Origin of the sequence: Kribbella sp. NPDC049227, assembly GCF_043197265.1 — a bacterium.
GTDB lineage: Bacteria > Actinomycetota > Actinomycetes > Propionibacteriales > Kribbellaceae > Kribbella.
Genome location: NZ_JBICST010000003.1, coordinates 112921 through 1031733, shown reverse-complemented (window position 1 = coordinate 1031733; position 918813 = coordinate 112921). Strand labels below are relative to the sequence as shown.

826 protein-coding genes, 1 tRNA gene, 1 other RNA gene, 3 pseudogenes and 6 riboswitches (2 of these 837 cut by a window edge) are annotated in these 918813 nt (G+C 69.0%); of the genes and pseudogenes, 313 read left to right on the top strand and 518 right to left on the bottom strand.

Annotated features, from left to right (window positions below):
- Positions 1–538 carry the 3' portion of a MerR family transcriptional regulator gene (locus ACGFH6_RS17110; protein WP_393384639.1) on the top strand. Its footprint begins 209 nt before the window's first position, so 538 of the gene's 747 nt are visible here — the last part of the coding sequence; the start codon falls outside the window, past its left edge; it ends in the stop codon at positions 536–538.
- 43 nt (positions 539–581) lie between these two features.
- Here the strand turns inward: ACGFH6_RS17110 and ACGFH6_RS17105 are convergent, their stop codons facing one another.
- The 3 genes from ACGFH6_RS17105 to ACGFH6_RS17095 are packed head-to-tail and all read right to left on the bottom strand — an operon-like array spanning position 582 to position 2355.
- Positions 582–1289 carry a GAF domain-containing protein gene (locus ACGFH6_RS17105; RefSeq protein ID WP_393384637.1) on the bottom strand — a complete coding sequence of 236 codons (708 nt, stop codon included), beginning with the start codon at positions 1287–1289 and terminating at the stop codon, positions 582–584.
- Between the two features lie 26 nt (positions 1290–1315).
- Positions 1316–2170: a GAF and ANTAR domain-containing protein gene (locus ACGFH6_RS17100; RefSeq protein WP_393384635.1), complete on the bottom strand. Its 855-nt coding sequence runs from the start codon at positions 2168–2170 to the stop codon at positions 1316–1318.
- A 44-nt stretch (positions 2171–2214) separates the two neighbouring features.
- Positions 2215–2355: a hypothetical protein gene (locus tag ACGFH6_RS17095; protein WP_393384633.1), complete on the bottom strand. Its 141-nt coding sequence runs from the start codon at positions 2353–2355 to the stop codon at positions 2215–2217.
- Between the two features lie 117 nt (positions 2356–2472).
- On the opposite strand from ACGFH6_RS17095, the gene ACGFH6_RS17090 reads away from it, so the two are divergent.
- From ACGFH6_RS17090 to ACGFH6_RS17075, 4 genes are all read left to right on the top strand, one after another.
- Entirely contained in the window at positions 2473–3069 is a 597-nt protein-coding gene (locus tag ACGFH6_RS17090; RefSeq protein WP_393384631.1) for a sulfite oxidase-like oxidoreductase, read from the top strand.
- Positions 3039–3791, top strand: coding sequence for a ferredoxin reductase (locus tag ACGFH6_RS17085; protein ID WP_393384630.1), 753 nt, complete (start codon positions 3039–3041; stop codon positions 3789–3791). Before ACGFH6_RS17090 ends, ACGFH6_RS17085 begins: the two co-directional genes overlap by 31 nt.
- Positions 3788–4057 (top strand): DUF6510 family protein, encoded by a 270-nt coding sequence (locus ACGFH6_RS17080; RefSeq protein ID WP_393384628.1) that lies wholly within the window; start codon positions 3788–3790, stop codon positions 4055–4057. The genes ACGFH6_RS17085 and ACGFH6_RS17080 overlap by 4 nt, the downstream gene beginning before the upstream one ends.
- Before the next feature lie 76 nt (positions 4058–4133).
- Positions 4134–4370 (top strand): hypothetical protein, encoded by a 237-nt coding sequence (locus ACGFH6_RS17075; protein WP_393384626.1) that lies wholly within the window; start codon positions 4134–4136, stop codon positions 4368–4370.
- Between the two features lie 6 nt (positions 4371–4376).
- On the opposite strand, the gene ACGFH6_RS17070 is transcribed toward ACGFH6_RS17075, so the two are convergent.
- From ACGFH6_RS17070 to ACGFH6_RS17035, 8 genes are read right to left on the bottom strand one after another with little or no spacing between them, the layout of a single operon-like run.
- The gene (locus ACGFH6_RS17070) at positions 4377–5519 is read right to left on the bottom strand and encodes an acyl-CoA dehydrogenase family protein (protein WP_393384624.1); all 1143 of its coding nucleotides are present in this window, start codon (positions 5517–5519) and stop codon (positions 4377–4379) included.
- Positions 5488–6654 (bottom strand): CaiB/BaiF CoA transferase family protein, encoded by a 1167-nt coding sequence (locus tag ACGFH6_RS17065; RefSeq protein WP_393384622.1) that lies wholly within the window; start codon positions 6652–6654, stop codon positions 5488–5490. Before ACGFH6_RS17065 ends, ACGFH6_RS17070 begins: the two co-directional genes overlap by 32 nt.
- Positions 6655–6688: 34 nt before the next feature.
- Entirely contained in the window at positions 6689–7078 is a 390-nt protein-coding gene (locus tag ACGFH6_RS17060; protein ID WP_393384620.1) for a hypothetical protein, read from the bottom strand.
- On the bottom strand, positions 7075–7806 hold the full coding sequence (locus ACGFH6_RS17055) for an SDR family oxidoreductase (protein WP_393384618.1): 732 nt from the start codon (positions 7804–7806) through the stop codon (positions 7075–7077). The genes ACGFH6_RS17060 and ACGFH6_RS17055 overlap by 4 nt, the downstream gene beginning before the upstream one ends.
- Before the next feature lie 15 nt (positions 7807–7821).
- Positions 7822–8730, bottom strand: coding sequence for an RNA polymerase sigma factor SigJ (gene sigJ / locus ACGFH6_RS17050; protein WP_393384616.1), 909 nt, complete (start codon positions 8728–8730; stop codon positions 7822–7824).
- Between the two features lie 4 nt (positions 8731–8734).
- On the bottom strand, positions 8735–9298 hold the full coding sequence (locus tag ACGFH6_RS17045) for a DinB family protein (RefSeq protein WP_393384615.1): 564 nt from the start codon (positions 9296–9298) through the stop codon (positions 8735–8737).
- Positions 9299–9320: 22 nt separating this feature from the next.
- On the bottom strand, positions 9321–10781 hold the full coding sequence (locus ACGFH6_RS17040; protein WP_393384613.1) for a cobyric acid synthase: 1461 nt from the start codon (positions 10779–10781) through the stop codon (positions 9321–9323).
- A 9-nt stretch (positions 10782–10790) separates the two neighbouring features.
- The gene (locus ACGFH6_RS17035; RefSeq protein WP_393384612.1) at positions 10791–12374 is read right to left on the bottom strand and encodes an MFS transporter; all 1584 of its coding nucleotides are present in this window, start codon (positions 12372–12374) and stop codon (positions 10791–10793) included.
- Between the two features lie 143 nt (positions 12375–12517).
- Here ACGFH6_RS17035 and ACGFH6_RS17030 point away from each other — a divergent pair, with 143 nt between their 5' ends.
- From ACGFH6_RS17030 to ACGFH6_RS17010, 5 genes are all read left to right on the top strand, one after another.
- On the top strand, positions 12518–12829 hold the full coding sequence (locus ACGFH6_RS17030) for a GNAT family N-acetyltransferase (RefSeq protein ID WP_393384610.1): 312 nt from the start codon (positions 12518–12520) through the stop codon (positions 12827–12829).
- Entirely contained in the window at positions 12826–13356 is a 531-nt protein-coding gene (locus ACGFH6_RS17025; RefSeq protein WP_393384608.1) for a YbaK/EbsC family protein, read from the top strand. Before ACGFH6_RS17030 ends, ACGFH6_RS17025 begins: the two co-directional genes overlap by 4 nt.
- 21 nt (positions 13357–13377) lie before the next feature.
- A complete protein-coding gene (locus ACGFH6_RS17020; RefSeq protein WP_393384606.1) occupies positions 13378–14928 on the top strand; it encodes a LuxR C-terminal-related transcriptional regulator in 1551 nt (516 codons plus the stop codon).
- 109 nt (positions 14929–15037) lie between these two features.
- Positions 15038–16132, top strand: a complete 1095-nt coding sequence (locus ACGFH6_RS17015) for a flavin-containing monooxygenase (protein WP_393384605.1) — start codon at positions 15038–15040, stop codon at positions 16130–16132.
- Positions 16133–16254: 122 nt separating this feature from the next.
- Positions 16255–17076, top strand: a complete 822-nt coding sequence (locus ACGFH6_RS17010) for a helix-turn-helix domain-containing protein (RefSeq protein WP_393384839.1) — start codon at positions 16255–16257, stop codon at positions 17074–17076.
- Between the two features lie 3 nt (positions 17077–17079).
- On the opposite strand, the gene ACGFH6_RS17005 is transcribed toward ACGFH6_RS17010, so the two are convergent.
- Positions 17080–17511, bottom strand: a complete 432-nt coding sequence (locus ACGFH6_RS17005) for an organic hydroperoxide resistance protein (RefSeq protein ID WP_393384603.1) — start codon at positions 17509–17511, stop codon at positions 17080–17082.
- A gap of 22 nt (positions 17512–17533) precedes the next feature.
- Positions 17534–18487: a zinc-binding alcohol dehydrogenase family protein gene (locus tag ACGFH6_RS17000; protein WP_393384602.1), complete on the bottom strand. Its 954-nt coding sequence runs from the start codon at positions 18485–18487 to the stop codon at positions 17534–17536.
- A 78-nt stretch (positions 18488–18565) separates the two neighbouring features.
- Here ACGFH6_RS17000 and ACGFH6_RS16995 point away from each other — a divergent pair, with 78 nt between their 5' ends.
- Positions 18566–19216 (top strand): TetR/AcrR family transcriptional regulator, encoded by a 651-nt coding sequence (locus tag ACGFH6_RS16995; RefSeq protein WP_393384600.1) that lies wholly within the window; start codon positions 18566–18568, stop codon positions 19214–19216.
- Between the two features lie 241 nt (positions 19217–19457).
- Here ACGFH6_RS16995 and ACGFH6_RS16990 read toward each other — a convergent pair whose 3' ends face one another.
- The 4 genes from ACGFH6_RS16990 to ACGFH6_RS16975 all read right to left on the bottom strand — a co-directional run bounded on the left by ACGFH6_RS16990 (position 19458) and on the right by ACGFH6_RS16975 (position 23101).
- Complete coding sequence (locus tag ACGFH6_RS16990; protein ID WP_393384599.1) at positions 19458–20204, bottom strand: sulfite exporter TauE/SafE family protein; 747 nt, start codon at positions 20202–20204, stop codon at positions 19458–19460.
- Positions 20205–20345: 141 nt separating this feature from the next.
- Positions 20346–21509, bottom strand: coding sequence for an SPFH domain-containing protein (locus ACGFH6_RS16985; RefSeq protein ID WP_393384598.1), 1164 nt, complete (start codon positions 21507–21509; stop codon positions 20346–20348).
- A 178-nt stretch (positions 21510–21687) separates the two neighbouring features.
- Positions 21688–22215, bottom strand: a complete 528-nt coding sequence (locus tag ACGFH6_RS16980) for an NfeD family protein (protein ID WP_393384596.1) — start codon at positions 22213–22215, stop codon at positions 21688–21690.
- A 103-nt stretch (positions 22216–22318) separates the two neighbouring features.
- Positions 22319–23101, bottom strand: coding sequence for an ABC transporter ATP-binding protein (locus tag ACGFH6_RS16975; protein WP_393384594.1), 783 nt, complete (start codon positions 23099–23101; stop codon positions 22319–22321).
- Positions 23102–23200: 99 nt separating this feature from the next.
- On the opposite strand from ACGFH6_RS16975, the gene ACGFH6_RS16970 reads away from it, so the two are divergent.
- From ACGFH6_RS16970 to ACGFH6_RS16925, 10 genes are all read left to right on the top strand, one after another.
- The gene (locus ACGFH6_RS16970; RefSeq protein WP_131352417.1) at positions 23201–23935 is read left to right on the top strand and encodes a hypothetical protein; all 735 of its coding nucleotides are present in this window, start codon (positions 23201–23203) and stop codon (positions 23933–23935) included.
- Between the two features lie 119 nt (positions 23936–24054).
- The gene (serB, locus tag ACGFH6_RS16965) at positions 24055–25272 is read left to right on the top strand and encodes a phosphoserine phosphatase SerB (RefSeq protein WP_393384592.1); all 1218 of its coding nucleotides are present in this window, start codon (positions 24055–24057) and stop codon (positions 25270–25272) included.
- A gap of 56 nt (positions 25273–25328) precedes the next feature.
- Positions 25329–26213, top strand: coding sequence for a GNAT family N-acetyltransferase (locus tag ACGFH6_RS16960; RefSeq protein WP_393384590.1), 885 nt, complete (start codon positions 25329–25331; stop codon positions 26211–26213).
- Between the two features lie 154 nt (positions 26214–26367).
- Complete coding sequence (locus ACGFH6_RS16955) at positions 26368–28014, top strand: P-loop ATPase, Sll1717 family (protein ID WP_393384589.1); 1647 nt, start codon at positions 26368–26370, stop codon at positions 28012–28014.
- A gap of 102 nt (positions 28015–28116) precedes the next feature.
- The gene (locus ACGFH6_RS16950; RefSeq protein ID WP_393384587.1) at positions 28117–29196 is read left to right on the top strand and encodes a cyanophycinase; all 1080 of its coding nucleotides are present in this window, start codon (positions 28117–28119) and stop codon (positions 29194–29196) included.
- Between the two features lie 6 nt (positions 29197–29202).
- Positions 29203–32004, top strand: coding sequence for a cyanophycin synthetase (cphA, locus tag ACGFH6_RS16945; RefSeq protein ID WP_393384586.1), 2802 nt, complete (start codon positions 29203–29205; stop codon positions 32002–32004).
- Between the two features lie 63 nt (positions 32005–32067).
- A complete protein-coding gene (locus tag ACGFH6_RS16940; RefSeq protein ID WP_393384585.1) occupies positions 32068–32583 on the top strand; it encodes a copper chaperone PCu(A)C in 516 nt (171 codons plus the stop codon).
- A 173-nt stretch (positions 32584–32756) separates the two neighbouring features.
- A complete protein-coding gene (locus tag ACGFH6_RS16935) occupies positions 32757–33941 on the top strand; it encodes a Dyp-type peroxidase (RefSeq protein WP_393384583.1) in 1185 nt (394 codons plus the stop codon).
- 56 nt (positions 33942–33997) lie between these two features.
- Entirely contained in the window at positions 33998–34525 is a 528-nt protein-coding gene (locus ACGFH6_RS16930; protein WP_393384582.1) for a SigE family RNA polymerase sigma factor, read from the top strand.
- Positions 34522–35322, top strand: a complete 801-nt coding sequence (locus ACGFH6_RS16925; protein ID WP_393384581.1) for a hypothetical protein — start codon at positions 34522–34524, stop codon at positions 35320–35322. The genes ACGFH6_RS16930 and ACGFH6_RS16925 overlap by 4 nt, the downstream gene beginning before the upstream one ends.
- A 55-nt stretch (positions 35323–35377) precedes the next feature.
- Here ACGFH6_RS16925 and ACGFH6_RS16920 read toward each other — a convergent pair whose 3' ends face one another.
- The 5 genes from ACGFH6_RS16920 to ACGFH6_RS16900 all read right to left on the bottom strand — a co-directional run bounded on the left by ACGFH6_RS16920 (position 35378) and on the right by ACGFH6_RS16900 (position 39768).
- A complete protein-coding gene (locus ACGFH6_RS16920) occupies positions 35378–36235 on the bottom strand; it encodes a hypothetical protein (protein ID WP_393384580.1) in 858 nt (285 codons plus the stop codon).
- A gap of 35 nt (positions 36236–36270) precedes the next feature.
- Positions 36271–37956 (bottom strand): Mur ligase family protein, encoded by a 1686-nt coding sequence (locus ACGFH6_RS16915; RefSeq protein WP_393384578.1) that lies wholly within the window; start codon positions 37954–37956, stop codon positions 36271–36273.
- Entirely contained in the window at positions 37956–38732 is a 777-nt protein-coding gene (gene fabI, locus ACGFH6_RS16910; protein ID WP_393384577.1) for an enoyl-ACP reductase FabI, read from the bottom strand. Before fabI ends, ACGFH6_RS16915 begins: the two co-directional genes overlap by 1 nt.
- A 21-nt stretch (positions 38733–38753) precedes the next feature.
- Positions 38754–39458 carry a 3-oxoacyl-[acyl-carrier-protein] reductase gene (fabG, locus tag ACGFH6_RS16905; protein WP_131352384.1) on the bottom strand — a complete coding sequence of 235 codons (705 nt, stop codon included), beginning with the start codon at positions 39456–39458 and terminating at the stop codon, positions 38754–38756.
- Between the two features lie 97 nt (positions 39459–39555).
- Positions 39556–39768, bottom strand: a complete 213-nt coding sequence (locus tag ACGFH6_RS16900; protein ID WP_131514251.1) for a dodecin — start codon at positions 39766–39768, stop codon at positions 39556–39558.
- 73 nt (positions 39769–39841) lie between these two features.
- On the opposite strand from ACGFH6_RS16900, the gene ACGFH6_RS16895 reads away from it, so the two are divergent.
- The gene (locus tag ACGFH6_RS16895) at positions 39842–40201 is read left to right on the top strand and encodes a DUF3099 domain-containing protein (protein ID WP_393384575.1); all 360 of its coding nucleotides are present in this window, start codon (positions 39842–39844) and stop codon (positions 40199–40201) included.
- A 201-nt stretch (positions 40202–40402) separates the two neighbouring features.
- Entirely contained in the window at positions 40403–40603 is a 201-nt protein-coding gene (locus ACGFH6_RS16890) for a hypothetical protein (RefSeq protein ID WP_393384574.1), read from the top strand.
- 52 nt (positions 40604–40655) lie between these two features.
- Here the strand turns inward: ACGFH6_RS16890 and moaA are convergent, their stop codons facing one another.
- On the bottom strand, positions 40656–41675 hold the full coding sequence (gene moaA, locus ACGFH6_RS16885) for a GTP 3',8-cyclase MoaA (RefSeq protein WP_393384572.1): 1020 nt from the start codon (positions 41673–41675) through the stop codon (positions 40656–40658).
- 69 nt (positions 41676–41744) lie between these two features.
- Between moaA and ACGFH6_RS16880 the strand changes: the two genes are divergently transcribed.
- The 4 genes from ACGFH6_RS16880 to ACGFH6_RS16865 all read left to right on the top strand — a co-directional run bounded on the left by ACGFH6_RS16880 (position 41745) and on the right by ACGFH6_RS16865 (position 45516).
- On the top strand, positions 41745–42539 hold the full coding sequence (locus ACGFH6_RS16880) for an SURF1 family protein (RefSeq protein WP_393384570.1): 795 nt from the start codon (positions 41745–41747) through the stop codon (positions 42537–42539).
- Entirely contained in the window at positions 42451–44310 is a 1860-nt protein-coding gene (locus ACGFH6_RS16875) for a glycoside hydrolase family 15 protein (RefSeq protein ID WP_393384568.1), read from the top strand. Before ACGFH6_RS16880 ends, ACGFH6_RS16875 begins: the two co-directional genes overlap by 89 nt.
- 67 nt (positions 44311–44377) lie before the next feature.
- The gene (locus tag ACGFH6_RS16870; RefSeq protein WP_393384566.1) at positions 44378–45142 is read left to right on the top strand and encodes an SDR family oxidoreductase; all 765 of its coding nucleotides are present in this window, start codon (positions 44378–44380) and stop codon (positions 45140–45142) included.
- A gap of 65 nt (positions 45143–45207) precedes the next feature.
- Positions 45208–45516, top strand: a complete 309-nt coding sequence (locus ACGFH6_RS16865; protein WP_393384565.1) for a hypothetical protein — start codon at positions 45208–45210, stop codon at positions 45514–45516.
- A 13-nt stretch (positions 45517–45529) separates the two neighbouring features.
- On the opposite strand, the gene ACGFH6_RS16860 is transcribed toward ACGFH6_RS16865, so the two are convergent.
- The gene (locus ACGFH6_RS16860; RefSeq protein ID WP_393384563.1) at positions 45530–46624 is read right to left on the bottom strand and encodes a DNA polymerase domain-containing protein; all 1095 of its coding nucleotides are present in this window, start codon (positions 46622–46624) and stop codon (positions 45530–45532) included.
- A 159-nt stretch (positions 46625–46783) separates the two neighbouring features.
- Between ACGFH6_RS16860 and ACGFH6_RS16855 the strand changes: the two genes are divergently transcribed.
- The 6 genes from ACGFH6_RS16855 to msrB all read left to right on the top strand — a co-directional run bounded on the left by ACGFH6_RS16855 (position 46784) and on the right by msrB (position 54556).
- The gene (locus ACGFH6_RS16855) at positions 46784–47116 is read left to right on the top strand and encodes a hypothetical protein (protein WP_393384561.1); all 333 of its coding nucleotides are present in this window, start codon (positions 46784–46786) and stop codon (positions 47114–47116) included.
- A complete protein-coding gene (locus ACGFH6_RS16850) occupies positions 47026–48378 on the top strand; it encodes a M4 family metallopeptidase (protein ID WP_393384559.1) in 1353 nt (450 codons plus the stop codon). Before ACGFH6_RS16855 ends, ACGFH6_RS16850 begins: the two co-directional genes overlap by 91 nt.
- A gap of 102 nt (positions 48379–48480) precedes the next feature.
- Positions 48481–50220: an FAD-dependent oxidoreductase gene (locus ACGFH6_RS16845; RefSeq protein ID WP_393384557.1), complete on the top strand. Its 1740-nt coding sequence runs from the start codon at positions 48481–48483 to the stop codon at positions 50218–50220.
- The gene (locus ACGFH6_RS16840; protein ID WP_393384555.1) at positions 50213–51592 is read left to right on the top strand and encodes an adenylate/guanylate cyclase domain-containing protein; all 1380 of its coding nucleotides are present in this window, start codon (positions 50213–50215) and stop codon (positions 51590–51592) included. Before ACGFH6_RS16845 ends, ACGFH6_RS16840 begins: the two co-directional genes overlap by 8 nt.
- An 82-nt stretch (positions 51593–51674) precedes the next feature.
- Positions 51675–54074 carry a lamin tail domain-containing protein gene (locus tag ACGFH6_RS16835; protein ID WP_393384554.1) on the top strand — a complete coding sequence of 800 codons (2400 nt, stop codon included), beginning with the start codon at positions 51675–51677 and terminating at the stop codon, positions 54072–54074.
- Positions 54075–54139: 65 nt separating this feature from the next.
- Entirely contained in the window at positions 54140–54556 is a 417-nt protein-coding gene (msrB, locus tag ACGFH6_RS16830) for a peptide-methionine (R)-S-oxide reductase MsrB (protein WP_393384552.1), read from the top strand.
- A gap of 22 nt (positions 54557–54578) precedes the next feature.
- Here the strand turns inward: msrB and ACGFH6_RS16825 are convergent, their stop codons facing one another.
- From ACGFH6_RS16825 to hemE, 5 genes are read right to left on the bottom strand one after another with little or no spacing between them, the layout of a single operon-like run.
- Positions 54579–54962, bottom strand: coding sequence for a VOC family protein (locus ACGFH6_RS16825; RefSeq protein ID WP_393384550.1), 384 nt, complete (start codon positions 54960–54962; stop codon positions 54579–54581).
- 5 nt (positions 54963–54967) lie between these two features.
- On the bottom strand, positions 54968–55663 hold the full coding sequence (hemQ, locus tag ACGFH6_RS16820) for a hydrogen peroxide-dependent heme synthase (RefSeq protein ID WP_360439592.1): 696 nt from the start codon (positions 55661–55663) through the stop codon (positions 54968–54970).
- Complete coding sequence (gene hemG / locus ACGFH6_RS16815) at positions 55660–57069, bottom strand: protoporphyrinogen oxidase (protein ID WP_393384548.1); 1410 nt, start codon at positions 57067–57069, stop codon at positions 55660–55662. Before hemG ends, hemQ begins: the two co-directional genes overlap by 4 nt.
- A complete protein-coding gene (locus tag ACGFH6_RS16810; protein WP_393384547.1) occupies positions 57066–57560 on the bottom strand; it encodes a GNAT family N-acetyltransferase in 495 nt (164 codons plus the stop codon). Before ACGFH6_RS16810 ends, hemG begins: the two co-directional genes overlap by 4 nt.
- A complete protein-coding gene (gene hemE / locus ACGFH6_RS16805) occupies positions 57547–58617 on the bottom strand; it encodes a uroporphyrinogen decarboxylase (protein WP_393384545.1) in 1071 nt (356 codons plus the stop codon). Before hemE ends, ACGFH6_RS16810 begins: the two co-directional genes overlap by 14 nt.
- Positions 58618–58724: 107 nt before the next feature.
- On the opposite strand from hemE, the gene ACGFH6_RS16800 reads away from it, so the two are divergent.
- Positions 58725–59327 carry a DUF3000 domain-containing protein gene (locus ACGFH6_RS16800; RefSeq protein WP_328521392.1) on the top strand — a complete coding sequence of 201 codons (603 nt, stop codon included), beginning with the start codon at positions 58725–58727 and terminating at the stop codon, positions 59325–59327.
- On the top strand, positions 59324–60586 hold the full coding sequence (locus ACGFH6_RS16795; protein WP_393384543.1) for a ribonuclease D: 1263 nt from the start codon (positions 59324–59326) through the stop codon (positions 60584–60586). Before ACGFH6_RS16800 ends, ACGFH6_RS16795 begins: the two co-directional genes overlap by 4 nt.
- Here ACGFH6_RS16795 and ACGFH6_RS16790 read toward each other — a convergent pair whose 3' ends face one another.
- The 6 genes from ACGFH6_RS16790 to ACGFH6_RS16765 form a co-directional block, all read right to left on the bottom strand.
- A complete protein-coding gene (locus ACGFH6_RS16790; RefSeq protein ID WP_393384541.1) occupies positions 60587–61072 on the bottom strand; it encodes a VOC family protein in 486 nt (161 codons plus the stop codon).
- Positions 61073–61137: 65 nt separating this feature from the next.
- Positions 61138–62970: a DUF2264 domain-containing protein gene (locus ACGFH6_RS16785; RefSeq protein ID WP_393384539.1), complete on the bottom strand. Its 1833-nt coding sequence runs from the start codon at positions 62968–62970 to the stop codon at positions 61138–61140.
- A complete protein-coding gene (locus ACGFH6_RS16780; protein WP_393384537.1) occupies positions 62940–63968 on the bottom strand; it encodes a family 43 glycosylhydrolase in 1029 nt (342 codons plus the stop codon). The genes ACGFH6_RS16785 and ACGFH6_RS16780 overlap by 31 nt, the downstream gene beginning before the upstream one ends.
- A gap of 22 nt (positions 63969–63990) precedes the next feature.
- Entirely contained in the window at positions 63991–66234 is a 2244-nt protein-coding gene (locus tag ACGFH6_RS16775) for an alkaline phosphatase D family protein (RefSeq protein ID WP_393384536.1), read from the bottom strand.
- Positions 66235–66266: 32 nt separating this feature from the next.
- Entirely contained in the window at positions 66267–67760 is a 1494-nt protein-coding gene (locus ACGFH6_RS16770) for a hypothetical protein (protein WP_393384534.1), read from the bottom strand.
- A 71-nt stretch (positions 67761–67831) separates the two neighbouring features.
- On the bottom strand, positions 67832–69058 hold the full coding sequence (locus tag ACGFH6_RS16765; protein WP_393384532.1) for an ROK family transcriptional regulator: 1227 nt from the start codon (positions 69056–69058) through the stop codon (positions 67832–67834).
- A gap of 43 nt (positions 69059–69101) precedes the next feature.
- Here ACGFH6_RS16765 and ACGFH6_RS16760 point away from each other — a divergent pair, with 43 nt between their 5' ends.
- Genes ACGFH6_RS16760 through ACGFH6_RS16745 form a run of 4 tightly spaced genes read left to right on the top strand, consistent with a single transcriptional unit; the run spans position 69102 to position 74194 of the window.
- On the top strand, positions 69102–70643 hold the full coding sequence (locus ACGFH6_RS16760; protein WP_393384837.1) for a sulfatase-like hydrolase/transferase: 1542 nt from the start codon (positions 69102–69104) through the stop codon (positions 70641–70643).
- 2 nt (positions 70644–70645) lie between these two features.
- Complete coding sequence (locus ACGFH6_RS16755) at positions 70646–71617, top strand: ABC transporter permease (RefSeq protein ID WP_393384530.1); 972 nt, start codon at positions 70646–70648, stop codon at positions 71615–71617.
- A complete protein-coding gene (locus ACGFH6_RS16750; RefSeq protein WP_393384528.1) occupies positions 71614–72528 on the top strand; it encodes a carbohydrate ABC transporter permease in 915 nt (304 codons plus the stop codon). Before ACGFH6_RS16755 ends, ACGFH6_RS16750 begins: the two co-directional genes overlap by 4 nt.
- Positions 72529–72565: 37 nt before the next feature.
- Positions 72566–74194, top strand: a complete 1629-nt coding sequence (locus ACGFH6_RS16745; protein ID WP_393384526.1) for a hypothetical protein — start codon at positions 72566–72568, stop codon at positions 74192–74194.
- Between the two features lies 1 nt (position 74195).
- On the opposite strand, the gene ACGFH6_RS16740 is transcribed toward ACGFH6_RS16745, so the two are convergent.
- From ACGFH6_RS16740 to ACGFH6_RS16725, 4 genes are all read right to left on the bottom strand, one after another.
- On the bottom strand, positions 74196–75455 hold the full coding sequence (locus tag ACGFH6_RS16740; RefSeq protein WP_393384524.1) for an MFS transporter: 1260 nt from the start codon (positions 75453–75455) through the stop codon (positions 74196–74198).
- Positions 75452–76042, bottom strand: a complete 591-nt coding sequence (locus ACGFH6_RS16735) for a helix-turn-helix domain-containing protein (RefSeq protein ID WP_393384523.1) — start codon at positions 76040–76042, stop codon at positions 75452–75454. The genes ACGFH6_RS16740 and ACGFH6_RS16735 overlap by 4 nt, the downstream gene beginning before the upstream one ends.
- Positions 76043–76191: 149 nt before the next feature.
- The gene (locus ACGFH6_RS16730; protein WP_393384521.1) at positions 76192–76680 is read right to left on the bottom strand and encodes a glutathione peroxidase; all 489 of its coding nucleotides are present in this window, start codon (positions 76678–76680) and stop codon (positions 76192–76194) included.
- A 109-nt stretch (positions 76681–76789) separates the two neighbouring features.
- Complete coding sequence (locus tag ACGFH6_RS16725; RefSeq protein ID WP_393384519.1) at positions 76790–77461, bottom strand: hypothetical protein; 672 nt, start codon at positions 77459–77461, stop codon at positions 76790–76792.
- A 187-nt stretch (positions 77462–77648) separates the two neighbouring features.
- On the opposite strand from ACGFH6_RS16725, the gene ACGFH6_RS16720 reads away from it, so the two are divergent.
- Complete coding sequence (locus tag ACGFH6_RS16720; protein ID WP_393384517.1) at positions 77649–78851, top strand: thiolase family protein; 1203 nt, start codon at positions 77649–77651, stop codon at positions 78849–78851.
- Positions 78848–80959, top strand: coding sequence for a 3-hydroxyacyl-CoA dehydrogenase NAD-binding domain-containing protein (locus ACGFH6_RS16715; protein WP_393384515.1), 2112 nt, complete (start codon positions 78848–78850; stop codon positions 80957–80959). The genes ACGFH6_RS16720 and ACGFH6_RS16715 overlap by 4 nt, the downstream gene beginning before the upstream one ends.
- 24 nt (positions 80960–80983) lie before the next feature.
- Here ACGFH6_RS16715 and ACGFH6_RS16710 read toward each other — a convergent pair whose 3' ends face one another.
- The 5 genes from ACGFH6_RS16710 to dxs form a co-directional block, all read right to left on the bottom strand.
- On the bottom strand, positions 80984–82291 hold the full coding sequence (locus tag ACGFH6_RS16710) for a peptidase MA family metallohydrolase (RefSeq protein WP_393384514.1): 1308 nt from the start codon (positions 82289–82291) through the stop codon (positions 80984–80986).
- Between the two features lie 69 nt (positions 82292–82360).
- On the bottom strand, positions 82361–83842 hold the full coding sequence (locus ACGFH6_RS16705) for an amino acid permease (protein WP_393384512.1): 1482 nt from the start codon (positions 83840–83842) through the stop codon (positions 82361–82363).
- Positions 83843–83914: 72 nt separating this feature from the next.
- Positions 83915–85282: a hypothetical protein gene (locus tag ACGFH6_RS16700; RefSeq protein WP_393384510.1), complete on the bottom strand. Its 1368-nt coding sequence runs from the start codon at positions 85280–85282 to the stop codon at positions 83915–83917.
- Positions 85283–85363: 81 nt separating this feature from the next.
- Positions 85364–86710 carry a hypothetical protein gene (locus ACGFH6_RS16695; protein ID WP_393384509.1) on the bottom strand — a complete coding sequence of 449 codons (1347 nt, stop codon included), beginning with the start codon at positions 86708–86710 and terminating at the stop codon, positions 85364–85366.
- Between the two features lie 35 nt (positions 86711–86745).
- A complete protein-coding gene (dxs, locus tag ACGFH6_RS16690; RefSeq protein WP_393384507.1) occupies positions 86746–88638 on the bottom strand; it encodes a 1-deoxy-D-xylulose-5-phosphate synthase in 1893 nt (630 codons plus the stop codon).
- Positions 88639–88783: 145 nt separating this feature from the next.
- Here dxs and ACGFH6_RS16685 point away from each other — a divergent pair, with 145 nt between their 5' ends.
- The 5 genes from ACGFH6_RS16685 to ACGFH6_RS16665 all read left to right on the top strand — a co-directional run bounded on the left by ACGFH6_RS16685 (position 88784) and on the right by ACGFH6_RS16665 (position 93008).
- Positions 88784–89296, top strand: a complete 513-nt coding sequence (locus tag ACGFH6_RS16685; protein ID WP_393384506.1) for a DUF402 domain-containing protein — start codon at positions 88784–88786, stop codon at positions 89294–89296.
- Positions 89297–89500: 204 nt separating this feature from the next.
- On the top strand, positions 89501–89998 hold the full coding sequence (locus ACGFH6_RS16680) for a DUF402 domain-containing protein (protein WP_393384504.1): 498 nt from the start codon (positions 89501–89503) through the stop codon (positions 89996–89998).
- A gap of 4 nt (positions 89999–90002) precedes the next feature.
- Positions 90003–90587, top strand: coding sequence for a dihydrofolate reductase family protein (locus tag ACGFH6_RS16675; RefSeq protein ID WP_393384502.1), 585 nt, complete (start codon positions 90003–90005; stop codon positions 90585–90587).
- Positions 90588–90684: 97 nt separating this feature from the next.
- Complete coding sequence (locus ACGFH6_RS16670) at positions 90685–92592, top strand: Na+/H+ antiporter (protein WP_393384500.1); 1908 nt, start codon at positions 90685–90687, stop codon at positions 92590–92592.
- A complete protein-coding gene (locus ACGFH6_RS16665) occupies positions 92592–93008 on the top strand; it encodes an HIT family protein (protein ID WP_393384499.1) in 417 nt (138 codons plus the stop codon). Before ACGFH6_RS16670 ends, ACGFH6_RS16665 begins: the two co-directional genes overlap by 1 nt.
- On the opposite strand, the gene ACGFH6_RS16660 is transcribed toward ACGFH6_RS16665, so the two are convergent.
- Positions 93005–94648: an alkaline phosphatase D family protein gene (locus ACGFH6_RS16660; RefSeq protein ID WP_393384497.1), complete on the bottom strand. Its 1644-nt coding sequence runs from the start codon at positions 94646–94648 to the stop codon at positions 93005–93007. The two genes, ACGFH6_RS16665 and ACGFH6_RS16660, sit on opposite strands and share 4 nt — an antisense overlap.
- 59 nt (positions 94649–94707) lie before the next feature.
- Positions 94708–95280: a HEAT repeat domain-containing protein gene (locus tag ACGFH6_RS16655; protein WP_393384495.1), complete on the bottom strand. Its 573-nt coding sequence runs from the start codon at positions 95278–95280 to the stop codon at positions 94708–94710.
- Between the two features lie 82 nt (positions 95281–95362).
- Here ACGFH6_RS16655 and ACGFH6_RS16650 point away from each other — a divergent pair, with 82 nt between their 5' ends.
- The gene (locus tag ACGFH6_RS16650; protein ID WP_393384493.1) at positions 95363–95968 is read left to right on the top strand and encodes an RNA polymerase sigma factor; all 606 of its coding nucleotides are present in this window, start codon (positions 95363–95365) and stop codon (positions 95966–95968) included.
- Entirely contained in the window at positions 95965–97017 is a 1053-nt protein-coding gene (locus ACGFH6_RS16645) for a hypothetical protein (protein ID WP_393384491.1), read from the top strand. Before ACGFH6_RS16650 ends, ACGFH6_RS16645 begins: the two co-directional genes overlap by 4 nt.
- 63 nt (positions 97018–97080) lie before the next feature.
- Here the strand turns inward: ACGFH6_RS16645 and acnA are convergent, their stop codons facing one another.
- The 5 genes from acnA to ACGFH6_RS16620 all read right to left on the bottom strand — a co-directional run bounded on the left by acnA (position 97081) and on the right by ACGFH6_RS16620 (position 108827).
- Positions 97081–99855, bottom strand: a complete 2775-nt coding sequence (gene acnA / locus ACGFH6_RS16640; protein WP_393384489.1) for an aconitate hydratase AcnA — start codon at positions 99853–99855, stop codon at positions 97081–97083.
- Between the two features lie 143 nt (positions 99856–99998).
- Complete coding sequence (locus ACGFH6_RS16635; protein ID WP_393384487.1) at positions 99999–100931, bottom strand: LLM class F420-dependent oxidoreductase; 933 nt, start codon at positions 100929–100931, stop codon at positions 99999–100001.
- Between the two features lie 10 nt (positions 100932–100941).
- Positions 100942–105570 carry a hypothetical protein gene (locus ACGFH6_RS16630; RefSeq protein WP_393384485.1) on the bottom strand — a complete coding sequence of 1543 codons (4629 nt, stop codon included), beginning with the start codon at positions 105568–105570 and terminating at the stop codon, positions 100942–100944.
- Positions 105571–105606: 36 nt separating this feature from the next.
- Positions 105607–106803 carry a class I SAM-dependent RNA methyltransferase gene (locus ACGFH6_RS16625; protein WP_393384483.1) on the bottom strand — a complete coding sequence of 399 codons (1197 nt, stop codon included), beginning with the start codon at positions 106801–106803 and terminating at the stop codon, positions 105607–105609.
- Entirely contained in the window at positions 106800–108827 is a 2028-nt protein-coding gene (locus tag ACGFH6_RS16620; RefSeq protein WP_393384481.1) for an APC family permease, read from the bottom strand. Before ACGFH6_RS16620 ends, ACGFH6_RS16625 begins: the two co-directional genes overlap by 4 nt.
- 120 nt (positions 108828–108947) lie before the next feature.
- Between ACGFH6_RS16620 and ACGFH6_RS16615 the strand changes: the two genes are divergently transcribed.
- Together ACGFH6_RS16615 and ACGFH6_RS16610 are read left to right on the top strand one after the other, a co-directional pair.
- Positions 108948–109610, top strand: a complete 663-nt coding sequence (locus tag ACGFH6_RS16615; RefSeq protein ID WP_393384479.1) for a potassium channel family protein — start codon at positions 108948–108950, stop codon at positions 109608–109610.
- Positions 109610–110284 (top strand): TrkA family potassium uptake protein, encoded by a 675-nt coding sequence (locus tag ACGFH6_RS16610; RefSeq protein ID WP_131352281.1) that lies wholly within the window; start codon positions 109610–109612, stop codon positions 110282–110284. Before ACGFH6_RS16615 ends, ACGFH6_RS16610 begins: the two co-directional genes overlap by 1 nt.
- A gap of 6 nt (positions 110285–110290) precedes the next feature.
- Here the strand turns inward: ACGFH6_RS16610 and ACGFH6_RS16605 are convergent, their stop codons facing one another.
- From ACGFH6_RS16605 to dut, 4 genes are all read right to left on the bottom strand, one after another.
- Positions 110291–111121: a DUF3159 domain-containing protein gene (locus ACGFH6_RS16605; protein WP_393384477.1), complete on the bottom strand. Its 831-nt coding sequence runs from the start codon at positions 111119–111121 to the stop codon at positions 110291–110293.
- Entirely contained in the window at positions 111114–111503 is a 390-nt protein-coding gene (locus ACGFH6_RS16600; protein WP_360439694.1) for an OB-fold nucleic acid binding domain-containing protein, read from the bottom strand. The genes ACGFH6_RS16605 and ACGFH6_RS16600 overlap by 8 nt, the downstream gene beginning before the upstream one ends.
- Positions 111504–111521: 18 nt before the next feature.
- A complete protein-coding gene (locus ACGFH6_RS16595; protein WP_393384474.1) occupies positions 111522–112160 on the bottom strand; it encodes a DUF3710 domain-containing protein in 639 nt (212 codons plus the stop codon).
- A 77-nt stretch (positions 112161–112237) separates the two neighbouring features.
- Positions 112238–112690 carry a dUTP diphosphatase gene (dut, locus tag ACGFH6_RS16590; protein ID WP_131352273.1) on the bottom strand — a complete coding sequence of 151 codons (453 nt, stop codon included), beginning with the start codon at positions 112688–112690 and terminating at the stop codon, positions 112238–112240.
- A gap of 52 nt (positions 112691–112742) precedes the next feature.
- Here dut and ACGFH6_RS16585 point away from each other — a divergent pair, with 52 nt between their 5' ends.
- Positions 112743–113198, top strand: a complete 456-nt coding sequence (locus ACGFH6_RS16585) for a DUF3093 domain-containing protein (protein ID WP_393384472.1) — start codon at positions 112743–112745, stop codon at positions 113196–113198.
- 31 nt (positions 113199–113229) lie between these two features.
- The gene (locus ACGFH6_RS16580) at positions 113230–113553 is read left to right on the top strand and encodes a DUF4235 domain-containing protein (RefSeq protein ID WP_393384470.1); all 324 of its coding nucleotides are present in this window, start codon (positions 113230–113232) and stop codon (positions 113551–113553) included.
- A 77-nt stretch (positions 113554–113630) separates the two neighbouring features.
- Here ACGFH6_RS16580 and ACGFH6_RS16575 read toward each other — a convergent pair whose 3' ends face one another.
- From ACGFH6_RS16575 to ACGFH6_RS16565, 3 genes are all read right to left on the bottom strand, one after another.
- Positions 113631–113930 (bottom strand): DUF4193 domain-containing protein, encoded by a 300-nt coding sequence (locus ACGFH6_RS16575; protein ID WP_130379292.1) that lies wholly within the window; start codon positions 113928–113930, stop codon positions 113631–113633.
- Positions 113931–114226: 296 nt separating this feature from the next.
- Entirely contained in the window at positions 114227–115027 is an 801-nt protein-coding gene (locus ACGFH6_RS16570) for an inositol monophosphatase family protein (protein ID WP_393384468.1), read from the bottom strand.
- Complete coding sequence (locus tag ACGFH6_RS16565; protein WP_393384466.1) at positions 115024–116103, bottom strand: ferrochelatase; 1080 nt, start codon at positions 116101–116103, stop codon at positions 115024–115026. Before ACGFH6_RS16565 ends, ACGFH6_RS16570 begins: the two co-directional genes overlap by 4 nt.
- A gap of 48 nt (positions 116104–116151) precedes the next feature.
- Here ACGFH6_RS16565 and ACGFH6_RS16560 point away from each other — a divergent pair, with 48 nt between their 5' ends.
- Both ACGFH6_RS16560 and ACGFH6_RS16555 read left to right on the top strand, forming a co-directional pair.
- A complete protein-coding gene (locus tag ACGFH6_RS16560; RefSeq protein ID WP_393384465.1) occupies positions 116152–117351 on the top strand; it encodes an MFS transporter in 1200 nt (399 codons plus the stop codon).
- Positions 117352–117390: 39 nt separating this feature from the next.
- Positions 117391–118119 (top strand): MerR family transcriptional regulator, encoded by a 729-nt coding sequence (locus ACGFH6_RS16555; RefSeq protein ID WP_393384464.1) that lies wholly within the window; start codon positions 117391–117393, stop codon positions 118117–118119.
- Here ACGFH6_RS16555 and ACGFH6_RS16550 read toward each other — a convergent pair.
- The gene (locus tag ACGFH6_RS16550) at positions 118102–118719 is read right to left on the bottom strand and encodes a trimeric intracellular cation channel family protein (RefSeq protein ID WP_393384463.1); all 618 of its coding nucleotides are present in this window, start codon (positions 118717–118719) and stop codon (positions 118102–118104) included. The two genes, ACGFH6_RS16555 and ACGFH6_RS16550, sit on opposite strands and share 18 nt — an antisense overlap.
- Before the next feature lie 56 nt (positions 118720–118775).
- Here ACGFH6_RS16550 and ACGFH6_RS16545 point away from each other — a divergent pair, with 56 nt between their 5' ends.
- From ACGFH6_RS16545 to ACGFH6_RS16535, 3 genes are all read left to right on the top strand, one after another.
- Entirely contained in the window at positions 118776–119759 is a 984-nt protein-coding gene (locus tag ACGFH6_RS16545; RefSeq protein WP_393384461.1) for a phosphotransferase family protein, read from the top strand.
- Positions 119760–119780: 21 nt separating this feature from the next.
- Positions 119781–120608: a formate dehydrogenase accessory sulfurtransferase FdhD gene (gene fdhD, locus ACGFH6_RS16540; protein WP_393384460.1), complete on the top strand. Its 828-nt coding sequence runs from the start codon at positions 119781–119783 to the stop codon at positions 120606–120608.
- A 111-nt stretch (positions 120609–120719) separates the two neighbouring features.
- A complete protein-coding gene (locus ACGFH6_RS16535) occupies positions 120720–121001 on the top strand; it encodes a hypothetical protein (protein ID WP_393384459.1) in 282 nt (93 codons plus the stop codon).
- A gap of 18 nt (positions 121002–121019) precedes the next feature.
- Here the strand turns inward: ACGFH6_RS16535 and ACGFH6_RS16530 are convergent, their stop codons facing one another.
- Genes ACGFH6_RS16530 through ACGFH6_RS16520 form a run of 3 tightly spaced genes read right to left on the bottom strand, consistent with a single transcriptional unit; the run spans position 121020 to position 127933 of the window.
- Positions 121020–123974 (bottom strand): AAA family ATPase, encoded by a 2955-nt coding sequence (locus ACGFH6_RS16530; protein WP_393384458.1) that lies wholly within the window; start codon positions 123972–123974, stop codon positions 121020–121022.
- Between the two features lie 57 nt (positions 123975–124031).
- Positions 124032–126806, bottom strand: a complete 2775-nt coding sequence (locus ACGFH6_RS16525; protein ID WP_393384456.1) for an AAA family ATPase — start codon at positions 126804–126806, stop codon at positions 124032–124034.
- Positions 126803–127933, bottom strand: coding sequence for an exonuclease SbcCD subunit D (locus tag ACGFH6_RS16520; protein ID WP_393384455.1), 1131 nt, complete (start codon positions 127931–127933; stop codon positions 126803–126805). The genes ACGFH6_RS16525 and ACGFH6_RS16520 overlap by 4 nt, the downstream gene beginning before the upstream one ends.
- A gap of 170 nt (positions 127934–128103) precedes the next feature.
- On the opposite strand from ACGFH6_RS16520, the gene ACGFH6_RS16515 reads away from it, so the two are divergent.
- Positions 128104–128661 (top strand): GNAT family N-acetyltransferase, encoded by a 558-nt coding sequence (locus ACGFH6_RS16515; RefSeq protein WP_393384453.1) that lies wholly within the window; start codon positions 128104–128106, stop codon positions 128659–128661.
- Positions 128654–129151 carry an HAD family acid phosphatase gene (locus ACGFH6_RS16510; RefSeq protein WP_393384451.1) on the top strand — a complete coding sequence of 166 codons (498 nt, stop codon included), beginning with the start codon at positions 128654–128656 and terminating at the stop codon, positions 129149–129151. Before ACGFH6_RS16515 ends, ACGFH6_RS16510 begins: the two co-directional genes overlap by 8 nt.
- Positions 129152–129155: 4 nt before the next feature.
- On the opposite strand, the gene ACGFH6_RS16505 is transcribed toward ACGFH6_RS16510, so the two are convergent.
- The 5 genes from ACGFH6_RS16505 to ACGFH6_RS16485 are packed head-to-tail and all read right to left on the bottom strand — an operon-like array spanning position 129156 to position 134736.
- Entirely contained in the window at positions 129156–130835 is a 1680-nt protein-coding gene (locus ACGFH6_RS16505) for an ABC transporter substrate-binding protein (protein WP_393384449.1), read from the bottom strand.
- A gap of 9 nt (positions 130836–130844) precedes the next feature.
- On the bottom strand, positions 130845–131819 hold the full coding sequence (locus tag ACGFH6_RS16500; RefSeq protein WP_393384447.1) for an ABC transporter ATP-binding protein: 975 nt from the start codon (positions 131817–131819) through the stop codon (positions 130845–130847).
- Positions 131816–132814 (bottom strand): ABC transporter ATP-binding protein, encoded by a 999-nt coding sequence (locus ACGFH6_RS16495; RefSeq protein WP_393384445.1) that lies wholly within the window; start codon positions 132812–132814, stop codon positions 131816–131818. The genes ACGFH6_RS16500 and ACGFH6_RS16495 overlap by 4 nt, the downstream gene beginning before the upstream one ends.
- Positions 132807–133805 carry an ABC transporter permease gene (locus tag ACGFH6_RS16490; protein WP_393384443.1) on the bottom strand — a complete coding sequence of 333 codons (999 nt, stop codon included), beginning with the start codon at positions 133803–133805 and terminating at the stop codon, positions 132807–132809. Before ACGFH6_RS16490 ends, ACGFH6_RS16495 begins: the two co-directional genes overlap by 8 nt.
- Before the next feature lies 1 nt (position 133806).
- A complete protein-coding gene (locus ACGFH6_RS16485; protein WP_393384441.1) occupies positions 133807–134736 on the bottom strand; it encodes an ABC transporter permease in 930 nt (309 codons plus the stop codon).
- A gap of 145 nt (positions 134737–134881) precedes the next feature.
- Between ACGFH6_RS16485 and ACGFH6_RS16480 the strand changes: the two genes are divergently transcribed.
- Both ACGFH6_RS16480 and ACGFH6_RS16475 read left to right on the top strand, forming a co-directional pair.
- The gene (locus tag ACGFH6_RS16480) at positions 134882–135739 is read left to right on the top strand and encodes an alpha/beta fold hydrolase (protein WP_393384440.1); all 858 of its coding nucleotides are present in this window, start codon (positions 134882–134884) and stop codon (positions 135737–135739) included.
- The gene (locus tag ACGFH6_RS16475; protein WP_393384439.1) at positions 135739–136446 is read left to right on the top strand and encodes a nucleotidyltransferase domain-containing protein; all 708 of its coding nucleotides are present in this window, start codon (positions 135739–135741) and stop codon (positions 136444–136446) included. The genes ACGFH6_RS16480 and ACGFH6_RS16475 overlap by 1 nt, the downstream gene beginning before the upstream one ends.
- A 2-nt stretch (positions 136447–136448) precedes the next feature.
- Here ACGFH6_RS16475 and ACGFH6_RS16470 read toward each other — a convergent pair whose 3' ends face one another.
- The 3 genes from ACGFH6_RS16470 to ACGFH6_RS16460 are packed head-to-tail and all read right to left on the bottom strand — an operon-like array spanning position 136449 to position 138397.
- Positions 136449–137126, bottom strand: coding sequence for a hypothetical protein (locus tag ACGFH6_RS16470; RefSeq protein WP_393384438.1), 678 nt, complete (start codon positions 137124–137126; stop codon positions 136449–136451).
- 51 nt (positions 137127–137177) lie between these two features.
- Positions 137178–137852: a hypothetical protein gene (locus tag ACGFH6_RS16465; protein WP_393384437.1), complete on the bottom strand. Its 675-nt coding sequence runs from the start codon at positions 137850–137852 to the stop codon at positions 137178–137180.
- Complete coding sequence (locus ACGFH6_RS16460) at positions 137849–138397, bottom strand: RNA polymerase sigma factor (protein WP_393384435.1); 549 nt, start codon at positions 138395–138397, stop codon at positions 137849–137851. The genes ACGFH6_RS16465 and ACGFH6_RS16460 overlap by 4 nt, the downstream gene beginning before the upstream one ends.
- 251 nt (positions 138398–138648) lie before the next feature.
- Between ACGFH6_RS16460 and ACGFH6_RS16455 the strand changes: the two genes are divergently transcribed.
- Positions 138649–140166, top strand: coding sequence for a TldD/PmbA family protein (locus ACGFH6_RS16455; RefSeq protein WP_393384433.1), 1518 nt, complete (start codon positions 138649–138651; stop codon positions 140164–140166).
- Positions 140163–141572, top strand: coding sequence for a metallopeptidase TldD-related protein (locus ACGFH6_RS16450; protein ID WP_393384431.1), 1410 nt, complete (start codon positions 140163–140165; stop codon positions 141570–141572). Before ACGFH6_RS16455 ends, ACGFH6_RS16450 begins: the two co-directional genes overlap by 4 nt.
- A gap of 62 nt (positions 141573–141634) precedes the next feature.
- On the opposite strand, the gene ACGFH6_RS16445 is transcribed toward ACGFH6_RS16450, so the two are convergent.
- Entirely contained in the window at positions 141635–142057 is a 423-nt protein-coding gene (locus ACGFH6_RS16445; protein ID WP_393384430.1) for a DUF805 domain-containing protein, read from the bottom strand.
- A 162-nt stretch (positions 142058–142219) separates the two neighbouring features.
- The gene (locus ACGFH6_RS16440; protein WP_393384429.1) at positions 142220–142894 is read right to left on the bottom strand and encodes a class I SAM-dependent methyltransferase; all 675 of its coding nucleotides are present in this window, start codon (positions 142892–142894) and stop codon (positions 142220–142222) included.
- Between the two features lie 295 nt (positions 142895–143189).
- Here ACGFH6_RS16440 and ACGFH6_RS16435 point away from each other — a divergent pair, with 295 nt between their 5' ends.
- Entirely contained in the window at positions 143190–144731 is a 1542-nt protein-coding gene (locus ACGFH6_RS16435; RefSeq protein ID WP_393384427.1) for a PfkB family carbohydrate kinase, read from the top strand.
- Between the two features lie 9 nt (positions 144732–144740).
- Here the strand turns inward: ACGFH6_RS16435 and ACGFH6_RS16430 are convergent, their stop codons facing one another.
- Positions 144741–145514 (bottom strand): hypothetical protein, encoded by a 774-nt coding sequence (locus tag ACGFH6_RS16430; protein WP_393384425.1) that lies wholly within the window; start codon positions 145512–145514, stop codon positions 144741–144743.
- A gap of 568 nt (positions 145515–146082) precedes the next feature.
- Here ACGFH6_RS16430 and ACGFH6_RS16425 point away from each other — a divergent pair.
- Both ACGFH6_RS16425 and ACGFH6_RS16420 read left to right on the top strand, forming a co-directional pair.
- A complete protein-coding gene (locus tag ACGFH6_RS16425; protein ID WP_165553780.1) occupies positions 146083–146238 on the top strand; it encodes a hypothetical protein in 156 nt (51 codons plus the stop codon).
- 75 nt (positions 146239–146313) lie between these two features.
- Positions 146314–147708, top strand: a complete 1395-nt coding sequence (locus ACGFH6_RS16420; RefSeq protein ID WP_393384423.1) for an amidase — start codon at positions 146314–146316, stop codon at positions 147706–147708.
- On the opposite strand, the gene ACGFH6_RS16415 is transcribed toward ACGFH6_RS16420, so the two are convergent.
- From ACGFH6_RS16415 to ACGFH6_RS16395, 5 genes are read right to left on the bottom strand one after another with little or no spacing between them, the layout of a single operon-like run.
- Positions 147705–149414 carry an IucA/IucC family protein gene (locus ACGFH6_RS16415; protein WP_393384422.1) on the bottom strand — a complete coding sequence of 570 codons (1710 nt, stop codon included), beginning with the start codon at positions 149412–149414 and terminating at the stop codon, positions 147705–147707. The two genes, ACGFH6_RS16420 and ACGFH6_RS16415, sit on opposite strands and share 4 nt — an antisense overlap.
- Complete coding sequence (locus ACGFH6_RS16410; protein ID WP_393384420.1) at positions 149411–150706, bottom strand: lysine N(6)-hydroxylase/L-ornithine N(5)-oxygenase family protein; 1296 nt, start codon at positions 150704–150706, stop codon at positions 149411–149413. The genes ACGFH6_RS16415 and ACGFH6_RS16410 overlap by 4 nt, the downstream gene beginning before the upstream one ends.
- Entirely contained in the window at positions 150703–151233 is a 531-nt protein-coding gene (locus tag ACGFH6_RS16405; protein WP_393384418.1) for a GNAT family N-acetyltransferase, read from the bottom strand. The genes ACGFH6_RS16410 and ACGFH6_RS16405 overlap by 4 nt, the downstream gene beginning before the upstream one ends.
- Positions 151234–151250: 17 nt before the next feature.
- A complete protein-coding gene (locus tag ACGFH6_RS16400) occupies positions 151251–152915 on the bottom strand; it encodes an IucA/IucC family protein (protein ID WP_393384416.1) in 1665 nt (554 codons plus the stop codon).
- Positions 152912–154405, bottom strand: coding sequence for a pyridoxal phosphate-dependent decarboxylase family protein (locus ACGFH6_RS16395; RefSeq protein WP_393384415.1), 1494 nt, complete (start codon positions 154403–154405; stop codon positions 152912–152914). Before ACGFH6_RS16395 ends, ACGFH6_RS16400 begins: the two co-directional genes overlap by 4 nt.
- A 174-nt stretch (positions 154406–154579) precedes the next feature.
- Here ACGFH6_RS16395 and ACGFH6_RS16390 point away from each other — a divergent pair, with 174 nt between their 5' ends.
- Both ACGFH6_RS16390 and ACGFH6_RS16385 read left to right on the top strand, forming a co-directional pair.
- On the top strand, positions 154580–155347 hold the full coding sequence (locus ACGFH6_RS16390) for a hypothetical protein (RefSeq protein ID WP_393384413.1): 768 nt from the start codon (positions 154580–154582) through the stop codon (positions 155345–155347).
- An 84-nt stretch (positions 155348–155431) separates the two neighbouring features.
- Positions 155432–155767 carry a hypothetical protein gene (locus ACGFH6_RS16385; protein ID WP_393384411.1) on the top strand — a complete coding sequence of 112 codons (336 nt, stop codon included), beginning with the start codon at positions 155432–155434 and terminating at the stop codon, positions 155765–155767.
- On the opposite strand, the gene ACGFH6_RS16380 is transcribed toward ACGFH6_RS16385, so the two are convergent.
- The 12 genes from ACGFH6_RS16380 to ACGFH6_RS16325 form a co-directional block, all read right to left on the bottom strand.
- Complete coding sequence (locus tag ACGFH6_RS16380; RefSeq protein WP_393384410.1) at positions 155755–157056, bottom strand: serine hydrolase domain-containing protein; 1302 nt, start codon at positions 157054–157056, stop codon at positions 155755–155757. The genes ACGFH6_RS16385 and ACGFH6_RS16380 overlap by 13 nt on opposite strands.
- Complete coding sequence (gene gcvP / locus ACGFH6_RS16375; RefSeq protein WP_393384408.1) at positions 157053–159899, bottom strand: aminomethyl-transferring glycine dehydrogenase; 2847 nt, start codon at positions 159897–159899, stop codon at positions 157053–157055. Before gcvP ends, ACGFH6_RS16380 begins: the two co-directional genes overlap by 4 nt.
- 77 nt (positions 159900–159976) lie before the next feature.
- Positions 159977–160066, bottom strand: a riboswitch (glycine riboswitch).
- A 15-nt stretch (positions 160067–160081) separates the two neighbouring features.
- Positions 160082–160942, bottom strand: coding sequence for a dihydrodipicolinate synthase family protein (locus ACGFH6_RS16370; RefSeq protein ID WP_393384406.1), 861 nt, complete (start codon positions 160940–160942; stop codon positions 160082–160084).
- Between the two features lie 50 nt (positions 160943–160992).
- Positions 160993–161607: a MerR family transcriptional regulator gene (locus ACGFH6_RS16365; protein WP_393384404.1), complete on the bottom strand. Its 615-nt coding sequence runs from the start codon at positions 161605–161607 to the stop codon at positions 160993–160995.
- Positions 161608–161800: 193 nt separating this feature from the next.
- Positions 161801–162295 (bottom strand): bifunctional nuclease family protein, encoded by a 495-nt coding sequence (locus ACGFH6_RS16360; RefSeq protein ID WP_131352148.1) that lies wholly within the window; start codon positions 162293–162295, stop codon positions 161801–161803.
- A 63-nt stretch (positions 162296–162358) separates the two neighbouring features.
- Complete coding sequence (locus tag ACGFH6_RS16355) at positions 162359–163042, bottom strand: MerR family transcriptional regulator (protein WP_393384402.1); 684 nt, start codon at positions 163040–163042, stop codon at positions 162359–162361.
- On the bottom strand, positions 163029–163562 hold the full coding sequence (locus ACGFH6_RS16350; protein WP_131352142.1) for an FHA domain-containing protein: 534 nt from the start codon (positions 163560–163562) through the stop codon (positions 163029–163031). The genes ACGFH6_RS16355 and ACGFH6_RS16350 overlap by 14 nt, the downstream gene beginning before the upstream one ends.
- A 145-nt stretch (positions 163563–163707) precedes the next feature.
- Positions 163708–164091, bottom strand: coding sequence for a glycine cleavage system protein GcvH (gene gcvH / locus ACGFH6_RS16345; protein ID WP_131352139.1), 384 nt, complete (start codon positions 164089–164091; stop codon positions 163708–163710).
- A gap of 25 nt (positions 164092–164116) precedes the next feature.
- Entirely contained in the window at positions 164117–164950 is an 834-nt protein-coding gene (locus tag ACGFH6_RS16340) for a DUF881 domain-containing protein (protein WP_393384400.1), read from the bottom strand.
- A 1-nt stretch (position 164951) separates the two neighbouring features.
- A complete protein-coding gene (locus tag ACGFH6_RS16335) occupies positions 164952–165284 on the bottom strand; it encodes a small basic family protein (protein WP_131352136.1) in 333 nt (110 codons plus the stop codon).
- Positions 165281–166117: a DUF881 domain-containing protein gene (locus ACGFH6_RS16330; protein WP_393384398.1), complete on the bottom strand. Its 837-nt coding sequence runs from the start codon at positions 166115–166117 to the stop codon at positions 165281–165283. Before ACGFH6_RS16330 ends, ACGFH6_RS16335 begins: the two co-directional genes overlap by 4 nt.
- A gap of 4 nt (positions 166118–166121) precedes the next feature.
- On the bottom strand, positions 166122–166718 hold the full coding sequence (locus tag ACGFH6_RS16325; RefSeq protein WP_393384396.1) for a CDP-alcohol phosphatidyltransferase family protein: 597 nt from the start codon (positions 166716–166718) through the stop codon (positions 166122–166124).
- 255 nt (positions 166719–166973) lie between these two features.
- On the opposite strand from ACGFH6_RS16325, the gene ACGFH6_RS16320 reads away from it, so the two are divergent.
- Both ACGFH6_RS16320 and ACGFH6_RS16315 read left to right on the top strand, forming a co-directional pair.
- The gene (locus ACGFH6_RS16320; RefSeq protein ID WP_393384394.1) at positions 166974–167342 is read left to right on the top strand and encodes a YciI family protein; all 369 of its coding nucleotides are present in this window, start codon (positions 166974–166976) and stop codon (positions 167340–167342) included.
- On the top strand, positions 167342–168529 hold the full coding sequence (locus ACGFH6_RS16315) for an RNA polymerase sigma factor (RefSeq protein ID WP_393384392.1): 1188 nt from the start codon (positions 167342–167344) through the stop codon (positions 168527–168529). The genes ACGFH6_RS16320 and ACGFH6_RS16315 overlap by 1 nt, the downstream gene beginning before the upstream one ends.
- Here ACGFH6_RS16315 and ACGFH6_RS16310 read toward each other — a convergent pair.
- The 5 genes from ACGFH6_RS16310 to ACGFH6_RS16290 form a co-directional block, all read right to left on the bottom strand.
- Positions 168526–169293: a class I SAM-dependent methyltransferase gene (locus tag ACGFH6_RS16310; RefSeq protein WP_393384391.1), complete on the bottom strand. Its 768-nt coding sequence runs from the start codon at positions 169291–169293 to the stop codon at positions 168526–168528. The two genes, ACGFH6_RS16315 and ACGFH6_RS16310, sit on opposite strands and share 4 nt — an antisense overlap.
- Entirely contained in the window at positions 169290–170102 is an 813-nt protein-coding gene (locus ACGFH6_RS16305) for a hypothetical protein (protein WP_393384389.1), read from the bottom strand. Before ACGFH6_RS16305 ends, ACGFH6_RS16310 begins: the two co-directional genes overlap by 4 nt.
- Complete coding sequence (locus ACGFH6_RS16300) at positions 170099–170485, bottom strand: VOC family protein (RefSeq protein ID WP_393384387.1); 387 nt, start codon at positions 170483–170485, stop codon at positions 170099–170101. Before ACGFH6_RS16300 ends, ACGFH6_RS16305 begins: the two co-directional genes overlap by 4 nt.
- An 85-nt stretch (positions 170486–170570) precedes the next feature.
- Positions 170571–172166: a DNA polymerase Y family protein gene (locus tag ACGFH6_RS16295; protein WP_393384385.1), complete on the bottom strand. Its 1596-nt coding sequence runs from the start codon at positions 172164–172166 to the stop codon at positions 170571–170573.
- 40 nt (positions 172167–172206) lie between these two features.
- Positions 172207–173130, bottom strand: a complete 924-nt coding sequence (locus tag ACGFH6_RS16290) for a hypothetical protein (RefSeq protein WP_393384383.1) — start codon at positions 173128–173130, stop codon at positions 172207–172209.
- Between the two features lie 76 nt (positions 173131–173206).
- Here ACGFH6_RS16290 and ACGFH6_RS16285 point away from each other — a divergent pair, with 76 nt between their 5' ends.
- From ACGFH6_RS16285 to ACGFH6_RS16275, 3 genes are read left to right on the top strand one after another with little or no spacing between them, the layout of a single operon-like run.
- A complete protein-coding gene (locus tag ACGFH6_RS16285; RefSeq protein WP_393384381.1) occupies positions 173207–173740 on the top strand; it encodes a hypothetical protein in 534 nt (177 codons plus the stop codon).
- A 20-nt stretch (positions 173741–173760) separates the two neighbouring features.
- Complete coding sequence (locus tag ACGFH6_RS16280; RefSeq protein ID WP_360439883.1) at positions 173761–174225, top strand: PPOX class F420-dependent oxidoreductase; 465 nt, start codon at positions 173761–173763, stop codon at positions 174223–174225.
- A gap of 7 nt (positions 174226–174232) precedes the next feature.
- Positions 174233–174949: a PIG-L family deacetylase gene (locus ACGFH6_RS16275; RefSeq protein WP_393384379.1), complete on the top strand. Its 717-nt coding sequence runs from the start codon at positions 174233–174235 to the stop codon at positions 174947–174949.
- On the opposite strand, the gene ACGFH6_RS16270 is transcribed toward ACGFH6_RS16275, so the two are convergent.
- The 13 genes from ACGFH6_RS16270 to ACGFH6_RS16210 all read right to left on the bottom strand — a co-directional run bounded on the left by ACGFH6_RS16270 (position 174946) and on the right by ACGFH6_RS16210 (position 186171).
- Positions 174946–175665, bottom strand: a complete 720-nt coding sequence (locus tag ACGFH6_RS16270; RefSeq protein WP_393384377.1) for a GntR family transcriptional regulator — start codon at positions 175663–175665, stop codon at positions 174946–174948. The two genes, ACGFH6_RS16275 and ACGFH6_RS16270, sit on opposite strands and share 4 nt — an antisense overlap.
- Positions 175666–175782: 117 nt before the next feature.
- The gene (locus ACGFH6_RS16265; protein ID WP_393384375.1) at positions 175783–176727 is read right to left on the bottom strand and encodes a zinc-binding alcohol dehydrogenase family protein; all 945 of its coding nucleotides are present in this window, start codon (positions 176725–176727) and stop codon (positions 175783–175785) included.
- Positions 176728–176788: 61 nt separating this feature from the next.
- On the bottom strand, positions 176789–177688 hold the full coding sequence (locus ACGFH6_RS16260) for an amidohydrolase family protein (RefSeq protein ID WP_393384374.1): 900 nt from the start codon (positions 177686–177688) through the stop codon (positions 176789–176791).
- A 1-nt stretch (position 177689) separates the two neighbouring features.
- Positions 177690–178079 (bottom strand): cupin domain-containing protein, encoded by a 390-nt coding sequence (locus ACGFH6_RS16255; protein WP_393384372.1) that lies wholly within the window; start codon positions 178077–178079, stop codon positions 177690–177692.
- On the bottom strand, positions 178076–179635 hold the full coding sequence (locus tag ACGFH6_RS16250; protein ID WP_393384370.1) for an FAD-dependent monooxygenase: 1560 nt from the start codon (positions 179633–179635) through the stop codon (positions 178076–178078). The genes ACGFH6_RS16255 and ACGFH6_RS16250 overlap by 4 nt, the downstream gene beginning before the upstream one ends.
- 3 nt (positions 179636–179638) lie before the next feature.
- Positions 179639–180367 (bottom strand): SDR family NAD(P)-dependent oxidoreductase, encoded by a 729-nt coding sequence (locus tag ACGFH6_RS16245; protein WP_393384368.1) that lies wholly within the window; start codon positions 180365–180367, stop codon positions 179639–179641.
- A complete protein-coding gene (locus tag ACGFH6_RS16240; RefSeq protein WP_393384366.1) occupies positions 180364–181092 on the bottom strand; it encodes a GntR family transcriptional regulator in 729 nt (242 codons plus the stop codon). Before ACGFH6_RS16240 ends, ACGFH6_RS16245 begins: the two co-directional genes overlap by 4 nt.
- Positions 181089–181934: a fumarylacetoacetate hydrolase family protein gene (locus ACGFH6_RS16235; protein ID WP_393384364.1), complete on the bottom strand. Its 846-nt coding sequence runs from the start codon at positions 181932–181934 to the stop codon at positions 181089–181091. The genes ACGFH6_RS16240 and ACGFH6_RS16235 overlap by 4 nt, the downstream gene beginning before the upstream one ends.
- A gap of 119 nt (positions 181935–182053) precedes the next feature.
- A complete protein-coding gene (locus ACGFH6_RS16230; RefSeq protein ID WP_393384362.1) occupies positions 182054–182449 on the bottom strand; it encodes a RidA family protein in 396 nt (131 codons plus the stop codon).
- Positions 182449–183537, bottom strand: coding sequence for an Ldh family oxidoreductase (locus tag ACGFH6_RS16225; protein ID WP_393384360.1), 1089 nt, complete (start codon positions 183535–183537; stop codon positions 182449–182451). The genes ACGFH6_RS16230 and ACGFH6_RS16225 overlap by 1 nt, the downstream gene beginning before the upstream one ends.
- 7 nt (positions 183538–183544) lie before the next feature.
- Entirely contained in the window at positions 183545–184324 is a 780-nt protein-coding gene (locus ACGFH6_RS16220) for an ABC transporter permease (RefSeq protein ID WP_393384359.1), read from the bottom strand.
- On the bottom strand, positions 184321–185139 hold the full coding sequence (locus ACGFH6_RS16215) for an ABC transporter ATP-binding protein (RefSeq protein ID WP_393384357.1): 819 nt from the start codon (positions 185137–185139) through the stop codon (positions 184321–184323). The genes ACGFH6_RS16220 and ACGFH6_RS16215 overlap by 4 nt, the downstream gene beginning before the upstream one ends.
- A 9-nt stretch (positions 185140–185148) precedes the next feature.
- Positions 185149–186171, bottom strand: coding sequence for an ABC transporter substrate-binding protein (locus ACGFH6_RS16210; RefSeq protein WP_393384355.1), 1023 nt, complete (start codon positions 186169–186171; stop codon positions 185149–185151).
- A gap of 393 nt (positions 186172–186564) precedes the next feature.
- On the opposite strand from ACGFH6_RS16210, the gene ACGFH6_RS16205 reads away from it, so the two are divergent.
- Complete coding sequence (locus tag ACGFH6_RS16205; protein ID WP_393384353.1) at positions 186565–187881, top strand: sensor histidine kinase; 1317 nt, start codon at positions 186565–186567, stop codon at positions 187879–187881.
- 1 nt (position 187882) lies between these two features.
- Positions 187883–188539: a response regulator transcription factor gene (locus tag ACGFH6_RS16200; protein WP_360439931.1), complete on the top strand. Its 657-nt coding sequence runs from the start codon at positions 187883–187885 to the stop codon at positions 188537–188539.
- A gap of 9 nt (positions 188540–188548) precedes the next feature.
- Here the strand turns inward: ACGFH6_RS16200 and ACGFH6_RS16195 are convergent, their stop codons facing one another.
- Positions 188549–189100 carry a MarR family winged helix-turn-helix transcriptional regulator gene (locus tag ACGFH6_RS16195; RefSeq protein WP_393384351.1) on the bottom strand — a complete coding sequence of 184 codons (552 nt, stop codon included), beginning with the start codon at positions 189098–189100 and terminating at the stop codon, positions 188549–188551.
- Between the two features lie 120 nt (positions 189101–189220).
- Here ACGFH6_RS16195 and ACGFH6_RS16190 point away from each other — a divergent pair, with 120 nt between their 5' ends.
- Positions 189221–189889: an FMN-dependent NADH-azoreductase gene (locus tag ACGFH6_RS16190; RefSeq protein ID WP_393384349.1), complete on the top strand. Its 669-nt coding sequence runs from the start codon at positions 189221–189223 to the stop codon at positions 189887–189889.
- A gap of 63 nt (positions 189890–189952) precedes the next feature.
- Here ACGFH6_RS16190 and ACGFH6_RS16185 read toward each other — a convergent pair whose 3' ends face one another.
- The 9 genes from ACGFH6_RS16185 to ACGFH6_RS16145 all read right to left on the bottom strand — a co-directional run bounded on the left by ACGFH6_RS16185 (position 189953) and on the right by ACGFH6_RS16145 (position 199949).
- Complete coding sequence (locus ACGFH6_RS16185) at positions 189953–190795, bottom strand: putative RNA methyltransferase (protein WP_393384347.1); 843 nt, start codon at positions 190793–190795, stop codon at positions 189953–189955.
- A 29-nt stretch (positions 190796–190824) separates the two neighbouring features.
- A complete protein-coding gene (locus ACGFH6_RS16180; RefSeq protein ID WP_393384345.1) occupies positions 190825–191679 on the bottom strand; it encodes an ABC transporter permease in 855 nt (284 codons plus the stop codon).
- The gene (locus ACGFH6_RS16175) at positions 191666–192637 is read right to left on the bottom strand and encodes an ABC transporter ATP-binding protein (RefSeq protein WP_393384343.1); all 972 of its coding nucleotides are present in this window, start codon (positions 192635–192637) and stop codon (positions 191666–191668) included. Before ACGFH6_RS16175 ends, ACGFH6_RS16180 begins: the two co-directional genes overlap by 14 nt.
- Position 192638: 1 nt before the next feature.
- A complete protein-coding gene (locus ACGFH6_RS16170; protein WP_393384341.1) occupies positions 192639–193682 on the bottom strand; it encodes an outer membrane lipoprotein carrier protein LolA in 1044 nt (347 codons plus the stop codon).
- Between the two features lie 180 nt (positions 193683–193862).
- Entirely contained in the window at positions 193863–194477 is a 615-nt protein-coding gene (locus ACGFH6_RS16165; protein ID WP_393384339.1) for a hypothetical protein, read from the bottom strand.
- Entirely contained in the window at positions 194461–195882 is a 1422-nt protein-coding gene (gene bluB, locus ACGFH6_RS16160) for a 5,6-dimethylbenzimidazole synthase (protein WP_393384337.1), read from the bottom strand. Before bluB ends, ACGFH6_RS16165 begins: the two co-directional genes overlap by 17 nt.
- Positions 195879–197213 (bottom strand): cobyrinate a,c-diamide synthase, encoded by a 1335-nt coding sequence (locus ACGFH6_RS16155; RefSeq protein WP_393384835.1) that lies wholly within the window; start codon positions 197211–197213, stop codon positions 195879–195881. The genes bluB and ACGFH6_RS16155 overlap by 4 nt, the downstream gene beginning before the upstream one ends.
- Positions 197214–197301: 88 nt before the next feature.
- Positions 197302–197916, bottom strand: coding sequence for a cob(I)yrinic acid a,c-diamide adenosyltransferase (gene cobO, locus ACGFH6_RS16150; RefSeq protein WP_393384335.1), 615 nt, complete (start codon positions 197914–197916; stop codon positions 197302–197304).
- On the bottom strand, positions 197916–199949 hold the full coding sequence (locus ACGFH6_RS16145; RefSeq protein WP_393384333.1) for a putative cobaltochelatase: 2034 nt from the start codon (positions 199947–199949) through the stop codon (positions 197916–197918). The genes cobO and ACGFH6_RS16145 overlap by 1 nt, the downstream gene beginning before the upstream one ends.
- A 67-nt stretch (positions 199950–200016) precedes the next feature.
- Positions 200017–200170, bottom strand: a riboswitch (cobalamin riboswitch).
- A 163-nt stretch (positions 200171–200333) separates the two neighbouring features.
- Between ACGFH6_RS16145 and ACGFH6_RS16140 the strand changes: the two genes are divergently transcribed.
- A complete protein-coding gene (locus tag ACGFH6_RS16140) occupies positions 200334–203279 on the top strand; it encodes an AAA family ATPase (RefSeq protein ID WP_393384332.1) in 2946 nt (981 codons plus the stop codon).
- Here ACGFH6_RS16140 and ACGFH6_RS16135 read toward each other — a convergent pair.
- Positions 203273–203542, bottom strand: a complete 270-nt coding sequence (locus ACGFH6_RS16135) for a hypothetical protein (RefSeq protein WP_393384331.1) — start codon at positions 203540–203542, stop codon at positions 203273–203275. The genes ACGFH6_RS16140 and ACGFH6_RS16135 overlap by 7 nt on opposite strands.
- A gap of 118 nt (positions 203543–203660) precedes the next feature.
- Between ACGFH6_RS16135 and ACGFH6_RS16130 the strand changes: the two genes are divergently transcribed.
- On the top strand, positions 203661–204350 hold the full coding sequence (locus tag ACGFH6_RS16130) for a 3-keto-5-aminohexanoate cleavage protein (RefSeq protein WP_393384329.1): 690 nt from the start codon (positions 203661–203663) through the stop codon (positions 204348–204350).
- On the opposite strand, the gene surE is transcribed toward ACGFH6_RS16130, so the two are convergent.
- The 3 genes from surE to ACGFH6_RS16115 all read right to left on the bottom strand — a co-directional run bounded on the left by surE (position 204347) and on the right by ACGFH6_RS16115 (position 210066).
- Positions 204347–205111, bottom strand: coding sequence for a 5'/3'-nucleotidase SurE (gene surE, locus ACGFH6_RS16125; RefSeq protein ID WP_393384327.1), 765 nt, complete (start codon positions 205109–205111; stop codon positions 204347–204349). The two genes, ACGFH6_RS16130 and surE, sit on opposite strands and share 4 nt — an antisense overlap.
- Before the next feature lie 22 nt (positions 205112–205133).
- Entirely contained in the window at positions 205134–208832 is a 3699-nt protein-coding gene (cobN, locus tag ACGFH6_RS16120; protein WP_393384325.1) for a cobaltochelatase subunit CobN, read from the bottom strand.
- 35 nt (positions 208833–208867) lie between these two features.
- Positions 208868–209031: riboswitch (cobalamin riboswitch) on the bottom strand.
- A gap of 66 nt (positions 209032–209097) precedes the next feature.
- Positions 209098–210066 carry a DUF3500 domain-containing protein gene (locus tag ACGFH6_RS16115; protein WP_393384323.1) on the bottom strand — a complete coding sequence of 323 codons (969 nt, stop codon included), beginning with the start codon at positions 210064–210066 and terminating at the stop codon, positions 209098–209100.
- Between the two features lie 27 nt (positions 210067–210093).
- Here ACGFH6_RS16115 and ACGFH6_RS16110 point away from each other — a divergent pair, with 27 nt between their 5' ends.
- A complete protein-coding gene (locus ACGFH6_RS16110; protein ID WP_393384321.1) occupies positions 210094–210540 on the top strand; it encodes a hypothetical protein in 447 nt (148 codons plus the stop codon).
- A 17-nt stretch (positions 210541–210557) separates the two neighbouring features.
- On the opposite strand, the gene ACGFH6_RS16105 is transcribed toward ACGFH6_RS16110, so the two are convergent.
- Positions 210558–211238: a histidine phosphatase family protein gene (locus ACGFH6_RS16105; RefSeq protein WP_393384320.1), complete on the bottom strand. Its 681-nt coding sequence runs from the start codon at positions 211236–211238 to the stop codon at positions 210558–210560.
- The gene (locus ACGFH6_RS16100; protein ID WP_393384319.1) at positions 211229–212173 is read right to left on the bottom strand and encodes a cobalamin biosynthesis protein; all 945 of its coding nucleotides are present in this window, start codon (positions 212171–212173) and stop codon (positions 211229–211231) included. The genes ACGFH6_RS16105 and ACGFH6_RS16100 overlap by 10 nt, the downstream gene beginning before the upstream one ends.
- Positions 212174–212216: 43 nt before the next feature.
- Here ACGFH6_RS16100 and ACGFH6_RS16095 point away from each other — a divergent pair, with 43 nt between their 5' ends.
- From ACGFH6_RS16095 to ACGFH6_RS16085, 3 genes are read left to right on the top strand one after another with little or no spacing between them, the layout of a single operon-like run.
- Positions 212217–213029 carry a serine hydrolase gene (locus ACGFH6_RS16095; RefSeq protein WP_393384317.1) on the top strand — a complete coding sequence of 271 codons (813 nt, stop codon included), beginning with the start codon at positions 212217–212219 and terminating at the stop codon, positions 213027–213029.
- Positions 213026–214090, top strand: coding sequence for a mandelate racemase/muconate lactonizing enzyme family protein (locus ACGFH6_RS16090; protein ID WP_393384316.1), 1065 nt, complete (start codon positions 213026–213028; stop codon positions 214088–214090). Before ACGFH6_RS16095 ends, ACGFH6_RS16090 begins: the two co-directional genes overlap by 4 nt.
- Positions 214087–214956, top strand: a complete 870-nt coding sequence (locus ACGFH6_RS16085) for an NlpC/P60 family protein (RefSeq protein ID WP_393384314.1) — start codon at positions 214087–214089, stop codon at positions 214954–214956. The genes ACGFH6_RS16090 and ACGFH6_RS16085 overlap by 4 nt, the downstream gene beginning before the upstream one ends.
- An 84-nt stretch (positions 214957–215040) precedes the next feature.
- Here ACGFH6_RS16085 and ACGFH6_RS16080 read toward each other — a convergent pair whose 3' ends face one another.
- The 3 genes from ACGFH6_RS16080 to ACGFH6_RS16070 form a co-directional block, all read right to left on the bottom strand.
- Positions 215041–216174 (bottom strand): TerC family protein, encoded by a 1134-nt coding sequence (locus tag ACGFH6_RS16080; RefSeq protein WP_393384313.1) that lies wholly within the window; start codon positions 216172–216174, stop codon positions 215041–215043.
- A 282-nt stretch (positions 216175–216456) separates the two neighbouring features.
- Positions 216457–216807 carry an MmcQ/YjbR family DNA-binding protein gene (locus ACGFH6_RS16075; protein ID WP_393384311.1) on the bottom strand — a complete coding sequence of 117 codons (351 nt, stop codon included), beginning with the start codon at positions 216805–216807 and terminating at the stop codon, positions 216457–216459.
- A 16-nt stretch (positions 216808–216823) separates the two neighbouring features.
- A complete protein-coding gene (locus tag ACGFH6_RS16070) occupies positions 216824–217192 on the bottom strand; it encodes a VOC family protein (protein WP_393384309.1) in 369 nt (122 codons plus the stop codon).
- 249 nt (positions 217193–217441) lie between these two features.
- Between ACGFH6_RS16070 and ACGFH6_RS16065 the strand changes: the two genes are divergently transcribed.
- Positions 217442–218371: a nitrilase-related carbon-nitrogen hydrolase gene (locus ACGFH6_RS16065; RefSeq protein WP_393384307.1), complete on the top strand. Its 930-nt coding sequence runs from the start codon at positions 217442–217444 to the stop codon at positions 218369–218371.
- A 46-nt stretch (positions 218372–218417) separates the two neighbouring features.
- On the opposite strand, the gene uvrB is transcribed toward ACGFH6_RS16065, so the two are convergent.
- The 8 genes from uvrB to ACGFH6_RS16025 form a co-directional block, all read right to left on the bottom strand.
- Positions 218418–220523, bottom strand: a complete 2106-nt coding sequence (gene uvrB / locus ACGFH6_RS16060) for an excinuclease ABC subunit UvrB (protein ID WP_393384305.1) — start codon at positions 220521–220523, stop codon at positions 218418–218420.
- Between the two features lie 58 nt (positions 220524–220581).
- Complete coding sequence (locus ACGFH6_RS16055; protein WP_393384303.1) at positions 220582–221331, bottom strand: hypothetical protein; 750 nt, start codon at positions 221329–221331, stop codon at positions 220582–220584.
- Positions 221332–221365: 34 nt separating this feature from the next.
- Positions 221366–222103, bottom strand: coding sequence for a hypothetical protein (locus tag ACGFH6_RS16050; protein ID WP_393384302.1), 738 nt, complete (start codon positions 222101–222103; stop codon positions 221366–221368).
- A 44-nt stretch (positions 222104–222147) separates the two neighbouring features.
- Complete coding sequence (locus ACGFH6_RS16045; RefSeq protein WP_393384301.1) at positions 222148–223209, bottom strand: hypothetical protein; 1062 nt, start codon at positions 223207–223209, stop codon at positions 222148–222150.
- Positions 223206–224423, bottom strand: a complete 1218-nt coding sequence (locus tag ACGFH6_RS16040; RefSeq protein ID WP_393384299.1) for a zinc ribbon domain-containing protein — start codon at positions 224421–224423, stop codon at positions 223206–223208. The genes ACGFH6_RS16045 and ACGFH6_RS16040 overlap by 4 nt, the downstream gene beginning before the upstream one ends.
- Before the next feature lie 129 nt (positions 224424–224552).
- Positions 224553–225170 (bottom strand): dephospho-CoA kinase, encoded by a 618-nt coding sequence (coaE, locus tag ACGFH6_RS16035; protein ID WP_393384297.1) that lies wholly within the window; start codon positions 225168–225170, stop codon positions 224553–224555.
- 73 nt (positions 225171–225243) lie between these two features.
- Positions 225244–226722, bottom strand: coding sequence for a 30S ribosomal protein S1 (rpsA, locus tag ACGFH6_RS16030; RefSeq protein WP_393384295.1), 1479 nt, complete (start codon positions 226720–226722; stop codon positions 225244–225246).
- Between the two features lie 250 nt (positions 226723–226972).
- Complete coding sequence (locus ACGFH6_RS16025) at positions 226973–227863, bottom strand: phosphotransferase family protein (RefSeq protein ID WP_393384293.1); 891 nt, start codon at positions 227861–227863, stop codon at positions 226973–226975.
- Between the two features lie 25 nt (positions 227864–227888).
- Here ACGFH6_RS16025 and ACGFH6_RS16020 point away from each other — a divergent pair, with 25 nt between their 5' ends.
- On the top strand, positions 227889–228680 hold the full coding sequence (locus ACGFH6_RS16020) for a class I SAM-dependent methyltransferase (RefSeq protein ID WP_393384291.1): 792 nt from the start codon (positions 227889–227891) through the stop codon (positions 228678–228680).
- Positions 228681–228683: 3 nt separating this feature from the next.
- On the opposite strand, the gene ACGFH6_RS16015 is transcribed toward ACGFH6_RS16020, so the two are convergent.
- The gene (locus ACGFH6_RS16015; protein ID WP_393384290.1) at positions 228684–229757 is read right to left on the bottom strand and encodes a DUF3068 domain-containing protein; all 1074 of its coding nucleotides are present in this window, start codon (positions 229755–229757) and stop codon (positions 228684–228686) included.
- Between the two features lie 111 nt (positions 229758–229868).
- Between ACGFH6_RS16015 and ACGFH6_RS16010 the strand changes: the two genes are divergently transcribed.
- Positions 229869–231626, top strand: coding sequence for a hypothetical protein (locus tag ACGFH6_RS16010; protein ID WP_393384288.1), 1758 nt, complete (start codon positions 229869–229871; stop codon positions 231624–231626).
- Positions 231623–232663 (top strand): annotated as a pseudogene (locus ACGFH6_RS16005) (acyltransferase family protein); the annotation flags it as partial. The gene ACGFH6_RS16010 and the pseudogene ACGFH6_RS16005, both read left to right, overlap by 4 nt.
- A 23-nt stretch (positions 232664–232686) precedes the next feature.
- Here ACGFH6_RS16005 and ACGFH6_RS16000 read toward each other — a convergent pair.
- Together ACGFH6_RS16000 and ACGFH6_RS15995 are read right to left on the bottom strand one after the other, a co-directional pair.
- Positions 232687–236808: an alpha-(1->3)-arabinofuranosyltransferase gene (locus tag ACGFH6_RS16000; protein WP_393384286.1), complete on the bottom strand. Its 4122-nt coding sequence runs from the start codon at positions 236806–236808 to the stop codon at positions 232687–232689.
- Positions 236805–237560 (bottom strand): class I SAM-dependent methyltransferase, encoded by a 756-nt coding sequence (locus ACGFH6_RS15995; RefSeq protein WP_393384284.1) that lies wholly within the window; start codon positions 237558–237560, stop codon positions 236805–236807. Before ACGFH6_RS15995 ends, ACGFH6_RS16000 begins: the two co-directional genes overlap by 4 nt.
- A gap of 108 nt (positions 237561–237668) precedes the next feature.
- Here ACGFH6_RS15995 and ACGFH6_RS15990 point away from each other — a divergent pair, with 108 nt between their 5' ends.
- On the top strand, positions 237669–238850 hold the full coding sequence (locus tag ACGFH6_RS15990; protein WP_393384283.1) for a glycosyltransferase family 4 protein: 1182 nt from the start codon (positions 237669–237671) through the stop codon (positions 238848–238850).
- Here ACGFH6_RS15990 and ACGFH6_RS15985 read toward each other — a convergent pair.
- Positions 238834–238902 (bottom strand): annotated as a pseudogene (locus ACGFH6_RS15985) (DUF2613 domain-containing protein); the annotation flags it as partial. The gene ACGFH6_RS15990 and the pseudogene ACGFH6_RS15985 overlap by 17 nt on opposite strands.
- Positions 238890–240590, bottom strand: a complete 1701-nt coding sequence (locus ACGFH6_RS15980) for a hypothetical protein (protein ID WP_393384281.1) — start codon at positions 240588–240590, stop codon at positions 238890–238892. The pseudogene ACGFH6_RS15985 and the gene ACGFH6_RS15980, both read right to left, overlap by 13 nt.
- A gap of 43 nt (positions 240591–240633) precedes the next feature.
- On the opposite strand from ACGFH6_RS15980, the gene ACGFH6_RS15975 reads away from it, so the two are divergent.
- Positions 240634–241899, top strand: coding sequence for an oligosaccharide flippase family protein (locus tag ACGFH6_RS15975; RefSeq protein ID WP_393384279.1), 1266 nt, complete (start codon positions 240634–240636; stop codon positions 241897–241899).
- 1 nt (position 241900) lies between these two features.
- Here the strand turns inward: ACGFH6_RS15975 and ACGFH6_RS15970 are convergent, their stop codons facing one another.
- The 3 genes from ACGFH6_RS15970 to ACGFH6_RS15960 are packed head-to-tail and all read right to left on the bottom strand — an operon-like array spanning position 241901 to position 245548.
- On the bottom strand, positions 241901–242875 hold the full coding sequence (locus ACGFH6_RS15970; protein ID WP_393384277.1) for an ABC transporter permease: 975 nt from the start codon (positions 242873–242875) through the stop codon (positions 241901–241903).
- 4 nt (positions 242876–242879) lie between these two features.
- Positions 242880–243812: a carbohydrate ABC transporter permease gene (locus ACGFH6_RS15965; protein WP_393384275.1), complete on the bottom strand. Its 933-nt coding sequence runs from the start codon at positions 243810–243812 to the stop codon at positions 242880–242882.
- Positions 243813–243817: 5 nt separating this feature from the next.
- Positions 243818–245548 (bottom strand): extracellular solute-binding protein, encoded by a 1731-nt coding sequence (locus ACGFH6_RS15960; RefSeq protein ID WP_393384273.1) that lies wholly within the window; start codon positions 245546–245548, stop codon positions 243818–243820.
- Between the two features lie 230 nt (positions 245549–245778).
- Here ACGFH6_RS15960 and ACGFH6_RS15955 point away from each other — a divergent pair, with 230 nt between their 5' ends.
- Positions 245779–246276 carry an NUDIX domain-containing protein gene (locus ACGFH6_RS15955; protein ID WP_393384271.1) on the top strand — a complete coding sequence of 166 codons (498 nt, stop codon included), beginning with the start codon at positions 245779–245781 and terminating at the stop codon, positions 246274–246276.
- On the opposite strand, the gene ACGFH6_RS15950 is transcribed toward ACGFH6_RS15955, so the two are convergent.
- On the bottom strand, positions 246255–247103 hold the full coding sequence (locus ACGFH6_RS15950) for a hypothetical protein (protein WP_393384269.1): 849 nt from the start codon (positions 247101–247103) through the stop codon (positions 246255–246257). The two genes, ACGFH6_RS15955 and ACGFH6_RS15950, sit on opposite strands and share 22 nt — an antisense overlap.
- Before the next feature lie 9 nt (positions 247104–247112).
- On the bottom strand, positions 247113–249827 hold the full coding sequence (gene polA / locus ACGFH6_RS15945) for a DNA polymerase I (protein WP_393384833.1): 2715 nt from the start codon (positions 249825–249827) through the stop codon (positions 247113–247115).
- 96 nt (positions 249828–249923) lie between these two features.
- On the opposite strand from polA, the gene ACGFH6_RS15940 reads away from it, so the two are divergent.
- A complete protein-coding gene (locus ACGFH6_RS15940; RefSeq protein WP_131514756.1) occupies positions 249924–250331 on the top strand; it encodes a hotdog fold thioesterase in 408 nt (135 codons plus the stop codon).
- Here the strand turns inward: ACGFH6_RS15940 and ACGFH6_RS15935 are convergent.
- Entirely contained in the window at positions 250294–250941 is a 648-nt protein-coding gene (locus tag ACGFH6_RS15935) for a GNAT family N-acetyltransferase (protein ID WP_393384267.1), read from the bottom strand. The two genes, ACGFH6_RS15940 and ACGFH6_RS15935, sit on opposite strands and share 38 nt — an antisense overlap.
- 124 nt (positions 250942–251065) lie before the next feature.
- Here ACGFH6_RS15935 and ACGFH6_RS15930 point away from each other — a divergent pair, with 124 nt between their 5' ends.
- Positions 251066–251806: a DUF554 domain-containing protein gene (locus ACGFH6_RS15930; protein WP_393384265.1), complete on the top strand. Its 741-nt coding sequence runs from the start codon at positions 251066–251068 to the stop codon at positions 251804–251806.
- Positions 251807–251862: 56 nt separating this feature from the next.
- Here ACGFH6_RS15930 and ACGFH6_RS15925 read toward each other — a convergent pair whose 3' ends face one another.
- The 14 genes and pseudogenes from ACGFH6_RS15925 to ACGFH6_RS15860 all read right to left on the bottom strand — a co-directional run bounded on the left by ACGFH6_RS15925 (position 251863) and on the right by ACGFH6_RS15860 (position 269942).
- Complete coding sequence (locus ACGFH6_RS15925; RefSeq protein ID WP_393384263.1) at positions 251863–252579, bottom strand: ABC transporter ATP-binding protein; 717 nt, start codon at positions 252577–252579, stop codon at positions 251863–251865.
- Positions 252576–253526 (bottom strand): ABC transporter ATP-binding protein, encoded by a 951-nt coding sequence (locus tag ACGFH6_RS15920; protein WP_393384261.1) that lies wholly within the window; start codon positions 253524–253526, stop codon positions 252576–252578. The genes ACGFH6_RS15925 and ACGFH6_RS15920 overlap by 4 nt, the downstream gene beginning before the upstream one ends.
- Positions 253523–255232 carry a branched-chain amino acid ABC transporter permease gene (locus ACGFH6_RS15915; protein ID WP_393384259.1) on the bottom strand — a complete coding sequence of 570 codons (1710 nt, stop codon included), beginning with the start codon at positions 255230–255232 and terminating at the stop codon, positions 253523–253525. Before ACGFH6_RS15915 ends, ACGFH6_RS15920 begins: the two co-directional genes overlap by 4 nt.
- Positions 255229–256149, bottom strand: a complete 921-nt coding sequence (locus ACGFH6_RS15910; RefSeq protein ID WP_393384831.1) for a branched-chain amino acid ABC transporter permease — start codon at positions 256147–256149, stop codon at positions 255229–255231. The genes ACGFH6_RS15915 and ACGFH6_RS15910 overlap by 4 nt, the downstream gene beginning before the upstream one ends.
- A 42-nt stretch (positions 256150–256191) precedes the next feature.
- Positions 256192–256545, bottom strand: a pseudogene (locus tag ACGFH6_RS15905) (branched-chain amino acid ABC transporter permease); the annotation flags it as partial.
- Positions 256546–256631: 86 nt separating this feature from the next.
- Positions 256632–257876, bottom strand: a complete 1245-nt coding sequence (locus tag ACGFH6_RS15900) for a branched-chain amino acid ABC transporter substrate-binding protein (RefSeq protein ID WP_393384257.1) — start codon at positions 257874–257876, stop codon at positions 256632–256634.
- A 179-nt stretch (positions 257877–258055) separates the two neighbouring features.
- Positions 258056–258646, bottom strand: coding sequence for an ANTAR domain-containing response regulator (locus tag ACGFH6_RS15895; RefSeq protein WP_393384255.1), 591 nt, complete (start codon positions 258644–258646; stop codon positions 258056–258058).
- 15 nt (positions 258647–258661) lie between these two features.
- A complete protein-coding gene (locus ACGFH6_RS15890) occupies positions 258662–259438 on the bottom strand; it encodes a transcriptional regulator (protein ID WP_393384253.1) in 777 nt (258 codons plus the stop codon).
- Positions 259439–259470: 32 nt separating this feature from the next.
- Positions 259471–259553, bottom strand: a tRNA-Leu gene (locus ACGFH6_RS15885).
- 189 nt (positions 259554–259742) lie between these two features.
- Positions 259743–261194 (bottom strand): pyruvate kinase, encoded by a 1452-nt coding sequence (gene pyk / locus ACGFH6_RS15880; protein WP_393384251.1) that lies wholly within the window; start codon positions 261192–261194, stop codon positions 259743–259745.
- A 100-nt stretch (positions 261195–261294) separates the two neighbouring features.
- Entirely contained in the window at positions 261295–262845 is a 1551-nt protein-coding gene (locus ACGFH6_RS15875) for a metallophosphoesterase (protein ID WP_393384249.1), read from the bottom strand.
- Positions 262846–262971: 126 nt separating this feature from the next.
- Positions 262972–264438, bottom strand: coding sequence for a glutamate synthase subunit beta (locus ACGFH6_RS15870; RefSeq protein WP_393384247.1), 1467 nt, complete (start codon positions 264436–264438; stop codon positions 262972–262974).
- Positions 264438–268961 (bottom strand): glutamate synthase large subunit, encoded by a 4524-nt coding sequence (gene gltB / locus ACGFH6_RS15865; RefSeq protein ID WP_393384245.1) that lies wholly within the window; start codon positions 268959–268961, stop codon positions 264438–264440. Before gltB ends, ACGFH6_RS15870 begins: the two co-directional genes overlap by 1 nt.
- A gap of 210 nt (positions 268962–269171) precedes the next feature.
- Entirely contained in the window at positions 269172–269942 is a 771-nt protein-coding gene (locus ACGFH6_RS15860) for a hypothetical protein (protein ID WP_393384243.1), read from the bottom strand.
- Between the two features lie 55 nt (positions 269943–269997).
- Here ACGFH6_RS15860 and ACGFH6_RS15855 point away from each other — a divergent pair, with 55 nt between their 5' ends.
- On the top strand, positions 269998–271047 hold the full coding sequence (locus ACGFH6_RS15855; protein ID WP_393384241.1) for a 1-aminocyclopropane-1-carboxylate deaminase: 1050 nt from the start codon (positions 269998–270000) through the stop codon (positions 271045–271047).
- On the opposite strand, the gene ACGFH6_RS15850 is transcribed toward ACGFH6_RS15855, so the two are convergent.
- The 12 genes from ACGFH6_RS15850 to hisI all read right to left on the bottom strand — a co-directional run bounded on the left by ACGFH6_RS15850 (position 271008) and on the right by hisI (position 280276).
- The gene (locus ACGFH6_RS15850; RefSeq protein ID WP_393384239.1) at positions 271008–271676 is read right to left on the bottom strand and encodes a VIT1/CCC1 transporter family protein; all 669 of its coding nucleotides are present in this window, start codon (positions 271674–271676) and stop codon (positions 271008–271010) included. The two genes, ACGFH6_RS15855 and ACGFH6_RS15850, sit on opposite strands and share 40 nt — an antisense overlap.
- A gap of 49 nt (positions 271677–271725) precedes the next feature.
- Entirely contained in the window at positions 271726–272733 is a 1008-nt protein-coding gene (gene lgt / locus ACGFH6_RS15845; RefSeq protein WP_393384237.1) for a prolipoprotein diacylglyceryl transferase, read from the bottom strand.
- A gap of 72 nt (positions 272734–272805) precedes the next feature.
- On the bottom strand, positions 272806–273513 hold the full coding sequence (locus tag ACGFH6_RS15840) for a DsbA family protein (RefSeq protein WP_393384235.1): 708 nt from the start codon (positions 273511–273513) through the stop codon (positions 272806–272808).
- Complete coding sequence (locus tag ACGFH6_RS15835) at positions 273510–274013, bottom strand: MauE/DoxX family redox-associated membrane protein (RefSeq protein ID WP_393384233.1); 504 nt, start codon at positions 274011–274013, stop codon at positions 273510–273512. Before ACGFH6_RS15835 ends, ACGFH6_RS15840 begins: the two co-directional genes overlap by 4 nt.
- Positions 274010–274666 carry an SCO family protein gene (locus ACGFH6_RS15830; RefSeq protein ID WP_393384231.1) on the bottom strand — a complete coding sequence of 219 codons (657 nt, stop codon included), beginning with the start codon at positions 274664–274666 and terminating at the stop codon, positions 274010–274012. Before ACGFH6_RS15830 ends, ACGFH6_RS15835 begins: the two co-directional genes overlap by 4 nt.
- Positions 274667–274673: 7 nt before the next feature.
- Positions 274674–275501: a tryptophan synthase subunit alpha gene (trpA, locus tag ACGFH6_RS15825; RefSeq protein WP_393384229.1), complete on the bottom strand. Its 828-nt coding sequence runs from the start codon at positions 275499–275501 to the stop codon at positions 274674–274676.
- Complete coding sequence (gene trpB, locus ACGFH6_RS15820) at positions 275494–276708, bottom strand: tryptophan synthase subunit beta (RefSeq protein WP_393384227.1); 1215 nt, start codon at positions 276706–276708, stop codon at positions 275494–275496. The genes trpA and trpB overlap by 8 nt, the downstream gene beginning before the upstream one ends.
- 47 nt (positions 276709–276755) lie before the next feature.
- Positions 276756–277565 carry an indole-3-glycerol phosphate synthase TrpC gene (gene trpC / locus ACGFH6_RS15815; RefSeq protein ID WP_393384225.1) on the bottom strand — a complete coding sequence of 270 codons (810 nt, stop codon included), beginning with the start codon at positions 277563–277565 and terminating at the stop codon, positions 276756–276758.
- Positions 277566–277576: 11 nt separating this feature from the next.
- Entirely contained in the window at positions 277577–277831 is a 255-nt protein-coding gene (locus ACGFH6_RS15810) for an HGxxPAAW family protein (RefSeq protein WP_131351915.1), read from the bottom strand.
- Positions 277832–277887: 56 nt separating this feature from the next.
- Positions 277888–278418: a Trp biosynthesis-associated membrane protein gene (locus ACGFH6_RS15805; RefSeq protein ID WP_393384223.1), complete on the bottom strand. Its 531-nt coding sequence runs from the start codon at positions 278416–278418 to the stop codon at positions 277888–277890.
- Positions 278418–279950, bottom strand: coding sequence for an anthranilate synthase component I (locus ACGFH6_RS15800; RefSeq protein WP_393384221.1), 1533 nt, complete (start codon positions 279948–279950; stop codon positions 278418–278420). Before ACGFH6_RS15800 ends, ACGFH6_RS15805 begins: the two co-directional genes overlap by 1 nt.
- The gene (gene hisI, locus ACGFH6_RS15795; protein ID WP_360452871.1) at positions 279947–280276 is read right to left on the bottom strand and encodes a phosphoribosyl-AMP cyclohydrolase; all 330 of its coding nucleotides are present in this window, start codon (positions 280274–280276) and stop codon (positions 279947–279949) included. The genes ACGFH6_RS15800 and hisI overlap by 4 nt, the downstream gene beginning before the upstream one ends.
- Positions 280277–280340: 64 nt before the next feature.
- Here hisI and ACGFH6_RS15790 point away from each other — a divergent pair, with 64 nt between their 5' ends.
- On the top strand, positions 280341–281450 hold the full coding sequence (locus ACGFH6_RS15790) for a dipeptidase (protein ID WP_393384218.1): 1110 nt from the start codon (positions 280341–280343) through the stop codon (positions 281448–281450).
- Here the strand turns inward: ACGFH6_RS15790 and ACGFH6_RS15785 are convergent.
- A complete protein-coding gene (locus tag ACGFH6_RS15785; protein ID WP_393384216.1) occupies positions 281447–282313 on the bottom strand; it encodes a GNAT family N-acetyltransferase in 867 nt (288 codons plus the stop codon). The two genes, ACGFH6_RS15790 and ACGFH6_RS15785, sit on opposite strands and share 4 nt — an antisense overlap.
- Positions 282314–282440: 127 nt before the next feature.
- Here ACGFH6_RS15785 and ACGFH6_RS15780 point away from each other — a divergent pair, with 127 nt between their 5' ends.
- A complete protein-coding gene (locus tag ACGFH6_RS15780; RefSeq protein ID WP_131351896.1) occupies positions 282441–282761 on the top strand; it encodes a Fe-S cluster assembly protein HesB in 321 nt (106 codons plus the stop codon).
- Between the two features lie 79 nt (positions 282762–282840).
- Here the strand turns inward: ACGFH6_RS15780 and ACGFH6_RS15775 are convergent, their stop codons facing one another.
- Both ACGFH6_RS15775 and ACGFH6_RS15770 read right to left on the bottom strand, forming a co-directional pair.
- The gene (locus tag ACGFH6_RS15775) at positions 282841–284637 is read right to left on the bottom strand and encodes an ABC transporter ATP-binding protein (RefSeq protein WP_393384213.1); all 1797 of its coding nucleotides are present in this window, start codon (positions 284635–284637) and stop codon (positions 282841–282843) included.
- The gene (locus tag ACGFH6_RS15770) at positions 284634–286484 is read right to left on the bottom strand and encodes an ABC transporter ATP-binding protein (RefSeq protein ID WP_393384211.1); all 1851 of its coding nucleotides are present in this window, start codon (positions 286482–286484) and stop codon (positions 284634–284636) included. Before ACGFH6_RS15770 ends, ACGFH6_RS15775 begins: the two co-directional genes overlap by 4 nt.
- Before the next feature lie 161 nt (positions 286485–286645).
- Here ACGFH6_RS15770 and ACGFH6_RS15765 point away from each other — a divergent pair, with 161 nt between their 5' ends.
- Entirely contained in the window at positions 286646–287287 is a 642-nt protein-coding gene (locus ACGFH6_RS15765; RefSeq protein ID WP_393384209.1) for a TIGR03085 family metal-binding protein, read from the top strand.
- On the opposite strand, the gene ACGFH6_RS15760 is transcribed toward ACGFH6_RS15765, so the two are convergent.
- From ACGFH6_RS15760 to ACGFH6_RS15745, 4 genes are all read right to left on the bottom strand, one after another.
- Entirely contained in the window at positions 287273–287869 is a 597-nt protein-coding gene (locus ACGFH6_RS15760; RefSeq protein WP_393384207.1) for a DedA family protein, read from the bottom strand. The two genes, ACGFH6_RS15765 and ACGFH6_RS15760, sit on opposite strands and share 15 nt — an antisense overlap.
- Positions 287866–288630: an MBL fold metallo-hydrolase gene (locus tag ACGFH6_RS15755; protein WP_393384205.1), complete on the bottom strand. Its 765-nt coding sequence runs from the start codon at positions 288628–288630 to the stop codon at positions 287866–287868. Before ACGFH6_RS15755 ends, ACGFH6_RS15760 begins: the two co-directional genes overlap by 4 nt.
- 3 nt (positions 288631–288633) lie before the next feature.
- Positions 288634–290742, bottom strand: coding sequence for an alkaline phosphatase family protein (locus ACGFH6_RS15750; protein WP_393384203.1), 2109 nt, complete (start codon positions 290740–290742; stop codon positions 288634–288636).
- Positions 290743–290945: 203 nt separating this feature from the next.
- Positions 290946–292256 carry a family 43 glycosylhydrolase gene (locus ACGFH6_RS15745; protein WP_393384201.1) on the bottom strand — a complete coding sequence of 437 codons (1311 nt, stop codon included), beginning with the start codon at positions 292254–292256 and terminating at the stop codon, positions 290946–290948.
- 153 nt (positions 292257–292409) lie between these two features.
- Between ACGFH6_RS15745 and dacB the strand changes: the two genes are divergently transcribed.
- Genes dacB through ACGFH6_RS15730 form a run of 3 tightly spaced genes read left to right on the top strand, consistent with a single transcriptional unit; the run spans position 292410 to position 295910 of the window.
- On the top strand, positions 292410–293981 hold the full coding sequence (dacB, locus tag ACGFH6_RS15740; protein ID WP_393384199.1) for a D-alanyl-D-alanine carboxypeptidase/D-alanyl-D-alanine-endopeptidase: 1572 nt from the start codon (positions 292410–292412) through the stop codon (positions 293979–293981).
- A 49-nt stretch (positions 293982–294030) separates the two neighbouring features.
- The gene (locus tag ACGFH6_RS15735) at positions 294031–294984 is read left to right on the top strand and encodes a GNAT family N-acetyltransferase (RefSeq protein WP_393384197.1); all 954 of its coding nucleotides are present in this window, start codon (positions 294031–294033) and stop codon (positions 294982–294984) included.
- Positions 294981–295910: a GNAT family N-acetyltransferase gene (locus tag ACGFH6_RS15730; protein ID WP_393384195.1), complete on the top strand. Its 930-nt coding sequence runs from the start codon at positions 294981–294983 to the stop codon at positions 295908–295910. Before ACGFH6_RS15735 ends, ACGFH6_RS15730 begins: the two co-directional genes overlap by 4 nt.
- A 40-nt stretch (positions 295911–295950) precedes the next feature.
- Here the strand turns inward: ACGFH6_RS15730 and ACGFH6_RS15725 are convergent, their stop codons facing one another.
- Positions 295951–296535 (bottom strand): hypothetical protein, encoded by a 585-nt coding sequence (locus ACGFH6_RS15725; RefSeq protein ID WP_393384193.1) that lies wholly within the window; start codon positions 296533–296535, stop codon positions 295951–295953.
- Positions 296528–297040 carry an RNA polymerase sigma factor gene (locus tag ACGFH6_RS15720; protein ID WP_393384191.1) on the bottom strand — a complete coding sequence of 171 codons (513 nt, stop codon included), beginning with the start codon at positions 297038–297040 and terminating at the stop codon, positions 296528–296530. Before ACGFH6_RS15720 ends, ACGFH6_RS15725 begins: the two co-directional genes overlap by 8 nt.
- A gap of 146 nt (positions 297041–297186) precedes the next feature.
- On the opposite strand from ACGFH6_RS15720, the gene ACGFH6_RS15715 reads away from it, so the two are divergent.
- Both ACGFH6_RS15715 and ACGFH6_RS15710 read left to right on the top strand, forming a co-directional pair.
- Positions 297187–297795 carry an ArsR/SmtB family transcription factor gene (locus ACGFH6_RS15715; protein WP_393384189.1) on the top strand — a complete coding sequence of 203 codons (609 nt, stop codon included), beginning with the start codon at positions 297187–297189 and terminating at the stop codon, positions 297793–297795.
- Positions 297792–299048: an MFS transporter gene (locus tag ACGFH6_RS15710; protein WP_393384187.1), complete on the top strand. Its 1257-nt coding sequence runs from the start codon at positions 297792–297794 to the stop codon at positions 299046–299048. Before ACGFH6_RS15715 ends, ACGFH6_RS15710 begins: the two co-directional genes overlap by 4 nt.
- Here the strand turns inward: ACGFH6_RS15710 and ACGFH6_RS15705 are convergent.
- Together ACGFH6_RS15705 and ACGFH6_RS15700 are read right to left on the bottom strand one after the other, a co-directional pair.
- Positions 299045–300652, bottom strand: coding sequence for an MDR family MFS transporter (locus ACGFH6_RS15705; protein ID WP_393384185.1), 1608 nt, complete (start codon positions 300650–300652; stop codon positions 299045–299047). The two genes, ACGFH6_RS15710 and ACGFH6_RS15705, sit on opposite strands and share 4 nt — an antisense overlap.
- On the bottom strand, positions 300652–301158 hold the full coding sequence (locus ACGFH6_RS15700) for a MarR family winged helix-turn-helix transcriptional regulator (RefSeq protein ID WP_393384183.1): 507 nt from the start codon (positions 301156–301158) through the stop codon (positions 300652–300654). The genes ACGFH6_RS15705 and ACGFH6_RS15700 overlap by 1 nt, the downstream gene beginning before the upstream one ends.
- A gap of 187 nt (positions 301159–301345) precedes the next feature.
- Here ACGFH6_RS15700 and ACGFH6_RS15695 point away from each other — a divergent pair, with 187 nt between their 5' ends.
- Genes ACGFH6_RS15695 through ACGFH6_RS15685 form a run of 3 tightly spaced genes read left to right on the top strand, consistent with a single transcriptional unit; the run spans position 301346 to position 305865 of the window.
- Positions 301346–302959 (top strand): Wzz/FepE/Etk N-terminal domain-containing protein, encoded by a 1614-nt coding sequence (locus tag ACGFH6_RS15695; RefSeq protein WP_393384181.1) that lies wholly within the window; start codon positions 301346–301348, stop codon positions 302957–302959.
- Positions 302960–302965: 6 nt separating this feature from the next.
- Positions 302966–304348 carry an O-antigen ligase family protein gene (locus ACGFH6_RS15690; protein ID WP_393384179.1) on the top strand — a complete coding sequence of 461 codons (1383 nt, stop codon included), beginning with the start codon at positions 302966–302968 and terminating at the stop codon, positions 304346–304348.
- A complete protein-coding gene (locus ACGFH6_RS15685; protein WP_393384177.1) occupies positions 304345–305865 on the top strand; it encodes a right-handed parallel beta-helix repeat-containing protein in 1521 nt (506 codons plus the stop codon). Before ACGFH6_RS15690 ends, ACGFH6_RS15685 begins: the two co-directional genes overlap by 4 nt.
- 25 nt (positions 305866–305890) lie before the next feature.
- Here the strand turns inward: ACGFH6_RS15685 and ACGFH6_RS15680 are convergent, their stop codons facing one another.
- Positions 305891–306370: a MarR family winged helix-turn-helix transcriptional regulator gene (locus ACGFH6_RS15680; RefSeq protein WP_393384175.1), complete on the bottom strand. Its 480-nt coding sequence runs from the start codon at positions 306368–306370 to the stop codon at positions 305891–305893.
- Complete coding sequence (gene hisF, locus ACGFH6_RS15675) at positions 306367–307128, bottom strand: imidazole glycerol phosphate synthase subunit HisF (protein ID WP_393384173.1); 762 nt, start codon at positions 307126–307128, stop codon at positions 306367–306369. The genes ACGFH6_RS15680 and hisF overlap by 4 nt, the downstream gene beginning before the upstream one ends.
- Here hisF and ACGFH6_RS15670 point away from each other — a divergent pair.
- A complete protein-coding gene (locus tag ACGFH6_RS15670) occupies positions 307055–308404 on the top strand; it encodes a GDSL-type esterase/lipase family protein (protein WP_393384829.1) in 1350 nt (449 codons plus the stop codon). The genes hisF and ACGFH6_RS15670 overlap by 74 nt on opposite strands.
- Here the strand turns inward: ACGFH6_RS15670 and ACGFH6_RS15665 are convergent, their stop codons facing one another.
- The 5 genes from ACGFH6_RS15665 to priA are packed head-to-tail and all read right to left on the bottom strand — an operon-like array spanning position 308405 to position 315178.
- Complete coding sequence (locus ACGFH6_RS15665; RefSeq protein WP_393384170.1) at positions 308405–309337, bottom strand: lysophospholipid acyltransferase family protein; 933 nt, start codon at positions 309335–309337, stop codon at positions 308405–308407.
- Entirely contained in the window at positions 309337–310917 is a 1581-nt protein-coding gene (locus ACGFH6_RS15660; protein ID WP_393384167.1) for a lactate racemase domain-containing protein, read from the bottom strand. The genes ACGFH6_RS15665 and ACGFH6_RS15660 overlap by 1 nt, the downstream gene beginning before the upstream one ends.
- A gap of 42 nt (positions 310918–310959) precedes the next feature.
- Complete coding sequence (locus ACGFH6_RS15655; protein ID WP_393384165.1) at positions 310960–312156, bottom strand: zinc-binding dehydrogenase; 1197 nt, start codon at positions 312154–312156, stop codon at positions 310960–310962.
- Complete coding sequence (locus ACGFH6_RS15650; protein ID WP_393384163.1) at positions 312156–314444, bottom strand: HAD-IB family hydrolase; 2289 nt, start codon at positions 314442–314444, stop codon at positions 312156–312158. The genes ACGFH6_RS15655 and ACGFH6_RS15650 overlap by 1 nt, the downstream gene beginning before the upstream one ends.
- Positions 314441–315178, bottom strand: a complete 738-nt coding sequence (priA, locus tag ACGFH6_RS15645; RefSeq protein WP_393384161.1) for a bifunctional 1-(5-phosphoribosyl)-5-((5-phosphoribosylamino)methylideneamino)imidazole-4-carboxamide isomerase/phosphoribosylanthranilate isomerase PriA — start codon at positions 315176–315178, stop codon at positions 314441–314443. The genes ACGFH6_RS15650 and priA overlap by 4 nt, the downstream gene beginning before the upstream one ends.
- A 123-nt stretch (positions 315179–315301) precedes the next feature.
- On the opposite strand from priA, the gene ACGFH6_RS15640 reads away from it, so the two are divergent.
- Entirely contained in the window at positions 315302–316417 is a 1116-nt protein-coding gene (locus ACGFH6_RS15640; RefSeq protein WP_393384159.1) for a cytochrome P450, read from the top strand.
- On the opposite strand, the gene ACGFH6_RS15635 is transcribed toward ACGFH6_RS15640, so the two are convergent.
- From ACGFH6_RS15635 to ACGFH6_RS15615, 5 genes are read right to left on the bottom strand one after another with little or no spacing between them, the layout of a single operon-like run.
- Entirely contained in the window at positions 316395–317153 is a 759-nt protein-coding gene (locus tag ACGFH6_RS15635) for an SDR family NAD(P)-dependent oxidoreductase (protein WP_393384157.1), read from the bottom strand. The two genes, ACGFH6_RS15640 and ACGFH6_RS15635, sit on opposite strands and share 23 nt — an antisense overlap.
- On the bottom strand, positions 317150–318385 hold the full coding sequence (locus ACGFH6_RS15630; RefSeq protein ID WP_393384155.1) for a class I SAM-dependent methyltransferase: 1236 nt from the start codon (positions 318383–318385) through the stop codon (positions 317150–317152). Before ACGFH6_RS15630 ends, ACGFH6_RS15635 begins: the two co-directional genes overlap by 4 nt.
- Positions 318382–319134: a DUF1365 domain-containing protein gene (locus tag ACGFH6_RS15625; protein ID WP_393384153.1), complete on the bottom strand. Its 753-nt coding sequence runs from the start codon at positions 319132–319134 to the stop codon at positions 318382–318384. The genes ACGFH6_RS15630 and ACGFH6_RS15625 overlap by 4 nt, the downstream gene beginning before the upstream one ends.
- A complete protein-coding gene (locus ACGFH6_RS15620; protein ID WP_393384151.1) occupies positions 319131–320393 on the bottom strand; it encodes an NAD(P)/FAD-dependent oxidoreductase in 1263 nt (420 codons plus the stop codon). Before ACGFH6_RS15620 ends, ACGFH6_RS15625 begins: the two co-directional genes overlap by 4 nt.
- Positions 320390–320761: a hypothetical protein gene (locus ACGFH6_RS15615; RefSeq protein WP_393384148.1), complete on the bottom strand. Its 372-nt coding sequence runs from the start codon at positions 320759–320761 to the stop codon at positions 320390–320392. The genes ACGFH6_RS15620 and ACGFH6_RS15615 overlap by 4 nt, the downstream gene beginning before the upstream one ends.
- Positions 320762–320862: 101 nt before the next feature.
- Here ACGFH6_RS15615 and ACGFH6_RS15610 point away from each other — a divergent pair, with 101 nt between their 5' ends.
- Complete coding sequence (locus tag ACGFH6_RS15610; protein WP_393384146.1) at positions 320863–321768, top strand: MerR family transcriptional regulator; 906 nt, start codon at positions 320863–320865, stop codon at positions 321766–321768.
- 4 nt (positions 321769–321772) lie between these two features.
- Here ACGFH6_RS15610 and ACGFH6_RS15605 read toward each other — a convergent pair whose 3' ends face one another.
- Positions 321773–322534, bottom strand: coding sequence for a class I SAM-dependent methyltransferase (locus tag ACGFH6_RS15605; protein ID WP_393384144.1), 762 nt, complete (start codon positions 322532–322534; stop codon positions 321773–321775).
- Between the two features lie 65 nt (positions 322535–322599).
- Between ACGFH6_RS15605 and ACGFH6_RS15600 the strand changes: the two genes are divergently transcribed.
- Positions 322600–323088, top strand: coding sequence for a GAF domain-containing protein (locus ACGFH6_RS15600; protein WP_393384142.1), 489 nt, complete (start codon positions 322600–322602; stop codon positions 323086–323088).
- An 8-nt stretch (positions 323089–323096) separates the two neighbouring features.
- Here the strand turns inward: ACGFH6_RS15600 and ACGFH6_RS15595 are convergent, their stop codons facing one another.
- The gene (locus ACGFH6_RS15595; protein ID WP_393384140.1) at positions 323097–323873 is read right to left on the bottom strand and encodes a sulfite exporter TauE/SafE family protein; all 777 of its coding nucleotides are present in this window, start codon (positions 323871–323873) and stop codon (positions 323097–323099) included.
- 118 nt (positions 323874–323991) lie between these two features.
- On the opposite strand from ACGFH6_RS15595, the gene ACGFH6_RS15590 reads away from it, so the two are divergent.
- Genes ACGFH6_RS15590 through ACGFH6_RS15580 form a run of 3 tightly spaced genes read left to right on the top strand, consistent with a single transcriptional unit; the run spans position 323992 to position 326442 of the window.
- Positions 323992–324789 (top strand): GNAT family N-acetyltransferase, encoded by a 798-nt coding sequence (locus tag ACGFH6_RS15590; RefSeq protein ID WP_393384138.1) that lies wholly within the window; start codon positions 323992–323994, stop codon positions 324787–324789.
- Between the two features lie 25 nt (positions 324790–324814).
- The gene (locus ACGFH6_RS15585; RefSeq protein ID WP_393384136.1) at positions 324815–325207 is read left to right on the top strand and encodes a YciI family protein; all 393 of its coding nucleotides are present in this window, start codon (positions 324815–324817) and stop codon (positions 325205–325207) included.
- A complete protein-coding gene (locus ACGFH6_RS15580) occupies positions 325204–326442 on the top strand; it encodes an RNA polymerase sigma factor (protein WP_393384134.1) in 1239 nt (412 codons plus the stop codon). Before ACGFH6_RS15585 ends, ACGFH6_RS15580 begins: the two co-directional genes overlap by 4 nt.
- Here ACGFH6_RS15580 and ACGFH6_RS15575 read toward each other — a convergent pair.
- From ACGFH6_RS15575 to ACGFH6_RS15505, 15 genes are all read right to left on the bottom strand, one after another.
- On the bottom strand, positions 326432–327805 hold the full coding sequence (locus tag ACGFH6_RS15575; RefSeq protein WP_393384132.1) for an FAD-binding oxidoreductase: 1374 nt from the start codon (positions 327803–327805) through the stop codon (positions 326432–326434). The two genes, ACGFH6_RS15580 and ACGFH6_RS15575, sit on opposite strands and share 11 nt — an antisense overlap.
- Positions 327806–327912: 107 nt before the next feature.
- Positions 327913–328332: an HIT family protein gene (locus ACGFH6_RS15570; protein ID WP_393384130.1), complete on the bottom strand. Its 420-nt coding sequence runs from the start codon at positions 328330–328332 to the stop codon at positions 327913–327915.
- A gap of 55 nt (positions 328333–328387) precedes the next feature.
- The gene (locus ACGFH6_RS15565) at positions 328388–330151 is read right to left on the bottom strand and encodes a proline--tRNA ligase (protein WP_393384129.1); all 1764 of its coding nucleotides are present in this window, start codon (positions 330149–330151) and stop codon (positions 328388–328390) included.
- Between the two features lie 165 nt (positions 330152–330316).
- Positions 330317–330670: a YciI family protein gene (locus ACGFH6_RS15560; protein ID WP_393384126.1), complete on the bottom strand. Its 354-nt coding sequence runs from the start codon at positions 330668–330670 to the stop codon at positions 330317–330319.
- A 110-nt stretch (positions 330671–330780) separates the two neighbouring features.
- Entirely contained in the window at positions 330781–331152 is a 372-nt protein-coding gene (locus tag ACGFH6_RS15555; RefSeq protein ID WP_393384124.1) for a DoxX family protein, read from the bottom strand.
- Between the two features lie 10 nt (positions 331153–331162).
- Positions 331163–332473: a M14 family zinc carboxypeptidase gene (locus ACGFH6_RS15550; protein ID WP_393384122.1), complete on the bottom strand. Its 1311-nt coding sequence runs from the start codon at positions 332471–332473 to the stop codon at positions 331163–331165.
- A 90-nt stretch (positions 332474–332563) separates the two neighbouring features.
- Positions 332564–333388, bottom strand: coding sequence for a GNAT family N-acetyltransferase (locus tag ACGFH6_RS15545; RefSeq protein WP_393384120.1), 825 nt, complete (start codon positions 333386–333388; stop codon positions 332564–332566).
- A gap of 70 nt (positions 333389–333458) precedes the next feature.
- Positions 333459–334715 carry an MFS transporter gene (locus ACGFH6_RS15540; RefSeq protein ID WP_393384118.1) on the bottom strand — a complete coding sequence of 419 codons (1257 nt, stop codon included), beginning with the start codon at positions 334713–334715 and terminating at the stop codon, positions 333459–333461.
- 18 nt (positions 334716–334733) lie between these two features.
- Complete coding sequence (locus tag ACGFH6_RS15535) at positions 334734–335216, bottom strand: GNAT family N-acetyltransferase (RefSeq protein ID WP_393384116.1); 483 nt, start codon at positions 335214–335216, stop codon at positions 334734–334736.
- Positions 335213–335860 carry a VOC family protein gene (locus ACGFH6_RS15530; RefSeq protein ID WP_393384114.1) on the bottom strand — a complete coding sequence of 216 codons (648 nt, stop codon included), beginning with the start codon at positions 335858–335860 and terminating at the stop codon, positions 335213–335215. The genes ACGFH6_RS15535 and ACGFH6_RS15530 overlap by 4 nt, the downstream gene beginning before the upstream one ends.
- Positions 335857–336021: a CopG family transcriptional regulator gene (locus ACGFH6_RS15525; RefSeq protein ID WP_393384112.1), complete on the bottom strand. Its 165-nt coding sequence runs from the start codon at positions 336019–336021 to the stop codon at positions 335857–335859. The genes ACGFH6_RS15530 and ACGFH6_RS15525 overlap by 4 nt, the downstream gene beginning before the upstream one ends.
- A 196-nt stretch (positions 336022–336217) precedes the next feature.
- Positions 336218–336553, bottom strand: coding sequence for a thioredoxin (gene trxA, locus ACGFH6_RS15520; RefSeq protein ID WP_393384110.1), 336 nt, complete (start codon positions 336551–336553; stop codon positions 336218–336220).
- A complete protein-coding gene (locus ACGFH6_RS15515) occupies positions 336550–336918 on the bottom strand; it encodes a MerR family transcriptional regulator (RefSeq protein ID WP_393384108.1) in 369 nt (122 codons plus the stop codon). Before ACGFH6_RS15515 ends, trxA begins: the two co-directional genes overlap by 4 nt.
- A gap of 81 nt (positions 336919–336999) precedes the next feature.
- Entirely contained in the window at positions 337000–338619 is a 1620-nt protein-coding gene (locus ACGFH6_RS15510) for a thiamine pyrophosphate-binding protein (RefSeq protein WP_393384106.1), read from the bottom strand.
- Positions 338616–339401 (bottom strand): cyclase family protein, encoded by a 786-nt coding sequence (locus ACGFH6_RS15505; protein ID WP_393384104.1) that lies wholly within the window; start codon positions 339399–339401, stop codon positions 338616–338618. Before ACGFH6_RS15505 ends, ACGFH6_RS15510 begins: the two co-directional genes overlap by 4 nt.
- A 106-nt stretch (positions 339402–339507) precedes the next feature.
- Here ACGFH6_RS15505 and ACGFH6_RS15500 point away from each other — a divergent pair, with 106 nt between their 5' ends.
- On the top strand, positions 339508–340014 hold the full coding sequence (locus ACGFH6_RS15500) for an NUDIX domain-containing protein (protein ID WP_393384102.1): 507 nt from the start codon (positions 339508–339510) through the stop codon (positions 340012–340014).
- Here ACGFH6_RS15500 and ACGFH6_RS15495 read toward each other — a convergent pair.
- From ACGFH6_RS15495 to ACGFH6_RS15475, 5 genes are all read right to left on the bottom strand, one after another.
- Entirely contained in the window at positions 339995–340543 is a 549-nt protein-coding gene (locus tag ACGFH6_RS15495; protein WP_393384101.1) for a nucleosidase, read from the bottom strand. The genes ACGFH6_RS15500 and ACGFH6_RS15495 overlap by 20 nt on opposite strands.
- A gap of 68 nt (positions 340544–340611) precedes the next feature.
- Entirely contained in the window at positions 340612–341763 is a 1152-nt protein-coding gene (gene ispG, locus ACGFH6_RS15490) for a flavodoxin-dependent (E)-4-hydroxy-3-methylbut-2-enyl-diphosphate synthase (protein WP_393384099.1), read from the bottom strand.
- A gap of 24 nt (positions 341764–341787) precedes the next feature.
- A complete protein-coding gene (locus ACGFH6_RS15485; protein WP_393384097.1) occupies positions 341788–343098 on the bottom strand; it encodes a M50 family metallopeptidase in 1311 nt (436 codons plus the stop codon).
- Positions 343095–344306, bottom strand: a complete 1212-nt coding sequence (dxr, locus tag ACGFH6_RS15480; protein ID WP_393384095.1) for a 1-deoxy-D-xylulose-5-phosphate reductoisomerase — start codon at positions 344304–344306, stop codon at positions 343095–343097. Before dxr ends, ACGFH6_RS15485 begins: the two co-directional genes overlap by 4 nt.
- 46 nt (positions 344307–344352) lie before the next feature.
- Positions 344353–345207, bottom strand: coding sequence for an FHA domain-containing protein (locus tag ACGFH6_RS15475; RefSeq protein ID WP_393384093.1), 855 nt, complete (start codon positions 345205–345207; stop codon positions 344353–344355).
- A 122-nt stretch (positions 345208–345329) separates the two neighbouring features.
- On the opposite strand from ACGFH6_RS15475, the gene ACGFH6_RS15470 reads away from it, so the two are divergent.
- From ACGFH6_RS15470 to ACGFH6_RS15450, 5 genes are all read left to right on the top strand, one after another.
- Complete coding sequence (locus tag ACGFH6_RS15470) at positions 345330–346019, top strand: type 1 glutamine amidotransferase (protein WP_393384091.1); 690 nt, start codon at positions 345330–345332, stop codon at positions 346017–346019.
- Between the two features lie 38 nt (positions 346020–346057).
- Positions 346058–346633 carry a DUF1707 domain-containing protein gene (locus ACGFH6_RS15465; protein ID WP_393384089.1) on the top strand — a complete coding sequence of 192 codons (576 nt, stop codon included), beginning with the start codon at positions 346058–346060 and terminating at the stop codon, positions 346631–346633.
- Positions 346634–346679: 46 nt separating this feature from the next.
- Entirely contained in the window at positions 346680–347843 is a 1164-nt protein-coding gene (locus ACGFH6_RS15460; RefSeq protein WP_393384088.1) for an acyl-CoA dehydrogenase family protein, read from the top strand.
- Between the two features lie 84 nt (positions 347844–347927).
- Complete coding sequence (locus tag ACGFH6_RS15455; RefSeq protein ID WP_393384087.1) at positions 347928–348239, top strand: DUF6458 family protein; 312 nt, start codon at positions 347928–347930, stop codon at positions 348237–348239.
- 27 nt (positions 348240–348266) lie between these two features.
- Positions 348267–349205, top strand: coding sequence for a neutral zinc metallopeptidase (locus tag ACGFH6_RS15450; RefSeq protein WP_393384085.1), 939 nt, complete (start codon positions 348267–348269; stop codon positions 349203–349205).
- Between the two features lies 1 nt (position 349206).
- On the opposite strand, the gene ACGFH6_RS15445 is transcribed toward ACGFH6_RS15450, so the two are convergent.
- Positions 349207–349698, bottom strand: coding sequence for a GNAT family N-acetyltransferase (locus tag ACGFH6_RS15445; RefSeq protein ID WP_393384083.1), 492 nt, complete (start codon positions 349696–349698; stop codon positions 349207–349209).
- A 45-nt stretch (positions 349699–349743) separates the two neighbouring features.
- Between ACGFH6_RS15445 and ACGFH6_RS15440 the strand changes: the two genes are divergently transcribed.
- Positions 349744–350115 (top strand): nuclear transport factor 2 family protein, encoded by a 372-nt coding sequence (locus ACGFH6_RS15440; protein WP_393384081.1) that lies wholly within the window; start codon positions 349744–349746, stop codon positions 350113–350115.
- Here the strand turns inward: ACGFH6_RS15440 and rny are convergent, their stop codons facing one another.
- The 7 genes from rny to recA form a co-directional block, all read right to left on the bottom strand.
- Positions 350116–351807 (bottom strand): ribonuclease Y, encoded by a 1692-nt coding sequence (gene rny, locus ACGFH6_RS15435; RefSeq protein ID WP_393384079.1) that lies wholly within the window; start codon positions 351805–351807, stop codon positions 350116–350118. It abuts the gene before it with no gap.
- Between the two features lie 507 nt (positions 351808–352314).
- Positions 352315–352806 carry a hypothetical protein gene (locus ACGFH6_RS15430; RefSeq protein WP_393384077.1) on the bottom strand — a complete coding sequence of 164 codons (492 nt, stop codon included), beginning with the start codon at positions 352804–352806 and terminating at the stop codon, positions 352315–352317.
- Positions 352807–352963: 157 nt separating this feature from the next.
- Positions 352964–353443: an antitoxin gene (locus ACGFH6_RS15425; protein ID WP_393384075.1), complete on the bottom strand. Its 480-nt coding sequence runs from the start codon at positions 353441–353443 to the stop codon at positions 352964–352966.
- Positions 353444–353616: 173 nt separating this feature from the next.
- Complete coding sequence (locus ACGFH6_RS15420) at positions 353617–354015, bottom strand: MmcQ/YjbR family DNA-binding protein (protein ID WP_393384073.1); 399 nt, start codon at positions 354013–354015, stop codon at positions 353617–353619.
- A gap of 86 nt (positions 354016–354101) precedes the next feature.
- Positions 354102–354380 (bottom strand): hypothetical protein, encoded by a 279-nt coding sequence (locus tag ACGFH6_RS15415; protein WP_393384071.1) that lies wholly within the window; start codon positions 354378–354380, stop codon positions 354102–354104.
- A 76-nt stretch (positions 354381–354456) separates the two neighbouring features.
- Positions 354457–354951, bottom strand: a complete 495-nt coding sequence (locus ACGFH6_RS15410; protein ID WP_393384069.1) for a regulatory protein RecX — start codon at positions 354949–354951, stop codon at positions 354457–354459.
- A 1303-nt stretch (positions 354952–356254) separates the two neighbouring features.
- Positions 356255–357331, bottom strand: coding sequence for a recombinase RecA (recA, locus tag ACGFH6_RS15405; protein ID WP_131351723.1), 1077 nt, complete (start codon positions 357329–357331; stop codon positions 356255–356257).
- Between the two features lie 250 nt (positions 357332–357581).
- Here recA and ACGFH6_RS15400 point away from each other — a divergent pair, with 250 nt between their 5' ends.
- The 3 genes from ACGFH6_RS15400 to ACGFH6_RS15390 all read left to right on the top strand — a co-directional run bounded on the left by ACGFH6_RS15400 (position 357582) and on the right by ACGFH6_RS15390 (position 361206).
- On the top strand, positions 357582–358373 hold the full coding sequence (locus ACGFH6_RS15400; RefSeq protein ID WP_393384067.1) for a hypothetical protein: 792 nt from the start codon (positions 357582–357584) through the stop codon (positions 358371–358373).
- A gap of 44 nt (positions 358374–358417) precedes the next feature.
- Positions 358418–358981, top strand: a complete 564-nt coding sequence (locus ACGFH6_RS15395; protein ID WP_393384065.1) for a GrpB family protein — start codon at positions 358418–358420, stop codon at positions 358979–358981.
- Between the two features lie 110 nt (positions 358982–359091).
- On the top strand, positions 359092–361206 hold the full coding sequence (locus ACGFH6_RS15390; RefSeq protein WP_393384063.1) for an MMPL family transporter: 2115 nt from the start codon (positions 359092–359094) through the stop codon (positions 361204–361206).
- A 3-nt stretch (positions 361207–361209) separates the two neighbouring features.
- Here the strand turns inward: ACGFH6_RS15390 and ACGFH6_RS15385 are convergent, their stop codons facing one another.
- On the bottom strand, positions 361210–361404 hold the full coding sequence (locus ACGFH6_RS15385) for a DUF3046 domain-containing protein (protein ID WP_131351713.1): 195 nt from the start codon (positions 361402–361404) through the stop codon (positions 361210–361212).
- The gene (locus ACGFH6_RS15380; RefSeq protein WP_393384061.1) at positions 361401–362573 is read right to left on the bottom strand and encodes an LppM family (lipo)protein; all 1173 of its coding nucleotides are present in this window, start codon (positions 362571–362573) and stop codon (positions 361401–361403) included. Before ACGFH6_RS15380 ends, ACGFH6_RS15385 begins: the two co-directional genes overlap by 4 nt.
- Positions 362574–362661: 88 nt before the next feature.
- On the opposite strand from ACGFH6_RS15380, the gene ACGFH6_RS15375 reads away from it, so the two are divergent.
- The 3 genes from ACGFH6_RS15375 (at position 362662) to ACGFH6_RS15365 (ending at position 368622) form a co-directional block, all read left to right on the top strand.
- Positions 362662–367281, top strand: a complete 4620-nt coding sequence (locus ACGFH6_RS15375; protein WP_393384060.1) for an ATP-dependent helicase — start codon at positions 362662–362664, stop codon at positions 367279–367281.
- 3 nt (positions 367282–367284) lie between these two features.
- Positions 367285–368091 (top strand): Fpg/Nei family DNA glycosylase, encoded by an 807-nt coding sequence (locus ACGFH6_RS15370; RefSeq protein WP_393384058.1) that lies wholly within the window; start codon positions 367285–367287, stop codon positions 368089–368091.
- Between the two features lie 84 nt (positions 368092–368175).
- On the top strand, positions 368176–368622 hold the full coding sequence (locus ACGFH6_RS15365; RefSeq protein WP_393384056.1) for a DUF4262 domain-containing protein: 447 nt from the start codon (positions 368176–368178) through the stop codon (positions 368620–368622).
- Between the two features lie 20 nt (positions 368623–368642).
- Here the strand turns inward: ACGFH6_RS15365 and ACGFH6_RS15360 are convergent, their stop codons facing one another.
- The 11 genes from ACGFH6_RS15360 to ACGFH6_RS15310 form a co-directional block, all read right to left on the bottom strand.
- Positions 368643–368933, bottom strand: coding sequence for a helix-turn-helix domain-containing protein (locus ACGFH6_RS15360; RefSeq protein WP_131351698.1), 291 nt, complete (start codon positions 368931–368933; stop codon positions 368643–368645).
- 163 nt (positions 368934–369096) lie between these two features.
- Positions 369097–369630: a CinA family protein gene (locus tag ACGFH6_RS15355; protein WP_393384054.1), complete on the bottom strand. Its 534-nt coding sequence runs from the start codon at positions 369628–369630 to the stop codon at positions 369097–369099.
- 71 nt (positions 369631–369701) lie between these two features.
- Positions 369702–370319, bottom strand: coding sequence for a CDP-diacylglycerol--glycerol-3-phosphate 3-phosphatidyltransferase (pgsA, locus tag ACGFH6_RS15350; RefSeq protein WP_393384052.1), 618 nt, complete (start codon positions 370317–370319; stop codon positions 369702–369704).
- Entirely contained in the window at positions 370316–371998 is a 1683-nt protein-coding gene (locus tag ACGFH6_RS15345; protein WP_393384050.1) for a MiaB/RimO family radical SAM methylthiotransferase, read from the bottom strand. Before ACGFH6_RS15345 ends, pgsA begins: the two co-directional genes overlap by 4 nt.
- A 378-nt stretch (positions 371999–372376) precedes the next feature.
- Positions 372377–373132, bottom strand: coding sequence for a helix-turn-helix domain-containing protein (locus ACGFH6_RS15340; RefSeq protein WP_393384048.1), 756 nt, complete (start codon positions 373130–373132; stop codon positions 372377–372379).
- A gap of 121 nt (positions 373133–373253) precedes the next feature.
- A complete protein-coding gene (locus ACGFH6_RS15335) occupies positions 373254–373820 on the bottom strand; it encodes a hypothetical protein (protein WP_393384046.1) in 567 nt (188 codons plus the stop codon).
- Position 373821: 1 nt separating this feature from the next.
- Positions 373822–376446, bottom strand: coding sequence for a DNA translocase FtsK 4TM domain-containing protein (locus ACGFH6_RS15330; protein ID WP_393384044.1), 2625 nt, complete (start codon positions 376444–376446; stop codon positions 373822–373824).
- Positions 376447–376519: 73 nt separating this feature from the next.
- Complete coding sequence (locus ACGFH6_RS15325) at positions 376520–377308, bottom strand: DUF4184 family protein (RefSeq protein ID WP_393384042.1); 789 nt, start codon at positions 377306–377308, stop codon at positions 376520–376522.
- Positions 377309–377334: 26 nt separating this feature from the next.
- Positions 377335–379425, bottom strand: a complete 2091-nt coding sequence (locus ACGFH6_RS15320; protein ID WP_393384040.1) for a DUF6351 family protein — start codon at positions 379423–379425, stop codon at positions 377335–377337.
- An 80-nt stretch (positions 379426–379505) separates the two neighbouring features.
- The gene (locus ACGFH6_RS15315; RefSeq protein WP_393384038.1) at positions 379506–380030 is read right to left on the bottom strand and encodes a DinB family protein; all 525 of its coding nucleotides are present in this window, start codon (positions 380028–380030) and stop codon (positions 379506–379508) included.
- 5 nt (positions 380031–380035) lie between these two features.
- On the bottom strand, positions 380036–380752 hold the full coding sequence (locus ACGFH6_RS15310) for a hypothetical protein (protein ID WP_393384036.1): 717 nt from the start codon (positions 380750–380752) through the stop codon (positions 380036–380038).
- Positions 380753–380894: 142 nt separating this feature from the next.
- Positions 380895–381008: riboswitch (SAM riboswitch) on the top strand.
- 16 nt (positions 381009–381024) lie between these two features.
- Here ACGFH6_RS15310 and ACGFH6_RS15305 point away from each other — a divergent pair.
- Positions 381025–382389: an aminotransferase class V-fold PLP-dependent enzyme gene (locus ACGFH6_RS15305; protein WP_393384034.1), complete on the top strand. Its 1365-nt coding sequence runs from the start codon at positions 381025–381027 to the stop codon at positions 382387–382389.
- Positions 382390–382502: 113 nt separating this feature from the next.
- On the opposite strand, the gene ACGFH6_RS15300 is transcribed toward ACGFH6_RS15305, so the two are convergent.
- The 4 genes from ACGFH6_RS15300 to ACGFH6_RS15285 all read right to left on the bottom strand — a co-directional run bounded on the left by ACGFH6_RS15300 (position 382503) and on the right by ACGFH6_RS15285 (position 389647).
- Positions 382503–384725, bottom strand: coding sequence for an ATP-binding protein (locus ACGFH6_RS15300; protein ID WP_393384032.1), 2223 nt, complete (start codon positions 384723–384725; stop codon positions 382503–382505).
- 112 nt (positions 384726–384837) lie between these two features.
- Positions 384838–385818: an alpha/beta hydrolase gene (locus tag ACGFH6_RS15295; RefSeq protein WP_393384030.1), complete on the bottom strand. Its 981-nt coding sequence runs from the start codon at positions 385816–385818 to the stop codon at positions 384838–384840.
- An 87-nt stretch (positions 385819–385905) separates the two neighbouring features.
- The gene (locus tag ACGFH6_RS15290) at positions 385906–387963 is read right to left on the bottom strand and encodes a prolyl oligopeptidase family protein (RefSeq protein WP_393384028.1); all 2058 of its coding nucleotides are present in this window, start codon (positions 387961–387963) and stop codon (positions 385906–385908) included.
- Between the two features lie 145 nt (positions 387964–388108).
- Positions 388109–389647, bottom strand: a complete 1539-nt coding sequence (locus tag ACGFH6_RS15285; RefSeq protein ID WP_393384026.1) for an alkaline phosphatase D family protein — start codon at positions 389645–389647, stop codon at positions 388109–388111.
- Between the two features lie 195 nt (positions 389648–389842).
- Between ACGFH6_RS15285 and ACGFH6_RS15280 the strand changes: the two genes are divergently transcribed.
- Complete coding sequence (locus tag ACGFH6_RS15280) at positions 389843–390910, top strand: fatty acid desaturase family protein (RefSeq protein WP_393384024.1); 1068 nt, start codon at positions 389843–389845, stop codon at positions 390908–390910.
- 78 nt (positions 390911–390988) lie between these two features.
- The gene (locus tag ACGFH6_RS15275) at positions 390989–392056 is read left to right on the top strand and encodes a fatty acid desaturase family protein (RefSeq protein ID WP_393384022.1); all 1068 of its coding nucleotides are present in this window, start codon (positions 390989–390991) and stop codon (positions 392054–392056) included.
- On the opposite strand, the gene ACGFH6_RS15270 is transcribed toward ACGFH6_RS15275, so the two are convergent.
- The 4 genes from ACGFH6_RS15270 to ACGFH6_RS15255 form a co-directional block, all read right to left on the bottom strand.
- Positions 392030–393061, bottom strand: a complete 1032-nt coding sequence (locus ACGFH6_RS15270; RefSeq protein WP_393384020.1) for a LacI family DNA-binding transcriptional regulator — start codon at positions 393059–393061, stop codon at positions 392030–392032. The genes ACGFH6_RS15275 and ACGFH6_RS15270 overlap by 27 nt on opposite strands.
- 26 nt (positions 393062–393087) lie before the next feature.
- Positions 393088–394782, bottom strand: a complete 1695-nt coding sequence (locus ACGFH6_RS15265; protein WP_360455259.1) for a ribonuclease J — start codon at positions 394780–394782, stop codon at positions 393088–393090.
- On the bottom strand, positions 394779–395693 hold the full coding sequence (dapA, locus tag ACGFH6_RS15260) for a 4-hydroxy-tetrahydrodipicolinate synthase (RefSeq protein ID WP_393384019.1): 915 nt from the start codon (positions 395691–395693) through the stop codon (positions 394779–394781). The genes ACGFH6_RS15265 and dapA overlap by 4 nt, the downstream gene beginning before the upstream one ends.
- A 199-nt stretch (positions 395694–395892) precedes the next feature.
- Positions 395893–396684, bottom strand: coding sequence for a metal-dependent hydrolase (locus ACGFH6_RS15255; protein WP_393384017.1), 792 nt, complete (start codon positions 396682–396684; stop codon positions 395893–395895).
- A gap of 126 nt (positions 396685–396810) precedes the next feature.
- On the opposite strand from ACGFH6_RS15255, the gene argG reads away from it, so the two are divergent.
- Positions 396811–398244 (top strand): argininosuccinate synthase, encoded by a 1434-nt coding sequence (gene argG / locus ACGFH6_RS15250; RefSeq protein ID WP_393384015.1) that lies wholly within the window; start codon positions 396811–396813, stop codon positions 398242–398244.
- Positions 398245–398292: 48 nt separating this feature from the next.
- Here the strand turns inward: argG and ACGFH6_RS15245 are convergent, their stop codons facing one another.
- From ACGFH6_RS15245 to paaA, 6 genes are read right to left on the bottom strand one after another with little or no spacing between them, the layout of a single operon-like run.
- Complete coding sequence (locus ACGFH6_RS15245) at positions 398293–398970, bottom strand: alpha/beta fold hydrolase (protein WP_393384013.1); 678 nt, start codon at positions 398968–398970, stop codon at positions 398293–398295.
- Positions 398971–398996: 26 nt separating this feature from the next.
- Entirely contained in the window at positions 398997–400082 is a 1086-nt protein-coding gene (gene paaE / locus ACGFH6_RS15240) for a 1,2-phenylacetyl-CoA epoxidase subunit PaaE (protein ID WP_393384011.1), read from the bottom strand.
- Positions 400082–400561, bottom strand: a complete 480-nt coding sequence (gene paaD, locus ACGFH6_RS15235) for a 1,2-phenylacetyl-CoA epoxidase subunit PaaD (RefSeq protein WP_131514527.1) — start codon at positions 400559–400561, stop codon at positions 400082–400084. Before paaD ends, paaE begins: the two co-directional genes overlap by 1 nt.
- Positions 400555–401295 (bottom strand): 1,2-phenylacetyl-CoA epoxidase subunit PaaC, encoded by a 741-nt coding sequence (gene paaC, locus ACGFH6_RS15230; RefSeq protein WP_393384009.1) that lies wholly within the window; start codon positions 401293–401295, stop codon positions 400555–400557. Before paaC ends, paaD begins: the two co-directional genes overlap by 7 nt.
- The gene (paaB, locus tag ACGFH6_RS15225; protein WP_131351625.1) at positions 401292–401570 is read right to left on the bottom strand and encodes a 1,2-phenylacetyl-CoA epoxidase subunit PaaB; all 279 of its coding nucleotides are present in this window, start codon (positions 401568–401570) and stop codon (positions 401292–401294) included. Before paaB ends, paaC begins: the two co-directional genes overlap by 4 nt.
- The gene (gene paaA / locus ACGFH6_RS15220; RefSeq protein WP_393384007.1) at positions 401567–402493 is read right to left on the bottom strand and encodes a 1,2-phenylacetyl-CoA epoxidase subunit PaaA; all 927 of its coding nucleotides are present in this window, start codon (positions 402491–402493) and stop codon (positions 401567–401569) included. Before paaA ends, paaB begins: the two co-directional genes overlap by 4 nt.
- Positions 402494–402679: 186 nt before the next feature.
- Between paaA and ACGFH6_RS15215 the strand changes: the two genes are divergently transcribed.
- Complete coding sequence (locus ACGFH6_RS15215; protein ID WP_393384006.1) at positions 402680–403870, top strand: DUF418 domain-containing protein; 1191 nt, start codon at positions 402680–402682, stop codon at positions 403868–403870.
- A 66-nt stretch (positions 403871–403936) separates the two neighbouring features.
- Entirely contained in the window at positions 403937–404542 is a 606-nt protein-coding gene (locus ACGFH6_RS15210; RefSeq protein ID WP_393384004.1) for a GNAT family N-acetyltransferase, read from the top strand.
- On the opposite strand, the gene ACGFH6_RS15205 is transcribed toward ACGFH6_RS15210, so the two are convergent.
- Positions 404543–405115: a DinB family protein gene (locus tag ACGFH6_RS15205; protein WP_393384002.1), complete on the bottom strand. Its 573-nt coding sequence runs from the start codon at positions 405113–405115 to the stop codon at positions 404543–404545.
- Between the two features lie 163 nt (positions 405116–405278).
- Between ACGFH6_RS15205 and ACGFH6_RS15200 the strand changes: the two genes are divergently transcribed.
- Entirely contained in the window at positions 405279–407015 is a 1737-nt protein-coding gene (locus tag ACGFH6_RS15200; protein WP_393384000.1) for an alpha/beta hydrolase, read from the top strand.
- A 477-nt stretch (positions 407016–407492) separates the two neighbouring features.
- Here the strand turns inward: ACGFH6_RS15200 and ACGFH6_RS15195 are convergent, their stop codons facing one another.
- The 16 genes from ACGFH6_RS15195 to ACGFH6_RS15120 form a co-directional block, all read right to left on the bottom strand.
- The gene (locus ACGFH6_RS15195) at positions 407493–410006 is read right to left on the bottom strand and encodes an ATP-binding protein (protein WP_393383998.1); all 2514 of its coding nucleotides are present in this window, start codon (positions 410004–410006) and stop codon (positions 407493–407495) included.
- 130 nt (positions 410007–410136) lie between these two features.
- Positions 410137–410592: a hypothetical protein gene (locus tag ACGFH6_RS15190; protein ID WP_393383996.1), complete on the bottom strand. Its 456-nt coding sequence runs from the start codon at positions 410590–410592 to the stop codon at positions 410137–410139.
- Positions 410593–411339, bottom strand: coding sequence for a 4-hydroxy-tetrahydrodipicolinate reductase (gene dapB, locus ACGFH6_RS15185; RefSeq protein ID WP_393383994.1), 747 nt, complete (start codon positions 411337–411339; stop codon positions 410593–410595).
- Positions 411340–411401: 62 nt separating this feature from the next.
- A complete protein-coding gene (locus ACGFH6_RS15180; RefSeq protein ID WP_393383993.1) occupies positions 411402–413243 on the bottom strand; it encodes a hypothetical protein in 1842 nt (613 codons plus the stop codon).
- A 24-nt stretch (positions 413244–413267) separates the two neighbouring features.
- Positions 413268–413705, bottom strand: a complete 438-nt coding sequence (locus ACGFH6_RS15175) for a GNAT family N-acetyltransferase (RefSeq protein WP_393383991.1) — start codon at positions 413703–413705, stop codon at positions 413268–413270.
- Positions 413705–414709, bottom strand: a complete 1005-nt coding sequence (locus ACGFH6_RS15170) for an ABC transporter ATP-binding protein (protein ID WP_393383989.1) — start codon at positions 414707–414709, stop codon at positions 413705–413707. Before ACGFH6_RS15170 ends, ACGFH6_RS15175 begins: the two co-directional genes overlap by 1 nt.
- Positions 414709–415710 carry an ABC transporter ATP-binding protein gene (locus ACGFH6_RS15165; protein ID WP_393383987.1) on the bottom strand — a complete coding sequence of 334 codons (1002 nt, stop codon included), beginning with the start codon at positions 415708–415710 and terminating at the stop codon, positions 414709–414711. The genes ACGFH6_RS15170 and ACGFH6_RS15165 overlap by 1 nt, the downstream gene beginning before the upstream one ends.
- Complete coding sequence (locus tag ACGFH6_RS15160; protein WP_393383985.1) at positions 415707–416600, bottom strand: ABC transporter permease; 894 nt, start codon at positions 416598–416600, stop codon at positions 415707–415709. The genes ACGFH6_RS15165 and ACGFH6_RS15160 overlap by 4 nt, the downstream gene beginning before the upstream one ends.
- Positions 416593–417519, bottom strand: a complete 927-nt coding sequence (locus tag ACGFH6_RS15155; protein WP_131351586.1) for an ABC transporter permease — start codon at positions 417517–417519, stop codon at positions 416593–416595. The genes ACGFH6_RS15160 and ACGFH6_RS15155 overlap by 8 nt, the downstream gene beginning before the upstream one ends.
- The gene (locus ACGFH6_RS15150; RefSeq protein ID WP_393383983.1) at positions 417516–419096 is read right to left on the bottom strand and encodes an ABC transporter substrate-binding protein; all 1581 of its coding nucleotides are present in this window, start codon (positions 419094–419096) and stop codon (positions 417516–417518) included. The genes ACGFH6_RS15155 and ACGFH6_RS15150 overlap by 4 nt, the downstream gene beginning before the upstream one ends.
- Before the next feature lie 380 nt (positions 419097–419476).
- Entirely contained in the window at positions 419477–421186 is a 1710-nt protein-coding gene (locus ACGFH6_RS15145; protein WP_393383981.1) for an ATP-binding cassette domain-containing protein, read from the bottom strand.
- 154 nt (positions 421187–421340) lie between these two features.
- Positions 421341–422726 (bottom strand): FAD-binding oxidoreductase, encoded by a 1386-nt coding sequence (locus tag ACGFH6_RS15140; RefSeq protein WP_393383980.1) that lies wholly within the window; start codon positions 422724–422726, stop codon positions 421341–421343.
- A 63-nt stretch (positions 422727–422789) separates the two neighbouring features.
- Entirely contained in the window at positions 422790–424103 is a 1314-nt protein-coding gene (locus tag ACGFH6_RS15135; protein ID WP_393383978.1) for a M16 family metallopeptidase, read from the bottom strand.
- Entirely contained in the window at positions 424100–426337 is a 2238-nt protein-coding gene (locus ACGFH6_RS15130; RefSeq protein WP_393384827.1) for a polyribonucleotide nucleotidyltransferase, read from the bottom strand. The genes ACGFH6_RS15135 and ACGFH6_RS15130 overlap by 4 nt, the downstream gene beginning before the upstream one ends.
- 272 nt (positions 426338–426609) lie before the next feature.
- Positions 426610–426882, bottom strand: coding sequence for a 30S ribosomal protein S15 (gene rpsO, locus ACGFH6_RS15125; protein WP_131351575.1), 273 nt, complete (start codon positions 426880–426882; stop codon positions 426610–426612).
- Between the two features lie 116 nt (positions 426883–426998).
- Positions 426999–427961: a bifunctional riboflavin kinase/FAD synthetase gene (locus ACGFH6_RS15120; RefSeq protein ID WP_393383976.1), complete on the bottom strand. Its 963-nt coding sequence runs from the start codon at positions 427959–427961 to the stop codon at positions 426999–427001.
- 129 nt (positions 427962–428090) lie between these two features.
- Between ACGFH6_RS15120 and ACGFH6_RS15115 the strand changes: the two genes are divergently transcribed.
- Positions 428091–429095, top strand: a complete 1005-nt coding sequence (locus ACGFH6_RS15115; RefSeq protein WP_393383974.1) for an SGNH/GDSL hydrolase family protein — start codon at positions 428091–428093, stop codon at positions 429093–429095.
- Between the two features lie 68 nt (positions 429096–429163).
- On the opposite strand, the gene ACGFH6_RS15110 is transcribed toward ACGFH6_RS15115, so the two are convergent.
- The 8 genes from ACGFH6_RS15110 to rimP form a co-directional block, all read right to left on the bottom strand.
- Positions 429164–430042 (bottom strand): NAD-dependent protein deacetylase, encoded by an 879-nt coding sequence (locus ACGFH6_RS15110; RefSeq protein ID WP_393383972.1) that lies wholly within the window; start codon positions 430040–430042, stop codon positions 429164–429166.
- Between the two features lie 59 nt (positions 430043–430101).
- Positions 430102–430959, bottom strand: coding sequence for an LLM class flavin-dependent oxidoreductase (locus ACGFH6_RS15105; RefSeq protein WP_393383970.1), 858 nt, complete (start codon positions 430957–430959; stop codon positions 430102–430104).
- A gap of 43 nt (positions 430960–431002) precedes the next feature.
- A complete protein-coding gene (gene truB / locus ACGFH6_RS15100; RefSeq protein ID WP_393383968.1) occupies positions 431003–431896 on the bottom strand; it encodes a tRNA pseudouridine(55) synthase TruB in 894 nt (297 codons plus the stop codon).
- On the bottom strand, positions 431893–432333 hold the full coding sequence (gene rbfA / locus ACGFH6_RS15095) for a 30S ribosome-binding factor RbfA (protein ID WP_360457753.1): 441 nt from the start codon (positions 432331–432333) through the stop codon (positions 431893–431895). The genes truB and rbfA overlap by 4 nt, the downstream gene beginning before the upstream one ends.
- A gap of 100 nt (positions 432334–432433) precedes the next feature.
- A complete protein-coding gene (gene infB, locus ACGFH6_RS15090; protein WP_393383965.1) occupies positions 432434–435574 on the bottom strand; it encodes a translation initiation factor IF-2 in 3141 nt (1046 codons plus the stop codon).
- A gap of 112 nt (positions 435575–435686) precedes the next feature.
- The gene (locus tag ACGFH6_RS15085) at positions 435687–436034 is read right to left on the bottom strand and encodes a YlxR family protein (RefSeq protein ID WP_393383963.1); all 348 of its coding nucleotides are present in this window, start codon (positions 436032–436034) and stop codon (positions 435687–435689) included.
- 111 nt (positions 436035–436145) lie between these two features.
- Complete coding sequence (nusA, locus tag ACGFH6_RS15080) at positions 436146–437123, bottom strand: transcription termination factor NusA (protein WP_393383961.1); 978 nt, start codon at positions 437121–437123, stop codon at positions 436146–436148.
- 1 nt (position 437124) lies between these two features.
- On the bottom strand, positions 437125–437646 hold the full coding sequence (rimP, locus tag ACGFH6_RS15075; RefSeq protein ID WP_393383959.1) for a ribosome maturation factor RimP: 522 nt from the start codon (positions 437644–437646) through the stop codon (positions 437125–437127).
- Between the two features lie 154 nt (positions 437647–437800).
- Here rimP and ACGFH6_RS15070 point away from each other — a divergent pair, with 154 nt between their 5' ends.
- The 9 genes from ACGFH6_RS15070 to ACGFH6_RS15030 all read left to right on the top strand — a co-directional run bounded on the left by ACGFH6_RS15070 (position 437801) and on the right by ACGFH6_RS15030 (position 447174).
- Entirely contained in the window at positions 437801–438349 is a 549-nt protein-coding gene (locus tag ACGFH6_RS15070; RefSeq protein WP_393383958.1) for a cell division protein FtsK, read from the top strand.
- Positions 438346–438756 carry a ferritin-like domain-containing protein gene (locus tag ACGFH6_RS15065; RefSeq protein ID WP_393383956.1) on the top strand — a complete coding sequence of 137 codons (411 nt, stop codon included), beginning with the start codon at positions 438346–438348 and terminating at the stop codon, positions 438754–438756. The genes ACGFH6_RS15070 and ACGFH6_RS15065 overlap by 4 nt, the downstream gene beginning before the upstream one ends.
- 227 nt (positions 438757–438983) lie before the next feature.
- A complete protein-coding gene (locus tag ACGFH6_RS15060; RefSeq protein WP_393383954.1) occupies positions 438984–439337 on the top strand; it encodes a cupin domain-containing protein in 354 nt (117 codons plus the stop codon).
- Positions 439330–440685: a class I tRNA ligase family protein gene (locus tag ACGFH6_RS15055; RefSeq protein WP_393383953.1), complete on the top strand. Its 1356-nt coding sequence runs from the start codon at positions 439330–439332 to the stop codon at positions 440683–440685. The genes ACGFH6_RS15060 and ACGFH6_RS15055 overlap by 8 nt, the downstream gene beginning before the upstream one ends.
- Before the next feature lie 4 nt (positions 440686–440689).
- Positions 440690–443038, top strand: a complete 2349-nt coding sequence (locus ACGFH6_RS15050) for an FAD-dependent oxidoreductase (RefSeq protein WP_393383951.1) — start codon at positions 440690–440692, stop codon at positions 443036–443038.
- Positions 443035–443409, top strand: a complete 375-nt coding sequence (locus ACGFH6_RS15045) for a hypothetical protein (protein ID WP_393383949.1) — start codon at positions 443035–443037, stop codon at positions 443407–443409. The genes ACGFH6_RS15050 and ACGFH6_RS15045 overlap by 4 nt, the downstream gene beginning before the upstream one ends.
- A 1-nt stretch (position 443410) precedes the next feature.
- Complete coding sequence (locus ACGFH6_RS15040) at positions 443411–444658, top strand: acetyl-CoA carboxylase biotin carboxylase subunit family protein (protein ID WP_393383947.1); 1248 nt, start codon at positions 443411–443413, stop codon at positions 444656–444658.
- Positions 444655–445914 carry an MFS transporter gene (locus ACGFH6_RS15035; RefSeq protein ID WP_393383945.1) on the top strand — a complete coding sequence of 420 codons (1260 nt, stop codon included), beginning with the start codon at positions 444655–444657 and terminating at the stop codon, positions 445912–445914. The genes ACGFH6_RS15040 and ACGFH6_RS15035 overlap by 4 nt, the downstream gene beginning before the upstream one ends.
- Positions 445915–445923: 9 nt before the next feature.
- On the top strand, positions 445924–447174 hold the full coding sequence (locus ACGFH6_RS15030; RefSeq protein ID WP_393383943.1) for an ATP-grasp domain-containing protein: 1251 nt from the start codon (positions 445924–445926) through the stop codon (positions 447172–447174).
- A 102-nt stretch (positions 447175–447276) separates the two neighbouring features.
- Here the strand turns inward: ACGFH6_RS15030 and ACGFH6_RS15025 are convergent, their stop codons facing one another.
- The 7 genes from ACGFH6_RS15025 to ACGFH6_RS14995 form a co-directional block, all read right to left on the bottom strand.
- The gene (locus tag ACGFH6_RS15025; protein ID WP_393383941.1) at positions 447277–448677 is read right to left on the bottom strand and encodes an alkaline phosphatase PhoX; all 1401 of its coding nucleotides are present in this window, start codon (positions 448675–448677) and stop codon (positions 447277–447279) included.
- A 137-nt stretch (positions 448678–448814) separates the two neighbouring features.
- The gene (locus tag ACGFH6_RS15020) at positions 448815–450116 is read right to left on the bottom strand and encodes an ABC transporter substrate-binding protein (protein WP_393383939.1); all 1302 of its coding nucleotides are present in this window, start codon (positions 450114–450116) and stop codon (positions 448815–448817) included.
- Between the two features lie 45 nt (positions 450117–450161).
- Positions 450162–451277 carry a branched-chain amino acid ABC transporter permease gene (locus ACGFH6_RS15015; RefSeq protein WP_393383937.1) on the bottom strand — a complete coding sequence of 372 codons (1116 nt, stop codon included), beginning with the start codon at positions 451275–451277 and terminating at the stop codon, positions 450162–450164.
- A complete protein-coding gene (locus ACGFH6_RS15010; protein ID WP_393383935.1) occupies positions 451274–452161 on the bottom strand; it encodes a branched-chain amino acid ABC transporter permease in 888 nt (295 codons plus the stop codon). Before ACGFH6_RS15010 ends, ACGFH6_RS15015 begins: the two co-directional genes overlap by 4 nt.
- Positions 452158–454014: an AMP-dependent synthetase/ligase gene (locus ACGFH6_RS15005; protein ID WP_393383933.1), complete on the bottom strand. Its 1857-nt coding sequence runs from the start codon at positions 454012–454014 to the stop codon at positions 452158–452160. The genes ACGFH6_RS15010 and ACGFH6_RS15005 overlap by 4 nt, the downstream gene beginning before the upstream one ends.
- Complete coding sequence (locus tag ACGFH6_RS15000) at positions 454011–454838, bottom strand: ABC transporter ATP-binding protein (RefSeq protein WP_393383931.1); 828 nt, start codon at positions 454836–454838, stop codon at positions 454011–454013. Before ACGFH6_RS15000 ends, ACGFH6_RS15005 begins: the two co-directional genes overlap by 4 nt.
- Complete coding sequence (locus tag ACGFH6_RS14995; RefSeq protein WP_393384825.1) at positions 454835–455620, bottom strand: ABC transporter ATP-binding protein; 786 nt, start codon at positions 455618–455620, stop codon at positions 454835–454837. The genes ACGFH6_RS15000 and ACGFH6_RS14995 overlap by 4 nt, the downstream gene beginning before the upstream one ends.
- 254 nt (positions 455621–455874) lie before the next feature.
- Here ACGFH6_RS14995 and ACGFH6_RS14990 point away from each other — a divergent pair, with 254 nt between their 5' ends.
- The gene (locus tag ACGFH6_RS14990; protein WP_393383929.1) at positions 455875–457068 is read left to right on the top strand and encodes a cation:proton antiporter; all 1194 of its coding nucleotides are present in this window, start codon (positions 455875–455877) and stop codon (positions 457066–457068) included.
- Between the two features lie 42 nt (positions 457069–457110).
- Here the strand turns inward: ACGFH6_RS14990 and ACGFH6_RS14985 are convergent, their stop codons facing one another.
- The 14 genes from ACGFH6_RS14985 to hisD form a co-directional block, all read right to left on the bottom strand.
- Positions 457111–459006 carry a glycoside hydrolase family 15 protein gene (locus ACGFH6_RS14985; RefSeq protein ID WP_393383927.1) on the bottom strand — a complete coding sequence of 632 codons (1896 nt, stop codon included), beginning with the start codon at positions 459004–459006 and terminating at the stop codon, positions 457111–457113.
- The gene (locus ACGFH6_RS14980) at positions 459006–460361 is read right to left on the bottom strand and encodes an NAD(P)/FAD-dependent oxidoreductase (protein ID WP_393383925.1); all 1356 of its coding nucleotides are present in this window, start codon (positions 460359–460361) and stop codon (positions 459006–459008) included. Before ACGFH6_RS14980 ends, ACGFH6_RS14985 begins: the two co-directional genes overlap by 1 nt.
- Before the next feature lie 16 nt (positions 460362–460377).
- Entirely contained in the window at positions 460378–461754 is a 1377-nt protein-coding gene (locus ACGFH6_RS14975) for a glucose-6-phosphate dehydrogenase (NADP(+)) (protein WP_393383923.1), read from the bottom strand.
- Positions 461755–461783: 29 nt separating this feature from the next.
- Entirely contained in the window at positions 461784–463361 is a 1578-nt protein-coding gene (locus ACGFH6_RS14970; protein ID WP_393383921.1) for a GMC oxidoreductase, read from the bottom strand.
- 58 nt (positions 463362–463419) lie between these two features.
- Positions 463420–464403, bottom strand: coding sequence for a cytochrome d ubiquinol oxidase subunit II (cydB, locus tag ACGFH6_RS14965; RefSeq protein WP_393383919.1), 984 nt, complete (start codon positions 464401–464403; stop codon positions 463420–463422).
- 20 nt (positions 464404–464423) lie between these two features.
- Entirely contained in the window at positions 464424–465821 is a 1398-nt protein-coding gene (locus ACGFH6_RS14960) for a cytochrome ubiquinol oxidase subunit I (protein ID WP_393383917.1), read from the bottom strand.
- 83 nt (positions 465822–465904) lie between these two features.
- A complete protein-coding gene (gene cydC / locus ACGFH6_RS14955) occupies positions 465905–467605 on the bottom strand; it encodes a thiol reductant ABC exporter subunit CydC (protein WP_393383915.1) in 1701 nt (566 codons plus the stop codon).
- An 8-nt stretch (positions 467606–467613) separates the two neighbouring features.
- Positions 467614–469221 (bottom strand): thiol reductant ABC exporter subunit CydD, encoded by a 1608-nt coding sequence (cydD, locus tag ACGFH6_RS14950; protein WP_393383912.1) that lies wholly within the window; start codon positions 469219–469221, stop codon positions 467614–467616.
- 40 nt (positions 469222–469261) lie between these two features.
- Positions 469262–470560, bottom strand: coding sequence for a DUF2254 family protein (locus ACGFH6_RS14945; protein WP_393383910.1), 1299 nt, complete (start codon positions 470558–470560; stop codon positions 469262–469264).
- Positions 470561–470582: 22 nt separating this feature from the next.
- A complete protein-coding gene (locus ACGFH6_RS14940; RefSeq protein ID WP_393383908.1) occupies positions 470583–471974 on the bottom strand; it encodes a glutamate decarboxylase in 1392 nt (463 codons plus the stop codon).
- Between the two features lie 122 nt (positions 471975–472096).
- Complete coding sequence (gene hisH, locus ACGFH6_RS14935) at positions 472097–472738, bottom strand: imidazole glycerol phosphate synthase subunit HisH (protein ID WP_393383906.1); 642 nt, start codon at positions 472736–472738, stop codon at positions 472097–472099.
- Positions 472735–473334, bottom strand: a complete 600-nt coding sequence (hisB, locus tag ACGFH6_RS14930) for an imidazoleglycerol-phosphate dehydratase HisB (RefSeq protein ID WP_393383904.1) — start codon at positions 473332–473334, stop codon at positions 472735–472737. The genes hisH and hisB overlap by 4 nt, the downstream gene beginning before the upstream one ends.
- Positions 473331–474449 carry a histidinol-phosphate transaminase gene (locus ACGFH6_RS14925; RefSeq protein ID WP_393383902.1) on the bottom strand — a complete coding sequence of 373 codons (1119 nt, stop codon included), beginning with the start codon at positions 474447–474449 and terminating at the stop codon, positions 473331–473333. The genes hisB and ACGFH6_RS14925 overlap by 4 nt, the downstream gene beginning before the upstream one ends.
- Positions 474449–475786 (bottom strand): histidinol dehydrogenase, encoded by a 1338-nt coding sequence (gene hisD, locus ACGFH6_RS14920; protein ID WP_393383900.1) that lies wholly within the window; start codon positions 475784–475786, stop codon positions 474449–474451. Before hisD ends, ACGFH6_RS14925 begins: the two co-directional genes overlap by 1 nt.
- A gap of 101 nt (positions 475787–475887) precedes the next feature.
- On the opposite strand from hisD, the gene ACGFH6_RS14915 reads away from it, so the two are divergent.
- Genes ACGFH6_RS14915 through ACGFH6_RS14900 form a run of 4 tightly spaced genes read left to right on the top strand, consistent with a single transcriptional unit; the run spans position 475888 to position 477999 of the window.
- Positions 475888–476556, top strand: a complete 669-nt coding sequence (locus tag ACGFH6_RS14915; RefSeq protein ID WP_360449399.1) for an LON peptidase substrate-binding domain-containing protein — start codon at positions 475888–475890, stop codon at positions 476554–476556.
- Between the two features lie 52 nt (positions 476557–476608).
- Complete coding sequence (locus ACGFH6_RS14910; protein WP_393383897.1) at positions 476609–477436, top strand: SDR family NAD(P)-dependent oxidoreductase; 828 nt, start codon at positions 476609–476611, stop codon at positions 477434–477436.
- A 24-nt stretch (positions 477437–477460) separates the two neighbouring features.
- The gene (locus tag ACGFH6_RS14905) at positions 477461–477697 is read left to right on the top strand and encodes a YlcI/YnfO family protein (protein WP_131351492.1); all 237 of its coding nucleotides are present in this window, start codon (positions 477461–477463) and stop codon (positions 477695–477697) included.
- On the top strand, positions 477697–477999 hold the full coding sequence (locus ACGFH6_RS14900; RefSeq protein ID WP_131514573.1) for a type II toxin-antitoxin system PemK/MazF family toxin: 303 nt from the start codon (positions 477697–477699) through the stop codon (positions 477997–477999). Before ACGFH6_RS14905 ends, ACGFH6_RS14900 begins: the two co-directional genes overlap by 1 nt.
- Before the next feature lie 86 nt (positions 478000–478085).
- Here ACGFH6_RS14900 and ilvD read toward each other — a convergent pair whose 3' ends face one another.
- Positions 478086–479936 (bottom strand): dihydroxy-acid dehydratase, encoded by a 1851-nt coding sequence (gene ilvD, locus ACGFH6_RS14895; protein WP_393383894.1) that lies wholly within the window; start codon positions 479934–479936, stop codon positions 478086–478088.
- 122 nt (positions 479937–480058) lie between these two features.
- Here ilvD and ACGFH6_RS14890 point away from each other — a divergent pair, with 122 nt between their 5' ends.
- The 4 genes from ACGFH6_RS14890 to ACGFH6_RS14875 all read left to right on the top strand — a co-directional run bounded on the left by ACGFH6_RS14890 (position 480059) and on the right by ACGFH6_RS14875 (position 483882).
- Complete coding sequence (locus ACGFH6_RS14890; protein ID WP_393383892.1) at positions 480059–480901, top strand: helix-turn-helix domain-containing protein; 843 nt, start codon at positions 480059–480061, stop codon at positions 480899–480901.
- Positions 480898–481329 carry a VOC family protein gene (locus ACGFH6_RS14885; protein WP_393383890.1) on the top strand — a complete coding sequence of 144 codons (432 nt, stop codon included), beginning with the start codon at positions 480898–480900 and terminating at the stop codon, positions 481327–481329. Before ACGFH6_RS14890 ends, ACGFH6_RS14885 begins: the two co-directional genes overlap by 4 nt.
- Before the next feature lie 58 nt (positions 481330–481387).
- Positions 481388–483223 (top strand): DNA helicase RecQ, encoded by a 1836-nt coding sequence (gene recQ / locus ACGFH6_RS14880; protein WP_393383889.1) that lies wholly within the window; start codon positions 481388–481390, stop codon positions 483221–483223.
- A gap of 80 nt (positions 483224–483303) precedes the next feature.
- Entirely contained in the window at positions 483304–483882 is a 579-nt protein-coding gene (locus tag ACGFH6_RS14875; RefSeq protein ID WP_393383887.1) for a dihydrofolate reductase family protein, read from the top strand.
- A gap of 36 nt (positions 483883–483918) precedes the next feature.
- On the opposite strand, the gene ACGFH6_RS14870 is transcribed toward ACGFH6_RS14875, so the two are convergent.
- The 3 genes from ACGFH6_RS14870 to ACGFH6_RS14860 all read right to left on the bottom strand — a co-directional run bounded on the left by ACGFH6_RS14870 (position 483919) and on the right by ACGFH6_RS14860 (position 487209).
- Positions 483919–485070, bottom strand: coding sequence for a serine hydrolase domain-containing protein (locus ACGFH6_RS14870; RefSeq protein WP_393383885.1), 1152 nt, complete (start codon positions 485068–485070; stop codon positions 483919–483921).
- A gap of 98 nt (positions 485071–485168) precedes the next feature.
- Positions 485169–486308 (bottom strand): serine hydrolase domain-containing protein, encoded by a 1140-nt coding sequence (locus ACGFH6_RS14865; protein ID WP_393383883.1) that lies wholly within the window; start codon positions 486306–486308, stop codon positions 485169–485171.
- A 25-nt stretch (positions 486309–486333) separates the two neighbouring features.
- The gene (locus ACGFH6_RS14860) at positions 486334–487209 is read right to left on the bottom strand and encodes a LysR family transcriptional regulator (protein WP_393383881.1); all 876 of its coding nucleotides are present in this window, start codon (positions 487207–487209) and stop codon (positions 486334–486336) included.
- A gap of 103 nt (positions 487210–487312) precedes the next feature.
- On the opposite strand from ACGFH6_RS14860, the gene ACGFH6_RS14855 reads away from it, so the two are divergent.
- Together ACGFH6_RS14855 and ACGFH6_RS14850 are read left to right on the top strand one after the other, a co-directional pair.
- Positions 487313–488014, top strand: coding sequence for an SDR family oxidoreductase (locus tag ACGFH6_RS14855; protein WP_393383879.1), 702 nt, complete (start codon positions 487313–487315; stop codon positions 488012–488014).
- Positions 488015–488032: 18 nt separating this feature from the next.
- Positions 488033–488800: an SDR family NAD(P)-dependent oxidoreductase gene (locus ACGFH6_RS14850; protein WP_393383877.1), complete on the top strand. Its 768-nt coding sequence runs from the start codon at positions 488033–488035 to the stop codon at positions 488798–488800.
- Here the strand turns inward: ACGFH6_RS14850 and ACGFH6_RS14845 are convergent.
- The 8 genes from ACGFH6_RS14845 to ACGFH6_RS14810 form a co-directional block, all read right to left on the bottom strand.
- Entirely contained in the window at positions 488791–489162 is a 372-nt protein-coding gene (locus ACGFH6_RS14845; protein WP_393383875.1) for a VOC family protein, read from the bottom strand. The genes ACGFH6_RS14850 and ACGFH6_RS14845 overlap by 10 nt on opposite strands.
- Positions 489163–489292: 130 nt before the next feature.
- A complete protein-coding gene (locus tag ACGFH6_RS14840) occupies positions 489293–491107 on the bottom strand; it encodes a DUF3352 domain-containing protein (protein ID WP_393383874.1) in 1815 nt (604 codons plus the stop codon).
- 78 nt (positions 491108–491185) lie between these two features.
- Positions 491186–491806 (bottom strand): hypothetical protein, encoded by a 621-nt coding sequence (locus tag ACGFH6_RS14835; protein ID WP_393383872.1) that lies wholly within the window; start codon positions 491804–491806, stop codon positions 491186–491188.
- An 80-nt stretch (positions 491807–491886) separates the two neighbouring features.
- The gene (dnaE, locus tag ACGFH6_RS14830; protein WP_393383870.1) at positions 491887–495435 is read right to left on the bottom strand and encodes a DNA polymerase III subunit alpha; all 3549 of its coding nucleotides are present in this window, start codon (positions 495433–495435) and stop codon (positions 491887–491889) included.
- Positions 495436–495565: 130 nt separating this feature from the next.
- The gene (locus ACGFH6_RS14825) at positions 495566–496171 is read right to left on the bottom strand and encodes a Type 1 glutamine amidotransferase-like domain-containing protein (RefSeq protein WP_393383868.1); all 606 of its coding nucleotides are present in this window, start codon (positions 496169–496171) and stop codon (positions 495566–495568) included.
- Complete coding sequence (locus ACGFH6_RS14820) at positions 496168–497076, bottom strand: RluA family pseudouridine synthase (RefSeq protein ID WP_393384823.1); 909 nt, start codon at positions 497074–497076, stop codon at positions 496168–496170. The genes ACGFH6_RS14825 and ACGFH6_RS14820 overlap by 4 nt, the downstream gene beginning before the upstream one ends.
- 17 nt (positions 497077–497093) lie before the next feature.
- On the bottom strand, positions 497094–497726 hold the full coding sequence (gene lspA / locus ACGFH6_RS14815; RefSeq protein ID WP_393383866.1) for a signal peptidase II: 633 nt from the start codon (positions 497724–497726) through the stop codon (positions 497094–497096).
- Complete coding sequence (locus ACGFH6_RS14810; protein WP_360449450.1) at positions 497699–498385, bottom strand: TraR/DksA C4-type zinc finger protein; 687 nt, start codon at positions 498383–498385, stop codon at positions 497699–497701. Before ACGFH6_RS14810 ends, lspA begins: the two co-directional genes overlap by 28 nt.
- Before the next feature lie 615 nt (positions 498386–499000).
- Between ACGFH6_RS14810 and ileS the strand changes: the two genes are divergently transcribed.
- A complete protein-coding gene (gene ileS, locus ACGFH6_RS14805; RefSeq protein ID WP_393383864.1) occupies positions 499001–502153 on the top strand; it encodes an isoleucine--tRNA ligase in 3153 nt (1050 codons plus the stop codon).
- A gap of 304 nt (positions 502154–502457) precedes the next feature.
- Here ileS and ACGFH6_RS14800 read toward each other — a convergent pair whose 3' ends face one another.
- Positions 502458–502934, bottom strand: coding sequence for a MarR family winged helix-turn-helix transcriptional regulator (locus ACGFH6_RS14800; RefSeq protein ID WP_393383863.1), 477 nt, complete (start codon positions 502932–502934; stop codon positions 502458–502460).
- 46 nt (positions 502935–502980) lie between these two features.
- On the opposite strand from ACGFH6_RS14800, the gene ACGFH6_RS14795 reads away from it, so the two are divergent.
- Positions 502981–503436, top strand: a complete 456-nt coding sequence (locus ACGFH6_RS14795; protein WP_393383861.1) for a pyridoxamine 5'-phosphate oxidase family protein — start codon at positions 502981–502983, stop codon at positions 503434–503436.
- Positions 503437–503531: 95 nt separating this feature from the next.
- Here ACGFH6_RS14795 and ACGFH6_RS14790 read toward each other — a convergent pair whose 3' ends face one another.
- The 18 genes from ACGFH6_RS14790 to mraZ all read right to left on the bottom strand — a co-directional run bounded on the left by ACGFH6_RS14790 (position 503532) and on the right by mraZ (position 523635).
- Positions 503532–504293, bottom strand: coding sequence for a DivIVA domain-containing protein (locus ACGFH6_RS14790; RefSeq protein ID WP_131351431.1), 762 nt, complete (start codon positions 504291–504293; stop codon positions 503532–503534).
- A 247-nt stretch (positions 504294–504540) separates the two neighbouring features.
- Positions 504541–504846, bottom strand: coding sequence for a YggT family protein (locus tag ACGFH6_RS14785; RefSeq protein ID WP_131351428.1), 306 nt, complete (start codon positions 504844–504846; stop codon positions 504541–504543).
- Between the two features lie 38 nt (positions 504847–504884).
- Positions 504885–505451 carry a cell division protein SepF gene (locus ACGFH6_RS14780; protein ID WP_131351425.1) on the bottom strand — a complete coding sequence of 189 codons (567 nt, stop codon included), beginning with the start codon at positions 505449–505451 and terminating at the stop codon, positions 504885–504887.
- Positions 505452–505522: 71 nt separating this feature from the next.
- A complete protein-coding gene (locus tag ACGFH6_RS14775) occupies positions 505523–506236 on the bottom strand; it encodes a YggS family pyridoxal phosphate-dependent enzyme (protein ID WP_393383857.1) in 714 nt (237 codons plus the stop codon).
- A complete protein-coding gene (gene pgeF / locus ACGFH6_RS14770; protein ID WP_393383855.1) occupies positions 506233–506964 on the bottom strand; it encodes a peptidoglycan editing factor PgeF in 732 nt (243 codons plus the stop codon). Before pgeF ends, ACGFH6_RS14775 begins: the two co-directional genes overlap by 4 nt.
- Before the next feature lie 28 nt (positions 506965–506992).
- Positions 506993–508555: a cell division protein FtsZ gene (gene ftsZ / locus ACGFH6_RS14765; protein ID WP_393383853.1), complete on the bottom strand. Its 1563-nt coding sequence runs from the start codon at positions 508553–508555 to the stop codon at positions 506993–506995.
- A 191-nt stretch (positions 508556–508746) separates the two neighbouring features.
- Positions 508747–509487: a cell division protein FtsQ/DivIB gene (locus tag ACGFH6_RS14760; RefSeq protein WP_393383851.1), complete on the bottom strand. Its 741-nt coding sequence runs from the start codon at positions 509485–509487 to the stop codon at positions 508747–508749.
- Positions 509488–509505: 18 nt separating this feature from the next.
- Positions 509506–510966: a UDP-N-acetylmuramate--L-alanine ligase gene (gene murC, locus ACGFH6_RS14755; protein WP_393383849.1), complete on the bottom strand. Its 1461-nt coding sequence runs from the start codon at positions 510964–510966 to the stop codon at positions 509506–509508.
- Positions 510963–512051 carry an undecaprenyldiphospho-muramoylpentapeptide beta-N-acetylglucosaminyltransferase gene (gene murG, locus ACGFH6_RS14750; RefSeq protein WP_393383847.1) on the bottom strand — a complete coding sequence of 363 codons (1089 nt, stop codon included), beginning with the start codon at positions 512049–512051 and terminating at the stop codon, positions 510963–510965. Before murG ends, murC begins: the two co-directional genes overlap by 4 nt.
- 27 nt (positions 512052–512078) lie before the next feature.
- Positions 512079–513317: a putative lipid II flippase FtsW gene (gene ftsW, locus ACGFH6_RS14745; RefSeq protein WP_393383845.1), complete on the bottom strand. Its 1239-nt coding sequence runs from the start codon at positions 513315–513317 to the stop codon at positions 512079–512081.
- Between the two features lie 15 nt (positions 513318–513332).
- Positions 513333–514772: a UDP-N-acetylmuramoyl-L-alanine--D-glutamate ligase gene (gene murD / locus ACGFH6_RS14740; protein ID WP_393383843.1), complete on the bottom strand. Its 1440-nt coding sequence runs from the start codon at positions 514770–514772 to the stop codon at positions 513333–513335.
- A complete protein-coding gene (mraY, locus tag ACGFH6_RS14735; protein ID WP_393383841.1) occupies positions 514769–515845 on the bottom strand; it encodes a phospho-N-acetylmuramoyl-pentapeptide-transferase in 1077 nt (358 codons plus the stop codon). Before mraY ends, murD begins: the two co-directional genes overlap by 4 nt.
- On the bottom strand, positions 515842–517263 hold the full coding sequence (murF, locus tag ACGFH6_RS14730) for a UDP-N-acetylmuramoyl-tripeptide--D-alanyl-D-alanine ligase (protein ID WP_393383840.1): 1422 nt from the start codon (positions 517261–517263) through the stop codon (positions 515842–515844). Before murF ends, mraY begins: the two co-directional genes overlap by 4 nt.
- Positions 517260–518783, bottom strand: a complete 1524-nt coding sequence (locus ACGFH6_RS14725) for a UDP-N-acetylmuramoyl-L-alanyl-D-glutamate--2,6-diaminopimelate ligase (RefSeq protein WP_393383838.1) — start codon at positions 518781–518783, stop codon at positions 517260–517262. Before ACGFH6_RS14725 ends, murF begins: the two co-directional genes overlap by 4 nt.
- A gap of 50 nt (positions 518784–518833) precedes the next feature.
- Positions 518834–520825: a peptidoglycan D,D-transpeptidase FtsI family protein gene (locus tag ACGFH6_RS14720; protein ID WP_393383836.1), complete on the bottom strand. Its 1992-nt coding sequence runs from the start codon at positions 520823–520825 to the stop codon at positions 518834–518836.
- A gap of 373 nt (positions 520826–521198) precedes the next feature.
- A complete protein-coding gene (locus ACGFH6_RS14715) occupies positions 521199–521873 on the bottom strand; it encodes a hypothetical protein (protein WP_393383834.1) in 675 nt (224 codons plus the stop codon).
- On the bottom strand, positions 521873–522838 hold the full coding sequence (rsmH, locus tag ACGFH6_RS14710) for a 16S rRNA (cytosine(1402)-N(4))-methyltransferase RsmH (protein ID WP_393383832.1): 966 nt from the start codon (positions 522836–522838) through the stop codon (positions 521873–521875). The genes ACGFH6_RS14715 and rsmH overlap by 1 nt, the downstream gene beginning before the upstream one ends.
- A gap of 365 nt (positions 522839–523203) precedes the next feature.
- Positions 523204–523635 carry a division/cell wall cluster transcriptional repressor MraZ gene (mraZ, locus tag ACGFH6_RS14705; protein ID WP_131514606.1) on the bottom strand — a complete coding sequence of 144 codons (432 nt, stop codon included), beginning with the start codon at positions 523633–523635 and terminating at the stop codon, positions 523204–523206.
- 542 nt (positions 523636–524177) lie between these two features.
- Here mraZ and ACGFH6_RS14700 point away from each other — a divergent pair.
- Genes ACGFH6_RS14700 through ACGFH6_RS14690 form a run of 3 tightly spaced genes read left to right on the top strand, consistent with a single transcriptional unit; the run spans position 524178 to position 528760 of the window.
- On the top strand, positions 524178–525116 hold the full coding sequence (locus ACGFH6_RS14700) for an AAA family ATPase (protein ID WP_393384822.1): 939 nt from the start codon (positions 524178–524180) through the stop codon (positions 525114–525116).
- Positions 525117–525119: 3 nt separating this feature from the next.
- Positions 525120–526406: a DUF58 domain-containing protein gene (locus ACGFH6_RS14695; protein WP_131351381.1), complete on the top strand. Its 1287-nt coding sequence runs from the start codon at positions 525120–525122 to the stop codon at positions 526404–526406.
- 41 nt (positions 526407–526447) lie between these two features.
- Positions 526448–528760 (top strand): transglutaminaseTgpA domain-containing protein, encoded by a 2313-nt coding sequence (locus ACGFH6_RS14690; protein WP_393383829.1) that lies wholly within the window; start codon positions 526448–526450, stop codon positions 528758–528760.
- A gap of 259 nt (positions 528761–529019) precedes the next feature.
- Here the strand turns inward: ACGFH6_RS14690 and ACGFH6_RS14685 are convergent, their stop codons facing one another.
- The 5 genes from ACGFH6_RS14685 to ACGFH6_RS14665 form a co-directional block, all read right to left on the bottom strand.
- Positions 529020–529439, bottom strand: coding sequence for a DUF3040 domain-containing protein (locus ACGFH6_RS14685; RefSeq protein WP_238163791.1), 420 nt, complete (start codon positions 529437–529439; stop codon positions 529020–529022).
- A gap of 280 nt (positions 529440–529719) precedes the next feature.
- Complete coding sequence (locus tag ACGFH6_RS14680) at positions 529720–530472, bottom strand: class I SAM-dependent methyltransferase (protein WP_393383826.1); 753 nt, start codon at positions 530470–530472, stop codon at positions 529720–529722.
- A gap of 281 nt (positions 530473–530753) precedes the next feature.
- Complete coding sequence (locus ACGFH6_RS14675; RefSeq protein WP_393383824.1) at positions 530754–530954, bottom strand: hypothetical protein; 201 nt, start codon at positions 530952–530954, stop codon at positions 530754–530756.
- Between the two features lie 93 nt (positions 530955–531047).
- A complete protein-coding gene (locus ACGFH6_RS14670; RefSeq protein WP_131351369.1) occupies positions 531048–531521 on the bottom strand; it encodes an SAV_6107 family HEPN domain-containing protein in 474 nt (157 codons plus the stop codon).
- Positions 531518–531940, bottom strand: coding sequence for a DUF6504 family protein (locus ACGFH6_RS14665; protein ID WP_393383822.1), 423 nt, complete (start codon positions 531938–531940; stop codon positions 531518–531520). The genes ACGFH6_RS14670 and ACGFH6_RS14665 overlap by 4 nt, the downstream gene beginning before the upstream one ends.
- 352 nt (positions 531941–532292) lie before the next feature.
- On the opposite strand from ACGFH6_RS14665, the gene ACGFH6_RS14660 reads away from it, so the two are divergent.
- Together ACGFH6_RS14660 and ACGFH6_RS14655 are read left to right on the top strand one after the other, a co-directional pair.
- Positions 532293–532850, top strand: coding sequence for a DM13 domain-containing protein (locus tag ACGFH6_RS14660; RefSeq protein ID WP_393383820.1), 558 nt, complete (start codon positions 532293–532295; stop codon positions 532848–532850).
- Between the two features lie 33 nt (positions 532851–532883).
- A complete protein-coding gene (locus tag ACGFH6_RS14655; RefSeq protein WP_393383818.1) occupies positions 532884–533354 on the top strand; it encodes a YbaK/EbsC family protein in 471 nt (156 codons plus the stop codon).
- Here the strand turns inward: ACGFH6_RS14655 and ACGFH6_RS14650 are convergent.
- Together ACGFH6_RS14650 and ACGFH6_RS14645 are read right to left on the bottom strand one after the other, a co-directional pair.
- Entirely contained in the window at positions 533347–534078 is a 732-nt protein-coding gene (locus tag ACGFH6_RS14650) for a nucleotidyltransferase domain-containing protein (protein ID WP_393383816.1), read from the bottom strand. The genes ACGFH6_RS14655 and ACGFH6_RS14650 overlap by 8 nt on opposite strands.
- Positions 534079–534088: 10 nt before the next feature.
- Positions 534089–536026 carry an N-acetylmuramoyl-L-alanine amidase gene (locus tag ACGFH6_RS14645; RefSeq protein ID WP_393383814.1) on the bottom strand — a complete coding sequence of 646 codons (1938 nt, stop codon included), beginning with the start codon at positions 536024–536026 and terminating at the stop codon, positions 534089–534091.
- Positions 536027–536201: 175 nt separating this feature from the next.
- Here ACGFH6_RS14645 and ACGFH6_RS14640 point away from each other — a divergent pair, with 175 nt between their 5' ends.
- From ACGFH6_RS14640 to ACGFH6_RS14625, 4 genes are all read left to right on the top strand, one after another.
- Positions 536202–536813 carry a DUF4126 domain-containing protein gene (locus ACGFH6_RS14640; protein ID WP_393383812.1) on the top strand — a complete coding sequence of 204 codons (612 nt, stop codon included), beginning with the start codon at positions 536202–536204 and terminating at the stop codon, positions 536811–536813.
- On the top strand, positions 536813–538120 hold the full coding sequence (locus tag ACGFH6_RS14635) for a phytoene desaturase family protein (RefSeq protein ID WP_393383810.1): 1308 nt from the start codon (positions 536813–536815) through the stop codon (positions 538118–538120). The genes ACGFH6_RS14640 and ACGFH6_RS14635 overlap by 1 nt, the downstream gene beginning before the upstream one ends.
- A gap of 92 nt (positions 538121–538212) precedes the next feature.
- Positions 538213–540429 (top strand): HelD family protein, encoded by a 2217-nt coding sequence (locus tag ACGFH6_RS14630; RefSeq protein ID WP_393383808.1) that lies wholly within the window; start codon positions 538213–538215, stop codon positions 540427–540429.
- Between the two features lie 19 nt (positions 540430–540448).
- Positions 540449–541921: an alpha/beta hydrolase gene (locus tag ACGFH6_RS14625; protein WP_393383806.1), complete on the top strand. Its 1473-nt coding sequence runs from the start codon at positions 540449–540451 to the stop codon at positions 541919–541921.
- Here ACGFH6_RS14625 and ACGFH6_RS14620 read toward each other — a convergent pair.
- Complete coding sequence (locus ACGFH6_RS14620; RefSeq protein ID WP_393383804.1) at positions 541918–542448, bottom strand: SixA phosphatase family protein; 531 nt, start codon at positions 542446–542448, stop codon at positions 541918–541920. The two genes, ACGFH6_RS14625 and ACGFH6_RS14620, sit on opposite strands and share 4 nt — an antisense overlap.
- Before the next feature lie 28 nt (positions 542449–542476).
- The gene (metF, locus tag ACGFH6_RS14615; RefSeq protein ID WP_393383802.1) at positions 542477–543394 is read right to left on the bottom strand and encodes a methylenetetrahydrofolate reductase [NAD(P)H]; all 918 of its coding nucleotides are present in this window, start codon (positions 543392–543394) and stop codon (positions 542477–542479) included.
- Between the two features lie 56 nt (positions 543395–543450).
- Here metF and ACGFH6_RS14610 point away from each other — a divergent pair, with 56 nt between their 5' ends.
- Positions 543451–544521: a polyprenyl synthetase family protein gene (locus tag ACGFH6_RS14610; protein WP_393383800.1), complete on the top strand. Its 1071-nt coding sequence runs from the start codon at positions 543451–543453 to the stop codon at positions 544519–544521.
- A 43-nt stretch (positions 544522–544564) separates the two neighbouring features.
- Here the strand turns inward: ACGFH6_RS14610 and ACGFH6_RS14605 are convergent, their stop codons facing one another.
- A complete protein-coding gene (locus ACGFH6_RS14605) occupies positions 544565–544978 on the bottom strand; it encodes a helix-turn-helix domain-containing protein (RefSeq protein ID WP_393383798.1) in 414 nt (137 codons plus the stop codon).
- 96 nt (positions 544979–545074) lie between these two features.
- Here ACGFH6_RS14605 and ACGFH6_RS14600 point away from each other — a divergent pair, with 96 nt between their 5' ends.
- Complete coding sequence (locus tag ACGFH6_RS14600) at positions 545075–545887, top strand: alpha/beta fold hydrolase (protein ID WP_393383796.1); 813 nt, start codon at positions 545075–545077, stop codon at positions 545885–545887.
- Positions 545872–546225 (top strand): DUF4180 domain-containing protein, encoded by a 354-nt coding sequence (locus ACGFH6_RS14595; protein WP_393383794.1) that lies wholly within the window; start codon positions 545872–545874, stop codon positions 546223–546225. The genes ACGFH6_RS14600 and ACGFH6_RS14595 overlap by 16 nt, the downstream gene beginning before the upstream one ends.
- Here the strand turns inward: ACGFH6_RS14595 and ACGFH6_RS14590 are convergent.
- From ACGFH6_RS14590 to thiE, 3 genes are read right to left on the bottom strand one after another with little or no spacing between them, the layout of a single operon-like run.
- Positions 546211–546645, bottom strand: a complete 435-nt coding sequence (locus ACGFH6_RS14590) for a barstar family protein (protein ID WP_393383792.1) — start codon at positions 546643–546645, stop codon at positions 546211–546213. The genes ACGFH6_RS14595 and ACGFH6_RS14590 overlap by 15 nt on opposite strands.
- On the bottom strand, positions 546642–547079 hold the full coding sequence (locus ACGFH6_RS14585; protein ID WP_393383790.1) for a ribonuclease domain-containing protein: 438 nt from the start codon (positions 547077–547079) through the stop codon (positions 546642–546644). The genes ACGFH6_RS14590 and ACGFH6_RS14585 overlap by 4 nt, the downstream gene beginning before the upstream one ends.
- On the bottom strand, positions 547076–547723 hold the full coding sequence (thiE, locus tag ACGFH6_RS14580) for a thiamine phosphate synthase (RefSeq protein ID WP_393383788.1): 648 nt from the start codon (positions 547721–547723) through the stop codon (positions 547076–547078). The genes ACGFH6_RS14585 and thiE overlap by 4 nt, the downstream gene beginning before the upstream one ends.
- Positions 547724–547766: 43 nt before the next feature.
- Between thiE and thiO the strand changes: the two genes are divergently transcribed.
- The 6 genes from thiO (at position 547767) to ACGFH6_RS14550 (ending at position 555013) form a co-directional block, all read left to right on the top strand.
- Positions 547767–548924: a glycine oxidase ThiO gene (thiO, locus tag ACGFH6_RS14575; RefSeq protein WP_393383786.1), complete on the top strand. Its 1158-nt coding sequence runs from the start codon at positions 547767–547769 to the stop codon at positions 548922–548924.
- A 4-nt stretch (positions 548925–548928) separates the two neighbouring features.
- Positions 548929–549702, top strand: coding sequence for a thiazole synthase (locus tag ACGFH6_RS14570; protein ID WP_393383785.1), 774 nt, complete (start codon positions 548929–548931; stop codon positions 549700–549702).
- A gap of 177 nt (positions 549703–549879) precedes the next feature.
- A complete protein-coding gene (locus ACGFH6_RS14565; protein ID WP_393383783.1) occupies positions 549880–550848 on the top strand; it encodes a LysM peptidoglycan-binding domain-containing protein in 969 nt (322 codons plus the stop codon).
- Between the two features lie 73 nt (positions 550849–550921).
- Positions 550922–552883, top strand: a complete 1962-nt coding sequence (gene pknB, locus ACGFH6_RS14560; protein ID WP_393383781.1) for a Stk1 family PASTA domain-containing Ser/Thr kinase — start codon at positions 550922–550924, stop codon at positions 552881–552883.
- A 43-nt stretch (positions 552884–552926) separates the two neighbouring features.
- The gene (locus ACGFH6_RS14555; protein ID WP_393383779.1) at positions 552927–553808 is read left to right on the top strand and encodes a DMT family transporter; all 882 of its coding nucleotides are present in this window, start codon (positions 552927–552929) and stop codon (positions 553806–553808) included.
- Between the two features lie 8 nt (positions 553809–553816).
- Complete coding sequence (locus ACGFH6_RS14550; protein WP_393383777.1) at positions 553817–555013, top strand: glucoamylase; 1197 nt, start codon at positions 553817–553819, stop codon at positions 555011–555013.
- Here the strand turns inward: ACGFH6_RS14550 and ACGFH6_RS14545 are convergent.
- Positions 555010–556080, bottom strand: a complete 1071-nt coding sequence (locus ACGFH6_RS14545) for a glycoside hydrolase family 172 protein (RefSeq protein ID WP_393383775.1) — start codon at positions 556078–556080, stop codon at positions 555010–555012. The genes ACGFH6_RS14550 and ACGFH6_RS14545 overlap by 4 nt on opposite strands.
- 90 nt (positions 556081–556170) lie before the next feature.
- Between ACGFH6_RS14545 and ACGFH6_RS14540 the strand changes: the two genes are divergently transcribed.
- Positions 556171–556677 (top strand): SRPBCC domain-containing protein, encoded by a 507-nt coding sequence (locus tag ACGFH6_RS14540; protein ID WP_393383773.1) that lies wholly within the window; start codon positions 556171–556173, stop codon positions 556675–556677.
- On the opposite strand, the gene ACGFH6_RS14535 is transcribed toward ACGFH6_RS14540, so the two are convergent.
- Entirely contained in the window at positions 556678–557205 is a 528-nt protein-coding gene (locus tag ACGFH6_RS14535; protein WP_393383771.1) for a hypothetical protein, read from the bottom strand. It abuts the gene before it with no gap.
- A gap of 140 nt (positions 557206–557345) precedes the next feature.
- On the opposite strand from ACGFH6_RS14535, the gene ACGFH6_RS14530 reads away from it, so the two are divergent.
- Together ACGFH6_RS14530 and ACGFH6_RS14525 are read left to right on the top strand one after the other, a co-directional pair.
- Complete coding sequence (locus ACGFH6_RS14530) at positions 557346–560285, top strand: DPP IV N-terminal domain-containing protein (protein WP_393383769.1); 2940 nt, start codon at positions 557346–557348, stop codon at positions 560283–560285.
- Positions 560285–560476: a hypothetical protein gene (locus ACGFH6_RS14525; protein WP_393383767.1), complete on the top strand. Its 192-nt coding sequence runs from the start codon at positions 560285–560287 to the stop codon at positions 560474–560476. Before ACGFH6_RS14530 ends, ACGFH6_RS14525 begins: the two co-directional genes overlap by 1 nt.
- Positions 560477–560500: 24 nt before the next feature.
- Here the strand turns inward: ACGFH6_RS14525 and ACGFH6_RS14520 are convergent, their stop codons facing one another.
- A complete protein-coding gene (locus tag ACGFH6_RS14520; protein WP_393383765.1) occupies positions 560501–561622 on the bottom strand; it encodes a Gfo/Idh/MocA family protein in 1122 nt (373 codons plus the stop codon).
- Between the two features lie 153 nt (positions 561623–561775).
- Between ACGFH6_RS14520 and ACGFH6_RS14515 the strand changes: the two genes are divergently transcribed.
- The gene (locus ACGFH6_RS14515) at positions 561776–562582 is read left to right on the top strand and encodes an alpha/beta hydrolase (RefSeq protein WP_393383763.1); all 807 of its coding nucleotides are present in this window, start codon (positions 561776–561778) and stop codon (positions 562580–562582) included.
- Here ACGFH6_RS14515 and ACGFH6_RS14510 read toward each other — a convergent pair.
- Together ACGFH6_RS14510 and ACGFH6_RS14505 are read right to left on the bottom strand one after the other, a co-directional pair.
- Positions 562567–563073: a rhomboid family intramembrane serine protease gene (locus tag ACGFH6_RS14510; RefSeq protein ID WP_393383761.1), complete on the bottom strand. Its 507-nt coding sequence runs from the start codon at positions 563071–563073 to the stop codon at positions 562567–562569. The genes ACGFH6_RS14515 and ACGFH6_RS14510 overlap by 16 nt on opposite strands.
- A 320-nt stretch (positions 563074–563393) precedes the next feature.
- Positions 563394–564371 (bottom strand): ribose-phosphate diphosphokinase, encoded by a 978-nt coding sequence (locus ACGFH6_RS14505; protein WP_393383759.1) that lies wholly within the window; start codon positions 564369–564371, stop codon positions 563394–563396.
- Positions 564372–564539: 168 nt separating this feature from the next.
- Between ACGFH6_RS14505 and ACGFH6_RS14500 the strand changes: the two genes are divergently transcribed.
- The gene (locus ACGFH6_RS14500) at positions 564540–567794 is read left to right on the top strand and encodes a S8 family serine peptidase (RefSeq protein WP_393383757.1); all 3255 of its coding nucleotides are present in this window, start codon (positions 564540–564542) and stop codon (positions 567792–567794) included.
- 22 nt (positions 567795–567816) lie between these two features.
- Here ACGFH6_RS14500 and ACGFH6_RS14495 read toward each other — a convergent pair whose 3' ends face one another.
- The 4 genes from ACGFH6_RS14495 to ACGFH6_RS14480 are packed head-to-tail and all read right to left on the bottom strand — an operon-like array spanning position 567817 to position 571446.
- Complete coding sequence (locus tag ACGFH6_RS14495; protein ID WP_393383755.1) at positions 567817–568839, bottom strand: threonine aldolase family protein; 1023 nt, start codon at positions 568837–568839, stop codon at positions 567817–567819.
- Positions 568836–570209, bottom strand: a complete 1374-nt coding sequence (locus tag ACGFH6_RS14490; RefSeq protein WP_393383753.1) for a class II 3-deoxy-7-phosphoheptulonate synthase — start codon at positions 570207–570209, stop codon at positions 568836–568838. The genes ACGFH6_RS14495 and ACGFH6_RS14490 overlap by 4 nt, the downstream gene beginning before the upstream one ends.
- A 43-nt stretch (positions 570210–570252) precedes the next feature.
- Positions 570253–570645, bottom strand: a complete 393-nt coding sequence (locus ACGFH6_RS14485; protein WP_393383751.1) for a DUF2237 family protein — start codon at positions 570643–570645, stop codon at positions 570253–570255.
- A gap of 36 nt (positions 570646–570681) precedes the next feature.
- Entirely contained in the window at positions 570682–571446 is a 765-nt protein-coding gene (locus ACGFH6_RS14480) for a lysophospholipid acyltransferase family protein (RefSeq protein ID WP_393383750.1), read from the bottom strand.
- Between the two features lie 296 nt (positions 571447–571742).
- Between ACGFH6_RS14480 and ACGFH6_RS14475 the strand changes: the two genes are divergently transcribed.
- The 5 genes from ACGFH6_RS14475 to ACGFH6_RS14455 all read left to right on the top strand — a co-directional run bounded on the left by ACGFH6_RS14475 (position 571743) and on the right by ACGFH6_RS14455 (position 575744).
- Positions 571743–572507 (top strand): alpha/beta hydrolase, encoded by a 765-nt coding sequence (locus ACGFH6_RS14475; protein WP_393383748.1) that lies wholly within the window; start codon positions 571743–571745, stop codon positions 572505–572507.
- Positions 572500–573204 (top strand): hypothetical protein, encoded by a 705-nt coding sequence (locus ACGFH6_RS14470; RefSeq protein ID WP_393383747.1) that lies wholly within the window; start codon positions 572500–572502, stop codon positions 573202–573204. Before ACGFH6_RS14475 ends, ACGFH6_RS14470 begins: the two co-directional genes overlap by 8 nt.
- Positions 573205–573236: 32 nt before the next feature.
- Entirely contained in the window at positions 573237–574496 is a 1260-nt protein-coding gene (locus ACGFH6_RS14465; protein ID WP_393383745.1) for a TIGR00300 family protein, read from the top strand.
- Between the two features lie 26 nt (positions 574497–574522).
- The gene (locus tag ACGFH6_RS14460; protein ID WP_393383743.1) at positions 574523–574933 is read left to right on the top strand and encodes a YybH family protein; all 411 of its coding nucleotides are present in this window, start codon (positions 574523–574525) and stop codon (positions 574931–574933) included.
- Positions 574934–574994: 61 nt separating this feature from the next.
- On the top strand, positions 574995–575744 hold the full coding sequence (locus ACGFH6_RS14455; RefSeq protein WP_393383741.1) for an enoyl-CoA hydratase-related protein: 750 nt from the start codon (positions 574995–574997) through the stop codon (positions 575742–575744).
- A 6-nt stretch (positions 575745–575750) separates the two neighbouring features.
- Here the strand turns inward: ACGFH6_RS14455 and ACGFH6_RS14450 are convergent, their stop codons facing one another.
- Together ACGFH6_RS14450 and ACGFH6_RS14445 are read right to left on the bottom strand one after the other, a co-directional pair.
- On the bottom strand, positions 575751–578069 hold the full coding sequence (locus ACGFH6_RS14450) for a glycoside hydrolase N-terminal domain-containing protein (protein WP_393383740.1): 2319 nt from the start codon (positions 578067–578069) through the stop codon (positions 575751–575753).
- Between the two features lie 36 nt (positions 578070–578105).
- On the bottom strand, positions 578106–579509 hold the full coding sequence (locus tag ACGFH6_RS14445; protein WP_393383738.1) for an FAD-dependent oxidoreductase: 1404 nt from the start codon (positions 579507–579509) through the stop codon (positions 578106–578108).
- A gap of 174 nt (positions 579510–579683) precedes the next feature.
- Here ACGFH6_RS14445 and ACGFH6_RS14440 point away from each other — a divergent pair, with 174 nt between their 5' ends.
- Complete coding sequence (locus tag ACGFH6_RS14440; RefSeq protein WP_393383736.1) at positions 579684–580865, top strand: alpha/beta fold hydrolase; 1182 nt, start codon at positions 579684–579686, stop codon at positions 580863–580865.
- Here the strand turns inward: ACGFH6_RS14440 and ACGFH6_RS14435 are convergent.
- The 7 genes from ACGFH6_RS14435 to ACGFH6_RS14405 all read right to left on the bottom strand — a co-directional run bounded on the left by ACGFH6_RS14435 (position 580843) and on the right by ACGFH6_RS14405 (position 586368).
- On the bottom strand, positions 580843–581559 hold the full coding sequence (locus ACGFH6_RS14435) for an endonuclease/exonuclease/phosphatase family protein (RefSeq protein WP_393383734.1): 717 nt from the start codon (positions 581557–581559) through the stop codon (positions 580843–580845). The two genes, ACGFH6_RS14440 and ACGFH6_RS14435, sit on opposite strands and share 23 nt — an antisense overlap.
- Positions 581556–582689, bottom strand: a complete 1134-nt coding sequence (locus tag ACGFH6_RS14430; RefSeq protein ID WP_131514650.1) for an ROK family glucokinase — start codon at positions 582687–582689, stop codon at positions 581556–581558. The genes ACGFH6_RS14435 and ACGFH6_RS14430 overlap by 4 nt, the downstream gene beginning before the upstream one ends.
- Positions 582690–582756: 67 nt before the next feature.
- Positions 582757–583728 (bottom strand): ROK family glucokinase, encoded by a 972-nt coding sequence (locus ACGFH6_RS14425; protein ID WP_393383733.1) that lies wholly within the window; start codon positions 583726–583728, stop codon positions 582757–582759.
- Positions 583719–584117 (bottom strand): hypothetical protein, encoded by a 399-nt coding sequence (locus tag ACGFH6_RS14420; RefSeq protein ID WP_393383731.1) that lies wholly within the window; start codon positions 584115–584117, stop codon positions 583719–583721. Before ACGFH6_RS14420 ends, ACGFH6_RS14425 begins: the two co-directional genes overlap by 10 nt.
- Positions 584110–585441, bottom strand: a complete 1332-nt coding sequence (locus ACGFH6_RS14415) for an ArsA family ATPase (RefSeq protein ID WP_393383729.1) — start codon at positions 585439–585441, stop codon at positions 584110–584112. The genes ACGFH6_RS14420 and ACGFH6_RS14415 overlap by 8 nt, the downstream gene beginning before the upstream one ends.
- Positions 585442–585445: 4 nt before the next feature.
- Positions 585446–585886, bottom strand: a complete 441-nt coding sequence (locus ACGFH6_RS14410; protein ID WP_131514654.1) for an SRPBCC family protein — start codon at positions 585884–585886, stop codon at positions 585446–585448.
- A gap of 11 nt (positions 585887–585897) precedes the next feature.
- Complete coding sequence (locus ACGFH6_RS14405; RefSeq protein WP_393383727.1) at positions 585898–586368, bottom strand: hypothetical protein; 471 nt, start codon at positions 586366–586368, stop codon at positions 585898–585900.
- A gap of 107 nt (positions 586369–586475) precedes the next feature.
- Here ACGFH6_RS14405 and ACGFH6_RS14400 point away from each other — a divergent pair, with 107 nt between their 5' ends.
- The 5 genes from ACGFH6_RS14400 to ACGFH6_RS14380 all read left to right on the top strand — a co-directional run bounded on the left by ACGFH6_RS14400 (position 586476) and on the right by ACGFH6_RS14380 (position 591952).
- A complete protein-coding gene (locus ACGFH6_RS14400; protein WP_393383725.1) occupies positions 586476–588275 on the top strand; it encodes an AMP-dependent synthetase/ligase in 1800 nt (599 codons plus the stop codon).
- A gap of 92 nt (positions 588276–588367) precedes the next feature.
- The gene (locus tag ACGFH6_RS14395) at positions 588368–589303 is read left to right on the top strand and encodes an ABC transporter ATP-binding protein (RefSeq protein WP_393383723.1); all 936 of its coding nucleotides are present in this window, start codon (positions 588368–588370) and stop codon (positions 589301–589303) included.
- Positions 589300–590085 carry an ABC transporter permease gene (locus ACGFH6_RS14390; RefSeq protein ID WP_393383722.1) on the top strand — a complete coding sequence of 262 codons (786 nt, stop codon included), beginning with the start codon at positions 589300–589302 and terminating at the stop codon, positions 590083–590085. The genes ACGFH6_RS14395 and ACGFH6_RS14390 overlap by 4 nt, the downstream gene beginning before the upstream one ends.
- A 12-nt stretch (positions 590086–590097) precedes the next feature.
- Entirely contained in the window at positions 590098–591327 is a 1230-nt protein-coding gene (locus ACGFH6_RS14385; RefSeq protein WP_393383720.1) for a histidine kinase, read from the top strand.
- On the top strand, positions 591320–591952 hold the full coding sequence (locus tag ACGFH6_RS14380; protein ID WP_393383718.1) for a response regulator: 633 nt from the start codon (positions 591320–591322) through the stop codon (positions 591950–591952). Before ACGFH6_RS14385 ends, ACGFH6_RS14380 begins: the two co-directional genes overlap by 8 nt.
- A gap of 1 nt (position 591953) precedes the next feature.
- Here ACGFH6_RS14380 and ACGFH6_RS14375 read toward each other — a convergent pair whose 3' ends face one another.
- From ACGFH6_RS14375 to ACGFH6_RS14355, 5 genes are read right to left on the bottom strand one after another with little or no spacing between them, the layout of a single operon-like run.
- Positions 591954–592847 carry a hydroxymethylglutaryl-CoA lyase gene (locus ACGFH6_RS14375; protein ID WP_393383716.1) on the bottom strand — a complete coding sequence of 298 codons (894 nt, stop codon included), beginning with the start codon at positions 592845–592847 and terminating at the stop codon, positions 591954–591956.
- On the bottom strand, positions 592844–593455 hold the full coding sequence (locus ACGFH6_RS14370; RefSeq protein WP_393383714.1) for an isochorismatase family protein: 612 nt from the start codon (positions 593453–593455) through the stop codon (positions 592844–592846). Before ACGFH6_RS14370 ends, ACGFH6_RS14375 begins: the two co-directional genes overlap by 4 nt.
- Entirely contained in the window at positions 593452–595323 is a 1872-nt protein-coding gene (locus ACGFH6_RS14365; RefSeq protein WP_393383712.1) for a hydantoinase B/oxoprolinase family protein, read from the bottom strand. Before ACGFH6_RS14365 ends, ACGFH6_RS14370 begins: the two co-directional genes overlap by 4 nt.
- A gap of 1 nt (position 595324) precedes the next feature.
- Positions 595325–597406, bottom strand: a complete 2082-nt coding sequence (locus ACGFH6_RS14360; RefSeq protein ID WP_393383710.1) for a hydantoinase/oxoprolinase family protein — start codon at positions 597404–597406, stop codon at positions 595325–595327.
- Positions 597407–597416: 10 nt separating this feature from the next.
- On the bottom strand, positions 597417–598616 hold the full coding sequence (locus tag ACGFH6_RS14355) for a CaiB/BaiF CoA transferase family protein (RefSeq protein WP_393383708.1): 1200 nt from the start codon (positions 598614–598616) through the stop codon (positions 597417–597419).
- A 106-nt stretch (positions 598617–598722) separates the two neighbouring features.
- Between ACGFH6_RS14355 and ACGFH6_RS14350 the strand changes: the two genes are divergently transcribed.
- Complete coding sequence (locus ACGFH6_RS14350; RefSeq protein ID WP_393383706.1) at positions 598723–599403, top strand: GntR family transcriptional regulator; 681 nt, start codon at positions 598723–598725, stop codon at positions 599401–599403.
- Positions 599404–599424: 21 nt separating this feature from the next.
- On the opposite strand, the gene ACGFH6_RS14345 is transcribed toward ACGFH6_RS14350, so the two are convergent.
- From ACGFH6_RS14345 to ACGFH6_RS14330, 4 genes are read right to left on the bottom strand one after another with little or no spacing between them, the layout of a single operon-like run.
- Positions 599425–600306 (bottom strand): carbohydrate ABC transporter permease, encoded by an 882-nt coding sequence (locus ACGFH6_RS14345; protein WP_393383704.1) that lies wholly within the window; start codon positions 600304–600306, stop codon positions 599425–599427.
- Positions 600303–601349, bottom strand: coding sequence for a carbohydrate ABC transporter permease (locus ACGFH6_RS14340; protein ID WP_393383702.1), 1047 nt, complete (start codon positions 601347–601349; stop codon positions 600303–600305). The genes ACGFH6_RS14345 and ACGFH6_RS14340 overlap by 4 nt, the downstream gene beginning before the upstream one ends.
- A gap of 8 nt (positions 601350–601357) precedes the next feature.
- On the bottom strand, positions 601358–602617 hold the full coding sequence (locus ACGFH6_RS14335) for a hypothetical protein (protein WP_393383701.1): 1260 nt from the start codon (positions 602615–602617) through the stop codon (positions 601358–601360).
- Complete coding sequence (locus ACGFH6_RS14330) at positions 602614–603852, bottom strand: hypothetical protein (protein ID WP_393383699.1); 1239 nt, start codon at positions 603850–603852, stop codon at positions 602614–602616. Before ACGFH6_RS14330 ends, ACGFH6_RS14335 begins: the two co-directional genes overlap by 4 nt.
- A gap of 102 nt (positions 603853–603954) precedes the next feature.
- On the opposite strand from ACGFH6_RS14330, the gene ACGFH6_RS14325 reads away from it, so the two are divergent.
- Together ACGFH6_RS14325 and ACGFH6_RS14320 are read left to right on the top strand one after the other, a co-directional pair.
- Entirely contained in the window at positions 603955–605673 is a 1719-nt protein-coding gene (locus tag ACGFH6_RS14325; RefSeq protein WP_393383697.1) for a glycoside hydrolase family 36 protein, read from the top strand.
- On the top strand, positions 605622–606692 hold the full coding sequence (locus tag ACGFH6_RS14320) for a LacI family DNA-binding transcriptional regulator (protein WP_393383695.1): 1071 nt from the start codon (positions 605622–605624) through the stop codon (positions 606690–606692). Before ACGFH6_RS14325 ends, ACGFH6_RS14320 begins: the two co-directional genes overlap by 52 nt.
- Here ACGFH6_RS14320 and ACGFH6_RS14315 read toward each other — a convergent pair.
- A complete protein-coding gene (locus ACGFH6_RS14315) occupies positions 606641–607810 on the bottom strand; it encodes an MFS transporter (protein ID WP_393383693.1) in 1170 nt (389 codons plus the stop codon). The genes ACGFH6_RS14320 and ACGFH6_RS14315 overlap by 52 nt on opposite strands.
- A 124-nt stretch (positions 607811–607934) precedes the next feature.
- On the opposite strand from ACGFH6_RS14315, the gene ACGFH6_RS14310 reads away from it, so the two are divergent.
- The 3 genes from ACGFH6_RS14310 (at position 607935) to ACGFH6_RS14300 (ending at position 610656) form a co-directional block, all read left to right on the top strand.
- On the top strand, positions 607935–608912 hold the full coding sequence (locus ACGFH6_RS14310) for a DUF5937 family protein (RefSeq protein ID WP_393383692.1): 978 nt from the start codon (positions 607935–607937) through the stop codon (positions 608910–608912).
- Positions 608913–608938: 26 nt separating this feature from the next.
- Entirely contained in the window at positions 608939–609610 is a 672-nt protein-coding gene (locus ACGFH6_RS14305; protein WP_393383691.1) for a hypothetical protein, read from the top strand.
- 71 nt (positions 609611–609681) lie between these two features.
- A complete protein-coding gene (locus ACGFH6_RS14300; protein WP_393383689.1) occupies positions 609682–610656 on the top strand; it encodes a DMT family transporter in 975 nt (324 codons plus the stop codon).
- Here the strand turns inward: ACGFH6_RS14300 and ACGFH6_RS14295 are convergent, their stop codons facing one another.
- The 7 genes from ACGFH6_RS14295 to ACGFH6_RS14265 form a co-directional block, all read right to left on the bottom strand.
- Positions 610657–611808 (bottom strand): alanine--tRNA ligase-related protein, encoded by a 1152-nt coding sequence (locus ACGFH6_RS14295; protein WP_393383687.1) that lies wholly within the window; start codon positions 611806–611808, stop codon positions 610657–610659.
- A 215-nt stretch (positions 611809–612023) separates the two neighbouring features.
- Positions 612024–613142, bottom strand: coding sequence for a glycosyltransferase family 4 protein (locus ACGFH6_RS14290; RefSeq protein WP_393383685.1), 1119 nt, complete (start codon positions 613140–613142; stop codon positions 612024–612026).
- Positions 613139–614383, bottom strand: coding sequence for a M48 family metallopeptidase (locus ACGFH6_RS14285; RefSeq protein ID WP_393383683.1), 1245 nt, complete (start codon positions 614381–614383; stop codon positions 613139–613141). Before ACGFH6_RS14285 ends, ACGFH6_RS14290 begins: the two co-directional genes overlap by 4 nt.
- Complete coding sequence (locus ACGFH6_RS14280; RefSeq protein ID WP_393383681.1) at positions 614376–615833, bottom strand: hypothetical protein; 1458 nt, start codon at positions 615831–615833, stop codon at positions 614376–614378. Before ACGFH6_RS14280 ends, ACGFH6_RS14285 begins: the two co-directional genes overlap by 8 nt.
- A 98-nt stretch (positions 615834–615931) precedes the next feature.
- Positions 615932–616984, bottom strand: a complete 1053-nt coding sequence (locus ACGFH6_RS14275; RefSeq protein ID WP_393383680.1) for an NlpC/P60 family protein — start codon at positions 616982–616984, stop codon at positions 615932–615934.
- 216 nt (positions 616985–617200) lie between these two features.
- Entirely contained in the window at positions 617201–617431 is a 231-nt protein-coding gene (locus ACGFH6_RS14270) for a hypothetical protein (RefSeq protein WP_393383678.1), read from the bottom strand.
- A 163-nt stretch (positions 617432–617594) separates the two neighbouring features.
- Positions 617595–618902 (bottom strand): NYN domain-containing protein, encoded by a 1308-nt coding sequence (locus ACGFH6_RS14265; RefSeq protein ID WP_393383676.1) that lies wholly within the window; start codon positions 618900–618902, stop codon positions 617595–617597.
- A 186-nt stretch (positions 618903–619088) separates the two neighbouring features.
- On the opposite strand from ACGFH6_RS14265, the gene ACGFH6_RS14260 reads away from it, so the two are divergent.
- Positions 619089–620885, top strand: a complete 1797-nt coding sequence (locus tag ACGFH6_RS14260; protein ID WP_393383674.1) for a DEDD exonuclease domain-containing protein — start codon at positions 619089–619091, stop codon at positions 620883–620885.
- On the opposite strand, the gene ACGFH6_RS14255 is transcribed toward ACGFH6_RS14260, so the two are convergent.
- On the bottom strand, positions 620872–621288 hold the full coding sequence (locus tag ACGFH6_RS14255) for a hypothetical protein (protein WP_393383673.1): 417 nt from the start codon (positions 621286–621288) through the stop codon (positions 620872–620874). The genes ACGFH6_RS14260 and ACGFH6_RS14255 overlap by 14 nt on opposite strands.
- Positions 621289–621415: 127 nt before the next feature.
- On the opposite strand from ACGFH6_RS14255, the gene ACGFH6_RS14250 reads away from it, so the two are divergent.
- Both ACGFH6_RS14250 and ACGFH6_RS14245 read left to right on the top strand, forming a co-directional pair.
- The gene (locus ACGFH6_RS14250; protein WP_393383671.1) at positions 621416–622207 is read left to right on the top strand and encodes a helix-turn-helix domain-containing protein; all 792 of its coding nucleotides are present in this window, start codon (positions 621416–621418) and stop codon (positions 622205–622207) included.
- A gap of 91 nt (positions 622208–622298) precedes the next feature.
- Positions 622299–622586, top strand: coding sequence for an Lrp/AsnC family transcriptional regulator (locus tag ACGFH6_RS14245; protein WP_131351149.1), 288 nt, complete (start codon positions 622299–622301; stop codon positions 622584–622586).
- 1016 nt (positions 622587–623602) lie between these two features.
- On the opposite strand, the gene ACGFH6_RS14240 is transcribed toward ACGFH6_RS14245, so the two are convergent.
- The gene (locus ACGFH6_RS14240) at positions 623603–624022 is read right to left on the bottom strand and encodes a hypothetical protein (RefSeq protein ID WP_393383668.1); all 420 of its coding nucleotides are present in this window, start codon (positions 624020–624022) and stop codon (positions 623603–623605) included.
- A gap of 843 nt (positions 624023–624865) precedes the next feature.
- On the opposite strand from ACGFH6_RS14240, the gene ACGFH6_RS14235 reads away from it, so the two are divergent.
- Positions 624866–625570, top strand: a complete 705-nt coding sequence (locus ACGFH6_RS14235; RefSeq protein WP_393383666.1) for a PT domain-containing protein — start codon at positions 624866–624868, stop codon at positions 625568–625570.
- 631 nt (positions 625571–626201) lie between these two features.
- Here the strand turns inward: ACGFH6_RS14235 and ACGFH6_RS14230 are convergent.
- A complete protein-coding gene (locus ACGFH6_RS14230) occupies positions 626202–626711 on the bottom strand; it encodes a hypothetical protein (protein ID WP_393383664.1) in 510 nt (169 codons plus the stop codon).
- A gap of 24 nt (positions 626712–626735) precedes the next feature.
- Here ACGFH6_RS14230 and ACGFH6_RS14225 point away from each other — a divergent pair, with 24 nt between their 5' ends.
- The gene (locus tag ACGFH6_RS14225; RefSeq protein WP_393383662.1) at positions 626736–627554 is read left to right on the top strand and encodes a hypothetical protein; all 819 of its coding nucleotides are present in this window, start codon (positions 626736–626738) and stop codon (positions 627552–627554) included.
- A 70-nt stretch (positions 627555–627624) separates the two neighbouring features.
- On the opposite strand, the gene trpD is transcribed toward ACGFH6_RS14225, so the two are convergent.
- From trpD to ACGFH6_RS14210, 3 genes are read right to left on the bottom strand one after another with little or no spacing between them, the layout of a single operon-like run.
- Positions 627625–628665, bottom strand: coding sequence for an anthranilate phosphoribosyltransferase (gene trpD / locus ACGFH6_RS14220; protein WP_393383660.1), 1041 nt, complete (start codon positions 628663–628665; stop codon positions 627625–627627).
- Between the two features lie 6 nt (positions 628666–628671).
- Positions 628672–629091 (bottom strand): hypothetical protein, encoded by a 420-nt coding sequence (locus tag ACGFH6_RS14215; RefSeq protein ID WP_393383658.1) that lies wholly within the window; start codon positions 629089–629091, stop codon positions 628672–628674.
- A gap of 46 nt (positions 629092–629137) precedes the next feature.
- The gene (locus tag ACGFH6_RS14210) at positions 629138–630055 is read right to left on the bottom strand and encodes a cytochrome c oxidase assembly protein (RefSeq protein ID WP_393383656.1); all 918 of its coding nucleotides are present in this window, start codon (positions 630053–630055) and stop codon (positions 629138–629140) included.
- An 82-nt stretch (positions 630056–630137) separates the two neighbouring features.
- Between ACGFH6_RS14210 and ACGFH6_RS14205 the strand changes: the two genes are divergently transcribed.
- The 4 genes from ACGFH6_RS14205 to ACGFH6_RS14190 are packed head-to-tail and all read left to right on the top strand — an operon-like array spanning position 630138 to position 634385.
- Positions 630138–630800 carry a heme-copper oxidase subunit III gene (locus ACGFH6_RS14205; RefSeq protein WP_393383654.1) on the top strand — a complete coding sequence of 221 codons (663 nt, stop codon included), beginning with the start codon at positions 630138–630140 and terminating at the stop codon, positions 630798–630800.
- Positions 630797–631663, top strand: coding sequence for a c-type cytochrome (locus ACGFH6_RS14200; protein WP_393383652.1), 867 nt, complete (start codon positions 630797–630799; stop codon positions 631661–631663). The genes ACGFH6_RS14205 and ACGFH6_RS14200 overlap by 4 nt, the downstream gene beginning before the upstream one ends.
- Complete coding sequence (locus ACGFH6_RS14195) at positions 631660–632718, top strand: Rieske 2Fe-2S domain-containing protein (RefSeq protein ID WP_393383650.1); 1059 nt, start codon at positions 631660–631662, stop codon at positions 632716–632718. Before ACGFH6_RS14200 ends, ACGFH6_RS14195 begins: the two co-directional genes overlap by 4 nt.
- Before the next feature lie 5 nt (positions 632719–632723).
- Positions 632724–634385 carry a cytochrome bc complex cytochrome b subunit gene (locus ACGFH6_RS14190; protein ID WP_393383648.1) on the top strand — a complete coding sequence of 554 codons (1662 nt, stop codon included), beginning with the start codon at positions 632724–632726 and terminating at the stop codon, positions 634383–634385.
- A 48-nt stretch (positions 634386–634433) separates the two neighbouring features.
- Here the strand turns inward: ACGFH6_RS14190 and ACGFH6_RS14185 are convergent, their stop codons facing one another.
- Positions 634434–634898, bottom strand: coding sequence for a MarR family winged helix-turn-helix transcriptional regulator (locus ACGFH6_RS14185; protein ID WP_393383646.1), 465 nt, complete (start codon positions 634896–634898; stop codon positions 634434–634436).
- A gap of 40 nt (positions 634899–634938) precedes the next feature.
- Here ACGFH6_RS14185 and ACGFH6_RS14180 point away from each other — a divergent pair, with 40 nt between their 5' ends.
- On the top strand, positions 634939–635745 hold the full coding sequence (locus ACGFH6_RS14180) for an alpha/beta fold hydrolase (protein ID WP_393383644.1): 807 nt from the start codon (positions 634939–634941) through the stop codon (positions 635743–635745).
- Between the two features lie 17 nt (positions 635746–635762).
- Here ACGFH6_RS14180 and ACGFH6_RS14175 read toward each other — a convergent pair whose 3' ends face one another.
- From ACGFH6_RS14175 to coxB, 4 genes are all read right to left on the bottom strand, one after another.
- Positions 635763–636992, bottom strand: a complete 1230-nt coding sequence (locus tag ACGFH6_RS14175; RefSeq protein ID WP_393383642.1) for an Ig-like domain-containing protein — start codon at positions 636990–636992, stop codon at positions 635763–635765.
- Between the two features lie 198 nt (positions 636993–637190).
- Positions 637191–637586 (bottom strand): cytochrome c oxidase subunit 4, encoded by a 396-nt coding sequence (locus ACGFH6_RS14170; RefSeq protein ID WP_393383640.1) that lies wholly within the window; start codon positions 637584–637586, stop codon positions 637191–637193.
- Complete coding sequence (gene ctaD, locus ACGFH6_RS14165; protein WP_393383638.1) at positions 637583–639364, bottom strand: cytochrome c oxidase subunit I; 1782 nt, start codon at positions 639362–639364, stop codon at positions 637583–637585. The genes ACGFH6_RS14170 and ctaD overlap by 4 nt, the downstream gene beginning before the upstream one ends.
- Positions 639361–640254, bottom strand: coding sequence for a cytochrome c oxidase subunit II (gene coxB / locus ACGFH6_RS14160; protein WP_393383636.1), 894 nt, complete (start codon positions 640252–640254; stop codon positions 639361–639363). Before coxB ends, ctaD begins: the two co-directional genes overlap by 4 nt.
- A 164-nt stretch (positions 640255–640418) precedes the next feature.
- On the opposite strand from coxB, the gene ACGFH6_RS14155 reads away from it, so the two are divergent.
- The 7 genes from ACGFH6_RS14155 to ACGFH6_RS14125 all read left to right on the top strand — a co-directional run bounded on the left by ACGFH6_RS14155 (position 640419) and on the right by ACGFH6_RS14125 (position 651570).
- On the top strand, positions 640419–641534 hold the full coding sequence (locus ACGFH6_RS14155; protein ID WP_393383634.1) for a cysteine desulfurase family protein: 1116 nt from the start codon (positions 640419–640421) through the stop codon (positions 641532–641534).
- Positions 641531–641743: a sulfurtransferase TusA family protein gene (locus ACGFH6_RS14150; RefSeq protein WP_393383632.1), complete on the top strand. Its 213-nt coding sequence runs from the start codon at positions 641531–641533 to the stop codon at positions 641741–641743. Before ACGFH6_RS14155 ends, ACGFH6_RS14150 begins: the two co-directional genes overlap by 4 nt.
- A gap of 13 nt (positions 641744–641756) precedes the next feature.
- The gene (locus ACGFH6_RS14145) at positions 641757–642326 is read left to right on the top strand and encodes a GNAT family N-acetyltransferase (RefSeq protein WP_393383630.1); all 570 of its coding nucleotides are present in this window, start codon (positions 641757–641759) and stop codon (positions 642324–642326) included.
- Positions 642323–642883 (top strand): GNAT family N-acetyltransferase, encoded by a 561-nt coding sequence (locus tag ACGFH6_RS14140; protein ID WP_393383627.1) that lies wholly within the window; start codon positions 642323–642325, stop codon positions 642881–642883. Before ACGFH6_RS14145 ends, ACGFH6_RS14140 begins: the two co-directional genes overlap by 4 nt.
- Complete coding sequence (locus tag ACGFH6_RS14135) at positions 642880–643602, top strand: NAD-dependent deacetylase (protein WP_393383625.1); 723 nt, start codon at positions 642880–642882, stop codon at positions 643600–643602. Before ACGFH6_RS14140 ends, ACGFH6_RS14135 begins: the two co-directional genes overlap by 4 nt.
- Before the next feature lie 74 nt (positions 643603–643676).
- The gene (pulA, locus tag ACGFH6_RS14130; RefSeq protein WP_393383623.1) at positions 643677–649367 is read left to right on the top strand and encodes a pullulanase-type alpha-1,6-glucosidase; all 5691 of its coding nucleotides are present in this window, start codon (positions 643677–643679) and stop codon (positions 649365–649367) included.
- 73 nt (positions 649368–649440) lie between these two features.
- Positions 649441–651570, top strand: a complete 2130-nt coding sequence (locus tag ACGFH6_RS14125) for a M1 family aminopeptidase (protein WP_393383621.1) — start codon at positions 649441–649443, stop codon at positions 651568–651570.
- Positions 651571–651610: 40 nt separating this feature from the next.
- Here the strand turns inward: ACGFH6_RS14125 and ACGFH6_RS14120 are convergent, their stop codons facing one another.
- Both ACGFH6_RS14120 and ACGFH6_RS14115 read right to left on the bottom strand, forming a co-directional pair.
- Positions 651611–652588 carry a serine hydrolase domain-containing protein gene (locus tag ACGFH6_RS14120; RefSeq protein WP_393383619.1) on the bottom strand — a complete coding sequence of 326 codons (978 nt, stop codon included), beginning with the start codon at positions 652586–652588 and terminating at the stop codon, positions 651611–651613.
- A gap of 17 nt (positions 652589–652605) precedes the next feature.
- Positions 652606–652977, bottom strand: a complete 372-nt coding sequence (locus tag ACGFH6_RS14115) for a DoxX family protein (protein ID WP_393383617.1) — start codon at positions 652975–652977, stop codon at positions 652606–652608.
- Between the two features lie 78 nt (positions 652978–653055).
- Between ACGFH6_RS14115 and ACGFH6_RS14110 the strand changes: the two genes are divergently transcribed.
- Together ACGFH6_RS14110 and ACGFH6_RS14105 are read left to right on the top strand one after the other, a co-directional pair.
- A complete protein-coding gene (locus tag ACGFH6_RS14110; RefSeq protein ID WP_393383615.1) occupies positions 653056–653910 on the top strand; it encodes an RNA polymerase sigma-70 factor in 855 nt (284 codons plus the stop codon).
- Positions 653911–654037: 127 nt separating this feature from the next.
- On the top strand, positions 654038–655438 hold the full coding sequence (locus tag ACGFH6_RS14105; RefSeq protein WP_393383613.1) for a serine hydrolase domain-containing protein: 1401 nt from the start codon (positions 654038–654040) through the stop codon (positions 655436–655438).
- An 18-nt stretch (positions 655439–655456) separates the two neighbouring features.
- On the opposite strand, the gene ACGFH6_RS14100 is transcribed toward ACGFH6_RS14105, so the two are convergent.
- A complete protein-coding gene (locus ACGFH6_RS14100; RefSeq protein WP_393383611.1) occupies positions 655457–656458 on the bottom strand; it encodes a LacI family DNA-binding transcriptional regulator in 1002 nt (333 codons plus the stop codon).
- A gap of 177 nt (positions 656459–656635) precedes the next feature.
- On the opposite strand from ACGFH6_RS14100, the gene ACGFH6_RS14095 reads away from it, so the two are divergent.
- The 3 genes from ACGFH6_RS14095 (at position 656636) to ACGFH6_RS14085 (ending at position 660836) form a co-directional block, all read left to right on the top strand.
- Positions 656636–658183, top strand: a complete 1548-nt coding sequence (locus tag ACGFH6_RS14095; RefSeq protein WP_393383609.1) for a hypothetical protein — start codon at positions 656636–656638, stop codon at positions 658181–658183.
- Between the two features lie 13 nt (positions 658184–658196).
- On the top strand, positions 658197–659768 hold the full coding sequence (locus tag ACGFH6_RS14090) for a hypothetical protein (RefSeq protein WP_393383607.1): 1572 nt from the start codon (positions 658197–658199) through the stop codon (positions 659766–659768).
- A 129-nt stretch (positions 659769–659897) separates the two neighbouring features.
- Positions 659898–660836 carry an NAD-dependent epimerase/dehydratase family protein gene (locus ACGFH6_RS14085; protein ID WP_393383605.1) on the top strand — a complete coding sequence of 313 codons (939 nt, stop codon included), beginning with the start codon at positions 659898–659900 and terminating at the stop codon, positions 660834–660836.
- 353 nt (positions 660837–661189) lie between these two features.
- On the opposite strand, the gene ACGFH6_RS14080 is transcribed toward ACGFH6_RS14085, so the two are convergent.
- The 3 genes from ACGFH6_RS14080 to ACGFH6_RS14070 form a co-directional block, all read right to left on the bottom strand.
- Positions 661190–661690, bottom strand: coding sequence for a DUF3830 family protein (locus tag ACGFH6_RS14080; protein ID WP_393383603.1), 501 nt, complete (start codon positions 661688–661690; stop codon positions 661190–661192).
- Positions 661687–663069, bottom strand: coding sequence for an amidase (locus ACGFH6_RS14075; protein WP_393383601.1), 1383 nt, complete (start codon positions 663067–663069; stop codon positions 661687–661689). The genes ACGFH6_RS14080 and ACGFH6_RS14075 overlap by 4 nt, the downstream gene beginning before the upstream one ends.
- Before the next feature lie 423 nt (positions 663070–663492).
- Positions 663493–664464, bottom strand: a complete 972-nt coding sequence (locus tag ACGFH6_RS14070) for a D-2-hydroxyacid dehydrogenase (protein WP_393383599.1) — start codon at positions 664462–664464, stop codon at positions 663493–663495.
- A 65-nt stretch (positions 664465–664529) separates the two neighbouring features.
- Between ACGFH6_RS14070 and ACGFH6_RS14065 the strand changes: the two genes are divergently transcribed.
- The 9 genes from ACGFH6_RS14065 to ACGFH6_RS14025 all read left to right on the top strand — a co-directional run bounded on the left by ACGFH6_RS14065 (position 664530) and on the right by ACGFH6_RS14025 (position 676099).
- Positions 664530–665282: an Asp/Glu racemase gene (locus ACGFH6_RS14065; protein ID WP_393383597.1), complete on the top strand. Its 753-nt coding sequence runs from the start codon at positions 664530–664532 to the stop codon at positions 665280–665282.
- Between the two features lie 551 nt (positions 665283–665833).
- Complete coding sequence (locus ACGFH6_RS14060; protein WP_393383595.1) at positions 665834–667024, top strand: M24 family metallopeptidase; 1191 nt, start codon at positions 665834–665836, stop codon at positions 667022–667024.
- A 3-nt stretch (positions 667025–667027) separates the two neighbouring features.
- The gene (locus tag ACGFH6_RS14055) at positions 667028–668251 is read left to right on the top strand and encodes a PLP-dependent aminotransferase family protein (protein ID WP_393383593.1); all 1224 of its coding nucleotides are present in this window, start codon (positions 667028–667030) and stop codon (positions 668249–668251) included.
- Between the two features lie 165 nt (positions 668252–668416).
- Positions 668417–668526, top strand: a riboswitch (guanidine-I (ykkC/yxkD leader).
- Between the two features lie 54 nt (positions 668527–668580).
- Positions 668581–670128 carry an amino acid permease gene (locus ACGFH6_RS14050; protein ID WP_393383591.1) on the top strand — a complete coding sequence of 516 codons (1548 nt, stop codon included), beginning with the start codon at positions 668581–668583 and terminating at the stop codon, positions 670126–670128.
- Complete coding sequence (locus tag ACGFH6_RS14045) at positions 670125–670763, top strand: DUF1989 domain-containing protein (RefSeq protein WP_393383589.1); 639 nt, start codon at positions 670125–670127, stop codon at positions 670761–670763. Before ACGFH6_RS14050 ends, ACGFH6_RS14045 begins: the two co-directional genes overlap by 4 nt.
- Complete coding sequence (locus ACGFH6_RS14040; protein ID WP_393383587.1) at positions 670760–671356, top strand: urea amidolyase associated protein UAAP2; 597 nt, start codon at positions 670760–670762, stop codon at positions 671354–671356. Before ACGFH6_RS14045 ends, ACGFH6_RS14040 begins: the two co-directional genes overlap by 4 nt.
- A gap of 2 nt (positions 671357–671358) precedes the next feature.
- The gene (locus ACGFH6_RS14035; RefSeq protein WP_393383585.1) at positions 671359–673302 is read left to right on the top strand and encodes a 5-oxoprolinase/urea amidolyase family protein; all 1944 of its coding nucleotides are present in this window, start codon (positions 671359–671361) and stop codon (positions 673300–673302) included.
- The gene (gene atzF / locus ACGFH6_RS14030; protein ID WP_393383583.1) at positions 673299–674900 is read left to right on the top strand and encodes an allophanate hydrolase; all 1602 of its coding nucleotides are present in this window, start codon (positions 673299–673301) and stop codon (positions 674898–674900) included. Before ACGFH6_RS14035 ends, atzF begins: the two co-directional genes overlap by 4 nt.
- Positions 674901–674911: 11 nt before the next feature.
- Positions 674912–676099, top strand: coding sequence for a M20 family metallopeptidase (locus tag ACGFH6_RS14025; protein ID WP_393383581.1), 1188 nt, complete (start codon positions 674912–674914; stop codon positions 676097–676099).
- On the opposite strand, the gene ACGFH6_RS14020 is transcribed toward ACGFH6_RS14025, so the two are convergent.
- The gene (locus ACGFH6_RS14020) at positions 676092–677309 is read right to left on the bottom strand and encodes an FAD-dependent monooxygenase (RefSeq protein WP_393383579.1); all 1218 of its coding nucleotides are present in this window, start codon (positions 677307–677309) and stop codon (positions 676092–676094) included. The genes ACGFH6_RS14025 and ACGFH6_RS14020 overlap by 8 nt on opposite strands.
- Positions 677310–677387: 78 nt before the next feature.
- On the opposite strand from ACGFH6_RS14020, the gene ACGFH6_RS14015 reads away from it, so the two are divergent.
- Complete coding sequence (locus tag ACGFH6_RS14015; protein ID WP_393383577.1) at positions 677388–677951, top strand: TetR/AcrR family transcriptional regulator; 564 nt, start codon at positions 677388–677390, stop codon at positions 677949–677951.
- 66 nt (positions 677952–678017) lie between these two features.
- Here the strand turns inward: ACGFH6_RS14015 and ACGFH6_RS14010 are convergent, their stop codons facing one another.
- Positions 678018–678593: a CGNR zinc finger domain-containing protein gene (locus ACGFH6_RS14010; RefSeq protein ID WP_393383575.1), complete on the bottom strand. Its 576-nt coding sequence runs from the start codon at positions 678591–678593 to the stop codon at positions 678018–678020.
- Positions 678594–678696: 103 nt separating this feature from the next.
- Here ACGFH6_RS14010 and ACGFH6_RS14005 point away from each other — a divergent pair, with 103 nt between their 5' ends.
- Positions 678697–679869, top strand: coding sequence for an epoxide hydrolase family protein (locus ACGFH6_RS14005; protein WP_393383573.1), 1173 nt, complete (start codon positions 678697–678699; stop codon positions 679867–679869).
- A gap of 485 nt (positions 679870–680354) precedes the next feature.
- Here ACGFH6_RS14005 and ACGFH6_RS14000 read toward each other — a convergent pair whose 3' ends face one another.
- Positions 680355–683540 (bottom strand): FAD-binding and (Fe-S)-binding domain-containing protein, encoded by a 3186-nt coding sequence (locus ACGFH6_RS14000; protein WP_393383571.1) that lies wholly within the window; start codon positions 683538–683540, stop codon positions 680355–680357.
- A 46-nt stretch (positions 683541–683586) separates the two neighbouring features.
- Here ACGFH6_RS14000 and ACGFH6_RS13995 point away from each other — a divergent pair, with 46 nt between their 5' ends.
- Positions 683587–684315 (top strand): maleate cis-trans isomerase, encoded by a 729-nt coding sequence (locus ACGFH6_RS13995; RefSeq protein ID WP_393383569.1) that lies wholly within the window; start codon positions 683587–683589, stop codon positions 684313–684315.
- Positions 684312–684959, top strand: a complete 648-nt coding sequence (locus ACGFH6_RS13990) for a GntR family transcriptional regulator (RefSeq protein ID WP_393383567.1) — start codon at positions 684312–684314, stop codon at positions 684957–684959. The genes ACGFH6_RS13995 and ACGFH6_RS13990 overlap by 4 nt, the downstream gene beginning before the upstream one ends.
- Positions 684960–685038: 79 nt before the next feature.
- Here the strand turns inward: ACGFH6_RS13990 and ACGFH6_RS13985 are convergent, their stop codons facing one another.
- A complete protein-coding gene (locus tag ACGFH6_RS13985) occupies positions 685039–686520 on the bottom strand; it encodes an NAD-dependent succinate-semialdehyde dehydrogenase (RefSeq protein ID WP_393383566.1) in 1482 nt (493 codons plus the stop codon).
- A complete protein-coding gene (locus tag ACGFH6_RS13980) occupies positions 686520–686885 on the bottom strand; it encodes a hypothetical protein (protein ID WP_393383564.1) in 366 nt (121 codons plus the stop codon). Before ACGFH6_RS13980 ends, ACGFH6_RS13985 begins: the two co-directional genes overlap by 1 nt.
- Positions 686886–686950: 65 nt before the next feature.
- Between ACGFH6_RS13980 and ACGFH6_RS13975 the strand changes: the two genes are divergently transcribed.
- Positions 686951–688219, top strand: a complete 1269-nt coding sequence (locus ACGFH6_RS13975; RefSeq protein ID WP_393383562.1) for an aspartate aminotransferase family protein — start codon at positions 686951–686953, stop codon at positions 688217–688219.
- An 8-nt stretch (positions 688220–688227) separates the two neighbouring features.
- Here ACGFH6_RS13975 and ACGFH6_RS13970 read toward each other — a convergent pair whose 3' ends face one another.
- Positions 688228–689517: an MFS transporter gene (locus ACGFH6_RS13970; protein WP_393383560.1), complete on the bottom strand. Its 1290-nt coding sequence runs from the start codon at positions 689515–689517 to the stop codon at positions 688228–688230.
- 188 nt (positions 689518–689705) lie between these two features.
- Between ACGFH6_RS13970 and ACGFH6_RS13965 the strand changes: the two genes are divergently transcribed.
- From ACGFH6_RS13965 to ACGFH6_RS13955, 3 genes are read left to right on the top strand one after another with little or no spacing between them, the layout of a single operon-like run.
- The gene (locus ACGFH6_RS13965) at positions 689706–690878 is read left to right on the top strand and encodes an amidohydrolase family protein (RefSeq protein WP_393383558.1); all 1173 of its coding nucleotides are present in this window, start codon (positions 689706–689708) and stop codon (positions 690876–690878) included.
- Positions 690879–690911: 33 nt separating this feature from the next.
- Positions 690912–692237, top strand: coding sequence for an amidase family protein (locus tag ACGFH6_RS13960; RefSeq protein ID WP_393383557.1), 1326 nt, complete (start codon positions 690912–690914; stop codon positions 692235–692237).
- Positions 692238–692261: 24 nt separating this feature from the next.
- Positions 692262–693074, top strand: a complete 813-nt coding sequence (locus ACGFH6_RS13955) for a MerR family transcriptional regulator (RefSeq protein WP_393383555.1) — start codon at positions 692262–692264, stop codon at positions 693072–693074.
- Here ACGFH6_RS13955 and ACGFH6_RS13950 read toward each other — a convergent pair whose 3' ends face one another.
- Positions 693075–694871, bottom strand: a complete 1797-nt coding sequence (locus ACGFH6_RS13950) for an MFS transporter (protein ID WP_393383553.1) — start codon at positions 694869–694871, stop codon at positions 693075–693077.
- A 345-nt stretch (positions 694872–695216) separates the two neighbouring features.
- Here ACGFH6_RS13950 and ACGFH6_RS13945 point away from each other — a divergent pair, with 345 nt between their 5' ends.
- From ACGFH6_RS13945 to ACGFH6_RS13910, 8 genes are read left to right on the top strand one after another with little or no spacing between them, the layout of a single operon-like run.
- A complete protein-coding gene (locus ACGFH6_RS13945; protein ID WP_393383552.1) occupies positions 695217–696257 on the top strand; it encodes an ABC transporter substrate-binding protein in 1041 nt (346 codons plus the stop codon).
- A gap of 4 nt (positions 696258–696261) precedes the next feature.
- A complete protein-coding gene (locus ACGFH6_RS13940; RefSeq protein WP_393383550.1) occupies positions 696262–697308 on the top strand; it encodes a FecCD family ABC transporter permease in 1047 nt (348 codons plus the stop codon).
- Positions 697305–698348 (top strand): FecCD family ABC transporter permease, encoded by a 1044-nt coding sequence (locus tag ACGFH6_RS13935; RefSeq protein WP_393383548.1) that lies wholly within the window; start codon positions 697305–697307, stop codon positions 698346–698348. Before ACGFH6_RS13940 ends, ACGFH6_RS13935 begins: the two co-directional genes overlap by 4 nt.
- Positions 698345–699166, top strand: coding sequence for an ABC transporter ATP-binding protein (locus ACGFH6_RS13930; RefSeq protein WP_393383546.1), 822 nt, complete (start codon positions 698345–698347; stop codon positions 699164–699166). The genes ACGFH6_RS13935 and ACGFH6_RS13930 overlap by 4 nt, the downstream gene beginning before the upstream one ends.
- Positions 699163–699996: a carbon-nitrogen hydrolase family protein gene (locus tag ACGFH6_RS13925; protein ID WP_393383545.1), complete on the top strand. Its 834-nt coding sequence runs from the start codon at positions 699163–699165 to the stop codon at positions 699994–699996. The genes ACGFH6_RS13930 and ACGFH6_RS13925 overlap by 4 nt, the downstream gene beginning before the upstream one ends.
- On the top strand, positions 699989–701599 hold the full coding sequence (locus ACGFH6_RS13920; RefSeq protein ID WP_393383544.1) for an amidohydrolase: 1611 nt from the start codon (positions 699989–699991) through the stop codon (positions 701597–701599). Before ACGFH6_RS13925 ends, ACGFH6_RS13920 begins: the two co-directional genes overlap by 8 nt.
- Entirely contained in the window at positions 701599–702561 is a 963-nt protein-coding gene (locus ACGFH6_RS13915) for an acetamidase/formamidase family protein (protein WP_393383543.1), read from the top strand. Before ACGFH6_RS13920 ends, ACGFH6_RS13915 begins: the two co-directional genes overlap by 1 nt.
- Before the next feature lie 48 nt (positions 702562–702609).
- Positions 702610–703305, top strand: coding sequence for a GntR family transcriptional regulator (locus ACGFH6_RS13910; RefSeq protein ID WP_393383541.1), 696 nt, complete (start codon positions 702610–702612; stop codon positions 703303–703305).
- A gap of 107 nt (positions 703306–703412) precedes the next feature.
- On the opposite strand, the gene ACGFH6_RS13905 is transcribed toward ACGFH6_RS13910, so the two are convergent.
- On the bottom strand, positions 703413–704123 hold the full coding sequence (locus ACGFH6_RS13905; RefSeq protein ID WP_393383539.1) for a TetR/AcrR family transcriptional regulator: 711 nt from the start codon (positions 704121–704123) through the stop codon (positions 703413–703415).
- Positions 704124–704226: 103 nt separating this feature from the next.
- Here ACGFH6_RS13905 and ACGFH6_RS13900 point away from each other — a divergent pair, with 103 nt between their 5' ends.
- Entirely contained in the window at positions 704227–705798 is a 1572-nt protein-coding gene (locus tag ACGFH6_RS13900) for a DHA2 family efflux MFS transporter permease subunit (RefSeq protein ID WP_393383537.1), read from the top strand.
- Positions 705799–705897: 99 nt separating this feature from the next.
- On the opposite strand, the gene ACGFH6_RS13895 is transcribed toward ACGFH6_RS13900, so the two are convergent.
- Both ACGFH6_RS13895 and ACGFH6_RS13890 read right to left on the bottom strand, forming a co-directional pair.
- The gene (locus ACGFH6_RS13895; RefSeq protein WP_131514720.1) at positions 705898–706254 is read right to left on the bottom strand and encodes an iron-sulfur cluster assembly accessory protein; all 357 of its coding nucleotides are present in this window, start codon (positions 706252–706254) and stop codon (positions 705898–705900) included.
- Between the two features lie 157 nt (positions 706255–706411).
- Positions 706412–707506: a glycerate kinase gene (locus ACGFH6_RS13890; RefSeq protein ID WP_393383535.1), complete on the bottom strand. Its 1095-nt coding sequence runs from the start codon at positions 707504–707506 to the stop codon at positions 706412–706414.
- Between the two features lie 62 nt (positions 707507–707568).
- Here ACGFH6_RS13890 and ACGFH6_RS13885 point away from each other — a divergent pair, with 62 nt between their 5' ends.
- On the top strand, positions 707569–707970 hold the full coding sequence (locus ACGFH6_RS13885) for a VOC family protein (protein ID WP_393383533.1): 402 nt from the start codon (positions 707569–707571) through the stop codon (positions 707968–707970).
- A gap of 4 nt (positions 707971–707974) precedes the next feature.
- Here ACGFH6_RS13885 and ACGFH6_RS13880 read toward each other — a convergent pair whose 3' ends face one another.
- The 8 genes from ACGFH6_RS13880 to ACGFH6_RS13845 form a co-directional block, all read right to left on the bottom strand.
- Entirely contained in the window at positions 707975–709048 is a 1074-nt protein-coding gene (locus tag ACGFH6_RS13880) for an SRPBCC family protein (protein ID WP_393383531.1), read from the bottom strand.
- Positions 709045–709899, bottom strand: a complete 855-nt coding sequence (locus ACGFH6_RS13875; RefSeq protein ID WP_393383529.1) for an FAD binding domain-containing protein — start codon at positions 709897–709899, stop codon at positions 709045–709047. The genes ACGFH6_RS13880 and ACGFH6_RS13875 overlap by 4 nt, the downstream gene beginning before the upstream one ends.
- Positions 709896–712280, bottom strand: a complete 2385-nt coding sequence (locus tag ACGFH6_RS13870; RefSeq protein WP_393383527.1) for a xanthine dehydrogenase family protein molybdopterin-binding subunit — start codon at positions 712278–712280, stop codon at positions 709896–709898. Before ACGFH6_RS13870 ends, ACGFH6_RS13875 begins: the two co-directional genes overlap by 4 nt.
- Entirely contained in the window at positions 712277–712747 is a 471-nt protein-coding gene (locus tag ACGFH6_RS13865; protein WP_360440022.1) for a (2Fe-2S)-binding protein, read from the bottom strand. The genes ACGFH6_RS13870 and ACGFH6_RS13865 overlap by 4 nt, the downstream gene beginning before the upstream one ends.
- A 73-nt stretch (positions 712748–712820) precedes the next feature.
- The gene (locus ACGFH6_RS13860) at positions 712821–713942 is read right to left on the bottom strand and encodes an XdhC family protein (RefSeq protein ID WP_393383525.1); all 1122 of its coding nucleotides are present in this window, start codon (positions 713940–713942) and stop codon (positions 712821–712823) included.
- The gene (locus ACGFH6_RS13855; protein ID WP_393383524.1) at positions 713935–715029 is read right to left on the bottom strand and encodes a VWA domain-containing protein; all 1095 of its coding nucleotides are present in this window, start codon (positions 715027–715029) and stop codon (positions 713935–713937) included. The genes ACGFH6_RS13860 and ACGFH6_RS13855 overlap by 8 nt, the downstream gene beginning before the upstream one ends.
- A gap of 6 nt (positions 715030–715035) precedes the next feature.
- On the bottom strand, positions 715036–715911 hold the full coding sequence (locus ACGFH6_RS13850; protein ID WP_393383522.1) for an AAA family ATPase: 876 nt from the start codon (positions 715909–715911) through the stop codon (positions 715036–715038).
- Positions 715912–715950: 39 nt separating this feature from the next.
- Positions 715951–716526 (bottom strand): NTP transferase domain-containing protein, encoded by a 576-nt coding sequence (locus ACGFH6_RS13845; RefSeq protein WP_393383520.1) that lies wholly within the window; start codon positions 716524–716526, stop codon positions 715951–715953.
- A gap of 73 nt (positions 716527–716599) precedes the next feature.
- Here ACGFH6_RS13845 and nadA point away from each other — a divergent pair, with 73 nt between their 5' ends.
- On the top strand, positions 716600–717790 hold the full coding sequence (nadA, locus tag ACGFH6_RS13840) for a quinolinate synthase NadA (protein WP_393383518.1): 1191 nt from the start codon (positions 716600–716602) through the stop codon (positions 717788–717790).
- A 161-nt stretch (positions 717791–717951) separates the two neighbouring features.
- Here the strand turns inward: nadA and ACGFH6_RS13835 are convergent, their stop codons facing one another.
- From ACGFH6_RS13835 to ACGFH6_RS13815, 5 genes are all read right to left on the bottom strand, one after another.
- Positions 717952–719139 carry a glycosyltransferase family 4 protein gene (locus tag ACGFH6_RS13835; protein WP_393383516.1) on the bottom strand — a complete coding sequence of 396 codons (1188 nt, stop codon included), beginning with the start codon at positions 719137–719139 and terminating at the stop codon, positions 717952–717954.
- Positions 719139–719555, bottom strand: a complete 417-nt coding sequence (locus ACGFH6_RS13830; protein WP_131350933.1) for an adenylyltransferase/cytidyltransferase family protein — start codon at positions 719553–719555, stop codon at positions 719139–719141. The genes ACGFH6_RS13835 and ACGFH6_RS13830 overlap by 1 nt, the downstream gene beginning before the upstream one ends.
- A complete protein-coding gene (locus ACGFH6_RS13825; protein ID WP_393383514.1) occupies positions 719555–720283 on the bottom strand; it encodes a CDP-alcohol phosphatidyltransferase family protein in 729 nt (242 codons plus the stop codon). The genes ACGFH6_RS13830 and ACGFH6_RS13825 overlap by 1 nt, the downstream gene beginning before the upstream one ends.
- On the bottom strand, positions 720280–720705 hold the full coding sequence (locus ACGFH6_RS13820; protein WP_393383512.1) for an adenylyltransferase/cytidyltransferase family protein: 426 nt from the start codon (positions 720703–720705) through the stop codon (positions 720280–720282). Before ACGFH6_RS13820 ends, ACGFH6_RS13825 begins: the two co-directional genes overlap by 4 nt.
- A 97-nt stretch (positions 720706–720802) precedes the next feature.
- Positions 720803–722005, bottom strand: a complete 1203-nt coding sequence (locus tag ACGFH6_RS13815; protein ID WP_393384820.1) for a glycosyltransferase — start codon at positions 722003–722005, stop codon at positions 720803–720805.
- Between the two features lie 142 nt (positions 722006–722147).
- Here ACGFH6_RS13815 and ACGFH6_RS13810 point away from each other — a divergent pair, with 142 nt between their 5' ends.
- On the top strand, positions 722148–723773 hold the full coding sequence (locus tag ACGFH6_RS13810) for a right-handed parallel beta-helix repeat-containing protein (protein ID WP_393383510.1): 1626 nt from the start codon (positions 722148–722150) through the stop codon (positions 723771–723773).
- A 183-nt stretch (positions 723774–723956) separates the two neighbouring features.
- Positions 723957–725612 carry a right-handed parallel beta-helix repeat-containing protein gene (locus ACGFH6_RS13805; protein ID WP_393383508.1) on the top strand — a complete coding sequence of 552 codons (1656 nt, stop codon included), beginning with the start codon at positions 723957–723959 and terminating at the stop codon, positions 725610–725612.
- A 712-nt stretch (positions 725613–726324) separates the two neighbouring features.
- Here the strand turns inward: ACGFH6_RS13805 and ACGFH6_RS13800 are convergent.
- The 6 genes from ACGFH6_RS13800 to ACGFH6_RS13775 all read right to left on the bottom strand — a co-directional run bounded on the left by ACGFH6_RS13800 (position 726325) and on the right by ACGFH6_RS13775 (position 732806).
- Entirely contained in the window at positions 726325–727701 is a 1377-nt protein-coding gene (locus tag ACGFH6_RS13800; protein ID WP_393383506.1) for a mannitol dehydrogenase family protein, read from the bottom strand.
- A 16-nt stretch (positions 727702–727717) separates the two neighbouring features.
- The gene (locus ACGFH6_RS13795; RefSeq protein ID WP_131350915.1) at positions 727718–728554 is read right to left on the bottom strand and encodes an ABC transporter permease; all 837 of its coding nucleotides are present in this window, start codon (positions 728552–728554) and stop codon (positions 727718–727720) included.
- Positions 728551–729435, bottom strand: a complete 885-nt coding sequence (locus ACGFH6_RS13790) for an ABC transporter permease (RefSeq protein ID WP_393383504.1) — start codon at positions 729433–729435, stop codon at positions 728551–728553. Before ACGFH6_RS13790 ends, ACGFH6_RS13795 begins: the two co-directional genes overlap by 4 nt.
- Positions 729432–730520: an ABC transporter ATP-binding protein gene (locus ACGFH6_RS13785; protein ID WP_393383502.1), complete on the bottom strand. Its 1089-nt coding sequence runs from the start codon at positions 730518–730520 to the stop codon at positions 729432–729434. The genes ACGFH6_RS13790 and ACGFH6_RS13785 overlap by 4 nt, the downstream gene beginning before the upstream one ends.
- Positions 730517–731746 (bottom strand): ABC transporter substrate-binding protein, encoded by a 1230-nt coding sequence (locus tag ACGFH6_RS13780; protein WP_393383500.1) that lies wholly within the window; start codon positions 731744–731746, stop codon positions 730517–730519. The genes ACGFH6_RS13785 and ACGFH6_RS13780 overlap by 4 nt, the downstream gene beginning before the upstream one ends.
- A gap of 70 nt (positions 731747–731816) precedes the next feature.
- Complete coding sequence (locus ACGFH6_RS13775) at positions 731817–732806, bottom strand: LacI family DNA-binding transcriptional regulator (RefSeq protein WP_393383498.1); 990 nt, start codon at positions 732804–732806, stop codon at positions 731817–731819.
- A 182-nt stretch (positions 732807–732988) separates the two neighbouring features.
- Here ACGFH6_RS13775 and uxaC point away from each other — a divergent pair, with 182 nt between their 5' ends.
- Together uxaC and ACGFH6_RS13765 are read left to right on the top strand one after the other, a co-directional pair.
- A complete protein-coding gene (gene uxaC / locus ACGFH6_RS13770) occupies positions 732989–734395 on the top strand; it encodes a glucuronate isomerase (RefSeq protein ID WP_393383496.1) in 1407 nt (468 codons plus the stop codon).
- Positions 734396–734463: 68 nt separating this feature from the next.
- On the top strand, positions 734464–735996 hold the full coding sequence (locus ACGFH6_RS13765; RefSeq protein ID WP_393383495.1) for a right-handed parallel beta-helix repeat-containing protein: 1533 nt from the start codon (positions 734464–734466) through the stop codon (positions 735994–735996).
- A gap of 42 nt (positions 735997–736038) precedes the next feature.
- On the opposite strand, the gene ACGFH6_RS13760 is transcribed toward ACGFH6_RS13765, so the two are convergent.
- Together ACGFH6_RS13760 and ACGFH6_RS13755 are read right to left on the bottom strand one after the other, a co-directional pair.
- Positions 736039–737352, bottom strand: coding sequence for an O-antigen ligase family protein (locus tag ACGFH6_RS13760; protein ID WP_393383494.1), 1314 nt, complete (start codon positions 737350–737352; stop codon positions 736039–736041).
- A gap of 10 nt (positions 737353–737362) precedes the next feature.
- A complete protein-coding gene (locus ACGFH6_RS13755) occupies positions 737363–738982 on the bottom strand; it encodes a Wzz/FepE/Etk N-terminal domain-containing protein (protein WP_393383492.1) in 1620 nt (539 codons plus the stop codon).
- Between the two features lie 184 nt (positions 738983–739166).
- Here ACGFH6_RS13755 and ACGFH6_RS13750 point away from each other — a divergent pair, with 184 nt between their 5' ends.
- The 3 genes from ACGFH6_RS13750 to ACGFH6_RS13740 all read left to right on the top strand — a co-directional run bounded on the left by ACGFH6_RS13750 (position 739167) and on the right by ACGFH6_RS13740 (position 744710).
- Positions 739167–741380 (top strand): LamG-like jellyroll fold domain-containing protein, encoded by a 2214-nt coding sequence (locus tag ACGFH6_RS13750; RefSeq protein WP_393383490.1) that lies wholly within the window; start codon positions 739167–739169, stop codon positions 741378–741380.
- Positions 741381–741552: 172 nt separating this feature from the next.
- Positions 741553–743076, top strand: a complete 1524-nt coding sequence (locus tag ACGFH6_RS13745) for a fibronectin type III domain-containing protein (RefSeq protein WP_393383488.1) — start codon at positions 741553–741555, stop codon at positions 743074–743076.
- A gap of 134 nt (positions 743077–743210) precedes the next feature.
- Complete coding sequence (locus ACGFH6_RS13740) at positions 743211–744710, top strand: fibronectin type III domain-containing protein (protein ID WP_393383486.1); 1500 nt, start codon at positions 743211–743213, stop codon at positions 744708–744710.
- A 217-nt stretch (positions 744711–744927) separates the two neighbouring features.
- Here ACGFH6_RS13740 and ACGFH6_RS13735 read toward each other — a convergent pair whose 3' ends face one another.
- Genes ACGFH6_RS13735 through ACGFH6_RS13715 form a run of 5 tightly spaced genes read right to left on the bottom strand, consistent with a single transcriptional unit; the run spans position 744928 to position 750405 of the window.
- Positions 744928–746202, bottom strand: a complete 1275-nt coding sequence (locus ACGFH6_RS13735; RefSeq protein WP_393383484.1) for a hypothetical protein — start codon at positions 746200–746202, stop codon at positions 744928–744930.
- 11 nt (positions 746203–746213) lie between these two features.
- Entirely contained in the window at positions 746214–747002 is a 789-nt protein-coding gene (locus tag ACGFH6_RS13730; protein WP_393383482.1) for a WecB/TagA/CpsF family glycosyltransferase, read from the bottom strand.
- A gap of 3 nt (positions 747003–747005) precedes the next feature.
- Positions 747006–747989 carry a GDP-mannose 4,6-dehydratase gene (gene gmd, locus ACGFH6_RS13725; protein WP_393383480.1) on the bottom strand — a complete coding sequence of 328 codons (984 nt, stop codon included), beginning with the start codon at positions 747987–747989 and terminating at the stop codon, positions 747006–747008.
- The gene (locus ACGFH6_RS13720) at positions 747986–748915 is read right to left on the bottom strand and encodes a GDP-L-fucose synthase family protein (RefSeq protein WP_393383478.1); all 930 of its coding nucleotides are present in this window, start codon (positions 748913–748915) and stop codon (positions 747986–747988) included. Before ACGFH6_RS13720 ends, gmd begins: the two co-directional genes overlap by 4 nt.
- The gene (locus tag ACGFH6_RS13715) at positions 748915–750405 is read right to left on the bottom strand and encodes a sugar transferase (protein WP_393383476.1); all 1491 of its coding nucleotides are present in this window, start codon (positions 750403–750405) and stop codon (positions 748915–748917) included. The genes ACGFH6_RS13720 and ACGFH6_RS13715 overlap by 1 nt, the downstream gene beginning before the upstream one ends.
- Before the next feature lie 263 nt (positions 750406–750668).
- On the opposite strand from ACGFH6_RS13715, the gene ACGFH6_RS13710 reads away from it, so the two are divergent.
- Positions 750669–751352, top strand: coding sequence for a phosphatase PAP2 family protein (locus ACGFH6_RS13710; RefSeq protein ID WP_393383474.1), 684 nt, complete (start codon positions 750669–750671; stop codon positions 751350–751352).
- Between the two features lie 15 nt (positions 751353–751367).
- Here ACGFH6_RS13710 and ACGFH6_RS13705 read toward each other — a convergent pair whose 3' ends face one another.
- From ACGFH6_RS13705 to ACGFH6_RS13655, 11 genes are read right to left on the bottom strand one after another with little or no spacing between them, the layout of a single operon-like run.
- Complete coding sequence (locus tag ACGFH6_RS13705; RefSeq protein ID WP_393383472.1) at positions 751368–752261, bottom strand: phytanoyl-CoA dioxygenase family protein; 894 nt, start codon at positions 752259–752261, stop codon at positions 751368–751370.
- A 53-nt stretch (positions 752262–752314) separates the two neighbouring features.
- Positions 752315–753640 (bottom strand): glutamate-1-semialdehyde 2,1-aminomutase, encoded by a 1326-nt coding sequence (locus tag ACGFH6_RS13700; protein WP_393383470.1) that lies wholly within the window; start codon positions 753638–753640, stop codon positions 752315–752317.
- On the bottom strand, positions 753637–754185 hold the full coding sequence (locus ACGFH6_RS13695) for a dTDP-4-dehydrorhamnose 3,5-epimerase family protein (RefSeq protein ID WP_393383468.1): 549 nt from the start codon (positions 754183–754185) through the stop codon (positions 753637–753639). Before ACGFH6_RS13695 ends, ACGFH6_RS13700 begins: the two co-directional genes overlap by 4 nt.
- A gap of 8 nt (positions 754186–754193) precedes the next feature.
- On the bottom strand, positions 754194–755447 hold the full coding sequence (locus ACGFH6_RS13690; RefSeq protein ID WP_393383466.1) for a polysaccharide pyruvyl transferase family protein: 1254 nt from the start codon (positions 755445–755447) through the stop codon (positions 754194–754196).
- Positions 755444–756394: a glycosyltransferase family 2 protein gene (locus ACGFH6_RS13685; RefSeq protein WP_393383465.1), complete on the bottom strand. Its 951-nt coding sequence runs from the start codon at positions 756392–756394 to the stop codon at positions 755444–755446. The genes ACGFH6_RS13690 and ACGFH6_RS13685 overlap by 4 nt, the downstream gene beginning before the upstream one ends.
- Positions 756391–757701 carry a hypothetical protein gene (locus ACGFH6_RS13680; RefSeq protein ID WP_393383463.1) on the bottom strand — a complete coding sequence of 437 codons (1311 nt, stop codon included), beginning with the start codon at positions 757699–757701 and terminating at the stop codon, positions 756391–756393. The genes ACGFH6_RS13685 and ACGFH6_RS13680 overlap by 4 nt, the downstream gene beginning before the upstream one ends.
- A gap of 1 nt (position 757702) precedes the next feature.
- The gene (locus ACGFH6_RS13675) at positions 757703–758842 is read right to left on the bottom strand and encodes a class I SAM-dependent methyltransferase (protein WP_393383461.1); all 1140 of its coding nucleotides are present in this window, start codon (positions 758840–758842) and stop codon (positions 757703–757705) included.
- A 14-nt stretch (positions 758843–758856) separates the two neighbouring features.
- Positions 758857–759522 (bottom strand): PIG-L deacetylase family protein, encoded by a 666-nt coding sequence (locus ACGFH6_RS13670; RefSeq protein ID WP_393383459.1) that lies wholly within the window; start codon positions 759520–759522, stop codon positions 758857–758859.
- A complete protein-coding gene (locus ACGFH6_RS13665) occupies positions 759522–760388 on the bottom strand; it encodes a glucose-1-phosphate cytidylyltransferase (RefSeq protein ID WP_393383457.1) in 867 nt (288 codons plus the stop codon). Before ACGFH6_RS13665 ends, ACGFH6_RS13670 begins: the two co-directional genes overlap by 1 nt.
- A 30-nt stretch (positions 760389–760418) precedes the next feature.
- Positions 760419–761651 (bottom strand): class I SAM-dependent methyltransferase, encoded by a 1233-nt coding sequence (locus ACGFH6_RS13660; protein ID WP_393383455.1) that lies wholly within the window; start codon positions 761649–761651, stop codon positions 760419–760421.
- Positions 761651–762727: an NAD-dependent epimerase/dehydratase family protein gene (locus tag ACGFH6_RS13655; protein ID WP_393383453.1), complete on the bottom strand. Its 1077-nt coding sequence runs from the start codon at positions 762725–762727 to the stop codon at positions 761651–761653. Before ACGFH6_RS13655 ends, ACGFH6_RS13660 begins: the two co-directional genes overlap by 1 nt.
- A gap of 173 nt (positions 762728–762900) precedes the next feature.
- Here ACGFH6_RS13655 and ACGFH6_RS13650 point away from each other — a divergent pair, with 173 nt between their 5' ends.
- From ACGFH6_RS13650 to ACGFH6_RS13600, 11 genes are all read left to right on the top strand, one after another.
- A complete protein-coding gene (locus ACGFH6_RS13650; RefSeq protein WP_393383452.1) occupies positions 762901–764223 on the top strand; it encodes a nucleotide sugar dehydrogenase in 1323 nt (440 codons plus the stop codon).
- Complete coding sequence (locus tag ACGFH6_RS13645) at positions 764220–765449, top strand: glycosyltransferase family 4 protein (protein ID WP_393383450.1); 1230 nt, start codon at positions 764220–764222, stop codon at positions 765447–765449. The genes ACGFH6_RS13650 and ACGFH6_RS13645 overlap by 4 nt, the downstream gene beginning before the upstream one ends.
- Before the next feature lies 1 nt (position 765450).
- Positions 765451–767370 carry an asparagine synthase (glutamine-hydrolyzing) gene (gene asnB / locus ACGFH6_RS13640; RefSeq protein WP_393383448.1) on the top strand — a complete coding sequence of 640 codons (1920 nt, stop codon included), beginning with the start codon at positions 765451–765453 and terminating at the stop codon, positions 767368–767370.
- Positions 767371–767397: 27 nt separating this feature from the next.
- Complete coding sequence (locus ACGFH6_RS13635; RefSeq protein ID WP_393383446.1) at positions 767398–769554, top strand: bi-domain-containing oxidoreductase; 2157 nt, start codon at positions 767398–767400, stop codon at positions 769552–769554.
- Positions 769551–771527 carry an alginate lyase family protein gene (locus tag ACGFH6_RS13630; protein WP_393383445.1) on the top strand — a complete coding sequence of 659 codons (1977 nt, stop codon included), beginning with the start codon at positions 769551–769553 and terminating at the stop codon, positions 771525–771527. The genes ACGFH6_RS13635 and ACGFH6_RS13630 overlap by 4 nt, the downstream gene beginning before the upstream one ends.
- 78 nt (positions 771528–771605) lie before the next feature.
- Positions 771606–772820, top strand: coding sequence for a Wzz/FepE/Etk N-terminal domain-containing protein (locus tag ACGFH6_RS13625; RefSeq protein ID WP_393383443.1), 1215 nt, complete (start codon positions 771606–771608; stop codon positions 772818–772820).
- Positions 772817–774451, top strand: coding sequence for a YveK family protein (locus ACGFH6_RS13620; protein WP_393383441.1), 1635 nt, complete (start codon positions 772817–772819; stop codon positions 774449–774451). The genes ACGFH6_RS13625 and ACGFH6_RS13620 overlap by 4 nt, the downstream gene beginning before the upstream one ends.
- On the top strand, positions 774448–775695 hold the full coding sequence (locus ACGFH6_RS13615; RefSeq protein WP_393383439.1) for an O-antigen ligase family protein: 1248 nt from the start codon (positions 774448–774450) through the stop codon (positions 775693–775695). The genes ACGFH6_RS13620 and ACGFH6_RS13615 overlap by 4 nt, the downstream gene beginning before the upstream one ends.
- Positions 775692–776894: a glycosyltransferase gene (locus ACGFH6_RS13610; RefSeq protein ID WP_393383437.1), complete on the top strand. Its 1203-nt coding sequence runs from the start codon at positions 775692–775694 to the stop codon at positions 776892–776894. The genes ACGFH6_RS13615 and ACGFH6_RS13610 overlap by 4 nt, the downstream gene beginning before the upstream one ends.
- 34 nt (positions 776895–776928) lie before the next feature.
- Positions 776929–778566, top strand: coding sequence for a right-handed parallel beta-helix repeat-containing protein (locus tag ACGFH6_RS13605; protein WP_393383435.1), 1638 nt, complete (start codon positions 776929–776931; stop codon positions 778564–778566).
- Between the two features lie 5 nt (positions 778567–778571).
- A complete protein-coding gene (locus tag ACGFH6_RS13600; RefSeq protein WP_393383433.1) occupies positions 778572–778940 on the top strand; it encodes a hypothetical protein in 369 nt (122 codons plus the stop codon).
- Positions 778941–778981: 41 nt separating this feature from the next.
- Here ACGFH6_RS13600 and ACGFH6_RS13595 read toward each other — a convergent pair whose 3' ends face one another.
- From ACGFH6_RS13595 to ACGFH6_RS13580, 4 genes are all read right to left on the bottom strand, one after another.
- Positions 778982–779584 carry an RNA polymerase sigma factor gene (locus tag ACGFH6_RS13595; RefSeq protein ID WP_393383431.1) on the bottom strand — a complete coding sequence of 201 codons (603 nt, stop codon included), beginning with the start codon at positions 779582–779584 and terminating at the stop codon, positions 778982–778984.
- A gap of 91 nt (positions 779585–779675) precedes the next feature.
- Entirely contained in the window at positions 779676–781202 is a 1527-nt protein-coding gene (locus ACGFH6_RS13590; RefSeq protein WP_393383429.1) for a sugar transferase, read from the bottom strand.
- A gap of 273 nt (positions 781203–781475) precedes the next feature.
- On the bottom strand, positions 781476–781751 hold the full coding sequence (locus ACGFH6_RS13585; RefSeq protein ID WP_393383427.1) for a hypothetical protein: 276 nt from the start codon (positions 781749–781751) through the stop codon (positions 781476–781478).
- Positions 781748–782572 (bottom strand): PspA/IM30 family protein, encoded by an 825-nt coding sequence (locus ACGFH6_RS13580; RefSeq protein ID WP_393383425.1) that lies wholly within the window; start codon positions 782570–782572, stop codon positions 781748–781750. Before ACGFH6_RS13580 ends, ACGFH6_RS13585 begins: the two co-directional genes overlap by 4 nt.
- Before the next feature lie 165 nt (positions 782573–782737).
- Here ACGFH6_RS13580 and ACGFH6_RS13575 point away from each other — a divergent pair, with 165 nt between their 5' ends.
- The 14 genes from ACGFH6_RS13575 to ACGFH6_RS13510 all read left to right on the top strand — a co-directional run bounded on the left by ACGFH6_RS13575 (position 782738) and on the right by ACGFH6_RS13510 (position 796801).
- A complete protein-coding gene (locus ACGFH6_RS13575; protein WP_393383424.1) occupies positions 782738–783325 on the top strand; it encodes a DUF3043 domain-containing protein in 588 nt (195 codons plus the stop codon).
- Between the two features lie 24 nt (positions 783326–783349).
- Positions 783350–784363: an aldo/keto reductase family protein gene (locus ACGFH6_RS13570; protein WP_393383421.1), complete on the top strand. Its 1014-nt coding sequence runs from the start codon at positions 783350–783352 to the stop codon at positions 784361–784363.
- A complete protein-coding gene (locus tag ACGFH6_RS13565; protein WP_360456095.1) occupies positions 784360–784569 on the top strand; it encodes a hypothetical protein in 210 nt (69 codons plus the stop codon). The genes ACGFH6_RS13570 and ACGFH6_RS13565 overlap by 4 nt, the downstream gene beginning before the upstream one ends.
- A 32-nt stretch (positions 784570–784601) precedes the next feature.
- Positions 784602–784667, top strand: a riboswitch (cobalamin riboswitch).
- Positions 784668–784782: 115 nt separating this feature from the next.
- Positions 784783–785493: an SCO2322 family protein gene (locus ACGFH6_RS13560; protein WP_393383419.1), complete on the top strand. Its 711-nt coding sequence runs from the start codon at positions 784783–784785 to the stop codon at positions 785491–785493.
- Positions 785493–786581 (top strand): energy-coupling factor transporter transmembrane component T, encoded by a 1089-nt coding sequence (locus tag ACGFH6_RS13555; protein ID WP_393383417.1) that lies wholly within the window; start codon positions 785493–785495, stop codon positions 786579–786581. The genes ACGFH6_RS13560 and ACGFH6_RS13555 overlap by 1 nt, the downstream gene beginning before the upstream one ends.
- Entirely contained in the window at positions 786578–788188 is a 1611-nt protein-coding gene (locus ACGFH6_RS13550; protein WP_393383415.1) for an ABC transporter ATP-binding protein, read from the top strand. Before ACGFH6_RS13555 ends, ACGFH6_RS13550 begins: the two co-directional genes overlap by 4 nt.
- Positions 788189–788226: 38 nt before the next feature.
- Complete coding sequence (locus ACGFH6_RS13545) at positions 788227–788994, top strand: ECF transporter S component (protein WP_393383413.1); 768 nt, start codon at positions 788227–788229, stop codon at positions 788992–788994.
- The gene (locus tag ACGFH6_RS13540) at positions 788987–789517 is read left to right on the top strand and encodes a bifunctional adenosylcobinamide kinase/adenosylcobinamide-phosphate guanylyltransferase (RefSeq protein ID WP_393383411.1); all 531 of its coding nucleotides are present in this window, start codon (positions 788987–788989) and stop codon (positions 789515–789517) included. Before ACGFH6_RS13545 ends, ACGFH6_RS13540 begins: the two co-directional genes overlap by 8 nt.
- Positions 789518–789837: 320 nt before the next feature.
- Positions 789838–790563: an adenosylcobinamide-GDP ribazoletransferase gene (locus tag ACGFH6_RS13535; protein WP_393383409.1), complete on the top strand. Its 726-nt coding sequence runs from the start codon at positions 789838–789840 to the stop codon at positions 790561–790563.
- 285 nt (positions 790564–790848) lie between these two features.
- Entirely contained in the window at positions 790849–792036 is a 1188-nt protein-coding gene (locus ACGFH6_RS13530; protein WP_393383407.1) for an ROK family protein, read from the top strand.
- Between the two features lie 162 nt (positions 792037–792198).
- Positions 792199–793272 (top strand): substrate-binding domain-containing protein, encoded by a 1074-nt coding sequence (locus ACGFH6_RS13525; protein WP_393383405.1) that lies wholly within the window; start codon positions 792199–792201, stop codon positions 793270–793272.
- Positions 793273–793382: 110 nt separating this feature from the next.
- Positions 793383–794198, top strand: coding sequence for an ATP-binding cassette domain-containing protein (locus tag ACGFH6_RS13520; RefSeq protein WP_360447650.1), 816 nt, complete (start codon positions 793383–793385; stop codon positions 794196–794198).
- On the top strand, positions 794195–795496 hold the full coding sequence (locus ACGFH6_RS13515) for a sugar ABC transporter permease (protein ID WP_393383403.1): 1302 nt from the start codon (positions 794195–794197) through the stop codon (positions 795494–795496). The genes ACGFH6_RS13520 and ACGFH6_RS13515 overlap by 4 nt, the downstream gene beginning before the upstream one ends.
- A gap of 99 nt (positions 795497–795595) precedes the next feature.
- On the top strand, positions 795596–796801 hold the full coding sequence (locus ACGFH6_RS13510; protein WP_393383401.1) for a low temperature requirement protein A: 1206 nt from the start codon (positions 795596–795598) through the stop codon (positions 796799–796801).
- Positions 796802–796846: 45 nt separating this feature from the next.
- Here ACGFH6_RS13510 and ACGFH6_RS13505 read toward each other — a convergent pair whose 3' ends face one another.
- The 7 genes from ACGFH6_RS13505 to gcvT all read right to left on the bottom strand — a co-directional run bounded on the left by ACGFH6_RS13505 (position 796847) and on the right by gcvT (position 804807).
- Positions 796847–797929, bottom strand: coding sequence for an ABC transporter ATP-binding protein (locus ACGFH6_RS13505; protein ID WP_393383399.1), 1083 nt, complete (start codon positions 797927–797929; stop codon positions 796847–796849).
- 18 nt (positions 797930–797947) lie between these two features.
- Positions 797948–799111 carry an ABC transporter ATP-binding protein gene (locus ACGFH6_RS13500; protein WP_393383397.1) on the bottom strand — a complete coding sequence of 388 codons (1164 nt, stop codon included), beginning with the start codon at positions 799109–799111 and terminating at the stop codon, positions 797948–797950.
- Positions 799108–800100, bottom strand: coding sequence for an ABC transporter permease (locus ACGFH6_RS13495; protein WP_393383395.1), 993 nt, complete (start codon positions 800098–800100; stop codon positions 799108–799110). Before ACGFH6_RS13495 ends, ACGFH6_RS13500 begins: the two co-directional genes overlap by 4 nt.
- Positions 800101–800197: 97 nt before the next feature.
- On the bottom strand, positions 800198–801958 hold the full coding sequence (locus ACGFH6_RS13490) for an ABC transporter substrate-binding protein (RefSeq protein WP_393383393.1): 1761 nt from the start codon (positions 801956–801958) through the stop codon (positions 800198–800200).
- A gap of 41 nt (positions 801959–801999) precedes the next feature.
- Positions 802000–803007, bottom strand: coding sequence for an ABC transporter permease (locus ACGFH6_RS13485; RefSeq protein WP_393383391.1), 1008 nt, complete (start codon positions 803005–803007; stop codon positions 802000–802002).
- Positions 803008–803478: 471 nt separating this feature from the next.
- Positions 803479–803670: a hypothetical protein gene (locus ACGFH6_RS13480; protein ID WP_393383390.1), complete on the bottom strand. Its 192-nt coding sequence runs from the start codon at positions 803668–803670 to the stop codon at positions 803479–803481.
- A gap of 30 nt (positions 803671–803700) precedes the next feature.
- Positions 803701–804807: a glycine cleavage system aminomethyltransferase GcvT gene (gcvT, locus tag ACGFH6_RS13475; RefSeq protein WP_393383388.1), complete on the bottom strand. Its 1107-nt coding sequence runs from the start codon at positions 804805–804807 to the stop codon at positions 803701–803703.
- A gap of 99 nt (positions 804808–804906) precedes the next feature.
- Between gcvT and ACGFH6_RS13470 the strand changes: the two genes are divergently transcribed.
- On the top strand, positions 804907–806400 hold the full coding sequence (locus tag ACGFH6_RS13470) for a leucyl aminopeptidase (RefSeq protein WP_393383386.1): 1494 nt from the start codon (positions 804907–804909) through the stop codon (positions 806398–806400).
- On the opposite strand, the gene ACGFH6_RS13465 is transcribed toward ACGFH6_RS13470, so the two are convergent.
- The gene (locus ACGFH6_RS13465) at positions 806389–806721 is read right to left on the bottom strand and encodes a cupin domain-containing protein (protein ID WP_393383384.1); all 333 of its coding nucleotides are present in this window, start codon (positions 806719–806721) and stop codon (positions 806389–806391) included. The genes ACGFH6_RS13470 and ACGFH6_RS13465 overlap by 12 nt on opposite strands.
- 134 nt (positions 806722–806855) lie before the next feature.
- Positions 806856–807173 carry a hypothetical protein gene (locus ACGFH6_RS13460; protein ID WP_131350737.1) on the bottom strand — a complete coding sequence of 106 codons (318 nt, stop codon included), beginning with the start codon at positions 807171–807173 and terminating at the stop codon, positions 806856–806858.
- Between the two features lie 155 nt (positions 807174–807328).
- Here ACGFH6_RS13460 and lpdA point away from each other — a divergent pair, with 155 nt between their 5' ends.
- The 3 genes from lpdA to ACGFH6_RS13445 all read left to right on the top strand — a co-directional run bounded on the left by lpdA (position 807329) and on the right by ACGFH6_RS13445 (position 811835).
- Positions 807329–808717, top strand: a complete 1389-nt coding sequence (gene lpdA, locus ACGFH6_RS13455; RefSeq protein WP_393383381.1) for a dihydrolipoyl dehydrogenase — start codon at positions 807329–807331, stop codon at positions 808715–808717.
- A 139-nt stretch (positions 808718–808856) separates the two neighbouring features.
- On the top strand, positions 808857–810812 hold the full coding sequence (sucB, locus tag ACGFH6_RS13450) for a 2-oxoglutarate dehydrogenase, E2 component, dihydrolipoamide succinyltransferase (RefSeq protein WP_393383379.1): 1956 nt from the start codon (positions 808857–808859) through the stop codon (positions 810810–810812).
- A 132-nt stretch (positions 810813–810944) separates the two neighbouring features.
- Positions 810945–811835 carry a TIGR01777 family oxidoreductase gene (locus ACGFH6_RS13445; protein ID WP_393383377.1) on the top strand — a complete coding sequence of 297 codons (891 nt, stop codon included), beginning with the start codon at positions 810945–810947 and terminating at the stop codon, positions 811833–811835.
- Between the two features lie 32 nt (positions 811836–811867).
- Here the strand turns inward: ACGFH6_RS13445 and ACGFH6_RS13440 are convergent, their stop codons facing one another.
- Positions 811868–813529 carry a protein kinase gene (locus ACGFH6_RS13440; protein ID WP_393383375.1) on the bottom strand — a complete coding sequence of 554 codons (1662 nt, stop codon included), beginning with the start codon at positions 813527–813529 and terminating at the stop codon, positions 811868–811870.
- Between the two features lie 143 nt (positions 813530–813672).
- On the opposite strand from ACGFH6_RS13440, the gene lipB reads away from it, so the two are divergent.
- A complete protein-coding gene (lipB, locus tag ACGFH6_RS13435; protein ID WP_393383373.1) occupies positions 813673–814389 on the top strand; it encodes a lipoyl(octanoyl) transferase LipB in 717 nt (238 codons plus the stop codon).
- Between the two features lie 25 nt (positions 814390–814414).
- On the opposite strand, the gene ACGFH6_RS13430 is transcribed toward lipB, so the two are convergent.
- Positions 814415–815716, bottom strand: a complete 1302-nt coding sequence (locus ACGFH6_RS13430) for a sulfatase-like hydrolase/transferase (protein WP_393383371.1) — start codon at positions 815714–815716, stop codon at positions 814415–814417.
- 117 nt (positions 815717–815833) lie between these two features.
- Here ACGFH6_RS13430 and ACGFH6_RS13425 point away from each other — a divergent pair, with 117 nt between their 5' ends.
- Complete coding sequence (locus ACGFH6_RS13425; RefSeq protein ID WP_393383369.1) at positions 815834–817678, top strand: hypothetical protein; 1845 nt, start codon at positions 815834–815836, stop codon at positions 817676–817678.
- A 32-nt stretch (positions 817679–817710) separates the two neighbouring features.
- Here the strand turns inward: ACGFH6_RS13425 and ACGFH6_RS13420 are convergent, their stop codons facing one another.
- The 7 genes from ACGFH6_RS13420 to ACGFH6_RS13390 all read right to left on the bottom strand — a co-directional run bounded on the left by ACGFH6_RS13420 (position 817711) and on the right by ACGFH6_RS13390 (position 823178).
- Positions 817711–818676, bottom strand: a complete 966-nt coding sequence (locus ACGFH6_RS13420; RefSeq protein ID WP_393383367.1) for a LysR family transcriptional regulator — start codon at positions 818674–818676, stop codon at positions 817711–817713.
- A 109-nt stretch (positions 818677–818785) separates the two neighbouring features.
- Positions 818786–819958, bottom strand: a complete 1173-nt coding sequence (locus tag ACGFH6_RS13415; protein WP_393383365.1) for an ABC transporter permease — start codon at positions 819956–819958, stop codon at positions 818786–818788.
- Complete coding sequence (locus tag ACGFH6_RS13410) at positions 819955–820836, bottom strand: ABC transporter ATP-binding protein (protein WP_393383363.1); 882 nt, start codon at positions 820834–820836, stop codon at positions 819955–819957. The genes ACGFH6_RS13415 and ACGFH6_RS13410 overlap by 4 nt, the downstream gene beginning before the upstream one ends.
- Positions 820837–820964: 128 nt before the next feature.
- On the bottom strand, positions 820965–821324 hold the full coding sequence (locus tag ACGFH6_RS13405) for a hypothetical protein (RefSeq protein ID WP_393383361.1): 360 nt from the start codon (positions 821322–821324) through the stop codon (positions 820965–820967).
- On the bottom strand, positions 821324–822190 hold the full coding sequence (locus tag ACGFH6_RS13400) for an RNA polymerase sigma-70 factor (RefSeq protein WP_393383359.1): 867 nt from the start codon (positions 822188–822190) through the stop codon (positions 821324–821326). The genes ACGFH6_RS13405 and ACGFH6_RS13400 overlap by 1 nt, the downstream gene beginning before the upstream one ends.
- 2 nt (positions 822191–822192) lie before the next feature.
- Positions 822193–822444 carry a hypothetical protein gene (locus ACGFH6_RS13395; protein WP_393383357.1) on the bottom strand — a complete coding sequence of 84 codons (252 nt, stop codon included), beginning with the start codon at positions 822442–822444 and terminating at the stop codon, positions 822193–822195.
- The gene (locus ACGFH6_RS13390; protein WP_393383356.1) at positions 822441–823178 is read right to left on the bottom strand and encodes an SDR family oxidoreductase; all 738 of its coding nucleotides are present in this window, start codon (positions 823176–823178) and stop codon (positions 822441–822443) included. The genes ACGFH6_RS13395 and ACGFH6_RS13390 overlap by 4 nt, the downstream gene beginning before the upstream one ends.
- 147 nt (positions 823179–823325) lie before the next feature.
- Here ACGFH6_RS13390 and ACGFH6_RS13385 point away from each other — a divergent pair, with 147 nt between their 5' ends.
- Positions 823326–824522 carry a low temperature requirement protein A gene (locus ACGFH6_RS13385; protein ID WP_393383354.1) on the top strand — a complete coding sequence of 399 codons (1197 nt, stop codon included), beginning with the start codon at positions 823326–823328 and terminating at the stop codon, positions 824520–824522.
- Here the strand turns inward: ACGFH6_RS13385 and ACGFH6_RS13380 are convergent.
- Together ACGFH6_RS13380 and ACGFH6_RS13375 are read right to left on the bottom strand one after the other, a co-directional pair.
- On the bottom strand, positions 824477–825160 hold the full coding sequence (locus ACGFH6_RS13380; protein ID WP_393383352.1) for a response regulator: 684 nt from the start codon (positions 825158–825160) through the stop codon (positions 824477–824479). The two genes, ACGFH6_RS13385 and ACGFH6_RS13380, sit on opposite strands and share 46 nt — an antisense overlap.
- Entirely contained in the window at positions 825157–826524 is a 1368-nt protein-coding gene (locus ACGFH6_RS13375) for a sensor histidine kinase (protein ID WP_393383350.1), read from the bottom strand. Before ACGFH6_RS13375 ends, ACGFH6_RS13380 begins: the two co-directional genes overlap by 4 nt.
- Positions 826525–826580: 56 nt before the next feature.
- Between ACGFH6_RS13375 and lipA the strand changes: the two genes are divergently transcribed.
- The 3 genes from lipA to ACGFH6_RS13360 all read left to right on the top strand — a co-directional run bounded on the left by lipA (position 826581) and on the right by ACGFH6_RS13360 (position 829697).
- Positions 826581–827537 (top strand): lipoyl synthase, encoded by a 957-nt coding sequence (gene lipA / locus ACGFH6_RS13370; RefSeq protein ID WP_393383349.1) that lies wholly within the window; start codon positions 826581–826583, stop codon positions 827535–827537.
- Between the two features lie 18 nt (positions 827538–827555).
- Positions 827556–828254: a DUF4191 domain-containing protein gene (locus tag ACGFH6_RS13365; protein WP_393383348.1), complete on the top strand. Its 699-nt coding sequence runs from the start codon at positions 827556–827558 to the stop codon at positions 828252–828254.
- A 165-nt stretch (positions 828255–828419) separates the two neighbouring features.
- Positions 828420–829697 carry a class I SAM-dependent methyltransferase gene (locus ACGFH6_RS13360; RefSeq protein ID WP_393383346.1) on the top strand — a complete coding sequence of 426 codons (1278 nt, stop codon included), beginning with the start codon at positions 828420–828422 and terminating at the stop codon, positions 829695–829697.
- On the opposite strand, the gene ACGFH6_RS13355 is transcribed toward ACGFH6_RS13360, so the two are convergent.
- A complete protein-coding gene (locus ACGFH6_RS13355) occupies positions 829698–830159 on the bottom strand; it encodes an RDD family protein (protein WP_393383344.1) in 462 nt (153 codons plus the stop codon).
- 190 nt (positions 830160–830349) lie between these two features.
- Between ACGFH6_RS13355 and glnA (ACGFH6_RS13350) the strand changes: the two genes are divergently transcribed.
- Complete coding sequence (gene glnA, locus ACGFH6_RS13350; RefSeq protein WP_393383342.1) at positions 830350–831774, top strand: type I glutamate--ammonia ligase; 1425 nt, start codon at positions 830350–830352, stop codon at positions 831772–831774.
- Between the two features lie 30 nt (positions 831775–831804).
- On the opposite strand, the gene ACGFH6_RS13345 is transcribed toward glnA (ACGFH6_RS13350), so the two are convergent.
- From ACGFH6_RS13345 to ACGFH6_RS13320, 6 genes are all read right to left on the bottom strand, one after another.
- A complete protein-coding gene (locus ACGFH6_RS13345) occupies positions 831805–832146 on the bottom strand; it encodes a tyrosine-type recombinase/integrase (RefSeq protein WP_393383340.1) in 342 nt (113 codons plus the stop codon).
- Positions 832147–832368: 222 nt separating this feature from the next.
- Positions 832369–832992 carry a potassium channel family protein gene (locus ACGFH6_RS13340; protein WP_393383339.1) on the bottom strand — a complete coding sequence of 208 codons (624 nt, stop codon included), beginning with the start codon at positions 832990–832992 and terminating at the stop codon, positions 832369–832371.
- Positions 832993–833818: 826 nt separating this feature from the next.
- Positions 833819–835072: an NAD(P)/FAD-dependent oxidoreductase gene (locus tag ACGFH6_RS13335; protein WP_393383337.1), complete on the bottom strand. Its 1254-nt coding sequence runs from the start codon at positions 835070–835072 to the stop codon at positions 833819–833821.
- A gap of 12 nt (positions 835073–835084) precedes the next feature.
- Entirely contained in the window at positions 835085–836059 is a 975-nt protein-coding gene (locus ACGFH6_RS13330) for an ornithine cyclodeaminase family protein (RefSeq protein WP_393383335.1), read from the bottom strand.
- A 110-nt stretch (positions 836060–836169) separates the two neighbouring features.
- Entirely contained in the window at positions 836170–837396 is a 1227-nt protein-coding gene (locus tag ACGFH6_RS13325) for a PucR family transcriptional regulator (RefSeq protein WP_393383333.1), read from the bottom strand.
- A gap of 29 nt (positions 837397–837425) precedes the next feature.
- Complete coding sequence (locus tag ACGFH6_RS13320; protein WP_393383331.1) at positions 837426–838115, bottom strand: pyridoxamine 5'-phosphate oxidase family protein; 690 nt, start codon at positions 838113–838115, stop codon at positions 837426–837428.
- Between the two features lie 181 nt (positions 838116–838296).
- Here ACGFH6_RS13320 and ACGFH6_RS13315 point away from each other — a divergent pair, with 181 nt between their 5' ends.
- Positions 838297–839061, top strand: coding sequence for a pyrroline-5-carboxylate reductase family protein (locus ACGFH6_RS13315; RefSeq protein WP_393383329.1), 765 nt, complete (start codon positions 838297–838299; stop codon positions 839059–839061).
- Positions 839062–839064: 3 nt separating this feature from the next.
- Here ACGFH6_RS13315 and ACGFH6_RS13310 read toward each other — a convergent pair whose 3' ends face one another.
- Genes ACGFH6_RS13310 through ACGFH6_RS13280 form a run of 7 tightly spaced genes read right to left on the bottom strand, consistent with a single transcriptional unit; the run spans position 839065 to position 848030 of the window.
- Entirely contained in the window at positions 839065–840882 is a 1818-nt protein-coding gene (locus ACGFH6_RS13310; protein WP_393383327.1) for an MOSC domain-containing protein, read from the bottom strand.
- Positions 840879–841667 (bottom strand): enoyl-CoA hydratase-related protein, encoded by a 789-nt coding sequence (locus ACGFH6_RS13305; RefSeq protein WP_393383325.1) that lies wholly within the window; start codon positions 841665–841667, stop codon positions 840879–840881. Before ACGFH6_RS13305 ends, ACGFH6_RS13310 begins: the two co-directional genes overlap by 4 nt.
- Positions 841664–843511, bottom strand: a complete 1848-nt coding sequence (locus tag ACGFH6_RS13300; protein WP_393383323.1) for a CocE/NonD family hydrolase — start codon at positions 843509–843511, stop codon at positions 841664–841666. Before ACGFH6_RS13300 ends, ACGFH6_RS13305 begins: the two co-directional genes overlap by 4 nt.
- Positions 843508–844545 carry a dipeptidase gene (locus tag ACGFH6_RS13295; RefSeq protein ID WP_393383322.1) on the bottom strand — a complete coding sequence of 346 codons (1038 nt, stop codon included), beginning with the start codon at positions 844543–844545 and terminating at the stop codon, positions 843508–843510. Before ACGFH6_RS13295 ends, ACGFH6_RS13300 begins: the two co-directional genes overlap by 4 nt.
- 17 nt (positions 844546–844562) lie before the next feature.
- Positions 844563–845756 carry an acyl-CoA dehydrogenase family protein gene (locus ACGFH6_RS13290; protein ID WP_393383320.1) on the bottom strand — a complete coding sequence of 398 codons (1194 nt, stop codon included), beginning with the start codon at positions 845754–845756 and terminating at the stop codon, positions 844563–844565.
- A gap of 22 nt (positions 845757–845778) precedes the next feature.
- The gene (locus tag ACGFH6_RS13285) at positions 845779–847335 is read right to left on the bottom strand and encodes an AMP-binding protein (RefSeq protein ID WP_393383318.1); all 1557 of its coding nucleotides are present in this window, start codon (positions 847333–847335) and stop codon (positions 845779–845781) included.
- Entirely contained in the window at positions 847332–848030 is a 699-nt protein-coding gene (locus tag ACGFH6_RS13280; RefSeq protein ID WP_393383316.1) for a TetR/AcrR family transcriptional regulator, read from the bottom strand. Before ACGFH6_RS13280 ends, ACGFH6_RS13285 begins: the two co-directional genes overlap by 4 nt.
- Positions 848031–848177: 147 nt before the next feature.
- On the opposite strand from ACGFH6_RS13280, the gene ACGFH6_RS13275 reads away from it, so the two are divergent.
- Positions 848178–849413, top strand: a complete 1236-nt coding sequence (locus ACGFH6_RS13275) for an amidohydrolase family protein (RefSeq protein WP_393383314.1) — start codon at positions 848178–848180, stop codon at positions 849411–849413.
- A 52-nt stretch (positions 849414–849465) separates the two neighbouring features.
- Here the strand turns inward: ACGFH6_RS13275 and ACGFH6_RS13270 are convergent, their stop codons facing one another.
- From ACGFH6_RS13270 to ACGFH6_RS13250, 5 genes are read right to left on the bottom strand one after another with little or no spacing between them, the layout of a single operon-like run.
- Positions 849466–850626 carry a dipeptidase gene (locus ACGFH6_RS13270; RefSeq protein ID WP_393383312.1) on the bottom strand — a complete coding sequence of 387 codons (1161 nt, stop codon included), beginning with the start codon at positions 850624–850626 and terminating at the stop codon, positions 849466–849468.
- The gene (locus ACGFH6_RS13265; protein ID WP_393383310.1) at positions 850626–852005 is read right to left on the bottom strand and encodes a serine hydrolase domain-containing protein; all 1380 of its coding nucleotides are present in this window, start codon (positions 852003–852005) and stop codon (positions 850626–850628) included. Before ACGFH6_RS13265 ends, ACGFH6_RS13270 begins: the two co-directional genes overlap by 1 nt.
- A 13-nt stretch (positions 852006–852018) precedes the next feature.
- Positions 852019–853260: a serine hydrolase domain-containing protein gene (locus tag ACGFH6_RS13260; RefSeq protein ID WP_393383309.1), complete on the bottom strand. Its 1242-nt coding sequence runs from the start codon at positions 853258–853260 to the stop codon at positions 852019–852021.
- Positions 853261–853297: 37 nt separating this feature from the next.
- Entirely contained in the window at positions 853298–854638 is a 1341-nt protein-coding gene (locus ACGFH6_RS13255; RefSeq protein WP_393383307.1) for an ABC transporter substrate-binding protein, read from the bottom strand.
- Positions 854639–854676: 38 nt separating this feature from the next.
- Entirely contained in the window at positions 854677–855210 is a 534-nt protein-coding gene (locus tag ACGFH6_RS13250) for a hypothetical protein (RefSeq protein ID WP_393383305.1), read from the bottom strand.
- Positions 855211–855339: 129 nt separating this feature from the next.
- Here ACGFH6_RS13250 and ACGFH6_RS13245 point away from each other — a divergent pair, with 129 nt between their 5' ends.
- Complete coding sequence (locus ACGFH6_RS13245; protein ID WP_393383303.1) at positions 855340–856188, top strand: SDR family oxidoreductase; 849 nt, start codon at positions 855340–855342, stop codon at positions 856186–856188.
- A 12-nt stretch (positions 856189–856200) separates the two neighbouring features.
- Here ACGFH6_RS13245 and ACGFH6_RS13240 read toward each other — a convergent pair whose 3' ends face one another.
- The 5 genes from ACGFH6_RS13240 to ACGFH6_RS13220 are packed head-to-tail and all read right to left on the bottom strand — an operon-like array spanning position 856201 to position 863767.
- A complete protein-coding gene (locus ACGFH6_RS13240; protein WP_393383301.1) occupies positions 856201–859125 on the bottom strand; it encodes an ATP-binding cassette domain-containing protein in 2925 nt (974 codons plus the stop codon).
- A complete protein-coding gene (locus tag ACGFH6_RS13235; protein WP_393383299.1) occupies positions 859122–861329 on the bottom strand; it encodes an ATP-binding protein in 2208 nt (735 codons plus the stop codon). The genes ACGFH6_RS13240 and ACGFH6_RS13235 overlap by 4 nt, the downstream gene beginning before the upstream one ends.
- Position 861330: 1 nt before the next feature.
- Positions 861331–861855 carry a hypothetical protein gene (locus tag ACGFH6_RS13230; protein ID WP_393383297.1) on the bottom strand — a complete coding sequence of 175 codons (525 nt, stop codon included), beginning with the start codon at positions 861853–861855 and terminating at the stop codon, positions 861331–861333.
- A 36-nt stretch (positions 861856–861891) separates the two neighbouring features.
- Positions 861892–863028, bottom strand: a complete 1137-nt coding sequence (locus ACGFH6_RS13225; protein WP_393383296.1) for a glycine C-acetyltransferase — start codon at positions 863026–863028, stop codon at positions 861892–861894.
- Positions 863029–863035: 7 nt separating this feature from the next.
- A complete protein-coding gene (locus tag ACGFH6_RS13220; protein ID WP_393383294.1) occupies positions 863036–863767 on the bottom strand; it encodes an SDR family NAD(P)-dependent oxidoreductase in 732 nt (243 codons plus the stop codon).
- A gap of 146 nt (positions 863768–863913) precedes the next feature.
- On the opposite strand from ACGFH6_RS13220, the gene ACGFH6_RS13215 reads away from it, so the two are divergent.
- Together ACGFH6_RS13215 and ACGFH6_RS13210 are read left to right on the top strand one after the other, a co-directional pair.
- Complete coding sequence (locus tag ACGFH6_RS13215; RefSeq protein WP_393383292.1) at positions 863914–864768, top strand: proline racemase family protein; 855 nt, start codon at positions 863914–863916, stop codon at positions 864766–864768.
- Positions 864769–864776: 8 nt separating this feature from the next.
- Positions 864777–865973: a lipid-transfer protein gene (locus tag ACGFH6_RS13210; RefSeq protein WP_393383290.1), complete on the top strand. Its 1197-nt coding sequence runs from the start codon at positions 864777–864779 to the stop codon at positions 865971–865973.
- Positions 865974–865979: 6 nt separating this feature from the next.
- Here the strand turns inward: ACGFH6_RS13210 and ACGFH6_RS13205 are convergent, their stop codons facing one another.
- Entirely contained in the window at positions 865980–866945 is a 966-nt protein-coding gene (locus tag ACGFH6_RS13205; protein WP_393383288.1) for an aldo/keto reductase, read from the bottom strand.
- A gap of 103 nt (positions 866946–867048) precedes the next feature.
- Positions 867049–868461: a DUF2252 domain-containing protein gene (locus ACGFH6_RS13200; protein WP_393383286.1), complete on the bottom strand. Its 1413-nt coding sequence runs from the start codon at positions 868459–868461 to the stop codon at positions 867049–867051.
- Positions 868462–868550: 89 nt separating this feature from the next.
- On the opposite strand from ACGFH6_RS13200, the gene ACGFH6_RS13195 reads away from it, so the two are divergent.
- The 3 genes from ACGFH6_RS13195 to ACGFH6_RS13185 all read left to right on the top strand — a co-directional run bounded on the left by ACGFH6_RS13195 (position 868551) and on the right by ACGFH6_RS13185 (position 871349).
- Positions 868551–869612, top strand: a complete 1062-nt coding sequence (locus ACGFH6_RS13195; RefSeq protein ID WP_393383284.1) for an LLM class flavin-dependent oxidoreductase — start codon at positions 868551–868553, stop codon at positions 869610–869612.
- Positions 869613–869691: 79 nt separating this feature from the next.
- Positions 869692–870396 carry a hypothetical protein gene (locus tag ACGFH6_RS13190; protein ID WP_393383282.1) on the top strand — a complete coding sequence of 235 codons (705 nt, stop codon included), beginning with the start codon at positions 869692–869694 and terminating at the stop codon, positions 870394–870396.
- A gap of 134 nt (positions 870397–870530) precedes the next feature.
- Entirely contained in the window at positions 870531–871349 is an 819-nt protein-coding gene (locus tag ACGFH6_RS13185) for a peptidoglycan recognition family protein (protein WP_393383280.1), read from the top strand.
- Positions 871350–871370: 21 nt separating this feature from the next.
- Here the strand turns inward: ACGFH6_RS13185 and ACGFH6_RS13180 are convergent, their stop codons facing one another.
- Entirely contained in the window at positions 871371–872288 is a 918-nt protein-coding gene (locus ACGFH6_RS13180) for a hypothetical protein (RefSeq protein ID WP_393383278.1), read from the bottom strand.
- Between the two features lie 67 nt (positions 872289–872355).
- Between ACGFH6_RS13180 and ACGFH6_RS13175 the strand changes: the two genes are divergently transcribed.
- Positions 872356–872661: a pyrophosphatase gene (locus ACGFH6_RS13175; protein WP_360447771.1), complete on the top strand. Its 306-nt coding sequence runs from the start codon at positions 872356–872358 to the stop codon at positions 872659–872661.
- Positions 872662–872663: 2 nt separating this feature from the next.
- Here the strand turns inward: ACGFH6_RS13175 and ACGFH6_RS13170 are convergent, their stop codons facing one another.
- The 3 genes from ACGFH6_RS13170 to ACGFH6_RS13160 are packed head-to-tail and all read right to left on the bottom strand — an operon-like array spanning position 872664 to position 875507.
- Positions 872664–874220 (bottom strand): DUF6297 family protein, encoded by a 1557-nt coding sequence (locus ACGFH6_RS13170; protein ID WP_393383275.1) that lies wholly within the window; start codon positions 874218–874220, stop codon positions 872664–872666.
- Positions 874217–874858, bottom strand: a complete 642-nt coding sequence (locus tag ACGFH6_RS13165) for an ATP-binding cassette domain-containing protein (protein ID WP_393383273.1) — start codon at positions 874856–874858, stop codon at positions 874217–874219. The genes ACGFH6_RS13170 and ACGFH6_RS13165 overlap by 4 nt, the downstream gene beginning before the upstream one ends.
- Positions 874859–874865: 7 nt before the next feature.
- Positions 874866–875507 carry an O-methyltransferase gene (locus ACGFH6_RS13160; RefSeq protein ID WP_393383271.1) on the bottom strand — a complete coding sequence of 214 codons (642 nt, stop codon included), beginning with the start codon at positions 875505–875507 and terminating at the stop codon, positions 874866–874868.
- 94 nt (positions 875508–875601) lie between these two features.
- Here ACGFH6_RS13160 and ACGFH6_RS13155 point away from each other — a divergent pair, with 94 nt between their 5' ends.
- Positions 875602–876582: a carbohydrate kinase family protein gene (locus ACGFH6_RS13155; RefSeq protein ID WP_393383269.1), complete on the top strand. Its 981-nt coding sequence runs from the start codon at positions 875602–875604 to the stop codon at positions 876580–876582.
- A 93-nt stretch (positions 876583–876675) separates the two neighbouring features.
- Here the strand turns inward: ACGFH6_RS13155 and ACGFH6_RS13150 are convergent, their stop codons facing one another.
- Genes ACGFH6_RS13150 through ACGFH6_RS13140 form a run of 3 tightly spaced genes read right to left on the bottom strand, consistent with a single transcriptional unit; the run spans position 876676 to position 881890 of the window.
- The gene (locus tag ACGFH6_RS13150; RefSeq protein ID WP_393383267.1) at positions 876676–877962 is read right to left on the bottom strand and encodes an alpha/beta fold hydrolase; all 1287 of its coding nucleotides are present in this window, start codon (positions 877960–877962) and stop codon (positions 876676–876678) included.
- Positions 877959–880484 carry a polynucleotide kinase-phosphatase gene (locus tag ACGFH6_RS13145; RefSeq protein ID WP_393383265.1) on the bottom strand — a complete coding sequence of 842 codons (2526 nt, stop codon included), beginning with the start codon at positions 880482–880484 and terminating at the stop codon, positions 877959–877961. Before ACGFH6_RS13145 ends, ACGFH6_RS13150 begins: the two co-directional genes overlap by 4 nt.
- Entirely contained in the window at positions 880484–881890 is a 1407-nt protein-coding gene (locus ACGFH6_RS13140; RefSeq protein ID WP_393383263.1) for a 3' terminal RNA ribose 2'-O-methyltransferase Hen1, read from the bottom strand. Before ACGFH6_RS13140 ends, ACGFH6_RS13145 begins: the two co-directional genes overlap by 1 nt.
- A gap of 289 nt (positions 881891–882179) precedes the next feature.
- Between ACGFH6_RS13140 and ACGFH6_RS13135 the strand changes: the two genes are divergently transcribed.
- The gene (locus ACGFH6_RS13135; RefSeq protein WP_393383261.1) at positions 882180–882503 is read left to right on the top strand and encodes a hypothetical protein; all 324 of its coding nucleotides are present in this window, start codon (positions 882180–882182) and stop codon (positions 882501–882503) included.
- Between the two features lie 7 nt (positions 882504–882510).
- On the opposite strand, the gene folE is transcribed toward ACGFH6_RS13135, so the two are convergent.
- On the bottom strand, positions 882511–883122 hold the full coding sequence (gene folE, locus ACGFH6_RS13130) for a GTP cyclohydrolase I FolE (RefSeq protein WP_393383259.1): 612 nt from the start codon (positions 883120–883122) through the stop codon (positions 882511–882513).
- 83 nt (positions 883123–883205) lie between these two features.
- Between folE and ACGFH6_RS13125 the strand changes: the two genes are divergently transcribed.
- Both ACGFH6_RS13125 and ybaK read left to right on the top strand, forming a co-directional pair.
- Positions 883206–883886: a helix-turn-helix transcriptional regulator gene (locus tag ACGFH6_RS13125; RefSeq protein WP_393384818.1), complete on the top strand. Its 681-nt coding sequence runs from the start codon at positions 883206–883208 to the stop codon at positions 883884–883886.
- Positions 883873–884361 carry a Cys-tRNA(Pro) deacylase gene (ybaK, locus tag ACGFH6_RS13120; protein ID WP_393383257.1) on the top strand — a complete coding sequence of 163 codons (489 nt, stop codon included), beginning with the start codon at positions 883873–883875 and terminating at the stop codon, positions 884359–884361. Before ACGFH6_RS13125 ends, ybaK begins: the two co-directional genes overlap by 14 nt.
- On the opposite strand, the gene ACGFH6_RS13115 is transcribed toward ybaK, so the two are convergent.
- Together ACGFH6_RS13115 and ACGFH6_RS13110 are read right to left on the bottom strand one after the other, a co-directional pair.
- Positions 884362–886437 (bottom strand): phosphocholine-specific phospholipase C, encoded by a 2076-nt coding sequence (locus tag ACGFH6_RS13115; protein WP_393383255.1) that lies wholly within the window; start codon positions 886435–886437, stop codon positions 884362–884364.
- Between the two features lie 53 nt (positions 886438–886490).
- Positions 886491–887570, bottom strand: coding sequence for a 3-deoxy-7-phosphoheptulonate synthase (locus tag ACGFH6_RS13110; RefSeq protein WP_393383253.1), 1080 nt, complete (start codon positions 887568–887570; stop codon positions 886491–886493).
- Positions 887571–887822: 252 nt separating this feature from the next.
- Here ACGFH6_RS13110 and ACGFH6_RS13105 point away from each other — a divergent pair, with 252 nt between their 5' ends.
- From ACGFH6_RS13105 to ACGFH6_RS13090, 4 genes are all read left to right on the top strand, one after another.
- Positions 887823–888338, top strand: coding sequence for a GNAT family N-acetyltransferase (locus tag ACGFH6_RS13105; RefSeq protein ID WP_393383252.1), 516 nt, complete (start codon positions 887823–887825; stop codon positions 888336–888338).
- A 64-nt stretch (positions 888339–888402) separates the two neighbouring features.
- Positions 888403–888762, top strand: coding sequence for a hypothetical protein (locus ACGFH6_RS13100; RefSeq protein WP_393383250.1), 360 nt, complete (start codon positions 888403–888405; stop codon positions 888760–888762).
- Between the two features lie 9 nt (positions 888763–888771).
- On the top strand, positions 888772–889320 hold the full coding sequence (locus ACGFH6_RS13095; RefSeq protein ID WP_393383248.1) for a histidine phosphatase family protein: 549 nt from the start codon (positions 888772–888774) through the stop codon (positions 889318–889320).
- A gap of 211 nt (positions 889321–889531) precedes the next feature.
- Positions 889532–889825, top strand: a complete 294-nt coding sequence (locus tag ACGFH6_RS13090) for a WhiB family transcriptional regulator (protein WP_131350551.1) — start codon at positions 889532–889534, stop codon at positions 889823–889825.
- A 59-nt stretch (positions 889826–889884) separates the two neighbouring features.
- Here the strand turns inward: ACGFH6_RS13090 and ACGFH6_RS13085 are convergent, their stop codons facing one another.
- The 5 genes from ACGFH6_RS13085 to ACGFH6_RS13065 are packed head-to-tail and all read right to left on the bottom strand — an operon-like array spanning position 889885 to position 894099.
- Complete coding sequence (locus tag ACGFH6_RS13085) at positions 889885–890367, bottom strand: PLD nuclease N-terminal domain-containing protein (RefSeq protein WP_393383246.1); 483 nt, start codon at positions 890365–890367, stop codon at positions 889885–889887.
- Between the two features lie 17 nt (positions 890368–890384).
- Positions 890385–891263 carry an ABC transporter permease gene (locus tag ACGFH6_RS13080; protein ID WP_393383244.1) on the bottom strand — a complete coding sequence of 293 codons (879 nt, stop codon included), beginning with the start codon at positions 891261–891263 and terminating at the stop codon, positions 890385–890387.
- On the bottom strand, positions 891250–892044 hold the full coding sequence (locus tag ACGFH6_RS13075; protein WP_393383242.1) for an ABC transporter ATP-binding protein: 795 nt from the start codon (positions 892042–892044) through the stop codon (positions 891250–891252). Before ACGFH6_RS13075 ends, ACGFH6_RS13080 begins: the two co-directional genes overlap by 14 nt.
- A 17-nt stretch (positions 892045–892061) precedes the next feature.
- A complete protein-coding gene (locus ACGFH6_RS13070; protein ID WP_393383240.1) occupies positions 892062–893129 on the bottom strand; it encodes an ABC transporter substrate-binding protein in 1068 nt (355 codons plus the stop codon).
- A 58-nt stretch (positions 893130–893187) separates the two neighbouring features.
- Positions 893188–894099 carry a sulfite exporter TauE/SafE family protein gene (locus tag ACGFH6_RS13065; RefSeq protein WP_393383238.1) on the bottom strand — a complete coding sequence of 304 codons (912 nt, stop codon included), beginning with the start codon at positions 894097–894099 and terminating at the stop codon, positions 893188–893190.
- Positions 894100–894415: 316 nt separating this feature from the next.
- On the opposite strand from ACGFH6_RS13065, the gene ACGFH6_RS13060 reads away from it, so the two are divergent.
- Entirely contained in the window at positions 894416–897049 is a 2634-nt protein-coding gene (locus tag ACGFH6_RS13060) for a family 78 glycoside hydrolase catalytic domain (protein WP_393383236.1), read from the top strand.
- On the opposite strand, the gene trmB is transcribed toward ACGFH6_RS13060, so the two are convergent.
- A complete protein-coding gene (trmB, locus tag ACGFH6_RS13055; protein ID WP_393383234.1) occupies positions 897030–897740 on the bottom strand; it encodes a tRNA (guanosine(46)-N7)-methyltransferase TrmB in 711 nt (236 codons plus the stop codon). The genes ACGFH6_RS13060 and trmB overlap by 20 nt on opposite strands.
- Positions 897741–897807: 67 nt before the next feature.
- On the bottom strand, positions 897808–900714 hold the full coding sequence (locus ACGFH6_RS13050) for a bifunctional [glutamine synthetase] adenylyltransferase/[glutamine synthetase]-adenylyl-L-tyrosine phosphorylase (protein WP_393384816.1): 2907 nt from the start codon (positions 900712–900714) through the stop codon (positions 897808–897810).
- Positions 900715–900916: 202 nt separating this feature from the next.
- On the opposite strand from ACGFH6_RS13050, the gene ACGFH6_RS13045 reads away from it, so the two are divergent.
- On the top strand, positions 900917–901426 hold the full coding sequence (locus ACGFH6_RS13045) for a hypothetical protein (protein ID WP_393383232.1): 510 nt from the start codon (positions 900917–900919) through the stop codon (positions 901424–901426).
- Positions 901427–901471: 45 nt separating this feature from the next.
- Positions 901472–902083, top strand: a complete 612-nt coding sequence (locus ACGFH6_RS13040) for a peptidylprolyl isomerase (RefSeq protein WP_393383230.1) — start codon at positions 901472–901474, stop codon at positions 902081–902083.
- Here the strand turns inward: ACGFH6_RS13040 and ACGFH6_RS13035 are convergent, their stop codons facing one another.
- From ACGFH6_RS13035 to glnA (ACGFH6_RS13025), 3 genes are all read right to left on the bottom strand, one after another.
- Entirely contained in the window at positions 902084–905728 is a 3645-nt protein-coding gene (locus tag ACGFH6_RS13035) for a PQQ-binding-like beta-propeller repeat protein (protein WP_393383228.1), read from the bottom strand.
- Complete coding sequence (locus ACGFH6_RS13030) at positions 905725–906804, bottom strand: HupE/UreJ family protein (protein WP_393383226.1); 1080 nt, start codon at positions 906802–906804, stop codon at positions 905725–905727. Before ACGFH6_RS13030 ends, ACGFH6_RS13035 begins: the two co-directional genes overlap by 4 nt.
- Positions 906805–907053: 249 nt before the next feature.
- The gene (gene glnA, locus ACGFH6_RS13025) at positions 907054–908394 is read right to left on the bottom strand and encodes a type I glutamate--ammonia ligase (RefSeq protein WP_393383224.1); all 1341 of its coding nucleotides are present in this window, start codon (positions 908392–908394) and stop codon (positions 907054–907056) included.
- Positions 908395–908507: 113 nt separating this feature from the next.
- Between glnA (ACGFH6_RS13025) and ACGFH6_RS13020 the strand changes: the two genes are divergently transcribed.
- Positions 908508–908927, top strand: a complete 420-nt coding sequence (locus ACGFH6_RS13020) for a hypothetical protein (protein ID WP_131513898.1) — start codon at positions 908508–908510, stop codon at positions 908925–908927.
- Here the strand turns inward: ACGFH6_RS13020 and ACGFH6_RS13015 are convergent.
- The gene (locus ACGFH6_RS13015; RefSeq protein ID WP_393383222.1) at positions 908853–909785 is read right to left on the bottom strand and encodes a hypothetical protein; all 933 of its coding nucleotides are present in this window, start codon (positions 909783–909785) and stop codon (positions 908853–908855) included. The genes ACGFH6_RS13020 and ACGFH6_RS13015 overlap by 75 nt on opposite strands.
- Entirely contained in the window at positions 909782–910264 is a 483-nt protein-coding gene (locus ACGFH6_RS13010; protein WP_393383220.1) for a hypothetical protein, read from the bottom strand. The genes ACGFH6_RS13015 and ACGFH6_RS13010 overlap by 4 nt, the downstream gene beginning before the upstream one ends.
- Before the next feature lie 81 nt (positions 910265–910345).
- On the opposite strand from ACGFH6_RS13010, the gene ACGFH6_RS13005 reads away from it, so the two are divergent.
- Positions 910346–910984: a peptidoglycan recognition family protein gene (locus ACGFH6_RS13005; RefSeq protein ID WP_393383218.1), complete on the top strand. Its 639-nt coding sequence runs from the start codon at positions 910346–910348 to the stop codon at positions 910982–910984.
- Here the strand turns inward: ACGFH6_RS13005 and ACGFH6_RS13000 are convergent.
- Positions 910930–912117 carry a DUF418 domain-containing protein gene (locus tag ACGFH6_RS13000; RefSeq protein ID WP_393383216.1) on the bottom strand — a complete coding sequence of 396 codons (1188 nt, stop codon included), beginning with the start codon at positions 912115–912117 and terminating at the stop codon, positions 910930–910932. The two genes, ACGFH6_RS13005 and ACGFH6_RS13000, sit on opposite strands and share 55 nt — an antisense overlap.
- A 176-nt stretch (positions 912118–912293) precedes the next feature.
- Here ACGFH6_RS13000 and ACGFH6_RS12995 point away from each other — a divergent pair, with 176 nt between their 5' ends.
- The 3 genes from ACGFH6_RS12995 (at position 912294) to panB (ending at position 916772) form a co-directional block, all read left to right on the top strand.
- On the top strand, positions 912294–912827 hold the full coding sequence (locus ACGFH6_RS12995) for an AAA family ATPase (RefSeq protein ID WP_393383215.1): 534 nt from the start codon (positions 912294–912296) through the stop codon (positions 912825–912827).
- A 16-nt stretch (positions 912828–912843) separates the two neighbouring features.
- Positions 912844–914616 carry an NAD+ synthase gene (locus tag ACGFH6_RS12990; protein WP_393383213.1) on the top strand — a complete coding sequence of 591 codons (1773 nt, stop codon included), beginning with the start codon at positions 912844–912846 and terminating at the stop codon, positions 914614–914616.
- A 152-nt stretch (positions 914617–914768) separates the two neighbouring features.
- The gene (panB, locus tag ACGFH6_RS12985) at positions 914769–916772 is read left to right on the top strand and encodes a 3-methyl-2-oxobutanoate hydroxymethyltransferase (RefSeq protein ID WP_393383211.1); all 2004 of its coding nucleotides are present in this window, start codon (positions 914769–914771) and stop codon (positions 916770–916772) included.
- A gap of 158 nt (positions 916773–916930) precedes the next feature.
- Here panB and rnpB read toward each other — a convergent pair.
- The 4 genes from rnpB to ACGFH6_RS12965 form a co-directional block, all read right to left on the bottom strand.
- Positions 916931–917331, bottom strand: an RNA gene (gene rnpB, locus ACGFH6_RS12980) — RNase P RNA component class A.
- Positions 917332–917340: 9 nt separating this feature from the next.
- Positions 917341–917709 carry a DUF952 domain-containing protein gene (locus ACGFH6_RS12975; RefSeq protein ID WP_393383209.1) on the bottom strand — a complete coding sequence of 123 codons (369 nt, stop codon included), beginning with the start codon at positions 917707–917709 and terminating at the stop codon, positions 917341–917343.
- Between the two features lie 38 nt (positions 917710–917747).
- On the bottom strand, positions 917748–918305 hold the full coding sequence (locus tag ACGFH6_RS12970) for a TetR/AcrR family transcriptional regulator (protein ID WP_393383207.1): 558 nt from the start codon (positions 918303–918305) through the stop codon (positions 917748–917750).
- Positions 918305–918694, bottom strand: coding sequence for an ester cyclase (locus ACGFH6_RS12965; protein ID WP_393383205.1), 390 nt, complete (start codon positions 918692–918694; stop codon positions 918305–918307). Before ACGFH6_RS12965 ends, ACGFH6_RS12970 begins: the two co-directional genes overlap by 1 nt.
- 82 nt (positions 918695–918776) lie before the next feature.
- On the opposite strand from ACGFH6_RS12965, the gene ACGFH6_RS12960 reads away from it, so the two are divergent.
- Positions 918777–918813, top strand: partial view of a S10 family peptidase gene (locus tag ACGFH6_RS12960; protein WP_393383203.1) — the 5' end (the start) only. Its footprint extends 1451 nt past the window's final position; only the first 37 of its 1488 coding nucleotides appear in the window; it begins with the start codon at positions 918777–918779; its stop codon lies beyond the right edge, outside the window.

The window sequence follows — 918813 nt, the reverse complement described above, 5'->3', positions numbered from 1 at the left end:
CTTCACCCTGTCCGCGATCGAGGGCTACCTGGATCGCATCCCGCCCAATGCGACTCCGCAGGACATCGCTCTGCACCGGACGCTGCTGACCCCGTGGATGCGCGACCTCCCCGAGACCCTGGACCGCACCGCGTTGGTACGACGTACCGGTCGCGAGCTCACCGACGACGACATCGAGATGCTGGTGGCGCTCGGGGTGGTCGAGCCGACGCCGGACGAGGACGTGTTCCAGGTCGCCACCGCGCACCTCAGTCTGGGCGTCGAGCTCCTCGATCTGGACCTGCCGGTCGACGCCGTACTCGCCGCGGGACGGATCTTCAGCGAGCACGGCCGCGCGATCGCGGAGGAGCTCACCGAGGTGTTCCGGACCAAGGTGTGGCCGCACTACCGGGATTCGGGCGGCCCGCCGGAGCACATCCAGCAGCTGGTCGAGCGGTTCAAGCCGGTGACCATCCAGGGCCTGGTGCTGGCGTACGAGCGAGCCGTCGGCGAGACCCAGCGCGACACGATCCGCCGGACCCAGAGCAAGCGCCGCTGACGGCCGGCGGAGCTCGTCTCCCCCGGCCGCTGCTGTGAAAGTCCTAGGCAGACGGTGACTCTTGCGCCGGTTCGACGAGGTTCACCCTGCCCTCGACGACGTCTTGGGCGACGTCGGTGAGGCGGCGATTGTGAGTCCGTGCATAGGTCCGCATGACGGCGAACGCCTCGTCGACGCCGACCGAAAGACTGTGCGTGAGGAATCCCTTGGCCTGCTCGATCAGAATGCGGCTGTTGAGCGCCGACTGGAGTTGCTCGGTGACGATCTCCTGGCGAGCCAGCGCGCGCTGGTGGATGATGCCGATGCTCGCGGCATCGGCCATCGCCTGCCCCAGCGCGACCGTGTCGTCGTCGAGCGGTCCGGCGGTAGCGCTGAACAGGTTGACGGCTCCGAGAACGGTACCGCGCAGCCGCATCGGCAACGCGTGCACAGCTACATAGCCACCATCGAGAGCGGCAGCGCTGAAACGCGGCCACCTGTCAGCGGCCTCGCGCATGTCGCCGCACTGCACGGGTCGCCCCGTGGTGAACGCTTCCAAGCACGGCCCCTCGGAGTTCTGCAACTGGGTCAGCTCCACCAACCGCGCCTGCTCGGTGGAGGCCGCCACCAGGTTCAGTGCGCCGTGGTGGTCGACGAGCAGAATGCCGCACGCAGACACCCCCAGCAGCTCGCTGCACCGCGTGGCGAGCCGATCCAGGAAGTCGATGATGTCGAAATCGTCGACGAGGGTGTCGGCCAGCTCGATGAACACTTCTCTCGCCCTGCGGTCAGACACGCTCATCTCTCATCCTCCTCTTCATTCTCGGTTTGCTCCGATTCCTGCTTGTCCGGGCCGTCGGACCACGGCGGGTCCGGATCCCTTCCGGGCGGATCGCCGCGGCCGTCGCTCCCGTTGGCGGTGGCGCCATGATGGTCGCCGTCCAGGTAGAGGTGGCCGGCCATGACGTCGGTGGCGACCCGGTGCAACGGCCTGCCGCTGCTGAACGCGTGGGCACGCAGGAGAGCGAGCGCATCGGTGACACTGACGCGCTGCTGGGCCGCCACGAATCCGGCAGCCTGGTGCACCTCCGCACGGCGCGCGGTGAACGCCGCATCGATCACCTGATCCAAGTCTGCGCTCAGTCCGTGACGATCGTCGAGCGCAAGGACGAAAACCGCGTCGGCGTACACCAAGGCGTCCAGAATCTGATCGCCGCCGAGGGGTCCGGGCTGCCGCCGGTAGACACTCAGGGCTCCGATCCTGGCCGCACCCGCACCGATCGGGAACGCGAAGATGCCACGCACGCCGTGCCGGGCCGCGGCCGGCGCGAACGCAGGCCACCGACTGACCGCATCGAACCCGGACAGATCAGCCGCGAGTACCGGCGCGCCGCTCGCGATCGCGTCAGCACTGGGGCCTTGGCCGAGGGTGAACTGCAACTCCTCCAACGCACCGACGTCGGGCATGGTGGCCAGCAGAGGTTCGTACGGTCCGGCATCGGGCGACATGGACAGCCCGGCCCCGACGGCCGACAAGGCCTCGGCGCAGGCCACCACGGCATAGCGCAAGGAAGGCGATGCGCCGTCGAGTCTGGCGGCGGCGTCGATCGCCCCCCACACTCTGGCACCGCGGTTCTGATCCACCCGCTCCATCCAGACTCGTGCCGCCGCCGGGCGGATGCTTCACCCTAGCGGCCTTACTCGTCGGCCGGCTCGCCGTCCGCCGGCGACACGCTCGGCTCGGACTCCGGAACCCGTTCGGGCTCGGGATCTCTGGTTCGCTTCGGTGCGGCCGTCGTGTCGGCGACAACTGAGCGTAGACCGATCCATTCGCTCATCGAGGCTCCATCCCAGTCAGCCCGCGCACAAGCTGCCGGGGTCCGGGGCAGCACCTTGCCTGACAGTCTAGGCCGCAGCGTGGTTGACTGCCTTCAGGTGAACTAGGGGAGGTCGAGATGGGGATTGTGTCGCCGGGATTCACCGGCCGCCGGCGGAGTGGATCGGAGCTTCCGCCCGGGCAGTACCTGACGCGGGACTTCCCGGTGCTGTCCGCCGGCCCGACCCCGCACATCCGCACGGAGCACTGGGAGTTCACCGTCACCACCGAGACGGGTGAGGCGACCAAGTGGGACTGGGCCGGGTTGCTGGCCCTGCCGGCCGACGAGATCACCAAGGACATCCACTGCGTCACCCGGTGGTCGAAGCTGGAGACGAACTGGAAGGGTGTCTCGCTCGACACACTGCTCGCGGATGTGGAGACCAGCGCCGACTACGCACTCGTGCACAGCTACGGCGGGTACACGACCAACGTGCCGATGGACGACCTGCTCGACGGTCAGGCCTGGATCGCCTACGAGTACGACGGCGAGCCGATCGACCCCGAGCACGGCGGCCCGGCCCGTCTGCTGGTGCCGCACCTGTACTTCTGGAAGAGCGCGAAGTGGGTCCGCGGCCTGGTGCTGTCCGACACCCAGGACCTCGGCTTCTGGGAGACCGCCGGTTACCACGAGTACGGAGACCCATGGAAAGAACAGCGCTACGCCGGCGACTGACCTGGCAGGTCGCCACTGTCACCGACATACGGCGGGAGACGGCTACCGCCCGCACACTGGTGCTCGACGTACCGGACTGGCCGGGGCACCTTCCCGGGCAGCACCTGGACGTCCGGCTGACCGCGCCCGACGGGTACCGCGCCTCCCGGTCGTACTCGGTCGCTTCGGCGTGGACCGGTGACACGATCGAGCTCACCATCGAGCAGGTGCCCGAAGGTGAGGTCTCGCCGTACCTGGTCGAGGTGCTGAAGGTGGGCGATCCGCTGGAGATCCGCGGTCCGGTCGGCGGGTGGTTCGTCTGGAAGCCGGAGCAGGAAGGGCCGGTCCAGCTCATCGGCGGCGGGTCGGGGATCGTTCCGCTGCGCGCGATGCTGCGTGCCCACGCGGCCGCGGCCAGTACGACGCCGGTGCGCCTGCTCTACTCGGTACGAGGGCCGGCCTCGGTGATCTATGTGGAAGACCTGAAGGAACTGGCCGCGTCGGACGACGTCGACGTACGACTCGTCTACACGCGGGAGGCGCCGGCCGGAGAACCGCGGGTGGGGCGTATCGACGCGGACCTGATCGAGCGGCTCGCGTTCACGCCGGCGGACGGACCGACGACGTACGTGTGTGGGCCGACGCCGTTCGTGGAGGCGGTGGCGGATCTGCTGGTCGCCGCCGGACACGACCCGGCCCGCGTCAGAACCGAGCGTTTCGGACCGACTGGAGGCCCGCGATGACCACAGATGCCACCTACCTGGACGGCAACGCCGCCGCCGGAGCGCTGAGCGAAGTCTTCGCGATGGATGTGACCGCCGCGATCACCCAGTGCAACGGATGCGGGCAGACCGGCGTGTTCGCGGAGTCGCACGTCTATGTGAACGCTCCCGGCCTGGTCGCTCGCTGTGCCGGTTGCGACGGCGTGCTACTGCGCGTTGTCACCACCCCGTCCGACGTCTACGTGGATCTGCGCGGCCTGACATACCTCAGGCTGCCCAATCCCTAGCCTCGGGCGTAGTCTCAGGAAGAGATCCGTCACACGCGGCCCCAGACCCCGGCCCTCTACCTGCATGGGAGGACCGGTGGCCACAGCAGATCACGGGACCGACTATCTCGATCGCCTCGCGCGTTCGGAGCCTTTGGATCTATGGCAACAGCAGGAACTGGCGGCTGCGCTGACCGTGGTCGACGAGCTCCATGCCCAGAGGCCGCACACGGCAGGCACAGCCAGAGTCATCGACCTGCGGCTGGCGATCTACCGGAGCAGGTTGCGGTACGAACTGTCCCAGCGGCTCGAGCTGGAGCAGCCCGAGCCGTAGACCCCGCTACACGCCGAGGCTACGGCCCACGATCTCCTTCATGATCTCGGTGGTGCCGCCGTAGATCGTCTGGATCCGCGTGTCCAGGTAGGCCTTGGCGATCGGGTACTCGGTCATGAAGCCGTAGCCGCCGTGCAGTTGCAGACAGCGGTCGACGACCTTCTTCTGCAGCTCGGTGGTCCACCACTTGGCCATCGCGGCCTCGGCCACGGTGAGCGTGCCGGCGTTCAGCTCCTGGACGCAGCGATCCACGAACACACGGGCGATCTGCGTCTCCGTGGCGATCTCGGCGAGCACGAAGCGGCTGTTCTGGAACGAGCCGATCGGCCGGCCGAACGCCTTGCGCTCCTTGACGTAGCGCAGCGTGTCGTCGAGCAGGTTCTCGCAGGCGGCCGCCGCGACGACCGCGATGGTCAGCCGTTCCTGCGGCAGCTTCTCCATCAGGTAGACGAAGCCCTTGCCCTCCTCGCCGAGCAGGTTCTCCGCCGGGACCCGGACCTGGTCGAAGAACAGCTCCGCGGTGTCCTGCGCCTTCAGACCGATCTTGTCCAGATTGCGGCCGCGCTCGAACCCGGGCATGCCGCGCTCGACCACCAGCAGCGAGACACCCTGCGCCCCTGCCGCCGGGTCGGTCTTGGCCACCACGATGACGAGGTCGGCGAGGATGCCGTTCGAGATGAACGTCTTCTGGCCGTTCAGCACGTAGTGATCGCCGTCGCGGCGCGCCGTGGTCTGGATGCCTTGCAGGTCGCTGCCGGCGCCCGGCTCGGTCATCGCGATCGCGGTGATCGTCTCGCCCGAACAGAACTTCGGCAGCCACCGCGCCTTCTGCTCCTCGGTCGCATAGTCCAGCAGGTACGCCGAATTGATGTCGGTGTGAATCGTGAAGCCGACCCCACTGGCACGAGCCCGGGTCAGTTCCTCGATCAGCACGGTGTTGAACCGGTAGTCCCGCACACCGCCACCGCCGTACTCCTCCGGCATCATGAAGCCGAGCAGGCCCGCCTGGCCGGCCGCGGTCCACAGCTCGCGCGAGACGATGCCGGCCTCCTCCCAGCCGTCGTGGTGCGGCACGATCTCCTTGTCGCAGAACGCTCGCACGGTCTCCCGGAAGGCATCATGATCGGCGTCGAAGAGCTGACGTTCCATCGGGCGGTTCCTCTCGGTCCTGGACGGCGGCGCCGGTCTCCAGCAGCTCGTCGATGTCGGTGATACCCCACTCGGCCAGTGCGTCGCGGGTGTGCTGTCCGGGCCGCGCGGGCGGTCGCCCGAGGCTGGTCGGCGTACCGGAGAAGCGTGGTGCCGGGGCGGCCTGGCGGATTCCGTCGTGGTCCATGAAGGTGCCTCGGGCAACAAGGTGCGGGTGCTCGGCGGCGAGCGGCAGCACCGGTGCCACGCAGGCGTCGGAGCCGTCGAAGACCTGCGCCCACTCGTCCTGGGTGCGTCGCAGGAACGTCTCGGTCAGCACCTTGCGCAGCTCGGGCCAGTTCGCCGGGTCGTTGCGATCCGGTGGGCTGATCCCGAGCGTCGCGATCAGTTCGTCGTAGAACTGCGGCTCGATCGCGCCGACGGCGACGTGCTTACCGTCCGCGGTCTCGTACACGTCGTAGAACGGGGCGCCGGTGTCGAGCAGGTTCGTCCCGCGGTCCTGCCGCCAATTCCCGGCGGCCAGGGCACCGAGCAGCATCGTGGTCAGATGCGCGGAGCCGTCTACGATCGCCGCGTCGACCACCTGACCGCGGCCATTGCGCTGAGCTTCGTGCAATGCAGCGAGTACGCCGACCACCAGGTAGAGCGAGCCGCCGGCGAAGTCACCGAGCAGGTTCGCCGGCACCTGCGGCGGTCCACCCGCGCGACCGATGAGATGCAGCGCGCCCGACACCGCGAGGTAGTCGATGTCGTGCCCCGCCGTCTGTGCGAGCGGACCGTCCTGTCCCCAGCCGGTCATCCGCCCGTAGACCAGTCTGGGATTGATCGCGTGACAGTCCTCCGGACCGACGCCGAGGCGCTCGGCGACGCCCGGCCGGAAGCCCTCGACCAGTACGTCGGCCTGCGCGGCCAGGCGTCGTACGACGTCGATCGCGGCCGGGTTCTTCAGGTCCAGGGCCACGCTGCGGCGACCGCGGTTCACCAGCTCGTACTCCGGCGGGCCGAAAGCCAGTCCACCACCGGGCCGGTCGATCCGGAGGACGTCTGCGCCCAGCTCGGCCAGCATCATGCAGGCGAACGGCGCCGGACCGATCCCGGCCAGCTCGACCACCTTGACGCCTTGCAGTGGACCCATGAGCGCTATTGTGACAGTTCTACTGTCACAGTCGTCAAGTCACTTTGCGAACCATCACCAGCGCCACGGCCGGGACCAGCACGCTCAGGGCCAGCACCACGGCGAGCGCGATCGACCACCCTGGCGACTCGCCCTCGAGATGACCGAGGTGGAAGAACAGGTGTGGCACCGCCCCGACGAGGTACGCCAGCAGCGCGACCGTGCTGAGCACTCGGTCGAAGCGCACCGCGGCCGCGATGAAGATCACCGCCAGACCGAGCGTCGCGCCGCCGAAGTCGCGGAACAGGTGCTCGCTGTACGGCGGTGTCCAGTCCACCGTCGGCACGTCGTCGTAGAACGAGAACGGGAAGAACAGCAACCACAGACCAAGGACGAGTTGGTACGCGCCGAACACCACCAGCACCGACCGCACATAGCCCCTCATGCGAGGTACTCCGCGAACGTGATCCGACCGTACGGCGTCCCGTCGACCAGAGGCCCTGTGGTGGCGTAGGCGCGAAAGGTCTTCCCCGGGATCCGCAGTGAAACGGTTGGTCGGCGAGAACTCCTGGCTCGCTTCCACAGCCGGGCCAGGTCTGGGACTGGGCGCCGTTCAGGGCCGCCGATGTCGGCGACGCGCCCGTTGGCGGGCGCTGCCGCGACCAGCTCGACCAGGCGGCCGGCGACATCCTCGACGGCGATGGGCTGGAGGGTGAGGGCGGGCGCGAACAGCACAGGCAGGAACCGCTGCGCCCGGAATATCTGGTCGATCAGGTCGTGGAACTGGGTCGCCCGCAGGATCGTGAACGGTACGCCGGACTCCTCGACGAGTCGCTCGACGGCGAGCTTGGTCCGGTAGTACGGCATCGGGATCCGGTCGACCGCGACGATCGACATCTGTACGACGTGCGGCATACCGGCAGCTCGGGCGGCGTCGAGCAGGTTGCGCGCCTGCCGCTCGTCCCGGCGGCCGAGGCTGGTGGCGAGGTTCACGATCACGTCGATGCCCTCGACCGCGGCGGCCAGCCCCGCACAGGTCGTCAGGTCTCCGACGAAGCGATCAGGCCCGGGCTTCCGGCTGAAGATCCGGACCTGGTGCCCGGCCGCACGAAGCCGCCCGACGGTAGGCCGGCCGAGCGTCCCGGTGCCGCCGGTGACGAGGATGCAACTCATCTGGTGTCCTTTCTGTCACCAGCTCAGATCCGGTAGGCCGTCGGTTCGTGACAGCTGGCGGGCCGCGAAGCTGAGTTTGTCCGGGTTCATCACCAGGCGCAGGTCGGTGATGCCCTCGGCACCGAACTCGACGAAGCACACCGCGTGCACGCCGTCGGGGCCGAAGGCAACCAGTGCGGGACGCCCGTTCGCCTCGGCGAAACCCGCCTCGATGCCGCCGCCGAAGCGCTCGATCACGCCGACCAGGTAGCGCGCGACCCGCTCCCTGCCGACGAGCGCGTTCCGGGCCGCGATCACCTTGCCGCCGCCGTCCGCTCGCGACACGACATCGCCCGCGAGCAGCTTCTCCAGCTTCTCGATCTCACCCAGCCGGGCCGCGGCGATGAATCGCTCCACCAGCTCACGCCAGCCGGCCCGGTCCACAGGCTGGTCCCGCCGTGGCTCGGCGGCGATCCGTTTCGCCGCGCGGGACGTCAGCTGCCGGGCGTTGACCTCGGTCGTGCCGATCAGCTCGGCCACCTCGCGATGGCTGTAACCGAACGCCTCCTTCAGTACGTACGCCGCCCGCTCCGCAGGTGTCAGCCGCTCGAGCACCAGCAGTAGCGCGAACGACACCGACTCCCGCTCGGCCACGACGTCCAGCGGCCCGAGCTCGTCGAACTCCGCCCGCCCACTCAGCACCGGCTCCGGCAGCCACTCCCCCACATACGTCTCCCGGCGCGCTCGGGCGGAGGTGAGCTGTTTGATCGACAGGTTGGTGACCACCCGCGCGAGGTAGGCGTCCGGGTCGCGCACGGAATCCTGATCGGTCGCCTGCCAGCGCAGCCAGGCGTCCTGCAGGATCTCCTCGGCGTCGGTCGCCGTACCCATCATCCGGTAGGCGATCCCGAACATCCGTCCGCGCAGGCGTTCGAAGTCATCCACCCGGTCAGTCTGTCAGGAAGGCCTCCGCCGCTCGCTGGAGCTTCGCGTAGTACTCCGACCAGCCGGCCTCGTCCATGTGGTCCGCGTCGGACCCGCCCTGGCCGTCGATCAGTTCACGCACGATGTCCGCATGACCGGCGTGGTGGGCCGTCTCGTCGACGACCCGGACGAGCAACGCGCCGAACGTCGTACTCCGGCCGCCCTCGGGCCAGTGCGGGACCTCGGCCGGCGTGTCCAGGTCGAGCTCGTCGATGGACCGGTCGCTGTGGGCGCAGGCGTCGCGGTAGAGACCGGTGAGGTACTCCGTGCTCTCGGACGGAAGCGCCCACATGTCGCCACCGTCCCAGACAGTGCCGTCCTCCTCCCACGGCAGCGGCTTCGCCGGTGGTCGCCCGACGCTCGTGCCGAGGTAGACGTACTCGATCCCGACCAGGTGCTTGACCAGTCCGAGCAGGTTCGTCCCGGATGGCACCAGCGGGCGGCGGCGATCGTACTCACTCAGACCGTCGAGCTTGGCCAGCATCACCGCACGGGTGCCTTGGAGGTAGTTCTGCAGTTCGGCCTTCATGGACGGGACGCTAGTGCAGGCGTCAGACAGTTTCCGGCGCACCCGGCGGAATGAACGGCACCGTCCCGGGGCCGTCAGCGATCAGCCTCAGCAGTGCGTCGGTGTCGACGTACTCGTCGATGGCGTCCGCGAGCCGATCCAGCCGCGCCTCACGGAGACCGGCGAACGAGACCGTGCCGTCCGGTGCCGGCTTGCCGGTCAGCTGAGCCACCTCGGTCAGGAACGTGTGCCGGGCGGCGTCGTCGTCGAGCAGCCCGTGCCAGATCGTTCCCCAGGTGTTCCCGACCCGGCAGCCACCCGGGAACGCCGATGCCTCGCCCGTCACGGTCACGACGCCGTGATGGATCTCGTACGCCGTCGGCGCCGGGCGAGCCAGCACCTTCGCCCGGGAGAACTCCGTTGCTATCGGCAACAAGCCCAGTCCGGTGTGCTCACCCCCACCCTCGACGCCGTGCGGATCGGTGATCGCGCCGCCCAAAGCCTGGTAGCCACCACAGATCCCGAGCACAGGCCGTCCGGCCGCAACGCGCGCGCTCACCGCATCCGCCAGACCGAGCGACCGCAGCCACGCCAGGTCCGACACCGTTGCCCGGGACCCCGGCAGCACGACCAGGTCCGCATCCCGTACCTCGGCCGGGCTGGTGGTGAAGAACACGCCGTTCGTCGGCTCGACCGCCAGCGCGTCGAGGTCGGTGAAGTTGCTGATCCGCGGGAAGCGGATCACCGCCACCGTGAGCAGCTCGGCCGAGGAGGTACGACGTACCGGGATGTCCAGCGCGTCCTCGGAGTCCAGCCACAGTTCGGGCAGCCACGGCAGGACGCCGTACGTCGGGCGGCCGGTCACGGACGTGAGCATGTCGATGCCGGGCTGGAGCAGCGTCGCGTCGCCGCGGAACTTGTTCACCAGGAACCCGCTGACCAGCGCCTGGTCGGCCCCGTCCAGCAGCGCCACCGTGCCGAACATCGAGGCGAACACTCCCCCGCGATCGATGTCGCCGACAACGACCACTGGAGCTTTGCTGTGCCGTGCCAGTCCCATGTTCACGTAGTCCGACCGGCGCAGATTGATCTCCGTCGGGCTGCCCGCGCCCTCGCTGATCACCACGTCGTACCGCGAGGCCAGATCGTCGTACGCCGCGAACGCGGCCTTGGCCAGCTCGGCCCGCTCGGTGAGGAAGCCGCGGGACGACAACTCGCCCCACGGCTCCCCCATCAGTACGACGTGACTGCGCTGGTCACTGCCCGGCTTGAGCAGCACCGGGTTCATCGCCGCCTCGGGCTCCGCGCCGGCCGCGACGGCCTGGATCCACTGGGCCCGCCCGATCTCGGTGCCGTCCGCGCAGACCATCGAGTTGTTCGACATGTTCTGCGCCTTGTACGGCGCCACCCGGACACCCTGCCGCGCCAGCCAGCGGCACAACCCGGTCACCACGGTCGTCTTACCCGCGTCCGACGTCGTACCCGCGATCAGGAGTGAGCCCACGCGGGGATCCTAAGCGTCGTCGGACGATCTCCCCTGCTCGGCCTCCGGCTTGACCGGGGTGATCCGGCGGCCCTGGGCGTCGGTGCTGGGCAGCCGCGGCCGCGGACCCTGGAACCGGGTCCCCGCGCCACCCTCGCGGGCAGACAGCGGCTTCGCGATGTTCTCCAGCGACTTGCCTTCCGCGTCGACCCCGAAGAACCAGGCGATCAGACCACCGATCAGCATCACGGCCGCGCCGATGATGTACCCGACAGTCAGCGGACCGCGCGCAGGGTTGTCGCCCTCACCGATCAGTGAGGCGAACAGGAACGGCGCGATCACACCACCGGTCAGCTGCGAGATCGCGAAGAAGAACGAGATCGCCTGACCACGCAGCTCGATCGGGAAGATCTCGCTCACCGTCAGGTACGCCGACGACGCGCCGGCCGAGGCGAAGAAGAACACCACGCACCACAGCAGGGTCAGCGTGACCGCACTCAGCGCGCCGGCGTTGAACAGCAGCGCGGTGACGAACAGCACCACGGCCGACACGGAGTACGTGCCGAGGATCATCTTGCGCCGGCCGATGGTGTCGAAGAAGTGGCCGAGCAGTAGCGGACCGGCCAGATTGCCGATCGCGAACGGGAAGAAGTAGAGCGCGATGCTGGAGTCGTTCAGGCCGAAGTACGCCTTGAGCACCAGTGCGTAGGTGAAGAAGATCGCGTTGTAGAGGAACGCCTGGGTGACCATCATCGAGAAGCCGAGGAAGGATCGGCTGCGGTAGTCGCGCAGCATCACCCGGGCGATCTCGCGGTACGTCACCGGCGGGTAGTCGATCACGTTGATCGCCTCGTCGTCGGTCACCTCGCGCAGCTCGCCGCCCTGCCGCCGGACAGTCTCCTCGATCTCGTCGACGGTCCGCTCGGCCTCCTCGACCCGGCCGTGCGTCATCAGCCAGCGCGGGCTCTCCGGGATGTGCCGGCGCAGGTAGATGATCATCAGACCCATCACCGGACCGATCAGGAAGCACAGCCGCCAGCCCCACTCGATCGGGATGATGTCCTCGTTCAGGAACACCAGACCGACCGCGGATCCGAGCAGCGCGCCGGCCCAGTAGGTGCCGTTGATGCCGATGTCGACGCGGCCGCGGAACTTCGACGGGATCAGCTCGTCGATCGCGGAGTTTATCGCGGCGTACTCACCGCCGATGCCCATACCGGCGATGAACCGGAAGAACAGCAGCGAGTAGATGTCCCACGACAGGCCGGCCAGACCGGAGGCGACCAGGTAGACCATCAGCGTGATGATGAACAGGCTGCGGCGGCCCCACTTGTCGGTGAGCCGGCCGAAGACCAGCGCACCCACCACCTCGCCGGCCAGATAGATCGAGGCCATCAGACCGACCTGGGACGTGGTCAGGTGGAGCGTCTCGGGCTCCTTCAGCACGTTCCCGACCAGCGACACCAGCTGGATCTCGAGGCCGTCCAGGATCCACGAGACGCCGAGTCCGACCACGATCATCCAGTGGAACCTGGTCCACGGCAGCCGGTCCATCCGGGCCGGCACGAGACTGGGTATCGCTCTGCCTTCTTCCAGTGCGTGCTCGCTGCTCATCCCTGCTCCTGCTCCTCCCGAGCCCGTGGTACCACGGTGTGTCCGGCCGGACACATCTCCAGAGCCCGTACCCCAGGAGTCACGAAGTCCAAACCCACGGTCACGCGGCACCACCGCCGGATGCGCTGGTTACAGTGGCGGACATGGAGAACGAGATCAGCGTCGTCGACGCCAAGGAGCGCAGCCGGTACGAGGCACTGGACACCGACGGCAACCTGATGGGATTCGTCGACTACAAGCTGCACCCGGGCGTGATCAGCTTCCTGCACGCCGAGACGCTGCCCGAGTACCGCGGCCGCGGCGTGGCCGGCCGGATCGCGTCGAAGTCCCTCGACGACGCCCGCGCCCTCGGCCTGCGGGTCAAGCCGGCTTGCCCGTTCTACCAGGACTACCTCGAGCAGCACACCGAGTACGCCGACCTGGTCCGCCGGCCCGGTGAGGAGGCAGCGAAGTGACCGCACCTGTACTGGGCAAGGTCGAGTGGCGACCAGCCGCGGAGGTGCCCGAGCTCCTGGCGGCGCCCGTGCGCGATGCGCTCGGCGACCTCGCTGCCTACGCTGCCCCGATCGATCCGGGCCTGGCCGACACCGCCGCCTTCTGCGCGGAGTACGACGTACCGATGGACGCGTCGGCGAACTGCGTGATCGTGCATGGCAAGCGCGCCGGTGAGTCGACGTACGCCGCGGTGATGGTGCTGGCCACCGATCGAGCGGATGTGAACGGCGTGATCCGCAAGCATCTCGGCGTACGGAAGATCTCCTTCGCCGCCCAGGACGACGCGGTCAGCTCGACCGGCATGGAGTACGGCGGGATCACCCCGATCGGACTGCCGGCCGAGTGGCCGGTGCTGGTCGACGAGGCGGTCACCCGGGCCGGGCTGGTGGTGATCGGCAGCGGAATCCGCGGGTCCAAGATCCTGCTGGACGGCGCCGACCTGGCCAAGTTGCCAGCAGCAACAGTGTTGGCGCTGGCACAGAGCTAGCGGCGGGCGGTTGGGGGTGCGATGGAACAGTACGACTGGCCGGCCGAGTACGCCGAGCTGACCGCCGCCGACCAGCGCGGCCCTCTCCCACCGGCCGACCTCGACCGGCTGGCCGTCGCCGCCTTCGTCCTAGGCCACGACGACGAGGTCGCCGGCTACCGGGAACGCGCGTTCGACGAGCATCTGGCCCGCGGTGACGTCGACCGGGCGGTCCGCAGCGCGTTCTGGCTCGGCTTCCACCTGCAGGGCCGCGGCGAGTTCGCCCGGGCCGCCGGTTGGCGTGCCCGGGTCGGGCGGATGATTCCGGCCGAGAACCACGAGCTGACCGGAATGTTCCTGCAGGCGGACGCGGCCACGCGGATGATGACCGGCGACCCCGCCACCGCACTCCCCCGGTTCGAACAGGCCCGCGAGCTCGCGACCGAGCCGTCCGCGATCGCGTTGGCGTCGCTCGGCCGTGGCCGATGTCTGGAGATGCTCGGTCGGCGGACGGAAGCCCTGACGGCACTGGACGAGGCGATGGTGCACGTCACCGCCGGCCGGGTCGGCCCTGAGGTCGCTGGGATCGCCTACTGCGCCGTGATCGACCTGTGCATGCGGTTGTACGACGTACGCCGGGCGCAGGAGTGGACACACGCGCTCACCGGCTGGTGCGACCAGCAGTCCGGCCTGGTGCCGTACCGCGGGGTGTGTCTGGTGCATCGGGCGCAGATCCTGCAACTGCGCGGGGCGTGGTCCGAGGCGGCGGGCGCTGCAGAGGATGCTTGCCGTCGGCTGGCGCCCGGCGCGGTCGGCTCTGCGTGGTACCAGGTGGCTGAGCTCGAACGCCAGCGCGGAAGGTACGCGGAGGCCGAGCAGGCGTATCAGCGCGCCGGCAGCGAGGGCGCAGAGGTACAGCCAGGTCTTGCCAGGCTGCGGGCCGCGCAGGGGAACCACGCGTCGGCGATCGCGGGACTCGAACGAGCACTGGCTGAGGACCCGCTGGCTCCGACCCGTCCGGCGCTCCTTGCCGCCAGGGTGGACCTGGCCGTCGACTGTGGTGATCTCGAGGCGGCGCGGAAGGCCGCCGCCGAGCTGAACGAGTTCTCCCGCGTCGACTCGCCGTACCTGCAGGCGTTGGCGGCGTACTGCGAAGGGGCGGTGCGGGTTGCGAGTGAGGATCCGCGAGGGGCGATGCCGTTGTTGCGGCGGGCATGGATGTTGTGGCAGGAGCTGGAGATGCCGTACGAGGCGGCGCGGACCCGGGTTCTGGTAGGGCGGGCGTGTGGGGCGCTCGGCGATGCTGACGCGGAGCAGATGGAGCTCGCCAGCGCCCGGGCGGCGTTCGAGCAGCTCGGGGCGCTGGCTGACCTGGCGGCACTCGAGGACACCGGTCAGACCGGCGGGCTGAGCCCGCGGGAGCTGGAGGTACTGCGGCTGCTGGCCACGGGCATCACCAACCGGGCGGTGGGTGAGCAGCTGTTCCTCAGCGAGCGGACCGTCGCCCGGCACGTGAGCAACATCTTCGGCAAGCTCGGCGTCTCCAGCCGGGCCGCGGCCACGGCGTACGCGTATGAGAAGGGCCTGGTCTGACTGGGTAGAAATGACCAGTCCGCCGCGCCCTGCTTGGCGTGGTCGGTCGATGTGGCGGCACGGTCCGCAGTCCTACGTTGAGCCGAACGAACGGCACAAGGGGGCTGGGATGAACAGGTTCGGGACTGTGGTGATCGGCGGCGGGCAAGCCGGTCTGGTGATGGGCTACCACCTGCGGCGGCGGGGTGAGGACTTCGTGATCCTCGAAGGGCATCCGCGGATCGGTGACTCGTGGCGACGGCGGTACGACTCGCTGCGGCTGTTCAGTCCGCCGCGGTACGCGAGTCTGCCGGGTCTGCCGATCCCGGTGGACGACTGCCCGACGCGGGACGAGATGGGCGACTACCTGGAGCGGTACGCCGCCCACTTCGAGCTGCCCGTCCGGACTGGCGTACGCGTGACGCGGGTGTCGCGCGACGCGGAGGGCTTCCGGGTGGAGACCGACGAGGGTGACTACCTGGCCGACCGGGTGATCGTGGCCGGCGGATCGCACACGGTGCCGCAGCGGCCGTCGTTCGCGAGTGAACTCGACCCGTCGATCCGGCAGTTGCACTCGCTCGAGTACCGCAACCCGGAACAGTTTGCCGACGGCACCGTTCTGGTGGTCGGCGCCGCGAACTCCGGCACCGACATCGCGCTGGAGGCCGCCAAGACCCACCGCACGCTGCTCGCCGGGCGGCATCCGGGGCAGGTCCCGGTCGACATCGACTCGGGGCGTGGCCGGATGATCCTGCCGATCGTGATGTTCGTGTTCCGGCACGTCCTCACTCGCCGTACGCCGATGGGCCGCAAGGCACTGGCCGAGCAGGAAGGCCACGGGGTCATGCTGGTCCGCAACAAGCTCGCGGATCTCGACGCGGCCGGAGTGGTCGCGACGAGCCGGATCGAGAGCGTCCGCGACGGGCAGCCGGTGACCGCCGAGGGCGACGTACTGTCCGATGTCGGGACGGTGGTGTGGTGCACCGGGTCGGGTCCGGACCACAGCTTCCTCGACCTGCCGGTCTTCGACGGCGGCCGGGTGCGGCACGAGCGCGGCGTCGCGACCGATGAGCCCGGTCTGATGTTCCTCGGGCTCGAGTTCCAGTTCGCTGTCGCGTCAGGGACCATCCAGGGGCTGGACCGGGATGCCCGTTATCTGCTACGGCAGCTGCGTCAAAACACCCTTCGGAGTGCCAGTCGGCCCGTTACCGTGGACAGGCGGTAGCATCGCGGGCTGAAATGGGTGAGTGGACGGGTGCCGGGTTCCCCTCGCAACCCCGGAGCGAGGGCGTGGGTGAGTCAGTGACAGTGGCTGGTGGCGAGGGCGGTCCGACCGCCCTCCGGATCATGCTGGGCGGACAGCTGCGGCGGATGCGGGAGTCGGCCGGGATCAGTCGCGCCGATGCGGGCTGGCAGATCCGTGCCTCGGAATCCAAGGTCAGCCGGATGGAACTCGGGCGCGTCGGGTTCAAGGAGCGCGACGTCAACGACCTGCTCGGGCTCTACGGGATGGACGACGAGGAGGAACGCAACCGGCTGATGGAGCTGGCCCGGGCCGCGAACAACCCCGGCTGGTGGTCCCGGTACGGCGACGTGATGCCGAGCTGGTTCAACAACTACGTGGGGCTCGAGGTCGCGGCGACGCTGATCCGGACCTACGAGGTGATGTTCGTCCCAGGGTTGCTGCAGACCGAGGAGTACGCCCGGGCCGTCGTCCAGCTGGGCAAGTCGTTCCTGCCCGGCGAGGAGGTCGAGCAGCGGGTGTCGCTGCGAGTGACCCGGCAGCAGATCCTGACCCGGATGAATCCGGCCCGGCTGTGGGTGGTCATCGACGAGTCGGTGCTGCACCGGCCGGTCGGCGGAGAGGCGATCCTGCGCGCCCAGATCGAACACCTGATCATGTGGGCGCAGCAGCCCAACATCACCTTGCAGATCATGCCGTTCAGCAGTGTCGGGTATCCCGGCACCGGCGGCGCGTTCAGCCTGCTGCGGTTCCCCGACGGGGACCTGCCGGACATCGTCTACATCGAGCACGCGGCCAGCGCGCTCTACCTGGACAAGCTCGAAGAGGTCGACGAGTACGTCGCGATCATGGAGGCACTCACGATCGCGGCGGCGCCGGTCTCGGCGACCGAGGGCCTCCTGAAGGAAGCCCTCGCCCGCCTCTGATCGTCAGGCGACCGTCAGGTCGACCTTGATGTTGCCGCGGGTGGCGTTGGAGTACGGACACACCTCGTGCGCCTTGGCGACCAGTTCCTCGGCGACGGCACGGTCGACGCCGGGCAGACTCACCTCGAGCTCCACTTCCAGGCCGTAGCCGGCGCCGCCGTTGATCGGGCCGATGCCGACCGCCGCGGTCACGGTCGAGCCGTCGGCGTCCTGGCGAGCCTTGCGCGCGACGAGCTTCAGCGCGCTGTGGAAGCAGGCCGCGTAGCCGGCCGCGAACAGCTGCTCCGGGTTGGTTCCGTTGCCATTGCCACCCATCTCCGCGGGCGGGGCGACGACGACGTCGAGCTTGCCGTCGTTGGTGGCCACCTTGCCGTCCCGGCCGCCCTGGGCGGTCGCGCGCGCGGTGTACAGAACCTTCTCGACTGCGATGGTCATATCTGTCGTTCTCCTGGTTCGTTCAGCGAGTGGGGTCGAGCACGAGCTTGCCGACGGTCCGGCGGGCCCGCAGGTCTTCATGGGCGGTTGCGACGTCGGACAGCGCGTAGTCGCCGCCGACGATCGCAGTGAGCTTGCCGCCGGCGGTCAGGTCGAACAGCTCGGCCAGCGGACCTCCGACAGCTGCGGGATCACGCAGGCAGTCGACCAGCCAGAAACCGGCGATCGTCTTCGACCCCTTCATCAGCCGGCCCGGGTCGATCGCCGCGGCGGCCTGCCGGGACGCGGCACCGAAGGTCACGAGCCGGCCGAACGGCGCCAGCGCCGCGAACGACTCGTCGAACGTCGGCCCGCCGACCATCTCCAGCACGATGTCGACCGGCTTGCCGCCGTTCGCCTCGATGATCCGGTCCTTCAGGCCTTCCGGCGTACCGTCGATGGCGACGTCCGCACCGAGCTCGAGAGTCTGGTTGCGCTTCTCCTCCGAGGACGCGGTCGCGATCACGCGGCCGGCGCCCCACAGCTTCGCGAGCTGCACGGCCAGCGAGCCGACACCACCGGCACCGGCGTGCACCAGCACGGATTCGCCGGGCGCCAGGTGGGTCATGGTCTTCAGCAGATGCCAGGCCGTGGTCCCCTGGACCACGAGTGCGAGCGCCGCTCCGTCACTGACGCCTTCGGGTACGTCGAACGCCACCGCGGCCTGGGCGACCGCCTTCTCGGCGTACCCGCCGGAGCCGACCAGCGCGACCACCCGGCGGCCGTCGGGCGTGTGCCCGACCACCTCACCACCCGGGGTCAGCGGCAGCTTCGCCTTGGACAGGTAGCTGTTCTCGACCTGATGCGTGTCCGCGTAGTTGATCCCCGCACGGTCCACCGTGATCAGGACCTGCCCGTCGCCGGCCACCGGCTCCGCGACGTCGCTGACCTTCAGCACCTCAGGTCCGCCGAACTCGGCGATCTGTACCGCTCGCACGTTCTCCCTGCCTTCCGTCGTCCGCTCGATACGCTGTACTATACACTGTACGTTAACTGCTTCCAAGGAGGGATCGGGATGGGCCGGACACCGCGCAACACCCTCAGCTCCGAGCTGATCGTCCGGACCGCACTCGAGCTGATGGAGTCCAAGGGCACCGACGCGTTCAGCCTGCGCGGCGTGGCCGCCGAGCTCGGGGTCGGCCCGATGGCGCTCTACACCTACTTCCGCAACAAGGACGACCTGTACGACGCTGTCCGCGACCACCTGATGGGCCTGCTGCCCGCCGTACCGCAGGACGTTTCGTGGCCGGATCAGGTCCGGGCGGTGTGCCGCGGGCTGCGGCTGCTGATGCTCCAGCATCCTTGCCTGGCGCAACTACTCGCGAGCCGGCCGTTGGCCGGGCACGAGACGGCTCGGGTGGCCGAGGGTCTGCTCGGAGTACTGCGTGCCGCCGGGTTCGATCCGGAGACGGCCGCGCGGACTCACACCACCCTGTTCACCTATGTGCTCGGGGCAACGTCGTGGGAGATCCAGATGGCCGCCGAGCGCCGCGATCCGGAGGCGTGGCGGCGGCTGCGGACGACGATGGAGTCACTGTCGGCGCAGGACTTCCCGACGGTCGTCGAGCTGGCGCCGGAGCTGGCCCGAACGACGGGCGGCGACGACCAGTTCGACTACGGCCTGGACCTGCTGCTCGAGGGCCTCCAATCCCCCACCCACCCCTAGCTCCCCGCTTTCCCCCATCCCCGTCCGGTGGGCTGACTCACCCGCCCGCGGGTTCGCACACCGCACGAGGCTGGCCAACCCACTGCCTGGTGGGTGAGCCCACCAGCCAGCGCCTCAAGACCCCGCGCTTCCCCTGCACCGACCCCACCTGGTGGGCTGACCCACCCGCCCGCGGGTTCGCACACCGCACGAGGCTGGCCAACCCACTGCCTGGTGGGTGAGCCCATCAAACGGGACCGGATCAGAACACCATCGTGACGATGGCGAGTATGCCGATGCAGACGATCAGGACGCGCAACGCGATCGGCGGGAGTTTGCGGCCGTAGCGGGCACCGAGGAAGCCACCGATCGTCGAGCCGACCGCGATCAGACCGGCGGCCAGCCAGTCGACGTCGGCGACGATGATGAACAGCACCGCGGCGACCGTGTTGACGACGGTGGCGAGGACGTTCTTGAGGCCGTTCATCCGCTGCAGGTTCGAGTCCAGGCCGAGGCCGAGGATCGCCATCAGCAGCACGCCTTGCGCGGCACCGAAGTACCCGCCGTAGATGCCGGTGGCAAAGACCGCGGGGATCACCCACCAGGCACCGCGATGGGCGTGCGACGGCACGCTGATCCACTTCGACAACCAGGGCTGGAAGGCGACCAGCAGACAGCCGAGCAGGATCAGCACCGGGACGACGGCATGGAACGCGGAGTCGGGCAGGGTGAGGAGCAGCACTCCCCCGACGAGGCCGCCGAGCAGCGAGGCCGGGATCAGCCGGATCATCCGGCCGCGCTGGCCTTCCAGCTCACGCCGGTAGCCGATCGCACCGGCCGCCGTACCGGGCGAAAGACCGACGCTGTTGCTGACGTTCGCCAGTACCGGCGGGATCCCCACGGCCAGCAGGGCGGGAAACGTCAGCAGCGTGCCCGACCCCACCACAGCGTTGATCGTGCCCGCGCCCATCCCCGCCACCAAGACGAACAGCGCCTCGAACCATGTCATCGCTGCCAGACTTTACGCACCTGATCGGCGGTCGTGCTCATCGGTCCGTCCGTTGAGCAGTCAGGCTTCGATCGTTCCAGCGCCGAGGTGAGGACAGGGCCTCCCCGGACGTACCGGGAAGGCCCTGTCGACGGTTGCTGCTCAGCGATCCTGCGGCGGCTCGGCAGCCGGCGGAGCCGGGGGCTCCGAGTTCGGCGACACCGGCGGCACCGTCGGCGGGGTCTGCTGACTGCGGGTGCTGACAGCGGCCTTCTGCGCGGCCGCGATCGCTTCCGCAACGGCGTTGTCGGCCTCGACCACCGCGGCGTCCGGGACGTCCGCGGAGACACCCGCGAGCTCCGGAGTGTGGCCGTTGTCGAGCTCCGGCGCCTGCCAGGTCCCCTCGGCCTTCTGAGTGATGCCGGCCACCTGGCCGACCGCACTGCCCAGACCCTTGAGCGCGTCGCCGATCTCGCTCGGCACGATCCACAGCTTGTTCGCGTCGCCCTGGGCGATCGACGGCAGCATCTGCAGGTACTGGTACGCGAGCAGACCCTGGTCCGGCTTGCCGGCGTGGATCGCGTTGAACACCGTGGTGATGGCCTGCGCCTCACCCTGTGCCTTCAGGATCCGGGCCTCCCGCTCGGCCTGCGCGCGCAGGATCCGGGACTCCCGGTCACCCTGGGCGGTGAGGATCGCGGACTGCTTCTGGCCTTCGGCCGACAGAACGGCCGACTGCCGCATACCTTCGGCGGTCAGGATCGCGGCGCGCTTGTCGCGGTCCGCGCGCATCTGCTTCTCCATCGAGTCCTGGATCGACGGCGGCGGGTCGATCGAGCGCAGTTCGACCCGGTTGACCCGGATGCCCCATTTGCCGGTCGCCTCGTCCAGCACGTAGCGGAGCTTCTCGTTGATCTCCTCGCGGCTGGTCAGCGTCTGCTCCAGATCCATGCCACCGATGATGTTTCGCAGCGTCGTCATGGTCAGCTGCTCGATCGCCTGGATGTAGTTCGAGATCTCGTACGTCGCCCGGACCGGGTCGTTCACCTGGAAGTAGATGACGGAGTCGATCGACACCATCAGGTTGTCCTCGGTGATGACCCCCTGGGGCGGGAACGCGACCACCTGTTCGCGCATGTCGATGGTGTAGCGAACCTTGTCGACGAACGGCGTCAACAGGTTCAGGCCCGGCTGCAGACCGGTCTTGAACTTGCCGAATCGCTCGACGATCCCGACGGTCTGCTGCTGCACCACCCGGACGGACTTGACCAATGTGACGATCACCAGCAAGGCGACCACCGCAAGCACTATGAGGAACGCGGTCACTTGACCCTCCACTCGACAGAACCCTCAGGACGGACAGTCTTTCCTATCGACGGGCCACCAGACGTTCCGGTTCCCCGCGAGTCGGCCGCCTGATCCCTCAGGGATCGCTGCCGTCCCTCGATTCCGACAGTACTGCGCGTGGGGGCCGACTCAACCGGCCGACCGCGTCGGTTGTGTGTCAGTTCTGGGGCGGGTCGGTCGGGTTCGGGTTCGGCGTCGACTCCGGGTTGTTCAGCTGGTGGTGCAGCGGGTCGCCGATCGGGTAGACGACGGCCGTCGCACCGTCGATCTCCATCACCTCGACCCGGGTGCCCGGGGGGATCGTCGAGACCTCGTCGTACGGGCGGGCGGTCCAGAGCTCACCGTTCAGCCGGATCGAGCCGCCGCCGTCGGGGTGGATCTCCTTGACCACGGTCCCGGTGCGGCCGATGACATGGGCCGATCCGGTCTTCAGCTCGCCACCGTGGTGCATCTTGCGCACGAGCAGCGGACGGATCGCGGCGAGCATCGCGCCGGCCGTGATGAGTCCGACGACGATCTGCAGCCAGAGCAGTCCTGGGAGGAAGGCCGCCACCCCGGCGGCCGTGAGCGCACCGGCAGCCAGCATGAGCAGGGTGAAGTCGAGCGAAGCGAGCTCGGCCAGACCGAGGACGGCGGCGATCGTCAGCCAAGCCGCCCACACGTTGTCCCGCAGCCAATCCATCATTTCCCAAGCCTATCCACGTTCCGGTCCCCACACAGGCTCTTGGACGTGCCTGGCCCGTCACAGGATCCCCACCGACGAGCTGAGTGGGGTGGTCAGGCAGGGGTCAGAGTGCGCGGGCGGTGTATCTGCCGTCTTCGTGGTTCAGGGACAGGGCGAGGTCGAAGGTGTCGCTCAGGGTCTGGTCGGTGAGGGCCTCGGCGATCGGGCCGGCCGAGACGATCCGGCCCTGCTTGAGCAGGAGCGCGTGGGTGAAGCCGGGCGGGATCTCCTCGACGTGGTGGGTGACGAGGACCATCGCCGGGGCACCGACCGCGGTCGCGATCGAGCTGAGTGAGCGCACCAGCTGCTCACGACCGGTCAGGTCGAGACCGGCAGCCGGCTCGTCCATCAGCATCAGCTCGGGATCGGTCATCAGGGCACGGGCGATCTGCACCCGCTTCCGCTCCCCCTCCGACAGCGTGCCGAACGTCCGCTCACTCAGATGCGCGATACCGAGCTCGCTGAGCAACTCCTTGGCCCGCTGGTGGTCCAGCTCGTCGTACTCCTCCCGCCAACGACCCAGGACCGCGTACGACGCGGAGACGACGACATCCGCGACCCGCTCACCCCTGGGAAGACGGTCGGCCAATGCTGCACTGGTGAGTCCGATCCGCGGCCGCAGTTCGAAGACGTCGACGGCACCGAGCACCTCACCGAGCAGTCCGGCGACACCCGCGGTCGGGTGGATCTGGGCGGCGAGGATCTGCAGCAGGGTCGTCTTGCCGGCACCGTTCGGTCCGATCACCACCCACCGATCGGCCTCGTCCACGGTCCAGTCGATCCCGTCGAGCAGAAGCGCGTCACCCCGGACGATCGACACCCCGGCCAGCTCCACCACTGCAGTCATGCCCCAAAACCTACGGGGTGGCTCCGCGTGCCCGGTACCCACCCTGGACCTGCCTGGCCGGAGTCGTCCGGCCGGTGTGGTGGTGGGACACTGTCGGGCGTGCTGACCACCTCCGCCTCGGTCCGGTTCACCGTCTGGACCAACTCGATGCTGACCGGTGCCTGCGACCCCGACACCGCCGCACAGAAGATCCTCGGCGACGACGTCGGGCACCACGTCGCGGGCCTGGCCGGACATCCGGAGCCGGCCACTCTCCCGGTCGCGCTGAACCTCTTGCGTGCCGCCGGCGCGACCCAGGCCCACCTCGCACTCCCGGTGCCGGGCGACCCGATCGGACTCGCCGGACCGCCGTCGTTCAACGAAGCTGCCTTGGAGACGGGTGAGGCTGTCGTCCTGTCAGGCGCTGAGATCGGACTGGTTCCGGCGTACGTCGGTCCGGCGGTGCAGTGGAGTGTGATGCCGGCGACAAGTCCGCTGCCGGCCGACATCGGCGAGGCGGACCGTGGTCTGCGGCTCGCCCTGATCGAGGCCGCCGACTCACTGGCCGCACTCGACGTCGCGCGCTGGAAGCCCGAGGTCGCGGACGCGCTGATCGACATCCGCAAGATCGGCAGCGGCCGGAACGACGATCTTGCCCCGGGCTACCAACCTCGGGCGGTGAAGGCGGCCGCGACCGCCCGGCGCTGCCTGGCCATCGCGGACGCCGCGCTCGAGGACGACGGCGCGGCGGTCACCGGCGCCGAGGCCGATGCTCGCCGCCGGGCGCTGCTCGACCTCGCCGCCGCGGCCCGGCGCGCGTTGGTCGCAGCCTGCGCGCCTCCTGTCCACGCCTGACGCTCGCCGGCGGGTTGTTTGCCCGCTGACCGGTTGTACTGCGTCAGCGGTCGAACAACCCGCCAGTGGATGGACCGGAGAGCGGGGATTCGGTGGGTTTGGGTAGCGTTCGGAGTGCGATGACTGGACAGGCTGAGCTCGAGACGCATTCGCCCGATCGCCCGACACTGCTGGTCACACTGACCGGCACCGACCGGCCCGGGCTGACGTCGGCCGTGCTGTCGACGCTCGCCTCCCGCGGACTCGAGGTGATCGACGCCGAACAGGTCGTCCTGCGGGGCCGGCTGGTCCTCGGCGTCCTGGTGTCGGCGCCGCGCGATCACAAGGATCTCAAGGATGAACTGAAGGCGCTGGCCGACGTCCTCGACGTCGACATCTCGGTCAAGAAGGGTGTCGGCGACAACGAGCCGCGGCGCAAGGGCCGCAGCCAGGTCACCGTGATCGGGCATCCGCTGTCCGCGGCCGGGCTGGCCGCGATCGCCGGCCGGATCGCCGACACCGGCGCCAACATCGACCGGATCAGCCGGATGGCGCGGTACCCGGTGACCGCGATGGAGATCGCGGTCTCCGGTGCCGGCCCGGACACGCTGCGTACTGTGCTCGCGCTGGAGGGTGTCCGCCAGGGTCTCGATGTCGCGGTGCAGGACGGCGGCCTTTACCGCCGGGCGAAGCGGCTGATCGTGATGGACGTCGACTCGACGCTGATCCAGGGCGAGGTCATCGAGATGCTCGCCGGGCACGCGGGCAGGCTGGAGGAGGTTGCGGCCGTCACCGAGCAGGCGATGCGCGGCGAGCTCGACTTCGCCGAGTCGCTGCGCCACCGGGTCTCCAAGCTGGAGGGCCTGCCCGCGTCAGCGCTCGACGAGGTGTACGACGCGATCCAGCTGGCGCCCGGCGCGCGGACTCTGGTGCGGACGCTCAAGCGGCTGGGGTTCAAGTTCGCCATCGTCAGCGGCGGGTTCAGCCAGATCACCGGCAAGCTGGCCGCGGAGCTCGGCATCGACTACGCGCAGGCGAACGAGCTGGAGATCGTCGACGGCAAGCTCACCGGCCGGCTGATCGGTGAGATCGTCGACCGGGCCGGCAAGGCGACCGCGCTGCGGCGGTTCGCCGCACAGTCCGGTACGCCGCTGTCCCAGACGGTCGCGATCGGTGACGGCGCCAACGACCTCGACATGCTCGCCGCGGCCGGTCTCGGCGTCGCGTTCAACGCCAAGCCGGTCGTCCGCGCGGCCGCGGACACGCACCTGAGCGTGCCGTACCTGGACACGATCCTGTACCTGCTCGGCATCAGCCGCGAGGAAGTGGAAGCCGCGGACGCGGACAGCCCGGCCTGACCGCACCATCCTGCAGGGAGATTCCCGCAGACCCGCGGCTGCGGGAAGATCGCGACATGGAGCTTTCCACCCGGCCCGCGACACCCGACGACGCGGCCGCCATGTACCAGCTGATCGCTGCCAGCGAGCAGGACTGGCACGGTCAGGTCGAGGCGATTCCGGACCAGGTCGCGGCGGACCTGCGCCGCCCCGGGCTGAATCCTGAGCGCGACACCCTCGTCGTGCACGCGGAGAACGGCGATCTGGCCGGCTGGGTCTGGCTCCACCTGGGCAAACGCGCCCAGGTTGCCGTCCACCCGTCGTACCGCGGACGCGGGATCGGGACGATGCTGCTCGACTGGATCGAGGCCCGGTCCCGTGAGGCCGGAAGCGACTGGGTCGCCCAGACCGTGGACGACGCGGACAAGGCCGGCACCGACCTGCTCCGATCCCGCGGGTACGAGGTGCTCGCGACGAACTGGCTGCTCGTGCGCTCGATCGACGTTCCCGCGGCTCGGAAGCTGTCGGCCGGGATCAGGCTGGACAGCTACGACCCGGCGCGGGCGCACGAGGTGCATGAGCTGGTCGAGGACGCGTTCTCCGCCTTCCAGTCACGCAGGAAGTCGTTCGAGGAGTGGGGACAGCTGACCGTCGAGCGACCCAGCTTCCTGCCCGAGGTGTCGACACTGGCCTATGCCGGGGACGAGCTGGTCGGCGCAGTGCTCGCGCTCGACCTCCCGGACAGCAGCGAGGGGTACGTCGAGCAACTCGCGGTCCGGGCCGACCAGCGGAACAAGGGCATCGCCCGCGCGATGCTCGACCAGACCTGCGCCGAGTTCGCCCGGCTCGGGCTCGACAGCTGCGTCCTCTGGACCCACTCCGGAACCGGCGCCCTCGCCATGTACGAACACCTCGGCATGCACGTCCGCCGCAGTACTACGGTCTATCGCGCATCGGTCTGACCAGGAACCAGGTACCGAATTGACCAATTGGAGACCGGACCGTCTTTTAATTGCGAACGATAGGTAGCGGGAACGTTACACGCTGCCCTCTTCCCCCGGTAACTGTCTGTGCCTAACATGCAGCCACTGGCGTGTATCAGACGGTGGGGGAAAAATGACACGCAGTAGGCACGCTCCGCGTCTCAGCTCAGGATTCTCACTCGGCGGACAGCAGGCGGAGGCCGACCCGCTTCTCGAGGAAGCCTTCGACGAAACCAAGCAATACAAGGCTGTCTCGTCCAGAGACGATTATCGGTGCTTCATCATCGGCCGAACGGGTAGTGGCAAGTCGGCGCTGCTGCGGCGATTGGAGTACGAATACCCGGATCACGTCATCCGCATCAGCCCGGAAGACCTGTCCCTGACCTATGTCGCCGATCTCCAGTCGGTCCGCTGGCTGAGCGAGCACGAGGTACACCTGGACCCGTTCTTCGTTGCCCTCTGGAAACATGTTCTGCTGGTCGAGATCATCAAGCATCGCTATCAGGTCGACTCGTCGGCCGGCAAGCAGAACTTCCTCGCCGTACTGGCCGACAAACTCAAGCGCGACAAGAGCCAGACGGAAGCCCTGAAGTATCTCGAGGACTTCCAGGGCAAGTTCTGGTGCGAGGCGGACGAACGCGTCCGGCAGATCGCCGATCGCTTCGAGTCGCAGATCAACGGTGCCGGCTCGTTCGACGCCAAACTCGTGAAGGCGTCGGCAGGCGGCGGGATCACCGCCACCCAGGCGAGCAAGATCGAGATCGTCAACCGCTATCAGCGAATCGTCAACGCGACTCAGCTGCCACGACTCAACCAGATGATCAAGGTACTCGACGAGGACATCCTCGAGTCCCGTCAGAACTTCACCTTCATCATCATTGACGATCCGGACCAGGACTGGGTCGACGACTCGGTCGTCAACGCTCTCATCCGTTGTCTGTTCCGCGCGGTTTCCGACCTGCAGCGCGTGCAGAACCTGAAAGTCCTCGTGGCACTGCGGACGAACATCTTCGAGGCCCTCGACTTCGGTCGGCGGACCGGCGGACAGGAGGAGAAGTTCCGCGCCTTGTCGATGCGATTGCGGTGGTCGTCGGCCGACCTCGAGGCCATGCTCGACGAACGTGTCCGGGCCGCCGCGGCCGTGCGCGACCTGGAGGTGGCGACGGTTCGTCACCTGCTGCCGTCGACGACCAAGACGCGCGGCGACCCACTGACTTTCATCCTCCGCCGCACGCTGATGAGACCTCGGGACGCCATCGCCTATCTCAATGAATGTCTCGAGGGGACGGCCGACAACCCCAGAATCACCTGGGAACGGATCAGAGCGGCCGAATCCCCGTACTCACACGACCGGAGACTCGCGCTCCGCGATGAATGGAAGCCGACCTATCCGGGAATCGACGACATGCTTTCCACTTTCGAAGGAAGGCCGTACAAGTTGTCCCGAGCTCAAATGTCCGCGGCCTTGGACGACATCGCGACGCTGGCCGCGGACCACGCATTCGTAGGGACCAGTTGGCTCTGCCGGCTGACCGCTGAGATCTGGAATCCCGAGCAGAGCGTCTGGACCGAGAAGTACAAGGACGTCATCGGGCTCCTGTTCGACATCGGCTTCCTCGGATGCCTCGGGACAGGTGGTCATCCGGTCTTCAGCTACGACGACCCGGACTATCTCGATCGACCGTCGAAACTCGCTCGCACCACCTACTTCGTCGTCCATCCGGCATTCCGGGACGCGTTGGACATGACGACTCTCGCCGGTCACCGGCGGCGCTTGTAGTACGCCCTGACTCCGGCTCGTCGAGCTGGACGGCCCTGGACCCCGGCCGACGTCGCTGCCCGGATTGCGGTTCCGGAGGGGGCGAGCACCTATCCTTCGGCTATGTCTGATCTCCAGGGTGGACCGGGGGCTCTGTTCGCCATCGGTGGTGCCGAGGACAAGCTGAAGAAACGCACGGTGCTGCAGGAGTTCGTCGAGTCGGCCGGTGGATCCAAGGCGCGGATCGTGGTCGTGCCGACCGCGTCCGCGCTCGGGCCCGACGTCGTCGACGTGTACCACGCCCTGTTCGCCGCCCTCGGCGCCGCGAGCGTCGTCGGAGTCCGCCCGGAGAACCGCGAGGACGCCGACGATCCGGCGTTCCTCGAGCCGCTGGACGACGCGACCGGCATCTTCATGACCGGCGGCAACCAGCTCAAGCTCGCCGGTGTCGTCACCGGTACGGCGTTCGGCCGCGCGGTCACCGCCGCCCACGCCCGTGGCGCGACCGTCGGCGGTACGTCGGCCGGCGCGAGCATCCTGGCCGAGCACATGATCGCGTTCGGCCGCTCGGGCGCCACCCCGCGGCAACGGATGAGTCAGCTGTCCGGCGGCCTCGGCCTGGTCCAGGGTGCGATCGTCGACCAGCACTTCGCCCAGCGGAACCGGTACGGCCGGCTGCTGTCGCTCGTCGCCCAGTCCCCCGGCTTGCTCGGCATCGGCGTCGACGAGGACACGGCCGCAGTTGTCCGCGGCACTCACCTGGAGGTCGTCGGCCGTGGCGCGGTGACGATCTTCGACGGCAGCCGGATCACCTCCAACGCCCACTACGCCAAGCGATCCGAGCCGATGCTCGCGTCGGGCGTCGTACTGCATGTGTTGCCGGCGACCGCGACGTTCGACCTGGAGGCTCGGGCGCTGCTGTCGTACGGCCCGCAGCCGCCGGCCGAGGAGATCGCCGAGCTCGAGGCCGCCGAGGCGGACCTGCAGAAGCTGGCCAGGGAGATCGCGGCCGAGGGGGTGTCACCCAAGTACTACGCGGATCGCAAGCGGCGAGCGGGACGTCGTACCGCGCAGGCTGAATCGTCCAAACAGGCGGCCGGCAGATCATCGGCGGCCGGGGAGTCCAGACCGGAGGCGACCGAGCCGTTCACGGCCGGCGCCCACCTCGACGACTCCTCCCACCGCACGCCGCCATCAGAGTAGGACCGAATGACTGACACTGCCGCAACGCAGGGCGCGCCCAGCCCGGACCTGAAGATCATCGAGACCCGTGTCTACCGCGGGCCGAACGTGTGGAGCTACGACCCGGCCATCCACCTCGTCGTCGACTTGGGCTCGCTGGAGAACTTCCCGTCGAACACCATCCCCGGCTTCACCGAGAAGCTGCTGGAGTACCTGCCCCGGCTCGACCAGCACCACTGCTCGCGCGGCCGCCGAGGCGGCTTCATCGAGCGGCTGCACGAGGGCACCTGGCTCGGCCACATCGCCGAGCACGTGTCGCTGCAACTCCAGCAGGAGGCCGGCCACGACATGCGGCGCGGCAAGACGCGCCAGGTCAAGGGCGTTCCTGGCCGCTACAACATCACCTACGCGTACGCCGACGAGGCGGTCGGACTGGCCGCCGGTGAACTCGCCGTGCGGTTCGTGAACAACCTGGTGCAGCCGGCTCCGGACTTCGACTTCACCACGGAGCTGGAGAAGTTCATCAAGCAGGCCGAGCGGACCGCGTTCGGCCCGTCGACGCAGGCGATCGTGGACGAGGCGGTGTCCCGCGACATCCCGTGGATCCGGCTGAACAAGGCCAGCCTGGTCCAGCTCGGCCAAGGAGTGCACGCCAAGCGGATCCGGGCGACGATGACCTCGGAGACCGGGTCCATCGCGGTCGACATCGCCAGCGACAAGGACCTGACCACTCGGCTGCTCGCCTCGGCCGGCCTGCCGGTGCCGCGCTCGGAGTCGGTACGCACGGTCGACGAGGCGGTCACGGTCGCGCACAAGATCGGGTACCCGGTCGTCTGCAAGCCGCTCGACGGCAACCACGGCCGCGGCGTCTGCCTGAACCTGCAGGACGCGGACGAACTGCGGGAGGCGTTCCCGATCGCCGCCGAACAGTCCCGCCGCGGGTGGGTGATCGTGGAGAACTTCGTCACCGGCAAGGACTACCGCTGCCTGATCATCAACGGCCGGATGGAGGCGATCGCCGAACGCGTGCCCGCGCACGTGGTCGGCGACGGCATCCACACCGTCGCCGAACTGGTCGACATCACCAACGCGGATCCGCGCCGCGGCGTCGGGCACGAGAAGATCCTGACCCGGATCACCGTGAACGCGGCGGCGCGTGAGCTCGTCCGGAACCAGGGGTTCGAGCTGGACGACGTACCGCCGGAAGACGAGATGGTGAAGCTCACGCTCACCGGCAACATGTCCACCGGCGGGATCTCGATCGACCGGACCTTCGAGGCCCACCCGGAGAACGTCGAGATCGCCGAGGAAGCGGCCCGGATGATCGGGCTCGACATCGCCGGCATCGACTTCATCTGCCCCGACATCACCCAGCCGGTGCGCGAGACCGGTGGCGCGATCTGCGAGGTGAACGCGGCGCCCGGGTTCCGGATGCACACGAACCCGACGATCGGCGAACCGCAGTACATCGCGAAGCCGGTCGTCGACATGCTGTTTCCGCCGGGCGCGACCAGCCGGATCCCGATCGTCGCGGTCACCGGGACGAACGGGAAGACCACCACGGCGCGGATGATCAGCCACGTCTTCAAGGGGATGGGCCGCAAGGTCGGGATGACCTCGACCGACGGCATCGTGATCGACGAGCGGCTGGTGATCCGTTCCGACGCGTCCGGGCCGAAGTCCGCCCGGATGGTGCTGCAGAACCCGCGGGTCGACTTCGCCGTGTTCGAGGTGGCGCGCGGCGGGATCCTGCGCGAGGGGCTCGGGTACGAGCGCAACGACGTCGCCGTCGTGCTGAACATCCAGCCCGACCACCTCGGGATGCGTGGTGTCGACACGCTCGAGCAGCTCGCGGACGTGAAGGCGGTTCTGGTCGAGGCCGTGCCGCGGACCGGGTACGCCGTACTGAACGCCGACGACCCGCTGGTGCGGAAGATGCGGCGGAAGTGTTCGGGGCAGGTGGTGTGGTTCAGCATGGCCGAGCCGGGCAGCGAGGTGCGCGACTACATCGAGGGGCATTGCCGCCGCGGTGGCCGGGCGGTCGTGCTGGAGCGGTCCGACCTCGGCGACATGATCGTGGTCAAGCACGGCCGGCGGTCGATGCAGCTGGCCTGGACACATTTGCTCCCGGCAACGTTCGGCGGGCGGGCGATGATGAACGTGCAGAACGCGATGGCCGCGGCGGCCGCCGCGTTCGCCGCCGGGGCGCCGCTGCACGACATCCGGCAGGGCCTGCGGACGTTCAACACGTCGTACTACCTGTCCCCCGGACGGCTGAACGAGATCGACGTCGACGGGCGCACGGTGATCGTCGACTACTGCCACAACGCGCCGGCGATGCGGATGCTCGGCGACTTCGTCGACCGGCTCGGCGAGAGCCTGAGCGCGTCGTCCGAGCTCGGCCGTCCGTCGCGGATCGGTGTGGTCGCGACCGCGGGCGACCGCCGCGACGACGACATCCGCGAGCTCGGTGAGGTCGCGGCGCAACACTTCGACGTGGTGATCGTCCGCGAGGACGCCCGGCTGCGGGGCCGCAAGCGCGGTGAGACCGCCGCGCTGGTCGAGGCCGGGGTACGGCGTGCGATGGAGAACGGAGCGCGCTGCCGCCAGATCGACATCGTGCTCGACGAGTTGGCCGCGATCCGGCACGCGCTGAGCCGATCCAACCCCGGCGATCTCGTCGTCCTGTGCGTCGACCAGCATCAGACCGTGCTGGCCGAACTCGAGTCCGTCTCGCACCTGGCACAGGCCGGTGCGCGGTCGGGCGACGAGGGCGGTGACCCCGACTTCGTCCAGCCCGACGAGGAGGCCGAGCCTGCGCCGGAGTGAGGCCGGCCGTTCGCGACGTACTCGGAACTCACTGACGGTGGCGGTCGTTGGCTGTCCGTGAAGATGAAGTTGCTGGCGGCCACTATGGCTGTCGCCCTCCCGGTGCTGCTGTCCTCCTGCGGATCGTCCGCTGCCACTCAGGAGGCGGCGGTGAGTACGCCGAGTGTGCTGGTCGAGGACGCCTGGGTACGTGCCACCACCGGTGCCAAGGACACCACGATGACGGCCGCCTTCATGTCGCTGACGAACCCGGGCACCACCGACATCAAGTTGACCTCGGCAACTTCCCCGGTGGCCGGCGTGGTTCAGCTGCATGAGATGGCGGCGAAGGACGGCAAGATGGTGATGCAGGAGAAGCCCGGCGGCATCACCGTGCCGGCCACCTCGCACACCCACCTCTCCCCCGGTGGCGACCACATCATGCTGATGGGCCTCAAGCAGCCCCTCGAACCTGGCGACGAACTCCCCCTCACCCTCACGTTCTCCGACCACACGAGCCACGACCTCACCATCCCGGTCAAGTCCTTCACCGAAGAAGAAGACCACTACCACCCCACCGAAACCCCACCCACCAAATGACCACCCCACCCCCACCCACCGACTCCACGTCCCCTACTCCACCAGCCGGCTCGGCATCCCCCACTCCCACACCCACCGGCTCGGCGTCCCCCACTCCACCAGCCGGCTCGGCATCCCCCTCTCCCCCGACGGGCCTGCCTGCATCTGCCATCCCTCCCGCATCCTCGTCGGAGGTGGGGAGGCGGGCGCACGGGCCGTCCAGGCGGCGGATGTTCGGCCTGGCCGGGGCCGCGGTTGCGGGTGCGGCTGTGGGTGGAGGTGTGGTTGCCTCGGGCAAGGACGAGATGGCTGTCGCGACTGGTCGGACGGTGGATCCGTACGGGGTGCATCAGCCGGGGATTGCGGCCGGCTCGCCTCGGCATGGGGAGTTGGTGGCGTTCACCCTGAGACCGGGCGTGGACAAGGCGGCGCTCGGACGGTTGATGCGCTTGTGGACCGACGACATTGTTGCCTTGGCCAACGGTCGGGCGGCACCTGGTGACACCGCGCCGGAGTTGGCGATCGGCAACGTCGCGCTGACGACGACGATTGGATTCGGGCCGCGGGTCTTCGAACTGACAGGCGAGAAACCGCACGGGCTGGACGATCTGCCGGTGATGAAGCACGACCGGCTCGAGCCCGCGTGGTCAGGCGGCGATCTGCTGATCATGGTGGGCGCCGACGATCCGGTCAGCGTCGTGCACGCCGTACGACGCCTGGTCGCGGACGCGAAGCCGTTCGCCACTCCCGCCTGGCGGCAGTCCGGGTTCTGGAACGGCACCGGCTCCGACGGCCGACCCGTCACCGGCCGCAACCTCTTCGGTCAGGTCGACGGCACCGGCAACCCGGCCGCCGGTACGCCGGAGTTCGACTCCACCGTGTGGCCGTCCGACGGTCCCGACTGGTTCCGCGGCGGTACGACGCTCGTCGTACGCCGGATCCGGATGAACCTCGACACGTGGGACGAACTGACCCGCTCGGAGCAAGAACGCGCCGTGGGCCGCAAGCTCTCCACCGGTGCACCGCTGACCGGCACGGCCGAGCACGACGAACTCGATCTGGAAGCCCGGGACGCCGACGGCCGCCTGGTCATCGCGCAGAACGCGCACGCCCGCCTCTCCCACCACTCCGAGAACGACGGCCGCCGGATCTTCCGCAAGGGCCTCAACTACGTCCAGGACACCGGACCGGCCCGCGAATCCGGCCTGATCTTCCTCAGTCACCAGGCCGACATCGCCGCCCAGTTCCTCCCACTCCTCCTCCGCCTGGACGCGGCCGACGCCCTCAACGAGTGGACCACCACCATCGGCTCGGCCGTCTTCGCGCTCCCACCCGGCTTCCAGCCCGGCACCTGGCTCGCCCAGAAACTCCTCGCCTGACCTGTCACCCTGCGACGCTGGCGACGGCGTTGAGAGGGGGTGAGGAGACGATGCCGATGAGAGTTCAACCGAATGACGACTTCGACGCGTTCGTCCGGGCGCGGTGGACGGCCACCGCGCGGCTGGCGTACGCGCTGACCCTGGACCACCAGGCGGCCGAGGACCTTGCGCAGGAGGCGTTCACCAAGCTCTGGTTCCACTGGCGCAAGGTGAGCGGGGGCAACCCGGAGGCGTACCTGCGGAAGATCGTCACCACCACGTTCCTGTCCGGCCGGCGCCGCCGCTGGATCGGCGAGCGGCCGACGGAGACACCGCCCGACACCGCGGTCGGCCCGGCCACAGCTCAGGTCGACGAGCGACTCGCACTCCGCCAGGCGATGGCCCAACTGAGCCCGCGGCAGCGCGCCGCTGTCTACCTGCGGTACGCCGAGGACCTCTCGGAACGCTCCGTCGCCGACCTCCTCGGTTGCTCGGTCGGAGCAGTCAAGCAGCACACCCGGCGCGGTCTCGACGCGCTCCGCACCGACCTTCATTTCGGCACACCTGACCAACTGGCCGACCTGGCCGGGAGGGGGATCGCATGACCGACGACCTGACCACGAAGCTCGCCGTACTGACCGACGACCGCCCTGAGCCGTCGGACCCCGCGGCTCCGATCCGGCTGCGGATCAAGCGCCGGCAACGCCGCCGGCGCGGCGCAGCCGCCGTCCTGACTGTCGCCGGCGTCACCGCCGCCGCCCTGGCGGCCGGCCCGCTGCTCGGCTCGCTGCGGCCGTCCGAGCCTGCCGTGGCCGGCTTCGGTGCGCCGCCGCCTGCCTCGATCCAGCCGACCACACCAGGGCAACCAAGCATGCTGCCCACGCCGGAGCAGCCAAGCACGAACCCGACCTCCACGGCCGGCGACCACACGAAGATCCTGCCGCCACCGTGGTCGGCGGAGCGGTTCACCAAGATGCCGGACGCGAACGCCTACCGGCCGCACGCGTACTACGTCGCCAAGGGCACCATCCCGACCGAGTCCTGGGCGGTCCTGGTCTACTCCCGCGAAGGCTGCCTGGTCACCGACGAGGGGCCGGCGGCCAGCTTCGGCCGGCCGCTCGTCTGCTTCGACCCACCGCTCAACGGCACGCACTGGGTGGTGCAGGGGCACGACAAGGAGAAAGGCAGCACGAAGATCGACGCCACCCTGGTGATGGGCTCGGCCCCGATCGGCGCCCGCAAGGTCCGCATCACCGCCGGCGGCAAGACCTACACCACCAACGCCGTCGCGACCCCGGCCACCGACACCCTCCGCTTCTTCGCCGTCGTCATCCCCCACCGCGACCTCAAGGTCACCAAGGTCAAGCCCGTCGACGCAGCCGGCCACCCGGTCACCCGCTGACCACCGCGGGGAGGAGCCACCGGCTCCTCCCCGTCCCTGGCCGGCGTGCCGTGGTTCAGGAGGCTGGTTCCCGGCGGCGGGCGAGGAGGCGACGGCGGGGTTCGTCGCGGTCGATCCAGTCGAGGTCGTCGGACAGGACGGCGTCGTTGGACCTGTCGGCGTACGGGTCCGGTGGTGGCGGAGGCGGCGGCAGGGCGCGGAGCTTGAGGACCACCATCGGGATCGCCAGGAGTACGGCGAGCACCAGCCAGACGCCGTACTCGCGCAGGACCGGTTCGAAGGACTGGAAGAACGCGTCGGTGGCCGCGTCGGCGGTGTCGTTGGCGGAATGTGCGGCCGGCGCCCGATCGACGACCCGGATCGCGTTCACGATGCCGAAGCAGGCCAGGTAGAAGCCCGCCAGCGGCACCCAGAAGTACGCGGATCGCCAGCCGCGCCGCCAGCAGGCGACGTACAGAACGAGCGCCAGGCCGACCGCCACAAGCAGGCCGTTCAGCTGCCACAGCCACCGCCACTCGTCCAACTGGTTCGCCGGCCGCACGGCGTACCACGCGATCGGCAGGGCGAGAGCGAAGGCGGCGACCACCGAGCTTCTGGCGCCCAGGGCACCGAACAGGCCACCGACAGCGCTTGCCACCAGCAACGTGGTCAACTGCGACCGATCCGACCAGTCGTTGCCCGTCAGCCACCACAGGCCGGCGCCGACAGCCACGACCAGCGGCACGGTGATGCGCACCCGCGTGACCAGCAACCCGGCCACCACGCCACCGGCGAACCCACCCAGCACCAGCAGATCCACCCGCGGCGGCACGAACATCGTCGTACCCTCCGGCAGACCCTTCAGGTACGTCGCGGAGAAGCCGGCCACGAACCAGGCGGCCACGGCGGCCGGGATCGACCACAGGTAGCGCATGACACCCCGTTCCCGCCCCAACCGCGGCGGAGGGGCTAGCGCTGGGCTCTCTCGACCTTGGCTCTCAAGGTCTCCGGTGTGTCGACGGTAGCCCCCTCGGACCGCAACCAGGCGTCAAGACTCGCCCGATCCTGCAGAGACATCACCGCGACCACATCCCCGGCCTCCGCCTCCGCGACCAGCGCCTGCGCCGCCTCCAGCTCGGTCGGGTACGCCGGTACGTCGTCCACACCGACCGACGCGGCGCCCTCGCGGAACACCGCCTCCAGCTCGGACGGCGGCCGGCCGCGCAGGTAGTCGCTCTTGTGCCCGATCATCACCCGGTCGGCCGCCCGGGCCCCGATGGCGCCGAGCGCGGCGACCATGTCGTCGGCCCGGTCCCCCGGCGAACCGAGCGCCAGCAGCAACCGTCCACCGGGCCGCCGGACGCCGTTCATGATCTCGAGCAGCGCCTCCAGGCCGGCCTCGTTGTGGGCGAGGTCGATCACGACGGTGAAGTCGCGCAGCGAGTACATGTTCATCCGGCCGGGGTTGTTCTCGTTCGGCGCGAACGTGCTCAGCCCCTCGATCACGGCCGCCCGCGGCAGCCCGAGGCCGAACGCCGCCGAGGCCGCGGCCAGCGCGTTCTCGACGTTGTAGTGCGACAGGCCCGACAGCGTCATCGGTACGTCGACGACCTTCAGCAGCGGCTCCGGATCCGCCGCCTGGTCGAGCACGGTGATGAACCCGTCCAGCACGGTGGTCGCCCGCCCGCCCTCATCGAGCACGGTCCGGATCGACGGCGAGTCGGGGTCGCGGGAGAACACCCAGCACTTGGCCGGCGAGCCGAGCCGCATCGCGAACGTTCGCGGGTCGTCGCCGTTCACCACGCACCAGCCACGCGGCTTGGTGATCTGGGTGATGACCGCCTTCACCTCGGCCAACTGGTCGACCGTGTCGATCCCGCCCAGGCCGAGGTGGTCCGCGGTCACGTTGGTGACGACCGAGACGTCGTTCGAGGCGACGCCGACCCCCCGACGCAGGATGCCGCCACGGGCCGTCTCGGTGACCGCGAGCTGGATGCTGGGCTGGGAGAGCACCTGACCGGCCCCGCTCGGCCCGGAGAAGTCGCCGTACTTGACCAGCTTGCCGTCGAAGTAGACGCCATCGGTGCTGGACCAACCGACGTGCAGACCGGCCGCACGGCCGATGTGCGCGATCATCCGCGAGGTCGTGGTCTTCCCGTTCGTCCCGGTCACCGCGACCACCGGCACCTTGGGCCGGATCGTCGGCGGCGGGTTGCCGGGCGGCTCGTTGCGGACGCGGTCGCCGACCATCGCGATCAGCTCGGTCAGATCCTCGGCGCCGAACGCGTCCAGCACCTCGACGATCGCGGCCCCGAGCGCCCGCGCCCGCTCCTCGTGCGCCCATGGAAACGCCACCACAAGCCGGCGTACGTCGGACTCCGCGCGGACCCGGACGCCGATCCGGCCGATCCCGGCCTCCCGCGCGATCCGTCGTACGACGTGACCCGCGACCCGGATCGCGAACCGCTGCCGGAACCCGGACCCGATCCGCCCGGGCCGGGTGGTCCCCAGACCAATGGCCTGCCCGTACGCCTTCGCGGCCGGGGCCGGGGCGTCGACGAGTGCGGACACGTCGAGCGTCAGCTTGATGGCGGCACGACTGAAGTAGAGGTTGGCGCCGTCGAGGACCCGGAGCTCAACCAACGATGTGGCCACTACGCTCCCATCGCGTGGTAACCGCCGTCGACGTGGATGATCTCGCCGGTGGTCGAGGGGAAGAAGTCACTCAGCAGGGCGACGATGGTCCGGCCGGTCGGCTCCAGATCGGTCGGGTCCCAGCCCAGCGGCGCACGGTCCAGCCACGGCTCCTCGAACTTCTCGAAGCCCGGGATCGCCTTCGCGGCCAGCGTCTTCAGCGGACCGGCCGAGACCAGGTTGCAGCGGATGCCCTGAGCGCCGAGGTCGCGAGCCAGGTACCGGCTCGTGGACTCGAGGGCCGCCTTGGCGACTCCCATCCAGTCGTACCCGGGCCAGGCGACGGTCGCGTCGAAGGTCATCCCGACCACGCTGCCGCCACGGCTCATCAGCGGCGCACACGTCACCGCGAGCGCCTTCAGCGAGTACGCCGAGACGTGTACCGCCTGGGACACGTCCTCCCACGGGCCGTCCAGGAACTTCCCACCGAGGATGGTCTCCGGGTTGCCGTACGCGATCGAGTGGACCACACCGTCAAGACCGTCGACGTGCTCGCGTACGGCGTCCGGCAGTGCGGCCAGGTGCTCGGCGTTGGTCACGTCGAGCTCGAGGACCGGCGGCTCCTGCGGCAGGCGTTTCGCGATGCGTCTGGTGATGCTGAGCGCCCGGCCGAAGTTGGAGATCAGCACCGTGGCGCCCTGCTCCTGCGCCACCTTGGCGGTCGCGAATCCGATCGACGAGTCGAGCGTGACGCCCGCGACCAGGATGCGTTTGCCGTCGAGGATGCCCACCGGCATGCCCTTTCTCGAAAATGAACGTTAGTTGCCCATGCCGATGCCGCCGTCGACCGGGATCACCGCACCGGTGATGTAGCCGGCCTCGGGCGAGGCGAGCCAGCGGACCGCGTTCGCGATCTCCTCGGTCAGGCCGAAGCGGCCGAGCGGGATCTGGCTCAGGTACTGCTTCTGCGTCTCCTCCGGCAGGACCGCGGTCATGTCGGTCTCGACGAAGCCGGGGGCGACCACGTTCGCGGTGATGCCGCGGCTGCCGAGTTCGCGGGCGATCGAGCGGGACATGCCGATCAGGCCCGACTTGCTGGCGGCGTAGTTCACCTGGCCGGGCGAACCGAGCATGCCGACGACCGAGGAGATGAACACGATCCGGCCCTTGCGCAGCCGCAGCATGCCCTTGGCCGCGCGGCGGGCGACCCGGAACGCGCCGGTGAGGTTGGTCTGGATGACGGTGTCCCAGTCGTCGTCGGACATCCGCAGCAGCAGCGTGTCGCGGGTGACGCCGGCGTTGGCCACCAGCACCTCGACCGGACCGTGGGCCTCCTGGATCGCGTCGAACGCCGCGTCCACCTGCTCCTGGTCGGTGATGTCGCACTTGACCCCGAGGAAGCCCTCCGGTGGCGCGCTGGTGTTGTACGTGACGGCGACCTGGTCGCCGGCCTCCCGGAACGCGGTAGCGATCGCCAGCCCGATCCCCCGGCTGCCGCCGGTCACCAACACAGACCTGCTCACAAGCCCTCCTCACTCGTCACCAGTCGCACGAACGCTATCGCCCGCCGTCCGCCCATCCGGACGGCGGGTACTCACCGGACTGCCGCCGTACTGCGAATCAGGAGTCTTCGAGGCGGAAGCCGACCTTGAGGCCAACCTGGTAGTGGTCGATCTCGTTGTCGATGATGTGGCCGCGGATCTCGGTCACCTCGAACCAGTCCAGGTGCCGCAGGGTGTCGCCGGCCCGGCTGATGGCGTTGGTGATGGCCTGGTTCAGGCCCTCTTTGGACGTGCCCACGATCTCGGTCACGCGGTAGGTGCGATCGGTCATCGAACGTTCCTTCCATCCTGCCTGCGCCCGGGCGGCCGGCGCGGCGTACCGTTGGTGTTGGTGAGGAGGATAGATGTCGAGACGTCGTGAACGGACCGGCGAAACCGTCATCTCGGTGACGAATGCACAGCCGGGCCGATCCGAGGATCTGGACAGCCGGATCGCTCGGTACGCCTGGATGATGTCGATTCGCATCGTCTGCTTCGTGCTCGCCGTGCTCACCCCGTCGCCGTGGCGCTGGATGTTCATCGTGGCGGCGGTGTTCCTGCCGTACATCGCCGTGGTGCTGGCGAACGCGCAGCGCTCCTCCACGGTGTCCGGTGCCGCGCCGTTCATCGCCCCTGAGCGGCCCGCGATCGGTTCGCATCCCGGCGTCGTCACGCAGCCGGATCCGGAGCCGGATCCGGACCGGCCGATCGACACCGAAAAGTGATCTGTGCCGGGACTGGAAACTCGGACAGGATCCGTGTCAGAATCTCCCGCGTGCTCTGAAGTTCATGAGTGGAATTCAGGGACTTGATGCGGCGTCGGACGGCTCCCCCCGTGGCTGTCCGACGTCGCTTCATTTTGCCCACACTTTTGATTATTGAGTGGTCAGGAACAATTGCCCGCGACCACCGGAATGGCTCTGACGATGACCGAAGAAGCACTCCCGTCCGTCTGCTCCGCCAAGGGATGTGGGCGGCCGGCCACGTGGGCGCTGCGGTGGAACAACCCGAAGATCCACACCCCGGAGCGGCGCAAGACCTGGCTCGCGTGCGACGAACACAAGGAGAGCCTGTCGGACTTCCTGGCCCGCAGGTCATTCCTGCGGGAGGTCGAGCCTTTCTCCTAAGTGTTAAGTCCGCACCGAAAAACTGCATTTCCGGATTGGGCCGGTATGACGGTCAGCCGCCGATCGCCGACATCGGGCGGGTGGGCTGCAGGAAGCTCGGGTCGTTGATGCCGTGGCCGGGCAGTTTGTTCCGCATCGCGCGCCGCCAGCGGTCCGCCAGTTCCTCGTCGTCGGCACCGCCGCGCAACGCCGACCGCAGGTCCGACTCGGTTCGGGCGAACAGGCAGTCGCGGACCTGACCGTCGGCCGTCAGCCGGACGCGGTCGCAGTCTCCACAGAACGGCCTGGTGACCGAGGCAATGATCCCGACGGTCTGCGGTCCGCCCCGAACTGTGAACGATTCCGCCGGAGCACTCCCCCGGGCCGCCGCGTCGGTCGGCTCCAGGTCGAACCGGTCCGACAACTGCTCGAGGATCTCGTCCGCGGTGACCATGGTGGCCCGGTTCCAGCCGTGCTGGGCGTCGAGCGGCATCTGCTCGATGAACCGCAGTTCGTAGCCGCGCTCGAGGCAGTACTCCAGCAACTGCGGCGCCTGCCGATCGTTCACGCCGCGCATGAGTACGGCGTTGACCTTGACCGGGGTCAGTCCGGCCGCCTGCGCCGCATCGAGTCCGGCCAGGACGTCCTTGAGCCTGTCCCGCCGGGCCAGCTGGACGAAGGTGCCCTGGTCGATCGTGTCGAGGCTCACATTCACCCGGTCCAGGCCGGCGTCCTTGAGCGCTTGAGCTTGCCGGGCAAGGCCGATCCCGTTGGTGGTCAGCGAGACCTCGGGTCGCGGCGTCAGGTCCGTCGTACGGGCGACGATGCCGACCAGGCCACGCCGCAGCAGTGGCTCGCCGCCGGTGAAGCGAATCTCCTGCACACCAAGGCGTGTCACGGCCACCGACACCAGCCGGACGACCTCGTCGTCGGTGAGCAGCTCGGGCTTGGCCAGCCAGTCCAGGCCTTCCTCGGGCATGCAGTACGAGCAGCGCAGGTTGCAGCGATCCGTGAGTGAGACGCGCAGGTCGGTGGCGACGCGGCCGAACCGGTCCGCCAGACCTAGCTGCATCACTTCCTCCGTTGCCGTCATCCCCCCAGCCTACGTGCCGGGGACAGGCCGTTTCAGGTGATGGCTTAAGTTCGAGATGTGGGTCGTCTCATGAATGTCCGCTGGATCGCCGCCGCGCTGGCGGTCCTGGTGCTCGCCGGCGTGTGCGTCGAGCTCGGTCGCTGGCAGTTGCACCGCCTGGACGACCGGAAGGCCCGCAACGAGGTGACGCGGGCCAATCTGGCCGCTCCGCCGGCGCCGATCGACCAGATCGTCGGCGCGCAGGGCCTGGTCGGCGACCAGCACGCCTGGCGAACGGCGGTCGTCACCGGCCGGTACGACGCCTCCAAGCAGATCGTGATGCGCTACCGCAATGTGGACGACCGTCCAGGCTTCGAGATCGTCACCCCGCTGGTCCTCTCGAACGGCAAGGCGGTGCTGGTCGACCGGGGCTTCCTCGCCCGCCAGGGCGCCGAGCTCGCGCCCAGCCACATCCCCGCCGTACCCACCGGCGAGGTGAGCATCACCGGCCGCCTGCGTCGCAGCGAGCGCGGCGGCAGCACCAACGGCGGCACGCCGGACGACGGTACGGCGCGGCTGATCAACGGACCGGACTTCGCCAAGGTCCTCGGCCTCAACCTGTACGACGGCTACCTCACCGTGGACAAGCAGGATCCGGCCAACGACCCCGACTTCGGCGCGTTCCCGGGTCCGGAGATCGACGACGGGCCACACTTCTTCTACGCGCTGCAGTGGTTCTTCTTCGCCCTGCTCGCGATCGGCGGACTGGTCTACTTCTCCCGACAGGACTCACGCGGTGACACCTCCTCCAGCGACGACGGGCCGGCAGCAGCCACAGCAGAAGAAGACAAGCCCGAAGAAGCTCGCGCCGGAGCGCCGGATTGAGGACTACGCACTGATCGGAGACCTCCAGACCGCCGCACTGGTGTCCCGGGAGGGCTCGATCGACTGGCTGTGCGTTCCGCGGTTCGACTCCCCTGCCTGCTTCGCCGCCCTGGTAGGTACCGACGACAACGGTCACTGGCGGCTCTCCCCGCGGGACGCCGACGCGACCAGCAGCCGCCACTACCGCGGTGACACGCTCGTGCTGGAGACCGAGTGGTCCACCGGCAGCGGTTCGGTCCGGGTGATCGACTTCATGCCGCCGCGGGACGCCGCCCCGGACGTCGTACGGATCGTGCAAGGCATCACCGGACGGGTCGCGATGCGGTCCGAGGCGCGCCTGCGCTTCGACTACGGGCACGTGGTCCCCTGGGTGCGGAGCATCGACGGTCAGGTCGTGGCGATCGCCGGCCCGGACGCGGTGTCGCTGCGGTCCGACGTTCACCAGTACGGCCGCGACTTCGCGACGTACGCCGACTTCGAGGTGTCGGCCGGCGACCAGGCCTGGTTCGTGCTCACCTGGCATCCGTCGCATGACGCCGTACCACATCCGATCGACGCACTCGACGCGCTGGAGCCGACGGAGTCGTTCTGGACCGAGTGGATCGGGCGCAGCACCGACGCCAACGGGACCAGCGAGGAGGTCACCCGGTCGCTGCTCACGCTGAAGGCACTGACCTACGCGCCGTCCGGCGGCATCGTCGCGGCGCCGACGACCTCGCTCCCCGAGGCGCTCGGCGGGTCGCGCAACTGGGACTACCGGTTCTGCTGGTTGCGGGACGCAACGATGACGTTGTCGGCGATGCTGCGGACCGGATACACCGAGGAGGCGCACGCGTGGCGGGACTGGCTGCTGCGCGCCATCGCCGGCGCACCCGCGGACCTGCAGATCATGTACGGCGTGACCGGTGAACGGCGGTTGCCGGAGTTCGAGGCGGAGTGGCTGCCCGGGTTCGCGTCCTCGGCGCCGGTGCGGATCGGGAACGCGGCCGCCGAACAACTGCAGATCGACGTGTTCGGCGAGGTGATGGACGTGCTCGCACTGGCCCGGGAGTCGCACATCGGGCCGAGCGACGACGCCTGGTCGATGCAGCGCGGGCTGATGCGCCACCTGACCGAGGTGTGGACCCAGCCGGACGAAGGGATCTGGGAGGTCCGCGGCGGCCGGCAGCACTTCACCTACTCCAAGGTGATGGCGTGGGTCGCCTTCGACCGCGCGGCGCGGGCGGTCGAGCGGTACGGGATGAGCGGGCCGGCCAGGCAGTGGCGGGCGACCGCGGACGAGATCCACCGGGAGGTGTGCGACAAGGCGTACGACCCCGACCGCAACACCTTCACCCAGGCGTACGGCAGCAAGGCGCTGGATGCCGCCGTACTGCTGATCCCGCAGGTCGGGTTCCTGCCGCCGGAGGATCCGCGGGTGGTGGGCACGGTCGAGACCGTGCGCCGGGAGCTGGCGCCGGACGGGTTCGTCCGCCGGTATCTCACCGAGCACACCGACGACGGGTTGGATGGTGACGAGGGTGCGTTCCTGATCTGCTCGTTCTGGCTGGCCGACTCGCTGGCGATGATCGGCCGGGTCGGCGAGGCGAGGACGCTGTACGAGAAGCTTGTTGCCCTGCGCAACGATGTGGGCCTGCTCGCGGAGGAGTACGACCCGGTCGCCGGGCGGATGCTCGGGAACTTCCCGCAGGCGTTCTCGCATCTCGGTCTGGTCAACACCGCCTGGCACCTGAACACCGCGGAGTCGCCGCTGCGCAGGTCGGCGTACTAGGGCCTGTGCTGGTTCTTGCCATCGGCCACGAACCGTCGAGGTGCGCGAAGGGTTGCGGTGAGGCAGGATGGTGGTCGTGGACCTCGGACTTCGCGACCGCACGTACATCGTCACCGGAGCCAGCGCCGGACTCGGCTTCGCCACCGCCAAAGCCCTCGCGGGTGAAGGTGCCCGGCTGGTGATCTCCAGCCGCAACGAGGAGTCGATCGCGCGGGCCGCGGCCGAACTCGGGGAGAACGTAGTCGGCATCCCGGTCGACAACGCCGACCCGGAGAGTGCCGAGCGGCTGGCCGCGACGGCGATCGCCAAGTGGGGCGAGTTGCACGGCGCCCTGGTCAGCGTCGGTGGCCCGCGGCCGGGGACGGCTCTCGACACCGACGAGGAGGACTGGCGGGCCGCGTTCGACAGCGTCTTCCTGGGTGGACTGCGGATCGCGCGGTCGGTTGCCCGGGCGGGATCCGAGGGTACGTCGATCGCCTTCGTACTGTCGTCGTCGGTGAAGTCACCGATCGCCGGGCTGGCGATCTCCAACGGGCTGCGTCCGGGGCTCGCGATGGTCGCCAAGACGCTCGCCGACGAGCTCGGACCGAACGGGATCCGGGTCAACGGCCTGATGCCGGGCCGGATCGCCACCGACCGGTTGAAGGAACTCGACGCCAAGGGCGGCGACCCCGAGGCCGCCCGCCGCGCCTCCGAGAAGACCATCCCGCTGCGCCGCTACGGCGACCCCGACGAGTTCGGCCGAGCCGCCGCGTTCATCCTCTCGCCCGCCGCCTCCTACATCACCGGCGCCATCATCCCCATCGACGGCGGAGCCCTCCGCACCATCTAGCGGGTGTAACGACCTGTTCCTCACCCCCGATGTCGCAGGCAAGGGCGGCGTGCGAGGGGGACGAGATGGAGAGCGCGGCAGAAGTGACGGTCTGGTTGTGGAGCGACCAGGCCAAGGACAGGTCAATGCTCGACAAGGCGGCGCAGGAGTTCACCTGGGACATTGCGCTCAGGCCGCCGTCCGAGGAAGCCGCGGTCTCGGCCCATGTCAGCTTCCCCCGCAGCTCGCTCGACGACGCCATCGATCAGCTCGTCATGCTGATCGCGGTGGCGAACGACGAGAGCCCCCGGCAGGTCCTCAAGGCCAGCCGTGACCGGATCCGCGGCAACGGCCGACGGCTCGGCAGCAGGCCGCGCCGGAAGCTCAGGAGCTGAGCACCGGCGGCTGTCAGCCCTGGGGCGCGATGCGGTTGCCTTCGTCGTCCCAGTGGTCGGCCACCTTCTTGCTCGGCTGCACCCGCGGCGGCTCCCCCGGCATCTTCGGGTAGTCCGGCGGGAAGTTCAGCTCTCCGCCCGGCAGTTCCTCCCACAGCCGCAGCAGCGGGTCGAGCGAGTACGCCGTGTCGTCCATGTCCGCCCACGGGTCACCATCAGTGAGGTACTCCGGGACCGTGTGCAGGTTGAACGCCCGCGGATCGTCGACCTCGGCCAGCCGCTCCCACGTCATCGGAGTGCTCACCGGCGCACCAGGCCGCGGCCGGAGCGACCACGCACCGGCGACCGTGCGGTCGCGCAGGTTCTGGTTGAAGTCGAGGAAGACCGCCGCGTCGCCGCGCTCCTCCTTCCACCAGGCGGTGGTCACACCGTCGTCGCGGCGCTCCAGCTCCCGCCCGAGGCCGATCGCCGCGTGCCGGACCTCGTCGAACGACCACTCCGGCTGGATCCGCACGTAGATGTGGATCCCGCGGTTGCCGCTGCTCTTCGGATACCCGCGAAGACCCAGCTCCTCGAGCAACTCACGGGCGACGCCGGCTACCCGCCGGGCGTCGGCGAAGGTCGCGCCCGGCTGCGGGTCGAGGTCGATCCGCAATTCGTCCGGATGGTCGAGATCGCCCTTGCGCACCGCCCACGGGTGGAAGGTCAGGGTGCCCATCTGGGCCGCCCAGACCGCGGCCCCGATCTCCGTCAGGCACAGCTCGTCGATCGGGCGGTCGTTCGGCGTCAGCACCCTGCAGGTCTCGAGCCAGTCCGGGGCGCCCTTCGGCAGCCGCTTGGAGTAGAAGCCGTCGCCGGTCTGCCGGCCGGTCGCGTCCACGGACAGCGTCATCCCCTCGCGCCAGCCGCCGGGCCAGCGCTCCAGCGCGACCGGACGGTCGCCCGACGCGTGCATGAACGCGGCACCGACGCCGACGAAGTACTCACAGACCTGGAGCTTGGTGACCTCCGGGGCCCACTCGGTCGCCTCGTAGACGACGCGCTCCGGGCTGGAGACGCGGACTTCCCGGTCCCCCGCGGGGAGCATCACCGCTGTGGTCTTCGCCATGGCGTGACGGTATCGCCCGGAACCGACCAAACCGGCGGCAGAACGGCGGAAAGGCAACTTTTCTCCACCTCTGGCCACGCCAGGTGACCGAGCGGTAACGTTCCAGCACCTCGTTCCCGGGGCGTGAGGCCCCCGGGACGCTGATGAAGGAGCGCGAGGATGAGCAGATCCGCCCTGTTCGCCGCTGCCATCGCAGTGGCGACCACTACCGCCCTCGGTCTGACCAGCGCCACCACCGCCACCGGTGCGCCGACGGCAGACCCAGCCCCCACCCCGGCCGCCGCCGTCGCCCGGGCCAAGGCCGCCATCGGCGACAATCTCGCCGTACTGCGAGCCACCGGTTCGGACGCGTTCGTCGTCCGCACTGTCCTCGTCGACCCGGACGGTCCAGCCACGTCCGGATGGACCGGACCATCGGCGGGCTCAAGGTCCTCGGCGGCGACGTCGTCGTGCACCAGGCCAAGGACGGCAGCTGGAAGGGCGCCAGCCTGAGCCTGACCGGCAGCGCGAACGTCGGCCGCACGCCGAAGCTCAGCCTCGCCGCGGCCACCTCGAAGGCCCTCGCCCGCGGTCAGAAGGCCGAGGGCAAACCCGCGCTGGTGATCGAGGCCCGCAAGGGCGCGCCGCGGCTGGCCTACCTGGTCACCACCGTCGGGACTCAGCCGGACGGTACGCCGAGCCACATCACCACCACCGTGGACGCCCTCACCGGCGCGAAGCTGGTCAGCGAGCAGCACATCGAGACCGCGACCGGCGACGGCCAGAGCCTGTACTCCGGCACCGTGCCGCTGGACACGACCGCGGCCACCGGCGGCTTCACGCTGACCGACCCGGTCCGCGGCAACGGCTTCACCGCCGACGCGAACAACAAGACCGACTCGATCCTGTGCCAGCTGCTCGGCATCGGCTGCCCGACCCCGACCCGGTTCACCGACGCGGACAACCACTGGGGCACCGGCACGAACGCGAACCGCGCCACCGCCGCCGTCGACGCGCACTACGGCGCCGCGACCACGTTCGACTACTACAAGAACGTGCACAGCCGGAACGGCATCTTCAACGACGGCAAGGGCGTCCCGAGCCGGGTGCACTACGGCACCGACTACGTGAACGCCTTCTGGGACGGCAAGCAGATGACGTACGGCGACGGCGACGGTGTGACCGCCGGCCCGCTGGTGTCGATCGACGTGGCCGGCCACGAGATGTCCCACGGCGTCACCTCGGCGACCGCGAACCTGACCTACTCCGGTGAGTCCGGCGGCCTGAACGAGGCGACCAGCGACATCTTCGGCACCATGGTCGAGTTCTACTCGAACAAGGCCTCCGACCCGGGTGACTACTACATCGGCGAGGAGATCATGAAGGACCGGCCGGCGCTGCGGTTCATGGACAAGCCGAGCAAGGACGGCAACTCCCCCGACTGCTACTCCTCCGGCGTGGGCAACCTCGACGTGCACTACTCCTCTGGGATCGCGAACCACTTCGCCTACCTGCTGGCCGAGGGCAGCGGCGCCAAGACGATCGGCGGTCTGCCGCACAACTCGCCGACCTGCAACGGCTCGACGCTGGCCGGCATCGGCCACCAGAAGCTCGAGAAGATCTGGTACCGCGCGCTGACGACGTACATGACCACCGGTACGACCTACGCCCAGGCGCGGACCGCGACGCTGAACGCGGCCACCGATCTGTACGGCGCGAGCAGCCCCGAGCGGGCGGCGGTCGCGGCGACCTGGTCCGCGGTCAGCGTCAACTGACCGTTTGAACTTCACCGGTCCTGTCCCACTGGGGCGGACAGGACCGGTGAACAAACGCTTTGTCCATTGCCCTGCGGGGGCGTCCCACCTACCGTCACAATCATGGGTGGGGAGCCCGGGGGACATTACGGACGGCGTGAGGCCAAGCTGCGTGAAGCCAGGCCACTACTGCTGGTCGTCGACGCTGACCCGGAGCGTCTGGAACGGTGTGAAACGGAGCTGGAGCGGGGTTTCGGCGTCGACTACAGAGTCCGCGGCGAGCTGACCACGGCCGCTGCGCTGAGCTGCCTACAGCTCGCGCACGAGCTGGAGCACCGGGTCGCCGTCGTGATGGTCGACAATGCTCTGCCGGACGACGAGCGCGCCGAGATCCTGGCCGCGTCGAGGACCCTGCATCCGGACGCACGCCGTGCGCTGCTGATCGAGTGGGGCGCTTGGGCCACCCGGAGTACGGCGGCGGCGATCCTGTCCGCGATGTCTGTCGGCGACATCAACTACTACGTGCTCAAGCCGTGGATCGCGCAGGACGAGCTGTTCCACCGGACCGTCGCGGAGTTCGTCCAGGAGTGGTCGCGCTACGAGGTCGCGAACCTGCGCGAGGTCGTCGTGATCGCGTCCGACCATTCGGTCCGCGGTCAGGCGGTGCGCAGTCTGCTGGCGCGCAACGGGATCCCGAGTGCGTTCCGCGTCAGCGGTTCGGTGCCGGCGAACGCCGTACTGGAGTGGATCGGTGAGCCGGATCCCGGGGACAGCGTGCTGGTGTGGATGCCGGCCGTGGGTGGAGCGGTGCTGCGCGATCCGACCGACGTCGAGATCGCCGAGGCGTGGGGCGTGTCGACGACGCTGGCCGACGGCGAGGACTCGTTCGACCTTCTCGTGATCGGGGCCGGTCCGGGTGGATTGGCGGCAGCCGTGTACGCGTCGTCCGAAGGACTGCGCACGCTCGTCGTCGAGCGGGAGGCGATCGGCGGGCAGGCGGGGACGAGTTCGCTGATCCGCAACTACCTGGGTTTCTCGCGCGGGATCCGCGGCTCCGAACTGGCCCAGCGCGGCTATCAGCAGGCATGGGTGTTCGGCGCGCACTTCGTGCTGATGCGGTCGATCGAACGGCTCGAGCGGCGGGACGGTCACTTCGTCGCGGAGATCGGTGACGTGGGCCAGGTGACGGCCCGGGCGGTCATCCTGGCGACCGGGGTGGCGTACCGGCGGCTCGACGTACCGGCACTTGAGCAGTTGATGGGGACGGGCGTGTACTACGGCGCCAGTGTGTCGGAGGCCCATGGTCTGAAGGATCGCGATGCGTGTGTGGTCGGTGGCGGCAACTCGGCAGGGCAGGCGGTGCTGCATCTGGCCCGCTACTGCAAGCTGGTCACCTTGGTGATCCGGGGCAAGGACCTCGTCGCGAGCATGTCGAAGTACCTGATCGACGCGATCGATGCCGCTCCCAACGTGGTCGTGCGGTCCTGGAGCGAGGTCGTCGGCGGTGGCGGCGACGGGCGGCTGCAGTGGGTGACGTTGCGCGACCGTACGTCGGGCGGCGAGGAGCGACTCGACGTCGACGGGTTGTTCGTGATGATCGGCGCCGTACCCGGCACGCAGTGGCTGCCCGACGAAGTCGGCCGGGACGAGCGGGGCTTCGTGCTGACCGGGTCGGACGCCGCGGCGGATCCGGGGTGGACCGAGGACCGGCCGCCACAGCCGTACGAGGCGACGATGCCCGGGGTGTTCGCGATCGGCGACGTACGCAGTGGTTCGGTGAAGCGGGTGGCGTCGGCGGTCGGCGAAGGGTCCGTGGTCGTCTCGCAGGTCCACACCCATCTCAAGGTGTCCGAGGATGCCTGAGCGGCGGTTCGTCTACACCCCGGCGATGGTTGTCCTGACCACGCTGGTGCTGCTGGTGCCGCTGGCCGGGTTGTTCCTCCTGGTCCGGAGCCCGCAGTTGGATGTGCACTGGGAGCACCACCCAGCGCATTTCTGGCTGGTGTTGCTGACCGCGGGACTGAGCGCCGTACTGGCGTACATCACGGGTGCGGCCGCGCTTCGGCGGGGTGATCCCCGGGTTCTGCTGGTGTCATTGGCGTTCCTGTCGGCGGCCGGGTTCCTCGGGTTGCATGCGTTGGCGACGCCGAAGGTCCTGCTGGACACACCGAACGCGGGCTTCACGCTGGCGACGCCCATCGGGGTCGCGGTCGCGTCGATCTTCGCGGTCCTGTCGAGCCTGAACATGTCGGGCGGGCGGGTGGCGACCGCGGTCCGGTGGGGCCGGGTCGGGCGTGCGGCGCTGCTGACCCTGATGGCTCTGTGGGCGGCGGCCTCGATCCTGCGCCTGCCGCCGTTGCACGACACCGCCGTACCAGAGGTTGCCGATGGCATCCTCACCGCGCTCGCCGTACCGGCCGTGCTGTTGTACGCCGTCGCGGCCGCCCGCTACCTGCACATGTGGTGGCGGAAGCCGTCGTTGATGCTGCTCTCGATGATCGCCGCGTTCATCCTGCTCGCCGAGGCGATGATCGCGATGGTGTTCGCGACGAACTGGGCGCTGTCATGGTGGGAGTGGCACGTGCTGATGCTGTCCGCGTTCGTGCTGGTGGTCGTCGGCGTCCGGATCCAGTGGTACGAGGAACGGTTCGCCGATCTGTATCTCGACGACACCGTCTCGGGCCGGCGCGAGTTGAGCGTGCTGTTCGCGGATCTGCAGGGGTTCACCACGTTCTCCGAGAACCACGACCCGGCCGAGGTCACCACGATGCTGAACACCTACTTCCAGGTCGTCGTGCCTCCCGTCGTACGACGTCATGGCGGCGACGTCGACCGGATCATCGGCGACGCGCTGATGGTGACCTTCAACAAGCGCGGCAACCAGCCCGACCACGCGGCCCGCGCGGCCGCGGCGGGGCTCGCGCTGCAGGAGGCCGCGGCCGCCGTGCAGGCGGCGCACCCGAACTGGCCGAGGTTCCGGGTCGGGATCAACAGCGGGATCGCCTCGGTCAGCCTGCTCGGCACCGAGGGCGGCCGGACCCACACCGTCATCGGCGACACCGTGAACGTCGCCTCCCGGATCGAGGGCAAGGCGCCTGGTGGCGGGGTCGCCATCGGGCCCGCGACGAAGGCGCTGCTGCCGGATGCGGTGACGCAGTCCCTGGGCCTGGTCGACCTCAAAGGAAAGGCCGAACCGGTCGAGGTTCACCAGTTGCTGGCGCTGTCCGGCGAATGATCACCCCTGCCTTCAGGGGCCGCACCTGGTGTTCACGTGTTGGACCTTGGCGGCGACTGGTCCGGGTGTGAGAATCCGGCTCATGTCTGCCCCGAACCGATCACGACGCCGCCTGGGCGCCCTCGTGGTCACGTCCAGTCTCATCGTCTCCGGCCTGGCAGTGGCACTCGCCGCCGCGCCGGCGGACGCCGCGTCGACCGATGTGGTCATCACCGAGGTGTACGGCGGCGGCGGTAACACCGGCGCGCCGTACACCAACGACTTCATCGAGCTGACCAACAACGGCACGGCGCCGGTCGACGTGAGTGGCTGGTCGGTCCAGTACGCCTCCGCGGCCGGAAGCACCTGGCAGGTCACCAACCTCACCGGCAGCATCGCTCCGGGCGCCGCCTACCTGGTCCAGGAAGGGGCCGGCGCCGGCAACGGTCAGCCGATGCCCGCACCGGACGCCACCGGCAGCATCCTGATGTCCGCGACGGCCGGGAAGGTTGCCCTCGTCACCACTCAGACGGCGCTGTCATGCGGGACGACGGCCTGTCACAACGCTCCCGAGGTCAAGGACTTCGTCGGCTACGGTTCGACGGCGAGCGACTCCGAGACCAGTCCGGCGCCGGGCCTGTCGAACACGACGTCGGCCACCCGGAAGGTCCCCACCCAGGACGCGGACAACAACGCGGCCGAGTTCGCGGCGGTCAACCCGTCCCCGAAGACACTGACCTCGACGCCGCCGGATCCGGACCCGGTGGACGCGAAGATCCACGACATCCAGGGCGCCGCGCACCTGTCGCCGCTGAACGGCAAGCCGGTCAAGAACGTCACCGGTGTGGTCACCGCGAAGAGCACCAACGGCTTCTGGTTCCAGGACCCGCAGCCCGACAGCGACCCGGCCACCAGCGAAGGCGTCTTCGTCTTCACCAGTTCCGCGCCGACCGTGGCCGTCGGTGACGCACTGAGCGTCCAGGGCACCGTCGCCGAGTTCCGCCCCGGCGGCTCCGGCGGCACCGACAACCTGACCACCACGGAGATCACCAACCCGACGATCACCGTCACCGGCACCGCGGCCGTACCGGCCCCGACGATCGTCGGCCAGGGCGGACGGGTGCCGCCGTCGACCGTGATCGACGACGACTCCAACGGCGACGTCGAGACGACCAGTACGGCGTTCGACCCGGCGAGCGACGGCCTCGACTTCTGGGAGTCGCTGGAGGGCATGTGGCTCGGCATCGACCAGCCTGAGGTCACCGGTCCCACCAGTTCGTTCCGCGAGCTGTCCGTCGTACCGGCGGGATCCTCGGTCCGGACCGTGCGCGGCGGCATCCTGTTGCAGAAGACCGACAGCAACCCCGAGCGGGTCCTGCTCGACGACGTGCTGACGCCGATCCCGGACGCGAAGACCGGCGACAAGCTGGCCGGTGTGGTGTCCGGTGTTCTCGACTACTCGTTCGGCAACTTCAAGTTCCTCCCGACGCAGACGCCGACCGTGATCGACGGTGGAGTGACGCGTGAGACGACCAAGCGCTCGTCTCCGCTGCAGGTGTCGGTGGCGACGTTCAACGTGGAGAACCTCGACCCGTCCGACGGTGACGCGAAGTTCGACGGGCTGGCGCAGGCGGTGGTGAAGAACCTCGCCGCACCGGACATCCTCGGCCTGGAGGAAGTGCAGGACAACGACGGCGCGACGAACTCCGGCACCACCTCGGCCAACCTCACCCTGGACATGCTCGTCGCGGCGATCCAGAAGGCCGGCGGACCGAAGTACGCCTACCGCCAGATCGACCCGGTGAACAACGCCGAGGGTGGCGAGCCGGGCGGCAACATCCGGGTCGCGTTCATGTACCGCACCGACAAGCCGGTGAAGTTCGTCGACCGTGCCGGCGGCGGCTCCACCGTCCCGACCACCATCACCACCGACCGGTTCGGCCGGCCGCACCTGAGCTCGTCGCCTGGTCGCGTCGACCCGGCCAACCCGGCCTGGGCGGCCACCCGGGTCCCGCTCGCGGGCGAGTTCACCTGGCATGGCCAGAGCCTGTTCGTTGTGGTCAACCACTTCAGCTCCAAGGGCGGCGACGACCCGCTCTGGGGCCGGACCCAGCCGCCGGTCCAGGTGACCGCGCCGAAGCGGCACCAGCAGGCGCAGTCGGTGCGCGGCTTCGTCGACCAGATCCTGGCCAAGGACAAGGGCGCCAACGTCATCGTGCTCGGTGACCTGAACGACTTCGACTGGTCGGAGACGGCCGACATCCTGGTCGGGTCCGGCAAGACGTCGCTGATCGACATGCCACGGACACTGCCGGTGAAGGAGCGCTACAGCTACGTGTTCGAGGGCAACAGCCAGATCCTGGACCAGATCCTGATCTCCCGGAACCTGCAGCCCGCCTCGACGTACGACGTGGTGCACATGAACGCCGAGTTCCCGGACCAGATCAGCGACCACGACCCACAGGTGGTGCAGGTGATTCCGCTGCCGTCCTGGGTGCACTGATTGCGGGAGGCTTACGGTGGCCGTCCGGGCGGGGTTCTGCTTGCCCGGGCGGCCACAATGGAGTCGTGACAGACGACACCAAGCAGTACGCCGTGACCAAGTCCGACGCGGAGTGGAAGGCGCAGCTCTCCCCCGCCGAGTTCCACGTGCTGCGCAAGGCCGGTACCGAGCGGCCCTTCGTGGGTGAGTACACCGACACCAAGACGGTCGGCGTCTACAAGTGCCGCGCGTGCGACGCGGAGCTGTTCCGCAGCGAGACCAAGTTCGACTCGCACTGTGGCTGGCCGTCCTTCTTCGCCCCGCTGGCCGAGGAGCGGGTCGAGTACATCGAGGACACCGCCCTCGGCATGAAGCGCGTCGAGGTCCGCTGCGCCAACTGCGGCTCCCACCTCGGCCACGTCTTCGAGGGCGAGGGCTACGACACCCCCACCGACCTCCGCTACTGCATCAACAGCATCAGCCTGACCCTCAGCCCCGCCTGATCGGCAGGGCGCCACCCCGGACTCAGATCGGGGTGGCGAGGGCTATCGGGTTGCCTTCGGGGTCGGCGGTGTAGGCCTGGCGTTCGCCCCAGGGCATGGTGGCGGGTTCCTGGAGGATGGGGTGGCCGGCCTCGCGGAACAGCTCGACGGATGCTTCGACGTTGTCGACGTACACGAAGAGCTCGAAGCGGGGCGCGGTGCCGACCGTGATACCGAGCTGGGCCTCGGGCCAGTTGGCGTCGGCGATGCCCAGCGACGAGTCGCCGCGCTCGAGGCCGACGTAGTGCGGGTCGCCCTCGAGCGGGAACTGGTACGTCGGTTCGTACCCGAGCAGCGCGTAGAAACCGACGGAGCGACGTACGTCGCTCACGTACAGCACCGGGAAGGCCTTGCGGTGCCCAGCCACGGGCGTCAGGCCAGGTTGGCGACCAGCTCGCCGAGCTCGGTCCGCTTGCCCGTGTAGAAGGGCACTTCCTCGCGCACGTGCCGCCGGGCGGTGGACGCGCGCAGGTCGCGCATCAGGTCGACCATCCGGTGCAGTTCGTCGGCCTCGAAGGCCAGGATCCACTCGTAGTCGCCGAGCGCGAACGACGCGACCGTGTTCGCCCGTACGTCGGGGTAGGTCCGCGCCATCTTCCCGTGCTCGGCGAGCATGAACCGCCGCTCCTCGTCCGGCAGCAGGTACCACTCGTACGACCGCACGAACGGGTAGACGCAGATGTACGCCCGCGCCTCCTCGTCGGCCAGGAACGCCGGGATGTGGCTCTTGTTGAACTCGGCCGGCCGGTGCAGCGCGAACTGCGACCAGACCGGCGCCAGGTGCCGCCCGAGACGCGACCGGCGCAGTGCGTGGTACGCCTTCTGCAGCGCGTCCGATGTCGGTGCGTGCCACCAGACCATGAAGTCGGCGTCGGCCCGGAAGCCCTCGACGTCGTAGATCCCGCGGATCACCACGTCGTCCGTGGCCAGCTTGGCGACCAGCTCGGACAGTTCAGCGGTCAGCTCGTCCCGGTCCGCGTCGCCCAGCGGGGTCTCCACCTTGAAGACCGACCACAGGGTGTAGCGGATCACATTGTTCAGCTCACGCGCCTTCGGCTTCTCTGTCACGGAGCCATTGTCTCCAATGTGGCTAAATGAGCCTGCACCCGGGTGGCTGCCTGCCCACCCGATGCCACACACGCAGCGATCCCGACACCTCGGTACGCCGCTCCGCACACAGCCAGACCGGGCTCCGCGGCAACCGCCTCCTCCACCCGGTCAACGCGGTCCAGATGCCCCACGGCGTACTGCGGAAGTCCGCCGCCCCACCGCGTCACCAGTGACCCCACCACAGGTGCCTTTAGCCCGACCGCACGCCCCAGATCGGCGGCGGCCAGCGCCACGAGCTCCTCATCGGACCGTTGCAGGATGTACTCCTCCCCCAGCCGCCCGACCGAACACCGCAGTACTGCGAGCTCTCCACCAGCCGCACCCGACCACTCCCACTTCGCGTGCGAGTACGTCGACGCCTTGATCGTCCGCCCCTCCACCGACGGCACCAGGAACCCGGACCCGGTTGCCGCCTCGGGCCAGTCCTGCTTGCGGACCGCGAGTGTCACGATCGCCATGCTCGCGTACTCGATCGTCGCCAGCTCGGTCGACGCCGCCGGCACCAACTCAGCCAGCATCCGCGCCGCCGGTGTGGCCGGTACAGCGACGATCACCGCGTCGGCCTCCAACAGAGTCGGCGCCGGCACCGGCCCCGCCTCCAGCGCATAGCCGTTGGCGGTCCGCGTGATCCGTCGCACTGCGAGCTTGCGCCGGATGTCGACGCCCCGGGCGGTCAGGTCCTTCTCCAGCGCGCTGATCAGCCGGTTGATCCCGCCGACAACGCCGGCGAACACCGGCGCACCGGCCCGGCGCTGCCCGGCCTCCCGCATCTCCGCGGTCGCCGCGAGCAGGCTCGGCGCCGTCCGCAGCTTGGCGTACAGCTCCGGCACCGCGGCCGCGAGCGAGATCTCCTCCGCCCGCCCCGCGTACACCCCGCCGAGCAGCGGGTCGATCAACTTGTCCGTCACCGCCGGCCCCATCCTGGAGGCGACGAACTGCCCGATCGCGACGTCATCCGTCAGCGCGGGCGCCGGCAGCTCGGCCTCGTGCGCCACCGCTTCGGCTCCATCGGACCCGAGTACGTCGGCTGTCGCGGCGGGGTCCATCGGGACACCCATCACGGTCGGCGGGATGGCCCGGATCCGGTCGCCGATCCACAGTCCGGCCGACGTCGTCGCCGGATGCACCAGGTCGTCACCGAGGCCGACCGCCTTGATCAGGTCGACCGCCTCCGGCCGCCGGGCCAGCACCGACTCGGCCCCGAGGTCGACCGGCACACCCTCGAGCACGTCACCCGCGAGCTTGCCGCCGAGCCGCGGCGACCCCTCCAGCACCGTGATCCGCGGCGGATTCGGCCCGGTCGCCAGCGCGTACGCCGCCGCCAGCCCACTGATCCCGCCACCGACCACGACGACCCGGCTCACACGTCCTCCAGCTTCAGCTCGAACCCAAGACGAGCCTCCGGGTCGGCCACGCGGCGGAACCCGGCTCGCGTCAGCACCGCCTGCGACGCCACGTTCCGGTCCGATGTCCCCGCTCGCAGCATGCTCAGCCCGTACTCCGACGCGGCGAGCCTGGCGACCGCACGGACCGCCGCCGATGCGAGCCCACGGCCCGTGGCTTTCTCGGCGATCCGGTAGCCGAGCTCGGCCGAGCCGTTCTCGAGGTCCATGAGGTTGATCCGTCCGACCACCGCGCCGGAGGCGTCGACCAGGACGTGGAACCGGCACGCCCCGGTCTCCTGCTCGGCCAGGAGCGCCTGATGCCGCTCCGCGAACGAGGTGAAGAAGTCGTCACCGCGATCCTCGATCCAGGCGGCGAAGTACGCCCGGTTCTCCCGCTCGAAGGCGAGCACGGCATCGGCGTGCTCGGCGGCCAGCGGCTCGAGCGTCACGTCGTGGTCAGGCAGGTACACGGGCCGACTTCGCGTGGACGTGCTGGACGATCCGGCGCAGTACCTCGGGGTCGGCATCCGGCGGGACACCGTGCCCGAGGTTGAAGATGTGGCCGGGTGCGGCCTTCCCCTCGGCGAGGATCCGGTCGATCTCCGGCTCCACTGCCTCCCAGGGCGCGAACAGCAGGGCCGGATCCAGATTGCCCTGCACCGGCTTCGGACCGGCTCCGGCCGCGGTGATCCGGCGTACCGCCTCGTCCAGCGGCACCCGCCAGTCGACACCGACGACGTCAGCCCCAGCGCTGCTCATCAGCCCGAGCAACTCACCCGTGTTCACGCCGAAGTGCACCCGGGGTACGCCGTACGACGCCAGCGCCTCGAACACCTTCGCGGAGTGCGGCAGCACGAACCGCTCGTAGTCGCGCGGCGACAGCCCGCCCGCCCACGAGTCGAACAGCTGCATCGCGGACGCGCCCGCCTCGACCTGCACGGACAGATACGCGATCGCCACGTCGGCCAGCCGGTCCGCGAGCGCGTGCCAGAGGCCCGGGTCGCTGTACATCAGCGCCTTGGTCTTCGCGTGGTCCTTGCTCGGCCCACCCTCGACCAGGTACGACGCCACCGTGAACGGGGCGCCGGCGAACCCGATGAGCGGCGTGCCGTCCAGCTCCGAGACCAACTGCTGCACGGAGTCAGTGGTGTACGGCACGTCCGCGGGAGTGACCGGTCGGACCGCGGCGAGGCCGGCGGCGTCGCGGATCGGGTCCGCGAGCACCGGGCCGATCCCCGGCTTGATCTCGATGTCGAAGCCGACCGACTTCAGCGGCAGCACGATGTCGGAGTACAAGACCGCCGCATCGACGCCGTAACGGCGTACCGGCTGCAGCGTTATCTCGACAACGAGGTCGGGACGCATGCAGGCCTCGAGCATCGTGGTCCCGGTGCGGGCCGCATGGTACTCAGGCAACGCCCGCCCGGCCTGCCGCATGAACCACACCGGCGTGTGCGGGCCGGGCTCACCTCGAGCGGCGAGCAGAAAGGCGGAACGGTCGAGGGCGCGGGACTGTGGAGGAGACACACAGCGATAATCCCACGTGCGGAATTTCGCCCGTGAGCGGCCGTCGCACGCGGTTACCGGCGCGTCGCCACAGGCGTCGGTGAGTAATCAGTCGTAGGCTGCCAAGCATGGGTGCCCGCAAGCAGGTCGACGCGCCACCCGCGGAGTTCGCCGAGGCCGTGACGCAGTTACGCGGTGCCCGGTTCCGGCCCGAGGTCTTCGTCGAGGAGATGCCCGCGCCGCAGCGGATCGCTCCGCACGCGGCCGCGGTCAGCGCCGACGTGACGGTCGACGGTGACGATGTCGCCACCGGCCGTCTGGTCATCCTCTACGACCCGGACGGGAACGACGCCTGGCAGTCGACCTTCCGCTGTGTCGCGTACGTGCGCGCCGCCGTCGAACCGGAGATGGTGACCGACGCGCTGCTCGGCGGCGTGGGCTGGACCTGGCTGATGGAGGCGCTGGCGGACCGGGGCGCGGACTTCCTGGCTCCGAGCGGTACCGTCACCAGGGTGGTATCCGAAAGCTTCGGCGGTATGGCCGACGACGACGCGACGGCGGAGATCGAGATCCGTGCGTCCTGGAGCCCCGTGCCGGGGCCTGGTGGTCTGGTGGATGTGACCCGGCACGCGGAGGCGTGGGGCGAAGTTCTCTGCACGGCGGCCGGACTGCCGCCGGTTCCGCCGGGGGTCGTGGCGATGCCGACCCGGCGCGGACAGCGGGGCCGATGAGCCCGGCCGAAACCCAGCAGCCGCCCGTCCCGGACGACCCGACCGCGAACCTGCCCCTGCTAGAACTCCGTGACGGCCTCTCCGAGGTCGTCGACACCGACCCAGCGCTGACCGATGTGGTCGAGGCCTTCCAGTCCGGCACCGGCCCGGTCGCCGTCGACGCCGAGCGCGCGTCCGGCTACCGCTACTCCCACCGGGCGTACCTGGTGCAACTGCGCCGCGAGGGCGCCGGCTCCGCGCTGGTCGACCCGATCCCGTTCGGCGACCTGTCCGCGCTCGGCGACGCGATCGTGGACGCCGAGTGGATCATCCACGCCGCGAACCAGGACCTGGCCTGCCTGGCCGAGGTCGGGATGGTGCCGCGGAAGGTGTTCGACACCGAACTGGCGGGCCGCCTGCTCGGGTACCCGAAGGTCGGCCTCGCCTCGCTGGTCAGCGAAGTCCTCGGCTACCGGATGCGCAAGGAGCACTCCGCCGCCGACTGGTCGACCCGCCCGCTCCCGGCGCCGTGGCTCGTGTACGCCGCTCTCGACGTCGAGATGCTGATCGAGTTGCGCGACGCGATCGAGGCCGAACTGCGCCGCGAGGGCAAGTGGGAGTGGGCCGAGCAGGAGTTCGCCTCGATCCTGTCCGCGCCGCCGCGTGAGCCGAAGCCGGATCCGTGGCGCCGGACGTCGGGGATGCACCGCGTCCGCAACCGCCGCAGTCTGGCCGTCGTACGGGCGTTGTGGGAGGCGCGGGACCAGATCGCCGAGTCCGCGGACATCTCCCCCGGCCGGATCCTGCCGGACGCCGCGATCGTCGAGGCCGCCTCGGCGATGCCGGCCGACCGGGACACACTCCAGCGCCTGACCGCGTTCAAGGGCCGCGGCGCGCACCGGCACATGCGGACCTGGTGGGAGGCGATCGACCACGCGCGCCGCCTTCCCGAGTCCGAACTACCGAAGCAGGGCCCGCGGTACGACGGCCCGCCGCCGGCCCGCGCCTGGGCCGATCGGGACCCGGATGCCGCTGCCCGTCTGTCGGCCGCCCGCTCGTCTGTGGCCGAGATCGCCGAGGCGCACCGGCTTCCGACCGAGAACCTGCTCTCCCCCGACACCATCCGCCGGCTGGCCTGGTCGCCACCACCCGAGCTCAGCCTCGAGGTGGTGACGGCCTTCCTGCGCGAGCACAACGCCCGCGAGTGGCAGATCGGGCTCACCGCCGGCGTGCTGACCGACGCGATGCAGTCCGAGGCCCCGAAGGAACAACTCGACTGATCAGCCGGCCGGGCGGAACAGCGAGCTCTGCACGTACTCCAGTGCCTTGGTGAACTTCTCGTCGCCGAACCGGCGGCCCATCTCGGCCTCGTCGACCTCCTCGATCCGGGTCTGCAGCCAGTAGAGGTTGCCGAACGGGTCGTGCACCCGCGCAACGATGTCGCCCCAGAACAGATGGGTCGGCTCGGTCACGACGGTGCCGCCGGCCGCCACCGCCTGCTTCAGCGCGGTCTCCACGTCCGGGACGTAGAGCCGAAGGAAGGCAGGCGTCGGCGGCCAGTCCGGCTTGTCGAACATCATCACCACCGAGTCGCCGATCCGCATCTCGGCGTGGCCGATGTTCCCGTGCTCGTCGACGACCCGGCCACCGAGGTCCACCGCATCGAACGCGGCCGTGAGGAAGTCCATCAGCCCGGCGGTGTCGGGCCCGATGATCCACGGCGTCACCGAGTGGTAGCCCTCGGGGATCGGGTTCACAGTCGTCATGGTCGCTGCTCCTTCGCGGTTCGGTTACCACCACCGTAGGAGCAGTACCGGCCAGGTTCTGGCCTCTACTTCAGCGCGACCACATCCTGTTGCCGGTCCGGCCAAGTGACGACAACCGTGGCGCCGTCGACCTCCGCGGTGATCCCGTCGGTGCTGCGGTCCTGACCGCTGAGCAGCACTACGGCGGCGTACACGCGTCCGGGTTCGAGCCCGGTCTCGACCCACGGAGTGACAGACACTTCGCCGAAGGCGTTCACGCCCTCCCGGGTCGTGCTGCCCTCTCGCCACTCACCGAGCAGCGGTACGACGGTCGACACCCGCCCGGACCCCGTCAGTGCGTAGCCGGAGATCGTCAGGGTCAACGGTTCACCGTCGTACTCGCCGTCCACGCGGGCGATCCGGACCTCGAAGGGACCACGGAGGACGGACGCGGTGACAACCGACAGGTCGGCTGTCTCCGGGTCCTCCGCCCCGAACTGCACCGGGAACCGGCTGACCGCCGTCCGAGGGCCGAGGCTCAGGAGGGTGATCGGGCGACGCTGCGACCACCGCCCGTCGGACGTTCGCACCGCGACCTGATTGTCCGGAACGTCGTCCGCGTCGACCAGGTCGGGCCCGGTGATCGTCGAGTAGGCGTGCCGGCAGTAGAGCGGATCCTCCGCAGCCAGTTCGGTCCCGGCATGGTCGGTGCCGTGGTTGACGACGCGCACGATGCCGTCGGCCGTCGTACCCGAGATGAGCCAGCCCGGCGGCCGGGCCACGACCGAGACGTCGGACTGCTCGAGTTGCAGCGGCTCCTCGCGGGCGGTCCACACCGGATGCCCGGCCGGCAGCACGAGTCCGGCGAAGCCCAGACTCGCCCAGTACGGCGATCCCGGACCCGAGTACGACTGCCGCATCCGCGGGAACGCCGTACGCCACCCGAGGCCGAGCAGACCACGGTCGTCCCAGGCACCGGCGTCGGCGAACCAACTGAGGATGCCACTGGTCAGACGCCGGGTCGCTCCGGGAGGCAACGGACTCGCGTCGAAGATCGCGCCGGCCCAGTACGGCGACGCGGTCGCGAACCGGTACACGAGCGAACGGCCTTGGTGGAGCGGCGCGCCATCGGCTCCGACGAGATGCTGGACGGTGCCGAGGTACTCCTGCAGCCGATCGCGATACCGGTCGAGCAGTTCCCCGGTCTCGCCCGACATGCGGCAGTACCACAGCGAGAACAGGTGCATGACCCAGCCGTTGTACCAGTCGTAGTGGGTGGTCCTGCCCTCGCGGATCCCGTCGGTGTACCAGCCGTCGCCTTGGTAGAACGTGTCCAGCGTCGCGATGTTCTTCTGGATCACAGCCTCGTCGCACGGTCCGCCCACCGAGCGCAGGAAGGCGAGGGTGACGTTCTGGAACCACAGCCAGTTGCTCGCCGAGTACGTGACCTCGTTGGCCGGCGCCAGCCATTCGACGACCTGCGCACGCGTCCGGTCGTCCAACTTGTCCCAGACCTGTGCACGGGATTCGTGCAGGGCGATTGCCATCGCGGCTGCCTCGACCCGCGGCTGACCGAACTCCGTCAGCCGCGGCCAGGCCTCCGGGGAGGTCGGGTCCGCGCCGGCGGCGAGGCCCTCGGCGTACCAGCCGGCATGATCGTGCGGATCGTCGTCCGATCCGGCGAGCCGGAAGCCCGCGGTCAGGAAGGATCGGGCGAACCCTTCCAAGCCGTCGCTCGCCGGCCCGGACCTGGACGCCGGACCGGGAGGATCGACGTTCGCATGGCGCGGGCTCGCGAAATCCCGCAAGGCGAGCAAGGTCCGATCAGCCGTCTGCTCCCAGTGCTCCCTTGTCCAGCCTGTGTACGGCGACAGCGTTCGATCCGATGTCAGTCGCTCGGCGTGCCGTCGTTCACCCATGGCCATCCCTCCGCATCCCAGTGCAGCTCGTCCATCATCAGCTTGCGGGTCTGCACGGACGGCAGATGGTTGCCGTCGGCGTCATACCACGGATAGCCGTGGTAGAAGATCATCTGCCGCTGCTGCCCGCCGATGCGGACGTCGGTGATGAACTGGTGGCCGGGCGAGGCGACCCGGTCGTCGCCGCGCAGCATCGGCGTCGGGTGCTTGCCGGCGTCGAAGTTCCCCATCGGCGAGGTGGCCCGGGCGACACCGACGGCGTAGTTGCCGTTCCAGGTGTACAGATTCCCGCTGTAGAACAGGTAGTAGCTTCCGTCCCGGTAGAGCATGCTCGGGCCTTCGACCGAGTTGCCTTCCCACGGCAGCGTCACGTGCATGATCTCGGTCGCCGGACCGACCCGGGTCAGTCCGTCCGGGGAGAGCCGGCCGATCGAGATGCGCTTGGTGAGCGTCCCCTGGAGGTCGTCCTTCCAGATCAGGTACCGCGCGCCGTCCACGTCCTGGAACATGGTGGCGTCGATCATCGAGTAGTCGGGCCTGCCCGCCAGCGGCGTGGGATTCAGCTGCCAGCCCTTCTCGAGGTTGTGTGAGGTCGCGACGTAGATCTTGTTGAACTGGCCGGGCGCCGTACGCATGTTGAAGTAGGCGACCCACTGACCACCGATCTGGTACACCTCCGGTGCCCAGAAATCGACGTACCCGGCCGGCGGCTCGACGAAACGACCGAGGTCCTCCCAGGTGTGCCCCGCATCGCGCGAACGGTACTGCTTGAGCCCGGTCGTGAACGCGTACCAAGTGTTGCCCTGGACAACGATCCCGGGATCGGCCGCCGGACACTCGTGCAACGGGTTCGGATACTCACCAGGACCGACGCGCGAGGCGCAAGGCACCGCAGTGGCTGCCAGGGCGGGAACGTCGGCCACTACGCTGCCGGTTCCTGCCAGGACCAGCGCCGCGGCCGTCGCGGCCGCACGTAGGACGAGTCGGGGTAATCGCATAGTTCCTCCGTAGGCGGACGGTTCAGAGTTGCTGGAGTATCAGGGCGGCGACGCGCCAGTAGCCCTCGCGGAGATCGCCGGTGATCTCCAGGTCCAGTTCCCGGCCGCCGGCACCACCGTCGATCTCGAAGTCGATCCACCGGAACTGTCCCTCGGGAACGACGTCGTCACCCGACTCCGCCACCAGGGATCCGTCGATCCGGATCATCGTGTTGCCGGAGGCAAACGACGCGTCGCCGGTCAGCAGGTGAACGGTGTGCCGACCGGGCGGCACCGCGAGTCTCAGGACCGACGGCTCGCCTCGTGACAGCGTGAAGTCCCGGCGGAGGGCGTCGAGCTTGCCCCGATCACGAAAGTCGACCTGGGTCAACCAGCCGTACCCCTTGGCCGGATCCCAGCGGTCGAGCGGGGACAGCCTCTGGTACGTCGCGAGGACCGGGGTGTTCGGTCCACCCGAATCGAGAGCGAGCAGGACATCGTCGCCGGACGGCGCGGAGACCAACTGCAGCCGGGTAGGCGGTCCGAAGATCGGCGTGTTCCCAGCCGTCACCCGCACCTCGACCAGTCCCGTGCCGGGCCGGCCTGCCGGCGGAGTGATGGGCAGCTCCAACGTCGTCGAGCCCGATGGCGCAACGGTGGCTGAGCTGTTGTCGCTGGACCAGCCCGGTGGCGGCGTGATCGCGGCAGTGACTTCGACGGCTGTGCCGGTGGAGTTGGTGATCGCGACCTGCAGCGCGTTCGCCCGGCCGCCGATCATCACGTCGGCAGTGATACCGGTGATCTGCACACCAGGGACTCTGACGGCACCCGGCGTGCCGTCCTCGACGACGAACGAGGCAAGCGTGCTGACCGGCGACTCGGAGTCGGAGGAGCTCGACACCGCCCGGATGTCGGTCGTCCACCGCTCCCGGGAGACCTCGCAGCGTAGGTAGCCGCGCAGGCTGCCGTTGAAGAACTTGACGTGTGGGTTCGCGGGCAGCGCCTTCTCCACGTCGGCACTCCACGGCGCGCCCGAACTGACCGACGTGCCGACGAACTCGGTCGCCAGCGTTTCGGAGTCCGGAGCCGCGAAGTCGGCCTTCAGATCGTTGACCCAGCTCGAGTGCCAGTCCCCACTGAGTACGACGGGGTTCGACGGCCGGATCCGGGCGATCCCGGACAGGAAGCGATCGCGCGCGGCGGGGTAGCCGTCCCACTGGTCGAGGTTGACCACGACACCGGGGCCAGGGTCGTAGTCGAACTCAGCCATCACGATCTGCTGCGCGATGACATTCCACTTCGCGGTCGAGTGCGTGAGGCCGTCCAGCAGCCAGCGTTCCTGGTCCGGACCCATGACGGTGCGGTTCTCGTCGTACATCTCGGGACACGGCTCCTTGCGGCCGTCGCCGCACGCCTGGTCGTCGCGGTACTGACGCGTGTCCAGGAGGCTGAGCTCGGCCAGGTCGCCGTAGGTGAACCTGCGGTACAACAGCATGTCGGCACCGTCCGGTCGCGCTCGGGCCCGCAGCGGCAGGTGCTCGTAGTACGCCTGGAACGCGTTCGCACGACGCGTCAGGAAGTCGGGGTCGGGCGTCTTCGGGATGTCCCCCGCCCAGTTGTCCTCGACGTCGTGATCGTCGAACACGACGACGAACGGGAAGGCCGCGTGCGCTGCCTGCAGATCGGGCGACGTCTTGTACAGGGCGTGCAGGGCCCGATAGTCGGCGAGGCTCCTGGTGGTCGAGTTCTCGTAGGTGTAGTCGCCGAGATGGAGAACCAGATCGAGGTCTTCGTCGACCATGTTGCGGTACGCCGCGTAGCCACCGCCCACCCATTGCTGGCAGGAAGCGACCGCGAACCGCAGGCGGTCAGGCCGGGATCCGGGAGCCGGCGCCGTCCGGGTCCGCCCGACCGGGCTGATCTCGGGCCCAGCCTTGAAGCGGTAGTAGTACTCCCGGGCCGGCGACAATCCCTGCACCTCGACATGGACCGAGTGCGCGAGTTCGGGGACCGCTTTGGCCACACCCCGCTTGACCACCCGCCGCATTCCGGGATCCGCGGCCACCTCCCACTCGACCGCCACCGGGGTCGGCGGCATACCGGCCGCGTCGGGATCGTTCAGCGGATCGGGGGCAAGGCGCGTCCACAACACCACCCCGTCGGGTTCCGGGTCCCCGGAAGCGACGCCGAGGGTGAACGGATAGCTCGGGAACCGCACCGCCGCCGCACTCTCGCCGGACACGCCCTGCGTCGCCAGAGCAACCGCGGTGGCTCCCAGCCCCGACATCCTCACGAACTCCCGCCGGGTCACCCGCCGGATCATCTCTGCCGGCCGTCGAATCGCAGCAGCACCGCGCCAAGCGCCGGAACGTCGACGTCGACATGGCCGTCGACGACGCGGCTGTGGCCGATTCTCCTGTCGTGGTTGGCGTCGCTGAATTCCCACAGGTCGCCCGCTCCCGCGCGGACGAGTTCGCTCAGATCGGCATCCACGCTGTACGCCGTTTCGGTCGCCGAGTTCACGACCAGCAACCAGACGTCACCGTGACTGTCGCGGGTGGTGATGGACAGGATATCCGGAGAGCCGGCGACGCTCTGATGGGTGACACGGCCGCCTTGCAGCGCCCGGATCCCCATGCGGAGTGCGTAGTACGTGACCCGGCGAGTGCCGTCCTTCCCGATCAGGTACGCCCGGTTCGGCGCATCGTAGAGATTCACGATGTGGTGGCCGTAGACATACGAGTCCGGGCTGGACATCCGGATCAGGTTCTGCAGGATCAGGACTCCGGACGAGACCTGCTGATACGAGTCGGCGCCGTGGCCGTAGACCGGGCCCCATTCCGTCACCCACAACGGGCGATCCGGTTGCCCGGCGGCGTTCATGAGTTGGTGCACCTCGCGGAGGTTCCCGGTCGGGTCGTCGGAGAAGTCGTGGTAGTCGACCGCGTCGAAGGAGTCCGGAACCTTCTCGAGCGCGTCCTTGATCCAGCCGAAGCGTTCGCCGGCGTCGTTGACCGACGTACCGGCCGACACCGGTGCGTACGTCTGGTACGCCCGCTGCGGGAGGAACCGCTGATAGGTGTAGTCGATGGCGTCCTTGGTCAGCCTGACGAAGTCCCAGTAGTCGTCCTCGGTGCCGAGCCAGCCCTGCCCGTCGTGATTCGGTTCGTTGCCGAGTTCCCAGTCGTCGACCCGGTAGTCGTTGCGGACGTTCAGCCAGTAGACACAGGCGAAGACATGCTGCCACCACTCGTTGCGGCCCTCGGGCGTGTTCGGTGGGTTGAGCGGCGTGGCCCAGTCCGGGTCCAGGGTCGCGTTCTGGACCCGCAGCGACACCATCGGCTTGACGTGCGCGTCCTTGAGGCTGCCGAAGATCTGGCGCCAGTTGCCCTGCCATCCCTCGCCGGGATTCGTCGCGTACCAGAACGGGCTGCCCTCGGGCGGATGGGTGAAGGCGTTGTCCCACCAGGCCCAGTTGACGACGTTCGGGTCGGACTTGATCTCGTCGATCGTGGGCGAGCCGAAGACGCCGTCGTCGTCATCCCATTCCCACGCGTACATATGACCTTCGTAGAAACGGTAGGTGTTGATGCCGAGATCCTTGAGGTCGCGGATGTCGAAGTTCGTGACGCCGCGATCGGCGCCGATGTAGCGAGTGCTCACTCCCCACGGCGTGCCGGAGACCTTGATCGTCGTCTTCGCGGTGGCCACACCAGGCGCCGCGGCGGCGGCCGGCAGGGTGGGCAGGAGGACCGCTCCCGACGCGATCGCACTCGCCTTCAGTGCGTCTCTTCGCGAGATCTTGCCAGGCATAGCATCTTCTCCTTCGTCAGAGCGCAGCACGGATCAGACCCTTACCGCTCTTCTCCCAGACGTGCCTGCCGCTACCGCGACCCCGCGGCCTCCGGAGCCGGCCAGACCGGGCCACCGGCCATGCCGACCGTGCCGACCGTGCCGACCATGTCGGTGAGCACCAAGGCCGCCGCACCGAGCGCACCGCCTCGCGCGCCGAGGCGACCGAGGCGGATCGTCGGTGGCGCGAACGGCAGCCGGCGGTCGGTGACCTCCTGCAACGGACCGACGATGAAGTCCCCCGCGCGCATGGTCGAGCCGCACAGGACCACCAGCGGTGAGTCCGTCACACACAAGGTCGCCGCGACCACCGCGCCCAGGCCGCGGCCGACCTCGGCCAGCACCTCGGCCATCTGCGGGTCGCCCGACAGCGCCTCGTCGATCACGACGTCGACGTCGACGCGCGACAACGGCACGCCACCGAGGCGCCTGCGCCTGGACTCACGGAGCCGTGCGACCGCGGCGCGGATGACGGCCGAAGAACCGACCACCTCCGACACCTTCACCGGTGTCACGCCGCCCTTGCCGTCGTTCAGGTCCAAGATCATCCGGCCGACCGCTCCGGCAGCACCATCGCCTCCGGTGAACAGCCGGCCGCCGCTGATCACGGCACCGCCGAGACCCTCGTCCACCACCAGACACAGCAGATCAGTGGCTCCCTGACCGGCGCCGAACAGGTGCTCGCCGACGGCCACCGCGTGGGCGCGGTTCTCGGCCACGACAGGGAGCTCGAACCGGTTGGCCAGAAAAGCCTGCAGATCCAGGCCGGTCCAGCCCGGGGCCTGCTGCGGAAGGAACATGCCGGGTCTCGAGCGCTGCATCCGGGTCGGCACGGCAACACCGAGTCCGGTCACCCGGTCCGGCGTCTCCACCGTCGTCAGGAGCCGGCCCACGACACGTTCCAGGGTCCGCTCGAAGCGCCGCTGTCCGTCCTCGAGGTCACAGTCGGTCGACACCTCGCCGTGGATCTGTCCGGACAGGTCCGAGATCACCGCCGAGATGTGATGCCGGTCGACACTGACTCCGGCGGCCAGCAGCCGGTCCATTCGCAGGCCGTACAGGATCGGCCGGCGGCCACCGGACGACTCCCCCTCGCTCACCGGCTGGACAACGCCCTCGGTCTCGAAGTCGGCCAGGATCTCCGAGATCGTCGGCACGCTCAGCCCCAGGTCGCGGGCCAGCATCGCCTTGGACAAGTTGCCGTGAGCACGGAGCCGGCCGAGCACCTGAGCCCGATGCTCGTCCCTGACCCGTCGCACGCCACCCACTTTCGAAACCCTCCTGAAGAAGTGCGTGCCGACCATGATGCGCGTGCGCCGGACCGTGCGTCAACAGGTGCCCAGAGAACGTTTTCTGATTCGGCGGAAAGTTTCCTCCGGTGTTGACGCCTCTTTGGGAGGATGTCACCATGAGGCGATCTTCTTAAGGACGGTTGCAAAAGTGGTCCCGAAGAGTCCCAACATCCTGTTCCTGATGTCCGACGAGCACCGGTACGACGTGGCCGGGTTCGCCGGAGATGCGGTGATCAGGACGCCCACGCTGGACTGGCTGGCCGGAACAGGTGCGGTCTTCGGCAACGCCTACACCCCCTCCCCGGTCTGCATCCCGGCCCGGCAGAGTCTGATGTCCGGGCAGCTGCCACGGACGACCGGATGCCTGCGCTACGGCCAGGATCTGCCCCCGGGGCACGAGACGTTCGCCCGCACGCTGGCCCGGCACGGGTACGCAACGGTTGCCTGCGGCAAGCTTCATCACCGCGGCGTCGACCAGATGCAGGGCTGGACCCGGCGGATCGGATCCGACATCACCATCGGCGCGGACGCCGTCGACAGCCCGGCCGCCGAGTTCGCCGAGCGGGTGCCGTCCCTGGCCGAGGTGAAGTGGAGCGACGCCAAGGAGGTCAAGCGGGCCGGTATCGGCCGCGGACCGCTGGTGGCGCAGGACGAGTACACGCTCACCGGCGCGCTGGACTTCATCGAGGAGTTCTTCACCGATCCGTACTACGACCGGCCCAGCCGCGATCAGCCCGTGCTGCTCAAGGTGAGCCTCAACCAGCCGCACTACCCGTACTTCGCGGGCGAGGAACGCTTCACGCACTACCTCAACCGCGTCACGCCGTACCTGAACCAGGCGGTGTCGGACCATCCGTTCCTCGCCCAGCGCCAGGTGCGCCCGGGGATCGACGCCACCGAGGTCGAGATCCGCCGGGCCACTGCGGCGTACTACGCGATGGTCGAGAACGCGGACGCCATGTTCGGACAGGTGCTCCGGGCGTTGCAGCACCAAGGCCAGGACCTGGACGACTGGGTCATCGTCTACACCGCCGACCACGGCGAGATGCTCGGTCAGCACGGCATCTGGGAGAAGCAGAAGTTCTACGAAGCCAGTGCCCGGGTCCCGCTGATCATCCGTTCGCCGCAGCACTTCAGCGGCGGCCACCTCGACGAGAACGTCAACCTCTGCGACCTGTACGCGACCCTGTGCGAGTTGGCAGGACACCCCGCGCCCGACGGCCTCGACAGTCGCAGCCTGGTCCCGTTGATGCGCCGGGAGCCGACGGACTGGTCCGGCGAATCGGTCTCACACTTCGGCGACACGAACCTGATGATCAAGCAGGACAACCTCAAGTACCAGTACTACGGCGAAGCCATGCCCGAGGTGTTGTTCGACCTCGAGGCAGATCCGTCGGAGCAGCGCGACTTCATCGCCGCACCCGAGTACCGCGAGCTGGTCGAGCGGTTCCGGACCAGACGCGCCGCCCTTGGCTACGGCCCGGACGCAGACCCCGACTACCGCAACGCCGGCTACACGGAAGTCCGACCGATGGTTCGTGGAAGGAGCTGACCGTGGCATTGACCATCGACAAGAGGCCGGCGGTGAAGTCGGCCCCGCCGGGATCACCACACTCACTGGGCCGGCTCGCGCGCCTGAAGCGCGACTGGGGCCTGCTCGTGTTCGCGGTGCCCGGCCTGCTGGTCTTCCTGGTCTTCCACTACGTCCCGTTGCTCGGCAACGTGATCGCCTTCAAGGACTACCAGCCGTACCTCGGCGTCCGGCAGAGCCCGTGGGTCGGCTTCTCGAACTTCGCTCTGATCTTCAGCGGCGATCCCGAAGTACTCAACGCGCTGAAGAACACGCTCGTCCTCACGGTGCTCCAGGTCGCCTTCGTGTTCCCGGCTCCGATCGTGCTCGCGCTGGTGCTCAACAGCCTGATGTACGAGCCGATCAAGCGGTTCGTACAGAGCGTCCTGTACATGCCGCACTTCCTGTCCTGGGTGATCGTCGTCGCGATCTTCCAGCAGATCCTCGGGAACGCCGGTCTGCTCAACACCTACCTGCGGCACAAGGGCATCGAGCCGATCGAGATCATCGGCAACCCCGACGCGTTCCGCGCACTGATCACGTCGCAGGTCATCTGGAAGGACACCGGGTGGGGAACGATCCTGTTCCTGGCCGCGCTGTCACGCGTCGACCAGGAGCAGTACGAGGCCGCCTCCGTCGACGGCGCCGGGCCGGCGCGGCAGATGTGGCACGTCACCCTGCCGGCGCTGCGTCCACTGATCATCCTGCTCGGCATCCTGCGCCTGGGCGATTCACTGAGCGTCGGCTTCGAACAGATCCTGCTGCAGCAGGGGGCGGGCACCGAGGCCACGGAGGTCCTCGACACCTACGTCTACCACCACGCCTTCCAGCAGGGCGAGTGGGGCATCAGCGCCGCGGTCGGCCTGGTCAAGGGCGTCGTCGGCCTGGCGCTGGTCCTCGGCGCGAACAAGGTCGCGCATCTCTTCGGAGAGGACGGAGTGTACCGATCGCGATGAACACCACAGCCCGTACGAGGACCCACGGCCGGTCGCCCGCGACGGCGCCGGCGTCCCTGCCGCTCAGGATTCTCAAGGCGATCGTGCTCCTGGTCGCCTGTGCGCTGGTCGTGATGCCGTTCGTCTCGGTGATCTCGACGAGCCTGGCCGACCAGCAGCAGATCACCGACGCCGGTGGGTACGTGCTGCTGCCGGACCGGCCGTCGTTGTCGGCGTACAGCTCGATCCTGGCCGGCGGCGTGGTCGCCCGGGCGCTGCTCGTCAGCGTGGGGATCGCCGTCGTCGGGACGGTTCTCGGCCTGATCGTCACCTCGGCGATGGCCTACTCGCTGTCGCGGCCGACGTCCTTCGCGCACAAGCCGATCCTCATGGTCGTCCTGCTCACCATGCTGTTCAGTCCCGGGATCATTCCGAACTACCTGCTGATCAAGCAGCTGGGACTGCTGAACAGCTGGTGGTCGCTGATCCTGCCCGTGCTGGTCACCGGCTTCTCGGTCATCGTGCTGCGCTCGTTCATGATGGGACTGCCGCCGGACATCCTGGAGTCGGCCCGCATCGACGGGGCCAACGACCTGCAGATCTTCGTCCGCATCATCCTCCCGCTGTCCAAGGCCGCCCTCGCCGTCATCGGGCTGTTCTTCGCCGTCGGTTTCTGGAACTCGTGGTTCAACGCCCTGCTCTACATCAACGATCCGTCGAAGTTGCCGCTCCCGCTGGTGCTGCGCACGTACGTCGTCGACAACGCGCGGCTCGGTGCGGAACAGCTGTCCGGAGAGGCCGGCGTACTGCCGCCGACCCAGTCGCTCCAGATGGCCATCCTCGTCATCTCGCTGATCCCGATCCTGCTCGTCTACCCCTTCCTGCAGCGCCACTTCACGAAGGGCGTTCTGGTCGGCGCCGTCAAAGGCTGAGCCGCCGTCCGTCGCCGGCTTCGAAAGGAGAAACGCCATGTCCGAGTCAATGAGTCGCCGTACCCTCCTGCGGCTGATGGGAGGCACCGCGGCCGCCGCGGTCGCCGGCCCGACCCTCAGCGCCTGCTCCAGCTCCCCCGCCACGAGCCAGCAACAGCAGAACTCCGGGGTCCAGCTCCCGACGTACATCCCGTATCAGGGGGTCAAGCCGGACCTGGCACCGACGAAGGACGGCGTGATGTCGGGCTTCCTGCGCTACCCCGCGACTCCGACCGTCGGGGTCCCGGACCGGCCGGGCACCGGCTCGGAAGAACTCACCGCCTTCATCCAGCAGTTCCGGCCGATCCCACCGGCGGCGTCGAGGAACGAGTACTGGCGCAACGTCAACGACAAGCTCGGCGTCACCCTGAGCCTGCAGATGGTGCCGAGCGCGAACTACGCCGACAAGCTCCCGACCGTGCTCAGCGGCGAACTGCCGGACTTCACCATGATCGTGAACACGCCCAACCTGCCGCAGTTGCTGGACGCGAAGTGCCAGAACCTCAGCGAGTTCCTGGCCGGTGACGCGATCAAGGACTACCCGATGCTGGCCAACCTGCGCCCGGAGGCCTGGCGCACGACGGTGTTCAACGGCGGGATCTACGGCATCCCGATCCCCCGGGAGCGGGTCGGAGTCATCTGGTTCACCCGCGTCGACATCGTCAAGGCGCACGGCCTGAATCCGGCGCCCGCGACGTTCGCCGAGTTCAAGGAGCTCGCCAAGGGCGTCACGAACCCGAAGGAGAACCGCTGGGCGTTCCACGGCGCGCCCGGAGTCCGCGACCTCATCCTGCGGATGATGGGAGCTCCGGTCGGTTGGCAGGAGGAGGGCGGCAAGTTCACCTCGATCAACGAGCTGGACCAGACCAAGCAGGCGATCAGCGACACCCGGGAACTCGTCAAGGCCGGCTACTTCCATCCCGACACGTTCACCCAGGGTGCGCCGTTCAAGGACTGGATCGGCGGCGGACGGGTCGTGATGGTCAGCGACAACTACTCCGCCTGGCCGCAGTACGTCACGCAGTACCTGAAGCCGAACTCACCCGTGCAGTTCGACGGCATGATCCCGCCGAAGTACGACGCGGGCTCGACGCCGAACCTCGGGCGCGGCGTTCCGTCGTTCAGCACGACCGCGTTCAAGAAGACCGACGACAAGGAGCGGATCAAGCTGATGCTCCGGGTCGCGAACTACCTCGCGGCGCCGTTCGGCACCCAGGAGTACCTGATCAACCGGTACGGCAAAGAGGGCGTCGACTACACCATGGTGAACGGCGACCCGATCCTGACCAGCAAGGGCGAGGTCGAGCACACCGCCGAGTTCTACCGCATCGCCGACGCGCCCTGGCCGCTGTACGAACCCGGTCACCCCGACGAGACCAAGAAGGAGCACGCCTACCAGGTCAAGGCGGTGCCGATGACACTGGCCAACCCGGCCGACGCGCTGTACTCCGAGACCTACAACCGCAAGCGGAACACGCTGACCAAGCTGCTCGACGACGCCCTCGCCGACGTCCTTCAGGGCCGCAAGGACCTGGCGGCCTGGGACGACGCGATGGACCGCTGGCGCAAACAGGGCGGCGACGCCATCCGCAAGGAGTACGAGGAGGCCTTCGCCGCCTCTCGGTGAGCTACTGCAGGTCCGCTCCGGAGGTGGCGTCCGCCTCCGGAGCCGGGACCGGCTCCACGGCTCGATGGTCGTTCGCCAGATCCTCGCGGATCTCACCGCGCAGGGTGAGGACTGTCTGGAGTACGCCGAGCAGGATCACGGTCGCGATGATGGCGAAGATCTGCCGGTAGCTGAGCAGACTCACGAGCAGGCTGCCCAGCGCGAGCGAGATCGCCTGCGGGGTCGACACGAGCACCTCGACCGCGGTCGACACCCGGCCGATCAGGTGGCCCGGCGAACGCCGTTGCATCAGCGTCGTGAACGCGACGAACGTCCACGGCAGCCCGACACCGCAGATGCCCGCGCCGACCAGGACCAGGACGATGCTCGGCGCGGCCGCGCAGACCATGGTGGCGGCGGCCAGAGCGGTCAGGCCGAGTGCGCAGGTGGCGATCTCACCCAGACGACGGACGGCGCGGCTCGCGGTGAGACCGCCGATGACCGCGCCGACGCCCTGGCAGGTCACGAAGACGCCGGAGAAGGTCGGCGGCTTGCCGAAGGCGTCCATCAGCGCGTAGATCGACGACTCGAAGAAGCCGATGACCAGGATCGAGATCGCGAGCCCCAGCAGGACGTGGCGGAGTACGCGGTCGTGGACCAGGAACCGGACACCCTCGAGGACGTCCTCCCGGAAGGTGTGCTTCGCCGGCGCGGGGGTCTCGGTGATCTTGATCGTCGCGATCAACAGTCCGGCGATGACGAACGTGCCGGCGTCGACGACCGCGACCAGCCAGCCGCCCGTGGTCGCGAAGATCGCGGCCCCGACGAGTGGGCCGAACAGCCGGTAGCCCTCCTTGATCGTGGCGAGGCTGGAGTTGGCGTCGACCAGGAGCTCATCGGGCAGCAGGTCCTTGAGCAGGCCGTTGAGTGCCGCGGGCAGTACGACGAACGAGACGCCGTACAGGAAGGCGACGACCCAGATCAGCCAGACGTCGTTCGCGTCCCGCACGAGCACGAGCGGGAGTACGGCGGCCGCACTGGCGAAGTTGCCCCAGACAAGGATCGATTTGCGCGGCAGCCGGTCGACCCAGACACCGAGCAGCGGGGCGCCGAGCGCCGGCAGCACCATGAAGAAGAAGGTCAGACCGGCGAGCGCGTTGGAGTCGGTGAGCGTCTTCACCCACATGCTCAGCACCAGCAGCATCACCGAGTCGCCGAGCATCGACGTACTCAGTCCGCCGAACAGGCGAGGGAACCCGGGCTGCGCGAACAGTTTCCTCATGCCGGCTCGACCCCCGGGAAGTAGGTCAGGACGCCCCACGCGACGAACTCACACGGCCGCGCCCCTGGTGGTCGCTGCTCCGGTTCGGTCAGTCGCTCCACATAGCGGTCGAGCACCGCATCGATCGCGTCGTTCATCTCCTTGAGCTCGTCCGCGGTCAGCCACGCGACCATTTCGGTGCTGCGGTGCGCCGCGCGCCATTCCTCGGACTCCTCGGCCGCACGCTGCTGTGCCTCCCGCAACCGGTCCACCGCGCGGCCCATCGTCACCTCGGACAAGGCCTCCGCTGCCCGACGCTCGTCGATCGACGCCGAGTCGTTCTCGTCGCCCCAGCGGAATCCGAGCCCCGGCACCTGCCACGGTCGCTGCCGCCCTGTCCCGCCCTCGGCTTCCTCCACGAACCCGTACTGCGCGAGTTTGCGCAGGTGCCACGAGCAGTTGGCCGGCGTCTCGTCGAGCCGGTCGGCCAGCTCGGTGGCGGTCAGCGGCCCGCTGATCGACAGCAGTTCGACGATCGCCATTCGCACCGGATGGGCCAGGGCATTGAGCTCACGGGGGTCGCTGAGGCGACGATGCGGCGTCGGCATGCGTCGAAAGTACTCTTTCGAAAGAGTTCTTGCAATGGAATGTGGCACAGAAAATCGCCCGCCGCGCGAGGCGCGGCGGGCGAGTCAGAAGCAGACCGGACAGTCCGGCGAGGGGTGCGCGGGCCTGGCCAGGCCCGGCTCGGGATGCCTCAGGCCGGGAGGTGGGACTCGATTGCGGTGATGATCTCGGCGGACTCCGGCTCGGTGCGGGGGCGGAAGCGGGCGGCGACCGTGCCCTCCGGGGTGATCAGGAACTTCTCGAAGTTCCACTGGATGTCACCGGCCTCGCCGTCGGCGTCCGGCGTGAGGGTCAGCTCGGCGTACAGCGGGTGCCGGCCCTCGCCGTTCACCTCGAGCTTGTCCAGCATCGGGAAGGTGACGCCGTACGTGGTCGAGCAGAAGGTGGAGATCTCGTCCGCAGTCCCCGGCTCCTGACCGCCGAACTGGTTGCACGGGGCGCCGAGCACGGTGAAGCCGCGGGCGCCGTACTGCTTCTGCAGATTCTCCAGGCCCTCGTACTGCGGGGTCAGGCCACACTTCGACGCGACGTTCACGACCAGGACGGTCTTGCCTTTGTAGTCACCGAGCGAGGTCGGAGCGCCGGCGAGGGTGGTCAGCGGGATGTCGTACAGGCTCATGCAGAACCTTTCGAGGTTGGGAGGACGGGACCGGGACGCGACTGTACGCCGCGAGGCCGGGTCGGCGGCGTTGAGAGCCGGAGGTCACACGGTGAAGCGTACTGCTCGGCTAACGAACGTTCACCCGCTCGGTCCGGATGGGCTCCGGGGCAGGAGTTGGCGCGGGCATCCAGAGTTTGCACTCGGTGATGGCCGAGGTCAGCAAGTTGAACAGCCGGTCGTCCGGGTCCGGCACACAGGCCTGCGAGATGCCTTCCACCGCGCAGGACACGGCGCGTGGCGCGGTCCGCTTGGCGAAGTCCGGCGTACCCCGATGTGCTCTTGCGGTGAAGGACCGCGCCCACTTGGTCGCGGCCGGAACCGCCTCCAGCACCGCCTGCGAGTCGGGCTCGAGATCGTCGAGTGGACGCCCGTCCAGCGCGGCGAGTTGCTTCTCCCCCACCAGCAGAGCCACGGCGAGGATGTACTGCCGCTCCTGCGACACCACCGGCAGCGCGTGCTGGATACAGCGGGCGGTCACCCGCGGTACGACGTGTGGATCGTCGGGAGTCAACCCGATCACGGAGGGGATCAGTGGCGCCAGCCGGGTCCGGCCGGCGTCCGTCGTGCAGTCGTTGACGTCGCGCGCGACGCCCGCCAGCAGCGGATGCGTACAGGCCGGGTGGTCCGACCATGGCTCGCCTGCCAGATAGGAGGCGAACTCCATGAAGCAGGCACCCTTGCGCGGGTTGCGGTGTTTACCCCGGCTCAGCACCGGCACGGAGAGATCAGCATTGTTCATGAACGGCTCCAGACACACGGACCTTGCCACCAGCATGCGCCGAATCGCGCCGGTTGGCCACGGGTTGTGGTCTGCGTGAGCAGCCGGGTGTGCGCTGTGAGCAGCCGCACAGGCGTGGCCGCTTGGGGAGTTCTGTTACCGACGGGTAGCATCGAGGTAGCTTTCCCGACCCCAGAGGAGGGCCCCCGTGCCCCGTGAGATCCGCGATGTCGTGTTCGTCGACGGCGTTCGCACCCCGTTCGGCAAGGCCAAGGGCCAGTACGCCGAAACCCGCGCCGACGATCTGGTGATCAAGTGCATCCGGGAGCTGCTGCGGCGGAACCCGGAGCTCCCGCCGGAGCGGGTGGACGAGGTCGCGATCGCGGCCACCACCCAGATCGGCGACCAGGGCCTGACCATCGGCCGGACCGCGGCCCTGCTGGCCGGCCTGCCGAACACCACTCCCGGCTACGCCATCGACCGGATGTGCGCGGGCGCGATGACCGCGGTCACCACGACCGCCTCGGGCATCGCCTTCGGCGCGTACGACGTGGTCGTCGCCGGCGGGGTCGAGCACATGGGCCGGCACCCGATGGGCGAGGGCGTCGACCCGAACCCCCGCATCATCGCCGAGAAGCTGGTCGACACCTCCGCCCTGGTGATGGGCTCCACCGCGGAGAACCTGCACGACCGCTTCCCCGGTATCACCAAGGAGCGCGCCGACGCGTTCGCCGCCGCGTCTCAGGAGAAGGCGGCCAAGGCGTACGCCAACGACCTGATCCAGCCGGACCTCGTCCCGATCGCGACCCGGTCGGCCGAGCAGGGCTGGGGCTACGCGGCCACCGACGAGCCGATGCGGCCGGGCACCACGGTCGAGGACCTGGCCACGCTGAAGACGCCGTTCCGCCCGCACGGCCGGGTCACCGCGGGCAACTCGGCCGGCATCAACGACGGCGCGACCGCCTGCGTGCTGACCTCCGCCGAGGCCGCGGCCGAGCTCGGCCTGACCCCGAAGATGAAGCTGGTGTCCTACGGCTTCGCCGGCGTCGAGCCCGAGGTGATGGGCGTCGGCCCGATCCCCGCCACCGAGAAGGCGCTGAAGCTCGCCGGGCTGACCATCGACGACATCCAGGCGTTCGAGGTGAACGAGGCGTTCGCCGTTCAGGTGATCGCGTTCCTGGAGCACTACGGCATCGCCGACGACGACCCGCGGGTCAACCCTTACGGCGGCGCGATCGCGTACGGCCACCCGCTGGCATCGTCCGGGGTCCGGCTGATGAACCAGCTGGCCACGCAGTTCGAGCAGCGCCCCGAGGTCCGCTACGGCCTGACCACGATGTGCGTCGGCCTGGGCATGGGTGGAACGGTCATCTGGGAGAACCCGAACTGGGAAGGGAACGCGGCCGCATGAAGCTGCAGGAACTGATCGACACCGCGGTTGCGCTGTCCGACGACGAGGTCGTCACGCTCGCCCACTCCCGTGACGTCGTCCTGCCGGGCAAGGCCGGCACGATGGCGCTGATCACGCTCGACAACGGGCACGATCACACCAAGCCCAACACGTTCGGCCCGAAGGGGCTCGCGTCGCTCAACACCGCGCTCGACGCAGCGCTCGCGCGCGACGACATCGCCGCGATCGGCGTCACCGGCAAGCCGTTCATCCTGGCCGCCGGCGCCGACCTGACCGGCGTACCGAAGCTGACCGATCGCGAGCAGGCGCTGAACCTGGGCCGGATCGGGCACGGCGTGCTGCGCAAGCTGGTCGACGGCGGCAAGCCGTCGTTCGCGTTCGTGAACGGCGTCTCGCTGGGCGGCGGTCTCGAGGTCGCGCTGCACGCCACCTACCGCACCGTCTCGGCCGCGGCCGGCGTGCTCGCGACACCCGAGGTGTTCCTCGGTCTGATCCCGGGCTGGGGCGGCAACTTCCTGCTGCCGAACCTGATCGGTGCGGACAAGGCGGTGAAGGTCGTCGTCGAGAACGCCCTGAACCAGAACAAGATGCTGAGCGGGCCGGAGGCGGTGAAGTTCGGCATCGGCGACGTACTGCTGGACTCGGCCGACTTCCTCGAGCAGTCGCTGATCTGGGCGAGCAACGTGCTCACCGGTGCGATCACGGTCGACCGGCCGGAGATCGACCGCGGCGAGGCGTGGGACACGGCTGTTGCCCGAGGCAAGGGCTTCGCCGATGTCAAGGTGAGTGGTGCGGCGCCGGCGCCGTACCGGGCGCTCGAGCTGATCGCGGCGGCCAAGGACAACGACCGGGACCGTGGTTTCGCGGCCGAGGACGAGGCGCTCGCCGACCTCATCATGAGCGAGGAGCTGCGCAGCGGCCTGTACGCCTTCGACCTGGTGAACAAGCGGGCCAAGCGCCCGGCCGGAGCGCCGGACAAGTCGCTCGCCCGCCCGGTCACGAAGGTCGGCGTCGTCGGCGCCGGTCTGATGGCCGGCCAGCTGGCCCTGCTGTTCGTCCGTCGCCTCGAGGTGCCCGTCGTACTCACGGACCTGGACCAGGAGCGGGTGGACCGCGGGGTCGGATACGTGCACGGGGAGATCGACAAGCTGCTCGGCAAGGGCCGGCTCCGTCCGGACAAGGCGAACCAGTTGAAGGCCCTCGTCACCGGGTCGGTGGACCGTGCCGTGTTCGCGGATGCCGACTTCGTGATCGAGGCCGTGTTCGAGGAACTGCAGCTGAAGAAGACGATCTTCGCCGACCTGGAGAAGATCATCCGTCCGGACGCGATCCTGGCCACGAACACCTCCTCCCTCTCGGTGACCGAGATGGCCGCGGACCTGGAGCACCCGGAGCGCGTCGTCGGCTTCCACTTCTTCAACCCCGTCGCCGTCCTGCCGCTGCTCGAGATCATCCGGGCCGACCGGACCGACGACGCGTCGCTGGCGACGGCGTTCGCGGTGGGCAAGACGCTGAAGAAGTCGTGCGTGCTGGTGAAGGACGCGCCTGCCTTCGTGGTGAACCGGCTGCTGACGCGCTTCCTGGGTGAGGTCAGCGCGGCGGTCGACGAAGGTACGCCGATTCCTGAAGCGGACAAGGCGTTGTCGGCGCTGGGGCTGCCGATGCCGCCGTTCGTGCTGCTGCAGCTCGTCGGTCTGCCGGTCGCGTTGCACGTCGCGGAGACGATGAACCGGGCGTACCCGGAGCGGTTCGCGGTGTCGGAGAACCTGGCCAAGGTGGTTGCCGCGGGCAAGACCTCGTTCTACCTGTGGCCGGAGGGCAAGCCGGTCGTCGACCCGGAGGTCGAGGCGCTGGTGACGGTCGGCTCCACCCCGTCGACTCCGGACGAACTCCGCACCCGGGTCCTGACCGCCCTCGCCGAAGAAATCCGCGTCATGCTGGACGAGGGCGTGGTCGCGGAGGCGCAGGACATCGACCTGTGCCTGCTGCTCGGCGCCGGCTGGCCGTTCCACCTCGGTGGCATCACGCCGTACCTGGACCGGTCAGGCATCTCCGAGAAGGTCAACGGCACCCGCTTCCTGCCCAAGGGCGTCGCCAGCCTGACCTGACCCTGGGGCCGTCGCGAGAACCTTCTAGCCCCTGAAGGTTTTCGCGGCGGCAACCAGTTGGGCGGCGGTCTTGCCGGTGTGCTTCTTCAGGATGGCGGCGAAGGCGGCCTGGGTGGTGTTGTGCTGGGCCAGGTCGGCGTACAGACCCGCGACCTTCGTCTCGCCCAGCTTGTCTTCCAGGTACGACGTGATCCACCAGCTCTGGCCGTAGGCACGGTCGCCGTTGGCGTTGAACTCGGCTTGGCCGGGGAGGACCTTCATCGACCGGAGGTACTTGGTGCGGACCGTCTTGCGATAGGGATCGACGGTCCACTTCGGGTCGTCTTCGATGGAGGCGGTGCGGACGTACTCCGCGATGCCTTCGACCAGCCACAGTGGTGCGCGGGCGCCGAGGCGCAGCGTCGCGACGTGCGTCATCTCGTGCACGAGCAGGTCCTCGTCCAGCTCCTTGCGGACAGCCGGGTTGACCACGATCCGGCTGCTCACCGGCGCGGTCTGGCGCTGCGTCCACGGATCGCCGTCGTACAGGCTGACCGCCTTGGCGGCCACGGTCCAGCCGCTGCCGGCGCCGGAGGTCCACAGGATCGAGAGCACCTGCGGCTCGGACATCGCGACCACCATGACGGCGCCGTTCCACGGACGCGGCCAGTGCCGCCGGACGCCGTCGACGGCTCCTTGGGACGCCTTCGCGATCTTGTCGCCCAGCGCCTTCTCGCCGCGATCGACCACGACGACGACCTTGCCGCGGCGAATCACGGCCACCGGGCCGAAGTCCCAGGGCTGGCGATGACCGTCGGGGCTGAGGGTCTCGTCGATCGCGTTGTCCGCGACCAGGACCCACGCGGTACCGCGCCGGACGAACGTGTAGCCGACGTCGGTCTGCACCGGCTTCGCGTCCAGCCCCGTCAGCTGGTACCGCATCATCACCCGGGTCGAGAACGTCGTCGGTCCGTACTGCGCGACCTGCGCGGGAGCCGGCCGTTCGTCGCCGACGAAGTACTTCAGGCTGGTGAACGCGAACTGGCGCAGGTTCGTGAACAGGGTCCGCTGCCGGGCCACCAGTTGCGGCTGCTTCGGATCGACCGCCGCGAGGAAGCCCTTGACGTCACCCTTCAGGACCGCCGCGGAGCGCCGCGCGAGGACCGCGTCGACCTCACGCTTGCGGACCGCCTTCTGGGCGTCGGTGAGCTCGCCCGCCGGCGTCGCCTCGACCGCCGCCGCGCTGCTGCCCGGCGTCGACCCACCGTGCTCGAGCCTGACCACCACCACACTCACGCTCGCGGCGAGCGCCAGCACGGCAACGCCTGCGAACAGGCGTCTCGGGTGCTTCATGCCGGGGTCCCCTCTGATGGTCGGCTGATCCTACCGCCCGCCGACCATCAGAGCAGGTAGCCCTACTGCTCAGGCTTTCGTGACCTCGCCGGTCCGCTCCTCGATGCCGACCCGGCTCCGGCGGTAGCCGTAGAGGAAGTAGACGACGAAGCCGAGCACCATCCAGATCGCGAACCGCAGCCAGGTCTCGATCGACAGGTTCAGCATCAGGTAGAGGCAGATCAACGCGGCCAGGATCGGGATCACCGGGTTGCCCGGCACCCGGAAGGAGCGCTGGATGTCCGGCCGGCTCCTGCGCAGCAGCGGTACGGCGATCGACACCAGGGTGAACGCGGCCAGGGTGCCGATGTTCACCATCTCCTCCAGCTTCCCGATCGGGGTCAGGCCGGCCACGATCGCGACGATGATGCCGATCGCGATCGTCAGGCGGTACGGCGTACCCCACTTGGCGTGGGTCTTGCCGAGCTGACGCGGCATCAGGTGGTCACGGCTCATCGCGAACACCACGCGGGCGGCGCCGATCATCAACGTCAGTACGACGGTGGTCAGACCGGCCACCGCACCGGCGGAGATGAGGGTCGCGAAGCCACCGCGCCCGACCGAACGGAACGCTTCGGCCAGCGCTGCCTCACCGCTGATGTCGGTGTAGTTGACCATGCCGGTGATCACGATGCAGACGAGCACATAGAGCACGGTGCAGATCGCCAGCGAGCCGATGATGCCGCGGGGCAGGTCGCGCTGCGGGTTCCGCGCCTCCTCGGCGGTGGTCGCGACCACGTCGAACCCGATGAACGCGAAGAACACCAGCGACGCACCCGAGACCAGACCCATCACGCCGAAGGTCGACGGCGTGAACCCGAAGACGGCCTGGAACAGCGGCGTGGTGACGGTGACGTCTCCGTTCGGCGCCGGCACGCTCGGCGGGATGAACGGCGACAGGTTCGAGCCCTTGATGTAGAAGAGGCCGGCGATGATCACGAACAGCACCACGAACAACTTGATGGCCACCAGCACCAGGTTGACCCGCAGCGACTCCTTGATACCGATGGTGGCCAGCGTCGCCAGGACCAGCACCAGCAACATCGCCAGCACGTTCACATTGCTGTCGGGCCCGATCGACTCGGGCCAGCCCAACCCGATCTGATCCAGGAACAGCGCGGCGTACGTCGACCAGCCCTGAGCCACGACGCTTGCCCCGAGCATCAGTTCGAGCAGTAGGTCCCAGCCGATGATCCAGGCGAAGATCTCGCCCAGGGAGAAGTACGAGAACGTGTACGCGGATCCCGACACGGGCACGGTCGACGAGAACTCGGCGTAGCACAACGCGGCGAGCGTGCAGCAGATCGCGGCGAGGACGAACGAGAGCGCGATGCTCGGCCCGGCGTACAGCTTGGCCGCGCGGCCGGTCAGCGTGAAGATGCCGGCACCGATGATGACGCCGATTCCGAAGACGGTCAGATCGATGGCGGTCAGTCGTTTCTTGAGCTGGTACTCCGGCTCGTCGGTGTCCGCTATCGATTGCTCGATCGTCTTCTTCCGCAACAGACTCAATCTGCTCGCCTCCTCGCAATAGACGGAACCCTCCGAGCCTGCCTCTCTGACACCGCGAGGTCAAACCGCCACTCAGCGTGGCGGTTCGTAGTCTCGGAGTGCCCCCCACAGGGTGGCTTCGGTGAGGCCGCTGCGACTGAGCAGGATCCGCTCCCGGGACGCCTGGTCGGTGCCGTGCTTGGCCATGTCCTCGTACAGTTCCTCGACCTTGGGGAGCCCGATCCGCTGGACCAGGAAGCGCACCGCGAGCCAACTGACGCCGTACACGTCGGCCGAGTTCTGGTAGAAGCCGGCGTCGCTCGGCAGCGCGGTCAGCGCAGGCATCGCGTCGTCGATCACCTCCTGCTCCCACTTGCCGACCTCGCCCGGTCCACTGATCGCCTCGATCCCCCGCCACGACACGTACTCCGCCGCGCCTTCGGCCAGCCACAGCGGCTCGTACCCGCCCAGGTCGGCCGTGGCCACATGGGTGATCTCGTGCGACAGCAGGATCTCGTCGACCCGGTCGCGTTCGTTCGGATTGATCACGATGTAGGAGCCGGCGACCGTACCGTCGGCGGTGTCCTGACCGGGCAGCGAGGAGAACGTCGTCCCCGCGCTCGCGGCCGACTCGATGTCCTCGTCGGCGAAGCGGGCGTCCCGTACGTCGGGCTCGTCGAGTGCGATCACGAACACCGACCCGCGCCACGGGCGCGGCCAGTACGAGGTGACCTCGCCGATCGCCTCACTCGCCTCGACGGCGATCGAGCGCCCGCGCTTGGCGTCGCCCTTCTCGACCACGACCAGGACCCGCGGCGACCGCAGTACCTCGATCCGGCCGAGGTCCCACGCCTCCTTGTGCGCGCCCGGGCCGAGGTCCTTGTCCAGATCGTCGTCGTCGGTCAGCACCCAGTGCCCGCCGCGGGCGACGAAGGTGTAGCCGAGCTCGGTCGTCACCGGCGTGACGTCGACGTTCGGGATCTGGTAGCGCATCAGGACCCGGACCAGGTACGTCGTCCCGCCGTGTGCATGGACCGCGGACTGGTCGAAGCGTTCCTCGGCCTGGCTGTACCCGAGTTCGGAGAACCCGATCTCGACCAGGTTCGCGAACAGCACCTTCTGCGCGGCGCGGAGCTTCGCGTTCGTGGGGTCGAGGTCCTGCAGGAAGAGCGCCTCGTTCACGGTCTGCACGGCCTGGGCCCGGCGGAGCAGGATCGTGTCGACGGCGACCCGGCGGGCGGCGCTCGCCGCTGCGGTCTTCGACGGTGGCTTGGTGCCCTGGTTCGGGCCGGGCTGGGTCGCGACCACTCGCGCCCGGGCGTCCTCGTTGCGCTCTTCAACGGTGTAGGCCACGCCGCCCGAGACCAGCGCGACCGCAACCAGCAGCCCCACCCAGCGGCGGGGGCCTGGCGGCGGAACCTGAGCGCCCGGCGGTTCGGCGCTAGGGATGGTCGCACTCACTTCGGGTCATTCCTCCGAGTACCCGTCAGTCCAGCCCGGCTACCCTACTCGCTTCCCCGGATTCCGCGACCGACACGCCGATCAGGCGGCAGCGGCGGCCTTCAGAGCCTGGAAGAGACCCGCTTCGGTCATGCCGACGTGTTCGAGCATGATGCGGTCGCGCTCGGCCTGGGTCGAGCCGAGGGCGGCCAACTCCTGGTAGAGCGTGCCGACCTCGGTGCCACCGAACCGGGTGAACAGATAGTCGACCGCCAGCCAGGCCATCGGGTACGAACTGCCGGCGTGCTGGAAGAAGACCGCATCAGCCGGCAGGCTCTTCGCCTTCGCCAGGTACTTCGTTCGTACGTCCTGCCGGAACTTCCCCAGCGCCAGGTCCTCCGCGCCGTCCATCGGCAGATACTCGACGTACGTCGCCGCGCCCTCGACCATCCACCGCGGGGCATAGGCACCGTACGGCGCCGTGGCGACGTGGGTGAACTCGTGCGCGAGGGTGCGGGCGTCGACCTTGGCCCGGTTGCGCGGGTTCACGACGACGTACGAGTCGGCCCGCTGACCCTCGCCGGTGGCCTCGCCGGGCAGCGTCCGGTAGACCCAGGTGGCCATGGCGATCGCGTCCTCGGCGTTCTTCGGCACGGTGTAGTCGGCACCGCGGACGATCTTGTCGTCGAGCGCGATCACCACACCGGAGCCGTTCCAGCCGCCGGGCCAGCTCTTGGTCACCGCCTTCACCGCGCTGCTCGCCATGCCGGTCAGCCGCGTCGCGAGCTGGTCCTGCCCCTTCTCCACCACCACGAGCACGCGCGGCGCGCGCTTGACCAGCACCTCGCCGGTGTCCCAGGCCTCCTGGTGGGAACCGCGGGGCAGCCGCTTGTCCAGGTCGGTGTCCGAGACCAGCAGCCAGCGGCCGGTCGGCGTCTCGGTGAAGGTGTAGCCGAGCATCGCCCGTACGGGCACGGTGTCGATGCCGCGGATCTGGTACGTCATCGCGATCGCGACCAGGTACGTCGACGGGCCGTACTTCCGGGTGATGGCGTCGTCGTACTGCTGCGACAGCTGCTGGTAGGCGAGCCGGGCGAAGCCGAACTGGCGCAGGTTGGTGTACAGCGTGGTCTGACGCGCGACGAGGCTCTTGTTGCCGGGGTCGACGTCGGCGAGGAACGCCTTCTGGTCGGACTGCAGGACGGCCTGGGCGCGTTTCTTCAGGACCTGGTCGACGGCGGCGGCACGGGCGGCCAGGTCAATGTCCGGTGTTCTCGGCGCAGCCTGGTCGCTGCCATCGGCCTGCTCGGTGGACCAGTGCAGGGCGAGGCCACCGGCGACTGCCACCACGACGAGGATCAGGGAGAGCAGCAGCGGCCAGACGCGGGTACGTCGCCGGGCTGCGTGACGGCTCCGCGGCGGCGCTGTGTGCCGCCCTGTGTCAGGCACTGTCCGGCTCGGCCATCATCCGGGCATGATCCGGCTCAGGCGCTACCCGGGCGACCGCTCGCCCGGTCCGGCTCGCTCATCGCGTCACCGTGGTGCTTCGCGATCAGCTCGGTGATGTCGCGGGCCAGGTCCTGCCCGGTCAGTCCGATCTCCTGCAGGACCGCGGGACGCTTGGCGTGGTCGAGGAACTTCTGCGGGATGCCGAAGTCGCGGACCGGCGTCTTCACCGCCGCGTCGCGGAGCGCCTGGGCGATCATCGATCCGCAGCCGCCGGCCCGGCCGTTGTCCTCGATCGTCACCACGAGCTTGACCGTCCCGGCCAGCTCGATCAGCTTCGGGTCGACCGGCTTGACCCAGCGCGGGTCCACCACCGTGACGCCGAATCCTTGCGCCTCCAGGCGGCCGGCGACGTCCATCGCGGTCGCCGCCATCGCGCCGATCCCGACCAGCAGGACGTCGGTGCCTGACCGCTTCAGCACGTCCAGGCCGCCGATCCGGTCGATCGCGTCGATGTCCGGGAACACCTCGCCCTTGGCGAAGCGCAGTACGGTCGGCGCGTCGGACACCTCGACCGCCTCGTCCAGCAGTTCCTCGAGCCGCTTGCCGTCGCGGGGCGCGGCGAGGCGCAGGCCGGGAACGACCTGCAGGATCGACATGTCCCACATGCCGTTGTGGCTCGGGCCGTCGTCACCGGTGACACCGGCGCGATCCAGCACGAAGGTGACGCCGAGCTTGTGCAGCGCGACATCCATCAGGACCTGGTCGAAGGCCCGGTTCAGGAACGTCGAGTACAGCGCGACGACCGGGTGCAGGCCGCCCAGCGCGAGACCGGCGGCACTGGTCACCGCGTGCTGCTCGGCGATGCCGACGTCGAAGATCCGGTCCGGGAACTCCGCCGCGAACGCGGCCAGGCCGGTCGGGTGGAGCATCGCCGCGGTGATCGCAACCACGTCCTGGCGGCGGTGGCCGATCCGGATCATCTCGTCGGAGAACACGTCCGTCCAGCCGCGGGGCTTGTTGACGGGCCGGATCTGGTGGAAGTTGTCCTCCTCGTCCTGCTCGGCGGCGGCGTACCCGAAGCCCTTCTGGGTCACCGCGTGCACGATCACCGGACCGCCGAACGCCTTGGCGCTGCGGAGCGCGTCCTCCATCGCCTCGCGATCGTGACCGGCGACGGGACCGACGTACTTGAGGCCGAGGTCCTCGAACATGCCCTGCGGGGCGAGCATGTCCTTCAGGCCCTTCTTCACGCCGTGCAGCACCTCGTACATCGGCGGGCCGACGTACGGCGTCCGGGCCAGGTTCTTCTTGATCAGGTCGAGGACCTTCTCGTACCGCGGGTTGGTGCGCAGGCTGGTCAGGTGGGTGGACAGGCCGCCGACGGTGTCGCTGTAGGAGCGGCCGTTGTCGTTGACGATGATGATCAGCTTGAGGTCCTTGGCGGCGGCGATGTTGTTCAGCGCCTCCCAGGCCATACCGCCGGTCAGGCCGCCGTCGCCGATCAGCGCGACGACGTGGCGGTCCTCCTTGCGCAGCCGGTAGGCCTTGGCCAGGCCGTCGGCGTACGACAGGGCGGTCGAGGCGTGGCTGTTCTCGATGATGTCGTGGTCGGACTCGGCCTGGCTCGGGTAGCCGGACAGGCCGCCCTGCTGACGGAGCGTGCCGAACTTCGGCGCCCGGCCGGTGACCAGCTTGTGCACGTAGGCCTGGTGACCGACGTCGAAGACGAGCCGGTCGTGGGGCGAGTCGAACACCCGGTGCATCGCCAGGGTGATCTCCACCATGCCCAGGTTCGGACCGAGGTGACCGCCGGTCCGGGACACCGTCTCGACCAGGACGTCCCGGATCTCCGTCGCCAGATCGGTAAGCTCCTGCGCGGTCAGCTTCTTGAGGTCCGCCGGCCCTCCGACCGTCTCCAGCACGCGCATCGAGCTCCTCCCGCGTCATCCTCGAATGCTTGAGTCTATGCATCCACCGCCCGGAATCCGAACCCGATACGCGGCACCGGGCCAATCTCACACTTCAAGACGTCCGCTGCGGCTGGTTGGTTCGGTCTTCACTTACAGTGATCGCATGGAGATGGTGAGGACGCTGTTCGAGAAGTACGACGGACAGCCACATCGCCTGGTGGAAGCGGTCCGGCTGGGTGAGGACGAGCACGGCCTCTGGGTCGGCTCGGTGCCGGGCCAGCGCGGCCGCCGCGCCGACGGCACCTGGGTCTCCATCGATCACCACCGGGTCCGGCTGTTCCCGCACGGCCAGTGGTGGAGCGCCCTGTTCAACGACGACCCGCACCAGACCCGGATCTACTGCGACGTGACCATGCCGGCCGAGTTCGGCGTCGACACCGTCACCACCGTCGACCTCGACCTCGACATCCGGCTGATGCGCGACGGCACGGTGCGCGTGATGGACGAGGACGAGTTCCGCCAGCACCAGGTGAAGTACGACTATCCGCCGCAGGTCGTCGCCACCGCGCAAGCCACCTGCGACTGGCTGGCCGCCCACATCCTCACCACGGAGCCCTTCACCACGGCGTACCTGCCGTACCTGGAGCAGATCCGCGCGCTCGATCCGACTGCTTGAGCGCACCAACCGGCCCCCACCGGCTAGGAGCCCCCCTGAGCCGGCAAGGGCCGATCAACGGCGCCGGTCTCCTAAGAGCCGACCGGACCATGCTCGAACACCAAGCGTGTCTGGTCCACACCTCAGAGCAAAGTTGCACGAAGCTGCAGATCTTGGACTCCGGGTCCGGCAGGGGATGCAACCCTGCGCCGATAGGTTGAGCGCATGCGGAACGTCCGGGTGGTCTATCGCAAGTACGACGAGAAGCTGCACTGGCACCAGTGGATGCGCTACCTGGGCGAGGACGAGTACGGCGTATGGCTCGGGGCACCGCCGAACTCGGTGGCGCAGCGCGGCGACGAGCCGGAGATCGTCCAGTCGCAGGCGGTGGTGCAGCTGTTCCCGCGGGACAAGTGGTTCACCGCGGCGTTCAACGACGAGCCACGCTGGACGGAGATCTACTGCGACATCACCACGCCGGTGGAGTTCGGCGAGGACGTGTTCACGATGATCGACCTCGATCTCGATGTGATCCGGCGGCGGGACGGGACGACGGTCCTGGTCGACGACGAGGACGAGTTCGCCGAGCACCAGGTGAAGTACGGCTACCCGGCCGACGTGATCAGGACGGCGCGGGAGACCTGCGACTGGCTGGTCGGGGCGGTCGTGACCGAGGAGCCGTTCCTGACCGTTTACAAGACCTACCTGGACAAGGTGCGATAGCCCGATGGCCACGATCCGCGTGTACATGACCATGTCGCTGGACGGGTACGTCACCGGTCCCCAGGACAGCATGGACGATCCGATGGGCGTCGACGGGTTCCGGCTGTTCAACTGGCTCGACCGGCGCAACGACCCGGGGGTGAGTGGTCAGGTGGTCGAGGAGTCGATGGCCACCCGGGCGCTGATCGCGGGACGCCGTACCTATGAACACGCCCGTCACTGGCAGGGCGACCACCACAACGGCGTTCCGATGTTCATCCTCACGCACAACGTGCCGGACGGACCGCCGCCGGGCAGCGTTCGCTTCGTCACGGACGCGCGCGAGTGCGCCGCACAGGCCCGCGAGGCCGCCGGTGACGGAGACGTGATGGTGCACGGAGCCGGCGCGACGCAGGCTCTGCTCCAGGCCGGTGAGGTCGACGAGCTCGAGATGCACGTCGTACCGGTCCTGCTCGGACAGGGGCGTCGCCTGTTCGACAACCTGCCGGCGGATCACGTCGAGCTGGAACTGATGCGGCAGCTGACCTCGGGCGACGAGGTGGACCGCGCGCAGCAGGTCACCCATCTGCGCTACCGCGTGGTGCGGTGAACGCTCAGCGTCATCGGCGACCGCACTGACCAGCGCCCGGCTCCGCTGAGGGCGAACCTAGGAGGCCGAACCGGCTCCGCACTGCCACACTGTGCGCGTGCATATCGCGATCGAGGTCGTGGCCCTCGTCGCCGTGGTCGCGGCCGGGGCCGCGCTGGCCCGGCGGCTCGGGATCTCGGCTCCCCTGCTGCTGGTGGTCATCGGGATCGCCGCGTCGTACCTCCCGTTCGTCCCCCGGGTCGAACTCGCGCCCGAAGTCGTCCTGGTCGGCTTCCTCCCACCGCTGCTGTACTCCGCGGCGATCAAGACCAGCCTGGTCGACTTCTCCCAGCACCGGCGCTCGATCGGACTCCTGTCGGTGGCGCTGGTCGTGTTCACAGCCCTCGGCGTCGGCCTGGTCGCGTACTGGCTGCTCGGCGTGGTCGCGGAGTCCCAGGGCCAGGAGCCGCTGCCGTTCTGGGCCGCCTTCGCGATCGGTGCGGTCGTGGCGCCGCCGGACGCCGTCGCCGCGACCGCGATCGCGAAACGGGTGGGTCTCCCCCGCCGGGTGGTCACGATCCTCGAGGGCGAGAGCCTGCTGAACGACGCGACCGCGCTGGTCTGTCTCCGCACGGCGATCGCGGCGGCCGTGGTCGCACCGACCGTCCTGCACGTCAGCCTCGACTTCCTCCGCGCGGCCGGTGGCGGTGTCGCGATCGGCCTGCTCGTGGCCTTCGTGCTGGCCAAGGTCCGCCGCCGCTTCACCGACCCGGTGCTCGACACCACCCTCAGCCTGACCGCGCCGTTCATCGCCTACATCGCGGCCGAGAACCACTACGTGCACGCGTCCGGCGTTCTGGCCGTGGTCGTCACCGGGCTGCTGCTCGGCCACAAGGCGCCGATCATCCAGTCGGCCAAGTCGCGAATGTCGGAGCGGACCAACTGGCGGACGTTCCAGTTCCTGCTGGAGAACACGGTCTTCCTGCTGATCGGCCTGCAGACCCGGTGGATCCTGGAGGATCTGTCCGAGAGCCCGCTGCCGGGCTGGCTGATCGCGACGACGACGATCGCCGTGTACCTCGCCGTCGTACTGCTCCGGCCGATCTGGATCATCCCGATCACGCTGCTGTCCCGGCGGATCCTCGGTCCCTCCCGGCCCGGACCGGTGTCCTGGCAGAGTCTGATCGTCGTCTCGTGGGCGGGCATGCGCGGTGTGGTGACGCTGGCCGCCGTGTTCACGCTGCCGGAGAACACGCCGGACCGCGAAGTCCTGGTGTTCATCGCTCTGGCCGTCACCGCGGGCACTCTGCTCGTGCAGGGATCGACGCTCCCCTGGGTGGTAATGCGGGTGCGGTTGCCCGGACCGGACCCTGCCGAGGATGCCTTGCAGGAGGCCGCCGTACTGCAGGGAGCGCATCGTGCGGCGATCGAGAAGCTCGACGAGATCGCCGGGCCGGAGGATCCGCCGGAAGTGCTCGACATTCTGCGTCAGCGGGGCGAGGCCCGGGCGCAGGCCGCCTGGGAGCGGCTCGGCCGGCCGGAGACCGAGTACGAGACTCCCAGTGAGGCGTATCGCCGGCTGCGGATCGCGATGCTGGGGGCCGAGCGAGAGTACATCCTGAAGGTCCGGGACGCGGGGCTCGTCGCCGACGAGGTGCTGCAGCGGGCGCAGATCGCACTCGACATCGAGGAGTCCGTCCTGGACCGCGACGAGGACGACGACGTCGGCGGGCAGTCCGAGGACCTGCGGATCAAGATGCCGCCGGGCGGCGCCTGTACACACCTCGAGCAGGCGCCACTGGTGCTGACCCCGAACACGCCGGACGGCTGTGAGGAGTGCCTGGCCGAGGGCATCACGTGGGTGCACCTGCGGCTCTGCCTAGGCTGTGGCCATGTCGGCTGCTGTGACTCGTCGGTGATGAAGCACGCGAGCAAGCACTATGAGGAGACCAAGCACCCGGTGATGCGCAGCTTCGAACCGGGTGAGAACTGGCGGTGGTGTTTCGTGGACGAGAAGCTCGGCTGATGGCGGACTGTCTGTTCTGCTCGATCATCGCCGGTACGACGCCGGCCCAGATCGTGCTGGAGACCCCCGAGGTCGTCGGCTTCCTGGACATCCGGCCGGTCTTCAAGGGCCACACGCTGATCGTGCCGCGTGAGCACGTGCCCACCATGGTCGAAATGACCGACGAGCTCCTGGTGCCACTGTTCGGCGCGGCCCGGTCGGTGGCTTCCGCGGTCCGCACGGCGTTCGATGCGCAGGGGTCGTTCGTCGCGGTCAACAACGTGGTCTCGCAGTCCGTCCCCCATCTCCACGTGCACGTCGTGCCACGGACGAAGGGGGACGGACTCCGAGGTTTCTTCTGGCCCCGCACCAAGTACGCCGACGAATCCGAAGCCGCGGAGTACGCCGGCAAACTACGGGCCGCCCTGGCTGATTAAGGCCGGGCGGTTTCCCAGGCGACGGTGTCGTTCGCGCTGGATGCGGCCAGGGTGCGGGCGGCGGCTGGTGGGTTGTCGGCGGTCAGGTTGAGGCCGGGGTGGCGGTCTTCGATGGTGAACTGGGCTCGGGTGAAGACCTCGGCGTCCTTGGTTCGGACCGACGGGACGGTGCGGAAGTCGGCCACCAGGGAGTCGCGGGTGATCGTGGTGTTCACGTAACCGCGAAGGTTGTTCTGGAACTTCAGGTGTGGGTTCCACTTCAGCCACGGGTGCGCGGTGGTGGCGGAGTCGGCGCCGTCGCCGCCGGTCGTGATCGACGAACAGATCAGCTCCGACCCGACCGTGGCCGACGTCGGGTCGTCGTAGTCCAGCTTCAGGTCCGATGCCCAGTGCGCGTGCACGTCACCGGTCAGTACGACGGCGTTCCGCACCCGCGCGTCGACCCAGCTCTTGGTGATCCTGGCGCGGGAGGCGACGTACCCGTCCCAGGCGTCCATCGAGGTGAGCTTCAGCGGACCCTCGTTGTTGTCGCGCTGGGCGAAGAACACCTGCTGGCCGAGGATGTCCCAGCGGGCCTCCGAGCGACGGAACCCGTCGATCAGCCACTTCTCCTGCCGCGCACCGGTGATGGAACGCTTCGGGTCGACCGCGGCCGGGCAGTCCTTGTACCCGTCGTCGCACCCCTGGTCGTCGCGGTACTGCCGGGTGTCGAGCATGTGGAACGTCGCCAGCTCGCCCCACTTCACCCGCCGGTACAGCTGCATGTCGATCCCGCGCGGCTTCGACGACGCGCGCAGCGGCATGTTCTCGTAGTACGCCTGGAAGGCCGCGGCGCGACGGGCGAGGAAACCGTCCTCCGGCTTCTCCGGGGTCTCGTCGGCCCAGTTGTTGTCGAGCTCGTGGTCGTCCCACACGACGAGCCACGGCGCGACCGCGTGCGCCGCCTGCAGGTCCTCGTCGCTCTTGTACTGCGCGTGCCGCTGCCGGTACGACGCCAGGTCGGTGGTCTCCGGCCCGTCGTGGTCGCGGACGTTCCCACCGGGAGCGACGTACGTGTTCTTGGTGTACTCGTACTGGTAGTCACCGAGGTGCAGGACGAGGTCCGGGTGGTCCTGCGCCAGCCGCCGGTACGCCGTGAACCAGCCGTGCTCGAACTGGGAGCAGGAGACGAACGACATCGCCAGCTCACGCGGCGTCGTGCCGCGGGCGGGCGATGTCAGGGTCCGCCCGATGCGAGACACGTGGCCTTCGGCGCGGAAGCGGTAGTAGTACTCGTGGCCCGGATGCAGGCCCTGGACGGTCACGTGGACGGAGTGCGCGTGCTCGGGTCGGGCGACGGCGACACCGGAGCGCACCACGTGGTGGAACCGCTCGTCGGTGGCGACCTGCCACTGCACGGCGTACGCGCGGCTCGGCATGCCGCCGAGGCCGTCGTCGGCCACGGGGTCCACGGCGAGCCGGGTCCAGAGCACGAACCCGTCCGGCCACGGGTCGCCGCTGGCGACGCCGAGGGTGAACGGGTCCTGCCGGACCGGGGTCGCGGCAGCAGTCGTCGGGGTGGTCAGGATCGAGGTCAGGCCGGCCACAGCCGCAGTGGAAGCCAGACCGGCTTTCAGGACGGATCTACGGGAGGTCTCCATGCGCCGACCGTTCCCGCCGGGAGTGTGCGGCGGCTGACCTCCAGGTGACCATCGGATGACTAGGTACGGCGTTCGAAACGGCGATCGAGCCGCTTCTCCAACCGGGCCAGCGCTGCCTCGGCGGCCGCTCGCACGGCCGGGTCCGGATCGTCGACCAAGTCCTGCAGCGACTCGGCGTGCTCAGCCTCGCCGGCGGCTCCGATCGCCCGCGCGGCCGCGGCGCGGACCCGGGGAAGCTCGTGCGACAGATCGGGGACGAGCGCGTCCGCCAGTTGGCCCAGCTCGTGCTTCGCGGTGATGCGGGCGACGTGCTCACGAACGCGCCAGGCCGGGTCCTTCACAGCGACCAGGAGTGCGTCGACGACATCGTCGCGCCAGACGTAGAGGAAGACCCGGGCCGCCCAGACCCGGATCCAGTAGTAGTTCACCGGGTCGACCGGCTCCGACCAGCCACCCGGGTGGGCGCTGCCCGTGATCGCCGCCAGCTTCGGCAGGTCGGCGCCGTACGCGTCCTCCCCCGAGATCTCCCCGGTGAGGAAGTCGATGCACCAGTCGATCACCGTGTCCTGCCCGTGCCCGGCACACGCCCGCAGCACGACCTCGCGGGGATGGTCACGACCCTCGGCAGCCATACCGTCAGTAAAGCCGCACCCGCCGACAAATTTCTGAACGCCGACCTGTAACGACCCCCGCGGTCCCGGACATGGATCCGATATGACGAGTACGCCGAGTCCACCCCGACCCCGACCGGTGGCACTTCGCGCCGTTTCGGATCGTGAACTCCGCTTCCGCGAGCTCTTCGAGGACAACTACCGGCAGCTGCTCGGCTATGCGCTGCGACGCGTGGCGTCGCCCGACGACGCCGCCGACATCGTCGCAGACACCATGCTCGTGGCCTGGCGCCGGTTCGACGAGGTACCGGTCGACGGCACCGCGAGGCTGTACCTGTACGGCGTGGCCCGCCGCGTCCTCGCCAACCACCGGCGCGGCGAGATCCGGCGGGACCGGCTGGCCGAGCGGCTGCGCTTGCAACTGGCCGAGGCCGCGCCGGACCAGACCAGCCTGGCCGACTCCACGGTTGCGATCCGGGAAGCACTCGCCCAGTTGAGCGACAGCGATCGGGAACTGCTCATGCTCACCGGCTGGGACGGCCTCGATCCGCGCGAGGCCGCGGTCGTGCTCGGTGTCCCGGCCCGCACCGTCCGGACCAGGTTGCACCGGGCCCGGGCGAGATTGCGCCGGGTCGTCGGAGACGCTTTCACCGGTGACGGACACGTACGGGATGACCAGCACGCGCCAGCAGTTCAGGAGGAGCGATGAACGACCACGAGCTCGACCGGCTGCTCGCGCGGGCCAACCCGTTCGGCGACGACACCGTCCGGCGACTGCCGGCCGATGCCGCCGCGTCCGACCTGTTGGAGGAGATCGTGACCACCACCGCACCGACCCCCGAGCTGAGACCCAACCGCCGGCGACGCGTCATCGTCCTCGCCGCCGCCGCGGCTGCGATCGTCATCGCGCTCACCGGTGTGTTCTTCCCGCGCGGCAACCCCGCCGCTCCGACCTCTGCGTACGCCGCCGAGGCCCGCGCCATCGCGGAGGCGAACCAGCGCCTGCTCGTCGACGCGCCCGGCTGGAAGGTCAGCCGGGTCGACGAGTTCACCGCCGAGCTCGGTGAGATGACATTTGCCAAGGGCAACCAGCGCCTCGACGTGTACTGGCGGCCGGCGGACCAGTACCAGACGTTCTACGACGACCGGGCCCACGACAACACCCATCAGCCGATCGAGCTCCTCGGCCTGGACGGGACGATCTTCCGGTACGACTCGACGGACTTCACCACGATCCTGAAGCCGAAGGGCAAGAACTTCCTCGAGATCCGCGGCGGTGCCGGCGACGAGGCGGCCTACCGCGACCTGATCGGGAAGCTGAAGCCGGTCGGCGTCGACGAGTGGCTCGACGCCCTGCCCGCGTCCGCGGTCAAGCCGGCCGACAACAAGAAGACCGTCGACGGGATGCTCGAAGGCCTGCCGCTGCCGGACGGGTTCGACAAGGCGCCGCTCTACCAGCAGACCGTCAACGACCGGTACCAGGTCGGAGCCCGCGTCACCGGTGCCGTCAGCTGCGCGTGGCTGAACCAGTGGACCACGGCGAAGAAGTCCGGTGACAAGGCGAAGGTTGCCGAAGCGGTCGCCGCGATGAAGACCAGCCACAGTTGGCCGATCCTGAAGGAGATGGCCAAGGGCGGCGACTACCCGCGCGTGCTCTGGTCCTACGCCGACGGCATCGCGAAGGACCAGGCGCCGGCAGGGCTGACGAGGACCCCCGATGCGGCGTCCGGCTACGTGGACGGCCTCGGCTGCAAGTAGTCCACAGACGAGTACGGCGTACTCCGGTTGAGGGGCCGGGGTACGCCGTACTTTTCGTTGCTGTCAGCCGGCGATCAGCGAACGGAGCACGTACTGCAGGATGCCGCCGTTGCGGTAGTAGTCGGCCTCACCGGGGGTGTCGATCCGGACGACCGCGTCGAACTCCTTCTCGGAGCCGTCGGGCGAGGTCACCTTGACGTGCACGGTGCTCGGGATCTGTCCGTCGTTCAGCGCGGTGACGCCGGTGATGTCGAACGTCTCCTCGCCGGTCAGGCCGAGCGACTCGGCGGTCTCACCTTCCGGGTACTGCAGCGGGAGAACACCCATGCCGATCAGGTTCGACCGGTGGATCCGCTCGAAGGACTCGGTGATCACGGCCTTCGCCCCGAGCAGCGCCGTACCCTTGGCGGCCCAGTCCCGCGACGAACCCGAGCCGTACTCCTTGCCGGCCAGGATCACCAGCGGCGTACCGGCCTCGGCGTACGACTGCGCCGCGTCGTAGATCGAGGTGACCGGGGCGTCGGCCTGGGTGAAGTCGCGGGTGAAGCCGCCCTCGGTGCCGGGGGCGATCTGGTTGCGCAGCCGGATGTTCGCGAACGTGCCGCGGATCATCACCTCGTGGTTGCCGCGGCGCGACCCGTACGAGTTGAAGTCCTTGCGCGCGACGCCGTGGTCGGCCAGGTACGTGCCGGCCGGGCTGTCGGCCTTGATCGAACCGGCCGGGGAGATGTGGTCGGTGGTGACCGAGTCGCCCAGCTTGGCCAGCACCCGGGCACCGGCGATGTCGGTGACCGGCTCCGGGTCCTTCGCCATCCCGTCGAAGTACGGAGGCTTGCGCACGTACGTCGAGTCGGCGTCCCAGGCGAAGGTCTTGCCCTCGGGCGTCGGCAGCGACTGCCAGCGCTCGTCACCGGCGAACACGTCGGCGTAGTCCTTGGTGAACATCTCCTTGTTGATCGAGGAGGCGATCACCTGCTCGACCTCGTCCGCGGCCGGCCAGATGTCGCGCAGGAACACGTCGTTGCCGTCCGTGTCCTTGCCCAGGGCATCGGTCTCGAAGTCGAAGTCCATCGTCCCGGCCAGCGCGTAGGCGATCACCAGCGGCGGGCTCGCCAGGTAGTTCATCTTGACGTCGGGGTTGATCCGGCCCTCGAAGTTCCGGTTGCCGGACAGCACCGAGACGACTGCCAGGTCGGCCTCCTGCACGCCGGCCGAGACGGGCTCGGGCAGCGGGCCGGAGTTCCCGATGCAGGTGGTGCAGCCGTAGCCGACCAGGTGGAAGCCGAGCTTCTCCAGGTACGGCGTGACGCCGGCCTTCTCGTAGTAGTCGGTGACAACCTTCGACCCGGGCGCGAGCGACGTCTTCACCCACGGCTTGGACGCCAGGCCCTTGTCGACCGCGTTCTTCGCCAGCAGTGCGGCGGCCAGCATGACCGACGGGTTCGACGTGTTGGTGCAGGACGTGATGCTCGCGATCACGACGTGGCCGTGGTCGAGCTCGATCTCCGCGCCGTCCATGCTGATCGTGGTCTTCTTCGACGGACGCCCCGGGCCGCCGTGCGGCACGTGCGGCTCGTCGTTCACGTTGCCGTGGCCGTTCGGCGCGTCGCTGGCCGGGAAGCTCCCGGTCTCCGACGGGTCGACGTCCAGCTCCTCGGTCGCGTAGTCGGTCAGCGCACCGCGGAACGCCTCCTTGGCCTCGCTCAGCGCGACCCGGTCCTGCGGCCGCTTCGGCCCGGCGATCGACGGTACGACGGTCGACAGGTCCAGCTCGAGGTACTCCGAGAACCGCGGCTCGACCGACTGGTCGTGCCACAGGCCCTGCTCCTTGGCGTACGCCTCGACCAGCGCGACGTCCTGGTCGCTGCGACCGGTCAGCCGCAGGTACTCCAGCGTCACGTCGTCGATCGGGAAGATCGCGCAGGTGGAGCCGAACTCCGGGCTCATGTTGCCGATCGTGGCGCGGTTCGCCAGCGGCACGGCCGCGACACCCTCGCCGTAGAACTCGACGAACTTGCCGACAACGCCGTGCTTGCGCAGCTGCTGGGTGATGGTGAGCACCACGTCGGTCGCGGTCGCACCGGCCGGCACCGAGCCGGTCAGCTTGAAGCCGACGACCTTCGGAATCAGCATCGACACGGGCTGGCCGAGCATGGCCGCCTCGGCCTCGATGCCGCCGACGCCCCAGCCGAGCACGCCGAGACCGTTCACCATCGTGGTGTGGCTGTCCGTGCCGACGCAGGTGTCGGGGTAGGCCACACCGTCGCGGACCATGACGGTGCGGGCGAGGTGCTCGATGTTCACCTGGTGCACGATGCCGGTGCCCGGCGGGACGACCTTGAAGTCGTCGAACGCGGTCTGGCCCCAGCGGAGGAACTGGTAGCGCTCGCCGTTGCGCTGGTACTCGAACTCGACGTTGCGCTCGAACGCGTCCGGCCGGCCGAAGACGTCGGTGATGACCGAGTGGTCGATGACCAGCTCGGCCGGGGCGAGCGGGTTGATCCTGGTCGGGTCGCCACCGAGCTCGGCGACCGCCTCGCGCATGGTTGCCAGGTCGACCACACACGGCACACCGGTGAAGTCCTGCATGATCACCCGGGCCGGGGTGAACTGGATCTCGGTGTCGGGGGCCGCGTTCTGGTCCCAGCTGCCGAGTTTGGTGATGTGCTCGGCGGTGATGTTCGCGCCGTCCTCGGTGCGCAGCAGGTTCTCCAGCAGCACCTTGAGCGAGTACGGCAGCGTGTCCGCGCCCTCGATGCCCGCCAACCTGAAGATCTCGTACGACTGTCCGTTGACTTCGAGTGCACCCTTGGCACCGAAGCTGTCGACGCTGGCCATCAGCCTGCTCCTCTATCCGGTCCTGTTCGCTGAACCCATCCTGCCGAGCACCTGGCCCGGCCGCGAGGTCAGGTCCACCTAACCTCGCGCCACAAACTCTCTCGACATCAAGATACACGACATCGAGCCACCCTCGTGAACCTTCAGGAAACCTGTGGAAGAACCTCGGCGGCGATGAGGTCGAGGTGGTCCAGGTCCTGCAGGTCCATGATCTGGACGTACTGCCGCTGGGATCCGACGGCGGCGTACTGGCCGAGCCGGTCGACGACCTCGGCGGGGGTGCCGGCGATCGAGTTCTGCCTCAGGTCGTCGACGTCGCGGCCGATCGCGTCGGCGCGCTGCCTGACCTCCGCGTCGTCCTTGCCGACGACAACCGTGTGCGCGGTCGAGAGGGCGAGCGTCCTGGGGTCGCGGCCGGCTGCGTCGCAGGCCGCCTGGACCCGCGTGAAGAGCGTCTCGGTCTCCTCGACCGAGCGGAACCCGGCGTTGAACTCACTCGCGTACTGCGCCGCGAGAGCCGGCGTACGCTTCTTGCCCGCACCGCCGACGATGACCGGCGGGTGTGGCCGCTGGACCGGCTTCGGCAGCGCCGGCGAGTCGGTCAGCTGGTAGTGCTTGCCGACGAAGTCGTACTTCTCCCCCACCGGCGTGTCCCACAGGCCGGTGATCAGCTCGAGTTGCTCGGTCAGCAGGTCGAAGCGGCCAGGGGTGTCCGGGAAGTCCAGGCCGTACGCCTTGTGCTCCGCCTCGTACCAACCGGCCCCGAGGCCCAGCTCGGCGCGGCCGCCGCTCATCTGGTCCACCTGCGCGACCGTGATCGCGAGCACGCCCGGATTGCGGTACGTCGCCGAGCTGACGAGCGTGCCGAGCTTGATCCGCTGCGTCTCACGGGCCAGGCCGGCCAGCGTGATCCACGCGTCGGTCGGTCCGGGCAGGCCGTCGTGGTCGCCCATCACCAGATAGTGGTCGGACCGGAAGAACGCGTCGAACCCGTTCTCCTCGGTCTTGCGTGCCACCGCGAGCAGATCGTCGTACGAGGCACCTTGCTGGGGTTCGGTGAAGATCCTGAGAAGCATGGCGCCAACGCTATCTTGCGCTCGTGTACAGCCTCTCCAGGTACGACGGCTGCCACTGGGGACCGCGACCGTACAGTCGCCGGACCAGACCGTTGACGTCGAGCCGCGGCTCGACCGGGTTGTCCCACCAGTCCGGGACGCGGTCGTACCACCGATCCACCCGCATGGTCCGGCCCGCCGCGTCGATCCGGGCGAACAGCCAACCGCCGAGCTCGCTCTCCGCCTCGGTCACCCACAGGTCGCCGAGCAGCCCGCTCAGCTTGTCCGCGGCGAACTCCGGGTCGTCCACGTCCGGAGGCTCCAGGTCGAACCGGTACGACGGCGCGGCCGGGTCGAGCACCTGGACCTGGATGGTGAACCCCGATGGGACGATCGCGGTCCTCGCGCGGCACCACGCATGCAGTGCCTCGAACGCCGCCGACTCCTGCGGCCGCGGCCGGGGACGCTCCACCTCGGCTCGCAGCGCTTCCTCGATCGACCCCGGCACGAGGTCGATGCCCGGCCCATCAGAACCCGCCAGCGCGAGCCCAGGAATCGACATCCGCTCGATAACCCGAGCCGCCGGAACACCCACATCCGCCCCGACGCCGTTCGGCGGGCTGTCGGCGCCGACCACCGGTACGACACCCGTCGGCATGTCATCGTCATCCGCACCCACCACCGGCACGGCACCCGTCGGCGTGTCATCATCCGAGAAGCCACCGTCCGCCACAACCGGCACAGACCCCGTCGGCACGTCATCGCCATCCGCACCCCGGAAGCCATTCGCCCCCACGACCGCCCCGGTCGGCCCGTGGTCGCCAGCCGCCCCCGGGAAGCCATTCGCCCGCACGACCGACCCGGTCGGCACGTCATCGCCATGCGCACCCGGGAAGCCGTTCGACCGCGCGACCGGCGCAGACCCGGCTGGCACATCATCGTCCGCATCACGGAAGCCATTCGCCCCCACGACCGGCACAGACCCGGTCGGCACGTCATCGTCGTCCGCACCCGGGAAGCCGTTCGCCCGCGCGACCGACCCGGTCGGCACGTCGTGGTTATCCCTAGTCGGGATGCCGTTCGCCTGCACGATCGGGACGGACCCTGTCGGCACGTCGTCGCCATGTGCACCCGGGGAGCCGTTCGCCTGCTCGACCGACCCGGTCGGCACGTCGTCGTTAGCCGTAGCCGGGGACCTGGCCGCCCAGGCTCCCGGCACGGACCCGGTGGGCACCTCGTCGTCCTGGGACCCGGCGTCCACGTTCACCACAGGCACAGGCCCGGTGGGCGTGTCGTCGTCCTGGGACCTCGCGTCGGTGTTCACCACAGGTACAGGCCCGGTGGGCACGTCGTCGTCCTGGGACCTGGAGTCCGGGTGCACCGCAGGCATGCGTCCGGTCGGCACCTCGTCGTCCGCCGGACCTGAGGCAGCGGTCGCCTCGTGCGCACTCACGACCGGCGCGGGCCCCGCGGCGATCTCGTCCTCGACGATCGGGATCTCCCCGGTCGGTGCGTCCGCATCCGCCACCGGCACCGAGTACGCACCACCGTCCTCCGCCTGCCAGGCCCAGCCCGCGGACTCGTCCCACACTTCCGACCCCGACGACTGCGGAGCCGACCCGTGCGGAGCCGACGCCTGCGGAGCCGGCGCCTGCGGTGCCGAGCCGCGGGGTGCCGACCCGTGCGGTGCCAACCCGTGCGGTGCTAACCCGTGTGGAGCCGACGCATGCGGGGCCGACTCCGCCTCGGCCTGGGCCCAGCCTTCCTGCGCTTGTCCAGGCTCAGCCTGTTCCCACCGCTCGTCTTCCGGATCGGGGTGGTGCCAGGGCGCGTTCTCCTGCTCGGGCTGCTGGTAGTGGGCAGCCTCGGACACCGGCTGAGCCCACCGCTCGTGCTCGCGCTCCGGTTGTGAAGCCGGCTCCGACTGGGGCCACTGGTTCGGGTCGTGCTGAGGCCCAGGGCCGGGCTGGGGCCGGCGGTTCGGGTCTGGACGAGGCTCGGCCAGGGGCTGGGTCCGGTGGTCCGGGTCGTGCAGACGCCCGGGGCCGGGCTGGGTGCGGTGGTTCGGGTCTGGGTGAGGCTCGGCGTGCGGCTGGGGCCGGTGATTCGGGTCGGGATGGGGCTCGACGTGGGGCTGGGTCCACTGGTTGGGGTCGGGGTCTGGGGCCGGCCAGGGCTCTTGGTCTGGGTCGGGCTCTGGTTGTGGCTGAGGGGTCGGGTCCGGTTCCGGGGTGAGTGGTTCTGGCTCGGGGTCGGGCCATGGCTGGGGGTCCGGATCCGGCTGCGGGTCCGGCGTCGGGTGCGGTGCGGGCTCCGGGTGGGGCTCGGGGCGCGGGAACGGGTCCGGTGTTGGTGACGGCTGTGGGTCCGGTTGCGGCCAGGGCGCCGGGTGGGGCTCTGGTTGCGGCCAGGGCTCCGGCTGGGGGTTTGGCCACGGTTGCGGTTGAGGGTGAGGCTCGACCTGAGCTTTAGCCTCGACCGGAGCCTCAGGCAGCTCCGCGGACACGGCCGGGACCTCGGCCGTCTGGTCGTCCAGCTCGTCGACCCGAACCGCGGGAACCTCAGCGGTCTGATCGTCCTCAGGCTCCTCCACCGCCACCGGAGCGAACGGCGAAGGCCCGGTGAACGACGCCAACTCCTCCTCGTCCTCAGACGAGTCCACGTCCCCCGGCGCAACACCAAACTCACCCCGCGCAACACCGGCCTCGCCCCACACAACGCCAGCCTGGTCGCGCGTGGGGACAGCCTCACCCCGCGAAATCCCGGCCTGGTCGCGCGCAGCGCCAGCCTCGCCCCACGCAACGCCGGACTGGTCGCGTGTGGGGACAGCGTCGCCCCGCACAGCACCGACCTGGTCGCGCGCAGCGCCAGCGTCGCCCCACGCAGCGCCAGCCTCATCCCGCACAGCGCCGGCCTGGTCGCGCGCAGCGCCGGCCTGGTTGGGCGTGGGGACGGCCTCGCCCCGCACAGCGCTAGCCTCACCCTGCGCCGCGTCGGCCTGGTCGCGCGCAGCGCCGGGCTGGTTGGGCGTGGGGACGGCCTGGTCGGGTGCGAGCTCGGCGGCGACTGGTGACTGTTGGGGTCCTGGGTTGACTGGGGTGAAAGGCGACTGGGCTGCTTGAGGGTCTGGTGTGGGTGCGTCGGGGACGGCGGCTATTTCTGCGGTCGGGGCCTCGTCGTCGTCCGAGGAGGCGACCGGCTGGGGGTGGTAGTGGGCGGGATCCTCGACCCACAGCCCGTTGATCCAGGCGCCGCCCACCCATTCGCGTTCGGGTTCGGGCTCGGGCGCGGCCGGCTCCTCGGCGAACGGGTTGTACTCGCTGGTGGCTTCCTGCTCGCTCCAGCCGGCCTGCTCGGCGGTCTCCCAGTCCTGCTCAGCCGCGTCCTGCTGGTACGACGCGGCAGAGGGACCGTCCGCGAACAGACTCGCGTAGAAGTCCTCCCCCTCGTGCACCCCACCACCGACACGCGGCGGCTCCGACGAAGGCAGCCCACCGCCGTACGCCGCCAGCCCACCACCCGACACATCGTCCGGCAGATACGTCCCAGGAGCCGGCCCACCGGCCGCACCACCGGCCGCACCGCCCTCGAAACCGGCCGGTTGCTCGGGCTCAGGCGCGTTGTCGTGCTTACGCCGCCGCAGCCAGCCCTGCTTCTTGCTGGTGACCCCGTACTCCGCCGGCGCCTCCGGCCGGTACGCGACCTGCTGGTACACCGCGGGCCCCTCGTACGCAGGCTCCTCATACCCAGGCTGCTCGTCGTACACAGGCTGCTCGTCGTACACAGGCCGCTCGTCGTACACAGGCTGCTCGTCGTACACAGGCTGCTCGTACGACGGGACCTGTGGGGCCTCGTCGATCGGCTGGCCGGTGAACGGGCTGATGCCGGGCGGCACGATGAAGGACTGCTCGTCCTCCTCGTCCACCGGGCCGGGCCCGTCGGATGCTCCAATCACAACATCCTCAACGACCGACACCTCGGCTGTGTCAGGGTCGTCGGCCAAACTTTCCGCGACTGCAAAGTTCCGGGTGAAGTCCTCGGCCGCGACGACGCCGGAGGGCAGGTCCGGCTGGACCGGTGACCGCGCGTCGATCTCGAAGTGATCGAAGAACTCCCGCAGCGCCTCCAAGGAGATCCCGGACGAGCCGGCGGTCTGGATCAGTTGCACCCCGAACGGCTGCAACTCGTCCAGCCCGCCGAGGTAGTCCGCCCACTCCGCGACCCACTCGATCATCTCCGCGGCAGCGTCCGCGTCCGACGTGATCCACTGCCCGATCTGCGAGAACCCGTCCTCGGCCGGCTGCCACGGGTCTCCCGGGTACGCCGCTCGCGCCCACGTCCCGTTGAACGCGCCGTACACGAAACCGAGCTCGCCGGCGGTCTGGCGACGCCGCACCTCGGGCTGGCCGATCCAGTCCGGCGACCCCGCCAGCAGGTCGGCGCGCCTGGTCTCGCTGTGCTGGGTCTGGAACCCGAACAGCACCGCACGCCCGTCCTCGAGCCGCACCATCCGCAGCACCGACCCGGTCTCGTCCTGGTGGTGGTACCCGTCCTCGTCGGCGTACCACCGCCGGTCGAACCCGGTGGCATGGGCGACCGCGGCGAGTGCGGTCCAGCGGGCGCGCAACTCCTCCGGGTCGTCCAGGTCAACGAGCGGCATCAGGTCTCCAGCGCATGGGGATCCAGGGCCAGAACGCTACCCGAGCCCTCCGGACACCACCACTTCACTGTCCACAGGCTCGAGGATGGCGACGCACTCGATGTGGTGGGTCATGCCGAACAGGTCGAACGCCCGCAGCGACGCGATCCCGTACCCGAGCTTCCCGAACGTCTTCAGATCCCGCGCCAGCGCCGCCGGGTCACACGCCACGTACGCCACCCGTCGCGGTGCCAGCGCCGCGATCCGGCGTACGACGTCCTTCCCGGCACCCGTCCGCGGTGGGTCGAGCACGACCAGGTCCACGTGTTCGAGCCCCTGCCCGGCGGCCGTGTTCAGCACGCGGTCGACGTCACCGGTCTCCAGCGTGACCCCCGGCAGGTCGTGCAGGTTCCGCCGCGCGTTGCGCACCGCGTCCTTGTCACCTTCGATCGCCAGTACGGAGCACCCCGCCTCGGCCAGGAACGCCGCGAACAGTCCGACCCCGGAGTACAGATCCAGCGCGGTCTCCCCCGCCGCAGGCTCCAGCCCACTCAGTACGGCGTCCACCAGCGTCTCCGGAGCGGCCGGATGCACCTGCCAGAACCCACCGGCCTCCACCCGGAACCGCCGGTCGCGCACCACCTCGACGACCCGTCCGCCGGGCTCCTCGCCCGTCAGTACGGCGGTCTTGCCCTCCGACGACACGACAGCCTGCACGGACGACTCGCCCGGCCACCGCTGCCCGAGTACGTCGGGCGTGTCCGGGTGAGCGATCAGGCACCGCTCGATCGGGATCAGGTCGTGCGAGCGATGCGCGTACATGCCTGGTCGTCCGTCGACCACGGCGTACCGCATCCGGGTGCGCCAGCCGAGGCCGTCGTCGCCCGGCGACTCCATCACCACCGTGCGCTCGATGCCACCGATCCGCCGGAGCGTGTCCGACACGACCGTGGCCTTCAGTCGCCGCTGCTCGACGATGTTGGCGTGCTGGAAGTCACACCCACCGCACAGCCCCGGTCCGGCGTACGGGCAGGGCGCCTCGATCCGCTGCGGTGACGGTGTCAGTACCTGTACGGCGTCAGCCCGCAGGTACTTCGCGGTCTGCTCGGTGACGCGGGCATGGACCAGCTCACCCGGCAACGCGTGCCGGACGAAGACCACCTGCCCCTCGTGCCGGGCCACACAGTGTCCCCCGTGCGCTACTGGTCCTACTTCCAGCTCGACTACCGTCCCGACGATGTCCTCGTCCGTCACCGATCTCCTGACGCCTTGCGGGCCCCACGCCGTACCTGGCCGGCCACCCGTTCCACCCGGTCCTGCCGTTCCTCGGCCACCTGCGAAGAGATCAGCTGGTAAGGAACGGACGTAACCATCACACCAGGTGTGAACAAGAGCCGCCCCTTGAGCCGCAGTGCGCTCTGGTTGTGCAGGATGTGCTCCCACCAGTGCCCGACCACGTATTCGGGGATGTAAACCATCACCACATCGCGCGGAGACTGCCGCCGGATGTCGCGCACGTACTGCAGGATCGGCCGGGTGATCTCCCGGTACGGCGAGGCGAGGCGCTTCAGCGGAATGGGGATGCCCCGGGCGTCCCATTCGGCCTGCAGGGCCTCCGACTCGTCCCGGTCGACGTCGACCGTGACCGCCTCGAGCATGTACGGCCGGGCCGCCTTGGCGAACGCCAGCGCCCGCAGGGTCGGCTTGTGCAGCTTCGACACCAGCACGATCGAATGCACCCGGGACGGCAGCATCAGCGGCTCGTCTCCCTCGACCGCCATCTGCTCGCTGACCCGGCTGTAGTGCCGGCGGATGCCCTTCATCAGCAAGAACAGCACCACCATCGCGATGATCGCGATGTAGGCGCCGTGGGTGAACTTGGTGATCAGCACGATGATCAGCACGATCCCGGTCAGGGTCAGGCCGATCGCGTTGATCACCCGGGACCGGATCATCTGCCGGCGTTTGGCCGGGTCGGTCTCGGTCTTCAGGTGCCGGGTCCAGTGCCGGATCATGCCGAACTGGCTGAGCGTGAAGCTCACGAACACGCCGACGATGTACAGCTGGATCAGCTTGGTGACCTGGGCGTCGAACGCGATGATCAGCCCGATCGCGCACAGGGCCAGCAGGATGATGCCGTTGCTGTAGGCCAGCCGGTCGCCGCGGGTGTGCAGCTGACGCGGCAGGTAGCCGTCCCGGGCCAGGATCGAGGCGAGCACCGGGAAGCCGTTGAACGCGGTGTTCGCGGCCAGCACCAGGATCAGCATGGTCGCGCCGATCACCAGGTAGAAGCCCGGCGTGAAGTTCGAGAAGACCGAGTCGCTGATCTGACCGATCACGGTCTTCTGGGTGTAGCTGTCGCCGACCGGCTCCCCGTTGCGATACAGCTGCGTGGCCGGATCCTCGGCGAACCTCAGCTTGATCTTGTTGGCCAGGAACAGGATGCTCATCAGCATCGTGACGGCGATCGTGCCGAGCAGCAGCAGCGTGGTGGCGGCGTTCTTGCTCTTCGGCTTGCGGAACGCCGGGACGCCGTTGCTGATCGCCTCGACACCAGTCAGCGCGGCACACCCGGACGAGAACGCCCGGGCCAGGAGGAAGACCGCGGCCAGTCCGGTGAAGAGCTCGTGCCCCGGCTCGGACCGGACCTCGAAGCCCGCACTCTCGGCCATCGGGAGGTTGCCCGCGCTCAGCCGGATCAGGCCCCAGATCGCCATCCCAATGATCGACACCATGAAGATGTACGTCGGGATCGCGAAGATCGCACCCGACTCGCGGACGCCGCGCAGGTTCATCGCGGTCAGCAGGAGGACAAGACCGACCGCCAGTGGCACTTCATGGCCGGCCAGGAACGGCAGCGCGGACTTCGCGTTCTGGACGCCGGACGAGATCGACACCGCCACCGTCATCACGTAGTCGACCATCAGCGCGCTGGCCACGGTCAGCCCGGCCGACGGCCCGATGTTCACCGTGGCGACCTCGTAGTCACCGCCACCGGACGGGTAGGCGTGCACGTTCTGCCGGTACGACGCGACCACGACGAGCATCACGAACGCGACCAGCAGGCCGATCTTCCAGGAATAGCTGTACGCCGCCAGCCCGGCGATCGACAGGGTCAGGAAGATCTCGTCCGGGGCATAGGCGACCGACGACAGCGCGTCGCTGGCGAACACGGGAAGGGCGATGCGCTTGGGCAGCAGGGTCTCGCCCAACTGCGTGCTGCGCAGTTTGCGTCCGAGCAGCAGCCGTTTACCGATATCGCCGAGAGCGGGGGTCACACCGGTGATGTTAGAGGGAAGCGCGGTCCGTGATGTCAGAGGGAGCCCCGGTCCGGTGTAGCGTCTATCCCTGCCGAGTCCGACCCAGCGGCCCCAGGTGGGGCAGGGAGTGATCACCGAGTGCACGTCGTCATCATGGGCTGCGGCCGCGTCGGGTCGACGCTCGCGAGAGGCCTGGAGAAGCGGGGCCACACGGTCGCGATCATCGACCAGTCGGCCGACGCCTTCCGCCGGCTGAGCCCGAACTTCACCGGCCGGACCATCGTCGGGATGGGCTTCGACCGGGAGATCCTGATCGAGGCCGGGATCGAGGACGCGGAGGCTTTCGCCGCGGTCTCGAACGGCGACAACTCGAACATCCTGGCGGCGCGGGTGGCCCGGGAGACGTTCGGGATCAGCAACGTGGTGGCCCGGATCTACGACCCCGGCCGCGCCGAGGTGTACCAGCGGCTCGGCATCCCGACCGTCGGCACCGTGCGCTGGACCGTCGACCAGATGATGCGCCGGCTGCTGCCCGAGGGGTCCGAGCCGGAGTGGCGCGACCCGTCCGGGACGGTCCGGCTGGCCGAGGTCCATGTGGACTCCGAGTGGGTCGGCCGGCTCGCGTTCGACATCGAGAAGGCCACCGGCGCCCGGGTCGCGTTCCTGACCCGGCTCGGCGAAGGCGTGCTGCCCAAGGCCGACACGGTCATCCAGGAGGGTGACCTGGTGCACGTCGTGATGCTGGAACGGGACGTCGCCGCGATCGAGTCCCAACTCGGCACCAAGCCTGAGGAGCTGTGATGCGGGTAGCCATCGCCGGAGCCGGGAACGTCGGTCGCTCGATCGCCGCCGAGCTGCTGGAGAACGGCCACGAGGTGCTGCTGATCGACAAGGACCCGCGGGCGATCAAGGCCGAGTCGGTGCCGCAGGCCGAATGGCTGCTCGCCGACGCCTGCGAGCTCTCCTCGCTGGAGGAGGCAGCGCTGCAGCGGTGCCAGGTGGCAATCGCCAGCACCGGCGACGACAAGGTCAACCTGGTCGTCTCACTGCTCGCCAAGACCGAGTTCGGCGTCCCCCGGACCGTTGCCCGGGTCAACCATCCGCGGAACGAGTGGATGTTCAACGAGGCCTGGGGTGTCGACGTCTCGGTGTCGACGCCGCGGATCATGTCCGCGCTGGTCGAAGAGGCGGTCTCGGTCGGTGACCTGGTCCGGCTGTTCACCTTCCGCCAGGGCGACGCGAACCTGGTCGAGCTGACCCTGCCCGAGGACTCCCCCATGATCGGTCAGCGCGTCGGCGACATCGACTGGCCGCTGGACACCGCGCTGGTGGTGATCCTGCGCGAGGGCCGGGTCCTGCGCCCGGACCCGGAAGGCACGCTGGAGCTGAACGACGAGCTCCTGTTCGTCGCGGCCGACGAGACCGAGGAGCAGCTCGAGGACATCCTCTCGCCGCACCACCGCAAGAGCGAGTAGGACCTTCTACTTCTTGTTGCCCCGGAGCAGGTGGGTGACGTGGTCGCGCGCCTCGTCCCACTTGTCCGGCGGCAGCGATCCGCGCAGTACGGCGTACGCCATCCACAGGGCCAGGGCGTAGAACGGAAGGCCGAGGCCGACCTTCGCGATGCCCAGCGCGTTCAGGTAGCCGGCCAGGTACAGCGGGACCTGGACGATCAGGCGAATCGCGAACAGGCCGACGAACACCAGCGTCGCCCGCGAGAACCCCTTGAGCATCGCCGGGTCCTTGCGCCACGCCGTACCGGTCTGGGTGATCACGCCGTACAGGACGCCGAACAGGGGCCAGCGGATCAGCACGGTGATCAGGTACAGAGCGCCGTACCCGAGGTTCGTGAGCAGGCCGGGGACGTAGACGTCCTTCGCGTCGCCGGTGCGGTTCGCGACCCAGGCGGAGATGAGGACGCCGACGAAGCCGCCGAAGACGTTGCGCAGCGGCTGCTTGCGGATCAGGCGGAGTACGGCGACGAGAGCGCCCGAGCCGACCGCGACGATCAGCGCGAGCCGCAGGTTGTGGTCGGTCGCGCCGTAGACGATCAGGAACGCGATCCAGGGCAAGCCGATGTCGAGCAGTGCACCCCAGCCACCGAGCGCGTGGAAGAAGTCCTTGTCGGTGGTCTGGGCCGGCTTCGCGGGCTCCTCGGCCGGCTGCTCCGGCTCCGGAGCGGGCTGCTGGTCCGCGGTGAGTTCGTGCTCGGCGGCGTCGAGCTCAGGGCGCAGGATCTCGACCAGCTTCTCCTCGAGGTTCTCCTCGACCTGGTCCCGGCGCGACTGTGACCCTGACTGCGGCTCAGCCATGCGCGGCCGTCGGACGGAGTTCGTAGCGCGGGTTGAACATCACCCGGTCACCGTCCACGACCCCGATCCGCCCGGAGGCGATCAGTTCCGAGCCGGGGTGGATCCCGGCGATCTTGCGCCGCCCGAGCCAGATCAGCTTGACCGTGCCGGTGCCGTCGTACAACTCGCCCTCCAGTGCCGGTACGCCGCCGCGTGGGCTGAACGTGATGGTGCGCAGCGTGCCGTACAGCGTGACCAGTTCGCGGTCGTGGCAGCCGGTGATGGACCGGGCACCGCAGTCCTGCGCGAAGTCCTGGAGAACCTCGGCGTCCTGCTGGTCCCGGTCACCGGCCAGCCCCCGGAAGGCACGCCGAAACAATCCCTCGGGTTTGTCGCTACCCATGATTCGAGTGTAGTCCGTTCAGCCCTGTTCCTCGTCCGCGGGCTGAGCGCCCGGCGGGAGCCGCAACGGCAGCGATTCGCGGACGGCCATCGGCTCGCTCCCGCGGACCACGACGACGTTGCGCAGTGCCTCCTCCATCGCCGACGCGGCGTCCGGTTCGACCGCGGCGCGGCCGAGCACGGTGGCCCGCAGCAGCCAGCGCGGGCCGTCCACACCGAGCACCCGCGAGGTCTGGCTGAAGATCTGGCCTTCCGGGTCCTCGACCGGCACGACCAGCACCAGTTCGGTGCCGAACGATCCCTCGGACTCGGTCGCCGTACCGCCCATCCGGCTGGCCTCGGCGGCGATCTCCCGCCGTACCTCGGACCAGATGCCGCTCGTCTTCGGTGCCGCGAACGCGCGCAGTTCCAGCGCGGAGTCCTCCAGCACCAGCAGTACCGCCTGCACCTGGCCGCTCTGCTCGTCGACCTGCAGCCGCAGTTCCATCCCGGGCATGCCGGTGACCACCAGCGCGCCCAGGTCGATGCGGTCCTCCGCCTCGAGCACCTCGGGGTCGACCTCGGTGGAGTCGAACGGCCCGACGGCCGGTTCCTCCGGCGCGGCGTCCTGCTCGGTCGTCTCGGGGTCTTCGTTCTTGGCCTTGCGGCGGAAGATCACTGTTCTCTGCTTCCCTGGTTCGTCTTGGTACAGCCGCCGTAGTTTCGCGCATCCGTCACGTCAACGGGCGCACCTGATCAGCGTGTCACATCACCGAAACCGCCGGTCGAGCCGTACCCCCCGTCACCGCGGGCGGAACCCGGCAGCGACGTCACCTCGACGAACCGCGCCTTCTCCACCTGCTGGATGACCAGCTGCGCGATCCGGTCGCCGCGCCGCAGCGTCACTTCCGCGTGCGGGTCGAGGTTGATCAGGCACACCTTGATCTCGCCCCGGTACCCCGCGTCCACGGTGCCCGGAGCGTTGACGATCGAAACGCCGTGCTTGGCCGCCAGCCCGGACCGCGGGTGCACGAAGGCGGCATACCCGTCCTGCAGCGCGATCGCGATGCCGGTGCCGACCAGACCGCGCTCGCCAGGCTTCAGAGTGATGTCGCCGGCCGCCACCAGGTCCGCGCCGGCGTCCCCCGGATGCGCGTACGACGGAACCGGCAGGTCAGGGTCGAGTCGCTGGATCAGTACCTCGGTCACGAGAGCAGACCCTATCGACGCCACTGGACCGCCCACATGCCAGGCTGGTGGTGTGCCTCTTTATCGCGAACGCCTGAGCGTGCCGGTGTCCTGGTGGATCATCGCCGTCGCCCTGGTCGTCACGCTCTTCGCCATCGTGACCGTGCCGGTCGGCACGTTCGCCGGCACCCTCGTCGGTGGTATCGCCGCGCTCGTCCTGGTCCTCTGGTTCGTCCAGTACGGCGCCGCGCGGGTCGAGGTCGACGATGAGCGACTGCAGGCCGGGCGAGCCATGATCGGACGGGCGTACCTGGGCAAGGTCGAGTCGCTCACGGGCGACGACGCGCGGCACGCGTTCGGACGGGACTGCGATCCGAGGGCCTACCTGCTGCTGCGCAGCTACGTGCGGGGCGCGGTCCGGGTCGAGATCACCGATCCGCGCGACCCGGCGCCGTACTGGGTGATCGCCACGCGGCACCCGGACCGGTTGGCAGCGGCGCTGACGGGGCACAGCGTGGCAAGATCCTGATTGTCGGGGACTTGCGGTTAGGGAGGCTGCTGTGGTCGGAGCGAAGATCGGCTGGAAGCTGGTGCAGGCCGCGTTCACCATCGTGGTGGGCCTGCTCGCGAACAAGGCGGTGACCACGGCCTGGAAGCTCGGCTCGGGCGGGAAGCCGCCGAAGCACGGCGAGGGCGGGTACGTCGAGGTCGTCAGCTGGGCGGTGGCGAGTGGGGCCGCGGCGGCGGCCGCGAAGCTGTTCGCGGAGCGGCGGGCGGCGTCGTACTGGCTGAAGTCGACCGGGTACGCACCGCCGGGCTACGAGCAGGACGCGAAGGCGCCCGGTGGCCTGGTCAAGAGCGTCGAGAAGCAGCTGGACAAGTAGGTCGCACAACAGCGGGACCGTTCCCAGGCGTCTGGGAACGGTCCCGCTGTGGGTCAAGCAGAAGAAGGGCGCTGGTGTCAGGCTGCGCAGTCGCGGCAGATCAGCTGCCCGTTCTTCGTCTCCGCGAGCTGACTGCGGTGGTGAACCAGGAAGCAGCTCGAACAGGTGAACTCGTCGGCCTGGCGCGGGAGCACCCGCACCGCCAGCTCTTCGTGGCTCAGGTCGGCACCGGGCAGCTCGAAGCTCTCCGCGGCCTCGGCCTCGTCCTCGTCGACCTTGCCGGAGTTCTTGTCGTGACGGCGAGTCTTCAGTTCCTCGATCGACTCTTCGGATGCGTCCTCGTCCGTCTTGCGCGGGGCGTCGTAATCAGTCGCCATGGTGTTTCCCTGCCCTCTTCATACCCGTGGTGTTGCCTGCTGAGCCCTTGAACGGGTAAAGCGGCCGAGAAATTCCGCGCCGAAGCACCGCGCTGAATCTTCGTCCCCCGAAACCCTTGACAGTCAGGCCGGGACCGGCAACTACCGTTCCCGAGGACGGGATTGTGCCCTATGAAGGGCCCTTCGCGCGCGTCGGGGTCCATGTATTGACCCGCGTGTCTCCACAAATGTCAGGACCGAACACCGAATTGCTCGTTAGTGCGCACTCTTGCGCAGAAACGCGCACTCAGCGACATCTACGCGCGCAGGGGGTTCGCTTCGGCCAGCAGATCGTGGAACGGGCCGAAAAGCGCCGGACTCGTCGCGATCGACATCTCCGGTGACACCGGGGCGCCATGCAGGCCGCCGATGGTCCCGCCCGCCTCAGCCGCGATCAGCGCACCCGCTCCGTAGTCCCATGGATTCAGTCCGCGTTCGTACACCGCGTCCAGCCGGCCACAGGCGACATAGCAGAGGTCGAGCGCGCCGACCCCGATCCGGCGGATGTCGCGGACCTTGGTGATCAGATGCTGGACGACCTCGGCCTGCACCTGGCGGCGGTCGGCGTCGTACCCGAAGCCGGTCCCGACCAGGGCGGTACTCAGGTCGGTGCAGCCCGAGACCCGGATCGGCTTCCCGTCCGCGAACGCGCCACCGCCCCTCGTGGCGGTGAACACCTCACCCTTCGGTGCGTCGACGACGACCCCGGCGACCGTCGTCCCGTCGTACTCGACCGCGATCGAGACGGCGTACGTCGGGAGGTCGTACAGGTAGTTGACCGTGCCGTCGATCGGGTCGACGACCCAGCGCACGCCGCTCGAACCGGCGACGTCGTCGCCCTCCTCGCCGAGGAACGAGTCGTCCGGCCGGGCCTGCAGGATCCGCGCCCGGATCAGCTCCTCGGATTCGCGGTCCACGGCGGTGACGACATCGGTGACCGTGCTCTTGGTGTCGGCGACGGTGATGGTGCCGCGGCGGCGTTCGACGATCAACCGCGCCGCTTCCTCCGCCACCTCCACCGCGAGCTTGAGGAGGTCTTGGGGGTTCTCGGTCGTCATACGGCTTCCTTGGCAGTTGGTCGGCGCAGGGGTGGGCAGCAGTCGTGGCGGCAGTCGTCCCAGGCCGGGCCGAGCCTGCCGACGCAGGGTCTGGCCGGCTCCTCGCCGCGTTCGGCCGCGGCGCGCTCGACGACCAGGTCGCGCAGCATCGAGACGAACTGCGGGTCGGTGCCGGGGGTCGCGGCCCGGGCCATCGGCAGCCCCAGCTTCTCGGCGGTCTCGGCGGCCTCGGTGTCGAGGTCGTAGATGACCTCCATGTGGTCGCTGACGAACCCGATCGGTACGACGGCCACGCCCGGCACACCCTCGGCCGCGAGGGCCTCCAGGTGGTCGTTCGCGTCCGGCTCGAGCCACGGCACCTGCGGCGGCCCGGAGCGCGAGCAGTAGACCAGGTCGGTCCGCCGGGTCTGGCCGGTGCGGCGCTCGAGCTCGGCGGTGATCTCCGCGGCCACGTCCAGGTGCCAGTCGACGTACCCGTTGCCGTCCGGTCCGCTGGTCGCATTCATCGCGGTCGGGATCGAGTGAGTCACATAGGCGATCGCGGAGCCCTTGGGGAGCTTGCTCAGCGCCTCGGCAGTCGACTCGACGAACGATCCGACGAAGCCGGGGTGGTTCGCGTAGTGCCGGAGCTTGTCGATCTGTGGCGCGTCCGGGATTTGCTTGGCCGCGTCCTCCAGGTTCTCGCGGTACTGCCGGCAGCCGGAGTACGACGGGTAGGCGGACGTGACGATCACCACCGCCCGGCGGATCCCGTCAGCGGCCATCTGCCGCATCGTGTCGGTCAGGTACGGTGCCCAGTTGCGGTTGCCCCAGTAGATCGGCAGATCCAGGCCGATCTCGTCGAACGACGCCCGCAGCGCCTCGAGCAGTGCCCGGTTCTGGTCGTTGATCGGGCTCTTCCCGCCGAACGCGTAGTAGTGCTCGCCGACCTCCTTCAGCCGCTCGTCCGGGATGCCCCGGCCGCGGGTCACGTTCTGCAGGAACGGCAGCACGTCCTCGGGCTTCTCGGGACCTCCGAAGGACAGCAGCAGGACGGCGTCGTACGGAACAGCAGCAGGCGACTGGGGCAACGGCATATTCCGAGTTTCTCAGACCGCCAGCAGCTAGGGTGTTGCCGGTCTCTCATGCTCAAGCCTTATGTCCATCTCATGCGCCGTCCCGGTGCCAGTGCGTTCTTCACCGCCGGGATCCTCGGGCGTATGCCGATCTCGATGATCGGGCTGGGCATCGTCATCCTGATCGCGCAGGAGAGCGGCTCGTACGGCCTGGCCGGGGCGGTGTCCGGCGTCGCGGTCATCGCCGGTGCGCTGACCGGTCCGATCCAGGGCCGGCTGGTCGACCGCTTCGGGCAGCGGACGCTGCTGATCGTCGGCTCCGTGCTGTGCACGATCGGGCTGGCGGCTCTGCTGGTCGCGGTCCGTGCCGACGCGGCTACCTGGGTGCTCTACCTGCTGTCGTTCGTTGCCGGTGGCACCCGTCCGCAGGTCGGGTCGTTCGTCCGCGCGCGGTGGACCCACCTGCTCGGCCGGGGACGAGCGCTGCAGACCGCGTTCGCGCTGGAGGCGGTCGGCGACGAGGTCGTCTTCATCGTCGGCCCCGTGCTGGTCACCATGCTCGCCACCCAGGTCAGTCCGTACGCCGCTCTGGCCGCGGCCGGAGTACTGGGACTGGCCGGCGGCATCTGGCTGGCGTCGCTGCGTGCCTCCGACCCGCCCGGCCGCGGCAAGGCCGACGGTGCTGAGCAGGCGCCACTCCCCTGGCTCTCGCTGATGCTGCTCAGCCTGATCGGTCTCGGACTGGGCGCGACTCTCGGTGGCGTCGAGGTGGTCACGATCGCGTTCACCACCGAGAAGGGTCAGGCCGAACTGTCCGGCGTCGTACTGGCCGTGTGGGCGTTCGGCAGCCTGCTGGCCGGTCTCTGGTACGGCTCGGTCCACTGGCGCGCTCCGGTCGAGCGGCGGCTGCTGTTCGGCGCGGTCCTGCTCGCCGTCAGCCTGGCGCCGCTCCCCTGGGTCGACAGTGTGCTGCTCGTCGGTGTGGTGCTGTTCTTCTGCGGCTTCACCATCGCGCCCACGATGGTCGCCCTCACGGCTTGCGTCGAGGAGTGGGTCCCGCCCCAGCGCCTCACCGAGGCGATCACCTGGACCGTCACCGGCATCCTCCTCGGCGTAGCTCCGGGCAACGCCGCCTCCGGCCACGCAGTAGACGTCTGGGGCCCCTCCACCGCCTACTGGGTCCCCTTCGCCATCGGCATCACCTGCGCCCTGGTTGCTGCCCTCGCCACCACCTTCGCGCGCCCCAAGACCCGCTTCGCCCACAACTAGGCTTGCACCTCCCGTAACGGGAGGTGTGAAGGTGTGGGTATGGAGCACTCGATCGGTGGGCTAGCCCGACTGGGTGGCGTGACGGTGAAGGCCGTGCGCCACTACTCCGAGTTGGGTTTGCTGAGGTCGCACCGGACCGCTGCCGGTCACCGCCGGTACGACGCGGACGCTGTGGCGCGGCTCGACCTCATCCGGACGCTGCGGTCACTTGGCATCGATCTGCCGACGGTGCGGGCGGTGCTGGAGCGCGAGCGGACGCTGGCCGACGTACTCACCGCGCATGCCGCGGCCGTCGCGCTCCAGATCCGCACACTGCGGCTCCAGCACGCGGTGCTGTCGGTGGCCGCGCATCGTCACTCGACTCCGGAGGAGCTTGAACTCATGCATGAACTGACTGCCCAGTCGGAGGAGGAACGGCGTGCCCTGATCGCCGACTTCCTGACCTCGACTCTCGGCGACGACCAGGACTTCGCGGCGATCCGGCAGAACCTGACGCCGGTGCTCCCCGACGACGCCGACGTGGGGCAGGTCGAGGCTTGGCTGGAGCTTGCCGCGCTCGTCCAGGACGACGACTTCCGGGCAGCGGTACGACGGCTGGCCTCGGGCTACCGGGCGATCGCGACGGACGCCCCGCTGCGGCACGATCCGGAGTTTCGTGACCGGCTGATCGCGCTACGTCGTACCGAGGCAGGTCCGCAGTGGGACCGCTACCTGGAGCTGCTCGCCGTCGTCAACGGATGGACGCCGCCGTCACGGATTGCGGGGTAGCGGCGCGTTCCAGCCGCGGCGGATGGCGAGCAACCGGATCCCGAAGCAGGCCACCGCGGCGACGATCGGCACCCACGTAGCGTCGTAGTCGAGGGCGGCCGCGACGACGACGATGCCGGCGCCGAGGAACGCCGGGGTGGCGTAGATCTCCGACCGCAGTACGACGGGAACGCGGCCACTGAGCAGGTCCCGGATCACGCCGCCGCCGATCCCGGAGATCATGCCGAGCAGCGCGGCCGACAGTGGCGACAGACCGTGCTCGATCGCCTTCTGCGCACCGGTCACACAGAACAACGCGAGGCCGGCGGCGTCGAAGATGTTCACCAGCCGCTCGACCCGCCCGATGCCGGGATGCAGGAAGAACGTGATCAACCCCGCGAAGACCGGGACGACCAGATAGCGCCAGTCCTGCAGCGCGGCCGGTGGGGTGTCGCCGATCAGCACGTCCCGGAGGAAGCCGCCGCCCAGCCCGGTGACCATCGCAAGCACCAGGATGCCGAACACGTCCAGCTTCTTGCGTACGCCGACCAGCGCGCCGGTGATCCCGAACACGAAGATGCCGACCAGGTCCGGCACATGCAAGGCCAAGGATCCACTCACAGGCGGCACGCTAAACCACAGGCGACGGGTCGCCGCGCACTCTATGGTCTTGGGGCATGAGCGGAGCACCCGATGTCGACTACACCGCAACCTCGCTGCGACCGGATTGGAACACGCTCCCGGACTCCCTCCGCGAGGCCGTGACCGTTGCCCTGGGCAGCGAGATTGCCGAGGCGGGACGCTCCGTCGGCTCGGGCTTCACCGGCGGCTTCGCCGCGCCGCTCCGGCTGGCTGACGGGCGCCGCGTCTTCGTCAAGGCATCCGCCGACACGATGCACTCCTACCGCGCCTACCAACGCGAGGCCGAGGTCGTGCCGCGGTTGCCGGTGGCGATCAGGGTCCCGGCGATCGTCACCACCGCGCACTCGGCCGAAGGGGACAGCAAGTGGTTCGCCGTCGTGTCGGAGTGGGTCGATGCGCGGATGCCTGGCGTGCCGTGGTCCGCGGCGGACTTCGACGTGGTGACTGCGACCTGCGAGACGATCTCGGACGCGATGGATCCCAGCCCGCTCGACGGACTGAAGAGTTTCCTGAGTGATCTCGAGGAGGGCGCACCGCTGCGGACGCCGGACCGGATCATCGCGGGCGAACTGCCGATGCCTGCCGGTCTCCAGCCCTGGGCGCCAAGAATCCTGCCTGAGCTGGTCGACCTGATTCGGCTCGCGCCGGAAGCGTTCGCCGGGAACACGGCGACTCACAGCGACCTGCGACCCGACAACCTGCTGATCGACCGCGACGGCCTCTGCTGGATCGTGGACTGGAACTGGCTTGCGCTCGGACCTCGCTGGATGGACTGGATCGGCCTGCTCCCGGGTGCGCAGCACCACGGCATCGACACCCTCACCGCGGTCCACCGGAGCCCGCTGACGGCCGACGTACCGGGTGACCATCTCGACTCCTACATCGCGGCGGTCGCGGCGTACATGATGAAGAACATCGACCTGCCGCCACCGCCCGGCTGTACACCGGCGCTGCGGGAGCACCAGCGGTACTACGCCTGGACCTTCCTCGACTGGCTGGCCGCACGGCGCGGGTGGTGAGGCGCGGCCTACCGTGGAGGTATGAACAAAGGTCCGACCACCAGGTTCAAGGTCGAGGTGCTGGACGGCGACCGGACGTCGCGGCGTGAGGACGTCGTCACCACCGAGGAGCCGCTCGAGCTGCGGCTGGAGTGGCCCGGCCGTCCCGCCGAGCCGCTCGTCGTGACGATGCGCACGCCGGGCTCGGACTTCGAACTGGCCGCCGGGTTCTGCCTCGGCGAGGGCTTCGCGGTCCGCCCGGACGCGATCCGGACCGTTGCCTACTGCACCGATGTGAAGCTGACCCCCGAGCAGCAGTTCAACACCGTCACGGTCACGTTCGACGGCCCGCCGGACCGCGAACCACCCCAGCGGTACGGCGTCACCTCGGCGGCCTGCGGCGTCTGCGGCCAGCAGAGCCTCGACGAACTGGCCGAACGGGACTACGACCCGGTCGACCCCGTGGAGGCCCCGCTGGACGTCGTACGACGCCTGCCCGACCTGCTCCGGGAAGCCCAACCGACCTTCAGCCGCACCGGCGGGCTGCACGCGGCCGGCCTGTACACCACCGACGGCCGCAAGATCGTGGTCAAGGAAGACGTCGGCCGCCACAACGCCGTCGACAAGGTCGTCGGCTGGACCGTCCTCAACCACCACAGCCGGAAGGGCCTCGTCCTCGTCGTCAGCGGCCGCGCCGGCTACGAAATCATCCAGAAAGCAGTGGCAGCAGGCATCGGCATGATCGTCGCCGTAGGCGCCCCCTCCAGCCTCGCCGTCGACCTCGCCCGCCGCTCCAACATCACCCTCGCCGGCTTCACCCGCGGCACCCGCTGCGTGGCCTACAGCGCCCCGGAGCGCATCCTGCGCTGAAGGGCCTGAGGGGTCGAGGCCCGGATCTAAGGGGGCATGCCCAATGTGCGGCCCAGCCCGGCGCCGGAGGGTGGAACCAGGCGGTGACACTCATCGCCTGGAGAGGAAGCCATGCAACACCGCTACACCATCCTCGCCCTGCCGGTGCTCGCCTTCGCGGCGATCGTGGCCGGCTCGGCCGAGGCATCGGCGCGACCGATCGATCCGGACCAGCGCCACCACCGGGCGGCCGTCGTACAGACCGCTCCGCCCGAACAAGTGCGGGTGGAGGTCCAGGTGGACGACACCGTCACCGAAGCCCTGCAGACAGGAGCAGGAGTCCTCGGCGGAGCAGCCATCACCATGACCGGCGTCTGGCTGTACCGCCGCCACCACCCACTCGCAGCCCACTGAACAGACGGTCCTGGTGCCTCATGCACCAGGACCGTCGACACGGACTGCAAGCGCCGCGGCCTCCAGCCGGCTGGCGGTCCCGGTCTTGCGCAGGATGTTCGAGACATGGGCACTCACCGTCTTGTCGGTGATGAACAGCTGCTTCGCGATCTCGCCGTTCGATCGACCTGCGACCACGAAGGCCAGGACCTCACGCTCCCGCGATGTCAAGGCCGACAACGGCGTCCCCGGCTCCTCGGGTACGGCGAGCTGCACGGGCTCACGAAGGCTGATCCGCGACCGCCGGGCCAGTGACTCGACCTCCGTCCGGAGAGGCTCGGCGCCCAGCTCGAGTGCACAGTGATGGGCCTTCCGCAGCAGATCACCAACACCGACCGGAGGCAGACCGGCTGCGATCGCTGCCTCGGCACACCGCCACCATGCCACCGCCTGATGCCAGGGCGCTCCCGCGGTGCCGCAGGCGTCGGCCGCGTGCTGCCAGCGATCCGGCTGATCGTCGTCGTCGCGGCAGCGCGCGGCCTCGGCCTGGAGCAGCGCGCGACTCTTCGACCAGGCGATCGAATCGGCATGACCCCAGCTGAACGGCTCCCACGGCCATGTGTCGAGGACGTCGTCGAGGCCGGCGACGGCCCGCGCGGCACCTGCCGGGTCGCTCGCGTCGCGCGCAGCCTGCGCGAGCTCGGCGGCCGCGTTGGCGTAGTCCACCAGGAGGTCGTCATCCTGCTCGATGTGAGCGATACCCGGCTGGGTCAGCCTGGCGCGCACCCAGTCGACGGCTTCCTGCGGCTTGCCTTCGGCGATCAGTACTGCGGCGCCGGCGGCGGCCAGCTCCCACCGGGTCCCGGGGAAGTTCTCGGCGACCAACTCCAAGGCCCGATCGAGATGCTGCCTGCCTTCCCCCGGCCGCCCGCAGCGCACCGCAAGTGACGCCGCAACCAGCCTGATCCCGGCACCGGGGATCTTCGGGCACCGGGCGGCCAGTGCGGACCGCAACACCACCCGGCATTCCTGCCACCGTCCCGACTCCAGCAGCCCCTCGGCTCCGATGGACGCGAGCATGTACCCGAACAGGTCCCGGCCAGGTGCCACGAGATCGGTGTAGCCGCGCAGCGCCACGTCCGTTGCTTCAGCACGGCGCCCGAGGCTTCGCAACGTGAATGCCTGCCAAGCAACCGCCACCATCCACTCGAGCATCGCGTCACTGGAGCGGGCCAGCTGTTCGGCTTCCCGCGCGTCGGCCAGCGCGCGTTCGGGTGAACTGCTGGAGAGCGCGACGCAGCGATGGGCGAGAGTCGACGCGAGCACCCCGTCTGAGCCGCAGCCCCGGGCGATCCGGACGGCCTCCTCCGCATGAGCAGCTGCGACCGGCAGACCCTGCCAGTTCTCCGCCCAGGCAAGAGTTCCCAGCGCCTTGGCCCGCTCGGCGCTGCCTGGGGAGCGGATCGTGAGGTCGAGGGCCTCGTGGAGGTCCGCCAGGACGGCCTCGATCGGTTCGGTCCGGTGCCAGCGCAGAGCGCCGCGATCGACGAGGATGCCCGCAGCCAGGAGCGGTTCCCGCCCGCGGTCGATCGCCTCGAGAGCTTGGCTGAGCAGGTCGACGGCCTTGTCGATCCGTCCGACCCTCTGGCAGACCGCGCTCGCCCGGACGTACAGCGCCGTACGGTAGGCAGCAGTGCCGCGGAGATCCGGGGAGACCTGCTCCCAGAGGTCACACATCCGCTCGAGCTGGATGGCCTGTTCTGCCGGGGCCCGCAGCATCGCCGCGTGCTCGGCCGCCACCTGCGACCACTTGTACGTGGCATCGATGCGTCCGGCTCGCTGACTGTGGACGGCCAGATCCGCGGCGACCGCTTCCACCGGATCCGACTGCGACTCCAGCACCTCTAGATAGGTGGCGTGGATGAGTTCGGCTTCGCCGAGCGGCAGTCCGTCGTACAGCACCTCGGCGAGCAGCGGATGGCGGAACCACGGCGCACCATGACCGGTCCGTAGGACGCCGCGATCCTGCGCTTCGGTGATGCAGCCAGGCAGCCCAAGCACCTCGACCCCGTGCGCTGCGGCGACCGCCGTCAGGATCGGGAGAGAGGTCGGGCGGCCCGCGACGGCGAGCACGCGAACCAACTGGCGTGCCTGCGGCGAAAGGCGGTGCCACGCGGCGAGCAGTCCGTCGCGGAGTGCGTCCGGGACGGTGGCCGACAGGGCAGACTCGGCACCGGACAGATCCTCGACCAGAAGCTCGGTGAGGTATGGGTTGCCGTCCGACCTCGCCTGCACCTGGTTGACGACGTCGATGTCAGGGAGCTGCCCGAGGAGGTACTCCAGCTGCAGTCCGGTGCTGTCCACGTCGAGCCGTTCGAGGTGGAGTTCGTCGAACGACGGCATTCGGCGCATGTCCGCCAGCCAACTGTGCAGCGGATGTCCCTCGCCACGGTCCTCGTCGCGAGAGGTCCCGAACACCGTCAGCTGCTGCGCACGGAAGCCAGTGATCAGATACGCGAGCACGTCCAGCGAGGCCAGGTCCGCCCAGTGCAGATCGTCGACGACCACGACGGTGCGATGGCGGTCCGCGATCCGGTTGAGGACCAGATCGATCAGCGGAATCAGTCGTGCCGTCGGAAGGCTCTGCGATCCTCCGAGAGCGGGCAGCAGAGAGCTCAGTTCGCCGGCACCCGCCAGGACCCTGGCTTGCTCTGCCGCATCGGCCTGCGCCAGCCAGTCCTGCAGTACGCCGATGATCGGCGCGTATGGGACCGACGCCCCGCCGAAATGAACACAGGAGCCCCACAGCACCAGAAGGTCCGGGTCATCGCAGACTTCCTGCACCAGACGGGTCTTGCCGACCCCGGCTTCCCCGTGGACGACCACCGCCAAGGGTTGTCGCTGCGCCGAACCCGCCAGCGCCCGGGTCAGGAGATCACGCTCGGCGCCCCGCCCGGCGAGCCGATGAACAGGCCGTGACCGGACATCCCCCACGGCGACAGTCTCCACCCGTGGACCGGTGACCGCTACCCGTTCAAGCGCCTGACAGGGTCAGGCGTCCAGCTTGATGAAGGTTGCTTTGGGGACGTATTCGTAGCGGTCGGGCATGCAGGTGAGGATGATGATCTGGCCGTGGTCGCCGGCGCGGCCGAGGAGGGCGCCCATGTCGCGGAGGCGGGCCTTGTCGGACCAGCCGAGGGCGTCGTCGAAGATGACGGGCACACTGCTCTCGCCGGTGCTGACCAGGTGGCTGATCGCGAGCCGGGTGATGATCGCCAGCTGCTCCTGCGCGCCCGTCGACAACGCCTCGACCGGCAGCCGAGCGCCGTCCAGCTCGCGCTCCGCGACGGCCAGGTCGTCGTCCAGCCAGACCCGGAACGACGGCCCGTAGACACTCCGTCCGAGCGACTCGATCCGGCTCTGCAGTGGTTCGGAGTACTTCGTCTGCGCCTCGGCCCGGTGACGGCTCAGCGTCTCGTGGACCCGGCGAGCCGCCTCGGCCCGGCGCTGCAGACTGTCGTGCTCGGCCCGTACGCCGGCCAGCTCCAGCTCGGCCAGGTCGCGCCGGGTCGCCAGCCCGTCGCGGCCCGCCTGCTCCAGCCGGCCCTCGGTCGTCCGCAGCGCGTCGCGCAGCGTGTCCCGCTCGCTCTGCATCCGCGCCGCGACAGCCAACGCGTCGGTCAACTCACCCGCGAGCTGATCGGCTCCAGCCGCATCCGCCTGCTCCTGTACGGCGGTCAGCTCCTCGAGCACCGCCTCGACCTCACCAGTCGCCTCGGCCTCAGCCGCAGCAACAGCGTCATCGTCGAGAACAGCCCGGGCGGCCTCCAACGCCTCGACCGCGGCCGCGAGCCGCTCCCCCGCGAGCTCCGACCGGGCCCGAGCCTGCTGCGCCTCCGACCGGTCCTCGTCCGCGGCCTTGCGCGCCTGTGCCGCCGCGAACTCCGCGTCGCCGAGCAACCGCTCGACCTCAGCCAATGCGTCGCGCGCCTCGTCCAGCGCACGCTGTGCACCAGCCAGATCATCCGGCGCGCTGACCGGCACCTCGAAGTCCTCGAAGTCGAGCGTGTCGTGGGGTGACGCGAACTCCTCGAACAGTGACATCTGCCCGGGCACGCCCTCGACCGCGGGCTGCTTGCCGCCGCTCTCCTCGGCCTCCGCGTCGTCGTCCGCACCGACACCGAGCCGCGCGGTCAGCACCGCGATCCGCTCCCCCGGATCACCACCGGTCGTCAGCGACCGCTCGGTCCGGCGAGCCTCGTGCAGCTCGGCTGTCGCCGTGTCGGCCTTCCGCAGCAACTCCCGAGCAGCCGCGACGTCCTTCACGCCAGCCTTCTTCAGCAGGTCTTTCTCCCGCCGGACGGCCTCGTCAACACGCGACCGCAGCGTCGCCGCCTCACCCCCGGCGCGCACGGTCACCTCGACGTGCCCCGGTACGCCGACGACCAGCTCACCAGAGACCAGAACCTGGGCCGACTCGTCGAAGCCCAGCTCAGACGGCACCTGATGAGCGCCGCCGTCCAGCCCGGTCCCCGACAATTCGACCGGCTCCGCGCCAAGGCGCCGTACCGACACCTCGGGGACGCCGGCCGCCAGCGCCGCGCGAGCCTCGACCACCTCAGCGCGCGCGGATTCCAGCGCGGCGACGAGCGCGTCGTCGACCTTGATCCGGTCCAGGACCGTCCCGGCCGCGGCGATGCGGGCGCGGACGTCGACCAACTCCGTCTGCTGACCCAGCAGCCGGTCCAGCTCGGCGCGGTCCATCAGCTCGGAGACCTGCCGCTCGGCCTCCTGGACATCGGTACGCCGGGCGTCCTTGAGCTCGACCACCTCGGCCAGCGCCGCCTCGACCGCATGCACGGACTCGACCGCTGTCCTGGCGACCGTCTCGGCATCGGTACGACGTTCGGCCAGCTCGGCATCGGTCTTGGCGAACCGTTCGGCCTCGTCGAGCAGCCGCTCGCGTTCGACCCTCGTCCGGGTGTGGTTCTCGAGCCGGGCCCGCGCGGTCTCGGCGCGGGCCCGGACCGAATCGCGCCGGAGCAGGATCTCGTCGGTGGCCTTCTTGCGTTCGCGCAGTTCCTCGACCGAGGTGAGGTGGTCGGTGAGCCGGCCCGTCACGTCCTGCAGATCGAGGGTCAGCCGCTCGGCACGGCGGATGTCCTGCTGGACCTCCTCCATCGCCTTCAGCGCCTGGGCCGCGGTCAGCTCGGCCGCGGCCATGGCCTTCTCGGACCGGGCGAACTCACCGGTCGGCCGTCCGCCGCGGGTCCAGTAGCGGAGGTACTCGTGCTCGACCGCGGTCACCAGCGGCATCGACGCACCGTCGACCGGTGTCCCCGACTCCGCGGTCACCGCGGTGATCAACGGCTCCGCGTCGGCCGGCGTTGGCAGCACCAACGACTGCCCCTGGCTGACCATGAGCGTCTGCCACAGCACCGGGTCGACATGCTGGTGGAAGAGCCGCTCGGCCTCGTTGTGGGCTTCCCGGCCGGTCCACGACCGGCGGCGGCCGTCGGACTCGACCACGGTCAGCTCCGTCGAGCGGTTCTTCAGCCAGCGTTTGGTGTAGCTCAGCTCGCGGTTGCCGAGCGTCAGCTCGACCGTCACCTCCGGGCCGACGTCCTGGCCGACCGGCTGGATGTCGCGGATCCGGGTCGACCTGGAGTCGTCTGGCAGGTCGAAGACCAGTCCGAACGCCTCGACCAGACTGGACTTGCCGACCTCGTTGTCCCCGACCACCACCGTGGTGCCGAGCGCAGGGAACCGGACAATGCGGTCCCGGACGCCACGGAAGTCCCGCAGCGCCAGGCTGAGGAGCCTCATCCCGCGTCCCGCGCCAATCTGTGCATCAACGACAGCGCCACGCCCGCGCCCTCGTCGCCACCGGCCAGGGCCTGGCGCAACTCCTCCATCGCGGCCCGCGCCGGACCGCTCAGCTGCAACGCGTCCAGATCCGCCGAGTCCGGCGCCGGCCGCACGGTCCAGAACTTGGCCCAGCGCTCGACGCTCGCGAACACCTCGCCCTGCGCATCGATCATCGCGTCCAGCCGGCTGAGTAGCGGCAGCGTCAGCGAACCGTCGCCGGCGAGCCGGACGTACGTCCGTTCCTTGTCCGGCAGCTCCGCGAACCAGTCCTCGAGGGCCGTGAGCGACTCCTCGTCGAACAGCTCGACGCGATGGTCGACCATGTGCCAGCCACCGACGCGCACCGGCTCGACCTCGATCTCGCCGCCGCCGACGGTCACCTTGAGCACGTTGCCCGGGGCGTCCTCCTCGGGCGAGGTGACCTCCTGCGTCCCGGAGAACCAGATGCGATCAGTCACGCGGGTGGTCGAATGCCGGTCTCCGAGGCCGACGTACTGCAGTCGTCCGTCCGCGACCGCGGCTTCGAGTGCGGCCTGGTCGATGGTCGGTACGTCGGACATGCCGCCGGAGAGACTGGTCAGTTGGCCGTGCGCCAGCAGGATCCTCGTCGTACCGGGCTCGACCGGGGTCAGGTCGGCGTACCCGGGCGCGGCCGGATCGGACAACGGCCGGCGCGAACGCCAGGGCGCACCGACGATCTCGACGCCTGGCACGATCTCCAGCGGCTCGGTGCCGGTCAGGACGGTCACGTGCTCGGGCTGGTGGGCCTGCCACTGGGCCGACGTCCACAGCGAGCCGGGCTCGAGCGCGTCGTGGTTGCCCGGCAGGAGGACGACCGGGACCGGGATCCGCTTGAGTGCTTCACAAGCACGCAAGATGGTCTGCCGCTCGACCTGGTTGTGCTCGAACACATCGCCGGTGACGACCACGAACGCGGAACCGGTGGCCGCGGCGACCTCGCCGATCCGCGCGACAGCGTCCAGCCGGGCCTGCCCCCACCGGGCTTGACCGTCCGGCCCCAGGAACCGGCGCATCATCCCCAGCTGCCAGTCCGAGCTGTGCAGAAACGTGATCGAGTCGTCCATTGCGGTGAGAACGCTAACCTGCCCCGCCGACAACCGCGCAACCCAACACACCCCAACCCCCACACCGCCCACACTCCGGACGCCTGATCCCCGCCTTGAGCACCGATCTACCGTCGATCAGGCGCCAAAGTGGTTGGCGGGTGCTCAAGGCGGGGTGGGAGAGTCGGGGCGTGATTGTGTACCTGGAGACCGGGCGGCTGGTGATGCGGCGGTTCAGCGCCGATGACGTGGAGCTGCTGGTCGGGCTGGACTCCGATCTCGAGGTGATGCGGTTCCTGACCGGGCAGGTGACGTCGCGGGAGGAGATCGAGACCGTCGTACTGCCGGCGATCCTGGCCGTCTATGCGGAGCATCGGGAGCTCGGCACGTTCGCGGCGTACCAGAAGGCGGACGGTGCATTCGTCGGATGGTTCGGGATGCAGCCGACGAAGGAACCGGAGGTGGTGGGCGTGGGCTATCGGCTGAACCGGACGGCGTGGGGCAAGGGGTACGCGACCGAAGGGACGAAAGCGCTGATCGACAAGGCGTTCGGGGAGCTCGGGATGGACCGCGTCGTCGCCGACACGATGGCCGTCAACCACCGGTCCCGGGCAGTCATGCGCCGGTCCGGTCTACGGTTCGTCCGCGTCTACCACGAGCACTTCGACGACCCGCTGCCCGGAACCGAGTTCGGCGAGGTCGAGTACGCCGTCGACCGGCGTACCTGGGAAGCTGGACGACGTGCCTGACGATCCACGGCCGTACGCCGTACTCGACATCGACGCGACGCTGTCCGACACCAGCGAGCGGATCCAGTTCCTGGCGAAGCGGCCGAAGGACTGGGACTCGTTCTTCGCGCACGCCAAGGAGGACGCGGTCCTGGACGAGGGACTCGCGGTCGCCACAACGCTCGCGGCCGACCACGAGATCGTCTACCTGACCGGCCGGCCCGAGCGGCTGCGGCGGGACACGCTGAAGTGGCTCAAGGACAACGGATTCCCCGACGGCAAGGTCTACATGCGTGGCAACACCGACCGCCGGCCGTCGGTGCTGATGAAGCTCGGCCGGCTCAAACGACTGGCCGAGGAGCGCCCGGTCGCCGTCCTGGTCGACGACGACGTCAAGGTGTGCGCGGCCGCGGAGAAGGCCGGCTACACGGTGATGAGGGCCGACTGGGGTCTCGATGCCGAGACCCAGCCGACCCTCTTCGACGCTCAGGAGTCCGAAGGACGGACCTGAGGCGCTACTTGCTCAGACCCACGATCAGCTGGTTCGGGTACGGCGGGTAGGCGGACAGATAGAAGTTCTGCACCTTCGACCCGTGCAGGAACGCGTTGCGCGCGTAGATCAGCGGCACGACCGGCGAGTCCTGCATGATCTGCTTGTCCACCGCGCCCCACATTCCGGCGGCCTTGCCCAGGTCCGACTCGGCCGTCGCTGCCGCGATCGCGGAGTCGACCGCCGGGTTGGAGTAGCGGGAGATGTTGTACCCGCCGTTGCCGATCTCCGACGACGCGAACAGCGGCTGGATGTTGCCGAGCGCGCTCGGGAAGTCCGGCAGCCAGCTGCCCACGGTCAGGTCGAAGTCCGGCTTGTTCCCGGTGATCAGGTCGGTCAGCGGCTCGGTGTCGAGCGGCGTGATCTTGACCGTGATCCCGGCCCGCTTCAGGCCCTGCTGGATCGCCTGCGCCACCGGGAGGCCGGTCGCGGTGGTGTTGTCGGCGACCATCGTCAGGGTGAGGTTGCTGACGCCCGCGGCCGCGAGCATCTGCTTGGCCTTCTCCGGGTCGCCCTGCGGCGGCGCCGGGAACAGGTCGAACTTGTTGAAGCCGTCGATGCCTGGGGTGATCAGGGTGGTGGCGAGCTCGCCGCCGTACTCCGGTCCGCCCTCGGCGACCTGGACGGCCTGCTTGTCGACGGCGAACTGGATCGCCTTGCGGACCTCGGGGTTCGAGAGCGCGGGGCGCTTGGTGTTCATCGCCAGGTACTGCAGGGCGCCCGACGGCGACGTGGCGACGCGCGCCTTGACGGCCGGGTTGCCGGTCACCGTCGGGATCAGCGCGGCCGGAACCGAGGTGCCGGTGGTGGCCGCGAACTTGTCGTCGCCGGCGTCGGCGATCAGGCGCTGGTTCACCACGTCGGGCTGCAGGCCCATCTCGAACTCGATGGAGTCCGGCAGGCCGGTGCGGGCCTGGTCGGTCGACTTGTCCCAGCCCGGGTTGCGCTCCAGCTCGAGCTTGGAGCCCGGGGCGTACGACTTCACCTGGTACGGGCCGCTGGCGACCGGCTTCTCACCGTAGTGCGCCGGATCGGTGTCGGCCTTCTTCGGCACCGGCGAGAAGGCCGGCATGCTGACGATCCAGGGCCAGTCGCCGAACGGCTTGTTCAGCTTGAAGACGAGCGTGGTGTCGTCCGGCGTCTGGACCGAGGCCAGGTCGCCACCCTTGTACGGGCCGGTGTACTTGTCCCCGCCGACCAGCAGCGACTTGTGGTAGCCGAGGCCACCGGACAGCTCCGGCGCGAACGACCGCTCGATGCCGTACTTGATGTCGGCGGCAACGATCGGCGACCCGTCGGCGTACTTCAGGCCCGGCTTCAGCTTGTAGGTCCAGGTCTTGCCGCCGTCGGAGACCTGACCGGTGTCGGTGGCCAGGTCGGGAACCAGTTGCGCCGCCTTGCCCTCCTCGGTCTTCCACGAGGTCAGGCCGCGCAGCACCAGGTGGATCGTGCTGATCCCCAGGTTCTGGCTCTTGGCCGGGTCGAGGTTGACCTCCTTGCTCGTGGTGAGCACGTGCCAGGTGCCGCCCGGCTCAGCGGCCGCGGTGCTGCCACCACTGGGGGTGGACTTGTCGTTGGCGTTGCAGGCGGCCGCCGCCAGCGCCAACGCGGCCGCAACCGCGACCGCTCGGGTTAGGTGTTTCATCGTGTCCTCTCAGGAGGTGGGGGGCTCAGGGAAGTAGCAGGCGGCCCGGTGTTCGGTGCTCCCCTGGACGGGTTCGAGCACCGGCCGTACGGTGGCGCACACGTCCTGGACCTTGTAGCAACGGGTCCGGAACGGGCAGCCCGACGGGGGCGCGATCGGCGTCGGGACGTCGCCGGTCAGCACGATCCGGTCTCGCTCGACACCCGGTTCGGGCACCGGGACCGCGGACAGCAAGGCCTTCGTGTAGGGGTGGGCCGGCGCCGAGTACACCTGGTCGGCCGGACCTTCCTCGACGATCGTGCCGAGGTACATCACCGCGAGCCGGCTCGCTACCTGCCGTACGACGGCCAGGTCGTGGGCGACGAGCACGTAGGACAGACCGAGCTCGTCGCGAAGGTCGGCGAGCAGGTTCAGTACCTGGGCCTGCACCGACACGTCGAGGGCGGACACCGGCTCGTCGCAGACCAGCAGATCGGGCTTCACCGACAGCGCCCGCGCGATCCCGATCCGCTGCCGCTGACCGCCGGAGAACTCGTGCGGGTAGCGCTCGAGGTGCTCCTCGGACAGCCCGACCTGGTGCAGCAGATCGACGAGCTGGGCTCTGGTCGGCCGGATCCCCTGGGCGCGGAACGGCGTACTCAGGATGGTGCCGACCGACTGCCGCGGGTTCAGTGACGCCTGCGGGTCCTGGAACACCATCTGGATCTTGCGGCGGACCGGCCGGAGCCTGCGGCCGCGGAGCCTGGTGACGTCCGCGCCGCCGATCTCGACACTGCCCTGGGTCGGGTCCAGGAGCCGGGTCGCCACTCGGGCCAGCGTGGACTTGCCGGAGCCGGACTCGCCGACCAGCCCGACCGTCTCACCCTTGCGGACGACGAAGTTCACGCCGTCGACGGCCTTGACCGCCTGGGCCTCGCGCCACGGCACGCCGCGGAGACCGAAGTACTTCTTGACGTTCTTGAGGTGCAGCAGCTCTTCGCTCACGCGAGCACCTCCGGGCGACGCCCAAGGTGGCAGGCGGCCTCGTGATCGCCCTCGCCGGGCCGGGGCGTGAGCTCGGGGCGCTCGGTGATGCAGCGTTCTCCGACCAGGTGCGTGTACGCGCACCGCGGCTGGAACGGACACCCGGTCTTGATCGAGCCGGGCGACGGCGGAGTGCCGGGGATCGTGGTCAACCGCGGCTTCGGGGGTACGTCGACCCGCGGCATCGCGCCGAGGAGACCCAGGCTGTACGGGTGCGCCGCCCGGTAGAACAGATCGCGGACCGTGCCCCGCTCGGCCGCGCGACCGGCGTACATGACCAGAACGTCGTCGGCGACCTCCGCGACCACCCCGAGGTCGTGCGAGATCAGGACGAGCGCAGTACCGAACTCCTCCTGGACATCGTCCAGAAGGCGCATGATCTGTGCCTGCACGGTCACGTCGAGTGCGGTCGTCGGCTCGTCCGCGATCAGCACCCTCGGGTCGTTCACCAGAGCCATAGCAATGACGACCCGCTGCCGCATTCCCCCGGAGAACTCGTGCGGGTAACTGTCCGCCCGCCGCGCCGCGTCCGGGATGCCGACCTTGTCCAGCATCTCGACCGCTCGCCGGTGGGCCGCCTTCTTCGACACGTCGTGGTGCAGCCGGTACGCCTCGGCGACCTGCCAGCCGACGCTGTAGTACGGGTTCAGCGCGGACAGCGCGTCCTGGAACACCAGAGCGATGTCGTTGCCGCGGATCTTGCGCAGCTCGTCGTTCGGGAGGCCGATCAGTTCCCGGCCGTCCAGCAGCACCTCACCGGTGGTGGCGGCGTTCGGCGGCAGCAGACCCATCACGGCGGCGGAGCTGACGCTCTTGCCGGACCCGGACTCACCGACGATCGCGAGCGTTTCGCCGGGCGCGACCGAGAAGTCGATACCGTCGACGGCCGGCACGAGACCGCCCTCGGTCGTGAACGTGACGTGCAGGTCGTGCACTTCCAGTACCGGCTCAGTCATGGCTCACCCTCGGGTCGAGCACACCGTGCACTATGTCCACCACCAGATTCGCCAGGATGATCAGGAAGGCCGAGAACAGCGTCACGCCGACGACCACGGCCACGTCCAGCTGGGCGACCGCGCTGATCAGGAGGTCGCCCAGCCCCTGCATGCTGAACACCTTCTCGGTCAGGATCGCGCCACCGAGCAGAGCACCGAGGTCCAGGCCGAAGAGCGTGATGATCGGCACCAGTACGCCGCGCAGCCCGTGGGTGACGACCACGCGAGCCTCGCCGGCGCCCTTGGCCCGGGCCGTGGTGACGTAGTCGAGGTTCAGCTCCTCGAGCATCTGCGAACGGGTCAGGCGGATGTACGCCGCCGCCTGCACGACCGCGAGCACGAGCCACGGCGTGATCAGGTGCCAGGCCCAGTCGACGGGGCTCTCGGTGAGCGGGACGTAGCCGTTCACCGGGACCATGTTCAGCCAGAACCCGAACACCAGGATCGCCAGCAGTCCGAGCAGGAACGCCGGCGTCGACACTCCGACCAGCGCGACCCCGACGGACAACCGGTCGAGCAGATGTCCCCGGTTGAGCGCGGCGACCACGCCGAGCGACACCCCGAACAGCAGCCAGAGGATGGCCGCGCCGATCGCGATCGACGCAGTGATCGGGAGCCGGTCGAAGATCAGCGTGGTCACCGGGCGGGCCAGCGGGAACGAGTAGCCGAAGCACGGTGCGTTGCAGTGCACCGCCGCCGCACCATCGCCGAAGGTGCGGCCGGCGAAGATGCCCTTGAGGAAGCTCAGGTACTGCTGGATGACGCTCTGATCCAGCTGCATGAAGTGCCGGGCCTGCTCGAGGCGGTCCGGCGTACAGGGCTTGCCACAGGCGAGATGGGCCGGATCGGCCGGGATCGCGTAGAAGACCAGGTAGACGGCGAGGCTCAGCGCCAGCATCACCAGCGCGGCCCCGCACAGGCGGCGGATGACGAACCAGACGAGGTCGGGCATCTCAGCTCGTCCTCCGCAACCGGACGTCGAACGCGTCGCGGACGCCGTCGCCGAGCAGCGTGAAGCCGAGCACCGCCACGAACAGCGCGACGCCGGGGAAGAACAGGAACCAGGGATCCGCGCCGGTGTAGACCCAGGCGATCGAGTCGGAGATGGAGCGGCCGAGGCTGGGTGTCGGCGGCGGTACGCCGACGCCCAGGAACGACAGCGCCGCCTCGGCCCCGATGTAGCCGGGGATGGCCAGGGTCGCGATCACGAGGACCGGGCCGAGCAGGTTCGGCAGGAGTTCGCGGGTGATCACGTGCCAGCCGGACGAGCCGACGCTGCGGGCCGCCTCGACGAACTCGCGGGCGACCAGGGACCGCGCCTGGTTGCGGATCAGCCGGGCCAGGCTGGCCCAGCCGAACACGCTGAGCACCAGGATCAGCAGCAGCCAGCGCGGGAAGCCCGCGGGCACGATGATGCCCAGGGCAATCATGAAGACGAGCTGCGGGAAGCCGAACAGGAAGTCGAACACCCGGGACGCGACCGCGTCGTACCAGCCGCCGAAGTAGGCGGCGCTGATGCCGATCAAGGTACCGACGACGGAGGTGACGAGGGTGACCACGATCGCGATCGTCAGCGAGGTCCGCAGACCGAGCACCACCCTCGAGAACAGGTCCCGGCCGGTCAGTGGTTCGACGCCGAACCAGTGCTCGCTGCTCACCCCGCCGAACGCACCCTTCGGCGCGTTGCCGCGGGCCGGGTCGAGCAGATCGAGGTGGTAGGTGTACGGATCCTGTCCGGACAGCTTCACCAGCAGCGGCGCCGCGGCCGCGACCAGCACCAGCAGCACGACCAGCACCGCACCGAGCCGGGCACTCCGGTCCTTCCGGGCGCGGTGCAGGGCTTGCCGGGTCGGCGAGACGGCCGCGGCCACCGAGGAACTCACAAGCACTCCTGACAACGTCGAACAATCCCAGCCGGGAGACGGTAGGCCGAAGTCTTCCACCATCGCAGTTCCATCCCGAATCCCGAGAATCCCACTCGATCTGGTCGACGTCTGTGCGCGACACCCGACCGGCTACTCTCCGCACGTGGACAGGGAACTGACGGTCGGCGGGCGAGTACTCAGGTACAGCGTGTACGGCGATACCGACGGGGTGCCGGTGATGTCGCAGGGCGGCTCACCGAGCACGCGGTGGAAGCGGCCAGACGTCGTACGGGCAGCCGCGGAGTGCGGCGTACATCTGGTCGTCCCCGATCGGCCGGGGTACGGCGGATCGACGCGCAAGCCGGGGCGGACCGTTGCCGATGTGGTGGAGGACGTGGCCGCGCTGGCCGACGTACTCGGGTGGGAGCGGTTCGCAGTCACCGGTGGATCGGGCGGTGGACCGCATGCGCTGGCGTGTGCTGCGCTGCTGTCCGACCGCGTCACGCGCTGCGCGGTGAGTGGTGGGATCACACCACCGTTGGTGGATGGTCCTGAACCGGACGGCGACGAGGAGGATCCGCGGCGGAACCGCACGTCGTGGCTGGCGGCCCGCGGTGAGGAGTACATCCGGCCGTCCATCGAGGAGGCTGCCCAGAGCATCATGGCCGGGATCGAAGCCGGCGGACCGGAGTTCCCGCCGGACCCGCACTCCCCCGCACCGCCGGCGCCACCTGCCAAGGACGATCCGGAGGCGATGGCCCGGCTCACGGCGACGTTCGTCACCAGCCACGACGGCTGGGTCGACGACAACATCGCGTTCGCCGCCGACTGGGGGTTCCGCCTCACCGACGTCCACGTGCCGACGAGCATCTGGTTCGGCTCCGGTGACGATCGCGCCCGCAGGTACGCCGATCTGCTCGTCGCGGAGATCCCGAACGCGCAGCCCGTCCCCTACACCGGTGGCCACATCCAACCGGAAAATGCGTACCGTGACCTGCTGCACTGGCTGAAACTGTCCTGATGGAACCGATCGACCTGGCACGGCAGTTGGTAGTGGAGCAGTTCCCGGACGCCCGCGCGGCATGGCTGGGTGGGAGTGTGGCGCGTGGTGACGCGTCCCCTACGTCCGACCTGGACATCACCGTGCTGCTCGACGGACCACCCGCGCCACTACGGAAGTCGCTCGAGTACGGCGGCTGGCCGGTAGAGCTGTTCGTGCACACCGAGAAGTCGATCGCGTTCTTCTCCGGCAAGGACCAGCAGCGCAGACAGCCGACCATGGCGCGGCTTGTCGGTGAGTCCGTCGTACTGCTCGACACCGATGGCTCGGGTGCGCGGTTGCAGAAAGCCTGCCTCGCCGAGGTGGCGGCCGGTCCGGTCCCACTGAGCGCTGACGAGCTCGACCTGTTGCGCTACATGGTCACCAACCTTTTGGACGACCTGGCCGATGCCTCCGGCAACATCCGCACCGCCATCTGCTCGGTGCTGTGGCAGGACGCCGCCCGCCTCCTCCTCACCGGAGCCGGTCAGTGGTCCGGCACCGGCAAAGGCCTGCTGCGCGAGGTGATCGCGTACGACGAGTCGCACGGCACCGACCACGCGACTGCGCTGATGGATGGGATCCGGGCGGAGGACGACCGTCTCGTCGAGGAGGTCGACCGGATCCTGCAGCCGTACGGCGGGCGACTGTTCAGCGGCTTCGAGCTGGCTGGGACTCCGGTCGACTAGTTCTACTCGGCGTCGATGAGTTGCCAGTCGCGGCGCTTCGGGAGCAGGCGGATGGCGAGTACTGCGACCAGTGCGCCGATCAGGACGCCGGGAATGATCCAGCGCCAGCCGGTGAGGACGCCCGTCGACGCGGTCTGGGCTTGTGGGGGCGCCGCTGGCGCGGTGGTCGGAACGGGCTCGGTCGCCGGGGCGGGGGCCGGTTCGAGATTCCAGTCCATGCTGGTCGGGCCGCCGTACGACCCTGGTTGCTCTTGCTGGCTGGGCAGCAGTTTGAGGGAGCCGAGCAGCCTCAGCAGCGCGGCTGGGTCGGGTGAGGTGTGCCAGGTCGGTTGGGCCGGCATCGTCTTGCCGTCGATCGTCTCGGTCGTGGCGATCCACGGGCCGCCCTCGACGTCCGGGTAGATGATGTCGAGCCGCCAGACGGACATGTCGTGGATCATCCAGGCGGCGCGGACGAACGCACCAGCGTCGTGCCGCTCATCCCCGACCGCCGACTTCGATCCGGCGACCTGCGTCAGTCGCTGGAGCTCTTCGTAGGCACGGTCGTCATAGCCGACCGCCGTCACTCGTGGTGGGGCGCTGAGCAGGACGCTGGTCGGACCGCCTGCATCCGCGGGTGTGGCTCCGACAGCGGCGACAGCGATCACGGCGGCAAGCAGTGCGAGCGTACGGCGGACCATGGCGGCTCTCCCTGGAAAGACGAGGACTCACCGCTGATACACCGCCGGTCGCTAGGAGGTTCCACGAGCCAGCTCGACCGCTCTGGTCTTGTCGGGCGCTCCTTCGAGCCGGAACGTCACGCCGTTGCTGACCCAGACCAGAGTGGGTCCGGCCACGCGGACACGCTGCTCCACGCCGTGCTCGTCCTCCAGGACGAGCTCATGCGGGGTCTTGAACCAGTAGCCGTTGATGTCCGGCACGTACTCCAGGCTGTCGTAGTACTTCTTCAGGTACAGCGGCGACACCTCGGCCCGGAACTGCTCCAGCCTGATCCCACTCTCCCAGCCAGTCGCCACGAAGCCCTTTGATGCCTCGACACCCTTGGGAGCACCCAGCGTTTGCGGCAGGGCCGGCTTGAACCCGGCAATCCGCTCCGCCTCCTCCAACGACAGCTGACCGTTGACTCCCGGCGCTGGTGGCGCACTGGTCGGGCCGGCGCCGACCGGACGGGCCTGCACTCCCCCGATGTTCAGCCACTCCGCCACTGTCGCACGCACCGGCGGCGTCAGCGCCGCACCCGCGATCAGCACGAGGAACCCGGCCACGAACGCACGCCACCGGTCCCGCAGCCGCCTCCGGACAGGTACGCCGGCCACCCGGGACAGCACTGCGGCCGTCAGCCCCTCGTCCACCGGAGGTACGACGGCAGAACGTCCGAGGATCCGTAGCTCGTCGTCCAAGTTCATCGCTGCACCTCCTTGTCGGGGAGTGAGGTCCGTAGCCGGCCCAGTGCGCGGTGCAGGCGGGACTTGACCGTGCCACGCGGCCAACCGAGCACCACTGCCGTCTCCTGCTCGTCCAGGTCCAACAGATAGCGACAGGTCACCACTTGCCGCATGTTGTCGGGCAGTGCACGGACAGCAGTCAGCAGCTCCTGCCGCCGCTCCAGGGTGACTGCCTGCTCGGCCGGATCCAGTACGACGTCCAGCGGCGCCGCCAGCTCCTCACGGCGGGACCGGCGGCTGCGGGACCGGACGACGTTGCGCGTCTCGTTCGCCACGATGCGCAGCAGCCACGGCCGGAACGCCGATCCCTCCCGGAACCCACCAAGCGCCCGGTACGCCTTCACGAACGCCTCCTGGACCACGTCGTCCGCGTCCGCACCGGCGCCGAGGAAGACCGCCGTACGTTTGGCCACCGGGGCATGCCGCAGCACCAACTCGCCGTACGCGGCCGACTCACCACCACGCACCCGAGCCAGAATCTCCGCCTCATCGCCCTGGCTGATCACGCCTCCAGTCAGTCCCCAGACATTGTGACTACACCACCACCCCACCCGAGCCGAGCGAGGTCCCTGCACCCCACCCCCCGAGCGGAGCGAGGCTCCTGCACCCCACCCCCGAGCGGAGCGAGGTCCCTGCACCCCACCCCCCGAGCGGAGCGAGGTCCCTGCACCCCACCCGCCGAGCGGAGCGAGGCGGTTTCGTGTCAGTGGGTCTACACCACCGGACCTTCCGTGGTTCCCGTGTATAAGGTCGGAACGTGCCAGAAGTCGATGCGTCTTTCCTCGCCCTCCCCCGTCATGAGCTCGCCGAGGCCGCGCTGCAGCGCGCCCGAGACCTCGGCGCCACCTTCGCCGAGTTCCGGCTGGAGCGGATCCGTTCCGAGTCCATCGCGTTACGCGACAGCCTGCTGGAGAGCGCCAGCGACGACGAGGACCTCGGCCTCGCGGTCCGCGTCATCCACGACGGCACCTGGGGCTTCGCCGCCGGCGTCGCGCTGACCACCGACGAGGCGGTCCAGGTCGCCGAGCAGGCCGTCAACATGGCCCAGGTCGCCCGGCCGATCAACGCCGAGCCGATCGAGCTCGCCGACGAGCCCGTGTACGACGACGTCATCTGGGTGTCGTCGTACGAGATCGACCCGTTCAGCGTGCCGCGGGCCGAGAAGGTCGCGCTGCTCACCGACTACAGCGACCGGCTGATGAAGGCCGACGGCGTCGCTCACGTCAGCGTCCACGTCGCCTCGGTCCACGAGTGCAAGTTCTACGCGAACACCGAGGGAACGTCGTACACCCAGCAACGGGTCCGGATCGGCCCGGACGTCACCGCCTACGCGGTGGACAGCGAGACCGGCCGGTTCGACTCGATGTCGAGTTGCGTGCCGCCGGCCGGCCGTGGCTGGGAGTACCTGACCGGCACCGGCTGGAACTGGGACGAGGAACTCGCCCAGATCCCCGGCTGGCTGGCCGAGAAGATGACCGCGCCGGCCGTCGAGGCGGGCAGCTACGATCTGGTGATCGACCCGAGCAACCTGTGGCTCACCATCCACGAGTCGATCGGCCACGCCACCGAACTGGACCGCGCCCTCGGGTACGAGGCGAACTACGCCGGCACCAGCTTCGCCACCACCGACAAGCTGAACACGCTGAAGTACGGCTCACCCGTCATGCACGTCACCGGCGACCGCACTGCCGAGCACGGCCTGTCCACGGTCGGGTACGACGACGAGGGTGTGGCCGGCCAGCAGTGGGACCTGGTCAAGGACGGCACCCTGGTCGGCTACCAGGTCGACCGCCGGATGGCCAAGGTCAACGAGGACCTGCTCGGTACGCCGCGCTCCAACGGCTGTGCGTACGCCGACTCGTCCGGGCACATCCCCATCCAGCGGATGGCCAACGTCTCGTTGCAGCCGGCCCCGGACGGTCCCTCGACCGAGGAGCTGATCAGCCGGGTGAAGAACGGCATCTACATCGTCGGTGACAAGTCCTGGTCGATCGACATGCAGCGGTACAACTTCCAGTTCACCGGTCAGCGGTTCTACAAGATCACCGACGGCAAGCTGGACGGCCAGCTCCGCGACGTCGCCTACCAGGCGACGACCACCGACTTCTGGGGCTCGATGGAGGCCGTCGGCGGCCCGCAGACGTACGTTCTCGGCGGCGCGCTCAACTGCGGCAAGGCTCAGCCCGGGCAGAGCGGCGCCGTCAGCCACGGATGTCCGTCCGCCCTGTTCCGCAGCGTCCGCATTCTCAACACCACGCAGGAGGCCGGCCGGTGACGACCGCCATTCAGCTCACTCCGCAGGACACGATCGAGCGCGGACTCGACCTGGCCGCGGCCGAGGGCGCCGACGGCTGTGTCGTCATCGTCGCCGAGACCTCCAGCGCGAACCTGCGCTGGGCCAACAACACCCTGACCACCAACGGCGCGATGCGCGGCTCCAGCGTGACCGTGATCGCGACGGTCGGCGCCGGCGAGGGTACGGCGGCCGGCGTCGTCGGCCGGTCGTCGGTCACGGATGCCTCGCTCGGCGACCTCGTGTCCGCGGCGGTCGCCACTGCCCGTGCGTCCACCCCGGCGGAGGATGCCCGACCGCTCATCGACGGCTCCATCGGCGCGGACTGGGCCGCGGAGCCGGAGGAGACGTCGGTCAGCGTCTACGAGAAGTTCGCCCCGGCGCTCGGCGAGACGCTGAAGAGGGCCGCCAAGGAGAGCCGCTGGCTCTACGGCTTCGCCGACCACGAGGTCACCACCCTCTATCTCGGCTCGTCCGCCGGGCTGCGGTTGCGGCAGGCCCTGCCCCGCGGATTCGTCTCGGAGACGGGCAAGTCCGGCGACCTCAGCCAGTCGGCCTGGGTCGGCGCGGCCACTCGCGACTTCGCCGATATCGACCCATTCGCGCTCGACACCGAGCTGAACCGCCGGCTCGGCTGGGCGTCGCGGACCGTGTCGGTCGACGCCGGCCGGCACCCGACGATCCTGCCCCCGGCCGCGGTCGCCGACCTGATGACGTACCTGTTCTGGCAACTCGACGGACGGGAGGCGTTCGAGGGCCGCAGCGTCTTCTCCACACCGTCCGGCGGGACGCGGATCGGCGACGCACTCTCGTCGCAGCCGGTCAACCTGCTGTCGGATCCGCAACTGCCTGGGCTCGAGACCTTCCCGTTCGCGGTGGCCCGCTCGTCCGGCGGAGCGTCCAGCGTGTTCGACAACGGCCTCACTCTGTCCGCCACCGACTGGATTCGCGGCGGCAAGCTCGAGCACTTGATGACCAGCCGTCACACGGCCGACCTGATCGGTGCTCCGGCCGCGACACCTGGCGTCGACAACTATGCGCTATCCGTTGACGGCGCATCCGGGTCGACGGACGACCTGGTCGCCGGGGTCGAGCACGGCCTGCTGCTCACCTGCCTGTGGTACATCCGGATGGTCGATCCGCAGACGTCGCTGCTCACCGGTCTGACCCGCGACGGCGTCTACCTGGTCGAGAACGGCGAGGTGACCGGTGCCGTGAACAACTTCCGCTTCAACGAGAGCCCGGTCGACCTGCTCGCCCGGTTCAGCACCGCCGGGGCAACGGTTCCGTCGTTCTCGCGCGAGTGGGGCGACTACTTCTCGCGGACCGCGACCCCGCCGCTGCTGGTCCCCGACTTCAACATGTCGAGCGTCAGCCAGGCCAGCTGATTCCACACAGCGAAACGCCCCGCGACCGTAGGGTCGCGGGGCGTTCTGCGTTCGTACTCGGGTCAGACGGTCGGGTACCCCGGCTCGGCCGGACCACCCATGCCCGGGCCGCCGAACCGCTCGGCCGCCTTCGGGTCCGGGCCGTGCTGGTTGTCACCGACCGTGCCCTCCTGGGCCGCCAGCACGATGAACCAGATCCAGCCGATGCAGGGGATCAGGTTGATCAGGATCCACCAGCCGCTGCGGTTCGTGTCGTGCATGCGCCGGATAGCGACACCGATCGAGGGCAGCAGCACTCCGAGGCTGTAGATCGTCGAGAGGATTCCGCTGCCGGAGTTGCCGTAGTCCGTACCGATGATCCTGTCAACGATGCCCAAGATGATCGAGACGATCACGTTGAACAGGAAGAACATCCAGTACTCTTTGCGCCGGGCCCGACCGCTGAACACGGCGTACTTCTTGATGACATCGATGTACCACTGCATTACTGATCTCCGATGGTCGAAGGTGAGACGCGGACAGAGCCTGTCGGAACCAAACGGGTCCGTCAATGCAAGCTTTCCGTATGGTGACCACACCGCAACCTGGCACGCCGTTGCCGCCGCCAACGTCACCTTTCCGGAACCGGCCAACTGTTAGAGCCGGCTTCAGGTTTCCGGCTCGGGTTTCGCCAGCGTGACCCGCCACATCCGCAGCGGCCGCGGACCTTCGTCGTACGGCGTCTCGTCGTCGAGCCGCCAGCGGTCGGCCAGTTCCTGGATCAGCTGCTGGTCGAAGAACCGGCCGACGAATCCGTCGTGCACGGCCAGTCCCTCCTCGAGTTCTTGCCAGTGGCCCGCACACGGGTCATCGGCCGACCACACGGCGTACACGAAGAGTCCGCCCGGGCAGAGGACGCGGTAGATCTCGGACACCAGGGAGCGCAGTTCGGCGCGGGTGAAGGCCATGTTCAGTAGCAGGTTCGCGAACACCGCGTTGACGGTGGCGTCGGCGGGCGGCAGCGGGTCGCGGACGTCGTGCAGCGCGGCGGTGACGCGGTCGTCGAGGCCCTCACGCTGCGCTTCCAGCCGCAACTGGTCGAGCGCTGACTCGCTGAAGTCCGTCGCGTGCACGCTGAATCCCTGTCTGGCCAGGAAGAACGCGTCCCGGCCGTGCCCGGCGCCCAGCTCCAGCACATCATCGATGCCTGCGGCACCGAACACCTCCGCGGCCCAGTGCGCCGCCGCGGACGGCTCCGAACCGTGCAGCTGCGGATGATGCAGGTAGGCCCGCTGCCAACGCTCCTGCTGCGCTCTCGCGAGCTCGACATGCCCAGTCTTCATCTTGCTCCCCGTGGTCGTCTCGCCGGTCTGGACAACCGGCAGACCGCAGCAGCCTACGTCACAACCAGGCCCGGCCCCCAGTCCAGCGGTCCGGCCTGAGCCTTCGCGACGCCAGATTAATTGCTGACGGCAACGACAGTCGGGAGCGGATCGCGGACCTCCGGGGTCGCCGGATCCGGACACTCTTCGTGACCGGCACCGCCGTCCGGGCGTGACCCGACGCGCGCAGCCGGTTTCCACCCTGACCCGTGGGTCCGCATACTTGGTTCGAGGATATTCACGACCCGGGGGCCGGATGACGAATCGCAGCGACAAGCAGACGGCTGACGTGCTGCTGCTTGCCAGCGTGCTCGAGAAGCTCCGCACCCACGACGGTCTGACCATCGCCCGGCTGAAGGCCGGCGAGTCGAGCACGACGGCGCCGCTGCTGGAGCTGCCGGCGACCCGCAGGTTCGCGTCCGTGCATGAGCTCGACCGCGCCCGGGCGGCGCGCGAACTGGTCATCAACTGCGTCCGGGACGACCTCAAGGGCACCACGCAGATCGTCGCCGACGCGATCCTCGCCCTCGGGGTCCACACCGCGTCGTACGCCGAGGCCGGCATCGAGGAGCGCGTCACCCGGTCGCTCTACAACCCGTCCCTGGGTCCCCGCCGCGAAGCGTTGCTGAACAACTGGCACCGCCTGCACGAGGCACTCGGCCAGCAACCCGGCGAAGCCCCGAGCGACCGCTCCCTGCGCGGTACGACGGAGCCCGCCGTACTGCGCGAACTCGCGAACCAGCTGATCCGCCGAGCCATCTACTCGGTCGGCTCTAAGACCGTCACCATGCTCGACGCGGCCCCGGCCACGGACACCGCCCCGGCCGGGCGCGTGATCGTGGTCGGCGGCGCGGTCATGGACGCGACGTTCCGGACCAAGACCCTGCCGGAGCCGGAGACGTCGAGCGAGGCCTACGGCTTCGACCTCTCCCCCGGTGGCAAAGGTCTGACCCAGGCTGTCGCTGCGGCGCGCCTCGGGCTGCGGACCTCCTTGATCGCGGCGGTGACCGACGACCGCTTCGGCGAGGAGATCCTCCAGTACCTGCACGACGAGGGCGTCGACACCTCCCTCGTCAAACGCATCCGCGGCCGCCGTACGCCGTTCACCGGAGTCTTCGAGAAGGAACTCGGCGACAGCATCGCCGTCAACTGGCGCAACGAGAAGCAGGTCTTCCTCGCCCCCGAGGACCTCGACGACCACCGCGACCACCTGGCCGGCTGCGACGTCCTGCTGACGACGTTCGAGGTCCCGCGCGAGACGATGCAGCAATCGCTTGCTCTCGCGCACTCGGACCCGCTCAACCGGCCGCTGGTGATCGTGACTCCGGGCCAGCCCTACGTCGACGAGCGCATCTCGCGCGACACCTTCCTGCGGATCGACTACCTGGTCGCGCACCCCTGGGAGCTCGGCCACTTCGCTGCCCAGGGCCAGGCGCCTTTCGACCCCGACCCGGTCGCGCGGAACCTGCTCGCCTTCGGGGTGGAAGCGTTGTGCGTGCTCGTCAACGGCGGATGCACGGTCTACTCCGGCGCGGCCCACGACGTACTGAGCGTGCCCACGATCCCGTCGATCTACAAGGAGTCCTCAGCCGCGCGCGACGCCTTCTGCGCGGCGCTGGCCGCCAAGCTCGTCGACAACGACGGCAAGTTCTCCGCGGCGGTCGCCCTCTGGGCCACCGCCGCCATGTCCTGCGCGACCGCCGACTTCCCCCTCACCAACTCCATGCCCGACCGCCAACGCATCGACGCCCTGCTGGCCAGGTTCCCGTTCTCGATGAACGGCGGATCGACCACCTGATCCTGCTGATCAGCGGCGCAGGCGGCGTTGGTCTTCGATGGGTACGGGGGCGGTCTCGCCGCGCATGCGGCAGCAGTAGATGACCGAGTCGAGGAGTTTGGCGCGGCTCTGCTCGAAGCGGGTGCCGGAGTGGGTACGCCGCAGCTCGGTGAGGTTCGCGCCGCCGTAGCGGGTCCGGAGCTGGCGCGGGCTGGCGTAGATCCCGTCGACGTACAGGTAGGGACGTGCCTCGATCGACATCCACTGCTGCCAGTTGGCAGCCCGGTAGCTCGAGCCGATGAATCCGAGATTCGGATCGACCGCCGTGGTGAGCAGTTGCACGCTGGGAATCTCGCGCCGGATCACCTGCCGGACTTTCGACAGCAGGAACGAGATCGCATTCACCGGAGCGACGTCGAAGGAATACACCCGGGACACGTCCCAGGCCGCTCCGAGTGGTACGCCGAACTGCGCCTGCAGCTGCCGCCCGACCCGCATCCATTCCAGCGGGGAAACGCTGCACAACGTGACCGGAAGCCTGTTCACCGGGTCCACCAAAGCGAAGTTCACCGATCCGGCCCGGGCACTACGCAGGTAATGCAGGCGGCTGAAAACCTGATCCGCGTCGCTGTTCCCGAGTCGCACGAAACGCAGGTCGGGCAGCAGGTACTCGTCCTTCGGAATGAGGTTTTCGATGGCCTGCTGATCACGCTGCAACCGGGCCGCGTTGCGATTCAGTTCGGCGATCACCTGCTGGCGTGCGACCGTCCCGTTCGGGCGGGCCAATCGAGGCAGGTGCAGCAAGGTCCGCACACTGAGCGCACGGTTCGGAACGCCGTGCCGGCGCACGGCGTCGTCCAGCAGGTCGGCGAAGCCAGGAGCATGCCTTCGGCAATCATCGAGCGAAAGTCTGGCTGCTGGGGACGCAGGAACTGCTGGGGCTACTGAGACTGGAGGCCGCGGGACAGCGGCGGCGCGCACCGCCGGGCCGGCGGCATTGATCACCACACCCGGATGCTATCCGACAGTTGCCATGGCACCGCAACTTCCCAACTGGACGAGTTTTGGCGGCGTGTTGGCGCCAGAACTGCCAGTTGGCAGACCAGTCCTGCCAACTGGCGGAAAGTGATACGCGGAAACCTACCAGCGTACCGCCGGCCACTGCCAAACCTCAGGACCGCCGGAACACAGGGCTGCCAAAATCATGTCCGGACAAAGATTGTGGTGCCAACTTTTCTGGATTGACAACCGATTGTCGCAGCGTTCACTGAAAGCGTAATCAGTTACGCCGAGCCGCCGACTCACTCTAACCGGTGAGCGGCAAATGACAAGTCATCAAAAGGAAGTGAATCGAAGGAAAAGAGGAAACGCCATGCCTCCCAACGAATTCGTCGCGACCGTCGTCGTGCTGGCCAGTGCGGTGCTCCTGATCTCCTTCTGGAAGCAGATCCTGTTCATTCTGCTCTTCGGCGTCGTGATGGTCTTCTGCTTCGGCCTCTACAACGTCGCCACCGCCATGGGGCGCTGACCGGCAGCGCTGCCGCGCACCTCTCGACACCCGCCCGGGATCCCCGGGCGGGTATTTTTTCGTAGGCTCGCAGACGTGAGTGACTCCGCCGCGGACCTCAGCCTGACCGAGGTGCTCCAATTACTGGGGCAACGGAAACTCTCAGCGCGCGAACTCGTTGAGGATTGTCTGCGCCGCATCGACGTGGCCGAGCCCGCGGTCCGCGCATTCGTCACCCGTACTCCCGAGCTCGCCCTCGACGCCGCAGTTCGCGCCGACGAGGCCCGCGCATCCGGCGATCGGGTCGGACCGCTGGCCGGCGTACCAGTCGCGGTGAAGGACGTCTTCCTCACCAAAGGAGTCCTCACCACCGCGGGCAGTCAGGTGCTGGCAACCTACGTACCGGCCGAGGACGCCGCTGTGTGGGAGCGGCTGTCCGCGGCCGGTGCGGGTCTACTCGGAAAGACCACGACCCACGAGTTCGCCTACGGGACCGCGTCGACGCCGACGGCCAACCCGTGGGACGTACGTCGTACGCCCGGTGGATCCTCCGGCGGATCGGCGGCCGCGCTCGCCGGTCGGATGGCCCCGATCGCCACCGGCACCGACACCGGCGGCTCGCTCCGCATCCCCGCGGCGGCCTGCGGCGTCTGCACCCTGCGCAGCACCCCAGGCCGCATCTCCCGGTACGGCGTGATCCCGCTCAGCCCGTCCTTCGATGTCGCCGGCCCGATGGCCCGCCGCATGCTCGACATCTCGATCCTGATGTCAGTCCTCGCGGGCCACGACCCGCGCGACCCCGCGACTCGCGACGAACCCTGCCCGTCGTACCCCTTGGAACCCCCGCACGACCTCAGCGGCGTCCGCATCGGGCTTCCGACCGAGATGTCCTGGCAGCAGGTCGACGACCGCATCGCCGTCGTCTGCCATGAGGCTCTCGGCCTTTTGGCAGCCCGCGGCGCCCAATTGGTCGAGGTCGAGAACCCGCCGAACACCAAGGTCGTCCTGGAGAAGTCCATCGGCGTCTTCGACACGATCACCGAGAGCGAGGCGCACCAGATCCACGACGCACTCGAACCCCACAGCCATCTCTACACACCCCAGGTCCGCGAACGAGTCCGCAAAGGCGAACGCGTCAGCCCCGAGCGGTACGCCGAAGCCCTCCGCCTCCGAGCCGGCTGGGCCAACGACTGGCGAGGCATCATGGCCGCCCACGGACTCGACGCGATCGCCCACCCCACCATCGACGCCGCCCCACCCCTGATCGACCCCAACGGCCCCCCGAAGGGCCCGAAGATCCGTCTCTCCACTCCCTGGTCCGTCGCCGGCTTCCCCGCCCTCAGCGTCCCCGCCGGCTTCGACAAACGGGCCCTACCAGTAGGCCTGTCCCTAGCCGCCCTCCCCGAACGCGAAGCCGACCTCCTAGGCCTGGCCCTGGCAATAGACGAAGAACTACAACTCTGGCGCCACGGCCCGCCGACGCAGTTCTAGCGGAGCGGCTCGGCCGTGTGCAGTGGGTTGGGGATGCGGCCGGTGGTGGGGATTGGGGGGCGGGTGTCGAGGTCGGTGTAGCCGAGGGTTAGGCGGTAGCCGTTGAGGGGGTAGCGGGCGAAGGTTTCGGCGGTGAGGGCGGTGGCTGTCAGGCGGTCGGCGTACTCGGGGTGGGTGGTGGTGTAGAGGTCGACCTCGCCGCGGGTGAGGCCCCAGAACTCTTCTGGTGGGATGAGTTCGAGGTCGGCGAGGGGGTTGAGTACGCCGAGGAGCAGGGCGTCGACGAGGTACTGGCGGAGGATGTGCCAAGGCTTGCGGGGCAGGACGCGGTCGTGCGAGTCCGGCTCGATGCCTCGGGCAAGTACCTGCTCGGTGGAGACGTTGATGTCGTCGACGAGATCCTTGATCACGAGACGGGCCGGGAGGCCTTCGGGGCCACAGATGACGGCCAGGTTCTCGCCGTGCGGGTTCACCGTGATGCCGTAGTGGTGCATCAGGTGGAGCAGTGGGCGGAGGAGCGTGCCGATGAGGTGACTGATCCAGGTGCGGGCGTCGGTGCCGGAGCGGGCGATCATCTCTTCGACCAGACCGGGATGCAGTACTGCCGCCAGCGGCCAGACGGTCTCACCCGGCTGGAGACGCGGGTCCACCGGGTCTCGCCAGATGCAGCCGAGGGTCTCGGTCCACTGGTACGGAATGCCGGGAGCACCGGACAGCTGCGGATGGCGCACGGTCACGGACGCAACCTCACCGAGCAGTTCGGTGCCGAGACGGCCCAGCACCTCGTCGCGGTACCAGAGTCCACGCAGCCACTGGGTGACCATCGGCGCGGCCAGCGTGCAGTGCTCCGGGATGCCGCGGTACACCGAGGTGTTCAGGATCTTCAGCGGCAGCTTCACCTGGTAGCGCAGCCGCTGGGTGATGTTCACCATCGTCCGGATCGACTGGGTCGGCAGGTACTCGTCGGGCCCCTCCCCCAGGACGACGATCTCCCCGGCGGCCAGCTCACGCGCCCACTGCGTCCGTACGACGTGGTCCAGCTGCCATGGATGGCACGGCAGCCACACGTACGAGTCCGCGTCGACCAACTGGCCGCGGAACGCCTCCAACGCGTCAGGACCCAGCTCACGGCCTACCACCGAGTGCTCCGACAGGTCCGGCGTACCACGGAACTCTGCGAGCCCTCGGCGAACAGCGAGCCAGGTCAGACGCAGCGGAGTGCGTGACTCGGGCGCGTACCGCAGGCTGTCCTCGGCAGAGAACCCCAGACGGCCCTTGTTGGCCACCAGCAAAGGGTGCCCGGTGAGATGCCCCTCCACCCGGCTGTGGTGCAACTCCAGCAGCTCAGCAGGCGCTACCGCAGTAGATGCCATCCGTACGTCGGCAGCCAGCGTGCTCGCCAACTCCGCGACGTACCCGGCCACCGTCGGCCCGTCGAGTCCGAGTACGTCGGACGCGTCGACGAGGAACTGCACCGGGTCAACGGCGACCTCGCTCTCGTCGTTGCCCAGGATCCCCGCGGTCGTACGCCTGATGGAGTCCGGCGCGACCCGCCAGCTTCCGAAGGCGCCGCGCGTCGCGGTGAACGTGTAGGAGACGGTGCCGAGGTCCAGCCGGTGGTCGACCGGTTGGAGCAGGTTCTCGGTGCAGAACTGCGAGATCAGTTTCGCCAGCAGCTCCGCCGAACAGCGATTCCAGACACTCATCCGGGGATGGCGAACGTCGTGAAGGCGGTGGACTTCGGCAGCCGGAACACCTCGCGTCCGGCGACGCTGTTGAGGATGGTGGCGTTGCGGATGGCACCGATCCCGAGATCTGGCGCCGCGACACCGTGGCTGTGCAGGTCCGCGTTCGCCACGAAGAGCCGGCCGGCCAGTGCGGCATCGGTCACCACACTGTGGTCCCGGTTGATCATCCATCGCCCGGCGGCGTCGCGACGTACCTGATCCTCGAGAGCGGCCATGAACGGCAGCGTGCGATTGCGATAGCCAGTGGCCGCGACCACGGCGTCGCAGTGGTGCTGGAAGGTCTTGCCACTGTCCGCGTGCTGCAGCGTCATCTCGATGCCGTCGGCACGGGCCACGGCGGATACAACGGCCACACCGCACTGCAGCTCGACCGGTGCGGCAGTGAGGTCCCGCGCGTAGAGCACATCGTGGATGTCGTCGAGGGTCTCCGACGAGATGCCTTTGTAGTGCCGCCACTGCTCCTTGACCAGCTTGTCGCGTGTCACCTCGTCCAGTGCGTGGAAGTAGTCGACGTACGTCGGCGTGGTCATCTCCAGCACGAGCTTCGAGTAGTCCAGCGGCGCGAACGACGGTGTCCGGGTCAGCCACGACACGGCAGGGCCGCCGTCGGCGTTGGCTCGCAGCAGATCGAGCGCACACTCCGCACCGGACTGACCGGACCCGACAACAGTCACCCGACCTGTCCGCAGCAGGTCGTCACGACGGAAGAGGTAGTCCGCCGAGTGCAGGAACCGCTCCTCGGGCAGTCCGGCCAGTGCAGCAGGCACCGCGGGCTCAGTACCGACGCCAACCACCAGATGCCGCGCAGCGAACGTCTCTGTCGACTCACCACGCTCCACCGTGAGCTCGAACACCTCACCCGTCCAGGAGACCTCGCTGACGTGGTGACCGAAGTGCAGTGAGTCCAACTGCGCCGCACACCACCGCAGGTACGTCTCGTACTCGCGGCGGGCCGGGTGGAACTTCTCCCGCACGTAGAACTGGTACAGCCGATCGTTGTCGCGCAGGAAGGACAAGAACGACAACCGGTGCGCCGGCTCGACCAGGCTGACCAGATCGGCCAGGAACGACACCTGCAACATCGCGTCGCCGAACATCAGTCCGCGGTGCCAGGTGAACTCCGGCCGGCTGTCGAGCACTGCCAGCCGTACGTCGTCCAGTCCGTCGGCCAACGCGGCCAGCCCGAGGTTGAAGGGTCCACAGCCGATCGCGATCACGTCGTACGGCGTCGAATCCGGGGCGGTCGTCATGTCAGTACCTCCACGGTCCTGGTGCGGACCATCAATAGTGCGGTCTTCTCGGGCAGCTGCAGCTCGCCCCGCTGGACGAAGCCGGCCGCGACGAACGCGCGGACGGAGGGGGTGTTGGCGCTGTCGGGTTCGGCGACGACACGCTGACAGGCAGGGTCTGAGTGCAGGAGAGCGTCGGCCAGCGCGCGCAGCAGCCGGCGCCCGAGACCGCGGCCGACCCGGGTCAGGTCGCCGATGGCGACGTGGATCCCCCAGTCGTGCTCGTCACTCGGGTAGTACTCGGCCAGGCGGTCGAGCCGGACCCGATAGAGCTCGACGTACCCGAAGTCCTCCGCGTCGACCGTGACCACGCACGGAACGGAGTGCTCTCCCGCCGTCTGCCGGCTGAGCTCCTGCGCCCAGTGCTCCACGGACCAGTCCTGCCGCCACCACTGCTGGATGTGCGGCTGGGCCATCCACAGAGCGATCCTGGCCGCGTCGGTGGCTTCGGCCGGGCGGAGGTCGAAGCCGTTGTCCAGGTGGAGCATCGGGCGAACGTCACACCTCATCGGAGCGGGTTCGGGATGTCGAGGTAGACCGACTGAGCATCCAGCGGCGCGACCACCTCGTCGATGCCGCGCAGCCGGGTCATCATGTTGGCCTTGCACGGCAACGTGTCAGCCTCCAGCCAGCGACGGGCCAGCCGGTCGCCCTCCGGACCGGCACCCTTCAGCAACGGCAAGGCCAGCGTCAGCCGCTCACGCACCACACCGAGCAGCTCCGCCTCGTCCGCGACTCCGTCGACAGCCAGACAGCCGACAACCGCCAGCGCCTGGTTGTGCAGCAGGTAGTACGTCAGCCGGTCATCCACGATGGCGTCCTCGACCACAGCCAGCGTGGAGTCCCGCAGCCCGGTCACACCGAGCAGTCCACGCAGGTACGACGAAGCCAGGTAGTAGCCCTGGTTGTCGCGGTACGCACCACCCTTGATCCGGCCCGCGCCGTCTGTGCGCACCAGAGTGTTCTGCTGATGCGCCTCCAGGCCGATGCCTGTCTCGGCGTACAGGTGCAGCATCGGGATCAAGACGTTGTCGATGTACGACGCCGTCCAGCCGAGTGGATCGTCCGCGGCGTACTCGCTCAGCCGCGCCACTCCGCCTGGTCGTGGCGCGACGAGACCCGCCAAACATTGATAACTATTGACGTCTCTTGGCACTTCTCGTACAGCAACGTCAAGTCCAGTCAATGTCGGTCCACCCTCGTCAAGAGCAACCCACGCGGGGTCGCGGACGATGGAGAACCGCGGGTGTGCGGTCGCCGTACCGGCGTTGTAGGCCGCATCCAGCAGCCGGTTGATCTCCAGTCCGCGGCGCAGCTCGGTAGGCGTCGATTCGCGCCGAGAGTTCGTGATGCGCAGACCGAGCGACAGCTTCAGCATCACGGACATGTCCGGATGAAACACGGTCCGCAGGCTCGAGGTCGGGTACCACTCCGGCCCCTGCGGGCCCAGAGCCTTCACCCGGCCCGCAGCGATCAGCTCAGCCACCCGCGGCCGCTGCATGACGGACGCCGCCTGCCACGGGTGGGCCGGGATCAGCACCCGACCGGCCGACGGAGTGATGCCGGCCAGCGCGCCCATCAGCTGCACAGCGTCCAGTCCCTGCAGCGAGGGCGCGCCGGCCACCTGGTCCGACGACACCAGCTCGGCATCGGCCTCGAACCAGTGCACCGCGAAGCGGCCGCCGAGCTCCGGCGAGTACGCCGCCAACTCGTCGCCGCTCAATCCGTCCCGGCTTTTCGGCGCCGGATGATTCAGGTGACCGAGCAGCAGCGCCTGCTCGACCTCCAGGAAACGACCCGGTCCGCGCTCACCGCCGGCCTCACCGACGAACCGCGCGACGTTGCGGACCGATTCCGCCGTACGCGCCGCCAGATCGTCGATCTCGGCCGGGTCGGCGTCGGCCGACAGCACCCGGACCAGGTCCTCCGGTGCCGGCGGCATGCCGTCCAGCATCACTTCGGTGAACTGGTGCAATCCGGTCCGGGACGCATGCTCCACCCGCGCGGTCACAGTCGTGTCGCCGACCGCCAGGGTCAGGGGACCGGCGGCGACCGGTACGGACGTCTCCCGCGTGTAGCACCGCAGGATCGCGTTCAGATGGGCCGCAACAGCCGCCGCGATCGACGACGTCGCCGAGGTCGATGGGTCGGATGAGTTCGATGAGGTCACGCTGCTCCTTCGCCGCTCTCCGCCAGGACGTCGTAGCCGGTGGCCACGACCTGATCGAGGAGGTCCTCGATGTCCGTCGCGGTGGCATTCGGGTTCAGCAGCGTCAGCTTCAACGCGACCACCGCCGGGCGGCCGCCGCAGGCCGGCAGCTTGGTCCGGCCGATCAGCACCCGTCCGGACGTCAGCAACCGGCGCCGGACCTCACCCTGGAGAGCGTCCGCCGCGGCCGCCTCCAGGCCCTGCCCGGCGACCCGGAACAGCACCGTGGTCAGGGTCACCGGCGCCAGCAACTCGAGGTTGCTGTCGGCAACGACCCGGGCCGCGGCGGCGTGCGCGAGCTCGTGGCAGGTGTCGAGCATTGTGCCCAGTCCGGCCCGCCCGTATGCCGTCAGCGTGGTGGCGACCTTCACCGCGTCCGGGCGGCGCGTGGTCTGCAAGCTGCGGCCGAGCAGCCCGTCCAGTCCGGAGTCGATGTCGTCGGCCGGGTTCAGGTAGTCGACCGAGCGGCCGAACGCGGCGAACCTGTTCCGGTCGGCCACCAGCAGCACGCTGGTCGCGGCCGGCTGCCAGCCGACCTTGTGCAGGTCGAGGGTGACCGAGTCCGCGTGGGCCAGGTCAGCCAGCAGCGGGGCGAGCCGGTCGGAGAACAGCGCCCCGAACCCGTACGCCGCGTCCACGTGCACCCAGGCGCCGTACTGCCGGGCCAGCTCGGCGATCGGCGCGATCGGGTCGATCGAGCCGAAGTCCGTCGTACCGGCCGTGGCGATCACAGCGACCGGAGTACGACCCGGCTTGGCCAACTCGTCGGCCAGGACGTCGGTGCACATCCGGAACTCCTCGTCGGAGGCGATCGTGATCGCCGCCTCCTCACCGAGCCCGAGGGCGGCGCAGGCTCGCTGGACCGAGAAGTGGGCGAGCTCCGAGCAGAACACGACCGGGCGGTCGAGTCCCTGTACGCCGTTCCGCCGTACGTCGATCCCGATTGCGGCGGCGGCGCTGTCGCGGGCGATCAGCACGGCCAGAAGGTTCGAGATCGAGCCGCCGGGCGTCAGTACGCCGTCCGCCTCCGGACCGAAGCCGGCCAGCCCGGCCAGCGCCTTCACCACCCACTGCTCGATCGCGAGCGTCGCCGGACCGGAGTCGTAGGTGTCCATGGACGCGTTGCTCGCGGACGCCAGCGCGTCGGCGTCGACCGCCACCTGCAGGACCGGCGGCTGCAGGTGTGCGGCCGCGTGCGGGTGGCTCAGGTCGATCCCGTGCTCGTCGAGCAGCCCCGCGATCAGGTCCAGCGCGGCCGACTCACCCACCCCGGTCGACGGCACCCGCGGCTCGCCCAGCACCTCGGCGGTCCGGCGCAGTACCTCCGCCGGCGATCCGTGCGGGAGCGGCCCTCGGTCACGATCGGACACAGTCGAGGCGAACGGCCACGCGGAATCGAACGGGTTGCGCACAGGCGAGGGCAACGCGGTCAGACGCGCAGGATGCGGCACCAGATCTCCCGGGAAGTTGTCGAGTAAGGCAAGCCTTACTAAGGCAGGCCTAACTTTTCTCCCGCCTCACGCACCGTGTCAACTCCACCACCCAAGGAGTGGCGATCCTCACCTGTTCAGGCCTGGTTCAGCGCACCGGTCGCAGGCTGACCGTGAACGAAAGGAGCGCTGCTCATGATCGCTTGGCTGAAACCTGGTGTGCTGTTCGCAGTCACGGCCCTGCTGGCCGGTGCGACCCCCACCACCAGCACCGCGTACCGGGAGCACCACCACCCGTCGACCTGCAAGCTACCGGTCTTCGGACCGGGCAGCCGCTACCACCCGGAGTTCGACCCCGCGGACTTCTCCCCGAACGTGACCAACCCGTGGTTCCCGCTCAAACCTGGCCGCACGCTCGTCTCCACCGGCGTCAAGGACGGCGAGAAGGCCCTCGACCTGTTCGCCCCGACGCCGCGTACCAGGGTGATCGCGGGAGTCCGGACCAGGGTCGTCGAGGACCGCCTCTACCTGAACAACGTGCTGCACGAGCGCACCAGCGACTACTACGCCCAGGACCGCTGCGGCAACGTCTGGTACTTCGGCGAGGACACCGCCGAGCTGGACGCGCACGGCCGCGTCATCAGCCGTGAAGGCAGCTTCCATGCGGGCGTGAACGGCGCCCAGCCCGGTGTCTTCATGCAGGCCCGTCCGCAACTCGGGCGCAAGTTCCGCCAGGAATGGTACGCCGGCCACGCCGAGGACATCTTCTGGCTCATCGGCCGCAACACTACGGTGACCATCCCCCTCGGCACCTTCCGCCATGCCCTCCGTACAGCCGAGACCACCGCACTCGAGCCGGATGTGCTGGACAACAAGTACTACGTGAAAGGCATCGGCCAAGTCGCCGAGCTCTCGGTCACCGGTCCAGCCGAATCTCTACGCCTTGTCGAGATCATCTCCTAGTGTCCTGAGTCGGGACACCAGTGTCCCGACTCAGGACGCCAGCCCGTAGGGCGTTCTGGTCAGGACGAACGTGGCGATGTTCAGGTGGTCGATCTGGGTGCCGTTGCGGACGACGCGGAGCTTCTCGCCGGCGAGGTAGCCGTCGCGATCCTGAGAGCCAACCTGCGCAACGGCGACGACAACGAGAAGCTCGCACTCGGTCTGCTGAGGGACGACCTCCGGGCGGCCCACCGACTCGAGGAGGCACTGGCGGCGTACCAGGAGGCCCTGACCGTCCGCCGAACGACACCCGCACTCCAGACGGTGATCCAAACCCTCCGTGCACTAGGCCGCCACGACGAGGCCCGCCGGTTGGAGGACGAACTGCACAGCCGACCGAAGCCAGGCGTCTACACCCTGACGATCCCTCAGGCGCCGTAGGGGTTGCGGGTGAGGGTGAAGGTGGCGACGGTGAGGTGGGTGATGCGGGAGCCCTCGCGATGGACTCGGAGCGTTTCGCCGGCCAGGTAGCCGTCGCGGCCTTGGTAGAGGTCGCGGGCCAGTGGGGACAGCCGGGTGGTCAGGCCGCCGGTCATGGTGAGGATGCCTGCCGAGACGGAGATCGTGAGTGGGGTGTTGCCCCAGTACCAGTGGCCCAGCAGGTCATCGCCCTGGATGAGCGACGGCTCGGGCATCCATTCCTGCGGCAGGACCGGTTCGTGGGTGACGAGGATGCGCACGAGGTCCGGTGGCAGGGATGCGACACGGCCGTACGTCGCGTTGCCCAACGTCACCGCACCCACTCGGCGGGTCCGGTCGACGAACAGCCCGGCGAGGAAGCCGGGCATCGAGCCGGTGTGCCCGATGAACAGTTGCGGATCGTCGGCAATCAGCCGGAGACCCAAACCGTAGGAAGCGGTCAGTTTCTCGCGTGGGTCCGAGGCTGCGGGTGACGCCATCTCCTCGACCGTGTCGCGGCTGAGGATCTCGTGCACGGGGTCGATCCAGAACATCGCGTACTTCGCCAGATCCTCGATCGTGCTCCACAACTGCCCGGCCGGCGCCATCGCCCCGGAGTCGTGAGCGGGCTCCTCCAGCAGCCGCCCACTGAACGGATGCACGGAGAAACCCTGGGCGGCCGGACCCGACGGGAAGTACGACGTACGCCGCAGCTCCAGCGGATCGAGGATGCGGGACTGCACCAGTTGAAGCCAGGGCTCGCCCCGCAGCCGGGCCACCATCTCACCGAGCAAGGCGTAGCCGAGGTTCGAGTAGTGATGCCGGCGATCGGCCGGGCCTACCGCCTGGGACTCATCCATCGCCGCCGTCAGCTCATCGAACGAGACCCCCGGATTGCGTTCCCACCAAGGACCTTCCGGCTCGGCGTTCATGCCGCCCGAGTGCGCGAGCAGGTGCCGCACGGTCCGGTCGCCGAACGCGATCCCCGGCAGATGCTTGCCCACGGCATCGTTCAGCGCGAGCAGCCCGTCGTCGCGGCACTGCATCACCAGGATCGCCGTCAGCGTCTTGGTGATCGACCCGATCCGATACTGCACATCCGGACCGGGCGCACCACCGTCCGCCGTCGCGAACCTCCCGCGCGACCCGGTCCACACCAGTGCACCGTCACGCACCACCCCCGCGTTGACCGAGGGCAACTTCCATTCGCTCTGCGCAGCGGCGATCTCGGCGTACAGAGCGTCGGCGGTAACAGGACGAACGGAAGTCACTCAAAGGCCTCCGGGGCGGGGCAGGAGCAGATGAGGTTGCGGTCGCCGTAGGCGCCGTCGATGCGGCGGACGGGCGGCCAGTACTTCGAGGTCCGGTCGACCGAGCGCGGGAACGCCGCCTCCTCGCGGGTGTAGGCGTGGTCCCACTTGTCGTTGATCACCGACTCGGCGGTGTGCGGCGAGTTCACCAGCGGGTTGTCACCGGCTGGCCACTCCCCCGCCGCAACGCGGTCGATCTCGTGCCGGATCGCGATCATCGCGTCGCAGAACCGGTCGAGTTCGCCGAGGTCCTCGGACTCGGTGGGCTCCACCATCAGCGTGCCCGCGACCGGGAACGACATGGTCGGTGCGTGGAAGCCGTAGTCGATCAGCCGCTTCGCGACGTCGTCGACGCTGATCCCGGTCTCCTTGGTCATCGGCCGCAGATCCAGGATGCACTCGTGCGCGACCAGGCCGTTCTCGCCGGTGTAGAGCACCGGGAAGGCACCCTCGAGCCGCTTCGCCACGTAGTTCGCCGTCAGTACGGCGGCCTTGGTCGCGGCGGTCAGACCCTCGGCACCCATCATCCGGATGTAGGCCCACGAGATCGCCAGTACGCCGGCCGAACCGAACGGCGCCGCGCTGATCGGGCCGACACCGGAGTCCGGACCGGCCTCGTCCAGCAGCGGGTGGTTCGGCAGGTACGGCGCCAGGTGCGCGGCCACGGCCACCGGGCCGACACCCGGACCACCACCGCCGTGCGGGATGCAGAACGTCTTGTGCAGGTTCAGGTGGCTGACGTCGCCGCCGAACTCACCGGGCTTCGCCAGGCCGAGGAGCGCGTTCAGGTTCGCGCCGTCGACGTACACCTGGCCGCCGTGGTCGTGAACGATCTGGCAGACCTCGCGAACGCTCTCCTCGTAGACCCCGTGCGTCGAGGGGTACGTGATCATGATGGCCGCAAGCTTCGACGCGTGCTCGGACGCCTTCGCCCGCAGGTCGGACAGGTCGATCGTGCCGTCGTCGTTGCCCTTGACAACGACCACCTTCATGCCGGCCATCACCGCGGAGGCGGCGTTGGTGCCGTGCGCACTGGCCGGGATCAGGCAGACGTTGCGGTCCTGATCGCCCTGCGCGCGGTGGTACCCGCGGATCGCGAGCAGACCGGCCAGCTCACCCTGAGAGCCGGCGTTCGGCTGGATCGAGACCTTCGCGTAGCCGGTGACCTCGGCCAGCCAGCGCTCCAACTGACTGATCAGCTTCACGTACCCGGCCGCGTCCTCGATCGGCGCGAACGGGTGCAGATCGGCGAACTCCGGCCAGGTGACCGGCTCCATCTCGGTGGTCGCGTTCAGCTTCATCGTGCACGAGCCGAGCGGGATCATGCCGCGGTCGAGCGCGTAGTCGTAGTCGGACAGCTTGCGCAGGTACCGCAGCATCGCCGTCTCGGACCGGTGCGTGTTGAACACCGGGTGCGTCAGGTACTCCGTCGTACGGCGAACCGCCTCGGGCAGACCGGCCGCCTCGGCGGAAGCGTCGTACCGGACGCCGAAGGACACGCAGACCCGGGTCACCGCGGCGACGTCGGTCTTCTCGTCGCAGGTGATGCCGACGTGGTCCGCGTCGACGAGGCGCAGCCAGATCCCGTTCTGCCGGGCGGCGTCGACCACGTCGGCGGCTCGACCGGGGACGCGCGCGAGCACGGTGTCGAAGAAGGTGCCGTGGACAACCTCCACGCCACCGGCGCGCAGCGAGGCGGCCAGCTTGCCCGCGTACTCGTGGACACGGTCGGCGATCGCCTTCAGGCCGTCCGGCCCGTGGTAGACGGCGTACATCGACGCGACCACGGCGAGCAGGACCTGCGCCGTACAGATGTTGGAGGTCGCCTTCTCGCGGCGGATGTGCTGCTCCCGGGTCTGCAACGCCAGCCGGTACGCCGGTGCGCCGTCGGCGTCGACGGAGACACCGACCAGGCGACCGGGCAACGACCGCTCGAGACCGGCGCGGACGGACATGAAGCCGGCGTGCGGACCGCCGTAGAACAGCGGTACGCCGAAGCGCTGGGACGAGCCGATCACGATGTCGGCGCCGGCCTCACCCGGTGCCTCCAGCAACGTCAGCGCGAGCAGATCGGAGGCGACCGCCACCAGGGTCTCGCGCTCGTGCGCGGCGGAGATCAGCGGCTTCAGGTCGCGGACCACACCGCCGGCGCCCGGGTACTGCACCAGGAAACCGAAGAAGTCGCCGTCCGGCAGACCGTCGGTGGTGTCCGCGACGACGACCTCGATGCCGAGCGCCTCGGCCCGGGTCCGCACGACGGCGATGGTCTGGTCGAAGCAGTCAGCGTCGACCAGGAAGCGGTCGGACTTGCTCTTCTTGTTCGACCGGTGGGCCAGTGTCATCGCCTCGGCGGCCGCGGTCCCCTCGTCCAGCAGCGACGCGTTCGCGGTCGGCAGGCCGGTCAGGTCGGACACCACGGTCTGGAAGTTCAGCAGCGCCTCGAGCCGGCCCTGGGAGATCTCCGGCTGGTACGGCGTGTACGCGGTGTACCAGGCCGGGTTCTCGACCAGGCGGCGGACGATCACCGACGGGGTGAAGGTGCCGTAGTACCCCTGGCCGATCATCGAGGTGGCCACGGTGTTGCGGGCGGCGAGCTGACGGAGTTCGGTCAGCGCGTCGACCTCGGAGGCCGGTTCGGGCAGCCGGAGCGCCTCGGTGGACCGGATCGACTCCGGTACGGCGGCGTCCACGAGCGCGTCGACGTCGTCGTACCCGAGCAGCTCCACCATCCGGGCGACCTCGTCCGGCCGTGGTCCGATGTGCCGGTCGGCGAACGCCGCAGAGATCTGGGGTGAGTTGTTCATCAAGAGGCTCCGTTGCTGACAGTGCTTCCGGTCGCCTCCCCCTCTGTCACGCCGAGCAGCGCACGCTTCAGAGTCGCCTGTGACACTCGGTCCATGGGCCTGAGAGGTTCCGGGGAGGAATTGCCCCTTCGGCGCCCGATCGCACGGGTCTCTCCCGAGTGCTGTGAACGGCTGTCCCGAGGCTACCAGGAATCCGCGAAGAGTTCGGGCAGCAGTCGCCTGGCGGCCGGCCGGGCTGCGTTGACCTGCTCCTGGGTCGCCGACACCATCGGCCAGCGAACCCGCGTACCGACGTCCGCCCAGTCCCCGACCGCGGCAAGGAACTTGTCCAGTGCCGGGTTCGACAACCCCGCCTTCTGCAGCGGTACGACGTGCTGCCCGAAGAACTCGCCGATCCGGCGTTCGACGTCCAGGTCGCGGGCGTGCTCCACCGAGCCGTTGGGCGAGAGCGCCGCGACGTTCGAGTAGCTGCCGTGCGCACCGAGTAGCGACATGGTCGCGAGGAAGTGCCCTGGCACGAAGATGGACATGCCGGACTTCAGCGCCTGCTCGAACCATGCCTTGTCCCCACCCGCGGTCTTCAGACCGATCAGACCCGGCACGGCGGCGGCCAGCGACGTCAGCAGCTCTGGACGCACGGGGGTCTTCGCGTGCGGTGGGTTGTAAAGAACGAGCGGCACGTCACCGGCGGTGTCCGCGACGCGGCGGAGGAAGTCGAGCGCCTCCCGGTCGTTCAAGGGCAGCCAGTCGGGCAGGATCACCTGGATCGCACCGGGTGCCAGCGCGGCGGCTCGACGTACGCGATCCAACTGCAGCTGGGCGGACGGGTGGCTCGCGCCGATCTGGAACGGCTTGGCCGCTCCCGCGAGCAGCTCGTTGATCCGATCGAACTCGTCCTCGGTCAGCGTGTGGAACTCGCCCGCCGTGCCGTGCGCATACAAGCCGTCCAACGGACTGGCGCCCAGGACGTCGACTTGGGCCTGCAGGCGCGCGAAGTCGATGGAGTCGTCCGCGTTGAGGGGCAACAACAGAGTCGCCCACACACCGCGCAGTGAATCAGCGGTGAGTGGGCGCACAGGATGAAGGAAGGGTCTCAGCCGGTCATGCGTGCGCGGCGCCGGGCCGCGAGTTCATCATTCGCGTGCTGATCGCCGTCCTCATGGCCGTCGGCCCGCTCGGTGGGCAGCTCGGACAGCGAGCCCTCGACCTCGCGCCAGACACCGCCGAGGGCGATCCCGAACACCCCCTGGCCGCCTGCCAGCAGGTCGATCACCTCGTCCGGCGACGTGCACATGTAGACCGAGGCGCCGTCGCTCATCAGCGTGATCTGGGTCAGGTCGTCGATGCCGCGCTTGCTCAGGTGGGCGATCGCGGTCCGGATCTGCTGCAGCGAGATCCCGGCGTCCAGCAGCCGCTTGATCACCTTCAGCAACAAGACGTCACGGAAACCGTACAACCGCTGCGTCCCGGAACCGGTCGCCGGGCGCACGGACGGGGAGACCAGGCCGGTGCGGGCCCAGTAGTCGAGCTGACGGTAGGTGATCCCGGCCGCGTGGCAGGCCGTCGGTCCGCGGAACCCGACATCCTCCGGCATCGGCCGCAGGTCGTCGTCGAAGAGCAGGCCCTGGACGCCGGCGGCAGCGGCCGCCTCGGCGCGTGCTTCGGACGTCGACTGCGCCGTCAGATCCGTGTCGCCGGTGCGTGTCACGCCTGAGCCTCCCTGGGTACCGACTGGAACGGGTCACTTCCGTGGAGTGACAACACCCCACAACTCCTTCAAGGTAAGCCGCCGACCAGGGAGGGTCAACGACAACCGCACCGAGCCGTGAGCGTGTCGCGGTTGCCGCTCGAATCGTTACCTACCTGGCCCTGTACCACGCGGGTCAAAACCAGCCCGGTCCTCAGCTCTTGTCGAAGTCCTCCGGAGTCACCTGGTCGAGGAACTCACGGAACCGCTCGACCTCCTCTTCCTCCTCCACCTCGTCGGTGTTCGTCGTCTCACTGTCCGGAACCGGGATGCCCGCCTCGGCCAGAATCTCCTCGGTGCAGAACACCGGTGTCCCGGTGCGCAGCGCCAGCGCGATCGAGTCCGACGGCCGGGCCGAGATCTCGGTCTTGTCGTCGAACACCAGGATCGCCTCGAACACGCCGTCGGTGAGATTCACGATCCGGACCTGACTGAGCGTGTGCCCGAGCACCCGCAGAGTCTCGGCGAACAGATCGTGGGTCAACGGCCGCGGCGGCTCCATGCCCTGCTGGGCGAAGGCGATCGCGCTGGCCTCGGCCGCGCCGATCCAGATCGGCAGGTACCGCTCTCCGCCGACCTCCCGGAGCAGCACAATCGGCTGACTCGAGGGCATCTCAACCCGGACTCCGACCACGTCGACTTCGCGCACACCTTCAGCCTACTCCGCGGGGCAGCCCCGGGCAGTCCCCGGCGGGTGCCGTGGACGGTGGGCTCAGTGTGGTAGGCGGGAGCGGACCAGGGCGGCATGCAACCGGACCGCCAGCGCGGCGAGTTCGCCGGTCTGTTCGGTACGGCGTGGCCCGGTGACCTGCTCGATCAGGCCGGCCTCGCGATCGGCCGCCGTACGGAACAGGCGCAGGTGCCGGGGCTCGATCCCGTAGCCGGCCAGTTCACCGGCCAGCTTGGCGACCAGGATCGCGTCGCCGTCGTAGTGGTTGCCGCTGGCCACCACCAGCCCGTGGCTCTCGACCTGGTCGAGCAATTCGGCGGAGATGCCCGCGGCGGCTCGCAGTTCGTCCCGGGTCAGCTTGAGCTCGATGCCCGCGGCACCGAAGTCCTCGGCGACCGGCAGACCGGGCGTCTCCGGCAACGAACCCGGCGCGACCGGAGGACCTCCGGCCGCCGGGCGCAGGCCGCGGTCGATCGCGCCGAGATGCTCCTTGATCACCTTCAGTGGCAGGTACTGGTCGCGCTGCGCGGTCAGCACATAGCGCAGCCGCTCGACATCGGCCGAGCTGAACTTCCGGTAGCCCGAGGCGGTCCGGGCCGGCGTCACCAGTCCCTCGGCCTCGAGGAACCGGATCTTCGAGATGGTGACGTCGGCGAACTCGGCCCGCAGGAGCTGCAGCACCTCCCCGATGCCGCGGCCTTCGGCAGACGATTCAGGCTTGGCCACTGGCGTAGTACACCAAGCGGTACTTGCCGATCTGGACCTCGTCGCCGTTGGTCAGCTGGACCTCGTCGATCCGGTCGCGGTTCACGTAGGTGCCGTTCAGGCTGCCCACGTCGCGCACCTTGACGCCGTACGGGTCCCGGCGGAACTCCGCGTGCCGGCGGGACACGGTCACGTCGTCGAGGAAGATGTCGCTGTCCGGGTGCCGGCCGGCGGTGACCACGTCGACGTCGAGCAGGAACCGGCTGCCCGCGTTCGGGCCGCGCTGGACGATCAGCAGGGCAGAGCCGGCCGGCAGTGCGCCGACCGCGGCCTCGTCCTCCAGCGACAGCGGCTCGCCGGCCCGCTCGGGCTCCGGCTCGGCGCCGATCGGGGTCAGCATCGCGGTGTCGGTGACACCGGGGGTCGGCGGCGTCGCCGGGGCTGCCGCCGGGCGATCCGCGCCAGGAAGCATCGCTCCGCACTGCGAACAGAACCGGCTGCCCTCAGAGTTCTCGTGCCCGCACTGGTTGCAGAACGGCATGCTGTGATCCTCCCGATCGCCGGCGGTCCGGCGACGTTTTCGTAGACCCCGTATGAACAAGTGTGGACGCAGATTCGCGGACCTCAACCCTCGACCAGCGGTTGAGGTCCGGCCAACCTATCAGGAGCCGGCAAGCCGGCCGCGGTCAACTCGGGTCGAGCTGACCCTGGTAGGTCTCGGCGTCCATCAGCGCCTCGACCTCGGCGGTGTCCTCGACGTCGATGTCGAGCAGCCAGCCCTCGCCGTACGGGTCGCTGTTGACGAGGTCGGGCTGGTCGGCGAGCGACTCGTTGACCGCGGTCACCGTGCCGTTCACCGGGGCGAACAGGTCGCTCACGCTCTTGGTCGACTCCAGCTCGCCACAGGCGTCACCGGCCCGTACCGCGCTGCCCACCTCGGGTAGCTGCACGTACACGATGTCACCGAGCGCGTCCTGCGCGAAGTCGGTGATGCCGACCCGCACCGGGCCGTCGCCGTCGGCCTTCACCCATTCGTGCTCGGCCGTGTACTTCAGGTCTTCGGGATACACCTTCGTTCCTCTTTCGCTCGAACAGCTACTTGGTCGGGCTGGGCGCCGGGCGAGCGTAGCGATGCTCCTCCGGGGCGTGCAAGGCGGTGATCTGGACCTGCGGAAGCTCGGTCACCTCGGCTGTTCCGCCGACCTGCGGACCGGTCACCTCACTGACCAGGCCGCCGGGGAAGTTGGCCGCCTCGGCCAGATTGTGCGACTCCCCGATCGCCTCGATCACGTACGGCGAGTTCAGCTTCTGGCCGTCGATCCGGATCCCCGGGGCGTCGTCGACGAGGTCCGTGCTCGCGACCACCCGGGCGGCGCCGTTGATCTGGATCGCCTCGGCGCCGGCGTCGCGCAGTTCCTCGATCGCGTCCAGCAGGTTGCTCGACGTCATCTTCGCCTCGGGGTCGTTCAGCGTGATGCGGACCCCCGGGCCCTGGGCGGGCAGTGTGCCGGCCAGGATGCCGAGCGTGCGGACCTGGGCCTCGGCCTGCTCGCGGGCGGTCTGGGCCTTGTCCGCACTGGAGGACAGCGAGTTCTTCCGCTCCTCCAGCTCGGCGATCTCGCTCTCCAGCCGGCGGGTGTTCTGCCCCAGGCCGTCCAGGATCGCGATCAGGTCCTCGCGGCGCGCGTTCTGGTAGCCGTCGTCGGCGCGGTTGACCCGGACCTGGACGACGGCCACGCAGGCGACCAGCGCCAGTACGACGGCCACGATCGCCTGGCCGCGGGACGGCTTGAACCCGGTCCGCAGCCGGCGCAGTGCCAGGTTCGGTGTCCGGGGCTTGGGCTTGGCCTGCGGCATCGGGGTCGGCTCGTCCGGATGCGGCTGCTCGACCGGATCCGGCTTGCTGGTCTCAGGGGTGTCGTCGCTCATGTCAGGCCCGGAAGATGTGCCGCCGGATCGCGGCCATGTTGGTGAAGATGCGGATGCCCAGGACGACGACCACGCCGGTGGACAGCTGGGAGCCGACGCCGAGCTGGTCGCCGAGGTAGACGATCAGCGCCGCGATCAGCACGTTGGACACGAACGACACGACGAACACCTTGTCGTCGAAGATCCCGTCCAGGAACGCGCGCAGCGCCCCGAACACGGCGTCGAGCGCGGCCACCACCGCGATCGGCAGGTAGGGCTGGGCCCACTCCGGGACATCGGGCGCGACCAGCAGGCCGATCACGACACCGATCACCAGTCCGAGTACGGCGATCATCTCGGTCCACTCACCTTCGCGTATCGCAGCGCGATGGTCGCATCGGCCGGCACCAGCAAGGAGTCCTCCGTCGTGATCGTCATCCGGACATCGAAGTTGCTGACCAGGTACTGCACCCACTGGCCGCCCGAGCTCTGCGAGAACCGGGCCGGCATGGTCGTGGTGTCACCGATCGCGAGCACCGTGTACGGCGGGGTGAGCGAGCTGTAGTCGACCGTGATCGCACTCCCGGCGCCGCGGATCGCGGTCATCGAGGTCAGCCGGTGACCGTTCACCGAGATCGCCTCCGCGCCCGAGGTCCACAGCCCGTTGACCAGCTGCTGCAGGTCGACGTCGAGCAGCCGGCCCTCTTTGTCGGCGTCCTTCGCGTCGTCGATGACCGCCTTGATCCCCGGCCCGGTGGCCGCGATCGCGCCGGTCTGCAGCTCGAGGGCGTCCAACTGCTGCTGAAGCACCGCGCCCGAGCTCGTGTTGCTCAGTCCGCTCGCCTGCAACCGGCGTACCTCGTCGGCCAGCTGCGACTGCCGGGTGCGCAGGCCGTTCAGCTGGGTGTCGGCCTGGTTGATCCGGGTGATCAGCTCTTTGCGCTGCTTCTCCGCCTCGGGCGCGCTGCGGTAGTTCTGCGAGGCCGCGACCGCGAGCAGGAACCCGAGGACGAGCAGCGCCACCACCAGCATCACGCGGTGCCGGGCCTTCGCCGGGCGCCCGTCCTGTTTCGGGCGGGTCCGGGCCGCCACGGCGTACCCCTCGTCGAGCGGGTGGGCCATGAGGTTGTTCAGCAGCGACATCGACGCGTCGACGCGCCGCGGCTTGGGTGGGGCCGGCTGGGTCACTGTGCTACCCGGCCGGGTCGTTGATCGGTTTCACCGTCTGGACGAGGTGGCGGAGCTGGGCGAAGTACAGGGCGCCGGCCCAGTAGTACAGCCCGGTCCCCCAGATCGCGAACGCCCAGCCGAACACTCTGGCGAGCGTGTTGAGGGTGCTGTCGCCATCGCCGAGCAGGAGCAGCGGGAACGCGTACAGCAGGCAGAAGGTCGCCGACTTGCCGAGGAAGTGCACCGGCAGCGCGTTGAAGCCGCGGCGGTGCAGCGCCGGCAGGGTGAAGATGAGCAGCAGGTCCCGCAGCGGCAGCGCGATCGCCAGCCACCACGGAATGATGTCGCGCAGCGCCAGGCCGATCACGGTGGCGAAGATGTAGAGCCGGTCCGCGACCGGGTCGAGCATCTGCCCGAGCCGGGTGGTCTGGTTCATCCGCCGGGCGATCTGGCCGTCGGCCCAGTCGGTGAACCCGGACACGGCCAGCACCAGCAGCGCCCAGCCGTCCTCCTGCGGCCCGAGGATCAGCCACAGGAACAGCGGCACTCCCAGCAACCGGAGGAAGCTGAGCGCGTTCGGGATCGTGAGTACCCGATCGGACACTTCCACATCCGGCACGCGACCCCTCCCTCTCACCCTGGATACCGGTCGTAACTGTACTTGGGCGGCCGGACAGGTTTACGCCCGGCCATGGCGGGGCAGCCCCGACATTCCCCTGATACCAGAACGCGTCGTCACCGATCCCGCTACGCCCGCTGCAAACCAGTGACCCGATCGATACGCAAGGGTGATGCTTAGCCTCGATCCGTGGATCCTGGCAGCGGGCCAGGATCCACGGATGGAGGCTTAGCTTGGAGAACGGGAGGGGTGGCGATGAAGTTCCTGGTGCTGATCTACGGCAATCCGGAGTCGCGCAAGGTCTGGGACGCGTTGAGCGACGAGCAGAAGAAGGAAGGGATGGCCGGGTACGCCGCCCTGCACGAGGCGCTCGCGGCCCGCGGAGAGCTGATCGCGTCGGAGTCGCTGGACGATCCCGCCGCCACGAAGCAGGTGCTCATCCGCGACGGTCTCCCGATGACCACCGACGGCCCGTTCGCCGAGGTCAAGGAGCAGTTGGCCGGGTTCTACCTGCTCGACTGCGACTCCATGGACCGTGCCGTGGAGATCGTCGGGCAGATCCCGGAGGCACCGTTCAGCGTCGTCGAGGTACGGCCGGTCCGCGATCTGTCGGCGTACACCTGATGCCGATCGAGGAACTGCTGCGCGAGCAGGCACCTCAGGTCCTGAGCGCGCTGGTCCGCCGGTACGGCGACTTCGACGCGTGCGAGGACGCGGTCCAGGAGGCGCTGCTGGCCGCGTCGCAGCAGTGGCCGGGCGACGGCGTACCGGACAACCCGCGCAGCTGGCTGATCACGGTCGCGTCGCGGCGGCGGATCGAGGTACTGCGGAGCGAGGCTGCTCGGCAGCGGCGCGAGGAGACGGTCGCGTTGGAGACTCCCCCGCCGGATCCGGCGCCGTCGGTCGACGACTCGCTGACGCTGCTGATGCTGTGCTGCCACCCGGCGCTGACGCCGCAGTCGCAGATCGCGCTCACTCTGCGTGCGGTCGGCGGCCTCACCACGGGCGAGATCGCCCGGGCCTTTCTGGTGCCGGAGGCAACGATCGGGCAGCGGATCAGCCGGGCGAAGGCGAAACTGCAGGGTGCCCGGTTCGCGCTGCCGCCGGCGGCCGAGCAGCCCGAGCGACTGGCCGCCGTACTGCAGGTGCTGTATCTGATCTTCAACGAGGGGTACACCGCGTCGTCCGGCTCGTCGCTGCACCGGGTCGAGCTCAGCACGGAGGCGATCCGGTTGACCCGGCAGTTGCGGGAGCAGTTGCCGGACGAGGGCGAGGTCGCCGGGCTGCTGGCACTGATGCTGCTCACGGATGCCCGTCGGCCGGCCCGTACGACGGCCGACGGTGCGCTGGTGCCGTTGCCGGAGCAGGACCGCTCGGTGTGGGACGCCGTCGCGATCGCAGAAGGTACTGAGCTGATCGCCTCGACCCTGCGCACCGCACCGGTCGGGCCGTACCAGCTGCAGGCGGCGATCGCGGCGGTGCACGACGAGGCGAAGCGCGCCGAGGACACCGACTGGCGCGAGATCCTGATGCTGTTCGAACTCCTCGAGACGATGGCACCCGGCCCGATGATCACGCTGAACCGGATCGTCGCCGTCGCCATGGTGCACGGGCCCACCGCCGGGCTCGCGCTGCTCGACGACGCCGACCCCGCGTTGCGCGACCATCACCGGCTGGCCGCCGTACGCGCGCACCTGCTCGAGCTGTCCGGCGACCTAGCCGCTGCTCGGGAGGCGTACCAGGAGGCGGCGCGGCTGACGCAGAGCGTTCCCGAGCAGCTCTACCTTCAGGGTCGCGCGGACGCGCTCTAAGGTGCGAGCGGACGGCCCCAGCTCAGCTGGGCGACGACCTGCAACTCCAGGACGCCGTCCTTCGCGTACGGCGTGACCGCCTGCTCGACCGCGGTGTCGAACTCGGCAGCCTCCTCGTCGGACATCAGGTCCCGAGCGAGTGACGAGGTCGAGTGGAACTGCTCGATGTAGTCGGCAACGCGCTGCTCGAAGGTGATCGGCGTGGTCCGCACGGCGCCTGTCAGCTCCAGCAGTCCCCGCTCCTGGATGGCATCGACCACGCTGTACGCCGGGTTGTAGTTCTGGTTGCGCGAATGACGCTTGGTCGTGACCGCGACGTCGTCCCACCACGGCATGTCGACCGGGCCGTGCTCGATGATCAGGAGCTGCGCGTTCGGTGTCAGCTGCGGGACGATGTGGGCGAACGTCTCCTCCCAGGGCATCCAGTGGATGCTGGCGCCCGCGGTCACCAGGGCGTACGGACCGTGCAGCTCGGCGGTCTCGATGCCGCTCACCTGCCAGCGCAGGTTGGGGTGATCACCGCCCGGCCGGCTGCGGCCCGCGTCGACCATCGCCGGAGAGACGTCGATCGCGTCGACCCGCTCGACCCTCGGCGCCAGCGGCCGCGCGATCGCTCCCTCTCCGGCGCCGATGTCGAGCACCGTCCTCGGCTCGTCGGTGATGAGCGCTTCGAGCCGGTCGAACACCTCGTCCGGGTACGGCGGCCGATGCTGATACGCCTCTGCGACTGCCTCGTACTGGAACGTTCCCGCCAGGTCGCTCATGCCGACAGCCTCGCACGAACCTCGTCCATCGCCCGGCCGGTCGACCAGCGGGCCAGCTCCGGCCAGGTGTGGTCGCGGCGCAACGCCTGGAGCACGCGGGTGCCGACGAGGTACCCGATGCGCTTCGGGAAGTCGGTCTGTCCGCTCATCGTGAGGTAGCGACCGCTGACGGCGTCGTCCTCGGAGTCGAGGTCCGCCAGGATGGCCGCCTCGGCCTCCTGCCGCCGGCTCTCACAGTCGGCGAGCCAGTCGTCGTGCCCGGGTTCGAACCAGAGGTGCTCGGCGAGGTCGTACTGCGGGAAAAGCTCCGCGGTCAGTGCGGTGGCGAAGCCCTCGCTGTAGATCGACCGGCCGAGCGGTCCGGCGTCGGGCCAGGGGTGGTCCGGCAGTGGGAGCTGCAGCGCATGGGCGATCTCGTGGGCTGCGAGGATCTCGGCCGACCGCTCGTCCGGGATCATCTCGACCGCGAGGTACAGGGTGCCGTTGTCGACCCAGCCGTTCGACGTACCCAGCCCGACCATCGCGACGCCGTGGATGTCGACGTGCTCCGCCTCCAGCATGGGTACGACGCGTGCGGCAGCCTCCTCGATCCAGCGGGTGGCGTGTGGTGCGTTGGCGCGGATGCGTGCTTCCAGTTCGGGGTAGGTCGCAAGGGCCTTCTCCAGGCGCTCGGGCTCGAGGGTGCGTCCCGTGCGGGTGAAGTCGTTGAGCACTTCCGGGTGCCGTTCGGCGTACCCGTCCCACTGTCTGTTCGGGTCGGTCCAGAACTCCAGGAAGGCGGGCACGAGGTCCCGGACGACGAGCGTCATTCACTCCCCCACGTGGTCGAGTGTTCGGCGAAGTACTCCGGCTCGCTGTGCACCGGGATCACGCAGAGCAGATGCCCACCGGGTGCCCGCAGCGCGTGACAGCCCTGCCAGCTCGATACCTCGACGGCACCCAGACCGGTCAGCCGCGCGACCTCCGCGGCGACGTCGTCGGTCTCGATGTCCAGGTGGTACCGCGGCGCGTCGTCGATCGACTGGATCGCCAGCACATACCCGGGCAGGCCGTCGTGCAACGACGTGAACTGCGGCTCTCCGGGCGGCGACGAGGTCCGCACCCCGAGCGCCTGCGACCAGAACCCGACCGCTCCGGGCACCTCGTCCTGGTGCACATCGATCAAGAACGTCGACACCCTGCTCCTGTGCATGCAGCCAAACCTAGACGTGCCGCGGTCCTCCGATCGCGGCATTTTCCGGTCGGCCGGCCTCGGGCGGCTCGGGTGGCTCGGTCGGTCAGTCGTAGGTGGCTTGGGCTTGCCAGGTGGTTCGGTGCAGGGTGAAGAGCCAGGCGCGGGTGTCGGCGGTCTGGAACTGGAAGCGGGCTTGGCGGGACTCGGTGCTGGGGTCCCACCAGCGTTCGTGGGTCAGCCAGGGACCGGCCCAGGCGGTGATCGGATGCAGCTTGTTGCTGTCGGCAACTTGTGGGGCCGGATCCAGGCGGAAGGCGGTGGGGGCGCCGGTGAGGGCGCCCCGGGCGCTGACCGAGACCTCGCTGCCGTCCTCGGCGTACACCTTCGCCCGCAGCGGCGCGGGGAAGATCGTGGTGGGTGCGAGCGTCGGCCAGCGAGCCGGGTCGACGGAGCTGATCGCGCCCGGCCACGGCTGGTCCGGCGGATGAGCCGGCACCGGGCGGTCGCCCCACGGGATCAGGGTCTGCCGCTCCGCGAACCCCCGTCCGCCGCCGATCACCACCGACGCGACGGCACCGTGGCCGAGCATGCTCTGCACCCGGGACAGCGCCCGGTGGATCCGCTCGTCCGGCCCGCCACCCCACAGCCCGTCGACATGGGCACCGACCGGATCCGCCTGATCGGGGACCAGCCGCAGCCGCACGACGGGTGAGGTCAGCTCGCTGGTCGCCGTACCGCTCCCTTGCAGCTGCCAGCGGACCCGGTCCACCACGTCGGCCGCGGAGAACCAGCGCGGATGCAGCCACTCCCGCTCGTGGATCCGGCCGGACTCGGTGCCGACCTCGACCCGCAGCGTCGTACACACCAGGCCGAGCTCGGTCAGCCGGGCGATCAGCTCGTCGGCGACCGAGCGGACCGCGAAGGCGACCTGGTCGACCCGGTCCACGGCCGGCTCGAAGTCGAGGGTCCGGGTGAGCTCGGGCGGGATCTCCCGGGCCACCACCGGACGGTCGTCGGACCCACGGGCCAGCCGGTGGGCGAAGGCGCCGTCGGGACCGAACCGGGTCAGCACCTCGGTGCCGGACAGTTGCGCGAACGCACCCAGCGACCGCAGCCCGAGCCGGCGCAGCAGATCCGTGAGTTGCGGTTGCTCGAGTACGTCGACGGTGAGCGGCGCGAGGAACTCCGGCGACCCGCCGGGCGGGACCACCAGGATCCGCGTCCGTGCCGAGCTCGCCCGGGCCGCCTGCTCCGCCGCGAACGGGCCGTCGGCGATCCCGACCCGGCCGCCGAGGACCTCGAAGGTCTCGAGCCGGTCGAGCAGCTTCTCCGCGGCCGCGGACTCACCGCCGTAGAACCGGGTCGGGCCGCGCGCCTTCAACGCACACATGCCCGGACGGATCACCTGGATGCCGGGCGTGATCGCCTCCAGGCAACTGATCACCGGGTCGAACGCCCGGGCATCGATCACCGGGTCGTACTTCAGGACGACGAGCTCGGGGCAGCGTGACTGCGCGTCCCGGGCGCGCAGACCCCGGCGAACCCCACCTGCCCGCGCGGCGGCGGAGGTGGCGAGCACCTTGCCCTTCTCGAGGATGGCGATCGGTTCGTCCGGGGAACGGCCGGCGGCCACAGCAGCCGCGGTCACCGGCCAGTCCGGCACCCAGATCACCAGCGTGCGCGTCAGCCCACCACCCATCAGCCCACCACCACCGTGCAGGACAGCCCGTGGTCGCCCATCAGCCCACCGCCTCCTCCGGCCAGGCCGTTCCTTCGGCCCAGGCGGTCTTTTCGTGCCAGGTGGTCTCTTCGGGCCAGGTGGTCTCTGCCGGCCAGCCTGGGGCTTCCTCATGGGCGGGGTCGACCGAGCGGACGGTGCCGTCGGGGGCGGGGAGCCAGAGCTGGTGCCGCCGGGGGCCACCGACGACTCTGCGGCCGCTCACGACGACGGTCGCCTGCCGCGCCGAGAGCAGCCCTTCGCCGTCACCCAGGCCGGTCCAGGCGTTGCTCTCCACCTCCAGCCGCGCCTCGCTCCCCGGCCAGGAACCGACCGAGATCAGCGTCGCCTTCCGGGTCCGTAAACGGGCGGCGAGCCGGGACGCCTCCCCCGGGGTCACCTCGCCGGGCGGCCTGACGACGACCACGGTCAGGGCGTCGACCAGCGCTGCGACGACGTTGAGCCAGTCCTGCCCGGGGTCCGGCACCAGCACCAGGCGCTCGAGGTCGACCCCGAGCCCCCGCGCCGCCTCCGCGCCGAACGACGGCATCCCGACCACTCCGCACCAGGCGCCCTCGGCGGACGGACCGGCCATCATCGCCATCACCAGGGCGGTCGAAGTACGCACGGAGTAGACCGCCCCGCTGCGCAGACCGGCCCCGGGCAGGAGCTCGGCGACAGCAGGCAGCGTCGGCAGCTGCCGATCCACCTCGCCGGCGTCCAGCGCCTGCTGCACCCGCCGCATCCGCTCCGCAGAGGGCACGAACCGAGCAGGCTCGGCGGGAGAGGCGGAGGGGGTGAGGCGGGTGGTGGGGGCGAGCTCGGGGTCCGGGGACTGGGTTTGGGCGGCTTTCTGGGCTTTGGCTCGGGTCAGGAGCTGGCGGGCGTGGTCGAGCGCCGTGACCTTCTGGTCCGGCTTCTGGTCGATCGCGCTGACCCCCGTCATAGACCTATGTTCGAACACCTGTTCGATCATGTCAATGCGGCTGTCCACAGCCCTCGCGACAGCTAGAGTCCCGGGCATGCGACGGGTCGATCATCCGCGGTTCATCGCCGCTGTGCAGCGGATCGAGGACGGTATCGACGCCGCCTGGCAGCGGTTCTGCGCCGATTCGGGCGTCCACCAAGGTACGCCGGAGGAGCGCGAACTGGCCGAGGTCGTCCTGCAGGACACCTCCGAGTTCGAGTGGCGCGTGGTGGACGGTGCGCTCAAGCAGCTGACCTGTCCGGAATGCGGCTCCGGTCTGGGCGCAGGCCCGACCGGTTGCACGAGTTGCGACCGGGCCAACGGCTACCGGTTCGCCGCCCGCGAGGTGGACCGGCCCGACGTACCTGCGGGCAACGAGCACGCCATCCGGGTCGCCAGCGCCGTGGCCAGGACCAGGCACCGGTACTCACCCCGAGCCCGGGCCGGCTACGAGCTCCTCCTGCCCGACCTGCTCGACGGCGTACTCCCCACGACCCCGCAAGCGCAGCGCGCGAAGCACCTGATCAACCAGCTCACCGACGACGAACTGGAGCAACTGATCACCCCGGCGGACCTCCCCGCGCGCTGATCGAACATAGGGTGGGAGGCATGCCGAGGACCATTGCCACCAACACCAAGACCGATCTGGACGGACTGCTGGAGTTCGTCCGGCCCCGTCACCACATGCTGCTGATCACCACCCGCGCGGACGGTACGCCGCAGGCGTCGCCGGTGTCCGGTGGTGTCGACGGCGAGGGCCGCATCGTCATCTCGTCGTACCCGGAGCGGGCCAAGAGCACCAACGTGGAGCGCGACCCGCGGACCAGTGTGGTCGTGCTGTCCGACGAGTGGAACGGCGCGTGGGTGCAGGTGGACGGCCGGGGCGAGGTCATCCAGCTGCCGGACGCGGTGGAGCCCCTGGTCGACTACTACCGGTCGATCTCCGGTGAGCACCCCGACTGGGACGAGTACCGCGAGGCCATGCGGACGCAGGGCAAGTGCCTGATCCGCATCACCCCGGAGCGCTGGAGTCCCATCGCGACGGGTGGGTTCCCGGCCCGGCTGGCCGACTGACCACGGGATGCGTACGGCGCTCGTGGTCCACGCCCACCCGGACGACGAGGTGTTCGCCACCGGCGCCGCGACCTGGGTGCTGAACTCCGCCGGCTGGCGCGTCGTCCTCCGCGTCGCCACACCGGGCATGGGTACGGCGGCCGAGCGGCTGACCGGCTCCTGCGAGCTGCTCGGGATCGACGAATGGGACTGGCTCGGAGAGTCGGGTCAGTGGATCGACGACGGCGGCAGGAACGGACCGCGGACACTGGCGAGTGCTGACCAGGGCGAGGTCGCGGAAGCGGTCGAGAGGACCGTCCGCGACCTCTCACCGGAGCTGGTGCTCACCGTCGGCAGCGACGGCCTCACCGGTCACCCGGACCACATCGCCGTCTCCCGGGCCGTGCAGCTCGCCGTCCAGGGACATCCATGCCGCACTCTGGGAGCCCGGCTGCGCGCCGAGGACGTCCGCGCCGGCGAGGAACTCGTGCGCCGACTGCTGCCGGACGAGCAGGTCGGCTCCGGGCAGGTGGTCGGCTGCCCCGACAGCAGGGCCCTGGAGGAGATCTCCGGCGCACCCGAGCTGTCCCGGCGCCGAGCGATGGACCAGTACTACGACGGTCTCGGGACCAAGGCTCTCCCCGAGCTCGTCACGACGTACGGCGGGCGCGGCGACGGGCTGCTCCTCAGAGCGGTCTTCGACGCCGCGGGTTGGCAGCAGGACCGGTTCGAAGTCCTCGCCTAGGGCTTGGCGGAGCGGCGGGCCATCGTCTCGCTGATGCGCTGCATGGCGCCTTCCAGGTGGTCGCGCAGGGCCGCCTCCGCGCCCTCCTCGTCGTGCGCGATGCACGCGTCCAGGATGGCCTGGTGCTCGCGGCGGGTCTGCTCGATCCGCGCCTTCGTCTGCCGGGATCCGAACCGGTAGCGCTCGCTGTTCTGCCAGACCGGCTCGATCGCTCGCGGCAGCCACCGGGATCCGCCGGCCCGGTAGATGGCGAAGTGGAACTCGGTGTGCGCCTGCCGGGAGGCGATGTTGTCGCCGAGCTTCGACAGCCGCACGTGCTCGGCCAGCGCGTCGCGGGCCTGGGCCGCGTCCGAGTCGGCGAACCGGGTCGCGGCCGCCCGGACCGCCAGCGTCTCCAGGGAGAGCCGGGTCTGGTGCGTGTCGCGCAGATCCTCCATCGAGAGCTCACGCACCCACGCGCCCTTGTGCGGCACGATCTCGACCAGTCCGAGCGCCGCCATCCGCCGCAGTCCTTCGCGGATCGGCATCTGGCTCATGTCCAGCCGCTTGGCGAGCTCCTCCAGGCGGAGCGCCGTACCACTCGGGAGCTCACCGGAAAGGATCAGTTCGTGCAACTCGGCGGCGGCTTCTTCGGCGAGAGTACGACGGCCGGTCGGTCCCCCAGGTGTGAGCTCGAGTCGTCGGGTCATCGGGTACGGGCTGCCTCTCTCCTTCATCGCAGACAAGCTCTGGGAGGTAACCGTATCCGCCACCGGGTGATCTCGGGCATTCCGACAACAGATTGCCCAGCCGAGCGCCTCACCGGTCCAGGCCAGGCAGCCTAGAACAGGCAGTCAGTTCAGCGTCGTGAGGTCCAGCAGAACGCGTCCGCCGATCGTCGACCCGTCCAGAACCTCGCCCACGCGGTCCGCCGCCACCAGTTCGGCGTCCGCTCTGGGGTGCGCGAGCGCGATGTCCGCCAGCGCCTGGCTGACCGCACCGGGCTCGATGGTCGTCCGCTGGACGTTCACCGGCAGCACCCGCAGGTCCCGGCCGATCAGCTGGTGCAGGTCGATGGTGGTGAACTCGCCGGCCTTGTAGCCGAGTACGGCGATCCGTCCACCCGGAGTGATGTGTCCGAGCACTCCACTGGTCACCGGACCGCCGACGGTGTCGATCGCGGCGTCGCACCACTGCAGCTCGCGGCCGACCTGCCCAAGTTCGTCCACCCGGACGATCTGGTCGACCAGCCCGGACACCGCATCGACAGACTCCCCGGCCCAGGCCAATCCGATCACCCGCGACGCACCAGCCGACCGCGCCACCGCAGCACACAGTCGCCCGACCAGTCCGCCGATCCCGGTGATGACTACCGACTCACCCTCGAGTACGCCCGCCACCCGCCGTACTGCGGTGTGGGCGGTCAACGCGGGAGTCAGCAGCGTCACTGCAGCCGCAGGCTCCAGCCCAGCAGGAAGACGATGTACGGCGGCGTCCGGTACGACGGCGTACCGGCCCCAGAGACCCGGCCTGGTGACGCCGACGCCCTCGCCGCGGATCACCACCGGAGTCCCTGCCTCATAGAGGGCAGAGCCAACCACGACACCGGCACCCTCTGAGCCCGGAACGAACGGCTGGGTCGGCTGTTTGCCGGCCACCACCGACCGGTCCTGCTGGGTCACGGCGGCGAGCCGCATCTCGACCAGCGTCTCCCCCGGTCCCGCGACCAGCTCGGCGTCCTCGGTCTTCAACTGCAGTCCCGGCCCATGACTTCGCAGGACCGGCCCCCGTACGTTCATGCCTCTACCCCGTTCACGATTTGATATCTGATCACACCCGCGCTCTGACGAAGAGCGCGTCTCACTGAGCGACAACCTCCCGAGCCAGCGGCCGGGTCAGCTCGTCGGCCGCGGTCGCCCGGGCGGCCACGATCCCGTCACTGCCCATCGGGAACGGCCAGTCGCTCCCGGCCAGCACCCGCTCCGCCCCGAAGGTCTTCCCGAGCAGCTCCAGCACCCCCTCGTCGTGCACCAGGTCGTCCACGTAGAACCGGCGCAACGCCTCCGCCACCGGCAAGGAGGGCGCGACGATACCCGGCCGCGCCTGGTCGATCCCGCGCTGCCACCGCCCCGCCACCGCTGCCGTCACCCCACCCCCATGGCACAAACAGAACCGGATCCCCGGAAACCGGCCCACCACATCCGCGAAGACCAGCGACGCCGCGGCCAGGCCGGTCTCGTACGGATTCCCCAGCAGGTTCGTCAAGTAGAACGACTGGAGGCGCTCGTCGTCACTGTGGCCCGGGTGAACAAGAGTGAAAGCCTCGATTTCGTGCAGCACCCGCCACACCGGGTCCAGTCCGGCGTAGCTCGGCGTACCCAGGGCGAAGCCGCTGAAGACGCCCTCACCGGCCAGCGACGCGGCAACAGACGGCGCCTCGGCATCCAGCAGCGGCAGGTGGCCGAGCACGCGCAACTGCGGTGTGGCGAGCTCCCGAAGGCCCTGGTTCACCAACTCGGCCCACTCGACGCCGGCGTCGTACCGGAACAGTGCGGGCGGCACGGACACGACCGCGCCGTCCAGGTCCTGCTCGTCGATCCAGTGCAGCAGGGCCGCCGGGTCTGCCAGACGCTTGAGCGGCAACCGCTCCTCGTCGACCACCAGCGAACCGCTGTCGACGGCCAGCCCGAACTCACCCTTGTACGCCGCCGACAGGACGGTCGGCGGTATCAGGTGAGTGTGGATGTCCCAGCCACCCATGTCAGCGGGCGTCCTCGTCGTTGTCGTAGAACGACGGGCGCTCCGGATAGTGCGGCCCGTCGTACACCTCCAGCAGGATCGAGGTCTCCTCGGCCCGGGTCGGACCGTGCACCACGCCCTTGGGGTTCCAGTAGAAGCTGCCCTTGGTCAGTGTGGTCCCGGTCGGCAGGTACACGTACCGCCCGGACAGGCAGAACATGAACTGATTCGACGCGTGCTTGTGCTCCGACGGGATCCCGGACCCCTCCTCGAACCGCACCAGTGCGATCGACGCCTCGGTCTCCGGGTCGCGCCACAGCATCTTGTGCGACAGCCCGGCGAGCGACTTCTCCACCCACTCCAGGTCGTCCGTCTGCAGCAACACCTCCCGCAGCGACTCGTCGAAGCTCATGGAACCTCCCGGCCAGTCACATGTGTGTACAACTCCTCGGCCTCCCCGGCGGCCATCGGAGCCACCGCGGCGATGTGCCCATCCGGCCGGACCAGTACGACGCTCTCCGCGGGTACGCCGTACCTGTTCGTGGCAATGCTGCCCGGGTCGAACAGGGACCGGTCCCGGAGACCGGAGTCGTGCGGCGCGTCCCAGCGGGAGACGGCGTAGTGCTTCAACGCCGGCGAGTCGTTGACCGGGATGTCCGGACGACGCCGTACGTCGGTGAAGTACAGCGCAACGAACGAGTCGCGGCACAGGTCGTGGATCGTCACGCGACCGGTCGGGCTCTGCAGCACGAGGTCAGGCGCTCGGTCACCGGCCCGTACGGGCGGAGGGGCTGCGGCGGTGGCCACCATCGACCAGTCCCCTGTGCCCTCGACATCCAGCCGGACACTGAGCAGCGTGCGGTTGTACGCCGTCGCCCAGTCGCCCGCGGTCTCGGTGACGGCACCACGCTGGTGCGACATGTACTTGCGGGCGGCCTCGGCCATCTCACCCGAGCCGTTGATCGCCACCGGGCGCTGCTCCTGCTCGTACCCGTCCAGCAACGACGGATCGGCCCAGCCGCGCAGTACCCAGGCCAGCCGCCACGGCAGGTTGGACGCGTCCAGCGCACCCGTGTTCAGACCCAGCGCCCACATCGGTGTGATCAGGTGTGCCGCATCGCCCATCAAGAACACCCTGCGGTCCGCAGTCCACTGCTCAGCGACCCGGTGGTGCACGTTGTAGACCACCGAGCCCATCAGCTCGATCCGGTCCACCTCGCCGATGAACTGCTTGACCTTGACCAGCATGTCCTCGTCGCCCGGCGGCTCCGTACCCGGGCCGAGCGGGAACAGGAACCGCCAGTTGTCCGGCTGCCGGATCAGCACCATCCACTCGGACCTGTCCGCGAAGTACGCCAGGTACGGGTAGTCGCGAGCGTTGTCCACATCCAGGTCGACGATGACGTCGATCAGCATGTACCGCTCGGGCAGGGTCTCCCCCACCACCTTCACACCGAGCGCGTCCCGGATCTTGCTCCGGCCGCCGTCACACGCGAGCAGGTGCGACGCCTCCAGCTCACGCGGCCCGTCCGGGGTCTCCAGTTGCAGTACGACGCGGTCGTCACGCACCTCGAACGACGTCATCCGGTGCTGGGTCAGGACCGGCTGCGGCAGCGCGGCCGCGAGGATCGGCTCCATCTTCTGCTGCGGCAGATTGATCACGAACGGGAACTGGGTGTCGTTGACCAGCTCGGCCAGCTGCACCGAGGCCCGCGGCGTGTTGGTGGCCCGGTCGATGTCACCGATCTCGTCGATCCGCAGCGCGGCCGCCAGGATGCCGTCGACGGCGCCGTACCGGTTCCAGATCTCCAGGGTCCGGCTGAGCGTCGTCCCGGCCTTGGTGTCGGACGACAGTACGGCGTCCTCCTCGAGCAGCACGAACGGGACACCGTAGTGGGCCAGCCCGAGGGCCGTCGTCAGGCCGATCGGTCCGGCACCCACCACCGCAACAGGCAACTGATCAGTCACACATCACTCCACAAAGCTCGTGAGCTTGGCAAAGGCGCGTTCCCGGGTCAGCACCGACCCGGTCATCGCCGCAGCGTCGGACAGCAGGAACAGCAGCGGGCCGACCACGTCCTCGGGGTCGCCGATACCTATGGTGTCGTGCCAGTGGTCCCGGTCCGCACCGGCGTTCGCACCGCGGAACTGCTCGGTGTCGATCACCCCGGGCGAGACGACGTTCACCCGGACCCGGTGCTCGGCCACCTCCGCGGCCAGCGACTTGGCGAAGGCGACCAGCGCCGCCTTGCTCGACGCGTACGCCGAAGCACCCGGATAACCGCTCGCGGCCATGCCGGACGTGAACACGACCACCGATCCGGACCGCCGCGCCACCAGATGCGGTACGACGGCCTGACACACCCAGACCACGCCGTCGAGGTTGACCTGAAGGGCGCGGACCCACTCGGCCGGATCCGTGTCCAGCACCTGCGACCGCGGCTGCACTGCCGCTCCGGCGACCAGACCGTCGATCCGCCCGTGCCGGGTCAGCACCGACGCGACGGCCGACTCCACCGCCGACCGGTCGGCCACGTCCACCTCGACGTACTCCACGGCGGCATCGGCCGGCTTCACGACATCGAAGACGACCGCGGTCCCACCGCAAGCGTTGACAGCCGCGGCCAGCGCCGCACCGATGCCCTGCGCGCCGCCGGTGATCACCACGACCTCGCCGGTCGCGTCGAAGCGCACCTTCATGACGTCTCCTTCTGCTTCGACGGGCCGTGCTGATTCCCCTCGGCCCGCCTCGTCATGGTCTCGGTGATCCGCTGGAACGCGCCGGCCAGATGGTTGCGCAGGGCCCGCTCCGCCGCATCCGAGTCGCGGGCGACACACGCGTCCAGGATGGCCTGGTGCTCCTGCCGGTTGCGCTCGATCAGGAAATCGGTCGGCCGGCTGCCGAACCGGTATCGCTCGCTGTTCTGCCAGACCGGCTCGATCGCCCTGGCCAGCCACTGCGAGCCGCTGGCCCGGTAGAGCGTGAAGTGGAAGTCCGCGTGCGCCTGCCGAGCGCCGATCGAGTCCTCTGCCCGCGACAACCGCAAGTGCTCGGCCAACGCGGCCGCAGCCTTCTGGAAGTCGCCGTCGGTGAACCGTTCTGCCGCCGCACGCACCGCCAGGCTCTCCAGCGCCAGCCGGGTCTCGTGCGTGTCCCGCAGATCCTCCAGCGACAGGTCGCGGACCCACGCACCGCGGTGCGGGATGATCTCGACCAGTCCGAGCGCCTCCAGCCGCCGGAGACCTTCCCGGACCGGCATCTGACTCATCTCGAGCCGGTTCGCCAGCTCCACCAGGCGCAACGGCGTACCGCTCGGGAGCTCTCCGGACAGGATCAGCTGGTGCAGTTCGGCGGCGGCATGTTCTGCGAGGGTACGGCGGCCGCCGCGGCCACCACCGGGCAACAGCTCGAGTGGGCCGGTCATGACAGCACCTGCCGGACGACGGTGTTGCGCAGCTCGCCGATCTTGTCTGCCCGCGTCACCACGACGTCGCCTTCCTGCAGGAACACCTGCGGCTCCCGCGCGTTGCCGATGCCTGCCGGAGTGCCAGTCAGCAGCAGGTCGCCAGGCCGCAGCGTCATGCCGAAGGACAGCTCGCTGATCAGAGTGGCGATGTCGAACGCCATCTGGCGCGTCGACGCGTCCTGCCGCACCTCACCGTTCACCAGGCACTGCAGCCGCACGTCCTGCGGATCTCCCAGCTCGTCAGCCGTAACGATCCACGGGCCGAGCGGCATGGTCGCGTCGATGCTCTTCCCCTTCAGCCACTGCCCGCCGTGCGCCCGTTGCAGGTCACGCTGCGACACGTCGTTGGCCAGGGTGTAACCCCAGACATGGTCGAGAGCCTGGTCGACCGGGATGCTCCGACCGGTCCTGCCGATCACCAGCGCGACCTCTGCCTCGTAGTCCCACTTGACCGAGATCGCCGGATCCCACGCGATGTCGTCGTACGGGCCGATCACCACATCCGGGCCCTTGGTGAAGAACGTCGGGTGCTTCGGCCGGTCCACGTCCTGGCCCTCGCGCTTGCCCCTGCTCTCCTCGAAGTGGTCCCAGTAGTTCCACCCGGTGCACAGGATGTCGCGGCGGAATCGCCGCAACGGCGGCCGCAACGACCCTTCGGAGTAAGGGATCTTCTCCCCCGTCGGCACGGCGCCGGTCTGGATCACCGCCGTCAGGTCCGTTGCCTCCAGCAACAGGACCGAGTCTCCGTCGAGCACGCCCGGCCGCTCCTGGCCGGCGTGCTCCACCATCACGTACCGCATCTCAGGTCCACTCGACGCCGCGCATCATTTCCCCCCAGCTCATCCACGTCCTCGCTTCGCTCCGGGCGCGGATGCGGCACGAAACGGGCTGTGCTTGATGATGAACTCGCTTCGCTCGTTCATGAGATCACCGCGATCGCGTTGATCTCGATCAGATAGTCAGGGTGCGCCAGCTTGCTGACCTCGACCATGGTCGAGGCCGGCAGCGGTTCGGCGAAGTACTGCGCCCGGATCTCGTGGATCTTGGCGAAGTCCTCCATGTTGCGCACGTACACATCCACCCGGCAGACGTCGGCGAGTGTGCCGCCGGCGGCCTGGACCGCCGCCTGCACGTTCTCCAGCACCTGCCGGGTCTGCTCCCGGATGTCGCCGGCACCGGCGATGCTGCCGTCCGGACGGCGGGCGGTCATCCCCGAGACGAACACCAGTCGCCCGGTCGCCTCGATCGTGGTGGCCTGTGAGAACACCCCGTTCGGGCTGTGCAGCGTGTCCGTCGAGATCTGCTTCTTCGACATCAGCTCAGTACCCCTCCCGCCGGAACGACGGCACCGACCGCCCGTGCGGCCGCCAGCAGCGCGTCCAGCCCCGACCTCTCGATCAGTACGCCGTGCCGCCGCTGGTGTGCTGCCCGTTCCGCCTCGATCTCCCCTGGCAGGTACAGCCGGTTCACCCCCGGCGCGGTCGCGCTGCCGCGCACCCGCGCGGCGAGCCCTGACGAGCGCCGCCGGAAACTCTCCACCCCGCCCATCAACTCCGGGTCGATGGCCAGGAAGAGATGCGCGCAGTCGTTCGGCCGGTCCGGCTCCCGGTACAGCGGGCGGACCTGGTCACCCCAGCCGCCACCGCTCAGTACGCCGGTCAGTACGTCGATCATCAGCGCCAGACCGAAACCCTTGTGCCCGGCGGCCGGCAGCAGCATGCCCAGGACGGCCTCCTCCGCGTCCGTGGTCGGCGTGCCCGACGGGTCGGTGGCCCAGGTTTCCGGGATCGGCCGTCCGGCCGACGCGGCCAGCCGGATCTTGCCCAGGGCAACGGCCGACAGGGCCATGTCGAGCACGATCTCCACCCCGGCCGAGGTGGGCACCGCGATCGCCAGCGGGTTGTTGCCGACGATCCGCTCGGCGCCACCGGGCGCGGGCATCAGCGGCGTGGTGTTGGACATCGCCACGCCGATGCATCCCGCCTGCCCGGCCTGCATGGCCCAGCGGCTGGCCGCACCGAAGTGGTGCGCGTTGCGGACCGACACCAGGCCGAGGCCGTAGCGGCCGGCCCGCTCGATCGCATGGCCCATCGCCTGCGGGCTCGACAGTTGCCCCATCCCGCCGCGCGCGTCCACGACCATCGCCGCACCCGCGTCGTACAGCATGTCGAGCTCGCGTTCCCGGGTGACGCCGCCGGCGTTGAGGCGCTCGACGTACATCGGGACGAGCATGATGCCGTGCGAACTCACGCCGCGTAGGTCCGCCTCGACGAGGGCGGCGGCGATCTTGGTGGAGTCGGCCGGGTCGAAGCCGAGCGCGGTGAAGACGGCCGAGACGGTGGCTTCCAGCCAGGCGGGCCGGACCAGGACCCGGCGGTCGGCGTCGGAGGCTTGTGCGGTCACCGGGCGCTCACCGCGATTCCTGCGCCCAGGGCAGGAACAGGTGCTCCAGCAGGACCAGTATGTAGAACAAGACGATGCTCAGGATGCTGAGCAGGGTGATCGCGGCGAACGCCAGCGGCGTGTCCGCACTCGCGCCCGACTGGTAGATGACGTAGCCAAGGCCGTGGGTCGTGCCAACGAACTCGGCGATCACCGAACCGATCACCGCCAGCGAGATCGCCACCTTCAGGCCGGTGAACATCTGCGGCATCGCGTAGCGCAGCCGCAGCTTGAAGAACTCCTGCGTCCGGCTCGCGTTCAGCGACCGGAGCAACTCGACCAGCTCGATCGGCGTCGATTTCATCCCCTGTGCGGTCGAGATGACGATCGGGAAGAAACAGACCAGCAGCACCATGACCACCTTCGGCCACTGACCGAAGCCCATCCAGACCACCAGCAGCGGAGCGATCGCGACCTTCGGGATCGCGTTCACCATCAGCAGCAGCGGGTACACCAGCCGCTCCAGCAGCACCGACCGGACGATCAGCAGCGCGATCGGTACGCCGACCACGATCGCCAGCAGGAAGCCCTCGACCGTCTCCAGGATCGACGTCCCGGTCTCGGTCAGCAGGTACGACGGCTGGTCCATGAAGCTGATGACGACGTCCTTCGGACTCGGCAGCAGGTAGGACTCGATCCCGAACACGATCGTGGCCAGCCACCACAGCGCGATCGCACCGGCCAGGCCGATGATCGGCAACAGCACCGCCGCGACCGGCGAGTCCTTCAGCCAGGACCGTTTGGTCATCGCGGCCGCACCTCGTCCACCTGCCGCGGCGCCGGCTCGTCAACGGGCGCCACCTTCTCCGCGAGCAGACCGTGCAGCAGTCCGCTGATCCGGGCGACCTCGGTCAGGTGAGCGTTCTGGCCCAGGGTGCGCGGGCGCGGGATGTCGATGTCGACGACCTCGCGGAGCCGGCCCGGCCGCGGGGTCAGCACGACCACCCGGTCGGCCAGCAGCACGGCCTCCTCGATCGAGTGGGTGACGAAGACGATCGTCGTGTCCAGCTCCATCTTGATCCGCTGCAGCTCGTCGGACAGCTCGGTCCGGGTGAGCGCGTCGAGCGCGGAGAACGGCTCGTCCATCAGCATCACCTGCGGGTCGCGGATCAGCGACCGGCACAGTGAGACGCGCTGCTGCATGCCGCCGGACAGCTCATGCGGCAGGCGCCGCTCGAATCCGGTCAGCCCGGTCAGCTCCAGCAACTCGTAGGCCCGGTCGCGGTACGCCGCCCGGCCCCGATCGCCCTCGCCGCCGTCGATCTCGATCGGCAGCATGACGTTCGACAGCACCGACCGCCACGGCAGCAGCGCCGGCCGCTGGAACATGAACGAGACGTCCCGGCGCGGACCGGTGACGGGGTCGCCCGCCACCCGGACCGTGCCGGACGTCGGTGAGATCAGTCCCGCGATCAGCCGGAGCAGGGTGGACTTGCCACACCCGGACCGGCCGATCAGCGTGACGAACTCGTTCTGCTGGACGTGCAGGTCGATCTCCTCGAGGGCCGTGACCTGGCCCTCGCGTCCGTCGAAGACCTGCCCTACACCGTCCAGCCGGATCATCGACGGGATTCAGCTCTTCGGCGCGAGGTCGATGCTGACGACGTCCTCGGACTTGACCGAGCCGGCGGGCTTGATCGCGCCGGCCTCGTCCAGCAGGTTCAGGATGGTCTGCACCCGCTGCGGGTCGACCGAGCCGAGCGGGTCGTTGAAGCCGTCCGGCTTGACGTACGGCTTCATCAGCTTGAGCTCTTCGGTGGCGACGCCGAGGTCGGTCTGCGGCACGTACTTCTTCAGGATCGCGGCGGCCCCGGCCGGGTCGTCGATGGTGTCCTGCAGGCCCTTGAGCAGCGCGGCGGTGAACTTCTTCACCTGGTCCGGGTGGTCCTTGGCCAGGTCGGTCCGGGTGATGATCGCGTTGCCGTACAGGTCCGGCAGCACGTCGCCGTAGGGCAGGACGACGGCCTTGCGGTGCTTCGGGTCCGCCTTCTCGACCAGCGGTACGCCGACCACGAACTGGCCGATCGCCGGCACCTTCCCGGACGCGAGCAGCTGCGGCAAGGCCGGCGGCGGGGACGGGATGAAGTCGGTCTTGTCGGCGGGAATCTTGGCCGCCTTGGCGTAGACCGGGAACATCACCGTGTTGGTCGAGCCCGGCTGGTCGCCGACGGACTTGCCGACCAGGTCCTGCGGCTTGGTGATGCCGTAGCCCTCCAGCGAGACGATCGCGGCCAGCGAGCGCTGGTGGATCATCCCGACCGTGGTCACCGGCAGCTTCTGCTTGCCCAGGGTGATGACGGCGCCGGTGAAGTCACCGATGCCGTAGTCGGCCTGACCGCCGGCCACCAGCTTCATCACGTCGACCGTGCCGGAGCCCGGGTTGATCGTGACGTCGAAGCCGGCGTCCTTGAAGTAGCCCTTCTCCAGGGCCACGTAGGCGTAAGCCTCCCGGCCGAAGGTGTTGAAGGAGGTCAGATAACTGACCTTCGTCAGGCCGGTGTCGGCCTGCTTTCCCTCATCGTCGTTGTTGCACGCGCTGACCAGGGCGAGCCCCAGGACCGCCACCAACGCGATGACGGAACGCCTCAACCTCATATCGACCTCTCTCGTCCGATATTTGATCAAACATCAAATTCAGAAAGGTGGTCAATCGGCCCTCGGGGACTTCACCGGGACTTTACGTCCCCGTGCCAGGTCCCCGCAGAGGCCTCCGGCCACCCGTCCTGGAGCCGTTTCCCCTACCCGTCCCGTCTAGGACCGGCATCCCGCCCCGACCACAGACCGTACCCGCCCGGACAGCAGATCGCGACGGCCGCAGGCTCCGAAACCGTCCGTTCGGTGTCAAATTTGTGTAAACCGTCAGTTTCGAGTGACGCACGGCACGTAACCGGAGCCAGGACCCAGCCGTGACCCAGCGCCGAGCGGCACGTCGAGGTCCTCACTCCCCGGAGGGAGGACTCCGGGCCGGGCGTTTGACACCATGGAGGGGTGGCGAACGGGCTGGTGCGCGGATCGGCGCGTCCCGTGCGTGGGGCGCCGGCCCTGCTGCATGCGGTGACCAGCCTCGGCCGGGCGTCGACGTACCTGCGCTGGGTCTACCTCCTGCTGGGCGCGGCCCTGGTGCTCGCGTTCATCCTGGTGGACAGCGCGCTGGTCGCGGTGGCCCAGGATCTCCAGCTGCCGAAAGTTGCCATCGGCATCGTCATCGCGGTGATCGCGGCCGGCCCGCCGATCGCCCTCGGCGTACTGCCCGCGGTCCGTGAGGTCGAGGGGATCGCGGTCGAGTCGCTGCTCGGCGTCCGGTTCGACGAGCGGCCGCTCGGTCCGGCGCGGACCTGGCCGCAGCGTCGCCGGACGGCGAGCTGGTTCTGCCTGCACCTGGTCGCGGGCGGCGCGGTGGGCGTTCTCAGCACGATCGTGTTCGGCGTCGGAGCGATCTGGCTCGCGGTGCCGTTCCGCTCCCCCGGCACGCGCGACATCGTGCCCGGCTGGACGTACGAGATCACTGGCGGCTGGGGCGATCTGTGGCTGCCGGCCGCGGCCGTGGGCGGGATCGTCGGCCTGTTCCTGCTCTCCGCCGCCGTCGGTGCCCTGCTCGCCCACCTGGCCCCGCGCGTGCTCGGGCCGACCGCCGCGGAGCGCATCGAGCTGCTCGAGCGCCGTACGGCGACACTTGCCGAGCGCAACCGTCTGGCCCGGGAGCTGCACGACAGCGTCGGGCACGCGCTCAGCCTGGTCACCATCCAGGCGGCCGCGGCACGCCGGGTGCTGGCGACCGATCCGGAGTTCGCCGAGACCGCGCTGGCCGCGATGGAGACGTCCGCCCGGTCTGCCCTGGCCGAGCTCGACCACGTGCTCGGACTCCTGCGCGACGACCGGCGCCCGGGGTCGCAGACGACGCCGCAGTCGACCCTCGGCGACCTCGACCGGCTGGTCGACGCCACCCGGGCCGGCGGCATCACGGTCGACGTACGGCGGGACGGCGACCTGGAACGGCTGCCCGCGGCGGTCTCCCGGGAGGCCTACCGGATCGTCCAGGAGGGCCTCACCAACGCGATCCGGCACGCCGGCCACCGGGCCGGCGAGCTCACAATCGACCTCTCCATCCGGCTGGACGGCTCCGGCCTCCGCCTCGAGCTGACGAACCCGGTCAGCGGTACGTCGGACCACGCGGGCGGTGGCCGTGGTCTGGCCGGCATCCGTGAAAGGGTCGCCGTACTGCAGGGCACCGTGGCAGCAGGTCTGGACGGGCCGCTCTGGCGGCTGGCCGTGACCTTGCCGGTCGCCGTGACGACGAAGGGATGACATGAATCTGTCGGTGGTCGTGGTCGACGACGAGCCGCTGATCCGCAGCGGGCTGCGCGCCATCATCAACGCCGAGCCCGACCTCACGGTGGTCGGCGAGGCCGGTGACGGCGCGGAGGTGCTGCCGGTCGTCCGCCGTACCGGCGCCGACGTGGTGCTGATGGATGTCCGGATGCCCGCCGTCGACGGGATCCAGGCGACCCGGCTGCTCCTGGAGAACCTCGACCCCGCGCCGCGTGTGCTGGTGGTGACGACGTTCGAGAACGACGACTACGTGTACGACGCCCTGCGCGCGGGAGCCTCCGGGTTCCTGCTCAAGCGGACGCCGCCGGACGACATCATCGCGGCGATCCGCACAGTCGCCGGGAGCGAGTCACTGCTGTTCCCCGAGGCGATCCGCGCGCTGGCCCGGGCCCACGCCGGAGGGCAGTCGCCGCGGCCGACCGGCTTGGACGAGTACCAGCTGACCGAACGGGAGCAGGAGGTACTGCGTCTGATGGCGCGCGGACTGTCGAACGCGGAGATCGCCACAGAACTCATCCTCGGCCTGCAGACGGTCAAGACCCACGTGGCGAACGTCCTCGCCAAGCTGAACGCCAGGGACCGCACCCAGGCCGTGATCCGGGCCTACGAGTCGGGCTTCGTCCCGCTGCACTGACCTGACCGGTCAGGTGTCGGCCGGGTCCACGTTCTCGTCGGCGAGCACACAGGCGTTGTGCAGCGGGTCGACGGTGTCTGCCTTGACCGCCACGCGCTGCAGGAGCATCCGGAAGCTGGCGCGCTCGGAATCCTCCAGACTGCCGAGGACCTCCTCCTCGGCCGTCGCGAGGCGCTGCTCCAGCTCACACAAGGTCTCCCGGCCCTGCTCGGTCGCCACGATCAGCCGCGCCCGGCGATCGGCCGGGTCCGGCTGTCGCTGGACCAGGCCGGCCTTCTCCAGGTCGTCCAGCAGGTAGGTCATCACGGTCCGGTCCACGCCGAGCTGCGCCGCGAGGTCGAGCTGCCGCTTCGGGCCCTCCCCGTGCGCGGCCGCCAGCACCTGGTAGCCGCGCGGGCCACCCGGTACGTCGTCGAGCGCCGCGGCGGCCGTCTTGGCGTACCGCCGGAAGACGACGCCCAGCGCCCAGCCGAGGTCCGTCTCGACCGGCGCACCGCTGGCGGTCCGGTGGGGCGCTCCTCTGGCTGCCCGGCTGCCGACGTCGGGCGAAGTACTGGTCACGCCCCCATCGTACGTGGTGTACGCCACTCGGAATACGATCTGACTTGAATATGTTCTGCTTCACAGATTATCTTCAGGACAGCTCGTATGAGCCGCCCCCAATCTGATGGAGATGAACGAATGACCACCCTGTTACGCGTCGACGCCAGCATCCGGGTCGAAGGATCGGTGAGCCGCGCTCTGGCGGACAGCGCCGAGGCGGCCTGGAAGGCGGAGCACCCCGACGGCATCGTGGTCCGCCGCGATCTCGGGTTGCACCCGCTGCCGTCGACCATCTGGCCGACGCTGGCCGCCGCGCAGGTGGGCGCCGAGCCCACCGACGGCGCCGACCGCATCCCGCTCGCCGAGGCGAAGGCCGTCGCCGAGCAGCTCGCGAACGAGGTCAAGACCGCGGACGCCATCCTGCTCGCCGTCCCGCTGTACAACTACGGCATCGCCAACAACGTGAAGACCTGGATCGACCTGCTGCTGATCGACCCGGAGCTGGTCCGCGGCACCGGCGGGACGGCTGGCCGGCCGGTCATCTTCACCCTCGCCCGGGGCGGCGGCTACAGCCCCGGCACCCCGAAGCACGGCTGGGACCACGCCACGCCGTACCTGGAGCGGGTCTTCGCGGACATCTTCGGCATGAACGTCCGCACCGCCGCCGCCGAACTCACCCTGGCCCCGGTCACCCCGGGCATGGAGGAGCTCGTCGACGCGTCCAAGGTCTCCGAGTCGGAGGCCCGGGTCACCGCCGAGCAACACGGCACCGTGGTGGCCCGCGAGCTCATCGCCAACGCGGCCTGACCTCCACGCCTCGTACCCGCCTGACCGCGAGCCTGGTGCGGTGCCGTGCTAGCCGGCACCGGATCAGGCGACCTGCCAGGTCGACAGCGTGACCGACAGCGTGACGATCGAGGGTTCGGCCAGTACGGCGATCCGTTGCGCCAGCTCGCGATAGTTCAGATGACGCGCACTCGGCGTCATCAGCACCAACTGCTCCACCGCACCCCGGTCGAGCCGCATCGTCTCCTCGACGACCTCCCGGCCGGTGTTCACGAACGCACCGGCGAGTGATTCCCGCAGCCTGCGCTCCTTGTCCTCGTCGACCGTGACGAGCCCCAGTACGCCGACCAGTTCGGCGAGGTGCTCCTGATTCGGTGTCACCACCAGGAGCGAACCGCCGGGCGCGAGCACCCGGGCCATCTCGGCGGCGTTGCGCGGCGCGAACACGTTCAGCATCAGGTGCGCGGAGTTGTCCAGCAGTGGCAGCTGCTGCCACGCGTCGCACACCACGGATCCGATCCGCCGATCCACCTTGGCCGCGCGGCGGGCGGCGTACCTGGAGACGTCCAGGGCGAGGCCGCGACGGGCGCCTGAGGCACCCACCACACCGGCGAGGTAGTAGCCGGTGCCGGCGCCGACCTCGACGACCAGTTCCTCGCCGTCCGGCCGCAGGCTCGCGGCGGCGTTCAGGATCAGCGCGTCCCGGATCGGGGTGTAGTGGCCGCCGCCGAGGAAGACCGTCCGGGCACCGACCATCGCGGCCGAGTCGCCGTCGATCCCGGTGGATGCCGAGGGCAACAGATTGAGGTAGCCCTGCTTGGCCAGGTCGTACGTGTGCCCTTGCGGGCAGCGCGCCGTACGGTCGGTCAGGGCGAGTGCGTCCGCGCAGACGGGACAGCGCAGTACGGCGACCAGGTCGGCATCCACCGCCCCAGTGTCTCAGTCCCCCGGGTGCGTCAGGTGATGTCCCGGCTGGTGAGGCGCGCCCAGGCGGCCGTGTAGAAGACCACCAGGTAGGCGGCCTGCACGAGCAGGTTGCGGATGATCTCGTGCCAGTACGGCGGATCTCGGAGCAGGTCGGCGAACGACTGCCACCGATACATCAGCAGCCACGGATGGATCGCGTGCAGCTGCGGGATCGCGGTCATGATGCCGAGCACGATGAACGCGCCGAACGTCGCCGCCATCGCGGCCAGCGGGGTCGACGTCAGCGACGAGACGAAGAGGCCGATTCCGGCCAGCCCGAGCAGCGACAGCGAGATCACCACAGCGATCATGAGGGCACGCAGCAGGCCCTCCCCCAGCGAGACCGTCGTACCGGACAGCAGGAGTACGTCGCCGACCGGGAAAAGAACGAAGCCGACGATCAGCCCGGAGATCCAGATCGTCATCGTCGCGGCCAGGCAGAACACCGCGAGCGCGACCATCTTGGCCGCGAGCAACCGACTGCGCCCTGCCGGTGCGGTGAGCATGGTGCGCAACGTGCCGAGGCTGGCCTCACCGGCGAGGGACTCGCCCGAGATCACGGTCACCGCGGTCGGCAGGAAGAACGGCAGTGAGAGACCGAGGCTCGCGACGATCAGGAACAGGCCGTTGCCGGCGACCTGACCGAGGAACCCCTGGGCGTCGCCGTCGGAGCCGGAGAGCTTGATCGCGATCCCGATCAGCAGCGGGACCGCGGCGAGGACGCCGAGTCCGGCCTGCGTGCGGGCCCGCCCGAAGACCAGGCGCAGCTCCGAGCGGAACAGACCGAGCGTGTGCCGTCCTGCCGTCACCCGCCGGCTGTCCTCGACAGTGCTACTCAGCGACATCGAACCCCTCCCCCGTGAGCGCGACGAAGGCCTCCTCCAGGCTGGGGCGTTCCAGCCCGAAGCCATGGATGCGAACGTCGGCGGCGACCAGGGCCGCCGCGAACTTGTCGATCGGGAGGTCGCCGGAGTCGCCTTCGACGGTCTCCTCGGTGGTCTTCAGATCGGTGGCGCCGAGGCTCTTGAGGGTCTCGGCCGCCTGCGCGAGGTCCGGCGTACGGACGACCAGACGGGGACGGAGCTCGGCGCGCAGGTCGGCCACGGTCGACTGGCGGACGAGTTTGCCGCGGCTCATCACGGCCGCGTGGGTGCAGACCTGCTCGACCTCGGCCAGCAGGTGGGTCGAGGTGAAGACCGTGGTGCCGTCGCTCGCCAGCTCGCGAATCAGGTTCCGGACCTCGCGGGTCCCTTGCGGGTCGAGGCCGTTGGTCGGCTCGTCGAGCACCAGCAGGTCGCGACGCTGCATCAACGCGACCGCGATCGCGAGCCGCTGGCGCATACCGAGCGAGTAGGCCCGGACTTTCTTGCCTGCGGCATTGGACAGACCGACCCGCTCGAGGGCTTCGGCCGCGCGGGCCTTGCGCGTGCGTGGGTCAGCGGTCCGGTCGGCCGCGTCGAAGCGCAGCAGATTCGCCTGTCCGGTCCAGAACGGGTAGAACGCCGGCCCTTCGACCAGCGCGCCCACCCGCGGCAGGACCTTCAGCTGTGCCTTCGGCATCGATTCGCCGAGCAGCTCGACCGACCCCGAGGTCGGCGCGATCAGCCCCAGCAGCATCCGGATCGTCGTTGTCTTCCCGGACCCGTTCGGCCCGAGGAACCCGAACACGCTCCCCGCGGGGACCTCCAGGTCCACGGTGTCCACCGCCACCTGGCCACCCCGGAAACGCTTCGTCAGTCCCCGCGTGACGATGGGTGGGGCGGCCGATGCCGCGGGTGGCGGCGGCTCCTGCGGGGTCGTCACGTCAGCGGGGAGCCTTGGCTGCGGCGGCCTGCAGGGTGTCGGGGGTGACCAGACCGGCGAAGACGCGGCCGTCGTCGGTGATCAGGGCGCTGACCATCTTGCTGGTCAGGATCTTGCCCTTGCCCCAGGAACCCTGGACCGTACGAGCGTTGGCGAGCAGCTGGTCGACCGGGCCGTTGCCGGTGGTCTTCACGCCGCGGACCATCACCACGCTCTCCCAGCCCGTGCCGATCACCGTCGGCTTGTCGCCGCGCTGGGCCGGCGCCTTCTCACCCTTCGGCCCGATCGCCTTCGGCGGCTTCACCGGGTGCGGGGCCTCGCGCGTCGCGGGCACCTTCTTGTCGGTCACCTTCACACCCTTCGGCGGGGTGAAGCTGAACGTACTCGCCGCCGGTACGTCGAACGACACCGAGGAGAAGCCGAGTTCCACGGCCGGGTCGTTGCCGGTCCGCGGCATCACGGTCACGTCGAGCGGGACCCACGTCTTCGAGTCGATCGCCAGCGTCACCGAGCCGACCGTCGTACGGTCCGTCTTCGGCACCAGGCGCAGCTTGTAGGCGTCCCGGCCGGCGACCTTCTCCGTGCCGCTCACCTCGACCTTGGTGGTCGGGTCGATCGCGTCCAGGAACTGCTTCGCGACCGCCTGCGGATCGTAGTTCCGCGGCGCGACCTTGGGCTTGTCCGGCTTCGCGGAGCGCGCCGGCAGCGTCAGCTTGACGGCTTCACGCCTGGACGAGTCGTACGCCCAGGCGGACTTGCCGTCGGTCGTCCAGACCCGCTCGGCCTGGTTGTCCAGGACGGACACCCGGGCCTTGTCCGGGGTGGCGAAGGCGACGCGGGCGGTGTGCTGACCGCTGAGCAGCTCGGAGACCGGGTTGCCGTCCTCGACACCAGGGATCGCGGGCAGGCCGAGATCCGCGGACGAGCGGACCGTGCCGCTCAGGCCGTCGACCTTGGCGGTCTGCACCTTGGCGAGCAGATCCTGCGCCGTGATGCCGGGCAGCTTCGGGGAGGCGTCCGCGACCACTGGCCCGAGTGCCCCCACACCTGCCACTACCGCGACTGCCGTAACCGGAACCAACCACCGTCGACTGCGCTGCGTTACGCCCATGTAGTCAAGACTCGCACCGCGTCGCGGCGGAACCAAGAGGTCTCAGGGTGGGTTCACCCAAAAGAGTGAGCCGCGTGTACGACCAGGGTCGTACGCCGGGCCCGGTACGGCGGCTCAACGGCTCTGCAGCGCGTCCAGGGCCACGGTCATCGCGGCGGCCACGCGGAAGTCGAGACGCTGGTCGTGGACCGTGATCCGGTACCGATCCCGGACCGTGAGCCTGCGCTCCACCGACAGTACCGGCTGACCGCTGTTCACGTCGGTGAAGTCGAAGTGGAAGATGAACGGCAGCGGGATCTCGCCGACGAACGGCACGAACTCCCAGATCCGGCGGACGATCGCGATCGTGGGGTTACGCTCCGTCCCGCTCGAGTGCACATGGCCGGCACTCAGCTGCCAGCTGGACCGCAGCAGGCTCTTGCCGAACTCCTTCTTGAACCAGCCGATCGGCTGGCCGTCGGCGTCCATCACGTCGTACCCCGACCCCAGGTCGATCGCCTTGCGCGCCTTGAACGAGAACACCGGCCGGGTCTTGGTGGCGTCGGTGTAGAACGTGACCTGCTCCTTGAACGCCATCCGCTTCTGCTGAGCGAACGCCAGCAGCGGCCCGTCCGAGCCGTCCGGGTTGGTCGTGATCAGCTCGTACTTGTTCGCCATCATCGTGACCCGCTGCTTCATCGAGAACGCGGGCACGTACATGGCGGCTGGGCCCTCAGGAGGAACGGTCATGCCGAGGAGTGTGACAGCTCCCCGGCTCTACCGTCTTCACCCCGCAGGCCGATGCACCGACTCGCAGTCCCCGCGCCATCGCGTCGGCCAGTTCGGATTGCTCGACGATCTGAATGCCGAACTCGCCTACGCCCTGCAACGCCAGGTCCCGGGCGAGCTCGACACCGAGCTCCACCGCCTCGACCGGCGTACGAGCAGGCCGCCACAGCACACCGAAGTCGGCTGCGGGCTTCTGTGGATCCAGCTGTACGACGAGCGCCTCGGGCTGCTCCAGGTACTGCGCCGGATCGCCGCCCACGATGAGCCGGACGAGCTGCCGGCCGTTCGTCTGTACGGCGTTCTGCTGAGCCTGCACCGCGTCGTCGACGATCGAGGTGGGTGCGACGCCGGGGAGGCCGCGGCGGCCCCATTCCTCTTGGTGGACTGCCCAGGCGAGTGGGCGGCGTGCGGCCCAGCCGGTGCGTACCAACTCGGGTGCGGTGGCGAACTCCTCGACGTACCCGACGCAGAGGTAGCCGACGAGCTCGATGTGGGCGGGGAGGTCGAGTACCGCGGCGACCTCGGTGGGCTCGAAGAAGGAGACCCAGCCGACGCCCAGTCCTTCGGCTCGCGCGGCGAGCCAGAGGTTCTGGATCGCGATCGCCACCGAGAACCAGGTGGTCCGTGGGTCCGCGTGCCGGCCGAGCACATGCCGCCCGCCGCGGCCCGCGTCGCAGGTGACCGCGATGTTCAGCGGGGTGTCCAGGATGGCTTCGATCTTCAGGCCGTCGAACGACTGCCGGCGGTCGGACGGCAGACTCGCCGCGAACGCGTCCCGCTGAGCCGACGCCAAGTCGTGCACCTTGCGCCGCGTGGCCACGTCCCGAATCAGCAGAAAGTCCCACGGCTGACTCAACCCCACACTCGGAGCCCGATGCGCAGCCTCCAACACCCGCCCCAACACCTCATCAGGGATCGGCAGTTGCAGGAATCCCCTCCGCACGTCCCGCCGCTCGGCGATCACGCGGTGCACGATGTTCCGTTCTGCAGATGCGTAGCCAGGAGCAGCAGGCAAGCGGCCGATGGCTGTCGTCGCACGAGCTGAACGACGCTTCGTGACGAGCAGTTCGGCACCGGTGAGGAGGACTGCGGCTTCTGCGACGCCTGGTGTGCCGGTTAGTTGGCCGACCTTCTCGCTTGGGGTGGGGACGGACTGGCGGGCCAGCTCTTCGGCGGGCGCAGTCTGCAGCTCGGCGTTCAGGGAGGCGGCCAGGCGTTGTACACCTGGCTCGGTTTCGCGGCCGGCGACCGTGACGACGAGCCGGACCGTGCCTCCGCCGGCCTCCTGTAGTGCGTCGTGCACGAGGTCGCGGAGTTCGCGGTACGGCGTACCGGAGCGGAGGCCGATGCCGACGACGAGGTTCACTTCTCGAGCCCCGCATGCACACGTGCTTCCGCGACGAAGCGGGCCGGGACGTCCGGGCTCGCCGTCCAGTGCAGATGCAGGTACGACGCGTGCACCCGCGGCAAGGCGATGCCCTCCACGCCAGCGGGCAGGTGCCACGCGGGATCCACCTGGGCGTCCAACTCGATCGCCGTCCGGTGGAACTCGTGACCGCGGACCCGGCGACCCTCGTCGAAGAACGCACTCGTGGTGGCAGCGATCGCGGTCCGATAGCCGAGGGTCAGGCGGTCGGTCATCCGAGCGGTCGCAGGTAGCACACCCGTCATCGGATGGCCGTCCAGCTCGCGACAGAGATAGAGCAGCCCGGCGCACTCGGCGATGACCGGCAGCCCTGCCGCGATCTCGGTCGCCACCTGCCGACGGAGTACGTCGTTGGCCGACAGCGCTTCAGCGTGCAACTCCGGGAAGCCACCACCCAGGTACAGCGCCGAGGTTGCTTCAGGCAACGGATCCGTCAGCGGGTCGAAGGCAACAACATCGGCGCCTGCGGCAACCAGCAGCTCAGCGGTCTCGGTGTAGCGGAACGAGAACACGGGGCCACCGGCAACCGCCACCACCGGCCGACCTTCACCCGCCTGAGTCACCTCCGCGGTCGGGTCCCACGCCTCGACGTCGAGATCTGGTGCGGCCTGGGCAGCGGCGACGAACGCCTCCAGGTCGACGCCCTGGCGGACCAGTTCGGCGGCAGCCTCAACCGCCGCCGAGGCTTGCTCCCGCTGCTCGTCGGCCGGGACCAGACCGAGGTGACGGCTGGGCACGGTGAGGCGGGTGTCGCGCCGAAGCACACCGAGCACCGGTACGCCGGTCGGCGCCACTCCGGCTCGGACCTCGGCCTCGTGCCGGTCCGAACCGACCTTGTTCAGGATGACGCCGACGATCCGGATCTCGGTGTCGAAGGCAACGAATCCCTGGACGACGGCACCGACGCTACGGCCCGCCGCCGACGCATCGACGACCAGCACGACAGGTGCCTTGAGCAACTTCGAGACGTGGGCGGTGGACGAGAACCCGTCGGTCCCGAGGGCGCCGTCGTACAGCCCCATCACGCCTTCGACAACAGCGAGGTCTGCGCCGGCAGCACCGTGTGCGAACAGCGGGCCGACGCGCTCCTCGCCGGACAGCATCGGATCGAGGTTCCGCCCGGGACGACCAGTGGCGACCGCGTGGAACCCAGGATCGATGTAGTCCGGCCCCACCTTGAACCCGGCGACCGTATGCCCGGCCCGCCGCAGCGCTGCCATTAACCCAACTGCGACCGTGGTCTTCCCGGCCCCCGAAGCCGGCGCCGCCACCACAACCCGCGGAATCACAGCGTCACCCCCACTCCCACACAGGGCTGCCGCTCCGCGCGCGCAGTCAGTTTCGCTGCGCTGGCGGGCGTTACCACTCGATGCCTTTCTGGCCCTTCTGGCCTGTGTCCATCGGGTGCTTGACCTTGGTCATCTCGGTGACCAGGTCGGCCGCGTCCAGCAGGCGCTGGTCCGCGTTGCGTCCGGTGATCACGACGTACTGGTGACCGGGCCGGTTCGTCAGCGTCTGCACGACCTCGTCGACGTCGACCCAGCCCCACTTCATCGGGTACGTGAACTCGTCCAGGACGTACAGGTCGTGTGTCTGCGCGGCGATCCGGCGCTGGATCTCGCGCCAGCCCTCGAGCGCGTCGGCGGCGTGGTCCTCCTCGGTGCCGGCCTTCCGCGACCAGCTCCAGCCCTCGCCCATCTTGTGCCACTCGACCGGCCCGCCCTGACCGGTCGCCGTGTGCAACTCACCGAGCGCCTTGAACGCGCTCTCCTCGCCGACCTTCCACTTCGCGCTCTTGACGAACTGGAACACGCCGATGTTCCAGCCCTGGTTCCAGCCGCGCAGAGCCATCCCGAAGGCGGCTGTCGACTTTCCCTTCATCTCACCGGTGTGCACCATCAGCAGCGGCCGGTTCCGGCGCTGGCGGGTGGTCAGTCCGTCGTCTGGAACGACGGCCGGTTGCCCCTTCGGCATCAGGCCGCCCTCCGGTCCGTCACCGTGCGGATGAGGTTGCCAGCGGCAACTTCACCGAGGTCGAGGTACTCGGCGCCTAGGTCGGCCGCGAGCTCCCCGGCCAGCCCGAGCCGGACGCCGCGACGCGGCTCGCAATCGACGACCACCGTGGCGATCCCGTGCTGGGCGAGCCAGCCGGCCGCCTGACGCGCGCGGGCGAACGCGTTGTCTCCGTGGGTGGCTCGGCCGTCGGTGACGAGCACGAGCAGTGGGCGTCGACGGGGGTCGCGGATCGCGGCGATCCGGAGTACCTCGGCGGCTTGCAGCAGGCCCTCGGCGAGCGGCGTACGTCCGCCCGTCGGCAGCGATTCAAGCCGGCGTACGGCGGTCTCGACGCTGCCGGTGGGCGGCAGGGCGACCGTCGCGGCGGCACCGGCGAACGTGACGAGTCCGACGGTGTCACGGCGCTGGTACGCGTCCAGCAGCAGCGAGACGATCGCGGTCTTCACCTCACCCATCCGCTTCTTCGTCCCCATCGAGCCGGACGCGTCCACGCAGAACAGCACGAGGTTGCCCTCACGCCCTTCTCGAACGGCGAGCCGCACATCGGACGGCCGTACGGCGAGACCCGGGCCGGTACGGCCGCGCGCATGCTGATGCGGAGCCGCGGATCGAATGGTCGCCAGGAGATGTGGGCGGCCTGCCTCACGTCCTGCGCGTGAACGGTCACCCACGACGCGCCCGACCTCGGTGATCGCCCGGGACCGCCGACCGGCGACGCCCGTCCCGGCGGCCTGCACACTGAGCAACCGCGCCTTGTAGGGCTCCGAGCTGCCGACTACCTCACCAGCCGGCGCCGGCCCAGGCCGGCCACTCGCCTCGCCGTCTTCCGGCCCATCCGGGTCGGCTCCGGCCAGGTCTGGGGTGGAGTGGGCAGGGTCCGCGTCGCCCGGGCTGCCGTCGTCCGCGGGATCCGCTCCCCCGCCCGGACCACCTGGACCGTCCGGATCGTCGTCCGGGTCCTCCGGTGGCGGAGTGCTGTTGTTGATCGCCTCTTCCAGCTGGTCCTCGTCAAGACCTGGAGCGTCGAACGGATTGCGGCGACGCCGGTGCGGCAACGCAAGCTTGGCGGCCGCGCGCACATCGTCCACCTCGACCACAGTGCGCCCGGACCAGGCAGCGTGGGCAACCGCCGTACGCGCGGTGACCAGGTCGGCCCGCATCCCGTCGACGTCGAACGACGCGCAGATCTCCGCGATCTGACGCAAGGCGGAGTCGGTGAGAATCACCTCGGTCAGCAGGTCGCGGGCCTTGACGATGCGCTCGGCGAGCTCGCGCTGCGGGCCGTCGTACCGAGCAATGAAGGCATCCGGATCCGCCTCGTACGCGAGCCGCGCGCGCATCACCTCGACCCGAACCGCAGGATCCCGGCTGGCAACGACGTCCACCGTCAGCCCGAACCGGTCCAGCAGCTGCGGCCGCAGCTCACCCTCTTCCGGGTTCATCGTCCCGACCAGCACGAACCGCGCCGGGTGCGTCACCGACACCCCGTCCCGCTCGACCGTCGCGCGTCCCATCGCCGCGGCATCGAGCAGTACGTCGACCAGATGGTCGTGCAGCAGATTGACCTCGTCGACGTACAGCAGACCGCGATGCGCCGCCGCGAGCAGCCCAGGCTCGTACGCCGTGACGCCCTCGGCCAACGCCTTCTCCAGATGCAGCGAACCAAGCACCCGGTCCTCGGTCGCACCCACCGGAAGCTCGACCAGCCGGGCCGGCCGAGTCTGCGCACCGGCCACATGCGGACCGTCCGGACAGGCCGAGTCCGGATGCTCGGGATCGCAGGAGAAGCGGCACCCGGGTACGACGTCCACCGGCGGAAGGATCTCGGTGAGCGCCCGGACCGCGGTCGACTTCGCCGTACCCTTCTCGCCCCGGATCAGCACCCCACCGATCGCCGGCGAGATCGCGGCCAGGATCAGGGCGAGCTGAAGATCGTCCATCCCGACCACGGCGGTGAACGGAAAACCGGAGGAGGGTGACGCAGACCGCACGGCGGGGAGTCCCTTCGTCGAGCGGGTGTCCACGCCCGCTACGGCTGGTACGCCGCACCACGGAGACCGCAGCCCGACGGACGGAGGTGGATGTCCTGGCTTCCGGGATTCATCCCGGTCACAGTGGCGGGACCGCCCCGGACTCCCGGCCGAAGCCGGTCACCGGTGTTCCTCCACAACCGTCCGCCCGATCATGACACACCCCGCCCTGTCCTCAGCGATGAGGTTCACAATCACCTGGCGCGCAGCGTTTCACAGGTACGTGTCGTAGCCGAAGGCGCCGCCGGCACCGCGAAAGTTGCGGTCGAACGCTTGATCACCCCCCGCCCGACCAGTACGTCGAGGTCTCCCGTCAGCGCGCCCGAGGGTGTTCACTGAGTACGCATGGGGGGTCCGCGGCCCGATCGTCGATTCGCCGGACGTGCTGCTGAACAAGAGTTCCTCGGCGATGCACTGTCGCGCGCCATCACCGGCGTACCGCACGCGATCGTCATCCATGGCGAGGCCGGCATCGGCAAGACCCGGTTGGCTCATGAGGTCTGCGGGGACTCGCATCTGAACGTGCTGTGGGGATCGTGTGTGCACTTCGGTGGTGCGTCCGTCCCGTTCGCCCCGATCACCGGCGCCTTACGGGATTGGCTCGGCCGCGCGGATGACGACGAGAAGGCCGAGACCCTCGCCGGCACCGACGGGCTGAACGCCTTGCTGCCCTCGCTGGGAGTCAGCGCGGGCGTCGACACCACCAGACTGCCGATGCTCGTCGACCTCGTGCTCAATCGGATCGCCGTACGGCGTCCGACGGTGGTGGTCGTGGACGATCTGCAATGGGCCGACGTCGCATCGCTGGACGTGCTGTCCTATCTGATCGCCGGGTTCCGGTCGCAGCCGCTCGTACTCCTGGCCACCTGCAGGACGGAGGAACGCGGCGAGGGGCATCCCCTCCACTCCTGGCTGGCCGACATGCGGCGGATGCCGTTCTTCGACGAGATCCGGCTGGATCCGCTGGACCTCGACGCCACCAGCAGCCAGATCGAAGGTCTCCTCGGCCGGGCGCCCGACGTCGAACTCGCGTCCGGCGTACTGGCACGGTCGGACGGCAACCCCTACCTCGTCGAACTGATGGTCACCGGCCTGTCCGGCACCGAGAGCACCTTGCCCCCAACGGTTCCCGCCGTACTCCGCGACGCGTTACTCGCGACCTGGCACGGCCTGTCGGACCAGACCCGCCTGCTCACCAGAATCCTCGCCGTCGGCGGCCGCCCGACCTCCGCCGCCGTACTGACGCAGGTCGCAGCCGGCCACGGCCTGTCCGCGACCGCGATCACCCCCTGCCTGGCCGAGGCCCAGGACCGCGGCGTAGTGCAAACCGAGACCACCGGAACCTCCTGGTTCCGCCACCCACTACTGGCCGAGGTCCTGTACGACGGCCTGCCACCGACGCAGGCGGCCGAGTTCCATGCCGACTATGTCCGCGTTCTGGAATCACAACCCGGTGACGCCGCGGCAGCCGACCTGGCCGTCCACAACGAGAGAGCCGGGAACATCGACGCGACGTACCACTGGTCGCTGATCGCCGCCGACCAGGCGGCGCGGCTGCGGGCGCCGACGGAGGAGGTGATCCAGCTCCGCCGAGCCTGCGCCCTGTGGGCGGCGGTGTCGCCGGCAGTCCGCGGCGGAAGGGACGAGAGGATCGGCTTGCTGCGGCGGACGAGCACGATCTGTCTGCGAGCAAGTCTGCCGGAGGTGGCCGTCACGCTCCTCACGCAGGCCTTGGGCCAAGTGGACAAGGAGCGCGAGCCGCTGCTGGCGTGCGATCTGCTGGTCGCACGGGCCAACGCGCACTGGAACTCGACCTCGCCGGGAATGGCAGATCTGACGGACATCCTCGAAGCGATCGAGCTGACGACGGACTTTCCCGCGAGCGCGGAGCGCGCCGTCGCGTTCGCCGAGCTGTCCGAGAACGAGACGCTGCACGGTCGCCCGGACGATGTGTTGCACGCGGAGGAAGCCGTCCGGATCGGGTACGCATCAGGCTCGCGGCGGGCCCTCGGACGAGCCTTCGCCGCCCGTGCCGCGGTGACGGACAGCGCCGCGCCCCTCGATTCGCTCGCCGACGCGGAACTGGCGGAACAACTGGCGAAGTCGTCGGGCGATGTCGACACCGCCGTGGGTGTCGCGATCTTCCGCTTCAACGCTCTCCATGCGCTCGGCCGGCGACCCGAGGCAGCCGACGTGACCCGCGCGGCCTATGTCGACGCTGTCTCTACCGGTGCCGGCGTCTGGGCCTGCTTCCTCGCCTTCGAGGCCGCCGGGGAGTTGATCGACCTCGGCCGCTGGGACGAGTGCCGGGCGTTGCTGCGCTCGGCGTTGGCGGCACGGGCCACCGGGATCCCTGGAGCCGGCGTGAGGTTGGCCGCGAGCCTGCTGGCTGTGAGGTCTGGCCGGGTCACGGAAGCCCGGCAGCATTTCGATCGCGCGCTGGAACTGATCTCCGACGACTTCAACCCCCTCCGTCCGGACATCACTGCCGCCGGCCTCGAGCTGATGACCGCGGAAGGCAAGCCCGCGGACGCCGTGGCCTGGGCACGCCCCCGCCTGACAGCCGAGGATCAAGAGCCAGACCCCTGGGACGACGAGGCCCTTCCGGCTTTCGCGTTTGCGGCTGCGGAGGCCGCCCGCTCTGCTCGGGACATCGGCGATCCCGCCGGAGTGGCAGCGGCGGTGGAGGCGGTCGGCAGCGCTGTCGACAGCTGGCCGTCCAAACCTTTTGCCGACGGCATGGGTGGGTCCGACGTGCAGGCGATGAATCAGGCGCTGCTCGCGGCCGAGATGGGGCGGTGCCAGGACACGCCGGATCAGTCCGAGCGTTGGCAACGGGCCGTGGAGACCTGCGGTGTCGTGGGAAATCGGTGGGATCAGGCGGTCGCCCAATGGCGGTGCGCCGAGGCTGAGCTGATCAGCGGGCGGAGCTCGCCGGAGGCACGAGACCTCCTGCGTCAGGCTCACCAGTGCGCGGTCGAGCTCGGCGCCAGGCCCTTGCAGGACGAGATCGAAGCACTGGCGCGGCGCTCGAAAGTCGACCTGAGCTCGCCAGTCCCGGTCGCCGTCGAGCCGGCAGTCGACGACCCACGGCTGGCGGTGCTCACCGGGCGGGAGCGGGAGGTGCTGGCGTTTCTCGTGGCCGGGCGGTCGAACTCCGAGATCGCCAAGGAGCTGTTCATCAGCGACAAGACCGTCAGTGTTCATGTCTCGAACATCCTGCGGAAGACCGGGACCACGAGCCGGGTGGCAGCCGCCGCTCTGGCTGAGCGGCGGCTGCCTGGTCAGTGAAGGTGGACCGTATGGCGACGTCGGTACGCCCAGAGGGCAGCCAGGGCGATACCTGCCCCACCGATGGCGCTGGCGCCGGCCTGGAGACCTTCGGCGACGTTGTCGTCGACCTCGATCGTCGGGCCCGGATCGTGGACGACCACGACAGGCTGCCGGTAGTCGCCTTCGGGATAGATCTCGCGCGCCGATGCCTGGGATGCAGCCGCCACGGTGATGCCGAGGGTCAGCGCAGGTACGGCGACGAGGGTGTGGATGTGGTTCATGGTTCCTCCTCACGGCGCGGATCGCCGTCTTCATTCACCGTGCGGCCGGGCCAGGAGTCGCCACATCGGGCAGTCCACCTCAGATCCGCGGCGTACCCCCCTTAGGTAGCTTGGGGCCGTGCTGATCAAGGCGTGCCTGAACGGTGACCGGTCGCGAGCGGAGCACCCCGGCGTACCGGTGACTCCGGCGGAGTTGTCGGCGGAAGGTGCGGCTGCGGTGCGGGCGGGAGCGCTGGCGTTGCATCTGCATCCGCGGGGAGGTGATGAGCGCGAGAGCCTGTGGTGGGACGACATCCGGGCCGCGGTGGAGGCCGTGCGTGTGACCTGTCCTGGCGTGCCGGTCGGGGTGTCTACACGGGAGGAGATCGTGCCTGAGTTGGCGGCGAGGTTGCGGCTGATCGGCGAGTGGCAGCGCGGGCCGGATTTTGCGAGTGTGAACTTTCATGAGTACGGCGCGGAGCAGCTTGCGGAGTTGTTGATCGCGCGTGGGATCGGGGTTGAGGCTGGGTTGTTCACGCCTGCGGCCGCTGACAAGTACCTCGCCTGGGGTGGTCCGGTGGTGCGGGTGCTGGTCGAGGCGATTCCGGACGTGTCGCCAGGGGCGGATGGCGTGGAAGCGGCTCAGGCGGTGCTCGCTGTGCTGCCGACGCGAGACGTGCTGGTGCATGGCGAGGGCGAGTGGGCCTGGCCGGTACTGCGGTGGGCCTCGGCGCAGGGGTACGACGTACGGGTCGGGCTGGAGGACATGCTGACCGGGCCCGACGGACAGCCCGTCGGATCGAACGCGGACCTGCTCGGTTACCTCTAGGAGAGGCGCTTCGCGAGGGCGGTGGCGGCCGCGTCGTCCTTGACCTCGCGGATGCCGACGATCGGGGTGACGGTGACGTACCCGGCCTTCAGGAGCGCCTCGTCGGAGTCGGCCACTGGGTTGGGCAGGGGTGGTTCGAGCTCGATCATCGGCTCGCCAGTCGGAGCGGTGGTTCCGGCGACGCGCGAACGCTTGATCGGTGCCAGCGAGGCGTGCCGGACACCGCTGAGCTGGTCGAGCGGGCGATCCGGGACATTGATGGTCACAACCGTCCCGGCCGGCTCCGGCACGATCCAGGTGAGCGCCTCGGCCGCCACCGCGGCCGCTGTCGGCCAGTGGTCCGGGTCCTCGGAGTCGATGCTGATCGCCACCGCCGACAACCCCTGCCCCGCCGCGGTCAGCGCCGCCGCGACCGTGCCGGAGTGGAAGATCGGTACGCCGATGTTGTGGCCGCGGTTGATCCCCGACAACACCACATCCGGAGCCCGCCCGAACGCCCCGACGGACGCCAGCGTCACCGCGAGAGCCGGCGTACCGTCGACGCCGATGTAGGTGACGCCGTTCTCCTCCAACGTCGCCGTCCGGATCGGCCGCCCGACCATCCCGGCACGCGCCGAGCCGACGCCGCTCTCGTCGTACAGCGGTGCCAGCACGAGCACCTCATGTCCGAGCGCGGCGATCGCGGGTGCGAGCGCCCGGATCCCCGGAGCCTGGTAACCGTCGTCGTTGGTGATCAGGACTCTCAACTGTGGAGGCGCCATACCCCCACCCAATCACAGGACGTCAGCCGCGGTCCTCGATATCGCCTTCCGTCTCAAGTACTGCGCTGCGGAGCGTCTCCAGCGCCTCCGGTGACGGTTCCGCCCACAGCCCTCGCTGGGCTGCCTCGAGTAGGCGTTCGGCGATGCCGTGCCGCGCCCACGGGTTGGACTTGCGGAAGAACTCCGCTATCTCGGGGTCGGCGACGTACTCCGTTGTCAGCGTCTCGTACATCCAGTCGTCGACCACGCCGGCGGTCGCGTCGTACCCGAAGAGGTAGTCCACGGTCGCGGCCATCTCGAAGGCGCCCTTGTACCCGTGCCGCCGCATCGCCGTCATCCACCGCGGGTTCACCACCCGGGCCCGGAAGACGCGCTTGGTCTCCTCCTCCAGGGTCCGCGTCTTCACCTGCGCCGGTACGGCGGAGTCTCCGACGTACGCCTTGGGGTTGGCCCCGGTGAGGTGACGGACCATGGCGATCATGCCGCCGTGGTACTGGAAGTAGTCGTCGGAGTCCATGATGTCGTGCTCGCGAGTGTCCGCGTTCTTCGCCGCCACCTGGATTCGGGCGTAGGCGCGTTCCATCGAACCGCGGGCCTCGGCGCCGTCGAGGCCCTTGCCGTACGCGTACCCGCCCCAGACCGCGTACACCTCGGCAAGCTCGGCGTCGGTCCGCCAGTTCCGCGCGTCCACGAGCGGCAGCAGGCCGGCGCCGTACGAGCCCGGCTTGGAGCCGAACACCCGGGCGGTCGACGACCGTACGTCGTTGCCGGCCGCAACGTCGGCGTCCACGTGTGCGCGGAGGTAGTTGTCCGAAGCCCCTTCCTCCAGAGCGGCGACTGTGCGCACCGCCTCGTCCAGGAGCGTGACCACGTGCGGGAACGCGTCCCGGAAGAACCCGGAGATCCGGATCGTCACGTCGACCCGCGGCCGGCCGAGCTCCTCCAGGCTGACCACCTCGAAGCCGGTGACCCGCCGTGACGCGTCGTCCCAGACCGGGCGGCAGCCGAGCAGCCACAACACCTCGGCGAGATCGTCGCCCTGGGTCCGCATGGCCGACGTACCCCAGACCGTCAGGCCGACCGACCGCGGCCACTCCCCCGTCTCGGCCTTGTGCCGGGCCAGCAGCGAGTCGGCCAGCGCGACCCCGACGTCCCAGGCGTTGCGGCTCGGGATCGCCTTCGGGTCGACAGCGTAGAAATTGCGGCCGGTCGGCAACACGTTGACCAGACCGCGGGTCGGCGAGCCGGACGGACCTGCCTCGACGAAGCGGCCGTCCAGGGCGCGCAGTACGTTCGTCAGTTCGTCACCGGTGCGTGCGAGCCGCGGCACGACCTCCTCGGCGGCAAAGGTGAGCGACGCCTCGACCTGTTCCGACGACCGCCCGAGCACCTCGATCACGACGACCGGGACCTTCGCGGCCTCCCAGCTCAGCGTCTCCATCCCGACGACGAGCTTGCGCGCGACGGCTTCCAGCAGGTCGACACCGTCGGCGCCACTCACCGCCGGCAGATCCGCGAGCGTCGCCAGCTCGGCAAGCTCCGGCACGGCCCGGCCGGGATCGGCGAGCATGGCCGCCTCGTCGACTCCGAACGTCTCCCCCAGCGCGGTGCGCAGACCGGGAATCGAGTACGACCCGCCCCAGAGCTGCCGCGCACGCAGTACGGCGAGCACCAGGTTGACCCGTGCCTCGCCGGCCGGTGCACCACCGAGGATGTGCAAACCGTCGCGGATCTGGACGTCCTTGATCTCGCACAGGTAGCCGTCGAGGTGCAGGACGAACTCGTCGAAGTCGTCGTCCTCGGGCCGCTCGGACGTATGCAGGTCGTGATGCAGTTGCGCGGCCTGGATCAGGGTCCAGATCTGCGCACGCAGCGTCGGCACCTTGTCCGGGTCCAGAGCCGAAACGGTCGCATACTCGTCGAGCAGATACTCCAGCTTCGCCATGTCGCCGTACGTCTCGGCCCGCGCCATCGGCGGGACCAGGTGGTCGACGACGGTCGCGTGCGCGCGCCGCTTCGCCTGCGTCCCCTCACCGGGGTCGTTGACGATGAACGGGTAGACCATCGGCAGATTCCCGAGGACGGCGTCCGGCGCGCAGCCGGCCGCCATCCCGATCCCCTTGCCCGGCAGCCATTCGAGCGTGCCGTGCTTGCCCAGGTGGACGACCGCGTGCGCACCGAAGCCGCCGTCCGACGGCGCGGCCTCCAGCCAGCGGTACGCCGCCAGGTAGTGATGCGACGGCGCCATGTCCGGGTCGTGGTAGATCGCGACAGGGTTCTCCCCGAAGCCGCGCGGCGGCTGGATCATCAGTACGACGTTCCCGAAGCGCAGCGCCGCCAAGGCGATCGCGGGCTCGTCTCCGGACGTGTCGACGTACAGCTCACCGGGCGCCTCACCCCACGCCCCGGTCATTGCCTCGCGCAACGACTCCGGGACGCGACCGAACCACTGCTGGTAGACCGACCGCGGGATCTTCGCGACGGCGTTGGCCAACTGCTCGTCGGTGAGCCAGTCGACGTCGTGACCGCCCGCCGCGATCAGCCGGTGAATCAGCCCGTCGCCTTCCAACTCGTTCACGTCGAGATCGCCCAGGTCGTACCCGGCCGCCTGGAGCTGACCGAGCAGGACGACCGCCGAGGCCGGAGTGTCCAGGCCGACCGCGTTCCCGATCCGGGCGTGCTTGGTCGGGTACGACGACAGCACCAGCGCGAGTCGCTTGTCGCGGTTCGGCACGTGGCGGAGCCGTGCATGCGCGACCGCGATCCCGGCCACCCGGGTACACCGCTCCGGGTCCGGCGCGTAGCGGGCCAGACCGTCGGAGTCGTACGCCTTGAAGGAGAACGGGATCGTGATCAGTCGCCCGTCGAACTCGGGGATCGCCACCTGGGTCGCGGCGTCCATCGGACTGATCGCGGCGTCGCTGGCCAGCCACTGCTCGCGGGTCGAGGTCAGCGCGAGGCCTTGGATCAGCGGGATGTCGAGGGACGCGAGCGCTCCGGCGTCCCAGGCATCGTCCGAGCCGCCCGCGCTCGCGTTGGCCGCGACGGACCCGCCGGCAGCGAGGAGAGTCGTGACGAGGACGTCGCACTTCCGCAGCAGGTCGAACAGTCCGGCGTTCTCATCGCTGGTCGGGTCGAGTCCGCGGAGCGACCCGCAGTACACGGGCAGCGGCTGCGCGCCGGCGGCCTCGACCGCACTTGCCAGCGCATCGACGAAGGCCGTGTTCCCGGAGATCTCGTGTGCTCGGTAGTAGACGATCCCGACCACCGGCCGCTCATCCTCGACGAACGTCCCGCGGACGCCGTACGCCGGGAGTGTGCGGGGCGGGTCGAACGCGTCGCCCGTCAGCAGGAGCGTGTCGCTCAGGAAGCCGGCCAGGTTGCGCAGATTCTCGGAGCCGCCTTCGCGCAGGTAGGCCAGCGCCTCTGTCACCGCGCCCGCAGGTACGGTCGACAACGACATCAGCTCGGCGTCTGGCGCGGCCTCGCCACTGATCACGACCGCCGGCCTGCCGGAGGCGAGCACCGCGTCGAGGCCGTCCTCCCAGGCCCGGCGACCGCCGAGCAACCGGACCACGACGATCTCGGCCGCGTCCAGCAACGGGGTCAGGTCGGCGAGGTCGAGCCGGGCGGGGTTCGCGACCTTCCACCCGGCGTCCGCCTCGGCGGCGGCGAGCAGATCGGTGTCGGCGGTGGAGAGCAGCAGGAGGTTCGCGGGCATGCGCGACCGGTCCTTCCTCGGGGTGTCCACGCCCCGTCCGGAGGTGCGACAGCGGCAGTTCCTGACTCCCCTACGCCTGACTACGGCGCCGGGTCACAGTGGCGGGACCGTCCCGGACTCACACCGGGTTCCTACCCATGCCATCGCTTGACGGGCGCGACTCTATCCGACGACCCGAACCGCCACACCATCACAATCGCCCCGACGGTGCCTGCGTGAGGGAGGCGGCACCGGGACGGCGGCGGTTGTGATGGCCTGGCGGTCCTCAGCGGTGCAGGGCGTAGTGGGCGGCGAGGAGGTCGGTGCCCCAGTCGTTGCGGAGGTCTCGCCAGACGGAGTGGATGTGGTTGGCGTCGTCCTGGGTGTTGTCGTACTCGGCCAGGAACGTCGGGCCGGCGATCGAGTAGTAGTGGCGGTGGCCGATGCCTGGTTCGGTCGCGCCGGCCCAGGCGAAGCTGAGGCGCTCGATGCCCTGGTCGGTGATGTCCTGCCAGGTCTGCAACCCGATCGGTCCGGCGGCCCTTCCGACGTACTGGCCGATGAGGAGGCTGAACAACTGCCGTTGTTCCGCGGTCATGTCGCCGTACGCGAGGCCCTGGTGGAGAAGCTTGGCGTCGGCGACCGGGTCGTGCCGGGTCAGGATGTCGTCGGGTGCCTCCGGTGAGACGACGGCGACCTCACGCTGGGCCGGCTCGAGCGCGTGCAGGAGCTGGAAGCCGAGGTCCTGCTCGGCGGCGAGGAAACGCCGGCCGGCCTGCGGCCCGGACCGGACCTCGGCCGGGTTCGACCCGAGGAACTGCGGGGTGAACGAGATCGCCCCGTCCACGAGCGTGACGTGCAAGGCCAGGTGGTGACCGTTCAGCCGCCAGGCCCACGGCTCCGTCCCGGCGGGATCACCCAGGACGCGGAGGTAGTACCGGTCGGCGACGACGGATCCCTCCCACTCCCGCGACGGCGGGAGCTCCGGGATCCCGCGCACGATGATCTCCGCGTCCCACACCGCCCAGACGTCGGCCACACCGCGCTCGCTGCACCCGATCGCGACGAGCCGCTCCACCAACTGCTGCTGGGCCGGAGTCAGCTCCGTCAGCGGAAGCCCCGGTACCGCACCCGGCAGGTAGGTCCACTGCTTGTGGTCCGGGGTGTCGAACGCCGCCTTGATCTTGTCCAGCTGCGCCGGCGACAGGCTCGCCAACAGTTCGAGAACCGCTTCCCGGGTCTGCTCCACAACCATGCCGATGCTCCCGTTCCGTCGACCAGAATGCCTCGCCCAGCCTACGACGACCACCTCGCCCCGGTCGCGACACGTGCGGACCCGACGCCGTCGTACGCTGCGCTGGTGTCTGGACCGTCAGGGGCTCGCGGCGTGGTCTCTGTCGTGGTGGGCTCCCTGAGCAGGCCTGGCGTGATGCTGGCCGTCTACCTGGTCTTCCTGTTCGTTCTGTACCTCGTCACTGCGGACCCTTACAAGGCGATCACCCTTCCGTTCGCAGCCGTCATCGGCCCGCCGGGCTTCGCAGTTGTGCGGTGGGCGTGGACCAAGCGCATCCGCCCCTGGTGGATCCTTCGTCGGCGCGGTGAGAGTCCGGAGCACCCCGGGCCGGCGAGTCGGGCGTTCGCCCTCGGTTTCGCACTCCTGCTGATGGTGGCCGGGGTGGCGGCGATGCTGCTCGCGGCGTTGTTCATCCTCGCCGCCGTGCGCGGGTGAACCTGTCGGCTGCCGCCTTACAGCCAGGCCGATCGCTCTCGCTCGGACGGCTCGTACGTCGTCCACTGTTCGAACGGCCGGTCCAGCTTGTACCGGAAATCCGGCTGCCGCAGCAGGACGCGCGTTTCGGCGTTGTCCGGGTTCCGCAGCGTCTCGAAGAACTTGACCGACCAGTGGAACCAGCGCATGCAGAACAGCCGCATGGTCAGCCCGTGCGACACCAGCAACACGTTCCGCGGCGCGTCCGGGGACTCGAAGTCGCGGTGCATCGTCTCCAGGAACGTCGACACCCGGTCGTACACGTCGGACCCCGACTCACCGTGGGTGAACCGGTAGAAGAAGTGCCCGAACCGGTCCCGGAGCACCTCCTGCCGCTCGATGTCCGCGGTGTCCTGGTAGTTGGCCCAGTCCTGCTCCCGCAGCCGTGGCTCCTCCCGGGGCTCACCGATCAGGTCGTCCAGCCCGAGTGAATCCAGCGTCTGCAAGGCCCGCACGTACGGCGAGACGTACACGCGGGCCGGCTCGTTCTCGAACAGCTCCCGCAGGTACTTGCCCGCCTTGGCCGACTGCTCGTGCCCGTGCGGCGTGAGCGGGATCGCGTGGTCGGGTACTCGCTCGAAGATCGACTTGTCCAGGTTCGCCTCGGACTCACCGTGCCGGATCAGTGCGATCCGCAGCGGGCGGTGACTCAACCCCATCGTGTTCCCTTCCGGCCGGCGACGGCCAGGATCGCGGCGACCCCAGCGGCGACCCCAGCCGCAACCACACCGACGCGCCTGGCCAGCGCCGCGGTACGGCGTACGTCCGCAACCGCCGGTGTAGGCCCGTCGCCCAGTGTGCCTCGGTCCTCCTGGTACGACCCGTAACTGTTCGTGCCGCCCAGGGTCAGATCCAGCGCACCGGCGAACGCGGCCTCGACCGGCCCGGCGTTCGGGCTCGGGTGCTTCCGCGCATCCCGCTGCCAGACCTGGATGGTCTGCCCGGGCCGGCCGGCGGCGAGTCCGGTGAGCACGGCGCACACGCGAGCAGGCAGCAGGTTGAGTACGTCGTCCAGCCGCGCCGACGCCCAGCCGAAGTTGAGGTACTTCGCGGACTTGTAGCCCACCATCGCGTCCAGAGTGTTGGCGGCGCGGTAGCCGAGCAGCCCCGGTACGCCGAGCACCCCGCCCCAGAGCAGCGGAGCGACGCACGCGTCGGAGGTGTTCTCGGCGATCGACTCCACGGTCGCGCGGGCGAGTTCGTCGGCTTCCAGACTGGTCGCGTCTCGCGCACACAGGTGGCTGAGCCGGTCGCGGGCCGCCGGGATGTCCTTCTCCTCGAGCAGCCCGGCCATCACCTCGGCCTCGCGCTCCAGACTTCGGGCGCCGAGCACGGTCCACGTCGTGGCCGCGGTGACGAGCGTGTGGACGATCGGACGATTCCGGGTCAGCCGCTCGACCACGGCTCCGGCGGCTGCCGTCGTACCGACCAGGGCGACCGTGTACGCCGTACCGGCCGCGCGGGAATCGGCGTACCAGCGGGACTCCACCCGGGACGCCGCCTGCCCGAAGCCGGCCACCGGGTGGAAGCGGCGGGGATCACCGAGAACACGGTCGGCCGCGAAGCCGAGGAGGAGACCGATTGCCCTGGACACCCTTCGCAGTCTGCCAGGGCAGTGGTGTGGTTGGGTGATCGGCATGGGAATCGCGGAACTGCTCCGGGACGTCGACGGGAGCGGCGCCTTCGGGGTTTGGCTGGGGCGGCTGGACGGCGTACCGGTGTTCGAGCATCTGGCGGAGCGGACGCACTACTCCGCGAGCACGATGAAACTCCCGGTGGCGATGGCGATGATGCGCAAGGTAGACGCGGGTGAGCTGGCGCTCGACCAGCCGGTGACCGTGCACAACGACTTCGCGTCCGCGGCCGGCGGGCGGTTCGGCGTGAACCCGGACGAGGACGAGGCGCCGGCGACCTGGACGAAGCTGGGTGAGCAGGTGCCGCTCGGGTGGCTCGCGACGGAGATGATCACCCGGTCCAGCAACCTCGCGACGGACCTCGTGCTGGAGCAGGTCGGGATCGACGCCGCCCACACGGTGCTCGCGGAGTACGGCCCCGGCGACAGCGCGATCCGGCGCGGGATCGACGACGGGCCGGGCGTGCGGGCCGGCATCAGCAACCTGATGAGCCCGGCGGGTCTGGCCGGCGTACTGGTTGCTGTCGGCAATCAGCAGGGCGCCTCGGGCAACTACCTGCGCGACCTGCTGGCCGGCAACCAGTGGAACGGCGAGATCCCTGCCCTGCTGCCGGCCGGGACCCGGGTCGAGCACAAGAACGGCTGGGACACCCGGATCCGCCACGACGGCGGCATCGTCCGCCCACCCGACGCCGAACCGTTCGTGCTGGTCGTGTGTACGACGTCCGACCTGGCCGACGCGGATGCGCAGAAGCTGATCGCGAACATCGCGCTCGAGGCGTGGAACCACCGGCGCGACCTCGGAGGGGTCCGATGAAGGTCAGCACGCATCTGGTCTCGGCGCCGCTGCACACACCGTTCATCACGGCACTGCGAACGGCGACACACGCGGACTCGCTGCTGGTCGAGGTGAGCGACGGCGGGGTCAGCGGCTGGGGCGAGGCTCCGCAGGTGTGGAAGGTGACCGGCGACTCGCTCGCCGGGTCGCAGGCCTGCGTCGAGGGACCGATCACCGCGGCCCTGGACGGTCTCGGCCCGGACGACCTCACTGAGGCCTTGCGCCGCGTGCAGAACGCCGCGGCCGGCAACTTCGGCGCGAAGGGCGCGGTCGACGTCGCGCTGCACGACCTCGCCGCGCGGCGACGCGGGCAGACGCTGCACGGTTTCCTCGGCTCGACCGTCGACATCGTGCGCACTGACATGACGCTGTCCGTCGGCGATCCCGATACGCTCGCGGCCGCGGCACAGGCCCGGCTCGCGGACGGTTTCGACGTACTGAAGGTCAAGGTCGGCACCGACGCCCGCGCCGACGTCGAGCGGGTCCGGCGCGTCCGCGAGGCGATCGGCCCGGAACCGACGCTGCGACTGGACGCCAACCAGGGCTGGTCCCGACGCGACGCGGTCACCGCCATCCGGGCGATGGAGGACGCGGGCTGCGACCTCGAACTCGTCGAGCAGCCGGTCGTTGCCGCCGACCTCGAGGGCATGGCCTGGGTGACCGACCGGGTCCGTACGCCGATCCTCGCCGACGAGTCCGTGTACGACGTACGCGACCTGGTGAACGTGATCCGGTACGGCGCCGCTGACATGGTGAACGTCAAGCTGGCCAAGTGCGGCGGACTCGGGCCGGCCCGGACCCTGCTGGAACTGGCCCGCGAGCACGGGATCCGGACGATCGTCGGCTCGATGATGGAGAGCCACGTCGGTGTCGGAGCGGCGGCCGCGCTGGTGTCGGCCTACCCGACGTCCGCGGTCAACGACCTCGACGCGGCCTGGTGGCTGAAGCAGGCGCCGGTGACCGGAGGGATCCGGTACGACGGCGCACTGATCCACCTGCCTGCGGCTCCTGGTCTCGGCGTGACAGGCTTGACCGTATGAAGCTAGTCGCCGCCAAAGTCCCGGTCAGTACCGTCTGGACCGCGCCGGACGCGCCCCGCGACATCGATGCCGCGGCCGTCGCCGCCCAGCCCGATGTCGCCGCGTGGGCGAAGTCCATGGACACCGAGACCCGGCTCGGCCTGCACGGCCGGACCCTGACCCAACTGCTGTTCGCCGAACCTGTCCTGGTCCGCTCGGAGCGGGACGGCTGGTCGGAGATCCTGGCACCCTGGCAGCCGTCGTCCAACGATGAGCTCGGGTACCCGGGCTGGGTGCCGTCGAGCCACCTGGGTGAGCTGCCCAGCAGCGCGACGGCGCCCGTCGCGATCACGGTCCCGACCGCGACGCTGCTCGCTGAGCCGGGCGCGGGCGCGCCGCTGGGCGAGCTCTCGTTCGCGACCGTCCTGGCGTCGACCGAGCACGCCGACGGGTACACCCGGGTGGCTACCCCGGATGGCGGGTCAGGCTGGCTGGCGGACGACGTACTGCGGTCCGTCGAGCAGCCGTCCGCACCTGAGGATCGGCTGCGGCTGGGGGCGATGTTCCTCGGGCTCGAGTACCTGTGGGGCGGGACCTCGGCGTACGGCCTGGACTGCTCCGGCCTGACCCACGCGGTCTGCCGGGTGCTCGGGCTGCGCATCCCTCGCGACGCGCACGACCAGGCCGACGCGCTGGAGAACATCAGTGTCGACGAGGCGCGACCCGGCGACCTGTACTTCTTCGGCCGGCCCGGCAAGCAGGTCCACCACGTCGGCTTCGTCTCCCCCACCGGGATGCTGCACGCGTCGGAGACCGGCAAGCGCCTGGAAGACGCGCCGGTGCCCGACGAACGCAGAGCCACCCTGGTCGCCGCGGCCAGGCTCTGACCGTCTCGACGCGACGTCGCCCCGGACCAGGCCGGTCCGGGGCGACGTCGGTTCTTCGGGTCAGGACTTCTCGGTGTCCGAGGGTCAGGACTTCTTGGCGTCCGACTCCTGCGGCTCGGGCTCGCGGATCGAGTCGAGCTCGGCCTGGGTCTTCGGGTCGAGCTCGGCCGTCGTACCGTTCGGCCGCCTGTCGACCGGGGTCGACTCGTCCAGCTCGCCGCCCTCAGCCGGGGGGTCGGTCGGGTCCTGCTTGGTGATGCGGGACTTGCGCAGGCTCGCGACCGTGGTGATGCCGAGGGTGATGATGATGAAGCCCAGCGAGAACCAGATCGGGATCTCCGGGGCCCACTCGATGTGGTGGCCGCCGTTGATGAACGGCAACTCGTTCACATGCATCGCGTGCAGGACCAGCTTCACGCCGATGAACGCGAGCACCACCGACAGGCCGATGGACAGGTAGACCAGCCGCTTCAGCAGGTCGCCGAGCAGGAAGTACAACTGCCGCAGACCCATCAGTGCGAACACGTTCGCCGTGAAGACCAGGAACGGCTCCTGAGTCAGTCCGTAGATCGCCGGGATCGAGTCGAGTGCGAACAGCAGGTCGGTCGTGCCGAGCGCGATGATCACGATCGCCATCGGAGTGACGAGCCGCTTGCCGTTCTTGACGATGGTGAGCTTGACGCCGTTGTACTCGTCGGTGGCGTTCAGGCGCTTCTTGGCGAACCGGATGACCGCGTTCTCCTTGAAGTCGTCGTCGTCGTTCTCACCCTGCTTGGCCAGGTGGATCGCGGTGTAGACCAGGAACGCGCCGAACAGGTAGAAGATCCACGAGAACTGGTTGATCGCGGCGGCGCCGACCGCGATGAACACGCCGCGGAACACCAGCGCCAGGATGATGCCGATCAGCAGCGCGGTCTGCTGATACTTCCTGGGTACGCCGAACCTGGACATGATGATCAGGAAGATGAACAGGTTGTCGACGCTCAGGCTGTACTCGGTCAGCCAGCCGGCGAAGAACTCGCCCGCGTACTGCCCACCGGAGAACAACCAGACGCCGAGGCCGAAGACCACCGCGAGACCCACGTAGAACGCGATCGCGGTCGCGGACTCCCGGGTACTCGGCTCGTGTGGACGGCGGCCGATGATGAAGACGTCGAAAGCCAGCAGCGCGAGAAGCACGCCGACCGTGATGTACCAAACGTAGTCAGCAACGTGCACAGACACCTCCGGAGCTCAGCTGAAACAGGACTCCGAAGGTCTCTTCCGCCGGACTCGCACCGCGAGTCTGGCCGGTGGCACCGGGCGCGGGGGCGAACCCCTGACCGTGATGACGATGCCGCCGCGAAGGAATACTCCCCTTCTCCACGTCTATTCTGACTGGTCGATGTCCAAGTCTCCAAATCCCGGGGCACCGTGTCCGGCTGTCGGAATGATCACAACCGGACCAGGAATAGTTGCGCTGTGTGATCAGTCCGCCTGTTTCAGGCGTGTCGTCCGCGGCTAGGTCGGACGCTTGCTCTTGGGGAGTTTGCCCACGATCGTCTCGTACGACGCGTCGATCAGCTCGAGGATCTCGTCGTCCGGCACGCTGCCGCCGAGGCGAACGCTGTTCCAGCCGGAGCGGCCGATGTACGCCATCTTGGTGACGTCACCAGGGTAGGTGTCGACCAGTTCGTCGGCCTCCTCCCGGTTGGCGCCGCACTTGATCCCGACCCCGTCCCCGCCTCCCAGGAACGCGAAGATCTTGTCGCCGACCTTGGCGACCACATCGCCGTCCCAAGGCTCGTCCTGCCACGCCCCCGGCTTCCCCAAGCAGTGCTCGAGCACGTCAGCGCCACTCATTCGCGCCATGTCACTCCCTCTCAGCTCAGCTGTGTGAGACAGCCTCGACGTTGTTGCCGTCGGGGTCTCGGACGAAGACGGCGTAGTAGCCGGGGTGGTACTCCGGCCACTCCTTCGGCTCGTGCAGGATCTCGGCACCCAAGTCCCGGGCGGTCCGGTGGACCGTGTCGACGGTGGCCCGATTCGGTGCCGTGAACGCGATGTGGATCTCCCGCTGCGTACCGCCGGTCGTCTGCTTCCCGAGCCAGAACTTCGGTGCGCCGTCCGGCCCGCCCAGGGCGAGAACATCGCCGAACTCCATGACCACGGTGATCCCGATCGGCGCGAGCAGCGTCTCGTAGAACCGGCGGCTTGCGTCCAGGTCGTCGCATTGCAGCGACACGTGATCGAACATGTCGTCCTCCCCTTGGTGATCCTGGAACGCACGCTAGCCCCTCCCGAGAACAGAACTCGACCGCCGGGCACGACCTACGCTGCGGGACGTGACTGCAGTTGTCGTTGGCGTGGCGCGTGTGGTGTGGTGCGCCCGATCATCGGAAACTTCTTGTCGCTGGGTGCAACTTTGTTTCCGAAGATCGCCCGCTGCGTCGTGCGTCGCGTGCGTGTACATCTGAGGTAGTCGAGTGCGTCCTAGGCTGCGGGCATGAGTTCTGTTGTCGTTGCCGCGGTTCAGGCCGGCTCCACACTGTTCGACACGCCCGCGACGCTGGCGAAGGCGGAGCGGTACGTTCGCGAGGCGGCCTCGGACGGTGCACGGCTGGTCGTGCTGCCGGAGGCGTTCCTGGGCGGGTACCCGAAGGGACTCGATTTCGGTGTGACGGTCGGGTCCCGATCACCGGAGGGGCGCGACACGTTCCGGCGGTATCGGGAGGCGGCGGTCGACGTACCCGGACCGGAGACGGCCCGGCTCGCTGGGCTGTCGGCTGAGCTCGGCGTACATCTGGTTGCCGGGGTGATCGAGCGCGCAGGAGGAACGTTGTACTGCACGGCGGTGTTCATCGATCCGCGGCAGGGGCTGGTGGCGACGCACCGCAAGCTGATGCCGACCGCCGCCGAGCGGTTCCTGTGGGGTCAGGGCGACGGGTCGACGATGCCGGCGGTGCGGACCGAGTTCGGGGTGCTCGGGTCGGCGATCTGCTGGGAGAACTACATGCCGCTGTTCCGGCAGGCCATGTACGCCAAGGGAGTCGAGATCTGGTGTGCACCGACGGTCGACGACCGCGAGCAGTGGCAGGCGACGATGCGGCATGTCGCGCTCGAGGGGCGCTGCTTCGTGATCAGCGCGAACCAGTATCTGACCCGGGCGGATCTGACGGATGATCTGCACCCGATCCAGGGTGAGGCACCGGACACGGTGCTGATCGACGGTGGGAGCGTGGTGATCTCACCGCTGGGCGAGATCCTCGCCGGCCCGCTGCGGGGCGGCGAGGGGGTCCTGCTCGCGGAACTCGACCTCGGCGACCTGGACCGTGGCAGGTTCGATTTCGATCCGAACGGCCACTACGCCCGCCCCGACCTCTTCACCCTCCAGGTCAACGAGTCACCCCAACACACAGTCCAACCACACAACTGACGCGGCGACCCCGGCCGACCCAGGTCGGCCGGGGCTGAGCGGTCTCCTACTTCATGCCGGCGTTGGTCATCTGGCGGAGTTCCTTCTTCAGTTCGGAGATCTCGTCGCGGTAGCGGGCGGCGACCTCGAACTGCAGTTCGGCCGCCGCGTTGTGCATCTGGTCGGTCAGCTGCTGGATCAGGTCGGCCAGGTCGGACGACGGCAGCCCGCCGGCCAGCTCCTTCGCCTTCTCGCCCGCCTTCGCCTTGCCGCCACCCGGCACCGGCGCCTTGCCGCGGGACTGGGTCCGGCCGGAGCCGAGCAGGTCGGCGGTGTCCGCGTCCTCGCGGGCCAGCATGTCGGTGATGTCGGCGATCTTCTTCCGCAGCGGCTGCGGGTCGACCCCGTTCGCCTCGTTGTACGCGATCTGCTTGGCGCGACGACGGTTGGTCTCGTCGATCGCCAGTTCCATCGACGGGGTGATCTTGTCGGCGTACATGAACACCTGGCCGGACACGTTCCGGGCGGCACGGCCGATGGTCTGGATCAGCGACCGGCCGGAGCGCAGGAAGCCTTCCTTGTCCGCGTCCAGGATCGCGACCAGCGACACCTCGGGCAGGTCCAGACCCTCACGCAGCAGGTTGATGCCGACCAGTACGTCGTACTCGCCCTGGCGCAGCTCGCGGAGCAGCTCGACCCGGCGCAGGGTGTCCACCTCGCTGTGCAGGTACCTGGTCCGGATGCCCATCTCCAGCAGGTAGTCGGTCAGGTCCTCCGACATCTTCTTGGTCAGCGTGGTCACCAGGACGCGCTCGTCCCGCTCGACCCGGAGCCGGATCTCGTGGATCAGGTCGTCGATCTGACCCTTGGTCGGCTTCACGATCACCTCGGGGTCGACCAGTCCGGTCGGCCGGATCAGCTGCTCGACGAAGCCGTCCGACTTGTCCTGCTCGTACTGCCCCGGGGTCGCGGACAGGTAGACGGTCTGGCCGATCCGCTCCAGGAACTCCTCCCAGCGCAGCGGCCGGTTGTCCATGGCGGACGGCAGCCGGAACCCGTGCTCGACCAGGGTCCGCTTCCGGGACATGTCGCCCTCGTACATACCGCCGATCTGCGGGACGGTCACGTGCGACTCGTCGATGACCAGCACGAAGTCCTCGGGGAAGTAGTCCAGCAGACAGTGCGGCGCCGTCCCGGGCTCGCGGCCATCGGTGTGGCGCGAGTAGTTCTCGATGCCGGAGCACGTCCCGATCTGACGCATCATCTCGATGTCGTACGTCGTCCGCATCCGGAGCCGCTGTGCCTCCAGCAACTGGCCACCACGCTCGAGCTCGGCCAGCCGCTCCTCCAGCTCGGCCTCGATCGACGTGATCGCGCGCTCCATCCGCTCCGGCGCGGTGACGTAGTGCGTCGCGGCGCCGATGTAGACCTCGTCCTCCTCGCTCAGCACCTCACCGGTGAGCGGGTGCAGCGTCATCACCCGCTCGATCTCGTCACCGAAGAACTCCACCCGGACGGCGAGCTCCTGGTACACCGGGAAGACCTCGAGCGTGTCGCCGCGGACCCGGAACGTGCCGCGGGTGCCGGCCAGGTCGTTGCGCGCGTACTGCACCCCGACGAGCTTGCGCAACAGGCCGTCGCGATCCATCTCGGTGCCGACCTTCACGTGGATCATGCGGTTCAGGTACTCGTCGGCGGAGCCCAGGCCGTAGATGCAGGAGACGGTCGCGACCACGATCACGTCGCGGCGGGTCAGCAGCGACCAGGTCGCCGAGTGCCGCAGCCGCTCGACCTCCTCGTTGATCGAGGAGTCCTTCTCGATGTAGGTGTCCGTCTGCGGGACGTACGCCTCCGGCTGGTAGTAGTCGTAGTACGAGACGAAGTACTCGACGGCGTTGGCCGGGAAGAAGTGCCGCAGCTCGTTCGCGAACTGGGCGGCGAGTGTCTTGTTCGGCTGCAGGATCAGCATCGGGCGCTGGATCTTCTCGGCCAGCCAGGCGATCGTGGCGGTCTTGCCGGTACCGGTCGCGCCGAGCAGTACGACGTCCTGCTCCCCGCCGTTGATCCGGCGCTCCAGGTCCGCGATCGCGGCTGGCTGGTCACCGGCCGGCTCGAAGTCGGACACCACCTCGAGCGGCGCCACCATACGCTGAAGATCCGAGACCTGTCTCATGCCCTCCACCGTACGGCGCCGCGCCGACAGTTCCGAAAAACCCCAGGTCAGGGCCGGATCAGAAGCTCTTCATCAGGGTGTTGTTCATGTAGACGAGCTCGCGGACGCGGCGCTTGTAGACGCTGAGTTCCAGGGCCGCGTCGGTGGCGGTGATCTTGCCGGACTCGTCGGCGTACGCCGTGACGAAGCCGCGGAACGGGAGGAACTTGCCGGCGGCGGCCGGGACGAGCGCGTTGAACGTCACCGCGTAACAGGCCTTGATCGCCGGGTTGGTCGTCTTGCAGGCCACCGTCTTGCCGATCCGGACGTCCTTGAACCCGTCCGACTCGATGTCGACCAGGTGCTCGGCGAACCCCTTCGCGTCGTACTGCGTGGTCTGACGGACCCAGTAGTAGCCGTCGATCCGCCCCCGCGCCCCGGGCTGCTGCAGGATGTAGTTGGTCCCGCCCTTGGACTTGTCCCAGTCCGGCAGCCACCCCTTGACCGGGGTGAACCAGAGCCCACCACCAATCTCGACGCCGGTGTCGTACCGGCCCTTGGTGACGGCCGCCTTGGTCGGAGACGGCGTCGGCGGCGTGTACAGCGTGCCGGTCGGGTCTGGCGTCTGCTCGGCGACCGGCTGCTCCTTGTCGCCGCCGGTCACCAGTACGACGACCCCGACGGCGATCAGCGCGACGGCGACGATCGTGCCGGCCATGATGATCCACCGGGACCGCATCGAGCCCGACGACTGCCGTTGCGGCCCGCCCGGCCCACGTCCCCAGCCACCCGGCGCGGAGTTCGGGGGCGGCCCGTACTGCTGACTCATAACTCTTCCTCGCGGTATGTCTGGGATGTCCTCGTCACAGGCTGTCGAGCACCGACTGCTTCATGGTCGCGGCGTCCGCCTCGGCTTGCGGCGCGAAGTCGATCCGGGTCCGGAAGTCCAGCGCGGTGACCACCTGGTCCTTGCGCCGGTACGCCTCGACGTACCCCTGGACCTTGACCTGCTGTCCGCTCTTGTCCTTGGTGGTGGAGGTGTAGCTGATCGCGACGCACTCCTCCAGGACGTCCTTCGGGCAGGTCAGGTTCCGTACGTTGCCGAGTTGGGCGATCTCGTTCTGGGTCTCGCCCTCGACGATCCCGAGCACGTACGCCTTCGCGGTCACGTTCTGCTTCTGCCGGACCCAGAAGAACGCCCGGGCGTCGCCGCTGGCCGCGTAGGAGACGAACTCCTTGCCCTGCGTCTCCTTCTCCAGCAGGCTCCAGCCCGCGGCCGGTACGACGGCGACGCCGGACCCGACCAGGACTGCGTTCGGCGGCGGCGTGTACGTCGACGTCGGCGTACTCGCGGTCGTCGTCGGAGACGGCGGTGGAGCCGGGTCTGCTGTGTCGTCTCCTCCGGACAGCAGATAGAGCCCGACCGCGACCGCCACGACCACGATCAGGCCGGCTCCGGCCGGGATCAGGTACGTCGGGATCCGCGGACCCTGGGTCGGGCCCGCGGACCGGGCCGGTCGCGACCGGCCCGGCAATCGCCGCGACGGCGGCGGCTCCGGCGTACCCGGAGCCGCACCGTCGTCCGGCGCTGGGTTCCTCACCCAAGGGTTCGGCCTGCCGGCCGCGCCCTCGGCGCGCTTGCGGATCACTGGCTCTTGAGCACCGACTTCAGCATCTCGTTCGAGTCCTTGTTGATGGCATCGAACTTCGACTTCAGCCCGTACACCCGCACCAGCGTGATCACGCCGTCGTTGCGCTCGACCACGCCGACGAACCCGACCACCGGCTCGCTGCCGTTCTGGCTGGACGAGGTGGCGGAGAAGCTCTGCGTGGTGAGGATCTTCACCGGGGTCTTGTCGTCCGGCCCCGGCTTGGTCACCTTCGGCTCGTTCTTCTTCACCGCGGACAGGTCCCCGGTCTCGGCGCCGATCAGCTTCGGCAGGATGGTGTCGGTGTTCTCACCCTCCTTGCCCTTGAAGGCCTCCACCATGAAGTAGGCCTCCTTGGCCTTCAGCAGGTAGACGCCGTCAAACCCCTTCAGCTCCTTGCGGACGTAGCCGGGCTGCGGCTTCACGAAGACGCCCTCGGCGACCTCGATGCCCTCGTCGACGTTCTCGGTCGGCTCGGTGCTCTGCCCGTTGGTCGGCTGCGGGGTCGGCTCGGCCTGCTTGTCGTCACCGCGACCGAAGATCAGCGCCAGCACGACACCGATCACCGCGACGACGACGATCGCACCGCCGGCCAGGAACAGGATCTTGTTCCCGCCCTTGCTGCGCGGAGTCTGACCGCCGTACTGGCCCCACTGCTGCTGCTGACCGGGGTACTGCTGTTGCTGGCCCGGGTAGCCCTGCTGCTGGCCTTGGTACTGCTGCTGGCCCTGGTACGGCGCCTGCTGCTGACCCGGGTAGGGCTGCTGACCCTGACCCTGCCCCTGGTACGGCGGTTGACCCGGCTGACCGTAGCCCGGCGGCGGAGCCTGCGGCGGCCGCCCGGGCTGCTGCCCGTAACCAGGCTGCCCCTGTGGCTGCTGACCAGGCTGGCCGTAGCCGGGCTGGCCCTGTGGTGGCTGGCCGTAGCCAGGCTGACCTTGCGGCGGCTGCCCCGGCTGACCGTAGCCGGGCTGACCCTGCTGACCCGGCTGGCCGCCGTACGGGGGCTGCTGCCCGGGGTGGCCACCCTGACCGTAGGGCGGTGGCTGGTTGCTCATGCCTGCGTCTCCCCAGTCGTCGCGTCGTATCCACCAGCCCCGCCGCCTGCCACGGCCTGTGCTGCCACACCACGGGCGGACTTCGGTACCGATCGCACCGAGTTGCCGCACGCGGAGCAGAAGTCGGAGTGCGGGAGCAGCGGCATCTCACAGCGCGAGCAGAACGCCAGCTCGCCCGACGCGTGGTTGGAGCCGCCGCGGGCGGCCGACTCCAGCGCCGCCTCCAGCAGACCCTTGTGCAGGACCGTGCGGACCCGGATGATCAGCGCGCCGAGCAGCAGCAGACCCCAGACCACACCGAGGATCGCGCCGACCGTCGAGCCGTGACCGCCGACGAACCCGAGCAGGTAGACCCCGCCCTGGAACAGCGCGTTGATCACGATCGCCTGGATCACCGCGAACACCCAGCGCGGGGTGAAGCCGTCGTACCCCTCACCCAGGCCGGAGAACTCAGCACCGGCCAGGCCGGTCGCCGAACCGTAGATCAGCGGCTTGATGAAGCCGTGCAGCAGGACGATCGAGATCCAGGTGCCCGCGCTGCTGCCCGGACCGGCGAAGCCGCCGCTGATCCAGCCCCAGTGCAGCACCAGCGTCTCGAAGCACGCGTAGCCCACACCGGCCACCACGCCGAACGTGAAGCCGTCCATCAGGTCGTCGTACCGCGGCCGGGAGGCCAGGTAGAGCGGGCCGATCTGGCGGATCAGCTCCGACACCACCGGCACCAGCAGGAGCAGGATCAGCAGGTCCCGCCCGGCCGGACCGGCGTCGTTGCCGCCGATCGTGTCCAGGCTCAGGGCGATCTTGTCCGACCAGATCCAGGTGAACACCGCGGCCAGTACTCCGGTGAGCACGAACGCCGCGGCGACGACCGGGATCGGCTCGTCCTCCCAGAGGTTCACGTCGTACAGATAAAGGATGTAGACGATCGGGATCGAGAACGCCGCCACCATGATCGCCACCGGCAGCGCGCCGAGCGCGGCGGTGAGAACGGTCAGCAGCAGCGCGACGCCGAGCGCCACCTTGTAGGTATAGGGCTGCTTGCCCGAGCCCTGCGGCATGATCGTCGAAACCAGCCGGAACGACGCCACTGGCTCATCCGGCCTGGCGGCGTACGCCTTCTTCCGCTCGGCATCCCCGGAGCGCACATCGTTGCCACAGTGGTGGCAGAAGTGCGACACCTCGGGGACGTCTGAGTTGCAGCGCGGACAGACCACGCCATCCTCCCAACCTCGGACATCCGGACCGGCGCGGGGCGCGCCGTCGGTGGCCGGCCCAGAGCCTGGGCCGAACCGGGACAGATTCTTGTACAGCCGGTCCCGGATTCATCATTTACCGCGCAGGGGTCACCTTTTCGTGTCCGGACCGTGCCCTGCCCGTCGTTCGAGCTCTGCCCACACCTCGTCGACGCGGCGATCCAGGTCGGCGAGGGAGCCGGAATTGTCCACGACAAGACCGGCGACGGCGAGCCGATCCTCGCGGGATGCCTGGCTCGCGATGCGCTGTTTCGCTTCTGTGTCAGGCATTCCGCGCTGCGCGGTCAGCCGTTCGAGTTGTACGTCGACCGGTACGTCGACGATCACGACGACGTCGAAGCGGTCCGCCTGACCGGTCTCCACCAGCAGTGGGATGTCGTGCACGACGATCGCTCCCGCCGGTGCCGCGGCCTCGATCTCGGCCGCCCGGGCCCGTACGCGCGGATGAACGATCGCCTCGAGCCTGCGCCGCGCCGCCGCATCACCGAACACGATCTGCCCGAGCGCCGGCCGGTCCAACTCCTCCTCGGCAGTCAGCACGCCGGCCCCGAACTCCGTCACCACCTCGGCGAGACCTTCGGTGCCCTTGGCCACTACTTCCCGCGCCAGCACATCGGAGTCGATCACCACAGCCCCGCGCTCGGCAAGCCGCGCCGACACAGAACTCTTCCCCGCCCCGATACCCCCGGTCAGCCCGACTCTCAGCACAACAGCACCCTACAGACGAGCGAGACCCCCGCATCCAGTACGGGGATGCGGGGGTCTCGGGTCCTGCGGTGGATCAGCCCTGGCCGGTCAGCTTCTCGCGGAGGGCCTGGAGCGCCTCGTCGGAAGCGAGCGCGCCCTCGACGGGAGCGTCGTCCTTCGGAGCCGCGGCCGAGGAGTACGTCGATGCCTCGCCGGCCTCGACGTCCGCCGTCTTGGCGTCCTCGATCTGCTTCTTGTGGGCCTCCCAGCGCGAGTGGGCCTCGGCGTACTGCCGCTCCCACTCCTCACGCTGTGCGTCGAAGCCGTCGAGCCACTCGCCCGTCTCCGGGTCGAAGCCCTCGGGGTAGACGTAGTTCCCCTGCTCGTCGTACGTCGCCGTCATGCCGTACAGCGTCGGGTCGAAGTCGTCCGAGACCGGGTCGACACCCTCGTTGGCCTGCTTCAGCGACAGCGAGATCCGGCGCCGCTCCAGGTCGATGTCGATGATCTTGACCAGGACGTCGTCGTTGACCTGGACGACCTGCTCCGGGATCTCGACGTGCCGCTCGGCCAGCTCGGAGATGTGCACCAGACCCTCGATGCCCTCCTCCACACGGACGAACGCACCGAACGGAACCAGCTTGGTGACCTTGCCGGGCACGATCTGGCCCATCTGGTGGGTCCGGGCGAACTGCTGCCACGGGTCTTCCTGGGTCGCCTTCAGCGACAGCGAGACGCGCTCGCGGTCCATGTCGACGTCCAGCACCTCGACGGTGACCTCCTGGCCGACCTCGACCACCTCGGTCGGGTGGTCGATGTGCTTCCAGGACAGCTCCGACACGTGCACCAGGCCGTCGACGCCACCGAGGTCCACGAACGCACCGAAGTTGACGATCGAGGACACGACGCCCTTGCGGATCTGGCCCTTCTGCAGCTGGGTGAGGAAGTTCATCCGCACCTCGGACTGGGTCTGCTCCAGCCAGGCGCGGCGGGACAGGACCACGTTGTTGCGGTTCTTGTCCAGCTCGATGATCTTCGCCTCGATCTCCTGGCCGACGTACGGCTGGAGGTCGCGGACCCGGCGCATCTCGACCAGCGAGGCGGGCAGGAAGCCACGCAGGCCGATGTCGAGGATGAGGCCACCCTTGACGACCTCGATGACGGTGCCGGTGACGACGCCGTCCTCCTCCTTGATCTTCTCGATCGTGCCCCAGGCCTTCTCGTACTGGGCGCGCTTCTTCGAGAGGATCAGACGGCCTTCCTTGTCCTCCTTCTGGAGTACAAGGGCCTCGACGTGGTCGCCGACGTTGACGACCTCGTTCGGGTCGACGTCGTGCTTGATCGACAGCTCCCGGGAGGGGATGACGCCTTCGGTCTTGTAACCGATGTCGAGCAGGACCTCGTCCCGGTCGACCTTGACGATGGTGCCCTCGACGATGTCGCCGTCGTTGAAGTACTTGATGGTCTGATCGATCGCCGCGAGGAAGTCTTCCTCCGACCCGATGTCATTGACCGCTACCTGCGGGGTGTTGCGCACTGCGGGGTCGAGAGGTGCCTCGATGCTGGCCGTCATGTGGTGGGTTGCTCCGTGGACTGGTGGTGTCGTTCGGTCGCGTCATGAACCGTTGGATCGCACCAAACCGCTGGATTGCCTGAAGAGGACAGATTCACCACCGACTGCTGCGAGCACGAGCCTGCTCCGTCCGAGGTCGCGCGGGCCCATAGCGCATCTCACAGAATACGGGTATTGACGAAGGCAGGGCAACCCGGGGCACCCGGCCTCCACCGGCTGCCCGCCGAGGCTTCCCGACGTCTCACTGATCTCAATGTACGACGTCCAGGTCCACTCGGCCCCCCGCGAGGCTACTCGTGTCCGCCATTCGGGAGACCAGGTCGTGCGCCGCGGCCGCGATCTCGTGTTCGGTGGAGCGGGACGCCAGATCCAGCAGCGCCCACAGGTCCGCCGCCCGCCCGAGATCCACCAACGGCTCGCCCAGCCCCGGCCCGCTCCCCCGGATCACGCTCAGCACCGCGCCGGCCAGCACCGGATCGGCGCAGAACCGGAAAAGGTTTCCCAGATCCGTGTACGGCGACCCGGCGTGGCTGAACTCCCAGTCGATCAGTCCGGTGATCCGGGCCGTGGCCGGGTCGACCAGCAGGTTCTTCGGGTTGAAGTCGCTGTGCACCAGGCAGACCCGGTCGACCCCGTCGGCCAGCACGTCCTCGGCCTCGGCGATGACCGCGCCGAACCGCTCCAGCTGTCCCGGGTCCAGGCCGAGGTCGAGGCCCTCGACGTACTGCTCGAGATCCCCGAGGCCGAAGGGCTCGATGGCCAGCTCACCGCCGCGGAACTCGCCGAAAGTCAGGAACGGCATCCCACCCAGCCGCACCAGCAACTCACCCAGCTGCTCCCCGACCGTCCGCCGCTCCGACTCGCCTGCCGTCTCCAGGTAGACCTGCAGGTTCACCCCCGGCAGCCGCTCGGTCAGCAGGTACGGCGGATCTTCCGGCGACCCCTCGCGCTTCGCCTCCAGCACCTTCGGGACAGGCAGCAGTCCGCGGACCAGCTGCAGCAACGCCGCGTCCACGGCCGCCCGCTCGGGCTGCTTCACATACAGCTTCAGTACGGCGTCCTCGCCGCCGGCACTCACGGCGTACGTCTGCCCGCCGTACCCACCCGCCAACGGAACGGCACTGGCCGCGAAGTCGCTCATACCGCTGAACACTAGAGTTTGGTCCGTGAGCGGGCCGGTGCGGGTGGAGTTGAGCGAGGCGGAGACCTCCCGGGCCAGCCGGGCGTACTGGAACTCCGCGGCCGACGACTACTTGTCGGAGCACGGCGAGTTCCTCGGCGACGACCGCTTCATCTGGTGCCCCGAAGGTGTCGACGAGGAGTCGGCCCAACTGCTCGGACCGGTCCGGGGCAAGCGCGTGCTCGAAGTCGGCTGCGGAGGCGCCCAGTGCTCGCGCTGGCTGGCCGGACAGGGCGCCGACGTGGTCGCCTTCGACATCTCGCTCGAGCAACTCCGGATCGCGCGGCAACTCGACGCCCGCACCGGCACGGCAGTCCGCACGGTCGCCGCCGACGCGGTAGCCCTCCCCTATCAGAGCAGCACGTTCGACATCGTCTGCTCGGCGTTCGGTGCGCTGCCGTTCGTCGCCGACGCCACGAACGCACTGCGCGAGATCGCCCGGACGCTGAAGCCGGGCGGTCTGCTCGTGTTCTCGGTGACACACCCGATCCGCTGGACCATGCCGGACGACCCGACCCGCGCCGGTCTGCGGATCACCCATTCGTACTTCGACCGGACGCCGTACGTCGAGGTGGACGACGCCGGTACGCCGATCTATGCCGAGCACCACCGGACGACCGGCGACTGGATCCGGGCGCTCACCACCGCGGGCTTCGTCGTGGACGACCTGCTCGAGCCGGAGTGGCCGGCAGGTCACGACCTGGTCTGGGGTGGCTGGGGACCAGACCGCGGCCGGCTCGTTCCCGGCACCGCGATCTGGTCCGCCCACAAGGCCTGAGCCTCAGTCCGCCTTCCTGGGCCGGAGCTGGAAGAACCCGACGGACGCCAGCAACAGCAGACCGAGGATCAGTGAGAGCAGCGGCACCCAGAAGCCGATCAGGTGCAGCTGCGCCGCCTTCGACTGGTAGCCGCCCTCGGCGACTCCGTTCTCGGTGGCGCCCTTCACGTTCTTCGCGACCGTGGCGGTGTCGTACTCGATCGTGACCTGGGTGGCGGTCACCTTGTCCTCGCCCTCGTACGCGAGGGTGGCGAGTTGCTGCTCGCGGCCCTTGATGATCGCGCCGGTGACCGGCTCGACCCACAGGGTCCTGGTGTTCTTGTAGGTGCGCTGGACGACGACCGAGTCCTTGCCGGAGTCACCGACCAGGCTGCCCGGCACCTCCAGCGGCTTGGCCTGCGGCACCTCCTTCTTCGGGATCTCCTGCTCGAAGACGTAGACCTTCAGCCCGTCCAGCGATGTCTCCCGCTTGAAGTCGATCGGGAACGCCTTGCGCAGCGTGGTGTCCCAGAAGGAGTACGTCTTCTGCTCGGTGCCGAACGGGAACTTCAGCACCAGACCCTCGTGGCCCGCGAACAACGCGCTGTCCTGGACGGGCTTCAGCCGATCCACCTTCTCCAGCGTGGTCGCGACGTACTCGCCGCTGTCGTCGTCGCCGGCCGGATTCCAGCGCACGGCCTCGCCGGTGTGCGCGTCGAGCACGACCCGCTCCTGGACGAAGCTCAGTGGCAGGTCCTTGGTCTTCGACGCGGCGTCGGGGAACCGGTAGTCCTTCGAGTCGTCGGTCACCACGGCGGTGTCGAACACCACGACCTTGCGGTTCAGCGCCTTGCTGATCCGCTCCGCCGCGGCCGCGTCTCCGCTGACCGTCCGGCGTGCTTCGAGCTCGACGCCGGTCTTCTTCTTCAGGTCGGCGGCGCTGAAGATGGTGGCGTTCTTCCCGACCGACACCGTGTGCGCGATCTGGTCCGCGGGCGCCACCGCAAGTGTTGGATAGGCATAGAACCTGGCCAGCGCCGCGATGCCGACGAAGAACACCCCGAGTCCGATCAGCACCGCACGACTACGAGTCCCCACTGCATCCCCTCCCGGTCTGTCCGCGGGACGCTACCAGCGGGTAGCCACCTTGAACAGACGGCAGCGACAACAAAGTTCGCGCGGGTCCGAACTGACATATAGTCGCGCCGCATGAGGGGGATCTGGACACTGCCGGAAGCACCGAAGTCATCGGTTCTCCGGGGTCTCGTGGTGGCTGTCGCGGTGGTGCAGTCGGTGGTCCTCGGGCTGCTCGCGCGCCGTGGTTCGTGGCTGAGCGACGACCTCGACTTCCTGGTCCAGGGCAGTCGCGGATTCGCGCCGGGCGAACTGCTGACGCCGGTGAACGACCACATCGCGCCGGGCCTGCGGTTCGTCTACGCGGTCTTCGCGAAGGTCGCGCCGCTCAACCACGACCTCACCGTCGGGTGGCGGACGGTGATGCAGGCGATCGCGATCACGCTGATGGGCCTGCTGCTTCTGCGCCTGCTCGGATCGAACTGGTGGGTGCTCCTCGGCACCCTGTTCTACGCGCTCACCCCGCTGAGCATGCCGTCGTTCATGTCGCTGTCGAGCGGAGTGAACAACCTGTCCGCGCACGTCTTCGGCTTGCTGTTGCTGCACGCAACCATCGACTGGTACGACGACCGTCGCCGCGCCCTCGTCTACGGCCCGCTCGCCCTGCTGATCTCGCTGGCCTGCTGGGAGAAGTCCGGGCTGATCCTGGTCACGGCCCTTGCGCTGGCCCTCTATCTTCGTGAGCAGCCGATCCGCGTCTGGCTCCGCAAGACCTGGCCGTTCGCCGCCGCTCTCGCCGTTCCGATCGTTGCCTTCGGCACCCTCTATCTGACCCGCGGCAACCCGTCCCGCGGCGGCCTCCCGCCTGCAGGGAAACTGCTCGAACTCACCGGCCGCGGCTTCGAGGTGCCGGTCTCCGCAGTGGTCGGCGGACCCTGGACGTGGGCGCCGACGGGACAGCCGCTGAGCCTTGCGGGTCCGCCGGTCGCAGCGGTGGTGCTCGGTGGGCTGGTCGCCGGTCTGCTCCTCGTGGTCGCGTTTCGCCACGACCGCCGTGCGCTGCTCCTGTGGGCCTCGGTGGCCGGCTATGTCCTGGTGACCGTGGTGCTGGTGTCCTACGGACGGTTCAGGGGATTCGGCTCGGTGTTCACCGTGCACTACCACTACTGGTCCGATCTCTCGATCCCATTGACGTTGGCCGTCGTACTGTCGGCGTCCACGCTGCGGATCGCCGTACCCGCCGTCGGGTTGGCCTGTCTGCTCGTCGGGGTGGTTGTGTCGGACGTCGGGTTCGCCGGTCCGTGGGGCAGGAATCCGGCCAAGGCCTACTTCGCGACGGTCGCGGCGGAGCTGGAGCGGACCGGACCGAACGTGAACCTGTGGGACACCTCGATGCCACAGCCGATCGGCACTGCACTGATGTCCGACCCCAGGTTGTCGCCAGTACTGCGGATGGCGGGGAAGCAGTTCCGAGTACAGGCGGCAGGTAGCGAGCCCCTGTTGGTGGACGACACCGGACACATCAGGCCGGCACCATTCGCGGTGTGGTCACGCGGCGAGCCGCCGACCCGGGCGAACTCGTTCTGCAACCTGCTCGTGCACGGCACGGAGCCGCTGACCATCCGGCTGACGCCGACGCAGAACGAGATCGCGACCGCCGAGTGGTTCGTCAAGGCGGCGTACTTCTCCAACCGCGAGAACCAGGTGTCCGTCGAGTTACTCGATGCGGACGGCAACGTCGCCGCACTCCCGGCCGCCGACTGGCCGGCCGGTGTTGGGAGCATGTACCTCGGCCCGTCGCACCGGATCAGAGCCACCGAGATTCGGCTACGCTCCCCCGATCCCGCGACGAACCTCTGCGTGGAAAACCTCGAGATCGGACTGCCCAGATGAATCGGACGCGCTTTCCGGCGCTGGACGGGTTGCGGGCGATCGGTGCGCTCGCGGTGCTGACCACGCATGTCGGGTTTCACTCCGGCGCCTCGCTCAACGGACCGTTCGCGGGTCTGCTGGCGCGGCTCGATGTCGGGGTGGCGATCTTCTTCGCGATCTCCGGGTTCCTGCTGTACCGGCCGCACGTGGTCGCGTGGTTCGACGGCACACTGCCGCCACTGACGTTGCCGTACCTACGCAACCGGGCACTGCGGATCTTGCCGGCGCTGTGGGTCGCCGTACTGCTCGCCGCGTTCCTGGTGCCGCGCAAGGACGGCGTGGGCTGGGCGACGTACCTCCAGCACGCGTCGCTCACCCAGATCTACTTCGACGGACCGGCCGCGGACGGACTCACGCACCTGTGGAGTCTGGCGACCGAGGTGGCGTTCTACCTCCTGCTGCCGGCGCTGGCGAAGCTGCTGACCGGGTACGAGCGTCCGACCCGGCGCAGTGTCCGCTGGCGCCTCGTCGTACTGGGTGTCCTCACTGTGGTCAGCCCGATCTGGATGGCCTCGATCAACGCGACGGACCACCCCCGCGCTGGTCTTTGGCTCCCTGGGTACATCGGTTGGTTCGCGGTCGGCATGGGGTTCGCACTGTGGCAGGTGGCGCGCAGCAGCGGTCGACTCGAGCCGTCCACGCTCGACACCCTCACGAAGATCCCCGGCACCATCTGGGGCGTCGCAGCGGCGCTGCTGGTCATCGCTGCCAGCCCGCTGGCCGGCCCGTACGGTCTCTCGCCGTCCACGCCAGGTCAGGCGTTCCTGAAGAGCCTGCTCTACACCGTGATCGCCGCGTGCGTCCTGTTCCCGGCTCTGAACCCGACAGCCAGGACGGTCCGCATCCTCGGAGGCAAGGCCGGCCACATCGCCGGAGACATCTCGTACGGCGTCTTCGCGTACCACCTGATCGTGCTGAGCGTGGTCGAGCGGATCAGCGGGTACGAGGTGTTCAGCGGCAAGTTCGCGCTGCTGTTCTTCCCGACGCTGGTGGTGTCCGTCGGTGTCGCGGCCGCGAGCTACTACGGGATGGAGCGGCCCATCATGCGCCTGGGCAGGCGGGACAAGGAGTACGACGTCTCACCGGTGGGCCGGGACAAGAGCGCCAGCGCACAGGCGAACAAGGTCGATGCCTGGACCACTCCAGATGTCAGTCCCGCTCCCCCGTCCGGCCACGGCTGAACCGCCGCGATCAGCGCGCCGACCGCCACCGCAGCAGCCACTACTCCGATCGCCACCCGCGGCGACAGGAACCAGGAGCACAGCGCAGCAACCGCCACCGCGACCAGTCCGATCCAGCCGGACATGAACCACCCCGCGGCCAGACCACCTGCGAGCGCGACCCATGGCCCGGCATCGCGGCCTTCGCGGAGTCGGTGGCCGGAGTGCCTCGACCGGCGCCGAAAGAAGACCGCGAGCGCGACCACCGACAGGAGCGCGACCAGACCGACCAGCAAACCGGCGCGGTAGAGTCGGTCCGGCATGAACCGCGCGGTGACGACCTGCTCGGGCCCTTCGGGCAGAACCCATCCCTGCTGCCAGCCACCGATCCGGATCGGCGTCAGCTTGCGGCCGCTGCTGTCGTAGGCTTCCCAGCCCTCGTTGTAGTTCTGCGCGACGGCCAGCACCGACTGCTCGCCGGCGGCCGGCACCTCGATGCTCAGCTCGGCCGGATTGGGCCGCCAGACGTCCACACCCTGCACCGGCGTCTTGGACACGTTGCCGAAGCCCGCCCTGGTCAGCGTCGTCTCGGTCGGCACGAACCCACCACCGGCCAGCACGTCGACGTTGTGGCGTCCGGACTGCAGTGGGACCACGCTGTCCTTGCCACACGTCGAGAATGTCACCGGACGCCGCTGCAGCAGGTCCCGCACGGTCGCCTTCAGCTGCGTGTCCGCCGGTACGCCGTCCACGCGAACACCTGGGCCGTAGCCGCAGTACGCACCGGTCTGGCCGTCCAGGTCGAGTGCCTTGCGCAGCTCGTCGGCGCCGAGCACGCGAACTTCGGCGACGCCCACCGGCGCCGTCCGCGCGTAGCCGGTCGCGGAGTCGAAGTCCGTCATCGGTCTGGTGGCGGTGAATGTCAGCTCGACTGTTCGTGCACTCCGTGCGGCAAAGCGCACGTAGCCCTCCGGATCCACCGTGCCCTTCGCCGGTGGGCCACCGTCGAAGCGCAGCGACACCTCGGTCGGCTGCGAGGCGGTCAGATAGGGATCGGAGAGGAACTGCAGTCCATTGATGCTTCTTGCCTCAGGCAACTTCAGCGTGAGCGCCGGGTGCTGGTCGGACGGGTCCGCGACCCAGCCGGTGCCCAGGTCACGATCCACCGCGGCGCCCGGACGTCCCTCCGGAGCCGTGACCGCTCGGGAGGTTGCCGACGCCGTGATGGCGCCCGCCACAGTCAGCAGGCCTTCGAGCGTGGCGCCGTCCTTCGGTAGCGCCGTCCCCTGCAACTGGTACGACGCGGCTTGCGGAAGGTCGATACTGCGCAGCAGTCCGGTCGGTTCCTCGGAGTCCTTGGCCATATCCTGTCGGCACAGCGGACGCGTGGCGACGTGCAGGCAGGCAGAGCGGCCGATCTGCTGGTTCCTGAGCACCAGTGCGCTCGGCTGACGGTCGTCCGACGGCACGCTGAGCCGACTGACCGGGAGCATCCCGGACAACGAGACCTCGGCGATCGAGACGCCGTTCGGGTTCTTGCCGTCAGTCACCCCCACACTGAGCCGCAACCGCTTGGTCTGGCCGGGAGGGGTCGGAATGCTCTGCGGATCGGTCGATCCCGACACCACCGAGGTCAGTGAGCCCGCGTCCGTGTCCACCTGCAACGTGCGGACCGGCTCGGTGGTCGGCGGCGCCAGCGAGAACTGCACCTTCAGACCGTCGACACTGCGAGGAGACGCGAACGTCACCTCAAGCCACTCGCCACTGCTTCGGCCGAACGTCCCAGAGATCCAGCGACTCGACGGATCACCGTCCACCGCTGCGAACGACCCATTGCCCGGCCCGGTCCGCAGCGTCGCGTCCGCATCCGCCGCCGAGGACGACGCCCGTACGTCGACGATGCCGCCGCCCCACGTCCGCGTCGTGACCGGTGCCTCCGGGTCGACGTCGTACCCGAGGGTGCGGCGGCCCTGCCGGCCCGCCTCCGACGCGGTCAGCACGGGCGAGTAGTTCTCCGCGGGACGACCGACCGAGACCTCACGGCGCTGCATGCCGTCGGTCTGGACCAACGGGAGCCCGGTCAGTCGACCGGCCGCGTCCGAACTCGTCACCGCGTTGCGATCGCCGCCGAGCGCGGTGAGTACGGCCGGCACGTCCTCGGCCGCACCGCGGACCTCCACGAGCTGCGACCTCGGGATCAGCCGCCCTGGACTCGTGGCGCCGACGTCATAGATCTCCACGCTCGGGTACGGGAGCCGGGTGTGCCCGTCGAGCGTGACGCCGGGCTGCTCGATCGTGCTGCCAGTGCCCGGACCGAAGTACGCGACGCGATCGATGCCGGACTCGTCCAAGGTCTCGTGGACGGCCGGCGTCGGTGTCACCTGGGCGTCGTACCGGAGGTCGTTGCGGACGACGACGTACCGGACTCCGGCGCGCGTCAGTGCCTGCTTCAGGGTCTTGTCGCCGACCCCCGTGCCGAGCCGGCGTTCCACCTCGTCCAGCCAACGTGTCGTACCGGCAGAGCCGAGCGGTACGGCGTCCCGCACAGCCAGGGGGCGTTTCAGCAAGGCCTGGAACGGCTCGTCCTTCGTCGATCCCCAGGTGAAGTCGGCGAACGATGCGGCAGGCACCACGAGGACACTGCCCTTCGTGGTCTGGTTGTCGAGCCACGCCGCCGCCTCACGCCAGTGAGCGGGGATGGCCTCGTACCCCTCGCGTCTGGGTAGCTGGCCGAAGATGGCCGGCGCCGCCACCGACACGATCAGGCAGGCGACCAGCACCGGCACCACTCGGCGATGGATGCCCCGGACAGTCGCCCACTCGGTGAGTCTGCTCAGCGAGTGCGCAGTGGCGAGTGCGAGCGGCAGACGGACGACCAACTCGAACTTGTGCGTGTTGCGGAGGGCTGCGAGCGGTCCGTCGAGCAGGTCCTGGATCTGGGGTGCCATTGGCGAGCCGGCCGTACCTGCATGGCCGAGCGTCACGAGCAGCAGCCCGACGACGAGTGCGAGCCGCAGGAAGCCGCGGTGCCTGAGCGAGCCCATCGCCAAGCCTGCCAGGCCGAGCAGCGCGACGACCGCGGTGACGAGGATGAGCGTCGGCTGGGTGACGTACAACCAGCCGGCCGGCCAACTCGGTCCGTCGGCGCCGGACAGGAAGTTGAGCCACTGCGACGTACCGCGGAAGGACTCGAAGACGCTGGCGGTTCCGGTGGTGACTCCGGCGTCCTCGATCCAGTCGAGGAACGGCGGGCTGTACCGGCCGAGCAACAGGAGCGGTACGAGCCACCAGATCGACACGGCGACCACGCACCCGAGCCAACCGAGCATCACCTTCACCGTCGACCGGTCCAGCCGGCGGGTGATCAGCCACAACGCAGGCAGTACGAGCGTGGCAGCAGTGGCGACGGCGTTGACTCCACCGACCAGTGCGAACGCGACCGCGGACCAGCCGACCCGCCACCAGCCGGAGCGAGCCCGTGGTGTGACGAGTGGGAGCAGTACCCAGGGAGCCATGGCGATCGGCCACACCTCGATCGAGGTGATCGACACCTCGCCGAGCATGCGGGGGCTCAGTGCGTAGAGCAGTGCGACCGCGAAACGGGTCCACGGCACGCCGTACTCGAGGGCGTTGCACAGCTTCCACACGCCGAGGAAGGCGACGCACAGCACCACCGACCACCACAGGCGTTGCGTCACCCAGTCCGGCACCGACAGCGAGTCGAGCAGCCAGTGGAACGGACCCATCGGCAGCAGGTAGCCGTACGCCTGGTTCTGCAACTGCCCGAAGGCGCCCTGCGGATCCCACAGGTGCAGTGCACGAACGAGGAAGCCACCGGGACTGGCGGTCAGGTCCAGCTTGGTGTCGGGCACGATCTTGCCCGGCGCCTGGTGGAAGCACAGGGCGATCAGGACCAGGCAGCCCAGCACGAGCCTCGCTCGCCAGACCACCTGCTCGGAACTTCCGGCCTTCAGTCTCCTCATCGCCGCCGGAGCACCAGGACGAGGTTCCACGTGACGACCTCGCGGACTCCGGGGACGGCGAGTACGCCGTACGCCCAGCGCGGGTGATACCTCGGCACCGCTGCCACGAGCTCGGCCGCGCTACGGGTGCGTGCCCACCGCAGTCCGGCGGCGACGCTGATCGGGAAGAGCGATTCACCGAACTTGTTCTTCGGCCGGTGACCCACTCGGCGTTCGTACCGACGGGCCGCCCGGTCTCCGCCGAGGTAGTGCCAGGGCGCTGTCTCGTGACCGCCGTGCGGCCCCCACCAACCGGTGTACGACAGGAAGACCGTGCCGCCGGGCCGAGTGACCCGGACCAACTCGTCTGCCATCAGCCAGGGGTCCGGCACGTGTTCCAGCACGTTGGACGAGAAGCACACGTCGACCGTGGCGTCCGCGACAGGTAGCGCCATGCCACTGCCGAGCACCGTGCCCGGTACGGGTTCGCCTCGGCCGCTCAGCTCGCCCAGGTCGGAGTCGATCGCGTAGTACGTCGCACCGGCCGCGCGGAACGCGTCCGCGAAGTAGCCCGGTCCACCTCCGACGTCGAGCATCAGTGCGCCCCGCAGCTCGGCGTATCGGCCGACTTGTCCGACCGAGTCCGCGGCAAGCGTTCCGTAGAAGCGATCCGGGTCCGTCTGCTCCACGCCGAACGCCCGGAACAGCCGGACGGCACGACCGAGATCGGCCGTCCACCCCGCGTTCTCCGTGGCATTCGTGATCACTGGCACAGGCGGGACATTAACGGATCTCGCGAGGTCTGGTGGACATCGTTACTCCTTGGTAACGTCCCCGCCCATTACCTCGGGGGAGGTGACCGGAGGGGTGGGGTTGACGAGGTGCGTGCTCAGAGCGTGCTGATGCTGAACTGGCGGGACACGACGAACCCTGAGGGCGGAGGCTCAGAGCGCTATGTGGAGGAGGTGGCGAGAGGCCTTGCCGCATTGGGCTGGTCGGTGACGGTGCTGTGCGCGGCGTACCCGGGCAGTCCGCGTGAAGCGCGTCGCCACGAGGTGCGGTACCTGTACCGCGGTACCAAGGTCACGGTGTACCTGCGCGGTCTCCTGCACACCTGGCTGCACCGCCCGGACCGCGTGGTGGACGTGCAGAACGGACTGCCATTCTTTACCCGCCTCGTACGTCGTGCCGGCGTCGTCGTCCTTGTGCATCACGTGCACCAGGAGCAGTGGCAGGTGGTGTACCCGGGCTGGCGCGGCCGGCTCGGATGGTGGCTGGAATCGCGCGTCGCACCACAGCTGTACGACGACTGCCGGTACGTGACCGTGTCGTCGGCCTCACGCGACGAGCTCGCCGGACTGGGGGTTGCCGACATCACCGTGATCCACAACGGCACCGATCCGGCGCCATCACGGCAGCGACCGCGGGCCGCCGTACCAACAGTGGTCTGCGTCGGCCGCATCGTTCCGCACAAGCAACTCGAGCACGCCGTCGACGCGATCGCCGAGGCACGCAAGGTGCTGCCGGACGCGCGCCTGGTCGTCGTCGGCTCGGGCTGGTGGGAGGACTCACTGCGCGAGTACGTCGACCAGCGCGGTCTGCAGGAGGCGGTCGAGTTCACCGGACATGTGAGTGAGGACGACAAGCACGCGGCGTACGACGAGGCCTGGGTGCTGGCACTGCCGAGCCTCAAGGAGGGCTGGGGTCTGGTCGTCGGTGAGGCCGCGGGTCACGGCGTACCGACGGTGGCCTATCGGAGCGCGGGCGGTCCGACGGAATCCGTGCACGACGGAGTGACCGGCGTCCTGGTGGACACCCCGGACGAGTTCAGTACGGCGATCACCCTGCTGCTGCAGGACACCGAGCTGCGGCGACGGTTGTCGGACGGTGCGGTCGCAGGTGCGGACAACTTCACCTGGTGCGCGGCCGCACTGTCCTTCGACCGGCTGCTGTCTACTTCGAGCCGTAGCCGACGCCGGGTATGTCCCCCGGAGTCTGCCCGGCCGGCGGCGGCGCCGGGTCCTCCTGCACCGACTGCACCACCCCGACAACCGTGGTGGTAGCAACCGCCAGCCCGGCGAGTACGGCGAGTGCCGCACCGATCAGTGATCCCATGAACTGTGTCCCCTCCCGGTCAAGTGAACCGAAGAGTAACAACGCCGGACCACCGAGACCAGAGCGGCGATCAAGGTCATTCCCGCAGCCGCCCAGGCAGCCAGTACGACGATGGTCCGCCAGAGCGCATGGGGTCGCGGAGCAGGCGTTCCGGGGAGTCGGTACACCGTCACGGTCGGGCCGGAGAACACCTCGGTCAGGCCGGGCATGAGGCTGGGTGGAGTCGGTCCACCCGCCTCACGATCGACGACCAGCCAACCGACACCTTGCCGCAGCAACGCGGGCGTCGGATCCGTCTTGTCGCGCACCGCCGACCGGATCGCGGTGGCCACCTCGCGCGCGCTCGGGTCCTCACCGGCCAATCGGTGACCCCCGACGATCAACTCGTCCGGGACCACAGAGGGCTGCACGAAGTACCGCGGCATCGGATCCAGCAGTGGTCGCCGCCCGTTCCAGGACGGTGCCCGGTAGGACTCGAACGGCCAGGGGACGAACCGCCCCGCGACGGCCTGCTGTGCCTGCTCCCAATCGGCCGGGTAGTGCGACACCTTCAGTCCCCCGCCGCCGGAGAGGGCCGGCAGCGCGGCGATCGGCAGCAGCATCGCGGTGATGCCGACGATTCGGTACAGGCGAACGTGCTCCAGGGCGACGGCCAGCGCGACACCGAAACCGACTGACTCGAGCAGTGCGAGCGGTCCGAGATAGCGCTGGCCGTCACGGAACAGGCCGGCGCCGGGGACGTGAGCGACAACCTGAGCAAAGGCTCCGGATGCGACCACACCGGCCAGGCCGAGGAGCAGTGCGATCACCGCCGCCACCACCAGAGCCTTCGCCACCAGGTCCTGTCGCCACCACAACACGACACCGATCACGGAGGCGACCAGCAGGACGAAGGCGAAGATGACCGGCAGCAGATCACCCCGGTTGCCCGGCACAACATCTGCGTTCCAGATCCCACCCAACGTGAGCAGAGTGGGCAGCACTCCCCCATACCCCTCGTTGCGCGCCGCGAACGAGGTGACCGAGTCCGGATCGGTGGTCGCGTTGCCTGTGTGCGCAAGGCCCGCTATCAGCCAAGGCGCGTTCAGCAGGACTGCCGCACCCAATGGCCACAGCGACTTCACCCGTGGTCGCCACAGCAGGATCAAGCCACCGACGAGCAGTCCGGTGATTCCACCGGACGCGGTGAGCGCACAGCCGGCGGCGGCGAGCACGAAGCCCGGCCATCCCTCTCCCCTGCGCAGTCGCAGTGCGGATCGCACCAGCCACGGCAGAGCGGCGTACCCGAGGAGGAGCGCCCAAGCGCCGAGGCGGAGTCGTTCGGCGACGAACGGGTTCCACATGTAGAGGGTGGCGGCCGCGGCGCGGGGCAGTGCACCGCCCAGCCGGAGCTCACGCCAGAGTGCGGTCAGACCGAGGCCGGAGAGTAGCGGGACGGCTACCAGCACGAGCTTGTTGAGCAACTGGCCGCCGGTGAGCTCGTCCAGTACGGCGACCAGCACGTCCGACGGCACTGCTCGCGGCATGGCCGTTGTGACACCGAACAGGTCAAGCCGTACCGTGAGGTCCGGCACGAACACCATGTCGTAGCCGACCACGTAGCCCGGAGCGAGCAGCGGAGCAGTGATCAAAAGGGTGAGCAGGACAGGCCACAACCAGGGCAGGACGCGCAGTGCACGTTCTGACATGACCACCTCCCCACCCGGCGCTTGCGACCTGAGGCAGTAGAGCATGAGTTCAGACACCACTCCGGAGCAAGAGCCCATGGCACCCCGGTTGGCATTCCTGCGCGGCGCCACGGTCGTTGCTGTCGGCATGGCCATCATGAACGTGGCCGCCTACGGTTTCACGATCCTCGGCTCCCGCCGGCTCACCCCGGAGGAGTTCGGCGCCATCACCGCCCTGCTCGGGCTGCTGCTGATCGGCAACGTCGCCTCACTGGGTCTGCAGGCGACCGGCGCCCGGATGATCGCCACCCATCCCGGTGACAGCACGGCGTCCCTGGCCGATGCGCTGGTCAAGGCAGGCCGCCGCGGAGCACTCGGGCTCACCGCGGTCCTGCTCGTGGCCACCCCGCTGTTCATGTGGCTGCTGCACATCGACTCCGTGCTCCCGGTCCTGCTCCTCGCGCCCACACTTGGCTGCCTGACGATGATGGGCTCGGAGCTCGGCGTACTGCAGGGCAGCAAACGCTGGACCGAACTCGCGGCTGTCTACACCGCGGTCGGTGTGGGTCGCCTGGTGTTCGGTGGCGGTGCGCTGCTGATCCACCCATCGCTCGACTCGGCGATGATCGGTCTGACCCTGGGTGCCGCCGTACCGACTCTGCTGGGTGCCTTCCTGCTGCGTGGATCGTCCGGTGCGACGTCCGAGCACATCAAGGAGGTACTGCGGGAGACCGTGCACGGCACGCACACCCTGCTGGCGTTCTTCGTCATCGCGAACGTGGATGTGTTGCTGGCCCGGGCGCTCCTCGACGGCACGGACAGCGGGTACTACGCGGCCGGTGTGATCGTGGCGAAGGCCTGCCTGTTCCTGCCGCAGTTCGTCATCGTGGTCGTGTTCCCGACACTGGCCAGCTCGCCGGGCGACACCGTGCGGCTGCGACGCGCGATCCAGGCCGTCGCCGCGCTCGGGTTCTGCACGGTGATCGGCACGGTGCTGCTGCCGGATCTGGTGGTGGCGATCATCGGCGGCGAGGAGAAGTACGCACCGCTCGGCCCGTACACCTGGCTGTTCGCGATCTCCGGCTCGGCGTACGCCGTACTGCAACTCGTTGTCTATGCGGCGATCGCACAGCAGGAGAAGCGGGCCGCGCTGCTGATCTGGGTCGGTCTCGCCGTCCTCGTGCTCGCCGCCGGAATCGTGCTCGGAACCGGCATCGCGACCGGCCTGAACGGCGTGAAGGTCCTCGTCGCGATGACCAGCGCGTGCGCGTTGCTGCTGTCGGCCGGCCTGGCAGCAGGACTCCACCGCCAGGCCTCCGACGCGAACTGATTCACCAGAGGCTGGACTTGGCGAACCTCCGCGCGACGGTGTTCGCCAGCACCAGCAACGCGAGTCCGATCACGGATCGGAACAGACCGATCGCCGCGGCATAGCTGAACTGCGGCACCTGCGAGGCGAAGCCGAGCTTGTACACGTAGGTGTCCAGAACCTCCGACGTCTGCAGGTTCAGGGTGTTCTGCAACAACAGGACCTTCTCGAACCCGACCGACATGATCGAGCCGATGTTCAGGATCAGCAGGATCACCGCGACCGGCCGGATCGCCGGCAGGTCGATATGCCAGATCCGGCGGAGCCTGGACGCACCGTCGACGATCGCGGCCTCGTGCAGTTCGGGCGAGACGGCGGTCAGTGCGGCGAGGTAGATGATCGCCGAGAAGCCCATCGTCTGCCACGCGCCGGACCAGACGTACAGGTGACGGAAGTAGTCAGGGTTGCTCAGTACGTCGATCGGGCCGACGCCGAACAGGCCCAGGAAGTGGTTCAGTACGCCGCTGTTCGGGTCGACGATCACCACGATCAGACCGACCACGACCACGGTCGAGATGAAGTGCGGCGCATAGGTGATCAGCTGGACCGACCGGCGGTACCAGCGGCGCCGGGCCATGTTCAGCCCGAGCGCGAGCAGGATCGGCAGCCAGAAGGTCGCGACGAGCTCGTAGACGTGCAGGATCAGCGTGTTCTTGATCAGCCGCGCGAACTGGTACGACTCGACGAACCGTTCGAAGTGCTTGAACCCGACCCACCGGCTGCCGAAGATGCCGTCGACCACGTTGTAGTCCTTGAAGGCGATGATCGCGCCGTACATCGGCCAGTAGGCGAAGATCGCCAGCCAGATCAGCGGCAGCGCCAGCATCGCGTAGAGCTGCCAGTGCCGGCGCATCCTGGTGCCCAGACCGGCAGCCTGCTTGGCCGGCCGGACTTTGCTGTGCGCGGGAGTACGTCGTACCAGAGTGTCCGTGGCCATGGCGTCAGCCCTTCAACGAGCCGACCATGGCCCCCTTGACGAAGTGCTTCTGCACGAAGGGGTAGATCAGCAGTGGCGGAATAGTGGCGAGCACGATGAGCGAGAACCGCAGCTGCTCCTGGAGTTCCTTCATCCGGATCAGCTCGGCGGTGTCGCGGACCTGCGACGGGTCGAAGGCGTTCTGGATCAGGATCTGCCGCAGCACCAGCTGGAGCGGGAACAGGTGCTCGTTGGTCAGGTAGATCAGCGCGTTGAACCAGGAGTTCCACTGCGCGACGGCGTAGAAGAGCAGGTTCACCGCGATGATCGGCTTGCTCAGCGGCAGCACGATCCGCCAGAAGAACCCGAAGTCACTGCACCCGTCGACCTTCGCGGCCTCCACCAGTTCCTCGGGGATGGTCGACTGGAAGAAGGTCCGGGTGATGATCATGTTCCAGACCGCCATCGCCGTCGGCAGGATCATCGCCCAGCGGGTGTTCAGCAGCCCGACCCGGTCCACCACCAGGTACGTCGGGATCAGTCCGCCGGTGAACATCATCGTGAAGACGAACAGCGCCATCACGATGCCCTTGCCCGGCAGCCCTTTCCTGGACAGCGGGTACGCCGCCAGCAGTGTGAGCGCGGTGGCCAGCAGCGCACCGCCGACCGCGTAGACGATCGAGTTGCCGAAGCCGCTGACGATCGAGTCGTAGTCGAAGATCGCCTTGAACGCCTCGGTGCTGAACCCGACCGGCCAGAGCCAGACCTTGCCGGAGACAACGTTCTTCGGATCGCTGAGCGAGGCGCTGACCACGTAGACCAGCGGGTACAGGACCGCCAGGGTGAACAGGCCGAGCGCGGTGTAGTTGCAGATCATCACGATCCGGTCGGATCGAGTCTCGCGGACCGGGGCGGGCGCACCGGCCTGCGACGTGGGTGTCGCTGTTGCTGTCGCCATCGTCATCACCCCTGGTACGTCTCGTAGGCGGCCTGCTGAACCTCCAGATAGGGCTGCAGCCCGATCCTGTTGATGCGGTCGGTGTAGTCACGCCACTGCCCGTCGTCGGACGGGTCGAGCTTGCCGGTGACGAACTTGGCCATCGACGAAGTCAGCTCACCCTTGAGGTTCAACCCGATCTCGGCGTCCTGCGCGGCCTGGTCGGCCTCGAAGGTGACCGGCGGGAACTGCTGCTCCATCGGCTGCCGGTACGGGAAGATGTGGTCCCTGGTCTGCTCGTAGAGCGGTGACTCGAACGTCGGACGCCGCGGGTTCACCCGCTCGGCCAGCCGGAAGTCGCCGGACCGGTACATCACACCGAACTGGTCCCAGGTCTTGCCCTTGGTGGCGTCGGTGTTCCACGAGTCGTAGCCGTAGATCGACTGCTTGCCGTTGATGCCCTTGTCGCCTTTGGCCGACCAGCGGAAGTCCGGACCGGCGTACGAACGCAGGATGACCTCCAGGTCCAGTTGGAAGTCGGCCCAGCGGGTGAGCAGGTCGGGACGCCTGCACTTGCGGGTCACCACGAGCGTGGACACCTCGAGACCGACGCCCAGGTAGTCCCACGGAGCGACCTGAACCCCGGCCGGACCTTCGAGCGGCGTCATCGTCTCGTACTGACGCCAGCGTGCCTTCGGATCCACCAGATCCAAAGTCATCAACGTGCCCCAGTAGTAGACGCGTGCGCCACCGAGGACCGGGCCGCCCGGGACGTCGCCGTACCGTTTGATCTGGTCCTCGTTCGCGGTGAAGATGTCCTTGGCCAGCAGCCCGTCGGCGTACAGGCCGTGCAGGTACTTGAGGGCTTCTCGCCATTCGTCCTTGACGTAGTTCGCCTCGACCTTGCCGTCGTTGACCACCAGCCAGGGCTCACCGGGGTTGTAGAGGAACGCGTTCATGAAGAAGGTGTCCAGCGGTGCGTCCTTGTAGCCGCCGAACGGGACCGTCTTCCCGCCGCCGGCCAGATCGGCCTTCTTGAACGCCGTCAGCACCTCGCGGAACTCGTCGGTCGTCGTCGGCATCGCCAGTCCGACCTTGCGCACCCATTCGGTGTTGAGCAGGGCGCGGCCGTTCGAGGCGCGGCAGTGGTAGCAGTCGTTGATGTCCGGGAAGCTGTAGATGCCCCGGTCCGGCGACACCATCAGCTTGCGCGCCTCGGGGTAGTCCTTCATCACCTGCTGAAGATTGGGCGCGTACTTGTCCAGGTACGGCGTCAGATCGACGAAGAGATTCTGCGCGCCGTACAGGTAGAGCTGCGAGCGGGTGAAGGTGATGCCGAGGAAGGCGTCGGGGATGTCACCGGCAGCCATCATCGCGTTGACCTTCGTCATCGTCTCGGGGTCGTCGCCTTTGCCGGCCACCTGCCGCCACTGGATCCTGATCCCGGTGTTCTGCTCCATCCAGCGGGTGAACTCGTTCTTCGACCAGTCACCGACGGCCAGGTTCTGCGGCACGACGATCGTGAAGGTGACCGGTTCGGTGACGATCGCGCGCTGTTCGCGGGCGACCGGACCGACGTACCCGGGCGGATAGTTGACGCCGGTCTTCTTCCGGCCGAGTTCTGTCGCCGGCGCACTCAGACTGTCGGCGGAGGCACCGGTCGCCGAGTCATCGGAGCCACAACCACTCAGCAGACCGCTACCGCCTGCCGCCGCAGCGATTCCGAGCCCGCCGGCGACGAAGGACCGTCGTTTCACCGGCGTGTTCCTGAGGTCTTCTTGCATCCCGCCTCCCGATGCAGATGATGAGATATCCGATAGGATCTCGGATCGTTCGTGGAGGATCGCACAGATCCGGAGGCTTCGGAAGACGTCGGCGACAACCGACCGAGATCGGTCGGTCACTGTCCGCGTCTTACGTGCAAGCGCTTTCCAACTTGCGTGGCCGATCTCAGGTTCTTGCGAAGGTGACCGATAGGGTTCTGGACATGACCACTCCCAAGTTCATCCTCGAGCTGCGCGAGAAGATCGGGCACGACCTGCTCTGGCTCACCGGCATCACCGGTGTCGTGCTCGACGACGCCGGCCAGGTCCTGCTGGTACGCCGGGCCGACACCGGACGCTGGAGTCTGGTCGCGGGCATTCTCGAGCCGGGTGAACAGCCCGCCGTCGGACTGCTCCGCGAGATCGAGGAGGAGACCGCCGTCGAGGCAGCGATCGACCGCCTGGTCAGCATCGAGTCACTGCCGCCCTCCAGTTATCCGAACGGCGACCAGGTCCAGTTCCTCGACCTCTGCTTCCGCTGCCGGCCGCTCCGCGGCGAGCCTCGCGTCAACGACGACGAGTCGCTCGAGGTCCGTTGGTGGCCCCTGGACGATCTGCCGCCGCTGGCACCCCACGAACTGACCTTGATCCAGCACGCCCTCTCCCCCGACCCGATGCCGATCTTCGCGACCGGCCCGACCTACCGCCGCAGCGCCAACTGAAGGTCGCGCAGCCACCGGTCGCTGATCGCCGGCTCCCGCGTCAACCGGTCGGCCAGCCGGCGCCGCACCTGCGCCGTACGCCCCGCCGCGACCACACGGACGGCTTGCGCCAGCGCGAACCGGGTGTCCTGGTCGCGCGAGGGACTCGCGACCTCCGGGTCCGACCAGCGGGTCCGGCGGAACGACGCGGCCGTCTTGTGCTGGTAGTCGCCGAAGTACGACCACAGGCGGCCGTCGAGCGACACGTTCCGGATCGACGCCGCCGGCAACTCCGCGGCGAACGCGGCGTGCTGCTGCCAGCGCCAGGTGTTCGGGCTGGTCTTGGTCCGGGCCGTGATCCCGACGAACCGCAGCTGCCGCCGGATGACGTCCCACTGTGCCCGGTCGTCGTCGATCCACCGGCGCAGTACGGCGTACAGGTTCCCGAACGTCGAGCCCTCGAAGACAAGGTCGACGAAGACGGTCGGGCGGCCGCGCATCAGGTCGGCGGGCGCGAGCCCGTCGGCCGTCAGGTTGGTCCGCAACTGGCGGACCTCTGCCGGCGTGAAGTCGCGGCCGTCGCCCCGAAACAGCGACAACGGCAGCGAGTGCAGGCGGCTGCTCCAGTCCGTGTCGGCCAGTGCACCGCTGAGCAGGTCGAAGAGGCTGTCGACCGAGCGGCCGACGAAGTACAGCTCACCGTCCGCGCACCGGGCCAGCACGCGGGCGGCGCACTCGATCAGGTCGTCGAGGAAGAACAGGCTCGGCTCCCCGACGTCGTCCAGCAACGAGCCGAGCTGATCCGGCCGGACCAGATCCCAGCGGAACGGCCGGTTCGGCTCGACCACCGCCCCGTCCTAGTGGGCGGCCTCGTGCCAGGTCCGGCCGATGCCGACGGACACGTCGAGCGGGACGGCCATGTCGACGGCGTGGCCCATGTCGCGGCGGACCAGCTCCTCGAGGGGCTCGCGCTCGCCCGGTGCGATCTCGAAGACGAGCTCGTCGTGCACCTGCAGCAGCATCCGCGACTTCAGGCCGGACTCGCGCAGCGACGCGTCCACCTTCAGCATCGCCATCTTGATCACGTCCGCGGCCGAGCCCTGGATCGGCGCGTTCAGCGCCATCCGCTCGGCCATCTCCCGGCGCTGCCGGTTGTCGCTGGTCAGGTCGGGCAGGTAGCGCCGGCGGCCCAGGATCGTCTCGGTGTAGCCGCTCTTGCCGGCGTCCAGCACGATGCTGCGCAGGTAGTCGCGAACGCCACCGAAGCGCTCGAAGTACTCGTCCATCAGCCCGCGCGCCTCGTCCACGCCGATCTTCAGCTGCTGGCTCAGCCCGTACGCCGATAGGCCGTAGGCGAGTCCGTAGTTCATCGCCTTGATCTTGGCCCGCTGCTCCTGCGTCACCTCAGCGGTATCGACCGAGAACACCCGCGACGCCGTCACCGAGTGGAAGTCCATCCCGGAGTTGAACGCCGAGATCAGGCCCTCGTCCTCCGACACGTGCGCCATGATCCGCATCTCGATCTGGCTGTAGTCGGCCGACATCAGTGACTCGTGCCCCTCGCCGACGATGAAGGCCTGCCGGATCCGGCGGCCCTCCTCGGTCCGGATCGGGATGTTCTGCAGGTTCGGGTCGGTCGAGCTGAGCCGCCCGGTGGCCGCGATCGTCTGGTTGAACGTGGTGTGGATCCGCGCGTCCTTGGGGCTGATCGTCTTCAGCAGCCCTTCGACCGTCTGCCGCAGCCGGGTCGCGTCCCGGTGCGCCAGCAGGTACGCCAGGAACGGGTGCTCGGTCTTCTCGAACAACGCCTGCAGCGAGTCCGCGTCGGTCGTGTAGCCGGTCTTGGTCCGCTTCGTCTTCGGCATCTGTAGCTCGTCGAACAGCACCACCTGCAGCTGCTTCGGCGAGCCGAGGTTGATCTCCTTGCCGATCACGTCGTACGCCGACGTCGCGGCCTCCCGGACACCGGTGGCGAACCGCGCCTCCAGCTCCTCCAGATACGGCCGGTCGACCGCGATGCCGTCGCGCTCCATGCTCGCGATCACGTCGATCAGCGGCAGCTCGACGTCCGCGAGCAGCGCCGTACCGGCCTGCTTCTCCAACTCGGCGTCGAGTGTGTCGGCCAGGTCGGCGATCGCGCGCGCCCGCAGCATCGTGTGGTCCGCGGCGGGGCCGCCCTCGATGTCGTCGAAGCTGAGCTGGCCGTTGTCGGCCTCCTCGTTGCGGAGCTCGCGCTTCAGGTACCGAACGGTCAGATCGGCCAGGTCGTACGACCGCTGGTCGGGACGGACCAGGTACGCACTGAGCTGCGTGTCCGAGCTCAGACCGGCCAGCGTCCACCCTCGCTCCAGGAAGCCGAGCAGTGGACCGTTCGTGTCGTGCAGCGCCTTGGGCTGCTTCGGGTCGGCGAGCCAGGCCTGCCAGGCGGCCTCGTCGTCCGGTGTCAGCGCGGTCGGGTCGAACCAGGCAGCCGCACCGGCCGTGGTCGCCAGCGCCAGGCCGGTGATCTCGCCGGTCCCGCGACCCCAGCTGCCCTGCACCGCGACGCCGACACGCTCGCCGGTGTTCACGTTCTCCTTCAGCCAGGCGGCCACCTCGCCCGGCTTCAGCTGCACACCCTCCAGCTCGAACCCGTGGTCGACGGTCGCGTCGACCTCCTCGTGCTCGGCGACCAGCCGCTCGCGCAGCACCCGGAACTCCAGGCTGTCGAACAGCGTGTGCACCTTCTCCCGGTCCCACGGCACCCGGACCAGGTCGTCCACCGTGACGTCGAGGGTCAGGTCCCGGACCAGTTCGTTGATCTGCCGGTTCCGGATCACGCCGGCCAGGTGCTCGCGCAGCGACTCACCGGCCTTGCCCTTGATCTCGTTCACCCGGTCGACCACGTCGTTCAGCGAGCCGAACTGGTTCAGCCACTTGGCCGCCGTCTTCGGGCCGACGCCGGGCACACCCGGCAGGTTGTCGCTCTGCTCCCCCACCAACGCGGCCAGATCCGGATACAGCTGCGGGGTGACGCCGTACTTCTCCTCGACCGCGGCCGGGTCCATCCGGGCGATCTCGGACACGCCACGCTTCGGGTACAGCACCGTGACGTCGTCGCTGACCAGCTGGAACGCGTCCCGGTCACCGCTGCTGATCAGCACCTCGAAGCCCTGCTCGGCAGCCTGGGTGGCGAGCGTGGCGATCACGTCGTCGGCCTCCCAGCCGTCGATCTCCGTGGTCGGGATCCGCAGCGCCTCCAGCACCTCCTTGACCAGCGACACCTGACCCTTGAACTCGTCCGGCGACTTCGACCGGCCCGCCTTGTACTCCGCGTACTGCTCGGAGCGGAACGTCTTGCGGGACACGTCGAAGGCCACACAGATATGGGTGGGCTGCTCGTCGCGGAGCATGTTGATCAGCATCGAGGTGAACCCGTACACCGCGTTGGTGTGCTGCCCGGTGGTGGTGGAGAAGTTCTCCACCGGGAGCGCGTAGAACGCCCGGTACGCCAGCGAGTGCCCGTCCAGCAGCAGGATCCGCGGCCGGCCTGATGCTGCGCCGGCCTGCGCAGATCCAGCGTCCTTGGTCATCGTCGAGGTGTTGGTTTCTGGAGCCACGTACCGACTCTAGTGGTTCCCACCGACAGTTCTGTCACAGCCGCGTAGTCTGCCCCTGTGACTGATCACATGGACCTCGGCCCGGGCATGGGCCTGGAGGGCACGCTCCTGCAGCTGATGGGAATCGTTGTCACCGAAGCCTCCCCGGAGCGGGTCGTCGCGACGATGCCGGTCAAGGGCAACACCCAGCCGTACGGGCTGCTCCACGGCGGTGCGTCCTGCGTGCTCGCCGAGAGCCTCGGCTCGATCGGCTCGGCCCTGCACGCGGCCACGTACGACAAGGTCGCGGTCGGCGTGGACATCAACGCCACCCACCACCGCGCGGTCCGCGAGGGCACCGTCACGGGCGTCGCCACCCCGATCTATCTCGGGCGCACGACCACGTCGTACGAGGTCGTGATCACCGACGACCGGGACAAGCGGGTCTGCACCGCGCGGCTCACGTGCCAGCTGATTCAGGCTCCGCCGGGTAAGTGACATCGGCCGGTACGTCGACGTGCGCCACGTCGGCGGGCAGCGGACGGCCCAGCTGCGCGCGGCGGGCGATCACCGACCGTCGCGACGACAACAGGGCCAGCAGGTTCGGCGCGTGCTCGGCCGCGAGCCGACGGCGCACCGTGTGCGTGGTCGCATAGCGCAGTACGCCGGCCTGGGCCAACCCGAGCCTGGCGAGGAACCTGTTCGCCTCGCGGGCGATCGGGGGCGCGACCGCGGCGACGTGCGCGCAGTTCTCGTGCTCGGCCCACGCGGTCGCCTCGGCGATCAGGGCCTTGCCCAGTCCGTGCCGGCGGGCCTCGTCACTGACGTGCAGGTACTCGACCGTCACCGTGAGGTCGTCGTGCAACGGGCTGATCGCGGTCCGGCGCAGATACGCCATGCCATGGACGGCGCCGTCGAGCTCACCGACGAGGAGCCGGCCGAACGGATCGTCCAGATGCTTGCTGACAGCAACCTCGACCGCGGCCGGCGACGGTGCCGCCGGCAGCCGGGACGGATGACCGGCTCCGGTGGCCAGCTCGCGCCACAGCGCGACCAAGGCGGCGGCATCACCGCGTTGGGCGTCCCTCACCTCGATGGCTGATGCCACAGCGACCTCCTGCTCAGGTCCACCCCCGAGGTGAACGGGACGGCGGATACGCTCGTCCCCGCGCAACAGTAGGCCCTTGCGGGTCACTTGCAAAGCCGCGCCCCGGGGTGATCGGAGACCAGGTTTGTTCATCGGAATCGGCACCGCTGTGAACGTCGCGGCGGTCCTCGTCGGGTCGGTACTCGGCGTGCTCGTGGGCCACCGGCTCAGTCACCGAACGAGGGATCTGGTCACCGACGCGCTCGGGCTGGTCACGCTGCTGATCGCGATCAGCTCCGCACTCACGGTGGGCGATGCGGTCCTCAGCGACGCGGTCGGCGACAGCGCACCGATCCTGATCGTGCTGGGCGCGATGCTGATCGGCGGGATCACCGGGTCGCTGCTGCGGATCGAGCTGCGACTGGAGGAGTTCGGGGCATGGCTGCAGCACCGGTTCCGCCGTGGTGAGGGCGAGAGCACGTTCGTCGAGGGGTTCGTGACGGCCTCGATGGTGTTCTGTGTGGGGCCGCTGACGTTCCTGGGCGCACTGTCCGACGGGCTGGGCCGGGGCGCGGACCAACTGTTCCTGAAGGCGGTACTGGACGGGTTCGCCTCGATCGCGTTCGCCGCATCCCTCGGCTGGGGTGTGATGGCGTCGGCGCTCATCGTCCTGGTGGTGCAGGGGTTGATGACCGCGGTCGGTGCCGTACTCGGCGACGTTCTCCCGGACGCGCACGTGACCGCCCTCGGCGCGACCGGTGGCGTGATGCTGATCGGCGTGGCGCTGCGGTTGCTGAAGATCAAGCAGATCGCGGTCGCCGACCTGCTGCCCGCGCTGATCGTCGCTCCCCTGCTGGTGCAACTGCTCGTGGCCATCCGCGGCTGACGCAGGTGGCTGGCTGACCCACGAGCGTCGTGGGTCAACCAGCCAAAGGTGTTCGGTCAGTCCTCGCCGAGGTAGGCCTTGCGCACCTCGTCGTTGACCAGCAGCTCGCGGCCGGTGCCGGACACAACGATCTGGCCGACCTCCAGCACGTAGCCGAAGTCCGCGCGCTTCAGCGCGGCCTGGGCATTCTGCTCCACCAGCAGGATCGTCGTACCCTGCGACTGCAGTTCGGACACCGTGGACATGATCCGCTTCATCATGATCGGCGACAGACCCATTGACGGCTCGTCCAGCATCAGCAGCTTCGGCCGGCTCATCATCGCCCGGCCCATCGCCAGCATCTGCTGCTCACCGCCGGAGAACGTCCCGGCCGGCTGCTTGCGCCGCTCCCCCAGGATCGGGAACAGGTCGTACGCCGCGTCCAGGTCGGTGCGCACGCCCGCCGGGTCCTTGCGGGCGAACGCCCCGAGCAGCAGGTTCTCCTCCACCGACAGCCGCGGGAAGATCCGCCGCCCTTCCGGCGAGTGGGCCAGACCGCGGGCGACGATGTCGTGCGCCGCCACGTGGTCGATCCGCTCGCCCTGGAACAGGATCTCGCCCGACGACGGCCGGAGCAGGCCGGAGATCGTCCGCAGCGTGGTGGTCTTGCCGGCGCCGTTGGTGCCGATCAGCGACACCACCTGCCCCTGCTCCACGCTGAAGCTGATCTTCTTCACCGCGACGATCTTGCCGTAGGCAACTTCCAGGTCGCGGACCTCGAGCATCGCGGTCATGACCTGTCCTCCTCGTCGGCGACGGCGGTGTCCTGCACGGCGGCCGCCTCGTCCTCGTCGTCCTGCTCGCCGGTGCCGATGTAGGCCTCGATCACCCGCGGGTCGGACTGCACCTCGTGCGGCGTGCCCTCGACCAGCGCCTCGCCGCGAACCAGGCAGAGCACCCGGTCGCAGAGGTTGAAGATGAACCGCATGTCGTGCTCGATCACCACGACCGACAGCCCCGAGTCCCGGATCTTGAAGATCAGGTCACTGGCCTGCCGGGTCTCCTGCGGGTTCATACCGGCCGTCGGCTCGTCCAGCAGGATGAGCTTCGGGTCCGTGGCCAGCGCCCGGGCGATCTCGAGCCGGCGCTGGTCGCCGTACGGCATGTTCCTGGCCAGGTGCTCGGTCGACTTGCCGAGGCCGACGAAGTCGAGGAGTTCCTGGGCCCGCGCCCTGGTGGCAGCCTCCTCGCGGCGGAACTTCGGCCCGCGCAGGACCGAGGTGAGCGCGCCCGAGCTGGTCCGGCAGTAACGGCCGACCATCACGTTCTCGAGCGCGGTCATGTTCGCGAACAGCCGGATGTTCTGGAACGTCCGCGCCATCCCGGCCTTGACGACGGCCCGCGGCTTGGGTGGCAGCGGGGTGAGCTCGGCCAGCGCCTCCACCCGCACAGCCTCCGGGTCCTCGGCCTGCTTCCTGGTCGCCTTCGGCGCCTTCCGCGGCGCTCCGGCGAACCGGACCTGACCGCTGGTCGGCTTGTAGAGGCCGGTCAGGCAGTTGAAGAACGTCGTCTTGCCGGCACCGTTCGGGCCGATCAGACCGACGATCTCGCCTTCGCGGACCGTCAGGTTGACGTTGTTGACCGCCAGCAGACCACCGAACCGCATGGTCACACCGGAGGCCTCCAGCACCGCCTGGCCTCCGGTCCGGGCCGGCGGGCGCTGCGTGTCGGTGACGGTCATTTCGCCTCCTCGGCGAGGCGCTCTTCTTCGACCTCTACGGCCAGCGCCTCGTCCTCCTCGTGGAACTCCAGCTGCCGGCGTCTGTTCGCGACCAGGCCCTCAGGCCGGAACCGCATCATCAGCACCAGCAGCAGGCCGAACAGCAGCAGCCGGTACTCCGAGAAGAACCGGAGCTTCTCCGGCAGCAGCTTCAGGATCGTTGCTCCCAGCAACACACCGGCGATGGTGCCCATACCGCCGAGCACGATCGCGGCGAGCAGGAACGCCGACTCCAAAAAGATGAACTGGTCCGGGCTGACCGCGCCGTCCTGGTGGGCCTTGATGGTGCCGGCCAGGCCGGCCAGGAAGGCGCCGACCGCGAAAGCGAGCAGCTTCAGCCCGAACGTGTTCACGCCCATCGCCTCGGCCGCCTTCTCGTCCTCCCGGATCGCTACCCAGCCCCGGCCGATCCGGCTGTTGTTCAACCGTGAGAAGACGAGGATGACGAAGCCGGTCAGAATCAGCAACAGGAAGTAGTAGTTCGAGAACCGGCCCAGCTCGATCCCCGCGACCGTGTGCACGTCGCCGAAATTGAAGCTGCCGATCTCGAGGTCCGGGATGCCTGGGACACCGTTCGGGCCGTTGGTCAGGTTCGGGCCGTTGTTGCCGTCCAGGTTGAACATCGAGAACCGGAAGATCTCACCGAAGCCCAGGGTCACGATGGCCAGGTAGTCACCCGAGACCCGCAGTGTCGGCGTGCCGATGATCAGACCCAGGGTCGCCGCGACACCGGCGCCGATCAGCATCACGACCAGGAACGGAGGCTTCCACCCCACGGTCGCGAACGCCGACGTCGACATGGTGGCGGCCACGTAGGCGCCGCACCCGAGGAACGCGATGTACCCGAGGTCGAGCAGGCCGGCCAGACCGACCACGATGTTCAGGCCCATCGCGGTCGCCGCGAAGACCAGCACCTGGGTGGCGATCGACATGTTCGCGTCCGAGCCACCCTGGGTGAACGGGAACAGGAACGCGACCACGACCGCCGACAGCGTCAGCACCTTGCGCTGCCGCTGCGAGACGTGGCCCACCCACGAGAACGCACCGGTCCGGAACAGTACGGCCGTGACCGCGGCGATGAAGACCAGGCAGAGGATGAACGACCAGGCGTCCTCCAGCCCGAGCGCGTACGCCGCGACGAACAGCACCGCGGCCATCAGCAGCGCGATCGCGAGGATCTCGAACCAGGCCGGCAGTCTCGCCTCGCTCATGTCCCGCAACTGCCGCAAGGGCAGCATCCAGGCGCTGACCAGGATGAGTACGGCACCGACGAACGAGATGTAGCCGCCGGGGTTCACGTTGATCAGGCCGTCGGAGTCGACCGTGATCGCGATCAGGACCAGCAGCATGTACAGCGTGAGAGTGAAACCCAGTGCCCGCAGACCGGCGGTGGCGTCGATCCACGCGCCCAGCTTGGTCAGCGGGCCCTTCTCGGCCAGCAGCAGCACCAGCGCGATCAAGGCGAGGATGATCGCCAGGATCTGCAAGCCACCCGGGTAGAAGTTGATCGACAGGTCGCCCAGGATCTGGCCGTCGTAGCTCCAGGACAGGAAGGAGCCGACGATGACCAGCACCACACCGGCCAGGCCCAACGGCCAGGCGAAGGGCTTGGCTTGCGGCTGGGCCGCGGTCTCCGGCTCCGCCGGAGGCGTCCTCACATCGGTCATGCCCGGTCCACCACCCTCGCGCCGAGCAGGCCCTGCGGCCTGAACACCAGTACCAGAATCAGGATCACGAAGGCCCAGACGTCCTTCCAGGTGCTACCACCGAACTGGCCCGGGATGTACTGCGTCGCCATCGCCTCGATGACACCGAGCACCAGACCACCGACGACGGCGCCGAAGATGTTGCCGATACCACCGAGGACGGCGGCGGTGAACGCCTTCAGACCAGCCAGGAAGCCCATCCGGAACTCGATGTTGTTGTTCTGCAGACCCTGCGAGACACCGGCGATGGCCGCGAGTACGGCGCCGAGCGCGAACGCGACCACGATGATCCGGTCCACGTTGATGCCCATCAGCCGGGCGGTGTCCGGGTCCTGCGACACGGCCTGCATGCCGCGGCCGAGCCGGGTCCGGTTGATGAAGAACCACAGCAGGACGGCGCAGATCGCCAGCGCGCCCATGGTGAAGATCGCGGACCGCTGGATCGTCACGCCGCCGATCTCGATCGCCGTACCGGTGACCACATCGATCTGCGGGAACGGGATGCGCTGCTTGGCGCTCGGCCAGGTGATGCTGCTGATGAGCTTCTCGAAGAGCACCCAACCCACGACCGCGGCGACGGCCGCGGTGGCCGCGGACGCCGCGATCGCCTGAATGCCGATCGCGGTGCGTGCGTTCCGCCGTGTCGCCAGACCGGCCAGCCAGCCGATCCCCGTACCGACGGCCGCGCCGACGACGATTACGGCCAGCACACCCAGGACACTCACGTCGCTGTCGACCAGCCGTACCACCACCCAGAGCCCGACGGCGCCCAGCACGGCGCCGATCAACGGGGCCCGGTCGTACCACTTGCTCACCTGGTGGTTCAGGTCGGCCTTGGACACGAGCGCGCCGACGTAGTAGCCGATGCCGACTGCCATGCCGGCGAAGGCGAACAGCGTCCAGCCCGGCCGCTCGTAGAACAACCGGACGAACTCCTGCAGGAAGACCGAGATGCCGATCGCGGTGATCAGTGGTGCGAGTCGTGGCGCGTTCCGCAGGGGACGGTACGCGACACGTTCCATCGCCACGGCCGTGCCGACCGAGGCGATCATCGCGCCGATGATCATGATCGGCAGGATCCACACACTGGTCTCGCCGTCGAAGAACAACAAGTACGTGGTCAGTGCGCCGAACGCACCGATCATGAAGACCTCGCCGTGGGCGAAGTTGATCAGCTGCACGATGCCGTAGACGACGGTGTACCCGACTGCGATCAGGGCGTACAGCGACCCGAGTGTCAGCCCGTTCACGAGCTGCTGGAAGAACTGGTCCACGTCGACCTCCCATCTGCCTCAGTTATGACATGCCACGGGGGTGGGAGGATCGCTCCCACCCCCGAGGCATCAGGTCGACTCGAAACTTACTTGGCCTCGAAGTCCTTGGTCTCGACGGTGGCCCACTTGCCGCCGGCAACCTTGTAGACGGTCAGCACCTTGGAGGTGGTGTCACCGTACTGGTCGAAGGCGACCTTGCCGGTCACGCCGTCGAACGAAACCTTGCTCATGGCATCGACAGTGGCCTGCCGGGCGGACTCGACGTCCTTGGCGTCCTTCAGCGAGGTCTTCAGCGCGTTGATGATCGCGTTGGCCGCGTCGTAGGAGTAACCGCCGTACGCCGCGTACGGCTCCTTGAAGCCGGCCGCGTTGTAGTCGGAGACGAACTTCTTCGCCGAGTCCAGCGCGTCGACCGGGGCGCCGACCGAGGTGGCCAGGTCGTTGTCGCTGGTCTTGCCGGCCAGGGTGATGTACTTCGGGTCGTAGATGCCGTCGCCGCCCATCAGCGGGACGTTCAGGCCGGCGGCCTTCATCTGCTGCGAGAGCGGACCGGCCTGCGGGTACTCACCACCGTAGTAGACCGCCTGCGGGTTGGACGGCTTCACCGCGGAGATCACGGCCTGGTAGTTCGAGTCGTCCGGGTTGATGGTCTGGGCCGCGACGATCTGCCCACCGAGCTTCTTGAACTCCTCGGTGAACGTGCCGACCAGGCCCTGGCCGTACGCCTTCTTGTCGTGGATGGTGGCGACCTTGGTGATCTTCGCCGTCTCGTACAGGTACCGCGCCGCGAACGGACCCTGGACCGCGTCCGTCGTGCAGGTACGGAAGTACGTCGGGTACGGCCGCTTCGGGTCGGTCTGCCAGTTGGCGCCCTGGGTCAGGCCCGGGCCGGTGTTGGCCGGGGAGACCTGGACGATGTTCTTCGGCGCGAGAACCGGCTGGACCTGCTGGCTGACGCTGGTGTTCAGCGTGCCGACCACGCCGATCACCTCGGCGTCACCGGCGAGCGCGGTGGCCGCGTTCTTGCCCGGGTCCGGCTTGGCCTCGTCGTCCTTGGCGTCGACCTCGAGCTTCCAGCCCGGGATCGCGTTGCTGTCGTTGGCCTGCTTCACGGCCAGCTCGACGGAGTGCTGGATACCCAGACCCAGGGCCGACAAGTCTCCCGACAGAGGCGCGATCACGCCGATCTTGGCAGTCTTGGTCGCGCTGCCGCCGGAGTCCCCCCCGGAGTCGTCGCCACTGCGTGAACCGCAGGCAGTCAGGGCCAACGACGCAACGATCAGCGACGCGCCGACCCGTACTACGGAACGCTGGTGCACTGTTCCTCCCATGTCTGGATAGTCCGGCAAACCCCGGACTCCCGCGTTTGCCGCGAGCACCCGCAGGTTAGACCTCCGGCGGCTCTCGAAGCGATGTCACGGAACGTGTGTTGTGAGGTCGTTACAGCGGTAAGCAGCGTGAGTCAAGGTGAGTGCTGTACGTGCGCTGGGCGTCGTACGCGGAGAGTGAGTCAGTCACTACCGCCAGCCTCGTCAACAACCAACTCCGCAACCTGCCGCATGGAAACTCTTTTGTCCATGGCGGTTTTCTGGATCCAGCGGAACGAGTCCGGCTCGGACAGCCCGAACTTCGTCTGCAGGATCGATTTGGCCCGGTCGACCAGCTTGCGGGTCTCCAGCCGCTCGGCCAGGTCGGCGACCTCACGCTCCAGCTCGGCCAGTTCGACGTACCGGGAGGCGGCGATCTCGATCGCGGGCAGCAGGTCGGCCTTGGAGAACGGTTTCACCAGGTACGCCATCGCGCCGGCGTCGCGGGCCCGCTCGACCAGCTCACGCTGCGAGAACGCCGTCAGCATCAGCACCGGGGCGATCCGCTCGCCGGCGATCTTCTCCGCCGCGCTCAGGCCGTCCAGCTTCGGCATCTTGACGTCCAGGATGACCAGGTCGGGCCGATGCTCCGTCGCCAGCCGGATGGCTTCCTCCCCGTCCCCCGCCTGCCCGACGACGTCGTACCCCTCCTCCGCCAGCATCTCGGCCAGATCCATCCGGATCAAAGCCTCATCCTCAGCGATCACCACACGCTTAGCAGTCACACCGCACACCTTATCGACCCGCAGTCAGCTCTTCGGACCCACGAACCCATCCAGCGCTGCGACCGCCTCTTTCCGGCTCACCGCAATCACACTCCGCCGCGGCCGCCGCCACGCAATCCCGAGCAGATCGAGCGCATCGGTGAGGATCCCGATGATGTCTTCGGACTCGTTCGAGAACTGGTAGCGCACGTAGTAGTACCGCTTGTCGCGGCCGGGCTTGCTCGCCCAGTTCACGAAGCGGCAGCCGTCGGAGTGGAACAGCCCGCGCAGCAGCTTCTCGGGGTACTCGGCAACAATCTCCCGCTGCCACTGCGCCAACTCGATCTTCCGCAGATGCTTCCGGCCGGGACCGTGCTGCGGGAACACGCACGGCCAGTGCTTCCACCGCGCTTCGATCCGGATGGCTCCGTCGCCTCCTCGCAGACACGGACTCGCGTTCGGCTTCACCAGCCGGATGGCGTTCGCGATCTCCTGGTTGAGCTCCACGTACCGCGCGTCGTTGATGATCTGCAGCGTGAAGACCCCACGCCTGGCCCGCGCGATCGACCCGTCTCCGAGATACCACCCCAGCAGCAGCGCGTACGCCGCCTCGTCCAGCTCGGCGCCGTCGCACCGCGGACACGGTGTCCCGGCATACCCGCTGTTCATCCTGACGAGACCCAGCCGCTGATACTTCCGCCGCCACCCACGGATCGTCGAGATCGTGACCCCGTGGACCTCTGCGTTGATCCGGTCGAGGACGCCGGCGTCCGACATCCGCAACGCGGACTCGACCGTCTCTCGCGACCTGAACCGAGCCATAGGACATGCTGACGTCGAGCGCCGACAGTTTGTGCCGGGTGTGGGATTCGAACCCACAAGCCCTTGCGGGCAATGGTGTTTGAGACCATCGCGTATGCCGTTCCGCCAACCCGGCCAGGTTGCAGGAGCAACTCTACTGGTTCGACGGCCCGCTCTCCGCATCGGACCCACCCACGACAGTCGGCGGGACCACACCTCCGCCCCTGCCCTTGAACGGCATCGAGGCGAGCGGCCAGTTGACCGCTCGCCTCGAGCACACGGAGAGATCTGTCTGTAGTTCTACATCTGCGCCGGGCCTGTCTGTCTACCGCTCAGGGTTGCGGTAGGCGGGGGCTATGCCTTCTATGGCGTCGCCCATGCGGTGGACTCGGAGGGCGTTGGTGGAGCCGGGGATGCTGGGTGGGGAGCCGGCGACGATGACTACCAGGTCGCCCTTCTTGAGTTTGCCCAGTTCGAGGAGGCGCTGGTCGACCTGGCGGACCATTTCGTCGGTGTGGTCGACGGTGGGGACGATGTGCGTCTCGATACCCCAGACGACGCTCAGCCAGGAGCTGACCGACGGGACCGGCGTGAAGGCGAGCAGCGGGACCTCGGTGCGGTAGCGGGCCAGCCGGAGCGCGGTGTCGCCGGACTGGGTGAAGGCGATCAGGTACTTCGCCTCCAGCCGCTCGGCCACGTCCGCGGCGGCTTTGGCGATCACGCCGCCCTTGGTCCGCGGCTCCCACTCGATCGCCTGCACCCGGCCGAGACCGTGCTCCTCGGTGGACTCCACGATCCGGGACATCGTCTTCACGGTCTCGATCGGGAACCGGCCGACGCTGGTCTCACCGGACAGCATCACCGCGTCCGCACCGTCGAGTACGGCGTTCGCGACGTCGGACGCCTCGGCCCGGGTCGGCCGCGGCGCGGAGATCATCGACTCCAGCATCTGGGTCGCGACGATGACCGGCTTCGCGTTCAGCCGGGCCTGGTCGATGATCAGCTTCTGTACCAGCGGGACCTCCTCGAGCGGGAGCTCCACGCCGAGGTCGCCGCGGGCCACCATGAACCCGTCGAAGGCGTCGATGATCTCGTCCAGGTTGGCGACCGCCTGCGGCTTCTCGATCTTGGCGACCACCGGGACCCGCAGGCCCTCCTCGTCCATGATCTTGTGCACCAGCTGGATGTCGGACGCGTCCCGCACGAACGACAGCGCGATCATGTCGGCCGGCAGGTGCAGCGCCCAGCGCAGGTCCTCGGCGTCCTTCTCGGACATCGCCGGCACGCTGACCGCGACACCCGGCAGGTTGATGCCCTTGTGGTTCGACACCGGACCGCCGACGGTGACCCGGCAGACCACGTCGGTCTCGGTCACCTCCTCGGCGACCAGCGCGATCCGGCCGTCGTCGATGAGCAGCTGGTCGCCCGGACTCACATCACCCGGCAGACCGTCGTACGTCGTACCGCAGATGGTCACGTCACCCGGTACCTCACGGGTGGTGATGGTGAAGCGCTCGCCGTAGGTCAGGGTGACCTTGCCCTCGGCGAACTCGGCCAGCCGGATCTTCGGGCCCTGCAGGTCGACCAGGATGCCGACGTTCTTCCCGGTCTCCGCGGCGGCGGTTCTGATCCGCTGATAGATGCGCTCATGCTCGGCATGGGCCCCGTGGCTCAGGTTGAGCCTGGCGACATCCATACCGGCTTGGACGAGTTCAAGGATGCGCTCGGGGGCGGCAGTAGCCGGGCCGAGCGTACAAACGATCTTTGCGCGACGCACGTCACAAAACCCTACTCCCACAAGACCACTGGGCCGCTGGTCCGCCCCCCTTACCAGGCGGTTAACTCCTCGTCACACTTCGGCCCGAGAGCCTGAATCGTCAAGAAGGCAAGGGGCTGTAGGCACCTACACCGACGTCGCCGTCGAGCTGGGCGGTGACGGTCTGCAGGCCGATCGGCCTGCCGTCGGCGTACGTGATCAGGGTGACCTCACCCGGCCGCCGCAGCGTGTACCCGAGGGCGAACGCGTACGCCGCTCCCCCGGTCGTGCCGTTGGTGTACGTCGTCACCGGGCGGCCGTCGACCACCTTGTGTTCGGGCCCGACCTGGCGATGCAGGTGGCCCGACAGCAGCAGCGTCGCGCAGCCCCGGGCCGCGGTGTCGGCGAACGACGACGGATCGTGCACCACCATCGTGGAGATCCGCTTGTCGTCGGGCTGCTCGCAGGCGACGTCCGCGAGCCGCTCGGACTGCTCGGCGATCGTCTCGTCGCCCGGGGCGTCCGCGGAACCCAACCCGGTCCGCGTCGGGTCGCTGTCGCCGAGGAAGCGGATGCCCTCGACCTCGACCGGCTTGCTGTCCAGCACGGTGAAGCCGTTCTTGCGCATCGAGTCCTCGATGTGCCCGCCGGCGTCGTGGTTGCCGGCCACGGCGACGACCTTCAGGTCCTTGAAGTGCTGGCGCAGCGAGTTGATGCTGAACACCTCCCAGGACTGTCCCGAGGACGAGTCGTCGCCCGCGTCGATCAGCAGCTTGGCGCCGGCCACCTTCCCCACCTCGGCCGCGAACCGGTCGATGCCGATGTTGTCGTGCCGGTCCGACACGAGCAGCGCGACCGTCTCCCCCTCGGTCGCCTGGTGGATCCGGCCGCCGACCCGGCTGACCCGCTCCTCCAGCCGGCCGTAGAACTCGGTGGATCGCTCGTACGTCTCGACCGCGGTACGAATCAGGCCCACTCCGCCGGTGGTGGAGAACCCGGCCGCGACCTCGACACCCTTCAACCGCTCGTCCAGCGACAGCTCCGGCAGCAACTGGGCCAGCGGCCGCCACTCGGTCGGCACGACGTCCGCGGTGCGCATCTGGCCCGGCCCGAAGATCGACGCGATGGTGATCAGCATCGCGACCAGTACGACGATGGCCCGGTGCTCGACCCGGCGTTCGTGCGAATGCACCAGCTCCCACAACTCGCGGCGGCGGCGCCTGCCGAGCATGGTCCAGACGGTCGCGACCACGACGACGACCAGTAGGCCGGTCCCGGCGCCCGCGACCGCGTTGTCGAGGGCCATCTGCTGGACGACCTGCTGGATCTTCGCGATCTCACCGTCGGGCTGGGAGGCGATCAGGGCGTCGCGGTTGAGGAGTTCGGTGAGGTTGTCGGCGTCGGTCTCCTGGATGTCGATGTTGATCCCGATGCTGCCGGGCGTGTCGGCCGGCAGCCGCAGCCGCGGCAGGACGGCGCCGAGGTCGAGGGTGGCGTACCCGTCGAAAGTGGGTGAGACAGTAGCCGCGTGCGCACCGATGGTGACACGTTCGGAGTCGTTGACGAAGCCGAGCAGCCCGACCGCCACGGAGGTGACCAGGAAGAGCAGGGTGAGCGAGGCCCACGGCGCGATCGCGCGGAGCCGGGCTCTGGTCACCAGGCGGCTAGCCACGGATCCAACCTATTGGGCCGGTCAAGTCGTCGCATCTCGAACCGGGTGGCTGTTGCCGGCTGTTCACACAGGTGCGGGCCGCATGCAACGTTTTGTTGCCTGCAGCCCGCATTTCATGTCCTGGGTTCAGACCGCGAGAGGGCGGGCCGTCGGCGGGATCGGGGTGGGCAGGGTCGACGAACCGGTGAGGAGCGTGTCCACGCCGTTCGCGCACGAGCGGCCCTCGGCGATGGCCCAGACGATCAGCGACTGACCACGGCCGGCGTCGCCACAGGCGAAGACGCCCTCGACCGAGGTCTGGTAGCTCTTGTCCCGCTTCACGTTGCCGCGCTCGTCGAGGTCGACACCGAGCTGCTCGAGGAAGCCCTCGCGCTCCGGCCCGAGGAAGCCCATCGCGAGCAGCACCAGCTGCGCCGGGATGGTCCGCTCGGTGCCCTCGACCGGGACGAACCGGCCGTCCTTGAACTCGACCTCGACCAGGTTCAGCCCGGAGACGTTGCCCTCGGCATCGGCCTCGAAGTTGACGGTGGAGACCGAGTAGACCCGGTCGCCGCCCTCCTCGTGCGCCGAGGCGACCCGGTAGATCATCGGGTACGTCGGCCACGGCTGCCCGGTCGGGCGGTCGTCCGACGGCCGCGGCATGATCTCCAGCTGGGTCACCGACCGCGCGCCCTGCCGGTGCGCGGTACCGAGGCAGTCCGCACCGGTGTCACCGCCACCGATGATCACGACGTCCTTGCCAGTGGCAACGATCTGGTCCTCGACGGTCCGGCCGAGCGAGGCCCGGTTCGACTGTGGCAGGTACTCCATCGCCTGGTGGATGCCGCCGTACTCGCGGCCCGGCACCGGGAGGTCGCGGGCCGCGGTGGCACCGGTCGCGATGACGACGGCGTCGTACCGCTGCTTGAGCTGGGTGCCGGTCACGTCCACGCCGACGTTCACGCCGGAGCGGAAGACCGTGCCCTCCTCCTTCATCTGCTGGATCCGCCGGTCGACCTGGATCTTCTCCATCTTGAACTCGGGGATGCCGTACCGCAGCAGGCCGCCGGGCGCGTCGGCCCGCTCGTACACCGCGACGGTGTGGCCGGCCCGGGTCAGCTGCTGGGCAGCAGCCAGACCCGCGGGACCGGAGCCGACGACCGCGATCGTCTTGCCGGTCAGCCATTCGGGCGGCTGCGGCTTGACGTCACCGCTCTCCCAGGCCTTGTCGATGATCGCGACCTCGACGTTCTTGATCGTCACCGGGTCCTGGTTGATGCCGAGCACGCACGCGGGCTCGCAGGGTGCCGGGCACAGCCGGCCGGTGAACTCCGGGAAGTTGTTGGTCGCGTGCAACCGCTCGATCGCACCGGACCAGTCGTCCCGCCAGACCAGGTCGTTCCACTCCGGGATCAGGTTGCCCAGCGGGCAGCCGCTGTGGCAGAACGGGATCCCGCAGTCCATGCAACGACCGGCCTGCTTGGTGATGATCGGCAGCAGTGCCTTGCCGGGTCCACCGGGGTAGACCTCTTTCCAGTCCTGCACCCGCTCGCCCACCGGCCGCCGGTCGGCGACCTCGCGCGGGGTGGTCAGGAAGCCCTTCGGGTCAGCCATCAGATGGCCTCCATCATCGCTCGCGTGGTGGCGTCCTCGTCCAGCCCGTCGCGCTCGGCGGCCGCCTTGGCCGCCAGCACCCGGGCGTAGTCGCGGGGCATCACCGTGGTGAACCTGACCTCGGCCGCGGCCCAGTCGGCGAGCAGCTTGGCCGCCCGTTCCGATCCGGTCTCCTCGTGATGCCGGCGGACCAGGTCCTGCAACAGTCCGGACTCGTCCTCGGTGAGCGGGAGCAGGTCCACCAGCTCCGGGTTCACCAGGGCGCGGTCCAGATCGAGCACGTGGGCCACGCCGCCCGACATGCCCGCCGCGAAGTTCCGGCCGACGGCGCCCAGTACGACGACGCGCCCACCGGTCATGTACTCGCAGGCGTGGTCGCCGACCGACTCGACGACCGCGGTGGCTCCGGAGTTCCGGACACAGAACCGTTGCCCGACGCCACCACTGATGAACAGTTCACCGGACGTCGCGCCGTACGCGATGACGTTGCCGGCGATGATCTGGTCGGCGGCGTCGAACCGCGCGACCCGGTCCGGCCGGATCACCACCCGGCCACCGGACAGCCCCTTGCCGACGTAGTCGTTGGCGTCACCCTCGAGCCGCAGCGTGACACCGCTCGGGACGAAGGCGGCGAACGAGTTGCCGGCCGACCCGGTGAAGGTCAGGTCGATGGTGCCGTCGGCCAGGCCGGCCGCGCGGTACCGCTTGGTGATCTCGTGGCCGAGCATCGTGCCGACGGTCCGGTTGACGTTGCGGATCGGCAGCTGCGCCCGGACCGGCTCGCCGCTGTCGAGCGCCGGCTGGCAGATCCGGATCAGTTCGTTGTCGAGCGCCTTGTCCAGGCCGTGGTCCTGCTCGACGACCCGGTGCCGGGACGCGCCCTCGGGCAGCGCCGGCACGTGCAGGATCGGGGACAGGTCCAGGCCGTCGGCCTTCCAGTGGTCGACCGCGCGGTGGATGTCCAGCACCTCGGCGTGGCCGATCGCCTCGTCCAGGGACCGGAAACCCAACTGGGCAAGGTATTCCCGGACTTCCTCGGCGATGAACTCGAAGAAGTTCACCACGAACTCGGGCTTGCCGGAGAACCGTTCGCGCAGTACCGGGTTCTGGGTCGCGACCCCGACCGGGCATGTGTCCAGGTGGCAGACCCGCATCATGATGCAGCCGGACACCACCAGCGGTGCGGTGGCGAAGCCGTACTCCTCGGCGCCGAGGAGCGCCGCGACGACCACGTCCCGGCCGGTCTTCAACTGCCCATCGGTCTGTACGACGATCCGGTCGCGCAACCCGTTGAGCAGCAGGGTCTGCTGGGTCTCGGCCAGGCCGAGCTCCCACGGACCACCCGCGTGCTTCAGCGACGTCAGCGGAGCCGCACCCGTCCCGCCGTCGTGACCGGAGATCAGTACGACGTCCGCGTGCGCCTTGCTGACACCCGCCGCGATCGTGCCGACGCCGACCTCGGAGACCAGCTTCACGTGAATGCGCGCGGCAGGGTTCGCGTTCTTCAGGTCGTGGATCAGCTGGGCCAGATCCTCGATCGAGTAGATGTCGTGGTGCGGCGGCGGTGAGATCAGGCCGACGCCCGGCGTCGAGTGCCGGGTGCTCGCCACCCACGGGTAGACCTTGTTGCCGGGCAGCTGACCGCCCTCGCCCGGCTTGGCTCCCTGCGCCATCTTGATCTGGATGTCGTCGGAGTTCGTCAGGTACTCCGCGGTCACGCCGAACCGGCCGGACGCGACCTGCTTGATCGAGCTCCGCCGGGCCGGGTCGTGCAGACGGTCGGAGTCCTCGCCGCCCTCACCGGTGTTCGACTTGCCGCCGAGCCGGTTCATCGCGACGGCGAGCGTGGTGTGCGCCTCGGCGCTGATCGAGCCGTAGCTCATCGCACCGGTGGAGAACCGCTTGACGATCGCGCTGACCGGCTCGACCTCCTCGACCGGGATCGGCTCGCGGTCGGAGTCGAACCCGAACAGGCCGCGCAGCGTCATCAGCCGCTCGGACTGCTCGTCCACGCGGGCCGTGTACTGCTTGAAGATGTCGTAGCGCCCGGTCCGGGTGCTGTGCTGCAGCCGGAACACCGTGTCCGGGTCGAACAGGTGCGGCTCGCCCTCACGCCGCCACTGGTACTCGCCGCCGATCTCCAGCTTGCGGTGCGCCGGCAGGATGCCGTCCGCCGGGTAGGCGCGCAGGTGCCGGCGGCGTACCTCCTCGGCGATCGTGTCCAGGCCGACGCCGCCGAGCTTGGACGACGTACCGGTGAAGTAGGTGTCGACCAGGTCCGGCGCCAGGCCGTTGGCCTCGAAGATCTGGGCACCGGTGTACGACGCCACCGTGCTGACGCCCATCTTCGACATCACCTTGAGAACGCCCTTGCCGAGCGACTTCACCACGTTGCGCACGGCCTGCTCGGGCTCGACACCCGGCAGGTAGGTGCCGCGGCGGCACAGGTCCTCGACCGACTCCAGCGCGAGGTACGGGTTGATCGCGGCAGCGCCGTACCCCATCAGCAGGGCTACGTGGTGGACCTCGCGGACGTCGCCGGCCTCGACCACCAGGCCGACCTGCGTGCGGGTCTTCTCTCGGACCAGGTGGTGGTGGACCGCGGCGGTCAGCAGCAGCGACGGGATCGGCGCGCTGTCCGCGTTCGAATGCCGGTCGGACAGCACCAGAATGCGGGCGCCCTCTTTGATCGCGGCGTCGGCCTCGGCGCAGATCTCCTCGAGCCGCGCCTTCAGCGCCTCTCCCCCGCCTTCGACGTCGAACACACCGCGCAGGACTGTGGTGGCCAGGCCCGGCATGTCCCCGTCGAGGTTGATGTGACGCAGTTTGGCGAGCTCGTCGTTCGTGATCACCGGGAACGGGATCACCACCTGCCGGCAGGACGCCGGGCTCGGGCTGAGCAGGTTCGCCTCCGGGCCGAGCGACGACGACAGCGAGGTGACGAGCTCCTCGCGGATCGCGTCCAGCGGCGGGTTGGTGACCTGCGCGAACAGTTGCGCGAAGTAGTCGAACAGCAGCCGCGGCCGGTCGCTCAGCACCGCGATCGGCGTGTCGGTGCCCATCGAGCCGATCGGCTCCGCACCGGCCCTGGCCATCGGGGTGAGGATGACCCGCAGTTCCTCCTCCGTGTACCCGAACACCTGCTGGCGCCGGGTCACCGACGCGTGGCTGTGCACCACGTGCTCACGTTCGTGCAGGTCCTCGAACCGGATCAGGCCGGCGTGCAGCCATTCGTCGTACGGGTGCTCGGCGGCGAGCGCGTTCTTCACCTCGGAGTCGGTGATGATCCGGTGCGCCTCGACGTCCACCAGGAAGATCCGGCCCGGTTCGAGCCGGCCCTTCTCGGTGACGGTGGCCGGGTCGATGTCGAGTACGCCGGCCTCGGACGCCAGGACGACGAGTCCGTCCTCGGTGACCCAGTAGCGGGACGGGCGCAGGCCGTTGCGGTCCAGTACCGCGCCGACCTTGCTGCCGTCGGAGAAGACCACCGACGCCGGGCCGTCCCACGGCTCCATCAGCGTCGAGTGGAACTCGTAGAACGCCCGCCGCGCCGGGTCCATCGTGGTCGCGTTCTCCCACGCCTCCGGGATCATCATCAAGATCGCGTGCGGCAGCGACCGGCCGCCCAGGTGCAGCAACTCCAGGACCTCGTCGAACGACGCCGAGTCCGAGGCGGACGGCGTACAGATCGGGTAGAGCTGCTCGAGGTCGCCGGGGATCAGGTCGCTGGCGAGCAGGGCTTCGCGGGCCCGCATCCAGTTGCGGTTGCCCTGGACGGTGTTGATCTCCCCGTTGTGCGCGATGTAGCGGTACGGGTGGGCCAATGGCCAGGACGGGAACGTGTTGGTGGAGAACCGCGAGTGCACGACACCGATCGCGGAGGCGAGGTCGGGGTCGGTCAGCTCGGGAAAAAACTTGTCCAGCTGGTCGGTCGTCAGCATCCCCTTGTAGGTGATGGTCCGGCCGGACAGCGACGGGAAGTAGGTCTCGGTCTCCTTCTCGGCCCGCTTCCGCAGCCGGAACGCCATCCGCTCCAGCGCGAGGCCGAGCACCCGGCCGGCCCGCGCGGCGACGAACAGCTGCTTGAAGGTCGGCATCACCGAGCGAGCGGTGGCGCCCAGCAGGTCCGGGGAGGTCGGCACGTCGCGCCAGCCCAGGACGGTCAGCTTCTCCTCGGCGGCGAGCTCCTCGATCCGCGCGATCGCCTTCGCGGCGTCGTCGGCGTCGGTCGGGAGGAACGCGATCCCGGTGGCGTAGCTGCGCGCGACCGGCAGCTCGAAGTCGCACACCTTGCGGTAGAAGGCGTCCGGGATCTGGAGCAGGATGCCGGCGCCGTCGCCGGAGTCCGGTTCGGCACCGGAGGCGCCACGGTGCTCGAGGTTGCGCAGGGCGGTCAAGGCCTTGGCCACGATGTCGTGGCTGGGTTCACCGGTCAGGGTGGCGACGAAGGCGACACCACAAGCGTCGTGCTCGTGGGTTCCGTCGTACAGTCCCTCGCTCGGGAAGGGGGCGCGACCATACATTCAGGGGCTCCCGTCGTCCTACGGTCAACAACTGGCCGCGGGACAACATTGGCCCAAGCCGGGTGTCCCGAGACTACCTCATGACGCCCGACAGATGGACAGCCATTCCACCGTCACAACGCCCTACTCACCCACAGTAAGCAAGCGCTCACTCCTCGCCCTCAATCATCCCAGCAACCCCTCGAGAGAACCACCCACAACACCTGAAATTCATCTGGCCCGAGCGCCCAGCCAGGCCTGGTGGAAGGCGGAGTAGGACGGGAAGCGAGTGGTGGTCGCCTCCTGGAGTACGGCGTACAGCGCTGGTGGTGGTTCGGACAGGAAGGTGAGGGCGGTGCGGGCCATGACGTAGGCCGTGGTCCGGGTGTCGATGGGGGCGCCGAGGGAGAGTTGTTCGGGGGCCATGAAGCGGCGGGAGCCGAACATACGGCCCATGTCGTTGAGGTGCGGGCCGCGGCGGTAGGTGTCGAGGTCCATCACGGTGAGCCGGCGGGCCGGGAAGTCGTACAGCATGGCGCCGTCGTAGAAGTCGCCCTCCACCCAGCCGGCGGCGTCGAGGTCGGCGTGCAGATCGTAGAGGGTGTCGAGCGCGGCCAGGATCTCGTCGACCGGCAACGCGCGGAAGCGTTCGTGCGCGCTGCCAGAGTTCGGGTGCAGGAGTTCACCGTCACGCCAGTCGTAGACGACGAGCGGTCCCCCAGGTGACTCGACCACCGCATGCAGGGCCGGGAGAGCCGGGTGTACGACGGACTCCGCGAGCGCGACCGCGTTGCGCAGCAGCGCGACGCGGCCGTCGAAGTCGAGGTACGGGTCGGTGTTCGCAGGGTCGCCCGCGGTCTTCACGAAGTACCGGGCCGTACCGGCCTGTACGCCGTACGAGACGTTGCCGGAGTCCTGGGTGTCGGCGCCGAAGCGGGCGAAGATGGTGCCGAGGTGGTCGAGGTAGATGGACGGCTGGACATCGATCTCGCCGGGGAACATCTGGCCGACCCTAGTCACGGCGGACGCGCCGGGCGATCGAGTTTCGGGAGGAACCATGGCACTGTCCGATTTCCCGCGGTACCCGCTGCTGTTCGGGCCGAGCCCGGTGCATCCGCTCGACCGGCTCAGCTCGTACCTCGGTGGCGCCCGGATCTGGGCGAAGCGGGAGGACTGCAACTCGGGGCTCGCGTACGGCGGGAACAAGACGCGGAAGCTCGAGTACCTGCTGCCCGACGCGCTCGCGCAGGGCGCGGACACGCTGGTGTCGATCGGTGGGTATCAGTCGAACCACACCCGGCAGGTGGCGGCGGTCGCGGCGAAGGCCGGCCTGAAAGCCGTGCTGGTGCAGGAGAACTGGGTCGACTGGCCGGACGCGCTCAACGACCGAGTCGGCAACATCCTGCTGAGCCGGATCATGGGTGCCGAGGTCCGCCTCGACCCGGCCGGCTTCGGGATCGGCTTCAAGGACAGCTGGAAGGAAGCGCTCGCCGACGTCGAGGCCCGCGGAGGTACGCCGTACGCCATCCCCGCGGGTGCCTCGGACCACAGGCTCGGTGGGCTCGGGTTCGCCGGCTGGGCGGACGAGGTAGCGCGGCAGGAGCAGGAGCTCGGCGTGTTCTTCGACACGATCATCGTCTGCGCGGTCACCGGGTCGACGCAGGCCGGGATGATCGCGGGGTTCGCCGGGCAGGACCGGCCGCGGCGGGTGATCGGGATCGACGCGAGCGCGAAGCTGCAGGAGACCCACGACCAGGTCGCGCGGATCGCGCGCGCGACCGCCGAGCTGATCGGGCTCGGCCGGGAGCTACGCGACGACGAGATCACCGTGCTCGAGGGCTGGGCCGGTGACCTGTACGGCATCCCGGTGCAGTCGACGCTGGACGCGATCCGGCTGACCGGGCAGCTCGAAGGGATGATCATCGACCCGGTCTACGAGGGGAAGTCGATGGCCGGCCTGATCGATCTGATCCGCGAGGGTGAGATCGGCAAGGACTCGAACGTCCTCTACGCCCACCTCGGTGGCCAGCCCGCCCTGAACGCCTACAGCGGGCTGTTCACGCACACTCAGCCGATGCCCGGGCCTACCAGCGTCCCGACGAAGTAGGTCAGTGCTGCGGCCAGGCCACCGAGGAGCAGTTGGCGGAGGCCGGAGTACCACCACGACCTGCTCGTGACGTGGGACACGACGGCACCGCAGACGAAGAGCGCGGTGAGCGACATGATCAGCGCCGGTACGACGCTGCCGGCGCCGAGGAGGTACGGCAGGAGCGGGATGAAGGCGCCGACCGCGAAGCAGACGAACGAGGACGCGGCCGCGACCACCGGGTTCGGCAGGTCGTGCGGGTCGATGCCGAGTTCCTCGCGGACGTGCTCCTCGAGGGCCTGCTCGGGGTCGGTGTGGAACTGCTTGGCGACCTTGCTGGCCAGGTCCGGGTCGAGGCCCTTGGCGCGGTAGGTCTCCGCGAGCTCGATCTCCTCGTCGACCGGGTGGCGCTGGATCTCCTTGCGCTCCACCTCGATCTCGGCCCGGGCCAGTTCACGCTGCGAGGCGACCGAGGTGTACTCCCCCGCCGCCATCGAGAACGCGCCCGCGGCCAGGCCGGCCAACCCGGCCAGGACGATCACCTTCGAGCCGGACTCCGTCCCGCCGTCCATGCCGGCGATCAGGGCGAAGTTCGACACCAGTCCGTCCATCGCCCCGAACACCGCCGGGCGCAGCCATCCGCCGTTCACATCACGATGAGTGTGATCTCCGTGATGCTCGGCAGAAACCTCAGGTACGTCAGTCACGAGACCCGTCTGGATCGGAACCGTTGGTGCTGTTCGCCTCAACCTTAGGCTCAGCGTCGACCTTCGAGTCGGCGGCGGACCCCGACTCGGACTCGGGCTCGGTCTCAGGCTCGGTCTCGGGCTTCGCCTCGTCGTCGGTGGGCTTGCCGGCGGCGGGACCGCCGGAGATGTCTTCCTGGCCGGGCCGGAGGCGAGCGCTGACGATGAAGTAGACGACGGCGATGACGAACAGGATCAGCGAGGTCCACACGTTCAGCCGCAGGCCGAGGAAGTGGTTGACGGTGTCGATGCGCAGGTTCTCGACCCACGCGCGACCGGCGGTGTAGCCGGCCACATAGAGGGCGAACGCGCGGCCGTGGCCGAGCTTGAAGCGGCGGTCGACCAGGATCACCAGCGCGACCACACCGAGGTTCCAGATCGCCTCGTACAGGAACGTCGGGTGGAAGGTGGCGAAGTTCTGGTACCCCTCCGGCCGGTGCTCGGGCGAGATCTCCAGGCCCCACGGCTTGTCGGTCGGCTTGCCGAACAGTTCCTGGTTGAAGTAGTTCCCGAACCGGCCGAGTACCTGGGCCAGCGCGATCCCGGGCGCCATCGCGTCCGCGACCGCCAGGAACGGCACCTTGGCCCGCCGGCAGGCGATCCAGGCACCGAGCGCGCCGAACCCGACCGCACCCCAGATGCCGAGCCCGCCGTGCCAGATCTTCAGCGCGTCGATCGGGTGCCGGCCCTCGCCGAAGTACAGCTCGGCGTCGGTGATGACGTGGTAGATCCGGGCCCCGACCAAGCCGAACGGGATGGCCCAGAACATGATGTCGGCCAGCACGGTGGGTGAGCCTCCGCGGGCGACCCAGCGCCTGCGGCCGAGCCAGTAGCCGACGAAGATGCCGGCCAGGATGCACAGCGCGTACGCACGGATCGGCAGGTCGAAGACGTGCCAGACACCCTGGCTCGGGCTGGGGATGAACGCCGGCACCATCACGGCGGGAATCAGACTAGACATGGCAAGTGGGAACGCTACTCGACCCGTCCCACCGCGACCAGAAACTCATGGTCACGATGGGGACTCGGTGCGTCAGCTCGCGATCGCGTCCACGGCCTTCTGCAGGCCTTCCGCGGTCAGTTGGTCGGCGTCGAGCTGCTTGTCGTTGACGTAGACGGTCGGCGTACCCGTCACGCCCCGGTCGTCCGAGGCCTTGGAGACGCTGTCGAGCCAGCCGGCGTACGTGTTGTCCTGCACTGCCTGCTGGAACTTCGCGTCGCCGACGCCGAGCTGTTTGCCCAGCTCGATCAGCTGGTCGGTGGTCCAGGACTTGCTGAAGTCGCCGTACATCTCGTCGGCGAAGCTGAGTGCCTTGCCGTTCGCGGCCGCGGCGGCGAACGCGTTGGCCAGGCGCGGCGAGGCGTCCGGGTTGACGAAGCCCAGCGGCCAGTAGGTCAGGGTGGCGGTGCCGTCCTGCACCAGCTTGTCGACGGTCGCGCCGGTCGCCTCCTCGAACTCCGCGCAGTGCGGGCAGCGGAAGTCGAGATACAGGTCGATGTGCGCCTTCGCGCCGGCCTGACCGACGGTGACGCCCTTGCCGGCCTGGCCGGGGCCGGTGATCACGGTCGGCTCGGGCCGCCCGTTCGAGCTCACCTCGACCTTGGAGTGGCCGCGCCAGTACTGCACGCCGACACCGGCCCCGAGGGCCAGCACCAGCACGATCACCACGATGATCCCGGGTGAGATCCGCCGCTTGGTCTGCTGCACCAGCGGATTCACGGGGGCTTTGGTCTTGCTCACGACGCGGTGACTCCTGTCCGGGCGGACGATTCGTTGGATGGGTCGGACTCGAGGGCGTACTTGCTCACAGGGTTCAGCCACAGCCAGGCCGCGAGCAGCAGCAGGCCGACATCCCGCAGGATCTCCTGCAGGTACTTCGTCTGGCCGGGGGCGATCTGTCCGCCGCCGCCGAAGCAGCCGCAGTCGATCGCGAGGCCGCGGGCCCAGGCGGACGCTACCGCGACGATGAACACGATCATGAAAACACCTGCGGCCACGGCCGCCGCGCGGACACCGAAACCGACGATCAACAGCAATCCGATCGCGATCTCCAGGAACGGCAGCCCCCAGCCGACCGGCGAGACCAGCCCGCTCGGCAGGATCTCGTACGCCCGGACCGCCTGCGCCGCGGTCTCCGGATCGGTCACCTTCAGCGCACCCGCCACCAGCATGACCACGCCCAGCACGAGCCGTGCCACCAGGGAGACCCAGGGGAACCACGGCTGTCGCCACGTACTCACTGGTTGTCCTCCACCAGCTTCCCGAAGTCGTGCGCCAGGTCGCCGATGGCGGCGTTCGACAACCACAGCACGTTCGCCTTGTCGTTCTTGCCGAAGCCGATCACCTGGGCACCGTGCCCGACCTCGTACCCGCCGGAGGGAAGCTTCTGCATCCCCTCCACCGCTACACCGAGGGCCTGCGCGATGTCTTTGATCGAGGTCAGCGAACCGGACAGCCCGACGAACGACGGGTCGAACCGGTCCAGGTACTTACGGATCACCGGCCCGGTGTCGCGGGCCGGGTCGGTGGTGATGAAGAGCAACTGGACCTGGTCGCGCACCGACTGGTCCAGCTTGGTCAGCGCGGACGCCACGTCGGCCATCACCGTCGGGCAGACGTCCGGGCAGTTCGTGTAGCCGAAGAACACCAGCGTGACCGGCTTCTTGGTCGAGGTGACCAGGTTGAACGGGTTCCCGCCGGTGTCGGTCAGCGTCTTCGCGGGCATCGAGAACGGCCGGTCCAGGCTCGCCCCGCGCAGACCGTTCGGGTTCTGAGTGGTGCGGATGACCGCTCCACCGGGGTTGTCCGCCTCTTCCTTGCCGCCGCTGCAGCCCGCGAGGGCCAGCAGAGCCACCGCGGCCAGCAGGAGTGCCGCGTTCCTGGTTCGACTCACGGCGGTTCTAACGACCGGCGGCGGTGCTGGGTTCCCTGCGGACACCCTCGGCCAGGCTCTCCGTGAGCCGTCGCACACCCGCCGGGCCCTCGCCGGCCTCGAGCACCTTGACGAACGCCGAACCGACGATGACCGCGTCCGCGAACGCCGCTACCCCGGCGGCCTGGTCCGCGTTCGAGACACCGAGGCCGACGCCGACCGGCACGCCGGTGGCCGCCTTCGTCCGCGCCACCAGCGGCGCCGCCAGGTCCGACGGCTTCTCCCGGGTTCCGGTGACACCCATCACCGCGGTCGCGTAGACGAAACCGCGGCACGCGGCGGTGGTCATCCGGATCCGCTCGTCGGTCGACGACGGCGACACCAGGAACACCTTGTCCAGGTCCTGCTTGTCCGCGGCCGCGATCCACTCCGCGCCCTCGTCCGGGATCAGGTCGGGCGTGATCAGCCCCGCTCCCCCGACCCCGGCGAAGTCGGCGGCGAACCGGTCCACGCCGTACCGCTCGATCGGGTTCCAGTAGGTCATCACCAGCACCGGCACGTCGGAGTACGCCGCGAGCTTCTCCACCGTGCTGAGGACGTCACGGGTCCGCAGCCCACCGGCCAGTGCGGCCTCGGAGGCGCGCTGGACCGTGACGCCGTCCATCACCGGGTCGCTGTACGGGAAACCGATCTCGAGCACGTCGGCGCCACCGTCGACCAGCGCCTTGATCGCATCGATCCCACCGTCGTACGACGGGTACCCGGCCGGCAGGTACGCGACCAGGGCGCCGCGGCCCTCGTCGTTCGCCTTCCGGATCGCGGCCCCGGCCTTGCCCAGGGCAACCACTTCACTCACGACCGGCCTCCGGCGCATCGATCAGTCCGAACCACGTGCTCGCGGTGTCCATGTCCTTGTCACCCCGGCCGGACAGGTTCACCAGAATGGTTGCCTCCGGCCCCAGTTCCTTGGCGATGTCGAGCGCACCGGCGACCGCGTGCGCCGACTCGATGGCCGGGATGATGCCCTCGGTCCGCGACAGCAGCCGGAACGCCTCCATCGCCTCGGCGTCCGTGATCGGCCGGTACGACGCCCGCCCGGTCTCGGCCAGCCACGCATGCTCCGGCCCGACCCCCGGATAGTCCAGACCGGCCGAGATCGAGTGCGACTCGATCGTCTGCCCGTCGTCGTCCTGCAACAGGAACGACCGCGCACCATGCAGTACGCCGACCTGCCCGGCGCTGATCGTGGCCGCGTGCCGGCCGGTCTCGAACCCGTCACCACCCGGCTCGATGCCGTACAGCTTCACCTCGGCGTCCGGGATGAACGCGGCGAACAGGCCGATCGCGTTCGATCCACCGCCGACCGATGCGACCGCGGCGTCGGGCAGCTTGCCGAGCAGTTCGAGCGACTGGACCCGCGCCTCGTCGCCGATGCCACGGACGAAGTCACGCACCATCGCCGGGAACGGATGCGCGCCGGCCGCCGTACCGAGGAGGTAGTGGGTCTTGTCGACGCTGGCGACCCAGTCGCGCAGCGCCTCGTTGATGGCGTCCTTCAAGGTCCGGCTGCCGCTCGTGACCGGGATCACCTCGGCGCCGAGCAGCTTCATCCGGGCCACGTTCAGGGCCTGCCGCTCGGTGTCGACCTCGCCCATGTAGACCACGCACTCGAGGTCCAGGTAGGCGCACGCGGTCGCGGTCGCGACACCGTGCTGGCCGGCGCCGGTCTCGGCGATCACCCGGGTCTTGCCCATCCGCTTGGTCAGCAGCGCCTGGCCGAGCGCGTTGCGGACCTTGTGCGCACCGGTGTGGTTCAGATCCTCGCGCTTCAGCAGGATCCGCGCGCCGGCCGCTTCGGACAACCGGGTCGCGTCGTACAGCAGGCTCGGGACGCCGGCGTACTCACGCAGCATCCGGTCGAACTCGCCGGTGAACTCCGCGTCGGCCATGGCGTCCTGCCAGGCCTGGGTCAGCTCGTCGAGTGGCGCGATCAGCGCCTCCGGCATGAACCTGCCGCCGAAACGGCCGAAGTGCCCGAGCTGGTCGGGCAGCACAGTACTCATCCGTAAAGCCTTCCAAAGTCCCCGGCCGGCCTACGGCGCGGGGGGTTCTAGTGCCGCTGCTGGATGGCGGGGTGCGATCCGGCGGCGACGAGGTCGGCGACCGAAGCACGGGGATCGCCGCCGGTCACCAGGGTTTCACCGACGAGGACGACATCGGCCCCGGCGCGCGCGAACTCGATTACATCATGCGGACCGCGAACCCCGGACTCCGCCACCCGGACCAGGTTGGCCGGGATGGTCGGCGCGACCCGGGCGAAGGTGTCCCGGTCGACCTCGAGGGTCTTCAGGTTCCGGTTGTTCACGCCGATCAGCTGGGCGCCGGCGTCCACCGCACGCCGCGTCTCCTCCTCGTCGTGCACCTCGACCAGCGGGCACAGCCCGATCGAGTGCGCGCGTTCGACCAGCGAGACCAGCGCCTCCTGCTCCAGCGCCGCGACGATCAGCAGCACCATGTCGGCGCCGGCCGCGCGGGCCTCCCAGAGCTGGTACGACGAGATCACGAAGTCCTTGCGCAGTACCGGTATGTCGACCCGCCCGCGGACCGCCCGCAGGTCGTCCAGGCTGCCGTTGAACCGGCGCTTCTCGGTCAGCACCGAGATCGCCGCGGCGCCACCGCCCTCGTACTCCCCGGCCAGTGCCGCCGGGTCGCTGATCTCGGCCAGCTCGCCCCGGGACGGGCTGGACCGCTTCACCTCGGCGATGATCGCGATCCCGTCGCCGCGGAACACCGGCATCGGGTCCTTGGCGTCGGGCTTGCGCTGCGCCTCCAGTTTGAGATCGTCCAGGCTGACCCGCGCCTGGCGCTCCGCGAGGTCTTCCCGAACCCCCACGAGAATGTCGTCAAGCACAGTCGTCATCGGTCAACTCCTCAGTGGTGGCCGTCTGCCGGGACACCGAAGCCCAGCAGTTGCATCACCTTGCCGGTCAGCGCGCCGAGTACGGCGATCGCGACCGAGATCCAGAACAGCAGCCAGTTCGGGCCGAGCACCATTGCGATGGCCCCTAGCGTGAACGCGACCAGCACGATCGCCACCGCGGTCCAGGCCGCCGGGCTGTTGCCGTGCAGGTCGTGAGCCTCCTCGCTCACCCGCGTCACCGCTTGATCGGCTGTCGTATTGTCCATGGTTGGCGCCACTCCTCGTCGTCGTCCCGTCCTATTGTGGCGGTAGCCCGCCGAGCTCAGAGAGTCGGGTCCTCTCCCGCGTCGATCGCCTTCCACTGATCGGCCGGTGTGGCGGCCGGATCACGCTCGTAACGAGCGGTCGCGCGCCGCCAGCGATGCGCTGTCAGCAAGGCGATCAGGCCCGCCGCGACCAGTGCCACTCCCCCGGCCAGCGCGAACCACGGAGCCGGACCTCCGGTCACCGAGACGTGGTCGGTGAGCGCCTGGCTCAGCTCCGGACGGATCCGTCCCAGCTCGTCCGCGCCCGGTCGCACCTGCAGCGCGACGCCGATGGCGCCCGCACCCAGCAGCAGCACCAGAGCACCCAGCACACGCCGCAGCGCCGTACCGGCGAGTTTGGTGACGACGACGGCGACCAGCGACGCCAGCGCGAGCGTCACCGGCGCCTTGGTGACGGTGTAACCGTTGAAGTCCACGACCGGCCGCCCGCTGCCCGGATCGGCCGAGGACCAGGTCAGGTACGCCGACAACCCGAGCAGGACGAGCCCGATCAGCGCCAGCAGGTCAACCAGTCGCTGCGGCTTCATCACACATCACTGAACGTTCCCGCGACGGCGATCGCGTTCAGCACCGCGGCCGCCTTGGTCCGGCACTCCGCGTCCTCGGCCGCCGGGTCGGAATCGGCGACGATGCCCGCACCCGCCTGCACGTACGCCGTCGTACCGCGCAGGACCGCGGTCCGGATCGCGATCGCGGTGTCGGCGTCGCCGGCGAAGTCCAGGTAGCCGACCACGCCGCCGTACACGCCGCGCCGAGTCACCTCGAGCTTGTCGATGATCTCCATCGCCCGCGGCTTCGGTGCCCCGGACAACGTTCCGGCCGGGAACGCGGCGGTGAGCGCGTCGAACGCGGTCCGCCCGGCCGCCAGCTGACCGGTGACCGTCGACTCCAGGTGCATCACGTGGCTGTAGCGGCGGACGTCCATGAAGTCGACCACCTCCACCGTGCCCGGTGCGCACACCTTGCCGACGTCGTTGCGGCCGAGGTCGACCAGCATCAGGTGCTCTGCGCGCTCCTTGGCGTCGGCGCGCAGCTCCTCCTCCAGCGCGTGGTCCTCCTCAGGGGTGGCACCGCGGCGGCGGGTGCCGGCGATCGGGTGCAGGATCACCTTGTTCTCGGTGACCTTCACCAGCGCTTCCGGGCTCGAGCCGACGATGTCGAAGCCGTCCAGGCGGACCAGGTACATGTACGGACTCGGGTTCGAGCGGCGCAGCACCCGGTAGACGTCCAGCGCGGACGCGGTGTTCTGCAGCTCGAAGCGCTGGGACACGACGATCTGGAACGCCTCGCCGGCCCGGATCTCCTCCTTGGCGTGCTCCACCGCCTCCCGGTACTCGGCGCTGGACCGCTGCCGGTGCGGATCCGGCTGCGCGCCGCGGTCCGCGCGGACGACGTACGACGGCGTCGGCTGGGCCAGGTCGGCCTCCATCGCGTCGAGACGGCGGACCGCGTCCGCGTACGCCTCGTCGACCCGCTCGTCGGAGTCGTCCCAGTTGACCGCGTTCGCGATCAGCCAGATCTCGCCGGTCTCGTGGTCGAGCGCGGCCAGGTCGGTGGCGAACAGGAAGGTCAGCTCGGGCAGGCCGAGGTCGTCGGTCGTTGTGTCCGGCAACCGCTCCAGCCGGCGGACGGCGTCGTACCCGAGGAAGCCGACCATGCCACCGGTCAGCGGAGGCAGGTCGGGCAGGCGGGGTGTGTGCAGGATCTCCAGCGTCTCGCGCAGCGCCTGCAGCGGGTCGCCGGTCTGCGGCAGGCCGACCGGCGGGTTGCCGGTCCAGACGGCCTGGCCGTCGCGCTCGGTCAGGGTCGCGGCGGAGCGGACGCCGATGAACGAGTAGCGGGACCAGACCCCACCGTTCTCGGCGGACTCGAGCAGGAACGTGCCCGGGCGCTCGGCCGCGAGCTTGCCGTAGACACCGATCGGCGTCTCCGCGTCCGCGAGCAGCCGGCGCGTCACCGGGATCACGCGGCGGTCCTTGGCGTACTCCCGGAAGGTCTCGAGGCTGGGGCTGTTCACGGTTTCCTTCGCGATCGTGGTCTCGGTGACGCTCTGGCTCACGGTTTGACCTCGATCTCGCCGTGCTCAAAGCAACTGCGGGTCCCGGTGTGGCAGGCCGGGCCCTCCTGGTCGACCAGCACCAGCAGGGTGTCGGCGTCGCAGTCGACGAGGATCTGCTTGACGTGCTGACGATGGCCGCTGGTCTCGCCCTTGACCCAGTACTCCTGCCGGCTGCGGGACCAGAACGTACTCCGTCCGGTCTCCGCGGTACGGCGTACCGCCTCGGCGTTCATCCAGCCCACCATCAGGACCTCGCGCGTGTCGTATTGCTGCACCACTGCCGGGATCAGCCCGGCCGCGTCGAAGGTCAGCTCGTCGATGCTCACAAACCCATTGTCGCCGATGCACGGCCGCCGCCTGACCGCGGGCAGAATCTGTCAGGATGGCGAGATGACATCGAGTGAGGCGAGGGTCCGGGACGTCCTGACGGCGCAGCCGGTGATCGACGGGCACAACGACCTGCCGATCGCGTTCTACGAGTTGTGCGACTACGACCTGGACGCACACGACCTGAGCGGTTCGGTGCCGCAGCTCCACACGGATCTGCCGCGGCTGCGAGAGGGACAGGTCGGCGCGCAGTTCTGGTCGCTGTGGGTCCCGCAGGACGAGCACTCCGTCCGGCGGACGTTCGAGCAGCTCGACTTCGTGCTCCGGCTGGTGAGGCGGTTCCCCGACGCGCTCCAGCTGGCATCGACCGCCGCCGACGTCGACGCGGCGATCAAGGCCGGCCGGGTCGCCTCACTGATGGGGATGGAGGGCGGCCACTCGATCGGCGAGTCCCTCGGCGTACTGCGGGTGATGCGGGAGCTCGGCGTCCGGTACATGACGCTGACCCACAACAACAACGTGTCCTGGGCCGACTCCGCGACCGACGAGCCCGTGCTCGGCGGACTGAACGACTTCGGCGAGGAGGTCGTCCGGGAGATGAACCGGATCGGCATGCTGGTCGACCTGTCGCACGTCTCTCCCGACACCATGCGGCACGCGCTGCGGGTGACCAGCGCGCCGGTCATCTTCAGCCACTCGTCGTCCCGGGCGGTCTGCGACGTACCTCGGAACGTGCCTGACGACGTACTGGAGACGCTCGCCCGCAACGACGGTGTGTGCATGGTCACCTTCGTCCCGTACTTCGTCTCCCAGGCGTACGTCGACTGGGTCGCGAGCGCCCGCGAGGCAGCGGAGAAGCAGGGCCTGGACCCGAACGAACCGGAGACCCGCAAGCGGCTGGCCGAGATCTACGGCAAGCCCAAACCGCTCGCCACTCTGGCCGATGTGGTCGAGCACGTCGAGCACGTGCGCGAGGTGGCCGGAGTCGACCACATCGGCGTCGGTGGCGACTACGACGGGTGTCCGGAGTTCCCGGTCGAGCTCCCGGACGTGTCGTCGTACCCGGCCCTGTTCACCGCCCTGGCCGACCGCGGCTGGAGCGACGACGAACTGGCAAAGCTTGCCGGGGGCAACATCCTCCGCGTACTCCGCGCCGCCGACGACGTGTCCTAGTCGTTGCGGTACAGGTCGCGCTTGTCCGGTAACTGCTCGAAGCCGGCTGCCTTGTAGGTGGCGACGGCTCCGACGTTGAAGCCGGGCGTGCACACGATCGCGCTGGACGAGCCCAGGTCCTGCAGGGCTCGCGCCGCCGCGACCGTGATGGCCTGGCCGTAGCCGCGGCCGCGATGCAGCCGGTGCACCCCCATCGGCTCGAGCAGTCCCGGCCTGCCCTCCCCGGCCGACCACACGGTGACGGCCGCCACGGACTCACCGATCTCGTTGCGCCCCACCAGGCATCGCGCGTCCGCGTACGGCACGCCGTCGGCCATCGCGTGCCAGCGCGCGTCGGTGAACGTGGAGCCGTCGAACGACGCCCGCTGCACGGCCGTCCGCTCGTGCGCCTCCTCGGCCCCGATCACGTCGACGCGGAGGCCGGGATCGGGCACCGGCTCGCTCAGGTCGCGTCGCAACGGCACCCACGGGTCGTCCGTCATCCACCCGTCCTTGAACAGCAGGTCCTGGACGAGCGAGCCCATCGGGGCCTCGACGTACACCTTGCCCTCGATCAGGACATTGCGCTCCGGCGCGGAGACGTCCTCGGCCAACTGCTGCGCGAGCTCCTCGTCATGCTGCAGGTCCGGCGCGATCGCCAGGCGGATCAGCTCCGGCTCGTCGAGCATCCCGGCCGCGACGACCTCGCCGTCACGGCTCCACGTCCTGGTGGCAGCGGCCGTCCGCTCCGCCCCGAACCGCCAGAACCACCCGAGATCGCCCGGATGCAACTGGATCGGAGCCGCATCGTCCTGCCACTCGCGCAGCGCCCGCACAACGTTGCCGAGCTCATCAACCGCCGGTGTCCCCAACACAATCGCCATACCGGCATCACACACCACGGCGCCGACAGTCCGCACCCTGGTTTCCCGGCGAGTCACCGGGAAGTGTTTGCGTTCTGGGCGATCGGGCACGGGGCGGGCTCAGTGAAACCAACGGATGGAGTGGGCTGTGCTTACCCTGACTGAGAACGCGACCCTGGTGATCAAGAGCATCACGGGGGTCGAGGGCGCGCCGGAGGGGGCCGGGGTGCGGATCTCGCAGGAGAACCCCGCGGATCCGGCGCTCGCGGTGACGACGACCGAGGCGCCGCGGCCCGGTGACCAGGTGGTGGAGGAGGCCGGAGCACGCGTGTTCCTGGAGCAGAACGCCGCGAACGCCCTGGACGACAAGATCCTGGACGCAGCGGTCGACGACAAGGGCGGTGTCGAGTTCCTGCTGGTGCCGCAGCCGGGAGCCGGTCAGCAGAACGGCGCTGCCCCGACCTCCTGAGCATGACCGTGGGTGCGGCCGGGACCCATCCTCCCGGGTCCCGGCTCCATCCCGTCGCCCAGCGGTCAGGCCCAGCTGGTCAGGCGACGCTGCGCTGCGCGATCCAGCTGTCGTGCAGGCGCTCGTACACCCCGCCGGCGCCGACCAGGTCCGCGTGCGCGCCGCGCTCCACGATCTCCCCGTTGTCGAAGACCAGCACCTCGTCGGCCGCCTCCGCGGTCGACAACCGGTGCGCGATGGTGACCGACGTACGCCCGGCCATCAGCCGCTCCAACGCCGCGTTGACCCGGACCTCGGTGCCGGGGTCGACGGCTGACGTCGCCTCGTCGAGCACCAGCAGGTCGGGGTCCGCGATGTTCGCCCGGACCAGCGCGACCAGCTGACGCTCCCCCGCGGACAGCGACTCACCCCGTTGCCCGACCGGCGAATCCAGTCCGTCCGGCAGCGACTCCAGCCAGTCCGTCAGGCCTAGCGACTCGAAAGCCGTCACCAACTCCTCGTCCGTGACCTCCGGACGGCCGAACCGCACGTTCTCGGCCAGCGACGCGTCGAACAGGTAGCCGTCCTGCGGCACCATCACGACCCGCTCGCGCAGCGACTCGAACGAGATCTCCCGCGCGTCCACGTCGTCCAGCAGCACCGAACCCGAGGTCGGATCCATCAACCGGGTCAGCAGCTTCGCGAACGTCGTCTTGCCCGACCCGGTCTCGCCGACGACCGCGACCCGCCGATGCGGCTCGATCCGTACGCCGACGTCCCGCAGTACCAACTCGCCTTCGGGGTAGGCAAAGTCCACGTCCGCGAACTCGACCGTGATCGGCCCGCGCGGCTGCTTCACCCCCGACTCGCCCGGGTCGACCACGTCGGCCGGCGTCGCGATCACGCCGAGCACCCGCCGCCAGCCGGCGAACGCACTCTGCGCATCAGTCAGCACCTGGGTCGCGATCTGCACCGGGTCCGAGAACAGCGCCACCAGGAACATGAACGCGAGGAGCTCCCCCAGCGTCGCCTGCTTGTCGACACCCAGCAGCACACCGACCGACAGCACGCCGGCGTTGGCCAGACCCGCCGCCAGACCGCCGATCGAGAACGTCACGCCCGTGAGCGCCTGAGCCTTCGTCGCCTGTCGCCGATAGTCCTCGATCGAGGTGTCGATCCGGTCCTGCGTCCGCTTCTCGATCGCGTACGCGCGGACCACCTGCGCGCCGACCACCGGCTCGGCGACTGCGGACAGCATCTCGCCGACCTTTGCCCGGACCACGCCGTACGCCTTCGACATCGCCCGCTGCAGGTACTTCAGGCTGGCGAACAGCGGGATGAAGCACAGCAGCACCACCAGCGCGAGCTGCCAGGAGTAAACGAACATCACCACGGTCGCGAGCAGCATCTGGCCGATGCTGACCAGGAAGATGAACCCGCCGAACTGCAGGAACTGCGAGACCGTGTCCACATCCGACGTGACCCGGCTGACCAGCGCGCCGCGCCGCTCGGTGCTCTGGGTCAGCACCGGCAGGTCGTGCACATGGCGGAACGCCTTGATCCGCATCGTCGCGAGCCCGTTCTCGGAGTTGATCGCGAGCCGCACGGTCGTCAGGTACGACGCTCCGGCCGTGACGAGGATGCCGAGTGTGCAGACCACGCACATCCAGGCGACGTACGACATGTCCGCTCCGCCCGGACCGGACAGCCCTTTGTCGATCGTCTGCTGCACCGCGATCGGTACGACGATCCGCCCGGCCGTCATGGTCAGCGCGAGGATCCCGGTGACCCACCACCCGTTCGCCAGCTCGGGCGACACCTTCAGCCCTTGCCGCAGGGTCTCGAGACCACCGGCGTCATCGCCATGGTCCAACCGGCTGGCTTCTGCCGCACTCACGCGGATGCTCCTTCCGAGTCCAGATCGTCGATCTCCGCGGCCAGATCCGCCTCTTCCTGGCGTCGCTCCGCGTCCTTCTCGTAGGCGTCGACCAGATCGCGGTAGGCGGCCGACTTCTCCTGCAGTTCGGTGTGTGTCCCCTGCGCCGTGATCCGGCCCTCGTCCAGGAACAGCACCTCGTCCGCGAGCGAGATCGTCGCCTTCCGGTACGCGATCACCAGCACGGTCGTCGCCGCGTCGGCGTCCTGTACGGCGGACCGCAGCCCGGCCAGGATCCGCGCCTCGACCTGTGGGTCGACCGCGCTGGTGGCGTCGTCCAGGATCAGCAGGCGAGGACGCCGTACCAGCGCGCGGGCCAGGGCGATGCGCTGCCGCTGGCCGCCGGACAGCGTCGTACCGCGCTCGCCGACCTTGGTGTCCAGACCGTCCGACAACTGCTTCACGAAGCCGTCACCCTGGGCGATCCGCAGCGCATCCCAGACATCCTCGTCGCTGTAGTCGCCGCCGAGCGTGATGTTGCCGCGGATCGTGTCGTCGAACAGGAACGCGGTCTGCGCCACCAGCGCGACCGATCCGGCCAGCTCGTCGCGGGCCAGGTCCCGCAGGTCGACGCCGTCGACCTTGACCGCGCCCTGCTCCGGATCGACCAGCCGCATCAGCAGCGTGGTCATCGTGGACTTCCCGGCGCCCGTCGGCCCGACCATCGCGACGGTCCGTCCGGGGTCGAGGGTGAAGTCCACGCCGGCCAGTACGTCGCGGTCCGGCAGGTACCCGAACCGTACGCCGGCCACCTGCAACCGGGCTGCCTTCGTCGAGGTCAGCCGCGCCTCGCCGTACTCGATCCCGCCTTCGGCGGTCAGCACCCGCTGGATCCGGTCCCAGCCGACGACCGACCGCGGCAACTCACCGAGCACCCAGCCCAGCGCGCGGATCGGGAAGCCGATCAGCGTGAACAGGAACGCCACCTGGACCACGTCGCCCGCGTCCGCCCCACCCGACCGCACCCGCGCGACGCCGACCAGCAGTACTGCGAGCACACCGAGCCGCGGCAGGCCGTCGATCACCGGGTCGAACAGGCCGCGGGCCTTGTTCACCGCGATGTTCGCGTCCCGGAGCTGGTACGTCGGTTCCCGGAAGCGCTCGGTCTCGGCGGCCTCGCGACCCAGCGTCTTCACCACCAGCGCGCCGTCGAACGACTCGTGCGCGACCTCGGAGACGTCGGCACGGAGCTGCTGAGCCCGGGTGGCGAGCGGCTGGAGGTAGCGCTGGAAGATCACGTTCGCCACGAACACCAGCGGGAACACCAGGCAGCCGACGAGCGCGAGCCAGGGGTCGGCCGCGAACATCGCCACGGTCGCGAAACCCAGCATCGCGAGCACACCGATCGCCATCGGCAGTGGAGCGATCACGAACCAGGTCGACTCCACATCCGCGTTGGCGTTCGACAGCAACATGCCGGTCGAGTGCTGGTGGTGCCACTCGAGCGGAAGCTTCAGGTACTGCCGGGTGACCCGGCGGCGGTACGTCGCCTGCAGCCGGAACTGCATTACGCCGGCTCCGAGCCGCCGCCCGACCACGCCGATCGCGTTCAGGATGGCGATCCCGATGAACAACCCGATCAGCGTGGCGATCGCGCCGACAGTGGTGTGACCGCTCTCGAAGGCGGGCCGGAGGACGTGATCGGTCGCCCAGCCCAGCGCCCAGCCGCCGGCCACGGTCATCGCTCCGTAGAGCATGGCGGCGACCACGGAGAAGGCGAAGATCCAGGGCTCCTCCCAGATCGCGACCCGCAGAACTGCGAGCCCCCGCCGGGTCACACTTCCCTTGTCGGGGACTTTCGGCTGCAAGACACTCTCCAGGGCAGTCAGGTGCGAACACCAGGCACAAGCATGACAACGATTGACATTCTGCCATTCCCCGCGACCCTTCCTGTCTTCTTTTTCTCCTCGGGCCGGCCGGTGGAGAGAAAGAGAAGAGGCAGTTGGTAGTTGAAGTTAGGATCGGATTCGTGACCGACTACAGCCGGGTAGAACGACTTGCTCTGTGTGATTTGTTCGATCAGCTCGGGCCGGATCAGCCCACGCTGTGTGAGGGCTGGACGACGTACGACCTCGCCGTGCATCTGTATGTGCGGGAGGCCGATCCGATGGCGGGACCCGGCATCATGATTCCGGCCTTGTCGGACACCACCGCGCGGCGGATGGCGCGGGCGAAGCAGCGCTACAGCTTCGCCGAGGTCGTTGACAAGGTCCGCAACGGGCCGCCCCGGGCCTCGATCTACGCGTTCCCGAAGTTCGGCCACCAGCTCAACACCACCGAGTACTTCGTGCACCACGAGGACGTCCGCCGGGCCCAGCCGTCGTACGAGGTCCGCACGCTGCCGGCCGAGCAGCAGGAAGGCCTGTGGAAGGGCGTCCGGCTCGGCGCGAAGTCGTTCCTCCGGAAGGCCCCGAGTGGCGTGGTGCTCAGACTTCCCGACGGTACGACGTCCGTCGCGAAGCGACCTACCGAGCGCGGGTCCGTGACGGTGACCGGCGAGCCGGGCGAGCTGGTGCTGTTCTGCATGGGCCGTCAGCGGGTGGCCGACGTCCGGCTCGAGGGTGACGCGGAGACCGTCGAGCGGCTCCGCACCGCGTCATTCGGCGTCTGACTTCGCGGCGGCGCGCCGGCGACGCGCACGCTGGACCAGACTGCTGAGCAGGGTGGTCAGTACGACGAGCACGATCGCGGCCAGCACGCCCTGCCACGGCTCGTCGAACAAGGCGAAGCCGAGGAGCCCGATCGCCATGTAGACCGCCGCCCACAGCGAGGACGCGGCCAGGTCCACGACCGCGAACCGCTCCCAGCTGTACCCGGCCAGCCCGGCCGCGAGCAGCACCGGAACCCGGCCGCCCGGGATGAGCCTGGACGTCAGCAGGACACCGATCTCGTGGTCGGACAAGCGGTCGCGCAGTGCGTCCAGGGAGGCGTTGTCGCGCAGCCAGCCGATGCGTTTGGCCAGCCGCTCGCCGCCGAACCGGCAACCGGCGTACACGATCAGGTCGCCGACGTACGCACCGGCGGCACCGGCGATCAGGACGCCGACCAGCCCGATCGGATTGCTGTGCAAGGCCAGCACGGCACCGGCCGAGACGGCCGCGCCGGTCGGCAGCACCGGCAGGACCGCTCCGATCAGAACCGCTCCCGCGAGTGCGAAGAGATACCAGAGGTCGAAGCGCGTGTCGCCGCTCATCCGCGGACCTCGGCCGACTCGCCAGGCAGCAGGAGCTCCACCCGCACCGCGGGATCCAGCTCGGCCATCGCGGCCTTGAACCTGTCCCCCGGTGGCAGGAACAGCTCCGGCTTCAGCCAGTCGCACCCGATCGGCCAGAACGTCCCGAAATGCACCGGCACTGCCGTCGTGGCTCCGACCCGCTGCACCGCTTCCGCGGCGCGAACCGGATCCAGGTGCCCCTCACCGAGCGACGGACCCCAGCCGCCGACGGGAACCAAGGCCACGTCGACCGGACCGGCTTCCGCGGCCAGACCGTCGAACAGGTCAGTGTCGCCGGCGAACCAGACACTCGGCGAGCTATCCACGCGGTAGCCGAGAGCAGGTCCGGCGTACGACGACCATGGCAGCCGGCGACCGTCGTGGTGAGCAGTCACCGCGGTGATGTCGAGGGAACCGATCCGCACCTGGTTGCCCGGGGCGACCTCGATGCAGCGGTCCGACAGCGCGGCGCCCTGGTCCTGGTGGATCAGCTTCGCCGATCCCCGCGGCACGACCAACGCCGCGTCCGGTGCGACCAGCGCCAGCGACGGCAGATGCAGGTGGTCGGAGTGCATGTGCGACACGAGTACGGCGTCACACCGGCCCGCGTCGGGCAGCGGGGCCGGACCACGGCGACGGCGCAGATGCGCGATGCGCGAGGTCAGGACGGGGTCGGTCAGGAGCCGCGTGCCGTCCGCCTCGATGGTGGTGGTGGCGTGCCCCCACCAGGTGATCCGCACGCGTCAGGCCTCCACACTCGTCTCGACCGGCTTGTCCAGGTCCTTGCGATGGCCCAGCAACTCCAGCCAGCTGATCAGCAGTCTGTGGACCGCGTCGGAGCCTACGGGAGGCTCAGCCAGCACCCAACGACTCGGGTGCACCAGGACGGCGTCGGTCTGCCAGCCGCCGATGCCACCGTGGCACCCGACCAGCTCCTCGAATGCCGCCACCTCGTGCGTGTAGTCGTCCAGCCGGCTGATCACGACGATGTCCCCGTTGTGCGGCATCTCCGCCTGCCACAGCAGCGACTCCGCCGCGTGCTCGCCGTACGGCGTCAACGGGTCGGTGCCCTCGATCCGGCCGGTCCGCAGGACGTGCACACCCGCACCGCCGATCGCCACCGGCCCCTCGGCCAGCGAGTCGACCACCACGAAGCCGATGCCGGGGTGAGTGGCGAGACCGGGGATCAGCTTGGGGTGCAGCAGCTCGATCTCCTCCAGCGGCACCCGGCCGGGCGTGGTGGCGAGGTAGAGCAGCGCCAGGTTGCCCGACGCCGTCACGACCATCTGCTCGTCGGCGGCGACCGGCGGCTCGCAGTCCTTCGGGCCGAGCTCCACCTCGCCGCGGGTCGCTTTGCCGTGCAGCGCCTTCCGGGTGACCGAACCAGCGACGCTCCGGCGCAGGCTCAGCTCGGTCAGGAACGCGTTCACCGGTCCCCAGCCCTCGGCCTTGCCGACGGCCGCGACCGGCTCCTTGGTGGTGTCGACCAGGTCGTCGACGACCTCGGTCAGGGTCCGGCCGTACCGCTGCAGGAAGGTCGAGCCCTGGCTCTGGCCGTGGTCGGACAGGACGACGATCTCGTACGAGTGCGGCAGGATGTCGATGATCCGCTGCAGCGCACCGAGCACCCGGTCCAGACCCTCCAGCGTCTGCAGGGACTCCGCCCGGGTCGGCCCGGCGTGGTGCGCGACCTCGTCGTAGTCGACGAAGTCGCAGTAGATCACCGGGGTGCCCCTGACCAGCTCGTCGGTGATCAGCGAGACGTTCAGGTCGCGCAGCAGGACGTTGGTGATCGCGCGCAGGAAGATGTAGGCGCCGCCGCGCTTGACCCGCGGGACCAGGTGGCGAACCCGCTGGCGCCGGGCCTGGTGCAGCTCCTTGAAGATCTCCGCGAAGCACAGGATCAGTCCGCGCGCGGCGCCCTGCGGGCTGGAGAAGAACCGCACGTAGCCCCGGCTGCGGCTGTTCGGCAGCGCGGCCCGGCTGAAGACCAGTTCGCACTTGTCCGCGTCCCCGGACCAGTTGTTGCTGATGCTGACACCGCCGTCGGCGAGCAGGCCGCGCCCGGTCGACATCCGGGTCTCGATCTCGGCCGCGTCCCGGCCCCGGTTGGTCACCATCACCCGGCCGGTTTCCTTCTCGTACCACCGGAACGCCGGGATGTGCTTCGAGCCGCCGTGCAGGATGCCGGCCTGGCTGGCCGGAGTGGTCGCCGGTACGCCGGTGTGCCAGCCGACCATCGAATGCTTGCCGTCCCGGATCCAGCCGCCCAGGTTGGGCAGGTTGCCGGCCAGGACCATCCAGTTCAGCAGCGGGGCGGACAGCCCGTCGATCTGGATGATCAGCATCCCGGTCTTCGGCGCCGCCTCGATCTTCCGCGCCCTCCGGTGCACGACCCGCATCACCTCGGCAACGTACGCGTCGTCGCTCCCGGCGTAGGCGATCCAGCCGACGAAGGCGCTGACCGAGGCCATCACGACCGCGACCAGCAGCGGCGCCCCCACGCCGCCGTGCAGCGTCACGCCGGGGTCCACCGTGATGCCGAGGTAGACGACGCCGAACTGCGAGAGCAACCCGCCGACCAGGACGCCGATCGACCCGATCAGGATCGCGACCCCGGCCAGCACCCAGCGCATCACGATGCTGAAGAGCGCGAGCAGCAGGACCAGGCGCAGGATCGGCAGCCGGCCGTCACTGCTGATCTGCGGCAGCGTCCAGAACGTGATGACGAGCGAGATGAACGACAGCAGGCCGCCCAGCAGCATCGCCTGCAGTCCCCGGCCGGTACGGCGCAGGTCGAGCCAGAACGGCCGTCGTCGCCGGTCCGAGACCTGCTCAGGTGGTTTCGCCATGGCCCGCTTTCGTGCTCCCCGTCCGTCCTGCTGTGCTGTACCGAGGGTACGAGGCGTGCTGCAGCACAGTTGCACCGCGCCACGCAATGGACGGGTGGTTCCCGGGTCGGAGCCGGGGTACCGCCGGGTGATTCCCTGAGCCGGCAGCTTACTGAGGCTCGAGACAGTCGCCTTCCGCCTCCCCCACCGCCGGAGGCGACGCTCTACTGCAGCTCGAGATAGTCAACCTCTGTGTAGAGATCGCCCTTCGTCAGGCGGATGGTGTTCCAGCCGGCGTTGAGCGTGACCTGGACCGAGCTCTGCTGCCAGTTGTCCCAGCCGGTGACCGGGTAACCGACCGAACCCTGGTTGTTGCCATTGACAACCAGGCCGTGGCTGGCGGTGGCGCCGGAACCGTTCGCGTAGCCGACGTGCAGGGTGTAGCCGCCGGCGACGGGCGCGAACACCGAGTTCTCCACCCACGAGTCGGCGAAGTCGATGTAGGCGACCACCTTGCCGTCCGAGGCGCCGGCGGCGTTCGAGCGGACCTGGCAGTGGTTCAACGTGCCGCGCTCGGCCTCGTACCGAACCCGGCTGCCCCGGACGACCGGGTAGTCGTTCGCCCAGCCGACGTCGGCGACGTACAGGTGACGTGACCCGTTCACCCATCCGTGCACGAACACCTTGTCCCCGACGAAGTCCGCGCCTCCAGGCCCGCAGATGTGGTTGTCGAACGTCGCGGTCGTCATCAGCGGCCGGAAGGCGGTGGTCCACGGACCGCTCAGGCTCGGCGCGGTCGCGTACGACGTGAGGTAGTTGCAGTCGGTGTAGCCGCCACCCGAGAAGAACAAGACGTACTGGCTGCCACGCTGGACCAGGTCCGGCGCCTCGATGATCCCGCTGGACGTCAGCAGTGCGGTGTTCCCGCCTGCGAGCGTCGTACCGTTGTTCGCCGTCCGCGTGAGCCAGAGCGTCGACGGCTGCCCGATCGCGTTGCCGTCGTTCTTCCAGACCAGGTAGCGGGTGCCGTCGTTGGCGACGAAGGTGTTCGCGTCGATCGCGCCACCGAGTTCGAGCGGGCAGATCAGCGGCGCGCTGCCGACCGGGCTGAACGGGCCGAGCGGTGAGGTCGCGGTCGCGACGCCGATGCACTGCCGCCCGGACGCCTTGTGCCAGGCCGTGTAGGTCAGGGTGTAGGTGCCGTCCGGGTTCGCGTACACGTCCGGCGCCCAGGTCCGGCCGGGTTGCGCCCAGCCCGCGGACGGGCCACCGGGCATGGCGTCGCCGCGGATGGTCCACGGCCCGCTCGCGCTCGGCGCGCTGGCCACCGGCACATGCCCGCGGCCGTTGTTGGTCGAGTAGGCGTACCACGTGCCGTTCTGCTCGAAGGCGTCCGGATCGGGGAAGTCCTCGCCGATGATCTCGGCCGGGAACACTGCCGCGGTAGCTCGCTGGGGCGCGGCCTGCACGGGCGCCGAGAGCAGGGCGGCCAGGCTGAGTGCGGCCAGCGCGGCCACCAGAAGTCGTCGGAACATCAGTACTCCTCAGGTGGGGCGGAACCTGTGCGGAGCAGTTTTCCATCGATTCACCTGGATGGACAGAGCGGAATCGCGCCGATCGCTGGACCTGGAGCGATCCGGGGTACAGACTCCCGCTGTTGGTTTCCGCCTGGGTTTGAGGGAGTTCTCGTGAGCTATTTACCGAGAGTGTCGGGGCGCGGGGTGGTCGCCGCGGTCGCCGCTGTCGCAGCGGCTGTCGGCGGCGTGGTGACACAGTCGGCCGGAGCACCGGCCGGCGTACAGGAAACGGCGTTGCAGCAACAGCTGGACACGCTGCTGAACGACGCCCGGTACGACGGGTCACAGGTCGCGCTGGTGGTCCGGGACGCGACGACCGGCGAGACGCTGTACGACCGGAACGGCGATCAGCGGATGCTGCCCGCCTCGAACACCAAGCTCTTCACGTCGACGGCCGCGATGCACACGCTCGGCCCGTCGTACCGCTTCCACACCGACGTACTGGCGACCGCGCCGGTCCGCGACGGGAAGCTGCAAGGGGACCTGTACCTCAAGGGGTACGGCGACCCGACCGCGCTCGAATCCGACTACGTGGGACTGGCCAAGCAGCTCCGCGCAACCGGTGTCCGCCGCGTCGACGGCGACCTGATCGCCGATGACACCTACTTCGACCACGCCCGGCTCGGTGACAGCTGGGCCTGGGACGACGAGCCGTTCTACTACTCGGCCCAGATCTCCGCCCTCACGCTCGCGCCGAACACCGACTACGACTCGGGTACGGCGATCGTCGAGAGCCGGCCCGGCGCGGCGGTCGGTGCACCCGTCAAGCTCACGCTGGTCCCGGGGAACGGCGTACTCAAGCTGGTCAGCACCGCGAAGACCGGCGCCGCCGGGTCGTCGAACACGCTCAGTATCGAGCGTGACCACGGCACCAACATCGTCCGGGTGACCGGCTCGGTTCCGCTCGGCGCCTCGGTCGGCCAGGAGTGGGTGACTGTCTGGGAGCCGGAGCTCTACGCGGCCGACGTGTTCGAGCGCGCGCTCGCGGCCGAAGGCATCCGCGTCGACGGTCACATCAAGAACGCGGCCTCCCCCGCCACCGCCCGGCGGCTGGCCCGGGACGAGTCGATGACGGTCGGCGAACTGATGACGCCGTTCCTCAAGCTGTCGAACAACATGCACGCCGAGACGCTGGTCAAGGCGATGGGCGCCGTGGTCGAGGCCGAGGGCAGCTGGTCCGCGGGTCTCGGTGTCGTCACCGACTACGCCAAGAGTGTCGGCGTCGACACCAGCCGGATCCGGCTCTCCGACGGCTCCGGCCTGTCCCGCAAGGTGAACGTGACCGCGGACAGCGTCACCGACATCCTGATCGGCGTTCAGAAGGAGCCGTGGTGGCAGCAGTGGTACGACGGCCTGCCGATCGCGGGCAACCCGGACCGCTTCGTCGGCGGCACCCTGCGCAGCCGGATGCTGAACACCCCGGCCGCGAACAACCTGCACGGCAAGACCGGCTCGCTCACCGGCGTGACGGCGCTGTCCGGCTACGTCAGCAACCAGGACGGCCGCAAGCTCGTGTTCTCGATGATCAGCAACAACTACCTGAACAGCCCGCGGTCGATCGAGGACGCGGTCGGCGTCACGCTCGCGTCGTGGAGCGACCAGGCACCGCCCGCCGCGGTGAGCCCGAACACCCTGCGGACCACTCAGTCCAGCTGTGACCTCGAGTGGGAGAAGGCCTGCTGATCCGTCTAATCGGTTCGACAGTACGGCGGTCGTTCACCACGATGTGGGGATGACCGCCGTACTGCCAGCCACGTACTCCGTCCGACCGCCGGCCAAGGAGGACGCGGAAGCGGTCCTCGAGCTGGTCGCCGCCTGCAACACGGCCGTGATCGGGTTCGCCGACTTCACCCTCGACGACGTCGTCGACGAGCTCACCGCGCCCGGATTCGAGCCCGCGACGGACGGCTGGCTGGTCTTCGACGGCGATCGCCTGGCCGGCTTCGCCACCATCTACGGCAAGGGCGACCGCCACCAGCTCGACGCCTATGTCGTCACCGCCGAGCCGGTGGTCGAGGCCTTCCTGCTCGATGAGCTCACCCGCCGCGCAGCCGAGATCGCGACCGCGTACGGGCACGCCTCCGTGCCGTTGGACGTGGGCGTGTACCGCGCCGACGAATCCCGCCGCGCCCGGCTGGCCGAGTACGGCTTCGCGACCGGTACGACGTACCACCGGATGCGGATCGATCACACCGGACCGGTCGAGGCACCCGCTGTACCGGCCGGGATCACGGTGCGCCGGGGTGCTCCGGACGAGGCGAGCCGACGGGCTGCCCAGGACGTGCTGAACTCGTCGTTCGCGGGCCAGTTCGGGTTCAGCCCGCGGGCCTTCGAGGAGTGGCACGCGTCGCACGAGAACCAGTCGTCGTTCGACTGGTCGCAGATCACCCTGCTCGAGCTGGACGGCAAGGCGGTCGCGTTCCGGGAGTGCACGGACCAGTTCCTCGAGGACGAGAACTGCAACTACATCGGGCGGCTGGGTGTGGTGGCGGAGGCCCGTGGGCGAGGACTGGCGAAGTTCCTGCTGCGAGATCAGTTCGCGTTGGACGCCGCGGCCGGGCTGGCCGGGACGATCCTGCATGTGGACACGAACAACCCGACGCCCGCCCTCGGCCTCTATCTGTCGGTCGGCATGTCCGCGTCCTTGGTCATCGAGGTCTGGCGGTTGGAGGTGCGGGCCGCATGACGTTGCCTGACAGCTACGCCGTCCGCCCGATGCGGGTGGAGGACGCCGCCCTCATCGCCGAGCGGTCCGGCGCTTACACCAGCGCCTTGATCGGGTTCGCGAAGCACAGTTCCGAGGACGTCGCGAACTACCTGCGAGACCCGGGCTTCGATCCGGCCACCGACGGGTGGGTGGTGACGGACGAGGCAGGCGAGTTCGCCGGCTCCGCGACCACGGCCGTGAACAACGACCGGACCCGGGCGAATCTCGAGGTGCTGAGCGAGAATCCGGCCATCGTCGAGTGGCTTCTCGATCGGGCGATTCAACGGGCGTCCGACGGTGCGTCAGGCGGGGTGGTGGCGAGCGTCGCCGTGATTCGGCAGGACCAACTGCTGCCGGAGATCGTCGCCGCCCACGGCTTCACGATCGGCACGTCGGTCCACCGGATGCGCATCAACTTCGACGGCGAGGTCCCGGCGCCGACGGTGCCGGAAGGCGCGACGGTACGACGCGGTGCCTTCGACGACCGCAGTCGCCGGGCGGCTCACGGCGTACTGGTGGAGGCGTTCCGCGGGCAGGCCGGGGCCGATCCACGGCCGTACGACGAGTGGTTCGCGTCGCGGGAGAGCCGGTCGACGTTCGACTGGTCGCAGCTCACGACGGTCGAGGTCGACGGACAGGCGGTGGCCGTGACCGAGTGCAACGACAACTTCGTGAGCACCGACAACTGCGGGTACGTCGGCCGACTGGCCGTCGTACCGTCGGCGCGTGGTCGCGGGCTGGCGAAGTTCCTGCTGTACGACGCGTTCGCCGTGGACGCCGCCGCCGGCCGCTCCGGCACGATCCTCCACGTCGACAGCAGCAACCCGACACCCGCCGTCGCCCTCTACACCGCAGTCGGCATGAAGCCCGACCTGATCAGCGACATCTGGCGCAAGACGGTGTAGACGCCTCGCCTGGGTGGTCGCGGTCCACCCCGGCGAGGCGTCAGTTCAGGACGGCGCGTTCACCGCTGCTGCCCGCATAGACGGTGCGGTCGCCGAGTGGCGTGCGCAGGTCGAGGTCCACGGCGATCGCACCGGTGGACGGCCTGCAGTGCCGGGTCTCCGGCTGATCCGCGACGGCGGTGTAGCGGTACGCCGCGATCCGGACCGAGTCGTTGTCCTGGGAAAGGATGCGGACGACCGTGCTCGGCACACACGGCTCCGGGGCACCCATCCCGGGTCCGACGCTCACCATCAGCACGGACGGGTGGTCCGGCACCGGCGTCGCGGACATCACCCCGATCTCACCCTGCAGCACCATGACCGTCGTACCGACCTTGAACCGGCTCGGCGGTGGACCGTCATCGAGGGAGTTCGTGGTCTTCTCCGGCCCGGCCGGCTCCTCGCCCGCACGTGGTAGGCCGACAGTGGCGGCGACTCCCCCGATGACCACAACAACCGCCGCCACCGCAGCCAGCACAACCCGGCGCCGGTGACGACGCTGCCGGGCCGTGCGCTCGACGTACTCGAACGGCGGCGCCTCGGCCGGCGTGAGCTCGTCGACGTACTCCATCAGCGCTTCACGCATGCTCGGACACCTCCTTGACCGTGAGCAGTGGCGCCAGGGCCTGCCGCGCCCGCGCCAGGCGGGACTTGACCGTGCCCGGCGCGACCTGCAATTCCTCGGCGATCTGCTCCACCGGCAGATCCATCACGTGGTGCAGTACGACGACCGCCCGCTGCTCGGGCGTGATCCGCGCCAGGGCGGCGGCGACATCCAGTGCGTCCCCATCCGGGCCTTCGACGGCGCCCGGACGTCCGCGGAGCTTCGCCAGTGCACGCGTCGCCACCTGCTGACGGCGCAACCGGCTCACCAGGGTCCGGACCGCGACCGCACGCACCCAGGCCTCCGGGTCGTCGTACCGGCGGATCGAGTCCCAGCGGCCGAGCAGCTTCACGTACGCGTCCTGGGCGACCTCCTCGGCGTCGGCCCGCGATCCGCCGATGGACACCAGCAGACCGATCAGCCGCGGCCACGTCCGGCGGTACAGCGCCGCCACGTCGGCCGTCGGGTCACCGTCGCTGTCGTGCACGCCGCGCACCTCCCCAACGGGTCGTCACACGGCTAACACGCGCGACCGGCCCACCCGGTTCCCTCCCGGTCCGGAGAAGTTTCGCGCGGCACCGGCCAGAGTGCCAGGCCTTGCCCTCGCGAGATCTGAGAGATTACTCTCGAAACATGTCTCTCAGAAATCCGTACGGCGATTTCGAGATCACCGACCCACAGGCGATGCGGGCGCTGGCTCACCCGGTCCGGCTGGCGGCGCTCAGCTGGCTGCAGCGCAACGGCCCGGCCACCGCGACCCAGCTCTCCGAGCACGTGGGTGCCTCGCCGTCGGTCACCAGCTGGCATCTGCGGCACCTGGCGAACTTCGGGCTGGTGGTGGACGGTCCTCCCCCGGACGGCGGCTCGGACCGGCGGCAGCGCTGGTGGAGCGCGGTCTCGCGCGGATTCCGCTACGAGATGCCCGACACCCCGGAGGGTGCCGAGGCCGGCCGACTGCTCCGCACCGAGATGATCAACCAATCGCTCGAGGCCGTTCAGCAGTGGCTGGCCGAGACCGAGCCCGGCCTCGAGCCAGGGTGGAGCCGCGTCGCCGGATCCGCCAACACCCGGCTGGTCATCACACCGGCCGAGGCCGAGGCGATCGAATCCGCGATCGAGCAACTGCTCGCGCCGTACGTTCAGCGCCGCAACGAGGGCGAGACACCACCGGACGCCGGCTCGGTCCGCTACCTGCGGATGACATTGCCCGAAGCAACAACATCGTCCGAGGAATCGCCGTGAGCACACTGTCCGCGACCAGTCTCTGGCGGGACCGCCGATTCCGGACCTTCTGGTCCGCGCAGGGCGTGTCCGAGTTCGGCGACCGGATCACCGAGCTGGCACTGCCGCTGATCGCCGTCACCATGCTCAACGCCTCGCCCAGTCAGGTCGGGTTCCTGACCGCGGCTGTCTGGCTGCCGAACCTCGCGTCGCTGTTCATCGGCACGTGGGTCGACCACCGCCGGGACAAGCGCCCGCTGATGATCGCGGCCGACCTGTCCCGGACCGTCCTCCTGCTCTCGCTGCCGGCGGCGTACTGGCTGGGCGCGCTCACCCTCGGCCAGCTCTACGTGATCGCGATCCTGGCCGGTACGGCGCATGTCATGTTCAACACCGCGTACGCGTCGTTCTTTGTCGCGCTGGTCGAGCGGGATCAGTTCCTGGAGGCCAACAGCAAGCTGTCCGCGACCAGGTCGATCTCGTTCATGGGTGGTCCCGCGCTCGGCGGCCTGCTTGTGCAGTGGCTGACCGCACCGGTCGCGATCGTCGTCGACGCGTTGACCTTCGCGTTCTCGGCCCTCCAGATCAGCCGGATCGAGATGACCCCGGCCGCCTCGGACGAGACAGCGGAACCTTTGTTGCGCCGCGCCCGCGCCGGCATGCGCTACCTGCTCCGGCATCCGTACCTCCGCCGCAGCCTGGCCTGCTCGACGACCGTCAACTTCTTCAACCTGATCAGCACCGCCTTGCTGGTGCTGTTCGCCAGCCGGGAGCTGGAGCTGTCCGCGGGGACGATCGGGATCGCGTTCGGCATCGGTGCGGCCGGTGGGCTGCTCGGCGCGGTCGCCGCCTCCCCGCTCAGCCGCATCTTCGGCGTCGGTCCGTTGATCGCCGCCGGTGCCGTCGTCTTCCCCGGCGCCATCGCGATCGCGGCGTTCGCCGACGGCCCGACCTGGGTCAAGGCCACCGCGTTGGCGGCGGCCGAGTTCGTCGGCGCGTTCGCTGTCATGTGCTTCGACATACCGAACAACTCGCTGCAGGCCGCCGTCACGCACGACTACATGCGGAGCCGGGTGTCCGGGGCCTACAGCACCATCAACTACGGCATCAGGCCGCTCGGCGCGGTCGTCGGTGGGTTGCTCGGCACCTGGATCGGCGTCCGGGCAACCCTCCTCGTCTCCGCGGCCGGCGGCCTGCTCGCCGTCCTGTGGCTCGTCGGCTCGCCGAACATCCGCACCCGCGAACTCGACGGTCTCGAGCCTCCTGAGTTCTAGTCGTGCACTGCGCGGTCGGCGAGGTCCTCGACGTCGTCGACCTTGGCGACCGTCAGCCGGAGCGGGACCTCCTTGATGAACAGCACCGCGATCAGGCTGACCACCGCACAGGCGGCCGCGATCAGGAAGATCCGCCCGGTCGCATCGCCGTACGACTGCCGGACCAGCTCCGCCAACTGCGCCGGCAGGTGGCCGACGTCGAGCAGGCTGGTGCTACCGGAGCCACCCTCCTGCAGTTTGCGCGCGGCCTCGGCGCCACCCGGACTGGCCAGCAGACCGGCGACGATCGAATCCTGCACCCGGACCGCGAGGACGGCACCCAGAGCGGACACCCCGACGGCACCACCCAGGCTGCGGAAGAACGAGACCGTGGCGCTCGACGCGCCGATCTGCGAGACGTCGACGGTGTTCTGTACGGCGAGGACGAGGTTCTGCATGGTCATCCCCATGCCGAGACCCATCGCCAGCATGCCGAGTCCGACGTACCAGTACGGCGTGGTGTGGTCGATCGTGCCGAGTACCGTCAGGCCGCCGACCAGAAGGATGCCGCCGGCAACCAAGTAGCGCTTCCACTTGCCGAACCGGGTGATCATCTGACCGGAGCCGACCGAGCCGAGGAACGACCCCAGCATCATCGGGATGGTCAGCAGACCGGCCTCGGTCGGGCTGTAGCCGCGGGCGATCTGGAAGTACTGGCCGAGGAACAGCGCGCTGCCGAACATCGCGACACCGACCGCCAGGCTGGCGACGATCGCCAGCGCGGTGGTCCGCTCCCGCACGACCTTCAGCGGGACCAGCGGCTCCTTGACCCGGTTCTCCACCACCACGGCGAAGACGCCGACCAGCAGCGTGCCGCCGACGAAGAGCGCGGACTGCCACGACATCCAGGCGAAGTCGTGACCGGCGAAGGTGACCCAGAGCAGCGGCAGGCTCGCCGCGATGCTGATCAGCACCGCGCCGAGGTAGTCGATCCGGACCTTGCGCTTGATCAGCGGCAGGTGCAGGTACTTCTGCAGGATGACCAGGCTGATCACGGCCAGCGGGACGCAGACGTAGAAACACCAGCGCCAGCCGAGCCACGAGGTGTCGACGATGACGCCACCGATGAGCGGACCGCTCACGGTCGCGACGGCCATCACCGCACCCATGTAGCCGGAGTACCGGCCGCGGCTGCGGGGCGGGATCGCCGCACCGATGATCGCCTGGGCCAGCGCCATCAGGCCGCCCATCGCGAGGCCCTGCAGGACGCGGGCGCCGATCAGGAACGGCACGTTGTGGGACATGCCGGCCAGTGCCGACCCGACCACGAACAGGGAGATCGCCAGCTGGACGAGCAGCTTCTTGCTCATCAGGTCGGAGAGCTTGCCCCAGATCGGCGTGGACACCGTGGTGGCCAGCAGGCTCGCCGTCAGCACCCAGGTGTACTGCGTCTGGGTCCCCTGCAGCTCGGCGATGATCGTCGGCAGGGCGTTGCTGACGATGGTCGAGCTCAGCATCGCTGTGAACAGCGCGGCGAGCAGGCCGATCAGGATCTCGAGGATCTCGCGGTGGGTGAGTTCCGGCGCGGTGGGCACAGGCGCACGCCGGGTCTCGGTGACAGTCATCAGTCTCCTGTTGGTTGAGAACGCCTCACGCTCGTGGCGGCTTCGGTGATGGCGCGGGCGATCCGCTGCATGGTTTCCGCAGCGGCAAGGAGCGCGTCGTCGTCGAAGTCCGCCATGGCGGTACGAAGTTGCTGGGTGTAGGTGGAGTACAAGGCCTCCAGCTGGGCCTTGCCGTGGGGGGCCAGGCTGACCAGCCCGACCCGGGCATCGGCCGGATCCGGTCGACGGCTCACCAGTCCGTCGGCCTCCAGCGCGGTCAGCTGCCGGCTCACCACCGACGCATCGACGCCGAGCTTGGCCGCGATCTCGCCGCCGCGTTGCTCTCCGTCCCTGAGGAGGACCTTGAGCACGCTCGCGTCGGAGCGGCGCAGCCCGCCTTCGGGGATCAGATGCCGATGCTCGATACAACGCACGGCCCGTACCAGCGAGCTGACTCCTTCGAGCAGCTCCTGGGCCGACGCGTCCCGCTCTACCCCCGGGACGAGGGGTTCCTGAGCTAGTTGCATAACCCAACTATATATCCGGATAGTTGGTTTCTGCAACCATATGGCAGACTGGGCGGTTTCGTTTACGGAGAGTGAGATATTCTGGAGAACGGCGCCATTCTGGCCACTCTCCGTCTATCATCCCGGAAGGGGGCATTTTCTGGGGAGTGCACCGAAGTCCAGGGGGAGCGACTGAGGTGAGGAGGCCATGAAGGCCACCGGAATCGAGCAAGCGCGCTTCGAGCCGACTGTCCTCAGTGCGGTACGCCGCTACTGGGTCATGGTCACGGTCATCGCGGTGCTGACGGCCCTGGCGGCGGTGGGGTACTCGATGCGGCAGGCCGAGGTCTACCGCGCGTACGCCACGGTCACGGTGCCGCAGAGCACTCTCGCCGAAGGTGAGGCCCGCACGCAGTACTTCGACGGTCAGGTGCTGCTCCTGCAGTCCCAGGAGGTGGCCGATCGCGCCGTCCGCTTCGCCAACGCGGAGCTGAACGGCAACCTGCTGACCCGGCGGGACTTCGCAGGCGAAGACAGCTCGTTGGAGATCACCCCGCCCGAGCAGGCAACACCGGGCAGCTTCGGCTCCAGCATCGTCGCCCTGACCTTCACCTGGCCGAGCAGCAAGGTCGCCCAGGCCGGTGTCAACGCGGTGCTCCAGGCCTTCGACGACGCCCGGTCCGCCGCGATCGCGGCTCAAGGTGCGGCCGATGTCGCCGCGGTCCAGCGAGCCATCGACGATGCCCGGACCCGAGGCCAGCGGACCGGCCTGCAGAACCAGCGGACGCAGACACTGGTCGACCTGCAGCTGGCCCTCGCCACCCACCCGACCGTCACCTGGGCCGCCGAACCGCAGCTGCCGATCAACGGCAACGCGAAGCGGTCCGGTGCGATCGGGCTGGTGGCCGGCCTCGCCCTGGGCGCCGTACTGGCCTATCTGCGGGCCGGCCGCCGGCGGTGTGTCGACGACCGCCTCGACCCGGTAGCGATCTACGACGCGCCTCTGCTCGGTGACATCCCGCCGACCGACCGGAACCGGATCCGGTCCACCTTGTCGGCTACCGCCCATCCCCTGCCGATGGCCGCCGATCCGCAGTCCGCGGCCGCCGAGGCGTTCCGGTTCACCGCGGGGTCGGTCGAGCGCCTGCGCTCTGCCCGGGACCACCGGATGGCCGTCGTCTTCGTCTCGGCGGAGAGCGGATCCGACCGGAGTACGGTCGTCGCCAACGTCGCGCTCGCGGTCGCCGAGAGCGGGACGCCCGTACTGGCAGTGGACGCCGATGCGGGCGGGAGCGCCCTGACCGGTCTGCTTCTCCCCGGCAGCCCGCAGTCCGACGGTTTCGAACAGGTCGTGGCCGGGTGCTGTCCGGTGTCGGAGTGCATCGAGCCGAGCCCTCTCAACGCGGACGTGACCGTCCTACGGGCGGGTCCCACCCGGGTGCGGCGGACCAGCGGCACGGCGTACGCCGAGGCGGTGGGGAAGCTGATCGCCGAGGCCAAGGAGTCGTTCGAACTCGTCCTGATCGACAGCCCCGCCGTGCTGACGGCGGCGAACGCCGTCGAGCTGGTGCAGGACTCCGATGCGACCGTCGTCGTCCTCGGCCCCGGCGAGCCGGTGCAGGACCACGTGACGGTGGTGGAGCGACTCGAGCACGTCGAGCCCAGTGTCGCCGGCTACATCTACCGGCGGACCGGTCCTGGGCCGAAGTTCGTCGGCTGGCTGCGAGGACGGATCGGATCCGACCCCGTGCAGCCGGTCGAAGTGCTGGCGTTCCGTCCTGCCAGGAGCCGCCGTACATCGGCACACCAACCACAGGACTGATGCGGGATGTCCTCGCCCGCGGGTACTCCACGCGAGCTCGGCGGTGACCTGGGCGCACCGCCCCCAGACGCATCGGGCCGTCTCTGGATCCTGTACGGGCGGTTGCTCGGGCCTCTCCTGGCCGGCTACCTGCTGCTCGACCGCGCCTTCGCCTACCTCCATCTGCCCGGTAGCCCCTTGTTCGTCGGCGAGATGGTGCTGGGGGTCGGCGCTGCCGCCGCCGTCGTGTCCACTCACTACCTCAAGGTGCCGATCAGGGACGAGTCCATCCTCGCGCCGCTCATCGCGTTCGCCGCCTGGGGACTGGTCCGGACAGTGCCCGGCGTCGCGACGTACCACCTGGACGCGGTGCGGGATGCCGCGCTCTGGTTCTACTGCCTGTTCGCGTTCTTCGTCATTGCCGCGCTGAACAGGTCCCCGGAGCTCCTCGACCGGTGGATCAACGGGTTGAGTCGGTTGGCTCCGTGGCTGCTGCTCTGGCTGCCGTTCGCGGTCGTGCTGTATCCGCTGGGGGACAGTGCCCCCACGGTGCCGTTCACAACGGTGTCGGTGCTGTCGCACAAATCCGGGAGCTCGGCCATCGCGGCGCTGCTCGTGCTCGGGTGCATGTGGCTTCTGCCCGGGACGCGCAGCGCTCGGAGCCGTACGGGCTGGAGCTTGCTGGCGCTCGTCGTGGTCGCTCTTGCCGCCACGCAGAATCGCGGTGGCCTGCTCGGCGTGATGGCCGGTGGGGCGGTCGGACTGGCATTCCTCCGCAACCGCGTGGGGCTCGCCGCCCGCGTCGTACTCGTGATGACTGTCGGCCTGGGACTGGCCTCACTGCTGTCGCTGAAGGTGCCGCTCGGCGGACTGCAGGGGCGAGAGTTCTCGGCCACCCAACTGATCTCCAACGTCGCGAGCCTCGGCGGAAAGGACACGCCCGGCAACCTGGGCGGCACCGTCGAGGGTCGTCAGCAACTCTGGACGCGGATCCTCGACAAACAGGTGGCGGACGGCCACCTGGTCGACGGGTCCGGCTTCGGCCAGAACCTGGCCAGCGAGGTCGGCGTACTCGACGCGGGCAAGGACTCGCTGCGGAGCCCGCACAACTCGCACCTGCACATCATGGCCAGGATGGGTGTGGTCGGCATCTCGTTGTGGATCGCGTTGTGGGTGGGCTGGTACTGGCGCATGATCGGCGGCTGCCGGCGGCTGGCCCGCGAAGGGCTGCACACCAGACGTCAGGTGGGCGTGCTCTCGCTGATGGTGACGACGGCCGTGCTGGTGTCCTGCTTCTTCGATCCCCAGTTGGAGGGACCGCAGGTCGCGGCGGTGCTGTGGACCGCGTTCGGCATCGGGGTGGCGGTGACCACGGTCCGGCCCTGGTTCCGTGGCGGGATAGGACCGTGAGGCTCAGGGCGCGCTGGATCGTGGCAATCTGCCTGCTGGCGGCATTGCCGGTTTCCTGCGACGGTGAACCGATCGACACCGCGCTGCCTGGCCGCGCCGGACTCACCGCGCCCGTCGGTCCGGTTGCGAGATCCTGTGCCGGCGTCTCGGTGCATCCCTCCGAGGACGTCCAATCGGTCATCGACGCGCATGCGCCCGGTACGACGTACTGCCTCTCCCCTGGCGTCTACCGGCTGGAGCAACCGCTGGAGCCGAAGCGGGGTGACGCGCTCATCGGCCGCCCGGGGGCAGTGGTCAGCGGGTCGAAGGTGCTGACCGGCTGGCGGCGGAACGGCGGAGTCTGGTCGACCACAGGCTTCCTGCCCGCGAAACCGGGCGACCACGGCGAGTGCCTGGAATCCGTGCCCACCTGTGCCTACGCCGAAGACGTGTTCGTCGACAAGCGCCGGCTGCACCGGATCGGGTCCAGGTCGGCCGTGACCGCCGGCACGGTCCATGCCGACTACCGCACGAACACGATCACCATCGGCGACGATCCCGAGCTCCACCTGGTCGAGCAGGCGGTCGCACCCAGCCTGATCAGAGCCACCGTCGACAAGGTGACGGTCGCCGATCTCGTGCTCGAGCAGGCCGCCAACGAGGCCCAGGTCGCCGCTGTCGAGGCCCGCCGGACGACGCCGTACGGGATGGGGTCCGACTGGCGGATCTCGCACAACGAGGTGCGCCTCAACCACGGCGTCGGTCTGGGGCTGGCCGACGGCGCCGTCGTCACCTCGAACCTCGTGCACCACCAGGGCCAGCTCGGTTTCGGTGCCTGGGGCAACGGATCGGTGGTGAGCGGCAACGAGATCTCGTTCAACGGCGTGGCCGGCTACTCGCCGGACTGGGAGGCGGGCGGGAGCAAGAGCTGGCACACCGACCGGCACACGGTCAGGCACAACTACGTCCACGACAACCACGGGCCGGGTCTGTGGACCGACGGCGGCAACATGCGCACGGACTACTCGTTCAACAAGATCACCAGGAACTGGGGAGCCGGCATCCAGCACGAGATGAGCTACGACGCGACCATCAAGGACAACGTGATCACCGGCAACGGTCGCCGGCACAAAGGCTGGGCCTGGGAAGCCGGCATCCAGATCCAGTCGTCCGGCGGGACAGGGCTCATCGAGGTCGCCCGCAACACCCTCGGTGACAACGCCAACGGCATCGCCCTGATCGAGAGCGGCGGCCGTGCGGACGAACAGCCGGCGCCGTACGGACCGCACGTCGTCCGCAACGTCTGGGTGCACGACAACCGGGTCAGACTGTCCGCCGGCCAGACCACCGGTGCGGTCCAGGACATCGGAGACAAGACCGTGTACACCGGTGCCGGCAACCGCTTCGAGGACAACACGTACGTCGTGTCGTCGCTGGACGGACAGTACTTCTCCTGGAACGACACCGACCTGACCTGGACCGAGTGGCTCGTGGCGGGCAACGACAACGGCGGACGGGCCGAACGCACCGGCCGCTGAACTCGGGGCGGCCGTGGTCGGGCGATCAGGTCAGGTCGGCGTTGAGGCGGGCGAGGAGGCGACCGAGGTCGGCCAGGTCGGTGGGATTCCAGCGTTCCAGGATCGCTCTGAACTCGGTCTGGCGCTGGGCGCGCATGGCGCCGAAGCTGTCGGCGCCGGTGGCGGTCAGCCGGAGCAGACGGGCGCGGCCGTCGTCAGGGTCGCCGACGCGTTCGATCAGGCCGAGGTTCTCCAGCTGGGTGATGCCCCGGCTGACGGTGGACTTGTCCAGGCCGAGCGCCTGGGCGACGTCGGACGCCCGTACGCCGGCCCGACCGCCGGACGTGCCGAGCTCGATCTGGGAGATCAGTGCGTAGCCGGCCGCGTCCATGTCCGGGTGCACCCGGCGCGCCAGCCGCAGCGACGCCGACCGGGAGCGCCGGAACAGCGCCGACAACTCCTGTTCGATGTCCGCGAGCATGCGCTCGCTCTGCTCGGTCCGCGGCGACTGGACGACCTCGTTCACCGGACCACGATCCCGGCGTCGCGCAGCGCCTTCTTGACGTCGGCGATCCGGAAGTCGCCGAAGTGGAACACGCTCGCGGCCAGTACGGCGTCCGCGCCGGCCTCGACCGCGGGTGGGAAGTGCTCCGGCGCTCCCGCTCCCCCGCTGGCGATCAGCGGGACGTCGACCACCTCGCGCACCGCCCGGATCAGCTCCAGGTCGAAGCCCTGTTTGGTGCCGTCGGCATCCATCGAGTTCAGCAGGATCTCCCCCGCACCCAGCTCGGCACCGCGCCTGGCCCACTCGATCGCGTCCACACCGGCCGACTTGCGGCCACCGTGCGTGGTCACCTCGAACCCGCTCGGCTGGTCCGCGGCCCGGCGTACGTCGAGTGACAGCACCAGCACCTGGTTGCCGAACCGGTGGGCGATCTCGCGGATCACCTCAGGACGGGCGATCGCGCCGGTGTTGATCCCGACCTTGTCCGCGCCGGCCCGCAGCAGCCGGTCCACGTCTGCCGCCTCGCGGACACCGCCGCCGACGGTGAGCGGGATGAACACCTGCTCGGCAGTCCGCCCGACCACGTCGTACGTCGTCTCCCGCGACCCCGAGGACGCGGTGATGTCGAGGAACGTCAGCTCGTCGGCGCCCTCCGCGTCGTACACCTTGGCCATCTCGACCGGGTCCCCCGCGTCGCGCAGATCGGTGAAGTTGACCCCTTTCACCACCCGCCCGCCATCCACGTCCAAACAGGGGATCACCCGCACGGCAAGAGTCACGCCGAAAGGGTACCGGCCGCAGAACAATCTAGTTGCATTGCAACTAGATGCCCTGAAACTATCTTCGGATGAAAACCACACTGCTTGCCGCACTCGTTCTCGCCACCGCCACCGTCGCGCCCGCCTCGGCGACCGCGCATCCGCCGGACGGCCCCTGGTCGGCGGCGTGGACCAGCGCGATGCAGCGCCCCGCCACCGACGGCTCCAACTGGTCCACTGCCGGCTTCGATCACCAGACCATCCGGCAGACGATCCGGCTCAGCACCGGCGGTCGCAGCCTGCGGATCCGCCTGTCCAACCAGTACGGGACGCAGCCGCTGAGGGTGACCGGGATGACGGTGGCCCAGGCCCAGGGGCGCCACACCGTGACCTTCGGCGGCTCGCGCTACACCACCGTCGCCACCGGCCGAACCGCGACCTCGGATCCGGTGAAGCTCGCGACCGACCCCGGCGAGCAACTCGTCATCTCCTTGTACGTCGGCGGCGCCACCGGACCCGCGACGCTCCACGAGGACGGGCTCACCACCACCTCCGCGGTCGCCGGCGACCATCTCGACGACGAGGTGGCTGGCACCGAGACCAGCCACTCCGTGTACTACCTGACTGGTGTCGACGTGACCGGCGCGACGGGCACGGTCGTGGCGTACGGCGACTCGATCACCAACGGGCACAACTCCACGGCCGGCGCCGACCGCCGGTACTCCGACGATCTGGCCCGCCGAGTCGGGAAGACCGGGCTCGCGGTTGCCAACGCCGGCATCACCGGGAACCTCCTGCTCAGCGAGTTGCCGTGCTTCGGCTCGGTCGGCGTGACCAGGTTCGAGCGCGACGCGTTGGGCAGCCAGGTGTCCGCACGGTCATCGTGGAGGAAGGCGAGAACGACATCTGGGACAGTGAGGACAACTTCGGTTGCGGCATCACGCCCAAGGTCACCGCGGAGCAGCTCATCGCCGGCTATCGCAGCATGATCGCGGCGGCCCACGCCCGTGGGGTGCGGATCGTCGGTGGGACCATCACGCCGTTCAAGGCCGACTACATGCAACCGGACCAGTTCGCCCGGGCAGAGGCGATCCGCGACCAGGTCAACCACTGGATCCGGACATCAGGCGAGTACGACGCGGTGGCCGACTTCGCCCGGGCGGTCGCGGATCCGGCGGACCCACAGAGGATCAACCCGGCGTACGACTCCGGCGACCATCTGCATCCCGACGACGCCGGGTACGAGGCGCTGGCGGTGGTTGCGTCCGAGGCACTGCCCGGACGCAACCAGCGGTGACTACTTCCAGGCGCGGCGCTTGGAACCGGCCGGCTTGATCGGGGCGGTGGACTCCCAGACCCGGCGCCAGCGGGCGGCGTCGGGGCCGGACTGGGACGGGGACGCGCCGGCGGCCACGCGGCGGCGCGCCTCGTACCAGGTGGTCGACTCCTCGTCGAGGAGGGCCGAGACCGCCGCGGAGATCTTCGGCGCGAACTCGCGGGCGCTCTCCCCCTCCGCCGGGCTCAGCGGATCGCCGTACCGGACCGCGACCGAGGGACGGCCGGGCACCGGCCAGCCCCGGCCGCGCGGCATCGCGGCGAACGAGCCCTTGATGCCGACCGGGACCACCGGCACGCCGTGCTCGACGGCCAGGTACGCCGCGCCCATCCGGAACCGCTCCATCCAGCCGTCCGGCGACCGGGTGCCTTCGGGGAAGACGACCACGTTCCAGCCGTCCGCGAGCAGGTCGCCGGGGGTCGCGCTGAGCTTGCCGCCGCGGCGCTCGATCGGGAACGTGTTGAACACGATCGCCGACGCGGTCGCCCGCCACCAGGTGTCGAAGAAGTAGTCCGCCGCGGCGGCCACCGCGGTCTTGCGGCGCATGCCGTCCGGCAAGGTGCACAGCAGCAGCGGGGTGTCCAGGTGGGACGAGTGGTTCGCCACGATCAGCGCGGGACCGTTGAGCTTGAGCAGCGAGTCGAGACCGCTCACCTGCGGGTTCACCTCGAACCGCAGGACCGAGTTCAGCGCGCCCTTCTGCAGCACCTCGCGGACCGCGATCGCCGCCGGCGTCCGGGCCCACTTGGTCGGGAAGACCGAGGTCTCCTTCGGGATCACGTACGGCTCGGCCGACCGCGGCACCTGCGGCCGCCGGCCCCACCGCCACCCGCGCGCGACCTGCTTCACGTCGCGCGCGGTGTCGCGGCCGAACTTCACCAGGCTGGTCCCCATCAGCGCACGTCCGCGAGCAGGTGCGGCGGGTTGTGCAGGTAGGTGATCGAGGGCGACCGGCCGACCGAGTGGCTGACCATCTCCAGCGCGTCCTGCAGCGTCGAGGCCGACCGGAAGCCCATCCGCTCGACCGTCTTACGGTTCGCGCCGACCCAGACGATGTCACCGCAGTGGTCCAGGGCGTGGGAGATCCAGTACCACATGTAGAACGGGTGCACGCCGTGGTACGCGTAGGACGTGCGGTACAGGTGGATGTACCACGGGTCCTCGGCGTACTGCTTCTCGAACTTGGCCTCGATCGTGGCCGGGTCGGTCGACTCCGACAGCACCTCTTCGAAGAAGTCGACGTACGACGGGTGATGCAACTGGCTGAACTCGTAGTCGACCGGGTGGTACAGGATCACCGCGCCGTCCTTGCGGACGATCGGGTTGCCCCGGTAGGAGTTGAAGTAGTAGCCCAGCCCCATGCACGCGGCCAGGATCGGGTTCATCACCGAGTTCACGTTGTACGGACCGATGAACGGCACGCCCATGATCGCGACGTCGGACTGGCCCTGCACCTCGACCAGGTGCTGGCGGTGCACGTTGTCCAGCGTCTTGTCGTGCACCGGCTCGATCTTGCCGGCGTGGATCCCGGTCAGGCCGTAGTTCGACCGGACGTCGGTGAAGATCTTGTGCCGCAGCTTGGCCGGTGCGGCCGCGAGCGCGCGCTTGGTGCCGAGCATCGAGGCCTGGTCCTTGATCGACCACTCCCACTCGCGCTTCTGCAGGAACTCCAGCGGGCCGCCGAAGATGTCGTTGTTCAGCGACGTCTCGATCTGGAAGACCTTGACGTGCTGGGTCAGGATCTCGCCCATCCGCCAGGCCGAGTGGTGCATCTTCGAGGCCTTGTGGTCCATGAAGGACCGCGAGTGGATCATCGTGTGGCTGTTGTGGTGGTGCTTCAGCGACTTGTACGACGCCAGGCCGATCGAGGTCGACTTGTGGCCGCCGTCCATCGCCACCAGGTTCACGTTCACGTAGACGAGCAGGTCGGACTCGGCCGCCCGCTTGGAGATCTCCACGTCCTCGCCGTGCTTGGTCTGACCCAGGTGGGTCAGGTTCGCGGTGTCCTCGGCGTCGAAGTTGTAGAGCTTGCCGTCGGGGAAGAAGGACCGGAACACCCGCTCGCCGACGATGTCGCGCAGCTCGTTCGGGGTCAGCCGGCGGTGCAGCGCGTTCGCCGAGATCAGCTCGACGTCGTCCACCCCGGCGGCCGCGGCCAGCTCGAGCACCGCCTCGATGATGCGCTGCCGGATGTCCGGCTTCTTCATCGGCGGCAGCGGGATCGAGATGTCGTCGAACGCGATCGTCAGGCGCATGCCGGCGAACAGCAGCTCGGGCAGCGGCTCGGACTCCAGCGGGTTGAGCAGCGCGTTCTGGATCGCCTCGTCCACGTCCCGCACCGGGGGCAGCGCCTCCGGCGGGTACACCACCCGGGTACCGAGCGGGAAGCGCTCCAGCAGGAATCCCTCACCGTTGTGGACGAGCAGGGGCGGAGTCCGGTCGTCCACCTCAAGCACAAACCCTGGCCGAGACATGTCAGAACCTCTCTCGTACGTCGTGCAGCGCTGTCACGGCCCTCATGAGGCCCTCACATCGAAAGCAACCTTGACCGTGCCGAGTCGGCCGGCCGAATGCGCGTGGTCGATCGCCTCGCGCCAGCGGTAGAGCGGGTAGCGCGCGCCGACGACACCGTCCAGCGGAGCCTTGGCGGCCAGCTCCAGCGCGGTCTCGAAGGCAGGCTGGCCGTTCGGCTCCTCCCGCGCGGACGCGTAGGTGCCGGCCAGCTCCAGCTCACGGAACCACACCGGCGACAGGTCCGCGCCGGTCGACGGCATGCCGGACAGCACCACCCGGCCGCCGGCCTTGGTCACCCGGAGCACGGTGTCGATCGAGTCCTTGCTGCCGACCGCGTCCACGGCGATGTCCACACCGCCGAGCAGGAACTCCTTGGCCATCTCCGGCTTCAACCGGAACGCACCGGTCGAGCGCCGTACGCCGCGGAAGACCTCGTCGGGCGCGACCACGTCGCTGGCACCGAACGCCCGGGCCAGCTCACGCTGCTTGGCGTGCTTGGCGACGACCGTGATCCGGCCGGCCTGCGTGAGCTCGCGGAGGGCGAGGGTTGCGAACAGACCGACCGCACCTGCGCCACTCACCAAGACCGACTGGCCCGGCTCGACCTTGGACCTCAGCGCCGTGTGCACGGCACAGGCCAGCGGCTCGACCAGCACTGCGCGCTCGTTGGTGAGGGTCTCGGGTACGGCGTACAGCTGGCTGCGGTGCGCGATCATCACGTTGCCCCAACCACCGCCGGTGTCCTGGCAGAAGCCGGTCTGAAGACCGGGCGCCACATGGCCGACGGTGATCCGGTCGCACCGGTTGGTGTTGCCGGAAGCGCAGCCCTGGCAGGGCTCGACACCGCGGGCCGCACAGGTCAGGACGCTGTCCATCACCACCCGGGTGCCCTTCGGCAGGTCCTCGCAGTCGTCGAGCAGTTCGCCGACGATCTCGTGACCGGGGACGAACGGCATCGACACCATGGCGGAGAAGTACAGCTTGGTGGATCCGGTCACCATGCCGAGGTCGGAGCCGCAGATGCCGGACAGGATCGGGCGGATCCGCGCCCAGCCCTCCCGCTCGGCCTTCGGCTCGTTGATGGTGACGAGCCGCAGCGGCGCGGCCGGACCGGTCAGGATGCCGGGGATGCGGCCGCCGACCGCCTTGGCCGCCAGGTACTTGGCCGGCGACCGGTACATCTCGAGAGCGAGCATCATCAGGCGTTCACCCCAGGCAACTCCAGTCGGGACGAGGTGGACGGGGTCTTCCAATCGACGATCTGCCAGCGCGCGGCCCGGGCAGCCCGGAACAGCGACACGTCCGGCGAGACCGCGACCGGATTGCCGACCACCGACAGCATCGGCAGGTCCGAGTGGCTGTCGGCGTAGGCGTAGGACTTGGACAGGTCGATGTTCGTACCGCGGGCGCGGTGCTTGAGCCACGCCGCCCGGGACTCACCGACCAGCGGCGGTCCGGACAGGAAGCCGGTGCAGCGGCCGCGGTCGTCGACGGCCAGTTCGGCCGCGACGATCTCGTCGAACAGCGGCTCGAGCGGCCGGGTCAGTGGCCGCACCGCACCGGTGATCAGGATCGTCTTGTGCCCGGCCGCGCGGTGCTCGCGGATCCGCCGTACCGCGGCGCCGCTGAGCCGCTCGAGGACGTGCTCGGCGAGGACCTCGTCGACGATGCGGTTCAGTTCCTCCAGATCCGCGCCCTCGTAGCGGCGGTAGATCGTGCGCAGGAAGGTACCGCGGTCCTTGCGTTCGGCCGAGATCAGCTTCGGCAGCCGGCGCAGCATCGCGCCGATCTCACCGACCCGCTGGTGGCTGTCCAGCTCGGGCAGCCGCATCCACAGGTAGGTCTCGATCACGTTCGACGACAGCAGCGTGCCGTCCATGTCGAACGCGGCGACGACCTCGGTGTCCTGCGAAGGCTCGACCTTCTTCAGTACGCCGGCCGACTCCAGCAGCGCCTTGTTCCGCTTCTTCCGTACGACGTCCAGCCGGCGCATCGACTCGGTGACGCTCGGGCAGTGCAGCTCCTGCAGGTAGTACTGCCAGTCCACGATCGAGGTGTCGCACCAGAACTTCTCCCGGTCGTCACCCTCGAGCGCGTTGTGCAGCGCCAGCACGTTGTCGTCGACGAACTGCAGCTCGGCCTGCGCGTACTCGGAGTACAGATCCATGTAGCGGCGGAGGAAGTCGAGCCGGCGCTTCTGCACGTCCAGCTCCCGCGCGTACTTGCGGACCCGTTCGCTCCTCGGCACGGTCGTGATGATCTTGTCGGCGATCTTGTGGGCCTTCTCGCCGTACCGGAGCATGCTCTCGACCGAGTCGCCGCCGGGGAACTTCCACACCGGGAGCCGGACCGCGCCCCGCTCACCGAGGTCGAACGGGTGCTTGGAGAAGTACGCGCGGACGCCGGCGTACAGCTGCTCGAAGGTCAACGGGTTCCGGGCGCCGGAGCTGACGTGGTAGTACTCCGGCTTGTTCAGCTCGGGCTCGGTCGCCATCACCGCGCAGATCGCGCCGACCACGTGGTCGACCGGGATGATCTCGACGACGGAGTCAGGGCTGGCCGGGAACTCCGGCAGCTCCCCGCGGCCGTAGGCCAGGATCAGCGGCTCGGCCATCTTGAAGCCCTCGATCCAGCCCGGGTGCGGGCTCTGCACCGCGGACTCGATGATGGCCGGCCGGACGATCGAGGTCGGCAGCTTGCCCGAGAACTCCTCGACCACACGCTCGCCGAGGGCCTTGGTGAACGTGTAGCAGTCGGTCCAGCCGAGACTGCGGGCGCGCTCGGTGCCGGTCTCGACCAGCTTCTTCGCGACCCACTCGGTCCGGCGGCGCTCGGTGTCCGCCGCGGCGGTCAGGTGGCCGGCCCGGCGGTGCAGCTTCTCGGCGTCCTTGCGGAACTTGGCCAGCATCGGCGCGGACCGGGACTGCTCCTCGATCCGGGCCTTCATCGCCATCCCGGCCTCGGCCTCGCTCCGCCAGTCGACACTGTGATCGACCGGCGCCTCGGGGATCGCACCCCGGCGACGGCCGGCGGTGTAGGCCGTGGAGATGTGCACGTAGTGGACCGGCTGCCCGGTCTCGACGATCCGCTCGAGCAGGCTCTTGGTGCCGAGCACGTTGGTGGTGAACGCCTCGTGGATCGGCGGGTCGAAGCTGACGTCGCCGGCGCAGTGCACGACGATGTCGAGATCCTTCGGCAGTTCCGGTACGTCGGACAGGTCGCCGTCGATCACCTGGATCCGGGCACTGCTCAGTGCCTCGGCGTCGGCGTACTCGGTGCCCTCGCCGTAGAACGGCTTGAAGATGTCCTTCTTCAGCAGTTGCGCCATCCGGTCGGTGCCGTTGAGCGACCCCTTCGGGCGGATGATCGCGACCACGGTCGTCCCGGGCAGGTCGCCGATGATCCGGTGCAGCAGCGCCTCACCGACGAATCCGGTGACGCCGGTGACCAGGACCTTCTTGTCCTTGAGCTTGTCGGCCAGACTCACTGGTCGCCTCCACGCGTGAGTTCGAGTGCCTCGGTCAGGGTGAACGCACCGGCGTACAGGGCCTTGCCCACGATCACGCCCTCGACGCCGTCGGCGACCAGCGTGCTCAGCGCCTTCAGGTCGTCGAGGCTGGAGACACCGCCGGAGGCGATGATCGGCTTCGCGGTGCGCGCGCACAGGTCGCGGTACAGGTCCAGGTTCGGCCCCTGGAGCATGCCGTCCTTGGTGACGTCGGTGACCACGTAGCGCTCGCAGCCGGCTGCTTCCAGCCGCTCGAGCACCTCGTACAGGTCGCCGCCTTCTTTGGTCCAGCCGCGGGCCGCCAGGGTCCGGCCGCGTACGTCGAGCCCGATCGCGACCCGGTCGCCGTACTGCTGGATGATCCGGTCGCACCACACCGGGTCCTCGAGCGCGGCGGTGCCGATGTTGACCCGGCGAGCGCCGGTCGCCAGCGCGGCCTCGAGTGAGTCGTCGTCCCGGATCCCGCCCGACAGTTCGACCTGAACGTCGAGCTTGCCGGTCACGTCGGCGAGCAGTTCACGGTTGCTGCCCCGGCCGAACGCGGCGTCGAGGTCGACGAGGTGGATCCACTCCGCTCCGGCGTCCTGCCAGGCCATCGCGGCCGCCAGCGGATCGCCGTACGAGGTCTCACTTCCGGCCTCTCCCTGCACCAGCCGGACAGCCTGACCGTCTGCCACATCCACGGCAGGCAGCAGCACCAGGTTCTCAGACATGGCCCACACCCTAGATGGCGTTAGTTCGAGTTTCGTAACCCGCTGCCCCGCTGAGTCGTTTAATTCCGATCTGTCGCAGCAATACCAGTCTACCTACTGGTTTCATCGCTCTAGGGTGGCTGAATGGTCACGCTGGAGGAACTCGAAACCGATCCGCATCCGGCGCTCGCGGAGCTGCGGCCGGTGGGATGGGTCGATGCTCTGGACAGCTGGGTCGTCGCGAGCCGCGACCTCGCACTGACCGTTCTGCGCGATCCCGACACCTTCACGGTCGACGATCCGCGCTTCTCCACTGCGCAGGTGGTCGGGCCTTCGATGCTGTCCCTGGACGGGGCTGCGCACAAGCTGCACCGGGATCCGTTCGAGTCGCCGTTCGGTCTCGCGGAGACCCGCCGACGGTTCACCGCAGTCGTGCAACAGACCGTGGATGAGTTGGTCGGTGCTCTTGAGCCGCCGTCGTCGGATCTGCGCCGTACCGTGGCCGGTCCGTTGTCCGTGGCGGTGGTGGCCTACTCGCTCGGCCTGCCGCCTGCCTCCGCCTCGACGGTGCTGGACTGGTACGCCGCGATCTCCGACTCGGTCACCGGCGTCTCGGCCGGGCGGCCGGTGACTCCGGAGGGTGCCGAGGCGTTCGCCCGGCTGCACGCACACGTTGCCTCAGGCATCGAGTCGACGGACTCCCTGATCGCGGCCGCGGCCCGCGCGGGGCTGGGGGTCGACGACGTGGTCGCGAACGCGGCGGTGCTGATGTTCGGCGGGATCGAGACCACCGAGGGCATGATCACCAACGCGCTCTGGCACCTGCTCAACCACCGGGACCAGCTCGAGCTGGTTCTCGCCGACCCGTCCCTGCTGCCCAACGCGATGGAGGAGTCCCTGCGCCTCGAACCGGCGGCCGCCGTCGTCGACCGCTATGCGACGCGTGATGTGGAACTGGCCGGCGCGACCATCCGCCGCGGCGACTTCGTGACCGTGTCCCTGGCCGGTGCCGGCCGCGACCCAGCCGTCTTCCCCTCCCCCGACGACTTCGACGTACGCCGTCCCAACGCCCGCCGCCACCTCGCGTTCGCCAGCGGCCCGCACATCTGCCTGGGCATGCACCTCACCCGGCTGGAGACCCTGGCCGCGGTCGACGCCGTACTGCGCCTGCCCGGCCTGCGAATCGCGCCGGGCTCTCCCCCGCCGCGCGGTCTCGTCTTCCGGAAGCCGTCCGCCCTCAACGTCCTTTGGGACGCGTGAACCGGCTCATCGTGCTCGCCCAGACACGGACCGGGAGCAGGCGGGCGATCTTCATCAGGATCGCCATCGGCACCGGGAAGACGATCTCCGCGCGGCCCTGCTCCAAGCCGTCGCAGATCGACCGGGCGGCCTCGTCCGCGTCGATGATGAAGGGCATCGGGAACGCGTTCGTCTCGGTCAGCTCGGTCCGGACGAACCCCGGACAGACGGTGACCACGTCGACGCCGGAACCGGCGACCGCGATCCGCAAAGCCTCCAGCAGGTTGATCTGCGCCGCCTTGGTGGCGCCGTAGGCCTCGGCTCCGGCCAGGCCGCGGTAGCCGGCCACCGACGCCAGCCCGACGATCGCGCCCCGCCTGCGCTCGAGCATCCGCGGCAGTATTGCGCCGAGGACGTTGTTCAGGCCGAGCAGGTTGACCTCGATGTGCCGGGCGAAGAGATCCCGGTCCCAGGCTGTGGCATCCATCTGCTCCCAAGTCCCCGCGCTGAACACGACCAGGTCCGGCGCACCGATGTCGTCGGCGACCCGTCCAGCCGCCTCGTCGACAGCCTCCCGATCGGTCACATCGAGCGGTACGACGGCCATCCGCCCGCCGGCGACGGACTCCAGCCGATCGGCCCGCCGGGCCGAGATCGCCACCCGGGCGCCCCGGTCGGCCAGCTCGGCGGCCAGAGCGGCACCGATCCCACTGGATGCGCCGACCACCCAGACGGTCTTGCCGGCGAGGGCGCTCATCGCGAGCTCCGGGCCAGCTGCAACTGACCGACATCGAGGTAGCCGGACGCGAAGCCCGCCTCGCTGTAGGCCAGGTACAACTCCCACATCCGGCGGAAGTTCTCGTCGAAGCCGAGCGTCCGGATCAGCGGCCACTGCTCGTCGAACCGTCGCCGCCAGCGCCGCAACGTCTCCGCATAGTGCAGGCCGAACCGGTCGTCGGCGACGATCCGCAGCCCGGTGGCAGCCAGGCTCTCCTCGATCGCTTGCCGGGACGGGATCAGTCCACCCGGGAAGATGTACTTCTGGATCCAGCTGAACGAGTTCCGGGTCGCCAGCATCCGGTCGTGGTCCATCAGGATCGCCTGCAGCGCGATCCTCCCGCCGGGCGCCAGCAGCCGGTCGAGCGTGCCGAAGTACGTCGGCCAGTACTCCGCACCTACCGCCTCGATCATCTCCACGCTGACGATCGCGTCGTACCTGCCCTGCACCGCCCGGTAGTCCTGCAGGCACAGCTCGACCCGGTCACCGAGACCGGCCTCGGCCACCCGGCGTTCCGCGAGTTCGAGCTGTTCGCCGGACAGCGTCACACCGGTGACGTGTGCGCCGCGGCGAGCGGCGGCGATCGCGAGAGCGCCCCAGCCCGTCCCGATCTCCAGCATCCGGGTGCCCTGGGTTACCCCAGCCAGGTCGAGGATCCGGTCGATCTTGCGCCGTTGCGCGTCCTCGAGACTCTGCTCGCCGTACGGCGGTGATCCGCCGAAGACCGCGCAGCTGTAGCTCATGGTCGGGTCGAGGAAGCTGGCGAAGAGGTCGTTGCTCAGGTCGTAGTGCGCCTGGACGTTGCTGCGTGCGCCGGACAGGGTGTTGCGCAGCCGGCCAGGGATCCGCTGGTCCACCAGCCGTCGCAGACTGGTCAGCGGACCGGGCAGCAAGGTTGTCACCCGGGCGGCGAACGGCGTCAGCAGCTCACCGAGATCGGTGCCCTCGGCAACAGTCCAGTCCCCGGCCATGTAGGCCTCACCCAGACCGATCTTCGGGTTGTGCCCGAGTCGGTCGAAGAAGGCCGCGGGCCGGACGATCCGCAGGGCCGGATCGTCCGGACCGCCGGCACCCCGGACGGCGCCGTCGGGGTAGAGAACCCGGACCGGCAGACCGGACAGGATCCGGTCCACCAGAGTCCGGGTGAGCCAGGCCCGGGGACGTAGCGGACCTGGCAGATCGTGGACCCGCGAGGTGGTGATCGAAGTCATCGGACTCCCTCCGGTGGATGGTGGACGGGTCGGGACACGACCGGCAGCCGTCGGAGCCACAGCCAGATCCCGTGCGCGCGAATCAAGACCGAGACACGCTGCGGCATCGCCGGCAGCCGGAGGGCCGCCCTCGCCACCGCCGCGGTCGTCGCCGGGCGGATCCGGCCGCCGAAACCGGCCTCGAAGACCGGCCGGTCCTGGCGATGCAGCGTGATCGAGATCGACAGCCGCTCCGGCGACACCGCGAACCGGAACGTGTAGTGACCGGAGACATCGTTGAACGGCGACACGTAGAACTCCTTGCCGACCTTCGCCGTACCGTCCGCCGCAGGCCGGAGCAGATAGGCATGTCGTTCGCCGTAGGTGTTGTGCACTTCGGTCACCACACACCGCGGCGAGCCGTCCGCGGCGAAGCACCAGAACACGGTGAGCGGGTTGAAGACGTACCCGAGGAACCTCGCGTTCGCCAGCATCACCACGCGATCGCCGGGTTCCAGGACGATGCCCTGCTGGCTCAGATAACGCCGGACAGCGGACTTGATCCCGGCCGATCCGCCGCCAAGATGGTCGCGCGCGTCGAACCCGGCCAGTGGCCGCAGCCAGGGCGGGTACTGCGGCAGGTGGTCCAGGTCCACGAGCCACAGGTACGCGCGGTGCCGGAACGCGTGCCGGATCGGGATCCGCCGGCTGTGCCGGACCTGTCCGACCACCAGTGCCGGCAACGTCGGGAGATCGCTGAGAGCTGTCACCACTCGACCCCGAACGCGGCAGCGGCCGCGACCCCCGAGCGGCAGCCATCCTCATGGAAGCCCCAGCCGTGGTACGCACCGGCGAAGGCGGTGCGGTCGGTGGACAAGGCAGGGAGCATGCTCTGTGCTGCGACCGCGGCCGGATCGTAGACCGGATGGCGGTAGTCCATCACCGCGAGTACTGCGGCCGGGTCGATCTGCTCGCGGGCGTTCAGCGTGACGAGGAACTGGGTGTCGCTGTCCAGACCTTGCAGGCGGTTCATCCAGTAGCTCACCACCGGAGGCCGATCGCCGGCGTCGCCCTCGGGGGTCAGGAAGTTCCACGCTGCCCGCGCTCGCGCCGCCCGCGGAAGCAACGAGGCATCGGTGTGGAGGACCGTCTCGTTGTGGGAGTAACCGAAGGCGGAGAGAACTTCCTTCTCCACCGGAGCCGCGTCGGACAGCAACTCCAGTGCCGTGTCCGCGTGGGTGGCGATGACGATCCGGTCGAAGGAGCTCGTCGTACCGTCGGCGTCCGTCAGTCGCACCTCGTCGGGTCCCCGGGTGATCGCCCGGATCGGCCTGCCCACCCGGATCCGGTCGAGCCGATCGGCGATCGCGTCCACATAGGTCCGCGAGCCGCCGACCACCGTCGACCACTGCGGCGAGCCCGCGAACGTCAACATTCCGTGCCGCTCGAGGAAGCGGAACAGGTAGCGGGCCGGATACTGCAGCGAGGTGAGGGCGCCCGTGGACCAGACACATGACACCAGCGGTACGGCGTACAGCCGGCGGAACTCTGCGGAGAAGCGCTCGGCGTCGAGGAACTCGCCGAAGCTGGTCAGGTCTGCTGGGCCGGTCGCGGCCAGGAACGCGGCAGCCCTCCGGTGGAATCGGCCGACCTGGCCGAGGACACCGAGGAACCGCGGGTCGGCGATCCGGCGGGGCTGGGCGAAGACCCCAGCGGCGCCACGACCACCGGCGTACTCGATGCCCGTCGTCCGATCGCTGATGCTCATGCTCATCTCGGTCGGGCGGGTCGCGATGCCGAGCTCGCCGAAGAGCCTGCGCAACAAGGGGTAGGTGCGGTCGTTGTGCACGATGAAGCCGGTGTCGATCGCCAGTGGGACGCCGGCGGCGTCGCTGACTGTCCGGGTGTTCGCGTGGCCGCCGAGTCGAGGCTCGGCCTCGAGCAGAGTGACGTCGTACGCCCGAGACAGCAGGTACGCCGCGGTCAGGCCGGACACGCCCGCGCCGACGACCGCGACCGTGCGGGTCATTGGCGGACCCGGGAGGCCGGGAAGGCGGCGGCGCACAACAGGCCCCATGCCCCGGCGATGCCAACCACTTTGGCGCGCGATCGCGGCGGTCCGGCGAGACCGAAACCAGCGACGTCGGTGAGGTCGCACGCGACCCGTGCGACGACCGCCGCCTGCAACGGCCGGCCGGCCGGCGCGACGAGCATGGCCGTGCCCGACAAGACGTCCCGGACCCCGATCACCGTGCCGAGCACTCGCCCGGATCGCTGGATCGGCTGCTCGTCGGCCAGGCCCGCGGCACGGACGAGCGACTCCGGGCGGACGGCCGTGTAGACGCCGTACCCGAGCGTGAGCAGTCCCAGGAGACGTGGCAGGAGCTGAACTCTCATCGGCGACCCTTCGTCCGAGTTTGTCTAAGGTATGTCTAAGGATCGTAGATGATCGAGCGGGCTCTGTCTAATGTCTGTCTAAGAGCTGTAGAGTCTCTGCCATGGATTCGGTACCGGGGTTGCTCCGGATCGGTGAGCTGAGCCGCCGGGTCGGCGTCAGCGATCATGTGCTGCGCGCGTGGGAGAACCGGTACGGCCTGCTCTCCCCGGTGCGGTCGGCCGGCGGCTTCCGGTTGTACTCCGAGCGCGACGAGCGCCGTGTCCGGCGGATGCAGGCGGAACTCGCCAAGGGTCTGTCCGCGGCACAGGCGGCCCGCGTGGCCCTGGCCGACGAGCTGCCTCCCGAAACAGGGCTGCCGGAACTGCGCGCGGTACCGGCGAACCCAGCGGCCATGGACGGCGCCGCGGGAGCGTTCGGTGCCGCCCTCGACGCCATGGACGAGCCCGGCGCCGACGGACCGCTGGACCAACTGCTGAACGAGTTCACGGTCGAGACCGTGCTCCGCGACGTCGTGATCCCCTACTTGCACGATCTGGGCGAACGCGTCGCCCGGGGCGAGGCCGGGATCGGCCAGGAGCACTTCGCGAGCCACGTGATCCGCGGCCGGCTCGCCGGGCTGGCCCGGGGTTGGGGCGGTGGACAAGGGCCGCTCGCCGTGCTGGCGTGCCCGCCGGACGAGCACCACGACCTGGCGCTGATGGTGTTCGGGATCGTGCTCGCCCGCAACGGCTGGCGGATCCGCTATCTCGGCGCCAACACCCCGATCACCGACCTGCTCCGGATCGCAGCCGACACCACGCCGGCCGAGATCGTTCTCGCCGCAGCCGTCCCGGAACGCCTGACACCGATCGTCGCAGAACTGCGCGAGCTCGCCTCAGCGGTGCCGGTCGCGCTGGCCGGCGCCGGAGCGAGTCAGGCCATCTCCGACGAGGTCGGGGCGCAACTGCTGGCGGGCGACCCGGTCACCGAGGCTGTGCGCCTGGCGCGATCTCAAGCTCCGTTGTGACTGATCATCGTGGACGTCTGAGGATCAGCATTGCGGCCGGGTGGACGGGCAGCCGGCGGTCGGGGTCCAGGTCCGCGTCGGCGGCGAGCCGGGCGAAGCCCTGGTCGAGTTCGTCCTCGGGGAGGTGTTCGAAGGTCGAGAAGGCGCGGTGGCTGAGGCGTTCGGCGGCCTCGCGGAACGTCCGCGGGTGCTCGGTGCTGACCCAGACCGGGGCGTCGGCGGCAAGGAGGTCGGCCGCGTGGGCGAGTGTTCTGCACTCGTCGACGGATCGGTACATGGCGGCGTCGACCTCGCGGGCGGACGGGAAGTAGTCGTACCAGAACAGGTCCGGCATCTGGTCGGAGAACTGGCTGCGCAGGAACGCCACTCCCCCGGGCTCGAGCACGCGGTGGACCTCGGTGAGCGCCTGCTGCTGGTCGCGGAAGTGGTGGAAGGACAGGAACATCAGCACCCCGTCAACCGATGCCTCAGGCAACGGAATGTCCTCCGCGCCGCCCTTGAGGTAGGTGACGGCCGGGTGGCCGGCCGTCTCCGCGGCGATCTCCCGCATCCGGTCCGACGGCTCCACGCCGTACACAGGCCCCTGGAAGACCTCGGCGAGACCTGGGGTGAGCCGGCCGGTCCCGCTGCCCAGGTCGAGGAACCTCAGCGGACGTTCCTCCGGCATGTACGCCGCGATGGCGGCGGTCCACCGCTGCACCTCCCCTGGTGACATCCCGCGTCCGGCGGTGTACACGCTGCTCAAACGACCGTCGTAGTCCACCATGGTTCGACCCTATGCCTTGCAGGGATCGCTGGTGCGGGACAGCGCCAGCGGCGCACAATGAGGCCATGACGGACCTGATGGCCGACCTCGACGCGGCCGAGACTCTCGTCGAGGTCGGCGACGTGGTCCGGCATGAGGCCCGGCGGCGCAGCGGCGCCCAGGGCGCGACCTTCGTACTGCGCGAGCAGGACCGCTGCTTCTATGCGGACGAGGACGCGATCGCGCCGCTGTGGAAGGGCCAGCGCTTCCCGATCACTTCCTGCGTCAGCGGCTGGGCGATGCTGCACGACGAGATCGCGATCGTCCCCGACATCGCCGTCGACGAACGCATCCCGCTGGAGGCGTACACACCGACGTTCGTCCGCAGCCTGGTGATGGTCCCGGTCGGTTCCCCGACCCCGGTGGCGGCGATCGGTGCCTACTGGTCGCGGCGCTACCACGCCTCACCGGACGAGATCGACGGCCTGCAGACCCTGGCCGACCACGCCGCGAAGGCGATCCATCGCATCGGCTTGGACGACGCTCCGTGGGCGCCGACGTTCAGCAAGCACTGACGCTGTCGTCAGCCGAGGAAGACGTCGTACGCCAGGCGCAGGATGAGCGCTGAGACGACGACCAGGAAGATCACGCGGACGAAGCGGCTGCCGCGGGCGACCGCGGTCCGGGCTCCGAGGAGGCCGCCGAGCATGTTCGCGGCGCCCATGATCAGGCCGAGTTGCCACAGCGGTGCGCCGTGCAGCGCGAAGATGATGATCGCGCCGAGGTTCGTGGCGACGTTCGCGATCTTGGCCTTGGCGCTGGCCTGGAGGAAGTTGTAGCCGAGGAGGCCGACCAGCGCGAAGATCAGGAACGACCCGGTGCCCGGCCCGACCGCGCCGTCGTAGAAGCCGACCAGTACGCCGACGCCGCTCGCGGCCAGGTAGTGGTCGCGGCCGTCGAAGCGCAACGCCGTCCGGGCACCGAGTGACGGCTTCATCGCGGTGTAGATGGCGACGCCGATCAGCAGCACCAGCACGATCGGCTTGAACCACGACATCGGGATCTTCGTCGCGACCAACGCTCCGGCCGCCGAACCCAGACCGGCCAGGACGGCGAGCGGCAGTACGGTCCGGCGATCGGGCCGCACCTTCACACCGAACGTCACCGCGCTGGTCGCCGTACCGCACAACGACGAGATCTTGTTGGTCGACAGGATCTGCGCTGGCGACGCGTTCGGCAGGCCGAGCAGCATCGCGGGCAGTTGCAGCAGGCCGCCGCCCCCGACCACGGCGTCGATCCAGCCGGCCGAGAAGGCCGCGGCAACCAGGAAGACCAGGGTCCACAACGAAACGTCAGGCACGGCGCCACCGCGGGCGGAAGAGCTTCACGGACCGATGATCAGGTAAGGGCGTTGTGCCGCTCAACCTTTACCGCGGGGAATGAGAGACAAACCACTGCGGCGGTGCCAGAGTAAGCGGATGGCGTCCTCGATCCTGCCGCCCGAAGGCGAAGCGCTCGCCACCGGCTGGGAGCCGGACCTCGCTCCCGCCGACTCGCTGGTCCGGCAGGCCGTGCTCGCGCACGCTTCGTGGGCGACCGACGCCGCTCGGCGAGCAGGCAAGCCCTGGTACGACGGCGACAGCTGGGCCGGAGGCATTCTCGGAGACAGCGGCCCGATGACGAACTGGGTCATCCAGAAGCAGCCGGTCGATCCGGCCGAGGTGATCCTCGATGCGGCCCGGCAGCTGCCGAACAACGTGCCGTATCTGTTCGTCAGCCCCTGGCCGACCCGCGACCTGCGCGAGCACGGCCTCGCCCTCGCGGGCCATCCGCCACTCATGGTCCACCTCCCGATGACCGAGGTCGTCCCGCCGACCACGGACATCGACATCCGCCAGGTCACCGACGCCGCCGGACTCGCGGAAGCCGAACGCGTGCTGATCGAGGGCTACCCCCTCCCCGAGCTGCAACCGTTCCAGGCCGGCCGCATGTACGACGCGTCGTTCCTCGAGGGATCCACGGTCTGGGTCGGGTACGACGGCGACGTACCGCTCGCGACGTCGACGGCACACAGCGCGGCCGGAGTCACGATCGTGGAGAACGTCGCGGTGATGCCGGCGGCCCGCGGTCGCGGCGCCGGTGCGGCCATCACGTGGGCCGCGACCAAGCACCACGACCAGCCCGCCGTACTGATCGCCTCCGACAACGGCCAGCCCGTCTACCAACGCCTCGGCTACCTGCGCCTCGAACGCTGGACGGTCTGGGTACGGCCGTGACCGGTCGGCGCGGGACAATGGCGGCGTGAAGTTCTTGCTGCTGATCCACAACAACCCCGAAGCACTGGACGGGCTCAGCCCCGAGAAGAGGCTCGAGCTGATCGGTGGTCGTGATTTCCTCCTCGACCAGGTGCGTGAACTGCGGGAGAACGGGGAACTGCTGACGGTCCTCGCCCTCGAGCCGCCGTCGGAGACCAAGTCCGTCAAGGTGACGGCGGGGACGCCGGTGATCTCGGACCGGCCGTTCCTGGAGACCAAGGAGTTCCTCGCCGGAGCGCTCATGGTCGAGTGCGCCTCGATGGACCGGGCGCTGGAGATCGCGGCCGGTATTCCGTTCGCGGCTCTGCTGCCGATCGAGGTCCGCCCGGTGCGGGAGCTCGACGACCAGGATCTCGCCGAGCTGTCCCGGGAGCGGTGAGCTCCACGCACGGCACCCCCGACGTGGACCTCGAGTCCGCGATCCGCGCCGGCGCACCGAAGGCACTGGCCGCGCTGCTGCGGCGCTACGGGACCTTCGACCAGTGCGAGGACGCCGTTCAGGAGGCGCTGCTGGAGGCGTTCGTCCAGTGGCGGGCGAACGGCGTACCGGAGAAACCGGTCGGATGGCTTGTCAGCGTCGCGACCCGCCGCCTGATGGACGGCTGGCGGCGGGACAACGCCCGGCGGCAGCGTGAGGTCAACGACCATCTCCGCACACCGGCGGTGGAGGAGGACCACGTCCCGGACACCGACGACACGCTGCGGCTGCTCGTCCTGTGCTGCCACCCGGCCTTGACGCCGGCGTCGCAGATCGCGCTGACGCTGCGGTCGGTCGGAGGCCTGACCACAGCCGAGGTGGCGGCTGCGCTACTGGTCGGCGAGACGATCGTGGCGCAGCGGATCAGCCGGGCCAAGCGGACGATCAAGGACTCCGGCGCCCGTTTCGAGCTGCCCAGCGAACAGGAGTACGACGAACGCCTAGGCGCCGTACTGCATGTGCTCTACCTGATCTTCAACGAGGGCCACACCGCGAGCGCCGGCGACGACCTGCAGCGGTTGGACCTGGCGGCAGAGGCACTCCGCATCACTCGCATGCTGCGCCGGGCCGCTCCCGGCGCAGATGAGGTGACTGGCCTGCTGGCGTTGATGATCCTCACGCATGCACGACGTGACGCCAGGACCGGTCCTGGAGGTGACCTCGTCCCGGCCGACCGGCAGGACCGCTCCCGCTGGCACGCCGACGAGATCGCCGAGGGCACCGCACTCGTCGAGGCGGCGCTGACCTCGGGACCCGTCGGCCCGTACCAGCTCGAGGCGGCGATCGCCGCCGTACACAGCGAAGCCGACTCCGTCGAGACCACCGACTGGGAGGAGATCGCCGGGTTGTACCGGATCCTGGCCGAGGTCGATCCGGGTCCGATGGTGACGCTCGGTTCCGCCGTCGCGGTGGCGATGACCGAGGGTCCGCAGGCGGGGATCGACCTCGTCGAAGGCCTCGCCGGCGACCGGTACCTCGGTGATCACCACCGCCGGTTGTCGGTGCTCGCGCATCTCCAGGAACTCGCCGGGCGGCCGGATCTGGCCCGTGAGCACTACCTGGCCGCGCTCGACCGCACCCGCAACACCGCGGAGCAGAACTACCTCCGCGAGCGCATCACCCGCCTCACCCCCTGAGCGCGCCGGCCGGAGGCACGGTCAGGACGGTCCGGAAGACATCAGCCGGATCGACCGCCTGCTTCAGCGCCGCGAGCCGGGCTCGATGCGGTCCCGGGTAGCAACGGTCGAGGTCGGCCGCCGTCGGGTCGGACAGGAAGTTCAGGTACGCGCCCTCCGGCAACAGCTCGCCCCAGAGCCCTTCGAATCCCTCGATCTGGGCTCCGTGGAGCTCAGTCGATCCGATCAGTACCGCGTTGACCATGAACCGCGCATTGCGATGAGCGAAGGCGGTGGCGTCGCCAGGGACCCTTCCAAACGCGCCGCCGAGCGCCCGGACCTCCACGGCCATCGCCGGCAGCCGCAGACGGGCGTCGGCCAACCGCTCGCCGAGGTCCGGCGACCACGCGTCGAACAGCCCGTTGCGGTTCCGCGGCGTCCAGCCCGGCGGCATCGCCTCGTCCGCCAGCACCTGCGCGTACGGCACCTCCGTCACTGTGTCGGTCAAAACGGTGCCGAGACTGCGCAACGGAGCCAGGATCTCCTCCCGTCCGGCCGCATCGCCGGCGACACACACCTTGATGGCGATCGGAGCCTGGCGATCCGCGACCATCGTCGGCGGCAACTGGATCGAGGACGTCAGCTCGTCCGGAGCGACGGCCATGTGCTCCGCCCAACCGGCCAGCACCTGGTCCGCCTGCGTCCACGGAAACAGCAGACTGCCGAAGAGCACCGTCGGCTGATGTACGGCGCTGACGTCGTACGACGTGACGACGCCGAGCCCCCCGGCCGCGCCGCGCAGGCCCCAGAACAGCTCCGGCTCGTCGGTCGCATCGACCCGGTGGACCGAACCGTCCGCGGTCACCACCTCGGCCGCCTGGACACTGTCGATGGCCAGGCCGTGCCGGCGTACCATCCAGCCGATGCCGCCACCGGCCATCAGCCCGCCGACTCCGACGCCGGCCGTGTCGCCGGACGAGATCGCGTGACCGGTCTTCGCGAGGAACGCGGCGACCGTGCCCCAGGTCGCGCCGGTGCCGACTCGGAACGTGGCTCGATCGCCAGGCCCGTCGGACACGAGCGTCACCTCGTCCAACGGCCTGACGTCGATCACCACACCGCCGTCGTTGGTGCCGAACCCGGCCATGTGGTGGCCGCCGCTCCGCACCGACACCGCGAGGTCGTTCGCTTCGGCGTACGCGAGTGCGGCCGCGACGTCGGCGGTGCCGGCGCACCGAACGACGACTGCCGGTCGCCCTTGTCTGGTGAGTGTGCGATTGGCTGTCTGGTAGCCGGTATCGCCTTCGGTCAGGACTTCGCCGGTCACCGCGGCCCGCAGGGTCTCGATCCCGCGCGTCACCCGCACCGCAGGAGTATTCGTCATCGTTCGCCCCTCGTGGATCACAGACGCCCCTCGTGGGCGTCTCCTCCAGGGATCGGAGCGAACCTTCGTTCCTCGACATCGATCAGCAAAGAATTTTCGGGCGGCTCTCAATTCTCGGAGCCGACGAGCCGCTGGTGGATCTCGTCGAGGTGGTGCCGTGCGTCGTCGTCCGCGGTCCAGTCGTTCAACGGACGGTCGCCGCGCCGCCGGGGCACGAGGTGGAAGTGCAGGTGGAAGACCTCCTGGCCCGCCGCTGCACCGTTGGCCTGGAGGACGCTCACGCCATCTGCGTTCACGCGGTTCACGAGAATCCGGGTGGTCGCTTGCAGAGCCGGGCCGACCGCGGCCACCGCATCGGGGGCGCCGTCGGCGCTCAGATCAGGAAGATGCCGGCGAGGGACAACGAGCGTGTGCCCGGCCCGTAGAGGCCGGATGTCCAGGAAGGCGCAGGCGTGCTCGTCCTGGTACACGAACCGCGCCGGCAGCCGACCGGCCACGATGCCGCAGAACACACACGACTCGTCCATGGATCCCCCAGGAAGAACGCCGGCCTCACTCCTGGGGAGCGAGGCCGGCGACCGATCAGCCGCGGACGGTGGCGACGAGGTGGTCGACGACCTCGTCGACCGGGATGTCGGCGCGCTCGCCCGTACGGCGGTCCTTGACCTCGACGGTGCCGTCCACGAGACCCTTGCCCACCACTGCGATCGTGGGGACACCGATCAGCTCGGCGTCCTTGAACTTCACCCCCGGCGACACCTTCTCGCGGTCGTCGTACATGACCGACAGGCCGCGGGACTCCAGCTCGGCGGCGATCTCGGCCGCCTTCGTGAACACCTCGGAATCCTTGCCGGTGGCAACGAGGTGGACGTCGGCGGGAGCGATCTCGCGGGGCCAGACCAGACCGAGCTCGTCGTGGTTCCCCTCGGCGATCGCCGCCACCGCGCGGGTGACGCCGACGCCGTACGACCCCATCGTCACGGTGACGAGCTTGCCGTTCTGGTCCAGCACCTTCAGGTCGAGTGCCTCGGCGTACTTCCGACCGAGCTGGAAGATGTGGCCCATCTCGATCCCGCGCGCCGACTCCAGCGGACCCGAACCGTCGGGCGCCGGGTCACCGTCGCGCACCTCGGCGGCCTGGATCGTGCCGTCGGCGGTGAAGTCGCGGCCGTGCACCAGGTCCATCACGTGGAAGCCGGGCTTGTCCGCACCCGTCACCCACGCCGATCCCTCGGCGATCCGGGGGTCGAGCAGGTACCGGATGCCGGAGGTGTTCTCCGCACCGAGCACGCCAGGACCGATGTAGCCCTTCGCCAGCGAGGGGTGCTTCTCGAAGTCCGACTCGTCGAAGGCGACCACCTCGGCGGGCTCGAGCTGCGCGCCGAGCCGCTTCTCGTCGATCGCGCGGTCGCCGGGCACGCCGATGGCCAGCGGCTCACGGGAACCGTCGGGGTGCACCAGCATGACGAGCACGTTCTTGAGCGTGTCCGCGGCGGTCCAGGCCCGGCCGTCGCCGCGGGCGTGCTTCGCGTTCATCGCGTCGACGAGCGTGTCGATCGTGGGCGTGTCCGGAGTGTCGACCACCTCGGCCGCCGGCACGGCCGACGCGTCCACGGCCTCGGCCTGCGGGACCACGACCGCCTCGACGTTGGCGGCGTACCCACCCGGCGAGCGGACGAAGGTGTCCTCACCGTTCTCCGCGATCGCGAGGAACTCCTCCGACCGCGACCCGCCCATCGCGCCCGACATCGCCTTGACGATCACGTAGTCGAACCCGAGCCGGTCGAAGATGTTGATGTACGCCTTGCGGTGCAGCTCGTACGACGCCGCGAGACCGTCGTCGTCGATGTCGAAGGAGTAAGAGTCCTTCATCACGAACTCGCGCCCGCGCAGCACACCGGCTCGCGGCCGCGACTCGTCGCGGTACTTGTTCTGGATCTGGTAGATCGACAGCGGCAGATCCTTGTACGACGAGTAGAGCTCCTTCACGACCAGCGTGAACATCTCCTCGTGCGTCGGCCCGAGCAGCATGTCGGCGCCCTTGCGGTCCTTCAGCCGGAAGATGTTCGGCCCGTACTCGGTCCAGCGGCCGGTCGCCTCGTAGGGCTCGCGGGGCAGCAGCGCGGGGAACACCAGCTCCTGGGCGCCGATCGCGTCCATCTCCTCGCGGACGATCCGCTCGACGTTGCGCAGCACTCGCAGACCCAGCGGCAGCCAGGTGTAGATGCCGGGCGCGGTCCGCCGGATGTACCCGGCGCGGACGAGCAGCTTGTGGCTCGGGACCTCCGCGTCCGCCGGGTCCTCGCGAAGGGTGCGGAGGAACATCGACGACATACGCAGAATCACGGGAGTCTCCAAAAGCACGACGAAGGGACGAATGGAACAGCGGACCTCACAGAGGATATCCGCCCCGGGGCAGTGCTCTCACCACGTTATCCACAGGTACGGCGAACGGCGGCGATCACCTGGGCCACCCGGCGCCCGGGTGATCGCCCGCGCGAGCTCCTTCGATCACATCTCCGGGTCGTCCATGAACTTGCGGACGTCCTGCGCACAGCGGCAGGCGACCGCGATCTTGGCGGCCCACTTCAGGGCCTCCTCCCGGGTGGGTACGTCGACGATGGTCAGGCCGCCGACGAGCTCCTTGCTCTCCGGGTACGGGCCGTCGGTGACGATCCCGTCGACGGCCACCTCGGCGTGCTCCACGTCGCCGTCGTCGTAGCTCAGCCCGCCGCCGAAGACGAACACGCCGGCGTCCCTGATCTCCCGGATCACCGCATGAGAGTCCTTGCCCACCTGGGGAAAGTCCTCGTCGGGGATGTGGTCCATCGCACCGCGTTCGAACGAGATCAAGTACCGCGCCATCTCATCACTCCTAGTCCCGGCGACCTTCCTCCGGCCGCCTCTCACCCGTGCAACGAACGACCCACTCCGGATCCGACAGGCTATCGGCAGAAACTCTCCGGGACCCCGGCTCAGCCGTCCTCGCGGGCCGCCTTCAGCGCCCATCTGATCAGCGGGAGCTGCAGCGGCAGCCGGGCCCAGCCGACCGCCTTGGCCGGCAGGGACCCCTTCCGCTGCAGGTCAGCTGCCATCTGCACGTTCGCGGGGAAGATCGCCACCAGCAGGCCCGCGCTCGCCAGGCCGGCGACCCGCCGCGTCCGCGGGTGCAACAGCCCGGCCGCGCAGGCCAGCTCGGCCACTCCGGACGCGTAGACCAGTTCCTTCTTCCGCGGCAGCGCCCTGGGCACGATCTGCTCGAACGGCTCGGGTTTCACGAAGTGCAACGTCCCGAGCACGCCGAACAGCAACGCCAGGCCGGTGGTGGTCCTGCTCCGAGACGCCATGCCGCGGAGCCTACCCGACGGTAATCGGCAGCTTGCCGTACGGCGTCGCAGCGGCCTGGGCGGCGTACACCAAGGCGGGTTTCAGCGTCGGCCAGAACATCGACGCCATGCACGAGTACGCCGGCAGGAACCCACCGCACGACCCGCCGTCCGGCCCGATCTCGAACGTGTACGACGGGACGCCGCGGGTGCCGTACAACCAGTCGTCCGTCGCCCCCGGCGCGAAGTACCCGACCCCGCCGTCACCGGTCGACACCGGATAGCCGGTGAGCGCGCCCATCTTTTTGCCCAAGGCAACCAAAGCCGCCTTGTCCGGCGCATCGGTGTTGGTGTAGCCCCACGGCGCCAGGATGTCGTTGCCGAAGCTGTGCAGGGTGAGGAAGACACCCGTCGTACTCGCGGCGGCCGGGTCGTCGATGTCGCCTTTGGTGTCGGCGAAGAGTTTGTCCAGCAGACCCTGGATCGCCACCGTCTCCGGCTCTGACAGCGCCTTGGCACCCGGGTACGTCTCGTCGCACGGCCCGCCCTCGTTGACGTTCCACTGGAACGACGAGTTGCGGTTCAGGTCGACCCCGGCATCCGACGCGGGACAGCCGCCGGCGCTGTCGTTGACGTTCTTGCGCTGCAGGACCGGCCGGTCCGGGTTCGACGCGACCACGTCGACACCGTCCGGATTCGCCATCGGCACGACCCACAGCTCACGGGTGTCCATCAACTCGGTGATCTCAGGGTCGTTGCCGTACGACGACACCAGCAGGTCGATCCACTGGTACGCGGTCTCGCCGGTGACCAGTTCGCGCGCGTGGATCTGCGTGTGCAGCACGAACTTCGGCTTCTCCCCGGTGCTGCCGAGCGCGCAGTCGCCGGCAGCCAACTTCGTGAGGCACAGGGCCTGGATGTCGTGCCCGCCCTGTCCCTGAGTCTTCAGCCACGAGTCGCCGATGTCGTACAGCTTCACCAGGTCCGGATGGGCCGCGGCGACGGAAGCGTTGTGCTGCTCGTGTCCGGCGGCCGTGTGGTACCCGCCGTAGTACGTCGCTCCCCCGGGCTCGGACCGCGGTACCGGGTGATACACGTCGCCGGTCTTCCCCAGTACGACGCCCCGTGCGCGCAGGTGCTCGGCCTCGGCCGGAGTCGCGACGACGGTCGGCCGGGTGCCGTGCGTGACGTCGTACCCGTCCTTGATCAGGTCGGCGACCGTCAGGCCGGCGGGCAGGCGCATCGAGTAGTACGAGAGATCCGGTGGAGCGGCGGCAGAGACGCTGGTCAGCGAGACCAGGACCAGGGCAAAGCTGCACAGGGCAACGACAAGCCTTCGCATGCTGGGGAATTCCTTCCGCTGGGCGGGGCGGCGTAGAGACTCAGCCAACCCCACCCGCGGTCACCGCGGTATCACGGAGAGCACGCAGTATCAGAACAAGATCGTCGCGAACGTCTCGATCGTCCGGAAGCCGACCCGCTCGTACGCGGCCCGGGCCGGCGCGTTGAACGCGTTGACGTACAGCGTCACCACCGGCGCGATCTGTCGCGCCAGCTCGACCACCGCGGCCATCCCCGGCGCGGCCAGTCCGCGACCACGGAACTCCGGATCGACCCACACCCCCTGGATCTGGCACACCCCGGTCCCGACCGATCCGACCTCCGCCTTGAACACGACCCGGCCGTCCTCGATCCGCGCGAACGCCCGACCGGCCCGGATCAGCTCCGCCACCCGGGACCGGTAGAACGTCCCGTCCGGCCCGGTCTGCGGCGGTACGCCGACCTCCTCGGTGTACATGGCCACACAGGCCGGGTAGAGGATCGGCAACTCGACCGGTTCGACCGCGCGGACCAGCGGATCCGGGGCGATCAGCGGCGGGTCCTCGATGACCATGAACGGCTGGTTGTCGCGCACCTCGCGGGCCGGACCCCAGTGCGGCTCGAGCGCTGTCCACAGCTGCTCGACCTCGCGGGCCGGTCCGAGGATCTGGAAGCAGTTCCGGCCGCGACGCAACGCGTACGCCGCGAACGCGCGCAGGGCCGCGTCGTCCGCGCCCACCGGCACCATGTTGCCGCCCGCATGGCACAGTGCCTCGAGGCCGCCCTTCTCGACGTATCCCCAGACCTCGGCACCGCGCCGTGGGTCGAGTCCGGACGCCTGCACCAGGCTGTCGACGAACACGTTGATCACCGGGTCGCGGGCGATGACAGCGCGCGCCGCCGCGAGGTCACGAGGACCGAGAACCCGTACGCCCACGCGCAGAACTTAGCGGATGATCCCCGGATCAGCATGCAACGGGGGCGTCGGCGGGCCGGGCTGGACCGGTTCAGGCCACCGCCGCTTCGTGCCCGGCCGCGATCCGGCGCAACGGCGACGTCCAGGCCACGACCACCGCGACGAAGATGAAGCATCCCATCACCACCATGCCGGTCCGGATGCCGTAGTGGTTGCCGAGTACACCTCCGGCCACCGATCCGAACGTCCAGCCCACACCCCACGACAGCATCCGGGCGGCCGTGTTCACCCGGCCCAGCAAGTGCTCCGGCGTGACCTGCTGGCGGTAGGAGATGGTGTTCACGATGACCAGCACGTACGCCGATCCCCAGACGAGCAGCGCGATCGCGGCCGACTCCCAGCCCGGTGCCAGCGGCGTGATGATCCCGAGGAGGGCCGAGACCGGCAGTGCGTAGAGCGTGATCGCGGCCGGCGACATCCGCTTCAGCAGCCGAGGCAGTCCGACGGCTGCGATCAGTCCGCCGATCCCCCACGTCCCCCACACGAGTCCGAAGCGCAGTCCCGACGTACCGACGTGCAGAACTCGGTCGCACCACACGACCATCAGTGCCATGAACCCACCACCGGCGAAGGACTGCAGGCTGCCGACGATCGTCATGGTCCGCACTCCGGCATGCCCGACCAGGTAGCGCAGCCCTTCGGCGATGTCGGCGAGGACCACCCGCGTCCGCAGCGGCTGCTGTCCGTCCCGCCGCTCGGACATCGCCCGCATGATCCCGCGGACCGCGAGAGCCGACCCGACGAAGCTCAGTGCGTCGAGGGTGAGCAGGCTGGCCGGATTCAGCACCGCCAGCGAAAGACCGGCCAGCGGTGGGACGAACAACTCGATCAGGCTGGACGCCGTCCAGACCACCGAGTTCGCCTGCGCTACCCGGGCTCGGCCGACCAGGACCGGCAGGGCACCGAAGTTCGCGCCGTCGAAGAACGTGTAGACGCTCTGCACCAGGAACGCGACCACCAGCACGTGCGCCACGGTCAGCAGGTCGAGCAGATGCGCGACCGGGACCGAGCCGACCAGCACCGCGTTCACCAGGTCGGAGTTCACCATCACCCGGCGCCGGTTCCACCGGTCGGCCAGCGCGCCGGCGAACAGACCTGTCAGCAGGTACGGCGCTGCTTCGAGCGCGGACACCAGTGCGGTGAGGACGGTCGAACCGCTCAATCGGTAGACCAGCACCGGCAAGGTGATCGCGGTCACCATCGACCCCGTGATGGACAGGGCACGGGCGAGCCAGTACCGCCGGAAGTCCGGATCGTCGCGGAGCCGGTCGGGCATCGTCGTCGTCATGCGGGGCACTCTGCAACTTCAAGCCGTCTGGAGGTCAAGGCTCATCCACATCAGTTCGACGCCGAGATCGCGGTCCGGCGTCTTCTGTGCCTCGCCGAACCCGTTGGCCCGGTAGAAGCCGATCGCCTGCTCGTTGCCGACCAGGACGTCCAGCAGGAGTTGCGTCGTACCCTCCGGCAAGGCCTTGACCGCCGCGTCGAGGAGCGCCTTGCCGACGCCCTTGCGCTGGTGGTCCGGCAGGACGTAGAGCTTCCACATCACCCAGAAGTCGCCCTCACGGCCGAGGCCGACGATCCCGACCAACTGCTCGCCTTCGGCCGCGACCAGGGTGATGCCATTGCGGATGCCGCGCTCGACCGCCTCCGGCGACCACCACTGCGCGAGTCCGTCGGTGATGAACTCGTCCGACACCAGGCCGCCGTACGCGACCGGCCAGGTGATCAGCCCGATCCGTCGGATCGCCTCGACGTCACCGACCTCGGCCCGGCGGACCGTGATCATCCGTGCACCACCATCGGCTGTCCGTCCGGATCCATGACCTCGAGCGTGTCGCCGGTCCGGGTCGCCTGATAGCCGGCGTCCGTCAGTCGCTGCAGGACCGCGGCCAGGTCCTCGCTCGTCGACAGATCCATCCGGACGCCGTCCTTCTCCCCTGGGCCGAAGTACACGTGCTGCCGCGTCCCGAGGAGGTCGAGGATCTGCGTCCAGCCCGCCTGGTCCGTGCCGGCCAGGTACGGCGTGACGCTCCAGCGCTCGTCCGGCGGTGTCTCGTCGAGCCGGTAGCCGTACAGGTCCTCGCTGCGCTCGTCGACCAACAACTTCGTCCCGTTCGGGGCGATCGCCGACAGCACCCGCCCGTACGCCTCGTCCCAGATCGACACGTCGGCGTACCCGGAACCTTCCAGCGTCGCCTTCAGCGCGTCGACGTCCTCGGCCTCGAAGACCAGGTCCGTCTGCCCCGGCCGGCCACCGGTCGAACTGGTAGCGGCGTCGTGCAGCGCGATCATCCCGTGCCCCGCGAGCATCACCGCCCACCCTCCCCGCTCGGACTCGATCCGGGCCGTCAGTCCCACAGTCTCCAGGAACGCCCGCATCGCGTCCACGTCGTTCGTGAACCGCAGCGGCCGGATCACCACGCCAGTCATCCCCGCGCCTCCCCATGCTTGTCCAGGTACTCCGCCAGCGCCTGCTCCACCAGCGCGGACAGGCTCGCCGCCTCGTCGATCGCCTTGTGCTTCACCCGGCGGACCAACTCGGGCGGCAGATACACGTTGAACTGCACCTTCTTGCCGCCGTCATCACTCATGGCTATATTGCTAGCATCCTAGACAGCTACCAGTCAACAGGGACTCCGACGATGAAAGCCGGGTAAGTGGTGGGTTGGGGTTTGCGGGTGCTGGGTTGGGGTGGCGGACAGGTGGTGGCTGGCGGGTTATGTGCCGGCTGGCGGGTTGTTACGGGTCAGCGGTGAAACAACCCGCCATCGGGCGGAGCTGCCAGCTCTACACAGCGGCCAGGAGGGCGTCGTCGAGTTCCTTGTTGAGTTTGGCTCGGGGACGCGCGCCGACGACGGACCAGATGACCTCGCCGCGGTGAAACAGCATCAGCGTGGGCAACGCCATCACGCGGTAGCGGGCGGAGATCTCCGGGTTCTCGTCGGAGTTCAGCTTCACTACGGTGAGTTGGTCCGCGCGCTCGGCGGCGACCTGGGCGAGCAGCGGGGCGATCTGGTGGCAGGGCGGGCACCACTGCGCCCAGAAGTCCACCAGCACCGGCTTGTCCGAGCGCAGCACCACGTCGTCGAAGGTTTCCTCGTCGACCGCTTGCAGGTCAGTCATAGTTGCTTCATCCTCCAGTTCTCGGCATCGGACAGGAGGTCGGTGAGCCGGGCCCGCAGATCGGTGAGTTCGGTGATCCGCTGGTCCACTTCGGCGATCCGGGCCCGGTACGCCGTCAGGGACGCCGGGCAGACGTCCGCCCGCTCGTTGCCGGCCCGCAGGCACTCGATGAACGGGTACGTCTGCTCCGCGGTCAGCCCGAGACTCAGCAACGCCTTCACCTCGCGCACCACGACCACGTCCTCCGGCTCGTACGTCCGGTACCCGTTGGCCTCGCGCCGGGGTTTGAGCAGTCCCTGCGACTCGTAGTACCGCACCGCCTTGACCGTCACTCCGGCCTCGGCCGCCAGATCGCTGATCCGCATCCCGCCTCCTTCACTCCGACGCTAAACCTTGCCCCTGGGGTCAAGGTCAAGCCAGAATAGCCCGCAGGCTGTTCGCCGGTGTCAGTGGCCGCGGAACGCCTCCTCCAGCCACCACGACGGGTGGTCCGCGACGACCTTCGCGTCCACCAGCAGCGGCGCCGACCGTGGTCCGTCCAACCAGTCCCTGACCGCGGAGAGGTCGCCGACAGTACGCACGGTCGCGGCCTCGAAGCCGTAGCCCCGGGCGATCGCGGCGATGTCGGTCGGCGGGAACGTCACGGTGTCCAACGGGTGCCCGCCGGGACCGAAGTGGTGCACCTCGGCGCCGTACGCGTCGTCGTTGTACACGACCACCAGCATCGGCAGGCCGAGCCGGCGTACGGTGTCGAGCTCGGCGGCGCTCATCAGCGCACCGCCGTCACCGAGTACGGCGACGGGCAGGCGGTCCGGCTGCGCCAGCGCGGCGCCGATCGCGGTGGCAAGCCCCAGCCCGACCGACTGGAACGCCTGGGTGAAGCAGAGTCCGTTCTCGTCCGGCACCGACAGGCAGACGCTCGGGTAGCCCATGAAGTTGCCGGAGTCGACGGCGATCACGCGTTCGGCCGGGAGGAGGTCGTCGAGCACGATGCTCAACGTCCGTGGGTCGATTCGCGCCGCCGTACTCTCGTCGTCGAATGCGACGTCTCGCCAGCTCACGCTCCCGAGCTCCGTCGCGCGATAGCCCACTCGCTGCTCGCCGAACGCGTCGAGCACCGTAGTGGCAGTGAGCTCGACGTCACCAGTGACGCCCAGCTGGATCTCGCGATGGACGCCGAGCGCGGACGCGTCGTCGTCGACCTGCACCACGGTCGCGTCGGGTCCGATCAGCTGACCGTGCCGCATCGTCCACATATTCAGCGCGCAGCCCCAACCCACGACGAGGTCGGCGCCACGGATCAGCTCAGCCGTCCGTGGCGAGGCGAAGCCTCCCGAGATCCCGAGCGACCAGGGGTTGCCGCGGAACAGCCCGTGCGCGACGGCCGAGGTCGCGAGGAGCGCGCCACACCGATCCGCCAACAGTTCAAGGGCCTGCCGACGTCCACGGGACCCGCGTCCCGCGACGAACACCGGGCGCTCCGCACGCCGCAGCAGATCGGTCAGGGCGTCGACCTCGGCGGCGTCCGGCACCACCGCGTCCCGCGAGGGCGGTGGCGACACAGCCGCCGGTGCCGCGGCGGGAATCTCCAACGCCTGCACGGGAAGCGGTACGTTCAGCAGCACTGTCCGGCGTTCGCGAACGGCGGTCGCCACTGCCTCCAGCGCCTCCGCCACCGCGGTCTCCGCCGAGGTGACCCGCACCGGCACCGCACCCACCGAACGGGCGAGCGCCTCCTGGTCGACGTAGAAGTTCGACCGCGGCTCAGTGACCTCCGCCGCCACGACGACCATCGGCGTCCGGCTCTTCGCCGCCTCGGCGATCCCGGTCATCGCGTTCGTCAGGCCGCAGCCCTGATGAACCGAGAGCGCGGCGACCGTCCCGCTCATCCGCGCGTACGCGTCGGCCATCGTGGCCGCGCCGCCCTCGTGCCGCGCGGCGACGAACCGCGCGCCGCCGGCCACCATCGCGTTCGTGAGGTGGAAGTTGCCCGACCCGATCACGCCGAACACCTGGCGGACGCCGGCGGCCGCCAACGTCCGGCCGACGGCGACCGCGACGTTCATCGGGATTCGACCAGCGCGAGCACCCGGGCGGGAGCGCCGGAGCCGCTGACGATCGGCAACGGTCCGGCGATGACGACGGCGCCGGTCGGCGGCAGCTTGGCGAGGTTCTGCAACTGCGTCAACCCGTACTTGTCACTGCCCATCAGGTACGAGTGACACGGGAACGGCGGGTCGAACGAGTGCGCCCTCCCGGCGTCGGTACCGACCGTCTCGACACCGAGGCCGAGTACGGGCGACTCCTGCGCCACCCACCGCGCGCACTCCGGCGACAGGCCCGGTGTGTGCGGCCCGTTCTCGTCGGCGTTGAGGAACGCCTCCTGCGAGTGCGACCGCGCCGCCCACCCCGTGCGCACGAACAACCAGCCACCAGCGGGCAGAGGTACGTTCTCCGCCTCCCAGGCCTTGACGTGGTCGACCTCGACGAGGAAATCGGGGTCCTTCTCCACCTCGGCGCTGAAGTCGAGCACGACCGCCGGCGCGATCAGCTTGCGGGCCGGGACCGAGGCCACGTCGGCGAGGTCCTTGCCCGTGACCCAGTGGTTCGGCGCGTCGAAGTGGGTGCCGGTGTGCTCGCCGCTGGTGAAGTTGTTCCAGTACCACGCCGGCCCGCGGTCGTCGTATCTGCTGATCTCCTCGAGCGCGAACGGCGCCGTCTGCCCGAACTCCGGCGGCAGCTGGATGACCGGCGTCGACGCGGACAGCGGCGACGTCAGGTCCATCACCTCGACCGACCCATCGGCGAGTGCTGCGACGAGTACCGACAGGGGCGACGAGCCGGTCATGCGGACCTCCAGGGGAGCGGCGTACGAGACCCCCCGACGCTAGGGCGACGACCGTCACCGCGTCCAGGATTTCGCGCGACGTCATGGGTCAGGCAGCATAGGCCGCATGCTGCTGGCGGCCTTTCGTTCGCCCGAACTCGCGCCTGGCGGACGGCTGGTCGAGCGGACCGCGGTCCGAGGTGTGCTCTTCCGCGGGCGGGAGTTGCTACTACTCGCCTCGCGCCACGGCGACTACAAGTTCCCCGGCGGCGGGGTGGAACCGGGTGAGTCGTTCGCCGACGCCCTGCAGCGCGAGTTCCACGAGGAGTGCGGGTACGTCGATGTTGCTGTCGGCACCGAACTCGGCACGACCAGGGAGGAGGTGCCGGCGATCGAGGCGGCGTACGACGTCTTCGGGATGACGTCGCACTACTTCTCCTGCACGGGTGGGGCGGCTCGTGATGGGCAGCAGTTGGAGGGGTACGAGGCCGACTTGGAGCTCACGCCGCGATGGGTCACGGTGGACGAGGCACTCGCGGCCAATCGGGCCGTGCTCGCCAGTGGGGTCGGCGTGATGCGGTGGCTGGTGCGGGAGATCGCCGTACTGGAGTGGCTCAGCGCACGTAGTCGCTGACCCACTCCCCCAGGACCTTCGCGCTCGCATCCACGAGCGCCGGCCAGTCGAGCGCCGCCTCGTCGGCCGAGTCCGACACATGCTTCACGACCCGCACTGGTACGCCGTACTCCCGGCAGGCGTAGACGACGCCGTACGCCTCCATGTCGACCAGGTGCGCCCGCTCCGCGAGCCGCGCCCGTACGACAGGATCCGTCACGAACACGTCCCCGGACGCCAGCACCGTCCCGTCGCCGCCCTCGACATGCAACTCGTCCTGGGGATCCAGTCCGATCGCCCGGATCGCCTCCGCATTCACATCGTGGTTGATCACCGTGCTCGGCAAATACAACCCCGACATCCCATCTCTGAGCGCTCCGGTGGTGCCAACATTCAGCACCACCAACTCAGAGGTGTCCCGCCCCGCCAGCATCCGCGAGGTAGCCACAGCCGCCGCAGTCTTTCCCACCCCGGTCACCACCACCTGCACCCCGGCGGGCACATACCGAGCCTCCCCCGCCACAGCACTCACCACGACGAACTCGGTCACCTCAAAGCGATCCCTTCGCCACAACCCACTCCACCGACTGCCCGGTGATCTTCGCGATCTTGGTGTTGTCAGCCTGCGGTGACGGTGGGGGCGCCGGGCTCGACCGGGTCGCCCATCTCCTCGGCGATGCGCATGGCCTCTTCGATCAGGGTCTCGACGATGGCGGCTTCGGGGACGGTCTTGATGACCTCGCCCTTGACGAAGATCTGGCCCTTGCCGTTGCCGGAGGCGACGCCGAGGTCGGCCTCGCGGGCCTCGCCGGGACCGTTCACGACGCAGCCCATGACCGCGACGCGGAGCGGGACCTCCATCCCCTCCAGGCCGGCGGTGACCTGCTCGGCCAGCGTGTAGACGTCCACCTGGGCGCGGCCGCAGGACGGGCAGGAGACGATCTCGAGCTTGCGCTCGCGCAGGTTCAGCGACTGCAGGATCTGCAGGCCGACCTTGACCTCCTCGACCGGCGGCGCGGACAGCGAGACCCGGATCGTGTCCCCGATGCCCTTGGACAGCAGCGCACCGAACGCGACCGACGACTTGATCGTGCCCTGGAACGCCGGGCCGGCCTCGGTCACGCCGAGGTGCAGCGGCCAGTCGCCCCGCTCGGCGAGCAGTTCGTACGCCCGGACCATGATGACCGGGTCGTTGTGCTTGACCGAGATCTTGAAGTCGTGGAAATCGTGCTCCTCGAACAGCGACGCCTCCCAGACCGCGGACTCGACCAGCGCCTCCGGAGTGGCCTTGCCGTACTTCTCCAGCAACCGCTTGTCCAGGGAGCCCGCGTTCACGCCGATCCGCAGCGACGTGCCGTGGTCCTTGGCGGCGGCCGCGATCTCCTTCACCTGGTCGTCGAACTTGCGGATGTTGCCCGGGTTCACCCGGACCGCCGCACAGCCCGCCTCGATCGCGGCGAACACGTACCCCGGCTGGAAGTGGATGTCGGCGATGACCGGGATCTGCGAGTGCTGGGCGATCTCCGCCAGCGCGTCGGCGTCCTCCTGCCGCGGGCAGGCGACCCGGACGATGTCGCAGCCGGCCGCGGTCAGCTCGGCGATCTGCTGCAGCGTCTTGTTCACGTCGTTGGTCGGGGTCGTCGTCATCGACTGCACCGACACCGGCGCGTCACCGCCGACCAGCACCTTGCCCACCTTGATCTGGCGGGTCTTGCGGCGCGGGGCCAGGGTCGGCGGCGGCAGCGCGGGCATGCCCAGGTTGATGCTCATGTGTCCTTAACCGTTGGGTGAGGGTCAGCCGTTGAAGAGACGGATCGGGTTGACGATGTCGGCGATGACGAGCAGGACGCCCATCACCACGATCACACTGGCCGCGACGTACGCGATCGGGAGCAGCTTGGCCACGTCGACGTACCCGGGGTCGGGCCGGCCGAACAGCTTGGCGAAGCCGCGCCGGATGCCCTCCCAGATCGCGCCGATCATGTGTCCGCCGTCCAGCGGCAGCAGCGGGATGAAGTTGAACAAGGCAAGGAACAGGTTCAGCGAGGCGAGCAGCGAGATCAGGAACGCGATCCGCGAGCCGGCCGTCAGCGACTGGTTGGACGCGATCTCGCCGGCCACCCGGCTGGCGCCGACGACGCTCATCGGGCTGTTCTCGTCGCGCTCGCCGCCGCCGATCGCCTTGGCCACGCCGACCAGCTTCTGCGGGAAGTTCCCGATCGCCTTCACCGTCGCCACGGTCAGCTCGCCCATCTTGCTGACCACGAACCCGAAGTCCTGCCGCTCGGTCTTCATCTCCGGCGAGACGCCGAGGAACCCGACCGAGACGATCTTGTCCGAGCCCGCCTCGTCGGGCACCTGGTTGATGATCGTGTGGGTCTGCAGCGTGGTCCGCTGACCGTTGCGCTCGACAACGATGGTGGCGGGCTTGTCGGTGTTGGCGCGGATCAGCGGGGTCAGCTGGTCCCAGCTGGAGATCGCGGTGCCGTTGAACGCGACGATCTTGTCGCCGACCTGGAACCCGGCCTCCTTGGCCGGCGACACCTTGTCGGTGTCGACGCACTTGCGGTCGGTCGATGCCTGCGAGGCCGGGATCACACAGTCGGTGACCGTGGCCACGGTCGTCTGCGCGACGTTGGCGCCGTACAGCATGAACAGGCCGCCGAACAGCACGAACGCGATCACGACGTTGACCAGCGGCCCGGACGCCATCACGATCAGCTTCTTCCACCACACCTTCTGGTAGAACAGCCGGCCGTTGTCCTCGGGCGCGATCGTCTCGTAGTCCGCGGTCCGGGCGTTCTCGACCATCGACTGGATCGGGCCGGTGTTGGCCTTGCGCACCTTGGTCGGGTCGTCGCCCTTGGCGGGCGGCATCATGCCGATGATCCGGACGAACCCGCCGGCCGGGATCAGCTTCAGGCCGTACTCGGTCTCGCCGCGCTTGGTGGACCACACGGTCCGGCCGAAGCCGACGAAGAACTGCGACACCTTCATCCCGAAGGCCTTGGCGGGCAGCATGTGGCCCATTTCGTGCAGTGCGACCGAGATCAGGATGCCGGCCGCGAACAGCACGATGCCGAGGAGAGTGAGAAGCGCGGTCATGCCTTGGTGGTCTCCTGTACGCCGGTGAGTTCACGGGCCCGGGCGCGGGCCCAGCCGTCCGCGGCCAGTACGTCGTCGATGGACAATTCCTCATACGAGGGTACGTCGTGTTCGGTCACTACCCGGGCCACGGTGTCGACGATCGCCAGGAACGGCAGCCGGCCGTCCCGGAACGCCTGGACACAGACCTCGTTCGCCGCGTTCAGCACGGCCGGGGCGGTGCCGCCGCGAGTCCCCGCCTCCCGGGCCAGCTGGACCGCCGGGAAGGCCTCGTCGTCGAGCGGCTCGAACTCCCAACTGCTCGCCGTGGTCCAGTCACAGGCCGGCGCAACGTCCGGAATCCGGTCGGGCCAGCCGAGCGCGAGAGCGATCGGCAACCGCATGTCGGGCGGCGACGCCTGGACCATGGTCGCGCCGTCCACGAACTCCACCATCGAGTGCACGATCGACTGCGGGTGCACGACCACCTCGATCCGGCTCATCGGCAGCCCGTACAGCAGGTGCGCCTCGATCACTTCGAGGCCCTTGTTCACGAGATTGGCCGAGTTGATCGTGATCACCGGACCCATGTCCCAGGTCGGGTGGTTCATCGCCTGCTCCGGGGTGACGTCGGCCATCTCGGCCCGCGACCGGCCCCGGAACGGACCGCCGCTCGCTGTCACCACCAAACGACGTACCTCGTCGGCCGTTCCCCCGCGCAGGCACTGCGCGATCGCGCTGTGCTCGGAGTCGACCGGCACGATCTGCCCCGGCTTGACCCGGCGGGTGACCAGCGGGCCGCCGATCACCAGTGACTCCTTGTTGGCCAGTGCGAGCGTCGTCCCCGCGTCGAGCGCCGTCAGCGTCGGCTGCAGTCCGACCGAGCCGGTGATGCCGTTGAGGACCACGTCACACGGCATCGCCGCGAGCTCGCTGGACGCGTCCGGGCCGGTGATGATCTTCGGGATCCGGAACTCACCCTGTGCGTACCCCTGGCGCTGTGCCTCGGCGTAGAACGCGAGCTGCAGATCCTGGGTGACCGTCGCCTTCGCCACCGCGACCACGTCGACCCCGAACTCCAGCGCCTGCGCGGCGAGCAGACCGACGTTGCTCCCGCCCGCCGAGAGCGCGAGCACCCGGAATCGCTCGCGGTTGCGCCCGATCAGCTCGAGCGCCTGGGTCCCCACAGAGCCGGTGGAGCCGAGGATGACAACGGATCGCGGATTCACCCGGCCATTGTCCCAGGTGAACACACAAGGTGACGAGGTGGTGGTTCTAGGAGACGTACAGGTGGAGGGGGAAGTCGCCGAGGCGGATCTCGTCGCCGTCGCCTACCTGGATGCTGCGGACCGGTACGCCGTTGACGGTGGTGCCGTTGGTCGAGCCGAGGTCGCGCAGTTCGAAGGTGACCTGGTCGATCCGGAGCAGCTCGGCGTGGTGCCGGCTCACCTGCGGGTGGTCCAGGATCAGGTCGCAGTCCGGCGACCGGCCGATCAGCACCAGGTCGAGGATCGGCATCGCGTCCCCGTCCGGACCCACCAGCACCGGCTGCCGTGGTGCCGCCAGCGCCGCCTCGATCTCCGCCATCCCCTCGGTGTGAATCGCCAGCGACAGGAGCAGGTCGTCACCACTCGCCAGGTGCAGGTTGTGCTGAGCGCCGTACCCGAGCAGCAGGTCCTCGGACTCGTCGATGACGACAGCGGACACGTGGTAGTACCCCGGAGGCAGCCGCGCGTACGTCGCTGCGCCGAGCGACGTGGTCAACACCACAGCGTCGAACTCCGGGTGACTGACATCGGTGATGGTGACGAGCACCGGATCGTTCGCCGTGAGGTGTGCCTGCGCACCACCGTCGCCAGGCGTGAACTCGACAGTCAACTGCGGCGCCGGCTCGGCCTGCTCCAACCCGGCCAACCGGTCCACCGCCGGCACCGTGCCGGCCGGGATGAACAACGGCTCGTACTGGCCGTGCGCCCTGATCAGCACGTCCAGCTGCGGCTGGACGGACCGGTCGCTCCCGGACGCACGTGCCTTGCCGCGCGCCTCGAGGAACGCAGCCACCATGCCTTTGCCGAAGGTGAAGTTCACCTCACCCACCACGGCCCTCACGAACCCACTGATCGGCTCCATCCGCACACCCCCAGCAACTCAGTATCGCGGAACCACCACTCCGGTACGCCGGTGTCCGGTGTGCCGCGGGTGGCATATCTTTGGGGCTTGTGTCCTCTGCCGCCACTCGCCATACGAAGACAGTGCTGATCATCGAGAACGATCCGGGCAGTGGTCCGGGCCGGTTGCTCGACTGGCTCGAGGGACGGGGGTTCTCACCCGTCGTCGTCCGTGCCTGGGACGGCGAGCCGATTCCCGCGGGGATCGACGGGCATGCCGCGCTGATCCTGCTCGGCGGCGGAATGCTGCCCGACGCCGACGATGCCAAGCCGTGGCTGAAGGCCGAGCGGGAGTTGCTGCGGACCACCACCGAGCAGGACCGTGCGCCGGTCCTCGGCATCTGCCTGGGCGCTCAGCTGATCGCGCACACCTTCGGCGGTGAGGTCCGCGGCAAGTACGGACTGCCCGAGAAGGGTGTCACCGAACTGAAGCTGCTGCCCGGCGCCGCGGACGACCCGCTGCTCACCGGTCTGCCGTCGACCGTCCGTGCGATCGAGAGCCATCAGGATCAGATCACCCGGCTCCCGGCCGACGCCGTGCTGCTGATGTCCAGCGAGCGCTGCCCGAACCAGATGCTCCGCATCGGCCGCAGCTGGGGCGTGCAGTTCCACCCGGAGGTCGCCGCCGAGCGGGTACGGCGCTGGAACCCGGAAACCCTGCGCTCGTGGGGATTCGTGCCCGAGGAGGTCGTCGCCGGCGCCGAGCGGCACGAGGCCGAGCTGGACCGGACCTGGTCGACGGTCTTCGGCCGGTTCCTGGATCTTGCCGACTGACGTCCGGAGGGACCGGTAGCGGCGCTACCTTTGGGGGCATGAGTCTGGAGCAGCCGTCGCCCGGGCAACGGGCGTCCGACAACGATCGTGAGCGCGCCGCCGCCGTTGTCCAGGAAGCACACACCGACGGCCGGCTGGACTTCCAGGAGTTGGACGAGCGGCTGACCCAGGTCTACTCCGCCAAGACCCAACTGGAGTTGCGCAACGCGACGGCCGATCTCGTGCCGGTCGCCCACGGCAGCGCCGCCGAGCTCACGCTCCGGGCGAAGCACAGCGCACAGAAGCGTGAGGGCGCGTGGACCGTGCCGGAGCGGATGACGGCGATCGCGGAGCACTCCTCGGTGAAGCTCGACTTCACCGATGCGGTGGTGCACTGGAGCGTGATCCACGTCGACGCGCACGCCAAGCACAGCTCGGTCGTGATGGTGATTCCGGAAGGCTGGAGTGTCGACATCGACCAGGTCGACATGGTGCACAGCAGCGCGAAGAACAAGGCCGGTCCACCGAGGTCCGGCGGCGTACGCCTGCACGTGACCGGCCAGGCCCGCCACGGCAGCATCGTCATCCGCCACCCCCGCAAACGCCACTGGTGGTGGCCCTGGTACCGGAAGTGATGCACGCCTCCTCTTGCACCAGGCGCATTCCGGTTAGCGTTCGGGTATGACGGTTTCGCTGGATCTCGTGGATGTCGACTCGTTGCTGACCGAGGAGGAGGTCGACGTACGGGCGACGGCTCGGCGGTTCGCGGACGAGCGGTTGCGGCCGGCGTTGCCGGAGTGGTTCGAGACGGCGAACATCCCGGCGCGAGAGCTGGCGAAGGAGCTGGGGGCGCTCGGGTTCCTCGGGATGCATCTGACCGGCTACGGGTGCGCCGGGGTCGGACCCGTCGCTTATGGACTCGCCTGCCTGGAGATCGAGGCAGCGGACTCCGGGATGCGGTCGCTGGTGTCGGTGCAGGGGTCGCTGGCGATGTACGCGATCTGGAAGTACGGCAGTGACGAGCAGAAGGACGAATGGCTCCCCCGGATGTCCGCGGGCGAGGCGATCGGCTGCTTCGGCCTGACCGAGCCCGACTTCGGCTCCAACCCGGCCGGCATGCGCACGAACGCCCGCCGCGACGGCGACGACTGGGTGCTGAACGGTTCGAAGATGTGGATCACCAACGGCTCCGTGGCCGACGTCGCGGTCGTGTGGGCCCGGACCGACGACGGCGTACGCGGCTTCGTCGTACCGACCACGACGCCTGGCTTCTCCGCACCGGAGATCAAGCAGAAGATGTCGCTGCGGGCATCGGTCACGTCGGAGCTGGTGCTGGAAGACGTACGGTTGCCGGCGTCCGCCATGCTGCCCGAGGCACGCGGCCTGTCCGGGCCGCTCGGCTGCCTGAACGAGGCCCGCTTCGGCATCATCTTCGGCGCGATGGGTGCGGCCCGCGACTGCCTGGAGACGACGATCGCGTACGCCGGTGAGCGGATCGTGTTCGACAAGCCGCTGGCGGCGTACCAGCTGACCCAGGCGAAGCTCGCCGACATGGCGGTCGAGCTGAACAAGGGCATCCTGCTCGCCGTCCATCTCGGCCGCCTCAAGGAGAAGGGCACACTGCGCCCGGAGCAGGTCAGCGTCGGCAAGCTCAACAACGTCCGCGAGGCGATCGCAATCGCCCGCGAGTGCCGCACGATCCTGGCCGCGAACGGCATCAGCGGCGAGTACCCGATCATGCGGCACGCCAACAACCTGGAGTCCGTCCTCACCTACGAGGGCACTTCGGAGGTCCACCAACTCGTCATCGGCCAGGCGCTGACCGGGCACGCGGCCTTCCGCTGACGCATGGTTCGAGAGCTGATCGGGTACCAGGAGTGAGATCAGCTACTCAACGTGACCGCCTCAGGAGGTCAGGAAGGAGCCGGTATGAGGATCGGGGCCGGAATCGCGCTCATCGCGGCGGGAGCCATCATCGCGTTCGCCGTGCGGGACACGTCCGACACTCTGAACCTCACCGCCCTGGGGATCATCATCATGCTCGGTGGCGCCGCCGGAATCTGGCTGTCGTACCGGCTGGCCAACCGGCGCCGGGGTCATGACGACGTGGTGGTGATCGACCCGGAAGTCGAGAAGCAGTACAACACCGCCCCGCCCGACCGAGTCGCCGACCATCCCATCGACGTCACCCCGACGCACCTGCGCGAGGACTCGGCGAACCACCGCCGCACCCAGAACTGATCCGCTCTCGGGTCTAAGCTTCCCGCCGTGACAGCGCGGCGGGGTTGGGCAGCAGCGGTCTTTGCCGTAGTGGTCGTGCTGGTCGCGGCCGGTCTCGTCGTACGACGACTGGACCGTGACGACCCGCCGACAGCGGGGACGTCGGTCACAGCGTCGCCGACGCCTTCTCCCAGCACGACGCCTTCATCCAGCCCGACGCCTTCATCCAGTCCGACGCCGATCGTGCAGTCCTCGACGCGGACCACGACGGCGTCCCTCGCCGCGGAGAACCGGGTGGTGACGGCCAACGCCCTGTACCGCGCGGGTCGCCTGCCGGCGTCGCGATGCAAGGAGCCGTCTGTCCGGCCGACAACTGTGGCGAACGTGCGGAAGTACTACACGGAGTTCGTCCCCTGCCTGGACAGGGCCTGGGCCCCGCTGATCCGCAAGGCCGGGTTCACCTTCTGGGCCCCGCGCGTGGAGGTCATCACCGGCCAGACCAGGACCATGTGCAGCGTGAGTGATTCGGCGGCGTACTGCGACGGCGTGATCTCGATGGACGCGAACTACGACCTCGCGAACTACCGCAACGACAATCAGCTGTGGGCGCGCACCACGATGGCGCATCTGGTGGCGCATGAGTACGGCCATCACATCCAGCGGCTGACCGGCATCGCGGCGGCGTCCTACGCTCGGTCGACGGCCATGAGCAGCGCCAACGCACGACTGGTCGAGAGCCGCCGTCTGGAGCTCCAGGCTTCCTGCCTGAGCGGCAGCTACCTCGGTGCGGACCGGCGCTACTTCCCCGCCACCGGAGGATGGTTGCAGCGATGGCTGTGGACGGTGCAGCACCGCGGCGACGAGTGGAACCCCACTCGCAGCCATGGCAACAGCACCAGCCACAGCCGCTGGACCCGACGCGGGTTCAACGCCGCGTCGGCATCGGTCTGCAACACCTTCACGGCGTCGGCCGCAAGCATCGCCTGACTCAGAGGGCCTTCAGCAAGTAGTCACACTCGTCCGCGTGGGTGCGGACCACCGTGCCGTCGGCAGCCTGCTCGGTCCATTCGTCGACGACGGGCGGGCCCGACCACGGCAGATAGTCCAGGCGCTCGTACAGCCTGCGGGCCTTGGGGTTGTCGGCGCCGACGGCCAGGCCGATGGCCGACTTGTTCCACTCCCCCGCGATCGCCTCGGCGACGCGGATGATCGCCGTACCGACGCCTTGGTTGTGGACGACGGCGCTGAGGGCGTTGATCTCGGCCGGATCGGCGTCGGCGCGGACCTCGGCGTACTTCGACTCCCTGAGCAACATCGTCTGGCCGACGATCTCGCCGTCGCGGTGGGCCAGCAGGAACAGACCGTCACCGCATTCCTGGATAGCCCAGCGGGCGCGGAGGTGATGCTGCGCTGCCGGATGCTCGGCGACGCCTGCGATCAGCCGTTCGACATCGGCGGGCGTCGCGGGTCTGATGTCCATTCGCAGACTTTAAGACTGACTGAAGCGTCGTCGCGACCGTAAATCATGGACAGGAATCGTGAGTTGCTGGAGCGGTTGTGGCCGACCGACGACCAGTTGGCGCTGTCGGCGGAGGCCGAACACGAGTTGCGCGCCGAGGACTACGTGCTGGAGATGCCGCAGTCCGGCGAGCGCATCGTCGGGCGGGACCGGATGCGGGCGATGCAGCGGGAATACCCCGCGCCACCGTCGATCCAGATCCTGCGCATCACCGGTGCGGGCGACCATTTCGTCGTACTGGGTCGTTCGGACTACAGCGGCGACATCTACTACGTCGCGAACGTCGTCGAGTTCAAGGATGGACGGATCGCGCGCGAGACCCGGATCTACGGGTCGCCGTTCGATCCGCCGGAGTGGCGCGCGAAGTACGCCGAGTGACTACTTGGCGACCTCGGTGGCGCGGGACTCGCGGACGACCGTGACCCGGATCTGGCCCGGGTACGTCAGCTCCTCCTCGACCTGCTTGGCGATGTCGCGCGCCATCACCTGCGCGGCGATGTCGTCGACCGCGTCCGGCAGCACCATCACGCGGATCTCCCGGCCGGCCTGCATCGCGAACACCTTCTCGACACCGTCGTGGTGCATCGCGATCTCCTCGAGCCGCTCGAGCCGCTGCACGTATGCTTCCAGCGATTCGCGCCGCGCACCCGGCCGGCCGCCACTGACCGCGTCCGCGGCCTGGGTCAGTACGGCCTCGACGGTTCGCACCTCGACCTCGTTGTGGTGCGCCTCGATGCAGTGCACGACGTCGTCGTTCTCGCCGTACTTGCGGGCCAGCTCCGCACCCACGATCGCGTGGCTGCCCTCGGACTCGTGCGTGAGCGCCTTGCCGATGTCGTGCAGGAACGCGCCGCGCTTGCACAGCTTGGGATCCAGCCCGAGTTCGGCCGCCATCATGCCGGCGATGTGCGCCGACTCGATCAGGTGCTTCAGCACGTTCTGCCCGTACGACGTGCGGTACCGCAGCAGGCCCATCGTCCGGATCAGCTCGGGGTGCAGGTCGGTGATGCCGACCTCCGCCATCGCGTCCTCGGCCGCACGCTCACACAGCTCGGCGACCTCGCCGCGACTGCGCTCGTAGATCTCCTCGATCCGGCTCGGGTGGATCCGGCCGTCCAGCACCAGTGAATCCAGGGTCAGCCGCGCGGTCTCCCGGCGTACCGGATCGAAGCAGGACAGCAGCACGGCTTCGGGGGTGTCGTCGATGATCAGGTTGACGCCCGTGGTCTGCTCGAACGACCGGATGTTGCGACCCTCGCGGCCGATGATCCGGCCCTTCATGTCGTCGCTCGGCAGGTGGACCACCGAGACGACCGACTCGCTGGTCTGCTCCGACGCCAGCCGCTGCACCGCGCCGGTGATGATCTTGCGTGCCTTGGTCTCGCCCTCGTCCAAGGCCTGCCGCTCGATCTCACGGACGATCGAATGCGCGTGCCGCTTCGCCTCCGCCTCGATCGACGCGACCAGCTCCGCCTTCGCCTGCTCGGAGCTGAGGTTGGCGACGCCTTCCAGGATCCGGCGGCGTTCCTCGTCGAGGTTCCTGATCTCGGCCTTGCGCTGGTCCAGCTCGGCGAGTTGCGCGGTCAGCTCGGTCTGGCGTTCCTCGATCGAACGGTGCTGCTCGTCGAGCCGCTCCTCACGCTCGGTCAGCCGGTGGTCGCGGCGCTCCATCTCCAGCCGCTGCTCCCGCAGGTCGTCCCGGATCGACTGGGCCTCGGTCTCGGCCTCCCGGCGTACGTCGGACGCGCGGTGCTCGGCCTCACGCCGTACCTCGGAAGCGCGGTCCTCCGCGGCGCGGCGGATCTCCTCGGCGCGTTTCTCGGCCGTCTCCGCGCGGGTCCGCAGTACGGCGGCCTCCTCCTCGGCCTGGCGGCGTACCAACTCCGCGGCGGACTTCGCGCCCGCGGCGATGGTGGCTGCCTCGAGTTGGGCGTTGGCGGCGGCAGCGGTGTTGTCGGCGGCCTTGCGGCGGGAGAGCGTGAAGCCGATCCAGGCCAGCAGGCCCGCGATCAGCAGTCCGATCAGGGTCAGCCCGACTGACGTCGCTGTCGGCATGGCCGCGAGTGACATCGGCCTCTCCCCTCGTCGAGTCACGCACCGGGCGGGACTGTGGCGTCGGTCGAAGGGATCCGCCAACGGTCGAGGAGACGGTACGGCTGAACGCACCACCGGGGTCTCCGGGGTGCGCGGTCCGTCCGTTGTGACGGTACTGCTCGCTGACGGTGCCGATCGTGACCGCTGCCGTCGCCGTTTCCGGGTGTGCGTCACCCAGGAACAGACTTCAGGCCGCTGTCACCGCCGGATCCGTCCGCCGCGGTGCCATCCAATCGACGGCGTACGAGTCGCCGTCGTCATCCTTCAGCTCGTTCGAGCGTGGTTTCGTGTTTTCTCCGGCCGGTCAGCCGGTCATCAACCGACCCGCCGGTGCTATGTCCGCCACCGTCAGGTGGAGTGATCCCTTACTGATTCCGAGGCTAAGCGCGCCCCACCACCCGGTCAAGAAGGACACTCACACCCCACCCACCCAAACCACCCACCCGAGTGGTCTACTCCACACCCACCGTTGTGCTCGGGGCCTCAACCAGCAACGAAGTCGCGAACCACGCCCACCACGGTGACCAGGAACGCACCGACGGCGATCAGCACGTTCAGCCGCTCGTACCTCGGCTGACTCGCCTTCGCCGTGACAGCGCGGCCCGGCTTCGGCTGCGGTTCTGCCCGCACGGCCACGAGACCGTCGAAGTCGTCCCGCGGCCACATGAGGCTCGGTAGGCCGACGTACCTCAGTCCGCGAACCAACCGGGGCAGACCACGTTTGCTGCCGACGTGGTACTTGCAAGTCCCGATCAGTCCCCGGACCAGCCACTTGCACGGTTGATGCCTCTGGGTTTCGACCCTGCACATGGCCAACTGCAGGAACACGACATAGACCAGCCACATCAGCGCGAGATACAGAGCCGTCCGCCAGCTGTGGCTGTAGATCGCGAGCGCTGCGCAACCCGCCAGGAGCCATCCCCACGAACGGAACTGCGCCGACCGCCTCCCACCGCGCCGTCGCGTTCTGCCCATGCCATCCTCCCCAGGATGACACTCTAGGTTTGCTCGACTACTCTCCGCGTTGCTGTACGGCGGGTCGCCTTGACATCGAGCACTCCCGCGCAATGCGTGCGGCAGCCGTCCTCGGTGTGGGAGGACGACTGCCGGGTTCGCGCTGTGGCGGATTGGGTCAGGGGCGGGGGCCGGGGAGGTCGTTGGACTCCTGGCCGGTGACGGTGCTGCCGGTTTGGGTGCCTTCGGGGGTTGAGCCGGCTGAGCTGGTCGGCTCGGTGGACGGGTCTGGCGCGTCGCCGCCGACTACGCCGCCGTCGACTGCTTCCTCGGTCGACTCGGCCGCATCACGGGCCGCCTCGGTGGTGTCGCTGCCTGCTTGGGTGGTGTCACGGGGAGGCTCGGGGGCCTCGCCGGTGGTCGCGGGGTCGACGCCGCCGCCGGGCGACGGGACTCCGCCCGCCTCGCCCTCGGGGGTCTGGCCGTCGACGTAGTCGCCGACCTTCTTCTGCATGGCGTCGATCTTCTCCGCGTGTTTCCCGCCGGTCTGCTTGTCGATCAGGTCGCCGGCCTTCTCCACACCGGCTTTGATCTTGTCCGGGTTCTGCTTGACGACGTTCCGGAGCCAGTTCTTCGCCTGTTCCTGGAAATCGCTCATTGCACCCTCCGCGGTGTCAGGGGCGGATCGACGAAAATCCCCAGCGTACGGGCCGGACCAAACACCGGCCCCACTTCGGATAACACACCGTCACACCGCACCCGTCAACGCCCCTCGCCGCCCACACCCCGCAGATTCCGCCCTTCACTCTCCGTCCGCACCGCGTCCGGCGGCTAAGTCTTGCTCTTGCCGAGGTGCGCTTTCGCCACCGCCGCCGGTGCATAGACCAGCCAACCGTCGAGGAGCGCCTCTCTCAGAAGGGTCTCCGGGACAACGTCCAGTTGGATCAGGACCGCGGCATAACCATTGAAATGCGGGATCGTGAAGAATCCGTCGGCCGACCGAGCCGCCAACACCGCTTCCTTCTCGCCGAGATCCTCCACCCGGACCGCGAGAATCGGTCCGTCCGGTGGGGCTTCATCGCCGAAGCGGCGCAGGTCCGCCTTGCTGAAAGGCCGCTCCCAGGCGTACGCCTTGCCCGCGACAGCCCAGGTGCGATTGCCGTACTTCGTCGTCTCCACGGTCTCGGGCAATGCCGCGACCAGCCGCTCCACGTCCTCCAGGGTCGCCATGACCCTCAAGCTACAACGTCGTTCAGCCATCCACCGCACGATGGCGTGACCAGGCGATGGGACGATCGCCTGGGCACGCCGGTTCGTCAGAGACGGTGGCGGGAGCCGCGTTCCTGGTGCGGAACCACCTGCGCGGCACCGGGGAAGGTCGGGGCCGGGAACCGCGCGGTCTCGTAGGTGGCCAGGTTCAGCCGGGAACCCGTCTCCGGGAGCAGCGGAGGCTTCGCGGCGTGGTCCTGACGGAAGACTGAGGTGAGGTCACCGAAGGTCTTCCGACGCCACTGGCTGATGTTGGTCTCGCGTACGCCGGTCAGCTTCTCCAGGAACTGCAGCACCGAGGTGTGGTCGAACCTCTGGCTGGTCACCCACCTCACGGTGGTGGAGGCTCGTCCATCTGCCGGTGGCAGCAGCGGGTTGGGACTGGCTTGGGCTGCGGTGGAATCAGTCGGGTTCTAGGCCGGAGGGGTCCAGGAGTGGGAGTTCTTCGTGGCTGGCGGCGAGCTCTTGCTTGATGACTGTCATTGCGAGCCCACCGGGGTAGCCCTTGCGGGCCAGCATTCCGAGCAGGCGGCGCATCGCAACCTGGCGGTCGAGCGAACGCATCGACCGGAGCTTGCGGCGAACCAGAGCGCGGGCGGTTTCTTCCTCCTGGTCCGGATCCAGTTCGTCCAGCGCGTCGCGCGCCAACTGATCGTCCACACCCCGACGGCGGAGCTCCTGGGCCAGAGCTCGTTTGCCGAGCCCGCGACCGCGGTGCCGAGACTCGACCCACGCGTTCGCGAAGGCCGCGTCGTCGATCAACCCGACCTCGGTGAACCGATCCAGCACCTCCTCTGCCACGTCCTCCGGAATCTCCCGCTCGGCCAGCAGATCCGCCAACTCAGCCCGCGTCCGCGGCTGCCCGGTCAGCTTGTCCAGCAAGATCGTTCGCGCCACCGACTGCGGATCCTCTACCCCATCCAACTGGGGATCCCCAGGCCCGTCGGGCTCATCCGCCGACCGCCGACTCCCCCGCCGACCCCCACCAAAACTCCGCCGAGCCGCCGTACGCCGCCCGCGAGTCCCAGTCCCACCCGAAGACTCCCCACCCCCCGAAGCCCGCTCCGCCGTACGCCGAGCCGGGCTCGTATCCAGCGACTCCTCCACAGGAACCTTGCGACCCCGAGCTGGGCCTGCTTCCACCGGGTCGTCCACAGGAACCGTTCGACCTCGACGTGGGTTTGGGTCCGTCGGGTCTGCTCCGGGGAGCGTCGGGTCGGCCGCGGGGACAGTTCCACGTCGAGCCGGGCTCACGTTCGACCGGTCCGCCGCGGGAACTGCCGGGTCGCTCGACTCCACCTCTGAGGTAGTTGCCTCCGTGGAGCTGCCTGCGGACCTGTGTTCGCCTGATGTCTGAGCAACAGGTGATCGCTCGCCGGCAGGCTGGCTGGTTGTGGCTGCTGCACGTCGACGCAGGTTGGGTCCGGCCGGGTTATCAGCAGCCGAACCATCTGAGTCGCCCCACGGATCAACCACAGCCGAGCTCTGGTCCCGCGCGGGATTGCGCCCCGGCTGATCGTTGCCTGACGCCCCGGTCGCTACCTCGGACTGGGCGAGTGCACGATCGCGATTGGTCGTGTCTCGCGCCGGGCTCGGCTCCGGGGTGTCGGCGGCAAACGCTCGTGCTTCCGCCTGCCGGTCAGCGCTCCTCGCCTCGGAGGCTCGTACGACGGTCTCGTCCAGATCGCCCCACGGGTCGACAGGCTTCGGATCCGAGCCACGTCTCGAAGTATTCCGGGGCCGGCGGCGCTGACTCGAGGTTTCTGCGCTCCCGTCCGCCAGTTCCCCAGTGCTGCTCGAGGGGGCTTCGGAGTCTGCCCATGGGTCATCGGCCCCGGCGGTTCGCCTGATCCTGCCGGCGCGAGGCCGGGCTGCCGTCGGGTCCAACGGATCGTCATCCGCGAACGAATCCGACCATGATTCGGCGCGATTGGTACCGGAGCTGCGATCACGGCCCGCACCACGCGAGGCTCGCCGACCCGAACGGCTCTCCTTAGACCGACGACCAGCCCGGGATGCGTCTCCGGACGGTTCGTTGCCTTCGCCGGGTCCTGCCGCAGCGCCACCGGCTGCTGCCGGGCCGCGGGCGAGGAGGTCTCGGGCCAGGGCCAGGCGATCGGCGTGTGGGAGAGACAGCGCCGCGGGGGCAGCGTTGTCGGCAGTGGACTGCCGAGAAGCGCTGCCACCCGCGGTGGGGTGATCAGAAGTCGACATCGACCTCGGCCGTGGCGGCCGCGTCGGCCGGTGCGTCCAGCGTCGGGCCGATGCCCATCTTCTCCTTGATCTTCTTCTCCAGCTCGTTGGCCAGATCGGGGTTGTCGCGCAGGAAGTTCCGCGCGTTCTCCCGCCCCTGACCGAGCTGGTCGCTCTCGTAGGTGAACCAGGCACCGGCCTTGCGGACGAAGCCCTGATCCACACCGAGGTCGAGCAAGCTGCCCTCACGGCTGATGCCCTGGCCGTAGATGATGTCGAACTCGGCCTGCTTGAACGGCGGGGCCACCTTGTTCTTCACGACCTTGACGCGGGTCCGGTTACCGACGACGTCGGTACCGTCCTTCAGCGACTCGATCCGGCGCACGTCCAGCCGCACCGACGCGTAGAACTTCAGCGCCTTACCACCGGTCGTCGTCTCCGGGGAGCCGAACATGACGCCGATCTTCTCGCGCAACTGGTTGATGAAGATCGCGGTCGTGTTCGTCCCGCTGACCGCACCGGTCATCTTCCGCAGCGCCTGGCTCATCAGCCGGGCCTGCAGACCGACGTGGCTGTCACCCATCTCACCCTCGATCTCGGCCCGCGGCACCAGCGCGGCCACCGAGTCGATCACGACGATGTCGATCGCGCCGGAGCGGACCAGCATGTCGGCGATCTCCAGCGCCTGCTCACCGGAGTCGGGCTGCGAGACCAGCAGCGCGTCGGTGTCGACGCCCAGCTTCCGCGCGTACTCCGGGTCGAGGGCGTGCTCCGCGTCGATGAAGGCCGCGATCCCGCCGGCGCGCTGAGCGTTCGCGACCGCGTGCAGGGCGACAGTCGTCTTACCGGAGGATTCCGGACCGTAGATCTCCACCACGCGACCGCGCGGCAGACCGCCGATCCCGAGCGCGATGTCGAGCGCGATCGACCCGGTCGGGATGACCTCGATCGGCGGCCTGTTCTGCTCCCCGAGGCGCATCACCGAACCCTTGCCGCACTGCCGCTCGATCTGCGTCAGCGCAGTCGCGAGCGCCTTCTCGCGATCGCTCGCCGCGCGCTCCGCACTCGCCGTTGCACCAGCCATGTGACTGCCACCTGACCCATCTCATAATCGGGGCCGCTTCCCAGCCGCCCGGAGGACTTCTCGTGTCGCCAGAGAAGGTATCCATCACGTCGGACAGTTTTCGCCGCCACTTCGAATCTGTGGACAACTTCGGCCCTCCGGCGCACCTTCAGGCACCAAACTATCCCGAACACCTGTTCGAATCGCAACTGACACGCCGAAGTCTGCCCGGGCAACCACCCTGGACCGCCCACTGCCTACCCTTGCGGGCGTGGCAGACCGTCCCGACGTCCCCGACGCAGCCGTCGTCCTGGCTCTCAGCCGGGTCGAGTTCGGCGTCGACTCCGTGCTCGACGCACTCCGTACTCAGGACCCGTTCGGCATCCGCAGCATCCTGATCGAGTACTCCGCGCAGGAGCGCCCCAACCTGGCCGAGAAGGCCCTCATCCTGGCCATCGACCGGCTGTTGAAGATGAAGGTGCCCGGTCACACCGAGTGGCCGACGCTGCCGTTGGCCGATCGCTGCGACTGGTGGGTGGAGCGACTCGGCGGGTTCGCCGCGATCGTCGCGGGCCTCCCCCGAATCAGCGGCGCGGCCGCGGACCGCCTCCCGATCAAGGACACGCTCGGTGCGGCCGTCCAGGCCATGGTCATCGGTGCGGTCTGCCGCGAGTACGGCGTCGAAGCGCATGCCGACCGTACGGCGGTGATCGCACGCATACTCACCGACCGGCCCATCACGCCGGACGACGTCCTCGAGTACGACGACCCGACCTCGGCCGGCCAGGACGTCGCCAAGCAGTTGGGATTCGGCGACGAGTCCGAGGAAGCCGGTCTGCGCAAGGGCGTCCGCCTCGTGTGGCGGATCAGCAAGCTGTTCGGCGGGCTCGGCGACGTGTTCGAGGAGCGCCCCCGCGGCAGCCTCGGGGCCAGACTCGTCGGCAAGCTGCCGGTGGTCGGGATGGTCGGTGGCTTCTTCGACGAGCGCCTGGCCATCCGCAAAGCGGCGTACCGGACTGCGGATCTCCTCACCACCAGCGCGTTCCGGGTCAAACCGGTCTGAGCCCAGGACTGGGGGCACGGACGTCGGCCTGGGATGATCTCGGCATGACTGGGATCGTCATCGTGCGTCCGGACGACAGCTGGCCCGCGCAGTACGAGAAGACCGCTCGGGTGGTGAGCGAACTGCTGGGCGAGACCGCACAGCGGATCGATCACATCGGATCGACGTCCGTACCGGGACTGCCCGCCAAGGACATCATCGACATGCAGGTGACTGTCGCGACGGAGCCGGAGCTCGACGACGTGGTGGAGCGCATGGCCGCCGCGGACTGGGAGGTCCGCCCACCGAAACGCGACCACCCGGTGCCTGGCCTCCCGGCCGACGACCTGCAGTGGGTCAAGCGAATACTGGTGGAGCCGATGTACCGACGGCGCGTGAACCTGCACATCCGCGTCGCTGGTCGAGCCAACCAGCGCTATGCGCTGCTGTTCCGGGACTACCTGCGCAACCACCCGGACACCGCTCGCGCCTATGGGGAGTTCAAGAGGCGAGCGGCTGCGTTGCCGATCGAGTCGACGGCGGAGTACTCCGATCTGAAGGACCCGGTCTGCGATCTCATCTACCTGCCAGCCGAGGAGTGGGCCGCCCGTACCGGCTGGACTGCCTGAAACACAGGGTGAGGGCAGTACTACTCCGGGGTCGTTGACCCTGTCGCGGTGCAGCCACCACGCTGGATTCGGGGGGTACGTGGCGTCCCTCCAAAGGGGGCGTGGTTCGGGTGGGCGGAGTGGGTCGGCTGGCGAAGTTGCCGTGCGGCAAGGTGTCGAAGTGGATCGTGCTGGGACTGTGGATCGTGGCCATGGCCGCCGCGTTCAGTCCGGCCGGCAAGCTGACGGGCGCTCAGGAGAACGACGCCGTCTCGTGGCTGCCAGGCAAGGCGGAGTCCACCGAGGTCCTGAAGGCGACGCAGCAGTTCTCGTCGCCGGATGAGATCCCGGCAGTGCTCGTGTACGAGCGACCGTCCGGAATCACTGCGGCCGATCGGCAAGCGGTCACGCAACACCTGGCGCAGTTCGCGCAACTCGAGAACGTCGACCGCGAGGTGGTCGGGCCGCTGCCGTCCGAAGACGGCAAAGCCCTGCAGGTCCTCGTACCCATCAACGCGGGCTCCGGAGGCTGGGAGACGATCGGCGCACGCGCGGACGACATCAGACGCGTTGCCGCGGACCGGCCGGACGGTCTGTCGTTCCACCTGACCGGACCGGGCGGATTCGCCGCTGATTCGCAGGAGGCGTTCGCCGGTATCGACGGCAAACTCCTGTACTCCGCCGCGGCTGTGGTGATCATCATCCTGCTGCTGACCTATCGCAGTCCGGTGCTCTGGTTGCTGCCACTGGTGTCGGCAGGTGTCGCACTCTTCGCAGCGCAGGCTGTCGTCTACTACCTCGCCACCAAGGCGGATCTGACCGTCAACGCCCAGAGTGCAGGCATTCTGACCGTTCTGGTGTTCGGTGCTGGGACGGACTATGCCTTGTTGCTGGTCGCCCGCTATCGGGAAGAGCTCCGAAGGCACGAGGACCGGCACGAAGCCATGGCCTTCGCCATGCACCGCGCGGGCCCGGCGATCGTCGCCTCCGGCTCAACTGTGGTGGCAGGCATGCTCTGTCTGCTCTTCGCGTCGATGAACTCGACCCGTGGCCTTGGACCGGTCGCAGCAGTCGGCATCGTCGTCGCACTCCTTGCCATGCTGACTCTGCTACCGGCTCTGCTCGTCATCTGCGGCCGCTGGGTGTTCTGGCCGCTCCGTCCGACGTACGGCTCGGACGACCACACCGAGAACAGTGTCTGGGGTCGCATCGGACGGCGAATCGCCGTACGTCCGCGGCTGACCTGGATCACGACGTCCGTCGTCCTGGGGATCGCGGCCCTCGGCATCTTCCGCCTGGACCCGACCGGACTGTCCAACGAGGAGTCGTTCGTCGGTACGCCGGACTCCGTGGTCGGCGAGAGGATCCTGGCGACCCACTTCCCGGCCGGTGCGGGCAACCCGCTGGTCGTGGTCAGCAACGAGGCCCAGGCAGAACAGGTCCGTACGGCGATGGCCTCGACGCAAGGCATCGCGTCGGTGGCGGAACCGCGGACGGCCGATGGGTTGGCGTACCTCGAGGGCACCATGACGGACGCGGTGGACAGTCAGGCCGCGAAGGACACCGTGGATCGCGTCCGCGACGCCGTGCACGCCGTACCGGGTGCCGACGCGCGTGCCGGTGGTGGTGCGGCGATTCTGCTCGACACCCAGCGGGCGGCCGATCAGGACAACAAGGTGATCATCCCGATCGTGCTCGTGGTGGTGTTCCTCATCCTCGCGCTGCTGCTGCGGGCGCTGCTCGCACCGGTGTTGCTGGTGGCAACGGTCGTGCTGTCGTTCGCCGCGGCGCTGGGGATCAGCGCCCTGGTGTTCGACGCACTCGGGTTCGAGGGGGCGGACACGTCGCTGCCGTTGTTCGTCTTCGTCTTCCTGGTTGCCTTGGGCATCGACTACAACATCTTCCTGATGACGCGCGTGCACGAGGAGTCGAAAGTGCACGGCACCCGGCGTGGTGCGCTGATCGGCGTCGCCGCGACCGGAGGAGTGATCACGTCGGCCGGACTGGTGCTGGCGGGGACGTTCGCGGTGCTGGCGACACTGCCGGTGGTGGCGTTCGCCGAGATCGGCATCGCGGTTGCGCTCGGCGTCCTGCTCGACACCATCGTGGTTCGCTCGGTGCTGGTCACCGCGCTCAACCTGGACGTCGGCCGGCACCTGTGGTGGCCGAGCAAGCTGGCACACAAGCGCGATCCGGAGCCTGCCGACGAACTGCCTGAGCCAGAGCCCGAGCTGACCGGCAGCTGACAGTCAGCGTTCGCTGGGCGGTAACTGCAGGTGGGCCCAGACGGCACGCCAGACGGTCTTGGCGTGCTCGCCGTCGGCCAGTGCCTCGACGACCGTCCGGCCGCCGAGGTCGCGGACGACCTGCGTCTCGGCCCAGGTCCGTGCGTACGCGGGACCGAGATGCTGGTCCATCCGCGCCCAGAACTCCGTCAGTCTCATGCCTGCCCGTCGTCGTCCTTCGGTGGTTGTCCCCAACCACCCTGTGAGCCGTCCTGCGGTCCAGGCCGGCCCTGCTGAGGCGGCGGCGCCGGCCGCTGTCCTGGACCGGGCTGTCCCTGACCAGGCTGCCCCGGACCGGGCTGTCCCGGACCAGGTTGTCCCGGACCAGGTTGCTGGCTTTGGCCGGGCTGCTGCCCCCAGCTGCCCTGCCCCTGCTGCGGCGGCTGTCCTTGCTGACCCCATTGCCCCTGCTGAGGCTGTCCAGGGTACTGCGGCTGCCCAGGCTGCCCCGGGTACGGCGCCTGACCTGGCCGCCCCTGACCCGGCTGCCCCTGACCCGGTTGACCCGGGTACTGCCCTGGTTGGCCGCCGTACTGCCCTGGCTGACCCGGTTGGCCGCCTGGCGGGTAGCCGCCCTGCCCGCCGTACCCAGGCTGACCCGGGTACTGACCCGGCTGGCCGCCGTACTGCGGGCCCCACTGTCCCTGCTGCGGTTGGCCCGGATACTGCCCCGGGTACTGCGCGTACGCCTGTTGTCTCCTGCGACCACGCAGTACGAAGAACACCACCGCTGCAGCGGCCAGCAACAGCAGTACGACGATCACGATGATCAACCAGAGCGGGAAGGTGCTGCCCGCCTCCGACGTCAGCGACACCTTGCCGAGCTTGTCCAGGCTGTCGTACGTCGCCGTCCGGCCACTGATCGACGCACCGTCGTCGTGCTCGAGGATCTTGCCCGGCATGGTGATCTTGAAGTTCACCGACGGCTGCGTGCCGGACGGGACCTGACCGAGATCGGAGTCCTTCACCGAGACGATGATCCGGTCGCCCTCCTTGCGGAAGCCGACGCCCTCACCGGTCGACGTGCCCATCTTCTCGAACGGAACACTGTCGAACTGGCAGGTGGAACCGACGTACTGATCGTCCTCGAACGGCTTGCAGCTGACACCGTCGGTGGTCAGCTGCTTGATGGCGTCCTCGACCCGGCCGCGGATCTTCTCCAGCGACTGGCCGCTGGACTCCACCAGTTGCTTGTCGACGCCCATCTCCATCGTGCCCGAGACCGTCTCGTTCGAGCTGACCTTGAGGTCGGCGTCGAGCTTCACGCATCCGGTGAGCGCGACCAGGCATGCCACGACGACAAGCGCTGCACGTACGCGGTTGATCATGCCCACGATCATTCCAGAAGGTGCGGACATCGCCCTCGGCCCGGGGCGATCCGGGCGGGCGTGAAAACTGTCGGCGGTACCCGGCAAGATGGGCGACGTGACGAAAACCAGCGCGTTGAGCCGGTTCTCGCCCGCGACCCGGGCGTGGTTCGGCGACGTCTTCGAGGCGGCCACCCCGGCCCAGCTCGAGGCGTGGGACGCCATCACCGCGGGCCGGGATGCGCTGGTGGTCGCCCCGACGGGTTCAGGCAAGACTCTCGCCGCTTTCCTGTGGGCTCTGGACCGCCTGGCCACGACTCCCCCGCCGGACGACCCGAAGCTGCGGTGCCGGGTGCTGTATGTCTCGCCGCTGAAGGCCCTCGCGGTCGACGTCGAGCGCAACCTGCGCGCGCCGCTGATCGGGATCCGGGAGACGGCGCGGCGGCTCGGTGAGGCGCCGCTCGAGATCGAAGTCGCGGTGCGCTCGGGAGACACGCCGGCCGGTGAGCGACGCCGCTTCGCCACCAGGCCGTCCGACGTACTGATCACCACGCCGGAATCGCTCTTCCTGTTGCTGACGTCGCAGGGACGCGAGTCGCTGCGCGGCGTGGAGACCGTCATCATCGACGAGGTGCACGCGGTCGCCGGGACGAAGCGCGGCGCACACCTGGCGCTCACTCTGGAGCGGCTGGACTCGCTGCTGCCCCAACCTGCGCAACGCATCGGCTTGTCGGCGACCGTGCGACCGGTCGACGAGGTGGCGCGCTTCCTCGGCGGCGAGCGGCCGGTGACCGTCGTCCAGCCCAAGTTCGCCAAGCAGTGGGACCTGAGTGTCGTCGTGCCGGTCGAGGACATGGCCGAGCTGGCGAGCACCGAGCTGGAGACGTCCGGATCGGCCGCCGGTCCGCCGCAGCACGCATCGATCTGGCCGCACGTCGAGGAGCAGGTTTTCGACCTGATCGCGCAGCACAACTCCACGATCGTCTTCGCCAACTCACGCCGCCTCGCCGAGCGACTCACCGCCAGGCTGAACGAGATCGCCGCCGAGCGAGCCGAGCTGGAGCTTGCCGAAGCCGGTTCGCCGGCGCAGGTGATGGCTCAGTCCGGTGCCTCGCTCGCCGCTCCGCCGCTGGTCGCGCGGGCGCACCACGGTTCGGTCAGCAAGGAGCAGCGACAGCTGATCGAGGCCGATCTGAAGTCGGGGCGGCTGCCGTGTGTGGTCGCGACGAGCAGTCTCGAGCTCGGCATCGACATGGGCGCGGTCGATCTGGTGGTCCAGGTCGAGGCGCCGCCGTCGGTGGCCAGCGGGTTGCAGCGGGTTGGCCGCGCCGGTCACCAGGTGGGTGCGGTGTCGCGCGGGGTGCTGTTCCCCAAGTTCCGCGGCGACCTGATCGACACGGCTGTCGTCGTGCAGCGGATGCGGGACGGGCTGATCGAGAGCCTGCACATCCCGGCCAATCCGCTCGACGTACTGGCGCAGCAGATCGTCTCGATCGTCGCGCTGGACACGATCGACGCCGACGAGCTCTTTGCTCTGGTACGACGCTGTGCCCCGTTCGCGACGCTGCCACGATCGGCGTACGACGGCGTGCTCGACATGTTGTCGGGCCGGTATCCGTCGGACGAGTTCGCCGAGCTGCGACCGCGGATCGTGTTCGACCGGGTCAGCGGCGAGATCTCTGGCCGGCCGGGCGCACAGCGGCTGGCGGTGACCAGCGGTGGAACGATCCCCGATCGCGGGTTGTTCGGTGTCTTCCTGGTCGGCGAGTCGACCAACCATCGCGTCGGCGAGCTGGACGAGGAGATGGTGTACGAGTCGCGGGTGGGCGACGTGTTCACGCTGGGGGCGTCGAGCTGGCGGATCGAGGACATCACGCACGACCGGGTGCTGGTCTCTCCGGCGCCCGGACAGCCTGGGCGGCTGCCGTTCTGGAAGGGTGACGCGGTCGGCCGTCCAGCCGAGTTGGGTGAGGCGACCGGTGCGTTCATCCGGAAGATGGCCTCCCTCCCGGCGGGCAGGGCGGTCGAGCGTGCGCGAGCGGCCGGCCTGGACGAGTACGCGGCGAACAACCTGGTCTCGTACCTCGCCGAGCAGCGGGACGCGACGAGTCGGGTGCCCGATGACGTGACCGTGGTCGTCGAGCGGTTCCGCGACGAGCTGGGCGACTGGCGGGTCTGCGTGCATTCGCCGTACGGCGGTCAGGTGCACGGACCGTGGGCGCTGGCGATCGCGGCGAGACTGCGCGAGCGCTACGGGATGGATGCCCAGTCGGTATCGGGGGACGACGGGATCGTGCTGCGGTTGCCGGAGACGGACGAGGCGCCGCCGGGTGCGGAGCTCGTGCTGTTCGACCCGGCAGAGATCGAGGACCTGGTCACCGGGGAGGTCGGCGGGTCGGCGCTGTTCTCTGCGCGGTTCCGGGAGTGCGCTGCGCGGGCGTTGCTGCTGCCCCGGCGGAATCCTGGGCGGCGTTCGCCCCTGTGGCAGCAGCGGCAACGGTCTGCGCAGCTCCTGAGTGTGGCGAGCAAGTACGGCTCGTTCCCGATCGTGCTGGAGACACTGCGCGAGGTGCTGCAGGACGTCTACGACCTGCCGGCGCTGAAGGAGCTGCTGACCGGGATCAGCGAGAGGCGGATCTCGGTTGTCGAGGTGGAGACGTCCGAGGCCTCACCGTTCGCGAAGTCCTTGCTGTTCGGCTATGTGGGCGCCTTCATGTACGAGGGAGACACACCTCTCGCGGAGAAGCGTGCGGCCGCGCTCGCGCTGGATCAGAGCCTGCTGGCGGAGCTCCTCGGGCGGACCGAGCTGCGTGAGTTGCTCGACGCCGAAGTGGTTCTGCGGACCGAGGCCGAGCTGCAGCGGCTCGCCGAGGATCGCCGTGCCCGCGATGGCGAAGGGTTGTTCGACGTACTGCGGATGGTCGGTCCGCTCTCGTTGTCCGAAGCGTCGCAGCGCTGCGTTGACGGTGCTGATGCGGAGTCCTGGCTGACCGAGCTGGCGGCGGCTCGCCGAGTGGTGCGCGTCCGGATCGCCGGCGAGCATCGGTGGGCCGTGGTCGAGGATGTCGCACGTTTGCGGGATGCGCTCGGCGTACCGCTGCCACCAGGGGTTGCCGAGGCGCATGCCGAGCCGGTCGCCGATCCGCTCGGGGATCTGGTGTCGCGGTACGCGCGGACGCACGGGCCGTTCCGGGCGATCGACCTTGCGACGCATCTGGGCATCGGTGTCGCCGTCGTCACCGACGCGTTGCGGCGGCTAGGTGCTGCGGGGCGCGTGGTCGAGGGCGAGTTCCTGCCCGGAGGCATCGCGCTGGAGTGGTGCGACAGCGAGGTGCTGCGCCTGCTCCGGCGGAGGTCGCTGGCCGCATTGCGCAAGGAGGTCGAGCCGGTCGATCCGTCGGCGCTCGCGCGCTTCCTGCCTGCTTGGCAGGGCATCACCAGTAGCCGCGGGCGTGGGTACGACGTACTTCTCGGAGCGGTCGAGCAGTTGGCGGGATGCGCCGTGCCGGCGTCGGCGCTGGAGTCGATCGTGCTGCCGTCGCGGGTGCCGGGGTACCAGCCGTCGATGCTGGACGAGTTGACGGCGACCGGTGAGGTCGTGTGGGCGGGTTCGGGTTCGCTGCCGGGGACCGACGGGTGGGTGTCGTTGCATCTGGCGGACAACTGTGACCTGACGCTGCCCGATCCGGATCCGTCGTTCGAGCCCGGGGAGACGCATCAGGCCGTGCTGGACGCATTGTCGGGTGGCGGTGCGTTCTTCTTCCGTCAGTTGAGTGATGTCGTCGGCGCAGCCTCGGGTGTGGTGGACGATCAGACGCTGGTCGGTGTGTTGTGGGATCTCGTCTGGGCCGGACATCTGACAAATGACACGCTCGCGCCGGTGCGATCACTGGTCGGCGGAGGTCGCGGCAGTCACCGGACCCGTCGTACGACGCCTCGTGCTCGGCCGGGTCGTCCGATCCGGCCAGGCCGCCCGGCGATGCCGGCGCGCAGTGGTCCTCCGACCGCTGGTGGGCGCTGGTCGCTGCTGCCGGAGCGGAATGAGGATGCGACCCGGCGAGCACATGCCGCGGCCGAGACGCTGCTCGATCGGTACGGGATCGTCACGCGCGGCTCGGTGATCACCGAGCGGACGCCGGGTGGGTTCGCGGCGGTCTACAAGGTGCTGAGCGCCTTCGAGGAGTCCGGGCGGTGCCGTCGCGGATACTTCGTGGCCGGCCTCGGTGCGGCGCAATTCGCGCTGCCTGGCGCAGTCGACCGGCTGCGTGCGATGGCCGAGCTACCTGGCACAGCGGCGAGCGCCGATATCCGACCTGTTCGAATTGGTGCGGGCCGCAACCGCCGAGATGAGGAGTTGTCGGCACGGGCCGTCGTACTGGCGGCCTCCGACCCGGCGAACCCTTACGGCGCGGCCCTGCCCTGGCCGGAGCGCGAGAGTGCGAGCGGGCATCGACCCGGGCGGAAGGCCGGAGCCCTGGTCGTGATGGTGGATGGACAGCTGATCGTGTACGTCGAGCGCGGCGGGCGGACCGTGCTGAGCTTCGCCGAGGACCCGGATCTGCTGCAGCCGGCCGTCGACGCGCTCGCGCTGTCGATCCGCGACGGCCAGCTCGGGAAGCTGAGCGTGGAGACAGCCGACGGCGAGCAGGTCAGGCACACCGCGTTCGGCGACGCTCTGGCCAAGGCCGGCTTCCATGCGACGCCGCGGGGCCTGCGGCTACGGGCCTGAGCCATGCCCGAGGGAGACACCGTATGGCGAGCGTGCAAGCGGCTCCACGAGGCGCTCAGCGGGCAGGAGCTGACGGCGACCGACTTCCGCGTGCCGACGCTGGCGACGACTGATCTGAGCGGCCGGACCATGCTCGAGGTCATTGCGCGCGGCAAGCACCTGCTGATGCGCGTCTCCGGTGGGGTGACGATCCACAGCCACTTCCGGATGGACGGGACCTGGCACTTGTACCGGCCTGGCGAGCGTTGGCACGGCGGGCCGGACCACCAGATCCGCGCCGTGCTGGAGACCGCGGCGTGGAAGGCCGTCGGCTACCGGCTGCCGGTGCTCGAGTTGGTGGCGACGGACGCCGAAGACACCGTGGTCGGCCACCTCGGGCCGGATCTGCTGTCTCCTTCGTTCGACCGCGACCAGGCGATCGCGAACCTGGAGGCCGATCCCGCACGAACCATCAGCGAGGCACTCCTGGACCAGCGGAACCTGGCCGGGATCGGGAACTTCTACCGCAGCGAGGTCTGCTTCCTGCTCGGTCTCGACCCCTGGAGACCGGTCTCGGACGTCGACATCCCCGCCGCCGTCGACCTGAGCCGACGGCTGATGAAAGCCAATCTGCGCAACGGCACCCAGGTGAGTACCGGCATCGACCGGCCCGGCCAGCGGTCTTGGGTGCACGAGCGCGCCGGCAAACAGTGCAGGCGCTGCGGCACGACGATTCGGACGGCGTCGATCGGCGAACCGACCCGCGAGCGGGTCAGCTACTGGTGTCCGGTGTGCCAGCCCGGCGCGCCGGACGGTGAGCTCGCGAACTGACCTGTGGACAACCCCGGCGACGGGCCGGAACACGGATATCTTCTCCGGCGTATCGAACATCTGTTCGAACGAGAGGAGAAGGTGATGTGCGACCGGTGCGGTGGTTTGACCGACGAGCAGTACTCGCGGCAACTGGTCCAGAACATCCAGACCTACGGCTGGACGATGCAGTACGTCGACGGCGACGGCGACCGCAATCCCGGGTTCGGCTACTCGCTCGGGCTCAGCCTGCTCGATCATCCGGAGATCATCGTCTTCGACGCCGATCCACGGTGGGCCTATCTGGGTGTGAAGCCGCTCGCCTGGGCGGTGATGGCAGGCGCGGCGTTCGACGAGGGTGACGACCTGTCGGAGTACTTCCCGCCGCCGGAGCAGGCCGAGTTGCTGCGGTTTCCCGACTCGGCGACACATCTGTTCACCGCGAACAGCATGTTCAGGGAGCCCGGCGCCGGCCCGATACCAGCATTGCAGCTGATCTGGCCGACCAGGACCGGCCTGATCCAGCCGGTCGCTCCCGGACGGAGCGTGTGATGAGGTGCCTGAGCGTGGTGTCAGGCGGCGGAGGCAACGACCTCGGGCTCGATGGCCGGATGCGTCAGGACCAGGGCCTCTTCGCGGGCCAGATCCTCGCTGACCTCGGCGAACACTGTCGACAGCGGGACCTCGAGAGCCATGCAGATCGCCGCGAGCAACTCGCTGGAGGCTTCCTTCTGACCGCGCTCCACCTCGGACAGGTAGCCGAGACTGACGCGCGCGTCGGCGGATACCTCGCGGAGGGTGCGCCCCTGGCGCAGCCGCTTACGCCGCAGTACGTCGCCCAGCAGGCCACGAACCAGCACCATGAGCTTTCTCCCTTCCGCCTGTCCGGTCGTCTCTACCCGCACGGTAGCCCGACCGTAGGAACCAACGGTACCCGTTGCTGGGTCACTACTCGTCGCAATGTCCAGCTTCGGTGCGCCGTGCCAGTCTGCCCTACCTCTCCCCATGCTGGTCTCAACACACCGATCAGTCGAGATCTTCCGGCACAAGATCGACGGCGAGTTCCAGAACTGCCTGCACGCTCCGCCTGCGGACAGTTGCCCGGTCACCGCTCAACGCGAGCTTCCGCACCCGCACAGTGCCCGGTCCGGCCACGGCGACGTACACAATCCCGGCCTCAATGCCGTCCTGTGGGTCGGGTCCGGCCACACCGGTCGTCGCCAGCCCGTAGGTGGCGTCCAGACGCTCTCGTACGCCGTTGGCCAGGGCTTCGGCCGTGTCCGGGTGAACTGGCCCCACAGCCGCCAGCAGGTCCTCAGGCACGCCGGCCAGCTGGGCCTTCAGATCGGTCGCGTAGACGACCAGACCGCCCCGGTAGACGGCCGACACGCCGGGTACGTCGGTCAGCGTCGCGCCGACCAGTCCGCCCGTCAACGATTCAGCAGTGGCCAGGGTCTCGCCACGGTCCTTCAGCCGCGCGACCAACAGCCGTACTGCCTCTCCTAACTCGTCGTCCGCTCCCCCACCAACTACGACGCCGTCCGCCACTGCAGCCTCCATCCGCTCGACACCAGTCACCTATCCAGCCACCGCGCACTCGGGCCACTGCTCCGGCCGACGACCGCAGGTGGTCATGGGAGGGGGCGTTTGGCGGCGTTTCGCAGGCGGATGGCCCGGCCTACGTAATCGATGCCGGTGACAATCGTCACGATGACGGCTGCGGCCATCACCACCACGGCGGTCCAGTGGAGGATCGCCACCGACTGCCACGGAAGGAGGTAGAGGCCGAGAGCGATCGCCTGGAGGACGGTCTTCAGCTTGCCGCCGCGACTGGCGGGCATCACACCGTGCCGGATTACCCAGAATCGGAGGGCTGTGACACCCCACTCGCGGACCATGACGACCACGGTGACCCACCACGGGAGCTCGCCGAGGATGGACAGGCCGATGAAGGCCGCCCCGGTGAGTGCCTTGTCCGCGATCGGGTCGGCGATCTTGCCGAAGTTCGTGACCAGGTTCCACCGGCGGGCGATGTCGCCGTCGAAGCGGTCGGTGACGATCGCGACCACGAACGCGGCGGTTGCGAGCAACCGGTTGCCGTCTTCGGTGCCGCCGTCGCGAAGCAGCAGCCAGACGAAGAGCGGGACCAGGGCGAGCCGCAACACCGTGAGCGCGTTCGGCACGTTCCATGCGCTGGGCGCGTGGAGGTGGCCGGCGGCGCGCGGCGCCGGGTTCGGCGGGTTGGTCACGCGGTCAGGTTAGCTGCCCGACGGCGGTCCTGGGGGCTCACGAGTGCCGCGAACTCTGCGATCAGGTCCACACCGTCCGTCCCGACCACTTTCGCCGAGACAATGTCCCCGACGTTCACCCCGTCCGGAAGACCGATCACCGTCGTCGAACCGTCCACCTCGGGGCCCTGATGAGCCGCCCGCCCCTCACCCGACCGCCCGTCTGCCGGGTCGGCGCCGGCTTCGGCGTCGATGTCGGCTTCGGTGTCGGCGTCGGCTTCGACGTCGGTTTCGGTGTCGGTGACTGGGTCGACGGACTCGAGGAGGATCTCGAGGAGTTCGCCGACGCGGGACTCGGCGCGGGCAGAGGTGAGGTCCTCGGCGAGACGGGTGACGCGGTCGAGGCGGGCGGCGATGGTGTCCTCGTCGAGCTTGCCGTCGTACGTCTCGGCCTCGGTGCCGTCTTCGTCGGAGTACCCGAAGACGCCGATCGCGTCGAGGCCGGCACGGGAGAGGAAGTCGCACAGGATGTCGACGTCCTCCTCCGTCTCGCCGGGGAAGCCGACGATCACGTTGCTGCGGATGCCTGCCGTCGGTGCCGTGGCGCGGACCTGGGCGATCAGGTCCAGGAAGCGTTCGGCGTCACCGAAGCGGCGCATACGGCGCAGGAGCGGGCCGGAGGCGTGCTGGAAGGAGAGGTCGAAATACGGGACAACGCCGGGGGTCGACGTCATCGCGGTGATGAGGGTCGGGCGCATCTCCGCGGGCTGCAGGTAGGAGACCCGGACGCGGGCGATACCCGGAACTTCCGCGATCTCGCTGACCAGGGTCTCGAGCAGGCGGAGGTCGCCGAGGTCCTTGCCGTACGACGTGGAGTTCTCGGAGACGAGGAACAGTTCGCGGACGCCGTTCTCCGCGAGCCACTGGGCCTCGCCGAGCACCTCGGTCGGACGGCGGGAGACGAAGGCACCGCGGAACATCGGGATCGCACAGAACGCACAGCGGCGGTCGCACCCGGACGCCAGCTTCAGCGGTGCCATCGGTCCACCGTCCAGCCGGCGACGCACAACCCGCGGCCCGCTCGCCGGCGCCGACGCGAGATCCGGCGCGTCGATCGTCAACTCCTCGGGGGCAGTCGTGACGAAGCGTCCCTTGAGAGCCTGAGGTCCGTCGTCAGCTTCCTCCGACTCGCTGGACCGCACTGGCTTGAGTTCGGCCGGGATGTGGTCGCCGTGACCGGGGATGGCTACACCGGTGGTGGCGGCTCGGGCGGAGGGCGCCAGCGGGAGGAGTTTGCGGCGGTCGCGCGGGACGTGGGGCTGGTGCTTGGTGCCGGAGAGGATCGAGCGGAGGCGGTCGGAGATGTCCGCGTAGTCGTCGAAGCTGAGGACTGCGTCGGTTTCGGGAAGCGCGTCGGCGAGTTGTTCGCCGTACCGCTCGGCGAGACAGCCGACTGCGACGACGGCCTGGGTGCGGCCGGAGTCCTTGTAGTCAGCCGCGGCCAGGAGGGTGTCGACCGAGTCCTTCTTGGCGGCCTCGACGAAGCCACAGGTGTTCACCACCACGGTGTCCGCTTCGGCGGCGTCCTCGACGAGCCGGAAGCCGCCGGCTTCGAGACGGCCGGCGAGTTCCTCGGAGTCGACATCGTTGCGGGCACAGCCCAGCGTGACCAGGGCGACGGTGGTGGGTGGCGTAGTCATCCCCACGAGTATGACTCGCCGCGCAGTCCCCCACCTAACCAGCCATCACCTTCCGTACCGCCTGCACACCACACCGCACGCGCCAGTTCTGCCGGGCGGAACAGGCACCGAACGAGCGCACGGATCCGATCCCACCTCCGACATTCGAGCAGCCCGCACCGACAGCGGACCACGGGCGCCGGACCGCACCAACAGCGGAGCACGGGCGCCGGACCGCGCCGACAGCGGAGGACGCGGCGCCGAACCGCGGCAGCCTCGGCTACCAGTTCGAGGGAGTCAGCGGGATGACGCGCGCGGTTGGCGGCGTCACGACGACTTGAGGATGGTGCATCAGGACGACTTGAGGATGGTGCATCAGGACGACTTGAGGATGGTGCGTCAGGACGACTTGACGATGGTGCCGTCGGGTTTGACGGTGAAGCGGTAGAGGGTGGTTCGCAGGCGCTCGCCGTTCAGGCTCAGGACCAGGTTGGCGGGCACGCCGATGGAGACGCGGACGATGCCCTTGTTGGTGATGGTCTGGGTCACGCCGGGCCCGACCATCCCCTGGAAGAGGCGCTTGCCCTTGCTGTTCCGCAACGTGACGTACGAGCCATCGCCCTTCGCGGTCAGCACCAGCTTCACGTGAGTGGCGACCGGCTTCGGCGGCGGCTTGGGGGTGGCCTTCGGCGTCGGCGTGGGAGTCGGCTTCGGCGCGACCGGCGTGGTCACGGCCGGGGTGGTGCTGGCGGTCTTGGACGCGTTGGCCTCGATGTCGCTGGGCAGCGTGAAGAGGCGGACCATGCCCCAGCCCATCAGACCGACCAGGATCGCGCCGACCACAACCGCCCAGCGCGGGCGGGCCGGATGCAGCGAGGGCCGTTTGATCACGGCACGTTCCTCGCGGCGGGATTTCTCCTCCTCGACGGCGTGTTCGGCGTCGAAGGTCGCGAGCAGCGGCGCGGGGTCGGCCTTGACCACGCGAGCGATCGAGCGAATATGCCCGCGGGCGTAGAAGTTTCCACCGCAGCGAGAGAAGTCGTCGGCCTCCATGGCGACGAGCAGCCCGGTTCTGATCCGGGTAGCGGCACTCAGCTGCTCGATCGTCATGTCGGCCCGTTCGCGGGCCGCCGTGAGCTCGCTGCCGATGCTCACGTCCCCACCGTCCTCTCCATCGCCCGACTGGTTGCTCGGGCCGTCGATGTCGTCTTGATGTCGACGGCTAGGACCCTCGACATCAAGTCAACGGCCTTGGTACGACGGGGTCACGCCAGACTCAGAGTTGCTCCCTGACCGGACACCTGGCATCCGCCAGCATGTGCAGTGCCTGTACCACTTCCCCGTTCGACGGGCGTGCCGTCAACCCGAACGGTATCGCGAGTGACGAGCCGGTCAACCGCCGATTCGCATCAGTTGTCTTGCGACTGGAACTCGGCATCGCACCGAGGATGGGCCCAGGATCCTGTAAATGAACGGCAATCCGGCCGTCGTCGAGCGGATGGCGGCGCTTCAGCACCGTCACTTGGTCGATGTCCTCCCACCGGGTCCCGATCCATTCGTTGCCGATTCGCAACCGGATCCCGACATCGTCGGCGACCAGCATGTCCCCGACCGTCAACGCCCGCGCGCAGATCAGGGCGAGTACGGCGAAGGCCGCGGCCGCGATCCAGCGCAGTACACCGGTCGGACTGGTAGAGGCGGACGCGGCGAAGCCCACCGCGACGAGAGCCGCGCCGAGCGCCAGTCCCCCGTGCACCTTCTGGGAGGAACGGATGGTGAACGGCACCGGTCTGGGATCCGTGTCGAAGCGATCGGTCCGGGGCTGCGCACTAGCGGCGGTCACGTCACTCTCCTCGCAGGGTCGCGATGAAGTCCTCTAGATCGTCCGGCTTGACCAGTACGTCGCGCGCCTTGGACCCCTCGCTCGGTCCCACGACTCCGCGGCTTTCCAGGATGTCCATCAGGCGACCCGCCTTGGCGAAGCCGACGCGCAGCTTACGCTGCAACATCGACGTGGAGCCGAACTGCGTCGACACGATCAGCTCGGCCGCCTGCACGACCAGGTCGAGGTCGTCGCCGATCTCGTCGTCGAGATCCTTGCTCGGCCCGGCCACGGCGGTGACGTCCTCGCGGTACGTCGGTTCCAACTGCGTCTTGCAGTGCTCGACCACGCCGTGGATCTCGGACTCGGTGACCCAGGCACCCTGGATACGCATCGGCTTGCTGGCGCCCATCGGCAGGAACAGACCGTCACCCTGGCCGACCAGCTTCTCCGCACCCGGCTGGTCCAGGATGACGCGGCTGTCGGCCAGCGACGAGGTCGCGAACGCCAGCCGGGACGGGACGTTCGCCTTGATCAGACCGGTCACCACGTCCACCGACGGCCGCTGGGTCGCGAGCACCAGGTGGATGCCGGCCGCACGGGCCAGCTGCGTGATCCGGACGATCGAGTCCTCGACGTCGCGCGGCGCGACCATCATCAGGTCGGCCAGCTCGTCGACGATCACGAGCAGATAGGGGTACGGCGTCAGCACGCGCTCACTGCCTGGCGGTGGCTTCACCTTGCCGCCGCGGACCGCCTTGTTGAAGTCGTCGACGTGCCGGAACCCGAACGCGGCCAGGTCGTCATAGCGCATGTCCATCTCGCGGACGACCCACTGCAGCGCCTCGGCGGCCTTCTTGGCGTTGGTGATGATCGGGGTGATCAGGTGCGGGATGCCCTCGTAGCTGTTCAGCTCGACCCGCTTGGGGTCGACCAGGATCATCCGCACCTCGTCCGGCGTGGCCCTCATCAGGATCGAGGTGATCAGCGAGTTGACGAACACCGACTTGCCCGAGCCGGTCGCACCCGCGACCAGGAGGTGCGGCATCTTCGCCATGTTCGCGACCACGAAGCCGCCCTCGACGTCCTTGCCCAGCCCGGCCACCATCGGGTGGTGGTCGTTGCGGGCGGTCGCCGAGCGGATCACGTCGCCGAGGCTGACGATCTCCTTGTCGGTGTTCGGGATCTCGATGCCGATCGCGGACTTGCCCGGGATCGGCGACAAGATTCGCACGTCGGCCGAGGCCACCGCATAGGCGATGTTCTTCGACAGGGCGGTGACCTTCTCGACCTTCACCGCCGAGCCGAGCTCGACCTCGTAGCGGGTCACTGTCGGACCGCGGGTGTAGCCGGTGATCTGCGCGTCGATGCCGAACTGCTCGAACACCTCGGTCAGCCGGTCGACCACCTGGTCGGACGCCTTGGTCCGCGCCTTGTGCACCGAACCCGGCTTGAGCATCTGGCCGTCGGGCAGCGTGTAGGTGATGTCGCCGGACAGGCTGAGCTGCTCCACGCGCTGTGGGAGCGGCGTGTGCGGCGGGGGCTCGGGCGGCGCCTCCGGAGTCTTCTTCGAGGTGGCCACAGGGCCCGTGACCGCGGCAGCGGCCGCGGCGGCATCCGCGTCGACGTCGTACGCGTCGTCCTCCGGCGGCGGCGCGGCCTTCGCCTTGCGGCCCCGCTTGGAGATCTCCCGTCCCTCGAGCACCGGCGAGTCGTACGGCTTGATCGTCGGCTCCCCGTCCTCGTCGAGGCCGGCAGCCTTGGCCCGGCGCTCCTTGCGGGTCAGCCGCACGGTGTCGTCGGTCGGGGCCGCGGCGACGGACGGAGCGTCCTCGGGCAGCGCCGTACGTCCCATCAGTACGTCGAACGCCGCGCGAACGCGGAGCGGGATCGCATAGACCGGCGTCGCGGTGATGACGAGCGCACCGAAGATCGCGAGCAGGACCAGCAGCGGCGCGGCGACGTACTGCGTGAGCAGGTCCGACAGCAATGAGGAGACGACGTACCCGATCGCGCCGCCGGCGTCCTGCAGCGGCGCGTCGGCCGGGTTGCCGGGACGGGGCAGGCCGTTGGCGATGTGGACCAGGCCGAGTACGCCAAGCGAGACGGCGGTCCAGCCGATCACCTGACGTCCGGCCGGACCGTTGCGGTCCGGGTGACGCAGCGTGCGGACCGCGACGAACAGAAGCAACAGCGGCACGGCCCAGCCGAGCATGCCGACGCTGCCCCCGACGACGGTCCGGATGCCATGGCCGACCGCGCCCGGGAGGTCCCACCAGATGGCGGCGGCCACTACGACCGCCAGGCCGATCAGGAACATGCCGGCGCCGTCGCGGCGGTGCTCGGGGTCGAGGTCGCGGGCGCCGTGGCCGATGCCGCGAACCATGCTGCCGAGCAGGTGCGCGATGCCGATCCAGATCTTCACGACACCGCGGCCGACAGCGATCATGGCGGCCGCGAACGGGCCCGCTCCGCCGTTTTTGGGCGTACTGGTCCGCGCGGCGGAGGATCCACCGCGCTTCGCGCTCTGCCCACGCTTCTGGGCGCCTGACGGACGGGAGCGTCCACCAGCAGCCGAACGTGCCGTACTCGGCCGTTTGGCTGCCGACTTCTGCGCCCGCGCCGGGGAAGACGTGCGGGTCGCCATATCTAGCAGGCTACCCCGATTACCTCTCGAGTCCCACGTGTCACACGCCGATCACGCTGCCCCATCCGTAGCGTCACAGCGCCGCCACACGGCGGCGGAGCCGGAAGAGGTGCCAGAGGACGACGTACCAGACGAGCGCCGCCAGGCACCCGGAGGCGACTCCCGTCAGCATCGACCGGGCGGCAGCCTCGCCGACGAGGTCCGCCCTGCTCAGCTGAACGACGGCTCCGGCCAGGCCGATGAGCACCATCGCGGCCAGTACGACGTACCGGACCCACGACGGGACGTGGTCATGCGTCGCGACGGGCTGTACGTCGACCCGGCGGTACCAGCGGTAGAGCCAGACGGCGAGGATCAGGCAGCCGCCGACGGTGCTCACGTACTGCAGGATGCGGTTGACGTCCCACGCGCCAGTCACCTGCGCCGTGAAGAACGAGTGGTAGCGGCGGACGAAGTAGCCGTCGTAGTGGGTGAACGAGTCCCAGAGGACGTGCGTCAGGGCGCCGATCACCGCGGACACGACCGTCCACAGCAAGACAGCCGTCGAGGGCACACGCAAGGCGGGGGTGGGCAGGCGGGCTGCCAGACCGGACGGAGCCAGGGCAAGCAACGGCCGCTTCACCACAACCTGGAAGGCCAGAAGCAGGATCAAAGCCAGGAGCGGGTCCAGCCAGAGGCCTGACGAGAGCTTGTGCGTGAGGGTCAGGGTGAAGTTGCCGTTGATCCCTTGCGTGGCGAAGCGGTAGATCGGGTCGAGGTACAAGAGGTCGGGCGCCACCGCACCTGCCACCAGGGCCGACGCCACCAGAGGACGTCGGACCAGGGGCAGGACGGCTGCGGGATGCGCGAGGGTGAACGGCACGCCCCGCAGCCTAGGAAGACCAGAGGTCAGAAGGTGGGCCAGCTTCCAGCCAGCGGCTGCTGGCCGACGCCGGGTGCCTTCCAGTTGCAGACACCGTTGGGGAATGCCTGCCGCAGCGAATCCCACTGAGCTGGAGTGAACGGCACCTTGTAGTCCGACGGCGTCAGCGGGTGGAGCCGGCACTTGATGATGTCGTTGGCAACGGATGCCCCGGCCACCTGCCGCGGCGACGGCCACACCGGGTACAAGGCGTTGCACCGGGTCGTACCGATGCCGTTGACCTGCGTCTCGACAATCTTCTCGCCCTGCGGGCTCCAGCAGGCTTCCGCCAATGACGTCGGCTTGTTGCGCAGCAACCGCGCGTGCGGCGAGCCGGGCCGGGTGTCGGCGTCCGTGGCGTCCATCCAGTGGTCCAGCGCCGTCAGTGCGTCAGCCAGCACCGGATTCGTCGTACTGAATCCGCCGGGAGCGTCGCCGGCCTGCACCAGCATCACCTGATTGGCCGCATCACCGTTGGCCTTGCGCAGCCGCTCCCGCAGCGAGAACGAGTGGAAGATCAGGTGGATGTCGCCGTTCGGCAACTCGTCCCAGTACTGCCGGTAGTCGATGATCGGCGTACTCGCCAGTCCCCCGCCACCGTTGATCAGTTGCCCGGTCCGGTACGCCGTACTGATCGCCGCCGGATCCGCGACAGTCCGGGCCGGGACGAAGTTCGCGTCGGTGTCGAAGCCGCCGACCGCCCGGTTCAGGTCGAGGAACTGGTCCGCGGTGATCTTGCCGGAGTTCAGCGCGTCCAGGCCGTACTGGATGCCGACGTTGTCCAGCGGACGTCGCGCCGCGCCGGTCGCCGGATACTTGCCCCAGACGTTCACCTGGTGGTCGTAGACGTCACAGCGCGCTCCGCCGGGGTTCGTCACCGGGTCGTACCGCTGCTCCACCGGAAGTTGCCCAGGGCAATAGACCCGCGGATCGATGCGGCGCCCGGCGCCGGCCAGGTTGGCGATCGTGCCGACCTTGCCGAAGCCCGCCGCGGCCCGCTTCTGCTCGTCGGTCCAGCCGGTCGCGGACCGGAAGTAGTGGTCCAGCAGCAGCGCGTCCGTGATCGTGTGCAGCGTCGCGAACCCGACCTCGGGGAACACGCAGGACGCGACGATGCCGTCCAGCAGCCCCGGGTAGTCGTCGGCGATCTGGAACACCTGGTACGACCCACCCGAGCAGCCCCAACCGACGGTCTGCCGCGGTACGCCGATGGTCTCGGCGATGTGCTCCCGCGTCATCGACATCGTCTCGGCCGCGAGCACACCGTTGCAGTTCACACCGAAAACGTTCAGGCTCGACGACGCGACGGCGTACCCGCGACCGAGCATCAGGTCGTCGTTGATGCCGCCGGTGCCGCTGCCCTGCTGGTACCAGCCGCCCGGGCAGCCGCCGCCGAAGGTGTAGATGAGCCGGCCGTTCCAGCCGGTCGGCGCGTGCCGCACGTCCGGCTCGCCTGCCGCCGGGTCGTGCAGTACGGCGTACTCGTAGATGGACCGATTGATCACGCCGGTCTCGACCCGGACGATGTACGGCACGGTCCGGCCGTCCGAGGTGGTCGTGGTCGCGAGGTCCGCGGGCCGATCCGGGGGCAGCACCTTCAGCGAGCGATCGATCGTGGACCGGTACAGGTAGTCGACCCGGGTCGGCACCGAGCAGTTCGCGTCCGTCGGCGGTCCGAGCTTGACCTTCGCGAGCGTGGTGAAGTCGGCGGTCCCACAGATGTACGGCGTCTCGTGCGGACCGGCCAGCATCGGACCGGTGCGCGGGTGGTTCGTGACCACCAGTCGTTCGCGGTCGGCCGTGATCGTGTTGCGGCCGTCCACGAGGCCGTCGACCAGGCCGGTCAGGTGATCACCGGTCCGGGCGAAGGCGTCGGTGACATCGCGCCCGTCCAGCCGGACGGTGAGGCGGTCGAGGTGCGGGCCATAGACCCCGACCAGTACGTTGCCGTCGCTGACCATGTCCGGTCGTGGCGACGAGAGCACCTCCAGCCGGACACCGGCGGCGTGCGCGGGCACCGCGAGCAGGCTGGAGAGTAGGGCGATCAGGAGCAGAACGAGGGCGGTCGGTCGCTTCATGCGACGAGTCGATCACAGCGCGATGCAGACCGGAAGGGTCAAGGCAATCGATTTCCAGATTGCAGTGGACCACTCGGGCACTAAGCGCCGGTGGTGCCGTCCAGTTGCTCACGGACGAGGTCGGCGTGACCGCAATGCCGCGCGTACTCCCCGATGAGATGGATGTAGATCATCCGCAGCGTCGACTCGGTACCGCCGAAAGTGAAGCGATCGTCGAGCGACCGCCCGGCGACCGCGTCGTCGGACAGCTTCCACTCCGCGATCAGACCGTCGTACGCCGTCTGCGCCTCTGCCGGATCGATCAGTTCGAAGTCGGCGTCCTTGCCCAGCTCGGGCGCGAACAGCGGCTCGGCCGGCGAATCGCCGGCGAAGTGGATGCGGAACCAGATGCGCTCGACCTTGGTCAGATGCCGGATCAGTCCCAGCAGCGAGAGGTTCGACGGCGGTGACGGCCGCTCGGCCAACTGCTCCGCCGTCAGACCGGCGCACTTGAACAGCAGCGTGGTGCGGTAGAAGTTCAGATACCCCTGCAGCAGGTCGCGTTCCGGCGCGGTCAGCGAGCCGTCGGGCCGGTCTACCTCAGGTGCTGTCCACTCCGTCGTCATGGCTCCTATCCAACACCAGCCTCCAGGTAGCGCAGCCCCTGCTTCATCCACTCGCGCGGATTGGTGTCGAGCCGCTCCGCCCAGGCCGGTTCGGTCTCGCCGCGCAGCCACGCGTACCGCGCGAGTGCGTAGCCGTACATCGCCTCGGTCAGGTAGCCGAGCTTGGAGGTCCTGTAGTGGGTATGGGTCCGGTAGAACTCGAAGGACGCGTTCGCGCTGAAGATCCCGAAGCCGACGAAGACCGTGAACAGGTCGGTCAGCGGCTCGCCGTCGCGCCGGTCCGGATCGATCCGGTCCTCGCCGAGAAGCCGCTCGTGGCCGAGCTCGTGGACCATGGTCGCGACCAGGGCCACCGGCCGCTGCGCCTGCTTCATGTCCACCGTCACCACAGTGAGGCCGTCGCGCTGACGCCAGTGCGCCGCCGCACCGGACGACTCGGAGTTCAGGCCCAGATTCGCGACGAGCTCGTCGGGCTCGTCCGGCTCGAGGTCCAGCCGGACTCGGTCCGCCGGCACCTCCACGTGATCACACAACTTCCGGAACACCGCCCGTACGTCGTCCTCCGAACCGGTGTACCCGGCCGGGAACCACGACTCCTCGGGAACCACCACCGGCCGGCGCAGGAGCTCGTCACCGAACTCGGCGACGAACCAGTCGAGGTTCTCCTCGATCCAGAGTTGCTCCACGCTCCGGACCGGACAGATCGGCTTCCTCCACCACATCCCCACCACCTCCCGCCCGGTCGGACGCAACAGCCGCGCGAATGGTTGCGGTCCGGACCGCTGTCTCAACATGTGTGCGGCATTCTCACATTGCGAGATTAGGCTGGCGTCGATCGCGGCCCGTTCGTTACCGTTCTCGGCAGGTCATGAGTGCCAGCGTCAAGCCCCGGCTTGCTGGCCGGCAACCCTCCTCCGCGGTGGGGTGCCCCGGGTGAAGACCGGGCCGTGCGGATACCCCGTTCGGCAAGCGCGGACTTCCCGGGAGCAGCACCATGTCGATCCTCTCCATCCTCGAGCCTGCCAGTACGACGACCCCGCGGCCGACGGTCGCCCGGCTCTCCACCGGCAGCGTCCCGGCCACCGTCGGCTCGGACCTCCTGGTCCCCTTGGCCGACGGCCGGGTGACGGACTACGCGAACTTCGACCACGGGGCCAGCGCGCCGTGTCTGGAGTCGGTCCGCGCCAGTGTCGAGGCCGCACTGCCTTCGTACGCGTCGGTGCATCGCGGCAACGGCTACGCCTCCCGCATCACCACGCAGTGGTACGAGCAGGCCCGCGCCGAGGTGCATGCCTTCGTCGGCGCCCGTGCGGACGACCAGGTGATCTTCACCCGGCAGACCACCGACGCACTCAACCTGCTGGCGCACGTCGTGCCGGCGGACGCGACGGTGATCGTCTTCGAGTCCGAGCACCATGCCGCGCTCCTCCCCTGGCCGGCCGAGCGGACTGTCCGCCTCGCCGCGCCGAGCTCCCCGACCGAGGCCGTGACGAACGTCGCGGACGCGCTCCGGGCCGCGCCCGAAGGCCCGCGGCTGGTCGTGGTCACGGGCGCATCGAACGTCACCGGTGAGATCTTCCCGATCGCCGAGATCACCGCAGTCGCCAAGGCCCACGGAGCCAGGGTCTGCCTGGACGCCGCCCAGCTCGCGCCGCACCGAGCCGTTGACATCGAGAAGCTGGACGTCGACTGGGTCGCGCTGTCCGGCCACAAGCTCTACGCCCCGTACGGCGCCGGTGCGCTCATCGGCCGCGCGGACTGGTTCGACGCCGCCGACCCCTACCTGTACGGCGGCGGCGCCACGACCGCAGTCACCGGCGACACCGTGGTCTGGGCTACCGGCCCGGCACGCCACGAGGGCGGCTCCCCCAACGTCATCGGCGCGATCGCACTGGCCTCCGCGTGTGCCGCGATCACCAAGCACCGCGACGCCATCGAGCAGCACGAGCGCAGTCTGCTGGCCCGGCTCCGCACCGGTCTCGCCCAGCTCTCCGGCGTCACGACGTACTCGATCTTCGCTGAGGACGCGGACCGCGTCGGCACCGTCTGCTTCACGATCGCCGGGCTGAACTCGACGCTCGTGTCGGCGGCGCTCAGTGCGGAGTACGGGATCGGTGTGCGCGACGGCAAGTTCTGCGCCCACCCTCTCGTCGGGCACCTGCTCGCCGGCTCCCCCGAGCACGGCACCGCCGTACGGGCGAGCCTCGGTCTCGGTACGACGCGTGAGCACGTGGACCGTCTCGTCAACGCCGTACGGACGCTCGCGACGAGCGGACCGCGGACGGAGTACGAGGACACCGCCCACGGCTGTCAGCCCGTCGACGACCCGCGCGACCTCCAGGCCCCGCGGATCTGGTGACCCGGCCCTCCCACTGCTCGGGAGGACGATCTACACGGTGAGCAGCCAACGCCGTAGGTCCCGAAGCCGTCGCTCTCGAACCGGACAGTCAGTGCCGGCGCGAGGATGACCCTTCACCGCTGATGTGTCGCCAGCCAGGTAGCGATCTGGCTCCGAGAACTGAATCCCAGTTTGTCCAGAATGTGCACGACATGGGACTCGGCAGTCCGCCGGCTGATGACCAGGCGCGCCGCGATCTCCTTGTTCGTCAGTCCCTGCGCGACCAGCTCGGCCACCTGATGCTCCCGCCCACTCAGCGGACCGGGAGTACTCGGACCGGGCGCCATGTCCGGGAACTCCGCTCCGATCGCGAACGCGATCGCCTCGTCGAACTCCGTAGCCGCTGCCGCACCACGATCGAACGCGGTGCGGAATCGCTCAGGTCCGAGCGTGTCCAGTACCTCCCGCTCACACGTGTCGTGGGCGTCCGTCATGTGCATCCACCCGAGCATTGGACGCCCGCCACCCATCGGCCAGAGCTTGTCCGCCACCCCCAGCAACTCGGCAGCGCGTGCGTACTGTCCCATCGCCGTTGTGGTCCAGCACAGCAACTCCAGCCAGGTGACGGCCCCGAGTACGTCGTTGAAGGTCTGAGCGAGCCGGATCGCTTCGGTCAGTCCCTCGGCAGCCTCTCGGTACGCGCCGAGCCTCCACTGCGCGAGCGACCGGGCGAACAGCAGACTGCTGCGAGCGAACTGCTCTCCGCTGGCGTCGCATTGCTCCAGTCCGTGACGCGCCAGCGCCAGTCCGAGCTCGGGATGACCTTGCCACGTCTGGACCTGCGCAGCGGACGCGTGGAGCTGGAGGAGCACGCTGTTCGGTTCGCCGCTCGCCTCGAGGTGACCGATCGCCTGCTGGAACAGCGGTTCCGACTTCTCGACCTCACCGCTCAGGAACCAATAGCCGCCAATGACGAGCAGCGCGTAGGCGAGGACCTCGTCGTCACCGTTCTCGCGAGCCCAGGCCTCCGCCTCGTGACCGTAGGAATAGATGGTGGACGGATAGCCCATCAGGCTCAGCGCGAAGGCCACGATCCACAGGGCCTGCGCCCGGTCCCGGCTCGGTGCAGGGTTCCGCTCGAGGGCGAGTTCCAGCCAGCGCCTGCCTTCGGCGGAGTGCCCACAGAACAGCCAGTGGTAGTGCAGCGCGACCGCGAGGCGCAGTCCGATCGCCTCATGCCCTGGTGTGGTGAGGCTGAACTCCAGCGCCGCCCGCAGGTTGGCATGCTCCGGTCGCGTCTGCGCATGTGCCTCGGCCTGCGCGTCCCCACGGCTCCAGTCCCGCCCATACCGCTCGGCCAGCCGCAGGTAATGGTCACGATGCAGGGCCCGTACGACGTCCCGCTCGGACCGTAGTTTCTCCAGCCCGTACTCACGGATCGTTTCGAGCATCTGGAATCGTCCGGTCCCGAGACCGCCGTCGGACTGCACGATCGACTTGTCCACCAGCCCCGACAGCACCGACAGATCCGCAGCTCCGACAGCCTCCGCGGCCGCCAGGTCGAACCCACCAATGAAGACCGACAGGCGCGCCCACAACGTCCGCTCCCCGTCGCTGCACAGTCCGTAGCTCCAGTCGAGGATCTGCTGCCGTCCCGGCGCGAGCGTATCCATCCGGTCGAGCAGGTCGTCGACCGAGAGGACGCGCATCCAGGCCGCGGCCAGCTCGACGGCCAGCGGTATACCGTCCAGTCGCCGGGCGATCTCGGCGATCTGTGCCCAGTTCGCTTCGGTCACCTGGAAGCCCGCGGACACCGCGGCGGCGCGATCGGCGAACAGCTGCACCGCATCCTGTTCGACAGCACCGGACAGGCCGCTGACGACCGCTGTCGGCAGCGGGCGAACGGCGTACACGTGTTCGCCGTCGACTCCGAGGACGTGTCTGCTGGTTGCGAGCACCCGGAGACCCGGCGCGGCCTTGAGCAGCCGTCGGACCAGGTCCGCGCAGGATTCGCGCAGGTGCTCACAGTTGTCCAGCACCAGCAGGAGCGACCGGTCCTCGATGAACTCGGTCAACCTGGCGATCGGGTCGTCGTCGACGTCGCGCAGCCCCAAGGTCGAGCCGATGGTCCGCGGCAGCTCGGCCGGATCCCGTACGGCGGCGAGTTCGGTGAGCCAGACGCCGTCCGGGAAGGTCCTGCGCAGCCGGGCCGCCGTCCGCAGACCCAGCCGGGTCTTGCCGACGCCGCCCGGTCCTGTGAGCGTGACCAGGCGCCCGGTCGCGAGCAAGGCCCTGATGTCGCGCAGTTCCTGGCGTCGACCGACGAAGCTGGTCAGCTCGGCCGGCAGCGTGCCCATCGACCACCTCTCGATCCACCGCGAGTACTTCCAGAGTGGACGATAAGGCAGATGTGACGAAGCCGCTCCAATCGCGGAGCGGCTTCGTAGCAAACACGACATGACCGGGAAGTCAGCCGAGGTAGTGCGCCAGGTCCGCCGCCGCGTGCCGGAACTCGGCCCGGGTCGACGGCAGGTCGTGAATCGGGTTCAGCAGCGCCATGTCGTGGATCTGGCCGACGTACATCACCGAGACCACATCGACTCCGGCCTCGTCCAGCTTGTGACCGTAGGCCTGTCCTTCGTCGCGCAGTACGTCGTTGCCCGAGGTGTGGATGATCGCCGGCGGCAACCCGCGCAGCTGATCCGGCCGGGCCTGCAGCGGGGCGGCGTACGGGTTGTGCCGGGTGGTCTCGTCCGGCGCGTAGGTGTCCCAGCCGAACTTCATGAAGGCCTGCGGCAGGAACCGCCCGTCGGCGAACTCGCGGTACGACTCGGTGTCAAGCTGCGCGTCGGTCGCCGGGTAGAGCAGCAGCTGGACCTTGATCTGCGGACCGTCATGGTCGCGGGCGTACAGCGCCAGGGCGGCGCTCAGGTTGCCGCCGACGCTGTTCCCGGCGACCGCCAGCCGGCTCGCGTCCAGGCCGGCCGCCGCGCCGTCGCGGGCCACCCACTGCAGTGCCGCGTAGCACTCCTCCAGCTGGGTCGGGAAGACCGCGTCCGGGATCGGCGTGTACTCGACGAACACCACGGCGTACCCGGTCTCGACGACCAGGTCGCGGGTCAGCCGCTGGTGGTTGTCGAAGTCACCGGCGATCCACACCCCGCCGTGCAGGAACAGGACGACGGGCAGCGGGCCGTCGACGCCGGACGGTCGCTGGATGTACAGCTTCGTCCGGACGCCGTCGACCTCGATGTCGTGCTCGGTCACGTCGACGCCGCTCAGGTCGACCGGCACCGTCGCCTGAAGACCACTGAGGGTCGCGCGGACCTGCTCACCCGGCAGCAACCAGAACGGGTCCGGGTTCTTGTTCAGCTCGGTCAGGAACTCACGGACCCGTCGCTCGATCCTGAGGTCGGTGCCGGCATCGGGTACGTCGTACGCCTCGGTCATCGGAGTGTCTCCTGTTCGCGGTGGGGCTGGTCGGATCGAGTCCACCAGCGGCCACCGCGAACCGGCATCCGTCAAAATACCGACCGGCTACTCCACCCGCAGTCCGGTGTGGTGAGCAGCGAACGCCAGTAGGTCCGCCCATTCCGACGCGACCATCGCAGCGGGCTTGCCGAATCCGTGACCGGTGTTGACCTCGATCCGAGTCAAGATCGGTGCGGCCGAGGACTGGGCATGCTGCAGCGTCGCGATGAACTTGTGACTGTGCAACGGCACGACGCGATCGTCGTGGTCACCGGTCACCACGAGCGTCGCCGGATACGACGTACCGTCCCGCAGACTGTGGAGCGGTGAGTAGGCCAGCAGGTCCTCGAACTGCGACGCGTCGTCCGGATGCCCGAAGTCGGAGGCCCAGGCGGCTCCCACGGTGAACAGGTGGAAGCGCAACATGTCCATGACCCCCACGCCCGGCAGGGCGACCGCGAAGAGGTCGGGGCGTTGCGCCATCACCGCACCGACGAGCAGACCGCCGTTGCTGCGGCCGTGGATGGCCAGCTGCTCCGGAGTGGTCACGCGGGTGTCGCGCAGGTGCTCGGCCACGGCGATGAAGTCGTCGAACACGTTCTGCTTGTTCTTCAGCCGCCCGGCGTCGTGCCAGTCGCTGCCGTACTCACCACCACCGCGCAGGTTGGCGATCACCAGCACTCCGCCGGCCGCGAGCCACGCCGGCCAACCCGGCCGGTAGTCGGCCAGGACCGGGATGCGGAAGCCGCCGTACCCCCACATGAGAGTCGGCCGCGGCTGCGAGAAGTCCAGGTCGGAGCGAGTGATCAGGAAGTACGGCACGTCGCGGCCCGGCACGATCCGGCGCGTCACCGTGACCGATGGCGGGGTGAAGCCACCACCGCCACGGACCAGCTCCGGCAACGCACGCACAGAGCCCGAGTCGGCCGACACGACGTACGACAGTGTGGGATCCGTGGTGGTCGACAGGCCGACGAAGATCTCGTCGTACTCCGGCGACGCGTTGAGACCGACCACTCCCCCACCCGGTACGTCGACAACGCGAGCACCCGAGCCGTCCAGCGCGTACAGCGTCAGCACTGGCTGTGCGTCGACAAGCGTGAGGGTCGTCAGGCCGGCCGCCGTACCGCGGACCGCCTGCAGGGTCGCCTCGCCCTCCGGGATCAGATCGGTGAACGTGCCGTCCAGCGAGGAGAGCACCACGCGACCACGCGACGCGCCTCGGTCGGTCCGCAGTACGAGCTGATCACCGGACATCCGCACGAACGCGATCTCGTCGGTGAACTCGTCCACCACCTTGACCGGATCACCGAGGCCGTCCGACGTGATCGGGAAGACCCAGAGCCGGGTCGCCGGGTCGGTGCCCTCGGTGATGTGCACGACCAGGTAGCGGTCGTCCTCGGACACCTCGGGCGTGATGAAGTAGCGGTCCTGGTCCGGGAAGCTCAGCACCAGCTCGTCCGACGACTGCGGGTCGCCGACCTTGTGCAGCATCAGCCGGCCACCGGTCAGCGACTTCGTCTCCGTGCCCTCGCTCCGGCCGGTCGGCGGATAGTGCAGATACAGATACGCCGAACTGTCCGGGAGCCAGGTGGCCTCGCAGAACTTCGCCTCGGTGACGCCGTCGTCCACCGCGGTGCCGGTGGCGATGTCGAGCAGCCGGAACGTCGTCCAGTCGCTGCCGCTCTCGTTGATGCCGTAGGCGAAGTACTTGCCGTCCGGGCTGACAGTGAACGAGCCCAGCGAGTCGGTGCCGTCGGCGGACAGCGTGTTCGGGTCGATCAGGATCCGGCCGCCGTCGAGCAGTTCCTCGAGCGACTCCGCGACGTACACGACGTCCTGCGCCTGGGTGCCGTCGTTGCGGCCGGCGAAGTACCAGCCGGCCTTCTTCGCCGGTACGCCGGCCCGCGGCCGGGCCAGGATCGCGGACATCGTGGCCTCGAACCACTCCCGCTCCGGGTACGTCGACAACTCGGCCTGGGTGAACTCGTTCTGCCGGCGGACCCAGTCCTGGGTGTCGGCGGAGTCCGGGTCCTCCAGCCAGCGGTACGGGTCGGCGATCTGGTGGCCGTGCAGCGTGTCGACGACGTCGTCGCGACGGCTCTCGGGGTAAGCGGCGGTCATGCGCTCCAACCTAACCGCCGAGCGCGACTTTCAAGCAGAAAGTTCATCCACTGGAGTTCTGCCGGCGGCAATGAGCGTCGTACCCACCGCCCCCGGTGGGCGGCATCCCGCGCAGGCGCCGGAGGCCGGTGGGTACGACGGGCCCTCAGTGGCGGGCCGGGTTGATGTCCTGGGACCAGAGCACGGTGCCGAACAGGTTGCGCAGGGACGCGGTGAACACGCCGCTGCGGGGGTCGATCGAGACGTGACCGAAGAACTGGTTGCCGCTGGCCGGCGACTGGCTCGGGAAGTCGGCCGCCTTCACGAACTCGACCTTCGGGCCGAACGTCGAGTCCAGTGCGTTGGGCCCGAACGCACCCGCGTTGACCGGGCCGGCCACGAGCTCCCAGAACGGGTCGAAGTCGGTGTAGGCCGCACGGGACGGGTCGTAGTGGTGAGCCGCGGCGTAGTGGACGTCCGCGGTCAGCCAGATCGTGTTGCGGACCTTGCGCCGCTTGAACTGGCTCAGCACCCAGGCGATCTCGTGCTCACGGCCGCCGGGCGCGCCGCTGACGCCGTTCGCGACGGCCTCGATCAGCGGGCCGTCCGGGACCAGCAGGCCGAGCGGCATGTCGCTGGCGATCACCTTCCAGGTCGCCTTCGACGCGGCCGCCTCGCGGACCAGCCACGCGGCCTGCTCGGCACCGAGCATCGCGACCGGGCCGACGGTGTCGGGGGTCGGGTTCGCGCCGCGGTACGTCCGCATGTCGAGGCAGAACACGTCCAGCAGCGGGCCGCAGCTCACCTTGCGGTAGATCCGGTTCCGGCCGGCCGGGTGCACCATCGGCAGGTACTCGAGGAACGCCTTCCGGGCTCGGGCCGCCAGGACGTCGACCCGCTTCTCGGTGTAGCGGTCGTCGGTGAGGATCTCACCGGGGTACCAGTTGTTCAGCGTCTCGTGGTCGTCCCACTGGCTGACGATCGGAACGTCGGCGTACAGCGCCCGGACGTTGTCGTCGAGCAGGTTGTACTTGTACCGGCCGCGGTACTCGGCCAGCGTCTCGGCGACCTTGGAGACCTCCTCGGTCACCACGTTCTTCCAGACGGTGCCGTCGGCAACTTTCAGCTCGGCCTCGATCGGGCCGTCGGCGTAGATGTTGTCGCCGGAGTGCAGGAAGAAGTCCGGCCGGGTCTGGTGCATGGCCTTGTACGCCGCCATGCCGCCGATCTCCGGGTTGATCCCGTACCCCTGCCCGGCGGTGTCGCCGGTCCACACGAACGACAGTCCGCGGTTGCGGCCCGGCGTACCGAACGAACCCTCGAGGGTCTCGCCGCGGCGGCCCGAGGAGTCCTCGAACGCGATCCGGTAGTCGTAGCGCTGGCCCGGGCGCAGGCCCTTCAGCGGCAGCTGGGCGGTGAAGTCGTCGTCGGGTCCGGTGATCGGGCCACGCAACCGGATCGCCCGGTCGAAGCGGCCGTTGCTGGTCAGGTCGACGACCAGCCGGGCGCGGCGGTCGGTCCGGGACCAGACGACGGCGGAGTTCTCGGTGACGTCGCCCGACATGATCCCGGACGGCAGCGCGGGCCGGTCACGACGTACGACGTTGGGGGCCGCGGTGGCCACGCTGGACTGGATTCCGGGCACAGCCAGGGAGGCGCCGGCGACGGTGGATGCGGCCAAGAGCTGGCGGCGGCTCAGGTTCATTCCGCCAGCTTCCTCCGCACCGGTGACGACCGGGTGAACCCCGGATGATCAGCGTCCTGTCTCACATTGACACCGCCGGTTGCGCCAGGTCCGTGTCCGTGGTTCCGTGGTGGTACCAGCCACAGATACGTGTGGCGCTGCCCCGGACCCGGTAGCGCATCGCGGTCGATGCACTCCCGGAGCGGGGCGTTTCTCATGTCGCAACTCGTCGCGGATGACGACCATCCGCAGCAGCGGTACGCAAGCCTCTACACCGACCTGTCCCGCACCGTGCGCGAGCTCGGGCTGCTGAAGCGGCGCCACAGCTACTACTGGATCCGGATCGCCCTGGTGACGATCGCGTTCGCGGCCGTCTGGGCCGGAGTCGCCCTGCTCGGCAACTCGTGGCTCGTACTCCTCCTGGCCGGCGGGCTGGCGCTCGTGCTGACCCAGGTCGCGTTCCTCAGCCACGACGGCGCCCATCGGCAGATCTTCGACTCGAACCGATGGAACGACTGGACCACGCGCCTGCTGGCCTCCGTACTGGTCGGCATGAGTTCCGGCTGGTGGCATTCCAAGCACAGCCGCCACCACGCCGCGCCGAACCAGCTCGAGCGCGACCCGGACATCGGCCCGGGAGTCATCGCCTTCACGCCAGAATTCTTTGCCCAGCGCAAGGGTCTGCGCGGCTGGCTGACCCGGCGTCAGGGCTGGCTGTTCTTCCCGCTGCTCACCTTGGAGGGCCTGAGCCTCTACGTGGCCAGTCTGCGCCACCTGCTCCGGCGTACGGCGACCTCGATCGAGCGCATCGAAGCCGCGATCGTGCTGACCCGGCTGGCCGGATCGGTGGCGGTGCTGCTGATCCTGCTGCCGGTCGGCAAGGCCGGAGCGTTCTTCGGGCTGCAGCTGGCCGTGTTCGGGATCTGCCTCGGCGGGTCGTTCGCACCGAACCACAAGGGCATGCCGCTCGTCCCGGCGACGATGAAACTCGACTTCCTCCGCCGCCAGGTGATGATGTCCCGCAACATCCGGGGCGGGATCATCGTGGACTTCGCGCTCGGTGGGCTCAACTACCAGATCGAGCACCACCTGTTCCCGAGCATGCCGCGGCCGACGCTGCGCCAGGTCCAGCCGATCGTTCGCGAGTACTGCGACATGCACGGGGTGAAGTACACCGAGGTCGGGCTGTTCACGTCGTACGGCATCGTCGTCGACTACCTGAACAACGTCGGGCTGAGGGCACGCGATCCGTTCGAATGTCCGCTCGCCGCACAGATGCGCTAGCCGGCACTTTGCCAACCGGACACCTGACACCGCGCTCACCTTCATGAGCACTTGGCCGCTGGGCGCGATCATCTAGGCGTGCGCACCCAGCAGCGGTACGTCAGCCTCTACACCGACCTCCTGCAGACCGTGCAGGAACTCGGCCTCCTTCGACGCCGGCAGGGCTACTACTACACGCGGATCAGTCTGGTCCTGACCGCCTTGCTGGCAGTCTCAGTGGGCGTCGTACTGCTCGGCGACTCCTGGTTCCAGCTGTTGCTGGCCGGTGCGTTGGCGCTCGTGCTGGTGCAGGTGGCGTTCCTCAGCCACGACAGCGCCCACCGGCAGATCTTCCACTCGGCGGCGCGGAACGACTGGACCGCACGAGTCCTGGCCGGCTGCATCGCGGGGATGAGCGTGACCTGGTGGCGGAACAAGCACTCCCGGCACCACGCCGCCCCGAACCAGGTGGACAAGGATCCCGACGTACAGCTCGATGCGATCGCCTTCACGCCGAGCGCGCTCGCGAAGCGCGGGCGAGTCGGTCGATGGATCGCGGCGCGGCAGGGCTGGCTGTTCTTCCCGCTCCTGACGCTGGAAGGAATCGGCCTGCATTCGTCGAGCGTGCGGCACCTCCTGCGCCGCGACGCGAACCGGCTGGACAGGATCGAGGCCGCAGTCGTGATGTCGAGGATCGCCGGCTACGTGGCAGCGCTGTATCTGTTGCTCCCGATGGGCAAGGCCAGCGCCTTCCTCGGTCTGCAGCTCGCCGTGTTCGGCGTGTGCCTCGGTGCCGCGTTCGCGCCGAACCACAAGGGCATGCCGCTCGTCCCGGCCGGGATGAAGCTCGACTTCCTCCGCCGCCAGGTGCTGATGTCCCGCAACATCCGCGGCGGCACCCTGACCGACTTCGCGCTGGGCGGCCTGAACTACCAGATCGAGCACCATCTGTTCCCGAGCATGCCGCGGCCGACGCTCCGCCAGGTCCAGCCGATCGTTCGCGAGTACTGCGCTTCGCACGGCGTCGCGTACACCGAGGTCGGCCTGTTCGAGTCGTACCGGATCGTCGTCGACTACCTGAACAACGTCGGGCTCAGAGCACGGGACCCGTTCCAGTGCCCGCTGGCGGCGGAACTCCGCTCAGCCGGTGGGCGGGATCTCGCCTGAGCCGCGGATCGTCAGCTTCACCGGGACGCGGACCGTGCGGCCCGGCCGGTGCGGCTCGGGCAGCCGCTCGGTCATCAACTGGATCGCGGTCCGGGCCATCACGTCGGCCGACTGCGCCACCGCGGTCAGCCCCGGGCTGAGCAGGTCGCCGAGCGCGAGGTCGTCGAACGACACCAACGCGACTTTGTCCCGCCGGCCGGCCAGTCCACGGAGCACCTCGGCGGTCGTCATGTTGTTTGCCGAAAGCAACGCCGTGGCCGGCTCCGCCCGGTCCAGTACGGCGGACAGCGTGATGCCGATGCCCTCCGTGGTGGGCTCGGACAGGTGGACCAGATCCTCGTCCACGTCGATCCGGTGCCGGGCCATCGCGGCCCGGTAGGCGACCACGCGCTCGCGGGCGGTGAAGATCCGCTCGTCGTCACCGAGGTACGCGATCCGCCGATGCCCCTGCCGGACCAGGTGGTCGATCGCCTGGTCGATGCCGCCGGCATTGTCGGCCAGCACCGCGTCGGCCTCGATCCCGTGCGCCGGCCGGTCGATCGTGACGACCGCCATCCCGGCGTCGACGTGCGGGGCGAGGTAGTCCTGGGTCTCCCCGATCGGCGCCATGATCAGCGCGTCCGGCCGGCGGGCGACGAACTCCAGGCAGACCTCCCGCTCCCGCTCGGGGTCCTCGTCGGTCAGGCCGATCATCACGACCGAACCGCTCGAGCGGGCCCACAGCTCGACCGCACGGCCGAGCGAGGCGAAGAACGGGTCGCCGATGTCGCGGATGACCACCGCGATCGTCCCGGTCTTGCCGCGGCGCAGCATCCGGGCACTCTCGTTCGGGGTGTAGTTGAGCTCCTTGATCGCCGCCTGGACCTTCGCGGTCAGCTCCGGGCTGACGTTCGGCTCCTCGTTCACCACCCGGGAGACCGTCTTCAGCGCGACGCCCGCCCGGGCCGCGACCTCCTTCATCGTGGGCCGGCGCTGCCCCGTGCCGTTCACCCCGCTGATGCTCACCCGCCGGCCCACCCTTTCCTGTCTGCTCAGCTCTCGACGACGACCGGGATGATCATCGGGCGACGGCGGTGGGTATCGCTGACCCATTTGCCCACCACCCGCCGGATCACTTGCTGCAGCTGGTACATGTCGTCCACACCGCCGCCGATCGCCTTCTCGATCTCCGCCTCGATCCGCGGCTTCAGGTCGTCGAAGACACTGTCGTCCTCGACGAACCCGCGCGCCTGGATCTCCGGCCCGGCGGTCAGTTTGCCGGTGACCGAGTCCATCACGGCGATGACCGAGATGAAACCCTCGTCGCCGAGGATCCGGCGGTCCTTCAGCGAGGTCTCGGTGACGTCGCCGACGGTCGAGCCGTCGACGAAGACGTACCCGCAGTCGACCTTGCCGGCCACGACGGCCTTACGGTCGATCAGGTCGACCACGACGCCGTCCTCGACCACGACCACGTTCTCCCGCGGTACGCCGGTCTGGATCGCGAGGTCGGCGTTCGCGTGCAGGTGCCGGATCTCGCCGTGCACCGGCATCACGTTGCGCGGCTTGACGATGTTGTAGCAGTAGAGCAGCTCGCCGGCGCTCGCGTGACCGGACACGTGCACCAGCGCGTTGCCCTTGTGGATCACGTTCGCCCCGTGCCGGGTCAGGCCGTTGATCACCCGGTAGACCGAGTTCTCGTTGCCCGGGATCAGGGACGACGCCAGTACGACGGTGTCCCCCGGCTGGATCTGGACCACGTGGTGGTCGTTGGCCGCGATCCGCGACAGCGCCGACATCGGCTCACCCTGCGAACCGGTCGAGACCAGCACGACCTGTTCCGGCGGGTAGTTGTCCAGCTCGCGCATGTCGATCAGCGTGTCACCGGGCACGTTCAGGAAGCCGAGGTCACGGGCCACACCCATGTTGCGCACCATCGAGCGGCCGACGTACGCGACCTTGCGGCGGTGCTTCACCGCGGCGTCCATCACCTGCTGGACACGGTGCACATGCGAGGCGAAGCAGGCGACGATGATGCGCTGGTTCTTCGCGTTGGTGAAGACCCGGTCCAGCACCGGCGCGATGTCGCGCTCGTGCGTGGTGAAGCCGGGCACCTCGGAGTTGGTGGAGTCGACGCAGAACAGGTCCACGCCCTCCTCGCCGAGCCGCGCGAACGCGCGCAGGTCGGTGATCCGGTTGTCCAGCGGCAACTGGTCCATCTTGAAGTCGCCGGTGTGCAGCACCATGCCGGCCGGCGTCCGGATCGCCACCGCGAGCGCGTCCGGGATCGAGTGGTTGACCGCGATGAACTCGCAGACGAACGGGCCGATCTGGAGCTTCTCGCCCTCGACCACGGTCTGCTGCGGCACGTTGCGGTGCCGGTGCTCCTTGAGCTTGCCCTCCAGCAACGCGAGCGTGAGCTGCGAGCCGATGACCGGGATGTCACCCCGCTCACGCAGCAGGTAGGGCAAGCCGCCGATGTGGTCCTCGTGGCCGTGGGTCAGAACCACCGCGACGATGTCGTCGAGGCGGTCCCGGATCGGCTGGAAGTCCGGCAGGATCAGGTCCACGCCGGGCTGGTTCTCGTCCGGGAACAGTACGCCGCAGTCGACGACCAGCAGCTTCCCGTCGTACTCGAAGACCGTCATGTTCCGGCCGACCTCGCCGAGGCCGCCGAGCGGGATGACCCGCAAAGCGCCCGGGGTCAGAGGTCCGGGCGCGTCGAGATCTGGGTGGGGATGGCTCATGCAATCAGTCCTGCCGTCTTGAGGTCGGTGGTGAGCCAGTCCACTTGCTCCGCGGTCGCCTCAATCAACGGCGACCGGAGTGTCGCGTGCTCGATGACGCCGGCCAGCTTGAGCGCGGCCTTCACCATGATGGCGCCCTGGGTCCTGGTCATGATCGCCTCGACGGCGGGCACCACCCGTCGGTCGATCTCTCGTGCGGTGGCGAGGTCGCCGGCCACCACGGCGTCGATCAGTTGCCGGTACGGCTCACTCGCGACATGCGCGACGACGCTGGCGATACCCACCGCGCCGATCGCGAGCCAGGCGAGATTCAGCTCGTCCGCACCGCAGTAGTAGAACAGATCGGTGTTCGCCATCACCTTGGTGGCCCCGGCCACGTCGCCCTTGGCGTCCTTCACCGCGACGATCCGCGGGTGCTCGGCGAGCGCGATCAGCGTCTCGGTCTTCACCTCCACGCCGGCCCGGCCGGGGATGTCGTAGACCATGTTCGGCAGGCCGGTGGCGTCGGCGACCGCGGTGAAGTGCGCGCGCAGCCCGTCCTGCGGAGGCTTGTTGTAGTACGGCGTGACGACCAGGAGGCCGTCGGCGCCCGCGGCCTCGGCCTGCTTCGCGCACTCGATCGTGTGCCTGGTGTCGTTGGTGCCGACCCCGGCGATCACCTTGGCCCGGTCACCGACCGCGTCGAGCACCGCCTTGACGAGCTGGACCTTCTCCGCGTCGGAGGTCGTCGGCGCCTCGCCGGTGGTCCCGTTGATCACCAGCGCGTCGTTGCCGCGGTCGACCAGATAGGTGGCCACCTTCTGCGCGGCCTCGAGATCGAGCGCCCCATCGGGCCGGAACGGGGTGACCATGGCCGTCGTCAGGCGGCCGAAGGGCAGCGCCGACGAGGCAGAAGAATCTGGCGAGGACATGGGGCTCAGATTACCGCTCCGAAGCCTCGGGGAAATGAGTAGGCCTGATAGCTGTCCGCTCGGGGGTCCGGGCAGCTACCAGGCTCACTCGTCCTATCGGGCCGGGCCCAGCAGTCGTTACAGCTTCGACCAAAAAAGTCCGGAAAAAATTCTGTGAATACTCTCGGTAGTTGCAGGCTTGCGTACCGTCGCGGATTCGTCATCGACCGGCCAGCCAGATCGAGGTGGCGTCGAAGAGTCGCTCCACTGCTTGGACCGCGCCAGGGAGCAGCAGTACGCCGCCGGCCAGGAGCAACGGCGCGACGAGGATGCGCTCGACCCAGCCGCCGGTGCGGAAGCGCAGTGGACGCGGGAGCCTGATCTCGTACCAGGTCTCGCCGCGGATCGGCAGCGGCCACAACCACGGGCAACCGGAGCGGGTCAGGCTGTCACCAAGGCAATGCGTGAACATGCCGAGCGCCACCGCGACACCGATCCATCCGCCGATCCCGGTCAGGCCGGCTTGTACGGCGTCCGCAGTCGACGTACCGGGCAGCGCCGTACCCATGACTGACCAGCCGACCGCTGCGAGGACGGCGATGATCAGCCAGTCGCCCAGCACGTGGGCAGCCAGGAGGAGTCCGGTCGCGGCGATGGCGAGCACTGCCCACTTCCCGCGGTCGCCGAGGCTTGCCGCGAGTACGCCGAGCAGGATCGCGGCGGCCAGGGTGTGCGTGGCGTGGCGATGCTTCCCGGTGCTGTCCTCATCCCGTGGTCCCTTGGTGAGGTCGTAGAGCAGGCCGGAGAAGGTACGGATCATCGCGGACACCAGTCCGGTCACCGGACCGAGCAGCCGGGACGCACTCGCACCTGGGTGATCGAGGTCGGGGACGAGCGCGTAGCCGGCCGTGGCCGCCGCGAACGGCACCACCTCCGCCACCGACGTCAGACCGACCAGCGGTGCGACCGCCAGTCCCAGGCACCACCCCGACAGGGCATGCGACCGACCCATCACGCGCGCCTCACCACTCCCTCACCCCGGCAACGACCCATCCTTTCAATTCGAATGCCGCCCGCCAGGGAGGCTCGCCCACGACACCGTTTTGCATAATCATGCAGAGGCGTGCATACTTTTCCTGTGTCCAAGGTGCTTACGTCATTGCCGGTTGGTGAGCGGGTCGGGATCGCGTTCTCGGGAGGTCTCGACACGTCCGTCGCGGTCGCGTGGATGCGCGACAAGGGAGCGGTGCCCTGCACATACACCGCCGACCTCGGTCAGTACGACGAGCCCGACATCGCCTCGGTCCCCGGCCGGGCCACGGCGTACGGCGCGGAGATCACCCGCCTGGTCGACTGCCGGGCGGCGCTGGTCGAGGAAGGGCTGGCCGCGCTGGCCTGCGGCGCGTTCCACATCCGCTCGGGCGGGCGGACGTACTTCAACACCACCCCGATCGGGCGGGCCGTCACCGGCACGCTGCTGGTCCGGGCGATGCTCGACGACGACGTGCAGATCTGGGGCGACGGGTCGACGTTCAAGGGCAACGACATCGAGCGGTTCTACCGCTACGGCCTGCTGGCGAACCCGCAGCTGCGGATCTACAAGCCGTGGCTGGACGCGCAGTTCGTGCACGAGCTGGGCGGGCGCAAGGAGATGTCGGAGTGGCTGGTCGCGCACCAGTTGCCGTACCGGGACAGCACCGAGAAGGCCTACTCCACCGACGCCAACATCTGGGGCGCCACGCACGAGGCGAAGACGCTGGAGCACCTCGACACCGGGATCGAGAACGTCGACCCGATCATGGGCGTGAAGCACTGGGATCCGGAGGTGGAGATCCTGCCGGAAGAGGTCTCGATCGGCTTCGAGCAGGGCCGGCCGGTGACCATCAACGGCAAGGAGTTCGGCTCCGCGGTCGACCTCGTGCTGGAGGCGAACGCGATCGGCGGCCGGCACGGCCTGGGCATGTCGGACCAGATCGAGAACCGGGTGATCGAGGCGAAGAGCCGGGGCATCTACGAGGCTCCCGGGATGGCGCTGCTGCACTCGGCGTACGAGCGGCTGGTGAGCGCGATCCACAACGAGGACACGCTGGCGAACTACCACAACGAGGGCCGGCGGCTCGGCCGGCTGATGTACGAAGGCCGCTGGCTGGACCCGCAGTCGCTGATGCTGCGGGAGTCCCTGCAGCGGTGGGTCGGTACGGCGGTGACCGGTGAGGTCACGCTGCGGCTCCGGCGGGGCGAGGACTACTCGATCCTCGACACCACCGGCCCGGCGCTCAGCTACCACCCGGACAAGCTGTCGATGGAGCGGATCGAGGACTCGGCCTTCGGCCCGGTCGACCGGATCGGTCAGCTGACGATGCGCAACCTGGACATCGCCGACTCCCGCTCCAAGCTCGAGCAGTACGCCGGCCTCGGCATGTTCGGCAGCACGAACCCGGCCCTGGCCTCCTCCACCGACCTGATCGGCGCCATGCCCACCGGCGGAGCCGAAGCCATCGCCTCCCGGGGCGAAGCCACCGAAGAAGACGAGTTGCTGGACCGCGCCGCCATGGAATCCGGCACCGACTGATTCCACCCCGACCCAGCGACCGGTCTTCAGGGGAGACCGGTCGCTGGCTTATCTGGCGAGGTGCTGGTCGAGCGCCGCCAGGAACTCGGTGGGCCGGGTTTGGTGGACCACGTGGCCGGCACCATCGATGGTGGTGAGCGTGGCGTCGGGAATGCGGCGGGCGACTTCGGGGAGCACCTGTGGCGGGACAGGGCTGGTCGAGCCGCCGCTGATGACCAGGGTCGGGACGGAGATCCTCGGCAGGTCTGCCCACCAGGCGGGATCCGGGTCGGCGAGCTGACGGAAGATTGCCACGAAGCAGTCCCAGTCGTAATCGAGCTCACCGTCGGGTCGCGGAGGCACGGTCCAGTCGCCCTCGCCGTCCGGCGGCGGGCTGTCGACCAGGACCAGCCCGGTGAGCCGTTCGGAGTGCTGCTCGGCGAAGATCGCCGCGACGCTCCCACCCATGGAATGACCGACCAGCAGGAACTTGTCGAGCCCGAGCCGGTCCACGAACTCGAGCACGTCGTCACGCATCGCCTCGAACGAGTACTCCGTTGTCCGCGCACTCGCTCCGTGCCCGCGCTGATCCAGCGCGAAAACGTGCCACCGCTCGGCCAACCCTGGCGTCACCGGCTCCCAGGTCGCCGCACTGGATCGGAGGCCGTGCAGCAGCACCATCGGTGGTGCCGACAGATCGCCGGTCTCGACGTACTCGAATTCGCCTGCGGACAGAGAGACTCGCATGCCGTCATCCAAACCCGGGCGGAGGGTCAGGCGTCGTAGTCGAGGGTGACAGTGGGGGTGGTGGGGTGGGACTGGCAGGTCAGGACGTAGCCGGCGCGGATCTCGTCGGGTTCCAGGGCCCAGTTGGTGTCCATGCGGACGGAACCCTCGAGGACCTTGGCGCGGCAGGTGCCGCAGACGCCGCCCTTGCAGGCGAACGGGGCGTCGGAGCGGACGGCGAGGGTTGCATCGAGAACCGCCTTCGAGTGCTCGGCGAGCGGGAACGTCGATCGACGGCCGTCGAGGATCACGGTCACTTGGGCCGCGTTCTCGTCGGTGGGCGCCTCCTCGACCGGAGCCGCCGGAGCCTCGTCGCCGACGTGGAAGAGCTCGGCGTGGACGTGTTCGCGCGCCACCCCCTCCCCCAGCAACAACTCCTGCGCGCCGACGACCATCGCGTACGGACCACAGAGGAACCACTCGTCCACGGACTCCAGCGGCAGGATCGTCGCGAACATCCGCCCCAGCCGGTCAGTGTCGATCCGCCCGCTGAACAGCTCCACCTCAGTCGACTCCCGCGACAACACATGCACCAGGTGGAACCGCTCGGGGTACCGATCCTTGAGGTCGGCGAGCTCGTCCGCGAACATCACCGATCCTGCGGTCCGGTTGCCGTAGAGCAGAGTCACGCGCGACGACGATTCGACCGACAAGATCGTCGCGACCAGCGACAGCACCGGCGTGATCCCACTGCCCGCGGCCACGAAGGCGTAGTGCTTCGCGTTCGCCGGATCGAGCGTCGTACCGAACCGCCCGAGCGGCGTCATCACCTCGAGCTCGTCGCCGACCTTCAGCCCGTTCGCCGCGTACGCCGAGAACTCGCCGCCCGGGATCCGCTTCACGCCGATCCGCAACACGCCCGAACCGGCCGGCGAGCAGATCGAGTAGCTGCGGCGTACCTCCTCACCAGCCCGGCGGATGGTGAGATGCTGCCCGGCGCTGAACTCGTACTCGTCGGCCAACTCCGGCGTCACCTCGAACGTGATCGCCACCGAGTCGTCGGTGATCGCCTCGATCGCCGCCACCTTCAACGGATGAAAGACGGCCCGCCGACGGGCCACAGTCGTCGTCATCACAATGCCTTGAAGTGATCGAAGGGTTCGCGGCACGAGTTGCACCGCCACAGCGACTTGCACGAGGTCGACCCGAAGTGACTCAACTCGGTCGTGTCCGGCGACCCGCACAACGGGCACCGCACAGTCAGACTCAGCATCACCGGACCGCCAACGGCCCGGCGCCCGGTCGGCGGAGCGATCCCGTACTCGGTCAGCTTCGCCTTGCCCGACTCACTCATCCAGTCCGTGGTCCAGGCCGGCGACAACACGGTCTCGACCCGTCCGTCCACCTGCAGGGCCTGGAGCGTGAGCTCCACCTCGTGCCGGATCAGATCCATCGCCGGACAGCCGGAGTACGTCGGGGTGATCGTGACGACGACCTCGTCGCCCTCGTGCCGCACACCCCGCAGCACACCGAGGTCGGCGATCGTCAGCACCGGAACCTCAGGATCAGCGACCTCTCCCACTGCTTCGAGGATCGCGGTGTCGGTCACCATGTCGCCCCCGGATGCGAACGAGCCACATGCTGCAGCTCCGCAAGCAGAAAGCCCAGATGCTCCGTGTGCCGACCCTGACGGCCACCACTGTGCTGGTACGACGCCGAGGGCCGGCCGCACGTGGATTCGTCGATCACTGCCATCACCCGGCGCGTCCACTCGTCCTGCAGCGTCACCGGATCCACGGCGACCGCGAGACGACGTACGAGGTCGTCGGACTCGAACATCTCGGCGGTGTAAGGCCAGAGTGCGTCCAGCGCCTGCTCCATCCGGCGGTGGCTCTCGTCGGTGCCGTCGCCGAGGCGCAGCACCCACTGAGTCGCGTGGTCGACGTGGTACGCGACCTCCTTGACCGCCTTACCGGCCACACCGGCCAGCTGCTCGTCGTCACAGCCCCGGAGCTCGTCGTACAGCAGTTGCTGGTACGTCGCGAAGTACAGCAACCGCGCCATCGCGTGAGCGAAGTCGCCGTTCGGCAGCTCGCACAACTGCAGGTTGAGGAAGTCGCGCTCGTCCCGGAGGTACGCGAGATCGTCCTCCGAGCGACCGGCGCCCTCGACCGCACCGGCGTACTGCAGCAGCGACCGGGCCTGCCCGAGCTGATCCAGCCCGATGTTGCCGAGGGCAACGTCCTCCTCGAGCTGCGGCGCGGCCGCGATCCACTCGGCGGTGCGCTGGGCGGAGATCAGCGCGTCGTCGCCGAGCCGGAGCGAGTAGACGAAGAGGTCGTTCACAGATGCTCGACGCCTTCCGGGACCTGGTAGAAGGTCGGGTGCCGGTAGACCTTGTCGCCGGCCGGGTCGAAGAACTCGTCCTTCTCGTCCGGGCTGGACGCGGTGATGTCGGCGGCCCGCACCACCCAGATCGACACGCCTTCCTGGCGGCGGGTGTAGACGTCGCGCGCGTTCCGCAGCGCCATCGTCGCGTCCGGCGCGTGCAGGCTGCCGACATGCGTGTGCGACAGCCCGCGCCGAGACCGGACGAAGACCTCCCACAGCGGCTCGATCATGCGGCACTCTCCTTGCGAGCGGCCTGCTTCGAGGCGTACGCCGCCGCGGCCTCGCGGACCCACGCGCCGTCCTCGTGCGCCTTGACCCGGTGCGCGAGCCGCTGCTCGTTGCACGGACCGTTGCCCTTCACCACGTCGTACAACTCGGTGTAGTCCGGCTCGGTGAAGCGATAGTGCCCGGACTCCTCGTCGTACGACAGCCCGTCGTCAGGCACGCGAATCCCCAGTACGTCGGCCTGCGGGACGGTCATGTCGACGAAGCGCTGGCGCAGTTCGTCGTTGCTGTGCCGCTTGATCCCCCACGCCATCGACTGCTCCGAGTGGGTCGACGCGGAGTCCGGCGGGCCGAACATCATCAGCGACGGCCACCACCAGCGGTCCAGCGCATCCTGGGCCATCGCCTTCTGCCCGTCGGTGCCGTTGCACAGCGTGTGCAGGATCTCGAACCCCTGCCGCTGGTGGAACGACTCCTCCTTGCAGACCCGCACCATCGCCCGCGCGTACGGCCCGTAGGAGCAGCGGCAGAGCGGCACCTGGTTGACGATCGCGGCACCGTCGACGAGCCAGCCGATCGCGCCGATGTCGGCCCAGGTCAGCGTCGGGTAGTTGAAGATGCTGGAGTACTTCTGCTTCCCGCTGTGCAGCAGGTCGAGCAGGTCGGCGCGATCCACACCGAGGGTCTCGGCGGCGGCGTACAGGTAGAGGCCGTGGCCGGCCTCGTCCTGCACCTTGGCCATCAGGATCGCCTTGCGGCGCAGCGACGGCGCGCGACTGATCCAGTTGCCCTCCGGCTGCATGCCGATGATCTCGGAGTGCGCGTGCTGCGCGATCTGCCGGATCAGGGTCTTGCGGTACCCCTCCGGCATCGCGTCCCGCGGCTCGATCCGGCCGTCGGCGTCGATGGTCGCCTGGAAGCTGTCCATGCCGGTCAGCATAGCCGACATGTGACACTTTCTCGCCAGATCAACGGCAAGTGTCACAAAGTCGGACGCGGTGGTGCTAGGTCCACCCCGGGAAGTGGTGACAGCGCGCTGGGTGCGGCCGTCGCGGCAGGCGAGGATTTCGAGTAACAGCTCAAGGACTACACAGTTTCTCGAAAGGGTGTCCCCGTGACTACGCAGACTCTCCCGGCCGTCGATCACCGCGGACCGGTCTCCGGCAAGGAGCGCGCCCTCGCGCCCGACCTGATCCGCGGTGCGATGCTGCTGCTGATCGGGCTCGCCAACGCCGCCAACTTCGCCTTCGCCGGCCAGCCCGGTGTGGAAAGCGCGCCGCACGGCCTCGAGCGGCTGCTGAACTTCGTCAAGCTGACCTTCGTGGACGCCCGGGCCTACCCGGTGTTCGCGGTGATGTTCGGCTACGGCCTCGTCCAACTCGCCCGGCGCCAGCGCTCGTCCGGCGCGACCACCGGCGCCGTCCGGCGGATCCTGCTGAAGCGCAACACGTGGCTGATCGTCTTCGGCCTGGCGCACGCGACACTGCTGTACTTCGGCGACTTCCTCGGCGCGTACGGCATCGTCGGGATCATCTGCACGCTGTTCCTGCTCAACCGCGGTGACAAGTTCCACCGCATCGTCCTCGGCATCTGGGTCTTCGAGGCCCTCTATGTGTTGACCACCGCGGTCCAGGCCGTCATCGCCGGACTGAACAGCTCCGGCCCGGCGCACGCGCTGACCAACGAGCCGAACCCGTCGCTGGCCGCGGCGTCGTACGGCGCCGGCCTGGTCGACCGGCTGCACGAGTACCCGCTGCACACCGCCAGTGTGGTCGGATTCATCATCGTCGTCTGGCTGGGCATCTGGGCCGCCCGCAAGCAGATCCTGGAGAACCCGGCCGCGCACCGCACCCTGCTGAGCCGTGTCGCCGCAGTCTGCCTGGGCTTCACGATCCTCGGCGGCCTGCCGCTCGCTCTGGTCGGCGCCGGCTGGCTGCACGTCGACAAGGCCGCGGTCGACGCCATGAGCAACCTCTCCCACGTCAGCGGCATGTTCGGCGGTCCCGGGTACGTCGCCCTGTTCGGTCTGCTGGTCTCGCGCATCACCACGCTGTCGCTGCCGGTCCGGGCGATCTCCTCGCTGGGTCAGCGGTCGCTGTCGGGCTACCTGTTCCAGTCGGTCTCGTGGATGGTGCTGCTCGCGCCCTTCACCCTGGACCTCGGTCACCGCTTCGGCAGCACGGCGTACACGGCCTTCGGGTGCGCGGTCGCGGTGTGGATCGTGTCGGTGCTCGGTGCCTACGCGATGACGAAGCGGTCCTACCGTGGGCCGGCGGAGACCTTGCTGCGGCGGCTCGTCTACTGACCCCTCACCTGTTGCCGGCCGGACCTGGTGTCCGGCCGGCAACACTGTCTTGCGAGGATTGTGGATATGAGTGACTTCGGCGTACCGGAACCCGCCAACCTGTCGGAGCTTTCCGGTGAGAGCCCCGTGGCGGAGACGAGCGTGCGGCTGGCCCTTCCGGCCGAGGCCAACGAGATCGGCGAGATCCAGGTCGCCGCCTGGCGTGCGTCGTACGCCGGTCTGCTGCCGGCCGACGTGCTGGCCGACCTCAACCCCGCGCAGTTCGCCGCTCAGTGGCGGGCCGCGCTGCTCGCTCCGGGCGAGGCCCGCAACCGGGTGATGGTCGCGCTGGCCGGCCGGACGCTCGTCGGCTTCGCCGCGATCACTGCATCGGACGACCCGGACGCGGACCCACAGCGCGATGCGTTGATCGCCGAGCTCGCCGTCCAGCCGGACGCGACCCGCACCGGCCACGGCTCCCGGCTGCTGAACGCGGTCGTCGACACCATCCGCGCCGACGGCTTCAGCCGCGTCACGGTCTGGGTCAACTCCACCGACGACGTCCTGCGCGCCTTCTACACCGAGGCCGGCTGGGCCCCCGACGGCGCCCACCGCGAGCTCGACCTGTACGGCGACGAGTCGGTCCGCATCAAGCAGATCCGCCTCCACACCGACCCCGGCCCCACTGACTGATCAAACGCGAGCACGGTGGTTGCTTCCCACCTGGGCTCGGTACAGGTCGCGGAGCAGGCAGATCTCGGCGCCGTGGTGCATGACCTCGCGGTTGATGTGCGTGATCAGGCCGAGCATCGGGTCGTCGGCGAAGTACGCGCCCTTCGGGCCCAGCGGGCTCCACAACGCGTCCTTGTCGAGGCCGCGGATCGAGTCGTGCCAGCGCCCGTACCAATGCCGCAGGAACTCGAGTCCGTCGGCCGCGGTCGCGGGGACCTCGGCGGGGATGTGCCGCGGATCGAACATGTCGGCGTCGTCCGGACCATCACCGAAGAACGCGTTCACGCGGATCGCGAAACAGCCGACCCCGATGTGCACCATCCGCCAGGCGATCGTAGTCAGCGGAGGTGGATCCGGCACCGGGTTCGTCAGCTCGTAGACCATCTGTCCGTCGTCGCCCGGCCGCACCGACCACATCCCGTCCACCGGCTCCCAGAGGTACTCCTCGTCGGTCAACCCCTGCAAACGCGGCCAGAGGTGGACGTCCCAGTAGAACTCCAGCTGTCCGATCAGTAGGTCACCACAACCGGCCATCACGTCTCCTCGTCTCTGGTGGGCAGAACCCTAGAAGCCCGCACCGACAGTCCCCTTAGCACCTCGCGGATCCGCGACCGGCCGGGGGTGGTGCTCGACCGGGAACGGCGGGCATGACAGATTGCGACGGTCCGATTACGCAAGGCCATTCGCTGGAGTTTCCATGAAGTACCTCGCCCTGGCCGTCGGTCTGGGGATTTCCGCTGCCGCCGTTCTCGTCGTCCCTGGATCGGGGGCGACCGCCTCGACCGAAGCGACGACGGCGGTCGACCGGCCGCATCCCGTGGCCAACAAATACCTGAAGCAGAGACCCGCCTGGAAGCAGTGCGGCGAGCCGTCGCTGCGGACGTACTGCGCGAAGATCACCGCGCCGCGCGACTGGGCGAACCAGTACTCGGGCAACGACATCCAGCTCGCGGTCAGCAAGGTCGCGCCGGCCAAGGGGAAGCCGAGCCGGGTCGTGTTCGGCAACCCGGGCGGTCCGGGTGGCGCAGGCCTCGGCATGGCGCCGTACCTGGCCAGTCAGGCGCCGCTGCAGAAGGACTTCCTCGCCGTGGGCTTCGATCCGCGCGGCACGGGCGACAGCACCAACGTCACCTGCCAGGGTGCGCCCGGCTACACGATGGACGCCCGCGACCGGGACCCGGCCAATCTCGCTCTCGTCGCCGCGGCGTCGCAGCTCAGCCAGCCGTACTGCGACCGGCAGTCGCGCGGCCTGCTGCCGTATGTGAACACCGCGCAGACCGTGCAGGACCTCGATCTGATCCGGCAACTGCTCGGCTTCGACAAGATCGACTTCGTCGGGTACTCCGGTGGGACCTGGATGGGCGCGTACTACCAGACCTACTTCCCCGAGCACGTCGGCCGGTTCGTGCTGGACTCGAACACCGACTTCACCCGGCCGTGGCTGGACACGTTCGCCGCCCAGCCGCAGGCCTTCGAGCGCCGGTTCCGCGAGGACTTCGCGACCTGGGCCGCGAAGTACGACTCCAAGCTGCACCTGGGCAGCTCGGCCGGCGCCGTACTGCGGACCTACGAACGCCTCCGGCGGGACCTGAAAAAGCAGCCGGCGGTCGAGGAGTTCCTGGACGGCACGGTGAAGATCAGTTATGACCAGAACACCCTGGACCAGATCGTCTCCGGGGACATGTATACAAAGATTGATTTCTATTCGTTGGCAATCGATCTGGCATTTCTGCGCGACCTTTCCACAGCCCAGGCAAAGGGCGGTCCACGTGCCGCACAGAATCAGGTCGACGCTCTCTCCCTGACCCGCCAGCACGAGTTGGTACGACGGGCCGCCCGGGGAACCGTCGGCCTGCCACCGATGGGTCGCGTCGTCGGTGAGGACGACGCCGAGGACGCGACCTTCACGGCAGTCACGTGCAACGACACTCCTTGGCCACAGGGTCGCGAGTACGGCGATCAACTGGCAGCGCGACTCGGCCCGCACTACCCGCTGGTCGGCTGGACGATGAACCAGAACCCGTGCTTCTTCTGGAACCGCCCGAACCTGACCATGCCGCAACCGACCGGCAAAGGCTTGCCCACAACGCTGATGGTGCAGTCGATCCACGACCCGGCGACCGGTTACGAGCTCGCGGTCTCCGCCCACCAGCGGTACGCCGGCTCGCGGCTCGTCACCGTCACGCACGAGGGCGACCACGGGGTGTACGGCGGTGTGAACGCGTGCGCCGACAAGATCGTCAACACGTTCCTCACCACCGGCAAGGCGCCGGCCCAGGACGTCACCTGCGCCGGCCACGGCATCCCGGCACCGTCGATGCCGACCCCTGGCGACGAGACCGCCACCGGCGCAGGACAGCCGGAGTACGGCGGCAACGCGCCGCTGCGCCGGATCGCGGGATTCACGAAAGCGGTCTCCGGATATCTGCACTGATCCGGACGAGCGTTTGAGTGCTGCCCGATGAGACAAAGAAAATGCGCTGAATTCCGGGGGATTTCCCTTACCCACGGGCAGTTCCCGATCACCGTCGGCGAAATCCGGCCGGGACTTTCGTTGTCAGGACATATTTGTCAGGGCGATGTCAGGGTTCCGTCCCTGTCTGACACAGCGTGATTTCGACAACCTTGAGTCAGCGCGGAGGAACGGGGCGTCGACCGGGAGGGCTCGACGGCACGGACGTTCGCCACACGGCTTCGGCCGGCTGTGAGGTGGGGGGACTGCCTGGGGGGTCAGACAGAGACACAGCCGGCCGGGTCCGTATCCCGCGCCCCTAGATCCCTCGCGGGGTACCGTCGATCCCCCAGGTCGTGGTGCTCCGCGAGGCAACCTTCCGATCAGCAGACCTGGTGGACTGCTGATCGGTTCGTTTTGCCCGGCCGGATCAGAGCCCGAGCCGAGTAAGAGCCAGGGTCAGAGCCGGCCGCTGTGGTCCGGGCTGGAAGCCGATCCCGGTGGTGGATAGCCGTCCGCGACGGCGGCGAGCGGTGCGGCCCGGCCTGCCGACCACGCGGTCCGGAACGCCCGCCGCTCCAGCGACTCCTCGATCGCCGCCCGGGTCGACTGGTAGTCGGGCTTCTCGATCTCCGGAATCGGTGCGCCGATCACTTCCCGCACCCCGTCAGCGGCACCGAGGAGGAAGGCGGCGTACTCGCTCCTCCCCCGCTGCTGGGCGACGGCGGCGAGCTCCTCGAGCACACTGGCCGACCGCCACCGATCACCAAGGTCGCGATGCTCGGCCAGACTCTCGTCGAGGAGATGAACCGCGCGCTCGGTCAGGCCGCGGCGCCGCTCGATGCCGCCGAGCTGGTTGAGCGACCAGGCGACCCCTTCGCGGTATCCGAGCCGCTGCGACAACGCCAGGCTCTCCTGCAGCAGGTCCTCGGCACCGTTCAGGTCACCGCGGTACTGCGCGATGGTCCCGAGGCTGATCAGTGACCACGCCAGCCCTTCACCGTCGCCCAGCATCCGGAAGCTGTCCCGCGCCCGTTGGCACCGCCGAGCGCCGATGTCCAGATCGCCGCGCAGCCAGGCCACGAACCCGAGGTGGTTGTGCGCCCACGCCATCCCCGACCGGTCGCCGAGAGTCTCGTAGAGGTCGTAGCTCTGGCAGTACAGGTCCTCCGCGGCCTCGTAGTCACCGCGCTCCCGCGCGACACCGCCCAGCCGCTGCATCACCAGCGCCGTACCGGCCGTGTCGTCGAGATCCTTGTACTGCGTCAGCGCGGTCTCCAGCCGGGTCGTCGCGGCGTCGTACTCACACTGCAGGAACGAGAGCATGCCGGCGCCCAGATTCGCCTTGGCACAGAACGGCCCCAGTCCGTCGAGCTCGGAGGCCGGCACGTTGTCCGCAAGGGTCAGCGCACGCTCCAACCATTGACTGCCCTCGGCGTAGTGGCCGCGGAGGTAGCAGAACATCCACAGCGCACCGGACAGCCGCAGTGCCTCGCGGACCGAACTGGTGCGCAGCGACCAGGCCATGGCGGCCCGCAGATTGCCCAGCTCGGCGTCGAGCCGTTCGAGCCACTCTTCCTGGTTCGGACCGCGCAGCTGCCCTTCCGACTCTTCGGCCAGAGCGACGTAGAACTGCGCGTGCCGCTGCTTGGCTTCCTCTGCCACGCCGTCGGCGGCGAGGCGATCCGCGGCGAACTCACGGATCACCGCGAGCATGTAGTACCGCGCGACGTTGCGCCTCCGGATCACGCGGATCAGCGACTTGTCCACCAGGCGTCCGGTGAGGTCGAGTGCCTCGGCGCGCTCCTGCGGACCCGGCGAGGCCCGGCCTGACATGACCGTCGCGGCAGCACTCAACGTCCATCCGCCGACGAACACGGACAGCCGGGCGAACACCTCGCGCTCGGTCGGCGTGAGCAGATCGTGGCTCCACTCGATCGCGCCGCGCATCGACTGCTGCCGCGGCGACGCCGTCCGCGAACCACCGGCGAGGATGCCGAACGAGGTCTCCAACTCGGCAGCCAGTTCCTCGATGGTCATCACGTTCGTCCGGGCCGCGGCGAGTTCGATGGCCAGCGGCATGCCCTCCAGACGCCGGACCACCCGGGCGACCTGGTCGAGTTCGCCGTCCGGGTCGTAGCCCCGCGCGACGGCCCGCTCGACGAACAACCGCACTGCCGCCGACGACTCGATCTGGTCCTGGTCATGCGGCAGAGCCAGCGCCGGCACGACGTACACGCTCTCGCCGGGGACCCGCAGCAACTCCCGGCTGGACGCGAGGATCGACAGGTTCGGGCAGTTCTCGAGCAGCACCGCACAGACCTGGCCGACGGCCGCGACGACATGGGAGCAGTTGTCGAAGACCAGCAACATCTGGTTCCGGCCGATCTGCTCGGCGATCTCCTCCGCCAGCCGGTTGCCGTCCATCGGGTGCAGTCCGGCCGATGCGGCGACCGCCGGGATGACGGCGGCGGGGTCGGTCAGTGTCGCCAGCGGGACCCAGCAGACCCCGTCCTGGAAGCTGTCCGTCAGCTCGTTCGCCAGGGCGGCGGTGATGCGGGTCTTGCCGACTCCACCGGGACCGGTCAGCGTCAGCAGGCGGGTGATGCGCTGACCCAGCAAACGTTTGGTTGCGGTCATTTCGGTGGTGCGGCCGATCAGGTTGTTCGGCGGCGCGGGCGGCTGACGCATCGGCGGCCGGGGCGACTCGGTGTCGCGGCGCGCGGCCGCGGTGAGTTGCGCGCGCTCCGGATCCTCGAGACGCAACGCATCCGCGAGCAGCCGCAACGTATGTGCTCGCGGCGCACGCCGACGTCCCCGCTCCAAGGCCGCGATCGCATCGACACTCAGACCGGCGCGCTCGGCCAGTCCCTCCTGGGACAGCCCGGCCTCTCGCCGATGCCGTCGCAGCAAACCGCCGAACCCCGCGCTCTGCATGTCGTCCGAGCCGCGGCGAGACCCGTCTGATGGCACAGGACGGCTCCACCCTGTCTCCGACCTGTACGTGGCGGTTGCCACGCACTTCCCTTGAAAGTATCCCGTTCCACACCGCGTTGTCAGTTAACGCGGCGTCCTTCACAGCCAACTCGCAGGTAACTCCCGGTCAGTTCACCGGCTTTTCATGCGCTTCATGCTGTGCGATCGCGGTCCGCATGGTGGCGCGGGCGCGCCGGCGATCACCCGCCGCGTCGTACGCCGTCGACAGCCGGAACCACACCCGCCAGTCCCCCGGCGCAGCCTCCGCCTCGGCCTTGTACTTCTCGAACGCCTCGTCCGCGGCCACGCGATCGATCCGCCCGGACGGACGGCGTGGGAGGTCGTCGACCGGCAGGCCGCCGGTCGACTCCAGCTCCCGCGCAAGGACCTCGGTACGACGACCGAACTGCAACTCCCGCCAGACCAGGAACGCACCGAGCACCGGGATCACCAGGACCGCGATTCCGAGTCCGACCGCGATCGGGTCGCCCGTTCCGATCAGCAACACCCCGCGCCAGCCGAGCAGAGCGGCGTACGCGACGAAGACCGCCGCGAGCACGATCGCCGCACGCTTGGCGTTCACCTAGTCGAGGTCCATGAAGTGTTCGAGTCCGACGGTGAGCCCGGGCGTGCCGCCGATCCGCCGCACACCGAGCAGTACCCCGGCCATGAACGAGACCCGCGCCATCGAGTCGTGCCGGATCGTCAGCGTCTCGCCGGTGTCGCCGAACAGGACCTCCTGGTGCGCGACCAGGCCGCGCAGCCGGATGCCGTGCACCCGGATCCCGTCGACGTCCGCACCGCGGGCACCGTCCAGCGAGGTGGTGGTCGCATCCGGGATCGGGCCGGCGTTGGCCTCACGCCGCGCGGCGCCGATCAGCTCGGCGGTACGACGTGCCGTCCCCGAAGGAGCGTCGACCTTGTCCGGGTGGTGCAGCTCGATGATCTCGACGGACTCGTAGTACCGCGCGGCCTTGGCGGCGAACTGCATCATCAGCACAGCGCCGATGGAGAAGTTGGGCGCGATCAGTACGCCGGTGCCCGGGTTCTTCTCCAGCAGTCCGCGGAGCGTGGCCAGCCGCTCGTCGTCGAACCCGGTGGTGCCGACGACCGCATTGACCCCGTGCTCGATGCACCAGGCCAGGTTGCGCATCACCACCTCGGGCCGGGTGAAGTCGACCACCACCTGCGCGCCGGCCGCGGTCAGCTGCTCGAGCTCGTCGCCCAGGTCGAGCCGCGCGACCAGCTCGCAGTCCTCGGCCTCCTCCACCGCGAGGCACGTCTGAGCGCCCATCTTGCCCTTGGCCCCCAGCACACCGACCTTGATCATCCGCACCCTCTCAGCTGTGTGGTCGAAGGGCTACAGGATCTCATCCGGCCCCGGCGAGGCCGTCACGGTGTCTTGACGACGCGCTCGCGGCGCGGGACGTAGACCTGCAGATTCATGGTGTCCTTGGCCGGCGCGAGCAGTTCGTAGTCGGCCCGGAAGTCCAGCCGGCACGCGTGCAGGGCAGTGATCTCGACATCGGAGATGCGGCGGTTGAGGATGATGATCGGCGCCCGGCCAGGGCTCCAGGGCCGGCCCTTCTGGCAGACCTCCTCGATGCCGGCGGCTGTCCGCGGCCGTTCCTTCGGCGCGACCCAGGCTTCGCCGACCGGCTTGCCACCCAGCATCAGGACCAGCCCGGCCATCTTGTCGAACGCCAGCATCGGGCGCCCGGCAGGTTTCAGGTACGGCCCCAGTTGGGCCTTGAGCGCGGTGTAGTTCTGCGCCGCGGTCTCGTCGAGGTAGAGGCCCTTCAGTGGCGGCATGGTCGCCGCCACGGTCAGGTCGGCGTGACCCTTCGACCGGTACGGGTACAGGAACAGGCCGGTGTACGAGAGTGACGCGACGGCGACCAGCGATGCGACCGTGACGAGCCCGACGAGCAGCCGCGCGGTGATCGGCGTCGCCCAGATCCCGGTCACCACCGCGATCATCACCGCGGCCCACGCGCCGAACGCGTTGAACCCGATGACGTAGAGCGGGTTGTTCGTCCCGAACGCCTGCACCATCGGCAACACCGCGAGCAGCGCGAGCACCACCCAGCCGCGGGCGTTCTCGCGGCTCAGCACCGACCGCCCGGTGAGCTGCACTCGTCCGGCGATCAACGCCGCGACGGCAACCACCAGTGCCACCAGTACGGCGGCCAGCAGGGTCACCGGGTAGTCGAACACATGCGCCGAGCCACCGATCGCAGCGTCGTCGACGACAACCCGTCGTACCGAGAGGACCAGGGCGGCCACGGCGAGGACCGCAGCGACGGCCTGGAGCCAGCGCCGGCGGGCGATCACCGCGATCACGGCGGCGACCAGGAGGGGCCAGTGGTCGCGGAGAGTCTGGCCGAGAAGGTCGACGGCGGTGGACCAATACATGTGCAACAGCTCGGTCGGCGAGTACGACGTTCCCGCGATGAACCTGTTCACGGTCATGATGCCGGGCACCGCGACGTTCAACTTGATCACGAACAGTTGCACGACCAGCGCGGTGAGTGCGATCCCGGCGATCGCGAAGCCGATGCCTCGGGCAACGGCCTTCACGCCCTGCCCGGCCAGTACGACCAACGCGGCGATCACGGCCAGGGCGATCACCACGACCGACGTCCACTTCGCCAGCAGCATCGCGGCGATCACGACACCGGCGACCATCAGCACCCAGAAGGGCGCCGGCTTACACCGGTCGACCGCGGTCGCCATCCACAGCACACACGAGACCAACGTGAACGTGCCGATCAGGATCACGTCGTTGTAGCCGGGCGACTGCGGCATCCAGGTGTACGACACCCCACCCGCGGCGAGGATGACGGCCATCCCGGCCAGCTCCCACAGCTTCGTCGGCGCCGCATTCGGCCGGCGGCCGCGCAACCAGCGCATGAAGCTGTAGCCGAACAGAAGGTGGACCACGACCAGCGTCAGCAACCGGAACAGCCGCAGGCTGACGACGTCGTACCCGAGCCACTGGAACACCGGCCCGTACAGGTACTGCACCCCGGTCAACGCCAGCGAATTCTGGGCCCACCACCGATACGACAGCAGGTAGTAGCCCTCGTCGGTGATGTCGAACCCCTCGTTCGCGGCCCGGACCGCGGTCAGGATCCACCACGCGGCCAACGCTCCCGCCACCACGACCACCCCGGCGAGCACCACCGAACGCCCAGGCAGCGCACCCGTCGGGTCGCTCGTCCTTCCCTTCACGGCGGCCACCCTAGGCCATCGCCGTCAGGTAAGCCGTTTCGCGTAGCACCGCGCCAGCGGATCGTGAACGTACTTCCCGTACGGCGAGGTCTGCTGGTAACCGAGCGATTCGTAGAGGGCGACCGCCTCCGGCTGGCGGGTGCCTGTGGCGAGGCGGATCGCCGTCGCACCCCGGTGCCTGGCCACCGCCTCGACCGACGCCACCAGCCGCCGGGCGATCCCGCGGCCGCGGTGCTCCTCGTGCACGAACATCCGCTTGATCTCGCCGATCCCGTCCTGCACCGGCATCAGTCCGATGCAGCCAAGCCCGTCACCGTCTTCCAGCGCGACGAGGAAGCTGGTGGCCGGATCGACCCAGTGGGTCGAGGGGCTGTCCGGGTACCGGGTGAACAGCTCCTTCAGGGCGAGGTCCAGCAGCAAGGTCAGCGCCGGATCGTCCGATGGCCGGGGGTCGACCAGCATCAGACCGAGGCCGCGGAGGCGTAGGCGGTCTGCGCTTCCTCGGCGAAATGGCAGGCGACGGTCTGGCCGGAGGTGAGGTCCCGCAGTTGTGGTTCCTCAGTGCTACAGCGTGACTGCGCACGGAGACAGCGAGTGTGGAAGCGGCAGCCCGACGGCGGCAGGACAGGGGAAGGCGGATCACCGGCCAGAACGATGCGCTGGCGGCCCTGCCGAGCCAGACCGGGCTCTGCCGACAGCAGTGCCTGCGTGTACGGATGCGCGGGTACGTCGTACACCTGCTGGTGCTCGCCCAGCTCGGCGACACGGCCCAGGTACATGACCGCGACCCGGTCCGAGACGTGCCGGACCACGGACAGGTCGTGGGCGACGAAGATGATGCTGAGACCGAGCTCACGCTGCAGCCGCATCAGCAGGTTCACCACCTGCGCCTGGACCGAGAGGTCCAGTGCGGACACCGGCTCGTCGCACAGCAGCACGTCCGGGTTGAGCGCGATCGCCCGCGCGATCCCGATCCGTTGCCGCTGCCCGCCGGAGAACTGGTGCGGGAACTTCGACTCGTCCTCGGCCCGCAGGCCGACCAGGTCGAGCAACTCGCGCACCCGGGCCCGGATGTCCATGCCCTTCGAGACGTCGGGGTGAACCTCCAGCGGCTCGGCCACGATCTCGCCGACGCGCATCCGCGGGTTCAGGCTCGAGTACGGATCCTGGAACACCACCTGCACGTTCTGGCGCCACCGGCGCAGTTCCCTGCCGCGCAGTCTGCTCACGTCGACGCCGTTGTACTCGATCCGGCCCGAGGTCGGCTTCTCCAGGGCGGCGAGCAGCCGGACCAGCGTCGATTTGCCACAGCCGGACTCGCCGACGATGCCGAGCGACTCGCCCTTGCGCAGCGTCAGATCCACGCCGTCGACGGCTCGGACCAGTGTCTTGGCGCCGAACGACAGCGCCGGGCTGATGTCGTAGTGCTTCACCAGATCCGTTGCCACCAGCAACTCTTCGGCCATCAGACCGCCTCCCGCTCGGAGATGGACGTACGAAGGATGCACGCGGCGTCTCGTCCTGGTGCGACGGTGAGCAACGGCGGGATCTCCTTGGCACAGTCGTCGATCGCCATCGGGCACCGGGTCCGGAACGCGCATCCGGACGGGATTGCCCGCAGCGACGGCGGCGTGCCGGGGATCGTCGGCAGTTCCTGGCCCTTCAGGTCCGCCGACGGCATCGAGCCGAGCAGACCTTCGGTGTACGGATGCACGGGATGGTCCAGCGCTTCCGCGGTCGATGCCCGCTCGACGACATGGCCGGCGTACATCACCACCACGTTGTCCGCGACGTCCGACACCACGCCGAGGTCGTGCGTGATCAGCACGACGCCCATGTCCCGCTCAGCCTGCAGATCCGCGATCAACTCCAGGATCTGCGCCTGCACGGTCACGTCGAGCGCGGTCGTCGGTTCGTCCGCAATCAGTACGTCGGGATCCAGCGCGAGCGCCATCGCCAGCATCACCCGCTGCCGCATGCCGCCGGAGAACTCGTGCGGGTAGTCGCGCACCCGTCGCGCCGCGGCCGGGATCCGTACCTGATCGAGCATCTCGGCCGCCCGCTTCAGCGCGTCCGACTTCGACAGGCCGCGGTGCACCCGATAGCACTCGGCGATCTGGGTCCCGACCGACTGCACCGGGTTCAGGGCCGACAGCGAGTCCTGGAACACCATCGTGATCCGGTCGCCGACGATCTTGCGGCGTTCCTTCACGGTCATCGCGATCAGGTCGGCGCCGCGGTACTCCGCCGTACCCGAGACGATCCGGCCGGGCGGCATCTCCAGGATCCCGGTCAGCGCCTGGGTCGAGACGCTCTTTCCCGACCCGGACTCCCCCAGGATCGCCAGCGTCTCGCCGGCCCGGACCTGCCAGGACACTCCGTCGACGGCCCGGACCGGGCCGTGCGGGGTGTCGAACTCGACGGTCAGGTCGTCGACCTTCAGCAGTACTTCACCAGTTGTCGTCATCGCAGCAACTTCGGGTCCAGGGCGTCGCGGATCGAGTCGCCGATGATCATGAACGAGATCGTCATCGTCGAGATGAACAACGCCGGCCAGAGGAACAGGTGGGGGGATTCCCGGTACGACGCGGCCACGCCGAACTGCGATCCCCAGGAGATCGACGGCGGTTGCAGGCCGACGCCGAGGAAGGTCAGCACGGCCTCCAGCCCGATCAGGCCGCCGATGCCGAGCGTGGTCATCGCGAGCAGCGGCGCCATCGCGTTCGGGAACACGTGCTTGCGCAGGATCCGCAGCGGTGGCACCCCGACCGACCGGGCCGCCAGTACGTACTCGCGGTTGCGGACCGAGAACACCGTGGAGCGCATCACCCGCATCCCCTGCGGCCACCCGGTCACCAGGATGATCGCGACGATGATCCAGATGCTGCGGTTCGGCACCGAGTTCAGGATCACGATCAGCGCGATCAGGCCCGGCAGCGCGAACAACACGTCCGCGACCCGCGAGATCGCGGTGTCCACCAGCCCCGGGAAGTAGCCGGCCAGCAGGCCGAGGATGCCGGCCACCACGAACCCGCCGATGCCGGCGACCAGGCTGACCAGCACCGACGGCCGGGCACCGTAGATCACGTTGGCGAAGTAGTCGCAGCCCTGGATGTCGAAGCCGAACGGGTGCCCCGGCTCGCGGCTGCGCGCGCTCTTGGCGAGCGCACAGAAGTGCGGGTCGACCGAGGTGAACAACCGCGGCACCGCGGCCATCAGGAAGAACGTCAGCACCAGCGCCAGGCAGATGACGAACTGCGGTTTGCGCAGCAACGCCCGGAGCAGTTGGGTGTTCGACAGGGTCCGGCCTTCGAGGTCCTGCGTCTCGGCCCCGAAGACCTGCGAGGTCTCAGACATTGCGCACCCTCGGATCGATCGCGCCGTAGATCACGTCGACGGCCAGGTTGATCAGGATGAACATCAGGAACGCGAGGGTGGACAGCAGCACCACCACACCACCCTCCTTCAGCTTGATCGCCTGGAACATGAACTGGCCGAGCCCGGGCAGGTTGAAGATGCTCTCCGCCAGCACCGCGCCGGCGAAGATGCCGGCGAAGTCGATGCCCATCAGCGTCACCACCGGCAGCAGTGCGTTCGGCAGCACGTGCCGCCACAGGATGCGCTGCTCGCCGAGACCCTTGGCCCGCGCGGTCTTGACGAAGTCGGAGTTCGCGGTGTCGACGATCGACGTCCGGGTCAGCCGGGCCAGCCCGGCGAACCCGGTGATGCCGATGCAAATCGCCGGCAGCAGGTACGACATCGGCCAGCCGTCCCGGGTGCCGGAGACCGGCAGCCACTTCAGCTCGACGCCGAACAGGTACTGACCGGTGAAGTAGAGCACCAGCCCCGGCACCGCGAGCACCACGAGTGTTGCCAGCAGCAACAACCTGTCCATCACGCCGTTGCGCTTGAAGCCGGCGTACAGGCCGAACAGCAGGCCCGCGATCCACTGGAAGACCAGGCCCAGGGTGGCCAGCTTCAGGGTGACCGGGATCCGCAGCCGCAACTGGTCGGCGATGTCCGCACCGGCGAACGTCGTACCGAAGTGGCCGGTGAACATGTCCTTCATGCTCAGCAGGTACTGGACGATGAAGGGATCGTCGAGGTGGTACTGGGCCCGCTTGGCCGCCAGGACGGCGGCCGGGATCGGCTTGTCGCCGGCCAGTTCCCGCAGGGGGTCCCCGGGCATCGCGAAGACGAGCGCGAAGACCCCCAGCGTGACGATCAGTCCGATCGGAATCGCCGCCAGGATGCGGCGCAGGATGAACCGGATCACTTGAACGTGGCGTAGAGGGCCGACACCCCGACGTACTTCGAGACGCGCGGCTCGATCTTGGCCGAGTGCAGGTACGCGTTCGACTTGGTGTACAGCGGGATCAGCGGCATGTCCTCGAGCGCGATGTCCTCGGCCTGCTGGTAGATCTTGATCGCCTTCTCCTGGTCGGGTTCGGCGTCACCCTTGGCCAGCAGGGCGTCCAGCGCCGGGTTGTTGTAGCCGGCGAAGTTCGCGTCGCCGCTGGACTTGAACATCGGCGTCAGGTAGTCCTCGATCGACGGGTAGTCGTGTCCCCAGCCGCCGAACCGCAGGCCGTCCAGCTTGCGGGTGTCGGCCAGCGTGGTGATGTCCGAGCCCGCCTTGCCGGCGTACTTCACGGTCAGGCCGAGGTTCTGCCGCAGCATGTTGCCGATCGCCTCGGCGAAGATCTGGCCGGTCGCCGACGTGGTGCTGTAGCTGATCATGACCGGGTCGGAGAACCCGCCCGCCTCCTGCAGCAACTGCTTGGCCTTGGCCGGGTCGTAGTCGCAGTACTTGCAGGCGTTGTCGCGGTAGCCGTCGATGTCGGGCGCGATCAGGCCCTTGGCCGGGTCGGACAGCCCGACCAGGTCCGCGAACGCCTTCCGGTCGATCGCCATCGAGAACGCGTGCCGCAGCTTCGGGTTCTTGTACCGCGCGTCCCAGGCCGGGATGACCAGGTAGTTGGCGCCGGAGCTGACCGCCGTGACCCAGCCGTCGGGGGCGTCGGTCTTGAAGGTCTTCACCTTGGTCGGGGGTACGTCGACGAAGTCCACGTTGCCGGCCAGGAACTCGTTGTACGCCGTGTCCGCGTTCGGGATGAAGCGGTAGGTGATGGACTGCGCCTCGGGCGCGTTCGGGCCCTTGTAGCCGTCCCACTTGGCCAGCTTGATGTCGTCACCGGCGTTCCAGTCGGCCGCCATCTTGTACGGCCCGTTGCCGATCGGCTTGCGCTTGTAGGCGTCCGGGTTCTTGCGGACCTCCTCCGGCAGCGGCGCCAGGCCGAAGTACTGCAGCGTCAGCCCGAACTGCGAGAACGGCACCTTGAGCTTGACCGTGAAGGTCAGGTCGTCGACCTGCTTCAGTCCGCTCAGCGTCTTCACCGAGGTCGGCTTCGGGGTAGCGCCGTCCGGGGTCGGCGGGTTCAGGGCGTCGTACCCGTCGACCTTGGAGAAGAAGCCGTTGTTCTTCCAGGCGTTCGAGCCCTGCGCGGTCATGTTCCAGCTGTCGACGTAGTCCTTGGCGGTCAGCGCCTGGCCGTTCTGGAAGGTGTTCCCGGGCTTCAGCTTGATCGTCCAGGTCTGGCTGGTCTTGTCGGGCGTGATCGAGTCCGCCATCACGTTCTGCAGCTTGCCCGTGTTCGGGTCCGTGGTCACCAGCGGCGCGAACATCGCCATCGCGACCTGGATCCCCGGGCTGCCGTTCTCGTTCAGCGGGTTGATGTACTCCAGCGGGTCGGCGGCGATCGCGATGATCTCGCTCTTGTCCCCGGAACCAGAGCCACTGCTGCTCTTGCCGTCACCACAGGAGGACAGCAACAGCGCAAGGCCGACTGTCACCCCCACAACCCCAGTCAGACGTCGCACGGTCGAACCAACTTCCTCGGCAAAGCGCCGCTAGGCGGGCGGATCAAGCGTCATGCTCTCTGGTCGAAACTGCGCATGTCAACGTTGTCAGGCGCAAAGCGGCGGCGCGTAACGCAGGCGTTACTTTCCCAAGACCTCAGACGACCAGTGATCCCGTGGGCAAACCTGGGCTACCTTAATCCGATAAGCGCGACGAGTCATCAGACGTCACGTCAGATCTCGGCCAAACCTCAGGTGCTCACAAATGCTCAGTCACCGCGTCGCGGCCAATCCGGCCACGAGTGCACTGAGTGTCCGTCCCCACGCACGCTGTGGCCGAGCGCCGTACCCGAGCACGAGAGCAGCCGGTCTGCTCAGTCCGGTTGTGCTGCGAACAGTCGCGCGAAGCGGCCGTGCGGTTGGGCCATCAGCTCCGGATACGTGCCCTGCTGGACGACCGAGCCGGCGTCGATGACGTAGATGCGGTCCATCTCCGTCAGGGTCCAGGCGCGGTGCGAGACCACGATCGTGATGCGGCTGTGGCTGCTGCGCCGGAGCTCGGCGAAGATCTCCCGCTCGGCCTCCGCGTCGATCGCCGACGTGGGCTCGTCGAGGGTCCACACACCGGCGTTCCGCAGCCGGATCCGCGCCAGCGCGAGCCGTTGCCATTGCCCGCCGGAGATTCCGGTGCCGCCCCACTGCTGGCCCAACTGCGTGCCGAGCGGAACGTCCGCCGCGAAGGTGCCCGCCAGCGCGGCCCGGATCTCGTCATCGGACACCGGCTCCGGTGAACCGAGGCCGACAGCATCGCGGAGCGTGAACTCGAACCGCCCGAACTCCTGCACGAGCAGGCCGAAGTGCCCGAGCCGCTCGCTCTCGCTCAGCTCCGCGGCGTCCCGGCCGTCGATCAGCACCCGTCCGGTATCCGGCGCCAGGCTGCCGACGAGGAGATTGACCGCGGTCGACTTGCCGGCCCCGTTCAGGCCGACCAGGGCGACGAGCTCACCACGCCGTGCCTCGATACACACGTCCCGCAGGGTTGGTTCCGGCGCGCCCGGATAGCGGAAGGTGATGTTGTCCAGGGCAACAGATTCGACCCTCGGTACGACGAGCTGCGGCTCCCGCTCGGGAGCGCTCCGGACGAACCGGCGATAGATCCGGGCCTGCGGCGCGGTCGTGACGATCGTGCCGAACGCGTAACCGCACAGCCGGATCGCGTTCAGTCCGGAGATGGTTCCGGCAACGGCCGCGGCAGCCGCTCCCCCGGTCGCCCCGCCGAGCACCAGGGCGACCAGCGCGCCGCCGAACAGCAGGACGGTCGCGACCGCCGCCGCGAGCTCCGCCGTCATGGCCGTCCCGATCATCCCGTCCTGGATCCGGGTCGCGCCGGCCCGGCGTTCGGCGACCAGCCGTGCGACCTTGACGCCGGAGCCGAGGGCGGCCAGCTCGGTCGCGGGACGCTGCTGGATGAGCTGTTCGGTGGCATACCCGGCGACGCGGTCCTTCTCCGCGACCTTCGGCCACTTCGCGGACTCCATCCGCGCGATGGCCGTGAACGCGACCACCGTCGGTACGAGCGCGGCGAGCACGAGTCCTCCGGACCACGGATTGATCGACCAGATCGCCGCGCACAGCACCACCGAGGTCACGCCCGCGCCCAGCACCTGGACCGGTCGTCCGGGCACGTCGGCCATCGGCCACGTCGCCGACTGGGCGGCCTCCAGATCCGTCGTCACGTCCGGGCGGGCCAGGCGGCTCGGGCTCAGCCGGGCCGCGACCTGCGCGAGCTCGGCGCGGTAGTGCAACCTCAACCGCAGCATCATCCGCTGGCCACAGCCGGTCGCCACCTGCGCGAGCGGATACATCAGGCCCACGACCGCCGTGAGCCCGATCAACGGCAGCCAGGCGTGGCCCCGGTCCAGGCCCTCGATCAGGCTTCGCAGCAGGACGACCTGGGCGCCCGGAAGGACGGCCTGGCCGAGGACGAGAGCCGAGTAGAACAGCAACCAGCCCGGTGCGACCCGGACGGCGTCGGACAGGGATTCGCGGGCGGTGCGGACCGCATCCCACAGCGGAGCGAGCACGGTGATCCTCTTTCGCAGACGGCAGGCCAAACCGCGCTGGGGTCGATCCAGCGCGGTGCGGCACGTCGGCCGTCAAGTGCGTGCGATCCCGTTCAGCGAGGGATCCAGAGGCAGATCACGTGGTGACGCGACACAACATCGGTCACCTTATCGCTCAGTGGGGCCGGATGTTCTGGTTCAGGTGGAACAGGTTGCCCGGGTCGTACTTCTGTTTGAGGTCCTTCAGCCGGTCGTACGTCGTGGCGCCGTAGGCGGACCGGATCCGGTCGGTGCCCTCGTCGCTCAGGAAGTTGACGTAGACGCCGGACTGATGCGGCTCGAGCGCCTGCCACGAGTCGCGGACCCACTGCCGCTGCTCCTCGAACCCGTCCGGACCGAGCGTCACTCCGACGAAGTTGAACGTGTGCCCGCTCGATCGCGCGCCGAACGCCGTACTGTCCGGGCTCACCCGGGAGATGGCGCCGCCGAGCTGGAAGATCGGGTACGACGTGTACGGCGAGTCGATCGCCATCCCGCGCGCGGCGGCGATGTCGATCACCTCGTCGGACAGTTCGGTGACGTCCGACGACCGCATGTAGTACCACCGGCCGTGCGGGAAGCTCGGGTCGAACATCGACTGCAGGTCGACGTACGGCTTCGGCGCGCACAGGTCCAGCAGCGGCGGTGCGAACGCCTTGAGCGGCGCCACGACGCGCTCGCCCTCCTCGACCGAACCGGCGTAGCAGGCCAGCACGACCACCACCGGGCGGCCGTGCAGTTCGGCCGGAATCGCCGGTAGCGGCGGGATCCACCGATGCATCACCGCGGTGGTGAGGTCGTCGGGTACGTCGGTGATCCAGTCGCGGTAGAACCGCATCAGATCCGGCGACTTCTCCATCGGCCACATGATCGGGCCGCCGTAGATGATCGGTCCGACCGGATGCAGCCGGAACTCGAACTCGGTGACGATGCCGAAGTTCCCGCCGCCACCACGGATCCCCCAGAACAGATCCCCGTTGGCGTCTTCACTCGCGGTCACCAGCTCGCCCTCGGCGGTGATCACGTCGGCCGAGATCAGGTTGTCGATGCTCAGCCCGTACTTCCGCATCAGCCAGCCGATCCCGCCGCCGAGCGTGAGTCCGGCGACCCCGGTGTGCGTGACGATCCCGGACGGCGTGGCCAGACCGAAGGCCTGCGTCTCGCGGTCCAACTCGCCGAGCAGGACACCCGCCTGCGCACGCGCCGTACGGCGAACCGGATCGACCCGGATCCCCTTCATCCGTCCGAGGTCGATCAGAATGCCGCCGTCGCAGGTCGAGTGGCCCGGGAAGCTGTGGCCGCCGCCGCGGACCGCCACCTGCAGGCCGGTCCGGCGAGCGAACGCCAGCGCGGCCCGGATGTCGGCGGCTCCGGTGCAGCGGGCGATGAGTGCGGGCCGTCGATCGATCGATCCGTTCCAGACTTTCCGCTGCTCGTCGTACGACGGATCGCCCGGAGCAACCAGGTCACCGCGGAAGTCGTCGGCCAGTGCTTGTGTTGCCGATGTAGTTGTCGTGGTCATGCTGGGACCCCCTCCCAGCTCGCCAGTCTGCTCCTGTGCCGCGGGACTGTCGAGGGGGGAACCTCAGACCGCGAAGGCCGAGCTGTCCTCGTCGAACGGGCCCATCACGGTGAGAGCCGGGGTGCCGGCGTAGAGATCGGCGGCGAGTGCGGAGACGTCGTCGAGGGTGACGGAGTCGATCCGGTGCAGGATCTCGTCGACGGTGGGCAGTTCGCCGTACACGAGCTCGGCCTTGGCGATCCGGGTCATCTTGGCGCCGGTGTCCTCCAGGCCCATCACGACCGAGCCGCGCATCTGGCCCTTGCCGCGGAGCAGCTCGTCCGGCGTAATGTTGCCGCTGGCAATCGCCTGCAGCTCGGACCGGACCACGTCGAGCACCTCGCTGGCCTTCTTCGGCAGGCACCCGGCGTACACCCCGACCATCCCGGAGTCCGCGTACGCCGAGCCGAACGTAAAGACCGAATACGCCAGGCCGCGCTTCTCCCGGACCTCCTGGAACAGCCGCGACGACATGCCGCCACCGACGATCCCGTGCAGTACGCCGGCCACGTACCGGCGGGCGTCGCTGCGGACCAGACCCGGCATGCCGAGGACCAGGTGCGCCTGCTCTGCCTCACGGTGGTGCACGCGCACCCCGCCGTACATCGGCACCTGCTTGGCGATCGGCCGGCGTACCGGGGCCGGCTCGGCCTCGGTGGTGACCCAGTGGCGCTCGAACGCCTTACGAACAAGGCGAACGACGTCCGTGTGGTCGACGTTGCCGGCGACCGAGACGACGATGTTGGCCGGCTTGTAGCGGCGGCGGTACCAGCCCACCACCTGCTGGCGGGACAGTCCCGCGACCGACTCCGGCGTCCCCGTGATCGAGCGGCCGAGAGGCGACCTGCCCCACAGTTGCTCCGCGAACAGATCGTGGATGTGGTCCGACGTCTCGTCGGCGTGCATCGCGATCTCTTCGTCGATGACGTCGCGCTCACTCTCGACGTCCTCGCTCGTCAGGGTGGCGGAGGTGATCATGTCGCAGATGACGTCGACGGCAAGCGGCAGATCGGAGTCGAGCACCCGCGCGTAGTAGCAGGTGTACTCCTTGCCGGTGAACGCGTTCATCTCGCCACCGACCGCATCGATCGCGGAGGAGATCTCCAGCGCGTCGCGGCGCTCGGTGCCCTTGAACAGCAGGTGTTCGAGAAAGTGCGTCGCGCCGGCCAACTGCTCCGGCTCGTCCCGGGAGCCGACGCCGACCCACACGCCGAAGGTGACCGAGCGGAAGCCCGGCACGGACTGGGTCAGCACGCGAAGCCCGGAGGGCAGGACGGTCCGTTTCACCGGACCGCCCGCCTCCGGGCTCAGCAGTGTGCTGGTGATCGCTCGGGTCACTCGGCGGACTCGGCCTCTGCCTTCTTCTCCTCGGCGGAGCCCTTCGACTTCTCGGCCTCATCATCGAGGACGGGGATCAGGGAGAGCTTGCCGCGGTCGTCGATCTCGGCGATCTCGACCTGCAGCTTCTGGCCGACCGAGAGCACGTCCTCGACCGCCTCGACCCGCTTGCCACCGGCCAGGCCACGCAGCTTGCTGATGTGCAGCAGGCCGTCCTTGCCCGGCAGCAGGCTGATGAACGCACCGAAGTTGGTCGTCTTCACGACCGTGCCCAGGTAGCGCTCACCCTTCTCCGGCATGGTCGGGTTCGCGATCGCGTTGATCGCGGCCCGGGCCGCCTCGGCCGACGGACCGTCGGTCGCGCCGATGTAGACGGTGCCGTCGTCCTCGATCGAGATGTCGGCGCCGGTGTCCTCGGTGATCTGGTTGATCATCTTGCCCTTCGGGCCGATGACCTCGCCGATCTTGTCGACCGGGACCTTCACCGAGATGACCCGCGGCGCGAACTCGCTCATCTCACCCGGCGCGTCGATGGCCTTGGCCATCACGTCCAGGATCGTCAGCCGCGCGTCCTTGGCCTGGGTCAGCGCACCCGCGAGCACGCTGGCCGGGATGCCGTCCAGCTTGGTGTCCAGCTGCAGGGCGGTGACGAAGTCCTTGGTGCCGGCGACCTTGAAGTCCATGTCGCCGAACGCGTCCTCGGCGCCGAGGATGTCGGTCAGCGCGACGTACTGCGTCTCGCCGTCGACCTCACCGGAGATGAGGCCCATCGCGATACCGGCGACCGGGGCCTTCAGCGGCACACCGGCGGACAGCAGCGACAGGGTGGAGGCGCAGACCGAACCCATCGAGGTGGACCCGTTCGAACCGAGCGCCTCGGAGACCTGGCGCAGCGCGTACGGGAAGTCCTCGCGGGACGGCAGCACCGGCACCAGGGCCCGCTCGGCCAGCGCGCCGTGACCGATCTCGCGGCGCTTCGGCGAACCCACCCGGCCGGTCTCACCGGTCGAGTACGGCGGGAAGTTGTAGTTGTGCATGTAGCGCTTGCGGGTCTCCGGGGACAGCGTGTCCAGCTGCTGCTCCATCCGGAGCATGTTCAGCGTGGTGACACCCATGATCTGGGTCTCGCCGCGCTCGAACAGCGCCGAACCGTGCACCCGCGGCAGCACCCGCACCTGCGCCTTGAGCGGCCGGATGTCGGCCAGCCCGCGGCCGTCGATGCGGATCTTGTCCTTCAGCACCCGCTGCCGGACCAGCTTCTTGGTCAGCGACCGGAACGCCGCGGACAGCTCCTTCTCGCGGCCCTCGAAGTCGGCGGCCAGCTTGTCCACCGTGGCGGCCTTGACCGCGTCGGTGGCGTCCTCGCGCTCGTGCTTGCCGGCGATGGTCAGCGCCTGCGCCAGCTCCTCGGACGCGGCGGCCTCGACCGCAGCGAACGCGTCGTCGGCGTAGTCCGGGAAGACCGGGAACTCACCGGTCGGCTTCGCGGCCCGCGCGGCCAGGTCGGCCTGCGCCTCGACCAGGGTCTTGATGAAGGTCTTGGAGGCCTCCAGGCCCGCGGCGACGATCTCCTCGGTCGGCGCCTGGACTCCGGCGGCGACCTTCTCGAAGGTGCCCGGGGTCGACTCGGCCTCGACCATCATGATCGCGACGTCACCGGTCTCGGTGACCCGGCCCGCGACCACCATGTCGAAGACCGCGTCCTCGAGCTCGGTGTGGGTCGGGAAGGCCACCCACTGGCCGTCGATCAGGGCGACGCGGACGCCACCGATCGGGCCGGAGAACGGCAGGCCCGCGAGCTGGGTCGACATCGACGCGGCGTTGATCGCGAGGACGTCGTACAACTTGTCGGGGTTGAGCGCCAGGACCGTGATGACGACCTGGATCTCGTTGCGCAGGCCGGACACGAACGACGGCCGCAGCGGGCGGTCGATCAGCCGGCAGGTCAGGATGGCCTCCTCCGACGGACGGCCCTCCCGGCGGAAGAACGAGCCGGGGATCCGGCCCGCGGCGTACATCCGCTCCTCGACGTCGACCGTCAGCGGGAAGAAGTCGAACTGGTCCTTGGGCTTCTTGCTGGCCGTGGTGGCCGACAGCACCATCGTGTCGCCGTCGAGGTAGGCGGCGGCGGAGCCGGCGGCCTGCTGGGCCAGACGGCCCGTCTCGAAGCGGATGGTGCGGGTGCCGAAGCTGCCGTTGTCCAGCACGGCCTCGGCGAATTCGGTGCCCTCCATGGGCGTACCGGTGGATCCCGTCACGGGATACCCCTCTCTCACTGTGGACGACAGCGAGGCGCGAGCTACCGGGGTGCCGGTCTTCGATCGAGGCCCGCGGGTGAACTGTGAGTTCTCCCGAAAGCCACTACCGAGGACCGGTCGTCCTCCCGCCACGCGCTTCGCGTCGCCTCGTTCGTCGGTGTTGCTATGTATTCAGTTGTTGAGCTCGTGCCTGAGCACGAATACGCCAGGAGCGGCCACCCGGGACTCGGGGGCCGCTCCTCGCGACGTCATCGGCGAAGGCCGAGCCGCTCGATCAGGGACCGGTAGCGGTTGATGTCCTTCTTCGCCAGGTAGTTCAGCAGCCGGCGGCGCTGGCCGACGAGCAGCAGCAGGCCACGACGGCTGTGGTGGTCGTGCTTGTGCTCCTTGAGGTGCTCGGTCAGGTCGGCGATGCGGTGCGTCAGCAGCGCCACCTGGACCTCAGGAGACCCGGTGTCACCCTCGGTCAGGGCGTACTCACCGATGATCTTCTTCTTCGTTGCAGCATCAACAGATGACACAGAGTTCCTCTCGATTTCCGTTGCGCGGCGCACCGGGGCATTCTTCACCCGAGCACTCTCTGTCCGCGGCCGTTCAGACGGCAGCAGCCAGCGTATCAGTCCGTGGACGCGTCACCCTAATTCCCTGTCAAGATGCGACGCGCGCCGTCGACGTCGGCCTTCATCTGCACCAGGAGCTCGTCGATCGAGTCGAACCGGATCTGGCTGCCGCGCAGCCGGGCCACGAAATCCACCGCGATCCGGGCGCCGTACAGCTCCAGGTCGTCGCGGTCGAGCACGTAGGACTCCACCCTGCGGTCCACACCGTCGAACGTCGGGTTGCTGCCGACGCTGATCGCCGCCGGCAGCGGTTCGTCGTACGCCGGAGCGCCGGGGACGGGCTCGAGGACGGTCAGCCAGCCCGCGTACACACCGTCCAGCGGGACCGCGGCCAGTGGGTCGGCGGGGATGTTCGCCGTCGGGTAGCCCAGCTCGCGGCCGCGCTTGTCGCCCTCGACGACCACGCCGGTGACGCGCAGCGGGCGCCCGAGCGCCTTGGCCGCCGCCTCCACGTCACCCTCGGCGATCCGCTCCCGCGTGTACGTCGACGACCACGGCTGCTCGTCGCCGGCCAGGCTCAGACCCTCCACCTGGAAGCCGGCCTCGGCACCGGCGGCGACGAGCGTGTCCACGTGCCCGGCCGCCTTGTGGCCGAACCGGAAGTTCTCCCCGACCACGACCGCCTTGGCGTGCAGCGTCCGGACCAGCACCCGGTCGATGAACTCCTCCGGCGGCCAACTGGACACGTCCCTGTTGAACGGGAGGATCAGGACGGCGTCGGCGCCGTGTTTGCCCAGCAGCGCCGCCCGCTCCTCGGGCTCGCTGAGCATCAGCGGCGCCCGGTCCGGCCGCAGCACCACCATCGGGTGCGGGTCGAAGGTGAGCGCGACCACCGGCAGTCCACCCAGCTCGGCCGCCCGCGCCTTGGCGTGCGCGAGCACCTCCTGGTGACCCCGGTGCACGCCGTCGAAGTTGCCGATGGTGACGACCGATGGGCCGAAATCCGCACCCACCTCGTCCAAACCGTGCCAGACACGCATGACAGCAGGATTCCATGCCCCGAGGGCGTTCCGTGCGGCAGGTCTGTACTCACCACTCGATCACCCCTTGTGATCAGGTGGTGACTCAATTTAGGGTGGGGCCGCACTGCCGAGCCTGGGGAGGGTCCCGTGAAGCTACGCCGCCTGGTCGCCGCCTGCGCGTCACTGGTTCTGGTCGCCGCGCTGCCCGTGTCCAACGCCGGCGCCGAGCCCGCCTTCAGCAAGTACGTCGCGCTCGGGGACTCGTACACGTCGGCGCCGCTGGTCCCGCTACCGGACCTGCTGTCGCTCGGGTGCGCACGCTCGTACAGCAACTACCCGAAGATGCTCGCCACGATGCTGCGGGTGCACCAGTTCACCGACGTGAGCTGCGGTGGCGCCGACACGACCAACATGACGCAACCGCAGAGCACGATCCTCGGGACGGCCGCTCCGCAGTTCGACGCGCTGACGCCGGACACGGATCTGGTCACGCTCGGCATCGGCGGCAACGACTTCGGCGTGTTCGGCGACATCGTCGGCACGTGTCCCGGGCTGCGGGCCTCCGATCCGGCCGGGGCGCCGTGCAAGGCCCACTTCACGGTCGACGGCGTGGACACCCTGCGGGCGAAGATCGCGCAGACCCAGACGCGGATCGCGATCGTTGTCCAGGGCATCAAAGCGCGGTCGCCGCAGGCAACGGTCCTGCTGGTCGGCTACCCGAAGATCGCGCCGGAGCAGGGCACCTGCCCGTCGATCCTGCCGTTTGCCGACGGCGACTACACGTACCTGTACTCGATCGAGCAGGCGCTGAACACCGCGATCTCCGCGGCCGCGACCGCTGGCGGAGCGACGTACGTCGACACGTTCGGGCCGTCGACCGGGCATGACGCTTGCGCGCCGGACGGGCAGGCGTGGATCCAGGGCAAGGACATCAACGTGCTCCGGGCACTGAACTATCACCCGCGCTTCGAAGGCCAGGCCGGCGTTGCGTCACTGACCTTCAAGACCTTGACCGGTGCCCCGGCTAGAGTGACCGCCGCGGAGCAGTCGGAGTGGGCCGCGCACGCTCGCGTGCTGGCCCGGCAAGCCGCCGCCTCCCCACAGGCCGTCAAGGCCTCCCTGAACCGCCTACGGACCAGCGCGCAACGCTGACCCTTTCCAATCCGTAGAGCGGCCCCCGGGCCGGACCACATCACGCGCGGTCCGGCCCGGAGGTGTTTCTACAACTGGTCGACGAGTTCGGTCAGGGCCTGGCCGAGCGGGAGGTTGACGCGGTGGGCGGCGTACGGGTCGCCGCGGGTGATGCCCTGGTTGATGATCAGCACCGACTTGCCGGCCTTCGCGGCGTGCCGGACGAAACGGAAGCCGGACATGACGGTCAGGCTCGAGCCGAGCACGAGTACGGCGTTCGCGTCGTCGATCAGGCGGTAGCAGCGCTCGACGCGGGACTTCGGGACGTTCTCGCCGAAGAACACCACGTCGGGTTTGAGTACGCCGCCACAGACGGTGCACGGGACCACGGTGAACGTGCGGACGATGTCGTCGGGCAGTTCCACGTCGCCGTCGGGGTTGATCCGGGTCGCCTCGCCCTCGAACGTGGTGTTGGCGGCTCTGAGGCGACGGTCGAGGACTTCCCGTGGGGACGTCGTACCGCAGTCGAGGCAGATGACGCGATCGAGGTTGCCGTGCAGTTCGATCACGTCGCGGGCGCCGGCTGCTTGGTGAAGGCCGTCGACGTTCTGGGTGATGACGCCGGTGAGGTAGCCGCGGGCTTGCATCGTTGCGACCGCGCGGTGGCCGGTGTTGGGGGTTGCTCGGGCGATCGTGCGCCAGCCGAGGTGGCTTCGCGCCCAGTAGCGTTGGCGGCCGGACTCGCTTGCGGTGAAATCGCCGTACGTCATCGGAGTGTGGGTGCGCAGGCTGCCTGTCTCGCCGCGGTAGTCCGGGATGCCTGACTCGGTGGAGATCCCTGCCCCACTCAGTACGACGACTCCCCCGCCGGCAACCACGTCGGCAACCGGCCCGACGTCCGCCGTACCCGGCTCAAGCGCCAACACGTCAGGCCCAGGAGCCCACTGCAAGGTCGGACGAGAACGCACCCCTCAAGCGTAACCAGCCACACCACCCACGTGACTTGGCCGGTGTGTGACGCAGCCTCTCAGTCCACCCGGGGTGGGCCTGCCTTCAGGCGGCGTTCGGCCGCTGGGCGGACGGTGGCTGGGTCCAGGGAGGTCCAGTCGGCGTCTATCCACCACGTGGCGCCGGCGTCTGCCCAGGGGCGGACTGTGTCGGCAGCGTTGGGGTCGTCGGCGGTGGTGCTGCCTTCGGCGACGATGTCGTAGCGGTCCATGGTCAGGCCGTGGGCGGCGCGCTCGTTGCGGATCCAGCTGACACCTTCGGCCAGGAGGTCTGGCGTCCACTCCCCTGGCTTCTCGCCGGGCGGTACGACGTAGTTCGGGAGCCAGCCGTCCTGCAGGGCCGCGCGGCGCATGGACTTCGGTCGAGGCCAGGCGCCGACCACCCAGGTCTGGATCCTCGGCTGTTGCACCGGTGGTGGCGGCGCGGGCGGGACGAGGTCGGCGACCTTCTTGGAGCGGTAGTGCTTGCCGGCGTACTCGAAGGACTCGTCGCGCCACAGGTACTGCAGCATCTCCAGCGACTCGTCCATCAGCTCCGCGCGGACCTTGCGGCCCGGATCGTCCTCGAACAGCCAGAACCGATCCTCTCCCGAGACCCCGAGCCCGACGGCCAGCGTCACCCGGCCGTTGCTCAGGTTGTCGACCGTCGACGTCTGCCCGGCGACGTCCCACGGCTTCCGGCGCGGCAACGGCGTCAGCATCGTCCCCAGCCGGATCCGCTCGGTCGTCATCGCCGCCGCACCGAGCATCACCCAGGCGTCGATCCCCCAGACGGCCTCCCACACGAAGAACCCGTCCCACCCGCTCTCCTCGGCGAGCGTCGCCAACTCCGCCGCATCCCGAGCATCACCCATCGGCAACACGAACCCATATCTCATCCTCCGACGGTAGGACCGCCCACCGACAGAAACGGAGGTGTGCCTAGCTGACGAAGACAGCGGTGGGTTTCGCGACCGGGCCGTGGGGTTCGTAGAGGGCCAGGAAGGTGCCGGTGGGGTCGAACATGGCGGTTTGGCCGACAGCCAGTTTGAGGCCGGACAGGGGGCGACCGGTACGGATGGCGGCGGCCTGTTCGGGGCTGGCGTCGTACCGCGGGAAGGTTTCGGCGGCGACCTCGGAGATCGGGCGCCAGACGAAGTCCTCGGCCAAGGACTCCAGCGTGTGTGCCGTCGAGAGGTCGAAGGCGCCGACCCGGGTACGCCGCAACGCCGTGAGGTGACCGCCGACGCCGAGCTCGGCCCCGAGGTCACGTGCCAGCGCACGGATGTACGTCCCGCTGGAGCAGTCGACCGACACATCCACGTCGATCCACTCCGCGCCGGGGCGTACGTCGAGGATGTCGTAGCGCGACACCGTGACGGCGCGTGCCTTGAGGGCGACCTCTTCGCCGGCGCGGACGCGTTCGTACGCGCGGCGACCGTCGACCTTGATCGCGGAGACCTTCGACGGCACCTGCGAGATCTCGCCGCGGAATCCGCCCACCGCGGCCTCGATCGCCTCCGCGGTGATGCCGTCGACCGGGGCCGTGGTCACGATCTCGCCCTCGGCGTCGTCAGTGGTGGTCGTCGCGCCGAGGCGGATCGTCGCGTCGTACGACTTGTCCGACAGCTGCAGGTGACCCAGCAGCCGGGTGGCGCGGTTGAGACCGACCACGAGGACGCCGGTCGCCATCGGATCCAGGGTGCCGGCGTGACCGACCTTGCGGGTTCCGGCGAGACGCCGGATCCGGGCCACGACGGTGTGCGAGGTCAACCCCATCGGCTTGTCGACGACGACGACGCCGTCCGACGACGGGGTGAAGCCGGGACCGCTCACTCGGCCGGCTCGTCCTCGTCGTCCTCGCGGTGCTTGTACGGGTCGGCGTCGCCGGCCGGCTTGGCGCCCGCGGCGGCCTTGGCCACCTCGGCGTCGGCCTCCCGGGCCTTGGCCAGCAGCTCCTCGATCTGGCCGGCGTTCTCCGGCACGGCGTCGAGGAAGAACGCGACGCTCGGGCTGTGCCGCAGACCGAGGGCCTTGCCGACCTCGCTGCGGATCAGTCCGCGCGCCGACTCGAGCGCGGCCGCGGTCGAGGCCCGCGCCTGCTCGTCGCCGTACACGGTGTAGAAGACGCTCGCCTCGCGCAGGTCGCCGGTCAGCCGGGCGTCCGTCACGGTGACGAACCCCAGCCGGGGGTCCTTGACCCGGCGCTCGAGCAACTCGGCGACGAGCACCTGGATCCGGTCGGCCAGCTGCTTCGCCCTTGCTTCACCCATCAGGGCTCACTCCCTCATTCATGAACAACGTCCGGAGAGAACACCGCCTCTCCGGACGTTACTCCGGTGGCCCGGCACAGTGCCGGGCCACCGTCGCGGATCAGTTGCGCGGCTTCTCGCGAAGCTCGAAGGCCTCGACGACGTCACCGACCTTGATGTCGTTGTAGCCGTTGATGGTCAGACCACACTCGAAGCCCTCGCGGACCTCGGACGCGTCGTCCTTGAACCTCTTCAGCGACGACAGTTCGGTGTTGTCCACCACCACCGCGCCGTCCCGGATCAACCGGACCTTGGCGTTGCGGCGGATCAGGCCACTGGTCACCCAGCAACCGGCGATGTTGCCCACCTTCGAGGAGCGGAAGATCTCGCGGATCTCCGCCTGGCCCAGCGTGACCTCCTCGTAGATCGGCTTCAGCATGCCCTTCAGGGCCGCCTCGATGTCGTCGATCGCCGCGTAGATGACCGAGTAGTACCGGACATCGACGCCCTCGCGCTCGGCCAGGTCACCGGCCTTGCCCGCCGGCCGCACGTTGAAGCCGATGATGACGGCGTTCGACGCGATGGCCAGGTTGACGTCGTTCTCGTTGATCGCACCGACACCGCGGTCGATGACGCGGAGGTTGACCTCGTCGCCGACCTCGATCCGGACCAGGGCGTCTTCCAGTGCCTCGACCGAACCGGACACGTCGCCCTTGAGGATCAGCAGCAGCTCCTGCGTCTCGCCCTTCTCCATCGAGGCCATGAAGTCCTCGAGGGTCCGGCGCGCACGACGCTTGGCGTTGGCGGCCGCCCGAGCCCGGGCTTCCCGCTTCTCCGCGATCTGCCGGGCCCTGCGGTCGTCGTCGACCACCAGGAACTTGTCGCCAGCACCTGGTACGGCGGTCAGACCGAGAACCAGCACCGGACGCGAGGGAGTCGCCTCCTCGACCGGGTCGCCGTGCTCGTCGAGCATGGCCCGGACCCGGCCGTACGCCGGACCGGCCACCATCGAGTCGCCGACCCGCAGCGTGCCGCGCTGAACCAGCACGGTCGCCACCGGACCACGGCCCTTGTCGAGGTTCGCCTCGATCGCGATGCCCTGGGCCGGCATGTTCGGGTTGGCCCGCAGGTCCAGCGCCGCGTCCGCGGTCAGGATCACGGACTCGAGCAGCCCGTCGATGTTGATCCGGGACTTCGCCGAGACGTCGACGAACATGGTGTCGCCGCCGTACTCCTCGGGAACCAGGCCGTACTCGGTCAGCTGACCGCGCACCTTGGCCGGGTCCGCGCTCGGGACGTCGATCTTGTTCACCGCGACCACGATCGGGACGTTCGCCGCCCGGGCGTGGTTCAGTGCCTCGATCGTCTGCGGCATCACGCCGTCGTCGGCCGCGACCACCAGGATGACGATGTCGGTGGCCTGCGCACCACGGGCACGCATGGCGGTGAACGCCTCGTGACCCGGGGTGTCGACGAAGGTGATGGCCCGCTGCTCGCCGTCGACCTCGGTCGTCACCTGGTACGCACCGATGTGCTGGGTGATGCCACCGGCCTCCTTGGCGACGACGTTCGCCTCGCGGACCGCGTCCAGCAGCTTGGTCTTACCGTGGTCGACGTGACCCATGACGGTCACCACCGGCGGCCGCTTGACCAGGTCGTCCTCGCCGCCCTCGTCCGAACCGAAGTCGATGTCGAACGACTGCAGCAGCTCGCGGTCCTCGTCCTCCGGGGACACGATCTGGACGTCGTAGTTCAGCTCGGTGGCGAGCAGTTGCAGCGTCTCCTCGTTGACCGACTGGGTCGCGGTCACCATCTCGCCGAGGTGGAACAGCACCTGCACCAGCGACGCCGGGTCGACGCCGACCTTCTCGGCGAAGTCCGTCAGCGACGCACCGCGGGCGAGGCGCACGACCTCGCCGTCACCGTGCTTGACGCGGACGCCGCCGACTGCCGGCGCCTGCATGTTGTCGAACTCCTGGCGCTTCGCGCGCTTCGACTTGCGGCCACGGCGCGCCGGACCACCCGGACGCCCGAAGGCACCCTGTGTCCCGCCACGGCCACGGTTACCCGGACCCGGGCGGCCACCGCCGCCACCGGGCGGGCCGCTGGGGCCGCCGCCACCGGGACGGAAGCCACCGCCGCCGCCACCGCCACCACCGGTACGAGCGCCGGGTCCACCACCCGGACCGCCGCCACCGGGGCGACCACGGCCACCGCCGCCACCGCCACCGCTGCCGCCGCCGGGACCGGACGGGCGACCGGTGAAGGTGCCCGCCGAGGACTTCGGCATCATCGCCGGGTTGGGGCGCGGAGCACCCGGAACGCCGCTCGGACGCGGCCGGTCGTTGCCGCCACCACTGCGGGCCTGCGGCGGACGCGGCGCCATCCCGGCCGGGCTCGCACCCTGGCCGGAGCCGCCGCCCTGTCCACCCGGACCCGGGCGAGCGCCACCGCGCTGCATGCCCTGGGTGGAGCTGAACGGGTTGTTACCCGGACGCGGTGCGCCCGGACGGGGACCGCCACCTTGACCGCCCTGACGCGGAGCGCCGGGACGCGGAGCACCCGGACGGGGGCCACCCTGACCACCCGGACGCGGACCGCCGGGACGCGGCGACGCCGGACGAGCCGGGCTGTCGGCGGCCGGACGCTGCTGCGCCGGACCAGGGGTCGGCCGGCTCGGAGCCGGAGTACGGCTCGGAGCAGGAGCGGCCGGCGCCTCGGAGGTGGCCGCCTTGGCAGCCGGAGCCTCGAAGGAGGGCGCGGGTGTGGTCTCGGCCGGGGCCTCGACCTTGGCCGCCGGAGCGGACTCGACCGGAGCTGCCGGAGCCTCCTGCCGGGGAGCCGGCTTCGGGCCTGGACGCGGACCCGGCTTGACGCCCGGTGCAGGCGCCGCCTTGACCGGAGCCGGAGCGGCCTCGGCCTTCTCGCTCACGGTGGACTCGGCGACCGGAGCAGGGGTCGGCTTCGGGGCCGGCGCAGGGCGCTCGGCCGGGGCTGCCGGTGCAGCCTTCTTGGCCGGCTCGGCAGGCGCGACCGGAGCGGTCGCCTGCGGCGCGGCAGATGTACTGGCGGCGGCCTTCTTGGCCGCGCGCTTCTTCGGCGGGTTCTTCTCGAACTCCTCCGCCAACCGCCGGACGACAGGTGCCTCGATCGTCGAGGATGCCGACCGGACGAACTCGCCCATGTCGTTCAGTCTGGTCAGAACGACCTTGCTGGTAACTCCGAGCTCCTTCGCGAGCTCGTAGACCCGGACCTTTGCCACTACTCTCCCTCTGGTCCGAGCCTGGGCGCGGACCGTTAGTTGACGTACGTGCTCATCGCATTGCACTCATCGGTAGACACTCATCGAGTGGTCATGAGTCGATGACCCGCCTTCATGTCGTCACAGCGGTCTGGACCGCTGCGGGCGGCCGGGTGGCCGCCGTTTGCACTGCACTTGCCTCTTGCTTATCACGCTGCGCGACGTACTCCTGCAGCCCGGTCACGTCGAGCGGCCCCGGGACCCGGAAGGCCCGTGGGAACGCCTTGCGCCGGACGGCGAGGTCGAGGCACTCGGCCACCGGGTGCAGATGCGCCCCACGGCCGGGTGCCCGACGATCGGGATCCGGGAGGACACGTCCTCCGGAAACCGTCATCCGCAGCAGGTCAGCCGGACCGGACCGCTTCCGGCACCCGATACAGGTGCGCTCCCGGGACTTGCCAGGGCGCGCGTCTGTAGTCACTGTCACGTAAACCTCAGGGTGTGGTTGCGACTCAGTCGACCGACCGAGTGATCAGTCTACCTTCTCGCTCTCACGAGTCACACCAGAGGCCTGGCGCGCTGCAGGTGCCGGCTACTCGCCAGACGTCTCGGTATCCGGCCTGATGTCGATCCGCCAGCCCGTCAGCCGGGCGGCCAGGCGGGCGTTCTGCCCCTCCTTGCCGATCGCGAGCGAGAGCTGGTAGTCGGGTACGACGACCCGCGCCGCGCGGGCCGCGGCGTCGACCACCTCGACAGACGTGACCTGCGCCGGGGACAGCGCGTTCCCGACAAAGGTGGCCGGGTCGTCGCTGTGGTCGATGATGTCGATCTTCTCGCCGTGCAACTCGTGCATGATGTTGCGCACCCGCTGCCCCATCGGCCCGATGCAGGCGCCCTTGCCGTTCACCGACGGGTTCAGCGTCCGTACGGCGATCTTGGTCCGGTGACCGGCCTCGCGGGCGATCGCGGTGATCTCGACGGTGCCGTCGGCGATCTCCGGGACCTCGAGCGCGAACAGCTTCTTGACCAGGTTCGGGTGGGTCCGGCTGACCGTGATCTGCGGTCCCTTGAAGCCCTTGCGGACCCCGACGACGTACACCCGCAGCCTCGAGCCGTGCTCGTACTTCTCCCCCGGCACCTGCTCCGGGGCCGGCAGCACCGCCTCGATCTTGCCGAGGTCGACCATCACCGAGCGCGGGTCGCGGCCCTGCTGGATGACGCCGGAGACGATGTCGCCCTCCTTGCCGGAGAACTCGCCGTACCGGACCTCGTCCTCGGCGTCGCGCAGCCGCTGCAGGATGATCTGCTTGGCCGTGGTGGCCGCGATCCGGCCGAAGTCGGCCGGGGTGTCGTCGTACTCGCGGGCCAGGGTGCCGTCCTCGGCGAGCTCGCGGGCATAGACGGTCACGTGCCCGGTCTTGCGGTCCAGCTCGGCGCGGGCGTGTTGCTGAGCACCCTCGGTGCGGTGGTAGGCCACCAGCAGCGCCTGCTCGATCGCCTCGACGACCACGTCCAGGGAGATGTCCTTCTCCCGTTCCAGCGACCGCAGCACGGCCATGTCGATGTCCATGTCAGTTCTCCTCCACCGTGCCGTCGGCAGGTGTTTCTGTTTCGTCGTTGCCGGCAGCCCGGTTGAATTCGATCTGGACCTTGGCCTTGGCCACGTCGGCGTACGCGACGGTCTGAACCTTGCCGTCCACGTCCAGCTCGGCCGCCTCGTCGGAGGCGGACTTGATCCGGCCGGTCACCTTGCCACCGGCGGTCAGTGTGACCGCGACGAGGCGCTTGACGTTGCGGCGCCAGTGCCGGGGCAGAGTGAGTGGCCGGTCGACGCCGGGGCTGGAGACCTCCAGCGTGTAGGCGCCGTCGCCCATGATGTCGTCGGCGTCGAGCGCCTTGGAGATGGCTCTGGTGACCTCGGCGACGTCGTCGAGGCTGATCCCGCCGTCGCGGTCGACCAGCACGCGCAGCAACCGGCGGCGGCCGGCCGGCGCGAGGTCGGCGGCCTCCAGGTCGCAGCCGAACTGCTCGACGATCGGCCGCAGGAAGTTCTCGAGGCTCGTGGTGTCCGTGTGGTCAGTCCTTCGGCTCACAGGTTGACCTGCCTCTCTCTCCAGTTGTGCACCCGTTCCGCCACCCGGCGATCCGACCGAGGGCAGTAGCCCACCATATCCGGCCCGCGGCAGTGTCCACGTCACCGGCTCGTCCCAGGCCGGTCACCGGCGCGTCACCGGGTATCGTTCCGGCGTGCCGACCGAACCCCGCCTGTCCCGCCGCGCCGTCATCGCGACCGCCGCCGTGCTGCCCGGTGCTGTCGCGCTGGGCGGCTGCAAGGACGACGAGTCCGGCTCCGGTACGCCGGGCGCCATCGACCCGAAGACCGGTCAGGAGGTCGAGGAGACGCCGACCGTCGATCCGGCCGTGGTCGCCGCGCTCAGTGCCGCGGCGGCCCAGGTGACTCTATTGTCTCTCGGCTACGCCAGCACGAGCCGGAAGTTCCCGGCCCTGCGTACCCAGCTGGCCGCCGGCGCGAAGTACCACGCGAGCCATCTGGCCAAGCTGAAGGAGACTGCCGGAGTCCAGGCCGCGACTCCGAAGGCCCCGGCAGCCGCGAGTACGTCGTCTGCCGCGCTCGCCGCACTGGCCAAGCAGGAGAAGGCCGCGGCGGCCGCCCACGCCGCCGCGGCGGCCAAGCTTTCCGGGACCCCGGCCCGGCTACTGGCCATGATCGCTGCGTCCGAGCTGCAGCTCGGGACGAAGCTGACCCCAGCGAAGAAGAAGGCGGACGCATCGTGACCGAGGTGGAGGCGCTGCAGGCGGCGCTCGCAGGCGAGCACGCCGCGCTGTACGGCATCGGCGTTGCCGGCGGCAAGCTCAGCGGCGCCCGGTTCCGGTCCGCGACCGATTCCTACGAGCAGCACCGCTCGAACCGCGACCGCCTCAGCCAGCTGGTGGTCGCCGCGGGCGAGACCCCGGCCGCGGCCGAGCCGGCGTACGACCTGCCGCAGGCCGTGACCAACGCGGCGACGGCGGCGGCGCTGATCTTGCTGATCGAGCGGCGGCTGGCAGGGGTGTACGGCGATCTGGTCGAGTCGGCGGAGAAGCCGGCGGTGCGGTCTTTCGCCGTCAACGGGCTGCTCGCGAACGCCGCCGCCCAGCTCACCTGGGGCGGTGCGCCGGTCGCCTTTCCCGGCGCCGTCTGATTCCCGGCGAAATTTCTCTGCGTATTCCTCTTTACTCGCAGCGCGACCTTCCTTATATTTTCGGCCACGGAGACTGGGGGGTCGCCGAGCTTTTCACGTAGCCGACGTTGGTGGCGTCGCGCGTGCTCGTTCCACGGCTGATCGCAGCGTGTTGTTCCGTACCTTCATTCCGCTGTCATTCAACTTCTTCAGCCGCGCCTGGCGCCGGCTACGGAGGGTGGCGAAGCATGCGCACTTTCGACCTGAGCACCGGTGACGACCAGTACGTGAAGGACCTGCGAGTGGTCCGCTGGGAGCAGTACGGACTCGAGCGGGACCTGCCGTTCCAAGCGATGTGGTACTCCGTTCCCCCGGGTTCGGAGAGCCCGGTCGACCAGCACCCCGAACTCGAACTGTCCGTCGTGGTTGCGGGGACGGCGTACGTCGTCGTCGGCGGTCGCGAACACGTGGTACCCCAAGGCAACGCCTTCCTGCTCAGCAGCGCCGAGGCGCACGTCGTACAGAACCGGTCGGCCGACACCGAACTGACCGTCTTCAGCGCCTATTGGATGCCGATCACCGCCGAGGCCGGCCATGGCTGATCCAGTCACGGTCTTCACTTCCCCGCAGCCGACCGTCAACGGCCCGTTGCACGTCGGTCACCTGGCCGGTCCCTACCTCGCGGCCGACATCGCGGCCCGGGCCGCGCGCGCCCGCGGTGAGCGCGTCGTGGTCACCACCGGCCTCGACGTACACCAGAACTACGTGCTGACCCGGGCCGAGCGCGAAGGCGTCGAGGCCGGTGTGATGACCGCGGAGTTCCGCGACGACATCAAGGACACCTACGACCTGGCCCGGATCGGGTACGACGTCTTCACCGATCCGCTCGGCGAGGCGCACGGACCGATCATCCGCCAACTGATGAATCACCTCATCACGTCCGGTGCAACGCAGTTGCGCGAGGTCACCCTGCATGCCTGCGCGGACTGCGGCCGGACCCTGCACGAGTCCTACCTGAGCGGCCTGTGCGGCGAGTGCAAGTCACCCGCTGCGGGCGGCGCCTGTGAGCAGTGCGGCAGCCTCACCCAGGTCGACACCATGGTCGATCCGGTCTGCGGCCGCTGTGGTGGCGAGCCGCGTCCGTTCGCCGCGACGGTGCCCGTACTGCGGATGGAGGACCACCGCGAAGCCCTGATCGCGCTGTGGTTGCGCGCCGACCTGCCACCCGCGGTCCGCGACCTGATCGACCGGACCCTGCAGACCGGACTCCCGCAGCTCGCACTCGCCTACCCCACCAACTGGGGTCTCGAGGGCGACGGCCCGCTCACCGGCCTGCGAATCGGCCCGTACACCGAGATCGCGCTCTCCGACCTGTATGCCGTTGCCCGCGGCATCGACCCGGAGGCCGCGGACGTACCGGCGTACCTGGCCGCGCTCGACCAGGTCGGATCATTGTGGCACTTCCTCGGCCTGGACAACGCGTTCTGGTACGCCCTGTACTGGCCGGCCGTCTGGGCCGCCGCCGGCGTCGCTCGGCTGCCGCTTTCCGGCTTGGTGGTGAACGAGTTCTACACGTTCGCCGGGGAGAAATTCTCGACCAGCAGGAAACACGGGATCGGTGCCACGGAATTGCTCCGGACCGAAGACCCGTCAATCGTTCGCTTGTTTCTCGCGTGGGACCGGCCCGACCGCTTCCGCAGTGATTTCAGTTTCAATTCCTTCCGCGCCTTCGCCGACCGCGCCGGGCCATTGCTGGCCGGCGTCCGGCGCGTTTCCGAGCCACTCGATCCAGACCTTGCCGCGATCGAACTCACCCGCGGCGAAAGCGCATTGCGGCCGGAGGGATTCGACCCACCGCTCGCGGTTCGCAGTCTGCTCACGCTGCTGGCCGGCGGTGTCCAGGAGACCGGGTCACTGCGCGCGGCGCTGACCGGGTCCGAACAGGAGTAGGGCGATGCGAGTCTGCGTCATCGGAGCCGGCATCGCCGGTGCCCTGCTGGCCTGGCGTCTCAGCGAGAGTGTCGAGGTCGACCTGGTGACCGGTTCGGCCGGGACGGATGCGACCGCGGCGTCGGGCGGCGGTGTGCGCGGGTTCGAGACCCACCGGGTCCAGCGTCGGCTGGCCATCGAGAGCCTGAGCGAGTTGTTCGAGGGTCTGCAGGAGCTGGCCGGGTACACCGAGACCGGCTGCACGTACCTGTTGCCGTCGTACGCCGGGCTCGAGGCCGCGGTCGCCGAGGTCGAACACGCCCATCCGGGCTCGACCGAGATCGTCGATGGAACCGGCCTCCGCCGCCGGGGCTGGCACGGCCTGCCCGACGGCACGGTCGGCGTACTCGAGAAGCGGGCCGGTTTCATCCGGCCGGACCAACTCCGGACGGCCGTGATCCAACGACTCGCCGACGGCCCGAGCAGTCGGGTCCTCGACGGGCCGGTGCTTCGGCTCGTCCCGCACCCGGACGGATCGGTGAGCTGCCGCCTCCCCGCGACCAGCCACCGGTACGACGTTGTCGTCGTCGCGGCCGGACCGTGGACACCTGGACTGCTGACCGGCAGTGCCCTCCCGGCCCAGCCGTATCGCACCAAGGCGATCCAGGTCGCCACCTATCGGGTGACCGGCGCCCTGCCGACGATGTTCGTCGACGAGACCAGCGACCTGTACGGGCGGCCCACCGCCGACGGCCGGTTGCTGCTCGGCGTCGACACCCACCAGTGGTCCGTTACTCCCGGCAGCAGCCGGCCGATCCCGGACCTGGCCGACCAGGCCGTCCGGATCGCCGCCGAACGGCTGCCACACCTCAAGCTGTCGGCGCCCGACCTGATGGTCAGCAACGCCGACTGTTACGCCGATCCGCCGGTACTGACCCTCTGGTCGGTCCTCGGCAGCTCACATCGGCTCTACACCTTCACCGGTGGGTCCGGCGGCAGCGTGAAAACCGCGCTGGCCGCAAGCCGGACGGCCGCGAGCGACCTGATCGGCACATCGCGCACCACCACTTCGCGGACGGAGAACAAGCGCATGACCATCACGGAACCAGGCCCGCAGCGAGGAACGCCCCGCTACCACACCATCGGTATCGGGGCCGGTCCCTCCAACCTCTCGCTGGCGGCGCTCTACCAGAACGTCACCACCGAACCGCTCGCCCTGTTCGACGCCCGGCCGGGCACCGGCTGGCACACGCCCCTGCTCTACCCCGGGGTCCGGATGCAGACCGGCTGGATGAAGGACCTGGTGTCGCTGGTCGACCCGCGGCACGAGCTGACGTTCCTGAACTACCTGGTCACCTCCGGGCGGCTCTATGCGCTGATCAACTCCCAGTTCGACTCGCTCCCCCGGATCGAGTACGAGCGCTACCTGGCCTGGGCGACCGAGCGCCTCGGCGTGGTGCACTTCACCTCCCGGGTGGACTCGATCTCCATCACCGACGACGGCTTCGAGGTCAGCGTCGACGGTGTCCCCGCCGCCGTCTCCGAACACCTGGTCCTCGGCCTGGGCACGCGCCCGGTCCGGCCGGCGTACATCACCGACCTGCCCGCCGAGCGTGCGTTCATCGCCGACGACCTCGGCGTCCGGATGGCCGCGCTGGACACGGCAGCGCCGACCGCGGTCGTCGGCGGCGGTCAGACCGGTCTGGAGTGTGTCCTGCGGCTGCTCGGCTCCGGCTTCACCGACATCCGCTGGCTCGGCCGGAACCAGTGGTTCCGCAGCATCGACGACTCGCCGATGGCCAACGAGCTCTACCGGCCGTCCCACATCGAGTACCTGCAGGGTCTGAACCGCGGCAAGCGCCGCGAGATGATCGACGACTCTCGCTACAGCGGCGACGCCATCACCCCGGGCGGCCTGCGGGCGCTGTACCAGGCCAACTACGACGGCATGCTGACACTCGGCCGCTTCCCGGTCACCTTGCTGCCCGGCCGCGACGTCAGGACGTCCGAGTTGCTGGCCGACGGCACCATCCGCCTGTGCTGTACGACGACCGCCACGCCGGAGGAACACGTCGTCCGGCAGGTGGTGGTCGCGGCCGGCCGGGAGCACGTCGGGGCACCCTTCGACGACGACCTGCGGGAACGGATCGAGTTCGACGACGACGGTGAACTGCTGGTCGAGCCGGACTACTCGGTGCGCTGGAAGGGCATGAACGGGCACCGGATCTACACGTTCAACGCGAGCCGGTACAGCCACGGGCTGACGAACGCCGGTCTGACGCAGCTGCCGGTCCGGGCCGCGATCGTGCTGAACTCCATGTTCGAGCGGGAGATCTACCCGATCTCCGACGAGTTGTGCGCGGTGCAGTGGTGACCGCGGCAGTCCCGGAACCGCTGGTCCCCGACGTCGACGGGGTGTGGTTCCGGCTCGAGGTCGACGATCCGGCCGGCGGAGCGCCGTACGGGCAGTATCACCGTGAAGACGACCTCGTCTGGGCGGAGTTCTACGCCGGCGGCACGCTGCGCAGCGGCCGGCTGGTCGGGTTGCTGCGGCCGGACTGCTCGTTCGACGCGGCGTACTGCCTGGTCACCGCGACCGGCGACCTGGTCAGCGGTGAGTGCCACAGCGTCCCCGAGTTCGATGCTCAAGGCAACATCCGGATCAGGGACCACTTCCGTCGCGCCGACGGCACCACCGGGATCAGTGCCATCCGGCAGATCCCCGCTCCGGTCAGGGAGGCCTGAGATGAACGACCGACCTCATCTGCTGGTGGTGGCCACCGGCATGCGGCTGTTCCGCGAGTACATCCTGCGGTCGATCGCACCGCAGTACCGGATCCACATGTTCCTGCACGCCGAGCCCACCTGGGAGACGGAGTACATCGAGAACTGGACCGTGCTGGAGAGCACGCTCGACGCCGACGCCCTCGTCGCCGCGGCGAACGAACTCAACGACAAGGAAGCGATCGACGGCGTGCTGTGCTGGGACGAGGCACGGATCCTGCAGACCGCGCACATCGCCGAAGCGCTCGGACTGCCCGGCGGTGACGTCGCGATGATCAACCGCTGCCGCGACAAACATCTGACGCGTACGGCGCTCGCCGAGCACGGGGTCCCGCAGCCGAAGTCGATCCTGGTGGACACCGTCGACGAGGCACTCGCCGTCGCCGGCGACCTCGGTTATCCGGTGATCCTCAAGCCCCGTGCGCTGGCCGCCAGCCTCGGTGTGGTCAAGGTCGACTCGCCCGAGGAGCTCACGGCGAACTGGGACTTCGCCCACGACACGACCGTGCCGGAGGCGCCGCACTACGACGTCAAGGTCCTGGTCGAGGAGTTCGCCGACGGCTACGAGATCAGCATCGACGCCGCGGTGTACCAGGGTCAGGTGACGCCGTTCTGCCTGGCCCGTAAGGAGATCGGCTACCCGCCGTACGCCGAGGAGATCGGGCACTTCGTGGACGCCGCGGATCCGTTGCTCGCCGACGACCAGTTGCTGCAGGTACTCGTCGACGCGCACAAGGCGGTCGCCTTCACCGACGGCGTGACGCACACCGAGCTCATGATCACCGCCGACGGACCGAAGCTGATCGAGATCAACGCGCGGATCGGCGGCGACCTGATCCCGTACCTCGGTCTGCAGGCGACCGGTGTGGATCCGGGGCTGGCCGCGGCCGCGGTCGCGTGCGGACGTCAGCCCGCACTGCTGCCGGACCGCACGATGGTCGGCGGCGTCCGCTTCTTCTACGTGGACGAGGACGACACGGTGCTGGACTCGGTCGGCTTCGACGCCGACGGACTTCCCGCCACGATCGACCAACTGGTGCCGCTGATGGAGGCCGGAGCCACGACCAGTCCCCCGCCGGCGGGCACGCTGTGGGGCCGGATCGCTTATGCGACGACCGTCGCCACGACCGTCGACGACTGCCGCGCCGGACTCGACGCGGCGGAGAAGGCGCTGCGCTGGTCAGGTCATCCGAAGGAGCCGACACCATGACGGCGACCGACGAGAGCACCGGCATCTGGGAGACCATCCGGGAGGCTCCGGTGCCGGTGAAGGCGCTGCTGGTCGGCGTCTTCGTGAACAAGCTCGGCTGGTTCCTGCAGGTCTTCCTGGTGCTGTTCCTGACCACCTCGAAGGGTTTCACGCCGGTCCAGGCCGGCACCGCGCTCGGCGTGTACGGCGGTGGCTCGGTGATCGGCCTGATCATCGGCGGATCGCTGTCGGACCGGGTCGGGCCGCGGGCCGCGGTGATGATCAGCATGTTCGGGATGGCGGGGTTCGTCCTCGCGATCGCCTACGTGCCGAGCTACACGGCCGTGGTGGTCGTGGTGGCGCTGGCCGGCGCGGTCGGTCAGTTCTACCGCCCGGCGTCCGCTGCCCTGCTGACCGAACTGACGCCGAAGAACCGCCAGGTGATGATCTTCGCGGTCTACCGGCTGGCGATGAACCTCGGTACGACGGCAGCGCCGCTGATCGGCGCCGCCCTCGTCGCGGTGTCCTGGAACCTGCTCTTCATCGGCGAGGCGGTCGCCGCGCTGGCATACGCCGCCGTGGCGATCGTCGCGCTGCCGAAGCGATCCGCGGCCGCCGTCGAGCAAACCCCGGAGGACCAACCGTCGGCCGGCGGGTACGTCGCCGTACTGCGGGACTACAAGTACGTGCTGTTCCTCCTGTGCATGTTCATCAACGCGGCGATCTACATGCAGTACCTGGCCGTGCTGCCGCTGCACATGAAGGCGGACGGACTGTCGACCTGGTGGTACAGCGCGATCGTCGCGCTGAACGGCTTCGTCGTGATCACCTGCGAGTTGCTGGTGACGAAGGTGGTGCAGAACCGTCCGGCCCGGGTGGTCGCGATGACCGGGTTCGTACTGCTGGGCGGCGGGCTCGCGTTCTACGCACTGCCCGGCGGGCTGGCGATCTTCGTGATCGGCACCCTGCTGTGGACGCTGGCCGAGATCATCGGCGGCCCGACCATGTTCGCGTACCCGGGCATGGCCGCACCGAAGCCGCTGCTCGGCCGGTACGTCGGATCGGCGCACGCGATGTTCGGCCTCGGATCAGCGCTCGGCCCGTTCCTCGGGGTGTGGGTGTGGAACACGTCCGGCACCCGGGTCTGGGTCTGGTGCGGGCTGGCCGGCGCGATCGGCGTCGTCCTCGCGTACTTCGGCATGGCGCCCACGACCGCCGACGAGACCACCACCGACATCACCCCGGCCGCGGAGCCGTTGCCGAGCGAGAGCTCGTAGGAGGACAGGATGAGCAACTACACGATCATCGTGGACCCGTTGTCCACGGGACAGGAATATCCGGCCGCGTTCCGCGAGGCGGGCCGGCTGCCGGTCGCCGTACTCAGTGGTTCCGAGCCACCACCGGCGTACACGACGAGCTGGCATCCGGAGGACTTCGAGCACGTGCACTACTTCACCGGCGACGTCCAGGCGCTGGCCGAGGAGCTGAGGCAGTACGAGCCCGAGTACCTGGTGCCTGGTGCAGAGAGCGGGGTCGAGTTGTGCGACCGGCTGACCGGGCTTCTCGCGCCCGGCACCGGCAACGTCCCGGAGCTGGCGCCGGCGCGACGGGACAAATGGGAGATGGCACAGGCGCTCAAGGCCGCGGGTGTGCCGCGGTTGCGCCAGTTCCTGACCGCGGATCCGGTCGAGGCGGAGCGGTGGCTGAAGGAGAACGACCTGCTCGGCAAGCGGCTGGTGATCAAGCCGCCGAAGAGCGCCGCCGGCGACGAGGTGTACGTCGTCTTCGAGGACGGCGACTGGCGGGAGCGGTTCGACCGGGTCCTTGGCCGGACCAACAAGATGGGGCTGACGAACGACGCCGTCCTGATCCAGGAGTACGCCGAAGGAACGGAGTACCTGGTCGACACCTACAGCGTGGACGGCAAGCACGCGCTGGTCGACGTCTGCCGCTACACGAAGGTCGGCCGGGGCGACAAGATCGGCATCTACCGGCGGATCGACTTCCTGGCCGAGGACGACGCGGAGGTGCAGGCGCTGTGGCCGTACACCCGTGACGTGCTCGACGCGGTCGGCATCCGGGTCGGCTGCGGTCATGTCGAGGTGATGATGACGCCGGACGGACCGCGGCTGATCGAGGTCGCGGCCCGGCCGGCCGGCGGCGGTCACCAGATGGTCAGCGACCTGGCCACCGGCGACAACCACATCAAGCGGACGGTGGCGCACCGGGTGCGCGGCGAGGTGCGGGACGGGTTCGACCTGGTCCAGCACCTGCGCGGCATCTTCGTCATCGCGCCGCGCGAGGGGTACTTCCGCAACCGCGAGGTCTTCGACGACATCGAGTCGCTGAAGTCGTTCCACTGGATGAAGATCCTGTACGACGAGGACGCCGTCGTACCCGAGACCGTGGATCTGTTCACCTGCCTGGCCTGGGTCATCCTGATCCACAGCGATCCGGCCACCCTCGACGCCGACTACCACCGGGTCCTGGACATGGAAGCCGCCATCCACATCACCCCCACCCCCACCGCCCCCTGACAACACGAGGGGATATCCCTCGCCGTTGTGGGTTCTCTGCTCGTATACCAAGGGAGAACCCACACCGTCCGGGGATATCCCCTCGTGTGCTCCGTCAGCGGCTCAGCGGCGGCGGCGCCAGGGGCCGGTGATGGCGTAGGTGATGCCGGGGTTGTAGACGTTGAAGAACATCGTCCGGCCGTCGGCGGAGAAGCCGACGCCGGACAGTTCGCCGTACTCCGGGTCCTCCGGCGTGCCGAGGTTCACCCGGTTGCGGGCGAACTTGAACACCTGGCCGTCCTCGGTGGTACCGAGGATGTGTTGCTCACCGAGCCCGTCCTCACACATCATCAGACCGCCGTACGGCGACATCGTGATGTTGTCGGGGGCATCGAACTCCGGGTTGTCCGAGCCGGGCTTCGGCCGGGTGAAGATCACCTCGAGGCGCAGCGTCTTCTTCCGCGGGTCGTACCGCCACACCTGGCCGTCGTGGTCCACCTTCGGACCCAGCTCGGTCCGCGCGAACGACGAGACGAAGTACACGCAGCGGTCCCGGTCGCCCCACCAGCAGCCCTCGAGCTTGTAGCCGCCCGTGATCGGCTTCGCGTAGTCCTGCGCCCGGACCGACTCGGTCGTCGCCAGCGGATCCGGCACCTTCACCCACTCCACGCCGTGGAACAGCGCGCCGGCCTCCTGGACGACGGACAGGTCGGGCAGATCCGGGATGTGCATGGCCTGCAGTTCCCCGCCGGCCCGCAGCGTTCCCCAGCCGCCGCGCGGACGGTTCGGCAGGAACCGGTAGAAGCCGCCGAGCGGCGCGACGAACGCGTCCTCGGTCTCGTACACGATCCCGGTGGACGGATCGATGGCCACCGCCTCGTGCTGGAACCGGCCCATCTCCTTCAACGGGGCCGGGTTGACGTTGCGGCGGTCGTCGTACGGGTCGACCTCGAAGATGAAGCCGTGGTCCTTGGTGTAACCGCTCTCGCCGGCCTTGAGTTCGGTCTCCTCGCAGGTCAGCCAGGTGCGCCACGGCGTGGGGCCGCCGGAGCAGTTGATCGCCGTACCGCCGAGGCTGACGAACTCCTTGGTGGCGCCGTTGTGGCGGTCCACCACCAGCGTGCTGGTGCCCCCGGCGCCGGCCGGGTCGTAGGTCCGCTCGGCCGGGGCGACCACCTTGATCACGGACGTGGGGCTGCACTCGTGGTTGCGGACCAGCCGGTTCCCGCCATCACGGTCCGGGAACACGCCCATGCCGTCGAAGCGGCTGGGGATCTTCAGCCCGTCCGGCCGGACCGTGCCTTCGCGGGACAGGATCTTGTAGCCGAACCCGCGTGGCAGGTCGAGCATGCCGTCCGGGTCCTCGATCAGCGGGCCGTAGCCGATCTTCGGGCCGGAGGTGCCGAGCGCGGGTTGCGCGGTGTACAGCGCCTCGACCGAGCCGGCCAGGCTGACCGCCACGCCCGCCGCCGCGGCACGGCTGACGAACTGGCGTCGGGACAGGGGATGGGGATCAACGGACACGGTACGGCCTCCTCGTGGGCGGAAAAGATCTGCCGGTCATCGATGAACGTATGGTGAACGACAGTCAACGACAAGGCGAACCGCGCGCCGTCGTACCCGCGGGCTTCAGACCCGCGGGTACGACGACATTCAACGACCTACTGGTAGCAGGGCTTGGTGAACTGGTACTTCTCGGCCGTCTTGCCGGTGAAGAAGTCCTTCTCCACCTTCACACCGGTCGGCGCCGTCGGGTCCACCTTGGAGATGATGCTGCTCCGGAACACCCGCTCGTCCGGCGTACCGCCGAACTTGCCGGCCTCCGCGGGCAGCATCCCCTCGTAGTCCACCGTCTCCAGCGACTTCACCGCGGCCAGCAACCCGGCGCGGGTGAGGTCCTTGGAGTCGACGGCCTTCTGCAGGGCCGCCTTCATCGGGTACGACCAGACCCAGCCGGCCGTGTACCCGTCGTTCGGCGCGGCCTTGAACATCGTCGGGTCCAGCGCCCCGGCCAGCGCCTTGTGCCCCGGGGTGTCGGTGCCGTACGGCGCCCATGGTCCGGACTGCCGGTAGAGCGCGGTCAGCGCGGGAGCGGCCGGGCTCTTCAGCAGCGCCGCGTTCCAGGTCGGGCTGGTGCCGATGAACTGGCCCTTGAACCCGTTCTGGGCCGCGCCGCCGACGATCGTCGCCGCCTCGGTCGGACCGGTGGACACGATGACCAGGTCGGGCTTGGCCGCGAGCAGCTTCTGGACCGCCGCCCCCTGGTTCTCCTGCCCCGGCGCGGTCGGGATGTCGGTGAACGTCATCCCGTTCGCCTCGGCCGCGAGCTTGGTCCCGGCCGCGGCGTCGTCACCGTAGTCACCCGGGAAGTGCACCGCGGCGACGCTCTTGGCCTTCAGCGTCTCCGCCCCGAAGTCGACCGAGTTCATCGACTCGAAGCAGTAGTTCGTGCCCGACTCGAGGATGACGTCCTCGAACGCCCAGGCCGAGGTCCACGACGCCGGTACGCCGATCACGTTGCTGGACTTCAGGTCGCCGAGGATGGCGGCCGTGGTCGGCGAGCCGAGCGTCTGGGCCAGTCCCAGTACGTCGGGCTTGATCTCGGCGTACACCTCGTTGTGGGTCTGCGGGTTGTACTTGTTGTCCTTGACGAACTTGGTCACGTCGACCTCGAAGTCGCCGATCCCGCCGGCCGTGTTGACCCGCTTCCAGAACGCCTTCTGGGCCTCGGTGATCGGTACGCCGAGTGCCTTGAACGGGCCCTCGGTCAGGTCCGAGATCGACCCGAGGTAGATGCAGCCCTTGGCCGCGTCGACCGCGCCCGGGCACGGCTCGCTGGTGACCCCGACGTCGAACTTGACGCCCGAACCAGCCTCCTGCGTCTCCGGGGCGTCGTTCCGGCACCCCACCAGCACAGCCATCGCCGTTACCAGCGCGATGGCGATACCCCTGCGAACGCTCATCGATACTCCTTCTCCGGCCGGTCGGTGGCCCCCGGACGTGCGGGGTCAGTGCGAGAACGGCCATGACTTCCAGTAGGTGCGGAGCCGGATCCAGATCCCGAACAGCCCACGCGGTTCGAAGATCAGGAAGCCGATGATCAACAGGCCGTAGAGAATCGTCTCGACCTGGAAGACCGTGATGCCCCCGGAGCCGGAACTGCCGCTGATGAACGGCAGCACCGCCGGAAGCTCGCGGGTGACCCGCGGTAGCAGCGTGATGAACAGGGCGCCGAGGACCGATCCGGAGATGGTGGCGACGCCGCCGATCAGGATCATCGCGATGTACTGCACCGACAGCGCGAGGTTGAACGACCCGGGCTCGACGAACCCGATCATCACGTACAGCAGCGCGCCTGCGACGCCGGCGTAGAACGACGACACCGCGAACGCGATCATCTTGTACCGGGTCACGTCGACCCCGATCACCTCGGCGGCCAGATCCCGGTCCCGGACGGCGGCCAGCGCCCGGCCGACCCTGGACCGGACGAGATTGCGAGCCAGTACGCCGAAGATCACCAGCAGCACCAGCATCAGCAGATAGAGCTTCTGTGCCTTCGTGAACACCTCCCCGTCGACCGCGAACTGGATCCCGAACAACTCCGGTACGGCGGCCGGCCGACCGACCCCGACTCCCCCGGTGAGGTGCTTCCAGTGCTTGAAGATGTGCTCCCCGATGAACACCAGTCCGAGCGTCACCACGGCCAGGTACAACCCGCGCAACCGGGCCGCCAACGGCGAGATGATCAGCCCGGCCAGTCCGGCGACCAGACCCGCTCCGAGCAACCAGATCGGCACCGAGGTGATCCCGAAGCCGATCAGTCGGGTGCTGTCCGGATCACCCGAGATCGCCGCCGCGGTGTACGCCCCGATCCCCAGGAAGAACGCGTGCCCGAGCGACACCTGTCCGCCGTACCCGGTGACGATGTTCAGGCCGATCGCGCCGATCGACGCGACACAAGCGGTGGCCAGTACGAGGAGCAGGTCGTCGGTGAGCAGGAAGGGCAGCGCCACCGCACCCATCGCCAGCACCAAGGTCCAGCCGCGCTTCGCCGGGGTGTTGAGCAACGCCATGTCCTGCCCGTAGGTCAGGTACAGCATCGGCCGTCCGAGGCGGGTGTTCATATCCGCTCGACCTCCCTGGTGCCGAAGAGGCCGTACGGTCTGATCAGGAGGACGAGCAGCATCAGCAGGTACGGCACGACCAGGAAGAAGTCCCCGCCGAAGATCGGGTGCAGGTCGCCGCCGTAGCTGCCGACCAGCGCCTCGACCACGCCGATCGAGAGTCCGGCGACCACCGCTCCCCCGAGCGAGTCGAGGCCGCCGAGGATGATCACCGGCAGAGCCTTGAGCGCGGTCAGCCAGAGATTCTGCTCGAGTCCGATGCCGGTCGACAGAAACACACCGGCCAGTCCGGCCAGGGCCGCCGCGAGTGCCCATGACAGCGAGAACACCCGGCCGACCGAGACGCCCTGCGCGAGCGCGACCTCCTGGTCCGACGACGCCGCGCGCATCGCCAGGCCGGTCCGCGACCAACGGTAGAAGGCGAACAGCGCCGCGACCACGATCAGCGTCGTGACCAGCGTGGCCAGGTGCCGCTGATCGACCTTCACCCCCAGTACGTCGACCTGCCGCAGACCCCACGGATCGCCCATCTGACGGATGTCCAGGCCGATGAACGCGTTCACCACCGTGCGGATCACGATGTCGACGCCGAGGGTGATGATCGCGATCACGAACACCGGCTTGCCGATCATCGGCCGCAGCGCCAGCCGCTCCACGCCGGCCCCGAGCAGCGCGGTCAGCACCAGCGCGACCACGACGGCCAGGAAGAAGTTCATCGACAGCACGAAGTAGCTGACCAGCAGGGCGCCGGCCATCATGAAGGCCGGCTGGGCGAAGCTGATCACCCGCATCGACTTGTAGACGATCACGAATCCCAGCGCCAGCAAGGCGTAGATCGACCCGTTGCCGAGCCCGCGGACCACCGTGGCGATGAACTCGTTCACCGGGCACCCTCCGCGTACATGGACTCGACCAGTTCGGCGAACGAGTTCGTCACGGCGCTGCGCTTGAGCTTCTGGGTCGCGGTCAGCTCGCCGTCCTCGTGATCCAGCAACTTCGGCAGCAGCCGGAACGACCGGACCTGCTCGACGGTGGCGAACCGGACGTTCACCTCGTCCACGACGGTCTGCACCAACGCGATCACCTCGGGCTTCGCGGACAGATCGCCGTACGTCGAGTAGGGCAGCCGGTGCATCTGGGCCCAATGGCCGACCGTGTCCGGTTCGATGCCGATCAGGGCCGCGAGGAACTTGCGGCGGTCGCCGACCACGAGCGCCTCCTTGATGTACGGCGACGCCTTGAGCGCGTTCTCGATCTCCGAAGGCGCGACGTTCTTGCCGCCCGCGGTGATGATGATGTCCTTCATCCGGTCGGTGATGCGCAAATGCGTGCCGTCGACCCACTCCCCCACGTCGCCGGTGTGCAGCCAGCCGTCCGGCTCGATCACCGCCGCGGTCGCGTCCGGGTCGTGCCAGTAGCCGGCGAACGTGCCCGGGTGCCGGGTCAGGATCTCGCCGGTGCTCTCGTCGATCCGTACCTCGACGCCGGCGTGCGGCTCGCCGACCGTGCCGACCTTGACCCGTCCCGGGCGGTTCGCGGTCGCCACCGCCGTGTTCTCGGTCATGCCGTACACCTCGTGCATCGGCAGGCCGAGGCCCATGAAGAACCGCAGTACCTCGGGTGCGATCGGCGCGGCACCGGAGGCGGCGTACCGGACCTTGCGCAGGCCTAGCCGGTCCTTCAGCGCCCGGTAGCAGAACAGCCATCCGACGGCGTAGACCGCTCTGGACGCCACAGTATGACGACCTTCGTTGGCCGCCAGTGTGTCGCCGATCCAGTCGGCCCGGCGTAACCAGAAGCCACCGATCGCGCGTTTCACCGGGTCGGCGGACTCGACCCGGATCTGCACCCCGGCCGCGATCTTCTCCCAGATCCGGGGTACGCCGAACAGGACGGTCGGCTGGACCTCGTGCAGGTTGGTGGCGACGGTCTCGATCGATTCGGCGAAGTGCACGCAGACTCCGGCGCCGGCACCGAACCAGCCGCTGAAGATCCGCTCGGCGACGTGGCACAACGGCAGGTAGGACAGCACGCTGTCGCGGGGCGACGGTGGTGGCGCGGTGAAACCGCCGCGCTCGATCAGTTCCTGGATGGCGAAGTCGACGTTCGCCGCCGTGAGCATCACGCCCTTCGGCGGGCCGGTGGTGCCGGAGGTGTAGATCAGCGTGACCACGTCGTCCGGTCGCGACTCGTCCATCCGCTGGGTCACGGCCTGCGGATGTGCCTGTCGATGCTCCTCGCCGAGCGCGAGGAAATCGGGCCAGGCGAGCAGGCGCGAGTCGTCGTACCGGTTCCGGATGCCGCGGGGCTCGACGTACACGACGTGTGTCAGGTCGGGCAGGTCGTCGATGGCCAGGGCTTTGTCGACCTGCTCCTGGTCCTCGGCGATCAGCACCCTCGCGCCGGAGTGGCGGAGCAGGTAGCCGACCTCGGCGACCGGATTGGTCGGGTACAGGCCGACCGTGGCGGCGCGGACGGCGACCGTGCCGACGTCGGTGTAGAGCCATTCGCGCCGGTTCTCCGAGTGGATCGCGACCCGGTCGCCCGGTTCGATGCCGAGGGCAAGCAAGGCGTGTGCGACCAGCTCCGCGGTGTCCCAGTACCCGCGCCAGCTGACCTGCTGCCAGATCCCCAGGTCCTTCTCCCGCAAGGCGATCAGCTCCGGCGACGCCGCCGCGCGATCCCGCACCCGACTGGCGATCGTCGCCGTCGTCACCGGAGCCGCGACCGTCGTCATGACCGCTCCACCACTCGGTGTTCCTCGCCCAGGTAGGCACGGACCACGTCGGGGTCGGTGGCCACCTCTTTCGGCGTACCGGTGCGGATCGGCCGGCCGAAGTCGATCACCATGATCCGGTCGGCCAGATCCATCACCAGGCCCATGTCGTGTTCGACCATCACCATCGGCAGCCCGAGTTCGTCCCGGATGTCGAGGATGAACCGGGCCATGTCCTCGGTCTCCTCGAGGTTCATCCCGGCGACCGGCTCGTCCAGCAGCAACAGCTTCGGTTCCGAGGCCAGGGCCCGGCCGAGCTCGACCCGCTTCTGTACGCCGTACGGCAGCAGGCCGACCGGGAGTCGCCGCCACTGCGCCAGCTCGAGGAAGTCGACGATCTCCTCGACCGCCTGGCGGTTGGCCAGTTCGTTGCGGCGGGCTTTGCCGATCCAGCCCAGCGCGGCGAGGACGCCGTACGGGTGATGGAGGTGCCGGCCGAGCATCAGGTTGTCCAGCACGGTCAGGTTCGAGAACAGTTCGATGTTCTGGAAGGTCCGGGCGATGCCGAGCCGCGCGATCGCGTGCGGCCGCCGCCCGATCAGGTCGTCGTCACCGAACCGGACCGTGCCACGCTGCGGCCGGTAGACGCCGGACAGCACGTTGAAGATCGAGGTCTTGCCCGCGCCGTTGGGTCCGATGACGGCGAACAGTTCGCCCGGATCCACCTGGAAGGTCACACCGTTGAGAGCGGTCACGCCGTCGAACCCGAGCACGACGTCCTCGAACGTCAGCACCGAAGTCGATCCCGGCGTGCTCTCGCTCCGACGAGCCTCCGTCGCGGTCATGAGAGCCACCGCTTCCGGCGGCGGTAGTGCTTGACGTCGCGGAAGGACTTCGTCGCGCCTTCGGCCCCGAGGCCCAGGTAGAACTCCCGGACGTCGCCGTCGGCGAGCAGGTCGGCCGCGGGCTTGTCCATCACCATCGCGCCGTTCTCCAGCACATAGCCGTGCTCGGCGATCGACAGCGCCATTGCGGCGTTCTGCTCGACCAGGAGCACGGTGGTGCCCTCCTGGTTGATCTGCACGATCACGTCCCGGATCTGGTGCACGATCATCGGCGCCAGGCCGAGGCTCGGCTCGTCCAGCAGCAGGTACTTCGGATCAGACATCAGCGCCCGCCCGATCGCCAGCATCTGCTGCTCGCCACCGGACAGGTAGCCGGCCAGCGAACGCCGCCGATCGGCGAGCACCGGGAACATCTGGTAGGTGCGGTCCAGGTTGCTCCGGATCGAGCGCGGGCTGACGTGTCCGCCGATCCGCAGGTTGTCCTCGACGGTCAGGTCGCCGAGGATCCGCCGTCCCTCCATCACCTGTTTGATGCCCAGGGCAGCGATCCGGCTGGCGCCGTAGGAGTGGATCGGCTCACCGTCGAGGGTGATCGACCCGCGCCGTACCTCGCCGTCGTGGACGTCGAGCAGGCCGGACAGCGCGCGCAGCAGGGTGGACTTGCCGGCGCCGTTGGCCCCCAGCAGGGCGACGATCCGTCCCTGCGGGACCTCGAGGCCGACGCCCCGCAGCACCAGCATCACGTCGTCGTAGACGACCTCGAGGTTCTTCGCCGCCAGCACCCGGCCTCCCGGATCCCCGATGGTTGCCACCGCTCTGGCGAGTGAGTGTGACATCACCGCTGTCATCCGTGAAGGCCTGACAGCCCGGAAATCGGACACTTCACCCAAACCGTGACCCCTGGACAGGGGCATAACCAGTTACGCCACTGGTATTACAGCGTGAGAACCCGGATCACCGCGGCCCGGACCACTGCCGGCCCGGATCGTCCGGGGCAGGGGAGGACCTCGGGCGCACGAGCAGCCACGCTGAACGGATGGGCAGTGATCTCGGTCAGGGACTGACCAGTCTTTTCGTCGTCGTGCTGGTGGCAGCCGTGACGCCGGTGATCGTGGGGTTGTGGAGCAAGGCGCGGATCCCGCAGGTCGTGGTGCTCATTCTCGGTGGAATCGTGGTCGGGCCGCAGGTGCTCGACCTGGCCGAACCGGACAGTATCGAACTGCTCGCGAACGTCGGACTGGGATTCCTGTTCCTGCTGGCCGGCTACGAGCTGGAGCTGGCGGTCTTCAGGCAGCGGGCCGGCAAGCTCGCCATCGTCGGGTGGTTCGTCTCGGTCGCGCTGGCCGGTGCGGTCGTCGGAGGACTCGCGGCGGCAGGCCTCGTGAAGGCTTTCGTGCCGGTCGCACTCGGTCTGACCACGACGGCGCTGGGGACGCTGTTGCCGATCCTTCGGGACAACAACATGCTGCGCGGGTCGTTCGGCCCGTTCGTCCTGGCCGCGGGGGCGGTCGGAGAGTTCCTGCCCGTGGTCGCGATCGCGATCTTCCTCGGGTCGAACGGCCGGTTCATCGGGCTCATCTCCCTCGTCGCGATGGGAGTCCTCGCGCTGCTGCTGAGCCAGATCCCCAAGCTGGGGCGCGGCGGCCGGATCTCCCGGATCCTGTCCGAGGGAGAGAACGCCACCTCGCAGACCACCCTGCGGTGGACCGTGGCGTTGTTGCTCCTCCTCCTCGTCGCCGCCAACGACTTCGGGCTCGACGTCGTCCTCGGAGCCTTCGTGGCGGGCGTCGTACTGCGCCGGTGGGCGCCCGGGAACGGCGAGGCACTCGACCACAAGCTCGATGCCGTCGGCTACGGCTTCTTCATTCCCATCTTCTTCGTCTCGTCGGGGATGGGCCTCGATGTGCGGTCCATCGTCGACGCTCCCGCGCGGCTGTTCGGGTTCTTCCTGCTGCTCCTGATCGTCCGCGGCCTCCCGACGCTGCTGATCTACCGCTCCGAACTCCCGCGCGCGCGGCGGTTCGAACTCGTCTTCGTCGTGTCGACGGCCCTGCCGCTGCTCGTCGCCCTCAGCGAGATCGGACTCGAGACCGGCCACATGCTCCCGGAGAACGCCGCCGCCCTGGTGGGCGCCGGCGTCCTGTCCGTGCTGGTGTACCCCGCGATCGCGGTCGCCATCGATCACCGGCTGACCCGCACCCCCGACGTACTCGACGAGACCCGGCCCTAGCCGGGAACGCCAGGGTCAGGATCGCCGGGGGTCCGTGACCGGTCAGGTCACCGCCGAGTCCGCCTTGCGGCGCGCGGCCGGGACGTCTGTCACGGTGGTCCGCCCATCCGCCCTCGCCTCATCCAGCGCCGCGTTGAGGGTGATGGCCGCGTCGATCAGCGCGAGGTGCGTGAACGCCTGCGGGAAGTTGCCGAGCTGTTCGCCGGTCGAACCGATCTCTTCGGAGTACAGGCCGACGTGGTTGGCGTAGGTGAGCATCTTCTCGAAGATGAGCCGGGCTTCCTCGAGCCGGCCGGCCCGGGCCAGCGCATCGACGTAGTTGAAGGTACAGAGCGAGAACGTGCCCTCGTCGCCGGCCAGCCCGTCCGGCGAGGCGGACGGGTCGTAGCGGTAGACCAGGCTGTCGACCACGAGTTCGGCGTCCATCGCGTCCAGTGTGGACAGCCACATCGGATCGTCGGGTTCGATCATGCCGACCGTTGCCATCCGCAACATCGACGAGTCGAGGACGGTGTCGTCGTAGTGCTGCACGAAGGCGCCGACCTTCTCGTTCCAGCCCCGGGCCATCACCTGGTTGTAGATCTGGTCCCGGCTCTCGATCCAGCGGTCCACCGCCGCCGGCCGGCCGTGCTCCGCGGCCATCCGGATCGCCCGGTCGAAGGCGACCCAGCTCATCACCCGGCCGTAGGTGAAGTCCTTCTGCCCGCCGCGCGTCTCCCAGATCCCCTCACCCGGCAGGTCCCAGTGTTCGGTCAGCCAGTCGACGATGCCCCGCACCGCGATCCAGCCCTTGTGGTCGAGCCCGATACCGTGCTGGTCGGCGAAGTAGATGCTGTCCAGTGCCTCGCCGAAGATGTCCATCTGCCGCTGGTCCGAGGCGCCGTTGCCGATCCGTACCGGCCGGGATCCTCGGTAGCCCTCGAGATGCTCGAGGGATTCCTCGACCAGGTCGGACGAACCGTCCACGCGGTACATGATGTTGAGCGGGCCGCCTTCACCCGTGGTCTTCTCCCGCACGCGGTCGCGCAACCAGGCGCAGAACTCGGCTGCCTCCTCGGTGAAGCCCATGCCGAGCAGTGCGTACACGGAGAACGACGCGTCCCGGACCCAGGTGTAGCGGTAGTCCCAGTTGCGCTCACCGCCGACCTGCTCGGGCAGACCGGCAGTGGGTGCGGCCACCACCGCGCCGGTGGGCGCGTAGGTCATGAGTTTGAGGGTGATCGCGGAGCGCTGCAGCATCTCCCGCCACCGGCCGGTGTACGTCGACTTGGACAGCCAGTTGCGCCAGAAGGTCGTGGCGTGGTCGAACATCGCGGTGAACTCCGCGACCTCGATCTCTCGCGGTGGCCCTTCGGCCGCCGACTCCAGCACCAGCCCGCGGACCTGGCCGGCTGTCATGGTGTAGTCGATGTGGAGGTCGGAGCCGTCCACGCGGATCTGCGCCAGCCGCTCGTCGTCCGGGTCACGGACCGCGCTCAGCGTCAGGGTCAGGTCGTCGGTCACGAAGACGGCCCCTTTTTCGAGCAGGCGCGTCTCGTGCTCCGTGCGGCCGTAGTCGAACCGGGGCACGATGTCGACCTCGAAGTCGATCCGGCCCCGTACGCACCGCATCATCCGCAGGATCCGGTGGTTCGCGGTGGGCTGCTTGCCGGCCGGCGGCATGAAGTCGACCACCTCGCCGACCCCGTCCTCGGTCATGAACCGGGTGATCAGGATGGCGGTGTCGGGGAAGTACAGTTGCCGGCTGGTGACGCCGGTACCGGTCGCCCGCGCGCGGAAGTAGCCGCCGCGTTCGTGGTCGAGCAGAGCGGCGAAGACACTCGGCGAGTCGAACCGTGGGCAGCAGAACCAGTCGATGCAACCGTCGGTGGTGACCAGCGCGGCGGTCTGCAGGTCGCCGATCAGTCCGTGCTCGGCGATGGGTGGGTAGTCGGCCATCAGGTGTCGTCTCCTGTTCGGTTGCGATAGAGATCGGCCCCGCCGGGCGCGACCTGCTGCATGGTGAAAGCTCGTTCGCGCCGGGTCTCCCGGCTGAAGGCGATCGCCCAGCTGAGCACTGCGCCGAAACGGTTGCGGAAGCCGGTCAGGAAGGCGATGTGGATGCCGAGCCAGGACAACCAGCCGATCCAGCCGCTGAGGCGCACCTTGCCGACCTCGACGACCGCCTGACCTCGCGCGATGTAGGCCGCGGAGCCCAGGTCGCGGTACTTGAACGGCTTCTGCGGACCGGTGTGCCCGTCCACCTCGTTCCGGATCCGCTTCGCCGCGTAGTACCCGGTCTGCATCGCCACCTCGCCGACGCCGGGCAGGTCGTCAAGGCTCATCACGTCGCCGACCACCGAGATCTCCGGATGGCCCGGCAGGGTCAGGTCCGGCTGCACCTTGATCCGTCCGGCCCGGTCCTGCTCCCCGCCGGCCGCCTTCGCCAGCAGGTCGGCGACCGGCGGCGCCGCCACCCCGGCGGCCCACAGCACGGTCCCGACCTGGTACGACGTACTCGTGCCGTCGGGTCCGCGGACCACCAGCCCGTTCCGGTTCACGTCGGTGACGATCGATCCCAGGTGGAGCTCGACACCGAGGCGGGTCAGCGCGGCCGCGGCCTTGCCGGACAGCTTCGGGCCGAACGGCGCGAGCGGCGCGTCGCCGCCGTCGAAGAGCAGCACCGTGGCCTCGGTCGGGTCGATCTTGTGGAACTGCTTGCTCAGCGTCGACGTGGCCAGCTCACGGATCTGCCCGGCCAGCTCGACCCCCGTCGGGCCGGCGCCGACGAGCGCGAACGAGAGCCAGCGGCGGCGCTCCTCCGGGTCCGTGGCCGACTGGGCCATCTCGAAGGCACCGAAGACCCGGCGCCGGATCTTCAGCGCGTCGGACAGCGTTTTCATCCCCGGTGCGAACTCGGCGAACTCGTCGTGCCCGAAGTACGACTGCCGTACGCCGGCGGCCAGGATCAGGTCGTCGTACGGGAACTCGATGTCGCCTCCGGTCGGCCGGATCGCGTGCACGACACGGCGGTCGACGTCGAAGCCGGTCACCTCGGCGAGCACACAGTCGACGTTGCGGTGCTTGCGCAGGATTGCCCGCAGCGGCATCGCGACCTGGCCCTCGGACAGCATCCCGGTGGCGCACTGGTACAGCAGGGGCTGGAACAGGTGGTGGGCGGCGCGGTCCACGAGGGTGACCTGCACCGGCCGGCGCCGGAACGCGCGCGCCGCGAACAGACCGGCGAAGCCCCCGCCCACGATCACCACTCGGCGCTGCGATCCGTCCGCGCCGCTGCTGGTTGGCTGTGTCATCGACCGGCCCCCTCGATCATCCCGCCGGGTCGTGCCAGATCACGCCGTGCGGCAGCAGGGCGTCGGCCTCCTTCGGCCCCCAACTGCCCTTGGCGTACGAGGCGACGGGCAGGTCGCCGCCGATCACGGGCTCAACCACCCGCCAGGCCGCCTCGACCGTGTCCTGCGCGGCGAACAGCTCCTGCCGGCCCGACAGTGCCGCCCCGATCAGCCGGTCGTACGGTCGCTGGTCGGATCCCGGTGCCTCGGCGAAGGCGAGGTCCTCGACCTGCGGGGTCCAGCCGGCGCCGGGCTTCTTCCCGGTCAGCGTGAACCCGACCTGACTCTCCGGCCAGATCCGGAACCGCAACTGGTTCGCCCCCGCGGACGGCCCGAGGTCGAAGATGTCGTGCGGTGGCCGGCGGAACCGGATCGCCACCTCGGTCGCGGTCACCGGCATACACTTCCCGGCGCGGATCGCGATCGGCACACCGGCCCAGCGCCAGGTGTCGAGGCCGAGCCGGACCGCGACGTAGCTCTCGGTCCGCGACTTGGGAGCGACGCCGGCGACGTCGAGGTAGCCGTCGTACTGCCCGAGCACCGTGTCTTCGGGCGTGAGTGGACGCAGTGAATCGATGATCCCGGACTTCTGGGCCCGCCACATGTCGTGGCCGACACGGCCCGGTGGCTCGGCCAGCACGCTCGCGAGCACCTGCAGCATGTGGTTCTGCAGAACATCGCGGATCGCGCCGGTGCGGTCGTAGAAGCTGCCGCGGTCGGAGACGTCGAAGCTCTCCGCCATCGTGATCTGGATGCTGTCCACATGGTCGCGGTTGAGCAGCGGTTCGATCACCGAGTTCGCGAAGCGGGCGAACAGCACGTTCTCCAGCGGGTCCAGGCCGAGCCAGTGGTCCACCCGGTAGATGGCGCTCTGGGGGAAGACCTCGCTCATCGTCGCGTTGAGCTGCTGCGCGCTCTTCAGGTCGGTGCCGAAGGGCTTCTCGACCATCACCCGGGCCCCGTCGGCCTTGCCCGCCTTCGCGATGCCCTGGGCGATCCGGCCGAACAGCGGCGGCGGTACCTCGAGGTAGAACAGCGCGTGACCGCCGGCGCCGATCTCGTCGGCCATCGCCGTGTACGTCGCGTCGTCGTCGAGGTCGCCGTCGACGTAGCGCAGCAGCCCGAGCATGCCGGCCGCCGCGGGACTGGCCGGGTCGATCCCGTTGGCTTTCAACGACGCGGCGGCGTACTCACGGAACTGGTCGAGTCCCCAGCCGCTCTTGGCCACCCCGACGATCGGGACGTCGAGCACCCCCCGGTCGACCAGCCCGACCAGGGCAGGGAAGGTCTCCAGCTTGGCAAGATCACCGGTCGCACCGAAGATGACCAGTGCGTCCATGTCGGCGGTAGGCATACGTGCTCCAATCAGTCCGGACCGCGGGCTCAGCGCAGCCGGTCGAGAATGTGGTCGCCGACTCGCAGCGCGTTCGCGATCGCCGTCAGCGAGGGGTTCACGGCACCGATGCTCGGGAAGAAGCTGGTGTCGACGACGTACAGGTTGTCGAGGTCATGGGTCTTGCAGTTCACGTCGAGCGCCGAGCTCGCCGGGTCGTCGCCGAACCGCACGGTGCCGGCCTGGTGTGCGGTGGCGCCGATCGGCATCCCCTTGTGCAGGTAGATGCTGTGGTCGAGCAGCCGGTGCTCGTGCATCCCCAGGTCGCCGAGCATGCCCTGCAGCTTGTGCCTCAGCCGGTTGACGCCCTCGACGTTGTTCTTCTCGTCCAGGGCGAGCTGGATCGACCCGTCCTTGCGCACGGTGACCCGGTTGTCCGGCAGCGGAAGGTCCTCACCGCACAGCCAGAAGTCGACCGCGTGGTGGGCGATCACCTCGAACGGCATGCCCGGCGAGACCTTGCCGGCCCAGCGCGGCGCGCCGCTGCGGACCTGCTCGGTGTCGGACTTGCCCAGCATCTGCATCCCGCCGAGCGGGTAGTCCCAGTCGTCGGCACCCAGATACCAGTCGTTCATCGCCAGGGTCTTCTGGAACCGGGTCGGGTTCGGCTCCTTCGACACCGCCATCAGCGCGAGGTTGTTGTGCCGTAGGTAGTGGCGGCCGACGACGTCCGAGCTGTTCGCGAGACCGTTCGGATGACGGTCGTTGGCCGAGTTCAGCAGCAGTACGGCGGAATTGACCGCGCCGCAGGCGACGACCACGACATCGGCACTGAACCGTTCGGTCGACCCGTCGATCTCCGTCACGACCTGCGAGACCGTTCGTCCGGCCGGGTCGGTCTCGAGGCGCACCACCTTGGCGTTGGTCAGCATCGACACGTTCTCGTGCTGCAACGCCGGGTCGACGCAGATCACCTGCGCGTCCGACTTCGCCTGGGCCAGGCAGGGAAAGCCGTCCACCCGGTCGCACCGGATGCACACGCTGTCCCTTGTCGCCCGGCCGTGTTCGTCCTGGATCAGGTCGACGCCGATCGGCAGGTGGAACGGATGCAGTCCCTGCTTCTCCAGGTCGTCGTTCAGCTGCTGGATCCGGGGCTCGTGCTCGACCGGCGCGAAGCGGTACTCCGCGCTGGCCGTTCCCTCGCCGGGATCCTCGCCGTGGCGGCCGTGGACCCGGTACAGGTGCTCGGCCTCGGTGTAGTACGGCTCGAAATCGTCGTACGTCAGCGGCCAGGCGGGCGAGATGCCGCCGTGGTGCCGCAGTTCGCCGAAGTCCTGCGGCCGCAGCCGGAACAGTGCGGCGCCGTAGAACTTGGTGTTCCCACCCACGTAGTAGTTGGTCTCCGGCGGGAACTCGTGGCCGTGCTGGTCGTACCAGGACTCCGGTGCGCGGTACCGGCCCTGCACGAACACCGCCGAGGAGTCCCAGTTCTCCCGTTCTCGCGGCAGGTAGTCCCCCCGCTCGAGCAGGAGGACCCGCCGACCCGACGGGGCCAGCCGATGGGCCAGCGTGCCGCCTCCCGCGCCGGTGCCGATAATGATCACGTCGTAGTGCTGATCGCCTGCCATACTTCTTGATCCAACGTCGGATGCGGACGAGATACCTCACCCTCGCGGGGTGAGCTGTCTATGCACTCAGCCGGTGACGGAACACGAAATACGACCAGGCCTGGTAGAGCAGCACCAAAGGCAGGAACACCAGCGCGATCACGGTCATCACCGTGAGCGCGTAGTGGGCCGACGCGGAGTTGTCGACGGTGAGGCTGTACGCGGGGTCTGTGCTCGACACCAGGACCTGCGGGTACAGGGCGGCGAACAGCCCCGCCACAGCAAGGGCCATCGCCGTCGCAGACAACATGAAGGCGGTGCCGTCACGTTCGCTGTGCACCGCCCAGACGGAGCCGACCAGCGCTGCCGGGGCGACGGCCAGGGGAATGATCGGCCCCCAGCCGTGCTCGGCGACCACGAGGGTCCAGACCGCGAAGACCGTGACCACCACGAAGCCCGCCCAGCCGACGCGGCCGGCGGTGCGGTGCGCTCGCAGGCGCAGCTCACCGGTGGTCCTGATGCCGACGAACGTCGCCCCGTTCACCAGGCACAACGTCACCAGCGTCAGGCCGGTCCACAGGCCGAACGGCGTGAAGAGATCCCAGAACGAGCCGGTGAACTCGCCGTCGGCGTTGATCGGGAGGCCCGCGATCAGGTCACCGAGCGCGATCCCGAGGACGAGCGGCGCGAGCAGGCTGCCGGTCGTCAGCGTGCCGCTCCACAACCGGCGCCAACCGTGCGTGTCGACCTTGCCACGGAACTCGAAGGACACGCCGCGCATGATCAGCGCCACCAGCAGCAGCAGAACTGCGAGGTAGCTCGCCGAGAACCAACTGGCGTACCAGTCGGGGAAGGCGGCGAAGATTCCCGCACCGCCGACGACCAGCCACACCTCGTTGCCGTCCCAGAACGGGCCGATCGTGTTGATCACCACCCGGCGCTCCCGGCCGGTCCGCCCGAGGACCCGGTGCAGGATTCCGACGCCGAAGTCGAAGCCCTCCAGCACGAAGAAGCCGGTCCACAGGACCGCGATGATCACGAACCACAGCTCGGGTAGTCCCACAGCCGCCTCCCGGACGTTCGCTAGTAGGTGATCGCCGGCGTACGGGGATCGCGGCCGGGCTCTTCCTCGGCGTGCTCGAGCTCGAGGCCGCGCCGCGCGTAGCGCAGCATCAGGAACACGTAGACGATCCCGAGCAGCAGGTAGACGACGACCAACGCCGCCAGACTGATCGCCAGCTCGGTGGTACTGACCGAGGTGGACACGCCGTCCGCGGTCTTCATCAGTCCCTGGACGAGCCACGGCTGGCGTCCGTTCTCCGTCAGCATCCACCCGGCCGTGTTCATCAGGACCGGTGCCAGCACCGCCCAGGTCGCCACCGCGAGGAACACTCGCGACTGCGTGAGCTTTCGGCGGTGCAGCAGCCAGGCCCCCCACAGGCCGACCAGCACCAGCAGGCTGCCGAGGTAGGCCATCACCCGCATCGACCAGTACTGCACGAAGACGTTCGGTACGTAGTTACCTGGACCGTACTGCTGGACGTCGGCCGCCTGCAGCTCGTTGAGGCCCTCCACCTGGCCGTTCCACGTGCCGGTGGCGAGTACCGACAGCAGATGGGGTACTTCGAGCAGTTGCGTCGGGGTCTCGTCGTTCCTGCCACCGCCGACCTGGAACAGCGAGAACGAGCAGGGCTGACAGGTCTCCCACTGTGCCTCGGCCGCCGAGATCTTCATCGGCTGGTACTCCGCCTCCACCACACCGAGGTGACTGCCCACCCCCAGCGCCACGACCGAGACAGGGAGCAGCACGATGATCGCGAGCTTGGCCGAACCGCGGAAGAGCCCGCTGTTCTCGCGGCGGCGCAGTTGCCACGCGGACACTGCCAGCATCAGCACGGCTCCGGTCAGCAGCGACGCCAGGATCACGTGGATGTAGCCCCAGATGTACACGGGGTTCGTGAACAGGTCCCCGATCGAGCTGAGCTGCGGCCGCCCGGTCTGAGCATCGGTGGTGTAACCCACCGGGTGCTGCATCCACGAGTTCGCGGCCATGATGAACGCGGCCGAGAGCGAGGCCCCGACGGCGACCAGCCAGATCGTCGCGAGGTGGACCCGCCGGGGCAGCACGTTCCAGCCGAAGACCCACAACCCCAGGAACGTCGACTCCAGGAAGAACGCCGCCAGTCCCTCCATCGCCAGCGGTGCACCGAACACGTCGCCGACGAACCGCGAGTACGCCGACCAGTTCGTGCCGAACTGGAACTCCTGCACCAGCCCGGTGACCACCCCGACGGCGATGTTGATCAGCAGCAGGTGGCCGAAGAACCGGGTCAGCCGCTTGTGGTCCTCCTTGCCCGATCGGTACCACTTGGTGTGCAGGACGGCCACCAGGAAGGCCAGTCCGATCGTGATCGGGACGAAGACGAAGTGGTAGATGCTGGTGGTGGCGAACTGGATACGCGCCAGGTCGGTCGGGTCCATCGCAGACCTTTCCTCGGGCTGATCACCCTCGTCGGGAACGTTCGTCGTTCCCCCAGACTCATCCCTGACTCACCGGCGGCGCATCATTCCGACCGGGTGAGATCTGCCTGTTCTCTGGCCCAGATCCGCGCGTACGTCCGGCCCGCCGCGACCAACTCAGAGTGGGTGCCCGACTCCACTACGCGACCCGCTTCCAGCAGCAGGACCCGATCGACGCCCTGCAGGCCGGACAACCGATGAGTGATGAGCAGCGTGGTGCGCCCGGGGGGCGCGGCCAGCAGGGTCGCGGTCAGCGCGTCCGCGGCCCGGCGGTCGAGATGCTCGGTCGGCTCGTCGAGGATCAGCACCGGAAAATCCGCCAACAGGGCACGAGCGACGACGAGCCGCTGCCGCTGGCCGCCCGAGAGGCGGGCGCCGTGCTCGCCGACTTCGGTGTCCAGAGCGTGCGGCAGGCCGTCGACCCAGGTCAGCAGACCGACCTGTGCGAGGGCGGCCCGGACCTCGGCATCGGTGGCGTCGGGCCGTGCCAGCCGGAGGTTGTCGCCGATCGTTCGGTCGAAGAGATGCGCGTCCTGCCCAGCCAGCCCGACCACCCGGCGGAGGGCGTCGGAATCCAGCTCACCGAGGCCGAGCCCGTTCAGGGACGCCGTACCGGACTCGAGATCGAGGAACCTCAGCAGGACGGCGGCCAGCGTGGACTTGCCTGCTCCGCTGGGTCCGACCACCGCGATCGTCTCGCCGGGAGCCAGATCCAGGTCGATCCCGTCCAGCGCGAGCTGTCCGGACGGGTAGCGGGCGCGCACACCGCGTAGCCGGATCACGTACGGCGCGGCCGGCAGAGGCACCGGATCCATGGGCTCGCGGACAGGGACCTCGACAGCCAGCAGGGCATCGACCCGTTCCTGGCTACGCCGTACCCGTTCGAAGATCGCGAACGCCTGCGGGAGTCCGGAGACCACCTCGAAGGCGGCCAGACAGACGAGGACGACGACAGTGAGCAGGACACCGGGCAGCCGACCGTTGTCGACGGCAACTATCCCGACCGCGAGCACTGCCCACACGCACAGGCCCGCGAGCAGGGCGGTGAGCCCCGAGCCGGTCCCCGCGGTACGGGCAGCCGCCCGAGCGACCCTGGTCAGCTCGGCGTCGGCTCGATCCGCCTTGCGCAACTGGGCCTTCGCTGCACCGTAGGCGATGAGGTCGGGCGCACCCTGGACCAGGTCGACCACAGCGGTCGAAAGCTCGCCTCGCGTCTCGGATTGACGCGCCTCGGAGCGCCTCACCAACTGCCGGGCGAGGACCGGGACGGCGGTCGCGCAAAGCAACGCGGCAATCAGGACGACCAGACCGGCTGCCGGTATCCAGGTCCCGACCAGGCCGACCGTCAACCCGATGGAGGCGGCGAAGACCACGTACGGCGAGACGACGCGCAACAGCAGATCCTGCAGTGAATCAACGTCGTCGACGAAGCGGGCCAGCAGATCACCGCTGCGGAAACCCGGCAGGCCGGCCGGCGCAAGACGCTCGAGTCTGGCGTAGACCTTCATCCGTACGTCGGCCAGCACGCGGAACGCGGCATCATGGCCGACCAGGCGCTCGGCGTACCTGAGCAACCCGCGACTGATCCCGAAGAATCTCACCCCGACGACAGCGAGTCCGAGCGCCGCCATGTTCGGCTGCTCGGAGGCGCGGGCGATCAGCCAGCCGGCGGTCGCCGCGAGACCGAGGCCGGCGGCGGCGCCACCCGCCCCGAGCAGACTGGCCGCGGCCAGCCGGGCCGTCACGCCGGACATCATCGGTAGTCCAACGCTGTCGCGCGTTCCAGCTGGATCTCCGTATCCGCGACCGCGACCAGGCCCGGTCGGTGCGCGGCGATCAACGCCGTCCGGCCGACGGTCAGGCGGGCGACCGCAGCGAGGACCGATGCCTCGGTCTCCCCGTCCAGGTTGGCCGTCGGCTCGTCGAGCAGGAGCAGCGGTGCATCCATCAGGAACGCCCGCGCGAGCGCGACGCGCTGCCTCTCCCCCGCGGACAGACCGGCACCGCGCTCACCCAGCGGTGTCGCGAGGCCGAGCGGCAGCCTGTCGATCGTTTGCGTGAGCCCGGCGTCGTCGACCGCTCGCCGTACTTCGTCCTCGGCAGCGTCCGGTCTGCCGAGCCTGATGTTGTCGGCCAGACTCCCGGCGAACAGGTAGGGCCGCTGCGGGACCCATGCGACGTTCTGGCGCCAGCGGTCGGGATCGAGCTGCGCCAGGTTCACCCCGCAGACGGTCACGTGCCCGGAGTCCACCCCGACGAAGCCCAGCAGTACGGCGATCAGCGTCGACTTGCCGCAACCGCTCGGCCCGGTCAAGGCCACCACCTCTCCCGACCGGACGGACAGGCTGATCCGGTCGAGTGCGGGACCGGCCCGGTCCGGATAGCTCACGCACAGGTCGTCCACCCGCAGATCCACGGCCGGATGGAACGGGAGAACGGCTCCGATGCCCCCTGCCGGACGCGGGCTGTCCAGCACCGTGAACACCTGGTCCGCCGCCGCGGCACCATCGGTGCTGGTGTGGAAGCCGGCGCCGAGCGTACGCAGCGGGAGGTAAGCCTCAGGCGCGAGGATGAGCACGAACAGGCCGGTCGAGAGGTCGAGACTGCCACTGACGAGCCTGATCCCGACCGCCACCGCGACGACCGCCACCGACAACGAAGCGAGCAGCTCCAGCACGAGGGACGACAAGAAGGCCACTCGCAGCGAACCCATCGTCTCCTGCCGGAAGTCGTCGGTCGCCCGACGGACCAGGGCTGCTTGGGACCGCGACCGGCCGAACACCTTCAGCGTCGTCAGGCCGGCGATGCTGTCGAGGAAGTGGCCGCCCAGACGCTGCAGGACGACCAGACGCTTGACCGCCTGGACCTTGGCGCCGGCACCGACGACGGCCATCAGCAGCGGGATCAGGGGAACGGTGACAGCGACGATCGCCGCAGCCACGATGTCCTGCGTCACGGCCGCCGTGATGACCGCGGTGGGGACGATCACAGCCAGGACCAGCTGCGGCAGATAGCGGGTGAAGTAGCCGTCGAGAGCATCGAGGCCGCGTGTACCGAGCGTCTCGAGATCCGCGGTGCGGTGCCGGGTAAGCCAGGCGGGCCCCAGGTCGACAACCTGCCGAAGGAGAGCCATCCGCAGCTCCGCCTTGGCTTGCGTGCCGGCTTGGTGCGACATCAGCTCGGCCCACCAGGCGAGCCCGGCACGGGCGATCACGACGCCGAGCAGAGCCAGCAGCGGACCGCGCAACTCGGCAAGCCCCGCGCCGTCCTGGAAGGACCTGGACAGAAGGCCCGCCAGCAGGAAGGCCTGTGCGACGACCAAGGCCGCGGTCGCGACCCCGAGACAGGCGGACCGCAGCATCAAGGTCCTGACTGCCCGCGTCCGAGTGATCAGTCTCCGGTCAACGGCGGGCATCGGAGTCCTCGCCGAGTCGCGCGGCGCCGAGGCCCTGCCGGTCGCTCATCCGTGCCAGCGCCCGCTGGAATGGATCGGCGAACGCCGCGTCGGTCGCGCGATCCAGGGCCTCGATCTGCGATTGCACGGCTTCGCGACGTGCGGGGAGGACTCCGGCCCGCAGTTCCTCGAGCATGGCACGCAACCGGCGGCAGATCTGCGGCGAGACGACGCCGTACTGGCGGATCTCGGTCACTCCGAGCTCGAGGTACTCCTCCCAGCCGCGGGTCCGCAGGACCAGGCGGACCCGGCCGTCGGTGTCGAGCGCGGTCCCCCGGAAGGCGCGGTCGGAGGCGCCGATCCCGAGCAGCAGGGCGCCCATGTGGTTGAGCACCTGTGTCGCGGTGGTGGGGTCGTTGACCGCCGGAGACAACGCCCGGATGGCGATGTCGACCAGGATGCGCAACGCGAACGCCGGGTCCTGGTCGATCGTGCGCTCGCGCCCCAGCGAGACCATCCTGGCCAACCGCCGCAGGTCGGTCTCGCCGGGCGCCGCGCCGTGAACCTCCATCAGGACGCTGCCCGCGATGACGAAGTCACCGATCGTGTGGGGTATGACGACGGTCTGGTCCCGGGCCGTCGCGAACCGGACGATGCCGGCGATGTCGATGTCCTGGATAGCGCCCGACCGAGGAGCCGGCACCCTGGAGCCCGGCGCCCCCCGCCGGCCCGCGTGATCGCCGGTACCGGCGTCCGCGACGAGGCCGTCTTCCTCGGCCTCGATCGCCAGCCCGGCCTGTGCCATCGCCGCCGCGACGGCGACCGGCCGCAGCGCGTGCACGAACCGGTCGAAGTACAGCAGCAGGAGGATCAGATCGATCCCGACGGCCAGCCCGACCAGGCTGATGCCCAGATCGGGCACGGAGTCGGACTCCACCTGGCGCAGCAGTGCGAAGGCGAAGGTGAACGTGGCCGTGAACGACGCGAGCACGAACTTCTGCAGCCGGTCCCGGTACCACAGCCGCATGAACCGTGGCGACAGCGTGCCGGTCGCCATCTGGACGACCAGCACGCCGATCGTGACCACGAAGCCGATCAGCCCGACCATCGCGGCCGCGGCGGCCGACAACACGCTGCTCGCGGTGCTCTCGGAGTACGACCACTCCGGCGGCAACGAGATCCGGCCCTCGAGCCAGAGGTCGGCCCCGGCCAGCACCACGCCCAACAGGCCGCCGAGGAGCGGCACGACCCAAAGGCTCTGCCGGACGTACTGGTGTGCCCGGAAGCCGGCTGCCCAGAACCTCACCGTCGCGGTCCGGTCAGACCGCTCAGTGATGGAACCCGGACGGCGCTTCCTCCTGCGGCATCGGAGCCTGCAGCCCGTCGAGCCATTGGACCGCGACCCGCACGTCACGCAGGAACAGCTCGGCCATGTCGTGACTGAACCCGTTGCGCACGACCACTCGCAGTACGGCCAGATCCTCCCGGTTCGGCGGCATCGTGTACGCCGGCACCAGCCAGCCCCGCTCGCGCAGCTTCCGGGACACGTCGTACACGGTGTACTTCGTGACACCGTCGGCCATCCGGAACGCGAACACCGGCAGGTCCCGTCCGTCCGAGACCAGCTCGAACTCGGGCATCTTCTTGATCGCCTCGCTCAGGTGCACGGCGACGTCCTGACACGTCTGCTGGATCCGCCGGTAACCGTCCCGGCCGAGCCGCAGGAACTGGAAGTACTGCAGCAATACCTGCGCGCCTGGCCGGGAGAAGTTCAGGGCGAAGGTCGGCATGTTCCCACCGAGGTAGTTCACCCTGAAGACGAGCTCCTCGGGCAGGTTCTCCGTGTGCCGCCAGAGCACCCAGCCGACGCCTGGATAGACAAGCCCGTACTTGTGACCCGAGGCCTGGATCGAGGCCACTCGCGGCAGCCGGAAGTCCCACACCAGGTCGGGCTGCAGGAAGGGAGCGACGAAACCGCCGGACGCGGCGTCGACATGCACCGGCACGGACAGCCCGGTCCGCTGCTCCAGGTCGTCCAGGGCGGCGCAGATCTCGGCGACCGGCTCATAGCTGCCTTCCATCGTCGAACCGAGCACGGTGACCACGCCGATGGTGTTCTCGTCCACGAACCGCAGGGCCCGGTCGGCGGTCAGGTAGAGATCGTCGCCCTCCAGCGGCACGTACCGCGGCTCGACGTCCCAGTACTCCGCGAACTTCTCCCACACGACCTGCACGTTCTGGCCCATCACGAGGTTGGGGTGCTCGGTGGACAGACCTGCCGCACGACGGGCGTGCTGCCAGCGCCGCTTGAGTGCCAGGCCGCCCAGCATGCACCCCTCGGAGCTGCCCGTCGTCGACGTCCCGATCGCGTCGGCCGTGTCCGGCGCGTTCCACAGGTCGGCGAGCATCAGTACGCAGCGGCTCTCGATCTCCGCCGTCTGCGGGTACTCGTCCCTGTCGACCATGTTCTTGTCGACCGTCTCGGCGTACAGCCGGTCCGCCTCGTCGTCCATCCACGTTGTCACGAACGTGGCCAGGTTGAACCGGGCGTTGCCGTCCAGCATGACCTCGTCCCGGACGATCTGGTACGCCGACTGCGGCAGCATCTCCTCATCCGGCATCCGGTCCTTCGGAACCGCAAGGACCGTGTCCCTGGCGAACCGCGGTATGGCGGCACGATCGACCGCCGCCTGCTGCGTGGTGCTGCTGATCCCGCCCATCGCCGACCCCACCCCTCGATCACGGCGACACGACCTGCCGCCGCAACCCATCTCACACCCGGACGCCCGGAACCGTCCTCACCCGCTGGGCATGAGGCGCACCGCCGTACGCCGGTCCGCGATCAGAGCGAGCGGACCCAGTTGGCCAGCAGTGCGGCGCCGGCGTCGCCGGACTTCTCGGGGTGGAACTGGGTGGCGGTGAGCGGGCCGTTCTCGACTGCGGCCACGAACCGGTCGCCGCCGTACGACGTCCAGGTCACCAGCGGGGCCACCGACTCGCGGGCGTCGGTCAACTGCCACTCGCGGACGCCGTACGAGTGGACGAAGTAGAAGCGTTCCTTCTCGATGCCGTCGAAGAGCCCGGTGCCGGCAGGTACGTCGACCGTGTTCCACCCCATGTGCGGGACCGGCTCGTCGTGCTGGGGCTTCAACCGCTCGACCGTGCCGGGCCACTGCTCGCAGCCCTCGGTCTCGACGCCGTGCTCGATGCCGCGGGCGAACAGGATCTGCATGCCGACACAGATTCCGAGCACCGGGCGCGCGCCGGTCAGGCGCCGGTCGACCACGACGTCACCGCGGACGGACTTGAGACCGGTCATGCAGGCCTCGAACGCCCCGACGCCCGGGACCAGCAGACCGTCCGCGTTCAGCGCCTCGTCGAAGTCGGAAGTGACTGTCACGTCCGCGCCCACCCGCTGCAGGGCCCGCTCCCCCGACCGGATGTTGCCCGATCCGTAGTCGAGGAGCACGACCTTCTTGCTCACAGAGCGCCCTTGGTGGACGGAATGCCCGGCTGCCGCGGGTCGAGCTCGGCGGCTGCCCGCAGCGCCCGGGCGAAGGCCTTGAACTGGGCCTCGACGATGTGGTGCGGGTCGCGGCCGGACAGCACCCGGATGTGGATGCAGATCGCGGCGTTGAACGCGAGCGTCTCGAACACGTGCTGGGTCAGCGAACCGGCGTAGTCGCCGCCGATGATCGCGTACACCTGACCGTCGGGCTCACCGGTGTGGACGCAGTACGGCCGGCCGGACAGGTCGACCGTGCAGTGCACCAGCGCCTCGTCCAGTGGCACGGTCGCGTCGCCGAACCGGCGGATGCCACGCTTGTCCCCGAGAGCTTCACGAAGCGCCTGGCCGATGCCGATCGCGGTGTCCTCGACCGTGTGGTGCGCGTCGATCTCGAGGTCACCGACCGTGTTCACGTGCAGGTCGAGCAGCGCGTGCTTGGCCAGCGCGTTGAGCATGTGGTCGTAGAACCCAACACCTGTTGAGATCTCGGCCCGTCCCTCGCCGTCGATGTTCAGCTCGACCAGGACCTTGGACTCGCTGGTCTCCCGATCGATCCGCGCTGTGCGGCTCATGTCTGCCTTCCCACGTCGGTCTTCAGTACACGCTCCAGTGAAGCGCGGAACGCGGCCATCTCGGCGCCGGTGCCGATGGAAACCCGCAGCCAGCCGTCCGGTCCGGTCTCGCGGATCAGTACGCCGTCGTCCAGCAGCGACTGCCAGACCGCGTGCCGGTCGGCGACCGTGCCGAACAGGACGAAGTTCGCGTCCGAGTCGACCGCGCGCAGGCCCTGCGCCCGCAGCCAGTCGACCGTCTCGTCGCGCTCCACCCGCAACTGCTCGACCCGGCCGAGCAGTTCGTCGGAGTGCCGCAGTGCTGCCCGCGCGACCGCCTGCGTCACCGCGGACAGGTGGTACGGCAGCCGCACGATCCGCAACGCGTCCACCAACTGCTTGCTCGCGGCAAGGTATCCGACCCGGCCACCGGCCAGCGCGAACGCCTTCGACATCGTCCGCGCCACCGCGAGATTCGGGTACGACGGCAGCAGCGTCACCGCACTCGGCGTCCCGGTACGGCGGAACTCGGCGTACGCCTCGTCGACCACGAGGACCGAGCCGTTCGCGGCGGTCCGGGCGGCGATCGCCTCGACCACGTCGATCGGCAGCGCCGTCCCGGTCGGGTTGTTCGGCGAGGCGAGCAGTACGACGGACGGGTGGTGCCGGGAGATCGCGGCCAGCGCCTTGCTCTGGTCGAGGGTGAAGTCCTCGGCCCGGCGGCCGGTCACCCAGGCCGTGTTCGTGTCCCGCGCGTACTCCGGATACATCGAGTACGTCGGCGCGAACGAGAGCGCCGTACGCCCTGGTCCGCCGAAGGCCTGCAGGATGTGCAGCATGACCTCGTTGGAGCCGTTGGCCGCCCAGACCTGCTCGGCGGTCAACTGCGCGCCGGACTCCCGGCCCAGGTAGGCCGCGAGATCCGCGCGCAGGTCCAGGAACTCACGGTCCGGATAGCGGTTCAGGCCGCGCGCCGCCTCGGTGACCGACGCGGCGATGTCGGCGACGGTCTCCTCGCTCGGCGGGTACGGGTTCTCGTTGACATTGAGCAGCACCGGGACGTCGAGTTGCGGGGCGCCGTACGGCTCGAAGCTCTTCAGCTCGTCGCGGAGCGGCAACCCGTCGAAGCGGCCCATCAGTTCTCCCCGGGGAATCGCACCGACACCGCGGCGCCGTGGGCCGGCAGGTCCTCGGCGTGCGCCAGCGCGACCACGTGGCCGGCTACCTCCTGCAGGGCGTCGCGCGAGTAGTTCACGACGTGCATCGCCTTCAGGAAGCTACGCACCGACAGTCCCGACGAGTGGCAGGCACAGCCGGCGGTCGGGAGAACGTGGTTGGACCCCGCGCAGTAGTCACCCAGCGAGACCGGCGACCAGCCGCCGACGAAGATCGCGCCGGCGTTGGTGATCAGCCCGGCCCGCTCCTCCGCGTCCGCGGTCTGGATCTCCAGGTGCTCGGCGGCGTACGCATCGACCACAGCGGTGCCCTGGTCCAGATCGTCCACGAGTACGACGGCCGACTGCTGACCGTTGAGCGCTTCGGTGACCCGGTCCTGGTGCTTGGTCTTCGCGACCTGCACCGACAGCTCGGCCTCCACCTTGGTTGCCAGGGCTTCCGAAGGTGTCACCAGCACGCTGGCGGCCATCGGGTCGTGCTCGGCCTGGCTGATCAGGTCGGCGGCGACGTGCTGCGGGTCCGCGGTGTCGTCGGCGAGGATCGCGATCTCGGTCGGGCCGGCCTCGGAGTCGATGCCGACCTCACCCAGCACGAACCGCTTGGCCGCGACCACATAGATGTTGCCCGGTCCCGTGATCAGATTGACCTTGCGGCAGCCCGTGACACCAGCACCGAAGCCGTAGGCGAAGCCGGCGATCGCCTGCGCGCCGCCCATCGCGTAGACCTCTTCGATCCCGAGCAGCGCACACACCGCGAGCACAGTCGGGTGCGGCAGGCCGCCGAACTCCTTCTGCGGCGGCGATGCGATCGCCAGCGACGGGACCCCGGCGACCTGCGCCGGTACGACGTTCATCACCACGCTGGAAGCCAGCGGCGCGCGGCCGCCGGGGACGTACAGCCCGACGCGCTGGACCGGGACGAACCGCTGCCTCACCCGCCCACCGGGCGCAGGCTCGGAGGCGATGTCGGCAGTGAGCTCGTCCTGGCTGACCTCGCGGACCCGCCGGATCGACTCCTCGAACGCGGCACGGACCTCGGGATCCAGCTCCTCCAGCGCGGTCTTCAGCGCCTCGGCCGGGACACGGACGTCGTCGACACGCACATGGTCGAACTTCTCGCCGTACTCCCTGATCGCCTCGAGTCCACGATGGCGGACGTCCAGACAGATCGGTCGGACGACGTCGAGAGCCTTCTCGACGTCGAACACGGCTCGGGGGACGAGGGCATTCACTTCGGCTTGGAGGTCGGACACCTCTCCGGCCGCCACTCGGCCCCGCAGGTCGACGCGGCGAATCATGGGGTCAGTCTAGTGGTGACGACCCGCCGTTCCCGCGCCCTATCCACCACGCGGCCGATCACCGGCCGTGATCGGGGTGATCGTCCACTACGCTCGACAGCATGGACTCCCGCCTGCCGCTGCTCACTGTCGAGACGGTGATCTTCCCCGGGCTGGTGCTCCCCATTCCGGTCACCGATGTCCAGGGCCGCGCGGTCGTCCGCGACCTGGTCGAGAACGGCGGTGAACTCGTCTGCGGCGCGCTGGCCGTCCGGGACGGGTACGAGCTGGGTGAGCGGGTGTTCCGGTCGCTCTACGGGACCGGTTGTGCGGCGACGATCTCGGAGATCACCCTCGACGCCGACGACGACGGACCGGTCGAGCTCACGCTGACCGGCAACCGCCGGTTCAAGGTGGCCGAGCTGGACGGCGGCGGTGACTACCTGGTCGCGGACGTCGAGTGGCTGGACGAGGAGCTGGGCGACGACCCACTCGGTACGGCGACCATCGCGATCGAACGGTTCCGCCGGTACGCCGCGGCCGTCACCGAGATCAGCCGCCCGGGCCTGCACATCGGCGAACTGCCGGACGACCCGAGCACGCTGTCGTACCTGATGTCGGCCGCGATGACGCTGCTCACCCCGGACCGGCAGAAGTTGCTCGAAGCCACCGACACCACGGCCCGGCTGGCCCAGCTCGTCGGCCTGCTGGACACCGAGCTCGCCGCGATCGCCGCGCTCCCGTCGCTGCCCGACACCGACCTCAGCTGGTCGACGATGTCGCCGAACTGACCCCCTGCCGGGGTTGTAGTAGACCCAGGGGACCTTCTCGAAGGGGCTGGGGATGGACGGGAAGTACGTACTGATCACCGGGGGAACCAACGGAATCGGGCTTGCGGCCGCAAGCGAGCTGAGTCAGCAGGGCGCCCGCATCGGGCTCGTGGCGCGGAATCGAGCGAAGGCCGAGAAGGTCGCCGCCGACCTCGGCGGGGCGGACGTCTTCGAGGCCGATCTGACCTCGCAGGCCTCGATCCGGGCGATGGTCGCCGACGTCGTGGACCGGGCGCCGGCCATCGACGTCCTGGTGAACAACGCCGGCGCGATCTACGGCACCCACCAGCTCTCGCCGGAAGGGATAGAGCTGACCTGGGCGTTGAACGTGCTCGCGCCGTACCTGATCACCAATCTGCTGACCGGCCACCTCTCCCCCGGCGGCCGGGTGATCATGACCGTCTCGGACGAGCACGCGAAGGCGAAGCGCATCGACTTCGACGACCTGACCGGGGAGCGGTTCTACTCCACCACCGCCCGGATGACCGGCGGCCCACTGCGCCGGTACGGCGAGACGAAGCTCGCGACGATCCTGCTCACCGCGGAGCTGGCCCGGCGCGGAGTTCAGGCGTACTCGTTCGAACCCGGGCTGGTCTCCACCGGGTTCAACACCAACAACGGCCGGCTGATGAAGGCCATGATGGCGATGACCAAGCCGTTCGCCAAGACACCGGAGCAGGGCGCCGAGACCCTGGTGTGGCTGGCGGCGGGAGCTGAGGCCGAGGCCGGCGGCTACTACTCGGACAAGAAGCTCACCCAGCCGTCCGCCGCGGCGCAGGATCAGGCGACCGCCGAGAGGCTGTGGCAGATGTGCGCGGAGCAGACCGCCCTACCGAAGTGAATCCCAGCGCGGTATGGTTCTGGTATGAGCAAGCAGATCACCGTGCGGTTGCCGGACGAACTGGTCGACTTCATGGACGAGCTGGTGGCGACCGACAAGGCAACCAGCCGGGCGTCCGTGGTCGCCCGGGCGATGGAGCGTGAGCGCCGCCGCGAGCTGGCCGCCCGCGACCTCGCCATCCTGACCGAGCACGGCGACTACCCCGACCTGGAGGGCCTGGCCCCCGCGGCCGCCGGCACCGTGCTGAGCGACCTCGACTGATGCGGCCGCTCCACATCGCCCGGCTCGACAAACCACGGCCGGTCGTGGTGCTGACGCGTGAACTCATCCGCCCTCGCCTGACCAACGTGACGGTGGCGCCGATCACCAGCACGATCCGCGGCCTGTCCACCGAGGTACTGGTCGGCCCGGAGAACGGGCTCGACCATCAGAGCGCGATCTCCTGCGACAACATCCAGACCATCCCGAGGGTCCAACTCGGCCGCCTGATCGGCTACCTCCACCCCGACCAGGAACCCGCCCTGGCCGAGGCCATCAACCTCGCCTTCGACCTCGAGCTGTAGCCGACCACGGGTCCGACCACGCTCCCTCGCCTGACACCGGGTAGCGCGGGCGGGGTGGTGGGGCGGTGCGTTTGGTGGGGTTGGGGTCAGCCGAGCTTGCTCACGTCGCGGACGGCGCCCTTGTCTGCGCTGGTGGCCATGGCGGCGTAGGCACGGAGGGCCTGGGAGACCTTGCGCTCACGTGCGCGCGGGGCGTAGACGCCGCCGAGGGCATCCCGGCGTACGGTCAGCTCGGCCTCGTCGACCAGCAGCTCGATCGAGCGATTCGGGATGTCGATGCGGATCTGGTCGCCGTCCTGGACCAGCGCGATGGTCCCGCCGGACGCGGCCTCCGGGGAGGCGTGTCCGATGGACAGACCCGAGGTGCCGCCGGAGAAGCGGCCGTCGGTGACCAGCGCGCAGACCTTGCCCAGGCCGCGGCCCTTCAGGAACGACGTCGGGTACAGCATCTCCTGCATCCCGGGGCCGCCCTTCGGGCCCTCGTACCGGATCACCACGACGTCACCCGGCTGGACCTGCTTCGCGAGGATCTTCTCGACCGCTTCCTCCTGCGACTCGCACACCACCGCGGGACCCTGGAACGTCCAGATCGACTCGTCCACCCCGGCCGTCTTCACGACGCAGCCGTCGACGGCCAGGTTGCCCTTCAGTACGGCGAGGCCGCCGTCCTTGGAGTAGGCGTGCTCGAGGTCGCGGATACATCCGCCGGCCGCGTCGGTGTCGAGGGTCTCCCACCGCTCCGACTGCGAGAACGCGGTCGCCGACCGCTTGCACCCGGGCGCCGCGTGCCACAGCTCGACGGCCTCCGGCGACGGCGAGCCGCCGCGCAGGTCCCACGTCTTCAGCCACTCGTCGATCGAGTCGCTGTGCACGGTGTGGATGTTCTCGTTCAGCAGTCCGGCCCGGTGCAGCTCGCCCAGAATCGCCGGGATGCCACCGGCCCGGTGCACGTCCTCCATGTAGTACGTCCCGCCCGGTGCGACGTTCGGCGCGACCTTGGCCAGGCACGGCACCCGGCGCGAGACCGCGTTGATGTCGTCCAGGTCGAAGCCGACCTCGGCCTCCTGCGCGGCCGCGAGCAGGTGCAGGATCGTGTTGGTCGACCCGCCCATCGCGATGTCCAGCGCCATCGCGTTCCCGAACGCCTCGCGGGACGCGATGTTGCGCGGCAGCACGGTCGCGTCGTCGTTGTCGTAGTACCGCTTGGTGATCTGTACGACGGTCTCGCCGGCCTTCTCGTACAGGGCCTTCCGGGCGGTGTGGGTGGCAAGCACCGAACCGTTGCCGGGCAGCGACAGGCCGATCGCCTCGGTCAGGCAGTTCATCGAGTTCGCGGTGAACATGCCGGAGCAGGAGCCGCAGGTCGGGCAGGCGTTCTCCTCGATCCGCAGGATGTCGGCGTCGGAGACGTTCTCGTTCACGGCCTCGGACATCGCGTCGATCAGATCCAGCTTGCGCACGGTGCCGTCGACCAGCGTGGCCCGGCCGGCCTCCATCGGGCCGCCGGAGACGAACACGGTCGGGATGTTCAGCCGGAGCGCGGCGTTCAGCATGCCCGGGGTGATCTTGTCGCAGTTCGAGATGCAGACCAGCGCGTCGGCGCAGTGTGCCTCGACCATGTACTCGACCGAGTCGGCGATCAGGTCCCGCGACGGCAGGCTGTAGAGCATGCCGCCGTGGCCCATCGCGATGCCGTCGTCGACGGCGATCGTGTTGAACTCGCGCGCGATCCCACCGGCCGCGTGGATCGCCTCGGACACGATCCGGCCGACCGGCGCCAGGTGGGTGTGGCCGGGGACGAACTCGGTGAAGCTGTTCGCCACCGCGACGATCGGTTTGCCGAAGTCCTCCCGGGCGACCCCGGAGGCCTGCATGAGGGCGCGGGCGCCGGCCATGTTGCGGCCGTGGGTGACGGTACGGGACCTCAGGGCAGGCACGACGGCATCTCCTCGCAGTAGAACGACCCCTCTGATGTTGCCATGTGCGTCCGGATGGCGGTACGCGGGTCCCGGATTGTGGAGCGGATGATTCTGTCGGACGCCGGACCTAGCCTGAGGACATGGCTGGGATGGAACACCACACGCGAGCGGTGCATCCTGCCCTGCGCCCGTACGTCGGTGACGTGAGCGGGTACGCGTATCACGGCGATCCCCCTGACCTGCACCGCGGCCTGCCCTCGCGGTACCTGACGCTCGTCATCACCCTCGACGATCCGCTGGGCGTCGCCTGGCCCGGCCGCCCGGTGGAGAAGTACGACGCACTGGTCGGCGGACTGCACTCGACCGCGGTCCATATCGGCGCGACACCCAGCCGGGCGGGCATCCAGCTGTCGTTGACGCCGGCCGCGGCGCGCGTCCTGCTCGGCCTGCCACCCGGTGAGCTCGCGTCCACCGTCGTCGGCCTCGACGAGGTGCTCGGCCGGCCGGCCCGCGTGCTGACGGAGCAACTCCGGGAGGCCCCGAGTTGGGACGAGCGCATGGACTTGCTCGAGACGCTGTTCCTCCGGCGGATGGCGGACACACCTGCCGATGAGGTGCGTCCGGAGGTCGGCTGGGCCTGGCGACGACTGCGTGACGCCGGCGGGGCGATCGGCGTACAAGAGCTCGCCAAGGAGGTCGGTTGGAGCCGGCGGCATCTGACCGATCGGTTCACCGCCGAATTCGGGCTGCCGCCGAAGGTGGCGGCGCGCGTGCTGCGGTTCGAGCGGGCGGTCGGGCGGTTGCGACGGCAGCCGGCGACTCGGCTCGCCGACCTGTCCGCCGAGTTCGGGTACGCCGATCAGGCGCATCTGACCAGGGAGTGGCAGGCGATCGCGGGCTGCTCACCGCGGCAGTGGCTGGTCGAGGAGCTCCCAAATCTTCAAGACTTCGTCCCGGCCTGGGCCGAAGAGTTGGAGGCATGAACACCACGACTGAACAGCAGAAGAACGTGATCGGCGTCTGGCCTGGTCTGCACTACAAGGACGGACAGGCCGCACTGAAGTTCCTCACCGAGGGACTCGGTTTCGTCCTGGTCGCGTCGTACCCCGGAGCGGCTGAGGGTTCGGTTGCTCATGCCGAGCTGTCCTGGCCGACCGGTGGCGGCATCATGGTCGGCTCGAGCGACGCCAAGTCCGAAGCGGACGAGTTCAGTGCGCTGGCCGACGTGCCGCAGTCGGTCTATCTCGTCCACGACGACCCGGACAGCCTGATCGGCCGCACGATCGCCGCCGGCGCGGTCGTGGTCCGCGGTCTGTCCGACTCGGACTACGGATCCCGCGGCTTCACCGTCCGCGATCCCGAGGGCAACCTCTGGAGCGTCGGCACCTATGCCGGCGAGATTCCCAAGTAATCCACAGGGTCGTGCTGCACGCCCAGCATCGACGCGGCGATCTCACTAGACTCGCGGGGTGACCGAGACACCCGGGCTGCCCGTTTCCGAAGCCGTCGAAGTGCTGAGCCGAGTCTTCGGGTACGACGCCTTCCGCGGTGAGCAGGCGGAGATCATCGACACGGTCGTGGCCGGTGGGGACGCGTTGGTGCTGATGCCGACCGGTGGTGGCAAGTCGCTGTGCTACCAGATCCCGGCGCTGGTCAGATCCGGCGTGGGCGTGGTGATCTCGCCACTGATCGCGTTGATGCAGGACCAGGTCGACGCGCTGACCGCACTCGGGGTCCGGGCCGGCTTCCTCAACTCGACCCAGGACTTCGAGCAGCGGCGCGAGGTCGAGCAGGCGTTCCTGGCCGGCGAGTTGGACCTGCTCTACCTGGCCCCCGAGCGGCTCCGGGTGGAGTCGACCATCCGGCTGCTCGACCAGGGCAAGATCGCACTGTTCGCGATCGACGAAGCGCACTGTGTGTCCCAGTGGGGCCACGACTTCCGGCCCGACTACCTGATGCTGTCGGAGTTGCACGAGCGCTGGCCCGACGTACCGCGGATCGCGTTGACCGCGACCGCCACGGAGGCGACGCACCAGGAGATCGCGACCCGGTTGAAGCTGACCGACGCGAAGCACTTCGTCGCGAGCTTCGACCGGCCGAACATCCAGTACCGGATCGTGCCGAAGGACAGCCCGCAGCGGCAGTTGCTCGACCTGCTCCGGACCGAGCACGCCGGTGACGCGGGCATCGTCTACTGCCTGTCCCGCAACAGCGTCGAGAAGACCGCCGCCTTCCTGACCCAGAACGGGATCGAGGCCGTGCCGTATCACGCCGGCCTGGACAGCCGGACCCGCGCCGCCAACCAGGCCAGGTTCCTGCGTGAGGACGGGCTGGTCGTGGTCGCGACGATCGCGTTCGGGATGGGCATCGACAAACCGGACGTCCGCTTCGTCGCCCATCTCGATCTGCCGAAGTCGGTCGAGGGCTACTACCAGGAGACCGGCCGCGCGGGGCGCGACGGGCTGCCGTCCACCGCGTGGCTCGCGTACGGGCTGCAGGACGTCGTTCAGCAGCGGAAGATGATCGACACCTCCGAGGGCGATCTCGCGCATCGGCGCCGGCTCAGTTCGCATCTCGACGCGATGCTCGCGTTGTGCGAGACCGTGCAGTGCCGCCGGTCGCAACTGCTCGCGTACTTCGGTCAGCACGGCGACGCGTGCGGGAACTGCGACACCTGTCTGACTCCGCCGGAGTCGTGGGACGGGACGATCGCGGCGCAGAAGCTGCTGTCGACCGTGTACCGGCTGCAGCACGAGCGAGGCCAGAAGTTCGGCGCGGGCCAGCTGATCGACATCCTGCTCGGCAAGGAGACCGAGAAGGTCAAGCAGTTCCGGCACGACCAGCTGAGCGTTTTCGGGATCGGCACCGAGCTGAAGGACACCGAGTGGCGCGGCGTGATCCGGCAGTTGCTGGCGCTGCGGCTGCTCGCGGTCGAGGGCGACTACGGGACGCTGGTGCTCACCAATGAGAGTGGCGAGGTGCTCGGCCGCCGGCGCGAGGTGATGATGCGCCGGGAGCCGGAGCGGATCCGGTCGAAGTCCTCGTCGGGGTCGAAGAAGAAGGCGGCGGCGGACCTCTCCCCCGAGGCGGCTCCGGTCTTCGAGCGGCTACGGGCCTGGCGCGCCGCCGTCGCGAAGGAGCAGGGCGTCCCGGCGTACGTCATCTTCCACGACGCGACGCTCCGCCAGATCGCCACCGACCTCCCCGGCAGCCTGGCCGCGCTGGGCACCATCAGCGGCATCGGCGAGAACAAACTGGCCAAGTACGGCGAGGGCGTCCTGGAGGCGCTGTCCGCGCCGGACTGATGTCGAGTCCGGCCGGGTTCCTTCGACGCGAGGGTATGAGCGCGGGTCGGCCGCGCTCTCCGGAGTGAAGGAGCAGGATCATGTCTTCATCGGTGCTGTTGATGGCGATGTCCGTCGACGGGTACATCGCGGGCCCGAACGACCGACCGGGCAACCCGGGCGGCGACGGCTTCATGCGGTTGCACAAGTGGTACGAGCGCCCGGACGGCGAGTTCGGCCGGCCGGAGGGGCCGGCCGGGGACGTCTGGGACGAACTGAACGCGACCGGCGCGGTGCTGGTCGGCCGGCGTACGGCCGAACAGGTCGACTTCTATGGCGGCGACCACCACGGCGTGCCGATCTTCGTGCTCAGCCGCCAACCGGTGCCGGAGGCGGCCGCGAAGTACGAGACGGTGACGTTCGTGTCCGACATCGAAAGCGCGATGGCGCAGGCAAAGGCCGCGGCCGGGGGCAAGGACGTCCTGGTCCACGGTGCGGTCACCGCCCAGAAGGCGCTCGAGGCGGGCGTACTCGACGAGCTGCAGATCGACCAGGTCCCGGTGCTGTTCGGCGGCGGGATGCGCCTGTTCGACGTCCTGCCTGAACGGATCGAACTAGAGGTCGCACGGGTGATCGACACCCCAGCAGCCACCCACATCCGCTACCGAGTCCGCCGCTGAGCCGAGAGCCGCCTGCGCGAGTCCTCCGGTCCGCGCTCAGCCGAGCAAGGGCTGGAGGGCCGTGGTCAGCCCGGTGATCGCGCTGTCGAGGTGCCTGCCGCCGTCGGCGACCAGCAGGGCGACCGAGACCTTCTTCGCCGGGACCACGACGAGCAGGCTGGTGTGGTCGGGCATGTCCCCGAAGTGGCCGTACGCCGTGCCGAGGCCGAACTGCAGCGTGAACAGCATCGTCCCCAGCCCGTAGGGCGCGTTACCTTTCGTGGTCATCTGGCTGACCAGGTCAGGCGGCAGCACGCGTCCGCCGTACAGCTGGTATCCCCAGCGCGCGACCGTGGGTGCATCGGCGGCGAGTCCGCCTGATGCCGCCACCGCACTCGCCCACGCGCGGCACGGAAGGTAACCGTCCGGTTCGCCGCAGGAGTCGTTGTGGTCCACAGCCGCAGGGGGCTGCGGCTTCTCCCCGTCCTGGAAGGCGGCGTGCTTCAGCCCAGCCGGTGCGGCCAGATCACGACGGAGTACGCCGGCGAGCGGTTGGCCGGTCACCTTCTCGACCAGCAGCCCCAGCAGCTGATAGCTGGGATTGCTGTAACCGGAGTCGCCGCCCGGCGCCCCGACCGTACCGGTGTGGTACGACAGCGGCTGATCGAGCGTCCAATGCTTACCTGGTGCCGCTGCGACCGCCTGGTCCACCGCGCGGTAATCCTCGTCCAGGTAATCGGGCACGCCGGACGTCATCGACAGATGCTGCCGGACGGTCGCGCCGTTCGCCGTCAACTTGTGCTGCACGTACGTCGAGATCGGTTTGTCCAGCTCGATCTTCCCGGCCTTGGCGAGCATCATCACCTCCGCCGCGACGAACGTCTTCGTGATGCTGGCGACCGCCATGCTCGTGTCCGGGCGCAACGCTGTTCCGGCGATGTCCTCGCCGGCCGCTCCTGACCACGTCCAACGATCGGTGACGACCGCCGCAGTCGCACCCCGTGAACCTGCTGGGCTGTCCGGGAACGCGACGATCTTCGCCAGTACGGCCTGCAGAGCCTGGGCTTTCCCCGAGTCAAGCGCTGTCGTTCCCGGATCCGGGAACGCCGGCACCGTGACAGGGACGACCGGCGCTGCTGCCGGCTCCTCTCCCCCACCAGAGCACCCCACCAACGCGATCACCAACAGGGCGGCCGCGCTCCACCTCATCCTCCGATCATGCCACCGAAACCGTCCGGGTGGCAGGTGCTCTACCGCTGCGGGACCCGGCGGCCACCCACAGCCGCTACCTGGGTGCGCCGCTGAGGTCAGTTCAGCAAGGGCTGGAGGGCGGTGAGGAGTCCGGCCATCGCGGCGTCGACCTGTTTGTTGCCGTCGGCAAGGAGCAGTGCGACGGAGAGCCTCTGCTCCGGGATCACGACCAGCAGGCTGGTGTGGTCGGACATCTCACCGCGGTGGCCGAACGCCGTACCGATGCCGAACCGTTCCGTGAACCGCATCGTCCCCAGCCCGTAGTCGCCCTCGCCCTTGGTCATCTCGCTCACCAGGTCGGCCGGAAGCACGCGGCCGCCGTACAGCTCGTAGCCCCAGCGCGCGACCGTCGGCGCGTCCGCGGCGAGCCCTCCGTTCGCCGCCGACAGACTGGCGATCGAGCGGCACGGGAGGTAGCCGTCGTTCGCCGGGCCGCACCCGGGATTGGCGTCGACCACGGCGGGCGGCTGCGGCTTCTCGCCGTCCTGGAAGGCAGCGTGCCGCAGCCCCGCCGGCGTCGCCAGGTCGCGGCGGAGCACGGTCGCGAGCGGCTGCCCGGTCACCTTCTCGATCAGCAGACCGAGCAGCACGTAGCTGGGACTGCTGTAGTTGTAGGTGCTGCCCGGTGCTCCGACCGGCGCGGTGTCATAGGACAAGGCCAGCTCAGGGGACCAGTGCTTACCCGGCGCGGCCGAGATCGCCTTGTCCATCCGCAGGTAGTCGTCGGGCAGGTAGTTCGGCACGCCGGACGTCATTGACAGATGCTGCCGGACGGTCGCGTTGTTCGCGGTCAGCCTGTGCTTCACGTACGTCGAGATCGGCGCGTCCAGGTCGACCTTCTTCGCTTTCGCGAGCAGCATCACCTCCGCCGCGACGAACGTCTTCGTGATGCTCGCGACCGCCATGCTCGTGTCCGCGGTCAGCGCCGTACCCCGGGCGTCCTTCCCCGCCGCCCCGGACCAGGTCCACCGATCGGTGACGACCGAGGCCGTCACACCGCGCGAGCCCGACTCGAGGTCAGACGTCGCGACGATCTTCGCGAGCACGTCCTGCAAGGCCTTCGCCTTCGCCGGATCGAGCGGCGTCGTCGCCGGATCAAGGAAGATCGCGGCCGTGGCCGGCGTCGTCGCCGGGCTCCCACCCGAACAACCCACCAACGTCAGCACCACCAGCGCCGCCACCCCCGACTTCACCATCGTTCGATAGTGGCACCGGAGAAGGTCAGTGCTGCGGAGTCCAGTCGACGGTGGCGGCCAGGTCGGCGAAGTCGTAGATCAAGCGGGACCGGCGGGAGGCTGTCCAGGCCAGGCATACCTTGTTGGTCGCGAGGTCGCTCACCGGTACGGCGGCAACGTCGGAGCGGTGGTAGAAGGTCGCGACCGACAGCGGGAGGATCGAGATGCCGGTGCCGGCCGCGACGTGTTCGAGCTTCTCCTCGACGCTGCGCAGTGCGGGGAGCGGCTTCGGTGCGCCGGTGCGCAGTTCCAGCGCGATGTCACGCCATTCGGGAACGGCGTCGGGCTCCTGGAGCAGGTGTTCGCCGGCGAGGTCGGTGATGTCGATGACCGGTTTGCCGGCCAGGCGGTGGTCGGACGGGAGCATCGCGACCCGGGGCTCCTCGAAGAGCGGGCGGACACTCAAGCCCTGCTGGTCGATCGGCAGGCGCACGATGCTGACGTCGACGCGGCCGTCGTGCAGGACGTCGACCTGGTCGTCCCAGGTCGTGCGGATCACCTCGACCTCCACCTCGGGATGCGCGGCGGCAAAGGCGCGGACAGCTGGGGTGACGGTGATGCCGGGCATGAAGCCGACGGTGAAGGTCTTCGGTCCCCGCGCTGCCTGCGTGACGCGGCGGCGCACGGCCTCGGCTGAGGCGAGGAGCGGCCGGGCGTCGTCCAGCAACTGGCGACCTGCCGGCGTGAGTTCGGTGGCTCGCTTGGTCCGGACGAAGAGCTGGACCCGGAGCTCGTCCTCGAACGCGCGGATCTGCCGGGAGAGCACCGGCTGGGCGATGTGCAGCCGCTCCGCCGCCCGGCCGAAGTGCAGCTCCTCGGCGACGGCGACGAAGTACCTGAGCTTGCGGAGGTCGACGTCCATAATACCTTCAGGGTATTACAGCCGCCGGAACAGGTCTTGGACTCCAGCGGCCGCACACCCGCATCGTGGAAGGGAATCCCCCACCACGAAAGGCAGTCTTCTGATGAGTTTGCAGGATCAGCGCGTCGTCGTCCTCGGCGGTACGTCGGGGATCGGGCTCGCGACCGCCCATCTCGCCGCGACCCAGGGCGCCACCGTGATCGTTGCCTCCAGCAACCCCGAGTCCGTCAAGCGGGCGCTGGACACCCTCCCCGCGACAGCGTCCGGCGAAGCCCTGGACCTGACCGACGCCGCGGCGGTCAAGGAATTCTTCGATCGCCTCGACCCGTTCGACCACCTGGTCTTCACGGCCGGTGAGCCACTCACCTTGCTCGAGGTCGCATCGATGGATCTGGCCCAGGCACACACGGCGTTCGAGCTGCGGTACTTCGGCGCCCTCGGTGCGGTCAGCGCCGCCGCCGCAAAGATCCGCCCGGGTGGCTCCGTCGTACTGACGACCGGCGCCGCCGGAGATCGCCCGGGACCGGGCTGGTCGGTCGCGGCCAGCATCTGTGGGGCGGTGGACTCGCTCGTCCGCGCGCTGGCCGTCGAGCTGGCCCCGCTCCGGGTGAACGCGGTGAAGCCCGGCGTTGTTCGCACTCCCCTGTGGCCGGACGACTCCGTCTACGAAGCCACCGCCAAGCATCTCCCGGTCGGCCGGGTCGGCGAGCCGAGCGACATCGCCGAGGCGTACGTCTACCTGATGAACCAGGGCTACGCGACCGGCACCATCGTCACCATCGACGGCGGCCACGTCCTCGTCTGAGCTGGCAGAGTGGACACCGTGGCACGCATCCTGATCACCGGTTCCGCCGACGGCCTTGGTCGGCTGGCCGCGTCCGAGCTCATCGATCAAGGGCACAGCGTCGTACTCCATGCCCGCAACGAAGCCCGTGCGGCTGATGCCGTGGCCGCCCTGCCCGGAGCCGAAGCCGCGCTGACCGGGGATCTCGCGAGTATCGCGGAGACGCGCGACCTGGCCCGGCAGGCGAACGAGTCGGGCCGGTTCGACGTGGTGATCCACAACGCGGCGGTCGGTTATCAGGAACCACGGATCGAGACCGTCGACGGCCTGGAACACGTGTTCGCCGTCAACGCGTTGGCGCCGTACCTACTGACCGCGCTGATCGATCGGCCGGACCGGCTGATCTATCTGAGTTCGGGCATGCACGAGAGCGGGGACGTCGCCCTCGACGACCTGCAGTGGGTACGGCGGCGGTGGCGGGGTGCGCAGGCGTACTCGGACTCGAAGCTGCACGACGTGATCCTCGCCTTCGCGGTCGCCCGGCTGTGGCCCGGCGTACTGTCGAACGCCGTGGATCCGGGCTGGGTCCCGACCAAGATGGGCGGCCGCGGTGCACCCGGCGACCTGGGCCAGGCGCACCTGACCCAGGTCTGGCTCGCGACCGCGGCGACCACGCCGACCGGTGGGTACTACTACCACCTCCGGCCGCACCGGACACATCCGGCCGCGTCCGATCCGGAGGTGCAGGCGGCCTTCCTGGACGCCTGCGCCTCGCTCACCGGCGTGACGTTGCCGGGTCATTCCTGAGAGACGTACAGCCGGTTCCCGTCCTGGTCGCGGAGGCTGAACATCGGCGGGACGTCCGGCCACTTCAGCAGTTCGTCGGTCTCGACGCCTGCGGCGAGGAAGTGCTCGTGCGCCGCTTCGGCGTCGGGGCTGGACAGGCGGATGCCGGTGTCGACGCCGGCCGGGCTGTCGTCCCTGGCCGGGGTGAGCGCGATACTGGCCGCGGCGCCGGGTGGCGCGACCACGATCCAGCGGCCGCCGAACTGCGGCAGCGGAGCATCCATCAACAGCTCGAATCCCAGCGTCTCGGTGTAGAACGCGACCGCACGATCCTGGTCGGTGACCGGTACGCCGACGGTCCGAATGCCGGTGAGGTGGTTCATCTCGTTCTCCTTCTCGGTGAAAGGTGCTTTCACTCAGGAGGTAGAAGCCGCACCGGCGTTTTCGACATCACTTCACAAGAAAACCCCGGACGGCCTACCGCTGCCGTCCGGGGTTTCTCGATCGGAACGACTACTTCGCGACCACCCGCAGGGTGAAGTCGGCCTGGCCGTCGCCGGTGGAGCGGGCGACGAAGCCGCCGGACTTCAGCGCGGCCAGGTCCTTGTCGGAGCTGAATCGTTCGCTCAGCGAACCCGCGGCCTCGAAGTCGATGTAGCCGATCGACACCGCGCCCTTCGTGTCGGGCAGGGCCTGCTTGAAGTTGTCGGTCTGGCCCAGCGTGCCGCCCTTCAGCACCTGGTCGGCGTAGTCCTTGTCGGTCGCCAGCACGAGCGTGTCGTCGTCCTTGGCCGACTCGACCGGGATGTTCGCCCGCGACTTGTCCCGCAGCAGCGTGGTCAGCTTCTCCACCACCGGCTCGGCCTTGGCCGGGTCGGTCTCGAGCCGGGCCGCGATCTTCGGGCCGTTCGAGGTGTCCTTGTCGATCGCGAGGGCCAGGTTCTTGCCCAGCACAACCTTCAGGTCGTCCGGCAGCTTCAGGCCGGTCTCCTCCGCGAAGCCCCGGGTGAGCTGCTCGAGGTTGCCGTTGGCCGCCTTCTCCATCTGCTTCCACATCGTGTCGATCAGGCTCTCGCCACCCGACACCGCGAGCGCACCGGCGGTGCTGTCCGGCAGCTGGCTGATCACATCACCGGCGTCGGCCGAGTTGACCTTGATGCTCTGGTCACCCGAGGCGATGCCCTTCAGCTCGACGTACTGCGAGTCGAACCGCAGCGCCGCCGCCATGCTCGCGTCGCCCAGGCCGGCCAACTGCTCGGACTGAACTCGGCCGGACAGCGAGGCGATGCCCTTCATGTCCGCCCACGCCGACATGAACCCGCGCTCGCCGAGCTTGTCCATGTCCGCGTTGAACTTGGCGTTCTTCTCCAGCGGGTTGTCCTTGGCGGTGGCGACCGCCGTGTCGACGATCGCCTGGCTGTCGGCGAGCAGGACGTAGCCGTTGCTGAACGCACGGCCCGGCTTGTCGTCCTCGTTGGCCAGCAGCTTGTCCAGGCCCTTGTTCGCGTCGCTCTCGCTCTTCACCTGGACGGCGAGCACCACGTTCGGGTCCTTCTTGCCGTCGGTGGCGGGCAGTGCGGCCAGGCCGGCGCGCTCGCCGAGCCACGGCTTGATGTCCTGCTCGTAGTTCACATCGGCGAGGTCGTCACCGGCGTACTTCTTGATCTGCTCGAACAGCTTCTGCCGCAGGTCGTCCTTCTCACCGGTCAGGCCGAGCTTCTCCTTGACCGACGGGAACTTCATCAGGAACCGGATCGCGGCGACCTTCTGGCCGGCCGACGGGTTCAGGTCCACGCGGGCATAGGCGACCGCGGTACCCGGCAGCACGGCCTCCGGCTGCTTGCCGCCGTTCAGCTTGCCGTAGGCAAAGATTCCGCCGCCGGCGACGACCAGCACCATGGCCAGCGCGGCGATCAGCGGGATCACCTTGCCGCGGCGCTTCTTCGGCTCCTGCTGCCACTGCCCCGGACCGAACCCCGGCCCCTGCGGCGGCTGTCCGCCGATGTTCATCTGCTCGTACGCCGGGCCGCCAGGCTGCTGCCCGTACGGCGCCTGACCTGGCTGCCCCTGCGACGGCGCCTGGCCGTACTGCGGTGCACCCTGCGGAGCCCCCTGCGTCCAGGGACCCTGCTGGTTGCCGGGAGCACCCATCGGGCGCTGTCCCTGCGGAGCGCCGTGCTGGGCGGGGCCGCCGTACTGGCCTTGACCCTGCGGCGGACCGGCGTACGGACGCTGTCCCTGCGGAGGGCCGCCGTACGGGTTCTGGGGGTGCTGCGGACCGCCGGCGCCTGGGTACGGCGGGTTGGGCGGGATGTTCTGGTCGTACATATGCTCCCTCGCGTGGTCCGGTGGCCTCACCCACCGGCTAGGTCGTCCGGCGCTCTCGCGCGGCACGACCTGGACACACTAGTGCACCGGTGGCGGGGTGTTTGACGCGCCAGGTTGCGAAGTGGTTGCAACCGGCTCGCTGCGCCAGGTGGTGGCGGCGATGACGGCTGCGGCCAGCGCGGCACCGACCAGCCAGGCCGCGGCCGGAGTCCAGGTATGCAGCTCCAGCGGGGCGGACACCAGGTCTCCAGGCTTGGCGGCCTCCAGTCGCTGCTGCAGCGGATCATGGCCGAGCAGCATGCCGACACCCCACGCGACTCCCGAACCCATGCAGGCGCCGAGTACGACGATCGCGACCGACCACGGCCCGTAGTTGCGCAGCCACCAGAAGAGTGCGGCACCCAGCACCAGCGCGGTCACGAACCCGATCGAGGTGAACGTGCCGTCCGGCCCGAAGATCCGGGTCATCTGCTCCTCGCCCAGAGCACCGCCCCGCTCGTCGACCGTGTACTGCGCCAGCGGCGAGAACTGCTGCCAGGCCCACCCGGCCACCACTCCGGCGACCAGGAACACGACGACGGTCACCAGGATCGCCTTCGCCCACGGCATCTCAGGCTCCGGGGCCGGCGGCGTACCGAACGGCAGCCCCGAGGGCGGTGCGACGTACGGCGAGGGCTGTGCGGACTCCTGTTGACTCACCTCGACAGTGTGGCTCATTCTTTGCTGCCCCACCCCACCGCCCCGGTCGGCGGCCGAAGACGACTCGTTCACAGGTCCCCTCAGCTGGCCAGGCAGGAAGGTCCGAGGAGCGCCTTCAGATCCGCCATCAGCGACGACGTCGGCGTCACCCGGAACCGGTCGCCGATCCGCATCACCGTGGTCTTCTGCCGGGCCTGCAGGCGCAACTGCACCTCGGTCATCCCGGGATGCGACTGCAGCACGTCCCGCAGTTGCTCGACCAGTGGCGGCGTACACCGGTTCACCGGCATCGTGATCACCACCGGCCCGCTCGGGCCCTCGGTCAGGTCCGGCACGATCACCTCGGAGCCGCTCAGCTCGAGCCGGTCCTCACGGCGCCGGACCCGCCCCTTCATCAAGATGATCGCGTCGTTGCTGAGCAGGTGTGCGTGCAACTGGTACGCCGAGGAGAACATCATCACCTCGATCGAACCTTCCAGGTCCTCGATGGTGACGATCGCGTAGATGTCGCCGCGCTTGTTCACCTTCCGCTGCACCGCGGTGACCAGGCCGCCGACCGTGACCTGGGAGCCGTCCGGCCGGTCCTCGTCGGCGAGCAGTTGACCGATGGTGCAGTCGGTGCCGTTGGTCAGCACGTGCTCGACGCCGAACAGCGGATGGTCGGAGACGTACAGCCCCAGCATGTCGCGCTCGTGCGCGAGCTTGGTCGCCTTGTCCCACTCCTCGATCTCCGGAACGGTGACGGTGAGCCGACTGTTGCCCTCGCCCTCGTCCGCGTCGTCGTCGCCCATCGAGAACAGGTCGAACTGACCGTGCGCCTCGTTCCGCTTCAGGTCGATCGCCTCGTCGACGGCCTGCTCGTGCACCGCGACGACCGCGCGCCGGGCGTGGTTCATCGAGTCGAACGAACCGGCCTTGGCCAGCGACTCGATCACCCGCTTGTTGCAGACCGGCAGCGGCACCTTGTCGATGAAGTCGACGAAGTCGGTGAACCGGCCCTTCTCCTCACGCGCCGCGACGACCTCGGCGACCACGTTCACGCCGACGTTGCGGATGGCGGACAGGCCGAAGCGGATGTCGGTGCCGACCGGGGTGAAGTTCGAGTCCGACTCGTTCACGTCCGGCGGCAGCACCTTGATGCCCATCCGGCGGCACTCGTTCAGGTAGATGGCCATCTTGTCCTTGTCGTCCTTGACGGACGTGAGGACCGCGGCCATGTACTCCGCCGGGTAGTTCGCCTTCAGGTACGCCGTCCAGTACGAGACCAGCCCGTACGCCGCGGAGTGCGCCTTGTTGAACGCGTAGTCGGAGAACGGGACCAGAACGTCCCAGAGCGCCTTGATCGACTGGGCCGAGAAGCCGTTCGACTTCATGCCCTCCTCGAAGCCGACGTACTCGGCGTCGAGGACCTCCTTCTTCTTCTTGCCCATCGCCTTGCGGAGCAGGTCCGCTTTGCCCAGGCTGTAGCCGGCCAGCTCCTGGGCGATCTTCAGCACCTGCTCCTGGTAGACGATCAGCCCGTACGTCGGTCCGAGGATCGGCTCCAGCGCCTTCTCCAGCTCCGGGTGCAGGTAGGAGACCTCCTGCTGCCCGTTCTTCCGGAGGGCGTAGTTGGTGTGCGAGTTCGCGCCCATCGGGCCGGGCCGGTACAGCGCGCCGACAGCCGAGATGTCCTCGAACCCGTCCGGCTTCATCAGCCGCAGCAGGGCCCGCATCGGGCCTCCGTCGAACTGGAACACACCGAGCGTGTCACCCCGGCCGAGCAGCTCGAAGGTCGGGCCGTCGTCCAGGCTCTTGGCCAGTTCGTCCAGGTCCAGCGTGATGCCGCGGCTGGCCTCGACGTTCTTGACCGCGTCGTCCATGATCGTCAGGTTGCGCAGGCCGAGGAAGTCCATCTTGACCAGGCCGAGCGTCTCGCAGCTCGGGTAGTCGAACTGGGTGATGACCTGGCCGTCCTGCTCGCGGCGCATGATCGGGATCAGGTCGATCAGCGGCTCGCTGGACATGATCACGCCGGCCGCGTGCACACCCCACTGGCGCTTCAGGTTCTCCAGCCCGCGCGCGGTGTCGACGATCTTGCGCACGTCCTGGTCGGACTCGTACAGCTGCCGGAACTCGCCTGCCTCGGAGTACCGCTTGTGCTGCGGGTCGAAGATGCCGGACAGCGGGATGTCCTTGCCCATCACGGTCGGCGGCATCGCCTTGGTGATCCGGTCGCCCATCGCGAACGGGTAGTCCAGCACCCGGCCGGCGTCCTTGATCGCCTGCTTGGCCTTGATCGTGCCGTAGGTGACGATCATCGCGACCCGGTCGTCGCCGTACTTCTCGGTGACGTAGCGGATCACCTCAGGGCGGCGGCGGTCGTCGAAGTCGACGTCGAAGTCGGGCATCGACATCCGCTCCGGGTTCAGGAAGCGCTCGAAGATCAGGCCGTGCTGGAGCGGGTCCAGGTCGGTGATCTTCATCGCGTACGCGCACATCGAACCGGCACCCGAACCACGGCCCGGTCCGACCCGGATGCCGTTCTTCTTGGCCCAGTTGATGAAGTCGGCGACGACGAGGAAGTACCCGGCGTACCCCTTGCCGACGATGACCTCGATCTCGTACTCAGCCTGCTTGCGGACCGCGTCCGGGATGCCGTCGGGGTAGCGGAAGTGCAGACCGGTCTCGACCTCGGCGACGAACCAGGACTCCTCGTTGTGTCCCTCCGGGCAGGGGAAGCGCGGCATGAACCGCCCCTCGCCCTCGGTGAAGCTGACGTCGCACTGCTCGGCGATCAGCAGCGTGTTGTCACACGCCTCCGGCAGTTCCTTCCAGACCTCGCGCATCTCGGCCGCGGTCTTGACGTAGAACTCGTTCGCGTCGAACTTGAACCGGTTCGGGTCGGAGAGCGTCGATCCGGACTGCACGCACAGCAGCGCGGCGTGCGCGGTCGCGTCCTCGGGCTTGGTGTAGTGCAGGTCGTTGGTCGCGACCAGCGGCAGGCCGAGCTCCCGGGCCAGCTTGAGCAGGTCCTTCTGGATGTCCCGCTCGATGCCGAGGCCGTGGTCCATCAACTCGCAGTAGAAGTTCTCCTTGCCGAAGATGTCGCGGAACTCCGCGGCGGCCTCGACGGCCTCCTTGTACTGGCCGAGGCGGAGCCTGGTCTGCACCTCACCGGACGGGCAGCCGGTGGTCGCGATCAGGCCCTGGCCGTAGGTGTTCAGCAGTTCGCGGTCCATCCGGGGCTTGAAGTAGTAGCCCTCGAGGCTGGCCAGCGAGCTCATCCTGAACAGGTTGTGCATGCCGGAGGTGTTCTTCGCCAGCAACGTCATGTGGGTGTACGCACCACTGCCGGAGACGTCGTCGCGACCCGAGTTCGCGTCGCCCCACTTGACCCGCTTCCGCTCGCTGCGATGCGTGTGCGGGGTCAGGTACGCCTCGACGCCGATGATCGGCTTGACGTCGTACTTCTTCGCGGTCTTCCAGAACTCGTAGGCCCCGAACACGTAGCCGTGGTCGGTGGTCGCGATCGCCGGCTGGCCCATGTCATGGGCGGTTTTGAACAACTCGTCGATCCGCGCGGCGCCGTCCAGCATGGAGTACTCGGTGTGCACGTGTAGATGCACGAAACTGTCGCTGGACGCCATGTCTTCGCAGACCTCCCAGGGCGTGAGTGAGCGGGACTGGAACAGCCTATGCGGGCCTGCCGACAGTTCTTCACCGGCTCACCGATCCGCGTGGGCACCGCCCGCTATCCGGTCGTGGATCAGACCAGGATCACACCAGTTCGCGGTGGTCGCCGGTCACGACCAGGGCCTGGCCGTCGCGCATCGGGAGGTAGGCCACACCGGTCCGGTCGTACAGTTCGGCGACCTTCTCCAAGAACTCCGTCTCCGGGTGGCCGGGCGAGTTCAGGTGCGGGACGATCGCGTGGTCGAGCACGCCGAGACCGTCCCAGATCACCTCTCCCTCGACCGCGTCGACGTCGTCGCACAGTTCGAGCCCGCGCAGGCTGGGCGCGAGGACGCACGGCCCCGCGCTGTACCCGGCGTACACCAGGTGCTCGGAGCGGATCAGATCAGGGAGGATCCGGTCGGCGCCGGAGCGCGCCATGGCCTCGCGCAGGACGAAGACGTTCCCTCCGCGGACCCAGACTCCGTCGTACGCCGAGAAGTCGGCGGACTCCCGGAGATCGAGCTCCTCGGGGCGCAGACCCAGTTCCGTCAGCCAGGCGATCTCGGCCGCCACCTTCTCCTGGCGTTCGCCAGGCTCCTCGAAGTCGATCGAGTTGCAGATGACCGCGACCCGGCCGCTCGGTGGCAGGAGGGCCACCAGGCGCTCGGGGTGGTCGCCCAGGCGGAAGGAGGAGAGGTACAGCCTCACTGGGAGTCCACGAGCAGGTCCAGCGCGTGGTCGAGGTCGTCCGGGTACTCCGAGGTGAACTCGACGTACTCACCGGTGCCGGGGTGGTTGAAGCCGAGGCGCATGGCATGCAGCCACTGCCGAGTGAGCTGAAGCCGCTCGGCGAGCACCGGGTCGGCGCCGTACGTCAGGTCGCCGCAGCACGGATGGCCGATGGCGGACATGTGTACGCGAATCTGGTGGGTGCGGCCGGTCTCGAGGGTGATCTCGAGCAGGGTCGCGTACCGGAACGCCTCGAGCGTCTCGTAGTGGGTGACGCTCGGCTTGCCGCCCGCGACGACGCCGAACTTGTAGTCGTGGTGCGGGTGCCGGTCGATCGGCGCGTCCACGGTCCCGGTGAACGGGTCCGGGTGGCCCTGCACCAGCGCGTGGTAGATCTTCTTGACCGTGCGCTCCTTGAAGGCGCGCTTGAGCACGGTGTACGCGTACTCGGTCTTGGCGACGACCATCAGCCCGGAGGTGCCGACATCGAGCCGGTGCACGATGCCCTTGCGCTCGGCGGCGCCGCTGGTGGAGATCGTGAAGCCGGCTCCGGCCAGGTGGCCGATCACGGTCGGGCCGGTCCAGCCGGGCGACGGGTGCGCGGCGACTCCGACCGGCTTGTCGACCACGATGATCTCGTCGTCGTCGTACACGATCCGGAGGTTGTCCACGGTCTCGGGCACGACGGTCACCGCGGCGGGCGGAGCCGGGAGCTCGACGTCCAGCAGGACGCCGGCCGCCACCCGGGACGACTTGGCAGCCGGGGCACCGTCGACCTGGACCAGGCCGGACTCGATCAGCTCGGCGGCCTTGGTCCGGGACACGCCGAACAGGCGGGACAGCGCCGCGTCCAGGCGCTCGCCGGCCAGCCCGTCCGGCACCATCACGGTCCGGGAGTCACTCACTTCCGGTGGTCTTTCGTACCGTCCAGGCGGACGCCGCGCAGGGTCTGCAGGACCAGCAGGCAGGCGGCCGTGGTGACCGCCATGTCGGCGACGTTGAAGATCGCCCAATGCGGGGTCTGCAGGAAGTCGATGACGTGCCCGTGGAACGGCGACGGCTCACGGAAGACCCGATCCATGATGTTGCCGACCGCACCGCCGAACAGCAGCCCGAACGCGATCGCCCAGCCCACCGACCCCAGTCGCCGGGACAGGTAGACGACCCCGGCCGCGACGGTGATCTGGATGACGCTGATGTACGGCGTATACCCGGCGCCGAGACTGAACGCGGCCCCCGAGTTCCGGATCAGGTTGAACTTCAGCAGGCTCCCGATCACGTTCACCGGCTCACCCGGCGTCAGGTGCTGGAGCGCCAGAGCCTTCGTCAACTGATCCAGCCCGAGGATGACCAGCCCCACGACGGCGAAGATGACGGTCCACTTCCAGGACTTCTTCTGCGGCGGCGTGGCGGGGTCCGGAGACGACGGAGAACCGGCCGACTCGTGGTCGGCCGGTTCCGGCGTCGGTTCAGCGTCGTCCCCCGCCTGACGGGACGAGGTCTGGTTCAGCGGCGTTCTTCGCGTTCTTTGCATGACACGCACAGTGTCGCACGCGGGAACGCCTGCAACCGACCCTTGCCGATCGGGTTGCCACAGCTCTCACAGACGCCGTAGGTGCCGTTCTCGATCCGGGCCAGCGCCCGCTCGATCTGGTCCAGCATGTCCCGGGCGTTGTTGGCCAGCGACATCTCGTGGTCGCGCTCCAGCGTGGTGGAGCCGACATCGGCCTGGTCGTTACCGGCTCCGTCACCGCCGTCGCGGAGCAGGCCAACGATCTCCTGCTCGGCGTCGCGGATCTCCTCCCGCAGGTGCACCACGTCGGCCTCCAGCTCGCCGCGCAACTCGGCCAGCTCGGCCGTCGTCCACGGGGTCTCCCCGGATTTCACCGCGAGGGTCTCAGCCTTGCGTGCTGCGGACTTCGCCGGCGCCGTTGCCGGGGCCCTGTTCTCGTTCGTCTTCATGGCCACCCTCTTCGTCGGAGCTTTCTTGGCAGGGGTCTTCGCAGCTGTCTTCTTCGCCGCGGCCGAACTTGTGGATTTCTTCGCCGCGGAAGTCTTCTTGGCCGGTGAGGTCTTCGCCGGCGCCTTCTTGCGGGCCGTGGTCTTGGCCTGCTCGGTCGTCTTCTTCGCGGCGCTCTTCTTGGCCGCGGCGGTGCGTTGGGGGGCGGTCTTCTTGGGAGCCGATGTAGCCATGGTCAGCTACCCCCTGCCTTCGTCGGAGACTGAAGCGGACTGGTCGCAAGACAGTAGGCCACGTGTTCACCACGTGCCAGTCCGACGCGCAGACCGTGGACATACGGTAGTCGGTTCTTCAAGCCCACTCGATGTTCCGCGCGTCACAGTCGCACTTGCGACTGTCTCACCACCCGAGTCTGTTTCGTTCCGAACGAGCATCAGTTCGGACCCAACTGGAATTCAGCCGAGCATCTGTTCGACGCCCCGGCCGGATGTCGCTCTCCCTCCCCCTTTGACGTCCTACCGCAGACCGAGGTCCGGAAGCACCCGGGCCCGCGGGAGAATTCTCATCCCTGAATCCGCCCCTGACCACTGATTAACGATTCGTAGTTGCCTGGTACGACGCCGTACACTGACAACCGCGATCCGCAAAGGCAGTGATGGGGCCATCACCCCGGAGCCGCCGGAAGAACGGTCCGCAAGGACCTATTAGAACCGGCCGCGGCGCGGGAAGGAAGTGGGTAGCTCCACCCGGAGTTACCAAGGAGGGTGGTACCGCGCGGTATCCGGCGACCAAAGCCTGGTACTTCGTCCCTCGTCAGCAGGTCACTGGCGACGAAGGACGACGGAAAGATGGCGGCAGACACCCCGGGGACCCCGTGGCGGCAGGTCCCGGCGCAAGTTGACTTCCCCGCGCTCGAGCGCGAGGTGCTCACCCGGTGGGAGGAGCACGATCCCTTCGCCAAGAGCCTCGAGCAGTCCACCGGCGGACAGCCCTGGACGTTCTTCGAAGGCCCGCCGACGGCGAACGGCATGCCCGGCACCCATCACATCGAGGCCCGCGTCTTCAAGGACGTGTTCCCGCGCTACCGGACCATGAAGGGCTTCTGGGTCGAGCGCAAGGCCGGCTGGGACTGCCACGGCCTGCCGGTCGAGGTCGCGGTGGAGAAGGAACTCGGTTTCACCGGCAAGAACGACATCGAGGCATACGGCATCGCGGCGTTCAACGCCAAGTGCCGTGAGTCGGTCCTGCGGCACGTCGAAGCGTTCGAGGACATGACGCGGCGGATGGGCTACTGGGTGGACATGGAGCACCCGTACTGGACCATGGACGCGCCGTACGTGCAGTCGGTCTGGTGGTCGCTGAAGCAGATCCACGACAAGGGCCTGCTGGTCGAGGACTACCGCATCACGCCGTACTGCCCGCGCTGTGGCACTGGTCTGTCCGACCACGAGTTGGCCCAGGGCTACGAGACGGTGGTCGACCCCTCGGTCTACGTCCGCTTCCCGCTCACCTCCGGGCCCGTGGCCGGCCAGGCGTCGTTGCTGGTCTGGACGACGACACCTTGGACACTCGTTTCAAACACCGCTGTCGCGGTTCATCCCGACGTCGAGTACGTCGTCGCGACCGACGGCACCGAGTCGCTCGTCGTGGCGGAGCCGCTGCTGGACCGGCTCGGTGAGGGCTGGACGGTGACCGGTCGGTACGGCGGTCGTGAGCTGGAGCGGTGGACCTACCAGCGACCGTTCGAGCTGGTCGAGTTCCCCGAGCCGGCGCACTACGTCGTACTCGCCGAGTACGTCACCACTGAGGACGGCACCGGTCTGGTGCACCAGTCCCCCGCGTTCGGCGCCGACGACCTCGCGGTCAGCCGCGCGTACGACCTGCCGGTCGTGAACCCGGTCGACAGCAACGGCCACTTCGCCGCCGACGTGCCGCTGGTCGGCGGGCAGTTCTTCAAGAAGGCCGACGAGATCCTGGTCAAGGACCTCCAGGACCGCGGCCTGCTCTACAAGCACGTGCCGTACGAGCACCCGTACCCGCACTGCTGGCGCTGCCACACGCCCGTCATCTACTACGCCCTCCCCTCCTGGTACATCCGCACCACCCAGGTGAAGGACGCGCTGCTCCGGGAGAACGAGAAGACCAACTGGTACCCGGACTCGGTCAAGTGGGGCCGGTACGGCGACTGGCTGCGCAACAACATCGACTGGGCCGTCTCCCGGTCCCGCTACTGGGGTACGCCGCTGCCGATCTGGCGGTGCGCGGACGACCACCAGGTCTGCGTCGGATCGCTGGCCGAGCTCAGTGAGCTGGCCGGCCGCGACGTGAGCGAGACCGACCCGCACCGGCCGTACGTCGACGACATCACCTTCGCCTGCCCGACCTGCGGCGAGGAGTCCCGCCGGGTGCCCGAGGTGATCGACGCCTGGTACGACTCGGGCTCGATGCCGTTCGCGCAGTGGGGCTACCCGTGGGTCGAGGGCTCGAAGGAGAAGTTCGAGCAGACCTACCCGGCCGACTTCATCTCCGAGGCGATCGACCAGACCCGCGGCTGGTTCTACACGTTGATGGCGATCGGCACGCTGGTCTTCGACGAGTCGCCGTACCGCGATGTCGTCTGCCTCGGCCTGATCATGGCCGAGGACGGCCGGAAGATGTCCAAGCACCTGGGCAACATCCTCGAGCCGATCCCGCTGATGGACGACCATGGCGCGGACGCGGTGCGCTGGTTCATGGCCGCGTCCGGGTCGCCGTGGAAGGCCCGCGGCATCGGGCCGAACGTGCTGAACGAGATCGTCCGGAAGGTGCTGCTCACCTACTGGAACACGGTCGCCTTCCACGCCCTGTACGCGCGGCTGGCCGACTGGTCGCCGACGGACGCGCCGCCGGTCGCCGAGCGATCGGTGCTGGACCGCTGGCTGGTCGGCGAGACGCACCGCCTGGTTCGCGACGCCGACGAGGCGTACGCCGTCTACGACACGCAGAAGCTGGGCACCGCGATCGGCGGCTTCGTCGACGTGCTCTCGAACTGGTACGTCCGGCGTTCGCGCCGCCGGTTCTGGGCCGGTGACCGCGGCGCGCTGGCGACGCTGCACGAGACGCTCGAGACGCTGACCCGGGTGATGGCGCCCCTGACGCCATTCGTCACCGAGTGGGTCTGGCAGGACGTGTTCCGCCCGGTCACGCCCGGTCTGGCGGAGTCGGTGCACCTGACGACGTTCCCGGCGTACGACGAGAGCCTCATCGACGATGCACTCGCGCAGCACGTGTCGATGGCGCGGCGCGTGGTCGAGCTCGGCCGCTCGGCGCGGGCCGAAGCGAAGGTGCGGACGCGCCAGCCGTTGTCCCGGGCACTGGTCGGATCGGCCGCGATCGCCGACCTGTCGCCGCGTTTGCTGCGGGAGATCGCCGACGAGCTCAACGTCGGTTCGGTGGAACCGCTCTCCTCGGCCGGCGCGGACCTGGTCGAGTTCTCCGCGAAGGGCAACTTCCGCGAGCTCGGCAAGCGGTTCGCCAAGCAGACCCCGGTGGTCGCCGCCGCGATCGCCGCGGCCGATGCCGCCGCCCTCGCCGCCGCGCTGAAGGAGTCGGGTACGGCGACGGTCGTGGTGGACGGCGAGAACGTCGAGGTCGGCGAGTCCGAGGTGCTGCTGTCGGAGCGGCCGCGCGAAGGCTGGTCAGTGGTGAACGAGCAGGGCGAGACCGTTGCCCTCGACCTCGAGGTCACGCCGGAGCTCAGGCAGGCCGGTCTGGCCCGCGAGGTGATCCGGACCCTGCAGGAAGCCCGGAAGAACGCCGGCCTCGAGGTCTCGGACCGGATCAAGGTCTGGCTCACCTCGACCGACACCGACCTGACCGATGCCCTCGGCAAGCACAGCGACGAGATCGCCCGCGAGGTGCTGGCGGTCGAGCTGGCGCACTCGGCCCCGACCGAGTCGGCGGACGTTGCCACCGGCACCGAAGAGGAACTGCACCTGACCTACTGGCTGGCCAAGGCCTGACCCCATCCCACCTCAACCCCGCCCGCGTGCTCGCCCGCCAGCCCGTCCGTCCATGCCCGTCTGGTGGGTTGACCCACCGGACGGCGGGTTGGCCATCGGCAGGCGGCTGGCCAACCCACGATCTCGTGGGTCAGCCCACCAGAGCGGGGCGGGCGGGCACGCAGGCGAGTGGGCGGGCAGCCACGCGGGCGAGTGCGTCGACCCACCGGATAGCGGGTTGGCCATCGGCAGGCGGCTGGCCAACCCACGATCTCGTAGGTCAACCCACCAGACGGGGCGAACGACGGGCGGGCACGCGGGTGGGTCAGCGGGGTGGGCGGACGGCGCGGGCTCGGAGGGATGGGGTGGCCCCGAGGTGGTTGATGGTGTCGAGGAGCAACAACCGGGCTGCGTCGATGCGCTCGTTGCCGAGGGCTCGGCGGAGTTCTGCATCCAGGGCTGCTCGATGACGCCTGGCCGCGGCGATCACGGACTGTCCCCGCTGGGTCAGTACGACGTTTCGCACGCGAGCGTCGGCGGGATCCGGCTCGCGAGTCAGGTAGCCGCGCTTCTCGAGGTCCACCACCGACTTCGAGGCCGCCTGCTGGGTGACGCCGAGACGCTCGGCCAGTGTGCTGATCGTCACGGGGCCGCTGACCAGATGCTGGAAGATCACCCCGTCGGCGAACCGGGTGTCCTCGAAACCGTCCGCCACCAGGCGGCGCTGCAGCTCGTCGGCCAGCGCCCAGCCGGCGAACAGCGAGGCGAGTGAGAGGTCCGCACCGGCCGGATCGAATTCCATGCCGCGAACTATACAACCGTGGTTGTGTATCGGCTACCCTACAACCATGGTTGTGCAAAAGGAGTTTCTGGATCGGGCGCACCGGATCGTGTGGTGCACCGTCGCGACCGTCGGCCCGGATCACCGGCCGCGGACCCGCATCCTCCATCCGCTGTGGGAACTGGCGGATGAGCTGACCGGGTGGATCGTCACGCGGGCGACGCCGGTGAAGGTGCGACACCTTGCCTACAGCCCGTACTTGAGTTGCAGCTACTGGGAGCCCGGTCATCAAGTGGCTGTCGCGGACTGCCACGCGGAGTGGGTCGCCGATGTCGCGACCCGGCAACGAGTCTGGGAGCTGTACCGGGGCGAGCCGGCACCGCTCGGCTACGACTTCTGGAGTGTGTTCCCCGACGGCCCGGCCGGGGAATCGCCCTCGCTGCTACGGCTGACGCCGTACCGGCTGCGGCTCACCGACGTCGAGACGCTCAGTGGCCGGAAGGATCCGCTCGCCTGGCCCTGACACCCTGTCACCGCAACGGGACGGTGTGTCAGAAGTGGCCAGACATGCCGAAGAGGCGGTGCCGCCGGAAAGCACCGCCTCTTCTCGAGGTTTCTTTAGACGCCGTGACCGTGAGCCTGGGCGCGGGCCTCCGGGCGGAAGCCGTTGCGCGGGCTGAGCGTGTCGTCGCCGTTCCCGAGCGCCTTGAGCTGCTCGGTGAAGTACGTCTTCAGCCGGCTGCGGTACTCGCGCTCGTAGGCGTGCAGGTCGTCGATCGTGCGCTCGAGCTGACCCTTCTGCTTCTCCAGCGTGCCGAGCATCTGGGCCCGGCGCTCGGCGATCTCGCCGTCCAGCTTCTCGGCGCGGGCACGGGCCTCGCCGGTCATCCGGTCGGCCTTGCCACGCGCCTCGTTCTCCAGCCGCTCGGCCTTGGCGCGGGCCTCGCCGATGATCTTGTCGGCGGTGTCCTTCGCCTCCTGGACCAGGTCGTCGGAGTGCTTGGTCGCCATTTCCAGCAGCCGCACGGCGGAGCTGGACGCGTCCCCGACAGTGCCTGCTGCCGCAGCAGCCCCCGCGGCCGCTACAGCGGGCACCACGGGTGGCTTCTCCTCCGGCTTCTCGACGACGACCGGGGGCTTGGGCTGCTGCACGACAGGCGGCAGCGCAGCGGTCTGGTCCACGACCGGCCGCTCCTGTCCCGCGCCCGCGCGCTGAGCCGCCGCGAGCTTGGCCCGCAGTTCCTCGTTCTCGGCGAGAAGTCGCTCGAGCTCGGCCTCCACCTCGTCGAGGAAGGAGTCGACCTCTGTGACGTCGTAGCCCTCCCGTAGTCGGACGGGCGTGAATTGCTTCGAGCGGACGTCATCCGGCGTCAGCGGCATCTTTCACCTCGTTTGTCTGTGTCTTGGCGGAGTCCCCGTGGCCTTCACCTCGGCGACTCAGTAGATCACGTTATCGCTTCGTTGTGTTCTGACGGAATCCGGGCGGGCGATAACGCTCCACTGCCCCCGCGGAGCGGCTCGACAACTCAGCCGTTTCGTCGAGACTCTACCTACCCAGTCCCCGGTGTCCTCACCCTCCGACCCGGCAGAACCTCCGCCGGTTCCCTGTCCGTCCCGATCCGCTGGGTCACAGCGATCCGAGCGCGGTCGAGTTGATCGACATCGCCACGGAGACGATCACGAACAGCATCAGCATGGACAGGTCGATCCGGATCCCGCCGGCCCCGATCGGGGGCAGGATCCGCCGGAGCGGTCGCAGGAACGGATCGGTGACCGAGTAGATCAGTTCGAAGAACAACAGCAGTGGGCCTTTCGGGTGCCACTGCGGCGCGAACATGACGATCAGACTGAGTACGAACCGCGCCACCAGCACGAGGAAGAAGGCGAGCAGCACCCAGTACAGAACACTGAGGACGAGCGCTAGAGCAACCATGTCGTCAATGAGTGTAGAAGACCGGCGAAGGGTTCGGGTCAGCTCTGGTTGTAGAACCCGTCCGCGGCGATCTTCTCCTTCTCCTCGGCGGCCACTGTCACGTTCGGCGGGCAGACCAGGAACACCTTGGTGGTGATCCGCTCGATCGAACCACGGCAGCAGAAGATCAGCCCGGCGGCGAAATCCACCAGCCGCTTGGCGTCCGCGTGGTCCATCTCGGTCAGGTTCATGATGACGGGCGTGCCGTCGCGGAAGTGCTCACCGATGACTCGCGCCTCGTTGTAGCTGCGCGGGTGCACGGTGGTGATGCGGGCCAACTCGGTAACCTCCGGGGACGGTGCGACACCACGTCGATCTGGAAACTTGCTCACCGTTGCGCCCTGCTCCTCGCGGCCCGAGTGAGATTGCGACTCGGTGCGGGACTCACGGGCCTCGCGGCTCTCCCGGCCGGCGGGCACCGGCTCGGGCTCGTGGGACTCCCCGTCGACGGCTTCGTCGTCGTACTCTTCGTAGTCGTCGTACTCGTCGTCGTAACGAGCGTTGTAGCGCTCCCCGTCCTCGACCAAGCCGAGGTACACACCCATCTTGCGCAGTGCGCCGCTCATGGCCCTCCAGCCCCTCGATCCCGGTTCGACGACAACGGTGAGCAGGAAGCAAAACCTGCTCGATGTCGACACTAACCGAGTGGAGGACGCGTACCGAGTAAGGCGCGCCCGAGCCGGACGTGTGTCGCGCCGCGCCTGATCGCGGCGTCCAGATCACCCGTCATCCCGGCCGAGATCCAGTCCGCGCCGGGGTGTTCGGAGCGTAGCCGGGAAGCTACTTCTTGCAGCCCGGCGAAGGCTTCGTCCGGGTCCGATCCCAGCGGAGCCACTGCCATCACGCCACCGAGCTCCAGCCGGTCCGCGGCCGCGACCTCCGCGGCCAGTTCCGGTACGGCGTCCGGCTCGACGCCACCCCGCTCGGCGCCGGTCGCTGCCTCACTCGATCCGTACGACGCCAGGCTCACCTGGAGCAGGCAGCGAAGGGTCTTGCCCTCGGCGACAGCGGCCTTCGACAGCGCAGCCACGAGCGACGATCGGTCCACGGAGTGCACGATCGACGCGTTCCGGGCCACCGAGCGGGCCTTCTTCGACTGCAGTTGCCCGACGAAGTGCCAGCTCAGGTCCGGGCAGTCCGGCGCCTTCGCCTTGAGCTCCTGCTCGCGGTTCTCCCCCACATCCCGGACCCCGAGGGCCGCCAGCGCCCGTACGTCGCTGATTGGGAAGGTTTTGGTGATCGCGACAAGGGTGACCTCGTCCGGAGACCTCCCGGCGGCCTGACAGGCCTTCTCGATCCGTTCCCGGACCTGCTGCAGATTGCTCCGCAGTTCGTCGGCGCGTGTGCTCATTCCGCAGCCAGCTTGACCAGACCGGCCAGGCGTCCGCTGACCTTGCCTTCACGCCGGTACGAGTACAGGTTCTCCGACTCGATCGTGCAGGCGGTCGCGTCGATGACCTCGACCCCGAGTTCGTCCAGCTGCGACTTCACTCCAGCGGCCACGTCGATGGCCGGCGTACCCCAGCTGGTCTCGGAGTACGACGCCGGCACCCGCTCCGCGATCTCGGCCCGCATCTCCGCGGGCACCTCGTAACACTTCCCACACGCATGCGGCCCGAGTACGGCGGTGATGTTCCGGGCGCCGAGGTCACGCATCGCCTCGACCGTCGCCGGTACGACGCCGACGTACATCCCCGGGCGTCCGGAGTGGGCGGCACCGATCACGCGTTGCTCGGAATCGGCCAGCAGGACCGGGAGACAGTCGGCAGCACGGACAGCCAGCACCACGTCGGACCTGGTCGTGACGATCGCGTCCGCGGTGGGTGTCGGGTCGGCCGGGAGCTGATCCCCGGGCCGGACCACGTGAACGTCGCGCCCGTGGACCTGGCTGACCCGGACCACAGCCTCCGGCTCGACACCGAAGGCCGCCGCGATGCGGCGGAAGTTCTCCGCGATCCGCTCCGGATCCTCACCCGACCCGCCGAGGTTCAGTTCGCCGTACGGCGCTGTGCTCACACCGCCGAAGCGGTCGGTGACGGCGAAGCGGGCAGCGGAGTGAACCTCGTCGTAGCTGAACACGAACAAAGGCTACCGGCCCGGACGCTCCTTACTTCAGGAAGTCCGGGATGTCGAGGTCCTCTTCCGGCTCCGGCTTACGTACCGGGCGCGCCGGCGCGGGCTGCGAGGAGGTGGAACCGGACGACGAACCGCCGGCCGGCGAGTTGCTCGGACCGTTGGTCGGCCACGAGTGCGGGGAGGTCGGAGTGGCCGGCGTGTGCGGCGCGGGCTGCGACGGCACGGTACGGACCGGGTCGCCGGCCTGGGGACGGGCCGAGTTGGTCGTGCCCGCTCCCGGACGGCCCTCGGTCGGGGCCGGCACCGGGACGGTGTCGTCGGTGGGAGGCGGCGGAGTCGTGGCCTGGCCGGCCGGGGTGCCCGGGGCGGGCTGAGCCGGAGCGGCGTTCTGCCCCGCGGTGCCCTGCCCGGACCCGGCCTGCCCGGCCGTGCCCTGACCCGCGGCCGGCTGACCGGATGCGGACTGGCCGGCGCCAGGCTGACCTGCCGGCGGCTGACCCGGCTGTCCGGTCGCGGGCTGACCGGACTGCTGACCGCTCTGTGCCGGCGGGTTCGTCGTCCCGGACATCGGGGCCGAGTACGTCTCGGTGGCCGGACGGGTGGTCTGCGGGCGGGCCGAGTTCATCGCCTGCTCACGGCGCTTCGGCATCCCACCGTCGAACCCGGCCGCGATCACGGTGACCCGCACCTCGTCGCCGAGCGCGTCGTCGATGACCGCACCGAAGATGATGTTCGCGTCCGAGTGCGCGGACTCCGAGACCAGTTGGGCAGCCTCGTTGATCTCGAACAGGCCCAGGTCGGAACCGCCGGCGATCGACAGCAGCACGCCGTGCGCACCCTCGATACTTGCCTCAAGCAACGGAGAGGAGATGGCCGCCTCGGCCGCCGCGACCGCGCGGTCCTCGCCGCGGGACGAGCCGATGCCCATCAACGCGGATCCGGCGTTGGACATGACCGCCTTGACGTCGGCGAAGTCCACGTTGATCAGACCGGGCGTGGTGATCAGGTCGGTGATGCCGGAAACACCCTGCAGCAGCACCTGGTCGGCCTGCTTGAACGCGTCCAGCACGGACACGGCGCGGTCGGAGATCGTCAGCAGCCGGTCGTTCGGGATCACGATCAGCGTGTCGACCTCTTCGCGGAGGGCGGCGATACCGTCCTCCGCCTGGGTCGCACGGCGCTTTCCCTCGAACGAGAACGGCCGGGTCACCACACCGATCGTCAGCGCACCGAGTGAGCGCGCAATCCGGGACACCACCGGCGCGCCACCGGTGCCGGTGCCGCCGCCCTCGCCCGCGGTGACGAAGACCATGTCGGCGCCCTTGAGCGCCTCCTCGATCTCCTCCGCGTGGTCCTCGGCGGCCTTCTGCCCGATGGCCGGGTTCGCGCCGGCGCCGAGGCCCCGGGTCTCCTCCCGGCCGATGTCGAGCTTGACGTCCGCGTCGCTCATCAGCAACGCCTGCGCGTCGGTGTTGATGGCGATGAACTCAACGCCCTTCAGACCGTGCTCGATCATCCGGTTGACGGCGTTCACGCCGCCTCCGCCGATGCCGACGACCTTGATGAGTGCCAGGTAGTTCTGCGGTGCCGCCACGTCCGCGCCTCTCGCCTCGTTCTGTTCCCGTTGTGGCCGGTTGGCCCCTGTTCCAGCGAAAAGTTCCAGCGAAAAGACTGAACCTCAAGTGGATGCTTAGACTTATGTCAACTTTAGATTACGCCGCACGCTACGGGACGGCTTCGGGCAATGTCCACGCGCCTCGCCGCACACTGCCGTGATGTGATCGGTCACCGCTTTTCCCCTTTGGTGACAGGGAGATCGGGCGCCGAGACGTCGTACACCTTCGCCTTGCGCTTCATCAGCACGCTGAGTACGTCCGCCTTGCGCTCGCTGTCATCGGAGCTGCCCCAGACCACCTTCACCCCGGACGAGAGGTTGAGGGTGATCGAGTCCGGCGACGCTGCCGAGATCGACCCGACCTGGGTGCGCAACGTGTCCGGGAGTGCGGCCGAAACCGTCACCACCGAGTGCACCGTCACGTCCCGCCGGGACCCTGTCACCTTGGCTTCCGGCAGCCCGGCCGGCCGGTTCGGCACGGTCTTGAACGTCGTACCGGTCGCGTCGACCAGCTCGAACCGCGACCCGTCGGTGACGACCACCACCGGGACCCGTTCCGTGACGACGATCACGACCTTGTTCGGCCAGGCGCGGGTCACCTGCGCGTCCGCCACCGCCGGAATGGTCCGGACCCGGTCGGCGATCGAGCGTAGGTCGACCTTCGCCAGTGGTGTCCCGACCGGCGCCTCGGCAACATTCCGGATCGTTGCCACCGGCACCGTGTCCGCACCGCTCACCCGGACGCCGTCGACTGCGAAGGCGGACGAGTAGTAGAACAACCAGACGATCACACCGGCCACGACGACCAGTGCGCCGCCGATGGCCCACGGCAGCCAACTCCGCCACCGCACGAGCCGTTGCCGGCGCGCGAACCGCTGCTGTGCCCGAGCCAGATCAGCGCTCTGGCTCATTCAACAATCCCCACCCTTTTACTCCACCACAGGAGCAAGGGCTTCCGCGGCAGACTCGCGGGCGGCGGCGCGTTCGGCCAGCAGGCCAACGACTTCCGGCCCGATCAGGGTCACGTCGCCGGCGCCCAGCGTCACCACCAGGTCGCCGGGCTGCGCCAGGTCGGCGACCAGCTGAGGTACGGCGGACCAGGACGGCTCGAAGCGGACCTGGTCCGGCTTCAACGGCACGTGGTTCGCGATCAGGGCACCGGTGACACCGGGCTCGGGGTCCTCACGGGCGGCGAACACGTCCATCACGACGACCTCGTCGGCCAGCGCGAGCGCCTCCGAGAACTCGGTGGCGAAGATCCTGGTCCGGCTGAACAGGTGCGGCTGGAAGCACGCGACCACGCGGCCCTCCCCCGCGACCTGCCGGGCCGCTGTCAGGTCGACGGCCAGCTCGGTCGGGTGGTGAGCGTACGAGTCGAACACCCGCACGCCGTCCTCGAGACCTTTGAACTCGAACCGCCGCCCGGTGCCGGTGAACGACGCCAGCCCCTCGGCGAGGTCGGCCGCGGAGAACCCGAGGCCCAGCCCGACCGTCAGCGCCGCCGACGCGTTCAGCGCGTTGTGCTTGCCCGCCTGCTGCAACTGCACCATCGGCAGCTTGCGGCCGCGGTACACCGGCACGAACGACTGCGTCGCCCCAGTGGCCGTGATCTCGGTGACGCGCAGGTCCGCGTCCTCCGACTCGCCGTACGTGCGGACGTCGATCCCCTGCTCCTGCGCGTACGCCGCCAGCCGGCGCGCGCCAGCGTCGTCGTGGCAGATCACCATGAAGCCGCCGGCCAGTACGCGACCGCAGAACTCCTCGAAGGCCTTCCGGTAGCTGGCCTCGTCACCGTAGTTGTCCAGGTGGTCCGGCTCGACCGACGTGACGATCGACACCTCGGGCGTGTACGTCAGGAACGATTTGTCCGACTCGTCCGCCTCGGCGACGAACAGGTCACCGCTGCCGTCGTGGGCGTTCGAGCCCGACTCGTTCAGGTTGCCGCCGATCGCGTACGACGGATCGGCCCCGCAGTGCTGCAGCGCGACGGTCAACATCGAGGTCGTGGTCGTCTTGCCGTGCGTGCCGGCGACCGCCAGCGTCCGGCGGCCGACCATGACCGAGGCGAGCGCGGCGGCCCGCGGCAGGATCGGGATCCCGGCGGCCCGCGCCGCGACCACCTCGGGGTTGGTCTCGCGGATCGCGGTCGACACCACCACGGTGTCCGCGGCCGCGACGTGTTCGGCGGCGTGGCCGACCCAGCAGGTGGCGCCGAGCGCGCGCAGCGCGGCCAGCACCTTGCTGTCCTTCGCGTCGGAGCCGGACACCTCGATGCCCCGGGACGCCATGATCCGGGCGATCCCGGACATACCGGCGCCGCCGATACCGACGAAGTGCACCCTGCCCAGCTTCTCCGCGGGCAGCGTCGTGTCAGGAGCGGTGACGATCACGAAGCAGACCCCACCACATCCAGGATGATCCGCGCCAATCGCTCGTCGGCATCTGTACGGATCACGCCGGTCGCTGCTGTGGACATGGCTGTCAGACGCTCGCGGTCGTGCAGAAGTTGCGGCACGTTGGCCCGGACCCAGTCCGTCGTCATCTCCGCGTTGTCGATCAGCACACCTCCACCCACGTCCACCACGGGCTTCGCGTTCGATCGCTGCTCACCGTTACCGATCGGCAGCGGAACGTAGATCGCGGGCAGGCCGACACCGGACACCTCGGTGACCGTGTTCGCACCCGAGCGGCAGACGACCAGGTCGGCCGCGGCGTACGCGAGGTCCATCCGGTCGACGTAGTTCAGCACGACGTACGGGTAGGGGCCGGTCTGCGGGACCTCGAGGGTGTTCTTCGGGCCGATCGCGTGCAGCACCTGGATCCCGGCGGCCTGCAGGTCCGCGGCGGCGCCGGAGACGGCCTGGTTGATCTGCTGCGCGCCCTGCGAGCCACCGGTCACGAACAGCGTCGGCGCGTCCGGGTCCAATCCGAAGAACTGACGAGCCTCGGCGCGCAGCGCGGCCCGGTCCAGTGTGGAGATCGCTCGCCGGATGGGCAGGCCGACGTACTCCGCGTGCGGCAGGTCGGAGCCGGGGAAGGACGTCTTCACGTGGTGCGTGCAGTAGCGGGCGGCGAACTTGTTCGCGATCCCCGGCACCGCGTTGCCCTCGTGGACGACGATCGGCGTCTTCCGCCGCCAGGCCGCGACGTACGCGGGTGTCGAGACGTAGCCGCCGAAGCCGACCAGGACGTCGGCCTTCGCCTCGTCCAGCACCCTGCGGGCCGCGCCGACCGAGGCGAGCATCTTCCCGGGGACGGCGAGCAGGGCGGGCGTGGGCTTGCGCGGCAGCGGCACCGGCGGGATCAACTCGAGCCGGTAGCCGGCCTCGGGAATCACGCGGGTCTCCAGGCCACGCTCGGTGCCGAGGGCGAGGATCTCGACCGTCGGGTCGATGCGGCGCAGTGCGTCGGCGGTGGCGATCAGGGGTGAGGTGTGGCCGGCGGATCCTCCACCGGCCAGGACGATGCTGGGCACAGCTTTCAACGCTCCCGCGTGTTCTCGTTAGGGCGTACGCCGCGAAGGCAGCCAACCGAACCGCGACCGCCTCGTCTCCTTCAAGGCGGCCTGCGCGCCGGGTTCGGCCTTCGCGAAGGACAGCAGCATGCCGATCGCGATCAGCGTCGGCAGCAGTGCGGAACCACCGTACGACAAAAGCGGGAGCGGAATCCCCACGATGGGTAGCAGTCCGATCACGGCACCCAGGTTGACCAGGGTCTGCGCCATGATCCAGACCGTGATCCCGGCCGCCGCATAGCGGACGAACGGCTGGGTGTTCCGGGTCGCGATCCGCACCCCGGCATAGGCCAGGGTGAGGAACAGGGCGAGCACGGTGAGCGACCCGAACAGGCCGAGTTCCTCACCGATCACGGAGAAGATGAAGTCGGTGTGCGCCTCCGGCAGGTTGCCCCACTTCTGCCGGCTGTTGCCGATCCCGACACCCCACCAGCCGCCGGTCGAGAGCGCGTAGAACGAGTGGTACGCCTGCCAGCCGACGCCGGACGGGTCGGTGAACGGATCCAGGAACGACGAGACGCGGTCCATCCGGTGTTTCGCGGTGATGACGAAGTACGACGCGATCGTGCCGACCACGGTGATGGTCGCGATGAACAACCGCGTCGGTGCGCCGACCACCCAGATCATGCCGATCATCACGGCCATCAGCACCAACGCCGTACCCAGGTCGTGCTGCCCGACGACCAGTGCGATCACCAGACCGCAGACCGGCACCATCGGGACCAACAGGTGCTTCCACTGGGTGAGCAACTTCTCCTTGCGCGCGTACAGGTCCGCGCACCACATCACCAGCGCCAGCTTGGCGAACTCACTCGGCTGGATCTGCAGGGGTCCACCGAGGTTTAGCCAGTTCGTGTTGCCCTTCACCCCGACGCCCAGGCCGGGCACGTAGGTCAGCACCAGCAGGAACACCGAACCGAGCAGCGCGACGTACGCGAGCATGCGGAAGTGCCGAGGTGTCATCCGGGACGCGACGTACGCCATCGGCAGGCCGACGCCGACCCAGATCAACTGGCGGACGAAGATCGTGTAGCTGTTCCCGTTCGCACGCAGCGACAGCACGCTGGACGCCGACAGCACCATCAGCATCCCGAGCACCAGCAGCAGGCCGGTCGCACCGAGCAGGATGTGGTACGACGTCAGGGGCCGGTCGAGCACCTCGCGGATGGCAGCCAGCCACGGCCGCTCGTCCTGCGCCTTCTTGGGCTGATCCGCGATCGACGTCACGCGATCACTCCCGGATCAGTTGTCGCCCAGCCGGTGCACGGCTTCGGCGAAGGCGTCCCCACGGGCTCCGTAGTTGGCGAACATGTCCCAGGATGCGCAGCCAGGCGCGAGCAGCACGGTGTCACCCACCTGTGCCAGCTTCGCCGCCTCCCCCACCACGATCTGCATGGCTCCAGTGTCCGTTGCCTCGACAGTGATTACCGGGACATCCGGTGCGTGTCGGGCAAGTGCTTCGGCGATCACCTGCTTGTCCTGGCCGAGCAGCACGACCCCGCGCAGCCGTTCCCTTGCCGCGAGCACCAGTTCGTCGAACGTCGCGCCCTTGGCTTGCCCCCCGGCGATCCAGACCACGTGCTCGTAGGCCAGCAGCGACGCCTGCGCCGCGTGCGGGTTGGTCGCCTTCGAGTCGTCGACATAGTTGACCCCGGCAACTTCCGCGACGTGCGCGATCCGGTGCTTGTCCGGGGTGAACCCGCGCAACCCGTCCCGCACCGCTGTCGCGGGCACGCCGAACGCCCGGGCGAGCGCCGCCGCGGCCAGCGCGTTCGCCACGTTGTGCGGTGCCGCCGGCGTGATGTCCTCGAGCTTCGCGAGCTCCAGCGCGGACGTCTGGCGCTGCTCGACGAACGCGCGGTCGACCAGCAGATCCTCGACCAGGCCGACCATCGACAGTCCCGGGGTACCGAGGGTGAAGCCGATCGCGCGGCAGCCCTCGATCACGTCGGCGTCGATCACCAGTTGCTCGGTGGCCGGGTCGGCGACGTTGTAGACGCACGCGATCTGGCAGTTCTCGTAGATCCGGCCCTTGTCCTTCGCGTAGGCCTCCATCGACCCGTGCCAGTCGACGTGATCGGGCGCGAGGTTCAGTACGGCGGCCGAGTGCGCGGACATCGAGTGGGTGAAGTGCAACTGGTAGCTGGACAGCTCCACCGCGATCACGTCGTACGGCTCGGGGTCCATCACCACTTCCAGCAGCGGCAGGCCGACGTTGCCCGCGGCAACGGCACGGTGGCCGGCAGCGGTCAGCATCGCCGTCAGCATCTGCACGGTCGTGGTCTTGCCGTTGGTCCCGGTGATGCACAGCCACGGCGCGGCGTTCGCCGGGTCCCGCAGCCGCCAGGCCAGTTCGATCTCGCTCCAGATCGGCACCTCGCGCTCGTCGGCCTGCGCGAGCAGCGGCGCGTACGGCGGGACGCCGGGCGACGTCACCACGATGTCGACGTCCTTCGGGAGTTCCGCCGTACTGCCCGGGCCGAGGGTGATGGCGGCGCCGAGGGTCTCGAGGATCTGCGCCTTCTCGCGCAGTGCCTCGTTGTCCCGATCGTCCAGCACCGTGACGTGCTCGGCGCCGGCCTGCAGCAGTGAGTCGGCGCAGGCGTAGCCCGCCGTACCGAAGCCGAGCACGACGAACCGGGTCGTCGCCCAACCGTCGGAGGTGCGTGTTTCGAGACTCATCCGGCGACCCATTCCGCGTAGAACAGCCCGAGACCGATCACGACACACAGGCCCTGGATGATCCAGAACCGGATCACCACGTTGACCTGTTCCCACCCGAGCATCTCGAAGTGGTGATGCAGCGGCGCCATCCGGAACAATCGCTTGCCCCCGGTCAGCTTGAAGTAGCCGACCTGGAGGATCACCGAGGCGGTGACGATGACGAACAGCCCGCCGAGCAGCAGCACCAGCAGTTCGGTCCGGGTCATCACCGCGAACCCGGCCAGCGCACCACCCAGCGACAGCGAGCCCGTGTCGCCCATGAAGATCTTCGCCGGCGACGCGTTCCACCACAGGAAGCCGAACAGCGCGCCGGTCAGAGCGGCGGCCACCACGGCCAGGTCGTGTGGATCGCGGACCTCGTAGCACTTGGCGGTCGGGAACGACGCGCAGCTCTGGTTGAACTGCCAGATGCAGATCAGGGTGTACGCACCGAACACCATCATCGACGCGCCGGTGGCCAGACCGTCCAGGCCGTCGACCAGGTTGACGCCGTTCGACATGCCGGCGATCAGCAGCAGGATCCAGATCACCACCAGGATCCCGGCCAGGTGCAGCCAGTTGATGTCGCGGATGAACGAGATGAACGGCGAGGCCGGACGCTGGCCGCGCTCGTCGGGGAACTGCAGCGCGAGGACGGCGAAGGCGACGGCGATCACTGTCTGGCCGGCAAGTTTCGCCTTGCTGCGCAGGCCCAGGCTGCGCTGGCGGACGATCTTGATGAAGTCGTCCAGGAAGCCGACCGCGCCCATGCCGGCGAACAGGAACAGCACCAGGAGCGCCGAGGCGGTCGGCGCGCTCCCGTGGCCGCTGATCATCGTGAACAGCTTCGCCGCGAAGTACCCGACGATGGTGGCGATGATGAAGACGGTGCCGCCCATGGTCGGCGTACCGCGCTTGGTGTGGTGCGAGGTCGGGCCGTCGTCGCGGATCTCCTGGCCGTAGCCACGCCGGGACAGCAGGGTGATCGCCCACCGGGTGCCGAGCAGGGTCAGCACCATCGACACGGCGCCGGCGAACAGGATCGAGATCACTGCGCGCCCCCTACATACTTGGACTGCTCATCGCGTCCGGCCAACAGAGCATCGGCGAGGCTGCGCAACTTCGCCGCCTTCGAGGACTTGACCAGTACGACGTCACCCGGGCGCAGCTCGGACCTCAGCAGCTCGAGCGCCTCCGGGATGGTGTCGACGTACGCCGACTCGTTGCCCCAGGAGCCTTCCAGCGACGCGCCGAGATGGATGGGTTTGGCCCCCGCTCCGACCACGAGCAGCCGGTTCACGTCCAGCCGGACCACGAGCCGGCCGATCGCGTCGTGCTCCTCGGTCGAGGTGTCCCCCAGTTCGAGCATCTCCCCGAGCACCGCCCAGGTCCGCGCGCCCCGGGACCGTCCGATCGCGACCAGCGCCTTCAGCGCCGCCCGCGTCGAGTCCGGGTTCGCGTTGAAGGCGTCGTTGACGACCGTGACGCCGTCCGCTCGCTCGACCAGCTCCATCCGCGCCGCCGACACGCGGCCTGCCGAGTTGAGCCCGGCCACGATCTGTTCGGGCGTGAGGCCGACGGCCGATGCGACGGCCGCCGCGGCCAGTGCGTTCGACACGTGGTGCTCGCCGATGAGCTGCAACTGCACTTCGCCGGCGAAGTCGCCGACGTGCACGGTGAACGCGGGGCGTCCCTCGGCGTCGAGCTTGACGCCCTCCGCTCGGATGTCCGCCTCCGGCGCCTCGCCGAAGGTCAGCACTCGTGCCTGCGTCCGGCTCCGCATCGCCGCGACCCGATGGTCGTCGGCGTTCAGGATCGCCGTACCGCCGGGGACGACGGCCTCGATCACTTCGCCCTTGCCGAGCGCGATGTTGTCCTGGGAGCCGAACTCGCCGATGTGCGACGTCCCGACGTTGAGCACCAGTCCGACCCGCGGTGGCGTGATCCCGCACAGGTAGGTCAGATCGCCGATGTGACGCGCACCCATCTCGGCGACCAGGTACTTCGTGCTCTCGGTCGCCTGCAGCGCGGTGAGCGGGTGACCGATCTCGTTGTTGAACGAGTTCTCCGGTGACACGGTCTCGCCGTACGGGCGGATCAGCTGCGCGATCAGGTCCTTGGTGCTGGTCTTGCCCGACGAGCCGGTCAGGGCGATCACGACGAGGTCGGGCAGCCGGCTGACCACCAGCCGGGCCAGGTCGCCGAGCGCCATCTGGGCGTCGGCGACGACGATGCAGGGTGCGCCGTCGATCGGCCGCGTCGTGAGTGACGCGGTGACGCCGGCCTCGGACGCCGTAGCGACGAAGTCGTGCCCGTCGACCCGCTCACCGGGCAGGGCGACGAACAGCCCGCCGGGAGCGGCTGCTCGCGAGTCGATCACCACCGCACCGTCGACGACGGCCGACGGGTCCACACCCACCAGCTCGCCGTGGACCGCCTCGGCGATCTCACCGCACCTGACTCCGATCACCGCTCAGCCTCCAACAACTCACGCACGGTTTGGCGGTCGTCGAACGGGTGGATCACACCGCCGACGTCCTGGCCTGTCTCATGGCCCTTGCCCAGTACGACGACGGTGTCGCCCGGTCCGGCCAGCTCGATCGCGGTCGCGATGGCCCGCCTCCGGTCACCGATCTCGTGCAGGTCGACGCCCGGGACCGCCTGCCGGGCACCCTCGAGCGCGGCGGCCCGGATCGCCGCCGGGTCCTCGCTGCGCGGATTGTCGTCGGTGACGATGACGACGTCCGATCCCCGCGCGGCCGCGGCGCCCATCTGCGGGCGCTTGCCCGCGTCGCGGTCGCCGCCGCAGCCCACGATGGCGAACAGCCGGCCCTTCGTCGCGCCGCGCGCCGCCTTCAACGCGAGCTCGACCGCGTCCGGCGTATGCGCGTAGTCCACGATCACCGCCAGACCGTCCTCGCGGGTGAACGTCTCCATCCGCCCCGGCACGGTCGCGGTCCGCAGTCCGGCCGCGATCGCCTCCGCCGGTACGTCGACCTGCCGCAGCATCGCGGTCGCCAGCAGCGCGTTGGCCACGTTGAAGTCACCGGGCAGCGCGATCTCGACGGTCAGCGTCTCCCCCGGCCCCTGGATGTCGAGAACGGTCGTGCCGTGCTCGGACTGGTGCCGGCTCGCGACGGTCCAGTCGGCCTCGCCGGTCGTGGACACGGTCACCAGCGGTACGACCGTCTGCGCGGCCAGCCGGCGTCCGTACTCGTCGTCGATGGTCACCACTGCCACATCACACCGCTCCGGGGTGAACAGCGAGGCCTTCGCGGCGAAGTACTCCTCGAACGTGTTGTGGAAGTCCAAGTGGTCCTGGGTGAGATTGGTGAACCCTGCGACCGCGAACCGCGCGCCATCCACGCGGCCCATCGCCAGTGCGTGGCTCGACACCTCCATCGAGCACCACGCGACAGCGTGCTCCCGCATGACGGCGAACAGCGCCTGCAGATCGGTCGCCTCCGGAGTGGTCCGGACGCTCTTCACCACCTCGTCGCCGATCCGCGTCTCGATCGTCCCGATCAGCGCCGCCTGACCGAGCCGACGCAGTACGGCGTCCAGCAGGAAGCAGGTCGTGGTCTTGCCGTTGGTGCCGGTGATACCGATCAGCCGCAGCTCACTGGTCGGCTCGCCGTAGATCCGTGCGGCGACCGCGCCGAGCACGTCCCGCGGCTTGTCGACCACGAGCACCGGCAGACCGGTCGCGTTCGCCCGCTCCTCGCCGGTGGGGTCGGTCAGTACGGCGACCGCCCCGGACTGCTGCGCCTTTGCCACGAAGGCTGCACCGTGTGTGATCGCTCCAGGCAGAGCGGCGTACAGGTCGCCGGGAAGGACGGAGCGCGAGTCGAGCGAGACACCGGTGACATCGACTGACGCTGCCGGGGTCCGCGCGTGGGCGACCCTGGCGACCTCGGCGAGGTCGACCGGCACGATGTGCCGTGGCCTGATCGCTGCGACGGCGCCGCCTGCGGCGGAAGGGGTGGACACGGGCCCAGAGGCTACCGCTCCGGGCACCGTGACTCCTACCTGACCCTGCGTCACCAGGTGGTGGGAACGTCGGGCTGCTTCGCCCCCGTCGGTGGGACGACGTACTTCTGCAGCGCGTAGCTCATCACGTCTCGGAACACCGGTCCTCCCTGGAAGCCACCACCCCGCGCACCGAGCGGGTCGTGCAGTACGACGTACGTCACGAACCGTGGGTTGTCGGCTGGGGCGAATCCGGCGAAAGAAGTCGCCCACTTGCGGTAGCACCCGCAGGCCGAGTCGACTTCCTGGGCGGTTCCGGTCTTGCCGGCCACCAGGTAGCCGTCGATCGCCGCCTGCGGTGCGGTGCCCTTCTTCGCGGTCACCGCCTCCATCATCGTGGCGACCTCCTTGGCGGCCTTCTCGCTCACCACCCGGCGCGGCGGGGCGGTCTGGTTCGGCGTGGTGGTGCCGTTCGCGTCGACGTAGTTGCGGACCAGCTTCGGCGGCACGTAGACGCCGCCGTTGGCGACCGCGTTCACCGCGGCGGTCATCTGCACCGCGTTCGCCGACAGGCCCTGGCCGAACGCGACGTTCGAGCGGGTCAGCTCGCTCCACTCGTCACCCGGCGGCATCAGGCCCTTGCTCTCGCCCGGGTAGTTCAGCCCGGTCGGCGAGCCGAAACCGAAGTCGTGCAGGTACTTCACGAACTGCGGGATCCGCATCTGCTGAGCGGCCATGATCGTGCCGACGTTCGACGACTTCGCGACCACCCCGGCGATGGTGAGGTTCAGCGTGCCGTGGTCCCAATGGTCCTTGATCGTGCGCCGCTGCACCTCGATGCTGCCCGGGACCCGGAGCTTGGTGTTCAGGTCGATCAGGCCGGCGTCGGCGAGAGCGGCCATGGTGACCACCTTCTGCACGCTGCCCGGCTCGTAGGTCCGCTCCAGCGCGGGGTTCTTCAACTGGCTCGGCGAGGTGACGCTCTTGTTCGGGTCGAAGCTCGGGTAGTTGGCCATCGCCAGGATCTCGCCGGACTTCACGTCCATCGTGACCACGGTGCCGGCGCTGGCGTGGTACTGCTTCACCGTCTGCTCGATCCGCTTCTCCGCGAACCACTGCAGGTCTGCGTCCAGGGTGAGCTGTACGCCGACGCCGGGCTTCGGCTCCTCGACCGTGTGGTTCGCGTTCGGGATCTTGTTGCCCTTGGTGTCGACCTCGTACATCGCCTTGCCGTCCTGACCGGACAGCTTGTCGTTCAGCCCGTACTCGAGTCCGGACAGCCCCTTGCCGTCGCCGCCGACCACGCCGACCACGTTCGCGGCGATGGTGCCGTTCGGGTGGCTGCGGACCGGGTCGTCCTCGGTGTAGAGGCCGGCCAGCAGCGGGGCCTTCTGGTCCTGCGGCTTGGCCTTGTTCTGCTCGTTGATGTCGGCGTTGCGCTGCTTCATCGCGGCCTGGATCTCGTTCCAGGTCTGCGGGGCGACCTGGCGGGCGAGACGGACGTACCGGCCCTTGCCGGTCATCGCGGTGACGAGCTTGTCGTACGTCGTACCGGACAGCTTGGGCGCCATGATGGCGGCCAGCTGCGTCGCGACCGGGCCGGTCTGGGTCGGGTCCGCGGTGATCGCGACCGCGTCCTCGGAGACCGAGAACGGAACGCCGTTGCGGTCGACGATCGCGCCGCGGGAGGCGTACAGGGGGAACGGCTTGGTGTTCTCCCGGCTGGCCGCCTGGGCATAGCTGTCCGGGTCCACGCCCTGCAGCAGCACCAGCCGCCCGGCGAACAGCGACAGCACGAACGCCATCACCCCGAACGTGACCCGCAGCCGCAACGTCGGCCGCCCCAACGTCAAAGTCCGCGGCGGCCGCTTGACCTTCCGCTTCTTGGGCCGAGGAGCCGGCCGATTCTGCGGAGGCCTCTTCTTCCCGGCCGACTTCTTGGCAGGGGCCTTCTTGGCCGGCCGCTTCCGCGGCTGACCGTCGGCGCCACGCGAAGGCGCCGGGCGTTGCCCGGCGCCCGCCTTACGCGGGCTCTCGGCCCGCGCCGCCTGCTTACGCGGCACAGCCGCGCGCCCCGCGCCGTCCTCGGCTCCGCGGCGCCCGGAGGCTGCTCCGGTGCGCTTCTGCCCTCCCGTGGCCTGCTTACGCGGCGCAGCCGCGCGCCCCGCACTGTCCGCGGCGCCACGGCTCCGCCCCGAGGGCTTCCGCTCACCACCGTCCCCGCTCGGCGCGGGGCGGCGCGGAGCACTGCCTTCCTGCTCTTCGCGGGCTTGGCGCAGGAGGCGGTCTCGGGTGGATTCGGGACGCTGTGGGGTAGAGCGATTGCTGTCGGTGACGGACGGACGGCGAGGCTGGGCCTTGCGGGGCGTGCCGCCCCGGCCCGGCTCGGTGCCACGCCTGCGTGGCGGCTCGCTGCCCCGTCGGTCCGTCATCCGATCATCCCCCGGTGGTCGTGGTGCCCTGCGCCCCTGTCGTCGTACCGGTGCGCGGGGAGTTCGTGGTGGCGGGCGGCTTGTTACCCGTGGCCGTTCCTGTCCGTGCGGTCGCCGTACCCGGCTTCACCGTCCCCGGCTTGACCGTCCCGGCCGGAGGCTTCACCGTGCCGGCCGGAGGCTTCACCGTCCCGGCCGGGGGCTTGGGCGTGACGACGGGCGGCTTCGGCGTGACGGCCGGCTTCGGCGCCGCGCTGGGACCGAACATCGCCGCACCGGTCCCGGCCTTGCCTTCCTGCGGCACCCCGAGCACCCGCCCGTCGGACAGCCGCAGGAAGACCGGGTTCGGGTTCGGCACCATGCCCATCTTCAGCGCCCGGTCGGCCAGGTTCTGCGGCGACTCCAGCGTGCGGACCTGCTTCTCCAGCTGCTCCTGCTGGTCCCGCAGCTGATCGGCCTGCTTGTTCAGCTCGGTGACGTGGAAGGTCCCGCTCTGCAGCTCGGTGTTGAGCAGCAGCAGACCGACCAGGCCGGCCGCCAGCAGCGACACCACGAAGATGACGAACGGCATCCGCGGCGGCCGGAACGGTGCACCGTAGACGACCCGCAGCTTCGGCTCCGACCGCTTGGCCGGCGCCGGCGTGACCCGTGCCTTGGACGGGCTGAAGACAGTACTCATCAGGCCACCAGCCCTTTCTCCCGGATACGTTCGGCCGCTCGCACGCGAGCGGAGGCGGCCCGCGGGTTCGCCGCGACCTCCTCCTCGGTCGGCCGCTCGGCGCCACGGGTCAGCAACTTCAGGTACGGCTCGTGCCCGGCCGGAATGACCGGCAGGTCGTCAGGTACGTCGCTCTTCGTGGCGGCAGCGAACGTCTGCTTGGTGATCCGGTCCTCCAGGGACTGGTAGCTCATCACCACGATCCGCCCGTGCAGCGCCAGCGCCGCGAGCGCCGCCGGCAGCGCCCGCCGGAGCACCTCGAGCTCGCCGTTCACCTCGATCCGCAGGGCCTGGAACGTCCGCTTCGCCGGGTGCCCGCCGGTACGCCGGGCAGCCTGCGGGATCGCGTTCCGGACCAGCTCGGACAGTCGCGCGCTGGTGGTGAACGGCTCGGTCTCGCGCTCCCGCACTATCCGGTCCGCGATCCGCCGGGCGAACTTCTCCTCGCCGTACTGGAACAGGATCCGGGCCAGGTCCGCCGCGCTGTAGGTGTTCACGATGTCGGCGGCGGTGGTCGGGCCGGTGCTGTCCATCCGCATGTCCAGCGGCGCGTCCTGCGCATAGGCGAACCCCCGGTCGGCCTCGTCCAGCTGCATCGACGAGACGCCCAGGTCGAACAGGATCCCGTCGATCGCAGGTACGCCGAGGTCCGCGAGCGCCCGCGGGAGTTCGTCGTACGTCGCGTGCACGAGCGTGATCCGCTCCTCGTACGGCGCCAGCCGGTCGCCGGCCAGGCGCAACGCCGCGGGGTCGCGGTCGAAGCCGATCAGCTGCGTGTCGGGAAAGCTGCGCAGGAACGCCTCGGAATGGCCACCGAGGCCGAGGGTCGCGTCGACGAGGACCGCGCCGGGGTGGGCGAGCGCCGGTGCCAGCAGCGCGACCACGCGCTCCAGCATCACCGGCACATGCCGCTCCGCAGCGTTCATCCTCGACCCTTCCCGTCGCCGCGGGAGCGACCCTGCCCCCGCAGGTTCTGTACTGCTGTGCTGCCCTTCAGGCCTGCCGTCCGGGCCGGCCTTCCGGTTGGTCGCCGCTCCGGATGTCGCGGATCCGGTCCGGCGGTTCGCCGTCGTACGTCGTACCTGTGCTGCGGTGGGGCGGGGTGGAGGGTGTCTGAGGTGGCGGTGCTTGGAGTGACACCGTCCGGTCAGATCGCGGGTACGCCTTCCGGGGAAGTACCTCGTCGGTCTTGGCGCCGGGGAAGTGGCGCCAAGGGCTTGAGGTCGGAAGTCGGACCCGTGATCTCACCGGACGGTCGGTGTGCTCTCGGTCCTGCTCGCCCACTGTTCAGCTAGAAGATTCCTGGCAATACCTCTTCGGAGAGGTCCGCGAAGGCCTGCTCCTGCTCTTGCGAGTACCTGTTCCAGTTCTCCGTGTTCCAGATCTCCACCCTGTTCATCGCCCCGATGACGACGCAGTCGCGATCCAGTCCGGCGTAATCGCGCAGCATCGGCGGGATGGTGACCCGGCCCTGCTTGTCCGGCACCTCGTTGGAGGCTCCGGCAAACAGCATCCGCAGATAGTCCCGTGCACCCTTGTTGGTGATCGGCGCCTGCTTCAGCTGCTCTGTCAGTTGGATGAACTCGCGCTCGGGCCACACGGACAGCGACCGCTCCTGTCCACGCGTGATCACCAGGCCGTCGGCCAGTTCGTCGCGGAACTTCGCCGGCAGGAACAGTCGTCCCTTGTCGTCGAGCTTGGGGAAGTGAGTTCCGAGGAACACGCTCCACCTCCCCGTTGCGGACTCTCCGTCTCAGGCGAGCTGTTTCCACCACTTCGGTTCCACTGCGCTCCACCTTACTCCACTTTCCACCACCGTCAACCAACTTCCGCCCGTTTCCCCCCACCCGCGCCGCGAATCCCACCCGGCGTTCCCGCGTGTCGCTTCCTGGTCAGGCGCCTGGCTCTCCTCCACTTCGCTCCACCGGCCCCTCCACTCCCCTCCACCGGGCTTCTCCCCTTCGCTCCACTCGGTGCTGTTTCCACTCCGTTCCGCATCGGGATGAACCATTCGGCGCCCGGAGCCGTCGTAACCCCCGGCAGTTTGTTTTCGCCGCCCGTACGCTTGGAGGGACGACTTTCCGACCCAGCCGGTGAGGGCCTGTGCCGATGAACACCGAAACGCCAGGTAACGAAACTTCCGATGCTCTAGGCCCGGCCCCTACAGCGGGTGAGAATGTGTCGGCCGTCAACGAATGGGGAGGACTCAGGGTGAGCAGTACCGCGACCAGCTCGGCACTGGCAGGAGCCGGGGACTTCGACGAACTGGCCGAGGTGGCGGGACGAGTCCGCCGGGCCATCGAGCAGGTGATCGAGGGCAAACCCGACGTGGTCGAGGTCGCCGTCACGGTCCTGCTGGCCGAAGGCCACCTTCTGATCGAGGACGTACCGGGCGTCGGCAAGACGATGCTGGCCAAGGCGCTGGCCCGGTCGATCGACTGCACCGTGCGCCGGATCCAGTTCACCCCGGACCTGCTGCCGTCGGACATCACCGGCGTCTCGGTGTTCAACCAGGAGATCCGCGACTTCGAGTTCAAGCCCGGCGCGGTGTTCGCGAACATCGTGGTCGGCGACGAGATCAACCGTGCCTCGCCGAAGACCCAGGCCGCGCTGCTGGAGTCGATGGAGGAGCGCCAGGTCACCGTCGACACCACGACGTACCAGCTCGAGGCGCCGTTCATGGTCATCGCGACCCAGAACCCGATCGAGATGGAAGGCACCTACCCGCTCCCCGAGGCGCAGCGCGACCGTTTCATGGCCCGTGTCTCGATGGGGTACCCGGAGCCGGCCGCCGAGCTGCGGATGCTCGACGGTCACGCCGCCGACGACCCGCTGAAGAGCCTGCAACCGGTCACGGACGGCCAGCAGATCCTGCGGCTGGTGAAGACGGTGCAGTCGGTGCACGTGTCCGAGGGCGTCAAGGAGTACGCCGTCGCCCTGGTCGGCGCGACCCGTCGATCGCAGGAGCTCCGGCTGGGTGCGAGCCCCCGGTCCACCCTGCACCTGATCCGCGCGGCCCGCGCGGCGGCGGCGCTCGACTCCCGGGAGTTCGTGCTTCCGGACGATGTTCAAGAGCTCGCGGTGCCCGTGCTGGCGCACCGCGTTCTTCCTGCGGCTGAGGCGCATCTCGGTGGGCGCGGTGCAGCCGACATCATCTCCGGGTTGGTGTCCACGGTGGCACTCCCCCGCACTCGTCGGGACTGAGACATGCGGCAGGCACTGCGCGGGCTGACCACCAGAGGGCGGGCGTTCGTCGCGGCCGGCATCACCGCGTCGCTGTGCGCGCTCCTGCTCGGGCAGAAGGACTTGCTGCGCGTCGGCATCCTGCTGGTCGCACTGCCGGTGGTCGCGGCGCTCGTAGTCGGACGGACCAGACTGCGACTGCAGGTACGGCGCAGCCTCGCGCCGGACCAGGTGCCGGTGGGCACGCAGGCGACGGTGGAGCTTGCCTTGAGCAACCAAGGCCGGATGCCGGCGGGTCTGCTCCTGCTCGAGGACCGGATCCCTTACGTGCTGGGTCACCGGCCGCGCTTCGTGGTCGACCGGGTCAGTCCGAACTGGCGTCGTACGGTCACCTACTCGGTCAAGTCCGACGTCCGTGGCCTGTTCCAGGTCGGGCCGTTGATGCTGACCGTGGCCGACCCGTTCGGTCTGGTCGAGACCAGCCGCACGTTCACCCGCAGCCAGCATCTGCTGGTGACGCCGCGGGTCTACCGGCTGCCGGAGATCCGGCTGGGTGCGGACCGGGCCGGTTCGGGTGAGAACCGGCCGCGGGCGATCGCGTCGGCCGGCGAGGAGGACGCGACTGTTCGCGAGTACCGCGACGGTGACGACCTCCGCCGGGTGCACTGGCGGTCGACCGCCCGCCGCGGCGAGCTGATGGTGCGGCGGGAGGAGCAGCCCTGGCAGAGCCGGTGCGCGATGTTCCTGGACGCGCGGACCATCTCCCACCACGGCCACGGCCCGTCCTCCAGCCTCGAGTGGGCCGTCAGCGCTGCCGCCTCGGTCGGCATCGACCGGATCCGCCGCGGCTACGCGACCACGATGCTCGGCGGTCCGACCACACTGTCGGCGATCACCCACCGCACCTCGGCCTCCGTCCACCAGCCGCTCACCACACAGCAGTTGCTGACCGAGTGCGCGACCGTCGAGGAACACAAGTACGCCGAGATCGGTCCGCTGCTGACCGTCGACCGGCATACCCATGACCCGAGCCTGGTGATCGCGATCCTCGGCGCGTGCAGCTCCGAGGACGTCACCTCGCTGAACCGCTGGCGGACCAGCCAGGCCATCGGCGTCGCGCTGCTGCTCGACGCGGCCAGCTGGGCGGTCGGCGCCGAGGCGACCGAGAAGGCGGCCCGGCTGACCGCTGCCGCGGACGCCACTGAGAACGAACTGCGCCGGAGCGGCTGGCGGGTCGCCAGAGTCCGGCGCGGCGACCACCTGCCCACCGTGTGGTCCGGCCTCGGGCTGCGGAGCGGAAGGATCGCATGACCGGTCACGTGAGGATCTCTCTCGCCGCTTGGGGAGCGACCGTGTTGGGGTCGCTCGTGCTGACGCCCGTGTTCTCGGGGCCGTTCCTGTTCATCAGCGCGTTCCTGTGCGCGGCTGTCACCGGCGTCGGAGTGCTGCTGCAGAACCTGCGCGCCCCGCGGATCGTCGTACCGCTGGTTCAACTCCTCGTGCTGATCGAGCTGCTGTCGCTGTTCTTCCTGAACAGCACGCTGAAGTTCGGGCTGTTCCCGTGGAAGGGGACAGCGATCGAGTTCAACAACCAGATGGTCCACGCGATGGACTCGATCAACCGGTTCAGCGCGCCGCTGCCGCCGGACTCGCACCTGACCCTGTTCGCCGTGTCGGTCATCTCCGCGACCGGTCTGCTGATCCACGTCGTCGCCGTGCAGCTTCGGCAGGCGGCCTGGGCCGGACTGCTGCTCCTGATCATGTACACCGTGCCGGCCGCGACCGTGCACGGCGGACTGCCCGCGTTGCTGTTCATCCCGCCGGCGATCGGCTACATCGTGCTGCTGTCGGCTGAGGGCCGCAGCAGGCTGAGCCGGTGGGGCCGCCGGATCTCCGGTGTGTCGCACCTGGACGCGGCCGAGCCGGTCGAGGCGTCCGCACTCGGCCAGGCGGGCCGACGGATCGGTCTGAGCGTGGTTGCGCTCGCCGCACTCCTGCCGGCGCTGCTGCCGGCCCTGCCGGAAGGTGTCGTCGGCAACGGTCTGGCGGGCAGCGGTCCCGGCAACGGCGTCGGGGCGTCGATCTCGTCGACCGACCCGATGCTGGACATGGGCAAGAACCTCAAGCGCGGCGACAACGTGGTCGCGCTCACCTACAAGGGCGGTCCGGACGGCGGCAGCTACCTGCGGCTGACCGCGCTCGACAGCTTCGACGGCAACACCTGGCGGATCGCGCCCCGGCCGGAGAACCGCAAGATCGACGGCGAACTCTCGCCGCCGCCCGGGTACAACGGCGACCTGAGCAAGGCTCCGCAGACCAAGATGGAGATCAACGTCAGCCGGAGCTTCCGGTCCCAGTTCGCCCCGGTCCCCTATCCGCTGCGGACGATCTCGCTCAAGCGGGACTGGCGGTACGACGCCGGCGCGCTCGACGTGGTGTCGTCGAACGGGCAGGTCGTCGGCGGCAAGAAGTACAACCTGAGCGCGTACGACCTCAAGCCCAACCCGGACCAGTTGCACAACGCCCTCCAAGGCGGTGCGCCGGACGAGTACACCAGCCGGGTGCCGCGGCGTACCCCGCAGGAGATCAAGGACCTCACCAACGAGGTCACTGCCGATGCCAAGGGCAACCAGTTCGACGAGGCGGTGCTGCTGCAGAGCTGGTTCCGCAGCGGCGGCGGCTTCACCTACAGCACCGACAACGCCCGCGGCAGCGGGATGCCGGCGCTGCGCGACTTCCTGCTGGAGAACAAGACCGGGTACTGCGAGCAGTTCGCCACCGGGATGGCGCTGATGGCGCGCATCCTCGGCATCCCGTCGCGGGTCGGCATCGGGTTCCTGCCCGGGACGGCCGACAAGGACGGCCAGTACACGGTGCGGATGCACGACATGCACGCCTGGCCCGAGCTGTACTTCCAGGGCTACGGCTGGGTCCGGTTCGAGCCGACCCCGCCGGCCCGAGTGGCCGCCGCCCCGAGCTGGACGGTCGGCGCCGGCTCCGACTCGATCGGCCCGTCGACGGCACCGAGCACCGCGCCGATCACCCCGGGCGGCACCGAGGACCCACTGATCGACAAGCCGAACAGCGACCGCAACCTGCCCAACGACAGCGGCGTCGCGGTCCTCGACCAGGGCAACTGGTTCACCAACGGCGGCGGCCAGGCGATCGGCATCAGCGCGGGCGTGATTCTGTTGCTGTGCATCCCGTGGCTGATCCGCAGTCTGACAAGACGCCGCCGGTTCTCCCGGCCGCCAGGCCGGTCCGGAGCCGAAGGACTCTGGGCGGAGATCCGCGACACGTCCCGGGACCTCGGTCTCGACTGGTCGGAGATCTCCACGCCACGCCAGTCCGGCGACTGGCTGCTGACGAAACTGCCGACAGAGACGCATCCGCAGGCGCTCCGGCTGGCCCGTGGCATCGAGGCCCTGCGGTACTCCGGTGACGTGAACCCCAGCACGGACCTTCGCGCCGAGGCAGCCGCCGTACGCAAGGCGCTGTGGTCCCAGGCGCGGCAGGTACGCCGCTGGCGGGCGCGGCTGCTGCCACCGTCCTGGCGCTGGTACCTGAACCGGGGCAGCACAGAGGCCTCCGACCTCCTGGACGAGTTCGACCTTCTGCTCGCCCGGCTCAGGTCCCTGGTCCTCCGCGGACGCCACGCCAACTGACAGCCGGGTCTCGGTCGCGACTGACGACCGGGCCTTCGGCCGCACCTGACAACCAGGCTTCGGCCGCGACTGACGACCTCGGCCGTGCACTCCATCTACAGGGTGCGCGGCCGACCCATGTCGGAGTACGCGGCAGAGGTGGATGCCCACCTGGGCCAGATCTCAAGCCAGACCGTGCACAAAAAGAACCACACCCGCCCCACCAGGGCACGGGTGTGGTTCTCCGACTGGTCTCGCGCTCAGCCGGAGCGGCGGCCGGTCAGAGGTCTTCGTCGCGGCGGCGCCGCCAGCGGTCCTCCATACGCTCCATGAAACTTCCGGACGAGTCGTGTTTGGTCCGATGCCGCTTCGACGGCGGAGGCGGCGGCGGGATGTCGTCCGAGTCCCCCGCGTTGCTGATCCGTTTCATGCTGAGCGCCGCGATGTAGAGGCAGGCGACCATCATGACGAAGCCGATGACTCCGATGATGGTGTTGGGGATGATCGCGCCGGTCATCAAGACTGCGATGCCCAGCACGAATCCAACGCCGGCAAGCACTGCCCGGCGCTTGTAATACAAGCGCACATTGGTCCCTCGCATGGCGGAGACGAACTTCGGGTCTTCCGCAGCGAGGGCGCGTTCGAGCTGCTCGAACTGGCGCTGCTCTTCTTCCGAGAGGGGCACCGTCGATCCCTCCATGGTGAGCGCGATCTCGATAGGCCACCATCAGTCTAGGACGCGCGTGCCTCACACGAAACCCTGGCCGCCTGTCCAGCGCGTCACGGTCCGGAAACTCCCCGCCTCGACGGACGCTCCCGAGGCACGTCGCCACCAGCCGAAACCGTGTTCCAGCCTACGGTTGCCATCCCGTCACGTTCCGTCGCATTCGGGCGTTCCGGGCATCTGTGTGAGCGCCGACACGCCCGGGCGTCTGAGGCGGTAGGTCGTACCTCGTGGACGCCCCGTGCCGTCCGGGTGGTCAGCGGGTGGCGAGGATGTGGAGCTGAGTGGCGAGCGCCCGGAAGGCGGGGTGCTGGGAGGCGGCGCGCTCCAGCTCGGCCAAGGAGTCGGCGGCGCCCGGCTCGGAGTCGACGAAAGCGGACGGGACCAGGTCGGCGAACGTACGGACGCCGTGCACGGTGTGGACCATGAAGCCGGCGTCGGCCAGCTGCGCGATGATGCCGGCCTCGTCGAACCGCCGCGGCATCGGATCGTGCGCACCCCAGCGCCCGTCCGGGTCCTGCAGTGCGACCCGAGCCTCGGCCAGGTGACCGGCCAGGGCCCGCGCGAGGACGACAGCGTTGCGTTGGGCAACGAGCAAGCTCAGTACGCCGCCTTCGCGCAGTACCGAGGCCATTGCCTGCAGGGCTTGCACCGGATCGTCGACGACCTCGAGTACGCCGTGGCACAGGACGGCATCCGCGCTCGACTCGCCGGCCAGGCCGGGCAGCTCGGCCGCATCGCCTTGGACGCCACGGACCAGGTCGCTCACGCCTTCGTCCCGCGCCCGCCGCTCGAGCGACGCCAGTGCGTCGGGACTCGGGTCGACCACGGTCACCCGGTGACCTTCGACGGCCAGCGGTACGGCGAATCCGCCGGTGCCGCCACCGAGGTCGACGATGTCGAGCCCGGCACCCGGATCGGTCCGGGACCGCCCTGCCAGGGCAACCCGCAGAGCCTCGCCCACCAGCGCCGTCCGCAGCGAACGCCGCCGCCGATCGACCATCGTCATGACCCTCCTAGCAGTCCCCCAACCAACCACCCCACGTCCGCCACACCCTACTTCCCACCCCAGCACCTCCCCACCGTCCGGGTAGGCGTCGGGACAGAGGAGGCGGTCACGACCGCGCCGACCTGCCGAGGCGCCATCCGGGTGTGCGGGGCTGAGGAGGCGGAGACCCCTCGCCGACCTGCCGCGGCCCCGTCCGGGTAGGCGTGCGGGGGGCGCCGGGCGGAAGAGGCGGGCACCGCCGCGCCGGGCTGCTGCGGCGTCGTGCCGCGGGAGGTGCGGGGTTAGCCGGGTTGGTAGGTTTCGGGGTCTATTAGTTCGACGGGCTCGAAGCCGGCGCCGTTGCAGCGGTCGCAGGTGTAGCCGGCCAGGACACCGCCGCCGGCGCATTTGCTGCACAGGCCGTCGTCCCACGACTCGCCTTCCAGCGACTGATGCGGGCTCGGGTAATGGGTGTCGGCCAGATAGCACTCGACCCCGAGCACCGCATGGACGCGACCGCACAGGTCACGGCCGACACCTCTGCGTACCTGACTCAATGTCGTTTCTCTCCGAGTGACTGCTGTCGTGGGCTGTTGCTAGCTGGCCTGCATCCAGGACTGGGTGAGGACCGACTGAGGGTCTGTGGTGGCGGTGAACGTGGCGGTGCTGGACAGCCGCAGCGAGGACTCGACCAGACCGTAGAAGGTCTCCACTGCGCGGATCAGGTCATCGGCCTCGCGGGTCGTGACGGCTCGCTCCAGGCCGGCTTCGGCGGCAGCCCGCTGAGACGCACCGGCCGAGAAGAACGTAGCCCACTCGGCGAACTCTGGGGCGACCTCCGCCAACAGCACCCAGGCATTCCGCTGAATGCGGCGGCGAGCGCCGGAGCGCACCGGCCGGGCACGCACGGCCAGGACCGCCGCCGCGACCCGCAGAGCCGCGATATGAGCACTCGAGTAGCGGATCAGATGGTCGCTCGTGTCCAACGCCTCGGCCAGGGCGGCCCGGGCGCGGGACAACTCCCGGCTCGCCGCGCCGGCAGCCGCCGGAGACACCGGTGAAACGGTCATCGGTCTGTCACCCTTTCCAGTTGCCAGCGGCCGGAGTCCGGGTCGTGTGCGAGATCGAACAGCTCACGCCGACCGTGCCGGCCACACCCCGCCTCCACCCGGTACACCGCGCGCCGCGGTCCCCAGTCCGCATCCAGTACGCCGACCGCCGCGCCGTTCGCTGCGCCGCTCGTTGGGGCAGCACCGGCAAGGACAGGCGCTTCAGCCACGGCCGCAGCGGCCTCGGCGTGATGCCAGTCGGCCGCGCGATGGATCGGGGTCCCGATGATGCCGCGTTCCCACCAGGCGGCGGTCTCGGTCCAGTGAGCCTGGACGGAGCAGACACGCCACAGACGGCCGCGCCAGAGGAACTGCTCCGGGGTCTCGACGCCGTCCACGACACCCGAACGCACCTCGACGGCTTCGTCGAACTCCCACATGCTCCATCGCCTCCTGTGTACGAACTGCTGCTTCCCCTGGTCGACGGCCCGGTCGGAGGCCCGGCGGGTGGGCACGAGGTGGGGGTCGAGGTCCACCTCGGTGCCCGGCCCGCCGGAACCACCGGATCCCGATGCGGCCGCAACTCCGCACCGGAGCCGTCCAGCTGTCCGGGTCACCTCCGGCCGGCCTCCCGACGAAGCCGGGTCGGAGGTAATCGAACATCTGTTCGAACACTGGAAGCGTATCGCCGCCCGCCGACAATCGTCAACGGCCCGTAAGCCCGGCGCGCCGCCGCGCGACCGATCCGGCCGCCAGACTGGGTGCACCGGGGAGTTGACGAAGGGACGGACCGTGAAGAAGCGGGCAGCACTGGTCACCGCGGCGGCCGTTGCCGTCGTGGTCGCGGCAGTCGCGCTGCCGCTCTTCCAGCCGTGGCGGCTCTTCACCGACACGGTTGTCGACGAGGCGCTGCCTGGCGCTGTTCCGATCTCCACACAGACATCGTCGACGGCGCCACCGACAGTTTCCGTCGCACCGAAGCAGGTCCCACCCACGCCAGAGGTTCTGCTGACCGGGAAGCTGATCACGCACGAACACGAGACGTCCGGCACGGTCGCCGTACTCCGGCTGTCCGACGGCAGCCGGGTTCTGAGGATCGAGAACCTCGACACCTCGGACGGTCCGGACCTGAAGGTGTGGTTGAGCGATGCGAACGTCGTTCCTGGCCGGGCCGGATGGCACTTGTTCGACGACGGGCAGTACCGCAGTCTCGGCAGCCTGAAGGGCAACCACGGCAACCAGAACTACCCGGTCCCTGCCGGCGTGACGCTCGGCGACTTCCGCAGCGTGGCCATCTGGTGCGACCGGTTCAACGTGTCCTTCGGAGCAGCCGAACTGAAACCGGCGTGACCCGCGTCGAGGCGGCCGCATAAGGTGCCGAAGGTGAGTAGTCATCCCAATGTGCAGAAGGTGGCCGATGCCTTGAAGGCGGCCGGTGCCACCGGTGAGATCGTGATCCTGGACGAGGCGGTGCCGACGGCGGCGGCCGCTGCCGCCGAGCTCGGATGCGAGGTCGGCGCGATCGCGAACAGCCTGATCTTCGACGGCGACGGCGTACCGGTGCTGATCCTGACCTCGGGCGCGCACCGGGTCGACACCGCGAAGGTCGCCGCCGAGCTCGGCATCGGCAAGCTCCGCCGCGCCACCCCGGAGTTCGTCAAGGAGCACACCGGCCAGTCCATCGGCGGCGTCGCCCCGGTCGGCCACCCGCATCAGGTCCCGACCTACGTCGACGCCGCCCTCGAGCAGTACGACGTCGTCTGGGCCGCTGCCGGCATCCCCCACTCGGTCTTCCCGACGACGTACGCCGAACTCGTCACCATCGCCAACGGAACCCCGATCACCGTCAACTGAGGACGGTGGGGACCGCGGTCTCGACGAAGCGGCGGGTCAGAACGGCGCGGCGGTGGCGCCACCAGGGCGTCGCGCGGCGGCGGGAGCCGTAGCGCCCGCGGGTGATGTCCGCGACGACGGCCGCGGGTGCGCCCATGGACGGCAGGACGTCGAGGGCGGCCCGCTTGGTGATCAGCTCCCCCGTCGTCAGCGTGACGTGCGCGCGGGCGATGGTGAGCAGGCTGAGATCGACCCAGATGTCCATGTACCAGTTCGTCCACCGCCCCACGGCGGGCAGCCAGAACTCCCGCAGGTCACGGCGGATGAAGGAGAACAACTCCTCGTCACTGGTGGCCGGCAGCAACGACGACGGCGGCGGACCGAGGAGCGAGACGTTGCTCAAGGCAAGCTCTCGTCGCGTCACCGGCGTCACCGGCCGGTCGAAGTACCGCTCCTGGGCGAAGGTCGCATGGCGGATCGACGCGTCCGCCAGTTGGTCGGCGAGCAGGTAGGAGCAATGCAGCTTGGACGCCAGCGGAAACTCCGCGATCAGTCGCCGATGAACGTCCTCGACGGCGGCCGGCGGCGGTGACGACACGACCGCGACGACATCCAGATCGCTGCGGCCCAACTGGTAGTCGCCCAGGGCCAGCGAACCGTGCAGCCAGATCGCCTCGACCGCGGCCACCTGACACACCGACGCGACGAAGCCGTCCAGCAGTTGCTGGACGGCTTCGTCATGCACAACAGGCAATCTAGACGGCCGGCCTGATGTCCACGTCGGCGGCCCGGACGTAAGCCATCCGGTGGCCGAACCAGATCTGGTAGTAGCGGTCCTTGCCGAGCACCTGCACGTGGTCGGTCGGAGGCTGACCGGCGAAGGTGACGGCGCGGTAGTAGTCGGTCTCGATGTTGAGGTCACTGACCGGGTAGGCCTGGCCGGCACCGATCGAGTACTGCAGCGGCGTGACGGTCTGGTACGGAATACCCGCCGGGTACGCCGCCTGTTCGGGGTACGCACGCCCGTAGACCGGCACCGAGGCCTTGCCCGCCTTCGGCTTCACCACGAGACCCGGCTTGGCGAACGCGTCCGGAGCCGACGCCGGGCTCTTGAACCAGCCCAGTGCTCCCAGGTACCAGACGGCTACCCAGTCGCCCTGCCGCTGCGCGACGACGTACTGCGAACCGGCCGTGGCGCGGGCGCCGATGTCGGAGACCTGTGTGGTGCTGGCGGCCGCGCCCGGACGCAGTCCCACGTCCTTGACCAGCGGAGCGGCGTCGTCCGGCGACTGACGCAGGTACACGAAGTTGGTGCCCTGCGGGTCGCAGGTGGTCCCGGCGCCCGTGCAGTCGGTCACGACCTGGACGTTGTTCTCGAAGCCCGGCTTGATGGTGACGATCGATCCGGCCTTCACCGGGAAGATCTTGTGCCCGTAGATCGGGGCGCCGAGCAGGTCGAAGTAGTGCTCCCAGTCGAAGTACGGTCCCGGATCCCAGTGCATGCCGGCCACCGTGCTGGGAATCGTGCCCGGCACCTGGTCGTGGCCGATGATGTGGGCGCGGTCGAGCGGGATGTTGTTCTTGGCGGCGAGGTAGCGGACCAGCTTGGCCGAGTTGCGGTACATCGACTCGGTGAACCAGGTCGCGCCCTGGGGCGCGAAGCCCTCGTGCTCGATGCCGATGCTGTGCATGTTCACGTACCAGTTGCCCGCGTGCCAGGCGACGTCGTTCGCCTTGACGTGCTGCCAGGTGTGGCCGTCGGACGAGCGCATCGTGTACTGCCAGCTCACGTACGTCGGGTCCTGCACCAGGTTCAGCGTGGTCTGCCAGCTGCCCTCGGTGTCGTGGATGACGATGTAGTCGATCTTGCCGGTCTTCGGCCGGTTCGCCAGGTCGTGGTTGCCGTAGTCACCGGCCCCGGTGCCGTACTGGGAGTACGGTGCGGGCAGCCACTCGCACCCGAGCGTCGGAGGGCACTCGACGTCGCTGTTCGCGGGCTTCGTCCCCGCGGGCAGCGCCAGCTTGCCGACCTGAGCCTTGTCCGGAGTCACTGCGACCGGAGCCATCGTGATCTGCTGCCCGGTGTTCGTGGTCCGGGCCGCACCGCGGGCCATGATCGAGTAGACGTCGTCGGCGAAACCGGAGGCGGCCACGCGGTCGCCGGCCTCCGCGTACGACGCCACTGCGCCGTACCACTGGGCCGGAGAGGTGCTCGCACCGACCGGGAGGCCCAGAGTGCGCTGGTACGACGCCAGCAGCGCGGCGCCACCGTTGATGTTGGCAGTGGTGTCGTTCCTGAGGGCGGCCGGGTCCAGCCCGGTCAGCTCGGACGCCTTGTCGAGGGTCCGCAGCGACGCAGCGCTGGCGACCTTGCGTTTCCCGGACAGGTCGGCCACTTCGCTGGGGTCGACGGCGGTGAGGTGCATCGGGCCGTAACCGCCCGACGTGCTGGGGGCACCCAGATGGTCGTCCCACCGCGACTCGGCGTACGACACGGCGAGCAGGACCGACTCGGGTACGCCGTACTTCGCGGCGGCAGCGCTGAACGCTGAGGCCGCGGTGGCGGAGGCGGTCGCGGCGGATGGCCCTGGGGGCGCGGCGGCAGCGGGTGGGCCTCCGGTCGACACGCCGAGCGCGGTGATGGGCAGCGCTACCGCTGCCAGTGCGGCGAGAATCTTCGGACGACGAAGCATGTTGATCTCCTGAACCCGATGGCGGGGGATGCCGGTCACGCAGACTGGCAGCCTAGTCACTGTGAGTCGAGCCGGACCGGATGTCAACGGTTAACCAAAACTCACATCCGCAGGTTCGATACTGACGAAACATGCCGTCTCACGGGGTGGCGACCGAGCGTTACGGAGACCGACGATGGAAGCGTTGCCGTTGGCGTTCACGACGGGATGGGCCAGTGGCATCAACGCCTATGCCTGCGTGCTGATTCTCGGTCTGCTCGGCCGCTTCGCCGGCGCCGAGGACGTACCGACGGCCCTGACCACCACCCCGGTTCTGATCGCAGCGGGTGTCCTTTTCGCCTTCGAGTTCGTCGCCGACAAGATTCCGTACGTCGACTCGGCCTGGGACGCGATCTCGACCGTAATCCGGCCGACCATCGGCGTGATCATCGCCGCGTTGCTGTCCGGTGAGGCGAGCACCCTGCAGCAGGCCGTGATCGCGGCCACCGGTGGCCTCGTGGCGCTACTCTCACACGCTGTGAAGTCGAGTCTGCGGCTGGCGATCAACACCTCCCCCGAGCCGGTCACCAACATCGCCGCGTCGTCCGGTGAGGACGTCGCCGTCGCCAGTGTGGTGGCGCTGGCCGTGTTCCACCCGGAGGTCGCGCTGATCATCGCCGGCGTGCTGTTGCTGCTCGGCCTCTTCGGGGTGTACTTCGCGTTCCGGTTCATCCGGCGTGGCTTCGCGCGCTTCAAGGCGTGGCGGGAGAAACGGGGCACTCCGGTGACCGGGAGCAGTGCCGCCTGATGGCCCGCGTCGTAGTCGTCGGGGCTGGTCTGGCCGGCCTCGCCAGTGCAGTCCGGTTGGCCAAGCTCGGCCATGAGGTCACCGTGTGCGAACGCGACCAGCACCTGGGCGGCGTACTGGGTCGGGTCGAGGCGGACGGGTTCAGCTGGGACGCAGGAGCAGCCAGTACGACGCTCCCGGCGGCGCTGCGGGACCTCTTCCGCAAGAGCGGGCGCCCGATCGAGAGTCTGGTCCAACTCGAGCCGATCACCGAGCCGCGGCGGCACATGTTCGGCGACGGATCGGTGCTGGACCTGCCGATCAGTGACCGCGGTGCGCAGGAGGAGGCCTGGACCGACCTGGCCGACCAGAAGACCGCCAAGCAGTGGACCGCTCTGGTCGACGGCTACGGCGAGACCTGGCAGATCCTGCGTAAGACCTCACTCGAACCACCACTGCACGACAAGCTGTCGCTGAGTGCAGTCCGGTCGCTCAAGCCCTGGCAGTCGCTGGAGAAGGTGGCGAACCGCGAGCTGGGTGACGATCGGGCGCGTGCGGTGTTGCGGCACTTCGCAGCGCAAGGCGGATCAGACGCCAAGCTCACCCCCGGGTACGTCGGGGTGTGGTCCTACCTGGAGCGCACCTTCGGCCGCTGGACGATCACGGGCGGCTTCGGTGCGCTCGCGGACGCGCTGGCCCAGCGTGCGAGCGAGCGGAAGATCACCGTCCGCACGAGCGCCGAGGTGGTTGCGGTCTCCACGGCCGACGGCAGCGTGACCGGCGTACGACTGGCCGATGCGACTGAGCTGCCCGCCGACATCGTGGTCAGCGACATCGATCCGCGTCAGCTCTACACGGAGCTCCTGGACGACCCGGCGGCCAAGAAGGTCCGCAAGCAGGTGCTGGCGACCCACCAGGCCCAGGCGGCGTACGTCGTACATCTCGGGCTGCAGGAGCCCGTGCCGAGCCTGCCGTTCGAGACGGTGCTGCACGGTACGCCGACAGTCGTCGTCCGGACCGGCGGACAGGCACCGGCCGGCCACCAGGCGTGGTCTGTCCTGGTGCACGGCTACCCGACGGACGACGTACTCGACCTGCTCGTGGCCCGCGGGTTGCACATCCGGGACAAGGTGGTGTCGCGTCAGACGTCCCCGTCGTGGTGGGCCGGGGTGGCCTGGGAGGGGTACAAGACGGCCCGGCGCCGGGCGTCCAACGTCTCCCCCGTGAAGGGTCTGTACTGCGTCGGTGCGGGCGCTCACCCGGGCTCCGGTGTGCCCGCCACCACACTCGGCGCCGCCATCGTGGCGGACGCCATCGGCAAGGCCTGATACCGGGTGGGGTTCGGTAACCGGACCCACGTAGGATTGATCGTTCATGTGTTTCGTGTCGGGGCAGGAGCCCGGCAGTAGAGAGGACCTCGGTGGATCAATCCCCTACGTCGGCCGATCACGAGAACGTCGAGCGGGCCGAGCTGGCGGCGGAGCAGCACCACGTCGACCGGGTGTACGAGCGGGTCGCGGAGGCGGCTCGATCGGCGTCGCGCATCGCGGTCGAAGGGCACCAACGCGGACAGGCGCAGAACGTCGGCCGCGTCCGCGAGGAGGAGCAGACCGGTCTGTACGAGCGGGATGTGCTGGTCTTCGCCGCCGCCCGCCGGATCGCCGAACTGGACGCGGAACACGAGGGCCTGGTCTTCGGCCGGCTCGACTCCGACCACGGCGACGACGAGCCTGCCGCAGACACCGCGGCGGGTCTGGAGAAGCTGTACGTCGGCCGCCTCGGTGTCCGTGACGCCGAGTACGAGCCGCTGGTGATCGACTGGCGCGCGCCGGCCGCGGAGCCGTTCTACCGCGCCACCTCGACCGATCGGCTGAAGGTGGTCCGGCGGCGGGTACTGCGCAACAAGGGCGCCCGCATCGTCGGCCTCGAGGACGACCTGCTCGCCCCGGAGCGCGCTCCTGAGGACCTGCCGGTGATGGGCGAGGGCGCGCTGATGGCGTCGCTGTCACGCGCTCGCGGTCACACGATGCGCGACATCGTCGCCACCATCCAGGCCGAGCAGGACAAGGCGATCCGGGCGCCGGCTCGTGGCGTCACCGTGATCGGTGGCGGACCGGGCACCGGCAAGACCGTGGTCGCTCTGCACCGGGCGGCGTACCTGCTGTACAGCGACCGCCGGCGCTTCGAGCGGGGCGGCGTACTGGTCGTCGGGCCGTCGGCCGCGTTCATGGCCTACATCGAGCGCGTGCTGCCGAGCCTCGGTGAGAACACGGTCTCGCTGCGGGCGGTCGGCGAGCTGGTCGACGGCGTCAAGGCGACCGCGGTCGACGAGGCGGAGGTTGCCGCGATCAAGGGTTCGCTCCGGATGAGCGCGCTGCTGTCACGGGCTGCTCGCGACCGCGTCCCGACGGCGCCCACCACGCTGCGCGTCTTCCTCGGCGGCGCCACGATCGAGGTGGATGCCAACCAGCTGGACAACGTACGCCGGAACGCCCTGCGCCGTACGCCGCGCAACCGGGCGGGCACCGAAGCTCGGAAGGGTCTGGTCGGCGCGCTGTGGCAGCGGTTCCCGGAGGACCTTCGGACCGGCGTGTACGGCGACCGTGAGGCCTTCGGCGACCAGGTGACCGACACACCGGCGTTCCGGTCGTTCTTCAGCCAGTGGTGGCCGGTGCTGACGCCGGAGGCGGTACTGCGTTGGTTCGGGGACCCGCGGCGGTTGCAGCGGTGGGCCCGCAACGACCTGACGCCGGCTGAGGTCGACGCGCTCGCCAGAGCGATCCGCGGCACCGACGAGTTCACCATCGCCGACGTGGCGCTGCTGGACGAGCTGGACACGTTGCTGGGACGCGCTCCGGTCTCGGAGACGAAGGACGAGGAGTTCGACTGGCTGGAAGGCCTGTCGGACGGTGTCAACGAGGTGCTGACGACGTCGGAGCGGCGCGCCCGGGCAGCGGCGGCCAGAGACGCCGAGGAGCCGGAGGAGTACGCCCACGTGCTGGTGGACGAGGCACAGGACCTCTCCCCCATGCAGTGGCGGATGGTGACGCGGCGCGGGCCGCAGGCGAGCTGGACCATCGTCGGCGACCCGGCGCAGAGCTCGTGGCCGGACCCGGACGAGGCCCGTGCGGCGATGGACTCGATGTTGTCGCACCTGCAGCGGCACACGTTCCGGCTGTCGACCAACTACCGGAACTCGGCCGAGATCTACGCGTTCGCCGGTGAGGTGATCCGGCAGAGTCTCCCCGACGCCGATCTGCCCAACGCGGTCCGCAGTACCGGAGTGGAGCCGGAGCATCGGATCTTCGACGACGGCAAGGTCGTCGAGGCCACTGCCGACGCGGCAACCGAGCTGCTCCAGTTGGTGGAAGGCACGGTCGGCGTCATCGTCACGCCGAAGCTGCGACCTGCCGTCGACGCTGTGCTGGCCGACGTCGGCAATCCGCGGGTCGTTGCCGTCAGCCCCCTCGAGTCCAAGGGCCTCGAGTACGACGCTGTCGTCGTGGTCGAACCGGACCGCATCGTCAGCGACACTCTCGGCGGCGTCCGCGGTCTGTACGTGGTGCTGACCCGGGCCACGCAGCGATTGATTACCATCAACAGCACTACCCATTGGTTGCCCGCCCGCACCTCCTGAGAAGGAAGTAGGACGGGGTTTGACCAAGAACGCCATGCTGCGTGGCGCGGCTGTTGCCGTCGCCGTCGCATCGCTGACCGCATTGGTCGCCGGGCTGTCCGGCCCGGCGACCGCCGAGACCGAAGCGAAGTTGCAGTGGGGTGCATGCCCACCCGCGTCCGGCGTGTTCCCGCAGGTCGGCTGCGCCACACTGCAGGTGCCGCTGGACTACGCGAAACCGAACGGCAAGCAGATCGCCCTGACCATCTCCGGAGTGGGCGGACTCAGCTCTCCCCACTTCCTCCTGGTGAACCCGGGCGGTCCCGGTGCACCGGGCCTCGGCACGGAGCAGATGGTGAGCGCGATGCTGCCGGAGAAGGTCGCCGAGCAGTACGCCGTCTTCAGCTTCGATCCGCGCGGAGTCGGTGCGAGTACGCCGGTCGACTGCGGTGACGTGTCCAAGCTCGTCACCCACCCGGCACTCCCCTACCGGCCGGCGAACGCGACACAGGAAGAGCAGCGAGTCGCACAGGCCAAGAAGGTCGCCGCACAGTGTGGCAGCAAGGCGAAGGACCTGTTGCCCTACATCACCACCGAGAACGCCGCCCGGGACATCGACCGGATCCGGATCGCGCTCGGCAAGGACAAGATCGACTTCCTCGGCTACTCGTACGGCAGCAAGCTCGGTGCGACGTACGCGACCCTGTTCCCTGAGCACACCGGCCGGATGATCCTGGACAGCGTCGTCGATCCGCTGGTCAGCACCTACAAGACGGCGTACGAGCAGGACCCGGCGCTCGAGCAGCGCACCCAGCAACTGTTCGCCTGGATCGCGGCGCACAGCAGCGAGTACCACCTCGGTACGACGCCGAAGGCAGTGGAGGCCGTCTGGCAGCAGCTCCGGGCCGACCTCGCCAAGAAGCCCGCGGGTGGGCGGGCCGGCGCGTCGGAGCTCGACGACTTGCTTGCCTCCAGCCTCTACACCCAGGATTCCTGGCCGAGCCTGGCCGACGCGGTCGTTGCCTACCGCAAGGGTGATCCCAGCGGCGTACTGAGCGCGACCGACCAGCTCGCGACCCAGGCGGTGGACACGGGTCAGCTCGCCTACAACTGCATGGATCCCGGCTGGCCGCGGGACTGGAGCCGCTGGCGCCAGGACACCGAACTGGCCGACCATCTGTCGCCGCGGTTCGCCTGGCTGAACACCTGGTACGGCGCACCCTGCGCGTTCTGGCCTGTCGCGCCGGCCAAGCAGGTCCGGATCGGATCGCCGAAGGTGCCGCCGATCCTGCTCCTGCAGGGCCGCTACGACGCGGCGACCCCGGTGATCGGCGCACGCCGGATGCGCGCCGTACTGCCCGGCTCCAGGCTGCTGATCGACAACGGCGGCAACCACGCGTCGTACCTGTTCACGAAGAACCCGTGTGTCGACGACAAGGCGGAGAAGTACCTGCTCACCGGTGAGCTTCCGGCCGACGGCACCTGCCCGGCCAGCGATCCGCCGGAGAGCTAGCCGCGAGGTACGACGTACGACACGAGATCGGCCTCGTTCGCGGACAGGTCTGACCATCGGCAGGTCAGGTGGAGGATGGTCAGGCCCGACGTCGGGTATTTCTTGGTGAGTTCGACCCGCTCCGGGCTGGTGCCGTCGAGAGCGAGTTCGTCGGCGAGCCACGGGATGCCCGGCGCGTGGCCGATCATGATCGCGGTGCGGATCTCGGACGGTACTTCGTGGATGACATCGAGGAGCTCGTCGGTGTCGGCGTTGTAGATGCGCCGGTCGTACCAGATGTCGGTGGTGGTCGCCCCGCCCTCGGCGGCGTACTGCCAGGTCTCCCGGGTGCGCTCCGACGGCGAGCACAGGACCAGTCCGGCTTCGATGCCTTGGGCAACTAGATGCCGGCCGGCCGCGCGGGCGTCGGCGCGGCCGCGGTCGGACAGCGGACGCTGCAGGTCCGGCATGGTCTCGGGCGGTACCGCCTTGGCGTGCCGGAGCAGAACGAGGGTGCGGTCGATCAACAGATCCGACGGGTCAGCCATCGCCACAGGATACGGCCGGGTGCCGCGGTCAGGACACGACTGACGATCGCAGGTTGAGGAAGACCTGACGAGTCGCGGTCGATCGGTTCAAAGTGATGAAGTGGATGCCCGGAGCGCCGCCCGCCAGCAGCTGTTCGCACAGTTCGGTGGCGATCTCGACGCCGACCTGCCGGACCGCGGCCGGGTCGTCCTCGACCGCGAGCAGGCGGTCGGTGACAGCTGTCGGCAGCGCCATCCCGGTGAGCTCCGCCATCCGCTGGATCTGCTTGATGTTGGTGACCGGCATGACGCCCGGCAGCACCGGGATGTCGCAGCCGAGCGCGGCGGCCCGGTCCACCAGCCGGAAGTAGTCGTCGGCTCCGAAGAACATCTGGGTGATCGCGTAGTCCGCACCCGCCTGCGCCTTGGCCGCCAGCACCTGCGCGTCCGCCTCCAGCGAGGCGGCCTCCGGGTGCTTGTCCGGGAACGCCGCGACGCCGACGCAGAAGTCGCCGAGCGACCGGATCAGCTCGACCAGCTCGATCGCGTGGTTCATCCCCTCCGGGTGCGCGACCCAGGGCTGGTTCGGGCCGCCCGGCGGGTCGCCGCGCAGCGCCAGCATGTTCCGCACCCCGGACCCGGCGTACGCACCGATCACCGACCGCAGCTCGTCGCGTGAGTGCGCGACACAGGTCAGGTGGCCGAGTGGCGTCAGCGAGGTGTCCTGGGCGACCCGCTCGGTGACCCGGATCGTGCCGTCCCGGGTGGTCCCGCCGGCACCGTACGTGATCGAGACGAAGGTCGGCCGCAGCTGCTCGATCTCCCGGATCGAACGCCACAGCACCTCCTCGGCCTCGGGTGTCTTCGGCGGGAAGAACTCGAACGAGAAGGAACGGCCTCCGCTCGCGAGCAGCTCGCGGATCGTCGGCCGGTTGCCGGGACGCGTCGAAGCAAGACCGTTCGCCATGGCGACAGGTTACCCGCGGTGTCCACCGCTGCGTCGCACCGACTACGCTCCGAGACGTGTATGGCGATGTGGACATCCCCGCCGAGGTGCAGCGCGCGCTGACCGGTTTCCTCGACCTGCAGCAGCGGCGCCTGGAGGCGATCGGCCCGGAGCTGACCGAGCAGGTCCAGGCCGCCCGGGACGCGACCAGTGGCGGGAAGCGGTTGCGGCCGTCGTTCTGCTACTGGGGCTTCCGCGCCGCCGGTGGTGACCCGGCCCGGCCGATCCTGACGGCCGCGGCCAGCCTGGAGATGTTGCACGTCAGCGCGCTGGTCCACGACGACGTGATGGACTCCTCCGACGTACGACGAGGTGCGCCGGCCGCGCATCGCCGGTTCGAGGCGTTGCAGAGGGCTCGGTCGGAGCAGTCCGGTCGTGGCGGCGACGCGGTGAGCTTCGGCATCGGTGCGGCCATCCTGCTCGGAGATCTGTGCCTGATCTGGGCTGACGAGCTCTTGCACACCTCTGGCTTCGACGCGGCCGCGCTGGCACGGGCGGAGCAGTACTTCGATGCCGTTCGGGTCGAGGTGACAGCCGGTCAGTACCTCGACCTGCTCGCGCAGGCGAGCGGCGAGTCCGACATGGACCTGGCCCTGCGAGTACTGCGGTACAAGTCCGCGACGTACACGGTCGAGCGGCCCCTGCACGTCGGGGCAGCGCTGGCCGGTGCGGATCAGCGGTTGATCGAGTCGTTGTCGGCGTACGGACTGCCCGTCGGTGAGGCGTTCCAGTTGCGCGACGACCTGCTCGGGGTGTTCGGCGACCCGGCACTGACCGGGAAGCCGGCCGGTGACGACCTGCGCGAGGGCAAGCGGACCGTGCTGGTCGCGTACGCGGTCGACCACGCGTCGGAGGTGCAGCTGACCGAGTTCGACCGGCTCTTCGGACGACCTGACCTGGACGACGACGAGATCCAGTTGCTGCGCGAGATCCTGCAGGACTCCCGGGCGGTGCAGGCCTGCGAGGACCTCATCACCGAGCGGACCGAGGACGCTCTCGACGCGCTCGACCGCGCTCCCCTGGCCGACGACACTGCTCGCAAGGCGCTGGCCGACCTCGCGATCGCAGCCACCTCCCGGCAGCTCTAGTGCCTGGGCGCCGCAAGCGCCAAGGGATCTCCGACGCAGGGCACTAGGTCATCATCTCGATCAGCCTGAGCAGCTCCGCGGTCGGCGCGAGGTCGCCCAGGATGATCACCTTCAGTACGGCGCGATCCTCGTCATACACGGTCTCGACGCGGAGCCGGCCGATCCCGCTCTGATTGAGTGACCCGATCACATGCGTGCTGATCCGGTCCGCGGTGGCCCGGTCGACCGCGTCGATGTGCACGATGCTGGACGCCTCCACGTGCCGGGTCTGCTGGTCCACCTCCAGCGCGGCCGCACTGGTGCCGGTGAACGCCTCCAGGTCTTCGCGGGCGATCCGGTACTGCTTCCCGATCCGGACCGCCTTCAGCCGGCCGTCGCGGACGTAGTTCCGGATCGTCCGGACGTGCAGTCCGAGTCGCTGCGCGACCTGCTCGACCGAGTAGAGCTCCTGAGGCATCCGCATCCTTCGTCGTCGTGGGCACCAAGCCTAGGGCTGATTCCTTAGAATTCCCTATAAATGACTCGATAGGGAAGTTTAGGGTAGTTTAGTGCCATGATCTTCACGTCCGAGGCGGGCAGACGCCTGCTCCACGAGCGCTATCGCGAGCTGCTGGCCACCTGGCCGGTGCCGAGCGATCAGCGCCTGCTGCCGACGCGTGAAGGCGAAACGTTCGTCGTCAGCAGCGGACCGGTAGCCGCACCTCCACTCGTCCTCCTGCACGGCTCGGCCAGTACGACGCTCGAGTGGATCGGTGACGTGGCGGCCTGGTCCGAGCACTTCCGGGTACACGCGGTCGATCTGCTCGGCGAGCCAGGCCTGAGCGCGCCGGTACGTCCCGCACTGACTGCGCAGGCGGACTGGCTGGACGACGTACTGGAACGGCTCGGGATTCACGGCCCGACGCGGATGGTGGCCAGATCGCTTGGTGGGTGGTTCGCGCTCGACTACGCGGTCCGGCGGCCGGGGCGGGTGGAGAGGCTGGCGTTGCTGACACCGGCTGGGATCGGGCGGCAGAAGTCGCTGATCTTCATCCCTGCCCTGTTCCTGCAGCCGTTCGGGCGCTGGGGGACGTTGCAGACGATGCGGCTGGTCGCAGGCCCGTTGCCGTCGGGAGACGCAACGGAGTACGGACGGTTCGCACTGCAGGTGCACGAGCACTTCCGGCCCAGGCGGGTGCGGCTCCCGATCTTCACTGACGAGCAGTTGGCGAAGGTCGAGCTGCTGGTGATCGTCGGCGGGCGCGACCGGATGCTCGACGCGCAGGAGACCAAGCGGCGGTTGCCGGAGCAGACAGTGGTGTTGCCGAAGGCCGGGCACGTGGTGCCGGCCCAGACCGAGAGGGTGCTGGAGTGGTTGAGGAAGTAGGCGGGGTCCGGGTGTACGTCACCGACAGCGAGGTGGTGGACGAGCGGGGCGCGGTGGATCTGATCTCGCAGGCGGTCTACGACCACGACGCGACGTGGGTCGCCCTGGAGGCGGACCTGCTCGGGGACGAGTTCTTCGACCTGAGGACCGGACGGGCCGGAGCGATCACGCAGAAGTTCGTCCAGTACGGCGTGGGGTTCGCAGTCGTCGGCGACCTGACGGACCGGCTCGCGAAGAGCGAGCCGTTGCGGGACTGGGTGCGGGAGAGCAACCGCGGTCGGTCGGTGGTCTTCGTGCCAGAGCTGGACGAGCTCACCGATCGGCTACAGGGCCGGTAACGAGCGGATCAGGTCCGGCGTGGCGGCGGCCGAGGGCTCACGGACCAGGACGCGGAGCTGGCCCGAGTTCGTGATGTCCTCGGCGAAGATCTGGAGCGCGACGTCGACCGTGTCGTGGTCGTGCTCGAGCAGGTGGTGCAGGCCTTCCCAGAGGACGATCTCGGGCGCACCCGTGGAGTGGTCGCTCAGCGAGTCGGCCAGCGCGTCCCAGTTCCGGCCGAACCAGCGCGGCAGGTCGAACGCGGTCGCGCACTGGTCCAGGAAGCCAGCCTTGTCGGTGACGTCGCTGGTGTCCAGGAGCACGAAGTCCCAGCCGGCGGCCGCGACGTCACGGCGTACCTGATCCGGCGTGTGGTCCGACTGCCAGCGGTAGACGCCGGGGCGCACTCCGTCGGTCAGCAGCGTGCGCAGGTCGGTCATCCGTCGGTGCCCCCGTCTTCCGCGATCCGGCGGAACGACTCGTAGTGGTCATCCGTGTAATAACGCTCGCCGCCGGTGCCGGTCACGACCCGGCGGGCACCACGGTCCTTCTCTCCCGGCGTCTTCACCGTGTACTCGTGGTAGTAGCCGCGGTCGTGCTTCGGCAGGATCTTCTCGAGGTTGCCGAACACGACGCCGTCGCGGCTGTACGGGTACGGTCCGCCCGCGTCGATCAGCTTCAGCGTGTCCTGCGCCTCCTTCGGGAGGTCCGCTACCGCGACGATCCGAAGACCACTGTCCGGATCCGTGCTCGACGCGCTCGACGGCTGGGTCTTGGCCGCGGCGCAGCCGAACAACGACGCCGCCAACGTGATCACCAGCATGGCGATCAGAATCGCGGCGATGATCCGGGCGGTCTTCGGGTTGTTGATCACCCGGCACCCCGCAGCCGCCGGCTGAACTCCGCGGCCGCGGCCTCCGGGTCGTCCGCGTCGGTGATGGCGCGGACGACGACCACGCGGGTGGCGCCGGCCTCGATGACCTGGTCGAGCCGGCCGAGATCGATGCCTCCGATCGCGAACCACGGCTTGGACTGCGGCCGGCTGGCGGCGTACGAGACGAGCTCCAGACCGGCCGCCTGACGACCGGGCTTCGTCGGTGTCTCCCAGGTCGGACCGACGCAGAAGTAGTCGGATCCCTGCTCGGCCACCACCGCGTTCACCTGACTGAACGTGTGCGTCGATCGCCCGATGATCGGATCCGGTCCGGTGATGGCTCGTGCGGCGTGCACCGGCAGGTCCCGCTGGCCGAGGTGCAGTACGTCGGCCCCGGACGTGAACGCGATGTCCGCCCGGTCGTTGACCGCCAGCAGCTTGCCGTGCCGCTTGCAGGCGTCCGCGAACACCTCCAGCGCGGCCAGCTCGTCGGCCGCCTCCATCTCCTTCTGCCGGAGCTGCACGATGTCCACGCCACCGGCCAGCGCGGCGTCCAGGAACTGTCCGAGGTCGCCCTGCTTCTCGCGGGCGTCCGTGCAGAGGTACAGGTGGGCGTCGTCGAGGCGATCGGTGTGCTCAGTCACACCGCAAAGCCTGCCATGTCCTGCTGGACGTAGGCTTTACGGCATGCCTGAGCACACGTCCGATGTGGTGGTGGTCGGCGCCGGGCTGATCGGTCTGGCGACCGCTTGGCGCCTCGCGGCAGACGGTATCCAGGTGACGGTATGCGACCCGACACCCGGCACCCAGACCTCCGCCGTCGCCGCCGGCATGCTCGCACCGGTCACCGAAGTCGAGTACGGCGAAGACGACCTGCTGGCCCTCAACCTCGCCAGCGTGGCCGCGTGGCCGGCGTTCGCGGCCGAGCTCGAAGAGCTGACCGGTCTGCCTGCGGGCCTCCACCAGACCGGCACGTTGTCCGTGGCGTACGACGTTGATGACGCGGCAGCACTGCGCAGACTGGCCGACTACCAGCGCCGACTCGGTCTGGTCGTCGAGGAGCTGTCCGGCCGGGACGCCCGCAAACGCGAGCCTCTGCTCGCAGCCGGGGTCTCCGGCGGCGTGTGGGTGCCAGGCGACCACTCAGTCGACAACCGGCAGGCAGTCGCCGCCCTCCTGCGTGCAGTCGAGCTCTCCGGCGTCACCCTGATCCGCCAACGCGTGTCCCACATCATCACAGCCGGTACGACGGCTGTCGGCGTACAACTGGACAACGGGGACACCGTGCGGGCTGCGCACGTGATAGCTGCCACTGGGCCTTGGTCGTCGCAGTTGGAAGGCGTTCCCGATGAGCTGCGGCCGCCGGTGCGTCCGGTGAAGGGTGAGGTGCTTCGGCTGCGGGTGCCAGAGGCGTACCGCCCGGCGCTCAAGCACACGGTGCGCGCGACGGCACGCGGCTTCTCGGTCTACCTGGTGCCGCGGCCCAACGGCGAACTTGTCGTTGGTGCGACCACCAGTGAGCTCGGCTACGACACGCGGGTGCTCGCAGGCGGCGTATTCACGCTGCTGCGGGACGCACGGACCGTCCTCCCGATCACGGACGAGCTGGAACTGGTCGAGTCGATCGCCGGGCTCCGGCCGGCCACACCGGACAACGCACCGATCCTCGGGCCGTCGGGTCTCGACGGGTTGCTCTGGGCGACCGGCCACTACCGCAACGGCGTACTGCTGACTCCGATCACCGCGCAGATCATCGCCGACACGGTCCGCACCGGCGTCCTGCCGGAGCTCGCAAAGCCGTTCCTGGGCAGTAGGTTCGGCCACTCCGCCGAGCACCTAAGGTGAGGCCATGAGCGATGACACCTTGCTGATTGCCGGACGCGAGCTCACGTCGCGGTTGGTGATGGGGACGGGCGGTGCGCCCAGTCTCGAGGTATTGGAAGAGGCTCTGGTCGCGTCCGGGACGCAGCTGACAACGGTCGCCCTGCGCCGCCTCGACCCGCATCAGCAGGGCTCGGTCCTCGACGTACTGCGCAAGCACGACATCGCCGTCCTGCCGAACACGGCCGGCTGCTTCACCGCCGGCGAGGCCGTACTGACCGCGCGGCTTGCCCGGGAGGCGTTCCACACCGACCTGATCAAGCTGGAGGTGGTCGCCGACGACCACACCCTGCTCCCCGATCCGGTCGAGTTGCTGGACGCGGCCGAGCAGTTGGTGAACGACGGATTCCAGGTGCTCGCCTACACCAACGACGACCCGATCCTGGCCCGCCGGTTGGCCCAGGCCGGGTGTGCGGCCGTGATGCCGCTCGGCTCCCCGATCGGGTCCGGCCTGGGCATCCGCAACCCGCACAACATCAGCATGATCGTCGACGAGCTCGACGTACCCGTCGTTCTCGATGCCGGGATCGGTACGGCGAGCGACGCCGCGCTGGCGATGGAGCTGGGCTGCGACGCGGTGCTGCTGGCGACCGCGGTCACCCGGGCCGAACACCCCGCGTTGATGGCGGCCGCGATGCGCGACGCGGTAGTTGCCGGACGCAACGCACGGCGCGCGGGCCGGATCCCGAAGCGCTACCACGCGAATCCCTCGTCACCGTTGGAAGGCAGAGCCGCCCTGTAGCGGTGCCGTAGCCCGGCGGTTGCCCTGAGCAACATCGGCTTGTGAACTACATTGATGTAGTTCAGGTTTGAATTGTAAACATTGAGTTACAGGCGTAACAAGCACCCCATTCGCCCCTGTTGTCACATCCGTACCAGCACTTACGGTCAAGAGACGCTCACACGGGGAGATGGATCGATGCGTAACGTCATACGGATAGTGACCGGGCTTGCCGTTCCAGTGCTGGCCGCCGCGGTGATCACCGCAGGCTCCCCCGGCTTCGGGGCGTACAAGGTGAAGGACGGCGACACCCTCAGCCACATCGCCGCCCGGTACGGGACCACGGTCAAGGCCCTCGTTGCCCTGAACAATCTCCCTGGCAACGGCAACGCGATCTACGCCGGGGAGACCCTCAAGGTGCCGGGCCAGAAAGCGAGGACCGCCTCAGGCCACCCGGCCAAGCGCACGGTCGCGGGCGGCCGGGTCACCTATGTGGTGAAGCCGGGCGACACGATCACGAAGATCGCCAAGCGGTTCCGGTGCTCGCAGGCCAACCTCCTGGCCGCCAACGGATTGAAGGTCAGCGACCGCATCTATGCCGGGAAACCGCTGCAGGTGCCGGTCACGATCAAGCCGAAACCCAAGGCCAAGGCACCGGCCAAGACGAAGGACAACACCTTCGCCGGCCGCACGTACGCCGACCACATCGTCGCCCAGGCCAACCGCAACCGGGCGGCCCTGAAGAAGCGCAAGCTGCCGACCCGGACGCAGATGCGCAGCCTGATCGTCAGCACCTCGAAGCGGTACGGCGTCGACCCTGAACTGGCGCTCGCGGTCAGCTGGCAGGAGTCGGGCTGGAAACAGCGGGTCGTCTCCCCCGCCAACGCGGTCGGCGCGATGCAGGTGATCCCGTCGACCGGACGGTTCGTGTCCAGCGTCGTCGGGCGCAACCTTGACCTGCTCAAGCCACAGGACAACGTCACCGCCGGTGTGGTCCTGCTGGACCGGTTGACCGGCGCCGCGAAGCTCGACATCGCGGTCGCCGGCTACTACCAGGGCCTCGGCGGGGTCACGAAAAACGGCATGTACCCGGACACGAAGCTGTATGTGAAGAACGTACTCCGGATCAAGGCACAGCTGGAACGCGGCTGGGACCCACTGCGGTGAGCCTGGCGCCGTCACGCTGAGCCCTTATCTACACTCTCTGAGCAGGACGGCTTCGAGAGGCGGCTCACCGCAAGTGACGGACGACGTGGACACGCAGGTCAGCGACCGCCTCGTCGGGCGAGTGCTCGACGGACGGTACCGCGTGGGCGCGCGTGTCGCGAAGGGCGGGATGGCCACCGTCTACCAGGCCCTCGACATGCGGCTGGACCGGACCGTCGCCCTGAAGGTGATGCACGACGGACTCGGCGACGACGCCCAGTTCGCCCGCCGGTTCGTCGCCGAGGCCCGGGCCGCCGCCCGGCTCTCGCACCCGAACGTGGTCGCCGTCTTCGACCAGGGGGACGACGACGGCACCCTGTTCCTGGCGATGGAGTACGTGCCCGGACGCACGCTGCGGGACGTGATCCGCGAGCAGGCGCCGCTCGCCCCCGCCCGGGCGCTGGCCCTGCTGGCCCCGATCCTGTCCGCGCTGTCTGCCGCCCACGACGCGGGCATCGTCCACCGCGACATCAAGCCTGAGAACGTGCTGATCGCCGACAACGGCGTGGTGAAGGTCGCCGACTTCGGCCTGGCCCGGGCGGTCAGCGCGACCGGCAACACCGCGACCCAGGGCCTGCTGATGGGCACGGTGTCGTACCTGGCGCCCGAACTCGTCACCGACGGTAGTGCGGACGCCCGCTCGGACGTCTACTCCTCCGGCATCCTGCTGTACGAGATGCTCACCGGGAACAAGCCGCACTCCGGCGACACTCCGATCCAGGTCGCCTACGCGCATGTACACGCCGACGTTCCCGCACCGTCGCTCGAGGTGGCGAGTATCCCGCCGTACGTCGATGCGCTGGTGCAGCGTGCGACGGCCCGGGACCGGGACCTGCGTCCCGCCGACGCGCGGGTGCTGAGCCGTCAGGTGCACCGGGTCCGTAGTGCCCTCGAGGACGGCCTGCCGGACGACCCGGAGCTCACCGGCGACCTCACGGTGCCGATCCAGCAGATCCGTCAGGACAGCGGCTACGACGACGGCTACACCCGCGATGTGCCGACGCTGGCGGGTGACAACGGTCACGTCCTGCGCCACGACACGATCGTCGTACCGGTGGAGAAGGGGCGGCCGACCGGTGGCCCGGCGACCCGGGTCCAGGCGCCGCCGCAGCGCCGGGGCCGCGGACTGGTCGCGCTCATCCTCATCCTGGCCGCGGCCATCGGGATCGGTACGGCGGCCTGGTACTACGGGATCCACCGCTACACGAGCACGCCCAACCTGGTGAGCATGGTCCCCGCGGTGGCCGCCGCCGAGGCCGAGAAGTCCGGACTGCGGACCACCCTGGCCAACCAGGACTTCTCCGAGAACGTGCCCAAGGGTCAGGTGGTGTCGACCGACCCGGCCGCGGGTGACCGGATCCGGAAGAACGGCGAGATCAACCTGACCGTCTCCAAGGGCCCGGAGCGGTACCGCGTGCCGCAGCTGGCCGGACTGGAGCTGGAGGCCGCGAAGAATGCGCTGGCTCCGATCAAGCTGAACGCCGGTCAGATCGTCGAGCAGTACAACGAGACCGTGCCGGCCGGCCGGGTGATCGCGTTCAGCCCGAAGTTCGACACGGTCGTCAAGCCCGGGGACGCGGTCAACTTCGTGGTCAGCAAGGGCAAGAAGCCGATCACCGTGCCGGATACGACCGGGAAGTCGTACCAGGACGCGAACAGGCAACTGCGCAAGCTCGGCCTCCTGGTCGGCCGCACCGAGCAGTACGACGAGAAGGTGCCGGAAGGCAACGTCATCAGCCAGACCCCGAACACCGGCACCCTGTTCGCCAAGGACAAGGTCCAGCTGGTGGTGTCGAAGGGCCTACCGCTGCGCGACGTTCCGGACGTCAAGCGCAAGAGTCTCGCCGACGCGCAGAAGATCCTCACCGACGCGGGCTTCGTCGTGAAGGTGGAGAAGGCACCGTTCAACCTCGGGCTGAACATCGTCGCGGCGCAGAACCCGGGTGCGGGGAAGCAGGCCCAGCCCGGCAGCACCGTCGTGATCACCGTCCTCTGAGCCGTTTTGCCTTCTGTGCAAGGCGTCTGATGAGATGTCCGGCGTGAACCACCCACGTCTGGCCGTGCTGGCCCTGCTCGCGGTCGCGGCGGCGTGGGGATCGACGTTCTTCCTGACCAAGGACCTGCTCACCAGGATGGACGTCGCCGACTACCTGGCGTTGCGGTTCCTGATCGCGTCGGTGGCGCTCGTGCTGGTGCACCCGCCGGCGATCTCCCGCCTGAGCCGGCTCGACCGGGGGCGGGCCGTTGCCCTCGGCATCACCTACGGCATCGCCCAGCTGGTTCAGACCGAAGGCCTGCGGCACACTTCGGCGAGCGTGTCCGGGTTCGTCACCGGCATGTACGTCGTCTTCACCCCGCTGCTGGCCGCCGTCATCCTCCGGCACAAGATCGGCCGGTGGGCCTGGGTCGCCGTGTTCCTCGCCACTGTCGGGCTCGGCGTCCTGTCGCTGCAGGGCCTCAGCCTGGGCACCGGCGAGTTGCTCACGCTCGCCTCGGCCGGTCTCTACGCCTTGCACATCATCGGGCTGGGCGCGTGGTCCACCCCGCGGAACGCCTTCGGTCTGTCGGCGCTGCAGATGATCGTCATCACGATGGTCTGTGCGATCGGCGCGCTGCCCGGCGGATTCGCGGTCCCGCCCACCGGGGGCGACTGGGCGAGGGTGATCTACATGGCCCTGGTCGCCGGCGCGCTCGCGCTGATCGTGCAGACCTGGGCACAGGCGCACCTCACCCCGACCCGGGCGGCGATCGCGATGACGATGGAGCCGGTGTTCGCGTCCGGTTTCGCGGTGCTCTTCGGGTCCGAGAGCGTGACGTGGCGCATGCTGGTAGGTGGCGCATTGGTCGTGTCAGCGATGTACTTGGTCGAGCTCGCACCGCGGCGCAAGTTCGAGGCGGAAGTACAACACCTGGCCCAGTAGGGGGAACGATGCGGGACGACAGCGCGCGACGGGACCGGTGGTTCCCGGCCGTCGTGATCGTCGTCCTGCTGACGATCCTGGCCGCCGGTACGGCGAACAACCTCGTGCGCAACCCACAACCCCGGCTCGTCGCCGACGGCGTACCCCTCCACGGCGCCGCGCAATCCGCGGGCGAGCGCGGCGAGCTGATGCAGCACGCGATCGCCGACCTCGACGCACTCACCCTCCCCAGCGGCGCCACGCTGGCGGGCTGGGACGGCCCCTGGCGGTTCGTCTGGCCCCGCGACGCGTCGTTCGTCGCCGCGGCACGGTGCTCGATCGGACAGTACGACCAAGCCGACCGGGTCCTGCGTTTCCTCGACGGCATCAAGCCGTCGTCCGGCCGTTGGGAAGCCCGGTACTCCGCGACCGGCGAGGTGATCCGCGACGGACGTGAGCCACAGCTCGACGGATCGGGATGGGTGCTCTGGGCAACCTGGTTCTGCCGGGCCGGCGGGAAGTACTGGGAGCTGGTCCGCGAGTCCGCTGACGAGATTGTTTCCGAGCTGACCGCGGACGGACTGCCCGCGCCGTCCCCCGATTACTGGGAGCGCCCCGAGTCGAAGGTGACGCTGGGCATTGTCGCCCCGCTCCTCACCGGCCTCCGCTCGGCGATCCAGATCGCCACGCAGCAGAACCACGGCGCCGAGGCCGCACGCTGGCGGACCGCGCTCGACAAGTTGTCCACAGCAACAGATCGCGTCTTCGGTCCGGACTATCCCAGGACGCCTGCCCGGGCGGTGAGCCTCCTCGAGCCCGGCCTCGAGCCGATCGGGATCGGTGGTGGTGCCGACGCGATCGTCACCGTGCTCGGACCACCGTTCGCTCCGGCCCGGGAGGCCGTGTCCACGGCGATCGACCGGTCTCGCGGCGTACTGACGCAGCCGAACGGAGGCGTGACGCCGGGCGAGGACTGGCGCACCGACGGCGTGGCCTGGACGCCGCAGACGGCGTTGTTCGCGCTGAGCGCGGCGGCCCGCGGAGACGAGGCGACCGCTGAATCGTTGCTGTCCTGGCTCGACCGCCACCGGACCAGCACCGGCGCACTGCCGGAGAAGGTCAATCGCGACCTGGAGCCGGCCGGCGAGGCTCCCCTGGGCTGGACCTCGGCCCTGGTCGTCCTCACCGGCGCGGCACTGCAGAAGCCGCTACCTATTCCCGGTTAGCAGATCTCCATCACGTCGTGCACCGGCGCCTCCGGGCGCGCCGTACTCGTCTTGGCCGAGTAGAAGAAGGCGGTCGACGCGATGTCGTCCTGCAGCGGCAGATAGCGGCCGCCCGACCGCCAGCCGAGGGCCTGTACGTCGACCCGCAGCCGCTCCTTGAACCGGATCGGGTCGGGCAGGTGGAAGCGGTACATCCCGAACCGCTGCTGGCTCGCGTACTGCCCGTCCGGCCGGATCACCTGCGGCATACCGAGGTACGGCGTACTGAACTCCGTGTAGCCGCCGAGGTGGGGCACGTCGAAGTTCCACGCGCCGCCGAAGTAGTCCTCGGTGCCGGTGCCGCAGATGGTCGGGAACTCGTCGTCGCCGTCGAGGTAGAACTTTACCTCGCCCTCGCCCCACCAGCCGGTGCTGTTGACGCCCCAGGCGACGTACGTCCCGACGTAATGGCCCGGGCCCTCGACGCCGTCCAGCAGCGTGTGCACGGTCTGCGACTGCAGCGGGTTGCTCCGCCGCCACTGCGCATGCAGGTACGCCGACTTGTCCGGTACGGCGCCCAGCCAGTAGTCCACCTGGAAGTACACGACCACCTTCTCGTCGTGCGTGTTCTCCAACGTGACCGTGGCCCGCTCGGTGAACGGCATCTCCCAGTAGCAGTTGAAGCCGCCGTTCGGGTTCACCGCCACCGGCAGCGAGTTGACCTGCGCGAACTTGCCCCAGCCGGAGCAGAAGAAGTCGCCGACCGGCGTCTCGATCGCGGGCGCCTCGTCGCCGTCCCAGTGCGCGCGCAGCACCAGCCGCCGCCAGTGGTCGACGTGCGTCGTCAGCCAGATGTGCGTGATGCAGCCCGAACCGGCGATGTCCGCGAGCGTGGCGGTCTCGCCCGGGCCGATCTCGATCGACGGCGACACCTTCCAGCCCAGACCGAGATCGCGGGCCGCGCGGGCACCGGTCCCCTCGGTCCGCCGGCCACCCTGCCCAGGCTCGCCGGTCGGGTTCTCCGCACTGATGGACCGCGACTCGACGTCGGCGAGCGCGCTGATGCCGGACAGATTCCCAAGAGTCATACCGCGACCCTAGGCCGCGGCGGGGTCCGTGAGAAATCGATTGCCCACCAAATGGACCCGCTTATATGCCGCATGGGTTATATTAATGGCATGGACAGTCGACGCGGGACGGTGTTCGGGACCGAGGACGGCAGGGTGGCGATCCGGTTCGTGCGTCTGGTGCCGCATCCGCCGGAGAAGGTCTGGCGGGCGATCACAGATCCGGAGCAGCTCGCGGTCTGGTTTCCGGCCGTGGTCGAGCTGGATCGGCCGGCCGGGTCCGAGCTGTTCTTCGGGGTGACGGACGAGCAGCGGCGGCGGTACGGGATGGCGGACGATCCGGACGCCGCACCGAGCGGGCGGATGCTGCGGAACGAGCCGCCGTCGGTCCTCGAGTACGAATGGGCCGGCGAGATCCTGACCTGGGAGATCACCGGTACGGCAGAGGGCAGCCGGCTGGTGTTCACCAACGTGCTGTCCGATCCGGACGCCGCCGGCCCGGCGGCCGCGGGCTGGGAGGCCGGGCTGGAGGTCGTCGAGGCGCAACTGGACGGCAAGGCGATCACCTGGAGCCCCCTCGACCGCGCCGAGGAACTCGTCGCGTTGTACGCCGGCTGATCAGCAGGGGCGGACCTTGGCGTCCAGGCCGTGCTCGAAGGACACACAGGCCCACGGACGACCCTGGTCGGCCTTGGCGCGGACGATCACGGGGAACGCGGTGGCCCCGCGGACTTCCGGGGTCTTGTCGGTCTTCAGCGAGCCGATCGCGCCGCCACGGGACTCGGCGGCCGACTTCACGTCCTCGATCGTGACCGCACTGCGCGCGGCCTTGGTGGCCGTGTTCTCGGCCTCGGTGGCGACCGCGAGGGCGAAGTCGATCTCCGGTGGTGTGGCCCAGGTCGTCTGGGTCACCGGGATGACCAGGCCGAACATCACCAGGCCGATCGCGGTGACGATCTGGCGGATGCGGCGGGTCTGGTCGCTGAGCAGCAAGGCGGCGCAGCACAACGCCAGGATGAGCGTCAGTCCGCGCAGGATCCAGTGCCGGTCGAGCCGGCTGTCCACCGCGAGCCCGGCGGCGAGTGCGATCACGATGCAGAGCACGGCGGCGCCGAGCGCCTGGAGCCGGGGAGACACGGAAGGCATGGCGCAGACGATAGACGTTGGCCGTTCGTCGCAGCGCACGGGCCGTTGGGCGATCGACCCGCCAGTCACGATCGTGGACCATCGATGGTGCTGGCAGATTCGATGACATCCCACCGCCCCCTAGGGATTGGAATCGCATCGTGGCTCATGACGAACACGCGACCCCCGGATCCTGGAGCATCTCGCGGCGCCGCGCTCTGCAACTCACCGGAGGTCTGGCCGCGGTCACCACCACCGCGTCCGCGACCTCGACCGCCGCTCCTGCGCAGGCGGCCGGCAACCAGGCCCTGCTGTCGGAGGGCACCAACTTCATGGTCGCGGTCTCCCCCGACGGCCGCTGGCTGGCCTTCGACCTGGTCACCGCGATCTGGGTGACACCGGCCGCGGGCGGCGAGTCGCGGCGACTGACCGACGACCTGCAGGACGCGACCAGACCACGCTGGTCGCCGGACGGCCGGCGGATCGTGTTCCAGTCGTACCGCGACGGCAACTTCCACCTGTGGACGATCGGGGTCGACGGCCACGGTCTCACTCAGCTGACCAGCGGCCGGTACGACCACCGCGAACCGCACTTCACGCCCGACGGCCGGTCGATCGTCTTCTCCTCGGACCGCGGAGGCAACGGCAGCTACGGCATCCACCGGCTCGACCTGTCCGACGGCAAGATCGTTGCCCTCACGGACGACCCGACCGATGAGGCCGAGCCCACCGTCTCCGCCGACGGCACGAAGATCGCCTTCACCGTCGACGCCGCGTCGATCGTCCAGCTCGATCCCACCACCGGTGCGCGTACGACGCTGGTCGCCGCGCAGACCGGGATCACTGTGTACGGACCGGCGTACTCCCCCACCGGTCAGCTGGCGTACGTCCGGCTGGCGGGTCCGGTGTGTGACCTGGTCGTCGGGGAGGAGAAGGTTACGAGTGGGAAGGACGTGTTCGCCGTACCGCCCTCGTGGGCTTCGGCGAGCGACGTCTTCTACACCGCCGACGGAAACGTGCTGCGCCATAGCGTCGGCGGCGCGCACACCGTCGTACCGTTCACCGCGACCGTCCCTGTGACGGCGAAGCGGCCGCGGCCGAAGGTGCCGGACCTGGAGTCGACCGCGCGCCGGCCGGCGCTCGGGATCGCCTGCCCGACCGTGTCGCCGGACGGCGAGTGGATCGCGTTCCGGTCCCTGAACGCGTTGTGGCTGGCGGCAACGAGTGGCCGTGGGCAACCACGCCAACTGGTTGCCGACGGCTACTTCAACTCGGATCCCGACTTCTCGCCGGACGGCAGCAAGGTGCTGTACGCCAGCGATCGGGACGGGACCGCGGACCTGTGGCTGCACGACCTGAAGACCGGTGCCGACAGCAAGCTCTCGTCGTTGCCCGGGGCACAGACCGCGCCGCGGTTCTCCCCGGACGGGAAGCAGGTCGCCTACCAGGATCAGGACGGGATCGCCTGGGTGCTCGATCTCTCCTCCGGCCAGGTCCGCCAGCTGACACCGACGTTGTTCCAGCCCGGCCGGGTGAGCTGGTCGCGGGACGGGAAGACGATCGTGCTGGCGGCGGTCAAGCCGTTCTCCAAGCGGTTCCGTGAAGGCACCAGTCAGCTCCTCTACGTCGACGTCGCCACGACAGCACTGGAGTACGTCGAGCCGATGCCGTTCCGCTCACTGGCGACCCGCGGCGACGACGGCCCGGTCTTCTCCCCCGACGGCGAGTGGCTGGCCTTCGTCGTCGAGAGCCTGCTGTACGTCGCTCCCGTCGACGAACGCGGGCGGTTCACCGCGGAGCCGAGGGCGATCACCGACGAGGTCACCGACTCGCCGGTCTGGCAAGACGACGAGACTCTGCTCTACCTGAACAACGGCCGGCTGCGGCGCACGACTCTGCGCGGCTCTCGCCCGCAGACCATCAAGCTCGACCTGCAATGGCGCCGGGCGATTGTCAACCAGCACGTCACTGTCCACGCCGGCGCCCTGTGGGATGGCCGCGCGACCACGCTGCGACGCGACGTCGACGTCGTACTGGACGGGTCGCGGATTGCCGCCGTACGGCCGCATCAGGGCCGGGCGGACATCGACGCGTCGGAGCTGACGGTGATGCCTGGGTTGATCGATGCGCACAACCACTGGCACCTGCGTGGGCGGGCGTGGGGTGCGCGGCAGGGCAACCTGTGGCTGTCGTACGGCATCACGACCACGCGGTCGCCCGGCGATCCGGTCTATCAGATGCAGGAGACGCGGGAGGCGCTCGCCCACGGATCGTTGGTCGGGCCGCGGTACTTCGCGACCGGTGAGGCGATCGACGGGTCGCGGGTCTACTACAACTTCATGCGGCCGACGCTTTCGGTAAGGCAACTCGGTCTGGAACTCGACCGGGTCGAGGGTCTTGCCTACGACCTGGTGAAGACGTACGTGCGCTTGCCGATCGACTACCAGCGTCGGGCGATCGCCGCCGTCCACAGGCTCGGACTGCAACTGTCGTCGCATTACCTCTACCCGGCCGAGCACCTCGGGATGGACGGGATGGAGCACACCGGCGCGACGAACCGGCTGGGCTACTCGCACACCGTCAGCCGGCTGGGCCGTGCGTACGCCGATGTCGTAACGCTGTTCACCAAGGCCGGGCTGTCGGTCACGCCGACGCTGTTCAACTCGACGATGGCGCACGTCGACGACCCGTCACTGCTCACCGACCGGCGGACGACCACGCTGTTCCCGTCCTGGGAGTACGCCGCTCTACAGAGCGAGGTGAACACGGCGGCAGGACCTGCGGGCGTGACCACGCGGGAGTTGCTGCGCGGCAACGTCGACATGGTGTTGCGGATCCACCGCGGCGGTGGATTCGTGATCTGCGGCACCGACAGCCCGCTCGACAACATCGCGGTGTCAACGCATGCCAACCTGCGATCGATGGTCGCCGGTGGCTTCACGCCGTACGAGGCTCTGACGACCGCGACGCGCAACCCGGCGCGGTGGCTGAACCTCGAGGACAAGCTCGGCGTGATCAAGCCGGGCGCTCAGGCCGACCTGTCGTTCGTGACCGGCGATCCGCTGGCCGACATCCGGTCGCCGCCGCGGTGGATCGGGTGATGGTCGCCGGCAAGTTGCACCCGGTCGACGACCTGCTCGCGCCGTACTCCGGTGGCGCCCGGACGACGGCCGCCGTACCAGCTCCCGCGAATGCGCCGACTCCGCTCACCCGGGAGCAGGCGCACTCACACGACAACACCTACTGGTGGCACGAACCCGAGTGGCTCCACAGGGTGTGCTGCGAGGGCTGACGCCTTCGGGGCCTCCGTGATCGGTCAGAAGGTGGTCGTGAGGTTCTGCGTCTGACCGGTTGCGGAGGCTCGGTACGCGGCCTCGATGATGTCGATCACGTGGCGCGCGTGTTCGGCGGTGACGATCGAAGGCTTGCCTTCGCGGACCCAGTCGACCAGCTGCATGACGTCCTCGTACACGTGCTGCTCCTCGATGTCGCGGTGCACACCGGTCACGTGCGGAAGCAGTGCCTGGTTGCCCGGGCCACGCGGCGACAGCTCGGCGGGGTTGCGGTTGGGGAAGTCGAACGGCTCATCGTTGAGCAGCAGTCCGTCGATCGTCCCCTTCGTTCCGTAGTACGCCCCGCCGAAGCCACCGCGCATCCCTCCTGCGGCGGTCCCGGTCGCGACGCAGAACAGGTTGTCGCCGAAGTCGATCAGCACGATGGTGTTGTCGTCGGCATCCGTCCGTACGTCGGTCCCTCCGCTGGTCCGCACGGGAATGCGTACGCCGGACATCGCCGTCACGCGCTTGGCCGGGCCGAGAATCCCGGTCACGGCGTGCAGCCCGTACACCGTCATGTCGTACATCGGCCCGCCACCGGGCGTGCGGAAGTACCACGACGGATCGATGTTCGTCAGTACGTCGCTGCCGCCGCGCACAGCCTCGTCCTCGTGATAGGTGCCGAACGCCGCGCCACAACTCACCCAGGACAACGTCCCGATGGCGCCCTCGGCAATCAACTCACGTGTCCGGACGTGATGCGGACGCAGCATCTCCCCCGGTGAGGCAACAATCCGCAGATCGTTGGTCGCGGCAAGCTCAATGAGCTCGGTCGCCTCGGCGACGGTGATCGTCATGGTCTTGTTGAAGTGCACATGCTTCCCGGCCTGCAACGCCAGCTTGCCCTGCTCGTAGTGCAACCCGATCGGGGAAGCGATCGTCACGGCATCGACATCCCCACGAGCCAGCAGGTCCTCGTACTCCGTGAACCCCTGCTCCACCCCGAACTTCTCAGCCGCCGCCTCCGCCCGCCCCGGCACCGGATCACACACCGCCGCCAGCGTCACCCGCCCGGCAAGATCCGCCTGCCCCAAATGCGGAAGAAGCCCCCGCACCGAAATACTTCCCGCCCCGACAACACCCATCCGCACCGAATCCGCCATGCACCGGATCCTCCCACGCAGAGCCACGCCCAACCCTCCGTCGCGCTGCGGCGCCCCACTCCCACCCACCCCCGGCTTCCCCGGCTAGCACCGAGCTTGCGGCTGCCGCGCGTTGATCTGCCTGCTCCCTTCGGGTCGGATAGTTTCGGCGGCATGAGCGTTGTCGAGCATGTTGTTCTCATTCACGGGACCTGGGGCCGTGGGAGTCACTTCCGTGAGGCCCGGGAAGCGTTCGAAGCCCGTGGGTTCGTTGTTCATACGCCGACGTTGCGCCATCACGAACTGCCACTGCGGGAAGGTTCGACGCAGGTCGCGACGCTCAGCCTGACGGACTACGCCGACGATCTGGTCGAGGTGTGCGAGTCACTCGATTCGCCACCGTTGATCCTCGGACACTCCTTGGGCGGGCTGCTGGCCCAACTCGTCGCAGCCCGGACCAGGCACGCCGGTCTGATCGGAGTGTGCCCGGCCCCGGCGGCCGGGATCTTCGCCATGTACCCGTCCATGAGCCGGCTGTTCCTGAGCCACTACCTCCAGCCGCGGCCCTGGACCAAGCCGCTCCACCCGACCTGGGAGAAGTTCCAGGTCGGCGGGCGGATCACGCAAACGCCAGAAGACTCCCGCGCGCTGTTCGAGGACCTCGTCTGCGAGTCGGGCCGCGCGTACTGCGAGATGGCCTTCCCACAACTCGACCGCCGCAAGGCATCCCGCGTCGACTACGCCGCGATCTCCGGCCCGGTCCTGATCTTCGGCGGCGCCCAGGACCTCACCGTGGTCCCAGCAGTCTGCCGCGCCACCGCCTCGAAGTACCCGAACTCCACCTACCAAGAGATCCCCGACGCCGACCACATGCTCCTGTTCGGCGAGATCCTCCAAACCACCATGACCCACATCGACAACTGGCTCGCCACCAACAACCTCACCTCCCCCGAGCCAACTTCCGATCAGCGCTCGGGGTGAGGCAGTAGCAGGTAGCCAAGGACCATGCCGAGCAGACAGGGCAGGCCGTGGTTGTCGTGCAGGATCGTGTCGACGACGGCCAGCACCGGGACGGCGAGCGCCAGGATCCGGAGCTGCAGTGGTGGCGTGACGCCGTACCGGCGCGGAGCCACGAGGATCACTGTCGCCAGCCCGCCGATCAGACCGGCGACGCACATCGAGTTGCCCGCGCCGACCGGGTTGAGCCACACGTAGCTCATGAGCTGCCCGAACCATCCGCAGACGAAGTAGAGGACCAACCACCGCCACCGCCCGAAGACGCGCTCGGCGACCGACCCGACTACGGCCAGCAGAATCAAGTTCGAGACCAGCCCCGAGGCCCAGCCGTCCTGGAAGAACATGCCCGTCAGCAGGCGATACCACTGGCCGTCGTCGATGTACGACGCGTCCCGCACCACATGCTCATACAGCGGCCGGTACACCAGCTGCGCGATCCCGCAAGCCAGTGTCACCAGAAACACAACCCCAGCCAGCACCGGCCGCCGCGGCCCAAAAGCAAGTGCCGCAAGAGAGCTACGTTCCGCAGTACGAGTAGTCACACCGAGAACCTAACGCCCCAACGCCGCCACACCTCCGCCGTTTGTCACAACGAACCCTGCCGTTTGTCACGATCAGCTGCTGGCCACCCGCTGGCAACGGCCCGCCCGGGACCTGAGAAGGTCTACGCGTCTTGGAGAGCCTGGACGCGAAAAGGATCCAGGCTGGTTTCCACGGTTCCGGTGGGCGATGAGCCGGGGGTGGGTGGGAGCGCGCGTGGGTCGGCCCAGTGTGCCTAGAACGGGAGTTTGGGTTGGGGTGGGGCGTGGGTGGGATCTACGCCGTCGAAGAGGCTGCTGACGGATTCGCCCTCGTGGATGCGTTTGATCGCTTCGGCGAAGAGCCCGGCGACCGAGCTGACCTGGAGTTCGGGGAAGCCTGCGGGCCGCGGGACGGTGTCGGTGCTGATGACCTCGGTGACGGACGGGTGCGACCGGAGCCGCTCCACTGCCTTTCCGGCGAACAGACCGTGGGTGGTGGCGACGGCCGCCTGGGTGCAGCCGCGGTCTTTCAGGCGGTCGAGGAGTTCGATGATCGAGCCGCCGGTGGCGATCTCGTCGTCGAGGATGATCGCGCGCTTGCCGGCCACGTCGCCGACGATCGCGTCGATCACCACGCGGTCGTCGGCCAGCCGCTGCTTGCTGCCGGCGGCGACCGGGAGGCCGAGCAGCCGGGAGAACTGGGTGGCGGTCTTCGCGTTGCCCAGGTCCGGGCTGACCACGACCGTCTCGGTCAGGTCGCGGCCGCGGAAGTGGTCGGCGAGTACGCCGATCGCGGTCAGGTGGTCGACCGGGACCGAGAAGAACCCGTGCACCTGGGGTGCGTGCAGAGCCATGGTGAGGACGCGGTCGACGCCGGCCGTGACCAGCAGGTCCGCGACGAGGCGACCGCCGATCGAGATGCGGGACGCGTCCTTCTTGTCCGACCGTGCGTACGCGTAGTGCGGCATCACGGCGGTGATCTGCTCGGCTGAGGCGCCACGCGCGGCGTCGATCATCAGCAGCAGCTCCATCAGGTGCTCCTGCGTGGGCGGCACCAGTGGTTGCACGATGTACACGTCTCGCTGCCGACAGTTCTCCTGCAGTTGTACCTGCAGGCAGTCGTTGCTGAAACGATGGATTTCCACCGGCGCGAGCGGTACGCCGAGATCGGCACAGATCCGCTCCGCCAAATCAGTGTGGGCACTTCCGCTGAACACGACGATCTCTCGCACGGCTCTCCCCGAACGCTGCGAACCCCGACGTCTGCAGCCTATCCCGGCCCGCAGGGACCACCGGGCCCGAGGTCGGCATCCGGTCGCGAGAACTGCTGAGCGCCGTTCGGGCAGGTAGAGACGAGCCCGTCTGCCCGGACGGGCTCTGCCCAGTTGACGAGGAAGCACATGGTGCACTCCAGACCGAGACCGCGGTGGATCGCCGCCGCGGCGCTCGCCCTGTCCATCGGCCTCACGGCCCAGAACCCAGGCCTTCCGGCGGCCGCGGCCGGCCCGCCCGCGACCACGACCGCCGGCACGTCCTCCCCCGCGGCAGCTGCGAACCGGACCATCACCCTGATCACCGGCGACCAGATCACCCTCCTCGGGGGTGAACTGAGCAACCCGAGCATCCGGCGCGGGCCCAGCCGCGAGCACATCACCTTCCGGGCCCTCCGGATCAAGGGCCGCCTCACCGTCATCCCGTCCGACGTGGAAGCCGATGTTGCCGCCGGCAAACTCGACCGCAGGTTGTTCGACATCGGCGGCCTGCTCGACGCCCACTACGACGACGCGAGTACGACGGCCATCCCGCTGATCGTGACGTACGCCGCCCACGCCAAGCGCTCCGCGATCGAGGGCGTGACCACCACCCGCGACCTGCCGGCGATCAACGGCAGCGCGGTCAAGCTGGCGAAGAAGGACACGGCAACGGCCCTGTCCCGAATCCGCGCGGGCGGTCCGGCCAAGATCTGGCTCGACGGCAAGCGGACAGTGAGCCTGGACCAGTCGGTCCCGCAGATCGGCGCACCGGTCGCCTGGCAGGCCGGCTACACCGGCAAGGGCGTGTCGATCGCCGTACTGGACACCGGCGTCGACGCGACCCACCCGGACCTGGCCGACCGCATCGCCGGGACGAAGAACTTCACCGACCAGCCTCCGGGCGACACGGTCGGCCACGGCACCCATGTGGCTTCGACCATCGCCGGCACCGGGGCGGCGTCCGGCGGCAAGTACCGCGGTGTCGCTCCTGACGCGAAGCTGTACGCAGGCAAGGTCTGTCCCAGCAGGGAGTGCTCAGACTCCGCCATCCTGGCCGGGATGGAGTGGGCTGCCACCGAACTCCACGCGACCGCTGTCAACATCAGCATCGGTGCTCCCGACACCGCGGAGATCGACCCGCTCGAGGAGGCCGTCAACCGGCTGACGCAGGAGACCGGCACACTCTTCGTGATCGCGGCGGGCAACTCCGGCCCTGGTGTGTCCTCGCTCGAGTCGCCCGGCAGCGCCGAGGCCGCGTTGACGGTCGGCGCGGTGGACAAGCAGGACCAACTGGCCGAGTTGTCGAGTCGCGGCCCGCGGCTCGGTGACGGCGGGACGAAACCCGATGTCGTCGCGCCCGGGATAGACATCGTCGCGGCCCGCGCGAACAGCGAGGGCGGCGAGCGGTACGTCGCGATGGACGGTACGTCGATGGCGACACCGCACGCGACCGGTTCGGTCGCCCTGCTCGCGCAGGAGCACCCGGACTGGAAGGCAGCCGACTTCAAGGCTGCGCTGATGGCGTCCACCAAGCACCTCGACGGGCTGACGCCGTACGAGCAAGGAGCCGGCCGGATCGACGTCGGCCGGGCGACGCAGCTGCAGGTGACGGCGGCGCCGGCCAACCTCGTCTTCAACGCCCTGTGGCCGCACACGGACGACACCCCGGAAACCAAGCCGGTGACGTATCGCAACCTCGGTAACCAGCCGCTGACGCTGACCCTGAGCGCGACCATGACCGGTCCGGACGGCCAGCCTGCTCCCGACGAGGCGATGAAGCTCAGCACCACCAGCGTGACGATCCCGGCCGGCGGCACCGCGACGGTAGACGTCACCTCCGACACCCGGCACGACGGCCCGGACGGTCGCTACACCGGCAGTCTCACCGCCACCGGTGCCGGCGCGACCGTAACCACGCCCCTCACCGTCACCAAGGAGGTCGAGAGCTACACCCTGAGGCTCAACTTCATCGGCCCGGACGGCGAGCCGGGCGCGACCCAACCGATCATCTACGGCCTCGACAACGGGTACTACGAACTCGCGGACGCCAACGGCACCCTCAAGCGACGCCTGCCGAAGGGGCGCTACCTGATCGACAACTACCAGCACACGTCCAAGGACGCCTACGTGATGGTGAAGCCGAGCACGTTGCTGAATGCCGACACCACCGTGACGTTCGACGCCCGGCAGACCAAGCCGCTGGATCTGACGGTACCCGAGCCCGAAGCGAGTCCGATGGTCAGCGTGGTGCACTACGAACTGCCGCAGTCACCCGACGGCTACACGTCGTGGATCGTCGCCCACGCGCCCTCGAACCTGCACACCGCCCAGGTCGGCGAGCGACTGCCGGCCGATCAGTTGACGGCGTGGTTCCACACCGAGTGGGCGAAGGTTGCGCCGAACGGTTCCTCGGACGAGTCGCCCTTCGTCTACGAGACGATGGACCCCGTCGACGGTTACCCGACCGGGTTCACCCGGCACATCCGGCCCGGTGATCTGGCGGTCGTCGACCAGTCGCTGCACCATGCGTCGCACGATCTGGGCAGCGTGGCAATGACCGGGTGGATGGACGGCCGGAGAGTCGACGTGTGGCCACCGTTCCCGACCTACAGTCTGCCGGCCCGACGCACGCTGTTCCTCGAAGGCGGACGGTTCAGCTGGGACACGGAAGTGGATGAGATCGGGGCGGACGGGTTCGCGGTCGCGGGTGCCGTCGGGGCACCGAAGAGTTACCGCGCAGGCCACAGCTACGAAGACCACCTCAACGTCGCTGCGTTCACCCCGACCCCGCTCGCCGCGACCCGCTCGGACGATCGGCTGTCCGTCGACTTCTCACCGACGACCGACGCCACTGGCGCCCGTGGCCTCACCCTGACCGACACGGCAAGCAGTCGTCTGATGCGGGATGGGAAGCCGGTGGCGGAGTCCGCCACGTTCGGGAGCATCACGGCCGGCGGTCTGGCCCCGGAGAAGACGCAGTACGTCCTGGAGTCGTCGCTCACACGACCGAGCTACGCGACCTACTCCACCAGGATCGATGCGCGCTGGAGCTTCAGCTCGGCGGCGGACACCAAGCACCTCCCGCTCCTGGGCGTTCGTTACCAGCCGGCGGTCGACGTCAACAACACCGCAGCGCGTACGCCGGTCACCACGCTGCCTGTGGTCGTCCAGGCTCAGCCTGGCGCCACGCTGCCTCGCATCCGCACCGCAACGATGCAGTACTCCGCGGACGGCGGCGCCACCTGGCGGACGGCACCGCTCGCTCCTGGCAGCGGCGGAAAGTACACCGCGATCTTCCCGACGCCGAAGGAGGGCAAGACCGTCTCGCTCAAGCTGCACCTGGCCGACGCGGACGGGAACACGACTGACCTGACCACGATCGACGCGTACCACCTGCGCTGACCGGATGCGCCGGAACCCTCGCCTACTGAAGGATGCGGGCGAGGGTTTCGGCCGCGGTACGGCAGTCGGCGGTCGAGGCGTCGAGGTGGGTTACCACGCGGAGCTGGGTGTGGCCGACACCGCCGACGAGCACGCCGGCCGCGCGAGCAGCTTCGACCACCTGGGCGACGGTCTTGCCGGTGGCAGCGAGGTCGGCGACCACGATGTTTGTCTCGACCTGGTCGGGTTTGACGGAGCCGGGAGCGGCGTCGGCGAGGACCGAGGCGACGAGACGCGCGTTGGCGTGGTCTTCGGCGAGGCGCTCGACGTTGTGCTCGAGCGCGTAGAGACCGGCCGCCGCGAGTACGCCGGCCTGGCGCCAACCACCGCCGAGGCGCTTGCGCCAGATGCGGGCCTCGCGGATCAGCTCGGTCGATCCGACCAGCACGGAGCCGACCGGCGCGCCCAGGCCCTTCGACAAGCACACGCTGGCAGCAGCCGCACGCGACGCGTACGCCGCGACCGGCACACCGGACGCCACCGACGCGTTCCACAGCCGCGCACCGTCCAGGTGCAGCGGCAGCCCCAACCCATCCAGTTCGTCCGCCAGAGCGTCGTACCCGTGCTGGATCGCGCCGCCGCCGAAGTTGTGCGTGTTCTCGACCGACACCGCCGCGGTGGAGACGAAGTACGACCCGAGGTCCGGCGCGATCAGCGCACGGATCTGCTCGAGGTCGATCTGGCCGGCCGGTGCGCTCCACGTCCGCGTGGTGACGCCGCTGACGGCCGCGTGTGCGCCGAGCTCGGCCCGGGCGATGTGTGCGTTCGCCTCGCACAGGATCTCCGCCCCAGGCGGCACCAGCGCCCGTACGCCGAGCATGTTCGCAAGCGACCCGGTGACGGTGAACAGCCCGGCCTCGTGCCCGAGCAGTCCGGCGACCGTCTCCTCCAGCCGGTTGATGGTCGGGTCCTCGCCGTACACGTCGTCCCCGAGAGGTGCCGAGGTCATCGCCGCCAGCATCCCCGCCGACGGCCGGGTGACGGTGTCGGACCGCAGGTCTATCACGCTCGCGCGCCCCGCAGCCGCTCGGCGACCAGGAACGCGAGCTCGAGCGACTGGTGCCGGTTCAGCCGCGGGTCGCAGGCTGTCTCGTACCGGTTCACCAGGTCCTCGGCGACCAGTTCCTCACCGCCGCCCAGGCACTCGGTCACGTCGTCGCCGGTGAGCTCGATGTGCATGCCGCCCGGCCAGGTCCCCACCTGCTCGTGCGCGTCGAAGAAGCCCTGGACCTCGTCCATGACGTCCTCGAAGTTGCGGGTCTTGTAGCCGTTCGGCGTCTCGAAGGTGTTGCCATGCATCGGGTCGCACACCCACGCGATCGGCGAGCCGTGGTCGCGGACGGCCTCCAGCAGCGGCGGCAGCCCGTCTCGGATCTTGCCGGCGCCCATCCGGGTGATGAAGGTCAGCCGGCCTTCGATGCCCTTCGGGTTCAGCTTGTCGATCAGCGTCCGGATGTACTCCGGGGTCGTCGTCGGCCCGATCTTCACACCGAGCGGATTCGACAGCGAGGCCAGGAACTCGACATGCGCGCCGTCCAGCTGCCGCGTCCGCTCCCCCACCCACAGCAGGTGGCCGGACACGTCGTACGGCTGCTGGGTGCGCGAGTCGATCCGGGTCAGCGCGTGCTCGTACTCGAGGATCAGCGCTTCGTGGGAGGCGTAGAAGTCGACGGTCTTGAACTCGTCCGCGGTGGCGCCGCAGGCCCGCATGAAGGCGAGCGCACGCTCGATCTCGGACGCCAGTCGCTCGTACTTCTGCCCGACCGGCGAGGACTTCACGAAGTCGGTGTTCCACGCATGCACCTGGTGCAGGTCGGCGTACCCACCGGTGGTGAACGCGCGGGTCAGGTTGAGCGTCGCCGCGGCCGCGTTGTAGACGCCGCGCAGCCGGTGCGGGTCCGGGTGCCGGGCCTCGGGCGTGAACTCGAGCCCGTTGACAGCGTCACCCCGGTACGACGGCAGCGTGACACCGTTCCGCGTCTCCTCACCGGAGCTCCGCGGCTTGGCGTACTGCCCGGCGATGCGCCCGACCTTCACCACCGGGACGCTCGCGGCGTACTGGAGCACGACGGCCATCTGCAGCAGGACCCGCAGCTTGGCCCGGATGTTCTCCGCGGTCACGCCGTCGAAGGTCTCCGCGCAGTCGCCGCCCTGGAGGATGAACGCCTCACCGCGGCTGACCGCACCGATCTTGGTGGTCAGGTCGTCGCACTCACCGGCGAACACCAGCGGCGGCAGCTTGCGCAGCTCGCCGATCACCTGGTCCAACGTGGCGGAATCCGGCCACTCCGGCTGCTGCAGCGGCTTCAGCGCCCGCAGATCATCCAGGCCCGGCACTCCGGGCACTTCCCCCGCACTCAGCGTCGCGAATTGCATGGCCCCAACTCTAGGCCAGCCCTCCGGACGGGCTGTGACCGTCTCAGGTCAGCGAGCCAGGATCTGCGGGTACGTCGACCGCGTGTTCGCGCAGGACCGTCAGGGGGATGGTGTCCAGGGAGCGGGCGTGGGTCGAGGCGAGAACGACCGGCGCCGCGGCTCCGTCGCGGTACGCCTGCAGCCAGCGGACCGCGACCACGCACCAGCGGTCGCCGGGCCGGAGGCCGGCGAACTGCAGCTCGGGGCGCGGGGTGACCAGGTCGTTGCCGACCGAGACCTGGTGGGCCAGGAACTCCGCGGTCATTACGGCACACACCGTGTGGCTGCCCAGATCCTCGGGGCCGCTGGTGCAGCAGCCGTCCCGGTAGAAGCCGGTGACCGGATCGGTCCCGCACTCCTCCAGTGGTTCGCCGAGCACGTTCAGGTCGCTGTCCATGCGGACATCCTCACCCGCGGACGAGGTCGGAAGGGCTCAACTGGCCTTGGTGTCGCGGAGCCGGACGTGCTCGTCGATCGACTCGCCCTTCTTGAGCAGTTCCTTGGCCTTCTCGGCGTACATGTCGACGTACTCCTGGCCGGACAGCTCCATCATCGCGTACATGATCTCGTCGGTGACCGAGCGGAGCACGAACCGGTCGCGCTCCATGCCCTCGTAGCGGGAGAAGTCCAGCGGCTTGCCGATCGCCACGCCCGGGCGGACCAGCCGGGGCAGCCGGCGGCCGGGCTCGCGGACCAGCCACTGCGGCCAGAGCGTGCCGGGCGGCTGCAGCTTCTCGGTGTCGATCATCGCGACCGGGATGACCGGGACGCCGGCCACGATCGCCATCCGGGCGACGCCGGTCTTGCCCTTGTAGAGCCGGCCGTCGGGCGAGCGGGTGCCCTCCGGGTAGATCCCGAACAGCTCGCCCTTCTTCAGGATGTCCAGCCCGGTGTTCAGCGCGGCCAGCGAGGCGCGCCCACCGGACCGGTCGATCGGGATCTGGCCGACGGACCGGAAGAACGTCGCCACCAGCTTCCCCTTCAGACCGGGCGCGGTGAAGTACTCCGACTTGGCCGGGAAGACGATCTGCCGCGGTACGGCGACCGGCAGGAAGATCGAGTCGCAGAACGCGAGGTGGTTGCTGACCAGCAACGCCGGGCCTGTGGTCGGGATGTTCTCCAGCCCGGTCACCCGGGGATGGAAGAGCAACTTCACCAACGGGGCGACGATGAACCGCCTGAGGAACAGGTACAGCATCCGCCTCGACCTCCGTCGCTCGCCCGACACCTTCACCACCGACCATCGTCGGCCTGTACCTCGTCCTGCACCAGTGCCCACCGGTGACGGCCGCGACAAGCTCCGGCGCCCACCGTCGGTGCAGGACACTACGTTCCAGCTTCCCCCTCAGGCAATGTCACCGCCAGGAATCTCCGTGTTGCTCACCGTGTTGTCACCTTGTTGCAGACTGGATGCAGCCCAAATGCGACCATGGAGCTGCGAGCAGGCCGGTGCGGCCTGACCGTCTGTGAGGACCGTGACGGCGAGGAGTGACCGTGCCAGTGCAAGGCCATGCCGAGGACTACCGCAGTCCCGGGACCGGGGAGAACGCCGCGATCGGGGTCCTGCTGAGCCACGGATTCACCGGCTCGCCGAAGTCGATGCGCCCGTTCGCCGAGCATCTGGCCGCCGACGGGTACGGCGTCGCCGTACCGCGGCTGCCCGGCCACGGCACCAGCTGGCAGGAGATGAACAGGACCGGCTGGCCGGACTGGTACGCCGTCCTGGACAACGAGCTGGAGCGGTTGCGCAAGGAGCACGACCAGGTCTTCCTGGCCGGACTCTCGATGGGCGGCTGCCTGGTCCTGCGGCTGGCCGAGGCGCACGGAGCCGACATTTCCGGTCTGGTCCTGATCAACCCGTCGGTGCGCACCGACGACAAGCGGCTGGTGCTGCTGCCGGTGCTGTCCCGGCTCGTGCCGTCGTTCCCGGGCATCTCGAACGACATCAAGAAGCCGAGCATGGACGAGGGCGCGTACGACCGGATGCCGCTCCGCGCGCTGCGGTCCCTGTCCCAGCTGTGGCAGATAACTCGCGACGATCTGGCCAAGGTCACGCAGCCCGTGCTGATGTTCCGCAGTACTGTCGATCATGTGGTGGAACCGAGCTCGGGGCGGACCGTGCTTGCCTCGATCTCGTCCCGCGATGTGACCGAGACCCTGCTCGAGGACAGCTTTCACGTGGCAACTCTGGACAACGACGCACCGCGCATCTTCGCGGACTCGACAGCCTTCATCCGCCGGGTCGCCGCCGATGCGTGACAACGGCCTCACCGCCACGGCGTACACGTCGCTCGGCGGCATCGACCCACTGGTCGCCGAACCGGTCCTCACCGCGCTCGCCGAGGCCGGCATCGCGGCGTACTGCGAGGCCCAGAGCGAGGCCAAGACTCCCGAAGAGGCGGAGGAGCCGGTCCACATCCCGGCCGGGTACGACGTGATCTTCGTCGACGCGGAGGCGGTGGAGCAGGCCCGTCCGGTGATCGAGCGGAGTACCGAGGACGCCGAGTGGAAGTCGCTGGTCGAGCAGTTCAACGCGCCGTCGGCGCCGGGGCACGACGGTGACGAGAGCCCGGTGCCGCGGTGGCCGGCCAGTGAGGACGTCGACGACAAGTACGAGCCGCTGATCGACGTACCGGCCGGGCTCGTCATCAAGGACACGCCGGACGACGACGAGGAAGAGGAGAGGCCGGCCAAGCGGGAGGACGACCCGCACGACCACTTCGTCCCGCCGGAGCCGCCGCGCGCACCCCGGCTGGACTGGATCAGCCGGATCGCCTGGCTCGGCCTGATCGGCGGCCCGCTGCTGCTGATCCTGGCCGCCGTCCTCGACTTCGGCACCGGCCGGATCACCACGCTCGCGGTGGTCGGATTCATCGGCGGGTTCCTCACCCTGGTGATCCGGATGAAGGATCGGTTGCCACCTGATGACACGCCTGATGACGGGGCGGTCGTCTGAGCTAGCATGCGGATCGTCGGACAATCCGACGAATGCCGAGGGAGGTACCCGTGCAGGTCACCGAGACCGTCGAGATCACCGGCCACCTGATGGATTCCGGGCTGCTGTCCCGGGTCCTGGACGACATCCGCGGGTACGGCGGTGAGTACACGCTGGACAAGTTCGACCTCGGCTACGACAAGGACGACCCGTCCACGGTCCGGATGACGGTCGGCGCCGACGACGAGGAGTCGCTGCAGCGGCTGCTGATGCGGATCCAGACCAAGGGCGCGAACCTGGTCGACCCCGGTACGCCGGAGATCACCGAGGTGTCCCAGGACGGCGTCTTCCCGGACGGCTTCTACTCCACCACCAACCTCCCGACGAGCGTGCGGCTGGAGGGCCACTGGGTCCCGGTGCAGAATCCGGAGATGGACTGCGGCCTGGTCGTCGAGGAGACCGAGGGTGGTCTGCTCGTCCGGACCATCCCGATGTCCGACGTCAAGGCCGGGATGCGGGTCATCACCAGCGCCCAGGGCGTCAAGGTCACTCCGCCGATCGTGGCGAACACCGAGGAGTCGTTCGGCTTCATGGAGTCGGACGTGTCCAGCGAGAAGCCGCAGCGGGTGCTGGTCATGCAGGTCGCCGACGGCATGCGCGAGGCGAAGGCGAACGGTCAGAAGGTGCTCTGGGTCGGCGGCCCCGGCATCGTGCACACCGGCGCCGCGCCCGCGATGGTGGCGCTGGTCGAGGCCGGGTTCGTCGACGTCCTGTTCGCCGGGAACGCGCTGGCCACCCACGACATCGAGTCGTCGCTCTACGGTACGTCGCTCGGTGTCGACCTGGCCCGCGGTCGCGGGGTGGAGCACGGCCACGAGCACCACATCCGCGCGATCAACACGATCCGCAAGGCCGGCTCGATCGCAGCCGCGGTCGAGCAGGGCGTGCTCACCTCGGGCATCATGCACGCGCTGGTGAAGATGGGGAAGAACTTCGTCCTGGTCGGGTCGGTGCGCGACGACGGCCCGCTGCCGGACGTGTACACCGACGTGCTCGAGGGGCAGCGCGCGATGCGGGCCGAACTGCCCGGCGTGGGCTACTGCCTGATGGCGGCGACCATGCTGCACTCGGTTGCCACTGGCAACATCCTGCCGTCGTCGATCCCGCTCACCTGCGTCGACATCAACCCGGCAACGGTGACCAAACTGGCCGACCGCGGCTCCTCCCAGGCCCGCGGCATCGTCACCGACGTCGGCCTGTTCATCGAGCACCTGGCCCGCGAACTGTCCCCGACGTACGCCGACGGCAAATAGACCCCGGACCCCGTAAACTGCCCGGAGTGACCGAGAGCTTCGAGGCGTTCCTGGACCGGCTCGAGCGGGCCAACACGGCCTTCGTCAACGGGGACTCGTCGTTGTGGATGCCGCTGGTGTCGCACAGCGAGCAGACCTCGATCTTCGGTGGTTTCGGCGGTCTCGAGGTCGGCTGGTCGCAGGTCGGACCGCGCTACCAGTGGGCCTCGGCGCAGTTCCGTCCGAGTGGCGCCAAGGTCGAGTTCGAGTACCTCGACAAGCACGTCGGCAGTGACACGGCGTACTCGGTCGCGATCGAGCGCTGCACGGTGATGTACGTCGACCAGCCCGACGAGTTCCCGCATGCGCTGCGGGCGACGATGGTCTTCCGCAAGGAGGACGACGGCTGGAAGATCGTCCATCGGCACGCGGACCCGCTCAGCCCGCGGGGAGCCTGACCGCACAGGCTTGTGCGGCTGATTACAGCCGCCGAGGGCCGAGCGGGTGTTGGATGTCTCCATGACGGAACTCGTGCAGCTGACCGTGGCCGACGGCGTGGCGACCATCACGCTCGACTCGCCGGACAACAAGAACGCACTCTCCCAGCAGTTCACCGGTGAACTGCTGGAGCGGCTGGACAGCGCGGGCGCGGACGACGCGGTCCGGGTGATCGTGATCCAGTCGGCCCTGGACGTGTTCTGCTCGGGAGCCGACCTGTCCGAGGCGACCACGATCGGCATGGGCGTCGGCGCGCAGCGGATGGTCGACGTCCAGCGGGCGATCGTCGCCAACCCGAAGCCGGTGGTCGCGCGGGTCGCGGGTCCGGTGCGGGCCGGCGGGATCGGCATCGTGGCCGCCGCCGACATCAGCGTCGCCGGCGCGGGCACCACCTTCGCGCTCACCGAGGTCAGGCTGGGACTCGCGGCGGCGACGATCTCGCTCACCGTGCTCCCCCGGTTGACCGACCGCGCGGCGGCGTACACGTTCCTCACCGGCAATACCTTCGACGGCGCGGAGGCCGCACGGCTCGGTCTGGTCACCGTCGCGGTTCAGGACACCGACCTCGACACCGCGGTCGACTCCGTCGTGGAGTCGCTGCTGAAGGGCGTGCCCCAGGGCCTGCACGAGACCAAGAAGCTGCTCAACCGAGAGCTCCTCGCCGATATCGATGCCCGCGGCAAGGATCTCGCCGACCTGTCGGCGAGCCTTTTCGGCTCGTCCGCGGCACAGGAAGCGATGCTCGCCTTCCTCAACCGCAAGAAGAGCTGACTCCCGCTAGAGCATCAGTCGGTGCGCTGCGCCGGCCGTGAGGGTGACCGCGGTGCGGCTGTCGCCGTGGCGGATGGTGCGTTGCTGATCGCGGTCCGCGGTGAGGACGGCCTCGGAGCCGTCGGGTGACCACGTGATGTCGACGGTCACGCCGCCGCGGGCGCGCAGGCCGGTGACCTGGCCGGTCGGCCATTCAGTCGGCAGCGCTGGGAGGAGTTCGATCTCGTCGGTGTGGCTCTGGAGAAGCATCTCCGCGATGCCCGCGGTCGCGCCGAAGTTGCCGTCGATCTGGAACGGCGGGTGGGCACACAGCAGGTTCGGGTACACGCCGGCGCCGCTGCCGACGTAGTCCGTCTCGGTGTCGTCGGCAGGCGTCAGGAACGCGCGCACGAAGCGGTGCGCCGCGACCGCGTCGCGCAGCCGGGCTCTGAGGTTGATCTTCCAGGCCAGCGACCAGCCGGTCGCGAGGTCGCCGCGCAGATCGAGCGTACGAGCCGCGGCGGCCGCCAGGGCCGGAGTACGGTCCGGCGTGATCAGGTCGCCAGGGTGTACGCCGATCAGATGCGACGTGTGCCGGTGGTGCGGATCATCCTCGGTCAGGTCGGCGGCCCACTCCTGTAATTGCCCCCGGCTACCGATCGACGGGTCGGGGATCCGCTTCCGCGCGGCGGCGAACCGCTCGACCAACGGGTCGGTCAGCTCGAGGATGTCGGCGGTCATCACGCAGCGGTCGAACAGGTCGGCGATCAGGGCGAGGTCCATCGTGGCCGACACAGTCACCGACGCCGGCTCGCCATCGGGCGCTACGTAGTCGTTCTCGGGCGACGTGGACGGCGACGTACCCAGGCTGCCGTCGGGCAGGTCGATCAGCCAGTCGAGGCAGAATTCCGCCGCGCCCCGAAGCACCGGCCAGGCGCGGCCGAGGAACTCACGGTCACCCGAGAACGCGTAGTGGTCCCACAGATGGCGGACCAGCCAGGTGCCGGCCATCGGCCAGTTGGACCACTTCGGGTTGCCGTCGACCGGGATCGTCCAGCACCACGCGTCGGCGTTGTGGTGCGCGACCCAGCCACCGCAGCCGTACCGCTCCTGCGCCGTACGACGACCGGCCTCGGCGAGGTGCTCGAGGTAGGTCAGCAGCGGTTCGTGGCACTCGGCGAGGTTGGTCGTCTCGGCGGGCCAGTAGTTCATCTCGGTGTTGATGTTGACCGTGTAGTTCGAGCTCCACGGCGGCTGGAGGATGTCGTTCCAGATGCCTTGCAGGTTGGTCGGCAGGCCACCGGGGCGGGAGCTCGCGATCATCAGGTAGCGGCCGTAGTTGAAGATCAGCGCGGCGAGCGCGGGGTCGTCACCGTTCCGCAGCCGTACGTCGGTCGGCAGGTCGACGGTGTCGTTGCCCGGCAGCTCGAGCGACGAGCGGCGGAAGAGTGCCTGGTGGTCCTGCAGGTGCTCCGCGTGGAGATCGTCGTACCCGCGGGTGAGGGCTGTACGTACGATCTCGTCGGCCTGGGTGAAACAGTCCTCGGCCGATCGGGTCGGCGGCGTCGACGGGCCGTCGTACCCGGTGGCCGTCGACAGGACGAGGGTGACGTCGGTGGCGTTCGCGATCGTCAGGCCCGTGTCGTCGGCGCGGATCTCACCGTCGGTCGTCGCCCGGAGCGAGATGGCCGCCGCCATACCGCGGTCCGGGCCGTCGGAGTAGTGGATAGGGTCAGGTACGTCGCGGTGGGGCGGGGCGACGTTCGCCGGTGCCTGGAGGAGCAGGCCGATGCCGTCGTCGGTCCGATGAGCGCGCGATCGCAGCTGCGAGGTGAGGCGGGCGGTGAGTCCGATCGGTTGCGATGCGGTGAGTCGGAGTACGAGCGCACCGGCCGGCTTGCTCACGAACACCTGCTGCCGGACCGCGAGACCTCCGACCTCATACTCCGCCGTGGCGGTCGCCGTATCGAGGTCGAGCTTTCTGCGGTACTGCGTGACGTCCCCGGCGGTCGTGTACTCGAGCAGCAGGTCGCCGAGGGGCAGGTAGGCCTGCGAGTGGCCGGCCTGAAAGCCGTTCGCCAACCCCTCGGCGCGACGGACGTCGCCGGCCGCGAGTGCGTCCCGGACCGCCTGCACCGCTTGAGCTCCGGTGTCGCCAAGCGGTGTCGACAGCATCCGCTGGGTCTCGGGGCTCCCCGACCAGAGCGTCTCGTCGTTGAGGCCGATCCGGTCCGTGCTCACACCGCCGAAGCACATGACCCCGATCCGGCCGTTGCCGAGCGGGAGTGCCTCGAGCCAGGTGCCTGCCGGGCGGTCGTAGTACAAGGAACTCACCGAGGTACGCATGAGCAGAGATCCTATGTCTAACGACCGTTGTGTCGGCTACTCCGTCGACGTTCTGGACAGTTGCTTGCCGACGACGAAGCCGTTCTCGACGGGGGCCGACTGGCGCCGCGGCCGAAGCACGCGTGGCATCAGCCTTGGCGCGAACAGGGCTTGTGGCTCGTCGATCAGGTTGAGCACGCGCAGGAACGCGGCACTCACCTCGGCGTCGACGGGGACCGCCGCCAGGACACGGTCGAGGTACTTGTTGACGAGCTTGTCCATCCGGGTCTGGGTCGCGCCGACGGTCGTCGGGTACCGCAGATCCGAACCGGTGGACAGCATCCACGGCCCCTTGACCCGAGTGGCGATCGCACCCTGCGCACCCTCGAGCGCACGAGGCAGGTCCGCCGACGAGCGGCAGCCGGCCAGGATCCCAGTCAGCAACTCCGCCTCCTTCGCCCCGACCGTCATCCCCTGCCCGTACGCCGGGTTGAAGGCGCACAGACTGTCGCCGATCACGAGCAGGCGCCCAGGCATCGCCAGCTTCTCGTAGTGGCGCCAGCGATTCGCCGTACGGCGGTAACCCCAGATCGGCGAGGCCGGCTCGGCGACCTCGATGACGTCGGACAGCAGCGGACTGCGCAGGCTGGCCGCGAAGTCGCGGAACCCCTGCTCGTCGGTCGGCGGGTAGTCCCCACCGCCACCGATCAGGGTCAGCACCCAGCGGTTCCCCTCGATCGGGAACATGATCCCGCCACGCGAGTGGACCGGCGGAGCGGGCTGGAGGTAGACCGCACCCCAGCGAGCGCTGAACCCGGCGGGAATCTCGAACATCCTGGTCGCGTAGCCGAGGAACGAGTCGATGGTGCTCTCCTCCGGAGCCGCGAAGCCGGCGTCCGCCAGCCACTCGGGAAGCTTCGAGCCACGGCCGCTCGCATCAACGACCAGATCGGCAGGCAGCTCCGCCGTGGCCCCCGACCGGCGATCGCGCAGCCTCAGCCCGGCCACCTCGCCCGTCGACCCGACCTTCAGGTCCGTGACCTCGTGCTCGGTGAAGAAGCGGAGGTTGGACAGCTTCTCGACGTGGCTGCGTACAGTCCACTCGAGCAGTGCACGGGTGGACGAAACGATCCGCTGGCTCGCCGGGAACGCCTGGCTCCATCGCCCCGAAGGGGTCAGCCAGGCCATCTCCGTCGGCAGGCCCAGCGGCACCGCACCCGCGGTGATCAAGTCGCTCCCGACGCCGGGCAGCAGGCGCTCGACGACCTCCATCCCACCGGCCCAGAAGGCGTGCAGATGGCGCGTCTGTGGCACCCCCTTGCGAACCTCCGGGCCGTCAGGCAGCCGGTCGCGCTCGATGATGGTGACCTGGTCGAATCGGTCGCTCAGCACCCGTGCGGTCAGGATGCCGGCCATGCTGCCGCCGATGACCACGGCATGACCCAGTCGGTCGTCGTTCATGGTGAAACTCCCCCTTGGATGGAACGGGGGCGGCCACCCCTAGCCGCCACCCGTCGGATCACGGTCGCAGCCCGCGCGCCCGGGAGTCATGAAGAAGATCTGCAGAGATCCCGAGATCGACTGCGGTCCACGCCGCGGCCGGATCGTGGCAGACTCGATCGGAGGGGCCTGACCATGTATCGCTTCCGCGACTGCGAAGTGGATCCCCGTGGTTTCGTGATCCGGCGGGGCGGCGATCAGGTGCGCGTCGAGCGCCAGGTATTCGGGGTCCTGGTCCACCTGATCGAGCACCGGGACCGCGTCGTACCCAAGCTCGAGCTTCTCGACGCGGTCTGGGGGAACCGGTTCGTCAGTGAGTCCGCGCTGACCAGCCGGCTGAAGGACGCTCGCCGCGCGGTCGGCGACGACGGGCACCGGCAGGAAGTGATCGCCACGGTGCACGGGGTCGGGTACCGCTTCGTCGCCCCAGTCGAGGTGATGGGCGATCCGGGCCTGCCGCCGGCTCCGGCGGCGCGGATGGTCCAGGAGATCCACTACTGCGACTCCCCCGACGGCGTACGGCTCGCGTTCGCGGTCTGTGGCGAGGGCCCGCCTCTGGTGAAGGCCGCGAACTGGCTCACGCACCTGGACCACGAATGGAGCAGCGTCATCTGGCGGCACTGGATCCAGTGGCTCGCGGGTGCCCACTACCTGGTCCGGTACGACGAACGCGGCTGCGGGCTGTCGGACTGGAACGTGTCCGAGTTCGGTCTCGACGCGTGGGTCGAGGATCTGGAACTGGTGGCCGACTCAGCAGGCGTGGACCGGTTTCCCTTGCTCGGCGTCTCGCAGGGCGGCGCGGTGGCGATCGAGTACGCCGTACGGCACCCCGACCGAGTCAGCCGGCTCGTTCTGGTCGGCGCCTACTCGCGCGGAAGGCTTGCCCGTGCGACGTCCGATGAGGAGCGGCAGGAGGCATCCCTCGACCTGGCGCTGGGACGGGTGAGCTGGCGCCGGGACGACGCCGCGTTCCGGCAGGTGTTCGCCAGCCAGTTCCTGCCCGACGCGCCGAGGAAGACGTGGGACGCGTTCAACGAACTGCAGCGGGCCACCACGTCGGTCGAGAACGTCGTACGGTTCCTGGACGCGTTCGCGCACATTGATGTCTCGGCCGTCGCGCCGAGTGTTCGCTGCCCGACCCTGATCGTGCATGCCCGGCGCGACATCCGGGTGCCCGAGTCGCAGGCGCACGAGCTGGCCAAGCTCATCCCGGGGAGCCGGCTGGTGTTCCTGGACAGCGGCAACCACATCATCACCGAGCAGGAAGCCGCCTGGCCGGTCCTGGTCAGCGAGGTCAACCGGTTCCTGGCGAACTGAGCTCGATCAGCATCGGGAGATGGTCCGAGGCGGCGGGGAGGTCGGGGCGCGCCACGGCGGGGACGGGGACGATCCGGGCGCTGAGGGTGGGAGTGGCGTGAGCGCCGTCGATGCGCTTGTGCGGGTTGGAGGAGCTGTACGTCGGGCCGGCATCGGCGCCGAGGTCGGTGAGGCCTTCGGCGGCGAGGCGCTTCCAGACCTGGCCGTCGGGTTCTTCGTTCAGGTCGCCGGCGAGGAGGTACGGCAGGTTGAACGAGCGGCAGCCGCGGAGGACCTGTTCGAGTTCGTGCCGGCGGCCGCGGATGTGCAGGCCGAGGTGGCAGACGATCAGAGCCAGGTCGGTGGAGCCCAGGGTGACGCGGCCGCCGACGGCACCACCGGGGAGTTGGGTGGCGATCAGGTTGAGCCGGCGCCGTACGAACGGGCGCCAGATCCGCCAGTGCAGCGGCTCCGCCAGATCGGTGCCATCGGCAACCAGGATCGCGTTCCGGGCCGACGCGGCGACGTACCGCATGCCGAAGCTCGCCGCCATCGCGCGCCGCTTCCGCCGGGTCCCCCACCAGGTCGGCGCTTCCTGCACCAGCATCACGTCCGGCGCACACGCCTTCACCACCCGCGCGAGCGCAGCCCGATCGTCACCCCACCGATGCACGTTGTACGACAGCACCCGCAGCAGAGGCGGGCCTTCGCTCATGCTTCAGGGTCGCCGTTCAGGTCGGCGTGCTGGAGGTCGGGGTCGGCGCGCATGCCGGTACGCCGGGCGGCCGACTTGCGTGCTGCTCGTTCCAGCCGCGTGGAGCGACTCCGGGCGGCCGCGGTCTTCGCGGTCACGGCGGTCGTCTTCACACGGACCCGGCGCAACCAGGTCGCCTCTTCCCGCGCGAGATCGGCAGCACCGACCAGGCCGGCCTCCGGGCCGAGGACAGCGCGCACGATCCGCGCCTCCGGCCGGAACCCGCGACCGGTCAGCGTCCGCTTGAACGCCTCGCGAGCCGGCGCCAGCAGCAGCTCCCCGGCGTCGGACACACCGCCACCGATCACGAACGTGCCCGGGTCCAGCGCGGCGGCCAGGTTGGCGAGCCCGATCCCGAGCCAACGGCCGACGTCCTCGAGCAACTCGACCGCGACCGGGTCGCCGTCCTTGGCCAGCTCGGTCACCATCGGACCGTTGATCTTGCGCGGATCGCCGCCGGCCGCGCGCAGCAGGTTGTGGGCGACCGGCGAACCCGACAGCGCCAGCTCCCGCGCTTCCCGGGTCAGCGCGTTGCCGGACGCGTACTGCTCCCAGCAGCCGCGGTTGCCGCACTCGCACCGGTGCCCGCCCGGCACGACCTGCATGTGCCCGAACTCACCCGCGATGCCGAACTTCCCGCGCTGCAGCGCACCGTCGTTCAGGATCGCGCCGCCGATGCCGGTGCCGAGCGTGACGCAGACCAGGTGGCTCTCACCCTGACCGCCGCCGAAGCGCCACTCCGACCAGGCCGCCGCGTTCGCGTCGTTCTCGACCACGACCGGCAGCCCGAGCCTGCGCTCGACCGCGTCCCGCAGCGGCTCGTGCCGCCAGGCCAGGTGCGGTGCGAACAGCACCGACGACCGTGTCCCGTCGACGAACCCGGCCGCGCCGATGCCGACCGCGATCACGTCGTGCCGGGACTCCAGGTCGCGGACGATCTCCGCGATCGCGTCCTCGGTCTCCTTCGGGTCCGTCGTCGGCGTGTCCCGCCGCACCCGGTCCAGGATGTTGGCCTCCGGGTCGACCACCCCGGCGGCGACCTTGGTCCCGCCGATGTCGATCCCGATCGTCAAAGCCTGCGTCAGAGCCACTGCACGACCCTCCTCGCCGTACCCCCAGCCCCCGCCGGACTACCTCCAGTATCCCGCGCGGCCAGGATCACCGGGTTTTCTCCGCGGGTGGGGCCGGACGACGGGCCAGGTCGGCGGCACCGATCAGGCCGGCGTCGTTGCCCAGTTCGGCGAGCCCGAACGACGGGTGCGGGCGGTTGGCCCTGGCCGGCAGGTTCCGCTCGAAGGCGACCTGGGCGGACTTAATCAACAGGTCCTTCGCCGCGCTCACGCCGCCGCCGATCACGATCGTGGTCGGGTCGAACATGGTCGCGAGGCTCGCCAGGCCCTCCCCCAGCCACCGACCGAGATCCTCGAGCAGTTCGACCGCACACGGGTCGCCGGCCGCGGCCGCCTCGGTGATCATCGGCCCGGTCAGTCCGGCCGGGTCGGAGATCCCGCACTCGGTCAGCATCTGCATCGCCGCCAGCGAACCGGCCTCCGCCTGCGCCCGCCCCTCACGGACGAGCGCACGCCCCGACGCGTACTGCTCCAAGCACCCCCGAGCTCCACACCCGCATCGATGCCCACCCGGTACGACGCGCATGTGGCCGAGCTCGGCCGCCACCCCATAGGCACCGCGCAGCAACTCGCCGCCGATGACGACCCCGCCGCCGATCCCGGTGCCGATGGTGAGACAGAGCATGTGCTCAACGTCCTTCGCGGCGCCGAAGGCGAACTCACCCCAGGCCGCCGCGTTCGCGTCGTTCTCGACCACGACCGGGATCTTCAGCTGCTCCGCGACCCGGGTACCGAGCGGCTCGTCCCGCCAGGCGAGGTTCGGCGCGAACAGCACCGTCGACCGGTCGGAGGACACGAACCCGGCGGCGCCGATCCCGACCGCCTCCACCTCGTGCGCGGCGATCAGCTCGGCGGCCGCGTCGCAGATCGCCGCAGCGGTGTCGTCGACCGAGTCCGCCGGGGTGTCGCGATTCGCGCGGGCACCGATCGTGCCGTCCGCGTCGACGACGCCTGCCGCGATCTTCGTTCCGCCGACATCGATGCCGATGGTCAGTCCCATGGTTCGGGGTCCTCACTCACGTCGATCCGGTCCACTGTCGGCCGGCTCGGTTCGTCCTCCTGCTTGGTGGCGGAGCGCGACGCTGCGTCCTCCTGGGTCTGCCGGGCTGCCGCGGTGGCTGCCTCCAGCAACGATCGCACCGAGCCGAGCACGTGCGCGGCCGCGGCCGAGAGCTGCTCGATCGTCTCCGGGCTGGTGTTCCGCACCTTGTGGATCAGTTGGCACACCGGGCACCAGACGCAGTCAGGCCCAAGCTTGTGCTGGTGCTCTTCGTCCGCGGCCGGTGTCTGTTCGGAATGCTTCGTCTCGTCCACATCGGCCGCATGCTGCAGTACTGCGAACAGCTTGGCCGCCTCCTCGGCGAGGCTACCGATCGGCTCCTTACTCAACGGCCCTCCCGATCGCTGCCTCGCGCGCACGCTGCTGGGTCAACTGCTCGTGGTACTCCGCTGTCAGGCCCTGCGCCAGCTCCTGCGCGGACTCCAGCGGTCCGCTCCCACTCGGCACTTCGCCGGACGGCACCGGACGCGCCGACTCGCGCGGCGCGAACCGCACCTGCAGCCGTCCCTCGTCCAGTCGCGCACCCGCGACCACTCCACGCGCGAGCGCGGCCGGAAGCGGCAGCACCCGGCGGTACGACCCGACCGTGATGATCAGCTCATCGCCGTGCCGGGCCAGCTCCAGCTCGTCCGCGGAGGCCAGCGGCAACGGCATGGTCAGCGTGTAGGTGCGGCCGTCGGTGTCGATGTGCCGGTCCACCCACAGCGACGTCTCGTCCGTGGCCCGGGCGAACGGGTCGTCCCCGCCGTACATCTCGACCGCGAAGGCGGCCAGCTCCTCGACACCCACCGGCTCACAGACCCGGTACGGCGACTCCCAGATCGGCAACGGCCGGAACGAGTCGGCGACCTCCTCGAGGATCCCGCGCTGCGCCGCGACCCACTGACGCCGCCAGGTGTCCGCGCCCGCGGCCGGGAACACGCGGTTCGCCACCACGCCGTCGACGCGGTAGCCGTACAGCGAGAGGCGGGTCAGCGAACGCCGCGCCTCGGCGACGACCACGGCCTCCGGCGTGAGCACGAGCCGCACCGACGCGTCCGGGCCGGCCAGCAGCGTGCGGATGTCCGACAGGTCGCTCTGCAACCGCCGCAGTGCGTCGAAGACCGTGTCGTCCGGCACCGGGATGCCCGACGGACGACTCAGGAACGGCCGGAAGGTTCTCATCACCTTGCGCTCGGCGTTGAAGATGCGACCCATGTACCAGTTGAGGGCCTCGGGCAACGCGAGCAGCCGGAGCGTCTCGGCGGTCGGCGCGCAGTCGACCACGATCACGTCCCAGCGCCCGGACCGGAAGTGGTCGCGCACCTCGAGCAGCGCGAGCACCTCCTCCGCGCCGGGCAGCACGGTCAGCTCCTCGGCCTCCATCGGGTCGACCCCGACCATGTTCAGCACCGAGCGCAGGTACGCCTGGATGTCGCCCCAGGACCGCTCGAACCGGCGCTGTGCGTCGATCTGCTGGACGAACAGCAGGTCGTCGACCTCGGTCGGCTCACCACCGACCTCGCAGTCGAACGCATCCGACAGCGAGTGCGCGGCATCGGTCGACAGCACCAGCGTGCGCAGCCCGCGCAGCGCGGCGAGCGTGGCCGTTCCCGCGGCGGAGGTCGTCTTGCCTACGCCGCCCTTACCCGTGTACAGCAGGACCCGAGTCACGGACTTACGACTCGACGCGCTTCTTGAGGCCCTTCAGGGCGGTGTCGATGATGACCTTCTCGGCCTTGCGCTTCAGCATGCCGATCATCGGGATCGCCACGTCGACGGCGAGCCGGTACGTCACCTCGGTCCCCTCCTGCCCGTCCGGACCCAGGTCGCGCAACACATAGGCGCCGTCCATCCCCTTCACCATCTTGGCCTGCACCAGCGTCCAGGTCACCTCGTTGCGGGACCACGTGTAGGCCAGCGTGTACTCGTCCGAGATCGCCCCGGCGTCGACCCGGAAGCGTACCTGCTTCGGCCGGCCGGCCTCGTCGGTGGACAGCACCTCGGTCTCCCGCATCGAGTCGGCCCATTCCGGGTACGCCGCGAAGTCCGCGATCACCGCCATGATCTGCTTCGGGGTCGCGTTCACCACGATGGTCGAGGTGGTCTGTTCCGCCATTGATACACCTCTTAACTGCCAGGGCTGGTGGTGCGGGAACCGGTGGGACGAGTGGTACGAGGACGGCCGGGTGCGGTGTCCTCACCGGAGACTATCGCGGGATCGGATCCGGGACGGTGCTCGCCCGCCGCGCGGCCTGCCTCGGCTTCGTCCTTGAACCGCCACATCCGCTCCCGGTACGCCGCGACGTACCGCTCCCGCAACCTGTCCAGGGCCCGGCCGCGGACCGGCCGGCGCGGATCGACACGCAGGTACCAATGCACCACGACCCCGTCGCGGACCGGTTCCAGCCACCACTCCGCCGTACCGACGGCCGCGCCGGTCACCGACCAGCGCACGCCCTCCAGGCCGCGCCGCTCCGAGGGGGTCAGGGTCAGCTCCGGCCACCACTCGCGCCAGAGGGTGTCCGAACCGAGTCGCTCGGCGACGTAGGCTGGATCAGCAACGACCAGGTCGTCGCAACTGAGGTCGAGCGTGGGCATTGCTGCGGGCACCTGTTCCTTGGGTCACATGAACCTGGCTACTTATGGGTAGGTGACTGTAGCGTGCGCCGGAAGTCGACAATTCGTGACCGACTGAGGAGACGCGGATGCGTGAGTACACCGTTCCTGCTGTGACCGAGCCACCCACCGGGAGCCTGAGCGACCCCGTCTGGGCGAACGCGTCCTCCCATCCTGACACCGCTGTGTTCAGCCGGCGGGTCGGGTCGGACTCAGGGGGAGGCTGGCTCGACGTCTCCGCGGCCGAGTTCGCCCGGCAGGTGACCGGCGTCGCGAAGGGCCTGATCGCGGCCGGCGTGAAGCACGGCGACCGGGTCGCCCTGCTCAGCGCGACCCGGTACGAGTGGACCCTGATCGACTACGCGATCTGGACCATCGGCGCGGTCACGGTGCCGATCTACGAGACCTCCTCGGCGTCGCAGGTGCAGTGGATCCTGACCGACTCCGACGCGGTCGTCGCGATCGCCGAGAACGCGGCCCACGGGGCGGTGGTCGAGTCCGCCCGGCCGGAAGCGCCGCACCTGCAGGAGGTCTGGCAGATCGAGGCCGGCGCCGTCGACGAGCTGACCGTGCTCGGCCAGGAGATCAGCGACACCGAGTTCGACAAGCGCCGTACGGCGGTCGTGCCGAGCGACCTGGCGACGCTCATCTACACGTCCGGGACGACGGGCCGCCCGAAGGGCTGCAAGATCAGCCACTCGAACTTCCTGGACGAGCTCGGCCCGGCGGTGAAGATCCTCGACGGCCTGTTCGACGTCAACGGCGCGAGCACGCTGCTGTTCCTGCCGCTGGCCCACGTGTTCGCCCGGATCATCCAGGTCGGCTGCGTGATGAAGATGGTCAAGGTCGGCCACACCGCCGACGTGAAGAACCTGGTCCCCGACCTCGGCGAGTTCAAGCCGACGTTCATCCTCAGCGTGCCGCGGGTGTTCGAGAAGGTGTTCAACTCGGCCAGCCAGAAGGCGCACTCGGAGGGCAAGGGCAAGATCTTCGACGCCGCCGCGGACACCGCGATCGCCTACTCGCAGGCGCAGGACAAGGGCGGCGCGTCGTTCGGGCTGAAGGCCAAGCACGCGCTGTTCGACCGGCTCGTCTACAGCAAGCTCCGCGCCGTTCTCGGCGGCCAGGTCCAGTACGCCGTCTCCGGCGGCGCGCCACTGGGTGACCGGCTCGGCCACTTCTTCCGCGGTATCGGCGTACCGGTGCTGGAGGGCTACGGCCTGACCGAAACCACGGCGGCGGTGGCGGTCAACCTGCCCGACGACATCCGCATCGGGACCGTCGGCCGGCCGCTGCCCGGTGTCTCGGTCGGGGTCGCGGACGACGGCGAACTGCTGTTCAAGGGCGGCCAGGTGATGCAGGGCTACTGGAAGAACGACGAGGCGACCGCCGCCGCGATCGACGCGGACGGCTGGTTCCACACCGGCGATCTGGGTGAGTTCGACGTCGACGGCTTCATCAAGATCACCGGCCGGAAGAAGGAGATCCTGGTGACCGCGGGCGGCAAGAACGTCGCGCCGACCGTGCTGGAGGACCAGATCCGGCTGCACCCGCTGGTCAGTCAGTGCATGGTCGTCGGCGACGGCAAGCCGTTCATCGCGGCGCTGATCACGATCGACCCGGAGACGATCGTGCCGTGGGCGACCGAGCGCGGCAAGCCCACCGACGTCGCGTCGCTGACCGCCGACGAGGACCTCATCGCCGAGATCCAGAAGGCTGTCGACGAGGCCAACGGCTCGGTCTCCAAGGCCGAGGGGATCAAGAAGTTCCACATCCTCGAGACCGACTGGACGCAGGAGAGCGGCGAGCTGTCGCTCAAGCTCTCGCTCCGCCGGCACATCGTGATGAAGAACCACGAGGCCGATGTCGAGGCCCTCTACACCAGGTAGGCGGCGTACACCCGGTATCAGCCGATCGGTTGATACCGGGTCGATCTTGATGGGCGATGTGGGTTGGGTGGGTCGTCCGCGAGGCTCGTCGTATGACCACGGCGAGTACGAGAACGGCGGCCCGTGGGGCTGTCGTCGAAGTCAGTAATCTGCGCAAGTCCTACGGCGACCGGACCGTCGTCGACGGTGTGTCGTTCACCGTCGAGGAAGGCGAGATCTTCGGGATCCTCGGCCCGAACGGTGCCGGGAAGACGACCACGGTCGAGTCCATCGAGGGCCTGCGGGTCCCCGACGCGGGCCGGATCCGGGTCGCCGGGCTCGACCCGGTCGCCGACCACGCGGCGGTGACCCAGGTCCTCGGTGCCCAGCTCCAGGAGAGCGAGCTGCAGGCCAAGCTCACCGTGCGCGAGGCACTCGAGCTGTACGCCGCCTTGTACCCGAACCCGGCCGACTGGCGGCCGCTGGCCGAACGCCTCGGCCTGACTGCTCAGCTGAAGACCCGGTTCGGCGTCCTCAGCGGCGGCCAGAAACAGCGGCTGTTCATCGCGCTCGCGCTGATCGGCAACCCCCGGGTGGTCGTCCTCGACGAGCTGACGACCGGGCTCGACCCGCGCGCCCGCCGCGACACCTGGGAGATCGTCGAGGACGTCCGCGCGCGGGGCGTCACCGTCCTGCTGGTCACGCACTTCATGGAGGAAGCGCAGCGGTTGTGCGACCGGATCGCCCTGATCGACAAGGGCCGCATCACCGCGCTCGACACACCGCGCGGCCTGATCAGCCGGACGGCCGGATCGACCGTCATCTCGTTCACACCGTCGGCACCGCTCGACGAGGAGGAACTCGCCGCACTGCCGGCGCTGGCCTCGGTCGAGTACAAGGACGACCGGATCACGCTCGGCGGGACCGACGACACCGTCACCGCGGTGCTCTCGCTCCTGGCCCGGCACCGCATCACCGCGCACCAGCTCAGGGTCACCGACGCCACGCTGGACGACGCCTTCCTCGACCTGACCGGAGCTACACAATGACTACCGCCACCACCGTTCCGACCGCGACTCCTCGCGGCACCGCCTCTCCCTTCGCCGCCGTGCTGCGCACCGAGGCTCGGCTGTTCCGGCGCGAGCCCGGCATCCTCTTCTGGACCCTGGGCTTCCCACCCGTGCTGCTGGTGATCCTCGGCAGCATCCCGTCGTTCCGGAAGGTCGACGACGGCCTCGGCGGTCTCCGGCTGATCGACCTGTACGTGCCGATCCTCGTGCTGGTCGCGCTGATCGTGACCGGCCTGCAGACGATGCCGCCGGTCATCACCGGCTATCGCGAACGCGGCATCCTGCGCCGGATGTCGGCGACACCGGTCCGCCCGTCCGCCTTGCTGATCGCACAGATGGGACTGAACGGCGCCACGGCGCTGCTGTCGGCGCTGGTCTGCCTCACGATCGGCCGGCTGGCCTTCGACGTGAAGCTTCCGCAGCAGGCGTTCGGCTATGCGCTGGCACTGTTGCTCACCGCCGCCGTCGCGCTGGCCATCGGTGCGCTGGTGACCGCTCTGGCCCGTACGGCGAAGGTCGCGAGCGCGATCGGCTCGGCGGTGTTCTTCCCGAGCATGTTCTGCGCCGGTGTCTGGCTGCCTGTCCAGAACATGCCGAATGTCCTCCGGCACATCGTCGAGGCGACCCCCTTCGGGGCGGCGGCCCGTGCACTGGGCCAGGCCGCGGCCGGAGACTGGCCGGCGTGGTCGCACCTCGGCGTACTCGCTGCCTGGGCGATCGTCCTCTCGGCGGCCGCCATCCGCTGGTTCCGCTGGGAGTAGGAGACTGACAGGGTGACGACAGCGGAAGCGGACATCGATCGGCGGCAGCAGGTGTTCCGGAGGTGGCAGCCGCTCGGTCTGCTCGTCCTCGGAACCCTCCTGTCGGCCGCCACGGTCGAGCTGATCATGCCGACCGCGGCGCGGCAAACCACGGCCGCGGCTCTCGTCGTCGCGGCCGTACTGCTCCAGCTCTGGTGGGGCGACCGCACCCGCGTCGGTCCGAGCCGGCTGTCGGTCACGTACTACGCGATCCGCTACGTGATCGGCTTCGCGCTCACCCTGATGAATCCGTTCTTCGCCTTCTACGCCGTGGCGGGGTACTTCGATGCCGAGGAACTGATTCCCGGGCGACGCTGGAGACGAGTCGCGCTGTTCGCCTGCTCGATCCCGGTGGCGGGGGCGCAGACCAGTGGGATCCCTGTCGACGGCGGGATGAAGTGGATCGTCTTCGCGGTCCTTCTGGCGGGCAACAACGTGATGCTGACGCTCGTCGTCCACTTCAGCGAACAGGAAGAACAACGGTCCCGGGGCCGGGCGGCCACCATCGTCGAGCTCCAGCAGGCCCGCGACGAGAACGCCGCTCTGCAGGCTCAACTCCTTGTCCAGGCAAGGGAAGCGGGCATCGCCGACGAGCGCCGGCGGCTGGCGGCGGAGATCCACGACACGATCGCCCAGGGCCTGACCGGCATCATCGCCCAGCTCCAGGCGGTCGCGACCATGTCCGACCAGACGGCCGCGCGGGAGCACGTGGACCGCGCGACCGAGCTGGCCCGGCACAGCCTGGGCGAAGCCCGCCGCTCGGTCCACAACCTCGCGCCCGCGGGTCTGTCGTACGACGGACTTCCCGAGGCGCTGCGCAAGACCGTCGACCAGTGGGCGGACCGGACCGGCGTACGCACGGAGTTCACGCTCACGGGTACTGCGCAGCACCTGCACGGGGAGGTGTCGGCCACGCTCCTGCGCATCACTCAGGAGGCCTTGGCGAACGTGTCCAAGCACGCGGCCGCGACCCGGGTCGGGGTCACCCTCAGCTTCATGGACGACGAGGTCACGTTGGACATCCGCGACGACGGCAAGGGGTTCGAACCGATGGCACTGCCCGCCCGCAGCAGCACCGGCGGTTTCGGTCTGGAGGGTATGCGCGCCCGGGCCGAGCGGATCGCCGGCTCGCTCACCGTCGAGGCCGAGCCGTGCGCCGGTACGGCGGTGTCGGCTCGCGTACCGTTGGTGCTCCATGAGTGAGATCTCGCTGCTTCTCGTCGACGACCATCCGGTCGTCCGCAACGGCCTGCGCGGCATGTTCGAGTCGGTGCCCGGCTTCACCGTGCTCGCGGAGGCGTCCAACGGCGTGGAGGCGGTCGCACTGGCCGCCGACCTCGACCCCGACGTGATCCTGATGGACCTGCGCATGCCGGGAGGCGGCGGGCTCGACGCCATCAGGGAACTGACCCGCGGCGGCGCCCGCGCGAAGGTCCTGGTCCTCACCACCTGGGACACCGATACCGACACCGTGCCCGCGATCGAGGCCGGTGCGACGGGCTACCTGCTCAAGGACGCCCCACGGGACGAGTTGTTCACGGCCGTGCGCGAAGCGGCGGCCGGACGGACGGTCCTCTCCCCTGCCGTCGCCTCCCGGCTGGTCTCGGCCGTCCGCACCCCGGCGCCGAGTCCGCTGGCTCCCCGCGAACGCCAGGTCCTCGCACTCGTTGCCATGGGCACCTCGAACCGCGAGATCGCCCGCGAGCTGTTCATCAGCGAGGCCACGGTCAAGACGCATCTCAGCCACCTCTTCACCAAGCTCGGCGTCAACGACCGCGCGGCAGCGGTGGCGAAAGGCTACGAGCAGGGCATTCTGGGGCGGGACTGACTCAGGGGAAGGACCCGGCACGCAGCAGCGCGCTGGGCAGGGTCTTACCGAGTTGTTTCTCCAGCCAGCCGGCCGAAGCGATGGTCTCGGCGAGGTCGACCGTCGTACTCCAGCCCATCCGTCGCAGCAGATAGAGCAAGTCCTCGGTCGCGAGATTGCCGGTGGCCGCCGGTGCGAACGGACACCCACCGGCACCACCGATGCTGGCATCCAGCGTGATGATGCCGGCAGCGAGTGCGGCCACCGCGTTCGCTGCGGCGGTGTTGCGCGTGTCGTGCAGATGAAGTCGCAGCGGGAGGTCCTGTCCGGCCATCGATCGGGCCAGCGCCGCCCGCTCGGTGATGTCAGTCGGTACGGCGACTCCGATCGTGTCGGCCAGGGCCAGCTCGTCAGGGCCTGCGGCAACGACCTGCCGGAGTACCTCGCCGAGGCGGTCGAGCGGGACCTCGCCTTCGAACGGGCAGCCGAAGGACGCGCCGATGGTGATGGTGGTGAAGATGCCTGCCGCCTTCGCCTCGGCGACCAGCGTCGCGGCGGTGGCGCAGGCCTCCGCGGTCGTCATCCCCTGATTGCGTTGACAGAAGGTGTCGGTGGCAACGACAACCACATCGATCTCGTCGACCCCGCCGGCCAGAGCCCGGTCGAGACCACGCTGGTTCATGACCAGTCCGGCGTACCGCACGCCGTCGTACCTCGGGAGGACGGACATGAGTTCGTCGGCGTCGGCGAGTTGCGGGACGCGGTGTGGGTTGACGAAGCTGGTCACCTCGATCCGGCGGGTGCCCGCGCGGACAGCGCGTTCGATCAGCTCGGCCTTCGCCTCGGCGGTGAGGACGGCGGACTCGTTCTGCAGGCCGTCGCGGGGTGCCATCTCGACGATCTGCACGGTGTTCATCGATCCTCCGCGAGGTAGCCGAGGGCAACGGGCTCGGCGATCACCTCGGCGTACTTGGCCTGCAGGTCGAACAGGTTCGCCTCATGCGGCCCGGGACCGCGATCACCGACCGCGTCCCGGACGACCAGCGGGACGAAGCCGTACTGGATCGCGTCGACCGCGCTGGCACGGATGCAGCCGCTGGTGCTGACGCCGGCGAGGACGAGCGTGTCGATGCCTTGGGCATGCAGCGTCGAGGCGAGGGTCGTGCCGAAGAACGCGCTCGCGTACTGCTTGACCAGGACGAGCTCGTCAGCGGCCGGCGCGACCTCCGGCATCAGCTCGCCCATCACGCCGCCGCCGTCGAAAAGCTGCGTCAACGCCGGCACCTTCCGGACGAACATCCCGCCGTCGACACCACCCGGGCCGTAGGCGACCCGGGTGTGGATGATCGGTACGCCGTGCAGGCGCGCCGCACCGAGCAACCGGGCGGCCGAGTCCAGGCAGTCCTTCGACGGCAGGCACAGCGGACTCGCCGGGTCGAAGTACGCCCGCATCAGGTCCACCACCAGCAAGGCCGGCCGGCTCCCCGGCTCGAGCCGCCCGTCGAACCCAGCGTCCGGACTCATCGCGCCACCGGTGGGCGTGGCGCCGGGAGGCCGGTCTCCGCCAGGGCATTGGCCAGGATGGTTTCGATGCTTGGGCCGCTGTCGAAGGTGGGCAACGGGTCAGGGCGACCGGTTCGGAGCTCCGTGCGCAACTCGTCCGTCGCCGCAACGTCGACCAGACCTTCTTCGTCGCACACCACGCCGTACCGGCGGGCGCCGTCGACGGTGATGAGACCGCGGAGGACCTCCAGACCGACCAGGTCGGAGTCGCGGGCGAGCGGGTCACCCCACCCACCGCCGCCCCAGGTGACGAAGTGCAGGAGGTCGCCGATCCCGACCGGTACGTCGTGCACCTTGCTGCCGAGCATCTCCGACGTACCGTCGGCGCGCTCGATCCACTTGCGGCTGCGCGCACCCGGTTCGCCGCCGTTCACGCCCCAGGGGTACGTCAGCCACCGGTCGTCGTGGATCGCGATCGTCCCCGCCTCCAGGAACCGGTACGCCACGTCGACACCGTTGCCGCCGCGATGCAGTCCCGCGCCACCGGTGTCCGCGACGGTCTCCCACCGCTCGATCCGCAGTGGGTAGTAGGACTCCAGGTACTCGCACGGGATGTTCACGAACGACGGCCAGAGCGAGTGACCGTCCGGCCCGTCCCCGACCGGGCGACCCGGGATCCCGCCGAACCCGATCGAGTACAGCTGGAACCACTCGCCCTTTCGCTCCCCCGGCCCGTAGTTGCCGGAGTACATGAAGTGCGGCGACGACGAGAACCCTGCGGCGTTGAGCAGGCTCGGGTTGGTCTGTCCGAGCAGTCCACCGAACAGGTCGAAGACACGGCCGATCCCGTGGTTGCGCGCGTTCAGCGCGGCCGGGAACTTCGGCTTCCAGAACGACTCGTCCGGGATCTTCACGTCGACCAGCGGGTAGAAGCCGTCGTTCCAGAGGATCTGTGGGTCGGCCACGGTGATCATGTAGATGCCGAAGAACATCCGGACCAGGTTCTCGTTCAGGTAGTAGTTGATCGGCCCCTGGGCCTGCGGGCTGCTGCCGCTGAAGTCGAGCAGCACCTTCTCCCCGGTGCGGGTCAGGCTGAGCTTCAGCTCGTACGGCCCGTACCCGAGCCCGTCGTCGCAGATGTAGTCGGTGAACGAGATCGTCTCGCCGTCGGTGAACACCATCTCCAGCAGCGTCTTCATCGCCCGGTAGTTGCGGTCCAGCAACTGTTCGAGCGCGGAGTTGTAGGTGTCCACGCCGAACCGCGCACACATCTCCTGCACCCGGCGGGCCGCGGTTCGGCAGGCGGCGACGATGCCGTGCAGGTCGGCCCGGTTCCAGTCCGGCTTGCGGACCTGGTTGAGGATGATCCGGAGCGCGTCCTCGTCGAGCACACCCTTCTTGTAGAGCTTGAAGGGCGGGATCACCACGCCTTCCTCGTAGATCGTGCGCGCGTCGGTCGGCATCGACGCCGGCGACTTCCCGCCGACGTCGGACATGTGCCCGAACATCGCCGACCAGCCGACGATCCGGCCGTCGACGTAGATCGGCAGCACCACCAGCCAGTCGTTCGCGTGGCTGATCGCCGCGCCGCACGAGTACGGATCGGAGGTGAGCAGTACGTCGCCCTCCTCGATGTCGCCGGCGAAGTTGTCCAGGAAGTCCGGGATCGACAGGCCGAACTGGCCGACCATCATCTTCCCGTCCGGGTTGGCGATCAGCGGGAACTCGTCGTGCTGCTCGCGGATCCCCGGCGACAGCGCGGTCCGGAACAGCACCTCGTCCATCTCGTACCGCGCGTTGCGCAGCGCGTTCTCGATCAGGTCGAGGGTGACGACGTCGACGTCGACGCGGGTCAGGGGTTCGGTGGCGGTCTCGATCAGGCGGGCCATGTCAGCGCTCCTCGTCCATCTCGTTGCCGGCGGGCCGGATCAGTAGGCTGCCGCTGGGATGCACGGTCGCCGCGTGCCCGGGCAGGATCAGGGTGGTGGAGTCCATCTCGGTCACGATCGCCGGGCCGCGTACGACGTTCCCGGCCCGCAGCAGCGCGCGGTCGTAGATCCCGGCGCTGACCTCGGCACCCTCGACCCAGATCTGGGCGCGCGTGCGCAGTGCGGGCGTGGGATCCGTGGCGCCGGCCGGCAGCTCGGACGCAGCGACCTCAGGCTTGGGTCCGTGCGCGGTCGCCCGGGCGGTGACGAGCTCCTGCTCTGCGTCCAGGACGAACGAGAACAGCCGCCGGTGCTCGGCGTCGAAAGCCTGCCGCAGCGCATCGAGCCCACCACCGTCACCGTCGAAACTGCCGAGGTCGACAGGCACAGGGATCTCGAAGCCCTGACCGTGGTACCTGAGGTCGACGGAGTACACGACCTCCTGCTCGTCCTCGGGAACGGCTTGGCCGGTGAGGGTCGCGCGGGCCTTGGCGGCGAGGTCCGTGAGCAGGTCGCGCAGGCTGTCGTCGGTCAGTTCGCCGAAGCGCCGTACCAGGGTGCGGACCGCCTCGTCGCGCAGGTTCGTGGTGGCATCGCCGTACGCGCAGAGCACTCCTGGCGACGGCGGGATGATCACCGGCCACGCACCGGTGAGCTTGCCGAGGGCGTTGGCGTGCAGAGGTCCGGCGCCACCGAAGGCGACCAGGGCGAAGTCACGCGGGTCGAAGCCCTGCTGGACCGATACCAGCCGGAGCGCACCGAACATGTTCTCGTTGACGATGTCGACAATCCCGGCAGCGGCAGCCTCCACCGAGGCCAGTCCGGTGGCATCCGCGATCGGCTTCACCGCGGCCCGCGCGGCCTCGCGATCGAGGGTGATCTCGCCACCGGCCAGATCGGCCGGAAGGTAGCCGAGGACAACGTTCGCGTCGGTGACGGTGGGCTGCGTACCACCGGCCGCGTACGCCGCCGGGCCTGGCGCGGCGCCTGCGGACTGCGGGCCGACGCGCAGAGCCTGGGTGAGGGGCGGTACATGGGCAATCGAACCGCCACCGGCGCCGACCGTCCGGACATCGACCGAGGTGGCCCGGACCTTCAGGTCTCCGACCGTCGTCTCCCGCCCGACCCGCGGAGTCAGGCCCTGGACGAGTGCGACATCAGTCGACGTACCGCCCATGTCGAAGGTCAGGAAGTCCGGGTAGCCGGCCTGTTCGGCCACCCAGGTCGCGCCGGTGACTCCACCGGCCGGGCCGGACAGCAGGAGGTTCACCGGGTTGTCGGCGGCAACCTTCGCGGACACCAGACCGCCGTCGCTGCGGAGGATGCACAGCCGGCCCTCGACCCCCGACTCGCGCAGTTGCGACTCGAGGTTGGCGACGTACCGCGCGACCTGTGGCTGGACCGCGGCGTTCGCGACTGTCGTGATGGTCCGCTCGTACTCACGCAGTTCGGGCAGGACCGCGGACGAGCGGGACACGGAGATGCCGGGCAGGATCTCGGCCGCGAGGGCCGCGACCCGCTGCTCGTGGTCGGGGTTGGCATAGGAGTTGATCAGGCTGATGCTGAGCGCCTCGACGCCGCGGTCCCTGAGGCGACCGAGCTTGGCGCGTACGTCGTCCTCGTCCAGCTCGGTCACCACGGTGCCGTCCGAGCCGATCCGGCCACGGATCTCGACCGTGTCCTCCAGCGCCGCGAGCGGTTCGGGCTTCGGCCAGATGATCCAGCCGGCCAGCCCGCCGGGGACGAAGGATCGGGCGATCTGCAGGACCTGCCGGAATCCCTCGGTGGTCACCAGCCCGACCCGGGCGCCCTTGCCCTCCAGGATCGCGTTGGTCGCCACCGTGGTTCCGTGGAACACCTCCCCGATCGAGGACGGTCCGACGCCGGCCGCCGTACAGGCCCGTTCGATCCCGCGCAGTACGCCGATCGACTGGTCCTCGGGAGTGGACGCGGTCTTGGCCCGGAAGGTCCGGCCGGTGTCCTCGTCGATCAGCAGGATGTCGGTGAACGTGCCACCGACGTCCACACCGAGCCGATACGTCATGGGTTCCTCCTCAGATCACACCGGCCGCGCGCAGCGAGTCGAGCTCGCTGTCGCCGAGGCCCAGCAGGTCGCGGTAGATCAGGTCGTTGTGCTCGCCGAGTGCCGGGCCGACATGCCGGACCCGGCCCGGGGTGCCGGACAGCTTCGGGACCACGTTGTGCATGGCGAACTCGCCCAGCTCCGGGTGCAGCAGCCGGACGATCGCCTCCCGAGCCTTGAAGTGCGGGTCGGTCAGCATGTCCTTCGCGCGGTAGATCCGGCCGGCCGGAACGCCGTGCTGGTTCAGCCGGTCCAGCAGTTCGTCCGCCTTGACGGTGCCGCTCCAGGCGGCGATCAGGTCGTCCAGCTCGGCCATCGAGCTGCCCCGCGCGCCGTGGGTCGCGTACCGCTCGTCGTCGGCCAGCTCGGGACGGCCCATCGCCTCGGCGAGCCGGCGGAACACGGTGTCCTGGTTCGCCGCGATCAGGATCATCTCGCCGTCGGCGGTCGGATACACGTTGCTCGGGGCAACGTTGGGCAGAGTGGTGCCGGTCCGCTCCCGCTGGTATCCGGCCACCTGGTACTCCGGCACCAGCGACTCCATCATCGCCAGCACCGCCTCGTAGATGGCGGAGTCGACCAGCTGCCCACGGCCGGTCCGGCTGCGCTGGTGCAGCGCGACCAGGGTGCCGAGACACGCGAAGGTCGCGGCGAGCGAGTCGCCCAGCGAGATCCCGGCCCGCGACGGTGCACGATCCGGGTCCCCGGTGACGTACCGGATCCCGCCCATCGCCTCGCCGATCGAGCCGTAGCCCGCGCGTTCGGCGTACGGACCGGTCTGGCCGAAGCCACTGACCCGCGTGACGATCAAACCGGGGTTCAGCTCCCACAACCGCTCCGGCCCGAGCCCCCAGCGCTCCAACGTTCCCGGCCGGAAGTTCTCGATCAGTACGTCGGAACCGGCGATCAACCGGCGGACGAGATCCTGGCCGTCCTCGCTGCGGAGGTCGGCGGTGACCGACAGCTTGTTCCGGGCGACCACCGGCCACCACAGCGACTTGCCGTACGGGCGTTCGCGGCCCCACTGCCGCATCGGATCACCGCGGCCCGGGTCCTCCACCTTGATCACCTCGGCGCCGAAGTCGCCGAGCAGCTGACCGCAGAAGGGACCGGCCAGCAACTGGCCCAACTCGACGACGCGGACGTCGTCCAACGGCAGGGGTGTACTCATGCACCGTCCTCAGATTGCATGCAATTCGCCGGTTGTGATGCCGGAGAAGCTACGCCGACCCGCAGAGGGTGTCAACGGATTGCATGCAATCTGAGGTGGTTGTACGGTGACTTCCACCATGGACGAGAGCACCACACCGATCCGCGCGGCCGACAACGGGCACGCCGCGGACGAGGCCTACCGGCTGATCCGGGAGCAGATCCTGACCGGACGGCGCGACGGCGGCGAATGGCTCCGCGAAGGCGAGCTGGCCGACGCGTTCGGCGTCAGTCGCACCCCGATCCGGGAGGCGTTGCGCCGGCTCACCGCCGAGGGCCTGGTCCGGTACGAGCGGAATCGCGGCGTGCAGGTCCAGGTCTGGAGCGTGCGCGACCTGGACGAGATCTTCAGTCTCCGGTCGGTTCTCGAGCCCTGGGGCTGCCGGCTCGCGGCGACGTCAGGCCGCGCCGATCTCACCATGCTGGCCGAGCTGGCCGATGCGATGGACCGGATCGCTCCCGACGGACTGCCCACCGACGTGGACCGGCTCACCGAGCTCAACAACCGCTTCCACCGAGCGATCCTGGAGGCGGCCGACAACACGCGCCTCACCGCGGTGATCTCCTCGATCGTTCAGGTCCCGCTCGTCTGGCGGACGTTCACGCGCTACTCCCCCGAGGCGCTCCGGCGCAGCCTCGCCCACCACCACGAGCTCGTCGCCGCTCTCACCGCGGCCGACCCCGATTGGGCCGAGTCCGTCATGCGCGGCCACGTCCGGGCAGCCTGGAACACCTTGCGAACCGAGTAGTCCGCACGGTGCGTCCATCGGTCAGCGGCCGCCCGTGAACGTGATTCCGTTGGTGATGTGCTTCTGCGCGACGAAGAACAGCACCAGACAAGGCAGTGTGATCAGCACCGACGTTGCCATCAGCAACGGAGTGTCCGTGCCGTTGACGGACTGGAAGCCGGCCAGCGCGAGCGGGAGCGTCTTCCACTTGTCGGAGTTGATGTAGATGGCCGGGCCGAGAAAGTTGTTCCAGTAGCCCATGAACAGCAGGATCGAGACCGCCACGACAGCCGGCCGGGCCAGCGGCAGATAGACCAGCCAGAACGTCTTGAACCACCCGCATCCGTCCACCACCGCGGCGTCGGCGAGCTCGGACGGCATCCGGGCGAAGAACTGCCGGAACAGGAAGATGTAGAACGGCGACCCGAAGAACGCCGGCAGGATCAGCGGATAGAGCGTGTCGATCATGCCGAGGTTGTTGAAGAGCATGAACTGCGGCACCATCGTCACCTCCCCCGGCAGCAGCATCGTCGCCAGGACGACCGCGAACACGACGCCCGAGAACCGCACCCGCAACCGCGCGAACGCGAAGCCCGCGAGCGAACACGAGAAGACCGTGCCGATGATCGGGATCAGCGTGGTCAGCACCGAGTTGAGTGCGTACCGCCAGAACGGGAACGACGTGATCGCCCGCGTGTAATTGTCCCAGAGGAACTCCTGCGGCCACACACTCGCACCGGAACTTCCCACCCCGGCCAGCGATCGCAGCGACGTCGCGAGCATCCACAGGAACGGGTACACGAACACCAGTGACCCGAGGGCCAGAACGACGTACAGGACGACGGTGAGCGAGATGTTGCGCCGCCAGAACGGGCGGTCGGTGCGGAACGCCACCGCCGGCCGTGACTCCGCCAGGACGGTCATCGCCTTCTCCTCTTCCGGCCGCCGGACAGCTCGGACTCGTAGTACACGGCGAACGCGCTTCCCCGGGCCGTCACCGCGGTCAGCGCCAGGATGATGACGAACAGGATCCAGGCCAGCGCGGACGCGTAGCCCATCCGGAAGTTCTGGAACGCGTTGTCGTACAGGTAGTAGACGAAGAACAGCAGCGAGTCCTTCGGGCCGCCGTTCGCGATGAAGCCCTGGGTGAAGATCTGCAGCGCGCCGATGATCCCGGTCAGCGCGTTGAACAGGATGATCGGCGACATCTGCGGCAGCGTCACGTGCCAGAACAGCCGCACCGGACCGGCGCCGTCCAGCGCCGCCGCCTCGTAGAGGTTCGACGGCACGTCCTTCAGCCCGGCCAGGTAGATCACCATCGCGCCGCCGACCGTCCACAGACTCATCAGGATCACCGTCGGCAACGCCCAGGACGCATCGTTGAACCATCCGGGCCCGGTGATCCCGAACTTGCCCAGTACGTCGTTCGCCAGGCCGTACTGCGGGTTGAACACCCACAGGAACAGCACCATCTGCGCCACTCCGGACACCAGACTGGGCAGGTACCAGACAGTCCGGAAGAAACGCATCCCGGGCAGCTCCGCGTTCAGCAGCATCGCTACCAGGAACGCCAGGGCGGTCTGCAGCGGCACACTGATCAGCCCGTACAGCAGCGTCACCTTCAGCGCCTGCCCGACCCGCGGATCCTGGAACGCCTCGCTGTAGTTGGCCAGGCCAACGAACTTCGGCGGCGTGATCAGGTCCCACGAGGTCAGGCTGACGTAGATCGAGGACGCCATCGGTCCGACCGTGAAGATGGCGAAGCCGATCAGCCACGGCGAGACGAACAGCCAGAACGCGATCGTCTTGTCGGCCCGCGGCCACTTCCGCTTCGCCCCGTACGCCGCCAGCCCGATGACGGCGTACAGGACGATCAGCAGGAGCAGGAACGGGACCAGCGGCACGAGTACGGCGGGGACGCCCAGGGACGCCGCGAGTTCGCGGATCCAGCCGATGGTCGGGTTCACGGACTACCTCACTGCTGCTTCAGCGCGTCGGTGCACTTGGCGGCGAGCCGCGGCAGCACCTTGGCGACGTCGTCCTTGCCGCTGCCGAGCGGGGTGTAGCTGGTCATCCCCTTGTCCGCGTCGCCGGAGATCTGCGCCTCGCGAGCGACCGAGACACCGACCAGGCCGCTCTTCAGCGCGGTGGTGAACGCGGCCAGGTTGCGGTCGGCCGGCAGCACCTTCTCCAACGTCGGCGTCGAGGCAGCGATGATCGGTACACCGAGAGCCGTGTTGCCCTGGATCAGCTGGTCCTGGGCGACCTGCTGGGTGCTGGCGAACTCGACGAACTTCTTCGCCGTCTCGAGTTGCTTGCCGGTCGCCTTCTTGCTGATCGCGAGACCGTCGACCTCCATCGGGAATCCCTTGCCGGGGACCGGGACCAGCGTCCACGCGGGCTTGCTGATCTTCGCGAAGTCCGCGACCGTCCACGGCCCGAAGTCGCTGAAGGTGGCCAGCCGGCCGGCCGCGAACCACTGCGCCTGGTCCTGCCCCTGGATGTCCAGCGAGGTCGGCGCGTACCGCTCCTTCTGCATGTCGACGACGTACTGCGCGGTCTTCACGCCGGTGTCGTCACCGAAGGTGCACTGGCTCGCGTCGGCGTTGTAGTAGCCGCCGCCGGCCGCCGTCAGCCAGCCGCGGTACCAGAGATTGCTCGACCCGAAGACGCGGGCCTTGCCGTCACCGTGCGACAGCTTGGCCGCGATCGCCTTGAACTCGTCCAGCGTCAGCGGAGTCGTTGTGCTCGGCAACGGTACGCCGGCGGCCTTGAACGCGTCGACGTTGATCGCCATCACCTTGGGCTTGGCCGCGAACGGCATCGCGTAGTACTTGCCCTGGAACTGCAGCGCCGAGGAGATGTTCGGCTGCACGTACTTGCCCGGGTCGACCTGCTGCTCGGCGAAGCTGGGCGCGAACCCGGCCAGGCTGGTGTTGCTGATCTCCATCACGGTCGACTGGGTGCCGCCGGCGATCGAGGTCTGGATCTTCTGCTCGTAGTCGGACTGGATCCAGTTCGTGGTCACCTTCGTGCCCTGGTTGGCCTGCTCGAACTTGGCCGCGATCGCCTTCAGCGACGCGGCTTCGGAGTTCGTGCCCCAGAACGAGAAGGTGATGTCGGCGGACCCGCCGTCGTCCTTGGAGTTGTTGGCGGCGGGCTGGCTGCCGGTGGCACAGCCTGCGGCCAGGAGGAGTGCGGTCGCAACGGGCAGCAAGCGATAGGGAAGCTTCATGAGGGGTCCTTCGTCGGTGTGCTGACCCGGGCGGTCCGACCGGGCTCGATCGTGCGGGGACCGGTGCGGCCGACCGTCACCGTGAGCGGCCCGGGTCCGCTGTGCACGGTGACTTCGGTCGTACGCCGGCCTTCTTGGTGGATGCGGAGATCCCAGTCGCCGACGCGGACATGGTCGGCGGTCAGCCAGTCGATCTCGGCCGGCAGGTGGGACGCGATCGTCAGGGCCGCATTCGGCGCGTCCGGGCGCAGCCCGAGCAGTCCGGCGACCAGGTGTTCGACGACGGTGAAGGAGATCTCCGGGTAGTCGTCCCGGCTGTCGATCAGGTGCTTGGTCCAGCGCCAGGCCGACTCGCCGCGACCGTTCCGGAACAGCAGCTCGGGCAGGTAGCTGAACGACTCGATGTTCAGCGGAGGGTGGGTCTCCAGCTGGGCTTCCACATAGTCGAGGAGCCGCTCGTTGCGTTCGCCGGTGCCACTCAGCCCGAACAGCGGGACCAGATCGTGCGACTCCAGTCCCCAGCCGTAGTCGAACCCGTCCTTGGTCCGCCCACGCGCGAACTGCTCCCCGTTGCACCAGTCGTCGAGGAACGTTGCCTGGATCCGGTCGGCGTCGGCGTGGTGACCGAGTTTGCGGAGTACGGCGTACTGGAGGGCCAGGCCGTCGCCCGCGACGATGAGCGGCGCCTCCCGCTCGTTGTAGGTGGCGGTGCCGAGGAAGATGTCCCCGGTCCCGCCCGCCTCGGGGATGCCGTCGCCGTCGGTGTCGTGCGCCGCGACGAATTCGCCGATGCTGTGCCGGTAGTACGCCGCCAGGTCGGGGTCGTCGAGCCATCGGCGGTCGCCGGTCCAGTCGTACTGTTCCAGCGCCCGGTAGGTCAGATCGAACACCGCGGGGATCTCCCGGACGAAGTGCTCGTCGTGGTGGTAGTCGAGGGCGGCGATCCGCCCGTCGAAATGGAACGCCCAGATCGGGAACCACTTCCGGGCCGGCGTCGCCGAGGCGGCGAAATGCCGGAACATCGCGAAGTTCTCCGCGTCCAGGCCGAGCAGGTGCGCGCCGGCGGCCTGGTGGCAGACGTCGCGCGAGTAGAACATCGGCCGGGACGGATAGCCGGCCCAGTACGACGGAAGATTGCCCGGCGCGGCGTCGGTCTGGACCCAGTCCAGGGCCCGCTTCCGGGCCCAGGCGAAGGCGTCCTCGACATAGCTGTTGCCGGAGGTCAGAGCCAGCACGGCCACTCCTCGGAACATCGGATATTAGCGCTAAAACCAGAGAGGTAGACCAATTCCGTCAATACCTTCTGGGGCCTTGGTTTTACCGCTATAGTCCACGACGTGACGACTTTCGAGATCCGCTCGCCCGGTGGCCTGTGCCGGACCGGCACAGCGAGTGACGCGGCGTCGATGACCGAGCTGCCGACGACCGAGCCGGGCGTGCTGCGGTACGAGGTGGTGGCCGGTGGTCCGGTCACCCTGCGCTTCGCCTGGCCGGCCGAGTCGGCCGTGTCACTGTGGCGGGCCACGCAATCGTCCCGGCGGGAGCTGCCGACCGACTGGGGCTCTCGTCGTGAGATCCGGTCGGTCCGCTCCGCGCCGATCGGCACCCTGGTCGACGCGCAGGACCGGAACCTGCTGACCGTCTCGCTGTCGTCGCATGTCCGCGGCTGCGACTTCGCCATCGGGGTTCATGAGGAGACCGCCGAGCAACTGGTCGAGGTGATCGTCGACGATGTCGAAGGCCAGAGCTTCATCCTGCGGATCGACGTCCGCGACCTGCACTTCGCCGAGGCGCTCGAGGGTGTCACCGCCGACTGGACCGCCGAGCTCGGCGACCGGATCGTGCCGGTGCCTGAGCTGGCCCGGCAGCCGATGTACTCGACCTGGTACAGCGACCATCAGCACGTGTCCGCCGAGTCGGTCGAGCGTCACGCCCGCGACGGGGCGGCGTACGGCTGTGAGGCGGTGATCGTCGACGACGGCTGGCAGACGGACGACACCGCGCGCGGCTACGCGTACTGCGGTGACTGGGAGCCGACCAGCCGGACATTCCCCGACATGTCCGAGCATGTACGACGCGTGCACGATCTCGGACTGAGCTACGTGCTCTGGCTCGCGCCGCCGCTGATCGGTGTGCACTCCAAGGCGTGGGACCGCTTGAAGGACCGCACCCTCGGATTCGCCGACGGACAGGTCACCGCGGTCCTGGATCCGCGCTACCCCGAGGTGCGCGAGCACCTGGTCGAGTGCTGCATCCGGCCGGTGCGCGACTGGGGAGTCGACGGCCTGAAGCTCGACTTCATCGACTCGTGGGCCCGGGACAGTCCTCCCCCGGCGCCTGACGGCGACTGCACGTCCGTCGACGAGGGCGTCGAGCTGTTCCTGCGGGCGGTCACCACTGAGCTGAAGCGGTTGCGGCCGGACGTGCTGATCGAGTTCCGGCAGGACTACGTGAACCCACGACTGTGGCAGTTCGGCACGTTCCTGCGGGCCGGCGACTGTGCGATGGACCCGGTGGAGAACCGGGTTCGCACCATCGACAGCCGACTGCTGGCCGGCGGTCGCGCGGTCCACTCGGACATGCTGATGTGGCATCCCGACGCGTCGGCGGAGACTGTGGCCCAGCAGTTCATCGGCGCGATGTTCAGTACGCCGCAGGTGTCGATGGAGCTCGACGCGTTGTCCGCCGAACACGAGCGGGTCGTGCGGTACTGGCTCGGGTTCCTCCGCGATCACGCCGACGTACTGTTGGACGGCGTACTGGTTCCGTCGCGGCCGGACGCACGGTACCCGCAGGTGCGGGCTGTCGGCTCGTCGACCGTCGTGGCCGCTTTCACCGATCCTGTGGTGCGATTGGCCGACTCGGATCTGTCGGTGGTGCTGGTGAACGGTGGCAGCTCGGGCCGGCTCATCGTCGAGGGTGCCGGGCCTGGACCGGTCGACCTCGTAGTGTCGGACTGCTCGGGCACCGAGATGTATCGCAGTACGACGACGCCGCCGGAGCTGTGGGCGATCGACGTACCAGTGGCTGGGGTGGCCAGGATCGTGCGGAACTGACTGAGGGGGCTGGATTGGCGGAGCAGGGGAAACCGCGCCGGACGACGGTCGCGGACGTGGCCCGATTGGCCGGGGTGTCGGCGATGACGGTGTCGAACGTACTGAACGCACCGCACCGGGTGAGCGAGCCGACGGTCCAGACCGTCCGCGCCGCGATCGAGGAGCTCGGGTACATGCCGAACCACGCGGCCCGGGCGCTGTCGTCCGGCCGCAGTCAGGTGATCGGGCTGCCGCTGTACCTCGAGGACGACACGTTCAGCGAGCAGAACCCAGGCCTCGGTGGCTTCCTGCACGGTCTGCTCGGCGGTCTGGTGAAGGCGGCAGCGGTCTCCGGGTACGGCGTTCACGTCACCACGCCGACCGAGGGCGCGACCGAGATCGCCCTCTACGAGAGGCTGATCGCGGCCCGGCAGGTCGATGCGATCGTCGTACTCGAGACGATGCCGAAGGACGAACGGATCGAGTTCCTCAGCCAGCGGCGGTTCCCGTTCGTCGCGTTCGGACGGACCGGGCCGCAGCATCGGCAGTGCTGGGTCGACGTGGACAACGAGACCTCGATGGTGGGGATCGCGCAGCATCTGCGGTCGACCGGCCGCGGGCGGGCCGTGTACCTCGCGACGGACAGTGCACTGCCGTGGGTGCATCAACGGCAGGCCGGGTTCCTGCGGGAGTTCCCGTCCGCCGTCGTCCGGTCGTTCGGTTCACTGGAGGCGGTGGCAGCGTACGTCGCCGAGGCCGATCGGCCGGATGTGTTCGTGGCGGACAACGACGCCTATGCCGTGGTCGCGATGCGCGCGTTGCAGCGGCGCGGGATCACGGTCGGCGAGGATGTCGCGGTCACCGGGTTCAACGACTTTCCGTTCGCGAGCATGCTCGACACCCCGCTGACGACGGCGCGGATTCCGTTGCGTGACATCGCGCGTTGCCTGTTCGAGCGCGCGCTGCGGGAGATCAGTGGCGACACCGATCAGCCGGGACGGCTCGTCACCGCGCCCTTGGTGGTGCGGTCGAGCGCCTGACGGGCGATCAGCAGGGTGACCGCCGTACCGAGGACTCCGGCCGCGGCGATGGTGAGGTTCGGTGCGAGGAAGGTGCCGACGACGCCGGCCAGCGCGATGCTGACGCCCTGGATCGCCATCAGGCCGCTGGTCTGGACGGTGAACAGGCGGCCGCGGTACGACGGCTCGACCGTCTGCAGGATCAGTGGGTCGATGCCCTGGTTGAAGGCGTACCCGGCGCCCGCGATCGCGAGCAGGACAGCCGCGATCGGGACGTTCGGCGTGGCGACGAAGGCGACTGCGGGGATCTGACTGGCAAGAAGCAAGGGGACGACGAGCCGTCGCCGCGTGGAAGGGGTAAACCGCGCGACGACGAGCTCGCCGAGTACTGTGCCGGCCGCGTAGCCGGTGAAGAGGGCGCCCGCCTTCGCGGCCACTGAACCCGCCTGGGCGGTGTAGGCGACCGCGAGTCCGTCCGGGACCGAGGAGAAGGCCGGAGCGACCCAGGTCAGCATGATCAGGTTCCGGAGCCGGGTGTTGGCGAACAGGTAACGCAGACCCGTCCAGGAGTCGGCGATCGTGGTGCCCGTACGGCTGCCCGCCGGGGTGTACGGCGTACCGAGGCCGATGAGCAGCGCGGACGCGAGGAAGGTCGCCGAGTCGAGAGCGAGCAGCCACGTGGATCCGATCGCGGCGACCGCTATCGCGCCCAGCGCGAATCCCATCAGCACGGTCACCTGGCTGATTGCTCGAAGCAACGAGCGTCCGATCGGGAAGAGGTCCTGCGGCAGCAACTGCGCCAGACTCGCCGCCCGCGCCCCGGCGAACACCGGCGCGATGATCCCGCTCACCAGCAACAGCCCGAGCAACGCCGCGACCGGCATACCAGGGATCACCATCACCCCGATGCACACCGCGCTCAACACATCGCAAACCACCAGTACCCGTCGCGCCGGGAAGCGGTCCGCCACCGACGACAACAGCACCCCACCCAGCGCATAAGGCAGGAACGAACACACCAGCACCAACGCCGACAGCAACGCCGACCCGGTCCGCTCGAACACCACGATCGACAGGGCGACCTGAGCCGCGACCGTCCCCACCATCGACACTGCGTGCGCGACGAAAACGCTCCGCATTCCAGGAACCTGGAGGACAGATCGATAGCCATAGGTTGCCGGGGTACTCACACTCACGCCGCGAGCGTGCACGACGGGGAAGGGCCGGGCGTAGAGTTTTGGGTGTGGCCGAAAGTTCTGTGCGATGACGGTGTTGCGGTTCACGCAGAAGGACGCACTGCGGTGCCGGTTCGGGGCCTCGCAACTGTGGGAGACGATGTCCGCGGTGCGGGTGCTGCACGGGTTGAAGCACCGGCAGTTGTACATGCCGTGGGTCGCGGCGAAACGGGAGGCCGCGGCTCAGCTGGACCTGCGCGGGTTGAAGGCGCTGCAGCCTCGCGTCGGGTTCACCCCTGACTTCCTGACGCCGCCACCGAAGGCGTCCCGGGCGAAGTTCGCGACCGAAATCGCCCGGGTCCGCAGTACGCCGCTCGATCGGGTCCGGGCCGAGCTGATCCGGTCCCGCGACGAACTGAACAATCCCGCCGCGCCCGAGATCAACCGGATGCTCGAGGACCCGGCCGGAGCGCGAGAACGGCTCGCGGACGAGATCGAGACCGCTTGGACCACGCTGATCCGGCCCGACTGGCCAATGATCAGCCGCGTCCTCGAGGACGACATCGCCTATCGCGGCCGGCAACTCACCGACGGCGGACTGGCCGGATTGTTCGACGACCTGCACCCCACGCTCAGCTGGGAGGACGACCGTCTCATCGCGGCCCGCTACCGCGAGCAGGATCGAGAGCTCACCGGCCAGGGGCTCCTCCTCGTTCCAGGTGTCTTCCAGTGGCCGTACCTCGTGATGGTCGTCGACCCGACGTACCAACCGACAGTCGTCTACCCAGCCCGCGGGGCCGCCCGGCTCTGGTCCGACGCGCCCGCTCCCCCGGACCCCCTCGCCCGTCTGCTCGGTCGGACCCGCGCCACCCTCCTCGTCGCCTTGGATCCGCCGTCCACGACCAGTGCGCTCGCCGCGGAGTACGGACTGGCACTGGCCACGGTCGCCGAGCATCTGGCCGCGCTCCACGACGCCGGTCTGGCGTCACGGCGTCGTACAGGTCATCAGGTGCACTACCGACGTACCGAAGTGGGACAGGCGGTCGTCGACGCCTCCGTCGGTTGAGGGCGGTCCGGGGTCAGAATGCTGGAGTGAACACGGTTCCGAAGACTGCGGCACCCAGCATGCGTCACATCCGGCGCTGGCCGGCTTCGCTGGCGGTGATCGCGGCGCTGGTCCTGCAACTGCTCGTGCCGACCGAGATCAGCACACTGCCGCGCTGGCTGATGCCCGCCATCGGCGGGGCCCTCCTGATCCCGCTGGTCTGGGCGAACCCGTTCCACCTGACCCGCGACGAGCCCTGGCTGCGCTGGGTCGAGATCGTGCTGCTCGCGGTGCTCGTACTGGTGAACGCCTTCTATCTGACCGGACTGATCGTCTTCCTCGGCTCCGGTGAGGCGGACAACGGCAGGGTGCTGGTCAAGGCGGCACTCCTGATCTGGGTGACGAACGTCGTCGCCTTCGCCGTCTGGTACTGGGAGATCGATCGCGGCGGGCCGTTCGCCCGGGCGCCCGAGCACGAGCGCGAGGCGGAGCGGGCGGACCTGCTGTTCCCGCAGATGACGGTCGACCTGCCGGGCTGGGACCGCTGGCTGCCCGGATTCACCGACTACCTGTTCGTCGCGTTCACCGCCGCGACCGCGTTCAGCCCGACCGACACGATGCCGCTGACGGCCCGGGTGAAGACACTGATGACGATCCAGTCGGCGATCGCACTGCTCACCGTCGGGATCGTCGCGGCGCGCGCGATCAACGTGCTCTGACCACCGGGCGCGTCTCTCTGGCCGAGAATCGCGCTCGACAGCCATGTAATGGGCATGAGACTGTTATGCCCATGTACAGCACGAAGTCGGTGGGGTTGGGGTTCGCGGTCTTCTCCGCGGTCACTTTCGGTGGGTCGGGGCCGTTCGCCAAGGCCTTGATCGGTGCCGGCTTCTCACCGGAACAGGCGGCCTGGTTACGCATCCTCGGCGCCGCCGCCCTGCTCGTGCCGCTCGCGCTGGCGTTCCGCGGCTCCGCGGGTCTGCGCGCCGCCCGCGCGTCCTGGAAGGCCCTCGTCCTCTACGGCCTGACCGGGATCGCGGGCTGCCAGACACTGTTCTTCATCGCGGCCAGCCGGCTACCGGTGGGCGTCGCGCTGATGCTGGAGTTCTCCGGGCCGGTGCTCGTGGTCGCGTGGCTCAAGTTCGGACAGAAGGTCGCCGTACCGCGGACCGCCGCGGTCGGGGTCGGCATCGCGCTGATCGGCCTGGCCACGGTGGTGGAGATCTGGTCCGGCGTACAGATCGACGCGGTCGGCCTGATCGCGGGTCTCGCCGCGGCCGCGTGCCAGGCGACGTACTTCATCCTGATCGAGAAGCTGACCGGCGCCGCGGATCCGCTGGTGATGACCGCGGCCGGCAGTGTGGTCGGAGCGGTTGTGCTGACCGCGATCTCGGCACCGTGGGGCATCCCGTGGCACGCGCTGGCCGACACGATCGCGATCGGCGACCGGCACGCGCCGGGCTGGGTGCTGGCCGGCTGGCTGATCGTCGTCAGCACCGTCGTCGCCTACCTGGCCGGCGCGGCCGCGGTGCAGCGGCTGTCGGCGGCCATCGGCGGCGCGGTCGCGTACGTCGAGGTGGTTGCCGCCAGCATCTTCGCCTGGATCCTGCTCAACGAGACACTGCGCACCAACCAGATCATCGGCGGCGTGATCGTGCTGGCCGGCGCCTTCGTGGCCCAGTCGTCGGTCGGGAAGGTCGCACCTCCGGAGATCCCGGATTCCGACACTCCCCGCACCGACGTCCTGGACCCGGCCGGCATCTGACTACCGCAACGAGTCCACGAGCTCCCGCGGCAGACCGTGGGTTTCGTGCAGGTACTCGTAGTCGGTGTCGTCGAGCGACTTGTGAAAACGCTCGTGGCTGAGCACCTTCCGGCCGCGGTCGAGCAGGTTGCTGAACCGGATCTCCTCGTCGATCAGGATCCGCCGCACCAGCGTGACGGTCTCGCCCTGGTGGAAGTGGTTCAGCGTGTGCTCGAACAACTCCAGCGGCAGGTCGGACAGCGTCCGCGACTCGTCGTCGCGCCACAGGATCGTGAGCACCCGGCGGATCAGCCGGCGCAGCACGTAGCCGCGGCCGGTGTTCGACGGGTGCACGCCGTCGCCGACGATCACCATGCTGGAGCGCAGGTGGTCGATGACGATCCGCTGGGACTGCTCGTCGAGCCGCCACAGCGTCGGCACGATCCGCATCCACGGTTCGAACAGCGACGTCTCGTAGACCGAGTCCTTGCCCTCGAGCAGCATCGTGAGCCGCTCGAGGCCGAGTCCGGTGTCGATGTTCTGCTGCTTCAGTCCTTCGAGCGATCCGTCGTCGAGGCGGCGGTACCGCATCATCACGTGGTTCCACACCTCGACCCAGCGCTTGTCGGTGCTGGGCGTACCCCCCGGGCTGCCCTCGCCGGTCCAGACGAACATCTCCGAGTCGGGCCCGCACGGACCGGTCGGGCCGTTCGACCACCAGTTGTCGTCGGTGGTCAGCTCGATCGGCACGCCGAGCTCCTGCCAGGTGTGCAGTGACTCCTGATCGAGCGGGACCTGGTCGTCACCGCCGAACACGGTCACGTACAGCTGGCCCGGGTCGATCTTGAAGCCTTCGGTCAGCAACTCGTAGCCCCAGCGCAGGGTCTGGCCGCTGCCGTAGTCCCCGAGCGACCACGACCCGAGCATCTCGAACACGGTGAGGTGGGTCGGGTCCCCCACCTCGTCGAGGTCGGTGGTGCGCAGGCATCGCTGCACACCGGTGAGTCTGCGCCCCAGTGGATGGGGTTCCCCTTCCAGATAAGGCGTCAGCGGATGCATCCCGGAGGTCGTGAACAGCACGGGATCACCCAGCCGTGGGATGAGCGTGGAACCCGTGGTCGGAACGTGGCCCCGGTCGAGGAAGAAGTCGATGAAAGTCCTGGTGATGGTCATGATTCTGGTCCTTGTCTGTACTGACCGGAACCAGACCACCGGGCTACGGAAACAACAACACCGGCGAACCGTTTCCGGTCGCCGGTGGAAGTTTCAGGATGTCAGGCCGCGGCAGCCGGAGAGCATTGAGCTCGTACGGCTGCGGCAAGTCGGGACATCTGATGCATATCCGCAGAGTACACGAACCGACCACAGGTTCGTCCACCACGTTCTGGTCACACGTCGAGCAGCTCCCGCAGTACGGCGCCGCTGCGGTCCCACGACCACTCGCGTCGTACCCACTCACGGCCCGCCGCGCCCATCGCCCGGGCGTGTGCGGGATCGGACAGGAGCTCGGCGATGCGGACGCCGACCGGGACCGGGTTGTAGGGGTCGACGAGGTAGCCGGTCTCGCCGTGGCGGACGGTGTCGCCGGCGCCGCCGGAATCCCCGACCACGACCGGCTTCCCGGTGGCGGACGCCTCCAGCGTGACGATCCCGAGCGCCTCGGGCTCGAACCCGAGCCGCCGGGTCCGGCACGGCATCGCGAACACGTCCGCGGCATCGACGTACGGCGGGATGTCCGCCCACGGAACCGGTCCGGTGAACACCACCGACGACCGGACACCGACCGCTGACGCGAGCCGTTCGAGCCGCTCGCGGTCGGGACCGCCGCCGACCAGGAGGAGCATCGCCGACGGTACGGCGGCCAGGACGCGAGGCCAGGCGCGGATCAGGGTGTCCTGACCCTTGCGTGGAATCAGCCGCGACACGCACGCGACGAGCGGGACGCCCTCGAGCCCGAGTCCTTTGCGGACCTGCTCTCCCCCGCAGTCCGGGAAGAATCGCTCGGTGTCGACCCCGGGCGTCAACCGCCGCATCCGTCGTACCGCGGCCGGCGACAGCGCCGGGGCGATCTGGTCCGCGCACCACGACGACACCGTCGTCACCGTGTCCGCGGCGTCGCCGATCCGCCGCAACGCCTGCCTCGTTCCGGGTACGCCGGCCCACCACGTCTCGTGCCCGTGGGTCATCGCCACGATCCGCCGTGCGCCGGCCCGTCGGAGCGACGGGCCCATCAGGCCGAGTGGAGCGGCCGCGCCGAACAGCACCCGGTCGGCGTCGTACTCGCGCATCAGGCGTGCGGCGTACTTCGTGACCCGGGCCGTCGGCAACAACATCGTGGTCCGGTCCCGCACTACCGGGAACGGGAGTCCGGCGTCGTACGCCGCGTCGCCGGGTGAGCGGGAGGTGTAGACGACGACCTCGTCGAGCTGATCGCACAACGACCGGACGAACGTCTCGATCCCGCCCTGCCGTGGCGGGAAGTCGTTGGTGACGACGAGCACGGTCATCGGTCGACCAGCGGTGGGACGGTCTCGCCGTGTGCGGTGGCCCAGGCCCGGCCCATCGCGATCCGCTCCGGCGCGGTCGGGTGGGTGGCGAACATCCAGTACCGCCAGCGGCTGGGGTCCAGACCGGAGATGTTCGTGACCGCCAGGTCGTGCTGCATCGCGACGAAGTCCTGCGGGTCGTTCGTCAGCTGGAGCGAGTGATAGTCCGCGCGGGCCTCGATCTTGCGGCTGACCAGGTTCTGCACAGGAGAGGCGAGCGTCGTACCGGCGACGATCAGGGCCAGCAGCATCGCAGTACGGCGCGGGTCCGCCATCCGGGCCCCGAGCAACAACTTGAGCAGCGTCACGGCGAAGGCGGCGCCGAGGACACCGATCAACGTGCCGTGCAGTACGTCGTCCTCCGCGGCGTGCCCGAGTTCGTGCGCGACCACGAGCCGGATCTGCGCCGTCGGGGTGTCCTTCAGGAGCGTGTCGTAGACGACCAGCCGGCGGGTCGAGCCGAAGCCGGAAACGTAAGCATTCAAGGCGGTTGTGCGCTTCGACGCGTCCGCGACCAGCACGTCCTTGACCGGTACGCCGTCGTCCGCGGCCAGCTTCATGAGGTCGTCGCGCAGCGCGCCGGCCGGCATCGACGTGAACGAGTTGAACCGCGGCTCCACCAGCACCGGGTAGGCGAACGAGACCCCGAGAACCAGCACCGCCGCCGCGATCGCCGCAGGCAACCACCAGCCCTGCCGCCAGCGCTTCGCCAGTCCGATCAGGCCGAGGGCGACGACCGCCAGCGCGAACGACATCAGCAGCCAGTTGACCGCGCGGTCGCGGGTCCACAGGCCCCAGTCCTGCACCGAGAGACCGTACTTGCGGGAGACCCGCTCGGCCATCACGTCGGTCGGCACGGTGATCAGGCTGGTGAGCAGCCCGAGCCCGGCGACCAGCAGCGGTACGACGATCCACCAGCGGCGAAGGCGGATCGCGTCGTACAGGCGGGGGCCGAGCGGGCTGAAGCCGATCACCAGCGGGACCAGGACCGCTAGCACCCAGGAGGTCGTTGACCACGGCAACAGCTCGTGCCGGAACGCGTTCTGGCGGCCGATCTCGGCCGGGGTGAAGTCCAGTGCCGTCTCGGGCCTGGGCAGGTCGATCAGATGCCAGGGCGTGGTGACGACGATCGCCAGGACCAGGGCGACGGCGAGGACCAGAGCGGACGCACGGGGCACCCACCGCGCGGCCGACTCAGACACCGGCGAGCCTCTTGAGGTACTTCTGCCACTCGACGACGAACTCGGCCTCGGTCATGTCCAGGACCGACTTGAACGCGTCCGCCAGCCCCGTCGAACTCTTCGACGCGTGCACTGCGCGGTAGAACTTCACCAGCTTGCTCTGCCCCTCGCGCTCGGCGATCAACCGGCACGCGAGCCAGGCCGACTCGTACGCTTGCGGGAGGTCCTTCGCCGACGCCGCGAACGACTGTGTGGTGGGCAGAGTGGCCGGTACGTCGCCCGCCCGGATCGCCTTGAACAACTCCTTCGCAGCCGACTCGTCCTGGACAGGGACGGCGGTGAAGGCGACGTAGTCCGCGAACCCTTCGGCCAGCCAGAGCGGGACGGGCGACGCGGTGGCGGTCGACGCGACGTGCGTGGTCTCGTGGGTGAGAACGATCCGCCGGCCCTGCTTGCCGAGCTCCTCGAACAGCTTCGGGTTCGCCACGATCCGCACCGGCGCACCGACCTGTGGCGTGTCCAGCTCTGCCATCGTGACTGCCGCGATCTGGGTATAGGTGTTCGGCGCGGCGCCGAGGACGGCCTCCATCTGGGCCTGCTTGGCGGGCAGGTAGACGATCACCTTCTGCCGCCAGTTGTTCTTGCCCCAGACCTTGCTGACCGACTCGGCCGCACGATCCGCAACCGCGACGTAGGCCTTCGCATCCGACTCCGAACCCAGACTGATGACCAGGCTGTGGTCGCTCTTGGCCACGTCGATCGGGCCGAGCGTCCAGATCGGCCGCCGCTGCCCGGCCACGAACCGCTCCGAGAACGAGGCCGCGTACGTCGTCCCGTCGCGGGAGACGAAGGTGACCGGGAGCATCTCGCGGGCCGGTTTGGTGTCGTAGCCCGCGAGCTGCCAGGAGACCTCGACCTGGGCCAGCCAGGACTCGGAACCGCCGAGCTCGGTCTGCCGGTCCGGCGTCAGCGCGCCGGTGTCGTCACTCACGTAGCGCAGCGTGAACGCGCCGATCGGGAGGTTGGTCAGGTTGGCGAAGATCGTCCGGGCGGTGGCCCGGAACTCGGCCGCCCGCGGGTCGATCGTGGCCAGGAACTCGGTGCGGTTGTCGTTCTCGACCGCGTCGGCCATCTTCTGCAACACGGCTTCGCCGGCGACGGCTCGTCGTACCCCTTCGGCCGCCTCGTCGGGCGTCGTGGAGGTCTGCGGCGGCTGGGCGACGGGCGAGTTCGGATCGGCCGGAGCGTCGGCGATCTGCCGGAGTCCGGCGTACCCGGCGCCTGCGACCAGGCAGACGGCGAGGCCGAGCGCCACCTTCTTCACGATCGGACCGAAGGTCGGTGGCAGCTTGCGCATGAACGGCTGCGATCGGTGATCGTCCGGGGAAACCACCGGGAGAGGCACCGTGTCGCCCTGCTCCTCGATCACCTCGGCCCCTCGCTGCTCACCTGCCCCAGTCAGGCGGGACACTACGTGCCTCCTCCGACAGTAGAGCACTTGGACGATCGTGAAACGACTCGGCTCCGGGGGAAGTGCCCCGGAGCCGAAGAGTATGTCAAGGGTGCAGGTCAGCCCGGACGGACCGCGGTGTTGTACGGCATCAGGTCGATCGGGTCGGTCTTCACCGGCTTGCCCGGGCGGCTCGCGTGCACGATCCGGCCGTTGCCGATGTACATCCCGACGTGGCTGATCGGCGAGTAGTAGAAGACCAGGTCGCCCGGCATCAGCTGGCTCTTGCTGACCCGGCGGCCCTCGCTCGCCTGCGCCTTCGAGGAGTGCGACAGCGAGACGCCGGCCTTGCCCCAGGCGTACATCATCAGGCCGGAGCAGTCGAAGGAGTCGGGCCCGTCGGCACCCCACACGTAGGAGTCGCCGAGCTGGGCCATCGCCGCCTGGACCGCCGTCCCGGCGCGGCCGCTGACCGGCACCGGAAGACTGTCGTCCATCCGGTCCTCGTCACGGCTCGGGCGCTCGTCCCGGGCGTCCTCGGCTTCCTTCTCGTTCTCCGCCTGGATCTTCGCCCGCTCCTCGTCGCTCAGCTTGTCGAGGACCTTCTCGGCGGCGTCCAGGTTGGTCTGGATCTGCTTCTTCAGCGTGTCCTGCTGGGCCTGCACGGCCTTCAGCGAGGCCAGCTCGGACTGCTCGCTGGCCTGCAGGTCGCCAAGCTTGCCCTGGGCCTGCTGGAACCGGCGCAGGGCCGAGTTCTGCTGGCCGGCGAACGCCTGCGCGGTGGAGGCCTGGCTGAGGAACTGGTCGGGGTTCGTCGACAGCAGCAACTGGGCCGTCGTCGTCATCCCGGACGTCTGGTACCCGGCGACCGCCAGGGAGCCGATCTGCCGCTTCACCGCGTCCACCTGGGCCTGCTGCTTCGCGATCCCGGCCTGCAGCGCCTTCACCCGGACGGCCGAGGCGCTGATCTGCCCGCGCAGATCGTTGGCCGACTCACCGGCCTCCTCAGCCTTGTGCTGCAGCGTGGCGACCTGCTTCTTGGCCTGGTCCAGGGTGGGCTTCGGATCCGCGTCCGCTCCCGTCTGGATGAAGATCACGCCCGCAGCGACAGCCGTGCTGGTGATGGCGGCGAGGGCGATTCCCTTGGTGCGGTTGATGCGTCCGATGGACACAGCCCGGTCGGTCCCTTCCTCTGCTCGACGCCGTCCCCGTCGACCACGCCGGCTGCGGGTCTGCACCCACATCCGCCGACGGGTCACTCCCTCGGCATTGCCGCTGCCCGGCCGGCCTGATCAGCCGACACCCTGAGGCAACGAGACGTAACAGTAGTGACCGTTTCGTGACCAGTGCAATTCGCCCCTCGGGTTTGATCCAAAATTAACGAAGGATCACCCCGACCCAACGGCCGTTTCACCTTCCCCGTCAGGGGTTTGGGCAGCAGCGTCCGGCTCGATGCTGCTGACGGCGTGCACGAGGCGTAACGGCGGCACGAGCCCGGACTCGGCCAGCGCGTCCAGCGCGGCCCGCTCGTCGTCGTCGATCCGCAGGGTGCCGGACCGTTCGGCCGAGAAGCCCAGCACCACCGTGACCACACAGTCCTGGCAGCCCGGGCCCTTCATCACACAAGCGTCGCAGTCGATCAGCACAACGTCCTCCAAAGTGGGGAAGCACCCGGACTTGCATCCGGCTGAGAAGGACGCTAGAGACCTCCTCCGACAGTTTCCGGCGGTCCGGCCATCGGGCTCCGCCCGAGGACCGCCTGGCTGGGGAGGGTTTTCTGACTCAGGCGCGGGCGATGCGGGAGATCAGAGTGGTGGCAGAGAGTGAGCGGGCGCCGAGCTTGATGGTGCTTTCGGCAACTTCGCGATCGGTCGACACGACAACGATCGGGCGTCCCGGCGGTTCGGCCCGGACCAGTTGCCGGATCACCTCATCCGCGATCACTCCGGCCGGGCTGAACCGCACGCGCACACCTCGCGGTGGGTTCAACTGGACCGGTCCGGACAGCTCGGCCCCGTCGAACACCACCGTCACTTCGATCCGGCGCTGCGCCACCAGCGCACCCAACGCCGTCACCAGCCGCTGACGCTGCGAATGCAGCGGTGAGTTCGGCCATGCGGTCTTCGTCACGTTGTAGCCGTCGATGATCAGATGCACCTGCGGCAACGCCAGCAGTTCGTCGAACAAGGCCGGATCGTCGTCCGGAGCCGTCCGCCCCATCGGAGCGGCCTCGGGCTCCGTCCCCGCGACCGTGTCGGCCGGTCTGAGGTCTCCCCCCGGCGGTAGCGCCAGCTCACGCCGCAGCCCACTCGCTGCCTCCAGCAACGTGTCCAGGAGCAGTCTGGTCCGCGTCGACGCCATCTCCCGTTCCTGTCCCGCCGTACGACGGGCCGCGTAGTCAAGCGCTTCCAGTTCGGTGATGCGGGCGCGGAGCTTGCGCAGCTCACGCTCCACTTCGGCGCGTGCGGCGTCGACGCGTTCGTCGGCCGTCTCGGCTTCCGTCGTCCGCAGTTCGAGATCGCTCTGCAGGCCGCTGATCCGCTGCCGCGCCTCGTTCAGCTTGCGCCGGAGCGTGACGTTCTCGGCCTTGAGCTCGTTGACCTGTTCGCGGAGCCGTTCGCGGACCTGCCGCGTCTCGGTCCGGGCCTGGTCGAGCTGGTCGGACAGTCTGGTGACGGCTTCCTCGTCGGCGCGTGGCGACTCGACCGGGACCTGCGCGGCCGCCGTGATGTGCTGCTCCCAGTCGTCAGGACGCAGCAGGTACGCCAGCGCCGCGACCTCGACCGGGTCCGCGGCCGGCACCGGCACACCGTCTGCGACCGCATCGCCCAGCTCCGGGTGCTCCCGGCGTACCTGGAAGGCCGCGAGCCGGCGGAAGTGGTCGTCGGTCTCCAGGATCGGGCCGAGCACGGACGCCGACAGCTTCGCCCGTTTGGCCGGCGCGAAACTCGCGAACCGGCGCAGCGGCGCCGGGATGTCGGACGCGGGCAGCTGGCCGAGAGCATGCGCGGCGAGGGCAAGGACCCGTTGCCGGACCGGTTCGGGCAAGGAGGTAGCGGCGGAGCTCGCGGCGGTGCCTGTCTCAGTCACCGGTCCGCAGTCCGGCCCGGACGATGGCCTGGCGGCACGAAGACCGTGGCCAGTGATGCAGACCACAACGGCCCGGCACTTCGGCCGGTTTCGCGGTGATCGCCTGTGTACGCATACAGAGAGCGTAGTCGACTCTCTCGCGTGTCACCTGCGGAATTGTCGGTGGGGGCTCTTAGCGTCTTGGACATGACCAGCCCAGTGCGCGCGCCGGAACCGGAACCGCTGATGCCGATCCGTGGCGTCCAGCCGAGTTTCGACGACCTGGGTACGCCGCTGCGCGACATCACGTTCTGCATCGTCGACCTGGAGACCACCGGTGGCGCGCCGGGCGACTCCGGGATCACCGAGATCGGCGCGGTGAAGGTGCGTGGCGGCGAGGTGCTGGGCGAGTTCCAGACGCTGGTGAACCCGGCCGATCCGATCCCGCCGTTCATCGCCGTGCTGACTGGTATCACGAACCTGATGGTTGCCTCGTCACCCCGGATCGATTCGGTGCTGCCGGCGTTCCTCGAGTTCGCCAGGGGCTGCGTGATGGTCGCGCACAACGCGCCGTTCGACATGGGCTTCCTCAAGCACGACAGCCTCGTGCACGGGTACGACTGGCCCGATTTCGCCGTCGTCGACACGGCTCTGCTGGCGCGCCGGGTGATCACCCCCGACGAGGCACCGAACTGCAAGCTCGGCACGCTGGCCAAGCTGTTCCGCGCGACCACGACGCCCAACCACCGCGCGTTGTCGGATGCCCGCGCGACGGTCGACGTACTGCACGGGCTGTTCGAACGCGTCGGCTCGCTGGGCGTGCAGACGCTGGAGGACCTGCAGACGTTCTCGTCCCGTGTCGCGCCGGCCGTGCGAGCCAAGCGGCATCTGTCCGAAACGTTGCCCCACGCACCGGGTGTGTACCTGTTCACCGACGACCGCGGCGAAGTGCTGTACGTCGGGAAGTCGAAGGACCTGCGGAACCGGGTGCGGTCGTACTTCACCGCGTCCGAGACCCGCACCCGGATCGGCGAGATGATCGGCATCGCGACCGGCGTCCGCGGGATCGAGTGCGGTACGTCGCTCGAGGCGGAGATCCGCGAACTGCGGCTGATCGCGGAGCACAAGCCGCGGTACAACCGCAGGTCGAAGTTCCCGGAGCGGCAACACTGGCTGAAGGTCACTGTCGAACCGTTTCCGCGACTGTCGTTGGTGAAACAGGTGCGGGACGACGACGCCGGCTATCTCGGGCCGTTCAGCTCGCGGAAGACGGCGGAGCGGGCGATGGCGGCGCTGCACGAGGCGTTCCCGATCCGGCAGTGCACGGCGCGGATGTCGCGTACGCCACAGCTGTCTCCGTGCGTGCTGGCGGAGATGGGCCGCTGCGTGGCGCCGTGCGACGGGCGGATCTCCGCCGATTCGTACGGCGAATTCGTGACGGCGCTGCGGACCGCGCTCACCGCGGACCCGACGCCGGTGGTCGAGGCTCTCGACCGGCGGATCGACCTGCTGTCGGCGGACGAGCGGTTCGAGGACGCCGCCGTACATCGGGATCGGTTGAGTGCGTTCGTGCGGAGTTCGGCGCGGATGCAGCGGATGGCGTCCGTGACCGGCTGCGCGGAGATCTGCGCGGCCCGGCGTACTGACGACGGCGGCTGGGAGCTGCACGTGATCCGCCGCGGCCGGCTCGCGGCCGCCGGGATCAGCCCGCGGGGCACGGATCCCCGCAAGTACCTCGACATGCTCCGGGCGTCTGCCGAGACGGTGCTTCCGGGGATCGGTCCGGTCGCCTCAGCCTCCCCCGAGGAGATCGACCTCGTGCTCCGCTGGCTGGACCAGCCCGGCATTCGCCTGGTCGAGATGGACGGCACCTGGACCTGCCCGATCTCCGGCGCCGCCCGCCACCTGACCCGACTCGACAACGCCCATTCCGAGCAACACCAGCACCCCACTGAGCGCCGCCGCCGAATGCGCCCAGTGGGGCCCGCGCTCACGCCTCGATGAACTGATAGTCCCTTTCGATCCGCCCGTCGGCATCGACCAGCAACAGATCAATGCCCACGGCAAGGACCTCGTCCCCGTCCGCAGGCGTCATCGCCCACCGCAACTTCACCAGGTTGCTCAGCGCGGCCACGTCGCCGTGCCGCCGGAACACGAACTGCCCAGGCGCCACGAACTCGTCGTACGCCCGCGTCACCCGCCGGTACAGATCGTCGTAGCCACGAACCTCGAGGACCGCGTGGACCCCGATCTCGTTCGCCCGCTTCACGATCTCCTCCGGCGGCTGGAGCAGGTGCACCCCATCCGCCGTCCACAGCTCTTCGACCGTCTTCCGCCGTACCTCCGCGTCCGGTTCGTTCCAGACCGTCACATATCGATCGGCCAGCTCTTCAGCTGAGTTCTTCACGTCGTCCTCCTCCACCGGCGACCCGGTTGCCGCCGTGGCTACGACCTTGCCGAGAACGCCTGCCGGCGAACAATTCCCTGCCAGGTATGACGCGAGAACTGTCGGTGCCCTGCGTTAGACAGAACGCGTGCTGACGACAACCCATCCATCCGAGCTGTCTGCTGACCTTCGCCGCTGGCGGACGCGCCGACGCGTCAGCCAACTGGAGCTCGCCGTACGCGCCGGCACCACCCAACGTCACGTCAGCTTCATCGAGAGCGGCCGCTCGATCCCCGGCCGCGAGATGGTCATCCGGCTCGCCGAGTCGCTTCAACTCCCGTTGCGCGACCGCAACGCGTTGCTGCTCGCCGGCGGGTACGCCCCCGCGTACGACGAGACGCCGTACGACGGAGCGGGCCTCGGGGCGATCCGGACCGCGCTGACCGAGATCCTCGAGGGCCACCGGCCGTACCCGGCTGTCGCCGTCGACCGACGTGGCGACCTGGTGCTCGCGAACCGGACGTTCCACGTCCTCACCGCTGGGATCTCGGATGACTTGCTGACCGCACCGATCAACATTCCACGTCTGCTTCTCCACCCCGATGGCCTCGCTCCTAGGATCCTCAACTTCCCCGAGTGGTCGTGGCATGTCATCGACGCTCTGACGCGCGAGGCCGCGCAGAACCCGGCTCCCGAGTCCGATGCCCTCATCGAGGAGCTCACCGGGCTGATCCCGCCTCGGCCAGACCTCACCCCGGGCCACCTCGGGTTCGCCGTACCGCTGCGCCTGCGATCCGCGCAGGGCGACCTGGGCCTCATCACGACCCTCACCCGCTTCGGGACGGCCCTCGACGTCACCGTGTCCGAGCTGCGCATGGAGGCCTTCCTTCCCGCCGATCCCTCGACCGCCGCTGCCCTCCGGCGTCTGGATCCGGTCTGATCCCGTTGCGTCGTCCGTGCTGGCAGCAGGTCAAGGGGTGGGCCGCACTATGCTTCAGCAGGTTGGGATGTGAGCTCTAGGAGAGGACGTCATGGTCACCGCGATCGTGTTCATCAAGGCCGACGTCGCACGGATCCCGGAGGTCGCCGAGCAGGTGGCGGCGATCGAGGGTGTCAGCGAGGTGTACTCCGTCACCGGCGGGCTCGACCTGATCGCGATGGTCCGGGTCGCCCACCACGACGACCTCGCCACCGTCATCCCGGACCACGTCAACCGGGTCCCCGGTGTCGTCAGTACCGAGACCCACATCGCGTTCCGGGCGTACTCCTCGCACGACCTCGAGGCAGCCTTCAGCCTCGGCCAAGAGGACGGCATCTGACGCAGTAAAACGACCGTTCCATTGACACGCGGCGAAGTTACCGTGACTTCATGAGCAACCCTCCCGCAGGCTGGTACCCGGACCCCACCGGCCAGCCCAACACCATCCGCTGGTGGAACGGGACCCAATGGACCAACAGCACCGAACACGAAGACCTCCCCGACGACCCCGCCGCCGAGACCACCCCGGCACCGGCGGGCGGCGAGACCGCCTCTACACCGGCCGCGGGCGAGACCAGCACGAGTTCGGCGCCAACTGCGGGCGAGCCGGCTGAGCACACGCCGCAAGCCAACCTCGATCCATCGGATCGAACCCGAGCGACCTGGAACCCACAGCTCGTCACCCCCACCTCACCCGACCAGTGGGCACCCCAGGAAGCCAACGTCCAACCCCTCAAGCCGCAGCACCCCAACGCCGAGCACGACGCTACCGGACAGCCACCCGACTGGGCCACTCACCAAGCCAGTCAAACCTGGGGAGTCCAACAAGCAGATGCCGGCGAAGCCCAACGCCTCTGGGGCGTCCAGCAACCCTCGACCTCGGGCGGCACGCAAGACCCCGGCGCCCCCGAGCAGCCTCCGCCCGACTTGTCCGACGCACAGCGGTCGCGCCAGGCAACCGCGAAAGAGACAGCCGCCGAGCGGTGGGGCGAAACCCCACAGATCACCGGCCGCACCTCAACCGACGACACGAACACCAACCCGTCGGTTCAGCAACCCCCAGCTATCGACCCACGGGCCGAGCAGACAACTAGCAACGCCGGCACCGACGCGACCGCCGAGTCACCGACCGAGCACGCGACCGTCGACGACGCCCAGACCAACGCTGATCCGCGCGGCAGCGCACAGCAAGCACCGGACGACGCCCCGACACGCGCCGCACCGACGAACGCCAGCGCCGAACCGGCGGACGCCGGGTCAGCAACCCAGCCAACGATCGACGACGACTCCCAGCAGGCGAACCACAACCCGTGGGTTCGCGAGGCCGACGAGTCCGCCGGCCAGCCGAACGCCGGGTCACGCGGCCAGACGACCAGCGACGATCACTCGACCGGCGCAGGCGAGTCGGACGACCGGACCGGGGTCGGTGCACAGCCAACGACCGCCGAGACTCCGGACGCACGTGCGGGACAGGCCACCGACGAGACCTCGGGCAGTCGTCCGGAGCAGGCAGCCGACGATCCGCAACCCACCAACGTTGTGCCATTGGGCGTAGCGCGGAACGCGACGACGGACCCCGACGACCAGACGGACGCGGAGGACCCACGTCCAAGCGCTGGCCCATCGGCTCACGACGTACATCAGCAACCGGGCGACGGTGATCCGGCGACCGCCGGGCCGTGGAGTGGTGAACAGCAGGCTGGCGGTGGTCAAGACCCCGCCGAGCAGTCTCCGCCCCACCCACCAGCAACGCATCAACCACCCGATCGCCGCCATCAGCCACATCTGCCCCCAACCGGCCCGCTTACCGGAAACAATTCGTCCCTCAGCGGCGATTTCTTTCCGGGAAGCGCGACAGCTGACGCAGCCCGCAGCGGTGAGCAGGCAGCTGGTGGGTCGTGGGGCGGACAGCCGACGGGCGACGCGGCTTGGGAACGCGGAGAGCAGCCAGACGACAACGGCGCGCCGAGCAGCGCTGGGGCGTGGGGACAACAGGCTGGTGACCAGGCGAAGGCCGGGCCGCCGAGTGACGGCGAGGCGACCGGTGGTGACGGCTCGAAGGGTGGAACGCAGGCCGGCGGCCAGGCCGAGGCGTGGGGTGGCGGGCAGACGGGTGGTGGAGCTTGGGGTGGTGGGCAGGCGGGTGGTGGGGCGACCGGGAGTGGTAAGTCGGCGGCGGGTGGTGGGTCGGTGACTGCTGGGCCTTGGGGTCGTACGCCGGCGGGTGATGGGGAGCCGGGGGTTAGTGGCGGGCAGGCTGCTGAGGGCGCGGGTTGGGGGCGGCGGGAGCAGGAGGGTGCTGACGCTGGGGTGGCTGGTGGCCGGGCATGGAGTGGAGGCGGGCAGGCGGGCGGTTATGCCTGGGGTGGGCAGCAGGGTAGGGCGGGCAGTGACGGCTGGGGTGGGCAGCAAGGTGGGGCTGGCGGATGGGGCCGTCAGCAACAGGCGGATGGAGCTGATGGGTGGGGTCAGCGGCAGGGTGGGGCTGACGGATCGGGTGGTGGGCAGCAGGGTGGGGCTGGTGGGTGGAGTGAGGGGCAGAGTTGGCGGGTTCGGGCTGGGGGTGGAGCTCGTGGGGGGAAGGGGAAGTCTGGTGGGCCTGGGGGCAAGGTCTGGTTGATGGTGGGCGGGGCTGTCGCGTGCGTGATGTTGGTGATCGCTGGGTTCTTCGTGATCACGTCGGGGGACGACGAGAAGGCGGGGCCGGAGAACCAGCCGACCGGTCAGCCGACGGGTGAGCCGAGTGCGAGTCAGCCGACGGGTCAGCCGACTGCCTCGGGGACTACCACGCCGGGGCAGTCGAAGAATCCGAAGTTGCACGAGGGTGAGCGGATCTCGTCGGACGCGATCTCGTTCCCGCGCCGGAGTTCGCCGTGGTCCGACCGGAAGCGGCTCGTCGCGCAACTGCAGAACTCCAGCGGCCAGTACATGCTCCTGCAGGAGAACTTCGACGGCCAGAACGACTGGTACGCCGACATCTTCGTCGGCGCGCTGGGTACCGCCTCGGGCTTCAACGGCGACCCGAAGGCGACCGCGGCGTGGCTGTCGCGCGAGGTGCAGACGTCGATGTACGGCGACGTACCGGTCACGTTCAAGAGCGCCGGGAGCGGGGCGGTGACGCGGTCCGGCAAGTCGGGGTGGTTCATCCAGCAGACAGTGACCGCGAAGTCGACGCAGTTGACCGCCCGAATGCTTACGCTAACGGTGGCCGTCTTCGACCTCGGTGACGGTACCGCTGTCGCGTACATCAGCGACATACCGATCAACCGGCCGGATCTGAGGACCGCCGAGAGCCAGGCCTACAAGGGAATCAACGTTGGCTGAGAACGAAGACCAGACCCCACAACCGCCCCAGCGCCCTCCGGCGCGGCACAGCGCACCACCGCAACCGCCCGCCGAGTACAACAGGCCGGACGGCGACCCTCGCGATCCCTCGTCAGGAGATCCGCTCGGGCCGTACGACGCGGGTGGGTCGCTCGGGCAGTCCGGGGCGGGTCAGTCATTTGGGCAGTCTGGTGCGGGTGACTCGTTGTCCGGTACGTCGCCCGCGCCGCCGGCACCGGATGCGTGGTTCACGTCCGCGCCGCCGTCGGCCGCGGACCGGCGTCACTCGGTTCCGGACCCGCTGGATCATGAGCCGCTGAGTGGGTCGTCCGGTGGGCTGGGTGGGTCGTCTGATCCGTTGTTCGGTCAGTCCCCCGCTCCGGCGCCGCCACCTCCTCCCCCGCCGCCACGTTCGTCCAGTACGTCGCACGGACAGCCGTACGGCCAGCCGCATCAGCCCAGTCCGCAGTACGGCGGACAGCCGCAGCAGTACGGCGGGCAGCCGCAGAGCCAGCCGAACAGCGGACAGCCCGGAGCCGGGCAGCCGACTCAGCAGGGTGCTAACCAGCAGCCGGGCTATCAACAGTCCCAGCCGCCGGGCCGACCGCAGCACGCTGCTCAGCCCCCGGCCTCACCTCAGCAAGGTCAGCAGCCGTACGGCAGCCAGCCGCAACGGCCGGTATCCGCAGCACAGCCGGGGCCGGCCCAGCAGTCGGGACCGGCGCCGCATCCGGGTCAACCACCATACGGGCAGCACTCCGGGCAGCCTCCGGTGCAGCCGCCGCAGGCGCAGCGTCCAGGGCAGCAGGCGTACGGGCAGCAGCCACAGGCACAGCAGTCGGGGCAGTCGCCGCAGCCGCAGCGCCCAGGGCAGCACGGGTACGGGCAGCCGTCGGGGCAGCAGCCGCAGGCCGCGGCCGCGCAGGATCCCGGGCGTTCGGGACCGGGCCAGCACGCCGGCCAGGCGTCCCACGGACAGCAGCCCGGGCAGGCACCGTACGGACAGCACCCCGGCCAGGCGTACGGACAGCAGTCCGGACAGGCGTATGGGCAGCAGTCTGGACAGCCGCCGTACGGGCAGCCGGGGTCGGGCCAGCACGCGGGACAGCCGTCGCACGGCCAACAGCACGGACAGCAGCACGGGCAATCGTCGTACGGGCAGCACGTGGGACAGGCGCCGTACGGGCAGGGTGGGGACGAGGAGTATGGGATCACGAGTCCCCGGCGCCGGCGAAGTAGTGGTGGCGCGGCGTCGCTGGACACCGCTGCCAGGGCTCGGTTGATCGGGGCTCTGGTGCTGGTGGTCGCCGCCCTGGCGACGACCGGGCTCAGCGTCGGCTGGATCTGGACCAAGGCAGACGCAGTCACCCCAGTCGCCTTGCCGACAGGGATCTCGAAGCCGTTGCAAACGGTGTCCCCGTCCGTGAAGCCGTCGGAGACGCCACCACCGATCGGCAAGGTGCTGGGTACCGAACTGGTTGCCGCCAACAACGACACGATGCCGATCATGAGCGCGGCCTGGCAGAATCAGGACGCGCAGCGGTCCGGTGTGTACGGCGGCGCCGCGATCTTCTTCGTCGTCCACAAGGACTACACCGGTCAGAAGGGCGTCGACTGGGGCAACTATGTCTCGTTCGGCCAGCTCGCCCCGGACATCAAGTTCAGTACGACGCCGGCCGGCCTGAAGGAGGCGGCGGTCCAGGCGGGTACGCGGGCGATCGTCGGCCTGTACTCGAAGGACGCGAAGCTGTCCGGCACCACGCACAAGGCGATCACGATCAACGGCCACAAGGGGCACGAGATCACCACCAAGGTGGCGGTCAGTGTGCCCAAGCTGAAGGAGACGTTCTCCACGATCATGATCGTCGTGGTCGACCGCGGCGATGGGACCGCGATGGTGTCGATCGCCGACATCGCCGGCAGCACTCCGGCCTGGCAGCAGATCTGGCGCAACAAGGTCAAGCAGATCAAGATCAACGGCTAGCCGGAAGACGGCGCTGGACAAGCAGAAAGGCCGGCCGGGGAACTCCCCCGGCCGGCCTGAGCCAGATCAGTCAGCGCACCTCGGCACAGACCGCGATCCACCGATCCAGAGTCTCCTTCGCCGCACCCGAGTCGATCGCCTCTGCGGCCCGATCCATCCCGGCCCGGATCCGCGCGGTGATCGAACCCTCGGTCGGCTCGTACGCCGCCAGTGCGGCACCCGCGTTCAGCAGTACGACGTCCCGCACAGCACCCGGCTCACCCTCGAGCAGCGCCCGTACAACCTTCGCGTTGAACGCAGCATCCGCGCCTCGCAGCGCCTCCGCGGTCACCGGCTCGATCCCCAGCTCCCGCGGGTCGACCGTGAACGGCCCTTCGACCGTTCCTCCACCAACGATCCACACCTGCGACGTGGTCCGGGTGGTCAACTCGTCCAGCCCGTCATCACCGTGGAACACCAACGCGTCGATCCCCCGCCGCGCAAGCACCCCGGCCATCAGCCCGGCGATCCGCGCGTCCCCGACGCCGACAGCCTGCGCGGACGGATCACCCGGGTTCGCCAGCGGGCCGAGGAAGTTGAACGTCGTCGGTACGCCGAGCTCCCGCCGGGGTACGGCGGCATGCCGCAGCGCCGGGTGGAACGCAGGCGCGAAGCAGAACGTGATCCCAGCCCGCTCCCCCACCTCCGCCACCTGCGCCGCGGTGAGGTCGAGCGGGATCCCGAGCTCTTCGAGTACGTCGGCCGCACCGCAAGCCGATGAGGCCGCACGGTTGCCGTGCTTGACCACCTTCGCGCCGGCACCCGCGGCAACGATCGCCGACATCGTGCTGATGTTCACGGTGTGGGCTTGGTCACCACCGGTACCGACCACGTCCAGGGTCCGGCCCGGGACCGAGACCCGGGTGGCGAAGTCGCGCATCGTCGCGACCAGGCCCTCCACCTCGGTCACCGTCTCACCCTTGGACCGCAGCGCGATCACGAACCCCGCGAGCTGGGCCGGCGATGCCGCGCCGGACAGGATCTGCTCCATCGCCCACGCGGTGGCGGACGCCTCCAGGTCCTCGCGCCGCAGCAGCGGATTGAGCACCTGGGGCCAGGTGTAGGCAGGCATGGTGCGTCAGGCGGTGGTGGCGGGGAGAGTGGCCAGCCGCTGCCGGAGCAGGTCCGCGGTGACCTCCGCCATCCGCACCGGGTCGATCGGGTGCGAGACCGCTCCCTCGGCCCGCGACCAGGTCGCCAGCCACGCGTCCTGCGGACGGCCGGTGATGACGAGGATCGGCGGGCACTGGAAGATCTCGTCCTTCAGCTGCCGGGCGATGCCCATGCCGCCGGCCGGAACCGCTTCGCCGTCCAGGATGGCCAGGTCGACCCCGCCCTTGTCCATGAACTTGATCACGGCCGGCTCGGTCGCACACTCGACGTACTCGAGCTCGGGCAGATCAGCGGCGGGCCGCTTGCCCAACGCCAGCCGGACGGACTCCCGCGTCGTGCGGTCGTCGCTGTAGACCAGCACCTTCAGCGGACGCTCTGAACTCATCGATCCATCCCAAGCTGTGTTCTAAGAAGACTGGACACGGCGAATGCTACCGGGGTGCCTGTCCGGCCCGGCGAGCCTGTTCCTCCAACCGGTCCAGCCGGCGGTCCTCGCGGCGGGCTTCGCGCTGCGACTCACGCACCCATTGGACGAACAGCACGGCGAAGAACACCACCCCGACGATGTCGCCGGACCCCCACAGCAGGCCGCCGGCGATGTACTGGTCGTGCAGCGGTGACGGCGGCCAGGACCGGCCGAAGCTGGTGTACCAGTCCTCGGCGATCAGCTTGTTCGCGGACATGATCGTGATGCCGAGGAAGGCGTGGAACGGCAGCGTGAGGAAGACCAGCATCAACCGGAACGGGTAGATCACCCGGCCGGGCACCGGGTCGAGGCCGAGCAGCGGCCAGAAGAACAGCGAACCGACCAGGATGAAGTGCAGATGCAACAAGTCGTGCAACGGGGCCGACCGCAAGGTGGCGTCGTACCAGCCACTGAAGTACAGCGCCCACGGGCTCAGCACGAACAGGGTGAAGCCGATCAGCGGGAAGCAGAGCACCTTCGCGAACCGCGAGTGCAACACGGAGAGCAACCATTTCCGCGGTCGCTGCGGCAGGGTCCGCAGGGCCAGCGTGATCGGCGCACCGAGCGCGAGCATCAGCGGCGTCAGCATCGACAGGACCATGTGCTGGGCCATGTGCACGCTGAGCAGCACCGTGTCATAGGTGCCGAGCGCCGACTGGGTGGCGATCACGGCACTTCCCAGCCCCAGTCCGACGAAGGCGAAAGTGCGCCATCGGGACCACTTGTCACCCCGTTTGTGCAGCCGGTGGACGCCGTACAGATAGAGCGCGCCAAGGGCAATGATCACGCCGAGTAACACCGGCTCGAAGGTCCAGCCCGTCAGCAATCGGAGCGCGGTGAACGGCTCGATCTGGTCGCCGGGCCCGGCGTGGAGAGGAAGCACGCTTCCACAGTAAGAACAACGAGTTGACGACATGCATGGGGGTGGTCGTGGCGGTCGATACCTGGAACGACATAATGACCGCGTGGCCACTGCAACCGCGCTCCCAGCGTCTCGTGAACACGGACACCACGACCGTCCCAGCATGGTCAGTGTCGGCACGATCGTCTGGCTCTCGAGCGAGCTGATGTTCTTCGCCGCCTTGTTCGCGGCCTACTTCACCATCCGGTCAGTCACGACCGCTGCCGCCGCTCCGGGTACGGAGACGCTGTGGCAGACGTCCACCGAGCTGCTGAACGTCCCGTTCGCCTCGGTGAACACGTTCGTCCTGGTCGCGTCGTCGTTCACCTGCCAGGCGGGTGTGTTCGCCGCCGAGCACGGCAAGGTGGGCCGGTCCGGCGCACTCGCGAACATCCGGTCCTGGGGTATGCGTGAGTGGTTCATCCTCACGTACCTGATGGGCGCGGTCTTCATCGCCGGCCAGGTGACCGAGTACGCGAAGCTGGTCCACGAGGGCATGACGATCTCGTCGTCGCCGTACGGATCGGTCTTCTACCTGGCCACCGGGTTCCACGGTCTGCACGTGACCGGCGGCCTCATCGCCTTCGTGTTCGTCCTCGCCAGGACGTACATGGCTCGAAAGTTCACCCACGAACAGGCCGTCTCGGCGATCGTCGTGTCGTACTACTGGCACTTCGTCGACGTGGTCTGGATCGCCCTGTTCGCGACCATCTACCTGCTCAAATGAGTGAGAAGAGACCTTCCTTGTCACCGGCGCGCTTTCTCTCCGCGCGACGACGGCACCGGTCCGCCGGCCTCGTCGTGCTTCTTTTCGGCCTCCTGGCAGTGGGCTCGGCGTACGCCGCGTTCGCCCCTGACGACGCGGTGGCGGACAACTCGGCCCAGTCCCAGCAGATCGAAGAGGGCAAGAAGCTCTTCGCGGTCGGCTGTGCCAGCTGCCACGGCCTGAACGCCGAGGGTGGCGAGAACGGCGAGGGCAAGATGGCCGGCCCGTCGCTGATCGGGGTCGGCGCGGCCGCCGTCGACTTCCAGGTCGGCACCGGCCGGATGCCCGCCATGCAGCCTGGTGCCCAGGTGCCGCGCAAGACGCCGGCGTACACGCAGGAGGAGATCGAGGCCCTGGCCGCGTACGTCGCCTCGCTCGCCCCCGGCCCGGCGGTTCCGGCCCAGGAGTCGTACGACATCAGCAAGGCCACCGACGAGCAGATCACCCGCGGTGGCGAACTGTTCCGGACCAACTGCACGGCGTGCCACAACTTCGCCGGCCGCGGTGGCGCACTGCCGAACGGCAAGTACGCGCCGTCGCTGATGAACGTCGACCCCAAGCACATCTACGAGGCGATGCTCACCGGTCCGCAGCAGATGCCGGTCTTCTCCGACCAGGTGCTGCAGCCGGAGGACAAGCGCGACATCATCGCCTACCTGCACGCGCTGCAGGAGCAGAAGGACCCGGGCGGCTTCGGTCTTGGCCGGCTCGGCCCGGTCTCTGAGGGTCTGTGGGGCTGGCTGGTCGGTATCGGCCTGCTGGTCTGTGTAGCGGTGTGGATCGGCGCCAAGGGCGTCAAGGCCAAGGGAGCGAAGGCCGAATGAGTGACGAGAAGGACAACCTGCCGGCCACGACGGACGGCGACGAGCACGGCGGTCAGGTGCAGGTGGCGGAGCCGATCCCCGACCCGGGAATCGAGCCGCACGAGTACCGGATCACCGACATCGACCCGAAGGCGGCCGACCGGGTCGAGCGTCAGGTCTCGGCGATGTTCACCCTGGCCGGTCTGCTCGCCCTCGGGTCGTGCGTGGCGTACTTCGCCATCCCGCGCGACGCCAACCTCGTGTTCGGGCCGCTGTCCGGCAACGCCAACAACATGGTCATCGGCCTGTGCATCGGCCTGGCCCTGTTCCTGCTCGGCGCCGGCGCGATCCAGTGGGCCAAGAAGCTGATGGTGGACGAGGAGATCGCCGAGGACCGGCACCCGGCGCACTCCTCGCCGGAGCAGATCGCCGACATCTCCGACGCGTTCCAGCAGGGTGTGGCGGAGTCGGGCTTCACCCGGCGCAAGCTGATCCGCCGTGGGCTGTTGACCGGACTGGGCCTGCTCGGCCTGCCGGCGATCGTCTTGCTGCGTGACCTCGGTCCGCTGCCGGGGCGTGCGCTCTACCACACGATCTGGGCGAAGGGCATCCGCGTCGTCAACGACGTCACCGACCGCCCGATCAAGCCGTCCGACATGATCGTCGGCCAGCTGGTCAACGCCGCACCGGCGAACCTGGCCGCGCTGCAGGAGGAGAGCCCGGTCGAGTACCAGAACTCCAAGGCGAAGTCCGCGGTGATCGTGGTCCGGATCAAGCCCAGCGAGATCCAGACGCCTCCCGGCCGGGAGAACTGGGGTGTCGACGGCATCCTGTGCTACTCGAAGATCTGCACCCACGTCGGTTGCCCGATCTCCCTGTACGAGCAGACCACCCACCACGTGCTCTGCCCGTGCCACCAGTCGACCTTCGACCTGGCCGACGGCGCCAAGGTCATCTTCGGACCTGCGGCCCGCCCGCTGCCTCAGCTACCGTTGGCAGTGGACGCAGAGGGCTACCTGGTCGCGCAGAGCGACTTCACCGAGCCGGTCGGCCCGAGCTTCTTCGAACGAGGGTGACAGCAATGTCAAAGACAGAGTTCCCGCCACCGGTCAAATATCTCGACGATCGCCTCGGGATCGCGAAGATCGGCCGGAAGAACCTGCGCAAGGTCTTCCCGGACCACTGGTCCTTCATGCTCGGCGAGATCGCGCTGTACAGCTTCATCATCCTGATCCTCACCGGCATCTTCCTGACCTTCTGGTTCAAGCCGTCGATGGGCGAGGTCGAGTATCAGGGCTCGTACAGCCTGCTCAAGGGCCTGCACATGTCCGAGGCCTACGCCTCGACGCTGGACATCACCTTCGACGTCCGCGGCGGTCTGCTGATGCGGCAGATCCACCACTGGGCCGCGGTCCTGTTCATCGCCGCGATGATGGTGCACCTGCTGCGCATCTTCTTCACCGGCGCGTTCCGCAAGCCGCGTGAGCTGAACTGGGTGATCGGCTTCACCATGCTGTTCCTCGGCATCATCGAGGGCTTCATCGGCTACGGCCTCCCCGACGACCTGCTGTCCGGCACCGGTCTACGCATCACCCAGGGGATGATCGGGGCGTCCCCGGTCATCGGGACGTACCTGAACTTCTTCATCTTCGGCGGCGAGTTCCCGGGTGACGAATTCGTCTCCCGTTTCTTCACCATCCACGTGCTGCTGATCCCGGGGTTGATCCTTGCCCTGGTCACGGCCCACCTGTTCCTGGTCGTGTACCACAAGCACACGCAGTACGCCGGTCCCGGCCGGACCGAGAAGAACGTGGTCGGTTACCCGCTGTTCCCGGTGTACACCGCCAAGGCCGGCGGCTTCTTCTTCGTCGTCTTCGGCATCACCGCGCTGATGGGTGCACTGCTCCAGATCAACCCGGTCTGGTTGTACGGCCCGTACAACCCGGCGGAGGTGACGGCGGGATCCCAGCCGGACTGGTACATGGGCTGGCTGGAAGGCTCGGTCCGCATCATGCCCGGATTCGAGTCGCACTTCTGGGGCATCACACTCAGCTGGAACCTGATCATCCCGGCCCTGCTGATACCTCCTGCCTTCGTCACCCTGGTCGCGCTCTATCCGTTCATCGAGGGCTGGATCACCGGTGACAAGCGCGAACACCACCTGCTGGACCGGCCGCGGAACATGCCGACCCGGACCGGTATCGGCGCCGCGTTCATCACCTTCTACGCGCTGCTGTGGATCGGTGGCGGCAACGACCTGATCGCCACCCACTTCGGATTGTCGCTGAACAACGTGACCTGGTTCCTCCGGTTCGCGGTGTTCCTCGGCCCGGTGCTCGCCTTCTGGGTGACCCGGCGGGTCGCGATCTCGCTGCAGCGCGCGGACAACGACCGGCTGATGCACGGTCTGGAGACCGGTGTGATCGTCCGCTCCCCCGAGGGCAAGTACACGGAGAAGCACGAGCCGATCTCGAACTACGAGGCGTACAGCCTCACGGCGCACGACCGGATGGTGCCGCTCGACATCGGTCCGGAGACCGACGACAACGGGGTCCGCGCCCCGCGCCGGGCCCTGAACAAGCTCCGTGCCCGCCTGTCGCGCTTCTACTACGCCGACGCGATCCAGAAGCCGACGACGCACGAGTTGGAGGCGGCTCACGAGCACGCTCACGACGCGGACGAGATCCACGACCTCAGCAGCGAGACCGAGACGTACCGCGAAGTCACCAGCGACCGCTCCTGATCGCAGCACCACCCGAAAGGCCCCGGCATCTCGCCGGGGCCTTTCGGTTTATTCGAGGGCGTCGGCGACCGTGGTCAGGTAGTCGGTGACGGCCGACCTGTCGCGCTGGTCCAGCTGTTCGGTGATGCCGATCAGGCGCTCGAGGAGCGGCCCGAAGAACCGCCAGCCGAGGTCGACAGCTGTCTCGGACACCTGCAGGCGAGCGCTGCGGCCGTCCGAGCGGCTTCTGAGGCGCTCGACGTGCCCGGCGGCCTCCAGGCGGTGGATAACCGCCGTCGTCGCCTGAGAGGTCATTCCGAGCTGCTGCGCGAGCCATCCCGGCGTCGCCTCCACTCCGGCCCGCTCGGCGTCCAGGAGCCGCGTGAGCGCCCGTACGTCGGTCGCGTGCAAACCGGTCGCGCGGGCGAACTCCCCCACTGCCAGCTCGAGCCGCAGTGCGACCTCCCGCAGCCGGTGCACCAGCTCCAGCGCCGCTGCCCGCTCGGGGTCGGCCGGCGTCACTCCTTCACGCATGACCGACAACTTACCTCACTCAGTGAGCTATTCTCGCGTCATGACCTTCCAGGACGCGTACGACACTCTCCTCCGCCGCTGGGGTGTCCCGGTGGAACAGCTCGACCTCGCCGGCACCCACGTGAACGCGTGCGGCCCGTCCGACGCCCCTCCCCTGGTCCTGCTCGCCGGCCACGGCGCCACGTCAGCGGTGTGGTTCACCGTCGCACCCCGGCTTGCGGAGCAGTACCGCGTCTATGCTCTCGACCTCCCCGGCGACGCAGGCCGCAGTACGGCGACCCCACCGCGCACGGTGGAGGACCTGATGGCCTGGCTGACCGGCGTACTGGATGCGTTGGAGATCCGGCAGGCTGCGCTGTGCGGGCACTCCTACGGCACCCGGATCGCACTCACGTACGCCCTCCGGGACCCGGCGCGGGTCAACAGGCTCGCACTGATCGACCCCACCGACTGCTTCACCGGCCTCAAGCCGAGGTACGTCGCCAGAGCCCTCCCGTCGCTCCTGAGGCCCAGTCCCGCCCGCACTGAGTCGTTCCTGCGCTGGGAGACGCAAGGCCTGCCCGTCGACCCGGACTGGTTGCACCTGGCCGGCCTGGCCGCCGTCGAGCCCACCACTCGACCGGTCCTGCCGCGCAGGCCCGACGTCCAGCAACTCCAGACCGAGACCCTGGTCGTCGTCGCGGACCGCAGCAAGGCCCACAACCCCGACCAGGTCGCCCGACGGGCCAGTGCCGCCGGTGCGACCGTCGTACGGATCAAGTCCGCCACCCACCACTCACTGCCAGTCCTGCACGCCGACGAGGTGGTCACCGCCCTCGACAGTCAGCACGACCGCCGGCAGCGCTGAACACCTCGAGGGCACATCTAGGACAGGGCTGAGCCGGCCTTGTAGTTGGCCCAGGTGGTGTTCCAGTCGGTCCAGCCGTTGCCGGGCTCCATGTGGCGGGTGGTGCCGGTGACGATGACCGGGTCGCCGCGGAGGGTCTGAGCGAAGTACCACTGGGCGTCCTTGAGGCTCATACCGACGCAGCCGTGGCTGACGTTGGCGCTGCCCTGGCTGCCGGCGGACCACGGCGCTCCGTGGATGAACTCGCCGGAGCTGGTGACTCGCTGCGCCCACTTCACGTTGCTGATGTTGTAGTACTCCGGGTCGCCCGGCTTGATGCCGACCGTCGCGGCGTCCATCCGCTTGGTGGGGAACTTCTCCATGATCACCTTCACCCCGCTGCGGGTGGTGAAGCCGTCCTTGCCGGCGGTGATCGGGATGGTCCGGGCCACCTTGCCGTTGATCGTCACGGTCATCGAGTGCTTCTTGACGTTGACGTTGCTGACGACCGACTTGCCGATGCTGAAGGCAATCGTCCGGCTGGCCGTGCCCCACGTGTTGCTGCCCGCGTTGACGCCCTGCGTGGCGATGTCGACGGTCACCTTGGTGCCGGCCGGCCAGTAGTTCATCGGCCGGTAGTTGACCTGCTTGCTGTTCACCCAGTGCCAGCTGCCGGTGACCGGGACCGAGGACTTCACCGACAGGCGCTTCTCGACCGCGGCGCGGTCCTTGACCGGGTTGTTCCAGTAGATCTGGATCGGCATCGCGACGCCGACGGTCTCGCCGTTCAGCGGGGCGACCGAGGCCTTCAGGCTCCTCGTCGCCTTCAGCGTCTTGAACGTCGAGCTGATCGGGACCGTGGCGCCGTCGGTGCCCTCGGCCGTGCCGCTCAGCTTGTACGACGCGCCCGGCTTGAGCTGCGGCGTGGACGTCCACTTGGTCCGGTCGGTGTTGAAGCTACCGGTCACCTTGTCGCCGTCGTCGTCCTTGAGGGTGATCGCCTTCAGGGAGCCGACGGAGGTGCTCACGGTCACCGGTTGATCCGGCTTGACCGAAGCCGCGCCCTTGGCCGGGACGACCGAGATGCTCGCCGCGGCCGGATTCTCCGACGGGCTGGACGAGGTGCCCGGGCTGCTCGAGGCGCCCGGCGTACCACTGGTCTGGGTGGCCCCCGGCGACGGCGATCCGCCCGCCTCGGTGTCGCTGCACGCGGTGCCGACCAGCAGCATCGCGCAGATCCCCACCACGGCAAGGCCGTGTTTCCTCACCGAACCGCTCACCATTCCCCAGCTCTCCCCTGTTTGCATCAACCGCCGCAAGGGTAACCCGTAGTACCGGAATCCCCGCGCAAGCACACCGCCACCACAGTGGTACGGACCACAACGGCCCATTCTCCGGTGGCATCCCTTAAGACGCACGAAAGCGCCATCCGGTTGGCTTCCGGATGGCGCCCGTACGAGCTTCAACTAGTGAGCGTGGTCACCGCGGTAGTACTCGAAGATGAACCCGGACAGCGTGATGATGCCGATGCCGCAGCCGGCGATGAACAGCCACCAGCCGAACACGATGCCGAGGACGACGACCGCCAGGGTCATCCCGCACCACAGCGGCCACCACGAGTACGGCGGGAAGAAGCCGAGCTCACCGGCGCCCTCCACGATCTCGGCTTCCTTGCGGTCCTCCGGCCGGGCGTCCATCCGGCGCGCCGTGATGCTCAGGTAGAACGCCACCAGCAGGGACAGGAAGAACGTCATCGTCAGCGCGGTGGTCCCGGTCGGGTCCTCCGACATCAGCCAGTAGATCGGCGTGACGACCAGCACGAACACGCTCAGGATCCCGAAGACCCAGGCTTCGATCTTCACGCCTTGTCCTTCCCCTCAGCGTCGGTGTCGCCCGCGACCTGCTCCAGGTGCTCGACCCGGCCCTCGTCCTCACCGGCGTCCAGCAGGTTGTCCTTGCCGGCCCGGTTGTCCGGGTACTCGGCCAGGGCCAGATCGGCGTGGTGCAGGTCGAACGCCGGGCTCTCGGACCGGATCCGCGGCAGCTTCTCGAAGTTGTGCCGCGGCGGCGGGGAACTGGTCGCCCACTCCAGCGAGCGGCCCCAGCCCCACGGGTCGTCGACGCCCACCTGCGGCGCCTTGCGCGACTTGTAGACGTTGTAGAAGAACGGCAGCATCGACAGGCCGAGGATGAACGCACCGACGCTGGAGACCTCGTTCAGCGTGGTGAAGCCCTCGTTCGCGCCGTACGACGCGTAGCGCCGCGGCATGCCCTCCACGCCCAGCCAGTGCTGGACCAGGAACGTGGTGTGGAAGCCGATGAACAGCAGCCAGAAGTGCAGCTTCCCGAGCTTCTCGTCGAGCATCCGCCCGGTGAACTTCGGCCACCAGAAGTAGAACCCGGCGAACATCGCGAACACCACGGTCCCGAACACCACGTAGTGGAAGTGCGCGACCACGAAGTACGAGTCGGACAGCTGGTAGTCCAGCGCCGGCGAGGCCAGGATGATGCCGGTCAGACCGCCGAAGAGGAAGGTCGTGAGGAAGCCCACCGACCACAGCATCGGTGTGTCGAACGAGACTGAGCCGCCCCAGATCGTGCCGATCCAGTTGAAGAACTTCACCCCGGTCGGGACCGCGATCAGGAACGTCATGAACGAGAAGAACGGCAGGTTCACCGCACCCGTGACGAACATGTGGTGCGCCCAGACCGCCACCGACAGGACGGCGATACCGAGGGTCGCGGAGACCAGACCGATGTAGCCGAAGACCGGCTTCCGGCTGAACACCGGCAGGATCTCGGTGATGATGCCGAAGAACGGCAAGGCGATGATGTACACCTCGGGATGCCCGAAGAACCAGAACAGGTGTTGCCAGAGCAATGGCCCGCCGTTCGCGGCATCGAAGACGTGAGCCCCTAGGGCTCGATCCGCCTCCAGCATCAGCAGCGCGCCGGCCAGGATCGGGAAGGCGATCAGCACGAGGATCGAGGTGACCAGGATGTTCCAGGTGAAGATCGGCATCCGGAACATCGTCATGCCTGGTGCCCGCATGGTGATGATGGTCGTGACGAAGTTGACCGCACCGAGGATCGTGCCCAGACCGGCCATCCACAGACCCATGATCCACAGGTCGCCGCCGACACCAGGCGAGCGGACCGCATTGGACAGCGGAGCGTAGGCGAACCAGCCGAAGTCGGCCGCGCCGCCCGGGGTGAAGAAGCCGCTGATGGTGATCAGGCCGCCGAACAGGAACAGCCAGAAGCTGAACATGTTCAGCCGCGGGAACGCGACGTCGGGGGCGCCGATCTGGATCGGCATGATCTCGTTCGCGAAGCCGACGAACAGTGGTGTCGCGAACAGCAGCAGCATGATCGTGCCGTGCATGGTGAAGAGCTGGTTGTAGACCTCTTCGTTCACGATCTGCAGGCCCGGCTTGGCCAGCTCGGCGCGGATGAGCAGAGCCATCACACCGCCGATCAGGAAGAACGCGAACGACGTGATCAGGTACATGTGGCCGATCAGCTTGTGGTCGGTGGTGGTCAGCCACTTGACCGCGATCTGGCCCTTGCTGCGCCGCCGCGGCAACGCGGTGATGCTGGTGCTACCGATGGCGCCGGTGCGCTCGGCGAGGTCGGTCACTTCTCCCCCTCCTGCTCCCCGTGACCGGGGATGGTGGTGGCGTCTTGTCCACCGGTGGCGGCGCCGGTCTGGCCCCTGGCGGCCAGGTCACGCAGATGCGCGTCGTACTCGTCCTTGCTCACGACCTTGACGGTGAAGACCATCCGGCTGTGGTAGAGCCCGCAGAGCTCGGCGCACTTGCCGGCGAAGGTGCCGGTCTTGGTCGGGGTCAGCTGGAACTTGTTGGTCCGGCCCGGGATGACGTCGAGCTTGAAGTAGAACGACGGCACCCAGAAGGAGTGGATGACGTCCGGAGAGGTCAGGTCGAACTGGACCGACTCGTTCACCGGAAGCCACAGCTCGGCCGGCTTCTGCAGCGTGCCGGTCTCCCAGACGCCTTCCTGCCCGTCGACGGTGTCCTTGTAGTTGAAGGTCCACTGCCACTGCTGGCCGACCACGTTGACCGTGTGCGACGGGTTGTTCGACATCGCCGTGATCTGGTTGCCGTGCTCGACGGTGTAGAAGAACAGCACGCCGATGATCGCGAACGGCGCCAGCGTGTAGAGCACCTCGAGCGGCAGGTTGTACCTGACCTGCTTGGGAGCCTCGTCGTTGCGCTTGTAGTAGCGCACGGAGACGTACAGGATCAGGCCCCAGACCATCACACCGACGATCAGCGCGGCGATCCAGGCACCGATCCAGAGGCTTCGGACAGCCTCGGTCCGGTCCGATGCGCCCTCGGGGAGACCGAGTCGTTTCCACTGCTCAGTGGTCGCCGACGAACAACCGGTCAGCAGCAGGGTGGCGAGCACCACTCCCGTACCGACCAGCAGGCGTCGCTTCGCCGGACGTGTGGCGCCGGCAAGACCTGCCGCGCGCTCGTCCACTCCGGGCGTGCCGTTCGAACCCACGGGGCGCCTTTCCCTTCCCAAGTGAGACTGACGACCAAACACTACTGGACACCTTTCGCGTTCTTGCGCAGAGGTAGGGCCAAGAGCATGTCGTCCCCTCCGCTGCCTACTGCGGGGCACTCGGGACGGCATCGGAGGGGACGACATGCTCTAGCGTTTCCCGTGTGAGTGAGCGTGCGTATCTGGACGCGGCGTCGGCGGAGGCGTTACACCCGGCAGCGCGGGAAATGTTGCTCTCGGCAGTCGATTCCGGCTGGGCCGATCCGGTCCGCTTGCACCACGAGGGCCGGACCGCGCGACTGCTGCTGGACAACGCCCGGGCGGTCGTCGCCGACGCGGTCGGAGTGCGGCCCGACGAGCTGTTCCTGACCACCTCCGGTACGGCGGCCATCCGCGCGGGCCTGACCGCAGTCACGGCGGCCCGCAAGCGGGTTGGCGCTGCCGTTGTCCACAGTGCCGTCGAGCATTCCGCCGTACTGCACACAGCCGGGGACGCGGGCGTAGAGGTCGGCGTGGACCTGGTCGGCCGGGTCGACATGGATGCGTTCAGCGAGGCAGTACGTGCGCCGGGTGTCGCGGTGGCGGCGCTGCAGTCGGCCAACCATGAGGTCGGCACGCGTCAGCCGATCGAAGCAGCCGCCGCGGCGTGTGGCGACGTACCGCTGTTCGTCGACGCGGCCGCGTCCATCGGGCACGACGCCGTACCGCCGGGATGGTCGGTGCTGACGGCAAGCGCCCACAAGTGGGGCGGACCCGCCGGCGTCGGCCTTCTGGCGGTGCGCAAAGGGACGCGGGTCGCGCCGGCCTGGCCGATGGACGAGCGCGAGGACGGCCTCTCCCCGGGCTTCCCTGACATCCCCAACACGCTCGCCGCCGCGGCCGCCCTCCAGGCCCGCCTCGCCGAGGCGGCCGAACTGAACAAGAACCACCACGCCTGGATCGACGAGCTCAGGCAACGAGTGGCCGCCGAGATCCCGGATGTCGAGGTGGTCGGCGACCCCGAGGACCGGTTGCCGCACGTCCTCACCTTCTCCTGTCTGTACGTCGACGGGGAGGCACTCGTCACCGCCCTCGACGCAGAAGGCTTCTCTGTCTCCAGCGGTTCGGCCTGTACGTCGAGCACCCTGCGACCGTCCCATGTGCTGGCAGCCATGGGCGTCCTCACCCACGGGAACGTCCGCGTCTCCCTGGCCCGGACCACGACGTACGACGAGATCGACCGGTTCTGCACCGTCTTGCCGGGGATCGTGCGCCGGATCCGCGCGGAGGTAGGGATGTGAACATCGACCTGGACTGCCGCAGCCTGCTCTGCCCACTCCCGGTGATCAAACTGGCCAAGACGCTACCCACCGTCGCGATCGGCGACACCGTCACCGTCCTCGCCGACGACCCGGCCGCCGCCACCGACATCCCGGCCTGGTGCCGGATGCGCTCTCAGGACCTGGTGTCGGCGGACGAAAACAGCTACGTCGTCCGGCGGGTCAGCTGACAGACTGCCGACCGTGAGCGACTTCGCGGTGAAACCGACGCTGACAGGTGAGCTGGTCGTGTTGCGTCCGTTGGACGAGGGCGACTACGACGCGCTGGTGGCGGCGATGGCCGATCCCGAGGTGACCAGGTTCACCGATCCTCACGACGACGGCAGCGGCGTCGAGGAGGAGATGTACCGCGAATGGCTGCGGACCCGGAAGGACCAGACCGATCGCCTGGACCTGGCGATCGTGTCGAAGGCGACCGGCCGGACCGTCGGTGAGGCAGTGCTGAACAAGTGGAGTCCGGACGACGAGTCGTGCAACTTCCGGATCATGATCGGCGCGGACGGCCGCGGCCAGGGGCTCGGGACCGAGGCGACCCGGATGATCGTCGACTATGCCTTCGAGCGGCTCGGGCTGTACCGGATCTCGCTCACCGTCTTCGCGTTCAACCCGCGCGGGCGGCGGGTGTACGAGAAGGCCGGCTTCGTCGAGGAAGGCCGGCTGCGGCAGGCGGTCGCCCTGGACGGCGAACGCCACGACGACATCATGATGTCGATCCTGGCCCCGGAGTGGCAGACGCTACGGTCTGACGCATGACCGACTTCGCGGAGAAGCCGACTCTGACGGGTGAGCTCGTCGTACTGCGGCCGCTGGATGAGGGCGACTACGAGCCCATGGCCGCGGCGATGGCCGACCCGGATGTTGCCCGACTGACCGGGAGTCACGGCGAGATCGGCGAGGAGCGGGCGCGCGAATGGATGCGGACCCGGAAGGACCAGACCGACCGGCTCGACCTGGCCATCGTGGACAAGGCCACCGGGACCGTCGTCGGTGAGGCGGTGCTGAACGACTGGGACCCGGACAACCGGTGCTGCAACTTCCGGATCCTGATCGGACCGGCCGGCCAGGGTCGCGGGCTCGGGACCGAGGCGACCAGGCTGATCGTCGGCTACGGCATCGAGGAGATCGGGCTGCACCGGATCAGCCTCGGTGTGTACGCCTTCAACCCGCGGGCGCAGCGGGCGTACGAGAAGGCCGGCTTCGTGGTCGAGGGCCGGCTGCGGGACTCGCTGCTGTGGGAGGGCGAGTGGGTCGACGAGATCGTGATGTCGGTCTTGGCTCCGGACTGGAAGGCGCTACGTTCGGAGGCGTGATCCATGCCGACCGAATCGCCGTACTGACCGGAGCCGGGATCTCGACCGCGTCCGGCATCCCCGACTTCCGCGGCCCCCAGGGAGTCTGGACGAAGAACCCGGCCGCGCAGGCGATGTTCGACATCGACGAGTACGTTGCCAGCCGCGCGGTCCGCGTGGAGGCATGGAAGCACCGGCTCGCCGTCCCGGTCTGGACGATGGAGCCCAACCCCGGCCACCTGGCCCTGGTGGAGCTCGAGCGGCAGGGCCGCCTGACCGGCCTGATCACCCAGAACGTCGACGGACTGCATCAGAAGGCCGGCTCGTCTCCGGAGCTCGTCCACGAGTTGCACGGGACGGTCCGCTTCGTCGAATGCCTGGAGTGCGGGCGCCGGATCCCGATGGCCGACGTACTCGCCCGGCTGGACGCCGGCGACGAAGACCCTGCCTGCGAGGTGTGCGGCGGCATCCTCAAGTCGGCAACCGTCTCCTTCGGCCAGTCGCTGGACCGCCGCGTCCTCGACGCAGCCGTCGCCGCCGCCGAGGCAGCCGACGTGTTTCTGGCCGTCGGCACATCCCTGCAGGTCTACCCCGCCGCCGGCCTGTGCGACATCGCTCTGAACGCCGGCAAACCCCTGATCATCCTCAACGCCGAGCCGACGCCGTACGACGAGGAGGCGACCAGCATCCTGCGCACGCCGATCGAAAGCACTCTGCCAGGCCTCGTGACCCGACCGTGACATTCGAGCCCTCCTCACGGTGAAAGTGGCGGGTTAGCGTCCCGGCAGACTCAGTCGGCTGGGAGGGGACCGGGATGCGCGGGTTCAGGCGATGGACGGCAGGGTTCACCGCGGTAGCGGTGGTCGTGCTCGGACTCGGTACGGCGGCACCGGCACCCGCGCAGGTCGCGGCGGATCGGGTGATCACGCTGGCCGGGTCGCTGCAGAACGAACTCGGCTGCGCGGGTGACTGGGACCCGGGCTGCGCGGCGACCAGTCTGGGCGCGGCCGCGCCGTACGCGAAGGTCTTCGACGTGCCGGCCGGCTCGTACGAGTACAAGGTCGCGGTCAACGGGAGCTGGGACGAGAATTACGGTGCCGGCGGGGTGCTGAACGGTCCGAACATCCCACTGCGGATCGAGGGACCGGCCAAGCTCGCCTTCAGCTACGACGACACCAGCCACGTCGTCAGCGTGAAGCCGGTCGACCTGGCCGGGTCGGCAGTGACCCCGGCCGACAAGGCGCTGTCGTCACCGAGCCTGCGCCAGGACCTGACCAAGGAACGGTTCTACTTCCTGATGGCGGACCGGTTCGCCAACGGGGACAGGTCCAACGACGCCGGCGGGCTGACCGGCGACCGGCTGCAGACCGGCCTGGACCCGACCGACAAGGGCTTCTACCACGGTGGCGACCTGACCGGCGTGATCCAGAAGCTCGACTACATCAAGTCCCTCGGTACGACGTCCATCTGGCTCACGCCGTCGTTCAAGAACCGGCCGGTGCAGGGCGCCGGTGCGGACGCGAGCGCCGGGTACCACGGCTACTGGATCACCGACTTCACCCAGATCGACCCGCACCTGGGCACCAACGCGGACATGAAGCGGCTGATCGATTTGGCCCATCGCAAGGGCATGAAGGTCTTCTTCGACATCATCACCAACCACACCGCGGACGTGATCGCGTACCAGTCCGGCCAGTACGGCTACATCCCGAAGTCCACGTCGCCGTACAAGGATGCTGCCGGCAACGTCTTCGACGACAAGACCTACGCCGGTGGCGACGTCTTCCCGCCGCTGGACCGGAACACGTCGTTCCCGAACGTTCCGGTGTTCCGCGCGCCGGCGGACGAGACCGTGAAGGTGCCGGCCTGGCTGAACGATCCGACGCTGTACCACAACCGCGGCGACTCGACCTTCGCCGGAGAATCGGCGGAGTACGGGGACTTCGTCGGCCTGGACGACCTGTTCACCGAGCAGCCGCGGGTGCGCGACGGGATGATCGACGTCTACAAGAGCTGGGCCGAGTTCGGCATCGACGGGTTCCGGATCGACACGGTCAAGCACGTCAATCTGGAGTTCTGGCAGAAGTTCTCGCCGCAGATCCTGGCCGCGGCCAAGGGCGCCGGCGCGAAGGACTTCTTCATGTTCGGCGAGGTGTTCGACGCCGACCCGAAGTTCATGTCGACGTACACCACGGCCGGCGCGCTGCAGGCCACCCTCGACTTCGGTTTCCAGCAGAACGCGGTGGCGTTCGCGAAGGGCGATCCGAGTACGAAGCTGCGCGACCTCTACGCGAACGACGACTACTACACCGACTCCGACTCGAACGCGTACCAACTGCCGACGTTCCTCGGCAACCACGACATGGGCCGGGTCGGCACGTTCCTCAAGCAGGGCGGTGCGAACGGCCAGGAACTGCTCGCCCGCGACAAGCTGGCGCACTCGCTGATGTTCCTCACCCGTGGTCAGCCGGTCATCTACTACGGAGATGAGCAGGGCTTCACCGGTCCTGGTGGTGACAAGGACGCGCGGCAGGACATGTTCGCCACGAAGACGACCGACTACACCGACGACGAGGTCGTGGACGGCAGCGGTACGACGACGATCGGCAGCAAGGACAGGTACGACGCCAACGCGCCGATGTACACGCACATCGCTGCACTGCAGAAGCTTCGGGCGAAGTACCCAGCACTGGCCGACGGGCGGCAGGTGCACCGGTACTCGTCGAACTCCAGTGGGCTGTACGCGTTCAGCCGGCTCGGCAGCGACAACGTCGAGTACCTGGTGGTCGCGAACAACTCGTCGTCCGCCGCATCGGCGACGATCCCGACGTACGGGTCGAACACCTCGTTCAAGCCGGTCTACGGTGGCTCCAAGTCGGTGCGGACCGACCGCGAGGGCCGGGTGCTGCTCAGCCAGGCGCCGCTGTCCGTGACCGTCTATCAGGCCCAGAGCAAGGTGCCGACGCCGTCCAAGGCACCGGCTGTCTACATGAGCTCGCCGGAGCTCGGTGCGACGGTCGGCGGGCGTGCTGAGATCGCAGCCGCAGTCCCCGCGAACACTCCGGTGACGGTGACCTTCGGCTACCGGCCCGTGGGGACGACTGCGTGGCAGCGGCTCGGGTCTGACGACAACGCGCCGTACCGGGTTTTCCAGGACGTGTCAGGGGTGCCGAAGGGGACGCTGCTCGAGTACCGCGCGGTGCTCCGGGACGTGTCAGGTCACTACTCGGTGTCAGGGTCGTACGGCGTCGTCGGCGACGCTGCTGCCCCGGGTGGCGGTGATGGCGGCGTCGGTCCGGTCGTGCAGCCGGCCAATGTCAGCGTGCCGGGTGACCACAACGGTGAGATGGGCTGCCAGGCGGACTGGGCGCCGGACTGCGACCAGGCGCAGCTCACGCTGGACCCGAAGGACAAGGTGTGGAAGGGCACCTACACCACCATCCCGGCCGGTGAGCACGCCTACAAGGCGGCCATCAACAAGGCGTGGGACGAGAACTACGGCGCCGGTGGCAACCAGAACGGCGCCAACATCTCGTACACCGCGCCGGCCGCCGGGCCGGTGACGTTCTACTACGAACACGGCAGGCACTTCGCCACGTCCAGTGCGGAGGGGCCGATCATCACAGTGCCTGGTTCGTTCCAGTCGGAGCTGGGCTGTCCGGCCGACTGGGATCCGGCCTGCATGCGACCCTGGCTGACGGACGAGAACGGCGACGGCACCTACACCTGGTCCACCAGCGAGCTGAAAGCGGGCAGTTATGAGGCGAAGGTCGCACACAACCTGTCCTTCGACGAGAGCTACCCGGCCAACAACGTTCCGATCACTGTGCCGGCGGACGGCCTGGTCGTCACGTTCTCGTACGTGCTCGCGACCCACGCGCTCACTGTGACGACGTCCAAGCCCGGTGCGCAGCCGGACCTGAGCCAGGCCAAGGCCTACTGGCTCGGCCGCGACCTGCTCGCCGTACCGCCGATTGCGCACCCGGAGCGGTCGCGCTGGCGACTGCACTGGTCGGATGACGGCTCTCTGAAGGTGGACGCGGACGACATCGGTGGTACGTCGGCCGGACTGCGCTATGACAGCGGTGGGATCCCTGCCGCGGTCCTGGCGAAGTTCCCAGCGCTCAAGGGGTACACAGCGCTCAGACTGGATCACGCGGACGCCCGCAAGATCCTGACCGGGCAACTCGGGCTCGCACAGTACGACGACGCCGGGCGTCTGCTCGATGCGACCGGCGTACAGATCCCTGGAGTCCTCGACGACCTGTACGGCGGGTCGGCGGCCGGGCGCTCGTTCGGCGTGACCTGGCAGGGCGGCGCGCCGCGGTTCACGCTGTGGGCGCCGACTGCACAAAAGGTCAATCTGCTGGTCGGATCGCAGACAATCGCCATGAAGCGCGGCGACGACGGATCGTGGTCCGCCAGCGGGCCACGGTCCTGGAAGAACGCCGCCTACCGCTACCAGGTGACCGTGTTCGCACCGTCGACGGGCAAGGTGGAGACCAATGTCGTCACCGACCCGTACTCGGTCGCGCTCACGACCGATTCGGCGTACTCGGTCGCTGTCGATCTGAACGATCCGGCCGGGAAGCCCGCGCTCTGGTCGAGTACGCCGTCGCCGAAGCTCGCGCGTGCGGTCGATTCGACAATCTACGAACTGCATGTCCGCGACTTCTCGATCAGCGACAGCACCGTGCCGGCCGCACACCGTGGCACCTACCTCGCCTTCGCGGACGAGGGCAACGGGACGAAGCATCTGCGTGCGCTCGCGGCCGCCGGCCTCAACACGGTGCACCTCTTGCCGACATTCGACATCGCATCGATTCCGGAGACCGGGCAGCAATCGCCTGCGTGTGATCTGAAGGCGCTGCCGCCGGACTCCGAGCAGCAGCAGGCCTGTGTGACCGCGGTCGCGGCGAAGGACGGCTTCAACTGGGGCTACGACCCGTACCACTGGCTCGCGCCCGAAGGTTCGTACGCGACCCAGCGCGACGGTCTCGCCCGCGTCGCCGAGTTCCGCACGATGGTCGGCGGACTGCACAAGTCCGGGCTGCGCGTCGTACTCGATCAGGTCTACAACCACACCCCGGCGGCCGGTCAGGCGCCGACGTCGGTGCTGGACAAGGTCGTGCCCGGGTACTACCAACGGCTCAACGCGACCGGGAAGGTCGAGACGTCGACCTGCTGCAGCAACATCGCGACCGAGCACGCGATGGCCGAGAAGATCATGGTCGACAGCACGGTCAGCTGGGCCCGGACCTACCGCGTCGACGGGTTCCGGTTCGACCTGATGGGCCACCACAGCAAGGCCAACATGCTGAAGGTCCGGGCCGCGCTCGACCAACTGACCCTCGCCAAGGACGGTGTCGACGGCAAGAAGATCTACCTGTACGGCGAGGGCTGGAACTTCGGTGAGGTAGCCAACGACGCGCTGTTCGTCCAGGCCCGGCAGGGCAACCTCGGCGGCACCGGGATCGGCACGTTCTCCGACCGGCTCCGGGACGCGGTCCGCGGTGGCGGTCCGTTCGACGAGAACCCGCGGATCCAGGGCTTCGGCTCCGGCGCCGCGAGCGACCCGAACGGCGACCCGGTGAACGGCTCGGAAGCGGACCGCGCGAAACGGCTCGCCCACGACACCGACCTCGTCCAGCTCGGTCTGGCCGGCAATCTGCGCGCGTTCAGCTTCACGTCCGCCGAGACCGGTGCGGTCGTCCGCGGCGACGGGGTCGACTACAACGGTTCGCCTGCGGGGTACGCCGACCAGCCGGACGAGGTGATCACGTACGTCGATGCCCACGACAACGAGACGTTGTGGGACTCACTGACCTACAAGTTGCCGACGGCAATGACGATGCCGGACCGGATCCGGATGAACACGGTGTCGCTGGCAACGACCGCGCTCGCGCAGACCCCGTCGTTCTGGCACGCCGGCGCGGACATGCTGCGGAGCAAGTCGCTGGATCGCAACTCGTACGACTCCGGCGACTGGTTCAACACGCTCGACTGGACCGGCGCCGACAACGGCTTCGGCCACGGCCTGCCGCCGAAGCCGGACAACGAGGCCAAGTGGCAGTACATGCGTCCACTCCTGGCCAACCCGGCCCTGAAGCCGACCGCCGCGGACGTCGCGACCGCCTCCGCCGCGGCGGACGACCTGCTCAAGCTCCGCTTCTCCACTCCCCTGTTCCGCCTGGGCTCCGCGGACCTGATCAACCAGAAACTCAGCTTCCCCCTGAGCGGCACAACCCCCGGCGTCATCACCATGCACATCGACGACACCGCCGGCCCCAACGTCGACCCGGCCCTCAAGGGCGTCCTGGTCGTCTTCAACACCACCGGCTCGACCGTCACCCAGACAATCCCGGCCCTGGCCGGCCAATCTCTGTCGCTGTCCCCCGTCCAGGCCAACGGCGTCGACCCAGTGGTCAAGGCAACAACCTGGACCTCGAGCACCGGCACGGTGACCGTTCCACCACGGACGGTCGCCGCACTGATCCAGACCTGAACCCTTCCTCGGATGCGCTGTGCTCCGTAGCGTCGATAACTGACAAATTGCACAGCGCATCCGAGGGGGAGAGATGTTCCGACGTGCGAATCTGCTGCTGTCCGGAGCACTTGTCACGGCGCTGAGCCTCGGTCTGGGGACGGGGACGGGAACGGCGTCCGACCACGCAGCACGGTTCACACCGGGGGCGGTGGGAGCCGGCGATCCGTACTTCCCGACCGACGGGAACGGTGGCTACGACGTCAAGCACTACCTGCTTGACGTCAGGTACGCGCCGGCGACCAACCGGCTCACCGGGGTCGCCACGATCAGCGCCCGCGCGACTCAGAACCTGTCGCGGTTCAACCTGGATCTGCAAGGCCTCACCGTTCGGTCGATCATCGTCAACGGCCGACCGGCCGACTGGTCCCGCGCGGCCGACGAACTCACCGTCAAACCACGGTCCGGTCTGCCCACTTCGAAGGACTTCACCACGGTGATCCGCTACGACGGCATACCGCAGACCCTCGACGACGGCAGCGGGTTCATCCACACCGACGACGGCACGGTCGTGATAGGTGAAGCAGGGGTCGCCGACACCTGGTTCCCGGTGAACGACCATCCGATCGACAAGGCGGCGTACACCTTCAAGGTCGCGGTTCCGGTCGGGCTGGAGGCCGTCGCCAACGGCATCTTGAAGGACAAGCGCACCAAGGGCGGCTGGAGCACGTGGACCTGGGAGGCCAAGGAGCCGATGGCTTCGTACCTGGCGACCGCGACGATCGGCCAGTTCGATCTGCGGGCCTACCAGCGACAGGGCATCCGCTACTGGGACGCGTTCGATCCCGACCTGTTCGACTCGGCCGTACCGCGGACTGGTCGGCAGTACGCTCTGTCGCAACGGGTGGCGACAGACGAGCCGGCGTACAAACGTCTGGCCCGGACCATCAGCGTACCCGCGGCGGGCGCGAACCTGTCCTTCTGGATCAACCGGGACACCGAATGGGGCTGGGACTACGTGTTCGTCGAGGCGCACACCGTCGGACAGGAGGACTGGACCACGCTGCGCGACCTCAACGGCCACACCGCACAGGAAACCGGCCAGGTCTGTCCCTACTGGCATGCGCTGCACCCGTTCCTCGGCCACTACCAGACCGCACAGTCCGACGGCACCTGCGCGCCGTCCGGATCCAGTGGCTCCTGGTGGGCGGCGAGCGGCCACAGCGACGGGTACGAGCAGTGGAAGATCAACCTGTCGGCGTACAGCGGTAAGACCGTCGAGGTGTCGATCACGTATGCCAGTGACGACGCGGTTCAGCTTCCGGGCGCCGTCGTGGACGACATCGTCGTCTCCACCGGCCCCGGTACGACGTCGTTCGAGGCCGATGCCGATCCGTTGGACGGGTGGACCGTGCCGGGGCCGCCGGCCAGCAGCGCAGCCAACGTGAACGACTGGATCGTGGGCACGGCCGCGGACGCACCACCCACCACCGGCGAGGTAGTCAACGCGTCGTTCGCGCGGCAGACCGAGATCGTCGATTTCCTGTCCGGCACCTTCGGCCGCTATCCCTTCACCGCCTCGGGCGGCATCGTCGACGACGCCGACGGGCTCGGGTTCGCGCTGGAGAACCAGACCCGCCCGATCTACCCGCGGTACTTCTTCGCCGACGCGGTCTCCGGTCAGGGCGTGATCGTGCATGAGCTCGCCCACCAGTGGTTCGGCGACAGCCTCGCGGTGGCCCGCTGGCAGCACATCTGGCTGAACGAAGGGTTCGCGACGTACGCCGAATGGCTGTGGGGCGAGCACGACGGCCTGGGCACGGCGCAGGAGACGTTCGACTTCTTCTACAACCTGTTCCCGGCGGACGACCCGTTCTGGACCTTGCCGATCGGCGACCCCGGAGCGGACTTCCTGTTCGAGTTCCCGGTCTACGCCCGTGGCGCGATGACGCTGCACCAGCTCCGACTGGCCGTGGGTGACGCGGACTTCTTCACCATCCTGCGGACCTGGGCGAAGACCAACCGCAACGGCAATGTCACCACCGACCAGTTCATCGCACTGGCCGAGAAGATCTCCGGACAGCAGCTCGACAGCCTGTTCCAGACCTGGCTCTTCACCACCACCAAACCGATCCTCGCGACCGCCGCCAAGCTCACGACCACGACAACCCCGGAGGCAGCCTCGAGCCTGCTCGCAAGAGCCAAGTCCGCTCCACGACGCTGACCTCCGCCCCGACCTCTGGCGAACGTGAGGTCGCACCCACCTAGTTGTCGTTGAGGAGACCGCCGAGCAGTTCGGCGGTCTCCGGCGACTCCGTGCGCGTGCCTGTGTACGACAGCGTCAACTGCAGTTCGTCGGAGTGGTAGCTCAAGGTCAGGTAGCCGAAGATCCCGCCGGTGTGCCCCCAGACCACCCGTCCGCCCGCCAGGGTCCGCCGCTCGATCCCCAGCCCGTACCCGAACGAGTCGTCCGTCGCCACGACCGTCTGCATCGCCTCCAGCTCGGCGTCGGCGAGCAGTTTCCCGCCGAGTACGGCGGCGTAGAACCGATTGAGATCGGCTGCCGTCGACACGATTTCCCCGGCTGCCCAGGCCTGCGAGGCGTTGAAGCGGGCCAGGTCCACCGGTTCGCCGTCCACCGGCCAGTATCCGTGGGCGTGGGGCTCCGGCAGCTCGACCTCGTCGCCAGGTAGCACAGTCCGCTCGAGTCCGAGCGGCCGCAGGATCCGCCGAGCCACCTCGTCGCCGTACGCGCTTCCGGTCAGCGCTTCGATCAGCAGGCCGAGCGCGATGTAGTTGGTGTTCGAGTACGACCACGAAGCGCCTGGTTCGAACAGCCGCGGCTTCGCGAGGCCAGCGCGCAGCGTGTCGGCCGGATCCCAGTGCAGGTACCGGTCCTGGACGATCTCCTCCGGCTCAGTGAGATCGTCGGTGTAGTTGTAGAGGCCGCTGGTGTGATTCAGCAGTTGCCGCAGGCTGATCGACTTCGGCAGGTCAGGCAGCCATTCGGTCACCGGCTCGTCCAGCGTCAGCCTGCCCTCGCCGACCAGCTGCAGGACGACGACCGCCGTGAAGGTCTTCGTGATGCTGCCGGCCCGGAACCAGCCGTCCGGATCCACCGGGCGGTCGAGGCCGAGCTCGGCGACACCACTCGAGCCGATCCAGGTCGTGCCCGGCGCTGCGTAGTGCAGCAGCACCCCGGCCGCACCGTCGTTCACCAACGAGTCGAGGTACGTCTGCATGCGGCCACTCTGCCAGCTCAGCCCAAGGCGGCGAAGCGGGTGGCTGCCACGAAGGCGGCGAGGGCCAGGAGGGTGGTGTTGGCGGCTACTGGTTTGGGTTCCCGGAGGGAGGCGTGGGAGGTCGCGGCGCCGATCATGACGACGGTGAGGCCGACCGCGGCCAGCGGCGTGAGGACGCGGGCTGTGTCGGTCAGCCACGGCGCGAAGAGACCGGCGACGGCGAACAACTCGCAGATCGCGACGGCTCGAACGAGGGGCATCGGGAACGGCGCGATGCCGGTCTGACCGGTGGCGATCAGCCGATCGCGGGACATCGTGGACTTGGCCACACCGGAGACCGTGAAGACCACGGCCAGGACGCCGGTGAAGATCCAGGTGACTGTGTTCATGTGGATTGCAGACGATCGGACAATCGATCGTGTGACAGTGTCACTGGGAGAACGCGTCGATCGTCTGTGAAGGGTGTGATGGAGGAACTCAGACCACTGCTGCTGTCGATCGCGTACCGGATGCTGGGGAGCTTCGGCGACGCGGAAGACGTCGTCCAGGAGGCCTATCTCCGGCTGCACCGCGAGGAGGACGTCGAGTCGCCGAAGGCGTTCCTCACCACCGTCACAACCCGGCTGGCGATCGACCAACTGCGGTCCGCGCGCCGCAAGCGCGAGCTGTACGTCGGCCCGTGGCTGCCCGAGCCCGCCGTCGACGAGTACGTCGACCTCGCCGACCGAGCCGCGTTGTCGGACTCGCTGTCAACCGCGTTCCTCGTCGTCCTCGAGCGGCTCTCCCCCGACCAGCGTGCGGTGTTCCTCCTCTGCGACGTCTTCGGCTACCCGTACGACGAGGTCGCGAGCATGATCGGCAAGACCCCGTCAGCCTGCCGCCAACTCGCCGTACGTGCGCGCCGCCGGCTCGCCGACGAACGCCCGCGGTTCGACGCATCCCGTCAGGAAAGAGACGAGCTCGTACGGCGCTTCGTCGCGGCGGCGCAGCGTGGTGAGCTCGAGGAACTGGTCGAGTTGTTGACACCGGACGCAACGTTCACCGGCGACGGCGGCGGGAAGGGCGGCTTCCCGCGGCCGGTGCACGGAGCGCAGAACGTCGCCCGGATGCTGGTCGGTGCCTTCGCCAAACTTCGCGGTCTTGAGCTGACCGTCGAGCCAGTGCACGTCGGCGGCCAGCCCGCCCTCCGCATGCGAGACGTCGCGAACCGCACGGCCGCTGTCTGGTCCTTCGTCGTCGCCGAGGGCCAGATCACCACGATCCACGGCGTGGTCAACCCCGACAAACTCGACCACCTCCAACCCTCAGACCACGAGAGCTGACGCGGCGGCGTCGACAGTACGACGGAACGCCTCGGCGTCAACCACCGTCACCGGATTCAAGATCACCGCTGCCCGCTTGGTAGAACGCCCCTGATATTTGTCCGATCGGGGAGATAACGTGCCTGGGGTGAGCAGCCTTCCACGGAGTACCCCAGAGGACCAGGGACTGTCCGGTGCCGCGCTCGACACCTTCGTCGCCGCCCTGGACGCGTCCGAGCCAGAGATCCAGACCGTGATGCTGCTGCAGCACGGTCACGTCGTACTCGAGGAGGAATGGTCGCCGTACCGGCGGACCGATCCGCATCTGCTGTTCTCGGTGTCGAAGAGCTTCACCTCGACCGCGGTCGGGCTCGCGATCGACTCCGGTCTGCTGACGCTCGACGACAAGGTGATCTCGTTCTTCGGGGCGGACGAGCTGCCGGAGACGATCAGCGACAACCTGGCCGCGATGACGGTCCGGCATCTGCTCACCATGACGACCGGCCACAGCGAGGACACCGTGGCGGCGCTCTCGCGGGACCGCCGGATGGTCAAGATCTTCCTCGGCCTCGACGTCGACCACGAGCCGGGCACGGTGTTCGTCTACAACAGCGGCGCGACGTACATGCTGTCCGCGATCCTGCAGCGGCTGACCGGTGAGCGGCTGCTCGACTATCTGAAGCCGCGGCTGTTCGAGCCGCTCGGGATCACCGAGGCAACCTGGCAGGTGTCGAGGGAGGGCATCACCGTCGGCGGCTGGGGGCTGAGCATCAACACCGAGTCGCTGGCGAAGTTCGGGCAGCTCCTGCTGCAGCACGGCGCGTGGGAGGGCAAGCAACTCGTCCCGGCCGAGTGGTACGAGGCCGCGACCTCCAAGCAGGTGCCCAACGACAACCAGGAGAACCCGGACTGGCAGCAGGGCTACGGCTTCCAGTTCTGGCGCGGGCGGAACAACACCTATCGCGGCGACGGCGCGTTCGGTCAGTTCGTCATGGTCTTCCCCGACCACGACGCGGCCCTGATCGTCACCAGCGCGACGGCCGACATGCAGGCCATCGTCGACACGGTCTGGGACCACCTGCTCCCCGCGCTCGAGGGCAAGGAGGTCACGCCCGAGGCCCGGCCCGATCGGCTCGAGCTACCGCCACCGACCGGTCCTGCACCGACAAGCGGCGACGGCCAGACGTACCGGTTCGCGGAGAACGTCGTCGGACTGACAGCGGTTCGCCTCGATCCCGACGGGATCGGCACGTTCTCGCTGCTCGGTGTCGAGCGGGATTCGGACGGGCCGACCGACATCGTTTGCGCGGTCGGCGACTGGCGTGAGCAGTCGAGTCACGGCGTACTCCTGGATGCGGTCACCCCGGAGGTGCAGCGCGTCGTGACCAGTGCCTACGGTGACGGCGACGCGTTCGTCGCGACGATCCGTTGGCTCGAGACGCCGTTCGTCGCGACGCTCGCCTGCCGCACGGCCGACGGGCGAATGACGATCGGCGTCAACCTCAACGTGTCCTTCGGCCCGACCGAACTGACGGTCACCTCGGAGTGACGATCGGCTGACCTCCCGTCAGTCGGCGGGCGCGGCGGTCGAGTGCCGAACGACGAGCAACGCGGGCAGGAGCTCCTCCTGGGGCACCTGCCCGGTCTCGAGCTGCTGATGGAGACCGGCCCAGGCGCGGCGGCCGAGCTCCTCCTTGGGCAGGCTGACGGTGGTCAGCGGCGGGCCGAGGAACGCGGCGACCGGGATGTCGTCGAATCCGACAACGGACAGCCGCGACGGCACGTCCATCTCGAGCTCCCGCAGCCGGGCCAGCGCACCGATCGCCACCAGGTCGTTGAAGGCGATCACCGCCGTCACGCCCTGATCGAGCAGCTCGGGAAGCTTGGCGTGACCGTCGTCACTCGTCGACCCCGCCTCCGTCGACGACACCTCGACGCCGAGGTCCGCGGCCGCCGTACTCAGGCCCTCTCGCCGTAGGCCGTCCGACCACGAAGTGCCAGGACCTCCGAGGTAGCCGATCTGCCGGTGACCGAGCTCGGCGAGGTGCGCGACGGCCTGGCGCATGCCCGCCGCCGAGTCGATCCCCACGGTCCCGAACGGCAAGGCGCCCACCGAGCGGTTCGTGCACACGATCGGTACGCCGAGCGCCGGCAACGTGGCGAGACTGCTCTGCGGCATCCGCGGTGAACACAGGATGATGCCGTCGCAACTGCCCGCCAACTGAGCCACGAGCTGCACTTCCTGGTCAGCGTCCTCACCGGAGTCCACCACCAGCAAGCGATGATCCCCGGCCGACACCTCCTCGGCCAATCCCTTGAGCACATGCGGGAAGAACGGGTTCGCCAGGTCGGGTACGACGACGCCGATCGTGCTGGTGACGCCACGCCGGAAGTCCCGGGCGACCATGTTCGGCCGGTAGCCGAGCTCGGTCGCCGCCTTCCGCACCCGGGTCGCCAGCACCTCGTCGGCGACCGGTCGCCCGTTCAGTACCCGCGACACGGTCGAGATCGACACCTCGGCCTGACGCGCGATATCGACGATCGTCGTGCGCTTCCCGGATCTGGTCACGGTCCTCCCCTACAGGTCTGCGGGCACGAGGCTACCCGCCGCGCGCGGTCAGCGAGCCGCGGGAAGTTCGTCACGCCCCAGGGGTTGACATGGTCAGAATCTCACAGAAGTCTAATCAGACAACGTTTTCTCAGCCACTCCGGTGCCCGCGGCCGGAGCCTCCCCAGAGGTTGAATGATGAGCCGACGCCGCCCCAGGCGCCGGGCGGTCGTTGCCGCCCTCGCGCTGTTCGCCCTCCCCTTGACCTTGCTCGCACCCAGCACGCCGCACGCTGGCGCCGCCCCCGCGTCCGACGTACTCCCCGCTGTGCCCGCTGCCGACGTGCTTCCTGCTGCGCCGAGGGCGGTGGCGCGCGACTTCGTCGGGCTGAGCATCGAGTGGTCGCTGATCGAGCGCTACATGGGTCCGACCGCCCGGCCGGCGTTCGTGCAACTGCTGCGGAACCTCGGCAGCGGCGTACTGCGCATCGGCGGTTCGTCCCAGGACCTGATGCCGTTCGACCCGGCCGCACCGAACACCGACGAGATCATCACGCCCGAGGATCTGCGCAACATCCGCGCGACGCTCGACCAGGCGAGCCACGGCCACGACGCCTGGCGGGTTGTGCTCGGGACCGCGATGTCGCCACCGAAGGACACCCGGCCGTTCGTCAGCCCGGAGCACGCCAAGTCCTTCGCGACCGCGGTCCGCGAGACCTTCCGGCCCGGCCAGGTGATCGGCATCGAACTCGGCAACGAGCCGGATCTGTCGTACGGCACCTCCGGCCTCGACCGGTACGTCGCGGACCTGCCCGTGTACGCCGCGGCGATCAGCCCGACCAAGGCGATCACCCCGAACACGAGCGAGGACATCCTGCCCTGGCAGCAGATCCACGAGCGCACAGTCCCGACTCGATGGTTCTGGAACTGGCAGCAGATCCTCGACACCCAGCGTCCGGTCCACAGCAGCGACCACTTCTATCCACTCGCGCGGACCTGTGTGAACAAGCCGTACCGCTGCCCGTCCATCCCCGCGCTCCTGTCCGCCGAGCACCTCGCGAGCCTCGACTACCAGGTGGCGGTGCACAGCGCCGACGCTGCGCAGCGCGGCCTGACCTACCGCCTCGAGGAGACCAACACGGCCGCAGGTCGTGGTGCGGACGGCGTGAGCAACGTGGCCGCGAGCGCGACGTACGCCGTGGACATGATGTTCCACGTCGCCTGCCCACAGCCGCCGGACCGACCCGGCAGCAACGCCGACTGCCGGATCGGCGGGGTCGGGGTCAACCTGCACAACGCCGAGGTCCGCGCGTTCTTCGAACCCGAGGAAGGCAACGGCTACTACAACGCCGTCAACTACGACCCGACCCCCGCGATCGGTGCGCCCACCGCACAACCGGAGTACTACGCCCTGCTCCTTTTCTCGCACTTCGTTCAGGGCGCGAAGACGCTGCGGCCGGTCGACACCGGCACCGAGGTCCAGGGATGGCGCGCCGACGGCCGCCTGGTCCTGATCAACAAGACCGACCAGCCGATCACAGTCGCGACACCACGTGGTTTCGTCGACCGGTTGACGCCGTACGACTCGACCGGTGCCGGCCGGACGCTCGACGCGCCACAGGTCCGTATCGACGGGCAGGCGGTCCGGGCCGACGGCAGTTGGCCCGGGTTCCGGCCCCGGCTCACCCATCAGACCGCCACCACCCTCGTGCCCGGCGAGGTCGTTGTCATCAGCAATCATCCGTGAGGAGACCGCCCCGATGAGATCCCTGCTCGCCACCACCCTGGCGGTGGCGCTCGCCAGTACCGGAACGCTGGTCGCCGGCGCCGCCCCGCCACCCATCGACACAACGTCGGCCCCCAGCGAGGTCCGGCTGACGGTCACCAGCGATTGGACCAATGCCTCGATCACCGGTGACAACCAAGGCTTCTCGGTCGAGTCCGCCGACTTCGCGCACGGATACCTGACCCGCCAACGCATGGCGCAGCGGCTGAAGACCCTCGGACCGGGCGTACTGCGCCTCGGCGGCTACTCGATGGATCTTGTCTGGCCGGCGTTCGGCGCCGCGAAGGACACTCCGGCGCCCGACTGGGCGATCGGTGGCACCGTCGACCAGGGCGACTTCACCGAACTCCGTTCCCTGCTGCACGAGTCCGGCTGGAAGGTCACCCTGGGCGCACCCCTGCTCTCGGTGCTCAACGGACAGGTCACTCTCGACCAGGTCATCGAGGAGGTCGCTGCCGCCCACGCGACGCTCGGCGACGACCTGCTCTCGGTTGAACTGGGCAACGAGTACGACCACGTCACCACGCTGACCCCGGCGCAGTACTGGGAGACGATGAAGCAGTACGCCGCGGCGATCCGGCAACGGTTGCCACACGCAAGAATCAAGCTGACCGGCCCATCGGCGAACACCGCGAAGACGAACACGAAACTGGACGAGTTCACCGCCGCCGTCGCCGCGGACACCAGCGTCAAGCCGGACCAGGTGATCAGCGAGATCGCCTCGCACTGGTACCCGGGCAGCCACTGCGGCTCGTCCAACCTGACCATCCCGCAGTTGATGTCGGCCACGACGCACCTCAATACGGACGCCAAACTGCAGGGCATCATGCAGCTGAGCAGCCGGCTGCCGCGCATCCCGATGACGATCAACGAGTCCAACAGCGCGTCGTGCAGCGGTCAGCCCGGCGTCAGCACCAGCTACGCGACTTCCCTGTGGTCGCTCGACTATCTGCTCCAGACTGCCCAGAGCGGTGTGAGCCGAGTGCAGTTCCACACCAACACGGCCGCCATCTGTGGTGACTTCAAGCCGCGCGACTCGCCGGAGTACCCGATCTCGTACCGGTACTACGGTGCGTTCTGCGCCGCCGATCAGGCCGCGATGGACAAGGGCGAGCTGTCCGCGACACCGCTGTACTACGGCATCTGGGCGTTTCGTCAGGTTCCTCGCGGCCGGTTCGTCGACCTCGGCCTGCCGGACACCGAGCTCGGCAAACTGCGGGCGTACGGCGTCGAGGATCGGCACGGCGACCTGACCGTCGTACTGATCAACGTCCAAGACCCGGCCGCGGCGGACAGCACCGCCTCGCGCGTCACGCTCGACCTGCCCTCGCCGTTCCGTCACGGCAAGAGCGTCACGCTGGGATCAAGCGACGCCGCGGGCCTCGCGTCGTCGGACGCCTCGAAGGTCACGCTCGGAGGCCGGCAGATCCGTCCGAACGGCACGGCCACCGGCTCACCGGTCGGCCAGCGGGTCCCGGTGAACGGCACCACATTCACTGCCGCGGTCCAGCCAGGCACCGCACAACTCATCACCTTGACTCGCTGACCCCTCCCCCAGCGTGCGTCGTACCCCGGCCTGGCGGGGTACGACGCACGCGCGTGACGTGGATCACGTCACAACCCGCCGCCGGCGCGTGTCCTCCGGGTCGTAACAACAGACGACGGAGGAATGACAATGAAGGTATTGGTGGCAGGCGCGACCGGCGGACTGGGCCGGTCGCTGGTCCCGCAACTGGTGGCGGCCGGTCACGAGGTGGTCGGCATGATCCGGTCGGAGTCGAAGGCGGCTTCGATCAAGGCACTCGGCGCGAACGTGGTCCTGGCCGACGGTCTGGACGCGGCCGCGGTGAAGGCCGCGGTGGACACGGTCCGCCCGGAGGTCGTCGTGCATCAGATGACGGCGCTCAAGAGCGGGATCGATTTCAAGAAGTTCGACCAGAGCTTCGCGATGACGAACCGGCTGCGCATCGAGGGCACCGACAACCTGCTCTCCGCATCCCAGGCTGCCGGCGTACGACGGTTCGTCGTCCAGTCGTACGCCGGCTGGAACTTGCAACACGGTGGATCCGCGACGAAGACCGAGGCGGACCCGCTCGACCCGAACCCGGTGGCCGCCCAGCGGCAGACGATGGCCGGGATCAAGCACCTCGAGTCGGTCGTCACGAACGCGGAAGGCATCGAAGGCATCGCCCTGCGGTACGGGGCGTTCTACGGTCCGACCGGCGACATCGGCAAGGGTGGCTCGATGGTCGAGATGATCCGGAAGCGCCAGCTGCCGCTGATCGGCGATGGCGCGGGTGTGTGGTCGTTCATCCACTACGACGACGCGGCGGACGCCACCGTGAAGGCGGTCGAGAGCGACGCGACCGGCATCTACCAGATCGCCGACGACGACCCGGCGCAGGCGGCGGTGTGGCTGCCGGAGTTCGCCCGGATCCTCGGCGTGAAGGGCCCGCGTCACGTCCCCGTCTGGCTGGGCCGCCTCGCCGCCGGCGAGGTCGGCGTAGCCGCCTTCACCACGATGCGCGGTGCCGACAACTCGCTGGCAAAGGCAACGTTCGACTGGCAACCCGGCTACGCCTCCTGGCGCGAAGGCTTCCGCAAGGGCCTCTAACCCACACAACAAGGCACCCCGGCAACCCACCGCCGGGGTGCCGCGCTGCGGGTACCGTCCCGCCCGAACACCACCACCCGCACAGCACCACCACCGGCACACCGCACCACCGGCACACCGCCCCACCCGAACACCACCACCCGCACAGCACCACCACCGGCACACCGCACCACCGGCACACCGCCCCACCCGAACACCACCACCCGCACAGCAGCACCACCGGTACAGCAGCACCACCGGCACGCCGTCCCGCCCGAATACCTCCACCCGGGGGACGGTGCTCCCCGTGCACTGTGCTGCCGGGTGCCGTGCAGCGAGGTGTTGTGCTGCGCGAACGCCTTAAGCCGGGTGCTTTAGTCGCGGGGGTTGAAGCTCAGCGTCTCGCCGCGGGCGCCGCCCATCCACAGGTCCTGGCAAGCCGCCGCAAAGCCGTCCAGGTTGTCGACAATCGCACCGAACACATTGCCCGGCACCCACCCCTGGTCGCCGTTGATCAGCAGATTGTTCCGCCCGTAGAACACAGCCAGATCGACAATCGCCCCCGTCGTACCCGTCCCCGTGGTGTTCTCGTACCCATACGCCGGATTCCCCAGCTCATCGGAGTCAAACGAGAACCAGCACAAGTCGCCCGGGATCGGCGTGACAGTCGTGTTCTCCTTCCCCGGATCAACCGGCGCGAACCCAGGCAGCAACGTGTAGATCTCATTCCGCGCGTACTTCCCGTGGAACACCGGCGCCGACAGAGGCAGCGCATCCCACACCGCCTTGCACGTCCGTGGCGCAACGTCCTCGAGCAGCTGCGCAACACAGCTCACGCCGCGCTTGTCCAGGCTGACGGTGACGTACTTGCTCATCGTGCCTCCAAGGTGGGTATGCGCTGGTGCCAATCGGTCGCGGCCTCGTACGCCCGTCCGACCCGCAACGTGAGCGCGTCCGCATGCCGAGCGCCGACAATCTGCAATCCGACAGGCAGGCCCGCCTTCGTGAACCCACACGGAACACTGAGCGCAGGCTGCTGCGTGAGATTGAACGGGTAGGTGTACGGCGTCCAACTCGTCCAGTCCGGCGACTCCGAGCCATCAGGCACGTCCTGACCGACCGGGAACGCCGTGATCGGCAGCGTCGGCGTGAGAAGTACGTCGTACTTGCGATGGAACCGCCCCATCAGCAACCCGAGCTCCATTCGCGCCGCGGTCGCGTCGAGGAAGTCCGACGCCGAGTACGACGAGCCGAGCGCGGCGACTCGGCGGAGACCGGGATCGACGCGATTGTCGACCGTGTGTGCCTCCAGCACCTTGGCCGCGCCGGACCACCAGAGCACGTTGAACGCGTCGATCGGGTCAGTGAACCCGGGATCGATCTCATCCACCTCAGCCCCGGCGGCCGCGAGCACGCCGACCGCCGTCCGGACCAACTCCTCGACCTCGGGATCATTGTCAACAAAACCAAGATCGGACGAGAAGGCAATCCTCAAGCCGGCTACGCCGTCGTCGATCCCGTCCAGGAACGAAGTGGCCGGCGTCGGCATCGAAGACCAGTCGCGGGCATCGAATCCAGTGATGATGTCGAGCAGCGCCGCCGCATCCCGAACTGTCCGCGTCATCGGCCCCGCGTGCGACAGGGTCCCGAACGCGCTCGGCGGATACAACGGGATCAGCCCGTACGTCGGCTTGAGCGCAACCGTGCCCGTGAAGGCGGCCGGGATCCGGACCGACCCACCACCGTCAGTACCGACCGACCACACACCCATCCCGAGCGCGACCGCGGTCGCCGAACCGCCGCTCGATCCACCGGGCGTCTTGGACGGATCCCACGGGTTGCCGGTCGCGCCGTACTTGTGAGAGTCGGTGACACCCTTCCACGAATACTCAGGGGTCGTAGTTTTGCCGACAATCACCGCGCCGGTCTCGCGGAGGCGGGCGACCGCCGGAGCGTCCTCGTTCCACGGGCCGGCCTCGTCGATCATCGTGCTGCCGCGCAACGTCGGCCAGCCCTTGGTCCAGAGCGCGTCCTTGATCGACGTCGGTACCCCATCGCCGGGGCCCAGTGGCTCCCCGGAATGCCACCGGGCCTCCGACTCCTTCGCGGCAGCGAGCGCGCCTTCGACGTCCACCAGCACGAAAGCGTTCACCTGCTCGTCGTACCGCTCGATCGCATCCAACGCAGCCCGCGTCGCCTCCACCGGCGACACCGCCCGGGCCCGGTACCCCGCAACCAGCTCGCCAACCTCCACCAGCACACTCCCGTCGGTCCGCCTCATCGATTACCCGCCGAGATATAGCCGAGCCTCATACCCACCACATTCAGCAACCGCTCACCCGACACCGCCCCGGACCCGTACCCCACAACAGCTCGCCCACCTCCACCAGCACACTCCCGTCGGTCCGCCTCATCGATTACCCGCCGAGATATAGCCGAGCCTCATACCCACCACATTCAGCAACCGCTCACCCGACACCGCCCCGGACCCGTACCCCACAACAGCTCGCCCACCTCCACCAGCACACTCCCGTCGGTCCGCCTCATCGATTACCCGCCGAGATATAGCCGAGCCTCATACCCACCACATTCAGCAACCGATCACCCGACACCGCACCGGCCCCGTACCCCACAACCAGCTCGCCCACCTCCACCAGCACACTCCCGTCGGTCCGCCTCATCGGCTGCCCGTGGGGATGTAGCCGAGCTTCTTGTCCACCACGTTGAGCAGCGGTTTGCCGGCCAGCCAGCGGCGGACGTTGGTCGCGAACTGCCCGGCCAAGGTGTCGCGCCAGCCGATGACGTCGCCCGACATGTGCGCGGTGATCGTCACGTTGGGTGCATCCCACAACGGATGGTCCGGCGGAAGGGGTTCACGATCGAACACGTCCAGGGTCGCGGCGATCTCCTCATGCTCGAGCAAAGCACGTTCGTCGACAATCGGACCGCGAGCAACGTTGATCAGGTGTGCCCCCGGCCGCATCGCCGACAACACCTTGCCGTCGACCAAACCTCGCGTCGTCGCCGTCAGCGGCGCCGCCAGGACGAGGTGGTCCGCCCACGCCACCTCGTCCGCGAGGTTGCTGCTGGCAACAACCTCGCCGAAGTCCGGGTCGGCGGTGCGAGCGACCCTCCCAACACCGCGCACCTGCAACCCGGCGGCCCGCAGCAGGCGGGCGGTCTCTCGTCCGATCGCCCCGGTGCCGACAATCAGCGCGGTTGCACCGAGGATGCTCCGGGTCTCCCGATGCCGCCACTCATGCCCGCGCTGGAGGTCGAGACTGCGCCGGCTGTCCTTGGCGTGAGCGATCACCGCGCCGAGCACGTACTCCGCGATCGGCCGGTCGAACACCCCATGCGCATTGGTGACGACCACATCGGAGTCGCGAAGTTCGTCGAACAGCAGAGTGTCGACACCCGCCGCGGTCACATGGATCCACTCCAGCGTTCCGGCGTCGGCCCAGACGTCACGGACCGCGGTCGAGAAGAAGTCCCAGAGCATCAACGCGCGGGCACCGCGGACCGCCTCCGGCAGACCATCCGCGGCGCAGTACCGGAAGTCGACCGCGAGGCCCTCCAGCCCGGGTGGCCGGTCGGTCGCCCGCTCACAGAGCACCGCGACGACGGGACGCTCGGAGGTGGCTGGCACGCATCGAGGCTAGAAACCCGTCCGTAGGATTGTCAACAATCCTCGGTGAGCCGCACACTGACCGCATGACCCTGCGGCCTCCCACGCACCCGCTGCCGGCGCCGGTGCCCAAGCTGCTCCAGACCGGCATCGGCGTCGTCGCACCGTACGACTTCGCGCTCGACCGCGAACTGTGGCGCTGGGTCCCCGACGACGTCACGCTGCATTTCACCCGGACGCCGTACGCCCCGCTCGCGGCGACGGTCGAGATGGCGCTGCACGTCTCCGATCCGGAACTGATCGCTCAGACCGCGGTCAACGTCCTGCCGGTCGCACCGCTGGCCGTCGCGTACGCCTGCACGTTCGGCAGCTTCGTTGGTGGCCTCGCCGGTGAAGCCGCGCTCGTCGACGCGATGGTCGCGGCCGGTGCCCCGGCCGCGGTCACGACGAGCGGGGCGCTGCTGATGGCGCTGCGGCACCTCGGGATCAGCCGGGTCGCGACGGTCACGCCGTACACGAACGACCTGACCGAAGGGCTGACCACGTTCCTCGCCGAAGCCGATATCGAGGTGGTCGGGACTGCCGGCCTGGGCTTGATCGCCCAGATCTGGGCGGTCCCGTACGAGACCACCGTCGAACTCGTCCGCAGCGTCGACAACTCGGCCGCTGAGGCTGTCTTCATCAGCTGCACGAACCTCCCGACCTACGACATCATCGCCGGCCTCGAAGCCACCCTCGGCAAACCGGTCCTCACCGCCAACCAAGTCACCATGTGGTCCGCCCTCGACCTAGCCGGCCACCAAGCCCAAGGCCCCGGCCAACGCCTCCTCCTCACCTGACCAAGCTCACTCGACCACACTCCAACCACACGCGACCACGCCGACCGACTGCCCCCACCGCGCAGCACCACGCTCACCGACCCCCCACTCGACCTCGACCACACCCACCGCAAACGACCACACTCAGCTGGCCATGCACCCAGCCACACACGACCGCGACCACCGACCGCACAGGACCGCGCTCGCCGACCACGCCCACACACGACCGCACCCCACCGCGCAGCACCACACCCACACACCACCGCACCCACCGACCGCACCCCACCGCGCAGCACCACACCCACACACCACCCATCTCGACCTCGACCACTGCAGACGACCACGCTCACCGGCTACACGCGATCACGCTCACCTGACCACCCCAGCCACACACGACCACGACCACCGACCGCCCAGGACCGCGCTCAGCGACCACCCCTACACACGATCACGCCTACCGACCGCACCCCACCGGTGCAGGACCAGGGTCGCTGGCCGCTCGGTGTGGTCGGCCTTCTTTCTGCGGGTGGTCTGACGCTAGGATTGTCGACAATCTGCAACCAGGTGAGGTGATGAGTGTGCCGGACCTGCTGGAGCAGGCGGTCGAGCCGGACGAGTACGCCGGCCGGCTCCGCCGGGTTCGCGCCGCCCTGGCCGACCGTGGTTTCGGCGCGCTGGTGGTGAGCGATCCGGCGAACCTCTTCTACCTGACCGGGTACGACGCCTGGTCGTTCTACACCCCGCAATGCCTGGTCGTCCCGACCGACGGGGAACCACATCTGTTCGCCCGCGCGATGGACGCGGCGGGGGCGTCGTACACCTGCAATCTGCGCGACGACCAGATCCACGGCTACCCGGAGGATCTGGTCCACCGGCCCGACGTGCATCCGTACGACTGGATCGCCGGGATGGCCCGCGAGCTGATCCCGGCCGGCGCGGACGTCGCAGTCGAGGCCGACGCATACTTCTTCTCAGCCCGCGGCTATCTTGCCCTCGGCCACGGTCTGCCCGGCCACCGGCTGGTCGACTCGGCCGAACTCGTGAACTGGATCCGCCTGGTCAAGTCACCGCACGAACTCCGCCAACTCAGAATCGCCGGCTCGATCGCCGAGAACGCGATGCGCATAGCCCTCGACCAACTCCAGCCGGGCAAGCGGCAATGCGATCTGGTCGCCGAGATCCTCGCCGCGCAGGCGACCGGCACCCCCGAGCACGGCGGCGACTATCCCGCCATCGTGCCGATGCTTCCGACCGGCAACGCCGCCGGTACGCCGCATCTGACCTGGACCGACCGCCCGTTCGTGTCCGGCGAGGCGACCACGATCGAGCTCGCCGGAGTGTTCGGCCGCTACCACGCTCCCCTGGCCCGCACCGTGATGCTCGGCGATCCACCCCAGCGACTGCGCGAGACCGCCAAGATCGTCGCCGAAGGTATGCGCGCCACATTGTCGACAATCCGCGCAGGTGTGACCGGAACCGTCGTCCACGCGGCGTTCAACGACGTGATCGCGGCGCACGGGCTGGTGAAGGACTCGCGGATCGGGTACTCGATCGGCATCGGATACCCACCCGACTGGGGTGAACGCACCGTCAGCCTGCGTCCCGGCGAGACCACGGTCCTGACCGCCGGCATGGCCTTCCACGTGATCCTCGGGATGTGGATGGACGGCTGGGGCTACGAACTGTCCGAACCCGTCGTGGTCACCGGAGACGGCGTCGAACGCCTGACCGGTCTCCCCAACGAACTCACGATCAGGAGGTAGCCCGTGCAACGAAGTGATCGCGTGCCCGGAGCCGGAACCACACAACGTCCCCCGTACGCCGGACGTGTCGCCGGGCTGGTCGGGTCGGTGATCGACTCGAGTACGTCGCTGCTGCACAAGCAGACCCATGACATCGTCCGGTTCGCGATGGGGTCGCCGGCCGCCGAAGCCGTACCGTCGACAATCCTCGCCGCGATCGCCGCCGAACAACTGAGCCGCCCCGACGCGTACGACTACGCAGCCACCGAGGGCGACCCGCCGCTGCACGACGCCCTGCTCGAGATGCTCCGGGGGACCAGCGACGACACCACGGCCGACCGGCTCACCATCACGGCCGGCGGGATGCAGGGCCTCGACCTGTTCTGCAAGATCTTCGTCGACCCCGGCGACCTGGTCGTCGTCGAATCGCCGACGTACACGAACGGCAGCGCCACCGCCCTCTCGTACGGCGCCGAACTGCTGGAGGTCCCGGTCGACGACAACGGCATGATTGTCGACGATCTACCACGCCTACTAGGCGATCGTCGACCGAAGGCGATCTACACGATCCCAACGTTCCAGAACCCCTCCGGCGCGACCCTCTCCCTGGAACGACGCCACCAGCTGCTCGAGTTCGCCAGGAGCTGGGGATCGATGGTGATCGACGACGATCCGTACGGGCTTCTGCGCTTCGCCGGGGACCCACTGCCGACGCTGCGCGAGCTCGGCGCCGGTGATCCGCTCGTGTTCGCCGTACGGACGTTCTCGAAGATCATCGCGCCCGGACTCCGGGTCGGCTGGGTCGACACCGACCCCGAGCTGCAGCCGCTGCTGATCAACGCGAAGCAGGCCATGGATACCTGCACGAACCTCCCGGCGCAGCGACTCCTCGCCGGCTTCCTGACCGGCGGGCATCTCGAGGAGCACCTGGTCACGCAGCGCCTCGAGTACAAGCGACGCAAGGACGCGATGCATTCGGCGCTGCGGGAGTACTTCGGCGACATCGCCCGCTGGACCGATCCCGAGGGCGGCTTCTTCCTCTGGGTCACCCTGGAGAACGGCGTCGACACCGCCGAGCTGTTCGAGATCGCGCTCGCCGAAGGTGTCGCCTTCATCCCCGGCCCGGCGTTCTCCCCCACCGGCCGGTTCACCGACGCCCTCCGGCTGTGTTTCGCCTCCACCCCACCGGACCGCATCCGCGAGGGAGTCGCCCGCCTCCGCCGCGCCGCCGACAAGTTGTTGCCCTAGGCAACGCCTAGCGATCCACCGAGCCGCAGACGGAGTCGCAGACGGGCGGCCTCTCTGCTCTCTCACCGGCTCCGGCCTCGGTGAGAGGATTCCTTTACGCCGCCGTTACACGCGAGGACGCCCGCTGAAACCGGAGCGCCCTGAACTGGAACAGACCCGCCTGAGGCGGGGCGCCCCTAGGGTTCCGCTGCCGATGACCGGCAGGCCTGGTCCGAGAGGGGAGGTGGTGCTGTCGCGACGGCACCGCTCCACGGCGGGACAAAAGCCCGGGAGGCCTTGAAGGCCCCGGGCTGCCGTGCGCATTCCGGGACGATCCGACGGAGACCGGAATGTCAGCCACTTCTGAAACCGATCTGGGCCGCTTCGGCTACACCCAGCAGCTCTCACGCCGGGTCGGCAGCTATGCGTCGTTCGCTGCCGGCTTCTCGTTCGTGTCCATTCTCACCACCGTCTTCCAGCTCTTCGGCCTGGGCTTCGGCTTCGGTGGGACGGCGTTCTTCTGGACCTGGCCCGCGGTGCTGGTCGGTCAGCTCATGGTGGCGTTGTGCTTCGCCGAGCTCGCCGCCCGCTACCCGTTGTCCGGGGCGATCTACCAATGGGCCCGACGGCTCGGCGGCGCGGTCGTCGGCTGGTTCGCCGGCTGGGCGATGGTGATCGCGCAGATCATCACGCTGGCCACCGCAGCCATCGCGCTCCAGGTCGTCCTGCCCGCGGTCTGGTCCGGCTTCCAGCTGGTCGGGACCGACTCCGCGCTGTCCTCGAAGGACGGCGCGACGAACGCCGTCGTTCTCGGCTGTCTGCTCCTCGCCGCGACCACGCTGCTCAACGCGACCAGCGTCCGGATCACTGCGATCGTCAACTCGGTCGGCGTGACCTGTGAACTCGTCGGCGTCGTACTGATCGTTGTTTTGTTGACAAGCCAGGCCGAGCGCGGTCCGTCGGTAGTCCTGCACACGACGAACCTCGACAGCACGACCGGGTACGTCGTACCGCTGCTGATCTCGACGTTGATGGCGGCGTACGTGCTGGTCGGCTTCGACAGCGCGGGCGAACTGTCTGAGGAGACGCACAAGCCGCGCGCGACCACACCGCGGACGATCATCCGCGCCGTCGTCGCCTCCGGGATCGGCGGCGCGTTCCTGATCATCGCCGCGCTGATGGCCGCGCCGTCGCTGACCGACGGCAATCTCGCCACCGAAGGCCTCCCCTACGTCCTGACCAGCAGCCTCGGCACGACGCCGGGCAAGCTGCTGCTCCTCGATGTCGCGCTCGCGGTGTCCGTCTGCACGCTGGCGATCCAGACCGCGGCCGCCCGGATGATCTTCTCGATGGCGCGTGACAACGTTCTGCCGGCGTCGGCCCGGTTGCGTCAGGTGTCGCGTCGTACCGGCACTCCAGTCGCGGCCACGATCGTGCCCGGGGTGCTGGCCGCCGTGTGCCTCCTGGTGAACGTGGGCAACACGGGCCTGTTCCTCGGCCTCGCGAGCGTCTGCATCATGCTGCTGTACGTCGCCTATCTGATGGTGACCACGCCACTGCTCGTACGGCGGTTGACGACCGGCGGACTGTCCGCCGGTGTGGATGAGAACGGCCGCCCGTTGTTCTCGCTCGGGCGGTTCGGTCTGATTGTCAACATTCTGGCTGTCGCCTACGGACTCGCGATGGCGATCAATCTCGGCTGGCCGCGCGCCGAGGTCTACGACCCTGCGGGCGAGGGCTGGTACCTGCACTATCTGCCGCTGCTCACGCTCGGGATCGTGGCCGTCGGTGGGCTGATCGCGTACCGGGGTCAACGGCGGGCGTACCACGCTTCGATCGGCACCAGTGCTGAAGGCACCAGTGTCGAAGGCGCTGTCGTGGAAGGCGCGGTCGCATGAAACACGAGATTCCCGCCGCCGCGGCATGGTCCGCACCCGTCCGAGCCGGACGCACCATCACCCTGACCGCGCTGGCCGACGGTGCGAACGCGTCGACGCTGATCATCGGCGCCGACCGGCTGGACCGTCTGAACATCCCGGACACACTGAAGTCGCAGATGTCCGCGCGGATCAGGGCGGGCATGGTCCTCATGTCGGACCGCGGTCTCGCGCTGGCCACCGTCGTCGCCTCCGGATCCGACTGGCACGACTGCCTGATCGGAGCCGCGCCCGACCGGTTGCTGCAGCTCGAGCTGACCAAGCACGGTTTCGGCGCGGCGGATCTGCACGGTTGCGTCCACTTCTTCTCGAAGGTCCGCATCACCGACGACGCCCGAGCCTCGCTGACCTTCGATCCCGACCACGCGCGGGCCGGGGACAACGTCACGCTGCGGGCCGAACAGGACCTGCTCGTGTTCGTCTCGACCGCCGCACATCCGTTGTCCAGCACGGAACCCGCGCCGGTCGCCGTACACATCGAAACCGCCGTACAGACCGAAACCGCCGAGCACATCGGAACCGCCGAGCCGGAAGGCCCGGAACTCCGGGCGGAAGCGGTGCGCGCACTCGAGCTGACCCGGGAGCTGATCGCATGAGCCTGGACACCGTGGTGGAACCCGGCGACGGCGCGCTGCTGACCGTACCGGCGAACGGCCGGCTGCGGATTGTCGACCTGCACGGCAACCAGGCCGTGGACACCTTGTTCTACGACGCCCACGACATCGACAACCGGTACTCCGCCTTCGACACGATCCGCGCGCAACGAGCCGTCTACCTCACCACCGGATCGCGTCTGCTCTCGACCAGGGCCGACGAGCTCGGCGTGATCACCGACGACACCTGCGGCCGGCACGACACTGTCGGCGGCGCGTGCTCCCAGGAGAGCAACGTCATCCGGTACGGCGAGCACACCCGTCACCAGCACGCGTGCCGCCAGACCTTCCTCACCTATGGCGCGCAGGCCGGCATCGGCCAACGGCAGCTCACCCACAACGTCAACTTCTTCATGAATGTCCCGGTCACCTCCGCGGGCGACCTGAGATTCGACGACGGCCTGTCGGCGCCCGGCCGGTACGTCGAACTGACCGCGAGCCGCGACCTCCTGGTCCTGATCAGCAATTGTCCGCAGGTCAACAATCCGTGCAACGGCTGGAACCCGACCCCGGTCCAGCTCCTGGGCTGGTGGTGACGATGGCCGTCATCACCGTGGTCGCCCCAGGAATCCAGACGACCGTTCAGGACCTGGCCGGGCGGCCGGGGCTGTGGGATGTCGGCGTACCCCCGTCAGGAGCGGCCGACGAGCTCAGCTTCGCCCTGGTGAACGCCGCGGTCGGCAACCCCGGAAGCGCGGCCGGACTCGAGTGTGTGCTCACCGGACCTGTCCTGACCTGCGACGAGGATCGGCTCATCTGCGTCGGCGGCGCTGTCCACAATGCGACGATCGACGGCTGGCGCGTTCGCCCCGGCCTGGTCGTACGGCTGCCAGCCGGATCCGTGCTCGATCTCGGGCCACTCGATGGACCGGGTACGCGCGGGTATCTGGCGATCGAGGGCGGCCTGGACGTGCCGCTCGTCCTCGGCAGCCGCGCGACCTTCGTGCTGGGCGGTTTCGGCGGGCACGAGGGCAGAGCTCTGGCGGCCGGTGACCAACTCCCCCTCGGGCGCCGGGAGAACCTGCTCAGCCCGCAGTCAGTCGAGCCGCCAGCGCTGTCGAACAGTTGGCAGGTCCGGGTCATCCCCGGACCGCACGGCGCGCCGGATCATCTGACCGCGGACGGCGTCGATGCGTTCTTTGCCAGCAATTGGATTGTCGACCATCGATCCGATCGCACCGGGATCAGACTGGCCGGCCCGATGCCCGGCTGGGCCCGGACCGATGGAGGCGAGGCCGGCCTGCACCCGTCCAACGTGCACGACTCCGCCTACCCCGTCGGCGGCATCATGCTGTCCGGTGACACCCCGGTCATCGTCGGCAAGGACGGACCGTCGCTCGGCGGCTTCGTCGTACCGGCCGTGGTGATCGAGGCGGATCGGTGGATGCTCGGGCAACTACGAGCCGGCGACACCGTCCAGTTGGTGCCGGTGACTGTGGAGACGGCAGCCGAGGCGATCGAGGAACGACGGGCGTGGCTGTCGGACCTCCGGCAGGAACCAGCGCCACCCGTCGCGGTCGCCACCGGTCCGGCGCGGCCCGACGTACTCCACCGGTCCGACGGCACGCCGCCGTACACGATCCGCTGTGCGGGCGAACGCCATCTGCTGGTCGAGGCCGGCCCGACCGAACTCGACCTCACCGTCCGGGTCTGGATTCACCTCCTGGCTCAGGCCCTGCGAGCCCAGCGGCCGGACGGCGTGACGGAGATGGTGGAAGGTGTGCGATCACTCCTGATCGCGGTGGACTCCGCCCGACTCGGGTTGGTCGAGCTTGCCGAGCGGCTCGCGTTCCTGGCGACCGGTCTGGCAGACCCGGAGACGGTCGTGCTGCCGGCCCGCGAGGTGACGTTGCCGATTGCCTTCGACCACCCCGAAGCCCACGAAGCGATGCGCCGGTACGCCACCTCGGTCCGGCCCGACGCGCCCTGGTGCCCGGACAACGTGGAGTTCATCCGTCGTGTCAACGATCTGCAGCACCGCGACGAGGTGTTCGAGATCGTCCGGGCCGCGACCTACCTGGTCGTTGGTCTGGGCGACGTCTACCTCGGTGCGCCGGTCGCCGTACCGATCGATCCCCGGCACCGACTCGTCACCACGAAGTACAACCCGGCCCGGACCTGGACGCCGCAGAACGCGGTCGGGATCGGGGGGATCTACCTGTGTGTGTACGGGATGGAGGGTCCGGGTGGGTACCAGTTGGTCGGACGGACCGTCCCGGTCTGGCGGCTCGCGCCCAGCGACGAGCAGCCATGGTTGCTGAGACAGTTCGACCTGATCAGATTCACGCCGGTGAGCGCTGAGGAACTTGCCCACGAGCGGGCCGAGATCAAAGCCGGACGGGCGGACCTGCGGGTCAGCCCGGCCACGTTCTCGATCGCCGACGTACGCCGGATCGAGCAGGAGGCACCCGTGGACATCGCGACCGTACGAGCCAAACGACGCGCCGCTTTCGAGGCCGAGCGGGCACGGTGGGGCGCATGAACGAGTGGATCAGGCGGGTCGAGCCGATCGAGCCGGCTCCCGGTCCCTTGCACGGGCTGACGATGGCGCTCAAAGACAACATCGATCTGGAGGGTGTGCCGACAACCGCCGGCGACCCGCGCAACTCACAACCGGCGGCGCGCAACGCCTTCGTGGTCGATCGGCTGCTCGAGGCCGGAGCCGTCCCGCTCGGGAAGACGAATCTGGACCAGTACGCGACCGGACTGGTCGGCAGCCGATCGCCGTACGGCGCTTGTCACTCAGTCTTTTCCTCTGAGCATGTCTCGGGCGGCTCCAGCTCGGGCAGCGCGGTCGCGGTCGCGAGTGGACAGGTCGATTTCGCGCTCGGGACCGACACGGCGGGCAGCGGCCGGGTGCCGGCTGCCTTCAATCGGATTGTCGGCATCAAACCGTCGCGCGGTCTCGTCTCGGCCCGAGGCGTCGTACCGGCCTGCCGGTCGCTCGACTGCGTGACGGTGATGGCCCGTTCGGTCGAGACGGCCCGTCAGGCCTTCGACGTGATGGTCGCCTTCGACCCGGACGATGCGTGGTCGCGGCGGTGGTCGGCGCTTCCGCATCACCGGCCAGGCCGCCGCGCGGGAAGCGCGCCTGTCATCGGCGTACCCGATGTCGCGCTGGAGCTCGATCCGCTGCATGAGCAGGCGTGGCAGCAGACGCTCGATCAGGCGCATCGTCTCGGCGATGTGGTCAAGGTGGACGTGCAGCCGCTGCTCGCCGCGGCCGAGCTGCTGTACTCCGGGCCATGGCTCGCAGAGCGCTGGCTGGCCTTCGGGGACAAGCTCGACGACTCGCCCGCGGTGGACCCGACCGTGCGGACGATCGTCCGTGGTGGCGCAGCTCTGACGGCCGCCGAGGCGTTCGCGGGCCTTGATCGACTGGCCTCGCTGGCCCGTGCGAGCGAACACCTGTGGACCGAGCTCGACGCACTCCTGCTGCCGGTGACACCCGGCCATCCCACCCTGGCCGAGGTTGCCGCCGATCCGATCGGCGTCAACAGCCGCCTCGGGCGCTTCACGAACATGGTCAACCTGCTCGATCTCTGCGCCGTCGCGTTCCCGGGACCGGATCGGGCGGATGGTCTGCCGTTCGGGATTCAGCTCCTGGCCCCGGCCGGTCACGACCACGAGGTGATCGACCTGGCGGCCGTCTGGTGTGGCGAGCCGGTGCCGGAGCGCGTGGACCCGGAGGCCGAGGTGCTGCTCGCTGTCGCAGGCGCTCACCTGTCCGGCCAGCCACTGAACGATCAGCTGGTACGGCGTGGTGCCCGACTCGCGTTCGCCGCACGGACCGCGTCGTCGTACCGAATGTATCTGGTCGACGGACCGCGCCCGGGACTGACGCCGACGGTGTCGGGAGCGGACGGCCCGGGGATCGAGGTGGAGGTATGGAGTCTGCCGGCGGCAGAACTCGGTGGGTTCGTGTCGACAATCGACGCGCCGCTCGCGATTGGGCCCGTGGAGCTGTCGGACGGGCGGCGGGTACTCGGGTTTGTGTGCACGGCCGATGCAGCGCACCCGGAGCGCGACATCACGTCGTACGGCGGCTGGTGTGCGTACCTGGACGGGAGGTCCGACTAGGGTTGGTCGGCATGAGCGTGACGCCCGCTGAGCAGGCAGTGCTGGATCGGATCGACGAAGAGCTGCTGGTGCGGGTCACCGCGGACCTGGTGCGCGCGACCGGCCAGAACCCGCCGGGTGAGGAGGCGGCGACCGTCGCCGTACTCGCCGCGGCTGGACGGGAGCTCGGGCTCGATGTGGTGACCTCGCCCGTCGAGCCCGGGCGCGACAACGTCGGCATCACGTTTGCCGGGGGCAACGGTCCGGGCGTGTTGCTGCTCGGGCACACGGACGTCGTACCGATCGGCGACGGCTGGACGACGGACCCGTTCGGCGGCGAGGTACGGGATGGCCGGATCTACGGGCGTGGCGCGTCCGACATGAAGGGCGGTCTGGCCGCGGCGCTGGTCGCCCTGGCCGCCTTGCGCGGTACCGAACTGAGCGGTCCGGTCGAGCTCGCGGCCGTGGTCGACGAGGAGGAGACCGGCAAGGGGATCCGCGCGTACGTCGCTGCCGCGGGCGGACGGCCCCGAACCTTCCTCGGCTGCATCACTGCAGAACCAACCGATCTGCAGACCATCATCGCGGCCCGCGGCGACTCGTACCTGCGGGTCGCGATCCACGGCCGAGCCTGCCATGCCGGCAACCCGGACGACGGCGCGAACGCGATCTACGGAGCGGCCGCGGTCGTCGCCGAGATCGAACGCCTGCACGCCGAACTCGCCGCCGCACCTCATCCGCTACTCGGGCCCGCGACCTGGAGTGTCGGCCAGATCAACGGCGGCACCGGCGGTTCCATCGTCCCGGCGGAGTGCGTGATCGTCGCCGACCGCCGCCTGCTGCCGGGCGAATCGCCGGCCACTGTCCTCGACGACCTGCGTACCCGGGTCGCGGCCTTGGATCTGAAGTCGCGCGGTCTCACTGTCGACCTCGACATGCCGATGGAGATGCCAGCCTTCGAGACCGCGGCCGACGACGCGCTGGTCGTCGCGACCGAGGCCGCCCGACTCGATGCTGGCGGCCCGTCCCTCCCCCTCGCCGGCTGGACGGCCGCTTGCGATGGCGGGTACGTCGCTCGCGACCTCGGCGTACCCGTTGTCGTGCTCGGACCAGGCTCGGTCACCACCGAGGCCCACCGCGCCGACGAGTCGGTCCCCATCGCCGAACTCATCACCGCGGCCCGCACCTACGCCCTCACCGCCCTCCGTCTCCTCAGCTAGATGCGGTTGAAGCCGACTGGTAATTGTCGACAGTCATGGAGTTGTACACGCGTGCGCTCTTCGTCGTGAGGCGGAGGAGCGCGCGGCTGGGCCCCGCAGGCAGGGCAGAGATCAATCGGGACCCCTGGGCCAGTCCCGAAACGCCGAGACGCGACGTGGGGATCAGAGTCTTCGCCGCGCTCAGCCCAACTTCGCGACTGCCGCGCACGTGCTCCGCCATGGCGCGTTCATAGGCAGGGAAGGCGCGCTCGTGGTCGCCGCCGGCCCGCGCCAACTCCCCGGCGAGGACGTACGCGCCGACGACGGCCAAGGTAGTGCTGCCGCCGACGGCCGGGCCGGGGCAGTACCCCGCGTCGCCGACGAGCGTCGCCCTCCCCCGCGACCAGGTGTCCATGCGGAGCTGGGTGATCGAGTCGAAGTAGAACACCGGCGTACGGTCGAGCTCCTCCAGCCACCGGTCCACCTCGGGGTCCATGCCCTCGAACGCACCGCGCAGCAACTCCTTCTGGCGGTGTACGTCGCGGTGGTGGTAGTCGAGCTCGCGCTCGCTCCGGAACAGGAACAAGGCCCGCGCGTCGCCGAGGTGCGGAGCGCCGTACATGCCGACAGTGCGGCCGACGCCGACGTGGATGAGGAGCTCGCGGTCGAGGCCGGCGGTGTTGGGCAGACTCAGGACCCCGAGGTAGGCCCCGATGTACGAACTGAACTGGGACTCGTCGCCGAAGACGAGGCGGCGCACGTTGGAGTGCAGACCGTCCGCGCCGACGACGAGGTCGAAGCGGCGTGGCGCGGCGTTCTCGAACCGCACCTCGCCGTCGGGCGAGATCTCGGTGATCGAGTCGCCGAAGAGATACTCGACGTCGTCGCAGGCAGCGTCGTAGTAGATCTCGCTGAGGTCGTCGCGCATCACCTCGACGTGCCGCTCGGAGGCGGCGCTGAAGATCTTCGCGAGGTTCACCTGGACGGGACGCCGTACGCCCTCCCTGTAGAGGGTCATCCGGTTCGTGCCGGTGGCCCGCTCCTCGATGCACGGGAGCACGCCCATCTTCTCCGAGATGTCCATCGCGGGCCGGAACAGGTCGACCGCGTGGCCGCCGGTCTTGCGCAGAACCGGCGAGCGTTCGACGACGGTGACGGAGAAGCCGTGTCTGGTGAGCCAGTACGCCAGCACCGGACCGGCGACGCTGGCACCGGAAATGAGAATCCGCATGAGCATGCCTCCCTTACTTAACGGTCGGTAAGCTTAGCATGGTTACTTACCTATCGTTAAGTCAGATAAGCTGACGGCATGCCTCGTCCCTCGGACACCAAGCAGCGGATCCAGGAGGTCGCCCGCGAGCTCTTCGCCCAGAAGGGCGTGCAGCGGACCAGCCTGCAGGAGATCGCCGACCGGCTGGCCATCACGAAGCCGGCGCTGTACTACCACTTCTCCTCCCGCGAGGAACTGGTCCGCAGCATCGTGCAGCCGATCATCGACGAGGAAGAGGCCTTCCTGGTGGCTCAGGAGGCGCTGGGCGAGGTCGAGCCGCGCGCCCTGCTGGAGGGGTACTTCGACTTCCACTACCGCAATCGCCGAGAGATCGTGCTGATGCTCAGCGAGCTGACCACACTCGCCGACCTGGGCCTGATCGACCGCGTACTGGAGTGGCGCGGACGACTGGGGAAGCTGCTGCACGGCCCCGATCCCACGCTGGAGCAGGCCGCCCGCGCCGTCATCGCCTTCGGCGGCATCCAGGACTGCACGATCCAATTCGCCGGCGTCCCACAGGACGAGCTCCGCCGCGTGGCCGTGGACGGCGCCCTCGCAGCCCTCGAGATCAAGCCACGACGCAAAGCCGCTCATCGCACTTGAGGGTGTAGGTGGGGTCTGAATCCACCGATTTCAAGCAAGCTCCGCCGCGATGTACCGAGGTGACGCTCACTCCGCTGAGCTGGAGTTTTCGCGCCGTTTGGCGTTGAAGCGCGCCTTCTTCTGACGATTGCCGCACGTGCCCATGTCACACCATCTGCGGGTGCGACTTTGGCTGGTGTCGAAGAAGGCGGCTTGGCAGGTTGGCGATGCGCACAAGGCCAGTTTTCCGTCGCGTTCGCCCGCGATGATGCTGATCGCGTCGGCGGCGACCACGCTGAGGGCATCTTCCAGACAGGACGCCGAGCTGAGCCGCCATCGCCGCTTGCCCTCGGGCGTCAGGACGGCCACGGCCCGACCCTGAGCGCTGCAGTCATTGATGACTTGGACAGCAGCTGCAGGGAGAGCGTCCTGGATCGCGGCCGCTGTCGCGGCGGCGTGAATCGACTCCCTCAGCTCCCGAGCGAGGTCCAGCTGGGCGTCGGTGCACGAGTCCACGGCGAGCCCGCTCACTGCCAGCCAGTCGACGAGTCGCTGCGGCGTGGGGATGCGCTCCACAGCGTCACCCTGACGCTCCGACAGAGTCCCCGTGAAGCTGGTCGCCAGCACGCTGCCGAGGCGAAAGTCAGGGAACTCAGCACGCATGGAACCACCTTAGCAGGTTGCGCTCCGGCGGAAGGGCGTGTTAGAACCGTCTTAGCCGGTTCGCATTAGGTTGCAGCCGGTTCCGCGATGGCTAGGAGGTCTCATGCCCAGTCCAACCAGCGACGTGCAAGCATTCGAAGCCCACGCAACCGACGCTGACCTCGACGATCTGCGCGCGCGGTTGGCCGCGGCGCGGCTACCGGAGGCCGAGACGGTCTATCGCGCCGCGCCAGACCCTCGCCGATGGGATCAGGGCGTTCCGCTCGCCGACCTCGTCGATCTTGTGAACTACTGGCGCACCGGGTACGACTGGCGGTCATTCGAAGAGCGCCTTGACCGTATCGGCCAGTTCCGCACGACCATTGATGATCTGGGAATCCATTTCCTGCACCGCCGATCCGCGCGCGCGGATGCCACTCCTCTGATCTTGACGCACGGGTGGCCAGGCAGCATTGCTGAATTCGTCGACGTAGTAGACGCGTTGGCAAATCCGAAGGACGCAGTCGCGCCTGCGTTCCACGTGGTTGTTCCATCGCTCCCAGGTTTTGGTTACAGCGACAAGCCGGCTACTACCGGGTGGGGAACCGAAAAGATCGCGACCGCATGGGTGGAATTGATGGGAAGGCTCGGCTACAGCAAGTTCGCAGCCCACGGCGGCGACTGGGGAGGCAATATCACCACGGTCCTCGCCGGCCGGTTCCCGGAGCACATTCTCGGCATCCACACAACGTTCGCGGAGGGACCGCCGGGGCTGACAACGGACGGGCTGACGGCGGTCGAGCGCAAGTGGACCGAGGAAACCCGCCATTTCTGGCGCCACCGCGCGGCGTACGCGAAGCAGCAGGCGACTCGGCCGCAGACCATCGGCTACTCGCTCGTCGACTCACCGGTCGGGCTTCTTGCCTGGATCCTGGACAAGTTCGCCGAGTGGTCAGATACCGAAGACAGCCCGTTCGAGCGGATTTCCAGAGACAGGGTTCTCGACGACGTCACCCTGTATTGGTTGACGCGGACCGGCGCATCGGCGGCCCGCATCTACTACGAAAGCCACAACTCACTGGACCCCGAACTTCGGGTCGACGTCCCAACAGCCATCACCATGTATCCCCGCGACATCGAGAAATATCCACGCGCCTGGGCACAGGAGCGCTACCGACAGATCGTCCGATGGAGGACCCCAGAATTCGGGGGACATTTCCCATCACTGGAGGTCCCCGACTATTTCGTCAAAGATCTACAAGAAGGCCTCACCACAGTCCTGGCCGCCAACCGCTGAACGCGGCCGGTGCCGGGACACCTGACCCGCTCAAGGCGTTGCCCAACTCTTCCAGACCGAGCTCATCGAGCCGGCAGAACCTGGTCAGGCCGACGAGTGCCGTGAGCGATCTGAGTGCGACAGCGCGGGCGTGCTCGACCAGCCGTCGGTTGCCAGGGGCAACGCTGCGGCGAGGAGTCCGGCGAGATGGCGGGCCGGCGCGTGGCGCCGTGGGTGATCTGAGTACGGCGGCGCAGCCGCGAACGGCGCGATCGGTCAGCTGTCCGTGGCCTTGGGCAACGCTGCGACCAGGAGTTCGGCGAGATGGCGGGAACGGCGTGTGTCGCCGTGAGTGATCTGCGTGCGGCAGCGAACGGCGCGCACGGTCAGCCGTCGATCGACCGGGGCAGGGCCGCGGCCAGGAGCTCGGAGAGGCGGCGGGGTCGGCGGGTGGTGCCGTGGGTGGTCTGGGTGCGGCGGCGCGGCACCGCGAGCGGCGTGGTTGGTCAGCTGTTGGTTGGGTGGGGTAAGGCTGCGGCTAGGAGTTCGGCTAGGTGGTGGGGGTGGCGGGTGGTGCCGTGGGTGATCTGGGTGCGGCAGCTGAAGCCGTCGGCGAGTACTACGGTTGCCTCGGGCAAGGAACGTACGGCGGGGAGCAGGACCCGCTCGCCGATCGCCTTCGAGACCGCGTAGTGGTTGCGCTCGAAGCCGAAGTTGCCGGCTAACCCGCAGCAACCGGAGTCGGGGATGGTCGCGTCGATCCCGGCCGCGGCCATCAGCCGACGGTCGGCGTCAAAGCCGAGCGCGGCGTGCTGGTGGCAGTGCGTCTGCACCAGCGCTTCTCCCCCAACCTGCGGCGGTTCCCACTCAGCCTCGACGAGCAGCTCGGCGAACGTGCGGGTCGCCTTCGCAGCCTGGTCGGCAAGTGGATTGTCGGCAATCAGATCCGGTGCATCGTGGCGAAGTGCCGCCGTACAGCTCGGTTCGAGGCCGACGATCGGCGTACCGGCGGCCAGGTGCGGCTCGAGGGTCTTGAGCGATCGAGTGAGCACGCGTCGGGCCTTCTTCAGTTGGCCCGTCGAGATCCAGGTCAGCCCACAGCAGACCGGCTTGTCCGGCAGCACCACCTCGAACCCAGCCACCTCCAGCACCTCAACCGCGGCCCGCCCGATCTCAGGCGCCAGGTAGTTCGTGAACGTGTCCGGCCACAGCACAACCTGTTGTCCACCGGTCGACAATCCACCGCCACGATTGGCGAACCAGTTCGTGAAGGTCTCCGAAGCGAACGTAGGCACAGCGCGCTCAGCGGCGATTCCACCCAGCTTCTTCACCAGACCGAGCCCGGCAACCTTGTTGGCCAGCGCGGGCACTGGCGAGGCGAGCCGGGCCCAGAGCGGGAGCCAACCCATCGACCAGTGCGACATCGGCCGCGCCCATGGACGGCGCGCGTAGTGATGCTGAGTGAACTCAGCCTTGTACGTCGCCATGTCGACGTTCACTGGGCAATCGGACAGACATCCCTTGCAGGACAGGCAAAGGTCGAGACCATCGCGGACCTCGGTCGATCGCCATCCGTCCGCGATGACGTCGCCCTGCAGCATCTCCCACAGCAGGTGAGCGCGGCCGCGGGTCGAGTGCAGCTCATCCTTGGTGACCTGATAGCTCGGGCACATCACTCCACCCGAGCTCTGCCGGCACTTGCCGATCCCGACGCAACGGCGCTGCGCCCGGGCGAAGTCGTTGTCGTCATCCGGGTACGCGAAGAATGTCAACAATCTGCGGTCCTTCGCCGGACCGTCATGCCGGATCGCCAGGTCCAGCGGCGGCGGATCGACGATCATCCCGGGGTTCATCACCCGCGCCGGGTCCCAGATCTCCTTGAGTTCCGCGAACAGTCGCACCCCGTCGACGCCGTACATCCGACTGAGCAGCTCACCCCGCGCTCGGCCGTCACCATGCTCTCCGGACACCGATCCGCCGAGCTCGACCACGAGGTCGGTGGCTTGCTCGACGAACTCCCTGTACGTCGCGAGGCCGCGCGCACTGAGCAGGTCGAAGTCGATCCGCATGTGCATGCAGCCCTCACCGAAATGCCCGTACGACGCTCCGGACAGACCGTGCCGCCCCATCACCTCGTCAAGCCCGCGAAGGTAGTCCCCCAACCGCTCCGGCGGTACGGCGGCGTCCTCCCAACCACCCCACGCCTCCGCTCCGTCGGCCCGCCGCGTCGCCAGCCCCGCAGCATCAGTCCGGCAACGCCACAACACAGCCTGCGCCCCCGGATCAGTAACCAACGAAGCCGTCGGAAACCGCCCGCCTCCACGCTCTCCCACAAACGAGCCCGCCCCGTCGACCCTCCCCGTCCCGCCGGGGCTGCCACTCCCACCGGCGGCAACACTCCCACGCCCGCCGAGGGCGCCACTCCCACTCCCACTCCCACCGAGCGCGCCGCTCCCGCTACCGCCGTAGGTGCCGCTGCCGCTCCCGCCGAGGGCGCCACTCCCGTTCCCGCCGTGGGTGCCGCTGCCGCTCTCGCTCCCCCCGGCGCTACCGCTCCAGCTGCCGGCAGCGGGGCTGGTGTTGAGCGGTGTCGTGCTTGTCGATGTGGAGTTGCGGAGGTCGTCGAGCATGGATCGGGCAGCAGCGGCGGCGGAGGGTTCGTCCTCGCCGCCCATCTCGATCAGGAGCCAGGCGTTGCCCTCCGGCAGACCGGCGCGTACCGCGGCATCGCGGACCTCGCGCGGCAGGCGTTCGACCAGGTCGCTGTTGATCGACTCCATCGTGAGCGGACCGTGCCGCAGCACGATCGGCACGCAGTCGGCCGAGCTGATCGAGTCACCGAACCCGAGCACACACAGAACCTTTGCCTTCGGCAACTCGGTCAACGCCACCGTCGCTCGCAGGGTCGCCGCGAGCCCACCTTCGCTCCCGGTCAACAATCCGGCCACGTTGTACCCGTACTCCGGCAGCAACCGATGCAACGCGTACCCCGAGATCTGGCGGGTGAACTGCCCGAACCGTCGCCGGATCAGCAGCTCATGCCGATCGACAAACCCCTGCAGCGCGCGGTGCAGCTCCCCCTCCCGCCCCGGCCGCGCCGCACACTCCGCGCGGTCCGCCGTGGAATCCACCGTCATCCTGGTGCCGTCAGCAAGCACCACATCCAGCGAGCGCAGATTGTCGGCAGTCGTCCCCCACGCCACCGAATGCGCGCCACACGCATTGTTGGCAATCATCCCACCCAACGTCGCCCGGCTCCCCGACGACGGATCCGCCCCGAACGCCAGCCCGTACGGCTTCGCCGCAGCCAACAGATCCGTCAGTACGACGCCCGGCTCAACCACGGCGGTCCGGGTCTCCGGATCGATCTCCAGAATGCGATTGACGTGACGGGACGCATCGATCACCACACCACCGATCGCGTTGCCCGCCATCGACGTACCGCCGCCACGCACCACCACCGGAGCGGCGGCCGCCGCGGTCAGCGCCACCGCCGTCGCCAGGTCCTCGGCATCCGCGGGTACAACGACCAGGTCCGGGACGGCGCGGTAGTTCGAGCCGTCCGCCGCGTACAGCGCCCGGGTCCGCCGGTCGTCCGCGACCACACCCCGCAGTTCCCGGCGTAGCCCGGCCACCAACCGCGGGACGTCGTACGCGACATTTCCGGTGCCGGAGCTCTCACGCGTTAGCATTGTCGACAATCTACCTATTGGGACGCGGGTCAGCCAGGAGGTCGGAATGGTCACGGTGGGGCTGCTCTATCCCGGGCACAGCGCGGAGGACGACTACCCGGCGCTCGAGGCGCGGCTCGACGGTGCGGTCCGGCTGCCGGTCGTGATCACGTCGGTGGGCGAGGACGCGCATCGGATCGACGCCCTGCTTGACCTCGGCCGCGCCGAGCGGCTCGCCGAAGGCGCCTCGGAGCTCGCGGCCGAAGAGCCGGATGCGGTGATGTGGGCGTGTACGTCGGGCAGTTTCGTCTTCGGCCCCGAGGGCGCCCGCAACCAGGCTTCCGGTGTCGCCCGAGCAATCGGCGTGCCGGCGTCCTCCACCTCGATCGCGTTCGTGGACGCGTGCCGGGCGCTCGGCGTACGGCGGGTCGCGGTGGCGGCGTCGTACCCGGAGGACGTGGCGCAGCACTTCGTCCGGTTCCTGACCGGCGGCGGGGTCGAAGTGGTGTCGATGGGCAGCCACGGAATCATCACCGCGGCCGAGGTCGGGACGCTCGCGCCGGACCGGGTGATCGCGATGGTGAAGGCCGCCGACCACCCGGACGCCGAGGCGATCCTGGTGCCGGACACCGCGATGCACACGCTGGAGATTGTCGACGATCTGGAGACCGCGGTCGGCAAGCCGGTGCTGACCGCGAACCAGGTGACGGTCTGGAAGGGACTCGACTTGCTCGGGCAGGTACCTTCTCTGCCAGGTCTGGGAAGTTTGTTTGCCTCAAGGGGGACGGAAGTGTGACCAGTTACATCGAGCCGCTGGCCCAGGAGTCGACGCCGAGCATCATCGCCGACAAACTGCGCAAGGCCATCGGCCACGGGGAGCTCAAGCCGGGCACGCAGCTCGGCGAGGCGGACCTCGCCCGCAAGCTCGGCGTCAGCCGCGGACCTCTGCGGGAAGGCATGCAGCGGCTGACGCAGGAAGGGCTGCTGGTCGCGATTCGCAACCGCGGCCTGTTCGTGATCGACATGACCGCGGACGACGTCCAGGACATGTACCTGGCCCGCGAGGCGATCGAGCGCGCCGCCGCCCGCAAGATCATGTTGGGCGACCACCAGGCCGCCGGCGAACAACTGCTCGCCATCGTCCACGAGATGGCCGCAGCGGAAGGCGACCCGGCGGCCGTCGGCGAGATCGACATCGCGTTCCACGAACGACTGGTCGAGCTGGCCGGCAGCTCCCGGCTGTCCCGGATGCACCGGACGTACATCACCGAGACCCGCATGTGCATCCACGCCCTCGAGGAGACCTACACGACGTCCGAGGTCCGCGTCGGCGAGCACCAGCGCCTGGCCGAAGCCATCCGCAACGGCGACGGTCTGCACGCCGACGATCTGCTCGTCGCCCACATGGACGACGCCATCGCTCGCCTCACGTCGCGGTAGGCCCCAACCGCGCCGGCAAGAAGAAGCGCCGCGAGTCGGTGGTCGCGTACCGACGACGGCGAGGCCGGTTCCTACGCGATCAGGGCATCGCGATGCCGATGTACTTGGTCTCGAGGAACTCCTCGATGCCGACCGAGCCGCCCTCGCGGCCGAGCCCGGATTGCTTTACGCCACCGAACGGGGCGGCGGGGTTGGACACGATGCCCTGGTTGAGGCCGACCATGCCGGTCTCGAGGGACTCGGCGATGCGGAGCGCGCGACGGAGGTCATTGGTGAACACGTAGGCGACCAGGCCGTACTCCGTGTCGTTGGCGGCCGCCAGAGCCTCGTCGTCCGTCGTGAACGGCGTCAGTGGCGCGACCGGGCCGAAGATCTCCTGGTCGGCCATCGCGGCATCCCGGGGTACGCCGGTGAGCACCGTCGGCGGATAGAAGTAACCGTTGCCAGGGGCAACCTCTCCCCCGGTGAGGACGGTGGCGCCGCGGCCGACTGCATCGGCGACCAGCGACTGGACCTTGGTGAGACCGGCCTCGTCGATCAGCGGTCCGACCTTGACGTCGGGTTGGGTGCCGCGGCCAACCGTCAGCGCGGACATCTTTGCCGCGAGACGGTGCCCGAACTCGTCGATGACCGAGGCATGCACGAAGATCCGGTTGGCCGCCGTACACGCCTCGCCCATGTTGCGCATCTTGGCCGCGATCGCACCGTCGACCGCCTCGTCCAGGTCCGCGTCCTCGAACACCAGGAACGGCGCGTTGCCGCCGAGCTCCAGGGACGTCCGCAGGACCTTCTCGGCGCACTGCTCCAGCAGGACCCGCCCGACCCGCGTGGAGCCGGTGAACGACAGCTTGCGAGCCAGCCCGGACCTGATCAGCGGCTCCATCACGCCGCCCGCGTCCATCGCGGTGAGGCAGTTCACCGCGCCTGCCGGTACGCCGGCCTCCGCGAGGATCCCCATCAACGCGAGCATCGACAAGGGCGTCTGGTGCGCGGGTTTGATCACGCTCGTGCAGCCGGCCGCGATCGCCGGGCCGAGCTTGCGGGTGCCCATCGCCATCGGGAAGTTCCACGGGGTGATGAGCAGGCAGGGACCGACCGGCTGCTTGGTGATCAGGAAGCGGGCGTTGCCGGCGGGTGCGGTCTGGTACCCGCCGTCGATGCGGAGCGCCTCGCCCGCGAAGTGCCGGAAGAACTCGGCCGCGTACGCGATCTCGCCGCGCGCCTCCGCGAGCGGCTTGCCCATCTCGAGCGTCATCAGCAACGCCAGATCGTCGACACGTTCCATCAGCAGCTGGTACGCCGCCGTCAGCATGTCCGCGCGTTCGCGAGGTGATGTCTTGGCGAAGGCCGGCTGCGCCGCGACGGCCGCCTCGAGCGCGGCCCGTCCGTCGGACGGTGTCGCGTCGGCTACCGCACAGAGCACCTCGCCCGTCGACGGATCGACCACGTCGAACGTCGCACCATCCTCCGCATCGGCCCACTTGCCGTCGATGAAGAGCCGCTTCTCAACCGCCTCGACGACCCGAACCTCCTCACGAGCCACATCCCGCCCGCCACCCATCACTCCACCCCCATCCCGCCCACCAACCACCGCTCAGCCCTCGCCCCGCCCGGCACCCACCGCCCCGCATCCGCGACCCCGGCCTCGCCCCGCCAGTCCACCCCGGTCACGCGCCGCCCGGCAAGCGCCGCGCGGGCCTGGGCCCGCCCGGCACCCACAACCCTGGTCTCGCGGCGCCCGGCAACCGCTGCAACGGCCTCGCCACGCCCGACACCCACCACCCCGGTCACGCGCCGCCCAGCAACCACCACCCCGGCCTCGCCGCGCCGGGCATCCACCAGTCCGGTTTGCCCATGCTCGGCACCCACCGCCCCGGTTGGATGCCGGTTGGCATTTGTTGGGTTGGTTGCGTTTTGCTTGGTCATTCGCACCCCTTCACCGGCCTCGACACCTGAGATACGCTGATTGTCGACAATCTACCAGTCGACAAGTGGAGGGGAAGTCCGTGGCCGAGCTCTCGCAGATCCTTAAACAGGCGACTGGAGTCGTCGCCGCCCGCGGTGAGGGTGTGCAGCTGTTCGACGAGGACGACCGCCGGTATCTCGACTTCACGGCGGGCATCGGCGTGACGTCGACCGGGCACTGCCATCCCCGCGTGGTCGCGGCCGCCCAGGAGCAGGTCGGCAAGATCATCCACGCGCAGTACACGACCGTGATGCACCGGCCGCTACTGACACTGGTCGACCGCCTCGGTGAGGTCCTCCCCCAGCACCTCGACCGGATGTTCTTCGCGAACTCCGGCAGCGAGGCGATCGAGGCCACACTGCGCCTCAGCCGCCAGGCGACCGGACGGCCGAACGTGATCGTGTTCCACGGCGGCTTCCACGGCCGGACCGTCGCCGCGGCATCGATGACGACCTCCGGGACGAAGTTCCGATCCGGATTCAGCCCCCTGATGGCCGGCGTACACGTCTCGCCGTTCCCGGACCCCGGCCACTTCGGCTGGCCTGTCGAGCAGGCGACCGACTTCGCGCTGAGCCAACTCGACTACGTCCTCCAGACCTTGAGTACGCCGGCCGACACTGCCGCCTTCTTCGTCGAACCGGTGCTCGGTGAGGGCGGCTACGTCCCGGCGAACGAGCGATTCTTTGCCGGCCTGCGGGAACGCGCCGACGAGCACGGGATCCTGCTGGTTGTCGACGAAGTACAGACCGGATTCGGGCGGACCGGGAAGTTCTGGGGCGGCGACCACTTCGGTTCGCAGCCGGACATCCTGGTCACGGCGAAAGGGCTCGCGTCCGGCTTCCCGTTGTCGGGCATCGCGGCCTCGTCGGCGTTGATGGAGAAGGCGTGGCCCGGCTCGCAGGGTGGGACGTACGGCGCGAACGCGGTCGCGTGCGCGGCGGCGGTGGCGACGCTGGACGTGATCCAGGACGAGGGTCTGGTGCAGAACTCGGCCGAGCGCGGTGCTCAGCTCAAGCAGGCTCTGCAACTGGTGGCGGACAAACACGAGCAGATCACCGACGTGCGTGGGCTCGGGTTGATGGTCGGCAACGAGTTCCGTGACGCCAACGGCAAGCCCGACCCGATCACGGCAGCCGCCGTACAGCAAGAGGCCGCCCGCCGAGGACTCCTCTTGCTGACCTGCGGCGCCTGGAGCCAGGTAGTCCGCTTCATCCCCGCCCTCGTCGTCACCCCAGACGAGATCGACGAAGCCGCCACCATCTGGTCCGACGCAGTCTCCGCCATCACCAGCTGACCCCCTTGTCAGGCGCGGTAGGCGGGGAAGTCGCGCAAGGCGCGGATTGACGTGGCCAGCGGGAGCGCGCGGGTGCAGGCGAACAGGACAGCCAGCGCCCACATGGCGGTTCGGATTCCGAAAGCGCTCGCGAACGCTCCCCCGGTCACCGCGCCGAGCGGACCTGTGCCGAAGACGAGGAACCGAGAGCTCGCCGTGACTCGGCCGAGGAGCTGAACGGGCACGTAGCTGCCCCGGAAGGTGGCGGTGATGATGTTCGAGACTGTGGAGCCGGTCAGCACCACGAGAGATCCGGCCGCGAACAGCGACAGCCGCCAACCGGGACCGGATGCCGGAAGGAGCAGGATGAACGGCGCGATCGCGAGATTCGCCACCAGGTAGGCGCGCGCGTTGCCGAAGCGCCGAACAATCCGCGACGCGAACACGGCGCCCAGGATGCCGCCGACGCTGCTCGCACCGATCACCAATCCCACAGTGCCCGCACTCGCGCCCTCTGTACGCACCAGGTAGACAATCCGCAGCGCGGTCAGCCCCATCATCGCGAAGTTGCCGATCGCCGCCATCGCAGTCATGGCCACCAGGAAACTCTCACGCCGGATGAACCCGAAGCCCTCGGCGATCTGACGGAACACGCCCAGATCACCGACCCGGTCTCGCTTCGCCTCGGGCTCGACTCGTAGTACTGCCAAGCAGACCGCCGAGACCAGGAACGTCACCGCGTCGATGAGGACCCCACAGACCGCGCCCGCCACCTGTGCCAGCAGCCCACCAAGGCCCGGACCGGCGAGCTCGGCCGCCGACGCGCTGGTCTGCAGTTTGGAGTTGCCCTCGAGCAGATCCTCGGGGGCCAGCAGATGGGGCAGAAACGCGTTGTACGCCAGGTCGAAGAACACCTTGGCGATACCGGCGAGCAGCGCTGCCGCCAGCAGCATGCCCATGGTGAGTACACCGGTCCACGCGGCGATCGGGACACCGGCCAACACCACCGCCGACACGAGATCGGCCGCCAGCAGGACGCGTCGACGCGGCCAACGGTCGACCCACGCCCCGGCCGGAAGCCCGATCACCAGGAACGGCACCCAGTTCGCCGCCGTCAGCAGCGCCACCATGCTGGTGCTGGCGCGGAGGGTGGTCACAGCCACGAGGGGCAGGGCCACCGTCGTGACGGCCGAGCCGAATCCGCTGGTTGACTCGCCGACCCAGAACAAGCCGAAGTTCCGCGTCCGCAGCAGACCACCAACCGGCCTACGCCCTGATGCGGGCGTGCGCTCGTGCGTGGCAACGGTCTCGGCGTTCATGCAACCGTCTCTTCTCCTGCTCCACTGATCTCGGCAACGATGTCGATCGGGCGGCAAGTTACTACGACCGTCATCGAACTTGCGACCGGTTTTCGGGATCAGGCCTCCAGGGCACCGCTCTGACCTGAGCGCGATGCCGGCAACTGTGAGCCGTTCCCAGCGGCCCTTGAGGTTGCGACGATTCGGGAGTGACTGGTCGCCTGCTGCTGCATTCCGGATCCGTGCTCGATGTCGCGTCTGGTGAGGTGCGGACGGCGGACGTCGTACTGGCCGACGATCGGATTGTCGACGTTGGATCCGGGCTCGATGGGGACGAGGACGTCGACTGTTCCGGTGGGTTGCTGCTGCCCGGGCTGATCGACTGCCACACGCACGTCTGTCTCACGCAGATGCTGAGTGATTCGGACGGCCTGCCACAGTCGACTCGGCCGCTGTCCGCCGTACCCGTACTCCGGACGTTGCTGAGCCTTGGCGTCACCACGATTCGCGATGCATGGGGAGCCGATGCCGGCGTACGGCTCGCAGTTGAGCGCGGGTGGATCGAGGGGCCCGAGGTGTTGATCAGCGTCCGCCAGGTCTGTACGACGGGCGGCATCGGCGATCTGTGGGCACCGGACCTCGGGCCGGTCGACTACTTCGGCGATCCGTCGATGCCGGACCCGGTGTTCGACGGCGCGGACGGAGCGCGCGCCGTCGTACGGCGGATGGTCCGGGCCGGAGCGGACTGGATCAAGCTCACTGCGACCGGGTCGTTGGCGCTCGGGACCGGTGTGCATGACGTCCAGTTGACTGTCGACGAGATGACGGCGCTGGTGGACGAGGCACGCAGGCAGGGCGATCGCCGGGTCATGGTGCACGCGCATGGCGCGCGGGCAGCCGAAGTGGCGGCGCGGGCCGGCGCGGCGAGTATCGAGCACGGGACGTACCTCGACGAGGCTGCTGTCGAGGCGATGGCTGCATCCGGCACGTTCTACGTGCCCACATTGTCGACAACACAACCTGATCCTGAGCATGCCCCTGACGGCGCTCCGGAAGCGCACCGCAAGTCGGTCAGGCTCGCACTCGATGCAGGGGTGCCGATCGCGATGGGTACGGACAATCCAGTACGCCCACACGCCGAAGTACTGCGGGAGCTTCAGTATCTGGCGGCGGCCGGCCTGGGCGATGCCGGAGCGTTGCGCGCGGCAACAATCGACGCCGCTCGGCTGCTCGGGCTCTCGGACGACCGCGGCGAGATCTGCGCGGGTAAGCGCGCAGACCTGGTGCTGGTCGACGGCACGGACCTGGGCTGTACGTCGTTGGAGTCCCGGATCCGGACGGTGTTCCACAACGGGCGTGCGGTCGGTTTCCCCTCACGTTGACCCTGACACTGTGTCAGACCGTAGACAATCCGCATGATGACAACAGCAACCGAGATTGCGCGCCGGATTCGGGCCGGTGAGGTGACGTCGCGCGAGGTCACGGAGCAACTGCTCGCGCGGATCGCGCACGACGACAGCGTGAACGCGGTGGTCGAGACGAGGGCGGAGTTCGCTCTGTGGAGTGCGGACGAAGCTGATGCGGCGATTGCGGACGAGCGTGAGGTCGGGCCGCTGCACGGCGTACCGATGACGATCAAGGAGTGCTTCAACGTCGCGGGCCTGCATACGACCTGGGGCAATCCGGCGTTCGCGGAGTACGTCGCGGATCGGAATGCGGTGGTGGTAGAGCGGCTCGGGCGGGCCGGCGCGATCATTGTCGGCAAGAGCAATGTCCACACGATGCTTGGGGATTTCGGACAGACCACGAACGAGATCTACGGGCGGACGAACAATCCAGCGGATCTCACCCGCGCACCGGGCGGCTCGAGCGGAGGCGGCGCGGCCGCGCTCGCCGCAGGTCTGAGCTACCTGGAGTACGGGTCGGATCTGGTCGGGTCGATCCGGCTGCCGGCGGCGTACTGCGGCGTCTATGGGCTGAAGCCGACTGCCGGGCTCGTCCCACTGCAGGGCTTCCAGGTTCCCGGGCCGCCGGAAGTGCCGAACGAGTTCCCGAACTTGTCGACAATCGGACCACTCGCGCGATCGGCCGCTGACCTGCGGACAGCGCTGCGGGTGACCGGCGGCCCGGCTGCACCGTTCTCCTGGGAACTGTCCCGGTCGCGCCACGGCCGGCTCGCGGACTTCCGGGTTGGCGTGGTGACCGACCATCCCGCCGCTCCGGTGTCGAGTGAGGTAGGCGACGGGTTGTCGGCGACGGTCGATCGGATCGGCCGGAGCGGTGCGAAGATCGTCGAGGGCTGGCCCGACGGTGTCGATGCCTGGGACCAGGCCGAGGCGTTCGGATCGCAAGTCGAACTGTTCTTCGCGTTGCACGGCGGCGAGCCGTCATCGTTGAGTCTCGCCGAGGTAATCGAGCGGGACCGGCGGAGAATGGACGCGCGGATGAGGTGGCAGCAGTACTTCGAGGAGGTCGATGTGTTCCTGTGCCCTGCCAGCTTCACCGCGGCGTTTCCCCATGACGACCGGCCATTCGAGGAGCGCACCATCACGACGTCGTACGGCGAGCAGCGGTACGACGCCCAGGTGTTCTGGATCGCGCACGCCGCACTGACCGGGCATCCCGCGCTCAGCATGCCGATCGGGCAGACAGCGGACGGGCTGCCGGTCGGCGCGCAGGTGATCGGTCCGTGGCACGAGGACGACACCGCGATCACGTTCGCGGAACTGCTGGCTGGTTGAGGTCACCGCGGAAGGAGGCGGGAATTGTTCGCGATCGGAGAGTTCGCGCGGCATGGGCGGGTATCGATCCGCATGCTGCGGCACTACGACGCGATCGGACTGCTGCGGCCGGCGTACGTCGATCCTGCGACCGGCTATCGCAGTTACACGGCCGGGCAACTCGCCGACCTCAACCGGATCGTCGCTCTGAAGGATCTCGGCTTCTCGCTCGAGCAGGTACGGACGATGGTCGCCGACGAGATCAGCCCGACCGAACTGCAAGCATTGTTGACAATCCGACGTGCGGAGCTGGAATCCACTGTTGCCGAGAGCCACGCCCGGCTCGCGCAGGTCGAGTCACGCCTGCGCGGCATCGAAGCTGACCTGCCCACCGCCGATGTGGTGATCAAGGAGCTGGCGGCCGTTCGGCTGGTCGGACTGACCACCACCGCCGCGAGCTTCACGCCCGCGGACATCAGCCCGGTGGTCCATCCACTCTGTGCCGAAGTCGGCCGCCGGCTCCCCCAGACCGCCGTCCGGCCATCCGGCCATTTGACCTGCCTGTACGAACGCTCCCACCAGACCGAGGACGAAGTCGTCGTCCGCGCGACCGTTCCGGCAGCGATCGATGCCGAGGGCAACCTCAACGGCCTGGAGGTCATCGACCTGCCCGCGGTACGTGCGGCGACGCTGGTGCATCGCGGACCGATCGACCAAGTTCTGCCCGCGTGGCAGGCGCTGGCCCGCTGGATCGACGACAACGGCCATCGGTCCAGCGAGCCTGCGCGGGAGCTCTACCTCGACTGCCCGGACGATCCGGACGGTTGGGTCACCGAACTGCAGGAGCCGATCGAGTAGTCAGGCTCTGGCCGGCTCGGGTTCCAGAGCGACCGGGGGCGGCGCCCCTTCGGTGCCTGGAACGGCAGTGCCGTTGAGCGGGCAGCGGGTGGTTTCGGGGACCTTGACGAGGGCTATGGCGCCGATGATGCAGGCGGCCATCATGTAGTACGCCGGCATCAGCGCGTTGCCGGTCTTCGCGGTGAGCCAGTCGTTCACGGCGGGCGCCGTACCTCCGAACAAGGAGGTCGACACGTTGTAGGCGATCGCGAAACCGGCGTACCGGACATGGGTCGGGAACATCGCCGGGAAGGTCGCCGAGATGGTCGCGAGCTGCGGGACGTACAGCAGACCGAGCACCGCGAAGCCGATGATCGCGCCGAGCATGTTCGTCCCCATCAGGAGGAACATCGGCGTCCCGAAGACGAACAACCCGGCCAGCGAGACCCACCACAGCGGCTTGCGGCCGACCCGATCCGATAGTCGGCCGGCGAACGGAAGGAAGATCATCATTGTCAACATTCCGATGATCGGCACGATCAGCGACTCGTCCGCGGTGAGCTTGATCTCGCTCTCGAGGTACGTCGGCATGTACGTCAGCAGCGTGTAGTTGACGACGTTCAAGGCGACGACCATCCCACCGAGCCGGAGGATCGGCCGCCAGTAGCCGGCCAGCAGATCCTTGAACTGGTGCGTCGTCTGCTCTTCCTTCTGTCCCTTCGCCTCAAGCTCACGGAAGACGGGCGTGTCCTCGAGACGCGACCGCAGGTAGACACCGACCAGGCCGAGCGGCGCCGCCACAAGGAACGGCAGGCGCCAGCCCCACGCGTGCATCTTCTCGTCGCCGAGCACCAGCGAGAAGAACAGCATCAGCAGGGCGCCGGCGGAGAATCCGGCCAGCGTTCCGAACTCCAGGAAGCTGCCGAGGAATCCACGCCTACGGCTCGGGGCGTACTCCGCCATGAACGTCGCGGCACCGCCGTACTCACCACCGGTGGAGAAGCCCTGGATCATCCGGAGCACGACCAGCAGCGTCGGCGCCCACAGTCCGATCGAGTTGTACGACGGGACCAGGCCGGCGAGCAGCGTCGCGCCGGACATCATCAGGATCGTGATCGCCAGCACGTGCTTGCGGCCGAGTCGGTCACCCAACGGCCCCCAGACCAGACCACCCAGCGGCCGGACCAGGAACGAGACGGCGAATGTCAGCAATGCGAGCAGCGTCGCGCTCTCGGTGTCGCCCGGGAAGATCGCGGCCGAAATGTAGGTCACGCCGTAGGCGTAGATGCCGTAGTCGAACCACTCGGTCGCGTTCCCGATCGCCGATGCGGCGATCGCCCGCTTCAGTACGCCGGGCGGCGGCTCAGAATCAACCGAGGTCCGCGAACCACCCGACCGCCCACCTCCCCCGGACGCACCGCCACCCGACGCACCACCACCCGGCGCACCGCCCCCGCCCGACGCACCACCACCCGGCGCACCGCCCCCGCCCGACGCACCACCACCCGGCGCACCGCCACCGCCCGACGCACCACCACCCGGCGCACCGCCCCCGCCCGACGCACCACCACCCGGCGCACCGCCACCACCTGACGCCCCGCCACCACCTGACGCCCCGCCACCACCTGGCAGACCGCTACCACCCAGCAGACCGCTACCACCGGACGGACCACCCCCGGACGGGCCACCACCACGACCTGACGGACCACCGCCGCCTGGCGATCGGCCCCCGCCCGGACTGTTGACGGGCGGCCGGCTCTCGACGGGTGTGTTCCTGAGCGGCTGGGGCCCGACTGGCGGTTGGGTCTCGGCGTCCACGGTGTCCTCCTGTCGTCACACGGCCTCACCCGGGTGCCCACCTCACGCTTTCGGCACACACTGACGGCCAGGTCGTAGTTTTGTTGACAATCCGAACATTAACCATGTGCATTAGTGAACAGCAAGGAGTCACGCCGCTACCGCACGGAGTTCTCACCGCGATCGACCGCGGCGAGGGTCTGGCCGGCTCGTCCCGCGCATGCCTGTGTAGCAGGTGTTCCAGATTAAAACCTGCTCGAGGCGTTGACACGACCCATGGGCAGTCCTACCTTCATGCGATATACAGCATTTCGCATATCACAGGTCTCTCGAGTTCCACTCCCCTGTCTGTTCTAAGGAGCACCTATGAATGCTGGACTCTCCCGACGTCTCCGTCCGCTGGCCAAGGTCACCAGGGCCACCAGGCCGACCAGGGTCACCAAGCCCACCAAGCCCACCAAGCTCGCCAGGGTCGCCACGACCGTTGCCGCCGCCGTCAGCCTGATCGCCGTCGCGGCCTGTGGCAGCGGCTCCGGCAGCGACGCCACGGCCGGCGACACCGCCGAGGCGGTGACCATCCAGGCAGCAACTGGCGAGGTCAAGCTGCCCAAGCCCGCCGTCCGCGTCGCCGTGATGCAGTGGCAGTTCCTCGAAGACCTGCTCGCCCTGGGCGTTCAGCCGGTGATGATCGCCGATGAGCAGCAACCGGGCAGCGGGAACCCGATGCCGCCGCAGTTCGAGGGCAAGCTCGGCAAGTACACCTCACTCGGCAGCCGCATCTCACCGAACCTCGAGATCCTCTCGGCCGAACCGATCGACCTGATCGTCGCCGACAAGTCCGAGCACCTGAAGGACTACGAGCAGTTCTCGCAGATCGCACCGACGCTGATCCTCGACACCTCCAGCTGGGCCGACTTCTACCCGAACCTGCAGAAGCTCGGCCAGGCCGTCGGCAAGGCGGACAAGGCCGCCGAGACGGAGAAGAGCCTCAAGGACTCCATCGCGGCAGGCAAGAGCAAGCTCACCGCCGAGGCGGGCAAGCGCGCGCTGATCGGCGTCCCGACGCCGGACAAGTTCTTCGCCTTCACGGCCAACTCCCTGCAGGCAGGGGTGCTGTCCGAGCTCGGGCTGACCTACGCCTACAAGGAGGTCGCGGGCAAGCTCAGCGACCAGACCCCACTCGAGGCACTGGCGCAGACCAAGGCGGACGCGATGTTCCTGACGGTCGATCCGGGCTCTCCGGTGGTCACCGACACCTGGAAAGGCAACTCGCTGTGGGACTCGATCCCGGCGGTCCAGACCAACCAGGTGCACACGGTCGATCGCGGCGTCTGGTCGGTGGGTCGCGGAGCGCTGTCGGTGCCGATGATGGTCCAGCAAACGGTCGACACCTTCGCCAAGGGCTGACCCGATGCAGACCACCACTGCAACCCCGCCACGCGAAGCGGCCGATCGCATCCGGCCGCTCCGTATCCCCCTCACCGCCGGCGTACTCGTCCTGCTGGTCGCCTGCGCACTCAGCCTGATGGTGGGCAGCAACGGCACAGCGTCCCCAGGCCAGGTCGTGCAGGCGCTCACCGGCCACGCCGATCCGCAACTCACGGCCGCCGTGCAGAGCCTCCGGCTCCCACGGACCGTGCTGGCGTTGCTGATCGGCGCCGGCCTTGCGGTCGCCGGCGCGCTGATCCAAGGCGTCACCCGCAACCCGATCGTGGAGCCGTCGATCATCGGCGTGAATGCCGGCGCCGCGCTCGCGGTGGCGCTGGTGACCTACACCCTCGGGGCCACGGCGTTCAGCCTCGGCGGGATCAGCCTGATGCCGTTCGTCGCCTTCGCCGGGGCAGCGGCCGCGGCCGGGCTGGTGTTCGTGATCGTCGCCGGCGTCGACATGACACCGGGACGGGTGGCCCTCGCGGGCGTGACAGTAGCGCTCCTCGCGAACGCGCTGGTGATGAGTGTCGTCGTGCTCAACGACAACGCGGTGCAGTTCCTCCTGCGCTACCTGGTCGGTGGAGTCGACGGCGCGAGTTGGGCCGGCGTCCGAACTCTCCTGCCCTACAGCATCATCGGCCTCGGCTGCGCGTTCCTGCTGGCGAAGTCGGTGACAGTGCTCTCGCTCGGCGACGACATCGCCCGTGGACTCGGCCTGCCGGTCGAGCGGGTCCGGCTGCAGGCACTGGCGCTCGTCGTCGTGCTGGCCGGTGCCGCCGTAGCGGTGGCCGGGCCGATCGCGATGGTCGGGTTGCTCGTTCCGCACATGGCGCGCTGGTCCGTCGGTACGTCGTACTTGCGGGTGTTCGGATTCAGCATCGTGTACGGCGGGGCGCTGCTGGTCACCGCGGATGTCGTCAGCCGGATCGTTGTCCCCAGCACCGAAGTCCCGGTCGGTGTACTGACAGCGGTGCTCGGCACGCCGTACTTCATCTATCTGGCCCGGCGCGGAAGGGGTGTCGTATGACAGTCCTGACCGAAGTGTTGCCATCGGCAATGATCCTGCGAAGGGTCGGCTACCGGCGCCGGCTGATCGTCGTGGGGTTGCTCGTCCTGGTAGTCGTCGCGTCGGTGATCAGTATCGGTATCGGCGCCGTACAGATCGACCTCAGCCGGATCCTCCGGGCGCTGACCGGGACCGGCACGATCGCCGATCACCGGATCGTGATCGGATTCCGGCTGCCGCGGATCCTGGTCGGCCTCTGCGTCGGCGCGGGCCTCGCGGTGTCCGGTGTCATCCTGCAGGCAGTCACCCGCAACCCGCTGGCGTCTCCCGCGGTGATCGGCGTGAATGGCGGAGCAGGACTCGCCGCACTGCTCGTACTGAGCTTCTCCAGTAGCGCCGCTGCAATCTGGCAGGTGCCGGCTGCCGCGTTCGCCGGTGCCGCGGTGGCTGGCGGTACGACGTACCTCTTGTCCAGGCGGGACGGCATCGTCAACCCCGGCCGGTTGGCGCTGATCGGCGTCGCGTTCGGCGGGCTGTCGCTGGCGCTGATCCAGTTGATCATCGTCACCACGTCCTTCACCGGTGACGTGCAGGCCGCGCTGCGCTGGCTGACGGGCAGCCTCTGGGGCCGGACCTGGATCCACGTCGAACAGGTCGCTCCATGGACTCTGGTGCTCATCCCACTGGCCTGGTTCCTGGCCGACCAGCTCAACCTGCTCGGCCTCGGCGACGACGTACCGCGTGCCCTCGGCTCCCGGCTGGAGGCACTCAAGCTCGGACTGCTGGCCATCGCCGTCGCGCTGGCCGGATCCGCAGTCGCGGTCGGCGGCACGATCGCCTTCGTCGGATTGCTCGCCCCCCACCTGTGCCGCCGCCTCGTCGGACCCGGCCACCGCCTCCTGATCCCAGCGTCGGCCTGCGTCGGCGCGCTGCTCGTGGTGGTCGCCGACGCTCTCGGCCGCGCGATCCTGCCGCCGGCGGAGATCCCGGTCGGACTGTTCACCGCGGTGCTCGGGGCACCGTACTTCCTGCTCCAGCTCCGGAAGGGACTGCACGCATGACTGATCATCCGCCCGCTCGGCTCCGCACCGAGAACCTGCGGCTCAGCTACGGCCCGTTGGTGGTGATCCCCGACCTGAGCATCGAGATCGAGGAAGGCGCGGTCACCAGCCTGGTCGGTCGCAACGGCTGCGGCAAGAGCACCTTGCTGCGCTGCATCGGCCGGCTGCTCGACGCGCGGTCGGGCCGGGTACTGCTGGACGGCAAGGAGATTGCCGCGATCTCGTCCCGGGCCTTGGCCCAGCAGCTCGCGATCCTGCCGCAAGGCCCGACCGCGCCGGAGGGCATGACGGTGATGGATCTCGTCGAGCACGGCCGGTATCCCCATCGGCAGTTCCTCGGCATCAAGTCCGACGAGGATCGGCGCACGGTGGCGTGGGCGCTCGAGCAGACCGGGATGTCCGACCTCGCGCACCGCCCGCTCGAACGACTCTCCGGTGGACAACGACAGCGCGCCTGGATCGCGATGGCGCTCGCTCAGGACACCAGCATCATCCTGCTGGACGAGCCCACCACGTTCCTCGACGTCGCATACCAGCTGGAGCTGATGGAGCTGCTCCGGCGGCTGAACCGGGAGCACGGTACGACGATCCTGATGGTGCTGCACGACCTCAACCAGGCGGCGGCGTACTCGGATCGGATGGTCGCGGTCCGCGACGGCAGCGTCTATGCGAACGGCCGGCCGGAGGAGGTGCTGACCTGCACGATGGTGAGGGATGTGTTCGGTCTCGAGTCCGACGTGATCCCCGACCCGCGGACCGGCAGTCCGCTGTGCATCCCGTACGCCATCGCGCCGAAGCCGGCGGTGGTGGCGTCATGAGAGTGAGTGTCGTCCAGCTCGGCTCCGGCTCGGACCGGGACGCCAATCTGGACGCGATCGAGAAGGCTCTGCGGACCGCGGCCGAGAACGGCAGCTCACTGGCGGTGTTGCCCGAGGCAAGCATCTACCGCGGCCCGTTCGATCCCCGGTACGTCGAAGCCGAGGACGGACCGGCGATCGGGCGACTGGCCGGTCTCGCCCGTGACCTCGACCTCCGCTTGGTCCTCGGCGGGGTCTGGACCGCATCGGGCGACGCCCAGCGCGCCCACAACAGCTGCCTCGTGTTCGACCGTGACGGCCGGATCGTGGCGCGGTACCGGAAGGTCCATCTGTTCCGGCTGGACCGGCCGGGCGAACCGGCCGACGACGAGGCCGCGTTCACCGTCGCCGGTGACGACACCGTTGTCGTCGGCGCCGGCGACGTCACGCTGGGGCTCAGTATCTGCTACGACCTGCGGTTCCCCGCGTTGTATCGAGGTCTGGCGAAGGCCGGTGCGACGGTGTTGACGGTGCCCGCGAACTTCTCGGCGTACACCGGACCGGCGCACTGGGAGGCCTTGCTCCGGGCGCGTGCGATCGAGAACCTCTGTTACGTGCTGGCGCCCGCCCAGATCGGGGCCGACGCCACCGGGTTCACGGCGTACGGGCACAGCCTGGTGATCGACCCGTGGGGGACGGTGATCGCTCACGCGGACGACTCCCCTGCTGTACTCAGCGTCGACCTCGACCCGACCGTGATCCGGGCCCGGCGCGACGAGCTCAGATCACTCGAGCACGACCGACCGGACGTCTACGCCCAGCCGCCGAGGATCGAGGATCTCCATGGTTGACACGTTGTTGCACCAGGCAAGAATTCCGGCCGGGCCGTGGGCACCGGACGACACCGCGGAAGCGGTGTGGATCGCGGTCGACGGTGGCCGGATCACAGCGATCGGCCGGCCCGGCGAGCCCGCGCCGGCCGCGACCCAGGTCATCGAGTTGGACGGTGCGACGCTGCTCCCCGGCTTCGTCGACAGCCACACCCACCTCGGCTGGAGTGCGGAGGATCGCTGGACCGTGAACTGGTCGGACACGACCAGCCACGACGACGCACTGGAGAGCCTGCGGACCGTGGCTTCGCGGATCACCCCCGGCGACTGGGTGACCGGTGGCGACTGGCTCCCGGCGACACTGCCTGACCGTGACCTCCCAACCCTCGACGAACTCGACCGTGCCACCGACGGCCGCCCACTGTTCCTCCGGAGCCTCGACCACAGCACGGCATTGCTGAACAGCCTCGCGCTCGAGAGGTCGCGGATCACCTCGGACACCCCCGATCCCGCCGGCGGCCGGATCGAGCGGTACGACGACGGCCGGCCGACCGGCGTACTCCGGGGCACCGCTGTGTGGAGCCGCCTGGCGGCGGGCGTCGTACCACCGCCGAATCGGGCGAGACGGCTGGCCGAGCTGCGCGATTTACTCGCCGACCTGTCCCAGCGCGGCATCACCGAGGTGCACGACATCGCGACGTACCCGGTGGAGGATCGCCGGACAGCGATCCACCTCGAACGCTCCTTCACCGACGTCGGCCTGATCGACTCGCTGGCCGGCGAACTGCCAGTGCGCTACAGCTTCCGGCCGTCGATCTGGCGGGTCGACGACTTCGCCACGGTCGAACCGAGCTCGCCGCTGATCTCGTTCGGCGGGTTCAAGATGTCGCTCGACAACGGCTGGTACTCACAGCCCGGCGGACCGCGGATCGACTCGTTCCGCTACCCCGGCACCGATGAGGCCGGTCGGCTCGGGAAGCGTGCGGATGCCCTCGGCGCCGCGCTGTCGATCCACGCGATGGGCGACCTCGGCGTCGCCGAGGCCCTCGACATCCTGGCCGGACTACCGTCCCGGGCCGGTACGTCGTTGCCGCCGCATCGCGTGATCCATGCTCGCCGGATCCAGCCTGAGGACCTCGCCCGCTTCGCCGCGCTGGGCGTCGCGATCGAGGCACAGCCCTGGGAGATCGTTGCCCAAGGCCCAATCTTGACCGCCCGCGGCGACGAGGAGTTCGGTCGCGGGATCAGTCCGTACCGCAGTCTGCTGAACGCCGGCGCCGTCGTGACCTTCGGCTCCGACCGGCGGCTCGGGCTGCGGGTGGACCAGCGCGACACCGATCCACTCGTCGCGGTTCAGCTCGCTGTGACCCGGACCGGCGCCGATGGCCGGACCTTCCAGCCGGAGCAGTGCATCACGCTGACGGAGGCGATCGCCTGTGCCACCAGGGCCGGAGCCGTCGCCGCCGGTGCAGCCGCGCGCCGTGGCCGGATCGCCGTCGGGTACGACGCCGACCTAGTGGCCCTGGACAACGACCCGTGGACGCTGCCTGCCGACCGGATCGCCGAGGCGCGGCCGGTACTGACGATGAGCGCCGGACGGATCGTCTTCGGCGGTGGTGCGTGATGACCGTCGTTCGGGTGCCCCGGACCGCGCACGCGTTCGCCTTCGATGCCGCGACGACTCCGGCTGTCCGGGTGAGTCCGGGGACGTCGCTCGTGGTCGAGACCTACGACTGCTTCTCCAACAAGGTCTCCTCCGCCGAGCAGGTGTTCGGCCGCGAGCAGGATCTGATGGACCTGATCGGGCACTACAACCCGGTGACCGGGCCGATCTTCGTCGACGGCGCCGAGCCCGGCGACCGGCTCGCCGTACGGATCGATCGGATCGAGCTCGGCACGCTGGCGCCGTACGCCGCGACGCTTGTCACCGGCGACTCCAAGGGTGTGTGCGGCGGGCACTGGAGTCCACTCGAGAACGGATTGCCGGACACGCGGATCTGCCGGATCGATGGAGACACGGTGGTCTTCCCGACCGGGGTCGGCGACCTGCTGCTGCCGGTCCGCCCTATGGTCGGCTCGATCGCGACCGCGCCCGCCGCCGGATCGGCGAGTTCGCTGGAGTTCGGCCCAGGTCACGGCGGCAACGTCGACTGTCCCAGCGTCACGGTGGGATCGACGGTACTGCTGCCCGTGAACGTCCCCGGAGCGCTCCTGTCTCTCGGGGACGTGCACGCCTCGATGGGTGACGCCGAGATCACCGGTACGGCCCTCGAAACCAACGCCGACGTGCACATCACCGTCGACGTTCTCAAAGGCGAGGACGAGCCGGTCACGCCTCGGCTCGACACCGCCGCGACGATCGGATCGATCGGGTGCGAGTTCGGTGCGCCGCTGGAGACGAACCTGCGGCACGCCTTCACGGACCTGATCGAGCGGCTGCACACCGGTCACCGGTTGACCAGGGTCGAGGCGTACGAACTGCTCGGCGCCGCTGCCCGGGTCCAGGTGAACCAGTGTGTCGCCGGCGGCTGGACAGCGGCTCACGTGAGCATCGCGCGATCCGTCCTGCCGCCCGGTTGGCGGTGACAGATATGCTGCATATCGAGCGTCATCAACTGTGAGGGGCGGGCCGAGATGCCGTTGCCAGGCGGCGACAAGATGCCGACGCGGGTCAACGCCCAGGACATCGCGTACGAGCGACTGAAGGACTGGATCGTCAACGGGCCGCTCGAGCCAGGCGAGAACATCCGCGACCTGGAGGTCGCCTCGATGCTCGGGGTCAGCCGGACCCCTGTTCGCGAGGCGCTGATCCGGTTGTCCCAGGAAGGCCTCGTGGACATCGCGCGCGGCCGCAGCACGCGCGTCGCCGATCTGCAGTTCGGCCGCGCCGTACACCTTTACGAACTCGGCGGCGTACTGGATGCGTACGCCGCCGAGACCGCGGCCGGCTCACTCGACGACGATGCGTTGGCCCGGATGCGCGAGATGCTCGACGAGATGGCCGGCGCCGATGTCGGCCGGGTGCAGCAACTCGACGAAGAGTTCCACGACGTCTACTACCTCGCCGCCGGCAACCCGGTGCTGATGAGCTTCCTCGAACTGGTCAAGGTCGAGCTGCGCAGGATCGAGCGGGCGGCGTTCCGCGACGAACAGATCCGCAAGGAAGCCTTCGAGGAGCACACCCGGATACTGGCCGCCCTCGAGGCGCGGGATCCGGCCGGCGCCCGCGACGCCGCACTGGAGAACTGGCGCAACTCCTGGGCCCGGATCAAAGCCTGGATCGAACCGCACACCGGCACGGTCCACCCCGACCACGATCGCATCGCCTGACCCGGTCGGCCCGCCAGCACCGCCCACCTGAACCCGCCCACCTGAACCTGCCCGCCTGGGCCGCCAGCCTGGGCCGCCCGCCGCGACCGCCTGGCCCCGCCCGCAGATCAGCGCTTCTCGGCCAAGGCGGCGAGGCCGGCGGTGATGACGGTGATGCCGAATTCGAAGCGTTCGTCGCCGGTGGCGCCGGAGGTGAGGGCGCCGGCCAGGGCGAGGGTGAAGGGGAAGCGGTCGGCCGGGAGGGACTCGAAGTACGTGCGCAGGCCGCCGACGAAACCTTCGATGTCTTCGGGGGTCCAGGCCCAGGCGCCCTGGACGGACTCCTCGAAGGCGATCGCGGTGACGTAGAGCGGGATCAGGTCGACCGCCCAGGCGGCGGCCTGGTCGGGAAGATTCCCGGCCTTGAGGATGGCCAGGAACCGTTCGGTGCTGAGCATGGCCTGCTCCCCCAGTGGGACCTGACCGATCGCGGCTCGGGCGACGCCGGGGTTGGCGCGCATCACGCGGAGCATCTCGCGCATCGCGTCCTTCAACTGCTCCTGCCAGCGCTCCGGATCCGCTTTCTCCGGGAGCCGCATGTCCGAGGCCGCGCGGTCGACGAGGAGTTGGTCGAGTTCCTTCTTGTTGGCGACGTGGGCGTAGAGCGAGGCGGGTCCGGTGCCGAGGACCTGGGCGACCTTGCGCATCGAGACGGCGTCGTACCCCTGGTCGACGAGTAGGCGCATGGCCGCGTCGACGATCCGGTCCCGGGTGAGCGGTTCCTTCGGGGTGCGGGTCGGCTTCGCGGGGCTGATCGGCTGCCAGGGCGACTGGGTCATGGGACCACTGTAGCGAACACCGTACTTGACAGGAACAGTGTTCGTGAGTAGAACAGTGTTCGTTAACGAACACCGTTCGCGCCACGTACTCCAGGAGCCACCGATGAGCACCTCAACCACCACCCCACCGGAGCCACCGGCCACCCAGACCGCCGCAACCGCCACGGCCACCGCCGCGACCGGCACCGGCACCGGCACCGGCACCGGCACCGACAACCAGGCCACCGCCAAGACGGCACCTGGCACCGCCAGCCCGACAACAGGCAAGACGACGAGCGGTACGCCGTACAGGTGGCGCTGGATCGTGCTCGCGACCGTGTTGATCGCGGAGATCATGGATCTTGTCGACGCGACGATTGTCAACATTGCGGCGCCGTCGATCCGGGCCGAGCTCGGTGGGTCCGAGTCCGCAATGCAGTGGATGCTCGCCGGCTACACGCTCGCCTTCGCGATCGGTCTGATCAGCTTCGGCCGGCTCGGCGATCTGGTCGGTCGCCGGCGGCTGTTCCTGATCGGAGCGATCGGCTTCACCGTCGCGTCCGCGGTCTGCGGGTTCGCCACCTCACCGGAACTGCTGATCGGCAGCCGGGTCGCACAGGGACTGCTCGGCGCGGTGATGATCCCGCAGGGGTTCGCGATCCTGAAGGCGGTCTTCCCGGCGGAAGAGATCGGTAAGGCGTTCGCGATGTTCGGTCCGGTGATGGGATTGTCTGCAGTCGCGGGCCCGATCCTCGCCGGTGTGCTGATCGACGCGAACTGGTTCGACGCCGGCTGGCGGATGATTTTCTTCATCAACGTTCCGATCGGCATCGCCGCCCTGGTCGGCGGGCTCCGGTTCATGCCCGAGGTGAAGACACCCGGCGCGTCCCGGCTCGACACCGCAGGCGTCGTACTGGTCAGCCTGGCGTCCGGGCTGCTGATCTACCCGCTGGTCCAGGGCCGCGAGCTCGGCTGGCCGGCCTGGTCGATCGCGATGATGGTCGCGTCCATCGGGGTGTTCGCGCTGTTCGGCTGGCGTGAGCGCCGCTCCGGCAACCCGGTCATCGACCCGTCGCTGTTCCGCAGCCGCGGGTACGTCGCCGGCCTAGCCGTCATCACCACGTTCTTCCTCGCGATGTCCGGCTTCACGCTGGTCTTCAACCTCTTCACCCAGCTCGGTCTGCACTACAGCCCACTGAAGGCCGGCCTTGCGATGGTGCCGTTCTCGCTCGGCATCGCGATCGGAGCGCCGCTGTCCGGCGGCCTGCTCGCACCGAAGTTCGGCCGCAAGGCACTGCAGCTCGGGGTCGCGGTGATGACTCTGGCGATGGGCGGCGTGTGGCTCACCCTGCACACGTACGGCGATGCCACCACGATCTGGAACCTGGTCCCGGCAACCCTCGCGACCGGTATCGGCGCCGGACTGGTGTTCGCCCCGCTGTTCGACATCATCCTGGCGTCGATCGACGACCAGGCGGCGGGCTCGGCGTCCGGCGTACTGACCGCGATGCAGCAGTTCGGCGGTGCGATCGGGGTCGCGGTGATCGGCACGATCTTCTTCCAGCTGCTTCCGGCGCATGCGTTCCTCGGCGCCACCAAAACCGCGGTGCTGGTCGCGATCGGGATGTTCCTGATCAGCCTCGCCGTCACCTGGCTGCTGCCGAAGCGCGCCCGCGAAGGCGCACCCGCGCACTGAGGGACCCCACGACTGCGCAGGTCAGGCGGCGTGTCGCCGACCGGGTCCGGGCACGACGAAGCCCCCGGCACCAACAGGTGCCGGGGGCTTCGAGGAGGCTCAGTTGAACGAGTCGCCGCAGGCGCAGGAGCCGGTGGCGTTCGGGTTGTCGATCGTAAAGCCCTGCTTCTCGATCGTGTCGACGAAGTCGATCGAGGCGCCCTTCAGGTACGGCGCGCTCATCCGGTCCGTCACCACATTCACGCCGCCGAAGTCGGCCACCACGTCACCGTCGAGCTGACGCTCGTCGAAGAACAGCTGGTACCGAAGCCCGGAGCAGCCACCCGGCTGCACGGCGACCCGCAGCGCGAGGTCGTCGCGGCCTTCCTGCTCGAGCAGCGCCTTCACCTTGGCGGCGGCCCCGTCGGTGAGGAGAACACCCGTGGCGACGGTCTGCTCGGTCTGCGCTTCAGTCATTCCTGACTCCAGTCATCTCGTGAGCGCCCGGCTACCGTGTGGGCAGGCAGCCGCGCGCGGAAAGTCCGCTGTCATTTCGGACCAACAAGCGCCGATCCGGAACCATTCCCATGGTCGCACACCAATTTCCAGGATCAACAACCCCGGTCGCAGGTGATCAGCGGGCCCAGGTCCGGGCGACACGCTCCGCAACCGCCGCCAGGGAGCCGTGCGGGTCGGCGAAGGCGCGCTCCTCCCCCACCGCGTCGACCAGCGAGTACGCCGACTCGACACCCATCGTGCGCATCTCGCGGGAGCCGATCTGGACCTTGCCGGCCAGAACGACGCACGGGCGCATGGCGTCGTTCGCGACCTTCGCGACGCCGGCGATCACCTTCCCGTCGCGGGACTGGAAGTCGAACGCGCCCTCACCGCTCAGCACCAGGTCGACCCTCGACGCCTTCTCCTTCAGGCCGGTCAGGTCGGCGACCAGGTCGATGCCGGAGATCCGCTCGGCGCCGAGGAGTAACAGCGCGTAGCCGAGACCGCCGGCGGCGCCGGCGCCCTTCTGGTCGGCGGTCTTCCGGCCGGCCAGCTCGGCGAACCTGGTCAGCCAGCCGTCGACCGCCGGCTTGCGTTCGTCGGTGATGCCCTTCTGGGTGCCGAAGATGTTGGTCGCTCCGCGCAGACCGAGCATCGGGTTCTCCACGTCACTCGCCGCGACGAACTCGATCCCGGCCACCCGCTCCCGGGCCGGCTCCAGGTCCACGGCGGTCAGCTCCGCGAGCCCGGTGGCGCCGCCGTCGAGGCGGCCTCCGGTCGCGGTTGCACCGAGGGCCGCCAGCAGTCCGGCGCCCGCGTCGTTCGTCCCGGAGCCGCCGAGTCCGAGGATGATCCGCTTCGCACCGGCCTCGACCGCGGCCGCGATCAGCTGACCCACGCCGTACGTCGTCGCGTCCTCGGGCCGGCGCTGCTTCGGCTCCACCAGGTGCAGGCCGCACGCCTGCGCAGTCTCGACGTACGCCGTTTCGCCCGCGAGGAGCACGGTCGCCGGGGTGTCGTCGCCCAGCGGGCCGCGGACGGTGACGGACAGGAGCGTCCCGTCGACGACGGCGGACAGCACGTCGATGAACCCGGGACCGCCGTCGGCCATCGGTGCGACCAGCACCTCGGCCTGCGGATCCCGCCGCCGCCACCCTTCCTCGATCGCCGCGGCCGCCTCGACGGCCGTCAGCGTGCCCGCGAACTTGTCCGGCGCAATCAGCACTCGCATGCCGACATCCTCTCCCACCGCGTGCGTTGACGTGCGCGGGTGCCGTCAGTTGGATCGTCAACATGAAGACAATCCTCTTCGCGTTGCGCGTGGGTGACCTCGAGCGTTCGCTCGCCTTCTACCGGGGTGTGGGGTACGCCGAGCTGGGCACGGTGCCGTTCGACGACGGGTCGAGCCTGGTGTGGCTGAAGCTGCCCGATGAGTCGGCCGTGTCGCTCGAGCTGGTCCACCGCCCGGCGGACGGACCGGTCGTCGTCGGCGGGTTCGCCCACTTCGCCATCGAGGTCGAGTCGCTGACCGCAACCGTCGACCGGCTGACCGCCGCTGGTCTCGATCCTGGCGCTGTCGAGTTGCCAGGAGGTCAGGACGGTCCGAAGACGTCGTGGGTGACAGACCCCGACGGCTACCGCATCGAGCTGGTCGAGTGGCCGCCCGGCGGCCCACCCACCCCCGAGCAGCCGTGACCGGTCAGCGGCGGAACAGGCGGCGAAGCAGTAGAGCGACAACTGCCCCGATGAGGTAGGGGCGAGCGCGGCGAGCCAGCACCGGGAGCATCGTCGTGACCAGATTGAGCTCCACCGGCTCGGAAGCGGCGCCGGACGCCGACGCAGAGGTGCTGTCTGACGGCGACGCGGACGTCGCGTCGGACGCCGAGCCGGAGGCAGACACCGGGCCGCCACCACGCGCAGTCGCGGAGGATGCGGCGGTGCCGGCGGCGGGTGCTGCCGCGGCAGCGGGCTGCCCCGTGCTGGCGGGTTGATCGGTGCTGCCCGGCTGGCCGGCCCCGGCGGCGCGCGCTGAGCCTGCGGGCTGGGCTGAGCCCGCAGGCCGGGCTGAGCCCGCGGGTTGGGCTGGGCCGGCGGGCTGGGCCTGGGCAGCGGGTTCGGTGGAGGGAGCGGACGCCGCCGGAGTCGCCGGGGTGGTGGAGGGAGCGGACGCCGCCGGAGTCGCCGGGGTGGTGGAAGGGGCGGACGCCGGCGGAGTCGCCGGGGTGGTGGAAGGAGCGGACGCCGGCGGGGTCGCGGGGGTGCTGGAAGGGGCGGACGCTGCCGGAGCCGCGGGGTTGGTGGAAGGGGCGGGCGCCGCGGGGGTGGTGGGGGTTTGGAGGGTTGTGGTGAGGCAGGTGGTGAATTGGTCCAGGAGGCGGTCGGAGACTTCTTGGATGAGGCCTCGGCCGAACTGGGCGGGGCGGCCGGTGATGGTCAGGTCGGTGTCCACGGTGACCTGGGTCGACGTGGCGTCGGCCGCGGTCAGGCGGGCGACGACCCGGACGCTGGCCGTGCCGTTGCCGCGGCGGTCCTTGCCCTTGGCCTCGATCACGGCGTGATGGTCGGACTCGTCGCGCTCGACGAACGTGCCGTTGCCGGAGTACTGGAGTGACACCGGCCCCAGCTTCACCTTGCAGGAGCCGGTGAACTCGTCACCCTCGGCCGACGTCAGGGTGGCGCCGGGAAAACACGGCACCACCCTTCCGAGGTCGTTGAACGCGACCCATGCCTCGTCGACGGGAGCCGGTACGACGAACTTGTGCTCGAGCTTCATCCGGTCCCCGCCGCCGCGAGCACCGCACGCCGCGTCAGCACCGACGCGAGATGCCGCCGATAGTCGGCATCACCATTGAGGTCGGAGACCGGAGACGTCCCGTCGGCCGCCCGGGCCGCGGCCTCGCGCACGGCCTCCGGGGTCGCAGGCCCGCCGACCAGCGCGGCCTCGACCGCGCTCGCCCGGATCGGCGTCGAGCCCATGTTGGTGAGCCCGACTCGCGCCTCCGCGATGGAGTCCCCGTCCAGCCGGACCGCGGCCGCCACGGCCACGATCGACCATTGCTGCGCGACCCGGTTGAACTTCTCGTAGTGCGCGCCCCAGCCGGTGTACTTGGGCACCCGCACCTCGACCAGCAGTTCGTCCTCGGCGAGCGTCGTACTGAACACGCCCTGGAAGAAGTCGGCAGCGGCAACGGTACGTCGGCCGTCCGGGCCGGCGATCACGAACGACGCGTCGAGGGCAACCGCCACGGCCGGCAGGTCCCCGGCCGGATCGGCATGCGCCAGCGAACCGCCGAACGTACCGCGGTGCCGCACCTGCGGATCAGCGATCGTTGCCGTCGCCAACGACACCAGCCGGGCGTGCTCCCCGACCAGCGGATCGGCCTGCACCGTGCTGTGCGGGGTCATCGCACCGATCACCAGCGCGTCGCCGTCGTCGCGGACGCCCTGCAGTTCGCCGATCCGCCCGATGTCGACAATCGTCTCGGGCGCCGCGAGGCGTAGCCGCAGGACCGGCATCAGGCTCTGGCCACCGGCCAGCACCTTCGCGTCGGGCTGCTCCCGCAGCAGCGCGACCGCCTCGTCGACGGTCGACGGCGTGAAGTACTCGAAAGCTGCCGGGATCATGACCGCGCCCCTTCCTGCAAGGCCTTCCAGACCCGGTACGGCGTACAGGGCATCGGCACGTCCGACACGCCGAGGTGGCGGACGGCGTCGACAATCGCATTGACGACAGCCGGGGTCGAGGCGATCGTGCCCGCCTCGCCGACGCCCTTCACGCCGAGTTGGTTCGTCGTCGACGGAGTCTCGGTCCGGGCCGTGGTGAACGACGGCAGATCGGCCGACGACGGGACCAGGTACTCGACGAAGGACCCGCTCACCAGGGTGCCGGTCTCGTCGTGTACGGCCTCCTCGAAGAGCGCCTGCGCGATGCCCTGCGCCAGCCCGCCGTGGACCTGGCCCTCGACGATCATCGGATTGACGACAACCCCGACGTCGTCGACGCTCACGTACGACCGGATCGTGGTGCCACCGGTCTCGGTGTCGACCTCGACCGCGCACAGATGCGTACCGTGCGGGAAGGAGAAGTCCTCCGGATCCAGCGTCGCGTCGGCATCCAGGCAACCTTCCGCGGAGCCGTCGAGCTTGTGCCCCTGGAAGACCGCGAACGCGAGCTCGGCCATCGTCATCCCCGACTCGGTCCCGCGTACGCCGTACCGGCCGCCCGTGAACTCGAGGTCGTCGACGTTTGCCTCCAGCAACTGCGCGGCGATCGGCTTGGCCTTCTCGATCACCCGGTCGGCCGCGGCGAGCACCGCCATCCCACCGACCGCCAGCGACCGCGAGCCGTAGGTGTCCAGGCCGCGCGGCGCGACCTGCGTGTCACCGTGCAGTACTTCGATGTCCTCGAAGCCGACACCGAGCCGGTCGGCGACGATCTGGCTCCACGCGGTCTCGTGTCCTTGCCCGTGCGGACTCGTCCCGGTGATGACCTCGACCTTGCCGGTCGGCAGCATCCGGATCGACGCGTGCTCCCAGCCACCACCGACGTACCCCATCGAGCCGAGCCAGCGCGACGGCGCCAGCCCGCACATCTCGGTGTACGTCGAGACGCCGATGCCGAGCTGGACCGGGTCACCGGACTCGCGCCGCTTCAGCTGTTCGGCGCGCAACTCGTCGTACCGGAAGAGCTCGCGGGCCTTCGCGGTCGCGGCCTCGTAGTTGCCGGAGTCGTACTTCAGCCCGGCCACCGTCGCGAACGGGAACTCCCCGTGCTTGATCCAGTTCCGCTCCCGGATCGCCAGCGGGTCGACCCCGACCTTCGCGGCCAGCTCGTCCATCAGCCGCTCGACCGCGAACGTCGCCTCCGGCCGGCCTGCGCCGCGGTAGGCGTCGGTCCAGGTCTTGTTCGTGAAGACGTTCGTGCACTTCAGGTGGTACGACGGGAACTTGTAGATGCCGTTGTACATGAAGGCGCCGAGCAACGGGATCGCCGACGTGACCAGGCCGAGGTAGGCACCCATGTCGGCCAGCAGTTCGACCTTGAGACCGGTCACGTCGCCGTCGTTGGTCGCGGCCAGCGTCAGCTTCTGCCACTGGTCCCGGCCGTGGTGGGCGGCCATCAGCGACTCCGACCGGGATTCGCTGTATTTACAGGGCTTTCCGGTCCGCCGGGCCGCGATGACGGTGAGCACTTCCTCGGGCGTGAACTGGAGCTTGCCGCCGAATCCGCCGCCGACGTCCGGCGCGATCACCCGGATCTTGCTCTCCGGGATGCCGAGCACGAGCGCGATGAAGATCTTGACGAAGTGCGGTACCTGGGTCGACGACCACACCGTCATCTGTTCGGGCGTCGGATCGACGACGATCGACCGCGGTTCCATGAACGCCGGGATCAGCCGCTGCTGGCGGATCTCCTTCTCGATCACGATTCCGCCGTCGCGGGCGGCCGCGATCGCGGCCTCGACGTCGCCACCGGTGCCGGCCGAGGCCGAGTCGAACGACCACACCGCCGACACGTTCGTGCCCAGATCCGGGTGCGCGAGCGACGAGTCGGTCGCGGCCTGGCGCAGGTCGAGGACCGGCGGCAGTTCCTCGTAGTCGACGTCGATCAGGTCGGCGGCGTCGTTCGCCTCGGCCGCGTTCCTGGCCACCACCATGGCAACGATCTCGCCGGCGAACGCGACGTGGTCGACCGCCATCGACGGGTGCACCGGTGCCTTCTGCTCCGGGACGATCGCCCAGGCGTTCGGCAACGCGCCCTGTTCGTCGGCGATGTCGGCCCCGGTCAGTACGGCGACCACACCGGTGGAGGCCCGAGCGGCCTCGGTGTCGATCGCGGTGATCCGCGCATGCGCGAACGGGCTGCGGACCATTGCCAGGTGCAACATGCCCGGAAGCACGATGTTGTCGGTCCAGCGCGTCCGGCCGGTGACGAGGCGGGCGTCCTCCTTGCGCAAGCGCGGGTTGCCGACCTCTGCGGCCGGGCGTGCCTCGGTGGTCGTCATTGCGCACCTCCCGCAGCGGCGGCGGCGCGGACGGCCTTGACGATGTTCTGGTAGCCGGTGCACCGGCAGAGGTTGCCTTCGAGCCCGAGCCGGACGTCGTCCTCGGACGGGTCCGGATTGTCGGCCAGCAGATCGATGGACTGCATGATCATTCCTGGCGTGCAGTAGCCGCACTGCAACGCGTGGTTCTCGTGGAAGGCCTGCTGCATCGGATGCAACTGCCCGTTGGCCGCGAGACCCTCGATCGTCGTCACCTCGTGCCCGTCGGCCTGGACCGCGAACACCGAGCAGGACTTCACACTCCGGCCGTCCAGGTGAACCGTGCAGGCGCCGCAGTTGCCGGTGTCACAGCCGACCACGGTCCCTGTCTTCCCCAGTTGCTCGCGCAGGTAGTGCACGAGCAGCGTGCGCGGCTCCACTTCGTCCGTGAAGCTGCTTCCGTCGACCTTCACCGTGATCCGGGTCATCGCCCCGCCTCCAGAAGTGAGCAAAGTCGTCCGTTCGATCCTGCTCTCCTGTGATGTCCACCACAAGAGATGTTCAATGGTGAATCGGCCCTGCCACCGTCGACAGCCGGTCGCCGGCACCGCCCCAGCGCAGGGCGATGATCTCGGCCGCGATGCTGATGGCGGTCTCCTCCGGCGTCCGACCGCCGAGGTCGAGACCGATCGGGCTCGCCAGCCTGGCCAGCTCCTCCTCGGTCAGACCCGCCTCGAGCAGCCGCTTAACGCGGTCGTCGTGAGTCCGCCGCGAGCCCATCGCCCCGATGTAGGCGAGCGGCGGCAACCGCAACGCCACCTCCAGCAGCGGTACGTCGAACTTCGGGTCGTGGGTCAGCACACAGATGACGGTCCGTCCGTCGATCCGCCCGGCCTCGGCCTCGGCCTTCAGGAAGCGATGCGGCCAGTCGACGATCACCTCGTCGGCCGACGGGAACCGCGACGCCGTCGCGAACACCGCCCGCGCATCGCACACCGTCACCCGATACCCCAGGAACGATCCGAGCTTCGCCACCGCCGCGGCGAAGTCGATCGCACCGAACACCAACAGCCGCGGCACCGGCGCGTGCGACGACACGAACACCCGCATCCCCTCGCCGCGCCGTTGCCCGTCCGGCCCGTACTCCAACGTCTCCGTCCGCCCGCTCGCCAACAGCCCGCGCGCGTCGTCGGCCACCGCGTCGTCGGCTCGCGACGACCCGAGCGTCCCCGCGATCGGCTGACCGACCGGGCGCACCACCATCCGGCGACCGACCCTGGCCGGATCGGGATGCGCGATCACAGTCGCCACCGCCACCGGCCGCCCGGCCTCGACGTCGGCCGCCACCTCCCCCAGCTCGGGGTACGACGAGCGATCGACCCGCTCGACGAAGATGTCGATGATCCCGCCACACGTGAGCCCGACGGCGAACGCCGACTCGTCGCTCACGCCGTACCGCTGCAGCATCGACTCGCCGGACTCGAGGATCTCCTCGCCCAACTGGTAGACCGCGCCCTCGACGCAGCCTCCCGACACGCTGCCGACCGCCTCGCCGTCAGGCCCGACCAGCATCACCGCACCCGGCGACCGCGGCGCCGACGAGAACGTCGCGACAACAGTGCCCACGGCAACCGACTCGCCCGCGCGCCACCAATCCATCAATCGCTCGAGCACATCACGCATCGGCAACCACCTCCAGGAGATCAGCAAAACTGGCCAGGCTGTGCCCCGCGACGAGTTCGTCCAGATGGGGTAGCACCGCAACGATCCCGGTCTGCACAGGCAGGTATCCGGGCTTGCCGCGATGCGGATTCAGCCAGACCACCCGATGCGCCAGCGCGGCCAGCCGCTGCACCTGCGCACCGAGCAACGTGGTGTCGCCGCGTTCCCAACCGTCGCTGCACACCACCACGATCGACCGGCGCGCCATCCCTCGCTGGCCCCAGCGGTCGAGAAACACCTTGAGCACTTCACCGAGCCGGGTGCCACCCGACCAGTCCGGTACGACGCTCCCCGCCGACCGCAACGCGGACTCCGCATCGCCTCGGCGCAACGCCGGAGTCACCCGGGTCAACCGGGTCCCGATCGTGAACACCTCGACCGACCGTGGAGCGCGTTGGACCATCGTGTGCGCGAGCCGCAACAGGCTGTCGGCGTACGGGCGCATCGAACCGGAGACATCGACCAGTACGACGACCCGGCGCGGTCGGGTGCCGCGGCGGCGGTAGTGGACGCGGGCGGGCTCGCCGACCTGCCGCAGTTGGGCCCGGAGCGTCCGCCGTGGATCGATGTCGCCGCGATGCGACGGACGTCGCCGGACAGTACGACGTACCGGGATCCGCGGACGCAGGGACCCGAACAGGCGGTTCAGCCGGGCCCGATCAGCCGCGGACAGTTCGGCGACGTCGCGGTGCCGGAGGACTTCCGTCGTACTCGCGGAGGCGTTCGACGACTGGTCGCCGTCCTGGCTTCCCGCACTGTCGTCCACCTCGAGGGCAGCCTGAACCGAGGACTGCTCGGTCGTACGCCGGGCCGCGCCGTTCGACCGTTCTCCGGAGAACCAGGCGGCGAACACCTCGTCGTACCGGGCGGTGTCGTCGGGTCCCGTGCACAGTGCGGCGCGGCCGGCCCAGTAGACATCCGCGGCGACGCCCGCGTCGAGCGTCGCGACCGCTTGGAGGAAGAGGTGCACCCGATCGGAAGTGACTGCCAGCCCCGCGTGCCGGAGCGCCGACGCGAAGCCGGCCAACGCGAGATCTGGTGCGGTCATCTCTCCTCAGCTCGCCAGCAATCGGTCCAGTGATTCGCGCACCCGGTCGGTGTCCTCGCGGTACTTGAGCACGGCACCCAACGTCGCCGCCGCGGTCTCCACGTCGAGGATCTCGGTGCCCAGGGCATCGAGTGCGCGAGCCCAGTCGAGGGTCTCGGCGACCCCGGGCGGCTTGAGCAGATCCAGCTCACGCATCCGCTGCACCGAGCGCGCCACCTGCTCGGCCAGCCGGTGCGAGACCTCCGGCAGCCGGGTGCGGACGATCTCGACCTCGCGGGCCAGGCCTGGGTGGTCGATCCAGTGGTACAGGCAGCGGCGCTTCAGCGCGTCGTGGACCTCGCGGGTGCGGTTCGAGGTGAGGACGACGATCGGCGGGGTCTCGGCAGTGATCGTGCCGAGTTCGGGGATGGTGACCTCGTACGTCGACAGGACCTCGAGCAGGAACGCCTCGAACTCGTCGTCCGCGCGGTCGATCTCGTCGACCAGCAGCACCGCCGGGCTCTCACGGAGCGCGCGCAGCACCGGGCGGGCGAGCAGGAAGCGCTCGTCGAACAGGGACTTCTCGACCTCTTCGACGGCCGGGTCCGAACTGGTCGCCTCGACCGTGCGCAGGTGCAGGATCTGGCGGGGGAAGTCCCAGTCGTAGAGCGCCTGGGTCGCATCGATGCCTTCGTAGCACTGCAGCCGGATCAGCTGCAGGTCGAGAGCTTCGGCGATCGCCGCGGCCAGGGAGGTCTTGCCGGTGCCGGGCTCGCCCTCGAGCAGCAACGGCCGGTGCAGGGCAAGCGCCAGGTACCCGACCGTGGCCAGGCCGTCGCCGGCCAGATATCCGGTTCCGCGCAGCCCCTCGGCGAGCTCTGCCGCGGAACCGAACAAGTTCATCTTTTCAGCATCTCGCAGCCGCAACACCGTTGCCAAGGCTCAGTCGGCGAGATGTCCATCCGGCAGTTGGTCCACCGTGTCGACGTCAGCGCCCTCGGCGACATCCGCACATTCAGCCCTTTCTGCTTGATGTTTCCTCAGATACTCCCGAGCCCCGCTGTCCCCCTGCGCAGTTGCGATGATCCCGTCCCAGTGGTCCCGGCCCAGGAACACCGGGTGCCCGGGCTGGCCGTCGTACACCGCTCGGACCAACGCCGAGCGGCTTCCCGTGACGCGGCGTACCGCGGCTGCCGTGAGGCCCGGGACATCGACCGGTACGACGACCACTCCGTCGACATCCCGCGGTGACGCCTTCAACCCTGCCCGGAGGGAGGCGCCCATCCCCTCGTCCCAGTTCGTTGCCTCGACCACCTGGACGGGCTCGTCAGCCAGGACCGCTCGGACCTGGTCGGCGGCGGCGCCGATGACGACCAGAACCGGAGCACAGCCGGAGTCGGCCAGGAGGCGGGCGGTCCGGACCACCCACGCCAGGCCGTCGGGGTCGCGGACCAGCGCTTTGGGCGTGCCCATCCGGCGGCCGGCGCCGGCGGCGAGGACGAGGCCTGCGATCTTCACCACCGGAGAGTACCGATTTCACAGTCTGGGCAGTGACGTGCACCACGCGGCGACGGGCACACAGCATGGCACGATGATTGCCGTGACGACGATCGCGGACGGCCCGAAGTCCCTCCCGCTGCTGTTCCTGGGCCAGAGCACCGACCCCCATTCCGAGCGCGGAGTCGAGTGCCCCGGCGCCCTTCCGCCGGCCTCCGACCCGGACCTGGTCGAGCGCGCACTGAAGGCCAAGGCGACCCTCGGCGACCAGGTGTTCGTGCTCGGGCACCACTACCAGCGCGACGAGGTGATCCAGTTCGCGGACGTCACCGGTGACTCGTTCAAGCTCGCCCGCGACGCCGCGGCCCGGCCGGACGCGCCGTACATCGTGTTCTGCGGTGTGCACTTCATGGCCGAGTCCGCCGACATCCTCACCAACGACCAGCAGACCGTGATCCTCCCGGACCTTGCGGCCGGCTGCTCGATGGCGGACATGGCCCGGATCCAGCAGGTCGAGGCGGCCTGGGACGCGCTCGCGGACGCTGGTGTCGCGGACGTGACCGTGCCGGTCACCTACATGAACTCCAGCGCCGACATCAAGGCGTTCTGCGGCCGCAAAGGTGGAGCAGTCTGTACGTCGAGCAACGCCGACACCGCGCTCGAGTGGGCGTTCGAGCAGGGCGAGAAGGTGCTCTTCCTGCCCGACCAGCACCTCGGGCGGAACACCGCCGTACTGAAGATGGGCATCTCGCTGGACGAGTGCGTGGTGTACGACCCGCACAAGCCGGGTGGCGGGCTGACGCGTGAGCAACTGGCCGCGGCGAAGATGATTCTGTGGCGCGGGCACTGCTCGGTGCACGGCCGGTTCACCGCCGCGTCGGTCGACGACGTACGGGCGCGCGTCCCAGGCGTGAATGTGATCGTGCACCCGGAGTGCCGGCACGACGTCGTGTTGAAGGCCGACCTCGTCGGCTCGACGGAGTACATCATCCAGACCCTCGAGACGGCCGAGCCCGGCACGTCGTGGGCGGTCGGCACCGAGCTCAACCTGGTGCAGCGGCTGGCCAAGCAGCACACCGACAAGAACATCGTGTTCCTGGACAAGACGGTCTGCTACTGCGCGACGATGAACCGGATCGATCTGCCGCACTTCGTCTGGGCGCTGGAGAACCTGGTCGCAGGCCACGTGGTCAACCCGATCACGGTCGATGCCGACACCGAGAAGTACGCCAAGCTGGCCCTCGACCGCATGCTCGCGCTCCCGGGTAAGACCGCCCAGGACTAGGCCGTGTCTGGTAATCCCCCGCCTACTGCGCGGCACTCGGCACGGCACCTCGCCGCACTGGCGCAAAGGCCACGATGCTCCGCATCGAGACCTTCGCTCCAGCACGCCGATGCACCGCACCGAGCACCTGCTCGCTACGGCGCGGGATTACCAGACACGACCTAGGACGAAACGCGGGCCGGGGCGTACCACTCGGCCAGGAGATCGGGGAGGCGGTCTGGGCCCCACCGGTCGACCGGAGTAATGCGGCCATGCAGGGACGCGAGGCCCTTGGCGAGCTCGCCGACCACGTCGCCGCGCCAGGAGACGACGGCGCCATCTTCCGGGCCGACGATGACCGACGGGCCGCCGCGGTCCAGGCAGACGACTGGGCAGCCGGACGCCAGGGCTTCTGTCACGGCCCAGCCGGCGGCCTCGCGGAGGGCCGGTGCGAGCAAGGCGTCGGCGCGGAACATCGCTGCCAGTACGTCCTCGCGCGGGAGCTGACCCATGAACTCGACCCGGTCGCGAACGCCCAGCTCTTCCGCGAGGTGCTCGGCGCGCCCCCAGTCCGGACCGTCGCCGATGATCCGCAGCTCCCAGTTCGCCGCCTCGGGACGCGCCAGCGCGCTGATCCCGAGCAACACGCCTTTCCACGGGATCAGCCGGCCGACGAAGAGCGCGGTCTTCACCCCGGGCGCACCGAACGGTTCGTACGGCCCGGACGCGGTGAACCGGCGGATCGCGACGTTCGGCTGCACGACGATCTCGCGCGCGTACGGGCGGAAGGTCTCGGCCACATCCTTGTTCTGGGCAACCATCAGGTCGGCCTTCTGGGCCAGCTTCCGGCCGGTGAGGCGACGCCGGATGCCGGTGTAGGTACGCCGTACCAGCTCGGCCACCAAGCCACGCGGCCCGAGCCAGTGCGCCATCGACAGCGGCGCGGTGGTCGATCCGCCGACCGGTCCCCAGATCACCTTCGCGGACGACTCCTCGACGACGCCCGCCTGCATCCAGTCGACCGCGAACGTCAGGTGGTGGATCACGTCGAACGAGTGCTCCGCATGCAACCGCCGCGCCGTACGCCGGGCCAGGCCCTGCCACAGCGGGTAGTACCAGTAAACGTCGGCCGGGCGGCGACGCAGCCGCAGGACCCACTTCGGCAGCTCCAGCGGTACGACGGTCAACGCCGGCACCGGCCGGATCGCGAGCTCCTCGGCGATCTCGTGGGCGAACTTGCCCCGGGTGAGCAGCCAGACGTCGTGGTCACGCGCCGCGGCCTTCGCCCAGGCCCAGCCGGCCCCCGGCTCCGACCCGCCCTTGGGCCGGCACGCGTACGCGCTGAGCAGGACCTTCGGCCGGGTCGGCATCAGCCCATCCCCTCCAGCAACCTGCGCAGATCCGTGCTCGAGGTCGACGCGGTGTACGGGAAGTAGTGCACCGACGCACCGACCTCACCGAGCAACCGCTCCAGCCGGGTCCCCTTCTCCGTGCCCTTCCAGTCGTCGCCCTTGAACAGGACGTCGTACCGGAGTTGCTTCCACATCTCGAACTTATCGCTGGACCAGTCGCTGACCACCTCGTCGACCAGGCCGATCGCCCGGACGACCTCCATCCGCTCGTCGTGCGGGACCACCGGCGGCCGGCCCTTGATCCGCGCGACCACGTCGTCCTCGACCACACCGGCGATCAGGTGGTCGCAGTGCTCCCGGGCCCGGCGCAGGATGTTCAGGTGGCCGATGTGGAACATGTCGTACACACCGGGCGCGTAGCCGACGATCCCCATCAGCCCACCCCCGGCTGCAGGCTGGCCATCTCCCGGTACCACTTGGCGATCGCGGCCGCCAGGAACACCAGGTTCGCCGCGAGCAGGGCGCCGTACAGCACGATGAACAGCGACGGGCTGCCGAAGGCGAGGAACACCAGGCAGAGCACGCCGTAGTCGGTCGGTGCGATGAGCAACGACTTGACCACCGAGTCGCCGCGCTGGTTGGGCTGCTGCGTCGCGCCGTGGCGCCGGCGCAGCTGGTCGATCAGGATCAGCCCGAAGAACAGCACCGACGACATGCAGACATAGCCGAGCGGGATCAGCAGCAGCGACTCATTGCTGAAGGCATCGAAACGGTAGAACGAGATGAGTACCGCACTGTGCAGCAGGACGATCTTGACCGCGTCGATCATGTGATCCAGCCACTCGCCCAGCGGCGATCCGCCACCGCGCAGCCGGGCCAGCTGGCCGTCCGCGGAGTCGAGGCCGTACCCGAGCACCAGCAGCGCGGTCACGATCAGCGCGAGCCCGAGCGACGGGCGGACCGTCGCGACCAGCACGATGCCGATCAACGAGCAGAAGCCGGACGCGAGGCTCACCTGGTTCGGCGTACGCCGGCCGAGGAACGCCGCAGCTGCGAAGACCCGGCCGATCCGCCGGTTGACGAAGCGCGAGTACGCCGGTGTCCCCGCCGACGGCTTCTGGGCCCGGGAGAGCTGACCGACGACCTCACCCAGGGCGGTCATGCGACGGAACTGCGCGACTGCCGCTGATCGATGGCGGCGCGCAGGATCGGGCTGCGGGATCCGCGACCGGCCGGCAGGACGCTGACCAGCTCGCCCGGTATCCCGTCGAGTTCGTCCACGCCGAGCACGCCGTCGGTACCACTCGCAGCGAACACGGTCTGTACCCCTACTACGCCGGTCAGCCAGTCGGACCGTACGCCGTCCACCACAACCACCTCGTCGACGCAGCGCAGGTGCTCGACGATCTGGATGCGCTCCGGCAGCGGCACGTACGGCCGCGCACCCCACGCGTCCATCGCCCACTCGTCAGTCAGTACACCCACGACCAGCCGGTCACAGCCCTGCCCGGCCCGTCCGAGCACGTCGAGGTGCCCGACGTGGAACAGGTCGAAGACTCCGGCCAGAAATCCGATCCGCGACAAACTCTGATCCCCCAGTGGCTCCGCGCAGGAGCCGTCTCTCGATGAGCCTCGACGGCCCGACACGACGCGTCCCCCCGCGTCAGCGGCACTATACCGGTCAGTCACGGTCCACCCAGCGCCCCCGTCGCGTCCGCCCGCCGTCGGCGTGCCGCGCGATCGCATCGGTGTAGATCCTCTCCGTGGCCGCGAGGTCTCGCTCCGGGGTGAAGCGGTTGAGATAGACCTGCCGGGCTCGTTCGCCGAAGGCTACCGAAGTCCGGGGATCGGTCACCAACCCCAGGGCCTTGCGCAGTCCTTCCGGGTCACCGGGCTCGGTCAGCGCGCCGGTCTCCCCGTCGTCCACCAGCTCGGCCAGTGCCCCGAGCCGGGACGCGACCACCGGGACCCCGTGCGCGAACGCCTCCACCACCACGAGACCGAAGCTCTCATACGAACGCGCCGGTACGACGGCGGCGCGCGCGGACCGCAGTACTTCCATGCTGTCGGCCCAGGGAAGCTGACCAAGCACCTGAATCGACAGGTCGTTCCTGGCGCGCTGCTCCGCCTCGGCGCGGAGCGTGCCGTCGCCGACGACGATCAGCCTCCCGAGCGAGGAATCCCACGCCTGCAGGAGATCCGCGAAACCCTTGTCGTCCTCCAGGCGGCCGAGGAACACGACCGCCTCGCCGGCTCCGCTGCGAACCTGCCCGGAGTGCGGGACGGCATGCGGCTTCACCACGAACAGCTCGGGATCGAAGCCACCGGCGACGTACCGGTCGCGGACGAACGCCGACGGCGCGACCAGGGTCGTCACGTACCGCTGCCAGGTGTGCAGGGTGTTGTGGACGCCGATGCTCGTGGCCAGGGGCAACGTCTGCACGCGCGACTCGCGGTAGCAACTGTGCACCACACCGGCCCACGGAAGCTTGCCGACACAGGACTCGCACGGCTTGCCGTCACGCTGCAGCACCGCGTTGGCGCACATCAGCCGGAAGTTGTGCAGCGTCGCCACCACCGGAAGGCCCAGCCGGTACGCCGCTCGCAGTACCGAGGGACTGAACAGCGGGAACGTGTTGTGCACGTGCACGACATCGGGCCGATTTTCCTGCAATAGAAGTGTTAAATCGCGTTCGGCCGAAAATGACCAGACGGAGCGGAACGGTAACAGTGCGCGATCTTTTCGGCTCATCGCGGCGATATCGTCGCTGTTCCGCGCGTACAGGTCGACCTCATGTCCTGAGTTACGCAGTAAATCAACCGTTTGCGCGACAACGGTGTTCTCGCCACTGGGTTGACCGGTCCGGTAACGGTTGTGCAACATGGCGACCCGCATGGCACTACCTTAAGTCTCGCGGTGGCTACACCTGGTTCCAGGGACCGCAACCCCGGAGGGTGCATTGAGGAAGTTGTGGTTCGCAGCGCTTATCGCTGCTGCGCTGGCAGTCGTTACGATCGCGCTCCCGGTGATCGCCAACGAGAACAACGCGACAACTGCCGCCAAGTCACGTCCGACGCGCGACACAGCCGCTTCCGGTGTGCTCCCCTCACACCGCGCACCCAAGCCGACGGCCACGCATCCGGCGACGTCGTCGCCGAAGGCCACCACCAGGCCGCCGTCGAAGAAGCCCACCACGCAGCCCAGCAAGCCGCCGTCCACCGAGCCGACCTCCCCCGCCGGCCCGACGGTCCCCACGGCGGACGAGGGCGACGCCGGCCCGGCCTTCGCCGGTCCCTGCAGCGGCGTGGTGATCGAGCCTGGTGACGACGCCCAGTCGATCGTCAACGCCAAGCCCGCCGGGACGACGTTCTGCTTCGCGGCCGGTCTGCACCGGATCTCCGACACGATCCGGCCGAAGGCGAACATGACGCTGGCCAGCGCGGCTCGCGCCGTCCTGACCGGATCCGTGCCGCTGACCGGCTGGACCAAGTCCGGCTCGGCGTGGGTGGTGCGTGGCGCGCTGCCGGCGGCGTACGGAGCGAGTGGGCAGTGTGAGGACAACGTCTCGAACATCTGCCACCTGCGTGAGCAACTGTTCCTCGACGGCGCGCATCTGACCCGGGTCGGCAACACCTCCAAGGTCGCGCCGGGCACGTTCTACGCCGACTACGGCGCGAACGCGATCTACCTCGGCGACGACCCCGCCGGCCACTCGGTCGAGATGTCGAAGACGTCGACCGCGATCGAGTCCGGGTCGACCGGTGTCGAGGTCCGTGGGCTCACGATCGAGCATTTCGCCAGCGCGCCGCAGGCCGGTGCCCTGGTCTCCGGCCCGGGCTGGAAGGTCACCGCCAACGACGTCCGCTGGAACCACGCCGTCGGCGTGATGCTGGTCAAGGCGAACAAGACCGAGGTCGAGAAGAACCTGATCCGCAACAACGGCCAGCTCGGTCTCGGCCAGTACAGCTCGGCCGACGCGACCGTGACGCGGAACGTGATCAGCTCGAACAACACCGACGGCTTCTGGGTCGCCGACTGGGAGTCCGGCGGCATCAAGTCGACCCGCTCCTCCGGCACCGTCAGCGGCAACCTGATCAAGGCCAACCTCGGCGTCGGCATGTGGGCCGACGTCGCCGACGACGGCCGGGTGATCAGCTCCAACCAGATCATCGGCAACGCCGCCGACGGGATCCGCTACGAGATCAGCCGGAACGGGACGATCGAGAAGAACACGATCACCAACAACGGCTTCGGCACCGGTCGTGGTTCGGGTACGTCGCTGTGGGACGGCGGCGGGATCAACATCAACACCTCCTCCGGCGTCACCGTCCGCGGCAACGTGGTCAAGGGCAACGTCAACGGCATCGCGATCCAGTCGCGGACCCGCGGCTCCGGCCCGTGGGGCACGTACCTGCTGCGCGACATCAGCATCACCGGCAACACGATCGAGATGACCGGCGGCACCCAGAGCACCGGCATCGTGAAGAACTCCGGCGCCGAAGTACCCGACGGCGAGGTCGTGTTCAGCGGCAACAAGTACGTCCTCGACGCTCTGGGCGCCAAGCGCTTCTCGATGTTCGGCAGCAAACTCACCGCCGACGGCTGGCAGAAAGCCGGCCTAGACCTAGTAGGCAGCTTCCTTGCCAACTGAGCCGGAACGCTTGCCCGGCGCAAGGAGTCGGGCGATTGCCCACCGCAACACGATCGTGGCTTGGTGCAACAAATTGTGCTGCGGAATGTATTGCAATAACTACCTGACGTAGTAGTCTGCTGTCTCGAAGCCGCGCCATGGGGGGTGCGCTCAGGATCCACCTGTGCCCCCGGAGGCTCCGCAATGAAGACAGCTACCGCAGTTGTGGCGATCGTTGCAGTCGGCACCTTCGCCGCTACGACAGCCTTGCCTGCGCACAGCGTGCCTGCCGACGACGTGCTGGTGCAGGGCGAGTTCAGTCTGTTGCCCGCGGCATCCTCGGCCGGCCTGTTGCCTGCGGCACCGTCTGAAGATCCGCTGCACGCGATCATGCCCGGAGTGCAACCGACGCCTCCCCCAGCGGAGCTGCCCACGACGCCGCCCGCCGCGGACGCGGCGTTCCCATCGGGACCATCGCAGGCGCCCAAGTGTGCCGGAGTCACGATCAAGCCCGGGCAAGACGCTGCGAAGATCGTCGACGATGCACCGAACGGTACGACGTTCTGCTTCACAGCCGGCTGGCACCGGATCACGCAGACCATCCACCCGAAGGCTGACCAGGTGCTGGCCAGCGATCAGGGCGCCGTACTGACCGGGTCGGTGCCGCTGACCAAGTGGACCGCGTCGAACGGAGACTGGGTGACCAGGGGAGTCCTGCCACCGGCGTACTCGCAGACCGGGCAGTGCGAGGACAACGTCGCGAACATCTGCTACCTGCGTGAGCAGGTCTTCCTGAACAGCAAACACCTGACCCGGGTGGCCTCTCGAGACAAGGTTGCCCCCGGCACCTTCTACGCCGACTACGCGGCGAACGCCGTCTACCTGGGTGACGACCCGCGCGGCCGGTCGGTCGAGATGTCGAAGACCGAGACCGCGATCCAGTCGACAGCCGGCGGTGTGACCGTACGCGGGCTGACGATCGAGCACTTCGCGACACCCCCACAAGGTGGCGCGGTCGTGCTCGGGCTGGGCTGGAAGGTCGTCGCCAACGACATCCGCTGGAACCACGCGGTCGGGGCGATGCTGGTGAACGCCGACGGCGCCGTCCTGGAGAAGAACTTCATCCACTCCAACGGCCAACTCGGCGTCGGGCAGTACAGCACCCTCAAGGGCACCATCTCGGCCAACGAGGTGAGCTACAACAACACCGACGGCTTCTGGATCGCGGACTGGGAGTCGGGCGGGATCAAGACCACCTGGTCCAGCGGCGGCTGGGTCACCGGCAACCTGATCAAGCTGAACCGGGGCGTCGGGCTGTGGAGCGACGCGTACGACGACGGCCGGACCTTCAACGCCAATCAGATCGTCGACAATGCGGCGGACGGGATCCGGTACGAGATCGGCCGCAACGGCGTGATCGAGAACAACGAGATCAGCGGCAACGGCCTCGGCACGGGCCGTGGCTCGGGTACGTCGCTGTGGGACGGCGGCGGCATCAACGTCAACACGTCGTCGAACGTCCAGGTCCGCGACAACGTGGTCGCCGACAACGTGAACGGCATCTCGATCCAGTCCCGCACCCGCGGCTCCGGCCCGTGGGGCCTGAACGTGCTCCGCGACATCGTCGTCTCCGGCAACCAGGTGACGATGCGCGGCGGGACGACCGCTACCGGCATGGTGCAGAACGCCGGCGCGGCCATCCCACTCGGCGAGGTGACGCTGGACAAGAACACCTACATCCTGGACAGCCTGACCGCCGACCGGTTCCAGAAGACCGGCCAGTGGTACAGCGCCCAGGAGTGGCGCAAGTCCGGTCAGGACACGACGAGCACCTTCACAACCCGGCGATCAGCGAACTGACGACCTCAGCCCCGCGGTGCGGCCATGTAAAGAGGACAACTTGTCACCTGCTCGCTTCTCCCACGGTAGGACGAGTTCTCCTCACGGCAAGACGAGCGTAGACCACTCACGAGACATCCGCTCTCCTGTCTGATGGGCGAGTTCGGGGAGTTCTCCCGGCCGGATCCGGCACATCAGGCTCCCCGGTCTCGAATCGAGCTGCCGGTGGTGTGCAGCTGGACAGGTAGTGCACCGTCGAGACGCCGTACATGCAGCGCAGATTCGGTTCAGGTGCACTACAGATTGCCCGACACCTCCTGTCCAAATGCGCCCCCACAGTTCCCGGCACCCCAGGACACGCTCAGCGCGCTGCGGCCATTCGAGGGACTACCCCATCAACTGGTCTGCTTCCCCGGGAAGACGAGGGGAGAACACGGCGAGGTGAGGGGATGTCGGCTGTCCTGTCTGATGGGCGAGTTCGGGGAGTTCTCCCTACCCGATCCGGCACATCAGGCTCCCCGGTCTCGGGTCGAGCTGCCAGTGGTGTGCAGCTGGACAGGTAGTGCACCGTCGAGACGCCGTATATGCAAAGGCACACCGCCCCGCCTGTCCGGGTGGCGTACCGATGGCGATCACGGGCGGCGGCGCGGATCCCGTGGTGGCCATGGGCGGCGCGGGCCCCGTGGTGCCCGCGGGCGGCGTACGCCCCGTGGTGGGCAGGGGGTGGCGTGGGCTACGTGGTCAGCGAGCTGACGTGATCGATCAGTAGGTCGCGGAAGACTGTCGAGTCGCGTAGGTCGGGAGTGAAAACCGAGTCGATTCCGAGTAGCGCGTCGACCACGGCGGCCGGGTCGGAGGCTCTCGCCAGCGCGGCCTTCAGCCGGTCAGCCTGCGGATCGTCGACAATCGGCGTCTTCAGCACGTAGACCATCCAGGCAGCGACGGCCAGCGAGATCACCCGAGGCTCGGCGCCCGCAGCCAGGCGGTCGCGGACCGTCCCGAGCATCCGGACCGGTAGCTTCACCGACCCGTCCATCGCGACCTGCGTGGTCCGATGCTTCAACGCCGGATTGGCGAACCGCTCGAGGACGGACGCGCCGTACTCGGTCAAGTCCAGCCCGTCCGGCGCGTTCAACGTCGGTACGACGTCCTCCGCCATGAGCTCACGCGCCAGCGCGGACAACTCCTCGTCCCGCACCGCCTCAGCGATGGTCTCGTACCCGCGCAGAGCACCGAGGTAGGCAAGCATCGAGTGGGTGGCGTTCAGCATCCGCAGCTTGGCCTGCTCCCACGGCGCAACGTCGCTAGTGAGGACAGCGCCACCGCGCTCCCACGCCGGCCGGTCCCCCGCGAAGTCGTCCTCGATCACCCACTGCAGGAACGGCTCCGCGACCACGACCGCCTCGTCCCGTACGCCGAGCAGCCGGGCCACCTCGTCACGGTCCGCGTCGGTGGTCGCCGGCACGATCCGGTCGACCATGCTGGCCGGGAACCGGGTCGCCTCGAACACCTCGGGAACCTTGCCCAGGGCCTCGAAGTAGTCCGTCACGAGCTTCCGCAGGAAGGGCCCGTTGGCGACCAGGTTGTCGCACGACACGATCGTCAACGGCTCGTCCCGGCGCGCCAGCCCGGCCGCGAGCTGCCCGACCACGGTGCGCGGGGGGCGGCCGGTCAGGTCCGCCTGGATCTCGGGATCGTCCAGGTCGAGGCCGTGACCGGCCGCGCGGTACCCCTTCTCGGTCACCGTCAGCGTGACCACGGACACCGCGGGATCCGCGATCCGTGCCACCACAGCGTCCGGATCCTCCGGGGCGGTCAGGACCTCACGGATGCTGCCGATCACCTGCACCGACGGATCGCCGAGTCCACGCTCCAGAACGGAGTACAGACCGTCCTGCGGCGCAAGCTGGTCGCGGACCCTGCCCGAGCGCTGGCTCACCCCGGTGATCCCCCACCGCGTCTCGCCGGCGGCGACGGCGGCACGCTCGGTGACCACGGCCTGGTGGGCGCGATGGAACGCCCCCAGCCCGAGATGGACGATGCCGACCGACAACGCCCGCGGATCGACCGCGGGGGCGACGGGGAGATTGGTGAGACTCAGCCTGCTCAAGCGTGCACCTCAGCTTTCATTCGGGTTCTTCCTTCACACGGGCGACCAACTGCGTGGGGTTGACGAAACGCAGCGCGACCACGAGCAGCACCAGCATCATCGCCGTGTACATGACCGCCATCGCGTCGACCGACTGCTGGGCGCGGATGCCGGCTGCCGACATCGAGTAGTACAGCGCGACCACCAGTGTCTGCGAGTCCGGACCGGCGGTGAGGAAGGTCAGCTCGAACATCCCCACGGTACGGACCAGCACCAAGATCGCCGAGGCCAGCAGGCCCGGCACGAGCAGTGGCGCGAGGATCCGCAGGAACACCGCGCGGGTGTTCGCCCCGAGCATCCGGGCCGCACTCTCGATCTTCGGATCCACCTGCTCGATGAACGGCGTCATGGTCAGGATCACGAACGGCACCGACGGCACCAGGTTCGCCAGCACCACGCCGGACAGGTGACCCGCGAAACCGAACTTGTACAGCACGGTCGCGAGCGGGATGCCGTACGTGATCGGTGGCATCAGGATCGGCAGCAGGAAGGTCAGGTACACCAGCCGCTTGCCCGGGAAGTTCTGCCGGGCCAGCACGTACGCCGCCGGCGCGCCGACCAGGACCGACAGTACGACGACCAGTCCCGAGGCGATCAGGGTCACGGAGATGACCTGCAACAACCCGAACTCGTGCCATGCGTCGCCGTACCACTGGGTGGTGAAGCCGTCCGGGACCCAGGTGTCGAACCAGCGACGGCCGAACGAGCTGACCAGCACCGACCCGACCACACCGGCCAGGTTGACGAAGAAGAACACCACCACGGCCCAGATGAGCCAGGCGGTCGGCGTCGCCTTGAGGGCTCGCGTGCTCATCCCTTGCCTCCTGTCGATCCGGTGTAGAGCCGCGACCGCCACAGCAGCACGATCGCCACCACGATCAGCTCGACCACGCCCATGATCATCGCGATCGCCGAGGCGTAGGCGTAGTCGTACTGCTCGTACGCCGCCTGGTACGCCGCCAGCGAGATCACCCGGGTCGATCCGGCCGGGTTGCCGACCAGGACCGCCGACGGGAAGACCGAGAACGCGAGCACGAACGTGAGCAGGAACGTCGTCGCCAGCCCGGGAGCCAGCAGCGGCAGGGTGATCCGGCGGAACCGCTGCGCCCGGGACGCGCCGAGCGTCGCGGCGGCCCGTTCGAGGGTGGGATCGATACCGCTCAGGTACGACAGCACCAGCAGGAACGCGAACGGGAACCCGGTGATGACGAGCGAGAAGAACACGCCCCAGTAGTTGTTGGTCAGCCGGATCGGGTCGTCGATCAGATGGACAGCCATCAGGATCCGGTTGAACCACCCGGTCGGGCCGAGATAGTTCAGCAGTCCCTGCGCCGTCAGCACTGTGCCGAGCGTGATCGGTACGACGAGCACCGTCGTGAGCAGCCGTTTGCCGCGGAACCGGCCGCGCATCCGGAACGCGATCGGCACCGCGGCGAGCACGTTCAGCAGTGCCGCGGGCAGCGCGATCTTCAGCGTCGTGACGATTGTGTCGCGCTGATAGGCGTCGTTGAAGAACTTCTGATAGTTGGCCAGAGCCCCGCCGCCCTTCAGCGGCTGGAACGACAGACTCAGCCCGTACAGGAACGGGTAGATGAACAGCAGCAGCACGAAGACAGTGGCCGGCAGCAACAACCAGAGCCGCCGGTCGACGCCACGCTCGGCCAGCCGGTGCTGCCAGCTCGCGGTCTCGCTCATACCGCGAGCCCCGCTGTCACCAGTTCGGCCGCGGGACGGTCGGAGGCGTACACCAGCAGGCGGCTCGGGTCGATGGCCACCGACACAGACTCGCCGGCCTGGACCTTGCGTTCGGTCCTGGCATGGAGACGCGTGCCGTCGTCCAGCACGACCTCCACTGCGAGCTCGCGGCCCTGGTACTCGACCACCTCGACGAGACCTTGCAGGCCTTCGTTGCCGAGCTTCACGTCCTCGGGCCGCACCGCGACGACCACGTCCTCGCCGGCGGCGACCGTACCTTGCGCCACGCCGTCGATCGTCGCACCGCCGAGCGGGACCGTCACGACCTCGCCGGCCACGCTCTGCGCCGCGAGAGGCAACAGGTTGCGGTAGCCCATGAAGTCGGCGACGTGCCAGGTGGTCGGCGTCGTGTGGACCTCTTCAGGCGTGCCGATCTGTTGCACCCGGCCCTCCCGCATCACGACCAGACGGTCGGCCATGCTGAGCGCCTCCTCCTGGTCGTGCGTCACGTACACCGTGGTCAGGCCGAGCGACTGGTGCAGGCGGCGGATCTCGGTCCGCATCTCCAGCCGGAGCTTCGCGTCCAGGTTGCTGAGTGGCTCGTCCATCAGTACCAGCGACGGCTCGAGCACGGTCGCGCGGGCGATCGCGACGCGTTGCTGCTGGCCACCGGACAGCTGCCCGGGCAGCTTGCCGGCGTGCTCCTCGAGCCGGACCATCTCGATCGCCGCGGTGGTCCGGCGCCGTATCTCGTCCTTCGGCAGCCGGCGCATCCGCAGACCGAACGCGATGTTGTCCCGCACGGTCAGGTGTGGGAAGAGCGCGTAGTTCTGGAAAACCATGCCGAAGCCGCGCTTCTCCGGCGGCAGCGTGTCGATCCGCTGGTCGTCCTGCCAGATGCTGCCGGCAGTCAACGGCAGCAACCCGGCCAGACAGTTCAGCGCGGTCGACTTGCCGCAACCGGACGGGCCGAGCAGGGCGATGAACTCGCCCCGCTCGATCGTCAGGTCCAGCCCGGTCAGCGCGTCGGCCGTCCCGAACCGGCGCCCGACGCCCTCCAGCCGGAGCCGGCCGAAACCACTCACGACTTCTTCACCTTGCTGCCGCCGACCTCTCGGTCCCACTTGTCGAACGCCGCGACCAGAGCCTTCGCGTCCAACGGCACCTCGTTCGGATTGTCGGCAATCAACTTGTCGTACTCCGGCCGGCCGAACTCGGTGATCGCATCCTGGCTCTCCTGCGGTGCCTTCGACAGGTCGACACCCTTGATCGCCGGACCGGGGTAGAAGTAGCCCTTGTCGTACGCCTTCGCCTGCTGCTCCGGCGTCAGCATGAACTGCAGCAGCTGCAGGATCGCGGCCTGCTTGTCGGTCGAGACCCCCTTCGGTACGACGGCGTAGTGCGCGTCGGTGACCCAGTGGAAGCCCTTCAGCGGAGTGATCGCGGCCTCCTTCGGCACGGTGCCGAGGACGCGCGGGTTGATGTCCCAGCCCGTCGTACTGGCGATGATGCTGGCCGAACCGTTGGCCAGGGCCTTCATCGTGTCCGCCGTACCGGACGGGTAGAAGTCGACGTACTGGTTGAGCTCCTTGAGGTAGGCCCAGGTCTTGTCCCAGCCGTTGACCGGGTCCTTCGGGTCCTTGTCACCGAGGATGTACGGCAGGCCCATCAGGAAGGTCCGGCCGGGTCCGGAGTTGGCCGGGCGCGCGTACATGACCTTGCCCTTGTTGGCTTTCGCGAAGGCGAGCAGTTCCTCGGCGGACTTCGGCGGTGACGGGACCTTGGCCGGCAGGTACTCCAGCAGCGGACCGGACGGGTAGTAGGTGACGGTGACACCGACGTTGCCGGCCAGTTCCTGCATCTTCGCGGCCGGCTCGAGGTAGTCCTTCATGCCGGGCAGCCGATCGGCGTACTTCGGCAGCAGGTCCATCCACAGGCCTTGCTCCGCGCCGGCCGCGAGGCCGTCGGTACCGGTCAGCACCAGGTCGATGTCGACCCGGCCGGCGTCCTGCTGGGCCTTGATCTTGCCGGACAGCTCGGGCGCCGGACCCTTGGAGTAGGTGACCTTGGAGATCACGTCGGAGTGCTGCTTGACGAAGTCGTCGATCATCGGCTGGGTCAGCTGCAGGTTCCCGGCCACGTCGAGGATGTTCAGCGTCACCGCCTTCGAGGGCTTGTCCGGCGCGTCGCCGGAGGTGTCGCCGGACGACTGGTTGGGACTTGTCGGGGCTCCGCACGCGGCCAGTACGGCGAGCAGGCCGACGACGGCTGTGCGGCGGACGCGACGGCCGGTTCTGCGCTGCAGGGGCATCGGGTCTATCTCCTCTGGATCAAGGGCGGGCCCGGCGTGGTGCCGGGATTGATCGGCTCGGGGCGGCAGATCAGGGGCTTGCCGCGGGCCCCGTGGAGTCACGGACGATGAGCTCGCCGTGCAGGGTGCCGCGGGTGTCGACGGTGCTGTCCGGGTCGTCGAGCAGGGCCAGCAGGAGCTCGACCGCGATCCGGCCGGCCTCCTGCTTGGGCAGCCGGACCGTGGTCAGCGCCGGTCGGGCCATCCGGGACATCGCGATGTCGTCGACGCCGACCACGCTCAGGTCGCCCGGAACCGAGATCCCCCGTGCGTGCAACCGGGCCAGCAGCCCGATCGCGACCAGGTCGTTGTAGGTGATGACAGCGGTGGCGCCGGAGGCGACGACCTGGTCCGCCGCCGCCATGCCACCTTCGTACGTCGGCCCGAAGTGACCGACCCGGCTCAGCTCGACACCGTGGTCGGCGACGGCGTTCTCCAGGCCGATGCCGCGGTGCTGGGTCGACCACGACGTGACGGGGCCACCGACCCAGGCGAGCCGGCGGTGGCCGAGGGCAACGAGGTGGGCGACGGCCTGCCGCATCCCTTCCTCGTTGTCGTAGGTGATGCCGGGGATGCCCGCGGCAGTGCGGTTCACCAGGACGACGTTCGTGTCCTGGGCGATCGCGGACAGGTCAGCGTCACCGGACCGTGGTGAACACAGGATCAGCCCGTCGACCTGCTTGGACAGGGCACGGACCAGGCCGACCTCCGCGGTCACGTCCTCGTCGGTGTCCGCGACGAACACTGCGGTGTCGGACCGGCGGGCGCGCGCCTGCACGCCCTTGGTGACGCTGGCGAAGAACGGGTTCGCCAGGTCGGGCACGACCAGGCCGATGTTGCCGGTGCGGCCGGTGATCAGACCACGGGCGGCACGGTTGGGCTGGTAGCCGAGCTGCTCGACCGCGGCTGCGACACGGACCCGGGTCGCAGCGTTGACCATCTCCGGCATCGACAGCGCACGGGACACGGTGGACGGCGACACGCCTGCCAGCCGAGCCACGTCACGGATCGTCGCAGGCATCGTCACCTCCTCAGGTCGGCCCCGCGTCGCAGTCTGCAATCGGTTTCACACTTGTGTCAAGACTTCGTTCACGGTCGACCGACGGTCAGTGAGATTCGCCTTGTGGACAAAGGGTTGTGTGGGCCGGTGCGCACTGCAATCCTTTGCGGTACTCGTTTCAGCCCACTCATCCCGGAGGACCCATGCCGAAGGCCCTGCAGCCTCATCCGGACCGCGCCCTGCCTGCCGGCGAGGCACGCGACGTCGCCCGGCGGATCCACGCGTCGACGAAGGACCTGCCGTTGCTGTGCCTGCACGGGCACGTCGACATCGGGCTGTTCGCGACCGACGCGCCGTTCGGCAACCCGGCCGAGCTGCTGGTCGTCCCGGACCACTACGTGACCCGGATGCTGATCTCCCAGGGCATCTCCCCCGACCGCCTCGGTCTCCCCCGCCGCGACGGCACTGCGCCGGCCGACCCGCGCGACGTCTGGCGGGAGTTCTGCGCGAACTGGCACCTCTTCCTCGGTACGCCGAGCCGGTACTGGCTGGAGCACGAGTTCGCCGAGGTCCTCGGCGTGACCACTCACCCCTCGGCCGAGACCGCGGACGAGCTGTACGACCAGATCTCCGCCCGGATCGCCGAGCCCGAGTTCCGGCCGCGGGCCCTGCTCGACCGGTTCGGGATCGAGCTGATCTCGACCACCGACGCCGCGACCGACGACCTCGCCCAGCACGCGAAGCTCGCCGCGGACCTGCCCGGCCGAGTCGTCCCGACCTTCCGACCCGACGCCCTCGTGCACCTCGACCGGCCCGGCTGGAGTGTTCTCGCTGCCCGGCTCGGAGAGTTGGCCGACGTCGACACCGCGACGTACGACGGGTTCCTGGCGGCGATCCGGCAGCGGCGGCAGGCGTTCGTCGAGGCGGGCGCGCGGGCGACCGACCACGGGCACTACAGCGCGGCGGCGATCCCGTTGACCGACGCGGAGGCGGCGCGGATCTACACGAGTGCCTTGAAGGGTTATGTGTCAGCGGAGGACGCGAGTGCGTTCGCCGGGCACATGCTGTACCAGTCGGCGGTGATGTCGGCCGAGGACGGGCTGGTGATGCAGCTGCACCCGGGCGTCCTGCGCGACCACGATCCGGCGATCCACGCGGCGTACGGGCCGGACCAGGGGCACGACATTCCGGTGGCGACCGAGTTCACCCGGTCGCTACGGCCGCTGCTCGAGCGGTTCGGGCACGCGGCCGGTTTCCGGCTTGTGCTGTTCACTGTCGACGAGACCGTGTACTCGCGGGAGCTTGCTCCGCTGGCCGGCGTGTATCCGGCGGTGCGGCTCGGGGCGCCGTGGTGGTTCCTGGACAGCCCGGACGGGATGCGGCGGTTCCGCGAGCTGGTGACGGAGACGGCCGGGTTCTACAACATGTCCGGGTTCGTCGACGACACCCGGGCGTTCCTGTCGATCCCCGCCCGGCACGATCTCGCCCGGCGGATCGACGCCGGCTATCTGGCCAACCTCGTCGTACAGCACCGCCTCGACGAGGACGACGCCTTCCAGGTCGCCAAGGACCTCGCCTACAACCTCGCCCGGGACACCTACCTCACCTGACAGTCGTCACCCCACCTCCGGGTAGTCTCCTCCAGATCTGTTCGCCGGGGGTGGGTGAAGGGCTGTTGATGAGGCGTCGTGGTGTTGTGGCGGGTGGCGCCGTACTGGTGCTGCTGCTGGCCGGGTGCTCTGCCGGTGATGGAGACTCAGCCAAGCCGTCTGTGGCGACGCCTGCGGTGACGGTGCCTACCGCCCCGCCGGCCGCGGCTGCCGTTGCACTGGGGCCGACGGGACCTGGTACGGCGAAGGCGTGTGTGGGGACCGCGATCGCGGTGGGAGCGGATCCGCAGAAGGTGATCGACGCGGCGCCGGAAGGTACGACGTTCTGCTTCGCGAAGGGTGTGCATCGGATCAGCCGGGCGATCCGGCCGCGAGCCGGTGACACGCTGGCCGGTGGGAAGGGCGTCGTACTGACCGGGTCTGTAGCGCTGAGTGGGTGGCAGCGGGACGGCGATCGGTGGGTGGTGCGCGGGGTGTTGCCGGCGGCGTACCCGCTGAAAGGGCAGTGCGAGGACAACAAGGCGAAGCCGTGCCAGCGGGGCGAGCAGGTGTTCGTCGACGGGAAGCATCTGACCCGGGTGATGAGCCTCGGAGAGCTGGAGCCGGGGACATTCTTCGGGGACTACGCCTCGAACGCCGTTTACGTCGGTGACGATCCGGACGGCCGTGCGGTCGAGATGTCGCGGACGCCGACTGCGATCGAGAAGTCGGCCGAGGACGTCACCGTGACCGGGTTGACCATCGAGCACTTCGCCAGCCTGCCGCAGGGAGGTGCGCTCCAGGTCGGGCCAGGGTGGAAGGTGGTCTCGAACGAGGTCCGCTGGAACCACGCGGTCGGGATCATGGTGATCGAGGGCGACCGGGCCGAGCTGAGCCGGAACACGGTCGCGGACAACGGGCAGCTCGGGATCGGGCAGTACAAGTCCGAGGGCGTCCGGATCACCGCGAACCTGGTGACCCGGAACAACACCGACGGGTTCTGGATCGCCGACTGGGAGTCCGGGGGGATCAAGTCGACCCGGTCGTCGGGCGAGGTGTCGGGCAACGACATCGTCGGCAACCGGGGCATCGGGATGTGGAGCGACATCGCGGAGTACGACCGGACGATCACCGGGAACCGGATCCGCGGCAACGCGGCAGACGGGATCCGGTACGAGATCAGCTACCAGGCCGTGATCGAGCAGAACGTTGTCGAGGGCAACGGGTATGGGACCGGGCGAGGGTCCGGTGGGAGCCTGTGGGACGGCGGCGGGATCAACGTGAACACGTCCGCCGGGGTGCAGGTCCGCGGCAACCTGGTCAAGGACAACCGCAACGGGATCTCGCTCCAGTCCCGCACGCGGGGTGACGGACCGCGGGGTACGTACGTCCTCCGCGACGTCACGATCGAAGGCAACCTCGTCGTCATGCAGGACGCGACCTCCAGCACCGGCGTCGTCGAGAACAAGGGCTCCCCCACCCGCCCCGGCGCCATCACCTTCCGCCACAACAGCTACCAGATCGGCGGCAAGTCCGCCGACCGCTTCGCCTACCAAGGCAAAACCCTCACCTGGCCCCAATGGCAAGAAGCAGGCTTCGACCAAGACTCAGTAAGCAGCTAACCGCGGCACCCTGAGCAACTGGCGTGGGGGCTGTTGGGAGGGTTAGCGGGGTAGAGCTCTGGTCTGGGTTCGGGATCTTTGGCGGATTCGGTCGGCGTCGCAGATGGCGGCGGCTACCAGGAGGTGGACGGTCATCGAGCTGAGGTCGGAGAGGCCGCTTTCGTTGAGGGAGGCGGCGGTGACGTAGCCGAGGAGGAGGGCTCCACAGGCTCGGATGTACGGCGTGGGTGCCCGGAGGACCGAGACCCACGCGAGGATCAACGCAATCGCGACGATCGTGACCGCGAGCAGGCCGGTCTCCCAGTACAAGCCGAGCCAGCTGTTGTCGATCGCCATCACGTCGATGTCGCCCTCACCGCGCCGCAGCAGCACCCGCTTGTTGCCGAGGCCGTGACCGATGATCGCGGTCTGGATCGACACCTTCTCGTCCAGCACCGCCTGCCAACTCGTCGTACGCCCACTGAGCGAGCTGATCTGCTGCGTCCCCTGCCCACGCAAGACCCAGGTGTGCAGCGATCCGATGGTCAGGAACGCGATCCCGATCAGCCCCGGCACCGCCAGACTCGCGATCCGCCCGGCCCACGTCTTCCGGGTGATGATCAACGCGATCACCAGCCCCAACGCGATCGCCGCCGCCGACGTACGGGTCCGGCTCGCCGCCACGAGTACGACGCCCAGCCCCATCAGCCCGACCGACGGGATCATCGACAGCTTCCGGCACAGCAGGCCGAGCAGCGCCAGTCCGAACAGGATCGCGCCGACCTCACCGACCCGCGGCGGCAGCATCGGGATGATGACACCCTGCAGGCGATACCCAGTGCCGAGCGAACTGAGCGGCCGCCACGCCTGACTGGGTGCGTACGCCAGACTCGCCACGACCGTGGCCGCGAGCAACACATGCGCCCACAGATGCGCCCGCACCAACCGCTCCGGCACCTGCACCAGCGGCCGCCAGAGCAGGAACACCAGGATCAGCCCGATCATGAACCGCGCCAACCGGGTCAGCGGCCCGAGCGGCTCCGCCAGCAGGAACGCCGTCGCGACCGCGAACATCACGTACAGCACGTAGAGGCTGCTCGCCGGATTCACCCGGGTCCGGAACCCGGGCTTGGTCGCCGCCATCGCGATCAGGAAGATCGCCCCGAGCAACAGCCCCTTCATCACACTGTTCGTCGACCCGGTGGTCCCCTGCGGCGCCGCGACTCGCGACGACCACGGCTGCACACCCAGCACGAACAAGCACCACAACACCAGCCAGAACCACGCCGGCTTCTGGATCTCACCGTCGACCGTGCCCGGCACCGGCGGCGCCAGACGGGTCCCACCGGAACGGTAGGCGGTCGCGGATCGCATCATGACAACACGATCAGCGCAGCGGTGCGGCGGTGTCGAGCGGCTTGTAGTTCAACGGAATGCCCAGCGTCTCGTCGTGCGGCGAGGCACCGATCAGTACGACGCCCAGCACCGGCGCACCGGCGAACTGCAACGCACCGGTCAGCCGGGCAACGTCCATCTCCTTGTCGTGCCCGACCTGCACCACCAGCACCGACGCGTCCACCGCCGCGGCCAGCGGAGTGATCCCGTGCCGTCCGACGGACGCCGGTCCGTGGATGACGACGGAGTACCCAGGCGGCAGGTCCGCCACGATGCCCGGCACCAGCGACGGACCAACGGCCGCAGCCGTCTCCTCGTGGTTCAGGCCAGGCGGAAGCACGTACAGATCAGCGACCGTGCCCGGACGGAACAGCTTCCGGGCCCGGATCGCCCGCGTCGCCGCAGGCTCCATCACCAGGTCGGTCAGCCCTTCGTGCCCGGTCACGTGCGACAGGACCGGCGTACCTTCGATGTCCGCCAGGACCAGCAAGGTCTCCCTGCCGTCGCGAGCGTTCGCTTCGGCCATCGCCAGCGCGATACCGGCCGAGTTCGGCGTCGGGGATGCGGAGACCACGAGCATCGCGCCCGGACCGCCACCGGCGAAGGCGCGCGGGTTCAACTCGCGGCGGGCGAGCGCACCGCTCGCCTCCGCACCCAACGCGGTGATCTCGTACTGCGGCAACTCGGGAGCCGTCCGGTGCCAGAACCGGCGCCGGTTGCCTTCCGACGCGGCGATGACCGGCGAGCTCGCCGCACGGGCCGCCTGGTCGCGAGTCACGATGTACGGCGTCAGGTGCGACCGGAGCAGCGCCAGACCGAAGCCGAGCACCAGACCGAGGATGCCGCCGACCAGGATGTCGCGGGCAACCATCGGCGAGGAGGTCGCGGTGTCCGTGGTGGCCGGGGTGACCAGTTCACTACCGGAACCGACCGTGGTCAGCGCCTTGACCATGGCGGCCGCGTCGTCGGCCGCCTGCCGGGCCTCGGTCGCCAGCCCGACCCGCTGGTCGCGCAGCGCGGCGGCTGTCTGCGAGTCGCCCCGCTGGACGGCCTCGTCGATCTGGCTGACCAGGCTCTTCGACTGCTGGGTCGCGGTCTTGGACCGATCCTGGGCCTGCCCGGCGAGCGTGGTCAGCAGCGCCTTGGCCTCGTCGTTGCGCTGCTTCAGGTAGATGCTCGAGATCGCGTTGGCCCGCTCGACCGCCTTCGCCGCGGTCGGGCCGTCGGTGGTGACCAGGTACGCGTTGTCGGTGACCGCCTTGACCCGGGTCACCGCGGCCAGTTCCTGGATCGCGTCGTCGGTGGTGTCCATGCCGAGCGACTTCGCCACGCTGTGCAGCAGCGTCGGGCTGGCCATCACGCGGGCCTGCGTCTCGGCGGGCAGATCCATCCCGAGCGGACCGGTCTTGTCCGTGGTGGGCAGCTTCCCGACCAGGGCCGGCGGGACCGCCGGCCCGAGCACCAACTGGCTCGAGGCGGTCCACCGCGTCGTCTGGGACAGCGCGAAGACAGAAGCTCCGAGCAGGCCGAGGACGATGCAGCCCATGATGAGCCACTTCTGCCGTAGCAGTGACTGAGCGGTCTCCCGCCAGACCACGGTGCCCGGTTCCATCCCTACCCCACTTCCATCGCCCACAGACTCGGTGCCAGCGCCCCAGGATATAGGCAGCTGGGATCGGGCGTACCGAAGCGTCCGGTCCATGCCCTACTCTGACCCCCGGGGGATTCCCGGGGGCTGCCGGGAATTTGATTTGGCGCCGTTTCGCGCGCCCTCCGTCCGAGGGGGACACCGCAGGATGAACAAGAGATGGTTGCTCACGCGTCTGGGGCTCGTGGGCGCTCTCGTCGCCGGGGCACTGGTGGTCGTTTTCGCGCCGCCCGCCCAGAGCATCGAGGCCTCGCTGTCGGCAGTGGCGAGCCCGACCTGGCAGACCAACGGAAGTGTGCAGGGCATCACGGTCGCAGCGGGCAAGGCGTACGCCGGCGGCCGATTCACGAGCGTGCGGCCACCGGGTGCCGCCGCCGGGACCGGAGAGGTCGCGCAGGCGTACCTCGCCGCTTTCGACGAGAACACCGGTGCTCTGGTCACCGCGTTCAACCCGGTCCTCAACGGCCAGGTCTACGCGGTCGCGGCCTCCGCCGACGGATCGCGGATCTTCGTCGGTGGTGACTTCACCACCGTCAACGGCGTCACCCGCAACCGGATCGCGGCCTTCGACACCGCCACCGGTGCGCTGGTGACGACCTGGAAGCCGTCGGTCTCCTTCCGGGTCAAGACGATTGCCGTGCACGGCAACACCGTCTACTTCGGCGGATCCTTCGGCCTGGTGAACAATTTGACCCGGAACCGGCTCGCGGCCGTCAGCGCCGACGCCGGCACCCTGCTCCCGTTCGCCCCGTCGGTGAACGGCGACGTGTACGCCGTCGATGCCGCGGACGACGGCTCCAAGGTGTACGCCGGTGGCCAGTTCAGTGCGGTCAACGGCACCAACCAGAACACCGTGGCCAGCCTCGACCCGGCGACCGGCGCCGTACTGCCGTTCCCGGGTGCGTCCGCGGTCCCGCCGCCGAACGGCTCCTGCACCACCCGGGTCAAGGCGATCGACGCCAGTGGCGACACCGTGTACTTCGGCAACGGCGGTGACGGCGGCGGCTGCTTCGACGGCACCTGGGCGGTCGACGTCTCGACCAACGCGCTGAAGTGGAAGAACCAGTGCCTGGGCGCGACCGAGGCGGTCAAGGTCGTCAACGGCTGGCTCTACAAGGGTTCGCACGCGCACGACTGCGCCAACCAGGGCGCCGGCGGCTTCCCCCAGGGCTTCGACTACCGGTACCTGCTGGTGGAGAAGATCTCCGACGGCACGCTCGGCCCGTGGTACCCGAACACCGATGCCGGACCGCCCACCGAGGTCGGACCGCTCGCGTTCGCGACCGGCGGCGACGACCTCTGGGTCGGTGGCGACTTCTTCAGCACGAACGGCGTCGGCCAGCAGGGCCTGACCCGCTTCACCAACGCGACGCCGGGTGCGGCTCCGGCCAAGCCGGCCAAGCTGCTGCCGTACAGCGTCCAGCCGGGTGTGGTGCAGATCCACTTCCCGACCGTGGTCGACAACGACGACAGCACGCTGACCTACCGGCTGCTCAAGGGCTTCAGCAACACCACGATCGCGACCTGGACGGCCAAGTCGACCCCGTGGGATCGGCCGTGGCTGCACTACACCGACACCAACGTGGTGCCGGGCGAGACGCCCAACTACCGCGTCGAGGTGACCGACGGCAGTACGACGTTGCGCGGCAACTACTCCGACCCGGTCACGGTCGCCAGTGCGCCGTCCACGGCGTACGACCAGATCATCAACGCCGACGGTCCGCAGGGCTACTGGCGGCTGGGTGAGCCGGCCGGTGCGACGACGTCCGTCGACTCGTCCGGGCAGAGCAACAACGGCACCTTCGGTGGTGCGGTGCTCGGTCAGCCCGGGGCGATCGCGGGGAACACCGCGATGACGGCGACCCTGACCAGCGGCCGGATGACGTCCGAGAAGGGCTACAGCATGCCGCAGCAGTTCACCGTCGAGGCCTGGGTGAAGCAGAGCGGCACCAACCGCGGCGGCCGGATCATCGGCTTCGGCAACTCCAAGGCCGGCACCAGCGCGACCGGTGGCGACCGGCAGCTGTACATGCGCACCAACGGCTCGATCGTGTTCGGGGTGAACGACGGCGCCCAGAAGACGCTGACCAGCACCTCGGGCAAGAACGACGGCCAGTGGCACCACGTCGTCGGCACCTTCGACAACGGCGCCATGAAGCTGTACGTCGACGGTGCGCTCGCAGGAAGCGCGAGCGTCGGAACCGCGTCGCTGTACTACGGCTGGTGGCGGCTCGGGTACGACAACAACACCAACTGGCCGGGCGGTGGCGCGAGCCAGGTCGGGATGAGCATCGACGAGGGCGCGGTGTACCCGTACGCACTCACTCCGGTCCAGGTGCAGTCGCACTTCGCGGCCCGCTGAGAAGGCTCGCTGAGTAAGGCTTCGGACAAGTTTTTCGGGTTTGCGACACAAAGTCATAACGCGGGTGGGAGCTCGTCTTCCGGACGAGCTCCCACCCCGCTAATGTCCGTCGCTGGTGTGTGTTTTGAGGCCACGCACCGTTGTGAGGCACCCGCCCGTCCGAAGGACATAAATGAAGAAGTTAGTTCTGGCCATCGTCACCGGCGCGGCGGTGGTGGCCGCCGCACTGATTCCGTCCGGTCCGCCAGTGGTGGCGGCGGCCCCAGGTTTCGGTTCCGCCGTCTCGGCGATCAAGCAGACCTCGTGGCAGACCAACAACAGCGTGAACGCGTTGGCCATAGCAGGGAACACCGTCTACGCCGGCGGTCTGTTCACCCGGATCCGCCCACCCGGCAAGGCCGCGGGCCAGGGCGAAGTAGTCCGCACGTACGTCGCCGCCTTCAACCGGACCACCGGCGCACCGACCACGTTCGCGCCGACCCTCAACGGCCCGGTGTACAGCATCGCCACCAGCCCGGACGGCAAGTGGGTGGTGATCGGCGGTGACTTCACCGTCGCGAACGGCCTGAAGCGCAGCAAGATCGCGATGTACAGCGCCGTCACCGGCCGGATCGTGCAGGCCTGGGACCCGGTCGTCGCGGCCCGCGTCAAGGCGCTGGCCATCTCCGGCAGCACCGTGTACATCGGCGGCGCCTTCGGCCGCGTCGACGGCCAGACCCGCAACCGCCTCGCCGCGGTCCGGCTGCTCTACGGCGACCTGACGACGTGGAACCCGAACGCGAACAGCGACGTGTACGCGATCGACGTGTCCGACAACGGCACCAGAGTCTTCGTCGGCGGGCCGTTCAGCACGATCAACGGCAAGGACCACTATTCGCTGGCGATGGTGAACACCACGACCGGGGCGGCGTACTCGATGCCGGCCGCGGCGGCGATCCCGAAGCCGACGCTGAAGTGCACCACCCGGGTCAAGGACATCGACACCTTGGGCGACAAGGTGTTCGTCTCCAACGGCGGTGACGGCAGCGGTTGCTACGACGGTGTGCTGGCCGCCGACGCGACGACCGGCAAGCTGCTGTGGCAGAACACCTGCCTGGGCGCGACCGAGGCGATCAAGGCGATCGGAAACTGGGTCTACAAGGGCTCGCACGCACACAACTGCAGCTCGTCGGGCGGTTTCGGCGACGGCACCGGGACGCACTACCTGCTGGTCGAGAGCGGCATCAACGGCAAGCTCGGCCCGTGGTTCCCGAACACCGACGCCAACCCGAACAGCACCACCAAGGTCGGTCCGCTGGCGATGGCCGGCACCAACACCGACCTGTGGGTCGGCGGCGACTTCCTGCACGTGAACAACGCGGTCCAGCAGGGCCTGGCCCGGTTCACCAACACCCCGGGCGGCGCCTACCCGCTCAAGCCGAAGGCACCGACCCTGACCAGTACGACGGCCAACCAGGTCCGGGTGGCGTTCAACGACGTCTACGACGTGGACAACCTGACGCTGACGTACAACGTGTTCCGGGGCTCGACGAACATCGGTTCGTACAACTACGTCTCCTACTACTGGGAGAAGCGCAAGCTGTACGCGATGGTCGACACGGGGGTGAAGAGTGGCCAGACGGTCACCTACCACATCGAGGTGCACGACGGCCGCAACATCGTGAAGGGCCCGTCGGTCTCGATCAAGGTGAAGTAGGTCCGAAGGGGGTCTGCCCGAAAGGGCAGACCCCCTTCGGCTGTGGATCGGCGGAGGGCCTGCCGGTCGTAGCCTGAGAGTCCGGGGAACTGGGGTACGGGGATATCTGGGGTACTGGGGAACTGGGGGGAATCATGGGGAGAAGACTGCTTGCTGTGCTCGGGGCGGCGGGTCTGGCGTTCGGCCTGATCCCGGCACCACCGGCTGTCAGCACCGGCGCGTCGCTGACCGCCGTCGCGGGATCGTCCTGGCAGACCGATGCGAGTGTGCTCGGCCTGGCCGTTGCCAAGGGCAAGGCGTACGTCGGCGGCCGGTTCACGAAGGTCCGTCCACCGGGTGCGGCGGCCGGGACGAACCAGACGACGCGGACCTATCTGGCGGCCTTCAATCAGACGACCGGTGCGCTCGACACGAGCTTCAACCACACCCTGAACGGTTTCGTCTGGGCGATCGTCGCCTCGGCCGACGGATCGCGGGTCTACGTCGGCGGTGACTTCACCCGCGTCGACGGCCAGGTGCGAAACCGGATCGCGGCGTTCGACACGGCAACCGGCGCGCTGGTGCCGACCATCAAGCCGAGCGTCTCGTACCGGGTCAAGGCACTCGCGATCGGCGGCACCAGCCTGTACTTCGGCGGATCGTTCGGACTGGTCAACAACATCGCCAGGAACCGCGCGGCCGCGATCAGCACAGTCAACGGCAGCCTGCTCCCGTGGAACCCGAACGCGGACGCCGACGTGTACGCGATCGACGCGGCCGACGACAACTCGAAGGTCTATCTGGGCGGCACGTTCGCCAAGGTCGGCGGAGCGAATCGCTGGGCCGTCGCGAGTGTGAACAACTCGACCGGCGCACTGCTACCGTTCGCCGCAGCGTCCGCCGTACCGCTACCGACCAGTGGGTGCACGTCCCGGGTGAAGGACATCGAGACGTCCGGAAGCCGGGTGTACTTCGCCAACGCCGGTGACGGCGGTGGCTGCTTCGACGGGACCTGGGCCGCGGATGTTGCCACCGGCAACTTGGTGTGGAAGAACACCTGCCTGGGCGCGACCGAGGCGCTGACCATGGTGAACGGGTGGCTGTTCAAGGGCTCGCACGCGCACAGCTGCCCGGGTGCCTTCAGCGATGGCACCGGCACGCACTTCCTGCTGCTGCAGAACCCGGCCAACGGGTCTCTCGGACCATGGTTCCCGAACACGAACGCCGGTCCGCCGACGTTGGTCGGTCCGCTCGTGTCCGCGACCGGTGGGAGCGACTTGTGGGTCGGTGGCGACTTCACCAAGGTCAACGGCGTGGGTCAGCAGGGTCTCACCCGCTTCACGAACCTCGGCAACGGCGCCGCTCCCATTGGCCCGGTCCTGCCGACGCTCTCCAGTACGACGGTCGGTCAGGTCAAGGCCACCGTCCAGACCTCGCTGGACAACGACGACATCACCCTGACCTACCGGCTACTCCGCGGCGCCACCAACACGATCGTCGCGACCACGACAGCCAACTCCACCTTCTGGAGCAGGCCGACCATCACCCTGACCGATCCGAGCGCTCCGTCCGGTACGACGCAGATGTACCGCATCGAGGCCTATGACGGCCACAACGCCGTACGGGGTGGCTACTCCACCATCACAGTCCGCTAACCCCACTCCCCCTCGCCCGCTCCCCGACCCGAGCATTTCAACGGAGAACCCCTGACGTTGCCGGTTGTCGGGTCTTGATACGAGCTGACAACCGGTCATTTCGACGGACAACCCCTCAAATGCAAGCAGGGGCGGCGGGGTACGGCGGGGTGGGGGTACGGCGCGGTGGGGGTGGGGGTGGGGGTGGGGGTGGGGGTGGGGGTGCAGGGGTGGGACGTCAGGTGGTTGGGGACGGGGTACGGCGGTGGGCGGCGATGGCTCGGTGGGCTTCGTTCCACCACAGGAGAAGGGTGCAGAACGAAGCAGTGGCCAGGCCCCAGGCGGCGCCTTTGGCATCGGCCAGCACGGCACCGCCGACGCCGAAGGTGATGAGGATGACGGAGGAGATGAGCCGGACGCGGAGGCCTCGGGTCGCGGCGGCGAGGGAGCGGAGGATGGCGAAAGCGCCGGCGTTGGAGGCCCCGAGAGCCTGCAGCAGGATGACGGGGATCAGGACGGTGTGCGCTTGCGCCCACACGTCGGGGCCGAGTAGCTCTCGGCCGACAGCATCCGGCAGCAGCAGGAAGACGGCGCCCCACGCCAAGGCGCCGGCCCCGACGCCCAGAGAGATGACCAGGCCGACAAGCCACAAGCGGCGGTACGAATGGCGCAGGGCCCTGGCCGCTTCGGGGACGGAGATCATCCGGATGCCCTGGTTGAGGACGTTCACGGGACCCAGCAGAACCTGCGCACCGCGGATACCGGCCGTGGCGGCAAGCCCGGCCGCGGCGGTGATGCCGAGCATGTAGACCTGGATCGTGCCGGAGACCGCGAGCATCTCCCCCATGTACTTCGGGGTGAGATCCCAGTTCCGCCGTAGCCATTCGCGGATCAGCTGCCGACGCGGCGAGATCCCGGCCTGGAACCGCCCGGCGAGTGCCGCGATCACCGCACCCAGTCCCCACGCGAACGTCAGGGTGACCGCGGATGCCGTGTCGGTGAGATACAGCCCGCCGAATATCACCAGCATCGCCAGCAACCAGATCAGGTCGTTGAGGAGCGCCTTCTGCCCCTCCCCCACGACGAAGAACGCCCACCGCCACGCGTCCTGCAGCAGCAACCCCGGCATCGTCACCGCGAAGGCGATCAGCACCCCCTTCGACGGCACGCCGGGGAACGCCGCGATCCCGAGCGCCACGAGCATCCCGAGGAACCCGGCGAGCAACGCGGTCGCCGTACTGGCACGCACCGCTCGTTCCCAGTCGGGAGTCCGCTCCCCGGAATGCCGGACGGCCAGCGGCTCGGTCGCGACCGCACGGGACACGTTCAACGCGATCGTGTAGCCGCCGAAGGCCAGCGCGTAGACACCGAAGTCAGCGACAGTGCTGGAGCGGGCGACGACGACTCCGACCGCGAGATTGCTCAGACTCGACAGCGCCTGGTCGGCCAAACCCCAACTGGCGCGACCGGCCGGCCCGGCCAGCCGACGTAGCTTCGGCCGCCGGAACCTCACCGAAGCACGCCTTAAACCGGACGCGGAGGACGGCGAAGGATGCCTACGCCGAAACGTGGGATGCCCAGCAGGTAGCGCTTCCAGAGCCGCCGCGGCTCCTTGTACAGCCGGTAGCTCCACTCCAGCCCGGACCGCTGCATCCACAGCGGCGCCCGGTCCAGGCGGCCGGTGTGGAAGTCGAAGGCGGCGCCGACCCCGATCAGGATCGACGCGTTCAGCCGGTCCCGGTGCTCGGCCATCCAGCGCTCCTGCTTGGGCGCGCCCAGACCGACCCAGACGATGTCCGGCTTCGCCGCGTTGATCCGCGCCACGGCGGCGGCGTCCTCCGCCTCGGTGAGCGGCCGGTACGGCGGGCAGTCGGTACCGACCACCTTCAACGCTGGGTGGCGCTCCTGGAAGGTGTCCCGCAGGTTCTCGGCCACGCCCTCGGCGCCGCCGTAGAAGTACTGTGTCCAGCCCCGATCGGCAGCCTCTGCCATCACGCGCTCGAGCAGGTCCGGGCCGGCGACGCGCGCCATCCGGTCGAACCCGGCCCGCTTGCCCGCCCACACCAGCGGCATCCCGTCCGCGACGGTCAGTCCGGCGTTGTTGTAGACCTCGGTCAACCGCTCGTCGGCGCGCGCGTGCAGCAGCGCGTTCACGTCCGACACGCAGACCAGTTGCCGCTCGCCGTGGTCGATCCAGCGCGCGAACGTCTCGACCGTCTCGTCCAGATCGGTCACGCTCACGTGGATCCCGAGGACGTCGACGCGGTCGTGCGCCGCCGTGGCGAGCCGGGGGTCAGTGGTCTCCGCAGTCATTCCTCAGTCCTCGCGGGTCAGCGCGGCCAGGTCCGCGTCGACCATGATCCGGACCAGCTCGGGCACATGCACCTGGGCTTTCCACCCGAGCTCGGTCGTGGCTTTGGACGCGTCCCCGATCAGCGAGTCCACTTCGGTCGGGCGTTCGTACCGCGCGTCGTAGTCGACGTACTGCTCCCAGTCCAGCCCGACGTGGTCGAACGCCAGCGAGACGAAGTCCCGGACCGAGTACGACGTCCCGGTCGCGATCACGTAGTCGGCCGGGGTGTCGTGCTGCAGCATCCGCCACATGCCCTCGACGTACTCCGGCGCGTAGCCCCAGTCGCGGCAGGCCTCCAGGTTGCCCAGGTACACCCGCTGCTCCAGGCCGAGCTTGATCCGGGCCACCGCACGGGAGATCTTCCGGGTCACGAAGGTCTCACCGCGGCGCGGGCTCTCGTGGTTGAACAGGATCCCGTTCACCGCGAACATGTCGTACGCCTCGCGGTAGTTCCGGGTCATCCAGTAGCTGTAGAGCTTGGCCGCGCCGTACGGCGACCGCGGGTAGAACGGGGTCTCCTCGTTCTGCGGCGGCGGCGTCGCACCGAACATCTCCGACGACGACGCCTGGTAGAACCGGCAGTCCAGCCCGATCATCCGGATCGCCTCGAGCAGCCGCGTCGTCCCCATCCCGGTGGTGTCACCGGTGTACTCCGGCTCGTCGAAGCTGACCCGGACATGGCTCTGCGCGGCCAGGTGGTAGACCTCGGTCGGCTGGATCGACGCCAGCAGAGTGACCAGCCGCGACCCGTCGGTCAGATCGCCGTAGTGCAGGAACAGCCGCTTGTCCTTCGCGTGCGGATCCTCGTACAGGTGGTCGATCCGGCGCGTGTTGAACGTCGACGCCCGCCTGATCAGGCCGTGGACCTCGTAGCCCTTGGCCAGCAGCAGCTCCGCCAGGTACGACCCGTCCTGCCCGGTGATCCCGGTGACGAACGCCCTCTTCATGAGGTCTGCCCCTGATACCAGGCGTAGGTCGCCGCGACGCCTTCCTCGAGCCCGATCGACGGCTTCCAGCCGAGGGCCCGCAACCGGCTCACGTCGAGCAGCTTGCGCGGCGTACCGTCCGGCTTGGACAGATCGTTGCTGATGGCACCGGTGTAGCCGACCACCCGGGCCACCAGTTCGGCCAGCTCGCGGATCGTCACGTCCTCGCCGACGCCGACGTTGATCGGCTCCGGCTCGTCGTAGTGCTCCAGCAGGTGCAGGCACGCGTCGGCCAGGTCGTCGACGTGCAGGAACTCCCGCCGCGGCGTCCCGCTCCCCCACAGCACGACCTCGGCGGCATCGGTACGCCGGGCGTCGTCGAACCGCCGGATCAACGCGGGCAGCACGTGCGAGCTGGTCAGGTCGAAGTTGTCGTTCGGCCCGTAGAGGTTGGTCGGCATGGCCGAGATCCAGCGCAGCCCGTACTGGCGGCGGACCGCCTGGACCTGCATGATGCCGGCGATCTTGGCGATCGCGTACGCGTCGTTGGTCGGCTCCAGCTCACCGGTCAGCAGGCTCGACTCGCGGATCGGCTGGTCGGCGTACTTCGGGTAGATGCAGGACGAGCCGAGGAACAGCAGCCGGGGCGTGCGGACCTCGAGGGCCGCGTCCATCAGGTTCACCTGGATGCGCAGGTTGTCGCTGAGGAACTCGGTCGGGTGGTCGCGATTGGCGAGGATGCCGCCGACGCGGGCCGCCGCGTCGATCACCACGGCCGGCCGGTGGTGGGCCAGGAACGCGAACGTCGCGGCCCGGTCCCGCAGGTCCAGGTCCGCCGACGACGCGCCGATCAGTTGGGTGAAGCCGGCCGCTTCCAGCCGCCGCCAGATCGCGGATCCGACCAGGCCGCGGTGGCCGGCGACGTACACCGGTGCTTTCAGGTCCATCAGTACGCTCCTGCGCCGTAGATCACCGCGCGCACGGTCTTCCAGAGAATCAGCAGGTCCAGCGTCATCGACCAGTTGTCGACGTACCGCAGGTCGAGCCGGACCGACTCGTCCCAGGACAGGTCGCTGCGGCCGCTGACCTGCCACAGTCCCGTGATGCCGGGCTTGACCAGCATTCGACGGGAGTCGTCGGCAGCGTACAGCGCGACCTCCTCCGACAGCGGAGGGCGGGGGCCGACCAGGGACATGTCGCCGCGCAGCACGTTGAACAGCTGCGGGAGCTCGTCGAGCGAGAAGCGCCGGATCCACCGTCCGAACGGGGTCATCCGCGGGTCGTCGCGCATCTTGAAGATCACGCCGTTGCCGTCGCTCAGGGCGAACAGGTCACCGAGCCGCTGCTCGGCGTCGGCGTACATGCTGCGGAACTTCAGCATGGTGAACTCGGCGCCGCCCCGGCCGACCCGCTGCTGACGGAACAGCACGGGTCCGGTGCTGGACAGCCGGACGGCGATCGCGAGACCGATCAGCACCGGCGCGAGCAGGACGATCATCCCCAGCGCCAGGACCCGGTCGAAGACAGCCTTCATCAGGTGCGGTCCGCCGCTGACCGACGGCCGCTCCAGGTGCAGCAGGGACAGACCGGCGACCGGCCTGACCGAGATGCGCGGACCGGCCACCTCGATGATGCCGGGCGAGACGATCAGCTCGATGCCGCGCTGCTCCAAGGCCCACGACAGCCGGCGCAGCGACTGCCCGGCGAGCTCGGGCTCGGTGGCGATCGCGACGACCTCGACCGCGTGCCGGTCGGCGGCGGCCAGGATGTCCGGCTCGTCCAGCTCCTCCGGCGGCATCGGCCCGGTCCCGTGCTGGTCGCCGCGCGGGCGGCAGGTGGCCACGACGCGGAAGCCGTCCGTCGGACGGCTCTCCAAGTGCTCACAAAGTGTTGCGGCCGGGCCACTTCGCCCGACCACGAGAACCCGATGCATGCAGCGGCCTCTGACCCGGTGCCGGTGCAGATCCTTGCGCAGCGCGTACCGCAGTACCAAAGCAGAACCGACCATCACCGGAATCGCGAGTACGACGAAGCCGCGCGCGATCTCGGTCTTGGTCACGTACGCCGCCATCGCGACGGCTGCAGTGAGGCCGACTCCGGAACGCAGCAGCGACCGGAACTCGTCCGGTCCGGCCCCGAAGTACCGCGGGTCGTAGCCCTTGGACATGGCGACCGCGCCGACCCAGGCCAGCGGGAGCACGCTGCTGACAATCAGATAACCGCTGCCGACGTGGTAGCCGAACCGGGTCAGCAAAGCGATGGAGACGCCGAGCATGGCCGCCAGCAGGTCACCGCCGACGGCGGCCCAGCGGTACACACCGACCCAGCGCGGCTCCGTCGACCGTGACGGGAGCGGGACGATCGCCGGCACCTCGTGCGGAAGCACCCACAGCGGCCGGCGGCCGTCAACCGCATCCGGCGCCTCTGCTCCGCTCACAACGGCCCCTTGCTCCAAGCTGCAAGTGCACGAACACGGTACGTGTCCGTCGCAGCGTGCAGTCTGCCATCAACACTGTCCAACGGAGATCGCCACCCGCGGTGACGACAAAGCATGCGTGCCCCACATCCCCAGAAATTCACCCGCCCGTCGGCGGTGCGACATCGCAGAGTACTACGACCGGGGGCCCTCGGCGACGGCGGCTCGGCAACCCTTGGATAGAATTTGCGTGGGGTGCGGGACTGGTGGGGTGGGGGTTAGGAATGGCGTCGCAGGATGCTGCTCGGCCGCGTGCGGCCATGCGGCCCGCGTTGGTGCCGGCGGTCCGCGGGCCGGCCGTCGTACTGGCGGTCATCGGGGCGGTGCTGTGGATCGTCCCGGCCGTGCTGTTCGCCGGTGACACCGGCCCGAGCCGGCTGGATGTCCGGGTGCAGAACCTGGTCGACGACTCGCCCGCCGGGGCGTGGAATCTCGTCCGCGCGATGGACTGGCTCGGGGAGCCTGCCGGGCGCGTCGTCCTGGTGCTCGTCACCGCCGCGCTCTGCCTGATCGCCGGACGCCAGGCTCTGGCGGTCGCCGCCGTCCTCGGCATCGCGACGACCAGCGTGCTCACGACGGCGCTCAAACCGCTGGTGGACCGCCGGATCCACGACGACTTCCTGTCCTATCCCAGCGGGCATGTCGCCGCGGCCACAGCGGCGGCGATGGTGATCGGCCTGCTCCTGGCCGACCTGCTGCGCACGGGCCGGATCGCGGGTACGGCGATCCTGGTCGTCGTCACCGTCATCGGCGGTGGTCTCAGCGCCTTCGCCCAGATCCACCTGACCGCCCACTACCCCACCGACGCGCTCGGCGGCTTCGGCTGCGGGCTGTTCGTGATCCCGCCGACGGCGCTGGTGATGAACCGGCTCGCCCGGATGCGAGCGGCCCGGCCGGCGTCGGAGTGACGCCGGCCGGAGCAGTCACACGATCGCGTGGCTCGGCGTGTCGTACTCACCGACGACGTCGGCCGGGATGTGCTCCAGGTCGCTGACCCGGAGGTAGTCGCCCATCGTCGTACCGGTGCACTCCGAGTCGATGTTCGGCGCCGACCGGCGGTCCATCGCGTCGCCCAGGTGGACGGTCCGCAGGTCGATGCTGAACCGCGTCCGGCCCGAGGTGTTCGGCACGCTGGAGTGCAACTGCGCACCGGAGAACAAGATGATGCCGCCCGGCTTGCAGATCGGCCGGATCTGCGGCACCAGTTCCACCTCCTCCTCCGGCACCGGCTGGACGCGGGTGTCGGTGCCGATCTGGGTCGCGGCGATCTTCCGGCTGGTCGCGTTCCACTCCGCGTAGTTGTAGACCCGGGAGCTGTTCTTGACCGGGGTGTGCCAGTACTTCGGATGGAAGGCGAGCCCGTTGTCCGCGGTGATCGGGAAGATCGGCAGCCACCAGTTGAGCTGGAAGTGCGGCGCCGAGTACCAGGTGTCGCGGTGCGGGTGGAAGGCGAACGCGATCCCGGTGGTCAGGTAGTCGTTCGACGTCGAACTCCGCATCCGCGGTACGTCGAAGTAGACCTGCTCGGTGTCGCAACCGAAGTCGGCCAGCATCGCCTGGATCAGCCGTTTCGACTCCGGGTGATGGATGAAGCGCGGCTTGAGTTCGGCCAGCAGCGCCGCGTAGGCCTCGACGGCCATGTCGAACTGCGCCGTCTCCGGATCCAGCGGTGCGAACGCCGCCCGGGCCATCTCACCGGCGAACTCGGTGAGGGCCAGAGTGGACGGCCGTGGTGAGTAGACGAACAGGTCGCCGTCGTACAACTTCTGCCTGCGTTCGTCGTCGCCGAACTCGGCGTCGACATAGATGGAATGCATGATGGCCCCCCCTCATACGGAGCCGGCCCCGCGCCGGCCCTTCGCCGAACCGTCTACGCAAATCGGCGGAACACCGGCTTGACCGGACGTCCGCCCATCCACCCCCTCGGGTCGTCGGCGTCGAGCGCCTTGCGGTAGACGACACATGCCTGCGCGACCGCCTCGACCGTGCGGGCGATGTCCTCGTCGGTCAGGGCCGCGCTCACGACGAACGACGGACCGACCACCCCACCGAGGATCAGCTCGCGCAGGAACAGCGTCCGGTACTCCTGGGACGGCTGCAGGTCCTGGTCGAGGGTCGCGAAGACCAAGTTGCTGGAGCGGCCGCGGGTCACCACGTGATCGCCGACACCGGCCGCCTCGGCCACCTCGCGGACGCCGCCGGCCAGCCGGTCGCCCAACGCGTGCAGCCGGGCTGCGATGCCTTCCTGCTCGTAGGTGTCCAGCACCGCCATCGCCGCGGCCAGCGAGTGGCTCTCGGCGCCGTGCGTCGTGGAGAGCAGGAAGACCCGTTCGCGGTCGTCGCGCAGGCCACCCCGCTCCATGAACTCGCGCTTCCCGGCCAGTGCCGAGATCGCGAAGCCGTTGCCGAGTGCCTTGCCGAACGTCGAGAGGTCGGGCGTCACGCCGTACATGGCCTGTGCGCCGGCCTCCGACCAGCGGAAGCCGGTGATCATCTCGTCGAAGATCAGCAGGCAGCCGTGCCGGTGGGCCAGGTCCCGCAGTCCGGTAAGGTAGCCGTCCGGCGGGTCGTGCTGGGTGGCCGCCTCCAGGATCAGGCAGCTGACCTGTCCTTCGTGCTCCTGCAGCAGCCGCTCGGTCGCGGGCAGATCGCCGTACGGGAAGCCGACCGTCAGGTCCGCGGCCGAACCGGGGATGCCGGCCGACATCGCCGTGGTCGAGATGAACCAGTCGTCGATCGAGAAGAACGGCTGGTCCTGGCAGATCGCAACGAGCGGCCGGCCGGTGGCGGCCCTGGCCAGCTTGACGGCGGCGGTCGTGACGTCCGAGCCGTTCTTGGCGAACTTGACCATCTCTGCCGTCCGAACGGTCGCCAGGAAACGTTCGGCGGCATCGAGCTCGATCACACCCGGCCGGACGAAGTTCGTGCCCAGGCCGAGCTGGCCGCGGACCGCTTCCAGCACCGCCGGGTGGGCGTGCCCGAGGCTGACCGCGCGCAGGCCGGATCCGTACTCGATGTACTCGTTGCCGTCGGCATCCCAGACGTGAGCGCCCAGACCATGCGTCATCACCGGCGCCATGTTCTCCGGGTACTGGTCCAGGCCCTTGGCGTAGGTGTGGGCGCCACCGGGTACGACGTCCTGCAGTCGTGCGTTCAGCTCGACCGAACGGCCGAACGACTTCTCCGTTGGTGTCATGTCAGCCTCCTGCTGGCCTCCGCCAGCGACGGTGCGGCCTTGTCCCGCTCGGACATCAGCGTGACCGGCAGCGGCCACTCGATGCCAAGACCCGGGTCGTCGAACGCGATCGACACGTCCTCCCTCGGGTCGTGTGCCCGGTCGATCCGGTACGACACGTCGGCCGGATCGGTCAGAGCCTGGAAGCCATGCGCGCACCCGGCCGGCACGTACACCGTGACCTGGTTCTCGCCGGTCAGATCGAAGTACTCCGTGTTCCGGTACGTCGGTGAGTCCGGCCGCAGGTCGACCACCACGTCGAGCACGGCACCGGACGAGCAGCGCACCAGCTTGGCCTCACCGGCCCCGGCCCGGACGTGCATGCCACGGACGACACCCCTGACCGAGCGGGAGATGCTGTCCTGCTCGAACGCGTCGGGATCGAGCCCGGCCGCGGCGACCACCGCGCGGTCGAAGGTGCGGCAGAAGAAGCCGCGCTCGTCCACGTAGGGCTCAGGCATGAACAGCAGCGCGCCGGCGATCCTCGGAACCTGAATGACGTCCATCGATCCTCCTACTGGTCGCTGCCCGGCGCCGTCGGCCGTCCGGCGCCGAAGAACCGGTCGGACAGTACGGCGAACTGCTGCTCGAGCTGCTCGACGTACTCGGCGTTCTTCGCCTGCATCACGGCCTCGAGGCCGCCCGCACGCGCCTCGAGCGCCCGCAACTGGTCCATCAGCCGGGTCACGTCGAGGTCCTTGATCGGCTGCCGGAACTCGGCCAGCCGCATCCCCTCCATCAGGATGTCGTTCTTGACCGCGTAGCTGATCGAGATGGTCGGCTTCGACAGCTTCAGCGCCGACTGCACGTTGTGGTAGCGCGAGGCAACGACCAGGTCGACGCTGGCCAGCTGCTCCATCAGTTCGCCGAGCGAGTCCGCGGGTTCCCGGACCAGTCGCTCGTCGACCAGGTCCGGCCGGGTCCGTCGCAGGTCGTCGGAGATGGCGGTGACGACGGCCTCGTCGGCCGGGTCGCCGGTGACGAGCCGGATCCGGTAGCCCTCGTCGACGACCCGGCGGGCGAACTCGACGATCTTGCCGACGTACTCGGTGTAGATCTGGTTCGACCGGGACCGGTCGGTCGAAGCGCCGTGGTACTCCATCACGCCGAGGCCGATGGTCCGGCGCGGATCGCGCGACTCCGGCTCCTTGGGTTCCAGCAGCGCGAACGCGAGGTCCGGGTAGACCGCGTCGTTGCTGGTGTCCAGTCCCATCTGCCGCATCGCGTCGCGCGAATAGCTGTCCCGATAGGACCGGTACGTCGCCATCCGCGCGGCGTTGGTGAACAGGTACCGGATCGACCGTTCGCGCGCGAAGTTCGCGCCGATGCTGACGAACGCGACCTGCGCACCCGCGATCCGGGCCGACAGGCACATCAGGAACAGCGCGTACGGGAAGCCCCACGGGTTCAGCTCGAGCGTCGTCTCCAGCACGCCCATGCCCGGCACGATGATCAGGTCGTAGCGACGCAGCAGCAACGGCATCCGGACCAGGTCGGCGAACTTGCCGAAGATCTTGCGGGCGATCGTGGTCACCCGGGACCGGCCGGGGCCGTGGGCCTGGAACCAGGTCATCGCCGTCGCCGGGATGCCGTACTGCCGCTCCAGCGTCTCCGGGCCGGAGCAGACGCAGCTGATCTCCGCCTCCGGGTGGTCGCGCCGGAGGAACCACAGCATCGCGTCGAGCGACCCGTGGTTGCCCAGGTTGCCCGATCCGAGCAGGCCGAAGATGGCGATCCGCGGCGGCCTGCCTGCAACGGCGGCGCTCATCCCTGTGCAACCCTCCTCTGACCGGCCACCGCCGAGCTGTCCGGAATCGACATCGGGGCGCTCGGCGGCGCGCTGTCCTCGATCCGCTGCTTCGATCCGGGCTTGGCCCGGCTGGCCATCCAGCGGACCAGCTGGGCGTAGCACCCGCGCCGTTCCGCGGACGACAACGGCGCGCGGCGGATCGCGCCGACGAAGCCACCGATGTACTCGGCCAGCAGCCGGACGGTGGGATGCCGCAGCCGGCTGGCCCGCCGCGGCTCCATGTTCGCCGAGCGGGACCGGATGGTCGGCTTGGCCCGCTCGGCCCGGTCCGGGTGGTCCCGGCGGAAGAACAGGAGTTCGGGGACCTGGTAGAACCGGCCGTGCAACGCCAGTTCGGCGATGATCGTCCGGTCCGAGTGGTGGTAGCTCCCGTTCAGCGGCGTACGGCGCAACACGTCGGAGCGCATCACGCCGTAGAAGTCGTCGCCGCCGACCGCGAACAACTGGCTGCGGAACCGCTCGACCGGGTTCGGGTCGTCGGTGGCCAGCGGGTAGTCGACCTTCAGCACGATGTCGCCGTTGCCGTCGATGATCGCCTGGTGGGCGTGGGCCAGCACGATCCCGGGGTCGGCGTCCAGCGCTTCGACGCACCGCAGCAGCAGGTCGCTGCCGTACAGGTCGTCGTACGACGCCCACTTGAACAGTTCGCCGCGGGACTGTTCGAAGGTCCAGTTGTGGTTCGGTGTGGCGCCGATGTTCACCGGCTGGCGGAAGTAGCTGATCCGCGAGTCTCTCGCCAGGTAGTCGCGGCAGATCTCCTCGGTCCGATCGGTCGACGCGTTGTCCGAGATGATCAGCTCGAAATCGGTATAGGTCTGTCCCAGCAGGGCGTCCAGGGACTCGGCCAGATACTTCTCCCCGTTGTAGACCGGGAGGCCGACGCTCAGCCGTGGTACGGCGTTCATGTGCTCCTCATTTCTGGCATCTCCTGTTTCTCCGCGGCCTCGGGAGGCTGGACGACCTCGACCGGTTCGGCAGCCTCAGGTTCCGGCTGCGCCCACCGCTCGCGGATCCCCACCCCGAAGCTCCACCACCAGACGATCGCGCCGACGAAGGTCGCACAGGCCGCTCCCCAAGCCGACCCGAGCGCACCACCGATCGCAGCACCGCCCACACCTCCGATCAGGTACGCCGCCGACGCCCACAGCTGGGCGCGCAGGCTCCTCCTGGCCACGCCGAGTGCACGCAGCCCGGCCGACGCGCCGGTGTAGAAGCTTGCGAACATCACCGACAAAGTTGCTGGTAGCAACAGTGCGGAGGAGGTCAGCCACACCTCACCGAGCAGCGCGTGGCCCCATCCGTCCGGCAGGACGAGCAACAGCGCCAGGCCCCACGCCAACGCGGCGAAGGCCTGTGCCCCACCGAGCAGCAGGCAGAACCACGGCAGCGCCCGTGGCCGCCGGCGAAGGACCCTGGCGGCTTCCGGAACCGCCACCAGACCGATCCCGGACAGCACGATGAAGAACGGGCCGAGCATCATCTCGGCGCCGCGGACGGTACCGACCGCGGCGATCCCGGCGAGGGCGCCGAGACCGTACATCTTGAACTGGTAGGCACCGCTGATGGTCAGGTTCTCCGCCAGGTAACGCAGCCCGAGATCCCGGTGCTGCCGCAACCAGTCGAGCGCCCTGAACAACCGCGGTGCGACGCCTGCCTGCAGACCACTGACCAGCGCGGCGAACGCCCCGGCCGCTCCCCACGCCAGCACGAACCGGATCACACTGGGGTCCCGCGACGCCAGGTAGAGCAGCGGGACGAGCGCCGTGGCCCAGGTGATGTCGGCGACGAACGCCTTGCCACCCTGGCCGGACGAGAAGAACGCGAACCGCCAACTGTCCTGCAGCATCAGGCCCGGGAGCACGATCCCGAGCGCGACGAACGCCGCACCCGGCCGGCCGCCGAGCAGGACACCGACGAGGACACAGATGGTGCCCATGATCAGACCGACCGCGATCGCCATCCCGGTCGAACTTGCCACTGCCTTCCGCCACACCGGCCTGGGCACTCCACTGAACCGCACCGCCAACGGGTCGGTGGCGAGGCCGCGGGAAATGTTCACCACGACCCCGTACGTCACCCACGCGAGGCTGAAGGCGCCGAACTCCACGGCACCCAGCGATCGCGCGACGACGATACCGACCACGAAGCTGACCAGGCTGGTCACAGCCTGGTCAGCGAGTCCCCAGGTGAGGCGGCGCAGAACACCTTTCATGTCAGCCCACGACTTCGTGCGGTTCGGGTAGCGGGACCAGGTACGTGGCACCCCAGCCGCCACCGGCTTCGAGTTGGGAGATGACCTCGTCGGCGATGTCCCAGGTCAGGACCAGGACGACATCCGGTCGTGCGGCCCGCAGTTCGTCGATCGGCCGGATCGGGACACCACAGCCGCCGGGGATCCGGCGTCCGTGCTTGCCCGGTGCGGCGTCGACGGTGAACTCCAGCAGGTCGGTCCCGATCCTGCTCAGGTCGAGCAACACCGGCGCCTTCGACGGAGCGCCGTACCCGAGCACTGTGCGCCCGGCGGCCTTGTGCCGGACCAGCTCGTCGTGCAGTGCGCCGGCGGCGTGCCACGCGGCCTCCTGCAGGCTGGCCAACTGGACTTCCTCGGCGATGCCGGCCGCGTCCTCGTCCTCCAGCAGTACGTCGACCGACGCGTCCGGCTTGGCGTCGTCCGCGTGCCGCAGCATCACCATCAGGCTGCCGCCGAACATGTCGACCTGGCGTACCGACTCGACCGCGAGCCCGTGCAGGGCGGACAGCCGCTTCACCGCTCCGAGCGACAGGTACGACCAGTGGCCGTGCCGGATGGTGTCGAACTGGTTGCCGATGAACAGCGGCAGCAGGTGGTGGAACTCCAGCACCAGCAGACCGCCCGGTGCGAGCCGTTCGGCGCGCAGCCGCAGCATCTCGCCGACCGACGGCTCGTGCGCGATGCCGTGCACGTCCACGACCAGGTCGGCTCGTTCGCCGTCAGCGGCCAGCCGGCAACCGGCGGCGTACAGGTGCTCGAGCCAGGAGCCACCGTGGTGGCTGGCGAACTCGAAGACCACTCCACCGGTGAGCTCCGGGTAGTCCCTCAGCAGTTCCTTCACCGACGACTCGGCGTGCGCGATGCTGGTCGCCGACTCCACCGCCAGCGGCGGTTCGGGCAGCTGCGGCTCGACCGGGCCGAGCTGCACCAGCGTGCAGTCGCGGCACAGCCACAGCTCCAGCGGCCAGCGCGGATCGGGCCCTGGCGTGTCCGCCGTCGGGAAGTAGTCGGCGCACGGCTGTGCACCGAGATCGACCACGGGTACGACGTTCTCCCCCGCGCACCCACGACACTTGAAGCTTGCCTCTTGTTGATCTCGCACTGCATCCCCTCCGGTCACCATGTCAACGTCGCCTTGGCCGTGGTGAACGCTTCGGCGTACCGCGCGCGGCACTCCATCCCGCGCAGCCGGGCCAGTCCGGCGAAGACTTCTTCGTCGAACCAGTCGTGCGGGGCCTGGGACGGGTAGGCCTTGCGCAGCAGGGCGATCTTGTCGCGCAGCTGCTCCTCGGTCAGTTCGACGTACAGCCACGGCCGGCTGATGTCGCCGTCCCACTTGGGGATCTCGTAGTGCAGTACCAGGTGGTCCCGCCAGACCGTCGGCGCCAGCTCGGCGATCAGGCGGTGGTCCTGGTGCGCGTCGGTGCGGCTCGGCGCCAGCACCAGGTCCGGGCGCCGGGACGAACCGGTCTGCGCGGCCCGAGCCGTTGCCTCGAGCAACTCCTTTGTCTCGTTCCAGTACGACGGCAGCCGGCCGTCCGGCAGCTCGGCCGAGGTGACGGTCACCTCGCACTCGGGCAGGAACAGCTCCGCCGCGCGGCGGGCCTCGTCCAGCCGGAGTGCGGACCCGGTCGCGATGACGAACTCGGCGGTCAGCTCCGGCACCGACTCGGCCAGCTTCAGCAGCGTGCCGCCGCAGCCGATCTCGATGTCGTCCGGATGGGCGCCGAGGGCAACCAGATGAACCGGCCCGTCGATCAGGCCGAGCTGGAACGGCAACATCAGATCGCCACCACTACCGGGTCGTCGCCGGCGGACACGGCCGGAGCGTCGAAGCCCTTGTCCATCACCTGGCCACGCTGCGCGCGGGCCTCGTGGCTCCACAGTGCCCACGGCTTCTTGCCGGACCGGTACAGCTCCTCGAGCTGACTGCGCTCCTTGAGGGTGTCCATCGGCGCCCAGAACCCGTGGTGCGGGATGGCCTCGAGCCTGCGCATCGCGGCCAGCCGTGGGAACGCGTCGCCGACCAGGTCCTCGTCCTCGTGCAGGACGTCGAAGATCTCCTTCTTGATGACGAAGTAGCCGCCGTTGATCCACGCGTTCAGGTCGGCCGCCGACCGCAGCCCGGTGACCCGGGCGTCGGTGCCGAACTCGACCACGTGGAAGGACGCCTGCGGCGGCACCGCGAGCAGGCTGGCGGTGATGTCACTCGTCATCACGTGGTCGACGATCTTGTCCATCGGAGCGTCGGTCAGTACGTCGCCGTAGTTGGCCAGGAACGCGTCGTCGTCCTCGAGGTACGGCCGGACCCGGCGCAGCCGCTCACCGATGCTGGTGTCGATCCCGGTGTCGACGAAGGTGATCTTCCACTCGCTGATGTCGGAGTCGAGCAGCTGGATCCGTTGCCCGCCCTTCGACATCACGAAGTCGTTGGAGACCGTCTCCTCGTAGCGCAGGAAGTACTCCTTGACCGCGGACCCCCCGAAGCCCAGGCACAGGATGAACTCGGTGTGGCCGAAGTGTGCGTAGTACCGCATCACATGCCACAGGACCGGCCGGTCGCCGATCGTCATCATCGGTTTCGGCGCGGAGTCCACCCCGCTGCGCATCCGCAGCCCGAACCCCCCACAGAAGATCACGACCTTCATCGCGCTGTTCCTTCCCCCCACTGAGTGCTGTCAGATCACTTCGAGACGCGGGATGGGTACGACGAACTTCGCGCCCCACTCCCGTGCGTAGCCGAGCTGGTGGACGATCTCCTCCCGCAGGTTCCACGGCAGGATCACGATGTAGTCGGGGCGCGTCTCGGCGAGGCGCTCCGGGGCGAAGATCGGGATGTGTGTGCCCGGCAGGAACATGCCGTGCTTGTGCGGGCTGCGGTCGACCGTGTACGGCAGCAGGTCCTCGCGGATGCCGCAGTGGTTCAGCAGCGTGTTGCCCTTGCCGGGTGCGCCGTAGCCGGCGACCGACTTGCCCTCGCGCTGGGCCTGGATCAGGAACTCCAGCAGGTCGGACTTGATCGTGAAGACCTCGGTCGCGAAGCCCAGGTGGCCCTCGACCGTGTGCAGGCCCGCGTCCGCCTCGTCCTGCAGGACCTTCCCGACCAGCTCGGTCGGCTCGCCCGCGGTCTCGATCGGCGTCGACATGACCCGCAGCGAACCGCCGTGGCTGGCCAGTTCCTGCACGTCGACGACCTTCAGGCCGGCCTTCTCCAGCGCCAGCGCGGCGGTCTTCAGGCTCAGGTACGAGTAGTGCTCGTGGTAGATCGTGTCGTACTGGCGACGCTCGATCAGCCGGAGCAGGTGCGGGAACTCCAGCGACACCAGGCCGTCGTCCTTCACCAGCGCGCGCAGGCCCTTGGCGAAATCGACGATGTCGGGCACGTGCGCGAACACGTTGTTGCCGACGACAAGGTCTGCCTGTCCGTGCCGGGCCGCCGCGTCCTTGCCGGTCTCCTCGCCGAGGAAGTAGCTCTCGGTCCGGATGCCCTTCTCGTTGGCGATCGCGGCGATGTTCGCGGCCGGCTCGATGCCGAGCACCGGGATGCCGAGCGCCGTCGCGTGCTGCAGCAGGTAGCCGTCGTTGCTGGCCGCCTCGACGATCAGGCTCTCCGCGCCGAGGTCGAGCCGCTCCTGCATGTCCACGACGAACCGGCGGGCGTGCTCCACCCAACTGGTCGAGTACGACGAGAAGTACAGGTAGTCGCTGAACACGTCGTCGGCCGCGACGTACGCCGGGAGCTGGACCAGAAGGCAGCTGTCGCAGATCCGGACGTTCAGCGGGTAGAAGGTCTCACCGCTGTCGATCTGGTCGGCGCGCAGGAAGCTCTCGCACGGCGGCGACATGCCCAGGTCGACGAACGTCCGCGTCAGTGTCTCGCCGCAGAGCCGGCAGGCGACTGATTCCCCCATCAGTGCTTCTCCTTGAATAGTGCGTCCCCGGGACCGGGGAACTGCTCGTCGGTCTGCCGGCGCAGCTGGTCGTCGACCATGCCCGCGCCGAGCAACTGCTGGATCCGGCGCAGCCGGACGAACTGCGCGGAGTCGAAGTCCTCCAGCGTCAGGCCGTGCCGCTCGTACGCCGCGGCCAGTTCGTCCACTCCCCTGCGCACCGTCCACGCCAGCTCCAGGCCCGGGAAAGTGTCGTTGAGCTTGCTGAAGTCGACCTTGTAGTTGCGCAGGTCCGGTCCGGCGCCGTCGGCGATCGACAGGCTCGAGCCGGGCACCGCCTCGCGGACCATCTCGGCGATGTCGCGGACCTGGACCACGTCCTCGGACCGGCCGACGTTGAACGCCTCGTCGTGGATCACCTCGCGTGGCGACTCGAGCACCGTCAGGAAGGCCCGGCTGATGTCCTCGATGTGCACCAGCGGCCGCCACGGCGTCCCGTCGCTCTCCAGCCGCACCTGCCCGGTCGTCATCGCGATCGCGGTCAGGTTGTTCACCACGATGTCGAGCCGTAGCCGGGTGGACACGCCGTACGCGGTCGCGTTGCGCAGGTAGGTCGGGCTGAAGGTGTCGTCGGCAAGCTTCGACAGTTCCTTCTCGGCCAGCGCCTTGGTCTCGCCGTACGGCGTGACGGGGTACATGTCCGCGTCCTCACCGACCGCCTCCGAGCCGGCCGCGCCGTACAGGCTGCAGGAGGAGGCGAACAGGAACCGCTCGATGCCGGCGTCCTTGGCCGCCTGAGCCACCTTGAGCGTCCCGTCCAGGTTGACCGAGTACGTCGCGTCGCGGTTGAGATGCCCGAGTGGATCGTTCGACAGCGCGGCCAGACAGACCACGGCGTCGTACCCCTCGAGCTCGGCCGCCGTGACGTCCCGCATGTCGCGCGGTTTCCGGTTCCCGATCGGATCCGGTCCTCCCAGCAGGTCGCACCCCTCGTACAACCCCGTGTCCAGCCCGTCCACCTGATGCCCGGCATCGCGCAGGAACGGCACCATCACAGCGCCGATATATCCCCGGTCCCCGGTGACCAGAACTCTCATCCGTCGCTCCCTCACCCCAGCACTGGTCTGTCGCCCATACAGATCGGCGACCGGGCCGCCTGATACACGCAATTTCTTCCGGCGGTGTGTATCAAGGGGCGGCCGCGGCTGCTCTTCTCTGCGCTGCTGCCGTACGTGGGGGATGCCCGCGTCATGAGCCTGTGGGGGGCGTTATGAAGGTTGCCGTATTCGGCTTGGGCTATGTGGGGTCAGTGACGGCCGCGTGCCTGGCTGCCAACGGCCACGACGTCTGGGGAGTCGATGTCGATACTGCGAAGGTCGGTCCGATCACCGAGGGACACAGCCCGGTGGTCGAACCTGGCCTGGACGAACTGGTCGCGGACGGGGTCGCCGCGGGAAGACTGCATGCGACCACCGATCCGCGACTGGCGCTGGAACGCGCCGACGTCTCGCTGATCTGTGTGGGGACGCCGTCGACCGCGGCGGGCAGTACCGACCTGACCTACATCCGGCGGGCGGTCCGCGACATCGCCGAGGCGGCGCATGTCGCCGAACCGCCGGAATCGGGGTTCCACAGCATCGTGGTCCGGAGCACGGTCCCGCCGGGAACCGTGGACGAGGTCGTCGCGCGGGTGCTGGCCGACGTACCGGCCGCCGAGGGCTTCACCTTCGGTACGGCGATGTGCCCGGAGTTCCTGCGGGAAGGATCCGGGCTGGCCGACTTCTACGATCCACCCTTCGTCGTCGTCGGGACACGCAACGCGAAGGTCGGCACCGCCCTGACCGACCTGTTCGGGTTCCTCGGCGTCGACGTTCAGGTTGTCGACGTCCGGACGGCTGAGGCACTCAAGTACGCCTGCAACGCGTTCCACGCGACCAAGGTGTCGTTCGCCAACGAAATGGGCCGGATCTTTCGGTACTACGGCGTGGACTCGCGCGAGGTCATGCGGATCTTCGTCCAGGACACGAGCCTCAACATCTCGCCGTACTACCTGCGGCCTGGGTTCGCGTTCGGCGGCTCGTGCCTGCCGAAGGACCTGCGCTCGGTCCTGCACCTGGCCAGGGTCAACGACACGGACCTGCCGCTGCTCGCCGGAACGCTGGCGACCAACGAGCTGACTGTCCGTGACGTCGTCGACCGCGTCGTGGCCGGCCCGGGACGCGAGATCGCACTGCTCGGCCTGAGCTTCAAGCACGCGACCGACGACCTGCGCGAGAGCCCGAGCGTCGAGCTGGCCGAACGGCTGATCGGCAAGGGCTACAACCTGCGCATCTACGACGCGATCGTGAACCCGAGCCGCCTGGTCGGCGCGAACCTGCGGCACGTGACGTCGAAGCTGCCGCACCTGCAACGGGTGCTGACCGACGACCCGGCCGCCGCGCTCGCCGGCGCCGACCTGGCGATCGTGTCGGCCACCGACACCGCCGCGATCGACGCCCTGCTGAGCACTCCGCCTTCCCGGACCATCGACCTCAGCGGCCGGCTCGGCGTCGCCGTCGAGGCGCTGCCCGGATACGAAGGAGTCGGCTGGTGAGCGGTCCGCGCGTACTGATCATCATCCAGAACCTGTGGGTGCCGTTCGACCGCCGGGTCTGGCTGGAATGCCAGGCCCTGGTGGCGTCCGGGTACGAGGTGACCGTCGTCTGCCCCAAGGGCCCGGGCGACCCGTCGTACCAGGTCATCGAAGGGGTGACCGTGCACCAGTACAAGGCGTACTCCCCCGGCGGGAGCAAGATCGGGTTCGTCGCGGAGTACGCGTACTCGTTCCTGGCGACGCTGCGGCTGGTGCTGCGGGCCCGCAAGGCCGGCACCTTCGACGTACTGCAGGCGTGCAACCCGCCGGACATCTTCTGGCCGATCGCGATGCTGCTGCGCCGGCTGGACCGGACCAAGTTCGTCTTCGACCACCACGACCTGTGCCCGGAGCTGTTCCAGTCCCGCTTCGGCGGTACGACGAGCCTGCCGTACAAGGGACTGCGGTTCCTGGAGCGGATGACGCACCGCAAGGCCGACCACGTGACCTCGACCAACGACTCCTACCGGCGGATCGCGATCACGCGCAGCGGCAAGGCGAACCACGACGTGACCGTGGTCCGCACCGGGCCCGACCCGGACAAGTTGCGCCGCGGCGGGGCGGACGAGTCGCTGCGCCGCGGTCACCGCTACCTGGTCACCTACATCGGCGTGATGGGACCGCAGGACGGGGTCGACATCGTGGTCCGCGCCGCTGATCACATTGTCAACAATCTCGGCCGGACCGACATCGCGTTCACGCTGATGGGTGGCGGTGACTCCTTCGACGACGTCGTCGCGCTGCGGGACGAGCTCGGCCTCGGCGAGCACGTCGAGTTCACCGGCCGGGTGCCGGACGAGACGGTGCGCGCGGTCATGTCGACCGCCGACGCCGGCCTGTCGCCGGACCCGAAGAATCCGCTCAACGACGTGTCGACGATGAACAAGACGATGGAGTACATGGCCTTCGAACTCCCGGTCGTCGCCTTCGACCTGATCGAGACCAAGGTCTCCGCCGAGGACGCCGCGGTGTACGTCGAGCCGAACGATGTCGCGAAGTACGGGCAGGCGATCGTCGACCTGCTCGACGACGAGGTCCGGCGCCGCCGGATGGGCCGGCTGGGCCGCGAACGGGTCGAGCAGGTGCTCGCCTGGAAGCACCAGCAGAAGGCCTACCTCGAGGTGTACGACGGCCTGACCGGTCACGTCAGCGAGGTCGGCGACGTGGCCCGGGCCACGGGGTCCTGAGGTGTGCGGCATCGCCGGCTGCTACCAGCAGCACGACGGCTTCGCGCTGGCCGAGACGATGAGCGACCGGATCGCGCACCGCGGTCCGGACGCCGACCATGTCTACCGCTTCGAGGACGGTGACGTGCGGGCGCACCTCGCGCATCGTCGATTGTCGATCATCGACCTGTCGTCGGGCGCGGACCAACCGTTCACGAAGCGCGGGCTGACGATCTGCTACAACGGCGAGCTCTACAACTACAAGGAACTGCGCGCCGAGCTGTCCAAGTCGGGCGTCGCGTTCCGCACCAGCTCGGACACCGAGGTGGTGCTCGAGGCGTGGCGCCGCTGGGGTCCGGCCGCGTTGTCGCGGTTCCGCGGGATGTTCGCGTTCGCGATGCTGGACGAGGACAGCGGCAGCATGTACCTGGCCCGCGACCCGCTCGGCATCAAGCCGCTGTACTTCCTGCGCCGCGCGGGCGGCGTGGTCTTCGCATCCGAGCTGAAGGCATTGGTCGCCGCGGTCGGGTCGGAGCTCCGCACCGAGCCCGGCGCGTTGATCGCGTCGATGCTCTACTACTGGCTGCCCGAGCAGCGCTGCGCGATCGAGGGCGTGGAGAAGCTGCCGCCGGGTTCGTGGGCCGAGTTCCGGCCGGACGGCAGCAGCCGGCACGAGACGTACTGGCGCGTGACCGACGTCGCGACCCAGGCAGCCGCCGGGCCGCGGGCTGATCTGCGGACGGTGATCGAGGAGTCGGTCGCCGCGCACATGGTCGCCGACGTGCCGGTGTCGACGTTCCTGAGTGGCGGCCTCGACTCGAGCCTGGTCACCGTGCTGGCGAAGCGGCTCGATCCGGGTGTCGACTCGTACACGATCACGTTCCGCGCGCAGGACCAGCGGCTCGAGGCGATGCCCGACGACGCGATCTACGCGCGCAAGGTGGCGCAGCAGTTCGGCATCGACCTGCACGAGATCGAGATCGCCCCGGACGTGGTCGACCTGCTTCCGCGGATCGTCGACACGCTCGACGAGCCGATCGGTGACCCGGCCGCGATCAACACCCTGCTGATGTGCGACGCCGCGCGCGCCGCCGGTGTCAAGGTGCTGCTGTCCGGGATGGGCGCCGACGAGCTGTTCGGTGGCTACCGCAAACACCTCGCCTGTGTGATGGGAGCGCAGTACCAGCGGCTCCCCGGCGTACTGCGGAACGGTCTGATCGGTCCGGCGGTACGGCGGATGCCGGTCACCGTGAACGGTCGCGGACTGCGATACGCCCGGTGGGCGAAGCGGTTCCTGACCTTCGCGGACCTGCCGGAGGAGACGGCGTTCCGGCGCAGCTACACGATGTACGACGGTGACCAGCTGACCGGACTGCTGAGCCCGGACCTGGAGCCGTACGTCGGGAAGCTGCTGTCCGAGCACAGCGACATCTACCACGACACGACGCTCGACGATCACGTGAACCGGATGTGCCTGGCGGACTCGCGGATGTTCCTGCCCGGGCTCAACCTGGCCTACACCGACCGGTCCAGCATGGCCGCGTCGACCGAGGTCCGGACGCCGTTCGTGGACCCGATCGTTGCCGCAGCGGCGTTCTCGATCCCAGGCAGCGAGAAGATCCACCGCCGGCAGGGCAAGCTCGCGCTGAAGAAGGCGGCCGAGGCCTGGCTGCCGAAGGAGATCATCTACCGGCCGAAGGCGTCGTTCAGTGCGCCGCTACGCGCTTGGGTCCGCAACGACCTGCGCGAACTGGTGGACGACACCTTGCTCCGCGGCGAACTCGTCGGCAGCGGCTTCCTCCAGCAGGCCGCCGTACAGCGGCTGGTCGACGACGAGCGCGCCGGTCGCGAGGACTACTCGAAGCAGATCTGGCAGCTGCTGACGCTGGAGACCTGGACCCGGCACATGCGCTCCCTGGGCGTGACCATCACCTCACTCTGAACGCTCCACACTCTCTGAAGGACTGGCATGAAACAGGTTGCACAGAACTACAAGTCCGGTGAGCTCGCGGTCCTGGACGTGCCTCCGCCCACCTGTGCGCCGGGTGGCGTGCTGGTCCGCTCGCTGTACTCGCTGATCTCCACCGGCACCGAGCTGATGAAGGTCGGCGAGGCCAAGCTGTCCATGCTCGGCAAGGCGCGGGCGCGGCCGGACCAGGTGCGCAAGGTGCTGGACTCGGTCGCCCAGCAGGGCGCGGTCAACACCTACAAGAAGGTGATGAACAAGCTCGACTCGTACACGCCGCTGGGCTACTCGCTGTGTGGCGTGGTGGTCGAGGTCGGCGCCGGGGCCGAGGAGTTCAGCGTCGGGCAACTGGTCGCTGCCGCGGGCAACGAGTTCGCGCTGCACGCGGAGTACAACTGGATCCCGGTCAACCTGTGCGTGCCGGTGCCGGACGGCGTACCGCCGGAGCAGGCCGCGTTCTCGACGGTCGGTGCGATCGCGATGCACGGCGTACGGCAGTCGGAGGTGCAGCTCGGCGACACCGCGGTGGTGATCGGGCTCGGGCTGGTCGGTCAGCTCGTGGTGCGGCTGCTGGTTGCGGCCGGGGTGCGGGTGTTCGGGATCGACACCGTCGACGACCGGTGCCGGATGGCGGAGAAGGCCGGCGCGCTGCAGTGCTCGTCCGCGGACGAGGCGGGGATCGCGTCGCTGGAGCGGTCGATCCTCGAGGCGTCCAACGGACTGGGTGCCGACCACATCCTGCTCGCCGCCGGCGGTCACTCGAACGGTCCGGTGGAAACCGCGGCCCGGCTGGCGCGCGACCGCGCCCGGGTGGTCGACATCGGCAAGACCAGGCTCGACCTTCCGTGGAACGCGTACTACGACAAGGAACTGGACGTCCGGTTCTCTCGTTCCTACGGCCCCGGCCGGTACGACGACCGCTACGAACTCCAGGGCATCGACTACCCCGCCGGCTACGTCCGCTGGACCGAACGCCGCAACCTGGCGTGCTTCATCGACCTGATCGCCCGCGAGCAGATGGACATCGGCTCCCTGATCGCCGGCACCTTCCCGATCGCGGACGCAACAGACGTCTACCAGCAACTGAGCACAGGAGCCCTCCCCGGAGTCGGCTTCCTCTTCGAATACCCGAAGGACGCACCGGAGGAAGCCTCGCCGGCAACTGCGCTCCGGCGGGAGCCGGTCGGGCGGGCGGCTCTTGCCGGCGCGGCTCGGCTCGGGTTCATCGGGGCCGGGAACTATGCGTCGAGCATGCTTCTGCCGCACCTGCAGAAGAACGAGGATGCGGTGCTGGCTCACGTCGCGACCAACAAGTCGCTGTCCGCCGCCAACGCCCAGCGCAGGTTCGGGTTCGAGAACATCTCGACCGAGGCGAACGCCGTACTGTCCGACGAGAGCCTGGACGCGGTGTTCGTGGTGACTCGGCACAGCAGTCATGCGGAGTTGGCGTGCCGGGCGCTGGAGACCGGGAAGGCGGTCTTCGTGGAGAAGCCGCTGGCGCTGACCACCGAGGACGTGGACCGGATCGTCGCCACGGTCGATGCCACCGGCAACGACCGGCTGATGGTCGGGTTCAACCGCCGGTTCGCTCCCCTGCTGACCGACCTGCGCGACCGGTTCGGCGACCCGGGCGGCAACTACTCGCTGCGCTACCTGGTCAACGCCGGCCGGCTGGACCCGTCCAGCTGGTACCTCGACCAGGACAAGGAGGGCACCCGGTTCGGCGGCGAGGGTGGTCACTTCATCGACACCCTGGCCTGGTGGCTGAACAGCCCGCCCACCGAGGTGTACGCCGTCCCCGGACCGGAAGCCGGCGACGTCATCGTCACCCTCCGGTTCGCGAACGGTTCGGCCGGCCAGATCACGTACGTCGGCGGCGGTAACGCGCGGTTCCCGAAGGAGACGCTGGACATCACCGGCGGCGGCCGCAACGGCCGGCTGGACAACTTCCAGAGCGCCTCGGTCTGGGCGGGCCGGAAGCCGTCGACCCGGAAGGCCCGCGGTACCGACAAGGGCCAGCGCGCCGAACTCGAACGCTTCGTCGCCGCGGTCAGGTCCGGCGGCCCGATGCCGATCTCGTTCGACTCACTGATCGCCACCACGCGCGCGACCATCGCCGTCGACCGGAGCCTGGCCAGCGGCCGTCCGGAGATGGTGTGAGCCGCCAGCCCTTGGGTTGGTACGTCCGCCGCCTGCGCCGGATGTCCCCCACCGAGCTGGCCTGGCGTACGCGCGACCACATACGCCGTACCACCTGGGCCTATCAGCAGGTCAGGCCCGGGCAGGACGTGCAGGTGCATCCTCCGGTGCGCAAGGAGCTGACCTTCGGTACGACGCTGCCGTCGCATGCGGCGGACGCCGTACCGGAGGAAGCGCGCAAGGCGATCATCGCGACCGCGGACGCGATCATGGCCGGAAGGCTGGAGGTGCTCGGCGCCGACCGGACGGACCTGCGCGCGCCGGACTGGTTCCGCGACCCGACCACCGGCCGGCGGTCCGACCCGGCGCAGTACACGTTCCGGCTGAACCACCGCAACGAGGAACTGGTCGGGAACGTCAAGCAGGTCTGGGAACTGTCCCGGCACCACCACCTGACCCAGCTGGCCGCGGCCTGGTACCTGACTCTCGACGACGCGTACGCCGAGCGTGTCGCCGAGCATCTGAACGACTGGTGGCGGTCCAACCCGTTCCTGTCCGGTGTGCACTGGGCGAGCGGGATCGAGATCGGCCTCCGGCTGATCAGCTGGACCTGGATCCGGCGACTGCTGAACGACTGGCCCGAGGTCACCGACCTGTTCGAGCACAACGAACTCGCGCTCCGGCAGATCTACTGGCACCAGCGCTATCTGGCCGCGTTCCGCAGCCGTGGCTCGTCGGCGAACAATCATGTGATCGCCGAGGCCGCCGGGCAGCTCGTGGGTGCCTGCGCGTTCCCGTGGTTCACCCAGAGCTCGCGCTGGCGCGACGATGCGGCCGCGCTCCTCGAGAGCGAACTGGACGCCAACACCTTCCCGTCCGGCGTGAACCGCGAACTCGCGACCGACTACCACCGCTTCGTCTCCGAGCTCGGCCTGTACGCCGCTCTCGAGGCGGACAAGGCCGGTCACCCGCTGACCGAGAAGACCTGGGCCCTGCTGACGCGCACGATCGACGTGGCCGCGGCGATTGTCGACAACACGCTGCGGCCGCCACGTCAGGGCGACGACGACGAGGGCATGGTGCTGGTCCTGGATCCGCCGAATGTCAGCAATTGGTCGGCGTTCCTGTCCCTCGACGCCGCCGTCGTCGGCCGCGCGCCCTGGTGGCCGGAGGTCCCGGTCACGGCGACCGCGGCTCTCGTCGGTTCACTGGTAGATGGTCGACAATCCGATCGTCCAGCCGAACGGCCCGAGCACTTCGAGGACGCCGGCCTGACGATCCTGCGCAGCCGCACCGGTGGCGACGGAGGGGGCGGGCCAGAGATCTGGTGCCGAGCCGACGCGGGCCCGCACGGCTTCCTCTCCATCGCCGCGCACGCGCACTGCGACGCGCTCTCGCTGGAAGTCCGGGTCGGCGGCGTCGACGTCCTGGCCGACCCAGGCACGTACTGCTACCACGGTGAAGAGGCCTGGCGGAACTACTTCCGCTCGACCATCGCCCACAACACCGTCGAGGTATCCGGCACCGAGCAGTCCGTCCAAGGCGGCCCGTTCCTCTGGTTGCGCGGGGCAACAGGCCGGGTACGCCGGTACGCCGCCGATGGTGATGTGGCGACGTGGGACGCCGAACACGACGGCTACCAAAGCGGCGACAACCCGGTGATCCACCGGCGGACCGCCGTACTGGATCACGGGGTACTGCGGGTCGAGGACCGGCTCGACACGACAGCCGGCGTACGGATCGCGTGGCATCTCGGGCCGGAAGTGACCGTCGACCTGGACGGAGCGACCGGACGGCTGGAGTGGCCGACCGGGTCGGCCGTCGTCGAGTTGCCGGCCGGACTGAGCTGGTCCGCGCACCGTGGTGACGACGATCCGTTGCTGGGCTGGTACTCACCGCGATTCGGGCGCAAGGTCCCGATCACGACCCTCGTCGGTACCGGAAAGCTCACGGCGGAGGACCCGGCGGTCAGCACATTTCGATTCCGGTCTTGACCGGAGATCGGCTGTATCAGCCCTCGGTCACCGCCCTCTATTACAGGACACCACCGTGGCGTTCGACTGGAGGGGACTGTGAGCGCACAGCAGCTCGACGTCAAGAAGTCCTGGCGGGCCATTCGTAGGCACCGCCTGATCGTGGCCGCCGTGGCAGCGGTCGGCCTGCTCGGCGGCGTTGCCGCCGGGTTCTTGGTGCCGCCACTGCACACCGCCACCTCGCTCGTGGTGCTGCCGCCACCGCTGGCAGCCGATCCGGAGAAGGCGACCGGCACGCAGAGCATCGAGACGCAGGTCTTCATCGCGGAGAGCGAGCCGGTGCTGAGGAGTGCGGGGCAGAACCTGTCGCCCGCGCTGTCCTCCGAAGTGGTCAAGGGCAGGGTCAAGGTCACCGCCGTCACCGACGACGTCATCCAGATCGACGCGAAGGGAACGACGGCCGGTCAGTCGATGCGACTGGCGAATGCTGTCGCCGAGGTCTACCTGGTCTTCGTCACCACGGACCAGAAGCTGCCCGGCGACCTGGGGAAGAAAACGGGGGCACGGGTCTTGGAGCAGGCGACTACCGCACGGGGCGGCAATCTCGCGATTCATCTGGGCATCTTCGGGTTGCTGGGCGCACTGATCGGCGCCGTGGCCGGCTCGATCGGCGTACTGGCGAAGGTCCGCGGCGACCGGCGGCTGCGGCTGCGGGACGAGATTGCGGACGCGGTCGGACTTCCGGTGCTGGCGTCGGTTTCGTCGTACCAGGCAACTGATGTGTCCGACTGGGCCTATCTGCTCGAGCACTACTCACCGACGGCCGTCGAGGCGTGGAGTCTGCGCAAGACGCTGCACCACCTCGGTCTGGACGTGAAGGGTGGCGGACCGGTGTCGCTGACCGTCATCTCGTTCACGGGCGACGACAAGGCACTTCCGCTCGGCCCGCAACTGGCGGCGCTCGCCACGTCGATCGGCATCACCACCTCGATCGTGGTCGACTCCCACCAGGAGCCGGAGGGCACCACCGCGTTGAGCATCCACCTGGTCGTCGTCGATCGGGACGCGCCACACCTGGTCGGCGCCGAGCACACCACCAACACGATCGTCGCCCTGTCGGCCGGCACCGTGACGGCCGAGGAACTGGCCCGGCTGGCTGTCGCGGCCGCGGCCGACGGCCGGAACATCGACGGCCTGGTCGTCACCGATCCCGACCCGACGGACCGCACCATCGGCCGCGTCTCGCAGTCGATGCGCCGGTCCAGCTCGCGGCTGCCCACCCTCCTCACAGGTACCGCGAGGAGGGGCAAATGAGTAACCAGCCGTACAACGAGCCCGTGGTGAGCCAGCCGGCCTGGACCGACGACGACGGCCTGTTCGCCGACGACGGACCGTCGACCGCGTACCCGCCGGACGCGCTGGTCACCTTTCGGTTTCTCCGCGACGCGGTCCGGCGGCACCTACGGATCTGGCTGATCATCGCCATCGTCGGGCTGGCCGGTGGCCTGGCGTCGACTGTCGTAGTGCCGACGCCGAACGTCTCGTCGACCCGTCTGCTGCTCACGCATCGCGATGGTGAGGACCCGGCCAAGGCGATGGCCACGGATATCAGCCTGGCGACCACGCACACGGTGGCGCAGCGGGTCATCGATCTGCTCAAGCTGCCCGAGACCCAGGACGATCTGCTCAAGGAGTACACCGCGGGAGCGAAGACCGACCGCGTGCTCGAGATCACGGCCTCGGCGAAGACTCCTGAGCAGGCGACCAAGCTGGCGACCGTCGTCGCACAGGTGTTCCTGGTCTATCGCAAGGAGCAGATCGCGCTGCAGGACGCGCCGCTGCGTCGTGACAAGGCTGCGGCCGATAGCGACCTGGCGGTGGCCGAGCAGGCCGTCCGCGCGGCCGGCGACGATCCGGACGAGCTGAAGAGCCCGACCAGTCAGGAAGCCGTCCGGCTCGGTGCCGCCCGCGACCGGGTGCAGTACGTCGGTCAGCAACTGCTCGACCAGCAGGTCCAGGCGTCGCGGATGAACAGCAGCCGGATGCTCGACGCGGCCGCACCGGTGCCGGTCTCGGCCAAGCGGACGATCGCGATCAACGCGGCCACCGGGCTGCTCGCCGGACTGTTCATCGGTCTCGGCTTCGTTATCGTGCGCGCGCTGATCTCGGACCGGCTGTGGAAGCGGCAGGACATCGCCCGTGCGCTGGGCGCCCGGGTCCGGCTGAGCAGTGAACGGCCGCCGCGCTGGCGACTGCTGCCCTATCCCCGGTACCTGAGCGACTCGCAGCGACGCCAGCCGGAGGTCCGGCTGATGGTGCAGCACCTCGACCAGCGCATTTTCTGGGGCGAGCGCCCCACACCCGCCATGGCCGTGGTCAGCGTCGACGACGTGAAGACCTGTGCCCTGGTGGTGGCGTCGCTGGCGGTGGCGCTGGCCGAGGAAGGCAAGCACGTCCTGGTGGCCGACCTCACCGAGACCGGCAGGCTCGCAGGCATGCTGGGCGTCAAGACTCCCGGCACCCACGAGTCACGCTTCAGCGAGCCCGGACGGCGCATCGACGTTCACCGCCCCGACCCGGACCGCGGGCCGGCGCAGGGCTGCTACCTGCGCCTGAGTGACTCCAACCGGCCGGCGAGCTCCGGTGACATCGCCCTCGACTCGGCCTGGGAGGTCTCGGACCTCGTTCTCACTCTGACCACTTTGACGCCGGAGATCGGCGCCGATCACCTGGGCACGTGGGCGTCGCACGCCGCCGTCGTGGTGACCGCGGGCCAATCGACCACCACCAAGATCCAGGCCACCGGCGAGATGCTGCGGCTGGCTGGACTCGAGCTGGACACCGCTGTTGTCCTCCGTCCGGACAGCACTGACGAGGGTGTCGGCGTCGCCGAAGCCGAGGCCGGTACGCCGAGGACGGTGGACGTCGAGATGTTCGGCCGATGACCACGATCACCCCCCGGTGGAGCACGCAGCTGGCCACGCGGCTCGGCCACCGCCCGACCAGGCGGGTGGTCGCGCCCGAGGTCCGGCGGCGCCGGCGGGTCCAGCTCACCTGGGCACTGCTCGTACTGAACGTGATGACGTTCTTCCCGGGCGCACCGCACCTGCTGCCGATCCCGGGATCGGTCGGCAAGCTCATCGCCCAGGGCGCCCTGGTCGGCGCACTGATGATGGCGCTGTCGGTGAACCGGCCGGTCCGGATCCGGCCGAGTGTGTTCATCTTCCTGTTGATGATGCTGGCGGCCGAAGGCCTGCTGGCCAGCGTCCGGGCCGAGTTCCTGTTCGGTGCGCTGTTCCGCGCCGGCCGCCTGTTCACCTTCGCCATGGTGCTGTGGCTGCTGACACCGTGGTGGACCCGCCGGGACCTCCTGCTCGTCCGGACGCACCTCCTGGTCTTGTGGACCATCCTCGGATCGGTCGTCCTCGGGCTGCTCGTCGCGCCGGGGCTGGCGCTGACCGAGGACCGGCTCGGCGGCGCCCTCTGGCCCATCCCGCCGACGCAGGTCGGGCACTACGCCGCGGTGGCGGCCGGCCTCACGATCGTGCTGTGGCTGTCCGGACTGCTCCGGCGCGGAGTCGCGCTCACCAGCGTGCTGGTGGCGATTCCCGTGCTGCTGCTGACGCATACGCGGACCGCGTTGGTCGCGATGCTGGCCGGCGTCCTGATCGCGGGGCTGAGCCTGTTCACCGCGCGGTCGCGGGTGCGGAAGTCGTTCGCCATCGGCATCGCCGTCTTCTCCGTCGGGGCACTCACCCTCGGCTCGGTGGTGACGACCTGGCTGGCACGCGGGCAGGACGCCGAAGAGGTGACCGCGCTGACCGGCCGCAGGGCCGTCTGGGACTCGATCCTGGCCCAGCCGCGCTCGGCCTTCGAGACCCTGTTCGGCTTCGGCCTGTCCAACAAGTCCTTCAACGGCCTGCCGATCGACTCCAACTGGCTCGGCACGTACTACGACGTCGGGCTGGTCGGGGTCGCGATCACGATCATGCTGGTGCTGTTCGTCCTGACCGCCGCCTGGTTCCGTCCACAGGGCCCGCATCGCGCGCTCGCGCTCTTCCTGGTCGCGTACTGCGTGGTCGCGTCCTTCACCGAGAGCGGCCTCAGCGAAGCGTCGCCGTACCTGCTCGAGCTGACGCTGGCCGCGTCACTCGTGTACTCCACATCCACCCGTGAAGGAGTGCGATGAAGATCCTGCTGGTACACAACCGGTACCGGTCGACCGCGCCGAGCGGCGAGAACCGGGTGGTCGACCAGGAGAGCGAGGCGCTGACCGCCCTCGGCCACGAGGTCCGGCACTTCGAGCGACACAGTGACGCCATCGAGGACTGGCCCGCGTGGCAGAAGGCGACGCTGCCAGCCCGCGTGGTCTGGAACCCGGCGAGCCGGCGGGACCTCGCCGCGGCTCTGGCCGAGGACCGGCCCGACGTCGTTCACATCCACAACACCTTCCCGCTGCTGAGCCCGTCCGTGCTGTACGCGTGCCGCAAGGCGGGCGTCCCGGTCGTGATCACCCTGCACAACTACAAGCTGCTGTGCGCCAGCGGCGACTTCTTCCGCAACGGCGAGGTCTGCCACGACTGCGCCGGTGGCAACCCGGCGCCCGCGGTGATCCACCGGTGCTACCGGGGATCCGCGCTGGCGACCTCGACCACGGTGCTGAACGCCCGGAGCCACCGGCGCAGCTGGCGCCGCCTGGTGTCGGCGTACATCTTCATCTCCGAGTCCCAGCGACAGCTGATGTCCGCGATGGACTTCGATCCGGACCGGACGTTCGTCAAACACAACGTGGTCCCGTACGACGGCCCCGTCGGCGGACCGAAGCAGCGCCAGGTCACGTATGTCGGACGCCTGGACGCGGCCAAGGGCGCTCCCCTGCTGATGAAGGGCTGGGACGCGTACCGCGCGATCGCCGGCGACGACGCGTTGCGGCTCGTGATCGCCGGCGGCGGCCCGATGCTGGACGACGTCACTGCCTGGGCGGCCACCCGGCCGTCCGTCGAGCTGCGCGGGATGATGACCAAGCCGGAGGTGTTCGAGCTGATCCGCTCGTCCCGGGCGGTCGTCCTGCCGTCGGAGTGGGAGGAGACGTTCGGCCTGGTGGTCGTCGAGGCGATGGCAGTCGGCGTACCGCTGCTGGCGTCCGGCCACGGGTCGTTCCCGGACCTGATCACCGACGGCGTCGACGGCGCCCTGTTCGAGCCGGGACGTCCGGACGCGCTCGCCAAGCTGTTGCTCGACGTCGACACCTCCCCCGACCGGTACGACGATCTCGGCCGGCAGGCCAGAACGACGTACGAGAAGAAGCACCAGCCACACCAGAGCATCGATCAGTTGCTCGACATCTACCGGTACGCGATCGAGCACCCGGTAACAGCCCACGCCTGAGTCCGAGGTCCAGATGCCCCCCGAAGGAAACGCCATGGAACAACGCGACCCGTCTACGGGACACGCGTGGTACCGCCGCCCGCCGTTCCTCATCGCCGCGACGTCGGTCGTGGTCGCCGCGCTCGTCGCGGTCGGGATCACCGTCCTCGACGGCGACGCGCGATCGAAGGCTCAGTCCACCCCCTCCGCTTCACCTGCGGCCACGGAAACCAACGTCACCGCACCGACAGCGCCGCCCGCGCGAGTCTGCGGGAACGAGAAGGCCCTGGCCGGTCCGGCCAAGGCTCCGTCCGGTGCGGTCGTCGTCGGCACGAGCCAGAACCTCAACGAGGTCACCACCTCGCATCCGGCCGGTACGACGTTCTGGCTGTCGCCGGGCACGCACCGGGTCGGGACCGGGCCGTACGCCCAGGTGATCCCGAAGGACGGCAACGTCTACATCGGCGCGCCCGGCGCGGTCCTCGACGGCGGGAAGAGCAACCGGTACGCCTTCACCGGGTATGCCACCGGCGTCCAGGTGAAGAACCTGACCATCCAGAACTTCGGCGCACCCCGGACCAACAACGACGAGGGCGTGGTGAACCACGACGCCGGCTCGCGCTGGACGATCCAGGCCAACACGATCCGGCTGAACGCCGGCGCCGGACTGATGGTCGGCGACCACAACGTTGTCCGTGGCAACTGTCTGCAGAACAACGGCCAGTACGGCTTCAACGCCTACAACCCGGGCAAGGTCAAGGGCATCACCATCGAGAAGAACGAGATCGCCGGCAACAACACCGACGACTGGGAGACGCTCAAGAAGGGTTGCGGCTGCACCGGCGGCGGCAAGTTCTGGGAGGTCACCGGCGCGGTGGTGCGCGGCAACTGGGTGCACGACAACCTCAGCGCGGGGTTGTGGGCCGACACCAACAACACCGGGTTCGAGATCGAGGGCAACTACATCTCCGACAACCATGCCGAGGGCATCGTCTACGAGACCAGCTACAACGCCGGCATCCGGGGCAACACCTTCGTCCGCAACGGTCTCGACAAAGGCCTGCAGAACAAGGGCTTCCCGACCCCGGCGGTGTACATCTCCGAGTCCGGCAGCGATTCGCGGGTGACGGGCGTCTACAACAAGACCTTCGAGATCAGTGGGAACGTCTTCACCGACAACTGGTCCGGCGTCGTGCTGTGGGAGAACGCCGACCGGTTCGCCGGGTCGCCGGCCAACACCAGCACCGGCTCGGGCACGCTGGTCAACCCGTCGGTGGTCACGCCCAAGACCTGTAGCGAGACCTTCATCCGGGACGCGAAGAACAAAACTGCTCCAAGTCCGCCGTACGTCGGCGACTGCCGGTGGAAGACGCAGAACGTGCGGGTGCACGACAACGTCTTCAGCCTCGACCCGGACAAGATCCGGCAGACCTGCGCGTTCGGCAACGGGTGTGGCTTCAACGGCTTGTTCTCCAACTGGGGCACGTTCCCGACCTGGTCGCCGTACCAGAAGGCGACCGTGCAGGACGAGATCACGTTCCACCAGGGCAACCGGTTCTTCAACAACACCTACGCCGGTCCGTGGAACTTCGTCGTGCACGAGCAGGGCAGCCGGGTGAACTGGGCCGCCTGGCAAGGCGCGCCGTACGGGCAGGACCGGGACAGCGTGATCAAGGTGCAAGGGGAGCGCTGAGCACGGTGATCGGGCCTCCTGAGCGTGCCGCCGGCGAGCAGATCGCACTGCTCCGCTCGGTCGGCTACGCCGCGTTCGGGCGGCACGAGCGGGATCTCGACGTCCTCGACGTGGTCTTCGACAGCCTCGTCGACGCCCCGGACAGCGGCGACGTACGGCGGCTGCGGTTCGCCGGGTACGGCATCACCCTGGACGTCGACGTCCACGGACAGACCGACCTGACCGTCGAACTGCGGGTCTCCCCGTCCGGACCGGTGATGGTCGAGTCCCGCGGTGCCGACGACGGACCGACCGCGGCCCGGCTGGTCAGCTTCCTGCTCCACTGGCCGGGCAGCACACAACGGCCGGTCCGGACCGCCTGGATCATGCTCTGATCAGACGGATCCGGACCAGCCGCCGGATACAGGCTCCTGCTTCAGGAGGCAAGCAGCAGTCTGAGTTTCTCCAGGCACCGGCCGCGGATCGGGCCGATGCTGCCGATCGGGATTCCGATCGTCGCCGAGATCTCCGCGTACGGCGCGGGCGGGTCGGCCATCAGCATGCCGAGCAGTTGTTGCCACCGGTCCGGCAGGCTCTCCAGAGCCCGCCGTACGTCGACCGCCCGCTCGTCGGCGAGTAGATCCGCGTCCAGCTCCGGCAGGTCGCCGGGCACCCCCTCGAACGCGGCCGACTCGTAGGTGAGCAGGACCCGCTTGCGGAACGCCAGCACCCGCAGGCATTCCCGGCGGGTGGTGACGACCAGCCACGCGCCGACCCGCTCGGGGTCGACGCGGTGGATGTGCTCGAGCAACCGCAGCCAGACCATCTGGGACACGTCCGCGGCATCGCTGTCGCTGAGCCGGAAGCTGCGGGTCACGGCCCAGACCAGCCGCGCATAGTGGTCGACCAACCGGCTCCAGGCGCCCTGGTCCCCGGACGCGGCCTGGATCACCAGGGTCGCGGCCTCGGACCGGACGACGACAGCGTCGTCGGCCGTTTCCTGATCAGTACCGGGCTCGGCACTGAGTTGTTGCATCATGAATTCCCCCCTCGGGAATGCACCGCGTGTTCTGACGTCCCCCGACGTAGTGGTGCGTCGACTCGCCCGGCCGGCAGATGGCCAGGCGGGTTCAGTAGGCGCCGTCGCTTCCCAGGACGGCGCGGGCGGTCTTCCACAAGATCAGCAGGTCCAGCGCGATCGACCAGTTGTCGGCGTACCGCAGGTCGAGCCGCATGGACTCCTCCCAGGTCAGATCGCTGCGACCGCTGACCTGCCACAGACCGGTCAGGCCTGGCTTCACGAGCATCCGCCGCGCGTCGTCGATCTGGTACTTCGCGACCTCGGCAGGCAGCGGCGGCCGTGGGCCGACCAGTGACATGTCCCCCCGGAGCACGTTCACCAGTTGCGGCAGCTCGTCGATCGAGAACCGGCGCAGGTACTTGCCGACCCTGGTCACGCGTGGATCGTCACGGAGCTTGAACAACACCCCGTTGCCCTCGTTCAGCTTCTGCAGTTCGGCCTTGCGTTCCTCGGCGTCGGCCACCATCGTGCGGAACTTCAGCATCGAGAACTGCTCACCGCCGCGGCCGACCCGGGTCTGCCGGAACAGCACCGGCCCCCGGCTGGTCGCCTTCACCATGACCGCGGTCACGATCAGGATCGGCGAGACCGCCAGCAGCAGCAGACAGCCCAGCACCCGGTCGAAGATGGTCTTCAGCAGGTGCGGGCCGCCGCTGACCGAAGGTCGCTCCAGGTGCAGCAGCGAGAGTCCGGCGACCGGTCGGATCGAGATCCGCGGGCCGGCCACCTCGACGATGCCCGGCGACACGATCAGTTCGACACCGCGCTGTTCGAGCGCCCACGACAGCTTCCGCAGCGTGTACCCCGCCAGCTCAGGATCCGCGGCCACTGCCACGACCTCGACGTCGTACTGGTCGACCGCGGCCAGGATGTCCATCTCGGTCCGGCCCAGCCGTTCGGGTGCAGGTTCCTCGAACGCGTCACCACGCGGCAGGCAGGTCGCGACCACGATGTAGCCGTCGGCCGGCCGCTCCTCCAGGTGCCGCCGCAGCGTGGTCACCTGGTCGTTGCGTCCGACAACGAGCACCCGGCGCATGCACCGCCCGGCGAACCGCCGCCAGGAGATGCTGCGGTGCAGCACCCACCGGCCGAACATCGCCGCCAGGCACGTCATCGGCACCGCCAGGATGACGAAACCACGAGCGACCTCGCTCTTGGTCGCGTACGACGTGATGGCGACCAGGGCGGTCAGTGCGACCGCGGCCCGGATGATCGAGCGGAACTCCTCCGGCCCGGTGCCGAAGTACCGGGTCTCGTAGCCCCGCTGCAGCGCCACACAGGCCAGCCAGGCGATCGGCAGCAGCGCGCCGACCAGGATGTAGCCAAGGTTGATCTGGGCCCCGAAACGGGCCACCAGGGCGAGCGTGCCACCGGTCACAGCCGCGGCCAGGTCGGCCGCGAGCGCGGCCCGGCGGTACCTCCCCACCCAACGCGCCTCGGTGAACCGGGCCGACAGCGGCACGATCGCCGGAATCTCGTCCGGTACCACCCAGACCGGCCGACGACGCTCCCCCGACGGCGCCGGCCGTAGATCAGCCGAATCGGCCAACCCCTCCGACATGACAAATTCAGTCACGCACAGTCACCCCCCACAGGTGAAAAGCGATGCCCGTGACCAACCCACACCCCGTCACGGACCTCGATGAAATGCCGCCCCCACAACGGCATTGACCCAGAGAGTACTACGGGAACGCCTGGTCGGACAGTACCCGGGGCGAGTGTTTACCCGTGCGAAATCCAGCACTCAGACGAAGACCCCCGGAGCCTGTTTTCCAGGCTCAGGGGGTCTCGTGTCAACTACAGCGGGTGATCGGCCGCCGGGTCGGGACGGCGATCGCCGGCAGTGTGTTCAGCCGGCGATCAGGCCGTCACCGCTGATCAGCTCGCGCATCTCGCCCAGCGTGCTGTCGCCGGGCGGCAGGATCGCGTCGGAGTCGTGCAGCTCGTCGTCCGGCAGCTTGTCGCCGGCCCGGACGAACTCCAGCAGCGCGGCGAAGGCGGTCTTGAAGCCCGCCTCGTCACCGGCGGAGACAGCCTTCTCCAGATCGGTGTCGACCGCGTTCAGCTGGTCCAGCTTCTCGTCGGCCAGTCGCCACTGACCTTCGCCCATGATGCGAACGATCATCGAACGTCACCGTCCTGCGGCCGGGCCGGCTCGGCGGCCGGCTGCTGCGCCGGCTGCTGGGCAGGCGCCTGCGCCTGGGCCGGACCTGGCGTGTCGCCGGACAGCTCCTTGGGCGCACTGCCGCCGGAGAGCTGCGCCTTCATCGCGGCCAGCTCGCTCTCCACGTCGGAGCCGGACGACATCCGCTCCAGCTCCAGCGTGATGTTGTCCTTCGCCGTACCGCTGGCGTCGTCGAGCGCGCCGGAGGCGAGCAGCTCGTCGATCGCGCCGGCCCGGGCCTGCATCTGCTGGGTCTTGTCCTCGGCCCGCTGGACCGCCAGACCGACGTCGCTCATCTCCTCGGAGATGCCCGAGAACGCCTCGTTGATCCGGGTCTGCGCCTCGGCCGCGGTATAGGTGGCCTTGATGGTCTCCTTGCGGGTCCGGAACGACTCGACCTTGGCCTGCAGACGCTGGGAGGCGAGCGTCAGCTTCTCCTCCTCACCCTGCAACTGGGCGTGCTGGGTCTGCAGATCGTCGATCTGGCCCTGCAGTCCGGACTTGCGGGTCAGGGCCTCCCGGGCCAGGTCCTCGCGGCCCATCGAGAGCGCCTTCTGCGCCTGGTCCTGGAGCTTGCTGGACTGGGACTGCAGCTGGGAGGCCTGCAGCTCCACCCGCTTGCGGCTGGTGGCCACGTCGGCCACGCCTCGCCGCACCTTCTGCAGCAGCTCCAGCTGCTTCTGATACGAGTAGTCAAGGGTTTCGCGAGGATCCTCGGCCTTGTCCAGGGCGGAATTCGCCTTGGCCTTGAAGATCGTCGACATCCGCCTGAAGATGCTCATCGATATCCGTACCCCTTCTGTGCCGGCGTGACGACCCGGCGTGCCTTGTCCACCCTATGTCCCCACGGGTCACCACACCATCAGGACCGGCCCCGATAAAGTGGGTGTCAGGTCCGGGGACCACCCCGAGTCGCGACCTGCCCTGCCGAATGAGGTTCAGACCCCGTGTTCCGTCGTACCAAGTCTGAGACAGATACCACCGTACCCGCCGAGCCCCAGGGCAAGCCGGGCGGGAAGGGACGCCCCACCCCGACCCGCAAGGAGGCGGAGGCGGCCCGCAAGGCCGCGCTGCGCAAGCCGCGCAACCGCAAGGAGGCGTCGGCGTACCGGCGGGAGAAGGTCCGGACCGAGCGGGCCAAGATGCAGGACGCGATGCGTACCGGCGACGACCGGTACCTGCCGGCCGCCGACAAGGGGCCGGTCCGGCGGTTCGCCCGGGACTACGTGGACGCCCGCTACTCGGTGATGGAGTTCGCGCTGCCGGTGCTCCTGGTGGTGTCCCTGGTCGGCGTGGTGTTCTCGGCGCAGTTCCCCTGGCTGGCCGGCATCGTCAACCTGCTCTTCCTGGTGATGATCGTGCTGATCGCGCTGGACTGGTTCCTGCTCTCGGCCGGCCTGCGGAAGGCGGTCACGGCGAAGTTCCCGAAGGAGCCGACCAAGGGCATCGGGTTCTACGCGGTCCGGCGGACCATGCAGATGCGCCGCTGGCGGCTGCCCAAGCCGATGGTGAAGCGCGGCGAGAAGCCGAGCTGATCCGGGCCCAGTAGGGTCGGGGGTATGGACTTCCGCTATCTCGGCAACAGTGGTTTGAAGGTCAGCGAGATCTCGTACGGGAACTGGCTCACGCACGGCTCCCAGGTGGAGAACGAACAGGCGAAGGCGTGTGTGCGGGCGGCCCTGGAGGCCGGCATCACCACGTTCGACACGGCCGACGTGTACGCCAACACCAAGGCCGAGTCGGTTCTCGGCGAGGCGCTGGAGGGTCAGCGGCGCGAGTCGCTGGAGATCTTCACGAAGGTCTACTGGCCGACCGGCCCGGGCGGACCGAACGACACCGGCCTGTCCCGCAAGCACATCCACGAGTCGATCAACGGGTCGCTGAAGCGGCTCAAGACCGACTACGTCGACCTCTACCAGGCGCACCGGTACGACACCGAGACGCCGCTGGAGGAGACGATGGAGGCCTTCGCCGACGTCGTCCGCTCCGGCAAGGCGCTCTATATCGGTGTGTCCGAGTGGACCGCCGAGCAGCTGCAGGAGGGCCACCGGCTGGCCCGTGAGCTGCGCATCCCGTTCGTCTCGAACCAGCCGCAGTACAGCATGCTCTGGCGAGTGATCGAGGCCGAGGTCGTGCCGGCGTCGGAGGAGCTGGGCATCGGCCAGGTCGTGTTCTCCCCGATCGCGCAGGGTGTGCTGACCGGCAAGTACGTGCCGGGCCAGCAGCCGCCGGAGGGCTCCCGGGCCACCGACGACAAGGGCGGCGCGAACATGATCCGGCGTTTCCTCAACGACGACGTGCTCACCCGGGTGCAGGAGCTGAAGCCGCTCGCCGGCGAGGCCGGCCTGTCGCTGTCCCAGCTGGCCGTGGCGTGGGTGCTGCAGAACCCGAACGTCTCGTCGGCCATCGTCGGCGCCTCCCGGCCCGAGCAGGTGGTCGAGAACGTGAAGGCGTCCGGTGTGAAGCTCGAGGACGGCCTGCTCAAGCGGATCGACGAGGTCCTGGGCGGCATCGTCGAGCGTGACCCGGCCAAGACCGTGCAGAACGCGCCGCAGACCCGGCCGGGCTCGTGAGCTGGAGCTGGCGGTTCGAGACCGCGAGCGGCGCCCTGGTCGACCCCGGTGAGGTCGGCGGGGCCGACTTCTCCGCGCAGGGCGACGCGGAGAGCTGGCTGGGTGAGACCTGGCGGGACCTGTCCGAGCGTGGCGTCGGGCAGGTCTACCTGCTGGAGGACGGCCGTGAGGTCTACGGCCCGATGAGTCTCGCGGCGCCGGAGTAGGCTTCGGACCGAACCAAACGCCTGCGTCACAGGGAAGCCGGTCCAAGTCCGGCGCTGACCCGCAACCGTAGGCCACCTCAGGTGGCGAGCCGGAACACTGTGACGCAGGCAGACAGGCTCAGCTACCCGCCGTGGTCCGCGGGTGGAGCCCCTACCCTGCCTGCGCAGGCGGGACCTCCTCCATCGGGCCACGGCCCGACCGAGGACAATCAGATGACTGCACAACGGACGCTACGACTGGTCCTCAGCCTGCTGGCGGGTCTCCTGCTGGCGGGGACCGTCGCCACCACGGCACAGGCCGAGGACGGCTACCGCTTCTGGGGTTACTACCAGTGGACGGCGGGCAAGTGGGCCTTCGCCCAGAAGGGCGCGGACGTCGTCGTACCGACCGATGGAGCCGTGGAGGGCTGGCGGTTCGCCGTCGGCGGCGCGGCGCCCCGGATGCCGCGCGCGGCCGGTGACTTCGAGGCGATCTGCGGCAAGACCCCGGCCGAGACCGGGAAGAAGCGGGTGGCCCTGGTGGTCGACCCGGGTACGCCGGAGGACGCGCTCAGCGGTGAGACGCCGAAGCCCGCCACCGGCACCTGCGTGGTGACGGATCCGAAGGCGACCGGGGCGAAGGTCCTGGCCGCGGTCGGCCCGGTCCGGATCGAGAAGGGCCTGACCTGCGGGATCGACGGGTACCCGTCCAAGGGCTGCGGCGACCAGGTGAAGAACATCAAGGTGCCGGCCACGGATACCCCAGTGACCCTGGAGATCGGTGCCGCGGTCGGCTCCACCGCCGCTCCCGCACCGACCACCTCGAACTCGTCCTCGTCCGACGACGGTGCACCGTGGACCGGCATCATCATCGCCGCGGTGGTCGTCCTCGTACTGGCAGGCGGCGGTCTGGTCCTCAGCCGCCGGCGCTCCTCGAGTCAGTAGTGCGTACTGTCCATCACCTGACGCTCCCCCGGGCCCTGCACCCGGGGGCATGGTGGCTGTGGGCCCTGGGGATGGCCGTGGCCGCCAGCAGGACGCGGAACCCGGTGCTGCTCCTGCTGATCCTCGCAGTGACCGGTTTCGTCGTGGCGGCCCGCCGGAGCGACGCTCCCTGGGCCCACAGCTACGCCGCCTTCCTCAAGCTCGGGCTGGTGGTCATCGGTCTCCGAGTAGTCCTGCAAGCGCTGCTGTCTACCCGCTCGCAGGGCAACACAGTGCTGTTCACGCTGCCCCAGATCCCGTTGCCGGACTGGGCCAGCGGGGTCAAGCTCGGCGGCGAGGTCACCGCCGAGGCGTTGATCACCGCCCTGTACGACGGCCTCCAGTTGGCGGTCATGCTGTGCTGCATTGGTGCCGCCAACGCACTGGCCAGTCCGCGGCGACTGCTGAAGTCGTTGCCTGGAGCCCTCTACGAGATGGGCGTGGCTTGCGTGGTGGCGTTGACCTTCGCACCCCAACTGGTGACGGACTCCCGCCGCATCCGCGCCGCCCGTCGCCTGCGCGGCCGCACCCGAGGTTCCTTCCGTACGACGGCCATGCCGGTACTGGAAGGTGCGTTGGACAGGTCCGTGGAGCTCGCGGCCGCGATGGACTCCCGCGGCTACGGCCGTACGGCGCAGGTCCCTCAGCAGCAGCGCCGCCTGACCGGACTGTGCGTGCTGCTGGGTCTGCTGGGCATCCTGCTCGGTGTCTACGCGCTCCTCACCGACTCCATGGCGTTTCCGTTCGCTGCGTCCGCTCTCGGCGTCGGTCTGCTGATGGCCGTCGGTGCGATGGCGGTCGGGCGGCAGCGGGTGTCGCGGACGCGGTACCGGCCCGATCCGTGGGCTCTCCCCGAGTGGCTGGTCGTCGGCGCCGGTGCGGTCGCCGCCGCGGCCATGGTGACCGCAGCGGCGCGTGGCGTGACCGGTCTGGTGCTGCCGGGACCGATGGTGATTCCACCTGCTCCGCTGCTGCCGATTCTCGGCATCCTCGTGGGCCTGGCTCCTGCACTGGCCGCGCCGCCAGTGGTGAGGCGGGCGGTCTCATGATCGAGTTCGACCGGGTGACGGTCACCTACGACGGCGCCGCGCAACCGGCCCTGCGGGACGTGAGTTTCACCGTGCCCGAGGGCGAACTGGCGCTCGTCATCGGCCGGACCGGTTCCGGCAAGTCAACGTTGCTGAGGGCAATCAACGGGCTGGTGCCACATTTCACCGGTGGCACGCTGTCCGGGCGGGTCCTGATCGACGGGCGGGACACCCGCGAGTTCCGGCCCCGCGACCTGGCCGATGTCGTCGGCATGGTCGGGCAGGACCCGATGGCCGGGTTCGTCACCGACACAGTGGAGGACGAACTCGCGTACAGCATGGAGTCACTCGGAGTCGCGCCGGACGTCATGCGGCGCCGGGTCGAGGAGACGCTCGACCTGCTGGGACTGGCCGACGTACGCGATCGTGCGCTGACGTCGCTGTCCGGCGGACAGCGACAGCGGACCGCTATCGGCGCGGCCCTCACCTCTCACCCGGCTGTGCTCGTTCTGGACGAGCCGACGTCCGCTCTGGATCCACAGGCGGCGGAGGAGGTGCTGGCCGCGCTGCAGCGGCTCGTGCACGACCTGAGCGTCACTGTGGTGATGGCCGAGCACCGGCTCGAGCGTGTCATCCAGTACGCCGATCGCGTGATCGAAGTACCCGGTGGTTCGGCTGCTGTGTCGACCGGGCTGCCGGCGGACCAGATGGTGACCGCGCCGGTCGCACCGCCTGTGGTGGAGCTCGGACGACTGGCTGGCTGGTCTCCCCTGCCACTGTCGGTCAGGGACGCCCGGCGGGCTGCAGTCGCGTTGCGCAGCCGGTTGGACTCGGCTGCGCCGGTCAGACCCAACGCGTCACTCGGCTCCGAGCTCGCGCGATGCACCGACCTCGTCGCCGGCTACGGCAGCGTCATGGCGCTGCGTGGAGTGTCCCTGAGCATCAAGGCAGGCGAGATCGTCGCTCTGATGGGCCGCAACGGCGCCGGCAAGTCGACGCTCCTGAACGCCCTGGTCGGCATCGTGCCAGCCCGATCCGGTACGGCGGTCGCCGGCGGCGCGGACCCACGCCGTACCAAGCCTGACAAGCTCGTGAAGGCGGTCGGACTGGTGCCGCAGGAGCCTGCGGACCTGCTGTACGCCGCCACGGTCGCCGAAGAGTGCGCCAGCGCCGACTCCGACTTCAGAGTGCCGTCCGGTAGGTGCCGAGCGCTACTGAACCGGCTGGCGCCCGACATTGACGACCGGATGCATCCGCGGGACCTGTCCGAGGGACAGCGGCTGTGTCTGGCGTTGGCCGTCGTACTGTGTGGCGCTCCGCCGCTCCTGCTGCTGGACGAGCCGACGCGTGGGCTGGACTACGGCGCCAAGCGGCGGCTCGTGGAGATCCTGCGTGAGCTCGCGGCTGCTGGACATGCGGTGGTGCTGTCGACGCATGACGTGGAGATGGTCGCCGAGGTCGCCAGCCGGGTTCTGGTGCTCGCTGAGGGCGAGTTGGTGAGTGACGGCGAGACCGCGGAGGTGATCGCCGGGTCGCCGGCGTTCGCGCCGCAGGTGGCGAAGATCCTTGCCCCGTTGCCGTTCCTGACCGTCGGCGAGGTCGCCACCGCATTGGACCGTGCGTCGTGAATCTCGTCCGGCTGAAGCCTCGCAGTACGGCGGCTCTCATGGTCGCTTCGTTGGCCGGTCTGCTGGCCTTCGGTTGGCCGTTGTTCTTGCACACGGATCAGGTGGGTGCGTCCGCGATCGGCCACACCACCGACGCTCCGTGGCTCTTCGTCCTACTGCTGCCGTTGCTGGTGGCCGTCGTACTCGCGGAGTTGTCCGAGTCGGGGATCGACGCGAAGGTGATCTCACTGCTCGGCATGCTGGCGGCCGTCGGCGCCGCGCTGCGGGCGCTGGGTCCTGGTACTGCGGGGCTGGAGCCGGGGTTCTTCCTGCTGGTGCTGGCCGGGCGGGCGTTCGGGGCAGGGTTCGGGTTCGTGCTGGGGGCTGTGTCGCTTCTGGGTGGGGCGTTGATCAGTGGCGGGGTCGGGCCGTGGATGCCGTTCCAGATGTTCGCGTGCGCGTGGGTGGGGTGCCTGGCCGGGCTGTTGCCACGGGCGGGTGGACGGCTGGAGTTGCTGCTGCTGGCGGCGTACTCGATGGTCTCCGGCGTGCTGTACGGCGTGGTGATGAACCTGTGGTTCTGGCCGTACGCGACCTTCGGCAGCGACTTCTCGTTCATCCCGGGCGACGCGCTGGCGGGGAACCTGCATCGGTACTTCTTGTTCGTGGTGGCGACGTCGTTGGGCTGGGACATTCCGCGCGGGATCCTCAGCGCGGTCCTGGTGCTGCTCGTCGGGCGGCCGGTGCTGAATGCCTTCCGCCGTACGGCACGGAAGGCGGCCTTCGACGTACCAGTGGTGTTCGACTCCGGGAGGGCGGATGGCTGAGCAGCGCACGTTGATCCTCGGCGGGGCGCGGTCCGGCAAGTCGGTCGCCGCCGAACGCCGCCTGGCCTCGGAGCCCGACGTGTTGTACGTCGCGACCGGCGGCGACGACTCCGGTGACGCGGAATGGGCGGAGCGGGTCGCCAAGCATCAGGCCCGGCGCCCAGCCAGTTGGGGTCTGGCGGAGACGATCGATCTGGTCCCGCTGCTGGAGTCGTCCGGGCCGCCGATGCTGATCGACTGCCTGACGCTGTGGCTCTCCCGCACCATGGACTCCCTCGATGTCTGGTCGGATCTGAGTCGCTCGGACCTGGTCGACCAACGCATCGCGGAGCTCGCCGGCGCCTGGTCGGGCACGTCCCGGGTCGTGGTTGCCGTCAGCAACGACATCGGCTCCGGCGTGGTCCCCGCCGATGCCGGCACCCGCCTCTTCCGCGACCTGATGGGCCGCCTCAACACCACCATCTCCCTAGCCTCCGACCAAGTCCTCTGGACCATCGCCGGCCGAACCCTCCCCCTGACATGACAGAGCACGAGAACCAGTCCAACAGCTCAGCCAACCCTGCCAGCCCTGGCCCGGCCCACTCTTCCAGCGGCGGCACGGCCAAACCTCCCGGCGGTGACTCGGCGATCCCTCCCGGCGGTGACTCGGCGATCCCTCCCGGCGGTGACTCGGCGATCCCTCCCGGCGGTGACTCGGCGATCCCTCCCGGCGGTGGCTCGGCGATCCCTCCCGGCGGTGGTTCGGCGATCCCTCCCGGCGGTGGGTCGGCCGACCGGGGCCGCGGTGGGTGGTTGGACGGGGCTTGGTTGAGTCTGGGCACGTTGTCGGTGCTTCCTGCTCCGATGCCGTCGACGGTGGACCGTCCGGTCGCTGGGCGGGCGATGGTGCTCGCGCCTGCCGTCGGCTTGATGGTCGGCGCGATCGCCGCCGGCGTGGTGGCGCTCGTTCAACTGGTGCGGCCGGATGCGGATCTGCTCACCGCCGTGCTTGCCGTGCTCGTGGTGGCAGGCCTGTCCGGCGCACTACACCTCGACGGCTTGGCGGATTTCGCGGATGCCCTCGGCAGCCGGCGCGACCGCGAGACCATGCTCCGGATCATGAAGCAGAGCGACATCGGGCCATTCGGAGTCGTCAGCATCATCGGCGTACTCCTGGTCGACGTCGCGGCCCTCACCACCTGCATCCAGGCCGGCTTCGGCTGGCAGGCAGCCCTGATCGCCACCACAGCCAGTCGCCTGACTCTCCCGTGGTCCTGTCGCACCACAGCCCCCGCAGCCCGCCCAGACGGCCTCGGCGCAGTAGTCGCCGCCACAGTCCGCCCCCTAACAGCAGCCGCGGCCACAGCCGTCGTACTGGCCGGTGCCCTGATCCTCACCTGGCTGACCACCGCGCCCGACGTCCTCCGTCTCGCAGGCACCGCAGCCGCAGTCCTGCTGGCCGTAGCCACCGCGTTCGCCACCACCCGCCGCGCCCACACCGCCCTCGGCGGCACCACCGGCGACGTACTCGGCGCCACTGTCGAACTGGCCCTCCCGGTCGCTCTGCTGACCCTCGCCCTGACCTCCTAACGCACGATGTACCGAAGAACGGGTAGTAGTCCGCCCGCAGCGGCCATCCGGCGGCACCGCGGCCTCGCCACGAGCGGGGATGGGGCGTGAAGGGCAGACCACTACCCGTTCTTCGGTACGCCCCCGACGCTGGGTGGAGTGTCTCCTGTAGGCGGCGGGCAGGCGTGCATTAATGTCGCCGGTGAACGGCGAACGTGGGGTAGTGACGGCGAGGACAGATGTGATGTTGGCGGTTTACGGCCGGTACAGGGCCGGGTACACCTCGCGATCCGTTATGTTTATGTAATGAACGCAACCCGCCCCGCACCTGGGTCGCAGGCTTCGCTGCGCGAAGCCAACCGCGAACGCGTTCTGGGAGTCGTCCGGCAACACGGCCCCCTGACCCAGGTCGAGATCGCCACCGCCTCCGGGCTGTCGGCCGCCACCGTGTCGAACATGGTCCGCGAACTGGACCAGGCCGGCATGGTCGGCCTGTCCCGCAGCATCCGCAATGGCCGCCGCGCGGTCCTGGTCTCACTCGCGTCGGGCGGCGGCCTGCTCGCCGGAGTCGCCTTCGGCGAGCGCGACGTCCGGGTCGCGATCGCGAACGAGTCCCGCGAGATCCTCGCCCAGCAGTTGATGCCGCTGCAGGCCGACCACGTCGCCGACGACGGGATGGAGCGCGCCGCCCGGCTGCTCGCCGACCTCGCCGAAACCGTCAGCTCCGGCGTCGAGGACATCAGCGCAATCGGCTTCGGCCTGCCCGCGCCGGTCGACTCGGTCAGCGGCGAGGCGGGGTCCGACGCGGTCCTGCCCGGATGGCGCGGCGTGAACGTTGCCGAGGCGATGGCCGGCCACCTGCGGGCGCCGGTCGCGCTCGACAACACCGCCAACCTGGCCGCCCTCGGCGAGCTGCGCAACGGCGCGCTCCGCGGCGTCCGGCACGGCTGCTACCTCAAGTTTTCCTACGGTGTCGGCGCCGGCATCGTGCTGGGCGGCGAGGTGTTCCGCGGCTCAGCCGGTACGGCGGGCGAGATCGGTCACGTCACCATCGACGAGAACGGCCCGATCTGCCGCTGCGGCAACCGGGGCTGCCTGGACACGTTCGTCGGATCCCGCGCCCTGATCAGCAGCCTTGCGGCGTCGCACGGCCCGCTCCGGCTGAAGGACATCATCAGCCGGGCCCTGCAGGACGACCTCGGCTGCCGCCGGGTGATCGAGGATGCCGGCCGCAGGGTCGGTGTCGCGGTGGCCGGACTGGTGAACCTGTTCAACCCCGAGGTGATCGTGGTCGGCGGCCTGATGGCGGAGGCCGGCGACCTGATCCTGCACCCGCTCCGCGAAGCTCTCGACCGCTGCGCGATCCCCAGCGCCGCCGCGACCGTGGATCTGCGACGCGCCGAACTCGGCGACGAGGCCGACATCATCGGCGCCATCCACCTGGCCTCCGTGCTCAGCCACGCGCAGGCCACCAAGTCGCTCAGCATCTCCTGACACCACCGCGCCACTCGGAGTACGACGGGGCTTCCGCCTGCCTGTGAAACGGTCGCGTCACAGGAATATGTCTATTTCTTGAATTCAAGTCTTGACGTCAAGGCTGCCGAGAGCTTGACTTCCGTCAGGCCTACCCGGGCCTTCACGTCAAGGAGCCGCCATATGTCCGTGTCAGCATCCCGTCTCGTCGGCCTCGGCCTCGCCGTCTCGGCCCTCGCCGTCTCCCTCGTCGCCTGTGGCTCCGACGACGGTGACTCCGGTTCGGGCGGCGCCAAGAAGATCGCGCTGCTGCTGCCGGAGTCGAAGACGACCCGCTACGAGGCGCTCGACCGGCCGCTGTTCACCGAGGCGCTGAAGGCCGCCTGCGCCGACTGCGAACTGATCTACAGCAACGCCGACCAGGACGCGGCCAAGCAGCAACAGCAGGCCGAGGCGGCGCTGACCCAGGGCGCGAACGTGCTCGTGCTCGACCCGGTCGACGGCAAGGCCGCCGCCGCGGTCGTCGCCTCCGCGAAGAGCCAGAGCGTCCCCGTGGTCGCGTACGACCGATTCATCGAGAACGCCGACTACTACGTGTCGTTCGAGAACGAGGCGGTCGGCAAGCTGCAGGCCCAGACCCTGGTCGACACCCTCAAGTCGGCCGGCAAGACCTCCGGCAACCTGGCCATGATCAACGGCGCGCCGACCGACCCGAACGCGGCCGACTTCAAGAAGGGCGCGCACAGCGTGCTGGACGGCAGCGGCTTCAAGATCGCCGCCGAGTTCGACACCCCGGACTGGAGCCCGGACAAGGCGCAGGCCTGGATGGAAGGCCAACTGAGCGCGATCAAGAACGGCCTGGTCGGTGTGTACGCCGCCAACGACGGTACGGCGGGCGGCGCGATCGCCGCGCTGAAGGGTGGCGGCGTCACCCCGCTGCCGCCGGTCACCGGGCAGGACTCCGAACTGGCCGCGATCCAGCGGATCGTCGCCGGCGACCAGGCGATGACGATCTACAAGGCGGTCAAGCCGCAGGCCGAGGCCGCCGCGAAGGGCGCGCTGGCGCTGGCGAACGGCAGCAAGCCCGAGTCGACCACCGAGAAGAGCGGCATCCCCTCGACGATCCTCGACCCGGTCGCGGTGACCAAGGCCAACATCAAGGACACCGTGGTCAAGGACAACATCTACAAGGTGAGCGACATCTGCACCGCGTCGTTCGCCGCCGCCTGCACCGCGGCCGGCCTGACCAGCAACTGACCCGCCCTTCGGCGTTGCCCCGCAGTGAGGTGCGGGGCAACGCCGGGTCTGTCCCGGCGGACGGATCGCCGCGATCATGGCCTGAACGCAAAGCCCAGGAGGCTGATCGAGTGACTGTCACCCCCACACCTGTCCCCGTCGGCACCGGTACGGTGCTGACGCTGCGGGGCGTCTCCAAACGCTTCGGCGCGGTCCAGGCCCTGAAGAACATCGAGCTGGACGTCCGGACCGGTGAGGTGCTGGCCCTGGTCGGCGACAACGGCGCCGGCAAGTCGACGCTGGTGAAGACGATCGCCGGCGTCTACACCGCCGACGACGGCACGATGGTGTTCGACGGGCGGGAGGTGCGGGTCGGCAGCCCGGCCGAGGCGCAGCAACTCGGCATCGCCACGGTGTTCCAGGACCTGGCCCTGTGCGACAACCTCGACGTGGTCGCGAACCTGTACCTCGGCCGGGAACTGCGCCGGGGCCGGGTGCTCGACGAGGTCGAGATGGAGCGGTCGTCGTGGGAACTGCTCCGGCAGCTGTCCGCGAAGATCCCGTCGGTCCGGATCCCGGTCGCCAGTCTGTCCGGCGGCCAGCGGCAGACCGTCGCGATCGCGCGCAGCCTGCTCGGCCAGCCGAAGGTCGTGATGCTGGACGAGCCCACCGCGGCTCTCGGCGTGGCCCAGACGGCCGAGGTGCTGAACCTGGTCGAGCGGCTGCGCGAACGCGGCCTGGCCGTGATCCTGATCAGCCACAACATGGCCGACGTGATGGCGGTCGCGGACCGGGTCGCCGTACTGCGGCTCGGCCGGAACAACGGCGTCTTCGTGGTCAGCGAGACCAGGACGCAGGACATCATCGCCGCCATCACCGGCGCGACGGACAACGCCGTCTCCGAGCGCGCCGCGCGCCGGACACAGCAGGAGGGCTCGGCATCATGACGTTGCACGGATCAGAGATCCGGCCGCAGGACACGCCGCGCCCCGGCACCTCGTCCACCAACGGCACCGACCAACTGCCCGCCGACCTGCAGGACGAGCGGCTGATCGCCAGTCACGGCATCAGGGGCGCCGTCTCGGCGTTCACCGCCCGGCTCCGCTCGGGTGACCTCGGCTCGGTCCCGGTGGCGGTCGGCCTGATCATCATCTGGGCGGTCTTCCAGATCGCGAACGGCTCGTTCCTGTCCAGCCGCAACCTGGTGAACCTCACCCTGCAGACGACCTCGGTCGGCGTCATCGCGCTGGGCATCGTGCTGGTCCTGCTGCTCGGCGAGATCGACCTGTCCGTCGGCTCGGTCAGCGGCCTGTCCGCGGCCGTCCTCGGCGTCACGTTCGTCAACCTGAACTGGCCCTGGGTGCTGTCGCTCCTGGTCAGCATCGCCCTCGGGCTCGTGATCGGGTTGTTCTACGGCGCGCTCTACACCCGGTTCGGCGTACCGAGCTTCGTGATCACCCTGGCCGGTCTGCTCGGCTTCCTCGGTCTCCAACTGCTTGTGCTCGGCAAGGAGGGCACGCTCAACCTGCCGTACGACTCCGCGCTGGTCGGATTCGCCGCGCGCAGCTTCCTCTCCCCCGCTGTCGCGTACGGACTGATCGTGGTGGTGGTCGCGCTGTACGTGCTGACCCGGCTGCGCGGCCGAGGCGCCCGCGCGGCTGCCGGGCTGTCGGCCGCCCCCACCTCGGTCATCGCCATCAAAGCAGGCGCCCTGGCCGTGGGGCTGGTCGTCCCGGTCGTCGTGCTGAACGGCGATCGCGGCGTCTCGTCGATGTTCCTGCTCTTCCTCGCGCTGGTGGTCGGCACCGATCTCGTCGTACGGCGGACCCGCTGGGGCCGCTCGGTGTTCGCGGTCGGCGGCAACGTCGAGGCCGCCCGGCGGGCAGGTATCAACGTCCGGATGATCTACCTGTCAGTCTTCGCGGCCTGCTCGACCTTCGCCGCCGTCGGCGGCATCCTCGCGGCGGCCCGGCTGGTCGCGGTGGGTCAGAGCAGCGGCGGCACCGACACCAACCTGAACGCGATCGCCGCCGCCGTCATCGGCGGCACGAGCCTCTTCGGTGGCCGCGGATCGGCGTACTCCGCTCTGCTCGGAGCTCTGGTGATCATGTCGATCTCGAACGGTCTCGCCCTGCTCAGCCTTGACTCCAGCGTCCGCTACATCGTGACTGCCGCGGTGCTTCTGATCGCTGTCACCATCGACTCGCTCAGCCGTCGCAGCCGGCAGGCGCACGGCCGCGCCTAGCGACCCGGTGGGCTCCCTCCTGACCCTGACCAGCGGGAGCCCACCGTTCCAGTCAGCGATCGAGGGAAACGGCACGGACCGAATGGCAGGATGTGCGCCATGGCGGCATCCAGGAGGTCCATCCGGGCGTTGGAGACCAGTGCGGACCAGTCAGTCACCACGCTGGAACTGTTCTTCGATCTCGTCTTCGTCTTCGCGCTGACGCAGATCACGGCGCTGATGGCGCACGACCTGACCTGGCACGGACTGCTCCGCGGGATCCTCCTGGTCGGGCTGCTCTGGTGGAGCTGGATCGGCTTCTCCTGGCTGTGCAATCTCGTCAAGGCGGACGAGGGCTCGGTCGCCGGCGTACTGCTGCTGTCGATGGCCGCGATGTTCCTGATCGCCCTCGCGATTCCCGAGGCCTTCGACGACCTGCCCGGCGGTCTGCCCGGCCCGGTGGTCATCGCCTGCGCGTACTTCGCCTTCCGCGCGCTGCACCTGGTCCTGTTCTGGCTGATCGCGGACGGCGACCCGGTCCTGCGACGTACGCTGCTCCGATTCGCGCCGTCGATGCTCGCCGCCACGGCGCTGCTGCTGATCGCCTCGCAGTACGACGGGAGGACCCAGACGTTGCTGTGGGCAGCGGCTCTGGCAGCGGACTACGGGGGCACCTACCTGATCGACGCGCGCGGTTGGCGGTTCCGGTCGGCGGCGCACTTCGCGGAGCGGCACGGGCTCATCGTGATCATCGCGCTCGGCGAGTCGATCGTCGCGATCGGCGTCGGCGTCACCGACCTGCCGATCTCCTGGCCGATCCTGATCGCGTCCCTGCTCGGCCTGGCGGTGTCCGCCGCGCTCTGGTGGATCTACTTCGACGCGACCGTGCGGTACGGCGAACGTGCCTTGGAGAACGAGCCACCCGAGACCCGGCCGAAGCTGGCCCGCGACGCGTACACGTTCCTGCACCTCCCGATGGTGATCGGCATCGTCCTGCTCGCCCTCGGTCTCAAGAAGGTGCTGGAGTACGTCGGCGACACCGAGCACCATCACCTGGACGACCCGTTGAAGGGTGTCGGTCTCTACGCGCTCTTCGTCGGCGTCGCCCTCTACCTGCTCGGCCACGTCGGCTTCAAGCGCCGGACCGTGCACCTGTGGAGCGTGTCCCGCCTCATCACAGCCGCTCTGGTGCTGATCGCCATACCGCTGGTCATGACGATCCCGGCCCTCGCCCAACTCGCCGTACTCGCTGCTCTACTGGCGGTGCTGGTCGCGTTCGAGGCGGTCCGGTTCGCCCAGGAGCGGGACGAGCTCAAGCACGGATGAAGAAAGGGCCCCCGCCGGAGCGAGGGCCCTTCTGTGCAACGGGTTTCAGGCTGAGACCTCGGCGGTGAGGTCGACCTTCGGCTCCGCGAAGTGGCACGCCGCGGCGTGGCCGGCGGTGGACTGGGGCTTCGGCTCGAGCGGGGGCTCCTGCGTCGCGCAGATGTCCTCGGCCTTCCAGCAGCGGGTCCGGAACCGGCAGCCGCTCGGCGGGTCGATCGGCGAGGGTACGTCGCCGACCAGCCGGATCCGCTCCTTCGGCGGCACACCACGGATGGTGCCCAGGTCCGGAGCCGCGGACAGCAGCGCCTGCGTGTACGGGTGCTGCGGAGCGCCGTAGATCTGATCGCGCGTGCCCTGCTCGACGATCTTGCCCAGGTACATCACCGCGACCCGGTCACAGAAGTGCCGGACCACGCCCAGGTCGTGGGCGATGAACACGAACGCGATGCCGAGGTCGCGGCGCAGGTCCTCCAGCAGGTTCATCACCTGGGCCTGGATGGACACGTCCAGCGCGGACACCGGCTCGTCGGCGATGATCACCTCCGGCTCCACCGCGAGCGCCCGGGCGATGCCGATGCGCTGGCGCTGACCGCCGGAGAACTCGTTCGGGTACCGGTTGTGGTGCTCGGGGTTCAGGCCGACCCGCTCCAGCAGTTCCTGGACTCGTTCGAGCTCCTTGCCCTTCTTCACCAGGTTGTGCACGCGCAGCGGCGTACTGATGATGTTGCTGACCGTCTGGCGCGGGTTCAGCGAGCTGTACGGGTCCTGGAAGACGATCTGCAGCTGCCGCCGGAACGGGCGCAGCTCCCGCTCCTTCAGGTGGGCGATGTTCGTGCCCTTGAACAGGATCTCGCCCGCGGTCGGGGTGAGCAGCCGGGTGATCATCCGGCCGGTCGTCGACTTGCCACAGCCGGACTCGCCGACCAGGCCCATGCTCCCGCCGGCGTTGAGCTCGAAGCTCACGCCGTCGACGGCCTGGACGACCTTCTTGGTCCGGCCGAGTCCGGCCGCTTCCTTGATCGGGAAGTGCATCTTGAGGTCCCGGACCTGCAGCAGCGGCGTGCCGGAGTCCTTCGCCGTGCTGCCGGACGGAACGCTGTCGACCTTGCGCACAGTGTTGTCGCTCATCTCTCTCCTCAGCCCCTGTCAGCCCAGTCTCGGCGCGACCTCGGCCGCGTAGATCGTGGCCTTGTCGTGCAGGTGACAACGGGCTGTGTGGGCACCGGCTCCGTCCACCGGCAGCAGCTCCGGCAGGTCGGTGGTGCAACGCTCGCCCTTCACCCGGTCCTGGTACGGACAGCGCGGGCTGAAGGAACAGCCTTCGGGCAGGTTCAGCAGGCTCGGCGGCAGACCCTTGATCGGGCGCAGCCGCTCGCTCGCCGCCGACACCGTCGGGATCGACTCGAGCAGGCCCCAGGTGTAGGGCATCCGCGGGTTGGCCAGCACGTCCTCAGCGGTGCCGTACTCGACGCAACGCCCGGCGTACATCACCAGCACGTCGTCGGCCATCTCGGCCACCACACCCAGGTCGTGGGTGATCAGCACGATCGCGGAGCCGAACTCCTTCTGCAGGTTGTTCAGCAGGTCCAGGATCTGCGCCTGCACCGTCACGTCCAGCGCGGTCGTCGGCTCGTCGGCGATGACCAGCTTCGGGTCGTTGACCAGACCCATCGCGATCATCGCGCGCTGCCGCATACCGCCGGAGAACTCGTGCGGGTACTGCGCGAACCGGCGCTGCGGGTTCGGGATGCCGACCAGGTCGAGCATCTCCAGAGCACGCTTCTTGGCCGTGTCCTTGGACACCTTGTGGTGCACCCGGTAGGCCTCGGTGATCTGGTTGCCGACCGTGTACAGCGGGTGCAGCGAGGACTGCGGGTCCTGGAACACCATCGCCACCGCGTCGCCGCGGATCTTCATCAGTTCGTTCTCCGGCAGGCCGACGATCTCGTCGCCGCCGAGCCGGATCGACCCGGTGATCCGGGTCCGCTTGCGGTCGTGCAGACCCATCACGGCCATGCTCGACACGGACTTGCCAGAACCGGACTCGCCGACGATCGCCAGCGTGCGGCCGAGCGGGACCGAGTAGCTCAGCCCGTTCACGGCGCTGACCACACCGTCCGCGGTCGGGAACTTGACCGTCAGGTCCTCGACCACCAGGTACGGCGTCTCGCCACTGGGGTTGATCGAACCCTGCCGGCGCTCACGGGTGGCGATCGACGGACCACGCTTCTCGTCCGCCGTCGCCTCCGACTCGCCAGCTGCGCTCTCGACCATGGTGTCCTTCCGGTCTTCAGGGGCGGGTGTGCTCACGTAAGCCTCACTCGCGGGTCGATCAGGCTGTAACCGATGTCCACCAGGAAGTTCATCGCGACCAGGACGACAGATGCCACCAGTACGGTGCCCATGATCACCGGCAGGTCGTAACTGTTCAAGCTGTCCAGCACCAGGACGCCGAGACCGGGTAGGTCGAAGATCCGTTCGGTGAAGATGGCGCCGGCCAGGCTGCCCGCGACATCGAGGCCGAAGATCGTGATCACCGGGATCAGGCCGGACCGCAGCGCGTGCTTGTAGGTGACCACCCGGTCGGACAGGCCCTTGGCCCGTGCGGTCCGGATGTAGTCCTCGCTCAGTGTCTCGACCATGGATCCACGGGAGTACCGAGCGTAGGACGTGCAGCTGTAGATGCCGAGCACCAGCCACGGGGTGAGCAGGCCGGCGAACCACTTCCCGATGCTCTCCGTCGGTGGAGTCCAGGACCCCCGTGGAAGGATCGGATACAAGATAGTCAGGTACAGCGCGATCATCAGCGCCACGATGTAGTAGGGCACCGAGCTGACCACCAGCGTGCTGGTCATCAGCGCACGGTCACCCAGGGTCCCGCGTCGCTTCGCCGCCTGCGATCCGACGAAGACACCGATGGTGAGGACCAGGACGGCGTACCCGGCGACCAACGACAGCGTCACCGGGAACCGGGACTTGAGCATCTCGGTGACCGGGCGGTCGTTCTTGAACGAGAAGCCCAGGCACGGCGCGGCGCAGTGCTGGGTGACGCCGGAGGTGGTGAAGTCACGGCCGGTGAAGATGCCCGCGGTGTACTCCGCGAACTGCTGAACCTTCGGCCTGTCCAAGTGAAGGTTCGACTTGATCTCGTTGTAGCGCTGCTGGGTGCAGTTGCGCTCGCCGCAGATCGCGCCGGCTGGGTCCGTGGGCGCGATGAAGAACAGCGCGAAGGTCGCGATCAGCGTGACCAACACGACACTGAGCGCGCTGACCAGACGGCGCGCCACGAAGTAGAGCACGGGATTGTCTCCTCACCGATCGGAGTGGTGCCCGGACACTGATCCGGGCACCACTCCACCGTTCATTGACTGACTACTGCTTCAGAACGGGCCTCGATCAGGGCTGCTTCAGGTAGATCGAGGTGAACTCGGGCAGACCCTGTGTCGGGTCGTTGATGGCGTGCCCGATGTTCTTGCCGATCGGCGAGTTCGTACCGGAGTAGTACAGCGGCAGGGCCGGGAGGTAGTTCTCCAGGATGTCCTTGTCGATGTTCTTCCACTCCTTCAGCTGCTCGTCCGGAGTCTTCGCCGACACTGCGTCGATCTTGGCGTCCAGCGCCTTGTCCTGCAGCTGGCCGATGCTGTTGCCCAGGGCAATCGCGTCGGAGCGGAACAGAACCGGGAACCAGCTGGAACCGGACGGCCAGTCGGAGCACCAACCGGTCGGCGTCTTGCCGATGTTGACCGGTGCGTCCTGGTTGCCGACGAACGTGCGGAGCTTCGCCTTCGGGACACCGATCGGCTTCACCTTGAAACCGGCCTTCTCGAAGACCTGCTGACGCAGCTGGCTGACCTGGGTCGAGATCGGGTCGTCGATCGAGAAGTACCAGCTGAGCTCGAAGTTCGCCTTGCCCAGCTTGGCCAGCTCGGACTTGACCTCGGCGGCCACCGCGTCGTCCTCGGCGCCCTTACCGGTGCCGTTCAGACCCGGCAGTTCGTACTTCTCGAAGCCCGGGACGGCCGGCGGCAGGATCGTCGACGCCGGGATGGCGTCGGCCGGGGTCAGACCCGCGACCTTGCGCCACGAGTCGTACGGGAAGGCCTTCGCGATCAGCTTGCGGACCTCGAGCGGGATCTTCCGGGTGTCCATCGGGTAGGTGATGGTGCACGGCGACTCACCCTTGACGAGCTGCGACTGGTCCTTGACCTCAGGAAGCAGCGAGACGTCCAGGTTGGAGTAGTTCAGCGCGTTCGCGTCCGGGCCGGAGCTGGCCAGGACCTGACGCTGAGCCTTGATGGTGTCCTGGGCGAACTTGAAGTCCCAGGCGTCCACGTACTGGTGCCGCACCGGGTCGGTGTTCGGGTCCCAGCTCGGGTTCTTCGACAGCTTGAGCTCGGTGCCCGGAACGTAGGAGTCGACCTTGTACGGGCCGGTCGACATCGGGCGCTGCTCGTAGTTCTTCTGCGTGTCCTTCGCCTGCGGGATCGGCGTGAACATCGGGAATGCGACGTAGAACGGCAGGTCGTCGAACTTCTTCGCCAGGTGGATGACCAGCGTGCTGTCATCCGGCGTCTCGACACCCGCGTAGTTCGCGCCACCGGCGCCGTACGGGCCCTTGTAGGTCTCGCCGTCCTTGAAGAACTGGATCTGGTACGTCGGTCCGGCGTCGTACAGGTCGTGAGCGAAGGAGCGCTTGATCGCGTACGCGTAGTCGGCGGCCTTCACCTCCGTGCCGTCCTGGTACTTGATGCCCTTCTTCAGCTTGAAGGTCCAGGTCAGACCGTCGGCCGACTTGGTGCCCAGGTCCTCGGCGAGGTCCGGGACGAGCACCGGCTTGTGGCTGTCACCGTCCAGCCGGTACTGGGTCAGCGTACGGAAGAACAGCTTGCTGATCTGGTTTCCGTCGGTGTAGTAGATGTTCGTCGGGTCGAAGGTGTCCGGCGTGACGTCGGACAGCACCGTGACGGTGCCACCCTTCTTCGCTCCGTCGACTTCCGCGGCCGGGCCCTTCGCAGTGGCGTCAGTCGCCTTCTCCTGGGCGCCACCCAGGTTGCCCTGCCCACCACTGTTGTTTCCGCTGTTCGAGGACGGGCTGCCACAGGCCACGGCGGCCAACATGACCGTCGCCGCGACTGCGGTGATCCGTTTCCACTGCATGGTCGGGTTTCTCCTTTTCTGCCGCTGGGGCAATCGCCGAACTACCGGCGAGTCTTGGGGTCGAAGGCGTCCCGGATCGCATCTCCGAGCAGGGCCAGGGAAAGCACCAGAGCGGTGATTCCGACCACTGGCAACCAGAGGTAGATCGGGTCGGCCTTGAACCAGTTTGTGGCCACGGCGATGGTCTGACCCCACGAGGGGATCGGCTCGACCAGTCCGACGCCGAGGAACGAGAGACCGGCTTCCGCGGTCACATATGCGGGCAGTGACAGCGAGGCCGAGATGACGATCGGTGCGACCAGGTTGGGCAGCAGCTCCTTGAACAGGACCTGCCGGGTCGGGACCCCGATCGCCTTGGCCGCGAGCACGAACTCACGCTCGCGAAGCGACAGGACCTCACCACGGATGATCCGGGCCAGGCCTGCCCAGCCGAAGAACGACAGGACGAAGATCAGCACGTAGAACCTGATCTGCGCCTGTTCCTGCGGCGACAGGTTGAACGAACCGCCCCGCATCGACTCGACGATCGGCACCAGCGCGATCGCGAACAGCAGGTACGGCAGGCTCAGGACGAAGTCGATCAGCCACGAGATCACACGGTCCACCCAGCCGCCGAGGAAGCCGGCCAGCAGACCCATCACGACACCCACGACAGTGCCGAACAGGGTGGCCAGGAAGGCGATGATCAGCGACGGACGAGCGCCGTACACCCAGCGGGCGAAGTTGTCGCGGCCGGTCTTCGGCTCGATGCCGAACCAGTGCTCGGCGGTCGAGGCGATGGTCGGGAAGCCGTACTCGTCGACCAGGTCGGTGTGGAAGGTGCTGTAGTTCTGCCCCTCGATGTGGGCCAGCACTGGCGCGAACACCGCAACCAGGATGAAGAACACGACCACGCAAGCGCAGGTCACCGCGACCCGGTCCTTGCGCAGGCGGTCGAACGCGATCCGGCTCGGCGACTTGCCGTGCGGCGTCGCTGCGGTCCGTACCGGTTCCGCCGACGCCGGGTGGTCCTCGACACCTACGGTCGAGTCTGGTGACCCAATACTCATTCGCGCTCCGTCAGCTCTGTCAACCGGATTCGGTCTGTTGATCCGGCACATATCGGGTGGATATCGTGCCGAGCCTTTGCTCTGTGGGCGGCTACGTCAAATCCCCTTGACAGCGCCGATCCCCCACAACCGGGCGCAAGCCTGCCTGACACTGTGACACCAAACCAGCGGTGCCCGGCACCAGTGCACAAATCGTTACCGGAACGGGTACCGGAACGGAACATTTGCCCCGATCCGTCACCCTTTGTGTCCAATCATTCGCAAAACGCGTCGGCACAGTCCAGCCAGCGACCAATTTGTGCCAACTTATGACAGACTGTCACCGCAACCGGCGTTCTCGTGTTCGTCACGCTGCGTACTGAATTCGGCCCCGGCTCCCGGTCGCCCGGGCTCTGTCCCTCCACGAACGCGTCGTCCCCCGGCCATCGGCCGGAGGACGACACTGACGCTGTTCAGCGCCCGCTCAGACGATCACCAGTACTCGGTCGCGAGCAGGTGGTCGAGCGTCGCCCCGGTGTCCTGCCGGCGCGCCTCGACGAGTACGACGTACTTCTGTGAACCGGCCGGATCGGGAAGATCGACGTAGCTGCCCTGTTGCATGCAGGTGTTCGACCAGGACACCGAATGCGAGGCGCAGTTCGCGTAGCCCCTCTTGATGGCCATGACTCGGGGCTGGGATTGGGGCTGACGAACTCAGCTCTCCCGTACGTGGACGGTGACGAAGGGCGGCCTGACCACATCGAAGGTCTCCTGCCGGCCGCGGATGTCGACGACCACCTGGTCGCCTTCCTTCACCGTCGCGTCGAGCAGCGCCAGCGCGATGCCCTTCTTCAGCGTCGGTGAGAACGTCCCGGACGTCACCTCGCCGAGAGTGGTGCCGGACTGGTCCAGCACGGTCATGTGCGGCCGCGGGATCCCTCGCCCGGCGGCGCGCAGTCCGCGCAGGATCCGGGCCGGTCCACGCTCCTTCTCCGCGCGCAGCGCCTCGTCTCCCCAGAAGTGCTCCTTCTTCCACCCCACGGCCCAGCCGGACCGCGCCTGCACAGGGGTGATGTCCGGAGTGATGTCCTGGCCGTGCAGCGGGTACCCCATCTCGGTCCGCAGCGTGTCCCGGGCACCCAGTCCGGCCGGAAGGATCCCGTACGGCGCTCCGGCCGCCAGCAACGCGTCGAACACCGCAACCGCGGCCTGGTTCGGTACGACGAGCTCGTATCCGCGTTCGCCCGTGTAACCGGTGCGGCAGACCACGACCGGCGTACCGGCGAACTCGGCCGTCGTGAACGACATGTAGTCGTGGCCGATCGGCAGACCGATGGCGGACACCACGTCGTCGCTGTTGGTCCCCTGCACCGCGAGGATCGCGTAGTCGTCGTGAGTGTTGGTCACCACGACGCCCTCCGGCGCGTCCGCCTGCAGCAGCCGAACCACCTCGGCGGTGTTGGCCGCGTTCGGGATCAGGAACACGTCGTCGTCGGCATGCAGGTAGGCGATCAGGTCGTCGACCACTCCCCCGCGCTCGTTGCAGCACAGTGTGTACTGCGCCTGTCCCGGCGCGATCTTGCCGAGGTCGTTGGTCAGGCAGGAGTTCACGTACGCCGCTGCGCCCGGCCCCTTCACTGTCGCCTTGCCCAGATGGCTCACGTCGAAGACCCCGACAGAGGTACGCACCGCGGTGTGCTCGGCGACGACACCGCCGTACTCCAGCGGCATCTCCCAGCCACCGAACTCGGCGAACTTGGCGCCGAGCGCGACGTGACGCTCGTGCAACGGGGACTTCTTCAATTCGGCTGACGCGGTCATGGAGCGGAACTTACCCGACGCGTAGCATGCGGAGGCAGCATTCACGTACCGTCACGGCCGGCCGTCTGCCCGGCGCGGTCAAGGAGGACTGAGGATTTCGTGAGCACCATCACCCTGAGCAAGTCCGATGCGGCCGGTGTCAAGACCGACGCCGTGGTCATCGGCGTGGTCAAACTCGGCGGCGGCGTGACCCTGCCCGCCGGCACCGAGTCGCTGAACGCCGCGTACGGCGGGAAGCTGGTGGAGGTGCTGTCCGACCTCGGCGCCACCGGCAAAGCCGGTGAGGTCACCAAGGTGCCCGGCCCGAAGCCGGGCAAGTCGCCCGGCCTGATCGCGGTCGGTCTCGGCGCGGCCCCCGACGGCGAACTGAAGACCGAGGACCTGCGGGCCGCGGCCGGCGCCGGCGTACGCGCCGCGAAGACGGCCCAGTCCGTCGCTCTCGCGCTGCCGACGCCGGACGCCGAGTGCATCCGCGCGGTCGCCGAGGGCGCACTGCTCGGCCGCTATTCGTTCACGGCGTACAAGTCGGAGAGCCCGTCCGACGTCCCCGGCAACATCGTCGTGCTCACCGACCTGGCCCGGACGAAGGAGGCCAAGGCCGCGCTCGAGCGGGCCGAGGTGACCGCCGACGCGGTGCACCAGGTGCGCGACTGGGTCAACACCCCGCCGTCGGACCTGCACCCGGTCGAGTTCGCCGCGCAGGCGCTGAAGCTCGGCAAGGAGTACGGCGTGAAGGTCGAGGTGCTGGACGAGAAGGCCCTGGCCAAGGGCGGGTACGGCGGCATCCTCGGCGTCGGCCAGGGCTCGACGAATCCGCCGCGGCTGGTCCGGCTGAGCTACACGCCGAAGAAGCCGGTGACGCACCTGGCCTTCGTCGGCAAGGGCATCACCTTCGACTCCGGCGGCCTGTCGCTGAAGACCTCCACCGGCATGGTCAGCATGAAGTCCGACATGGCCGGCGCCGCCGCGGTGATCGGTGCGACCGTCGCGATCGCGCGCCTCGGGCTGCCGGTCCAGGTGACCGCGTACGCCGCGATGGCCGAGAACATGCCGTCCGGGTCCGCGGCCCGCCCGTCCGACGTACTGACCATGTACGGCGGCAAGACCGTCGAGGTGCTGAACACCGACGCCGAGGGCCGGCTCGTGCTCGGCGACGCACTGGTCCGCGCGTCCGAGGACGAGCCTGACCTGATCATCGACGTGGCCACCCTGACCGGCGCCTGCGTCGTTGCCCTGGGCACCAAGGTGGCCGGCGCGTTCGCGAACACCGACACCGCGCGGGACCGGGTGGTCGACGCCGCGATCACCGCCGGCGAGGCGATGTGGCCGCTGCCGATCCCGGCCGAGATGCTGGACAAGCTGAAGTCGCACTCCAAGGTCGCCGACCTGGCCAACATCACCGGTGAGCCGTGGGGCGGCGCGCTGGCCGCGGCCGCGTTCCTCGGCGACTTCGTTGCTGAGGGCATCGACTGGGTGCACCTCGACGTGGCCGGCCCGGCCTTCAACGACGGCGGTGCGTCCGGCTACACCCCCACCGGCGGCACCGGGTACGCCGTGCGCACGCTGGTGGAACTGGCCGCCTCAGCGAGCTGAGTAGCGGATCTCGAGCATGGTGCAGCCGTCGGCCGTTGTGTACGGGCCGTGCGGCATCCCCGGCGGCCTGCAGGCGTAGTCGCCGGGGCCGAAGGTCTGCTCGAGGGTGAGATCGGTCAGCGAGCCCTCGAGCAGATAGACCTCTTCGACGTACTCGTGCCTGATGACCCCGGCGCCCGATGTGGTGCCGGGGGCCCATCTGGCCAGCCGGGTCAGGTCGCCATTCGCGTCGTCGCGACTGAGCACCTTCTCGACGATGCCTCGACCCGCGTCCGTCCACTCGAGGTCGCCGGTCGCGAAGAACTCATGCTGATCCTTCATCCGCCTCATCCCAGGCCGGTGCAAGCTGCTCGACCCAGCAGACGATACGGCCGGTCAGCCCGCGCGGCCCGCTGATCCCCGCCCGCCAGTCATCCGCGAATTGGGGTGACGCGACTACATGGCGGAGCTACTGCTCAGCTCAGGCCGTTCTTCTTCATGCGGGCGTTGTATTCGCGCATGCGAGGCGGGTAACCGACCACCGCGGCGTCGTACGACGGGATCCCCAGCTTGTTGGCGAAGTTGTGCGCCCACTGGACCGACGGCACCCGGCGTCGGGTCCACTCGCCGTCGATGGCGACCAGCAGCAGGGTGTACTCGGTCACCGCCGTACGCGGCTCGACGAACCCCTCGACGCCCTGGCGGGTTTGGGCGAACTCCCGCAGGTGCGCCTGATCCGGATTCTCCGACCGGCGCATCGTGCCCGGCTTCTGCCGGCGACCGAACCACTTCATGGGGAAAGTATCCCTAACTCCACAACCCCAGCACCCACCGGCACGCCCTGCGACCGGCCCGGCGGTGGCGCCCGGCCGCGGCGGTGAAAAGATGTCGCCGGGCCGGAACCGCGATCCGGGGCCGGCCCGCCGACCAGATGCCCACGGAGGAACCTGTGACGAACACGGCAGACAGCGATACGACGTACGACCTGGTGATTCTTGGTGGCGGCAGCGGTGGCTATGCCGCCGGGCTGCGGGCCGCCACGCTCGGCCTGTCCGTCGCTCTGGTGGAGAAGGACAAGGTGGGCGGGACCTGTCTGCACCGCGGGTGCATCCCGACCAAGGCCCTCCTGCACGCCGCCGAGGTGGCCGATTCGGCTCGCGAAGGTGAACAGTTCGGGGTCCGCACCACGCTCGAGGGCGTGGACATGGGCGGGGTGAACAAGTACAAGGACGGCGTCGTCGACCGGCTGTTCAAGGGCCTGCAGGGCCAGTTGAAGGCCCGCGGCATCACCGTGATCGAGGGCGAAGGCCGCCTCACCTCCCCCACCACGGTCCAGGTCGGCGACACGACGTACACCGGTAGGAACGTCATCCTTGCCTCTGGCTCGTACTCGCGGTCCCTGCCTGGCCTGGAGCTCGACGGCGACCGGGTGATCGCCAGCGAGCACGCGCTGACGCTGGACCGGGTCCCGGAATCCGCCGTCGTACTGGGTGGCGGTGTGATCGGCGTCGAGTTCGCCTCCGCCTGGACCTCCTTCGGTACCAAGGTCACGATCGTCGAGGCACTGCCCCGGCTCGTCCCGGCGGAGGATGCCGACGCGAGCAAGGCCCTGGAGCGGGCGTTCCGCAAGCGCAAGATCGCCTTCAAGACCGGCACCCTGTTCGAGTCCGTCGCCGTGACCGACACTGGCGTCAAGGTCAGTGTCGCGGGCGGCGAGGTGATCGAGGCCGAGGTGCTGCTCGTCGCGGTCGGCCGCGGACCCAACACCGCCGGTCTCGGCTACGAGGAAGTCGGTGTCGCGCTCGACCGTGGCTTCGTCACCGTCGACCAGACGTTGCAAACCAGCGTCCCCGGCGTGTACGCGGTCGGCGACATCGTGCCGGGTCTGCAACTCGCGCACCGCGGCTTCCAGCAGGGCATCTTCGTCGCCGAGCAGATCGCCGGCCTGAACCCGACCCCGATCGACGAGGCCGGCATCCCCCGGGTGACGTACTCCGAGCCGGAGGTCGCGTCGGTCGGTCTGACCGAGGAGCAGGCCAAGGCGAAGTACGGCGAGGTCGAGACGCTGAACTACCCGCTCGGCGGGAACGGCAAGAGCCAGATCCTGAAGACCTCCGGGTTCGTGAAGCTCGTCCGGGCCAAGGAGGGCGCGGTCGTCGGCCTGCACATGGTCGGCTCCCGCGTCGGCGAACTCATCGGCGAGGCCCAGCTGATCTGCAACTGGGAGGCCTACCCGGCCGACGTCGCACCGCTGGTCCACGCCCACCCGACCCAGAACGAGGCCCTGGGCGAAGCCCACCTCGCGCTGGCCGGGAAGGCGCTGCATTTCCACGATTGAGATGGCCGGGCAGCCACTGGACTGTCCGAGTAGGTTTGAGGCCGCGGGGCGTGCGCGTCCGCTGTAACCCGGATCCCGCTCGCTCCGGCGGCCCCGTAGGCTGACACTCGACCGATCAGACGAAGGAGCAACGACCGTCATGCCGACCTCTGTATCCCTGCCGGCCCTCGGGGAGAGCGTCACCGAAGGAACCGTCACCCGCTGGCTCAAGCAGGTCGGTGACACGGTTGCCGTCGACGAGCCCCTGCTGGAGGTCTCGACCGACAAGGTCGACACCGAGATCCCGTCGCCCGTGGCCGGCACCCTGCTGGAGATCAAGGCCGCCGAGGACGAGACCGTCGAGGTCGGCGCCGAGCTCGCGGTGATCGGCGACGCCGGCGAGAGCTCCGGCTCCGCCCCGGCCGACTCCGCGCCCGCCGAGACCGAGGCCGCTCCGGCCGAATCTGCCCCGGTTGAGACCGCTCCGGCTGAGGCTGCTCCGGCTGAGGCTGCCCCGGCCGCCGAGGCTCCGGCTCCTGCCGAGGAGGCGGCGCCCGAACCGCAGGCTGCCCCAGCACCGCAGGCTGCCCCGGCTGAGGCCGCTCCGGCCGCCGAGGCCCCGGCCCAGTCCTCCGGCGGTGGCTCCGCCTCCGGTACGTCGGTGACGCTGCCGGCGCTCGGCGAGAGTGTCACCGAGGGCACGGTCACCCGCTGGCTGAAGCAGGTCGGTGACGACGTGGCGGTCGACGAGCCGCTGCTCGAGGTCTCCACGGACAAGGTCGACACCGAGATCCCGTCGCCGATCGCGGGCAAGCTGCTCGAGATCAAGGTCGCCGAGGACGAGACCGTCGAGGTCGGCGCCGAGCTGGCGATCGTCGGCTCCAGCGACGCCGCCCCGGCCTCCTCCCCCGCACCCGCCGCCGCTCCCGCCGCCGCGGCACCGGCCCAGACCGAGGCACCAGCGCAGGCCCCGGCCGCGCCCGCACCGCAGGCTGCCCCGGCACCGCAGGCCGCGCCGGCCGCTCAAGCTCCGGCCGCTGCACCCGCACCGGCTGCTCAGGCTCCGGCTGCTCAGGCACCGGCCGCCCAGGCTCCCGCTGCTCAGCCGCCGGCTGCCGCGCCGGCCCCGCAGGCCGCCCCGGCTCAGGCTCCTGCCGCTGCTCCGGTCGCCTCGTCGGCGAACGGATCGTCGTCTGACGGCCCGAACTACGTCACCCCGCTCGTCCGCAAGCTCGCGGCCGAGCACCAGGTCGACCTCAACGCCGTCCAGGGCACCGGCGTCGGCGGCCGGATCCGCAAGCAGGACGTGATCGCCGCCGCCGAGGCGAAGAAGGCCGCCGCGGCCGCACCCGCTGCCGCCCCGGCAGCCGCCGCCGCTCCCGCGGCGAAGGCTCCGATCAGCCCGCTGCGCGGCACCACCGAGAAGATGAGCCGGATCCGCAAGGCGATCGCGACCCACATGGTCAACTCGCTGAAGGTCTCGGCCCAGCTGACCACCGTGGTCGAGGTCGACGTCACCGAGATCGCCAAGCTGCGGAACGCGAAGAAGGCCGAGTTCGAGGCCCGCGAGGGCGTCAAGCTGTCCTTCCTGCCGTTCTTCGCCCTCGCCGCGGTCGACGCGCTGAAGCAGTACCCGAAGCTGAACGCGTCGATCGACGAGGAGAAGGGCGAGATCACCTACCACGCCGCCGAGCACCTCGGCATCGCGGTGGATGTGGAGAAGGGCCTGATGGTCCCGGTCGTGCACAACGCCGGGGACCTGAACATCGCCGGCCTGGCGAAGCGGATCGCGGACCTGGCCGACCGCACTCGCAACAACAAGGTGCTGCCGGACGAGATGGCGGGCGGCACGTTCACCATCACCAACACCGGCAGCCGGGGCGCGCTGTTCGACACCCCGATCCTGAACCAGCCGCAGGTCGGCATGCTCGGCACCGGCGCCGTGGTCAAGCGCCCGGTCGTCATCACCCACCCGGAGCTCGGCGAGACGATCGCGATCCGGCAGATGGTCTACCTGGCGCTCACCTACGACCACCGACTGGTCGATGGCGCCGACGCGGCCCGCTACCTGACCGCCGTCAAGCAGCGTCTCGAAGAGGCCCAGTTCGACGTCTGATCCGTTGATGGCGCCGGTGTCCGTCTCCCCGAGGCGAGCACCGGCGCCTTTTCCGTTCACGCCCGTTTGGGCCTGGGCACCGCTGTCAGCACCCAGCAGAACACCGCCGAACCCGACGAAGGAGCACGCTGGATGAAGTACGTCCTGGCCGGCGCATCCGGCTTCCTCGGCACCGCACTCGCCCGCGACCTCGTCGCCGACGGCCACCAGGTCCACCGCCTGGTACGTCGTCCGCCGGCCAAGCCGGACGAGATCCGGTGGGACCCGGCGCGCGGTGACCTGGACCCGGCCGCACTCGGCGAACCCGATGTCCTGGTCAACCTCGCCGGCGCGAACATCGGCCGCCCGTGGACTCCGACGTACCGCCGGACCCTTCGCGAGAGCCGAGTCAGTACGACCGCGACGTTGGCCTCCGTCGCCGCCCAGCTTGAGCGCAGGCCGGTCCTCATCAGTCAGAGCGGCGTGGGCGGCTATGGAATGGACTGTGGAGACCGCATCCTCACGGAGGACTCCGAGCTGGGCGAAGGGTTCCTGTCCGACGTCGTCCGCGTCTGGGAGGGCGCGCTCGAACCCGCCCGCGAAGCCGGCAGCCGCGTCGCGTCCCTGCGTACGGGCGTGGTCCTCGATCGCAAGGCTCCAGCCTTTCAGTTGATCTCGCTTCCTTTCCGCCTCGGTCTGGGTGGCCGGCTGGGACCAGGCACGCAGTACTTCCCGGTGGTTTCTCTGACCGACTGGCTCCGCGCGGTCCGGCACGTCGCCGAGACCGACTCGATCAGCGGGCCGGTCAACGTCACGCTGCCGATGCCTGTGACGAACCTGGAGTTCACGGAGGCCCTGGCTACCGCATTGCACCGGCCCGCCCTCTTCCCGATTCCCGGGTTCCTGATGAAGGCCGTCCTGGGTGAATTCGTCTGGGAGCTCCTGGGCAGCAAGCGCGCCATCCCGACGCGCCTCCAGTCCACCAACTTCACGTTCCACCACCCCACTGTCACCGCTGCGCTGTCGGCCGCTCTCAGCAGTTGACGCACGGCTCGCGGTTGAGCGCGCCTTGGTCGTCAGATGTTGGTGATCGTGGCTATTCGCCACGCGGGCGTGCTGGGGTTCGTGGTGAGGGTGATGAGCCTTGTCGTAGGCATGGCCGGCGGCAGTGGGGTGCTGGTGCCGTGACGGTCCACGAGGCTGCCGGCGATCAGGTGGTCGACGGTCCGGAGCGTGACACTCGTCGTTGTGCGGCGCTCCACGGTCGTGTAGTCGATGCGGATGCGGAGTCCCCGGACCCGGAGCTGTTGTTTGCTGTAGGCCACGATGAGGGCGCGGTCGGAGGTCCACGGTTTGCTCCCTGGTACGTAGATCTTGTCGAGAAGGCTCGGCTGCAGAGCCCAGAACGCCTGTGCCCGTTGGGCATCCAGAGCTTGCAGAGTCCGCACCCAGTCCGCTGTCTCAGCCGGGCGTGGTGGGCTTGAGGGTGTTGAGGGCTGCGGCGACGCGGTCGAGGTCCGCGAGGGCGCTGGAGCTGAGGTCTGCGACGGTGCTGGGGTCGGGGTCTGCTGGGGTGAGGGTGTGGCTGGGTCTGTGGCGGCTGTTGGGGTGGGTTGGTTGTCGAGTGCCCCGACTGTGAGTAGGCCGACGACGAGCATGACCGCGGCGCCGAGTCCTGCTGCGGCCAGTACGCCGTACGCAGGGTGAGGGAACCTGCGTCGCCAGAACGTGTGCCTCCGGCGCCAGACGCGACGGCGTAGTCGGCGACGTCCTGGTGGAGGCAGGCCGGACGAGTTCGTGGTTGGTGTCGAGGGAGGTGGCGCAGGCAGCTCGGACGCGGGTTGCCTGGGCGTTAGGCGATCGAGGGGGTTCGTGGGTGCGGCGGCGGTTCGGCGGCTGAGCCTGGGGCGTCGGGATGTGGGGCGGCGAGAGGGTTTGGGAAGGCGTGGAAGCGGCTTGGGTGGGGTGACCTGAGGCCTGGTTGGTTGCACGGAGTCGGTTGCTGATTCATCGGGTGGGGACGGCGTCAGTGGGCCTCGGGAGCGTTGGACGGGGTCATCGTCGTCGGTGGATGGCTTGGTGGTGTCCGGGCCGTTCTCCGGCTCGGGGAAGGCGAGGTCGATGGGGGCGGGGGCGTCGAGGGCCAGGAGGTCGCGGGTCCCGCCGGTGGTGAACAGCGTTGGTGGGAAGAGGGCAGGGCTGCCGCCGGACTGATGGGCGAGGTGGGTCAGAGCGGTGAGGTCGTCGGTGGGTGCTGGGGACTTGGCCCCGGGGTTGAGGTGCGGATGGATGACGGGGTCGGTGAGGACGGGCCGGCCGGCGGAGTCGAACATGACGTTCGGCGCGGTGACTCGGCCGTGGGTGAGGCCGGAGCGATGAAGGTGGTCGAGGGCTTCCGCCAGCGGGCTGAGGAGCGTGACCAGTTCGCCGGTGGACAGGGCGCCACGGCGGCCGAGCAGGCTGGTGAGGGTGCCGGCCGCGACGTACTGGCCGAACAGGAGCCACTCGGATTCGGTCTCGCGGAGCTCCAGGAGACGTGCGAGATGGGGATGACTGACGCGTTGCAGGATGAAGAGTTGTTCACGAAGCTCCTCCAGGTCTGAGATCGCACTGACGGGGACGCGTTTGAGCACGGCGTTGCGGCCGGAGGCCAGGTCGCGGACCTGCCAGACGCTGCCGGCTGATCCGGACCCGAGCTTCCGGCGCAGGCTGTAGCCGGCGATGTCGTCGAGGTCCATGCCCAAGAGAGTGCACGAATCGCGACCAGGCCCCCGGAAGTTATCCACAGCACACCCCGGCGGCCGCCGTACGACGGCTCGATCGGGGACGGCCTGTGGACGGTGGCGAACGGCGGGAATCAGGGCCGCATACACTCGAAGACGTGAGGGCTATCAAGTATGTGGAGGCCGGGTTCGGCGCCGGCGCGGTGGACTACGAGACCGCGTGGGCCGAGCAGCGACGCCTGCATTCGGAAGTTGCCGAGGGCACCGGATCGGACACGGTCATCCTGCTCGAGCACCCACCGGTGTACACGGCGGGCAAGCGGACCGAGCCGCAGGAGCGCCCACTGGACGGGACGCCGGTGGTCGACGTGGACCGCGGCGGCAAGATCACCTGGCACGGTCCGGGGCAGCTGGTGGGCTACCCGATCGTGAAGCTGGCCTCACATGTGTACGTCGTGGACTACGTCCGGCGGCTGGAGGAGGCGCTGATCGCGGTCTGCGCCGAGCTCGGGGTGAAGACCGGGCGGGTCAAGGGTCGTAGCGGGGTCTGGGTGGCGGCCGACGACCGTGGCCGGGAGCGGAAGATCGCCGCGATCGGGATCCGGGTCGCGCAGGGCGTCACGATGCACGGGTTCGCCTTGAACTGCGACAACGACCTGACGTGGTTCGACCGGATCGTGCCGTGCGGGATCTCGGACGCCGACGTCACCACGCTGTCGAAGGAGCTCGGCCGTGATGTCACGGTCACCGAGGTGGTCGAGCCGATCCGGCGGCACCTGGACCGCATGCTCGCGTGGGAAGAGTACGAGCGCTCACCGGACATCAACCACATCGAAGAACCGCCCACGGCCATCACGTACGGCCTGAGCGTCTGACGTCACGGTCGGCACGGACGGCCGTTCAGTTAGCTCGCGCTGCCTGCTCGGCGTGCGCGCGGTCGTTGGTCTGATCGGGGTCGAGGATCGCTCGGAGAGCGGCGTCGAGCCTGGCGACCATGTCGGGTCGATGGCTGACCAGGTCGTGTAGTTCGAACGGATCGGCATCCAGGTCGAAGAGCTGCGGCGGGTCGGTCGGTCCGTAGTAGCAGTACTTCCAGGGACCGGACTTCAGCATGTAGCCCGCGTTGATCATGCCCTGGGCGTGGTACTCCGACAGAATCGGGCGGTCGACCCCGACGGGACCCAACAGGCTGGTGCCCGGCAAGGTCGGGTCGGGACTCAGACCGGCGATCGCCCGGAGCGTCGGGAGTACGTCGATCAGGCTCACCGGTGCCATGGTCCGGGCCGGGTCCAGTGCGGGGTGGCGAAGCAGGAACGGGATGTGGACAGCGGGTTCGTAGAAGCACTGCTTCTGCCAGATGCCGTGATGACCGGCCATCTCCCCGTGGTCGCTGATGTAGACGACGACCGTGTCGTCGGGGATCGCCGCCAGCAGCCGGCCGATCTGGTGGTCGAGATGGCTGATCAAGGCCCAGTAGCAAGCGGTGGCCTCGCGTGCCTGTTCCTCAGTGATGGGCTCATCGTTGCGGAAGCCGTGACGCAGCAGCGAGATCACCGGATGCTGGTCGTCGGACGGAGCGGGCGGAAGCTCCACGTCGGCCGGGTCGTAGAGGTCGCGGAACTCCGGTGGTGCGACCAGCGGGAAGTGTGGATGCATGTAGCCGACATAGAGCAGGTACGGCTCTCTGCCGGGATCGCGGAGGAAGTCGAGCGCCGCATCGGTGGCCTCGACGTCGTGACGGGTGTGGACGTGCTCACCGACGCCGTATTCGGTGACGTGTGAATTGGTGGGTCGCCGCCACTCCGCCGTACGACGAGGTGGGCGGCCGCTGTGGTCGATCCAGAAGTCGAGGTCGTCGGTCAGGCGGCGGTCGAAGCCCAGCTGGCGATCCGCGCCGTTGAAGTGGGTGCGGCCCGCGATCACCGTCTGGTAGTCACGCAGGTGATGTCCCCACGAGCGGAAGTCCGGACCGGGGATGACACCGTTGTCCCAAGCCCCGATCTGGTGGACGTACTGCCCTGTCATCAGCGACAACCGCGACGGAACGCACATCGGACTGTTCGTGTAGGCGCGGTCGAACGACACGCTCTGCGCCGCCAGCCGGTCGAGATGCGGTGTCTGTATCCGCGGGTGACCGGCCCAACCCGCTGCGGAACCGGTGTGCTCGTCGGACAGGATCACCACAATGTTCGGTCGCTCCACAGGCGCTCAGCCTAGGTCACGCGAGGTGGCCGCTGCCTTCTGCCGCAAGCGTTTGCCCTTCTGCACGCGCCGAAGTGTCTGCGGGGTGTGGCGGCAAAACGTCGCTACCTTGGGGGTGTGTCCAAGTTTCTCGGTTTCTTGCTCGGAGTGGCCGTTGCGCTGGCCGGCCCGGCTGTGTTCGGAGTTCTCGCGGCGCCCGGCGGCATCGAGCTGAATGCGAAGGAGATGGCGCTTGCCTACGGCATCGGCGCGCTCATCTTCTGGACCGTCGTGTCGTACTTCTCCGGCGCGGGCGCGCTCGGTGCGTTCCTCGCGTTCGGCACGCTGATCTACTGCTGGCTCTGGATCCCGAACCGGACGACGAACTTCCTGAACGACGTCCCCGGGGTCACCAACGGGATGATCGACGGCTCGAAGCAGTACACGCTGAACGGCGTCGTACCGATCCTGGCGGTGATCTCGCTGGTCTACGGGATCCAGCTGATCGTGCAGAGTGCGCAGCGCCGGAAGCGGGAGCGCGCGGAGGACGAGCGGCTGCAGCAGGAGCAGGAGGCTGTGCAGGCGCAGCAGGAGGCGGACGCGGCTGCCTTGTATCCGGTTGCCGGGAGCACCTATCCGGGGCAGTACGCCGGGACGTACGAGAGCCGGAGCCGGTTCGACGACCTGTTCGACGAGGAGTCGGAGCCGGTGCGGCCGCGCAGTCAGGCGGATGAGCAGACGGCGCAGTTCCCGGCTGCTGGTGCGGCGGAGAACACCGCGCAGTTCCGCGGTAGGGACAACGATGCTGAGGGCAACGAATTCGGTGATGACACGGAGCTCGTGCCGACCGATCGCGACGAGACCACGCAGGTGCCGACCGCGGAACCCCAGCAGGAGAAGCAGCCTGAGGCCGCACAGCCGGTCGCCGAGCAGCAGCAGGTGGCCGAGGACGAGCAGGTCACGCAGGTCCCGATGAGCGCTGGCGCGCCCGCGACCGGCGCGGCTGAGCAGGAGACGCAGCAGGTCCCAGTGCGCGAAGCCGAGCAGGCCACGCAGCAGGTGCCCGCGTCTGAGCAGGAGACGCAGCAGGTGCCGACGGCACAGCAGGCAGAGCCCGAGGTACGCCCGGAAGAGCCGAAGCAGGGGGAACCGCAGGCAGCGAGTGCGCAGTCGGCGGAAACGCAGGAGGCGGCAGGATCGCAGGCCCCGAGTGGGCAGTCGGCCGGGACGCGGGAGGCGGCGGGCACGCGGGACGCGGGCGGATCAACCGCGGCCTCGGGCGGAGCGGCGGCGGCCGCGGGTGGAGCAGCGGCGGCCGCGGGTGGGCAGTCGGAGGCGGCGGCTCCGGTGGACGAGGCTGAGCAGGAGACGCAGCAGGTGCCGGTGCAGACGGCACAGCAGGCAGAGCCCGAGGCGCGCCAGGAAGAGCCGAAGCCGGCAGGACCGCAGGCACCGAGCGGACCGGCTGCCGGAGGACCAGCGGCCGGAGGGCAGGCGGCCGGTGGACAGCCGGGGACGGCTGAGCCGGTTGTGAAGAGTGAAGGAGGGCCGAGCGCGCCTGAGGCGGGCGGCGAGGAGCCGAAGTCGGCCGGACCGCCGGCACCGAGTGCGCAGGCGGCCGGGCCTCAGGCGCTGGGTGGGCAGGCGGCTGCGCCGCAGGCGCCGAGTGCGCAGGCGGGCGCGCCTCAGGCATCGGGGGTGGAGTCGATGGGTGGGGCGGGCTCGTTGCAGGGTGAGGGTGGGGAATCGCGGGGAGCGGCCGGACAGCAGTCTGAGGGGAAGGGCGAGCGGGTGGAGACGCCGCCGGTGCCTGAGGTTCGGGAGCAGGGGGTTGCTCCGGTGCCTGGGGTTCGGGAGCAGGTGGGGTCTCAGTATCGGGAGCGGATGGACGATCCAGAGGACACTGGGGAGTTCTTCATCAGTGCTTTCGAGAACCCGCCGGTCGTCGATGGGCCGGGGCAGTTCCGGGCGGCCGGCGCCTGACTCAAGTCGCCCGGGCGGTTGGGGACAACGGCTTACGCGACGTGCATGCGTTGGTGCTGGTCTCGGCGGGCGTGTTCGGTGAAGGCTTGTTCGTAGGCCGCGGCAGCCATTTCGTGGACGTCCGGCGCCATCTGCGCGCGCGGTGACTCCGTGCTCCAGGCCAACAGCAGGCGCCGGTGAATGGGGTCGCCGGTGAGCGTGCGGGTGGTGACGTCGGTGGAGAGCATCCGGTACGACGTCGGTGAGACCAGCGCGACGCCCTGACCGCTGGTGACGAAGCCCATCAGTACCGAGGTGTCGACCGAGTGGTGCTCGACCTTCGGCTGGAATCCGGCCTCCTCGCAGGCCGCCCGGAACAACACGTGGAAGCCGCTGTCGTCCGGCGGCTCCCCGATCCACTCCTCGTCGCACAGCGCGGCCAGCTCGATCTCACCGCGGTGCCGCGAGGCGACCGCCAGCGGGTGGTCGGCGGACATCACGACGTACGCCGATTCCGACTCGACGACTGTGGTTGCCTCGACTCCGCTCGGCAGCCGCAGTTCGAAGCCCGGGAACTCGCGCAGCAGCGCGAAGTCGAGCCGTCCGCTCTCCAGCTGCTGCAGCAGCACGCTGGTGGACCACTCGACCTCGATGCTCACCTGCTCGATCTCGCCGTGGTCGCGCAGTCGCGAGGCGATGCCGGACATGGGCGCGGTCGGAAATCCGCCCAGCCGTACGGCGCTGGACTCGACCGCCGTCATCGCGGACACCGTGGCGGACAGGTGGTCAACGTCGACCAGGATGGCGCGGGCGCGGTCGACGGCGTACCGGCCGAGTGCGGTGGGGGTGACGCCGGTGCGGGAGCGCTCGAACAGCTCACCGCCGAACGCGGCCTCGATGCGTTTCAGCTGCGCGGTCAGGCTCGGCTGGCTGACCTTCAGCCAGCGGGCGGCCCGTCCGACCGACCCCGCTTCTGCCACCAGGACCACCACCCGCAGGTGGCGCAGCTCAACGTTCATGCGTTGAGACCGTAGTCCAGGTCGACGCACAGCTCACAGTTTCCGAGTGTTGCGGTTTCGTCTCAGCCGGGACCAACCTTGTAACGTCGGCCCCGGCTGTAACGATAGGTCAGGTCGCCTTGATAGCCAGTGCCTCTCGGTAGCCGAGGCGGCGGCCGGTTTGGAGCAGGGTGCGCTCGTAGAGACGGGCGCCGAGGCGGACGATCAGGACGGTCCCGGCGAGCAGGATCAGGATCGCCAGCAGCGGCTGCCACAGCGGTACGTCCTCGGTCAGCATCCGGCCCGGCATCGCCATCGACGACGCGACCGGGATGAACGACGCCACGGTCTTGGCGGACGATCCGGCGAACACCGAGAAGAAGAACGGGATCATCAGGATCATCTGCCCGGGCAGTGTGGTGGACCCGAGGTCCTCCTGCCGGGTCGCCAGCGATCCCGCGACCGCCCACAACCCGGCCAGCGCGACGAACCCGAGCACGAAGAACACCACGAACCAGCCGGCCACCGGAGCGACCACCTCGAGGATGTCGGCCTGGTCGGTGGCCAGCAGCCCGATCAGCGACGCGGCCGCGATCACCACGATCTGGGACAACGCCAGCACGGTGTTGCCGAGCACCTTGCCCCACAGCAGCGACCGGATCGGTACCGCGGCGGCCAGGATCTCGACGACCCGGCTCTCCTTCTCCTGGACTACGCTCTGCGCGATCATCATGCCGAAGCCGAGCGCGGTCATGTAGAACACCAGCGCCAGGCCGATGTTGACGAAGTCGGAGACGATGTCGGGCAACGGACCCGGCTTGAGCAGCTCCAGCTGCACCTTCGTACCGGCGCGAAGCTCGGTCGGCGTCAGTCCCGCCCCGGCCGCGTTCTTCTCCATCCCGACGGCCGACGCGGCTTCACGCAACGCGCCCTCGAGCCCGGAGTCGACCCGATCCTTGCCGAGAACGATGTACCCGTCGGCATCCGGCAGCAGCGCCACCTTCGCGTCGCCGTCGGTCACGAGCTGCTCGGCGGCCGGTCGATCCGCGGCCCGGACCACCTCGAAGCCGTCACCGCCCTTGGTGGTGGACGCCTGCTGCACGACCTTCGCACCGGCATCGTCGACAACGGCGATCTTGTCCGCACCACCGCGGCCGGCGAGCACCGCCGGCAGGATCACGGCGACCATGACGATGAACAGCATCACCACGGTCGAGCCGATGAAGGTCTTGTCCCGCAGCTTGGTGGTGATCTCGCGCTCGGCGATCAGCATCCACGGACGGTCCAGAGATCGGTCGTTCATCGGGTCGCCTCCCGGAAGATGTCGCTCAACGCCACCCGCTCCGGCCCGAACTCGAGCACCGGCCCGCGCGTGATCGCCTGCTGAAGAATCTGTTGTCCCGCCCCGTCGGTCTCGACGTCGAACAGCGCCGTACCGCCGGCCACATCGCGCACCTGGATGCCCGGGATGTCGCGCAGCCAGCCCGCGTCACCGTCGACCACGAGCCGGTACGTCGTACCCGCGCCGGCAGCCAAGTCCGCCACCGGACCGGCCGCGACGACCTTGCCCCGGGACAGGACGATGAGGTCGTCACAGAGCCGCTCGACCAGGTCGAGCTGATGGCTCGAGAACAGCACCGGCACCTCGGGCGTCACCTCCTCGCGGAGAAGGTCCACCATCGTGTCGACCGCCAGCGGGTCGAGACCGCTGAACGGCTCGTCCAGGACCAGCGCGATCGGCTCGTGCACCAGCGCGGCCGCGATCTGCACTCGCTGCTGGTTGCCCAGCGACAGCGTCTCGAGCGCGTCGGTGGCCCGCTCGGCCAGCCCGAGTCGTTCGAGCAGCTTGTCGGTGCGCTCCTCCGCACGATCCGCGGAGAGGCCGTGCAGCCGGCCGAAGAACACCAGTTGGTCGCGGATCTTCATCTTCGGGTACAGCCCACGCTCCTCCGGCATGTACCCGAAGTCCCGCCGTACCTCCTGGGTCAGCGGCGCGCCTTTCCACCGCACCTCGCCGGCGGTCGCCGCCAGCACGCCGAGGATGATCCGCATCGCCGTCGTCTTCCCGGCTCCGTTCGCCCCGACGAATCCGGTCATCCGTCCCGGGACGACGTCGAATGTCACGTCGTCCAGCGCGAGCTGATCCCCGAACCGCCGAGTGAGCCCAGCCACCCTCAGCATCCGTCACCGCTTCCCATCACTTCGGCCCCCTGACCGGGCGCACGCCGGTCGCTCCCACGGCGGGAGCGGTTCCAACGCTAGTCAGGACAGGCGTGCGGGCACGTCGGCCGCCAGGGTGATCAGCGGTGTCATCCGCGGGACGGATCGGACGCCAGCCAGTGGGCCAGCTTGTCCGGATTCAGTACGACCCAGATGCGGGTGATGACGGACCCGGTCACCTCGAGTGAGGCAACGGCCTCGACCCGGCCGCCCCGGCGCAGGACGACGCCGGGACGGCCGTTGATCTCCTCGATCGACAGGACTGCCGCCGACATCAGCGTGACGACGATCCGCGCGGCCTCGATCGCGCCGCGGATCGGGCGCAGCGGCGCGAGGACCCGGCCGCCGCCGTCGCTGACCAGCACGACGTCCGCGGCCAGCACCTCCCGCACGGCCTCCTGGTCCTCCGCCGCACAGGCCGCCGCGAAGCGTCGTACGACGGACTCCATCACCCCACACGTCCGAGCTTGGCCGGATTCATCACCCACATGAGCTGCTCGATGCCCTCGCTGGTGGCGACCATGGTCAGCACGGCGAAGACCTTGCCGTCCTGCCGCAGCAGCGCGGCAGGCTGCCCGTTGACGGTCGACAACTCCACCTCGACCCCGACCCAGAAGCGGTCCTTGAACGACCGGAAGTACTTCGCCACCGTCTGCGCACCGTGCACCGGGATCTTGGAGGCGCTGCGGATCCCTCCGCCGTCGGAGACGCTCGTCACGTCCGGGGCGAACAGCTCCTCGAGCTCGGCGAGGTCACCCGACCTCGCCGCGGTCACGAAGGCGCTGAGGAGCTTGCGCTGCTCGACGCTGTCCACCGGAGTACGACGCTCGCCCGTGACGTGCTTGCGGGCCCGGCTGACGAGCTGGCGCACCGCCGGTTCGCTGAGCTGCAGGATCTCGGCGATCTGCGGATACGGGTAGTCGAACGCCTCCCGCAGTACGTACGCCGCCCGCTCGTTCGGCGACAGGCGTTCCAGCAGCACCAGTACGGCGAACTCCAGCGCGTCAGCGCGCTCGGCACCGAGGTACGGATCCGCGCTGGTGTCGACCGGCTCGGGCAGCCACGGCCCGACGTACGTCTCCCGGCGGACCCTGGCCGACTGCGCGGCGTTGATCGCCAGCCGGGTCGTCGCGGTCGCCAGGTACGCCGCCGGGTTGGTGACGGTACCGCGGTCAGCCGCCTGCCACCGCAGCCACACGTCCTGGACCAGGTCCTCGGCCTCGGTGGCGCTCCCCAGCATCCGGTAGGCGATCCCGAACAGCCGTGGGCGAACCTCCTCGAACACCTCCAGGGCCGATTCGAGGTCGTCCGCCACCGTCACTCCTCCCATTGCCCCCGCGCCGTGTCGTCGAGTCCGGTGGGGGTCGCGCCCGGATCCATCCGGTCGGTTTCGAGCGCCTGGACGGCGCCGAGCAGACTGGTGTACTCAGTCTGCTCGACCTGGACCTCTTCCGGGTCCACGAGCCACTCACTCGGCGGAGTGTCGGCCGCCGGTGCACCCGTTTGGGCCATCGCCAGGTCGGCGGTGACCTCGCTCTCCAGTCCCTCCAGGAAGTCGCCAGAGCTCATCGATGCGCCTCCGCCCACTCGGGGTAGTGGAACTGACCGAGCGTCACGTCGCCGATCGGGACCAGGCTGTCCTCGAGCAGTTCGCTGCCGAAGTACGTCGCGTGGTCATCGGTCACGATCTCGCGGTCGGGCAACGCCATCCGGAAGAACTCGTCCATCCGGTACCGGTCCGGGCCGGCGATGTCCCGGCGGCCGTTCAGCGGCTCGCCGACCGCGGTCTTGGCGACCTGGTCCGCGACGTCGTCACCGGCCATCGGCTGGAAGCTCACCGGCGCCATGTGGACCTTGCCGGCCTCGTCGGTGGCGGTGTCCGCGATCGCGTTGGTGAACTCGAAGAACTGCGTCGCGTGCACAAGCGAGAACGGGACGCCGCCCTTCTCGATCAGCTGCTCCTGCGCGATCTTGGCCCGGAAGTAGCCGTTGGTGGGGAGCCGCTCGGTGCCGACGATGGACACCGCCACGTGGTGCCCGACCCCGGCGGCAGCCTCGGCCTCGAGCAGGTTGGACGTGGACGTTTCGAAGAACTTCATCACGGCGGTGTCCTCGAACGACGGTGAGTTCGACACGTCGACCACCACGGCGGCGCCGGCCAGTACTTCGGCCAGTCCCTCGCCGGTCAGTGTGTTCACTCCGGTGTTCGGTGAGGCCGCGATCGCCTCGTGACCGTCCGCCTCGAATCGCCGGACCAGCTTCGAGCCGATCAGTCCGGTACCGCCGATCACCACGATCTTCATGGTTCACCTCTCGTGCTCCGGGTGCGCTGATCGCACTCCTGTCGCCAGCTAAGACAGGGCACCCACCGGGGTTGTGACAGTGCGGGCGGTCACAGTTCGGGACACTGTCCTGTCTCAGTTGGTGACAGGACCGACAAGGAGCCGACCTTGCCCGCAGAACGAACCCCGCTCAGAACCCGGATGACGGCCCGCGCCGTCGACGAGCCACACCGCACGGCCAGTCCGCTGGAGCTGCTGTTCGATCTGACCCTGGTGGTCGCGGTCGCCGCGGCCACCGCGGAACTGGCGCACAGCATCGAGGGCGGTCACCTCGCCGACGGGGTGCTGCCGTTCCTCGAGGTGTTCTTCGCGATCTGGTGGGCGTGGATGAACTTCACCTGGTTCGCCTCCTCGTACGCCACCGACGACGTCGCGTACCGGCTGCTCACGATGGTGCAGATGGGCGGTGTCCTGGTCATCGCGGCCGGCATACCGGAGGCGGCGAAGCACTCGGACTTCCGCTGGGTCGCGCTCGGGTACGTGATCATGCGGCTCGCGCTGGTGGCCCAGTGGCTGCGCGCCGCCGCCGAGGACCCGACCCGTCGGCGTACGGCGCTCCGCTACGCGATCGGGATCTCCGTCGCACAGGTGGGATGGCTGCTGAGTCTGGTCCTGACCGGTGGACCCAATCCGCCGGTGTTCCTGGTGCTGGTCGTGCTCGAGCTGTCCGTGCCGCGCTGGGCCGAGCGCACCTACCCGACCAACTGGCACCCGCATCACATTGCCGAGCGGTACGGCCTGTTCACGCTGATCCTGCTCGGCGAGAGCGTGCTGGCGGCAACCAGAGGCGTACAGAACGCGCTGGCGGCCGGCGAGTTCAGCGGCTCGCTCCTAGTCGTCGCAGGGGCCGGTCTGGTGCTGCTCTTCGCGCTCTGGTGGTTCTACTTCCAGCACCCGGCCGGAGAGTGCCTCAGCCAGCGGCGCAACCAGTCGTACCGCTGGGGCTACGGCCATTACGGCGTCTTCGCGTCGCTGGCCGCGCTGGGCGCCGGTCTGGAGGTGGCCGTCCAGACAGGGCACGAGATGGAGGTCTCCCCCGTGACGGTCGGCTACTCGGTCTCGGTGCCCGCGGCCGCGTTCATTGTGCTGCTCTGGGCAGTGCACAAGCCGATCGAGGTGGACCGGGTGATCCATCCCGCGCTGATCCTCTGCGCTGCCGCTGTCCTCGCGGTCGTCCCGCTGACGGCCGAGCAGATCGGCGTACCGGCCGTTGTCGTCGTGACCGCCGCCGTCTGCTCGCTGGTCGCTGTGGTCGCCGGTCAGCCGGTCGGGTCGTCGCCAGGGGTGACCAGGCCGCACTCGTAGGCGAAGACGACAGCCTGGACGCGGTCGCGGAGGCCCAGCTTGAGCAGCACGCGGGAGACGTGCGTCTTGACCGTGGCCTCGCCGACGTACAGCTGGTTGGCGATCTCGGTGTTGGTCAGGCCGCGGGCGATCAGGCCGAGCACCTCACGTTCGCGCTCGGTCAGGTCCTCCAGCAGGTCCGGGCGGTAGACCCGCTCGCCGCCGCCGGTGAACCGCCTGATGACACGCCTCGTCACCTCGGGCGCGAGCAGCGCATGACCGGAGTGCACCACCTGGATCGCGTCGACCAGGTCCTCGGGCGCGGTGTTCTTGAGCAGGAACCCGCTGGCCCCGGCCCCGAGCGACTCGAACAGGTAGTCGTCCCGGTCGAACGTGGTCAGGATGACGACCTTGCCCGCGTCCGCCGCGACGATCCGCTGGGTCGCGGTGATCCCGTCCATGCCGGGCATCTGGACGTCCATCAGGACGACGTCCGGCCGCAGCGCCAGCGCGAGCTCGATCGCCTTCTCCCCGTCGGAGGCCTCGCCGACCACCTCGATCTCCGGCTCGACCGACAGGATCATCCGGAACCCGGCCCGGACCAGGTCCTGGTCGTCCACCAGCAGGACGCGCATCGGCTCGGTCACCGTGTCGGTCATGCCTGGTCTCCTCCTTGCAGCGGGCGGTTCTGCGGGTCGAGCGGGATCCGGACCCGGACCCGGAAGCCACCGACCGGGCGCGGCCCGATCTCGGTCTCTCCGCCGAGCAGACCGACCCTCTCACGGATCCCGACATGGCCGAGCCGGCTACCCACCGGGGCGTGCTTGGGTCGGCCGTCGTCGATCACCTCGAGCTCGACCGAGTCACCAAGGTAACGCAGCGTGATGTGTGCACTCCGCGCCGTCGAGTGCCGTCGTACGTTGGTCAGCGCCTCCTGGGCGATCCGGTAGACCGACACCGAGACCGTCTCGGGCAGTTGGACCGGCTGACCGATCTGGTGGAAGCCGACCGACAGGCCCTCGCCGTTCACGTCCGCGATCAGCGCCGGGAGGCGGTCGGCGCCCGCCTGTGGCTCCTTGGCGACCGGCGCCTCCAGGTCGACGTCCGGGTCGGCGGCGCGGAGCATGCCGAGGAGCTGGCGCATCTCGTTGACCGCCGTACGGCTGGAGTTCTCGATCACGCTCAGCGCGTTCTTGGCGGCGTCGGGGTCGGAGTCCATCACCCGCCGGGCGCCGCCGGCCTGGACGCCGATGCTGCTGATGTGGTGCGCGACCACGTCGTGCAGCTCGCGCGAGATCCTCAGCCGCTCATCGATCACCGCGCGGCGGGCGTTCGCCTGCTGCTGAGCGGCGAGCTCGGTGGCCTGCTGCTCGAGCTCATAGCGCTGCCGGGCGATGCCCCACGCGGTCCTGCCCCAGAAATAGGCGCCGAAGAAGTAGAGGATGTTCAGTGCGACGGTGATGATGACGCTGGAGACGTACGGCGACAGCAGTGCGTGGTTCGGGCCCTCGATCTCGTTGTTGCGCAGGGCTCTGACGAAGTTGATCGCCAGCCAGCCGAACATCCCGATGAAGACGACCGCGACCGCCGCCTTCATCAGCCGCCGGTCCCGGGCCCAGGCGACGGCCGCGTAGATCGCCATGAACAGCGACGCCTGGGTGGTGAGATTGCTGGCGAAGGCGAAGATCGCCCGCTCCCCCGTGACCACGAACAGCGCCGCCACCGCCAGCAGCACCGGGATCGGGAACCGGCGGCGGAAGCACAGCGGCAGCGAGACCGCCGCGCTGAGCACGTACGGCTCGACTCCGCCGATCCCGAGGTCCACATGCGTCGGCGAGGCCCCCCGGGCCAGCTCGGTGCCGATCACCGCCGCGACGGCCATCCCGAGGCCCAGGAGTACGTCGGCACGCCGCTGGGCCGCGGTCGGACCGGGCCGCACCCATCCCCGAACAGTCGTCCCGGTGCCGGGTGGTGTCCCCGGTTCGGCGGCCGCGGACGTCGTACCCAGTTCAAGCGTGGCCATAGCTCATCAGCCTACGGGTGAATCACCCCTGACCAGGGCCGCGTACCCTTGGAGTCGTGACGATCGCCCCAGAAGGACGGAAGCTACTCAGGCTCGAGGTGCGCAACGCGGAGACCCCGATCGAGCGCAAACCCGAGTGGATCAAGACCAGGGCCAAGATGGGCCCGGAGTACCAGGCGCTGCAGAAGCTGGTGAAGTCCGAGCAGCTGCACACCGTATGCCAGGAGGCCGGCTGCCCGAACATCTTCGAGTGCTGGGAAGACCGCGAGGCCACGTTCCTCATCGGCGGTGACCAGTGCACCCGCCGCTGCGACTTCTGCCAGATCGACACCGGCAAGCCGCAGGCGCTGGACCGGGACGAGCCGCGCCGGGTCGCCGAGTCGGTCCGCACCATGGGCCTGCGCTACGCCACCGTGACCGGCGTCGCCCGCGACGACCTGGACGACGGCGGTGCCTGGCTGTACGCCGAGACGATCCGCCAGATCCACGAGCTGAACCCGGGCACCGGCGTCGAGATGCTCGCGCCCGACTTCAACGCTGTCCCCGAGCAACTGGCCGAGGTGTTCTCGTCGCGGCCCGAGGTGTTCGCGCACAACGTCGAGACGGTGCCGCGGATCTTCCGCCGGATCCGGCCGGGCTTCCGCTACGAGCGCTCGCTGGACGTCATCACCCAGGCCCGCGACTACGGCCTGGTGACCAAGTCGAACCTGATCCTCGGCATGGGCGAGACCCGCGACGAGGTCAGCCAGGCGCTGCGCGACCTGCACGCCGCCGGCTGCGAGATCATCACCATCACCCAGTACCTGCGTCCCTCGGTGCGGCACCACCCGGTCGAGCGGTGGGTCCGGCCCGAGGAGTTCGTGGAGCTGCAGGCCGAGGCCGAGGCGATCGGTTTCGCCGGAGTCATGTCCGGGCCGCTCGTGCGTTCGTCGTACCGGGCCGGTCGGCTGTACCGTCAGGCTGTGGAGTCGCGGATGAACGCCGCGACCCAGGATGCACCACAGACCGCTTAAAACAGGGATCCGGGAGAGATGGCCAAGAACGACGCGCCCGAAGAGAAGAAGACCGGTCGGCTCAAGCAGATCGCCTCGGCGTACAAGCTGACCAAGAAGTCCGACCCGACGGTCGGGCTGGTGCTCGCCGGGATCTTCCTCGGCATCGTCGCGGTCTTCGTGGTGGTCGGCCTGCTGGTCGGGCCGCTGATGGTGTGGATCCCGCTGGGTGTCGCGCTCGGCTTCCTCGCCGCCACGATCGTCTTCGGCCGCAAGGTCGAGAAGGCGGCGTACAGCCAGATCGAGGGCCAGGCGGGCGCGGCCGCGTCCGCGCTGCAGACGCTGCGCCGCGGCTGGACCGTGACGCCCGCGGTCGCAGTGACCAAGAACGCCGACATCGTGCACCGGGTCGTCGGCCGTCCCGGCATCGTGCTGGTCGGCGAGGGGCAGGCGAGCCGGGTGAAGAACCTGCTCGCCGCCGAGGGCAAGAAGCACAACCGGGTGGCCGGTGGCGCGCCGGTGATCCAGATCGTGGCCGGTCAGGGCGAGGACGAGATCGACATCCGCAAGCTGACCAAGCACGTGATGAAGCTGCCGCAGGCGCTGCAGCCGTCGGAGATCACCGACCTGCTGCAGCGGCTGAAGGCGCTGGACGCCGTCCGCCCGCAGGTGCCGATGCCGAAGGGTCCGGTGCCGACCAGTCTCAAGGGCGCCAGGCAGGCCATGAAGGGCCGCTGACTCGGCGCTGGGGGGCGACGAGCGAGATGCCGGGGTAACCCGGCGGCCGCTCATCAGTTGATCTGTCCGTGACGTGGCACGAGTGTGCCTTCGTGTTGCGTCGTGGGGCGGAGGTTGGGCCTTAAGGTGCGACCAGGACGGATCGAGGACACGAGGTTGACGATCATGACGGATCTCCTGCCGGTTGTGCACCAGCCGGTGGCCGAGACGTGGCCGACGCTGGCCCGGCCTCGGTCGAACCCGGTCCGCCGGGCCGGCGCGCTGGCCGCGCTCCGTCTGATCGCCAGGGATCTGCCGGCCACGATCCACCTCGAGAACAGGTCCTACGGCCTGGGCGGACCGGCGATGCGGGTGCACCGCAGCGCGGCGTTCCTGGACCGCCTGGGTCACGACGCCGGGTCGGGGTTCGGTGAGGCCTACCTGGCCGGCGACTGGGATCCCGAACCGGGCACCGACCTGTCCGATCTGCTGGTCCCGTTCGCCGAGCGGTTCAGCAACGAGGAGACCCGGCACCTGCTGCCCAAGTGGGCACAGTCGCTGCGCTGGCTGGTGACCCGGTCCCAGCCCGGCGACCAGGAGAACGACCGGGCCGGCGCCCGCGAGAACGTCAGCCGTCACTACGACCTCAGCAACGCGATGTTCTCCGAGTTCCTCGACCCCACCCTGACGTATTCGGCGGCGTACTTCGGCCCCGCCGCCGCGGCGGATCTGGCCACAGCGTCGTACGACGAACTCACACAGGCGCAGCTGAACAAGCTCGACGCGATCCTCGACGCGGCCGGGGTGGTGTCCGGATCGCGGGTGCTCGACATCGGGTGCGGCTGGGCCAGCCTGGCGATCCGCGCCGCGCAACGCGGTGCCTGGGTCACCGCGATCACGATCGCCTCGCAGCAGGCACTGATGGCCCAGCGCCGGATCGCGGACGCCGGCGTGAGCGACCGGGTGCAAGTGGCGTTGCGTGACTACCGCGACCAGATCGGCGAGTTCGACGCCGTACTGAGCGTGGAGATGATCGAGGCGGTGGGCGAGAAGTACTGGCCGGTCTACTTCGACGCGATCGAGCGGCGGCTCGCGCCCGGCGGGGTCGCGGTGGTGCAAGCAATCGTGATGCCGCACGAGCGGATGCTGGCCACCCGGAACACGTTCACCTGGGTGCAGAAGTACATCTTCCCCGGCGGCCTGATCCCCTCGATCAAGGTGATCGAGGACGTCACCACTCGGCACACCGGCCTGCGTCTCGAGGTGCTCCGGCATCTCGGCGCCGACTACGCCCGCACTCTGCGGATCTGGCGGAACCGCTTCGTCGAGCGCGGACCGGCCATCGCCGATCTCGGCTTCGACGACACCTTCCGCCGGATGTGGGAGTTCTACCTCGCGTACTCCGAGGCTGGCTTCCGCACCGGCTACCTGGACGACGTCCAGCTCCGGCTCACCCGGCGCTGACTACCGCCGTACGACGGCGGTGTTCGCGGCGCGATCGTGGAGGCCGCGGCGGTCGCGGTCGTAGACGACGGCCGGAATGAGCAGGCAGATCAGGAACGCGCGGATGACGCCGGCCAGGAGCCCTGGTTGCGTCGTGTAACTGGTGGTGCCGCGGATCGGGATCACCCGCATCCCGCACACACGGTGACCGATGGTGCCGCCGGCCAGCCCGGTCAGGATCGCGGTGATGGCGAAGAAGGTGACCAGTTGCGCGGTCCCGAAGTCATTGCCACCCGCCCAGATGGGCTTCGACGTGATCGCGGACGCGATCAGCCCGGCGATCAGCCAGTCCAGCAGCAGCGCCAGCACCCGGCGGCCCCAGCCCGCGACCGAGCCCGGTCCGGTGGCCGGGAGCCCCAGCCGATTCCCCGGGAACCGGAATTCCTCGGAGGGTCCTGTGCCCGGCTGCGCGGATGATGCCATGATGGCTAGCCTACGGAACGGTCCGGGCCGGGACACAGCGGACCGGGAGATCTCAGGCCGTCACCGCCGTACACCAGTGGGTCAGCGCGGACACGCTGGGCGTAACACCCGCGAAACATTGGGGTCACGGCCGAGTAATCGGCAGGCCCTACGTTCAGATGCAATCTCTGAGCCACCCCGAGGAGTACGTATGTTTTCCAGCGCTGAGGAGCTGCTCGCCTACGTCAAGGACGAGGGCGTCGAGATCATCGACGTCCGGTTCTGCGACCTGCCGGGCATCATGCAGCACTTCACCGTCCCGGTGTCGTCGTTCGGACCGGAGGTCTTCGAAGAGGGCCTGATGTTCGACGGGTCGTCGGTACGCGGGTTCCAGCAGATCCACGAGTCCGACATGAAGCTGCTGCCCGACCCGACCTCCGCCTTCGTCGACGAGTACCGCGGCACCAAGACGCTGGCCATCAACTTCTTCGTGCACGACCCGCTGACCGGCGAGGCGTACAGCCGCGACCCGCGTAACATCGCCCGGAAGGCGCAGGAGTACCTGAAGTCGACCGGCATCGCGGACACCGCGTTCTTCGCGCCCGAGGCCGAGTTCTACATGTTCGACGACGTCCGGTTCGAGACCAAGCAGAACACCGGGTACTACTCGATCGACTCGGTTGCCGGCGCCTGGAACACCGGCCGGGTCGAGGACGGCGGCAACCGCGGCTACAAGGTCCGCTACAAGGGTGGCTACTTCCCGGTCGCGCCGACCGACCACTTCGGCGACCTGCGCGACGACATCACGCTGGCGCTGGAGCGGGCCGGCCTGCTCGTCGAGCGCGCCCACCACGAGGTCGGTACGGCGGGTCAGGCAGAGATCAACTTCCGCTTCGACGAGCTGCTGAAGACCGCGGACAACCTGCAGAAGTTCAAGTACATCGTCAAGAACACCGCCTGGGCGGCCGGCAAGACCGCGACCTTCATGCCCAAGCCGATCTTCGGTGACAACGGCTCCGGGATGCACTGCCACCAGTCGCTGTTCTCCGGCGGCGAGCCGCTGTTCTACGACGAGTCCGGGTACGGCGGCCTGTCCGACGTGGCCCGCTGGTACATCGGCGGCCTGCTCAAGCACGCCCCGTCGCTGCTGGCCTTCACCAACCCGACGGTGAACTCCTACCACCGCCTGGTGCCGGGCTTCGAGGCGCCGGTCAACCTGGTCTACTCGCAGCGCAACCGCTCGGCCTGCATCCGGATCCCGATCACCGGGTCGAACCCGAAGGCGAAGCGGATCGAGTTCCGCTGCCCCGACCCGTCGGCGAACCCGTACCTGGCCTTCGCGGCCCAGCTGCTGGCCGGCCTGGACGGCATCCGGAACAAGATCGAGCCGATCGACCCGGTCGACAAGGACCTCTACGAGCTCCCCCCGGAGGAGCACGCGAGCATCCCGCAGGTCCCCACCTCGCTCCCGGCCGTAATCGACGCCCTCGAGGCCGACCACGCCTTCCTGCTCGAAGGCGACGTCTTCACCGAGGACCTGATCGAAACCTGGATCGACCTCAAGCGCGAACAAGAAATCGCCCCCATCCAGCTCCGCCCCCACCCCCACGAGTTCGAGCTGTACTACGACGTCTGACCGGCTGTAGGCCGCTGACCCGCGGAAACGTCAGGACTGTGCCTCAGCAGTCCGCATAGAGTCCGCAAGAACGCCCGACGAGTCCACCCGCGCCGCCAGCACAAACGGCGGCGCGGGTGGACTCGTCCGCGTCCGCCACAAGTGCCCGTGGGTGTCGAGCGTGGTCTTGACGCTCGGGTGACGAATCCGCGCCTGCACGACCTTCACGTCGGCGCCCGAGGCGATCAGCAGGCTTGCCAGGTAATGCCTGAGGACGTGGAACTGGAAACCGTCCGGCAGACCGGGCACGATGCAGCCCGTGCGGGACTTCGGGTGCCCGTCACGTGGCGGAGTGCTTTCCGGACCGAGCGCATCGCCCGGTCGATCAACCAAGGCGACGCCTGGCCGCCCGCGTCATCGGTCACCAGCCATGGCACCGCACGCCTCGGCCGTGCGCAGAACGCGCCCAACACCACTGCGGTCTTCAAGCGCATAGACGTAGCTCGCCTCGTGCCCATCAGCTCGCATCTCAGCGTAGGTAGCCATCACGCTCCTCATCCATGGAACCTGTTGCCCATAGCAAGGTTTCAGCCAGGCGGTTGCCGTCGGCCCCTCTTACTTCGGCACCTCTTTCCTCTGCTCCTCGACAAACCAACTGGCCAGCGCGGCGGTTATTGTGCCGACTAGAGCGATGCCGCCAAGCATCAGAACTACGCCCACGATCCGGCCCTCGCCGGTGGTGGGGAAGTGGTCGCCGTAGCCGACTGTCGTCACTGTAGTCGCAGCCCACCAGAGCGCATCGCCAAACGTGGTGATGTTGGCTTCGGGGCTACCCCGCTCCGCATCCAGCACGGCCAGAGATGCCACGAACCCGAGCAGGACCGCGCCGGCGACCACGTACGTCGTCGCCCGACCCCGCAGCGACATCCCGGCATGCTGCATCCTGGCCAGCACAGGAAGCAGCCGGACGAGACGCATCGGGCGCAGCAACGGCAACACGATCACCAGCACGTCGATCACGTTGCGCCGGGCGAACCGCCGCCGATCCTCCGCCAGACTCAGCCTGATGAAGTAGTCGACGCCGAACATCCCCCAGATGACCCAGCTTGCGACCTCGCAAGCCCGGATCCAGGTGGCCGACAGATCGGGGTGGAGGATCGGCACGGCGTACACGGCCAGAAAAGCAAGTGCCGCGCCGTCGAGGAGCCAACCCGTGTCCCGCTCATAGCTTCCGGTCATGTCCGCGACCTTCCGTCGTCCCTGGGCAACTGTGGCGGTTTGCGGACCACAACGGCCGTCGCCGACACGCGGCTCACGAACTCGCCCGCCTGACATGGTCCTTGCACTTGCGCCATCTGGGCCCGCGTTCGTCTGGCATCAGCGCGAGTTCGGTTTCCGTCTCCCGACGTAGTTCGGGATCGGCGGTGTTCTCCACTCGCCGCACTACCTCGGTATACCAGTGGGGGCAGTCCTCGAGGTGGAGATGGATCTCCCCCGAGTGCTCCCGGATCTTCCTCTCGGACACGTACCGTACGGCTGGTTCAGTCATATCTCCGGTCCTCTCCTTCCGGTGCCGAGTCGATCGCCTCGGCACCGGAGGACGCTTTCATTCCGCAAGCTACGCTTGCCGCGCAGCCGGTGGGAACAGCGGCGATCGCTTCGGTAGTACCGGAGCGGCGGCGCGTTCGCTCGTGGAGCCGGTCACACGCCCCGGTCAGGTCAGGTGCATGTACTGGAGCCGCCGCAGAGCTGCTGACTGGCTTGGCCAGTAGGCCGTTACCCGTGAGGGTCGAGCTGCCGCCGGTGGTTGCCGTCGGCACCAAAGCCAATGGAGGTTTGAGCGGCCTCCACGGAGCCCTCAATCCGGCTGCACTAGCCCCGCCAATTGGTTGGCGGATCGCGTCGCGGATCCACGCTCTCGTACCTCCGCTTGCTGGCATCGATCCCGGTGATCTGAACCAGGCGCTGCCCATCTGCCGCCTCAAGTTCGGCAACTACGGGCACGATTGCCGCCAAGACTGACCTCATCGCGAACGCCTGAGGGCGCCCGGGTGGACTTGTTGCGTTAGTGGCGGGTGATGCGGGCGGGGTTGAAGGGGGTTAGCGGGGGCGGGGTGTGGCCGGTCATGATCAGGTCGGACATGAGGAGGCCGGTTGCTGGGGCCAGGGTGATTCCGGACATTGAGTGGCCTGTTGCCAGGTAGACGTTGTCGAAGCCGGGTAGGCGTCCGAGGATCGGCAGGCCGTCGGCGGCGAGGGGGCGCATGCCGACCCACTCGTCCTCGACGGTGTCGTCCGGCCAGTCCGCCAGGTATTTGCTCGCTCCGGCCTTGATGGCGCGGATGCGGCGTTCGTCGAGACGCAGATTGAGGCCGCTCAGTTCCATCGTCCCGGAGACGCGGGTCTTGCCGTCGGACAGCGGGGTGACGACCACCTTCGATTCACCGAAGTGGATGGGCCGGAGCGGCTGGGTCCGGGGACGGATGGAGAAGCTGTAGCCCTTGCCCGCCTGCATCAGCAGCCTGACGCCGAGCACCCGCGCGAGGGGCTCGGTCCAGGCTCCGGCGGCGAGTACGACGTTCTCGACCTCGAACCGTCCCGACGAGGTGCGCAGCGCAGTCGCCCGACCGTTGCGATGCTCGATTCCGGCAACCTCGGTGCCCTCGAAGATCTCGGCGTCGACCTGGCCGAGGGCATCCGCGAATCCGCAGCTGATCCGCGCCGGGTCGACGTGCGCCTCGCCTTCGATCACGAACCCCACCGTCACCTCGTCGGACAGAACCGGCTCCGCCTTGTGCAACTCGTCCCCGGTCAAGATTGCCTCAGGCAACGGATATCCGTACGACGACAGGATCCGCAGCCGGTCGAGGTCGGCCTCGAGTGCACCGGCCCGCAGGGCGACCATCAGGATCCCCGCTCGCCGGATTCCGAAGTCGATCCCGCGAGCGGTGAGCTCGGCGTACAGCTGATGCGTCTTCTCGCCCAGCCGTGCCGTCGCCTGCATTCCGCGCTGGAAGGCGCCGTCGTTGCAGTGGCGCCAGAACCTCCACGCCCAGCGGATGAAGTCAGGGTCGGCTCGCAGGGCGAAGTAGATCGGCGATGCCGGGTCCGACAGAGACCTCACCGTGTAGCTCACGAGGCCCTTCGCCGGGATCGGCGCGGCGAACGAGGGTGCGATCCAGCCGCTGTTGCCCCACGAGGCCCCGCTCCCGACCTGGCGGGCTTCGATCACCCGCACCGCCGCGCCCGCTTGAGCGAGGTAGTAGGCGGTGGCGAGACCGATGGCTCCGCCGCCGACAACGGTGACTTCCTTGGTCACGACCGGCTCCTGTCAGGGAAAGTCGATCACGACGCCGATGCCCTCACGCTGCGCAAGCGTGACGATCGATGCTGCTGCCGCGACGTCTTGGATCGCCAGTCCCAGGGACTCGAACACGGTGATCTGGTCCGTCGCCGTCCGCCCGGTCCGAGTACCGACGAGCAACTCACCGACCTCGGGTGGATCGAACGAGTCGGCGAGGGCACCTTCGCCGAGTGGTATCAGCATGTCGCCGGCGTTGGCGAAGGCGCCTTCGCGGCTGTCGACGGCGAACACGTCAGCCTTCTGCACCAGGTTGGTGCAGAGCTCGCGACCCTCGCTGTGGAAGGCGCCGACCGCGTTGAGGTGAGTGCCCGGGGAGATCCAGTCGCCGTCGATCAAGGGGTCCGTCGACGACGTCACGGTGCAGACCAGGTCCGCTCCGTCCACCGCGGACCGCACGCTGTCGCAGACCTCGACCTCGAAGCCGCGAGCCTCGGCCCATCGAACGAACTCGAGCGCTCGTTGCCCGGTCCGGTTCCACACCCGGACGCGCCGGAGTTTGCGGACCTCGGCCATCGCCAGAAGGTGGCTCCGGGCCTGGACTCCGGCACCGATAATGGCGAGATCACCTGCGTCCGGGTTGGCCAGCAGATCGGTGGCGGCACCCGAGGTCGCAGCGGTGCGAAGCTCCGTCACCACTCCGCCCTCGAGCAGCGCCAGCAGTACGCCGGTCACGGGATCGAGCAGAGCGACGAACGCCTGGATCACCTCCAGGCCACGCTGCTGGTTCCCGGGAACGATCGTCAGCACCTTGAGCCCGACCCCTCCCTCGACAGAGGCCGGCTTGAGCCAGACGGACCCATCGAACGCCGGCGGATCCAGCACCACGCGCGGCGGCTGGAACACCTCTCCCCTGCCGTGCGCGGCCATGGCCGAGCGCATCAACTCCACCGCGTCGCCCATCGGGAACGCCGCGCGTACGTCCGTCGCAGTCAGTACAAGCATCCCGGCGTCTCCATCCCGAATCGCGTCACGCGTTCACGCTAGGGGGATGGTCGTGCGCCAGGCATTCTCCCGTCGTCGGAAAGCGGTGGCCCGCTCTCCTCCTCCTGTAGCTAACTTCTGAGCCCGATCAGCCGGGCGATCTTCAGGCCCAGGTGGTACACGAGACGGTCCTCCCCGTTGGACAGCTGGGCGCCGGTCAGTTCCTCGATCCGCTGGAGCCGGTAGTACAGCGTGGTGCGATGCACGAACAGTTGCTCCGCTGTCGCCTGGACGTCTCCCGCGTTCTCCAGGAACGCCTCGAGGGTGTCGACCAGTTGGGCGCCCTTCGGACCTGATCCGATCAACTGGAGCAATCCGGCCGGCACGCAGGTCTCGTCGAGTTCACGACTCGGAATTCTGGTGAGCAGTCCGTAGACGCCGAGTTCCTCGTGGGACATCACGCGATCCGGGCCGCCCATCACGCGAGCCACGCGGGCCGCGCGTTGTGCCGTCTCGTAGGAGCTGTGTGCATCGGTCAGATCCCCGGCCACGCTGCCGATGCCGGCGTACGGATCACTGTCGGGCAGATCCGCCAGGACGCTCGCCAGCAGATCACGCACCAGCGCGACCTTCTCCGTGCCGCCGAACATCGGGTCCTTGTCGGAGAGCAGGAGGAGCCCGTGGTTTCGCCGGACCAGACAGATATGACGACGATCGCTCAGCCGGCGTCCCGCGCGATCGAGCCATCCACCGAGTACGTCGCGCTCGTTCTCGGACAGCCCACGACCGTCTGCGGAGAGTGTGACGACCACGACGCACACCGGCTCGGATGCGACGAAGTAGTCGGCGTCGACGAGGTCGGCGGCGGCGTGCCGACGAGCGGCCAGGTCGCCGGCCAGAATCAGCTCATGGGCAAGATCGCGAATCCTGCTCTTGCTGAACTCCTCGGCCAGTTGGTCTCGATGCAGGGCGGCAGCCAGCGTCTCGGTCGTCTGGGAAACGGTCTTCAGCTCTTCCGCAGTGAGCTCGTTCTCCCCCTCGACGATCCAGATGTAGCCAACCAGCGCGCCCTGCCACCGGATCGGGACCACCAGCCGTTGATGAGTGCAACCGATCCGGGGATCGATCGGCGGCCGGAACGGCTCCACCGCGGTCCGCGCTCCGGCCGCCTGCGTCCAGGCCAGGACTTCCGGACGTACGTCGTGCTGCTGGAAGATCGACTGCTGACGGAGCCGGTCGACGGGGCCGTACTCGTGCGAGGAGAAGGCCAGTTGACGCATCCAGGCATCGTCGACGGTCACGTTGCGCTGGATCTTGTGGCCGAGAGCATCAACCAACCGTTGGAGCTCTGACGTCATCCTCCGACGATAGCGTCCGACGGCCGGTGTCACACTCCCGTTCTGCCCTGGCCCCACAACCGCAGATACTCGGGGACCGCCGTACCGGCCGGCACATGCTCGTCCGGGACCGGCTCGCCAGGCGTCACCCGCAACGGGAGCTCGCCCGCCCAGACAGGGAGGGCTCGATCCGCTGCCGCGTCGTCCCCGTCGCCGGTGCGCACCTTGACGGAGCACTCGTCGAGCGGAATGGACACCAACAGGGCACTACCGAGCTCGGCGTCCGTCAGTGGTCGCAGGTCCGGCAACCGGCCCGGGATGCACTTCTCGACGAGAGCCAGCATGCGCTCCAGCTTGGCCTCGGGATCCTCGACCGCCGTGCCCGTGCCCAGGACGACGACCGACCGATAGTTCACCGAGTTCTGCAGGACGGAGCGGCCCATCGCCAGGCCGTCGAGAACCGTGGCTTCCACACAGACCGGCGCGCCGTCGGCGATGAGGTTGAACATCCGGTTCCGGCGCGAGCCGTGGATGAGCAGCGAATCGCCGACCCGCACGTGCAGGGTGGGCAACACGTACGGCTGGTCGTCGACGACGAAGCCGACGTGACACATGAGGGACTCGTCCAGGATCTCGTGGACCTTGTCGAGGTCGTACGACGCCCGGGCGGGTCGACGCCGAACCCGGACTCGCGGACTCGCGGGCCCCGTCGACTTGTCGGTCGCACCTCTACTCGGCATGCTTTGCGGCCTTCCTGCCGGCACATTCCTTCTTTGCACCGATCCTCGGCAGGCCCGGCCGCGATTGCTAACGACAGGTGATGCAAAACGCGCGGCACGGGTCCGACGTGCGACGCAAGTACGAACGGCTCGACCGCTCTACGGTTCAGATGACCGTTCGTCCACCTGACAGAGGATCCTCATGATCGGCTTCGTCGGCGCAGGAAACATGGCCAGTGCAATCGCGCGTGGGCTCGGTGAGCCGGTCTACGCCACCGATGCGGGCTCCGGGCGGGCGGCGGCGCTCGTGGCCGAGCTGGGCGGAGAGGTGCTGCCCACCAACGCCGACCTCTTCAAGCGCTCCGAAACAGTCTTCCTGGGTCATCGCCCCGACCAGCTGGCCGAGATCGCCAACGGTGTCGACGCCACCGGGAAGATGGTGATCTCGATGATGGGCCCGACCACCGTCGCCGAACTCCAAGCCGCCTACCCCGGCGCCACCGTCGTACGGACGATGCCCAACACGCCGGTCGAGGTCCGCCGCGGCGTGGTTGCCGTGGCCGCGGGCGGCGAGCCCGCGGTCGAGCTCCTGTCGCGGCTCGGGACGGTCGTCGTACTTCCGGAGCGCCAGATGGACCTGGCGACGGCGACGGCCGGGGTCATGCCCGCCTACATCGCGGTCCTGGCCGAGGCCGCGATCGACGCGGCGGTCTGCCACGGCCTCGACCTCAAGAGCTCCAAAGCCATGTTCCTGGAGACCATGGCGGGCACGGCCGAGCTCCTGATCAAACGTGACGGCGACACCCTCGCCGTACGCCGTGAGGTCGGCACACCGGGCGAGTCGACGGTCCGTGGTGTCGCGGCCCTCGAACGGAACAACGTCCGTACGGCGTTCATGGACGCCTACCACGATGTCCTCACCCGCCTGAGCCGTCCGTACACCGGCGGGGCCATCGTCGCCGACTGACGCCTATTCGGGAGCCCTCGGCAGCCGCAGTACGACGGGGCCGGTGGGCACCGCGGAACAGGCCAGCACCGCCCGCGATCCCGGCGGGAGTGCGGGATCGACCAGGTACGAGACTTCGCCGTGCACAAGGTCGAGCGTGCAGGAGCCGCACGCGCCGGACCGGCAGGCGGAGAGCACGGGAACCCCATGATTCTCGGCGAGTTCGAGAAGGGTGCCGTCGGCATCGGTCCAGGTCGCTGCCGTACCGTCGGGAAGGTAGGTCACCTGGTGCGGGCCAGGCCCCGGTACGAGCCGTCGGGCGGGCACTTCCGTCGCAGGCGAGAGGAACGGGTCGGAGTGGATGCGATCCGCGTCCACTCCCGCTGACCGGAGGACCTGGGACACCATGGCCACGAAGTCGGTCGAGCCGCACACCAGTGCGTCCGCGTCGGCATGGCGGTCGCCGGCCAGACTGCCGAGAATGTCGCGCTGGGTGGGACGTCGAGCGGCGCGCCGCGTCTCGAAGAGCGTGGCCGTCGCCCCGGACTGTCGAGCGAGCTCGACCACCTCAGGCCAGAGCGTCGCGCTCTGCTTGCTCGCGTCGACGTGCAGCACGGAGACCGGGCGGCCGTCCTCGGCCGTCACCAACTGCTGCAGCGCCGCAGCCACGGGGGTGATGCCGATACCGGCGCTCACCAGATACAGCGGCCGCTGCTCACGCGAGAGCGTGGGGACTCCGAACGGACCTGAGATGAGCAGGCGGTCTCCAGAAGCCAACAATGCAAGGCTTTCCGAGACCGCACCGCGCAGACGCACGGTGATCCGGATCCGATCGTCACACCGGCCGGAGACGCTGTAGGCACGCCAGGTCAGCGCAGCTGTCGCTGTCGGCAGGTGCACCCGGATGTGCTGACCGGCGGCCACCGGCTGACGGAACGGATCGCGGAGCCACACGCTGATCGTCCGGTCATCCTCGCGAACCGTTTCGAGCACCTCGGCCTCCCGCGGCCAGGGGTGCATGACCTCACGACGTTCCCGCAGCCTGTCGACGAGCCGTGCCGGATCGGGCCGGCCACTCACCACCACCGGCGAACCGGCCTGAAGCCGTGCGGGTTCGGCCAGGCGTGCATAGACGCCCAGATGCGGGAGACCGACGGCCCGGGTGAGCAGGGATGGGAACTCCAGGTCCCGCTCCCCGGTCCCCGGGTTCGCCGACGTCGCGCGGCAGCGGGCGATCGGCCGGATCACTTCGGCCTCGCAGTCGCCGAGACGGATCCGCCGGCCCACCCACGACAGTTCGGCGAAGGCCGGCAGACCGTCGACGTACACGTTGGCGCGGAATCGGCGGATGTCGAGAGTGGTGCCGGTGAGCTGCTCGAGCGCGCGGATCGTGGCCAGGTTGATCACGGACAGTTCGGCGTCGGCGACGTCCCACAGCGCCGCCGCGTCGCCGTGCACGAGTCGCAGGCCGGATTCTCCGAACCACTGGCGCAGTACAGCCTCTTGGTCCGGCTGAGCCTGGTCCGAGCGCACCGGCGGTCCGTCGGGGTGAGCGCGGTGACGGAGCTCGACCACTCCGGGCGTGGGCATGGTCACCGTCACCTGCGTCATGTCGGGATCGCGCGCCACCTGCTTGAAGGCGGATCGCAGCCGCCACGGAGTCCGGGCCGGCACAGGCTGATCACCGCGCGCGATCGCAACCGAACGGTCGTGGAGCGCCCCGGTGCCGGGCAGTACGTCGACGTCATCGACTGTCACGCCCGCGGCACCCTTGACCGGATAAACCCACACCGAGGCAACGACTCCGGTCGTGGTCTCCACCAGCCGGCGTTCCTCGATCACGCCCGTCCCAGCCGATCGCTGTACGCCGGTTTGCGGTTCTCGCGGAGCGCGGCGATCGCCTCCTTGGCGTCGGCCTCGGCGGCGAGACGGCCGGTGATCCGTTGCTCGAACTCGTAGCCGGCCTTCAGGTCCATGAACTCGACGGTGTTCATGGCTTCCTTCGCGTGGCGGAGTGCGGCCAAGCTGTGCCGCGTCATCTTCTCCGCCAGGCCGAGCGCCACGTCGAGCAGCTCGTCGTCCGGTACGACGCGCAGCACCGCGCCGTACTGAACGAGCTCGGACGCCGGCCATGGCTCGGCGGTGAAGTACATCGCACGCACGAGCGGTTGGGGAAGCAGGCGGGCGAGGTGGCGTGCACCGCCCATCACGCCGACACTCACCTCCGGCGTACCGAAGCGAGCGCTCTCACCGGCCACCACCACATCGCAGCTTGCCGCGATGGCCAGACCAGTCCCGAGCGCCGCCCCGTGGACCGCGCCGATCACCGGCACGGGGCAGTCGTAGATCGAGGCGAACGCATCCCGGACCAGCCGCATCCGCCCGGCGGAGTTGACCTCCGTCAGGGTGAGGAACTCCTCGAGCTCGTTCCCCGCGCAGAAGTGCTTCCCGGCGCCGGTCAGTACGACCGCCTTCGTGCCCGGCAGTACTTCGTCGAACCGGCCAAACAGGTCGCGGATCTCCTCGTACATGTCCAGGTTGACCGCGTTGACCGGCCCTCGGTCCAGCGTCACGACTGTGGTCGCGCCCTGCTGACGCGTCGACAGGTGCTCGTACGGCGTACTCATGCTGTGACCGGGATGATCGGAAGCAGGACATGCGACGGGTGCGACGCATCCCGGTAGACGGTCTGTGTCGCCGGCACCGGATCACCTGGCGCGCCACCCAGGTTGGTGTTCCGGTCGAACCGCGGGAAGTCCGCCGAGCTGACGTCGACCCGGATCCGGTGGCCGGCCTTGAACCGGTTCGCGGTGACCCACATGTCGATCTCCAGCGGGTAGACCTCACCGGGTACGAGCGGTTCGGCGCCACGCTCGAGATCGCGATACCGCGCCCGCAGCAGACCGTTCTGCAGCTGGACAGCCCGTCCGTCCGGAGCGACGTCGCTCAGCCGTACGGCGAAGTCGGTGTCCACCGCGGACGAGCTGGCGTGCAGCACGGCCCGAAGGTTGCCCACAACATCGATGTCCTGGGCAAGCGGTTCGGTCGTGTAGGTCAGTACGTCGTTGCGCTGCTGGACCGCGCTGACATCCACACTCCCGGGCGGATAGACCCAGGAGACGATGCTGCCGCCCACGGTCGGAGTCGGGTCGAGCGGGTCGTAGACGTACTCGTCCACGGCCTGCTGCTCCTGCGGAGGTGTCGTGGTCAACGTCCCGCCGGCGCCGAGATAGTACGGCGTGTCCACCGCTTCGGGCAGCGGCCAGTCGTCCGCGCTGCGCCACTCGTTGGCGCCCATCAAGTAGTAGATGACGCGCGGCCACTCGTCGATCAAGCCGTCCCTCACGGTCTGGTACCAGCGCAGCGTGAAGTCGACGTTCGACCAGTGGTTGTGCTGCAGCTCCGGGTGCTCCCCCATCCGCTCCTTGTAGCCGATCGAGTTGTGGGACGACGGGGTGATGATGATCCGGGCCTGGGAGCGCAACGGTTCGGGCGCGTGTTTCCGGAGGAGCTCGAAGGTCGCCAGCGCGTCGTTGATGAACCAGTCGTACCATCCGGTGCGCAACAACGGGATCGCCTGGAACTCCGCGACCTGCCGCGCGGGCTCGACGGAAGGCAACGTGTGCCGGTCGAGCGAGATCCCCTGGCCGAAGAGCGGCCCGATGTTCTCGGCATCGACGATGGTGACGTGGGGCGACCCGGTGAGTCCACGGACGAACTCGGCCCGCTCCGGGCAGGTCAGCGAGCAGTAGTGCGCCCACAACCAGGCCTGCGCCTCGACCGGCGACAGGTCCTTCAGCGCGGGGAACGCATCCGTCAGCTCTCCCAGCATCGGATGGACGAAAGGCTCGTTGAAGAACCCCGTCGACAGCGTCTCGTCCAGCATCATCGGCTCGACCTGCCAGTGCGGGAGATCCGTCTTCTCCTCCCCGTGGCCGATCGTGTGGGCGAGTGCGTTGACCACCATGTGTAGAGACGCCGTCTTGGTGCCGACCCCGATCCCGCTGACCTCCGGAACGATCGTGGTCATCTTCGGATGTCTCGCCATCGGCCACTGCACCTGACCGACGTACGACCCACCGAGGGACCCGATGAATCCGTCGCACCAGTCCTGAGCGCTGACCCACTCGACGAAGTCGTAGCCGTCCTGCGGCTCGAACATGTAGAAGTCGTGGTCCTCGGGTTCGCTGTCCCCCGTGCCACGGAGATCCTGTACGGCGACGGCGTACCCCCGGCGGGCGAACGCCATGAACGGCGCCACCAGGTTGTCGCCGTCGCGGCCGTACGGCGTACGTACTGCGATCACCGGTGCCGGCGTCTTCGGCGGCAGGTACAGATCGGTGGCGAGCTTGACGCCATCCCGCATCGTGACGAACACGGTCTCGATCTTGACGTCGGCCGCCGCGAAGTGCGCCGGCGTCCGAACGTCCTTGCTCTTCAGCGCGTACTGGAGGTCGTCCGACACGGTCATCTGGCCGGGACTCCCATCACGCCACGGAGAACGCGCAGCGCGTTCTCGCCGAGGATCTTGCGGATGTCGGCCTCGCGGAACCCGCGGCGCACCATCACCTCGGTGATCTTCGGGAAGTCGGAGGGACGCACGATCTCGGCCCGCTCGTACTCGACGCCGTTGGTCGGGGCACCGACCCAGCCGCCGAACACATGCTGGTAGTAGTCGTCGATGATGTCCGGTCCGAGGCCGACGTGATCGATGCCGGCGACATCGATGATGCGCTCGATGTGGTCGACGACGCGTTCGGCCGTCGGGGACTTCGCGTCGATGAAGAACGGAATCGCGGCCGCGACTCCGATCACGCCGCCGAGCTCCGCGATGGCCTTCAATTGCTCGTCGCCGAGATTGCGGTGGCTGTCGGTGATGCCGAGGCAGGCAGAGTGCGTCGCGAGGAACGGCCGGGTCGCCAGCGACAGCACGTCCTCGACACCGCCGATGCCGAGATGGCTGATGTCGAAGACGATGCCGAGTTCTTCCATCTCGCGCAGCGCGGTGATGCCCTCCGGCGTCAGTCGGCTGCGTGAGGTCGCGTCCAAACCGCTGCCGTCGGCAAGGAACGTCCGTGCGTAGTGCGCCATCGAGATCACCCGGACCCCGACCCGGGCCAGGGTCCGCACCAGTTGCGGGTCCTGCCCGATGGCGTGCGCGCCCTCGAGAGCGATCACCAGCGCGATCCGTCCGGACGAGGTCGCGGCGTCGACATCCGCGCCCGTCAGGCACACGGCCACGTCGTCGCTGTACTCCGCCGCGAGCTCGTGGATCCGCTCGATCAGCAGCAAGGTACGACGCAGGGCCCCTTCGGACTGGAACTGATCCTCGATACAGATCGGCAGGACTTGTACGTCGACCCCGCCGGCGCGCAACTCCGGCAACCAGAACTGGCCGAAGTGGTCGGGTTGCTCGCGCCGGTCGAAGTGGTCCACCAACAGGATCAGGTCGTTGTGCGTGTCGACCACAACGGCGTCGTTGTGAAGCAGGCGTGGATCGGTCATCCGCAAAGACACCTCGTTCAGAGTGATCGGGAGATGTGGTCCTTCAGCACCTCGTTGGCCCCGCCGTAGATCTTCTGGGCCCGCGCGTCGACGTACAGCCGGGAGATGAGGTACTCCCGCATGTAGCCGTAACCGCCGAACAGCTGCAGGCAGCGATCGGTCACGTCGGACTGGTTCTGGGTCAGCCACCACTTCGCCATCGACGCTGTGGCCGGCTCGAGGGTGCCGTCGACGAAGCGCTCGACGCAGTCGTCCAGGAAGACCCGGGACGCCCGGACGATCGTCGCCAGCTCGGCGAGCTCGAGCCGGACGTGCTGCATCGCGAACAAGGGACCGCCGAACGCTTCCCGCGTCTTGGTGTACGCGACGGTCTCTTCCAGCGCACGTTCCATCGCGGCCACCGCGGTGATCGCGATGACCAAGCGCTCGCGGGGCAGCTCGGCCTTGAGGATCTCGAGTCCGCGACCTTCCTCCCCGACCAGGTGGCCGGCCGGCACGGACACGTCGTCGAAGAACAACTCCGCGGTGTCCGAGGCATGCCGGCCCAGTTTGTCGAGGGTGCGCCCGCGCCGGAAGCCCGGTGCGTCGGCTGTCTCGAGGACGAGCAAGGAGATCCCGTTGCGTCCCGCCGCGGGGTCGGTCTTCGCGACGACGATGACCAGGTCGCAGCGGGCGCCGTTGCTGATGAACGTCTTGGAGCCGTTGATGACGTAGTGGTCACCTTTGCGTTCGGCCCGGGTGACGATGTTCTTGAGGTCGCTGCCCGCGCCCGGCTCGGACATCGCCACGGCGCCGATGATGTCGCCGGTCGCCATCCCTGGCAACCAGCGCCGCCGTTGCTCGTCAGTCCCGTACGTCGCGAGCAGCGGAGAGACCACCCCGCTGTGCACCATGTTGCCGAACCCGGTGTCGCCTGCCCGGGCCTGCTCACTGAGTACGACGGCGTCGTGGGCGAATGTGCCACCTCCCCCACCGAACTCGGCCGGCGCCTCGCAGCAGAGCAGGCCGAGCGCACCGGCCTTGTGCCACACCTCGCGGTCAACGTACTTCTGCTCGTCGAACCGTTCGAAGTGCGGGACGAGCTCGGCCTCGAAGAAGGCCCGCGCGACCGCGGCCAGCGCGACCGCCTCGTCGTCCGCCCAGCGTGGCCGCGCCGCGCGCCCGGACCTCGTTCCCGGGTCACCGGGCCGTGCGACAGTGTCGGTGCTCATCGGTTCTCCTCTTGGAAGGCGTTCAGTTCACGGCTCGGTCGCGGTCGCCCCAGAAGCGGGCCCGCAGTTCCTTCTTGTCGACCTTGCCCAGCGGCGTGAGCGGAAGGGCATCCAGGAACTCGAGCCTCTTCGGGGCATGCACCGGACCCTTGCGCTCGCGGACCAGTGCGACGAGCTCGTCGGCCGTCACGGTCGCGCCCGGTGTCCTGACCACGAAGGCCGTCACCGCCTCGCCCCACTTCGGGTCCGGAACGCCGATCACCGCCGCGGCCGAGACCTCCGGATGCGTCACCACCGCGTCCTCGACCTCGCGCGGGTAGATGTTGAACCCACCGGTGATCAGCATGTCCTTCTTGCGATCGGTGAGGTACAGGAAGTTGTCCGCGTCGAAGCGGCCGACGTCACCGGTGTGCAGCCAGCCGTTGCGCAGTGTCTCCGCGGTCAACTCCGGCTGCTTCCAGTAGCCGTCCATCACCAGCGGACCACGAACGCAGACCTCGCCCAGCTCGCCGACCGCGCAGGGCTGGTCGTTCTCGTCGAGGACCGCGACGTCCAGCGTCGGGTGCGGCTTGCCGCACGATGCGAGCCGCTCGGGTCGCTGCGGATCATGGTCTTCCTTGCTCAGTGTCGTCACCGTGTTCGGCGCCTCGCTCTGGCCGAAGAACTGGACGAACACCGGGCCGAAGACCTTGAGGGCCTGCTCGAGCCGGTCGGGTGACATCGGCGCCGCGCCGTACAGGATCGTTTGCAGACTGGACAGATCCACCTCATGCTCGGCGATGTAGTCGAGCAGCACGTAGATCATGCTCGGCACCAGGAAGGTCGCCGTGATCCGGTGTCTCCGCACGGTCTCGCAGAACTCCGCGGGATCGAAGCCCTTGGTCAGTACGACGCTTCCACCTTGGTGGAAGACCGGCGGCACGATGCCCTGGAGTGCGTGGGTCAGCGGCGTCGAGCCCAGGAACCGCAGCTCGGTCGGGAGCTGCCAGTGCGCGACGGTGAGGTAGAGGTGCGTGGCCAGCGAACGATGAGTGAGCATCACGCCCTTGGGCCGTCCGGTCGTCCCGCCGGTGTAGCCCAGCAACGCGATGTCGGACTCCCGGGCGACGGATGGGATGACCCCGTCCGTGTCAGGCCCGGCGAGTACGTCGGATCCGGATCCTCCACCGAGGAGCAGCACTCTCGGGCTCGGGTCCAGCTCGGCAGCGAGCGCCGCGCCGTGGTCGGCGTACTGCGCCGCATCGACCACGAGTGTGGTGATCTCGGCGTCGGTGCAGACGACGACGTGGTCGGCGAGCGATCCCATCGGGTGCAACGGCGTGTACCGGGCACCGAGCGACTGCGCGGCCGTCACCGCGGCGAAGGTCTCCGGCCGGTTCGGGGCGATCATCGCCACGCCGTCCCCCGGCTTGACCCCGGCCTCCTGCATCGCGAACGCGATCCGTGAGATCAGCCGGCGCAGTTCGTCGTACGTCAGGTCACCGGTCGGCGTGGAGAACGCGACGCGATCCGGGTGGTTCCGCAGTGCCCGTGAGATCAGGTCGACGAACGACGGTCGTCGATAGAGGTCCTCGATCATTTCTTCGGTCCGGTCCGTCGACGGATCCTCCGCAGCTCCGTCTCGAACCCGTCGAGCAGGCGGCGGACCCCGAACAGGTACTGCGCTTCCGGATCCTCGGGCACCACCTCGAGCAGATCCCGGAACGGCGAGTCGGCCGGTGTGTCCGCGTGCACGAAGTTGTCGGACACCCCGCGGGCGAACTCCTCGCTGCCACCGCGGAACCGGGACACCTCCCACGCCAGCGCGCCGATGATGTGGTTCCGCAGAGCCATGAACCCGCGGATGGCCGACTCCTTCTCGAAGCCGGCCCCCTGCAGCAGCGTGATCATGTCGAACCCGACCGCCTCCGTGTGCGGGCCGCGGACGTACGTCTGCAGGAGGATCTCGATCAGCGCCGGGTGGCGCAGCGCGCACTGCCGGGAGTCCAGCGCGAACTCCTCGAGCCGCACTCGCCAGGACCGCCCGTCCTTGGCGATCGCCGGGATCTCCGACACCGCGAGATCGGCGACGGCGTCCAGCAGCTCCTGCTTGTCGCTCAGGTGCCGGTACAGCGACATCGGGCTACCGCCCAGCGCCTCGGCCACGCGCGCCATCGTGACGCCGCTGAGCCCGTCGCGGTCGGCGATCTCGAGCGCCGCGGCCACCACCGTCTCCCGGTCGAGCGCGCCGCGCGCCAACCGCGCTGACTTCTGCACCTTGCGCTGTGTCGCCACGGTGTGTCCTCCAGTCCGGTACGGCGTGGGTAGCTCTTGCACCCCTCTTGGCGTACCAGCATAGTGTATGGGCGTACGTAAGCGAATGGTTCGGACCGAGATTCTCGTCCGCGACGCCGACATCACTGCCGAAGGAGCACACTGCCCATGACGTCAAGTCTCTGGCTGCACGGCGCAACCGTCGTCACAGCGACCGGGTCCGACCCCGAGCCGGCCGGAATCCTCGTCGAAGCCGGAAGGATCGCCCGGATCGGCGGATCCGTACCTGCCGAGGCCGAGGTCGTCGACTGCACCGGACTGACCCTGACCCCCGGCCTGATCGACGCGCACGTCCATCTCGGCCTGGCCAGCGAACTCGAGCCGAGCGTCGGGTACGGGATGTCGGTAGCGGAGATCGCCGCCGACATGTTCTCCAACTGCGCCCAGACCCTTCGGTCCGGGTTCACCACCGTGCGGGACTGTGGCGGCATCGACGCCGGCCTCGCCCGTGTCGTTGCATCAGGCAAACTTCCGGGTCCCCGGATCGTGCAGTGCGGCCCGATCCACTGCCAGACCGGCGGACACGGACACTATGCGTCCGAATGGGAGCCGGCCCATGTGTGGAACGAGATCGAGGTGCCCGGCCTGCGGACGCTGACGATGCTGTCCGATGGTCCTGACCAGATGCGCAGGAACGTGCGTGAATCGTTCCGTCGCGGCGCCGACTTCCTCAAGCTCTGCGTCACCGGCGGTGTCATCTCCAAGCATGACAAGCTCACCGACACCCAGTTCAGCGCTGAGGAGATCGCGGTGGCCGTCGCCGAGGCCGCTGCCCGGGGCACTTACGTCACCGTCCACGCCCTCAACGTCGAAGGCATCCGCATGGCCGTCCTCGCCGGTGTGCGGTGTGTGGAACACGGCAGCGGGATCGACGAGGAGACGGCCGCCCTGATGGCCGAGCGCCAGGTCTCCCTCGTGCCCACCCTCGCCGCGCTCGAGAGGCTGATCAGGAACATCGACGACCTCGGCCTGCCGAGTCACTTCGCCGACAAGGCATCCGGGGTACGCCAAGCGATGATCGACGGGCTGCTCGCCGCCACGGCCGCCGGTGTCCGGGTCGGCCTCGGGTCCGACGTCATCGGCCCCGACCAGACCGGTCGGGGTGAGGAACTGACACTGCGAGCGGCGGCTCAATCCCCGATGGAAGCTTTGATCGCGGCGACACGCGTCAACGCCGACCTGCTCGGACTCGGCAGCGAGATCGGCACACTCGAGGTCGGCAAGCAGGCCGACATCGTTGCCTTCGCGGGCAATCCGCTGGACGATCCCAAGCTGTTCGCCGACCCGGACAGCGTCGTACTCGTCGTGCAGAACGGCGTGGTGGCGAAGGACGAGCGGAAGTAGAAGCACGGCCGGTGGTCACCGCGTAAGCGGCGACCACCGGCCGCGTTCCTGCTCAGCCGCAGACGGCTTCCATCACGCGGACGAAGTTCAGACCGAGCACCTTGGCGATGTCCTCGTCCGACCAGCCGCGCGCGACCAGGCCGCGGGTGATGTTCGGGAAGTCCCGGTAGTCGTCGAACCCGACCAGCTCCTGCGTCGCCTGCAGTTTGTCCTCGGGCCGGAAGCCGGTCTCGGCAAAGATCGGCTGGAGCAGATCGTCGAGCATCCACTTCGGCAGCTGCATCGGCCAGTCGGTGCCGATGGCAACATGATCGACACCGGCGACGTCGGCGACGTACTCGATGTGGTCGAGCATCGCGTTGATCGTGACCGTCGGTCCCGCCCCGAGGAAGAACGGGACGGTCACGATGCCGATGATGCCGCCGGTGGCGGCCAGCGCGCGCAGCTCCTCGTCGCTCTTGCCCCGTGCGTGATCGAACACGCCTTGAGCCGCGGTGTGGGAGGCGACCACCGGTGCCTCCGACACCTCGCAGGCGTCCAGCGTCGTCTGCCGGCCGACGTGGCCGGTGTCGACGATGATGCCGAGCTCGTTCATGGCCTTCACGCTGGCCACTCCGAACGTGGACAGTCCCGCGTCCGTCCGCTCGGTGCAGCCGACGCCGACAGTCGTCATGTTGTTGTACGTGAGCTGCGTCATCCGCAGGCCGGCATCGTGGGCCCAGGCCAGTGCGTCGAGATCGCGCCACGGACCCAGCATGACCTGCGAACTGACCAGGCCGGCGTGAACTCCGGTCTCGTGCGCACGGCGGATGTCAGCAGCGGTCAGCGCCTTGATCAGCCAGGGAAAGTAGTCGAACTGCTTCTGCACGAAGGCGAACGACCACTCCCGGACGTGGCGTTCGTCGGACATCTCCACCTGGCGGTTCCCGCAGGTGATCCCGCTGGCGTCCCAGTGCTCCTTCACCGCGTCCAGCCGGCCCGCCATCGCGCGGCGGATCGGGGCCTCCAGACCACGGCTGAACGTCTCCATGGTGTCGTGCGTCTTCTCGAGGAGAGCGCGCAGTTCCTTGTTCATCTCCTCGTCGAACGCCCGGTACCCGACCGGGCCCTGGAACAGCACATCGACGATGAGGCTGTCGCGGTGCAGCCGCGCGGCGCGCTCCTCCTGCCCCTCGTCCAAGCCGAAGTCGAACGTGCCGAACTGTTCCGTCATCAAGATCCTCCAGAGCTGTGGCGGTGCTGGTTGTCACCCATGCGGCGGACGAGCCGGTCCAGCAGGAACAGGAACTCCGGGTGTCCGGCTCCGTCGTCGCCGACGCCATAGGCGAAGGGCGGTTGGCCGGGGTGATCGGCCAAGGTCAGGGCCTGTGTTCCGATCGGTCGCAGCCGGACGGGCGGCGGATCCGAACGATTGCGGCCGAGGACCGGGTCGGTGAACCTGGCTTGGTAGGAGAGCGCGTCGCCGTCGTCGCTGACGTTGAGCTCGCAGCCCCAACAGACATACCGGCCGTGGTAGCGGCTCGGCTTCGGCTCCGGACCGGACAGGTCGGGCGCAACCGGCGCGGGCAGACCGAACCGGTCCTGGAGCAGAGCCTCGGCGATCTCCTGGTGGAACGGCATCGAGGCCGGTCCCCCGTTCGCAAAGGCGATGTACGCCGCGCCGAGGTCGGGAACAACGCCGACCATGGCGATCCCGCCGTACGAACCACCGCCATGGGTGAGTACGACGTGATCGCCGTACTGCTTGCGCAGCCAACTGAGCCCCACCGAGCCCGTTTCCGGCACGGGGAAGTCGATCTGGTGTGCGGCCATCCGGTCGACGGTCTCCGGGCTGAGCAGGCGCTGCGCCGAGGTGACCGTCGGTAGATGGGAACTCACGAAGGTCAGCGTGTCCTCGACCGAGGTGATGAACGTCGTGCCTGCCGGCGCGAGGCACTGGGGCATCATGAACCGTTCGCTGCGCACGAAGCCGTCCGCACCCGGATAGTGGCCGATCGCCATCCGGTGCAGGATCGCCTCCTCGGCCGTGAACATGCTGCGTTCCAGGCCCAGCGGCGCGAACAGCCGCTGCCTCATCGCCGTCGAGTACCCCTGACCGGTGACGACCTCGATGATCCGGCCGGCCAGCACGAAGCCGGCGTTGCTGTAGGAGAAGTACTTCCCCGGCCGGAACAACTGACCGACATCGGCGAGCAGCGGCACCCAGTTCGCGATCGCGTCGTCGCCCTCGCCGACGTCCGCGATCAGGTCCGACGCGTCGGTTCCGGTGGAGTGGGTGACGAGATGCCGTACGACCAGGGCATCCGCGGCCTCCGGGTCGCCGAGGACCAGCTCCGGCAGGTAACGCTTGACCGGCGCGTCGAGGTCGACCAGTCCCTGCTCGACCAGGGACATCAGCAACGTCGTGGTCCAGACCTTGGTGATCGAGCCGGTCAGGAACAGCGTGTCCGGCGTCATCTCGACGCCGCTGGTCAGGTTCGCGAGGCCGGCGGCCGCGGTCTCGATCCGCCCGTCCTCGAGCACGCCCACCACCGCACCGGGTACGCCGGATCGGGCGACGAGTTCTTCGACCGTCTTCTGGAGTTCCGTCATCCGAGGTCTCCCGTCATCCGAGGCAGGACCGGACCGCCGCGGCCAGGCTCGACGCCCGCGGTTCGCCGGTCCGGAACGACCAGAGGTTCATGACGTAGCCGAAGCCGACCTCGGCATCGGGCTCGCCGAAGGCAACCGACCCGCCCGAGCCCGGGTGACCGAACGACTTCGGCCCCGCCATCGGCAACGGCGGGCAGGCCCGCCAGAACCCGAGCGACATGTTGAAGGACCGGTCGGCCGGGAGGTCCAGATCCGCGGGCAGGCCGTGCATCCGCGTCTTGTCGGTCTGGATCTCGGTCGCCCGCTCGACCGTGGCCGGATCCAGCAGCCGTACGCCGTCCACGTCGCTGACCGTGGCGGCGTACATCCGGGCCAGCGAGCGCGCGTCCGTGAGCATGTTCCCGGCCGGGATCTCCGCCGCTCGGTAGGCCCGCTGGGCGTTCAGGTCGGAGGTGGTCTCGAACGCACCGCCGAGCGAGCCGGCCCGGGCCTGGATCGAGCCCTCGCCCCACACGGCCTGGATCCACCGGGTCACCGTGTCGGCGTCGAGGCCCGTGGTCTCGATCATCCCGGCGGTCATCTCCTCCAGGCTGAGCGGAGCGGCGTACTCGATCCGCGCCACCTTCTCTTCCTGTTCCTCGGGCAGCCCGATCCAGGCGTTCAGCCCGAGTGGGCCGGCCACCTCGTCGGCGAAGAAGGTGCCGAGTGACTTGCCGGAGACCCGACGGACGAGCTCGCCGACCAGGTACCCGAAGGTGATGCTGTGGTAGACGTGCTCGGTGCCCGGCTGCCACTCCGGCTTCTGGGCTTCGAGTGCTCGGATCACCGGGTCCCAGGCGTAGGCCTGCTCCAACGTCAGCGGACCGTCGACCACCGGGAGCCCGGACTGGTGCGACAACAGCAACCGCACCGGGATCTGGTCCTTGCCTCCCGCACCGAACTCCGGCCAGTAGTCCACCACCGGTGCGTCGAGGTCCAGCTCACCGCGCTGGGCCAGCATGTGCGCGCAGATCGCGGTCGCACCCTTCGTCGTGGAGGCGACGATGGCGATGGTGTCCTCGCGCCACGGCCGCTTGGTCTCGCTGTCGGCCAGGCCACCCCACAGATCGACGACGGGACGGCCACCGACGTACACGCAGCACGCTGCGCCCACCTCGCCGGGAGTCCCCTCGAAGTTCGCCCGGAACTGGTCGGCGACCTTCCCCCAACCGTCCTCGACGTGCCCGTGCACCGCAGGCTCGCTCGTTGTGGTCATGATGCTGTACGGCCCTTCTCGAAGGTGTTGGTGATCGCTAGCCGACCGGCGCGGGCGAGGTCTTGTACGTGAAGCACTTGCAGCCAGGGTCGAAGCTGGACACGGCCGTCTTCTCCATGCCGTCGTGCCGGTCCGGCCCGAACTGCGTCGCGCCGTCCAGGGTGAGAGCGCTGACGAAACCCGTCCCGATCTTCTCGATCCCGGGCACGAGCTTGTCGATCCCGCCCAGGCCGCCGCTGTTGGCCAGGCCCTGCTGCAGCAGCCGCACCACGTCACACGCCTGGTAGATGACGATCTGGTCGGTGATCTTCTGGACCGGCACACCGTTGCTGCGGGCATCGTCGATACAGGTCTTCCGCACCTTGGCCTGCTCGGCCGGCGGCGCGGGCGGCTGGGTGACGTCCTGGTCGGGCATGCCGCCGAAACCGCGCATCTTCGCCAACTGGTCCGGTGGGTAGAGCTTCATCACGTCGGCCATGCCTTGCGGGTGGAAGAGCAGGTACTGCGGCGACCAGTTCTGCGCGTGTGCGCCCTGTGCGAAGTAGTAGATGATCCCGTTCTCGTACAGCGTCATGATGATCACGCTGTCCACGGCCTGGGACTTGAACTTGAGGGCAAGGGACTGGACCTGGGCCAGGTTCGGACCGTTGTCGGCGTACCCGTGGGCGCACTTGATGTCCGACTTGACGAGTTGGACGCCGGCCTTGTCGGCGAGCGGCTTCAGCGTGTTCTCGTAGGCGCGCTCGTTGTACGGGCAGTCCTCGATGACCACGCCGAGCTTGCTGCCGGAGGCGAGGAAGTTGGCCTCGACGGCCTTGTTCATGATGCTCTTGACGCGGCGATCGATGCTCACCGCGTTCACCGCGATGACGCCGGGGTTGTCCTTGAGATCGGTGTCGTCGCCGATCGGCGATCCGTTCTGTCCCATGTACAGGATCGGAACGCCGGCGGTCATGAGGCACTTGTTGAAGGCCTGGTTGTAGATGAGGCCGTCGTACACCACCGCCTGGACCTGATTGTCCTTCGTGAACCGCTGGCAGATCGCTTCGAACGCCGAGTCGAAGTTCGGGGTGGAGAAGTCGATCGTCTCGTCGACGACTTCCAGCTTCCGCTCCGCGACGCCGCCGCCGTCGTTGACTGCCTGGATCATGGCATGAGCCGAGGCCTTGTACGGGCTCACGACGCTGACGCCGTTCCGCTCGGCCTCGGCCCGGGTGTCGGTGATCAGCACCCCGATCTTGATCGGCCCGGACGTCGACGGCTTGAACTCCGACCCACCGCCCTTGACCGCCGTTTCACCACTACCGCCCTGCACGCCGCAAGCGACGAGGACAACTGCGCAGCACGCCGCCACAACGGCGCTCCGAATACGCATCATCGATCCTGACTCCTTTCTTCTCCCCGAGGTGTGCACGGTCAGCCGACCACTTGAGCGGCCACTGCCTTCAGTCCGTCGACGCCGGTGTCATCCGGGCCGTGGAACGAGAACGAGTACCAGGTGTCGCCCGCCAGTACCTGTACTTCGCGGGCGGCGATGTACGCCTGGTCGCCGAGGTCGATCGCCTTGGCTTTCGGGTACGCGCCCTTGGTCTGTTCGAACAGCTGTGCCAGCGTCATCCCGCTGGACTTGAGGTCGCCACGCAGCCCGTCCTGGCGCAACACGGTGAGCGAGAACGTCGTGGCCGGGGTGCCGCTCGAGCTGGTCCAGACGCACTGGTCGGACCCGGTCTCCTCCTGGTGGGTCGCAGCACCGTCACCGAAGGAGATCCCGAACTGTTGCTCCAGGCCACCAGGTGTCAACAGCTTGCAGGCGTCGACGGTGGCAGCGCTGCTCTTGTTCTCGATCGTCGCGGACGGCGTGCCCTTCGCGGCCTCACCGGAGTTCCCGCACCCACTGAGGGCGAGCACGAGGACCAGCAGAGATCCGGAGACACCAGCAGCAGGCCTCATCGGCGGAACTCCTTCCTGTCAGGCACGGGCTATGACGTATGCCCATACACTATGCTGATACGCCTAGGGTGAGCGCAAGGCTTTGCCGGGCAAATCTGCGAAGCCGGCAGCTCCGAGTGAGGAGAGACAATGGATTCCCTCGCAGGCCGTACGGCCTTCGTCACCGGAGGGGCACGCGGTATCGGACTGGCGATCGCACGCTCGCTCGCCGGCCGGGGTGTTTCCGTCGCGGTGGCCGACCTCGACGAACCGGCCTTGCACGCAGCCGATGCCGAACTGTCCGCGGTGACGAACTCCCGTTCCTACTTGCTCGACGTCCGTGATCGCGAGCGGTACGCCGAGATCGCGGACGCCGTCGAGGCGGAGCTGGGCCCAGTGAGCATCGTGGTCAACAACGCCGGCGTGATCGACTCCGTCGCACCGTCGCGGATGGACCACACCCTGTGGGACTACGTCATGGGGGTCAACGCGGGTGGCGTCTACAACGGCCTCCAGGCGTTCGTGCCACGCATGATCGAGCGCGGCCTCGGCGGACACATCGTCAACACCGCTTCAGCGGCAGGGCTCTTCGTCGACGGGCAGTCGCTGCTCTACAAGTCCGGATTCCTCTACCACGCGTCGAAGTACGCCGTTGTCGGCTTGAGCGAATCGCTGCGGGTGGAGCTGGCTCGCCACGGGATCGGCGTGAGCGTGCTGTGCCCCGGACCAGTGGCCACCGACATGGTGGAGAACACGCAACGCTTCCGGCCCGCGGACGCACCGGTGCGCTCGGCAACTATCACGACCATCCTGGCGGCGGCTCAGAAGCTCGTACGCGACGAGGGCGTTCAGCCATCGGCCGTAGGCGAACTCGTTGTCGACGCGATCATCCACGACCGGCCGTACATCCTCACGGCCCCCGACAACGCCGCACCGATCCGGTCCCGGATGGAAGCGCTGCTCGACGCCGTCCCCCAGGACCCGGCCCAGCCCGAGTAGGCCGACCGGTCGTCATCGGTCGGCCACGGCCAGGCCGGCATCGGAGCGCTCGATCGCTTCGATGCTGCCGCCCAGGTACGCGTCGACGACCAGCGGGTCGGTCCGCACCTCGTCCGGCGTGCCTTCGGCGATCAGGTGTCCGTCGGCCATCGCGATGATGCGATCGGAGATCCCCATGATGAGCGGAATGTCGTGCTCGATGACGACGAGCGTCAGGTCGAGCTCCTTCTTCAGGTCGACGAGCAGCGGCCCGAGCGCCTCGGTCTCGCGCTGGGCGACGCCGCTGGACGGTTCGTCGAGCAACAGGCAGATCGGCTGCAGCGCCACCAGACACGCGATCTCGGTGATGCGCCGGGTACCGGTCGACAGCTCCTGGATCGACTTGTCCCGGTAGCGATCCAGGCCCATCGCCGAGATGAGCGCACGGGCCTGGCCCTCCTTCTTCCGTTCGCCGAGGGTCACCCCGAGCGTCGACGTCACGAAACCCGTCGGCCGGACTCGCTCGAGCGAGAGCATGACGGTCTCTTTCACGGTCATCGTCGGGAACAGCGCCGCATCCTGGAACGATCGGATCAAGCCGCGCCGCGCGCGCCCTTCCGGGCCGACCTTGCTGATGTCCTCACCGTTGAAGAACACCTGTCCCGTGTCCGGTCTGGTGAAGCCTCCGAGCAGCTCGAACGTCGTCGTCTTGCCGGCGCCGTTCGGTCCGAGCAGTCCGACCGTCTCGCCGGCCCGTACGTCGAACGACACTCCGCGGACCGCGTGTACGCCGCCGAAGCTCTTGCGCAGATCGCGTGCCTCGAGCAGCGACGCACCCGCCGCAGGGCGATCCGCGATCTCGGTGCGCGGTTCACCGACACGCAGGTCGCTGACCCGGACGCCCCGGGCCGTCGCCGTACCGTCTGTCGTGTCCTCACCGGCGTACAGCGGCTCCGGATCGATGCCATGCCGGCGGGCGATGAACTTCACGATCCGGTCCCGGATCGGCGCGACGACCTGGATCAGGCCGCCAGGCTTCCACAGGATCAGCAGCAGTACGCCGAACTTCGTCGCGGCCAGCCCGATGTTGCCGATGTCAAGCAACGGCAGGCCGAGCACCCAGATCGCCCCGAGCACCGGACCGATCAGTACCGAGACGCCACCGAGCACAGTCATGACGACGACATCGATACTTGCCGAGGTCGGGAATGTCCCGGCACTGATGGTGGACAACGAGTGCGCGTACGTCGCCCCTCCGATGCCGGCGATGAACCCGCCGATCAGATATCCCTGCAGTTTGACGAGACTCGCCCGTACGGCGAACGCCCGCGCGTTCTCCTCGTTGTCGCGGATGGCGATGAGCAGGCGGCTGAATCCACTGCGCCGGATATTCCGCGCCACCACCAGGGCAAGGACGAACAGCGCCAGCGCGAAGTAGTAGTACGAGCGACCGGTGTCGAGCGCACCGATCGGCCACCCGGATGGCTTCCCCGGATCCTGACCGTCGCCGAGCATCCAGGGCTGCGTGAGCAGCCACAACGGCGCGGCCAGCGCGAACCCGAGCGTGGTGACGGCAAGCATGAGGCCGCGGATGCGGAGCGCCGGCAGGCCGATCAGCACCGAGACCAGTCCCGCGCCCAGACCGGCTAGCAGGAGCGCGAGCGGGAAGACGCCGGTGCTGCTGGCCACCTTGAACGAGATGACAGCGCCGATCGCGGCGACGGCGAACTGACCGAGCGTCAACTGCCCGCCGAGACCGGTCAGGACACCGATCGACAATCCGACGATCGCGAAGGCGAGGATGCCCGTGAAGGTCACCGACAGGCCGTTGGAGATGAACAGCGGCAGGATCGCGAGCACCGCGATCGTCAGGATGCTGAACGCCGGGCCCATCGCACGCACCGCCCAGAGACTCTGCAGCCTCTCCGGGATCGGCCGCAGGCCCTGCACCGCGGCCCAGCTGCCCTTCTCCTCGTCGCGCCCACCGCGCCGGCGCTGCACCAGCAGCGCGACCAGGATGATGGCGAACATGACGACCTCGACGAGGCCCGACTGCGGGTAGTTCCACAGCAGGATCTGCTCGAGGATGCCCAGACCGACCCCGGCCGCCAGTGCGATCGGCAGGCTCTGCATCCGGCCGATCACAGCAGCGGTGAGCGCACGCAGCAGCAACGCCGGACCGAAGCTGTCCGCACTGGCGAAGCCCTGCGTCGGCGCAGTGAGGATCGCGGTGAAGGCGGACAACGCGCCGGCGATCGCCCATGCCAGGGTCGACATCCGGCTCGCGAAGATGCCGGACATCCGCGCGGCTTCCGGATTGGCCGCCGCGGCGCGGATGGCCAGACCGAACCGCGACCGCTTCAGGAACAGTGCGATCGCGAGAACGAACAGGGGCGACAGGAACAGCATGCCGGAGTACGCCTCCGTCACGTGCAGCGCACCGACATTGAAGACCGGCAACCACTCCGGCTGCGGATACAGCGGTCCGGACGCCGTGGAGTTGATCAGAGCGGCGAAGATGACCAGGAACTGGCCGACGCCCAGCGTCGCGACGATCGACACGATCCGCGGTGCGTTCCGCAGCCGTCGTACGACGCCGGTCTCGGCGGCGGCCGCGGTCGCCGCCGACGCGAGCAACGCGATCACGAAGGCGATCCAGTACGGGACGTGCCATTTCATCGCGACGACGCCGAAGAACGCCGCTCCGAACGCGCCGATCTGTCCGTGTGCGAAGTTGATGATCCGGTTGCTCCGGTAGACCAGCACGATGCCGACCGCCAGCAGGCCGTAGGTCAGGCCAACGATCGTGCCGAGCATGATCACCGGCAGTGGCGTCTCCGCCTTGATGACGTCGTGCCGGTCGAGGACGCCGGTCACGATCTTGGTCAGTACGACGGCGGCCGTGAACGCCGCCAACTGGATGAGTGGCTTGCGAGCCCGCCGCAGTACCGCCGTCATCGCGCCGCTCCCGCACCGTGCAGGAAGACCGCGCGCAGCAGGTCGTCGCGAGCCAGAAGTTCGTCAGCGCGGCCGTCGAATCGCATCTCGCCCTTTTCCATGAAGTACGCGTGGTCGACCAGGTTCAGCGCGATGTTCACCGACTGCTCGACCAGCACCACGGCCGTGCCGTCGGCGTTGATCTGCCGAACCATGTCGAGGAGTTGACCGACGATCACCGGCGCCAGGCCGAGCGAGAGCTCGTCGATGAGCAGCAGGCGTGGACGGAGCATCAACGCCTTGGACAGCCCGAGCATCTGCTGCTCGCCCCCGGACAACGTCGAGGCCAGCGAGTTGCGGCGTTCGGCCAGTCGCGGGAACGCCTCGAGGCATCTCTCGATCGCGCTGTCCACGGCGCCGCGTTCCTTGGCCATCGTGTAGCCGTAGCTGCGCAGGTTCTCGACGACGGTCATCGGCCCGAAGACCGCGCGGCCGCCGGGGACCTGGGTGATGCCCAGCCGCATCCGGCGTTCGGCGTCGAGGTAGGTGATCTCCTGCCCCCGGTAGCGCACACTGCCCGCGGTCGGCAGGCCGATGCCCGAGATGACCTTGAGCAGCGTCGACTTGCCGGCGCCGTTGACACCGAGCAGCGCGACCATCTCACCGTCGTCGATGGTGAAGTCAGTGTCGAAGAGGACCTGCAACTGGCCGTACGAGAAGTTGATCCCGCGACAGGCCAGCAACGGAAGGCGCCCGCCGCTCTGCTCGACCCGGCGGATCTCCTCGTCCTCGACCACCTCGTCGATCATCCGGTCGAGGTCGGCTTCGATGAACGTGCCCGCGCTGGCGATGATGAAGGCACCGATCACGCCGGGTACGGCGATCGCGACCATCGTGCCGCCGATCCCGTACTGCTCCTCGATACCACCGAGGAGCAGTGCGCCGGCCGAACCGCCGATCGCGACGAAGATCCCGGCCAGCGCCTGGGCGTGCGGCCGCATGTGGGCCGGCACGATCGAGAGCATCGAGATGCCGAGCATCGGCTGCAGGAGCCCGATGCACGCTCCGGCGATCCCGAAGCAGATCAGCATCGGCACGAACGCCGGCATCACGCCGCCCACCGCGATGAAGACGACCGCCCCCGCCAGGAGGAATCCAGCCGCCCGCAGCACCCGCGCCGGCGAGGACCGGAACTGCTTCTCGCCGCGGCCTCCGTAGCCGATCAGGGCGAGGACGCCGATCCCGAAGAACACCGAGAAGAACAGGCCGCGCTCCCCCGGGCCGAGGTTCCACCGTTGGTCGAGGAAGACCGAGATGAAGGTGCCCAGCGGCACGGTGAGTACGCCGTACACCGCGAACCCGGCGAAGACCCTCCGGTTGGTGGGAATGAGCATCACGCGGCGGCAGATCTCCCAGAACCCGAGAGCGACGTCCCTGGCCGCCAGCGAGTCCGCCGACTCGCCGTGCTCCTCATGCACGCTGGCACGTAGCTGCTCGGAGTCCCACTTCCCGAAGCCCGGGTCACGCAGCCGGATCGCGCACAGCGTCAGCAGCAGCGAGGTGAGTCCCAGGGCCAGGAAGACGCCACGCCAGCTCAGACCGGCGACGGACGCCAGGATGCCGACCAGCAGCGGCGCCAGCGCCTGCCCGAAGGTGCCGATCGCGGTGTACGCCGTGAGCGCGCGTACCCGTGCGGCCGGTGGATAGCTGTCCGCGATGAGCGGCGCGTGCAGCGCGACGACCGATCCGGTGGCCAGGCCGTCGAGACAGAGAATGACGATGAGCGCGACCAGTGACGTGACGAGTCCGGTCATCAGCGTGATGGTGCTCCACACGATCCCGGTGACGATGCAGAGCACCGCGCGCCGCGCCCGGCTCTGGGACAGCCGCGCGATCGGCAGCGGCGCGATCGCGATGGCGAGCTGGTACAGCGCACGAGCTCCGACGATGGCGGCGATCGAGATGCCGAGCGTGCGGCTGATCTCGGGCGTCAGGACCGTGAACGCGTAACTCTGGAACGCACCGGTGACGAACAACAGGCCCAAGGCAACCATCGGGTAGTAGCTCAGGTTGTGCTTGCGGACCAGTGACCGGAAGCTCTCCGTGTTCTCGTCGCCGGTGACGCCGAGCGTCGCGCGGGCCTTCTCGCGCAGCGCAGCGCCGGCCTGTTCCACCTCCTGCAGGGCCGCTTGCTCGTTCGCCCGCACTTCTTCTCGGTCTGACACGTCAGAACCCCGCCTTCCGGACCCGGACTTCGAGGTCCCAGGCCGACTCACCGATGCGATGCCCGGAGGTGTCCATGAGCACGATCGTGATGGTGTGGAGTTGCACCTGCTCCTCGCTGCCGGGCAGATCCGGGATCGTCGGGATCTCGACCTCGCCGCTCGTCGTGGTGTAGACGTCGTGCTTGGCCAGGTAGTCCTGGTCGGGGCACGTCGGTGACTCCTCGCAGGGCGGGTCGCCGTCGGCCACGTCGTCCATCGTGTGGCCGGGCCTGACCGGCTTCTGATCGACGAAGACCGCGAAGTAGCCGGCCTCGTCCGACGGCGCCTCGCTGCCCTCCGCCGCGACCCGGAAGTCGTTCATCGTCCAGCTGACGGTGACCGGCGTACCCACTGTCGACCGGGCTTCGGGGCCGACGAAGTGCAAGCGGTCGTCCACCCGGAAGTTCAGCTGGGCGAAATCACATCCTGACAAGGAGATGACGGCAACCATCGCCATCGCGCCCCGCACAAGCCAGCGTCCGCCCATACTGTGCACCTCTCCGCGATCACGTATGCACGTACACTATGTGCGTACGCCGAAGGTTTCGCAAGCGTTGATTCCACGGACGACGTCCGCGATCGTGGTTGCCGCGGCCAACAGCTCGGCCCGGGTATGCGCGGCCGATACCTGCAGCCGGATCCGTGCGGTGTCAGCGGACACGACGGGGTAGGTCAGAGCGACCGCGAGGATGTCGCGCCGCAGCAGCTCGGCGGCCGCGGCCCGGGCGACGTCGGCGTCACCCAGGATGATCGGGATGATCGGGTGATCGCCGTCCGGGACGACGAGGCCATGGCGCTTGAGTTCGCTGCGCAGTAGAGCCGTGTTATCCAGCAACCGCGAACGGCGGTCGTCGTCGCGCTCCAGCAGGCGCAGCGCGTGCCGGCCCACCTCGACCTGCACGGGCGGGAGTGCGTTGGAGAACACGTACGGGCGCGCCTTCTGGCGCAGCAGGTCGACGAGCTCGCGCCGACCACTGACGAAGCCGCCCCCTGCGCCGCCCAGAGCCTTGCCGAACGTCCCGGTCACCAGGTCCACCCGCCCTGCGACTCCGGGCCCGCACACGGTGCCTCGTCCGCGGTCGCCGAGTACGCCGGTGCCGTGCGAGTCGTCGACGACGAGCAGTGCGTCGTACTCCTCGGCGAGGTCGCACACAGCGACCAGATCGGGGCTGCCGCCATCCATCGAGAAGACGCCGTCGGTGACGATCAGCCGACGCCGGGCATCGCCGGACGCCGCGAGCTCCCGACGAAGACCCTCGATGTCGCGGGACGGGTAGATCGCCCGGCGCGCCCGGCACAGGCGAAGACCGTCGATGATCGATGCGTGGTTCGCGGCATCGGAGATCGCGACATCGTCAGGTCCGAGCAGCACCTCGAACAGGCCGGTGTTCGCGTCGAAGCAGGAGGTGAACAGCAGCGACGTCTCGGTGCCGAGGAAGGCGCTCAGCTCCTGCTCGAGTTGCAGGTGCGCCGTCGACGTACCGGAGATGATCCGGCCGGAGGCGTAGCCGAACCCGAGCCGATCGAGCGCCTCATGGGCCACCCGGCGTACGTCGGGATCGTTCGCGAGCCCGAGGTAGTCGTTGGAGCAGAGGTTGAGGAGCTCGCGCCCGTCGCTGGTGCGGATCCGCGGGCCTTGCGGTCCGTCCAGGATCACCACGGCGGCATCAGATCATCAGCTCCCCGCCGTTGATGTCGAGCGACGCCCCGGTGATGTACGCCGCCTGGTCGCTGGCGAGGAAGGCCACCAGTTCGCCGACCTCCGACGGCTGCCCGATCCGCGGGACCGGCAGACCACCGAGGTATGCGTCGAGGTCCCGCCCGGCCGCGAGCGACCGCGCCATCTCGGTCTCGAAGAGACCGGGGCACACCGCGTTCACCGTGATGCCGAGCGGGCCGAGCTCCTGGGCCACGGCGCGCGTCAGGCCGAGGAGCCCGGCCTTCGCGGTGGTGTAGTGCGCACCGCCCAGGGTGGAGACGTTCTTGCCCGCGGTCGAGGAGAAGTTCACGATCCGGCCCCACCCGGCCGCCTGCATCCCCGGGAGACACGCTTGCGTCATCAGGAACGTGCCGGTGATGGAGACGCCCAGGACGCTCTGCCACTCGTCGAGACTGATGTCTGCGAACCGGGTGGAGCGAGCGATTCCGGCGGCGTTGACCAGGATCGACACCTCGCCGAGCCGGTCCACGACCTCCTCGTGGGCGCTGCGGACCTGATCGGGCGACGTCACGTCGGCGGTCACCGAGATGGCCTTGCCGGGCAGGTCCTTCGGTGGCAGCCGATCGACGACGGCCACGGCCGTTCCGCGGGCCAGCAGCGACTCGACACAGGCACGTCCCAGGCCACCGGCCCCGCCGGTCACCACAGCGACGCGCGCCGACTCGGTTGGTGCGAACATCCCGATGCCTCCGTCTCGAACTTGACCGCCGATTCACGCTATGAGCGCGCTCGGAGCCGGAGTAGCTCGCTTCGTCGGAAGCCGGTGACGGGTTTTCCTGCGCCTGTAGGGCGCAACCGCGATCACGCCGAACCAATGATGGTTCGGTGACTGGAACCATCGTGAGCGGATTCGTCGCCGAGGGGACGAGCGAGGGCCAACCGGTCGCGTGCTACGACCTGACCTCGTCGGAGCAGTGCGATCGCGAGGCGCTCGAACTGGTCCGGATCGACTATTTCAAGACCCGCGGAGGCGACCCGACGGCGATCGTCGCAGTGGTGTTCGCGCCATCGACGGACGAAGCCGACTACGGGCTCAGGTTCGTCGCCGCGCATGGGCCGCTCGGCGGATGTGGCGAGGCGACGTTGTTCGCCACCGCCATGTGCACCAACCCGAGCACGGACCCCGCGGTGACGTTCGAGACGGCGGCCGGTCTCATCGTCGGCAGGAACCTCAGCTCCGGCCGCGTCGCAGTCGACATGCCCGCGGTGGCGCGCACGTCGGTTCGTCGGCAGGTCGACTACCTCGACAGGCCCCTTCGGATCAGGTCGGCATCGGCCGGTGGCAACCGCTTCGCGGCCGTCACTGCGTCCGACCTCGGCGTACAGCTCGACCGGTTCTCGTTCCACGAGCTCACGGTCGCGGGGCACGACCTCCTGAGCCGGCTGCGTGGGCCGGCGAGCGAAGTCCCTGCGCCGGACATGCTCCTGATCACTGAACCGGTGACCGGATCGTCGACCCGCAGCGCGGTGATCTGGGGCGACGGCGTACTCAATCGCGGTCCGTGTGGAACCGGCACCTGCGTTCGCTACCTGCTCGCTGTCGAAGACGGCGAGGTCTGCGCGGGAGCGCCACTGGTTCACGCAAGCCCGTTCGGCCACTCCTTCGAGGCGCAGTCGATCGGGTCGGGCACGATCGATCAGCTGGACATCATGCTGTCCGGCCTCGTCACGATGGACTAGGAGACGACGTGCACAAGGTCTACGTCATCGGCGTCGGCATGACGAAGTTCGAGAAGCCGGGCCGCCGGAAGGGCTGGGACTACCCGGCGATGGCCAAGGAGTCCGGCAGCAAGGCGCTGGACGATGCCGGCATCACCTTCGACCGGATCGAGCAGGCCCACGTCGGCTACGTGTTCGGCGACTCCACCTGCGGCCAGCGCGCGGTCTACGAGCTGGGCATGACCGGCATCCCGATCACCAATGTGAACAACAACTGCTCGACCGGGTCGACCGCGCTGTACCTCGCCGCGAGCGCGATCCGTGGCGGTCTGGCCGACTGCACGCTCGCGCTCGGCTTCGAGAAGATGCAGCCCGGTTCACTCGCCGCGGCGTACGACGACCGTGAATGGCCGGTCGCGAAGCACGTCCGGGCGCTGGCCGAGCTGCGCGAGTTCGCCTCCCCGCCGGCGCCGTGGATGTACGGCGTCGCCGGGTTGGAGCACAACGAGCGGTACGGCTCGACACCGGAACACTTCGCGAAGATCGCGGCCAAGAACCACCGGCACTCGGCGAACAACCCGTACGCGCAGTTCCAGGACGTCTACACCGTCGACGACATCAAGAACGCCAAGACGGTCTACGCCGACGCGGGCCTGACCAGGCTGATGTGCTCGCCGACGTCCGACGGTTCCGGCGCCGCGGTGCTCGCGAGCGAGCGGTTCGTCGAGGAGAACGACCTCGGTGACCGCGCCGTCGAGATCGTCGGCCAGGCGATGGTCACCGATCTGCCCTCGACCTTCGACACCAACAGCGCGATCAACCTGGTCGGCACGGACATGAGCCGGAAGGCGGCCGATCAGGTCTACGCGCGGACCGGGCTCACCCCCGACGACCTCGACGTGATCGAACTGCACGACTGCTTCGCCCCGAACGAGCTGTTCACCTACGAGGCCCTCGGCCTGGCCGGCGAAGGTGAGGGGCACAAGCTGGTCGACGGCAACGACACGACGTACGGCGGCCGCTGGGTCGTGAACCCGTCCGGCGGACTCATCTCCAAGGGCCACCCGCTCGGCGCCACCGGCCTCGCGCAGTGCGCGGAGCTCACGTGGCAACTCCGCGGCGAGGCCGGTGCGCGCCAGGTGGACGGCGCAGCCGTCGCCCTCCAGCACAACATCGGCCTCGGAGGCGCCGTCGTCGTCACGGCCTACCAGCCCGCCGACCGCTGAGGCCGGTCAGGACAGGATCACGCTGACCTCGGCCAGTTGATCTTTGGTGAGAGGGCCGTGGTCGAGGGCGCCCGCGTTCTCCTCCACCTGGGCTACCGTCTTGAAGCCGGGGATCGGGATGAAGGCTTCGCTGCGAGACCAGAGCCACGCGAGGGCGCCTTGGGCCAGGGTGCGGCCGTCCGACGTCAGGATGTCGCGGACGGCGTCGAGGCGGCGGAGGGACTCGGCCTGGTCGCCGGTGCGGAAGTTCCAGCCGTGGCGTACGTCGTCCGCCGGCAGGGTGCTGTTCTCGTCGAACTTCCCGGTCAGCAGGCCCATGCCGAGCGGACCGCGGACGATGCTCGCGAGCCCGTGCTGCTCGCACAGCTCCAGCACCTCGGCATTGCCGCCGAACACGTTGAAGTGCTGCTGGATCGCCTTGCAGTGCTCGCTCTTCGCGAAGACCGCGGCCCGCTCCGGGCTGTCCGTACTCCAGCCGATCGCCCGAACCTTGCCCGCGGCAACCAGCTCCTCGAAGACCGCGAGGACGTCGTCCGCCTTCGCCAGGTCGTACCCGCCCAGGTGGAACTGGTACAGGTCGATGCGGTCCGTCCCGAGCCGCCGCAGCGACTCGTCACAGGCCCAGCGGATGTAGTCCGGGTCGCCGTTCTCCCCCGGTGCCTCGCGGGTCTCCTCGACGTAGGTGTAGCCGGCCTTCGATGCGATCACGATGTCGTCGCGGACATCGCCGAGCGCGGCCGCGATCAGCTTCTCGCTGTGGCCGCAGCCGTAGACGTCGGCCGTGTCGAAGAACGTGACCCCGAGGTCGTAGGCCCGCCGCAGCGCCCGCTTGGACTCGTCGTCGTCGATCACCCCCCATCCCACCGGACTCCCCTGCCGTGCGTGTGGCCCGCCGATCGCCCAGCACCCCATCCCGAGCGCACTGACTTCCGGTCCACCGTCGCCGAGCGAACGCTGTGCTGCCTTCGTCACCGGTCCTCCGAATCGTTGGGGAACGTCTCCAGCATCCTGTTCACGATCCCGGCGCACAGTCCAACAGGGAAATCTGCTGGCCCCGACAACTCGCAGTACTGAGTCAGAGGCCGGTCCGGGCCTCGGCTGTCCCGGATTTCACCGCGTCGGCGAGTGCCGCGTGGTCGCGTTCGTTCAGATCGGCGTAGGTCTCGGCGAACTCGGCGACGGCGTGGTCGAAGCGTGCCGACTTGCCCAGGTACGCCGCGATCGCGAAGCGGTCGCCGGAGCGGGCATGGGCCCGGGCGAGCGTCCAGCCGCACAAGCCGGCGTACAGATCCAGGCCCTGCGGACGCAACTCGGCGATCTCGGTCGACATCTTCCAGTCGCGCAACTGCCGCAGGTAGTAGTCCTCTCCCGGCACCGTCGCCCGCAGCCAGCCGAGGAAGATGTCGCTGGTCGCCTGCATCAGGCGCTGCCCGGAGACCACCCGCTCCCCGTGATTCGTGTACGCGGATGGCCCGGCGTACGCACTGAGGACGGACGGCCCGGCCTGCTTGGCCTGCAGCAGGAGCGCCTCGTCCGCGACGGTGGACTCGAGCAGCAGGACCCAGGCCCGGGTACCGACACTGCCGACGCCGACCACCTTGTGCGCGACGTCCGTCAGCCGGAAGTGGTCCAGCAGGTGCCCGCGATCCGACTGGAGTGTCGCGCGGTAGTCGATGAACAGTTCGCCGAGTGCCGCGAACACGTCGGCGGTGTCGAACCCGTCGACACCGTCGAGTTCGTCGATGGGAACGACCAGTGGCGGGTTCGAGACGATCCGGCGTTGTCCGTCGACGACCTTGGTCAGCTTGCCCACCGCCTGCAGGTTGTCCCGCGAGTAGGCCTTGGCCAGCCTCGACTCGGTGGCGTGGACCAGCGACTTCTGCCGCCTCAGGTCGGCACGGGACAGCGTCGCCTTGTACTGCGCGACCGTGTCCTCGACGTCGAGCCGGGCGTACCAGACCGCCAGGATCGACTGCCGGGCGAACGCACGCATCGACTTCCGGTAGCTCTTGACCGCTCTCCGGGCGGCTTTGCGGCAGTGCTTCGGGCTGAACCCGTTGGCGCGGCCGGCCACCACGAAGCTGGTCGCCAGGCGTTTCACGTCCCACTCGAACGGACCGGGCTGCGTCTCGTCGAAGTCGTTGATGTCGAACACGAGCCGCCGTTCCGGGGAGGCGTACGCCCCGAAGTTCGACAGGTGCGCATCCCCGCACAGCTGGACCGGCACCCCCGTCGCCGGCGTCCGCGCCAGGTCGGACGCCATGATCAGCGCCGCGCCGCGGTAGAACGTGAACGGCGACACCAGCATCCGCCCGTGCCGGATCGGCACCAGCTCAGGAACCCGTCCCTCCGCCTGTCCGAGCAGCAACCCGATCGGGTCCCGCGAGGCGTCCGCCCCGACCTCGGCATGAGCGTCGAGCGGCACCTCCTTCCGCACCGCCTTCCCCCGCGCCGCCCGCTCCTCGGCGCTCGGCCGCTCCGCAGTCATAACGCCAGCGTCCACCCGGCCCGGCCCGCTTGACCAGACCGCGAGACGGCTCGAAAGCCTACTAATACAATGGACATAAACTCCTTTGTATGACTTTCCTCTGGTATCTCCCGAATCAGGTCGATCCCGGGCATCGCGGGGACGACGCCGTCGCGGGTCACAACAGTCTGGAGCGGTTGACCGAGCTCGCCCGACTCGCCGAGGACCACGGCTGGGGCGGCGCGTTGATCGGGACCGGGTGGGGCCGGCCGGACACGTTCACGGTGGCGACCGCACTGGCGGCGCGGACGACGACCTTCCAGCCGCTGGTGGCGATCCGGCCCGGGTACTGGCAGCCCGCGCACCTCGCCTCGGCGGCGGGCACGCTGGATCAGCTGAGCGGCGGACGGCTGCTGATCAACATCGTCTCCGGCCAGGACAATCTCGCCGCGTACGGTGACTCCGAGGGCGACCAGGCACAGCGGTACGCCCGGACGCGCGAGTTCCTCCAGCTGGTACGACGATTGTGGACCGAGGAGGACGTGTCGTACGCCGGTGAGTACTTCTCGGTCACCGGATCCACGGTCGCCACGCGTCCCGTCGTACGGGAAGGAAGGCCGCATCCGCGGTTGTACTTCGGGGGCGCGTCCGAGGCGGCGCAGCGGGTGGCGGCGACGGATGCCGATGTGCAGCTGTTCTGGGGTGAGCCGCTGGATGGGATCGCGGAGCGGATCAGCCGGCTGCGTTCGCTCGAGTCCGAGCTGGGGCGGGAGCATCCGCCGCTGGAGTTCGGGCTGCGGATCACCACGCTCGTCCGCGACACCACCGAGCAGGCGTGGGCGGACGCCGAGGCGAAGGTCGCGAAGCTGGCGGACGCTGCCGGGTCCCGGGACCGCCGGTGGTTCAAGGCCGTCGGGCAGCAACGGCTGCTCGACCTGGCGGAGCGTGGCGACGTACTCGACGACAATCTGTACACGGCACCGGGCAAGTACGGCGGAGGCGGCGCGGGGACGACGTGGCTGGTCGGATCACCCGACGACGTCGCGAAGTCCCTCCGCAAGTACCAGGACCTCGGCGTTACCCATTTCATCCTCTCCGACACGCCGTACCGCGAGGAAACAGTCCGCGTAGGCGACCAACTTCTGCCGCTGCTCCAGGAGACCGCTCCGTGACCAGTTGACCGCGGCGTTGCTGGCCTCCTGGTGTCGTACGGTCCTGACCTTCGATGTCGATGCGAAGGGCCGAGTTCTGATGCAGACCGCACCGCTCTCAGTCGGGATGACGTGGGGCCGATCCGCCGCTGCCGCCGTGGGCGCAGCGATCGGAGGGCTTGCTGCCGTGCTGGTCGGCGGACCTCTCTTCGCGTGGTTGTTCATCCACGTCGGTGGACCCATCGCGGGGGACATGATCTCCGGGGCGACCGAGGGACGCTCGGGGATCGAGGGCGCGCTGGTCGGCCTCTTCGTCGTCATCGCTGCCGTCATCGTCGCGGTCCTGGTCGTCGCCGCTCTCGTCGCGCCGGTGTTCGTGCTGCTGCCGCTGGGCGCCACGGCCTTTGCGCTGCGGCTGGCCAAGGCCGGCCTGATCCTGCGGTCCCTGTGGCTGACGATCGTCGCGGTGGCCGGCCTGGCGGCGCTCCGGCTGATTCTCTTCCATGGCCGGCCCGCGATCACGATCCATGCGTCCGGCGACCAGCAGGCCGGCGACCTGCACCTTCCCCACTTCGGTCCCGGCGGCTGGGCGTGGATCCTGATCATCGCCGGCGGTGCGTTCGCCGGGCGCCTGGTGGTCGAACTGTGGCAGCCGGCCCAGGCCGCCCAGCCCGACCCGGCCACCGCGCTCGCGAAGCCGTGGCAGCGAGTGGTCCGGATCTGGGTCGGCATCCTCGTCCTGGTGGTGGTCGTCGTCCTGGTCACCGTCGTCGCGTTCTGGCTGCTCGCCGGGGTTTCTGCGTGAACCGGATCACTGTTTGGGGTAAGAACCGACAGGACGTTCGTTCAGCCTTGACGACTGCGTGCCGAGTGTGATCGGTTGATTACCGAGTGCCAGCAGCGATCTGCGGTGCTTGTGAGGCACGTGAGGAGCACTCGATGGTGACTTATCTGCCGCGGTCCGCCTGGAGGGCGCGGCCGCCGAACGACGGGCCGGGGAACCTGACCGTCTCCAGAGTCCAGGGCACGGTGATCCACTGGCCCGGGACCGGATCGACCAGTGTCATCCACAGCCAGGCGGCGGTCGCGTCCGCCTTGCGTGGGTGGCAGAACTACCACATGGACGACCGGGGCTGGTCGGACATCGCGTACCAGGTCGCCGTCGACCAGGCCGGCCGGGCCTGGACGCTGCGCGGGCTGCGGACCCAGTCCGGCGCGAACGGCAACAACGATCTCAACGAACGGTACGGCGCGATCCTGCTGGTGCTGGTCACCGGTGAGCAGCCGAGCGCCGCGCTGAAGGCGACCACTCGCGCGGTGATCGCCGACTTCCGCAAGATCTTTCCCCGCGGTACGGCGATCAGGTCGCACTCCGCGGTCCGGCCGGGCGGCACCGACTGCCCCGGCCCCGCAGCCCGGGCGGCGCTCGCCCGCGGCGAGTTCACCCCAGGTCACGTGGAGGACGATTTGCCGTACACACAAGCTCAGCTCAGGGCCATGATGCAGGCCGAGATCGAGGAGTACATGAGGCGGTTCTGGGCCGCGCCGACCGGCACCGGGACCGCCATCCGCAAACAGCTCAACCGGATCGAGGCCTCGGTAGCCCGCGCGGCGATCAGCGAGGACACCGGCCTCGACCAGCCGCTCGTCCCTGCTCCGGACCCGCAGCCCGACGTGGAGTCACCGGCTGACGGTTCCGGTGTGCCCGAGTCCGGCAAGGAGCCCGAGCCTCTCCCGGTGCCCGACGCGGAGAAGTAGTGACCGCTCGCCGTACGTTGCTCAAGGCAACGTACGGCGTCCGGCGGCGGTGAGCACCCGCAGCGCGTTGAGGGTGATCATCTCGTTCGGACCGCTGCGTCCCCAGTCGACGACCTCCGGCGTCCGCGTGCCGCCGAGTGGGCCCCACCACGGCGTACCGGCGTTCCACCGACCGTCCGGTCGTCGCCGCTGCTCCAGCTCGTCCAGTGCGTCGGCGGCGCGTTCGTCCCGGGCGAGTCCGAGCCGCGACAACACGAGCAGCGCTTGCAGGATGTCGTAGTGCCAGTACGGCGGATAGGCCGGCCGCAACCACCGCTTGTTGATGACTGCGCCGGTCGACAGGCTCCGGAACAACCTGTGCTCGAGGAACAACTCCCCTGCCCGCAAGGCCGCGTCCCGGGCGGGGATCTCTCCGGTGGCCCGGTAGTACTCCTGCAGACCCCAGGCCGCGGCATGCGTCTCATGGAACGACGAGCGCCGGCCGGACGCCTTCCGGTCGCAGTTCCAGCCGCCGTCAGGCCACTGCCACTCGATCAGCCCCTCCGCGAGTTGCTGGACGCGCGGATCCGCCGCCAGCCCCAGCCGGGCACAGGCTCCGAGCGTGTTCCCCTCGATCGAGCCACACCGCCGTACCAGTCCGTCGACGACACTCACGCCGTACTTGAGCGACCGCATCACCTCGGCCAGGTCGTACTCCGCCGCCTCGACTGCCCGCGGCTCCCCGGCCGGCACCTCCAACTCCACCAGCGAAACGATCCGCCAGTGCGCCCCGGTCCACTTCTTGTACGCGCGCTTGTCCGCACAGGCGTCGGTCAGCAACGTCTCCACGATCGCCCCACCGAGCACGTCCTCCCCATGCTCCTCCCCCAGCAGATCCCGCCGAGCCATCCCCCGAACCGCAGGCTCCGCCGACCCCACCAACCAAGCCACCACATCCATCCCCCCAGTCTGCGCCAGCCCGCCGACAGTGCGCAGGACTGTCGGTGGGGGCTGGTTGGGTACGGGGGTGGATCTTGCGGAGCTTTCGGGGCGGTTGGAGAAGTTGTCGGTTCGGTACGGCGAGGTGCTCGGGTTCGAGCGGGATCCGGACTGGTTCTTGCTGAAGTTGCAGGAGGAGGTGGGGGAGCTGACGCAGGCCTACCTGCAGCACACCGGGCGGGCGCGGGAGAAGGGGCTGGGGGCGGAGGAGATCCGGGCCGGGTTTCATCAGGAGTTCGCTGATGTGTTCTGTCAGTTGATCCTGTTCGCGCGGCAGCACGACGTGGATCTCGAGCGCGAGATCGAGCGGAAGTGGCTCGTGCACGAGGTCTAGCGTCAGTCCTGTTTCGGCCGGATGGCGAACATGATCGCGAGGACGAAACCGGGGATCACCAGGACCCAGGTGGAGCTCAGGTTGAGCAGGACCGGGGCCAGGCAGAGGATGAGCAGATCGAAGCCTCGCATCGGCTGCGAGAACAGGCCGGGCGGGATCGCGCCCATCGGTGAGGCGACGAGCGGTCCGGAGTACGACGGCGGCCGCGCGGAGGCCTGGCGGACGGCGCCCGACAGCATGCCGGCGGCGACCGCGAAGGCAGCGGCTCCGTTTCCGATCGCCGGGAACGCCAGCGCCGCCCACACCGCGGCGAACAACGCCGGGACGACCGCCATGATCGCCCGCAGTTCGCGCAGATCCATCCCGAGCGCACGGACCAGGCCGGTGGAGCGGCACACCGATCGCAGCCCGTCCATCAGCGGCCGTACGGCGACGAAGCCCGCGAACCCAGCCGCGATAGGCACCAGTACGTCGAACCCTGTTCCCGCGACGGCATACGGTACGACGAGCAGCGCGAAGCCGATCACGAGCCGCCGGGGCCAACGCAGGATCCGCAGGAACTCCCGCTGTACCAGTGCAGCACCCCGGGACCCACGGCCGCGCCGCGTCCGCACACGACCCTTCATCCGCCAGTGCCGGCCCGAGACGACGTCAGCCAGCATGCTGATGTCCAAGCTGCTCGCCGCCCCGGCCAGGCCGGCCAGCAGCTCACCACCGGCGATCACAGTGGATCGAGTCAACTTGTCGAGCGTCTGAGCGGTGATGATCACCAGCGCAACCACCACGATCAGACAGACCACCCCGACCACCAGGAAGTGCGTCTGCGCCGCCGTCAGCAGGTCCGGCTCCGACGAAGGCTGGCTGAGAGAAACGAGCGCAGACCCGGTGATCGACTGAGCCGACGCCGGCTCACCGCGAACCGCCAGCCACACCGCCGGAATCGCGGCCGCGATCAGCAGCAGGTCCGCCACGCGGAGTGTCCACCTGCTCCGTCCCGCCAACTGCTGCGCCCACACCGTCACACAAGCAGCACAGACCAGCAGCGACGCCGTCAGCACCGACGCTTCCCCGATCGACCGCAGTTGCGCGCCGAGTAGCGCCCAGGCGATCACCGACGCCACAGCGCCACTGACCGCCACAACGACGATCACGAGCCAGTACGCCGGCCGCAGCAAGGCCGTCCGATTCACCGGAGTGGCCAGCAGCCAGAACCCGGCCGCCCGCGACGCTGACACCGGCCCGACACTCAGCAACACCCGCAGCGTTGTTGCCACGAGCAACGGCACCAGGATCCACGGCAGGTAGTGCGCCAGGTCCAGGCAGGCCGGCGTCGTACAGCGGGACGCGTCCGCGTTCAGCTGCCGCAGGACGTTGCCGCCGGTCGCCCCGGCCATCGCGAGCGTGAACAGGACCAGGTAGGCGTCCTCGAAGATCTGCCCGAACGAGCGGTCCGCCCGGCGCCGCCGGGTCGTGCGCATCCACTGGCGCAGCGCCCGCGACGTCGGGATGGCGCCGAAGTCCGACGGGTCGAAGACGACCGGACCGTCCGCAGAGCTCATGGCAGCGGGGTCAGGGTGACGACGGAGTCCGCGACCGACTCGACCAGGGCCGGGTCGTGGCTGGCGAACAGGATCGACGTACCGGACCGCTTCTCCTCGCTCAGACGGTTGGACAACCACTGGACGCCGTCGACGTCGAGGCGAGCTTCCGGCTCGTCGAGGACGAGGAGTCTTCGCGGCCGGACCAGGGCCGTGGCCAGGGCGAGGCGGCGGCGCTGACCGGACGACAGCGAACCGGGCAGCTGGTCCGCGGCCGGCAGCAGGCCGATGTCGTCGAGCAGGGTGTCGACCAGGTCCTCCGGCTCCGGGTTGCCGTGGGCGCGGGCGAGCAGGTCGAGGTGCTCGGCCGCGGTCAGGTCGGGGAAGAAGTCGAGGTCGTCGAGCAGGGTGGCGACGTCGCGTCGTACCGCTTCGGCACGTTCGTCGATCGGCAGGCCGTCCAGCAGGATCTTGCCGGCCGCGGGCTCGGCCGAGCCGACGATGCACTTGAGCACCGTCGTCTTGCCGGCGCCGTTCGGCCCGACCAGCGCGATCGCCTTCCCCGGTGCGAGGCTGAACGTCAGGCCTTCGATCACCGGGCGATCGCCGTACTTGTGCTGCAGCCCCGACACGGCGAGGCGCGCCGCCACCTTGCTCACGCGCGGCTCACTTCTTGCGGACCAGGGTGAGCCCGTCGCCGATGCCGAGCATGACCACGTCGACCCGGGCGTCCTTGGCGATGTGCGCGTTGAACTCCTTGCGGTCGACCGGATCCTCGTCGTGAACGCCGACCACGCGCCCACCGGCCAGGGTGTTGTCGAACAACATCAGCCCGTTCGGCCGGATCAGCGGCAGCACGGCCTCGAAGTACTGGATGTACCAGTCCTTGTCGGCGTCCACGAAGGCCAGGTCGAACTCGCCGTCCAGCTCGGTCACCGACTGGTGCGCGTCACCGATCCGCAGGTCGATCTTGTCCGCCACGCCGGCCCGCTCCCAGTACTTGCGGCCGATCGAGGTCCACTCGTCGTCCACGTCGAGGCAGATCAGCCGCCCGTCGGCCGGCAGCCCGCGGGAGATCGCGAGCGCCGAGAAGCCGGTGAAGGTGCCGATCTCGACCGCCCGGCGGGCGGAGATCAGCCGGGTCAGCGTGGTCAGCAGGGCGGCCTGGTCCGGGGTGGTGAGCATGACCGAGGCCCGTCCGAGCCCCTGGGTCTCGGCGACCAGTTCGGTGGCGATCTCGTCCAGTGGCATGCCGTGCGCGACCATGTAGTCGTGCAACTGGTCCGTCACCTGCACCTGATTTCCCATCGAATCCCGCCCTCCGTGTATTAGATCGGTCGCCTGTAGTCTCTATGGGTTGCCCGAACCACGATCAACCACCCCACCCGAGGGAGCACCCCGTATGCGCATCGCCGTCGCCGGATCGATCGCGACCGACATCCTGATGACGTTCCCCGGACGGTTCAAGGACCAGTTCCTGGAAGAACAGATGCACAAGGTTTCGCTGTCCTTCCTGGTCGACGAGCTGGTGGTCCACCGCGGCGGCGTGGGGGCGAACATCTGCTACGGCATGGCCCAGCTCGGTCAGCCCTCGCTGCTGGTCGGTTCGGTCGGTGCCGACTTCGCCGAGTACGGCGCCGCGCTCACCGAGGCCGGTGTGGACGTGTCACACGTGCGGGTCTGTGAGAACGTACACACCGCCCGGTTCACGTGTACGACCGACCTGGACGCGAACCAGATCGCATCGTTCTACACCGGCGCGATGGCCGAGGCGCGCGAGCTCGACCTGGCGGCGATCCACGCCAAGACCGGCGGGATCGACCTGGTGCTGGTCGGCGCCGACGACCCCGAGGGCATGCTCAAGCACACCGACCTGGCGAAGGCGCACGGGATCGCCGTGGCCGCGGACCCGTCCCAGCAGCTGGCCCGGATGGAGGGTGCGGAGATCCGGCGGCTCGTCGACGGGGCGACGTACCTGTTCAGCAACGAGTACGAGGCCGGCCTGATGGCGCAGAAAACCGGCTGGAGCCACGGGGAGATCCTGGAGCGGGTCGGCGTCCGCGTGACCACCCACGGCGGCGACGGTGTGGTCATCGAGAACTCCGACGGCATCCTCGCCAAGGTCCCGGCCGTCCCGGCTCCGGGACTGGTCGACCCGACCGGCGGCGGTGACGCCTTCCGGGCAGGCTACCTCACCGGCCGCGCCGCGGACCTCGACCACGAGGCGGCCGCCCAGATCGGCTGCACCCTGGCGACCACGGTCCTCGAGACGGTCGGCACCCAGGAGTACACCCTCGACCGCGCCGTGTTCCTCGACCGTCTGGAGTCGGCGTACGGCTCCGACGCCGCTGCCACCGCGGACGGCGCCCTCAAGTCGGCCTGACTCCTCAGAGCACGTCCATCGTGAAGGTGGCCTGCTTGCTGTTGGCGACGCTGACCCGGATCCGGTAGCCGGCCGGTGACCTGAAGCTGGCGGTCAGCCCGCGCGAACGCCGCCGCCGACCGAGCGAACAAGCTCGGTCAGGCGGTTGAACACCCGCTCCGCGCCGAGGCCGTCGTGCTCGTACTCGTTCGTGACCCACGCCTGCACGTTGCCGACCCGCCGGGCCGTGTCGAGTTGCAGCCCGGAGTCGACGTACATGTCGTCGTAGTACACCGCGGCCGCGACCGGTACGTCGTTCGCCGCCAGCCGCTCGAGGTCGTACAGCTCAGACCACCGCGGCCGGGCCGCCAGGACCTCGACAGCGGCCCGGAAGGGACGCAGGCCCCGGATCTCCTCGAACATCCAGGGGTACATCATCTCGCCGGTGAACAGCAGCGGCCGCGCGTCCTCGGCGAACTCCGGACGCCGCGCCCGCTCGGCCTCCGCGGCCCAGGCAGTCGCCCCCTCGCCGGACCCATAGATGCTCTCCTGCAACGCGGCGAACAGCGGCCCGCCGTCGTACGACGACTCTCCCATCACCTGGCGCAGGAACGTGTCCGACAACGCGTCCCCGTCGAACGCCTCGTCGAGCAGCCAGTGCATCCGCTCGTACCCGGGCTTCATCCCGAATCCGATCCCGAGCGTCTGGAACCGTCGTACCGTCAGCCGGTCACCATCCGGCAGCCGTACGTCGTCCGCCGCGAGCCGGTCCGCGATCGCGGCGACCCGGTCCACGTTGTGCGGATAGCGGCGGTAGAACTCGCGGTTCTTCGCCTCGACCCGCGGATAGGTACGCCGGTACACCTCGGCGGCATCCGGATCGATCGAGGCGAGACCGCCCGTCACGTAGCACGCGGTCAGCGCCTCGGGTGCCTTCGAGAGATAGGTCAGCGTGAGGAATCCGCCGTAGCTCTGCCCGAGCGTCGACCACTTGACCCCGCCGAACACGGTCGTCCGCAGGTGCTCGGCGTCCGCGATGATCGAGTCCGCGCGGAAGCACGCCAGGTAGTCCGCCCCGGCCTCGGCGCTCTCGAACGACTCCATCCGCCGCGCGCTGATCGGCGTACTGCGACCGGTCCCCCGCTGGTCGAGCAGGATCACCCGATAGGTCTTCAGCGCCGTGCCGATCCACCCGGATGGCTCGACCGGGCGCGGAGCCTTCCCGCCCGGTCCGCCCTGCAGGTACAGCAGGTAGGGCAGGTCATCGTCCTTGCGGACCGGGTCGACGACCTCGCGGGCGAACACGTCGATGCGGTCCGGACCGTCCGGAGCGGTCCAGTCCAGCGGTACCGAGACCGTGTGCTCGCGGATGTGCATTCCAGGGATCGTGTAGCTGGTCATAGGCGTGGGTCCACCGGTTCCGACTCGAGGGCTAGGACGGAGAAGACGCATTCGTGGATGCGCCAGAGCGGTTCACCGCGGGCGGCTCGTTCCAGGGCCTCGAGGCCGAGGGCGTACTCACGGAGGGCGAGTGAGCGTTTGTGACCGAGGTTGCGGTCGCGGAGACGCTCGAAGTTCGCCGGCTCGGTGTAGTCGGGGCCGTAGATCAGCCGCAGGTACTCCTGCCCGCGCACCTTCAGCCCCGGCTGTGCGAGCCCCTTCGCGGTCCGGGTCAGGTTGGCGGCCGGCTTCACCACCATGCCTTCACCGCCCGCGTCGGTGAGCTCCTGCCACCACGCAATCCCGGCATCCCATCCCGACGCATCGACGTACAGGCGCCGGGTCGGCGTGATCAGGTCCGGGCCGGCGGCAACCATCCGGTCCGCGATCCCCAGGTGCCAGGCGTGCGGCCGGTCCTGGTAGGTCGCTCCTTCCGACGCGAGCACCTGGAACGGCGCGACCCGGACGCCGTCGAGCCCGTCCGTCGGCCAGCAGTAGCGCCGGTACGCCGCGGTGAAGCGCTCGACATTCGCAGTACGACGCTCTGTTGCGGTGAGCAACCGGTCGACGTCAAGACCCGCCGCAGCGGCGGATTCGAGTGCTGCGGTTGCGGCTGGCAATGAGTTGCGAGCGGCCGCGCCGACAGCGGCGTACTGGTTACGGAGCAGGTCCTCGGCCTTGGCGCTCCACGGTAGAAGCTCGGCGTCGAGCAGCAGCCAGGACGTGTCGAGCTCGTCGAAGACGCCCGCCGCCTCGACGACGGCTCTCAGTCTGAGCAGGAGCTCGTCGGTCAATGGAGCCTCGAAGAAGGACCGTCCGGTGCGGGTGTGGACCGCGCCGCGACCGGCGAGGCCGAAGCGCTTCTCGGCGACATCGTCGTCCCGGGTCAGCAGAACCACGGCGCGCGAGCCCATGTGCTTCTCCTCGCACACCAACTCGGTGACACCTTGGCCTTTGAACGTCTCGAACGCCTGCAGCGGGTGCTCCAGCAGTCCGGGTTCGCTCGAGGTGGAGACCGGGCTCATCGTCGGCGGCAGGTACAGCAGGAAGCGCGGGTCGATCGCGAACCGGCTCATCACCTCCAGCGCGGCACCGGCCTGCTCGGCCCGGATGCTCAGCCGGCCGTGGGTCGACGTCTCGATCACCCGGCGGCCGGTGACGTCGGTGAGCTCGAGAACGTCCGGCTCGCGGGTGGGTGCGGTTGCCACGTGCAACGGTTTCGCCGGGGCGTAGTACTCCTCGGCCGCCTGGATCGAGACCAGCTCGCGCTCGGGGTAGCGCAGCGCGGTGAGCGCGCCGCCGAAGACGCAGCCGGTGTCGAGGCAGATCGTGTTGTTGATCCACTCCGGCTCCGGGGTCGGCGTGTGGCCGTAGACGACCATCGCGCGACCGCGGTACTCGTTCGCCCACGGGTAGCGGACCGGCAGGCCGAACTCGTCGGTCTCGCCGGTCGTCTCGCCGTACAGGCAGAAGGACCGGGCCCGGCCGGACGCGCGCCCGTGCATGCGCTCGACCAGGCCTGCGTGCGAGACGACCAGCTTGCCGCCGTCGAAGACATAGTGCGAGATCAGGCCGTCGATGAACTGCTCGACCGCGTCACGGAACTCGGCCGGCTCCTCGGCCAGCTGCTCGAGCGTGGTCTCGAGACCGTGGGTGACCTTGACGTTCCGGCCTCTGAGTGCCTTGAGCAACTTGTCCTCGTGGTTGCCGGGAACGCAGTACGCGTGGCCGGCGGCAACCATTCCCATCACGAGCCGCAGTACGCCGGGCGTGTCCGGGCCGCGGTCGACCAGGTCGCCGACGAAGACCGCGCGACGCTCGGGGTGGACCGCGTCGATCGGGCGGCCGCTGGCCTCGCGGGTGAGGGTGTATCCGAGTTCGGTCAGCAACTGCTCCAGCTCGGCACGACAGCCGTGGATGTCGCCGATGACGTCGAACGGGCCGGTCTGGTCGGTCAGGTCGTTGAACAGCCGGGTGCGCTCGATGCTGACGGCATCGATCTCCTCGACACTGTCGAGCACGTGGACGGTGCGGAAGCCCTCGCGCTTCAGGCTGCGCAGACCGCGCTTCAGCTGCGAGCGCTGCCGGGCGACAACCTTGGCGCCGAACTGGCGGTCCGGGCGTTGTGCGTTGCGCTCCACGCAGACGCGCTCCGGCGGGTCCAGCACGATGGCGACCGGCAGTACGTCGTGCTCGCGCGCCAGAGCAACCAGTTCCTTGCGTGCCTCGGGCTGCACGTTGGTCGCGTCGATCACGGTCAACCGGCCGGCGGCCAGGCGCTTGGCGGCGATGAAGTTCAAGACCTCGAACGCGTCCTTGCTGGCCGCCTGATCGTTCTCGTCGTCAGACACCAGCCCACGGCAGAAGTCACTCGAGATCACCTCGGTAGCCCTGAAGTGAGTCCGGGCGAACGTCGATTTCCCCGACCCACTGGCTCCCACCAGCACGACAAGAGAAAGCGCCGGGATGTCGATCGTCGTCATCAGGCGGCCACCTTCTCGACCAGGCGGAAGAGGGCGAGCTGCGTGGGCGGACCAACCTCTGGATCCTCGGACCCGACCGGCCGGAACTCCACCGTGTAGCCGAAAGCACGCGCAACTTCGTGGGCCCAGGACCGGAATTCGGTGCGGGTCCACTCGAAGCGGTGGTCGGGGTGGCGGAAACGGCCGGCGGGCAAGGACGGGAAGCGGACGTTGTAGTCGCTGTTGGGGGTGGTGACGATGACCGCGGCCGGGCGGGCGGCCTGGAAGACGGACTTGGCCAGGGCGGGCAGTCGTGGTGGGTCGACGTGCTCGATCACCTCCATCAGGACGGCCGCGTCCAGTCCGGCCAGGCGGTGGTCGGCGTACGTCACCGACGACTGCAGGAAGCGCAGCCGCTCCCGCTGACGGTCGGGCAGCTCGTTGTAGTGCAGCCGCCGCTTGGCGCCGATCAGGGCCCGCGCGGACACGTCGGTAGCGATCAGCTCGCCGACCATCGGGTCCTTCAGCAGCTCACCGACCAGCGCGCCCTCACCGCAGCCGAGGTCCGCGATCCGCCGCGCCCCGAGCTCCCGCAGTACGCCGGCAACCGTCTGGCGACGTTCCACCGCCAGCGACACCGAACCTTCCTCCGACGGCTCCTCCACGAGCTCCACGCCGTCGGCCTCGGCGAGGCGCTCGAGAGCGGTGTCCGCGAGGTAGCGTCGGTGGGCCAGATAGCGGTGCGAGATCAGGTCCTTCTCCGGGTGCGTGCCGAGCCAGCCCTCGCCGGCCCGGACCAGCTTGTCGACCTCGTCCGATCCGACCCAGTAGTGCTTGGCGTCGTCCAGCACCGGGAGCAGGACATACAGGTGATTGAGTGCGTCGGCCAGCCGGAGTACGCCGGTCAGCCGCAGATCGACGTACCGGGAGTCACCCCACGCGGGGATCTCCGGATCGAGCGGCACCGGCCGAGCGTCGACGGACCAGCCGAGCGGGCCGAACATACGGGCGGCCAACTCGGCGCCGCCGTTGCACGGCAGCGCGGGGACGTGGATCTCCAGCGGGATCGGCCGGGCGGCCAGGTCGGGGCGGGCGTCGCAGCGGCCGTTCATCGCAGTCCGGAAGAGCTTGCCGAGCGCGACGGCGAGCAGGCTGGAGGCGGCGTAGGGCCGGTCGTTCACGTACTGCCCGAGGGTGAACCCCTCCTGCGCCTTCCCGCGGCCGGAGCGGACGAGCGCGATCGGGTCGATCTCGAGCAGGACGGCCGCCGTACAGCGCTCGTCGGTGGCCTCGGGGTAGAACACATGCGCTGTGCCGCCGGTCACCTCGATCCCCTGCGGTCGCGCCGGGTTCTTGTGCAACAGGAACCCGAAATCGCTCGCGGGTGCGTCGACTCCGGCAAGGTCGGTGGCTAGCGTCAGGAACACTTCCGTATTCGATCACGGGACGCGGCCGGACCGGGACCGAAATACCGCGCGGGCCGGATCGAGGATTGAGACACGCGGGGAGATCTCTGGCGTGTCGGCCGGTTTGGTTCTAGCTTGATTTACAGAAGAAGAGTCGCTACAGACCGTCCTTCCCCGCTGACAGTCGGTAATGTCCCCCGGTTTGTGGCGAGCGCCCACCCACAACCGACCACGGGGAAAGGACCATGGCACTCTCAGGCCACTCCAGTTCGGGCTACGGCGTTTCCGCGCACTCCGGCGAGGTCCGCCGGTGAAACCCCAGACCTTCGAACTCGTCCGTTACACCGATATCAGCGGAGTCTCCGGCACCGGCATCGTGGCCGAAGGCTGTGTCTTCACCGACGGCTCGGTCGCGCTCCGCTGGCACGGCCCCAACCCGTCCACGGCGATCTGGCCGGACCTCGACTCCATCCTCGCCGTCCACGGCCACTGCGGCGCGACCGTAGTGCGCTGGATCGACGTCTCCGAGATGGAACCGGTCCCCGGCACCGATCTGCTCCCAGGCGAGGTCGCCCACATCCTCGCCACCGGACGGAACACCCACCACCGCCCACCGGCGGTGGCGACGGCCTGACCGCCGGCTACGGCGTCAGACCCGTGAGTGCGAAGAACTCCTGGCGTGAGCTGGGGTTCTCGCGCAGCGTGCCGTGCAGGGAGGACGTGACTGTGCGGGAGCCGGTGGCGCGGACACCGCGCAGCGACATGCACTGGTGCTCGGCCTCGATCACCACGCCGACGCCCTTCGGCGCCAGGTGGTCCTGGAGCCAGTCGGCGACCTGCTTGGTCAGCCGTTCCTGGACCTGGAAGTCGCGGGCGAACAGCTCGACCACGCGGGCCAGTTTCGACAGCCCGAGAATCCGCTCCCCTGGCAGGTAGCCGACGTGCGCGACGCCGGTGAACGGCAGCAGGTGGTGCTCACACAGGGACTGGACCGGGATGTCCTTGGCCAGCACGAGCTCGTCGTACCCCTCGTCGTTCGGGAACGTCGTCAGCTCGAACTCGCGTGGGGTGAGCATCTCGGCGTACGCGTCGGCCACTCGCCGGGGGGTGTCGGCGAGGTGCGCGCTGTGCGGGTCCCGGCCGAGCGCGGTCAGCAGATCGGCGACGGCCCGCCGGGCGGCGGGGAGATCGATCTCCGCGCGGCCGGGGACGATATGGAGGGGGACGGATTCGAGATCGGCCGAAATCGCCATCTGCACACTCCCTGAGGGGTCAACGGACGAAGCAAGCATACATTTTCATCAACGGATCTTGTCGATAGAATCATCCCGTGGACATGTCCTGGGACGCGAGCGTGCAGGCCGTCGCCGTGCTCGAGGAGCCGACGCGACGCCGGCTGTACGAGTACGTCGTCGCCCAGCCGGCGCCGGTGAGTCGCGAGGAAGCGGCCGCCGCGCTCGGCATCCCGCGGACCACCGCCGCGTTCCACCTCGACCGGCTGACCGAGGAAGGCCTGCTCGCGACCGGCTTCGAGCGCCGGACCGGCCGCACCGGCCCCGGCGCCGGACGGCCCGCGAAGCTCTACCACCGGTCCGACCGTGAGATCGAGATCAGCCTCCCCGAGCGCCAGTATGCCGTGGCCGGCCGGCTGCTCGCGGCCGCGGTCGAGGACGCCGAGACGACCGGCAGTTCACCCCGCGACGCGGTCAACCGCAAGGCCGAGGAGTACGGCGAGGCCCTCGGAAGGACCGGATCGGGCCTCTCGCTGACCGAGATCCTGGAGCGGCACGGCTTCGAGCCGCGCACCGTCGGGGACGGCATCGCGCTCGGCAACTGCCCCTTCCGCCGCCTCGCCGCCGAACACCCCCGGCTGGTCTGCGGCATGAACCTGCACCTGGTGACCGGCCTCCTCAACACCGTCGACGAGCCGCTGGAAGCCCGCCTCGACCCCCAGGCGGGCCACTGCTGCGTCCGGGTCGTAGGTCGTGACCTAGGCTCGGCTGGTGGCGAAGAGTAAGCAGAGCCAGGGGACGCCGGCGACCGTTGCGCTGACGAAGGCGAAGGTGGAGTTCAGCACGCACACCTACGACCACGACCCGGCCGCGAAGTCGTTCGGGCTGGAGGCGGCCGAGGCGCTGGGGCTGGCGGCCGCGCAGGTGTTCAAGACGCTGCTGGTCGAGGTCGACGGCAAGCTCACGGTCGGCGTCGTACCGGTCGACAAGCAACTCGACCTGAAGGCGATCGCGGCCGCGGCCGGCGGGAAGAAGGCGGTGATGGCCGACCCGGCCGCCGCCGAACGCACCACCGGGTACGTCGTCGGCGGCATCAGCCCGATCGGCCAGAAACGCGCTCTGCCCACGGTGGTCGACAGCACGGCCACCGAACACGCCAAGGTCTACGTGTCCGGTGGCCGCCGCGGTCTCGACATCGGCCTGTCCCCCGCCGACCTGATCACCGTGACCAGGGCGCGGACGGCAGCGATCGCCCGCTGATCAGCCGGTGACGCTGGGCTTGCCGATCTCCAGGTGACCGGTCAGACGACGCCGGTACGACGTGTCGTCCGGGCTGGTGACCTCGACGTCGTACCAGCCGTGGTCGGTCGGCCAGGACAGCGACCGGTTCTGCTTGCCCCGCAGTTCGATCGTGACGGTCTTGCTGCCGTAGCCGCGAGCCTTCAGCTTGACGGTCAGCGACTTGCGCGAGGTGTTGACGAGCTCCAGTTCGAGCTCGTTGCCGTGCCGGCCGGTGCGCACGTCCAGCCCCGCGGCGGGTCCGTCGACGGAACCGGCCAGCTCGGCCCAGAACCGGTTCGGGCCCTGGACCGCCAGCTCGAACGGGCCGCCCACCGCGATCTTCTCGACGTGCGAGCGCCGTACGTCGACATGTGCCGGCAGCGGCAGCTCACCGCCGTACGGGTAGATGGCGAAGTGCGCGGCCTGGTCACCGTCGTTGCCGAGGGCCAACATCAACTTGCCATCAGCAACGAACCCGGAAACCGACGGTTGGTAAGGCAGAGCGCGGGCCGGACGACGGCCGTGCTCCTGTTGCGGCACTGCCTGGTCGGCCGGCGGCGTCGGCTTCCAGCGCGCGATCGGGGCCGGCACCGGGCCGGGTGCGTCCACCGACGGCTGCCGGTACGTGCGGTCGAAGTCGAAGGCCGACGTGAGGTCGCCGCACGCGGTCCGGCGCCAGGTGCTGATGTTCGGCTCCTTCACACCGGTCCAGCGTTCGAGGAACTGGATCACCGATGTGTGGTCGAACACCTGCGAGCTGACGTGTCCGCCGACGGTCCACGGCGACACCACGGTCATCGGCACCCGCGGCCCGAGTCCGATCGGCTGGCCGGCGTACCAGTCGTCGCCCTCACCCGAGGCAGGCCGCGGCGCGACCGGCGGCGGGACGTGGTCGAAGTAGCCGTCGTTCTCGTCGAAGTTGATCAGCAGCACGGTCTTGGACCAGGTCTCCGGGTCCGACGCGATCGCGTCGAGGAGGTCGTAGACCAGGTTCGCGCTACCGGCCGGCGTGGACGAACCGGGGTGCTCGGAGTCGACCGCGGACGGCACCAGCCAGCTCACCTGCGGCAGCTTCCCGGCCTTGATGTCGGCGCGGACCCGCGGGATCAGTGACTCCGGCTCCGACCGGTACATCGCCTTGCGGAACAGCTTCTGGTCCTTGATCGGCAACTGCTCGACCGCAGCGTCCAGTTGCTTCAGCGCGTCGGTCCGCTCGGCCGGCGTCTTCGCGAAGAGCTTGTCGTAGAACTCCTCCGTGGTCCGGTAGCCGCCGGGCACCGACGCCAGGATCCGGTGGCCCAACTCCTTGAAGGTCTTGAAGTACTCGACCGCGTTGTCGGTGAAGTTGTCCCACTCCTGGTAGATCTGCCACGACACCCCGGCCCGCTCCAGGCGTTCCGGATACGCCGTCCAGTCGTAGCCCAGGTGGTTGTAGTCGTACGCCGCGTTGGTGACCGCGCGCTTCGTCGTACCGGGCTCGTAGCCGGTCGTGCCGGACCACAGGTAGTTGCGGTTCGGGTTGGTGGAACCGTTGACCGAGCAGTGGTAGGCGTCGCAGATCGTGAAGGTCTCGGCGAGCTCGTACTGCAACGGGATGTCGCGGCGCTCGTAGTGGGTCATGGTGGCGGACGTCTTGGCCTGGACCCAGTCGTCGTGCCAGCCGTTGCTCCAGGCCTGGGTCGCGTCGCTGTAGCCGTGGGCCAGCGCACCGAGGTACTGGATGTCGTCGGGCTGCCGGCCGGCCGCGGCCGCCGCCTCGCGCACCGAGAACGGCAGCACCTCGCCACCGCCGGTCTGGGGCTGGTGGAACACGCTCTTGCCGTTGCGCAGCCGCAACGGCTGCCGGTCACCGAACCCGCGTACGCCGCGCAGGGTCCCGTAGTAGTGGTCGAACGAACGGTTCTCCTGCATGAGCACGATCACGTGCTCGATCGCTCGCAAGCCACCTCGCCGCACAGGTTGCGCCATCGCGGTGTGCAGCGAGGGTGGGAGCAGCGACAACGCTGCCCCACCCGCCGCCGAACCGAGCACCAGGCGCCGGGAGATCTCAGTCATGCCCCGGACAGTAAGCAAGGCCTGTGGCCGCCGCGCAGCCGCGAGATGAACAGCTATCCGCGCCGTGCGACCGCCGCGTCACGCAGCTTCTCGAGCACCGTCTCGGTGGTTTCCCAGCCCATGCAGGCATCCGTGATCGACTGCCCGTAGGTCAGCTCCCTGGTGGGGTCGAGATCCTGCCGGCCCTCGGCCAGGAACGACTCCAGCATCACGCCGACGATCGCCCGGTTGCCCGCGGCGACCTGTGCACCGATCTCGCCGGCCACCACCGGCTGCCGGCGGTGGTCCTTGCGGCTGTTGCCGTGGCTCGCGTCGACGACGACCCGCTCCGCGAGACCCGCCTTCCGCAGCAGTTCCTGGGCTCCCGCGACCGACTCCTCGTCGTAGTTGGGTCCGCTGTCGGAGCCGCGCAGCACCAGGTGGCAGTCCGGGTTGCCGCGGGTGTGCAGGATGGCCGGCGCGCCGTCGTGGTCGATCCCGGTGAACACGTGCGGTACGGCGGCAGCCTTGATCGCGTCGACCGCCGTACCGATCGAGCCGTCCGGGCGGTTCTTCATGCCGATCGGCATGGACAGGCCGGACGACAGCTGACGGTGGACCTGGCTCTCCACGGTCCGGGCGCCGATCGCGCCCCACCCGACGAGATCGGCGATGTACTGCGGCGTGATCGGGTCGAGGAACTCGCAGCCGACCGGAAGCCCGAGCTCGAGCACCTGCAGCAGCAGCTGCCGGGCGGTCCGCAGGCCGCGGTTCACATCACCGGAGCCGTCCAGGCCGGGGTCGTTGATCAGACCCTTCCAGCCCAGGGTCGAGCGCGGCTTCTCGAAGTACACGCGCATCACCACGAGAAGACCGTCGGACAGGCGCTCGGCGACCGGGCGGAGGCGTTCGGCGTACTCGAGGGCCGCCTTCGCGTCGTGCACCGAGCACGGGCCGACGACGACCAGCAGGCGGTCGTCGACGCCGTTCAGGACGTCGGCGACCGCCTGACGGCCGTCGACGACGGTCCGGGCCAGGGACTCACTCAGCGGCAGCTCGTCGTGCAGCGCGAGCGGAGTGATCAACGGGACGGTCTTCTCGATCCGCCGATCGACGACGGCCGCCTGACTGGCCTGGTGCGGGATGGTGTTCATGACTGGGGACCTTTCCGCCGGACACCGCGGAAGGTCGCAGGCAGCCGGCTGGGAACGAGAAAAGGCAAGGACGGATGTCCTTGCCTTCGGGCCGGCTCTGGTGTCTTCGGTGGGCGTCAGCGATCGGCTGAGTCGCCCGGCACCACGGCCGGCCACTCAAAAAATCGCCAATAGCTGCGCTTCACGGGAGTGAGACTACCACCGCGCGGAAAGTCCGTGGCATCCGCGCCTCGATCATGGTTGTCTCGGCGGGTGAGCATCCGTACCGCGCGCCAGGACGAGCTGGAGCCCCTGCGCGAGCTCGAGGTCGCCGCCGGCGTCCTCTTCCGCAACATCGGCATGACCGACATCGCCGAGCATCCGGCGCCGCCGCTCGAGCTGTTCGAGCAGAGTCGCCAGGCCGGCCGGCTCTGGCTCGCGACCGACGCCGAGGACCGTCCGACCGGGTTCGTCCTGGTCACGCTGGTCGACGACGCGGCGCACATCGAGCAGGTGAGTGTCCATCCCGACCACCAGGGTCAGGGCCTCGGCCGCTTGCTGATCGAGCACGTCGACGCGTGGGCGGCTGAGCAGGGTCTGCCCGCACTCACCCTCAGCACCTTCCGCAGCGTGCCCTGGAACGGCCCGTACTACGCCCGCCTCGGCTTCGTGGAGTTGAGGCCGGACGAGTGGACTCCCGGTCTGACCGAGCTCCTGGCCGCCGAGACAGCGTTCGGACTCGACCCGGCGCAACGCATCTTCATGCGCCGAGCTGTCACTCCCCAGTAACCGCGGGCGGTCCGGCCTCGTTGAGGGCTGCAAGACGGGTCGACACGATGAGGAGTGCAGCACGGTGGTGAGGCCGCGGACCTTCGAGTTGGTTCGTTACCGGGATCCCAGTGGCGTGTCCGGCACGGGAGTGGTCGCTGAGGGCTGCGAGTTCAGCGACGGATCGGTGGCGCTGCGCTGGTGCGGTGACAATCCCGCGACAGCTGTCTGGCCGAATCTGCACTCGGTGCTCGCGGTGCACGGCCACCACGGCGCGACCGAGGTGCGCTGGATCGAGCCGCAGCCGGCGCCACGTCCGCATCCCGCCGCCGGCGTCGACCACCTCTTCGACGAGCTGCACGAGATCCGTCCGCCCGCCTCCGTCGCAGACCCGTCCACGAGCAGCCACGCCCGAGGATGGGCAGGCGCCCGCCATCTCCGGTAGAACATGGCCGTGACACAGATTTACCTGGTCCGGCACGGGGAGCCGGACTACGAGCCGATCGATTCCCGGGGCTGGCCCGGGATGGCGGCCGACTCCGCCCCGCTCACCCCGCTCGGGACGAAACAGGCCCAGGAGCTCGCGGACCTGCTCAGCGGGATCGGAGCGACGTACCTGGTCAGTTCCCCGTTCACCCGCGCGCTGCAGAGCGCCGCGATCATCGGCCACCGGCTGGCCCTCGGCGTCCGGGTCGACTACGACCTCCGCGACTGGCTGCCGGACCACACCGGCGCGTGGCGCGGCATCGCCGACGTACGGGCCGCACAGGCCGAGTTCGAGGCGTACGACGGCGAGTGGCCGGAAGGCATCCAACGGCCCTGGGAGCCGCTGTCCCGGGTCCGTGAGCGGGCCCGTGCGGCGCTCACCCGGCATTCCGCGAGCACGGACGGCCCGGTGCTGGCGATCACTCACGCGATGGTCATCCGTGCCCTCACCGGCGAGACCGGCACCCCGCACGGCGCCCACGAGTACTACCGGTTCGACCCGGCCGGCGAGGTCTGACCCCTCCGTCACCGGATAAGTGGCGCAAGTCACACCCGGTGATGACGTGAACACACTCTCCGCGTGATCCGGCCCCGATCACGACACGCGACGACACCTGCCGATAACGAATGGACCGAAGTTCGAGACAACAAGGGTTGAACTCGCCATGAGTTGAGCATAGTTTTCACCGAGCGCCCGTCCGCGCTTACGGTGAGTCAAGGAGGTTGCCATGTCGAGAGGGATGCCTCGCCTACCCCGCCCGCTCATGGATCTGTGGGACTGGCAGTCGCAGGCCGCGTGCCGCGACGTCAACCCAGAGCTGTTCTTCTCGCCCGAGTCGGAGCGTGGCGTGCGAAAACGCGCTCGCGAGATGGTGGCCAAGTCCCTCTGCGGGACCTGCCCGGTCCAGCCGGAGTGCCGGCAGCACGCACTCTCGGTCGGAGAGCCGTACGGCGTCTGGGGCGGCACCACGGAGTCGGAGCGCGACAACACCCTCCTGCCCGAGCACCGAAAGTCCGCGTGAGTCGCTGCTCGTCCACTCAGCACCACACAAGCCCTGATCGGCAGGGCCTGCGCGCAAGCTCAGGCCTTGCCGTCGTCGGGCTCTGAGGTGGTCTCAGCCTCGGGCGTCGGCTCGGGGCCGGAGTCCTTCCCCTTGGGCTTCGTCTCCGGCTCCTCGGGCTGCTCAGGCTTCGGTTCGGGCTTCGGCACGACGTCCTGCGGCCGATCCTCCGGGCGGTCGTCAGGCTGGTCGTCGTGCGGCGGCTTGACCGTGGTCCGCGGGTCGCGGTAGCGATCCAGTGTCTTCAGGAAGTCCGGATCGTCATCGGGCGCGACCGGGCGTGCGGACGGCCGTGGCGGCCGGCCCGTGACTTCCCGACGACTGCCCTGGGTGCGCGACATGAGCAGCCAGACGATCGGCCCGACGAACGGGACGAACACGATCAGGACGATCCACACCAGCTTCGGCAGATGCGGTACGTCCTCGTCGGGCGTCTGGATGCAGGAGAACAGCGCGTACACGCTGAGCACCAGGCTGATCAGGAACGGCAGGAATCGGACCACGCTCCAACAGTACGGCGTCAGCGCGCGGTGACGGTCAGCCCCCGCGCGCGCAACACCGAGTTCTCCAGCGGCCGGAACACCAGCAGTTCGATCCCGACGCCGACGACGAAGATCAGCAGGATGCCGGCGAACACCATCGAGATGTCCGACAGCGACATCCCGTTGTGCAGGAACTGGCCGAGTCCCTGACCGAGGTCCGGCGACGTCGCGATCAACTCGGCGGCCATCAGCGACCGCCAGGAGAACGCCCAGCCCTGCTTGAGTCCGCCGAGGAATCCGGGCAGCGCGGCCGGCAGCAGGATGTAGCGGATCCCGCTCAGCCGACCCGCTCCCAGCGCCTTCCCGACCCGCGGCAGGATCGGCGGCACCTGATCCAGACCGGACACGAGCCCGTTCGCGATCGACGGCACGGCCCCGAGCAGCACGACCCAGTAGATGGCGCGGTCGTTCAGCCCGAACCACAGGATCGCGGCCGGCACCCACGCCACCGACGGCAGGCTCTGCAACCCTGACACCAGCGGCCCGATCCCTCGCCGTACGACCGTGATGTTGGCGATCGCCAGGCCGAGCGGTACGGCGATCAGCAGCGACAGCGCGAACCCGATCACCGCGCGATGCACCGACACCCAGAACAGTTCGACGATCTCCCCCGACGTCACCAACTGCCAGATCTGAGCCCACACATCGATCGGTGCCGGCAGCTTGAACTCGGGCCAGAACGCCGCCGCCCACAACGCCTGCCACACAGCCACCAGCAAGGCGACAGCACCGATGGGTGGGAGCACCCGCGCCGCAATCCGCCGTGCCCGTGAGCCTTCCGACCGCTCGACCGGTGTGTCCAGCGCATCCAGGCCGGCCTCGACCGAGCCTTCTTCCTGAAGATCAAGCTGCGGCATGGCTACTGATCACCCTGCGAAGCTCGGTGTTGATCTCGTCAACTGCCTCGGCCTCGGGCAACTGGTCGACGTTCCACTGCCGCACGACCCGGCCAGGCCGCGACGACAGCAGTACGACGCGTTGCCCCAGCCGCACGGCCTCGCGGACGTCGTGCGTCACGAACAGGATCGCCGTACCGGTCGCACGCCAGATCCGCAGCAGCTCTCCCTGCAGAACGTCCCGGGTGATCGCGTCCAACGCAGAGAAGGGCTCGTCCATTAGCAGCAGCGACGGCTTGCCCGCACCGGAGCCGGTGTTGTCCGTCGTCGATGCCAACGCGCGGGCCAGCGCGACCCGCTGCCGCATCCCGCCCGACAGTTCGTGCGGACGCTTGTCACCGAGCCCGGCCAGCCGGACCAGCTCCAGCAGCTCAGCAGCCTTCGCACGCCGCCGGGCCTTCGGTACGCTGGCCATCCGCAACGGCAGCTCGACATTCCCGGCAGCCGTCAGCCACGGCATCAGCGCAGCCTCCTGGAACACCACCGCGGGCCGCGACGTGCTCAGCTCGATCCGTCCACTCGTCGGCTGATCCAGACCGGCGACCAGGTTGAGCAGTGTGGTCTTGCCGCAGCCGGACGCACCGAGCAGGCAGACGAACTCCCCCGCGGCCATCTCCAGATCGACACCCTCGAGCGCCACGACCGCCGACCGGCCGCTCCCGAACGCCTTGCCCACTTGGTGGAACCGCACCGGACTCACGCTGTCCACTACGGCCCGATCGGCCTCGACGGTCGCGGTCATGGCTGCCTCCCTGGTGATTACTTCGTGTCCAGACCGGCGGCGTCGACGGCCGGCTTGCCTGCCTTGCTCAGTACCTCGTTCAACGGGCCCAGGTCCGCGAATCCGGCCACCGCCGGTGCCTCTTTCGCGATGCCCGCGGTGACCTGGTCCTTGGCCAGTTGCGGGAACGTCGACGCGATCGGGTCCGCGGTGATCTGGATGTTCTGGAACGCGCGGTCGATCACGGCCGGCTTCAACGCCTTGCCGGTGGCTTCCTTGAGTTGCTTGTTCACCGCGGTCTTGGCCGCCGCCTTGTCGGTGCCGGCGAAGTCGATCGCGGAGACGAGGCCGGTCAGCAGCGCCTTCACGGTCTCGGGGTGCTCCTGCAGGAACTGGGTCCGCACGATCAGCACCGTGGTCGGGAACTTCCCGTCCGGCCACAGCGACGCCTCGTCCAGCAAGACCTTCGCACCGGCGTCCAGGACCAGCCGCGACGACCAGGGCTCGGGCAGCCAGGCCGCGTCCACGTCACCCTGCTTGAACGCGTCCAGCGTCTGCGCGTTCTCCAGGTTGGTGACCTTGACCTTGCCGGTGAGCTTGTTCTCGGCCAGCCACTTCTTCAGCGACACGTCCTGGGTGTTGCCGAGCTGCGGCGTGACGACGGTCTTGCCGACCAGGTCGGCCGGCTTGGTGATCGTCGGCTTCACCACGAGTTGCGCACCGCCGGACGTCGTACCGGCGATCAGCCGGACGGCCTCGCCGTTGGACTTCGCGTAGGCGTTGATCGCGGGACCGGAGCCGATGAACGACGCGTCCAGCGAGCCGCCGAGCAGCGCGCCGACGGCCTCCGGGCCGGCGTTGAACTTGGTCGGCACCAGCTTCGTGCTGCCGAGTTCCTTGGTGAACAGGCCTTGGTCGAGACCGACCAGGGCAGCGGCGTGGGTGACGTTCGGGAAGTAGCCGAGCCGCAGCTCGGTGGCCGGGCCCTTGTCGGTCGACGCGACCGGAGCCTCGTCGCGGTCGGCCCGCGAGCAGCCGGCGACGGCGGCCGACAGGGCCAGGACAGCGGCGAGCAGGCGGACAGGACGAATGCTGTGGATACTCACAAGCGGACCTTCGGTGGTGCAGGCGGCCGGACGGCCGCGGGCGGAAGGAAAGAGCAGGTCAGGAGGCGGTCTCGAGCTCGCGCTCGGCGTCCAGGACACGTTCGGCCTGGGCTACGGCGCGGCGGCCGGCGGACCGGACGCCGTACACGACGACCGCGGCCCAGCCGAGGACCAGGACGCCGTACGCGAGGTAGCGCGGGCCGGCGGCGACGTCGAGGCCGTTCATCAGAGTGCGGGCGTTCGTGAGGATCAGCACCAGGCCGACACCGACACCGAGCCAGCGAGTCGCCAGCCGCGACACCAGCCAGGCGGCGAGCGGCGCCGCGAGGACGCCGCCGATCAGCAGCGCTGCGACGATGCCGTGCGGCAGGTTCTTCCCGCCGAGTCCGAACAGGAAGCCGATGCTGGCGGCGACCGACACGAGGAACTCCGCGGCGTTCACCGAGCCGACCGAGCGTCGCGGCGCGAGCTTGCCGCTGCTGAGCAGCGCCGAGTTCGCCACCGGGCCCCAACCGCCGCCACCGGTGGCGTCGATGAAGCCGGCGACCAGACCCAGCGGCCCGAGGAACCGGCCCGCCGGCCTGCCCTCGATCACGGCCCGCACCTTCCCGGTGCCGAACCGGGCCAGGATGTAGACGCCGAGCAGAAGCAGCAGGGCGGCAACCCACACCGACGCCGACTCGGTCGACAAGCTGGACAGGAACGTCGCACCGGCGAACGCGCCGACGGCTCCCGGCACCCCGATCAGCGCGACCACGCGCCAGTCGACGTTGCCGAAGCGCCAGTGCGAGATGCCGGAGGCGAGTGTGGTGCCCACCTCGGCGAGATGGACCGAGGCGGACGCGACGGCCGGGGTGATCCCGGTGATCAGCAGGGCCGTGCTGGCGGTGACGCCGTAGGCCATGCCGAGGGTGCCGTCGACGAGTTGGGCGACGGAGCCCAGCAACGCGATCAGGATGAGACGACGCACGGAACTGCTCCTACGGGTCGGGAGGAGACGGTGACGGAGGGCGGAGTCCTACGCCGAAGGTCGACAACCCGAGGAGTTCACGCGCAGCAGGTCGACGTGCCGGCGCCGCGTGAGCGCGTCGCCGGGAGCGTTTCGAGTGACCTGCATGAGTCCATGAAAGCGGACAAAGTCGAGTGACATGCTCAGGTTTCGCGATGTGAGACGACAAATCGCTGAGCGGACAGACTCCTCGGCCGGTTGTGGTCAGAACTGTTGAAAGCCCGGCGGCGGGCTGCCTACGGTCCTCGGGGTGCCGATGAGCCTGAGGAGCCGCCTGATGCCTGATCTGCCGGACGGTTGGACGCCTGGGGGTCCACTGAACGCCGGAACGCTGAAGACCGAGTACGCCGTCCGCCCGCTGGGCACCGACGTGTCGCGGCCTCGGTTGAGCTGGATCGCCACCGCCCCCGGGTACGGCGCGACCCAGACGGCGTACCGGATCCTGGTCGCGAGCACGCCGGAGCTGCTGACGCCGGAGAGTGCGGATGTCTGGGACTCCGGCACGGTGAGCTCGGCGCGGACCTTCGGCATCGAGTACGACGGCCCGCCGCTGACCGCACGCACGCGCTACCACTGGACCGTCCAGCTGTGGGACGGACTGGACCGCGAAGGCGAGTGGGCTACACCGGAATGGTTCGAGACCGGCCTGCTGGACGAGGGCTTCGGACCCGCCCGGTGGATCGGCGGCCAGGTGGAGAGCGCTCCACTCCTGCGCAAGGCCTTCGCCGTCGACGGCACCGTGCGACGCGCGCGTCTGTACGCGAGCGGTCTCGGGTACGCCGACCTGCGCCTCAACGGTCAGGCGGTGAGCGACGCGGTCCTCGACCCCGGCTTCACCGACTACGACCACACCGTGCTCTACGTGACCCACGACGTCACCGAACTCCTCCGCGCCGGCGACAACGTGGTCGGCGCCGAGCTCGGCCGCGGCTTCTTCGGACTCACGTCACCAAACGCCTGGCGCTGGCACGAGGCACCGTGGACCGCCGAGCCGAGGCTCATCGCGCGCGTCGTCGTGGAGTACGACGACGGCCACACGACCGAGGTGGTCTCCGACGAGTCCTGGCGCATCACTGGCGGCCCGACCCTCTCGGACTCCCTCTACACCGGTGAGACGTACGACGCCCGCCGCGCCCTCCCAGGTTGGGACGCGGGCGGCTTCGACGACTCCGCCTGGTCTGCGGCCTCCGTGGTCGACGCGCCGAAGGGACAGCTACAAGGACAAGCCCACGAGCCGATCCGAGTGGTCGACACCGTCGCGCCCGTCGAGCTCACCGAGGTTGAGCCCGGGGTGTGGATCGCGGACTTCGGCCAGACCACGGCCGGCTGGACCAAGCTCACCGTCACCGCTCCGGCCGGGACGGTCGTCGGCCTGACCCACGGCGAGACGGTGGCTGATGGCAACGTGGTCGCGGTGAACCGGCACGTCGAGGGTGACCGGATCCAGCGCGACGAATACATTGCCGCCGGCAACGGTGTCGAGGTGTGGGAGCCACGCTTCTCCTACAAGGGCTTCCGCTACGTCCAGATCGACGGTTTGACCGAGCGTCCCGACGTGCTGATGCGCGTTGCGCACTCCGACGTCGGCACGGTGACCAGGTTCACGTCGGCGCAGGCGCCGTACGAGCAGTTCGACCAGGCGATGCGGCGGACGATCCTGAACAACCTGCACGGCATCCCGACCGACACGCCGTTCATGGAGAAGAACGGGTGGACCGGGGACGCGCAGGTCGGTGGGCCGACGATGTTGGCGACGCTGGACATGGCTCGATTCTTCACCAAGTGGCTCGGCGACATCCGCGACAGCCAGGCCGAATCCGGGCAGCTTCCGGTGATCGTGCCCTCCAGCGGCTGGGGCTTCACCGACCTCTCCCCCGCCACCGAGTGGCCGACCGTCTACCCGTTCCTGCTGCGCGAGATGCACCGTTCGTACGGCGACGAGCGGCTGCTGCGTGAGCACTGGGACTCGCTGACCCGCTATCTGGCTTGGGAGCTCGACCGGGTCGAGGACGGACTGTCCGTCAGCGTGCTCGGTGACTGGCTGCCACCCGGCTACGGCCGCGGCCCGGCGCCCGAGGACCGGCGGCTCACGGGTACGGCGTACCTGTATCGCGCCGTTCTCGCGGCCGCTGAGATCGGTGAGCTGATCGGCAAGCCGAACGACTACCGGAAGGCGGCGGCCGAGCTGGCCGACGGACTGAACCGGGCGTTCCTGGATCGCGAGGCCGGCCACTACCGGTCAGCCGATGACCCGGACTACCGGCAGACCTCGAACGCGGTGCCGCTGGCCTTCGGGATTGTCCCGGACGAGCTTGTCCCCCGGGTCGCCGCGAACCTGGCGGCAGACGTGGAGGCACGTGGCTTCCATCTCAACACTGGCTGCCTCGGCGTCGGCGAACTGCTGCCGGTGCTGACCGCCCACGGGTACGGCGAGGCCGCGACGAAGGTCGCGTTGCAGCGGTCGTATCCGAGCTGGGGCTACTGGTTCGACCTCGGCGCGGACACGATGTGGGAGAAGTGGGAGGAGGACTCGCGGTCGCGGAACCACTACTTCCAGGGCACCGTCGTGCAGTGGATCTACGAGAACGTCGCCGGACTCCGCAACGTCGACGCGGGCTGGGAGCGGATCGTGGTCCGGCCGGACGCGCGCGACGAGACGAGCTCGGCCGGCATCCACACCGACACGATCCGCGGGCGCGTCTCGGTGGTGTGGCGGCAGGTCAGCCGGGTGCTGTCGCTCGAGGTGCAGGTGCCGGTCGGTACGACGGCCGAGGTCCACGTACCGTCCGCGGCGCTGTCGGACGTCACCGTCGTACCGGGTCAGTTCGCGAGCGAACCGTCGTACCAGGACGGCTACACCGTCTACACGGTGCCGGCCGGGCAGTGGAGCTTCACAAGCCGGTCGGCGTGACCTTCGTGTAGAGGAGATCGCGCACCGCCCGGCCCTCGGCCTGGGCGCGGGACTCGAACTTGGTGACCGGACGCCACTCCGGGCGCGGGGCCCAGCCGTCGTACGCGTTACGCAGCTGCGGCTCGGCCTCGCACACCTCGAGCATCCGGTCCGCGTAGTCGGCCCAGTCGGTTGCCAGATGCAACGTTCCGCCGGGCTGCAGCCGGGACGCCACCAGCGCGACGAACGGCGGCGTCACCAACCGGCGCTTGTGGTGCCGCTTCTTCGGCCACGGGTCCGGGAAATAGATCCGTACGCCGGACAACGCGGCCGGCGCCACGTGGTCGCGGAGGAAGTCGAGCGCGTCGCCGTCCAGCAGCCGGACGTTGTCGAGGCCGTACTTCTCCACCCACAACATCAACTGCCCGAGACCGGGCGGGTACACCTCGGCGGCCAGGTGGTTGACCTCCGGCGCGGCGACCGCGAGCTGGGCGGTCGCGTCGCCCATCCCCGATCCGATCTCGAGAACGGTCGGCGCCTCCCGGCCGAACCACTCGTCGAGATCGACATCACCCGGCGGCAGCTCCTCCAGCTTCCGGCCCAGTCCGGACCAGCGTGTCTCCCAGACCCGCTTCTGCCCGACTGTCATCCGGACAGTGCGCCGGACGTGGCTGAACACGCCCGCCTGCCTGACCTGATCCGTCCTTTCCACCACGCCGAGTCTAGAAAACCCGACTCAGAACTCGATCGCGAGGGTGCGGTCCTGCTGTCGCCGGCGCTCAGTCGTCCCAGAAGAGGTGGGCGACGGTGTTGTGGGCGCGGCGGGTGATGCGGAGGTAGTCGTCGGAGAAGCGGCTGGACTCGCCGGGTGGGTAGCCGCAGATCTGGGCGACCGAGGAGAGGTCACGGGGATCGCGCGGCAACGAGTCGCCAGGCCGGCCGCGGACCAGCATGATCGCGTTCCGGATCCGGGTCGCCAGCTCCCACGCGTCGCGCAGGGTGGCCGCCTCGGCCGCTTCCACCAAGCCTGCGTCGACCGCGACGCGCAGTGCGCCGAGGGTTCGCGTCGTACGAAGCTCCGGCAGGCGATGCGCCTCGCGAAGCTGCAGCAGCTGCACGGTCCACTCGATGTCGGCCAGGCCGCCACGGCCGAGCTTGGTGTGCGTGCTCGGGTCGGCACCACGCGGAAGGCGTTCCGCGTCCACGCGAGCCTTGATCCGGCGGATCTCCATCACGTCGCGTTCGCTGACCCCGTCGGCTGGGTAGCGCAGCGGGTCGATCAGCTCGCGGAACGACGCGCACAGCTCGGGATCACCGCACAACGGGTCGGCTCGCAGCAGCGCCTGCGCCTCCCACACCGCCGACCAGCGCGCGTAGTACGAGGCGTACGACGCCAGGGTCCGGACCAACGGCCCCTGGCGGCCCTCGGGACGCAGGTCGGCGTCGATCGCGACGGCGGGATCCGCGCCCGGCAGGGCGAGCAGCCGGCGCAGCTCGGTCGCGGCCTGGGTCGCGAAGTCGGTCGCCGCCCGTTCGTCCGCACCCGGTAGCGGATCGTGGACGAACATCACGTCGGCGTCGCTGCCGTACCCGAGCTCATGGCCCCCGAAGCGCCCCATCGCCACGATCGACATCCGCGTCGGCTCAGGTTCGCCCTTGGCCACCGCGCGCTTGGCCACCTCGAGCGCAGTGGTCAGTGTGCCCACCGAGATCGCGGTCAGGCCTTCCCCGACAGCCTCGACCTCGAGCAGACCGGACAGGTCGGCCGCGGCGGTCCGGAAGAGCTCGCGGCGCCGGACCGCACGGATCGCGGCCACCGCCGCCTCGGGTTGCTCCTGGCGGCCGGCAGCCGCGGACATCTCGACCAGCAGTGCCTCTTGCGAGCGCGGGACCAGTTCGCGCTCGTCGGCGAGCATGGCGGTCGCCTCCGGAGCACGCTGCAGCAGGTCCACGGCGTACCGGCCGCTGGCCAGCAGGTGCGCGAGGCGCTCGGCCGAGGCTCCCTCGTCACGGAGCTGACGCAGGTACCACGGGGTCGACCCGAGGTGGTCCGAGATCGTCCGGAACGCGAGCAAGCCGGCGTCCGGGTCGGGCGATTCCGCGAACCAGCCGAGCATGGCCGGCAGCAGCGCCTTCTGGATCGACGAACGCCGCGACACTCCCTCCGACAGCGCCTCGATGTGCCGCAGCGCCGAGGCGGGATCGGCGTACCCGAGGGCGGTCAGGCGTTGCTTTGCGGCCTCCGGGGTCAGGCGGACCTCGCCGCCGGGGATGCGGGCGACGGCCGCGAGCAGCGGGCGGTAGAACAGCTTCTCGTGCAGCCGCCGGACCTCGAGCGCGTGCTTCTTCCACGCCGCGGTCAGGTCGGTCACCGGGTTCTTGGTGAAGCCGAGCGAGCGGCCGAGGCGGCGGAGGTCGGCCTCGTCCTCGGGGACCTGGTGGGTACGGCGCAACCGGTACAGCTGGATGCGGTGCTCCATCGAGCGGAGGAAGCGGTACGCGTCCGCGAGCACGGCGCCGTCGGTGCGTCCGACGTACCCGTTGGCAGTCAACGCCTCGAGCGCGACCAGCGTCGTGCCGCTGCGGACCGCTTCGTCGCTCCGCCCATGGACGAGTTGCAGGAGCTGTACGGCGAACTCGACGTCGCGCAGACCGCCGGGACCGAGCTTCAGCTGGCGGTCGACGTCGGCCGCCGGGATGTGGTCGATGACGCGCCGGCGCATGGCCTGGACGTCGTCGACGAAGCCTTCGCGGTCGGCCGCGGACCAGACCAGCTCGGCGGTCCTCTCGGCGTACTGCTCGCCGAGCTTGGCGTCGCCGGCGACCGGGCGTGCCTTGAGCAGGGCCTGGAACTCCCAGGTCTTCGCCCAGCGTTGGTAGTACGCGAGGTGGCTGTCGAGGGTGCGGACCAGCGGACCGGACTTGCCTTCGGGGCGGAGGGCGGCGTCGACCGGCCAGAGGGTGCCCTCGCCGGTGTGCTCCGAGCAGATGCGCATCGCGGCGGCGGCCAGGTTGGTCGCGGTCTTGAGGGCCGGGACCTCGGGGTCGCCGTCGTGCGGCTCGGCGACGAAGAGGACGTCGACGTCACTGACGTAGTTGAGTTCGCGGCCGCCACACTTGCCCATGGCAATGATCGCGAGGCGGCAGTCGGCGGCGCCGGGGTGGGCGGCGAAGTACTCGTTGCGGGCGATGTGGAGCGCCGTCTCCAGGGCTCCCCCGGCGAGGTCGGCCAGTACGGCGGCCACCTCGTCGACCAGCAGGCCTTCCGCGAGATCGCGGGCCGCGAGGCGAAGCAGAAGGCGGCGGTACTCGACCCGCAGCGCGTCGACCGGGTTGGGTGCGTCGACGGCCGTCGCGAGTCGGGCGCGGACGTCGTCAGGTGTCGGGCGTACGGCGGCCAGCGCAGGGTCGGCCAGGTCGTACCAGTGCCGTGGGTGCACTTCGAGATGCCGCCCGAAGGCCTCACTCGCGCCGAGCACGAAGACAAGCCGGCGGCGGAAGTCGTCGTCCATCTCCAGCGTGCGCGCGAACGCGGCGACGTCGTACCCGTGCCGGTGCAGCGAGTCCGCGATCCCGCAGAGTCCCTGCAGTGCGAGGTCCGGATCCGCCGACTCCGACAGCGTGTTGATCAACTGCGTGGTGGCTAGCGGGCTGTGCGAGGCCAAGCCGTCCAGTTGCTCCAGCATCACCCCGGCCCGCTGCGGATCCCCGAAGCCCAGCCGAACCAGCCGGCCTTCCCAGGAACCCCTCCGAGCCTCAGCCACCCCAGCAGGCTACCCGTGCCCCTGGGAGGGCGAACCGGGCGCCTCGGATGGATACCAAGTGTGTTGCAGTGGATACACGGTGTCGTGTAGCGGATTCGGGCTGTAGTCGGCATGATGGCTGTTCATGGTCATGATGACGGGGTCGCTCGCCGTGCGGGGCACTGTGGTCTGGTTGACGCCTCAGCAGGGTGGGCGGGTGTCCGGGCCGCCCGAGCCGGACTACGACTACGACTACACAGCCACCGCGTACGTGCCGCCGCGCAGCGCGGAGGACGGGCAGGCGGGGATCGCACTCCGGCGGTTCGCGCCGGGCGCCTGGCGGACGCCGGCGGAGGGGATCCTCGTCCCGTCCAAGGGCAACCGCGCCCAGCAGGTGATCCCGGGATGCATCGTGGTGATCACCGAAGGGATCCGCCCGGTCGGTCTCCTCACGGTGGAAGAGGTCCACGCACTCGCACCGGACGGCACCCAGGTGATCTCGTCCGCCGAGCCCGCACCGGTCCCGGACCTCACCATGACCGCGCCGGCCTCCCCGACCGATCCGCCGTACCGGCACTCCACCGCCGCGGCCCGCTGGACGACCACCTCGGAGCACGCCTCCGATCAGGCACCGCTCCACGTCGCCGAGCTCTGAACACACTCTGTCGCAATCCGCATACCCAGTGTTACCGTCGGAACCATGCAGCGTTGGATTCCTTCCCCGCCCCACCGCGCCGGTCGCTGGAAACGGGTTGTCGCAGTCCTGCTGGTCGCCGCCGTCGCGCTGATCGTGGAGGGCTGGGCCGCCAGTGCCCAGGCGGCTCCCGCGTTCTTCAAGCGGTGCACGTACGTCCGCTCCCCTGACGGCACCGTGCGACCGCCGTACTCACTGGCGCCGACCATCGGCACTGTGAAGGTCACAGTCCGGACCGACAAGGGCACGCTCGTCCTGCGGCTCGACCGGCAGGACGCCCCGTGTGCGGTGCACAGCTTCACCCACCTGGCGTTGCTGCGCTTCTACGACCAGACCCCGTGCCCGCGCCTCACCCGGGCGATCCTCGAGTGCGGCGCGGGCCGGCCTGGCTACCACTTCTCGCCGGAGCTGACCGGCCGGGAGACCTACCGCCGCGGCACAGTTGCCATGAGCAACAACGGTGGCAACGGCAGCCGGTTCTTCTTCGTGCACGGCACCGACGGGCTGCCGAAGTACTCCACCGTCATCGGCGCGGTGACCGACGGGCTGCCGGTGCTCGACCGGATCGCGGCCTCACCCCGGCAGCCCGTACGGATCATCGACGTCCTGATCGGTTGATCAGAACGCGAACTGGTTCAGTACGGCGAACTTGTCCGCCGCACCCTCGTTCGACACCGCCACCACCCGCCGGGTGATCGTGTGCGATCCCCCGGCCGGCAGGTCGAGCTTGAACTTGCTCATCGTCCAGATCGCCTGCGAGTACCCGGTGAAGGCTCCGCTGTCCGCGCCGTACACCAGCCCGTAGGTCTGGTTGTCCGGGCCGGTCCCGGACTGCCCGATCCAGCGCTTGGCGTCCGGCGTCTGCGCGAACGGTCCACCACCGGTGACCGGCGCGCTGCCCGACACCGCCGAGCGCGATCCCGCGCCGTCGTGGTCGAGGGCGTCACCGGCCCACACCGTCAGCGGCGCACCCGTCGCGTTGGTGAAGGTCGTCGCGGCGGTGACGAACTGCTCGTCGGCCGTCGCGGTGTACGTCGTGACCACCTTCAGGTTCGGGTTCTCCGAGGAGGTCCCGGTGGCCTGGACGACCGCCTTCTCGCCGGTGTTCTCGAGGATGCGTACGTCGGTCGAGCGCACCTGCAACTGCTGCCACGCGCTGCCACCGGTGGGTTCGGTGGCGCTGACGTACGGCAGGTTGATCCAGTCCAGCTGGTCCGGCTGGCCGGTGATCGCCATGTCGACGACCTTGCCCGGGGTGGACGGGCTCATCTGCGAGTCCTGGAACACCTTCGAGATCGCCATCGCCAGGTGCTTGTTCTCGATCACGATGTCACCGACGCCACCCTCGACCAGACCGCTCGGGAGCCGCTTGCCGATACTCGCGTCGACGTTGACCGGCGACACCTCCAGATCCGCCTGGTAGGTGCCACTGTCGCCGGCCTCGACCTCCTTGGCCGCGGTCGCGAAGCCCAGCTGCGCGACCTGGATGGTGTACGTGCCGGCGCCCTGCGAGAGCCCGACCTGGTAGTTGCCCTCGGCATCGGTCGTGGTCCGGCCGACCGCCGTACCGTCCTGTACGACCAGCACGGTGCTGTTCGCGGCAGGACCGCCGGTGGCCTTGTTGGTCACCTTGCCGGACACGGCCGGCCACGGCTTGGCCGTCGTACCACCCGGGGTGAAGGCGTACAGGTTGCCGTCGAACGCGCCGGCGACCACGGTGTTGCCGCTGACCGCCGGGCCTGCCGACACCCAGGTGCCGATGTCCTGCGACCACAGCGGCTGGCCCGTCCGCGCGTCCAGCGCGTAGAACCCACCACTGTTGGCGCCGACGAACAGCGTGTTCCCCGACAGCGCCGGCGAGGTGAACGAGCCACCCCGGTACTGCGATCCGGGCAGCAACTGATCCCAGATCACGGCACCCGTGGTCGCGTTCAGAGCGGTGATCGCACCACTCGGGAAGGACATGTAGACCGTGTTGCCCTTGATCGCCGCCGCGGACGGGGTCGCGCCGCTGCTCACCAGCGACGGGTGCGAGCTGCGGTAGCTCCACAGCACCGCGCCGGTCGCACCGTCGCGCGCCACGATCCCGTTGTTCGACCCGATGAACACCTTGCCGTCGGCCGCGGACGGGATGCCGTCCTGCCAGCCGCCGAGGCTCTCCGTGCCCTGCCACAGCTTCGCACCGGTCTTGAGGTCGTACGCGATCACGCGATCCGCGGTCTCGTTGCCGACGTACACCCGCCCGTCGGCGACGGCTGGTGTGCCGTCACTCATCGTGGCGCCGCTCATCGGTGCGGCCCAGACCCGCTGACCCGTCTTGGCGTCGAGAGCAAGGAGCAGACCAGTGGCTGCCTCACCGAAGCGCGTCTGGTACGGGAACAGCACCTTGCCGTCAGCAACCGTCACACCGTAGTACCCGTAGGTGCGCTGGTTGTTGCCTTCCGGCGCAGGTCCGGGGTCGTTCTTCCACTTCAGTGCGCCGGTCCTGGCGTCCAGCGCGAACAGCGTGCCGCGCAGGGTCGGGACGTAGACGAGACCGTCGGAGACGGCAACGCTGCCGTGCACCGAGGACGGCACGGTGTAGCTCCACAGCTTCTTGCCGGTGGCAAGCGACACCGCGTGGACCGCGGCATTGCCGTCGCCGTTCTCGTCCCGCGTCCCGGCGTACACGACGCCGTCGACGATCGCGGGCGAACCGGTCAGGAAGGTGCCCTTGGTCCGGTAGGACCAGGCGAGCCGCTGACCGGCAGCGATCGCGTCGGTCGAGACCCCGTTGTGCGAGGCGTCACCGTGGTGCTGCGACCAGTCGGCTCCGGCGACCGGCTTGATCGCCTTCTCGTTCGTGAACGTGAAGTCCGAGGTCCGGGTCCACCTCGCCCCGGTCTTGTCGGCTGCTTCCACCGTGAGCTGGTGCTTGCCGGCCTTGATGCCGTTCGGCAGGGCGGAGTACCAGGTGAACTCACCGGTCGAGCTGAGCGGCCGCCACGAGCCCTTGTCGAGCTTGAAGCGGACCCGGACCGGCTGGTCGGTGGTGTCGTAGGCGTTGACCTGGATCCCGGGGAACCCGTTCAGCGGGATCGCGGTACCGGGCGCCGGCGACACGATCGTGAGGTCCTTCTCCGCGCCGTAGATGCGGAACGGGTTGTCGAAGGCCTTGTTGTCCATGTGCACGAACCGGAACCCGCGCGGCGAGTTGTCGATCGTGTACGAGCTGGACACCGTCTGGATGTGCTTCGCGGTGCCGGCGAAGTCGCTCTTCGGCTCCACGTCGTTGGAGTGCTCGTGACCGACCAGGATCAGCTCGGCGCCGTACTGCTCCAGCACCTTGCCGTACTCGTCGTACACCGACGGCGAACCGAACGGCACGTTCATCGGCTGGTGGGTGAGCACGACCAGGTGCTTGCCCTTCGTCATGTTCCGGGCGAGGTCGGCCTTGACCCACTCGAGCTGCTCGGCGAACGGCGCGGCCCCGTTGTTCTCCAGGACCAGGAAGTGCCGGTCACTGTAATCGAACGAGTACCACTCCGGACCGACGTGCTTGCGGTAGTTGTTGATCCGGGCCGCGTACGTCGCTCCCGCGGCGTACTCGTGGTTGCCGACTGCCGGCCACACCGGGACCTTCGAGTTCGCCGTGCTCTTCTTGTAGAACTCGAACTCGGAGTCGGTGGCGCTGTTGGTCAGGTCGCCGCTGACCTGGATGAACGCGAGCTTCTGCTGCGTGGAGTTGATCTCGGTGATCTGCTCGGGCAGCTGCGCGTTGACGTGCGGGTCCGCCACGTTGGCGAAGGTGAACCCGCCGGCCGCGGAGGCCTTGTCCTTGCGGAGGCCGAAGTCGACCTCCTGACTGGCGCCGTCGGCCAGCTGGCCGAGGCTGCGGAAGAACTTCGGGGTCATGTTGTCGTCGGTGCCGACCGAGTACCCGGCCGGCTGGGTGACGAAGACCAGGTCGACGTCACGGCGCTCGACGTCGGTCTTGAACGTGTAGTGACCCTGGGCATCGGTCACGACGCTCTGCTGACCGTCCGACACGCTGACGCCGGCGATGCCGGCCTCACCCGCGTCGATCCGGTTGTCGGCGTCACGGTCCTCGAAGACCGTGCCGGTGATGGTGGCGCTGGGACCGTCGACTGCGTCGGCGACGACCCCGGTCAGCGGTACGCCGATCACCATCACGGCCAGTCCGGCGGTGACGCCGTACAGGAGTTTGTGCCACGTCGTTGTGGCGGCTGGATGATCGCTCGACCTGCGGGACAGGCGGATCATGCGATGAAGAACCTTTCTACGAACCAGAAGAGGCCGAAGGCGGCGACGACCCCTGTCGCCGAACGGACCACCGGAACCGAGAGCCGGGTCCGGCGGATCAACAGGACCAGCGGGAACACGGCGAGCAGCAGCAACGCCTGACCCGCCTCGATGCCGACGTTGAAGCTCAGCAGCGAGACGAGCAGTTCCGGACTGACCTGATCGGTGATCCGCAACGACCCGGCGAAGCCGAGCCCGTGCAGAAGACCGAAACCGAAGACCACCGGGAGCCGGTGGCGGGTGGAGCCGAGCAGGTTCTCGACCGCGACGAACGCGATCGAGAGCGCGATCAGCGGCTCGACGATGACCGGCGGCACGGACAGGCCGCCGAGCAGGGTGGAGATCAGCGTGACGCTGTGCGCCACGGTGAACATCGAGATCACCTGGACGAGACTGCGCAGGTTCACGGCGCCGAGGATCAGGGCGACCACGAACAGGACGTGGTCGAGCCCGGTCAGGATGTGCTCTACGCCCATCTTGCCGAACTGCAGACTCGACGTGGCCAGCGTGTTGTCGCCGACGGTGAAGTCGTGGTGGGAGCGGTCGAACACGGTCCGGCCGGAGCCGCTGTCGAAGGTGTACTCGACCAGGTTGGTGTGGTCGTCGGCGACCGCCTCGGACATGCCGAAGACGCTGTACCGCAGGCTGAACGCCCCGGAGGAGCCGGGGCACTCGAACACGAGCCCGAGATCGGCGTACGCCTTGGTGGCGCGCTGGCCGACCGACGTCGTCTCCAGCGACTGCTCACACGCGGCACCGTCGACGGCGACGACCACCCGGTCGTGCAGGTACTCCGCGATGCGGTCCTTGGCCGTGTCCAGGGCTTGCGCCCGCTGACCGTCGTCGGTGGTCGGTGCACCGAGGTCGACGGCTCGGCCGAGTACGTCGTACTCGAGGCTCAGCAGATACGTGACCCGGCTGCCGTCCTGGTGCACGGTCGAGTACCCGGTCGAAGCGATCACATGAGCCGAGGCCGCCGAGGCTCCCGTGAGGAACAACAGGACGAGCAGTCCGATACCCACCAGCAGTCGCCGCATGAGACCCGATCCCACGCGACCCCGGCGACCACTAGATGACGACTCAGGAAACTATTTCCCGCCACCACGCGGCAAATCGCCACTCAACAGCACGCCCCGTCACCCGGCTGACGGCTTGTTCCGCCGATGGCACCTTGTTTCGCGCCACCCACCAAACAACCCGCCAGCGATGGATCCGGCCAGCCAGCGCCAGCCGTGCCGGCAGGTTCGGGCGGGGGCGGCGGCGACGCCGGAGCGGCTGCGTGGGGCCTAGAGGACAGGCAGGAGCTTGTTGAGTTCGAAGGGGGTTACCTGGCGGCGGTAGTCGAGCCATTCGGCGCGCTTGTTGCGGAGGAAGAAGTCGAAGACGTGCTCGCCGAGGGTCTCGGCGACCAGTTCGCTGTCTTCCATCGCGCTGATCGCCTCCGCCAGGCTGCTCGGCAGCGGCTTGATGCCGAGTGCCTTGCGCTCACGCGGCGTGAGCGCCCAGATGTCGTCCTCGACCTCGCGCGGCAGCTCGTACCCGTCCTCGATGCCCTTCAGGCCGGCGGCCAGCATCAGCGCGAAAGCCAGGTACGGGTTCGCCGCCGAGTCCAGCGACCGGAACTCGACCCGCGAGGACTGCCCCTTGTGCGGCTTGTACATCGGCACCCGGACCAGCGCGGACCGGTTGTTGTGCCCCCAGGAGACGAACGACGGCGCCTCGTCACCGACCGCGAGCCGCTTGTACGAGTTCACCCACTGGTTCGTCACCGCGGTGATCTCGGCCGCGTGCTGCAGCAGCCCGGCGATGAACGCGCGCCCGGTCTTGGACAGCTGGTACTGCGCGCCGCCCTCGAAGAACGCGTTCCGGTCACCCTCGAACAGCGACATGTGGGTGTGCATCCCGGACCCGGGCTGGTCGCTCAGCGGCTTCGGCATGAACGAGGCGTAGATCCCCTGGGTGAGCGCGACCTCCTTCACCACGACGCGGAACGTCATGATGTTGTCGGCGGTCGACAGCGCGTCGGCGTACCGCAGGTCGATCTCCTGCTGGCCCGGCCCGCCCTCGTGGTGGCTGAACTCGACCGAGATGCCCATCGACTCCAGCATCGTGATCGCCTCGCGGCGGAAGTCGTTCCCGATCCCCTGCGGGGTGTGGTCGAAGTACCCGGACGAGTCGACCGGCTCCGGATGCGTCCCGGGCGCGCCGGTGAGCGACTTGAACAGGTAGAACTCGATCTCGGGGTGGGTGTAGAAGGTGAACCCCAGGTCGGCCGCCTTGGACAGCGTCCGCTTGAGCACGTGCCGCGGGTCGGCGAACGACGCGGAACCGTCCGGCATGTTGATGTCGCAGAACATCCGCGCGGTGCCCATCGTCTCGCCGCGCCAGGGCAGGATCTGGAACGTCGACGGGTCCGGCTTGGCCAGCATGTCCGCCTCGGTCACCCGCGCGAACCCCTCGATCGCGGACCCGTCGAACCCGATTCCCTCGGCGAACGCGCCCTCCAGCTCGGCCGGCGCCACCGCCACCGACTTCAGGAACCCGAGCACGTCGGTGAACCAGAGCCGCACGAAGCGTACGTCGCGCTCCTCCAGCGCGCGCAGCACGAACTCCTGCTGCTTGTCCATCGGTCCACCTCTCACGGCGTCGGTCGGTTCTCACACAGTGTGCCCCGGCTCTGTTAAGCAGACGTTACGTGCTGCTGGGGACATCGGCAGCGCCAGGGCCTACCGTGTCTGTCGTGCAAACGATCTTCGGTGCCGGATACCAGGTGGCGCTGATCGTGGCAGCGGCGCTCTGCGCCAGCGACCTGCTGCTCAGTACGGCGCGATTCGTGCAGACGATCCGGCGCAAGCGCACCGCCGAACAGGACGTCCTCGGACGGCGCTGGCTGCCCGTCCCGGAGCTCGGCTTCGGCATGTTCGCGTTCTGCTGCCCGGGGCTGGTCACGCTCGGGCTGACCCACCACAACGCCGACGACCTGCCGACCAAGGAGATCCTGCTCGCCGCCCTGGTCTTCGGGTACGCCGGAGCGGTGCTGTCCCGGGTCGTCCGGACTCCCGGCCCCGGCGGCCGCCGGTTCCGGCTACGCGCCGGCCTGCTCCTTGGCCTCCCGGCCGTCTTCGGCCTGGTCTTCGGCCTGTCCGGCGTCGCTGTCTGAGGCCCGCCGCAGCTGGAACCAGGGCACGATCCGCTCCATCGGCGCGAACGCCAGCCAGCAGACCACGGTCGGCAGGAAGTGGATCAGCAGGATTGCGGTGTTCGCCGCGTGGAACCCGAGGAAGAACAGGGCCCCGAGCAACTGCCACCGCCCCTTGAGCCACAGGATCACCGGCGACAGGAACTCCGCCGTGATCCCGACCCACTGCATCACGTGCAGCATCCACGGATGGTGCAGCAGCCACTCCCCGACCGGGTGCGGCCGCCGGACGATCGCCCACGTCAGTACGGCGCTCCCCGGCCAGGTCAGCGCCCATCCGGCACTGCGCAGTTTCGCTATCGCGGAAAGGAAGTACGTCGCGATCACGCAGATCTGCACACACCGGATCACCCAACCGGCCGCCTCCGATCGCGTCTGATCGTTGTACGACGCTCGTCCGCGGCGGCCGGCCTTCACGGTCGGAAGCACCCACAACGCGATCACGAGCGCAAGGTGATCGTGATCGACCTTGCCGTCGCTCATGCCGATCAGGACCCACCACGTGAACGCCGGCGCCACGATCCAGCCGGCGATCCGCGGGAAGTAGTTCGACGCGCCGACCAGGCAGGCCGCGATCAGGACGACGTACAAGACGGTCGTGTTGAAGACCGTGGGCCTGGGGAGGTCGAACATGCGGGCCAAGAGCAACGGCTGGTAGAGCCCGGGATGCTCGCCCTTCAGCCGGGTGTCGCGGACGAAGGCGTGCATGTCCACGATGACGAACAGATAGAGGACGGTCCGCAACCACGCCACCCGGGCGAGCGCGATGGCCGGGGTGAACCAGTTCGCGGCGCGGACTGCGACGGTGCGGGCGCTCACTTGCGCACCTCCCAGGTGGCCAGGACCTCCGGTGCCGGCGGTCCTACGACCCGGCCCTCGACCAGTTGGGTGGTGTCACGGATCAACTCGAGCTTCACGTACTTCGGCTTGTCCGGGTGCTTCTTCGCCCACCCGTCGGCGACCTGCTGCAGCAGCGCCGGGTCCTTGACGATGTCCCCGGTCCGGGCCTCGATCTCGGCCCGCGCGACCCCGGCGCCCTCGATGTTCAGCGGTACGTCGACCGTCGTTCCGGCGTCGGTCTGCGCGCTGATCCGGGTGTAGGTGATGGAGGCGTCGTCGGGCACGGACATCGCGTACTGCGACATCGGGCCGAACGGCCACGCATCGTCGGTGGCGCGCACCGACCCGTTGATCAGCAGGCCGATCCCGACCAGGGCGACGGCCACCCGTACGCCCTTGCCGACCCGCCCCAGCCGGACGTCCCCCGCCCGCTCCTGCCCATCAGTCACGACCGTCATTAGACCAGACCGGTTTCGGCGGCTCGATGGTAGGGAATTTTCTATACCATGACCGCCCCAGAAAATTTCCAACCTGCCCGGATGTCCCGGCGCACTGTCCTGCGCGGCGCTGCCGCGTCAGGGGTGCTGATCGGCGGCATCGCCCTCCCGACCACCGCGGCGCACGCCGCCCCCGCGCCGCGCTGCTACACGCGCACCGAATGGTCGGCGCGCCCGCCCAAGTCCGCCACCCAGGTGATCGGCGCACCCGACCACATCGTCATCCACCACACCGCCAGCCCGAACGTCACCGACTACTCGCTGGCGGCGGCGTACGCCGTGTCGCACTGGATCCAGGACCTGCACATGGACACCAACGGCTGGATCGACTCCGGCCAGCAGCTCACGATCAGCCGCGGCGGCTACCTGATGGAGGGCCGCAGCAAGTCGCTGTCCTCGATCCGGAACGGGCAGAACGTCCTCGGTGCCCAGACCGCCAACCAGAACAGCCACACGATCGGCATCGAGCACGAAGGCATCTATGTCAGCGCGAACGTGCCGACCGCGCTGTTCGACATGTCCGTGCTGACCTGCGCCTGGCTGTGTACGACGTACGGGCTCGATCCGCACGCCGCGATCGTCGGGCACCGCGACTACAACTCGACCCAGTGCCCGGGTGACGTGTTCTACGCGAGGCTGCCCGAGCTCCGCGACCGGGTGGCCGCGGTCCTGTTCGGCTGATAGGTCACCCTCCGGATCAGGATCTCGAACGGACCGCGGTAGTTCGCGCGCCGCATCCGGTCGGCGATCCACACGGTCGCCAGCCAGGTCGCGACGGCGAGCAGAGCCGTCGTGGTGGTGGAGAGCGCGCGGGACAGATCCAGCAGGTACGGCGTGAAGACCACGGCCCACACCACCGACTGGGACAGATAGCAGGTCAGCGACCGTTGACCGACGGAGGCGATCGCCAGGGTGATCCGTCCCTGGCGATCACCCAGCTTGAGCGCGATCAGAACGATGAGAGCGGCGTACCCGAAACCGCCGAGGACACCGGATGCGTCGTGCAGCGGACCGAGCCGGGTGAGCGCATCGCCACTTGGCTGGTCGATCACGCCGCCGACGACCAGCGACACCGGGAGCGCACCCACGACTGCCACGATGAGGCCGAGGACTGCCGTCGTACGCAGCAGGGTGAGGTGCTCGGCCGGCCGTTCGAGGATGCGCCGACGGCCGGCCCAGAGACCGACCAGGAACGGCGTGATGAACCCGATCCAGCCGATTAAGGCGATGAACGGCTGCACGGCGATCCGGTCACCGAACTGCCCTAGGAAGTCCGGAGGAAGCATCGAGGGATCGGTGGCGTCGGACGCGGTGGCCAGCGAGTCGTCGCTCGGCAATGCAGTGAGGACAAAGACCAGCGCTGCGACGATCAACAGCCAGCGGTCCTTCCAGCGCAGGGCCCAGACACCCAGGAAGAGGAGTACGCCGTACGCCGCGAGGATGTCACCGATGTACAGCAGCATCGCGTGCACGAAGCCGAGCACGATCAGGACGAGACTCCGGCGCCACAGCAACTTCCGGATCGGCCACCATTCGTTGCCGGATTCCCGTTGCCGCCGGACGATCTGCGCGACGCCGTACCCGAACAGGACCCCGAACATCGGGAATGCCCGGCCGTCGACGAAGGTCGACAGCACCATCCCCACCACGCGGTCGGCACCCGACCCGTCCATCGGGAAGCCGCCGAACACGCGCGTCCCGTAGACGAAGTAGTGGGAGTTCGCCAGCGCGATGAACAGCAGCATGAAACCCCGCGCAAGATCGGGTCCCAGCGCCCGCTCCCCCAGCCCGGTCGGCCCACCTTGGTTCGCCATACCTCCGAGTGAACCGAGCCGCGGCCGCCCCGCCATCCACCCAAAGTCCCCGGCCCGGTGAACCTTGGTCGCTGTTCGATGAGCCACATGCACGACGACGTCCTCCGTCGCTGGCAGCACGGCTGGTCGGTGGTCGGGGACTTGGTTGTGGCGCGGACGCGGTTACCGTCGGTGGGATGAAGCAGGTCATGGTGTTCACCGGGCTGCCGGGGACGGGGAAGTCGACGCTGGCCGAGGCAGTTGCTGTCGAAGCAGGTACTCCGGTCTTCGCCGGTGACTGGTTGCTCGGGGCGCTCAAACCACACGGCGTACTCGGCGGACTGAGCCGGCCGGCGTTCCTGGCGATGTACTACGACCTGCTGGAGACGTTGGTCCGCCGGCAACTGATGCTCGAGCAGTCGGCGATCGTCGACTGTCTGGTTGACGACACAGTGGCGGACCGATGGGAGAAGCTGGCGACGGAGTACGACGCACGGCTGCGGTTGATCGAGTGCGTTTGTACGGACGAAGGCGAGCACCGGCTCCGGTTGGAGGGCCGCCGGCGTGGGATTCCCGGATGGCACGAGGTCGGGTGGGATCACGTGGAACGGATGCGGGTCGAGTACCCGCGGCCGACGCGCGAGCACCTCACGGTGGACGCGATGAATCCGGTCGAGCGGAACCTCCGGATGGTCCGGGAGTACAGCGGACTCTCGCAAGAGCCGGGGTAACCAGTAATGTGCTCTCGTGCCTCAGCTTCGGGTAGCGCTCGCTCAACTCAATGTGACCGTCGGTGACGTCGACGGCAACGCCGAGAAGATCGTTGCCTGGACCCGGAACGCGGCCGACCGTGGTGCGCATGTCGTGGCCTTCCCGGAGCTCGCGCTGACCGGCTACCCGGTCGAGGACCTCGCCTTGCGGGCGTCGTTCGTGGACGCCTCGCAGGCCCGGATCCAGGACCTGGCGAAGCGGCTGGCCGACGAAGGGCTCGGCGACATCGTGGTGGTCTGCGGCTACCTCGACCGCGCGACCGGTACGGCGATGGGCATCGACCGGCTAGGCCGGCCGAAGGGCTCCCCGACCAACTCCGCGGCCGTGATCCACCAGGGCCGTGTGATCACGAGCGCGGTCAAGCACCACCTCCCGAACTACGGCGTCTTCGACGAGTTCCGGCACTTCGTTCCCGGCAACACGCTGCAGGTGGTCCGGATCCACGGCGTCGACGTCGCCGTGGTGATCTGTGAGGACCTCTGGCAGGACGGCGGCCCGGTCGCCGCCACCAAGGCCGCTGGTGCGGGGCTCCTGCTCGTCATCAACAGCTCGCCGTACGAAGCCAACAAGGACGACGTTCGCGGCGCACTCGTCAGCCGCCGCGCCCGCGAGGCCGGCTGCCCGCTGGCGTACGTGAATCTCGTCGGCGGCCAGGACGAACTGGTCTTCGACGGCGACTCGCTGATCGCCGATGCCGAGGGCAAGGTGTTCGCCCGTGCCCCGCAGTTCGAGCAGGGCAGCATGGTGGTCGACCTCGAGCTGGCGGCCCCGACGGGTACGCCGGCCGGCACCCACGAGGGCATCGAGATCGTCCACACGGTCATCCACGACGAGGCCCTGGCGGCGTACGACCCGATCGCGGCCGCGGTCGCGCCGCGGCTGTCCGACGAGGCGGAGATGTACGGCGCGATCGTCACCGGCCTGCGCGACTACGTGCAGAAGAACGGGTTCAAGTCCGTCCTGCTCGGTCTGTCCGGCGGCATCGACTCGTCGCTGGTGGCCGCGATTGCCTGTGACGCTGTTGGCGCCGAGCATGTGTTCGGCATCTCCAACCCGAGCGTCTACTCCAGCGACCACTCCAAGGACGACGCGGCCGAGCTCGCCGCCCGGACCGGTCTGAACTACCGGGTGGTGCCGATCCAGCCGATGGTGCAGCCGTTCATCGAGACGCTCGGCCTGACCGGCCTGGCGGAGGAGAACCTGCAGGCCCGGGTCCGCGCGGTGATCTGGATGGGCCTCTCGAACGCCGACGGCCACCTGGTTCTTGCCTGCGGCAACAAATCGGAGCTGTCCGTCGGCTATTCCACCATCTACGGCGACGCGGTCGGCGGCTACGCCCCGCTGAAGGACGTACCGAAGACCCTGGTCTGGCGGCTGGCGAAGTGGCGCAACGCGGACGCGAAGGCGCGCGGCCAGCAGCCGCCGATCCCGGAGAACTCGATCGCCAAGCCACCGTCGGCCGAGCTGCGGCCGGGGCAGCAGGACACCGACTCGCTGCCGCCGTACGACCTGCTCGACGACATGCTGGACGATTACGTCGAGCTGGACCGCGGCAGCGCCGAGCTGGTCGCGGCCGGATTCGAGACCGAGCTGGTCAGCAAGGTGATCCAGCTCGTCGATCGCGCGGAGTACAAGCGCCGGCAGTACCCACCGGGCCCGAAGATCACCCACAAGGCCTTCGGCCGGGACCGCCGGTTGCCGATCACCAATGCATGGCGTGAGGACGCACGGAAGGCAGCCGAGCACTGAGCGATTCCTGGCGGTACCGCCCATCCAACGACACCCCGTGGGGCGCTCCTGAAGAGCCCACGGGTCGGTCCGGCTCGCCCGGCGACGGTGTGAGCGATCACTCAGGCACAGCCGGTGGCGCTCACCCTCCGCAACGGTGGGACGATGAAGGCATGGTTGACAACTTCCTGTCGGCCGGTACCCAGGGCGAGGACGAGGAGCTGCCGTCGCCGTACGGGACCGGACCGAAGAACCGGACAACCGAGGAGCACCGCCGCTCGGACTACGACAACGACTCCTGGCGGGACCGGGCCAACGGCCTCGGTCTCGACCCGTCGCCGTCGCTGCCGAACGCCCCCAGGTCCTACGAGCGCGGCCCGGTGCCCCAGCAGCCCTACGTACCCAAGCCGCCGTACCTGCCCGCGGTGCCGCCGCCCCCGGCGCAGCAACCCCAGCAGCAGCGGTACGGCGACCAGCCGCAGAGCCGCCAGTACGGCGATCAGCCGCAGCGGCCGGAGTACTACGGGGAGCGCGAGCAGTCCCGCGCCGACGAGGCGTCGTACGGACAGCCGGCGTACCCGGAGCAGAACCCGTTCCGTCCGCAGCAGCCTGCGCAGCCGCAGCAGACTCCTCCGCCGCAGCAGGGCCGCCCGAGCCCGTTCGGCCCGGGGAGCAACGGCGTACCGCCGAACCGGCAGGCGCAGCCACCGGCCGGTCAACAGCCGCAGCCCCAGCGGCCGCCTGCACCGCCGCAGGCCGGCAACGGGCTGACGCAGCGGCCTCAAGGGCCGCACAGCTCGAACGGGACCAGCAATGCGAACTGGAGCGGCCAGGCGCCTACGCAAGGCCCTACTCCGTCGAACGGTCCGGCTCAGAGCAACGGACTCAGCAATGGGTCGAGCAACGGGCTCAGTTCACACCAGCCGTCTGGTCAGACCCCGACGACGACGCCGCCCCCGGCGCCGCCCGCGCAGCCTCAGGGCCAGCAGCAACAACAGCCGCGGCCGAGCACGCCTGCGACTCCCCCGGCCAACTACACGGTGGACACCCCGACCATCACGGCGTACATGCCTGAGTCGATCGAGGGTTACCAGCAGGAGTCGGGTGGCAAGCAGGACAACAGGTATCTGTCGGATCCGAGTGCGGAGTACGAGAGCAACACACCGATGAACGAGCCGAAGCCGTCGGTCGGCGCGCGGCGACGTGCGGACGTCCAGCAGGACGCCCCCAGCCAGGTGGCGAACGAGCACACCGGTTCGCACCGCGCTGCCCGCAGGGCGCAGGCCATGGCGAGCGCCGGTTCGTCGGAGCTCGGCGCCCCGGTGGCGCCGGCGGACACCAAGCCGTCCGACGGCGGTGGCACTGGTGAGGCCGGCAAGCGGCCGCGGCGGTACCGCATCCACCACCTGCGGGACATGAAGAACCGCGGCGAGAAGTGGGCGATGCTGACGGCGTACGACCAGTACACCGCCGAGATCTTCGACCGGGCCGGCATCCCGGTGCTGCTGGTCGGCGACTCCGCCGCGAACAACGTCTTCGGCTACGACACCACCCTGCGCGTCACCGTCGACGAACTGATTCCGCTGGCGCGTGCCGTCGCGGGTGCGGTCGACCGGGCGCTGGTCGTCGCGGACCTGCCGTTCGGTTCGTACCAGGCGTCACCCGAGCAGGCGTTCCACACCGCCGTCCGGTTCATGAAGGAAGCGGGCGTGCACGCGGTCAAGCTCGAAGGCGGCCGAACGGTCGTACCGATGGTCGAGAAGCTGACCCAGTCCGGCATCCCGGTGATGGCGCACATCGGCTTCACACCGCAGAGCGAGCACAGCATCGGCGGCTACCGCGTGCAGGGTCGTGGCGACCAGGCCGCCGGCCTGATCGACGACGCGGTCGCACTGGCCGAGGCGGGCGCGTTCTCCGTCGTACTGGAGATGGTCCCGGGCGACGTCGCCGCGGAGATCACCAAGCGCGTCACGATCCCCACCATCGGCATCGGAGCCGGCCGCGACACCGACGCCCAGGTGCTGGTCTGGCAGGACATGGCCGGGTTACGGTCCGGCACCATGCCCCGCTTCGTCAAGCAGTACGCCGACCTCCGCGGAATCCTCACCACAGCAGCCACCACCTACGCCGCCGACGTAGCCGCAGGCACCTTCCCCTCCGACGAACACACCTTCTGAGGAACAAAGGACACCGCTGCGCGGCGGCCGGCGACCGAAGTGAGCGGGTCGGATGGCGGCTTGTTTCACCGGTGGCGGGCAATCAGGCGTCAGCGGTGAAACAACCCGCCAGCGGTCAGCTCGAGCCCCCTTGCGCGCCGCCGGAGGCGGCTGGTGAGGGAACGGGCCGGTCATGTAAGCCGGATTCTGTCGAGTGCGATCATCCATCTACGGTGACCGTTGCCGGGCACCTCCAGCGGCCTACCCGCGAGCTCGGGCGGGCAGCCCTCGAACGCTCGCGCGAGTGGTGGTTGCCCACCACCCTTCTTGGCCTTGCTCCACGTGGGGTTTACCGAGCCTCCGCAGTCACCTGCGGAGCTGGTGGTCTCTTACACCACCGTTTCACCCTCACCCGCACTCCGATGAACCACGGGGTTCATCGAAGCCGCTGGCGGTCTGTTCTCTGTGGCACTGTCCCGCGGGTTGCCCCGGGTGGGTGTTACCCACCACGCTGCCCTGTGGAGTCCGGACTTTCCTCGGCGCCCGCTGTCGCGGACGACGCGATCGCCCGACCGACCCGTTCCTCGGTTCAGGATACGGCCTCGGCCGACACTTCCGGCCAGCGCCCGTCGGAGCCTCGCTCGTACGGGCGGACGTCGACGACGGCGTCCAGGTTCAGCGGGCCGTAGATGTGCGGGAAGCTGATGCCGATCCCGTCCAGGTCCTCGTCGCACAGCGCGGACACCAGCCGCCCGGTGTCGATCACCAGCAGGCACAGCGGCTCGGCCACGTCGTCGTACACGAAGTTCGCCACCATGGCGACCTGCTCCGGCCGCGACGCGTGGATGAACGTCGCCCCGTCATCGAGGGACTTGCCCCGCGTCGACCACCGATAGCTGCCGGCCTCCCGCGCGGCCTCCCAGTGCTCCACGAACGCGATGTGCAGAATCGTCGCCATGCCCACAGGCTAGTGGCGCCGCCGCCCGGGAGCACGGATCACCGCAGCAGTGTTCTGACCTGGGATCGCGCCGTTTCGCGGAGGCGCCGCGGGTCGTCGTACACGCGTTCCAGTACGGCGAGAGCACGGGTGGTGGCGACGACCAGACGAGCGGCTTCGCGGGGCCGGAGCGTCAGGTCGGCGCCGCTGATGGATTGCAGGACGAGGTTCTCGAGGTCGTCGAGGAGTTGGCGGACGGCGCGTTGCAGGGCCGGTGTGTCGGCCTCGACCGCCGTACGCGTTGACAGGCAGCCGCGGGACGGCGAGCCGGTGGTGATGGACTCGATGCAGTAGTCGAAGAACCTGAACAGGCTGGTCCGCGGATCGGTCCCGGCCAGCGCGGCCGCGGCTCCTTCCAGGAAGGTCGTGGCGAACCGTTCGAAGGCCTTCAGGAAGATCTGCTCCTTGCCGCCGTACGCGTGGTAGAGCGAACCACGCTGTACGCCGGTACCGGTCGCGAGGTCGGGCATCGAGGTCTGGTGGAAGCCGTGGTCCCAGAACACCTCGAGGGCCCGGCGCAGCGCCGTCTCCTCGTCGAACTGGCGGACGCCGGCCATCAGCCGATGACCACCTCAGCCGCCGAGCGCTCCACCCAGTTGTGGGCGAGCTTGCCGTCCCGCACCTCCCAGACCGCCGTCCCGGTGAACATGATCGGATCCCCGATCGCCGCGGAGTGCAGGTAGCCGTGGTTGGTCCCGTGGATCCGCCACCGCGACGCGACCCGCGTACCGGCGGCGTTCTCGAAGGTCTCGACGACCTCGAGGCGCAGATCCGGGACCTCGGCCAGGAACGCGCGGATCCACTCCTTGAACGCCTCCCGCCCGGTGATGTCGTGCCCGGCGTTGGTGATCACGAAGTCCGGTACGACGAATCGGTCGACCGCTTCCGGGTCGTGGGCGTTCCAGACCTGCTGCCAGAAGGCTTCCACGAGCTCGCTCGACGTCATTCCGGGTCACTCTCCAGGATCAATGTTTGACAGGACTGTCAAAGATAGCAGGCTGTCGATCGCGTGGATTAAGGTGCACGACATGGCCAAGGATGAGAGCACCGAGCCGGGGACCGACG

Coding starts and splice junctions, on each gene's coding strand:
- ACGFH6_RS17100 (WP_393384635.1), bottom strand. CDS start 2,170: ATGGAGCGGGTGGATCAGAACCGCGGTGCCAGAGTGTGGGGGGCGATC.
- ACGFH6_RS17095 (WP_393384633.1), bottom strand. CDS start 2,355: ATGAGCGAATGGATCGGTCTACGCTCAGTTGTCGCCGACACGACGGCC.
- ACGFH6_RS17090 (WP_393384631.1), top strand. CDS start 2,473: ATGGGGATTGTGTCGCCGGGATTCACCGGCCGCCGGCGGAGTGGATCG.
- ACGFH6_RS17085 (WP_393384630.1), top strand. CDS start 3,039: ATGGAAAGAACAGCGCTACGCCGGCGACTGACCTGGCAGGTCGCCACT.
- ACGFH6_RS17080 (WP_393384628.1), top strand. CDS start 3,788: ATGACCACAGATGCCACCTACCTGGACGGCAACGCCGCCGCCGGAGCG.
- ACGFH6_RS17070 (WP_393384624.1), bottom strand. CDS start 5,519: ATGGAACGTCAGCTCTTCGACGCCGATCATGATGCCTTCCGGGAGACC.
- ACGFH6_RS17065 (WP_393384622.1), bottom strand. CDS start 6,654: ATGGGTCCACTGCAAGGCGTCAAGGTGGTCGAGCTGGCCGGGATCGGT.
- ACGFH6_RS17060 (WP_393384620.1), bottom strand. CDS start 7,078: ATGAGGGGCTATGTGCGGTCGGTGCTGGTGGTGTTCGGCGCGTACCAA.
- ACGFH6_RS17055 (WP_393384618.1), bottom strand. CDS start 7,806: ATGAGTTGCATCCTCGTCACCGGCGGCACCGGGACGCTCGGCCGGCCT.
- ACGFH6_RS17045 (WP_393384615.1), bottom strand. CDS start 9,298: ATGAAGGCCGAACTGCAGAACTACCTCCAAGGCACCCGTGCGGTGATG.
- ACGFH6_RS17035 (WP_393384612.1), bottom strand. CDS start 12,374: ATGAGCAGCGAGCACGCACTGGAAGAAGGCAGAGCGATACCCAGTCTC.
- ACGFH6_RS17030 (WP_393384610.1), top strand. CDS start 12,518: ATGGAGAACGAGATCAGCGTCGTCGACGCCAAGGAGCGCAGCCGGTAC.
- ACGFH6_RS17020 (WP_393384606.1), top strand. CDS start 13,378: ATGGAACAGTACGACTGGCCGGCCGAGTACGCCGAGCTGACCGCCGCC.
- ACGFH6_RS17015 (WP_393384605.1), top strand. CDS start 15,038: ATGAACAGGTTCGGGACTGTGGTGATCGGCGGCGGGCAAGCCGGTCTG.
- ACGFH6_RS17010 (WP_393384839.1), top strand. CDS start 16,255: ATGCTGGGCGGACAGCTGCGGCGGATGCGGGAGTCGGCCGGGATCAGT.
- ACGFH6_RS17005 (WP_393384603.1), bottom strand. CDS start 17,511: ATGACCATCGCAGTCGAGAAGGTTCTGTACACCGCGCGCGCGACCGCC.
- ACGFH6_RS16995 (WP_393384600.1), top strand. CDS start 18,566: ATGGGCCGGACACCGCGCAACACCCTCAGCTCCGAGCTGATCGTCCGG.
- ACGFH6_RS16990 (WP_393384599.1), bottom strand. CDS start 20,204: ATGACATGGTTCGAGGCGCTGTTCGTCTTGGTGGCGGGGATGGGCGCG.
- ACGFH6_RS16980 (WP_393384596.1), bottom strand. CDS start 22,215: ATGATGGATTGGCTGCGGGACAACGTGTGGGCGGCTTGGCTGACGATC.
- ACGFH6_RS16975 (WP_393384594.1), bottom strand. CDS start 23,101: ATGACTGCAGTGGTGGAGCTGGCCGGGGTGTCGATCGTCCGGGGTGAC.
- serB (WP_393384592.1), top strand. CDS start 24,055: ATGACTGGACAGGCTGAGCTCGAGACGCATTCGCCCGATCGCCCGACA.
- ACGFH6_RS16960 (WP_393384590.1), top strand. CDS start 25,329: ATGGAGCTTTCCACCCGGCCCGCGACACCCGACGACGCGGCCGCCATG.
- ACGFH6_RS16955 (WP_393384589.1), top strand. CDS start 26,368: ATGACACGCAGTAGGCACGCTCCGCGTCTCAGCTCAGGATTCTCACTC.
- ACGFH6_RS16950 (WP_393384587.1), top strand. CDS start 28,117: ATGTCTGATCTCCAGGGTGGACCGGGGGCTCTGTTCGCCATCGGTGGT.
- cphA (WP_393384586.1), top strand. CDS start 29,203: ATGACTGACACTGCCGCAACGCAGGGCGCGCCCAGCCCGGACCTGAAG.
- ACGFH6_RS16940 (WP_393384585.1), top strand. CDS start 32,068: ATGAAGTTGCTGGCGGCCACTATGGCTGTCGCCCTCCCGGTGCTGCTG.
- ACGFH6_RS16930 (WP_393384582.1), top strand. CDS start 33,998: ATGAGAGTTCAACCGAATGACGACTTCGACGCGTTCGTCCGGGCGCGG.
- ACGFH6_RS16925 (WP_393384581.1), top strand. CDS start 34,522: ATGACCGACGACCTGACCACGAAGCTCGCCGTACTGACCGACGACCGC.
- ACGFH6_RS16920 (WP_393384580.1), bottom strand. CDS start 36,235: ATGCGCTACCTGTGGTCGATCCCGGCCGCCGTGGCCGCCTGGTTCGTG.
- fabI (WP_393384577.1), bottom strand. CDS start 38,732: ATGCCGGTGGGCATCCTCGACGGCAAACGCATCCTGGTCGCGGGCGTC.
- ACGFH6_RS16900 (WP_131514251.1), bottom strand. CDS start 39,768: ATGACCGATCGCACCTACCGCGTGACCGAGATCGTGGGCACGTCCAAA.
- ACGFH6_RS16895 (WP_393384575.1), top strand. CDS start 39,842: ATGTCGAGACGTCGTGAACGGACCGGCGAAACCGTCATCTCGGTGACG.
- ACGFH6_RS16890 (WP_393384574.1), top strand. CDS start 40,403: ATGACCGAAGAAGCACTCCCGTCCGTCTGCTCCGCCAAGGGATGTGGG.
- moaA (WP_393384572.1), bottom strand. CDS start 41,675: ATGACGGCAACGGAGGAAGTGATGCAGCTAGGTCTGGCGGACCGGTTC.
- ACGFH6_RS16880 (WP_393384570.1), top strand. CDS start 41,745: ATGAATGTCCGCTGGATCGCCGCCGCGCTGGCGGTCCTGGTGCTCGCC.
- ACGFH6_RS16870 (WP_393384566.1), top strand. CDS start 44,378: ATGGTGGTCGTGGACCTCGGACTTCGCGACCGCACGTACATCGTCACC.
- ACGFH6_RS16865 (WP_393384565.1), top strand. CDS start 45,208: ATGGAGAGCGCGGCAGAAGTGACGGTCTGGTTGTGGAGCGACCAGGCC.
- ACGFH6_RS16860 (WP_393384563.1), bottom strand. CDS start 46,624: ATGGCGAAGACCACAGCGGTGATGCTCCCCGCGGGGGACCGGGAAGTC.
- ACGFH6_RS16855 (WP_393384561.1), top strand. CDS start 46,784: ATGAGCAGATCCGCCCTGTTCGCCGCTGCCATCGCAGTGGCGACCACT.
- ACGFH6_RS16850 (WP_393384559.1), top strand. CDS start 47,026: ATGGACCGGACCATCGGCGGGCTCAAGGTCCTCGGCGGCGACGTCGTC.
- ACGFH6_RS16845 (WP_393384557.1), top strand. CDS start 48,481: ATGGGTGGGGAGCCCGGGGGACATTACGGACGGCGTGAGGCCAAGCTG.
- ACGFH6_RS16840 (WP_393384555.1), top strand. CDS start 50,213: ATGCCTGAGCGGCGGTTCGTCTACACCCCGGCGATGGTTGTCCTGACC.
- ACGFH6_RS16835 (WP_393384554.1), top strand. CDS start 51,675: ATGTCTGCCCCGAACCGATCACGACGCCGCCTGGGCGCCCTCGTGGTC.
- ACGFH6_RS16800 (WP_328521392.1), top strand. CDS start 58,725: ATGGGTGCCCGCAAGCAGGTCGACGCGCCACCCGCGGAGTTCGCCGAG.
- ACGFH6_RS16795 (WP_393384543.1), top strand. CDS start 59,324: ATGAGCCCGGCCGAAACCCAGCAGCCGCCCGTCCCGGACGACCCGACC.
- ACGFH6_RS16790 (WP_393384541.1), bottom strand. CDS start 61,072: ATGACGACTGTGAACCCGATCCCCGAGGGCTACCACTCGGTGACGCCG.
- ACGFH6_RS16785 (WP_393384539.1), bottom strand. CDS start 62,970: ATGGGTGAACGACGGCACGCCGAGCGACTGACATCGGATCGAACGCTG.
- ACGFH6_RS16780 (WP_393384537.1), bottom strand. CDS start 63,968: ATGCGATTACCCCGACTCGTCCTACGTGCGGCCGCGACGGCCGCGGCG.
- ACGFH6_RS16775 (WP_393384536.1), bottom strand. CDS start 66,234: ATGTCGGGGCTGGGAGCCACCGCGGTTGCTCTGGCGACGCAGGGCGTG.
- ACGFH6_RS16770 (WP_393384534.1), bottom strand. CDS start 67,760: ATGCCTGGCAAGATCTCGCGAAGAGACGCACTGAAGGCGAGTGCGATC.
- ACGFH6_RS16760 (WP_393384837.1), top strand. CDS start 69,102: ATGATGCGCGTGCGCCGGACCGTGCGTCAACAGGTGCCCAGAGAACGT.
- ACGFH6_RS16750 (WP_393384528.1), top strand. CDS start 71,614: ATGAACACCACAGCCCGTACGAGGACCCACGGCCGGTCGCCCGCGACG.
- ACGFH6_RS16745 (WP_393384526.1), top strand. CDS start 72,566: ATGTCCGAGTCAATGAGTCGCCGTACCCTCCTGCGGCTGATGGGAGGC.
- ACGFH6_RS16740 (WP_393384524.1), bottom strand. CDS start 75,455: ATGAGGAAACTGTTCGCGCAGCCCGGGTTCCCTCGCCTGTTCGGCGGA.
- ACGFH6_RS16735 (WP_393384523.1), bottom strand. CDS start 76,042: ATGCCGACGCCGCATCGTCGCCTCAGCGACCCCCGTGAGCTCAATGCC.
- ACGFH6_RS16730 (WP_393384521.1), bottom strand. CDS start 76,680: ATGAGCCTGTACGACATCCCGCTGACCACCCTCGCCGGCGCTCCGACC.
- ACGFH6_RS16725 (WP_393384519.1), bottom strand. CDS start 77,461: ATGAACAATGCTGATCTCTCCGTGCCGGTGCTGAGCCGGGGTAAACAC.
- ACGFH6_RS16715 (WP_393384515.1), top strand. CDS start 78,848: ATGAAGCTGCAGGAACTGATCGACACCGCGGTTGCGCTGTCCGACGAC.
- ACGFH6_RS16710 (WP_393384514.1), bottom strand. CDS start 82,291: ATGAAGCACCCGAGACGCCTGTTCGCAGGCGTTGCCGTGCTGGCGCTC.
- dxs (WP_393384507.1), bottom strand. CDS start 88,638: ATGCGCGTGCTGGAGACGGTCGGAGGGCCGGCGGACCTCAAGAAGCTG.
- ACGFH6_RS16685 (WP_393384506.1), top strand. CDS start 88,784: ATGGAGATGGTGAGGACGCTGTTCGAGAAGTACGACGGACAGCCACAT.
- ACGFH6_RS16680 (WP_393384504.1), top strand. CDS start 89,501: ATGCGGAACGTCCGGGTGGTCTATCGCAAGTACGACGAGAAGCTGCAC.
- ACGFH6_RS16675 (WP_393384502.1), top strand. CDS start 90,003: ATGGCCACGATCCGCGTGTACATGACCATGTCGCTGGACGGGTACGTC.
- ACGFH6_RS16665 (WP_393384499.1), top strand. CDS start 92,592: ATGGCGGACTGTCTGTTCTGCTCGATCATCGCCGGTACGACGCCGGCC.
- ACGFH6_RS16660 (WP_393384497.1), bottom strand. CDS start 94,648: ATGGAGACCTCCCGTAGATCCGTCCTGAAAGCCGGTCTGGCTTCCACT.
- ACGFH6_RS16655 (WP_393384495.1), bottom strand. CDS start 95,280: ATGGCTGCCGAGGGTCGTGACCATCCCCGCGAGGTCGTGCTGCGGGCG.
- ACGFH6_RS16650 (WP_393384493.1), top strand. CDS start 95,363: ATGACGAGTACGCCGAGTCCACCCCGACCCCGACCGGTGGCACTTCGC.
- ACGFH6_RS16645 (WP_393384491.1), top strand. CDS start 95,965: ATGAACGACCACGAGCTCGACCGGCTGCTCGCGCGGGCCAACCCGTTC.
- acnA (WP_393384489.1), bottom strand. CDS start 99,855: ATGGCCAGCGTCGACAGCTTCGGTGCCAAGGGTGCACTCGAAGTCAAC.
- ACGFH6_RS16635 (WP_393384487.1), bottom strand. CDS start 100,931: ATGCTTCTCAGGATCTTCACCGAACCCCAGCAAGGTGCCTCGTACGAC.
- ACGFH6_RS16630 (WP_393384485.1), bottom strand. CDS start 105,570: ATGCCGCTCGTTGACCTGGACGACCCGGAGGAGTTGCGCGCCCGCTGG.
- ACGFH6_RS16610 (WP_131352281.1), top strand. CDS start 109,610: ATGCGGGTAGCCATCGCCGGAGCCGGGAACGTCGGTCGCTCGATCGCC.
- ACGFH6_RS16605 (WP_393384477.1), bottom strand. CDS start 111,121: ATGGCTGAGCCGCAGTCAGGGTCACAGTCGCGCCGGGACCAGGTCGAG.
- ACGFH6_RS16600 (WP_360439694.1), bottom strand. CDS start 111,503: ATGGGTAGCGACAAACCCGAGGGATTGTTTCGGCGTGCCTTCCGGGGG.
- ACGFH6_RS16575 (WP_130379292.1), bottom strand. CDS start 113,930: ATGGCGACTGATTACGACGCCCCGCGCAAGACGGACGAGGACGCATCC.
- ACGFH6_RS16570 (WP_393384468.1), bottom strand. CDS start 115,027: ATGACGACCGAGAACCCCCAAGACCTCCTCAAGCTCGCGGTGGAGGTG.
- ACGFH6_RS16565 (WP_393384466.1), bottom strand. CDS start 116,103: ATGCCGTTGCCCCAGTCGCCTGCTGCTGTTCCGTACGACGCCGTCCTG.
- ACGFH6_RS16560 (WP_393384465.1), top strand. CDS start 116,152: ATGCTCAAGCCTTATGTCCATCTCATGCGCCGTCCCGGTGCCAGTGCG.
- ACGFH6_RS16555 (WP_393384464.1), top strand. CDS start 117,391: ATGGAGCACTCGATCGGTGGGCTAGCCCGACTGGGTGGCGTGACGGTG.
- ACGFH6_RS16545 (WP_393384461.1), top strand. CDS start 118,776: ATGAGCGGAGCACCCGATGTCGACTACACCGCAACCTCGCTGCGACCG.
- fdhD (WP_393384460.1), top strand. CDS start 119,781: ATGAACAAAGGTCCGACCACCAGGTTCAAGGTCGAGGTGCTGGACGGC.
- ACGFH6_RS16535 (WP_393384459.1), top strand. CDS start 120,720: ATGCAACACCGCTACACCATCCTCGCCCTGCCGGTGCTCGCCTTCGCG.
- ACGFH6_RS16525 (WP_393384456.1), bottom strand. CDS start 126,806: ATGAGGCTCCTCAGCCTGGCGCTGCGGGACTTCCGTGGCGTCCGGGAC.
- ACGFH6_RS16520 (WP_393384455.1), bottom strand. CDS start 127,933: ATGGACGACTCGATCACGTTTCTGCACAGCTCGGACTGGCAGCTGGGG.
- ACGFH6_RS16505 (WP_393384449.1), bottom strand. CDS start 130,835: ATGAAACACCTAACCCGAGCGGTCGCGGTTGCGGCCGCGTTGGCGCTG.
- ACGFH6_RS16495 (WP_393384445.1), bottom strand. CDS start 132,814: ATGACTGAGCCGGTACTGGAAGTGCACGACCTGCACGTCACGTTCACG.
- ACGFH6_RS16490 (WP_393384443.1), bottom strand. CDS start 133,805: ATGCCCGACCTCGTCTGGTTCGTCATCCGCCGCCTGTGCGGGGCCGCG.
- ACGFH6_RS16475 (WP_393384439.1), top strand. CDS start 135,739: ATGGAACCGATCGACCTGGCACGGCAGTTGGTAGTGGAGCAGTTCCCG.
- ACGFH6_RS16470 (WP_393384438.1), bottom strand. CDS start 137,126: ATGGTCCGCCGTACGCTCGCACTGCTTGCCGCCGTGATCGCTGTCGCC.
- ACGFH6_RS16465 (WP_393384437.1), bottom strand. CDS start 137,852: ATGAACTTGGACGACGAGCTACGGATCCTCGGACGTTCTGCCGTCGTA.
- ACGFH6_RS16445 (WP_393384430.1), bottom strand. CDS start 142,057: ATGCAGTGGTACATCGATGTCATCAAGAAGTACGCCGTGTTCAGCGGT.
- ACGFH6_RS16440 (WP_393384429.1), bottom strand. CDS start 142,894: ATGAAGACTGGGCATGTCGAGCTCGCGAGAGCGCAGCAGGAGCGTTGG.
- ACGFH6_RS16435 (WP_393384427.1), top strand. CDS start 143,190: ATGACGAATCGCAGCGACAAGCAGACGGCTGACGTGCTGCTGCTTGCC.
- ACGFH6_RS16425 (WP_165553780.1), top strand. CDS start 146,083: ATGCCTCCCAACGAATTCGTCGCGACCGTCGTCGTGCTGGCCAGTGCG.
- ACGFH6_RS16415 (WP_393384422.1), bottom strand. CDS start 149,414: ATGAGTGTCTGGAATCGCTGTTCGGCGGAGCTGCTGGCGAAACTGATC.
- ACGFH6_RS16410 (WP_393384420.1), bottom strand. CDS start 150,706: ATGACGACCGCCCCGGATTCGACGCCGTACGACGTGATCGCGATCGGC.
- ACGFH6_RS16405 (WP_393384418.1), bottom strand. CDS start 151,233: ATGCTCCACCTGGACAACGGCTTCGACCTCCGCCCGGCCGAAGCCACC.
- ACGFH6_RS16390 (WP_393384413.1), top strand. CDS start 154,580: ATGATCGCTTGGCTGAAACCTGGTGTGCTGTTCGCAGTCACGGCCCTG.
- gcvP (WP_393384408.1), bottom strand. CDS start 159,899: ATGAACAACTCACCCCAGATCTCTGCGGCGTTCGCCGACCGGCACATC.
- ACGFH6_RS16350 (WP_131352142.1), bottom strand. CDS start 163,562: ATGCCGTTCTGCAACCAGTGCGGGCACGAGAACTCTGAGGGCAGCCGG.
- ACGFH6_RS16340 (WP_393384400.1), bottom strand. CDS start 164,950: ATGAGCGACGACACCCCTGAGACCAGCAAGCCGGATCCGGTCGAGCAG.
- ACGFH6_RS16335 (WP_131352136.1), bottom strand. CDS start 165,284: ATGATCGCCGTACTCGGACTGGTGATCGGTGTCGTGATCGGCCTGCTG.
- ACGFH6_RS16320 (WP_393384394.1), top strand. CDS start 166,974: ATGAAGTTCCTGGTGCTGATCTACGGCAATCCGGAGTCGCGCAAGGTC.
- ACGFH6_RS16315 (WP_393384392.1), top strand. CDS start 167,342: ATGCCGATCGAGGAACTGCTGCGCGAGCAGGCACCTCAGGTCCTGAGC.
- ACGFH6_RS16310 (WP_393384391.1), bottom strand. CDS start 169,293: ATGAGCGACCTGGCGGGAACGTTCCAGTACGAGGCAGTCGCAGAGGCG.
- ACGFH6_RS16305 (WP_393384389.1), bottom strand. CDS start 170,102: ATGACGCTCGTCGTCCGGGACCTCGTGCCCGCCTTCCTGGAGTTCTGG.
- ACGFH6_RS16300 (WP_393384387.1), bottom strand. CDS start 170,485: ATGCACAGGAGCAGGGTGTCGACGTTCTTGATCGATGTGCACCAGGAC.
- ACGFH6_RS16295 (WP_393384385.1), bottom strand. CDS start 172,166: ATGGGTGGTGGGCTGACGCGCACGCTGGTGATCTGGGTGCCGGACTGG.
- ACGFH6_RS16290 (WP_393384383.1), bottom strand. CDS start 173,130: ATGACGGGGGTCAGCGCGATCGACCAGAAGCCGGACCAGAAGGTCACG.
- ACGFH6_RS16285 (WP_393384381.1), top strand. CDS start 173,207: ATGCGACGGGTCGATCATCCGCGGTTCATCGCCGCTGTGCAGCGGATC.
- ACGFH6_RS16280 (WP_360439883.1), top strand. CDS start 173,761: ATGCCGAGGACCATTGCCACCAACACCAAGACCGATCTGGACGGACTG.
- ACGFH6_RS16275 (WP_393384379.1), top strand. CDS start 174,233: ATGCGTACGGCGCTCGTGGTCCACGCCCACCCGGACGACGAGGTGTTC.
- ACGFH6_RS16270 (WP_393384377.1), bottom strand. CDS start 175,665: ATGAAGGAGAGAGGCAGCCCGTACCCGATGACCCGACGACTCGAGCTC.
- ACGFH6_RS16265 (WP_393384375.1), bottom strand. CDS start 176,727: ATGAACGTACGGGGGCCGGTCCTGCGAAGTCATGGGCCGGGACTGCAG.
- ACGFH6_RS16260 (WP_393384374.1), bottom strand. CDS start 177,688: ATGGGTGGCTGGGACATCCACACTCACCTGATACCGCCGACCGTCCTG.
- ACGFH6_RS16255 (WP_393384372.1), bottom strand. CDS start 178,079: ATGAGCTTCGACGAGTCGCTGCGGGAGGTGTTGCTGCAGACGGACGAC.
- ACGFH6_RS16245 (WP_393384368.1), bottom strand. CDS start 180,367: ATGAAGGTGCGCTTCGACGCGACCGGCGAGGTCGTGGTGATCACCGGC.
- ACGFH6_RS16240 (WP_393384366.1), bottom strand. CDS start 181,092: ATGACCGGCCCACTCGAGCTGTTGCCCGGTGGTGGCCGCGGCGGCCGC.
- ACGFH6_RS16235 (WP_393384364.1), bottom strand. CDS start 181,934: ATGCGGTACGTGATGGTGGAGCACGCCGGCCAGGAGCGGCCGGGCGTG.
- ACGFH6_RS16230 (WP_393384362.1), bottom strand. CDS start 182,449: ATGTCGAAGAAGCAGATCTCGACGGACACGCTGCACAGCCCGAACGGG.
- ACGFH6_RS16220 (WP_393384359.1), bottom strand. CDS start 184,324: ATGACCAAACGGTCCTGGCTGAAGGACTCGCCGGTCGCGGCGGTGCTG.
- ACGFH6_RS16215 (WP_393384357.1), bottom strand. CDS start 185,139: ATGATCCGGCTGGACGGTGTAGGGCAGGTCTTCGACGGACGCGAGGGC.
- ACGFH6_RS16210 (WP_393384355.1), bottom strand. CDS start 186,171: ATGAGGTTGAGGCGTTCCGTCATCGCGTTGGTGGCGGTCCTGGGGCTC.
- ACGFH6_RS16200 (WP_360439931.1), top strand. CDS start 187,883: ATGAATCTGTCGGTGGTCGTGGTCGACGACGAGCCGCTGATCCGCAGC.
- ACGFH6_RS16190 (WP_393384349.1), top strand. CDS start 189,221: ATGACCACCCTGTTACGCGTCGACGCCAGCATCCGGGTCGAAGGATCG.
- ACGFH6_RS16180 (WP_393384345.1), bottom strand. CDS start 191,679: ATGTCGCTGAGTAGCACTGTCGAGGACAGCCGGCGGGTGACGGCAGGA.
- ACGFH6_RS16165 (WP_393384339.1), bottom strand. CDS start 194,477: ATGACCGTTCCTCCTGAGGGCCCAGCCGCCATGTACGTGCCCGCGTTC.
- cobO (WP_393384335.1), bottom strand. CDS start 197,916: ATGCCGAAGGGGCAACCGGCCGTCGTTCCAGACGACGGACTGACCACC.
- ACGFH6_RS16140 (WP_393384332.1), top strand. CDS start 200,334: ATGGGGGGTCCGCGGCCCGATCGTCGATTCGCCGGACGTGCTGCTGAA.
- ACGFH6_RS16135 (WP_393384331.1), bottom strand. CDS start 203,542: ATGAACCACATCCACACCCTCGTCGCCGTACCTGCGCTGACCCTCGGC.
- surE (WP_393384327.1), bottom strand. CDS start 205,111: ATGGCGCCTCCACAGTTGAGAGTCCTGATCACCAACGACGACGGTTAC.
- cobN (WP_393384325.1), bottom strand. CDS start 208,832: ATGCCCGCGAACCTCCTGCTGCTCTCCACCGCCGACACCGATCTGCTC.
- ACGFH6_RS16115 (WP_393384323.1), bottom strand. CDS start 210,066: ATGGTTGTGGAGCAGACCCGGGAAGCGGTTCTCGAACTGTTGGCGAGC.
- ACGFH6_RS16110 (WP_393384321.1), top strand. CDS start 210,094: ATGCCTCGCCCAGCCTACGACGACCACCTCGCCCCGGTCGCGACACGT.
- ACGFH6_RS16105 (WP_393384320.1), bottom strand. CDS start 211,238: ATGGGGTTGAGTCACCGCCCGCTGCGGATCGCACTGATCCGGCACGGT.
- ACGFH6_RS16095 (WP_393384317.1), top strand. CDS start 212,217: ATGGGAATCGCGGAACTGCTCCGGGACGTCGACGGGAGCGGCGCCTTC.
- ACGFH6_RS16090 (WP_393384316.1), top strand. CDS start 213,026: ATGAAGGTCAGCACGCATCTGGTCTCGGCGCCGCTGCACACACCGTTC.
- ACGFH6_RS16085 (WP_393384314.1), top strand. CDS start 214,087: ATGAAGCTAGTCGCCGCCAAAGTCCCGGTCAGTACCGTCTGGACCGCG.
- ACGFH6_RS16075 (WP_393384311.1), bottom strand. CDS start 216,807: ATGGCGCGAATGAGTGGCGCTGACGTGCTCGAGCACTGCTTGGGGAAG.
- ACGFH6_RS16070 (WP_393384309.1), bottom strand. CDS start 217,192: ATGTTCGATCACGTGTCGCTGCAATGCGACGACCTGGACGCAAGCCGC.
- ACGFH6_RS16065 (WP_393384307.1), top strand. CDS start 217,442: ATGAGTTCTGTTGTCGTTGCCGCGGTTCAGGCCGGCTCCACACTGTTC.
- uvrB (WP_393384305.1), bottom strand. CDS start 220,523: ATGAGACAGGTCTCGGATCTTCAGCGTATGGTGGCGCCGCTCGAGGTG.
- ACGFH6_RS16055 (WP_393384303.1), bottom strand. CDS start 221,331: ATGAGTCAGCAGTACGGGCCGCCCCCGAACTCCGCGCCGGGTGGCTGG.
- ACGFH6_RS16045 (WP_393384301.1), bottom strand. CDS start 223,209: ATGAGCAACCAGCCACCGCCCTACGGTCAGGGTGGCCACCCCGGGCAG.
- rpsA (WP_393384295.1), bottom strand. CDS start 226,722: ATGACGGCCAGCATCGAGGCACCTCTCGACCCCGCAGTGCGCAACACC.
- ACGFH6_RS16025 (WP_393384293.1), bottom strand. CDS start 227,863: ATGAGCGACTTCGCGGCCAGTGCCGTTCCGTTGGCGGGTGGGTACGGC.
- ACGFH6_RS16010 (WP_393384288.1), top strand. CDS start 229,869: ATGAGGGGGATCTGGACACTGCCGGAAGCACCGAAGTCATCGGTTCTC.
- ACGFH6_RS16000 (WP_393384286.1), bottom strand. CDS start 236,808: ATGAGGAGACTGAAGGCCGGAAGTTCCGAGCAGGTGGTCTGGCGAGCG.
- ACGFH6_RS15980 (WP_393384281.1), bottom strand. CDS start 240,590: ATGTCAGAACGTGCACTGCGCGTCCTGCCCTGGTTGTGGCCTGTCCTG.
- ACGFH6_RS15975 (WP_393384279.1), top strand. CDS start 240,634: ATGAGTTCAGACACCACTCCGGAGCAAGAGCCCATGGCACCCCGGTTG.
- ACGFH6_RS15970 (WP_393384277.1), bottom strand. CDS start 242,875: ATGGCCACGGACACTCTGGTACGACGTACTCCCGCGCACAGCAAAGTC.
- ACGFH6_RS15965 (WP_393384275.1), bottom strand. CDS start 243,812: ATGGCGACAGCAACAGCGACACCCACGTCGCAGGCCGGTGCGCCCGCC.
- ACGFH6_RS15955 (WP_393384271.1), top strand. CDS start 245,779: ATGACCACTCCCAAGTTCATCCTCGAGCTGCGCGAGAAGATCGGGCAC.
- polA (WP_393384833.1), bottom strand. CDS start 249,827: ATGACCAAGGACGCTGGATCTGCGCAGGCCGGCGCAGCATCAGGCCGG.
- ACGFH6_RS15940 (WP_131514756.1), top strand. CDS start 249,924: ATGGACCTCGGCCCGGGCATGGGCCTGGAGGGCACGCTCCTGCAGCTG.
- ACGFH6_RS15925 (WP_393384263.1), bottom strand. CDS start 252,579: ATGACCGCGATGCTCGAGGTCCGCGACCTGGAAGTTGCCTACGGCAAG.
- ACGFH6_RS15920 (WP_393384261.1), bottom strand. CDS start 253,526: ATGACCGTCACCGACACGCAGCGCCCGCCGGCCCGGACCGGAGGCCAG.
- ACGFH6_RS15915 (WP_393384259.1), bottom strand. CDS start 255,232: ATGACCGATGTGAGGACGCCTCCGGCGGAGCCGGAGACCGCGGCCCAG.
- ACGFH6_RS15910 (WP_393384831.1), bottom strand. CDS start 256,149: ATGGCAGTCGGCATCGGCTACTACGTCGGCGCGCTCGTGTCCAAGGCC.
- ACGFH6_RS15900 (WP_393384257.1), bottom strand. CDS start 257,876: ATGGGAGGAACAGTGCACCAGCGTTCCGTAGTACGGGTCGGCGCGTCG.
- ACGFH6_RS15890 (WP_393384253.1), bottom strand. CDS start 259,438: ATGGCTCGGTTCAGGTCGCGAGAGACGGTCGAGTCCGCGTTGCGGATG.
- ACGFH6_RS15870 (WP_393384247.1), bottom strand. CDS start 264,438: ATGGCTGACCCGAAGGGCTTCCTGACCACCCCGCGCGAGGTCGCCGAC.
- gltB (WP_393384245.1), bottom strand. CDS start 268,961: ATGTATGGTCGCGCCCCCTTCCCGAGCGAGGGACTGTACGACGGAACC.
- ACGFH6_RS15860 (WP_393384243.1), bottom strand. CDS start 269,942: ATGTTCCCCGGCGAGATCGATGTCCAGCCGTCCATCTACCTCGACCAC.
- ACGFH6_RS15855 (WP_393384241.1), top strand. CDS start 269,998: ATGGCACTGTCCGATTTCCCGCGGTACCCGCTGCTGTTCGGGCCGAGC.
- lgt (WP_393384237.1), bottom strand. CDS start 272,733: ATGTCTAGTCTGATTCCCGCCGTGATGGTGCCGGCGTTCATCCCCAGC.
- trpB (WP_393384227.1), bottom strand. CDS start 276,708: ATGAGTACTGTGCTGCCCGACCAGCTCGGGCACTTCGGCCGTTTCGGC.
- trpC (WP_393384225.1), bottom strand. CDS start 277,565: ATGACGACTGTGCTTGACGACATTCTCGTGGGGGTTCGGGAAGACCTC.
- ACGFH6_RS15810 (WP_131351915.1), bottom strand. CDS start 277,831: ATGGACAATACGACAGCCGATCAAGCGGTGACGCGGGTGAGCGAGGAG.
- ACGFH6_RS15805 (WP_393384223.1), bottom strand. CDS start 278,418: ATGAAGCCGCAGCGACTGGTTGACCTGCTGGCGCTGATCGGGCTCGTC.
- ACGFH6_RS15790 (WP_393384218.1), top strand. CDS start 280,341: ATGACATCGAGTGAGGCGAGGGTCCGGGACGTCCTGACGGCGCAGCCG.
- ACGFH6_RS15785 (WP_393384216.1), bottom strand. CDS start 282,313: ATGGCGATTGTGTTGGGGACACCGGCGGTTGATGAGCTCGGCAACGTT.
- ACGFH6_RS15760 (WP_393384207.1), bottom strand. CDS start 287,869: ATGAGCGGCGACACGCGCTTCGACCTCTGGTATCTCTTCGCACTCGCG.
- ACGFH6_RS15750 (WP_393384203.1), bottom strand. CDS start 290,742: ATGGCGAAACCACCTGAGCAGGTCTCGGACCGGCGACGACGGCCGTTC.
- ACGFH6_RS15745 (WP_393384201.1), bottom strand. CDS start 292,256: ATGTTCCGACGACTTCTGGTGGCCGCGCTGGCCGCACTCAGCCTGGCC.
- ACGFH6_RS15735 (WP_393384197.1), top strand. CDS start 294,031: ATGACCGCCGTACTGCCAGCCACGTACTCCGTCCGACCGCCGGCCAAG.
- ACGFH6_RS15730 (WP_393384195.1), top strand. CDS start 294,981: ATGACGTTGCCTGACAGCTACGCCGTCCGCCCGATGCGGGTGGAGGAC.
- ACGFH6_RS15725 (WP_393384193.1), bottom strand. CDS start 296,535: ATGCGTGAAGCGCTGATGGAGTACGTCGACGAGCTCACGCCGGCCGAG.
- ACGFH6_RS15715 (WP_393384189.1), top strand. CDS start 297,187: ATGTCTCTCAGAAATCCGTACGGCGATTTCGAGATCACCGACCCACAG.
- ACGFH6_RS15705 (WP_393384185.1), bottom strand. CDS start 300,652: ATGACTGTCACCGAGACCCGGCGTGCGCCTGTGCCCACCGCGCCGGAA.
- ACGFH6_RS15700 (WP_393384183.1), bottom strand. CDS start 301,158: ATGCAACTAGCTCAGGAACCCCTCGTCCCGGGGGTAGAGCGGGACGCG.
- ACGFH6_RS15695 (WP_393384181.1), top strand. CDS start 301,346: ATGAAGGCCACCGGAATCGAGCAAGCGCGCTTCGAGCCGACTGTCCTC.
- ACGFH6_RS15690 (WP_393384179.1), top strand. CDS start 302,966: ATGTCCTCGCCCGCGGGTACTCCACGCGAGCTCGGCGGTGACCTGGGC.
- ACGFH6_RS15665 (WP_393384170.1), bottom strand. CDS start 309,337: ATGGGGACCAGCCTGGTGAAGTTCGGCCGCGACACCGCGCGCGACGTG.
- ACGFH6_RS15660 (WP_393384167.1), bottom strand. CDS start 310,917: ATGTCTCGGCCAGGGTTTGTGCTTGAGGTGGACGACCGGACTCCGCCC.
- ACGFH6_RS15655 (WP_393384165.1), bottom strand. CDS start 312,156: ATGATGCTCGCTCTCGAGATGTACCGGTCGCCGGCCAAGTACCTGGCG.
- priA (WP_393384161.1), bottom strand. CDS start 315,178: ATGTCTGAGAACCTGGTGCTGCTGCCTGCCGTGGATGTGGCAGACGGT.
- ACGFH6_RS15640 (WP_393384159.1), top strand. CDS start 315,302: ATGGTCACGCTGGAGGAACTCGAAACCGATCCGCATCCGGCGCTCGCG.
- ACGFH6_RS15635 (WP_393384157.1), bottom strand. CDS start 317,153: ATGAGCGCCCTCGCCGGCAAGACCGTCTGGGTGGTCGGCGCATCCAGT.
- ACGFH6_RS15630 (WP_393384155.1), bottom strand. CDS start 318,385: ATGACTTCGATCACCACCTCGCGGGTCCACGATCTGCCAGGTCCGCTA.
- ACGFH6_RS15620 (WP_393384151.1), bottom strand. CDS start 320,393: ATGACCCGCACGGTCGCGGTCGTCGGCGCGGGCGTGTCCGGCCTGACC.
- ACGFH6_RS15615 (WP_393384148.1), bottom strand. CDS start 320,761: ATGAGAGTTCAGCTCCTGCCACGTCTCCTGGGACTGCTCACGCTCGGG.
- ACGFH6_RS15610 (WP_393384146.1), top strand. CDS start 320,863: ATGGATTCGGTACCGGGGTTGCTCCGGATCGGTGAGCTGAGCCGCCGG.
- ACGFH6_RS15605 (WP_393384144.1), bottom strand. CDS start 322,534: ATGGTGGACTACGACGGTCGTTTGAGCAGCGTGTACACCGCCGGACGC.
- ACGFH6_RS15600 (WP_393384142.1), top strand. CDS start 322,600: ATGACGGACCTGATGGCCGACCTCGACGCGGCCGAGACTCTCGTCGAG.
- ACGFH6_RS15590 (WP_393384138.1), top strand. CDS start 323,992: ATGGCGTCCTCGATCCTGCCGCCCGAAGGCGAAGCGCTCGCCACCGGC.
- ACGFH6_RS15575 (WP_393384132.1), bottom strand. CDS start 327,805: ATGACGAATACTCCTGCGGTGCGGGTGACGCGCGGGATCGAGACCCTG.
- ACGFH6_RS15570 (WP_393384130.1), bottom strand. CDS start 328,332: ATGGACGAGTCGTGTGTGTTCTGCGGCATCGTGGCCGGTCGGCTGCCG.
- ACGFH6_RS15560 (WP_393384126.1), bottom strand. CDS start 330,670: ATGGCGCGGTACTTGATCTCGTTCGAACGCGGTGCGATGGACCACATC.
- ACGFH6_RS15555 (WP_393384124.1), bottom strand. CDS start 331,152: ATGGCGTCTCGGAGCAGGACCACCACCGGCCTGGCGTTGCTGTTCGGC.
- ACGFH6_RS15550 (WP_393384122.1), bottom strand. CDS start 332,473: ATGCGAAGGCTTGTCGTTGCCCTGTGCAGCTTTGCCCTGGTCCTGGTC.
- ACGFH6_RS15540 (WP_393384118.1), bottom strand. CDS start 334,715: ATGACGACGACGATGCCCGACCGGCTCCGCGACGATCCGGACTTCCGG.
- ACGFH6_RS15535 (WP_393384116.1), bottom strand. CDS start 335,216: ATGATCACGGTCCGCCGGGCCGAGGTCGGTGACGTCGAGGCGATCCGA.
- ACGFH6_RS15530 (WP_393384114.1), bottom strand. CDS start 335,860: ATGACTGGCGTGGTGATCCGGCCGCTGCGGTTCACGAACGACGTGGAC.
- ACGFH6_RS15525 (WP_393384112.1), bottom strand. CDS start 336,021: ATGAGTGATGACGGCGGCAAGAAGGTGCAGTTCAACGTGTATCTGCCG.
- trxA (WP_393384110.1), bottom strand. CDS start 336,553: ATGACTGACCTGCAAGCGGTCGACGAGGAAACCTTCGACGACGTGGTG.
- ACGFH6_RS15515 (WP_393384108.1), bottom strand. CDS start 336,918: ATGCGGATCAGCGATCTGGCGGCCGAGGCCGGAGTGACGGTCAAGGCG.
- ACGFH6_RS15510 (WP_393384106.1), bottom strand. CDS start 338,619: ATGAACGTCGCGGTCGCCGTCGGCCGGACGTTGGCGGCCGCCGGCGTC.
- ACGFH6_RS15505 (WP_393384104.1), bottom strand. CDS start 339,401: ATGACCGGCTCGTCGCCCCTGTCGGTACTCGTCGCAGCACTCGCCGAT.
- ACGFH6_RS15500 (WP_393384102.1), top strand. CDS start 339,508: ATGCTGCTGGCGGCCTTTCGTTCGCCCGAACTCGCGCCTGGCGGACGG.
- ispG (WP_393384099.1), bottom strand. CDS start 341,763: ATGAGCATCAACCTGGGCATGCCCGCGCTGCCGCCGCCGACCCTGGCC.
- ACGFH6_RS15485 (WP_393384097.1), bottom strand. CDS start 343,098: ATGACCGCGCTTCTCACTCTCCTCGGCATCGTGCTGTTCGCGGCCGGC.
- ACGFH6_RS15475 (WP_393384093.1), bottom strand. CDS start 345,207: ATGGAGCCGATCAGTGGGTTCGTGAGGGCCGTGGTGGGTGAGGTGAAC.
- ACGFH6_RS15465 (WP_393384089.1), top strand. CDS start 346,058: ATGAGTCTGGAGCAGCCGTCGCCCGGGCAACGGGCGTCCGACAACGAT.
- ACGFH6_RS15460 (WP_393384088.1), top strand. CDS start 346,680: ATGACGGTTTCGCTGGATCTCGTGGATGTCGACTCGTTGCTGACCGAG.
- ACGFH6_RS15455 (WP_393384087.1), top strand. CDS start 347,928: ATGAGGATCGGGGCCGGAATCGCGCTCATCGCGGCGGGAGCCATCATC.
- ACGFH6_RS15445 (WP_393384083.1), bottom strand. CDS start 349,698: ATGGACATCAGACCCGCGACGCCCGCCGATGTCGAACGGCTGATCGCA.
- ACGFH6_RS15440 (WP_393384081.1), top strand. CDS start 349,744: ATGGACAGGAATCGTGAGTTGCTGGAGCGGTTGTGGCCGACCGACGAC.
- rny (WP_393384079.1), bottom strand. CDS start 351,807: ATGTCACTCGCGGCCATGCCGACAGCGACGTCAGTCGGGCTGACCCTG.
- ACGFH6_RS15430 (WP_393384077.1), bottom strand. CDS start 352,806: ATGGGCAGAACGCGACGGCGCGGTGGGAGGCGGTCGGCGCAGTTCCGT.
- ACGFH6_RS15425 (WP_393384075.1), bottom strand. CDS start 353,443: ATGAGCGATTTCCAGGAACAGGCGAAGAACTGGCTCCGGAACGTCGTC.
- ACGFH6_RS15420 (WP_393384073.1), bottom strand. CDS start 354,015: ATGGCGACCCTGGAGGACGTGGAGCGGCTGGTCGCGGCATTGCCCGAG.
- recA (WP_131351723.1), bottom strand. CDS start 357,331: ATGGCTGGTGCAACGGCGAGTGCGGAGCGCGCGGCGAGCGATCGCGAG.
- ACGFH6_RS15395 (WP_393384065.1), top strand. CDS start 358,418: ATGACTGGGATCGTCATCGTGCGTCCGGACGACAGCTGGCCCGCGCAG.
- ACGFH6_RS15385 (WP_131351713.1), bottom strand. CDS start 361,404: ATGAGACTGACGGAGTTCTGGGCGCGGATGGACCAGCATCTCGGTCCC.
- ACGFH6_RS15380 (WP_393384061.1), bottom strand. CDS start 362,573: ATGATCAACCGCGTACGTGCAGCGCTTGTCGTCGTGGCATGCCTGGTC.
- ACGFH6_RS15375 (WP_393384060.1), top strand. CDS start 362,662: ATGGGCGACGTGACGAAAACCAGCGCGTTGAGCCGGTTCTCGCCCGCG.
- ACGFH6_RS15370 (WP_393384058.1), top strand. CDS start 367,285: ATGCCCGAGGGAGACACCGTATGGCGAGCGTGCAAGCGGCTCCACGAG.
- ACGFH6_RS15365 (WP_393384056.1), top strand. CDS start 368,176: ATGTGCGACCGGTGCGGTGGTTTGACCGACGAGCAGTACTCGCGGCAA.
- ACGFH6_RS15360 (WP_131351698.1), bottom strand. CDS start 368,933: ATGGTGCTGGTTCGTGGCCTGCTGGGCGACGTACTGCGGCGTAAGCGG.
- ACGFH6_RS15355 (WP_393384054.1), bottom strand. CDS start 369,630: ATGGAGGCTGCAGTGGCGGACGGCGTCGTAGTTGGTGGGGGAGCGGAC.
- ACGFH6_RS15345 (WP_393384050.1), bottom strand. CDS start 371,998: ATGACTACGCCACCCACCACCGTCGCCCTGGTCACGCTGGGCTGTGCC.
- ACGFH6_RS15330 (WP_393384044.1), bottom strand. CDS start 376,446: ATGGCGACCCGCACGTCTTCCCCGGCGCGGGCGCAGAAGTCGGCAGCC.
- ACGFH6_RS15320 (WP_393384040.1), bottom strand. CDS start 379,425: ATGAAGCGACCGACCGCCCTCGTTCTGCTCCTGATCGCCCTACTCTCC.
- ACGFH6_RS15315 (WP_393384038.1), bottom strand. CDS start 380,030: ATGACGACGGAGTGGACAGCACCTGAGGTAGACCGGCCCGACGGCTCG.
- ACGFH6_RS15310 (WP_393384036.1), bottom strand. CDS start 380,752: ATGTGGTGGAGGAAGCCGATCTGTCCGGTCCGGAGCGTGGAGCAACTC.
- ACGFH6_RS15305 (WP_393384034.1), top strand. CDS start 381,025: ATGTCGATCCTCTCCATCCTCGAGCCTGCCAGTACGACGACCCCGCGG.
- ACGFH6_RS15300 (WP_393384032.1), bottom strand. CDS start 384,725: ATGGGCACGCTGCCGGCCGAGCTGACCAGCTTCGTCGGTCGACGCCAG.
- ACGFH6_RS15295 (WP_393384030.1), bottom strand. CDS start 385,818: ATGACCGAGGCGTACGACGTACCCGATGCCGGCACCGACCTCAGGATC.
- ACGFH6_RS15290 (WP_393384028.1), bottom strand. CDS start 387,963: ATGACCGCCGCTTACCCCGAGAGCCGTCGCGACGACGTCGTCGACACG.
- ACGFH6_RS15285 (WP_393384026.1), bottom strand. CDS start 389,647: ATGAACCTGAGCCGCCGCCAGCTCTTGGCCGCATCCACCGTCGCCGGC.
- ACGFH6_RS15280 (WP_393384024.1), top strand. CDS start 389,843: ATGTCGCAACTCGTCGCGGATGACGACCATCCGCAGCAGCGGTACGCA.
- ACGFH6_RS15265 (WP_360455259.1), bottom strand. CDS start 394,782: ATGAGCCATCCCCACCCAGATCTCGACGCGCCCGGACCTCTGACCCCG.
- dapA (WP_393384019.1), bottom strand. CDS start 395,693: ATGTCCTCGCCAGATTCTTCTGCCTCGTCGGCGCTGCCCTTCGGCCGC.
- ACGFH6_RS15255 (WP_393384017.1), bottom strand. CDS start 396,684: ATGGGTCGGTCGCATGCCCTGTCGGGGTGGTGCCTGGGACTGGCGGTC.
- ACGFH6_RS15245 (WP_393384013.1), bottom strand. CDS start 398,970: ATGCGAGTCTCTCTGTCCGCAGGCGAATTCGAGTACGTCGAGACCGGC.
- paaE (WP_393384011.1), bottom strand. CDS start 400,082: ATGACGACGACTGTGGCCCGTCGGCGGGCCGTCTTTCATCCGTTGAAG.
- paaD (WP_131514527.1), bottom strand. CDS start 400,561: ATGGTGACCGACACCGCGATCCTCGAAGCAGTGGGAGAGGTCGCTGAT.
- paaB (WP_131351625.1), bottom strand. CDS start 401,570: ATGATCGAGCCGCTGTGGGAGGTCTTCGTCCGGTCTCGGCGCGGGCTG.
- paaA (WP_393384007.1), bottom strand. CDS start 402,493: ATGGACAGCTTCCAGGCGACCATCGACGCCGACGGCCGGATCGAGCCG.
- ACGFH6_RS15210 (WP_393384004.1), top strand. CDS start 403,937: ATGAGTGACTTCGGCGTACCGGAACCCGCCAACCTGTCGGAGCTTTCC.
- ACGFH6_RS15205 (WP_393384002.1), bottom strand. CDS start 405,115: ATGGCCGGTTGTGGTGACCTACTGATCGGACAGCTGGAGTTCTACTGG.
- ACGFH6_RS15200 (WP_393384000.1), top strand. CDS start 405,279: ATGAAGTACCTCGCCCTGGCCGTCGGTCTGGGGATTTCCGCTGCCGCC.
- dapB (WP_393383994.1), bottom strand. CDS start 411,339: ATGATCAAGGTCGGTGTGCTGGGGGCCAAGGGCAAGATGGGCGCTCAG.
- ACGFH6_RS15175 (WP_393383991.1), bottom strand. CDS start 413,705: ATGCTGGTCGACCCCCGGCCATCGGACGATCCGGCGCTGACCTTGCTG.
- ACGFH6_RS15170 (WP_393383989.1), bottom strand. CDS start 414,709: ATGGCCGAAGAGTTGCTGGTGGCAACGGATCTGGTGAAGCACTACGAC.
- ACGFH6_RS15165 (WP_393383987.1), bottom strand. CDS start 415,710: ATGACGACAACTGGTGAAGTACTGCTGAAGGTCGACGACCTGACCGTC.
- ACGFH6_RS15160 (WP_393383985.1), bottom strand. CDS start 416,600: ATGTCTGAGACCTCGCAGGTCTTCGGGGCCGAGACGCAGGACCTCGAA.
- ACGFH6_RS15140 (WP_393383980.1), bottom strand. CDS start 422,726: ATGACCACGACAACTACATCGGCAACACAAGCACTGGCCGACGACTTC.
- ACGFH6_RS15130 (WP_393384827.1), bottom strand. CDS start 426,337: ATGGAGGGCACCGAATTCGCCGAGGCCGTGCTGGACAACGGCAGCTTC.
- ACGFH6_RS15120 (WP_393383976.1), bottom strand. CDS start 427,961: ATGCGTGTCTGGCACGGTTTGGACGAGGTGGGTGCGGATTTCGGCCCA.
- ACGFH6_RS15105 (WP_393383970.1), bottom strand. CDS start 430,959: ATGAGATATGGGTTCGTGTTGCCGATGGGTGATGCTCGGGATGCGGCG.
- rbfA (WP_360457753.1), bottom strand. CDS start 432,333: ATGGGTGAAGCAAGGGCGAAGCAGCTGGCCGACCGGATCCAGGTGCTC.
- nusA (WP_393383961.1), bottom strand. CDS start 437,123: ATGGACATCGACATGGCCGTGCTGCGGTCGCTGGAACGGGAGAAGGAC.
- ACGFH6_RS15060 (WP_393383954.1), top strand. CDS start 438,984: ATGCGCACTTTCGACCTGAGCACCGGTGACGACCAGTACGTGAAGGAC.
- ACGFH6_RS15055 (WP_393383953.1), top strand. CDS start 439,330: ATGGCTGATCCAGTCACGGTCTTCACTTCCCCGCAGCCGACCGTCAAC.
- ACGFH6_RS15050 (WP_393383951.1), top strand. CDS start 440,690: ATGCGAGTCTGCGTCATCGGAGCCGGCATCGCCGGTGCCCTGCTGGCC.
- ACGFH6_RS15040 (WP_393383947.1), top strand. CDS start 443,411: ATGAACGACCGACCTCATCTGCTGGTGGTGGCCACCGGCATGCGGCTG.
- ACGFH6_RS15035 (WP_393383945.1), top strand. CDS start 444,655: ATGACGGCGACCGACGAGAGCACCGGCATCTGGGAGACCATCCGGGAG.
- ACGFH6_RS15030 (WP_393383943.1), top strand. CDS start 445,924: ATGAGCAACTACACGATCATCGTGGACCCGTTGTCCACGGGACAGGAA.
- ACGFH6_RS15020 (WP_393383939.1), bottom strand. CDS start 450,116: ATGAGCGTTCGCAGGGGTATCGCCATCGCGCTGGTAACGGCGATGGCT.
- ACGFH6_RS15015 (WP_393383937.1), bottom strand. CDS start 451,277: ATGAACACCCGCCTCGGACGGCCGATGCTGTACCTGACCTACGGGCAG.
- ACGFH6_RS15005 (WP_393383933.1), bottom strand. CDS start 454,014: ATGACGACGGTCGCGGCTCCGGTGACGACGGCGACGATCGCCAGTCGG.
- ACGFH6_RS15000 (WP_393383931.1), bottom strand. CDS start 454,838: ATGACCGCGACGGAGGCTCGTCGGAGCGAGAGCACGCCGGGATCGACT.
- ACGFH6_RS14990 (WP_393383929.1), top strand. CDS start 455,875: ATGGGCAGTGATCTCGGTCAGGGACTGACCAGTCTTTTCGTCGTCGTG.
- ACGFH6_RS14985 (WP_393383927.1), bottom strand. CDS start 459,006: ATGGCCGACTACCCACCCATCGCCGAGCACGGACTGATCGGCGACCTG.
- ACGFH6_RS14980 (WP_393383925.1), bottom strand. CDS start 460,361: ATGACACAGCCAACCAGCAGCGGCGCGGACGGATCGCAGCGCCGAGTG.
- ACGFH6_RS14975 (WP_393383923.1), bottom strand. CDS start 461,754: ATGCCTACCGCCGACATGGACGCACTGGTCATCTTCGGTGCGACCGGT.
- ACGFH6_RS14970 (WP_393383921.1), bottom strand. CDS start 463,361: ATGGCAGGCGATCAGCACTACGACGTGATCATTATCGGCACCGGCGCG.
- ACGFH6_RS14960 (WP_393383917.1), bottom strand. CDS start 465,821: ATGGACCCGACCGACCTGGCGCGTATCCAGTTCGCCACCACCAGCATC.
- cydD (WP_393383912.1), bottom strand. CDS start 469,221: ATGCTGCGGTCCGCCTGTCTCGGGGTCGCGACCGCGGCCTTGGTCGTC.
- ACGFH6_RS14940 (WP_393383908.1), bottom strand. CDS start 471,974: ATGGGCGGGATCAGCAGCACCACGCAGCAGGCGGCGGTCGATCGTGCC.
- hisB (WP_393383904.1), bottom strand. CDS start 473,334: ATGAGCCGCACAGCGCGGATCGATCGGGAGACCAGCGAGTCCAAGGTC.
- ACGFH6_RS14925 (WP_393383902.1), bottom strand. CDS start 474,449: ATGGGCCGCTTCGACGGGTTGCCGCTCCGCGACGAGCTGAAGAGCTTC.
- hisD (WP_393383900.1), bottom strand. CDS start 475,786: ATGATTCGCCGCGTCGACCTGCGGGGCCGAGTGGCGGCCGGAGAGGTG.
- ACGFH6_RS14915 (WP_360449399.1), top strand. CDS start 475,888: ATGGACTCCCGCCTGCCGCTGCTCACTGTCGAGACGGTGATCTTCCCC.
- ACGFH6_RS14910 (WP_393383897.1), top strand. CDS start 476,609: ATGGACGGGAAGTACGTACTGATCACCGGGGGAACCAACGGAATCGGG.
- ACGFH6_RS14905 (WP_131351492.1), top strand. CDS start 477,461: ATGAGCAAGCAGATCACCGTGCGGTTGCCGGACGAACTGGTCGACTTC.
- ACGFH6_RS14900 (WP_131514573.1), top strand. CDS start 477,697: ATGCGGCCGCTCCACATCGCCCGGCTCGACAAACCACGGCCGGTCGTG.
- ACGFH6_RS14890 (WP_393383892.1), top strand. CDS start 480,059: ATGGCTGGGATGGAACACCACACGCGAGCGGTGCATCCTGCCCTGCGC.
- ACGFH6_RS14885 (WP_393383890.1), top strand. CDS start 480,898: ATGAACACCACGACTGAACAGCAGAAGAACGTGATCGGCGTCTGGCCT.
- ACGFH6_RS14875 (WP_393383887.1), top strand. CDS start 483,304: ATGTCTTCATCGGTGCTGTTGATGGCGATGTCCGTCGACGGGTACATC.
- ACGFH6_RS14870 (WP_393383885.1), bottom strand. CDS start 485,070: ATGAGGTGGAGCGCGGCCGCCCTGTTGGTGATCGCGTTGGTGGGGTGC.
- ACGFH6_RS14865 (WP_393383883.1), bottom strand. CDS start 486,308: ATGGTGAAGTCGGGGGTGGCGGCGCTGGTGGTGCTGACGTTGGTGGGT.
- ACGFH6_RS14860 (WP_393383881.1), bottom strand. CDS start 487,209: ATGGACGTCGACCTCCGCAAGCTCAGGTACTTCGTCGCCGTCGCCGAG.
- ACGFH6_RS14855 (WP_393383879.1), top strand. CDS start 487,313: ATGAGTTTGCAGGATCAGCGCGTCGTCGTCCTCGGCGGTACGTCGGGG.
- ACGFH6_RS14845 (WP_393383875.1), bottom strand. CDS start 489,162: ATGAACCACCTCACCGGCATTCGGACCGTCGGCGTACCGGTCACCGAC.
- ACGFH6_RS14840 (WP_393383874.1), bottom strand. CDS start 491,107: ATGTACGACCAGAACATCCCGCCCAACCCGCCGTACCCAGGCGCCGGC.
- dnaE (WP_393383870.1), bottom strand. CDS start 495,435: ATGGCGTCCAGCGACAGTTTCGTGCATCTACACGTGCACACCGAGTAC.
- ACGFH6_RS14820 (WP_393384823.1), bottom strand. CDS start 497,076: ATGGTGCCGGACGGGCTGGCCGGCGAGCGCCTGGACGCGGCGCTGTCC.
- lspA (WP_393383866.1), bottom strand. CDS start 497,726: ATGCAAAGAACGCGAAGAACGCCGCTGAACCAGACCTCGTCCCGTCAG.
- ACGFH6_RS14810 (WP_360449450.1), bottom strand. CDS start 498,385: ATGGCTACATCGGCTCCCAAGAAGACCGCCCCCCAACGCACCGCCGCG.
- ileS (WP_393383864.1), top strand. CDS start 499,001: ATGGCGGCAGACACCCCGGGGACCCCGTGGCGGCAGGTCCCGGCGCAA.
- ACGFH6_RS14800 (WP_393383863.1), bottom strand. CDS start 502,934: ATGGAATTCGATCCGGCCGGTGCGGACCTCTCACTCGCCTCGCTGTTC.
- ACGFH6_RS14795 (WP_393383861.1), top strand. CDS start 502,981: ATGGTTGTGCAAAAGGAGTTTCTGGATCGGGCGCACCGGATCGTGTGG.
- ACGFH6_RS14790 (WP_131351431.1), bottom strand. CDS start 504,293: ATGCCGCTGACGCCGGATGACGTCCGCTCGAAGCAATTCACGCCCGTC.
- ACGFH6_RS14785 (WP_131351428.1), bottom strand. CDS start 504,846: ATGGTTGCTCTAGCGCTCGTCCTCAGTGTTCTGTACTGGGTGCTGCTC.
- ACGFH6_RS14780 (WP_131351425.1), bottom strand. CDS start 505,451: ATGAGCGGCGCACTGCGCAAGATGGGTGTGTACCTCGGCTTGGTCGAG.
- ACGFH6_RS14775 (WP_393383857.1), bottom strand. CDS start 506,236: ATGAGCACACGCGCCGACGAACTGCGGAGCAATCTGCAGCAGGTCCGG.
- ACGFH6_RS14760 (WP_393383851.1), bottom strand. CDS start 509,487: ATGAGCCAGAGCGCTGATCTGGCTCGGGCACAGCAGCGGTTCGCGCGC.
- murD (WP_393383843.1), bottom strand. CDS start 514,772: ATGAGTCTCGAAACACGCACCTCCGACGGTTGGGCGACGACCCGGTTC.
- ACGFH6_RS14715 (WP_393383834.1), bottom strand. CDS start 521,873: ATGAGTACTGTCTTCAGCCCGTCCAAGGCACGGGTCACGCCGGCGCCG.
- rsmH (WP_393383832.1), bottom strand. CDS start 522,838: ATGAACGCTGCGGAGCGGCATGTGCCGGTGATGCTGGAGCGCGTGGTC.
- ACGFH6_RS14695 (WP_131351381.1), top strand. CDS start 525,120: ATGCGGCAGGCACTGCGCGGGCTGACCACCAGAGGGCGGGCGTTCGTC.
- ACGFH6_RS14685 (WP_238163791.1), bottom strand. CDS start 529,439: ATGGAGGGATCGACGGTGCCCCTCTCGGAAGAAGAGCAGCGCCAGTTC.
- ACGFH6_RS14680 (WP_393383826.1), bottom strand. CDS start 530,472: ATGACGATGGTCGATCGGCGGCGGCGTTCGCTGCGGACGGCGCTGGTG.
- ACGFH6_RS14670 (WP_131351369.1), bottom strand. CDS start 531,521: ATGACCGTTTCACCGGTGTCTCCGGCGGCTGCCGGCGCGGCGAGCCGG.
- ACGFH6_RS14665 (WP_393383822.1), bottom strand. CDS start 531,940: ATGTGGGAGTTCGACGAAGCCGTCGAGGTGCGTTCGGGTGTCGTGGAC.
- ACGFH6_RS14645 (WP_393383814.1), bottom strand. CDS start 536,026: ATGCTTCGTCGTCCGAAGATTCTCGCCGCACTGGCAGCGGTAGCGCTG.
- ACGFH6_RS14640 (WP_393383812.1), top strand. CDS start 536,202: ATGGAAGCGTTGCCGTTGGCGTTCACGACGGGATGGGCCAGTGGCATC.
- ACGFH6_RS14635 (WP_393383810.1), top strand. CDS start 536,813: ATGGCCCGCGTCGTAGTCGTCGGGGCTGGTCTGGCCGGCCTCGCCAGT.
- ACGFH6_RS14620 (WP_393383804.1), bottom strand. CDS start 542,448: ATGGCTGACCCGTCGGATCTGTTGATCGACCGCACCCTCGTTCTGCTC.
- metF (WP_393383802.1), bottom strand. CDS start 543,394: ATGGCGAACGGTCTTGCTTCGACGCGTCCCGGCAACCGGCCGACGATC.
- ACGFH6_RS14605 (WP_393383798.1), bottom strand. CDS start 544,978: ATGCCTCAGGAGCTCTACTCGGTCGAGCAGGTCGCGCAGCGACTCGGA.
- ACGFH6_RS14600 (WP_393383796.1), top strand. CDS start 545,075: ATGATCTTCACGTCCGAGGCGGGCAGACGCCTGCTCCACGAGCGCTAT.
- ACGFH6_RS14590 (WP_393383792.1), bottom strand. CDS start 546,645: ATGACCGACCTGCGCACGCTGCTGACCGACGGAGTGCGCCCCGGCGTC.
- thiO (WP_393383786.1), top strand. CDS start 547,767: ATGCCTGAGCACACGTCCGATGTGGTGGTGGTCGGCGCCGGGCTGATC.
- ACGFH6_RS14570 (WP_393383785.1), top strand. CDS start 548,929: ATGAGCGATGACACCTTGCTGATTGCCGGACGCGAGCTCACGTCGCGG.
- ACGFH6_RS14565 (WP_393383783.1), top strand. CDS start 549,880: ATGCGTAACGTCATACGGATAGTGACCGGGCTTGCCGTTCCAGTGCTG.
- ACGFH6_RS14550 (WP_393383777.1), top strand. CDS start 553,817: ATGCGGGACGACAGCGCGCGACGGGACCGGTGGTTCCCGGCCGTCGTG.
- ACGFH6_RS14545 (WP_393383775.1), bottom strand. CDS start 556,080: ATGACTCTTGGGAATCTGTCCGGCATCAGCGCGCTCGCCGACGTCGAG.
- ACGFH6_RS14540 (WP_393383773.1), top strand. CDS start 556,171: ATGGACAGTCGACGCGGGACGGTGTTCGGGACCGAGGACGGCAGGGTG.
- ACGFH6_RS14535 (WP_393383771.1), bottom strand. CDS start 557,205: ATGCCTTCCGTGTCTCCCCGGCTCCAGGCGCTCGGCGCCGCCGTGCTC.
- ACGFH6_RS14525 (WP_393383767.1), top strand. CDS start 560,285: ATGGTCGCCGGCAAGTTGCACCCGGTCGACGACCTGCTCGCGCCGTAC.
- ACGFH6_RS14520 (WP_393383765.1), bottom strand. CDS start 561,622: ATGGCGGATTCGGTGCGGATGGGTGTTGTCGGGGCGGGAAGTATTTCG.
- ACGFH6_RS14515 (WP_393383763.1), top strand. CDS start 561,776: ATGAGCGTTGTCGAGCATGTTGTTCTCATTCACGGGACCTGGGGCCGT.
- ACGFH6_RS14500 (WP_393383757.1), top strand. CDS start 564,540: ATGGTGCACTCCAGACCGAGACCGCGGTGGATCGCCGCCGCGGCGCTC.
- ACGFH6_RS14490 (WP_393383753.1), bottom strand. CDS start 570,209: ATGCAATTCGCGACGCTGAGTGCGGGGGAAGTGCCCGGAGTGCCGGGC.
- ACGFH6_RS14485 (WP_393383751.1), bottom strand. CDS start 570,645: ATGGACAGCGACCTGAACGTGCTCGGCGAACCACTGGAGGAGTGCGGG.
- ACGFH6_RS14480 (WP_393383750.1), bottom strand. CDS start 571,446: ATGCTGTACCTGTTCCTCAGGCGGTTCATCGTCGCCCCGTTGGTGAAG.
- ACGFH6_RS14470 (WP_393383747.1), top strand. CDS start 572,500: ATGCGTGACAACGGCCTCACCGCCACGGCGTACACGTCGCTCGGCGGC.
- ACGFH6_RS14465 (WP_393383745.1), top strand. CDS start 573,237: ATGCCGAGGGAGGTACCCGTGCAGGTCACCGAGACCGTCGAGATCACC.
- ACGFH6_RS14455 (WP_393383741.1), top strand. CDS start 574,995: ATGACGGAACTCGTGCAGCTGACCGTGGCCGACGGCGTGGCGACCATC.
- ACGFH6_RS14450 (WP_393383740.1), bottom strand. CDS start 578,069: ATGCGTACCTCGGTGAGTTCCTTGTACTACGACCGCCCGGCAGGCACC.
- ACGFH6_RS14445 (WP_393383738.1), bottom strand. CDS start 579,509: ATGAACGACGACCGACTGGGTCATGCCGTGGTCATCGGCGGCAGCATG.
- ACGFH6_RS14440 (WP_393383736.1), top strand. CDS start 579,684: ATGTATCGCTTCCGCGACTGCGAAGTGGATCCCCGTGGTTTCGTGATC.
- ACGFH6_RS14435 (WP_393383734.1), bottom strand. CDS start 581,559: ATGAGCGAAGGCCCGCCTCTGCTGCGGGTGCTGTCGTACAACGTGCAT.
- ACGFH6_RS14425 (WP_393383733.1), bottom strand. CDS start 583,728: ATGGGACTGACCATCGGCATCGATGTCGGCGGAACGAAGATCGCGGCA.
- ACGFH6_RS14410 (WP_131514654.1), bottom strand. CDS start 585,886: ATGGCGGAACAGACCACCTCGACCATCGTGGTGAACGCGACCCCGAAG.
- ACGFH6_RS14405 (WP_393383727.1), bottom strand. CDS start 586,368: ATGCCCACGCTCGACCTCAGTTGCGACGACCTGGTCGTTGCTGATCCA.
- ACGFH6_RS14400 (WP_393383725.1), top strand. CDS start 586,476: ATGCGTGAGTACACCGTTCCTGCTGTGACCGAGCCACCCACCGGGAGC.
- ACGFH6_RS14395 (WP_393383723.1), top strand. CDS start 588,368: ATGACCACGGCGAGTACGAGAACGGCGGCCCGTGGGGCTGTCGTCGAA.
- ACGFH6_RS14390 (WP_393383722.1), top strand. CDS start 589,300: ATGACTACCGCCACCACCGTTCCGACCGCGACTCCTCGCGGCACCGCC.
- ACGFH6_RS14380 (WP_393383718.1), top strand. CDS start 591,320: ATGAGTGAGATCTCGCTGCTTCTCGTCGACGACCATCCGGTCGTCCGC.
- ACGFH6_RS14375 (WP_393383716.1), bottom strand. CDS start 592,847: ATGAACACCGTGCAGATCGTCGAGATGGCACCCCGCGACGGCCTGCAG.
- ACGFH6_RS14370 (WP_393383714.1), bottom strand. CDS start 593,455: ATGAGTCCGGACGCTGGGTTCGACGGGCGGCTCGAGCCGGGGAGCCGG.
- ACGFH6_RS14365 (WP_393383712.1), bottom strand. CDS start 595,323: ATGGCCCGCCTGATCGAGACCGCCACCGAACCCCTGACCCGCGTCGAC.
- ACGFH6_RS14360 (WP_393383710.1), bottom strand. CDS start 597,406: ATGACGTATCGGCTCGGTGTGGACGTCGGTGGCACGTTCACCGACATC.
- ACGFH6_RS14355 (WP_393383708.1), bottom strand. CDS start 598,616: ATGAGTACACCCCTGCCGTTGGACGACGTCCGCGTCGTCGAGTTGGGC.
- ACGFH6_RS14345 (WP_393383704.1), bottom strand. CDS start 600,306: ATGACCGTCCTGGCGGAGTCACGGCCGGCGGTGGCGTTCCGCACCGAC.
- ACGFH6_RS14335 (WP_393383701.1), bottom strand. CDS start 602,617: ATGAAGCTTCCCTATCGCTTGCTGCCCGTTGCGACCGCACTCCTCCTG.
- ACGFH6_RS14315 (WP_393383693.1), bottom strand. CDS start 607,810: ATGCGGAGCGTTTTCGTCGCGCACGCAGTGTCGATGGTGGGGACGGTC.
- ACGFH6_RS14310 (WP_393383692.1), top strand. CDS start 607,935: ATGACGGTGTTGCGGTTCACGCAGAAGGACGCACTGCGGTGCCGGTTC.
- ACGFH6_RS14300 (WP_393383689.1), top strand. CDS start 609,682: ATGTACAGCACGAAGTCGGTGGGGTTGGGGTTCGCGGTCTTCTCCGCG.
- ACGFH6_RS14295 (WP_393383687.1), bottom strand. CDS start 611,808: ATGACCATCACCAGGACTTTCATCGACTTCTTCCTCGACCGGGGCCAC.
- ACGFH6_RS14290 (WP_393383685.1), bottom strand. CDS start 613,142: ATGACCGTGCTCGTCGTCACCAACGACTTCCCGCCACGGCAGGGCGGG.
- ACGFH6_RS14270 (WP_393383678.1), bottom strand. CDS start 617,431: ATGAAGGGCCCGGGCTGCCAGGACTGTGTGGTCACGGTGGTGCTGGGC.
- ACGFH6_RS14260 (WP_393383674.1), top strand. CDS start 619,089: ATGACCAGCCCAGTGCGCGCGCCGGAACCGGAACCGCTGATGCCGATC.
- ACGFH6_RS14245 (WP_131351149.1), top strand. CDS start 622,299: ATGGTCACCGCGATCGTGTTCATCAAGGCCGACGTCGCACGGATCCCG.
- ACGFH6_RS14240 (WP_393383668.1), bottom strand. CDS start 624,022: ATGGCGGCGATCGGGTGGTTGATGCGTTGCTGGTGGGTGGGGCGGAGA.
- ACGFH6_RS14235 (WP_393383666.1), top strand. CDS start 624,866: ATGGTGGGCGGGGCTGTCGCGTGCGTGATGTTGGTGATCGCTGGGTTC.
- trpD (WP_393383660.1), bottom strand. CDS start 628,665: ATGCCTGCCTACACCTGGCCCCAGGTGCTCAATCCGCTGCTGCGGCGC.
- ACGFH6_RS14215 (WP_393383658.1), bottom strand. CDS start 629,091: ATGAGTTCAGAGCGTCCGCTGAAGGTGCTGGTCTACAGCGACGACCGC.
- ACGFH6_RS14200 (WP_393383652.1), top strand. CDS start 630,797: ATGAGTGAGAAGAGACCTTCCTTGTCACCGGCGCGCTTTCTCTCCGCG.
- ACGFH6_RS14195 (WP_393383650.1), top strand. CDS start 631,660: ATGAGTGACGAGAAGGACAACCTGCCGGCCACGACGGACGGCGACGAG.
- ACGFH6_RS14190 (WP_393383648.1), top strand. CDS start 632,724: ATGTCAAAGACAGAGTTCCCGCCACCGGTCAAATATCTCGACGATCGC.
- ACGFH6_RS14185 (WP_393383646.1), bottom strand. CDS start 634,898: ATGCGTGAAGGAGTGACGCCGGCCGACCCCGAGCGGGCAGCGGCGCTG.
- ACGFH6_RS14180 (WP_393383644.1), top strand. CDS start 634,939: ATGACCTTCCAGGACGCGTACGACACTCTCCTCCGCCGCTGGGGTGTC.
- ACGFH6_RS14140 (WP_393383627.1), top strand. CDS start 642,323: ATGACCGACTTCGCGGAGAAGCCGACTCTGACGGGTGAGCTCGTCGTA.
- pulA (WP_393383623.1), top strand. CDS start 643,677: ATGCGCGGGTTCAGGCGATGGACGGCAGGGTTCACCGCGGTAGCGGTG.
- ACGFH6_RS14125 (WP_393383621.1), top strand. CDS start 649,441: ATGTTCCGACGTGCGAATCTGCTGCTGTCCGGAGCACTTGTCACGGCG.
- ACGFH6_RS14120 (WP_393383619.1), bottom strand. CDS start 652,588: ATGCAGACGTACCTCGACTCGTTGGTGAACGACGGTGCGGCCGGGGTG.
- ACGFH6_RS14115 (WP_393383617.1), bottom strand. CDS start 652,977: ATGAACACAGTCACCTGGATCTTCACCGGCGTCCTGGCCGTGGTCTTC.
- ACGFH6_RS14110 (WP_393383615.1), top strand. CDS start 653,056: ATGGAGGAACTCAGACCACTGCTGCTGTCGATCGCGTACCGGATGCTG.
- ACGFH6_RS14095 (WP_393383609.1), top strand. CDS start 656,636: ATGAGCCGACGCCGCCCCAGGCGCCGGGCGGTCGTTGCCGCCCTCGCG.
- ACGFH6_RS14090 (WP_393383607.1), top strand. CDS start 658,197: ATGAGATCCCTGCTCGCCACCACCCTGGCGGTGGCGCTCGCCAGTACC.
- ACGFH6_RS14085 (WP_393383605.1), top strand. CDS start 659,898: ATGAAGGTATTGGTGGCAGGCGCGACCGGCGGACTGGGCCGGTCGCTG.
- ACGFH6_RS14080 (WP_393383603.1), bottom strand. CDS start 661,690: ATGAGCAAGTACGTCACCGTCAGCCTGGACAAGCGCGGCGTGAGCTGT.
- ACGFH6_RS14065 (WP_393383597.1), top strand. CDS start 664,530: ATGACCCTGCGGCCTCCCACGCACCCGCTGCCGGCGCCGGTGCCCAAG.
- ACGFH6_RS14060 (WP_393383595.1), top strand. CDS start 665,834: ATGAGTGTGCCGGACCTGCTGGAGCAGGCGGTCGAGCCGGACGAGTAC.
- ACGFH6_RS14050 (WP_393383591.1), top strand. CDS start 668,581: ATGTCAGCCACTTCTGAAACCGATCTGGGCCGCTTCGGCTACACCCAG.
- ACGFH6_RS14045 (WP_393383589.1), top strand. CDS start 670,125: ATGAAACACGAGATTCCCGCCGCCGCGGCATGGTCCGCACCCGTCCGA.
- ACGFH6_RS14040 (WP_393383587.1), top strand. CDS start 670,760: ATGAGCCTGGACACCGTGGTGGAACCCGGCGACGGCGCGCTGCTGACC.
- ACGFH6_RS14035 (WP_393383585.1), top strand. CDS start 671,359: ATGGCCGTCATCACCGTGGTCGCCCCAGGAATCCAGACGACCGTTCAG.
- atzF (WP_393383583.1), top strand. CDS start 673,299: ATGAACGAGTGGATCAGGCGGGTCGAGCCGATCGAGCCGGCTCCCGGT.
- ACGFH6_RS14025 (WP_393383581.1), top strand. CDS start 674,912: ATGAGCGTGACGCCCGCTGAGCAGGCAGTGCTGGATCGGATCGACGAA.
- ACGFH6_RS14020 (WP_393383579.1), bottom strand. CDS start 677,309: ATGCGGATTCTCATTTCCGGTGCCAGCGTCGCCGGTCCGGTGCTGGCG.
- ACGFH6_RS14015 (WP_393383577.1), top strand. CDS start 677,388: ATGCCTCGTCCCTCGGACACCAAGCAGCGGATCCAGGAGGTCGCCCGC.
- ACGFH6_RS14010 (WP_393383575.1), bottom strand. CDS start 678,593: ATGCGTGCTGAGTTCCCTGACTTTCGCCTCGGCAGCGTGCTGGCGACC.
- ACGFH6_RS14005 (WP_393383573.1), top strand. CDS start 678,697: ATGCCCAGTCCAACCAGCGACGTGCAAGCATTCGAAGCCCACGCAACC.
- ACGFH6_RS14000 (WP_393383571.1), bottom strand. CDS start 683,540: ATGCTAACGCGTGAGAGCTCCGGCACCGGAAATGTCGCGTACGACGTC.
- ACGFH6_RS13995 (WP_393383569.1), top strand. CDS start 683,587: ATGGTCACGGTGGGGCTGCTCTATCCCGGGCACAGCGCGGAGGACGAC.
- ACGFH6_RS13985 (WP_393383566.1), bottom strand. CDS start 686,520: ATGGGTGGCGGGCGGGATGTGGCTCGTGAGGAGGTTCGGGTCGTCGAG.
- ACGFH6_RS13980 (WP_393383564.1), bottom strand. CDS start 686,885: ATGACCAAGCAAAACGCAACCAACCCAACAAATGCCAACCGGCATCCA.
- ACGFH6_RS13970 (WP_393383560.1), bottom strand. CDS start 689,517: ATGAACGCCGAGACCGTTGCCACGCACGAGCGCACGCCCGCATCAGGG.
- ACGFH6_RS13960 (WP_393383557.1), top strand. CDS start 690,912: ATGATGACAACAGCAACCGAGATTGCGCGCCGGATTCGGGCCGGTGAG.
- ACGFH6_RS13945 (WP_393383552.1), top strand. CDS start 695,217: ATGAATGCTGGACTCTCCCGACGTCTCCGTCCGCTGGCCAAGGTCACC.
- ACGFH6_RS13940 (WP_393383550.1), top strand. CDS start 696,262: ATGCAGACCACCACTGCAACCCCGCCACGCGAAGCGGCCGATCGCATC.
- ACGFH6_RS13935 (WP_393383548.1), top strand. CDS start 697,305: ATGACAGTCCTGACCGAAGTGTTGCCATCGGCAATGATCCTGCGAAGG.
- ACGFH6_RS13930 (WP_393383546.1), top strand. CDS start 698,345: ATGACTGATCATCCGCCCGCTCGGCTCCGCACCGAGAACCTGCGGCTC.
- ACGFH6_RS13925 (WP_393383545.1), top strand. CDS start 699,163: ATGAGAGTGAGTGTCGTCCAGCTCGGCTCCGGCTCGGACCGGGACGCC.
- ACGFH6_RS13920 (WP_393383544.1), top strand. CDS start 699,989: ATGGTTGACACGTTGTTGCACCAGGCAAGAATTCCGGCCGGGCCGTGG.
- ACGFH6_RS13915 (WP_393383543.1), top strand. CDS start 701,599: ATGACCGTCGTTCGGGTGCCCCGGACCGCGCACGCGTTCGCCTTCGAT.
- ACGFH6_RS13910 (WP_393383541.1), top strand. CDS start 702,610: ATGCCGTTGCCAGGCGGCGACAAGATGCCGACGCGGGTCAACGCCCAG.
- ACGFH6_RS13905 (WP_393383539.1), bottom strand. CDS start 704,123: ATGACCCAGTCGCCCTGGCAGCCGATCAGCCCCGCGAAGCCGACCCGC.
- ACGFH6_RS13900 (WP_393383537.1), top strand. CDS start 704,227: ATGAGCACCTCAACCACCACCCCACCGGAGCCACCGGCCACCCAGACC.
- ACGFH6_RS13895 (WP_131514720.1), bottom strand. CDS start 706,254: ATGACTGAAGCGCAGACCGAGCAGACCGTCGCCACGGGTGTTCTCCTC.
- ACGFH6_RS13890 (WP_393383535.1), bottom strand. CDS start 707,506: ATGCGAGTGCTGATTGCGCCGGACAAGTTCGCGGGCACGCTGACGGCC.
- ACGFH6_RS13885 (WP_393383533.1), top strand. CDS start 707,569: ATGAAGACAATCCTCTTCGCGTTGCGCGTGGGTGACCTCGAGCGTTCG.
- ACGFH6_RS13880 (WP_393383531.1), bottom strand. CDS start 709,048: ATGAAGCTCGAGCACAAGTTCGTCGTACCGGCTCCCGTCGACGAGGCA.
- ACGFH6_RS13875 (WP_393383529.1), bottom strand. CDS start 709,899: ATGATCCCGGCAGCTTTCGAGTACTTCACGCCGTCGACCGTCGACGAG.
- ACGFH6_RS13870 (WP_393383527.1), bottom strand. CDS start 712,280: ATGACGACCACCGAGGCACGCCCGGCCGCAGAGGTCGGCAACCCGCGC.
- ACGFH6_RS13865 (WP_360440022.1), bottom strand. CDS start 712,747: ATGACCCGGATCACGGTGAAGGTCGACGGAAGCAGCTTCACGGACGAA.
- ACGFH6_RS13860 (WP_393383525.1), bottom strand. CDS start 713,942: ATGCGTGATGTGCTCGAGCGATTGATGGATTGGTGGCGCGCGGGCGAG.
- ACGFH6_RS13855 (WP_393383524.1), bottom strand. CDS start 715,029: ATGACCGCACCAGATCTCGCGTTGGCCGGCTTCGCGTCGGCGCTCCGG.
- ACGFH6_RS13850 (WP_393383522.1), bottom strand. CDS start 715,911: ATGAACTTGTTCGGTTCCGCGGCAGAGCTCGCCGAGGGGCTGCGCGGA.
- nadA (WP_393383518.1), top strand. CDS start 716,600: ATGATTGCCGTGACGACGATCGCGGACGGCCCGAAGTCCCTCCCGCTG.
- ACGFH6_RS13835 (WP_393383516.1), bottom strand. CDS start 719,139: ATGCCGACCCGGCCGAAGGTCCTGCTCAGCGCGTACGCGTGCCGGCCC.
- ACGFH6_RS13830 (WP_131350933.1), bottom strand. CDS start 719,555: ATGGGGATCGTCGGCTACGCGCCCGGTGTGTACGACATGTTCCACATC.
- ACGFH6_RS13825 (WP_393383514.1), bottom strand. CDS start 720,283: ATGACCGCCCTGGGTGAGGTCGTCGGTCAGCTCTCCCGGGCCCAGAAG.
- ACGFH6_RS13815 (WP_393384820.1), bottom strand. CDS start 722,005: ATGTTGCACAACCGTTACCGGACCGGTCAACCCAGTGGCGAGAACACC.
- ACGFH6_RS13805 (WP_393383508.1), top strand. CDS start 723,957: ATGAAGACAGCTACCGCAGTTGTGGCGATCGTTGCAGTCGGCACCTTC.
- ACGFH6_RS13795 (WP_131350915.1), bottom strand. CDS start 728,554: ATGAGCACGCGAGCCCTCAAGGCGACGCCGACCGCCTGGCTCATCTGG.
- ACGFH6_RS13790 (WP_393383504.1), bottom strand. CDS start 729,435: ATGAGCGAGACCGCGAGCTGGCAGCACCGGCTGGCCGAGCGTGGCGTC.
- ACGFH6_RS13780 (WP_393383500.1), bottom strand. CDS start 731,746: ATGCCCCTGCAGCGCAGAACCGGCCGTCGCGTCCGCCGCACAGCCGTC.
- ACGFH6_RS13775 (WP_393383498.1), bottom strand. CDS start 732,806: ATGCCTGCGACGATCCGTGACGTGGCTCGGCTGGCAGGCGTGTCGCCG.
- uxaC (WP_393383496.1), top strand. CDS start 732,989: ATGCCGAAGGCCCTGCAGCCTCATCCGGACCGCGCCCTGCCTGCCGGC.
- ACGFH6_RS13765 (WP_393383495.1), top strand. CDS start 734,464: ATGAGGCGTCGTGGTGTTGTGGCGGGTGGCGCCGTACTGGTGCTGCTG.
- ACGFH6_RS13760 (WP_393383494.1), bottom strand. CDS start 737,352: ATGATGCGATCCGCGACCGCCTACCGTTCCGGTGGGACCCGTCTGGCG.
- ACGFH6_RS13755 (WP_393383492.1), bottom strand. CDS start 738,982: ATGGAACCGGGCACCGTGGTCTGGCGGGAGACCGCTCAGTCACTGCTA.
- ACGFH6_RS13750 (WP_393383490.1), top strand. CDS start 739,167: ATGAACAAGAGATGGTTGCTCACGCGTCTGGGGCTCGTGGGCGCTCTC.
- ACGFH6_RS13745 (WP_393383488.1), top strand. CDS start 741,553: ATGAAGAAGTTAGTTCTGGCCATCGTCACCGGCGCGGCGGTGGTGGCC.
- ACGFH6_RS13740 (WP_393383486.1), top strand. CDS start 743,211: ATGGGGAGAAGACTGCTTGCTGTGCTCGGGGCGGCGGGTCTGGCGTTC.
- ACGFH6_RS13730 (WP_393383482.1), bottom strand. CDS start 747,002: ATGACTGCGGAGACCACTGACCCCCGGCTCGCCACGGCGGCGCACGAC.
- gmd (WP_393383480.1), bottom strand. CDS start 747,989: ATGAAGAGGGCGTTCGTCACCGGGATCACCGGGCAGGACGGGTCGTAC.
- ACGFH6_RS13720 (WP_393383478.1), bottom strand. CDS start 748,915: ATGGACCTGAAAGCACCGGTGTACGTCGCCGGCCACCGCGGCCTGGTC.
- ACGFH6_RS13710 (WP_393383474.1), top strand. CDS start 750,669: ATGGCGTCGCAGGATGCTGCTCGGCCGCGTGCGGCCATGCGGCCCGCG.
- ACGFH6_RS13705 (WP_393383472.1), bottom strand. CDS start 752,261: ATGCATTCCATCTATGTCGACGCCGAGTTCGGCGACGACGAACGCAGG.
- ACGFH6_RS13700 (WP_393383470.1), bottom strand. CDS start 753,640: ATGACACCAACGGAGAAGTCGTTCGGCCGTTCGGTCGAGCTGAACGCA.
- ACGFH6_RS13695 (WP_393383468.1), bottom strand. CDS start 754,185: ATGGACGTCATTCAGGTTCCGAGGATCGCCGGCGCGCTGCTGTTCATG.
- ACGFH6_RS13690 (WP_393383466.1), bottom strand. CDS start 755,447: ATGAGCGCCGCCGTTGCAGGCAGGCCGCCGCGGATCGCCATCTTCGGC.
- ACGFH6_RS13685 (WP_393383465.1), bottom strand. CDS start 756,394: ATGAACGCCGTACCACGGCTGAGCGTCGGCCTCCCGGTCTACAACGGG.
- ACGFH6_RS13680 (WP_393383463.1), bottom strand. CDS start 757,701: ATGAAAGGTGTTCTGCGCCGCCTCACCTGGGGACTCGCTGACCAGGCT.
- ACGFH6_RS13670 (WP_393383459.1), bottom strand. CDS start 759,522: ATGTTGCCGTTCCAGCTCGGCCTGATCGACGGGCCGGTTCATCTGGTT.
- ACGFH6_RS13665 (WP_393383457.1), bottom strand. CDS start 760,388: ATGAAGGTCGTGATCTTCTGTGGGGGGTTCGGGCTGCGGATGCGCAGC.
- ACGFH6_RS13660 (WP_393383455.1), bottom strand. CDS start 761,651: ATGGGGGAATCAGTCGCCTGCCGGCTCTGCGGCGAGACACTGACGCGG.
- ACGFH6_RS13655 (WP_393383453.1), bottom strand. CDS start 762,727: ATGAGAGTTCTGGTCACCGGGGACCGGGGATATATCGGCGCTGTGATG.
- ACGFH6_RS13650 (WP_393383452.1), top strand. CDS start 762,901: ATGAAGGTTGCCGTATTCGGCTTGGGCTATGTGGGGTCAGTGACGGCC.
- ACGFH6_RS13635 (WP_393383446.1), top strand. CDS start 767,398: ATGAAACAGGTTGCACAGAACTACAAGTCCGGTGAGCTCGCGGTCCTG.
- ACGFH6_RS13620 (WP_393383441.1), top strand. CDS start 772,817: ATGAGTAACCAGCCGTACAACGAGCCCGTGGTGAGCCAGCCGGCCTGG.
- ACGFH6_RS13615 (WP_393383439.1), top strand. CDS start 774,448: ATGACCACGATCACCCCCCGGTGGAGCACGCAGCTGGCCACGCGGCTC.
- ACGFH6_RS13610 (WP_393383437.1), top strand. CDS start 775,692: ATGAAGATCCTGCTGGTACACAACCGGTACCGGTCGACCGCGCCGAGC.
- ACGFH6_RS13605 (WP_393383435.1), top strand. CDS start 776,929: ATGGAACAACGCGACCCGTCTACGGGACACGCGTGGTACCGCCGCCCG.
- ACGFH6_RS13595 (WP_393383431.1), bottom strand. CDS start 779,584: ATGATGCAACAACTCAGTGCCGAGCCCGGTACTGATCAGGAAACGGCC.
- ACGFH6_RS13585 (WP_393383427.1), bottom strand. CDS start 781,751: ATGATCGTTCGCATCATGGGCGAAGGTCAGTGGCGACTGGCCGACGAG.
- ACGFH6_RS13580 (WP_393383425.1), bottom strand. CDS start 782,572: ATGAGCATCTTCAGGCGGATGTCGACGATCTTCAAGGCCAAGGCGAAT.
- ACGFH6_RS13570 (WP_393383421.1), top strand. CDS start 783,350: ATGGACTTCCGCTATCTCGGCAACAGTGGTTTGAAGGTCAGCGAGATC.
- ACGFH6_RS13560 (WP_393383419.1), top strand. CDS start 784,783: ATGACTGCACAACGGACGCTACGACTGGTCCTCAGCCTGCTGGCGGGT.
- ACGFH6_RS13550 (WP_393383415.1), top strand. CDS start 786,578: ATGATCGAGTTCGACCGGGTGACGGTCACCTACGACGGCGCCGCGCAA.
- ACGFH6_RS13545 (WP_393383413.1), top strand. CDS start 788,227: ATGGTCGCTTCGTTGGCCGGTCTGCTGGCCTTCGGTTGGCCGTTGTTC.
- ACGFH6_RS13540 (WP_393383411.1), top strand. CDS start 788,987: ATGGCTGAGCAGCGCACGTTGATCCTCGGCGGGGCGCGGTCCGGCAAG.
- ACGFH6_RS13535 (WP_393383409.1), top strand. CDS start 789,838: ATGCCGTCGACGGTGGACCGTCCGGTCGCTGGGCGGGCGATGGTGCTC.
- ACGFH6_RS13530 (WP_393383407.1), top strand. CDS start 790,849: ATGAACGCAACCCGCCCCGCACCTGGGTCGCAGGCTTCGCTGCGCGAA.
- ACGFH6_RS13525 (WP_393383405.1), top strand. CDS start 792,199: ATGTCCGTGTCAGCATCCCGTCTCGTCGGCCTCGGCCTCGCCGTCTCG.
- ACGFH6_RS13515 (WP_393383403.1), top strand. CDS start 794,195: ATGACGTTGCACGGATCAGAGATCCGGCCGCAGGACACGCCGCGCCCC.
- ACGFH6_RS13510 (WP_393383401.1), top strand. CDS start 795,596: ATGGCGGCATCCAGGAGGTCCATCCGGGCGTTGGAGACCAGTGCGGAC.
- ACGFH6_RS13505 (WP_393383399.1), bottom strand. CDS start 797,929: ATGAGCGACAACACTGTGCGCAAGGTCGACAGCGTTCCGTCCGGCAGC.
- ACGFH6_RS13490 (WP_393383393.1), bottom strand. CDS start 801,958: ATGCAGTGGAAACGGATCACCGCAGTCGCGGCGACGGTCATGTTGGCC.
- ACGFH6_RS13485 (WP_393383391.1), bottom strand. CDS start 803,007: ATGAGTATTGGGTCACCAGACTCGACCGTAGGTGTCGAGGACCACCCG.
- ACGFH6_RS13480 (WP_393383390.1), bottom strand. CDS start 803,670: ATGGCCATCAAGAGGGGCTACGCGAACTGCGCCTCGCATTCGGTGTCC.
- gcvT (WP_393383388.1), bottom strand. CDS start 804,807: ATGACCGCGTCAGCCGAATTGAAGAAGTCCCCGTTGCACGAGCGTCAC.
- ACGFH6_RS13465 (WP_393383384.1), bottom strand. CDS start 806,721: ATGAAGGATCAGCATGAGTTCTTCGCGACCGGCGACCTCGAGTGGACG.
- ACGFH6_RS13460 (WP_131350737.1), bottom strand. CDS start 807,173: ATGAAGTGGTTCGGTCGCCGGCAGAAGCCGGGCACGATGCGCCGGTCG.
- sucB (WP_393383379.1), top strand. CDS start 808,857: ATGCCGACCTCTGTATCCCTGCCGGCCCTCGGGGAGAGCGTCACCGAA.
- ACGFH6_RS13445 (WP_393383377.1), top strand. CDS start 810,945: ATGAAGTACGTCCTGGCCGGCGCATCCGGCTTCCTCGGCACCGCACTC.
- ACGFH6_RS13440 (WP_393383375.1), bottom strand. CDS start 813,529: ATGGACCTCGACGACATCGCCGGCTACAGCCTGCGCCGGAAGCTCGGG.
- ACGFH6_RS13420 (WP_393383367.1), bottom strand. CDS start 818,676: ATGAACGTTGAGCTGCGCCACCTGCGGGTGGTGGTCCTGGTGGCAGAA.
- ACGFH6_RS13415 (WP_393383365.1), bottom strand. CDS start 819,958: ATGAACGACCGATCTCTGGACCGTCCGTGGATGCTGATCGCCGAGCGC.
- ACGFH6_RS13410 (WP_393383363.1), bottom strand. CDS start 820,836: ATGCTGAGGGTGGCTGGGCTCACTCGGCGGTTCGGGGATCAGCTCGCG.
- ACGFH6_RS13405 (WP_393383361.1), bottom strand. CDS start 821,324: ATGGAGTCCGTCGTACGACGCTTCGCGGCGGCCTGTGCGGCGGAGGAC.
- ACGFH6_RS13395 (WP_393383357.1), bottom strand. CDS start 822,444: ATGAGCTCTGGCGACTTCCTGGAGGGACTGGAGAGCGAGGTCACCGCC.
- ACGFH6_RS13390 (WP_393383356.1), bottom strand. CDS start 823,178: ATGAAGATCGTGGTGATCGGCGGTACCGGACTGATCGGCTCGAAGCTG.
- ACGFH6_RS13380 (WP_393383352.1), bottom strand. CDS start 825,160: ATGACCGACACGGTGACCGAGCCGATGCGCGTCCTGCTGGTGGACGAC.
- ACGFH6_RS13375 (WP_393383350.1), bottom strand. CDS start 826,524: ATGGCCACGCTTGAACTGGGTACGACGTCCGCGGCCGCCGAACCGGGG.
- ACGFH6_RS13365 (WP_393383348.1), top strand. CDS start 827,556: ATGGCCAAGAACGACGCGCCCGAAGAGAAGAAGACCGGTCGGCTCAAG.
- ACGFH6_RS13360 (WP_393383346.1), top strand. CDS start 828,420: ATGACGGATCTCCTGCCGGTTGTGCACCAGCCGGTGGCCGAGACGTGG.
- ACGFH6_RS13355 (WP_393383344.1), bottom strand. CDS start 830,159: ATGGCATCATCCGCGCAGCCGGGCACAGGACCCTCCGAGGAATTCCGG.
- glnA (WP_393383342.1), top strand. CDS start 830,350: ATGTTTTCCAGCGCTGAGGAGCTGCTCGCCTACGTCAAGGACGAGGGC.
- ACGFH6_RS13340 (WP_393383339.1), bottom strand. CDS start 832,992: ATGACCGGAAGCTATGAGCGGGACACGGGTTGGCTCCTCGACGGCGCG.
- ACGFH6_RS13330 (WP_393383335.1), bottom strand. CDS start 836,059: ATGCTTGTACTGACTGCGACGGACGTACGCGCGGCGTTCCCGATGGGC.
- ACGFH6_RS13325 (WP_393383333.1), bottom strand. CDS start 837,396: ATGACGTCAGAGCTCCAACGGTTGGTTGATGCTCTCGGCCACAAGATC.
- ACGFH6_RS13320 (WP_393383331.1), bottom strand. CDS start 838,115: ATGCCGAGTAGAGGTGCGACCGACAAGTCGACGGGGCCCGCGAGTCCG.
- ACGFH6_RS13315 (WP_393383329.1), top strand. CDS start 838,297: ATGATCGGCTTCGTCGGCGCAGGAAACATGGCCAGTGCAATCGCGCGT.
- ACGFH6_RS13305 (WP_393383325.1), bottom strand. CDS start 841,667: ATGAGTACGCCGTACGAGCACCTGTCGACGCGTCAGCAGGGCGCGACC.
- ACGFH6_RS13300 (WP_393383323.1), bottom strand. CDS start 843,511: ATGACCGTGTCGGACGACCTCCAGTACGCGCTGAAGAGCAAGGACGTT.
- ACGFH6_RS13295 (WP_393383322.1), bottom strand. CDS start 844,545: ATGACCGATCCACGCCTGCTTCACAACGACGCCGTTGTGGTCGACACG.
- ACGFH6_RS13290 (WP_393383320.1), bottom strand. CDS start 845,756: ATGAGCACCGACACTGTCGCACGGCCCGGTGACCCGGGAACGAGGTCC.
- ACGFH6_RS13285 (WP_393383318.1), bottom strand. CDS start 847,335: ATGATCGAGGACCTCTATCGACGACCGTCGTTCGTCGACCTGATCTCA.
- ACGFH6_RS13275 (WP_393383314.1), top strand. CDS start 848,178: ATGACGTCAAGTCTCTGGCTGCACGGCGCAACCGTCGTCACAGCGACC.
- ACGFH6_RS13270 (WP_393383312.1), bottom strand. CDS start 850,626: ATGACGGAACAGTTCGGCACGTTCGACTTCGGCTTGGACGAGGGGCAG.
- ACGFH6_RS13265 (WP_393383310.1), bottom strand. CDS start 852,005: ATGACGGAACTCCAGAAGACGGTCGAAGAACTCGTCGCCCGATCCGGC.
- ACGFH6_RS13260 (WP_393383309.1), bottom strand. CDS start 853,260: ATGACCACAACGAGCGAGCCTGCGGTGCACGGGCACGTCGAGGACGGT.
- ACGFH6_RS13255 (WP_393383307.1), bottom strand. CDS start 854,638: ATGATGCGTATTCGGAGCGCCGTTGTGGCGGCGTGCTGCGCAGTTGTC.
- ACGFH6_RS13250 (WP_393383305.1), bottom strand. CDS start 855,210: ATGAGGCCTGCTGCTGGTGTCTCCGGATCTCTGCTGGTCCTCGTGCTC.
- ACGFH6_RS13245 (WP_393383303.1), top strand. CDS start 855,340: ATGGATTCCCTCGCAGGCCGTACGGCCTTCGTCACCGGAGGGGCACGC.
- ACGFH6_RS13240 (WP_393383301.1), bottom strand. CDS start 859,125: ATGACGGCGGTACTGCGGCGGGCTCGCAAGCCACTCATCCAGTTGGCG.
- ACGFH6_RS13230 (WP_393383297.1), bottom strand. CDS start 861,855: ATGGGCGGACGCTGGCTTGTGCGGGGCGCGATGGCGATGGTTGCCGTC.
- ACGFH6_RS13220 (WP_393383294.1), bottom strand. CDS start 863,767: ATGTTCGCACCAACCGAGTCGGCGCGCGTCGCTGTGGTGACCGGCGGG.
- ACGFH6_RS13200 (WP_393383286.1), bottom strand. CDS start 868,461: ATGACTGCGGAGCGGCCGAGCGCCGAGGAGCGGGCGGCGCGGGGGAAG.
- ACGFH6_RS13195 (WP_393383284.1), top strand. CDS start 868,551: ATGACTTTCCTCTGGTATCTCCCGAATCAGGTCGATCCCGGGCATCGC.
- ACGFH6_RS13190 (WP_393383282.1), top strand. CDS start 869,692: ATGCAGACCGCACCGCTCTCAGTCGGGATGACGTGGGGCCGATCCGCC.
- ACGFH6_RS13185 (WP_393383280.1), top strand. CDS start 870,531: ATGGTGACTTATCTGCCGCGGTCCGCCTGGAGGGCGCGGCCGCCGAAC.
- ACGFH6_RS13180 (WP_393383278.1), bottom strand. CDS start 872,288: ATGGATGTGGTGGCTTGGTTGGTGGGGTCGGCGGAGCCTGCGGTTCGG.
- ACGFH6_RS13170 (WP_393383275.1), bottom strand. CDS start 874,220: ATGAGCTCTGCGGACGGTCCGGTCGTCTTCGACCCGTCGGACTTCGGC.
- ACGFH6_RS13160 (WP_393383271.1), bottom strand. CDS start 875,507: ATGGGAAATCAGGTGCAGGTGACGGACCAGTTGCACGACTACATGGTC.
- ACGFH6_RS13155 (WP_393383269.1), top strand. CDS start 875,602: ATGCGCATCGCCGTCGCCGGATCGATCGCGACCGACATCCTGATGACG.
- ACGFH6_RS13150 (WP_393383267.1), bottom strand. CDS start 877,962: ATGACCAGCTACACGATCCCTGGAATGCACATCCGCGAGCACACGGTC.
- ACGFH6_RS13145 (WP_393383265.1), bottom strand. CDS start 880,484: ATGACGACGATCGACATCCCGGCGCTTTCTCTTGTCGTGCTGGTGGGA.
- folE (WP_393383259.1), bottom strand. CDS start 883,122: ATGGCGATTTCGGCCGATCTCGAATCCGTCCCCCTCCATATCGTCCCC.
- ACGFH6_RS13125 (WP_393384818.1), top strand. CDS start 883,206: ATGTCCTGGGACGCGAGCGTGCAGGCCGTCGCCGTGCTCGAGGAGCCG.
- ACGFH6_RS13115 (WP_393383255.1), bottom strand. CDS start 886,437: ATGACTGAGATCTCCCGGCGCCTGGTGCTCGGTTCGGCGGCGGGTGGG.
- ACGFH6_RS13110 (WP_393383253.1), bottom strand. CDS start 887,570: ATGAACACCATCCCGCACCAGGCCAGTCAGGCGGCCGTCGTCGATCGG.
- ACGFH6_RS13090 (WP_131350551.1), top strand. CDS start 889,532: ATGTCGAGAGGGATGCCTCGCCTACCCCGCCCGCTCATGGATCTGTGG.
- ACGFH6_RS13080 (WP_393383244.1), bottom strand. CDS start 891,263: ATGCCGCAGCTTGATCTTCAGGAAGAAGGCTCGGTCGAGGCCGGCCTG.
- ACGFH6_RS13075 (WP_393383242.1), bottom strand. CDS start 892,044: ATGACCGCGACCGTCGAGGCCGATCGGGCCGTAGTGGACAGCGTGAGT.
- ACGFH6_RS13060 (WP_393383236.1), top strand. CDS start 894,416: ATGCCTGATCTGCCGGACGGTTGGACGCCTGGGGGTCCACTGAACGCC.
- ACGFH6_RS13050 (WP_393384816.1), bottom strand. CDS start 900,714: ATGCTGGAGCAACTGGACGGCTTGGCCTCGCACAGCCCGCTAGCCACC.
- ACGFH6_RS13045 (WP_393383232.1), top strand. CDS start 900,917: ATGGTCATGATGACGGGGTCGCTCGCCGTGCGGGGCACTGTGGTCTGG.
- ACGFH6_RS13040 (WP_393383230.1), top strand. CDS start 901,472: ATGCAGCGTTGGATTCCTTCCCCGCCCCACCGCGCCGGTCGCTGGAAA.
- ACGFH6_RS13035 (WP_393383228.1), bottom strand. CDS start 905,728: ATGATCCGCCTGTCCCGCAGGTCGAGCGATCATCCAGCCGCCACAACG.
- ACGFH6_RS13030 (WP_393383226.1), bottom strand. CDS start 906,804: ATGCGGCGACTGCTGGTGGGTATCGGACTGCTCGTCCTGTTGTTCCTC.
- glnA (WP_393383224.1), bottom strand. CDS start 908,394: ATGGACAAGCAGCAGGAGTTCGTGCTGCGCGCGCTGGAGGAGCGCGAC.
- ACGFH6_RS13010 (WP_393383220.1), bottom strand. CDS start 910,264: ATGACGGTCGTGACTGATGGGCAGGAGCGGGCGGGGGACGTCCGGCTG.
- ACGFH6_RS13005 (WP_393383218.1), top strand. CDS start 910,346: ATGTCCCGGCGCACTGTCCTGCGCGGCGCTGCCGCGTCAGGGGTGCTG.
- ACGFH6_RS13000 (WP_393383216.1), bottom strand. CDS start 912,117: ATGGCGAACCAAGGTGGGCCGACCGGGCTGGGGGAGCGGGCGCTGGGA.
- ACGFH6_RS12995 (WP_393383215.1), top strand. CDS start 912,294: ATGAAGCAGGTCATGGTGTTCACCGGGCTGCCGGGGACGGGGAAGTCG.
- panB (WP_393383211.1), top strand. CDS start 914,769: ATGGTTGACAACTTCCTGTCGGCCGGTACCCAGGGCGAGGACGAGGAG.
- ACGFH6_RS12975 (WP_393383209.1), bottom strand. CDS start 917,709: ATGGCGACGATTCTGCACATCGCGTTCGTGGAGCACTGGGAGGCCGCG.
- ACGFH6_RS12970 (WP_393383207.1), bottom strand. CDS start 918,305: ATGGCCGGCGTCCGCCAGTTCGACGAGGAGACGGCGCTGCGCCGGGCC.
- ACGFH6_RS12965 (WP_393383205.1), bottom strand. CDS start 918,694: ATGACGTCGAGCGAGCTCGTGGAAGCCTTCTGGCAGCAGGTCTGGAAC.